Consider the following 912,592-nt stretch of genomic DNA (forward strand, 5'->3'; position numbering starts at 1 on the left):
TCAGATACTTTTGTCCGTGGTGGCTTTGTTAAAAAAGGACAGTTATTAGCACGTATTGATCCTAATGATTACCAAGCAGCATTAATAGACGCAGAGGCAAATATGGCGTCTGCTCGCGCAGCATTAGAAACAGAGCGAGCACAAGGTCGAGTTGCTGAGCAGGAATGGAAGCGTATTACTAATACTTCCCCAACCGAATTGAGCTTACGTAAACCGCAATTAGCACAAGAACTTGCTCGCGTAAAAGCAGCTCAAGCTTCTGTGTTAAGAGCAAAACGCAATTTAGAGCGTACACAGCTTAGAGCACCTTATGATGCCATGATTGAAAGTCGTAACGTAGGTTTAGGTTCATTTGTTGGTACCGGTAGTATGGTTGGAAAACTGTTAAGTACTTCTATTGCAGAAGTTCGTTTGCCGGTTGCTGATAATCAACTTGAATTTCTAGTTGCACAAGGAGAAGGCGCAACCGTTAATTTGATTGGTACGTTTGCTGGCTCTGAAGCGATATGGCCGGCAAAAATTGCTCGAAGTGAAGGTGTCATTGATAACAAAAGTCGTATGAGCTATTTAGTTGCGGAAATTCATGATCCATATGGACTTGTTGAGCGTAAAAATGAAACGCCAGTGCGTTTTGGTTCTTACGTTACTGCAAAAATTCTTGGATTAGAGCTTGCACAAGCGACAAGTATTCCTCGTCATTTAGTTAATAACAATCGAGTTGCAATTATGGACAGTGAGTCTAAATTGCATTTTGCTGAAATTGATATTGTTCGCCAAGATGGTAGAAACGTTATAGTTTCAAACGGTTTAGCCAATGGCGATCAATTGATCGTATCAGCACTTGATTACCCAATTGATGGCATGAAATTAGCGTTAATTGGTGACAAGCAAGAAGAAAGTAATGAAGAGCAAGTAGATAACGCAGAAACTGATACGCAAGTGGCGTTAAATGATAGCGGCTCAGGAGAATAGTTATGACAACTGTTGCACCAGAAAAAAAGGCTGAAATAGACCATACTATTGATACCAATAGGGGCTTAATTGCTTGGTTTGCTCGTAATAGTGTTGCTGCTAACTTATTAATGATTTTTATTTTAGTGGGTGGTTTTTTAACTATTCAAACCATTAATAAGCAAATGTTTCCTCAAGTTAAAATTAATTGGATTTCTTATGCTGCGCCTTATCCAGGTGCAGCCCCTCAAGAAGTGGAAGAAGGAATAACCATTAAGATTGAAGAAGCTTTGGAAACTGTTCAAGGTCTAAAGCGAGTGATTACTTATTCTAACCGTGGCTATTCTAATGGTTGGTTTGAAGTAGAACTAGATTATGATCCACAAATTGTCTTAGAGGAAGTTAAGTCGGCAATTGATTCTATATCGAGTTTTCCTGACGGTATGGAGCGGATAAAAGTTGAGCGTGAAAAGTATCGCCAAGAAGTTATGTATATTAGTTTGTACGGTGACTTAAGTAATGGTGAATTAAAAGAACTGGGGCGGAAAGTTCACAATGAGATCCAACAATTACCCTTTATTAATATCTCAGAGCTATTTACCGGTTTAGATTATGAAATATCAGTAGAAGTAAGCAAAGACAAGCTTCGTGAGTATGGTTTAAGTTTTAATGATATTGCCAATGCGGTGCGTAGTTACTCACGTAATATGTCTGCTGGGCAAATTCGAGCAGAAAACGGCTATATTAATCTTCGTGTTGAAAATCAAGCTTATCGTGGTCATGAATTTGAGCAAATTCCAGTGGTAACTTTAGAAGATGGCACGCGCATTCTATTAGGTGAAGTTGCCACCATTATTGACGGCTTTGAAGAGGGTCTGCAATATTCTAAATTTAATGGCAAAAACTCAGTGACATTGTTTATTGGTGCCGCTGACAACCAAAGTATTACGAATGTTGCTGAAGTCATTAATAAGTATGTAGATGAAAAAGCAGAAGCCTTACCAGCAGGTGTGAAGTTAGAAACCTGGGTAGATATGACCTATTACCTTGAAGGCCGCTTAAACATGATGGTAGACAACATGAAAAGTGGTGCGATATTGGTATTCTTGATGCTAGCGTTATTTTTACGTGTTCGTTTAGCTTTTTGGGTCATGATGGGCTTACCGGTATGTTTCTTAGGTACTTTATTATTTATGCCTTTAGAATTTATCAATGTCACTATCAATGTTATTAGCTTGTTCGCCTTTATTTTAGTGCTAGGTATAGTGGTTGATGACGCGATTGTGATGGGGGAAAGTGCTCATGATGAAATTGAAGAGCATGGTCACAGCACAGAAAATGTTATTCGTGGTGTCAAGCGTGTGGCAATGCCGGCGACGTTTGGTGTTTTAACGACAATCGCGGTTTTCCTACCTTTCTTATTTGGTGAAGGTCCGTCTTCTGCATTTGGTAAAGCTATTGGTTCAGTCGTGATACTTTGTTTAATCTTTTCATTAATTGAGTCGAAACTAATACTTCCTGCTCATTTAGTTAAAATGAAAATTAAAGAATTTAACCCTAAGAACCCTCTCGACAGGCTAAGAGCATGGGTTGATAACAACCTTAAAGTATTTATTGAAAAAGTATATCGTCCGTCATTAGCGTTATTTCTTGAGTATCGTTATGGGGTGTTGATGTTCTTTATTAGTTTAATGCTAATCAGTGCGGGTTTATTTGCCGGTGGCTTTGTACGCTTTGTTGGTCAACCGAAAATACCACATGACTTCCCTCGGATATCTGTGGAAATGAATGTTGATGCCTCTGAGAAGGCAACCTTAAATACATTATTGAATATTCAAGGTGTCATTAACCGCATTGATAAAGATATTGAAGTTAAATATGGCAGCTCAATGATTTCAGATATGCAAGTTGACATGCGTAGCAGAACTAGCGGTCAATTAATGGTGAAACTGGTTATTCCAGAGCAGCGTCCTATTAATACTTTTGAGCTTGCTGATTTATGGCGTGAGGCTATTCCTAATTACCCAGGTGTTAAATCTCTGACTATTGGCGATAATTTATTTGGCGGTGGCCGTGATGATGGTGATATTGCCTTTAGGTTAGAGAGTAAAGATGATGCCAACCTACTTGCGGCAGCGAAAGAGTTGAAAGCTAAACTGAATTCTTTAAAAGGTATTGGTGATGTAAATGATAGTCGCCAAACAAGTGCAAAAGAAGTGCAGTTTGAACTAAAACCATTAGCTTATAGCTTAGATTTAACCTTAGCAGACATTGCATCGCAAGTAAGTTACAGCTTTTATGGCCTTGAAGCTCAGCGCATTCTGCGTGATAGTGAAGAAATTAAGGTTATGGTGCGCTACCCACATGATCAACGAAGCTCTGTTGGCCATGTTGATGATGTTATGATCCAAGCGCCAAATGGTGCTGAATTACCATTGTCTGAGTTAGCCGTGATAACTTTGCATGAAGGGGTAACTCGTATTCGTCGCGAAAATGGTAATCGTACTATCAATGTTTGGGCGAGTGTTGACGCTGAGCAGGTTGAACCATTTAAAGTGGCAAAAGATATTCGTGATAATTTCATTCCTGAACTGTTAAGAAAATACCCACAAGTGAAAAGTGAAGTTTCGGGTAGTATTCAAGAAGAAATGGAAAGTGCGAATAACCAATTACGTGATTTTGTTATTTCATCATTAATTATCTTCTCGTTATTGGCGATACCTTTAAAGTCATACTCGCAAGCAACTATGATCATGGTGGTTATTCCATTTGGAATTATTGGTGCAGTATTGGGGCATTTTATCTTAGGTATGGACTTAAGCGCGTTATCTGTAATGGGGATATTGGCTGCAGCCGGGGTAGTCGTTAATGACTCCTTAGTCATGGTGGATTATGTAAATAATGCTCGAAAACGTGGTGAACGATTAAAAGATGCAGTAATGCATGCCGGCACAAAGCGCTTTAGAGCGATTATGCTGACTTCAATTACTACCTTTATTGGTTTAGTACCGATTATTTTCTTTGAAGTGAGTGCTCAAGCTAAAATTGTAATTCCAATGGCGGTGTCTTTATCATTCGGTGTGCTATTTGCAACCATAGTGACTTTAGTACTTATTCCTTGTTTATATATGATTATTGAAGATGTTAAGTCTTTATTTAGACGTAAAAAGCAAGCGGATATCCCTGTTATGGAAAATCTTAAAAGTGAAACGGTTTAATGTAATATCAAGTTATAGATATTAAAATCGAATAACTAAAAAGCCATCACAGTGTGATGGCTTTTTTATTGGCTAAAGCTAAGGTTATTGGTTTATTTTACGCCAAGCTCTCTTAATCGTTCTAACAAGTAACTTTCTTGGGTGTGCTTTTCAGAAAGTACAACTTCATTTCTAGGGTGCAAGAAAAGCGGAAGTGAAATACGTGACTTACTTGAATTTGCACCAGTTGGATTAATAACGCGGTGGCTTGTTGATGGGAAATAACCTTGCGACGCTTCTTGTAACATGTCACCAATGTTAATGATCAAGCTACCAAAATCACATGGTACATCTGCCCACTCTCCATTTTGTTGTTGAACTTGCAACCCAGGCTCGTTAGAGGCAGGTAAAATAGTGAGTAAATTGATGTCTTCGTGAGCCGCTGCGCGTATTGCTCCGGCTTCTTCTGTACCGTCAAATGGAGGGTAATGTAATACACGTAAAAGCGTATTGGGGGTATCCATGATCATTTTTGAAAGTGGCTCTGAATAATGTTTAGCAACATCAGCTGGGCTGTGTTTTTCTACCCAGTCTAGTAATTCGCTAGCAAGATCAGACGCTACTTTGTAGTAGTGTAAGATGTCTTCTTTTAATTGTGCAGGAATACGGCCCCATGGGTATATGTGGTAGTATTCTTTAATATCTTTTTTGGTGTGGCCTTTAGCTGTCTCGGAGATTTCAGGTGCAAAATATCCATCTTGTTTTTCTGGATCAAAGGCAAATGCATTTTTATCTTCATGGGTAAAAAATTGATACCAATCTTGATATATCTTCTCAACTAATGATTGCTGAATAGGGTGATTAGTTAGTACACCAAACCCTGTGTTGCGTAAACTATCAACAAATTTTTGTGGTGCATCGCTGGCGCGGTAATCCACTACCTGTACTTGCATAATTTTCCCCTCGGGCAATAATATTTAATACTTACTCTTTATTTTTACGTATTATATACCCAAACTAAAGGGAAGTGGATGATAACAATAATCTAGGTTACAAAGTTCACTAAACGGCATGACGCCATTTCCTTAAATAATAAGTAATTTTTTAGCAATATAAGTGAAGTAAATGATGAAACAATTAGGTTTGATAGTTTCCGGAGTATTATTTTTTTCAGGGTGTAGCTCTAATAATAATATTTGTGAAGATGTAACTTTGGCGTCAGAGCAAGTACAGCAATGTCAATCGTTACATAAGCAAATTGTTAATGCTAAAAACAAGCCGATTATTCGCACAGAGTTAGAGCGTAGATATCAGCAAGATTGTATTGATATTCGTTTTTATCGTGATGATAAACAAGCAGGTGTTTGTGGTAATAAAGCTGAGGTTGCAGACGCGCAAAAGCTAAATAATTAATATTTTACCTGCCATGAAGATAACTAAATTTCTTAGCACTTGATTAATTTGTATAAGACTAAACTTTATAAAAAAAAATTATGATTTTAAATGAGTTAGTCATAGTAAGTGCTTTACTTTTGTAGTAGTAGGTGAGAAATTAACTGCGCGCTAAATTATTCATATGAACAGTTTTTTTAATGTTCATTGGAGTTAGAGCATTTGGCATACGGCAAATCAAAAATTGCAGTGCGAATTCGTCAAATTTACTAAGCTAGCATTGAAGTTTTTGAATCTTGGTATTTTTATTCCTAACGCTAGTTGCGTGGTGATAACGACCATATAAAACTAAATAGTGTGGTGAAAACATTGGCAGGTACATTCGAATCCTCTGATACGTCAGGCTTAGCAAAAGAGTCGATTAATTTACTGAAAAAATTTCAGAAATTACAAGATCGCTATACTGCACTTTTAAAACTCAATCAATTGTCCACAGATTGCGCCAACCTCGATAATTTCTTTGCGCAAGTTCATCATTCTATTGCCTCAATTATGAACGCGAGTAACTTTTATATTGTTTTATATGATCAAACCATGTCAACACTGGAGCTTGTTTATCATGTTGATGAAAAAGACGATATGGCAAAAGGCATTTACCCATTAAGCCAGTTTAAAGGCTCAATGACGACTTATGTTATCGATACCGGCGCGCCTTTATTGGCAACACCTGAGGTGATTAAACAGTTAGAACAAGAGCAGAAAATTAAATCGATAGGTACTGCGGGTATAGATTGGCTTGGCGTGCCTTTAATGCACGATGGTTTTGTAATTGGTGTTATGGCGGTGCAAAGCTACTCCGCAGCAACACGTTACCAAGAGTCAGACTGTGATTTATTAGCTTTTACCGCTCAACATATTGTCACTGCCTTAACGCGAGTACAAGATCGAGAAAGGCTTCAGTCGGCGGTCGATGCCCGTACCCGAGAATTAATGAAGCAAATACGTGACCGTGAAAAGTCAGAGCTACTACAAGAGTCATTGTATCGAATTTCCGAGTTAACCAATGACCCTAGCCTAGATATTGAAACTTTTTACAACATGGTACACAACATTGTCGGTCAGTTAATTAACGCTGAGAATTTTTATATTGCCAAATATAATCATCTTACAGATGAAATCTTGTTCAGTTACTACCTTGATCAATCCCCTGATCATATTGTTAAAGAGTATCAACCGCGAAAAGCTAAAAAGGGTCTAACCGAGCTAGTGTTAAAAAGCGCTGAAACTGTGCTGTTATCGCAAGCAGATATTAAGCAATTATATTTGGAAAATAAGCTTGCCAGTGCTCAGGCTGAGGTTGTTTCTTGGCTGGGGGTACCTTTAATTCATTCGGGTGAAGTACTCGGTGCTATGGTACTGCAAAGTTATCAGCAAGCAATATGTTTTACTGAGCAAGATGCTGAATTGCTACGTTTTGTTTCTCGCCATGTCGCGTCTGCGATAAAGCGCCGGGAAATTGCAGATTATGAACGTAAGGCCCATGAATTATTAGAGCATCAAGTTAAGCTTAGAACCGTCGCGCTTGAAGAAGAAATAAAGCAGCGTAAAGATGCAGAAGAAAAGCTTAAACACGCTGCTTCTCATGACATTCTTACCGGATTACCTAATCGGGCAGTATTTATAGATTTATTAAATCATGCTATTGCCTGCAACAAGCGCCGACGAGAAGCAAAATTTGCCATTTTATTTTTAGATTTAGACAGATTTAAGGTGGTCAATGACAGTTTAGGGCATCATGCGGGCGATAGTTTACTAAAAGAAATTGCCATAGCCTTAGTTGATGTTGTTAGAGATAAAGATACTGTTGCCCGTTTAGGTGGCGATGAATTTGTTATTCTTGTTGAAGACTTACAGAGCAAAGATGAAGCTTATGATATTGCCAAACGCATAACCGAATTGCTGTCATCACCTTTTAATATAGATAATCAGTCGGTGTTTATTGGCACTAGCATAGGCATGCTGTTTAACAATGATAGATATGAAACCGCTGATACTATGCTCAGAGATGCCGATATTGCTATGTATCACGCTAAAGATAAAGGCAAAGGGCGTTATGAAGTGTTTGACTCAAGCATGCATAAAAAAGTGCAAAATGCTTTATCACTTGAAACAGATATTCGTGAAGCAATTGTTAATCAAGAATTCGAGCCTTATTTTCAACCAATAGTGCAGTTAAGTGATGAAAAAATTATAGGTTTTGAAGCACTAGCACGTTGGCATAGCGGCAAACGTGGTGTAGTTTTCCCTAATGATTTTATTCCACTAGCGGAAGAAACAAACTTGGTGATGGCGATTGATATGCAGATTTTGGAAAAATCTTGCCGTCAGTTAAAAATATGGCAACAACGACTTGGTGACAGTCAACTTTATGTTAGCTGTAACCTATACTGTAATCACTTTTTTAATTTAAGTTTGCCAGACGATATTAAGGCCATTATTGATAAAACAGGCATTCATGCTCATCAAATTCGCGTAGAATTGACTGAGCGTGTATTGTTAGAAAACAATGACATAGTGCTTGATAATATGCGGACATTAAGAAAGATGGGCGTTAAAATTTTATTAGATGATTTTGGTACCGGTTACTCAAGTTTAAGTTATTTACATCGTTTCCCGATGGATGTATTGAAAATCGACCGCTCATTTATTCACAATGTTCATGAAAGAGACAATCATCAAGCAATAATTAAAACCATTATTGATTTAGCTGGCAATTTAAATATGGCCACCGTTGGTGAAGGTATTGAAAACCAAGCTGATGCTGACCTGTTAACTGAAATGGGTTGTAATTATGGCCAAGGCTATCACTTTTTTAAACCTTTGCCGAGTGAAGAAATAGCGTCTTTGCTAATTGCTAAACAATAAATTTACTGCGCTTTTAAATGAACCTAAAGGACAGGGTTTATTGATTATTCTAACCATACAATTAATCATCGGCCTGATGAAATGTTCACCCATCTGCTGTAAAAGCATATGCTAAAGCTCAACACGCTCAAACAGCCACCTAAAAAAATCCACTAGCAATAGTAATTACTAGTGGATTTTTTGTTCATTTACCAGAGCAAGAAGCCTCAATTGTTTGGCACGTTAACCGACATTAGATTCCATGGTCATTAACGAAGCATTACCACCTGCTGCTGTAGTATCAATAGTTACCGTTTTCTCTGTTACCATACGTTCAAACAAGCTTTTGTTTGTGTAAGCCGTGATAAGCGGTAATATTGCCCCTTTTCTAGCGGCAATTGTTTCACCAACTAACTTTTTCAACGGGCTTGCATTGTCAACTACCGCACCTGCTAATGCCGGCGCATTTAGTACTGTAGGTAGGTTGCCTAAAGTGACGACTTGAAATACGCCTCTAGGTAAACCTGCTTGGAGCAGCAAGTTAGCAATGGCTTTCGCTTCTTGTTCATATTGCTTGTCTACTACGGCAATCACACAGTTACCTGCTGTTAGTGCTGAAACAACCGACATCATCCAAAATTCAAATGGTGTTGCACCACAACGAATACAGGCTAAAGTACCGCGAGATTCTAATGATAGAATGTTTGACTCACCTGTAGGGCCCGGTAATATTGTTGGTGCTGCTAAGCGTTTTTCAATTAACAGTAATTGTGCGCGTAAAGCTGATAAGGTATTTGAGAGTTCACCTTCTTGCGCAACAATAGCTTTATTGCTGGCAAGCTGAGCTAACAACTGACGGACAATAGAGACTTTGTCATTTAGCGAAACAAAACTCCATTTTATTTCGTCAGCTTTTGCTGCTCGAGCAAGTTGCTCAACCGCATTAATATTTGCTGAAGCTTCAGCAATATCAGCATTGAGTGTATTTTCCATCTCTGCAGACATGGCAATATCAGCAATAGCGACTTTGTCTTTAACTAAGCGTGTCAAATACATCGGGCCACCGGCTTTTGGACCAGTACCTGATAGTCCACGACCGCCAAATGGTTGTACGCCAACAACTGCGCCGATCATATTGCGATTAACATAAACATTGCCGGCACGAGAACGTGCTGCAAGGTAGCGGCTTTTTTCTTCTATACGAGTATGAATCCCCATAGTTAAACCAAAACCGGTACCGTTAATTTGCTCGATAACATTTTCTAATTGATCGCCACGATAGCGAATAACATGAACAACTGGGCCAAACACTTCTTTTTTTAGCACAGACAAGTCGCTTATTTCATAAAGTTTTGGTACGAAAAAGTTATGCTGCTCTTCGCCAATGCTGTCAGCAAGCGTTGGTGCTTTGCAGGCATAATGTAAGCGACCGTTGTTTTTCAAATAATCAAGATGCTCGTTTAATGCTGTGAGTGCTTTCTTGTCGATAACTGGGCCGACATCTGTATCTAAAAATGCAGGGTCACCAACGTGAAGCTCTTGCATAGCGCCTTTGATCATGGTGATGATTTTATCGGCAACATCTTCTTGCACAAATAATACGCGTAGTGCAGAACAGCGTTGTCCAGCACTCTGAAAACCTGACGCTATGACGTCATCTACCACTTGCTCAGGCAAGGCAGTTGAATCAACAATCATACAGTTTTGCCCGCCAGTTTCAGCGATAAGTGGCACTGGGTCGCCAGTACGCTCCGCTAATTTTTGCGAGATCCAGCTGCCAGTTTCAGTAGAGCCGGTAAACATAATGGCTTGAATACGTTCGTCAGGTACTATGGTTTGGCCGACTTTACTACCACGGGCAATAACTGGTTCAACAACGCTGTTTGGTAAGCCACATTCGTGCATAATTTCAATGGTGCGCAATGCAATTAAACTAGTTTGCTCAGCAGGTTTTGCAACAACTGTATTACCTGCAACTATGGCAGCAGATACTTGTCCTAAGAATATAGCTAGTGGGAAGTTCCATGGGCTAATACAAAGCACAACACCACGTGATTCCAAACTACCATCGGCGAGTAATTCTTCTGCGCGAGCAGCATAGTAGCGACAAAAATCTACCGCTTCACGTACTTCTGCCACACCGTCAGGAATAGTTTTACCTGCTTCTTTAATACATAGGGCAATTAATTCGTCGCGATGAGCTTCTAAGGCATCGGCTGTTTTTAATAAAATTTCAGCTCGTTCAGTAACCGGTGTTGCTGACCAGCTTACAAATGCGCTGTTTGCTCGTTCAACAATGGCCTGCATATCGCTTTCGTCAGCATGTTTTATATAGCCAATAACTTCATTGTGATTGGCAGGGTTAGTGACAGCTTGAGCACCTTCTACAGGCGTTGATTGCGAGGCTTTTTCGAACCAAGCATTAACATTACTACGCATTGCTGTTAATTCATCAATGGTGGTTAAATCTATGCCTTTAGAGTTGATGCGACCAACATTGTGTTCGTGTTGGTAAATCTCTATCGATTGCGGTATTTGCGGATTATATTTGTTTTGCCATGCTTGCACCGTTTCAACAGGGTCAGCTAGCAATGACTCTACCGGAATATTTTCATCAACAATGTTATTTACGAATGAGCTATTAGCGCCATTTTCAAGTAAACGTCTTACTAAATAAGCAAGTAAATCTGAATGCTCACCAACAGGGGCATAAACACGACATTGAGCACCTTTGCCAGTAACAACTTGGTCGTATAAAGATTCACCCATGCCATGTAAACGTTGGAATTCATAGCCTTCTATGTCGCCAGCAATTTCTAGAATAGTCGCTACAGTATAGGCATTATGAGTGGCAAACTGTGGGAAAATACTGTCACGGTATTCAAGTAGTTTTTTCGCGCAAGCTTGATACGAAACATCTGTCGATGGTTTACGCGAAAAGACTGGGAAGTCATGGTAACCTTCCACTTGTGCTTCTTTGATTTCACTGTCCCAATAGGCACCTTTAACTAAGCGCACCATCATTTGACGGCCAGCTTGTAATGTTAAGTCGCGCACCCATTCGATAACATCTATGCCACGCTTTTGGTAGGCTTGCACTGCGATACCAAAACCATTCCAGCCATCAAGATCTTTATCTAAAAATACCGCTTCAATAATATCTAGTGAAATATCTAAGCGATCTGCTTCTTCTGCATCAACGGTAAAGCCAATATTATAAGCTTTTGCTGCTAGTGCTAATTCTTTCAAGCGCGGGATCAATTCTTCAATAACGCGAGCCCGGTGCGAAAACTCATATCGAGGGTGAATGGCCGACAGTTTAATAGAAATACCAGGGCTTTTTTCTGGTCCTTTGCCTTTTGCTGCAATGCCAATGGCGTCAATTGCGTTCATGTAGCTGTTAAAATAGCGATCGGCATCTGGCATAGTGCGAGCACCTTCACCTAACATGTCGTATGAATATGTATAACCTTTTGCTTCTACGTTAATTGCACGTTCAATAGCACCTTGAATTGTGTGCCCCATAACAAACTGCGTACCCATAATTTTCATGGCATAACGCACGGCTTTACGAATAACAGGTTCACCTAAACGACCAACGGTTTTCTTAAGTAAACCAAACTGGTTTTGCTTGTTGCTGTCAGTGTAGTTAACTAATTTTCCGGTCAGTAATAGGCCCCAAGATGAAGCGTTAACAAATAAAGAGTCACTATTACCTATATGTGAGCTCCAATCACCTTCAGCTAATTTGTCACGTATCAGGTCATCGGCGGTCGATTTGTCAGGTACACGTAATAAGGCTTCTGCTAAACACATTAACACCACACCTTCTTCTGTAGAAAGTGAAAATTCGTTTAATAATGCGTCAACACCGCCTTTACCTACTTGGTCTTTACGAATATTAACCACTAAATTACGAGCATATTCCCAGGCACGAGATTTAGCATCTACACTAATTTCGGCAATTGGCAGCAATTTTTCTAAAATTTTATTCTCATCCGCGCGGTAATTATCGCGAATAGTTTGACGGATGGTGCTGACATTATTGAGTGTGCCGTTAAATAGCATAGTAATTCCTCATTTAATTTGCTTACGCTGATTTACAGCTGTGTTATAAGTTGCGCATTTTAAATAAAACGCTACAGAATGTGTTGGCGTATTTTCGATTTTTACGATAAATTATTCTGTATAATGCATTATTTTCCATAAAATATACTGTCATGAATAAAGATAAGACTAAAAGTTTAGACCGAATTGATTTAACTATTTTAGACGTTTTACAAAAAAATGGACGAATTTCAAACAGCGAGTTATCTAAAAAAGTTAACTTGAGTGCTAGTCCGTGCTTAGAGCGTGTCAAACGCCTTGAACAAGATGGTTACATTGAGCGTTACGGCGCATTTTTAAATGCCAGTAAGCTAAAGTATGGTATGTCTGCATTTATCCAAGTGACGCTAGATCGTACCACAGCAGAAGTATTTAATGACTTTCGAGAGCAGGTTATAAAAATTAAAGAGGTTGCAGAATGCCACATGGTAGCGGGTGGTTTTGATTATTTATTGCAGCTTCGTTTTGAAGATATGGAAGCTTTTCGAAAACTGCTCGGCATGATTGTCGAGTTACCTGGAATTTCACAAACACATACCTATATGGTGATGGAGCATGTTAAGCGCTATTCCGGTGTCCCGATTTTTGAAAATTAGTTTTTACGGTGCAAAGTATTAGCAACACATGATTGCTTTCAATCAGTTGGTTTTTATTTTAGTGAACTAGTGTTTTATGATGTCAGCCGATATAGTGTTGAGCACAATATTACCCGCTTTTTCAAATTAATATGTTATGAAAAAGTTGCTTTCAAATATAAAAATAAAGCTCAAGAGAATGTCATGAAATTACCTCTGATTAAAACCGGCAAATTATTCAGCTTAATCACTATACCTGCCTTGCTGATGATGGCATGCAATGACCAGCAAATAACAAACCACCGGGAGGCTGTCGAATTTCCTAGTCAGGTAAATGCCGATAATATTCGTGCTCATATTGAATTTTTAGCCGATGATACATTGCAAGGGCGAGATACTGGCAGTAAAGGCTACCAAATTGCAGTAAATTACGTGAAGTCTTACTTTAAGCAATTAGGCTTAACTCCCATGGGCGAAAGTATTGGGGCGCAATCTAAGGGCTTTGAGCAGCAAGTTAGGTTTCGCAAAAGTTATTTAATTGATGACTCCGCGGGACTAACAGTACATGGCATGTCTGGTGATACAGATTTAACATTTGGTCATGAGTTTTTAACCTCTGGCTCGAGTTTTGAAAATAACACCACTGTTACAGCACCAACCGTGTTTGTAGGTTATGGGGTTATTTCAGATGAGTTTGGTTATAACGATTACCAGAACCTTGATGTTAAAGGTAAAATTGTTGTGGCGTTGTCAGGCCGGCCTGATGACTTACCTTCAGAAGAAGGTGCACATATTGGCTCAGGAGCTGAAAAAAGTCGTCATGCAGCAGAGCGCGGTGCGGTAGGCTTTATTACCATACACACGCCAAAGCGAGAAAAAGTACGAAGCTTTGAAAAGTCAGCCCAATACGCGAATACCCCGCGTTTAAGTTGGTTAACTAAAAATGACGCTCCATTTGGTAAATATCCTGAATTAGTCGCAGGCGCATATATTGAACATAATGCAGCATCAGTTATATTCGATGGTGCTAAACGTGACCTAGCTGATATTTTTGCAGCTGATGACAATAACAGTGCAATTAGTGGTTTTGATTTACCTTATAAGGTCACACTTAAAAATCGCTCTCGCCATGAGCAAATTACCAGTCCTAATGTTGTCGCAGCAATAGAGGGCAGTGATGAACAACTGAAAAATGAATATGTCGTGTTTAGTGCCCATTTAGATCATATTGGTATCAGTCAGCATGGCGATGAAGAAGATACAATCAATAATGGTGCTTTAGACAATGCCTCAGGTGTAGCAATACTACTTGAAACAGCACGTTTAATGGCACAAATGCCAACAAAACCAAAACGCTCGGTGTTGTTCGTAGTTGTTACGGGTGAAGAAAAGGGCTTGTTAGGCTCAAGTTATTTTGCTAATAATCCAACGGTGCCTGTTACACAACTTGTGGCTAATGTTAACTTAGATATGCCATTGATTTTGTACCCGTTTTCCGATGTGATCGCCTTTGGCTCTACTCATTCAACAATGGGCGAAATTGTTGAAACAGCAGCGAAAAAAGTTGATATTGAATTAAGTGAAGACCCTATGCCAGAGCAGGCGTTATTTACCCGTAGTGATCACTACAGTTTTGTGAAAGCGGGTATTCCGTCAGTGTTTTTGATGACTGGCTTTAAATCAACAGATGAGTCTATTGATGGTGGAGCAGTTTTTGGCGACTTTTTGAAAAATCATTACCATCAGCACAGTGATGAAGTAACATTGCCTATTAATTATCAAGCAGCGGCAAGTTTTGCATTGGTTAACATGATGATAGGGCTCGAAATTGCAAATCAGTCACAGCGTCCAAAGTGGCATCAAGGTGACTTTTTTGGATTGACTTTTGCGCAATAGAAAAGTGATATTTTTCTATTGCCAGACGTAATTTAGTTAATAAATAAGGATGACTGTAATTGATGAATGCTCTTGAATACGCCATGCAAGCAAACGGCTCTTTCGCACTGCCAGATGCATGCTTTAAAGTAAAAACATTAATGGAAGATGACAATTCAAGCATAGAAGACTTTGCCAATGTTATTAGTGTTGACCCTTCCATGACCTCTCGTTTATTGCAAATTGCTAATAGTGCTATTTATAGCTTTCCTGGCGAAATCAGTACCATTTCGCGAGCGATTACCATCATAGGCACGCAAGCAATTTATAATATGATGCTAGTGGATGTGGCGGCAACGGCATTTAAGCATTTTTCTAATCAATCGATTAACTTAAAACGATTTTGGCATATGAGTGTGTTCTGTGGTCTTGCCACTAAAAACTTGGCGATAACATCAGGCATTCGTGATATTGAACGCTTATTTGTGGCTGGTTTACTGCAGAATTTTGGTGAACTTATTGTTGCTAAAATAACCCCGGAAGTAGCAAAAAAATGTGAGGGTTACGATAACACTACATTACCTTGGCAGTTGCAGCAGCAAGAGTTAGGTTTTACTTACACAGATGTTTCTGCTGAGCTTTTAAAAATTTGGCAAATACCAGAGAAAATCATCTTACCGATTCGGCATTACAACAATGCCCAAAGTATACAAATTAATAAAGATGTTAAGGTTCTATACTTGGCGTCTCGCTTAGCATTGGTTGAATGTCATCCTGATGTATTTAGCTATGACGATACTGTTGATGCTAAGTTATGTCAGTCATTAAATATTTCCACTAGCGATCTCGAAGATGCGGCAGATTTTGCCAGAATAGAAGCGGAAAATATTTTAAATATAATGAATGCTAAATTTTATGGGTAGGAAATTTACTCTAAGCAAAGCTGAGTAAACTGGTGCAATAATTTATATACACTTTGCTTCGTACTAAGCCATATCAAAACAAGACTTTACTAAAAAAGCCTGCTAGCATCAGTCAACGCTGGTAATTGCATACAGCGCATAAATGGGCACAGTGTAGTACAAAAATATAATTAATAGCCCAGCAAAATTTACAATGAAGGACATTTATGAGTACAACTAGAGAGCATTTTAGTTCCCGACTGGGGTTTATTTTAGCTGCGGCAGGGTCAGCAGTTGGTATTGGTAATTTGGTTGGCTTTCCTGTGAATGCCGCTAAAAATGGCGGTGGTGCATTTTTATTAATGTATGCTCTATTTGTATTCTTAATTTGCTTGCCGGTTATGATTGCCGAAATGGCCGTAGGCCGAAAAACCGAAAAAGAACCCGTAGGTGCTTATAAAACCTTAAGCGGAGGTAGCAAAGCTTGGGGGGCTGCGGGCTTTCTTGGGGTGTTAACGCCATTTATGATTGCCGTGTTTTATATGGTATTAACGGTATGGATTTTTGGTTATATCGCATTAACCGTTACTGGTAATTTAGACTATTTGGCAAGTGCAAATGGCTTTGGTGAGTTTGTAAATAGTCCTTATTTGTTTGGCGCTATGATAGTGGTGGCCGCTATTATTAATTTTATTTTGGTTGCTGGTGTTAAAGACGGTATTGAGCGAGCATCAAAAATACTGATGCCGACTTTGTTTATTATGCTGCTAATTATGGTGGTGTATGTATTAACGTTAGACAATGCCTTTTCAGGTGTTAAGTTCTTTTTAATCCCTGATGTCTCTAAACTAACTCCTGCCGTTATTAATGGCGCGCTTTCTCAGGCGTTTTTCTCATTATCACTGGGGATGGGTATCTTAATTACCTATGGCTCTTATATTAATCGTAAAACAGATGTCGTTGGCTCTGCAAAGCTTGTTGCTGTTACTGATACAGCTGTGGCATTTACTGCCGGTTTAATGATTTTACCTGCCGTGTTTTCATTTAATCCTGATGTTGACCCAGCCCAGTTAAGCGATAGCTCAGTCTCGCTAATCTTTACTTTTTTACCTAAAATATTTTTAGCCTTACAATCCTCAATTGGTTATATCGGAGCTAGCGCAGTTGCGGCATTTTTCTTTACTTTAGTATTTTTTGCCGCCATCACATCGTTAGTGTCGATTTTAGAAGTGCCAGTTTCTTATTTAGTTACCGAGAAACAGCACAGCCGCAAGAAAGCATTATCAATTTTATTGATGACCGCAGGTATTTTGACTGTGTTCGCAACACTGTCGTTTGGCATGGTGTCATTCTTTACTGAATTCACCTCTTATGCCGGCGGTGTACGTTCATTCTTTGATGTAGTTTACGATATTTTCTACGATACTATTTTACCGTTAAACGGCTTTTTACTTTGTATGTTTGTTAGCTATCGATGGAAGAAGCATCAGCTTTCAGAAGAACTAGCGCAAGGTAATGAAAGCTATAAAGGCTCATGGGTAGAGAAATACGTTAACTTTTCTTTAGGGACATTTATTCCGTTAATTGTTTTTGGCATTTTTATCAATACGGTGTCACAAAAGTTTTTTGCTTTTAGTATTTTTGGTTTCTAAACCTTGATTTAAATTACCATTAAAAAACCAGAAGGCCGGATAATTTGTTATTATCCGGCCTTCTTTTTTGTTAAACAGTTTTCACTATGCGCGAATTTATTCAAACGACAGACTTTAGCCAAAGTCAACGCCTATTTCATGGCCGTGGCCATGCTTATGCAGGATTATCTCATGTTAATGTTGATTGGCTTGCACCTGTAATACTGATCACCTTATATCAAGAGGTTGATGAGCGATGGTTAGCAAAGCAAGTTGATGAATTGCGTAAACTTACAAGTGCATGCTTGTCGATTCAAGTGCAATATCGTTGTCGAAAGTTTGCGCCGTGTGAGGTGCTATGGGGAGCAGAAATTAGTGATTTACATGCGATTGAGCATGGCTTGAAATATCATATTAGCTTAGGTAAGGCACAAAATTCAGGTTTGTTTTTAGATATGCGAAATGGCCGTGAATGGGTGCAAAAACATAGTCAAGGTAAGCGAGTTTTGAATCTGTTTTCTTATACTTGTGCTTTTTCTGTTGCTGCTATTGCCGGCGGCGCAAGTAAAGTTGTTAATATAGATATGAGCAAAAGCTCGTTGGCAAAAGGACGTGAAAACCATCGCTTGAATCAGCAAGATTTGTCTCAAGTGATTTTTGAAGGTGTTGATATTTTTAAATCTTATGGTCGACTTAAAAAGCATGGCCCATATCAATTACTGATCTCTGATCCACCATCTTTTCAAAAGGGCAGTGTTAATATTGAACGTGATTACAAAAAAATTATTCGACGTTTACCCGAGTTAATGTCAGAAAATGCCGATGTGCTGCTGTGTTTGAATTCACCTGATTTAGATGAAAACTTTTTGTTAAACGAAGTGGCTAATGAATGCCCTGAATGCATATTTCAATATAAAGTAGATACACCTGAGGTGTACAAAGAAGCACATCAAGGCAAAGGCTTAAAGTGTTTGTATTTTATTTACAAACCTGCCGCATAAAGCTATCCGGAGTTGCCTTAATAGCGCATAACCATTAAGGCAATTCTTTGTCTTTAAAGGTGCTTAGGCATTAGTTTAAGACAACTCGTGCCGCCAGCAATATTAGGAAGCTGCCAGTGACTTTATCGACTATATGACTATTGGCTTTTAATTTATCTAAAATTGGTCCTCGTGACATAGTAAAAGCAATAACAATGTACCAAATCATGTCGATGAAACCGACGGTAGCAGTCATAATGACTTTTTGTGTCCAACCTGCCTCAGCATCAACAAACTGACTAAATAGTGCTAAGAAAAATATTGCTAATTTCGGGTTTAAAAATGCAATCAGAAATCCATCACGCCAGCCGTTAATTGTCGGGTCAAGTGTGTCGCCTTGGTTGGCAAATTCAATGTTTTGCTTTTTGCTCATTAATGCTTTGATACCAAGGTAAAGTAAAAATGCCGCGCCTGCATATTTAATCGCGTCAAATAATAGTGGCGATTGTACAATAAGCACACCTATACCTGTGGCGGTAATTGCCGCGTATAAAGCAACACCTAAACCGTGGCTAATAGCTGTAGCATAACCTTGACCCGAACCGCCATTTAAGGTGTTTTTAATCACTAGGGCTAAACTAGGGCCTGGAGATAACGCCCCTAAAATACAAATTACAATCAGGGATAGCCACAAATGAAATTCCATATTGATATACGCCTTACTTTAAATGGTTAGTAGAGTTTTTTGATTCGAAGGAAACTGGCAAATCTTGGCACACCTCGACGTGTTTTACCAATGTATTTATAGGTTATTGTGCTACCAACCTTTGGCGGATGTTGACGCTCTTTATGAGAAAAGCCTGTGCCAATTTTGAAAATAATACCTTCCGGTGTTTCCACCTTGATTGCGCCCAGTAAACCTTTGTATTTACCTTTGCCTGGTATATGCGCAATAACCTTTGCTTCTGCGTCTTGATATTTCTTTAGTTTTTGTAAGTTTTTGGTGCGGCCGCTTTGATAAATAGCTGTATCTAAATGTAACATTAATCCTTCGCCGTTATCGTTAACAACGGCTTCTAGCAGTTGATATAAACTCTCTAAGTTATTAATTTTTTGTTGTTTGACCATAGCTAAATAGGGGGAATCAGTATCGTGAATAATTTTCTGCATTAACGGAATTCTTTTATGAAAAGGGAGTTGTTGCTGTGGTAGATCGAAGATCATAAGTGTTAACGATTTCCAACAATGGCCGTTTGAGTTTTTTCTACGCACACAAGCACTAATTTTTTCAAACTCCCCGCGCGCACTCCATAATTCACCGTCCATAGCCGTGTTTGGCCAGTTTTGAATAAACCAGCTCGGGGCAGGTAAAATATTACCGCTACGGGTTAGTAGTTGCTTGCCATTCCAATAACCTCTGACACCATCGAGCTTTTCACTGACCCAATACTTATCAATTTCGACGCTTTCTTGAAAGATGCTTGCGAGCTGTAATGGTGGTTTCTGTTGTCGGCTTTGCTTTACCTGCTGCGTCGCATGCACCGAGAAAGTTAAAAGCATGCAGCACACTGTGGTCGATTCTATTAATCGCAATTTGGCTAATTGAAACATCCTTGTTCCCGATAAAATTTTTATTAGAGAAGTATAGAAGACTTTCTAAATTTTGAACTTATTACGTTAATAAGGCGTTAAATTAGAAAATAAATTAATTTTGTCTACACTTTTGGCATTCACACTGAATTCAATGGACGATATCAGATGAAATGGATCATTCTATTTTGTGTTTTATTGGTGATGCTAATGCATTCATTTACTGCCTTAGCAGGGAAGAAAAAATGCCAAAATTACCGACAAAAACTTGATAATATTCAGTCACAACAGCGCCAAGGAAATTCGCTCAAGCGTAGTAATAGCTTGGCTAAAAAAGAACGAAAAGCTCGTGATACCTGGTGGCGATGCGAAACCGGAAAATTAAAGCCTAAATCCAACAAGAAAAAAAGCAAAAGTAAAGCAAAGAAAAAAACAACTAAAGATTATTCAAAAGCTAAAAAAAATCCGCAAAGTAAAAAAGTTAAAACACTCACGCCCTTTGCTAATAGTAAGCCAATTGTGGTCAAAGCAAAGTATCAAGGAGAAAAACTGCAGGCTTGGCTGAAATATTATCAACCTGAAAAGCAATGTGCACGGCCAAAGTCAACGCAAGCTTTTGCAGCTTGTATTGAAGACAAGCGTCGACAACAAGTTGAATTTGAGCAAAGTTATTTAAGGTAAATTGCTGATATTTAGTTAAATTGACTATTTTATCGATATGTTAATAGTTAGGATACTTGCTATCTAGTTGTAAAATATTGGAATTGTTGTTTGGGAATAAGTTTTGCTTTCTTACCAATATAGTATTAAGAAGACGGGCAAAGAGATTGATATGCGAGATAAAATAAAAAAAACAACGTTAACCATTTTAGGGTTTTTGTGTTTATGTATTGGTACTGTGTTTATTTTATTGCCAGGACCGGCAGTGATTTTTATTCCATTGGGCTTAGCCCTGTTGAGTTTGGAATATCATTGGGCAAAACGTTGGTTGAAAATAAGCCAAAGGTATTTTAGAAAAGCTGCTGTAAAAGCCGATGAAAGTTTTCGCTATTTAGGGAGAAAACTAGGTTCGTAGCGCAGGGGGAGGACAATAGCGAGCCGAACACGCTCGCTATGAAAATTTGCTATAAGTTTAATTATTCTTAAAGTACAAGACTTTTGTGTCGTTGTACTGGGCAACGATAGTGTCAATAGTCTCTTGGCAATAGTCTCTAAGGCCACTTAGTAACATGAACTTTTTCCCGTGACCAACAATTGCGCCATCAGACACTAAATTAAATGATAAGCAGGCATTACCACGCTTGCCATCAATGTCTAATGTGGTTGATGATAGCTCTAGTGTAACTTCTTGAAATGCCAAGTTGTCTAAGTGTATGGACATGCTTTCATACATTATCATTGGGCGAGCCGGGTTAATCATAACATTGTTATCTTTCATCAAAGAAACCAAGATATGAGGGAAAGTATGGCCAGAAAACTCTACATATGAACGAGTCAATGCTTCAATGGCTTGACTGTCTTTTGTACTATCTCCAGAAACAGTCACTTGTAAATATTCTTTTTGCTTTTCGTCGGTAACAGTTGCCGATGTTGCTATGTCCGTTGGAAAATTTAAGGCAATACCATCTGTAACCATACCAGAAAAAGTAAAACTCATTTCTTGATGTAAGCCAGCACGCTCTAATATTAGTGAAAATAGTAAATCGCCCGGAACACAAAAGCGTTTAGCGGTTATATCGTGTAATGGGTTAAAATCATCTGCAATTTGCTTGGCAAAATCACTTGCCTGTTGACGTGTAAAACTAATTTTTTCATCAGAAATGCTGCAATAATTTTCTAAAAACATAGATCTTTTTCTTCACTAATAGCTATTTAATTCGGCGCCATTCTATCAGTATGCGTGATTAAAATCGAAATATATTCAGTTTTACATTACAAAGCAGACCAGTAAAAATAAGGACTTTGAGCGAACAGGTGTTTACTTTTCCATATCAGAGGAAGGCACAAATGAGCTGACTAATAGCTCTTTTTTTTCTTTGCTATATTTTTTAAGTTGGTATTCGCGGCGGCTAGCTTCTTGCCTGTTAAGTTGCTGTTCTGCGTATGCTAAATTTACTGGGCGGCGAACACGTGTATATTTTGCGGCTTTTTTATTACAGCTATTATGCTCGTTTAAACGTCTAGAAATAGAGGTAGTAATCCCAGTATAAAGGCTATTGTCTGCACAGCGGAGAATATAAACGTACCACATAATCAATTTTAATCTAACGTTAATTGGCTGACTATCATCGCAATTTCTTAGTTATTATTCGAGATAAAAATAAATTAGGGCTAGCTGGCGCTAATTCATTTTTATATTATGGCCGATAAAAAATAACAGGCTAAATTATGCAGCAAACAGAAATAGGCGCATTGAGAAAGATGCGTGCGCAGTTATCCGCAGACGGAAAAGTACAATATCGAATGGTTATTGGTGAGCAAGAGGTTGAATTAAATGCACTGATTGGTCGTCAAATATCTTTGCAATACAGTGGCCATATTGATTGTCAACATTGTGGGAAAAAAACCAAAAAAAGTTATTCACAGGGCTATTGTTTTCCTTGTATGCAGAAACTTGCCCAATGTGATATGTGTATTATGAAGCCTGAAACCTGTCATTTTGAAAAAGGTACCTGCCGTGAACCTGAGTGGGGCGAAAAAAACTGTTTTATACCTCACTATGTTTATTTGGCAAATACCTCAGGTTTGAAAGTTGGTATTACTCGTCACAGCCAAATACCGACTCGTTGGATTGACCAAGGTGCAACACAAGCTTTACCTATATTTAAAGTAAATACGCGCTTACAGTCTGGTTTGGTGGAAATCGCACTGGCAGAGTTTATTGCCGATAAAACGAATTGGCGTGCGATGTTAAAAGGCAGTGCGGCTGATATAGACTTGCAAGCCATTGCTACAGAACTAAAGCCAAAGATTGCTGAAAAATTAGCAGACTTGGCATTGAAATACGGTGATGATGCGATTACGGAACTTGATGAGAATGTTGTGAATTTACATTTTCCCGTACAGGAATATTTAACTAAAATATCTTCTTTTAACTTTGATAAAACCGCTGAAGTTTCCGGGCAGTTACTTGGTATTAAAGGACAGTATTTGATCTTTGATTCTGGGGTCATCAATATTCGTAAATTTACTTCTTATCACGTAAGTTTGCAGGTAAATTGATAATTTCGTTTATAATAAAGCTAAATAGACTACAATAAATTTTAGCGAATGACATGGTAAACAATACAGTAGACGAGTTTGACGTAGGAAAGTGAAAATGAACCTCAGTGATTACGTGGAACAGGCCAATGAAGTATTTGTACTTTCTGACTCCTTTGTACGTATAAAAGAACTTATTGATGATGAAAGCTCGACAATTGATGATATTGCCGATGTCATCTTATTAGATCCAGCACTTGCCGGCACAATATTAAAGCTGGCTAATAGCTCATTTTTTAATTACCCAGGAAAGATTGATACGGTTTCAAAAGCTGTTCTAGTTCTTGGAATTACTGAAGTTTATAACTTAGTTATCGCGTTTTTTACTAATAAGGCTTTTCAGAAGTTATCGGCAGAACAAAACTACCTTGATGACTTTTGGTGTAAAAGTGTCGATTGCGCTCTTATTATTAAGTTTCTTGGCGTTAAGTTAGCTCTTCCTAACGCAGAGCGATTATTTATTTTAGGCTTGCTACATAACTTAGGTGAGTTGGTTGTTCAGCAATTTACCCCTGAAAAAGTTAGCGAGGTTAATGCGATTGTTGCGCCTGAATTGCCATGGCAAAAACAGCGAGCATTATTGAATTTTTCCTTTGGTGAATGTTCAGCAGAATTATTAAAACAATGGCAATTGCCTTTTACAATTATTGAACCTATACGCAATCAAGACAATGATGATTTTGAATACAGTAGTGATGAAAGTAAGCTACTGTATTTAGTTAAGCGAATAATGTTATGTAATTATGACTGTAGCTCCTATCCAGTTGAATTACTATTAACGGAAAATGCTTTACAGCAATTGCCAATTGACCAAACTCTGTTACAGGAAGCGAGCCAGTATTGCGAGCTTGAGCGTTTAGGCATATTGGCAATATTAAACCCAAATGCCGCTACGATTTACTAACTTTCAAAGTTAGCGGAAGCTGTTATTAATATTTGCTAACACCCTATTACCGGGGCACAACACTTCTTGCTTTAATTGATTTAACGGCGTATCTGAAGAATTGTTCACCTCGTGGAAGCTCTCGCTATTGGCATCTAGATAAAATAGTCCCGTTAATATTTCGCCTTTTTTCTTATGGCTTTCAATGTCATTAATTGCTTTCATGGCGTCTTGAGTACCGTAATCTGCTTGTAATTTATGAATACGCATAAGCGAACCGTCATGTAAGCAAATATCCTCACACACGCCTGCTTGGCAGTCACTGGTAATTTCAGTTTTAACCGGAATAAAATCGGTCACTGCAGCAGTGGTTATGTGCTCGTGTACATAGTCATAAGAGCGGGTGGAGCTGGCGTGATTATTGAAAGTGACACAAGGAGATACAATATCAATAAAAGCAAAGCCTTGATGGCTAATTGCCGCTTTAATTAATGGCACTAATTGTTTTTTGTCGCCCGAAAAACTGCGTGCAACAAAGCTAGCTCCTAATTGTAATGCCATCACGCAAAGGTCAATATCTGAAAATAAGCTTAACTCACCGGTTTTATTGGTTACGCCTTTGTCTGCGGTGGCGGCAAGCTGGCCTTTAGTTAAGCCATAAACGCCATTGTTAGCAACAATGTAAAGCATGTTTAATTGCCGGCGAACAACATGGGCAAACTGACCTAAACCGATTGAGGCACTATCGCCATCGCCAGACATGGCAAGGTAAGTTAAATCACGATTAGCAAGGTTAGCACCTGTGGTAACAGACGGCATACGACCATGCACTGAATTAAAGCCGTGCGCTTTATTAAGAAAGTAATTAGGGGCTTTTGATGAACAACCAATTCCTGACATTTTAGCCACTTGATGAGGCGGTAGTGATAACTCAAAGCATGCCTGAACAATGGCTGAGGTGATCGCGTCGTGACCACAGCCAGCACACAAAGTTGATAGCGCACCTTCGTAATCTCGATAAGTTAAGCCTAAGTCATTTACAGGTAAGCGAGGGTGATAAAATTTTGATTTTTGATAACTCATATCTGCGTTCCTTAACCGGTTTTAGTTGCAGAAGATTGCGCGGCAAAGTGCTTTAGTACATGCTCGACAACAAAATCGCTGGTTAATGGTAAACCATCAAAATTAGCGATAGCATTGAGTTTTGTTGGTGCAATTGCAAGTTCATTGATAAGCAATGTTCGCATTTGGCTATCTCTATTTTGCTCAATAATAAAAACATCTTGGTGACTGTTAATAAAGTCGCTAACAGCATCACTAAAAGGGAAGGCTTTAATACGCAAGGTATCAACTGACAAGCCGTGCTCTTTTAATTGCTGTTTAGCTTCAGGGATTGCATGACTGCTGGTGCCAAAAAATACTAACCCTATTTTTGCGCGTTTGTTGGTTTGTATTATTTCAGGTCTCGGCATCAAGCTTACGGCATGGTTAAACTTTTTTGTTAAACGCTGCATATTGTCAACATAGTCTTCAGACTTTTCAGTATAACCAGCGTAGTGATTCCGAGATGTACCCCGGGTAAAAAAAGCTCCTTTCTCAGGATGAGTACCTGGAAGTGTGCGGTAGCAAATACCGTCGTTATCTACATCTAGATAACGGCCATAGTCGTCTAGTTCATCTAACTGCTCGGCTGAAAGCACCTTGCCGAGTTGGTAATTTTGCTTATCGTCCCAACTAAACTCATTGGTTAAGTGATCGTTCATACCTAAGTCTAAATCACTCATTATGATCACGGGGGTTTGTATTTGATCTGCAAGATCAAATGCCAGTGCTGACATGGTAAAACACTCAAATGGGTCTTGCGGAAATAGTAGTATTTGTTTGGTATCACCGTGAGATGCATAAGCACAGGCTAAAATATCGGATTGCTGTGTGCGTGTTGGCATGCCAGTAGAAGGGCCCGCCCGTTGCACATTAACTAATACCATGGGAATTTCAGCAAAGTAAGCGAGGCCTAAAAATTCCGTCATCAGTGAAATGCCTGGGCCACTGGTGGCGGTAAATGCTCTAGCACCATTCCAACTTGCCCCAATGGCAATACCAATGGCAGCGAGTTCATCTTCGGCTTGAACTAAAGCATAGTTTTTCTTACCTGTTGCCGGGTCGATTCTAAGCCGAGCACAATAGCTGGCAAACTTCTCAACCACTGATGTAGATGGCGTTATGGGATACCAGCCTACAACGGTGGCGCCACCATAAACAGCACCCAATGCCGTAGCCGTATTACCGTCAACCATTATACGGTTGTTAATTAACTCTCGACGTTCAATTTTTAATGTTATTGGGCATTGAAAGTGTTGATGGGCATATTGATAGCCTAGTTCTAAAGCGTAAATATTGGGGGTAATTAGCTTATCTTTTCCGCGAAACTGTTCTTTAACCAAGGTTTTTAAAACATCAAATTCAATATTGAGCAGTGCGGCGAGCGCCCCGACGTAAATTACATTTTTAAAAAGCTGACGTTGGCGAGGATCTTGATATTCTTTTTGGCAAATCGCTGAGATTGGAATGGCAAGGTAATGAATATCTTCTCTTACTTCCTGTGCTTGCAATGCCCGCGATGAGTCATATAACAGAAAGCCGCCACTGGCAACGCTGTTAATATCTTCAATTAAGCTTTGTGCATTCATGGCGACTACAAGTTCTGAACGACCACCACGCCTAGCGAGGAAGTTATTTTCATTAACTCTAACCTCGTACCAAGTCGGCATACCTTGAATATTGGATGGAAAAATATTTTTGGCGCTAACTGGTACTCCCATTCTAATGATTGCTTTGGCAAACATATTATTGGCACTTGCAGAGCCAGTACCGTTGGTATTAGCAAATCGAACGACGAAGTCATTGGTACTTTGACAAGACTTGGTTTGCGAATTCAAATTAGGATGGGTCATTTTATCGTCGCTCCAAGGTTATCAATCGTTAGTTTCTGCATATCCCAGGCTCCCGTTGGGCAGCGTTCAGCACATAGCCCACAATGTAAGCAAACATCTTCGTCTTTTATCATGATTCGTCCGGTTTTCAGTGCCGGTGATACAAGTAACTCTTGCTGTGGGTTTACCTCTTTTACACGCAAACTCTCAATAATTTGCTCAGCATTTTTCGCTGTGTGGTCATCAACATCGACAAAATTAATACAATCCATAGGGCAAATATCATCACACGCCGAACATTCGATGCAGGTTTTTTCGTTAAAGACCGTATGAACATCACAATTTAAACAGCGGTGGGCTTCTTCTAAAGCGAGTTTTTCATCAAAGCCAAGCTCGACTTCGGTATTTAACTGTTTGACAGCTTCTTCCCAGGCAATATGAGGTACTTGGTTACGTTGTTCGTGGCTTATGCTACTTTGATAGCTCCAGTCATGAATGCCCATTTTTTGGCTGATCAGATTAAAGTTTGCTTCTGGTCGCTCTAGTTGCGCGTCTTTACCCTGACAGTATAAGTCGATAGAAATTGCTGCTTGGTGGCCATTGGCAACAGCGCTAATAATATTTTCTGGGCCAAATGCGGCATCACCACCAAAAAATACCTGTGCTAATGTCGACTGCAAAGTTTGCTTATTTAAGACAGGTTGTTGCCACTTGTTAAATTTGATCCCAATATCACGCTCAATCCAAGGAAATGCGGTATCTTGACCAACAGCAACTAAAACCAAATCACATTCAACAAGTAGTGTTTCACCCGTTGAAAGTAAAGTTCTTTTACCTTGCTTGTCATAGCTTGATGTTACTTTTTCAAATAGCACACCAGTGAATTTACCGTCAGTAACAACATATTCAACAGGGCTGTGATCGGCTTTAATGGTAATACCTTCGGCTTGGGCATCTTCTTTTTCCCATGGCGAAGCTTTCATGGCGTCATAGCTTGAACGCACGAGTACAGTCACGTCTTCGGCGCCTAACCTTTTCGCGGTGCGACAACAATCCATAGCCGTATTACCACCACCTAGCACCACCACACGTTTTGGCGCTTGTTTGGTATGTTTAAAGCTAACATTCGATAGCCAGTTAATGCCAACTTCAATATGATTTGTCGCTAAGTCATGACCTTTAATGTTTAACCAACGACCCGAGGGCGCGCCAGTGCCAACAAAAACAGCATCAAATTTAGCTTGCAGTAAATTTTCCAAACTTGATATTTCTTCACCGAAATGGCACTCCACACCCATTTTTAAGATGTAATTCAGCTCTTCATCTAATACGGTTTCTGGCAGCCTAAAGGCAGGTATTTGGCTACGCATCATGCCCCCGGCTTTCGCGTCTCGTTCATATACAACCACTTCATAGCCGAGTGGCAGCAAATCTCTTGCTACCGTTAACGAGGCTGGGCCTGCACCAATTAAAGCTATGCGCTTGCCATTTTTTTGCTGGGGAATTTCAGGCAAATAAGAATAAATATCTTCTTTGTAATCGCTGGCCACCCGCTTTAAACGGCAGATTGCAACGGGCTCTTCTTCGACGCGAGAGCGCCGACACGCAGGTTCGCAAGGTCGGTCGCATACTCGGCCTAAAACGCCGGGAAAAACATTCGACAGCCAGTTTATCATATAGGCTTCGGTGTAGCGTTTTTCTGCAATTAAACGTATGTATTCGGGAACAGGGGTATGAGCAGGGCAAGCATGCTGGCAATCGACCACTTTTAAGAAGTGCTGATATGAAGAAGTATCGGTATTTTTCAATAGCTTATTCCTTAGCGATATTCTGATTAAATAATCTACACCCAAATAGAGAGCAGTTAAACATTTTTCGCTATTTAATAGCTGAATTCTAAATTTACTTATTTTTGAAAATACCTAATGTTAGATCTTTAGTCGCTAAGTTTGCTGGATTGTACCTTGCACCAGCAATTGACAACTTGACAATTTCACGCACTGCAATGGTGCGCACTACCTTGATGTAAAATAATTATCTTATTGTTTTTGCTAGTAAAAAGTGTTTGGCACGGGGATTGATTACCTAGCAGTAAGACAAAACAAGGATTCAAACAGATGAAAATAGTCAATGCAATAATCAAACCTTTCAAATTAGATGATGTGCGTGAAGCCATATCTGAAATAGGCGTAGAAGGACTAACCGTAAGTGAAGTTAAAGGCTTTGGCCGCCAAAAAGGCCATACCGAGCTTTATCGTGGTGCTGAATACCAAGTCGACTTCTTACCAAAAGTGAAGCTTGAAGTGGCGGTTAATGATGATGTTGTGAACCGACTGGTTGAGGCAATAACTCAAGCGGCCCACACTGGAAAAATTGGTGACGGTAAAATTTTTGTTTATGACTTAGAGCAAGCCATACGTATTCGTACTGGTGAACAAGATGTAGAAGCGATTTAGGAGCAGTACGATGGAACAGAATATTTTTCAACTTCAATATGCCATGGATACCTTTTATTTTTTAATTTGTGGCGCACTCGTGATGTGGATGGCGGCAGGCTTTTCGATGCTGGAGGCGGGTTTAGTTCGAGCAAAAAACACCACTGAAATTTTAACTAAAAACGTCGCACTATATGCGATTTCTTGCATGATGTATTTATTTGTTGGTTACGACATTATGTATGGCGGCGGTGTTTTTCTTTCCGGTATTGACTCGGTTGACCCTGCGCAAGTGCTAGCTGATTTTTCTAAAAGAGAAGATGGTTTTACAGGGGCAGCAATATACTCAGCTGCTTCAGATTTCTTTTTCCAAGTGGTCTTTGTGGCTACTGCGATGTCAATTGTTTCTGGTGCCGTTGCCGAACGCATGAAGTTATGGGCATTTCTCGCTTTTGCTGTGGTATTAACTGCGGTTATTTATCCGATGGAAGGTAGCTGGACTTGGGGCGGCAATGCGGTATTTGGTTTATATACTTTAAGTGATTTAGGTTTTTCTGATTTTGCTGGCTCGGGCATAGTTCATATGGCCGGTGCTGCAGCGGCATTGGCTGGCGTGTTATTACTTGGTGCTCGCAAAGGTAAGTATGGTGCTGATGGCCGAGTAAATGCAATTCCCGGTGCCAATTTGCCTTTGGCAACATTAGGAACATTTATTTTATGGATGGGCTGGTTTGGCTTTAATGGTGGTTCAGTGTTAAAACTGGGTGATATTGCTAGCTCTCATTCTGTCGCTATGGTGTTTCTCAATACCAATGCTGCCGCAGCTGCTGGCGCTGTTTCTGCTTTAATTCTAGCTAAATTGTTATTTAAGAAAGCTGATTTAACTATGGTTTTAAATGGTGCATTAGCAGGTTTAGTGGCAATAACGGCTGAGCCTTCGACGCCAACGCCAATGCAAGCGACTTTATTCGGTACTTTGGCAGGCGTTATTGTTGTATTTTCCATTATCGGTTTGGATAAAATCAAAATAGATGATCCAGTTGGTGCCATCTCTGTACATGGTGTTGTCGGCTTGTTCGGCTTATTGCTAGTGCCGTTAACTAATGATGCGTCAAGCTTAACAGGGCAATTAATTGGTGCAGCAACCATATTTATTTGGGTGTTTTCTACTAGCTTGATCGTCTGGTTTGCGTTGAAGCAGCTGATAGGCATTCGAGTGAGTTCTGAAGAAGAGTATGAAGGTGTTGATAAAGCCGACTGTGGTATGGAAGCATATCCAGAATTCACTCGCGGCTAGCAGAACCTTGCAATGATATAACGAGAGTGAAAAAAGCTCAGAACACCAAGGCCATTTTACCTTGGTGTTTTAATTTAGCATTGACATTTTATTTATAGGTTTAGATCAAGCGCGTTGAAATATTTCGCAAAGTTTTGCTGTTATCATGAAGAAAGTGTGTAAAATTACCTCATTAATTTAGATGTTTATAAGTGAATAATTTTATGGCAAGAGAGCAGTTTGGCATTTGTGCAGAGCCTAGTCTTCACGGATATTATTTATTATTTAATGCCTTAGATGATAAAAATGCATTTATTCGTCAGGCATTGTCACGTTTACCTGCGTTATTTGATAAATATGCGGACCGTTTTTCAGAAGCAAATCTTGCCGGAGTGGTTGCTATCGGCGCCAATTATTGGGATGAAGTATATCCGCAAGGTCGCCCAAAACATTTACGACAATTTCCTGAAATGGCGGCAGATGATCGTATTGCTCCGGTTTGTAATTACGATATCTATATCGAAATTCGCAGTGATCGAGGTGATGTTAACCATATTGTTGCTACGAAAGTTTGTGAATTATTAGCCGACAGCGTTGAGCTGGTTGAACAAGTTCGAGCATTTCGATTTTTAGATGGTCGAGATCTAACGGGGTTTGTCGATGGTACTGAAAATCCACAAGGACATCATCGCCGCCGAGTTGCATTAATAAATGAAGAACAAGATGAAGCTTTTTCATCAGGCAGTTATCTGCATATTCAACGTTATCGCCATAATTTAAATTTATGGAATTCATTAGAAGTTAAAGATCAAGAAGATGTTTTTGCCCGCACTAAGGTCAATAATGAAGAGTACTCGGAAGAGAATAAAGCGCCAACCTCGCACATCAAAAGAGTAAATTTAAAAGATAGTGATGGCAATAGTATTGAAATACTAAGACAAAGTATGCCGTATGGCGATATGAAGCTTCAGGGGTTATTTTTTGTTTCTTACTGCCACTCGCCTGAGCCGTTTGAATTAATGCTTTCAAGTATGATTGTTGGAGACGGCCATGGTCATAGTGATCATATGTTGAAGTACACTCAGGCCGAAACTGGAGCAGCATTTTTTGTGCCTAGCTTGAATATTTTGGCAGAGCTTGGCGAGTAAGTTTTCCTAAGCCTGAAAAGTATGCGGATGATGATAAGGCGCTTTTATTAGGCGCCTTATTTTTAGCTTAAGTTCTTTAAAAACAACTCTTCGAGTTTGCCAATGGTTTGCTTAATTTGTGCAACGTCGGTTGGTGCAATAAAAATGGTATCATCACCTGCAATTGTTCCTAATACACCGTCACTTTTACTTAAACTGTCGAGTAAGCGTGCGATTAATTGTGCTGCACCTGGGCTGGTACGAATGATAATCATGACATCATTATGCTCAATATCGAGTACTAACTGTTTTAGTGGACTTTTGGCCGTGGGCATACCTAATTCAGCTGGCAAACAATACACCATTTCTTGACGAGCATTACGTGTACGAACAGCACCAAATTTGCTGAGCATGCGAGATACTTTAGATTGGCTAATATTTTCAAAACCTTGAGATTTTAACGCCTCAGCAATATCGCCTTGTGAACCAAACTGTTCTTGCTTTAATAAGTCTTTGAAAGCTTGTACTAACGCTTCTTGTTTTTGTTGTCCGCTCATAATGTCCACTAATTGATAATTGTTTTGCTATATATTTGTACTGTTTAATACCTAAGTATTATTCCACAATTCTCATTATACGTTATCCTTATTAGCCAATACAGATGAATAATCATTGTTTTTTGGCCACTTATACTATATCTTTTGGCCGACAAATTATTACGTAATTACTCAAATTTCGGAGACATCAAATGAAAGTTGCTGTGCTAGGCGCTGCTGGTGGTATCGGCCAAGCGTTATCTTTACTATTAAAAACTCAATTACCTGCTGGTTCTGAGTTATCTTTATATGACGTTGCACCAGTTGTTCCTGGTGTTGCTGTTGACTTATCACACATCCCTACAGCAGTTAAAGTTGAAGGTTTTGGTGCAGATGATTTAGCGCCGGCACTTGCGGGTGCTGATATCGTTATTATTCCAGCGGGTATGCCTCGTAAACCAGGTATGGATCGTGCGGATTTATTTGCAGTAAATGCTGGCATCATCAAAACATTAGCTGAAGGTATTGTTGCTAACTGTCCGAAAGCTTTAGTTGGTATTATTACTAACCCAGTAAACGGTACGGTTCCAATTGTTGCTGAAGTATTCAAAAAAGCAGGTACTTACGATAAAAACCGTGTTTTCGGTGTAACAACGCTTGACGTTATCCGTAGTGAAGCATTCATTGCCGAATTAAAAGGCATGGACGTAAATGATGTTAAAATTCCAGTCATTGGTGGCCATTCAGGTACTACTATTTTACCACTTCTTTCACAAGTTGAAGGTGCTACATTTTCTGATGAAGAAGTTGCCGCTTTAACGCCTCGTATTCAAAATGCAGGTACAGAAGTAGTAAATGCTAAAGCAGGCGGTGGCTCTGCAACTCTTTCAATGGGCGCTGCTGCTGCTCGTTTTTGTATGTCTTTGGTGAAAGGCTTACAAGGTGAAGAGGTAGTTGATTATGCATACGTTGAGGTTGAAGGTGGCGATGCACCATATTTTGCTCACCCAGTACGTTTAGGTGTTAACGGTGTTGCCGAAGTACTTTCGTATGGTGAATTAAGCGCATTTGAAGAAAAAGCTAAAAACGACATGCTTGAAACGCTAAAAGCAGATATCCAAGAAGGTGTTGACTTTATCAACGGGTAATCTTGTTTTGATATCGTTTAGAAACCGCGTTATACGCGGTTTTTTATTGCCTAATATTTATTGAAACCGTTACTATGTTGCTATCAAAAGTCTGATTAACTCAGTAATTCAAAGGAAATTTAATGACTAAGCCGCATAAGCGTAAATGGATGTTAATTCGTGAAAACCTTATTTTTCAAGTTAAGCTAACGTTAGATGCTGTTCGGGATGTACTGTTGAGTCCAGTGGCGGTTACTTGCACGATACTGGATTTAATTAAAGGTAACCAAGCTGGTAATGGCTATTTTCAGCGCTTGATGAATTTAGGCCATCAAAGTGATCATTGGCTAAATTTATTTGGTGATCTCCCTAAAAATAGCAGTGAAGAGCCAACAATTGAGTCTTCACAGGCACCACAAGATATAAATATTTCAGCACAGAAGCCGCTTGATAGTCATGTTGATGGTATATTTTTGAAAGTAGAAGCACTGCTGATTGAGCAGCAAAAAAGTGGAGAGTTGTCTGTTGCCGCAAAACAAAAACTTGATCAATATCTTGAAAGGTTACTCTCACGTGGTAAGAAAATTAAAGAAAGTGGCAATGTCGCACCAGAAAACATATTAACTCCCCGAGTAAAAACTGGTGACACACCTATAGCAGAAGAGAAAGAGTAACAATGTTAACGAGTTCTCGTTAGTAATAATTATACGCCATTCTCATATCATCTAGAGCTCAAGTTTTATTGGCACTTCCTATTGATAACCTTGTATATTATATTGTATGCAATTTTATTTTAGGAAGGATAATCAATTGAATATTAAAAATCACAAGCAAGTTTTAGCGACAAACTTTTTGCTCTGTTGCTCGTTTACCTCATTGTTTGCTTATGGCAATGTTGAAGCACCAGCAGAAGAGCTAGCTTCAGTGACACAAGTGCTTAGTCAAATAACACACTGTAACGACACCATAGTGATCCGCTCGCAATCACTCGATAAAGCGCAATTGAGTTCAGCTTGTAAGTTACTTATTGCACAAGAAGATAAATTTCATCAGGTGTTTAATACCCGAGGTAAGCCGGTAAAAGATGATAATAATGTTAAAATGCGGGCAAATATTTACTCAGACCGAGCAGCATTTGTAAAGTACGCTACTGCTCACTTTAATATGCCAACGGATAATGGTGGTATGTATTTAGAAGGCTATCCTGACAAAGTAGATAATCAGGCTGAGTTTGTTGCATATGAGCGTTCAGGAAAAATTTGGAATTTAAAGCACGAATATATTCATTATCTCGATGGTCGCTTTAATAAGTACGGTGACTATTGTAACGGTCTTCATGATGATCATGCTGGGCCAGAATTCTGCCCAACGCCTCATTTAGCTTATCCTCATATCGTTTGGTGGGCTGAGGGTTTAGGTGAATATTTAGCATGGGGCAAAAATAATGAGAAAGCAGTCGCTTTGGCGAAAGAAAAAAGTTTTGCATTGAGTGAATTATTTAATACCAGTAGTAATAAAAATACCGGTTCAGATCGTGTATATCGTTGGGGATATTTGGCGGTAAGGTTTATGATGGAGCAACAGCGCTCAAAAATAGACAATATGCTGGCATATGTTCGCGAAGGTGATTGGCAAGGATATCAAAACTTAATAAAAAGTTGGGGAACAAGTTTAGATAAAGACTTTGCGCTGTGGTTAGATGAGCTGAACACAACAAAAAAGCACCAATAGTATTTAGTTAAGGTTATGGGTAAAATGCCCATAACCTTAATATATAAAAACTCTTTTGTGATTCTATGCAAGATTTAGCTCAACCACTTAATTATCAAACAACATTTATACTAGATAAAGCTCACTTTACAGAATGCTATGAAGAGTCGGTGAAGCCGCAAACATTTTCGGCATTATATCTTAAAGCAATCGTTTTGCTTATTGCTGGCGCAGCTTTAGTTATGTTTTCAGCGCTTAATCCTTATGCAGCATGGTTTATTTTTTCACTGGGAATCTTAGAGGTGGTAAGTACTTACTATCGAAAGCCGTGGTGGGTTATGAGACAGATGCTGAGTAAGGTTGCCAAAGCTGAGGTTAGCTTGGAAATGACAGAAGACTATATACGCACTCATTCATTCTATAATGATAATAAAATGTACTTTCGTGATATAGAAAATATCACAGGCACTGACAAAGGTTGGTTGATTAGCCACAAAACTGGGCGCCATTATATCTCTAATCTATGCTTATCAGAGCAAGCAAAGCAATTTTTGCTAACTAAACGATGAATATTTAGTCAAGTATTTATCAATTTAGTGTATTTTTTCTCTCAAGTATTCATATTGAACGATTCTACTTACTATTTTCACTAGATAAAACAGTTATTTATTATTATTGAATTTATATTCATTATTTAGGTTTATTTTTAACCTCATATGTACCAGAATGAATTGAGTTACATTTGTAAATAAAGCTAACGGACTAGTTAACAAAAGATAAAAATAATTAATAACTGTCATCCGCATTTCATATAAAAAAATAATAATAGTTATGCGGCTGTTTACTAGGTGAATCAGGTGAGAAAAATAACATTGGGAATGTTGATGGGGCTTATGGCGCCGTCTGCGCCTTTATTGGCGGTAGAATTAAATTCAATTGGCGTACAAGAAAGTATTACGCAACAAAGCAAAAACCAAATTGTAGATACACAAACCTTTATAAATAATTTTCAAGGACAACCTAACTGGCGTAGGCCACCGAAAAATATTGTAGGGAAATTGCTTAGTCGCCAGGGCAGCACGACAGCTGTTGTTGTGCTTGCAGAAAATATTTCCGTTGATGATGCTAACAGTAACAATAAATATTGCCAAGAGCCGTTTAGCAAAGGTACTTTTAACGGTGAAATTGTTGTTTGTCAGCAAAGTGATTTTTCAACTGAGAAAATAGTTGAAAACGTCAAAGCTGCCGGCGCGTCAGGGTTAATAATTCAGGCGATGTCGTTAAAAGAAATAGATGCGCCAGTAATTGACTCATTCCCGAGTGTCAGTGCGGATCTCGATGCTTATTTTCTGATCAAAAACTGGGTGAACTACAGTAAACCCGGTACAGCTATCGCCACGATCGGTGATTAAATTTATGTTACAAAATAGCAAAAGGATGCGACAATAGCTTTGTCGCTTCCTTTTCGCTGTGACATAAATTATCTGAAATCAAGGTTAAATGAGAATAATTCTCAAAAACCTTGACAGCCACTATTATCTTCATTAGTCTGACGGAAAATTTAGTTGTAAAGATTATTTCTCTTTCGAAATATTTAGGTGGGCTGCATGTTAAATAAAGTTTTTTATTCTTTTCTTGTTGTAATTGCATTTTTTGCTTCAACTCACAACGCGTGGGCAGATGAAGAAGTTAATGTATATTCTTATCGTCAACCTTTTCTTGTTAAACCACTTTTTGATGAATTCACTAAAGAAACCGGTATTAAGGTAAATGTTGTTTTTGCCAAAAAAGGCATGGCGGAACGACTAAAGCGTGAGGGCGAATATAGCCCGGCCGATGTTTTGTTAACTACGGATATCAGTCGTTTAATTGAATTACAAGATAAAGGCTTATTGCAAGCGGCTACTTCAGCAGAAATGACAGCGGCAATTCCTGCACAATTTAAAGCATCTGACGATACATGGTATGCACTAACAACCCGTGTTCGTAATATTTATTCCGCTAAACGTTTAGGTAAAATAGACTTAAATTACGAAGATTTAGCCGATAAAAAATGGCAAGGTAAAATTTGTACTCGTAGCGGTAAACATCCTTATAATGTTGCATTAGTGGCATCTATGATCGCGGAGCATGGTGAAGCGAAGACACTAACTTGGTTAGAGCAAACTAAAGCTAATTTAGCGCGTAAACCACAGGGTAATGACCGCGGCCAAGTACAAGCTATTCACCAAAAATTATGTGATATCTCATTAGGTAACAGTTACTATTACGGTAAAATGGTCAATGACGATAAACAAAAAGTTTGGGCTGATGCTGTTAATATAAACTTCCCGAATCAAAATAATCGTGGTGCTCATGTCAATATTTCAGGTATGGGTATGGCAAAATATGCACCAAATAAAGCCAATGCATTGGCGTTAATGAATTTCCTGGTTTCTGAACCAGCGCAAAAAATGTATGCGGAAACTAATATGGAATATCCAGTTCGTCCCGGTGTTGCACCATCAAAATTAGTTGCTTCGTGGGGAAATTTCAAAGCAGACAACTTATCTTTAGAAACGATTGCTAAGCAACGAAATGCGGCACTAGCATTATTAGATAAAGCAAAGTTTGATTTGTAGCTTGCTATTTTTTATATATGTTTAAAGTAATGTAGTAGTGATTACGGGTAATAAAAGTACCAGCTGGAAGTTTTTCAGCTGGTTTTTTGCTTTTGCACTTATGGTGCCTGTGTTGGTAATGGTGGTTGCAGGCATTAGTGCCTCCAGCGATTTATTTTCGCATTTATGGTCGACGGTGTTGCCTGAGTATATCCGGAACACTCTTTTCTTAGGTGTTATGGTGGTAATACTATCATTGTGCTTTGGTGTTCCTGCTGCTGTTTTCATTAGTCAAACCAATATTTTTATGGCTAAATATCTACGCTGGTTATTGATGCTGCCGTTAGCCATGCCAGCCTATTTAGTAGCTTACCTTTATACTGATTTATTTGATTATGCTGGGCCTGTGCAACGACTATTGCGCGACTGGTTTGGCTGGCAAGCACCTAGCGATTACTACTTTTTTGATATCAGAACCTTAGGTGGTGCGGCAATTATTATTGCGCTGGTATTATTTCCCTACGTTTATATGCTCACGCGTACCGCTTTTGAAAGCCAAGATCGTAATTTGTTACGTGCTAGCCGATTACTTGGCTGCAGTGAAAAGCAGAGCTTTTTTCAAGTGTCATTACCACTCGCTCGGCCAGCTATAGCTGTCGCTTTAACTTTAGTGCTTATGGAAACATTAGCAGATTTCGCAACCGTGCAATATTTTGCTGTTAATACTTTAACTACGGCCATTTATGATACTTGGTTAGGTTATGGAGATTTTCCAGCAGCTAATGCCCTCGCTAGCATGTTAATGTTGTTAGTGCTATTTGTGGTGGTTGCAGAACAAAGAGCAAGGGCAGGACAGCGACACCAATCAAATCGACCAAATACTGATGTTGAGCTAAAAAAACTAAGCATGACACAACAAATTTTTGCTGGCGTTTTTTGTTGGGGATTAGTCTTCGCGGGCTTTTTGTTACCTTTGAGCTTGTTGATAAGTATGGCAATTGATTATGCCGATTATTCACAGCTGCTAAATTTATTAGAAACCGGAACCAACAGTATTAAAGTGGCGACATATAGTGCCACTATAGCGACATTAATTGCTTTGTTTTTAGCATTATTTCAACGTTTACATGATAGTCGATGGAAAGCGTTGCCATTGCAAATATCTGGTTTTGGCTATGCCATACCAGGCACTGTATTAGCGATGGCAATGTTGGCAACCTTTGGACCTTTAGATCATGCAATTAATGATGTTGCAAAATATTTTGCATTTAAAGCACCTGGTTTGGTTTTGTCAGGTACGGTGTTTGCCATTATCTTTGCTTATGTGGTTAGGTTTTCAGCAATTGCTAATGGCACAATATCTGCGGGTGTAGGACAAATTTCAAAGTCACTTGATTTAGCGCCAGCAAGTTTGGGCATTAAAACACGCTTGGCAGTTTTTAAAGTACATTTACCTTTGTTAAAGTCGTCAATATTCATTGCCTGGCTATTGGTTTTTGTCGAAGCAATGAAAGAGCTACCTGCGGTGTTACTATTGCGACCTTTTAATTTTGAGACTCTCAGTACCCAAGTTTACCAATTGATTTCAGATGAAAGGTTAGAACAAGGGGCGTTAGGAGCAATTTTAATTGTATTGTTTGGCCTATTGCCGATTATTTTTCTAAACCGCGAAAAGGAAAACAAATGAGCGAACTGCTTAAAATCGATAGTTTAGCGGTTGAATTTGAAAATAAGTCTATTTTGTCAGGCGTAGAATTAACCTTGAACAAAGGTGAAATATTGGGCTTAGTCGGGCCAAGTGGTTGTGGTAAAACCACATTGCTAAATACGCTGGCAGGGTTTATTGAACAATCGCACGGTGAAATTGTTCTCTATTGTGAGAAAAAACCAGCATTGCAAATTTCTCAACAAAATATGCTCGCGCCGGAAGAGCGCAATATAGGTATGATTTTTCAAGACTATGCCTTATTTCCACATTTGTCAGTGACTGAAAACATTTGCTTTGGTATTAAAAAACTCGATAAAACTGAACAGCAAAATCGCTGTAATCAACTGTTAAATTTATTGGAGCTAAATGAATATGCAGAACGTTACCCGCATCAGTTATCCGGCGGCCAGCAGCAGCGGGTTGCAATTGCTCGAGCATTAGCTCCTCAGCCAAGCTTATTGTTACTTGATGAGCCATTTTCCAATATTGACGCACGACTACGTAACGAGTTAATGATCGAAATTAGGCAACTGCTGAAACGATTAAATATGACGGCAATATTTGTTACGCACAATAAAGATGAAGTCTTTACCTTCGCTGATAAAATAGCTGTGATGCATCAAGGGCAAGTTTTACAAGCAGGTCCCCCCGCTCAAGTTTGTCAGCAACCTAACAGCTGGCAAGTTGCTGACTTTCTGCAATTGGGAAGCTGGTTACCGATAAAAAAACAAACAATAAATGATGAGCTTAAATTTGACACCTTGCTTGGTACCTTGCCAGCAACTAAGGTGAATAATTTCGTAACAAATAACCGTGAGGATACGGGTTATCAATTGTTGGTAAAACCTAACGATATAACGTTATGCGCAAGCGGACATGACAATGTGCTGGTAGAGCATATTGGCGTAACCGAGCAAGGTTATCACTATTTGTTAAGTAGCAAAGATCAGGCTTCTCGCTTAGCTTTTCAGCAATTAAGTTTTTATAGCCAGCAGTTATTTAGCGTTGGCGAGAGTTTAACGATAAAATTGTCGGGCGATAAATTTCAATTATACACTGCTGATTAACGCCACAATACGGCAAAATATTATGCCACTGTCGCTATTTTGTGACATGTAAAATCTCTTAGAGAGCAAAAATAGCGAATTTTTGCTCTTGAATTGGGTCTGGGATCCACAAAAGCCCACAATTTCATAAACTTCCTTGCAAGCCTTTATTTTCTAGGCACTCAGCGAAATTAAATTACAAAAACTTTGCTTGACATAAGTTTGCTTTACTCACTAAACTGTATCAATGTGGGAAAAAGTGGGAAATAGTGGATCAAAGGTGATCCCATATAATAAAACGGATTATGTATAGAGGCGCAAGCGCAATAACGCTCGATAGTAAGAACCGAATAACGATACCAACTAGGTATCGCGAGGAGCTTATTGCCGATTGCCAAGGAAAAATGGTCTGTACTGTAGATATTCAACATCCGTGTTTATTGCTATACCCACTACCAGAATGGGAAGAAATAGAGTTAAAACTTTGCAATTTGTCGAGTATGAATCCGCAAGAAAGATTATTGCAGCAAGTATTACTTGGTAATGCTTCCGATTGTGAAGTTGATAAAAGCGGTCGTTTATTGATTAACGGACCACTACGCCAGCATGCCGGACTAGAAAAAAATTTAATGTTAGTTGGACAATTGCGAAAATTTGAAATTTGGAGTGAAAGCGCGTGGCAGGCGCAAATGCAGCAAGGTATTGCAAAAATTCAATCAGGTGAAATTGAACTGACCGAGCGCCTGCTTGACTTGTCTTTATGATAAGTAGGCAAGTGACATTTATGAAAACAATGAGCGTTAATAAAATCTAATGCAACAAGATAAATCACATATTTCAGTGTTACTTGAAGAATCTATCGCAGGCTTGGACATTAAGCCAGATGGTATTTATATCGACTGCACTTTTGGCCGAGGCGGGCATTCAGGATTGATATTAGAAAATCTTGGTCCTAAAGGTCGTTTAATTGCTATTGATCGCGATCCTACTGCGATAGCAGCAGCTGAAAAATTTGCTGATGATAGCAGATTTACTATCGAACATTTCGGATTTGCCGAATTACAAAATATTGTTGAAAAACATCAATTGGTAGAAAAAGTTGATGGCATCTTACTTGATCTTGGTGTTTCATCACCACAATTAGATGAAGCCGAGCGTGGCTTTAGCTTTATGAAGGACGGTCCATTAGATATGCGCATGGACACCAGTCGTGGGCAAACTGCTGCCCAGTGGTTAGCGGTTGCCGATGTTGAAGATATTACTTGGGTATTGCGAACGTTCGGGGAAGAAAAACATGCCTGGCGTATTGCTAATGCCATTGTTGATGAGCGTGAGGAAAATCCATTAACAAGAACAGGGCAATTAGCGCAGCTTATTAAGAAAACAGCGCCGCAACGAGAAATTAAAAAACACCCAGCAACGCGAAGCTTTCAAGCGATACGTATGTATATCAATAGCGAGTTAGAGCAAATAGAAAAGGCACTAGCGGCGTCGTTGACGATACTTAAAGAAGGCGGTCGTTTAACCGTTATTAGTTTTCATTCGCTTGAAGATCGTTTAGTTAAACAATTTATGAAAAAGCACTCACAAGCGAAAAAGGTCCCGCGTGGCTTACCAGTTAGTGAAGAAGAGCTAAATAAAGGTAAAAGCTTAGCTTTAGTTGGCAAGAAGCTGAAACCAACAAAAAATGAAGTGGCAGAAAATGTACGCTCACGTAGCTCTGTATTAAGAGTTGCCCAGAGATTAGCACGCTAACAAAGGTGCCATAAAATGACAACCAAGAAAGTTGTGTTAGCGTTGGATATATGGCACGACATTCAACGTCACTTGTTGATATACGGCATTTTGTTTTTAGTGATTGCATCGGCATTTGCGGTGATTTATTTCACTCACTTGAACCGACAAACCACTAGTACCATTGAAGTGTTATTAACCGAACGAGACGCCTTAGAGAATGAATGGCGTAACTTGTTATTAGAGCAAAACAGTTTAGCTGAGCATAGCGCAATAGAGAGTAAGGCCGAAAAGCAATTGAATATGACTAGACCGGATGCAAGTTCAGAAGTCATTATTAAATTACCAAATTGATAAATATGAATAGAGCAGTGAAAAAATCAGCACAATACAACCCGAATACCGTGGCATGGCGTTTTTACGTTGTGCTTGCGACGGTTGTGCTGATTTATGCTGGTTTAATGGCTCGTACTGCTTATATTCAAGTGATTGAACCAGATATGCTTAAAAAGCAAGGGGACAATCGCTCTCTTCGAACCAATACTAAAACGGTGCAGCGTGGCTCAATAGTTGACCGAAACGGCCATGAATTAGCTATTAGCGTACCCGTTGAGACGGTTTGGGCTGATCCAAAAGTTATTTTTGATAGCAATGCGCTAACAATGGATAAGCATTGGCAAGCACTAGCTGATGTTCTTGGCCAGAATGTTAATAAACTCAAAGTTAGAGTCACTAAAAATCCCAATAAACGCTTTGTTTATATTGAACGCAAAGTAGCACCTGCGATGGCGAATTATATTCGAGAGTTAAAAATTCCAGGCATTCATTTGCGTAAAGAATCAAAACGTTTTTACCCTACCGGTGAAATAAGCGCGCATATTGTCGGCTTTACTAATGTTGATGACAAAGGTATTGAAGGGGTTGAGCGGGTATACAACCAATTATTGACGGGTGAAAACGGTGAGAAAAAATACCGTAAAGACGCCAAAGGTAGAAAAATTGAAATTCTCTCGGTAAAAGAGTCAACTCCACCAAAAGATATTATTTTAAGTATTGATCAACGTATTCAAGCGTTGGCATATCGTGAATTAAAAGGTGCGGTAAAAGCCTTTAAAGCGACGTCTGGCTCTGCAGTAGTCACTAATGTTAATACTGGTGAAGTATTAGCCTTGGTAAATAGTCCGTCTTACAATCCAAATAACCGTGCTGGTGTGGCAATTCATCGTTTTCGTAACCGTGCCATTACCGATATCTATGAGCCGGGTTCGACTATGAAGCCGTTAACAGTGTTAACCGCTTTGGAATTTGGTAGCGTAGAAAAAGACAGCATTGTTGACACATATCCAGGCTGGATGCGCTTAGGCGGCAGTCGTGTTTCTGACCCGCGTTATTTAGGCAAAATTACTTTGCCGGAATTGTTAGTGCATTCTTCAAATATGGGCACAACTAAGTTGGCATTATCGGTGCCTAAAGACTATTTAATCGATAAATTTTTTGATGCTGGCTTTTCGGAAGATACCGGCACAGGCTTAGTGGGTGAAAGCTCGGGTATGATGCATGACAGATCACGCTGGTCAAAGTTTGAGTTAGCTACCTTATCATGGGGACATGGTGTCGCCATAACACCAATTCAGTTAGCTCGGTTTTACTCCACTTTAGGTAATGGCGGTTTGAAAAAGCCACTAACGATATTAAAAAAACCTCAAGGTAGTGAGTTTGCCGACGAAAGTGAGCGTATTTTTTCTCAAGAGCATAGTCAAAATGTGGTAGAAATGCTCGAACATGTGGTTAATGAACAATATACAGTAGCAAAAGTTGATGGTTATCGAGTTGGTGGTAAAAGCGGTACGGCAATAAAAGCATTTGCTGGTGGTTATGGCAATGATTATGTTGGTTTATTTGCTGGATTAGCGCCAATTTCTGATCCGGAAATTGCCGTGGTGGTGGTGATCGATGATCCTGGCGGTGATTTATATCATGGCGGTGAAGTGGCCGCGCCGGTGTTTTCCAGAATTATGAAAGGGGCACTGCGGTTGCTCAATGTTCCACCTGATGGTAATTCGAGGATATCCTCACTGAAACCAAAACAACAAATTGAAAATACCCCTAAGGAGCGTGACCATGTCTGATCACGCTTTACGCGTTTATAATCGTCCAACAATATTGCGTGCCCTTGATGCGGTATTTTCGCTTACTGGCATTGAGTTTACCGAGCAAGAAAGTCAGGCACTTAAACGAAGTCTTGATAGTGCCAGTAAGGCCAATCTTGTGAACGATACTCGCGCCTTAAAGGCCGGTGATGTGTTTTGTGCCGTGATTGGTACCGTTCAAGATGGTAGACAATACCTTGAGCAAGCAATAGCAGCAAAGTGTGCGATGGCGCTGGTAGAAACAGAGAAGAGCACTGAGCATGGCAAGTTAGTTTGGCGTGATAGTATTGATGGGCACCCGATCCCTGTTATTGCACTTTATCAGCTAAATAGTATTTTGTTTTTGGTTGCTAAGGCGTTCTATGGTGAGCCACAACAGCAGTTGAATATCATTGGTATTACCGGTACCAACGGCAAAACCAGTACCAGCCAAATAATAGCTAATTTGTTAGATCAATGTCGACGCAATTGCGCTGTGATTGGCACAACAGGTGCAGGTAAGCTGTCACAGTTGCAAGCTATTGAAAATACAACGCCTGGAGCAACGCAACTACTGCAACTTCTATCTAAATTTGTTGAACAAGGTATTTCCGATGTTGCTATGGAAGTTTCCTCCCATGCCTTATCACAAAAAAGAGTAACCGCAGAGTTATTCGATACCGCTGTTTTTACAAACTTAACACGAGATCACCTTGATTTTCATAAAACAATGGACGCGTATGGTGAAGCGAAGAAAGCAATTTTTTCTGGCTTAGCTGAACAAACAGCAATACTTAATGCTGATGATGCACAAGCAAAAATTTGGTTAGAAAACTGGTCGAAAACACAGCCTTTAATGGTTTATGGCCGCGGTGATGAAACAGCAAGTTATCAAAATTTTGTTCAGGCTAAAAATATCGTTCACCACAGTGCCGGTGTTTGTTTTGACTTATTATCAAGCAAAGGACAATGCCAAATAGAGAGTAAACTCTTGGGTGATTTTAATGTCGAAAACTTATTGGCAGCGATAGCTGTACTTTTGACTAAAGATATTAATTTAGGGGCAATTAAAGACGCGATTAGTGAATTATCAGCGATTATCGGTCGAATGGAAGCTTTTTCCGCTACTGGTAAGCCGACTGCGGTTGTTGATTATGCCCATACTCCTGATGCTTTAGCCAGCGCATTAGATGCATGCCGATTGCATTGCCACGGCAAGTTGTGGCTGGTATTTGGCTGTGGTGGTGATCGCGATATTGGTAAGCGCGCAGAAATGGCGCAAGTAGCAGAGCACAAAGCTGATCGAATTATTATTACTAATGATAACCCGCGTACCGAAGCGCCAGAGCAAATTGCTCAGGCTATTCTGGCTGGTTTTTCGACCACAGAACATGTTTCAAAAATATTAGATAGAGAACAAGCCGTATTGAGCGCGTTAAAACAAGCAAGTAAAGACGATGTAGTGCTGTGTGCCGGTAAAGGTCATGAAGATTACATTATTATTGGTGGCGAGAAGCAACATTATGATGAGCGTGCGGTAGTGCGAAGTTTCTATGCTAATGAGGGCAGATTATGATCCCATTATCATTAACTGAAATAGCCCAAGCAATTAATGGCCAGCTAATAGGTGACGATGTCACTGTTAATGCTATTAGTACAGATAGCCGAGCCTTGAATTCTGGTGACGTGTTTCTTGCGTTAAAAGGTCCTAATTTTGATGGCCACAAATTTGTAGCGCAGGTAAGTGAACTGGGTTGCAGTGCGGTTATTGTTCAGCAGCAGTGCCATGATATCAATATTGCTCAAATTGTAGTTGAGGACAGTCATCAAGCGTTAGGTCAAATTGCTGCCCATGTTAAAGAAAAAGTTGCTGTTAAAACGGTAGCGATCACCGGAAGTAGCGGTAAAACCACAGTAAAAGAAATGGTTGCCGCTATTTTAGGGCGTTTAGGCAAAGTATTAGCAACGCAAGGTAATTTCAATAATGACATCGGAGTGCCACTAACGCTATTACGTTTAGAGCATGAGCATGACTTTGCTGTTGTTGAATTAGGTGCAAACCATATTGGTGAGATCGCGTATACATCAGCACTGGTTAAGCCTGACGTTGCAATTATCAATAACATTGCCGCAGCTCATTTAGAGGGATTTGGCGATTTATGCGGTGTTGCTCGTGCCAAGGGAGAAATATTCCAAGGCTTACAAGCTGGCGGTGTGGCAATTTATGGACAAGATAGCCAGTGGTCGCATAAATGGCAATGGCGCTTAACAGACAAAGAAGTAAGAACATTTTCATCACAAGTAAATGCTGATTGTTATAGTCATGATGAGGTACTTGATGATAACGGTTGTGCAAGTTTTAAATTGGCAACCTACAAAGGTAGCACTTATATTGAGCTAACTGTGCCAGGTCATCATAATGTTAGTAATGCGGTGGCTGCTGCTGCGATAGCATTAGAGTTTGGTGCCAGCTTAGATGATATTCGTTTAGGTTTAGCAGAAATGGCGCCAGTAAAAGGCCGGTTAAATTTACATCAACTGGCTGATAACACTAAGTTAATTGATGACACCTATAATGCGAATGTTGAATCTATTAATGCAGCATCTGATTTGCTATCAAGCTACCCTGGGCGTCGAGTCTTGATTTTAGGCGATATGGGCGAGCTTGGCAGCGATGCTCGTCGTTATCATCAAGAAGTTGGTGAACATGCAAGAAAACAAGGTATTGATGACTTATTAACTCTAGGTGTGCTAAGCCAAAGTGCTTCTGATGCTTTTTATCAAGGGCAAGCCTCTACATCACAACATTTTAGTAGCAAAGAAAAGCTACTCTCTCGCTTACAAACATTGCTTCAAGGTGAGGAGCAACAAATTACAATTTTAGTTAAAGGTTCACGCAGTGCTCATATGGAATACGTAGTTGCTGATATTATTCAATGGCAGAACAGCCAAGCTACGCAGGAGCATGCATAATGTTACTTTGGTTAGGTGAGTATCTCACACAATATTTTTCATTTTTTAACGTTTTTTCTTACTTAACGTTTCGAGCGATAGTTTCAACGCTCACGGCGTTGGCCCTTTCGTTGTATTTTGGCCCGAAATTGATCCGTGCCTTGCAAAAAATGCAGATTGGCCAAACTGTGCGTGATGATGGCCCAGAAAGTCACTTATCAAAATCGGGCACGCCTACGATGGGTGGAATATTAATTCTCGCATCTATTGTAGTTAGTGTGCTGCTTTGGGCTGACTTAAACAATACCTATGTTTGGGTGGTGTTATTTGTCGTGGTCAGCTTTGGTTTAATTGGTTTTGTTGATGATTATCGAAAAGTTATCCGCAAAGATTCAAATGGCTTAATTGCACGCTGGAAGTATTTCTGGCAAACCGTTGCAGGCTTAGCAACCGCTATATTTTTATATCAATTTGCTCAAAGCCCAGAAGAAACAACCTTATTAATTCCGTTTATTAAGAACGTCTTACCTCAATTAGGCTTACTGTATATCGGCTTGGTTTATTTTGTCATTGTTGGTACCAGTAATGCGGTTAATTTAACTGACGGCTTAGATGGTTTAGCCATAGTTCCAACAATAATGGTGGCGGGTGCATTTGCGGTATTTGCTTATATGACAGGTAATGCGGTTTTTTCTGATTACTTACACATTCCACATATTGCTCTTGCTAGTGAGTTAGTCGTGGTTTGCACCGCTATTGTTGGTGCTGGACTTGGTTTCCTATGGTTTAACACATATCCAGCGCAAGTATTTATGGGTGATGTTGGTTCATTGGCCTTAGGGGCGGCATTAGGTGTAATTGCGGTACTTGTTCGCCAAGAGTTAGTACTGTTTATTATGGGCGGTGTTTTCGTAATGGAAACCTTATCGGTTATTTTACAAGTGGGCTCTTATAAATTACGAGGCCAGCGAATCTTTCGTATGGCGCCGATTCATCATCACTATGAATTAAAAGGTTGGCCAGAACCAAGAGTTATTGTCCGCTTTTGGATTATTTCTTTGGTCTTAGTATTGATAGGTTTAGCCACCTTGAAGTTACGTTAGTAACGCAAAACAAAAACAAATTTAATGGTTTTAAAAAGGTAAAAGTAAACGCGTGAATACACAATTGCAACAGTCGGTAACGAGGCAATTTGACAACAAGAAAGTCGTGATCTTAGGTATTGGCATCACGGGTTTATCGTGCGCGCGTTTTTTACATCGACATCATATTGTATTTTCGGTAAATGACAGCCGAGCTATGCCTATATCTCCAGGAGATTTCAAGCATCAATTTGCTGACAACCAATTAGTATTAGGTCACTGGGACAAAGCACTTATCGCCGACGCCGATGTACTTATAGTTAGCCCAGGTATTGATTTGACGGCTGAAAATATTGAATCAGCCGTACCAAGGCATTGCGATATTATTGGCGACATTGAATTATTTTGTCGGCTAAGCACTACACCTATCATTGCGGTAACTGGTTCTAATGGAAAATCAACCGTGGTATCTATGTTATATCATGTTGGTAATGAGCTTGGTTATAAAGTGCAATTGGGCGGCAATATAGGTTTGCCAGTGTTAGATCAGATTGAGCATGCCGCCGATTTTATGGTATTGGAATTATCCAGCTTTCAGCTTGAAACTGTGCGTAGTATGTCGGCACTATCCGCTTCGGTGTTAAATGTTAGTGATGATCATTTAGATCGTCATAAAACCATAGAAAATTACGCAGCAATAAAACAGGGCATCTATCACAAGGCGCAAACAATTGTTTATAACCGCGATGACGTTGCAACAAAGCCAAGTAAACAATTGATTGATAGCACCTACTTAAGTTTTGGCAGTGACCGACCTGCAGCTGAGCAATTTGGTATCGACACGATTAATGGTGAAAGTCAGTTAATGTGCGAAGATACATTATTAGCGCCACTGAAAAATATGCCATTGCAAGGTATTCATAATGCATTAAATTACTTATCTGTGCTGGCTTTAGGTAAAGGTGCGGGTTGGAATATTGAGGCAATGGTATCGAGTTTGTTAACCTTTAAAGGCCTTGCACATCGCTGCGAAGTAATCGAGAGCCAAGATGATATATGCTGGGTTAACGACTCTAAAGCAACCAATGTCGGCGCTACAATTGCTGCAATTGATGGTTTAGCGCCAACTTTGGGCGACAAACGTTTGATTTTAATTGCAGGTGGCGATGGCAAAGGTGCAGACTTTACGCCGTTAGCTAAAGCATTAACTGAGCAAGTTGAATACCTTATTACCTTAGGTAAAGATGGCCGCGCTATTGGTCATTTACGTTTGGAAAGTCAGCGCGCTAAAACACAACATGTTGCGAGCTTAGCTGATGCGGTTAAGTTGGCAAGAGAACATGCTAAGCCAGGTGATATGGTGTTGTTATCGCCCGCCTGTGCCAGTTTAGATATGTTTGCAAATTATGTTGAACGTGGTGTTGTTTTTATTAAGTCAGTTTTGTTGGCAAAGGAGCGTAAATAATGTCCGCTTCTTTTATTAATGTGTCACAATTATCGCTTCCTTCTTGGCTTAAAATGGAGTCTTCGTCCGTTGCGACGTTTGATCGAAGCTATCTGATCCTAGCGCTTAGCATGTATATGATAGGATTGGTTATGGTGGCGAGCTCTTCTATGCCGGTGGCAGAGCGGTTATTTAACAACCCATTTCATTTTGTTGTACGCCATATGATTTACATTTGCTTGAGTATTGGCATTGCCGCACTTACTTTGCAAATTCCTATGAGTCGTTGGCATCAATACAGTGGCAAATTACTGCTGCTGGCGATTGCGCTATTAATTATTGTGTTGTTGATTGGTCGTACCGTTAACGGTTCGACACGATGGATTGTACTTGGCCCAATTACGGTTCAAGCAGCAGAGCCTGCAAAACTCTTTTTCTTTTGTTACTTATCAGCTTATTTAGTACGCCGTCGTGATGAAGTTATTGAGAATATTAAGGGCTTTGCTAAGCCATTAGCCGTGTTTGGGGTTTTAGGTGGCTTGCTACTTATGCAACCTGATTTAGGCACCATTATCGTTATGTTCGTAACAACGTTTGGCTTATTGTTTCTTGCGGGTGCTAAGTTATGGCAATTTATCGCCATTGCTGGCGTCGGTATAAGTTTATTGTCGATGTTGGCTTATTTTTCCCCTTACCGTTGGGCGCGGGTTACTGGCTTTTTAGACCCATGGAAAGATCCGTTTGGCAGTGGTTATCAGTTAACTCAATCACTAATGGCTTATGGCCGCGGTGAATCGTTTGGGCAAGGTTTAGGTAACAGTGTACAAAAGCTTGAGTATTTACCTGAAGCGCATACTGACTTTGTGATGGCCGTGCTTGCGGAAGAATTTGGTTTTGTCGGTATCAGCGTTATTTTACTGCTTAGTATGGCCTTAGTTTTTAAAGCACTATTGTTAGGTAGAAAAGCGGTAAATCAAGAAAAATATTTCGAAGGCTTCTTTGCATATGCCATTGGTATTTGGTTTTGTTTCCAAGCAGCAGTAAATATCGGGGCTAGCGCTGGCATAGTACCAACCAAAGGTTTGACTATGCCGTTAATTAGCTATGGCGGTAGCTCAATGATCATCATGACCATAGCTGTGGTTATTCTTATTCGTATCGATCATGAAATTAGGTTGCAAAGTATTCAGGCAACTAGCAGAACCAGTGGTGTAAAAAAGAAAATAAAGAAATTGAAAAAGAACAATATAAAGGAGGGCGAAAATGACTGAGCAAGTATCTCATCAAGTCAAAAGTGATGTAAGTCATGCTGTAATGCGTCCGACAATTTTAGTGATGGCTGGCGGTACTGGTGGCCATATATTTCCTGGTATTGCGGTAGCAGAAGAGTTAGTAAAGCAAGGTTGGAAAGTACACTGGTTAGGAACTGCACAGCGCATGGAAGCTGATATTGTTCCTAAGCAAGGTTATCCAATTTCGTTTATCAATATTGCCGGTATTCGTAATAAAGGCTGGCAAACGTGGCTTAAAACACCCTTTAAAGTTTTGCAATCAGTTATGCAGTCTATTCGTGTGTTGCGTGATGTTAAGCCTAATGTGGTGCTGGGTATGGGGGGATATGCGAGTGCACCTGGTGGTGTCGCTGCATGGCTGTTACGTATTCCTTTAGTTTTGCATGAGCAGAATGCCGTTGCCGGTATGAGTAATCGCTTTTTGTCTCATTTCGCTACTAAAACTTTGAGTGCTTTTCCTGGTGCATTTAGTGAACGTGTAACCTCTAAAGTGGTGGGTAATCCGCTACGTAGCGACATTATCGCTATTGACAATGTTATTCCCGAACAACCAGCGACCAGTAAAAAAGTGTTAGTGGTTGGCGGTAGTTTAGGGGCAAAAGTGCTAAATGATGTTGTGCCGCAAGCCATGAAGCAAATTAAGGTACAAAGTATTGATGTCTGGCACCAAACCGGTGCCGGCAATGAGCAAGCGGTTTTAGCAAGTTACCAAAATTTTGGTCTGCCGGAAGATAAAGTAAAAGTTACCGAGTTTATCGATGATATGGCTAGTGCGTACCAATGGGCTGACGTGGTAATTTGTCGCGCTGGTGCATTAACAGTTTCAGAATTAGCCATGGCTGCAAAGCCGGCTATTTTTGTGCCCCTACCGCATGCTGTTGATGATCATCAAACTAAAAATGCCATGTATTTAGTGAACTGTGGTGCGGCAAAGCTAATTGCCCAAAAAGAATTTAATGGCACTACCTTAGGGCAAACGCTGAATAGCTTGTTTATTTCAGACAAAGTGGTTCAGCAAATGTCAAAAGCTGCTCATAACGCAGCGCATGCTGATGCAACGATACATGTTGCTCAGACTTGTATAGAGGTGGCCGAATAATGAGTAAAAGTATGACGATAGAAAAAAATGATACTAAAGCGGCTTTAAATACTTATAACCGAGTCCCGGAAATGCGCCGAGTGAAAACCATTCACTTTGTTGGTATTGGTGGTGCGGGCATGGGTGGCATTGCGGAAGTATTATTAAATGAAGGCTATAACATTACCGGCTCCGATATTGGTGAAAATCAAGTCGTTAAACGATTAACGGCGCTGGGGGCAAAAGTCACCATAGGCCATCATGAAAATAATGTCGATAACGCAAGTGTTATTGTGGTTTCTACGGCAATTGACAGTGAGAATCCAGAGTTAGTTGCTGCGAATGAAAAGCGTATTCCGGTTGTTCGTCGCGCCGAAATGTTGGCGGAGTTAATGCGTTTTCGACACGGTATTGCCATTGCGGGCACTCATGGTAAAACCACAACCACTAGCTTAATAGCGAGTATTTTTGCACAGGCAAATTTAGATCCAACTTTTGTTATTGGTGGCTTATTAAATAGTGCCGGCACTAATGCTCGTTTAGGTAGCAGTCGTTATTTAATTGCTGAAGCGGACGAAAGTGACGCGTCATTCCTACATTTACAGCCTATGGTTGCCGTCATCACCAATATCGATGAAGACCATATGGAAACTTATCAAGGTGATTTTGAAAAGCTCAAAGACACCTATATTGAATTTTTACATAATCTACCGTTTTATGGTTTAGCTGTTGTTTGTATAGATAACCCAGTTGTTCGCGAAATATTGCCTCGTATTAGTCGACAGGTAATTACCTACGGCTTTTCTCAAGACGCTGATGTTAGAGCCAGCAACTATCAGCAAGCTGCAGGGATGAGTTCGTTTGTCGTTGAACGTGAAGGTAGCGCACCGTTATCGCTGAGTGTTAACTTGCCGGGTGAACACAACGTGCTAAATGCTTTAGCGGGGGTTGCAGTTGCAATCGACGAAGGGGTTGAAGACAAAGCGATTCAGCAAGCTTTACAAGGCTTTGCTGGAATAGGTCGCCGTTTTGAAAAACTGACCACACTAAGTACTGAACATGGTGAAATGACATTAATAGATGATTACGGTCATCATCCAACTGAAGTGAAAGCAACTATAGATGCGATGCGAAATGGTTGGCCAGATAAAAAATTAGCTATGGTATTTCAGCCACACCGCTATTCCCGTACTCGTGATCTTTATGAAGACTTTGTGGAAGTGTTGTCGGAAGCTGATTATCTATTTTTATTGGATGTCTATGCCGCTGGTGAAGCACCCATTGCCAATGCTGATAGTAAAAGTTTAGCGCGCAGCATTCGTCAACGTGGTCAAGTTGAACCCATTTATGTTAGTGACAGCAGTCAATTAGCTGAATTGTTGGCGGCTAATTTACGCGATGGCGATATGGTTATCACGCAAGGGGCAGGTAATATTGGTGCGATAGCGCGCAGCTTGGCCAATGATAAAAAACTAACGGTAGTAAAATCATGAAGCCTATTAAACAACAAAAATTAGCTGTGTTATATGGAGGCACCTCAGCTGAGCGCGAAGTATCGCTTAACTCAGGTCAAGCTATTGCAAATGGTCTAATTACGGCTGGCTTTGACGTGCAACTAATTGATACCCAAGACTATTGCTTAAGTGATTTAGCAACTCTAGATATTGATAGAGTATTTATCGCCTTACATGGCCGTGGCGGCGAAGATGGATGCGTACAAGGTGCGCTGCAATATATGAATATTCCATATACTGGTTCTGATGTTTTAGGCTCCGCATTATCAATGGATAAAATTCGCAGTAAGCAAGTGTTTCAAGCGATGGGCTTGCCAACAGCGTCATTTTCTATTGTTAATAAGCAGGACTATCACCGCCAAGAAGCCAAAGAAATTTTGCAGCAACTTGGTGGTATGGTGATGGTGAAACCTGCCAATGAAGGTTCAAGCATTGGCATGTCAAAAGCAGCTAATGCTGAAGATTTACATCAAGCATTAATTGAAGCGTTTCATTATGACCAGCAAGTATTGGTTGAAGCATGGATTCAAGGGCCAGAATATACCGTGGCTATTATTGGGCAAACGCCAATGCCAGTTATTCATATGGAAACACCGCATGATTTCTATGACTACGATGCGAAATATAAATCAACGAGTACGCAATACCATTGTCCGTGCCATTTATCTGCAAAAGAGGAAGCTGAATTACAAGCTATCGCACTAAAGGCATTTAATGCCACAGGTGCTAAAGGTTGGGGCAGAGTTGATGTCATGCGTAACGAGCAAAAGCAATGGCAATTATTAGAAGTTAATACCGTGCCGGGTATGACAGAAACGTCACTAGTACCAAAAGCGGCAAAAGTACATGGTTTGAACTTTAGTGAATTGGTGACAAAGATTGTTGAAATTAGTGCCGAGGATGTTACGTAACGATGGCAAAGGCAATTAAACAGCAACTTCCATTAGTGGAAGAGTCAGAAAAACTACATTGGACCTTTTGGTTAGGTGTAGCGTTTTTTGTTGCTGTTATTGTCGCAATTTTATCATTTAGCATCTTTCTAAATAAGCGCTTAACTGCAGAAGAGTCGGCGCCTGTTACTAATATCGCTATAGCGGGGGAAATGCCTTATACCACTAGGGCTGATGTTGAAGATGCCATTGAGCAGGTAAATTTAGGCAACTTTTTTAATTTAGATGTTAATGATGTACAGCAAAAAGTCGCAAAACTGCCATGGGTTTACTCGGTTTCAGTGCGTAAAAAGTGGCCAGATGAACTTAAAATTTACATTGTTGACCAAAAACCTATTGCCCATTGGAACGGGGATTTTTTAATAAATGAAAAAGGCAATGCATTTCAAGCTGACATTGCGCGTTTAAGTGCTAAACTACCGGCCTTTTTTGGCCCTGAGGGTAGTGAGCAACTGGCGCTTGAAAACTTTAAGAATTTAAATAAGTTATTGGATTTCAGTCAACTAGCTATTGACGAACTAGTGCTTTCAGAGCGCTTTGCATGGCAGTTGACTTTAGATGACGGGGTAACTATCAACCTAGGGCGTGATAATCGTGTTGAAAGAATACAACGCTTTATGGATGTTTATCCGCAAATAAAGATAAATAAAAAAGCAGGGCAACAAGTTGATTATGTTGACCTGAGATATGATACCGGTTTGGCCGTTGGCTGGAAAACCGAAAACAACAAAGAAAGAGTTTAACGTTAATGTCAAAAATAACTGAAAGAAACTTAGTGGTTGGCTTAGATATTGGAACTTCAAAAATTTCAGTAGCTGTGGGCGAAATCACTCCAGACAATCAACTCAGCATTGTTGGCGTTGGCAATCAGCCTGCACGTGGTATGGATAAAGGGGGAGTGAATGATCTTAACCTTGTTATTCAGTCCATCCAACGAGCGATTAATGAAGCTGAATTGATGGCAGATTGCCATATAACGTCAGTTTACTTAGGCATTTCTGGAAAACATATAAGCTGCCAAAATGAAAATGGCATGGTGCCAATTAATGATAAAGAAGTGATGCAAGATGATGTTGACAATGTCATACATACCGCTCGCTCAGTTCCTATTTCGGCAGAGCGTCGTATGCTGCATGTTTTACCACAAGAATACAGTATTGATTGTCAAGACGGTATTAAAAGCCCTATCGGTATGTCTGGGGTACGTATGGAAGCCAAAGTCCATATTGTTACTTGTGCAAATGATATGGCAAAAAACATTGTTAAATGTGTTGAACGTTGTGACTTAAAAGCCGATCAACTTATTTTTTCTGCGTTAGCGTCGAGCTACGCAGTATTAACTGACGATGAAAAAGAGTTAGGCATTTGTGTGGTTGATATGGGTGCCGGCACTATGGATATTTCAGTCTTTACAGGTGGTGCACTACGTCATACGGCGGTTATTCCTGTTGCAGGTAATCAAGTAACCAGTGATATTGCGAAAATATTTCGTACGCCATTAAGCCATGCTGAAGAAATTAAAGTGCAATATGCTTGTGCACTGCGCCAAATGGTTAGCATGGAAGAAAATATTGAAGTGCCAAGTGTTGGTGGTAGGCCTGCTCGTTCAATGTCTCGACATACTTTAGCTGAGGTTGTTGAGCCTAGATATCATGAACTCTTTGAGTTAGTGCAAGAAGAACTACGTGAATGTGGCCTAGAAGATCAAATAGCAGCAGGCTATGTATTAACCGGCGGTACCGCGAAAATGGAAGGGGTTGTGGAATTTGCTGAAGAAGTATTCCAAATGCCGGTTCGTGTTGCACAACCTGCGGATGTATGTGGATTAAAAGAATATGTTAATGACCCAACATATTCTACCGTTGTTGGCTTATTGCATTATGGTATGCAAGCAAACTTACAACAAAACAATGAGCAAAAGAAAAGTGAGTCAGTGGGCAGTATAGGCTCGCGAGTATTAGCTTGGTTTAAAGGTGAATTTTAATTAGTTGCACAAGCGGCTAATTGGAAATGAAGAACGAGTTTTGGTGGAACAAAACGAATTAAAAATCGGAGATAATAAAAATGTTTGAATTAATGGAAGACCACAATGAAGAAGCTGTCATCAAGGTTATTGGTGTTGGCGGCGGCGGTGGCAACGCCGTAGAACATATGGTTTCACAAACCATTGAAGGTGTAGAATTTATTACTGCTAATACGGACTCACAAGCATTACGTAATTCAGCAGCTAATGTTACCTTACAATTAGGTCATGATGTTACTAAAGGTTTAGGTGCTGGTGCTAATCCTGAAATTGGCCGTCGTAGTGCCGAAGAAGACAGAGAAACCATTAAAGAAACTTTGCAAGGTGCTGATATGATTTTTATCGCAGCTGGCATGGGTGGTGGAACAGGTACAGGTGCGGCGCCTGTTGTAGCAGAAATTGCGAAGGAAATGGGCATCTTAACGGTTGCTGTTGTTACTAAGCCATTTCCTTTTGAAGGGAAAAAGCGTATGAACTATGCCGACCAAGGTATTGAGTTCTTATCAAAGAGCGTAGATTCCTTGATCACCATCCCTAACGAAAAGTTATTAAAAGTTTTAGGCCCAGGAACTAGCTTACTTGACGCATTTAAAGCTGCTAACAATGTTTTATTAGGTGCAGTACAAGGTATTGCGGAACTTATTACCCGTCCAGGACTCATAAATGTGGATTTTGCCGATGTTAGAACGGTAATGTCTGAAATGGGAACGGCAATGATGGGGTCTGGTATAGCATCTGGACCTGATCGCGCTGAAGAAGCGGCAGAAGCGGCTATTTCTAGTCCGTTACTTGAAGATGTTGATCTAGCTGGTGCACGCGGTATTTTGGTTAATATTACTGCTGGTATGGATATAAGTATTGATGAGTTTGAAACTGTTGGTAATGCGGTTAAAGCTTTTTCATCTGAAAATGCCACTGTAGTTGTTGGTGCAGTTATTGATCCTGAAATGACAGAAGACCTACGTGTAACTGTTGTGGCAACAGGTATTGGTGCTGAACGTAAGCCAGATATTACTTTAATTAACCCAGCGCCAGCAGTTGAACCACAAGTGGTAGGCGGTGATTATGTTCCAAGTGCGCAACCAGAGGTAAAAGCTAACCCTGTGACTATGCCAGAGGCAAATGCACAAGCTCAGAAAGTGGCGGCAACAGAACTTGATGACTATCTGGATATTCCAGCATTTTTACGTAAACAAGCGGACTAAAAATTGCTTGTTTAGTTTGAGTCAATAGACAGTGAATGTTGATATTTTGATTTTGTTAGGCTTTTTTGCTATATTACGCCTCCGCTAAATTCAGGTGGGTGCTAATAGAGCACAATATAGGCTTAAGAAGGCTATTTATGATTAAACAACGTACGATAAAAGAAAATGTCTCTGCCATAGGTGTAGGGTTACATAAAGGTGAAAAGGTGCAGATCACTCTCCGTCCTGCTCCTGCTAACACCGGTATTATTTTTCGCCGAGTTGATTTAGATCCTGTTGTCGATATTCCAGCGACACCAGAAGCTGTCGGTGAAACAACTTTATGTACGTGTTTAGTGAATGAGCAAGGTGTTCAGATTTCCACCGTCGAACATCTGCTTTCTGCCGTTGCAGGTTTAGGTATCGACAACCTCATTGTTGAGGTTGATTCGCCTGAAATTCCAATTATGGATGGTAGTGCTTTACCGTTTGTATATTTAATTCAATCGGTTGGCATTGAAACATCAAATGTCGCTAAACGCTTTTTGCGTATTACTAAAACCATTCGAGTTGAAGAAGGCGATAAGTGGGCAGAATTGAGACCTTATGAAGGCTTTCGTGTAAACTTTGCTATTGAATTTGAACATCCAGTAATAGCCAATACTTGTCAAACCATGAGTATGGATCTTTCGAGCTGCTCATTTATCAAAGAAATTAGTCGTGCTCGTACATTCGGTTTTATGAAAGATATTGAATTTTTACGTTCTCATAATTTAGCCTTAGGCGGTAGCCTAGAGAACGCTATTGTATTAGATGAATACCGTATGTTGAACAAAGATGACTTACGTTATGATGATGAATTTGTTAAGCATAAAATTCTTGATGCTATTGGCGACTTATATATGAGTGGCGTCAGCATTTTAGGCGAGTTGAATGCGTTTAAATCTGGTCACGGTTTAAATAATATGTTGCTTCGTGAAGTCTTTAAACAATCTGAGTCTTGGGAATGGGTTACTTATGAGGATACCGTCGAGTCGCCAATTCAATTCCAAGAATTAAGTACAGCACCGTTTTAAGTACAAATTAAATTAATAGTAAAAAGCCAGTCATTTGACTGGCTTTTTTGTTTAGACGAAAAGTTTCACGCTGAAGGTTTTAGTACAGCGGTTACTCATTTATTTGCGTGTGCAGCCAATTTTTCTAATTTCTTCCGGAGGCTTTCGGGTGCATTCTTGGCAACCTCCAATAAGTGCGTCGCTGTTGCTTGGGAAATTATGTTGTTTTTAGCTTCAGGTAAACTCGTTTTACTTGGGGCTTTTGGCCGATAAGGGGTAACTTTTATTTCAATTTGATTAAATTGATTATCGGTGACTTGCGTTAATTCGCGACAAATATTCATGCGCTCGAATTGTAAGCGCTGACTCCATACGGCTGAAGTAACCTCAACAACCAAAGATTTTCCTTTAAAGTTGGCTATTTTCCAGACATCTTCTGGTAGGTCGGGGCAAATTTGTCGTACAATGTCAGACAATATAGCTAAAGAGTTGGTTTTTGCTGTTATTTGTGCCAAAGTGCCTGACGTTGAATTAAACAGCGCTGACATATCAGTAGGTATTTTTGATTTTCTTGCCATAAGTCAGCTCTTGAACAAACGAAGATTTATATATGAGTTTAACACTACTATACCGCGGAAAAAATGTTAGATTTTCAATGAAGCTAAATAAACTTCATTGGCTATCGGCGTTAACCATATTTGCACTGGTTTCTGGCTTTTTGGTGCACTTAGTTGCTTCTTCGGATGATATTCCAAATAGTCCAGAGTATCGCTTGGCAAGTCTTCCTCTGCTTGAAAAATCTAGCGAAAATAAAGAGCAAGTAACGGCAGTTACAATGAAGTTGGCTGAATTGCAAAGCCAAGTTTTACGTTTAAATGCGCTCGGTGATCGGCTTGCAGAAGAAGCGAATATTCCAGATAAAGAATTTAATTTTGAACAGTTACCGCCAAGTGGCGGTCCTATGGTTCAAAATGAACAACAGCCGCGTAAAAATTTAGCCGAATTGCTTTTGAGCATATCAGATCTAGAGAATTCAATTGCTCATGAAGAAAAACAATTGAAAATGCTTGAATCTGTCACTTTGGGTCACCATATAGAAAATACACGTTATTTGTCTGGTCGACCAATTAAGAAAGGCTGGTTGTCTTCTTATTACGGTACAAGAAAAGATCCCTTTACCGGTAAACCTGCAATGCACAAAGGTGTTGATTTTGCTGGCAGTGAAAATGCAAGCATAATTGCAACGGCATCAGGTGTTGTTAGTTGGGCGGGGGAACGTTATGGCTACGGACAATTAATAGAAATTAACCATGGTGATGGTCTAAAAACTCGCTATGGTCATAATAAAGAACTTACAGTTTCAGTTGGTGATGTTGTAACTAAAGGTCAAGTTATTGCGAAAATGGGCAGTACAGGGCGCTCTACTGGGCCACATGTCCACTATGAAATTTTGCGTAATAATCGACAAATTGACCCGACGAAATATGTATATCGAAAAGCAAAAAAATAGCTTTAGCTAGAATTTCAGTTGTTTAATATACAACTGCCATTACAATGCTAGGCAACTTTATGTGATCGGTCCCACCGGTCATTTTATTTTCAGCGGAAGATTTTCTTCTCAATATGGTTTAACACGATGTTTGTAAAGTTAATGACAAAACTGTTTGGTAGTCGAAATGATCGATTACTTAAACAAATGCGTAAAGAAGTAACGAAAATTAATGCCCTAGAGCCTGTTTTTGAAGCATTAAACGATGAAGAATTAAAGGCGAAAACTGAAGAGTTTAAAGAGCGCTTAGCACAAGGTGAAACCCTAGATGCCATTTTACCTGAAGCTTTTGCTGTAGTGCGTGAAGCCAGTAAACGTGTTTTTGGTATGCGTCACTTTGACGTGCAAATGATCGGTGGCATGGTACTTAATTCTGGCAAAATTGCTGAAATGCGCACGGGTGAAGGTAAAACGTTAACGGCGACACTACCGTCATATCTTAACGGCTTAACAGGTAAAGGCGTTCATGTTATTACCGTCAATGACTATCTTGCAACACGTGATGCTGACTGGAGTCGCCCACTATTTGAATTTTTAGGCATGACGGTTGGATGTAACATTGCCGGTATGGCGCCGGGTGATAAACAAGCCGCGTATAACGCCGATATCACTTATGGTACCAACAATGAATTTGGTTTTGATTACCTACGCGACAACATGGCATTTTCGCCAGAAGAGCGCGCACAAAAGCCACTACACTTTGCCGTAATTGATGAAGTCGATTCGATATTAATCGATGAAGCACGTACACCTTTAATTATTTCAGGACAAGCTGAAGACAGTTCAGAACTATATCGCAATATTAATCTTGTTGTGCCGACTCTGGAGCAACAGGAAGAAGAAGACAAAGAAGGCGAAGAAAGTACTGGTGACTTCACGGTTGATGAAAAAGCTAAACAGATTTATTTAACCGAACGTGGACAAGTTCGCATTGAAGAAATCATGTTAGAGAAAGGCTTGATGCAACAAGGAGACTCTTTATTCTCTGCCGCTAATATTACCTTGCTTCATCATGTTATGGCGGCGTTACGTGCCCATAAATTATTCCAAAAAGACGTTGATTATATTGTTAAGGATGGCGAAATTGTCATTGTTGATGAGCATACTGGTCGTACGATGGAAGGTCGTCGTTGGTCAGAAGGTTTGCACCAAGCGGTTGAAGCGAAAGAAGGTGTTGATATTCAAAATGAAAACCAAACCCTTGCTTCAATAACGTTCCAAAACTTTTTCCGTATTTACGAAAAACTGTCGGGCATGACAGGTACAGCCGATACAGAAGCGTTTGAGTTTAACCACATTTATGGTTTGGAAACAGTTGTTATCCCAACCAACCAACCTATGGTGCGTAAAGATCTTCCGGATTTAATTTACTTAACCGCAGAAGAAAAGTTTGAAGCCATTTTAGAAGATATTAAAGACTGTGTTGAACGTGGACAACCAGTGCTTGTTGGTACTATTAGTATTGAAACGTCTGAGTTTTTATCATCATTTTTAAAGAAAGCTAAAATTAAGCATAAAGTACTTAATGCCAAATTCCATCAGCAAGAAGCTGAAATTGTTGCTGATGCCGGTAAGGTTGGCGCTGTAACTATAGCGACTAATATGGCGGGTCGTGGTACCGATATTGTATTAGGTGGTAACTTAGCTTCAATGCTGGCAAAACTTGATAACCCGAGTGAAGAGCAAATTGAAAAAGTTAAGGCTTCATGGCAAGAAGAGCACAACAAAGTTTTAGAGCTTGGCGGCTTACACATCGTTGCTACTGAACGTCATGAATCTCGACGCATTGATAACCAATTACGCGGTCGTTCTGGTCGTCAAGGTGATGCTGGTTCAACACGTTTTTATCTTTCAATGGAAGATGGTTTGATGCGTATTTTCGCTTCTGAACGTATTACCAATATGATGCGCAAATTGGGCATGGAGCGCGGTGAAGCGATTGAACACCCTTGGGTAACCAAAAGTATTGAAAACGCGCAACGTAAAGTTGAAGGACGAAACTTCGATATTCGTAAACAATTGTTAGAGTTTGATGATGTATCAAATGATCAACGTAAGGTTATTTACGAACAACGCAATGAATTAATGGATGAAGCTGATATTGCTGAAGTTATTAAAGCGATCCGCACCGATGTTGTTAATGGTTTGATTGACCAACATATTCCTCCACAATCGTTAGAAGAAATGTGGGATGTTGAAGGCCTTGAAGAGCGCCTTAAAGGTGAGTTAACCATTGAATTGCCATTAGCTAAGTGGTTAGAGGAAGACTCGACACTACATGAAGAAACCCTGCGTGAAAAAATTTCTGAGGAAGTTGAAGCATCCTATGCTGCGAAAGAAGAAATGGTGGGTGCTGATGTACTACGCCAGTTTGAAAAAGCGGTTATGTTACAAAGCTTAGATTCACATTGGAAAGAGCATTTAGCGGCGATGGATCATTTACGCCAGGGTATTCATTTACGTGGGTATGCACAGAAAAACCCTAAGCAAGAATATAAGCGTGAGTCATTTGAGCTATTCTCAGAATTGTTAGAAAATTTAAAATATGACGTAATTGGTATTTTAAGTAAGGTACAAATTAGAGCAGAATCTGATGTTGAAGCGGTTGAAGAGCAACACAGAAAGGCTGATGAAGCGCCAAAAGAATTCAAGCATGAGTCAACTTCTGAGCCAGAGCAAGCAACTATGCCTCGTGTTGGTCGTAATGAACCATGTCCTTGCGGCTCAGGGAAGAAATATAAGCAATGTCACGGTAAGTTAACTTAATTTAGTTACTGTAAAAATAAGTACATGAATGCCAGTCAATAGACTGGCATTTTTATGCTCAGGATTTTCTTATGAGGTATTCGTGCATTGAGATAATTGTGCTACGCATTTTGATGTAGGCAATAATGCGATTACTTACGGGGAATATTCGTTGATTTTCAGCAAACAATTAAATAAGAGGTTGTAGAAAAATGAAAGTTGTTCATGTTGCGGTCGCCGTTATTAAACAAGGCGATGAGTTTTTCCTTACCAAGCGACTTAATGAAGCACATCAAGGTGGAAAATGGGAATTTCCTGGCGGCAAGGTTGAGCAGGGAGAAACGGTATATGAAGCGCTTTATCGTGAGCTAAAAGAAGAAGTCGCGATAGAGATATTAACTTGTACACCTTTTATGAAGATTGAGCACGACTATGGCGATAAAAAGGTACTTTTAGAGGTGTTTATTGTCGACAACTACTTAGGGCAAGCCAAAGCATTAGAAGGGCAGCAAGAAGGTTGGTTCAGTTTAGCAGAGTTCTCAAAATTAGACTTTCCAGCTGCCAATCAAGCGATAATTGAAAAACTACAGCAATACTTAACCAGCTAACGAGTTACTACTCTGGCTCAACAAAAAATTTGTTATGTTGTAAAAACTCATCTTCCAACGCGTCTAGCATTTCTTCGTTAAGCTCTACAGCTCCCTGTATTGGCTGGCTAATTTTGTGGTTTTCGTCTGCCCAATCGCCAACATCAATTAATTGGCAACGTTTACTACAAAATGGTCGGTGTTGGCTTTCTGCTTGCCATATCACTTCTTTTTTACAAGTTGGGCACGGTACTTTCAAGGTCATATTGAGAAAATTTTAAGGTTGTTTAGTGGCTATTATAGAAAAAAACAAGATTTTGAGCCACCGAATTAACATTTTGCTATTTGAAAACTTATTGCTTGTTTTGCATATTTACGCCCAGACTCTTCACAAGGTAAGGCAAATCGAATTGAGTATCGAAAGCGGTTTCCGCTAATGGTTGGGTAACACAAAGTGCTTTTGTTAACTTTAATACGCAGTAATACTAAGCCTTCGCCACTATCTTGATAAAAGCCGCTATCTGTCGTTATGTTTTCAAATTTAGCTCGTTGACGGGTAAATTTTAAAATTAAAGCCAGTGCTTCTTGTATTTGCTCTAAATGAGATAACCACAATTGGCACTCATGCTCTATTTGTTGAATTGGCTGATGCAACCAAAATTGCAATTGTGGTAAATCAAAATGTGAATTACCCCCTTGAATGGCAAATCGCTGTTTGAGCCCTGTCAGAAACTTATTCTCTTTAAGTTTTAGCCAATTTTGAGTGGTTTTTTTTAGCTGGCTAGAATAAGTGACCGTATTGCGGAGGTTCTCCTCAATAATGCTGCTATCAACATCCGGAATTTGTGACCAAATAACTAAGTTTTGCTCTAATTTTTCTAAATCTTTAATAAGATCGCCACGAACATCATTACGTTCAAGTGTATCGAGTATGGCAAAAATAGAGCTAAAAAATGTATTATGATTTGCGGTAATACTATGTTGAAAACACTCTGTAACTTGAGCAAATAATTGCTCAAGTTTTAGGTAATTTCGTATTCGCTCGTTGAGCGGATGTTCATATAGTATTGAAGTCATTTATTTACAAGTTTACTGACGATATCTTAATAGTAACCATAGCGAGCTTAAATGGCTAATTTTTATCGGGAATACGGTATGATTAGTCGTCTAATTACTACTTATATCTAAATATTTTTGATGAAAAGAGCACACTTGTTGCTTTAATAGATCTAAATTAGCGTCGTGGTTGTCAATTACATCATCAGCTAAATTAAGCCTATCTTTTCTCAACATTTGGCTGTTAATAATCTTTTTTACTTCTTCTGCAGAGCTAGGATCTCTTGCTGTGGTTCTATTTACCTGAGCTTGTTCATTAATATCCACCACCAAAACACGATTAACAAGTTTATCTAAACCATTTTCTAGTAGCAGTGGCGCAACAAGAATAGAATACTGGCTTTGAGATGAAGCCAGCTGTGCTGTTATTTCTTGACGAATTATTGGATGAAGTAGCTCATTGAGCCAATGTTTATCGCTTGGATTTTCAAAAATACGCGTTCGCAACTTTGTTCTATTTAAACTGCCATCCTTATTAATAAAATCTGCGCCGAAGTAATTTTTAATTGCTGCCAACGCTTTACTTTTTGGCGCTACGACTTCCCTAGCAACGATATCAGCGTCAATAATATCAACACTTAATTTTGCGAACATATCGCTAACTGTGGTTTTCCCACTACCTATACCGCCAGTTAATCCAACTATAAAATTAGACATTTAATATAAGTAACCTAAATACCAAGCCCAAATGCCTTCACCCCATAGTAAGGTGATCCAGCCCGCTATCGCTAAGTAAGGGCCAAACGGTATTGCCTGTTGACGTTGATGGCCTTTAAATACCATCATACTTATACCGATAATTGCACCAACAGCAGATGCCATCAAAATTAGTAAAGGCAATAATTGCCAACCAATCCATGCACCAAAGACTGCGACTAATTTGAAGTCGCCATGCCCCATCCCCTCTTTACCTGTGATGAGTTTGAATAGCCAAAAAACACTAAATAAGCTCATGTAGCCGGCTACTGCACCAATTACAGCGTCACTTAACGGGACAATGGCACCATTGATATTGACCAATAAACCAAGCCAAACTAACGGTAAAGTAATTTGATCAGGTAATAACATGTGATCAAGGTCGATAAGCGTTAAGCAGACTAAGCCCCAAGTTAATATTAATAGAAATAGTGTTGTTAGTGTGGCGCCAAAATTAGCGGCAATAACGACACTTAACAGAGCGGTTGACAGTTCAACAAGTGGGTATCGTGCTGATATCTTATTCTGGCATTTACTACATTTGCCACGTAGTAAAAGCCAGCTTATAACGGGAATATTTTCATAGAAACGAATTTTGTGTTGGCATGATGGGCATGTTGAACTTGGCTTTGAAAGAGTAATAATAGCTTCATTTTCGTTTTTACTGGTTTGCACTAATTCGTCTGCCAAGAATTCTCGACACTCAGCTTTCCATCCTTGTTCGAGTATTTTAGGTAAACGAAATATGACAACATTTAAAAAGCTACCAATCATTAAAGAAAAAACAAAGGTAATGGCAAATAGAAACGATTGATTAGTATTTAAAAGTGAAATGAAATCTGACAAAGAACTTACCTTTTTATTTTTGCGAAAATAATTAACTATTTGTTAATTTAACTACATTAAAAAGCGATGGCTAGCATCGCTCAAAATTTTATTACGAAATTGACAATATTTAAACAACTTGACCAATTTGGAATATAGGTAAATACATGGCAATAATTAAGCCACCAATAACTACGCCCAATACTGCCATTATCATAGGCTCTAAAAGTGTTGTTAAATTATCAACGGCATTATCTACTTCTTGTTCATAGACAGTGGCAACTTTAGCCAGCATGTCATCCACAGCGCCAGATTCTTCACCAATAGCGACCATTTGAATCACCATATCAGGGAAAATATCGCAATTACGCATGGCTAAGTTCATTTGCATACCGGAAGTAACTTCTGCACGAATTTCTAAAATGGCATCACGAAATACCGCATTACCTGAAGCACCAGCAGCAGACTCTAAAGCATCCGGTAAAGGCACACCCGCGGCAAAGGTTGTTGAAAGCGTTCTTGCATAACGAGCCACTGCCGCTTTTTTCAGAACATCACCTATGACGGGAATTTTTAGTATTTTCTTATCAACACTGTCGCGGAAACTTTGGCTTTTAAGGTGGGCCTTTTTAAACAAATAGCCGGCTATAAAAATACCTGCTAGACCAAAATACCAATAGGCCTGCATAAACTCAGAAATGGCAATTACTAATTGAGTAAATGCTGGTAATTCGGCACCAAAGCTATTAAATATATCTTGAAATACGGGTACGACAAAAATTAACAAAATAGCGGTAACTATGAAAGCAACCACAAGTACTGAAATAGGGTAGGTCATGGCTTTTTTAATTTTTGCTTTTAGTGCCTCTGCTTTTTCCTTATAAGTTGCTACGCGGTCATAAATCGTTTCCAAGGCACCCGATTGTTCGCCGGAATTTACTAAATCACAATATAAATCATCAAAATACATTGGATGCTCACGCAGACATTCTGATAAAGGTACACCAGATTGTAATTTGTTACCTATTGTTGCCAGTAATTTTTGCATATTACCATTGTTATGGCCGCTACCTATCATTTCAATGGTTTGTACTAAAGGTACACCAGCACCGAGCATAGTAGCAATTTGTCGCGTGATTACGGCAATATCAACTGGGAGGATCTTTTTGTCTCCTCCCAGGCCAAATAACGGTTTTGCCTTTTTATTGATTTTACCTGGGGTGATGCCTTGTTTGCGAAGCTGAGCTTTCAACTCTAGTATGCTATTCGCGTTTAACTCGCCACTTACTTTTTTGCCTTTGCGATTTAAGCCTCGCCATTGATAAACATCAAGTGTTTTTACTTTGTTTTTTTTATCTTGTGCTTTCATTGTAGAAGAAATGGCCATTTACTTAACCTAATTTAATATGTCTTTAATAACGGCAATCGCAACAATAAACTAATTGCTATTTTATTTATATACTTAGCTTATATCTAATATCACAGCTTGGCAATTTTACTCAGCATACAAATGAATATAGCCATTAAATTAAGCGTTAGTAACCCTGTTAATTTCTTCAAGGCTAGTAACACCCAATGCAGCTTTTTCTAACCCTGATTGCCGTAAATTGTTATAACCTTCTTTTTGGCATTGCTTAGCAATATCTAGTGAGTTTGCGCCACTCATTATTAAATTTGCCGTAGTGTCACTGATCTTAATCACTTCATAAATACCAACACGACCTTTGTAGCCACCTGTGCAAAGGTCACAACCGACAGGTTTATATAATTTTACATTGCTTAGTTGCTCAGGGAGAAAGCCTTGAGTTAATAATTCGTTTTGTGGAATATGTTCTTCTTCTTTACATTGAACGCATAAACGACGGGCAAGACGCTGTGCGATAATTATACTCACTGAACTGGCAACGTTATATGAAGGGACGCCCATATTTAACAAACGAGTTAGGGTTTCTGCCGCAGAGTTTGTGTGAAGAGTTGATAAAACTAAATGGCCGGTTTGCGCTGCTTTAATGGCTATTTCAGCGGTTTCTAAGTCACGAATTTCACCAACCATAACAATATCGGGATCTTGACGTAAAAACGAACGCAAGGCACTAGGGAAAGTTAGGCCCGCTTTAGTGTTAATTTGTACTTGGTTAATACCTTCTAAATTAATTTCAACAGGGTCTTCGGCAGTTGATATGTTACGCTCATCAGTATTTAAAATATTCAAACCGGTATAAAGAGATACGGTTTTACCTGAGCCAGTAGGCCCTGTTACTAAAATCATACCTTGTGGTTGAGCTAGTGCATCCATATAAATTTGCTTTTGCTCAGGCGCATAACCAAGCATATCAATACCCAACATGGCACTTGAAGAGTCTAGAATACGCATTACAATTTTTTCACCCCACATTGTTGGTAGGGTGCTGACACGAAAATCGATAGACTTTTTCTTAGATAATGCCAGTTTTATTCGGCCATCCTGTGGAACTCGACGTTCGGCGATATCTAGTTTAGACATCACTTTTAATCGCGCCGCCATACGAGATGACAGTGATACCGGTGGTTTAGCAACTTCAGTTAAAATACCGTCAATGCGAAAGCGTATTCGATAAGACTTCTCATAAGGTTCGAAATGTAAATCTGAAGCACCTTTGCGAATGGCATCTAAAAGTATTTTATTAATATAAACAACAATTGGCGCATCTTCTTTATCACCTGTTGCCGTACTATCTTCTTCATGGCTGTCTTCTTGTACATCTATTCCTGCGAGCTCTTCGGCATCCATATCGGAAATATCAAGGGCATCGCTGTCTTCTTCAAGAATTTTTTCTATACATGTCGTTAATGCACTTTCATTAGCTAGAATTAATTCTGTGGAAAACCCGGTGTTAAATTGTATCTCTTCTAATGCGTCGAGATTGGTCGGGTCTGACATGGCAACAAACAATACTTTGCCACGCAGAAATAATGGCAGGGCATTATGCTTGCGAATGAGTTTTTCATTACGAATACCATCAGGTACAAGCGAGGTATCGAAATTACTTAAATCAATCAGTGGGTAACCAAAACTGCGAGATAATATATTGGCGATATTTGACGCGCTAAACTTTTTATCTTCAACCAAGTAACGTACAAAAGGCTTTTTTTGACGAATAAAGTCAGCACTAATTTTTTCAACTTGCTCTGATGGAACAAGTTGGTGTTTTGACAGGGCAGATAAAACACTAGATTGCTGATGAAGTCCTTTCATAACACCTTATTGTGATTAAATTCGTTAATGAAACTAAGTGTAACCTACTTTTATGAGAAAAAACAAAAGACTTAATGTAAAAATAAGGGATAATAGAGTGATAAATTCATAAGCATTTATCACTATAAATAAAATTGAGGGAGATATTTTGCTAGCCACCAAAAAATTGCAAAAGGTTTTTATCGCTTTATTTTTTACATATTTTTTTTTCGGGATGCATATTGTACTGGCAACGCCAGGTGGTTATGGGCTGTATCTTGCTCCTAATGTTATTGGCTGGATGTTTATATCGATTTTCGTTTCACTTGGATTTTTTGCAATTTCTAAGGCAAAATCAATTTTCTTTTATAAAGACTTTAAACTATTGCTGTTAGTATTAGTGTTACTATTGTTTCCTATACTTTTTAGTCAGCAATTTAAACTCAATGGAATAACTAAACTTATAGCTGTATTTGGGGCTGGTTTATTTTTCTTTTCACTTTTTCAATTTAGATTCACAGCTAAACAAAGAAAAATCCTATTAACTGTCCTTTATATTGGTATTGGTATTGAAGTGCTAATTGGTATGTGCCAATTTTTTATTTTAAGTCTATTCGATATAAATATAGTTGGCTACACTCCAATTTATGGTCGACCATATGGCTCTTTTACTCAACCCAATGTTATGTCAAGTTTTGTTAATACTGGCATAGCCATTTCGTTTTATTTTGTAGCTAAAGGCTTTTGTGAGTCATTAACTAAAAAAACGGTTATGCTTATTTTTATTCTTTTTAGTTCTATTCTAATCGTACTGTTGCAATCTAAAACTGGTTACTTAACGTTACTGCTTGTTTTAATGTTTTTTATTCCGGCAGTTATTAAAGCTAAACACGCATTTATAATGCCTATGTTATCTGTTTTAGCAGGGGTAGGCCTTGGAGTATTGAGTCAAGTATATTTGGCAAATAATGACATCAAAGATAATATCTATTCGGACCAAGGTGTCCGATCAAATATTTATGTTACTGCTGTAAAAATGTCACTAGATGGGCCACTTGAAGGATATGGTTATGGTAACTTTGAGAGGAAGTATAGGGAATATCATATTGAGCAAATGCTAGGTGATGAAACATTACCACCTCCCCTAGAAAATTTAGAACACCCACACAATGAAATACTTCTTTGGATAATCGAAGGTGGCCTTTTTGCTTTCTTCGCTATTATGGTTTTCGTTTTATTTATTTTAAAAGTTTATATAAAACAACGAGATTTGAGTATGCGATTTATGTTTTTGGCCCTTATATCGCCTATACTTATTCATAGCCAACTCGAGTACCCTTTTTCTCATTCAATTGTGCATTTAGTTACTTTTTTGATTTTAACTTGGTATTTTATTAATGAAATTTTAGAGGAAGATAAAATTACTAGTAAATTAGAGCATTGTGAAAATATTCATGTAGAAAATACGTTAAGTGTAAGAGCTTTTGGATGGTGTTTTTCATTTGCTGTTGTACCATTTATGCTTACGACATTACATACAGCGTATTTAATGGAGCAATTTAAAATTAGTAATAATCAGAAGACGGAATTTATATCGGCCATAATCAATCCATATGCTTGGCAACCTTATTATGAGCAGGTAATTTATACTCAAGGGCTAGTAAATGGATATAAAAATCGAAATGCTGAAGCACTAGAGCGTTATATAAACTGGGGACAGGAATTTGTAATGCATACGCCACGTGAGTCAATTTATAAAAACATGCTTGGGGCGATTCGTACATTAAAAAAAACGAACAATTGGGAAAATGAAAAGCTTGAACGGCTTTTATATAATGAATATAACAGAATGTATAATTTTGGATTGCCACAATAAAAAAACCTATCGTAAACGATAGGTTTTTTAATAAAAGGCATTTATTAATTAGATGAACAAAAACCAGCTGCAATACATGAACCGCCATTTGTCCAGATAACAGTTCCAGGAGTAGCCGTGGTATTGCCCGTCATAGTAAAGTCAACATTAGTTCCAGCAGAGTTTGGAACATTGGTTTCGACAGTTATTAGAGGTGCCGTAGAGGTACCAGCAATTTTCACTGCTGTAACGATATCTGAAGCAGCCCAACCATTATCTGCTCCATCATTACCATCGTCTATTTGATGACAGTTACCTTGCCCTAACTGTACACAAATATCAATTGCCGTTTTAGCTGGTGTTGCTGCTAATACTGCTTCCGAAAACTCGGCACGTTGAGCATATGTTTGATAAGCAGGTAATGCTACTGCGGCTAAAATACCGATAATCGCAACTACGATCATCAATTCGATAAGGGTAAAACCTTGTGATTTCTTCATTGTATTAAGCTTGTTCATAATTTAGTTAATTCCATACTTTATTACAGGGGCTAAATTGATACTGCGACAAAATTTGCCAAATGTAAAACATTGTGTCGATTTTTTTTAATTTTTTTTGCTGTTTTTGCTTAAATAGTCAATTTTTACTCTATTTAACAAAATATTAACCTTTGTGGTTCGGCAACTGAAAACTCAATATAGTAAAATGGTTCACCTGATTGTTAGCTCATAATAACTGAGTTAGAAAATAGCAGGGATTAGTTGCTCAACTATGATGGAAAGTATTGAGCAACTTGATGATTATTTAGGTTTTAAAAATTAAACAAAGCGCATTGATAAATCGACAGCTTTAACATGCTTAGTTAGTGCACCAACTGAGATGAAATCAACGCCTGATTTAGCGTAATCCTTCAAAGTGCTAAGCGTCATATTACCTGAAACTTCTAATTTGGTTTTACCCGCTGATATTTCAGCACTAAGCTTTACTGCTTGTTCTATCATGTCAGTGGTGAAGTTGTCTAACATGATAATATCACTACCCGCATTTAGTGCTTGGGTAAGTTCGTCGATATTTTCAACTTCAACTTCAACGGTTTTATCGCTGTGATTAACCCTTGCTGTTTGTATGGCTTTTTCTATGCCGCCACAAGCAGCTATATGATTTTCTTTAATAAGAAATGCATCGAATAAACCAATTCTGTGATTAACGCCGCCACCGCAGGTTACGGCATATTTTTGTGCGCTGCGCAGGCCTGGTATAGTTTTTCGAGTATCCAGTAATTTAGTCGATGTACCTTCTAGATGTTTTACATAGGTGCTAGTAACGGTTGCTGTACCCGATAGGCTTTGTAAAAAGTTTAACGCGGTACGTTCACCAGTTAATAAAATACGGGCACTGCCAGACAGTTCAAATAATGTGGTATTAGCTTTAACATGTTGCCCGTCGTTAACAAACCAAGTAATTTTTGTGTCAGTGTTGTAAATATTATCAAGCTGCTTAAACACTTCATTAACCCATGCAACACCACAAATAATACATTCATCTCGGCTAATGATATTGGCAACGGCTTGATTTTCAGCTGGGATTAATTCTGCGGTAATGTCGCTACTTGTGGCAAGTTCGTCATAAGTGTTTACGCCCAAGTCTTCACATAATGCCCAAGTGATGGTTTTGCTAATGTCGTTTGTTAATGATACTGGTAACATCTAAGGTTGCTCTCGTAAGATAAGTTGTTTTCCGGTTTGGCGGAATTCTACTCTTTTTAGGGCACTCATGCCCAATAAAATTTCATCGGCATCCATACTAGGATTGATGTGTGCAGCAACATTATACAGATAGATATTGCCAATGCGTAGCTCATTTATTGTTGTTTGATAAACCGAAATACTGCCATTAGCCGTTTGAACGCGGTACTTACTGCCTGCTTGTAGCGATAGATTTTCTGCAATATGAGCAGGAACAGAAACTTGTGTTGCACCAGTATCAAGCAGGAAGGTGACTTGATTGCCATTAATTGCCCCATTGGTTACGTAATGCCCTTGTCGATTTTGTTGCAGTGTAACCTGTGCCTTGCCATTGCTTTGAAGTGATAATGTTGGCTCTTGATTGGGGTTATATTGATTATCAAGAATATCTTGAAAAATAAATACTAATAAAGCAATACCAATAATCCATGCAATCCAGGTAAAACTTTTAGCAAAACTTGTTGTTACATCGTTATTACTCATATAGCCCCTATTTGTATTGATAACTTGTTCTGTTGTGAACTTTACTATGTAATAGCTTAACATGAGATAAACAACAAACCATTGTATGCAAGAATGTAACGAAAATGTCCTGCCATTAAGTATCGAAAATGGTTGGCTAAAACAGGCTGAAATTCAAAAATCTGATCATTTTGAGCACAGAGATAAAAATGAGGCGATTAGCCTATTAGTTGTGCATAATATTTCACTGCCGCCCGGTCAATTTGGTGGCAATCACATTACCAATTTTTTTCTTGGCAAATTAGATCCAAGCATAGATCCATATTTCCAATCAATTTATAACATTAGGGTGTCGGCACATTGTCTTATTCAGCGCACAGGACATATTATTCAATATGTTTCGTTTAACGATAAAGCGTGGCATGCAGGGGTATCTAATTACCAAGGCCGAGAAAAATGTAACGACTTTTCAATTGGTATTGAGCTGGAAGGAACTGACGAAATTCCCTATACTAAAGAACAATATCAGCAACTTAGTGCCTTAACTAAGCAGTTAAGAACCGCATATCCTGAAATAACGGATAACATTGTTGGGCATTGTGATATTGCTCCTGAGCGTAAAACAGACCCCGGGCCGGCATTTGATTGGTTGCGCTATCGGGAATCTATAGCGACATAACGCTTTATAAATTTAATTTTGACTTACATATATGTTGGATAACGAAATATGAGCTTAATCAGTTTATTAATTGCATTAATAGCCGAACGATACTTATCGTCAAGTACATGGCAATTTAATACATTCTATCAAAGGTATATCCAAGCAATTAATCAAACTAAGGTGCTTGCCGATTATCGACATTCAGCCGTTTTAGGTTACGCAGTGATTTTTATCCCTGTTATAGGTTGTTATTTCTTATTAGCACAAATTGACAATGCCTTATTGCATTTAATTGCATCAACCTTGATATTAATTGTTTGCTTTGGCTGTGTGAAAACAAGAGATGCATATAAAAGCTACTTAGTTTCGGCATTTAAAGGTGAATTAACCACCTGTGAGTTGCATCATTTACAATTACATCAAGATAAGAACATTGCCAATATGGGCTTTGGTCAAACCTTAGTGTGGCTAAATTATCGCTATTTTATTGCCGTTATGCTGTTTTTTGTACTTTTTGGCGCAGCAGGAGCATTATTTTATCGTTTGCTTACCACAATGAATGAGTGTGCTAATAACAAAGAAGATGAAACAACAGAGGAGAAAGGGAAAGCTCAAGCAAATACTGCTAATGACGATGCCTGTTATGCCAATCAACAGCTATTGTTTTGGGTCGACTGGCTACCGGTTAGGTTAGTTGCTTTTGGTTATATGTTTGTCGGTCATTTTTCTAAAGCAATGCCTGTTTGGTTAGAAAACCTGTTTGAATTTGAAAAAGCGCCAAGCAAGGTTTTGATTGCGGTTGCTGAAAAGTCAGAAGATTTTATGGTTGATGCCGACGATTGCACCGCTGAGCCTTGTTTGTTAGTAAAGTTAGCTAAGCGCACCTTGTTGTTATTTTTAGTGGTCATTTCATTATTAATTTTAACTGGAACTATTACCTAAGGTTTGCTGCATATTTTGACTGCGTTACCACTTAATTCTGTAAAATAACCATTTGGCTTAGGATCTGTCCTGAAACCCTGGCATTAAGCAGCGGTAAAAAAGCACGGCAAAGTTAAACACGCCCCGATTATTGACTATTAAGTCATATCTCACCTTGCTTTTCAAAATAGAACGCAAGGTGCTTCCTTTCCGATATAAGTGCATAAAACGTTTAACACGTTCGTTTAGGCATTGCAGAAATCCTTTTTTATAGCAGTTTAGGTATGCCTAAACTTTGCCATTTCTTTATAACTACCCTATAAATGTTTATTCATTTAGCTTGAAAACCAGTAAATAATTCTAGTTTATTTTGCGTTAACTTTCGTCCAAAAAATGAGCGCTAGTTTACAATAGCACAACTATTTGCTACATTATGACTCGCAAAATCAATTGGTAAGACCAATTTACCACTTGTGTTTTTTAAGAAATACACTGAATTTAGATACAAAATATCTGAATATTAAAGGGTTTTAAATGTCTATTCCGAGTATTAAAAAGCCGGTAAAACAAGCTAAGTTGTCTGACGTTATTCTGTCGCAGCTTGAAGCCATGATTTTAGAAGGCAGTTTAAAACCTGGACAAAAATTACCAGCTGAGCGCGAATTAGCAAAACAATTTGATGTTTCGCGCCCGTCTTTACGTGAAGCTATTCAAAAATTAGAAGCTAAAAGTTTGGTAACACGCAGGCAAGGTGGTGGCACTTACGTTAACGAAAATATTTTAGGTGGTTTATCAGATCCCTTATTTGCCTTAATGGCTAATAACAATGAATCACAATTTGATTTATTAGAGTTTCGTCACGGTATTGAAGGTATGTCAGCCTATTATGCGGCGATGCGCGGTACGCAAGCAGATTTTGAAGAAATTCAACGTAAGCACGACAATATAGGCAATGCGCAACTTGAAGATGATTACCGCCTTGAAGCGGAAGCCGTATTTGAATTCTATTTAGCCATATGTGCTGCCAGTCATAATGGCGTAATACTGCAACTAGCACACAGTATGGCGCCATTATTGATTGATAATATTGAGCAAAATTTAACAATTTTGGCAAAGCGACCTGATGTTTTTAGTCAAATTTCAGATTATCGCACGCGTTTAATGAGCGCGATTGTGAGTGGCAAACCTCAAATTGCTTGGGGTGCAAGTCATCGACATTTAGCGTTCATAGAAGAAGTGTTATTAAAAATGACACAAGAAAATAGTCGTATGGAAAGGTCGATGCGACGTATGAAAAGAACTGAATTTTAAATATTTTTTAAACATGTAAAACGAGTTAAGGATATCTACTAAAAAGCAGCTATCTTTAAGCAAACGAATTTAAACTTAATAAACTAAATCGGAGACTAAGTAATTATGTCTGAGCTCCCAAATAACGACATTGATGCAATTGAAACACAAGAGTGGATTGAATCAATGGAATCTGTTCTGGAAAATGAAGGTCCAGAGCGCGCTCACTTTCTATTGGAAAAGTTAATTGACCATGCACGTCGCAGTGGTACACATTTACCGTTCGACGCAACAACGGCATATGTAAACACTATTCCGCCAGGGCAAGAGCCGCATATGCCAGGCGACCAAACTATTGAAGCGCGTATTCGTGCTGCTATTCGTTGGAATGCGATGGCGTTGGTACTTAGAGCATCGAAAAAAGATTTGGACCTAGGTGGTCACATCGGTTCGTTTGCATCTTCTGCTATGTTGTATGATGTTGGGTTTAATCACTTCTTTAATGCCGCGTCACCAAAAGACGGCGGCGATTTTATTTTTGCTCAAGGCCATATTTCTCCGGGTATCTATTCACGTGCTTTCCTTGAAGGGCGTTTAACTGAAGAACAAATGGCAAACTTTCGTCAAGAAGTTGATGGCGAAGGTTTATCTTCATACCCGCACCCTCATTTAATGCAAGACTTTTGGCAATTCCCAACAGTATCTATGGGGTTAGGTCCATTACAAGCTATCTATACCGCTCGTTTCCTCAAATATTTAACTGATCGTGGTATTAAAGATTGTTCAGGACAACGTGTTTACGCCTTTTTAGGTGATGGTGAAACTGATGAGCCAGAATCTTTAGGTGCAATTGGCTTAGCAGCACGTGAAGGTTTAGATAACTTAACCTTCATTATTAACTGTAACTTACAGCGTTTAGATGGCCCTGTTCGTGGTAACGGCAAAATAATTCAAGAACTTGAAGGTACCTTCCGTGGCGCAGGTTGGGAAGTTACTAAAGTAATTTGGGGTTCATACTGGGATGCGTTATTAGCTCGTGATACTTCAGGAAAGCTATTACAGCTAATGAATGAGACGGTTGATGGTGAATACCAAAACTGTAAAGCCAAAGGCGGTAAGTACACTCGTGAAAACTTCTTTGGAAAATACCCTGAAACAGCCGCTATGGTGGCAAATATGTCTGACGAAGACATTTGGCGCTTAAACCGTGGTGGTCATGATCCAGTTAAAGTATATGCCGCTTACGATAAAGCAATTAAAACTAAAGGTCGCCCAACAGTTATCTTAGCGAAAACAGTTAAGGGGTTTGGTTTAGGGCAATCAGGTGAAGCCCAAAACGTAGCTCATAATGTTAAGAAAATGGACATTGAATCAATTAAGCAATACCGTGATCGTTTCAATATGCCTATTAGCGACGACCAAATTGAAGAATTACCTTTCTTTAAGTTTGATGAAGACAGTCCTGAAATGAAGTATATGCGCGCACGTCGTGAAGCACTTGGTGGTTCATTACCTGCACGTCGTGAGCAAGCTGAAGAATCTTTAGAGATCCCACCGCTTAAATCTTTTGATGCGATTCTAAAAGGCTCTGGCGAACGTGAAGTGTCGTCAACCATGACTTTTGTTCGAGTATTAAATAGCTTATTAAAAGACAAGAAAATTGGTAAGCGTATCGTGCCAATTATTCCTGATGAAGCACGTACCTTTGGTATGGAAGGTTTGTTCCGCCAAGTAGGTATTTATGCTAATGAAGGACAAAAATATATTCCTCAAGATGCTGACCAAGTTGCTTATTACCGTGAAGATAAGAAAGGCCAAGTATTACAAGAAGGCATTAATGAGTTAGGTGCCATGGCATCTTGGGTTGCCTCAGGTACCTCTTATTCAACCTGTAACGCGACAACCATTCCATTTTACATTTACTACTCTATGTTTGGCTTCCAACGAGTGGGTGATTTAGCATGGGCGGCTGGTGACAGCCAAGCACGTGGTTTCTTGCTAGGTGCAACGGCAGGTCGTACGACACTTAACGGTGAAGGCTTACAGCACCAAGATGGACATTCACATGTACAAGCAGGCTTAATTCCAAACTGTGTAACTTATGATCCAACCTACGGCTATGAAGTAGCGGTAATTATTCGCGATGGTTTACGCCGTATGTATGAAAATAATGAAAATATTTTCTACTACCTGACCTTGATGAATGAAAATTACCAACATCCGGCGATGCCAGAAAATAAAGATGTTGCTGATGAAATCATTAAAGGTATTTACAAACTTGAAAGTGTTGCTGCGAAAAAAGCTACCGCAAATGTACAGTTAATGGGCTCGGGTACTATTCTTTTACAGGTTAGGGAAGCCGCACAAATTTTGGCAAACGACTATAACATTTCAAGTGATGTTTACTCGGTAACGTCATTTAATGAGTTAGCGCGTGAAGGTCAGGAAGTGACTCGTCAAAACATGTTGAACCCAGAAGCTGAGCAGCTAGTGCCGTATATTGGTCAAGTTATCACTAAAGAAAATGGTCCAGCAATTGCCGCTACAGATTATGTTAAAGCATACTCAGATCAAGTACGTGCATTTATAGACACAGACTACCGCTGTTTAGGTACTGATGGTTTTGGTCGTAGTGATAGCCGTGCCAACTTACGTCGTCATTTTGAAGTTAACGCTTCATACATAGTTGTTGCGTCATTATTTGAATTAGCTAATCGTGGCGATATTGAACGTAGCATAGTTACTGAAGCAATTAAACGCTTTGAAATTGACACCGATAAGCTTAACCCGCTTTACGCTTAATAGACTAGATAAGGAATTGAAAATGTCTGATATTGAAAAAATTCTAGTCCCAGATGTTGGTGGCGACGAAGTTGAAGTTATTGAAATTTGTTTTGCTGTTGGTGATAGTTTAGAAGCTGATGAAGGTATTGTTACTGTTGAAACTGACAAAGCTTCTATGGATATTCCGGCACCTGTTGCAGGGCAATTAACAGCCCTAAATGTTGCTGTTGGTGACAAAATCAAAGAAGGTGATTTAATTGGTGAAATGAAAGTTTCGGGTGGTGCAAGCGAAGAGCCAGCTGAAACTGAATCAACAACTACCGTTGAATCAACCATTGAGGCGCCAGCTGTAGAGCCCGCTCCTGCTGCTGCAGCAAGTAGCGAAGTCATTGATGTTATCGTGCCTGATATTGGTGAAGATGGCGAGGTTGATGTTATTGATGTGCTTATTTCCGTTGGTGATGAAATTGCTGAAGAAGGTGGTTTAATTACCTTAGAGACTGACAAAGCGACCATGGATGTTCCATCATCTCATGCAGGCACGGTTAAAGAAGTGTTAGTAGCTACTGGCGATAAAGTTAAGCAAGGCTCAGTGGTTATTAAACTAATGACAAGTAGTGGTGCTCCTGTTGCTGTAGAAGCTCCAGCCGAAGCGCCAATACCAGAAGCACCGAAAGCTGCACCAGCGCCTGCTGCGAAAAAAGCGGCACCAGTTCCACATCACCCTCAATCAGGGGTTAAATCAAGTGGTGCTATCTATACCTCTCCGTCAATTCGCCGTTTAGCACGAGAGTTTGGTGTTGATTTAACATTAGTTAAAGGTACGGGTAATAAAGGCCGTATTTTAAAAGAAGATGTGCAATCATATGTTAAATATGAACTGTCGCGTCCAAAAGCGAATGCTGGCAGTAATGTTGCTGGCGGTACTGGTGGTTTACAAGTTGTCGCTAGTAAGCCGGTTGATTTTTCAAAATTTGGTGAAATTGAAGAAAAGCCATTATCACGTATTCAGAAAATTTCTGGCCCGTTCTTACACAAAAACTGGGTAACGATTCCACATGTTACGCAATTTGATGAAGCTGATATCACAAACGTAGAGGCATTCCGTAAAGAGCAGAATCTAGTTTGTGAGAAACAAAAACTTGGGTTTAAAATTACGCCATTAGTGTTTATTTTAAAAGCAGCAGCTGATGCGTTAAAAGCCTTCCCAACATTTAACTCAAGTTTGAGTGAAGATGGTGAAAGCTTAATATTGAAAAAATATATCCACATTGGCGTTGCAGTAGATACACCAAATGGTTTGGTTGTTCCAGTTGTACGAGATGTTGATAAAAAAGGTATTTACGAACTTTCAAAAGAATTACTGGAAATAAGTATCAAGGCACGTGAAGGCAAGTTGAAGGCTGCTGATATGCAAGGTGGTTGTTTTACTATTTCTAGTTTAGGTGGTATTGGTGGTACGGCATTTACGCCAATTGTTAATGCCCCTGAAGTTGCAATTTTAGGTGTTTCTAAATCAGAAATGAAACCTAAGTGGAACGGTAAAGACTTTGAACCTAAGTTAATGTTGCCATTGTCGATGTCATACGACCATCGTGTAATTGACGGCGCATTAGCGGCACGTTTTACTGTGCATTTAGCGTCAGTAATGAGTGATATCAGAAAGCTAATTTTATAGCTTCTAAATAAGGTTTGATACTGATCAGCGATAATTAAAGCAAAGTTGGTAAAATGAAAGTTACTTGGTTAATTTTCATTTTCACCAACTTTTCGCTAATAATTGCAGATTAAAAGATAGCGATCCTTGTGTGGTTTAAGTAAAATTGCCCGCAAGATAAATACAAAGAAATGCTGAAGAGTTTGATGGCTAAGGTCATTTATGTTCATTTGGCAAACATAGGCTGGAATTACCAGCAATCAATACATCAATTTTGAGGTTAGCATGAGTAACGATATTAAAACTCAAGTAGTAGTTTTAGGTGCGGGTCCTGGTGGCTATTCAGCAGCATTTCGCGCAGCAGATTTAGGATTAGACGTTGTTTTAGTTGAAAGCCGTGAAACGCTTGGTGGCGTTTGTTTAAATGTCGGTTGTATTCCATCAAAAGCACTTTTACACGTAGCTAAAGTAATTGATGATGCAGCTGCAATGGCATCTCATGGTGTTACTTTTGGCGCACCTCAAATTGATTTAGATAAAATTCGTGATTGGAAAGAAAGCGTAATCGGCCAATTAACCGGTGGTTTAGGCGGAATGTCTAAAGCACGTAAAGTTAAAACTGTAACAGGTTACGGTAAATTCACTTCTGATAAAACCATTGAAGTTGAAGGCGCTGACGGTAAAACAACTATTACTTTTGATAACGCTATTATTGCTGCGGGTTCTTCTGTAATCGACTTACCATTTATTCCAAATGATGACCCACGTGTTATTGATTCAACAGGCGCATTAGAACTTAAAGATGTACCAGAAGAAATGTTGGTTCTTGGTGGCGGTATTATCGGCCTAGAAATGGGGACGGTATACTCAGCACTCGGCTCAAATGTATCTGTTGTTGAATTTGCTGACCAATTAGTACCTGCTGCCGATAAAGACATCGTTAAAATTTACAACAACTACAACAAGAAGAAGTTCAACATTATGTTGTCGACTAAAGTTGTTGCAGTTGAAGCAAAAGATGACGGCTTATACGTTACTTTTGAAGGCAAAAAAGCTCCAGCAGAGCAAGTACGTTACGACAAAATTCTAGTTGCTGTTGGTCGTAAGCCAAACGGTCACTTAGTTGCAGCTGACAAAGCAGGCGTAAATGTTGATGAACGTGGTTTCATTAATGTTTCTAAAGAGATGCGCACTAACGTACCTCACATCTTCGCTATCGGTGATGTTGTAGGTCAACCTATGCTTGCTCATAAAGCCGTACATGAAGCACATTGCGCTGCTGAAGTAATCTCTGGTAAGAAACATGAATTTGACCCTCGTTGTATTCCTTCAATTGCTTATACTGATCCAGAAATGGCTTGGGTTGGCGTTACTGAGCGTGAAGCAAAAGAGCAAGGTTTAAACATCGAAGTTGCTAACTTCCCATGGGCTGCTTCTGGTCGCGCCATTGCTTCAGCACGTACTGAAGGTAAAACTAAGATGATCTTTGAAAAAGAAACAGGTCGAGTGCTTGGTGGTGCTATTGTTGGTATTAATGCTGGCGAAATGCTTGGCGAGATCTGTTTAGCGGTAGAAATGGGCGCAGATGCTGAAGATGTAGCGTTAACAATTCATGCTCACCCAACATTGAATGAGTCTATTGGCTTAGCAGCTGAAATTTTTGAAGGTTCAATTACTGACTTACCAAATGCTAAAGCAGTTAAAAAGAAAAAATAATTTCTTTTAGAATAAATTTTTAAGTTAAGTGATTAATAAGCCAGCTAAATAGCTGGCTTTTTTATTGAGCTGTTTTTGATGCAAATCTAACAGAGTTCTCACTGGAGTTTTATGCTTCAAACCACTTATTACTCTTATTCAGTACATCCTTTATTTTTAACGGGTTAGAAACTATATTTTTAACTAAGTAAATTTTTAGGGAAATATCATGTTTTCTTGCCGGCACGGAATCGTCTTTTTTTTTCTTATTACTTCTGTTTGTGGTTGCTTTGAGCAAAAGTCAACATCAGACTTAATGCTGGAAGCTAATCAGCAATTTGCCGAAAAGCAATTTTCTACAGCTGAAATTACATTGAAGAAAATCATTAAAGCAGATCCACAATTTGCAAAAGCTAGAGTTCTTTTGGGTGAGATTTACTTGGCGTCGGAAAGGTTTGATTTTGCCGAGAAAGAGCTGTTAAAAGCACTAGGTAGTAGCGCTGAAAAATCGCAAATATCATTGAAATTGGCACAAGTTTACCTCAAGGTTGGAAAAGACAAAGAGGCTATAAGTCTTTTGGCTGATATTGAATTTGAGGACGAGTCTTCGCATTTGCTTAGTTTCATTTTGACCGGTAAAGCCTATATAAACCTCGGAGATAAAAAGAAAGCAAGAGAGGCTTTTGATGAAGCAATTAGCTTAAATAGTGGTGCTACTTATAGCTTGTATGGAGCTGCACTAAAAGCGGCGATGATGAAAAATTTTGCATTGGCCTCAAATTTTTTGGATAGTACTTTGGAGAAGAATGATAATTTAGCCGAAGCATGGATTTTAAAAGCGCGATTGGCGGAAAGTACACAAGACTATGTAGCGGCAAATCAAGCATACACTGAATTTTTAAAAGTAAAACCAGATGCTCACTCTATAAAGCTTTATATGGCAAATAACTTTTTGCTTTTGAATGATATAGAAAATAGTGAATTATTAGCTGATGAGCTATTACAGCTCAATCCTAATCAATTAACGGCAAACTTGCTAAAAGCGCGAATTGCGTTAGAGCGCAAAAACTATAGTCTTGTAATTGAACATGCAGAAGTTGCCCTTAAAGTATTCCCAAATAATCCTCTTGCATTATACCTGTCTGGCTTAAGTCATTACTTTAAAAATAACTATGCACAAGCACATGAGAAGTTATTGCACGTAACATCAATTGTTTCTAAGCAGCATCCTTCTCATCGTTATTTAATGTTAACTATGCTCAAATTAGGAAAGATAGATAAACTAACAGAAGCAATTGCTGAGTATGAGGGGTTTTACCCTCATGAAAGTGAAACCTTGAGTGATTTTGCTTCAAAATTATCTGTTTTAGGGCAATCGGAAGCTTCATTAGCGTTATTAGAAAAAGCATTAAATATTAAGCCTGATAATATACAAGTTAAAACTAAGTTAGGTATTTTAAAATTACTGAGAAGAGACGAGCGAGGATTAGAAGACTTGAAGTCTGCTAGTTCGGAAAGTGCTGAAGATAGTGCTGCAAACTTTGCACTAACTACCGCTTATTTGATTAAAAATGAACCTGAAAAAGCTAAAGATACTATTAATACATGGCTTGAAAATCACCCTGACGATGTTGATGCACTTTTGCTTAAAGCTCAAATTTTACAAGCGTTGCAAATGCCTAAGAAGTCTATTGATACTTTGAAAAAAGCAAATACTTTAAAGCCTAATCAAGCGAAAATATTAATTGAACTGGCGCAGCAGCTATTTCTGCAAGCAAAATATCAGCAGGCTGAAAAAGTAATTAATGATGCACTAACCATAGCAGCAGACTCTAGAGTAGCTTACGATTTGTTATTTAAAATTAAAATAGCATTGAAGGAAAAGGAACAATTTTTAGTTGAATTGGCAAAAATAGCGACAACAAGTCCCGAACGGCAGTGGCCCCGGGTGATACTTGCTCAACAGTCGTTACTTAAGCGCGAGCCTGAACAAGCACTCGAGTGGCTTTCAAGTCTTGATAAATTAAATAATATCTCAAGTGATTATTTTGTCACTTTGCTAAATAGCTACTTTTTACTTAACGATAAAAATCAGATAAATAGTATTGCTGCTCATTGGCAAAAACTATCACCGACCAATTTACAAAGCTATACCTTGCAAATAGAGTTGCTTGAGAAATTGAAAGATATTGAGATGGCAATGAGCGTTGTAAAATTAGCTAGAGCTCAAGATAATCTAGAAAATAACGCTATTTTGATATTGCAGGAGGTACGCTATGCCATCACTTTAGGCAGAATGGATGGCTTAGATACCTTAATACTTAAGATGAAACAAAGACTACCAAACAATGCTCAGGCTCTTTATTTATCCGGTCTACATGCGTTAATGAATAAGCATAATTCTACAGCTAAAAGAGAGCTACAAGCCTCCTTTGCTTTGAATGAAGATCCAAAAACTGCTTTATTATTAGCTAAAGCTTATCAGGATACTGAGAATGTATATGCTGCTATTTCCTTTCTAGAGCAAACTCCAGTAAAGTTAAAAAGTCATTTGCTCATTCAGAAATACTTAGCTGAGCTATATATGATAGCTAAGCCTGAAGCAGCTGAAAAACTATATGTTGATTTAGTGAAGAGGGAACCAAATGATGTGGTTATCCTAAATAATTTAGCAGTAATTAATGCAAAAAACGGCAATGTCGTGACTGCACTAGAGTTTGCTAGAAAAGCGCAGCAGTTATCTCCTAGGCACCCAGAAATACTTGATACTTTAGGTGTGGCATTGATGTATTCAAAGCAACATGACAATGCTGTTGAAGTATTGCAACAAGCCTATAATATTGATAAGTCTTCTGATATTGCTAGACATTATGCACAGGCACTAACTTTAACAGATCAACAAGAAGTCGCCGAATCTGTTTTAACGCGACTCTCGCTGCAAGAACTTGAACTCTTTCATGATGAAATGGCAAAACTCACTCTAAATTAGTGCTGAATTTTTTAAGTCTTTGATTTTTAATGATAAGATTCGATTGTCAATTTTTTTTACAAATAATAAAAAGAGATCTCTAATTGAGATAAAGATAATTTTTTTTAGTTATTTTATTTCATATAGTTATCAGCTTTTAGTGTCAAACATAGCGTGTAGCTATATTTGACAACTACAATTAAAGCTTTATTTTCGGTTAAAAAACAAACACGAAATCATGCCTTTATAATTTTGGCAGCAAATATGCTTGTATTAAATCGGTTAGGTAGTTACACGCAGTTAAAGTACTTCCTCTTTATTTTATGAATCAAAGAAGGGTAACAACTAATGGATAACTTATTTATATTTAAAAAACGGATAGGAGCGCTTGCTTTAGCGTTACTATGCACTTTTTCTGCAAATGTTGTACAAGCTGGTGATATAGTTACTGAGTGGAGTTTTCAGACTTGGGCGGAATTTAGCAGTCCAACATGGACTGGTGGAGCAGGCACAACCAGTAGTTCAGACTTTGAACTATCATGGGGAGCTAATGATGGCGATATAACTAACGACTTTTTAAATTCAGGTTTAGGCCCGAATGACTCGCGCAGTGCATTAACAATTGGTGATGGTCCAACAGGAAATGATAGATATGGTGGCGGTGTTGTATCAGGGACTGTTGAGACAATCGTTGGTGGTGATCCAGGCACTGTTGGTGTGGGTATAAGTGCCACGCATTGGAATAATACGCTGAGTGGCAGTTTTTCAACATTAACTGGTGCTACGCTAACTGACTTTTTAACCTTGGATGCATTAGTACCTGATACTGGTGGTGTTGAAAATGCACCTACCATTGGGATTGACTTTAAGTTTCAAGAAACTGCAAATAATCCAGGTAGTGGTACATGTTTAGATGGTTCGCCATCAGCGAGCTATGTTGGAGGTTGTCCTGATATTTTTGGTTTTAATGGTGATTTAACTGTAGGAATTCCGTTCGCTTATGATGGTAATCTTTATAATATTAACATTTTAGTCTTTGATGAAAATAATAATGCAGCACCATTTGCAATGCTTAACGATGGATACTGTTCAGCTCTTGGTTTAGTAAACGGCTGTTCTGGACTAATAACTAATGAACAAATGCATACAACATTTCAATTTGGTTTTAATATTAGCCACGAACGAGCAATTACTTCGGTTCCGGAGCCAAGTTCACTATTTTTGCTAGCAATTGCGATGATTGTTTTGGCGGTAAAAAAACGTCAAATTAACTTCTAATTACTTATCTATTGAGTGTAAGTCAGAATGGTTAGGCCAGCGCAAGCTGGCCTTTTTAGTTGCCCTGTATATACCAAAAGCTTAACATTATGAGCTGCTGCAGTAGTTTTATCTGATGTAAATATAAGGATAGTGACGATGATAAGAGTGTGTTGTATTTTCAGTTTTTTGTTTTTATCTGCTTGTACAAATAAGGTTAATAGTTCAAATGGACAATCCCAATGGGACTTTGATCATCAAGTGCAGTTTAAGCAAACTGATTTGGAAAATGGCAATTATCACCTGCAAGTTATTGCTAAGCAGGATACTGAGTTTAGTAAATTAGCCACATTTTTGATGCGTAGATCTTTACGTATCTGTAAAAGTTACGGCTTTAAGATTGAGGTGTTAAAAGGCGTAGAGCGTTTTGATGATAAGCTGTCATTCCCGAATATGATCATGCCTTCGCTGTCTGCTAATATTGAGTGTCCAAAGCTTTAGACTAAAAAAAGCATAGAGATTTACTGCATTTTTTATAGCAAATAAAAAAAGGCTACTTATTTAACATAAGTAGCCTTTTTGTTATTTAGCTCTAAACGTATTATTTATGTTTAAAGTGAATTAAACAACTTTTACAGGTACAGCTTGAGCTGTATATTTTGTTGTCATTTCTTCTGTTGGTGGCGCGAAGCGCGTTAAGTCGATACCTTCAACAGCGGCAGTGTACTCGTCCATTGTTGGGAAGCGACCTAAGATAGTTGAAAGAACAACTAACGGCGTTGAACCTAGTAAAGATTCCCCTTTTTTCTCGCTGCTATCTGCTACAACACGGCCTTGGAATAAACGTGTTGATGTAGCAATTACCGTATCACCTGGCTCAGCTTTTTCTTGGTTACCCATACATAAGTTACAGCCTGGGCGCTCAAGGTATAAGATGTTTTCGTAAGTCTTACGTGCTTCACCTTTCGGGTTCTCGTCATCAAAAACGAAACCAGAGTACTTAGCTAAGATATCCCAATCACCTTCAGCTTTTAACTCATCAACGATGTTATAAGTCGGTGGAGCAACAACTAATGGTGCGTTGAACTCGATAGAACCGTTTTGCTTTTCAAGGTTACGGAACATTTGCGCGATAATTTGCATGTCACCTTTGTGAACCATACAAGAACCAACGAAACCTAAATCTACCGACTTGCCGTCGTAGTATGAAACAGGGCGAATAACATCGTGTGTGTAACGCTTAGAAACGTCTTCGTTGTTTACATCAGGGTCAGCAATCATTGGTTCAACGATTGTGTCTAAATCAACCACAACTTCAGCGTAGTACTTAGCATTTTCATCTGGTGCTAATGCTGGTGTTTCACCAGACTTGATACCCGCGATACGCTCATCAGCTAATTTAATAAGACCTGCTAATGTTTGCGCTTCGTTGTCCATACCCTTGTTGATCATGATTTGGATACGAGATTTCGCCAGCTCGATAGACTCAATTAATGTTTCGTCATTAGAAATACATACAGACGCTTTCGCTTTCATTTCCGCTGACCAGTCAGTGAATGTGAACGCTTGATCTGCTAATAAAGTACCAATGTGTACTTCGATTACGCGGCCTTGGAATACGTTCTCGCCTTCGAATTGCTTAAGCATTTGTGCTTGCGTTGCGTGAACGATGTCACGGAAGTCCATGTGATCAGCCATTTGACCTTTAAAGGTAACTTTTACTGATTCTGGAATTGGCATTGCAGATTCACCTGTTGCAAGAGCAATTGCTACAGTTCCTGAGTCAGCACCGAATGCTACACCTTTTGACATACGCGTATGTGAGTCACCACCAATGATAATGGCACGGTCGTCAACTGTAATGTCGTTTAGTACCTTGTGAATTACGTCAGTCATTGAGTGGTAAACGCCTTTAGGATCACGTGCTGTGATAACACCGAACGCGTTCATAAATGCCATTAACTTAGGCGTGTTAGCTTTTGCTTTGCTGTCCCATACAGATGCCGTGTGACAACCTGATTGGAATGCACCATCTACGATTGGAGAAATAGTAGAAGCAGCCATTGCTTCTAATTCCTGGCATGTCATAGGGCCGGTAGTGTCTTGAGAACCTACGATGTTTACTTTAACACGTACGTTTGAGCCAGCGTGTAGAGGAGCTTCCGAAGAAACACCAACAGCATTACGGTTGAAGATTTTCTCAACAGCTGTTAAGCCTTGACCTTCGTGTGAAATTTCTTTTGCGGCCGCGTATACAGCAGGTGCTTCAATACCTAATGCTTCTGCAGCAAATGTTTGTAATTTCTTACCGAAAGTAACAGCATAAGAACCGCCAGCTTTCATGAATTCTTGCTTCTGTGGTGTAAATGCAGAAGCTACGTCAGCGACTTCCTCGCTGCCGTTGTATAACTTCTTAGCTTTCGTGTCGATAGTTAATACCGTACCTGTTGCTACAGAGTATGCTTCTTCCAATATTGGGTCGCCATTTGCATCCACAACTGTGTTACCGTCAGCGTCTACTTTCTTTACCCAGTTTTTAAGGTCAAGACCAATACCACCAGTCACATCAACTGTGGTTAAGAAGATTGGTGCGATACCGTTAGTACCTGCAACAACTGGCGCGATGTTGATAAATGGCACGTAAGGAGAAGCTTGCTCACCTGCCCAAAGTGCAACGTTGTTAACACCAGACATACGTGAAGAACCAACACCCATAGTACCTTTTTCAGCTACTAGCATGACTTTTTTGCCAGGATGCTGTTTTTGAAGTGCAACAATTTCTTGTTGTGCTTCAGGCGTGATCATACATTGGCCGTGTAATTCACGGTCGGCACGTGAGTGCGATTGGTGACCAGGAGAAAGTAAGTCAGTTGAGATATCGCCGATACCAGCAACGTAAGTAACTACGTCAACTTTTTCTGCAACTTCAGGTAATTTTGTGAAAAATTCAGCTTTTGAGTAGCTTTCTAAAATGTCTTTGGCTACAGCATTACCCGCTTTAAAAGCTGTTTCTAAACGAGACGTATCGGCGTCATATAGGAATACTTGTGTTTTTAATACATCGGCAGCTGGTGCTGAAACTGAAGTGTCGTCGCTAAGTGCCAGGTCAAGTAGTACTTCAATTGAAGGACCGCCTTTCATGTGAGAAAGTAATTCAAAAGCAAATTCTGATGTAATTTCGGCTACAACTTCTTGGCCTAAAATGATTTCTTTTAAGAATTTTGCTTTTACGCCTGCAGCACTTGTTGTACCTGGAAGCGTGTTGTAGATAAAGAAATTTAATGAATCAGCACGGTATTCATTGGCTTGGTCTTTAATTTGCTCAATAATTTCCGCTAACAACTCAGCACTATCAATTGGCTTAGGCGCTAAACCTAGCTCATTCTTACGGCTTTCAATTTCCGCGATATAATCTGTATAAAGGCTCATTTGACACTCACTTTAACGATAAAAATACTAATAACAAAGTCATTAGCCAGGATAAATATTGGCGCTATTTTACCTGATTTTTAAGCTACTATGAATCATTTCATCAAATAAACACTATTCATGGTGGTTATACTGGATAGTAACCTCAGTTATGTGATTTATGTTACAGAAAAATAACAGGGCGATGGCCAATAATGGCTTAATTATTTGTGCTATTACAAATAGTCGTTCAAATGTGTTGATATAAATGGCATTGGCTCTAATCATTTAGTCGTATATCAATCAATTTGTGCATTCGATTATAATTCCACCTATCTTTTAAGTCTCAAATGCCTAAGCTATGTTATTTGCGTGAATCTAATAAAAGAAATGGCAAAAGGGACAAAATTAAGGTTAGTTATCACAAATATTAGAGGTGAACATCGTGCTGCAAAATTATCGTGAACATATAGAAAATAGAGCCGCTGAAGGCATTGTACCTAAGCCATTAGATGCTGAACAAACTGCAGCTTTAGTTGAATTAGTTAAAAATCCGCCGGCAGGCGAAGAAGTATTTTTAATTGACCTGTTAACAAATCGAGTGCCAGCAGGAGTTGATGAAGCGGCGTATATTAAAGCTGGTTTTTTAGCCGCTATTGCAAAAGGTGAGGTAAGTTCACCTATTTTATCAGCTAAAGTAGCTACGGAATTACTTGGAACCATGTTAGGTGGCTACAATATTCAGCCTATGATCGACTTGCTAGATAACACTGCGTTAGCCGATAGTGCGGCTGCAGGGCTGTCGAATACCTTATTAATGTTTGATGCTTTTTATGATGTTAAAGAAAAGGCGGAAGAAGGGAACGTTGCAGCAATAAAAGTGATGCAATCTTGGGCTGATGGTGAGTGGTTTACTTCGAAAGCTAAGGTGGCGGAAAAGATCACGGTGAAGGTATTTAAAGTTACAGGTGAAACCAATACCGATGATTTATCACCAGCACCTGATGCTTGGTCTCGCCCTGATATCCCACTACATGCCAAAGCAATGCTTAAAATTGAGCGAGATGGTATTACCCCAGATGAAGATGGTGTTATCGGTCCTATTCAACAGCTGCAAGCGCTGCAAGAAGAGGGAATTCCACTGGCCTATGTTGGCGATGTTGTTGGTACTGGCTCTTCTCGAAAGTCAGCTACAAACTCTGTGTTGTGGTTTATGGGTAATGATATCCCATTTATTCCTAATAAGCGCAGTGGTGGTGTATGTTTAGGTGGCAAAATTGCTCCTATTTTCTATAACACTATGGAAGACTCCGGCGCCTTACCTATCGAACTTGACGTTCAAAAAATGCATATGGGCGATATTATTGATATTTATCCTTATGAAGGCGTTGTTAAAAATGCAAATGGTGATGTAATTGCCGAATTTGAATTGAGCCCAGTGCTTTTGGATGAAGTACGTGCTGGTGGCCGCATTCCGTTGATTATCGGACGAGGTTTAACCGCACGTGCACGAGAAGCATTAGGTCTTGGTGAAACTGATTTATTCAACAAACCAATAGATGTTGAAGATACAGGAAAAGGCTATACCTTAGCGCAGAAAATGGTTGGCAAAGCATGTGGTGTTGAAGGTATACGCGCAGGCCAATACTGTGAGCCGAAAATGACAACCGTTGGTTCACAAGATACGACAGGGCCTATGACTCGTGATGAACTGAAAGATTTGGCCTGTTTGGGCTTTTCGGCTGACCTTACGATGCAGTCTTTTTGTCATACTTCAGCGTACCCTAAACCTGTTGATGTTATTACCCATCATACCTTACCTGACTTTATGATGAATCGAGGTGGTGTGTCACTTCGCCCTGGTGATGGGGTTATTCATTCTTGGTTAAATCGTATGTTGTTACCTGATACTGTTGGTACGGGTGGCGATTCCCATACGCGTTTTCCATTAGGTATTTCTTTTCCTGCTGGCTCAGGCTTAGTTGCATTTGCGGCAGCAACTGGTGTTATGCCGCTTGATATGCCGGAGTCTGTTTTAGTGCGATTTAAAGGCGACATGCAACCAGGAATTACTCTACGTGATCTTGTTCATGCTATTCCTTATACAGCTATTAAACAAGGGTTGTTAACCGTTGAAAAAGCAGGGAAAATTAATGAATTTTCTGGACGTATTTTGGAAATTGAAGGGCTTAAAGGTTTAACCGTTGAACAAGCATTTGAATTGTCAGATGCTTCTGCTGAGCGTTCTGCTGCAGGTTGTACAATTAAACTTGAAGAAGAAGCGGTTAAAGAATACTTAAGCTCTAATATTGTCATGCTCAAATGGATGATCAGTGAAGGTTATGGTGATGTGCGCACTATTACGCGCCGTATAAATGGTATGCAAGCATGGCTAGACAATCCATCTCTAATGTCAGCCGATAGTGACGCTGAATATGCGCATATCATTGAAATCGACTTAAATGAAATTACTGAGCCGGTAGTCTGTTGCCCTAATGACCCTGACGATGCAAAGCTATTATCGGAGGTTTCTGGTGTAGACGTTGATGAAGTATTTATTGGTTCATGTATGACTAATATTGGCCATTTTCGTGCAGCAGGTAAACTCATCGAGGGCTTTGCTGGTTCATTGCCAACCCGTATGTGGGTGACACCGCCAACTAAAATGGATAGCGCACAGCTTAAAGATGAAGGTTACTTTAACATTTATGGCAAAGCGGGAGCGCGTATAGAAACGCCAGGCTGTTCATTGTGTATGGGGAACCAAGCACGAGTAGGCGATAATACAACGGTTCTGTCTACTTCAACTCGTAACTTTCCTAATCGTTTAGGTACTGGTGCAAATGTATATTTAACCTCAGCAGAGCTTGCTGGAGTTGGTGCTATATTGGGCAAACTGCCAACACCGACAGAATATATGGGGTACGCATCGAAAATAGATGCTACTGCAGCTGACACCTATCGATATTTAAATTTTGATAAGATGGAGCAATATATTAAGAAAGCGGACACTGTTATCTTACAAGTAGAAGCCTAATTTTAGATTTTTTACTCATATGCAGAGTTTCACTATCTGCCAAGCTAGATTGAGTTAAACATTAATCAGAAATTTAATCGCCACTTTTTTAGTGGCGTTTTATTTTCAGATAAAAATTGCTGCATGCTGCTTTTTTATGGGATATGGCTGTTCACAAATGCGTGCTTAGTTTACTTGCCTAACTTTGCTTTTACTTTTTTCATATGTTCTCGAAAGCTTTTATCAAACTTAGATTCACCACAGCTAAAATATTGAGTCGACGAACCATGATCAAGTCCGTATACAGTCATATCTTGGGTAATTGAACAGGTGCCATCCTCACCTTTGGCAATTGCGATTCCTGAGCCCATGTTTTTGGTGTTTTTTTCTCGCTCTTGTGCTTCATCTTTTAATGGTAGTGAATGAGGAACAGTTTGCGGGTTAGTATTAAAAGCCGATGGTGGCTGATAGCTCTGATATGGATTATTGCTTGGTGCTATGGTAGCACGGCTATTAAGTTTACTACGCAACCTTTGTAGTTGAGTAAAACTATCAAGTTTTTTTACTGGCTTTTTTGGCGGTTGATTTGGGACTGTTTTTGCTACAGGAGGCGGAAGCGAAATGGTCTCCTGCTGATGAATTTTTGCATTTTCATTTTTAACTTCAGTTGCTGCCTCATTCGGCTGAACAGCATCTTTTACTGATTTATTTAATACCTTTTTTGTTGGCTGAGGTTTCTCTAACTTGGCTTGTTGCTCTACGGGAGTAATATCTGTTATTTCCTTGGCTACCGGCACTACTGGTTTGGGCTTTTTATATAAAAAGCTTTTGATTGGCTGTTTGTTTTTTACTGCTTTAAATGGAGGTTTAGCGGTTGATTGTGTTAACACAATAATCGCCAAAATTAAAAGGTGAATAATAATTGAAAACGCTATGGCTGTGTAATTTCCGTTTCGCACAAATAAAATAATAGAAAATTTAAAGGTATAGAATAGACGTGATATTACGGCGTTAGTTCAATATGTAGTGAAGTTATGTTGCTAATTTACTTGTTTTGTTTTTTTTATAAGCTCTGCGATATAACCTGAAGCGGCTAAGCTAGCTAATGCTGTCGATAGCTGATTCAAGTCTTTATTTAACGCAGATTTTTTCGAAATGGCAATGTAAGAGCCTACGCTCTTATCATATGAAAACTTCGCGAGTTTAATTTTAGTAGCATATACGTGTTTATCTACCAAAGGTGTTATGGACTCTTCACGTTCTAAAAAGGTATCTATGCGCCCTTTGAGTAGCATATTAATGAGTTGTTGATGATTGGTAAGAGGAATTTTTGCTATGTTGGTGTCATGATCAAATTTGTCAAAGTATGACGCCCCTCGTAACACACCAACTTTAAATAAATGCAAGTCATCATAATTGTTTAGAACGAGCATATGATCAGCTCTAATGTAAAAGCGTAATGGTAGTTTTTGAATTTTAATTGGTGGTGACAGGTAACTCATAAACTGCTCTCTTATTGCCGTTTTTCTAACGGCGATAATCATATCGGCATGTCCTGCTTGTACCAGAGAAAAACAGCGTGCTACTGGGCAATAAACAAACTTTACCTTTCGCCCTATTTTGTCAGCTAAGGCATTGGCAATATCAATATTTTCGCCAACAAATTCACCATCAACCATGTCGGAAAACGGAGGCTCTATGTGCATGGCAACTATAATTGCTGGTAAAGGCTTAGCTGAAACTTTTTCTGAAATAGTTGTTAAGGCGAACAGCGCTATAATCATAAATATCGGCAACCAAATTGGCGGACAATATGATTTATAATTCTCTGGTAAGTCGCTTACCTGGTATTGCTTGTTTTGCATTTCATTCATAGGCAATAGCGCCCATTTCATTTGCTAGAATAGGCCAAGTATTTCGTGTTAATAGTAATGTTTTTGCTACAATTAACTTATCGTATCAATTATATAAATGTCTCTAGTTAATATAGTAGATTTTCAGTAGATAGAATAAAGCCTATCGTAATTTTTTCAGTATGAGGTATTTATGGAATATCAATTTACCGATGACCCTATCACAGGGGAAGCTATTGCGCGCTTTTCCCTTGAGCATGAAGTTATAGGACCCTGGCTAGAAGTTGAAGTAGGAACAGATGCCAAAAAACTTGCGCAATTATTGTCAGCAATGAATGAAATTGAAGAAGATAAGCAATCTGAAATCACCATTACAGGTAGTGAGTACAGCGTCAGTTTTAGCCGTGGTGATGTCACAGTACAAACCAATGCTAGTATGAATGGTGCTGAGGTATTACCTGAGACGTTAACCGAAGAGAATATCGATTTTGATCAACAAGACTCGTCATCATGTGGTAGCGAAGATTTTAGAGAATTACTGCTATCTTGGGCAAAGTTTGTCAGAAAATATTAGTTTATATTCATGAGTAAATTTTACGTTTATTTACTTAGTTAATACTTGGTTAATATTTTTCGCTAAGTTACTATAAATATTATGTTTTGGCAAAAAGCCAAATTAACAAATTTTATTAATTATTGAGATCAAAACATGAGTTCTGTTACGGAAAATAACAACAAAAAAGCTAAACGCATGATCCCATTACGTTATGTATTAACGCCAATTGCCATTATCTTCTTAGCCATTGTTGGGCTAATTGTTGTCGCTGCACTCGCCCCGAAACCGGCTAAAAAGCCTACTATTATTAAAGCGCCATTGGTTGAAGTTGAAAATATCGAAAGACAAGATATTCGCTTTACAATAGCGAGCCAAGGCAGTGTGCTACCTCGAACTCAAACAAACTTGGTTTCTGAAGTGTCTGGACAAATAACCTCAGTTAACGACAAATTTAATGTCGGCGGCTTTTTTACTAAAGGCGAGGTATTGTTAAGTATTGACGATATCAGCTATCGGGTTAATTTATTGCAAGCACAGTCGCGACTTGATGCCGCTAAAGCACTCTTGGTTGAAGAACAAGCTCGCAAAGAGCAAGCTGAAGATGAATGGTTATTAACAGGGAAATCATTGGAACAAGCACCTGTATTAGCCTTGCGCCTACCGCAATTGCAAAAAGCTAAAGCAGATGTCAAAGCCGCAGAAGCAGATGTTACCGACGCAGAAGTCAAATTAGCTCGAACAAAAATTAGAGCGCCATACGATGCCATGATCAAAGAAAAGCAAGTTGAGATTGGCCAATATGTTTCAATTGGCTCAACTTTGGCAATGACGTTTGCTGTTGATTATGCCGAAGTAAGATTGCCGATTAAACAACGAGATGTTGAATTTTTAAACTTGCCTAAAATAAACCAACAAGACATAGCAACATCAAAGGTTGATATTTTTTATCAACTCTTAGGTAGTGAACATATGTGGCAGTCGAATCTGACTCGCTATGAAGGCGAAGTCGATAGTCGCAGTCGTGTGCATTATGTCATTGCCCAAGTTGATGATCCATACAGTGTTTTATCTTCTAGTGAGCATCACGAGTTACGTATTGGCACCTTCGTTAATGCTAATATCACCGGAAAAATGATAGCCGATATTGTTGCTATTCCTCGTGATGCATTGCATGGTGCCAATAAAGTTTACTTAGTCGATGACGAAAATAAATTACATATCCAAGAAATTAGTATTTTGCGCAATGATGCAAACTTTGTTTATAGTCATGATGACTTTGCAGAGAATTATCGTTTAGTCACAACGCAAATGGAAACTCCAGTAGAAGGGATGACATTACGTATTGTTGGAGAGCCTTCTACAGAAGAGGAAGAAACGCCGACGGAAACGGCGAGCCAAAGTGAGCCAGCAGAGACACAAGGTGACGACTAATGCGCGAGTATAATTCCCCAGCCAATGAAGAGAAGCTAACAGGTATCATTGCTTGGTTTACGCATAATAGTGTTGCGGCCAATTTATTGATGGTATTTATCTTAGTTGCGGGTTACTTCTCGTATCAGGGCATTAACAAAAAAATGTTTCCTGAATTCAATACTAACAGTATACAAGTTACTGTACCGCACTTGGGCGCTGCACCAGAAGAAGTTGAGCAAGCGGTAATTCTAAAAGTTGAAGAATCGCTTGAAGATATTGAAGGTATAAAGCGTATAACAGCAACGGCACGTGAAGGTGTCGGTATAGTGACTATAGAGTTGCAATCTGGTTATTCTATGTCGGAGAAGCTTGATGAAGTTCAAATGCAAGTTGACGCCATTACTACTTTTCCTGCACAAACCGAAAAACCAATAATCAGTAAGCAAGAGTTTAAAGGTCAAGTCATGTGGCTGTCGGTGAGTGGCCCAATGGATAGGCGTGCTAGACAAGTAATGGCGCAAAATATTCGCGATGAAATAATGGCTTTACCTAGTGTTAATAGTGCCGAGATTGTGGGTAGCCGCGACTATGAAATTAGCATTGAAGTTTCTGAGGAAAAATTACAGCAATATCAACTTACTTTTGATGAAATTACGCAGGCGGTAAGAAGTTCGTCAGTTGATTTACCTGGCGGTACCATTAAAGCCCGCGGAGGTGATATTTTATTGCGTGCTGAAGGGCAAGCCTATACTGGCCAAGAATATGGCGATTTAGTATTAAGAACCGATAGTAACGGTACTCGTTTATTATTGGCGGATGTTGCGAATATTAAAGATGGTTTTGTTGAACAAGAGGATTTTGCCACTTTCGACAATGAAAATACCTCTAGCATTATGGTGCAGTCGACGGGTGATCAAAATGATTTAGAAATAGCGGCGCAAGTTAGACAATATGTTGAGGGTAAAAACCAACAATTGCCCGAAGGGGCAAAGTTAACCGTTTGGGGAGATAGCTCATACTACCTTTCTGAACGCTTAGATATGATGATAAACAATATGATGATGGGGGCGTTTTTAGTCTTTATCGTCTTGACATTATTCCTACGTATTAAAATTGCCTTTTGGGTTATGCTCGGCATTCCAATTAGTTTTTTTGGCGCGTTAATGATGATGCCGCTACTTGGTGAATGGTCTGTTTCAATTAATATGCTTAGCCTTTTTGCATTTATCATGGTGTTGGGGATTGTGGTTGATGATGCCATTGTTATTGGCGAAAGTGCTTATGCTGAAATAGAAAAATATGGACATTCTCGTGACAACATTATTCGCGGTACGTTACGGGTGGCAATGCCAGCGACATTTGGGGTTTTAACAACCATAGCGGCATTTACTCCGTTACTCTTTATCGATGCAAGTTTTGCTGCTTTTTTCCGGGCCATATCGATAGTTGTTAGTTTTTGTTTAATTTTCTCTTTAATTGAATCTAAATGGATTTTGCCTGCACATTTAGCACATATGAAATATGTGCCTTTAGTGGCAGAAGACGCTAACTTTCTGGAACGTTTTCAAATGCGCTTTAAAGAAAAGTTAGATAACTTTATACACACAGTGTACAAGCCATATTTAGAGAAGGCGCTCATTGCGCGATACAATACTATGGCGGTATTTGTCGCTATTTTGATTTTATCAATAGGCTTAATTGTTGGTTCATTTGTGAAACTAGAGGTGTTTCCTAATATTCCCAGTGACTTTATTCAAGGTAATATCACTATGGTTGATGGCTCAGCGGCTCATCAACGTAATAAAGCAATAGAGAAAGTTAAAAAAGCCATTGAAACGGTTTCTGAAAATAACAAAATTAATGGCATTAGTTTTGTGAAGCATGAAATGATTTTCACCAATGGCAATACCAGTGCTAGCGTGCTGCTTGAATTAGTCAAGCCAGACCAAAGAGAGTTAGATGCCTATGAAATTGAAAAATTATGGCGTGACGAAATTGGCGAAATACCTGGCACCAAAGAACTGCGCTTTTTTGCTGGTACTAATGCTGGTGGTGGTGCTGCAATTGAGTTTCAACTAACAGGACAAAATGACCTTGAACTTGAAGCTGCAGCAGAAGCTATTCAAACACAGTTAAATAGTTATGATGGCGTATACGACGTTCGACATTCATTTAGTCGTGGTAGCCAAGAAATTAAGCTTAGCATTAAGCCAGAAGCTGAAGTGCTAGGGTTGAATTTATCAAGTTTAGCTAAACAGGTTCGCCAAGCGTTTTATGGTGATGAAGCGCAGCGTATTCAGCGTGGACGTGATGAGTTGAAAGTGATGGTACGTTACCCCGAGTCTGACCGCTTATCGGTTTCAGATTTAGAGGATATGTGGATCAGAACACCAAGTGGTGAGCAAGTACCTTTTTATCAGGTTGCTAACATTGAAATAGGCCAAGGTTTTTCTTCAATCACCCGCATTAACCAAAAGCGTTCAATTACCATTTCTGCCGATATTGATAGTGAAAAAGTTGAGTCACGCAAAGTTGTGACTGAAATGAACGACAAGTATCTGCCGGAAATTTTAGCTGATTACCCTAGTGTGCGCTACGGTATTGAAGGTGCAAGTAAGGATCAGGCTGACTTTTTATCACAATTAGGTTTAGCCGCAATAGGAGCTTTATTTTTGATTTACGGCTTAATTGCTATTCCTACTAAATCTTATAGCCAACCTATAGTGATTATGTCTGTGATTCCATTTGGTATTATTGGAGCCATTATTGGCCATTGGCTACTTGGTCGCACTATTAATATGATGTCGATGTTTGGCTTTATTGCGTTAACTGGGGTGGTGGTAAATGATAGTTTAATTATGGTCGACTTTATTAATAAAGCTAAAGGCTCAGGCATGCGTATGATTGATATTGTTAGCCAAGCAGGTACACAACGTTTTAGGGCAATTTTATTAACGTCATTAACAACGTTTTTTGGTATTTTCCCTTTGTATTTTGAAGGCAGCTTGCAAGCACAATTTATCATCCCGATGGCGATATCATTAGGCTTTGGTATTGTCTTTGCAACTGTAATAACCCTGTTTTTAATACCGTCCTTGTATATGATAAAAGAAGATATTGCCAATTTGTTTAAGCGGCGACAGGCGCTAAATGTTGAGTCGACACATTATTAGGCTCAACCATTAAGCATTTAAAGCAATAGCGAATATTAAACTTTATAAATTAAGCCGTATTTTTATAGTCTGAAAATACGGCTTTTTATTGTCTGTCGCTTAGCATATTGCTTGTCTTGAGCTCAGGTTATTTACATTATTGTCATTAGTTGTTTATATATGTGAATAATATCAGAGCGTTAACTACGCACTTCGTGCTGTTCATTATTTTAAGGTAAAGCTATGTTTGCTAAATCCACTTACGGTTTTCTGTTTTTTACATTTGCACTAATACAAATTTTGGCTTGGCCTGCGGCAGCTGAACAAGTTAAACAATGGCAACGTATTGATATCGATAAGAAAGCATCCTTACGCGGCAGTGCGATAAAGGAGAATACATTATGGGTTAGTGGTAGCGATAATACAGTATTTGTTAGCTTCGATGCTGGTAAATCCTGGCACGACCGTTCTGTAAAGACAAAACGTACAGTAGATTTTCGTGATATTGAACTATTTAACAAAAATACTGCTATTGTCATGGGCGCTGGAGAAGGTCAAAAGTCTGTTTTATATAAAACTATAAATGCCGGTGTCAGCTGGCAGTTGCTTAATGTAAATAGTGACGACAAAGGATTTTATGATGCGATTGCTTTTTGGGATGAGCAAAATGGTTTATTACTTGGTGATCCCGTTGATGGTTTTTATGTTATCAAGCGAACGTTAGATGGCGGAAAAACGTGGCGTCGAATAGCTAAAGTGAACTTGCCGGCTTTGCTGGATAAAGAAGCGGCATTTGCGGCAAGTGGCAATACCTTAATTACCGGAAAAAACGGCCAAGCTTGGCTGACAACAGGTGGATTTTCAGCGTCAGTGTACTTTAGTGATGATTATGGCGAACACTGGCAGCGACAAGATGTACCTTTATATTCGGCCACTCAAACAGCGGGAGGCTATGGTTTAGCGCTAAACAGTCAACAACAGGTATTCGTCTTAGGAGGAGACTATCAACAAAGAACTGGGCATTATGAAAATATCGCAGGTTTTCTAGATGGTAAATGGCGAAAGATTGATGCTAAGCAGCGAGGGTTACGAACGGCCATGAGCTGTATCGAAAAAGTCTGTATTAGCGTAGGGAAAACCAGTAGTGATATATCTTTCGATGGTGGTAAAGCATGGCAAGAATTTGATGATAAAACGGCGGAATTGCAGCAAAGGGGCTTTTACACAATCGCTAGTGATGGTCAGTTATTTTTGGCTGCTGGTCAAGACGGCAAAGTCGCTATATATGATGTTGAGTAAGTCGGTGTTTACCAACCAATAGATTTAAGCCAGCCTAAAATTGTTTTCGTTAATGAATACTTTGGATACTGACCAGGCATTTGGTTAGTTAGCTGGCGCTGTCGATAGTACACTTTCATTTCATTTTTTGCTTTAATTTTTCTAGTCTTAGCACTATTGGCCACTAAACGATGATCTCGTTTTAGGTATAAATCAAGGATTGGCAGATCAGATAACCCTACTTGTTCTGCTAACTTGCTATCTTCGGTTGGTGTTGACATATAGCCACTTAACATAACCATGGCACTTGGTGTGTCAATCTGCTCACTGCTAATCATATTCATCATTAACCCGGCATGTTGCCCTGCTACAATCGTTAAGATCACTCCTGGGTAATCCTTGGCTTTTTTTATCACCTCAGCAACTGCACTTGCCAAAGTTTTTTGATATGCCATTAAAGTATCGGAATTTTCTTGTTCTCTTTGCTCTGCTAAAAGCGCTTGTGAAGGGTAAGCTGTAGGTTGATGTGGCGGATGTAAGGTTAATAATGTCCATCCTTGATTTGGCATATTTTTTCGCAATTGCTTAAAAGCACTAGGGCTGGTTGGACTTTTCTGCCAATCAGGAATTAATATCATGACTCCTTTATTAATTGCAGTGGTATGTGGGTCAACCAGCATTAAGTATTCGTCCGGGCCCACTAATATCGACTCAACCTTGGTATGTGTTAGGTAATGCTTAATATCTTGCTGTTGCTGGCTAAATGCATTTATTGGCGCATTAACAATTCGTGATGATTCTTGACTCTCATTAGTTTTGGCGTCGGCTGATGGCTCAGGCTTTTTTTCGTCAGCCATAGCCTCTGTTGCTTTTTGCTGTTGCGGTGAACTTGCTTCTTGTTCCGCGGCGACCGTGACGTTGGAGAGTCCACCAGCGGATATTAAAAATACCAGCACTAAGGGGACAAACAACCTTTGAGAAAATGCAAACAATTGGAATCCTTAAAAATGAATAAACTTAATTTTTAGCCGTCATTAGTTTTTCGTATTGATAAATACTTTATCGACGATTTATCTATATGCTTTAGCTACTTATTCGAAAGGACACGGTTTTGAAAATGTTAATTTTTGCTTTGATACCGGATGACTTATCTCTAACATTTGTGCGTGTAGCTGCAAGCGGTTACTGACCGTTAGCGCTTTTTCATGGGCATATAAACGGTCACCAAGAATCGGATGACCAATAGCAAGCATATGTACTCTAAGTTGATGAGAGCGTCCGGTTACTGGTGTTAACTCTACTAAGGTAGTTGTTTGGTCATCAATATCATTACAATAACTTAGTACTTTATAGTGGGTCAGTGCCTTTTTACCATGCTCAAAATCTACTTTTTGTTTTGGACGATTAGGCCAGTCACAAACTAGTGGTAGTTCAACAGAGCCAGTTTTATCATCGACTTTGCCAAATACGCGAGCAATATAAAGCTTTTGGGTTAACCGCTTTTCAAATTGACGACTAATTTCAACATGCGCAGGTTTATTTAAAGCCATTAAAATAATACCAGAGGTGGCCATATCTAACCGATGAACAACGGTCGCACTAGGAAGCACTTTAATGACTCGATTTTGCAAGCAATCTTGATGCTCAGGTAAACGTCCTGGCACTGTCAGCAAACCGCTGGGTTTATTTAGCACAACAATATCGTCGTCTTGATAAATAATATCAAGGTAAGGTGACATTGGTGGCTGATAAATAAAATCAGGGTTTGCACTCATTTGCTTTTTCCTTTTGTTTACTGGCTAACAACAATTAATCGAATCGCTTCAAACTTGATTTGTGCCTTTTCGATATATTCTGCTAGTGCAGTTTTTTGCATGCTAATGAAGTCAATTTCCTGCTGACGTACACTAGGGTTTATGGCTTTAAGTGCTGTTAAACGCTGGTGCTCTTCATCCATAGCTGATTGCATAGTCGTTAGTGCTTTTTGCTGGATATCGGCTACTTGCTTTTCGGCGTGAGCTTCTGCCTTGGTTACAAGTGGTGAAACTTGGTTTTTAAGTGCTTTAACTAATTGCAAGGCAACTTGTTTTTTAACTGGCGATAATTGCTGATCTAATACCGCTTCACTAACTTTATCAGCTAAATTATTACCATTTTTGTCAACTAAAATACGAATTGGCGTAATTGGTAAATAGCGTCCTAATTGTAAATTGCTTGGTGCAATCGCTTCTAAGGTAAAAATACATTCCAGGAAGAATGTGCCAGCTGGCAATGCAGGGTTTTTCAAAATACCGATGCTGGCATTACCTATTTCATCCGATAGTACTAAATCCATCGCCCCTCGAACCATAGGATGGTCCCAGGTTATAAGTTGGTAATTCTCACAAGCCAAGGCTGTATGACGATTAAAAGTGATGGTAGTGCCGTCTTCTGGCAGGCATGGGAAATTGCTAGACAACATATGTTCACTTGGGTGTAAAGCGATAGAATTATCGGCTTTATCGTCTTGTTGAATACCAAACACATCTAATAGTTGAAACATAAATTGCGGTAAATGAATTTGTTGATCAAGTTGTTCAATTTTCTCAACCAGCGCGTCAGCCTTACCTTGGCCAGAAGAGTGCAATTCAAGTAACTTGTCGCGACCTGACTCTAAGTCTTGCTTAATGGTCAGGTGTTTTTCATGGCTTTGCTTAATGAGTTGTTCAGCGTCAGCAGATTCCCAGCTAGCACTTAATGCTAATTCAAACAGTTTGTCACCGAATGACTGATAAACCGCGTGGCCCGTAATACAGGTATGCTCAAAGGCATTTAATGCCTGTTTGTACCATTTAAACAATAAACTTTGTGGTGAGTCTTCAAAGAAAGGTACATGCAAACGAATGGTTTCAGATTGCCCAATACGGTCCAAACGACCAATGCGCTGTTCAAGTAAGTCAGGGTTATTTGGTAAATCAAACAATACTAAGTGGTGAGCAAATTGGAAGTTACGGCCTTCGCTGCCAATTTCTGAACACAATAATACTTGCGCGCTGTCTTCATCTTGAGCAAAGTATGCGGCGGCGCGGTCACGTTCAAAAATACTTAAGCCTTCGTGGAAAACCGCAGCGCGCATTCCTTCTTTTACACGTAACGCAATTTCAAGATCAATTGCCGTTTGTGCATGAGCACAAATAACTAAGACCTTTTCTTTTTTCAGTGATTGCAATAACTCAATTAAATAATCAACACGTGGGTCAATGTCATACCAGTCTTCATGACTTTCTAATGCAAACAGTGTTTCTGGGGTAAATAGTAGCTTAGCGGATTTAGTCGTTTTTAAATCTTCCGCAGTACCAGATAGTAACAATTCATTGATGGCGGTTTGGTAACCTTCAGGCATAGCTAATGGCGTTGCGTGTAATTCACGCTTAGGAAAGCCCTTGATAGTATTTCGGCTGTTTCTAAATAGGATGCGGCCAGTGCCGTGACGATCTAATAGCTGTGACAATATATGCTGGCGAGCATTGTCTTGTTGAGCTTGATCTGCCTGATTAATATTCGATATATATTCGCTAACATCCGCTTCTTTTAGTAAATTTGTTAGCGTGGTTATTTGCTCAGGCGTTACTGCTTCGTTGGCCACTAAGGTATTGGCAGCATCGGCAACCTCAGTGTAATGCGCTTCTTCTTCGGTGAACTTTTGGTAATCAAAAAAGCGATCTGGGTCTAATAAGCGTAAACGCGCAAAGTGGCTTTCGTGACCGAGTTGATCTGGCGTGGCTGTTAACAGCAAAACACCAGGAATGGTTTGTGCAAGCTGCTCAATACATTGATATTCAATACTGGCATTGTCTTGCTGCCAGTTTAAATGATGCGCTTCATCAACTACCATTAAGTCCCATTCTTCTTCAATAAGGGCTTCGTACCAATTAGGGTTGCGAGTGATAAAACCTAGGTTTACTAGTACCAATTGCTCTGAACTAAATGGGTTGTCGTATTCGCCGTTACTTGAAGTTTCTTCACAGCGACTTTCATCAAAAATGCTAAATTGCAGGTTAAAACGGCGTAACATTTCCACTAGCCATTGGTGCATTAATGATTCTGGCACTATGATCAGAACACGTTTTGCTCGTCCTGTTACTAGCTGTTGGTGAATGATTAACCCAGCCTCTATGGTTTTACCTAAACCTACTTCATCGGCAAGTAAAACACGTGGTGCAAAGCGACTACCAACCTCTTCAGCGATATAGAGCTGATGTGGTATTAAGCTCACGCGACCGCCACTAAGACCCATTAAATCTGATTGTTGTTGACTAAATTGGTGGTGCAAACAGTCTTTACGCAAGCGAAACCAATCGAGGCGATCAACTTGACCATTTAGCAAGCGATCGTGCGGTTTATTGAACTTAATAAAGTGGTCAATCATCACTTCTTTTAATGAGCATGTTTCGCCAGTATCTTGTCGGACACCGTGGTAAGTAATTAAGTTGTGTGATTCTTCAAATGATTCTACGGTAAGTAACCAGCCTTCATGACTTGGGATACTGTCGCCCGTGTTAAATATGACGCGAGTTAACGGAGCGTTATCTATGGCATATTGTCTAGCATCGCCAGTGGCCGTAAATACGATAGTAACAAAGCGACCTTCAACAGAGGTAACTGTTCCTAGCCCTTGATCTGACTCACTATCACTAATCCAACGCTGTCCAGGGTAAAATGACATAGAAAAACTCCAACTTAATAGCTTAGGCTATAAATACACGACCAAAAAAAAGGCGCTATAGTACCGTTAATCATAGAAGCGATCATTAAATAAATCTGAAAAATACGACTTTTTTTGATTAAAAGTTATAGAAGCTGGAAATGTAATTTAATTGGGGAATAGTGGATGACCACAACTGGTTATATTGCCATAGAAATATGAAGGTAAAAAGTACTTTCTGGCAACAATACCAATTTAATTTATTACCCTAAAAGTCACTTGCTAGCGGTTTAATAAACTGTCACAGTGGAGACAAGTTTGTTGTGTTTAGGAATGAACAAACAAGCTGCTTAATTGTAATGAACTACAATTAAGGTGAGTAAAATTGTTTTGGTTAGATGAGTTATCAACTTTTAATGGTTTCTAGCAGCCTATGCTTTGATTATTACCTTTTCGAAGCCAGAGGAGCTGTAGAACCTTCAACTTGGTAAAGGATTTTCATATGACAGCAGAAAAAATAATTTACGTTTTAGACACAAATATTCTTCTTCACGAACCCTTCGCTTTCCTTTCATTTAAAGAGCACGACGTAGTTGTACCTATGACGGTACTTGAAGAATTAGATTCAATAAAAGATCGCCGAAAAGATGTTAGCAGAGACGCTCGAGTGGCAATCAGGGCGCTAGAAGACACTTTAGCAAATGCGTCTCCGGAAGAAGTACTTGCTGGCGTAAAGTTGCCCGAAAACTCAGAGCAGCACCCAAGTGGCTGTTTATCAATATTCAATGATTATGCGCTTGATGAAGAAAAGGTAAAGCTTTCCTTTAATGAAAATGATAATCGTATCATTAGCACAGCTATTTATTTACAAGATGCAAAACCACAGAGCAAAGTCGTTTTGGTGACTAAAGATATAAATATGCGTTTAAAAGCTAAGGGGGCAGGCTTAGCGTTTGTTGAAGACTATCGAACCGATCAGTTAATTGATGATATTCAATTTTTAACTAAGGGATATCATCAATTTGAAGGAGATTTTTGGCAGCATGTGGAAGATTGCGAGAGTGAAACCGAAGGTCGCAATACAACCCACTATGTTAAACGTGAGTTATTACCCAATCGTTATATGAATGAATATTTAATAGATGAAGGCGAGCATTTTGCAGGTAAGGTGACTGGCTGGGATGAGCAAAACTTAGCAATAACAGATTTAAGCCGAGATCGCTTAATGTCGAAGCAAGCATGGGGTATTCATCCAAAAAACATTTATCAAGGTATGGCGATGGATGCGTTATTAGATCCAAATATTGATTTGGTGATATTAACGGGGCCTGCAGGCTGTGGTAAAACACTATTGGCACTAGCGACAGCATTAGAGCAAGTAATAGAACGTGGTCTGTACGATAAAATTATTGTTACTCGTAGTACACCTGAAATTGCCGAATCAATCGGCTTTCTGCCAGGTACTGAAGAAGAAAAAATGGCGCCTTGGCTGGCGGCAATTACCGATTCGCTAGAAGTCTTGCATAAGCAAGATGAAAATATGCATGGTAGCTTGAATTACATTATGGACAAGGCCAATATTCAGTTTAAGTCGGTTAACTTTATGCGCGGGCGTAGTATTCAAAATGCCTTAGTATTACTTGATGAATGCCAAAACCTAACCGCCTCACAATTAAAAACAATAATTACACGTTGTGGTGAAGGCACTAAATTGGTGTGCTCAGGTAATTTAGCACAAATTGACAGTAATTATTTGACGGCAGTAACTTCCGGGTTGACCTATATAGTTGAACGATTTAAAGACTTTCCTGGCAGCAGTACCATTAATCTTAATGGTGTCGTACGCAGTCGATTAGCGTCATTTGCAGAAGAAAATTTATAGTCATAAGTTGTCCGATGATATTTAGCATATACATAGCTCAATATCATCGGGTATTATTTTAACTCTAATTAAGGTGTTAACATTACCAAACAATGGCGAGAGTCGTCAGACATTAAGCAGTTAAGTGTTACATGAAATGCTTTAACTGCTTAAATGAATAATAATAAAATTGCATTAGCAGGGCACTAGTTTGTTTGCACAAGGTTCAAAAGAGCAGTTATTTCAACGGTATAATAAGTCAGTTATTACGGTTTTTATCGTGATCATGTTATTGACCTTTATAGTGACCTTTTATCGTTTTTATCTTGCTCGACAAGTTCATGCAGATAATCGAATTAGTGCTCTAACTACGCAAAGTATACAGCTTAATAATCGCTTGAGCCGGACCGTTGAAACCTTAACCGGTATCAGAGATTTAGCACAGTATTACCTAAAGTTCCCAGATGAATTACCAAGTAAACTGCCATCATTACATCAAGACGGTAAATATTTTTACCTCCAGAAAAATCGTAAAAGTATTGCCAGTCAAACACGAACTATGACCGGAAATATAACGGGCATTGGGCGGGTTGATTCATTTACACCATCATTGAAGCAAGAATTGGTTATGGCAAATGCATTAACTCCTGCATTTGTTACTGCGCAGGAGTCAATCAAAGAAGCTAATTGGCTGTATTACATTTCCATGCGCCGCTTTATTAACTTGTATCCTTGGGTGCCTAGAAGTATTTGGCAATATAGCGATCAAAGTTTAACCAATAGTTTGATGCTTAAAATTCAAGCCTCGGTACACCGTGATGACAAGTTTTGGTCTCGGCCATATGTAGACTCGGCTGGCAAAGGCCTCAATACCGCGTTGGGTATGGGGGTATATTTAGATAACCGAATGACAGGAGCCGTTCTTGTTGATATCAATACAGCTGGCTTATATGACTACCTACCAGAAGTGTTGGATGAAAATCATGGTTATATAATTGTTGATAAGCACAGTCATGTTTTACTGCATAAGAAAAATGACAATTTAACATTAAGTACCCGTACCGCATTTAGTGATGCTGCCCCAGAGCAATTAAACCAGTTAAGCTACCAAGCCTTGCGAGAAATAAATTTAAGTACGGAAATTGGCCATTGGGTGGTGCAAACCAAAGTATTGCCCATTAATGGCTGGGTGTTATTAGAGTATCAGCAAAAGTCTTCATTTTATGGCGCAATTGATCAGCGATTTATAGCTATATTTACTGGTTTGTTTATCGGGCTGCTCACGTTATTAATTATTATATATTATGTTACGCATCGCACATTTATCGTGCCTTCTAAACAATTTATTAACCATATTGAAAACTGTTCAGCAGGTGATCCTGGCAAAATTAAACCATCCATCGAGTGGCGCCATTGGTTTAAAATAGTTGAAGATCTATTTGGCGAAAACCGCAGCTTGTTGCAGCGTTTAAAAGATCAAAATGTTGAGTTGGATATTAGGGTAAAAGAAAAAACCCAAGCACTTGAGCATACCAGTGAGCAACACCAGCGGGACTTTGCCTTGTTGCGCTCAGTGATGAATGCTATTCCTGACTATATTCTTTTTAATGATCAGCAAGGACGTCTTATTGGTTGTAATCAATCCGTTGAAAGGTTGGCATCACAGCAAGAAAATGAGGTATTAGGTGGGCAAACTAATGCATTTATTAGCACAACATTTGGGCAAGATATAACTGATTTTTTGTCTGATAATGCGCAAAGCCCAGTTAATAAAGTTAGCCAGCAAACTGTTAGCACAGTCAATAAAACCTACGAAGTATATAAAGCGCCTTTTTATGGAGACGGTCATATTGCTTTAGGTAATATTATTTTAATTCGTGATGTTAGCCAGCAATTTGAAATTAACCAAGCGTTAAAGCGTGCTAAGAACCAAGCCGAGGAAGCGAATAAAATAAAGAGCCAATTCTTGGCTAATATGAGTCATGAAATTCGTACGCCAATTAATGCTATACAAGGAATGTATTATTTATTGCTGCAAAGTGAATTAAATAAAATTCAACAACAGTACTTACAGAATGCGCAAACAGCATCTAATAGTTTACTCTTCCTAGTTGATGAATTATTAGACTCCGCGAAAGTCGAGTCGGGCAATATGTCTATTTACAAGGAAATTGTCAGTTTAGACAATATTATTTCACAAGCAATTAACTTAAATATATCCTCAATTGTGAGTAAAAATTTGCAATTTAACGTTGAGATTGCAAGCAATGTACCACTGCAAATATATACCGATAACATGCGACTTGTACAAGTGCTCAGTAACTTGTTAAACAATGCCACTAAGTTTACTGAACAAGGCAATATAAAACTATCAGTGTCATTGATTAAAAACCGAGAAAATGAGCACGATGTACTTGATTTTACGGTGCAAGATACAGGTATAGGTATTGATAAAGCCAAGCAAGGCAACTTGTTTGAAGCATTTCAGCAAGCAGATGATTCAATGACGAGAATGTATGGCGGTACAGGATTAGGTTTATCTATTTGCCAGCATATTGCCCAGTTACTTGATGGTAAAATAAGCATAGATAGTGACTTAGGCCAGGGGGCAAAATTTAGCTTAAATATTCCAATAACCCATGATAATCGACATGATAAAGTGATGAACAGCTTTAGCACTCTTAAACTGTCGCTGTCTGATGTAAAAATAATAAACCTTGCGGTAGATTTACCGGCAAGTGTGCAAGAAAATTTCGCTAATCTCGAACAAGACATTATCACCATAAAGCAGCTTAAAAACTTGGATGTCAGCCTTATTGGTGCTCGCAACGTTTTATTGCTTGATAATCTTACCAATAAGCAAAAATTTACTGATGAAGAAATTGCAATAATTGCTGAGCACATTACATTGGTCGCTATTTGCCAACCAATTGAAAGCGTAATTTCAGCCACTTTACTTGAACAATTTAACCAGCGGAAAATTAAATATTTATTGCTGGAAACACCGCTTTATAGGCAGGCGATTATTAAATTGGCCGAGGAGGTTGAATTATTATCATCGGTTACCAATACACTTGTACCTGCGGCAAGTAATACAAACTCTGCAGAGCACTTAGCCGGATTAAAGGTTTTGCTGGTTGAAGATAACCTAGTTAACCAACTCGTTGCCATTAAGTTACTTGAGTCATTAAAAATAAAAGTTACCGTTGCAGAAAATGGTCAAGAAGCGTTAGAGCTGTTAACGACTAATAATATTGATGTTGTACTTATGGACATTCAAATGCCCGTTATGGATGGTTTAACCGCCACAAAGCATATTCGTGCGCAATCACAATTTAAGAATTTACCGATATTAGCGATGACAGCCCATGCTCGTGAAGAAGACAAACAACAATGTTTGGCAGCAGGTATGGACTTACATTTAGCAAAACCTATTACACTAGCGGCATTGACAGAAAATATTCTGTCGGTACTTTAAGGGGGACGTTACAATTTTGCCTGCTACTGTTGCAAATTGGCAAAGAATGGCTCTGCGTAGTAATGGCCGTTGCGAATAGCAAACTCAGACTCTACTGAAACTTCACCAATATTCATCAGTGCAGGGCCAGTTGGCTCTGCTAATACATATTGTAAACCATCGACACTAATAGCTAACTCATTCCCTTCTGCGGGAATATTAATCGCTAATAAAGCATGATTATCAATAAATACTAGCATCATTTTAATACGTGGCATTAGCATTCGAAATATCGCCGCTGTTAAGGTTACCTTGCTATCACAATCACCTTGATTTTCCCATAATGTTCTTAAAGGCGGATTGAAACCCGCACCGGTTGACGTTGTTCGTGACTCTAAGGTGGCATATGGGATACTTTGGACAAAACCGAGTACATAATTACTCACTTTACGAATGTTTTGTATTGAAGCTTTATCTAAAATTAGCTTTTTTAACGGCTTGAAGTCATTTACCGACTCATCAGCAAAACGAACATGATCGGGCTTGATGGCTACGCTATTGTCAAAAGAAATGAAGCGTTGATAAAAGTTTTCGTGTAAATATTCGCGCATTAATTCAGTTTCAAGTGCCTGAATTTTTCTTTCAGCTTGCGCCAGTGCTTGTTGATTTTGACTGCTAATTTTAATTTGCATCTCGTCACCAGCCCCTAAGAAAGAAAAATGAACATCAGGTGAATTTTCTTTACTTAAGGCTCTTTTGAGCCCTTGATCTATATAACGCTTGGCTTGACTTGCTTGGTAGGCCTTAAAATTTCGAAAGCGATCAAAGAGGGTGGTTTTATCAATCGTGAAAGTTATAGATTGATTTTCTTGGGCTTGATCTAGCCATTGATAGCTAAACTGAACCGTATTTTCGTTAGCTTTTTTGCTAAAACTCAGCTGCTTAGCCCAGAGCGAGCTATGAAATGTTAAAATAACAACAGCAAATGTAGCAAAAAATCTCACATAAAACCTTAAAAGCTAATCACGTACACCTCAAGCTTACGTGAAAAACTCTTTGTACGCTAATTTCTAGTTAGCTCTTTACTTTTACTCTGTTTAATATATATTCAAACAAGTGTTTTAATTAAATGTTTTAATCAAGTGTTTGGAGAAAATGATGGCTGACTATCAAGTGCCTTTAAGAGATATGAGTTTTTTATTGTATGACGTATTTAAGGCGGATGCGTTATGGCAGTCGTTGCCCACTTTGGCTGAACGCGTAGATAAAGAAACAGCTGAAGCCATTTTGCAGGAATGCGCAAAAATAGCAGAGCAAGAAATTGCGCCACTTTCTCGAAACGGAGATGAAACAGGTGTTAAATTTGATAATGGCAAAGTAACCACAGCGGCGGGTTATAAACAGGCATTTAATACTTATGTTGAAGGTGGTTGGACGTCACTGGGTGGTGAACCTGAGTTTGGCGGTATGGGCATGCCGAAAATGTTAACAGCATTGCATGAAGAAATGCTGTGCTCTGCAGATATTTCATTTTCATTGTACCCTGGTTTAACAGCTGGGGCAGGTTTATCGCTGGCAAAGCATGGTAGTGAAGAGTTAAAAAATCGCTACCTTACTCGCATGTATGCAGGGGAGTGGAGTGCAACAATGTGCTTAACTGAGGCACATGCGGGTACTGACTTAGGCATGATCAGAACGAAAGCAATTCCACAAAACGACGATAGTTATTTAATTACTGGCACTAAAATATTCATTACTGCTGGCGAGCATGATCTAACTGATAACATCGTTCATTTAGTACTGGCAAAGTTACCTGATGCACCAGCCGGACCGCGCGGTATCTCGTTATTCTTAGTACCTAAATTTCTAGTCAATGATGATGAATCAATTGGTGAGTTTAACCATGTAAGTTGTGGTTCAATTGAACATAAAATGGGTATTCATGCTTCAGCAACTTGTGTGATGAATTTTGATGGTGCGCGAGGTTATTTAGTCGGCGAGCTAAATAAAGGCCTCGCCTGCATGTTTACTATGATGAACTTTGAGCGCATTGGTGTTGGAATCCAAGGGCTTGGCGCAGCTGAACGTTCATATCAAAATGCCTTGGAATACGCAAAAGATAGAATACAAGGTCGTTCACTTAGTGGTGCGAAGTCAACAAGTGCAGAAGCAGATTCATTAATGGTGCATGGCGATGTGCGCAGAATGCTATTAAATATGAAAGCCTTGAATGAAGGTTCGCGTGCCCTATCTACCTATATTGCCATGCAGCTTGATATAGCTACCTATGGTGAAGGTGAGGCTCAACAAAAAGCTGAGCAACTTGTGGCGTTAATGACGCCAATTGCCAAGGCATTTTTTACCGATTTAGGATTTGAAAACACAGTTGCTGGCCAACAAATTTTTGGTGGTCATGGCTATGTGCGTGAATGGGGGCAAGAACAATTAGTAAGAGATACTCGTATTTCACAAATTTATGAAGGTACTAATGGTGTGCAAGCAATGGACTTGTTAGCACGAAAAGTTGCTGGCAGTAAAGGCCAGCTTGTGAAAGTGTTTGTAGAGGAAGTACAAACGTATATTGCATCCTCACACGCTGAAAATATGCAAGAATTCATTGAGCCATTAACACAAGCATTGACCGAACTGGAAAGTTTAACACACGACATCTTACTCTCGGCACAAGCTAACCCAGAAGAGTTGGGCTGTGCCGCCAATGATTATTTGCATGTTTTTGGTTATACCGCCATGGCATTTGTTTGGGCGAAAATGGTGGAGGTTGCACTTAATGCTGATGAAGGTAGCGAATTTCATCAAAGTAAAGTTCATACCGCAAGATACTTCTTTGCTAGGCTTCTGCCTCGTTGTCAGTCGTTAATTTCTTCCGCCAAAGCAGGTAGCCAAGCTATGTTTGATATGCCAGAGCAATTATTTTAAACATATTGAACAAATATCGTTCGAACAAGCCAATTCCATGATGTGAATTGGCTTTTTTTTGCTGAAACTAAGGTGTTTTTATTAAGAAACAGGTAAAATTATAAAGACATAGCAAATGAAGAAACTTACCGATTAGTTGCCTTATCGCTTTAAATCGCTCGCTTAGTTTTAGTTTTAGTTTTAGTTTTAGTTATAAGCATAATTTACGCGCTACCTCATATTTCATTCAAGCAAATGCAAACATGATGTTTGTTGACCAAGGATACCGGGTGATTAAATTTCATGGTTTTGCGTATGCTATTTCGAAATAGTCAGTTTCTATTGATGTGTTATTTGAAGAATTAAAGCATCCTTAAGCCTTCAGGCTCCATTAAACCTCAAGTATGTATGGCGGTTACATAATGTTACTGGCTTAGTAACATTATCATACCTTATTGTTGCTTTAAGACATTTATACTTTGCAAATCGGACTTGCCAATTTTTTTGTGGAATAGATTATGTTTGGTTTGAAAAAAGAAATGCCTGCAGAAAGTAATATGAAAAAAATATTACTTATTGAAGACGATCGTATGGTGTCGAATTTAATAAAATCGTTTTTAGAAAAGTCCAACTTTATTGTACAACAAGTTTTCCGTGGCGATATGGCACGAGATGCGATTAGTCAGTTTAAACCTGATTTAGTTATCTTAGATATCGGCTTACCTAAATTAGATGGCTTTCATGTTTGTCACGAAATTCGAGAAATTTATGATGATCCAATTGTCGTTTTAACGGCAAGAGAAACCGACGAAGAGCAAATTAGTGCTTTTAAGTTAGGTGCAGATGATTTTATTACTAAACCTGTTTCGCCTAATGTATTAAAAGTAAGGCTTGATGCCATGTTACGCCGTAAACCAGCTAAAGAAGAGCGGCCATTGCATGCCTTTAGAGTTGGTAACATCGCTTTATACCCGCAAGCAAATAAATGTGAAATTGACGGCAATATTATTCGTCTTAGCTCGTTTGAGTTTCAGTTACTGGCACTATTATTACGTAATGTTGGTCGAGTCATGACACGAGATGCTATTTATAGCGTGCTACTAAACCGAGAATATAACGGTGTAGAACGTACCGTTGATGTTCGAATTTCTAAGTTACGTGACAAGCTAATTAATGAAGGGATGAAGTGTGCGCGTATTGAAACGGTTTGGGGTAAAGGTTATATCCTTAATGAAACTGCCGGCTAAACCGTAACAACTTTTAAGCTGATATCTTATAAACAAAAAAAAGACCAATTAAATTGGTCTTTTTTTTTGTTTTTACAGCTAGTTAGCCTAGTAAACTAAAATGAATAGGTGGTACCAATTAACGCTACTTTTTGTTCACTTTGGTTCAATAGCGTGAAGTCATCTTTAGTGCTAGCAACATGGCTTGTGGTAATTGCGCCAACGACACTCCAATGATTAGTTAAATCAAAACTGCCGATGACTCCTATGGTTGTGCTGGTTGTTGGTAACGCACTGGTGTAGGCGTTAGTTGTCGGCAAAGGTTTGACTTGAAGTTCATTTTGAGAGCCTTCCATGCTTTCGATACTTGCTGTTACAGACAAATTAAAGCGACCAAAATTAACTAAACTATACGCACCATGTAAAAAGCTTTTAACACGCTTATGATTTAAATTATTTGTACTGTTATAGCCTGTTTCTGTACGGAAACGGCCATATTGAAATAAAGTTTGTTGAGCCAAGTTTGGTACTAAAAAATCTTCTTCATTAAGCATCTGGCTGCGGCTTGAAAGCACGTAATTGTTTTTCAAACTATAAAGCCCAGTTTTAAACGTTTCAGCGATTTTATGTTGTAAATATTTACTGTTGTCTACGCTAAAAATATCATTCACTTGAGGCGAAAGATTAACGTTTTTATTGGTTACAGCTATGTGCTCAATTGCTGAATCAGACCAATCTTTAGGGTTAATTGCCGTGTTAAGGGCAGTATTTTTATTTCGGCTAACGTCGTTGTTATCCATGTTTGATTCGGGCAATGTTTGGATAGCCGAGAAATATTCATTAGCATGACTTATATTGCTAAATTGAAGCAACAAAAAGCAGCAACAATAAAAGCTATTGCGAGTAAGCGTTATTCTCATATTCTCCCCTTTACACTCTAAGTTAATCTAGTAAAACTTGAAAACAGCGTAAAATTTGATGTTGATGCGCTAATTATTTTTATTCGCGATGATTTAACTATAGCTAATGATTTTAAAGTCGTGGAGAAAATAACTATTTTTATTTTTTAACGTTAAAATAGATACATTTATATGCGTAAACGCTAGAATAATATCGATGCTTTAAGTGATAAAAATAGCAAGAGAATAGAAAAATATAGGTGTCGTATTAGTTAAAAGCATAACAATATTAAGGAGAACATTAGTGCGCTTTGTCATGTGTTTATTCGTTGTTTTATTAGCAGCGTGTACCAGCAATTTATTACCTGAAGATGTTGTTGAGAAAAATGTTTGCGACCTGCCGTATTCTCGTTATCAAGCAACCGTTACTGGATATTGTCAGGAGCCGAGAGCAGACCTCGCTGAGTTTGTGCCTGTACTGAATAAAAGTATCACCATTAAACCTCTGGAAAACATTCCTGAAGTTTTCTGGTTTAGTAAAAAAATGAATTACTCGTTATTAAAGCAAGAGACGACTGCACCACTTATTTTTGTTATTGCAGGTACTGGGGCTGGCTATGACAGTGCTAAGATGATTAATCTGCAAAAAAATTTTTATCAGCAAGGCTACCATGTAATTTCGTTGTCTTCGCCTACTTTTGCTAATTTTATTGTTAATTCGAACAACACTAAATATATGCCGGGTAACTTAGCACACGATGCCCAAGAGTTATACGATGTAATGGAGCGGGTTTGGCTGCAAGTTCAACGAGAAGAGCAAGTACTTGCGTCATCATTTTCGTTAACGGGTTATAGTTTAGGCGGAGCACATTCTGCATTTGTTTCACTACTTGACGAAGAAAAGAAAGTGTTTAATTTTGAAAAAGTACTGATGATCAATCCTCCTGTTAGCCTATATAACTCGGTGAGCATACTCGATAAATATTTCGATTTGCGGAATAACCGCGAAGCTTCGATTGCTATGTTTGATGAAATATTTGCACGCTTTTCTGACGGTTATGCAGCGCAAGAATCTTCTAACTTTGATCAAGACTCTATTTTCAGTTTGTTTAAAAATGCACATTTAACAGAAGCTGAGCTTAAACTGCTTATTGGCGCATCTTTTCGAATGTCATCATCAGATATGATTTTTGCCTTAGATGCCAGTTTTAATAGCGGCGCTATTACCTATAAAAACCATGACATAGATAAGTTTGAAAGTTTAACGCACTCTATGCAGCGTGCCAGTGATATTACTTTTGTTAATTATTTTGAGGGTGCAATGTTACCAAGAGCTCAACGAGAAGATGCCAATATTACTAAAGAGGCGTTAATTCATCGCTATAGCTTGCATGCTATTGAAGATTATTTGAAAACCTCCGATAAAATCCTGTTAGTAACCAATGCTGATGATCTTATTTTGGCGGCAGGTGAAGTTGAGTATTTACAAAGTGTATTTACCGAGCGCGCGAAAATATTTCCACGTGGCGGCCATTGCGGCAATATGGACAGAGCAAGTTTTATTGCTCATATTAATGGCACATTTAGCCAAGGAGTGCACTAATGTTTGCGTTTATCAATCGATATACTAAGCAGGCCATTTGTTTGTTTGTGTCAGGGGCTTTATTGGCATGCTCTGCAGTACCAAAATTGGAAGATGATGCAATTGCACCATTAGTGAAACTTCCTGATAATCATAATAAGTTGGGATTAATGAGCGAATATGCTGATCCTTGGGAAGGCTTTAATCGTCGCATGTATTACTTTAATGCAAAGGCTGATCAATATGTATTGTTACCGGTAGTTAGCGGCTATCAAAAAATCACTCCAGATTTTATCGAAGCTGGTGTTAGCAATTTTTTCGATAATTTAGGTGAAATTCCAACTTTTATAAATTCTTTACTACAGTTAAAACTTGCGGTAGCAGGCGAAACGTTAGGGCGCTTTGCACTAAATTCTACACTAGGTTTAGCGGGTGTTTTTGATGTGGCAACACCGATAGGCTTGGTTGAGCAAGATGAAGACTTTGGTCAAACCTTAGGTTACTGGGGAGTAGGAGCTGGGCCTTATTTAGTATTACCATTACTGGGACCATCGTCATTGCGTGATGCTGCTGGCTTAGCATTTGACTCTTTAGCCTATCAACAAGCTATTGATGAGCTAGGAATGAAAGCAGACGAAGAGCTGTTTTTGTCATTCCTAAACAGTATTGATACCAGAGCACGATTACCATTTCGTTACTATGCATCTGGCTCTGCTTTTGAATATGAAAACTTAAGGCTGCTTTATTTAAAGTACCGTGAAATCCAGATCGCTCGATAATTATCTAGTCATAAGCACTAGTGTAGAAAATAGGTTAAACCCCATAAATATAGGATGATATTTATAATGAAAAAATCTTTAATCGCTTTAGCATTACTTTCAGGCTCGTCATTAGCGGCCAGCATAAATGATGTAAATCAGTTGCCTGACAGCACAGAAAAAGCAAAAAATGGCCTACACGGACAGGTAGGTTTAGCTGTGGTTAATTTACCTGAATTTATCGGCAGTGATGATAATAAAACCACGGCCTTGCCCGTTATCAATGTTCATTACAATGACAGATTTTATTTTAAGTTTAATCGCATAGGTGGCTGGCTTTATAAAAATAAGAATGGCTTTCGTTTTGGGGGTGTTGTAACAACCCACGGTGGCTATGATAAAGAAGATATTGCTAACAATGAACTAGCACAAACTTGGGGTGACCGTGATACTTCTTTTATGGTAGGTGTAAATGCTGCATACCGTTATCAAAAGCTAAATATAGAAGCAGGCTATGTAACAGACGTTTCAAATAACTCAGAGGGGGCAAAATTTTATACCAGTGCAAGTTATATTGCCTATGCTGATAGAGAAAAAACATTAACATTAAATGCACGCTTAGAGCACTTAGACAAAGATATGGTCAATTACTACTATGGGGTTAACGATTCTACGTTAAATGCGACATTAGGGCTTATTGGTACATATAAATTATCAAAAAATTGGACTGCTATCGGTGCCTTAACAGTAACGTCTTTAGGTGATGAAATATCTGATAGCGCTATTGCAACAGATGATAAAGCTAACTTGGCTCTGCTTGGCGCAGTATACTCATTCTAACAATTTGAGTTTCTAGTAATAAATTAGTTTTTAGGATTTGCCACATAGTAAGGTTTATCGCTTTTAATCATGCTGGTGCAATAGAAATATTGCTATTGTGATAAATAGCTAAATGCAAGATTTAGCTATTTATGAAATTAAAGGTATAATCACGCCTCGTAAATTTTCTAGGAATGCCTTTTGTTAGCTGTAATTCGTATTATTTTGATGACTATTGTGTTGGTTATCATTTCTATTTGTTCGTGTTTATTTTGCTTAATTCGCCCTTTTCATCGAGACAATGTGCATCATACGGCGAAATATATGGGCAAGGTATCTAAGTTGTTGGGCTTAGAGGTGGAAGTACGTATTCCTGATTCAGTGAAAAATATAGGGCCAGTGGTCTATATTTGTAACCACCAAAATAGTTACGACATATTTACTGTTAGCGGGGCTGTGCAGCCTGGTACCGTTAGCGTAGGCAAAAAAAGTTTAAAATGGATCCCATTTTTTGGACAAATGTATTGGTTAACGGGGAATATTCTTATTGATAGAAAAAATAAGAATAAAGCCATGAATACCATTGAGTTGACGGCAAAGAAAATTCGCGAGAAAAAGCTGTCGGTATGGTTGTTTCCAGAAGGAACACGCAGTTACGGTCGCGGCTTGTTACCTTTTAAAACCGGAGCTTTTCGTACGGCAGTGAAAGCTGAGGTGCCAATTGTACCTATTTGTGCCAGTAACACGCATAAAACCATTAATTTAAATCGATGGAATAATGGGAAAATGATTATTGAATTACTTGACCCTATTACCATTACTGCCGATGAAAGAGATAAAATTAGAACCATCACTAACCAAACTCGTGCTGAAATGTTAGTGAAACTTGCCGCCCTTAATAAAGAAACAGGGCGCGAAATAGTCTTATCAAAAGATGAGGCAACAGACCAAGAACAACCGAGTGAGATAAAATAATGATTGATGAAGAATTGCAACAATGGCGAGAACATACCGAACAGTTAATTGAAGCATTAATTGCAGACGGCACCAATGAAGAAGTTCATCATACTATCGAGCACCACTTTTCTAGTGTTGACTTTGACGTATTAGAAAAGGCGGCGGTTAGCGCATTTAAAATGGGCTTTGAAATTGAAGAGCCAGAAGAAGCTGAGTTAGAAAACGGTGAGAAAGTGTTTGCTTTTGATATTGTCACCGAGCAAGCTTTAGATTTCGATATTATTTTTGATGAAACAAAAACTATGTTTGAATTAGCAAAACAGTGCAAAGTTGATTATGATGGTTGGGGTACATATTTCGAAGAATAATTAATCAACATATAAAAATAAAGTAGGTTACCCCGATGGAATGGTTAGAAACATTATTAAAGCCTGAAACATTATCGTTATTGATTCCCATAGTTGCTATTGTCGGTGCATTTGGTATCGCAGGACTAAAAGCACATCATCGGCATCAAGAGCGAATTGAAAAAATTAAGAACGGTTTTAATCCTGATTCATAAAAAAAACGCAAAGTGTAGTCACTTTGCGTTTTTTTATGTTCAGGATGAACAGTATGTCATGATGCCACGGAAGGCAAAAAATGACGATGTTCAGGATGAACAGTATGTCATGATGCCATGGAGGGCAAAGAATGACGATGTCATTGAACAGTTAATTAGATTAGCTAGCCTTAGCCAAAGACAATGGTGCTTGTTTCGTTAGCTCAAAAGCGTGACGATTACTAAATAATGAAAATGCTGCTGGTACAAAAATAAACGATAAGACTGTAGTTAATACAGTACCACCAGCAACTGCCACAGCAAATGGTGGCCAAAAGCCACCACCAGCAAGAATTAACGGCAGGAAGCCACCAACCGTAGTTATAGTGGTTGAACTAATATGACGAGCACAACTTTGGACACAACGTATAATTGCTTTGCTATCACCTTGCACCGCTTTTTCATCCATCTTCAACTCAGCAATAATTACAATGGCGGCATTGATAGCTAAGCCCATAAGTCCCAATAAGCCAATAATTACAGTAAAGCCAAATGGGTAATCAAAAATATAAATGCTCAGTAAGCCTAGGCCAATTGACTGAAATGCTGACAAAAAGATGATGGCACTTAAGCGGAAAGAGTTAAATGACAACACCACAACTGTCAATAATAAAGTTAAAATTAAGCCAACGCTGGCAAGTAGTTTTCCAACAGCTTTATTACGCTCTGCTGATTCGCCACCTAGCTCTAATTGATAACCCGCAGGCAATTGATAATTTGCCTTGCTCATCTTCTCTTTAACGCGATTAAGCACAACAGAAGGTAGAACACCGGCACGAATATAGCCTTCAATAACATTCACTCTAACGCCATTTCTATGTGGAATAGCACCACGACTGGCTTTTATGTCTAAATCAGCAATTGCTGTTAATGGAATTGGTTGCTTATCATTTGGCGTTATAATGTTAATATTTGCTAAGGCGGCCAATTCATTACGTTTTTCATCGCCAATACGCACACGTACAGGAATAGATTCAGTCGACTCGATAATAGAACCGTTGTGCAATCCTGACAGCGTGGTATTGAGCTGTGTAGCAACGTCTTTTAATGATAATCCCGCTAAGTTTGCTTCAGCTTCATTAATATTAATCCAAACTTTTGGCGTACCAGGCTGTAATGTTGCGCGACTATGGGTGATATCTTTAGTGCTCGCCATAAAGCCACGAATGTCGTCACCTATGGTTTTTAGCCGGTCAAGATTTGGCCCATAAACACGTAACTCAACTGGTGCATTAAATGGAGGGCCTTGCTCGAGTTTTCTCACTAAAATTTGTGCTTCGGGCATCATATCATCAAGCGATTGCTGAATTTCGGGGATTAAACGATTTGCTTCTTGAAAGCTAGTTGCGGTTACCATGGCCTGGCCATAATATTGTGCGCCGTCTTTAGATGGCACCAGATTATAGTAAAACGAGGGAGCATTTTTGCCGATAAACCAATGCACAGATTTAATGCCGTTTAATTGCGTTAAATACTGAGTTAATTCTTCACTTGCCCATTCAGTATTGACAATACTACTTTGGGCTGGCAGAAATAATTCAATTTGGAACATGTCGCGATCTGAAGCGGGGAAAAACTGCTCAGAAAGCTGTTTGGCTGCAATAAATCCAAATAAAGGTAAACAAAATACTAGGGCGATAACGGTTTTTCTATGCGTAAGCGACCAGGTTAATGTTTTGACAAAACCTTGGTTAAGTGAAGCTATGGTAATGCCGCGTTGATACCAGTGATTCTGTGCTTGGTTAGTTCTACTTATAAATCGTCCTGCTAAACCCGCAACGATAGTATGCGAAATAATATAAGAGCCGACTAAGGAGAATATAACGCTTAACGCAATACCACCAACAAACTCACCGGCAGGCCCAGGCATTAATACAATTGGCATAAAAGCGAGCACAGTGGTTAATGTTGAGCCTAATAACGGTAGCCATAAATGATTAACGGCATTAGCAACAGCATCAAGTCGGCGTTGACCATGTTCTCGATTTGTTTTGATAGTATCAGCCATGACAATGGCGTTGTCGACCATAATACCTAAAGCAACCACTAAGCCTGTAACCGACATTTGGTGAATTGGCAGGCCATAGAAATTCATTACAGAAAGCGTAAATAAAACGGTTAGCGGTAATGACAAGGCCACAATAACCGCTGCTTGCCAGCCTAGCGTAATTAGTAACACCACAGCTATTATGGCAAAGCCGACGGCAATATTGCTGACTAAATCACTTAAACGGGTCTGGGTATAACTGCTTTGATCAAAAATAATTTTTAGGGAGATATTACTTGGTAAGGTGTTTGAAAATGCATTTAGCTTTTCTTGAACGGCACTGCTCCATTGATCAATGCGCAAATTTGGTAACATACGTGTTGCAACCACCACCGCTTGTTGATTATCGACCATGGCGATTTCTGTTGGCGGATAGTTCACGGTTTTACGAATGTCTGCAATATCACCTAAGCGCAGTAAATTACCTTGCTGATCTGTTTTTACTGAAATATTACTGATACGTTCCGTGTTATTTAATGCACCAGTTAATTCAATTTGCATTTGGTTAAATTGATTCGTTAATTGCCCAGCTGAAACCTTAGCGTCAGCATTTCCTATTGCCGCTGATATTTGCTGTGTGGAAAGATTCAATTGGCTGGCAAGTATTGGGTCAATGTCGACTAAAACTTCTTCATTGCCACGGCCATAAATATTAACAATATCGGTACCATGCACCAGTTTTAATTGATTTTGTAATTCATTGGCATAACGGCCAAGCATGGCAATGTTAGGTGCATCGCTCCCTTGCCAGTTAAGCGCAATTATTTGCGTATAGGCATAACCTCTATCATCTTCTAATACGGGTGTTAGAGTGCCTTCGGGAAAGCTTGGATTTAAATCATTAAGTAAATCGCGTACACGAGACCAGATCGGCTTAGTGTCGGTAATTTCATCTTGTAGTTGTACCTTTACAATAGAAATTCCTGGCCTTGAATTAGAGGTAAGTAAATTAATTTCGGGTAATTTACGTAACTTCTGTTCAATTTTTTCACTGATCAAAACCTCTACGCGTTCAGCGCTAGCCCCTGGAAGTTGGGTAATAACACTGGCAATTCGATTGGTGATTCTTGGATCTTCAGTGCGAGGTAAATTGGTTAGCGCGCCTAAGCCAGCTACAATCAATAGCACGATAACCAGTGACATTAAGCGACCATTTTTTACAAATGAACGGATCATAGCGAGCTTCCCACCTTAGCTGTTTGCTCTGACGCTTTTAGCGAATTTCTCACCAATTGTCCGGGAACATATCTGTGTACGCCAGCGACAATAATTTGCTGTTGCTCGGTTGGTAAACCCGTAATATACGCTGCATCTAGTGTTGAATATTTTACATTAACGGTTGTCGCAATAATTTTGAATAAACCATCTTTTTGATTTTCAACACGAAAAACATTCCATTGGCCGCGAATACCATCAGTTAATGCCGAAATTGGTAACCAAAAACCTATTTGTTCGACTTTTTGATGAATTTTGACTTTTGCCAATTGACCATTATAAAAGTTGGCGTGGCCGGTAATTGCCAAACGCAGCTCTACGGTGCGACTGATTTGATTGACCTGTTTACCTACCACTAGTATTTCTGCTGACAGTTTTTCTTGCTCAAGCTCAACATCAAGCTTATCGCCAATAGTAAGATCACGTGCAACTTTGACTGGCACACCAACTAATATTTCATGTTTCGATTGCTTGATAAGTTCAAATGCCGCTTGATTGGCATTAAAAACTTCGCCTTCGGCAACCGTTCGGCTGCTAACAACAGCATCAAATGGCGCATGCAGTTGTGCCTTAGCGATTTGATAATCAATGGTTGCTTTAGCTGCTTGCTGGCGGGATAAATCAGCGCGGATAACCTTTTTCTCGGTTTCCAGTTCGTCTAATGTTTGTTTGGAGCTATAACCTTTAGTGTTTAATTCATTAATTCGGGCAAGATTTAGTTTATTTAGCTCTGCCTGTGCCACTAATTGGCGAATACTCGCATCAATTTCTTGTCGTTTTATTGCAAGTAACTCGGTATTAAATTCTGCTAACAGTTGCCCCTTTGCCACCGAATCACCGCTGTCTACATACACTTTTTCAACCTTTCCACCATATTCGAAACTTAACGACGAAAACTGCTTACTTGCTACTTTACCGATATACTCATATGAGATTTGGTAAAAATTACTCGGAGAAATCGTTTCTATATTTGCACTCTGATGATAGGTGTTGGCTTGCTCGACTACATCGTTCGATTTAGAACAGCCGCTTAATACTGTAGATATCAATAGAAAACTGGTAATTGAAGTAATAATTTTAGTGCGTTGGTTATTAAACACGAGACCGACCTTAACATAGAAAATCTATTAACTAGACTATGGAGTCTAGTTTAATCAGACTAGACTGTCCAGTTTATTTTGGGTATGTTATAGACAGAAATACAAATAATGGCGCTTCATTTTGACTAGGATATCTGTTTGATAGAGTGCAAAGTGTTGGATTTTAAATCATAATAGCCAGTTAAAAGTGAATAAATTGTCTGTTGGAAAAATAGTAGGAAGTGGTGATTACTAGTATGGTAAATGTTCGTAGTAAAAGTGAAAGCAAGAGAAAGCAGATCCTAGAAGCCGCCACTGTGCTTTTTACTGAGCAAGGTTATAGTTCAACTAGTATGGATTTAATTGCAAAAAATGCAGGTGTTTCCAAGCAAACAGTATATAGCCATTTTGGTAATAAAGATGAACTATTTGCCGCATCAATAAAGCAAAAATGTGACTCATACCACATGACAGAAATTTCGGTTGCCGATGCTAGCGAGCCAGCAGAAATTTTGTTTGTATTAGCAAAGCGTTTTTTGGCGATGCTTACCTCGAAAGAAGCGCTAGCGATACATAAAATTTGTGCTTATGAATCAAATTCATATCCGCAATTGTCTGAATTGTTTTATCAAGAAGGACCCGAGCGCGTCGCCAATGAAGTTGCGCAACTTATGGCCGAGTTTCACAATAAAAAGCAACTTAATATTCCAGAGCCAAAATTTGCCGCTTTACAGTTTTTAAATATGGCGAAAGGCGAGTGTTGGATGCGTGTAGAATTTAATACTAAAAAGCAAATATCTGAAGATGAAGTCGATCTTTATTTAAAATCTAGTATTGCCATGTTTCTTAAAGGCTACAGTTGTTAAAATGTAGCCTAGGCACTGATTAACTTGCCTTGCCAGTAGAATCTCTTACCACTAATTCTGGTGTATATAGCTGAGTTTCGGGGTTATTTTTTTGTTTACGAGCACGTGAAATTAGCAAGGTAGCGGCGTCTTCTGCGATTTTTTGGTTTGGTTGGTCAGCTGTGGTTAATGTTGGCCAAGTTTGTCGTGAAAATGGGCTATTCTCAAAGCCAGTAATTGATAACTGTTCGGGAATTGAAATCCCCATCAAGCGCGATGCAAATAGCGCACCGGCGGCTATTTCATCGTTACATGAGAAAATTGCTGTTGGCTTTTTAGCTTTGCTAAGCAATGTTTTTGCGCCATTAACGCCTGACTCAAATGAATACTCGCCTTCGATGATCAGTGCAGGGTCTAACGTTATTGAGTTGTCGAGCAAGGCTTGTTTATAACCTCTGAGGCGCTCAACTGTTGATCTATGCTCTGCCTCACCAGCAATAAAGCCAATATTTTTATGCCCTAAATTAATTAAATGTTGAGTAATGCTATGAGCAGCGGCATTATCGTTAACCATAATGCAAGGGGCAATATCATCTGGCGCTATATCTCCGGAGACAATTCGAACCACTTCAATGTCTAAGTCTTTCATCTGCTGAACAAATTCAGGTTGTTCAGAAAATGGTGGTGTTAATACAAGGCCGGCAATGCGTGAATGCTTTACCATTTTAGTAATTTCGTCCAGCAAGTTTTCGGCTTTAGCGTCACACGGATGAATCAATAATTCAAAACCTTGTTTTTTACAGGCAGATAAAATGCCATTTTGCATGTCAATTACGTAATAAGCGTTCGGATTATCATATATAAAGGCAACACTGAATGATTTTGTACCCGCTAAATTTCGAGCCGCTAAGTTAGGCTGGTAATTTAACTCTTCAACAACTGCCATTACTTTTTCGCGGGTTGGCTGGCGCACAGAAGGTTCATTGTTCATGACGCGAGACACGGTTTTAATTGAAACTCCCGCTTGTTTTGCGACATCGTTAATCGTTGCTTTCATTCGAAGTTAACGCCTTAAATTATTCGTTATGTAAATCATTATTGTGCCTAAGGGTATTGTTTCTCTTGGCAGTGGGCAACCTTAAATATTAATTTTTTATCAGCTTGATTAATGCACTTGGCTATTTTTGAGGTTTTTAATATTAATTGACAGCGCTGTCATTTGTTAATAAAGTGCTCTGATTAAGTTCACTGTTTATCTGTTTGAGGAATGAATAATGTCGAATCGTCAATTACTGCCTAGTTGGAAAAAGCTGCTTAATCATGCACAGGAAATGAAATCCCAGCATATGAATGATTTATTTGCGGCAGATAACAACCGTTTTGAAAAGTTCGCTATTGAATTGCCTAACATGCTTCTTGATTATTCGAAAAACCTTATCAACAGTGAAACTAAGCAAAATCTACTGCAGCTAGCAAATGAATGTGAGTTAGAAGATTGGCGTGAAAAAATGTTTGCGGGTGAAAAGATTAACAAAACTGAAGACAGAGCTGTTTTGCACTCAGCATTAAGGGGCTATGTTGATGAGCAGCTAACTGTAGATGGCGAGAATATTCATCAGCAAGTAAATCAACAGTTAGAGAAGATGGCTGTTTTTGTTGATAAAGTTAGGCAAGGGCATTGGCTTGGATATTCAGGAAAACGAATTACAAATATAGTAAATATTGGCGTTGGCGGCTCAAACCTTGGCCCGCAAATGGTCACAGAAGCACTTAAGCAATATAGTGATGACTGTGTGAATGTTCATTATGTTTCTAACGTGGATGGCGCGCAAATTGCTGATATTCTAAGGCCGTTAGAGCCGGAAAATGTGTTGTTTATTGTTTCCAGTAAAACTTTTACCACCACAGAAACCATGACCAACGCCAAAACCGCAATAAACTGGCTAACAGCGGCATCATTTGATGACAAGGCGGTTGCTAAACACTTTGTTGCTGTAACCGCAAATGCAGCCAATGCTATGTCATTTGGTATTCAAGCTGACAATATATTTGATATGTGGGATTGGGTAGGTGGCAGGTTTTCTCTGTGGTCGGCGATAGGATTAGCAATTGCCTTAGACTTAGGTTTTGATAAGTTTAAGCAATTGCTCGCCGGCGCGAATGCAATGGATAATCACTTTCGTGATGCCCCCTTAGAAAATAACATGCCGGTTATTATGGCATTAATCAGTGTTTGGAATACGACGTTTTTGGGGGCAAAATCACAAGCTATTTTACCTTACGATCAGACCCTGCATATGCTCGCTGCTTATTTGCAACAAGCAGAAATGGAAAGTAACGGTAAATCTGTTACCTGGGACGGTGAAGAAATAGATTACCCAACGGTGCCGTCAATTTGGGGAGAGTTGGGCATTAATGGCCAACATGCTTTTTATCAATACTTGCACCAAAGCAACAATATAGTGCCAGCTGATTTTATTGGTTCAGTGGCAAGTGTTACCCCAGTTAAAGGTCATCATGAAACCTTAATGGCTAATTTCTTTGCGCAAACTCAAGCGCTGATGACCGGCGTCGACGAACAGCAAGTGCGAGAAGATTTACGAGCAAAAGGGCGAACGGCTGACTACATAGACAAAGTTGCGCCCCACAAGGTTCATAAGGGTAATCGCCCAACCAATACCTTGTTGCTAAAACGTATTGACCCCTTTAATTTAGGCCAGCTAATTGCGTTGTATGAGCAGAAAATTTTCGTTCAAGGGATTATTTTACAAATTTGTTCTTTTGATCAGTGGGGAGTTGAACTCGGTAAAGGTTTAGCCGCCAATATTCAGCAAGAGCTAGAGCAAAAAGAATTATCAGAAAATCATGATTGTTCAACAATGCAGCTGATGAAATACTATCTTAGTTCGCAAGATTAACCGAATACTTGTTGATAAATTAGGAGGCTAATGGCCTCCTTTTTTATTCAGTTTTATAACTATATCTTCTTTTTTATTCATTTAAAGTGAATAAAAACTGCTTACAAATAAAATAATTAAACGAGCAATAGTAAGCTTATTTAAACTTTAAACTATTATAATACAATAACTTAATAAAAAGTTATCGATTAATTTGTAATCAAGTGTAGCCAAAATGATAATTATTGTGTAAGGTTTTAGTTAGCTAATGACAACGCTGTCATGAATTAAAGACAGCGCTGTCTTCAACAAGGTTATACAAAATAACTACTATATAAAACGTGTGTAAGGGAAAGTCGATGTCATCTAAAACATTTAAAAAAGGCGTATTGGCGAGCAGTATCGCTATGATCCTTGCAGGTGGTGCTTCACCATTTGCAATGGCTGCAGAAGAAAATGCTGCTAATGCCGAAAAAGAAGTAGAACGAATTCAAGTTACTGGTATTCGCGGTTCACTTAAAGAAGCGCTCAATCAAAAGCGTTTTGCTGATGCAGTTGTAGATTCTATTTCAGCAGAAGACATCGGTAAGTTCCCAGATCGCAACATTGCCGAGTCTTTGCAACGTATACCGGGTGTATCTATTGTACGTAGCTTTGCCGGTGAAGGTGGTGATGTGTCAATTCGAGGCACTAACTCTGAACTAACGCAAGTTAGTATGAATGGCAACTATGTTGCTTCTACGGGTTGGTTTTCGCAGCAAGCGGCAAAACGTTCGTTTGATATGGATTTGCTGCCACCAGAATTAGTTGCAGGTGTTGATGTTTACAAGTCGCCAACAGCAACTTTAGATGAGGGTGGTGTTGGTGGTACTGTGATTGTACGTACACGAAAACCTCTTAGCTTAGACGCCAACACTTTATTTTTATCGGCTGAATATCAAGATAACAGCATTGCTGATGAAAATGGTCAAGGCTTTACAGGCATGTATAGCTGGAAAAACAATGATGAAAACTTTGGTATTTTAGCGGCATTGTCAACGTTAGAAACTATAGGTCGTGCGCATAAAGCTGAAAACTATATGGACGATGGTTGGGCTGGCGCAGGTATTGCTGAATTCGCACAAACCCGTGAACGTGATGCAATTGATTTAACGTTAGAGTATGCACCGTCAGATGAATTATCTATGAACTTGCATTACTTTCATGTTGATTTAGATGCTGCGAATAGTAACCAAAATTACCTAATTATTGCTGGTACTGATCCTGATGGTTTTAATGCAAATGTTACTGGGGCAACAAGCTTTGGCCCTAAAAATGGTTTTGCGTTGAACGGTACTTATGCTGGAGCGCCATTTGATGATCAAAATACTCGTAATGCAAAAATGGATACTGAAGTATTAGCTTACGAAATTGAGTACAGTGCTGATACCTACACGGTAAATGCAAAAATTGGTCAAACAGAAGCAACCGGTGGTGACGGCGGCAACTATAATGCGGGTTGGGTATCAAGTAATAGTGACCTATCAATTGATTTTGACATGAGTGGTAACAATGCCATGTTATTATCGCCAAATGGCACCGATGCTAGCGACCATTCAGAGTATATTCTAAATAATGGTGCTGTAACTGCTGGTTTCCGTAAAGATGAAGAAACCTTTGCTCAAGTTGATTTTGATTTTGAAGTTGACTGGGGACCAGTGTCGAATTTCAAAACTGGTGTTAAATTACGCGACCATGAATTTACCAGCTACTCTAATACTTGGACATTTGATGATAGTTTAACAACAGGTATTACTAAAGCAACGTTTGCTGATGGGCACTTTAACCACTCTGGTACTGGTTTACTTGCCGGTTCACCAACGAATATTGCCCGTGTAAATGGTGAAAAATTAAGAGCACATTACAACGCGCATAAAACAGGTGAAAGTTTAAATAAATCGAGTTACGGTGTTATTAAAGAAGATATTTTTGCTATGTATGTGCAAGGTGACTTTAGTGGTGATGATTATCGTGGTAACTTAGGCTTGCGCTATGTAGCCACCGATACTTCTGCAGATTATTATGGCTATATTGATACTTCAAAAATTGAAACAGAAAAAAGTGATTATAGTGATTGGCTACCAAGCTTTAACTTAGCGTTGAACTTGTCTGAAGATTTAATCTTGCGTATGTCAGCTGCTAAAGTAATAAGTCGTCCAAATTATACTTTTTTAAACCCAGCAGCAAATATTCCGTCTTCAAATTCTGGCGCAGCTTCAATCAACATTACTCGCGGTAGTATCAAGCTTGACCCTTATCGTGCAACACAAGCTGATATTGGCTTAGAGTGGTACTTTAATGATGAGTCTTTGCTGTCTGCAACCTTGTTTAGTAAAGATATACGTTCATTTATTGTTCCTGGGGCTAACGAAAGCAGAATTCAAGCAAATGGTACAACCTACATTGTTAGTGAGCCTGGCCAAGGTTTAGGTGGTGAGCTGCAAGGTATTGAAGCTCAATATCAACAACAAATGGGTGAATTTGGTTGGTCTGCAAACGTAACCTATACCGAAGGTTTTGGTTTACAAGAAGAAAATGATGCCATTGTTGAAAAGCCATTGTCAGGCTTATCAAAACTCAGCTATAACCTAAGCGCTTACTTTGAAAATGATATGTTTTCAGCACGTGCTGCATATACCTACCGTGATAGCTTTATTTCACCTTCGACGGGTATTGGTGGTGACACAAACTGGGATTCGTACGGCATTTTCGATATGAATGCCACTTGGCATGCCACTGACAACTTAGATGTAAGTATTGAAGGTACTAACTTATTTAATGAAACAACGACTCAGCGATTTGGTGAAGGTTTTACAGCCATGCGCTTAGCTGCTGATAACGGTCGTAATGTCTTCTTAAAAGTATCGTATCGTTTATAAGTTGTAACCGTAAACTTGGAAGGGAACTCTCCCTCCCTTTCAAGTTTTTTTTTATTTCCAATCGAAATCGTTCCACTGTTGAATTATCGCGTTATAGTAACCGCATGATTAACTCGCTATATGGAAAATTATCATGACCTCAGAAAATAATCATATTCTCATTATTGGTGGAGGCACTGCGGGCTGGTTAAGCGCAGCTATTTTGGCAAAAAGCTTAAATAGCAAAGCCAGAGATGGAGTGAAAGTTACGCTGATAGAGTCTCCTGATATTCCCATTCTAGGTGTAGGTGAAGGAACCTGGCCAAATCTTAGAGCTACATTGCGAAAAATTGGCATTAGTGAAACAGATTTTATTCGTGAATGTGACGCAACCTTTAAACAAGGTGCTGAATTTGTAAATTGGGCAAATACACCGACTGAAAATGAGCAATCAAGTTACTACCACCCGTTAAGTACTGTTAGCCATTCTTCCTATGATTTTAATCTCGCCCCCTATTGGTTAATGCAAAGTAAAGACTTGCGAAAGCCTTATGACAGAGCGGTCGCATCGCAAGCTCGGTTGTGTGATGCAGGTAAAGCACCCAAGCAAATTGTGATGGCAGAGTATAGTGCTGCTCAAGAATATGCATATCATCTTAATGCCAATAAATTTGCTGATTTGTTAAAGCGACACTGTATTAATAATTTAGGTGTGAAATTTATTAGTGCCAACGTAACTAAGGTAGTTTTAGATGATGATGAATTTATTTCCTTAGTCGAAACGGATCATAAAGAAGAACCAACAATAGCTGCCGACTTCTTTATTGATTGTTCTGGGGCTAAAGGCTTAATTATTAAGCAAACCTACCATATCGATTGGCACGACATAAGTGATGTTATATTTAACGACACGGCGTTAGCGGTACAAGTGCCATATAAAAATAGTCAACAAACAATTAATACACATACCATTGCAACGGCACAAACGGCGGGTTGGATTTGGGATATTGGTTTGCAAGAACGTCGTGGCGTCGGCCATGTTTATAGCAGTAAATATATTGATGAGAGCCAGGCGAAGCAGCAGCTAATTGACTATATTGGCGACGATTATTCAGCAGATCTTGCCATTAGAAAAATCAAACTCAACCACGGCTACCATAAAAAGTTTTGGCATAAAAATAGTGTTGCTATTGGCATGTCGGCGGGCTTTGTTGAACCATTGGAAGCATCGGCAATATACTTATTTGATGCTGCAGCCAATATGATAGCCGCACAATTCCCGCGTAAACGTAGCCAAATGTTATACGTGGAAGAAAAGTTTAATCAGCACTTTACTATGCGCATGGAGCGTACGGTTGAGTTTATTAAACTACACTATTGTATTTCTCAACGGCGAGATAGTCAGTATTGGGTCGATAATTGTGCTAGCAAAAGCATACCTAAGCATTTGGCCCAGCGATTAGATTTTTGGAAAACACAGCCACCAACTAAGTATGATTTTGACAATGCTTGGGAGCCCTTTAACTTAGACAGTTACCTTTATGTTTTATACGGTATGAATTTTAATACAGATATAACATACAATGCCTCATCATATCCCGATGTTGCTAAAGCTCAAGAAATGTTCAATCGCATTGATGGTGCGAGCAATATGTTGATTGAAAAATTGCCTGAACAACGACAGCTGATTGAGCAAGTATTACAGCATGGCTTTAATAAGGTTTAGAGGTTTCAGATGAATAATAATATCGATCAAGTTGTTATTGTTGGTGGTGGTACAGCAGGTTGGTTAACTGCAGCAAAACTGGCCAAAAAGCTTAATAGCACTGCTGACAATGCCGTGCAAGTGACTTTAATTGAGTCACCGGACATTCCAACCATAGGTGTAGGTGAAGGCACATGGCCAACTATGCGAAAAACCTTGGCGGAATTGGAGATAGATGAAAGTGAGTTTATGCGCTTTTGTTTTGCTTCTTTTAAACAAGCAACCAAGTTTGTTAATTGGAAGGAAACGCCGACCACAAATAAGCAAAATTATTACTATCATTTATTTAGCGGTATTGTTAGCGCCGAGGAATTTAACCTTAGCCCTTACTGGTCAATGTCAGATAAAAGCCAAACCTATGCAGACTTTATAAGCCCTCAGGCGGCTATTTGTCAGCAAGGGCTGGCCCCGAAAAGTATGACTAATAGAGCTTATGAAGGCCTTGTAAATTATGCTTATCATCTTGATGCCGGTAAATTTGCCGACTTTCTCAAGGAACTATCTTGCCGTAAGTTTGGTGTTAAATTTATCAGCGCTAATGTCACTAAAGTAAATGTAAACCAGCAAGGCGATATTCAAGCGCTTGAAACCGACAGCGCGGGAACAATTGTCGGCGATTTTTTTGTCGATTGTTCAGGTTTTAAATGCCTGTTATTGGGTGAAACCTTTGGCATAAAATTTAAATCGATAAAAGACACATTATTTACTGACAACGCAATTGCCATGCAAGTGCCTTATTTATCTGAACAGCAAGATATAAACAGCGCGACTATTTCTACCGCCCAAACGGCAGGTTGGACATGGGATATTGGTTTATCAAATCGTCGTGGCACAGGCTATGTTTATTGCTCAGACTTTATTAGTCATGATGAAGCTGAAGCAACACTAAGGGCATATGTGGGACCACAAGCAGAGCAATTATCTGCACGTCGAATTAAAATGAACTGCGGATATCGAGAAAAGTTTTGGCACCGCAATTGTGTTGCTATCGGCTTGTCAGCTGCCTTCGTTGAACCATTAGAAGCGTCCGCCATCTTTCTTATTGAGGCCTCTGCAAATATGCTGTGTGAACAATTTCCTCGCCATCGAAGCTTATTGCCGATAGTGGAGAAAAAGTTTAACGAATCCTTTACTTATCGATGGGAAAAAACAATTGATTTCATCAAGCTGCATTACTTTTTATCTAATCGTAGCGAAGATTTTTGGCAGGCCAACAAAGTATTATCATCCGTTCCTGAACGTTTGCAAGAACAAGTGAAAAACTGGCAATACCACCCGGTAAGTCAATATGATTTTACCCATGTTTACGAGCCATTTTTGCAAGACAGCTATCAATACGTATTGCATGGTATGGGGTTTGGGCAAAAGCTAGCCTATAACGCGAGTTCATTTTCTCAGCAAGCAATGGCTGACAATATTCGTCAAAAAAATGAAAAAATTACTCAACAATTATTGGCACAGTTACCAACTAATAGAGCGTTAATGACTCAGTTGATGGATCATAACTTTCAAGCCATTTAAAAAATTTTAAGGATTAAGCATGCCAAATTACCAAGCGTTGAATAGTCAGCAACATCAAAATCTAAAAATAATCGTTGATGGCAGTTATAGTCATGCAGCGAACTCACATGTTGTACCACTATCTGTTTTCGAGCTTACACAAGCACAAGCTGATTACCCTATTGTTTTGATTAAAGACTCGCAAACTGGACAATTTCATTTAGTGGCATTAGTCGGCCTAAAACCAAATGAAAATTTGTTTAACAAAGCCGGCAGCTGGCAAGCTGAATATATTCCATTGCAGTTACAAGGTCACCCATTGGCATTAACGCAAGCTGCTGAAAATAATGATAAGCAAATTGTCGCCATAGACCTTGATGCTGCGTCGGTTAGCGAAAGACAAGGGACAGAGCTGTTTACAGCTGACGGGCAACAATCAGCATTATTGGCTGATAAAATTGACTTGATGTCAAAATTTAATGCACAAGTAAGTGCAACTCAACACTTTACTACGTTACTTGTTAGCAATGAACTTGTATCACCACAAGCGCTGACCGTTAAAACCAATCAAGGTGAAGAAGTTAATTTAACTGGCCTATATATAGTTGACGAAAGCAAACTGAATGCTTTGTCGTCTGATGCGTTTGATGCATTAAAAAAAGAAAACTTACTGGCTCCCATTTATGCTTGTATATTTTCATTACAGCGTATCTCACGATTAATTAGTTTAACTTAACGCTTCTAGCAAAACCTAAGTGCATAGTCGGTATTGTCGCGCTATGCCATTCCATCATTTTCTATAAAATACGTGAAGAGTAATTATGTTTAGTAAATCAATGGCAGTAGTTTTTTTAGGCGTCTTATCTTTAAGTGCTTGTGGGAAAAAAGATTTAGATGTTCAAGCAAGTAAAGGCGAACTCGATTCAACAGCAGAGGCAAAATTGGCGCTTAGCTCTGTAACTGCAAACGATATCAGCAATATTGCAGAACATTTGCAAGTTAAACACAGGGTTGTGACCAATGTTCCTAGTGACAAATGTAATAAAGATATAGCTGATGGCAAGTGTTTTGAAGTTGAGCTACTGTTAACTGCCAACCAAGCGATAGCTGCGAACAATTGGCAAATTCACTTTAGTCAAATCTCGCCGATTCAATCATTTGAAAGTGACGAGTTTAGTGTTACTCACATCAATGGTGATTTACATAAAATAGCATTAACAGAGAGCTTTACCGGTTTTACTAAAAATGAAACTAAGCGCATTGTCTATCGCGCCATGTTTTGGTCATTGTCAGAAACTGATGCTATTCCAAATTATATTGTTAGCGCTATAAAAAATGTTAATGGCGAACATATGATTCAACCAGCGGTCATTAAAAGCACTATGGCGGGTATTGACCCGGAAACAGGTTTAGAGACCTTGCCTTTTGTTGTACCTTTTACTGATGTTGAAAAACAATTTAAGCGCACGAACAAAGACAAAACTCAGTGGTTGAGTAGCGCGCAATTATACCAGCGAAATTTAAAATTAGATGGGGAACATGTTGATGTAACGAGTGCCATTATTCCAACACCTAAACAGATAATTGTTGATAGCAAATTACCTGTTATTGATCTTAGTCGCGGCCTTAAAATTGCTTTTAACAATGTCGAACCAGAGCTTGTTATGGCGGCCATAATGCGATTGCAACGCTTAGGTATAAAGCAAAATGAGGATGGTTTTAAAACGTCATTACGTATTGTAGAAAATGCCAATAAGCTAGTGGGTAGCTATCAATTAAATGTAAATAGTCAAGGTATTGAAATTGTTGGAGTTGACAACGCAGGGGTATTCAATGGTTTACAATCTTTAGCTGGGCTGTTAATGCCCAATAGTAAAACGATAGCGCAAGTACGCATTGATGATGAGCCACATTATCAATTTCGAGGTTTATTGGTTGATGTTGCCCGCAACTTCCATTCTAAAGCGTTTATTTTACGCTTACTTGAACAAATGTCGGCATATAAATTAAATAAATTGCATTTGCATTTAGGTGATGACGAAGGCTGGCGATTGGAAATTCCATCATTGCCGGAGCTTACGCGAGTTAGTGCTCAGCGTTGTTTTGACCTCGAAGATGCACATTGTTTGCAACCACAACTTGGTGCTGGCGTTAGCCCTGAAAATGACGTTAATGGTTATTACAGTGTCGCTGATTATCAAGAAATATTAAAAGCGGCCACAGCGAGACACATTCAGGTGATCCCTTCACTCGATATGCCAGGCCATTCAAGGGCGGCAATCAAAGCCATGGCAGCCCGAAGTAAAAAATTTGCTATTGCGGAAAATGACGAAAAGGCACAGCAGTTTAATTTATATGATCCTTTAGATACCACTAAATATTCATCGGTACAGTTCTACAATGACAATACTATTAATGTTTGCTTAGAGTCGTCTTACGCGTTTGTGCATGAGGTAATGACACAGGTGAAGCGCATACACGCCGAAGCGGGCCAACCATTAACACGCTACCATATTGGCGCTGACGAAACCGCTGGCGCTTGGATGGATTCGCCAGCGTGCAAAGCATTTGTTGCTAATAATACTCATGGGGTCAAAAGTATGAGCGAGCTAGGCGCTTACTTTATTGAGCGTGTTGCTGGAATTCTGTCGGATTTAGATATTGAAACCGCAGGTTGGAGTGATGGTTTGTCTCATACTCGCAAAGAGAAGATGCCAGCCATTGTGCAATCAAATGCTTGGGATGTTTTATTTTGGGGTGGTCATGAAAAAGTACATGAACTTACTAATAGAGATTGGCAAGTGGTGATATCTAGCCCTGATGTACTGTATTTTGATTTTCCTTATGAAGCTGACCCTAAGGAACACGGTTACTACTGGGCATCTCGTCATACCAATACGGAAAAAGTATTCCAGTTTATGCCTGATAACCTGCCAGTTCATGCCGAAATTTGGCTTGACAGAGAAGATAATGCTTATATCGCTGATGATAGGAAGTCTGCTTTAGCAAATGGGCTGAAGTTCTATGGTATTCAAGGCCAGCTATGGAGTGAGAACACCCGTAGCGATACCATGAGTGAATATAAAATATATCCACGATTATTTGCCTTAGCTGAGCGTGCTTGGCATAAAGCGGACTGGGCTGTGCCTTATAATTATCAGGGCGCGCTTTATAGCCAAGAAACAAATGCTTTTGATGAAACTAGAAAAACTAAACGTGATATTCAGTGGCGAAAGTTTGCAAACACCATAGGACAAAAAGCGTTAGCTAAGTTGGAAGCGGAAAACGTGTTTTATCGTTTACCGAATGTTGGTGCAATTATTGTGGATGGCATGTTAAAGGCTAATGTTGCCTTTCCGGGGCTCACCATAGAGTTCCAAGAAGATGATGGCCAATGGCAGGTTTACCATCAATCAGTCAAAGTTAAAGGCAATGTTAAGGTGAGAAGTCGTTCTTTTGATGGAGAACGCCGTTCTAAAACCTATGATGTGAACTAAATATTATTTAACTTCAACAGGTTAATATTTGTGACATTAGCCTGTTGACGGAAAGAGAAAATAATTTCAAAAAAACAAATGACAACGCTGTCATTTGTCGTTAAGATGAATGCAAATAGAGTTTTGCCTTTCCTAAGTTATAAATTTTAGTTACGGAAATAAGGTAAAGACAAGAGGTCGAAATGTTAAGTAGCGATGACAACAATATATTTTTAGGTATCGATGGCGGTGGCAGTAAGTGCAAGGCTATTGTGATGTCAGCTGACAATAAAATTCTTGGCACTGGTATCTCTGGACCAGGTAATCCGTTACACGGCTTTGAACAAGCGACAAATTCAATTGTTAGTTCTGCAAAACTTGCTTTAGCTGACGCGGGAATAGCTGAATCATCGCTAGGAAATATTGTGGCTGGTGTTGGCCTAGCTGGGGTCAATTTACCGGTACTATTTGAACAAATGAATAATTGGCAACATCCATTTAAAGCTATGCATTTAGCAACCGATTTACTGATCGCTTGTTTAGGGGCTCATCAAGGCCAAGATGGTGCGGTGATAATTTCAGGTACAGGCTCTTGTGGGTTTTCTTATGTTGATGGCGAAGAGTTTGTCGTTGGGGCGCATGGTTTTCCACATGGTGACAAAGGCAGTGGTGCATGGTTTGGCCTTCAAGCAGCAAAGCAAGTTTTACTGTCATTAGACGGCCTAGTTACGACTAGCTCATTGAACAATAAGTTATTAACTATGCTAAATGTTAGTACTGGTGTTGAATTGGTTGAGGCTATAGCCGGTAAGCCGGCTGCATTTTATGCTCGCATGGCGAATTCAGTGTTTGATGCTGCAGAGCAGGGGGATGATATTGCTCTGGCAATTATTAAAGAAGGGGCAAGCTACATTGATAATGTTGCTATGCAGCTTAATAAACGTTGCCCGCCACGTCTTTCGTTAATTGGTGGCCTAACGCCAAGATTGCTACCTTGGCTGGCTGAAGATGTACAAAAAAGTTTGTCGGCACCGCTTAACTCTCCCGAAGTTGGTGCCGTATTTTTTGCTAAACAACAAAGCCAACAAGTGAATTAAGCCAGCGGTACAGATTAACAATTTTAAATTCTCAATAGTCAAACGCGTAAATAAGGTAACACTATGACTCAAGCAAATGTCACAAATACGATTATGGAGCAAGAAGCGAAGCAGGCACCGAGTGTCATCGCTAAGCAGCTCAAAGCAAACCAAGCCTTGGCGCAAACTATTGGTGAAAACTTAAGAACATTGAACCCTAAAATGGTGATGATCATAGGTCGTGGGTCATCCGATCATGCCGGTGTGTTCGGAAAATATTTAATTGAAATTGAAGCTGGCGTACCTACGTTTGCTGCTGCACCATCTGTTTCTAGTGTTTATGGTAAGCAACTAAAACTTGAGCAAGCACTGGTGATTGTTATATCTCAGTCAGGGCGCAGCCCAGATATTATTGCCCAAGCTGAAATGGCGAAAGCCGCAGGCGCTTATTGTGTTGCGTTAGTTAACGATGAAACTTCGCCGCTTACTGATATTGTTGACGATGTTTTGCCGCTCAAAGCCGGTGAGGAAGTCTCTGTGGCCGCTACTAAAAGCTATTTAGCGACGCTTTCTGCCTTGTTGCAACTTACAGCTTATTGGACCCAAAATACCGATCTTATTAAGGCACTATCGTCGCTACCAGCGGCAATGCAAGCGATAGTGAATACGCCAGCGCAATTAACACCAGAATCTATTGCTAATGTAAAAAATATGGTAGTGCTTGGTAGGGGCTTAGGTTATGCCATAACCAAAGAAATGGCGCTTAAATTAAAAGAAGTCAGCAGTATTCATGCGGAGGCATTTTCTAGTGCAGAATTCTTACATGGGCCAGCAACCCTAGTTGAGCAAGGCTTGGCTATTTTGGATTGTCAAATAAATGATGAAAGTGCCAATGTTCATGTTCAACAAATTAATGAAATGCGCACTCGTGGAGCTGAAGTTGTTACATTACAACAACTTGATGCTGGCGTGCATCCAAGGCTTGCGCCGCTGGTGGTTTTGCAGCGCTTTTATTTAGATGTAGCCTACGTTGCTGTCGCAAGAGGCTTCAATCCAGACGAACCTAAAGGCCTTAAAAAGGTAACTAGGACAGTTTAATGACTATGCTCAGAGTACGTGTAGATCGTTTATTTGACGGTAAAAATTATCAAGACAATAAAATCATGATCATTACAGACGGTATCATCATGGGGTTTGATGACGATATTAATGATTTTGACGAACATCTGCACGGGCTAGTTACCCCAGGCTTTATTGATTTACAAGTTAACGGCGGCGGTGGTGTATTGTTTAATCGTACGCCTACAGTTGCTGGCGTGAGGTCGATAATGGCAGCACATGCAGCGTTTGGTACCACCGCAATGTTGCCAACGCTTATTACAGACTCTATTGCCGTGATGGCTAAAGCGGCTGAGGCTATTGCTAGTGCAATCGCTAATAGCGAGCCGGGTATTATTGGTATTCACTTTGAAGGGCCGCATTTATCGGTAGCGAAAAAGGGCGCCCACAGCGCCGACTTTATTCGGGCAATTAGCGAAGAAGAGTGGCAAATATTAGAGCGAAAAGATATCGGCAAGGTATTGGTGACGTTGGCACCAGAAACGGTAAGTTTAGCAGATATAAAGCGGATGAAATCGGCAGGTATTCATATTTGTCTAGGCCATACCAATGCGAGTTTTTTGCAAGCTCAGCAGGCTCTTGATGCGGGTGCTAGCGGCTTTACACACCTTTTTAATGCTATGTCGCCGTTACAGGGGAGAGAGCCTGGAGTTACTGGTTGTGCATTAGTAAATGACAATGCCGCCTGTGGCTTGATTGTTGATGGCCATCATGTTGACTACGTCAATTGTAAACTTGCCTTAAAAGCTAAACCAAAGGGGAAAGTTTTTCTGGTCACAGATGCGATGCCACCTGTTGGCACAGATGAGCAAGGCTTTGCTTTTTTTGATCGTCATGTTTATTTGGAAAACGGTAAGCTAACCTCAAGTACTGGTGAATTAGCAGGCTCGGTACTCGATATGGCGATGGCCGTAAAAAATGCTAATGAAAAATTGAACTTGTCGTTAGATGAAGCCTTGCGTATGGCAACGCAATATCCGGCAAACTACATCAATGAATCGCAGCGAGGGCAACTAGGTGTCGGAAAACAGGCTGATTTCGTCGAACTTAATGATGAATTAAAGGTGCAATCAACTTGGATAAGCGGTCGTTGTCACTATAAAGTTAATTAGGTTGTTTGCAAAATAACCTTTAGGTGACAATTAGATAGACCTTGATATTATAAAAGAATAACGATAATTAAAAGCGTATTAACGCATGAGGAAATTATGGAAACAACAATGACAGCGCAGCGACGTAGTAGTGTTTTACCTATGGCCATAATTGGCATTTTGTTTTTTATTTTCGGATTTGTAACTTGGCTAAACGGCTCTTTGATCCCATTTCTAAAAGTAATTTGTGAGTTAAATGAATTTCAGGCGTTATTTGTAACTTTCGCATTCTATATTGCCTATACGTTTATGGCATTGCCGATGTCATATGTACTGAAAAAAACCGGTTATAAAAATGGTATGGCACTCGGGCTTGCAATTATGGCGGTGGGGGCTTTACTGCATATTCCGGCGGCCTTAAGTGCTAATTTTTTGTTTTTCCTGGTGGGCTTATTCGTTTTAGCGACCGGGTTAACTATTTTACAAACTGCGTCAAATCCATACATAGTGCATATTGGACCAAAAGAAAGTGCCGCAATGCGTATCAGTATTATGGGGCTAATCAATAAAAGCGCTGGTGTGATTGTACCTATTGTCTTCACCGTACTTATTTTGTCTGGTATGGGGGATTTTTCAGAAAGCTATTTAGCAACATTAGATGAAGTGACTAAAGCTGAGAGATTAGCTGAGTTGTCTGGCCGACTTGTACAACCTTATATCATAATGGCGGTAATATTATGTGCCTTAATTGCGTTAGTGAAGTTTTCCGCATTACCTGAATTAAGCTTTGAAGATGAGTCTGAAGCGTCGGCTGATGAGAAAACTAGTATAACTCAATACCCACAAATTATACTTGGAGCTGTGGCATTATTTGCTTATGTGGGAGTTGAGGTGATTGCAGGTGACACTATAGGTTTATATGGTGCCTCACTCTCTGTGCCTAACTTTTCAGGCTTAACCTCTTACACTATGGTTTTCATGGTTATTGGTTACATTATTGGCGTTACTTGTATTCCTAAATATATTTCACAAGAAAAAGCGCTAATCGGCTCTGCAATTGCCGGTTCTATTTGTATTTTAGGGGTAATGTTTGCGTCTACAGAATCAACATTATTAGCTGATATTATTTGGGGATGGACTGGTATTCAAGTGTTACCTGATACTGTTACCTTTGTCGCACTGATGGGCTTAGCACATGCGTTAGTTTGGCCATCAATTTGGCCGTTAGCTCTTGATGGTTTAGGCAAGTTTACCGCCCAAGGCTCTGCTTTGTTAATTATGGGTATTTCAGGTGGTGCAATATTACCTCTTATTTTTGGTAAATTATCATTATGGCTTGATAGTACGCAGTTAGCTTATGTTGTTGGTCTACCATGTTACTTATTTATTCTATACTACGCCCTAAAAGGCCATAAACTGCGATCTTGGTAGTACTTAGCGAGGTGGTTTCTTTAAGTCTTATTTATTAAAGGTGAGATATAACTTAAGTAGCCCTGGCACTTTGCCAGGGCTTTTTGTTGCCTGATAAGCAGCCATAGGTTTCTGAGACGACCATAGTGTCGATAGAGATTACACTTTAGTTTATGTTGAAACTTATGCCGGTTTAAGCAATAAAAAAGCGAACTATCATTAGTTCGCTTTACAAGCATAAATTATTTAGTGCTAGTTAAACTAAATCCAAGTTAGTTATTAGGATCTAATTGAGCTTTACTGTAATCAGGCTTAACGTGCATTTCACCTTTTTCATCAGCAAGTTCTTTTGGCATGTAGTTTTCATCATGTTTGGCTAGTACTTCGCTCGCCTCAATTTTGTTACCATTTACAAGGGTACCGTTAGCAACGATGCCTTGTCCTTCTCGGAATAAGTCAGGCAAAATGCCATCATAAGTAACCGTTACCATTGGATCTGTCTCAGAAAAAGCAATCGGTATTCTCATATCCGCTAATTTAAAACTAACATTTAAACTATCCGGATCACGATGGACACTGCCCGGCACGACTAAGCCACCAATACGTAATCGTTGGCCATTAATTGCTTTGATACCGGTATCTTCCTTACCATTGTATATTTCTGATGGTTTATAAAATAAATCGATATTTTGACTAAGTGCATATAACACTAAGCCTGCAACGACACCTAAGCCAATAATAATAGAAGATACGATAGTTAATCGTTTTTTACGACGGGGATTCATATATTAACCTCTTAAATTTTTATAACTGTTCAGCATTCGTTTGCTTATGCGCTTGTTGTTTAGCCGCTTGGCGTAATTTTGTTTCACGCTTTTGACGTTTTACTATTTGCTGTTTAATTTTTTTATGGCTATTGATACTAGAAAATATCAACAGAGCTAAGGCTGAAATACTGACACCGTATGAAAGCCATACATAAAAGCCGTAGCCGCCCATGTTTAAAAATGCACTGATACTATCAAACTGCATGGGAATTCTCCTCATTCGCAACGAGCTCACGTACCCATGGACGCATACTATTGCGGTTTAATACTTCGGTACGAAAACGAATGCATATCAAGGCTGTCACTAAAAATGCAAAGCCTATAAAGCAAATTAAAAATGGCCAAAACATATCTGCAGTCATAGCAGGTTTGCCCAACTTACTTACCGTTGCACCTTGATGCAAGGTGTTCCACCACTCCACAGAATATTTAATGATAGGTAAGTTAATAACGCCAACCAAAGCGAGAATACCGGCGGCTTTTCCTGCTAAGCTTTTGTCTTCAAAAGCATTGTGCAAAGCAATAACACCTAAATATAAAAATAGTAAAATCAGTTCGGAGGTTAAACGCGCATCCCAAATCCACCAAGTACCCCACATAGGTTTTCCCCATGCTGCGCCCGTAACTAAAGCGATAAAAGTAAAAGTTGCGCCGATAGGTGCCATGGCCGCAGCCGATGCATCGGCAAGTTTTAATTGCCACACTAAGCTTGTTAACGCGGCGATTGCCATGCCTAAATATATGCCCATTGACAGCATAGCCGCCGGCACATGCAAATAAAAAATTCGAAAGGTTTCGCCTTGTTGATAGTCAGCAGGGGCAAATAAAAGCGCCCAAACAATACCGACCGATAAAAATAAAAATGCTAAACGTGAACACCAAGGTAAAATTTTACCGGCGAAGTGATAGCTAATTTCTGGGTTTGCGTAAGGGTGTAGCCATTTCCACATCATATTAATTTGTACTCACTTTTAATGCTGCACTAACAGCAAAAGGGGCTAAGGTTAACGAACCAAAAAATATTGCCGCAATTATAGCAAGTTGGCCGTTATAAGGTAAGTTCATTGCCGCAGTATCAATAGCACTGGTGGCGAAAATAAGCACTGGAATGTAAAGCGGAAGTACCAAAAGACTTAATAATACTCCGCCTTTTTTAATACCAACGGTTAACGCGACGCCGATAGCGCCGAGTAAACTAAGTACAGGTGTGCCTAACAAAAGCGTTAACATCAGCGCGCCATAACTACTTTCATGTAAGTGTAATAATACCGCCAGTAAGGGCGCTATTAAAATTAATGGCAAGCCTGTAAGTAACCAATGGGCAAAAATTTTAGCGAGAACTAAAATAAATACTGGGTGCGGACTTAACAGCATTTGCTCGAGTGAACCATCAGCGTGATCGGATTTAAATAGCCTATCGAGTGAAAGTAAGGTTGATAATAATGCCGCCACCCAAATTATACCGGGGGCAATGCGTGATAATGTTGTACTTTCGGGCCCAATACCCAGCGGGAATAAAGACACCACAATAATAAAAAACAGTAGCGGATTAATAATATCGTCGCGATGGCGAAAAGCGATCATCAAATCTCTTTTTACAATTAAAGAAAATGCTGAACGATAAGAAAGTTGCGTCATGAATGGCTACTCTAATAAAACCGATAGGTTAATGTAACTTTTTTTACTCGCTCAGCGGGTAAAGACAAATCTTGATGGGTGGTGAGAATAACACAGCCGCCATTGTCGGCATGACGCAAAAATAATTGTTCAAGTTTTTCAACACCTAGCTTATCAATAGCGGTAAAAGGTTCATCTAAAATCCAAATTTTATGTTGGCTTTGCCATAAACGTGCTAATGAAATTCTTCTGTGCTGCCCTGCACTTAAATGCGAAGCTAAGGCATCTTCAAAACCTAGCAAGTTTACTTCTGATAAGGTTTCTTCGGCGTCACTAGCGTTTAACCCATGTAAAGCCAAATTAAACTCTAAATTTTCTTGTGCGGTCATTTCTCCTTTCACACCGGGCAAGTGCCCCAAGTAAAGTAAATTCTGGTGAAAGTTCTCTCGTTGCTGAGCGACAGCTTTATTTTGAAAATAAATGGTACCGTCATAAGGTTGAGATAAGCCTGCAAGAATGCGCAGTAAACTGGTTTTTCCTGCGCCATTTGGGCCTTCAATTTGCACAATATCCCCGACAGAAATATTCACATCAAGTGCTTCAAATAAAACGCGTTCTTCACGAATACACGTTAAGTTTTGGGCACTTAATAAAACATTCGAATTTTGTGTTGTTAATTCAACTTCTGCGTTTAAATTTGACAAAGCTATCCACTTAACTGATTCACTGTGACTGGGGTGATAATAACCTAATATATACCTGTGCGATTTGACTTATGTCACTATATTTGGACTTTGATCGCACTATTCATGCGCTATGATACTATATCAGTTGTTAAAGGCTAGTATTTCTCAGCTAATTAGCCACTAATTACTTGGGTATGTAAATTCATGATAACTATTAGCTTTATGAGATTCTTTGTAATTTTTTTAGGCTTTTTTGCTAATTATATTGTGGGAAATTCCTTTGTTTTAATAATTGCGATAACATACCGCCTGAACCCGTATAGGAATAAAATTCATGAAAACCTTGATGCTGATCGCATTTATTGCGTTAATTTCATTTAATAGTGATGCAAAAGACCAAGCAAAAGCAGGACAATGTTTGTCGTTTATGCAGCATAGTGAAAAAAAGTTACATGCAAAAGAAATGCTGGACCTGTGTCAGTTAACAGCTGGTAAGCCGATGTTAATTGTTAATACCGCTAGCCACTGTGGTTTTACACCTCAGTTTACTGCACTTGAAGCATTACATAAGCAATATAAAGATAAAGGGCTAGTGGTTATTGGTTTCCCTTCCGACGATTTTTTCCAAGAAGAAGATGATGAGAAAGATACTGCTGATATCTGCTTTGTAAATTATGGCGTAACATTTACTATGCTGTCGCCAGTGCATGTTTGGGGCAGTAACGCGCACCCTATATTTAAAAAATTGGCTGACAAAACAACGGCACCAAAGTGGAATTTTTATAAATACTTAGTTAGTGCCGACGGTAAAAAAATTAAGCACTTTAATAGCCGAGTAAAGCCAGATTCAGAAGTTTTTGTGAACGCAGTTAACGATATTTTGTAGAGAATATTTATGTCAAGGTATGTAGGAAGAAGTAAAAAAATTCACGATCAAAGTGCAAAAACGGGTGTACTATTAACAAATTTAGGCACACCTGATAGCCCAACGGCAGGTGCTCTTCGTCGCTATTTGCGCGAGTTTCTTTCAGATCCTCGAGTAGTTGAAATTCCGCGACTACTTTGGTTGATAATTTTACACGGTATTATTTTGCGTGTGCGCCCGAAAAAATCTGCAAAGTTATATGAAAGTATTTGGACGGAACAAGGCTCGCCTTTGTGGGTGATCAGCGAACAGCAAAAGACAAAAGTTGAACAGATCTTGACACAAAAATATGGTGACAAGGTGATGGTTGATATAGCGATGCGTTATGGTAATCCGTCAATTGCCGGTGCCCTCGATAATTTTCAAGAAAATGGCGTAAATAATATTATTGTATTGCCTTTATACCCACAATATGGCGGTCCTACAACAGGTTCAACCTTTGATGCAGTCGTTAATAAAATCAGAACCTGGCGTTGGATCCCAAGTATTCACTTTCAAAGTGGTTATCATGATCATCCACTTTATATTAAAGCACTTGCAGAAAGCATTGATAAGCATTTCCAAGCGCATGGTAAACCTGACAAATTAATTTTTTCTTACCATGGTATGCCGAAATATTTTCTTGAACAGGGAGACCCATATTATTGCTTTAGCCATAAAACCACCCGTTTAGTGGCAGAGCAGTTGGGTTTGAAAGAAGATGACTATGTGATGACTTTTCAGTCACGCTTTGGCAAAGCTGAATGGCTTAAACCTTATACTGATGAAACGTTAGCCAGCTTGGCAGAAAACAATAAGCATGTTGCTATTATAAGCCCGGCCTTTAGCGCTGACTGTTTAGAAACATTGGAAGAGTTAGTACATGAAAATCGTGAAGTTTTTGTAGCTGCAGGCGGTGAGCAATATCATTATATTCCGGCTTTAAATGACGATGATATGCATATTGCCGCTATGGTGGAATTAGTTGAGCCGCATATTAAAAACTAGTATTTAAGCTTAAGCGCCCATTACAGAAACAAAAAAACGAAACCTAGGTTTCGTTTTTTTATGTCATCTTTAGCCAACGCTAAAGATAAGGTTGCATATTAGATTAAGATGCAACTACGTTTTCAGCTTCAGGACCTTTTTGGCCTTGTTTTACGCTAAAAGTTACCGCTTGACCGTCAGTCAAAGTGCGGAAACCATCGCCAGCGATTGCACTGAAGTGAACAAACACGTCAGGACCATTTTCTTGCTCGATGAAACCAAATCCTTTTGATTCGTTAAAAAATTTTACTTTACCAGTTACTGTATCAGACATACCAACATTTCTCGCAGGTCAAAAATTAAAGTTTAGCCAAAACGGCCATATACGGAGTAAATGCCCTCTACCTTAAGTACAGACAGAGAAAGGTTTCCAGTAACACATATTAAAGCGCCTAGGCTGATCTAGGAATAAATCCTATGATCTCTCCTTCTCCCGAAACGCAAAAACTCAACGCGAAAACATGTTACCACAATAAAAATCAGGAATCTCTAAAAAAAATGAAGATTACTTTACTTTTTTATGACAAAAAAAAGCCAGCTAAGGTGCTGGCTTTTATAGATTTTTTTTAACAAGTTACTTACATTGCTGAAATTTGTGCCTTCTGGTCAACCAATTTTTCTAAGGTTGACTCGGCTTCAGCAAGCTTAGCTTTTTCTTTGTTGATAACGGCTTCTGGCGCTTTACCAACAAAGTTTTCATTGTTGAGTTTACCACGTACGCGCTCAGCATCTTTTGTAAGTTTATCAATGGCTTTATCTAAGCGAGCTAATTCTGCATCTTTATCAATTAAACCCGCCATTGGAATTAGCAATGATAAATCACCGACCACAGCTGTTGCAGAAGCAGGCCCATTATCGTCATCAGCTAAAACAGTAATGCTTTCCAATTTAGCCAATGCACTGATGAATTGCTCATTTTCTGATAAACGGCGTTGGTCATCAACATTGACGTTTTTTAACAATACTGGCAATGGTTTGCTAGGAGCTATATCCATTTCGCCGCGAATATTACGTACCGCAACAATGAATTGTTTTACCCATTCCAAGTCATCTATGGCAGTTTGATCACATAAGCTTTGATCAAATTGCGGGAAGCTTTGCACCATAATGCTATCACCTGATTGTTCAAAGCGCGTAAGTGGAACAACACGCTGCCAAATGGTTTCGGTGATAAACGGCATAATTGGGTGCATTAAGCGTAGTAAGCTCTCTAGTACATTAACTAATGTGTGACGCGTACCGCGTTGTTGTGCTTCATTGCCTTTGAATAAAACGGGTTTTGTTAGCTCTAAGTACCAGTCACAAAATTGGTTCCAAGTGAATTCGTATAGCGCTTGTGATGCTAAATCGAAACGGAAAGTATCAAAGGCTTCATGTACAGTTTTAACGGTTTGCTGAAACTGTCCTAAAATCCAACGATCAGCTAACGAAAACTCCATCTCAGAATTTTCGACTTTACCGCAATCAAACTCTTCGGTATTCATCATGACATAACGGCTGGCATTCCATAATTTATTAGTAAAATTACGGTAGCCTTCTAGGCGTTTCATATCCCAACTAATATCGCGGCCTGTTGAAGCCACCGAGGTTAGTGTAAAGCGCAATGCGTCAGTACCATGTGCTTCAATACCGTCAGGGTATTCTTTTTTAGTTAGTTTGGTAATTTTCTTCGCCAGTTGTGGCTGCATCATATTACCGGTGCGTTTCTCAAGTAAGTTTTCTAAAGAAATACCGTCAATCATATCTAATGGATCAACAACATTACCTTTTGACTTACTCATTTTATCGCCATTTTCATCGCGAATAAGACCAGTAACATAAACCTTTTTAAATGGTACTTGTGGCTTGCCATTTTCATCTTTAATGAAGTGCATGGTCATCATGATCATGCGAGCAACCCAGAAGAAAATAATGTCAAAACCAGTGACTAGTACGTCAGTAGAATGGAATTTTTTCAAATCTTCTAAATTGTTTGGCCAGCCTAAGGTAGAGAAAGTCCAAAGGGCTGAAGAGAACCAAGTATCTAACACGTCGTTGTCTTGGGTTAAGCTGATGTCACTAGCAATATTGTGTTTTTCACGTACTTCAGCTTCGTTGCGGCCAACATAAACTTTGCCTGAATCGTCATACCAGGCCGGAATTCGATGTCCCCACCAAAGTTGGCGAGATATACACCAGTCTTGAATATCGCGCATCCAAGCGTTGTACATGTTTTCGTATTGTTTAGGTACAAATTCTATGTCGCCGTTCTCTACCGCTTCAACGGCTGGTTTTGCCAGAGGTGCAGCGCGCACATACCATTGGTCAGTTAATAGTGGTTCAATAATAACGCCCGAGCGATCGCCATATGGCGCTACTAAGTCATGCTCTTTAACTTCAACTAATAAACCTAATTCGTCAAAGGCGGCGACAATGGCTCTGCGAGCATCGAAACGATCCATGCCAGCAAATTCTTTTGGTAAGTCAGTGCTATAAACATCTGATGCTTCACCATTGCTATTGTAAACTTCAGCAGCTGCCAATATGGCGGCGTTTTTATCAAGAATGTTGATTAATGGTAAATCATGGCGTTTACCGACTTCATTATCGTTGAAGTCATGCGCAGGGGTGATTTTTACACAACCTGTGCCTTTTTCCATATCAGCATGCTCATCACCAACAATTGGGATCAATCGATTTACCAGTGGTAATAAAACATGCTGGCCAATTAAGTCTTTATAACGTGGGTCTTCTGGATTCACCGCAACACCCGTATCCCCTAACATAGTTTCAGGGCGAGTGGTTGCAACAACCAAGTAGTCGTTACCTTCTGCCGTTTTTGCGCCATTAGCAAGCGGGTAACGTAAATGCCACATGTGGCCTTTTTTATCTTTGTTTTCAACCTCTAAGTCAGAGATAGCGGTATGAAATTTAGGATCCCAGTTAACTAAACGCTTCCCACGATAGATTAAGTCGTCTTCAAACAAACGTACAAATACTTCTTGTACGGCTTCCGACATGCCATCGTCCATGGTAAAACGCTCGCGAGACCAGTCAATCGAGTTGCCTAGTCGGCGCATTTGCTTACCGATAGTGCCACCTGATTGTTCTTTCCATTGCCAAATTTTATCAATGAAAGCATCACGCCCATAGTCATGGCGAGTTTTTTCTTCTTCTGCGGCAATTTTGCGTTCAACCACCATTTGCGTAGCTATACCTGCGTGATCACAACCCGTTTGCCATAAAGTATTTTTACCTTGCATACGTTGATAACGCGTTAAAGTATCCATGATGGTTTGCTGAAAAGCATGCCCCATGTGCAAACTTCCCGTAACATTTGGTGGTGGAATTGCGATACAGTAACCGTCACCTTCGCCGGTTGGGCTAAAGTAACCTTGCTCTTCCCAACTTTTATAGAGGGATTGTTCAATGTCAGAGGGGGTAAATGTTTTTTCCATCAGATTTTCCGTCAGAAGATTCTTAACTTGTAGTATTGATAGTTTGTTGTGCGCTGGCTACTTGATGAGCAACATTGAAACCCCATTGACGACAAGTGCGAAAACGATTTCGTGCTTGTTCTTTTTGGCTTTCATCGGCTGGAACAAAATCTATCAGATGTGAAAATTGGTTAGCGAAGTTAGGCACATCGCTGGTTAAATTGATTAAAACCGCACGGCGGTTGGTTGGTGGCTGCCAACTAATTTCAACAGCCGCACCTTGTTTTGGGCCTTCGCCAATCAGGTTATGAGGTACAAAGCTGTTAGGATCAAATGCCCATAACATTTCATCGATGTTATGAGCATCTTCTTGATTTTGAGTATAAATAAATACTCGCTGACTATGTCGGTAAAAATACGCCGCTTGTAAACACGCGTAGTACAGGTGTAATTGCTGTTCAGTTACACCTGCGACTTTACTTTGCGCTTCAATGCTATAAAACATTGCTTGGGTTTGCATGACGTTATTCCGTGTATCAGTTTAGTAAATTATTCGCCTTGCTCAGCGCCAGAGCGATTTAATAAAAACTGTGTTAGCATGCTAACAGGACGACCGGTAGAACCTTTACTTTTACCGCCACGCCATGCTGTACCTGCAATATCTAAATGGGCCCAATGATATTTTTTAGTAAAACGTGCTAAGAAACAAGCGGCGGTAATCGTGCCAGCTTCTTTGCCACCTAAATTGGTAAAATCAGCAAATGGGCTTTCAAGTTGCTCTTGATAATCATCCCATAATGGCATGCGCCATGCGCGGTCACCACTTTGCTCTGATGCGTTTAATAATTCGTGTGCCAGTGGGTTGTGGCTACTTAGTAAAGCTGTAGCATGTGCACCAAGCGCTACAACACAAGCACCAGTTAATGTGGCAACATCGATAACAAGCTCAGGATCAAAACGTTCAACGTAGGTTAACGCATCACATAAAACTAGTCGGCCTTCAGCGTCAGTATTTAATACTTCAACCGTTTGACCTGACATAGTGGTAAGTATATCGCCCGGGCGGTATGCGTTACTGCTTGGCATATTTTCGCAACCCGCCAGAACACCAATAACATTAATTGGCAAATTAAGTTCAGCTAGTGAATGCATGGCACCTAATACGCCTGCGGCACCACCCATATCGTATTTCATTTCATCCATGCCAGCGCCTGGTTTCAAAGAAATACCACCACTATCAAAGGTTAGCCCTTTACCTATTAATACAACTGGTTTTGAATCATCACCAGCACCATTGTACTTAATAATACTCATCTGTGATTCATTGGCAGAACCACGGCCTACAGCTAAGTATGAGCCCATACCAAGCTCTTCCATCTGTTGCTCGCCAACGATTTGTGTACTGACATTGTCGTAGTCACTTTCAAGAATTTTTGCTTGTTCAGCTAAATATGCCGGATTGCAGATATTTGGTGGCATATTGGCAACATTTTTACAGGTTGTGATACCTTCAGAAACAGCTAAACCGTGACTGATAGCACGCTCGCCGATAGGGAGTTCGCGTCGGGTTGGTACATTAAAGACAATTTTTCGTAATGGGCGACGAGGCTCTTCTTTTACTGTTTTTAAGCTGTTGAAACTGTATAAGCAATCTTGCGTGGCTTCAATTGCTTGACGCACTTTCCAGTATGTATCTCGCCCTTTAACATGCAATTCAGATAAGAAACATACAGCTTCCATTGAACCGGTTTCGTTTAAGGTGTTAATGGTTTTACTGATGATTTGGCGATATTGGCGTTCGTCAAGCTCACGCTCTTTACCGCAGCCAACTAATAAAACACGTTCGCTTAGAATGTTAGGTACATGATGCAATAATAGCATTTGTCCTGATTTACCTTCTAAATCACCACGGCGTAGTAAATTGCTTATATAGCCTTCGCTAATTTCATCTAATTGTTCAGCGATAGCCGACAAACGACGTGGTTCGAAAACACCGACGACAATACAGGCGCTACGTTGCTTTTCCGGACTGCCACTCTTTACACTGAACTCCATGATGTCTCCTAATTTGACTCAAATGCGTATATTTTATTGAAAATATACTAATTAGCTTGCTAAAAACAGTAAATAATCGCTAAGCTTACTTTTAAATGTATTCGGCTAAAGGCTATAATTATAGCTGGGTTGCAATGCATTACCCGTTAAGCTTACATTTAATTTATTGCTAAAAATGACAAGTTTACTGAAAAAATGCCGGTATGTCAGAAAAAAACCATGTTTTATAGAAAGTTTTTATAGGATCACTTTGTGATTATATTTCGTTATTTGCTTAAAGAAGTCGCTAAAACCCAAATTGCTGTATTTCTCGTCATTATGACGATATTTATTAGTAATAAATTTGTTCGCGTACTTGATGATGCCTCAGAAGGTGGAATTCCTGGTCATTTAGTGATGACATTCATAGGCTTAAAAATTCCAGATCTTGCTGGAATGATTTTACCGTTAAGCTTTTTTCTTGGCGTATTACTGGCGTATGGGCGTATTTACGCTGAAAATGAAATGACGGTACTGCATGCTTGTGGTGTGAGCGAATGGTATGTCGTTAGGGTAACTTTGATTTTAGGAGTAGTGACTGCTCTTATTACCGGTATCTTTACTTTATATTTATCACCGATGGCAAATGAATATGAGTATCAAATTAAAGAGCAAATAGCGGCAGATTCAGGCTTAAGTTCACTTATTGCTGGCCGATTTCAAACCACAGGCAATAAAAAAGCTGTGGTGTTTATTCATGATAAAAACCGTAATGACAATACCTTTGAAAAAGTCTTTGTTGCGCAATTGCCTGATAAGGAAAAGTCGAGTCGTAGTGTTATTGATTCAAGTTTAGTGTACGCCCAAAACGGGCAAGTAGTTGAAGATGACACAGGAACACAGCGATTAATTTTATCTGAAGGCACGCGTTATCAAAACGATATTGAAAACAAACAGTTTCGACAAGTCGCTTTTGACAAGTACTATATTCAAATTCAAGATCAAAAAGTTGCCCATAAAAGGCGTAAGTTAAGCGCCATTCCAAGTTCTGAGCTGTTCAAAGAAAAAACGCCTGAAGCAAGTGCTGAAAGCCAATGGCGAATTGCCTTCCCTTTAGCGTGTATTATTATGACCTTAGTTGCTGTGCCCTTGAGTGTTGTTAACCCTCGCCAAGGTAAATTTGGCAAAATGTTACCCGCAATATTATTGTTTTTAAGTTATTTCTTACTATTAACTGCTATTCGCTCAGGAATCGAAAAAGGCACTGTTCCACAAATTATTGGCCTATGGCCAGTGCATTTGATTGTGTTGATATTGGGCTCGAGTTTGTTGGTTAAGAGTAGAAAAAGCGGTATGAAATTAAAATCTATGCTACCCAAGCGAGCTAAAAATAAGGTGGCAATATAATGCGTATATTAGATTTATACATAGGCCGCATAATCGCATCAACGACATTTTTAACCTTAGCTGTATTTGTTAGCTTAAGTGGTATTATTAAGTTTGTTGAGCAAATGAAATCGGTCGGGAAAGGCAATTATGATCTTGCTCATGCCGCGCTGTATGTACTGTATGCAATTCCACAAGATGTATCATTGTTTTTTCCTATGTCGGCATTAATTGGCGGCTTAATTGGTATGGGGATGATGGCAACCAATAGTGAGTTGGTTGTTATGCAAGCGGCAGGCCTTTCTCGTCTAGATATTATTAAATCTGTGATGAAATCAGCACTATTACTGATTGTGGTGAGTATGGCGGTTGGTGAATGGTTAGCGCCTCAAGGCGAGGCAGCGGCAAGGCAAGTGCGAGCACAAGCCATATCAGGAGGCAGTTTAATTTCTTCTACTGGCGGCACTTGGGCAAAAGACGGTGACTTTTTTGTTCATATTGGTGAAGTACAAGATCAAGGTTCGCTTAAAGATATTCAAATTTATCGCTTTGATGAACAGCTTAAATTATCGAGTTGGGTGTCAGCCAATAGCGCTGTATATCAAAAAGAAGCTTGGCAGTTACGCGATGTAGTAGAAACTACGATTACAGACAAAAAAATTACCAAAGAGAACCAACCTCTGATGTCATGGACCTCTACCTTAACACCAGATAAATTAGGTGTGGTTACGGTAAAACCGGAATCCTTATCATTAAGAGGTTTGAATGATTACCTAGATTACCTAGAAGCGAATAAACAAGACCCAAGCCGTTATTTATTAGCATTTTGGCGTAAGGTGGCTCAGCCGATTACTTTAGCTGTTATGCTACTTGTGGCCTTGTCGTTTATTTTTGGTCCGTTACGTTCAGTATCTATGGGAGCAAGAATAATGATGGGGGTTGCTACTGGTATCTTGTTCTTTATTGTTAATGAAGTATTGGGCTCGTTAAGCTTAGTGTATCAATTGCCGGCAATTTTCGGTGCTTTTATGCCAAGTATTATTTTTGTTAGCGTTGCACTTTATTTTATGAGAAAACGCGCAAGCTAACGATATAACATGCTCCCAAACATAATTAAAATGTTTGGGAGTTCTAAACTATATGTCATTTAGTTTGCTAAAGTCTGCCGCGATTAGCTTCTAAGCTAAGTAATACAACCTCAGTATTCGTTAAACGGTCTTGTAAACTCAATTTATTTTTTCTATCAACTAAAACCGCGAAGTTACCTAAGCCAAATAATGTGGGAAATAAGCGCTTTAATCCCGTTATTTTATTAATACGGGTACCATCTTGATTTTGTACACGTAAACGCCATGCTTTCATGCCCAAGGTTTGTCCACTTTTAGACCAAAACCAAATGAAGAAAAATGCCACCCAAGCGAGTTTCCAAAATTCGTTAGGCCACAGTAACCATGGTGTATTAGCAATAGTATCGCTTAAGTGTTGATAACCTTGTAGATCAAACACAGCGAAATGTACCAGCAGAGAAATCAATAGAAATGATGCGGCACCTGCGGTCATATATACGGCAATAGCAACTAAGGCATCATAAAGCCAAGAGGCCATTCGACGACGAAAGCCAGCACGTGGAAATGTTTCGTGAGAGATAGCAGACATAAGTAATTCATTGAAAAAATTTGCGCTAGTGTAGCAAAACACATATAAAAGTATAAGTGAGTAGTCATATTTCACTTATATTCAAGTTGTGTTGTTATTTACGTAAATTACAGTACTCAATAGTACGTGACAAAGCGATAGGGAGATGCGGACATGACCATACTTTCTCCACATGGAACATTAGACATTGTTATAGACGACAATTTAATTTTAATTGAGGCGCAAGGTCCATGGAACATCGAATACTTAGATCACTTGCATGAACAATTACTGAAAACAGTGGCAAAGGTTGATGTTAATAACTATGCCATATTAATCACCCCAAAAGGCGAAGCGATTAGCGTAGAGGCTGGGCTAGAATACCATCTAAATTTTATTCGCCAAGGCAATACTAAAGCTGTAGCGCTGAATCTTGCTTATTGTACAACGGCACTTTTAACGGAAAGCTTGTTTAGCAAATTATATCGAGCGGCAGGTATTAAACATGCATTTTTTGACAATGGCCTAGATGCCCGATTATGGCTAGAAAAGCAGTTAAAAACGGTAAGTGCTATTTCAATGTGAAGAAATAATCATCAGTCGGTCGATATTCACAGAAAAACTATTGCTAAGCTTGAGTTTTTTCGTATAATGCCAGCCTCTTCATTGATGTTTCGCATTGGTTGAAGTCACTGTGTTGCCGGAGTGGTGGAATTGGTAGACACGACGGATTCAAAATCCGTTGCCTTCGGGCGTGACGGTTCAAGTCCGTCCTCCGGTACCATATTAAAGGCCTTGCTTATGCAAGGTTTTTTTATACCTGAAATTTACTCATCTTAAAGTATCTATCAATCCGCGCGGACCTAATGTAGGCCCTACCAGATTATCATTCACAGTGTATCTTTGTTTAAACCTTACTACTTATTTGTGTTTCTAGAAAGGTAGCTATCTTCCTCTTTAATTCGCTGTTTAATATTGCTAAGTGCATTAATCACGTCATTGATGATTGTATTGTATATCTTCTTTATTAACCTATATATCAAATGGCAATACCAATATCCGACAGTGAAAGGGTATGGAGTAAGCAACCTTACCGTCTTTTATCTTTAACGTGCTTGAGGTGGCGTTAAACATAGTAGATTCCTGATAGTATTGTGCTTAAGGTTAAGGTTTAATTGGAGCTGCTGAATATGAGATGAAACTAAGAAAAAACGTCCAACAAAGTCTCCATGTCTATTCAACCGTTACAATTAATCTCAGGGTTACTATGTGAAAACGTTGATGTGAGTAAAGGACTGGTATTTAAAAATATTTTGGCTAAATATTAAGCTTAAATTCATTAAGTATGTTACCATGGCTATTCTCCCTACCGCTTAGTAGGGACCTCTTTTCTTTTTCGGGAACGACACCCTGACACTCCTTAGACGCCCCGCTAAGCCTTACTTTAAGGCTATAATTATGTCTCCCTCTATAATAACTTCAAATGGTACTGATATCGGAAGCAATAATGCTAACAATACTGCCAACTCGTTAATATTAGATACTCAGCTAAAAGAAAAAGATAACTCCACTCAACCGACGGCTATCGTTTTTTGCGAAGGAAATTTTGGTAAAACTGACGGAAAGACCGCGAATGGATTGATACGATACTCACAAAAGTATCGTATTATGTCTGTCATTGATAGCCAATATGCTGGCTTGGATTCGGGTAACGTGCTTGATCAAACTGCTAATGGAATACCCATAGTTGCTAGCCTAGAAGATGCAATAAACCTAAGCAAAACTGTACCCGAATACTTTATTTTCGGTCTTGCGCCTACCAGTGGTTTTTTATCGGGTTTAGAAAGAAAAATTATTTTACATGCCATGTCCTTAAAAATGCATATCATCAATGGTCTACATGAGTTTCTGACCGAAGATTCAGCATTTGTTGACGCGAGTATTGAGCATAGTGTTCGAATATTTGATATTCGCAAACCTAAGCGAAAAGAAGAGCTTCAAATATTTAGCGGTAAAGTTCGAGAGGTGAACTGCCCTAGAATAGCTGTATTAGGTACCGATTGTGCGTTAGGAAAACGAACAACCGCGACTATTTTGGCCAACGAATTGACGAATAAAGGTCTCAATGTTGTGATGATAGCAACAGGACAAACAGGTATTATGCAAGGGGCGCATTACTGTGTAGCTCTCGACGCAGTCCCTTCCCAATTTTGTGCTGGAGAATTGGAGTCGGTTATTGTTAAAGCATATGAAAAAGAAAACCCAGATCTGATTATTATTGAAGGACAAGGTGCCTTAAGTCACCCCGCATATTCTACCAGTTCGTTCATATTGCGTGGTAGCTGCCCAACCAGTGTTATTTTGCAGCATGCTCCTAAACGTCAGCACCGTAGTGATTTTCCTAATATGCCAATGCCCTCTGTTGCTTCAGAAATAAAACTGATTGAGACATTTTCAGACACATCGGTTATAGGCTTAACGCTCAATCACGAAGGAATGTCTTCAGATGATATTTTTACTGCGATTGCAGGTTACTCCAATGAGTTAGGTATACAGGTTACTGACCCGTTGTCTCAGCCAGTTGAACAATTGCTCGACATTGTGCTGTCAGCCTATCCTCAATTGGCAAGTAAGCTGGCTGAAAAGAATGAAGTATCCTAGATTAGATGTCGATTGCACTAAAGTCCGTCACAATGCTCAGTACCTTATGGCTAAATTAGCTTTGAAAAACATTTCAGTTACTCCGGTAACTAAAGTTTTTTCAGGCCATCCTATTATTGCACAAATGCTTATTGATGCAGGAGCTGAAATGGTTGCAGATTCTAGGGTCGAAAATATCCAAAGGTTAACGAAAGCGGGTGTTTTGGTGCCTAAAATGTTGATTCGTACGCCGATGCTCAGCCAAGTTACCAGTGTTGTTAAATGGTGTGATATTAGTTTGAATACTGAGATAGAGGTTATTGAAAAGCTTTCCTGTGCCGCAAAGCAATTAAATATCACCCATGGCATTATTATCATGATAGAGCTTGGCGATTTGAGAGAGGGCGTTATGCCGGAACTTATTATTGGCTTTATCAAACAAATTATTGATTTACCTAATATCAACATTAAAGGAATAGGTGCAAACCTAGCGTGTCGATATGGTATTGCTACTGACGATAAAAATATGTCACTTCTTTCAAATTTAGCCGATGACATTGAAGCAAAGTTTGACCTCAAGCTTGATATTATTTCAGGGGGAAATACCGCTTCAATTGATTGGGCAATTAATCATACCAGTACAACCCGTGTGAATAACCTCCGTATAGGTGAAGCGATTTTTCTAGGCTTTGACTCATTAACTCAAGAAAAAATTGAAGGGTTATATACCGATTCAATTACCTTGACTGCTGAAGTGATTGAATCAAAATTAAAACCGTCTTTGCCATGGGGAAGTAGAGGGGCCAATGCATTTGGAGAAAAGGTATATACTTCAGAAAGAGGTGCAGTATCACAAGCTATTCTTGCGTTAGGCCGTCAAGATGTATGTATTACAGGACTTAGTGCTCCAGACGGAATGACAATTATGTCATCAACGAGTGATCATCTAATTATTGAAACTTCAGGAAAACCGCTATTAGTTGGCCAAACTGTAATGTTTAACTTGGACTACAGTGCGCTCTTATCTTCTATGTCATCATGTTATGTCTACAAATATTTCAATACACATATCGCCAGTAAAGCGTGCAGTAATGCTCTGAATAAAAAAGGGGAAGTAAACACTACTATTACTCTGTCTTAGTTGCATTGAGAGTTTTAATTAGAACGTGGCTGAAAGTTAAGACATCATTAATGAGCAAGGTTGAGTTGTAGACGTAAAATGCGTTAATTTATGGGATAAGCTGGCCTTGCAAAAAAGCGTTTATTCCATGAAAGAAGATCTTTGTTGAATTTTTTCATTTAACAATGCTTCGAACTCTGCTGAGGTATACAAACCTAGCAGCTCTGCGGCATTGGCTAATGAAATATTATTATGATGTGCTTTATAAACAATCTGTGTTGACACGTCATAACCTAGCGTAGGTGCCAGCAACGTGATGACTGACAAATTTTGTCTCATATTACTTTGGATCTGACGCTCATTTAATTTCAGGCCATTAACACAGTTGTCGGCAAAAGATGCCATCACATCGCTCAATAGTTCAATACTTTCAATAATGTTATGAATGATCACTGGGCGATAGGTATTTAATTGCAATTGGCCACTTGAAGCTGCTATAGATACCGTTACATCATTACCAAATACTTGCAAGCAAACCATGGCCATTGCTTCACATTGAGTTGGGTTTATTTTCCCCGGCATGATTGAGCTACCAGGTTCATTTGCGGGTAAGTGCCATTCATTAAATCCACAACGGGGGCCACTACCTAGTAATTTAAAATCATTGGCCAGTTTAAATAGTACACTCGCAAGCTGCTTTAAAGCGCCGCTATAGCGAATTAGCGCATCCATGCCTGAAACCGCGGCATAACGGTTATGCTTGGCTTCAAAGGGCAATTGATATTGTTCTGCTAATAATATTGCGACTTTACTGCCAAAGTTTTCAGGAGCGTTCTCACCTTCGCCAACCGCAGTACCTCCAATTGCTAGCTGATATACATCATGCAAGCTGTCTGATATCGCTAATCTAACCTGTAATAGTTGATCACAATATCCAGAGAACACAGCACTGGTTGATATTGGTGTCGCGTCCATAAGGTGTGTCCTTGCAGTACTGGTTATACCTTTAAATTCCCATTGTTTATTTTGGAGTTCATCGTATAAATGAGTTATCGATTTTAACAACTGATTTTGCGTTAACAAGGCCACCACGATATGCATTGCACTTGGAAATACATCATTAGATGATTGTGACATGTTGACATGATCATTAGCATGGACGCGGTTATTAATATAATCTAGTTGATGGTTTTCAATATACTTTTTGTCTCTAAACTGATTTGCTAATTCACATATCACTTCATTAACATTCATATTAGTTTGTGTACCTGAACCTGTTTGCCAAATACTTAACGGAAACTGGTTAGGAAAGTCTTTTTCGAGTAGTTCATCACAAGCCACTACAATAGCTTGCAAATAATCATCACTTATTAGCCCTTCGTCATAATTAACTTGTGCGCATGCTCGCTTGATATTGATGAGAGTATCAATAAATTCTGTCGAGAAACTATGCTTACCAATATTAAAGTACTTTAACGATAACCGAGTTTGCTCTCCCCAAAGTTGCTTAGCTGCCTCCCTTTTTGTTGAATTTTGATCTGTTATTTGTTTGCTCATAAATACTGGTTTGCCACATAAGGCAAAACCCCTCCAGCAATAAAATAATCTAACTCCAGTGAACTATTAATACGTATAACCACAGGTAAAGTTACCGCTCCTTTTGAACCATCATATGCAGCTGAGTGTATCGTCACTAGTAACGTTTGGTTTGGCGTTAAAAGGTGGTTACTTTTATTATTGTCTACCATAACATCAACTAATTCATTGCCTTGTAAATGTAAACTTTCAATAGTTGTATCTATTGGCAATTGCAATGGCATGATCCCCATACCAACTAAATTACTTCGATGAATACGCTCAAATGATTCTGCAATTACCGCTTTAACACCGAGCAATTGACAACCTTTAGCCGCCCAATCTCGACTAGAACCAGTGCCATATTCTTTACCTGCAAATATCACCAAGGGGATGTTATTTTTTGCGTAATATTCACTTGCTGAAAAAATTGACATATGTACTTTGTTCTGCAAATGCTTGTCATCGAAAATTTTCGTTATCCCCCCTTGTTCCGGCGAAATGATCTTATTCTGTAGCCTGTTATTAGCAAATGTACCTCGTACCATCACCTCATGATTACCACGCCGAGCGCCATAACTATTAAATTGTTCAGGTGCGACACCTTTAGCAATAAGAAACTTGCCAGCCGGGCTATACGGGATAATTTGTCCTGCTGGGGAGATATGGTCTGTCGTAATGGAGTCGCCCAAAATTGCTAAAATGTTAGCTGATTTTATTTTTATCGGGCCGTGTATTTGATTACAACTATTTAATCCTTCTTGACCTGTTTGCGCTAATAGCTCGAAAAAAGGAGGTTGAATGATATAAGTTGAACGGCTATTCCACGGATAGCAGTCGGTATTGCTTATTGGTAAATCTTCCCATGCATGATCGCCAACTAGCATATCTTGATATGACAATGCATAACTCTCTTTGGTTATCGCATGCATTGTCTCGTTGACTAAATCATCATTTGGCCAAATATCACGTAAAAATGTTGCTTGACCATTCTTGTCGATACCCAGAGGTTCATTTTCAAAATTGATACGAGTATGTCCAACTAAAGCAAATGCAATAACAAGCGGAGGGGACATTAGCCAGTTTAATCGAACGGAGGGGTGAATACGGCCTTCAAAATTACGGTTTCCAGATAAAACAGCACCTACATTTAAATTACCTTCGCTAATTTGCTGTTCTATATCAGGGTCTAATGGCCCAGAGTTACCGATGCAAGTTGTACAACCAAAGCCAATACAATTAAAGCCGAGTTTGTCCAAATATTGCTGTAAGCCAGTACTATCAAGATAACGAGCAACAACTTGAGAGCCCGGAGCTAATGATGTTTTTACATTAGGGTTAATCTTCAGCCCTCGTTCAACGGCTGCTTTTGCCAATAATCCTGCCTGTAACATGACTTTCGGGTTAGAGGTATTAGTACAGGAAGTAATAGCCGCAATAACAATATCTCCGCAGGTTAAAGGCCTTAGTCTATAAGGTAAACTCTCTCTAGCAGGACAATGCCAATCAAGTTCGCTTACTTCTCTTGTTTTTCGTTTAATAACATTGAGAGAAAAACAATCTTGCGGTCGCTTTGGTCCAGCAACCGATGGCTCTATTGTATTAAGGTCTATGACAATATTTTCAGGGTATGTTGCATGAGCCTTAGAATCTTCATTCCATAATTTTTGCGCTAATGCATAGGTGTGAACACGTTCAACTAAAGCCGATGAACGATTAGTAAGCTTTAGGTATTCAATAACTTCACTATCAATGTGAAATAGGCCACAGGTCGCCCCGTATTCAGGAGCCATATTGGCAACCGTTGCCCTGTCGGCGATACTTAATTCTGAAGCACCGGAACCATAAAACTCAACGAATTTGCCAACGACACCATAGTTTCTCAATATTTGAGTGATAGTTAAGACTAAATCTGTTGCTGTGGTACCAACCTGCATTTTTCCTAGCAATTTAACGCCTACTATTTGAGGAGCACTGATACTCAACGGTTGGCCTAACATTACGGCTTCGGCCTCAATACCTCCGACTCCCCAGCCAAGCACACCCAAGCCATTAATCATCGTTGTATGGCTATCAGTACCGATCAATGTGTCTGGAATTAAAACATTAACTTCATCTCTAACCACTTGTGCTAAATATTCGAGGTTAATCTGATGACAAATACCACGCCCTGGCGGGATAATCGTTAAATTACTGAAAGAGGCTTGTGCCCATTTTAAGAATTGGTAACGCTCATGATTTCTCTCCATCTCACGTTGTTGATTATGCGTTAATGAAGTGGCGCTTCCGGCCTGATCTGCAATAAGTGAATGATCTATCACTAAATCAACTGGGCATACGGGATTTATAATAGTAGCATCACCGCTTTTATCTGTTATTGCATCTCGCATTGCTGCCAAGTCAACCAATGCAGGTACGCCTGTATAGTCTTGCATTAATACACGACTGGGGAAAAATGGAAATTCAAAGCTAGCTGGAGATGTTGAAACCACTATATTTTTGACTTTTTTGACAACATTTTGATAATTAAAAGTGTTATCAGTTGCGCAGTTTCTAAGGAAGTTTTCCAAAAATATTTTGGTAATGAATGGTATGTCACCCAAATTGAATTGAAAATCTTCAGCAAGCTTGTTTAACGACCAGTAGTAATAAATGCTACCTTTATTGTCTTTGTTATTGTCAATTAAACGCGTTAAGTACCTTTCTTGCCATGCGGCTTTATTTATTGGAATCATTGGATTGCTCCTTAGGAACATCTTGATCTAACGCTGCCGTATTTAATGCATCTTGAAAATTATTAAAATGTGAATTTTTATAACAATAACTTGTAATTTGCTTGCATAAAATACCGTACTTTTTCATCAATAGGTTTTGAGCCGTCACTGTCATCATTATGCTCACTCCATTTACGGTTAAAAAGAAACGGCGCGTAAAAAGAAGCGAACCGTATAACAATTAGACCTAGTTATTTTTGCCCGAATGGCTAATGCCATTAATAAATTTTAATAAATCACTGTCTGTTGACATAACCAGTGTTGTATTATCCGCAATAATGTCAGGGTAGGCTCGCATGGTGCGCGTAAATTGATAAAGCTGCATAGATTCTGGGCTTTGGCTGTAGGATTTTGCGTAAATATTCGCGGCCTGTGCATCGGCTAGTCCTCTAATGGTTTCAACCGCTTTATAAGCCTCTGATTGAATTTTATTTAAGTCTCTAACGCGGTTACCGCGTATTCTTGCCGCTTCGCCGTTACCTTCAGATAAGAATCGTTCGGCAATTTGCCTACGTTCACTGATCATACGATCATAAATTTTAGGGCGTACACTTTCATTGTAATTAATGCGCTTAAAACGAATATCAAGCAGTTCAATACCAAACACTTTGACTTTCTCAGCAGCGGCAGTAAATATCTCTTCTTCAACCCATTTTCGACCTTTCTTAATAGGCACTAAATTGCCCATTTTCAAATCTCTTTCAGCGTTAGTTAGCATGGCATCGCGAAGCGGCTTGCGGTCATTCGTGGTGCGAATTATTTCGATGAGTTTATGTTTTGCCACAGCATTGCGCGTTTCACTGCCTAATATATCGTCGAGCCGCGACTGCGCACTACGCTCATCTCGTAACCTTAAGAAATATTGCAGAGGATCGGTAATTCGCCAACGGGCAAAAAGGTCTACTGAAATATATAACTTATCTTTAGTTGGCATATCGGAGGGGGCACCATCCCATTCTAATATGCGCTTATCAATAGCGTTTACAGATTGAATGAAAGGCATTTTCGCGTTTAAGCCAGCGGTCATTACCGGCTCGCCAATTGGTTTACCAAACTGAGTAATGATCACTTGTTCTACTTCGTCTACGGTGTAAAGCGATTGCTGTAAAGTAGTGACAAAACACACCAATCCGATCAGGAAGATAATAGCTTTTTTGGAGATCATTGCTTTTCTCCTATTTTTAACATTTTATTTGATTGTTCAAGGTTAAGCAGTGGTAATATGTTGCTTGTTGATTTATCGATAATGATTTTAGAGTGCACTTGAGGTAGCACTTGCTGCATGGTTTCTATGTAAATACGGCGAAGTGTGACCTCTGGTGCTTTAATATATTGAACAAGTAAAGCATCAAACCTTGCTATATCTCCCTCAGCTTCATTGATACGTTTTAAGCGATATCCATCCGCCTCCCGGATTCGCTGATCTTTCTCCCCCAGTGCTAAAGGAATAATTTTGTTGTAGTCCCGTCTCGCTTCATTGATCAGCTTTTCTTTTTCTTGCTGTGCTTGATTCACCTCATTAAAAGATTCTTGCACAGGTTTAGGCGGGTTAATGTTCTTTAACTGCACTTGATCAATACTAATTCCCATAGTGTATTTAGTTGAAAGGGTTTGCATTTTTATTAATGCTTGTGATTCTATTTCTTGACGACCTATGGTAATTACTTCATCAACAGTTCGATCGCCAACCACTTCACGCATGACTGACTCAGAGACGTACCTAAGTGTTTCACTGGGCTCCCTGACTTCAAATAGAAATTTAACGGGATCTAAAATTCGATATTGCACGACCCATTCAACTAAGGCGGCATTAAGGTCACCTGTCACCATTTGAGTTTCACGCTGTTCGTCATGGTTTAAGCTATTTTGAAACGGATCCTGAGCACCAGACGTTGTAAAACCAAATTCCTGTTTTAATTGTCGCTTAACGGGAACAGTGGTTGCGGATTCAATACCAAAAGGAAATTTAAAATGCAGCCCAGGTGGTACCTCTCTTACGTACATGCCAAATCGTTTAACAATAGCAACAGAATCACTTGGAATGGTATACACTGAAGTCCAAACAGTGAAACCCAAAAGAATAAAAAGTAGTAGCCATAAGAAATTAAGGAAACTCCCACCAGGCAAAAAACCTTGAAACTTAGGCAAAATATTTTTAAAAAGTTGATCTAAATCGGGTGGAACAGGCGATTTATCGCCCCATGGACCTCCAGGAGGAGGTGTGACGTTAGTAGGCATAATAATGCCCTCTGAATAAATGACCTTAATTGATCACTTACACTTATATATTGGGTCAAAAAACAAACAATCAAGGGGCGCTATGTATTAACGCATTTAAATGTGTCGATAAAAGTGTATAAAACTTATTTCTAGCAAGACTTTGTCTTTAATATTAGGACGATGTTTGACTCAATATTAGCTTTTGTTGAGCTCATATTAAATTTCAAATTTTTTCTGAGCGATAACAATCAATACATCAAACATATTGAACAGTTTAGTTTTTAGTAATTTAAATACAGCCACACTTTTTATATTCGACCTCCCAACTTTTGAAGCGATTTTCAACAATAGCTAAGGCATTCTCTGTCATTGGCTTTGCTGTACTATTTACCTTAAAATAAAAAGCGAGCGTAGCAACAGCTGTTGTTTTGTTTGTAAACGTACAATCTGCCGTGAATGTCGTCGACTTCTGTTTGAGAAGTCATAAATGCTAGTACTCATAAAACCTTATGATTTTCAAAGAGTTTAAAAATTTAAGTTATTGATTTTAAATATGAGATTTAGGCATGTTATTTTCAAAATCCGTAGCTTTCGAGCGTGACGGCTCAAGTCAGTCTTCCGGTACCATTTCAATCGTCAATTGATTGAAAACATAAACCAGCTTTTTAGCTGTTTTTTTTATGCCTGATTTTTAGTCGTTTAAATAATGGGCAAGCGGTCCCTATTGTAAATCCGCTGTTATCTCTTGGCTTGCTGGCCGCCTTGAATAGGCTTTTGAAATAAATAACCTAGCTTCAATTCTGTGCTTGGCTAGTAATAATTTGTTAATTTTTAACACTTTTATTGCTCAGTTATTTTTGTATACTTAAACTTACCGAATTTTCGATAAATGTGTATCAAGGAAAGTCATTGGAAGAGTTTTTAGCGCAGTTACGGCAGCGACAAGTATTTAAGGTAGCAACCATTTATGCTGTTTCGGCGTGGCCGCTAATTCAAATTGCTGATTTGGCAGTTCCGGCATTAGGCCTACCCGATAGTGTGATGACCTTGCTGTTGAAGATTTTCATTTTTGGTTTCCCAGTAAGTTTAATTTTTGCTTGGTTGTTTAACTTTACCAGTCAAGGCATAGTGCGAGCAGAGGAATCTGATGCGCCAATTGATGGTAGTCGTAGCCAAGTTAATTTAAGAACAACCATTACCGTTGCCGGCAGTTTAGTTTTAGCGTTAGCTGTTACATTGTTAAGCCAAGTGTTTTTTTCTGATCCACAAGTTGCCATTGAACCTAGTACGTCACCTGAAAGAGTGCCGCAAATTAAAGCGACATTAGCGAAAGAAAATAATAAAGAGTCAATCGCTATTTTACCCTTTGTTGCCTTAAGTTCTGATCCTGAAGATGAGTACTTTGCCGATGGTATGGTTGAAGAACTATTGAATTTATTAGCAAAAAACTCCGAGCTACAAGTGGCGGCAAGAACGTCCTCATTTGCTTATAAAAATGTCACGAAGAAAACCATACCAGAAATTGGTCGCGAACTTGGCGTAAAAACTATTTTAGAAGGCAGTATTCGCAAGAATGACACCACCAATAAAATACGGGTAACGGCACAGTTAATTAATGTGGCATCCGGTGAGCATATTTGGTCTGAAACTTATGATCGAGAATACCGTGACGTTTTTCAAATTCAAGACGAAATTGCTAATGCCGTAGTAGATAAATTGAAAGTGACTTTGTTAGGGCAAGCAAAACTTAGCAATCACGAAAAAGGTACCCACAGTATTGACGCTATGGTGGCCTATGGTAAAGGGCAAAAAGAATTATCACACCGAACAGCAGCATCAATTGAAAAAGCGTTATCGCACTTTAAACAAGCCATTCAAGCGGATGATGAATATGCTAGAGCATATGTTGGTGTTGCTAATGCCAATATATTACTCGCCCTATATGGCACACTCTCTGAAAAAGTCGCTTACAAAAGTGCGCAAGTTGCAATAAATAGAGCTTTAGAGTTGGCACCAGAGCTAGCCGATGCTCATGCGTCACAAGGGTTACTGCTAAGTGATAGTGAACCAGAACAAGCGGAATCATCGTTTAAAAAAGCTATTAGTCTTAACCCTAATTATGCCATGGCGTATATGTGGTATGGCTCGTTATACCGAAATCGTGGTGATATTTCTGCTGCACACAAGTTGTTTGAACAAGCATTTGAACTTGACCCGCAATCGCCTGTTGCCGCATATAATGTTGCTTGGTGCTATTACCAACAAGGTGATGAAAGCAAAGCCATGACTTTATTTTCACAAATTATTGCTAATGATCCATATTACCCTGGTGCTTATAACCTGGCCGGCGATATCTTGAAAACACGAGGCAGGCTTGACGAATCACTAGAAATGTATGAAAGAGCATTGCAAGTTGACGCTGGTAATAAGGGAGCTATTAAAGGCTTATTATGGGCTAATATGGATTTGAACAACCAGAGTGATACAGAGCAATGGTTCGCCTATTTGAGTACACATGCAAACCTGTTTTCTGAGGCTGATATCATTTTTCTGCAAGCGCGATTTTCTGCCAGTAAAGGTGACACGGAACAGGCAATGTCACTACTTGAACAAGTTAACTATGATGATTCCAAACCTGCCTTGAAATTTTATGTTGCAGGTGAAATAGCGTATTACAAGGGCAACTATGCACAAGCAGTGAATGCGTATGAGCAACTACAAAGTTCTCAGCTAGCGCATAATAATTTCTTTTACCACATGCTTGATGGTCAAGCGGTGTTGCATTTATCGTTCGCATATCAGCAAATTGAGCAACTTGAAAAAGCCAAGGCATTGATTGCTGATTATGAAAAATATTTACTACAGCTAATTTCAAATAGTAATAATAACCCGGAAATTTTTTACAACATGACGTTAGTAAAAGCGCTGCAAGATGAAGAAAGCGAAGCTTTTAGCTTTTTTCAAAGTGCCATAGATGCAGGTTGGGTACAGGCTTGGAAAGTGGAGGTAGAGCCAATACTAACTGAGCTAGCGAAAACTCAACGTTTTAGCCAAATGTTTGGTGGTGTTAAAGCCCGATTAGAAAATATGAAATCGCGAGTGAAAGAGCAAGGGAGTTTTTTACTCGTTGATAACTAAATAATAACTAGCATAGCAAAGCTTTTGTTATGCAGGTTGTTTATCCTCAGATCTTTTTCAATTTATTCAGCAAAACTGAATTCCTACAAATATTACTAATTGCCAGCAGGTCAGGTTTTATTCTTGTTGGCTATTTCTTAGACAAGTTTGTTCTTTATGTGGCCACTGTTGCACATACCTTATGGTTATTCTTTTTTATAACAGTTAGTTAGGTTCTTATTAAGTGTCTTGCTTAATTATTATGCTTTATCTTGTTTAGAATATAGCTTGACGTAATATATTGTATACAATATAACCTGTCGGTGTATTAAAAATATGCACTGAATTTTTCTTGTTTTTTAATTGCTTATCATTAGCTAATTAATAAACAGCTTCATTCAATAAGTGAAATAAGGCTAATAAATTAGTCAATAACAATAATAAATATGAAGGAAAGTAAGATGAAACTTACCCGTATGTTTTTCGCTGTATCGGCAGCCCTAATGGTTGATACTGCATTTGCCAATAGTGATGTGCACCTTGTTCATGACCACAAACCCAATATAGAAAATACCATTGAAGTCGATATTAGAGAGCAAGATCCGACTGCTCGTGATGTTAATGCAGAACAAAGCCCTATTGAAGCTAGCATTATACAAAGCTTTTCATTTAGTCCTCGTACGCAGTCGGCTATTGCAAACGCTTGTGTAAGCAGTGCTGACCTAGCGGCAGTTTCAGGTACGGCTCGGGCAAATTTAATAAAATCGGAGGCAGATTATCAGTGTTTTGAGAATAATATTTGGACGACGCCATCTGCAAATATGCAAGCCTTGTTTAATGAAAATGCAATGATAGCTATCGCTAATGAAGCCCGTGTATTAGCCGAAGCTTACGATGGTACAACGGCAAATAATTTACGCTACTTTGTGGCCTATATTCGTGCAGGGCAGTGGATGCAAGAACAAGCCGCTAATTCCGCTATCATAGGAGATTATAGCTCGGCTGTGAGCACTGCCGTAGTGAGTTTTCTCAATGCACTTGCTGCGAATACTAATTACTACAATACGGACGAAACACACGCCTATTTAGCAAAAGAGGCGATGATTTTAATGTATGCTCTTTCTGCGAATGACCGTTATCGCTATTTACCAAAAGTAATAGGCTTACTAGAGCGCTATCAAAAAGAGTGGGGCGCAAATGCTCAGAATTGGTTTACTAAATCGCTAATTTATATTTACCGAGCCAAGGATGATGCTGCGTTTATTTCTGCAGTTCAGGCTGAACAAGGCTTAATAAATGCACTCGACCAGTTTTTAAAAAATAATACTGCGATGATAGGGCATGCACAGGAAGCTCAATATAATGATGTAGCATCAGAGTTTGGCCGAATGCTGAAATATAGTGGCCAAACACGTACACAAGCTCAAAATGATATTAGAGACTTTTTGGCCCGTACAGATATGACAGGCACGACTTCAAAATCGTGGTTTAAAGTCATTAATCAAGTTAATTATTATGACTCGAATAATTGCAGCTTTTACAATACATGTAATTATAAAGCCGAGTTAGAGGCTGTAATTTTACCTATAACACACTCATGTAGTGCAACGTTAAGAATTCGTGCGCAAGAATTAACTAATGCACAACTTACGGAAGTTTGTGATGAATTGGCGACGCGGGAAAGCTACTTTCATGAAAAGTTAAATACTAATAATGTGCCAGTTGCAGACGATAATAACTCAACATTAGAGCTAGTTATTTATAACAACACAGACCAATATAAACGTTTTTCTTATAATATTTTTGGTAATAGTGTCGATAATGGTGGCCAATACCTAGAAGGTGACCCTTCGGTCGTTGGCAATATTCCACGTTTTTTCGCTCATGAAGCTGATTGGTTATTGCCAGAGTTTAAAGTTTGGAACCTTAATCATGAATATGTACATTATCTAGATGGGCGTTTTAATACTTACGGTGATTTTAGAGACTTTAACGCTCACGATTCTGTGTGGTGGGGAGAAGGTATCGCAGAGTACATTGCAAAGAAAAACTTTGATGATGGTGCTATCGCTGAAGCTCGTAAGAACACTTATAAACTAAGTGAGTTATTTAAAACTAACTATAACGATCATGACTCGACACGTATTTATAAGTGGGGCTATTTGGCGGTGCGTTTTATGTTTGAACAGCAACCAGCGCAAGTTGATAACATACTTGCAGAGCTAAGAGTGGGAGATTTTGCAGGTTATAACAGTATTTTGACTAATATTGGTAGCAGTTTAGACGCCCAGTTTGCAACTTGGTTACAAACGGTAGAAAGCACGGAAGATACCATAATAATTCCTGACGATAATGTTTTAACTAATGGTCAAACGGTAACGATTAAATCTGATGGCAGCGAGCAACCGAGTTATCAATTTGATATTCCAGCCAACGCAAGTAATTTAGTTATTCAATCGTCAGGTGGCACAGGTGATGTTGACCTTTATGTTAAAGCAGGTAGTGAAGCAACATTAAACAATTGGGATTATCGACCTTACAAAGGCGGTAATAGTGAAACAGTTAATGTTGCTACGCCTGTGCAAGGTACTTGGTACGTAATGGGCAACCCATACGGAAATAGAGTGTTTGATAATGTTAGCTTAACAGCAAGTTGGACGGTTGATGATGGCACTGGTGGCGGTGGTACGGGCAATACTAATGCTTGTGACACGCAATCTGCAATAACCCGAGGAAACTTAGAAGATAATCAAGCTGTGTGCTTAGGCAGTCAAACAGTTTATATGGCGATTTATGTTGCAAATGGTTCAACGTCATTAACTATTTCTACACAAGGTGGTAATGGCGACGCCAGTATTTATCAATCAGCTGCTGGCTGGCCAAGTAGTAACAATTACCAAAACAGTGCCGTAACTTCAGGTAGTAGCGACGAGTCTATTGTTGTTAATAACCCAAGAGCTGGCTGGCACTATTTGATGGTAACAGGGCAGCAATCCGGCACACAATTAGTTGCTGATTTTGAGTAATATCGATATTAGTTAATTCAATTATAAGTTGACGATGTAAAAACAATAAAAGCGAAAGGCCCAAAAAATAATTTTGGGCCTTTTTTTCTTCGCCAGATAATCACCTTTGTATAAATTCAAAAAGTTGTTTTGTATGAAAAACGTACTAATCTCTATAGGTATAAAACGACATGGAGGTTGCTGTGCATGGATGAAAAGCAATCACAAACACAGTAAAACTTGCTAATAGTTTCTGGTTCGTTTTTTTGTGTTTATAGTTCGGTGCAACATGTTTTTTCATACCGTTAACGTTCATAGCTAAGTATCTTATGTTTTTGAAAATCAAAGAATATCTTTATCAAAAGATGCTGTTCTTTCACGATAAATGAACCTACCACGTACTTTAAATTAAGTTGCTGAGCAAAAAATTGGAGGATAAAGATTATGACACCAGAATATATTGTTGTTCATACCGCCGCTTTTAATGGCAATAATTGTGATCGTGACATGATAGATCGTTGGCATAAAGTTAGAAATTGGTCAGGGATTGGCTATCACTTTGTAATTTTAAATGACAAGCATAGTAGTAAAGCTGATGGCACGATTGAAAATGGTCGAGCCACCAATAAAGCAGGAGCGCATGCTCTTGGCTTAAATAGCCGTTCACTTGGAATTTGCTGCATAGGCCATGGCGATATCAATGACTTTACGCCGGCGCAATATGAAAGTTTATATCAGCTTGTTAGACAATTAATGACAGAATACTCCATCCCTGTCGATAAAGTGATAGGCCATCGAGAATTAAACACGTTAGCGGATAATGAGGTAATATCCTCTCGTTACCGTACCAGTAAATCTTGCCCAGGTAATAAAATTGATATGGACTTTATTCGTCAACAATTGCCGGGTAACCTGAAAACAGAAGAAGACCAAACTTCTCTAGTGTCGGCCGAGTCGCGATTAGCCATAACAAATGCCATTGCCGTTTTACAGCAGCATAGCGCACAGTTTCCCAATGCTCAGGATGAACTAAATGAATTTGTTTATCATCCTGAGGTTATTGCGATTAGGCAGTAAAGGTTCGTAACGTTAATACAAAACGGCTTGCATGGCTTTTGTTGCTGCAATTGGCTGCTGAGCTTGAGTTATTGCCGTTACCACAGCAACACCACTGACGCCTGTTTGCCAAACTTGCGGTGCCCGCTGCAGGTTAATACCGCCTATTGCGACTACTGGAATATCATTGGTTAAATTCATTAACTGCTGTAAATTACTTATACCCTGTATTTGTCCGGTCATATCTTTAGTTTTTGTTGGGAATATTGCACCAACAGCTAAGTATGAAGGTTGCAACTGTTGCGCTAATAAAAGCTCATAGCAACCATGGGTACTAACGCCAAGCCGTAATCCTGCGGCAGAAATAGCTGTTAAATCTGCTTTAGCTAAGTCTTCTTGACCAATATGAACACCATAAGCGCCATACTTTATTGCCAGTTGCCAATGATCGTTGATAAATAGTCGGCATTGATAATCTCGCGCTAACGTTATTGCTTTTACAATGATTGGCTCTAACGCTTCATCAGACATATTTTTAATGCGTAACTGAATAATTTTAATACCTAAAGGCAGCAAAAGTGTGAGCCATTCAATTGAGTCTACCACAGGGTATAAACCTAATTTTTCGCCTTTTGCTAAGTTTAGGGAAGGAAACGTTGATGGAGGCGAGATATCACCTTCTTGGTTGATAACTTGTGGAAAATAGGCGGGTTTTGTTGGCCAAGGCCCTTGCTCAAAAGCGCCGTAATAATGATTGTTTTTGTCTATTCTATTAGTACTTATCGCTAAGCCTTGGTTAATAAAGGTTTTACTTAAAGTGAATGCGTCTCTAAGCAAATAGCCGTGTGCTAAAAAGCTGGTTAGCGCACTAGCAAAGCTGCAGCCACCACCATGGCTATGGCTAGTCTCGATATAAGCAGATTGTAGTTGGTAGCGTTGCAAGTCATTATTCGCTAATTTCTGCACACACGTATCAAGGCAGTATTTCCTGACACTGTAGGTATTACTTATGTCATTTTGATGACCGCCTTTAACGATCACAGCATTGCAGCCTAAGCTTATTATTTTTTCACTTATCGCTATATTGTTGTCGTTTCCGGTGTCGCTATTGATAAGTTTGCTGAGTTTTTTAGCCTCATTAAGGTTGGGAGTAATAACGTCTAGCAACGGCATTAATGGTAGTAATGCCTCGGCAGGAATGTTAGATAAACTGCCGCCAACACTGGCTTGGCCAACAGGATCATAAACCACGATTAAGTCTGCTATTTGCTGTTTCAGCTCTGACAGTAAATTCACCAGCCAATTTATTTGGGCACTGTTGGTGATTAAGCCGATTTTTATCGTGCGTGGTGGTTTATCAAAACGTAGCGCCTGTGCTTGCTCTGCTAATATTGCTATCTCGGTAGGATTTATCGATAAAAGTTTAGTCGAGTTTTGTACGGTATTGGCGGTAATTAAATGACAAACTTCAACATCAAGGCGATGGCCTGTTTTTATATCTGCCGCAATGCCAGCACCGCCCGAGCAGTCGGCTCCCGAAATTGTCCAAATAATAGGTTTTATTTTCTGCAGCGTATGCTCGGCTGGTGATTTTGTCATGAGTTATTCTCTACATGGTGCCAAAAAGGCGTATCTAAGGTTGGAGTGCTTGGTTGTGCTGTTTGACGCTCTGGCATAGTGCCAGCAACATAACCTGACTCACCTGCTGCTATTGCTTTGGCAAATGCTTTCGCCATTAATACAGGATTGTCGGCAAGTGCAACGGCACTATTAAGAAGTACACCGTCATAGCCCATTTCCATGGCAAGACAGGCATCTGATGGTTTGCCAATGCCTGCGTCGAGTATTAAGGTTGCTTCAGGTAATCGCATGCGAATACACTGTAAATTGTACGGATTCATCAAGCCTTTTCCTGTTCCAATAGGCGATGCCCAAGGCATGATGACTTGACAGCCTAAGTGGTAAAGACGCTGACAAATGACTAAATCATCAGTGCAATACGGTAGTACTTTAAAGCCATCAGCGAGTAATTGTTCGGCGGCGGTAAGTAATTCGACAGGGTCAGGTTGTAGGTTATAGTCATCACCTATGACTTCTAGCTTTATCCAATCTGTGTTAAATAACTCTCGGCTCATTTTCGCCAGTGTTACTGCTTCTTTAGCATTTTTACAGCCGGCAGTATTTGGCAATAAAAATCCTTGCCTTTGCTTTACTATATCTTGGATATAGAGCCATATTTTTTCGCCTGCTTGTGCATGCGGGTTTTGCCGTTTAAGTGACAAAGTCACCACTTGTGATTCGCTGGCAAGTATTGCTTGTTTCATAACTTCAGGAGAAGGGTAAAGCGCTGAGCCAATCAGTAAACGGCTATTGAGTTGCTGGCCATAAATAGTTAATGACATTTGTTAACCTCCAACAACGGGAAATAATATATCGATACTGTCGCCATTTTTGATGTTGGTAACTGCATAGTCATCTTTACCAACAAACTCGCTATTAAGCGCTAATGCAAAGCTTTGTTGTAACTGATTTTTTGGCAGTGTTTCTGGTAATGTTTGCTCGATAGTAATGGGGCTTGGCAAGTGAGATAAATCGAACACTTTGCCATTTAAGTAGATTTTCATGCTATATCTCGGTTAATTTATCTGTTGAATTCGATGTTATGGGTAACAAATGGGAATATTGATAGTGTTCGGCTTCCTTGCTACTTTTTTGGAATAAATAATTAACGTGCTCAATAACTTGCGAAAGCACCACGGGTGCTATTAAAAAACCATGGCGATATAGGCCATTGACTTGTATTAAATTATCTTTGCTAATTATTTTTGGTTGGTTATTGCTAAAGGCTGGGCGAAGTTGACTTATATGCTGGCGAATATTGGCTTCAGCAAAGCCCGAATGTACGCTATAGGCGGCACTTAGTAATTCCATAGCTGAGCGTACCGTCATTGGGCCAGTATCGTCACTTTCAATTTCGGTTGCACCTACCACAAAGTGACCTTTCCCTTTGGGGGCAATATAAAGTTGGTAGCGTGGGTGCATTAACCTTACAGGCCTTGAAATGTTGACTTCGGGAGCAAAAAGTTGAAATAGTTCGCCACGTACAGCGCGTAAATCTTTAAGCTCAGCGTTTGTTAAATCTCCTCTTGCTATCGAGCTTTTTGCACCTATACCACGACAATCAATAATTAAATCAAATGCTTTTTGTATTTCTGAGCCGTTTCCCGTTTGATAACTTAGTTTTGTTTTATTGGTGTTTATTCCGGTAACTCTGCTGTTGCTAAACCAGTTGATTCCCTCACTAAATAACTGTTCTTTTAGTGAAATGAGTAACTTACGATTGCCAATTTGCCCCTCGTCTGGCAAAAATATGGCTTGTGAAAAACGATGGCTGAGCTCAGGCTCGAGATTGAACAATTGCTGGCGATTTACTTGTTGGCGCTGATGTGAGCTGTAATTATTCGCTAGAAAACGTTGTAGTCGATGGTAGTCGCCAATATCTTGCTCGTGGCTGACAACCAGTGAGCCTTTTTGTTGGAAAAAATTGTAACCTGATAAAGTGCTAAGTAGTTGCGGCCACAATGTTAGTGACGCAAAGCCCATACTGACAATGTTTGCTGGGCTATGCATGGCTTCACCAAGTGGTGTTAGTAAACCTGCGGCCGCATAAGCCGCGCTTTGTTGACCGTTTTTGTCATCTTTGTCGAACAAGGTTACCTGATAGCCTTGTCGATTCAGCGACAAAGCTATCAAACGGCCCATGAGTCCGGCGCCAATTATTGCGATGGATGGCATGGTTATATTCCTCGCCGTTATTCAGCTAAGGTTTTATCTATGCTGTGGTAAATCTCACTGCCGCTGGCTTTAAATTCTTGTGATTTTTTAGCCATACCTTGAGCGGAAATGTCGATAGTTTCATCAAGTAATTTTATTTTGATTGCTTGCTCTTGACCATGTTCATCTATCTCAGCGGCATAATCTCGGACTTCTTGAGATATTTTCATAGAGCAAAATTTCGGACCACACATGGAGCAAAAGTGGGCAACTTTACCTGACTCTTGAGGCAAGGTTTCGTCATGGTAGGCACGGGCGCGTTCTGGGTCTAAACCGATATTGAATTGATCGTACCAACGAAACTCAAAGCGTGCCTTTGACATGGCATTGTCGCGAATTTGGGCACCCGGATGACCTTTAGCTAAATCCCCTGCGTGTGCGGCAATTTTATAGGTTATTAGTCCTTCTTTAACATCTTCTTTATTTGGTAAGCCTAAGTGTTCTTTTGGTGTTACATAACAAAGCATGGCACAGCCATACCAACCTATATTCGCCGCGCCAATGCCAGAAGTTATATGATCATACCCTGGTGCAATATCTGTGGTTAGCGGCCCCAAGGTATAGAAAGGGGCTTCACCACAATGCTTTAATTGCTCGGTCATATTTTTTTGTACCATATGCAGGGGTACATGCCCGGGGCCTTCGATAATGGTTTGTACATCGTGTTGCCAAGCTATTTTAGTTAATTCACCAAGCGTTTTTAACTCTGAAAATTGCGCTTCATCATTAGCATCAGCGACAGAGCCGGGGCGTAAACCATCTCCTAAGGAGAATGAGACATCGTATGCTTTTAAGATTTCGCAGATATCTTCGAAATGAGTATAAAGGAAGTTTTCTTTATGATGCGCTAAACACCATTTCGCCATAATAGAACCACCACGGGAAACAATGCCGGTGACTCGTTTTGCAGTCATGGGAATGTAACGTAAAAGCACACCAGCATGAATGGTAAAGTAATCAACGCCTTGTTCGGCTTGTTCAATTAAGGTGTCGCGGAATATCTCCCAAGTAAGGTCTTCAGCAATGCCATTGACTTTTTCTAAGGCTTGATAAATAGGCACGGTACCAATGGGTACTGGAGAATTGCGGATGATCCACTCGCGGGTTTCATGAATATAGCGACCTGTTGAAAGGTCCATCACCGTATCTGCGCCCCATTTAGTTGACCAAACGAGTTTCTCTACTTCTTCTTCAATTGACGAGGTAACAGCGGAATTGCCAATATTAGCGTTTACTTTTATTAAAAAGTTACGTCCTATAATCATAGGCTCGGATTCAGGGTGATTGATATTAGCAGGAATAATGGCTCTACCACGGGCCACTTCTTCACGGACAAATTCCGGGGTAATTTGCTCTGGAATATTGGCACCGAATGACTGTCCTTGGTGTTGTTGAAGTAATAAATCGTCCTTTACTTCTTGGCGCTTCAAGTTTTCGCGAATGGCGATATATTCCATTTCAGGGGTAATAATGCCTTGGCGGGCATAGTGCATTTGGGTGACATTTTTTCCGACTTTTGCTTTGCGTACTTTTGGTAAATGTTCAAAGCGTATGTGATCTAGCCCTTCATCTGCTAAGCGTTGCTGACTATAGCTAGAGCTTTTACCGGATAAAAATTCTACATCGCCGCGCGCGTCAATCCAGTTATCGCGCAAACGGGGAATACCTTGGTGAACATCGATTTCAATAGCGCCATCGGTATAGAAACCTGATGTATCATAAACACATAAAGGGGCATTTTTTTCATACACGGCGTTATCTTTGGTACCACTAACTAAGGTATCGGAGAGTATTATTTCGCGCATACCGACACGAATATCGTGTATTTCTCCGGGTACATAAACTTTTTTTGAATTTGGAAATGATTGATCGGCAACATTCTTTAAAAAATTTGCTGCTTGCTCGCGACGCTCGCGTCTAGAAATTGAACTCATGGTCTCTCACCTGTTTTTATAAATAAAAGTTAGGCGGAGCTATATTGGGGTAGTAACGAGGAGAAACAAAATTAGCAATAATAGAAAATTGCTAGTGATGCTACTCACTTGTTCCCTTCGCAGATGTTAATCTAATCAGGTTCTACGGATCCCGCTTTCGCGATCTCAGCCCTATGGCACTCCGACAAGTCAATACGTTTAGTTATGCTAAACGAGGCTAGATTCTAGCGTGAAAAATTGTTGATTATCAATAATTAATTTATAAAATTTGTTTTATTAGCTCCATTTTTGCATTTTACGATAAATGGTCGAAGGGTTAACTTCGAGTAATGCCGCTGCTTTGGTGATATTGCCATCACATTGCGCTATTGCATGTTCAATGGCATTTTTTTCAACCTGTTCAAGTGGAATAATTTCTGTGTTATTTGCTGGCTTTGCTACGGCACTTGTCGCTGGAGCTTGCATCGCTTGACTAGGAGAGCTAGGTAGAATTTGATTAATGGTTAATTGCTCAGCCAGTAAAGGTTGGATCATTTTTAAGGTAATTTCTTTACCGTTATTCATAATACAGGCGCTGTGAATGGTGTTTTCTAATTGCCTTACATTGCCTGGCCAAGGGTAAGAAACAATAAAATCACGCGCGTTAGCGCTAAAAGCAACAAAGCTTTTCTGTTGCTGTTGATTATATTTTTCTAAAAAATGCTTAGCAATGATAAAGGCATCTTGCTCTCGTTCACGCAATGGCGGTAAATTTAATGGAATAACATTAAGGCGGTAGTATAAATCCTCTCGAAATTCATTTTGATTTACGGCATCACTTAGCTTGACCGATGATGCAGCAATAATTTGAGCGTCAAATTTCATTAATTTAGTATCACCTAAGGCGGTAAACTCTCGCTCTTGAATAACACGTAATAATTTTGCTTGTAATGGCATTGGCAAGGTGGTGATTTCATCCAGAAATATTGTGCCGCCATTACTTTGTGAGAGCAATCCTTCTTGGTCAGTAACAGCACCAGTAAAGGCACCTTTTTTGTGGCCAAAGAGCTGTGATTCAATTAAGGTTTCGGAAAAGTTAGCGCAATTAACGGCAATAAAACTGCCATCGCGTTTACAACCTGATTCATGACAAGCTTTGGCGACAAGCTCTTTGCCTGTCCCTGTCTCGCCATGAATATAAATGGGGACATTGGCCCCAGCCGCGACAGAAATATTTTCAATTAACTGCTTTATTGGCGTACTTTCGCCAATGATTGTTTGATTAATTTTAGTCAGTGCTGGCTGGCTATTATTACTGTTAATACTATCTTGAACTAGCATCACTAGCTCAGAGTTTTTCCAAGGTTTAGAAATAAACTTTTCAATAATTGCGTCATTAAAACCAGCAGACACTGAGTCAAAGTCTTCGTAAGCACTGAGCATTATGCGTTTGGTGTCTGGCCACAACTGTTTTACCTGTGAAAGTAGCTTATCACCAGTAATATCTGGCATACGTTGGTCAGATATGATTAATACTGGCTGGTTGTCTTTAATATAAGCTAATGCTAACCGTGGTGAGGTAAAGGTTTCAATACGTACATCAACTCGCATTAACGTACGTTTTAAAGCCGCAAGAATTTCGTGTTCGTCATCCACCAAAATAACTAATGGTCTATTATCTGTTACTTCCATTACTTAGCTTTCCCTAACAACTTTCTGTTGCTTGTTAATTTCGCTGCCTTGATGCAGCACGTAGGCGATAAGCCTCTTTTGGCTGAGTTCCTGATGTGATACTAATGAGTCAATTTGAGCCTGTGACAGTACAGTTTTTTCACTTAATAATTTATGTTGCTCATGATTTAAAATATCTTGTGCTAATACCATCTCGGGTTTTAATTCGTTAATAGCTTTTGCAATTTCAAGGCTTTCATTGGCATTCGGATCGTTAAGCATGTCAGAAAATAGATAGAATATTTTGCTGTCGAAAATATTCCCTAGGCTTTTTTTCATAATGATTAGAGCTTCTTGCGGGCTAATACATAGGCCCGTAAACTGCCCAGAAACCAGCAAGTCAAAATGTGCCACAATTGCCAAAATGCGTGATGTTATAGGGATTTCATCAGCGGTTAAATGTTCGGGTACCCCAGAGCCATCATAATGTTCGTTGATATGTTTTATTATTTTAGCGCACGGCGATAACGATGCCACAGATGTTAATATTTCAGCGCTAACCTGCGGATATTTAATCCAGCTTTGCTGTTCTTGTATGGTCATTTTATGCCAAGGTATTGTCGTCAATGTAGCAGGCAAGCTGCTAATGCCAATACGGTAAAATAAACCTGCAAGGTAGACATGGACGCGGTGTGGCTCCTTTAATTTCATTCTGCGAGCCAACATTTTACTTTGTTGTGCAACTCTGAAGGTATGCCCTGTTATGTCGTGTGTTTGCATCGCGACTAAATTAGCACTTAATTGTAATAGCTCATTGTTGAGTAAAGATAATTTTTGACTTTGATTAACAACACTATTGTGTTGAGCTTGTAAAAAGTGGCTCACCTTTTCCATTGAACTTTGATTGGCAGACAATCTTTGGTTATCGAGTTTTAAGCTTTTTACAATGGCAAGCTTTTTGTTTTCGCTGCGCAATTCTGTGATCAATTTTGCCAAAGTTGCTTTTAATTCTCCGTTGTCCCATGGTTTAGTGATATAGGCAGAAATTTTTCCTTCATTTATGGCTTTTTTAGCTAGCTCTGTATCTGCGTAGCCCGTAAGCACAATACGTTTACTGCGACTGTTAATCTTAACTATATGAGCCAAAAAGTCTGCGCCGTTAATGTTCGGCATTTTCATATCTGTAATGACAAGCTGGGTTGGTGTTTCTTGAAAAAACGCGATTGCCGCGGCCGCGTCAGTGAAAGCATGTACTTGATAATCGCTGCGCAAAACCCGCTGCAAGGCATTGAGAACTTCTTGTTCATCATCTAGCAATAAAACTGACGGTAACATGTCTTAATCCTAAAAAAATTTAGTTAAAGATGAAATAGTTGCATAAACTCATGCTAGCATTATAGTTAATGAAATGTGAAGTATTTAAGGATGTTTACACGATGAAAGGAGCTATTTTTACGGGCTTTGCTGACTATGTAGAGCAAGAGTTTGGTCTTACCGTTTGGCTAAAAACGCTTGAAAGCTGTGAACTTGCATCTAATGGGGAGTATTTAGCAACAGAATTATACGAAGACGTAGAGTTTAATGTGTTGGTTGAAGCATTAGCGAGAATTGTTGATATTGAAAAAGAGTCGCTGCTTAGAGACTTTGGTAAGCATTTTTTCCCCGTCTTGATGTCGCTCGGCGTTTCGCTTGTTAAAGAAATAGACAACCTATTTGATTTTATGAGAGCTGTTGATAGTGTAATACACATTGAAGTGCAAAAAAGCGACCCTCTGGCTTATACACCAACCTTACTTTATGACCAGCCGCAAGATAATGTACTCATTGTTAGATACTTGTCACAAAGAAAAATGTGCCATTTTGCTGAAGGGCTAATTTTGGGGGCAGCGGAACATTTTGGAGAAAGCGCAATACTTAGCCAAAGTAAGTGTTTATGTAAAGGAGATGAACATTGCCTGATTCGGGTCGAGATCTAAACACGACATTAACAGAAAAGGTCGCTTTGCTTGAAAAAGCCTTAGTACGAGAGCGTAATGCTAAGAAAAAACTTGAGGCTAAATTAAGCCAAAAAGCCGACGTGATCCTGTCTGAGAATAAAGAGTTTTTAGATTCATACGAAAGAACGACAAGTCGACAAGTGCAGTTGCAGTTTTTAGCAAGCTTAACGCAAGAATTGCTTTTGGATAAAAGTATTGAAGATTCGTTTTGTCATTTTGCCGAAAACGTAACCAAATTATTAGAAAATAGTACTGCTATCGTGATTCGCATTCACGCAACAGGTAACAATAACATTTGGCTTTTATCTGAACAGCAAGGAAATTGGCAAGCAAAACAATGGCAAGAGAAATATCTAGCAAGCATTAAGCCCTTTTTACTGAGCGAAGATACTCGCTGGCATCGATTTGAAATAAGCAAAGGGGAGCAAAATGACACGTTTTTCTCTTTGTTAGACAATGATACGGTTTTGTATCTATCAATGAGGGTAACGACTAACGAAAGGTGGTTGGTATTGCTTGATATCAACCATTATTGCTATAGCGATGACTTCAAACAAACGATGGATATTGCAGTACAGCAATTTAGTGCAGCGATAAAACGTCGGGTGACTAAAATTGAATTAGCTTACAATTATCGTGATTTACACAATACGGTAGATGAGCTTAAGTCAACCCAACAACAGTTAGTCCATAGTGAGAAAATGAGTTCATTAGGACAGTTGGCAGCAGGTGTCGCACATGAAATCAACAATCCTATTGGTTATATTTCAAGTAATTTAAATGTTTTAAAAGATTACCTTGAAATATATGAGCAGGCCTTTGCTCAACTACCTAGTAAACTTTTTGAACAATTGCATAATCAGCGTGAATTGACGTTTGCCCGTGAAGATGTTGATGAGTTGCTTGAGTCTTGTATTGTTGGTGTTGAACGCGTTACGGAAATTGTTGCTAGTTTGAAAACCTTTTCTCGAAAAGAACATGATGAATTCTCTGCAATACATATTAATGATGTGATCGAAAGCGCCTTAAAAATTGTCTGGAATAAACTTAAATATGACCATGAAGTAGTGCAAGAATTGTCGCTTAAACTCCCTGAAATTCAAGGAAATTATGGGCAGCTTCAGCAAGTTTTTGTTAACTTATTTGTTAATGCTTGCCAAGCGATGAAAGAAAGTGGCGAATTAAGAATTGAAAGTGCGTTGGTGGATGATTATATCGAAGTCAATGTACATGATACGGGGTGTGGTATGGATGAATCAGTGCTACGGCACTTATTTGACCCATTCTATACCACTAAAGATGAGAGTGAAGGCACAGGTTTAGGCTTGTCGGTTTCCTATGCCATTGTTGAAAAGCATAATGCAACCATAAGCGTAAACTCCAAACCTGATCAAGGCTGTACGTTTACGCTTAAATTTCCTGTTCTCTGTAATGCTACTTCTAACTAACAAGTTTTTCTTTAGAGCTGTGCAACGATATTTTTCGGGCTATAAATATGAAAAATGTCGTAGCGGCTGGTGGCTAAATTATGCTGCTCTGATGTTCTAAATGAAATTGACACCTCAACATCACTACCATTTAACTCAGACTTTTTATCACAATAAAGCATGGCACTAATTGGATAAATCCCCTTATTTAGTTCCAAAGAACCCGTTAAAACCTGCTCTGATTCAAAACGAGTCATTAAATGAATTTTCTTATCAATCACGCGCTTATTATTCATATCAATGCGGGCATAACATGAACTAATTTTAGACATAGTATCTGAACCTAGGTTTATTGATTGATTTTTAACGTAAAACTCAACACCGACTTGTAAACGACCTTTTTTTCGGCTTGGAAAAAGCCCATTTAGACGATACATGCTTTTACTTGGTTGGCTTATGCCATAGCTTTTGTGGCTTGATAAAGAAAAGCGAGTTTCATTCATGACAAATGAACCAACATCATCACTTAGTGCTGCCTGTTTAGCATTTGATGGCAGCGGGTAAACACGGGTGATCCAACCAGGAAATAAGTCTGCTTTGTTTACCGCCTGTGCTAAAACTTCATTACTACCCACATGATAGGGGTTTAGTGTTCTTAGTATTTCAAGTTCATTTTCCGCTTTTGTTAACAAAATAGTTTTATCATCTAACTGGGCATTGAGCGTTTTAGCTTTTTTCCACTGCATAGCAGCAATTCCACCTATAGCTAGCGTAAACACAGCTAGAATTGTTACTTTAATTAAAGACTCCGTAAATGATGTAGTTCGGCGACTATATCTTTCTTTTCTATAATAGCTACTCATAGTATTCCCCTCACTCTCTTTGTAACTTTGCTCTTAATATTGTTCTCAGTTGCAAGTGCTTTGCCAATTGTAATTTTGTTATTTTTCAGTTGGTTATATTTTTCCTGTTAAAAATAGTCTAAACAGCTTTGCAAATTGCAACAGTGATAACTGCATTATGCGAAATGAAATAATCCCTTTTGTTTAACTTTATGAAAAATAAGGGAAAAAAATAGGCAAGGAATCTGCAATGGCTTTCGTTGAGTAGATTTAAATACATTATTGAAAAATGTGAGGAGAAATGTATGCAAACAAATTCATTGAAGGTAGCCGTTGCTGCTATTTTGCTGTCGACGAGTAGCGCTGCATACAGTGTCACTCAAGTTGATATTGAATTGCAGCTACTGCTTGATATTTCAGGAAGTATAGATACGCAAGAATATGATTTACAGCTGCAAGGTTACCAAGCCGCGTTTGAAAGCAGTAATGTGCAAAATGCCATCATTAACGGTACAGAAGGGCAAATAGCGGTTCAGCTTATTATGTGGTCAGGCCCTAATCAACAAAGTGTTATGATTGATTGGACCTTAGTCGATAGTGCAAGTAGTGCTGACACTTTAGCTGCCAACATTGGCGCTATTGCACGACCTTTCTCAGGTTGGACTGCAATTGGTGAAGCTGTAGAGTACGCATACCCACTGTTTGAAAATAATGGCTTTGCAGGCTTTGAGCAAATTATTGATATTTCAGGAGATGGCACTAATAACTCTGGCATTTCTCCAAGTACCGCTACAGATAACGCTATTGATGCTGGTATTGATACCATTAATGGCATAGTGATAACCACTAGTCAAAATGTTGTTGACCAATACTTAGATGAAGTGATTGCCGGCGAAAGTCCATTTTTACTAGCTCCAGGGAATTTTGACGATTTTCAAACAGCGATTGAGAACAAAATTGTTGCTGAAATTGAAGGCTCTCAACCTATTGGTGCCGTATCTGTTCCAGAGCCAGGAACAATAGGATTATTTGCTATTCCAGCCCTATTTCTTTGTTTTAGAAAACGCGCTACTAAGGAGAAAGTATCATGAGAATTGCTAATGTAATGACCCTGTTTTTTGTTCTAGTTTTTGGCGCTGCTGAAGCAGCAACAGCCAGTAATTTTTCTTTCGATTTTGGCGTTATTCGTCATAACGATGTAGGTGAACCAATTGCCTTTGAAAAAACAACGCAGATCCCAATCGTCAATGGTGTTGAAACCACACTTTATGGTTTAGTGGTTACCAGTGATGACGACGAGCAGTTTAATTTAAACTCTGTGCATATAGTACCTATACAGAATGAGCGTGGTAATTTAAAAAAGGTTATGGGTAAAGCTATGGTTATTAAAAAGCGTGGTGCAATATTTATGCGTACAGACTTCGACGATTTACCTGGCGATTATCAAATGGAAATCTATATTGATAATGAATTGCGTCACACCATTAATTATCAGCTTGCTGATACAACGTTAGCTAAGCGCTAATTTCACTTTCCTCACTGAGCCGGACAAGGATGTCTAACTCATTTTATCTTCGCTAATATTGTGAATTTATTCGCTAATTTACATTAATAACATTGTTAATTTTGTTGTGAATTCCTTAATATCACTATTAAGTATAATTAATACGTGAAATGGAATGAACTTATGGCTGAATCTAGCAACGAAACCTCTACTGAACAGGCAACAAATACCTTAAATCCAACCAACTTACTAAAAGATGAAATTGATCAAGTAAGCCACTTTTATAATGTCATAGTTGAGTTTTTTACTAACTATAGCTTTCAACTCGTTGGCGCATTTATTATTTTTATTATCGGCTACATGTTTGCCGGAAAAATAGCAAAACTCGTGCTAAGTGTATGTGAACGACACAAGCTGGATGTCACTTTAAGTCGATTTTTAGCCAATACCAGCAAAATGCTGATAGTAGTGATGATTACTATTGTTGCACTTGGTAAATTAGGTATTAGTGTAACGCCATTTATTGCCGCTATTGGTGCTATTTCTTTAGGTGCTGGTTTGGCTTTGCAGGGGTTATTGGCAAACTATGCTGCTGGCTTCAATATTATAATAATTCGCCCATTTGTGGTTGGTGACACTATTACCGTACAAGGTGTTACTGGGCAGGTGAAAGAAGTGTTGTTGGCATATACCATACTTGCAGATGAAGATAATGTTGAAATAACTATCCCAAATAAACACATAGTAGGAGAAGTACTGCACAACTCAAAAAATGACTCGCTACTTGAGCTAAGTGTTGGTATCGATTATGCGGAAAACCCATTAGAAGTTGTTGCCATGTTAGAAAAGGCATTAAATGATTTAGATATTGTTAGCGATGCTCGTAAACCGCAAATCGGCATAGATGAATTTGCTGATAGCGCTATTACTATTGCGGTACGTTTATGGACGCCAACCGCTAATTTGTATAGCGCAAAATATAAAGCATATAAAGAGATATACTTAACACTTGAACGAGCGAAAATTAAAATACCGTTTCCACAACGTGATGTTCACCTTATTAAGGAAGCGAGCTAATTTTCATTTTGAATAAAGTTACAAAATGTCGCTAGGAAAATCGCGCTTAGACCGTTTTATTGCGCAGCAGTGCCAAATAAGCCGCCGTAGCGTGCGGCTTATGCTGGCACAAGGCCGTGTTTTAGTTAATGGTATTGTTGCGCGTGATATAGATGAAATTATCGATAGCTTCACTGATATTGTTGTTGATGGGAAAGTTATTCAAGCCAATTCTGCACATTATATTATGTTACATAAGCCGGTAGGGGTTGTTAGCGCAACCAAAGATAGCCAGCATAAGACAGTTATAGATCTTCTAGATTATTCGTTTAAAGAGCAACTGCATATTGTTGGCCGACTTGATCTTAATACCTCAGGCTTAGTTTTGCTAACCAATGATAGTCGGTGGTCTGAACGGCTTACCCAACCAGAGCGTAAAGTTAGTAAGCGCTATTTAGTAACATTGAAAAATAAGCTAACTCATGATTATATAGCGGCCTTTGCCAATGGTATGTACTTTGAATATGAAGATATCACCACCAAACCCGCTAAACTGACAATTCTTGATTGTTATAAAGCTGAGGTTGAATTAATAGAAGGGCGGTATCACCAAATTAAGCGTATGTTTGGTCGTTTTAGAAACCCGGTCGTTAGTTTACATCGTGATAAAATTGGCCATTTAGAGCTTGATCAGCAACTTGCTGTTGGTGAATATCGAAAACTGACATTAAATGAAGTTGAAGCAATTAATTGATAATTAAGTATCTTTTCGCTGCGCCAATAAAAATAACAAGTAACCATTAAAACCTAAGGAATAATTGAAATGAAATATATTATGCTGTTAGTCGTCATTGGCATTATTATTAGCTTTTTTGTACGCAATAACGCTAATCGTGAAGCGGCTAAAGTAAACGCAGCAAAAGCAGCGGAATTTTTACAGAATAATAAACATGTCGAAGGTGTTATTGAAACGGCATCTGGCTTACAACTGAAGGTATTGACGCCGGGAGAGGGCGAGGTGCATCCAAGCGCAAGCTCTAAGGTAAAAGTACATTATCACGGCACCTTGCTAGACGGAACGGTATTTGATAGCTCTGTCGAAAGAAATGAACCAATTAGTTTTGGCTTAAAGCAAGTGATAAAAGGTTGGACGGAAGGCCTGCAACTGATGGTTGTAGGGGAAAAAACACGGCTATTTATTCCGGCAGAGCTTGGATATGGTAATAGTGCGGCGGGTAAAATTCCACCGGGTTCATTGCTAATTTTTGACGTTGAATTGTTAGCAATCGACTAGGTGGTGATCTTTGTTTATTACATATAAATAAAGATTAACAGCCACGAAGAGAATTTACTTTAGTTACCGGCTTAATTGCTTAAGCTATTAAGCCGGCGCGCGATACCATCTTTCTTGAAATTAATATTTATTCTTCTCTAAATGCTTCTGCACTTAAATGGTGACGATTAAGTAATTTATAAAACTCGGTGCGATTACGTTGCGCAATTTTTGCCGCTTTGGAAACATTGCCGGCTGTGAGCTTTAGTAACTTAGCTAGGTAGTCACGTTCAAACTTATCTCTAGCCTGTACGAATGACGGTAAAATAGTGGTTTTATCGCGAAGGGCATTTTTTACCAGCATTTCGCTGATCAAAGGCTCGGTTGATAAGGCCACCGTTTGTTCTACCACATTTTGTAGCTGTCGGATATTTCCTGGCCAAGCAGCACTGATCAATATTTCCATTGCTTCTTGAGAAAAACCAGAAATATTTATATGAGATTGTTCTGTTGAGTTTGTTAAAAAGTGCTGTGCCAATAAGGGAATATCTTCTCGACGTTCAGACAGTGGTGGTAGCTCGAGTTCGACTACATTTAGGCGATAATATAAATCCTCACGAAAGGTTTTATCTATTATTGCCTGTTGTAAGTTTTTATGAGTTGCTGAAATAATTCGGACATCGACTTTAATAGACTGTGTACTGCCGACGGGACGAACTTCCCGCTCTTGCAATGCCCGAAGTAGTTTAACTTGGAAACTCATTGGCATATCGCCAATTTCATCTAAAAATAAGGTGCCACCATCAGTTGCTTGAAATAAGCCAATGTGATTTTTCTCTGCGCCGGTAAAAGCTCCCTTACTATGACCAAATAGCTCAGACTCTAACAATTGTTCAGGAATCGCGGCGCAGTTAATGGCGGTAAACTTTTGTGCATGGCGTGGGCTTGCTAAATGGATCGCTTTTGCCAGTAGTTCTTTGCCGGTGCCACTTTGACTATGAATTAATAAACTAAAGTCACTTTTGGCAACTTGTTTACTTTGTTGCAGCAATGACTCCATCACGGTACTGCGGCTGATGATTTTATTGCGCCATTGATTGTCCCTTTGGCTGTGGTTAAGTTCAGCAGGCTGTAGCCGTATTGCTTGCTGCACAACTTCTAACAATTCTTTGCTTTCAAAAGGCTTGGTTAGAAAGCTGAAAACACCTTGTTTAGTCGCGTTAATAGCGTCAGGTATGGTGCCATGAGCTGTCATGATAATGACCGGAATGTGCGGATGTTTGGCTCGAATTTGTTCAAATAACGCCATACCGTCCATGCCTTCCATTTTCAAATCACTGATCACTAAGTGTGGGTGAAAGCTTTCTAATCGACCTAAAGCAATTTTAGCGTTTTTCGCAGACTCTACGTGATAGCCAGCAGCAGACAGTCGTATACCAAGTAAACGTAATAAACTTGGGTCATCATCAACAATAAGAATTTTGCTGGTATCGCTTGTTGAAGATTCGTTTTCAAAGGTCATTGGTTGTATCTCGATTAATTACAGTTTTCAAAATTGTTGTTGCATATGCTAAGAAAATTAGCCTGATAAACTTGTTATTGACGTTCATCTATTGCTTGGTCAATTTTTTTCAGTTGGATAATGGTTTGCTCAAGCAAGGCTATTTGTTCAATAAGCTGTTGCTGTTTTTTAAGTGCTAATTTTTGTTGCTGTTGTTGTTGAAGCAGCAAACGGTTACGCATAAGTAAACGTTGGTTTAGTTGATCGCGCAGTAGCGTTATAAATGCTTGTTCGCTAGGGTTGATATCGGCAAAAGCAGCATTGTTTCCTTCCTGCTTCATTTGGTTTAACAGGGCCTTAGCGTTGAAACTATTGTAAATTGGCGACTTGGGTAGGCTATATAATAGTAGTAATTTTATTTGGCTATCGTAGTCGGGCGTTGATGAATGTGCTGACGTTGCCGCAATGTTTTCCTGAAGCTTTCCAACTTCTTCCATTAATTGAATATCAGTCAATTGTTGCAAAGTTAAGTAATATTCACCGTAACTAATATTCTCAGTTGCTGTGCTTTGTGTTAGTTGGCAACCAGAGAATAAAAGAATGGCCGCGAAACTGAACGCCGATAATGACAAAAAACGATAATTAAGCATTAGCCTGACTCCTTTTGTTCATATGCACGCGGTAGGGTAATAGTAATTTTAGTGCCACTTGGCTGCTTTTGTTGGCTACTTAACTTGATATCACCATTAAGTCTTAAAATTAATTCTTTAACTATGGTTAGTCCTAAGCCACTGCCTTTAACTAAACTGTCTATAGGTGGCGGCCCTTGGAAAAAAGCATCAAATATTTTCTCTTGATTATCATGACTAATACCAATGCCTTGGTCACTTATTGACAGCTGTAGTAGGCTATTATTAATTCTTGCTTTAATTTCAATAGCGCCGTTATTCGGAGAATACTTTATGGCGTTAGACAGTAAGTTATCTATGATAACGTTGACTTGTTTTCTATTACTCAGAAGATAAATAGCAGTCGGCGGTATGGTTAAGTGAATTTTTTTACGTTTAATGTCTAACTTTCTATCTGAGACAACCTGAGAAATTGCTTGTTCAATAAATATCTCTTCATTGTCTTGTAAGCTTGTTGAGTCTAAAACGATATTAAAGTCGAGTAAGTCCTCAATATGTTTTTGTAAGCGAAAAACACTATTTTTTATGATATGTGATATTTCTTGTTGTTCGGCATTAAGTTCACCAACACTGTGATCATAGAGTAATTCAGTACCTTCCCTAATGGCGGCAAGTGGTGTTTTTAATTCGTGTGAGATATGACGGATAAAACTAGATTTTTGCAATTCAAGGGCGTGTAAGCGCATGCGCATATTTTCTAATGCTTGGGCAATTTCTTGAATTTCTGGCGAGCCGGTAAGTTCTATTTTTTGAGCAAACTTTCCTTGTTGTAGTCGGTAAATACTTTTCGCTAATACTTTCAGGGGAGTTGTTATTAGAAAAATAAACAGTGCGGCAATAAGTAAACTGATCGGGATGATCAGCAAGCTTTGAATCATAATATCGCGTGTTGATTGCGCCGCTTGCTTAATGTTGTTTATATGTTCAGTATTTAGCGCGTTACTTCGTTGGGTTAATTGCTCATAAATTAATGTTAGTGTGTTAAATTTTTCCTGAGTTGCTTGCAAAATAAAACTATCACTTGGCAGTTTTTGCTCTGCTTCAGGGATGGTTTTTTCGAGCAACTCGCTTACGGCCTCACCATAACGACTTGATAAGTTTTGTAATTCATTATCTTTGCTGGAAGCTTTGATTTTTTGCACCAGTTGCTTAATTAATTGACCTTGCGCTAGGTAGGCGTCTGCTAGAGCTTGGTCTCTTAGCACTAGATATTGAGCCGCATTGCGCTCCATCTTAATTTGGCTACTTTTTAAGAGTTGCTGGTGATCAAGCAGTGCTTTTACATCATTAATCGCTCCTTCACTCGCATTAGACAAGGTATTAACTTGCGATGCACCAAATAGTAAAGCGATAACGAGGGGAATAGCCACTAAGCTAAAGCCCAATAGCGTTAACGATTTTATCGAGAAACTTAAAATTGATAGGCGCATTAGTGGTTTACTGCTGTTTATCGGTTTAATTTCATTCACAGTGCTGTATTTAATATTACTTAAGGTGTGTTGCTTAGCGCTAGTGTTAGCTAATTTTTGTGAAAAAACAATGGTGTCTCCAATTGGATACATATGTTTTTTTTCTTTTGTTTATATGTTAACTATTGAATTTATAGTGAATTTTATTCAAAGGCGAGAGCGAGGTTGAATATATAAATATTAAACTAATATAACTGTTGCTAATAGGTGACAGTTAATGTTTTGGTTTTGTTGTAAATTCTTTTTATTTCAATGAGTTAAAATTTTGGTACAGGATGTGCAATATCCTTCTTGTGTGTGGCATTTGCCATGGTAGGCATATTTTTTGATGTGCTGTTAATCAAATAGAAGGATTCAAACATGAGTAATCTTAGTTTAAAAAAACTGTCAATCGCAGTTGTTGTTGCATCATTAGCATCAAACCTTGCATTCGCCAACAATGATATTAAATCCGTTGTTCCTAAAGTTGAAAAGCCTACGTCATCATTCTCTCAACTTGTGGCAAGTTATGATGCTGACAAAAATAATACCTTAAGTGCTGATGAGCTGTCGAACAATAAAACGTTAAGCAAAGTTTTTTCAAAAGTTGATGCCAATGGAGATAAGCAGATCAGCGAGCAAGAATTTAATAACTACTTAGATAGCATTAAGAAGTCGTTATCTTAGAGTTATAGAACTCCCTTTTTTGCCGACTGTAAGCACTCATTCCCAGCCAATCAGTCGGCCTTTTTATACTGATATTTAAGGCCCCCAAATATGAATAATCAAGCTTCCTCTCAAATGTTATCTCGTTACGTTCAAATTGATAAATGGATTTTTGAAGTAAAATCTGTGCGCGCAATACGAGTTGATGACTTTGGCAAACCATACTCTGCTATCGCTAATTTCACCCTGAATGGAAATAGTGCATATATTGATGGTTTATTAACAAGAGAGGAGGATGATTTTACTCGTGAAGATTATCAAACGTTTGTGAAAATGACGCAGCAGTTAGAAGTAAAAAGCGTTAACTTTGACCGATTTAAGCAACGTCGTAGAGTGTCTGATACGGTAAAAATAACGCCTATGGATAGGGAAAAACCTATGCTGAAATTGGTAAAAGCATAGTCAACTGCCTGAAAGAGTCGATATAATAGCCAGTAATATTATTTATTTGAAAGGGCTGTCAAATGAAATCTGTTAAAGTCGACCAAGGCTATATTACCCCCTCCAAAATTATTTGTGTTGGACGTAACTATGTTGATCATATCAGTGAACTAGGGAATGAAGTTCCTGATAACATGGTGCTTTTTTTTAAGCCCAATGCGGCTATAGGTTCACAGTTATTCTCGTACCAGCAAGAAACTATACACTATGAGGCTGAATTGTGTTTTTTGTACCAGCAAGGAAAATTTTCTGCGCTTGCGGTGGGTTTAGATCTAACCAAAAGAGCCTTACAGACTGAGCTGAAAAATAAAGGTTTACCTTGGGAGCGCGCAAAAGCGTTTTCGAATTCAGCGCTATTTAGTGACTTTGTTTATATTGACCATGTAGAGCAAAATTTTGAGCTGCAACTCGATATTAATGATAAGCGTCAGCAAACTGCTACCGTAAAAATGATGCTACATTCGCCGCAGAGCATTCTTAAGGAGGTACTATCCTTTATTGAATTGGAAGATGGCGATATTGTAATGACAGGTACCCCTGCAGGTGTTGGCAAAGTTAAACGTGGTGATGTTTTTACTGGGCGGGTATTAATAGCTGATGATATTATTATCACTAAGCAATGGCGAGCGAGTTAGCACTTGCTGACAATTAACTCCGTATGCTTGGGCTTTAAGTCTGAGTATGAGAAAATGTTGTGAGTTTATAGTCAATAACAAAGTAATAATATGAAACGTATTACCCTATATACAATGCAAAATTGCCCACATTGCGATACGGCAAAGCGCTACCTAGAGAAAGAAAATATCCCTTTTCGTCTCTGTAATGTGAAAACCCCAGCTGGCCGCAAAGAGTTTGCTAAGTTAAATATGCGCGGTGTACCAGTTTTGAAAATAGCCGATCAGATATTAAATGGTTTTAGCGTCAAAGACTTTAATCGTATTTATAAAAGTTAATTATTTATACGCTATTGCTAGTTGTACCTTTAGTTGAACTTCTGACAGCAGCCCCTAGATATTAAACATTGCTCATTTATTAAACCGTTTGATTTTCATCGTTTAATTGTTTTATTTATGTTAGCGTAATGTTAAAGGGGTGAATAGGTGGAGAAGTGGCAACGAAATGAGGAACGTTTTTCAAGCATATTGTGCTAGTTTTTTAATTTTCTTCTTCAGTCATGTTGGTCATAGCAAAGCTAATGAAGCGATTGACTTTAGCCAAATGGATAGTGAAATATACCTTGAACCTTGGCAATCCTACCAAAAATTGATTGGCTTGCAGTCCGCAGCCGAACACTATAGTGAGCCAAAGTATCTTTGGTGGCTAATGCGTAAAGCACAAGCAGAAAACCTCATTTACTTTTATGATGACTTTAGTAAAACCGTTGCTCAGGCAATCAAGCTTATTACGTCTGAAACGCCACTGGCTGTTCAAGCTCGTTTGAATTTATTTTTGGGGCTTATTCATCGTCGGGAAGGTAACTATTCATTATCAGAGCAAGTGCTAGCAAAGTCTTTAGTGCAAGCCAAAGCTGCAAAATTAAGTCATTTATATGTATATGGCAAACAAGAGTTGGCATACACGAAAACATTAACGGAGTTATTTGAAACCTCCTTAGTTGATATTCAAGAAGCATATGTGGAAGCTTTCGCTTTAAAAGATCGGTTTTTAATCGCATCAATTAATGAAACCTACGGTGCGATATATGGTTATTTAGATGACTATGAAAAATCAATTGAATATTACCAACGTGCGCTAGAGTCTTATACATCGCTACAATATCCTGCACACATTGCTGAGGCTATTTATGGCTTAGCATCAACTTATCGGTATTGGAAAAAATATGACCTTGCCATTGAGTATTTTCAGTTATACCAAGAAAAAATTTCTTATACGCCAAATTCAAATATCAGCTTTTTCTCAGCTTATGGCTTAGGTATGACATATGCCGAAAAAGGCGACTGCGAACTTGCAATTTCAACCATTGACCGTGCTTTATCTCTAAACGGTTTAGTTGATTACAATGCGGAATTATATAAAAGAAAGGCTAGCTGTTTTATTGCTATGGGGCAACTAGATAATGCTGAAGAAGCTTTATTTAATGCTGCTAGCGAATTTTCAAAAGTGCCCGACATTATGGGAACAGCATGGCAGCTTGAAGTAATTAAAATATCGGGTGAATTGGCGCATGCCCGTGGTGACTACAACCTAGGTTATAAGTTGTTAAATCAATATTACCAAAAGTATACGCAACTATTACTAAAAAATTCGTCTGAGCGATTGTTAAAAGTTCGAGCTGAATTAGAGATAGAGCGTCAGCGGATCACACAAGCGTTAGAGCAAAAGCGGTCACAAGTTGAGTTATTAGAGTTGGAAAAACGCAAACGTGTTAGTGCTCAACAAATCTATTTTAATATTTTTGTTATTTGCATGATTTTAGTGGTTATTGCAGTTATGGTTGTGCAATACAGAAATAACAAAAAGATGCACCGATTGACCATTAAAGATCCCTTGTCAGATCTTTACAATAGGCGTTATATATTTGAATATTTAGATGAAATTATCGGCAGTAGTGATCTGGCTAAGATTGAGTTAGCGATTGTATTAATTGATATTGATAACTTTAAAAATGTTAATGATCAATTCGGACACCCTGTTGGTGATGATGTTATCTGTAAAATTGCAAATATTGGCAAGCAGGTGTTTCGACAAGGTGATGCTTTTGGCAGAATTGGTGGTGAAGAGTTTTTGTGTATCTTACCGAGAACAAATGTTGAAGAAGCTGAAAAAGTCGCACAAAGATTTTTAACCCTGATCAGCGAATCAGAAGTTATTATTGGTCACAAAGGTTTAGTGACTGTCAGTATTGGTATTGCGACGCTATCGGAGCAGTGTCAAGACGCTAAACAACTCTATGTAGATGCAGATCAAGCTCTTTATCATGCTAAACATTCAGGTAAAAATCAGGTAAGTGTCTTCTGATCTTCAAATTCGAATGCATGTTGTATATGTATAACAAACCAATTAAAGATAAGTACAATCGTTAAGATATCGGCTATACAACAAGTTACAGAACTTATAAACAATAACATTATGACGATACTAGATAGTCTAGCTGAAAATATAATATTGAAATTACAACACTATATAAGTGCTCAAGGATTTCGACCCGTAATACATTTTGAGCTTGAAGGTTGTTACCAAAAAGACATTGATCTTGCCGTTGATTACGAGCGTATTAATCGAGAGCTCGATGGTTTAGGTATTGATGGTGAAGTTATTGCTGAGTATTGGAGTAACCAATGGGAGTATGTATCTAAATTTAATGGCCAAAGCCCTTTAAAGGAAGCGCAAAATCTTAAAAGAGCTATTCATGTTCTTCCGTTATTGTTTGCCGCGCAAGGTGTTAATAAAACCTTAATTAAACCCGTTGTATGGGCTGGCGACAATGGCAAGTTGGCAACCGGATGTGAAAATATTTTCACAACAGAAAGTAGAGCCGTACATATTCCTAATGCCGTGCAAATGAATATTAGTTTGCAAGATAGAAACGATAAAAACATCTTAGTGTCAGGGGATTTTGCTGAGCAATTACAGCAACGTTTTTTGCAAACAAGTTTAATGAGTTGTTTATTGTACTTACCTGAAGAGGAAGCATTTGAGCGTTTAGCATTGAAATCAAAATACGGCTTGGCACAAGAGCTATGCTCTCCAATTGATATTTCTGGTGGCCATCAAGGCAGTATTGCCTTGTATCGAGATATTGGCAAACATAATCAAAAAATGGGTGTTGAACCCTTGTTATATGATGATAAAAATAATGTTTTACTTAGTGAGGATAATTGGCACAAAACGGCACGTATTGAGCATAGGCTTGGGGCATCGAGTAAAAAATATAATCCTTACTTAAACATTATTTATGCATTGCTCAATATTATTGACACGCTTGATGGAATTAATGATTCGATAAATGATAATGACAGACAGTTGCCTGACTCGCTTTGGGATAACAATGATCATGTAGGGGCTATAACGTTATTTGCAAATAATCATTGGTTTCATCAAACTATTGATAGAACATTAAAGTCAGTTACGAAAAGTTCATATAGTCATTTAGCAAATTCAGACAGTGAAGGAAAATTAATACAGCGGCATTATCTTCAACAGTTTCAACCGGCAAGTATAGTTATTTAAACTTGCGGCTGTTGAGTTATATTAAGTGAAAACATAATAATGAATAAAATGATTCCTCAACTAAGTACCCCGACGCTCGATGGTAAATCGGTAACTGAAAAGCGCCAGCAGTTAATCGCTTACTTTAAAAATACCTGGAAGACCTATGAATCATTATTCTCGTTAATCAACCACGATGATGCATACTTTCTAAGACCTGAGCCTTTACGACACCCTCTTATTTTTTATTTTGGTCATACTGCAACATTTTATATCAATAAATTGATGCTTGGAAAATACATTGACGAACGTGTTAATGGCAAGCTAGAGGCTATTTGTGCTGTTGGCGTTGACGAAATGAGCTGGGATGATCTTAACAGTGAGCACTATGATTGGCCAAGTGTCGATGAAGTACGTGATTATCGAGCAGTTGTTTATCAACTAGTTTTAGACTTAATTCAAACAATGGAGTTGACTCTACCTATTACACAAGACTCTTTGGCTTGGGTTATTTTAATGGGTTGTGAGCACGAACGTATTCACCTTGAAACATCGTCGGTCATTATGCGAATGCTACCTTTGCAGTGGCTTAGTCAATCGGAAGCTTGGCAACCTTGTACATCATCTTCCGCCGCGAAAGAAAATAGTTTAATTGCCGTGGCACAGCAAAAACTTGTTTTGGGAAAACAGTTTAAAGATAGAACCTTTGGTTGGGACAATGAATACGGTGCACTTAAGGTTGAGGTTGACGAATTTAAAGCCAGTAAGTATTTAGTTTCTAATCAGGAGTACTTAACGTTTGTTGAAGCTGGTGGTTATAAAAATAGCCAATTTTGGTGTCAAGAAGGCCAAGCATGGTTGCAATTTAGTAAGGCAAAAATGCCACGCTTTTGGCGTTTTAAAAAGGGTAAATATAGCCAACGTAACTTATTAAGTGAAATAGCACTGCCGCTTAATTGGCCTGTTGAAGTGAATCATTTAGAAGCCAAAGCGTTTTGCAGTTGGCGACAACTCAGTAGTAAAAGTTACATTCGTTTGCCAACAGAAGCCCAATGGTATTGTCTTAGAAAAAAGGCACTTGTAGAGCGAGAGCAGTCTGAAGCTTCAGGTAACTTTGATTTAGCACATTATGCCTCTTCATGCCCAGTTAACCAATTTCAACTTGGCGAGTTTTTTGATGTTGTCGGTAATGTTTGGCAATGGACAGATACTGCAATTGATGGTTTTCCAGGATTTAAAGTTCACCCTCTGTATGATGATTTCTCGACTCCCACCTTTGATGGTAAGCACAATTTAATTAAAGGAGGTTCATGGATATCGACAGGTAATGAAACGCTAGCTTCATCTCGATATGCATTTCGTCGGCATTTTTTCCAGCATGCTGGCTTTCGTTATATTGAAGCTGAAAAGCCTGAAATTGCACAGAACAAGGTGAATAAATTCGAAACTGACCAAAGTATTTGTCAGCAACTAGACTGTTATTTCGGTGATAGCATATTGGCCTATGAAGATTATAGCAGGCAGATTCTTAACTTTATAACTCCTTTGTTGGCGACCGACACCATTAACAAAAAACGGTTATTAAATTTAGGTTGTAGTGTAGGCCGTATTGCTTTTGAGCTTAGTCGCACCTTTGAAAACATAGACGCTGTAGATTTTTCTGCACGTACAATTCAGCATGCGGTTAAATTGCAGCTCGGGGAAAGTGTTCGTTATACCAAGGCTATTGAAGGGGATATTCTCGAATATAAAGAACTGGAGTTAGGAAGTGTTGTATCTAACACAAATAACGAGCGTATATTATTTAGTCAAGGAGATGGCAGCAATTTGAAAGCCATTTTTCAAAACTACGATGTTATATTTATTCAACATGCGCTTGAAAATAGCTATGATCCAGCAAATTTAATTCAGAATGCTATTAGTCGCTTAAATCCGGCGGGAGTTATTATTATTCTTTCGGATTATAATTACCAAGATCAACGCACGCCAGCCGATAAACGATTAAGTGGCCTTAAAGTAAATGGTGAGAATGTATTTGCTCATGATGCTCTTGCTGCACATTTAGGAGCAAAGTTTACTCTTACTGCACAACAAGAGCTTTATCGTGTGGTAGCTCATAGCGCGCGAAACTTTAGCGTTGATAAATGCCAAATCAGCGTTTGGCAATTATCTTAGCACTTGGGTGTGAAAGAGTAATAATTGCTGGGCTCGTATGTCGATGTACTTTGCTCTATTAACGCTAGTTTTTGCGGTTATAACACGTAAAGTAGCATCATAAAAAAATGGCAAATGGCTGCGACCAATACAAAAATATGCCAAATTGCATGGCTATATTGCTTATCTTTTCTAACGTAAAATATTGTTCCTAAAGCATAAACTAGCCCACCTAATGCAAGTAAGACAAGTCCCTCTATCGCAAGTTTTTCATTAAGTTTGTGGATTATTGTTAATGAAATAAAGCCCATGCCTAAGTAAGTGCAAAGTGACAGCTTTTTGTATTTATTGCCAAACTTAATTTTAAAGGCGATGCCAAGTAGGGCAATTATCCATATAATTGCTAGCATTATTGCACCGACATCATCTGCTAGTGTTACCAACATTAGTGGAGTGTATGTACCAGCAATTAATAGATAAATTGCGCAATGGTCGAGTAGTTTAAATATCTGTTTCGCTTTCTCATTAACAAGAGCATGATACAAGGTTGAGGCACTAAAAAGTACTATCAAACTTGTTCCATAAATTGTAAAACTGGTTATTTTTATAATATCGTTTTGTAACCATGCAAGCGTCACTAACAATGTTAAACCAGCTACACTCAGCAAGGCAGCTATACCATGGCTAATTGCGTTTACTATTTCTTCAGATAAATCGTAGTTTTGACTTTGCACTTAAAACACCTAATTAATTTAGCGTACATGTGTACGCTGAATGATGTTAACAAATAGGTGGTGTGAATGCTAGTGGTCTGACCTTTTTAAAGTGTAGAAGGTAAAATAGTCTGCTTTTGTGGGCTGGTATGTATTAGATTTATTATTGTCTGGTAAAGGGGAGAGGTAAATAAGCAATGAAGCATTACCATTAAGATATAAATGGTATACTTGGGAGGTTAAATAAGAAAGTAAGCTTGCTAAGTAGGGACTTAACAAGCACAAAAGATTTTAGCGTTAAAGTGCCAAATCGATAACCATTTCACGTAACTCATCTTTTGAAATTGAGTTATCGTGGTTTTTATCAAATCGATTAAAAATGGTTTCACACATGCGAATGCCTTTGTCTTGTAGTAAGCAGTCGATCAGTTCAACAAATTCACTGCGATTAATAACGCCATCTTTATCTTCATCAAACACTTCAAATAATTCATCAACCCACTGATTTAATTCCATCAGTTATCCTCTCTTTGGCGAAACATATATTACTGACTCTATCGTTATTTTAGCAATATGTGAATGATTAATTATGTTATTTCGCACGATTGCACATTTTTACTACAATACTTTGGTTTTCTCTAATTGGGTTTAAAAGATTGTTTTGCACCTATTTTTCAAAAATTCAAACTAAATAAACCTTATCACTGGCAAAGTTAAAGCAATTTAGATTTTTCCTGTCGAACTGGGCAATATTCAACAGGTTCTACAATGCCATTTTTCTCGGTGTTATAACACTCGCCAAGTAATGAGCAATAGCAAACTTTTAGCGTTAAATGGAAGCGTTCATTGTTAAGTTTTTGCCAAAATTTTTGGTTCTCTCTTGCTAGTGCGAATGTTAAAAATGGAGTCTCTTCCTGGCCTGGTAAAATACTATTAATTAGCGGAGCAGTGATATATATCCCTTCCGTTTCTACTTTATTTTCCTTTATATTTTCTTTTATTCTGTTGAAGTATTCACTTGCTTCTACTTCGAAACATGCTCGATAAAATTCCGGTAAGCTCGCGTAACTTTTACCTTGATATTTATAATCAATACGTTTGATGATAGCGGGGCCGACACCTGCATTTTTAAGTGTTAGCGTTAACTCTTGCTTTCTCAGCTCATTATCCCAATTGCCACTGGTAAACTGTACTAACGGCAAGGTCATTGCTTTTACTTGTCGTTCGGCAGCATCAGCTTGTAAGTAGGTAGCATAGAAGGAGGCTGCAGAAATTAAAATAGCGCACAATGCGATGATTAAGTTTAGCTTTTCACTGCTAATGCCTGTTTTCTGTGCTGTTGCATGTGTTTCTTTTTTGTCATTCTTTTGAGAAAACGTGGCGCTTTTATCGCTCATAAGTAACCTGTATTTTTCTTAATTATCAGCTTGTTAATTTATTTATTAAATTTATTTTCTAAATGCTGTAATAAATTTAAATGTATCGAGACTATACAGGCAACATTATCATTAGGAAGGATAAAATGAAAATAACGTGGAAGAAGATGCTCGTTGTCGGCCTACTGGGCTTTGCACAGCAATCACTAGCAAATGATATAAAAAACGATAGCCTGACATTAGAAAATTGCCATTTAGGTGAAATTCGCTCGCAAGTTAAGTGTGGTAAATTGCAGGTTCCTGAGAATTATCAAAAGCCTAACGGCGATAAAATTTCTGTAAATTTTGCTGTTTTACCTGCCATAGACAACAGCGAATATAAAGCCCCGTTAATGTTTTTAGCAGGCGGCCCGGGTCAAGCGGCTGTAGAGCTTGCAACTGCGTTAAACCAGGTTTTTCGTGAAGTAAGGAAAACGCGTGACATTATTCTTGTAGATCAGCGTGGTACTGGGGAAAGTAGCGCCCTAGAATGTGAATTTGACGCTGTTGAGAATGTCTATACGGCATTGGCGAGCGAACTCAATGAGCAAGAAGTTAAAGATTGTGTCTCGCAATTTAAAGGTGATGTTACCCAATATAACTCTGAAAATGCTATCCGTGATTTTGACGGTATTCGTGCTGCATTAGGTCATGAGAAAATTAATATTTATGGTGGCTCATACGGAACGCGTGCCGGTTTAGTTTATATGCGTTTATTCCCAGAATCATTGGAGAGTGTTGTTCTTGATAGTGTTGGGCCTATCGAAGTACCAATTGGTATGTTTGGTCAAAGTGGCGCTCGATCATTTAATTTATTAATTGAAAACTGCCAAAAAAATGAATCATGTCATCAGGCATTTCCGAATTTAGCCCAAGAATTTCAGGCCGTTAAAAAGCGCTTAGCAAACCAGCCAGTAAGTTTTGATATTTTACACCCTCGTATTGGCACCACGACTAAGTTTGTACTTGATGATACTAAGTTTACCGGTAACTTACGCTTTCAACTTTATGGCATGGAAGGGCGTTCTATGGTGCCACTTGTGATCCACCAAGCTTACCTAGAAAATTATCAGCCTTTGATAGGCTTAATGGCTCGCACTGAAGATGAACAATTAGTATATACCGGCTTGTTATTTAACATTGTTTGTAACGAAGACATGCCTCGAATAAGTGCTGAAGATAAAATGCATGACGGCGATAATAATTTTGACGGTAATGATAGTCATTTTGCTTGGCAGGCAATATGTCCTTTCTTTCCGCAATATCGCCCTAGTGAAGATTTTTATCAAAGTGTCACTGCTGATATTCCAACTTTGATTTTATCAGGAAACCTAGACCCAGTAACGCCGCCAAGTAATGGTGACTACGCTGATAAATCACTGCCAAATAGCCATCATATTGTTGTTGAAAATGCATCTCATACTGTCGCTATGAGCACATGCGCCAACATGATTATTAATGAGTTCTTAAGCAAGAAAGATCCAAAATCGCTCGATGAATCTTGTCTTGAAGATGTACCGGCAGAAACATTTATGACTAGTGTTAACGGCGTTCAATAGGCTCTTGTGAGTAATAGTAAAGGAATAAAAAATGATTGAAGTAAATAATTTACATAAGAGCTTTATCGATAAGAAAAATACCGTAAAAGCCTTAGACGGCCTGTCTTTTACTGCAAAAGATGGTGAAATTACGGGAATTTTAGGACCAAACGGTGCGGGCAAAACCACCTGTTTACGCACGCTTTATGGCTTGCTTTCTGCCGATGAAGGTTTTGCTACTATCGACGGCATTAAAGTTACAGAAAATCCACTAGCTGCGCGGGCAAAACTAGGCATATTTCCTGATAAGTTTGGCTTGTACGAGCGTTTAACGGCATATGAACAAATTGACTATTTTGCCAGTATTCATGGCATGTCGGGAAATACCAAAAAGCAGGCAATTGAGCAAGTCATTAAAGACTTAGAATTAGAAGATTTAGCACATCGGAAAACCGTTGGATTTTCACAAGGGCAACGCATGAAGGTAACTTTAGCGCAATCTTTGGTGCATCAACCTAAGAATTTTGTTCTTGATGAACCAACCCGCGGCTTAGACGTGATGAGTACCAGAATTTTACGCAACCATTTGGCGAAATTTAAAGCAAAAGGACACTGCATTTTGTTTTCTTCACATGTCATGCAAGAAGTTGCTGCATTATGTGATCGGGTAATTATTGTTGCCAATGGTAAACTTGCGGCACAAGGTACACCGCAAGAGTTATGTGACTTAGCGGGTGAAACGCATTTAGAAGAAGCGTTTGTTAAATTAATTGGCTCAGATGAAGGAGTAGCAGCATGATCCAGTTTAAAGCTTTGCTATTAAAAGAATATAAAGAAGCATTTCGTGATAAACGAGCGCTAATGGTTGCTTTAATGATGGCGTTTATGGCGCCAATTATGATCATGGTAATGTCAAAAATAGTTATTGAAAAAGCCATTGATGAACCACCAGCATATATTAAATTCACCGGCTCTGAATACGCACCTAAGTTAATTGAACACCTTGCTAAGCAAAATATTTTCAGCTTTGCTGATGTACCCAATGAAGATAAAGCGATTTGGGACGAGCGTAATATCATGATTGATATTCCAGAAGATTACGCAAAAAATATGGCTGAAGGTAAAACCATTATGGTGCATTTAAAAGCTGATTTTAATGACAAAGCCGTTCGCCCGCCAACACGTCGAATCAATAATGCCGTACGTGAATTTTCATTGTCTATTGGTTACAAGCGGTTATTATTAAGAGGCGTTGATGTGCGCTTACTTAACGCTGTAAAAGTGGTGGAGCAAGATTTAGCTAAACCTGACGCAACCTTTATTATGATTTCAATGATGATGGGGTTGTACATGATGATGGCCGCATTTATGTCAGGATTGTCTGTCGCAATTGACTCGAGTGCGGGTGAGCGCGAGCGTAATGTATTGGAAATGCTGTTGTGCCAACCTGTGAGTACAATGAAAATAGTGCTAGCGAAACTTTGCAGTGCTTCAACCATATCGGTTATTGGCGTTGCTATGGTGCTAGTTTTAACGTCAATTTCAGTCGGTTTTGTTGATTTAACTAAAATTGGTGCAACATTCAGTTTAGGTATACCTAAAGCTTTAACCTTATTATTCTTACTGTTACCTATTTGTTTCTTTGCGACCGCCTGTCAATTGTTTTTAGCTTTTCAAACTAAAAGTTTTAAAGAAGCACAATCAACCGTCAACATGATCATTGCTATTCCTGCCTTTGTACCAGTTGCACTTATGCTAATGGATGATCGTCCACAATGGCTAGATTGGATGCCGATTGCTGGGCAGTCATTAATTATGGAAGACATTTTTAAAGGTGTGGAAGTGAATTGGCTAGCAATGTTAACCACAAGCGGAGTAACCATAGGTATTACTGTGCTATTAGTTACTATGTTAGCGAAAAAGCTGAAGTCAGAAAAAGTTGTGATGGCGTTGAGCTAGAAAACGAAAAAATTGATGATACCTAAGTTAATACTATGTTAAATTCTACGCTTATAACAATATCAGTCCCTTATAAGCAAAGAAGTACTTGTAAGCAAGCTGAATGCAAGGATAGTTTTTTGTCTCATCAATTAATTTTTCAACAATGGCTGGAGGAGTATGAAAAACTTCTTCGCCATATTATTAGCGGTTTTGAAGCCAAAGCCGCTATTCAAGATGAATTATTTCAAGAAATCGCATTGAATATCTGGCGAGCACTACCTCAATATCGCAGTGAAGCCAGTGCAAAAACTTTTGTTGCCCGTATTGCTCATAATGTATTGGCTACCCATGTAGCTAAATCCGTGAAAACAATAAAAACAGAGCAAGACTTTGACGATGGTTTAACTGTCGATCATAAGCATGCAACCCCATACCAAGAACTTGATCAGCAACAAAGGCAACAACGATTGGCACAAGCAATTCGCCAATTAAAGCTAGAACAGCAACAAGTTATCACTTTGGCGCTTGAAGGTATGAGTTACCAAGAAATTGCTGATGTTTTGGCTATTTCCACTAACTTAGTTGGCGTGCGATTACAAAGGGCTAAGGCCAAGTTAATGCAGTTGTTGGAGGCAGTATGAATAAAAACAACAATAATGAGAAACAGCAGCTTGAATCAAAACCGCTTCCTGAAGATAGAGCAGCAGAAGATGCATGGGCAAAAATTAGTGAAGATTGGCAAACACAGCCAACGCCTAAAACTGATATTCAAGCACTAATTAAACGTACGCGTCGACGCACTCGTGGCGCAAAGTTTTGTTTTGCATTGAATGTTATTGCTACGTTAGGTTTGTTGGTGGCGTTTATGTATGGCATTTACGATGGCCAATGGGGAGAGCCAGTAAACATATATATAGGACTTGGTGGTTTAATCTCCCTAGTCTTTATTTATTTTGAAGCAAAAATTCGTATCGCAATATGGTCGCAACTTTGCGACAGTCCAGAAAAGGCAATTGATCATGCGATTGCAGGTAGTGAATCATCTATGCGTTATATGTGGATAACTAAGTTATCATTTTTACCCTTTCTGCCTTTAGTAAACTGGTTTGTTTACACTGTCAGTCAAACCAGCGACAAAGCTGCACTTCCGGGTTATTTAATGGCTAATGGCTTTATGTTGGTTATTTATCTTATTGTTGACTATTTATATAGAAAACGTAGGAAAGAATACCAGCAGCTTTTGCAGATGAAATAGCTATTTAAAATGGAATTTCCCTTTTTTTTAGAATTATATTTTGAATAAGCGGACTTATCCTGATTTAAATTTGTTGTTTTTCCCACTCCAAGGCAGTATATTGGTTCTGCTAATTATTTGATGGCTTCGTTAAAAACTTTTAACGCTAACCTCAAAGCATAATTGATTGCAAAATGAACTAAAAGAGCGTGGTTTTATCATATACAACCCCTACAAGTTCAGGCAAAATATGCCGCAATTATTTTTGACCTTGCTAATGTTGAAAAACAAAAGCCAACTAATGCCGCTGGCAGACTAATTGAGGAAATTACATGTTTACACGTGATATGAATATTGCTGATTTTGATCCAGAACTTTATCAAGCAATGAGTAATGAAGTTGTTCGCCAAGAAGAACACATTGAACTTATTGCTTCAGAAAATTATACCAGTCCTCGAGTTATGGAAGCACAAGGTTCTCAATTCACTAATAAGTATGCTGAAGGTTACCCAGGCAAGCGTTATTACGGTGGTTGTGAGAATGCAGATGTCGCTGAGCAGTTAGCTATTGATCGTGCTAAAGAATTATTTGGTGCAACTTATGCTAATGTTCAACCACATGCTGGTTCCCAGGCTAATAGTGCTGTCTACATGGCTCTGCTTGAAGCGGGAGATACTATTTTAGGAATGAGTTTAGCCCATGGTGGGCATCTTACTCATGGTTCGCCAGTAAACTTTTCTGGGAAACTTTATAACATAATTCCTTACGGTATAGATGATAACGGTCAGATTGATTATGAAGAGATGGAAGTGTTGGCTGAAGAACATAAGCCTAAAATGATTATTGGCGGCTTCTCTGCATACTCTCAAAAGGTCGACTGGGCACGTATGCGTGAAATTGCCGATAAAGTTGGTGCTTATTTTGTAGTTGATATGGCTCATGTTGCCGGTTTAGTTGCAGCAGGCCTTTACCCTAATCCAGTTCCTCACGCTCATGTTGTCACGACTACTACACATAAAACATTAGCTGGCCCACGTGGTGGTTTAATTGTTTCAGGTTGTGATGACGAAGCAATTTACAAGAAGTTAAACAGCGCTGTATTCCCAGGTGGTCAAGGTGGCCCATTAATGCATATTATCGCTGCTAAAGCGGTAGCGTTTAAAGAAGCATTGTCTCCTGAATTTAAAGCCTATCAACAAAATGTGTTAGATAACGCTAAAGCTATGGTTGTGGTATTACAAGAACGTGGCTATAAAGTGGTTTCAAACGGTACTGAAAACCATTTGTTATTGCTTGATTTAATTGACAAAGATATCACTGGTAAAGATGCTGACGCTGCACTTGGTCGTGCTCATATCACAGTAAACAAAAACTCAGTACCAAATGACCCACGTTCACCGTTTGTAACATCTGGCTTACGCTTAGGTACACCAGCAATTACTCGTCGTGGTTTTGGTGTTGAAGAAACTAAAGCAATTACAACTTTTGTTTGTGATATTTTAGATGATATTACTAACGAAGAAACAATTGTGAAAGTACAAGCTGGCATTAAAGAGCTATGCGCACGTTTCCCAGTTTACAAGTAAAGCTATAATGTAAATGATAAAATACCGAGCAGTTCAATAGCGCTGCTTAGTACTTATAAATGGTCACTTAGGTGGCCATTTTTTATAGCCAATAAAAACCTCTCAGTTTAAAATTTTGTGCTTTTAAATTTTCCCTGTAAGTTTTTTAGCTTAATGGCGTGTTTTCAATTAAAATGCCCACTTATGTTTATTAGGTCGAATTAACTACGGAAATCATCCATGTATTGTCCTTTTTGCTCTGCCACCGATACTAAAGTTATCGACTCTCGTTTAGTTTCTGATGGTCATCAAGTGCGCCGTCGTCGCGAATGTTTAGTGTGCCATGAACGCTATACGACTTTTGAAAGTGCTGAGCTCGTCATGCCGCGCATCATTAAGCGTGATGGCTCTCGTGAGCCGTTTAATGAAGATAAAATGCGCAATGGTTTAGTTCGAGCCTTAGAAAAAAGACCTGTTAGTACAGAAGAAATGGAATTGTCGATAAATAAACTTAAATCTAAGTTACGCGCTACAGGTGAACGAGAAGTGTCGAGTGAAATGCTTGGCACTATAATTATGGAACAGTTAAAAAGCTTAGACAAAGTCGCCTATATTCGCTTTGCTTCAGTATATCGCTCTTTTGAAGACATTAAAGAGTTTGGTGAAGAAATTGCCCGCTTAGGCGATAGTGAATAACAACTAGCAGTAATGAAAGCCGTAAGAGCAAACCATGACTACATTTACCTTAACTGATCATCAATACATGCAACGCGCTATCGAATTGGCTAAGCGCGGCCATTACACTACGTCTCCTAATCCAAGAGTAGGCTGCGTACTTGTTAAAAATGGGGAAATTGTTGGTGAAGGTTTTCACAAAAAAGCAGGGCAAGGTCATGCCGAAGTTCATGCTTTAGCTCAAGCTGGCGATAAGGCAAAAGGCGCAACAGCTTATGTCACATTAGAGCCTTGTAGTCACTATGGTTTAACACCGCCATGTGCTGAAGCGTTAATTAAGGCGCAAGTTGCTCACGTTATTGCCGCTATGGTTGACCCTAATCCAAAAGTGTCAGGCCGTGGTTTAAGGTTATTGGAAGCGGCAGGTATTTCAAGCCAATCTGGCTTGTTAGAGCAAGACGCGCGGGCTTTAAACCCAGGCTTTATTGAATTAATGACGCATAAAAAGCCTTATGTGCGCTGTAAATTAGCCGCTAGTTTAGATGGGAAAACCGCTATGGCCAGTGGTGAGAGTCAATGGATCACCGGAGCAGAAGCACGAGCGGATGTGCAAAGACTGCGAGCGCAAAGCTGCGGCGTTATTTGTGGCGCAGATTCTGTTATTGCAGATAAAGCGAGAATGAATGTACGTTGGCAGTCACTTGGCTCTGTACAATGTATTTATCCAGAAGCAGAGGTAAGACAACCACTGCGTATTATCATTGATGGTAAAAATCGTCTATCGCCTGAGCTGCCGATTTTCCAAGAGTCAGGTAGAATATTAATTATTCGACATACTATTGAAAACATACATAGTTGGCCTCACTTTGTAGAACAAGTTGTAATTTCCAAGGCAGAAAATAGCGATTATATCGATTTAAAGTCGTTACTATCCTATTTAGCTAAAATTGGCTTAAATGATGTACTGATTGAGTCAGGTGCTCAGTTAGCTGGGGCATTTATAAGCCAAAACCTAGTAAATGAGCTAGTTTTATTTCAGGCGCCTAAATTGATGGGTAATGACGGCAAAGATTTAGTTAATATGCCGGAAATAGTAAAGCTAGCACAGGCAAAAAATTTAGAAATTACCGATATACGCATGGTTGGTAAAGATATTCGCTTAACGGCCAATTTTGGTCATTAAAGTCAATTTGCTGATTGTATAGCTTGCTCTCAGTATTATTAATAAAGGTAATGAAAGTACAATGTTTACTGGAATTATAGAAGCCGTAGGGCACTTAAAAGCAATAAATACTTCAGGCGATGGTGCACGAGTAACCGTAGCAACGGGGACACTTGATTTATCAGATGTAAAATTAGGCGACTCCATTGCGACTAATGGTATTTGCCTAACGGTAGTCGCGTTAGATAATGCAAGTTTTAGTGCTGATGTTTCAAGTGAAACCTTAACCCGTACAGGTTTTGCACACTATCAAATAGGTAGTCCTGTTAACCTTGAAAAAGCCATGTTGCCAACAACGCGATTTGGTGGTCATATGGTTTCAGGTCATGTTGACGCCGTCAGCGAAATTACCAGTATTGAACACAAAGGCAATAGTATTGATTATTGGCTAACCATGCCGGCAGAGTTGTCAGCATATATTGCTGAAAAGGGCTCTATCACTATTGATGGCACTAGCCTAACGGTGAATAGTTTAACGCAAGATAAGTTTCGTTTAACAATTGTGCCGCACACGACAGAGCAGACAATTATTAGTAAATATCAAGTGGGCACGCAAGTTAACTTAGAGGTTGATTTAATTGCCCGTTATATAGAAAGATTACTTACCAAGCAAACAACTGACCAGTCAACAGAGTCAGGTGTTACGCATGCGCTATTAGCGCGCAGTGGTTTTATTAAATAAAGAGGTTGTCATGAATTTACACACGCCACAAGAGATTATCGACGATATTGCTCAGGGTAAAATGGTTATCTTAATGGATGACGAAGATCGCGAAAATGAAGGTGACTTCATTATGGCGGCAGAAAAAGTGACGCCAGAGGCGATCAACTTTATGGCAACACATGGTCGTGGTCTTATTTGTATGCCGATGTCTGCACAGCGCTGTGAAGCATTAAAATTACCATTGATGGTTGATAAAAATGATGCACAATTTACTACTAACTTTACCGTGTCAATTGAAGCGGCTGAAGGGGTAACAACAGGGATTTCTGCCGCAGATAGAGCGACAACTGTTCTAGCGGCGGTAGCCAAAGATGCCGATCATAACTCTATTGTGCAACCAGGTCATATTTTTCCATTAATTGCTAAAGATGGTGGCGTATTAAACCGTGCTGGTCATACCGAAGCTGGGGTTGATTTAGCGCGTTTAGCTGGGCTGGAAGCTGCAGCTGTTATTGTTGAAATTCTCAATGAAGATGGCACTATGGCGCGTCGTCCGGATTTAGAAATTATTGCAGAAAAGCATGGCGTTAAAATGGGCACTATTGCCGATCTTATCGAATATCGTAATGCTAATGAAACTACCATTGAACGCGTGTCTCAGTGTAAACTGCCAACCGCTTTTGGCGATTTTGATTTAACCGTATTTAAAGACACCATTGATGGTCAAGCGCACTTTGCTTTAACTAAAGGCGATATTAAAGCAGAAGAGCCAACATTAGTGCGTGTACATTTAGAAAATACTTTTAGAGACTTACTGTTCAGCCAGCGTGAAAGTGTCGCTAAATGGCCAATGGCAAATGCTTTGGAAAAAATTGGCAAGGAAGGTGGCGTGTTGGTGCTGTTGGGTAAGCATGAATCGCCAATGGAGCTGATTGCGCAAGTGGAAAAATATGCTAAGTTAGATGCTGGTGAAAGCGTGAAAGAAGTGAAACGCCATGTTGGCTCACGTAATGTTGGTGTTGGCTCGCAAATTTTAGCAAATTTAGGTGTTAGCAAAATGCGTTTGTTAAGCTCACAAACTAAATACCATTCATTGTCTGGTTTTGGCTTAGAAGTCGTTGAATATATTGCTGAATAACGTCGATGATACCTAATAAATAAAAAGGCCGTTTGAATTCATTCAAACGGCCTTTTTACTATTTTAGTATAAATTTTAATGTTCGACTATTGATAGCGCCTTAGGCAATAAACTGGTTTATCTTGGCAATAATTCCTTCGCTATCTAGTCCTAATTCCTGATGAATTTCAGCTTGCGTACCGTGTTTAATAAAGTTATCTGGCAAGCCAATGTTGAGGATTTTCTTCATCATGCCTTGGCTAAGAATATACTCATTTACCCCTGAGCCTGCACCACCTGCTATGGCATTATCTTCAACCGTTACAATACAATCATGTGTAGCACATAAGTCATTGATTAGCGTTTGGTCTAAAGGTTTTACAAAACGCATATCAACCAATGTCGCATCAAGTGTTTCAGCGGCTAAATTTGCTTCTAGTAAAGTCGTACCAAAGTTAAGAATAGCAATTTTACTACTTGTCGTACCGTTGGCTATTTCACGAATACGCTTGCCTTTGCCCACTTCAATGGTTTCATGTATTTCTGGTAAGGTTGCACCATTACCACTACCACGAGGATATCTAACTGCAGCAGGTGCATTTAATTGGTAGCCAGTATTTAGCATTAATTGACATTCGCGTTCATCAGCTGGTGTCATAATGGTCATATTCGGAATACAGCGCATAAAACTTAAATCAAATGAACCTTGATGGGTTGGCCCATCAGCGCCAACTATACCTGCACGATCAATAGCAAATAGTACCGGTAAATTTTGAATGGCAATGTCGTGAATGAGCTGATCATAGCCGCGCTGTAAAAAGCTAGAATAAATTGCCACTACAGGTTTACGTCCGCCAATAGCTAAGCCTGCAGCAAATGTTACGGCATGTTGTTCAGCAATAGCAACATCATAGTATTGCTGAGGAAAACGTTGGCTAAATTCAACCATGCCTGAGCCTTCACGCATTGCTGGAGTGATAGCTGCGAGCTTGCTGTCTTGCTCAGCGGTTTTGCATAACCAGTCTCCGAATATTGCCGAATAAGTGGGTAAACTCGGCGCACTTTTTGGCAGCGTGGTTTCAGTGTGATCAAATTTTGGAACCGCATGGTACTTGATCGGGTCTTGTTCGGCTTGTTGGTAACCTTTGCCCTTTTTAGTGGCAATATGCAGTAATTGCGGACCTTTAAGGTTACGCATATTGGAAATGGTATCGACTAAACCGTCAACATCGTGACCATCAATTGGGCCAATGTAATTAAAGCCAAGTTCTTCGAAGAAGGTGCTGGGTACCACCATGCCTTTGAGGTGTTCTTCGGCGCGACTGGCTAATTCTTTTATCGGTGGAATATTTTTAAGTATGCGCTTACTACCTTCACGAATACCGGTATAAAGGCTTCCTGAAAGCATTTTTGCTAAATGGTTATTAAGAGCACCAACATTTTCTGAAATCGACATTTCGTTGTCGTTTAATATCACCAACATATCTTTATTGATGTCACCAGCGTGATTTAATGCTTCAAAAGCCATACCAGCGGTCATGGCACCATCACCGATAACGGCAACAACTTTACGATTCTTACCTTCTTTTTCTGCCGCAACAGACATACCAAGCGCTGCTGAAATAGAAGTACTTGAATGGCCGACACTTAATACGTCATATTCACTTTCTTCACGCCATGGGAATGGGTGCAAGCCGTCTTTTTGGCGAATTGTATGTAGCTGGTCGCGTCTACCGGTTAGTATTTTATGTGGGTATGCTTGATGACCAACATCCCATATTAAATGATCAAATGGTGTGTTGTAGACGTAATGTAAAGCGACAGTTAATTCAATCGTACCTAAACCTGAAGCAAAATGACCACTGCTTTTACTTACTGAATTTAAAAGGTAACGTCTTAATTCTTCACTGGCTTGCTCTAATTGGTTTTGTTCTAATTTACGTAATTCACCAGGGCTATTAATGTTGGCCAGTAAAGGGTATTCAGTTAGGTTTATAGTCATATTATTCTGTTTAATTTAAAAATTAATGTTTGCGACTGATTATGAAAGTCGCAAAATCGGATAAATTCTGTGTATTGTAGGGCAAAGTGGCTAAAGCTTGAAGTGCTTGTTGATATAAGTTGTCAGCTTTTTCTTGTGCGCCCGTTAAACCGAGTAAGGCTGGGTAGGTACTCTTGTCCGCTTCAAGGTCTGAACCAGCAGGTTTGCCAAGCTCTTCTTCGGTGGAGGTAATATCAATAATATCATCTCGCACTTGATAGGCTAAACCTACTAACTTGGCATATTGAGATAGTTGACCTTTGTCGCTGCTTGTTGCCTTTGTGCTGCATTCTGCGGCCATCATAACTGATGCTTCTAACAAGGCGCCGGTTTTTAATGAATGTAATTTCTCCAACTCTGACAATGAAATTGCCTTACCAGTTGCGGCTAAATCCAATGCTTGGCCACCACACATGCCTTGATAACCGCTGGCATTGACTAAATGCCGTAACAACTCGATACGTTTGGCTCCTACTTCGGAAGTAAATGGGTGGTTAGCAATAATATCAAATGCTAATGTTTGTAAACTATCGCCAGCAAGAATGGCTGTTGCTTCATCAAAGGCTTTATGGCAAGTGGGTTGTCCGCGTCTTAAGTCGTCATCATCCATCGCTGGTAAGTCATCGTGTAATAATGAATACGCGTGAATACACTCTAAAGCTGCGGCAACACCATCAATATCACTTTGTTTTGCATCTAATGCTTCGCCAGTGATATAAGCAAGGTAAGGGCGCATACGTTTGCCACCAATAAGCAAACCATAACGCATGGCGGCTAATAGTTTTTCATCATTAACGGGTAAGTTTTCTAGCTTATGAATTAGGTAGTCGTTAATGCGTGTTTGTACCGCCTCAATATTAGTCAGTTCAGTCACTACTATTGTTCTCTTCATTAATAAATGGTGTTAACTGTGCTTGACCATTTTTCTCTAGCAGAATATTAATTTGTTGCTCAGCACCTTGTAGCTTTTCTTGATTGTGCTGACTTAGACGTAAACCTCTTTCAAATAGGCTCATTGATTCTTCAAGACTGAGATCACCTTGCTCTAAATTTTGCACTATAGTTTCTAATTCTGTTAGCGATTCTTCAAAGCTTAAGTTTTCAATTTTCTTTCTTGCCATGGATTTTTTCAGCGTGATATGAACTCTAGGCGCAAACTTACCTTAGCTGGGGCGCTGGGTCAATTAATGTGATTTATTACGAGGAAAGTAACTATTATTATTTGCTACTTAAGTTATTGACAATATGGGCGATAATAGAGGTATTATCAAAAATATAAGTATTCGCGTAACACCTATTCATCAGGTATTATCAACTTAGCGAGTATATCTTGAGAATTTATCGGAGGCATTTGTGGATTTAGCAACGCTATTGGGAATTGTAGGCGCTATTGGTTTTATTGTGATGGCAATGGTGTTAGGTGGCGACATTAATATGTTTGTCGATACCCAATCTATACTGATTGTATTTTGTGGTTCAATCTTTGTGGTGCTTTCAAATTATAATCTTGGGCAGTTTTTCACCATAGGTAAAATCGCCGGTAAAGCATTTTTGTTTAAAATTGAACAGCCTGATGAATTAATTGAAAAGTCAGTAGAAATGGCTGATGCCGCTCGTAAGGGCGGTTTTTTGGCGTTGGAAGAAGCTGAAATTTCAAATGCCTTTATGCAAAAAGGTGTCGATATGTTGGTTGATGGCCATGACGCAGATGTGGTACGAGGCACCTTGCAAAAAGATATTACCTTAACCAGTGAGCGCCATGAAACAGGCATAGGCATGATGATGGGCTTGGCAGATGTTGCACCCGCAATGGGCATGATAGGTACCTTAATCGGTTTAGTTGCTATGTTATCAAATATGGATGACCCGAAAGCAATTGGCCCGGCAATGGCGGTAGCATTGTTAACTACCTTATACGGCGCCTTCTTAGCGAACGTTATTGCAATCCCAATCGCAAATAAACTTAAGCTTCGTTTAAATGAAGAAAAAATGAATCAGCAATTAATTCTTGATGCCGTACTAGGTATTCAAGATGGCCAAAACCCTCGTGTAATTGAAGGTTTGTTGAAGAACTACCTTGCCGAAAGTAAGCGCACAATTAGTACCACCGAAGAGTAGGGGGATTAATTATGGAAGAAGAATGTAAATGTCCTCCACCGGGGCTACCCGCGTGGATGGGAACATTCGCTGACTTAATGTCGCTGTTAATGTGCTTCTTTGTTTTATTACTGTCTTTCTCCGAAATGGATGTTTTAAAATTTAAGCAAATTGCAGGCTCAATGAAGTTTGCCTTTGGTGTGCAAAATAAAATTGAGGTAAAAGATATTCCTAAGGGAACCAGTATTATTGCCCAGGAGTTTCGTCCTGGTAAGCCAGAGCCGACACCGATAGAAGTTATTCAACAACAGACCATGGAAATGACCCAGCAAATGTTGGAGTTTCAGGCGGGGGATGAAACTTCAGCGGGTGGCCGACAAGAGCAACGGGGTACCGAACGTGGTGGTCAATCGCAAAGCACGGCAGATGAAATGTCAGCACAAGCGATGCAAAAAGCCAAAGATGAATTAGAGCAAGCGTCGCAAGAACAGGTGAATGAACTGGTTAAAAAAATAGCTGACCAGCTTGAGCAGCAAATTCAAGATGGTGCCATTGAGCTAGAGTCATTAGGTCAACAAGTGATTATTCGAATTCGTGAGAATGGTTCATTCCCCTCCGGCTCGGCATTCTTACAACCGCAGTTTAAGCCGATTATGCGCGATATTGGCTTATTGCTAAATACCGTACCAGGGGAGATTATGATTTCGGGTAATACTGATAACCAAGGTATTAATTCTGAGCTATTTACTTCTAACTGGGATTTATCAAGTAAGCGAGCCGTGGCTATTGCGCATGAAATTATTAAAGTGCCAGGATTTGACCAATCACGATTATTAGTTGTTGGTCATGCTGATACTAGGCCACTGGTTCCTAATAATAATCGCTTGAATCGTCGTCGTAATCGCCGCGTAGAAATTGCCATTAATCAAGGTAAAGCGAAAGAAACTGAGCCAGTTTCCATTCGACAAGAGTGATTAGTCGATAACTTAACTATTGAAAAGTAAGGAGTGCGTATGGCGTACTCCTTTTTTTATGGCTGTCGTCAAATTTAGTGTATAATGCGCGCCATTCTAAATATGGGTGTTATTATCGATGAAATTTATTGTTAAGTTACAGGCTGAAATTACCATTAAAAGCCGTCCAGTGCGTAAGCGTTTTACTAAGATTTTAGAGTCAAATGTAAAAAATGTTTTGCGCCGGGTTGATGAAAAAGTCACAACTCGTATGAACTGGGACAATATTGAAGTTAACACCGCTAATAATACGCCAGAAAATCGCTTAAAGTTAATTGAAACCCTAAAGTCTATTCCTGGTATTCCGCAGTTTATTGAAGTACAACAAACAGATTTTTCTGATCTTCATGATATCTACGAAAAAACTTTAGCTGTTCATGCTAAAACGATAGAAAACAAAAGTTTCTGCGTTCGTGTGAAACGTACCGGAAAACACGATTTTAACTCGATAAAAGTGGAACAATACGTTGGTGGAGGTTTAAACCAGCAAGTTGAATCTGCACGCGTTAAGTTATCAAAGCCTGATGTTACCGTACATTTAGAAATAAAAAATGAAAATTTATTTATTGTAACAGAGCGGCATATAGGCATGGGAGGGTTTCCAATTGCCACCCAAGAAGATGTCTTATCTTTAATGTCAGGCGGCTTTGACTCAGGCGTGGCTAGTTATCAGATGATCAAAAAAGGTGCGCGGACTCATTACTGTTTCTTTAATTTAGGTGGCGCTGCACATGAAGTTGGCGTAAAGCAAGTTAGCCATTATTTATGGGATAAGTATGGCGCTTCTCACAAAGTGAAATTTTTTGCCGTTGATTTTGAACCCGTTGTTGCGGAAATTTTAGAAAATATCGAAAACGGTCAAATGGGTGTGGTACTTAAGCGCATGATGATGCGTGCCGCTGCCAAAGTAGCTGACAAAATGGGCATTCAAGCCTTAATTACCGGTGAAGCATTAGGGCAAGTTTCAAGCCAAACCTTAACAAACTTAAATGTGATTGACCGCGTAACAGATACCCTGATTTTAAGACCACTAGCCGCTTACGACAAGCAAGATATTATTGATATTGCACGTAAAATTGGTACTGAAGATTTTGCAAAAACGATCCCTGAATATTGTGGTGTCATCTCGAAAAAACCAACGGTTAAAGCTGTGTTGTCGAAAGTTGAAGCAGAAGAAGCAAATTTCGATTTTTCAATTTTAGATAAAGTGGTTGAAGAAGCGCGTGTTTTCGATATTCGCGATATTGGTAAAGATAGCGAAGAAGAAATTCATGCGATAGATACTTTAGATAATATTCCAGAAAACTCGGTATTGTTAGATATTCGCAGCCCGGAAGAAGAAGACGAAAACCCATTAGAAATTGATGGTGTTGAAATACAGCACTTACCTTTTTATAAGTTAGCAACTCAGTTTGGCGATTTAGATAAATCTAAAGATTATTTACTCTACTGCGATCAAGGGGTGATGAGCAAATTGCAAGCCTTGTATTTAGCAGGTGCTGGCTTCACTAATGTGAAAGTTTATCGCCCATAACTTCACTATCAAGTGTCGTGCTAGAGTAAGTATGTTTATATAGCACAGAGTTTTAGGCCATGGTTAGTCACCATGGCCTTTTGTTTTTAGTGGCTTAAGCTTTTAACTTGCTTAACCATTTGTGCATTATGTTTCGCGTTAAGGTTAAATTTTTTCGCTATGTTAACGACATAGCCATTGATATAATCAATTTCTGTTGCTCGATTATTGTGAATGTCACTGCGCATTGATGAACAGTTAGTTGCGGTGTTTTGTGCTACATCAAGTATAAGAGCCGTTAAGGCTTTAAGGTCAAAATTCACTCCGTCTTGACGCGCTATTAAGATAACTTCTTCAAGTATATTTGTAATTGAAGTGCTGTAATTCTGCGCACAAACCTGACCATTGTCGATATCATATATTGCCGTTAGTGGATTGATCACACAGTTTATCGCCAGCTTTAGCCATTGTTTACTTTTAATATCATCAGTGAAATTACATTTAGGCAATGCCTGCGATAAACAGTTGATTAATTTCTCTTGTGCATTGGCGTTGGCATCGCCTTGAAACAAACCAATATCGTTGTCTCCTAAACCCGTATGTGCAACATGAAAAGGTCGAATTATTTTACTGCCGTGAGTGGTTAATAAGCTATAACAAGGTTGCGATAATTGTCTAAATTGCTTTTTATCCAGCATACCGTTATGGCAAAACACAAGCGAAGTGTTAGCGCTTATATTGTTTTTAATTGCGCTAATAACAGATTCAATACTGTAAGATTTCACACAAATTAATATTATATCGGCGTTAGCCAATGTTTCAGTGCTTGCCAACGCTAATGGCTGTGCAACAGTCATTGCTTTTATATCAGTAAATAAGACTTCGCTCGGAGGTTTGCTAACACGTTTTGAACATAACAAGCGTACTTTGTTTTCGTTTGATTTACTCAGGTGATGGTACCAAAGTAAACCAATAGCACCTTGTCCAACGATAACAATATTCATTGGCGTTAGTTCACACTCGAGCGATTGCGATACATTAGAATTGACCAGCGAATAAGTCCAAATAGCGCAATACCGACCAGATCAGAGAAAAAGTCATTAAATTCGCCACTACGAAAACCTAAATAAAATTGACCAACTTCCGTTAAGGCGCCGTAAAAAGCAACCGTTAGCATAGTATTAAGCAGAGGTAACTTTAAAATACTATGTAACACCCAAGTTAAGCCAAAAAAACTAATAATATGACCTATTGAGTCAATTTGGGTACTTCGAAAAACCAGACGCCTGAATTCATCGGAACTAAAATAGAGCGCGAAAAACATTAACACAAGTGCGGTGAGAATAGATAAGTGATAGCGGCTTTTCATTGAGCGTTTGTTGTCTGCTTTAGCGAGTAAATATAGTCAGCATCATAGCAGGGCTTGCTTATTAACACTATCTATCTTATGTAGAGAATGTGTTTAATTCACTATGGTGAAATATTGGTATTGACTCCATAAATTGATAATATAAAGCTAATTTTTGCAAGACAGAGACTAATTATGCCTTCAATGGATATTGTTTCCGAAATAAATTTGGAAGAAGTAAGAAATGCGACTGATAATGCCACTCGTGAATTAGCGACGCGTTATGACTTTCGCGGCGTAGATGCGAGCTTTACCTGGAAAAGTCCAACAGTGACCATGAAAGGGGATGCCGATGGGCGTTTAAAACAAATGACCGATATGCTACGAGGGCAACTAGCGAAAAGAAATATTGACGCTAAAGCCTTAACTTTAGGTAAAGTTGAAAGTTCAGGCCGAAACTTTAGCCAAGTGGTTACCTTTAAAGAAGGTATTGAGCAACCTGTAGCTAAAAAAATTGTTAAATTAATTAAAGATAGTAAGTTGAAAGTTCAAGCCTCAATTCAGGGCGAGCAAGTGCGAGTTACTGGTAAGAAGCGTGATGATTTACAAGCAGTAATGAAACTAGTGCGAGAAGCAGAATTAGAACAGTCTTTTCAATTCAACAACTTTCGAGATTAATCGTCAATTCTAACTATGGTGTGCGATATTTTTTGAATTATGTAAAAGAGGCAAAGTGCCTCTTTTTTGTTTTTAAAGTGCTGTTATCTCAGTTTTCGCCTTATTTTATGTTTGCCTGTAATTTAACCAGTAACTATATCTTTACGGTTGAAAATTAGTCAAAACCGCTTGTAGAGAAGAATTTTCTCAATAAACGCTGTTTTTTTGCCAGCAGTTTAAGTAGATTAAGCTTCATCCAAATAATAATAAGATGGTTTTAGATGGCTGCTTCTAGAGGTGCGTTTAGTTCACGCATAGGTTTTATCATGGCTGCTGCAGGCTCAGCAGTAGGCTTAGGCAATATATGGGGCTTCCCCACTCAAACAGCGAGTAATGGTGGCGCTGCGTTTGTACTGGTTTATCTTGTGCTGGCGTTTTGTTTGGCATATCCCGCTTTTATGGCGGAACTGCTTATTGGTCGCTATGGTCAAGCGAATGCAGTAACTTCATTACAAAAAATTTCTCGTTCGGTTTTTCATAAGCGCTTTGCCTTTGTTGTTGGCTTTGGTGGCATTATTTGTGCGGCATTAATTTTGAGTTTTTATGGTATTTTAGCTGGCTGGATGATGTCGTACGCAGTTGAACCATTTGCGCGCATGCTGGGTATGAGCTCTGCTGCAGACTGGGTAGTGACGCAATCGTTACAACGAAATTTATTATTCTGTGCATTATTCATGTTTTTAACCATTTTCATCATTCGTCGCGGTGTTGAAGAAGGAATAGAAAAATGGTCGAAGCGTTTGATGCCATTACTTATATTTTTGCTACTTGGGTTAATATCTTATGTAATGACCTTAAAAGGTGCTAGAGAAGGCGTTAATGCTTACTTGAACCCAGATATCAGCCGGGTGTTAGAGCCTGATTTATTGATCAGTGCTTTAGGACAAGCGTTCTTTTCATTGTCGTTAGGTACCAGTGTTATGGTGATTTACGGCTCATATATTTCGAAAAAAGAAAATCTGGTTACTTTGGGCGCACAAGTAACCTTAATTGATGTTTCAATCGCCTTTTTAGCAGGCTTGCTTATTATACCTGCCATGTATGTTGCACAAGCTCAGGGTGTAGCAATTTTTGCGGAAGATGGTAGTTTAATTTCAGGTTCGAGTTTAGTGTTTGCCGTTTTGCCTAGTTTGTTCAACAGCATGGGCAGTATAGGTTTATACGTTGCATTTGCCTTTTTTATTTTAATGTCAGTGGCAGCATTAACATCGTCAATATCTATGTTAGAAGGGCCGGTATCATTTGCGGTTGAACGCCACAATATCGAACGTAAAAAGGTAACCACTTATATTGGCATAGGCATTTTTATTTTAAGCTCGATTATTATTGCTAATATTAGCTTTATGCTTGATTTTGTGGCTATTTTGGCAACTCAGTATGGCCAACCAATTATTGCCATGCTTTGTTGTGTTTTCGTCGGTTGGATATGGTATCGAAATGATATTTTGACTGAGTTAAAGCAAGGTAATGATATGGTTGAACATTCATTATTTTGGAAGATTTGGCCGTTATACACTAAGTTTGTTTGCCCAACAGCAATTGCCATTGTGTTTTGGCACTCGCTTTAATAGGCGGAAATGGTTTTGAATTAAAAGGGCTGCTACTTGCAGCCCTTTTAATTGCAGAACGCATTGAGCTAAATTAGTTTTGTATAAACAGATGCGCTAAATTTTTGGCCACACCTGCTGCCACGGCGGAGTTAGCTCTTCTATAACCGTGGTTGTAGTAATGTCGGTAAATTCTTTCCCTTCAGTTGGCCTTAGGCAGTAGAAATAGCCGTTGCTATTTAGAGTAAATTTTAATGCAAAAGCATGCAAATAGCCTCTGTCAGCATTGTCATGTAAACCATATAGCGGATCGCCAAAAATAGGCACTCCAATACTATTGAGTGCAACACGAATTTGATGGGTTTTACCTGAATGAGGCTTGATTAAATATAACCGTCTTTTTGGCGCGATATAATAAGAGTTAAATTGGCTGATGGCGGGGTTTTCTGTGGAGCGCATTAATTTCCACATACCTCGGCGGCTTTTCTCCATATCCCCTTTAATAAGACCTTGTTTCTTTTTAGGTTTGCCATCAGCGATAGCTAAATAATATTTTTCGACTTGATGCTGCTCAAACAAAACTTGAAATGCTTGTGCCGCATTGATGTTTTTAGCAAAAATAATTAAGCCTGATGTCATCTTATCGAGCCGGTGAACCGGATAAATTTCATCAATTCCAAGCTGTTCAAAAGCAAACTTTTTTACTTGTGAATAAAAGCCCAACCCAATGTTTTCTTCATCATGAAAATTACAACCTGCTGGTTTATCAGCAATTAAAAAATCATCTTGCTCGTCAATAATGTTGATGGTTTTGTTAGTCATTACAAACTTAGGCCAATCAAGATGTAAGCAAACATGGTTAATACAGCTCCAACTATAGCGTATGGTAATTGAGTTTTCACATGTTTGAAATGATCACAGCCGCTAGCAAGTGATGCGACAACTGTGGTATCAGAAATTGGTGAAGCATGATCACCAAATATACCGCCACCTAACACTGCTGCGACTAGAAATTCAACAGGTAAGCCACTTTGCTGAGCAATGGGGACTGCAATAGGGATTAGAATGGCAAACGTGCCCCAAGATGTGCCTGTTGCAAATGCCATAATTGCGGCGGCGGTAAATAGAATTGGCGCCATTAAAAAGAGTGGTACTTCAACGTTAATTAATTGGCTAACGTACAGTCCAGTACCGAGTGCTTTTATGGCATCGCCGAAAGCAAACGATAATACCAATATCGCAACAACGGGTGACATGTGTTTAATGCCAGCAAAAGCGGCTTTAAATATACTGTTAAATGACATTAGCTTATGTGCAGTTATTAATATCACTAACAGGGTTAATGCGGCGATTACAGACCAGAATACAGAGAAGGCCCCTGAGCCACGACGAATGTCACCTTCACCAGTAAACCAGAGTAAAACAAAAGTGCAGACCAATAACGTTATCATAGGTAACCACATGATTTTGGCAGGCGACACCTGAGTTACTTCTGCTTTGTTCTCAGTTTTAATAAGCGACTCAGCATGCCTCATTGGGCCGAAAACTTTACCACTAAAAGCGGTGTAATATGCCATTACAACTGCAATAATCGCGTAAATATTATAACCAATAGTCCCTATAAGTATGCCGACAGGATCATCAAAAGAATAGCCATCGAGCAATCCTAATACATAGGCGCCCCAACCATTAACTAAAAATAAAATACTGACCGGCGCACAGGTGGAATCAACTAGGTATGCAAGGCGCGCACGACTCAGGTTATGGTGATCAAATAGCTTTTGGCTAGCCATGCCTGCGGTAAACATGCTGAGATTGGTATCTGTAAAAATGGTTGTGCCAATCACGGTTGGCAACATACTCGCTTGACGGCTATTTTTAACCAAATTAATTGACGCTAAATGGTTAATAAAGCCATTTACTGCGCCAGATTGATTCATCAAAGTGACAAGAGCACCAATAAGCAAACTAAAACTAATGATATAAACATTACCCAGAGAAGAAAATACCTCAGTAATGCCAAAAAACGTGCCGGTTAAACCTGCAATTGGGCTGCCGTTAACAATCATTAGATGACAAAGTATGACACCGCAAAATAATGCAAATAGCGCGTTTTTTCGCCAAATTGCGATAATGATGGCAACAAGCGGGGGAAGTAAACTAAAAATGCTGTCTTGCATGGCAAACCTTTATTATTATTTTTCGCTCACTTTACCGTAAGCTAAGTTAATAAGAAACTGAATTTACCCATATGAAACAAGATGGCTAAAGTGTAGAAATATTTATGGATTTAATCAGGTCTTAATTTAATTGCTTGTTATTATACTAATAAAAATAAGCTTAAGACTATGTTGTTAATAAAGGCTTATAAAGTGAGTTTTTGCTTTTAGAAATGTTTGCTTATACTTTATTTGTTTGACCTAGCGCATAATTACATAATAATAAATGACTGTAGGCATTGAAAATTTACGTTTCACCCTTAAATAGCTCTTACTTACTGGCGTATCGCATCAGGAATTATTTTGACATTATCATTAAACGAATATATCACAGCACTTGGCAATGAAAGCCATTTCGCATCTTTAAGTAAAATTGGCCGTGGTATTGAACGTGAAGCATTGAGAGTTTTGCCTCAAGGTCGCTTGTCTGAGCGTACGCACAGTGAAAAGTTAGGTTCGGCGCTAACACACCCGAATATCACCACAGACTATTCTGAAACCTTGTTGGAATTTATAACTCCGGTTAGCCATAAGCCTGAGGTGGCAATAGCACAACTTGAAGATGTGCAAAAATATACTCTCAGTCAGCTTGATGGTGAAGTACTGTGGCCAATGAGTATGCCTTGCTTTGTTGAAGATGATAAAAAAATTCCTTTAGCCCAGTATGGCAGCTCTAATATTGGCAAAATGAAAACTGTTTATCGCCAAGGTTTAAAAAATCGCTATGGCAGTATGATGCAGGTGATTTCGGGTATTCATTTTAATTTCTCCTTTCCTAAAAGCTTTTGGCTATCTTTGCAAAGTATTGAGAAAAGTACGACACCACTTGATGATTATATTTCAGAGAAGTATTTTGCGCTATTGAGAAACTATAAACGCTTTTGTTGGTTAATTCCGTACTTGTACGGCAGCTCTCCTGCCATTTGTGGTTCATTTTTACAAAATAAAGTAACCAATTTACCATTTAAAAAAACTGAAAAAGGTTATATGTACCTTGAATATGCGACTTCGTTAAGAATGAGTGATTTAGGCTACACCAATAGCGAGCAGTCATCACTGCAGATTTGTTATAACAACTTAACTGGCTATTTAGACGGTGTTAAAGATGCCATCAATTTACCATCTAAAAAGTTTGCTGAAATAGGTATTAAGGTTGATGGCAAATATCAGCAACTTAATAGTAATGTATTGCAAATTGAAAATGAGTTGTATGCGCCAGTTAGGCCAAAATGTGTTGCGAAATCAAACGAAAAGCCATCGGAAGCTTTAAAGAATAGAGGTGTGGAATACATTGAAGTTAGAGCTTTAGATGTTAATCCATTTTCCGCAACAGGGATCAGTGTCGAACAAATTCGCTTTTTAGATATTTTTCTTACATTTTGCTTGCTTGAAAACAGTCCTGAATTAACGTGTAGCGAACAAGGCGCATGCGAAAAAAATATGGATGCGGTTGTTGTACAAGGCCGAGACCCTGCATTATTACTAAACGACAATGGTGATGAAAAATCAATTCCACTATGGGGTAATGAAATCTTCACTAAGTTGGTTGGTATCGCGACTTTGCTTGACCAGGCAAATGACAGCGACTTATACCAAAAGGCTTTAGTAACCGAAGCTGAAAAAATTAATAATGCTGGCCTAACTCCTTCAGCACAAATATTAGCGAAAGTTGTTAATGAAAATCAGTCATTAACAAAAATGGCTTTAACCAATGCTAGTCAGTATAAAGAAGGTTTATTAGCCAAAGAATATCAAGAATTTGATGAACAATACTTTGCTAACACCGTTAGTGAATCTTTATTGAAGCAAGCTGAAATAGAGGCTGCAGATAATGTAGATTTTGATACTTTTATTAGAGATTATTTTTCGTAGCCAACTATGGGCTAGATTTATTATTTGCAGCAGCTTGTTTTAAGCTTGCAAATATAACAAACAAAAAAAAGCGCGTTAGGGCAACGCGCTGCAAATAATAAGAAAGCAGTCCAGGGAGGTTTTGCTTTCAATACATTTGACAAGGTAAATTTCCGATAGTTCATTTTTTGTTCGATTTAATTTGTGTAAATTTAAATTATTTAAAAAATATAATTTAAACAATGAATTAGGCCGTAGTTTTGTTCTTATATTTCATTGAAAAAATGCCTGTATAAAATTAATTTTAAATTTTGAGTAAAAAAAAGCACATTTATTAAGAAATAAATGTGCGGTATAACAAAACACTCAAGGGGAATAACTCTCTCAATTACTATGAGCCTGTAAAGTTGAAATGGTTCAAAAAATTTAAATTTAATTATTTTCAGTGTTAAAAACTGCTCAGAACAATGTAACTTTTGCTTAACCATAAATATCAATACGCTACAGATATTTTTATTAAAGTGTAAAAAATTGCGACATTTATCTGAAAACCTTAAATTATTCTGGCATGATATTGTTATTAAAAACTAACGTTCTGTTTTCATGAATTTTTATAAAACACTTCTGACTTCAATTCTTACTTGTTTAATGCTATCGAGTTGTGCGACAAGTCCGCCTAAAAACCCCGAAAACTTATGTGAAATATTTAGAGAACATCGTGATTGGTACTTTGCCGCAAAAGATGCCCGAGAGCGCTGGGGTGTGCCAATTCATGTTCCCATGAGTATGATGTATCAAGAAAGCTCGTTTAAGGCTGATGCATTACCGCCAAGAGACTATTTACTCGGTTTTATTCCTTGGGGAAGAGTTAGCACCGCCTATGGTTATTCACAAGCGAAAACTATGACTTGGGATGACTATGTGCGAGAGACAGATAATTCTGGCGCTGATCGTGATGATTTTGAAGATGCTATCGACTTTATGGGCTGGTTTATTTTTAAAACTCAGAAGATAAATAAAATCTCTAAATGGGACGCTTATAGCCAGTACTTAAATTACCACGAAGGTTGGGGTGGTTTTAAGCGTAAAACTTATAAAAAGAAGGCCTGGTTAGTAAAAGTTGCTCGTAAAGTTGATAATCGAGCCAAACGTTATGGTAGTCAACTAAAAAGCTGTGAAAAAGAGCTGAACCATGGCTGGTTGTGGCGCTTGTTCTTTGGTGATTAAATTGCTTGCAAGGTGTCGCAAGGATGATTGTCGACACCTTATAGCTATTTCTATTCTTTAAAGTTCTTACCCCGTTTAAAAGTCATACTGCTTGAGATTGAAGTTTAACGTGAACAATTTTCTGTTAACGTTGACTACTATTCTCATCGTAATGGCGGTTTTCATTTCTTGCATATAATTCACTGCATACATCTTGCCATGTAAGCAAAATTTTGTATTATTTTTCAACGATTCTAGGTGTAATACGGGCTAGAAAATAGCCAAAATAATATTTAAAAAAAACTTCAATTTTTTGCTAAAAATTGTTTGCAAAACACAAAGCCTAATACGCATAGGGCTTGCATTTGTTATCCACAGAAATTGTGGAAACTTGATCCTTAGATCTAAACCTGTGTATAACTTTGTTATTAACTTTCAATGATTAATGTTCTATCCACAAATTAGCGATATTTGGTCAACTTTTTATAACTAAGTTGCTGAAATAGGTGAATCTGTAAATTTATTTCGCTTAAGCTGGCGAAAAATCCCCCTTTAGCTTGGTAATTTTCATGAGATTGACAATGGATCGTTAAATGTTTTTGCAAAGAAGTAGAGTGATCTAAAGTAGCGGAACTCATTATTAAAAGGTATGTAAATGTGAATTTATTGCGATAAAAAAGCACTAGCTTTAACTATAGGCTAGCGCTTAACAAAGATAACACGTAATGCTTGAACTTTTTGGTGATTAGTCTTCGCTAGTTTCACCGTCATAAAAATCGGGTAAGATCCTTACCGTCTTGATCATATTATCTTTTACTTCAATGATCTCTAATGGGTAGCCAGATATTCGAACGCTTAAATTGGCTTCTGGAATATCTTCTAAATATTCTAAAATCAAGCCGTTGATTGTTTTTGGCCCATCGGTTGGAAAACTCCAGGTCATCTCTTTGTTTATATCACGCACTGTCGCGCTGCCATCTACCAAATAGCTGCCATCAGGCTGTATATTAACTTCATCACTTGTTGTTGGCGTCATTGTGGTGGTGAAATCACCGACAATTTCTTCAAGAATGTCTTCTAGTGTCACTAGGCCTTGAATATCACCATATTCATCAACAACAAGCCCTAAGCGCTCTTTTGCTCGTTGAAATTTAAGTAATTGAACATTGAGCGGTGTGCCTTCAGGTATGAAATAAAGCTCACGTACCGCGCGTAACAACGTCGCTTTAGTAAATTGACTTTTAGACACTAATCTTAGGGCATCACGCATGTGCACATAACCTACAACATCATCAATATTGTCCCTATATAACAAAACACGAGTGTGATTTGATTGTGTCAGCTGTTTTTGAATACGCTTCCAATCTTCATTGATATCAATACCAACCAATTCATTGCGTGGGATCATAATGTCTTCAACAGTAACTTTTTCCAAATCTAAGATACTTACCAGCATATCTTGATCTTGAGATTTGAGCATGGCGCCAGATTCATTTACCACAGTTCGTAATTCTTCCGAGCTTAAGCTGTGCTGTTCACGCTGCTCAGAACTAATGCCTAACATCGCCAGTATGCCATTAGTGATCCAATTAACCGCAATAACAAGCGGAAATAGTACCTTAAGTAATAGTGATAAAATTACTGAGCTTGGAAATGCGACTTTCTCTGGATATAACGCCGCTAAAGTTTTAGGGGTAACTTCAGCAAATATTAAAATGACTAAGGTTAAAATAATAGTTGCTGCTAAAACACCATAGACATCGCCAAGAAAACGAATACCAATAATTGTCGCGATAGCCGATGCCGCAATATTAACCAGGTTATTGCCAATAAGAATTAGACCTATCAAACGATCTGGGCGTTTTAAGAGTTGGCTAACACGTTTAGCCGAACGATGGTTCTGTTTTTCTAAATGTTTTAATCGATAACGATTAATAGACATCATGCCAGTTTCAGAGCCAGAAAAATAAGCAGATATGAAAATAAGTATGCCAAGAATGACAAATAGCATATCTGTTGAGATATTATCCAAAAAGGGGGCCTTATATAAATTGAACTAAGTCGCTAAATGGCGACAACTAACCGTAATAAAGTAACTTATACCTTAAAATTTATAATAAGAGAAACTCTTTCACAAATCGGCTGCCAAAATAGGCCAAAGTTAAAATGAATGTCGCAATTACCGTTAAAAATAGCACGCGTTGACCGCGCCAACCTTGTTTGAAGTGTCCCCATAACGTAATAAAATATAGGCTACAGGCGAGTAAAGATAAAATAGTTTTATGAGCATTTTCTTTTGAAATCATACCATCAAGAAATATAAAGCCTAAAACTTGGCTTGCCAGCAAACAAATGCTGCCTATTAGAAGGATGCTAAACAGTTGTCGTTCTACTTGCATTAATGGTGGTAATTGATTTACGGCCTGCAAATTTTTACTTTTCAGCTTCATATTAATGTAAGCAACTTGAAAGGCATACAAGGTGGCAATAACTAAAATACAATAAGCAACCAATGCCAGCGTAATGTGACTTAGCATAGCTAATTTATCGGTGACTATTTCCATATTGCCCATTGGTGCAATAAAAATCATACCTAGCTGCCATAGGCCTGCAAAACCGTAAATTACGGGTAATAGTAAATTAACTTTAAAACGTAACGCGACGGTTGAAATCACTAAGGTTATAACTAAGCTCACCAAGGAAACAACGTTAGGTAAACTAAAATTTAAGTTATTGTTGCTAAAAAGAAATTGTGAATTACTTAATGCATGGAAAATAATCGCTAAACAAGCAAAAATTAGCGTGATGATTAAGTTTGGTCCTTTGGGGTGAAATAAACGCGACAAAATGGATAGCGTAGCAAGGCTATAACATACAAAGGCAGCAAATGAACTAATACTTGAAAATTCCACAAAGAGCTCCGAAAAAATAAAACTGTCCATTAATTAACTATGGTAGACATGTTGGTGCTGGGATTCTAGCAGATTAAAATCTCGACACCATCACTAACGTCGTATTTATATCAATAGTTTACGTAAAGGCTTAATGCCGAGGAAAACTAATATTCCCGCACAAGTTAAACCAAACCAATAAGGCAATATTTCATGGCTATGTTGCATTTGTTGGCTGATATCTATCATAAAATAGCCTAAGCCCCAATCAAGTAATAAACCAAATGAAATTGCCGATATTGTAATGCCAAGTAAATACTTAACTAATACGTCTTTCCCCATTTCATTTTTAATGACGCCTAAGGTCGAAATATTAGTTGCTGGGCCGGCCATCATAAATACTAAAGCAGTACCTGGTGAAATGCCTGCCATAATAAAACCTGCGGCAATTGGAGTTGAAGCAGTTGCGCATATATACATAGGGATCGACATGGCAATCATCACTAGCATTGCACCTAAGCCGCTGCCATAGCTTAATAAAAATGAAGCTGGCACAAATGTTCGAACAAGGGTGGCAAATAATAAACCTACCAATAACCACTTTATTAAATCATCAACTAATTGTGTTGCGCTATAACGTATACCTGCCAGTGTTTTTGTGAAAAAACTGTCGGTTTTTTTCACTGTTTTGCTTGCACAGCAGGAATTTGCTGACTGTACTTGTTGTAGTTCAGGCTCAGTTGACTGTTTTGCACAGCAACTAGTTGTTTGGTTTTCACTGCTATTAATTGGCTTTTCAGTTTTTGAACTCGCCACTAATACGCCAGTGAAAATTGCTGATAACACAGCGGTAATTGGGCGATAGATAGCTAAAATAGGCCCTAATAAAGCATAAGAAACTGAAACGGAATCAACGCCGGTTTCAGGTGTTGCGACTAAAAAGGCTGATGTGGCAGGCGCGGATGCACCTGAACGTCTTAGCTCAGTAGCAACAGGTATTACACCGCACGAGCATAAAGGTAAAGGTGCACCTATTAAAGCAGCTTTTACAATGGCTTTATTACCTTGGCCTAAATGTCGGCTTAAAATTTTACTGGGTACCCAAGCTTTCATTAATCCAGCAATCAATAAGCCAAGTATCAGCCACGGACTTGCCTCCGCACTTAACTGCAACAAATTATCAAAAAATACAATCAGGGTATTCACACTTAATCCAAAAAAGTGATGTAATTAACAGCAGTTTATCATAGTTTTTTTTATGAATATTGATCTGTATGCCAGCTTTTTTGCTTTAATGGCTATTGCTTTATGAAATTACGTCATTATCTTAATTATATAACTTCTACTTTCGCTAATTAATTGTACGGGTATAATAGAGACAATTATTTGCGCTTAGCTATTTATTAGAGTCATCCATGTTTGAAAATCTTTCCGATCGTTTAACGAAAACGCTAAAAAATATCAGTGGTCGCGGCCGCCTGACTGAAGACAATATCAAAGATACCTTACGTGAAGTACGTATGGCATTGTTAGAAGCCGATGTTGCCTTACCTGTTATTCGTGAGTTTATTGCCAAAGTAAAAGAAAGTGCTGTTGGCCAAGATGTATCGAAAAGTTTAACGCCAGGGCAGGTTTTCGTAAAAATAGTGCAAAAAGAACTTGAAGCTGCAATGGGTGAAGTTAATGAAGCACTCGACTTAAAAGCAGCGCCACCGGCTGTTGTTTTAATGGCAGGTTTACAAGGTGCGGGTAAAACCACTTCTGTTGCAAAGCTAGCAAAATTTTTAACTGAGCGTGAAAAGAAAAAAGTACTTGTGGTGAGTGCTGACGTCTATCGCCCGGCCGCTATCAAACAGCTTGAAACCTTAGCTAATGAAATTAATGTTGGTTTTTTCCCGAGTGATATCAAGCAAAAGCCAATTGATATCGCTAACGCCGCTATTGACCACGCTAAGAAGAACTTTTTCGATGTGTTAATTGTTGATACCGCGGGTCGACTGCATATTGATGGCGATATGATGGCTGAAATACAGGCGCTACATTCGGCAATTAACCCGATTGAAACGCTATTCACCGTTGATGCCATGACCGGCCAAGATGCTGCTAACACGGCAAAAGCATTCAATGATGCCTTGCCATTAACTGGTGTTATTTTAACGAAAACCGATGGTGATGCCCGTGGTGGTGCTGCTCTATCTATTCGACATATTACTGGTAAGCCTATTAAATTCATGGGTGTTGGTGAAAAAATCGAGGCATTAGAGCCGTTTCACCCTGATCGTATTGCTTCACGTATTTTGGGCATGGGCGATGTTCTTTCTTTAATTGAAGAAGTCGAACAGAAGGTTGACCGTAAGCAAGCAGAAAAGCTAGCTAAAAAAGTTAAAACAGGTAAAGGTTTTGACTTAGAAGATTTTCGTGACCAATTAGTACAAATGAAAAGCATGGGCGGTATGATGGGCTTGATGGACAAATTGCCAGGTATGGGTAATATGTCAGAGCAAATGAAAGGGCAAATGGACGATAAAGTCACCATTCGAATGGAAGCTATGATCAATTCGATGACGCCTGCTGAACGCCAGCGCCCTGAAATTATAAAGGGCTCGCGTAAGCGCCGTATTGCAGCAGGCTCAGGGACGCAAATTCAAGATGTGAACAAGTTATTGAAGCAGTTTACTCAAATGCAAAAAATGATGAAAAAAATGTCGGGCAAAGGCGGCATGAAGAAGATGATGCGCTCAATGAAAGGCATGATGCCACCAAGCGGTGGTATGGGCGGCATGTTTGGTCGTTAATTATTAAGCCATCTAATTCACTCATTTGATAAAGCAGCCTAGGCTGCTTTTTTATTAGCATTATTTTAGTGACCAAATTAACTGACTTTCAGATATTGCTTAAATGCATTAATCTTGCGTTTACTAAGTATTCTATCGCCAAGGGCCGTTAACATTGAGCCTAGTACCACAACACCGCCGCCAATATAAGCAAGTATGTTTAAATGTTGAGCTTGATAATGCTGCGGCCAATAATGTTCTGCAATTGTTGAAAATAATACTGTTAACAAGGGAGTTATTGCTAACGTTGCGCTGACTTTTGCCGTGGGTAAATATTCAAGGGACTTAGCAAACGTACCGTATGCAATTAAGGTATTTGCACAACAAAAAACGAGTAAGAGTAATGCGGTTAAATCCAGTGACGATATTTGCTTTGGGCTTGCTAAGGGCAAAAAGAACACTGTACTCACTATATAAATGCACCACATGACCTGATTCGAGCTGTAGTATCTGAGCATTTTCTTTTGAATAATGGCATAAGCCGCCCAAGTAATGGCAGCGGCAAACATTATAAAGAAGCCGACGGCAAAAGCATCGCTATCTATTCCTGCATCGGCTATAAATTGTTGATTGAAAAACATCAGTAAGCCGCTAAGCAATATAATTGACCCAAGCATTTGGCCACGACTAAAGTGCTCTTTAATAAAAACAACGCCACCGACAATCATAAGAAATGGTGCCATTTGTATTAACATTTGAGCCGTTTCAGCGGGTACGAAATGCAGCGAGCTTAAATAAAGAATATAATTTAGGCTTAAAAATATCGCGGCAAACAGCAAGCGTTTTAGTCTTTTCGGTTGCGTTAAAATTGACAACGGAACGCGTTTTTTTGCGAGTAACAGTAAGCCAACAAAAAAGGCGGCAAATATAAATCGATACCAAGTAATGGTATAAGCATCCATCAGTGTTAATACCGATTTCAGCGCTAAAGGTAGTAGTCCCCACATTATCGCGGTAGTTAGTGCTAGCATTAATCCTTTTACGCTGCTGTTTGCTAATTGTGTCATTGTTGTTCCTGCCCAGAATTGAGCAATGGCTTCGTCAATAATTGACTTGCATTGATAAAGAGCGCGGGATTATATAGTCGAAAACCTGATTGGGATATTAAAATAATCATCAATTTTATTGGTATTCGCTAAGTCGATGAAAAAACGCGAATATTGAACAATTTATAATTCTGAGAGTGAATTAGGTTGATTTGTTAGCAAAAAAGCGTAGAATACGCGAGCTTTTCTGTCGCTTGGTCGACAGGAAATGTCTGGAAAATTCGTTTTAACACTTAAATTATATAGAGGACGATATGGTTACCATTCGTTTAGCTCGTGGCGGCGCTAAGAAGCGTCCATTCTATCAGGTTGTTGTTGCAGATAGCCGTAACTCTCGCGATGGTCGTTTCATCGAGAAAGTTGGTTTCTTCAACCCTACAGCAAAAGGTCAAGCGGAAAAATTACGTTTAGACCTAGACCGTGTCAACCATTGGGTTGGTCAAGGTGCAACTGTATCTGATCGTGTGGCCAAGTTAGTTAAAGATGCTCAAAAAGCAGCTTAATTAATCTGGTAGGTGTAGGGAGTTATTTGTGGACGTTATTGGTAAAGAAGTCACCTTAGGTAAAGTAGGCGCTGTTTACGGTATCAAAGGGTGGTTGAAAATACATTCATTTACAGATGAGCCTGATGCCATACTTGACTATTTTCCTTGGTCACTAAAATTAGGAAATAATATACAATCAGTAGAAATTACCGATTGGCGCAAACATAACAATGGTCTTGTTGTAAAAGTGGCAGGTATAGACGATCGCGACATAGCTCAAAAGCTGGTTGGTTCAGAAATATTTGTTAGTGAAGAAGCACTAATGGATTTACCTGAAGGTGAATTTTATTGGCGTGATCTAATCGGCATGACAGTAGTTACTGATAAAGGTTATAACCTAGGTCAGGTTTCCGATTTAATGGAAACGGGCGCTAACGATGTACTGGTTGTGAAAGCTAATCTAAAAGATGGCTTTGGTAAAAAAGAAAGGTTAATCCCTTACTTAATGAACCAAGTGATTCTTTCAATTAGTAAAGAAGATAAACAAATTTGTGTTGACTGGGACCCAGGTTTCTAACTTGAGTAATAGTGGAATAGCAAACAATCTTAGTGATAAGAAAATGTGGATTGGGGTAATTAGCCTTTTTCCCGAAATGTTTGACGCAATTACTGAGTATGGGGTGACAGGCCGAGCGATTCGTAATGGCTTAATTGAGTTTCATAAGTGGAACCCAAGAGACTTTACTCATGATAAGCATCGCATTGTGGACGACCGACCTTACGGTGGCGGACCAGGAATGCTTATGATGGTACAACCATTACGAGATGCTATTCATGCAGCTCGAAAAGCTGCAGAATTGGATGGTAAAAAAGCTAAGGTTATTTATTTGTCCCCGCAAGGACGAAAATTGGACCAAGCTGGTGTACGCGAATTAGCACAGCATGACCGACTGATATTTATCGCAGGACGTTATGAAGGCATAGATGAACGACTGATAACATCTGAAATAGATGAAGAATGGTCGGTCGGAGATTATGTTTTAAGTGGTGGGGAACTGCCAGCAATGAATGTAATTGATGCCGTAGCACGCTTTGTGCCTGGAGTATTAGGACATCAACAATCGGCTGAGCAGGATTCATTTTCTGACGGTTTATTAGATTGTCCACATTATACTAGGCCTGAGGTCATGGAAGTTTCTGAACATGAAACTGCTGCTGTACCTAAAGTGCTATTAAGTGGTAATCACGAACATATAAGGCAATGGCGCCAATATCAGTCGTTAGAAAGAACTTGGACTAGAAGACCAGAATTATTAACTAACCTAGCTCTGACAGCGGAGCAGCAAAAAATGTTAGCAGCTATAAAAGCTGATAGTAAAAATGCTGTTGATGACTGTGAACCCTAGGAAGAAGGTATTATGAGTAATATTATTAAGCAGCTTGAAGCTGAACAAATGAAAAAAGATGTACCAGCATATCGCCCAGGTGATACTGTTGTAGTACAAGTAAAAGTTACTGAAGGTGATAAATCACGTCTTCAAGCATTTGAAGGTGTTGTTATCGCTGTTAGAAACCGCGGCATCAATTCTGCATTCACTGTTCGTAAAATTTCGAACGGTGTAGGTGTTGAACGTGTATTCCAGACACATAGCCCAATCGTTGACTCAATTGAAGTCAAACGTCGCGGTGATGTACGTCAAGCTAAGCTTTACTATCTTCGTGAGCGTTCAGGTCGTTCTGCACGTATCAAAGAGAAATTGGCAAAAAAATAATCTTTCTTTAATTAGAGAGTTATTTCCAAGCTTGAGAGAAACCTGTGTGGGTAACCACACAGGTTTTTTTGTGACTTTTATTTCTATTTGTAATGTGGTTATACCAGTGAATAAAGAACTGTTTATTAAGAAAAATAATATTGAATCTTGCAAATAAATATTGCAAGTGTAACAAAATATGTGTAACTTGTAATGGAAGTGTTAATGGAATAGCCAGTTCGTCAGAGCTTTGTCGCTCATATAATTTAAGATAATTAACTAGAGGGCATCCATTAATGCGCGGTATCGTTTATTTACCAGTCTTACTTTTGTTTATGCTAGCCAAACCAGCTTTAGCGTCACTAATTGAACGTGACTATGCTGGCATTACTAATGGTATCACTTTTGATTCTGAAACAAATTACGAATGGCTTGATTTGTCATTTACTCGTACGATGAATTTGACTGAATATCAAAATTATTTGCTAGAGTTAGATGATGGTTGGAAATTTGCAAGTAGTGACATGGTTAGTGTGCTTCTAACTAATTTTGGTCTTATTTCGGTAGATAACTCGGCATATGGCACGGTAGCATCAGGTTCAGGCTATTCTTACTATAGCTCACCAGAGCTTGCATATATTGAATTAGTTGATGATTTAGCCATACTGGGTGAATCTATGAGCATGGGATCAAATTTCTATGGTATAAAGGGATTTACAAGTGATCAGTTAGGTGCAACCTATGAACAATATATGGCTTATTACAGCAAAAGCAAAAGTATTGGTATAGTCTCTTTAGGTGATTACATTCGAATTCCAAGTGGAAAAAGTATTCAATCTTTCTTTACTTATCGCGAAGCTCAGGTGCAGCCACAAGCTGTTGACCTTCCTGAGCCGTCTACAATTAGTATATTTATCTTAATGGCCTGTATTCTAGGCTTAACTAAACGCCGAAGATTTTAAGGTGTTTATTTTAACTAATAGAAAACCTCGCAAATGCGAGGTTTTTTGTGTTTGCAGAAACATATTTATAAACCCATCAAATGACAGCGTTGTCATTTGGTGGGTTTAATGCTAATGTGAATGAGCGCTTAAATTAGATTGATATAAATAATTCATAAATATTCGACTTTAGTGGTGTATTCCAGCGCAAAAACTTAGGCTATGATGTTGCTAACTAAAAATAGAATAATAGTTGAGCGGCGCGAAACATATGCCGTAACAACAGCCATCAGATATTAGGAAATCAAGGACTTTACCATGCAAGAATTGAAAAGCCGTTATCCCGTATTAGAGCAAGCTAAAGCTCATACACACATTGATGCTGCAACTTATGATGCCATGTACAAGCAATCAATCGAAGAGCCTGAAATATTTTGGGCTGAGCAAGCAGATAAGTTTCTTGATTGGTATAAACCGTGGAATAGTGTTACCGATGTAGACCTTAAATCTGCCGATATCAAATGGTTTTCAGGTGGCAAATTAAATGTCAGCTATAACTGTATTGATCGTCACTTAGTTGAAAAAGCTAACGATACCGCGATTATCTGGGAAGGTGATGATCCAAGTGAAGATAAACAGATAACCTATCAAGAATTACATGACCATGTCTGTCGCTTTGCTAATTTGTTGAAAGCTCGTGGTGTTAAAAAAGGTGATCGTGTTTGTATTTACATGCCTATGATCCCTGAAGTTGGCTATGCCATGTTAGCTTGTGCCCGTATTGGCGCAGTACATTCTGTTGTTTTCGGTGGCTTTTCTACAGAATCAATTCGAGCGCGTGTTGCTGACGCTGATTGCCAAGTGATAATTACTGCGGATGAAAGCCTACGTGGTGGTCGCGTAATTCCACTAAAAGCCAATGTTGATGCTGCAATAACGGAATGCCCAAATGTACATTCAGTTATTGTTATAGAGCGTACTGGTGGTGACGTAGCTTGGAATGATAAAATTGATGTTAACTACCAACAAGAAGTTGCCAAGCTTCCGGCGGCCTGTGAACCAGAAGTTATGGACGCGGAAGATCCATTATTTATTCTTTATACTTCAGGCTCAACAGGCACACCGAAAGGGGTTCTTCATACTTGTGGTGGTTACTCACTATATGCTGCCATGACACATAAATATGTTTTTGACTATAAAGATGGTGAAATTTATTGGTGTACAGCTGACGCAGGCTGGATCACCGGCCATTCTTATATTTTCTATGGCCCACTTGCTAATGGCGCAACAACATTAGTATTTGAAGGTGTACCAACCTATCCAGATGCAGGCCGATTTTGGCAAGTATGTGACAAACACAAGGTTAATGTGTTTTACACCGCGCCAACAGCTATTCGAGCATTAATGAGTGTTGGTGACAGCTTTGTAGAAAAAGCCGATTTATCTACATTACGTATTCTCGGTACAGTAGGTGAGCCTATTAACCCAGAAGCTTGGCACTGGTATTATGAAGTGATTGGCAAGAGCAAATGTCCCATTGTTGATACTTGGTGGCAAACCGAAACGGGTGGTATTTTAATTACCTCATTGCCGGGGGCCGTTGATATGAAACCGGGGGCTGCAGGTAAGCCATTTTTTGGGGTGAAGCCAGCATTATTTGACAAAGACGGTAATACGCTTGAAGGTGAAAACCAAGGTTTGCTAATGATGACAGGTAGCTGGCCAGGACAACTTCGTTCCGTTTATGGCGATCACGATCGTTTTTATCAAACATATTTGAGTCAATATCCAGGAAATTATTTTACCGGCGATGGTGCTAAACGCGATGCTGACGGCTTTTACTGGATCACTGGCCGCGTAGATGATGTACTCAATGTTTCTGGACATCGCTTAGGTACTGCAGAAATTGAAAGCGCTTTAGTGTTACACCCTGCAGTTGCAGAAGCGGCAGTTGTTGGTTATCCACATGAAATCAAAGGTCAAGGTGTGTACGCCTATGTTACCTTAATGAGTAGTGCGACAGAATCAGATGAGCTATTAACTGAATTAACCGAATTTGTTGCTAAAGAGCTAGGGCGTTTTGCTAAACCTGACTATATTCAGTATGCACCAGGTTTACCAAAAACACGTTCAGGTAAAATAATGCGCCGTATTTTGCGTAAAATTGCTGAAAATGATTTAGATACGCTAGGGGATACTTCTACATTAGCAGAGCCTGCGGTGGTAGATCACTTAGTCAGTAATCGTATTGTGCATGGCTAGCCTAGCAAACTAGTTATATATTAAAGCGCCGTTTGGCGCTTTTTTTATGCAAAAAATTTTTGGTAAGTACTATACCTGAGTAGAATTTGTGTGTAAGATATTTGATACAAATTGAGTAAACTTAAATTTACAGTAAGAAAGTTTGAAAAATGCATAAGCAACAACATCGATATTATTACCTCCCATACTTTAGCTAGTTATTTAATTAGCACCCTTTTGGGCAGCCAATGTCCGCCAAGCAAGCACATAATTTACATTAGTATAAAATAATCAGGAAAGCACCATGTCACCGGAAAAATCAGACGCTAGCTCGCTAGTAAAAAGTCGTTTAAATGATATTCACATTAATGCTGAGGAAGTATTAATCACGCCAGATGCACTACGAGAAGAGCTGCCATTACCAGAGCAGGGCCGAGTTTTTGTTAAAGACGCTCGTAATATCATTGCCGATATAATTCATAAAAGAGACCATCGGCTGTTAGTGATAACAGGGCCTTGCTCAGTGCATGATGTGGATGCAGCAAAAGCTTATGCCAGAAAACTGAAAGTGCTACACGATAAATACCAAGATAGTGTTTACATTGTAATGCGAGTGTACTTCGAAAAACCACGTACAACTGTAGGTTGGAAAGGCCTTATTAATGATCCTGATATGAATGGCTCATTTGATGTAGCAAGTGGTTTGCGTAAAGCTCGTGAATTACTTATTTACTTAACCGAATTAGGTTTGCCATTAGCGACTGAAGCGCTTGACCCGATTAGCCCACAATACTTAGCTGAGCTATTTAGTTGGTCTGCGATTGGTGCTCGCACTACAGAATCACAAACTCACCGTGAAATGGCCAGTGGTTTGTCAATGCCAATTGGCTTTAAAAACGGTACAAATGGCGGATTAGACGTTGCGATTAATGCATTACAATCAGCCGCTTCTTCACATCGCTTTATGGGGATTAATCGCCAAGGGCAAGTCGCACTCATTAAAACCTCAGGCAATCCAGATGGTCATGTTATTTTAAGAGGAGGCAAACAGCCGAACTACGACTCAGTAAATGTTGCTATATGTGAACAAGAGCTTGCCAAGCAAGGTTTAGAGCCCGGGATTGTCGTTGATTGCTCGCATGGCAATTCCAATAAAGATTACCGTCGCCAACCTTTAGTAGCAGATAATGTTTTTAATCAAATTTGTGAAGGCAATAAATCTATCATTGGTATCATGTTAGAGAGTAATATAAATGAGGGAAATCAAAGTGCTGATTTACCTTTTGAAGCATTGCAATACGGTGTTTCTGTAACTGATGCATGTATTGACTTTGCAGCAACTGAGCAGTTAATTTTATCGGCAAATAGCAAGCTGAAGTCGATATTAAAACAACGAATTAATTAAGGCGATATAAGATTAATGAATAACAAGTCAACCTTCGATCAGCAACTTACTAGCTTGCGTGATGAAATTGATGAGCTAGACAGCCAATTAGTAGCATTACTTAAAAAGCGCCGTGCGGTTACCACTAAAGTTGGTCAGCTAAAAAGTGAAGTTGGCATGCCAATTTTTGCCCCAGAGCGCGAAGCCAGCCTATTAAAGGTTCGTCGCCAACAAGCCATTGATGCTGGGCTTTCACCTGAGCTAATTGAAGATATTCTACGTCGCTTAATGCAAGACTCTTACATAAGCCAAGACGCTAGCGGTTACCGCTCTGTCAATGAAAGCTGTAAGCAGGTAGTTATTATTGGTGGACAAGGGCAACTTGGGCAAATTTTTGTTGATTTATTCCATCGTTCTAACTATCAAGTTCAAGTACTGGAAAAAGCAGACTGGCCAAATAGTGATAATATCTTAAAGAATGCGAGCTTAGTGATTGTTGCGGTTCCTATTCGTTTAACTACTATGGTGATCCAAAAGTTAGCTAACTTACCTAATGATTGTGTATTAGCAGATGTTACCAGTATTAAAGAAGCGCCATTGTATGAAATGATGAAAGTGCATAGTGGCCCCGTTGTTGGACTACATCCAATGTTTGGCCCTGACGTTACTGGTTTAGTAAAACAAACCATTATTGCTTGTGAAGGCAGATCTCCAGAAAAGTACCATTGGCTGTTAGAGCAGTTTCAAGTTTGGGGAGCAAAAATTTACCCAGTTGAAGCGCATGCCCATGATCAAGCGATGGCTATGGTGCAAGTTATGCGTCACTTTTCAACCATAGCTTATGGTTACCATTTAATGACGGAAGGGGCTGACATATCTCAGTTGGTTGAAATGAGCTCGCCTATTTATCGCTTAGAATTAATTATGGTTGGCCGATTATTTGCGCAAGATCCTGTGTTATATACCGATATTATTTTTGCCAATCAAGATAACATTGCTATGATGAAGCGCTTCGCTTATCGTTTTTTAGAATTACTAGAAGATGTGCAGCTAAACGATAAAGACGCTTTTACAACCATGTTTTCGCAAGTGGCTGATTGGTTTGGTGATTATGCCGATATTTTCTTGCAAGAAAGCAAAGCTATGTTAGTGAAAGCGGATCAACTAAAAAAACATTAAAAAGAAAAACAAGGAACGAAATGAGAACAACTGCGATAATTTTCTTAAGCACCATTATTCTGGTAATGGTATCTGCTTGCGCCAATAATCATGTTGAAAAAGCGACAATGGCAATTGGCGAAGTAAACCAAGCGAAGTTATTCGCGACTCATAAGTCATTCAAACAGAGTTATCAGTTATTTAAAGTCTCTGATAGCGATTTAGTGACCATAAATAATTTACCGAGTAATTTACATATAGACGTATATTTTGGAGCTTGGTGTCATGATAGCCAACGAGAAGTTCCTCGTTTCTTAAAATTGGTTGCGAAAAACAAAACACTTTCAACTCGCTTAATTGCCCTAGATTATGAGAAGTCTGAGCCAAATGGCTCGGCTAAAAGTCATGCCATTAAATACACACCTACCTTTGTTGTTTATCAAAATGATAAAGAAATTGGCCGTATTGTTGAACGTCCGAAAGTATCTATTGCCGCAGATATTTCCGCTATGCTTTAAATTTATTCAAGTTAAGCAAATAAATAGAAATCGCACGAGGCAAGTCGTGCGATTTTTTATGGCTATTTACGGCTTAGCCACACTTTGAATCGCCGCAGTTAAGGCAGGTTGAACAACCGTCTAGCAATACTACAGATTTTTGATGACATTTTTTGCAGCTACTAGCTGTGGCAGGAAAGTTAAGGTGATGATTCTCTTCTTCGGTGGCCGCCGCTTGTTGTTTCTGTTTTAAGTAGGCTTGCTGATGCGTATCAATTTCACTTTTTGGTAGCATATCAAGGGTTTTTAAATGTGTTTCTATTACATGACCAATATCGGCAACCACTGACGGCATAAATATCCCAGTACCGCGTTGGTAATAGCCACCTTTTGGATCAAACACTGCTTTTAGCTCCTCCACTAAAAATGTACAGTCACCCCCTTTACGAAATACCGCGGAAATAACGCGAGTTAGCGCTACTATCCATGAGTAAAACTCCATATTTTTTGAATTCACAAAGACTTCAAAAGGTCGTCTAACTTCTTCATCGCTACCTTGGTTTAACAAGATATCATTGATGGTTATGTACAAAGCATGGTCAGATACCGGCGGTTTTATTTTGTATGTTGAGCCGACTAGCATTTCCGGACGTTGTGTTTTTTCGGTTAAATTAACGGTTAGCTCTTGTTCTTTGTTTGCCTCTTCAGGCTGTTCTATTGCGTCTGCTTTTACTTTCGCTGCAGTAATATTTTGGCTTATTTCTTTCATGGTTGCTGGTTCCAATTTATTTCGTTACGTATCGCTGTTTATTAAAGTTTGCCGTAGTAGCCTTCTTTTAACGCATCATGCAAATTCGCAGCGGTATGTACTTCGCCATCGTAGTGAATTTCTTCGTTGCCTTTAGCAGTAACCGTTGAGCCGTCAGCAAGGGTGAATTCGTATTGCACTTTCTCTAGATCTGTTTCTTTTACCAGTACGCCTTGATGAACTTCTGGATTAAAGCGGAATGTGGTGCAACCCTTTAAACCTTTTTCGTAGGCGTATAGATAAATATTTTTGAAATTATGGTAGTCAAAATCAGTTGGGATATTGATGGTTTTCGATATTGATGAGTCAATCCAATACTGTGCTGCCGCTTGAATATCAACATGTTCTTCAGGGCTAATGGTGTCACTCACGGTGAAGTAAGAGGGAAGTTTATTTTCATCATCAGTGCCATAAGGTTGGGCAGCTACGTTAACGACTTCTCTATAAGCTAACAATTCGTAGCTTGAAACGGCAACCGACTCTTTAGACTTTTTGCCTTCGCGTATGATATTACGATGATATTCATGAGCGAAACTTGGCTCAATACCATTGGAAACATTATTTCCTAAGCTGAGAGCTAATGTACCTGTTGGTGCAATAGACGTATGGTGTGTAAAGCGGGCACCTACTTTTACCAACTGCTCAATTAGCTCAGGTTGGTCTTGTGCAATTCGTTGCATGTAGCGGCTATATTTCGCATGTAATACCGAGCCCTTAATGCGATCGCCTACTTTAATACCATCTTTGACCATTTCAGGGCGTTTATTTAGCATAGCTTGGTCAACCGTAAAGCTTTGCTGCAATATTGGCGCTGGGCCTTTTTCTTTTGCTAAGTTAAGGGCTTCTTGCCAGCCAGTTATTGCCAATACTTTTGATACTTCTTCGGTAAAAGCAATTGCCTCTGGACTATTGTATGGCATTTTTAGCATTGTTAGGGCAGAGCCTAAACCAAGATAACCCATACCATGACGGCGTTTGTTTTGAATTTCTAAGCGTTGTTCTTCTAGTGGCAAGCCATTAATTTCAACCACGTTATCTAGCATACGGGTAAAGACTTTGGTAACTTCCTTGAACTTTTTCCAGTCAAAGTTTGCTTGTGCTGAAAATGGCTTTTGCACAAATTTAACTAAATTAATTGAGCCTAATAAACAGGCACCGTGTGGCGGTAATATTTGTTCGCCACAGGGGTTACTGGCACGTAATTGCTCACAAAACCAGTTGTTATTCATATCGTTGGCGTGGTCGATTAATAAAAAGCCCGGTTCAGCATAGTCAAAGGTATTAGTCATGATCATATCCCAAAGCCGCTGAGCGGGGAGTTGACTATAAATTTTGCAGGCTATTTTTCCGTGCTCATTTAGAATGTAATCATGGCTTTTTATAAAGTCGTTTTGATAGTGGTTGTCTTTAAATAATACGGCCGAACTGTCATTTAAGTCGATATTGTCTGAAAGCACTTCTTTTTGTGTTAGTGGAAAGGTGAGTGGCCAACTGCGGTTATTCTTGACTGCATTCATGAAGTCATCACTGATCAGTAACGATAAGTTGAATTGGCGTAATCGCCCATCTTCACGCTTTGCTAATATAAACTCTTTAATATCAGGATGAGAGATATCAAACACGCCCATTTGTGCGCCACGACGGCCACCAGCTGAGCTGACGGTAAAGCACATTTTGTCGTAGATATCCATAAATGACATAGGGCCTGAGGTCGTAGCTCCAGCACCTGCAACATAAGCACCACTAGGCCTTAGTGTCGAAAATTCATAACCTATGCCACAGCCTGCTTTTAAAGTTAGACCTGCTTGGTGGACACGGCTTAAAATTCCCGTCATTGAATCTTCAATTGTGCCTGATACTGTACAGTTAATTGTTGATGTAGCAGGTTTAAATTTTTCGGCACCGGCATTTGAAATAATGCGTCCAGCAGGATAAGCGCCAGATTCCATTGCCCAAACAAACTTTTCTTGCCATTGTTTCTGATTGCTTTGCTCAATTGCAGCTAATGCTTTTGCAACGCGAGTAAAAGTGTCATTTACAGTGGCCTCTTGATTGTTACCATGCTTGTCTTTTAGTCGGTATTTTTTGTCCCAAATATCGAAGGAGGCTGCTTGCAAAGGTAAGTTGTTATTAAATGAATTTTCTGAGGCGGTGCTTTTTGATTTTGTTTTTAACTTAGTCATTGTTATTTTATTTATAGTGAGGAAGTAAGTATAAAGATAATATAAAAATTAATACTTCTTACAACTGCAAATCTTATATGTTGCGATCTAAATCAACCAAAAACACAATATGTTGTGTTTTTGGTTTTTTCCTCTTGAATGTGATATTCGTCAACTGAATGTGATTAAAATGAAAAATAAACGGTGTTTTTAGGCGAGCAAGGATACATTTATGATGCTTTTAATAAAAATCTGCCGAGATTAGCGCCTTGATTAAGGCTGTTGTTTTGAAGTTTGGAGGAGGTTGATCTTTTATTGCTAGTAAACTTTAAAAGATCAACCGGTCATTTTTTCGATTATTTTTTGGGTGGTACAAAAGTGCTAGCAACATTGCTTATATCATTAACACTTGAAGATAAATTAATCATTTCTTCAGTAACAACGTCGGTTTGAGCCCAAGTTCGTTCTATCGCTTGATGGACATCTTCAACATGTTCGTTAATGGTTACTGATGTCGCACTTTGTTGCTCGGTAGCCGCTGCTATTTGATTCGCCACGTCAGTCACTTTTTGTACACGGTCTACAACATCAGCAATTTTATTATTTGAGCTTTCTGCAATATCAACACACAGCTGAGCTTCATCCTTGTTCTTCAGCATGAGTGTTACCCATTGCTCGATAGTTTCTAGCATCACAGATAAACGTTGATGAATTTTCTCGGCTGAGTCTTGTGTTCGCGATGATAAGTTTCTGACTTCGTCAGCAACAACGGCAAAACCTCGACCATGTTCGCCAGCGCGTGCAGCTTCAATTGCCGCATTTAATGCTAATAGGTTAGTTTGGTCGGCAATTGATTGTATTTCTTCCATTAAACCACTAACGTTATTGGCCGACTGGGTTAGGCTATCAGCTGACGATGACGCTTGGTCAATATCATTTGCAAGCGCTTTAATTTTATCGGTAGTTGAAAATATTCCTTGCTGTGCTTGTTCACATTGGGCAAAGGTTTCGTCTAAGTCACCTGCCGCCGTAACAACATTGGCTGAAATTTCTGTGGTTGTGGTTTGCATTTCACGCATTGCATTGCCAAGTTGTTCAATAGCATTTTGTTGGCTAGTTAGGTTTTCCCGAGTATTGGTAATGCCGGCGCTTACATTGGCCATTACCGCGTTTATCGGTTTCGCTGTATCAAGCGTTCTTTCTATCACTGCACGTAACTTTGCTTTTAACATGGCAAAATTAAAGTCAAAAATGCTGGCAGTTCCGGTACCGAAGTACACTTTTCGAGACGGTGAATCGAACATTGATTGCATACGTTGTGCTCGACGGGCGGTGGGAATTATATCTTGCCAAAACACTGCAATTGGTGTTGCGGCGCATATTGCCGCAAAAATTGAATGATATAAACCAAAGTTTGTGAAGATAAAGTATTGTGCGATAGCACTGATAAATAATAGGAAAGCAAATTTGTGATTTTTAGAAATTTCTAAATTTGTCCATGAGTTGTTGTTATTTATTGCTGAATAAATATTATTTGCGCGATTAATTAATTCTGGCTTGGCGATAGTAGCAATGGTTTGATAGCCGATGACTTGCTCATTTTGATACTGTGGCGTGATAAAAGCGTCTAGCCAAACATCTTGGTTTTGATTGTTCTTAAAGTGAATTAACCCTTGCCAAGAAAAGCCTTTAGCAAGTGTTTGGTTGATTTCTTGAATTACGCTTTTAGGCATTTGTGGATGAAAGTAGTGTTGTTGCTTATTGCTACTAAGCTCACTTTGCGCGATACCTAAGGCGTCAGCATATGCCGGATTGATATAGTTATATGTGCCGTGTTTATCTGTAATACTAATAAGCTGTTGAGTGGACGAAGCCATATTTTTCCTCGACTTTACTGAACGGGCATAGTGATACCTACCAAGCTTGCCCTATGCTAATACTGGTAGGTAAATCGTATTTATTACAATTAAAATTTTATCGCGATACCAATCGAGATGGTACTGTCAATCCAAAGAGAGTCCTCAAAATTTGCCGCGCAGACTTCTTGCTGGCAAAACATAGCATCATCTTCGTCAATTAAACTCGCGTAGGCGCGTAATTCAGTAACAATGGCCATAGCATCAGAAAACTCGTAGCGAGTACCAAAAGAAATTGTAGCTGATGGATATAGCTCTTCGCTGCCATGCTCTGCGTCGAAGTATGCCCCACCAAGTCCTAAGCTCATTGTTGTAACATAGTTTTCTTGACGAAACAGTGCTACTCCGTTGAAGTGGGCGTAGGTAATATCTAATGATGAATTAACGGCATTTTCACTGGTAAAGTCATGGCTAACACGATTAAGTAGTATTTGCCCTTGACCGTTAACATCGGCTTGCCATGCTACGCCAATGGCAATATTGTTACCTGAGTCAACGCTGATGTCGGTGTTGTCAGATGCAACAAGGTCAGAGCTATACATTTGCCCAGCCATGACACTGACTTCATATTTATTTGCTAGCACTGAATTGGCTACCAGTAAGCTACAAAGTAGCGTAGAAGGTATTAATAGGTTACTTATTTTCATCACAACATGCCTTTTAAATTATCGTTTTTATTACCTCAGCGTTTCGTTTTACTGAAATATGCTGAGGTAAATAATGTGACGCGTGACAGATTAACCAAATAGCTCAGTTAACTTTTTCTTAGCTTTTTCTTTTAACTTTTCTTTAGCGCCATCGGTTAATTTTTTCTTTTGGGTCGCTTTTGCTTGTTTCCAAATGTTAGATAGTGCTTGTTTCATAATTTCACTACCTAATTGGCTCGCTGGTAAACCTGCTTCGCCGCCAACATTACTTAAGGTAATGTCTGGTAGAGTTGCAGTATGCTCTTTATTGCCAAAGGCGGTTAAGTCTAATGACAAGGCCGTACCCGCTAAGATAATTTTACTGACTTTAATTTTTGGCTCGTCAGCGGTTGTGCTTGGCGCTGTTTCTTTATCGGCAGTTTGATTGTCACCTTTAGGGGTATTGCGCTCTATTGCGTCTAAAATATCTTGAATGTTTGAGCCACCCGTTTGTGTCATTTGCACAAAGGCTTGTGGTGATTTAATGACAATGGCATCAATGATAATTGGTGATGAGGTTAAGCTTTCTAAATTTATATCTAAGGTAACTTCACCTAATGAAAATGCATTTGGTTGGCTGTAGGTTTTTGGATTAGCTAAGTTGATACCTAAAATACTGCCGGCACCACTGGTTAGTTTAACGTCTACCGCCTGAACGGTAACCGACTGCTCTGTTACTTGGCTTCCAACAGTTTCAATTTGATTTTTAATAAAATCATTTAGTGACCCTCCAGCTAAAAACCAAAGGGCACCACCACTTAGTAGCAATAATACAACGATAATTGAAGCAATAATTTTCACGAGTTCAGTCCTTAAAATGTAAAAAATGATGCAATACCTAAGTTAATAGATATTTGTCATTTGGTAAGTGTATATCTAAATTATATCTTAATAATCACAAAGTTAATTATTTTTCTATTTTGCGACCAAAGCGGCAAATGCTGAGCTAAGCTGTATCGAGCATATGCAGTATCTAGGATATAGTAATGACATTGAAATTTTTCGCAAATTTAGAGAGTTTAGATTATGTCTTCTGGTTTTAGTCGTCGCTTACCATTGTTGTTGTTGCTAAGTGTGCTTATTGGCTTAGTCACTTATTTACAGTGGCCGGAATCTGTTGTCACTAAAGAGAAACATCAGCGCGTTGTGTCAGTTAAAACTGCGACTATTGCGCAAGCTGATTTTGTAGATGCGATAGAAGCTGTGGGCACCGCAAGAGCAAACGAGCAAGTATTGATAACAAGTAAGTATTCAGATTTAGTTGATGATATTTCTTTTCAAGATGGTGATGTTGTTAAAAAAGGTGATATTCTCGTGCGCCTTAACAGTCGTGAAGAAGCGGCAAAAGTAAAAGAATTACAGGCGAACCTTGCTGAGTCTGTGGCTCAGTTAAACCGCTTTCAAGATCTTTTTACCAAAAAGGCAACCTCTAAATCTATTGTTGACCAACAAGAAGCAAAAACAAAAGCTATATCTGCACAACTATTAAGTGCGAAAATCAAATTAAATGATCTCACTATTAAAGCGCCATTTTCAGGCATGTTAGGTTTTCGCGAAATTAGTTTAGGTGCCTTGATAGATGTTGGTGATGTTATCACTAGCTTAGATGATTTAGACATTATTAAAGTTGATTTTGCAATACCTGAACGCTATTTAACCACAGTGTTAATTGGACAAACGATTGAAGCGACTAATGTTGCTTATCAAACGCAGGTATTTTACGGCAAGGTGACGTCGATAGATTCACGTATTGATAGTGTTACTCGTACGTTAAAAGTGCGTGCTGAAATTCCAAATAAAATGCATAAACTACGTGCGGGTATGTTGCTAAATATTAATATTATCCGAAATGTTGAGCAAATATTGCAGGTGCCAGAAAGCGCTGTTATCCCGATTGAAGATGAACACTTTGTATTTGTTGTTGAGGCGAAACAAGCTTTGAAAAAGCAATTGCACATTGGTCGTCGTCAGCATGGTTTTGTTGAAGTGCTTGGTGGTGTCGATGCTGGTACCGAAGTGGTAATTGAAGGGGCATTAAAATTACGTGATGGTACTTCTGTCAATGTATTGGAGGACTAAGCGTGATTTTATCTGATATATCTGTTAAACGTCCGGTATTTGCCACTGTAATTAATTTACTTTTGATCACCTTTGGTATTGTTGCTTTTATGACATTACCCTTGCGGGAATACCCAGATATTGACCCGCCTGTGGTTAGTATTAATACTTCTTATCCTGGCGCTTCTGCTGCCATTGTTGAAAGTAAAATTACCCAAGTATTAGAAGATCGTATCAGTGGTATTGAAGGGGTTAAGTCGATTAACTCCAATAGTCGTGTTGGTCGTTCTAATATTTCCATTGAGTTTAAATTAGACCGAGATATCGACTCAGCGACGAATGATGTTCGCGATCGTATTTCCCGTGCTTTGAATAACTTGCCCGAACAAGCTGATCCTCCTGAAGTGTTTAAAGCCAATGATGATGAAAGTGCTATCGTTTGGTTTGTTTTACAAAGCGATACAATGTCGACTTTACAGTTAACCGATTATGCTGAGCGCTACATTGTAGACCGTTTTTCGGTTGTTGATGGTGTCGCCCGAGTACGTGTTGGTGGCGGACGAACTTATGCCATGAAAGTTCTACTCAACCGTAAAGCTATGGCTGCAAGAGGCGTTACGGTAAGTGATGTTGAACAAACTCTTAGAGCAGAAAATGTTGAGTTACCTGCGGGTAAAGTTGAGTCTATTGACCGTGACTTTTCAATTCGTGTTGAGCGCAGTTATTTAACCGAAGATGACTTTGCCACTATGGTTGTCGCGCGAAATGAAGATAAGTCATTGGTTTATTTAGGTGATGTTGCCAAAGTTGCGATGGCGGCGGAAGATGAAGAAAACATGTTCCGAGGCAATGGCAAGAATATGGTTGGCCTAGGGATTATTAAACAGTCAAAAGCTAATACGCTTGAAGTGGTTAAGGCCGCGCGCAAAGAAATGATGTCAATACGCGGCGGCTTGCCTTTAGGTACAACTATTACCAACAGTTATGATTCATCTGTGTTTATTCAAGGCTCAATTGATGAAGTGTATAACACGCTCGGCATTGCCATGTTAATGGTGGTATTAGTTATATTTTTATTTTTAGGTAATGCTCGAGCAACCCTTATTCCAGCGATTACGGTGCCGGTCGCGCTTATTGGCTCTATGATGGTGTTGTCATGGTTAGGCTTTTCCATCAACTTATTAACCTTATTGGCATTGGTACTGGCCATAGGTTTAGTGGTTGATGATGCCATAGTTGTGTTAGAAAACATTTATCGTCGAATTGAGCGCGGGCAAACTCCACTTATGGCGGCTTATGAAGGTGGCCGAGAAGTGGCTTTTGCGGTTGTTGCAACTACGCTGGTTTTAGTGGCGGTATTTGTACCGTTAATCTTTTTATCAGGTAATGTTGGCCGTTTGTTTACCGAATTTGCAATCGCTATTGCCGCTGCCGTGGTGTTTTCAAGTATAACTGCGTTGTCATTAACACCAATGATGTGCTCAAAAATGTTAAAGCATAGGGAGCGTAGTTCCTCTTTTGGTCAGATGTTAGATAAAGGTTTCGCCAAATTAGAAACCGCATATGCAAGGTCATTGAAAACCAGTATCCATCAACCTATGATGATCTTTGCAGTGGTTATTTTAGCTTTATTTGCTGTGTATAGCTTATTTACACAACTGCCGTCAGAGTACACACCAAAAGAAGATCGTGGCAACTTCTTTGTGATGATGCGCGGTGCAGAAGGTGCAAGTTATGAGAATAACGTGAAGAATATGCAACAAATTGAAGAGAAATTATTGGCACATCAACGCAGTGGCGAACTCGATAGGGTAATAGTGCGGGTGCCAGGTTTTGGTGGTTCAGGCGGTATTGCCATTGTTGGCATGCCTGCATGGGATGAGCGTGTTACCAACACCTTTGACTTTATTAGAAAAATGAATGGCGAGTTATCGCAAGTGACTGATGTTCGCGCATTTGCCATGATGCGACGAGGTTTAAGTGGTGGCGGCTCAGTTTCTCCTGTTGCTTTTGTTTTGCAAGGTAATACTTATGAAGAATTGGCAAAGTGGCGCGATATTATCATTGCCAAAGCGCAAGAGAATCCGAATTTGCATAGTATTGATAGTGACTATAAAGAAACGTATCCACAGCTATTAGTAAAAATTGATCATGACCGAGCATTTGATTTAGGGGTCACTGTTGGTGATATTGGTAGAACCTTAGAAACAATGTTAGGGCAACGTCGGGTAACCAACTTTGTTGAACGCGGTGAAGAATATTATGTGGTGGTGAGAGGTGAAAAGTCAGACTTTTCCAACCCAACCGATATTGATAACATTTTTGTTCGCTCAAGTATTAGTGACGAATTGGTGCCTTTGTCAAACTTGATCACCATAGAAGAGAGTGCTACTTCTTCACGGTTAAATCGTTTTAATCGCCTACGCAGTGTTACCATTAGTGCCAATTTGGCAGCAGGATATCCTTTAGGCGATGCGCTTGACTACCTTAATAATGCCGTTGCTGAGCACTTGCCAGAAGAAGCGCAGGTAGCCTATAAAGGTCAATCGCAGTTATTACAGGAATCAGGTAATTCAATCGCCTTTATTTTTGTTTTAGCCTTGGTTATTACCTACCTAGTGCTGTCGGCGCAATTTGAAAGCTTTATTCATCCATTCGTAATTATGTTGACGGTGCCGTTAGCGCTGGTTGGCGCGCTTGCTGGTCTACAATTAATGGGTATGAGTTTAAACATTTATAGCCAAATAGGTATTGTTATGCTGATTGGCTTAGCGGCTAAAAATGGTATTTTAATTGTTGAATTTGCTAACCAATTACGTGATAAAGGTATTGCGTTTGAAGACGCATTAGTATCGGCTGCAACTCAGCGTTTACGGCCAATTGTTATGACTACATTCACCACAGTTACTAGTGCTATACCCTTAGTTCTAGCCGTTGGTCCAGGTGCGGAAAGTCGTATGGTAATAGGTGTGGTTATTTTTGCTGGAGTATCCCTTGCCAGTGTCTTTACACTTTTTGTGGTCCCGGGTGCCTATTATTGGCTTTGCCGACATACCGGCTCTCCACAAGCTATTGCTCAAAAAATTGAGCAACAACAAACTGAAGCTAAAGCTTTGAATAAAAGCTAGTAATAATGGTCGATAATATTATCGTTTGATGCTTAATAAAGCTCATATAAACGTCAGTTTATATGAGCTTTTAATTATCTACGCTAGAAAGTACATAAGAGTAATCAAATTATAATGTTTGTTTTTTAACTTATTGTTTTTAATGTATTTAGTTGGTTTTATGCCCGCTTTAACTTGCTATATTTTTGCCATTGACACATAGAATGCCTTGCAATTGATTATGTTAAGTATAAAAAAAGTACATATTGATTAAAAAATACACTTGGTATATAAGTGTAGAAAATAATAATAATAAATTCGGGGAATGCTAGTGTTTGAGGTGAACAAGAAGTTATGGTCTTTTAATTTTGGTTGTTTAATAGCTGGCTCATTGGTTTGGCTCGTTCATCTAGGAAACTTAGCGCCCGTTCCTGAAATATTGTACCCTCACACTAATTTCATCCTTGATTATTACCCCGGCACTATTACGGCAGTTACCGCTTTTGCTGCTAGTTTAGTTATGCTTATTTTAATGCGTAAGGGCTTTAAGTTGTGTGCTAGTGATCATACCTTTTGGCTTTTGTTGCCTATGTTGTGCTTTATTACACTAACATTACTGATTGCACAATTTATGTTGTCTGCAATTATGTTTGCGGCACTTCCCAGTTTATTTGTTTTAACGTTTAGTGCTGTTTTATTTCGCTTTAAAGCTCGCAGACAAGTGGCGGATTTTGGTAAATAATAACCGTAACAATGATCTGAGATAATGCCTATGGTTAGTAAATTTGCTTTAATTGCCACAGTTAATATTTTTCCCAGATGGGGTTTGAGATTATATGAGCAAGTATACAAAAGTGGCTTTATTAGCCTTGGCATGTTTTTTCCTTTTTGTAGGGGGTAAGAGTTTTTTTGATACTAAACCGTATGCGGAATTAACTGATTTAACACAGGTAAATGGAGTGATTCATAAACTGCATTGCCCACATAAAGGTGCAGCAGCACTGTCGTTAAAAAACTCTGATATTACCTATAATTTAAGCGTTAAGTTTCGTGCTGACTATTGTAGTGAGGATGACTCACAAGTGTTGTTGGGCAAAAGTGTGCAAATGACGGCTCGGCAAGTTAACGGTGAATTTTATCAAGCGTATGAAATTAAAACTCCAGAACGGGTTATTTTAAGTGCAAAAGAAATTGAAGCGGATCAAGGCAGTTCAACTTTTGGCATGTTTCTATTAGCGTTTTTAACTTTTGCTTTTGTTCTCTATAAAAGCCGTAAAAAGTAAGTTTCAGTATTTATAAAAATTAAAAAAGGGCAGTTACGCTGCCCTTTTTGCTAGTGTGTAATTGTTGGCGATTAATCAATCGCACTACTTGGTACATTTGTTGGGCTAATATGCTCAATCGGGTAGCAGCCTAATACTTTAATAAAATTAGTGTGCTCGGTTATTTGGCTAATGGCTTCTTGTAGCGTTAGTTGTTTTAAATTTGCTTCAACATCGATATAAAACATTTCTTCCCACGGGCGTCCTTGAATCGGTCTAGATTCAAGTTTACACATATTAATCCCTTTGTTTTTCAATACCACTAAGCACTCAACTAGTGCACCTGGCTTTTGCCCGGTTGCAATGACTAAGGTGGTTTTAGCTGGAATTTGTTCTGCTACATCAACGGGTTTACGAGCCACTAAAATAAAACGACTGTGATTTTCATTTTGGTTGGCAATTGATTTTTCCAGTGCCTGTAACTGGTATAAGTTACCTCCTTCTTCACTGCCAATAACCGCAACACTATCGTCTTGTAATTCGTATACTTTCGCCATCGCATCGGCTGTGCTTTCACAATATTCAATACGGATATTATTTTGTTTGTCGAGAAAATTACTACATTGGGCAAACGGCTGGCCGTGGGCATAAATGGTTTTAATTTTATTGAGTTGGGTATTTACCGCGGTTAATAAACAATGCTCGATAGGTTGGGTTATTTCGCCGACAATTGATAAATTGGTATGCTGAAGCACGTCATATACTTCGTTAATGCTACCTGAGCTTGTGTTTTCTATTGGCAACATGCCGTAATCAACACTGCCGGATTCTACTTGTTGCATAATTTCAGCAAAACTTTGGCAGCCACTTTCAATAATTTTTTCTGCTCGACGAGAAAAGTAGCGATGACTGGCTAAATAGCTATATGAGCCTTTGTCACCAAGAAATGCAACACTGACCGTTGGCTCTTGTATATTAGGGTTAGCCAAGGTTTGTAAATAGGCTTGTTGGTTTAATACTGAGTCTTCAATGATGGTTTGAAAAACACTGGTCACATAATGTGCATCTAAACCAAGTTTTTTACCTTGGGTAATTAAGCGAATCAATAGCTCTTGTTCGCGTTGCTGGTCTCGTACAGGACGCACTTGGTGAGCTTTGCTTTTCGCTACATTTAAAGTGAGGGCACGGCGCTGCGCAAATAAGTCTAATAATTGCTGATCGAGTTGAGTAATTTTTTCACGTATTTTATTTAAATCTAATGCTTCGTTCACCGCGTTTTCCTACTATCGTTGTTAAGAGTTAAATCACTGCAATTATTTTGTTTAAGCTAAGCCTTTGGTTATTTTATTTCGTGGCTTTATTTATTGATAACGCTAAAACTAAAAAACCTCCGCAAGGAGGTTTTTTTAAAATGCCAAAACCTAAAGCGCACTCAGCTAACTGAGAGAGAAAATGCGATAAATAAAAAAGAAAGTTTTGTCGTTTGCATGGCTTTACTTTAGCTATCCTGTATCAATACTTCAACCGTTTCTTTATAGCTAATTGGCAATAGACAATAATTCTAGCTATTAAGCTTAGTGCTGAAAAACTAATTAGTTATTAAACAGTGATTTATATACACTGATAAATTATGGTAAATGAACTAATCGTTCCAATTGCCCAGATAATTGAACGTATGGTGCCAAGATTAATTAAATAAGCAATATTATAAAATACACGAGCGACGACATGGGCAATAGCCAGTTGCTCTATTAATGCGCCAGTATTATGAGTCGCAATGGCGAGTAAAATTGCTGGCGCAAAAACGGCTAACGATTCAAATGCATTTTGATGTGCAGCTAACGCTCTAGCGCCAAATCCGGTCAATTTTGCTTGCTGAGAGCGCGGGTGATTATTGTTGTAGCCATTGAGTTTGTGCATGGCTATTGCAACAGGGACTTTGGCGACAAAGGGTAATAATGCGGCAATGAATAAACAAATAATTAATGTGGTCATAATACTTCCTGTTAAACGATTTAATAACTAAGTAATGTCAGTGTGTACTTACTTGGGCCAGGTAAAAAGCTTGACGCTTCACCTTTAACCCAGCTCTCATGGCCTAAACCATAATAAGGGCTCCATGGGTGGCCTGATTGGCTGGTGGGCATATGGAAAATGCCACGTTCTTCGTGCCCTGGTGATACCACCATACGTTCAGAAGCGCCAAATGACTTTCCTTGTACTCTTGGCATATAGCTATCTCCAGCAAGTTCCACTGCAGGCATATCTAGCCAATGACCAATAAATGGTACAGCGCGACTTAAAGGATGCTGGATTTTGCTAACATTTTGTTTGCCCCAAGTGGCGTTGGCAAGTGAGCTTGAATCTGTCATATCGGCAAGTGTCAGTGCAAATGTTTCTTCAAATAATGCTGACCATGTGTCATGACCACGCCAAAGGAAATTTTCGGGTTGTTGATTAACTAGCTGCCAAAGCGGTGTTTCTATTTGATGGCGAATTGTGTGAAAACTATAGTGTTGATCTAGCTTGGCCATATTTTCATTGAAAATATTAAATAACTGATCTCTTAGATTTAAACGAAAATTTCTCACTAAACGATAGGCAACTGAGTCGACGCTTGCTGATAATTTATTTGTGCTAATAATGTCTTTGGCTTCTTGCCAGTCTTGATGCTTAGCGAGTATTTCATTGGTTAGCACTTGTGTAAGTAAAAACTCTTGCCAGCGCAGCAAAAAGTTAGCCTTATCGTCTAAAGCTATATCAAGCAATGCCTGCTCATCAAAAGTATTTTTCGCTTCGAGATTTTGTTTTATCTGTGAAGAACGCGCGCCTAAGGCATAACCACCGTTGCCGACTTTCGCCAACATGTCTCCACCGATAACCCTTGAGTTTGCGGTCCACAAACGTGAGTTTTCAGGGTTTATCACTTTTGGATATTCACTAGGCGGCAATAGCCCTTGCCATTGGTGTTCGCCATTTGACCAAGAAGTTGGCACTTCACCAAATGTTGCGCTGCGTTTTGGTATTGGCCCCATAATAGTCCAACCAATATTACCTTGTTTGTCACCCACCATTAAATTCTGTGCTGGAATGCCAGCTCGTGCAGCAATGGCAAATGCTTGTTCAACACTGCTAGCGGTTTCTAATTGTGATATTGCCATATTAACGGCAGATTGATCGTGGGCAATCCAGCGATAAGCGAGTAATTGGCCTTGGGCATTTTCACCTATTACTGGACCCCAAATAGTATCCATCACGGTAATATTGACTGAATCCTGACCTTTAACCGCGATAACTTGCTTGCGTTGCGTAAATGGTTGGTAGCCATCAGGTGTTAAATATTGACTGTTGTCGGCATTGGTTTCTAATATGATAACGTCACTCCAGTCACCGTAGCTATTGGTAAACCCCCAGGCGATTTTACCGTTACTACCGACAATAATATTGGGCGTTCCAGGTAAGGTTGCGCCAGTAACTTTTACTTTTTTATTATCTTGTTGATATTCAAAAGATGCTCTAAACCAAGTGTTTGGTACACGTATACCCAAATGCATATCGTTTGCAACAATGGCACTGCCAGTTGCGCTAATTGCACCGCCAATGGCCCAGTTATTAGAACCGGGAAATTCTTCACTTTGGCTGGCTTGCTCGCGATATAGTACGTCTGGTAACTGGGTTGCAACGCTGGCAGTATTTGCGCCGGAATTGCTGATATTGATATGCGCATTACTAGATGCCGACGGCCATGGCATTTGTGGTAATGGTGCAGGCAAATATTGACTGTTATCAATGGCTGCATCCCACTGACTTCCTTTCGGGTTGAGGAAATTAAACACTTCAGGGCTTAGCACGGAATGCAATAAACCTAAGGTGCGCTCTCGTTTACCGTCTTGGTATTGTAAGTCAATATACATACTTAATACCGTTAATATAGTGTCTTCTTCCTGCCACTCTACGGGATCTTGTCGTAATAATAAGTATTCAAATGGAGGAGCTTTTAGGTATTTCAAACCTTGGTTTACGCCACGGGTGTATGCTTTAAGAAGGTCAAAGTCCGCCTTTGGCAACTGCTTGATGATTGCCATAGCGCGTTCTCTAAAGCGGTGGCGACGAATGTCACTGTCATAATCTATTGCTGCTTCACCAAATAAACTGGCCAGTTCGCCAGCAGAATTTCGGCGCAATAAATCCATTTGAAAAAAGCGTTCTTGTGCATGTACGAAGCCAGTTGCAACGGCGGTGTCTAAGCGATTACTTGCTTTTATTGTAACTACGCCATGTTTGTCGCGTTCAATAGTGGTATTTGCTGACAAGCCAAATATGGTTTGCTTACCTTCAAGTTTTGGTAGCGCACTATCGATTTGACTATAAAGCCAAGTGGCAAATGTTGCTACGATAAATACAGTGACAAAAAGTAAGCCGATGAATATATTTTTATAATGTTTCATTTAATGTTGGCACGCTGCAAATTTGATTGAATAGAGTACCTTAAAAATGTTGTGGTTTGAATGGAGAAATTACATTAAGTTACTTAGCCACCATTCATTTTTATTTACATTTCAGTCGTTGCGAATTTAATTTTTGCTTGTTAATTTTGCATTATAGTCTGCTGAAACTGTTGAATATTAATGTCTCTGATTAGCCCTTGGAAAAATGACTTTCCAATATTTTCAATAAATGCCCATCCAAACCTATGTTACTTCGATAGTGCTGCAACTTGCTTAACACCTAAACATGTTGCCGAAGCCATTTATTATTATCAGTGCTTTGCACATGCCAATAGCCATAAAAGTTTATATCAGTTAAGTGCTAATGCTACTGAACTTGTTGAACAAGCAAGAGAAAAAGTAGCTAACTTTACCGAAGCTGTGAATAATGAAAAGGTGATTTTTACGGCCAGTAGTACTGAATCAATCAATTTAGTTGCTGCCAGCTTTGTGCAAGAACGTTTAAGCAAGCGTAGTAATATTATTATCAGTGCCAGTGAACATCATGCCAACTTACTACCTTGGCAAGCGCTTTGTCAGCGTACAGGGGCAAGTTTACGTGTCGCACCTACAACACCTCTGGGCATAATTGATGTTACAGCGTTAGCAAAATTGATCGATAGCGATACTGTTTTAATTGCTGTTAATCATGTTTCCAATGTTTTAGGAGCGATTAATCCGATCAAAGATATTACCGCTCTTGCTAAACAAAAAAGCGTTCCTGTATTGGTTGATGGCGCGCAAGGCGTTCGTTATGGCCCGGTTAATTTTACTGAGTTAGATTGTGACTTTTATGTTTTTTCAGCCCATAAACTCTATGGAGCAACAGGGTGTGGCGTACTTATTTGTAAAAGCGACTATATTGAGCAAATGTCACCGTTCCAACTAGGAGCAGGTATCGCACAGTCAGTTAACTATCAAGAAACAATTTATACGAAAAGTGCACTAAAATTTGAACCGGGTTCACATAATGTTGCTGGTATTGTGGGGCTTGTAGAAGCTATTGATTATTTAAATGATATTACTTGGTCAGAAATAACGGCACATATTGATGCGCTGAGTGCCTATTTATATGAACAACTAAGAGATTTGCCTTTTATTAGACCTTTGATTCATTTGCCAAATGATGAGCTATACGACAATAAAGTCTCTGATGTAGTGCAATGTCCGTCTATATTTAGTTTCACAATGGCTGATGTTTCCTGCCAAGATGTTGCAAGTTTCCTCGATGACAGTCAAATTGCTGTGCGTGCAGGAAAGCAGTGTGCAGAGCCTCTTCATCAAAGTTTAAATATCGATGCTAGTTTAAGAGTATCTTTAGGCCTGTATAATGGTTTTGATGATATTGATAGATTAGTGGCAGGCATAAAGAACTTGCACCAGTTGTTTAGAGAGCCGACATTATTTGACATCAACAGTACGAGTAAAGATATTGACTAATCACGAGCCCCAGCTTGAAAATTTTGCCATTGTTGTGCTCGCTGCCGGTCAGTCATCTAGGTTAGGGCAAATGAAGCAACTATTGCCTATCAATAACAAGGTGCTGATAGTGGAGCAATTAGAGCGGGCGCTAGCTGTATCGAATAATGTTTATTGTGTTCTCGGTTATCAAGCACAACGAGTACAAACATGCATTGACCATTTGCCAATCACGACTATTATTAATAACGATTGGACGAGTGGTATGGCATCGTCAATTGCAGCAGGCATTTGTGGGTTAGCGCCGAATATACAAGCTGTTATGATAATACTTGTTGATCAATGGCGATTAACACCGGCAGATATAAAGCTGCAAGAGTCTTGTTGGCAAAAACAACCAGAGATGATTGCGGTGGCGAAGCAAGGGGATTTGAAAGAAAAGCTAGCAATCGGGCCACCCGTAATTTTTCCAAGGAATTATTTTGCCGAGTTAAGCCATTTAACAGGCGAGCAAGGTGCAAAATCACTATTGATGAAACATAAAAGTCACTTACTCATGGTTACTTTAGAACACGCCTTTACTGATGTTGATACACCAGAGCAATTGTTAACTATGACTGAATTTCTTAATAATCAATGATTAAAATAATAAGATGAAACAATATGAGAATGCTTAGTTGCTGCCATATTGTAAATAAGAGGAAGCAATAGCATGATCACGTTAAGCGTTAATGGTAAAGCTCATCAAATACAGGAAGATGGCGATATGCCATTACTGTGGGCACTGAGAGATATTTTAAAATATACAGGTACCAAGTATGGCTGTGGCAAGGGCTTATGCGGTGCATGTACTGTACATGTTGATGGCCAACCTATTCGCTCGTGTGTTACGCCGATATCAGCGATAGGTCGACAGAAAGTCACCACCATTGAAGGGCTTTCTGATACAGCTGAACACCCTGTTCAGCAAGCATGGCAAAGTTTAAATGTACCGCAATGTGGTTACTGTCAATCGGGGCAAATTATGTCAGCAGTAGCTTTGTTAGAAAGAAATGCGCAACCGAATGATGATGATATAGAGCTGGCCATGAGCGGTAATATATGCCGCTGTGGTACCTATCAGCGAATTAAGCAAGCGATACATTTAGCTGCCGACTTAGCGACTGAAGTGAAAGGGAGCTAGCCATGAAACAAATTGAAAATGTTAGTCGCCGCGGCTTTTTAAAAAAGCTTGGTATCAGCTCGACAGCACTCGTACTAGGTGTGCAATTACCGTCTATGTTAACGATTCCTAAAGCTTTAGCGGGCGTTACTGGTTCTAATAAATTCTCACCAAATGTATATGTTCAAATAGGTGCTGATAACATAGTTAGCATTGTTGTGCATCGCTCAGAAATGGGCCAAGGTATTCGTACCAGTATTCCTATGATTGTTGCCGACGAACTTGGCGCCAATTGGCAGAAAATTGATATTATTCAAGGCTTGGGCGATAAGAAATATGGCAGCCAAAATACTGATGGCTCACGCTCAATAAGACGTTTTTATCAACCACTAAGAGAAGCCGGCGCATCAGCTCGCATGATGTTACAACAAGCTGCGGCTGAAAAATGGCAAGTAGCTGTTACTGAAACCAGAGCAGAAAATAACTTTATTATTCATGAACAGTCTGGCCGAAAATTGTCATTTGGTAGCTTGGTTGATGCTGCTAGTACATTGAAAGTGCCTGAGGCTTCAACATTAGTGTTAAAGCCGAGTAAAGATTTTAAGTATATTGGTAAGTCTGATATTGCTTTGGTAGATGGAGAGAAAATAGCGACAGGAGCTACAAAATTTGGCTTTGATGTTGAATTAGATAATATGCGGTATGCCGTTATTGCTCGCCCGCCAATTTTAGCGGCAAAAGTTAAATCATTTAATGCCGATGCTGCAAAGGCCGTTACAGGTGTTATTGATGTGGTGCAAATGCCAGATTTAGAAGAGCCAGCAGTTTTTAAGCCGCTCGGTGGTGTTGCCGTTATTGCCACTAATACTTGGGCGGCTATTAAAGGTCGCGAAGCTTTAAATATTCAATGGCATGAAAGTGAACATCAAGTATATGACAGTGAGTCTTATAAGCTGGCATTAGCGCAAAGCTGTGATCAACCAACAAAGGTATTGCGAACTAAAGGTAATGTTTCGAAAGCCTTAGCTGAAGCGAAGCAAGTGGTTAATGCTGATTACTATGTCCCTGAGCTAATTCATGTTCCAATGGAGCCACCTGCCGCGACGGCCTATTTTCATGATGGTGTTTTTGATATTTGGGCTTGCACACAAACCCCGCAATCTTCGCAAGGCACTGTAGCACAAATTACCGGTGTGGCTGTTGAGAAAATAAATATTAACGTTACTTTATTAGGTGGTGGCTTTGGACGTAAATCTAAACCAGATTTTGTTGCCGAAGCTGCAATACTGGCAAAGCAGTTAAATGTTCCTGTCAAAGTTATTTGGACTCGTGAAGACGAAATTCAAAATGGTTATTACCATGCGGTTAGTTATCAAAAACTGGCTGCTGGTATTGATAGTAATGGCAATGTAACTGCTTGGCAGCATCATGTTGCCGAGCCACCTATAGGCTCGACCTTTAGTAAAGGCGCCGATGTAATTGGCTCAGAAGCAGATCTGGGTCTTATCGACATGCCATTTGATATTGCTAATGTTAGCTGCGCTGCAGGTAAAGCACCGGCACATACTCGTATTGGCTGGATGCGCTCGGTAACTAACATTAATCATGCCTTTGCAATAGGCTCCTTTGTTGATGAGTTAGCGCATGCGAAAGGACAAGACAGTAAGGCACATTTATTATCATTAATTGGTGCTGATAGAGAAATAGATTTTGCAAAAGAAAATGCCAAGTACGGCAATTATGGCGAAACACTAGAAAAGTTTCCTGTTGATACTGCGCGAATGAAAGTGGTGATTAATAAAGCGGCTGACATGGCAAAATGGGGACGAAAACTACCTAAAGGCCATGGCTTAGGTATTGCCATGCATCGAAGCTTTGTTAGTTACGTTGCTTGTGTCGTTGAAGTGTCAGCAAATAGTGATGGTAAGGTGAAAGTACATGATGTATGGATGGCGGTAGATTGTGGTTTAGCTGTAAACCCTGAGCGAATTCGTTCACAAATGGAAGGCGCTGCAATATTTGCATTGTCATTAACATTTTTTAGTGAATTGACAGCCAAAGCCGGTGTTATTGAACAGAATAACTTTGATGGTTATCAAGTAGCACGTTATACAGATGCTCCGACTACGCATGTTGAAATTATTAAAAGTGATGCCGCACCAGGTGGCGTTGGCGAGCCTGGAGTACCTCCTATAGCGCCAGCAATTTGTAACGCAATATTTGATGCCACTGGAAAGCGTTACCGAGAGCTGCCGTTAAAACAATATGGTATTGTTTAGTCTTTTTTGTCGTGATAAAAAAAAGGTAAGTGTTTGTACTTATAGTTAAAAGCAGCGTTTATCGCTGCTTTTTATATTCAGGGCAAATGCTATATTTTGTCTATGTAAATTTGTCGCCACGATGAATGCTGTAAATTGGCAAACGACCTGATAAAATAGCGCCATTATCGATAGCATGACTACAGGAAAATAAATGGCCTCGTTACAAGATCAATTGTTGAAAGCGGGTTTAACGACTAAACAAAAAGCTCGACAAGCTAATAGCGATAAACGCAAAAAAAATAAACAAAAACGCAGTGGTGCTGCCGTTGACGTGAGTATGCAAGAGCAAGTAAAAAAAGAGCTTGAACTTGCTAAGCAAGAAAAACTCGCCCGTGATACGGCATTAAATAACGAGAAAAAAGCAGCGTTAGCCAGTAAAGAGCAACAGTTACGTATAATTCAAATATTGCAACACCATCAAGTAACAAACATTAACGGTGACGCTGAATATAACTACACCTTCAATGGTAAAATTAAAAAGCTATTTGTTGATGAAGCTACTCACAAAGCATTAGTTAATGGGCGATTAGCCTTGTGCGGTATTGAAGAAAAAACCTACCTTGTTACCGCTGAAACGGCTGAAAAAGTAGCAAGCTTAGATAAGCAAGTTATTTTAGTGCAAAACACTAAAGTAGCTGAAGAAGCAGGTGATGAAGATGACCCGTATGCAGAATTTCAAATTCCAGATGATTTAATGTGGTAAGTCCGCATTGTTATAAACTATTTACAAGAGAGTAAACCATTATATGTTTTTAATTCGTTGGCCAATTGGCCGTTTAATTTTATTGTTAAATTTTATTTTTTCGCCACGCTCACCTAAGCGTGACTCGCAACTACAAAAAGAAGTTGATGCCAGCACTGCACATTTGAGTTTATATCAATTACCAGCATGCCCATTTTGCGTAAAAACACGCCGGGCGATGAAGCGTTATGGTTTAAATATTGAATTGCGCAATATAAACCAAAATGAAACTTACCGTGATGAACTCATTCGTGATGGCGGTAAAAGAACTGTGCCTTGTCTTAAAATTGTCAATGAAGATCAATCGGTTACTTGGATGTATGAATCTAGTGACATCATAAACTATTTAGAAAAGTTTGCTCGTTAAACATTACCCCTGATAAGTTTTTATATTTAATTAAGAATTTTTTTAGTGCTAATTAGGTCTATTTACCGGTAGGTATTTAGGCCAATTAGAGGTAAAGATGTTAATTAAAACAATAAAAAGCTCCGATATTTCAGAACAACAAGTTACCGACGAAAAACTTTACCAATCTCGTCGTAGTGTTTTAAAACAACTTGGTTTTCTAGGGGCGGGTAGTTTATTGGTCCAATCTGCGAATGCCGCTCCACTTGACTTTTTTAGTAGTAAAAAAGATGTCGTGTTTCAGCAGCAAGCTTTAACATTTAAGCCTGCAAATAAATCTAGTGAGGTTCTCACTCCTGAGGCTAAGGTAACTTCTCATAATAACTTTTATGAATTTGGTACAGCTAAAGGTGACCCGATTGAAAATGCCCAAGAGTTTAAAGTAGACCCTTGGCAATTAAAAATTTCAGGTGAAGTAGATAAGCCTTATACACTAGGCTATGAAGACTTATTTACCAGCTTTTCGCTTGAAGAGCGGATCTATCGCTTACGTTGTGTTGAAGCTTGGTCTATGGTTATTCCTTGGGTTGGCTTTCCATTAGCTGAGCTAATTAAGAAAGCAGCACCGAACTCTAGAGCAAAATATGTTGCCTTTGAAACCTTATATGACCCAGAGCAAATGCCCGGGCAGAAAAGTCGCCGTATTGGTGGCGGCATAAAATATCCGTATGTTGAAGGCTTACGCATTGATGAAGCCATGAATCCACTAACATTAATGAGTGTTGGTTTATATGGTAAAACTCTACCAGCACAAAACGGTGCGCCGATTCGTTTAGTTGTGCCATGGAAATATGGCTTTAAAAGTATCAAATCAATTGTTGGCATTAAGTTAGTTGAAAAACAACCACCTACGACATGGAATATGTTGGCGGCGAGAGAATATGGTTTTTATGCCAATGTCAATCCAGAGGTTGATCATCCACGCTGGAGCCAAGCAAGTGAAAGACGCTTAACCACAGGTGGGTTATTGGCACGCAATCGCATTGCGACTTTACCGTTTAATGGCTACGGCGAAGAAGTGGCAGAAATGTATAAAGGCATGGATTTAAGGAAATATTATTAATGCGGGTTTCGACGGCAGATCATGTGACCTTTAAGCAAGTGTTTTTGAGCAATAAAGTACTTTTGCTAAAAATTGTTATTCACTTAATGTCATTTTTACCTTTGCTTACTTTATATGTGTTGGCATTTAGCGATCAACTTGGCGCTGATCCCGTAAAAGACGTGATACATTTTACGGGAATTGGCGCGTTTAATTTATTACTAATTTCATTGCTATTAACACCATTAGCGAAAAAGTACCGACAAGGGTACTTATTACAAACCCGTCGTTTACTTGGTTTGTATAGCTTCACTTATGCATTATTTCACCTACTTAGCTTTCTTGCCTTTGAAGTGCAGTTTGACTTTGTTTTATTTGTCGATGAAATTATTGAACGGCCTTATATTACGGTTGGTATGTTGGCATTGGTAATTTTGACCGCATTGGCAATCACCTCTTTTAATGTGCTTAAGCGTAAAATGGGAAACAAGTGGCAACGGCTTCATAATTGGGTATATGTAGCAAGCTTAATGATTGCACTACATTTTTTGTGGTCGGTAAAATCAGAGATCATTGAGCCAGGAATTTATATGCTAGTCACGGTATTTTTATTAAGTTTACGGCGAGATAAAATTAAGCGTTGGTTTAAATCGTAAAAAATTATGCTTAAAATGAATAAGCGAAAGTATGATACATTCGCTTTTTGATGAGACCAACATTGCTGTACTTATGTTTGACTATCGCTAAGTTGCTATTCGCTGCGAGCGGTTACTTCAACAAGGTGGTAACCGAATTGGGTTTTCACCGGACCTTGTACTTTATTTAATTCAGCGTTAAAAACAACTTCATCAAACTCTTGCACCATTTGTCCACGGCCAAAAGAGCCTAACGCACCACCTTGCATTTTTGATGGGCAATTTGAATGCTCTTTAGCAATAGAAGTAAATTCCTCTCCTGATTCTATTTTTTGCTTTAATGTTAGACATTGCTCTTCAGTATCTACCAATATATGACGTGCTGACGCTCTTAACATTTTAAATCCTACTTTAGTTATTGTTATTCATGCCCTTGAACTGTAACGTATTTATTATAAAAAATAAAATAGTAGTGTTTGTAAAGTCTTTCTATTTGAATTTTAAAGATTTTTACAGGGAATTGATTGATGGATTTTTACAGAGCTTTCAATATTTCACGTGCTGAGATAAATAATTTACTTATTTTCAAACTATTTTAAAAGCTAATACTACCTTACTTATAAGAAAACAAATTAACTTAACTACAACAAGGACAATGCGTGTTTGAACGAAGCGATGAAACGCTGGTAAAACAGGCGCTGAAAGGAAAGAAGTCAGCCTGGGTAACGCTAGTTAAACGCTATGAAAAAAACTTATATAACTATGCGTTACGTATGGTCAGCAATCCCGATGATGCAATGGATTTAATGCAAGATGTATTTGTTGCTGTGTTTCGAAATTTGGTTTCATTTAGAGGCGATAGTCCTTTTAAGGGCTGGATGTTTAAAATTGCTCATTATCGCTGTATTGAGTTTTATCGTCGTAAAAAGCCTACACAGTCGCTTGACGATATTCCTGAGCAAGAAGAGCAAACCAGTGACGCTTGCCCTGAAATGAGTATGTATAACGGCCAACAAGCAAATTTGCTTAACGGCGCAATGCAGCTGTTGCCGGTTAATCAGAAGTTAATTGTTGAGTTAAAGTTTTTTCAGCATTGCACGTTTGATGATATTGCGCAGCAGTTGGGCATTTCAGTTAATACCGCAAAATCACGTTTATATAGTGCATTAGATAAGTTGAAAGTGCATTTGGAGTTGGAAGATGTCAAATAAAGATGAGTTAGAGCGAGAATTTACTAACTGGCTTGATGGCAAGTCAGCTGAATGTGAAGTTGAAGAAGATAAAGTGTGGCAGCAACGAAAAAACACTGCCCATTTTATACAGCACCAAGCAGACGTTATCCCGGAAGCCGATGTACCACATTGGGATCGTGCTAGTAGCTTTTATAGTGAAAAAGTCCCGTTTTGGCAGTGGCGAGGTTTACCTGCATTGTCAATGGCATTTTCAATGTTTGCCATTGCCCTGGTGATATTCAAGGTTGAATTAGTGATGCAAGATGATGGAGTTTTATTAAGCTTTGCTGGCGACAAATCGCAATTGCAGCAACAAAAAATGGCTACGTTTATTGATCAAAAACTGCAAAGTTTTGCCCAAGAGCAACAAGTACTGCTAGCTAATTATGCTGCTGATATCAAAGTGCAACAGCAAGAAAACAATTTACAGCTTGCCAGCTATATTATGGGAGCATCTCGTCAAGAGCGTAAAGAAGATATTAGCGACTTTATTCAATACATTAATGCGCAACGAAAAGATGAGTTGCTTGATCAAAAAATTAAGTATCAGCAACTTGAACAAGCGATTAAATATAACAAGGCGTCTCAACGCAAAAATATTAACAATTTTGGCATGAATGAAGGTGAGCATAAAAGTACACCGGTCAATTGGACTTCTGAGGAGTAAGATATGAGAAATTTAAATAAATTATCGTGGGGATGGATGATTCCTTGTTTACTAGCTACAGGTGCAGCTAGTGCTGCTCAAAATAAGCCTGATCAATATCAGGATATGCATAAACAGCTCTCCATTATGAGCGATATTATTAAATCATCTGTATCTGATAAGTCAGCACGCCAACAATCAAAAATTAATAGTATTCAAAGCACTTATTTACGTGGGCAAGGTGTGATTTTTACCATAAATTCTGCGGCACGTAATCGTCAATGGGGCAGCTATAACTTTAATTTCTCTATGCCTGAAATGCCGATCATGCCCGTTGCACCAATAGCTCCGTCAGTAAATGATGATTTTGAGGAAAACTACGATATAAATATAAATGATACTGTGACTCAAGCGCTAGAAACTGCTGCTGTTGGCTACGAAAGGGTCATGGAAGTTTTTGAAAAGAATCGTGAAAAAACCAGAGAGTTAAGGGAGAAACAGCGGGACTTAGCTTATGAACTTCGTGATATTGAGCGCGAAAAACGTGACTTAAACTATCAACTGTCTCGTGCCAACGATGAGCAAGTAAAAGAATTAAAGGATGAGTTAAATAAACTGAGTAAAAAGGAAGAAAAGCTACGAGCTAGTAAACGAAAGTTGGCACAGCGAGGAAGTGAGATTGCTGCAGAACAAAAAGCCCAACAAGCGTCGCAGGCAAAAGAGCGTGCTGATTATTATCAAGTATTAACGGCTAACTTAACAGAAACCTTATGCTTATACGGTAATGGTTTAAAAGCTTTACCTAAAGATGAACATGTTAGTGTGATATTAAAGTCCGCTGGTGAAAAATCAGGTCGCCGATATAAGGATAGTATTCTAGTTTTTAGTAAAAAGGATATTGCTAGTTGTGCTGCCGATAAAATTAATGCCGCAGCCTTAATGGAAAAAGGCCAAGCCTATCAATTTTAGTTGCTTAGCCAAAAATATTAAAAAAGCCGCATCAGCGGCTTTTTTAATTATAAATTAGCGTAATCTAATTACTTTTATTGACTATACAATTGCCAATACTGCTAGTTAGATGTACTTCTCTTTTTTGACTATTATTAGTTAATTCTTTACTAGCTGTTGCTTGTGCTGATGAAAAATCAAATATAGCCAGTATTTGTTGCAGCTTGTCATTAAATTTAGCTGCAAATTCAAAAATGGCGTTTTTCTTTTTAAATTTATTTGGCGTAATATGAGCAAAGTCAGCTACTTGAATACCTTGCATTGGTTGACGAGAATTGGCAGATAATCTTGGTAGAGATAAGCGTTTACCCTCTGAAAATATTTCACTGGTAATGCTTGGGTAAGTGTAGCTATAGCTTACGCTTTTAGCTATAGATTGGCTTGCTACTGTAGTTGCAGCGTATTGCTCTGGCTTATCTTTAACTTCTGGTGCAGCTTGCGAAAGTGAACCGCATAATCCTGTGATAACAAAAATAGAGCTAACTAAGCTAATTTTAGCAGGTCTGTTCATTTTGCTTTCCTCATCAAATATCTATCCTAGATCTTTCCCTGATGTGATCATTGTACCATTGTGTTACAAATCAATATAGATAGGAATTTAATTTTGTGCGACTACAATAAGGCAAAGCGCCTGATTTATCCGATAAATAACCATATTGTCAATATTTTTGTAACATCAAAACCTTAATTTACACGATATTGGTGAATCAAATGGGTTGTACAATAAATCTACAGCTAATTTTCATAAGAACTGTTAATTTAAAAATAACTTTCATTTTTCTTAATATATTTTTACAAACTAAATTTATTAGTATTCCTTTTTATGTGAAATGATCTAAAAAGGTTCTGTTAATTCCCGTCAACAGATCCTTTCTTTATTAGTCTTTTTGCTAGGTTAAACAATACTAGGTTAAGAAAATATCGATTTATAGCTTAATCGATTTTTGTGTAGTAGCGGCTCAGTATAACCATTTGGCTGTTGATTTCCTTTAAATATTAAAGACAAAGCAGTTTGAAATGCTATATTTTCATCATAGTTGTTAGCCATTGCGCGGTATTGTGGGTCTTGCTGATTTTGCAGATCAACAATTTTCGCCATTTTTTTCATGCTCGCTAGCACTTGCTCAGGTGTACAGATTTTGTGTTGGAGCCAATTTGCCATATGTTGACTAGATATTCGTAAAGTAGCCCTATCTTCCATTAAACCGACATCGTTAATATCGGGAACTTTCGAACAACCAACACCTTGGTCAATCCAACGGACGACATAGCCTAGAATACCTTGTGAATTATTATCTAACTCCGCCATAATTTCAGCTTCACTCCAGCTAGTATCTTCCGCTAAAGGAATAGTTAGAATATCATCTACAGATGCTGGCACACGTTTTTTAAGTTGTTGCTGTAAATTAAATACGTCAACTTTATGATAATGTAAAGCGTGTAACGTTGCCGCAGTAGGGGAAGGTACCCAAGCGGTATTTGCGCCAGCTTCAACATGGTTGATTTTGGTCGCCAACATATTAGCCATTTGGTCTGGCACAGGCCACATACCTTTACCTATTTGCGCTTTACCACTAAACCCGCACGCTAAACCGACATCAACATTATTATCTTCATAAGCTGATATCCATTTGGTTAGTTTAATATCTGCTTTTCTTGCCATAGGGCCAGCGAGCATTGAAGTGTGTATTTCATCACCGGTTCTGTCTAAAAAGCCGGTGTTTATGAAAACTACGCGTTCTTTGGCAGCGTAAATACAAGCTTTTAAGTTAACACTGGTACGGCGCTCTTCATCCATAATACCCATTTTGATGGTATTGCGCGGTAGAGTTAGTAGATCTTCAACTCGATCAAATAGCTCATTAGCAAAAGCAACTTCTTCTGGGCCGTGCATTTTAGGCTTAACAATGTAAATAGAGCCAGATTGACTGTTCTTGAGTGAAGCTGACGAGCTTTGTTTAACGCGGATATCATGCAGAGCAATTAAAGTGGTAATTACTGCGTCCATAATACCTTCAGGAATCTCCTCACCATTTTGGCTAAGAATGGCGTTGTTTGTCATTAAATGACCAACGTTGCGAACAAACATCAAACTGCGACGCTTCACCGTAAAGTTATCACCGGTTAGTGATTGATATTGTTTGTCTTGTTGCATTTTACGAGTAACATTATTGCCAGCCTTTTTAAAGGTTTCTGATAAGGTCCCTTGATTAAGTCCTAACCAATTTTTGTAAGCAACTACTTTATCGTCGGCATCTACAGCGGCAACAGAGTCTTCACAATCCATAATTGTGGTCAGTGCTGACTCGATGCTAATGTCACTTATGCCTGCTGCATCGGTTTTGGCTATTGGGCTATCGGCATTGAATTCAATCGCAAATAGTAGCCCGTGATGCTTAAATAAAAGTTCGGCTGGTGACTCAGTAGCACCGATAAAACCATTAAGTAATCTTGGTGTTTGTAAACGAACTTGCTGCTCGTTATTTAAGGTAACGACAAGTGTACCGTTAATGATTTGATACTTAGTTGCATCTCTATGTGAGCCAGTACTTAACGGAAGTGTTTGGTCAAGGAAGTCTCGAGCAAAGGCTACAACTTTTGCGCCTCTAGCCGGATTGTAGTCCGCAGATTTTTCTGCACCATTGTCTTCAGTAATAACATCGGAGCCATAAAGCGCATCGTATAAACTTCCCCAGCGGGCATTTACGGCATTTAGTGCAAAACGAGCATTCATCACAGGCACTACAAGTTGAGGACCAGCCATTGCTGCCAATTCTCTGTCAACCTGAGTTGTGGAAATAGTAAAATCAGCTACTTCTGGCGCCAAATAGCCTATTTCCCTTAGAAAGTTTTTATAGTTAGCGAACTCAAACTTCTCATTTTGATGGCTTAGGTGATATTGATTAATTTCTGCTTGCAAATGTTGACGAGTAGCCAATAACGATTTGTTTTTGGGGCTTAAATCATCCACGAGTGCGGAAAACCCTGACCAAAAGTTATCTGAATTTATGTCGGTACCGGGCAATACACTTGATTCGATAAAGTCATATAAGTTTTGTGCAACTTGCATATTGGCAATTGAAATTCTTTTCGTCATAAGGCACCTGTTTGAAAGCTGTGTTGAAAGTTTTCTCATTGTTAAACTGATTGAGCACGATTAAGGGCAATGTTAGAAGATTGCTCGATTGATGCAATAGCCAGAAATTTAGATCTTTAGCTAGTTTTAAATTTTTGTTGAGGATGAAATAATATTAATCAATTCAAGCTGTTGTTTTTTAATGTGTTTTATTTTATTTGGAGAGTATGTTAACAGCCTTTATTCATGCTATTGTTTATTATTATCTCTGGTATTCACATGGTGAATTTTGCTTATGGGTGCTATCAAATGATTTATGTTTGTGATGCTGGGCTTGATAGCTGTTGTATCGGTATTGAGCTAAAAAACTCATGGTTAGGATTTTTCGGTGCAATTACAAATTAATAATGAGGCTAAAATGAAGCGGCTAAAACTGTTATTAAAAAAGGACTGATAGTCGCCGTAATCACGGCTGAGACAATTAATGCCAATGAACTAAAGGCAGCATGTTCATAGCTATAGTTACTCATAATTGACGTTCCAATAGCATGACTAGCGCTGCCGATAGCTAAACCCTGTGCCTTTGGCGAGGTGACTTTTATAAAAGTTAGCCAAGGTGGGCCGACTATTGCGCCAAAGAAGCCTGCAAGAATAATAGCAAATGCGGTAATTGCCACGTTGCCGTTAAGCTGTTCAACTACAGCAATAGCGATAGGCGTTGTTACCGACTTATGTGAAAGAGCTACGGCAATGCTGTAATCACTAACGAGTAACATGGTAATTAAGAAACTACTGATGATGGCGATTAATGTGCCGAAAAATAACACAAAAAATATGCTTTGCCATTGTCGTTTTATGGCCTCCAAATGTTGATATAAGGGAAAGCCAAGTGCAACAACGGCAGGTTCAAGTAGGGCATTGAGTGGCCATGAGCTTTCAAAGTAGTGTTCAAAACTTATATTTTGCCAGGTTAAAAAAGCAATAATGGTAAAAATAGTGATCAACATAGGTTGTAACCAAATGGCTTTATATTTACCTTGTAATAGTGCAATTAACTGATAAAAACCAATGGTTGTGATAAGGGTTAAGGCGGTGTAAATTAAGGCTTGAGTTGAAAATGTAATCACTACTATTACCTATCGCTTACCGGATGCTTCATATTTTTGATAAAGCACCCCGATAGCCGTCAGTAAAATAAAGGTTGTTACGAATGTGATGGCAACGATGGCAATGCCGTGTTGTTTGATTAATTCAAGATGATTAATAATGCCAACGCCAGCAGGAACAAAGCATACGCCCATATGCTTGATGCTCCACACCACACTTGCTCTAATTTTATCTGCATCAAATAGTCGAAAGTGCAAGGTCAGCGTAAATACCATTAAGCCATATAAACTTCCTGGTAGTGCAGGTAATAAGTATGAAGCTAATCGGCCAATAGCAACACAGCTTAGTAATGCAAAAACACTATAAAGTACATTGTAAAATTCAGACTTATGCACTGTCATTGTTAGACTAACTCTTGGATAATATTAACCTTGATTGGCGGCTTCTATCACTAATTGTCGAAACCAAATATGGCTGGCGTCGTGATGCAATAACGGGCTCCAAATCATTTTTAACTCGATATCAGGAATATCAAAAGGAGGTTTAACGATAGTGTAATTACTGTCAGACTTATGAATAAGAGCCGCCCGTGTTGGCAAGGTAGCAACTAATTCGTCTTCTAAAGCTAACTGCATGGCTACGTGATAGTTACGGGTAAATACTTTAATATCACGTTTTTTGCCTAGTCGAGCTAATGCTTCATCAACCCAACCTAACTTTTGCACGTCTTTTGGGTCCATACCAACACCAACACCAAAGCCGGTTTTTGATACCCAAACATGTTTTGCAGACAAGTACGTGTTAAGGTTGAATTTTGACACTACAGGGTTGTCAGCACTTAATAAGCAAGAGAATGAATCTCGCCAAATAGTTTTTTGGTGAAATGATTGGGGTAATTCGTCAAAGCGGTTAATGGCCATGTCGATCTTACCTGCTTCAACGTCATGAAAGGTAACATCACTTGGCGTCATAATATCTATGGTGACATTGGGAGCAATTTGATTAATACGTTTTAGCAATTTAGGTAATAGTGTTGAGGCGGCATAGTCACTAGCCATAATGCGAAAAACCCGCTGGCTATTTTGTTCATTAAATTCTTCTTCACCCTGCAAGGCTTCTTCAAGCTCTAACAGAATCTTTCTAATGGCAGGTGCTAATGCTCTTGCTCTTTCGGTAGGCACCATACCATCAGATGTCCGTACTAATATTGGATCATTAAAAAGCGTACGTAATCGCTTTAAACCGTTGCTCATTGCAGGTTGTGTAATATTTAATTGGCTTGCAGCACGGGTAACATTTTTCTCTCGCAGTAAAACATCAAGATAAATAAGCAGGTTTAAATCGATTTTAGAGATATTCATAGCATTAATAATTTATAGCAAAAACATAATCTAGTTATATGTCATGACTTTTAATGAGAAGCAAGTAAATTTGCTAAAAACGAAAATTTATTTAACTTAAATCAAATGTCGAATTCACAAGCCGAGAGTTTGTTAGTTATTGATTTTATAAGACTAATACTTGTCTTCTTTTAGAGTTATTACACTATTATATTTTTTATGAATGATGGTGATAACTATTATATATTTCATAAATATTGTCGAGTGGGCGTAGTATTTATGTTGTTCGATGTGACAGCTTACCTATGCGGTTACATTATCAAATTATAACTAAGATCAGTGTAGACTTACGGAGAGAATGTTATGTCAAATTATCAAAGTGCAATTGAAGCGGTTCAGGCAATAAAGGCAAAGGCTGGTGACTCTTGGGATGCTATTAATCCAGAATCTGTTGCCCGTATGCGAGTGCAAAATAAATTTAAAACTGGTTTAGAAATTGCCCAATATACCGCTGATATTATGCGTGCAGACATGGCAGCCTTTGATGAAGACAAAACAAAATATACACAATCTCTTGGTTGTTGGCATGGTTTTGTTGGCCAACAAAAACTGATCTCAATTAAAAAGCACTTTGGCAGTACTAAACGTCGTTATTTATATCTTTCTGGCTGGATGGTTGCTGCACTTCGTAGTGAGTTTGGGCCATTACCTGATCAATCTATGCATGAGAAAACCACTGTAGCATCGTTAGTTGAAGAGCTTTATACCTTTCTTCGACAAGCCGACGCTCGTGAATTAGGTGGCTTATTCCGTGCTTTAGACAAAGCTAATGAAGCTGGAGATTCAGCAATAGCTGCTAATATTCAGTCGCAAATTGATAACTATGAAACACATGTTGTGCCAATTATTGCTGATATTGATGCAGGTTTTGGTAATGCAGAAGCAACTTACTTAATGGCAAAACAAATGATTGAAGCGGGTGCGTGTGCACTTCAAATTGAAAACCAAGTAGCGGATGAAAAACAATGTGGCCATCAAGATGGTAAAGTCACCGTACCTCATGCTGATTTTCACGCCAAAATTCGCGCCTTACGTCATGCATTTTTAGAGTTAGGAATAGACAACGGTATTATCGTTTCACGTACAGACTCTGAAGGTGCAGGCCTTACCAAAGAAATTGCCGTGGTTAAAGAACCAGGCGACCAAGGTGACCAGTATAATTCTTTCCTTGATGTGGAAGAGATTGATGTTTCGCAAATGCGTGAAGGTGATGTTTGTTTAAACCGTAATGGCAAGCTTGTTCGCCCTAAACGGTTACCTTCTGGCTTATATCAATTCCGTGAAGGCACAGGACCTGAACGCTGTGTATTCGACAGTATTGAAGCGATTAAAGCAGGTGCTGATTTATTATGGATAGAAACCGCGACACCAAATGTTGCTGATATTGCCGCAATGATGAATGAAGTTCGTAAAGAAATTCCTGACGCAAAATTAGTCTACAACAATAGCCCGTCATTTAACTGGACTTTGAATTTCCGTCAACAAGCATATGATGCCATGGTTGAAGCCGGACAAGATGTTTCTGCTTATGTTCGTGAAGATTTAATGAATGCTGATTATGATGAGTCAGAGCTATCGGCAATTGCGGATGAGCGCGTGCGCACTTTTCAAGCTGATGCGGCTCGTGAAGCCAATATATTCCATCACTTAATTACTTTGCCAACATACCATACAACCGCCTTGTCAGTTGATAACTTAGCTAAGGAATATTTTGGTGATAAAGCTATGCTTGGTTATGTGGAAGGTGTACAACGTAAAGAAATTCGTCAAGGTATTGCCTGTGTTAAACATCAAAATATGTCAGGCTCTGATATTGGCGATGATCACAAAGAATACTTTGCTGGTGAAAATGCCTTAAAAGCGGGTGGTGCGAAAAATACGTCTAACCAGTTTAGCTAATGAAGCGAGTTGTATTTAGTATACTTAAGTTGAGTTATATATTAAAAAATGACTTAGGTTTCTGCTCAAGAAAAATAACTTGTTAACTTATCCCAACCGAAGCAAAAAGCACTGTTATTAACAGTGCTTTTTTATTTATAATTCAACACTCTAGTTATTTGTAGTATTAGCAGGCACTAATATGAAAGGTTTAATTGGCCTTTTTGAGCGTACGGCCATGTAATATCATCAGTACAACGTAAAACAAAATGGATAGATTTATGCTTGTTATCGCTGGTATTAATATAAGTTTTCCGTAACTTAAGCCGTAAACTGTTAGTGTGATCAATAACGTAGTGACTGTCGCGATAACTAGGCTATAGCGTATCATTGCAACGTTTTTGATTAACATTGCAGCAACTAAACTTAACATAAGTGTTAACCAAAAACTGTAATGTGCCGATAATCCCAAGCCAATGCTAGCTAAAAGTGCCATCGAAAGAGCTAATGGTGTACCGTAAATAAAGCCACTCCAAAGGAAATTGGTATTGTCGATTTTTCCACGTTTATTTAGCCAGATATTGATACCGGAAACACTAATATAGGTTAAAGCAAGGCCAAGTATTAAATAAACAACTTTAACGGCTAGATTACCAAAGTGGCCAAAATGTAAGCGATAAACTGAGTAAAGGGCTTGTTGTCCTAACGGGCCGTTAGCCATTCCTTGCTGCCTTATGTATTGGCCATCAGCATGAAATTGATAAATTTCTGAATAAATTAAGCGTTGCGGTAAAGTCGCGGCGATTTCAATAAACTGCTCGTTAGTTGTTATGTTTTGAACAACAACATAAATTGGTGTAGCGCGTTTATCTACGGCTGCCATATTAGCAAAGCTTTGCTCAATATTAAGTTCAGGTGCATTAGCAATAATAGGCTCTGTGCCATAAATATCAGCAATCAGCGCTTCACGATCATTATCATAAAATGCACTGGCAGCAATTAACACCAATATTGATACTAAACCAAAAAATGCTCCGGTTATGGCTATCATAGCATGGAAGGGCAGCCCCCAAACGGATAAACGGTTGTGCAGATCTATTTGCTGCTTTTGGCCTGTACCGCCCCAGTTTAAGGTAAATGCATCTTTGAAAATTCTACTATGCGTAAGTAAGCCGGAAATTATTAAGTGCAGCAATAAAATACCGAAAAAACTCACAACGGCTAGGCCTAGTGTTTTAGGTAAATGCAGTTGGATATGCAACTCTTGTAGCATTTCAGTCCAAGGCTTTTTAACGGTTTCACTTAATGTACCGTCTTGATTTAGCCACCATTCTTGTTCGCCATCAGATAAATGCGCACGAGGAACTTCGGCTGTTGGTAGCACGACATAAACCGATTTTTCAGGGCTTGTAACTTGCTTGAGATACTCTTGGTAAGCCGTACTGATACTTTTTATCGGTAATTGACTATACTCCGCAATATTGGGTTGCTCCCAGCGCTCAAACTCAGGATAAAATACTGCCAAACTACCTGTAAGGCAAATAAGATACATGATGGCTCCTACCGCTAAACCAATAGCGGAATGCGCATCAAACATTTTTTTTACAATGATTTTTTTAATTGTTAATTTATTCATGATATTCAATTCACGTTTACAGCGTGAAAATGCCTCCAAGCATTAGTGCACTGGCTAGCGACATTACTAATGAGGTTCTCAATAGCTTATCTGTTGTTGATAACCAAATGCTGGCAAGTGCCCAAAAAATAGGGAAAGCGAGTGCTGCAAAAGCTAGTTGCAGGTTCAATGACTGAATGAATAATCGTGCTAATATCATCGTTAGTAATACACCTGTTAAGCCACATAAAATGAATAGCGCTAAGCTGTAATACAGTAGTTTAACTTTTTTCTTACGACTCCATGGCGCACTAAGCGTTGAATTGCGTGTGGGTAATTGTTGTGTTTTTGTGATTTTTTTTGTGAAAAAAATTAACATGCATGCTTGAATGCTCAGCATACAAAGAAAGTAAATACTGCCAAATTCTCCCCCTGCAATGTTAATACAAAGCATGCATGAAAGTATTAGTAACAATAACGAAGCTAACAATGCTAACTTGTTTGTGGTTGGTTGGCGCCAGTTTCGCCATAGCAAAAAAATACCGGCACTGCATAAAAGCAGTGCCGTAAGTTCGCCAATAAAAGGAAGGGACGATAAATCAATCATTTGCTTGCTAAAAGTTATAACTTACGCGGCCAACAATAGTGCGCTCTTCACCAGGGAAGCAATCACCGCGCCCTAAGCAAGTTGCATAATAGTTTTTGTCTGTTAAGTTGCGTACATTCAATGCGAAGTCCCATTGCTCAACTGCATAGCCGATCATAAAATCGGTTAGGGTGTAAGAAGGCGTGCGGTAAGTATCTGTGCCGTCATAGCTTTCTCCCGAATAACGAACACCAAAACCTGATTTGAAACCTTCTAAATTGCCCGTAGGTTTATAGCTTAACCATGCTGAAGCTTGTTTTTCGGGTACACTGTCTAGTTTAAAGCCGTCGGCACTTTCGGTATCAAGTTTTGAAGCATTTAGCTCTAGCGTGAAATCTCCAAATGCCGTTAAACTTTCAAATTCAACACCGTTAATTTTTGCTTTACCACTTTGTTGTTGAAATTCTTGTGGATTACTGTTTGGGTCAGATAAGTTAGTTTGCTCAATATCGAACCAAGCCAAGGTATAGAAGCCTTCAAATGCTGTTGGTACATATTTGATACCAAGCTCTATTTGTTCGCCGCGTTGCGGTTTAAGTAATTTACCTTGGCCATTATCACCAATAACAGGCTCGAAGGACTCAGCGTAGTTGATGTATGGCGATATGCCGTTGGCAAATTTATAAATAATACCAGCGCTTAAACTTACTTCAGAATCCGACTGACTTTCTCCTGATGTTTCACTTTCGCTGTCGTCGAAACGTGCCCCTAACGTGATAGACCATAAGTCGATATCTATTTGGTCACTAATATAGAAACCAAGATCCTTTGAATTAGTTTCAGGCTTTTTGGTGTAATAAGGCGCTAAAAGTGCATCTACGTCAACTTCAACATATTGAGGATTGAAAACATTTACCCATAAAGAGTCACCAAACGTGCTATCAGGTAAGCCAGTAGTAAAATCTAAACCAGGTGCATATGCATAATAGCCAGCGCTATCAGTTGTGACATCTTGATATTGCGCACCAAACAACATTTTGTGTTCGATATCACCCGTGTTAAATTCGCCTAATAGGCGAATGTCGATTACTTTTTGCTCTGAAGTTGCATCGTTACGATAAAATGTACGAGGCACAGTGCCGTCTTTATATAAGCTGCCATCCGCGTTATAAATATAACGATTTCCGCCAGGTAAGAATGTACTCCAAGCTTGCTGATAATCAGCACTTGCATCGGTATAACGAGCATTAGCAGAAAGTTGCCAGTAATCATTAATATCATGGCTAGCCATTAACGTAACCGCTAGAGTTTCGGCGTCATACTTGTTATAACCGGGTAAACCTAAGTAGGTATCATGGGCTATTTTTTTACCATTTGGTGCTGGTAATAAGGTGCCTTGAAGTGGCAAAAATTGTGCGCCAGTATCACTTTCCGTGTCGGTGTAATTTACCAGCATTGTGACTTCTGTTTCATCACTAGCTAGCCAAGTAATAGAAGGGGCAAGTACTCGGCTTTTGTCTTCAACATGATTTACTTGAGTATCACTATCTCGCACAACTGATACTAAACGATAGAGCCAGTTTTCGTTACTTCCTATGGTACCAGTAGAGTCTACTGCTAATTGTTTTCTGTTAAAGTTTCCTGCTTCCACCACTATTTGGTGAGCCGCTTCTGGTTTTGGTGTTTTACTTACCACATTCACTAAACCACCTGGTGAGCCTTTACCATAAAGTACAGATGCTGGCCCTTTTAATATCTCGACTTGTTCCAAAGTAAAAATATCTGGTCGAGTATTGTTATAGTTACCAAATAACGACTGCAAACTATCTTGATATTGAGGAACATTTAAGCCGCGCACTTTAATCCAGTCGCCACGGGTTGCAAAACCATAGGTTTGTCCTGCTACGCCGGCAGAATAAGTAAATGTATCATCAAGTGTTAATGCACCTTTATCGATAATCTGGCTTAGATCTTCGATACTCACCGAGCGAGCAACATCCATAATTGGCGTGTCAGACTTAGTTGCTGAATAATGACTAAGCTTGCCATAGACTTCAATTCTTTCGATATCGGTGTCGACAGCGTCGTCATTTGCTTGTGCAGTGAAAGCGGTGCAGGCCGACAAAATAGCTAAAGTGAGTGGAGTTCGAGAAAAGTTAAACACGGTTAAGGTCCTTTAAAAAGCGTTATTAATTGCATCTAAATGATAATGGTTATCATTATTGATCGCATTATGTGCAGGTGCAACGCTTTTGTAACATTTTGTAGAAATAACAAGGATAAAGGCAATGAGGTTAGTTATTAAAGATGAAGTTGCAGCGCGTTTGTTGATGAAAATCACGAGTACTTTGAGCTATCAGAAGGTTATTTCTTGTTGTTTAGGTAAGTTTTTGTCGAATTAGTATTGAGTCAGTGGCATAAAAAAAGCCAGCAAGTTAACCATGCTGGCTTTTGTCACTAATAAATTGTTAAAAAAATTAATGTTTTAGAAGCTGTAAACTAATGTCATTGCCGTTTCTGTATTAGTATTTTCTTTATCATCTTCAACTTCAGTATTGTAATCAACAACAAAGCTAAATTTAAGTTGTAATGTTTCAATTAATTTAGTTGAAATAGATGTTTCTGCTTTATAAGTACTGTTTTCACCACTTTTTGGTGAGTACTTAGCAACTAATAATTGTTTAAATTCAACATGTTCATTGATTTGACGTTTGTATAAAGCCTGTGCTTGAATAATAAAGGCATTTTTAGTCTCTTCGTCTTGCGTATCAGATTGACGTAAAACATCACGCTTGAAACCAGGACCAATATCAGCATCTAAAGTGGCTTTTTCTGTTTCAAACCAACGACGACCCCAACCAGCAGAGATTGAACTTTGATTCTCAAAACTGCTAAAACGGTTATCTTCGTATGATGCGTTGCCGTAGATATAATTTGGGCTAGCTTCATCAAGGGTATAGTTTGTTTGGCCTACAATTGTCCATTTTTGATCGCTAGTTTCGAAATGATCGTCACCTTCTTCATCAGTGGTTTCAGTTTTTTTCACCAGCATGTCAAATTGGCCTGTTGTTTTCCAAGCACCTTCTTCGTAACCTAAGTCAAAACCTGCTTTAATATCGCCACTTTTCGTGTCGCCAGTTTTAAACAGCATGCCTAGCTCGGCCGACGCTGTGTAAGGAGATTTATCTTCTGCTGGTGTGGCATCTTCAGCAATTGTTACGAAAGAAACGCAACATAATGCCGCAGATATTAACTTATGACTCATTGTTTTCCTCTTTATTCATATGAATAGATAATTGTGGGAATGGGATTTCGATTCCTTCGTTGTCCAATTCAGTTTTAATTTTTTGTAGTAAATCGAAGTAGGTTGGCCAATAATCAGCAGATTTTACCCAAGGTCTTACTACGAAGTTAACGCTGCAATCAGCAAGTTCTGAAACGCCAACTGTTACTGCTTGATCTTTCAAAACACGCTCATCAGCACTAACTAAATTCAACAAAATTTCTTTGGTTTTTGCGAGGTCGGCATCATAACTTACCCCGATAACCAAATCTATTCTTCTTGTTGGTTTAGTTGAATAATTTGTAATAGTACCGCTAGTAATTGAACCGTTTGGAATAATGACCGTTTTATTATCGCCAGTACGAAGTTGTGTCGAAAATATTAAGATTTCTTCGACAATACCAGCAACGCCCGATACTTCGATAAAATCCCCTGACTTAAAAGGCTTAAATACAATAAGTAAAACGCCCGAAGCGAAATTTGATAGTGAGCCTTGTAGTGCCAAACCAATTGCTAAGCCGGCAGCACCAACAATTGCAACCAGTGATGAAGTGTTAAAACCTAAATGAGAAACGGCAGCAACAATGACTATAAAGAACAGCATGCCGTAAAGTAGGCTACTGATAAATGAAATAATAGCATCGTCCATACCTTTGTGACGCATGACTTTTACCACGCCTTGGCGAATCATATTCGCAACAAATTTACCAACAAATATAATCGCTAATGCGATAACTAGATTGATTGCAAAATCAAGTAGCATAGTTTGGTTATCAATTAACCAGTTTTGAATCGTTTCCATTGGTTGCCCCAAGCAATGTTATAAAGGGCGAATTATAGTGAAGTGGTGATTAAATATCATCAATTTGTTAACAATTTGACCGATTTATTAACAAATGTTTCGTAAATACGTTATCAGAATTTAAAAAGGCGGCCTAAGGCCGCCTTTATTTAAAAGCAAAGCAAGTTTACTTGATTAATGCGTCAAGCTTACCTGAAGAATATTGCATAAACATATTTTCAAGTGATACTGGTTTGATTTTTGATGCTTGGCCGACAGTTCCAAATGCTTCGTAACGAGCTTTACAAATATCTGACATGGCTTGCGTTGAAACTTTAAGGAATTTACGAGGATCAAACTCACTTGGGTTTTCGGCAAGAAAACGACGCACAGCGCCGGTTGATGCTAGACGTAAATCAGTATCGATATTGACTTTACGAACACCATTTTTAATACCTTCCTGAATTTGCTCTACCGGTACACCGTAGGTTTCTGGAATGTTACCACCAAATTCGTTAATAACAGCCAACCATTCTTGTGGTACAGAAGAAGAGCCGTGCATAACTAAATGAGTGTTAGGAATACGGTTGTGTATGGCTTTAATGCGGTCAATAGCAAGAATATCGCCAGTAGGTGGACGAGTAAATTTGTACGCACCATGCGAGGTACCACAAGCTATTGCTAGGGCATCAACCTGAGTTTTTTGTACGAAATCTGCGGCTTCTTCTGGGTCTGTTAACATTTGCTCCATTGTTAACTTACCTTCGGCACCGACACCGTCTTCTTCACCAGCTTCACCCGTTTCTAAAGAACCTAAACAACCAAGTTCACCTTCAACAGAAACCCCACAAGCGTGGGCCATTTCAACTGTACGACGAGTAACATCCACGTTATATTCATAACTTGATGGCGTTTTGCCGTCAGCCATTAGTGAACCGTCCATCATCACTGATGAAAAGCCAAGTTGAATAGAGCGCTGACAAACACTTGGTGAAGTACCGTGATCTTGATGCATAACCACAGGAATATGTGGAAACTCTTCGATCGCCGCTAAAATTAAGTGACGTAAAAAAGGTGCGCCTGCATATGCTCTTGCGCCAGCAGAACCCTGCAAAATTACTGGGCTATCGGTTTCGTTAGCGGCAAGCATGATAGCTCTAACTTGTTCTAAATTGTTAACGTTAAAAGCTGGAATACCGTAACCATTTTCTGCGGCATGGTCTAACATTTGGCGCATAGAAACTAAAGCCATGAACTAACTCCTGTGATTGTAAATAATAACAAATGGGTTTTAAAAAAGTTTCATTTTGAAACTTAACGCTTTCGTCTCGTAATTATATCAGATGGTTTTAATTATTTGCACTAGAAAAAATGGTGCAATCTTGCTGATAAATATAAAATTTTCACTTATTGTGCTTTTTGTTTATAAATTACGAAAATATTACAGTTTTGGGCTAGGTTTTAAGCTGTGTTCTCTCTATTTTTAAGTAATTTTACTACGAAAAATGCAGTAATGAAGAAAAATATATTTTTAGTCAATTAGCGTCTAATTCTCGAATTTTTCATCAATGATAAAAAAACGCTAATTGGCAATTAAGCTCAATTAGCGTTTTGTTGTTTGAATATGGCAGTAAATTAACTTATTAGTCGTTTGCGCGTGCTTCTAAAATTTCGACAGCGGGCAATTTTTTACCTTCTAAAAACTCTAAAAAGGCACCACCACCAGTGGAAATGTAAGACACTTTATCAGCAATATTATACTTATCAACTGCAGCTAAAGTATCTCCGCCACCCGCTATTGAAAATGCCTTACTGTTAGCTATCGCGTGTGCGATAACTTCAGTACCTTTACCAAATTGGTCAAATTCGAATACACCTACTGGGCCGTTCCATACAATAGTTCCGGCCTTGGCGATAATGTCGGCTAAAGCTGCTGCACTGTCAGGGCCAATATCAAAAATCATGTCTCCATCAGCAACGTCGCTAACATTTTTAAGTGTAGCCACCGCTGTTTCTGAAAACTCTTGTCCAACAACAACATCTGTTGGCACAGGGATTGAGCCATTGTTAGCTTTTGCTTGCTGTGTTAGGCGATTGGCTTCATCAACTAGGTCTGCTTCATACAATGATTTACCAACATTATGGCCATCAGCGGCAATAAAGGTATTAGCGATACCGCCACCAACAACAAGTTGGTCAACAATGCCAGCTAATGAGTCAAGCACCGTTAGTTTAGTGGAGACTTTCGAGCCACCAACAATAGCGACGAGCGGACGCGCAGGGTTATCAAGTGCTTTTGATAAAGCGGCCAATTCGCCAGCAAGTAATGGACCAGCACATGCAGTTTTAGCATGCTTAGCAACACCGTGCGTACTTGCTTGTGCGCGATGAGCTGTGCCAAAGGCGTCCATAACATATACGTCACATAGCGCCGCTAATTTTTTCGCTAGCGTATCGTCATTTTTCTTTTCACCAAGGTTAAAGCGAACGTTTTCAAAAATGACTAATTCACCAGCATTTACATCAACACCGTCTAGGTAATCTTTGACTAATCTTACCGGTGCGTTAAGTGCCGCAGCTAAGTAGTCAGCTACAGGTTGTAATGAAAATTCCTCATTGTATTCGCCTTCAGTAGGTCGACCTAAATGTGACATCACCATCACTTTCGCACCAGCTTCTAGGGCAATTTTAAGTGTTGGTAAAGCGGCACGTAGACGAGCATCAGAGGTAATCTTGCCGTCTTTCACGGGGACATTTAAATCTTCACGAATTAACACTCGTTGGTTTTCAAGTGATAAATCCGTCATTTTAATTACAGACATGCTGAGTTCCTGTTGGTAAAAGTTAACTATTAGGTAAATTTATAAATTTTATTGCTTACTATATACAAGCATAGCTAATTTGCTTGTGACATAGCAAAAGCAGTATCTAACATGCGATTAGCAAAGCCCCATTCGTTGTCACACCAAATGAGCAACTTTACTAAACGCTTGTGACTAACTCGTGTTTGGTTACCATCAACAATACAAGAGTGAGGATCATGATTAAAGTCGATAGAAACTAATGGCTCAGTGGTATAGCCCAAAATGCCAGACAAGCCATTATTTTGTGCCTGTACTATAGCTTGGTTGATATCGTCAATAGTAACATCGCTAGATAAAGTAAGGCTTAAATCCATTGCGGTAACATTGATAGTGGGTACCCGCACCGCAATTGCTTCAAAACGGCCGGCAAATTTTGGTAAAATGCGCTCAATGCCTGCAGCCAACTTTGTATTGACTGGAATAATAGATTGACTTGCTGCTCGAGTGCGGCGTAAATCTGAATGATAGGCGTCAATAACTTGTTGGTCATGCATTGAGGAATGTATAGTGGTAATTGCACCGCCTTCGACGCCAAATGCGTTGTCTAAGACTTGAATGACAGGCACCACACAGTTGGTTGTACATGAGCCATTTGAAACAACTTTGTCGGTTGCTGTTAGTTGCTGATGGTTAATGCCGTAGATAATTGTCGCATCAAGATCATGAGCGCCTGGGTGTGAAAAAAGGACTTTTTTTGCACCTTGTTGAATATGCAACTGGCCATCGTGCTGATCGCCAAATTTTCCAGTGCAATCAATAACAATATCAATATCGAGTTGTTGCCAAGGCAAAGCACTGATTTCTGCTTCATGGCTCAGGGTAATTTCATCGCCGGCAATAAAAAGCTTGTTGCCAGTTTGTTCAACAGCAAAAGCGAATCGACCATGTGTTGAGTCATATTTTAATAAATGTGCGATACCTTCTGGATCAGCAAGCTCATTGATTGCTTTAAGCTTGAAATCGTTTGTTCTGGCATTTTCGTATAAGGCACGAACTACATTGCGGCCTATTCTACCAAAACCATTTATTGCGATATTAATTGACATTATTTTGTTCTTACTGATGTGATTAGGCTATTTCATTGACAATGAATATTGTCATTAAATACTCATTGTCAATGAAATAGCCAGTTAAACAAAGCTTAACTGGCTACTAATTTTGCTAAGTGAAACAGTAGAAAATTAATCTAAGCTATTTACTGTGTTAACAACGTTCTCAACGGTAAAACCAAAGTGTTCAAACAACGCATTACCAGGTGCAGACTCACCAAATGTTGTCATACCAACGACTTTGCCGCTAAAGCCAACATATTTGTACCAGAAATCTGTGTGAGCAGCTTCAATAGCAACGCGTTTAGTAACGTTTGCAGGTAATACTGATTCTTTGTAGTTGGCATCTTGTGCATCAAAGATATTAGTTGAAGGCATAGAAACCACACGTACCTTGTCACCAAGTTGCTCAGCAGCTTTTAGGGCTAATGACACTTCAGAGCCAGTTGCTATTAAAATAGTTTCTGGTGTACCTACGCTATCTTTTAAGATATATGCACCTTTAGCAATGTTTGCTACTTGTTCTGTATTGCGACTTAGTGCTGGTAAACCTTGGCGTGAAAAAATTAATGAAGTAGGGGCGTTTTGACGCTCTACTGCATTCTTCCAAGCTACCGCTGATTCAGTCGCATCTGCCGGACGCCATGTCACCATATTTGGCGTTGTACGTAAATTTGTCAACTGTTCTATTGGCTGATGCGTTGGGCCATCTTCACCTTGGCCAATAGAGTCATGAGTGTATACAAAAATATTTTGGATACCCATCAATGCCGACATACGTACCGCGTTACGAGCGTACTCCATAAACATCATAAATGTAGCACCGTAGTTAATGAAACCACCGTGTAATGAAATACCATTCATAATGCCGCTCATACCAAATTCACGAACGCCGTAGAAGATGTAGTTACCAGCTGCATCGTCTTGAATGCCTTTAGAACCAGACCATAAGGTTAAGTTAGAGCCTGCTAAATCTGCTGAACCGCCCATTAATTCTGGTAACACTTTACCAAAGGCTTCAATAGTATTTTGTGATGCTTTACGAGAAGCAACATTCTCAGCTTTTTCTTGGCATTCTAAAATATAAGCATTAGCTTTTTCTTCAAATTCTGCCGGTAAGTCGCCCTTAATTACACGACGCTCATATTCAGCAGCTAGCTCAGGGTGAGCGGCTTGATATGCGGCAAACTTTTCATTCCAGCTTGCTTGTTCGGAGCCGCCTTTTTCTTTTTGATCCCAATCAGCGTATACATCAGCTGGAATATCAAAAGGGGCATGCGGCCAGTTTAAGAATTCACGTGCCGCGGCAATTTCGTCATCACCTAATGGTGCGCCGTGACAATCATGAGTACCAGACTTGTTTGGTGAACCAAAACCGATAACCGTTTTACAACAAATCATGGTTGGCTTATCAGTGACGGCTTTTGCGGCTTCAATCGCTGCGGCAACTGCTGCGCTATCATGACCATCAACATCACTTATCACGTGCCAGCCGTAGGCTTCAAAGCGTGCTGGCGTATTGTCAGTAAACCACCCCTCAACTTCACCATCAATTGAAATGCCATTGTCATCCCAAAAGGCAATTAGCTTACCTAAGCCCAATGTACCAGCTAATGAACAGGCTTCATGAGAAATTCCTTCCATTAAGCAACCGTCACCTAAGAATACATAGGTGTTATGGTCAACAATATTATGACCTTCTCGGTTAAATTGTGCCGCTAAGGTTTTTTCAGCAATAGCCATACCGACAGCATTTGAAATACCAGCACCTAAAGGACCAGTTGTTGTTTCCACACCCGGTGTATAACCATATTCTGGGTGACCAGGGGTTTTAGAATGCAATTGACGGAAATTTTGTAATTCGTTAATTGGCAAATCATAGCCTGTTAAATGCAGTAATGAATAGATTAGCATTGAACCATGGCCATTAGATAAGATAAAACGATCGCGGTCAGCCCAGTTTGGATCCGTTGGGTTATGCTTTAGAAAATCACGCCATAAAACTTCAGCGATATCTGCCATGCCCATAGGGGCTCCAGGGTGTCCTGATTTAGCCTTTTGCACGGCATCCATGCTTAAAACTCGAATTGCATTGGCCAGTTGTTGACGCGACGGCATAATTGCTCCAATAATTGTAAAAGATGAAAGGATGAAAATTGCGCTTATTTTCGCCTAGAGTGCCCCCTCACTGCAAATTTAATTAGCACTTTTCTACGATTTTTTTTCTCTTAGTTATGTTTTTCAATCATCATCAGATATGTCTTTAATTAATCATGTGAATGATCATTTGCCTGTTCTGATATAGGTTTTAGATCTTAATTTAAAAAAAGCTTAAATATTATAGACTAAGCGCTTGAATTATGATCTAAGATCCTTTAATGTGGATTGGTTGTATGTACAAATAACAATAAAAAGATATAACCTGAACAGGAAAGAGTAATGAACAGGTCGTCGTCAAGAGGAGTTAAGCTGACAACGGTAATATTTGCTGTAGTAATATTAGCTGTATCGGCGATGTTGAGTAATAGCTCAGCTGCAGACGACAAGGATGTTGCAATAGAACAAAAAAGTGATGAATTGATTAACTAATTTGTCTTTTAAAATATAAACCTCGCTAAAGCGGGGTTTTTTTATGTTTTTTAATTAAGATCATTTTGAAAGTGGATGTTGTTATTCAACCCTAGGTGTAAATTTGAAAGGGTGGCGTCCCCACCAGGACTCGAACCTGGAGCAGCGGCTTAGGAGGCCGCAGTTTTATCCAGTTAAACTATGAGGACATAAATACTAGTTTATAAATTTGTAGAGAAATATCAATAGTTCAACTTGTGTAAAGCAGGGTGAGAATAGCAAAGTTTACTTGCAACTATTCAATCAAGGAGCCAATGCTTGTTTCTTATTGGCTCTCATGTTCAGTTAAAGTTTCCCTGCTAGTAGCGAATTGCCAAGTCATTCACCTGAATGTTATCTATGATGTGCTGTTCGGTTGTAGTGGCTCGTGCGCTGTCATTAGTAACCTCATTAACAATCACTTTATATGGGCTGACATTAAACCCTGGGTAAGATCTTTTGTCATCACTGATAAAATTTTCAAAGTGTAACAATGAAAACTCATCACCAACTTTAACACCATGGCGGCTGCCTAGATTAAAGGTGATATTATTGCCAGCAACTTGGACGATCCTTCCTTGAGTAGGCTGACACATCATATTTTCATCGATATCTGTAACCATATCGTCAAGTGTCTGGCTTATTTGCATGCCATAGTCACTTTGCCAAAAGTTGTGGCTTGAAACATCCACTTGCTTGCGTTTATCGAACTGCCAAGGAGCTGAAGTTTGATACTGCTTATCTAATACTCTTTCGCCCGTAGTACCGTCATGAATGTATAAGGCGATATTAAATTGGCGTTGATAGATATTTTCTTGCCAAAACTGCCATGTGTTATTTTCACTATTAGCCATTGATAAGTCTTGAATTTCAGAGAACAACACATACTGACTATTTGTCATATTTGCTAAAGATCTTGCGAGGTCTTTAAGTTGCTCCATCGCCAAACTTTGGTTAAGTCGAGAGAATTCTGTTTTAGTATTGAGCGCCAACTTGGTGTCGAGATAAATACCATTTTTTTGAATTTTGTTCGCCAATTGCTTAACTAATGTTTTATCAATTTTATAAATGTTGCCAATATTGGCCTGTTCTCGGTGCAATAAGTTGCTACGGGTTAATAACATTGATTTTTTATAATCAGCGGCAAAGCACTTCTTCTCTTGTGGGAATATATCTGCCCGTATAGTCACGGTGACTAAATTATCTGTATAGTTTTCACTGATAAGTTCAAAAGAGTTAACACTGCCACTTGCGCGAATATTAATTTCGTCTTGTGTAAGCAAACCATTGACCACTTGCTGAACACTCGATACTGAAGCTCCAGCGACTAACAACGCTTTTTTGAGAGCATTTTGCATTGCCCGGTTTTTAGCGGATTTACTGTCGTCATTTTTAATCGTTGCAGTACCTTGAGATTCATACCACTGACCAACACTCGTATTACTGTATATTGTTAAACTTATGGCGATTACACTAAGTTTTATTAACTTGTGCTTTAATAAACGACGATAAACTGGCTTTAACAACATAGTGATCTCTTAGTAACTGGAACGACAACTTAATTCGAATATGCATGTTTTATGCCTATTTAGTTATTTGTAAAAACTGGCGCGAATTATGCTTTGTTGTTGGCACTATTATTAATTTGATTTATGCATTAATTGAGGAGAGCTCAATGAAAAATTGGCTTTTAGCGATACTATTACCGGCACTTGCCTCCTGTTCTATGGTGGCAGAAGAAGATGATTTTTATCGTTCGTCATACAATGAAAAGCAAGAAATTGACAGCTTTGAACTACCTCGACACGCAATAAATGACGTGGTTAAAGGGCTGGCTTATCAGATGCTTGAAAGTAGCTCATTTGTAAACCCTAAAACACCTATTGCAATTGCATCATTTGTCGATCTCAAGAACTTGGAATCAACAAATTGGCTTGGAAATCAGCTATCTGAAAGCTTTGTACATGAAATGCAACGTCACGGTTTGGTGGTTATCGACTTTAAAACTACCGGTCATATTAGGGTAACTGCTGATGGCGATTATGTATTTAGTCGTGATTGGAAAGAGTTACCTGAACGCCAGATAATTGACTATGTTGTTACTGGCACCATGATGCAACAAGAGGAAGGGATATTGGTAAATGCTCGCATGATAGGTATGCAATCTCGAGTTGTTGTAGCTACTGCGCAATCTTTCATTCCATCTTGGGTGGTAGGTGATGATTTTAACCGCAATGAAAATGTGAAAATGAAAGACGGTATGATCCTCCGTGATAGTGCTATGTTGGTTGATGATGCTCGTGCTGTTGCCATACAGCAATAGATTAACGAATTAATATAGGTTTAATATGATTTCTTTATTAAGACGCGGTGCAGTTTTATTTGCTTTAACAATATTGACGGCATGTTCGTCAATTTATGATAAACATGTGGAATGGCAAACCGTGAAACCCGAAAGTTTTCCAGTATTAACGGCAATAGGGCAAGCGCCCATAAGTTTACAGAAATCAAAGCATGATACTCAAAAAATGCTTATGGCAATTAACGCATCTAAAATAGCCGCTTATGCAGAATTAGCCGAGCAAGTTTATGGGCAAACAATTGATGGTAAAACAACTATGTCTAATTTGGTTGTTGATAACCAAAAGTTAAGAGCGTCGGTACAAGGTATTATTCGTGGTGCTAAAGTTGTTAAGAGTTATCCGGTAGGTGATACGTATACCACTGAGTTGAGCTTAGATTTTAAAGATGTATATGACATCTATACAGCGTCATCGAACCGACAAGAAATTAAAGATATTTCTTACTATTAATTGACAGATATTTGTAAGTTCTCATTAAAACACCAGCTTTAGGCTGGTGTTTTAAATTTTAGAGCTATGACTTGCGCTACGAGCTAACAATAATTATTGAAGCTGTGAATTTTGCTATATAGATGTAGGGATGTTCTAGAGTACTCAGCTTTCACACTTTGCTTTCGTATTTTCTGCGCTAGTCAAACTTAAAGGCTAAAAGTGTTGCAACTGAGTAAATACTATCGTGAATTTTACTATTAGGCCTTAATTCCTAGGCTACTGAGTCCGCCAGAGGTTTTGCCTTTATTATCGTATGTCATAGAAGATTTATTATGACTTTCTAATAATGATGTTTTCATACGTTCAACCGAGAGTTGAGATTGATGTATGATCAAACCATTTACTTGATTTTGTTTTTTACAACGTAGCAAGATGGCTTCTATTTCTGATAGCTCATCAGCAAAGTTACCGGCTAGTTTTTCTTGCTTAAATTCAAAGCTTTGTCCTATGGCGTTATCTGTTTCTTGAATGGCAACAAGTAGGCTATTTTTCTCAGAGGTGAGCTCAATTAAAGCGTCTGGATTTTGCTGCTGTAAAATTTCTTTTTCGGCAGTTAATAACGTCTCTAATTGCGTCAATTGCGATAATTGTTTAGAAACCAATTGTTGGGGCGTTATTTTGTCAGACACTTTTTATTTCCTTGAAACTATAGGTTAGCCAAGCTCAAATTCAAAATTAGCAATGCTTGCAGCTAGCTTTTCTGGGTTTACTTTATAATCGCCAGACGCTATTGCACTTTTTAACTCGTCAATTTTCTTTTGATTTACCACAGGCGAGTCACCTGCTTTCTTTTGTAATTCACTCAATTGCTTTGCCTGCGGTGTAATTGAAACTGAATCACGAGGCGCCAATTTCGCTTGTTGCGATGCATTTGCGTTTTCTGTGACTTGTTGTTTAGTCTGAACTTGCTGCTCAAGTTTCTGTTTTACTTGACTGGGATTGTTCAAGTTATTGATATTTATCGCCATTATTAAATCCTACTTACAACAGTAATTGGTTTCTAACCTTGTATCGGCAAAACAATAGAAAACTTAAGAATTATTATAAATTAATTACTACTTGGTTAATAGCGTTAACTTGGCCACGAATTGTACGACCTGACTTATTATTTTTCACGGAAATAATATCACCTAAGCTGCCGTCTCGCAGCGCAGTTCCAGAAGACTTAATTTCAAAGCCGGCAGATTTCGCGATAATGTTCACAGGCTGTCCTTTGCATACAAAACAAGTGTTTTTGTCAGTGATGGCACTGCCTTTGGAAAGATTTCTCTTGATGCGAGCACCTGTGACGATTTTAGGCTCACTTAAAATTACGCCTCTAATTTTTGCGCTGTCTTTGAAAATCACTTCCATATTTGAATTATCAAGTAACGTACCTTTTGTTATACGTTTCTTGGTAACAAGGATAGGTACAATAGTTTGAATTTTTACAGGAATGAATAAATACCAAGGTTTTTCATCGTCACAAACAATTTTAACATTTACGTTCCTACCATTATGTTTTTCAGGTATATTTGCCTGTAAAGGCGATAGACAAGCTTGCAAAGTGATCCTAGGGTCTATTTGTGAAACTTCAATTAGCAGTTTTCCCTGTTCAGGCACTTGTATGTGCTTTTCAACGTGGGATTTTATAAAGTTAGTTAAATATTCACGATCAAAAACCATGGCATTGCTGACATTTAGCATTGCCAAATAAATAACGGTAATTTTTACTAATATCTTTAATTTATTCATAATTTTTTGATTTAGCTGCTAGGGAAATAAAAATACTCGTCTATGCTTTATTAAATAGAACTTCGCTCGATTTGCGTCAATAAAATTACGCTTTCGTTTAAAAGTTAATACTATCAAGATTTATGCCTTTGTTATATTTTCATCGGCATTTCCAATAGAGGTTTTTATGGCAGGTATATTAGATTCAGTAAATCAGCGCACACAACTGGTAGGTCAGAACCGATTGGAGCTACTGCTATTTAAGCTGGTAGGTAGGCAGCGCTTTGGCATTAACGTATTTAAAGTGCGCGAAGTTATGCCTTGCCCACGTTTGACATCATTACCTAAGCAAGACAAGTTTATTAAAGGTGTTGCCCATATTCGGGGCCAAACAATTTCAGTTATTGATTTAAGTAAAGCTACAGGTGGACCAGAAATTGTACAAACGGATGACAGTTTTGTCATTATTGCAGAGTACAATCGTAGCGTTCAAGGCTTCCTCGTTGCTGGTGTTGAGCGCATTGTAACATTGAGCTGGAAAGACATAATGCCGCCGCCAGAAGGTACCGGAAAGTCGAGCTATTTAACTGCGGTCACAGAAATTGATAAAGAAATGGTCTCGATTCTTGATGTTGAAAAGATCCTGAATGAAATTAGCCCAATTTCAACTGAGTTAAGTGAAGGCGTTGCAGATGAAACCGTTGGTGAGGAAGTTGGTGATAGGGTCATTATGATTGCTGATGATTCTACGGTTGCACGTAACCAAGTGAAACGAGCACTCGAGCCATTGGGTTTAAATATGTTATTGGCTAAGAATGGTCAAGACGCATTAACTCAGCTTGAAGCGATCGCCGAGGAGTGTAATAGCACGATCACGGAAAAGGTTGCCTTGCTTATCTCAGACATTGAAATGCCAGAAATGGACGGTTATACCTTAACGGCCGAAATTAAACAAAATGAACGTATGCGCGACGTTCCAGTAATTCTTCATACATCGTTAAGTGGTGTTTTTAACAACGCCATGGTGGAGAAAGTTGGCGCGGAAGATTTTATTCCTAAGTTTCATCCTGATGAACTGGCAACAGCGGTAAAGAAATGGTTGAAGCATGACGAAATATCGTCGTAGTTTTTTAATGATTAATATAGATGGATTATAACTAGTGCCAACTAAACAACTCGATGATAAAAGCTATCAGCAGTTTAGAACATTTCTAGAGCAGCAGTGCGGTATTGTATTAGGTGCAAGTAAGCAGTACTTAGTGAAAAGCCGATTAGCGCCATTAATGGCAAAGTTTGAAGTAGCGTCATTGTCAGATTTGGTGGCGCAAACCTTAAATCCAGTGAAGCGGCAATTACGTGCCGCAGTAATAGATGCTATGACCACAAACGAAACGTTGTGGTTTCGGGATGAGTATCCATTTGAGTTGTTAAAGAAAAAGTTACTGCCTGAATTTAAAGGGCAAAGAACCCCCTTAAAAATATGGTCTGCGGCAAGTTCATCTGGGCAAGAACCTTATTCTATTGCCATGGCTATTTATGAATACCAACAAAGTAACCCTGGCGCTTTTCCTGGTGGTGTACAAATTATTGGTACTGATATTTCAAATACCATGTTAGAACATTGTAAATATGCCCATTATGATAGCTTAGCATTGTCAAGAGGCCTGTCGTTAGAGCGTAAGCGTCAATTTTTTGAAAATGGCGATAACGGCATGTTAAAAGTCAAAAGTGTGATTAAAAACATGGTCAGTTTTCGACAGTTAAACTTGCTTAATAGCTATAGTTTAATGGGACGTTTTGATCTGGTTTTTTGTCGAAATGTTTTAATCTATTTTTCCCCAGAACTGAAAACACAAATTATCTCTCAGATTCATGGCACATTAAATAACAATGGTTATTTGTTTTTAGGTGCTTCTGAGTCGCTATCTGGAATCAGCCAAGACTTTAATATGAACCGCTGCAATCCAGGTATTGTTTACCAGAAAAAATAACCGTCAAAATAACTATGGCATAAATATTGTATTAGAAATCTCCATTAAATTGGAGGTTTCTTTATGGCTATTAGTTTTGAAAAAGCATTTGGTATTCACCCGCAGGGATTACAAGTACGTGCCCAGCGCGCAGAGCTTATTGCTAGTAATATAGCGAATGCCGATACCCCGGGCTACAAAGCAAAGGGAATGGATTTTCAAGCAGCGTTAGCACAAGCCTCCTCCAAACAACAAGCCGGTATGACACGTACCAATGAAAAACACTTTGATGTTCGCATGGAACTCAACAATGGTGTGGGCTATCGTGTGCCGGATCAACCAGATACAGGTGACGGTAATACCGTTGATGTACAAGTGGAACGAAACTTGTATCTAGAAAACTCTATGGAATATCAAGCAAGCCTGCAATTCCTTAATGGCAAGATTAAAGGCTTGAGAAAAGCAATCACTGGAGGGCAGTAATAATGAGCCTATTTAATGTATTTTCTATTTCTGGTACCGGTATGAGCGCACAGTCTGTACGCCTAAATACCACAGCCAGTAATATTGCTAACGCCGACAGTGTTAGCAGTAGTGTCGATGAAACGTATCGTGCACGCCATCCAGTTTTTGCCGCTGAGATGCAAAAAGCTGCCGCCGGGCAAAATGAGTCGGTCGGTGTACAAGTGCTAGGTGTTGTTGAAAGTAATAAACCATTAAATGTTGAGTACGCACCGGATCATCCAATGGCTGATGGTGAAGGTTATATCTATAAGCCAAATGTTAATGTTATCGAAGAAATGACTAACATGATTTCGGCGTCTCGCTCATATCAAACCAATGTGCAATTAGCAGAATCAGCAAAGAATATGCTGAATAAAACGCTAACACTTGGTCAACGCTAAGTTTATATAGGAATTTAAAATGGAAACAGTATCTGGTTCTAGTCCATTAGACAATATTCGTTGGCAGCAAGAAAATACAACGCCAGAAGCGGATAACAACCGCGGCATGTTAACGCAAGAAGACTTTTTTGCCTTGTTAACACAAGAGTTATCGCATCAAGATCCAACTAAGCCAGTAGAAAATAATGAGATGATTTCACAAATGACAGCATTCTCTACAACCGATGGTGTTTCGGAGCTTAATGATCAATTTACAAACTTTGCCGCGTCAATGTCATCTAGCCAAGCATTGCAAGCCTCTTCATTAGTTGGTCGTAGCGTTTTAGTTGACGATAACGTATTCGGTATGGAGCAAGGTGAAGAAGTTAAAGGTAAATTAATTACCGATAAGCCAGCATCTAATGTCAATATTTATGTAGAAAACGTTGCTGGTGAAATTATTCAAACCGTGCCGGTTGGCAGTGTTAAAGCTGGTGAGTTTACCTTTACTTGGGACGGCATGGGCTCTGATGGTGAACCGGCGCCAGAAGGCGCTTATCGTTTTCGTGTGGCTGGCCTAGTTGATGGTGAGGCCAATGAATTACAAGCCATGACGTATCGCAAAGTTGATAGTGTCACGTTGGCAGGTGCAGGCGGCAACATATTACTAAATCTTAATGGTGGCAGTTCGATGAAACTATCGGATGTTGTTGAAGTAACACAAGGTTAAATTAACAGAATTTTTTACGAGGTGAATTTATGTCATTCAATATCGCATTAAGCGGATTAAACGCCGCACAAAAAGACCTGGATGTTACATCCAATAACATTGCAAACGTAAACACCACAGGCTTTAAAGAGTCGCGAGCAGAATTTGTTGATGTTTATGCTGCTTCACTTTTATCTTCGGGTAAAACAAAAGTCGGTGATGGTGTATTAACCGCAGATGTAGCGCAGCAGTTTTCCCAAGGTAGTATTCAGTTTACTAATAATGCGCTAGATCTGGCGATAACAGGTAATGGATTTTTTGCCACAGTGCCGGAGTTAGGCAGCTTAGAAACATCATATACACGTGCAGGCCAGTTTAAACTAAATCAAGATAACTTTATTGTGAATTCGCAAGGCGGACATTTACTAGGCTTTCCTGTAAACCCTGACGGCACTTCTGCGTCCGTAAGTTTAAGTACAGCTGAGCCAATTCGAATCCCAACCGCTTCTGGTGCACCACAGCAATCTTCAGAAGTTGATATTCGTATGAACTTACCAGCTGGTGACTCATATATCTCGACCGCGCCAGGCAACTTTGACCCTGCAGATCCATTGACCTTTAATCACTCTACTTCAGTGACGATTTTTGACTCATTAGGTGACAGTCATATTATGACTTACTACTTTGTTAAAGATAACCCAAGCACTGCACCAAACCAATGGATGATGTTTGCTGCGGTTGACGGTAAAGTGATTGACTTAGATGATGATCCTGTTGTGCAAGCTGCGGCTGATGCATTAGTGGTGACTGAAACAGCGGCGGCCGCTGCGGCACAAGCCACTTATGATGCTATTGCCTCGCCAACTGCTGCTGATTTGGCAACACTTAACGCTGCTAAAACAGCACTTGCCAATGCAATAGCAGCGACAACTCCACAAGGGGGCACTGGTAGTGGTCCGTTAGCTCCAGGTGGCGTAAAAGGTGCTCGTTTATCGTATAACTCTTCGGGTGACTTTATAAGTCAGTCGCCGGCAGTAGGAAATGGTGGCATCCGAACGGTAGCATTTACCGATCACTTACCCAATGGTGCAGATCCAACTCAAACAGTAGCAATTGATTTTAATTTAGACCCTAATGGTCCAAACCCAAATGAGCCTACACAATTTGCCTCAAACTTTGAAGTTACCTCACTTCAACAAGATGGTTTGGCCGTTGGTCGACTAACAGGCCTAGATATAGGTGCAGATGGCTTAGTTCGTGCGACATACAGTAATGGTACTTCAGAGCCATTATCACGTATTGCGTTAGTAAACTTTGCAAATGAACAAGGCTTAACACAAGTGGGCAATACTGGCTGGAAAGAAAGTATCACGTCAGGTGAAGCATTAGCTGGGGAAGGTGGTTCAGGTACGTTTGGTACCATCAACTCTTCTGCTCTTGAGCAGTCTAATGTTAACTTAACATCTGAGTTGATTGACTTGATTTCAGCACAGCGAAATTTCCAAGCTAACTCGCGAGCGTTGGAAGTAGATAACCAATTAAACCAAACGATATTACAAATTCGTTAATTATTGAATCTAACTCAATCCCTTAAAAGCCAGGAAATATTTATTGTTGCCTGGTTTTTTATTTGTGAAAGTTTAATTTAAAATTTTTGTCCTAAAATCTGCCTATAAAATTAATGTTTGTAGCTTGGCATTTTAATTGCATTCTTCCACGTAAATGAAATTACCTTGAGTGGAGTTCCTTATGGATAAGATGTTGTACATCGCCATGAGCGGTGCAAAACAAAATATGCACGCCTTATCAGTTACTGCCAATAACCTCGCTAACGCTAAAACAACGGGCTTTAAAGCTGATCTTGCTAGTGCTCGTTCAATGCAAGCTTTTGGTGAAGGTTTACCTACTCGCGTATTTTCTATGACGGAAAGGTCAGGCCAAAACTTTGACAGTGGTGCATTTCTTACGACTGGACGTGATTTAGACCTTGCCATTCAAGGCCAAGGTTGGATGGCTGTGCAAACTCAAGATGGAAGCGAAGCCTATACCCGTAATGGCCAACTTAAGTTAAATGATAACGGTGCATTGGAAACATCCAGTGGTGATTTAGTCATCGGTGATAATGGCCCAATCTTTTTACCTTTACCCGTTAACAATATCGATATTTCGAGTGATGGAACTATTATGGTTCAGCCTGAAGGGGCACCAAGTTCTGTACAGGAAGAAGTTGGCCGCATAAAGCTTGTCAATCCTGATAACCGTTTTATTGAAAAAGGCAATGACGGCCTATTTCGTCGTAAAGACGGCAATGTCGAGCCAGCTGATATCACAGTAAAAGTCGCCAGTGGCGCAATTGAATCAAGTAACGTAAATCCTATTGGTGAAATGACCGATATGATCGCACTGCAACGTCAGTTTGAAATGCAGTTAAAAATGATGAAAACCGCCGAAGAAGTTGACTCAAGTGCCTCTTCATTATTACGCGCATTCTAATTAAATTTTCTCGAGGTGATGTATGAACCCAGCATTATGGATCAGTAAAACAGGCTTAGATGCTCAAACTAAAGAAATTGCGGTTATTTCAAATAACTTGGCAAACGCCAGTACAGTAGGCTTTAAGAAAAGTAGAGCGGTTTTTGAAGACTTACTTTATCAAAACATTAATCAGCCTGGTGGACGCTCGGCACAAGATACTGAAATGCCTTCAGGCCTGATGCTAGGTGCTGGTACTAAGGTAGTGGCGACACAAAAAATTCATACTCAAGGTGATATGTTAAACACTGATAATGCTTTAGATCTTATGATCCAAGGTGAAGGTATGTTTGAAATTTTAATGCCTGATGGCTCTTCGGCTTACTCTCGTAATGGTCAATTTACGATGGATGAAGAAGGTTCCATCGTAACTCCTGGTGCTGGTTATTTACTACAACCACAGATAACTGTTCCAGAAGACGCGCTAAGTATCATAGTGTCGCAAGATGGTGAAGTTTCAGTAACGTTGCAAGGGCAAGCAGAGCCAGCCGTGGTTGGGCAAATTAATACCGTTAATTTTGTTAATCCAACAGGATTAGAGCCTATAGGCCAAAACTTATATGTAGAAACGGCTGTTAGTGGCGCGCCTCAAGAAGGTGTTCCAGGTTTGGCTGGCTTTGGCATGATAGTGCAGGGAGCGTTAGAAACTTCTAATGTTAATACCACAGAAGAGTTAGTTAATCTGATTGAAAGTCAACGCGTTTATGAAATGAACTCAAAAGTTATTTCAGCAGTAGATCAAATGCTTAGCTATATTAACCAGCAGTTATAAGATTTAGGGAGCGGATGATGAGTAAACAAGATGCTTCATTAAAATTAAGATGCATAAGTGCAGGAGTTATTGCTTTATTGATGAGTGCTTGCGCTAGTGTTGAGCAGGCAAAAACATTGCCAGACGATCCAGACTTTGCGCCTATTTTACCTGAGATGAATGATGAACCATTGGTGCCAACGGGATCATTATTTAAAGTGAATTACGTTAATAACATTTATTCCGACTCAAAAGCGCATCGAGTCGGCGATATTATTTCGGTGATTTTAAGTGAAAGTACGCAAGCGCAGAAAAATGCTAAAACTGAATTAAAGAAAGAAAATAGTGCAACTTTACAGCCAATAACGGGGTTTGGTGGCACGCCAATTAATATTAAAAATAAGTCGATTCAATTTGGTTATGATCAAGAGTCTGACTTTAAAGGTGATTCAAAAGCAAACCAAGGTAATAGTCTGTCAGGAAATATATCTGTTCATGTTTTAAGAGTTTTACCAAATGGTAATTTAATGATTCGTGGCGAAAAATGGATGACCTTAAACAATGGCGACGAATATATTCGCTTAACCGGTATTATTCGCTCACAAGATATCAGCTCAAATAACACCATTACCTCAAGTAAAGTGGCAAATGCTCGTATTCAATACGCCGGCACTGGTGCTTTTGCCGATGCGCAAGAGCAAGGTTGGCTATCTAAATTTTTCAGTAGTTCATGGTGGCCTTTATAAAGGATAATATGATGAAAAAGTTAATTTGTAGTTTATGTTGCCTCGCATTTATTTTGTCTTTATCCAGTGCTAACGCGCAACGTATAAAAGATCTCGCTGATGTTGCAGGTGTGCGTAGTAACCAATTGATAGGTTATGGTTTAGTTGTTGGTTTACCTGGCACGGGTGAACAAAGCCCGTTTACCGAGCAGAGTTTTAAAACCATGCTGAGTAATTTTGGTATAACCATGCCACCTAATTTAAAGCCCAAAATTAAGAATGTTGCAGCCGTGGCGGTTCATGCCGAATTACCTGCATTTTCAAAACCAGGGCAAAAAATTGACGTAACAGTATCGTCAATGGGAAGTGCGCAAAGTTTACGTGGCGGTACGTTACTTCAAACTATCTTGATGGGATTAGATGGTAATGCTTATGCCGTTGCCCAAGGCAGCTTAGTGGTAAGTGGCTTAGGCGCCGAAGGTTTAGATGGCTCAAAAGTTATTGCTAATACCCCCACAGTTGGCCGTATTGCGAACGGAGCTATGGTTGAACGAGAAGTAATATCACCATTTACGTCAGGTGACTATATTACTTTTAATTTGCACAATGCCGATTTTACCACCGCAAAACGATTATCAGACACCATCAACAACTTAATTGCTGGCTCGGCACGTGCTGTAGACGCAGCATCGGTGAAAGTTACGGCGCCACGAGATGCTGCAGACAGAGTAAGTTTTTTAGCAACGTTAGAAAATTTAGAGTTCGAACCAGATTCTCCATCGGCGAAAATTATTGTTAACTCGCGTACCGGTACCATAGTCATAGGTGCTGATGTTCGCTTATTGCCGGCGGCAATTACTCATGGTGGAATTACCGTCACTATCAATGAAACTGAAAATGTCTCGCAACCCAATGCTTTTGCTGACGGTGATACAGTAACGACAACGCAATCTATCATCGACGTAAATCAAGATGACTCGCGCATGTTTGTGTTTGATCCAGGTGTTACCTTAGATGCCTTGGTTCGCGCAATTAATCAGGTTGGTGCAGGGCCAGGTGATGTAATGGCAATTTTAGAAGCCTTAGATCAAGCCGGTGCGTTACGTGGAGATTTGGTCATTATTTAATGACCAATGAATTTTTATTATGACCACACGCATTGCTGACGCACAGAACTTTTTAGATATTAATGGCTTAAACTCGATTCGCCAAGATGCGAAAACTGGTGACAATGCCAGTAAAGAGGCTGCTTTAGAGCAGGCTGCTAAGCAGTTTGAAGCGATTTTTATGCAAATGCTGATGAAAAGTATGCGCAAAGCGCAAGAAGTGTTGGAGTCAGATAGTCCATTTAACTCAGAGTCAACCAAGTTTTATCGTGACATGCACGATCAACAAATGTCACTGGAAATGTCGAATAATGGCTCATTAGGTTTATCTGAGCTTATTGTACGTCAACTCGGTGGCGATAGTGAAAATTACAAGCCTCATACCATATTACGCTCGGATGGAAATATCGACAGCCGGGGTAGTGTACGTGTTACTCAAGGTTCCTTGTTAACAAGTCGAAATGTTGTCAACGATCTGTCAAGTAAACAAGATCCTGAGAAAGATCGTCAAACAAATGGCTCTAACTTAGCGAAGTTGGCAAATCAGTTACAAAATCCTACTTTTGCACAACCACAAGACTTTGTTAGCGCATTAACGGCAGATGCTAAACGCGTGCAAGATAAAATAAATGTACCTTTTGAAGTTGTGATTGCGCAAGCCGCATTAGAAACCGGTTGGGGACAAAAAATTATTAAGACCGAGACCGGTAAAAGTTCCAATAACTTATTTAACATTAAGGCCGATAGACGCTGGGCTGGCGAAAAAACTCATAAAGAAACTTTAGAGTTTGAAAATGGCGCTATGGTAAAAAAACGAGAGCCATTTAGAGTTTATGAGTCTATTGGTCAAAGTGTTAATGACTACTTAAATTTACTTACTGGTAGTGAACGTTATCAAGGTGCATTAGAAAAATCTGAAAATGTGGAACAATTTCTGCATAGCCTACAGAGTGCTGGTTATGCAACCGACCCCAATTACGCAAAAAAAATAATGGGAACACTTCGGACAGTAACCAGCTTATTAAATAAATAAGTTTAGCCAAATATTTCGACGACGAAATAGGGTTACTGTAGGAGTTTAGGTCATGTCGATTAATCTTTATCAAACTGGTGTTAGTGGTTTACTGTCCGCACAACAGCAGTTGGCGACGACAGGGCATAACATAGCCAATGTTAATACCGAAGGTTATACCCGCCAGCGTACTGAGCAAGGTGCAGCCATTGGCAACTTTAACGGCGGTAACTTTATTGGCTCAGGAACTTATGTTCAAGACATTACTCGCATCTATGATCAATTCTCTTATAAAGAACAACTGCTAAACAAAAGTAACTTAGGCAATGCAAGTTCCATTAGTTTAGATCTCAATCAGTTAAACCAAATAATGTCTTTTTCTGGTGAGGCCATTGGTGGCTCCATCGATAGGCTTTATCAAGCTGTAAATGGCATTGCCGATAACCCCAATGATATCGGTCTACGTAACATTGCCCTAAGTCAAGCTAGTGTCTTGGTTAATGACTTCAACAGTATTAACCATAATTTAGACCAATTGGAAAAATCGACCAACGGTGAAATTGAGCAAATAGCTAATAAAATTTCACAAATCTCTGTTGAATTAGCAAAAATGAACGATCAAATTCTGCAGAATAAAGATTTAACTTTGAAAGGTCAGCCTAATGACTTGTTGGATAGACGAGATCAGTTAATTACTGAATTAGGTGAATATACTTCTGTTAATACCGTGCAAGATGCCAATGGCGTTATGACTGTTATGATAGGCAGTGGTGCAACATTGGTGGCGGGTATTACACCGTTAACTGTGGGTGTTGAAGCGGGAAATCCCGATCCGATGCAAACTCAGCTTAAATTGATTGGACCAAACAGCACGGTTGCACTCGATGGTTCAAGATTAGGTGGGCAAATAGCAGCTAAGTTTGAATACCGTGACGAACATGTTACTAAAGCACGTAGTGAAATCAATCGTTTAGCCATGGCTGTTTCTGAAACATTAAATCAAGCACAGTCCCAAGGACTTGATTTAAATGGTAAACAAGGTGCCAATTTTTTTACTGATATTAACACCACGCAATTACAAAGCTCGAGAGTATTACCTTCGTCAAAAAATGCAGGAACGGTGCAAGCAGGTGCTACGATTACCGATGTTTCATTAGTACCTACAAATGAATTTACCATTAAGTTTGATGGCACTGATTATATTATGACTAATGAGCTCGATGGTAGCGAAACCACCTTGGTGGAATCCCCTGTGGGCTCAGGTGTTTATCCAACCAACTTTGGCTTCGAATTTAACGTTAATACCGGCGCGCCGAGTGCAGATGATAGCTTTACGATACGCCCGACAGAAAATAGTGCGGCACTTATGAATGTCACACTTACTGATCCGAAAGGAATTGCAGCAAGTTCTGCGATTTCGGTTGAGGCAAATGACAATAATGTCAGTAATGGCTCTGTCAATATCACAAATGTATTAGATCCAGAGTTAGCTCGCTCATTTACTAACGGTACCAATGCAAACATAACTGTTGATGTTTACGAAAGCGCACCTGGTACTTTTGACTATCGTGTTTATGATGCGGCAAATCCACCACCGGCTCCTACCTTGGCGGCTGGTAGTTTTGCTGCGGGGGCCACTGCCGTTATTGATATGCCGCCAGCAACAACTCCGCCTGCATTTCAAATTGAAATTGGTGGATCCCCAGTAGGGCAAGGAACATTAGCCAGAGAGAAATTTACTATCTCAGATGCATTTGGCTCAGGTAATGGCAGCAATGCTACCTTTATGGCATCAACGCAAGAACAACAAATTCTAGGTGGCGGTAAACAAACTTTCAGCCAAGCGTTAGCCAATGCCACGGCAGAAGTTGGTTCAAATGCAAGTTCTGCTGAAGTCGTTGCCGACACTGCGCAGTCGTTATTTACCCAAGCGTTTAATCGTAATCAATCTAAGTCAGGGGTTAACCTTGATGAAGAAGCAGCCAACATGCTGAAGTACCAACAGGCTTACCAAGCATCATCACAGATCATTTCGGTAGCAAATACAATTTTTGACACTTTGTTATCAGTGGCTAGATAGGACTTATTATGCGCGTTTCAACAGCACAATTTTATATTCAAAATGGCTTACAAATGTCGAATCAACAGGCAGGCGTTAATGAGCAAGTTAATTACATCTCAAGTGGTAAACGTGTAATTACTGCCAAAGATGATGCGGTTGCCTATGGCACATTAGCGGGCTACAAGAATGACCTTGCTAATATTGAAAAATATCAACGAAATATTACCCAAGCAGAAAACCACAATAGTTTAATTGATACCTCATTAGCGAATGCTGAGGGCATTATGAATGAACTAAAAGATTTAATGCTACAAGCAAACAGTGGTGTTCGTTCCGATGATGACTTAGCCTCAATTGCTCAACAAGCTAGTCATAGCTTGCAACAGATACTCGATATTGCCAATAGCCAAGATGAAACCGGAGGCTATGTTTTTGCAGGATATCAAATAGATGATGCTCCTTTTGTTTTACAAGCGGATAACACAGTAAATTATCGCGGTGACAATGGTGTTAGAGAGTTACAAATAGCTAAAAATGTCAATATAGCGACTAATCAAAGTGGTGAGCAAGTATTTCAAAAAGTACCTAATGCTCTTGGTGATTTTACGCCTACATATAATACCAACACTTCGGGAATTCAGGTTGAGAGCGCAATAATAGCCGATCCAAGTATTTATAATAGTGCTGTCAATCCTGCTGACTTTACTTTTAACTTCACAACAGCGACAGATCTTACAATTACCGATGGCGCGGGCAACGTAACAAATATTGCCGGTTACGTGCCAGGGCAAACCATTGCCTTTAACGGAATTGAGGTTAAATTGAGCGGCAACCCATTGCCGGGTGACAATTTTTCTTTGAGCCCAGAAGAAAATATCAGTGTTTTTGACACATTAAAGTCAGCGATTGATTGGATTGAGAATAAAACTAGCGCCGGCGATGATCCACAAGTGCAAGTTGACTTTAACCAGACACTTGAGCAATTAAATGACGCAATGAATCACTTAACTTCTCGTCGAGCGCAGTCAGGTATTAATCTGCAAGTTATTGATCGTCAAAAAAGTAACCATTTGGATACTGAACTGTATTTATCGTCGGGGCGTTCATCAATTGAAGATTTAGATTTTGCCAAAGCAATTTCAACCTTTGAGCAATCGAAAATTGCACTGCAGGCGGCTCAACAGTCGTTTACTCAAGTGCAAAGTTTATCTCTTTTTAATTATATTCGATAACTTTAATGACTTTTTATTTTTGGCATTGATTATGCTTAAAAATAATTAGAATAGAAAAATGGCGATTTAGCATGACGTGTGTAAGTCGTATATTTATGGCTGTTAAGGCCAATGAAGCCCAACTGCATTGCATAAATAATTTTAGCAATTATGAATTGAGGGCTGAAATAAGCAGCGTTGAATACAAAGGGCTGAAATCAGCAATCAACGTAAACAATGTAAAAGATAATTTTAATTACTAGGAGTCTATCATGGCCTTATCTGTAGTAACTAACACGGCATCATTGAATGCTCAACGTAACTTAACTAAGTCAGGCGAAGGTTTGGCCACAGCGATGCAGCGTTTATCATCTGGTATGCGTATTAACAGTGCAAGAGATGATGCTGCTGGTTTACAAATTTCAAATCGACTGACATCGCAAATCGGTGGTTTAGGTGTAGCACAACGTAATGCCAATGATGGTATTTCAATGGCGCAAACCGCTGAAGGTGCTATGCAGGAATCAACTAATATCTTGCAACGTATGCGTGATCTAGCCCTGCAAGCAGCGAATGGCTCAAACTCCGCGTCTGATCGTGAAGCACTGCAAAAAGAAGTTTCAGCTTTACAAACAGAATTAACTCGTATCGCAGAAACGACATCGTTTGGTGATACTCAGTTATTAAATGGCTCTTTTGGCACCCGTTCTTTCCAAGTTGGTGCTAATGCTAATGAAACTATTTCAATCGGCTTAAGTAGTATTAAAGCATCAGATATAGGTACGAATAAAGCAGATTTATCTAGTGCAACTGCGGGCGGCCTTGGTCAAGTTGCTGGCGCAACTGCAACGGCTGATACAACAGGCGGTAATAATGTTGTAGCTTCTAGTTACGATATTACAGGTAAAAGTGGTACAACAATTAACATTACAACGGCGGCGGATGAAGAAGCTTCATCAATAGCAACCAAGTTTAATGCTGTTACGGGCACCACAGGTGTTTCAGCTGACGCTAGAACACAAGTAGAGTTAAGTAATATAACCGCAGTTGGTAATGTGAGCTTTACTTTAAATGGCTCAGTAATTTCGGCAACTGCCGATTTAAATGAAATTGCTAATGCGATTAACGAAAAATCTGGTCAAACACGTGTAGCGGCAACAATTAGTGATACCGGCACTTTAATGTTGACCGATGAAACAGGTAGAGACATAAAGATTGATAATTTTAAAGAAGCTGGGGCAACAGGAACAATAGATGCAAAAGGTGTCGCATATGATGGCACTGTATCTACTGTAACAAATACTTTAGGCGCGGCAACAGGTACCGACTCAACGGTTATTGGTGGTACTATTCGCTTAAATTCAACTGAAAGTTATGCTGTTACAGGTAATGATGCGTCTTTGGCTAATGCAACGACAGCACAAGTGTCGACATTGAATGCTGTAGGTACAGTTGATATTAACACGCAAGATGGTGCGCAAAATGCGCTAGATGTTATTGATGGTGCTTTGTCGCAAATCGACTCACAACGTGCGAGCTTAGGTGCTATCCAAAACCGCTTTAGTCATACCATTAGCAATTTAGCGAATATTCAAGAAAATGTATCAGCTTCAAGAAGCCGAATTCAAGATACAGATTTTGCGGTAGAAACTGCTAATATGACAAAAAATCAAATTCTCCAGCAAGCAGGAACGTCAATTTTAGCGCAAGCTAATCAGATCCCACAAGCGGCAATAAGCTTAATTGGTGGTTAATTAGAACTACTTTGAAGTCAAAAAGGTTGAAAGTGATTTCAGCCTTTTTTGCTTTATAGCACGCATTAAATTAATTAATGCTATTTTCATGTCATTGTCGTGAGGATTAAATTCAATATGAGTATCAGAAATAATATTAATCAAGCTGAAATACTTTATCAAAGTGGCGATTACCAAAAATCTTACGATATTTGTCAAAAAATTTTAGACAAAAAGCCAAACTTATTTGATGCACTGCAAATTCAAGGGCTTAATTGCCAAGCAAGAGGTGATCTCAAAGGTGCCTTAGTCTTATTTGACAAGGCAATCTCAGTTAAACCTCAGCATGCGTCAACCCATAATAATATGGGAAATATTTACTTAGCTCTTAATGATTTTGTTCGAGCGAGTAGGTGCTATTCTAAAGCACTAGCAATAGATGCTCTCATGGCAGAGGCACTTAATAACTTGGCCACATGCCAAGTAAAGTTAAGCGATATTGAAAGTGCGGAAGTTAATTATAAGAAAGCAATTTTACTTGATGCAACTAAAGCAGAGTACCAGTTAAATTTTGGCGTACTGCTTACTGATAAAGGTGAGTTTAATAGTGCTATTGAATACTTAATGAGAGCACTTGAACTTGACCAGTCAAAGACTTCAGTGTACTGGCATGTATTTAAAATTCAGATGTATTTGCATCGCTATCAAGATGCAATTGATATCGCAACCACAGGTGTATTGAGCCAATCATTGTCTGAAATGGAACTATGTGAATTGCTTATTGGTCGGGCAATGGTGTTATGGCTTTTTTATTGCTTTGAGGAAGCAGAACAAGCAATTGCTTTAAGTGAAAATATTTATCAATTTGAAGATGTTTCTGCCAATATGGCGAATATGGCGATATTCCATAGATATATAAAGAAGCTACTTTCGCTTCGAAAAGGCAACCAACAACTTTATTTACCGAAAAATGAAGACGCTGTTAAAGAAATGTATTTCGTTTCTGAAAGCCATGGTTTTGCACCCAATGGCACTATCGTAAATTACAATGATGAAGAATATCAAATTCGATCGCTATTTGTTCTAGGTGCAAAAATATTTCATTTGATTGCTGAACAGGACAATAAATATCAGGTCAGTTTAGCTACTCTATTAGAAGGGTTGTCACCAGGTAGTAAGGTTGTGATTGCATTTGGTGAAATTGACTGTCGAAATAATGAAGGCGTCTTTGCTTATTGCCAAAAGTCAGGTGCTAACTTTCAAAATGTTATCGATAAAATGCTAAACTCCTATATTAAAACTTTAAGCTCAATAGCTGAGGCGTATCAGTTAGAAATTATTTTATATGGCGTTCCTGCACCACATCCATATCATATAAATAACTTAGCGGCGGCAGAGCAAAGTCAATTTAAACAGGTTATTTCATATTTTAATGAGAAACTCGTTAATGAATGTAAAAAATATAATATTAATGTTCTCGATGTGTACAGCCTGACTAGTGACAATGGTCAAAGTAATCTTAAATACCATATTGATGGTATACATTTGTCACCACAAACTATCCCTGAACTCTTTGATAGATTATAAATTTCTGAAGTTTTAATACAGACCGAAAAGGTTAGATAAAGAGAGTAGCAACGCTACTCTTTTTCGTTTTAAACTCAACGAAAATAAAATTTTTATAAAATCTTTAAAAAAAGATTAAAGTTATTTTTTGTGCTGCCGTTATCAATTGTAGAACGGGAGCTTAAAGTTTAAAAAAAAGCACCTGATGAACTAACTAACTAACGTATTACATATTGTAATCAGGAGTTTTAATATGGCTATCTCAGTAAACACTAACGTTGCGTCATTGAATGCTCAACGTAACTTAACTAAATCAGGTGAAGGGTTACAAACGGCAATGCAACGTTTGTCATCAGGTATGCGCATTAACAGCGCAAAAGATGATGCAGCCGGACTTCAAATCTCAAACCGTCTAACATCGCAAGTAAATGGTTTAGGTGTAGCTCAACGTAATGCAAACGATGGTATCTCAATGGCACAAACAGCTGAGGGTGCTATGCAAGAATCAACCAGCATTTTACAACGTATGCGTGACTTAGCGTTACAATCAGCTAACGGTTCAAACTCAGCTTCAGACCGAGAAGCACTTCAAAAAGAAGTTTCAGCGTTACAAACAGAATTGACTCGAATTGCTGAAACAACATCATTTGGTGATACGCAACTATTAAGCGGTTCATTTGGTACTAAGACTTTCCAAGTTGGTGCAAACGCTAATGAAACAATCTCACTAGGTTTAAGCAGTATCAAAGCATCTGATATTGGTACTAATAAAATGGACTTAGCTTCTGCAACGGCAGCAGGTTTAGGTCAAGTGGCTGGCGCAACGGCTACAGCAGATTCTACTGCTGGTAACAATGTTGCTGCTTCTAGCTACGATATTATTGGTAAAAGTGGTACGACAGTGAATGTTGCGACAACTGCTGATGAATCTGCCGCTTCAATTGCTGATAAGTTTAACGCAGTTTCAGGCTCAACAGGTGTTTCTGCCGATGCGAGAACACAAGTTGAGTTAAGTAACTTAACTGCTACTGCCAATGTTACGTTTTCATTAAATGGTTCAGTTATTTCTGCAACGGCTGATTTAACAGAAATTGCTAATAAAATTAATGAAAAGTCAGGTCAAACTGGAGTTGCTGCAAGTATTAGTGATGCAGGTAACTTATTATTAACTGATGAAACTGGCGCTGATATTAAAATTGATAACTTTAAAGAGTCTGGTGCATCAGGTACTATCGATGCAAAAGGTGTTGCTTATGACGGAACTGTTTCAACAGTATCTAACACCTTGGGTGCAGCAACAGGTACAGATTCAACAGTTGTTGGCGGTACTATTCGTTTAAATTCTACAGAAAGTTATGCCGTAACGGGTAATGACGCTTCACTTGCTGCGACTACCGCTGGCACAGTTTCTACGCTTGATGCTGTAGGTACGGTTGATTTAAGCACGCAAGATGGTGCACAAAATGCCTTGGCAGTAATTGACGGCGCACTTTCACAAATTGACTCGCAACGAGCAAGTTTAGGTGCGGTTCAAAACCGTTTTAGCCATACAATTAGTAACTTAGCAAATATTCAAGAAAATGTGTCTGCATCACGTAGCCGTATTCAAGATACCGATTTTGCAGTTGAAACAGCTAACATGACTAAAAACCAAATCTTGCAACAAGCAGGTACGTCAATCTTGGCACAATCTAACCAATTACCACAAGCAGCATTAAGCTTAATCGGTTAGGCCTCGAAATGATGCTAGCATAGCAATTGATGCTAGCTGAAATGACTAAGGAAGGAGGCGATAGGCTCCTTCCTTTTTGTGTTTTAAGACGTTGTGAAAGATACTTAGGTTTTTAAGGCCGTATATATCTTTAATCAATGTATTATAAGGGAGTCTATAATGAGTGTAGTTAATACAGTAAATGCGCCTGCCAATGTGAGTAATCAGTCGGCTTCTGAGCAGATTCATGAGCAAAAAATAGCAACAACTCAAAAAGACGCTGGCATTGAAAGTTCTGAAAAATTACCGGTTAATGAGCAGCTAAAGCGAATAGAAGAGTCAAATAAAAGTCGAAATGGTGAGCAGGAGCAAAGTGCTACAATAACACCTAAGCAATTAGAGAAAGTGGCTCAACAATTGCAAGACTTTATTGGTGAAATGAATCGCAGTTTGGAATTTTCGGTTGATACAGATTCAGGCCGTGATGTTATAAAAGTATTAGATAAAAGTACGGGAGAATTGGTAAAACAATATCCGTCAGAAGAAGTACTAAGCTTAATTTCAAAGTTATCTGATGCAACAGGTAACTTAATTGATACTAAAATTTAGTAACCTACTTTTTAGTCATGAAGTTTAATTTAAGCTATAAATTTAAGTAATGGTGAGATTATGGTTGATATAGCGTTTCCAGGTATAGGGTCAGGGGTTCAGGTAGCAGATATTGTTGATGCTATTGTTGGAGCTGAGCGCGCGCCATTTGAACAGAGCTTAAATAGACGACAAGCCGCAATTACTACCGATATCTCTGCGGTAGGGGCGTTGAAAGGCGCGATGCAGAGTGTTGTCGATTCGTTAAATAGCTTGTCTTCAGTAGATAATTACCAAAAGCGAACTATCAGTGGTAGTGATGACTTTGTCAGCCTTAGTAGTACTAAATCAGCAGAGGTTGGTAGTTATTCTGTTAAAGTTGATCAGCTCGCTAGCGCACATAAGCTTGTTTCGAACGGTATTGCTGAAACTGAAGCTGTCGGCGAAGGCACGTTAACTTTATCATCAGGCACTGACAGTTTTGATATCACTGTGTCTAGTACTGCAACGATCAGTGATATTCGTGATTCAATCAATGAAAGTATTGATAATGACTCCATTACGGCGACAATTATTACCGATGATAATGGGCAGCATTTAGTCTTAACAAGTAAAGAAACAGGTGTTGCTAATGCTATTAAGGTCACGGTTGCGGATGTTTCTGATGGTAATAACACTGATAACTTAGGTTTATCGCGTTTAGCTTATGATGCCGATGCACTTTCACCGACCTTTGCGACGAATCTTGCTGAAACTAGTGAAGCAAAAGATGCACAAATTACTATCGATGGCTCGTTAGTGGTAACGAATAGTACCAATGAGTTTGTTAATGCGATTGATGGGGTAACAATTACCGCAAGTAAAATGCACGGGGTTAGCGACAGTATAAGTACCGTGAGTTTGGCTGAAGATAATAAAAACATCCAAACAGGTCTTGAGCTATTTATTAAAAGCTATAATGAATTCGTTGACCTTAGCAAACAGCTAGGGCAAGCTGGAAGTGAAGGTGCTGGCCCTCTTTCTGGAGATTCATTACTAAGAAGTGTTACGAACAAACTTCGCCAAGAGCTTGATGGGGCATTCAGTAGTGTTGGTGAAGAAACACTGACTTTAAATCAGCTAGGCGTACATACTGATCGTTATGGTAAATTAAGTTTAGATACAGAAGAACTAGATGCGCAAATCCAAAAAGGTGCTGATGGAATTCAAAACTTTTTTATTGGCTCTGATGAAAAACCAGGCTTTGCAACCTCATTTAAAACACTAACCGAATTTTATACTGAATCTGATGGTATTATCCAAGGACGAATTGACAGTAAAAATAAGCAATTAGGCAAAATTGACGATGAGCGAGAAGCATTTTCACGCAGAATTACTGCGCTTGAAGCGCGTTTGACAGCTCAGTATAATGCCATGGACTTATTAGTTAATGGCTTAAACAATACCAGTACCTATTTACAGCAACAATTGGATAATATGCCTGGTGTAGTTAAAAAGTCGAGCTAAATTAGTGTAAAAAGAAAAATTCATTAATGCCGTAAAAAGCCGCTTTAACAATAATAGTTAGCGGCTTTTTTAGTAACTCAATAATGGGGGTTACGGTTGCTTATCCAAGCAGCTGAAGTATTAATTGGGACTGCCTTGTGCTTTGCGACATCATAGCAGTAATTGCTTGCTGTTGAATTTGATTCTTGGTGAGGTTGGCTGTTTCTACAGCAAAGTCAGTATCTTGTATTCTTGAACGGCTAGCACTTAAGTTTTCATGAATATTACTTAAGTTTGCCATAGTATGCTCAACTCTATTCATAAATGCGCCTAAATCAGCTCGTTGGTTATTAATATAGCGCAATGCATCGTCAATAGCGTTGATACCACCTTGCGGATTATCTTCAAGATTAAAGTCATCTATTCCCAGTACTTTTGTTGAAAAACCTCCCAATGACATATTGATTGTTTCGTTAGCATTGGCACCCACTTGAAACGTCGTATTTTGGCTACCAGAACCACTAATTTCTACTTTATAATCTTCTAACCTTACTTCATTTAATCCCGCTGCAGCGTAATTTGTCGCTGGATCAAAATCGTTTGCACTATCATCATCACCGGACACAAATGTTGTTGCAAAGTTTGCTGTTGTTTTGCCACTGACACTTCCAATAATTGTTTCAGCTCTTGCTAACCCACCGCTTGCATCTTCGCCACCAAAAGCGCCATTATCAATATTATCTAAATTGATTTCATTAGTAATAAAATCTTCAAAAACAGTTCCAGCCATTAATTGTGTTTGAAAGGCTGCAGCGTTAGCAAAGTTACCATTAGATGCAGCGCTTATTGCTGCATCAAAACTTGAACCGCCAGCTAAAGAAGACATTAGCGTTTTTATACCACCACTACCAACCTGACTCTCTAAATAACGCATGGCGATGTAACCGCCTGAATAAACACTAGCAACTTCTGCTGCAGTACCTGTTGGTGCGCTATTATTTGTAAATATCGCATTAAGGCCTGTTTTTATTGCATTTACACCCAAATTTGCGATATCTGCGGCGACTCTATCGTCAGCCCCCCTAATTGCTTCAGCACTACCTTCTGCAAACCACGTTGGGTTAGCACTTAAATTCATATTGTTGGCCATAACAGCGTGAGTCATTTCATGGAGTATGGTACTTTTCAATTGTGTGATTTTATCACCGCTGTTTGTTGAAAAGTCACCTAAATCAATATTCATAACTAGGTTGTTATTGCCCACGGGACCAGCGAAGGCCACTGATGCTAACGTTCCACCAGCTCCATCTATATTCTCTAAGTTAATTTTGAAGGTTGCCCCATTACCAATGAGTCCTAATTGATCTTGAATAATACTTTCTGATTCAGCGAGTAAACCGCCCTGTAGCGTAGTAATAATGTCGCGTTCTACTTTGTCAAAAGCTGCTGTGTTTGCACTTGTGTCGAATACTTTATTTTTACCAAAAGCTGTATAGTCGTTAATTCTATTTAGCTCAGCTTTGAGTTCAGTTGCTTCTTTATTAAGTGCCTCTCTATCGCTAGCAGAGTTTGAGCCATTACTAGCTTGAATTGCAAGATCTCGCATTCGAAATAAAATATTGGTACTTTCCGTTAACGCGCCTTCCGCTGTTTGCGCAAGTGATATTCCGTCATTGGCATTTCGTTGTGCTACAACTAGGCCGTTAATTTGCGAGGTAAGTCTATTAGATATTTGCAAACCGGCGGCATCATCTTTGGCTGAATTAATACGCATGCCAGAAGACAAACGACTAAAGGTTGTAGCAAGTTCAGAACTTACCTTCCCTAGTTGTCGTTGCATAAAAAGCTGACTGACATTGGTATTAATTGTAAACATACTAAGAGTTTATATCCGCTATATTGAATCTTAAAACTACTCTTTGAAAGTTAAGCTAAAGTAAACAAAACTTACATCTCTATGTGATGTTATCGGCGAGTTTGAAAAAAACTTAACGCAATTGAGCAAAATTTAACTTTTTTATGTTAAGTCAAAAATTCAATAAGTATTGATAGCAAAATATGACAGGACAAGCGCTTAAATATTAGGTGCTTAAGCATTATTGTTTTTAAAGAAGGTGATTTCAGGCTTTTACGTAAAGTATGCTCAAGTAGTGGTAAGTTTAAAGATAAAATGGCAATTTGCTGCTTGAAGGCAGGTTAATATTGTTGATAGATGTTAATCGCTTTTTTGTTTTTTTTTAGTTGTAATATTTTTGATTTTGCTCCTGAGTGTTTACTATCGACTTTATTTCGCAATTGTTCATCCAAGGCCATCATTGTCGTAATGTGATCAGCGTACTGCGCTAGCTCTGAGCGGCTGTGCGAAGTAAATAGCAGACGAATACTTTCGTCTCTGGTCGTCATCAAGCTTATAAGTTTTTGGCTGTTGTTTTCTTGAATTTGCTGAGGTGCATTTGCAGATGTGCTTGTTAATTCATCATTTGAAGTATCTAGCAAACTGAGAAGCTGCTTAGATACTTCATTAATGTTGAGCAGTAATGTTAATGCATTTTCTGCCACTAGAAACTTACCTGTTCTTGATTCTCTAGAGGTATTGAATCCCAGCCTGATTTTATTGGAATGAGGATTTGTGCCACCTCATTAAGTTTTTCAATATCATTATTGGTACTTGCTTCAAGTAATTGTTCTGAGCAATACAGGTAAATCGATGCTAAGTTATTTGAAATGTCACCACCTTGCTCAAAGTCTAGTGAGCCTTCAAGTACGCCAATAATAGCTATGGCATTTGACAATTCCGAGCCTTTCTTTGCGTAGTTTTTTTGCGCTATTGCGCCTTTCGCTGTTGCTATGTTGTCGAGTAATTTTTGAAACAGCATGGCTACAAGTTGATAAGGTGATGCTTCTTGAGCTGTACTTTTATTCACCTGCTGATATTTTTTTAATGACGCGTGAGTCATAGATATCTCCAATTTCAGACAATAATCTAATTATACTTAATTTTAAAAAATTGAGCGTAATAAATTACACTAATGGTTGATTATTAATAGTGACGGCAAAACCTTCGCTTTTTGCTTTTTCATATGCTGCTGCCAATACTGCATGTTGAATGTCGCTTGGGTCTTCAACTATGCCATTATTATTTACTTCTATATTATCCCAACCTCTAGTTACTAAATATTCTTCAATTTGAGTAAGTTGGTCTTCCAACGGCATATTAAGTGAAAACATATTAAATTCATGCCGATCGCCTTTGTTAAAGCTATCATTTTCTGTCATTAGCTCAGCAGTACCATTAATAATTAACATCGAATAGTCCTATTAAATTTCATTTCGATTAGATATTGCTAACAAGCTTATTTCATGCCAACTATTTAAAGGTGAATAAGGTGTTAATATAAAGCCAATCAAAACAAAATCTTACCTGTTGTTTGAAGGTGCTGTTTTATATGCTTGGTGGCTCATATTGCTCCGCTATTTTTTTGACATCGCTATTATTCTTAAATATTTATAAATGTTTCGTGATGTTCAAAATATCGATTATTTTAGTCATTATTTTACCGACAAAAAAATGACTAAGGTGTCAATTTTTTGTTGATTATTCACTAGAGCAAGTTAATATGACAACAATTACAAAAATTAGCGATTTATTAGGAAATTATGCAAGGGCAAAAACATATTCTTGTTGTTGACAATGATGCCAATAGGCGTCATCAAATTGAAACCGTTTTAGCGTTTGTTGGCGAACACTTTTTTGTTTTCTCAGAAGATGAAATCGATAAACATTTGTCGGAAGTTCCTAATATTTTGACGATTATTATTAGTGGAAATATTTCTACTAAGTTGCATGAAATTATTCGCTCTCGGCCTGCTTGCCCATTTATTTATCATGATATTGCAGATAAACAATCCATTAAGGGCCTTGCTAATGTTATTGGTGAACTTACCTTACCACTGAATTACGCTCAGTTGACTGAGCTTATTCACCATAGCCACCAATACCATAACAAACTACCGTCTAAAAATAAGTCAAGTGGCCCTAATCCATTATTTCGCTCCTTAGTGGGTACCAGTGAACCCATGCAGCAGGTGCGCTTTTTAATCGAACAAGTGGCGAGCACCGCAGCAAACGTTTTAATTTTAGGCGAATCAGGTACAGGTAAAGAAGTTGTAGCGCGAAATATTCATAATTTATCTGATCGCCATAAAGCGCCGTTCGTACCCGTAAATTGTGGCGCGATTCCTCCTGACTTATTAGAGAGTGAATTGTTTGGCCATGAAAAAGGTGCATTCACAGGGGCTATTTCCACACGCAAAGGTCGCTTTGAAATGGCGGAGGGGGGCACTTTGTTTCTTGATGAAATTGGAGATATGCCTCAGCCGATGCAGGTAAAACTATTGCGGGTGTTGCAAGAGCGTACATTTGAACGTGTTGGTGGTGCGAAAAGCATTAAAGCTAATGTTCGGGTTGTTGCAGCAACACACCAGCATTTAGAAGAGATGATCAAAACGAATCAATTTAGAGAAGATCTCTATTATCGTTTGAATGTATTCCCAATTGAAACACCATCATTAAGAGAGCGTAAAGAAGACATTCCGTTATTATTGCAAGAGCTTATATCTCGGTTTTCAGCCGAGCAAGGTCAGTCTGTGCGTTTTACTGACAAAGCTATTGAGTCACTGCAGGAGCATCTATGGCCAGGGAATGTTCGTGAATTATCGAACTTAATTGAACGTATGATCATCATGTATGGCGAGCAGGTGGTTAATGTGGGGCAGTTACCGCTTAAATATCGACATCTAGAGGTTGAAGAATTTCAACCTGAATACCCAGAAGAACTGCAAGAACGTGAGGCAATAAACGAGTTATTTGCAGGTTTTGATTATGAAGATGATGATAACTCAGAGCAAGTTGATGATGCAGAGTCTTTTACTGGCAATACAGTAGATGTTTTACCGGCAGACGGTTTGAATTTGAAAGAATACTTAGCAGAACTTGAAGTGTCATTGATTAACCAAGCATTAGATAAAAATGATTGGGTTGTTGCGCGTTCTGCTGAATTACTTGGCATGCGACGTACAACCTTAGTGGAGAAAATGCGCAAGTATAGCTTGCAAAAAGACAATTAAGCTTTATTACCTGTTCTTATTATTTGTTAGTTAGTTCTAGCCAAAATAACGTACTTTTAGTGAGTTATTCTAATTGAATTATTGAAGCTTTTTCTGCCTATTAGCCATTTTATTGACAACGGTTATTTACACAAATATCTTTTTATATTGATGATTTTAAAGGGGTTATCTGCTTGGCATAATTAATGCTTTATTTGAGTGTTACTTTTTTACTCAGGTGAAACATTATGGCGCTAGCCTTTTCGACATCAAGCAATTCATCTACTGCTCACTCTTTGTTGAGCAGAGCCTTTACATCTTTAAGTGATGCTAATGCACGTACGCAAGATGTGCAAAATCTCGAAAGTGAAAGTTTCCCAGGAGAGTTGGCACTTCTTCGCCAGCAAAATCAGCAAACCCAGCAAGTTATAGATGTTATGCCTACAGGTATGATAATACTCGATGGTAATGGCATAGTGGTTAAGTTAAATCAGATGGCGCAGCAATTACTTGATGAACCCATTTTGGGGCAAGCTTGGTTTGATGTGATTAAGCGTTCCTTTAAGCCCAGAGCAGACGATTGGCATGAAGTCTCGTTAAAGGATGGTCGCCGCGTTAAATTAGAAATAACGGCTTTGGGAAATCAACCAGGCCAGTTAATTATGATCACAGATTTAACAGAAACACGCTTATTACAAGATAAATTGGGACAATTACAGCGCTTGTCTTCTTTGGGGCGTATGGTTTCTAAGCTTGCCCATCAAATTCGAACGCCCCTTTCTGCTGCCATCTTGTATGGGGCAAATTTAAGTAATAAAAAACTAACGGAAAGCGCTCGTGATAATTTTCAAAGTAAACTGGTGTCGCGACTACAAGACTTAGAGCAGCAGGTAAATGATATGCTGCTGTTTGCCAAAAGTGGTAAGCAAGCCGTGGTGGAGCCAATAAGCATTAATCAACTTATTGAGCAAGCAAAACAGTCCATTGAGCCGCAAATAACTGAAGCCGACGCAAAAGTGAATCTGCATTTTTGTCAACAAGGTTGTGAAATTCTCGGTAATGTCACGGCATTATCTGGCGCTATTCAAAACTTAATTCATAACAGTATTGCGGTTATTAAATCGAATGCTGTAATTGATATCAGTGCGTACTGCAAAGACGAATATGCATATATTAGCGTTCGAGATAATGGTCAAGGGATCAGTGCAGAGCTTGCTGACAAAATTTTTGAGCCTTTTTATACCTCAAGAAGCCAAGGTACTGGTTTAGGCTTAGCAGTTGTTAAGTCTGTCGCTAATGCGCATCAAGGAGAAGTTCGCTTACTTAGCCAACCCGGTGAAGGAGCACATTTTTGTTTAAAAATCCCAAAGTTAATGAATAGTCAATATGATGCAGAGCAAGCAGTGCCTGAACATCATAATGTTTGTCTAGAAGGAGTACAATAATGAGTTCAAGTAAAATCATGGTCGTTGAAGATGATACTGGCTTGCGCGAAGCACTTGTTGATACTTTATTATTAGCTGGCTATCAATGTGTACCTGTAGAGTCGGGTGAAGATGCACTTGTTGCCCTTAAAACTCACACAGTAGACCTTGTTGTTAGTGATGTACAGATGGGCGGTATGTCGGGCTTGTCATTATTGAAAAGTATTCGTCATAGCTATCCCAAGCTACCAGTTTTAATTATGACAGCATACGGCACTATTGATGATGCCGTTCAAGCGATGAAAGATGGTGCCTGTAATTATATGGCAAAACCATTTGCTCCCGAAGTATTGTTGAATATGGTTAATCAGTATGTGCCGCTACAAATTCAAGATGAATGCGAGCCTGTCGCGGCTGACAAAACTAGTGTTGAATTATTAACCTTAGCTAAAAAAGTTGCTAGCACTGAAGCTTCTGTTATGGTTTTAGGCCCAAGTGGTTCAGGTAAGGAAGTACTTGCTCAGTATATTCATAAATTTTCGCCGCGAAGCCAAGCCCCGTTTGTGGCAATCAACTGCGCCGCAATCCCAGAAAACATGTTAGAAGCAACCTTGTTTGGTTATGAAAAAGGTGCTTTTACAGGTGCAATTCAAGCCTGCCCTGGGAAATTTGAACAAGCACAAGGCGGTACCATTTTACTTGATGAAATAACTGAGATGGACCTTGGCCTGCAAGCGAAAATTTTACGAGTTTTGCAGGAAAGAGAAGTTGAACGCCTCGGTGGTCGTAAAACCATTAGTTTGGATGTTCGTGTGATCGCAACCAGCAACCGAGACTTAAAAGAGGCGGTTAGTGAGGGGGTATTCCGTGAGGATTTATACTATCGCCTGAATGTGTTTCCATTAACTTGGCTGCCGTTAAACCAACGCCGAGATGATATTATACCGTTGGCACAACATTTGATTGCGCGAATATGCCAAAAAGACGGCAATGTTATCCCTGAATTAACAACAGCAGCGCGCAGTAAACTTTTCGCATACGATTGGCCTGGCAATGTGCGAGAACTAGACAATGTTGTGCAACGAGCGCTTATTTTACAAAGTGATCGTTGTATTGATGCTGGCGACTTGCTTATTGATAATTTTGAACCACCAAAAGCACAAGACACTGCCATAGCAGCTGCAAAAGACGACAAGCTCGGTAGTGAATTAAAACTGCAAGAGCATCAAATCATTCTTGATACTCTGCACGCTTGCCAAGGTAGTCGTAAAGATGTAGCTGAGCGCTTAGGTATTAGTCCGCGTACACTACGTTATAAAATTGCTCGAATGCGTGATAGTGGTATTCAAATACCAGCTTAAGCATTTGCTAAAAAAATTCCACAGTAAAAGCTTTAATGCTGTTACTTGAGAATACCCGCGAAGTCATAAAAACAACCTTAATTAGGTTGTTTTTTCTTTTCCGTAAATAAAAAACATACCTTGGCTAACATTCTAGTTCAATTTTAATTCTAAGCTTAAGATATTGAAAATATTTATTTTATTTTGCTATGCTTCTTGGTTTTTAGAATGTTGACAGTGAATTACATTTACTCAAATCAATGTTGTTCCGTCCTTGGCATCAAGCTTGCTTTATTCACTATAAATATTGAGTAACAAGAAATTGACGCAAGCGAGTTAATCATGGATATCAAAAGCAATTCTTTATATGCACAAATGCAAAGTATGTCGATGGAAGCTATGGGTAATCGCTTACCTATCGGTGAAAATAGCATAGGTACCCCAGCTGTTAGTAAAGCGGGAAGTGATTTTGGCAGTTTGTTAAAAGATGCCGTTAATACCGTTAATGATTTGCAAAAAGACACTGGTGCTAAGCGCACGGCCTTTGAAATGGGCGATCGCAGTGTTACACTTGCCGATACTATGATAGCAGCGTCAAAGTCAGGTATTGCCTTTGATGCGACCGTTCAAGTTCGTAATAAGTTTGTTGAAGCTTATAAAGAAATTATGAGTATGCCGGTATAGATGCTCAGTTGTTAATTGAAAAATAAAGCAAACATTTTGCGGAGAAAATAAGTGGCAGATTCAGCAAATAACACCGGATTAGCACTAGCAGATAATAGCAGCGATATAGTTGCCAACGATAATGATGACAATATTGTTGGTGAGCAAAAATCGGGTTTAGCTGGCGTTATGGGGAATGTTGATTTTTTACGTCAAATCACCATTGTTATGGCACTGGCAATTTGTTTGGCTATTGCTATTTTTGTCATCATGTGGGCGAATCAGCCTGAATATCGTATCCTGGCTAAACTTCCAACCGAGCAGCTTATTAAAACCATGGATACTCTAGATGCCAATGGTTATAAAGATGCCTACCGTCAAGAAAATAATACAATTTCGGTACAAAGTGAAGACTACCAAGATATAAAGTTAATGTTAGCGCGTGAAGGTTTGGGTGATAGCCCTGCCGAAGGCTCTGAAATTATCATGCAAGACATGGGCTTTGGTGTAAGTCAGCGCTTAGAAACGGAAAGATTAAAACATTCTCGTGAACAACAGCTAGCACGTACAATTGAAGAGTTGCAGTCTATCTCTCGTGCTCGTGTTTTATTGGCTATTCCGCGTGAAAATGTTTTTGCCAAACGTGCCAAAAATCCTTCTGCTACAGCAGTATTAACTATGCGCCGAGGGCGAATTCTTTCCGAAGAAGAGGTTGATTCGGTTGTTGATATTATCGCGTCAGCTGTGCAAGGCTTAGATCCTAACCGTGTGACTGTGACCGATCAAAATGGTCGTTTGCTTAACTCTGGTTCGCAGGACTCTGTTTCTTCTCGTTCACGCAAAGAATTTGAAATCGAACAAAAACGCGAAAAAGAATACATGGATAAAATCGATTCGATTTTAATCCCAGTTGTTGGTTTAGGTAACTATACGGCACAAGTAGATGTTGCTATGGACTTTACCAATACCGAAGAAACTCAACGGCGTTACAACCCAGACTTGCCAGCGCTTCGCAGCGAGATGAAAGTTGAAGATAATACTATTGGTGGCTTACTTGGAGGGATCCCAGGCGCACTAACTAACCAACCCCCTCTTGATAGTAATATTCCTGAAAATGCAACTGGTGGTGCTCAACAACAAACTATGCCGGGGCGCAAGCATACTGAATCTACCCGTAATTATGAACTAGACGAAGCGATTAGTTATACCAAGCAACAAACGGGTGTTATTCATAGAATTAGCGTGTCAGTAGCGCTAGACTATTTGCCAGTTGCTGGTGGAGAAGGAGAGCCTACGTCTACACCACGTACAGTACAGGAAATGGCTAATATTCGCCGTTTATTACAAGGTAGTATTGGTTTTGATTTACAACGAGGTGACACGCTTGAAGTAGTCACATTACCGTTTTCTCGCGCAGAAGTTGAAGATGTTGCCGAAGTGCCATTGTGGCGAGATCCTGTTATTTTTAAATATGCGAAATTGTTAGGTGCGTTAATTTTAATCGCAATATTATTGTTTGCCGTTGTTCGCCCAATGCTGAAACGCTTAATCTATCCTGACCAAACTCCGAATGATTATGGTGAGAAATCATTAGATAGTCATATTGATTTAGGCGATGAAACTATGGATATGCTAACGTCTGAATTTGATGCCGGAGCAGTTGGTTTTGCGCCAGATGGTAGCTTACAATTACCTGACTTACATCGTGATGAAGACATTTTAAAAGCAGTTCGAGCACTAGTAGCGAATGAGCCAGAATTATCCTCGCAGGCAGTTAAAAGTTGGTTAAACGAAGATGAGTGATGAAACACAAGAAATCGCAGAAATTCCATCTGCGGGTGCATTTGACGTCAGTAAACTTGATGGTGGCGAAAAGGCTGCAATTTTATTATTGAGTCTTTCTGAAGAAGATGCAGCACAAATTTTAAAACACTTAGAGCCAAAGCAAGTGCAGAAAGTGGGTACGATTATGGCGGGTATGGAAGACTTTACCCAACAGAAAATTACCGCAGTGCACAAGTTGTTTATTGAAGAAATACAGAACTTCTCAACCATAGGTTTCCAAAGTGAGGAGTTTGTTAGAAAAGCATTAACAGCTGCATTAGGTGAAGACAAAGCCGGTAATTTGATTGACCAAATTGTAATGGGTGGTGGCGCTAAAGGTTTAGATTCATTGAAATGGATGGACTCTAAGCAAGTGGCCAACATTATTCGTAATGAGCATCCACAAATTCAAACTATTGTTTTATCTTACTTAGAGCCAGAGCAATCTGCGGAAATTATGACGCAATTTGCTGATAAAATTCGTCTTGATTTAATGATGCGTATTGCTAACTTAGAAGAAGTGCAACCGGCAGCATTGCAAGAATTGAATGAAATTATGGAAAAACAATTTGCAGGTCAAGCAGGTGCGCAAGCTGCGAAAATGGGCGGCTTAAAAGCTGCTGCTGACATCATGAACTATTTAGATACCAATGTAGAAGGTATGTTAATGGACTCAATTCGTGAACACGATGAAGAAATGAGTCAGCAAATTCAAGACTTGATGTTTGTCTTTGAAAACCTTGCCGATGTTGATGATCGAGGTATTCAAGCTATTTTACGTGAAGTTCAACAAGATGCATTAATGAAAGCTATTAAAGGTGCTGATGAAGCGTTGAAAGAAAAAATCCTGGCTAATATGTCTAAACGTGCAGCGGAAATGCTGGCGGATGATCTTGAAGCCATGGGACCAGTACGTATTAGTGAAGTTGAAGCGGCACAGAAAGAAATCCTATCGGTTGCTCGCCGATTGTCTGATTCTGGTGAGATCATGCTAGGTGGCGCTGGAGGCGGCGATGAATTCTTATAATCTACAATTAAATTTGATGTTTTTCTAATGAAAGAGCCTACTCAGCCTCAAGACTCATCAATCATATCTGATGATATTGATACTTGGTCATTGCCTGATGTTAAGCCTATGGCTGATGATGATGGCAAAACAAATGCCTTAGGTAAGTCACGTCAATGGCGTTATGAGCCGCCAGAAGAAACTGAAGTTGCAGAGCCAATACCATTAACGGCTGAAGAAATAGAAGAAATTCGTCAAGCGGCTTATGATGAAGGGTTCAGCCAAGGTAAAGAAGATGGCTTTGCTGCGGGGTTTGAAGAAGGTAAAGCGGCCGGGCATCAAGAAGGGTTAACAACAGGCCATGAAGAAGGCGTAAACGCGGGGCTAGCGGAAGGTAAAGAAGTTAGCGATCAACAAATAGCGGCAATGCAATCATTAATGGAGCAGTTACATCAACCTCTAGCTAATGTTGAAAAAAATGTTGAAGCACAATTACTACAACTTGTTGTGCAGCTAACCCACGCGGTTACTGGGCATGAAGCGAAAACTAATCCTGATATTTTATTGTCTGCCATATCAGAAGGCATTAAGGCCTTGCCTGGACAAGATGCCCAAACGCAAATTCTGCTTAACCCACAAGATATAAAGTTGGTAGAGCAAAAGTTTGGTATGGGCCATATCGAACAACAAGGTTGGCGGTTATTGGCAGCCCCACAACTGCCGGTTGGTAGTTGTCAAATTGAAAATAGCACCTCTAATATAGATCTCAATATAAAATCTCGTTTGAGTGAGGTTTTGGAATCGTTTTTGCAAGAAGCTTTGCATCAGTAAAATTCTACTAAAAGTGTCAAAAACTTTTTATGGTTGATATAACCCGAGTAACTCAACGCCTTAAAAACTGTGAAAAACTAGTGCATCCGCATCGAATTTCTGTTGCGGGGCGTTTAGTGCGTGTTGTTGGTTTGACGCTAGAAGCTGTTGGCGTGAAAGCACATGTCGGCAGTCAATGTTTAGTTGAAACTGCACATGGTGATCTTATTGCTGAAGTTGTAGGTTTCTCAAAAGACATTACTTTCCTAATGCCTGAACAAAGTTTGCAAGGCGTATCACCTGGTGCACGTGTTGTACCGCTTTCTACCAAAGCGCGACTACCTTTATCAATGGACTTACTCGGCCGGGTTGTTGATGGTGTAGGTAAACCCCTTGATGGTAAAGGGCCTATTAAAGCATCGGAAAGTTACCAGCGGGACAGTAAACCGATTAACCCACTTTCGCGCCGTGCTATAACCGAGCCACTTGATGTTGGTGTTCGATCAATTAATAGTTTTTTAACTGTTGGAACCGGACAACGTATGGGCTTATTTGCTGGCTCAGGTGTGGGCAAAAGTGTGTTATTGGGCATGATGACCCGTGGCACCTCTGCTGATGTTATTGTGGTTGGTTTAATTGGTGAACGTGGTCGAGAAGTTAAAGAATTTATTGAAGAAATATTAGGTGAAGAAGGCAGAAAACGCTCTGTAGTGGTGGCTGCACCGGCAGATAATTCGCCATTAATGCGCTTAAAAGGCTGTGAAACTGCAGTTCAAATAAGTGAATATTTTCGCGACCAAGGGTTAAATGTATTATTGCTAATCGACTCCATTACTCGTTACGCCCAAGCTCAGCGGGAAATAGCGTTAGCCGTTGGTGAGCCACCGGCAACAAAAGGTTATCCACCTTCGGTATTTTCTAAATTACCGCAACTGGTAGAGCGTGCCGGAAATGGTGGGGATGGCCAAGGTTCAATTACCGCATTTTTCACGGTTTTAACCGAAGGTGATGATTTACAAGACCCTATTGCTGATGCCGCGCGGGCAATATTGGATGGTCATATTGTTTTATCTCGAAGCTTGGCAGATGCAGGTCACTATCCTGCGGTTGATATTGAAGGTTCAATTAGCCGAGTAATGCCTATGGTTACCAGTGAAGAACACCAGCAATTGTCTCGACAACTTCGCCAAATGTATGCCTTGTACCAAGAAAATAAAGATTTGATCTCTATTGGCGCATACAGCCGAGGGACAGATCCTAGAATAGATCAAGCAATAGATCTGCAGCCCGTTATTCAGTTTTTCTTACAGCAGAAAACATTAGAAGTGATCCCATATGATCAAAGCTTAACTCAGTTGCAAGAAGTACTGGCCGCAGCGCAAGCTCATGCCCAAAATAATCCACAAGCTAGGTAGCTAATAGATGATTAAGCAAATGAAGCAGCTAAATACCTTATACAAGTTTGAATTGGATAAAGAACAAAAAGCTGCGCAAGCACTGCAAAGTGCAGAATTGGATTATCAACAAAACCAAGAACGTTTAAAAAGTGTTAGTGATTATCGCCTTGAATATATGCGTCGCCTTAATCAGCGCTCACTAGAGGGGATTGATAGTGCGACTTATAGCCATTTTCATGCCTTTATTGCCAAACTCGATAATGCAGCACAGCAAGTCAAAATTGCAGCACATCAAGCAAAAGCCTTAGTTGAAACACGAAAAAAACAGTGGTTAGAGCAAAGACAAAAAATACAGGCGGTTGAATTATTGCGAGACAAAAAACTTGCTGTCTTGAAAGTCAGCGCAGATAAACAAGAGCAAAAAATGTTTGATGAAATTGCCACTCAGCAATTTATTCGACGCACACGTTAACTAATAAATTTACCGTAAAATTTGTTTTAGGTTTTGGAACAGTAATTGCTTGCAGTAGATGCGTATTAATAAATAAATTTGCTTAAAAGATAATAAGTATTGATAAAGGTTGGTTATGTCTCAATTAAATTTGCTCTCAGTTGATGTTGCTAAAGTCTCAAGTAATCAAGGAGATGTGGTTAGCAAACAGGGAAATAAACCACCGTCAGAAAATGAGTTTTCCGACGTTATTGAACAGTTTAATCAAGCAGGAAAAAGCGGATCTACTGACAAGCAAGCGCAACTTAACGGCAAGCATGAACCTCAAGCGGCAAAAAACAAAGTGCAGCAGCATATTGCTGACGAAAAAACAAAAAATGTGCCAAAGCTAGGTTTTGAAAAGCCAAAAGACGAATATGCTTTGCCAGTTCCGATAGAGACGGGGGTTGAAGCAAAAATTAATCCAATAAAAAAAGGTACTGATGCACATATACTCCCTGTGATGGAGTCGCCGCTTGCCGGCGAAATTAGTTCAAATGCCGACAAAGTGAATGCTGAGTCAAGTTTATCCGCTGATATTAAAAACCGCACAGAGCCAACGCAAGTTAGTAAAACAGAGCCGAAAACAGATAGTGATGAAGCTCTTGAGTTACTCAACATGCTGCAGGGAGCACAAAAGCTAATTGCTAAAACCTCGCCAAATAATGATATTGAAAAAACAGTCAGCGCTGAGAGCAGCGTTAATACTAAGCTCAAACAAGATGCTAGTAACGAAAGTACATCTAGTACTGACAAGCTAGTTGCTCGTGTTAAGCCAGAGCAAGCTGTTACTGACATTAGCGCTAAAGCTGAGGTCAAATTGAATTTAGAGAGTTCTAAAAATAATACACTTGATAATGAAGCTACCAAGGCTGTTGAAAAACTTAACTCTTTGCAAACGAAAAACAAAGCACAACATGGTGCCGTTACTGTCGACAACTCGGCAAGCAATAAAACCGAGCCTGCTACGACACCAACCGATAAAGTGATTTCTGCACTTACTGACGATAGTGTACTGAAAGATAAAATATCAGCGAAATCAAACAGCGAAAATGTGCAACACACTGAGGAAAAAATAAAGCAATCAGCAAAGTTACAAGTTAACGAACTACAAGTAACAAATCAAAATAAAGAGTATGTACAAGAGGCAGATGATTATTCGGTAGAGCATAAAAGCGATAACTTGCTTTCTGCTGAAAAAGCAGCGGTGAATAATAACCGAGCAAATACCAAACAAGCACAAGTAAATAACTTTGAAAATAAAGGAAATGCAGTTGATACAGTGGCAAATAATGCTAATCAATCGACTCTTGTATCTGCTTCAACAAACAATACTGTCTTACATGATGAAGTTTCAAAAGATGTGTCACAGCCCCGGAGTATAAATCAAGCTACTGCTAACGTTGTAGGGACTATGATAAAAGAACAAAACTCTTCAACTAGTGCTAATGCTCGCAATTTTGATACGGCCGACAGCAGCTTAGCTAAAAGTGCTGATAACACGGCGGAGGAATTTAATTTAGCAAAAACAGCTAGTGAGAAAAGTACTGTTGTTGCAGAAAGAACAGCATCTATGATGAACCAAACTTTAGACGCAAATGCGAGTCGTTCGACATTAACGGCTGCTGAGTTATCAATGCAACAAGAGCAAAGTTTTGAAAATAGCATCAGTAAATTAAGCAGTAATGCAGTGCAAACACAAAAATCGATTACCGCACTTAATACTGAAACGATTGCCATTTACCGTAAAGATTTTGCCAATGCGGTGAAAGACAAAGTGATGGTGATGATCAACCAGAAAATTCAACAGGTTGAAATACAGCTTGACCCACCAGAAATGGGGAATGTTCATGTACGAGTAAACCTTCAAAATGAACAAGCAGCTGTACAGTTTATAGTTCAAAACCAACAAGCCAAAGATGCTTTAGAACAAAATATGACTAAACTGCGCGATATGTTGGCAGAAAATGGCGTTGATGTTGGCGATGCTAATATTGAGCAACGTCAGCCTGGCGAGCAGTCTGAAACGGCTTTTGCCGATGGTCATAGAGATGAACAAGATGGCAAAAACCTCGAGCAAACTTCGGATGAAGGTCATGTTCAAGCACATAATGTGGTTAAAGCTTCATCAACTGGTGTTGATTACTATGCCTAAATTGCAAAACTCGTTGGATTCATTGCTATTCAAGGATATAGTTTAACTATTAATATTAAAATTTTTCAGGGTAGATACCATGGCAGATGAAAATGAGCTTGAATTAGATAATTCAGGCAAGAAGAAAAAGCTAATTATAATCATTGCAATTGTTGCCGTTATAGCAATTGGCGGTGGTGCTGCCGCATTCTTTATGATGGGTGGAGAAGAGGAAGTTACACAAGCCGAATTAGATGCAGCCCTTGATTCTGGTGATGGTGAAAGTACTGAAATTGAAACAGACGGTAATGCTGAGGTTGGCTCTGCACTTTATGTGCCTATGCCAAGGCCGTTTCGCTTTAATGTGCCAGGTGCTGCCCGTGACCGCTTTGTTGAAATTCGAGTTCAACTACTTGTTCGTGGGGCAGATAACGAAGAAGCTGCGAAAAAGCACGTACCGTTAATTGAAAGTACGTTACTGGCCGTGTTCTCGCAGTCAAATGCTGATGACCTAGCAACCAGTGCCGGCAAAACTTCGTTAAAGCAAAAGTCTTTATCAGAAGTGCATAAGATAATGAAAGAAGTTGAAGGTAATAAAATCGTTGAAAAAGTACTATTTACTGGCTTTGTAATGCAATAACTAGCAACTGGCTTCCTAGATTAACTAAGATAAAGAGACTATCGAGTGAGTGACTTATTATCTCAAGACGAAATTGACGCGCTACTGCATGGTGTTGATGATGTTGAAGAAGAAGAAATTGTAGAGGACGTATCCCATGCTGAGGGTACGTCTGATTATGATTTCTCTTCACAAGATCGCATTGTTCGTGGTCGTATGCCAACGCTGGAAATGGTGAATGAGCGTTTTGCTCGCCATATGCGTATTAGCCTTTTCAATATGATGCGACGTACCGCCGAAGTATCTATCAACGGTATTCAAATGATTAAGTTTGGTGAGTACGTACATACTTTGTTTGTACCAACCAGCTTGAATATGGTGCGCTTTCGCCCACTAAAAGGTACGGCGTTAATCACCATGGAAGCTCGATTGGTTTTCATTCTAGTGGATAATTTTTTCGGTGGTGATGGTCGTTATCATGCGAAAATTGAAGGTCGTGAATTTACGCCTACCGAACGCAGAATTGTGCAAATGCTCTTAAAAATAATCTTCGAAGATTATAAAGAAGCATGGTCTCCGGTGATGGATGTTTCGTTTGAATACCTAGACTCAGAAGTTAACCCATCAATGGCAAACATTGTAAGCCCTACTGAAGTGGTTGTTATTAGTTCGTTCCATATTGAGCTTGATGGTGGTGGCGGTGATTTTCACGTAGCCTTACCCTATTCAATGTTAGAGCCGATTCGGGAGTTGCTAGATGCAGGTGTGCAAAGTGATAAAGAAGACACCGATATGCGTTGGTCGAAAGCTTTACGCGATGAAATAATGGATGTGCCTGTAGAATTATCAACTAAGTTTCTGGAAGTTGAATTGTCTTTACAAGAAATTATGGACTTTAAAGCAGGTGATATTATCCCAATCGAAATGCCTGATCACATCACAGTGTTAATAGAAAACTTGCCGTCATTTAGAGCAAAACTTGGCCGAAGCCGTGATAACTTAGCATTGAAAATTGAGTCGAAAATTAAACGTCCAGAGTCAGTTAAGTCAGAATTAACCATATTAACTAAAGGTGGCAAGCGTTTAGATAGCGATGCGGAATTACACCTTTTAGAAGACGATTTATAAAACAAATTTACAACGTACGTTCAATGTGGTGCAAAAATCGCATAGTTGAATGTTGCGCAGAATAACGCCCTGTAGTGTGATTAATTTGACACTATTGGATTGAAAATTGAGGCAGGAAAGATGAGTACAGATAACGAAGATGATTTAGGCATGTGGGATGAGGCTATGGATGAGCAAGCTGCTGCCGAAGCCGAGGCCGCCGAAACCGTTGAGTTGGAAGATTTACAAGAAGATAGTGAATCTATTACCGGTGAAGAAAAACGCAAATTAGATGCGATTTTAGACATTCCTGTGACTATTTCGATGGAAGTTGGCCGTAGTCATATCAGTATTCGTAATTTATTACAGCTTAACCAAGGCTCAGTTGTTGAACTAGACCGTGTTGCCGGTGAAGCGCTAGACGTATTAGTTAATGGTACGTTGATTGCTCACGGGGAAGTGGTTGTGGTTAATGATAAGTTTGGTATCAGACTGACAGATGTTATTAGTCAGGTTGAACGTATTAAAAAGTTAAAATAGTTTTCATGAAAAAATCGCTATTAATCTTTGCTTCATTATGGCTATGTACATTTAATGTTGTGGCCGCTGAGACAGAACAAAAGGTTGAAGTTGGTAAGCATGTTGCAGCCAATATGGATGCGATGAGTATGATATTGTCGCTGTTAATGGTATTGGCAGTTGTTGTTGTTAGTGCGATTATTCTTAAACGTTTTCAAGGTGTACAGCAAAGCTTTAATGGTTTAAAAATAGTGACCAGTTTGCACCTTGGTTCGAAAGAAAAGTTAGTGGTTGTACAAAGTGGCGATAAACAACTATTGCTTGGGGTTACCGCACAGCAAATTACATTGTTAGAAACGCTGGAAAAACCTTTGGTTACCGGACAAGAAAAGTCGTTTGACTTTAGTCATTCCTTGGCAAAGTTTCTCAAACAAAAAGCCGTAAAAAACGATGAGTAACAAAATGACAAATCAGTATAATAAATCATTATTTACCTCCAAAAAAATCGTAATCTTATTAGTTACGATTTTGTCATTTTTACTGTTCAGTAATAATAGTATGGCGGCTGACGATTTATCGCTTTCCGCTTTGAAACTAACCACTAACCCCGATGGTTCTCAAGAGTACTCTGTAACCCTGCAAATACTAATTTTTATGACGGCGCTGAGCTTTATACCAGCTGCTGTCATTATGATGACATCATTTACGCGTATCGTAGTTGTTATGGCTATTTTGCGGCAAGCGTTTGGCTTGCAACAAACACCATCGAATCAGGTAATCATAGGTATTACCTTATTTATGACCTTGTTCATTATGACACCAGTCTATAACGAAATTAATGACCGCGCTATTCAGCCATATCTTGCTGAGCAACTAACGTCTGTAGAGGCTATTGATAAAGCAAAAGTGCCGCTGCGCGCCTTTATGTTAGAGCAAACCAGAATTAAAGATTTAGATACGTTAGCAAGTATGGCGGGGATTGAACAAGTTGAGCAACCAACAGATTTACCTATGACGGTAATTATTCCCGCATTTGTAATTAGCGAATTAAAAACCGCCTTTCAAATAGGCTTTATGTTGTTTATTCCTTTTCTGATCATTGACCTTGTGGTTGCCAGTATTCTTATGGCCATGGGTATGATGATGCTTTCGCCCATGATTGTTTCTTTACCATTTAAATTAATGCTATTTGTATTAATTGATGGCTGGAACTTGGTGATAGGCACTATAGCAACAAGTTATGGTATGGGAGCCGCGTAATGGGTCCTGAAGTATTTGTTGATATATTAAGAGATGCTTTATTTTTAGTGATTGTATTGGTGAGTGCAGTCATAGTTCCCAGTCTTATCGTCGGCTTAATTGTTGCAGTTTTCCAAGCTGCAACGTCAATAAATGAACAAACATTAAGCTTTTTACCACGGCTAATCGTAACACTACTTGCATTAATTTTAGGTGGTCATTGGTTGGTACAAAAATTGATGGATTATGCCATTCGCTTAATTGGCAGTATTCCTAGTGTGGTAAGTTAACATGGAGTTCACTGAGGCCATTATCAATCAAACAATGGCTGATTTTTTACTGCCTTTAATACGTATTTCAGCAATGATCATGGCCATGATTGGTCTTGGCGCCAAGTCTATCCCCGGTCGGGTAAAATTATTTTTCTGTTTAGCTGTTACCGCAGCTGTTATGCCGGCTTTACCACCGACACAAGTTGGCAATATGTTTTCCTTAGCGACTGCACTGCTTGTTGGTGAACAAATTGTTATAGGCGTTATGCTAGGCTTTGTAACCGTTATGGTGGTGAATACGTTTACCTTGGCCGGACAAATTATTGCAATGCAAACTGGTTTAGGTTTTGCGTCTTTGGTTGATCCCGCCAGTGGTACTAGTGTTCCAGCCGTTGGTCAGTTCTTTTTGATTTTATCTTCATTATTATTTTGGGCAATGGATGGCCACCTTGCATATTTACAGTTTGTTGTTGCCAGCTTTGATACTATCCCAATTCCAGCGACTGATTTTTCTAGCATTAAATTTAAGGAAATAGCGGAGTGGGGTAGTTGGATGTTTGCGACCGCGTTGTCGCTTGCCATTGCGCCACTAACGGCAATGTTATTGATAAACTTCTCATTTGGTATTATGACGCGAGCCGCACCACAATTGAATATTTTTGCAATTGGTTTCCCTATTACCATGTGTGCGGGTTTGTTGATTATGTGGCTGACTATGGGCAATTTCTATAATCATTTCGTAATGCAGTGGCAGCGTGCTCTAGATTTTAGCTGTTACTTAATTGACTGCGGGGCTGCGCCCTAATGGCTGAGTCAGACAGCGGTGAAAAAACCGAAGAACCGACGGCGAAAAAGCTTTCAGATGCGCGAAAAAAGGGGCAAATTGCACGTTCAAAAGATTTAGGCACTATGTTTGTGTTAGTTGGCAGTGCTGTTGCTATGCTGATTATGGGTAACTCGTTAGTTGCCGCACTCTCAACTATGATGAAACGCTTATTTAGCTTAAATCGTCGAGAAACCATGGATGTTCACGCCTTATTTCAAGTGGTGAGTGATAGCGTTAGCTCGATAATGGTCCCCTTCCTTTGGATTCACGTTATTATTGTTTTTGCAGCATTTGTTGGTAATAGCTTACTTGGAGGTATGAGCTTTTCTTGGCAAGCTATGGCACCTAAGGCGAGTAAATTATCTCCATTAGCTGGCTTTAAGCGTATGTTTGGTGTGCAAGCCTATGTTGAGTTAATTAAGTCAATTCTAAAATTCTTTGTGGTTTTTATTTCGGCTTACTTATTGTTAAGTGGTTTGTTTGATCAAATAATTAATTTGAGTACCGAAAATATCCCTCATAATTTTGAGCATGCCGTGTCGTTATTAATGTGGATGTTTTTGGCGTTGGCATTGTCTTTGGCAATAATTGTGGTGGTTGATGCGCCATATCAAGTTTGGAATCACAATCGTCAATTAAAAATGACCAAACAAGAAATTAAAGATGAAATGAAAAACTCAGATGGTAGTCCTGAAACAAAAGGTCGTATAAGGCGTGCTCAGTATGAAATGTCGCAACGTCGTATGATGCAAGATGTACCTGAGTCAGATGTTGTTATTACCAATCCAACGCATTATTCGGTCGCATTAAAATATGATGCAGACGCTGGTGGAGCGCCGGTATTGGTTGCTAAAGGTATAGACGAAATGGCGTTGCATATTCGCACTATAGCTAAAGAACATAATATCGAAATAATTGCCTCTCCGGCGCTTGCACGTTCGTTATATTATACCGCGGAACCCAATGAAGAAATTCCTGAACAACTATTTGCTGCCGTAGCACAGATTTTAGCGTTTATTTTTCAACTCAATGCTCATAAAGAAGGTAAAGCGAGAAGACCAAAGCCTGTTTCTAAAAATTTGCCTATTCCAGATGATTTTCGCTACTAGTTACTTAAGCTAACTGTTAATAGACTTATGGTGTTGTTTGATTAGTAAGCAACTAGGCCAATATTCAAGTATTGTGGTAGAAGCTGGTCTGATTATTGCTATTTCAAGGTATATGTCAAATTACTATCACTCGAGCTCATGCAGTTAGCGGCAACGTTTAATAATTTAAAAAAACAAAAATTCAATGTTTTCTCAGGCTTAGGTACGCCATTTCTAGTGATGGCAGCACTTGGTATGGTTATTCTACCCATGCCAGCATTTTTGCTCGATATTCTATTTTCTTTCAATATTGCCTTATCTTTGGTGGTGTTACTCATTACGGTTTACACGCTAAAGCCACTCGAATTTGGCTCTTTCCCTGCGGTTCTACTGATTGCGACAATTTTACGCTTAGCTCTTAATGTGGCTAGTACGCGCGTGGTATTGCTCGAAGGTCATGAAGGGCCTGAAGCCGCAGGTAAAGTTATTGAAGCGTTTGGCTCGGTTGTTATCGGCGGAAACTACGCGGTTGGCTTAGTGGTTTTTGCTATTCTCATTATTATCAACTTTGTCGTAGTGACTAAAGGTGCTGGGCGTATCTCGGAAGTAACAGCACGTTTTACCCTTGATGCTATGCCGGGTAAACAAATGGCGATTGATGCGGATTTAAATGCTGGTTTTATAACAGCCGATCAGGCACGGGAGCGCCGTACTGAAGTTACCAGCGAAGCGGATTTTTACGGTTCCATGGACGGTGCAAGTAAGTTTGTAAAAGGCGATGCGATTGCTGGTATTTTGATTCTATTTATCAACATTATTGGCGGCCTAGTTATTGGTATGGTGCAGCATGACCTGAGTTTTGAAAGTGCCGTTGAAATTTATACGCTATTGACCATAGGTGATGGTTTAGTTGCGCAAATTCCTGGCCTGTTGCTTTCCGTTGGCACCGCGATCGTGGTAACGCGCCAAAATACTGCTCAAGATATGGGCGAGCAAGTTAGCGCTCAGCTTGGCCAAGAACGTTCTCTATATATTGCCGCAGGTGTAATGTTTGTGATGGGCATTGTACCTGGAATGCCGCATGTAGCATTTCTTATTTTTGCCGTTTTAATTGCGGGTATTGCGTTCTTTGGTGCTAAATATAAGGCAGCAAAAGCAATTCAAGAGGCTGAGCAATCACAAGCGGCTGAGGTTGAAACCCAGCAGCAAGAAGCAGAGGTTAAAGACTTAGGTTGGGATGATGTAAACCATGTCGATATTATTGGTCTTGAAATCGGTTATCGTTTAATTCCTCTTGTCGATAAAGCGCAAGGTGGAGAGTTACTTAATCGCATAAAAGGGGTACGTAAAAAGCTATCCCAGGAATTTGGCTTTTTGGTACCAGCAGTACATATTCGCGATAATCTCGACTTAGACCCGAATACTTATCAAATATCACTGATGGGTGTCACCATAGGTGAGGCTGAAATTCGTCACGATCATGAACTGGCAATTAACCCTGGGCAAGTTTTTGGAAAATTAGAAGGAATAGCCACCCAAGATCCCGCTTTTGGCTTAGATGCAGTTTGGATTAAACAAGAGCAGCGTGAACATGCACAGTCATTAGGATATACCGTTGTTGATGCCGCAACTGTGCTGGCAACTCATTTAAGTCAAATATTAACCAATAATGCTTCACAATTATTAGGGCATGAAGAAGTGCAAAACCTTCTTGATATGCTTGCTAAGAGTTACCCTAAACTAATTGAAGGCTTGATCCCTGATGTTCTTTCCTTGGGAACAATCGTAAAAGTATTGCAAAACCTGATGAATGAAGGTGTGCCAGTACGTGATATGCGCAGTATCATTCAAACCTTAGTTGAGTATGGACCTAAGAGCCAAGACCCAGAAGTATTAACTGCGGCGGTAAGAATTACCTTACGTAAGTTCATTGTACAAGAGCTTGTTGGCCCAGCAGCAGAAGTACCTGTCATAACTTTGTCGCCAGAGTTGGAACAGATGTTGCACCAGTCTATGCAAATGGCTGGAGACGATGGCGCAGGTATCGAACCAGGTTTAGCAGAGCGGTTACAGAAATCCTTGACAGACGGTGCTCAGCAGCAAGAAATGGCTGGCGATACTCCAATATTATTAACGTCAGGTATTTTACGCTCAGTATTAGCTAAGTTTGTTAAATACACTATTCCAGGTTTGCGGGTAATTTCATACCAAGAAATTCCAGATGATAAGCAAATTAAAATTGTTAGCGCGATCGGCCAGTAAAAATAATTCAAAGTAAGTTGTAGTGAATGCTAAGGGGTTGGCAGTGAAAATTAGACGTTATGTAGCAAAAGATATGAGAACTGCATTAGCTCAAATTAAAGAAGAGCTAGGCGCAGATGCTGTTATTATGTCAAATAAGAAAATTGCTGAAGGTGTCGAATTAATGGCGGCGGTTGATTACAACCAAAGTGTTAATAATGCAGGGCCTGAGAAAGTAGAGCAAAATTCAAATTCAGATGTTACTAGGCAACCTTCTGCCCGTATTGATATTGCTGAAGATACGGTGGCATTTACTAGCACTGCACAATCAACAACGCAAAATGAAGAAGCTCCAGCAGACAGTTTAGCAGCTTTGTTAAATCGACAAGTTCAGCAAAATGGCTATGACAAAGCTCCTGCAACCCGTGCTTTTGATAGTCAAATTGCTAACTCTTCGGTAAATAACAACCCAACCATTCAGCAAACTCGTGATGCAGCTCCTGACGATATTGAGCAACAATTTAAAGATTTCACTAATCGTTTAGAGCAGTCTAACGTTACTGACAACGCTACGCTAAACTCCTCGGCGGCAATTAATAATACCGTTAAAAAGCCGCAAGCTTTTAACGTGCCTACAGCAGATGATTTTAAGCATAGTGTTGAAACTCCCGCTCAAGTGCAGCCACAAGTAAGTAGTATTGAATTTGAGAACATGCAAAAAGAAATGTCTTCAATTCGCAAGTTACTTGAGCACCAAATGTCAGGCTTGATGTGGCAAGATATGGCACAAAAAGACCCGATGCGCGCGGTGTTGGTAAACCGTCTAATGGCGATGGGGCTAACAGAACAAATTGCTGATCAAGTTGCTGGTTATATTCCAGCAAATACCCATGAAGATGATGCATGGCAACGAGCAAAGCAGGTAATTTCTCAACAGTTGAATACGACAAATAACGATATTATTCAACGTGGCGGTGTTGTATCTTTAGTTGGGCCTACAGGTGTCGGCAAAACCACGACGATCGCTAAACTTGCTGCTCGTTTTGCACAAGTTCACGGTGCAGAGCAAGTGGTTTTAATATCAACAGACAGTTATCGGATTGCTGGATTTGAGCAATTAGCGACTTATGGCCGAATTATTGGTTGTCAGGTTAAACTTGCTAAAGATGGCAATGAACTTGACAGTTTATTGCAACAATTTTCGCAAAAGAAATTGATCTTGATCGATACTGCTGGAATGGGGCAAAGAGATATGCGATTGAACGAGCATTTAACTACCTTAATCGCTAATGCTCGTGTTAGAATCCGTAATTACTTAGTATTATCTGCAAATACTCAACCGCGTGTAATGCAAGAAAATGTTGAGCGTTTTAAACGTATTCCACTAGCGGGATGTATTTATACTAAGTTAGATGAAAGCTTAAGTGTTGGCGAAATTATCAGCACATCGCTGCAAAATGGTTTAGCAATAGGCTATCTTACTGACGGGCAAAGAGTTCCTGAAGATATTAAGGTTGCAAATGCTGAGAAATTAGTTACGCTTGCAGATAGAATGGCGATAAAGTCTCAGTCGCCAGCAGTTTCATGGCGAACAACCGCAGCTGCGGTCGCTGTATAGCTGTCTTGATATAGGCAGTCACGTTATAAGAGAAGTTACATAGATGATAGATCAAGCGAGTGGCTTACGAAAAATGCAGGATTCTCAACAAATAAAAGTCATAGCCGTTTCTGGTGGTAAAGGTGGAGTTGGTAAAACTAATGTCTCACTCAACACTTCTATTTCTTTAGCAAAGTTAGGTAAGCGAGTACTAGTACTCGATGCCGATTTAGGTCTAGCCAATGTTGATGTCATGCTAGGCTTACGCGTACAACGCAATTTATCTCATGTGTTATCTGGTGAGTGCGAATTGGATGATATTATTATTGAAGGCCCAGGTGGCATAAATATCATTCCTGCTACATCAGGCACACAATCAATGGTTGATTTAACGCCATCTGAGCATGCAGGCCTAATTCGCGCCTTTAGTGACATGCACACTAAATTCGATATTTTAATTGTTGATACGGCCGCTGGTATTTCTGACATGGTGTTAAGCTTTTGCCGCGCATCTCAAGACGTTTTATTAGTGGTTTGTGATGAACCAACTTCAATTACCGATTGCTATGCTTTGATGAAATTACTTAGCCGAGATCACGGCATTTTTAAATTTAAAGTCGTAGCAAATATGGTACGTAGTTCGAAAGAAGGGCAGCAATTATTTGCAAAACTTTCGAAGGTAACCGACAGGTTCTTAGACGTAGCACTAGAGCTGGTTGCAGTCATTCCATTTGATGAAAATATTCGTAAATCAGTTAGGAAACAACAAGCTATCGTTGAAGCATTTCCTGAATCACCAGCCTCTATGGGCTTTAAAGCGCTTGCTAAAAACTTAATGAGCTGGCCAATTCCCCAACAACCTTCGGGTCACTTAGAGTTCTTTATTGAGCAATTGTTAGAACACTAACCAACAAGCGAGCGAGTTAGAGTGGTTAAAGTACATGCTTACAGTGTTGATAAATCTGCTTTATTAGAACAGCATACCGTGTTGGTTAAGCGTATTGCTTACCATTTACTCGCACGCTTACCTGCCAGCGTTATCGTTGATGATCTTATTCAATCGGGCATGATTGGCTTATTAGAAGCTGCAAATAATTTTGATAATAGCAAAGGTGCAAGCTTTGAAACCTTTGCCGGCATCCGTATTCGAGGTGCCATGCTTGATGAAATTCGCCGTGGTGACTGGGTTCCACGTTCGGTACATAAGAATAGTCGAATGATCAGCGAGGCCATTAAAAGCCTAGAGGCAGCATATGGTCGAGATGTTTCGGATGCTGAAGTTGCTGAAAAACTTGAAATTTCATTAAATGACTACCATCATATGCTTAATGAAGTTAGTTCAGGTAAAATATTAGGCATTGACGATTTAGGAGTTAATGGGGACACCATTGAGTTGGCAGAAAGCCACCAGCAAGATGACCCCTATGCTAGCATTGAACAGAGTGTTTTTAAAAAGTCTTTAGCTGAATGCATTTCTACTTTACCCGAGCGGGAAGCTTTAGTACTGTCTCTGTATTACGATGAAGAGTTAAATCTTAGGGAAATAGGGCAAGTGCTTGATGTAAGTGAATCAAGAGTGAGCCAAATACATAGCCAGGCGATGCATCGTTTAAAAGCACGTATGCAATCATGGCAAAGTTAAGTAGAATAGAGTTATTGTTAGAATTTTAAATGTTCTCACCGGAGGGTGCCTTGGATAAAAATATGAAAGTACTTGTTGTTGACGATTTTTCAACAATGAGACGTATAATCAAAAATTTGTTACGCGACATTGGCTTTACCAATATTTCAGAAGCTGATGATGGTAGTACGGCATTACCAATGTTAAAGGAAGGTGACTATGACTTTGTTGTCACTGATTGGAATATGCCAGGTATGCAAGGGATTGATTTACTTAAAGCAATTAGAGCAGATGCTAAATTGTCTCATATTCCAGTATTAATGGTTACTGCGGAAGCGAAAAAAGAGCAAATTGTCATGGCTGCACAAGCCGGTGTTAATGGTTATATTGTTAAGCCATTTACTGCTGCGACCTTGAATACCAAGCTAGATAAAATTTTTGAACGTCTTGGTTAATCGATAATTTTTGCCACGCAAGGACTTCACATGACTACAAATACCGGTGTCCATGTTTCTTTGGAACAAGCTAAATTATTGGTTGAATATCTTGAAACTGACCAACAAGATAAAGCAAATGAATTGATTGCAGAAATTCAGAATCCAATTAATTCTGAGTTATTTGCTGAAATCGGCAAATTAACGCGTCAATTACATGACTCTTTAAATAACTTTCAAGTGGATACTCGCTTGAATGATTTAGCTACCGCAGACATTCCTGATGCTAAAGAGCGACTAAACTTTGTTATTAGTCGTACTGAAGAAGCTGCAAACAAAACAATGGACGCAGTCGAGTCTATTTTCCCCGTTGTTGATAATATTCAGCAGCAAATTAGTACCGTGAATCCATTGTGGCAGAAATTGATGCACAATGAGCTTGATATCGGTGAGTTTAAAGCATTGTGTCGCGATATTGATGTTTTGCTTAAAACCACAGAAAAAGAAACGAGCCGCATGCACAGTTTAATGACTGATGTACTTATGGCACAAGATTTCCAAGATTTAACTGGCCAAGTGATTCGAAAAGTTATTGACTTAGTTCACGAAGTTGAAGAAAGCTTGATTAATATGCTGACTGCGTTTGGCATGTCTTCTGATGCTGCGAAAGACAAGCCTCTACCTTCGGTAGGTGATAACTTAGTCGAAGGCCCCATTGTTAATACGGAAAATCGCACTGATGTTGTCTCGGATCAGGATGACGTTGATGACTTATTATCAAGTTTAGGTTTTTAATAGGAGTTACTGAATGTCATTTGAACAAGATGAAGAAATTCTTCAGGATTTTTTAATCGAAGCTGGAGAAATACTTGAGAGCTTGTCGGAGCAATTGGTCGAACTTGAAAATGATCCTGATAATGCCGATTTACTAAATGCAATTTTTAGGGGCTTTCATACCGTTAAAGGCGGAGCTGGATTCTTATCCTTAACTGAGTTAGTTGATGCTTGTCATGGTGCTGAAAATGTTTTTGATACCTTAAGAAACAACCAGCGTGCTGTTACATCTGAATTGATGGACGTTATCTTACAAGCGTTAGACACTATTAACGAAATGTTTGCGCAAGTACAAAACCAAGAGCCGCTTTCAACTGCCGATCCAGAATTATTAGCTGAATTGCATCGATTATCAGAACCAGAAGGTAACGAGCCAGCAGCCGTTGTTGAAGATGTTGTGGTACCTGTTGCTGAGCTTGAGCCCGTGCAAGAAGAGCAAACATCAAGTTCAAATGATGAAATGACAGAAGACGAATTTGAACGTCTTTTAGATGAATTACATGGCGGTGGTGCACCAAGCGTTAATGCCGTGCCAGAAGTTCCAGCCGCAACAGTAAGTACCGCGGGCAGTGACGATATCTCTGATGATGAATTTGAATCCTTATTAGATGAATTGCATGGTCAAGGAGCATTTTCACCGGCGGTGGCAACAACGAGTAATAGTGCGGCAGCGTCGAGTTCTTCTGATGAAATCAATGACGATGAATTTGAATCTTTATTAGATGAATTACATGGTAAAGGACAAGCGCCGAAAGCACCTGCTACACCATCGGTTCCTGAAGCGAAACCTGTTGTTAAAGCTGCTCCGAAAGCAGTGCCTGCTGCTAAAAAAGCACCAGCCAAACCTGTCGCGGCAAATAAACCTGCTGATAATAAAGCACCTGTAAAAGATAAAAAAGCAGCGCCAGCAGCGGCACAAGGTGAAACTACGGTACGTGTTGATACAAAACGTTTAGACCAAATTATGAATATGGTCGGGGAATTAGTTTTAGTAAGAAACCGCCTGACTAGCCTTGGTATGACAAAAGAAGATGAAGAGTTAACCAAAGCGGTATCTAATTTAGATGCAGTGACTACCGATTTACAAGGCGCGGTGATGAAAACCCGCATGCAGCCAATTAAAAAGGTTTTTGGTCGCTTCCCTCGTGTTGTTCGTGACTTAGCGCGCAGTTTAAATAAAGAAATTAAATTGGTTTTAGAAGGTGAAGAGACTGATTTAGATAAAAACCTTGTTGAAGCACTAGCTGATCCGTTAGTGCATTTAGTGCGAAACTCGGTTGACCACGGTATTGAAGACCCAGCGACTCGTGAGGCTGCCGGTAAGCCACGAGAAGGTGTGGTTGTGTTATCTGCTTCGCAAGAAGGTGATCATATTCTACTTACCATTCGTGATGATGGTGCCGGTATGAACGCTGAAAAGCTTAAGGAAATAGCGATTGAACGTGGCGTACTTGATGCCGATGCCGCAGCACGCATGCCAGATAAAGAAGCATTTAGTTTAATATTTGCGCCAGGGTTTTCGACTAAAACAGAAATATCTGAAGTGTCTGGACGTGGCGTAGGTATGGACGTGGTTAAAACTAAAATCACCCAGCTTAATGGTACCGTAAATATCGACTCAGAGATGGGCGTTGGTACCATACTTGAGATTAAAGTACCGCTGACCTTGGCAATCTTGCCTACGTTAATGGTGGTGGTTGGCAAGCAAACTTTTGCTTTACCGTTAGCGGCTGTTAATGAAATTTTCCATCTTGACTTAACATCAACCAATATTGTTGATGGTCAGTTAACGATTATTGTACGAGAAAAAGCTATTCCACTGTTTTACTTGGATCAATGGTTAGTTCGTGATTTTGTTGATAAACCACGAGACCGCGGCCACGTTGTTATCGTACAGTTAGGTAATCAACAAGTTGGCTTTGTTGTTGACAGTTTAATAGGCCAAGAAGAAGTAGTAATTAAGCCACTTGACAGATTATTGCATGGCACACCAGGTATGGCAGGAGCAACTATCACGAGTGATGGCGGTATCGCTTTGATTATTGATGTGCCAAATATGCTTAAATATTACGCGAAAAAATCAATTGTGAATAAAAAATTACGTTCCTAAATACGTAATCACTATAGGAAAGAGATTGTAAATGTCCTTTAAAGTTTTGGTGGTTGATGACTCCAGTTTTTTTCGACGCCGAGTAACGGATATTCTCAATAAGGATCCTGATCTTGAAGTTGTTGATGTTGCTGTTAATGGTATTGATGCGGTTGAAAAAGCAATCGCATTGAAACCCGATGTTATTACAATGGACATCGAAATGCCGTTATTAAATGGTATAGATGCTGTTAAACAAATAATGGCGAAAGCACCAACGGCTATTATCATGTTTTCTTCTCTGACTCATGCTGGTGCTAAAGCGACATTAGAAGCACTAGATGCAGGGGCATTAGATTTTTTACCGAAAAAATTTAATGAAATTGCGAAAAATACAGAAGATGCCGGCAGTTTATTGCGTCAACGTGTGGTGCAACTTGCCCGCAAAAAGGCGGGTAGATTACCCAGAATATCAACTTTTCGATCACGAGCGCGCAATGAACAAGCGCATAAAACGACGAGTGTAACATCACAAGCTATTAAAGTAGCAACAGAGCGTCCGCTGCAAAGCGCCCATAAAAGTTCTGGAAAACAGTACAAATTATTGGCGATCGGTACCTCAACCGGTGGTCCTGTCGCTCTACAAAAGGTTCTTACTCAATTACCTAAGGATTTTCCTTTACCGATAATCATGGTGCAGCATATGCCTGCTGCTTTTACATTGGCTTTTGCTAACCGTTTGAATACCTTGTGTAAAATTGATGTTAAGCAAGCAAGTTCCGGTGATGTTCTTAAACCAGGTTGTGCCTATTTAGCCCCTGGTGGTAAGCAGATGGTTATTGATGGTACAGAAAATGCACCAAAACTAAGGATATTAGAAGATGATTCAGAGCGAATTGCTTTTAAGCCAAGTGTAGATATTAGTTTTGGCTCTGCAGCTAAGATTTTTGGTGGCAGTGTTTTAGGTATTATTCTTACTGGGATGGGATCTGATGGCCGTGATGGGTCACGATTATTAAAAAATAAAGGTGCAACAATTTGGGCTCAAGATGAAGAGTCGTGCGTGGTTTATGGTATGCCACAAGCTGTTGCTGTTGCAGGTATATCAGAACTCTCCCTGGCATTAGAAAGCATTCCATCTGCAATCCTAAAGGAAATACAGCATGGATAAATTGAGTATCTCAGGGTTAATAATTGCTATTTTAGCAATTTACCTGGGTTTTATAATTGATGGTGGGGCTATCGTCTCATTATTAGAATTACCCGCATTTATTATTGTTTTTGGTGGCACTATTGGCGCGGTGATGTTGCAGTCATCACAAAGTCAATTTATTCATGCTATGTCTTTGTTGAAGTGGATTATTTTGCCGCCTAAGTATGATGTAGAGCAAGGTATTAACTCTGTAGTTACTTGGTCTGAAAAAGCACGTGAATCTGGCTTTCTATCACTTGAGCATATTGCTGAAGAAGAAAATGATTTTTTTATTAACAAAGGTTTAAATTTATTAGTTGACGGTGTTGAAGTTGAAAACCTGAGAGTATCGCTTGAATTAGATTTAGACTTGTACCGTGAACATAATTTGCGCTCTGCGCATGTCTTCGAGTCTATGGGGGGCTATAGCCCAACGATTGGTATTTTAGGTGCTGTCCTTGGCTTAATACACGCTATGTCAAACCTTGCAGATCCGCAATTGTTAGGGCATGGAATTGCCACAGCATTTGTTGCGACAATATATGGCGTGGGTTTTGCGAACCTAATTTATTTGCCAATAGCGAATAAAATTAAAGCCATAGTGCATCAGCAAACTATGTATCGTGAAATGATGACTGAGGGATTAGTGGCGATAGCCACGGCAGAAAACCCTCATGCTATAGAAAACAAGTTGTCGGCGTTTCGGTTAGAACAATGAACCGTTTGCGTGCAAGGCGTCACTCAGTTGAAAATGACAATGTTGAACGTTGGTTAGTATCTTATGCCGATTATATGACCTTACTCTTTGCGTTGTTTGTTGTTCTTTACGCTATGGCTATGATCAATGAAGAGCCGTTTGAAACTGCCACTGAGTCTATCGGCAGAGTGTTTCAGGCCAATGAAGAACAACCAAAAAATCGTGGGCACGGTGATGATATATTGCCAGTTAATAGTTCTAAAACTAATAAACGCTTATTTGGCAATGGTATTTTAGATGTTGCAGGGCCTGAGCTCGTTGAAGGAGATGTGACGCTTTCTAATGTCTCAGACGCACAGGTTGGAACCACGCTAACTTCATTAGAAAAAGAATTGCATGAAGCTTTATATGAACTTGTTGAATCTGGTTACGCGCAGTTACAAGTTGATGGCGATTGGTTAGAGATAGAGTTAAACAGTGGTTTATTATTTCCAAGTGGCTCATCGTCACCAACCAATGCCGCCAGAGATATTTTGGCTGTTATTTATCAAGTAATTGCGAGTACTACAAATTATATTCGTGTGAGAGGCTATACTGATAATCAACCAATTTCGACGGAAATATTTACTTCTAATTGGGAACTGTCAGTATTTAGAGCAACGGCAATTTTGCGAGTATTAGAAGAGTTAAGCTTAAACCCGGCGCGTATGGCAATTGAAGGTTATGGTCAATATTACCCCAATGCCGATAACACAACCGCAACTGGGCGGGCAAAAAATCGTCGTGTAGTTATTGCTATATCAAAATATGGTTTAGAAAAAGCCAATTTATTGGCTACCCCGACTATTTCAGTTAAAGACGTTGAAGCAATTAAACAAGTTGATACTGATAAAAATGCGGAAGAAGAAATTCGAATTATCCGACTAGAGAATGGCGGTATTAGGATCACAACTCGTGCTGACAATGCTGACGAAAATGTGAATGATTCGGTAACTGAAGAAGATAATAAACAATAGGATATTCAATTGGTAGTTTGGACAATTGCAAACCAAAAAGGTGGTGTTGGAAAAACAACGTCTACTATCTCTCTTGCCGGCTTACTGGCGGAAAAAGGTTATCGAGTATTATTAGTTGATACCGATCCGCATGCGTCATTAAGCTATTATTTTGGTATTGAATCAGAAGATTTAGACTTAAGTGTTTATGATTTGTTTTTACAAGTCTCTACTAAAGAGCAAATCATGCAAAGCTTGTGTCCAACCCATTACGACAATATTGACATTTTACCGGCTACTATGGGCTTAGCAACGCTTGATCGTTCGCTGGGTAATAAAGGCGGTATGGGGTTAGTGTTAAAAAAGGCTATGGATAAAATAGCCGATGAATATGATTATGTGCTGATTGACTGCCCGCCTATATTAGGCGTATTAATGGTCAACGCATTAGCCGCGTGTGAACGCATAATTGTACCTGTGCAAACCGAGTTTTTAGCACTAAAAGGCCTCGACAGAATGATGAAAACCTTGGACATTATGCAAGGTGAACAAACACAATCATTTAAATATACGATAGTGCCAACTATGTTTGATAAACGCACTAAAGCGTCTTTAATGACTTACCGTAAATTACAAGAGCTTTATGGTGATGCAGTTTGGCCAGGGGTTGTGCCAATTGATACTAATTTTCGTAATGCCAGTGTTGCTCAAAAAGTTCCTTCTGACTACGCAGCAAGTTCTCGTGGTATAATAGCTTACAGTAACTTATTAAAATATTTAGTCCATTTGAAATCAGTGAGTAAGTAATTCAATGTCGAAGTCTTTAGCTGCCAGTAAACAACTAATGCAGACCTACTTGTCGGAGCTGCTTACCGAAGATTCTGTTGAAGTAAAAAAGCCCGCACAAGTTAAAGAAAAACAAGCTCAGCCGATTGAGCAATTGTTAAATCAAGTTAGTTTGCCAAGTGTCGCTGATAGCCGTAATGACGAGCAAGCCAAAACAGCGAGAACAGAAAATAAAGCTAAAGCCGAAAAACTTGTTGTTAGTAAAACGCAAAATGAAGCGTCATTACAAGCAAGTAAAGTCATTAGCAATAAAGCAAAACCTGATACTACAGCTAAAGAGCTTATTACACGTAAAAGCACAGGTGGTTTTACTGCTGCTCAGCAGAAAAATTATCGACAAGGTGATTTTCAAGCGATGTTTTTTGATGTTGCTGGATTGACGGTCGCTGTACCTTTAATAGAGTTAGGCGGTATTCATAATAGTGATAAAACAACGGCATTGGTGGGCAAGCCTGATTGGTTTAAAGGCGTGATGTTGCATCGTGACGAAAAGGTTAATGTAGTTGATACCGCCCGTTGGGTGATGCCTGAAAAGTGCAATGAAGAACTATTGTCAGCACTAGATTATCAATACGTTATTATGCTTAATGACTCTGCTTGGGGCTTATCGGCTGAACGTCTGGTTGATACTGTAACGTTAAAGCAAGAAGATGTTAAATGGTTAGATTCTCCAAGTAAGCGACCTTGGTTGGCTGGCTTAGTTAAAGATCGCATGTGTGCACTTATAGATGTTGACTCATTAATTAAGTTATTGGAAAAAGGCATGAATATTACACAAGAATAATTGATGAATTCAAACTTGTCAGTATACTTAACAAATAAGGTTTAAGTTACCGTACAGAAAACAAAAATTTAAAGAGGCCAGTAGTATGTCTGATGAAAGACGCAGTGAAAATGTAGATACTAATGATGAAGTTGTTCAACGAGTAACGTTTAAACTCGACAATGAAACATACGGCATTAATGTTATGCAGGTTCAAGAAATTCTGCGTTACACTGAAATAGCTCCAGTACCCGGCGCACCTTCATATGTTATGGGAATTATTAATCTGCGCGGTAATGTTGTTACCGTTATTGATACACGCGCTCGTTTTGGTATGGAAAGTGCTGAGTTAACAGATAATACCCGTATTGTTATTATTGAAGCTGAAACCCAAGTGATTGGGATATTAGTTGACAGTGTTGCTGAGGTTGTTTACTTAAAAACATCTGAAATTGATGTAGCACCAAATGTTGGTAACGATGAAAGTGCTAAATATATTCAAGGCGTGTCAAACCGTGAAGGTGAATTATTAATTTTAGTAGACTTGAATAAATTACTGTCAGATGCTGAATGGGATGAGTTAAAACAATTCTAAGATAAGTTAAAGCCTGTATTAACAGGCTTTTTTATTGAGTTGTACTCTTGATTGTTATGGAAAATATTTCTGCCAATGTGATTAGTATTGTTGCTTTGTTTTTAGTGATGTTAGTGGCATTAGTGTTACTTGCATTAAAAAATCGCTTGTCAGCACAAGTGGCCGAATTAACTAAAGTATCACAAAGCCAAGCTTTAATGTTGCTTGAGCTACAAAGTTCACTTGCAGAATTGCAAGAAAAACTCGCACAACAGCAACAATCTTGTACTGAGTTTCAGCGAGAAAATGAGCAAGTTTCAAAGCAGTTAGAACATCGTATTAAATCAACACAAGAGCAATTCTCTACACAATTTCAGACAATCGAACAATTATTACATCAACAACCTGAAGATAAACTCTATTCACGAGCACAAAAGTTAGTTGAGTTGGGGGCCGATATAGATGAAATTATGCGTGAGTGTGATATTCCTCGGCCAGAAGCTGAAATGTTACTTGCCGTGCATCGACAACAGTCATCTCATCGTTAGTCATTAAACGTTAGTTTTTAACATAGCTAATTTCACTGAAAATACGTTGTTGTGTTTTTACGTTTTTTATACAAATCTATTAATGCTATCAACCAGTTGTCCATGTTATGCTGGCAAGTAGTTATTGTTTGGCTTAAGTGAACTATTTGCTTTGGTCATACTCAATAGTGTACATGTTATCGTTCAAGGATTTTGTCGTGAATACAATAAGAAAATTTACGTTGAATACGAAAAGTATTCAACTACTTACAGGGGTGATCTTTACCTTTTTGTTAGCTGCGTGTTCTTCAACACCTTCGTCAGAGCAAAGGGTTTCAGATCCAAAAGATCCTTTAGAGTCAATTAACCGACCATTTTGGACATTTACGTGGGATTATGCCGACAAGTATGTAATTAAACCGGCGTCAGAAGGCTATGTTGAACATATGCCGACTGGCTTGAGAACGGGGGTCCATAATATGGCTTTGAACTTAAATGAACCTTCGACCATTATCAATAACTTATTACAAGCAAAGTTTACTGATGCAGCAAAATCAACCGGTCGTTTTGTTTTAAACTCTACCATAGGTTTATTGGGCTTTTTTGACCCGGCAAGTGATTTTGGCTGGAACAGAAATCAAGAAGAATTTGGTGAAGTTTTAGGAAGTTATGGTGTTGGTGATGGGCCTTACCTTGTTATTCCTGCATTAGGCCCGTCTTCCGTTCGTGAGGAAGTTGGTGATTTTGTTGACCGATATTACTGGCCTTTGGCGGTGATCGATTTTTGGCCTAACCTTGTGCGTGCGGGCATCTTAGGCTTAGAGGCAAGGGCATCGCTAGCCGATCAAGAAGCTATTTTAAATGAAGCAATTGATCCATACGAATTTGTTAAAAATGCTTACTTTCAAAATATGCAATACAAAGTTTATGACGGTAACCCACCGATTGAGGTTAATGATGAAGAAGAAGAAGATATTGACGCATACCTAGAAGAGTTAGATGAAATAGAGCCTTGATATCTTAAGTTTTTGGCAGTCAATGAAAAAGCGGACCTAGTGTTCGCTTTTTTTATATTGGCTAATCGCTAAATCTAAATGCTTGCGGGTAAAGTGCAACATAATGGGTCTAAGTAAGATGAAATACGCGATTAAAACAATAGTTATTGAAATCACAATGGCAAAGCCTTGCAAGTTGGCAATAAAGAGAAATGGTGGGATCAGCAGCATTAATTTAATAATGTTTAATATCAGCTTTTCTGGTGTTGAAAGCTTTGCTTGAGCTAATGCTAAAATTACTTGTCGTTGTTGTATGTTGTACTGTGAAAGCTGTGGGATTTTATTAGAAGAAAAATAGATCATGGTATGTTGCAAACTATAGGCTAATATCAGTTGGCGCTATAATACAAAATTAGCTTGCTTTGCGCTATTAGCCAAGACGAATTCTCGATAATAATGGCCAGCAAGTTATTAATTTGTGCTTTAGTATTTAAATGCTATTTATGACAATTGTCTTAAAATCAAGTATATAAAGCATATAGTGGGCAGTAACAGTTAAAACATAGTGACTAATCAGAGAAATTTGTTAAAACGAGTTCCGCACTCGCTTGCAATTTGTTAGAATTGCGGCAATTTTTATCAGTAGGTGATTTTTAAATGAATGTCGTAGAAGCTAACTTTGATGCAACCGGTAAGAAATTTGCCATCGTCGTCTCGCGTTTTAATAGTTATGTTGTTGAAAGTTTACTTGAAGGTGCTGTTGATGCCCTTAAACGTCATGGTAATGTTGCCGATAATGATATTACAGTAATTCGCGTACCGGGTGCTTATGAATTACCTGTAGCAGCGAAGAAAATTGCGGCTAAAGGTGGTTTTGACGGCATTATTGCCATTGGTGCTGTAATTCGCGGTGGCACACCTCATTTTGATTTTGTTGCTGGTGAATGTAATAAAGGTTTAGCGCAAGTTGCTATGGAATATACTATGCCGGTTGCCTTTGGTGTTATTACTACAGATACCATAGAGCAAGCTATTGACCGTGCAGGCCTTAAAGTTGGTAATAAAGGTGCTGAAGCAGCATTAAGCGCGTTAGAAATGGTTAACGTGTTAGATAAGTTATAACAGGATATATTTGTGAAACCATCTCCTAGAAGAAAAGCCAGAGAACTAGCCGTACAAGCTGTTTACTCATGGCAGTTAAGTCAAAATGACATTGCAGAAGTTGAAGCTAACTTTTTAGCTGATAATAGCTCTCGTCGTTTTGATATTGCTTATTTTCAGCAACTATTTCGTGGCGTTTCAGCGCAAGTTGGTACTATAGACGAGAAAATTACCCCGCATGTTGATCGTCCTCTCGACGATGTTGACCATGTTGAGAAAGCTATACTACGTGTTGCTGTTTATGAATTGACAGACTGTAATGATGTGCCGTATCGCGTCATTATTAATGAAGCGATTGAATTAGCAAAATCGTTCGCCGCAGACGACAGTCACAAGTTTGTTAATGGTGTACTAGATAAAGTTGTTAAACTCGTTCGTCCTAACGAGTAATAAAACGTTGGATGTACTATGAAAGAGTTTGAATTGATCAAGCGCTTCTTTACAGAGCAAGCTATTAAACGTAAAGATGTTTTACTTGGGATCGGTGATGACTGTGCCTTAGTAACCCCCGCAGAACGTCAAAATATTGCAATAACCACAGATACTTTAGTTGCTGGTGTTCATTTTCCACACGAAACAAGCGCCAGAGCTATAGGTCATAAATCGATTGCCGTTAACTTGTCTGATTTGGCAGCAATGGGGGCCGAGCCTAGTTGGGTTTCACTTGCGCTTACAATGCCTGAAGTCGATTTACCATGGATTGAAGAATTTTGCCGTGGCGTATTTGATTTATGCGAATTTTACAATGTTCAGCTGATCGGCGGTGACACCACGCAAGGGCCATTAAGTATAACGGTGACGGCTCAGGGCTTAACGCCTATTGACAAACATATTACGCGCTCTGGTGCTAAAGCAGGTGATTGGATTTATGTTACCGGTGAGATTGGCGATGCTGCATTAGCGTTAAAAGGTATCTTCAAAGAAGTCGATATTGCTCCTGAATACCAAGAGTCAGTGCGAAAAAGTTTAGACTTTCCACCACCCAGAATTCTAGCAGGGCAGGCGTTACGAGAATATGCAAGTTCGGCAATTGACTTGTCAGATGGCTTAATCTCTGATTTAGGACATATTTGTGCCGCTTCGAAAGTTGGCGCTAATATCGTGCTTGAAGATTTGCCTATTTCGAATGCATTACGTGACACCGTTGGTATGGAAAAAGCGTTCGATATTGCCCTCGTTGGTGGTGATGATTACGAGTTATTATTTACAGTTTCTGAAGATAACCGAGTTGGTATGGAAACAGCCCTAGCAAACAGTGGCAATACTATTACTTGTATTGGGCAGTTAAACGGCAGTGAGAAAATAACGACGACACTTGATAGCAAACCTGTAGCGATTAATGCAAAAAGTTTCGAACATTTTTCTCAGAGACGTGATTAAGCGTGCCAGCATCAACCGAAAACTTTAAACTTTCTGATCCTATTCATTTTTTAGCGTTAGGTTTTGGGAGTGGTTTAGCACCGAAAGCGCCCGGAACTTTTGGTACTTTGGCGGCAATTCCTGTTTTCTTTATTGCGCTTCAGTTGCCTAGCTTATATTACCTGTTATTAACGCTATTTATGAGTGTTGCGGGTATTTATATTTGCGGAAAAGCAGCCAAAGATGCTGGCGTACATGATCATGGCGCTATCGTGTGGGACGAAATAGTGGGTTTTATGATCACTATGTATTTGATCCCCGTTAGTTGGCTAACCGTTTTAGTTGGTTTTGTGCTATTTCGCATTTTTGACATTTTAAAGCCATGGCCTATCTCGTATTTAGATAAAAACTGCCATGGTGGTTTAGGTATTATGCTCGATGATATAGCAGCTGGTGTTGCTGCTTGGGCCTGTATGATGTTAATTTTTTATTAGCCTTAAAGGCTGTTATAGATAATTTATATTACGACTAACACGTAATTAAAAAAGCCAAAGATATCATCTTTGGCTTTTTTATGTTCAGAACGAACGATATGTCATGGAGCTATGCATAGCAATGAATGACGATGCTCAATATTTAGTGCTGGCTATTGCTTTATTAGTGTAAAAGCCTTGCACGTATTGTGGCATCAATCTGCTTTAACTCTTTTAATGCTAATTCACGGTTTTCAGCTTCAATATCAATGACGACGTAACCAATTTGATCATCCGTCTGTAAGTATTGTGCGGCAATATTAATATTGTGCTTAGCAAAGGCTTGGTTAATTTGTGTTAACACGCCAGGTTGGTTACGGTGAATGTGTAATAAACGGCTAGTGCCTGTGTGCTCAGGAAGTGACACTTCAGGGAAGTTAACAGCAGAAAGTGTCGAGCCATTGTCAGAGTATTTAGCTAATTTACTTGCCACCTCAAGGCCAATGTTCTCTTGTGCTTCTTTGGTACTGCCACCGATATGTGGTGTCAAAATAACATTATCAAACTCACGAAGTGGGCTGATAAATTCCTCGTCATTGCCTTTTGGCTCAATAGGAAAAACATCGATAGCGGCACCAGCAACTTTTTTATTTGCTAAAGCCTCTGCCAAAGCGTCAATATCAACAACAGTGCCGCGTGAAGCATTGATAAAAATAACGCCGTCTTTCATCACTTCAAACTCAGCTACGCCCATCATATTTTTAGTTTGTGGAGTTTCAGGGACATGTAAACTAATGATATCTGCTTCTTTTAATAACGCTGTCATGGTTGGTGCTTGGCTAGCATTGCCCAATGGCAGTTTAGTTTCGATATCATAAAAGCGAACTTTCATGCCTAAAGTTTCAGCCAAAATTCCGAGTTGCATACCGATATGGCCATAACCAATAATACCAAGCGTTTTTCCTCGTGCTTCAACAGAGCCAACAGCTGATTTGTTCCAAACTCCTCGATGTGCTTGCGCACTTTTTTCTGGAATGCCGCGTAATAAGAGTAAAGTTTCACCTAATACGAGTTCAGCTACGGAGCGAGTATTTGAAAATGGAGCATTAAATACCGGAATACCAAAAGATTGTGCTGCTGCTTTGTCAACTTGATTGGTACCAATACAAAAACAGCCGATAGCTACAAGTTTCTTAGCGTGACTAAGTACTTTTCGGTTAAGATCGGTGCGAGAGCGAATGCCGATGAAATGCACATCGGCAATTTTTTTGATTAGGTCTTCTTCGCAAAGTGAGGTTTTAAGGTATTCAATATTTGAATAGCCCTTGGCTTTCAACTCTTCTAGGGCACTTTGATGTACGCCTTCTAGAAGTAATATCTTAATTTTTTCTTTCGCTAGTGAATTATTGCTCATGATAATTTAACTTCTCTCGCTAAAACATTTATTAAATGAATTTTTAGATGGCTAGATATCTAAATTATCATATAGTGTATAAACTCTAAAGCGTTATTTTATTATTTTTGCACCTTCTGCTGTGCCTATTATTAATACATTTGCTGCACGATTAGCGAACAAACCATTAGTAACCACGCCTACAATGGCATTAATGTTGTTTTCCAGTGCAATTGGATCAATTATTTCTAAGTTATGCACATCAAGTATGACGTTACCGTTATCGGTGACAACACCGGTACGATAACAAGGGTCGCCGCCTAATTTGACTAATTCTCTAGCAACATAACTGCGAGCCATAGGAATAACCTCCACCGGCAAAGGGAAGCGGCCCAACACTGGTACTTGTTTGCTGCCATCAGCTATACAAACAAAGGTTTTGGCAACAGCCGCGACAATTTTTTCGCGAGTTAGCGCTGCGCCTCCACCTTTGATCATATGCATGTGAGGATTTACCTCATCAGCACCGTCAACGTAAACGTCGATACCGTCAACACTATTTAAATCAAAGACCTCAATTCCATGCGACTTTAAACGCTCTGTTGATGCTTCTGAGCTCGAAACAGCACCAATAATTTTATCCTTTATTGTCGCTAAGGCGTCGATAAAATGATTAACCGTAGAGCCTGTACCTACACCAACTATGGTATCTGCTTCAATATATTCTAGCGCTTTAATTGCTGCGGCTTTTTTCATTTCATCTTGAGTCATGGTAACGTTCTCTTAAAAATAGTAGTTAAATTATATTTTTGTGTTATTGGTAAAATAACAGGTAGGTGTTTGCATCAAACTAAGTAATAGCATTTGCATATTATAACAATAGGTATAGGTTGATGTCATAACCTATTAAAGCTTTCAATGAATAAGCTGTTTAAGTCAATTGCCCATTAAACAAATTTATAATGTTTAAGTGGAGTAAGCACTTCTGGTAGAGGAATATCCCAACTCTGACAAGGTAATTCATCGACTTGTTGGCAATTATGTGCAATACCAATAGGGTATGGCTTAGCATCTTTTTGGTGCTGAAATTCTTGATACCAAGATTGCAAAGTACGGTCATAAAAACCACCACCCATACCTAAACGATTTCCTGAATTGTCGAATGCAACTAATGGAGTACAAATAATATCTATTTGTTTTGCTAACGCCATTGTTGTTATATCTAGTTTGGGTTCGGCAATACCATACTTATTTACTTTTAATACGGTATCTCGAGTGTATTGTAGAAAAAGTAAATGCCCTTTTGAAAACGGATGTATAACTGGCAAGTAAACATTTTTGTTGTGTTGCCAGCACCAGTCAATTAGTGGCGCTGTATTTAGCTCGCCATCATTGGTTAAGTAAAGTGCAATATGCTGGCATTGCTGTATTTTTCGGTCGCTTGCAAAATGTTTAAGTAAAGTTAAGGCGGCTTTATTTTGTTGATTGGCACTTAAATCTAATCTTTTTTGTCTTATATTCTGACGTATTTGAACTCTGGTTGACTCATTCACGCTATTTGGCCTAATAAAGAAAGTGAAATTTATATTAAAAGTAGTAGTCGGTATTAATTTATAACAAAGTGGTTATATTTAGGCGAGACAATTAAGTGTTATTATATTTTAGAAAAATAAAAACGGGTAATAAGCTAAGTTATTACCCGTTTAGTTTTTCAGATAGCTTAAGCTATATAATCAAATAGCTAATTTACTGTTTTTCAGAGATAGCTTCATGCGTACCGGTAACAGCGATTTCTTCTTCGATTTTACCTTCAAGGTCATGACTTTCATCACCTTCAGCGCCGTGCATCCACTCAACTAATTTGTTAGATGCAAGGAATATAATCACAGCAGTAATTAACGCACCTAAGCCAACACCTAAGAAAATGTTACCAGCATTGGCAACTTGCTCTTCACCTTCGCCAACGAATTGACCAATAAATGCAGCAAGCTTATTAGATAATGCAGTAAAGAAGAACCAAACACCCATTAATAACGAGGTGAATTTAACAGGTGCTAATTTTGAAACAAGTGATAAACCAATTGGTGATAAGCATAATTCACCTAAAGTATGGAAAAGATAAGCAAATACTAAGAATAACATGCTTACTTTAATGGTAACGTCGCCACCTTGTACCATAGTTGCCCAAAGCATAACAAAGAAACCTAATGCTAAAAACACCATAGCTAAGGCAAACTTCACTGGAGAGGTTGGCTCTTTAGAACCCATTTTAACCCATACAGAAGCAATTACAGGGGCAAGCATAATAATGAACATAGCATTTAATGATTGAAACCAAGTAGCAGGTACTTCAAAACCCATAATATTACGGTCGGTAAATTGTGAGGCGTAAATATTAAATAAGCCACCAGCTTGCTCGAAACCTGCCCAGAAAATTACAGAGAATACACTCATGATTAAAATTACTTTAGTGCGATCTTTTTCTTCTTTTGTTAGTGCACGAGCTTTTAATTCTTCTTTTGCTTGACTTACTTTTTGTGCTGATGGTGTAACACCAATTTCACCTAAGTATTTTTTAGCTAGTGTAAGTTGCAGTGCTAAACCGATTAACATACCACAACCTGCGGCAATGAAACCGTAGTGCCAGTTAACTTCTTCACCTAAGTAACCAACGATTAGTGGTGATAAGAAAGCACCTAAGTTGATACCCATGTAGAAAATAGTAAAGGCGGCATCACGACGGTGATCACCATCTTCGTAAAGTTCACCCACTAAACTTGAAACGTTAGCTTTAAATAAGCCGTTACCACAACAAATTAAAAATAAGCCAATGTAGAAAACGGTTTCTTCCATACCGACTATCATTGACTTAGGAATACCTAAAGTGAAATAGCCAGCGGAGAATAGAATACCACCATAAATAATCGCTTTACGTTGACCAATAAAGTTATCAGCCAACCAACCACCTATCATAGGAGTTAGGTAAACAGCCATGGTGAAAGTACCATATAGGCCTAGTGCTTCACCTGTGGTCCAGCCGAAGCCGCCATCTTCAACTGTTGCTACCAAATAAAGTACTAGTAGCGCGCGCATGCCGTAGTAACCGAATCGTTCCCACATTTCTGTACCGAAAAGGAGGAATAGCCCTTTCGGATGTCCGAGTAATGTGCCTGTTGCTGGTTTAGTCATTTAAATTTCCTTAATAAGTTGTTCGACGCCATAATTATTATTATTGATTGATTGCATTCATCGCTAAATGCACTAATTTGTCGAACAAAATTGTATAAAATGGGTTAGTCAGCCCGTTTTATACCTTTGCTAGCCTCGAAAGGCAAGCCCGAGCAGGTAATCTATAAAGAATGAATGGGCAATTGCTTACTTTTTGTTATTTTTAATCATGATTTAGCAAACTAATAAAATTTAAAGTTGTAAATAAGAAGTTGCTTTAATCGCCACGCAGTTACTGATAAACTCCACGCTGTTTGAGCTTTATTTAGTTAAATTTAGCTATAATTTTCGTATATATTAGGAAGAAATACGCGCAAATGATTACCTATATTCGCCAGCTAGCGACCATTCTTATTTTTGGTACTCTTTCATTCTCGGTAGTGTCAGCTCAAATTAGTCCACAGCAAATTGAGCAATTTAAAAAACTTCCAAAAGCTCAACAAGAAGCTTTAGCGAAAAGTATGGGGGTCGATCTAAACGCTGTTATGGGGCAAATATCGGGTGCTAGCCAAGCTAGTCAGCTTTCAACGACGCCGATTACCCCGAGAACAAAAAATGTTGATGAATCATCAAATCAAGGACAAGAAGTACCGTCTTATGAATCTGATGAACAACTGTTTAAACCTCTTGAGCGATTTGGTGTCGATGTGTTTTCTAATGCGCCAAGTACCTTCGCACCTACTATGGATATTGCGATTCCTGAACATTATATTTTAGGTGTAGGTGATCAATTATCAATACAAATTTATGGTAAGGAAAATGCTGACTATGTGCTGCCAATAACACGCGAAGGCACTATTTTAATACCTAATGTTGGACCAATAAAAATTGCGGGCTTAGCATTTTCAGAAATGAAACAGTTTCTTTCAGAGCGTATAAAACAACGTGTGATAGGTGTAAATGTTGTTGTTAGTTTGGCAGAGCTACGTTCTATGCGTGTATTCGTTTTAGGTAGTGCGTATAAGCCTGGTCCCTATAATTTAAGCTCTTTGTCTTCAGTAACTCATGCTATTTTTGCCGCAGGTGGTATTAGTGATATTGGCTCATTAAGAAATATTGAAGTTAAACGAGCCGGTAAGTTGATACAAAAAGTCGATCTTTATGAGCTGTTGATTCATGGTGATTCTTCAAGTGACATTTTATTGCAATCAGGAGATGTCGTTTTTATCCCAACACAAGGTGAATCTGCTTCTATTCTTGGTGAAGTTAGACGCCCAGCAGTATACGAGTTAAAGCCAGGTGATGACTTCAATAAGTTGGTTGCGATGGCCGGTGGCTTACTACCGTCAGCATTTCCGCAATCTACCGTGGTAGAGCGTTATAATAATCGCAGTTTACGCAGTATTGTTAATATTGACTTAACGCAGAGCGAAGCTTTACAGCAGCCAGTAAAAAATGGCGATTATATTCGAGTAATGAAAAGTTCGGGCATGTATGAAAAATCAATTACTGTAATTGGTGCCGTTTCTCGCCCTGGCAAATATCAATGGCAGCAAGGTATTAAAGTCATTGATTTGTTACCGAATTTAGACTCTCATATTTTAACTAATGCAGACTTAAATTATGGTCTAGTGGTTCGTCAGATCGATAAAGCTAGAAATATTGAAGTTTTACAATTTAATTTAGCTAAAGCGATAGAAAATAGAGACTCTGTTGATAATTTATCATTATCACCTAATGATAAAGTTTTAATATTTTCAAATGTCACTAAGCACATCGATGAAAAAATATCTCTAGATGAGTTGGCTTATACACAAGAGCAACTTTTCGCTAAAGAAAGAGAGTTTGCAAAGAGTATTTACAAAGAAAAATCGTTTTGGCAAAAATATGGCGGTAATCCATCAAAGCCTTCGCTAAATGCAACTTCTGGTGAAGAAGAGGATCTTGTATCTCAATCTTTAGTACAGATTACTGACGATGAAGTCAAGGGTGAAGTGGATATTCGCGAAATGGCGCTGTTTTCACGTCACCGGCTGCTAGCACCCGTGTTAAGGAAATTACGTCAACAAGGAGCTTCTGGCCAACCTATCCAAATAATTGAAGTTGACGGGCAAGTGAAATTTCCTGGCATTTATCCATTAGCTAAAAATGCTAAAGTGAGTGATGTGGTTGCTGCAGCAGGTGGTGTCAATGAATCTGCTTATTTAGCCCGCGCGGAAGTAACTCGAAATCAGTTTAGCGATGATGGCGCGAGTAAAGTTTCGATAAACGTTGACCTTGGCTTAGCGTTAGCAGGTGATGAAAACTTTGACATCGCACTGAAAAGTAAAGATCGGTTAAATATTCATAAAATTCCTGCATGGAGTGAAAATCATGTCGTTGAATTACGTGGGGAATTTGTCTTCCCTGGTAAATACACTATTAGTCGTGGAGAAACCTTGGCCGATTTAATTGTTAAGGCTGGTGGTTTAACGCAATATGCTCACCCTGATGGTTCAGTATTTACTCGTAAAAAATTACAAGAACTAGAACAGCAAAATTTGATTAAATTGGCTGGCGATTTACGTGTTGAAATGGCGTCAAAATCATTAACGGAGCAAGGTACTTCAGCATCTTATGATGATGCGCAGAAATTACTGGCTGATATCACTGAGCTTGAACCTGTTGGTCGGTTAGTTATTGACCTACCGAAAATTCTCACTGCGCGTAGCGAGCAAGTGTTACTTGAAGACGGCGATGTGCTTTATGTTCCGACTAAGAAAAATTCGGTTAATGTTATTGGGCAGGTGCAAGTTGGCTCTTCACATTTATTCAATGCGTCAATGACAGCAGAAGATTATATTGCGCAAAGTGGTGGTGTGAAAAAGCGCGCAGATGAAGAGCGCATTTATGTTATCTCAGCCAGTGGTAGTATAAAAATGTTAGAAGAGAATAATTGGTTTGCAGGTGCTTCTGACACCTCATTAAAACCTGGCGATACCATAGTCGTGCCACTTGATTCTGAATATATGAATGATTTGACATTATGGTCAACTGCAACGCAAATTATATACAATGCGGCGGTCGCAGTTGCTGCGATTAACGGCATTTAGTTTTTAACAACTGAAATAAAAACTTGAAATAATGGAAAGAAAAGAATGTTAAACAGTTTAAGTGATGCAAAAATAGCAATTATTGGTTTAGGTTATGTTGGACTGCCACTTGCTGTCGAGTTTGGCAAGAAATATCAAACTTTAGGATTTGATATTAACCGAGCACGCATTAACGAGTTAAAAAGTGGTACCGATAATACTTTAGAAGTGAGTGATGAAGAGCTTGCAGCAACGAAAGATTTGAGTTTTTCATGCACCATTGAAGATTTGAAAAACTCGAATGTTTATATTGTTACCGTGCCAACACCAATTGATAGTCATAAGCAGCCAGATTTAACTCCTCTTATTAAAGCTAGTGAAATGCTAGGAAAAGTTGTAAGTAAAGGTGATATTATTGTCTACGAGTCAACTGTATACCCAGGAGCCACCGAAGAAGCATGTATCCCCGTTGTTGAAAGAGTATCTGGATTAGTTTTTAACCAAGATTTTTATGCTGGTTATTCACCTGAGCGCATAAATCCTGGTGATAAAGAGCATCGTGTTACAAATATTCTAAAAGTTACTTCGGGCTCTACTCCTGAGGTTGCGACTATTGTTGATGATTTATACAGCTCTATTATTACTGCTGGTACTCACAAAGCAAGTTCTATTAAAGTAGCGGAAGCTGCAAAAGTTATCGAAAACACGCAACGCGACGTTAATATTGCACTAATTAATGAACTGTCGATTATTTTTAATAAGCTCAATATTGATACGTTGGAAGTATTAGAGGCAGCCGGCACTAAATGGAATTTTTTACCATTTCGTCCAGGGCTAGTTGGCGGCCATTGTATTGGTGTTGACCCGTACTATTTAACGCATAAAGCCCAGTCTGTTGGCTATCACCCTGAGATGATACTAGCTGGCCGTCGTTTAAACGACGGTATGGGGGCATACGTAGTTTCACAATTAGTAAAAAACATGTTACACAAGCGCATTCAGGTAGAAGGAGCAAAAGTTTTAGTTATGGGGTTAACCTTTAAAGAAAACTGTCCTGATTTACGTAATACTAAAATTGTCGATGTGGTCAGTGAGTTAAAAGAATACAACATGCAAGTTGATATTACTGATCCTTGGTGCTCAAGCGAAGAAGCTGAACATGAATATGGCTTGAGTTTAATCTCTGAGCCCGAAATCGCTAGCTATGATGCGATTATTTTAGCGGTTTCACATAATGAATTTAAAGCGTTAGGTGTTGAAAGTATTCGAGCGTTAGGTAAAGAAAATCATGTTCTTTATGATTTAAAATATGTCTTGCCGAAAGACTCTGTAGATATGCGTTTGTAATTAACACGTTGCTACTTATTTAAATACAATTTAATGGATGAAAAATGTCTCGTTACGATGAAGTAAAAGAAGCGTTAGTCAAGTCACCTAAAACATGGTTAGTAACTGGTGTTGCAGGGTTTATTGGCTCTAATTTATTAGAAACACTGCTTTTGTTAGACCAAAAGGTAATAGGTTTAGATAATTTTGCTACCGGTCATCAACACAATTTGGACGAAGTAGAGTCGGAAGTAGCAGTGCAACAATGGCAAAATTTTACTTTTCTAGAAGGCGATATTAGAAATGTTGAAGACTGCCAAAAAGCCATAAGCATGCATGGCGTAAGTGTAGATTATGTACTACATCAAGCCGCTCTAGGCTCAGTACCGCGTTCTATTGCCGACCCGATTTTAACGAACTCAGCAAATATCACTGGTTTTGTGAATATGTTAACTGCTGCAAAAGAAGCGAAAGTGAAAACTTTTGTTTATGCCGCATCGAGCTCAACATATGGCGATCACCCCGCACTACCTAAAGTAGAGGAAAATATTGGTAAACCTTTATCACCTTATGCAGTAACTAAATATGTTAACGAGCTTTACGCGGATGTGTTTCAAAAGACATATGGCCTGAACTCAATAGGTTTGCGTTACTTTAACGTATTTGGTAAACGCCAAGAGCCAAATGGCGCATACGCAGCTGTTATTCCTAAGTGGACATTAGCAATGATTGAAAATCAAGATTTGTATATAAATGGCGATGGAGAAACCAGTCGAGATTTCTGTTTTGTTGAAAATGCAGTGCAAGCCAATATTTTGGCGGCTGTAGCTGAGGATGCAGGAAAAAATCAAGTTTACAACGTCGCACTCGGTGATCGCACGACATTGAATGAGTTGTTTTCAAGTTTAGCCTCAGCACTTGCTAGCAATGACGTTCATTATGAAAAAGACTCAATATATCGTGAATTTAGAGCTGGAGATGTCCGCCATTCCCAGGCTGATATCTCTAAAGCTAAAAAATTATTAGGATATCAACCTGAATTCCGCATACAGCAAGGGATAGATAAAGCGATGCCTTGGTATATTAAGTTTTTGACAAAATAGTCTAACTAATCTAGTATGGCGCGCTCTTAATGAGCGCATATGTTAATTTTTTGTTATAGATGTTTATATGTTCCGTTATATGGATATAATTGGAAGCATTATTTATATTGCTGACTGCTTATCTAATAATAGAACGGTTTCTTACAGTTGGATTATTAGAAGTACATAAATGAAGTTTTCAGTTTTAAAGTATACACTTTCCCTTTCTCTCTTTATTAATGTTTTTAATCTTCAAGCAACCGAAATAAGTCAAGCTCAAATCGAGCAATTTAAACAACTTTCGCCTAGCCAACAACAAGCTTTAGCAAAAAGTATGGGCGTTGATCTTTCTAACCTAGTTGAGTTAACAAAGTCGTCTGAAACCAAACAACATTCCCCTTCATTGAACGAGTTGGTGCCAAGTCGTGCTGTGCCCCAAGAAATAAATAATAGTGTTCAAATTGCGCATGCAGATGACTTTAGCTTCTTTAATGGTAAAGAAAATAAAAATAGTATTGTCAGTAAAGGCACAAATAAAGATGTTGCTGAAGAGCTGCAATTTACTGCTACGCCTGAAGTTCTTGAATTAAAGCCTTTCGGTTATAGCCTTTTTGCTGGCGAACCAACAACATTTGCTCCAGTGTCCGATGTACCAATTCCGTCTGACTACGTTTTGGGGCCGGGTGATACATTATCTATTCAACTTTATGGCAAGGAAACGGTTAACCTGAGTTTAACAATTAATCGCCAAGGTAATATTGATATTCCAAAACTTGGACCGATAAATGTTGCAGGCCAAAGTTTTAGTGACGCCAAAAACTTAATTTCAAATATAATTCAAGAACGAAAAATTGGCGTTAAAGCTAGTATCTCTATGGGAGAGCTAAGATCAATACGTGTATTTGTGCTTGGTGAAGCATACCGAGCCGCTTCTTATACACTGAGTTCACTATCTACAGTTACTCAAGCTTTGTATGCTGCTGGTGGTATAAGTGATATTGGTTCGTTACGAAATATTCAAGTGAAACGTCGTGGTGAGGTAATAGCAAATTTAGATTTATACCAACTGTTACTAAATGGTGATACGTCAGGGGATATTAACCTTATGGCTGGCGATGTTGTTTTTATTCCAACCGTAGGGGCAACCATTGGCGTAAAGGGTGAAGTTAATCGACCTGCAATATATGAATTGAAAAATGAGGCGAACATAGGTGATGTTATTAGCCTAGCAGGGGGAGCAAAAGCAACAGCCTATAAACAAGTTGGCAAGATTGAACGAATAAATAAAAGTGGTTTACGCTCAGTTATTAGCGTTAATTTAGCAACTGAAAAAAATAAAAAAGTGGTTAATGGCGATACTATTGAGGTTGCGTCGGTATTATCAACCATAGAAAAAAGCTTAACTTTAAAAGGTCATGTTCAGCGAGCTGGCATTTATGGCTGGCATAAAAATATTAAATTAAGTGATATTCTGCAAAGCATTAACGACTTTAAAGCGCAGCCAGATCTTGAATACATTTTAGTAATAAGGAAAAACCCAGTTTCAGGCCAATTGACAAGCCATAGTATTAATTTTTCAAAATATATTGAAAGTAAAGATACAAGCTCTGATTTTATCTTAAACCCAGAAGATACAATTTACGTTTTTAACAAGCAAAGAAATCGTAGTGAAAGTTTAGTTCCTTTACTTGATATATTAAAAGCGCAAACTAAATTCGCCGATTTAGCAAAGATAGTTAGCATTAATGGTGCAGTGCGTAACCCTGGAGAATATCCTCTTACTGAAAATGCAACCGTGTATGATTTGCTCAACGCTGCAATGGGCTATACAGAAAAGTCAGAATTGCGATTTGCATTACTTGCAAGAAAAGATCAACGATTGCACACCAATGTTACTTATATTGATTTAACAAATGATACGGCAAAAAACGTTTCTCTTGCACCACTTGATCGTTTGTTTCTATTTGACCGGAGTAAGCCAAGAACAGAGCTATTGGCTGAATTGATTGCCGAATTACGACAACAAGCTGATAAATCTAAAGCTCAACATATAGTAACAATCTCTGGCGATGTTCATTTTCCAGGTGAGTACCCATACGTATTGAATATGACAAGTCGAGAATTAATTAATTTGGCCGGTGGATTGAAAGAGTCAAGTTACTTAGTAAATGCTGACTTAGTACGCTTTAGTCATGATGGCGTTAAAAAAGCCGAAACGAGTCATCAAAACATCAATTTAGCGGATGAATTCTTACTCAAGTCACTTGATACCTTGCATATAAAACGTATTCCCGATTGGCAGGTAAAAAGAATTGTAAAATTGGCGGGAGAAGTTGTTTTCCCAGGCACGTATGTATTGCAAAAAGGCGAAACTCTGGTCAATGTTATTAACCGCGCTGGTGGTTTAACAGTAGAGGCAGACGCTGCAGCAGCTATATTTACCCGTGAAGCCTTAAAAAGACAAGAAGCAGAAAAAATTGCACATTTACAAGAACAGCTAGAAAGTGAAACTGCGCAAATTAGCCTGACTAACGATGATAATTTAAACAATGGAGAGTCTGCGGAATCTTCAGAGCTTCTACAAAAGTTAAGTGTAGCTGAAGCGGTTGGCCGGCTGGTAATTGACTTGCCTTATTTATTACAGAATGAAAGCTTGAAAGATATTCGTCTTGATGATGGTGATGCTCTTTATATTCCCAAAAAGCGTGAATCTATTAGCGTTATCGGAGAAGTTCAGTATGCTACATCTCATTTATATAAGTCTAATTTAGATTTATATGATTATATTGAACGCTCAGGTGGCTTAAAAACTCGTGCTGATGAAAAGAAAATTTATATTATCAAGGCTGATGGCTCTGTTCGGCTAGCGAGTAACAGTAACTGGTTTTCAAATCAAAGTGATATACTAGCGGCTGGCGATACTATAGTCATACCATTAGATTTAGAGTATAAAGACGGCCTAACGCTTTGGTCGGCAGTTACACAAATTATTTATAACTCAGCGGTTGCCGTTGCAGCAATTGGCAGTTTATAAAATATGAGACACGGGCTGGTTTTGGTAGGCACAGAGAAAACAAAATTTCAAACAGCAGTTAACTAAATTTAAATAACTGCTATAATGCTGCCGACAGGAAAACTACAATATGCTTTGCAGCTATTGGTATACCTAAAGATTAAAATGAAAATAGATGTGAGCTATTGTGGAAAGTAATAAATTACACGGAAATCCTTCGCCTGAATTTTTGGCGATGAATTCGAATGCCTTTTATCAAAACACTAATGCTGATGAAATTGACTTGGCAGAGCTATGGGCTGCTATTTGGTCTGGCAAAATATTAATATTAGTTATTACTTTTATATTCGCGATATCATCAGTTATATATGCTATCAATCAACCTAACATTTATAGAGCCTCTACATTACTAGCGCCTGCAAGTGAGCAAGGTGGGGCTGGCGGTTTAGCTAAAATGGCTGGGCAATTTGGCGGTTTAGCAAGTTTAGCTGGCATAAATTTAGGTAGCGGCGGTACCGACAAAACAGGCTTGGCACTTGAAGTGTTAAAATCGCGCCTTTTTATTGAAAATTTCATAACCAAATACGATATATTAGTTCCACTAATAGCCTCCAAAAATTGGAACGCTAAAACTAATACGTTAGTGCTAAATGATGAACTCTATGATAGTAGTACAAAATCATGGTTAAGGAAAGTCAAACCACCAAAAACACCTGAACCTTCAAAGTGGGAATCATTCAAAGCACTCATGGCTATGCTATCTGTTTCAAGGGATAAAGAAACAGGGATGGTTACAATTTCTATTGAACATTATTCTCCCGAAATTGCTAAACAATGGTTAACTTGGTTAGTCGCTGAAATTAATAATACTATGCGAGAGCAAGATAAGGCTGAAGCACAACGCAGTATTGACTTTTTAAGTGAAAAATTGCAGGAAACTCAGTTGGCTGATATGCAAACGGTATTCTATCAACTGATAGAAGAGCAAACGAAAACCATTATGTTAGCTGAAGTATCTCAAGAATATGTGCTGAAGACTATCGATCCCGCTAATGCCCCAGATGAAAAAGCTAAGCCCAAACGAGCACTTATTGTAGTACTAGGTACCATGCTTGGTGGTATATTATCTGTGCTAATTGTTTTAGTTCGTTATTTTACGAATAAAGGCAGTTCGTCTGAAAGTCATGTTTCAGAACAAAACTTGGGTAAATAGGAGTTTAATTAGGATGATTATTGCTGCCTTTACTGCATTTTTAAGTGCTTTTATGGCTATTAAATTGTTTAAACCAATAGCTGTTGATGTTGGACTGGTTGATAAACCGAATGCTCGAAAACATCATGAAGGGCAAATACCATTAATTGGTGGTATTTCAATATTTGCAGCTGTGTTAGCTGCAAGTTTACTTTGGTTACCAAATACACTTGAACTACGAATGTATTTAATAGCATCAGCAATGATGGTATTTATTGGTGCACTTGACGATAAGTATGATTTACGTGTACGAATTCGAATCGTTGGCCAAGTTATTATTGCCAGCTTAATGATTTATGGTGTTGGTGGATATATTGCAGACCTAGGTGATTTATTCGGTTTTGGTGATGTGAATTTAGGCGCTTTTGGTATTGTTTTTACTTACATAGCTATAATAGTAGTGATTAATGCCTATAACATGGTAGATGGCATTGACGGGCTAATAGGTAGTTTAAGTTTAAATACCTTTACTGCAATCGCAGTATTATTTTTAATGAGTGGTAATCATGGTTACCTGAGCTACCCTCTAATTCTTGCTACGGCAACTTTACCTTATTTAATGTTTAATCTCGGTTTTTTTCAAAAGTTCACTAAAAAAATATTTATGGGCGATGCCGGTAGCATGTTTATAGGTTTAAGTGTTATTTGGTTACTTTCCATGGGTACACAAGGTGAGAACGCATCGTTTAGGCCTGTTACTGCTTTGTGGATATGTGCAGTACCATTAATGGATATGCTAGCAATAGTGATGCGTCGTTATCGTAAAGGTAAATCACCATTTAAGCCCGACCGTGATCATTTACACCATATATTGCAACGCGCGGGCTTAAGCTCAAGACAAACACTAATTGTTATTACTGCGTTTTCGATAGTCATGTCAATTATTGGACTGCTAGGCGAATATTTTCAAGTGCCAGAAAGTATATCGTTAATATTATTTGTATTGTTTTTTGTGCTTTATAATCGATATGCTCGCCATTTTAGCTGGAAGTATGTTGAATAAGTTTATGAGTCTGTTGATCAAAAGCCATCTCATACTAGATTTTAAGGAATAGGTCCTTTTCTAGTAAGGACTATTTAAAATAGAGAAAGGTCAATTGAGTGTATTTGAATATACCCCAATGACGGTAGTTTTGTCTTAGGTGGAAAGAGTACCTTAGTGCTGATGTTGAAGTTTTCAACATTTTTACATTAAATAATTTGAATTTAAGATAGTAAAATGACAAAAAAACGTATTTTAACAGTATTTGGTACTCGCCCTGAGGCCATAAAAATGGCTCCCCTTGTTGATGGATTATCAGCAGATGAGCGCTTTGAAGCTAAAGTTTGCGTTACCGCGCAGCATCGTGAAATGTTAGATCAAGTGCTTGAGCTCTTTGAAATCGTCCCTGATTATGATCTGAACTTGATGAAACCAGGTCAAGACTTAACTGATATTACTTGTGGCATACTGCAAGGGTTAAAGCCGGTGCTTGAAGAGTTTAAACCGGATCATGTTTTAGTGCACGGTGATACTGCGACCACACTTTCAACAACGTTGGCGGCGTACTATCAACAAATTAAAGTCGGTCATGTTGAAGCTGGTTTGCGTACTGGTAATATATATTCACCTTGGCCTGAAGAGGGAAACCGAAAATTAACTGGTGCCATTGCTGATTTACATTTTGCTCCAACTGAAACCTCAAAGCAAAACTTGTTAACCGAAAATATCGACCCTGAAAATATCATAGTCACCGGTAACACGGTTATCGATGCATTACTTGATGTCATTGAAAAGCTCGAAACTAATGTTGAATTAAAATCATCCTTACAGGCAAAGTTTGATTTTCTTGACGAAAATAAACACCTTGTATTGATCACAGGGCATCGTCGTGAAAGTTTTGGTGGTGGTTTTGAGCGCATCTGTCAAGCGGTTGCACAAATGGCAGTAGCATTCCCTGGTGTTGAATTTGTTTACCCAATGCACCTAAACCCTAATGTACGTGAGCCAGTTAATCGACTTCTTGCTGATTTGAATAATGTATTTCTCATTGAGCCATTAGATTACTTACCTTTTGTATATTTGATGAATAAATCATACGTACTTTTAACTGATTCAGGCGGGATACAAGAAGAAGCGCCTTCATTAGGAAAGCCAGTACTAGTAATGCGTGATACTACCGAACGCCCTGAAGCGCTAGATGCCGGAACGGTGAAATTAGTTGGTACAAATGTAGAAACCATTGTAACCGAACTTACTAGCTTATTGTCAAATGAAGAGGCTTATAAAAAAATGAGTTTTGCTCATAACCCTTATGGCGATGGCAAAGCGTGTTCACGCATTTGTGATGTACTGGCGAAGCAATAAAGCAGCAGTCGTTTTGAATTTATTTCAAGATCTGATCAAGTAATTTAACGATCTGTAAAGATTAAGAATTTATAGAATTAAATGGAAAGAGTTTAAACTAATGTCATTTGAAACAATTTCAGTTATCGGCTTAGGCTATATAGGTCTGCCAACTGCAGCAATGTTCGCTGCATATGGAAAAAATGTAATTGGCGTAGACGTAAATAAAAACGCCGTAGAAACTATTAACCGTGGTAAAATTCACATTGTTGAACCTGATTTAGATGCAATTGTTCATAATGCGGTAACTAATGGAAAGCTTAAAGCTGTTCTAACGCCTGAGCCTGCTGATGCCTTTTTAATTGCTGTGCCGACACCTTTTTTACCCTCAGAAAATAAAGGTGATATTCCACAACCAGATTTGAAGTATATTCAATCTGCTGCAAAAGCTATTGCACCAGTTCTAAAAAACGGAGATTTAGTGATTCTAGAGTCTACATCTCCCGTTGGTGCTACCGAGCAAATGGCTGAATGGTTAGCTGAATATAGATCTGACTTAACATTTCCTAAAACTCACGGTGAAAAATCTGATGTAAGAATTGCTCATTGCCCTGAAAGAGTTTTACCGGGTCATGTAGTACGAGAACTAGTTGAAAACGATCGTGTAATTGGAGGTTTAACAGCTAAATGTTCAGAACAAGCTGTCGAGCTATATAAAGCTTTTGTTAAAGGCGATTGTGTTATAACCAATGCACGGACAGCTGAAATGGCCAAATTAACAGAGAATAGTTGCAGAGATGTTCAAATCGCTTTTGCAAACGAACTTTCTATTATTTGCGATAAACTAGATATTGATGTTTGGGAGTTAATTTCATTAGCAAACCGTCATCCAAGAATAAATGTTCTTCAACCAGGCCCTGGTGTAGGCGGGCATTGTATTGCTGTTGACCCATGGTTTATTGTTTCTAAGACGCCGGAGCAGGCACAGCTCATTCATACCGCCCGTAAAGTGAATGATAGTAAGCCGCAATGGGTTATTGATAAAGTTAAGGTCTCTATAGCTGAATTTCTTCAGGCTAACCCAGGAAAAACCGCGAAAGATGTTGTTATTGCCTGTTATGGTTTGGCTTTTAAGGCGAATATAGATGATTTAAGAGAGAGCCCTGCTTTAAGGATATCTAAACATTTAGCAAGTATACACCCAGGTACTGTTTTAGGTGTAGAGCCAAATATTACAACTTTAGATTGTAATGAAATTCAGTTCAGTGACTATGATTATGCTATAAAACATGCAGATATTCATGTCGCATTGGTTGAACATAAAGAGTTTGCGAAAAACCCTCCTCGTATGAATGTTATTGATACAAAAGGGATTTGGAAATAACTTAATGTTTTTTGTAATTAACTAACGTGTGGGAATAGCGAAATTGAAAGCGTGTGTTATTGGTTGTGGAACAATGGGAAGTGGTATAGCGGCTACTTTCAGCTGTTCAGAATATTATCAGGAAATTATAGTTTGGGGACGTAGCAACGATTCTTTAAAGAAAGCAGAATCTCAAATTAAAAAACAAGTGAATAGGTTTGGTAAGAAAGAAAACCTAAGTAATACACAGATTACTAGTATACTTGAGAAGCTAAAAATGACGACTTCGTTGAGCGATTTGATTACCGCAAATATATACATAGAAGCTATTTCCGAAGTTAAAGAGGATAAAATCGAACTCTTTAAAAAGTTAAAGGAGGTTATTTCTTCAGAAGCTATTGTTGCAACGAATACCTCATCATTATCTATAACAGAATTAGCTTTATGTACCAATTTTCCAGATAGGTTTATAGGATTACACTTCTTTAACCCAACTTCTGTAATGCAGTTGGTCGAGGTTATTAAAGGGGTTAGTACATCCGAAGAAACCCTTGCACAGTCTCTTTCGTTAGTGAAACAACTGAATAAAGAAGCTGTAATTGTAAATGAATCGCCAGGTTTTATCGTAAACCGCATGCTAATTCCAATGATTAATGAAGCTGTTGCTATTCTTTCAGAGCAAGTAGCATCTGCAGAAGATATAGATAAAGCAATGATGTTAGGAGCCAATCACCCTATTGGTCCATTAGCATTAGCAGATCTAATTGGTAATGATGTCTGTTTATCAATAATGGAAACTCTTTATTTTGAGACGGGTGACCCTAAATATCGTGCACACGCCATGCTAAGAAAATATGTTAGGGCTGGCTTATTAGGTCGGAAGGTTAAGTCTGGTTTTTATAAATATTAAATAGGAAGAAAATATTTTGAATTACGTAATAGTTGGCGATGGCATAGTAGAATTAGGACAGAACTCTCGAATTGGTGATAATGTGCAGTTTGTAGTCAATGCCCCTTCTAAAGTGGTAATTGGCGATAATATTACCCTAGGAGATAATGTTAAAGTTGTAGTTGAGTCTGGCGATGTAAACATTGATGATTGGACAACTTTACATGCGAATACGTTAGTACTTTGTAAGCGTGGAGTTAATATAGGGCAACACTGCTGGTTTGGACAAAATACAATCTTAGATGGAACTGGAGGATTAGAAGTAAAGAATGGGGTTAGGGTTGGCATGTACTCACAAATTTGGTCTCATGTTGCCGCAGGAGAACAAATTGAAGGCTGTACTTTAATTGGTGAAAATCCTGTTGTCATTGAGCAGGATGCATGGTTGGTTGGCTCATGTACAGTTGGTTCAGGTGTAACTATTGGAAAGAAAGCTATTTGTATGAATGGCTCAAATATTACAAAAAATGTTGCCGATAACTCTGTTGTTATGGGGATCCCCGCTAAACCTCGAGCGGCTTTAAGCTTTTATAAAGCTATTTCATTAAACGAAAAGTTTGAGTTAATGAAAACTTGGGCTTATGAATTTTTAAGTGTAAATGAAGATGTATTATTAGAAGAGAATGATAATATAATTAAACTTTCTACACCTGAACAGAGAATCATTGTTATAAAAGACTCTGGTAACTACACCAAATATCAACTTCAAGCATCTGAGTCAAAATTTTGTATAGAAACTAAAGAATATACTAAAAACCTTTTAGAACTGGAAGTTAGCTTTATAAGATACTTATCTGGAAATAGAGCTCGTTTTTATACTAATTTATAGCTTATTAAAATTTATATTAAGGAAATTAAAGATTGAATATTCCACTCATTAAAGTTGGTATGCCTAGTGCTGATGTACTGATGCCTTCTCTAGAAAAGGTATTATATAGTGGCATGATAGGTGAAGGTGATACTGTCTATGAGTTTGAAGCTCAATTTAAAGCTAAATTTGATTTAGATTGTGGTGTCGCAATGAGTAGTGGTACTGCTGCATTACATGCTTCATTAGTGTTATCCAACGTAGGTTCAGGTGATGAAGTTATAACAACTAGTATGACAGCGGAGCCTACTAATATTACCATCTTGCAGGTCGGTGCGACTCCCGTTTTTGCAGATGTGGACCCAAATTCAGGAAATATTGATCCTTCTTCAATAGAATCAAAAATTACTAATAAAACCAAAGCTATTATTGTTGTGCATTATGCTGGTATTCCTGTTAGATTAGCGGAAATTTCAGCTATTGCTAGTAAATATAACCTTCCTTTAATTGAGGACTGTGCACACGCTCTTGGAGCTAAGTACAATAATCAGGGAATAGGAAAATTATCAGACTTTGCAATATACTCTTTCCAAGCGATTAAACATATGACGACAGTGGATGGCGGTTTTCTTTCCATAAAAAATAAAACGTTATTAAGAACAGCAAAAAAGTTTCGCTGGTTTGGATTGGAGAAAGGAGTTCCACGTACTGAAATAGATATTACGTCAATTGGTTATAAGTACAATATGCACAATGTTGCCGCAACTTTTGGCTTAGCGCAATTGCGTGATATCAATAAAAGGCTTGAAGTACATAAAGATAATGGCCGTTATTTTGACCAAAATATACCTAAAATTAGTGGCTTATCAGTACCCATATTTGACCAATATGCAGAACCTAGTTATTGGTTATATACAGTATTTTCAGAAGATAGTGATGAAATTGAACGTAGCCTTGCCGAAATTAATGTTACAGCATCAAAATTGCACAGGCCTAATCACTTTCACTCAATTTTTAGACCATTCGTAAAAACATTGCCATGTTTGGATAGTTATTATAAAAAAATGATTCATATCCCTTGTGGTTGGTGGGTTACTGAGGAAACTCGTGAATCTATACTTGAAAAACTGAAAAAAGGTTAGGTTAGCATCGTATGACTGATATTTCGTTATTTCAAACGTATTCGGATGCTAAAATGACCGAAGCCGCTGTAGAGGTTATAAATTCTGGTTTAATCGCATCAGGGAAATATGTAAAACAATTTGAAGATGGTTTAGCTAGCTTATTAAATAAAGAGCATATTGTAACAACAAATGACATGACGAGCGCCGTTCAATTAGCTCTGCATTTATCTGGTGTTAGAAGCGGTGATGAAGTAATAACAACTGCCTTTGCATGCATGGCTACAAATGCACCTATTGCGTTATTAGGTGCCAAAGCTGTTTGGGTGGATGTGAAAGAAGGAACCGTCTTTATGGATCCGATTGAACTAGAGCAAGCTATTACGCATAAAACAAAGGCTGTTATTTTATATCATGTAGCAGGGTATCCTGGGTATGTGGACGCTATTTCAGAAATATGTAAAAAACATAATATTAAATTAATCGAAGACTGTGACAATGCAATGTTTGCAAGGGTTCAAGGAGAGTATGTTGGTAGTATTGGGGACTTTGGGGTATTGTCATTTTACCCAAATCGTCTAATCAATACTTTTGAGGGTGGAGCACTGATTTGCAAACATAAAAGTGATGCTGATAAAGCAAGAAAATTACGTCGGTTTGGTATTGATTTTAGTACTTTTAGAACAGTGGATGGAGAGATTAATCCAAAGGCAGATATTTCTGAAATAGGCTGGTCTATAACCCTTAATAATTTGTCTTCCGCAGTTGGTTACCAACAACTCACAACCGTAGAAGAAAGACAAAAACAAACTTTTAGAAATGTACAGCAATTAAACGAGCACCTATCAAAACATGAATTAATAAATGTTATAGAGCCTATTAAAGGAACTTTGCCCGCGTATTGGGTTTATCTAATTACTGTTAATAATCGAAACGAAGTTATGTGCGACTTAAAAGAAGCTGGAATAAAAGTATCTTCTTTGCATCAAAGAAATGATTTATATAGTGGTTTTGCAACAAATGGTTTGAAATCAGGATCGAATACAGAAAAACTCCAAAATAGCATTATAGCACTACCATGTGGGTGGTGGTTGAATGAAAAAGATATAAGTAAAATTATTACTGTATTAACCAGGGTTATCAGTAAATATTAATAAAAATTTAGGAATATTGGAAAGAATATGTTTGACAATAAAATATTAATGATTACCGGTGGTACAGGGTCATTTGGTAAAACTGTTTTAAAGCGTTTTTTAGATACAGATGTTAAAGAGATTCGTATCTTTAGTCGAGATGAGAAAAAGCAAGAAGATTTAAGGCTTTTACTTAAAAATGATAAAGTTAAGTTTATTCTTGGTGATGTTAGAGATTTTCGTAGTATAGATAAAGCAATGAAAGGAGTTGATTATGTGTTTCACGCTGCAGCACTTAAACAAGTTCCTTCCTGCGAATTTTACCCAATGGAAGCAGTAAAAACAAATATCAATGGTACTGAGAATGTAATCGATGCGGCTATTGAGAATGGCGTAAGAAAAGTTATTTTATTAAGTACAGACAAGGCTGTTTACCCTATTAATGCGATGGGAATATCAAAAGCTATGGCTGAAAAAGTGCTAGTAGCTAAATCTAAAACAATTCCGGAAGGCGGAACTATTTTATGCGCGACTCGATATGGTAATGTTATGGCTTCACGGGGTTCAGTTATTCCACTATTTGTAGAAAAGCTTAAAAGTGAACAACCATTAACGGTTACAGATGAAAATATGACCCGATTTTTAATGTCCCTTGAAGATTCAGTAGATCTAGTTCTACACGCATTTTCACATGGTGAGCAAGGTGATTTATTTGTTCAAAAGGCACCTGCAAGCACGATAAATGTTTTAGTTGATGCTTTAAAAGAATTGTTTAATAAGGAAAGTGCGGAAGTTAAGGTTATAGGTACAAGGCATGGTGAGAAGTTATTTGAATCATTAGTATCAAGAGAGGAAATGGTTAAATCTGTGGATATGGGGAAATACTTCAGAATACCTGCTGATAATAGAGATTTAAACTATGATAAATATATTCTGGATGGGCAGGTTGATTTAAATAATATTGAAGATTATACCTCTCATAATACACAACAACTTAATGTTAATGAAACTAAAAACTTAATGCTCACACTTGATTATATCAAAAGTGAATTGTAATCAAATAATTTAGTTCCTAAGAAAATCGATACTTATTTTAAAGTTAACATTGTAGTTGTATAGAGGTTTGAGGTTGAATAAAGCCAGGGTTAATATTGGGGCAAATTATATTGGGCAAATATGGAGTGCTGTATCTGTTTTTCTTTTTGTTCCTTTTTATATAAATTTTTTAGGTACTGAGGCATATGGATTAGTTGGTTTTTATATCACTCTTATGGGGGTGCTAGCATTTGCTGATGTTGGATTAACGGCCGCCTTGACAAGAGATATGGCTCGGCTCTCAGGTAAAAAAGAAGACCTTCCTCATAAAGGAGATGCTTTAAAAACATATGAAATAATTTACTCATTCATTGCTGTGTTTTTAGCTCTCCTTATATTCTTTACTTCTCCTATTATCGCTTCATCTTGGTTGACTTCTGATATCATTGCCCATGATCGACTTGTTGATTTAATAAAAATTATGGGCCTTGCTATTGCTTTCCAACTTCCAGCTAATTTATTTTTGGGAGGGTTACTTGGTCTGCAGCAGCAGGTATTAGCAAACTCTTTGCAAATATCATGGAGTTTGTTCAGAGGTGTTGGTTCTGTTGCAATGTTATATTGGTTCGACTCTAGTATAGAAGTTTTTATGTACTGGCAATTGTTATCAAATTTCCTTTATTTAATTCTTACTAGAAAATTTATTTGGGAGGCTGTAGCCGCTCAAAAATTAAAATATAGTTTTCGACGAAATGTAATAACTAACTCATGGCGCTATGCTATTGGTATGTTTGGTATGGCTCTTATTTCTATTGCTTTATTACAGCTGGATAAAGTCATAGTTAGTAAATTCTTAACTTTAGAACTCTTAGGTTTCTATATTTTAGCCGGAACTTTAGCAACCGTCCCTGGAGTCTTGTGTCGGCCAATAACAAGAGCTATGTTTCCAAAATTTGTTTTACTCGTAAAAGAGAATGATTTTGCTCAATTGAAAGCGCTATACCATAAAACGAGCGAGCTTGTTTGCATTGTTCTAATTCCTTCAGCTTTAACTGGAGTTTTTTTTTCCTATGAATTAATTGATATTTGGGTTGATTCTACGAGTATTGCAAGCTCTACCGCAAATGTCTCAGCATTATTGATTATAGGGGCTTTACTTCAATCACTTACTGCAGTGCCTTTCCATATAGCACTGGCATTTGGTAATGTAACACTGAACCTAAAAATAGGTCTCCTGTCAATTGCTATAATTATACCTTCATTGTTGTGTCTTGTACCAAAGTATGGCATTGAAGGTGCCGCAATTGCTTGGTTGTCGATGAACCTAATTGTTATTCCACCTTATGCGTATCTTTTGCACCGTCAATTCTTAAAGGGGCAAATAAAAAGGTGGTTATGGAGTAGTGTTATAAAGCCACTTACGATTTCATTACCAATTTTAAGTTTAGGTCTTGCTCTTTTACCTGCAATAAAATCAAAATTACTATTGCTTTTTTATATAGCAGGGGTATGGTCTGTTGCTTTTTTCTTTATTCTGATGACTACGCAGTCAGTAAAGGAAGTAGCTATTAGTTTTATAAAAAAAATTGGAAGTTCTTATGATAAATAGGCAAAAAAATAGGCCATTACTAAGCATAGTTATACCTACCTTTAACAGAGTACAGTATGCAATATCTGCTATAAATAGCATTCTAGCTATAGAGAATGCGGATTTAGAGCTAGTAATTCAAGATAATAGTGAAACTTTAGAGTTGAAAGAATATGTAGACGCGAATATTTCAGATTCCCGGTTAGTTTATCAACATATTGCACGAAGACTATCCATTGTTGATAATTTTAACGCTGGTATGGAGAGTAGCTCAGGAGAATATGTTTGTTTCATTGGAGATGATGATGGTGTTAATCCCGAAATTATGGACGCTGCTTTATGGGCTAGGGAAAATAACTTAGATTCACTATCTATAAGACAAACTGCTCATTATTTATGGCCAGATACTGGCTTACAGTCAAGTTCTTTTACAAAGGTTGTAGGAGGTAATTTATCTATTAAAGAATTTAGTAGTAAAATTGTCGAAATAGACTTAGAAGCCGAAGTTAAAAGGTTGATGAATAATGGTGGTTTGTATTATTTGAACTTTAATATGCCTAAAGTTTATCATGGTATCGCAAGAAGGCATTGTTTTGAGTTGATAAAAGAACAAACTGGTGGGTATTTTGGCGGTGCTAGTCCTGATATGTTTTCATCTGTTGCATTGGCTTGTGTTGCAAAAAAAGCTGCTATTATTGAATATCCTTTAACTATACCAGGGCATTGTAGTGTGGCAGAAGTAACACATCATATTGAAAAAGCCCATTTAAGATCAATGGATAGTGCCCCACACTTTAAAGGTAGGGGAGAATATAAGTGGAATGAACAGGTACCTTATCTCTTTATTGGAGAGGCATTTTGGGTTGACGCAGGAATCGCAGCCTTAAAGGCTATGAATAGAAAAGATCTTGTTGACGAATTAAATGTACCAAAATTATGTGCGTATTGCGCGTTTGGTTATTCGGATATAAAGAGACCTATTTTTAAGCACCTTTTAAAATCTTTAAAATTGCAGAAAAAAAATGCTATTTTAGGCTGCATAGAGTTTATATTTGGCGCTTTTACTGGGCCAGGTGTAGCATTTCTAAAACGTGCTTGGAATCGATTGATGCTTATCTTAAAGCTTAGGACAAAAGTCGAAATCTATAACATTAATGATATGGCTGAGTGCTCAGAAAAACTAACTCAATTTTTGAAAGAACAAGAGTTGAACTTTTCTAAGTGTGTAGCTCGTAAGTCTTAGCATTTTTAATATTAATCATTTAAGGCACCTGCAATGATAATTAGTAAAATATCTTCATTTATTTACCCTAAAATCCCTAAAATAGCTAAACGCTGGAATAGATCTCAAGAGCTAAAAGGTATGCACTTTTGGAGCTCTGAAAAAATTAATCAATATATAAATAATCAAAAGGTTATGATACTAAGGCATGCCGCCAACCACTGTCCTTACTATAGAGATATTTTTATTAAAAATTCTTGGGATCCTGATAGGGCAGAAGAGTATTGGGATGAGTGGCCAATATTAACTCAAAAACTACTACAAGAACATCGAGATAATATTTTGTCAAATAAGGTTACTGCAGATGATATGGTGCTGGACGCTAGTGGAGGGTCTTCTGGGTTTGTAAAAACGTTTTATCATTCAAAAGATTATATGAATTACTCATTAAGTAGTGCGTATCATACAGACTCCGTCGCAGGATGGAAACCAGGAGCTAAAACAGCATATTTATGGGCTGCGCCGTGCGACACTAAAAAGCATTTAGGTTTTATTGCCCAACTTAAAGAGAAAATCCAAAATATAAGGTTATATGACTCATTTGATATGAATGATCGACAAATGAAAGCTTTTCATAAGGATCTTTCTAATTATAAACCTGAAGTTATTATTGGTATAGCGGGCGCCGTATATCAAATGGCTAGATATTTGCGAAGAGAAAATATTGTTCCTAATTATCCCACTAATGGAATTGTAACCAGTGCAGAGACATTAACTGAAGAAATGAGAGAAGTTATTGAGGAAGTATTTGGGAAAATTGTTTTTAATCGATACGGTTGTCGAGAAGTTGGGCTACTTGCTTTTGAGGATGAACGCCATGATGGTTTACATGTCAACTTTCCTGGAAACTTGGTTGAAATATGCGAGCCTGATACAACGAAAGCTGTATGGGAAAAGGAAGGAGATGTTTTAATTACAACTTTGACTCAAATGCATTTTCCATTGATTAGATATCAAGTTGGAGATGTTGCAATCCAAACTAAGAATAAATGTTCTTGTGGAAGAAACAGTCAATTATTGAGAAAAGTAGCAGGAAGAAGTTCTGATTTTGTAACCGCTATAGACGGTAGGAAAATTCATGGTGAATATTTCTCACATGTGTTACGGGTTGGTGATAAAGTTCGACAATATACAGCAGTACAAAAAAAGTCTGATTTGATAATAATTGATATCGTATTATCTGAGCCATTAACTAATGAAGAGCGAAATACTATTTTGCACAGCTTTGATAATAACTTAGGTGAGAAAATGAAAGTGGAATTTAATGAGGTGGATGACATTCCGCCTTTGCCTTCAGGTAAAAGACGGTTTGTTGTTTCATTGGTGGATTAATCTAATGCACTAACAGATGGCAGTAATATTTGGATATTAATTAATGATTAAATTAGGATTAAGAAATTAAAATGATTATAAGATCAATCACCTATGGTGTGGATGCTCAAAATGTTGAATTCTCAAACTTGAATGGAAATGTTAAAAGATTCTTTAAGTTGGCTAACTCAAAGTTTCAGGATAACTCAATAGAACTTAGAACCCAACGTATAGGTCTATCTCCATTTAATGTAAATGATAAAAATGATCATGAGAATGTGCTAAGTACTGTTGCATCTATTTCTAAAATTTGCAAAGAGAATGATATTCGTTGGTTTGTAGTACCTTTTAACTTAATTAAAAATAATCTTGCATTAACAAATGAAACTGCTCTTGATGTGTTGAAAAATAATGACAATACTTTTGTTAACTTTAAAGCTACAGAAGAAAAATCGATCGGTACTAGAGAGATAGAAAGTGCTGCAATACTTGTTAAAGAAGTTTCTATGCTAAGTCCTACGGGGTTTGATAATTTTAGATTTGGTGTTTCATTTAACACCAAACCAAATGGAGCATTTTTTCCTTTTATGCATCATAAAGGAGAAGATGGCTTTTCTGTTGCACTTGAATTAATTAAGCCAATAGTAGAAATAGTTAAGTCATCTGAAAACACAGATTTGATGTTATTGAGGGATGAAATTATAGCCAGTTTAGTTAACTCTCTTTCTAACGTAAATGATGTTTGTGTAAACTTAGAAAGAGAAACTGGGGTTATATATAATGGAATTGATGCTTCTCTTGCTCCACACCCTGAAAATAAAGAATCAAGTGTTCCTTATTTAATGAAAATACTTGGGCTCCCACGCTTTGGGCAGGTAGGGACTGCTTTCTTAGCAAGCTACTTAACAGATATTATTAAATCAATTATAAAAGAAAGTGGTGTAAAGGCTACGGGCTTTAATGGTGTGATGTATTCAATTCTTGAAGATCATGGCTTTACAGATATTAGTAAAGATTTAAATAGCCTCCCTGTTTCTCAATTATTATCCGTATCAGCAATTTGTGGTTGTGGTGTGGATATGTTACCCGTGCCAGGTGATATAACAACAGCTGAATTAAAAGCTATTATGCTCGATGTATCGGCTAAGGCTACGTGGTTGGATAAACCATTGGGAGCTAGAATATTACCAATTCCAAACAAAACTTTTGGTGATATTACTGAGTTTGAACATGACTTTTTTGTTAACACCCGAATTCAAAACTCAACATTTACTGATAATTTTGATTTGAAGTTAGGTAAAGAGTCCTTGTTTACATATTCTCGTGACAACGAGTGTGATTTTCTATAACGAAATAATGCGATTTTATGTATGACATTCATTGCAAACAAATTTATAGAGAAGTATGTATTTTTAGTACTTCTCTTTATCGGTGGAGTACTATATGGAGTAGCAAATTCAACAGTTGATGTTTTTTTTGTTATTTTAATTTACTTTTGCATCGGATTGTTGATTTGTATGCTTTCGTTTCAAAATAAAAAATCAGAAATTAAAGCATATTTTTTTACATTTAGTGTTTGTGTCTTTTTTGGTGGCTTGGCACAGAGCTACTCTCTATTATTTTTCGATAATTTACAAAGTACGTTTGATGCTGCAAACTTTTTTTTTCCCAGCATTGATTTAGCACCGCCATTCCAGGAAATTGAGCAGCAGCTTTACTCTATGGAGTATGCGCTTCCAATTGTAATATGGCAGCAGTTATATATATTTTTTTGGAATGTAGGACTTGATGCAGGACCATATATTGGAGTGCTTATCAACTCTTTGGTAATGGGAGTTACGGCTGCGACTACAGTTTCCATAGCGAGGCTTGTTTATGGAAATGATGAAATTCGATTAAACAAAACAGCTGTGTTGTTTAGCCTTTGTGGGATTTTTATATTATTTGGTTCCGTTTTAATAAGAGATTGTTTTACTACGCTATTGAATGTTGTTGTTCTTTGGGGGCTTATAAGATGGTTGAAAGAACCTAAGATAAAGAATTTTATTATTCTGTTCTTAGTTTTGATTATTAGTTCTTCTTTTATGTTTTTTTTAAGGGTAGAGGCAATTGCACTTTTTGGAGTGTATTGTTTATTAGCATTATTCTTTTGGTTTACCAAAAGAGGCCTGACTTTACTTCGGTTATTTATATTAGTAGCTGTTTTAATTGGGGTTGTTATTTTAAGTGGCACACTATTAGATTATATTAATTTGATGATGGAAATTCAAAATGCTGGCTTAACACAATATGAAGGTTTTTCGGCTAATGAAAGCTCCAATAATTCTCTTGGAATGAAAATCGTAATAAACCAACCTATTCCTATTAGGTTGATTACAGGTACAGCTGTAATGTTACTATACCCACTACCTTTATGGGTGCATTTTAATTTTCAAGCAAATGATTATAATTGGCTGCTTGGTTTGTACGGTTTATTCAAAGTTGTTTTACTCCCTTCCGTGTTAGTTTGTGTTTATGTTGTATATAAAAACTATTTTAAAGACAAAAAAAATTATGTTTTGTTAGCGTATATCTCTTTGTATTTGATAGTTAATGTTGCAGCAATAGTTCTGACCTCATTGGAGCAACGACACTTAGGCCAATTTATGGCAGCTTTCATTATTTTAGCTGTGTTTCCTGATAAATACCTTAAGAAAAGACTAAGTTTTGTTTCTAAATTTTGGTATGGAAGCGTTATTTTTATTCATATTGCTTGGGTGTTAATCAAGGTATTTTAATTTGGGAAATTTATGATGAAGGTATTGATTTTTACACCTCAGTTTCATCAATTAGGTGGCGCTGAGCGATCGGTTGTTGAGCTTGCCATTGAACTAAACAAACAAGGTATACATACTGATATTTTGGGGATGTATAGCGACGATGGAGAAACCCCTAAGAAGGCGGTTGAGAATCTTAAAGAGGCTGGTATACCAAAGGTTCACTTTTTAGGCATGAAAGTGAACCCCGCATTTTCTAGCCTTTTTAAAGCTATTTATAGATTGAGACAGTTGGTTAAGGCGGAAGGTTATACAGTTGTTGAAGCTTCAATGCTTTCACCTAGCATTATTTGTATTTTATCATTTTTAGGAAAAAATGTTGACACAGTTATAGGAATTCGTCACGTATACAAAAAAGGTAGGGAAAATAGCATACAACACAGATTATTTAATATGTGTTCTCGAGTTAATAAAAGAGTTAAATATTATGCTATTTCTGGTTATGCTAAAAATGCTTGGATTAAGTTCTCAAAGATAAAGGAAAACAACTGCTCGGTTGTTTATAACTCAATTCCTAGTAAATTTTTTGAAGTTCAAGGCGAGCGAGATAATTTCAGAAAAGAACTTGGAATCCCTATAGATGCAAAAGTTGCTGTGTATATAGGTAGGTATGCTGCTTATAAAGGTATTGATGTCGCTTTTGATGCATTAAAAGACGTTGTGCTTGAAAAAAATATTTATCTATTATTTATTGGTCATCCTGACTTGGACGTTACAGGAACAGGTGAAATTTTAAAGCGCATAGAGAGTGAAATTAATATTGGTGGACTAGGGGAAAATATTCGATTTTTGGGAGTAAGAAATGATATTGATAGAGTAATGTCCTCTTCAGATGTATTGGTGCACCCTACAAGAACAGAAGCCTTTGGAAGATCTTTAGCTGAAGCTTTAGCTTCAAAGCTGCCAGTAATTGCTACTAATGTAGAGGCTATACCAGAAGTTTTGAGCGAAACATATTCTAAATTAATTCCGATTGATTCCCCACACGCTTTAAAAGATGCTGTTTTATCTGTATTAAATAAAGATAAAGGAGAATTAAATGAAATTAAAGATAGAGGTAGCCTGAAAGCAGAGAGTTTTCGTATTGAAAAAAGAACTCAAGCAATGCTAGAACTATTTAAAAAGGATGTCATTGGTTAGTTTGTAACATGACGAAAACCTGTTTATAAAAAGGTATAAAGCTAAATTATTATGGAAAAAGATAAGATTATTATTGTTGGTGGGGCCCGAGACTACCATGTGGTTGATTGGTATAAAGCAATTAAGAGTATAGAAAAAGAAAAAGAAATTATTCTTTTAACAGATACTTACGAAAGCGAAGGCCTTAAGGATATGACCGATGAAACAATTACAACTGAAGATTTATTTTTGGTAGATCGGTTTTTGTTTCAAAAGCAATCTAAGATGTCAAATATTTGGCGAAATTTATTGAAGTTAATCATCCTTCCACTTCAAGTTTATAAGTTGAAAAAATTTAATCGCAATCTGAAATGTACGGCCGTTTATCATGCAATGCCAATGTATTATATGCTGGTTTGTTGGCTCGCTGGTTGCAAATATATCGGTACACCACAAGGCAGTGAAGTATTAGTTAGACCATTTCGTTCTCATATTTATCGCGTAATGGCTAAATATATCCTTAAGTCTGCAAGCATTATTACTGTAGATTCTGCGAGTATGCAGGAGGGAATAAAAAAGATTAGTAATGTCGATGCAATGATTATTCAAAACGGTATTGATTTAACTTTAATTAATCAATGTTACCAAAATAATAAAAATCATATTAGAGATAGATTAGTATCGATAAGAGGAATGACAGAATTATATAATATTTCGAAGATAGTTAGTGCTAGGAATCAAATAGCTCCAGAACAGGGTATTGATTTTATTTATCCTTTTGCGGATAATAATTACTTGTCAAGCATAAGTGACGAATTAATAGATAATGATCGATTGATAGGTCGGTTAGATAAAGCTGAAATGTATGGATTATTACTACAAACGTCCATTGTATTTTCAATTCCCTCAAGTGACTCTTCTCCTCGTAGTGTCTACGAAGCTATATTTTTAGGGTGTAGCGTAATTACTGTATATAATCCGTGGTTAGAAATTATTCCAAGTTGCATGAAAGAAAGGTTAGTTATAGTGGACTTGAATAAAACCGACTGGTTTAAAGATTCTGTAAAGAGAGGGCTGAGTATATCTGAAAAAAGATATATTCCTTCTAAAGAAGCAATAGATATGTTTGATGAAAAAATTTCTTTAAAACGAGTTATCGAAGAATTATATAAGTAAAAGGCTTTATGAAATGGTTGAAGTAAAAGTGTGCACTAACTGTGTAATGGATACAACAGATAGTAAAATAGTATTTGATGAAAAAGGTGTATGCGATCACTGTAATACATTTTATAAAGATATAGAGCCTAAATGGCATCCTGATGATAAAGGCTGGGCTGAAATCTCTAAAATCGCTGACGATATAAAGAAAGAAGGTGAGGGTAAAGATTTCGATTGCATTATTGGTATGAGTGGTGGAATTGATAGCTCATATTTAGTCTATTTGGCTAAAGAAAAGTTGGGCTTGAGGCCATTAGTTTTTCATGTAGATGCAGGTTGGAACTCACAACAAGCGGTTCATAATATTGAGCAAATTGTTGACCGATTGGGGTTGGATCTCTATACAGAGGTTATTGATTGGGAAGAAATGAAAGATCTTCAGTTATCTTTCTTTAAATCAGGTGTTTCTCATACAGATACACCACAAGATCATGCTTTTTTTGCTACTATGTATAAGTTTGCGAATAAATATAAGATTAAGCATATTCTTACTGGTGGTAACTATTCTACTGAGTGTATCCGTAACCCATTAGAATGGATGTATTTTCAGTCTGATGCACGCCAAATAAAGGATATTCAGAAAAAGTTTGGTACTAAGAAACTTAAGAACTTTCCATTGACCAATATTCTTTGGCATAAGGTTTATTTACCATATATCAAAGGTATTAAGGTTTATCGCCCACTTGACTTTATGCCATATGATAAAGAAGAAGCCACTCAGTTTTTGGTAGATAATCTTGGTTACCAACGATATGCACAAAAACATTTTGAATCTCGTTTCACGCGATTTTATGAGGGGTACTGGTTACCAGAAAAGTTCGGTTTTGATACCCGAAAAGTACAGTATTCTAGCTTAATTGTTACCGGTCAAATGACACGAGAAGAAGCCTTAGAAAAGCTCAAGAAGCCTGCGTATGATCCTGAAACTATAGATGAAGACTTTGAATATATTGCAAATAAGCTAGGTATTAGTACAGAAGAGTTGCGTGGTTATCTAAATGCACCGAACAAAACTTATAAAGATTACAAGAATCAGCAGTCTCTTTATGATGTGGGGGCTAAAGTGATGCGTGCACTTGGTATGGAGAAAGGCGGTAAACGATGATTGGTATCATTGATTATGGTTCTGGCAATATACAAGCGATTAAAAATATTTATAAGAATCTTAAAATTCCATGTAAGTTTGTATCAATGCCAGCTGAGCTTGAAGGTGTTACAAAGATTATATTACCTGGAGTTGGGGCTTTTGATGAAGCAATGACTCAACTTAATCAGTCTGGTATGCGCGAAATACTCGATACTATGGTATTGGAACATCGCACACCAGTCCTAGGTGTGTGTGTTGGAATGCAAATTATGGCATCAAGTAGCGATGAAGGTAAATTAGCTGGATTAAGTTGGTTTGATGCGCAAGTGAAGTTATTTGACGAAAATGATATTAGAACTAAGCCAAAATTACCGCATATGGGATGGAATGAAATCAATACTATGCGAGAGCATACTATTTTTAATTCAGTAGACTTTGAAAAAGGGTTTTATTTTTTACATTCTTTTTATTTTGCATGTCAAAATGACGAAGATGTTCTTGCTAATGCGCATTATGGCAAAGCGTTCAATTGTGCAGTTAATAAAGACAATATTTTCGGATTTCAGTTTCATCCTGAAAAAAGCCATTCGAATGGTATAAATTTATTTAAAAATTTTGCGGAGCTATAGCAATGTTACGTTCCCGTGTTATCCCTTGTTTACTCGTTCATAATAAGGGCTTAGTTAAAACTGTTAAATTTAAATCACCTAAGTATGTTGGCGATCCTATTAATGCAGTAAAAATTTTTAATGAAAAAGAAGTTGATGAGCTTATTGTTCTAGATATTGATGCTACGGTTAATGGTAACGAGCCTGACTATCAAATGATTGAAAACTTAGCAAATGAGAGCAGAATGCCGCTATGCTATGGCGGAGGAATTAAAACGCCAGAGCAGGCTCAGAAGATTATTAAGTTAGGTGTTGAAAAAGTAGCATTGTCAAGTGAAGCAATTATAAACCCTGAACTATTAGTTGAAATCGCCAATATTATTGGACGCCAAAGTATCGTTGTTGTGCTTGATATTAAAAAAACGCTCTTTGGTTCTTATGAAATATTTACACATAACGGTAAGAAAAAAGTAAAGAAAAATTTAATTGAATTTATTAGTGAGCTTGAGTCTTTAGGTATTGGAGAGCTCGTTATTAACTCTATAGATAATGACGGGGTTATGAAAGGATATGATTTGCCACTCGTTAAGAAAGTTAGAGAAAAAATCAACGTTCCTTTAACTGTTCTAGGGGGGGCGGGCTGTGCTGATGATATTCTTAAATTAATTGAAGAATACAAAGTTATAGGTGCATCTGCTGGTAGTTTATTTGTTTTTAAGGGAGTCTATAAAGCTGTCTTGATTAATTATCTTACAGAGCAAGCACTAGATAAAATTCGTAAAATTAGCAAAAGCTAATCATTAATATCATTATTAACATTGAAGTTAACTACATATGAAACAAATTCTCCAAAATATTGCTAATGGTGAAACACAATTAGTAGATGTGCCTTGTCCACAGAATAAAAACGGACAGTTACTGATTTCGACAACTAAATCATTAGTTTCCGTTGGCACGGAACGTATGTTAATCGATTTTGGTAAATCTGGCTGGATTCAAAAAGCGCGTTCGCAACCTGATAAAGTAAAAATGGTATTAGGTAAGGTAAAAACGGACGGCTTGATGCCTACTATTGATGCTGTTCGTTCTAAGTTAGATCAGCCTTTACCTTTAGGCTACTGCAATGTTGGTATAGTGCAAGATAATGGTAATACTGCATTTGAAGTTGGTTCACGTGTAATTTCAAATGGTAACCACGCAGAAGTAGTCAGAGTACCTAAAAACTTGTGTGCAGCTATACCTGATAATGTTGATGATGAAAGTGCGGCTTTTACCGTACTTGCAGCGATAGCAATGCAAGGAGTTCGGATAGCAAACCCGACCATTGGTGAAACTGTTGTTGTTACGGGGCTTGGTTTAATTGGGTTGATTACAGTACAGTTATTACGAGCAAATGGCTGTAGAGTATTAGGTATTGATTTTGATTCTTCTAAATGTGCTATGGCTCGAGAGTTTGGCGCTGAAACAGTTGACTTATCTCAAGGTGAAGATCCTTTAGCAAAAGCAAATGCGTTTTCTCGCGGTACAGGGGTTGACGCAGTCATTATCACCGCATCAACTAAAAGTAATGACCCTGTTAGTAATGCTGCAAATATGTGTCGCCAACGAGGGCGTATTGTTTTAGTTGGCGTTGTTGGCCTAGAGCTTTCGCGTGCTGACTTTTATGAAAAAGAAATTTCATTCCAAGTTTCATGTTCATATGGCCCTGGTCGTTACGATACTGAGTATGAAGAGAAGGGAAATGATTACCCTGTGGGGTTTGTGCGCTGGACAGAGCAACGAAATTTTGAAGCTGTACTGGATTTAATGTCTTCAGGGGCATTAGATATGAAACCATTAATCAGCCATCGATTTGAAATTGACGATGCAATTGAAGCATATAAATGCTTAGATGATCGTTCATCACTAGGGATTTTATTAAATTACCCAACTAATGCTGATGAATTGTTAACGAAAAAGCTTGTTGGTATCCGTGATGCAGAATCATACAGTTCACAAGACGCCGTATGTGGTTTTATTGGCGGTGGTAACTATGCTTCTCGTGTATTAATTCCAGCCTTTAAAGAAGCAGGGGCGAAACTTGATACGTTGCTTACTAGTGGTGGTGTTAGCGCTGTGCATCATGGTAAGAAGAATGACTTTGCCAATGCTTCAACTGACCTTGCACAATTACTTGATAATAAAGCAGTTAATACCACAGTAATTGCTACCCAGCATAATTTGCATGCTGAACAAGTTATACAGTCAATTAATGCTGGTAAAAATGTATTTGTAGAAAAACCATTAGCTTTAACACATGCTGAGTTAGATGCTATAGAGACTGCTTATAACGAACAAAACGGAAAATGTAGAGTGATGGTTGGTTATAATCGTCGCTTTGCGCCTCATATTATTAAAATGAAAGCCTTGCTTGCAAATGTTTCAGAGCCAAAAGCTTTTATTATGACTATGAACGCAGGTGCTATTCCAAGTGATCATTGGACGCAAGATGCTGAAGTCGGTGGTGGTCGAATTATTGGTGAAGCATGTCATTATATTGACCTAATGCGTTTTTTAGCTGGCAGTGAAATAACAGGGTTTACAGCTACTTCTATGGGCAAAGCTGATGGTGTTGAAATTACTGAAGATAAAGCATCAATTACGTTATCTTTTAAAGATGGTTCGTTCGGCACTATTAACTATCTAGCAAATGGCGGCAAAGCATTCGCTAAAGAACGTATTGAAGTGTTTGCTAACGATGGAGTTCTCCAAATTGATAACTTTAGAAAACTTATAGGTTATGACTGGAAGGGCTTCAGTAAAGATAAGCTAATGAGCCAAGATAAAGGTCAAGCTAATTGTTCTAAGGCTTTTATTGACTCCATTTCTAAAGGTGAGCCTTCTCCTATTTCATTTGAAGAGATTATGGAAGTTGCTCGTTGTTCTGTTAATATTGCAGAGTCGCTGAGAAAATAAAGTTTCTTTAGTGTTTTTAATATAGGGACTTAGTATTAACTATGTCCCTTTTTTGTTTTTATGATTAAACCGACACACAATTTATTAATGGTTTATTAATGGTTTATTAATGGCTAAGTTATCAATATATTTCCACACATTAAAATATCTTAAGTTTACACAAATTTATCATCGTATTCTAAGGCGGTTTAGTCACCCCCAAGTACGCTCTTTGATTGGTGAGTGCGCGTCTGTTTCTGGAAGTTGGGTATCGCAAGAAATTTATCGTCAAAAATTTTTAAATGAAACAGAAGTTGAGTTTTTAAACCATAAAGGAGCTGTTTATTCTGTCGATGATTGGAATAATGAAGGGCAGGAAAAACTATGGCTTTATAATTTACATTATTTCGACGACCTTAACTCTTTTGGGGGCTACTCTCGCAAGAAGTTGCAATTGCATTGGGTAAACAAGTGGATTGAAGATAACCCTGCTACTGATGGCGGTAATGGTTGGGAAGCATACACTTTATCATTAAGAATTGTAAATTGGAGCAAAGCTTTTTTATCGGGTTTGGAAACTAATGGAAAAATATTGAATAGTTTAGCCCAACAAGCTGATTTTTTATCTCAAGATCTAGAAAAACACTTATTAGGTAATCATTACTTTGTTAATTTAAAAGCATTACTGTTTGCGGGTTGTTATTTACAAGGTAAGGAAGCTGATAAGTGGTTAGCAATTGGTTTAAAAGATTTTGAAAAAGAGCTAAAAGAGCAAGTGTTAAGTGACGGAGGTAGTTTTGAGCTAACACCTATGTATCACGCTATTATGCTTACTGATCTACTAGACTTGTATAATTTATTTACCGCATTTCCATCACGAGTACCTACTAATTTGGTTGAGCTTACTAAACAATCAATTATAAAAATGTTTGGTTGGCTAGAAATCATGAGTTTAGGTGACGACAAGGTAAGCTTTTTTAATGACTCTGCTTTTGGTATTGCACCTGAAAACAATATTCTTAGAGAGTATGCGGGGAAACTTGGCTTTAAAATAAAACAATTAGAAGTTCCAATAGAAAAGCTAGCTGCTCATAATTTGCAAAACTCCGGCTATGTTTCAGTTAAGTCATCAAATATGAGCTTAATTGCGGATCTTGCTCCTGTCGGGCCAAGTTATATTCCAGGGCATGCACATGCTGACTCCTTATCTTTTGAATTATCGTTAGGTGATTCACGCGTCTTTGTTAACTCGGGTACTTCATTGTATGGAATGAGTGATGAGCGTTTACGGCAAAGAGGTACTTCTGCTCATAATACCGTGGAAATAAATACTAAAAACTCGTCAGAGGTGTGGAGTGGCTTTAGAGTAGCCCGTCGCGCTACTATCGGAAATCGAGTCATTGGTAACGTATCACAAGATCAAAAAGTTCAGTTTTCTGCAGCACACAACGGTTATAAAAAACAGGGTATAGACTGTATTCATCATCGTGTTTGGAATGTATCACTTACTAATTGTGTTATTGATGATGTTCTTAAGGGAAGCTTTAAGTCAGCTACAGGCTATTTACATCTTCACCCTGACGTAGAAGTTATTTCGGCTCAGGATAACAGATGTACTTTAATAATAAATGATTATGAAATTGATATTGAAGCGACGGGGGCTAAATTAGCTGTTGAAGGGTCAACCTGGCATCCTGAGTTTGGTATTGTAAAACCTTCGAAGAAACTATCACTAGAATATAACCAATCTAAAGTGACTTATAAAATTAAGTGGAAAAAACTGTAGTATGCACATTTTATTTTTAACTGACAATTTCCCTCCGGAAGGCAATGCTCCCGCAACGCGCACTTATGAACATGCGCGAGAATGGGTAAAGCTTGGTCACAAAGTTACAATTGTTACCGGAGCTCCAAACTTCCCTGAAGGAAAAGTTTTTGATGGTTATCGTAATAGTTGGTATTCAAAATCAGAGTTGGATGGTATTGAAGTACGTAGAGTAAAAACTTATATAACTGCGAATGAAGGTTTTGCTAAGAGAATATTAGATTTTATGTCGTTTATGGTAACTAGCTTTTTTGCTGGTTTGTTTGTTAAAAAGCCAGATGTAATTGTTGGCACTTCTCCTCAGTTTTTTACCGCTATTAGTGCATGGGCATTATCTGCTGTTAGATTCAAACCTTTTGTGTTTGAACTCAGAGATATATGGCCTGCATCAATTACGGCAGTTGGGGCTATGGGGCGTTCTTTACCTATTCGAATCCTTGAAAAAATAGAAATGTTTCTTTATCGAAGAGCCGATAAAATTATTTCTGTAACACATAGCTTTAAGTCTGAATTGATTGAGCGCGGTGTTGATGGCGAGAAAATTGACGTGGTGTTAAATGGCGTAGACCTATCGAAATATGAACCAGCTCTTCGTAAAGATGACGTTTTTGCTGAGCAATACGATTTATCCGATAAGTTTGTTGTTGGGTATATAGGTACTCACGGGTTGGCACATTCATTAGATAAAATAGTAGAAGCTGCAGAGTTGTTAACTGACTTAGATGATGTTCGAATTTTATTCGCTGGTGGTGGCGCCGCAAAGAGTGATGTTGAGAAGCTTGTTAAAGACAAAGGACTATCAAATGTTGTATTGATCCCAAGGCAACAAAAAGAGTTAATGCCCAAGCTATGGAGTTTATGTGATGTGTCACTCATTAGTTTAAAAGATACGGAGCTGTTTAAAACAGTTATACCATCAAAAATATTTGAATCAATGGGGATGGGGCTTCCTATGATTATGACTGCTCCACAGGGTGAAGCTACAGATATTATTAATTACAGCTCTGCTGGAGTTGTTGTTTCACCTGAGTCACCTTATGAAGTTGCTAGTGCTATTCGAACATTATATATAGAGCGCTCAAGATTAGACGAGTTTGCTATAAAGAGTGCTTTTTCAGCAAGTAACTATGATCGAAAAAAGCTTGCTTTATCGATGATTAGTAAAATTCAACCTATGATCAAATGATAAGCCTTGTGCTTAAATTTTTTATCTGTAGTATTTTAATTGAGAGCTGTATTACTTAAGTTAAAAAAGGACAAAAATGCCAAATAGAATTAAAAAAGCAGTAATACCTGTAGCAGGTCTTGGTACTCGCATGTTACCTGCGACTAAAGCTATTCCAAAGGAGATGCTACCAATTGTTGATAAGCCTTTAATTCAATATATTGTTAACGAATGTATTGATGCTGGTATTAAAGAAATTGTGTTAGTAACGCATTCTTCAAAGAATGCCATTGAGAATCATTTTGATAAATCGTTTGAGCTTGAAACAACGTTAGAGAAGCGTGTAAAGCGTCAGTTGTTAGATGAAATTCAAGCCATATGCCCGAAAGATGTCACTATATTGCATGTGCGCCAAGGTGAAGCTAAAGGGCTTGGTCATGCTGTACTAAAAGCACGTCCAATTATTGGCAATGAGCCATTTGTTGTGGTTTTACCTGATGTGATTTTGGATGAGGCATCTGCTGATTTAAAAACTGAAAACTTATCGGCTATGCTATCGCGTTATAATGAAGTGGGTGGCTACAGCCAGATAATGGTTGAGCCTGTGCCAATGGAACAAGTTAGTAGCTATGGTGTAGTTGATTGTGGTGGCACTGAACTTGTGCCAGGTGAGTCAAAAACTATGACGGCAATTGTCGAGAAGCCGCCAGTTGAAGAAGCTCCATCAAACCTAGCAGTTGTTGGCCGTTATGTACTTTCGCAAAAAATTTGGGAGTTGCTAAAAATAACACCACCTGGCGCTGGCGATGAAATACAACTTACTGATGCCATTGCCATGTTAATGGAAAAAGAAACGGTTGAGGCATTTCACATGTCTGGTAAATCTCACGATTGTGGTTCCAAGCTTGGCTATATGAAAGCCAATGTTGAATATGGCTTACGTCACCCAGAGCTTGCTGAAGAATTTAAAGCTTATTTAAAGCAATTAGTGCAAGAATAAATCTATTAAAAGTAATAATAGGTATATGGATATAAAACATTTAGCAAAGCATAGCGAACAAGCTAGTTCACGCAGTATTTTTTCTTTGTTTGAAGATCAAAAGCGTAGTGAAAAATACTCTTTATCGGCGGCTGGTTTATTCTGTGATTTTGCTAAACAAAATATAACCGACGCTGAATTTTCAGCGCTATTTACCTTGGCAGAAAGGGCGAATCTTAAAGAGAAAGTCGCCGCTCAATTTTCGGGCGAAAAGCTAAATAACACTGAACAAAGAGCGGTTTTACATACGGCTTTAAGAGCGCCAAACCCAGTTAAAGGTGATGTATTAGGCGTGCAAGCGCAAGAGGTAGTTGATACTGAAGCTAAAATGGCTCGGATTGTTGATGATGTGCAATCCGGTGCACTGCGCTCTATCACGGGGGAAAGATTTACCGATATTCTCGCTATTGGTATTGGTGGCTCTTATTATGGCGTTAAAATTGCACTTTCTGCGTTAGTTCCCTACCACCAACAAGGTTTAAAAGCGCATGTGCTTGCTAATGTCGATGGGGATGCGGCGCAAGAGAAATTCAATAAGCTTAATGCATGTACAACACTCGTTGTTGTAATTTCAAAAACCTTTACCACTCAAGAAACCCTGCTTAACGCCACTATTGTAAAGCAATGGATGTTGGCAAATCATCAAGCTAAAAAATATTCCGGCGATATTATTGCTCAGCATTGGTATGCAGTAAGTACTAATATTGCAGCGGCAACTAGGTTTGGCATTAAACAAGAAAATATCTTGCCGATGTGGGATTGGGTTGGCGGGCGTTTCTCTTTATGGTCAGCCGTTGGTTTACCGCTAGCGTTAGTTATTGGCAATAAACATTTTGCAGAGCTTAAAGCTGGCGCATATGAAATGGATTTGCATTTCAAACAAGCCCCTTTTAAGCAAAATATGCCGGTGATTATGGCATTACTAGGTATTTGGAATCGCAATGGTTTAGGTTATCCAAGCTTAGCCATTTTACCTTATAATCATGCCTTACGTGCGCTGCCTGGTTATTTGCAACAAACCGATATGGAAAGTAATGGTAAGTCGGTCTCTAATTGTGGCGAAGCACTTAACTATTTAACTGCGCCGGTGGTTTTTGGTCAAGAGGGTACCAATGGCCAACATGCATTTATGCAATTAATGCATCAAAGTGCCGATATTGTTCCGACTGATTTTATTTTATCACTCGCACCTACTAGCCAATATTTGGCTAACCATGATGCCTTAGTAGCAAATTGCTTCGCCCAAAGTGAAGCGCTTATGCAGGGGAAAACACTGGCACAGGCCCATGAGGAGTTATTAGCAAGTGGTGCATCTGAGCAAGAAGCTACGCGATTAGCGGTTCATAAAACCATGAAAGGTAATACGCCAAGTAATACCCTATTGATGGAGCAACTTGACCCTAAGTCGCTTGGCGCTTTATTGGCTTTGTATGAACATAAAATATTTGTTCAAGGCGTTATTTGGCGAGTGAACTCTTATGATCAGTGGGGAGTTGAGCTTGGTAAACAATTAGGTACAGAAGTGCTTAATACTATGGCTAAACCTATGCAAGATATTGAAAGTGAAACTTTATCTTGCTCTTCTTTATCATTAATTCGCCGTTATAAAACTAACTTAAAAAACAGCCTTGCTTAGATTGCTCACCTAGATAACTCCCTTTATATATCTTTTTGATATAAACAAGCTTTTACTTATATGGATAATGCGCTAATGCTGTGGCATGATATTTAACAATATTATGTTACCACCTTTAGTGAACAGCCATGCATTTAACACATTTACAAAAGCTTGAAGCGGAATCTATTCATATTATTCGTGAAGTTGCCGCCGAATTTGATAACCCTGTCATGCTTTATTCTGTTGGTAAAGACTCTGCTGTGCTTTTACACCTAGCACGTAAAGCGTTTGCGCCTGGCAAAATTCCATTTCCATTACTTCATGTCGATACCACATGGAAGTTTAAAGAAATGATCGAGTTTCGTGACCAAATGGCAAAAGAATATGGCTTCGATTTACTTGTGCATAAAAACCCAGAAGGTATTGCTATGGATATTAATCCATTTGTCCACGGCAGTGCTAAACATACTGATGTTATGAAAACTCAAGGTTTAAAGCAGGCGTTAGATAAGTACGGTTTTGATGCAGCTTTTGGCGGTGCTCGTCGTGATGAAGAAAAATCGCGTGCAAAAGAGCGAGTGTATTCATTTCGCGATAAAAATCATCGCTGGGATCCAAAAAGTCAACGCCCGGAGCTATGGAATATCTACAACGGCAAAGTGAATAAAGGTGAAAGTATTCGAGTTTTCCCTTTATCAAACTGGACTGAGTTAGATATTTGGCAATATATCTACTTAGAGAACATCCAAATTGTGCCGCTTTATTTGGCTGAGAAGCGTCCCGTAGTTGAGCGTGATGGCACATTAATTATGGTTGATGATGACCGTATGCCGATTGCCGAAGATGAAGAAGTGCAAATGAAAAGTGTCCGCTTTAGAACCTTAGGTTGCTACCCGTTAACAGGTGCGGTGGAATCAACGGCTTCGACATTACCTGAAATTATTCAAGAAATGCTATTAACGAAAACCTCAGAACGACAAGGGCGTGTTATTGATCATGACTCGGCCGGCTCGATGGAGAAAAAGAAAATGGAAGGTTATTTTTAACCTAATTATTTTCCAATTATTTTATTTTTTTAGCATTTTATTTAGCTCGTTTTTTAACGAGCAAAAATTTCCAAGGATAAATTATGAGTCAGCAAACAGACTTACTTGAAACAGATATTGAAGCGTATTTAAAACAGCATGAAAATAAAGAAATGTTACGTTTTTTTACTTGTGGTAGTGTTGATGACGGCAAAAGTACGCTAATTGGTCGATTACTCCACGATTCGAAAATGATTTTTGAAGATCAACTCGCGGCAATCGAAAGTGATAGTAAAAAATCTGGTACAACTGGTGATAATGTTGATTTAGCCTTGTTAGTTGATGGTTTGCAGTCTGAACGTGAGCAAGGTATCACCATTGATGTTGCCTACCGTTACTTTGCAACCGACAAGCGTAAGTTTATTATTGCCGATACTCCTGGTCATGAGCAATATACCCGTAATATGGCAACAGGTGCATCTACCTGTGATTTGGCGATTATTTTGATTGATGCTCGCTACGGTGTACAAGTGCAAACTCGTCGTCACTCTTTTATTTGCTCATTACTTGGCGTAAAGCATGTATTGGTAGCTGTTAATAAAATGGATTTAGTTGACTTTAGCCAAGAACGTTATCAAGAAATTAAAAAAGAATATCGACAATTTGCTGATGACCTAGCGTTTGATGATGTACGTTTTGTACCTATTTCTGCACTTAATGGCGATAATGTTGTAGAAGAAAGCGCCAATATGCCTTGGTACCCAGGCGCCACTATGATGAAGCTTTTGAATACAATTAAAGTCGATGAGCAAAAAGATTTCACACAATTTCGCTTGCAAGTTCAGTATGTTAATCGTCCTAACCTAGACTTCAGAGGCTTTGCTGGTACCGTTGCTTCTGGACATATTCGTGTTGGTGACGAAGTTGTGGCCTTGCCATCAGGAAAAGAAAGTACTGTAAAGTCTATTGTAACCTTTGATGGTGACCTTGAGCGAGCTGATCAAGGTATGGCAATTACATTAACTTTGGCTGATGAAATAGATATTAGTCGCGGTGAAATGATCATTAAAAAAGGTAATTTGCCTAACTCCGCTAAAGAGCTAAATGCTAATGTGGTTTGGATGCATGAAGATGAGCTTGAGCCAGGGCGTGAGTACTACATTAAACATGGTAGTAAACTAACCACAGCACACGCGCTTAATATTGAACACCGTATTGATGTGAATACACTGGACAAGTCAGCTGTTGATCAGTTAGCGCTTAATGAGATAGGCTCAGTAAATTTTGAAGTTGCTGAAGCATTGCATTTTGATGCATATAGCGCAAATAAATCAACCGGGGCATTTATTATTATCGACAGGTTAAGCAACATTACTGTTGGTGCCGGTATGATAAATAGTGCGCTAGAGGCACAGCAGGAACATCAATATTCAGAGTTTGAAAAAGAGCTCAATATATTGGTTCGTAAGCATTTTCCACATTGGGGCGCTCGCGATTTAATGAAAAAGTAGTTGGCTAAGTCACGCTTATTTCATTAATTGCTTAACCATAATCATGCTTTGGACTCAATGGCTATTTGTCGCTATTTTTATACTAACACTCGTTGGGCTTGTTTGCTTTCCAAATAAGCCTGAACGCGTGTTTGGTAGTGCTACACTTGCGTGTTTAGCGTTTTCATTTGTTTCATCTGAAGATATTTTGCTTAATGCGGTAAACCCAGGGTTAGTTACCTTGTTACTTTTAGTACTGTGTTCCTTTGCCTATGAGCGAACTAGTGTTTTAAGGCGAGTTTCCTCCTTAATGTTAAGTGGTAATGTTAAAACAGCGAGTTTTCGCACATTAATTTTTACCGCCTTTAGTTCAGCGCTCATTAGTAATACCGCTGTGGTCGCGACACTTATTTCTACCGTAAAGAAAAATACCTTAGTTAACCCTGGTAAACTGCTGTTACCTCTATCGTTTGCAGCGATTTTGGGTGGTACTTTAACCTTAATCGGTACATCTACTAATCTGATTGTTAATTCAATGTGGATAGAAAAAGGGCAAACAAGTTTGGGCTTTTTTGATTTTAGTTTAATTGCCAGTGCAGCCTTAATTGTATGCCTAATAATAATTCTTGTACGACAAAATACGCTAGCAGATATGGAGCAAGAGCAACTCGATGCCAAAACTTATTTAGTGGAAGCGCTAGTAAAGCCACGCTCTAAACTGGTTGGAAAAAGCATTGAAGATAATGGTTTACGTAATTTAGATTCATTGTTCTTAGTTGAATTGATTCGAGATGGTCGATTAATTTCTCCTGTTGCTCCAGATGAAACCATTCAAAAACAAGATCGATTAATTTTTAGTGGTGATATCAGTAAAGTCTTTGTTTTACAACAATTTGATGGCTTGAGTTTATATGCTGAACAAGATGGTTTACTACGTGAAAACTTAACAGAAGTTTTCATAAAACCTGATTCTGCGATTGTTGGCAAAACCTTAAAAACTGCAGGCTTTCGTGCGCGGTTTGATGCCGCCGTTGTTGCTATTCACCGAGAGGGAATGGCGTTATCGGGTAAGTTAGGTGATATTAAAATTCAGGCTGGCGACTTTTTGGTGTTGGCTGTAGGTAATGACTTTAGTGCTCGAACCAATTTAAGTAAAAACTTCTTTATTTTATCGGGACATACTCCTGATAGTATGCTGTCAGGCTGGCGCGATTCGCTGGCAATTTTTGGCTTTTTTGTTGCCATTGCCCTGACTTTATTTACCTCAGTTAGTTTGCTTTCCAGCTTAATGTTCTATATTGCAATTCTAATACTGACCGGCTGTTTAACGGTAAATGAAATTAAACGGCGTTTCCCTATTGAAATTTGGTTAATTGTGCTTGGCGCGTTAACGTTGGCACAGGCATTTGAAAATAGTGGGGTTGCCAGCGTTTTTTCAACACAGATAGAATATTGGCTGTCGGGGCAAAGTGCGTTAATTTCCATGGTGGTAATATTTTTTATCACGTTATTGTTAACTGAGCTAATTACTAATAGTGCGGCTGCCGCCTTGGTTTTCCCAATTGCCTATAGTATTGCTATTGGTTTAGGAGTAAATCCACTGCCGCTAGTGATGGCCGTTGCATTTGCAGCAAGCGGCAGTTTTATCAGTCCATACGGTTACCAAACTAATATTATGGTGTTTAATGCTGGAAATTATCAATTAAGCGACTTTATTAAATTTGGTTGGCCAGTAACGGTTGCTTATAGCATAGTGGTATTAACGTTATTGCCGATAGTATTTAATTTTTAAAATAACAGTGCGAATGAATTTTAATCGCACTTTTGAGAGCCTGACTAACTTATGAAAACTGAAAACACTGTATGGCATACAACGCAGGTTGATAAACTTCAAAGAGCCAAACTTAAGCAACAAAAGCCTTGTTTGCTTTGGTATACCGGTTTGAGTGGCTCAGGCAAGTCAACCATAGCTAATGCTGTAGATGCCTTACTTTTTCAACGTCAATGCCATAGTTATTTACTTGATGGCGATAATGTTAGACATGGCCTCAATGGTGATTTAGCGTTTTCTGATCAAGATCGAGTTGAAAATATTCGCCGCATCAGTGAAGTTGCAAAGCTTTTTGTTGATGCCGGCCTAATTGTTTCAACAGCATTTATTTCACCATTTCGAGCTGACAGAGCGTTAGCAAAAAGTAAACTAGATGAAAGTGAGTTTATTGAGGTTTTTATTGATACGCCAATTGAGGTTTGCGAGCAGCGAGATCCAAAAGGTTTGTATAAAATGGCGCGAGCCGGAGAGATAAAAAACTTCACCGGTATCGATTCTTCCTATGAAGCACCAGAGCAGCCACAAATACATATAAATACTGCTGAAAAAAGTATCGAGCAATGTGCGCAGCAAGTAATTGATTACTTGCTTGAAAAACAGTTTATAGCGTAGAAATAAGTGCAATAGCACATAGGAGTGCAATATGCATTTTGATGTTTTTAATGGGGATGCCGATGGCATTTTGGCATTATTACAGCTGCGTTTAGCAGAGCCAAAAGTTTCGGTTTTAGTGACTGGCGTTAAGCGAGATATAGCTTTATTACAGCGGGTTGATGTTGAGCAGGCAAGCTCTGTTACCGCCCTAGATATCTCTATGGAAAAAAATAAAACGGCCTTAAGCAATATTCTTGAGCAGCAAATTCCAGTGTTTTATGTTGACCATCATCGTTCTGGGGCAATCCCTGAAACTGATAAGTTAAAATCCATTATTGATACCGATGCTAATACTTGCACCAGTTTATTGGTAAATAACTATTTAGCTGGCCGATTTGTCTTGTGGGCAATTGTCGCTGCCTACGGCGATAATATGCTAGCGGCTGCAACAGCTTTGGCGGAAAAAGAAGAATTATCACCAGCGCAGCAAGAACAATTAAAAGCATTTGGCACTTATATTAATTATAACGGTTACGGTCGTACAGTTGATGATTTGCACATCTCACCTGAGCAATTATATCGCCAACTACTTAATTATCAGAATCCATTCGACGTTATTTTAGAACCAAACTCCATATTCCAAATGTTAGAGAAAGCTTACTTAGCTGATATACAAAAAGCTCATGCAGGGCAAGTAATACACAATAGTGATAATTTAACGGTTGTGTCACTTGTCGATGCAGCTTGGTCACGTCGCGTTAGTGGCGTATTTGGTAATGAGCTCGCTAATAGTCACCCAAGTAAAGCTCATGCGGTGCTAACGCAAAATGCCGATAATAGTTATTTAGTGAGTTTACGAGCGCCTCTAAATAATAAGCAAGGAGCCGGCGACCTTTGTGCACAATTTTCAACAGGTGGTGGCAGAGCAGCTGCGGCAGGAATTAACCAGTTACCGGTAGAAAAACTTGGCAAGTTTATCGAGATAGTGTCAAAATATTATCAACAATAATTCAATTTCACCTTCTGGTGTCATTGTTCATATATTACAAGGAAATATTAGATGAGTTTGTTGATCACAGGTGGTACAGGTTATATCGGTAGTCATACTGTTGTAGAGCTGCTAGCGTTGGAAAAAGACATTATTATTGTTGATAATCTTTCTAACTCTTCAACGTTAGTGCTAGACCGAATTACTGAAATTACCGATAAATCAGTTACTTTTATTGAAGCTGATATTTGTGATCGCAATGCGATGAATGATATTTTTACACAATACGATATAGAAGCGGTTGTGCACTTTGCTGGCTTAAAAGCCGTTGGTGAATCAAATACCATCCCTCTAAGTTATTATCATAACAACGTTTCAGGCTCAGTGACTTTATTTCAAGTAATGGCCGAACACGGTGTTAAAAAGCTGGTTTTTAGCTCTTCTGCTACGGTTTATGGTGAAAATAACGTGTCACCACTAGATGAAAGCATGGCGACGTCAGCAACGAACCCCTATGGCCAAACTAAGTTAATGATAGAGAATATACTTTTTGATCTAGCGAAAAGCGATGATGAATGGTCTATTGCCTGTTTACGTTACTTTAATCCGATTGGCGCTCATGAGTCTGGTTTAATTGGCGAAAACCCTAATGGCATCCCAAATAATTTGCTTCCTTATGTAGCACAAGTTGCGGTTGGGCGTTTAGCACAATTGCAAGTATTTGGTGATGATTATGATACTGTTGATGGCACCGGCGTGCGTGACTATATTCATGTTGTCGATTTAGCTCAAGGCCATGTTAAAGCATTAGGAAAGTTGATTGATATTAAAGGTTGCGTGCCGATTAATTTAGGTACGGGTAATGGTACTTCGGTATTAGAGATTGTAAATACTTTTAGGGACATTTCCGGACAAGAAATTCCTTATCAAATAGTACCCCGCAGAGCAGGCGATATTGCCACTGTATACGCCGATGCAAGTGTTGCTAATAAGTTATTAGGCTGGCATGCTGAGCGAGACTTATCGAAGATGATTAAAGACACCTGGCGTTGGCAATCTGAAAACCCGAATGGTTTTGAATAGTAATATGGTATTTAACTAAAAAGCCTAATACATTTGTATTAGGCTTTTTAGTTTAGATTTAAGTAATTAGTAATTATTCGCGTTAGACTGCTCATCAGCCCAAGCGATAGCTTGGTTATAGCTTCTGACAACTTTTGATTTTTCTACGCCCAATTTTTCCATCACGATATTGGTTTTTTGCCAATCTGCATGCTCAATCAATTCCACTAACTTTATTAATGCAGCCATCACGCCTTTGCGTGTTAACAAGGTGTCTTTAATCTCTTGTGCAAGCGGCAATTTAGCCAATATTGTATCTAACTCTTCATCAACGATTGCATCGATTAGCGATAACAAGCCCGTTAAAAAGGCAATTGAAGTATCGAGTGGGGAGTTAACTTGCTCGGCAACCAATTCACAAAATTTAGCACGTGCCATTGCCGAGTTAATAAGCTCAGAAGGTTTATCTGGGTTAACGTTAGCTGCAAACATTAAGCCTAAAAAGCGTTTAAGCTCGCCTGAGCCTAATATAACTAACGCTTGTTTTATCGTAGATATTTCACTTCTTCGCCTAAAAATAGGTGAGTTAGCATAGCGTAATAGTTTATATGACAGCGTAACATCACGCTCAAAAACAGAGGTTATACTGGCTAAGTCAAGATCTGGCTTTGAGGTTTCATAAAGTAACTCTGCCATTGCCATTTGTGACGGAGACAAATTTTTGGTTTTTACCATTTCAGGTTTTGCAAAAAAGAAGCCTTGGAATAATTCAAAACCAAGCTCTAGCGCTTGGTTATATTCTTCATAGGTTTCTACTTTTTCGGCAAGTAATTGAATATGCGGGAATTCAGTTATAGCGAGTTTTATTTCTTTGATGGCTTCAATGGTAATGTCTTGCCAGTCAATTTTAATAATTTTAATAAAGGGGTAAAAATGGCGCCAAACCGGTTGATGAATATAATCATCTAAGGCAATGGTATAACCTTTTTCGTTTAAATATTGGCATATTTCCAGCAGTTTTTTGCCCGGTTTTACTGTTTCGAGAATCTCAATAACTACTTCGTCAGTGCTGAGTGTTTCAGGGTACCCTTTAGAAAGAGTTTCTAAGGTGAAATTGATAAAGGCTGGTTTACTGCCAGTAAACTCACTTAAGCCAACATTGAAGTTGCTGGCTTCTATCATTTTCGTTGTTGCTTCGTCAGCATCAATTTCAGGAAAAACATTATCTATGCTATCGCGAAATAGGAGTTCGTAGGCAAATAACTTTTTATTTATATCTAAAATCGGTTGCCTTGCAGCATAAAAATACATAAACCTTCCTGATAATTCGACTTTATTACTAATAATTTTATTGCTTTAGTTAGTATTATTGTGTGAATAAATCATTCAATACACTCTTGTATTCTATTTATAACACAAATATTTAGTAATACTCACGAAAAACATGGCAATCCACTATAAACTCAGCATATTATCCGTTATTAAAAGTATTTAAGCCGTGAATTGCTGGTTAAATACGCAATTATTTGTAAGTGGAGGTTAAATTGGCTGTTGGAACAATAATTTCTTTAGCATTATATTTTATTGTCATGTTGGGCATCGGACTTTATGCCTATCGAAGATCTACCAGTGATGCTGCCGGATTTATGTTAGGTGGCCGTAGCTTAAGCCCATCAGTGACTGCTTTATCGGCTGGTGCGTCTGATATGAGTGGTTGGATGTTAATGGGGGTTCCTGGCGCTATGTATTTAACGGGTGCGAGCAGCGCTTGGATCTCTATTGGCTTGGTGATAGGCGCCTTTTTAAATTACCTAATTGTGGCGCCAAGACTGCGTACATATACTGAAATTGCGAGTGATTCCATCACCTTGCCCGACTTTTTTGAAAACCGATTTGCAGATAGTTCACATGCTTTGCGTATTGCCTCTTCCATTGTCATTATTTTATTTTTTACGCTTTATACCTCTTCCGGCATAGTGGCTGGCGGTAAGCTATTTGAAAGCTCATTTGGACTCACTTATGAAGCAGGTTTATACATCACCGCCGGTGTTGTGGTGTTATACACATTGTTTGGCGGTTTTTTGGCCGTTAGCCTGACTGATTTTGTTCAGGGTTGTATTATGTTTATTGCCCTTGTTTTAGTACCTATTGTGGTGATAAATGATGTCGGTGGCACTAGCGCCATGTTAGCCAGTATTGAGCAAGTAAATCCTGAATTATTAAACTTATTTAGTGGTGTTAGCTTAGTAGCAATAATTTCTGCAATGGCGTGGGGGTTAGGGTATTTTGGTCAGCCTCATATTATTGTGCGTTTTATGGCGATTCGCTCTGTTGAAGATTTGCCAACCGCAAGACGAATAGGCATGAGCTGGATGATTGTGTCGTTATTTGGCGCCATGGCGACCGGTTTTGCTGGTGTTGCTTATGTTGCTAAAACAGGTGTGCAATTAAATGATGCTGAAACTATTTTTATTTTGTTATCGCAAGTGCTTTTCCACCCATTAATTGCTGGCTTTTTATTAGCTGCCATTTTAGCTGCTATTATGAGTACTATTTCATCACAATTATTAGTGACATCTAGCTCGTTAACGGGCGATTTCTATCAAGCATTTTTAAATAAAAGCGCGAGTGATAAACAGTTAGTGTTTGTTGGCCGTTTATCTGTTGCACTGGTTGCGCTTGTCGCCGTATTTCTAGCTTATGATCGTGACAGTTCAATATTAACCTTAGTTAGTAACGCTTGGGCAGGGTTTGGTGCGGCATTTGGACCACTAGTAATATTTAGCCTGTATTGGAAGAAAATGACCCAACAAGGAGCATTAGCAGGCATGTTAACGGGCGCTATTACCGTACTAGTTTGGATATATGCGCCAATAACCCTTAATGGGCAGTCGCTGAGCTCGTTAATGTATGAAATTGTGCCGGGCTTTATTATGGCTAGTGCTGCTATTGTGCTTGTAAGTAAATTAACAGCCAAAGCTCAGCCAGAACTAGAAGCGATGTTTGAGCAAGTATTAGAAAAATATTAAAAATTGAGAAGCTGATTTGGCTCTTTAGATTTTAATGCGCCATGAGAGACCAGTTTGATTACTTAGTCGCTATATTTAGCCTACAAAAAAGCCGTTAATGTAACATTAACGGCTTTTATTTTAGAGCGGCACGATATTAGCTACTTAGTATTATTTAAATAGACCAAGTAATATTGTTATTAATTCGCTCTTGCCATTGTTGTAATGGCTCTTTTTTATCACCAACGACAATTACATTAGAATGATTAAAATTCAAAGAACGTCCTTCAAAGCGATCATTGGCAAACTTAGCATTAAACTCTATGTCCTCATCATTAGGTACAATAAATACATTTACGGGGCTAGATTCACCTTGAAAAACCAAATGCAAACTTTTACTACCATCAAACCGGCAATAATCAGCAAAAATTAGCGTACCAAAAGTGCTATTAAAGCTACCTTTAAAAGATGCCATTTTATCATTTAATGATGCGAGCGTTACATTCGCTTCATCGGCATTGGAAAAGTGCGAAGCCTCATGGTCGACATGGGCAATTGCATAGTCACCTAAGTTTTTATAAGTGCTAGAAAACATCATGAAATTAACCGTTAGACCTAAAACAAAAGCTACAGATGCTGCCATTGCTAAACGCACACGGGTTTTACTTTTCTGCTGCTGATGACTCGCCAGTGTTTGACGAAGAATTAATTTGTTGTATAAGTCATCAGGCACTGGAACATTCATTGCTTGGGCAATTTTATCGTCTAGAGCTTCAACATCTTGTACGAATTTTTGTTTTACAGGATCGCTTTTTATAGCTTCATTCATCGCCTCATCGCGGGCTTTTGGATCTGCTAATATACTGCGTCTAATATGCAAATCATCCATTGTGTAGACCTCTTAATTTTGGCTCGTCGTCTACGGCCTCTTTCAATTGATTTCTTGCGCGAAAAAGTCGTGTCATTACGGTATTTTTATTTAACGACAGCATTTTCGCAATTTCTTCACCACTAAAGCCACCAATAACCTGTAATACTAGTGGTTCACGGTATTCTTCTGGCATTTGTGCAATTTTTTCTCTTAACCAGTGATTTTCAATTTCTTGTTCATTACTGGTTGCTTTCACATCGGTAATAGTTGCTTCTTCGTACTCGCTCATATCAAAGCGCTTGCGCTCGAAACGGCGAGCATTTTCTCGACGAAGGATGGTAATTAACCATGACTTTGCGGCCTTTTCGTCTTTTAACGAATCGAGCGCGCGCCATGCACGTAAAAATGTTTCTTGCACTAAGTCTTCCGCTACATGCTTATCGTGGCATAACCAGTATGCATATCGATATAAATCAGCATGTAACGCTTTAACGAGTGCTTCGTATCTAACTTGTTTTGTCGCCATGTTGTAAGAGACCTGAGGCTTTGTCATTTTATTTCGGACTAATGCAAATATTTTAGATAAGTTAACTATAGCGTGAATAACTTGCTAAGAGTTAACGAAAATTACACTTAATTATAACAATGCTGTGATTTAGCTTAAAGTTATGCGGGATAACTAAGCACAGGTTTAATATAGAAAAATCTATTTGATTTTATGAAAAGAATGACAGTAAAAAGAGTTTATGCAGGCATACTCTTTTTACTGTTTCTTTATTGCTATGGGTTTATTGCTAGCTCATTAGATTGGGTAAGCGCTTTTGTATTCTTTTGGATACCTTGTATCGCGGCTAATAAGTTATTACCCTGCCAATTCCCTGGCACTTTACCATAATAACTTTGTTGCAATTCGACAATTGCTGTTGAAAGGGCGTTATTTTGGAAATATCCATGTAGGGTATCAAGTGTCGTTAATGTTTTGCTTGCCTCTTGCGTATGGCAATGAGTTTGAGCCCATGGAACCAATGACGCTAACGCTAACTCACCGTTATTTTGCTTGCATGCTGCCATTAATGTTAAATAGGCATTATTGACTTTAGTATTGTTTTTAATTGTTGACGTAGAACGCGTAAATGGTCGCTTAGCTGAAACATACCAAGCTAGCAAAGTTAGAAGCCATAAAGGTAAAAATATCCACGGCCAAATAGCGTTTTTTTCAACAATTATTGGGCTTGATGTCGGCGCCATTGGTAATTTATTAACTTGACTATCTGGCGTGCTAGGCACAAGCGTCTGGGCAACATCAGGGTTGGCAAGAATTGTGATTTTTTGTCCTGCTATTGTGGCAAGTTCTGCTTTATTGGTGACAGTATTCCACCATGGAATTGTAATATCTGGTAATTGATACTCACCTGCGTGGCTAGCAACAATGGCAAAATTGATAACTTTTTGGCTTACTAACCGTTCATTGTTTAGGCCGGTATGGAGTTCTGGTTGATCAGGATAAACTTTTAAGCCTTGTGGTACAGCCATTGTTAACTTAGGTAACTGTTCTTCCGAAAGGCCGGCTGCGGTGAGTGTAATGGTGCGAGTTATAGGTTCGCCAACTTTAAATTCTGCTGGTTCAGGTTGCCATTCTTGATGTAAAGCAAGTAATTCACTTGGTAGCCAGGTACCAGATATCTGTTCAGGTATCGCCTTTACAGTTAAAGGTATATTGTCACCAACAACGCTAACAGGTTTAGTGTCTGCGAAACTGAGAAAATTAGAACGGCGAGACGACGGCATAATAATTTCGCCAGAAAATACCGGCGATTTCAAAACCACAGTGCCGCTTTGCTGCGGACTAATTGCGTAAATGCGCTCAATGATACGGTAGCGCTTACCGTTAATGATGTTTTCAGACTCTTTATCTTTACCTATTTGCAGTATATTGGCACCGGTGAGTTCTGGCTCAGTTAAGCTACCGCGTTTAAGCTCTGCTGCGAAATGTAGTTTTACCTTTAGGGTAATTTGCTGTTGTACATAAATTTCTGTGGCAGAAACTTCGCTGGTGATAAATAAATCTTGTTGTTGAGTGCCAGGTAAATCACTTGCCGCCACTGCTGTCACTGTAATTGGTTGCGTGGCTTTACCGTCAATATTTAGTGCTGGAATGATTAGCTCACCTTGTTTACGTGGAATTAATACCGTTGTCCAAGTTGTGGTGCGTGTGGTACTAAAATTAACCATACTGGTTTGTGAACTAACGGAAGTCCTGCCAACAATAAAGTCTTTTAGCAATACGGAAGTATCGAGTGCGTTATTATCAATACTATCGTCGGCAACTACAGTTAATATAAGTGACTCATTAACAACCACAGGGTTTTTATCAACTGAGGCAGTGACGTTTGTTAAGGCATAGCTATTAAGTGAGATTACAATAGCTAAAAATGAAAATATAACCTTTACCACTTTTTCTTAACTCCTATATTTCGGCGATCTTGACGACGTTTTTGATATTCTAATTGCATTTTATTTCTCAGTAACATGTAGGGGTCGTCGGTAACTTTATTTAATAATTGTTGATGCTTTTGTTCAGTTTCTTTTGCTTGCTGCTCGGCTAAACGTTGTGCTTGTGCATTTTGCTCATTTTCTGACGCTTCACCTTCTTTAGCTGACTCAGCCTGTTGCTCAGTGGTTTCTTGTTGTTCTGATTGTTGCTCGTTATCTGAGTTTTGCTGGTTGTTTGACTCTTGCTGCTCTTTACTTTGTTCATCACTTGCTTGGCTTTGTTGATCCTGCGCGGGCTGCTCGGGTGATTGTTCTGAGTCTTGTTGGTTTTGTGAGTTTTCGCTATCTTGATTTTGACCATCCTGGTTTTCACCATTTTGCTCTTGGTTTTTATCTTGCTGATCTTGCTCTTGCTGATTTTCATCGCCTGATTGCTGATCTTGATTTTGCTGTTCTTGTTCTTGCTGTTGCTTTAATTGCTCAAGAATTTCTTTATTAGTTTTGGCATCCGTTAGCTCAGGGTCGCGCGCCAATGCTTCATTATAGGCCGCTATAGCTTCATCAAGTTTTTGCAGTTTTGCTAATGCATTGCCTTGGTTAAATAATGATTCAGCACTATCAATTTGCTGAAATGCCGATAGTGCTTGCTGGTAATCTCCAGCTTTGTAATGTGCACTGCCTTGCCAAAGTGGGTCTTTAAATTGCTCTGCGGCTTGTTGAAATTGCTCTTTTTGAAAATGCTCTTGGCCCTGTTGATCTTTGGTTTTCCAAAGGTCTTGCCAAATATCGGCATGCGCCTTTTCATTTGGAATTAAAATGAAGGCAAAAGGTAAAGTAACTAGCAGCGCACCGCGTCTAAAATAACTGAGAACTAAAGGCAAAACTACTAACAATAAATATGGGCCAAATTCTTGCCATTGATCGCCGGTATTTTCACTCTCTGTTGTTTTATCTGTCTCAGTTACGACAGGTTTATAAATAAGTTTTTCTATATCTCGATTGTCGTGAGACAGGGTAACGTAATTGCCACTGCCTCTAGCAGCAACACCTTGCAGCATTTTTTCTGGCAACTTAGGTACGATAATAGCACCATTGTCATCTTTCATTAATTCGCCATTACTGAGTTTGATTGGAGCCCCTGTTTGAGTGCCAATGCCGAGTATATTAAGGCGATATGGATGCTCTCGTGACCATTGAGTTAGGTCTTGAATATCTTGATTATCAATACCGTCAGTAAACCAATAAATGTCACCATCAATATGCCCTGCATTTGTTAACATTTCATTTGCCAGCGCTAACGCGGCGTAAGGATTACTGCCCAACTCAGGCATAAGCTCAGGGCTTAGCGAGGGTAATAGTAATTTAATATTATTAATATCGTCGGTTAGTGGACTAATACTAAAGGCATCACCGGCGTAAGCTATTAGGCCTATTTCTCCTTCGTTAATACTATCGAGCAAATCAATCGCTTTATAACGAGCCCGTGTTAAACGATTGGGCGATACGTCTGTGGCATACATAGAATAGGACATGTCCATGACCAAAACTGAGCCTTGAGCCACTTGGTAAACCGGTTGTGGTAGCTTCTGCCAACTCGGGCCAGCCATAGCAATAATCGCGATTAAGCCAATGAGAAAAGGCAGTACTAGTGACTTTGAGCGTGCTTGATTTTTCCCTTCCACTAACACTTTTGCTAAATGTGCTGGAATTAAGCTTTGCCACCCTGATTGTTTGACCCTATTTTTTTTTAATAGCCAGATCATAACGATTAATACCGCAATAGCCGCTAGCCAAAGTGGACGAATAAAATGGAAATCAGCCATATTAATTTGCCTCCTGTTGGCTTGTAATTTTGGATAGGGCAAATGAGCTATTAGAGAAAATAGTAAAAAGCAACGACAGCAAACTGATAAGTAAAGCTAAACCTAATGGCCAATAAAATAGGGCAGTTAAAGGCCGCATTTGCTGTTGCTCTTGCTCAACTGGTTCTAAGTTGTCAAGTAATTGATAGATTTGGCTCATGTCCTCACTGGCGCGAGCGCGGAAATATTGTCCGCCAGTTTTGTCAGCAAGTTGCTGTAATGACTCTTCATCTAATTCACTTGATGGATTAACACGGCGAGCACCAAACAATGAGTTTTGCACCATTACATCAGCGCCGATGCCAATAGAGTAAATAGTAATATCTTTAGCTATGGCTAATTCTAATGCTTGCTCTGGTGTGATTTTACCTGCGGTATTTTGGCCGTCGGTTAACAATAACAACACGCGATTTGAGTCTTTCTTTTCATCAAAGCGCTTTACGGCCAAGGCTATCGCATCACCTATGGCGGTTTGTTTACCCACTAGGCCAAGTACAGTTTCATCTAACATTTGTTGTACGGTTTTTCGATCGAACGTCATAGGGGTTTGCATATAAGCGTCATCGCCAAAAAGAATCAGCCCCAAACGGTCACCACTGCGCCGTTCGATAAATTCTCCTAACAGGACTTTCAGCATATCAAGGCGATTAACGCTGCGGCCATTTAAAGTCATATCTTCAACTTGCATACTGCCGGATAGATCAACGGCGATCATCATTTCACGACCTTCAGTTGGCACATTTACCGCTTCACCTAACCATTGTGGTTGTGTACAAGCTAATACGAGTAACAGCCAAATTGCGCTCAAGGTAACTAGTGACGACTTCTTCTTTTCCGGAATATTGCTAGATGCTTGCATGCCTTTATGTAATGTTGGCATTTTCAATGGCGCCATTTCTGCTTGCTTTTTGCTTGGCAGCCAATATACCAATAAGGGTAAAGGTAACGCGGCCAAAGCCCAGATAAAGTCAAAATGGATCATGATTTAGCTCCGAGATTTTTATTTGCTAAACTCGGTGTGGTGTCAGCTTGTGATGTTACATTATTCATGGTTTGAGAGCCGTTCACAAATTGCTGGTTTTGCTTTGGAGGTAAAGCATGGTTTAGCCAAAGTGATGCGGCTTGCTTAAAATTATTTGTGGTTTCAGGGCTTAGCTTTTGATAAACGTTGTTAAAGCTATTTTTGCTAAGGTCTTGAAATTGCTCTTGGTACTTTTCTGGCAGGGTGTTGCTTAAATACATTTTTAAAGTATTGCCAGATAGATTTGCTACTTGTTGGCGAGGGAAATATTGTAATAAGGCCCACTTTAGGGTGCTAACAATAACTGTAGTGTCATTGGCATTCTTTAATTGCTGCAATGCTCGCTTCTTAGCTTTACGTTTTGCAAAAAACTGTTTTAGTTTTACAGTTGAGAAAATAACGCTTGCTAAGATGATAAGCGCTATTAACCACCAGCCGGGAGCTATAGGATAATTATGAATGTCTGCAGGTAGGTGAATGTCTTTAAGTTGTGCTAACGGATCCATGAAGCCACTCCTCGGTGTAATTGTGTTTCTAAGGCTTCACTAGCGCAAAAGTGCAGCAAACGAGCACCGGCTTTTGCTAATTTATGTTCTGTTGATTTACTCGTTGCAATGGCTTGTTGGTGATATTGCTGTGCAAGTTTTTTGTCGCCAAGAACTAACTGTTGCCTTTGCTGGCCATCGGTAACGGCAACACTAATTTTTTGTTTACTCGTTGGTAATTGTTGCTCAAGCGGATCGCTAATTAAACATACGACCAATTCACAGTGACGCGAGGCATTTGCGAGATGGCGTACAGCATCGTCTGTTAAGTGAAAGGCATCAGTAATTAAATATACTAAACTGCCGGGTTTGGCGATTTGGCGAATACGAGCGCAATTTTGGGCAAATGCTTGCTCTGCTTGTTCGGTAGTCGTTACTTCGCTGTTATCTAATGTGGTATTTGCGTGGGTTTTTATCAAAGCATGCAAATAATGTAAAACTCCTTGCTGGCGGCTACGAGGCTTAAGTTCGTTATGTTGATGCTGATTAAATACAATACCACCTACGCGGTCACCACGGCTTTTTGCATGCCAGGCAACGAGTGAAGCAACATGCGCTGCCTGTACTGATTTAAATAGTAATTGGCTGCCAAAGTGCATGGTATAACTTAAATCAGTAGCTATTAGCACTGGGCGCTCAATTTCTTCTCGAAATAACTTAGTGTGAGTTTTACCCGTGCGGGCAGTAACACGCCAGTCGATGGCACGAATATCATCACCATTTTGATAATGGCGAACTTCGTCAAACTCCATACCGCGGCCTTTACTACGAGCAAGGTAATTGCCAGACATTTTGCCATGCTGGCTTTTACCAGCAGCTAAGTTTATAAGCGAGCTTTTACTTTGATAGCGCATTAACTCATCTATCGCTAACGTAACGCCATTACTTAGCAGCTCGTTTAGCCTATTTTGTACAGAGCCTGCTTGTTTTGAATTTTTTTGATTAAACCACATAAGCAAATCGGATTAGGCAACCGCGACTAAACTGAGTATGCGATCAAGTAATTGATTACTACTAATACCCTCTGCTTCAGCTTGATAGGTCATTAATATACGATGGCGTAAGACATTATGAAATACCGCTTGTACATCTTCGGGGCTGACAAAATCGCGATTATTAAGCCAGGCACGGGCACGGGCACAGCTATCAAGGGCGATTGTTGCACGTGGGCTGGCACCGTAAGCAAGCCATTGCTTTAACTTATCATCATACTTTTCTGGTGTGCGTGTCGCCATGATCAAATCAACAATGTAATTTTCAACGGCTGGCGCCATATGAATTTGCATTACTTCTTTGCGGGCAGCAAATATTGACTCTTGGCTAATTTCTTGAATTGGTTTCTTTTCTATTTTTAACGCTTCACCACGATTAAGCTTAAGAATTTCTAATTCTGCCTTGGCATCTGGGTAGTCAATTTCTAAATGCATTAAGAAACGATCTAGCTGTGCTTCAGGGAGAGGGTATGTGCCTTCTTGTTCTAGTGGGTTTTGTGTCGCCATTACTAAAAACAGCTCAGGAAGTGGGTAGGTTTTTCTACCAACGGTAATTTGCCCTTCGGCCATGGCTTCTAACAGTGCTGATTGCACTTTAGCAGGTGCGCGGTTAATTTCATCAGCAAGTACTAAGTTTCTAAATAATGGCCCTGATTGGAAAACAAAGCTGCCATCTTCAGGACGATAAATATCGGTTCCAGTTAAGTCAGCCGGTAATAAATCTGGGGTAAATTGAACACGGTGAAAGTCAGCTTCTAAGCCTTCAGCTAGCGCGTTCACAGCACGGGTTTTTGCTAAACCTGGAGGGCCTTCAACAATTAAGTGACCATTTGCCAGCAGGGCAATAAGTAAATTTTCTACTAATGCTGGTTGTCCGATAATTTGCGAAGATAAATGCTCTTTCAAAGCCGAAAAGTGTTCAATAGCCATAATACGATGTTCTTATTGTTAGTAAATTTAACGTCAGTGAGTCAGACCTTTTAATTGATATAAGGTTCATGCGAAAAAAAACAAGTTTATCTTTTAAATTTTAAAAAAATTCCTTTAAGTTTTTAATGCCTTGGAAACATTTTGTTTAAATTTTGACAGCTAATCATTGTAATATTTTAATAACTGGTTAGAATTATTGTAAAACCAAAGAGGTCAGACCTCTTGAGTGTTGCAATAAAATGGAAACAAAAATGACAAAATCAAAACTAATTACAGGAAGTGGCGAACGTATTGCCGTAGTAGCGGGTTTACGTACACCTTTCGCTAAACAAGCAACAGCTTTTCATGGTGTTCCTGCCGTCGATTTAGGCAAAATTGTCGTCAATGAACTGCTGAAAAAGCATGATGTGGACCCAAAAATTATTGACCAATTAATTTTTGGTCAAGTGGTTCAAATGCCAGAAGCACCAAATATTGCACGTGAAATCGTTTTAGGTACTGGTATGAACGTTCATACTGATGCCTATAGTGTTTCAAGAGCTTGTGCGACCAGTTTCCAGTCAACCGTGAATGTTGTTGAGTCAATTATGGCAGGTTTTGTTGATGTTGGGGTTGCAGGTGGTGCTGATTCTTCATCTGTTGCGCCTATCGGTGTTTCTAAAAAGTTTGCTCGTACATTGCTAGACTTAAGTAAGGCTCGCACATTTGGTGCAAAAATGTCATTAATTCGTCAACTTAGATTTAAAGATATTTTGCCAGTGCCTCCGGCTGTTGCAGAATATTCTACTGGTTTGTCAATGGGACAAACCGCAGAGCAAATGGCGAAGACTCACGGTATTACTCGTGAAGAGCAAGACGCATTAGCACATCGTTCACACACACTGGCGACAAAAAATTGGCAAGCAGGTAATTTAGATGGCGAAGTGATGACAGCACACAGTGAACCGTATAAATCATCCATCTCAAAAGATAACTGCATTCGTGAAAATTCAGAATTAGCCAGCTACGCAAAATTACGCCCGGTATTTGACCGTAAACACGGCACAGTAACTGCGGCAACAAGTACACCATTAACCGATGGCGCTTCTGCGATTTTATTAATGCGTGAAGGGCGAGCGAAAGAGCTTGGCTATAAGCCACTAGGTTATATTCGCAGTTATGGCTTTGCTGCTATTGATGTTTGGGAAGATATGTTAATGGGACCAAGCTTTGCCTCACCTATTGCGCTAAAGCGTGCAGGTATGAATTTAGCCGATTTAGACTTAATTGAAATGCATGAAGCATTTGCTGCACAAGCGCTAGCAAATGTGAAAATGTTTGGCAGCAATAAATTTGCGCAAACTCACCTTGGTCAAGATAAAGCTATTGGTGAAATTGATATGGATAAATTCAATGTCATGGGTGGCTCACTGGCGTATGGACATCCATTTGCGGCAACAGGTACTCGTTTAATTGTGCAAACCTTAAATGAGTTAAATCGCCGCGGTGGTGGTACAGGGTTAACAACAGCCTGTGCTGCAGGTGGTTTAGGTGCTGCAATGATAGTGGAGACAGACTAATGACGGACGTAACAATGCAAGATAACAATACTTTTAGTTTGGCACGCCAAGAAAATGGTATCGCACATTTGATCATGGACGTTAAAGGTGAGTCCATGAATACTTTAAAAGCAGAATTTGCAGAAGAAATTGCGAGCACGTTAAAAGAAATACGTGAAGACAAAGCAATTAAAGGATTGGTTTTACTGAGCGGTAAAGCGGACTCTTTTGTTGCTGGCGCTGATGTTCATATGCTAGCAAGTTGCACTTCAGCAGAGGAAGCTATGGCACTTTCGCGCCAAGGTCAGATGATTTTTGATCAATTAGAAAACTTATCAATTCCAGTGGTAGCGGCTGTGCATGGTCCATGTTTGGGCGGTGGTCTAGAGTTAGCTATGGCTTGTCATGCGCGTGTTTGTAGTGATAGCAACAAAACAGCACTTGGTTTACCTGAAGTGCAATTAGGTTTATTACCTGGCGGAGGTGGCACACAACGTTTACCGAAATTGGTTGGCATACAAAAATCATTAGACATGATGCTCACTGGTAAGCAATTACGCGCTAAACAAGCGTTAAAAGCAGGCTTAGTGAATGATGTGGTACCTAGTAGTATTTTAGTTAAAACTGCAGAAAACTTAGCTTTATCAGGTAAAGTTAAACCAAAAGCGCGTAAACTGTCTTTTATGGACAAAATGCTCGAAGGCAACCGTATAGGTCGAGGTATTTTATTTAGCCAAGCCACCAAAATGGTATTAGGTAAGACTAAAGGCAACTATCCAGCGCCCCTTAAAATTATTGACTGTATTCGCACTGGGGTCGAGCAAGCACCGTCGAAAGGATATCAAGTGGAAGCTGAGCATTTTGGTCAATTAGTGATGACAGATGTATCTGCCCAGCTGAGGCAAATCTTTTTCGCCACAACAGATATGAAAAAAGAGCAAGGTGTCGAAGGAATTGAACCAGCTTCTATTGAAAATGTTGCGGTATTGGGTGGTGGCTTAATGGGCGGTGGTATTGCCTTTGTTACGGCTACCAAAGCAAAATTACCCGTGCGTATTAAGGATATTTCACATCAAGGCATTAGCCATGCGTTGAAGTATGGCTATGACTTGCTCAATAAGAAAGTTAAACGTCGCTTTATGCGCCACAGCGAAATGCAAAGTCAACTGGCTAATATTACGGGTACAACTGAGTTTAATGGTTTTAGCAATGTTGATATTGCAGTGGAGGCGGTTTTTGAAGACTTAAGCTTAAAGCAGAATATGGTGGCTGACATAGAAAGCCATTGTAAAGAAAGTACAATTTTTGCGAGTAACACTTCAAGTTTACCTATTGGTAAAATTGCTGAAAAAGCACAACGACCAGAAAATGTTATTGGTCTGCATTACTTTTCTCCTGTTGATAAAATGCCATTGGCTGAGATTATTGCTCATGAGAAAACTTCAGATCAAACCATTTCGACTACGGTAGCATTTGCTAAAAAGCAAGGGAAAACACCGATTGTGGTAAAAGACAAAGCGGGTTTTTACGTGAATCGTATATTAGCACCATATATGAATGAAGCCGCCATGTTACTACTTGAAGGTTGCTCAATTGAAGCACTTGATAAGGCTATGGTTAAATTCGGCTTTCCTGTTGGGCCAATGCAGTTATTGGATGAAGTAGGAATTGATGTTGGTTCGAAAATTGGGCCAATTCTACAAGCTGAATTAGGTGAGCGTTTTGCGCCACCAGCAGCTTTTTCAAAACTTATTGATGATGGCCGCTTAGGTAAAAAAGTTAAAAAGGGCTTCTATCAATATAATACCAAGAGTAAGAAAAAGTTAGTTGATGAAAGTGTTTATGATTTACTCGGTTTAAAAGCAAATAATAAATCAGTTTCTGATGCTCAAGTAGAGCGTTGTGTGTACATGATGCTTAATGAAGCAGCTCGCTGTTTAGACGAAGAAATTATTCGTAATGCACGTGACGGTGATATTGGTGCTATTTTCGGTATTGGCTTCCCACCATTTCTTGGAGGTCCGTTCCAGTATATAGACAAAATTGGTGCTACTAACTTAGTCAGTAAATTGAATCAGTGGCAAGCTGAGTTTGGTGAACGATTTGCGCCATGTGAGGCTTTGGTTAAAATGGCCGAGCAAGGGAATACATTCTATTCAAAATAGTTAACAACATCCGTTATATAACGGGAATAGAGTTGCCGTAGCTAGGGCAATAAGTCGTACTTAAAAGGGGCAATATGTTGCCTCTTTTTTGTTTCTCGCCTTTTGTAAAATACTTGACTAACAAGTGAAATGTTATTGCTTTATTTTTATTCGATAATTGTTTTGAATATATACTCTAAAATTGCTAATATGCGCGCGCTTTAGTATGAAAACCGTTTCCGAATTTGTTGTCTTGAAGTGAGTTAAGCATGATTTTGTTGTTTTTTGTTTTATTAGCTATTGTTTTTTCTGTATTTTTCTATTGCCAAGCAATAAGTAACGGTTTAGGTGCTAAACGTTGGGCAACAGCTGGTTTGATGTTTGGTCCATTGATATGGCCAATGTTTTGTATGAAAAAGCGTACAAAGACTTATCAACGCTTTGGTTTTGATTGTTTACTTTTTTCTGCTTAGGCATAACACCTTTCCTTGCCATTATTTAGGCTATATAGCTGCTAAATTTAAAGACGCTAACATCCATGTAGCGAAGTATCCCATTTCATTTTTAAGCTTATATATGGCTTAAAAAGGCCTAATTCCACCAAGTGCTTGCAGGCATCTCTTTAATTTCGATACTTGCTGCAATAGCGTTTTCTTTACGATCATTGGCAAATAGAGATTTAATTAAATTGATCATATTACCTCCTAGATGCGTACTTGGTCACGACGAGTACCAATACGAACTTGATCACGTCGAGTGCCGATGCGAACTTGGTCACGGCGAGTACCAATACGAACTTGGTCACGACGAGTTCCTGCCTCTGAAATATCAATTTTTTCAAAGTCAATTCTAACTTGATCACGTCGAGTGCCGATGCGAACTTGGTCACGACGTGTACCTGCTTCTTCGATATTGATATCATTAGTGGCTGAATCTGCTGGAGTTGCTGACATTGCTAAAGAGAGAATTAGTGAACTAAGCATGTTATTTCCTTATTTAGATTATTTTTAATTTCAGATAGGAAATAAGCGAGAATTGTGCCAGAAATTAAAAGCCTTTGTTTATAAGGCTTCTGCGGCGTAATTGGCTGTTATTATCGCTGTGTCATAAATTCGACACTGGGCTATTAAGTGGTATTTTTACCAAAGGAAGTTGATTTATTAGTAATTTGAAAGGATAGCAAGTATTTTTGAAAATCGCTTTCTGGCAGGGGTTTACTATATAAATATCCTTGTAGCTGCTCACATCGTAAGCCCGAAAGAAAACTTAATTGCTGATTGGTTTCAACACCTTCTGCCACGACCTGCATACCTAAGTTATGCGCAATGGTTACAATAGTTGCTACCATATTACGCCCTTGCTCAGATGTTTCTATATCATCAACAAAGGCTTTATCAATTTTTAAAGTATTGAGTGGAAATTTCTTTAAATAGGCAAGAGAAGAGTATCCAGTGCCAAAATCATCAAGAGATAAATGAATACCCATAGCGCGAATTTGTAACATGGTATCGATCGCTTTTTGCGGTGAGTCCATAACAGTCCCTTCTGTAATCTCGAGCTCGAGATATTTAGCGGGTAATTCGCTTTCTTTTAATGCGTTGGCAATCATAGAAACTAAATTTGGTTGGGTAAACTGCACCGCAGAAAGATTTACTGCTATGCGTCCTTCAAACAAGCCAGCATCAACCCATTTTTTGGTGGCAAAGCAGGCTTTGCGTAATACTACTTCACCAATATCAATAATTTGCCCAGTTTCTTCTGAGACAGGGATAAATACGATCGGACTAATAATACCTTTACTAGGGGTTTCAAAGCGCACTAACGCTTCCATACCGGCTATTTTTCCTGTCGCTATTTCTATTTTGGGTTGATAGAAAACAGAGAAAAAATCTTCTTTAAGACCATGTCGAATTAGGTTTTCAATTTGCAGCCGTTTAACGGCTGTTTTATTCATGGAGTCACTGAAAAATTGGTATTTATTGCCGCCAGAGTTTTTAGCATGATACATGGCGGTATCAGCGTTTTTAAGTAACTCCTGCGGACTTACACCATCTTCAGGGTAGAGTACAATACCAATACTGCTGTAAAGTACAATTTCTTGACTCTTTAGTTTTAATGGCAGGGCAATTGAATCTAAAACCTGTTTTGCAATTGAGGTTATGGTGTGAATGTCATTGGTATTTTCTACGATTAAACTGAACTCATCGCCGCCGAGTCGATAGACGCTGTCTTGATTGCGGCCTAAACCTCTTATGCGCTCGGCAACTTTACAAAGTAATACATCGCCTACTTCATGACCTAATGAGTCATTTACTTTTTTAAAGTTGTCTAAATCGAAAACCAAAAGTGCATGGGGGATCTTGTTTTTTACTAATCGTTGTTGGTTGGCCTGAAAATATGAGCGATTAGGCAGCCCGGTTAAGGTATCTGAATTTGCTAATTTCCTTAGCTCTGCTTCGGTTTGTTTGCGTTTTGTTATGTCTGAGAAAACTCCAACAAAATGAGAAATGTTACCAGTTTCATCTTTGATTATATCAATATTTAAATCGGTTAAATAAAGCTCGCCGTTATCACGTATACTTTCAATTTCGCCATGCCAGCTACCTTTTGTGATCAAGTGTTTTTTTACATTTTGATTAAAGCTTTCTGGATATTGCTCAAACTTTAAAGCTGTTCCACGCATTTGCTGTTTTGTTTTACTGGTAATACGTTGAAATGCCTTATTAACATCAACAACGGTAAATTGACGATCGTAAATGACGATAGCGTCAGATATATTTTCAATACATTTAGCAAAAAGCTTAAGGCGTTCATCTGCACGTTTGATTTGGCTAATATCTTTTAACGTTCCTGTCATACGAGTTGGCTTTTTCTTGTCATCACGTTCAACAATTTTTCCGCGGTCAAGTACCCAAATCCATTTGTCATCTTTATCTTTAACGCGATAAGTCGCTTCAAAGTGCTCACTACTATCTTCGAAGTGTTGATTTAGCGCCTCACGCACTCGTGGAATATCTTGCTGATGTATATTGGTTTGGTCTGCACCAACATTACGTTTGCCATCTTGCGGAAATTCTAAGATCCCCCAGATATTAGAGCGGTATATTTTTCCTTTTTTGATATTCCAATCCCACATTTCATCACCACTGCCCCACAATGATAATTTTAAGCGTTCTTCACTTAATTTAATTTGCAAGTGATACAAACGCTTGTGGCGAACTTGCTGCAATATATAGCCAATGATTAAAATGGTAATTAGGCTATAAATCAATATAGCTCCACGTGATAACCACCAAGGCGGCATGATTGTAATATCGAGGCTTTTTATCTTACTTTCCTGTTTGTTTTGTAAGTCATAAGCTTGAACTTGGAATGTATAATCACCCGGGCTCAGGTTTGTATAAGTTGCTCTTAAATTATTTTCTCCAGCATCAATCCAAGTATCTTTCCACCCCATTAACCGATACCTATAGTTTAGGTGGCTTGGCATTTTTACATTTGGGGATATAAATTCGACACTAAACTGTGATTGTTTATGGGCTAGGCTAAGTTTTTCAAGTAAGTTAGGTGAGCGGCCTAAATGAAATTGTTTTGGGTTTTCATTTAAAATAGGTACTTTTTTGTTAGCAACTAAAATATTTGAAATAACTGGCGTCGATAAATGTTGTGAAATATGTAATATCTCTTGTGGGGAGAAAGAATGAAATCCATTTAACCCTCCAAAATATACGATCTGTTCTTTTGTGATTAAGGCACTGTCGCTTATGAATTCATTGTCATATAACTGTAGTTCCTGATTAAAAGAGCGAACCATGACTAACTGAGGAGTTACAACATTGATTCCTTTATTGGTTGATATCCATGCATTTTCCGCGTTATCGAGTTTTATTGCAGCAATAAAGTTATTGGAGAGACCATTTTTTTCACTAATTTTAGTTTCTTTTAAATTAGTTTTGTTTATAAGGGTTATGCCTTGTCCACGAGAGCCAAGCCAAATCCAATCATTTGACGTAGCAATATTTGTATAGGCACTAACATGATGTGTTTTAGACTTCAATGAAGTAAAAGGCTTAAATGACTTATTTATAGTATCAAATTTAAGTATTTGGTTATCCGTGCTAACAAGCCAAAGATCTTCATTTATACTTTTAGTGAAAGTAGTTAACTTTAATGAATCGACTGAAGTGTAGGTATTAAATTTTGAATCAGCAATGTTGTAACTTGATAGTAAGCCATTTTTATTTATAAACCATAATTGATCACTTAAATAGACTAACTTTCCATTTTCCTGCTGAATAGAACCATTTTTCCAGCTTTTGTGTTCAATTAATTTTTGATCATTTGTTTGAAAATAGTATAAAGTACCTGGATTTGAAGGACTCATTGGTTCAGTTTTTAACCAAAGGTTATTGGTATCATCTGCAATTATATGACTAAAAGGGTTGTCACCAAATACTGATAATTGAGCAACTTTCCCATTATGGTCTATTTTATTAAGTTGTCCATCATCTGTACTAAACCAAATTGTACCATCGCTGGATTCAGCAAATGCATATACGGCTTGTTCCGACTCTAAATAACTAAATAAACCATGGCTTATTGTTAGTTGAATAGGGTTAAATGTATTTATTCCCCCGCCGTTAGTTCCTAGCCACAATTTATTGGTGTGATCTTTATATATTTTTAATACTAAATTTAAAGACAAGGCATTTGTGTGGGCGGCACTTTGAAATGCTTCAACTTCACCAGTTAAAATATTAATACTATTTAGGCCATTTAATGTTCCTAGCCATATCGCTGAATCATTAAGCTGTTCTATTGAACGTACTTTGTTGGAAAGTAGGTTAAGGCTGGTATCAGAATTTTTCTCAGTGTAATGCTTAACTATTTGGTAATCTTGGGAAATAACATAAAGGCCGTTGTTGGTCCCCAACCAGTACTGATTATCAATAAATTTTAAATCGTATAGCGCACTAGCGTTGAGCTTAAGGTTCCATTTATTTTGATCGCTCAACGAAACCACAAATGTCATAGCGCTATTCGTTAAATATATGCCGTTATCATAGGTGCCAAGCCAGAAGTTACCTTTTTTATCTTGGAATATTGTCTTAATTTCTTTTAGGGAATTCTCAAAGCCTCGAAATCGTATGCGGGTAAAACTATTGTTTTCAGAGTCGTATTTCTGTAAGCCTTCTTTGGTTGAAACATATATATTGCTTTCAGTGTCTTGATAAATATCCCAAACTTCATTGTCTTTTAAAGAGTTGCTGTCATTACTTTGGTGCAGAAAGTTCTCGAAATTATCTAGTGACTCGTTATACCTACTTAAGCCTTCATTGGTTCCAACCCAAAGTATATTGTTGGTGTCGATAAAGAGTTTGCGAATGAAGTTGTCTGCGATAGAGTTTTTGTTGGTACTGTCATGACGATAGTAAACAAAGCTTTTGCCATCGTATCGATTCAATCCATCTTGTGTAGCAATCCATATAAAGCCATTTTTGTCTTGAATTATATCGTATACGTAGCTTTGAGATAGGCCATCAGCAATGGATATACGTTCGAATTTCAGAGGTGATTGGTTAATATTAGCTGCTTTTGCGGAAGGTTGGCTTATTAGCAGTGAAATAATCGAGCATAAAAAAATTACATTAAAAAAATAGAATGCAGATGATATTTTTTTATTAAAAAAAGTTAAAAGCACTAAGACAACCTTATGGTAGATAAACCCACATCTCACTTAATTGAATTACAAAGAGATGTGCCAAATATTTTTATTATTGTTGGATATAACATCCCATTTAAAATGATGCTGGAGTTTAAGTCAATCTTTGGCGTTAGTTTAATATTCAATACCATACAGCAAAAATTGCAGCCTAAAAGCTATATCGGCAATGTTAGTATTTTCTTTGGCATTTTTTTTGTAAATTTTCGACATTATTATAAATTGCTTCTTGAGCAGATATTTTGCTCAACTGCGTTTTATTTTCATAGCTTAATAAGGATAATCGGTCGTCGTTTCTCGAGCCAGTAAAGTGTTGCTGAACAAATGTACTAATATCAGAAATTGAAAGTTTTTTTATAATTTCAATTAGTTGCTGCTTTTGGGTGAATGATGCTTCATTATTACAAATCGCCGCCCAATAACGTTGGCTTTTTATTCTTAAGTTAGTGTCTTTCTCTTGCAGTTGACTAGCGAGACCTGCTTGTAAGTGCTGCCAATGCTCTTCGGGTAAACTTTCAATATAGCCACTAATTCTACCAATGAAATCATTTATTGCTGAAGTTAATTCTGCAGCGTCTGTATGTGGTGATTGAATATAAAAGGCGATACCTGGATAACGGTTTATTGGAATAAAACCAACACCCACTAAATAGCCATATTGCTTTTCAGTACGCATTTCTTGAAAGAAAATAGGAGAAAGCAATTGGTTAGTAAGCATAGTTAATGCGGCTGTATGCAAGTCTTTGCCGGGCATAGGGTAGTAGATAACCGCGGCATGATCATGTTCAGGTAGCTCTATTGGTATCGTTATTTGCTGTTGATCTTTTAAATCTAAGCAAGGTACGTTTACTGCGTTGTCTTGCGAAAGCTTTTGTTCAAATTGGTCGCGAATGATGTTGGTTATGCGCTGAGCAATATCAAAAGACCAGTTACCATGAATGAGTGCTTGTATTGCTACGCCTTCAAATAATTGTCGAACAAATTGCCTGAAGTGCTCAAAGTTAATATTTGTTAGTGCGGCAATAAGTGTTTTGCTGTTGGGACTCTTAGGTTGCATTGTTGAACTAAGGGTGGCAAATAACTGTGAAATTGATTTACTGCTTTCACTGTTCTTCCAATGTCCAATAAGTTGTTGTTTAAACAATTCAAATTTTTCTTGGCAAAATTTACACTGTAATAAATCTGTTAATAGTCGGGGCAGTAACTGTTCCTGTTTGCTGCTGATACCTGACAGTTGAAGCGTCATGCCTCCTTGATGCGAATAGAGATGATAGTGAATACCTGCTAACTCTGCATCGTAATGCTCCTCTACAACAGCATCACTGTAGATATCAATAAAGAGGCGGGTCATGGCATTATTTTCTTCACTTTCAATTACTTTGGGCGCGTCAATTAATAAGTAAATATATCCTTTAGGCGTATTAAAACTAATGTCGTGCTTGAACCAAACATTTAGGCCTCCTTGTTGGTAAATATTTTCTGGAGCAGCTAGTGGGTCTGTTTGTGTTGTTTGATAAGGAATTAGTTTAGGTTTGGCTACGATATAGTTATTTTCTGTTGGTAAAAATAACTCAGGAAAACTATCAGGAGCTTGCCATTGCTTAACTTGTTCTGCGGTAATGTTATGAATAGAGTATGGGACTTGGTACCAGTGACTAACTTGGGCTTTTGTTTCATCAATTTTGGGACTTAACGTAATAATACGAACATTGGATGCAACCATATAGTCAAGTAACGTATTAAGCACAGTTTCATTTAAGCCGTCCATAACATAGTCCCCGAAAATATAATCTTGCTCAGGGTAATGTTGCATGTTGATGACGAGTTGGCTGACAGAGTCTAATGGTGAAAGTTTCTCCTGATAAGCAAAAGAAAGCTCGGCCAGAGCTTTTTTCTCGCGATAATATTGCTCATTTAGTGGCGTTAATTTCAAAAGTGCTAAATAGGAGAATATGATGCTTATGATTGAGCTTATATTTTCTTCACCAAGATCAGACAGGGAAATGTTAATGTTAAAATCTTTGAAATTAGAGCCATTAATACCCGAGCCAGCAGTTAATGCTAATGCCCATTGTTTACTTTTTAATAAGGACAAAATACTGCCAGGGCCTTCATGACCAATTAAATAGGCAAGAATAGCTTCAGGTTTATGGCGGTAGTACTGGTCAATACTAGGCATTGCAAAACTAATAATTAATTGTTTGTCATTTTTAACTGAGCAAACTTTAATCCACTTTTGCTGATGTTCTTTATGATAAAGCGGTTGTTCGATTTTTGCTTTTTCAATACCGTTAGACTTTATGGCACTAAAGTGTTTTTCAGCCAAACTCTTTAACTCTGAGAATGATTGTGGCCCCTCTAAAACTAACGTCATCCAGTGCGCTTGGTAGTTTTTATTAAAGAAGTTTTCAACTTCATCACGTAAATTATAACCGGGCTTATCTGCTAATGTTTCATTGCTTCCTACCGAAAACTTAGCAAAAGGATGTTGCGGATTAATAGTTTCTTTATGAACGTCGTACAAGCGGCGAATATCATCTTTTAGTTTGAGTTTAAATTCCGCATCAATATTTTTACGCTCTTTATTAACAAATTCTTCAGAGAGTAAAGGTGCGGTAAAAAATTCACCAAAGCGTTCAATTGCACTAGCAAAATGTTGCTGGCCAATATCAAAGAAAAAACAGGTATGCTCTGTTGCTGTCCAAGCGTTATTGCTACCGCCGTGTTCGTTGATAAACTTTTGGTACTCACTACCGTCAGGGAATTTTTGCGTACCAAGAAATAACATGTGCTCTAAAAAGTGGGCTAACCCTTGTCTATGTTCAGGGTCATCAAAGTGCCCAGTATTGACAGCTAGTGCAGCGGCAGATTTATTGCTGTCGGGGCTATGAACCAGTAATACACGTAAGCCATTTTGTAAGGTAATAGCTTGGTATTCTTTAGCGTCATTTGGACTTTTTTTCACAATGGCTCCCGTAAAACCACACTTAATATGTCATTTCACTTTGGTTGGAGCATGTTATTCTTTGGGATATGTTTTTACAGTTATTTAATATGCTATTTTACGAGACAAAGCCTATGATGTGTGGTTGTGTCACATAAATCGGCAATAACCTCGTAAAAAAGTTTAATAAACACTGTCCAAAGGATTTGTTTAAAAGTCATTTTCCCCTTTGTTGCTCAATGTATATAGAATGACTATATAGCAATCACAACGCTGTGATTAAGTGACTTTTAATGCTAACAAAACCTATACCACAAAGAGCAACACGCTCTAGCATGTTATTCTTATTATCTTTCTAAATTACCCTAAGGAATAAGGTGAGTCCATTTTATTCTTAACAGATGTTATAAAAAGATAAGCAATTCCTTTACTATAGCCGCAAATAATAAAGTTCGTTTAAATTAAGGTAGTTATGCAAGTATTCATTATGCGTCACGGGCAAGCGGAGCCTATTGCACCATCTGACGCACTGAGACCACTAACGGCAAGTGGTATTAATGAAGCAAAGATAACCGGGCAATGGTTAGCTGACAATCAACATCATTTTGATTGTATTTTTGTAAGCCCTTATTTACGCGCCCAACAAACCGCAGATACGGTAATTGAACAGCTAACAGCTGAGCAAACTAGAAAAACCTTAAGTTTTATTACCCCAGAAGATAGTGCAAAAGAGGTGCATGATTATATAGATGCAATTTGCAGTGTAGAAAAATACCAAAAAATACTATTGGTTTCGCATATGCCGCTGGTGAGTTACTTAGTTGCAGAGTTAACCTTTGATAATACGATGCCGATATTTCAAACAGCATCTGTGGCTTTAATTGAATATGATCTTGAAAAAATGCAAGGGGAGTTTGTCACACTAGTTTCGCCAAACGAAATTACCTAGCCATAGTATACCCAAGCCATTTTAAGATGCAGTTTCAGGGGTAAGCTAGAAAATCAATTCAGCGTTGCAGTACGTATAGTTTCATTTGTCGTAGGTTAATCACGAACAAACTTGTCTTTTAATTCTACTAAAACTAACAGTGCGCCATTGCCACCCCATTCTAATGGTGCTTGGTGAAAAGCCATAACGTCTGGGTGTTGCACTAGCCAATGAGGTACCTTATTTTTCAAAATTCTTCCGCCTAAACCATGCACAATACACACACATTGAGCATGTTCTTTTTGGCAGGCAGCCAGTAACGCCGCAATTTCACGTTTTGATTGCTGTTGGTCAAGCCCGTGCAAGTCTAATATGAGATCAGGCGCATATTGTCCACGGCGTAAGTTTTTTGCTTCAAAACTGTCAACATCTTCACGAACATATTTCACAGGCCCATGATTATTTAAATCAGGCTCAAATTCGTCTGAGAAATGAAACTCAGCCACAGCTTTTTTATCTTTTAGCCCCGTTAGTGCGGTTTTCTGCTTGCTGGTTCTTTTGGCTGGGTGTACTCTGTCCTGCACCATAGGTTTAATCTTACCTATAGCATCTTTGAACAACTTTTTTTCTTCCACGTTAAGTGCGTCTTTAAATTTCATTGCTGAAGTCTAAAAACATCGACGAACAATAACAAGTGAAAGTATAATATAGACAGTAAAATAGTTACGGCAATAGAAGTATTAGAGGTATATGTGGATAAAATAAATTTTGCAACAGTGAGCGAGCAATTACACACCATAGCTGACTACGTGCGTTTTGGCGCCAGCCAATTTAACCAAGCAGAATTATATTTTGGTCATGGTACTGATAATGCGTTAGATGAATCAATAAACTTGGTGATGTTTCAATTGTCTTTGCCGAGTGAACTTGTTGATGAAATGATGGAATGCCGACTAGTATCGCAAGAAAAACAAGCTATTTTGCAACTATTTGAACGTCGAATAATGGAAGGTTTACCGGCGGCATACTTGACCAATCAAGCGACATTTTGCGGCTTACCGTTTTATGTAGATGAACGTGTGCTTGTGCCGCGTTCGCCAATTGGTGAACTTATAGAAAATAAATTTTCAGGCTTAATAGAAAATTCACCCAAACGCATTTTAGACTTATGTACTGGTAGTGGTTGTATAGCTATTGCCTGTGCTGTTAATTTTCCTGATGCAGAAGTCGATGCTTTGGATTTATCTATAGATGCGTTAAATGTCGCACAAATTAATATTGAAGGTCATGGCTTAACAGAACAAGTTATTCCAATTCAATCTGATGTTTTTTCTGGGGTTGAAGGGCAAAGCTATGATTTAATAGTCAGTAACCCCCCTTATGTTGATCAAGAAGACGTTGATGCTTTGCCACAAGAGTTTTTACATGAGCCGGAAATGGGCTTAGGTAGTGGTTTTGATGGTCTTGATATTACTCGCCAAATATTGGCACAAGCAGCTGAGCATTTAAGCGATAATGGCGTGTTGATTTGTGAGGTGGGTAATTCGCAGGTGCATTTAATGGCAGCTTTCCCAACAGTGCCATTTCAGTGGTTAACTTTTGAACGCGGTGGCCATGGGGTTTTTCGTATAACCAAAGCACAGCTCGAACAACATCTGCAGGAATTCTCCAGCAACAAATAAAATATATGCCAATACTTGGATTGGCAAATTAGCGAAATAATATTTACGGATTAATATCATTATGTCAGGCAATACATTTGGTAAGTTATTTACAGTCACTTCATTTGGTGAAAGTCACGGCTTAGGTTTAGGCGCTATTATTGATGGTTGCCCGCCAGGTATTGAACTCAGTGAGTCTGATCTACAGCATGATCTTGACCGTCGCAGACCGGGTACTTCGCGTTTTACGACTGCACGCCGAGAAGCAGACGAAGTGAAAATTATGTCAGGCGTGTTTGAAGGAAAAACGACGGGTACACCAATTGGCTTATTGATTGAAAATACCGACCAGCGCTCGCAAGACTATGGTGATATTGCGCAAACATTTCGTCCCGGCCATGCCGATTACACCTATTGGCAAAAGTATGGCATTCGTGATTACCGAGGTGGTGGCCGTTCATCGGCACGTGAAACGGCGATGCGGGTTGCAGCCGGTGCAGTAGCTAAAAAATACTTAAAGCAAAAGTTTGGTATTACTATTCAGGCTTGTGTTACGCAAATTGGTAGTGTTTGCGCAGAAAATATTGATTGGAACATAGTGGAAGATAATCCATTTTTCTTTCCAGATGCCAGCAAACTTGAGCAACTAGATGAACTCTTACGCGCTATTATGCGTGAGAAAGATTCGATTGGCGCTAAGTTAATGGTTGTTGCCGAAAATGTGCCGGTTGGGTTAGGTGAGCCGATTTTTGATCGCTTAGATGCTGATATAGCGCATGCATTAATGGGCATTAATGCCGTTAAAGCGGTTGAAGTTGGTGATGGTTTTGCAGTTGTTAATCAAAAGGGCTCTGAGCATAGAGATGAATTAACCCCAGATGGATTTGAATCAAACCATGCGGGCGGTGTGCTTGGTGGTATTTCATCGGGTCAGCCAATTGTTGCCTCTATTGCCTTAAAACCAACCTCGAGTATTGGGGTTAGTGGCAAAACGGTGAATCTAGAAGGGCAACCGGCTGATATTATTACCAAAGGGCGTCATGACCCATGTGTTGGTATTCGCGCTGTACCAATTGCCGAAGCTATGCTGGCGTTAACTTTAATGGATCATTACTTAAGACATCGCGCACAAAATGCTGATGTGGTTTGTCAAACCCCTGATATTGAAGGCTAGCAAACAACAACGAGTAAATTCTGCCCTAGACAGTAAAATTAGTAATGGAAATCTAGCTTAGTGGCTTCAAAACAATTTGTTCGTCTTTCGTCGAACTACTTCTGGTATTTCGGCATTTTAGGGCTAGTGGTGCCTTTCCTGTCGGTATTCTTAGATGCCAGAGGTTTTAATTCGCTTGAAATTGGTGAAATATTGGCAGTGATTACTGCCACTAAGATTGTTGCGCCAACGTTATGGGCACAACTCGCTGATAAATCGGGTAAACAACTAACCATAGTCAAAGTTGGTGCTTTGCTATCTTTACTTAGCTTTAGCTGCATTTTATGGACGGTTAATTATTGGCCATTAATGTTTAGTTTAGCTATGTTTAGTTTGTTTTGGACTGCTATCTTGCCGCAAATTGAGGTAATGACCTTAAGCTCTATTCGAAAGAGTGCCAAAATATACGCGCGTGTGCGGCTTTGGGGCAGTATTGGCTTTATTGTCGTTGCTGTGCTGTCTGGTGAGTTAATTGAGCGATATTCGCCAGAAGTTTTTAGTTATGTTGGTATTTTGATATTAACAGGGCTTTTTGTCTCAACTTTATATAGTCAACAGCCGCGTATTAAAGCTTATACGTTAAATGGTAACTCGTCGATTAAAGACAAAACCATAGACGGCAATTTTTTACTATTCTTTTTTGCTGGCTTATTGCTGCAAATGAGCTTTGGCCCTTACTACGTATTTTTCGCGTTATATCTACAAAATCTCGATTATAGCGGCTTTCTTATTGGAATATTTATTGCTATAGGTGTGGTAGCTGAAGTCGGCATATTTATTTTTGCTGGATTATTTTTTCGAAGCTTTTCAATTAAAACTTTGATTAGCGTAAGTATACTGTTAACCGCATTGCGCTGGTATCTGGTTGGACATTTTGCCCAGAGCAATACCGCGTTGGTTTTATCGCAATTAATTCATGCACTAAGTTTTGGCTTGTATCATAGTGCTAGCATTGCCTTTATACAGCGTCATTTTAACGCTAACCAACAAAGTCGTGGCCAAGCGGTTTATATTGGCGGGGTTTATGGTGCTGGTGGTGCACTTGGCGCTTATATTGCTGGCGTGTTATGGCTCAATGGTGAAGGTGCTATGACGACCTTTGATTTTGCAGCAATATCAGCCTTGATTGGTGGCGTTTTAGCATTAATGATGAAAAACCACGATGAAGATAAGAGTCGCCAAATAGATTAAAATATTACTAGGTGATGTTTTTAGGGGAAGGAAATATGCGGGTATTGGTTCGAATTCTAGTTATTTCTTTTTGTGCTTATTTACCTAGTGTCGCAGCTAAGTGGCACCAGCACAGTTTTCAAGTGATGGGAACACAGGCTCATGTCGAATTTTGGTTGCCAGATTCGGCTGCTATATATAGCGCAGAAGGCGAGAAAAAGCTAAGCCAAGCCGATAAAATTGCCCGTGCGGTTGAAAACGAAATGCGCCGTATTGACCGAGAAATGAGTCCTTATAAACCTGAAAGTGAGCTATCTAAAGTTAATCGTTTAGCGGCAAAAGGCCCTGTTAAAATATCATCTGAATTATTTGCTTTAGTTGCTAAAGCAGAAAGAATATCTCAGCAAAGTCATGGCGCTTTTGATTTAACTTATGCTTCGGTTGGCTACCATTATGATTATCGTTTACGGCAAAAGCCTGATCAGCAAACGATTAAACAATCACTTGCGGCCATTGATTATACAGGGGTTGTGCTTGATAAAAATGAGCAGAGTATTTTCTTTAGTCACCCGAAAATTAAAATTGATTTAGGTGGAATTGCCAAAGGCTACGCAGTTAAAAATTGTTTAGCTATTTTGGCTGACGCCGGTATCAAACATGGCTTAGTCAGTGCTGGTGGTGATACGGGCTTGTTAGGTGATCGTAATGGCCGCCCTTGGTTAGTGGGTATTAAGCATCCTCGTGCCAGCGATAAAACCGCGGTTCATTTGCCCTTGAGCAATGAAGCTATATCAACATCGGGAGACTATGAGCGCTACTTTATTGAAGATGAAGTACGTTATCATCATATTATTAACCCTAAAACAGGGAAGTCGGCGAAAAAGGTGGTGAGTGTTTCTGTTATTGGAAAAGATCCAACCTATGTTGATGCCTTATCGACAACACTTTTTGTTTTAGGATTAAAGCAAGGTATGGTGTTTATTAATCAATTAGCCGACTATGAAGCAATAATAATCGACAATCAGCAAAAGCTGCATTTCTCCTTTGGTTTGCAACAAAACAATTAACCTTACACGCCAATTTTAGGCCGAAAATTAAAGGCAATAAAAAAGCACCTAACGGTGCTTTTTTATTGTCAGGCTAGATTTACTAGCTAAGTAGCTTTGTTAAACTTGATTAATGGTATTAGTAACAATTGGTTGAAAAGCAGTTAAACTATCAAGCAAGGTATTGTTTCCTAGCCCTTGCCCTGGTACTAAGTTTGCAAAGCTTTCTTGTTCGCCATGTAATGCTAAGTAGTTTAGTAATACCGTTTCAACCAACAAATTAACATTGTTGGCTGATGGTGCTGAGCTAGTATCTACAGAAGCGTCAGGTCGCATAAAGCCAATTTGTTGATGTGCCGCCATTTGGCTGTCATTACCACCATTAAGTTGTGGGCGTCCATTTGGGTTGTAGACTAAAAAGAATGATGCACCGGTCGATGAGTTATCTCCAGTCCATTCACCTTTGCCGCGACCTTCAATTGAGTCGTCGATTCGGCCATTACTGGCAACAGAGCCGTCACTGAATACATACATCATTAATGGCTTGTTGCGCCTTGCGGCATATTCAAGGCAGGCTCCCATGCAGCGACCTGCACGCAAATCTCTAAGTTCGCCCGTTGCGCGTTCGCCAGTGTGATAATCAAAGCCACCCATAGTGACAGTACCGGCGCCGGAAAAGCCATTAACCACAAGTTTCATGATAGATGAGGTTTTACTGAACTCATTGTCGCTATCAAACTCTGCCAATGAAAATATTCCAGCTGGGCCAACAATGTCGGGATCAAGCAATGGGTTAAGTGTGCTCGGATCACCAAAGCGATCAGCCAAATCGGCACTTTTGACATAACCACAATTGACTAAGTCTTTAATAACATCATCACGAGTGACTTGGCTATTCACGTTTGCCAATTTTTGGGCACTAACGCGCTGAATACTTTCCATTACGGCTACAGCATCGCTTTGTGAAAGTAAACTAAATAAGTCGCCGACATCGACAAGGCCAGTGACATCGGTTGGCCGATCAATTTTTGTTGGTCGTTTACTTAAATCAATAAAGCGGCTAGGAGCCATGGAGTTACCGCCAGACTCTGTATTTCTAGAACCTGACAATGGCATAAGTGAGCCATCAGCACCTGCCGCAGCAATAGCATACATAGGGTTATGCGGATTATTGCTGGTGTCGTTATCAGAGCGGCTGGGTATAACTGCCCCATTAATTCGGCTGCGTGTATCGGCTGATGTTTTTTCCAAAATGCCGCGCAAAAATGCAGAATCAGAGTGAAAAGCAAGGCCAAGCTCAGTATTAATAAAATCAGACTGGCCTACGGCAGGATTAGCTATTGAAGGTGCCATATCTCCGGGTAAGCCAAGCTTGTTATAGCCGCCTGTAGATAAGAAGTCTAATTGACCACCAGCTCCGCCAACCAAGACATTCGAGCCAGCAATATTGGCACCACCGGCTAAGTCGAAGGAGATAAAAGGAATTTTACCGGCTCCTTGGACATTAATGCCACATGACGTTCGTAGTGCTTCAAGATCAGGCGATAATGTTGCATATGCTTTATTCGGGTTAGCAAACATACTAAATAGCGAAGCGCCTGCAACAACACCTGCGCCTTTTTTTAACCCAGAGGAAATAAAGTCACGACGACTCACTGGGCGACTATGATCAGCAAATAATAGTGGAGCATCCGGATGATAATGTTTAGCTTTTTTCATGGTTAATTCCTTGTAATTAGCTTATTGCACTAAAGTGACAGCACTAGCGAGTACGGCTGCACAGCTTGATTTTGCAATGGTGCGAGTACGCTCGCTATTGCAGTTGCTATTACATATAGCTAAACGGTCAATGAGGTTATTTAATTCGCTACTTACGCCGGTTTTTGCTGGTTGACTCGTGATATCAAGCGGCATTAGTTGTGCGAGCAATGGTTCAATAAATAGTGGACGTTGAGCGGCAGAAAATGCTGCATTAGGTTCAACATTGAAATTAATATCAGGAAACCAAGTGTCGCGTATATTGGCATCTTCAATGGCACTATCGCAATAGGCGATAGCCAGCTGAGTAATTGCCATTTGCTGGGCAGAGATAAAAGTTTCAATATTTGTGATACTAGGTAGTTGCCGTTGCACTAGCTGATAGACAGTCAGCACTTTACTTTGCGCCTGAGAAACTCCGGTAAGTTGGCTCATACTAGCGTTAATTTCATCGAAGTTTCGTATGCCAATATCTGCACTTTCAGTGTCAGCGGGTAACTCTTCACTTACCACTAATTCGCCTTCAACTTTGATATTTGTGTGCTCACCTAAACGCTCGAATGATAAGAAAAATTCATCTTGCTCAGCGCCTTTTTCAATCGCAATAATAGTCCCTAATTCTGATAATAATAATGGTGCTTCGATTGTGTCTGCACTCGTTATAGTACGGGCAAGATTCGCATAGACTTGACTTTGACTGCTTTCTTTACCATTGATGCCAATATTAAGTCCTTCAATGGTGATAGCTGTTGGTAACTTTTGTTGGTCTAGATTGACTAACGATGGTTGGCTAAATAAGTAGCTATAATTGTCAAACTCACTGATTTCAAGCATGACATAGGTATTAGGCAAATCGATTAAATCGCCAATTGAAAACAGTAGGTAATAGCGTTCACCAACGCCAACGTCAAAATTTTGTTGTATTTGCTCAGCGGTCATTGCCTGGTTAAATATCGCAAGCAAACGAATATTACCTTGCCAAACATGATTGTTTGACGCTTCTCTACCAAGGATGAGAGCAAAGCTGCTATCCCAAGCAGCAAGTGGTGCAATTTCTTCATCAACAGCCTCAATAAGCTTACCGTTTACATAAAGTTTTCTACCCTCAGTGGCGTTATAGGTTAGTACCACATGCTGTAGCGTTGCTTGTAAAACTTCATCGGCATCCGGTGTACTTAAGGCGGGCTCGCCATTGAGAGAGGTTGTTTGGTTACGCAACATAAAGTCATAATTATATTGGCTTTGCCCTAAGGTAAAGTTTCGCTCATTATCGCCAGCAGAGTAACTAATAATACGAGCTGGGCCTTCTTGAGTAACATTAGCTGGAGTCAACCAAGCTTCTACGGTAAATTCACCGGTAGCGGTAATTAAGTCATGCAGCTTCTTACTACTCGCGGTACTGGCTTGCGCCTTACCATTATTAAAAATTAAGCCGCCACTGCCGAGCCATTCTGTATCGCCTGTTAATGTTAAGTTTGCTGCCGGGCTGATACCTGAGGTGTCGTAGGCAATATTACCGTTTCCGGTTTTAAATTGATAAAGTGCAATAATATCGCTTTCAAACCGTCCACCATTTGAGGCGACAATACCATCGGTTAATTTCAAGGCTTTGGAGATCACCATAGCATCATCAACTTGATCGACGGGTATTTGTTCACTAAAGGCTTGAATACCAGCGAGCATAGTATTGCTATTGGCTTGACAATCCCCCCAACAATTGTGAAATTCACTGCCCAAGCGCACCACTAATCGTGATAATTCTTCTTGGTCTAGGTTAATAACACCTTGTACTGCTTGGTAGGCAATATCGATGTCATCACTGGCGAAAAATGGTGATTGCGCGGCACTCGCGGTTTCACTATGGCATGATGAACAATATTGGCTAACAATTGGATAGACGTGGCTGCTAAACAGTGCATTACTTTCAGGAAAATTTTTACTTGTGCCCGGCTCGCGAATAACCGGTGGGGTTAATTCAATCGTTGTAGCAGTACTTATGCGATCATCAGACCAAAGCTTGATCCATTGGGTCATAGTATCGGCGCAGGCTTGGGCACTGTTTAACCAACAATTATGACCACTTGCTACCTTCGTTACTAAGCGAGATTGTGCTGGCGTTGCTAACTCAACGAGTGGCGTTGTTGCTGCGTAGGCTAAGTTCACGTCGTCAAAACGAGCAAAATAGGGCGCTTGCTCGTCTACTTTATGACAAGCACCACAACGATCGCTGGTGGCAATATTGTCAAATAATGCTGTTTTATATTTTTGAATATCTTCGGTTTGTGGTGCCGGCCCTGAATAGGTGTTGTTTGGTGTATCAACCTGTACTGGCGGATTAGTTTCTACCTCACTGTCGCCACAAGCCGTGAGAAAATTGAGTAGTAATAGACAGGAAAATAATTTTAGTTTATTCATTATTATTCTCCCATACAGTAATTGCCGACTTCAGCAAAAACTTGTTTTAATTGGTAGCCATTTTCTTTAAATGAGCTAGTTGTTGTCGCGATTTGTGTAATATCGGCGCTACTTTCGGCTTCTCGCAAACAAACGTTTTTAAAGACTTTTTTAACCTGACATTGCGCAAAGGCCTGACTATTCGCTAACTCTTCTCCCAATGATTTCATACCACTGCCTTGACCACTAAGAGCTGGATCCCAACCTAAGCGGCGATTACTGCCATGCCGCCAATAATTAATCCATTGATCGTTAGGGGTTTCAAAGCCGAATTCAAAGGTGGTGTTGTTATTAAAGTATTTGGCTTGCACCCGAGTCCCCGTAGTAACATCGGTTGTGCCATCTTGGTTGTAAGCAATATTACCCGCCTCGGCAGCAGGATCGGTATCAATGTTAAAATCGTAGTCATAATAGGCGAAGGCTTGAGCAAGTGGATCCATGCCGCTGTGACAGGCTAAACAATTGTTTAAAAATAAACGGCTATCACCACCTGGACTGCGGCTAACGTCTTGACGAATTCTATCAGGTGGTAGGGTATTATCTTTTATTGGCTCAAGGTCAGTACACAAGTGATTCATTAAGGTAAATCTGAGCATAGCGCGATTAGTACCTAAGTAAAAAAATGCCTTGGCGGCTGCTCTGCTGGTTAAAACACCGGCGGTTGCTGATGCCGGTAAACCGTTAAGGCCGGACTGCGAAACTTGAACTAAATCGCTTGATAAATCTATAGCTCGTTCTTCAATTGCAAGATAGTGGTTATTATTATTATTACTGTATGCAGGTAAGCCTAAGTCACTTTTACCGACATATGTCACATCAGCTTGTAAGATTTGCCGAAAATCAACGTCATCTCGAACCATGCCAATAACAGTCGCACTGTAATCGTTAAGTGGAGCAAATATATCTTGCTCTTTATTGGTCCAAGGTGTTGAAAATAGTTTTAAGGTGGTGTTGTAAAAGTGTTTTGATTCCATCGCGACGTAAGCCGCCTCGATATTTTTTCCAGCAATTAATAGTGCTTCCATTCTGGTTAAAGTTTCAGCACTCGCTGGTACACCTGTAAGGCGATCATGAAGTCTTTTTGCTTGCTCTAATGTGCCAGCAAAAGTGGCTTGCGAAGTGAATAATAAAGTGAATAAAAATACAAAATAAATAGTTGATAACAATGATATTCTATTGTCTGAGTACGAGTTAGATAATTGTTCCCTAAAACTTGTTTTATCTTGCGTGATAATCGTTGCTTTGACGTTACAAAGTAACACCTTCATACAGCCTCCTTGAAGATGTTGAGTAGAAAAAATATTCGAAAATATTAGTGCGTCGCGCGCCTTTTTCTTGTGTGTTTTTTATACAAAATAAGGTGCTCTTTTTTAGGTATACGTTATTTTTCTATAAAAATATACCGTTTTATTTAATAAAAAATAAATGTTGTATTTAGTACTAAGGATGTAGTACTTTGTATCCGAAATGTAATTATGTAAAAAATGCTGACAGTGGTCAACCACTATTTGTTTGAATTTTGTTCAGGGTTGGCTTGTTGTTTTAATTGACTTACTCGCTTTAAAAAGTGCTTTAAGTCACATTTTTTTAACGACTATGTCTGGTGATTACATATTTACTGAGTTATTTAAAATTATTGTTTTGGCGTAAAATTAATCGGGAAAGTAGCATGAATCCGAAGAAAAGTTGTAGCGGACTTGCTTTTGTTGTCTTCCTAATGGCAGGTTGCAATTCAGACAGTTCGCCCAGCGAAGAAAATACCGATCCCGTGTTGGAGGAGTATCCTGTTGCTTATATCGAGCGCAGCTTAGATACCGACTCTTCGGAAGAAGTTAATCAACCGTTGCGTTTCTCACTTATTGAACCTACACGATTTAACCCTGGCGCTAAGCTAATTATAAAAGCTAATGCAACGCCTGAAGCCATAGCAGTTGATTTAACGGCTAACCTTTTTACGAATGACGGCGAAGAAAATGCTGAACAAGCCATTGATATTCGAGATTTGTCGGTATCTGCTGATGGTCAAGAATTTTTAGTGTCAATTCGTGCTCCAGAAATTGACGGAGTGGATGAAAACCAGCAGCCTAAGTGGAATCTCTGGCGCTACCAACAAAATACTAAACAGTTAACACGCATTATTGGTAACGATGTTATTGCTGAGCAAGGTGATGACCTAATGGCATCGTTCTTACCAGATGGGCGAATTATATTTGCTTCTAATCGTCAGCAAACCTCTCGTGCAATTTTACTCGATGAAGGTAAGCCACAATATACCGCGGTAAATGAACGTAGCGATATTGCCGCATTTAACATTCATATTATGCAAGCTGATGGCACTGATATTAAGCAGTTAAGCTTTAATTTAAGCCATGATTTTTATCCTTTGGTTTTACAAGATGGCCATATCTTGTACAGTCGTTGGGATGCCATGGGCGCTAATAATCAAATAAACTTATATCGTATGCGTCCTGATGGTACTGAAAATCAGCTGATGTATGGCTGGCATTCACACCAATTGGCGATTGATGAGCAAAATGCCAATATAGAATTTATAAAACCGCAACAATTACCAGATGGTCGCATTTTACTTTTGCTAAATGGCGATGAAGAAACGCAATTTCAGAAACGCCCAATTCTTATTAATATCAATGATTTTACTGATCAGTTTCAACCAATAGTTGCCAATAATCCAATTGAAGATAACGCGGTGTCGGCACTATTTGATGTTAATGTGGTTGACTACAACTTTTCCTCTGACTTAGCTTTAGCAGGAAGAATAAGTCACTTGTTTGCACTTAGGGATAGCAGCCAACGCTATCTAGTAACGTGGGACTTATGCCGAGTGATTATTGAGCAGGAGACTCGTGCTTGTGGTCAATTAACCAGTGAGCAGTTAGCACAAGAAAATATTGAACAAGCGACACCTCTTTATGAATTATGGTTGTTTAACCAAGCTGATAACACGCAGCAACTGGTTGCGACAACAACACAAGGCAACATTCTAACGGAAGCCATTGTTATGCAAGCGGCAGAGCAAAAGCCTGAGTTTATTGCTGATAAAGTCATTGGCGCTGAGCTTGATATAGACTTAGCCAATGAACAAGCGGGGGCGATTCATATACGCAGTGTTTATGATGTTGATGGTACTGATATAAGCCCACAAGGTTTAGCGCAAACCATGAACCCAACACAAACTTCGGCCGCACAAAGACCTGCGCGTTTTATACGGTTAGTACGCGGTGTGCCTATGCCGCCAGAAGAAGTAAAAGATTTAGATAACACAGATTTTGGTCGCAGTCGTGGCCAATTAATGCGTGAAATTCTTGGCTATAGTGCCATTCAGCCCGATGGCTCAGTTAAGGTTAAAGTTCCGGCAAATACTCCATTTGCGTTAAGTATTCTCGACCAAAGTGGTCAGCGCATTGGTGGCAGACATCGTCAATGGTTGTCAGTAAAGCCCGGAGAAACCTTAGAATGTCACGGTTGCCATACCGGTGACAGTGAATTGCCTCATGGTCGAGTTGCTGCACAAGCCGCGAGTATTAATTTAGGAGCTACGGCTACCGATGTTGTATTTCCGGGGACTAATCCGCAAATGCTACCGGAGTTTTCATATACTATGGCTGAAACGGTTGAAAAAATTCTGGGGCTACCAACGCTAGCTACGGATCTAGTTTATCAGGATATTTGGAGTGATCCTGCAACCTCAACCCTAAATCCTGCGCTTAACCTAAGTTACCAAACCCTCTCTACAACTAAGCCAAACGGTAGTGAATGTTTTACCAATTGGACTGCATATTGCCGAATACAAATCAATTACGCCGAGCATATACAGCCACTATGGTCTAAGTCACGATTGGTTTTTGATGAATTAACCAATGAACAAGTTCAAGATAATACCTGTACTAGCTGCCACAGTAGTTCAGACGCCGATAATATAGCACAGGTACCCGCGGGCCAGCTTGATTTAAGCGCAATTGCCTCAACGGATGAACCCGCACATTTAACTAGTTATAGAGAGTTATTTTTTACCGATTTCGAGCAAGAATTAGCTGGCGGAATTTTAGTGGATAGACAAATTCCATTATTAGATGCTAATGGTGATCCTGTTTATGTACGAGATGCTGACGGCAATTTAGTACTTGATGAAAATGGCCAACCTATCCCTGTTATGACTACTGTTGACGTTGCCAATATTCTGTCGACCAATAGTGCGCAAGCAAGTAGTCGCTTTTTTCAGGTAATAAATAGTGACAGCCATGTAAATCGTTTAACACTTGATGAGCAACGGCTGCTTAGAGAGTGGCTAGATATTGGCGCTCAATACTACAACACACCTTTTTATCAGGTATCACCCTAATGAGGTTATTGAGTCACAACATCTGGGTTTTCAAACAACTGGCACTAGTGCTGATTTGTATTAGCGCCTTTGCTAATGCGCAAACAAATAATAATGAGCAAGGTATTCCGTTAAAGCCGAGCATAGCAATTGAAGTGCCCTATATTGAATTACGCTCGGGGCCTGGGCGCGGCTACCCAATCACGCAAGTTATTGAACAAGGCGAAAGTGTTTGGGTGCTATTGAAACGCACTGCTTGGTTTAAAGTACAAGATAAGCGTGGAAATCAAGGTTGGTTTCATCAAGATAAGTTATTAAATTTTAGCTTTAAGCAACAGCCGGTTCTTTCTGAGCAAAACACGCAACAAGATTATTTATCGCGAGTCTGGGAAATCGGTGTTGGTTATGGTGAGTTTGAACAAGCTGACTTTTATCGATTAAGTTTATCTTATGCTTTTAGCTCGGTTATAAGTACCGAATTGCAAGTAGGTAAAGCGATAGGCAGTGTTTCTGACAATGAAATAGCCGAGCTAATGCTGCTAGCACAGCCTTTTCCAGAACTGAGTGTTATTCCTTATTTTGGTGTTGGAGCAGGTGCTATTAGAACGACACCGCATAGTGTACTGGCAGATGCTCAAGATAGAAATAACACTCTGATCAGCGGTGCCGTCGGGCTTAAATATTACCTTGCTCGTAATTTTTTATTACGGGCTGAATATAAATACTCATTAGTGTTAACTGATCGAGATGATAATGAAGGGGTTCGAACATGGACACTAGGTTTCAGCGTATTTCTATAATGACTCAACAAAAACAATGGCCGAGTATGCCGTTATTTATTTTGGCGTTTCTGTTGCTAACACCTGCACAATCGGTTTTTGCCGCTGAGTCTGACATTAAGCCTAGTGTTGAACGACGTGAAGTTTTAGAAGATTTACTCGACAGTGAAAACTTTGAAATAGGTGTAAAAGTTGGCCTAATTAGCATAGAAGATTTTGAAACCAGTACCTTAGTGTCTGGACATATTGGCTATCACATCAGTGAAGATTTTTATTTTAAAGCTGAATATGCCCAAGCAGATGCCGGACAAACCAGTTTTGAAAAATTATCGAATACATCGCCATTATTAACTGATGAAGAACGCGAGTTAAGTTATTACGGCTTAAACATAGGCTATAACTTGTTTCCAGGTGAAATTTTCCTTAGTGATAATTGGGCCTTTAATAGCGTTTTTTCCGTCGAGCTAGGTGCCGGTAGTACAGAGTTTGCTGGCGATGATCAATTCACGGTTAATTTTGCTACTAATTTTCGTGTTTTTGCTAACGATTGGATCGCTTGGGATATAGGTATAAGTGATCATATTTTTGACACCCGCGTTACTGGTGAAGCAAAAACCACACATAATTTAAGTTTTACTACGGGTATTTCATTTTACTTTTAAATCACTTTTTCGATAGTAAGCATTGATGTAAAACAATAGGGTAATCGCATGATATTCAAGGTTAAACGAGCAACATATAAGCACATTGGCCACAAAAATGTCTTTCTTGGTGCAATATTTTCAATTGCCGCTTTTTTCAGTGCTACAAGCCAGGCATTAAGTTTGGGCAAAAGTGCGCCTGACTTTACGTTAAAAAGTATGACGGGGCAAAATCTGAACCTTGCTGAGCAACGCGGTAACATTATTGTTATCAATTTTTGGGCGTCATGGTGCGGTCCTTGTCGAACAGAAATGCCAATATTGCAAGAGTTTCACAACCAATATCAAGACTTAGGTGTCGCTGTGTGGGGAGTGAATGTTGAGCAACAAAATCAAGCTGGGCTTGATTATATTCAGGAGCTTGGTGTTGATTTCCCAATTTTCTTTGACGCCAGTAATACTATTTCAGCTGCCTATAATGTTGAGGCCATGCCTACCACAGTTATTATCGACCGTAACGGTAATGTGCGCTCTGTTTTTCGTGGCTATCAAAAAGGTTATGAAAAGAAATACGCGAAAGTGATCAAGCAGTTGATCAGAGAATAATGATGACAATATCTAACCACTTAAAAACTTCCTCACAAAATAAATTGCTAATGAATTGCTTAAGTAAACTATCGAAAGTTATTTTTTCTTGTGCAGTTGCATTGAGCTGCGTAATGCTTAGTGGTTGCGCGCAAATGGGTGTTAAACCTTGGGTGAAGCCTTATGAGCGACAAAATTTAGCTGACCCTATTATGTCAGCAAATCGTCATGGTATTGCCAATCGGCATGTGGCACATGTTTATGAAGCACGTGAATCCGGCCGAGGTGCAGAAGGTACTGGCGGAGGTGGCTGTGGCTGTAATTAATAAAAGCTTTATTCTTGTTGTTATATGGTTGTTTTCTTTGAACTTATCTGCGGCAGTATTGGAAAAAGACCAAGCAGATGTGCTGTATCACAGCTATCAAGGTGGCGGTATGTCAATTGATGGCCCTGCGGTGTTAGTGCGTAAAAAAGCCAGCGAATCTATTGCGGTTTCAGCGTATTACTATGTAGATACTATTTCTTCAGCATCGGTAGATGTAATGAGTACTGCCAGTCCTTATTCGGAAGAGCGTAAAGAGTTTCAACTTGGCGCTGAGTATTTACATGACAAAACTTTAATGGCGGTGACTGTTGGGCAAAGTGATGAAAGTGATTACTTAGCGAAATCTGTGGCGTTAAATATTTCCCATGACACCTTTGGCGACTTAACAACGGTAAGTTTTGGCCTTGTTGTTGGTGATAATGAAATTAAGCGCAACGGCGATGAAAAATTTCTCGAAAACAGCGAGCAATATCGTATTCGTGCTGGCATAAATCAAATATTAACGCGCAATTTAACAGCGGGCATTAATATTGAGGCGGTTGCTGATGAAGGATACTTAAATAACCCTTATCGTACGGTGCGATTTGTTGATGCTAGCAATCCTGCGGGGGTAAGTTATCAGTCTGAAATCTACCCAAATACTCGAAATTCCTTTGCGGTAAGACTCTCGTCAAGTTATTACCTGCCGTATCGAGCGGCATTGTTCGCACATTATAGATATTTTACTGACAGTTGGGACATTAACTCGCAAGACTTTGAGCTTTTATACCGCCATCCGTTTGGCGACAGTATCGAGTTAGAGCTGAAGGCCCGCTACTACCAACAAAACGCGGCCAACTTTTACAGTGATTTATTCCCACATCGTGACGCACAAAATTATTTAGCCCGAGATAAAGAGCTAAGTGATTTTAATGACTTAACTTTGGGCATCGGTATTTCCTATGTGCTACCCAATAACTTTTCCCCGGATAACTGGCAGTCCGAGCTAAGTTTACAGTGGGATCATTTACGTTTTACTTATAATGATTTTCGTAACCCCAATGCTGAAGGTGGTGTAGGAGCAGAGCCATTTTATGCGTTCTCTGCCAATGTCGTACGAGCTTTTCTCAGTGTTTATTTTTAGTCTTTCACATATGTTAAAGCACAAGCTATCCGTTAGTTTTGGGCGATAATCTAGGAGCCATAATGCATAAAACATTCTCACTGGTGCACAGTGTTTTAGTAGTTTTTCTATTAACTGTTTCAATTGTTGGTACTAGTTATGCCCAGCAAGAAAATTCGACAGCTGATAAGGCCAACAGTGAAATAAGCAATGAACTTGAAGATATTAAACAACAAGTATTACAGCTTAACCGTGAATTATTTATTTTAGAAGAAGACTTACTGTTTCCAGCAAGCACGCAAATTTCGGTATTTGTTTCTGTGGATATTGGAAAGTTTTTTACCTTAGATAGTGTTGAACTCAAAATTGATAACGAAGATGTTGCTGGCTTTCTTTATACCGAAAGACAACGAAGAGCTTTAGAAGAAGGCGGTATTCAAGGGCTGTATCAAGGCAACTTAAAAAAAGGTCCACATCAATTAACAGCAATTTTTATAGGCTATGACAATGAAAAAAGGCCAGTTAAACGGGCTGCGACTTATCAATTTGTTAAGGAAGACGATGCCATTATGCTCGAACTTAAAATTGAAGATCAAACTCAAGACTACCGAGCCAAAGTGATTGTTGAGGAATGGTTACTGTAAGGTGAGAGCTAACAGCAATAAACCTATGATACGCATGTTGGAATATAAAAAAATCATGGCAATAACAAGTTCAGTTGATGTTAAGTGCAGATTTAAAAACCTAAAAAGCTTGTTGGCTATGGCACTGTTTAGCAGCAGCTATTTAGCTAATGCGCTACCAACGCAAGATAAAGAATTGCGACAACAATCTACAGTTATTGCGAATAAGGCGTCAAAGGAGTTGCCGAGCAATAATGACGAATACCCATTCCCAATTGCACAGCCAGAAAAACTCGCGAAAAAATTGTATCGAAAAGCGCTATTTTACTATTTCCAAGGGCAGGCAGACTTAGCTTTACAACAACTGACTTACAACAAGGCGAGATTAAAAATCGTTGATGACAATGCTTTATTGTTTGAAGCGGGGTTGCAAGTGTCGCTAGGGTTATACCGCCAAGCTGAAGAAAACCTAACGGCTCTAACTGATAAACTGGCAGCTAGCTCGGAGCAATTATCGTCAGCTGAACAAGCGTGGATTTCTAGTCGTGATAATAAGCGCATAGATTATTTTGCCTCTAAAGATTTACTGGCCGTGGCTCTTTTACAACTGGCAGAGCAACAAATTAATCAACAGCAGCAGGTTAAAGCAAAACAAACCTTGGCAAAACTTAGCCATGTACCCGAAGGCTATTACCAGCAATATCATATATTGAGTCAGTTAGCATTTTGGCCGCAACCTGCACAACTGCACCTGCAAGCGAAAAAATATACGGCAGCTCAAACAATCGAGCATAAACAAGCACAAGCCTATATTTTGCTAAACACGGCCCTGTTGCACCTTGAACAAAGAGCTTTTGAATATGCCGAGAAAGATTTAATTAAATTAAAGCAAATTACTTGGCAAGTAGCTGAAAAAAGCTTTTGGCAACAGTTGTTTAGTAGTGAAAACGCTGCGGCAGCAGTAAGTAGCTCTGAACATGAACAACAATCTTTAAAAGATTATGCCAGTTTACTGCTGGCACAGCTTTATATTGAACAACAACAGTTTTCATTAGCATACAAAGAGCTTGCTCATTTCCCTCAAAACAGTCCATTTACCGAGCAAGCTTTATTTTTATTTGCTTATGCTAGCCTAAAAACACAGCACTATGATGAATCAGAAGCAATATTTAACCTAGTTTCAACACGTTACCCTGCAAATTACTTAGGTTGGCAAGCTGATATTTTGCTAGCGCGTCAATACTTAGCACAAAGGGAGCTTGATACGGCACTGTCATCATATTTACATCTTGAGTCTAAGTATCAACAGCAATTGGCGAGTTTGGCACAGTTTGAACAACAAGTTGTTTCAGGCTCTGCACAGTTCAACCGTACGATTATGGTAGATGACATTGAGTTTGACTCTACGTGGTGGCAAAAAGCGCAAGCGAGCATTAAGTTAACCGGACACCTTGAATATGCAAATGAACTTAGTCAACTTAAACAAAATTTAGCTCAACAGCAACAGCAAGTACAATGGCTAAATTATGCTATTAGCATTAATGAACAACGACAACAGAACATTATTGCTCAGCAGCAAGCAAAAAACTATCAGGCTAGTATTAAACGACTGCAGGCTCGTCGAGATCAACTTAGTTATATTTTGTTGGCAGTAGCAGAGCATAATGATGGTGAGAAGTTTGCTTCAGGTAAACAAATTCAGTGGTTACAACGGATTTCGAAAAGCCAAAAAATCATTGATAAGATAGCAAATTATCAGTCCGGCCAAAAAAAGTTTAGTCAATATCAGCAACGTTTAAAGCGTGTTGAAGGCGTTTTAGCTTGGCAATTACAACAAGAGTTTCCACAGCGGTTATGGCAACATCGGCAACAGTTACAGCAGCTGGATAAATCACTGGTGAAACTACAGCAACAAATGCAGCAAGTAAATAATATTCAAGCGCTAGCAAAGCATAACACGGGGTATTCTTCTGATGATAATTTAAATAGTCACAGCCTCCAGGCCCAAGGGAGTTTGCTTGGCAACAGGGGCTTAGACTTACCTCAGCTGAAGCAAAAGCAGCACAGGCTTGTGCAACAACATAACCACTTAGTACAAGCTACAACTGAGCTAGATAAAGCAACAGATAACAATATTCAATCGCAGTTATTGGCGTTTATTACAGAGCAACGCCAAAGCCTAAATTACTATTTACACCATAGTCGACGTGCTATGGCTAAAATTTTAGAAGAGCAGCGAAAGGTTGATAATGCCGATAATATAGCGCCGTCAAAAAGTGCGAACGTAGGAGCAAAAGGTTAATGGCTAGGTTTGCACAATACTGGCCGTCAGCCACTGCAAGAAAGCTAAATACTAGCAAAGTAAAGTTAGCTAAAGCTAGCAGCATATACTGTTTAGTATTTTCATTAGCAGCATGTCAGCTAATGCCAGAACAACGTGCGGGTGAAACACCAGCAACTACTGAAAAACAGTTCAAGCGGGCAAGTTTAGCTGACTTGGCCAAATCTCTGCAGCAAGCTAATGAAGATAGAAGGGCTGAGTTTGTGAGTACTCGAGCTTTGCAAACGAAGCAAGAGCGTGGCAATAAGTTGGCTGAAATTTATCAATCAATGGTGTTATTAGAGCCTGATGCTAATGTTCGTGCGCAAATAAACTACCGATTGCTAGAGCTTGATACTGAATATTTTCAAGAGGTTGGCTTAACAGAGCTTGATGATAAACAATCTAGATTACGGTTAGCTAAATTGGTTGATGATCACCAAGCTTTACTAGCCCGTTACCCTAATCGAGCTGAAAATGAAAACCTCTATTATCAATTGGCGAAAGCATATGACCTACAAGGTGAACTGCTAAAGAGCTTAGCGACTATTGAGCAAATTATTGCTTTGTATCCGCAAACACAACACTTAGCAGAACTCTTGTTTCGTCAAGCTGAAATTTATTATAGCCAACAAGATTACCGAAATGCTTTAGCTGCATATCAACAGGTATTAACAGTAAAAGATAATGAAAAATATCGTTTAAATAGTCTTTATATGTCAGGTTGGTCGCTTTTTAAAGCGAATGAGCTAGCACTTGCAGATGAAAAGTTTATGGCGGTATTGGCAGAGTTGGTGCAAGAGCAACAAGCCATTTCTGCTTCACAACAGCGTTTTGTTAGCAAGTTTCAAGCGCCTAATGTTAGCGGAAATGAAAACCAGCATGATTTCGACAAATTAACAAAATCAAAACAAAGTTTAGTTACCGACACGCTTAGAATTTTAACTATCTCGTTGAGCCAGCAGCAACAAGTACAAAGCTTGCTAGCTTTGTTGGATCGTTTTCAATTGTTAGATAAAGACAAACAATATATTACAGCCCTTGAACATGTTTTATTTCAACAGCTTGCTTCATTTTTAATTGAGAAGAAACTTGAGCACGATGCTGAGTTGACTTACCAAGCTTATATTAAACGTAAACCAAACAGTATTTGGTCAACCCGTTTTAATTTGGCATTAATTGCCATGGCAACTAAACGAGGTGCTCACCCAGAAGTTAGAACTTTACAGCAAAATTATGTTGAGCATTATGGTCTAAAAAGTAATTTCTGGCAGCAGGCGAATATTGAGCAACAGCAAGAAGTTCTTCCTTCGCTGTTGGCTTTTAGTCAGCAACGAAGCCGGCGCTTATACGCTTATGCTCAAGATGTTAGCTCGCCAAAGCAGCAAGTTATTGCCTTTGCTGATGCCGCAAACTGGTTAGGTCAATACCTGAGTATTATTAACTTTACTGATAATGCATACCCAGAGTTATTGGCGGCGGAAAAAATTGACATTGTTGCTGAACTCTCGCTGTTTGCTGATGCTAGCTTTCAAGCGCAAAATTATCAACAAGCATTAATCAGTTACCAAAATCTCGCGTATGGTACGGACAAAAACAAGCTAACAATAACAACACGTGAAAAGTTAAGTAAAGAGCTAAGTGAAAGGCACGATGAAATCAAGCAGGTTGCAGCGTACGCAAGTACACTAACCGTGCGAAAATTGCTAAGCGTCGCACCAGCTAATCAGCAAACGACTTTACTGCAAAAACGCGCTGAGCTAGATAAGGCTTTTATTGTTCATTATCCTAATGATGCGCGCGCTAAGGATTTAGCAAGCCAGGCTGGCCAATACTCGTTTGCTAGTGCTGATTACGATAGCGTCTACTTTTATAGTGACTTTATATTAAAACACTATGGTATTGCGACAGCAAGTCGCGAGCAAATTCATGCGAAAATTTCGGCGCTAGATACAACAGCATTTAAACAAGTACAAATTGCGAGTCAGTTAAAAGCAGATAGCTTTTATCAGCAGCACCAGTATGCAATGGCGGAAAAAAGCTATTTACTGGCATTAAACTTTGTTGATAAAACCCAAGGTAAACGTAAAGTTAAAGAATTTAATGAACTGATCGCTAACAGTATTTATCAGCAAGGGCTGGCGATTAAAAAGAGCCAACCTGAAGCGGCAATAGCGCATTGGTTACGATTAGGTAAAGTTACCCCACAGGCAAGCTACCGAGTTAATGCTGAATTTGATGCGGCAAACTTGTTATTGCAAAATAAGCAGTGGCAGCAAGCGATTTCCGTATTATTGGCTTTTCAACAAAGCTTTCCAAAACATCAATACAGTGCCAGCATTCCAGCAAAACTAGCCGATAGTTATCAGCATTTAGCTCAGTATGAAAGTGCCGCAGAGCAACTGATTATTATGCAAAAAAGTGCAGACTCAAGCGAGTTAAAGCGAGAATTGCAATATAGTATTGCCGAAAACTATTTAAAAGCCGACAACCTAAAACAAGCTATTATCCATTTCCGCACTTATGCACATAGTTATCCGAAGCCATTTAGTATAGCTCAAGAAGTGCGTTATAAAATGTCGGAGTTCTATCGCCAAACCCAAGAGCCTAACAAGCGATACTTTTGGTACCGTAAAATATTATTGGCTCATAAAACGGATGTACTTCAGCAAGCTAATGCCGATATTGAGTTGGCCGTACAGCAACGTTCAAATTACTTAGCATCGCTATCGGCATACGAACTTGGTCAAGCTCATCAGCAAAGTTTTAGCCGTACTAAACTCACCTTACCATTGAATAAAAGTTTAAAGCGCAAGCAAAAATCATTAAAGCAAGCGGTTAGCTATTATCAACAAGTCTTTGGCTTTGGCTTGGCTGATTTTGTTCCCAAGGCAAACTATCAGCTAGCTAAAATGTATCAATTATTGGCCGCGGATGTTATGGCGTCGCAATTACCAAAAGGCCTAGATGAATTAGCGGCAGAAGAATACAACATTTTACTGGAAGAGTTAGCTTATCCTTTTGAAGAAAAAGCCATTGAGTTATTTAGCAATAACACCGAGCGCGCATGGCAAGGCTTATATGACCAATGGATAAAGAAAAGTTTTGCCGCATTGGCGATATTAGAGCCTGCAAAGTTTGATAAATCAGAAAAACAACCTGAGGTGATTTATGCGCTATTTTAATTGTAGCTTAGTCGGCGATAAAACCTGCGTAGGAATGGCGATATTTGCATTGATGCTCTCAGGTTGTTCCGCATTAGACATGTCAGCAAATAATGCCGATAAGCCAGAAAATAGTGCTGAGCAACAAGCTGAATTAAAAGCAATAGCAAAAGCCCTAGTTAATGAGGCTGATTTGCCATCTTCTGCAGATACCTTTGCTGTTAGTTCTAAGGGAAATGGCGTTGAGTTAGCTACTGCATTTCAAGCAACAGCACAGAGTATTGAATATGCACGCCAGCAGCAACAAGCACAACAAACAACTCCTTCAGAGGTTAAAGAGCTATACCAGCAAGCACTTTCCGATATGGCTGAGCAAAATTGGCAGCAAGCAAATAAGCTGCTATCGCAAGTTATTGCACTTAGCCCAGAGCTAGCGGGTAGTTACATAAACCAAGCGATAATCGCTCAGAAAACCCAACAATTAGCGTTAGCTCAAGAGAAAATTAATCAGGCGCTTAAGGTTAGCCCGCTAAACCCTTATGCCCATAACCTTAATGGTGTTATGGCAAGGGCTCGAGGTGATTTTTCGCTGGCAGAGCAAAGTTATTTACAAGCCCTTAATAGCTTGCCTGATTACGCTGATGCCCATCTTAATTTAGCTATTTTAGCTGAGCTATATCAAGGTAAGTTTGCTTTGGCACAACAGCATTACCAAGCCTACTTGTTAATTCATCAAAATGACAAGCAAGTTCAGCGTTGGTTAGCCGGCTTATCATTAAAACTAGCGCAAACAAGCTCAGGAGAATAAGGTGAGAATGAAGAGAATTTATCAAATAATTATACCGGTTGGCTTGTCGCTAAGCTTGTCTTTGCCAGCGCAACAAATTACGGAGTCGGTTAATGAAAAAACTCCAGCTTCTTATGTTATAGAAACCCAAGTGCAAGGCTCACAAGAACAACCGAAAGTTATTTATATAACCCCGTGGCAGGAGTTGAATTCGACCTTGAGCATTGAAGATCATGAATTACGCATTCGACTACCAGCCTTAGCACCGGTTAACCCGAAAGTATTTAAAGACAATGTGAATAATTATTATCAGCAGCAAAAAAGCAACCATAAAAATTAGTCAAAAAAAAAGAATTAACCACATAACCCCACTTAATAAGTAAACTTTTTGTTTGCTTTAGCAGTAATAGAGTAAGGATTTACAACATGTTTGATATCATCATTGGTTTTCTACAAGACGGTGGGGCATTTATATTCCCAATTGCATTAGTATTAGTGATTGGTTTAGCTATCACCATAGAGCGCTGGTTATTTTTAACAAAAACCTTAAACGCCAATAAGAAAGCTTTGTTAGCTATTCAGCCGGCATTGAAGTCAGGTCAGCTAGACAAAATTAGTGAAGCGGCAGACAAAAATAACGCGCCAGTACTACAAGTATTGCAGGCTGGTATTAATCGTGTTTCGCAAACAAGACGTCGTGAAGATGTTGAATATGCCATGGAAGAAACGCTTATGGAGCATATGCTAGGTCTGGAAAAGCGTACGCCATTTTTAGCAACCTTGGCTAATATTGCCACACTACTCGGCTTATTAGGTACTATTATGGGCTTAATTGCAGCATTCTCAGCCGTTGCCAGTGCTGATCCTGCTGAAAAAGCCAATCTATTATCGGCCAGTATTTCGGTTGCCATGAATACCACCGCGTTTGGCTTGATCACTGCCATTCCGCTGATTTTATTTCATACCGGCCTACAAAGTAAAACCATGTCGATTATTGACTCTTTAGAAATGTCAGGCCGTAAGTTATTGAATGCTTTGGCAAGTCAAGCGACAAACCAAGTGACAGCCGATACAAATTCAGCTCCACAACAGCCAGCAGCGAATAATAGAGGGTAGGGTAATGAGACGCCTTCGTCGCCCACCCCAACAAGAAGCTGAGCTTGATATCACTTCATTTATGAATTTAATGATAGTGCTAGTACCAGTGTTATTGCTGAGTTTAGTGTTCTCGCAAGTAAGAATACTCAATTTACAATTACCGATAAGCGCTGAAAGTGATGCCATAAATCAAGATGAAAAGCCAAAACGTTTAGAGTTAGTGATAGATAATCAAGGTATGTTGCTTAACTATCCTAGTGGCATTTTGCTAAAAAGTTTTAAGTTCAAAGAAGCGGCTGATGACAGTGAAACAGCGACTAAAAGTGGCTATGACTTTCATGCGTTATCCTTGTATTTGCAGGATTTAAAGCTAACATTTCAACAGCAAAATATTGAGAAAAAAGATATCGTCATTCTACTTGGCCAGCAGATTGATTATCAAACCATAGTTTCTGCAATGGATACAGTACGTTCCTATAAAACTGTTGTTGCCGCAAGTGTTGTTGATGCCGAGCTTTTTCCGGAAATCTCTTTAGGTGATGCCCCAAGTACGCTGCCAGAAGAAGGGGAGCTGTAGTTATGAAACAGTCATTACGAGCAAAACGCTTAGCACGTCACCATAAACGCTTAGGGGCTGCTAGCAAGTTAAACCTAGTTTCTTTGATGGATATTTTTACAATTTTAGTATTTTTCTTGATTGTAAATCAGTCAGAAGTGCGGGTGCTACAAAATTCAGAAAAGTTAAGTTTGCCGGTATCTATTGCCGAGCAACTGCCCAGTGAAAATATCGTTATCTCAGTATTTGACAATCGAGTTATGGTACAAGAACGTGCTGTTTGGCAAAAGGAACAGGCTAATGAGGACAATGCACTAACAGTAGCTGATGTTGAAGCCTTAATGTTAGCACTAGCGGCAGAGCTGAGTTATCAAGTCACAAAACGACCTGAGCTCACTGAGTTAGAAAAAGAAAATGGTCGGGCAGTTACTATATTAGGGGATGCGAGTATTGAGTACAAAGTGCTTAAGCAAATCATGACCGTATGCGCCACAGCGAATTTTCGCAATATGTCACTGGCAGTAGAGCAAGTTGCAGCAAACAAAACAGCTAACGGTGGTGGGGAGGTTGGGTCATGACACACGCAAACTTAACTCTGTCGCCATTAACTCAAAGTGTTAGTAGTGGTAGTTATCAAGCAATTTCATTAGATTTTTTAACTAATAGTAGTCAAGATAAAAAATTCTATAATATTTTATTGGTGCTGATTGCGCTCTATTTTGCCATTGCTGTTGTAGTACCCTTTATTGAACGTATTGAAGTGCCAAGAGCAATTAAGGAGCAAATACCCGCGCAATTAACCAAAGTGGTTATCGAGAAAAAACAATTGCCACCGCCTGAACCGGTAAAGCCTAAGCCGCCAGAAGAAAAGGTAATTGAGCCACCTAAGCCTATCAAAAAAGAGCCTAAACAAGTGCCTAAAAAAGCGCCTGAAATAAAGCCTGTAAATAAACGTCAGGCGGCGAAGCAGAAAGCACAGTCTTCAGGTTTAGCCGCTATGAAAGATGAATTACTGGCCATGCGTGAGGTATTAGAAATAAAGCCAAATGCTAGTAAACAACTACAAAAAAGCACGGCGAAGCAAACTCAGGTACAGCGAAAATTATTGGCTGCTAAGGTAAACCAGCAAAGTAGTGCGTTGGCAAATGCAAAAGTTAGTCAAACGGTAGCAAGTGATGAGCTAAGTAGTCATAACACCCAAACAGTTCGCTTATCAGACGAAGAAGTTATTGCCAGTGGTGATGGTGAAGAGCAATACGCGGATAAGCAAAGTTTAGACAATGTTCGCTCAGAAACGAAACTAAGACAAACCTTAGAAGCAAGTAAAGCGAGACTGTATGCATTATACAACAGGGCTTTGCGTAAGGACCCTCTATTGAAGGGTAAAGTGGTTTTTAACATTGAAATTCAACCAAACGGCGCTATTAGCCAAGTTGTCATTGAATCAAGCGAGTTAGCTAATGCTAAGTTGGAACGACAATTAATGGTAATTTTACGTTCAATAGACTTTGGCCCAGAAGATGTTTTATTAATGACAACAGTTTGGGCAATAGAGTTTTTACCGCGTTAGCATGCTTGTTATAAATATTTCATGCAAACAAAAAGGCTAGAAGAATTCTTCTAGCCTTTTTCATGGTCTTTTATTTAGTCGTTATAGTCTGTGCTATTTAACTTCTTCACCGGCGGCTTGTTTGTCGGCATGGTAGCTTGAGCGCACTAATGGACCACATGCAGCGTGATCAAAGCCCATTTTATCAGCTTCGCGTTTAAACATATCGAACTCGTCTGGGTGAACATAACGTTCAACAGGTAAGTGATGCTTACTTGGTTGTAAGTATTGACCTATAGTCAGCATAGTAACGCCATGGGCACGTAAGTCACGCATCACTTGTAGAATTTCTTCGTTTGTTTCACCTAAGCCTACCATTAAACCAGACTTTGTTGGTACGTTAGGGTTAGCTTCACCAAATTTTTTCAATAAATCTAAAGACCACTGATAGTTGGCACCAGGTCGGGCTTTGGTATATAAACGCGGTGCTGTTTCTAAGTTATGGTTAAATACCCCTGGAGGATTTTGATTTAAAATCTCTAAGGCACGATCCATACGACCACGAAAATCAGGTACTAAAATTTCAACTTTAGTATGCGGTGAATGCTCAGCAATCTCACTAATACAATCAGCAAATTGTTGTGCGCCACCATCACGTAAGTCATCACGGTCAACTGAGGTGATCACGACATATTTTAACTTCATGTCTTTTAAAGTGAGTGCTAGCTTGCGCGGTTCTTCTTTATCTGCGGCAAGAGGGCGGCCATGACCTACGTCACAGAATGGACAGCGACGAGTACAAATATCACCTAAGATCATAAATGTGGCTGTGCCGTGGTTAAAACATTCTGATAAGTTTGGACAAGAAGCTTCTTCACATACGGAGTGTAAGTCATGTTTACGTAATGCTGCTTTAATGCCGTCAATTCGCTCAGAGCTTTTTGGTAATTTAATACGTAACCACTCAGGCTTTCTCAGCATGGTTTCTCGCTCAGAGGTAACAACTTTAATAGGGATGTGTGCCATTTTATCGGCGTCACGTAATTTAGTACCTGGAGTAATGCGTGATGATTTAGTGGTCATGTGCTGTTTCCAATCCCGTTTGATAAGATAAATTTTCAGTTTGCAATAATTCACTTAAGTGCTTTACCAGTGAATTACCTGCTTGCTCTACAGATGCTGGGCCCTGCAGGTCGATTGTTTGTATCATTTCTAAGCCTTGATAACCACAAGGGTTAATGCGCTGAAATGGTGATAAATCCATGTTGACGTTTAATGCAAGGCCGTGAAAAGAGCAGCCTTTTCGCACGCGTAACCCTAATGAAGCGATTTTTTTGCCATCGACATAAACACCCGGTGCATCAGGCTTTGCTTTGGCTTCTATACCAAAGTCGGCCATTGAAGCTATGATGCCATTTTCAATCAGGGTTACTAGTTCTCTAACTCCCATTTTTCGACGGCGGAGATTGATCATAAAATAAATAACTTGCTGACCTGGGCCGTGATAAGTCACTTGACCACCACGGTCAACTTTAACCACAGGAATATCGCCAGGCATTAATAAATGCTCGTCTTTACCGGCTTGTCCTTGAGTAAATACGGGGGGATGTTCAACTAACCATAATTCATCGGCCGTATGTTCATCGCGATTATCGGTGAATGTTTGCATTGCATGCCAAACGTCTACGTAATCAGTATTGTTAAGCTGCCGAATAATCAATGTATTTTTCAAAATATATCTCTATAAAATTTTGATTAAAGCATTATATCCAAATAATAACTGGATTACACCCTGTAAAAAGTAAGGGTTAAAGAACGTATCTAACTTGCTCTATAGCATTCAAGGTTTTATAAATCATTTCAATGTGCTCTTTACTGGTAACTGTTACAGCTACTGAAATTGAATGATAATTGCCCTTTGAACTAGGCTTTATTTTTGGTGCGTAATCACCAGGGGTGTGCTTTTGTAATTCACCAACAACGAGATCAGGTAATTCGTCGCAGGCAACGCCCATAACTTTAAAGTTTAATACGGTTGGGAATTCTAAAAGTTCATCAAACTTAGTTTTCATTTATTTTCTCTTACGCTGTATAACACCAGTACGTTACCGGTTGTTTAATGGGTTCAACAAATAATTGTAACGGCTGTGTTTAGATTGGCGATATTTTAGCATCATTTATAGTAAATGTGATCAGTCGTCGTTAATTTGCTGGTCGGTATGGGCTATTAAATGAGGGGAGTTTATCTAAAATCAATGTTTAATAATGGTTTTATTGAATTTTATTTTCTATAAAAAGTGCTCGTACAAATAACTCTCTTCAACAAAAAGTAAAAACTCAGCTAAAGCTGAGTTTTAAATTTTATATAACTAGATTTACTGTGCGGTTAATTAGCAAACTGCAGTTTGACATAATCCATTAGCTTATTGAACATGCTACCTTCTTGTACTTCTTGCAGTGCCACAAGCGGGTATTGAGCAATGTCTTCACCGTCGAGTTGTAAAAATAGCTTACCGACAACAGCACCTTTTTGCAGTGGTGCATTGAGTTGTTGGTCTAATTCAAAATTAGCTTGCAAGTTTTTACGTTGACCACGAGGAATGGTAATTGGTGTATCAACCATGATGCCTAAATCAACTTCTTTACGATCGCCCATCCAAACGCGGTTACTGACAAATTTTTCGCCAGCCTTGTACGGTGTATATGTTTCGAAAAAGCGGAAGCCGTAATTTAGTAACTTTTTACTTTCAACCTTACGAGCTCGTTCGCTTTCTGTGCCCATAACAACACTAACTAAACGCATATCACCTTTTGTTGCTGATGTCACTAAGCTATAACCCGCTTGCGAAGTGTGGCCTGTTTTTAAGCCATCGACATTCATACTCTTATCCCACAACAAACTGTTTCGGTTATATTGTTTGATATTGTTATAAGTGAATGATTTTTGACTATATAGTTTATATTCGTTTGGTACATCACGAATAAGTGCAACCGCTAATGTCGCCATATCTCGTGCTGTGGTTTTATGCTCTTGGCTGTCTAAACCGTGACTATTTTCAAAGAAACTACTATGCATACCTAATTGTTCGGCATGAGCATTCATTAGTTGTGCAAAGGCATCTTCACTTCCAGCAATATGTTCGGCCATAGCAACACAAGCATCATTGCCCGAGGCAACAATAATACCCTGGTTGAGCAGGCTTACAGGAACTTCTGTGCCAACTTCAATAAACATTTTTGACGAATCAGGAAAATTTTTAGCCCATGCATTCTCACTAATGGTTACCGCATCGTCATTTTTAATGTTACCGCTTTCAAGCTCTTTACCTATGATATAGCTGGTCATCATTTTGGTTAAACTTGCTGGAGCGAGTAAAATATCAGCATTGCTTTCAGCGATAACTTTACCGGTGTTATAGTCGATTAATATATGGCCTTTAGCGTTCACTTCGGGGGCTGATGGGATAATTGTTTGGGCTTGAGAAACAGAGCAAACACTGAAGAGTACAGCGCCTAAAAATGAAAGTAACTTTGTTGGCTTATTGGTGGCTCGATTGACCTGATTTTTGGGCATAATTGTCCTGCAACACTATTATTTAATGGAAATTATAAAATTTTATGCAGTATAACAGTTTTCATTTTGATTTCTATTGGCCGACACCATCAATTTGTTACTGTTGATGAATTTCCTTGCCCAGAAAAATATTTACTGTGTAAAAGTTACTGCAGCACTGGCGTAAATGATGCTTGTTTTTTGACACTGTTAATGAGTTTTGCGAATAAAAGCATTTGGATAGCCATTTTTTTTTATCGATAACAGCACATTAGCTAAATCATCTTGCTCACTAATCGGACCGACTAAAACTCGAAAAATTCCATTTATTTGTTCAAGCTGGGTTTCTTGTTGGTGTAATGCTGTTAATGCATTGGCTAACTTTTTAGCCTGGGTTGCACTATTGCTGGCAAATACTTGAATATAGCTGGCATTATTCGCTAATACTGGTGCAGTATTAGCTGCAAGACTAGTATCTATATTGGCAACGTTAACTGGCGTTGTATTAACGCTTTTTTGCGTGTTCTTAATAAGTGTGTCAGGAAAAACGCTAACAGATGTAGCATTTTTTGCTTGAGCTAATGGTGTGATTTTTGTGTTTTTATCTGAGCTATTGCTAAGTTTAGCTATACCATTTGCTGAAAAGTCGGTAATTGCCGTAATTGTAACGTTAGCAGTACCCGTTTTTAACATATCTAGTTTATAAGCAGCGCTGTAAGATAAGTCGATAATACGGTCTTGGTGAAAAGGCCCGCGATCATTAACTCTAACAATGACACTACGACCATTTTGGTTATTAACAACTTTTAAATAAGTTGGCAGTGGCAGGTTTTTATGGGCGGCGCTCATGGCATACATATCATAAATTTCACCATTAGAGGTTAAGTGGCCATGAAACTTACGACCATACCAAGAAGCTATGCCTGTTTGGGTGAAATTTTTCGCGCTTTTTAAAACCTGATAATGCTTACCACGCACTTGGTAGTTTTTGTTACCGCCTCTGCTTTGGGCTTCAGCTCTAGGTGTAGCGTCATAGAGCTCACTACTAGTAGGTAGCCTGCTCGGTGTACTATCATGCTTTTGTTGATAACGTCCAGAGTTACTACTACAGGCGGAAATCAAAAATAGAATTAATATATTGGCTAAGTTGTTTTTTATTTTATATATCGCCATATCAATAGTTACTGTTAATTAAGCGTGAAATCGCCTATGGGTGCTAATAGCCATTAGCATGCCAAATCCTGCCATTAATGTCACCATAGATGTACCACCATAACTTACTAACGGTAAAGGCACACCAACAACAGGCAATAAGCCGGAAACCATGCCGATATTAACAAACACATAAACAAAGAAAGTTAGCGTAAGACTACCTGCTAAAAGCTTAGTGAAAGCATGTTGAGCGTTAACAGCAATCCACAAACCGCGCATAACAACGGCTAAGTAAACCAAAAGGAGCAAAGCCACGCCGATCAAGCCAAACTCTTCACTAAATACGGCAAAAATAAAGTCGGTATGGCGCTCTGGCAAAAATTCTAATTGCGATTGCGTACCTTGCAGCCAGCCTTTACCTTGAATGCCGCCTGAGCCAATAGCAATTTTTGATTGAATAATATGGTAGCCCGAGCCAAGCGGATCTTGTTCTGGATTTAAAAAGGTTAAAACGCGTTGTTTTTGATAAGGCTTCATCAAAAACATCCATAATATGGGGGCAAAAGCAGATGCTAAGCCTGCGCAAATGCCAATTAATTTCCAACTAGCGCCAGCAAGAAATATCACGAAAATACCTGAGCTAGCAATAAGTAGTGATGTACCTAAGTCTGGTTGTTTTGCGATCAATAGTGTTGGCATTAGCACTAAAATAAAAGCGATAACAATTTTTGAAATCTTTGTTGGCAGATCATACTGGCTAACATACCAAGCAATCATAATTGGTACGACAAGTTTCATTATTTCCGACGGCTGAAATTTGGTGAATCCTAAATCTAACCAGCGCTGTGCTCCTTTACCAACATGGCCAAATAGCAGTACTGCGGTTAGCAGCAGCAGCCCTAGCACAAATACCGGAACCGCCCACTTTCGATACGATAGTGGCGGTATTTGCGCGACAATAAACATAACAAAAAAAGCGACCGCAACACGTTTTGCGTGACGAATTAACATGGCGCTTTCTTGACCACCGGCACTATAAACAACAAAAAGGCCTAAAATCATCAGAATTAAGATACCAAAGAGCAAGGGCAGATCTATGTGCAAACGTTGCCACAACGTACGCTGCTTTTGTTGATCTTGTCCGGTACTACGCACTATTGAGCTCCTGTGTTGGTAATTGAGCTTTGCTTAATGTCTTGATGATATACGTGGTCATGTAATGGATGTTTACTATGGTCTTCACTGATTATTTCTCGATCGCCAAAGTATTGATCCATGATTTGACGGGCGACAGGAGCGGCATTTGCACCACCACCACCTTTGGCGACATTTTCAATAGCAACGGCAACAACAATTTCTGGTTTCTCATAAGGGGCGAATGCAATAAACATGGCGTTGTCGCGTTTGTTCTCTTGTACTTTGGTTGCATCGTATTTTTCGTCTTGTGCTAAGTTGGCGGTTTGTGCTGAGCCAGTTTTTCCGGCGGCATCGTATTTACTGCCTTTAAATGCACTATGGCCGGTGGCGCCAACTTTTTGTACCGTATTATGCAAACCATCTAACACTATGTCCCAATTCTTATCGTCAGCAAGAATAATAGGTGGTTTTTCATCAACTTGGTATTCTGTAATAAGCTGCTCTTGTTGATTATTGCCCTCATCAACAATGACTTCAGACGTCGACTTAAGCAAGTGCGGCACTTTAATTTCACCTTTGTTAACCAAAATAGAAATAGCTTGCGACAATTGCAATGGTGTGACGGTCCAAAAACTTTGTCCTATGCCGACAGAAAGTGTTTCGCCGGTATACCAGTTTTGGTTATAACGCGCTCTTTTCCATTCAACGCTTGGCATAATTGCTCGGCTTTCTTCATGAATATCAATGCCGGTAAGTTCACCAAAGCCAAATTTTTCCATCATTTTACTAATACGTGTTATGCCAAGTTTATAGGCCAAGTCGTAGTAATAAACGTTACAAGATTGCTCTAACGACGTGGTTAAGTTGACTTTGCCATGGCCCCATTTTTTCCAGTCACGTCTTTTGGTTTCTATGCCCGGTAGTTGATAAAAGCCGGGGTCGTAAATTTCAGTATCAGGGGTAATAATGCCTTCATTTAAGCCTGTTAGTGCCAGTAATGGCTTAATGGTAGAAGCTGGAGGGTAACCTTGAACAGTACGATTGAGTAAAGGTTTATTACTCTTTGGGTCTAATAATTTTTTGTATTTTTTGCTGCTAATACCATGAACAAATAAGTTACCGTCAAAGCTTGGATTTGAGTACATGGCCAATACACCACCATCTCTTGGGTCGATAGCAACCACCGCGCCGCGTTTTCCCGATAGTGCGCGTTTGGCGATCATTTGTAATTCAATATCTAGCGTTAAAGTTAAGTCTTTTCCTGGTATCGGCGGCGTAAAATCTAAGGTACGAATCACGCGACCTTGGTTATTAATTTCAACCTCTTGATGGCCAATAGTGCCGTGTAGAATGTCTTGATAATACTTTTCTAAGCCGAGCTTACCAATATTGCGTGTGGCAGCGTAATTTTCGGCTTTGCCTTGTTCTTCTAACTTAATTGAATCTCTGCGATTAATACGCGCAACATAACCCAAAGAGTGGGTGGTTAAATCGGCAAAAGGATAATAGCGTTTTAAGCGTGCGTCGATAAAAAAACCTGGAAACTTATGCTTGTTAACTGAGAATAGCGACACTTGATGTTCGCTTAATCGAGAATAAAGCTCAATTGGCTTAAAACGGCGTTTACTTTTTATCGCTTTAAGTAATTTATTTTGTTTTTCTTGGCTAATATCGAGTAATTGGCTGATCTCTTTCAGGCTAGTTTGTATGTCATCCACTTGTTCAGGGATCACTTCTAAACTGTAAACAGGTTTATTATCAGCAAGTAGCACACCGTTACGATCATAGATCAAGCCTCTATTCGGTGCTACAGGTAATAATTTGATGCGATTTGAGTTAGAGCGTGTTTGATATTTTTGATAAGAATTAACTTCGAGATCATAAACATTACTAAACAGGACAAGAGATAAAATCAATACACCAATAAAAGTTATAAAAGTACGGCGTGCAAAAAGGTTAGCCTCGGCGCTATGATCTCTTATGGCAACACGTTTGTTAGCTGCCATTGGTTACTCTCGATGATAAGGATGGTTATTATTAATTGACCAAGCACGGTAAAGGCTTTCTGCAACCACTATGCGTACCATAGGATGTGGTAACGTAAGAGGGGATAATGACCACTTTTGCTCTGAAGCTCGAATACAAGCAGGAGCTAATCCTTCCGGTCCGCCGACAAGTAAAGCAACATCTCGGCTATCAACATGCCAACGATCAAGCTGTTTGGCAAGATCGGGTGTAGTCCAAGGCTTACCTTCAACTTCCAAAGTGACAATACGATTACCTTTAGGGATGGCTGCTAACATTTGCTCGCCTTCTTTTTCTAGAATGCGAGCAATATCGGCATTTTTTCCGCGTTTTCCAGGAGCTATTTCGACTAAATGAAAACTCATGTCGCGGGGAAAACGTCGGCAATATTCATTGAAGCCTTGGCTAACCCAAGCTGGCATTTTATTGCCTACGGCATATAAGGTAATGCGCATTGCTGTTTATGCTATTCCCAAAGTTGTTCTAGTTGGTAACGGTCACGTGCTTCATCTGTCATTACATGCACAATAACATCACCTAAATCGACCAATGACCATTCACCAACATCATTTCCTTCAACACCTAAGGCTTCTACGCCTTCTGCACGACACTCAATTATTAACGATTTGGCGATAGAAATTACATGACGTTTTGAATTACCAGAACATATGATCATACAGTCGGCGAAACTAGATTTTTTTGATATGTCTAAATTAACAATATCGCGGCCTTTCATATCTTCGATTTTTTCATTAACAAAAGTAATTAGATCTGAGCTTTGCAAGTGTGGTATCTCTATTAAAAACAATAATCGGCGATAATAGCACTATTTTGTTTATCCGTTAACCGTGTATTGCGGCCAACGAAGAGTTTTTTAAGTAACAAGGCATTTTTACCTAGAATATCGGTATTTTATCGGTAAAGTTGCTGTTGCTCTATGTAGATATAAACTTGTTTTGTGACAAATTGAGCATAGTCCTCGCCAGATCGAATTTGGCGTCGAATTTGTGTAGATGAAATATCAATAGCTTCACATTCATGTAAAATAATTTTACCTACAGAATGTTTTTTTAGCTGCTCAACACTTTCGACAAGATGAGGTGTTAAGGCTGGGCTGATTTTTGTGTTCAACTGTTGATGACAATAACCGGGTCGAATATTAACAATTAAGTTGCATAGCGTTAGAATTTTTTGCCAATCTCGCCATTGCGTGAATGTCAATAATGAGTCCATCCCCATCATAAAATGCAGATGAGCATTAGGCTGCTCTGCTTTTAACTCCGCTAAGGTATCAACGCTAAACGAGTGCTCGCTACGCATAAGTTCACGCCTATCAAGTTGAAATAAATCATCGTTTAGGCATATTATTTCTGCCATGCTTGCTCGCTGCTCAGCACTTGCATGAGTGTTCTGTTTATGGGGAGGAATATGCGCAGGTATTAGCGATACGTGCTTAGCACCTAACCATGTTGCGGTTTCCTTAGCTGGTGCAATGTGGCCTAAATGAATAGGGTCAAAAGTGCCGCCTAATAATAAAATTAACGCTGGCTGTGCGGGCTTAGTTATACTCATAATCTAAACTGAAATTTTTACTTAATTGTCCGTGATAAAGGCAAATAAAGACATCGCTGAGCAGAATGAATGGGTTGAAATCGCTACTGGTTTTACTAAGTAAATCTACTTGTGCTAGCCGCGCTAATGCATGTTCAGCATTCGACAAGCTTATTTGCGTTAACGCGTGTTGATATAAAGGCTTTTTCTTATCCCAAACTCTATACTGCTTAAATATGTCATTTTGACCAGCGCCTTGTGTTTGCAGTGTTAACATGGCATGCAATTGATTAATTTCTTTATGAACAAACCAGACTAATTGCCCAAAAGCACTGCCGTCATGTTGTAACTGATCTAACATAGCGATGCATTTTTTCAAATCGCCAATGAGCAAAGTATCAATTAATTGAAAAGGGTTAAATTTGGCTTGCTTAATTAGTAATTGCTCGGCTTCCTCAACACTTACTTGTTGTTGGCCGAACAATATCGATAATTTTTCTAACTCTTGCGATAACGCCGGTAAGTTGCCTTCAAATAACTCGGTCATTAATTCAAGCACGTCAGGGGATAATGACAATTGTAATGCGCGAGCTTGATTTGCTAGCCATAGTTTAAGTTGTTTGCCTTCAATATCATATAAAGGTAAAAAACAACCTGCCGCCTCTAAACTTTTAAACCATTTACGCTTTTGAGTAGGTGCATCGAGCTTAGGGCCATGAAAAACTAACTGTACATCTTGATGAAGTGCAGCTAGCAGTTGGGCTATTGCTTTAGCGCCACTATCGCCAATTTTACCAGTTACAAACTCAATTTCGATAATACGCAATGAGGAAAATAGGCTCATTGACTGATATTCTTGTAGCAATTCATCCCAATTAAATTTATCGTCAACACTAAAGCGAATGATTTCATCAAACCCTTGCTGATTTGCGATAGTTTTAATTTTATTTAATGCGTCATTTTTTTGCCAAGGCTCATCGCCAAATATTAACCAAATAGGCTTAAAGCCTTGCTTTAGCGTATTGTCGAGTTGGTTATGATAGATGCGCATTGAATATTAACTTAGTGCTAGTTTATAGCTGGATACTGGCCATATCACGCAAGATTTTATTTGCAGCTTCTTGACGCATTTCACGCAACATTAATGATAATTCACGACTTTTTGCTAAAGCAATATCAGGGTCGTCTTGGTAATCACGGTTTAATTCAAAACTAAAGTTTTGTATGTCTTTCCCGGGTAATAATATTTGATACCGTACTGTGTAAATTAGCTCGTATTCTGCAACTTGTCCGTTAGGGAATAACGATAACGTTCTTCTCTCTAAGTTATCTTGTAACATGCGCATTTGTGGTACAGGTTGGTCACTTCTACTCACTAAATTGACATCGTTAATAGTTAAGTGTTGTTTAACCAGTCGAGTTAATTCGCCAAATTTATCAACCGAGCTGAACTCTATCGTTTGTAGCTCTGGCGCAAGCAGGTAATTGCCACGTAATTGAAAGCCGCAGCCACTCAACATTATGGCTAATAAGCTAAATGACAGGTAAACACTAAGTTGTCGTATAATAATTTGACTCATAAATTGTTCGCTATTTTCTCGGTAAAAGTAGGCAAAGAGTGCTGCTAAGTTATACAAACTATTAATTATAAAAATAGGTGAGTAATGACTAACTTAGCTATTACTCACCAGCTTTATAGCAATGTAAATTAATTAGCAACGATGTTTAGTAGTTTTCCTGGCACGTAAATAACTTTACGCACTGTTTTTCCCTCTGTAAAACGACTAACATTTTCATCGGCAAAGCCCATAGCTTCAACGGTTTCTTTTGTTGCATCGGCAGCGACAGTCATTTTGGCGCGTACTTTACCGTTAACTTGTAAAATGATCAGTTTTTCATCTTCTACTAACGCGCTTTCATCAACAACAGGCCATAACGTATCTTCAACGGAATTACCATCGCCAATCATACTCCATAAGTGATGACTTAAATGTGGCACAATTGGTGTTAGCATTAGTACTAGCGCTTGAATAGCTTCATGCATTACCGCTTGGTCTTCATTACTTTCGATGCTGGCTTTACTTAAATGGTTCATTAATTCCATGATGGCAGCAATAGCAGTATTGAAAGTATTACGACGGCCTATATCATCACTAACTTTCGCAATCGTTTTATGTAATTCACGACGTAAAGTTTTTTGCGCTGAATTAAGCGTTAACCCTGCAATGGTTGCAGTTGTTTGTGATGTATTAGCTACTTGAGTGAAGTCATAAACAAGCTTCCAAACACGTTTTAGAAAACGATGTGCACCTTCAACACCAGAATCAGACCATTCTAGAGTTTGTTCTGGTGGCGAAGTAAACATAATAAACAAGCGTACGGTATCAGCACCGTATTGTTCGATAACTTCTTGAGGGTCGATACCGTTGTTTTTCGATTTCGACATTTTGCTCATACCAGCAGAAATAACTGGCTTGCCGTCAAGTTTACTGGTGGCCGATACCACAGCGCCTTTTTCATTGCGTTCAACGTTAACTTCGGTTGGTGATATCCACTCTTGTGCACCGTTTTCTGCTTCACGGTAATAAGTGTCTGCTAGTACCATACCTTGACACAATAATTTTTTGAACGGTTCATCAGACTCAACCAAGCCTGTATCACGCAATAATTTATGGAAAAAACGTGAATAAAGTAAATGTAAAATAGCATGTTCAATACCACCAATGTATTGATCTACCGGTAACCAGTAGTTGGCCTTTGCTGGATCTAACATTTGTGTGTCATCGTTTGGTGAACAATAACGCGCGTAATACCATGATGATTCCATAAAAGTATCAAAGGTATCTGTTTCACGTAATGCGTCTTCACCATTGAATGTGGTTTTAGCCCATTCTGGGTTGTCTTTTATTGGTGATGTTACACCGTTCATTACCACATCTTCTGGTAATTCTACTGGAAGTTGCTCAGCTGGAACTGGTACCGATTCGCCATTGGCTAAGTTGATCATTGGAATTGGCGTACCCCAATAACGTTGGCGAGAAACACCCCAATCACGTAAACGGTAGTTTACTGTAACTTTACCTTTATTTTCGTTAGTAAGTTTCTCTGAAATAGCTTTAAAAGCGGCGTCAAAATCTAGGCCGTCAAACTCGCCAGAATTTACCAATGCGCCTTTTTCAACAATAGCGGCTTTGGCAATGTCATCACCTTCTTGTGCAACAATCACTTGCTTAATTTCTAAGCCATATTTTTGAGCAAATTCAAAGTCACGTTGGTCATGACCAGGAACTGACATAACAGCGCCTGACCCGTAATCCATTAACACGAAGTTTGCCGCCCAAACCGGTACTAACTCACCTGTAATTGGATGAATTGCTTTCAAGCCCGTATCGACACCTTTTTTCTCCATGGTAGCCATATCGGCTTCGGTGGCTTTATTGTTTTTACATTCTTGAATAAAGTCAGCTAGTTCAGCATTATTTTTTGATGCGGCTAACGCTAATGGGTGCTGTGCTGCTAATGCAACATAAGTTACGCCCATTAAGGTATCTGGTCGGGTGGTGTAAATGTCAAAAGTGTCGCTAGAGTCGGCAACTTGGAAGGTCATTTCAACACCTTCAGAACGACCAATCCAGTTGCGCTGCATGGTTTTAACTTGTTCAGGCCACTCTTCTAGTTGGTCTAAATCGTTAAGTAGTTCTTCAGCATAATCAGTAATCTTAATAAACCACTGCGGAATTTCCTTACGCTCAACAATAGCGCCAGAGCGCCAGCCACGACCATCAATAACTTGCTCATTCGCTAATACAGTTTGATCAACCGGATCCCAGTTAACCGTAGCGTTCTTTTTGTACACTAAACCTTTTTCATAAAGCTGTGTGAAAAACCACTGCTCCCAACGATAGTAATCTTTCTTACATGTGGCTAGTTCGCGACTCCAGTCATAACCAAATCCTAAAGATTTTAATTGGTTTTTCATGTAATCAATGTTTTGGTAAGTCCATTTTGCTGGCGCTGAATTGTTTTTAATAGCAGCGTTTTCTGCAGGTAAACCAAATGCATCCCAACCCATAGGTTGCATTACATTTTTACCTTGCATACGTTGGTAACGAGAAATTACATCCCCCAAGCTGTAGTTACGAACATGGCCCATGTGGAGACGGCCACTTGGGTATGGAAACATTGCCAAACAATAAAATTTTTCTTTTCCAGGTTGCTCTTCAGCTTTGAAAGTATTGTTATCGGTCCAGAATTTTTGAACGTCGGCTTCAATTGATTGGGGATTGTAAATGGATTCCATTAAGATTTCTCAAACACGCTATAAAATAAGATATTCAACTGGCTTTTATGGTCGAATTTACGTTTATAAAATTCGGACGTATTGGGCTAAATTGAAATGACAAAAATAATCTCGATAGGATACCTTATCTCACGCGTTAGCGACAAGTTAAAGCGAGATAAAGCGCGAGTTTTTTAGTAAATGGCGAATAGAATGGCGTTAAGGATGAAAAGAATCAGCAAATGTGCGCTTACTAAACGCTAATTTACACTATAATTAGGTTACAGGAGTCATTGATAAGTGTGTAAGCTAGGAATTTGTTATGAAGCCACAACAATCTCGTTTTCAAGCCGTTTATCAAAAAATTCAAACCTGGTTAGATGATACTAACCAGCATGAGATACGCTCAATAGTTGAACTAGTGACGCAGGTTAAAATGCTCCTTGTTGCCGCTGAAAAAATTCCTGAACAGCAAATTAAACAATTTGTTGATAATTTGAAATATGATTTAAACGACTTTTATCAACAAACCCAGTCAGACATTAAACATTCCATATATTTAGAGTTATTGAATGAAAATATTTGGGCAACGCTGGCACAAATAACCGATAAGTCGCAAGTAGAGTGGACCGAGCTGGTTGATGATTTTCAGCATCAAGGCCAATATCATGTCGGCGATTATGTTGGCTTTGGCCAACTTAAATGCCAACAATGCCAACACAGTGTGCTGTATAGCCATGCCAATATTATTGTGGAATGTATAGAATGCGGCGGTAAAGATTTTCATCGAGTTGGCCTAACACCGTAATAATTCAGCGAATATTAATATTGTTTTTGCTCAAAGAGCGCAACTCACTGTACACTATCTTTAATTATTCTTTATCACAGCATCAGCTTGATATTAACGTACCATTTCCGAGAGAGCTTTTATGACAACTGTGTCTACCAGCGTACGACTTAAACCCAACCAATTAACCGCTCAACTTTCCGTCGAACAATTTGCCAGTAACACGCCAACATCTGAAATAGAGCAAATATTTATTGGTCATGAGCGGGCGAAAGAAGCGTTGAATTTCGGATTATCAATGGACACGCCTGGTTTTAATGTTTATGCCATGGGCGAGCACGGCACGGGGCGACAAACACTGATTAAGCAAATGTTGGCAGCAACAGCTAATCAAGAGCCGACGCCGCAAGAATGGTGTTATATCAATAATTTTGATGATCCTAATTCGCCACATAAGTTATATGTCAGCCCAGGTGATGGTAAGCAGTTACTTACCCGAATGAACACCTTTATTGACGAGTTGATGGATTTGTTTCCTGATATTTTTGACAACCCAGGTTACCAAAGACAAAAGGCTGCAATCGACCGAGAATTTAATCAAAAATACGATGAAGCTATTGCTGAAGTAGAAGAAACGGCACTCAAAAATGAAGTAGTGCTGTATGAAGAAAATGGTGAAATTGGTTTTTCGCCATTAGTTGATGGCAAACCGCTAAACGATAAAGAGTTTGCCAATTTAAATGAGCCAAAGCGCGCTGAATTTTATATTTTATTAGCTAAGCTTGAAGATTTTTTATCAGAGAAACTCATTGAATTACCACAATGGAAACGTATTTCATCAGATAAATTGCGCAAGCTTAAACATGAAACTGCCGAAAACAGCATTCGACCTTTTTTGAAAGAGTTAGAACACGAGTTTGCCAGCAATATTGGTGTTTTAAAATATTTAACAAAAGTGAAGTCGCATGTTGTTGATGCGGTATTAGAAATACTCGTTGATGAGAGTGCCGAAGCGCCAAACGACAAAGATATGCGCAAGCTAATGGTTGAACGTTTCTTACCGAACTTATTGGTTGCTCGTAAAGCTGATGAAGGTGCGCCGGTTATTTATGAACAAAACCCGACTTTTCAAAACTTATTTGGTCATGTCGATTTTGCAAGTTTTCAAGGTAGTAGCTATACCAGTTACCGCCTGATACGAGCGGGTGCATTACATAAAGCTAACGGTGGTTATTTATTACTTGAAGCTGATAAATTATTAACGCAACCTTTGGTATGGGCGCGACTTAAATTAGCGTTAAAATCACAACAAATTACCATTGAAAATCCCTATTCAGAATATAGCCAACCAGGAGCGTTTAGCTTACAGCCGGAAAAAATTCCGTTAAAAGTGAAAGTGATATTGCTTGGTGATCCGGAAATTTATTATACCCTGCAAGATTATGATCAAGAGTTTACTGAGTTATTTCGAGTACTTGCTGATTTTGATCGCCACATAGATAAAAGCCAGACTAGTTTAAATGATTATGCCAATTTAATTCGTCAACGAGCCTATCGTAACAATTACCCAGAAGTAACTGATGAAGCGGTGCTAGAGCTAGTTAAATATGCCTTACGACGCGCTGAGCACCAGCATAAAATTTCCGCCAATATTGTGCAGGTTAACGATTTACTTGATGAAGCTCATTACGTTTGGAAGTTATCTGAGGCTAGTAATGGCTTATGTGGAAAGCACGTTACTATGGCACTGGCAGCAAAACAGCGACGTACTGGCAGAATGAGCGAAGCTTGGTTAGAGGAAATTAAAGAGCGACAGCTACTGATAGATACCGAAGGCGAGAAAATAGGTAATATTAATGGTCTAACCGTGTTAGAGATAGGCGACAGCGTTTTTGGCACACCTGCACGCATTACGGCAACTGTGTATGCGGGTAGTCAAGGCGTTACCGATATTGAAAGGGAAGTGGACTTAGGTAAGTCGATTCACTCTAAAGGGGTGCTAATTCTAACCGGCTATTTAGGGCATAAATATGGTCAAGAATTTCCTGTGACAATTTCTGCTAATATCGCTATTGAGCAGTCTTATGGCCATATTGATGGTGACAGTGCTTCTATGGCTGAACTGTGTGCGTTAATTTCTGCAATTGCTAATTTACCTATTAATCAAGGTATTGCGATAACGGGGTCGATGAATCAGCATGGTGAAGTGCAATCTATTGGTGGTGTTAATGAAAAAATTGAAGGCTTTTATCGCTTGTGCAAAGACAAAGGCTTGACCGGAAAACAAGGGGTTATCATTCCAAAAACTAATATGATTAACTTGATGTTAGCGCCGGAAGTTATTGAAGCAGTAAAGAATGACATGTTTGCTATTTATGCCGTAGAAAATGTTGACCAAGCATTTGAAGTGTTAATGGCACAACCTGCTGGCGAGATTAGTCGCACTGGCCGTTACCCAAGAAAATCTATCCATGGGCTAGTTTTAGATAAATTGTCAGCATTTTCTGATTTACTCAATGGCGCCGAAGAGTAGCTAACACCATTGTAGTATTTAGGTGACTGAGCTGATATTTTTAGGACAGAGTTTTAATTTAAGGTGGTAGATGTAAATGCCACCTAAATGATTACTTACTGATATATAGGTGACAGTTTCGAAACAGATAGGGTCGTTTATTTAAGCGCAATACCGTTATTACTGCTTATGTCGTTGAAAATGGTTTTGGCAAATACCGTTAGAAAACCTCTCTGATTGGGTACATCTAAACTCCAAGGTTTTGTCTAATTCACCGAACAATCGAATTCCATTGCCAAGCAAAATTGGAATGGTTGTAATAACTATTTCATCGATTAGATCTTCTTTGAGAAAACTTTGTATCGTTAGCCCACCATCTATATAAAGATTTGAATAACCTTTCTTTTTCAAGCTTTCTGTCACTTCTTTTAAGTTACCCTTTACTAAGAATACCTTCTCCTTTAGCTCCTCATTAATAGTTTTTAGTGTATTGCTTAAGACAAAAACGGGTTTGGAATAAGGCCACTCACAGCCCATGTTCATCACTAATTCTACAGTATTTCGTCCCATGACTAATGCATCTATTCGCTCCATATGCTTATGAAAGCCCATATCTAAATTGTCGGGATTAGGAATTGATTCTAGCCAATCAATTTCATTATTTACATCAGCTATATAACCATCAAGGCTGCTCGCAATAAACACTATATTAGACATAATTACCTCTTCTGTATGATTTTACTTTATTCTACAGTGTAGAATAAAGTAAACTAATTCTACACTGTAGAAATGATAAGTAAAGCAGAAATTGACGGGTATGAATGACATTGAAAGCAAAAGAGGACGACCTCTCAAAAATGATAAGGGGTTAAACAAGGAACTTATTATCGATAAAGCCAAGTACATGATGCTAAATTCAGGGAAAATACCAAGTATTAGGGCAATATCGAAAGAGCTAATGGTTGATCCTATGGCATTATATTACTATTTTAAAAACAAAAACTTATTGCTAGAGGAAATAACAAAGTCTCTTATTTCAGATATTTATGAGCCTAGCCAATCTTCAAATTGGCAGTTGGAACTAAGCAGACTCTCAAAAAGCTATTTAACGATTTTGTATCAATATGAAGGGCTATTGCATATTCTACTTTCGATGACTTCAATTGGCCCCGCAGAAGTATTTATTAATAGGTTCAACTCAATAATGCGCCCACTGAATATTGGGGAAAGACAAGAAAAACTGTTTCTTGATGTACTTGTTGATTATTTACATGGAGTTTCAATTGCTCTAGCATGCGATAAATCAAATAGCTTAACTATTGATTATGTTGACCAACCTTTAGAGTTTTTGATTCGAGGAATAAAATTTTCGGAGAATAAAAACGATTAACAAATAAACTCTTAATCTTATGTAAACATTTATCACTCGTTCTTATTGGACTTGACTGGGATTAAATTCTGAAAGCTAAAGTGGTTAACTTAAGTTGAGCCACAGTCATCAGAATTTAAGCGTCTCAAATTTCTTTTCAAAAAAATAAATGTGGCAAGCACCGTGTTTCTTGCTCTTCATTGATGCTGCAATATAAATTATTAATATCTGCTTAAAAAATAAGCATTATTTAAATTCTTTTCTATACTGAAATTGTTAGTCATATTTTTTAATTTATCGTTTTTGCAAGACGTACTCGTAAATAGATAAGTTGAATAATTGGCAAAGTTCATTTTGATAGCTTCAATATTGCGTCAAACATGAATAGTAAACTATAGGTGCTATCTCAGTAGGATTAATGAAGAGAGAAAGTTAGCGAAAGCGAAATAACAATAATAAGTCAATGCAGCGAGCTGATGTTACAAGCCGTAATGAATAGCTCCCTATAAGGTCAGGATGTACACCTACCTAAATTATGATTTTTGCTTGTATAACAATGTTCTTAATTATTGTTTGGTTTAAATATCAAGTAAGCGATGTTTAAAAGTTTCTCATTTAATTCTAAAAGTTGCCTAAATAGAAAAGCAACACGTTTTCTATTTGAAAATAACTTGTATCGATAAGTTCGCGGTCTGTCGGTTTGTAGTTTTTAGTGATAACTAACTATAAGTGAGGCGTTGTGGAAACATCCGATCAAATAGCACAAGTTTGGCCTATTGCGGCTTACTTTATTATTTTGGCTGGTATGCTCATCGTGATGATGTTGCTGTCTTATTTTCTTGGGCCAAAAAGTAAACAGCGAGCAAAAAATACCCCTTATGAATCAGGTATTATTTCCGTTTCAGAAAACAAAACTCGTTTTACCAACCACTTCTTTTTATACGCTATTTTTTTCGTAATATTTGATCTAGAAACTATTTATCTTTTCGCTTGGGTAATTGCCTTTGACGATGTTGGTTGGGCAGGTTTTATTGAAGCAAGTATATTTATTGCTATTTTGTTAGCGGCATTGGTTTACTTAATACGAATTGGCGCTCTGGAATTGAAAAAACGTCACCAACCTTTTCGACAAGTTCAATTAGAAAAAACGCTAAATGTCGCCTCTGAAGCGCAGCAAAATAGAGGAAGTTTGTAATGGAGTGGTCGTTAACTAAAGCAAAACTAGATGATGCCATGAGCCAGGTTAAGGGGATTTCGGAAGAAGAATTGAAGCGAAACGTGTTTATGGCAAAACTGGATGACATGGTGAATTGGGGCCGTAAAAATTCTATTTGGCCATTTAATTTTGGTTTAAGTTGTTGTTACGTTGAAATGGCCACTAGCTTTACTTCTCGTCACGACATTGCTCGTTTTGGTGCCGAAGTTATTCGCGCAACACCAAGGCAAGCAGATCTAATGGTAATTTCAGGTACTTGCTTTCGAAAAATGGCACCCGTTATTCAACACTTGTATGAGCAACTTTTAGAGCCGCGCTGGATTATTTCTATGGGGTCGTGTGCAAATTCTGGTGGCATGTATGACATTTATAGTGTTGTGCAGGGTGTTGATAAATTTATTCCAGTCGATGTTTATGTTCCTGGTTGTCCGCCTCGCCCAGAGGCATTGTTGGAAGCTTTATTATTATTACAAACCAATATTGAACATCAGCCAAGACCGTTAAGTTGGGTGGTGGGTGAGCAAAATGTTAGCCAAATAGCGAAACCTTCGTTACGTGATATTAAACACGAATACCGGATACAAGTAACTAACTTAGAACCCCCAGACCAAGTGTAACCTGACCTAGCATTTTTTTGAGCAATAAACAGTAATGTAGATTTTAATAATAAAAATTTTCTGGTTGTAAAGGACGTCGAAAGTGACACAAGTAGATATTAAAGCGAGTAGAGATTGGCAGATGCTTCAGGCAGTACCTTTGCTTGATGAAGTTATTGCTATTTCGCCAGAATTAAATTTGCAAGCTGTTACTGCCATTGAAAATATTGTTGATGACATTCCTTCATTTTGGTTGGATAAAAACCAGCTAATTAAGTTAATGCAGGTTCTCAGGCAAGAGCTCGATAAGCCTTTTGATATGTGCTTTGACATTACTGCCATTGATGAAAGTGAAAAACAGCATAAATCACCATTATCAAAAGCTTTTACTGTAAGTTACCACTTACGCTCATATCAACGAAACCAAGACATTCGCATTAAGGTTGCACTTTCTGCATCAAGTAAATCATTAGAAAGCGTGTGTAGCTTTTGGCCTAATGCGAATTGGTATGAGCGTGAAGTTTGGGATATGTTCGGTATTATTTTTGACAATCATCCTTATTTAACCCGCATTCTAATGCCAAATACTTGGCAAGGGCACCCGTTACTGAAAACTCACCCTGCACGAGCAACAGAAATGGACCCGTTCACACTGCCACCGTATCAGCAAGATAAAGAGCAAGCAGCACTGCAATTTGACCCACAAGCGTGGGGCATGAAACGACAGAGCAAAGACAGTGATTTTATGTTTTTGAACCTTGGCCCTAACCACCCAAGTGTTCATGGAGCGTTTCGTATTGTGCTGCAAATGGAAGGGGAAGAAATAATCGATTGTGTACCTGATATTGGCTATCACCATCGTGGCGCGGAGAAAATGGGTGAACGTCAGTCTTGGCATAGCTATATTCCTTATACTGATCGCATCGATTATCTCGGTGGCGTAATGAATAACTTTCCTTACGTTATGGCGGTGGAAAAGCTTGCCGGTATTCATGTACCCGACCGTGCGAAAGTGATCCGCATTATGACTTCTGAGATGTTTCGCATTCTCAGTCATTTACTATTTTATGGCACATTTGCACAAGATATTGGCGCACTTTCGCCAATTTTTTATATGTTTATCGACCGGGAAAAGCTGTTTGGCATTATTGAAGCCTTCACTGGTGCGCGCATGCACCCAAGTTGGTTTCGAGTTGGTGGTGTTGCACAAGACTTGCCAAAAGGTTGGGATGTTTTAGTACGAGATTATGTTAATTACTTACCTAAGCGTTTAGATGAGTATGAAAAAATGGTTATGCAAAATGCTATTTTAAAACAGCGAACGGTTGGTATTGGTGCATATTCCAGCCAAGAAGCGATTGAATGGGGCGTTACGGGTCCGGGCTTGCGAGCGACAGGTTATTCATGGGATATGCGTAAACAAAGGCCATATAGTGGCTATGACCAGTTTGATTTTGAAGTACCGCTTGGCCATAACGGTGATTGCTATGATCGCTGTCGAGTTCGCGTTGAAGAAATGCGGCAAAGTATTCGCATTATTGAGCAATGCTTAAATAATATGCCAGAAGGTCCGTATAAAGCGGAACACCCACAAACAACGCCACCGCTTAAAGACCGCACTATGCACGATATTGATACCTTGATCCCTCACTTTTTGAATGTGTCTTGGGGGCCAGTTATTCCTGCAGGGGAAGTATCTGTCAGTGTCGAGGCAACTAAAGGCATCATGGGCTATCACCTGATCAGTGATGGTAGCACCATGAGTTATCGAACGCGTATTCGTACACCAAGTTTCGCGCATTTACAGATGTTGCCATTGATCAGTCGTGGACAAATGGTGGCAGATCTTATTGCCACCCTTGGCAGTGTTGACTATGTAATGGCAGACGTTGATAGGTAAAGTTTTAACAAAGAAGTAAGAGCGTAATGAATAACTAGGTTTAAGCACTAATGACAAGCATAGGCTAACTAAGAGATGGTTATGGAAACAATCGAGACAGTGACTATTGATTATCAACACTATCTGACGGCAGATGAAGTTGCCGCCATTGAACATGAAGCCAGTATTATGGAAACACGTGAAGCGGCAGGCATTGAAGCGCTGAAAATAGTGCAGGCACACCGAGGCTGGATTAGTGATGATAGCTTATATGCAATTAGTGACTTGTTAGCAATGCCTGTAGCACAACTAGAAGGTGTTGCGACATTTTACAATTTAATTTACCGACAAGCGGTTGGAAAGCATGTCATTCACCTTTGCGATAGCATTGCTTGTCATCTTACAGGAACTAACAAGGTTTTACAGGCAATTAAGCAACATCTGCAGATTGATTACGGCGAAACGAGCCAAGATGGCCAATTCACTTTATTGTCTAACGCATGTTTGGGCGGGTGTGATAAGGCGCCGGTGATGATGATAGGTGAAGAGCATTATGAAGAGTTAACGCCCGAGAGCGCCATTGACATCTTACAAGCGCTAGCGAATAAGGAGCAAAGCTCATGAAAGACGCATTTGTTTCTAGTAGCACTTGTCCCCTTACCGAATGGGCTAATTCTCGACAGCCACTGGATTTTGATGGCTACTGTCGGCATGGTGGATATCAAGGGGCAAAAAATGCCATTTTAAAGCACACACCTAACGACGTATTAGAGATGGTCAAAAACTCTGGATTAAAAGGTAGAGGCGGAGCCGGTTTTCCAACGGGAATGAAATGGAGCTTCGTCCCTATGTTTGCTGATGATGACGAAAATGCGCCTGATAATAAATACCTAGTCGCCAATGCTGATGAAATGGAACCTGGCACGTTTAAAGATAGGTTATTAATTGAAGGCATACCGCACCAATTAGTGGAAGCTATGATCATTGGCGGTTACACCATAGGTGCTAATAAGGCCTATATTTTTCTTCGTGGTGAATATCATTTAGCAGCGAAGCGCCTGCAGCAAGCAATCAATGAAGCCTATGAAAATAATTGGCTTGGTGCCCGTATACAGGGAAGTACGTATTCACTCGATTTATATGTACATTGCAGCGCTGGTCGTTACATTTGCGGCGAAGAAACGGCACTGATAAATGCCCTTGAAGGAAAACGAGCAAATCCCCGTGCTAAACCACCATTTCCACAGGTAGCTGGTTTATTTGGTAAGCCGACTATCGTCAATAATGTCGAAACCTTATCCAATTTACCGCATATTTTAAAAAATGGCGTTGACTGGTTTCAAGCTATTGCACCAAATAGTGATGCAGGTAGCAAAATATATGGTGCCTGTGGCCGCGTAAAAAATCCAGGCTTATGGGAACTTCCTATGGGGCCAACCTTACGGGAAGTATTATTTCAACATGCTGGCGGTATGCAAGACGGTTTAAAGTTTCGTGGCTTATTACCCGGCGGTGCCTCGACCGATTTTTTGGTTGAAGAGCATTTAGATACGCCAATGGATTATGACTCAATTGCCAAAGTGGGTAGTCGTTTAGGTACTGGTGGTTTAATTGTACTTGACGATATGAATTGCCCTGTTGCTATGGTACTTAATTTAATGCGCTTTTTTGCGCAAGAGTCTTGTGGTTGGTGTACGCCATGTCGTGATGGCACGCCGTGGGCGGTGGAAGTATTAACACGCATAGAAAACGGCCAAGGTAAAATTGAAGATTTAGATACCCTTAACAAACTGTGTGACTTTATGTGGATTGGCAAAACCCACTGCGCACTGGCTCCTGGTGCTGTAGAACCTCTAAGGAGCGCGCTGAAATATTTCCACGATGACTTTCAGCAGCATATTGAAAGCGGTTGTTGTCATTATAACCCTGAGTCATTAGCTAAACGTACCCAAATAGCGATGACGGGAGGGCATTATCATGAGTGAAAATAGTAAAAATTTAGTTACTATTTATATTGACGAACAGCCCTATCAAGTTAGTACAGAAGATAATCTACTGGCGGGTGTGTTATCACAAAAACTTAATTTGCCTTATTTTTGTTGGCATCCATCGATGGGGTCTGTTGGGGCTTGTCGTCAATGTGCTGTAACTCAGTATCAAGACGAAAACGACCAACGTGGTCGCTTGGTGATGGCTTGTACAACGCCAATTACCGATGGTATGCGCATCAGTATTAAAAACTCCTATGCTAGTGAATTTCGTGAACAAGTGATTGCCGCCATGATGACCAATCACCCGCATGATTGTCCGGTGTGTGCTGAAGGTGGTGAATGCCATTTACAAGATATGACCGTGATGACAGGCCATAGTGTGCGTGAATATCAAGGAAGTAAAAGAACGTTTACTAATCAGTATTTAGGTGAGCTAGTCGGCCATGAAATGAACCGCTGTATTACTTGTTATCGCTGTACGCGTTTTTATAACGACTACGCTGGCGGCAAGGACTTTGGCGTTTTTGGCTCTAAAAACCAAGTTTACTTTGGTCGGCAATGTGATGGTGCATTAACAAGTGAATTTAGTGGTAACTTAGTTGAAGTTTGCCCAACAGGGGTTTTTACCAATAAGATATTTTCCGCTCACTATACTCGTAAATGGGATTTGCAATCGGCTCCTTCGGTATGCAGCCATTGCTCTATTGGTTGTAATTTAAGTATTGGTGAACGTTACGGCTCGGTTCGCCGAGTAATGAATCGCTATAACGCTGAGCTTAATAGCTATTTTCTTTGTGACCGTGGGCGTTTTGGTATTGGTTTTGTTAATGGTCAACAACGGTTAAAGCAAGTGACGGGGATAAAGCAGCAATCACCAGTGCAATTAACTAAGCTTGATGTTGCAAAAGCGTTGTCACATTTTCGATTAAAAAACTTTATTGGCATTGGCTCTGCTCGAGCATCACAGGAAGCCAATTTTTATTTAAAACATCTTGTCGGTAATGAGCATTTCTCGGCTGGGTATAATGATCAAGAAATGCGCGTTGCCGCGCAACATGCTCGCATTTTAGAGTATGGAACCCCTATTAGCTTAACTGAAATTGAAGCCAGCGACTTTGTATTAATTGTTGGTGAAGATATTACCCAAACTGCCCCGAGAATGGCGTTGTCGGTTCGACAAGCTTTACGCAATGCCGCAATAGAAAAAGCTGCATCAATTGGTATTCCGTCGTGGCAAGACAGCGCTGTAAGAACCATTGGCGGTAAGTTGTTATCACCATTATTTTCATTACACAGTACCACAACAAAGCTTGATGATGTTGCGGAGCAGGCTCTTATATTGCCCGTTGAGCGCATTAATGCTTGTTTACGGTTATTAGAAAAATTTTTACTGCTTGGCGATATCAAAGAGGTGGAGCAGCAGTTAAATGAAGTTTTTGCTCGAGAAGATGCTGAGCTTGAACAGGTAAGTGCGAAAGAGCAAAGCTTTATCACTTCTGTTTATCGCAAACTCTGCAGAGCTAAGCGGCCATTGCTTATTTCTGGTACAAGTTTGGTAAACGCGCAATTATTGCAAAATATCTGGCGTTTGATGCAATGCTCAAAGCAGCAAGATGGCATTAGCCTACCTAAAGTAATTGTTGTGCCGCCGTCGAGTAACAGTGTGGGCTTATTATCACTACTCGACGAACAAACGCTATCACTTGAGCAGGTTTTAGCTAGCTTAAAGCAAGTTGATGAAAATATTGCTGGGGTGATTGTTTTAGAGCAAGAGCTTTCTAATTGCTCTGCAAGTCAACTAGAGCAATTAAGAGCTAGCGCAGAAACGATTATCGTACTAGATCATAGTGAACATCGGCTTAGTCAAATGGCTGATATTGTTCTACCTGTTGCGACGGTGAGTGAAGGTGATGGCCACTATATTAATTACCAAGGTCGAGTGCAGAAATTTAGCCAAGTGCACCCACCAGTATTACCCGTACAAGAAAGCTGGCGTTGGCTCGACAATATTGCTGATACATTCGGCGTAAAAACACAAGCTAACGGCCAAGTAACAAGGATAACTAAAAGTGAGAGTTGTCAGTCGCTTGCACAATTACATCAATTTTTTAATCAGCACTTTGATGATTGGCCAGCGTTAGTTACTGGTGTCGCTAGCCCTATTGTAAAAAGCCCCATCGCTAGAATGCCACACCGAGCCAGTGGCAGAACCTCGCAAATGGCAAATATTAGCGTACATGAAAATAAAACCACGCAAAAGCTAGATGACAGTTATCGTTTTTCTATGGAAGGTGCATCAATAAAAACAAGTCATGATATGCCTTTTGTTTGGGCACCTGGTTGGAATTCCAATCAGGCTATAGGTCAATACCAAGAGCAAATTAATGGCGCATTGTTACAACAAGAAACGCCGCAATTTATAAAGTTATTAAATGGGCTTGTGAATAACTCATGTTGGCAACCAACAATGAATGACAGTATTAACCCGTTATCAAATCAAGCAAATGCTAACTTAAGTTATGTACAGCAAAAAAATATTTACTTAGATGATTGGCAGGCGGCAATGACGCCAGAGTTTCAGATGCTCAAGCAAAATAACCAACTCTTTATTAATAGTGATGTGGCTAGAACACTAGCCATACAGTCACAGCAATGGTGCAAGGTAGTTTTTTCCGCGACTAATGACAAAATGCAGTTAGTAAGCCAAACGGTTATTTGTCAGGTGAAAACGGTGGTAGCGTTATCAAAAACTTTAGTGTTTGGTAATTTTTCTTTGTGCCAATCATTATCTCATCAGCTTGAAATGAAAATAACCCCAGCTGGCGATCAAGAAATAACCGATTATCTTAGTCAATATAATGAAAATATTTTGGCGGCCAAAGAAAATCAAAAAGAGGTTTTGGCAAGACTAAAAGAAAACGATCAACATATTCCTATTAGGTTGATTTCAGGAGGGTTAAATGATGCCTGAAATGCTGTGGAAGCTTTTTGAAATTACTATCATTATTGCTTTATTGATACCTATGGCGGCAATGTTAGTGTGGGTTGAACGAAGAATGATAGGGATTTGGCAAGACCGTTATGGCCCCAATCGCGTAGGTCCGTTTGGCATATTACAGTCTTTTGCAGATTTGCTAAAAATACTTGGTAAAGAGGATTGGATACCACCATTTAGTGATCGTTTAGTGTTTACCTTAGCGCCCATTATTGGTGCGGTTTGCGTTTTGATGAGCTTCGCCGTTGTTCCATTTTCACCTGATATTGGCGTTTCCAATTTAAATATAGGATTGTTGTTTTTCCTTGCCATGGCGTCATTGGCCGTTTACAGCGTGGTATTAGCAGGTTGGGCGTCAAACTCTAAATATGCGCTGTTAGGAGGTATGAGGGCAGCGGCACAAACGGTAAGTTATGAAGTTTTTATGGGCCTGTCGGTGATGGGCGTAGTGCTGTTAACCGGAACATTTAACTTACGTGAAATAGTGTTAGCGCAAGCTGATGGTTGGCTAATACAGTCTCAGTTTGTTGGTTTCTTTATATTTTTGGTGGCTGGAATCGCGGAAAGCCACCGTTTGCCGTTCGATTTACCAGAAGCGGAAACTGAATTAACCGCAGGCTTTCATACTGAATACTCAGGGTTAAAGTTTGCGTTATTTTTCCTCGGTGAATATTTAGGTGTCACGCTGATTTCTGCAATGTCGGTGGTTTTATTTTTTGGCGGCTGGTTAATGCCCGAGCCGTTATCTAGTTGGTTGCCGCCCTTGCTTTGGTTTGTATTGAAGGTACTGTGCTTTGTGATGTTTTTTGTGTTGCTGAGAACATCATTACCACGGCCTCGTTTTGATCAATTGTTGAAGTTTGGTTGGATGGTGATGTTACCCCTTGCCTTACTCAATTTAATCGTCACCGCGCTATTGCGTTTAACGGGAGTGCTGTAATGAGTAAGTCATCATTAAAGGATTCGCTGTTTTTTAGTCAATTGAGAACCATGTGGTTGGTGCTCAAACATACCTTTACCAAAGCCGATACCGTGCAATATCCAGAGCAAAAACCTTACCTAGCACCACGTTATCGGGGCCGAATTGTTTTAACTCGAGACCCAAGTGGTGAAGAGCGTTGTGTTGCGTGTAATTTGTGTGCGGTTGCTTGCCCAGTGGATTGTATTGCGCTACAGCAAGTTGTTGATGATGATGGTCGAAAAAGAGCAGACTTTTTTCGCATTAACTTTTCACGCTGCATTTTATGTGGTTTTTGTGAAGAAGCGTGTCCTACCTATGCTATTCAATTAACGCCTGATGTCGAACTTGCTGAATATGATCGGCAAAATTTGGTTTATGAAAAAGAACATTTATTGATTAATGGCCCTGGTAAGTATCCTGATTATAGCTTTTATCAGCAGTCAGGAATTGCAATAGCGGGTAAAGGCAAAGGTGAAGCCGAGCAAGAAAGGCCACCAATTGATGTTAAAGGATTAATGCCATGATTTTTATCAATAGAGATTCCGGCAGCTGTCATCAGCTTAGGGAGGGACGATATGCTGAGTAGTTTAGCGACAATTGATAGTTTATTTTATCTTGCTGCTACCGTAGCCGTTATTGCTAGTTTAAAAGTAGTGACTGGAAATAATACTGTTCATGCTTTGCTGTATCTAGTGGTGTCATTACTTGCGGTAGCGGTTTGCTTTTATCTTATGGGAGCGCCTTTTGCCGCAGGCCTAGAGGTTATTGTTTATGCTGGTGCAATCTTGGTGTTATTTGTTTTTGCCGTGCTAATGTTTGGCCTAGGTAAAGATGAAACGACTAACGCGCCCCAGAACAATAATATAGCGAATATGTTTGGCGCTATGTTATTAGCGTTTACTTTACTCATTGAGTTGGTTGTTATTATTAATAATGCGCAAATGCAACAAACTTTGCAGGCCAATGTAGTGAGTTCTAAAGCTGTTGGCATTATGTTGTATGGCCCGTATTTACTGGCGGTTGAAATCGCTTCTTTCTTGCTTCTTGCCGGTTTACTTGCTGGCTATCATTACGCTAAACCTGAAGTAAAAGGGAGCCAACTATGACAACTATCCCATTATTTCATGTACTTATACTTTCTAGCTTACTGTTTGTTATTGGCTTTATTGGTGTTGTTGCCCGAAAAAACACGCTCTTTATGTTAATGAGCTTAGAAGTGATGCTCAATGCCGTTGGGGTGGCTTTTATTGGTGCCGGTAGCGCGTGGCAGCAAGCAGACGGGCAAGTGATGTTTATTCTGATTTTAACCTTAGCAGCTGCAGAAGTGGCGGTGGGGTTAGCGTTGCTGATTCGTATGCAAAAGAAATATCGTTCTTTAGATATTGATGTACTTAATGAGATGAGGGGGTAAATCGTGCTACTTGCCAGCTTGCCTTTTTATCCTTTAGTTAGTTTTTTATTGCTCATTGTTTTTGCTAAGCGTTTGTCTTGGCACATTGCTAGTTTTATTAGTGTTGGTGCTATGGCCATTACATCGGTTGTAAGTGCCTTGTTGGTTTATGAATTAGCGGCAAGTCAACATCCCTTTATTAGCGTAAATTTATGGCATTGGTTTAATTTGGTTAGCTCACAAGGGGTGACTGAAGTAAATGTTAGCTTTTATCTTGATAGCTTGTCAGCAGTGATGATCAGCGTTGTTAGTGGCATCGGTTTTTTGATTCATTTATTCGCCGCCGCTTATATGAAAGATGATGCCAACTTTACGCGTTTTATGGCTTATATGAACCTGTTTATCGTTGCCATGCTGGTCTTAGTATTGGCTGATAACTTGGTCTTACTATATTTAGGCTGGGAGGGTGTTGGTTTATGTAGTTTTTTACTTATTGGTTTTTGGTATCAAGAAAAAGCCAATGTTTTAGCTGCGCGAAAGGCATTTATTGTTACGCGTATTGGCGACACATCGATGGCAATTGGTTTGTTTTTATTGTTTAGCAGTTTTGGACAATTAAATATTGAAGCAATAAGTTCTTTGATACAACAAACAAGCCATTCTGATATCGGCTTTAGTGACCAACAATTAAATAATATTTACTGGATCGCCTTATTGTTACTTGGCGGTGCCGTAGGTAAGTCGGCACAACTTCCGCTACAAACTTGGTTACCTGATGCTATGGCGGGGCCAACACCGGTTAGTGCTTTAATTCATGCTGCAACTATGGTTACTGCTGGTGTGTACCTCATTGCTCGCATGCACGGTATTTTTATTTTTACACCGGAAGTGATGAGCTATGTTGCTTGGATAGGGGCTATTACCTTGTTGTTAGCCGGTTTTGCGGCACTGGCTCAAACTGATATTAAACGGGTTTTAGCTTACTCAACCATGAGCCAAATTGGCTATATGATGTTAGCCCTTGGTGCTGGTGCTTGGTCGGCAGGTGTTTTTCATCTTATGACGCATGCATTTTTTAAAGCACTGCTTTTTTTAACGGCCGGTGCGGTTATTTTGGCACTTCATCATCAGCAAAATCTTTTTAAGATGGGAGGCTTATTAAAAAGACTCCCGTTTGAAAGTGCGTTATTTATCATTGGTTTAGTTTGCTTAATGGCGTTGCCTGGTACCTCAGGTTTCTTTTCAAAAGAAGCGATAATAGCGCAGTTGTGGTTGTCAAACACCGCAGGGCCCGCATTGTGGTGGTGTGCGATATTAGGAGCACTCGTTACCAGTATTTATAGTTGCCGCTTATTCTTTTTAGCTTTTCTTGGTCAAGAACGTTTTACCGAGAAACTTGATTTTAAGCCAGCAAGTTTAATGCGTATGGCCTTAATAATATTAGCGTTATTATCTCTGTTTGGTGGATTAATCGTGCTTGATCTTAATCAGGTATTTGAAAAAGCCAATAACGCAAACATGGCGATAATAGCAGAGCCTAGATGGCTGCACACTGTTGCTATTGTTACGCCATTTATCGGCATTGTATTTTCTTGGTTTTATTTTAAAAAATACCGCCTAGCATCAAGCCAGAAAAATGAAATAAAAGCCAGTGAGCATAGTTTTGCTATGTTTTGTCGCAATGGCTTAGGTTTTGACAACCTATATAGCATTTTGTTGGTTAAACCATATCAAATATTGGCTAAGTTAAATCGCCGAGACTTAATTGACCAAACGTTGATGTCGACAGCTTGGTATGTTGATTTATGGCATGACGTGTTGGTTATGATACAAAACGGTAACTTACGTTGGTATTTGGCAGCATTTGGCTTGTCAATATTGATGCTAGTGGGAGTGAGTATTTTATGACACTAACATTTATCATGTTGGCTTTACTTGTTGCTGGTGCTTTTGCATGGGCTTTGGAAAAGCAATGGCAAGGAGCTGCAAAGTGGTTAGCGCTGGTTGTGCTTGCTTTGTTAGCAACAGTATTTGCTATTTTTGTGTTTAGCCATGTCAGTAACTTTGAAACACTGCAAGTGCTAACAAAAGTGAGTTGGATTAAAACCTTTAATATTGAATACAGTATTGCCCTAGACCAACTTAGCATAGTGTTAATTGCGTTAACTTGGCTCTTGGCGATTATTTGTGTGTTAGTGTCGTGGCGAGAAATTAAGCATCAAGTCGGTTTTTATTACTTTAATTTATTGGCGACCATTGCCGGTATTATTGGCGTATTTGTTGCCGTTGATATGTTTTTGTTCTTCTGTTTTTGGGAAGTGATGCTATTGCCCATGACCGCGTTAATTGCAATTTGGGGCCATGAAAATAGACGTTTCGCAGCAATCAAATTTTTTATTTTTACACAAGTTAGTAGCTTATTAATGTTAGTGGCAATTATTGCTACGGGGTATTTTCATTTGCTACAAACAGGGGAGTTAAGTTTTTATTACCTTGATTGGTTAGCACTAGATATGCCGCTTTCAATGACACAATATTTAATGCTGGGCTTTTTTATTGCCTTTGCGGTTAAGCTTCCTTTAGTACCTGTGCATAGTTGGCTGCCTGATGCTCATACGCAAGCACCAACGGCCGGTAGTGTATTGCTAGCCGGCGTATTACTAAAAACGGGTGCATATGGGCTTATTCGATTCGTTATTTTTCTCTTTCCGCAGGCCAGTGTGCAGTTTGCACCGATTGCGGCAACGCTGGCTGTGGTGAGTATTATCTATGGTGCGAAAATGGCCTTTGCTCAACAAGATTTTAAGCGCTTAGTGGCTTATAGCAGTATCAGTCATATGGGCTTTGTGATGCTGGCATTGTTTGCCTTTAACACTATCGCTTATCAAGGGGCAATTATTACTCTGGTTGCCCATGGTTTGAGTAGTGCAGCATTGTTCTCAATGGCAGGTATGATTTATCAGCGCATACATAGTCGAAACTTAGCGGATATGGGCGGTTTTTGGAACAGTGCACCACGCATGGGAGGCTTTGCTTTGGCCTTCGCTGGCGCGGCATTTGGTTTACCTGGTTTAGCCAATTTTATCGGTGAGTTTTTTAGTTTAGTTGGTGTGTTTCAAGTGATGCCGGTATTTGCCGTTATTGCCGCCTTTGGCCTTATAGGCTCAGCGATTTATGGCATGGTGCTATTTCAATCTAGCTTCCAAGGGGAAGCTAAACAGGATGTTATCGATTTAGGCCATAGGGAGTTGGTAATTTGTGGTTCATTATTTTTAATGCTTTTAGTAATAGGTTTATATCCAAACTTACTGCTTAAGTTTTCATTTGGAGTCTGAGGCAATGTTGTTATCAACGGCTAATTCACAAGCTTCATTAAATATTGAGATAATACAGGCTATCTTACCGCAGTTAATTGTTGCTTTTGGGATTACATTGGCATTGTTGTTAGTGGCATGGCGTCGTTCACAGCGCACTATTGCTTTATTTACTGGCGCGGTTTTTGTTATTGCTTTAATCGCAAACATAAGTTTGCTTGTTACTCAGCCAATTGCGGTAACTCAGCTATTAACCGTTGACACCTATAGTACTTTTTCATTTAGCTTAATACTTATGTCGGCATTAGTGTCATTACAGATGAGTCATCAATTTTTAAAAGCGCATATTGAAGTGCATGATGAGTATTATCTGCTATTAATGTTATTAGTGCTTGGCGCTGGCGTATTAGTGACGAGTAATCACTTTGCTAGTTTGTTTTTAGGCTTTGAATTGCTAAGTATTAGTTTGGTTGGCTTAGTGGGCTATCACCGAGAAAGCCATTATAGCGTAGAAAGTGGTTTTAAATATTTAGTGTTGAGTGCCGCAGCGTCGAGTTTTATGCTGCTCGGCATCGCTTTTATTTACAGTGTAACTGGCACTATGAGTTTTGATGCTGTGCAGGCAAATGCACTATATCATCAATCGGGGTTAAGGCTATTTTTTGAGTTAGGTATTTTACTGTTTATTTCTGGGATTGCTTTTAAACTCTCGTTAGCACCATTTCATTTTTGGACGCCTGATGTATATCAAGGAGCGCCAACGCCCGTCACTTTGCTGATGGCGACCATTTCAAAAGTCGCAATGTTTGTGATCTTAGTTAAGTGCATTGTTGCGCAAAACTATATTTTGCATAGTAATGTGCAATTACTGTTAATGATTTTAGCCGTTGCCTCAATGCTCGTAGGTAATGCCTTGGCATTAAAACAACAGAATTTTAAACGTCTGATGGGGTATTCATCTATTGCTCATATGGGCTATTTACTGATAGTTGTCATTGTTATTTCTGATGAAAGCTTAGCGTTTACTTGGCAAAGTGTTTTGTTTTATTTAACTGCTTACATCATTGCTAATATTTCAATATTTATGGTGATGATGTCATTACAATCGCAATGCTGTGCCAGTGAAAAGCAATTGTCGAATTTTAAAGATGACGTGATACTTGATGATTTAAAAGCGCTATTTTGGCGATCACCAAGTCAGGCTACTCTTTTGATTCTCGCAATTTTGAGTTTAGCGGGAATTCCTTTAACTATGGGATTTATTGGGAAGTTCTATATTTTAAGTCAAGCGACGATTGGCCATGCTTGGTGGCTTATTATTAGTTTAATTGTTGGTAGCGGCATAGGACTTGCCTACTATTTGCCAATTATTTTCACCTTATTCGATAATGGTAAAGGAGCTTATGAAAGTACCGAAAAGCAAGGAAGGCCGATCATTGAACGGCTACTAGTTTATGGTTTTATCGTTATTGGTTTAGTGTTGGGGATTTTCCCTGATGCATTAAGCCAATTTATTATCTCGTCGTATCGCTAGGGCGTATTAAGCTTTGCAGTGTATTTTTCACAAGACAGAGCTTAGGTCGTCTGGTTATTCGATATAATAAAGTGCTAACGCAGTTAAAATGCTCACTTAACAGCGGCCTTTTGGCACGTATAAAAGAGATTTACTCCATGTTGTCGCTCATTTCTATAAATAACTATACCTCATTCACTACGCCGTGCTTAAATCACTTTTCATTTGAATAAAATTTCTACCGTAAAGTTTGATATGCCTTAATTAACTAATAAATTGCTTTTTTCGCCAAATTATAGATGTTTGATTTTAGTGTTATAATTTAACTTTGACTAAGTTGTTGATACTAAGTGGAATATTTAATTGGCGTGATTTTTGTTTAACCTTATTAAGAGAATAAAAATAATTGTACTTTAACAAGGAAACAAACCAATGAAACTAACCTCATCATTACTTTTTGCCACTAGTGCTGCTTTGTTAAGCGGTTGTATTGTTGTTGCGAATCCTTCACATGCTAATCATCACAGTCAGCAAGAATTACAAATTGATGCTACAACATTATCAGCTTTTGATATCGAAGCTGGAGCTGGGTCTTTGGTTATTTCTGGCTCTGAACATGCTACTCAAATTAGTGTTACAGCAGACATCTATACTGATAAACGAAATACAGACAATTACCAACTCGAATTAAGTGATTCGGGTAAAACCGCATTTCTTGTGTCAAAAATTAAAAGTAGTAGCGGCTTTTGGCAAGGTGATTCTCCACATATTGACCTGAAAATAACCGTACCAAGTCATATGAAGTTAATTGTTGATGATGGCTCTGGCGCAATGAGTATCAGTAATATTAATGGTGCAGTGGATGTAAAAGACGGCTCTGGTGAGCTTACTGTTAAGGGGATCAAGAGCGATGTCATGATAAATGATGGTTCTGGCAGTTTATATGTTAGTGACGTTATTGGTAATGTTACCATTGTTGATGGCTCCGGCAGTATGGAATTAAGCGAAATTGACGGTAATGTAGATATTGATGATGGCTCTGGCAGTATCTATGCAAAGGGGATCTCAGGCAGTGCGCTATTCGAAGACGGTTCGGGTGATCTAACTGTTAAGAAAGTCGATGGCGTGGTAACTATTGATGATGGCTCTGGCGATATTGATGTTGAACAGGCCGGAGGCTTGAAAATCCTAGATAGCGGTTCAGGTGGTTTACGAGTGCAAAAAGTCAAAGGCGGCTTTGAAATTGATAGTTAAGTTATGTCTAAATAGCAAAAATTCATGAGTAATCAACTATCACGATAGTTTTGCTATAATTAGATAGAGTAAGTGAAACAGCCATATTCTTAGCGAAAATGGCTGTTTTTGCCATTAAATTGCAGGAAAATAGCTTTAAAGCTTGTATAAAGAACAGGCATCTGTATAATGCGCGCCTCTGTGATCGTGAAGCGAATTTATTTCGTAAAAAATTGACGCACAGAATGTTTAAATGAGTGGGGTATATCCGCCCAATAGACTTGCCCAGTTAACCGTTCAAGGTTAACGTACCGAATGTGCCTTAAGTCTTCCTGGTGGTTTCCTCGTATATGTACGTAGGAATTTTGGTGTTTTACCAGTTTCTACCATGAGAAGACAAAATTTATATGACTGATCTTAACAATGCCTCTGTAGGCTTTGACGCCCTTGGTTTGCCTGAAAACTTAGTATCTGCTGTAAAAGCACTGGGTTTTGAATCTTCAACTGCTATTCAAGCGCAAACAATTCCGCCACTTTTACGAGGTCGAGATGTACTAGGTGAAGCGCAAACAGGTACTGGTAAAACAGCGGCTTTTGGATTGCCTGCATTAGCAAAAATTGACGTATCTATTCGTAAGCCACAATTAATGGTGTTAGCACCAACACGTGAATTAGCAATTCAAGTTGCTGAAGCAATTGAAAGCTTTGCTAAAAATATTAAAGGGCTACGTGTAGCTACTTTGTACGGTGGTCAATCTTATCAGCCGCAGTTCCAACAGTTGGAGCGTGGTGCACAAGTTGTTGTTGGTACGCCTGGTCGCTTAATGGACCACTTACGTCGTAAGAGCTTAAAGCTAAATAATTTATCATTTTGTGTGCTTGATGAAGCTGATGAAATGTTAAATATGGGCTTTTTAGAAGATATTGAATGGATTCTTGAGCACTTACCAACAGAAACACAAATGGCATTATTCTCAGCAACTATGCCACCACAAATTCGTAAAGTTGCTAATCGTTTTTTGAAAGAGCCTGAGCATATTAAAATTGCGGCAGTGAAAAAAGCGAAAGCGAATATTGCTCAATACGCATGGAAGGTTAGCGGCATTAATAAAATGACTGCGTTAGAGCGTATTGCAGAAACCGTTGATTATGATGCGATGATTATTTTCGTTCGTACTCGTAATGATACTATTGAAGTGGCTGAAAAATTAGAACGTGCCGGTTACCCTGCAGTAGCACTTAATGGTGACATGAACCAATCTCAACGTGAGCGTACAGTTGATCAAATTAAATCGGGTCAATCTTCAGTGTTAGTGGCAACTGATGTTGTTGCTCGTGGCCTTGATATTCCACGTATTTCTTTAGTTATTAACTATGATTTACCAGGTGATAATGAAGCTTATGTTCACCGTATTGGTCGTACCGGCCGTGCTGGACGTAGCGGCACATCAATTTCATTTGTTCGCCCACGTGAAATGTATTCATTACGTCATTATGAGCGTTTAACATCTGGCAAAGTTGAAATGTACACTCTGCCAAGTATTCAAGAAATTGGTAAAGCACGTATCGAGCGTACCCGTAATGAGTTATCTAGTATTGTTGCTGATAAAGAGTTAACGGCAATGCGTGAAATTATTGAAGCAATGGCGAATGAGTCAGAGCTTTCAATGACTGATTTAGCGGCCGCTTTACTTTATCAAAAGCAGTTAAAGCAACCATTACAACCGAAAGAAGATCCTAAGCCTCGTCGTGAAACTCGTGATAGAAATGATCGTGATGGCCGTGGTCGTAATGATAGTCGTGGTGGTCGTAATGAACGTGGTCGTAATGACAATCGTGCTGAACGTGCACCGCGTAAACCAAAAGTAGCGCGCTCAGACGTTGATTGGCAAACATACCGTTTAGAAGTAGGTAAAGAGCATGGCGCACGCCCTGGTGATATTGTTGGTGCAATTGCGAATGAAATATCGCTTGATAGTAGCTACATTGGCGCTATCAACTTACATGATAAACATAGCTTTGTGCAATTACCTAAAGGTATGCCTGATAAGTCGTTTAAGCAGTTAAAGCGTGTTCGTGTGCGTCGTCAAGTGCTAGATATTACAGTATCAGACAGCCAAGCAGCACCTGCTGAGCGTTCATCGCGTCCTCGCAAGGAGCAACGTACAAACTAGTTTTACGTTTATATTTGCTAAAAAACGCCAACTCTTAAGTAGAGTTGGCGTTTTTTTATAGCTGTTGTACCAGTTAATTAAGTGATAAAGCTCATATCGATTGTCATTTTTAAACCTAATTACTCGAAAGTTTTTGGTTGTGGTGTGACATATTTAAGCTAATTCTAGTTATGAAAAAATGCTGTAAATAAAATTTTACATCTCTGGCTATTGCCTGATATAGGCTAGATCAGAGTCGCTTAAATTTTATCTGATTTATACGTAACAATAGTTTTACGCTGCCAAATTTGTCAGTTTTCCTATTCTCTTTCTCTGTAATGCATTCGGGGTAATAATCGCCTTATTGCTAGTGTGAGAGATAACAATTATGACAGAAGTAACAAACCCACTTAATTTACGTGGTATTGAATTTATTGAGTATGCATCACCAGATTCTGATTTTATGGAAAATGCATTTTATGGTTTTGGTTTCTCAAAAACGAAGAAATTCAAAGGCCGTGACATTGATTACTTTAATCAAAACGACATCCACTTTTTCTTAAACAACGAACAAGCGGGTTTTTCTCGTGAATTTGCGAAAAGTCATGGTCCTGCAATTTGTTCAATGGGCTGGCGCGTAGAAGATGCCGAATTTGCTTTTGAACAAGCCGTTGCTCGTGGCGCTAAATCAGCACAAGACGCAGATAACAAATTACCGTATCCAGCAATCTATGGTATCGGTGATAGCCTAATTTACTTTATCGACAAATTTGGTACTAAAGGCTCCATTTACGAAGATGACTGTGAAGATATTGCTGAGCCAGTAATTGTTAAAGACAAAGGCTTTTTAGCGGTAGATCACCTAACGAATAATGTTTACCAAGGCACTATGGAGCATTGGGCTGACTTTTACAAAGATGTATTTGGTTTTACTGATGTACGTTACTTTGACATCAAAGGTGAGAAATCAGCACTAATTTCATATGCGCTACAATCACCTTGTGGCACTTTCTGTATTCCAATCAATGAAGGTAAAGGTAAGAAGAATAACCAAATTGATGAGTACTTAGATGAATATAATGGTCCGGGTGTTCAGCATTTAGCGTTTATTACTGATGATTTACTTGGCTCGTTAGATCAACTTGATAAAAATATCATTGATACTTTGAATATAGTTCCTGAATATTATGATGATGTATTTGATCGTATTCCGTGGGTAAAAGAAGATCCACAGCGTATTCGTGACCACCAAGTATTAGTAGATAGCCAGAAAGAAAATTCTTACTTATTGCAAATCTTTACTAAGAACATCTTTGGGCCTATCTTCATTGAAATGATCCAACGTGTTGACGATAAAGGTTTCGGTGAAGGTAACTTTACTGCGCTATTTAAATCAATCGAATTGAATCAAATGGAACGTGGCGTTTTATAAACGTTCTGAATTGAAAATATAATTTTAAAGCCAGCTTATGCTGGCTTTTTTATGTTCAGGTCGTTCCTAGCCATTCATGGCTTCACGACATTAGTGCATCCATGCACGTCGATGAACGGTATATCGCGGTCACATGGATGTGAAAGAGCGAGTATATTTCTGATACTGGGTTAAGTTTTTTTGCTATAAAAAAAGCGCCCATAGGCGCTTTTTCAAAAAGGTAGTTAGAGCAGTAAAAGATTACTTGCTAAGCGCATCACCTAAATGAGGGCGAATATCTTTTAATATTTCTTTTGCTAAGCGTGGGCTACTTGCCACAATGTTACCAGAATTGCTGTGGTTATGACCGCCAACAAAATCAGTTACTAAGCCACCAGCTTCAATTACCATTAGTTCACCGGCAGCGGTATCCCATGGTTTTAAACCAATTTCAAAGTAACCATCAACACGACCTGCCGCAACATATGCTAAATCTAGTGCCGCAGAGCCAGCACGACGCATATCAGATGTTTTACCGAATAAGGTTTTGAACATTTCCATGTAAGCATTTGTATGTTGCTTATGCTTAAAAGGGAAACCTGTCGCTAGAATTGCGCCTTTAAGCTCTTTTGATTGTTTTACGCGAATACGAAAGCCGTTTAATTGTGCGCCTTTACCACGACTCGCTGTGAATAGTTCGCCGCGAATAGGGTCGAAAATAACCGATTGGTCTAATTTACCTTTAACTTTTAAGGCAATTGAAACAGCAAAGTGAGGAATACCTTTTACGAAGTTACTTGTACCGTCAAGTGGATCAATAATCCATTGATAGTCGTTGTCTTTACCTTCGATTAGGCCACACTCTTCACCAATAATGGTGTGATTAGGATAAGATTTTTGTATCGTTTCCACGATAGCTTGTTCAGCACTTATATCAACATTAGTAACGAAGTCGTTAGTACCCTTAGATTCAATTTCAATCTTATCTACTTGTTCAAAAGCGCGCACAATTACTTTGCCCGCAGCACGTGCAGAACGCACGGCAATATTTAGCATCGGATGCATTATCGACTACCCTATATGTTGTAAAATGTCATAAACAGCTATGTAAAAGAACGAAGTTAACTTCAGTGTAAGTAAGCCTGAAATTAAGCGCGCAGAGTATAGCAAAGTAAATATACTTTTGCGATAGCGTTCATCCGCAAAAGTTAAATTTATTTCTTAATGGTGATTAAGTTATAGTTTAATCAGCTAAACTTTCCTTATTTTCTTAATACTTATAAGTAAATGAACTAATCCATATTGATAAACACTAGAAAACAAATATAAAAGGCGTGATTTTTTCTCAGTACAAGGATAATGTTCTGTGGTAACATTATCGACAATTTTAGCCATCTAGATAGGTAGTAATAGTTTGTTTATTGTTACCTTAGAATTAAGTAAGTGTAGATAATGTCAGATTCTTTGTTAAATAAAGTACGTATCGTTCTGGTTAATACCTCAGATTGTCGAAATATCGGCTCTGCGGCTCGAGCGATGAAAACAATGGGCCTAACTGAACTGGTTTTAGTGGATCCTATTGAAATGCCTAATGGTCAAGCACAAGCATTGGCTGCTGGCGCAACAGATGTTTTAAAAAACGCTAAAGTCGTTGATACGCTTGAAGAGGCGATTAACGATTGCGGACTTGTAGTTGGTACTAGCGCGCGTTCTCGTACTTTACCTTGGCCGATGTTAGAGCCACGTGGTTGCGGCGAGAAAATGATTGCCGAAGCACAGGAATACCCTGTTGCTTTAGTGTTTGGTCGTGAAAGTAGCGGTTTAACCAATGATGAATTGCAGTTGTGTCATTTTCATGTGCAAATTCCAGCAAATCCGGAATATAGCTCATTGAATTTAGCCATGGCAGTGCAAACATTAAGTTATGAAATTCGTACCAGCTTTTTAGTGCATGAACAACAAGCATTTACCTTAACTGAAGATGAAGAGTATCCGGTGGTAGATGAAACAGAACGTTTCTATGACCACTTTGAAAGAGCACTAAAAGCAACGGGCTTTATTGTGCCGAGTCACCCAGGCTTAGTTTTAACAAAGTTACGTCGCCTGTTTAACCGCGCACGTCCTGATGTGAAAGAACTGAAAATGATGCGTGGTATTTTGGCCTCTGTTGAGCGTGCTGCCAAAGCATCAAAAACTGATTAATAATAGTCGCAAGTTTAACTGCTCGTAACACTGTGGCTAGAAAACCGAAATGAAGGAAAGTGGTATGTTTAGCCGCATGAAAGAAGATATAGCTAGCGTATTTGATCGAGATCCAGCTGCTCGTAATGTTTTTGAAGTATTAACCAATTACCCTGGCTTACATGCCATATGGTTTCATCGTGTCAGTCATAAATTATGGAAAAATAACTGGAAATGGCTTGCGCGCAGTTTATCAACATTTTCTCGCTGGCTAACTGGTATTGAAATTCATCCAGGGGCTACCGTTGGTCGTCGTTTCTTTATTGATCACGGCATGGGGGTTGTTATTGGTGGTACCGCGGAAATAGGTGACGATGTTACCCTTTATCAAGGAGTCACTTTAGGAGGCACAAGTTGGAATGCCGGTAAACGCCACCCAACGTTAAAAGATAATGTTGTCGTTGGCGCTGGTGCTAAAATATTAGGGCCTATTACTATTGGTAACCATGGCAAAGTCGGTTCAAACTCTGTGGTGGTGAAAGATGTGCCTGATAATGCCACAGCTGTTGGTATTCCTGGTCGTATTGTTAACCCGAATAAAGATAATGGCACTGCTGAAAATCGTGAAAAAGTTGCTAAAAAATATGGTTTTGATGCCTATGCTGTCGCCGAAGATAACCCAGACCCCGTTGCTAAGGCGATAGGACGAGTGTTAGATCACATGCATTTAATGGATAATAAAGTGTCTGATTTATGCCGTGAAGTTAATCAGCTTGGTGGTGAAGTTTGCCAAGAAGCGTTACCAGAATTACGTGTTGGTGAATTTGTTGAAGATGAAAAAGCGGCTGCAAAACGCAGAAAAACAGCAGCAGAGTCATTTGACCCGACAATTTAAACTTATATATTTCAAAAAATAATAACCGTTATCAGCACGATTGCCTGCCTTTTTATTGACTAATTTTTTATCCGGAGTAAAATACCTGAGTAAATCACTCAGGTATTTAGTTGACTATTTTGCATGGATATGTAAAATGCGCAGCAAATTGATAGGGGTAATAAATGAAACTGACGTCTAAAGGACGATACGCTGTAACTGCGATGCTAGATGTGGCTATTCATGCTGCCACTGGTCCTGTGCCCTTAGCAGATATTTCAGAGCGCCAAGGCATCTCTCTATCATACTTAGAGCAGCTTTTTTCACGCCTAAGAAAACAAGGACTTGTTAACAGTATTCGTGGCCCAGGTGGCGGTTATCGATTAGGTAAATGCTCTGCTCAAATCGCTGTTGCAGATGTTATTAATGCCGTTGATGAAAGCATTAATGCCACAAAGTGTGGTGGTAAAGGCAACTGTCAAGATGGCCAACAATGTTTAACACATTATTTATGGTCAGATTTAAGCGATAGAATCGAAGAATTTTTGAATAGCATTTCGCTTGCCGAGCTCGTCGAACAACGAAATGTAAAATTAGTCTCTCAACGTCAAGATCAAGCCTCCGCTAAAGCGAAGAAGGCACCGTCGTTAGAAACACTAATTACCACCCGCAACATTATGAACGACTGGCATTAATTGCCTGTTCAATTGGAGATTATTAGTCAATGAAGCTTCCTATTTATTTTGATTACTCAGCAACAACACCTGTAGATAAGCGGGTTGCTGAAAAAATGATGCAATACATGACCACAGACGGTTTCTATGGTAACCCAGCATCACGTTCACACAAATTTGGTTGGCAGGCTGAAGAAGCGGTTGATATCGCTCGCAATCAGGTAGCTGATTTGATTAATGCTGATCCACGTGAAATTGTTATTACTTCAGGTGCAACGGAATCAAATAACCTTGCCATTAAAGGTGCTGCTAACTTTTATGATAAAAAAGGTAAGCACATTATTACCTGTAAAACTGAACACAAAGCAGTTTTAGACACATGTCGTGAATTAGAACGTCAAGGTTTTGAAGTAACTTACCTTGACCCTGAGGCAAATGGATTAATTGATTTAAATAAACTTAATGACGCCATTCGCGAAGACACCATTTTAGTAAGTATTATGCATGTAAACAATGAAATTGGTGTTATTCAAGACATCGCTGAAATTGGTGAAATGTGTCGCGCTCGTAAAATTATCTTCCATGTAGATGCCGCGCAAAGTGCCGGTAAAATTAAAATTGACTTACAGCATCTGAAAGTTGATTTAGTGTCGTTCTCAGCACACAAAATTTACGGTCCTAAGGGAATAGGCGCACTTTACGTTCGTCGTAAGCCTCGTATTCGTCTTGAAGCACAAATGCACGGTGGTGGCCATGAACGTGGTATGCGTAGCGGTACATTAGCAACTCACCAAATTGTTGGTATGGGTGAAGCTTTTAGAATTGCGAAAGAAGAACTTGAGCAAGATGAAGCACACGTAACCAAAATGCGTGATCGTTTATGGGCTGGCCTAAGCGATATGGAGCAAGTATTTATTAATGGTGATGCAGAAAAACGCTACCCAGGAAACTTAAATGTTAGCTTCAACTTTGTTGAAGGTGAATCGTTGATCATGGCATTAAAAGACTTAGCCGTATCATCAGGCTCTGCTTGTACATCTGCAAGTTTAGAACCTTCATACGTATTACGTGCACTTGGTTTAAATGATGAAATGGCGCATAGCTCAATTCGTTTTAGCTTTGGTCGTTTCACCACAGAAGAAGAAATTGACTTCGCCATTGACTTAATTAAAAAGGCAATTGGCCATTTACGTGACATGTCACCGCTTTGGGAAATGTTCAAAGACGGTATCGATTTAGACTCAATTGAGTGGGCTGCACACTAGCAGCACTTAGGAGAATATTATGGCTTATAGCGAAAAAGTAATTGATCATTATGAAAACCCACGCAATGTTGGCTCATTAGATAAAGATGATCCACAAGTTGCAACCGGTATGGTTGGGGCACCAGCATGTGGTGACGTAATGAAATTACAACTTAAAATTACTGATGAAGGCATTATTGAAGATGCTAAATTTAAAACTTACGGCTGTGGCTCGGCAATTGCTTCAAGTTCTTTAGTAACAGAGTGGGTTAAAGGTAAATCTATCGACGAAGCTGCAGAAATCAAAAATACGGCTATCGCAGAAGAGCTTGCTTTACCACCAGTAAAAATTCACTGTTCTATCTTGGCTGAAGATGCCATTAAAGCAGCAATTGAAGATTACCGTAGTAAGAACAACGATTAGTCTGGAGACATACTATGAGCGTAACGATGACTGCTGCTGCGGCAGACAGGGTAAAATCGTTTATCGATAACCGAGGCAAAGGCCTTGGTTTACGATTAGGTATTAAAACAACGGGCTGTTCAGGGCTCGCGTATGTGCTTGAGTTTGTTGATGAGCTAAATGAAGATGATGAAATGTTTAGCATTGAAGGTGTTAATATCATCATTGACGGTAAAAGTTTAGTCTACCTAGATGGTATTGAACTCGACTTTGTTAAAGAAGGTTTAAACGAAGGTTTTAAATTCACCAACCCAAACGCAAAAGGCGAGTGTGGTTGTGGTGAAAGCTTTAATGTTTAGTGCACTTATTTATTCACTGGAGTTGATGTGAATTATTTTCAATTGTTTGGCTTAGAGAGTCAATTCAGTATTGATCTTGCTAACTTGTCGGCAATTTATCAATCACTGCAAAAACAAGTGCATCCAGATCGTTTTGCTCATGCGTCAAGCCAAGAGCAGCTTGTGGCTGTGCAAAAGTCGACAGAAATTAACGACGCCTACCAAACCTTAAAAAGCCCATTATTACGCGCGCAATATATGCTAGAATTGCGCGGCGTTGATATGCCAAATGAACAAGCAACGGTTGGAGATGTAAGTTTTCTTATGCGTCAAATGGAGCTTAGAGAGCTGCTAGCGGAAGTTAAATTCGCTGAAGATACTGATGCGGCTATTTTTGAAGCCTCACAAGTATTTGAAACTGAGTTTGAACATTTGTTTAGTCAGTTACAAGTTCAACTTAATGAGAACACGGGGCAATCGAATAGTTTGGCATGTGAAAATGTAAGAAAATTAAAGTTTTATCAAAAGCTGCAAGCGGAACTTGATAAACTTGAAGACGAGCTATTAGACGATTAGCGCTAATTGCTGAAACCGAATTATTAAAATGCTATTCATGATTTTAAATCAGCTGATAATAAGATCATTTATAGTTAATCAGTAACACTATTATCCAATGAGCTTTCATCATGGCATTATTACAAATTGCTGAACCTGGGCAAAGTACAGTTCCTCACGAACATAGATTAGCGGCAGGCATTGACCTTGGTACCACTAACTCCCTTATTGCTAGCGTTAAAAGTGGCTTGGCAGAAACTATCGTTGACGAGCATGGACATGACATTCTTCCCTCCGTTGTCAGTTATCAAAGTGATGAAACTTTAGTTGGTATGGCGGCAAAAGCATTGGCGGTTAGCGATGCTGAAAATACCGTGGTTTCAGCTAAACGTCTTATTGGTCGTTCACAAGCTGATATTAAGAGTAAGTATGCCTCATTGCCTTACCAATTTTGTGGTGATGAAAACCATCCATCAATAGTTACCCGCAAAGGCGAAGTTAATCCAGTACAAGTTTCCGCTGAAATTTTAAAAACTTTGGCAAAGCGTGCCGAGCAGTCACTTGGTGGGGAGCTAACAGGTGTAGTTATTACCGTTCCTGCATATTTTGATGATGCACAACGCCACAGCACAAAAGATGCCGCTAAACTTGCGGGAGTTAATGTTCTTCGTTTGTTAAATGAGCCAACTGCCGCAGCGGTTGCTTATGGCTTAGATACTAAACATGAAGGTAAGCAAGAAGGGGTTATTGCCGTATATGACTTAGGTGGCGGCACCTTTGATATTTCAATATTACGACTAAATAAAGGCGTATTTGAGGTTTTAGCTACAGGCGGTGATTCTGCGCTTGGTGGTGATGACTTTGATGAAGTTATCGTTGAGCATTTAGTAACCAAAGCTGGTTTATCTCGACCTTTATCTGCTTCTATGGAAAGACAACTAACCCAACAAGCTTGTTTTGCTAAAGAGCAGTTATCAAATCAGGATAGTGTTGATATTGCTTTAACACTTGAGTCTGGCGCGAAGTGGGCCGACACCTTAACGGTAAGCGACTTTAATCAATTAGCTTTACCCCTTGTTAAGAAAACGCTAAGAGCATGCCGTCGAGCGGTTAAAGATGCTGAGTTATCGATAGCAGACGTTATTGAAGTCGTTATGGTAGGCGGTTCAACACGAGTGCCATTAGTGCGCAAGGAAGTGGAGAAATTCTTTAATAAAAAGCCATTAACATCAATTGACCCTGATAAAGTAGTTGCTATTGGTGCGGCAATTCAAGCGGATATATTAGCAGGTAACAAGCCTGATAATGACATGCTGTTATTAGATGTTACCCCTTTATCTTTAGGTTTAGAAACCATGGGCGGGTTGGTTGAGAAAGTAATCCCACGCAACACCACTATTCCAGTTGCTAAAGCCCAAGAGTTTACCACCTTCAAAGACGGCCAAACTGCGATGGCAGTACATGTTTTACAGGGTGAGCGTGAATTAGTTGATGATTGCCGTTCATTAGCTCGTTTTGAATTACGTGGTATTCCGGCCATGACAGCAGGTGCAGCGCACATTCGTGTAACGTTCAAAGTAGATGCTGATGGTTTACTTGAAGTATCAGCAATGGAAAAATCAACCGGCGTTGAATCTAGTATTACCGTGAAACCAAGCTTTGGCTTGGAAGAGCATGAAATTACTAACATGTTAAAAGATTCAATGGAAAATGCGCAGCAAGATATGCAAGCTCGTATGTTGAAAGAACAGCAAGTTGAAGCTGCTCGTGTTATAGAGTCGATTCAAGCAGCACTAGCTGCTGATAGCCATTTATTAAACGAAGTAGAAGTAACTGAAATTGAGAATAACATTTCAGCACTTGCAAAAATAAGCCAAACAGGAAATGCCGCTGATGTTGAAGCGTCATTAGAAGTATTAAATCATAGCACTGCCGCTTTTGCTGAGCGTAGAATGGATTCTTCTATTAAAACAGCATTATCAGGCCATTCAGTAGATGAGGTTTAGTTAAATGCCACAAATTATATTTTTACCAAACGAAGAACTTTGCCCAGAAGGCGCTGTAGTACAAGCTGAAAAAGGCGAAAGTGTACTTGATGTAGCCCTTAAAAATGATATTGGTGTTGAACATGCTTGTGAAAAAGTTTGTGCCTGTACCACATGTCATATGATTATTCGTGAAGGCTTTGACTCAATAGAAGAAAGCGATGAACTTGAAGATGACATGCTTGATAAAGCATGGGGCTTAGAGCCAGAGTCACGCTTAGGTTGCCAAGCCATTGTTCAAGATGATGATTTAGTAGTGGAAATCCCTAAATATACTGTGAATATGGTATCTGAGAATCACTAATTAATACTGCAAAAAATTTGTTATAAAGGGTAATAGCTGCAATGTTATTACCCTTTTTTCGTTTTAAGTGGTTTTGGCTGAAAACCCTATCGTATGTTCATCATGGAATAAACCGAAAATTGTATTTAAAATCAAAAGAGTACAAAGCCAGTTTTTAACCAACTCTCAAATATTCGATTTTCATTGTTTGAACACTTTAAGACAAATTCAGGTCGAGATTCTCCCTTAAAACAAAGTGACATGATGTTGACCAAAATTATATTAAGGGGTCTTTTCAATCTCTACGTCGACCAGTTTCACCATTTCTGAAGGTGAACAGTTTAACTTATCACACAGAATAAATATCGTTTTCAGGGGAGGTTGTCTGTTTCCTCTTTCTAACATGGGTATATAGGTTCAATCTAAATCAAAGTCTAGGGTCAGTTTCTCTTGTGAGTAACCAGTATAAATTTACTGATGCCTATGTACTTAAATTATTTTTACTTGACCACTAAATGTGATGTCCTCGGTACCAATGACACCTTTTACCTTCATGCAGGAGCCTGAAAAGTGTGGCTCTATAGTTTTATAATCACCGCTGTCAATAATCGTATCCATGCTCAAAATAACGGACAGTAAGATTCCTATTGATACGCCCGCTAACCATTTTTATTGTATTGACTCTTTCCATTAATTTATTGTTTCAGCTCATTTTATTGGGTTGGTAATATTAAGTACATGCCTAAGCAATTGCTTGTTACACTAACTTATTAGTTTTGTATTTTACGTAAAACCACATTGAAAAAGTTGCTAATGTCGTTATACCTAAAATTGATGCATCTGGGCCAAAAGCCCCTCCACTTAGGTAGACTTCACCTTGAGCTATGGAAATGACAGGGGCACTAGAGCGCCAATGTTCATCGAGCACACCAGTGAGAAAAGTAACATATAGCCAAGAGGTGTTTACTATGGCGTTAAGAATTAAACTTTGTTTCCAGTGATATAACATACAAAGTATAAAGCATGAACAGGTGGCAGAAATAAATGGCAATAGGTTAGCTCCATCTATCAGAATATTCAGTACAGCAAAAACACCAGATAAACATAAAGCTGCGGTTAATGCTGAACTGCATTTTGTAATACCTTTGAATAATATTCCTCTAAATAAAACTTCCTGGCTTAAAGATTGTGCAAATAATGCGAACAATATAAACCGCAGTTCATTTGCCTCTTGAATTTTTTGGATGTGATAAAACTCATAGCTAAACAATAATGTGATAATTATTAGAATTGAAATAACGGCAATTAAGATGACGAGGTATGTGCTTTTAACCAATAAAGGCGGTGCATTTCGGTTAATCTCTTGAAGTATTCTATTGACTATATAAAAGGCGCAAATAATTACAGTTGTGTTAATGACACCTTTTAATGTCATGGAAATGTTATATGACGTCAATACAATCAAGTCGAATATTTGATTTGATAAATAACTGGCAATAATGGATGCAATTACGAACATAATGATGTGACACAGTATGTATTTAGCTGAGTTTTTAATCGTGTTGCTTTGCTGTAGCTTATACATTGCAATACTTTATTTGTGTGATGGAATTGTCACAACATACTTATAAGTTAGGAGTTATAAGTACATAAAATATTGCTACAATTTATCTTAAACATTGCTAAATGTGTAAAGCGACTAGTCTTTGAAAGACTTCCTATCCAGCTTATTTTCTATGTGGCTTTGCTACATTTTAGAGACTTTTTTAAGGTCAAACTCCCATCCGTAATGAATAGTTGGGAGTTGCATTTAATATTTTTAACTAGTTAGCTTTATTCTGATACTGAATAATTTTCTCTTTTACATACGCTAAAACTGGCTCTGCTTGTGTTAGCTTTTGATCGTTTATCAAGGATTCAGCAAATTGAAAGCTTGTCATTGCCATTTCTGTCTTATGTAGTGCTAAGTAATATTCAACTAAGTTTAGATGGCTTTGGGCGATCCCCATAGGGCATTGCAATAATTCTTGGTATTCAAGCGCTGAAGTATAATATGTCTCAGCTATACCTAAATCGCCTTTAATTTGATGCAACTTACCTAAAACAGACTGTGAATAGGAGTAATAAAGCCAATCTTTACTTTCTTTCGAAGATGCTTCTGCTTTCACAAGTATTTGTTCGGCCAAACTAACATTTCCCTTAGCTAGCAACAAAGTGCCATGGGTGTACAGTAGCCGGTTCCAATACTGCCGATTTGTTCCGTTGTTAATGAGTTTGAGCGCTGTTTGTGTCGAATCTAACGCTTGTTCGTATTGGCCCAAACCACTGGCGACTTTTGCCACTAAATAATGGACATATATATTGGTTTTATCTGCAATAAGAGCGCTTTTTAGAAATGCTAATGCCGATTCGCTGTCATTAATTTCTAAAAACTGAATAGCTTTAGCAATTAGATTATCTTGAAGTTGGCTATTAACAAACGCCGAATCAATACTTGTATCCGGAGTCAAAACTCCATTAAATGCGCTGGCAAGTGTATTAATACCATCATTTATTGTTTTTACATTAATTGATTTTGTATCGACTGAATTGGGCGTAAACACGGAATAAACAAAATTATAGTCACCTGGCACCCCGCTAATAGAGGTTTTTAAAATTAATGATGCACCTGATTTTTTAAACACATTTGATAGGTCGCTTTTTTCTTGAATAGACAGTCTGTTAAGTATCTCAATGGTATCTTCAAGTTGAAAAACAGTAACTTTATCATTAGGGGAAAATTTACTTATTAAGCCCTGTAATGCACCAAAGCGAATCCACCTCTCTGACTCTTGAAGAGCGTCAACATTAAACGGTAATACTAAAATTCCATTATGTGCCGTCACAGAGGTTTCCTGCTTGGTTTGCCCAATGTTAGCTGTCGGCGGTGTCTGCGTAACAAAAAATGTAATAAGCGCAATTAACACAATACTTGCTACAGAAAAAGAATAAACACTTGCTTTATGTTTAAGGAATGCAGGCTTTTTATGCGCTATATTTCTTGAATTTTGATGCTTAATAACGGTGTTAGGAAAGTTCCAAGTGTATCCGCGACGAGGGTAGGTTTTAATGACATCAGTAGAGCCACATTCTTTTCTTATCTCATTGATAGATTGAAAGACAACTTGATCTTCAACAACAGTATCTGACCAAACATTTTCCAAAATTGTTGCTTTTGAAATAACGTTTCCAGGCCTACTTGATAATAATAAGAGCAATTCAAATGTTTTGGGCCTTAAAGTGATCACCGAACCATTGAATTCAATTTCACCACTATCTGAATGTATAACACATTTTTCTTCAAGCTTATTCAAAGCTTCACCTTTACTCTCAAAACGTTAATAGCACATGAGTTATTTTATATGATTAAACTCGTAGTTTAAACAAAGTTTAAAAAACAGAATGAACTAATATCTCTTAAATAACAATGATGTACGCTGTTTTAGAATTCTTTTAGCAAAATTATAGAATAGCTTAATGTCCTTATCGGTGCATGATGACGGACAATTAATGTTTTTAACGAGAACTATCTATGAACATGAATAAATCACTGACAAAGTCACCACTGAGTATTGCAGAGTCATTAGATGACTGCTGGTCACCTAAAGTAATAGGTGAGTTTGATGAACATTATATTAAAGTAGCTAAACTCAAAGGAAGCTTTATATGGCATAGCCATGAGTTTGAGGATGAAGTTTTCATTATTTTAAAAGGAGAGTTAGAAATGCAACTTCGAAACGAGGTTATTTGTTTAACTACTGGTGATGTTACAGTAATCCCTGCGGGTATTGAACATAACCCAATAGCGAAAGAGGAATGCTTAGTAATGTTAATTGAAAGACAAACTACTCGGCATACTGGCAATACCTTTCATCCAAAATCTAAACCTATTCAGGCTCAGCTTAAAGATTAATATTCGATAACACTTCTTACCCTTTGATTGATTTCAATTGAGTTTTTTTGTTTATACCTTGCTATAGGTCACCGTAATTTTCCTCTTACTACTTTATTAATGTTGTACAAATTTCTTTTTCTTTAATTGATATAAATCTGTAACTTACAGGCTTATAGGGAAGTTATAGAGAAATTATAACCGCCTAATATGTTTTTATAGTGTAAAAGTTATCAGTATGTCGTCATGAAATTTACGTGTTTACTGTCAGTGTTATGGCGGGGTAATGAAAAGGAAAATTATGACTTTTAAAAATAATCGAGGTATTAAATTTAGGTTTGCAGTGTTAGTAGTAGGCTTTGTTTCAGGATGTTCGTTAACGGCTTATGGCGAAGTATCTCATCTCAATAAAGAAATAGCGATAGCATACACCAATGCCAATATTCTCGATCCTAGCATTGATTTACCTATAGTGGATTCTACTATTGTCGTCTCTAGTGGCAAGATAATCAACATTCAACCGAATTCAACTCCAATACCGTCAAACGTTAAGAAAATTGACCTTGAAGGAAGGTGGGTAATTCCAGGCTTAATCGATAGTCATGTACATTTGGCTCAATCGGGTGGCGCCTTTTCTCGCCCAGATATTTTGGATGCCCGAAAAATAGTCGCCTATGAAAATGAGCAAAATAAACTGTTGAGTAACCATCAAAAAATTCTTAAAAAGTATGTGCGCCTTGGCATAACTTCTATTTATGATTTAGGCGGACCTACAGAATATTTACCTAAATACTCAACACTTTCTAAACGTCAACATGCACCAGAAATATACTTTGCTGGTGCACTACTCTCCCCAATAAATAGTCACACCTTGAAAGCACATGGCGCAACTTATGCGCACGTCACTACGCCGTCTGAAGCGTTGGAGTTAGCTGAACAACAAATAGCCAAAGGAAGTCATATTCTTAAAATAGTATGGGACCATCAAAAAGGCCAAAATTCTGAGCAGCTTTTTGAATTATTCCAACCGGCAATTTCATTTGCCAAAAGTAAAGGGATAGTTGTTGCCATTCATGTAGAAGAGTTAGACGGAGCAAAATGGGCGGTAAAAGTCGGTGCTGACGTTATCGTGCATGGCGTGATGAGAGAATCTATAGACGATGAATTAATTGCCATGATGCTTTCTAATGGTGTGACTTATTCACCTACGCTTACCGCCTATGAACACTATTTTCAGCTTTTTAAAGGAGAGCTTTCTTTTAATCACTATCAAGTAGAAAACGCGTTAGAGGAAACTCTTGAGAGCTTTGCCTTGTTTAAAAGAGAATCAGCCAAGGCAGATAAGATGTTTCACATGCTTAATAAATATTTGCCTATAGTTGATAAAAGTGAAGAAGAGTTGGCAACTCTATCTCCTCAAGAGCGAGGACTTGTGATGCAGTTAAAGACAAGCTTTTCTGAAGATTTTCTAACTGTCCAAAAAAGTAATTTAAAAAAAGTGATCTCAGCTGGCGTAAATGTATCTATTGGCTCTGACGCTGGAAATATAGGTACACTACACGGTACTTCTTTGTTAGGAGAAATGCAGGCATGGCAAGCGGCAGGTATTTCCAATAAGGAGATCATTAAAGCAACGACATTAGGCAATGCGTTAGCACTTAAGTTAGAGCACTCAATAGGTTCGTTGTCATCAGGCAACAAGGCAAACTTTATCGTACTTGATGATAATCCGTACAAAAACTTATTAACTTTGCAGCAGCCTGTTCAGGTTTACAAGCAAGGACTTCCTATGCTTGAAAAAAAAGAACAGTAATACGGCACAAAAAGAGGTCTTCTGGCCTCTATTTAATAGATTCCCTTTGTTAAAGAGCGATAAATTGACAATGATGTGAAGTTTCACCTCCAAACAACATGAACGAGTAAAAAATTGTAGCAATGAACATTACGAATAATATAAATGAGCTAACACTTAACCATCCACTGGCAGCTACCACTGGCCTAGTTGTATTTGTCGTGTTATTACAGCAAATTACCTCTGCATTAGTCAGTGCAGCCTTTCCCGATTTAACTAAAGACGTATCTGGCCCATATATCAGATATGCGACATCTGCGCTGATTTTCTTTCTGTTATGGAAATTACAATCTCTTAAAGAAAGTGGGGTTTCTCTATCGATTAGTCAATGGCACACCAAATGGCCAATAGCGATCATACCTATGTTGTTAGTTGGAGGAATAAACATTGCGAGTATCGAATGGGCAAGTATTGAGTTTACCGCCGTCAAACTAACGGGTTGGTTATTTGACAATTTCGCCACAGGTTTATTCGAAGAAGTAATGATGAGGGCCATGGCATTTTATTTGTTGTATCGAGTGTGGAAAGATGAACGCTATGGAATATACAAAGCAGCCATTGCACAAGCATTAATTTTTGGCTTGCTACATTTAGTTAATTTGCGCAACGACTTTACCATTGATGTAGTTGCGCAAGTGATTTACGCATCTATATTGGGTTTCGCTTTTGCAGGTATTGTCGCTTATACACATAGTGTTTGGCCGGCAGTTATCAGTCATGCTTTTATCAACGCAATGGCCAATATTAACCCAACATTTTCCATTAACTATGTTGAGTCACCAACACCTGTTCAAATGTATGTAGTATTCATATCCATTATCGTGTTGGTAACCGCTTTACCTAGCTACTTTATGCTGCGCAGCGTAGCTACCGCTAAGCCTTAGCTTAGTTGAATAACAATGAGTAAAAACACGATGAAAAAACATCTCAACTTCTTTTTTTTATTAATGTTATCTTTGTTTTCTATAGGCTCTAAAGCTGTTACTAAACAAACGCTAGATACCGAATCAACACTTACGCCTGATCAAGCAGGCCTAAAGCATGCTATGTTAGACTTGGTAGTGCGCTCAAAAGCGGTTACACATACAGATCAATTGTCATATTTAGAACAATTGTCTGATAACAAAGGCAATTCCCTCACTCGCTATTACAATGCAAACTTACCACTAGGAGACAGGTGGCAGCAGCTAGAACTAATGGGTGAAGATATTAACCAAAGTGAACTACAGATAGACATCCCTATTTTAATGTCGCCATCTTTTATTAACCTACAGCAATTTAGCTTTCATCATGAAGACGAGCAATATTGGGTATTTACTATTGAAACCACTCTTAATGCAGAGAATGAAAGCGGACATACAGAAGAGTTAAACAAAGCCGCTAGCACTTTGCAGACTAACCTGAACACTTATATTTATGTCGATAAACACAGTCAGCAGTTCACACGTTTAGAAATAGCAAACGCCAAACCATTTAAGCCTTCGACATTAGCGAAGATAGAACTTTTTTCTGTCGTAGTCGATTACGCAGCTGCTTGGGAGTCAGGTCCATGGGTAGCTGTTAGCTCTGTTAGGAAATTAAAAGGCAATTATGGTTTTTTTATTGAAATTGATAAGCAAGTGAACCAACAGTTAAGTCAATTCTCATTTGTACCGTAACTTTTATTTAGACTATTTAGTGTTAAATCTTTTAAAACTTATTCAAAATACGGGGGCAATGAAAATGCCATCCTTTTTTAAAAGTACTCCCTTATTGCACGTAACTACAGCACTAATTTTTGCTGTAGTTACCTTAATTGTTAGTGTCATATTAGATAACTATAAACACAAGGAGGTGACTGTGTTATTAATACTGGGTTTATATTTCATTATTCTTCATTCGACCCACAGATTGGTTGGCTAAACTTGTGAACAATTTTTTAAGGCCTGAAATGGACAAAAAGCTTCTTATATTTTTTGTATTGATATTGACCGCTTGCAGTACAATGCCTAACAGCAAAAAAGTTGATACCAAATATGGTTCGTTTACCTATTACCATAGTGAAAAAGTAGATTATCCAACTATTATTTTTGAATCTGGCTTAGGTGACACTATGACTAGCTGGCAAAAGTTAATACCATTAGCTGAACGCCACTTTTCTGTTTTTGCATACAATAGAGCCGGCTTTACAGGAAGCCAAAGCATTAACAAAACTAGAGACAGTAACACTATCTCTCTTGAGCTAGAATCTGTACTAACAAACTTAAATATTAAACCGCCCTACATATTAGTAGGCCACTCTCTTGGTGGAATATATGCCCAAACTTTTTTGAAAAGAAACCCCGAAAGTGTTCAGGCTTTATTGCTTATTGATTCCATTCACCCTGACAACTTAAATAGATGTAAGTCGGCGGGAGGGCAGTATTGTGAGCCAGGTGCGACAATACCAGCATGGGCGAGACTGTTTTATCCTAGTGCAGTGTTTGGAGAGCTAAAAGCGTGGAGACATTCGTTAGAGCAAGCGCAAAAAAACGAGGCATTACACAACACACCTTTAACAGTAATTTATGCCGGTCAACCACCATGGGGGGATGAAAAAACACTCAATATTTGGCAAAAAAAACAATGGAAAATAACACTAGATAATCACCATCATTTGGCGAGCCTTTCAACTTTGTCTGATTTAATAATATGTCGATCCTGTGGGCATTATATTCACCAAGAAAACCCAGAAATAGTACTCAAGAGCATATTACATCTCGCCAAATAATAAGCTATCACTATTGTACGTATCTTAATTGAATTGATTATAGTTAAAAGGAAATACTCAATAAATCGTGTCCTCAAAAGCCTTGCAATTATGTCCGCTATGGGCGCAAATCGGACTACAGTATTTGTCCTAAAGTGAGCAGTTCATCAATATCGTTTCGGACAATCACTAGTTAGTTTTTATATTAAAAAAGGGTAATGACACAAGTGTGTTATTCCCCTTTGTTTTTATTGAAAGTATGCATGTACTTGGTAATGCTCATAATGGTTGAGATGGGGAATTCATCAGGATTATTTTCCAACGAAAGCAATGTCTATTTCTATGACTTTGTGTTGTCATATCATAGCCAATATTTATATCAAGATAGGCTAAATCGTACTTTTTAAATTGCGGAATTTTATAGGTATACTCATCGAAAGTTATTAATTGTTTTAGAATAACAGCAGTTTTGTACAAGACTAGCATAACGATAAGAGGTATAAGTTTTTAGATATGACTATTAATGCCAAAGAAGAAGCCAGTTTTTCTATTGCAAATGCCTTTAATGGCGTTGAAATTGTTAATGCTGATTTTAAAGAGCAAACATTTTCTAAACATGTTCATGAAAGCTACACTATTGGTGTTATTGAATATGGAGCACAACGCTTTTATCGCAGCGGCAATACCCATGTAGCGAATACTAACACCATCATACTAGTGAATGCTGATGATGTGCATACTGGAGAGTCTGCTACGCCAGGTGGTTGGAAGTACCGTGCTATGTACCCTTTAGTAGAGCATTTTGAGAAGATTAGTTATGATCTTTATGACAGTAAATGTTTTGCCCCATATTTTGATTCTGCGGTTATTAATGACCCTAAGTTAGCTGCACAATTAAGACTGCTATTTTATCAAGTTGACACTAATGCTTCTAAATTACTAACCGAAACTATTATCTATAGTGTCATGATGAGATTGGTACTAGGGCACTCGACGTTACGCAACCCTCCTAATGACCTTTGCGGTAGTAAGCGTAAACTTATGTTAGCTAAAGAGTACCTAGATAGTTACCCCGAAGACGACGTTTCATTAACTCAACTGGCATCAATTGCAGGGTTAAGTCAGTACCATTTTATTCGGCAGTTTAAAAAAGCGTTTGGCCTTGCTCCACATAGTTATCAAATACAAGTGAAATTAAAAAAAGCAAAAACTTTACTAAAAATAGGGGTTAAGCCTGCTATGGTTGCCACAGATTGTGGATTCCATGATCAAAGCCACTTTAATAGGCACTTTAAAAAAGCGTTAGGCACAACGCCTAGTAAGTTCCAAAAACAAGCAGTTTTGTACAAGAGTTAACGAGAATTAACCTTTAATCTCCTTTTAAATCTTGAAGGAGATAAAGCTTTGTTTACAAAAAAATGCAGTTTAACCTCATATGATCTTCGAACAATTAAAGAGGCTATAGTTGATATATTACCTCTTGCTATTGCTACTGTGCCGTGGGGAGTATTATGTGGTTCAATGGCAGTCAATGTTGGATTAACTGCTATACAAGCTCAATTTATGTCATTACTAGTTTTTGCAGGAGCTGCTCAATTAGCTGCTGTAGCAATTATCGGTACTGGCGGAACAATAATCACAATGTTTTCATCTACATTTGTGATCGGCTCGCGACATTTGCTTTATTCTGCTGTTTTTAGGGAATACGTAAGGAATAGTTCTAGATGCCTTCGTTTCAGCATTGCTTTTTTTCTAACTGATGAAATGTTTGCAGTAACTTGCCGTCATATGGAAAAGTATAAGTTATTTAGCCATGTTTATGCGCTTGCTTCAGGAGTTACATTCTATTTAATTTGGAACTTTTCAACTTTTTTAGGAATTGTTGCCGACCAATATATTCCTAATTTAGAACATTTAGGACTTGAGTTTGCAATCGCGGCTACATTTATTGCGATAGTTATTCCTTCCGTTAAATCTAAAGCTACTTTAATCGCTGTGCTGTGCAGTGGAGGAAGTGCAATTGTTTTATCTAAGTTTGCTAATGAATACGCCTTAGTTGCTTCAACTCTTATAGGTATGTCATTAGGGTACTTAAGTCAAAACAAGGTGACAGACCATGGATAACTTTTGGCTAGCTTTAGCGGGAATGACGATGATAACATTTTCATGTAGGTACCTTTTCTTTTCAAAAACAATTTATATCGAACTTAATAACAAAGTGAAAAAATTACTTAGCTTTACTGCTCCTTCAGTGTTAACTGCCATGTGGGTACCTATTGTTTTTATGGGGCATCAAAATACTAACTATGAAATTTTTGAAAGCCCATTCTTGATTGCAGGTTTGACGACTATTTTGCTGAGTTTAAAAATAAAACACACATTAGCTGTTGTCACTTTAGGAATGACAGTATTTACAATATTAAAGATGCTTTAATCGTTTTCCTTTCTAGCACCTTCGGGTGCTTTTTTTCTTTAATTGATTTTGTTTTAAATCCCGATTCGTATATTTATTTTTAGACAAAACTTTTCAAATAGGCATAGTGCCCAAATTAAAGGTATGAATGAAGTTGTACTAACTCTTGCCCTCATAAACTTAAAAATTGAGTGGAGAGGAAAGACAATTAAATTAAGCTTTTTTAAACCTTAAAATTAAGTTATGGAAAAGCTCATTAAATAATCACTTTATTATAAATGTTGGCGAATATACGAAAAACTATTAATTAAGGTGTAGCTCTTAGTGTGTAAGTTTAATAAGCTAAATGAGTATAGACATTCATCATTTCATACTAGGTATTTAACGTCAGCATGAATAGCTTAATATTAGAAACGACGACCGCTACTATTCTGTTTGCTTGTATTTTATTGGCTATATTTTTACTAACGGTTAAAACTAACAATAAATTTGCTAATAATTTCTTAGGTGCATATTTTATCGTTTTTGCTATTCATATAAGTGCATTCTTTTACGCTAAGCATATTGTTTTACCTGTCAATGTTGAGCTGTTTCGTGACCATATTGCTTTTTTAAGTAGCCCATTAATATTTCTATATTTTGTATCTTCTATTTATTCAGATTTTGAATTAAGGCCCCGTCATGTAATGCATTTGATACCATTCGTATTACAAGTTTTATTATTTTCACCACGATTTTATTTTGCGAATACTGAAAGTAGTGAATTGTTATTGCTTAATTTGAATAGTACTTTTGAAGGGAAAGCCTCTATAGTTTTTGGGTTATTGGTAGCGTTTTTTTATTTAGTTGCGATCTTTCTTGAATTGAAAAAATATCAGCGATTGCTACTGGAAAATTATGCTAATAGATCGATATTTAATTATGATTGGCTTTATCAGTTATTTGTATTGTTAAGTGCGATTTTTTGCTTATCAGTGATTAAGCAAGTTTATATATTCTTTGGGGTTGATATTGCTGTTTTAAATTTTTTAAGAATATTGTTAACCATGGCGCTGATTTGTTTTTTAAGTTGGATTGTTTTGAAAAGTATGAACCACCTAAGCTTATTTAGGAGTATTAATACTAAAGACTTGTTAGTTAAGGATATCCTAGATAATGAGACACACGGCTGTGAAAACAGTCAACCAGATAAAGAAATTGCTAAGTTAATAAGTTTTATGCAAAAGCAAGAGCCCTACCTAGATCCTGATTTGACCATTTTGAAATTAGCAGATATGTACGGCGTTTCAAGCCGTGATTTATCCTTGCTGATAAATCACCACTTGGACCAGCATTTTTTTGATTTTATTAATGACTTTAGAATCAATAAATCTAAAAAGTTATTATTGGAAAACAAAAAAACTAAGTTAACTATTCAACGAATCATGTTCGATGTTGGCTTTAATTCAAAATCATCTTTTTATACTGCTTTTAAAAAGCAAGTGGGTATAACGCCTTCTGAATATCGTAAACAACAAAAAGCAACCAATAAAATTTATTATGTGTAAATTATTATAAAAGGTTCGACTTTACATAGTCGGACTTTTTTTTCTGACTTTAGTGCTAACTTAATTATTCCAGTTAATTAATAGAGCATGAAATGATAAAAATATACCTAAAATCATTTGTATTATTTGCAGTTTGTTTAAATTGTTATGGTCAGAACCAGCAATTAAATTCAGCTAATAACCATCAAATTACAAAAAAATTACTTGAACAGAGAGTAAGAAAATCCATCGATATAAATGCTAGTAAGGCATTAAAAAATGAGCTAATTAATGCCTTATCTATTGGTATATATATTAATGGTGCACCATACACATACCATTATGGTGAGTTGACAAAAAACAAAGGGGATAAACCAACAGATGAGACTATCTATGAAATTGCATCAGTGACAAAAACCTTTACGGGTACATTAGCAGCTAAAGCTATTTTAGAAAAAAAGCTAAACCTAGAAGATGATATAAGGAAGTTCTTACCTAAATCATACTCCAACTTAGAGTACCAAGGAAATGCTATTAAAATAAAGCACTTATTAACGCATACTAGTGGCCTGCCTAGCGGCCTTTTAGGCTTCAATGAAACTCGAACAGATCTTAATGAAATTGAATTTAGCAAGCAATATCTTGGCTTTGAAGATAAACAAACTAAAGTGAACTTCTTTGCAGAACTTGAAAAGTTGTGTCTTGCTGATGAACCTGGCAGTAGTTTCAATTATTCTAATCCAGGTAGCAACTTAATGGGTTATATTTTAGAACGAGTGTTTAACCAATCTTTTCAAAAGCTGATAATTGATGAAGTGATAACTAAGATAAAGATGGAAGACACACATTTTCACACACCTAGTGATAAACAACACAGGCTAGCAAATGGGTATTTATTAAACACACCTGCACCTGAAACTAACTTGGCCAACGGTCTGTGGGGAGCGGAAGGGGCTTTAAAGTCAACCACTGCGGACTTATTAAAATATATTAGTTATCAGCTTAGCAATGATGATGTTGTCAAAGAATCACATAGAAAACTATACGAAATAGATAAAAATTATTGGATTAGCTATTTTTGGTGGATTATTTCAAATCAGAATCATGATTTACATTATCGACATGATGGAGGGATCACAAAAGCAAAAAATATTCTTGTTATATATCCAGAAAAATCGATTGGTATTAGCGTAATCACTAATCAGTCCTCCGCCAGAATATACCCAGTATTGGACGACTTGACCTATAGTATATATAAAGATCTTATTGCTTTGTAAAGTGAATACTCCACCAGTATTTTCTCTGGCAATCACCCAGAATCACAAGAAGTAGATTATTGAAAAGGGTAATAACATTTGATATTACCCTTTGCTTATACGCGTTAACTTAATTGAATTTAAATATTGTCTGATATCGCTCAGATAATATTTTAAGTTTAATTTTTAAGGATAATAAAAATCAATACTTTAAGTAAGTATAGCCGCGTAAACAATCTTCATAAAAGTCGATTAAGTCCACACCCTCACGAGGTTTAATTTGTCCTTGCTGAATTTTTCTGTCAATAGCACGTTTTACCGATTGTGCCATGATTTCTGGCGTATATTGCATAGTAGATAAAACATTTTCCATCGAAGATCCTTGTACTACTTCTTCAATGTAAAAGTCTTTCGGATCATCATCATAACTAACTATATGCACCTCGTTTAAACGGCCGAATAAGTTATGCATATCCCCCATAACATCTTGATAAGCGCCAGTTAAAAACAAGCCAATAAAATAATCTTCATCCTTATTTAGTTTATGTAAAGGCACGTTATTAGCGACAGTTTCTTCACCGATAAACTTATCTATTTTGCCATCGCTATCACAGGTGATATCCACCAAGCTACACAGTTTGTTGGGTTTTTCATTTAACCTTGAAATAGGAACAACGGGAAGTACTTGTTCAATCGCCCATGAATCAGCCGCTGATTGAAATACAGAGAAATTAGCTAAATATTGCGAAGACAGCAATTCAGGAATTTCTTTTAGCTCTTCAGGAATAAAATTGAGGTGTTCAATAATGCTCTCTATTGCATTGAGCGTCCCCCAATAAAGGCTTTCCGTTTTAGCCACCTCTTCAAGCGACAATACACCTAGTTTAAATGCCTGTATTGCTTGCTCTTTCAACGGCACAATATGATTGTAGGCTTCTTGGTAATTTTCATTATTGAGTCCTTGAAAGATATCTCGCATATTACTGACAATAATATGTTCGCCAGTGGCTTTCTTGGTAGAAAATTGCGTTCCGCCAGGATTAATTTCACCAATGACTTTCGTGACAACACAGGAGTGATGTGCAGTCATAGCTCGGCCACTTTCACTGACTAAATGCGGATGTGGTACTGACTGTAAATCACAATTTTGTTTAAAACCCGTGACAATATCAGCAACGTATTGGTTTAAATCGTAATTACAAGAGGAATCGTTTGTGGATTGCGAACCATCGTAATCTACGGCTAAGCCGCCGCCAACATCAACGTACTGTATTGGTACGCCACGCTTTATTAATTGGGTGTATACCGTGGCAGCTTCTTGCACCGCTTCTTTAATGGCACGAATATCTGTTAATTGACTACCTATGTGAAAATGGAGCAATTGCACGCAATCAAGTAGGTTTTCTTTTTCGCATAAGCTAATGGCATTTAATATCTCACCAATACTTAAACCAAATTTAGCACGTTCACCACTTGAGCTTTCCCACTTGCCACGACCTTTTACCATCATCTTTATTCGTAAGCCTATAATTGGTCGAACGTCCAATGATTTGGAAAGTTTGATCAGCATGTTAAGTTCACTGAACTTTTCAATTACAATGACGACTTTGCGACCAATTTTTCTGCCCAGTAAGGCTAAGCGCAGGTATTCTTCGTCTTTATAGCCATTTAATATGGTCAGCGATTCATTGTTAGTGTTGTAGGCTAGGGCTGCCACTAGCTCTGGTTTTGAGCCAGCTTCAAGGCCATAGTTAAAGCGATTGCCTACATCAACAATTTCCTCGATAACCTCACGCATTTGGTTTACTTTAACCGGAAAAACGCCAAAGTACTTTCCTTCATAGTCGCTGTCTTCTATTGCATTACGAAAGGTTTTATTGATTAGTTCAACTTGTGATCGCAAGATGTCATGAAAACGGATCACTGCAGGGAAGGTGATGTTTTTAGCTTGCATCTCATCAATCACTTCACGCATGTTGATTTTTAAATTCGGTTCGTTATAGCGAGGAATAACCATCAAATTGCCACATTCGCCTATGTCGAAATAGCCGTTACTCCAGCGCTTTACTCGATAAAGATGCTCCGCATCAGCAATGCTCCATGCTTTTGTTTGGTTAGCTTGATTTGTTTGTTTGCTCATGATGGGATTCTCAATTGTGGTTTTCATTTAAGCAAAGAATAAGTTCGCGTACGACTTTGGCGGCGAACACGTCGCTATTACCTGTGCTATCAATTTCAGGTGACAGCTCAACGACATCGCAGCCCACAAAGTTTTTGCCTCGTAAAATTTTGCATAAGCTAATAAATGAGTGAAAATCTTCACCGCCGGGCTCTGGCGTACCTGTACCTGGGAAAAAGCTAGGATCAAAATAATCTAAATCAAAAGTCAGGTAAATTGGCCTAGTGTTGTCTATATTTTCAATGCTTGCTAAAAATGCCTGTCTGCTTTGTTTTAAGCTATTGTGCTGTGACATCCACTGATATTCTTCCTTTGTGCCTGAGCGAATACCATATTGAATTAACTGGTGTTGCTCACCAAAATGCTCAAAGGCGCGGCGAATAATGGCAGCATGAGAGTAGTGAAAGCCTAAATAGCCATCACGTAAATCGGCGTGAGCATCGAGATGAATAACCACTAAATCAGGGTATTGGGCTAAATAGGTTTTAAGTGGTGCATAGGAAATAGAATGTTCACCACCTAAGGTAAGCACTTTAATGTTATTGTTTTTGAGTTTTGCATCTGAAAATAACTGAAAAAAGTCATCAGTAGCTGTTTGCCATTGGGCTTCAATGGTTGCGTGTTCACTCTCTTGTTCATCAACCTGAGTTGATAAGTTACCTAGATCATAAAAACTGACATCCTCTAAATCCAAGTCTAGATAGGGGGAATATGATTCAATACCATCGGATACTGCACGTAATGCATCGGGCCCCGCTCTAGTGCCCTTGCGAAAGCAAGCTGTGCCATCAAAACCAAAGCCTATTAGGTGAACTGAATTTGTATGAATATCTAGTGTGTTTTTGCTCCACTCATAGGGAATGGTGGGTTCTTCAAGAGAGACATTTATTTTTTTAACCTTGCTCAACATCTCGCAACCTTACTCAAGTTAAAACTGGCGGCATAATATCAGTAAATAAATCTTAGGTAATAGCAATTTTTATTCCCAAAAAGTCAAAACCTTTGTAAAATTGCCTACTTTTGTTTTTTATGGGGTACTTAGGGTGTACTTTGAAGGCTCTGAAAAAAAGGCAGAGATTATTATAGATAGTGAGCAGATTTCTTTGCTTAACGATATAGACGATAGTTTTTGGGTCACGCTTGTGGAGCAATGCCACGCAAAAATTCTTTCAACTATTAGTAATCAAACATGTAAAGCCTTTTTGTTATCTGAATCCAGCTTGTTTGTCTGGGCAGATCGTATTCTTATATTAACCTGCGGTGTAACTAAGCTAGTTAACTCAGTTGAGTACTTTCTTAAGCAAGTAGGTCAGGAGAAAATTAAACAGGTAATTTATCAACGTAAAAATGAGTATTTTTCTCACGAGCAGTTAAGCTGTTTTGGTGATGATATTAAATTATTGGGTAAGTACATTGATGGTAAAGCGCTGCGTTTTGGCGAGCTAGATAGCCATCATACTTATGTGTTTCATCAAGAAAATGGCTTTATTGCGAATCAATACGATAAAACCTATGAATTATTGGCTTATCAAATAAGTGCGCAAGCATCAAAAGCGTTAACAACGCCTAATTTATCTGCCCAGGAGATCAGAGAATTTTTGGCGATTGATGAGTTATTAGACGGCTTTATTATCGATGACTTTGTTTTTCAGCCCTTTGGCTACTCACTCAATGCCATTAAAGGCAACGAGTATTTAACCATACATGTAACGCCGCAAGAAGGCAGTAGTTACGTTAGCTTTGAATCTAATATTAATTTGTTGGTAATGGCACCAAAAATTTTAGGCATTTTATCGCCTGCATCATTTGATGTATTAACCTTTAATGAAGCTGATTTTTATGTGTTAACTAAAGCACATATTCCAAGTGAGTATGTGAGTCAGTCCTTGGTGCAAAGTGATTTAACTAACGGTTATCAAGTCGCTTTTGCTAATTTTATTAAACCACAAACTTGCTTTAGCCAAGCAAAAATAATTGATATAAACGGAGTAAGTCATGCACTCTGATCTCTGGATAGAAGAGAAATTCTCAGACTTCTTAGGTTTGCGAATTAAAGTTGAAAAAGTGTTATTTTCTGGAAAAAGTGAGTTTCAAACTGTGGATGTGGTGGAAACCAAAGGCCATGGCAAAATGTTACTTAATGATGGTCTAATTATGGTAACTGAACGGGATGAGTTTGCTTATCACGATATGATCAGCCACGTTCCGTTATTTGTCCATCCAAAGCCAAAAAATGTATTGGTGATTGGCGGCGGCGATGGTGGTACAGCGCGTGAAGTATTGCGTCATCTTAATGTTGATAAGTGTACTATGGTTGAAATTGACGCTATGGTGGTTGACGCCTGTAGAGAACACATCCCGCAAACTTCAAAACAGCTAGATCATCCCAAAATGAATTTGATCATTGGTGATGGTGTTAAATTTGTTAAAGAAACTGATGAAAAGTTTGATGTTATCATTGTCGACAGCACAGATCCTATTGGTCCTGCTCAACCTTTATTTGGTGAAGAGTTTTATCAAGATGTATATAACTGCTTAACTGATGATGGCATTGTTGTTTCTCAAGGGGAGTCTTCTTGGTATGCACTAGACATTCAGCAATCTTTACTTAAAGTTTTAAATGCTGTATTTCCAAAATGTTACTTGTATAGCTTTAGCAATTTAACATACCCAGGAGGGCTATGGAGCTTTACGTTTGCTTCGAAAAAATATCATCCATGTGCTGATTTTGATCCCCAACGCGTCAGTGACAGCGAATTAAGCTTTGAGTATTACAATGCAAATTTACATCGTGCTGCCTTTGCATTACCCAGTTTTGCGTTAGATGGCTTGAAAGGGCTTATTAATAATGACTAATGCTATTAGGTTTGAACTTAAGTAGCTAGTCTTTAACTTAAACGATAAAACTTCTAGGTTTTTAATTGACTAAAGGCTTATTGCAAGCACTAGAAGTTTTTTCGCGCAGTTAAAATAGGTAATTTAGCTGTAGCATGCAAAATGTGTGTATAGGATAAGTTTTTGTTTTTTGAGAGCTAACTCACTTATTGGATTCTCCAAATATATATTCAAAAAAGGGTTTTGAGTTGCGTAAAACATAAACTTGTTCATCTATTGAACCATTGCGATATTAATAAACAAGTTTATGTGAGTTCGGCTATACGTAGTCGGGTGCATCTAAAGTTTGGCCTGACATTGTTCCGGTAACAGAAGCAAGATAAGCATTGGCAGTTTCTTTTGCAGATAAGCCATCTTCAGTATCCATCCCCATCATAGCCATGGTTTCTTTAACAAATATTGGAGCGACAGCATTAATACGTATGTTCTCCAACTCTAAAGATGCAGCTTTAACATAGCTTTCTAAAGCGCCATTCACCATAGATATAACCGCGCTTCCTTGCATAGGCTGGCGAGATAAAATGCCAGAAGTGAGGGTAACTGAGCCATTTTCGTTTAGGTAACTTTTGCCTAAGCGTAGTAAGTTAATTTGCCCCATTAATTTGTTGGCTAGTGCTAATACATAATCGGCATCTGTTAATTCAGCTAATGGAGCAAAATTTGCTACACCGGCTGTTGAAATGATGGCATCAACTTTCCCTACTTTTTCAAACATTGCTGCTATAGAGTTTTGATCTCCAAGGTCAACATTAATATCACCACCTGAATAATTAGCTGCGATTACTTCATGATTGTTCGATAATGCTTTTGCTACTGCTTGACCAATTGTGCCAGATGCACCAACTAGTAAAATTTTCATAATTTTCTCCATATGTTTAAATCAGTATTTATTTAACTTGAAATTATTATATTTAGTGATTTAAATTAGATAAATAACGTCAAAAAGAAATGATTGTTCTTATGAAAAGAAAAATGGATTTATTAAAAGCAATTAACACTTTTATTAAAGTGGCTGATAAAAATAGTTTTACTGCCGTAGCAAGAGAATTGAATATTGTAACATCAGCAATCAGCCGGCAGGTTGCTGATTTAGAGTCTCACTTTGGTTGTCAGCTCTTGTATAGAACAACTAGAGCGATGCACCTTACAGCTGAAGGAGAGCAATACTATAAAGAATTTAGAGAGATAACCGAAAAAATTGAATTACTTGAAAGTAAAGATGAAGCGCTTGATGGCACATTAAAAGGGCAGGTTAAAGTGTCAGCGCCACAAGGCTCTGAAGCTTTAGGTTTTTTAGACGCTGCATGTGAGTTTTTAAAGCAAAACCCACAAGTAAAAGTGTCGTGGATGTTTGTTAATCGTTACGTGAACATGGTTGAAGAAGGTATTGATTTAAGCATTCGAATGGGGGAGTTAGAAGATTCGAGCTATATTGCTAGGCGTTATAAAGCCGTTGATATTAATTTTGTAGCTAGCCCTCACTACATTGAAACGCATGGTAAGCCTGAGCACCCTAGCGATTTGGTTAAGCATTTATGCATAACTGATAGTTCAAATCGGCAACCAAATAAATGGCGATACTATGAAAATCATAAAGAGCAATATGTAAAATTGACAAGTTATACTGACACTAACAATGGCGAAACCGCTGCAAGAATAGCCGCGAAAGGTAATGGTATTGCGTATTTACCGTCATTTCTTACGCAAAAGTATTTGCTAACCGGGGAGCTTGTACCTGTCTTGCAAGCATATGAATTTGAATCGCTACCTGCATCTTTAGTCTATCCGGCAAATTTAATGATGAACAGAACTCTTAAGGCATTTGTTCAATTTATATTGGACCATAAAGATTAGTTAATTCAATCGCTATGTACCTTAAGTTATAACTATCATTGATCACTTTTAACTCATCAAGATCGTAATAGCATATAGAACATCTTCTTTGTGCCGATGAGCAAGCTTTAGTCGTTTGTTTACTTTGTCCTTAAAGCCGCAGCGATTAAGTAAGCCGGTTAAATCGTCTTTATATGATAATTGTTCTATGTGTAAGTTTTCCCCGAGTAATGTCAGTTCACGTTCTACCATGTCTTTAAAGTGTTTAAGTAATCTATGGTATCTATTGTCATAGTGGGTAATTTCAAAATCCATTACACAAATAGTGCCGAGAATTTTGCCATTCGGCCAATATAGTGGAAAACCTAAATAGCTGTTAAATTTATCATCTGAAACTTGAGGGTTTGACTGCCACTCTTTTAACCGTGTGGCGTTGTTAACATATAAAGGTTTATTTCAATGTAACCACTTAGTAAGGTGGTGCAGACTTATTTAATATCATAAGGTTAATATTAGTCGTTAATTGAATTTCTGTATTGAAAATTAAAATATATAACCTTGTGCGAGGAGAAATCAGGGCTTATTTATCGCTGAAACAGCTGTATTTAATGGTTAGCGTTTTTTTTATTTTGATACATTGCGTGGTCAGATTCATTAATCAGTTGCTCAATATCAATATGTTTATGGCGATCATATTTAACGATACCGTGTGAAAATGTAATTTGATAAGGTAAGTCTAAGTGTTTGCTAACTGATATTAAGTTATTTGCAAAACGCTTAACTGCTTGTTGGGCAGCGTGTGGCTCTACGTCATTTAACAGTACCGTAAACTCATCGCCTCCAAAACGAGCACAAATATCAGATGTTCGAAAAGTGTTCTTCATTTGTTCCGCAAATATTTTTAGTACTTTATCGCCGGTTGAATGACCATGATTATCATTAAATAACTTAAATTTGTTGAGGTCAAAATATACAAGATGGCAGGGCCTGTTTTGTCTGTTTGCCATATCTAAACAATGTTGTCCTAAACGCTTGAACCCTCTTCTATTTGTTATATTGGTTAGTTCATCCATAGTTGCATGTTGAATAGACAAAAATTCACTTGTAACAAGAGCAGCAAGGTCGGTTAACGCAGCTAAGTCGTCATTGCTCAAAGCTCTAGGTTTTGTATCAATAATACATAATGTTCCAATGTTTTCACCTGAGGGCGATGATATTGGGTGCCCCGCATAGAATCGAATATATGGTTCATTAACAACAAGTGGGTTATCAGAAAAGCGCGTGTCGAGAGCGGTATTTTCAACAACAAAAGTATAGTTGTCGTGAATGGTATGCCCACAAAATGAAATATCTCGTGGAGTTTCTGTGGCCGTTAAACCAATAGAAGATTTAAACCACTGCCGTTTTTCATCCACTAAACTAACTAAGGCAATAGGTACATTAAAGAGTTTTTTGGCGAGGCGAGTGACACGATCAAACCTTTCCTCAGGATCTGTATCAAGGATTCTAAGAGATTTTAAAGATGCTAATCGACATTCTTCATTTTTTGTAGGTTCAGGAGCAAGCATCATTAATAGTGCAATTTTGAGTTATTTTATCAGTATAGTGCTAAATTCAATAGAAAGGTAAATACCAGTGATTTTTATTATTAATAATAAACTGTGTAGGATTTATTCTGTGTCATTCGTCTAAAGGGTAGCGATTAATAAAATTAATTAGCTAATCGAATAATCAAATTAATCTATTAAGGAGTAACACAAATGCAATTTCTCTGTTTAATTTACGAAGATGAAAAGCTACAAGCAAGTCGAGACGAAAGTGAAAATAATGAAATATTTCAGGAGTATATGACCTTTACGGAGCAGATAAAAAACAGTGGTCATTTTGTTGCTGGTGATGCTTTATTGTCAACTGATACCGCGACAACCGTTCGTATTAGAAATCATGAAGCCTTATTAACTGACGGGCCATTTGCTGAAACTAAAGAGCAATTGGGTGGCTACTATTTATTAGAATGTGATTCTTTAGATGACGCATTGGCGTTAGCGAAAAAAATACCTTCCGCTAAATATGGCAGTATTGAAGTACGGCCAATTATGGTTTTTGAATAATCAGCAAGTAAAAAACACGCGAGTGTGGAAGCACTCACGTGATTAAATTACTTTAATTTGTGGCTGAAAAATTTGACCCATTAGCATGACCAGCAAAACAATAAAAAAGAAAATTCAAAATTGTTATCCGCAGGCACTTACTAAACTCATTTACCAGTTTAGTAACGTCATGATCGCGGAAGACTTACTGCATGAAGCCGTTGTAAAGGCATTAAAGCAATGGCAAGTAAATATGCCTGATAACGGTGTAGCGTGGTTAGTAAAAGTCGCTTCGAATCAATTTATCGACCAAGTACGTCGAGATGGCCGTTTTATCGATAGTTATAATGACAATGAACAAAGCTATGAGGTTGATTTAACAGAGCAAGCGCTTCTTGATAGTTATCAGGATGACTTACTCAGGCTTATATTTACGTGCTGTCACCCTTCATTAAATATACAAACTCAACTGATATTAACATTAAAGCATGTTTTAGGCTTGTCAGTAATTGACATAGCAAGTGCATTAATTAAGAAAGAGAAAACGATAGAGCAGCGCTTAACACGAGCAAAAGTGAAAATTTCAACAGCGCATATTCCCTATAAAATTCCTGATGTTCAAGAATGGCCCGCAAGAATTGACGCGGTATTAAAAGTTATTTATTTGTATTTTAATGAAGGCTATTTTACCAGTAGCAATAATAAGCTCGTTGATGAGCGAGTTTGTAAAAGTGCCATACATTTGGCCCGAATTTTACATTCATGTGTGCGTGAAAATGCTGAGGTTATAGGTTTGCTGGCATTATTACTACACCAAAATGCGCGCTTACCCGCGAGAGTTGATGAAAACCAAAAATTAGTGCTTCTAGAAGATCAAAATCGTAATTTATGGCAGAAATCGGATATTTATGAAGCTAATATTTTAGTGGAAAAGTCCTTGTTACTCGGTGGTGGAACGCCTTATGCAATTCAAGCGGCAATTGCCGCCCTTCATAACAATGCGAAACATTTTGCTGAAACAGATTGGCGTCAAATATATGCTTTATATCTAAAATTATTGACCATACAAAATAATCCGATAATTGAGCTTAATGCCGAAGTCGCACGGGCTAATTTTACCAGTAGCGCTGAAGCAATTTTAAGAATAGAAAACCTAGCTGGTGAACTTGAAGGCTATCGCCATTATCACACTGCGTTAGCTGCACTGTATTTACAAGAAAAAAAACTAACACGTGCAAGTAGCTACTATACTACTGCTCTCACGTTCACACAAAACTTAGCAGAAGAGCGATTTATTTTAGGGCAACTTAAAAAGTGTCAGTAAAATACTGTTAGTTATACAGCATATTAACTTTTATTTAGGAAAATTGAGCGGCAAATAAAAAAGCCAGCGTTTACTGGCTTTTTATGTACAGGATGTACGGTATGTCGCGAGTGCATGGATGCACAGGAGTGTGTATGTAACTTATGAAGCACTACTTGGCAATAGAAGCCAGTTCTAGCGTTACTTGGTCTAAACCTAAGTCTGATATTTTTCGGTTAAATTCAGCTTGTTTGCTGCTAACAAGAGAAATACCTTCTACAACCATATCGTATGCTTTCCATTGTTTCGATTTTTTATCTTTACGCATTTGAAAGGTTATTTTTATATCCGGCTTACCCGAATCAATAATTTTTACATCAACAGACGCGGACTTTACATTTGCTTTTAGCTTAGTGCCAGGTTCAAATATCACCTTTTGATTATTATACTGAGTTAAGGCACCAGCGTAGGTGCGAACTAAGTATGAGCGCATTGCCGTAACAAATTTTGCTCTTTGCTCTTTTGTTGATTTTCTTAAGTGCTTACCTAAAATCTTAAATGCTGCGTATTTATAATCAACAGACGGCATTAGCTCTTCTTCAACAATTTCACGCATTAATTCAGGAAATTTTTTTAAAGCGTCTTGGTTATCAGAAATTTTTGTAAAAAGGCTATTACCCGTTACTTTAATAACTTCATAAGGTGAAGCTATAGGTGCAGCATCTGCTGCAAAGCTGTTTTGTATTAAAGTGAAGAGCAATACAATAAGTAATAGGAGCTTTTTCATAGTGACCCTTGTCTAATGAAAATATAAATTATAGTCAATAATTAGAATAACAGAATTATACATACCGACCGCTCGGTTTGTAAATCGCTTTTAGCGCTATAATAGATGATAAAGTGTTAAGAATTGTTACCCGATATCAAAACAGAGTTTATTTGTGACTACTTTTTTAAACCATGGAGATAACGGCAAAGTTCCTTTATTACTTTATCAAAAAGCTCTTTGTTCAAAGAACTTTTACTTAAGCTCGATGAGCCATGAAATGTTGAAACGATAAAATATGCTATTTGGCTAAAATCGAGTTCTGGTTTTAGTTTATCGCTAACACGTAATAAATTGGTTGATATCAGCAAATTTAACTGTTGCTGCATTGCCAGTATACGAATACGAAAGCCTTCATCAACTCCTGACATTTCTTGGCAAAGGTTATTTAATGGGCAGCCGCATACCACTTCATCACAACTCATTTCTTTTGACATAGAACTGAAGAAATCACATAACCCTTGTATTGGATCTACCGACTCAACAGGAGGCTGCCATAGGGCAATAAAGGCTGGTGCGTAAACTTCTTCAAACACGGCATAGCCTAATTCCATTTTATTTGAAAAGTGGTGATATAGAGCACCTTTTGAGATTTCGCACCGTTTTAAAATACAAGATAAGCTTGTCGCCGTGAAGCCATTTTTATGAATCTCGTCAGCGCTAATTTCTAGTATTTTTTGCCGGGTTTGCTCCGCATCTCTCATATTGCAATCTCAATAACTAGTACAACTATTGATTTAAGTTTAACCGACCGTTAGGTCGGTTGCAAAGATGATATAGGTAACTTTTTAGTAATTTTTTGTTGCTAGTTAATTTATTGAAAATAATTGAGGTTGAGGATGTACAGTAATTAAGTGCGTTACTTTAACTGTACAAATAAGATGCTGGTAAGAAACATTTAAACATACCTCAATAAATCTATCGCAGAATGCTGACTGATTAACGCAAAGTAGCGTATTAAATTGGCGAGAATTAAAAAGCTTACATACATTCAATTGTGTACGGTCAATGAGTGTTATGATAAATATGGATAAAGCAAAGCGAAATTTAATAAAGTTTATTCCCCTTGCTGGGCTTAGCTTAGGCTTAAAAACAGATGCCTTATGGGCAGCGAGTAAAGAAAATCTACCTCTTGCAACAATTCCTAGCTCACAAGAGAAGATTTTTCCTATTGGCATGGGAACTTGGATCACATTTAATGTCGGCAATGACCATTTTTTACGAGAACAGCGTAGTAAAGTATTAAAAACTTTTTTTGAGCTTGGCGGCCAAATGATAGACTCTTCACCTATGTATGCCTCTTCTGAGCAGGTGCTTGGTCACTGTCTAGAAAATATAAACAATGATCAAAAATTATTTTCTGCCACAAAAACCTGGACCAGTTCTTCGACAACGGCAAAGCATCAATTTAGCGACTCGTTAAAACTTTGGCAGCAAAAACAAATTGATTTACTACAAGTGCATAATTTAGTGTCTTGGCAAAATCATTTAGCATATTTGCAAGAATTAAAACAAGAAAAGCTTATTCGCTACATAGGGGTAACTACCTCTCATGGCAGACGACATGCTGAGCTGGAAAAGATACTGAAAAGCCAAAAAATCGACTTTGTTCAACTTACTTATAATATTGTCGATCGAAGTGCAGAAAACAGGTTGTTACCCTTAGCCCAAGAACAGGGGGTTGGTGTTATTGCTAATCGACCTTTTCAGAGAGGAAACTTGATATCGCACGTTAAGCAACATCCACTGCCACCTTGGGCAAGCAGCATGGGAATATATAATTGGCCGCAGTATTTTCTTAGGTTCATTGTGTCGCATTCCGCGATAACTTGTGCAATACCAGCAACAAGCCAAGTCCCTCATATGATCGAGAACATGGGGGCTATTAATAACGTAGCACTACCGTCGACAACAAACCGCAATCAAATGATTGAATATTTCCAGAGTTTATAATGGCGGAAGTATTCAGCTATTCATTGGACGATTTTTTACTTTTTTCATCAGAAGTTTATTGGCGATTAATTCAATCACACCTTAATAGCCTAGCATGGTGGCCGTTAGCTATAGAAATTTCTAGCTTATTGTTTCTAGCAATATCAATGAAGTATCGCAAGCAAGTGTTTTTGTCATTATTTTTAATTCTAATATGGCTTATATTGGCTTGTTTTTTTTATCTAGAAAAATATGCTGAAATCAATACCTTTTCGGTATTCATTGGGTATGCTTGTTTACTGCAAGTGGTGATGCTTTTGCTTAATATTTGCGGCTCTAAAAAGTATAGTTTTTCTAACAACACTCATCAGCATTCGCTACATTTAGTTGCTTTGCTACTGGTCATTGCCTTTCCCGTTATAAGTAATTTTCTCTTTGGCTTTTGGCAAGCAGGTATTGTGGCCTTTATGCCAATACCGACATTTTTATTAACTATGGTATTACTCGCTAATTACACTCGAATTTGGCGTTTTTTGCTATTTATTATCCCTAGTTTAATATTGCTCATTGAGCTGTTGACGCTAATGCAGGTGATGAAATAATAGTCTTGGGTAGTATTTACTAATTCTAGAAGGAGAGAAGATGTTTTACATTAACTTTTGCATGTTCATCTAGCGATTAAGCAATTTCAATCGCTAGATATTCATTGTATTAAGCGTCTGGCAATTTTTCGTCTAATGCTTTTAGTGAGCGTAAAAATAAGCCAAGTCCACCTATTGCTAGCACCAATATTACAATAAGATCAAATGACGTCATGGTTCTAAACGAAAACTGAATGGAGGAGATCACGCCAAATATTAAGCCAGCAATTGAGCCAATCGACAATATCCAACCCAAGATATTTATACTGTTGTAAAAAATGAGCCCAACACCGAACATGAATGGGATCATTATCATGCCGCTGGTAATATTAAAATTATTGCCCATTGCAGAAAAACCATACATGCGCATTCCCATGCCAAAACTAGACGTGACAGTAATCGCATTTAGCAGCATATAAAAGCCGCCACACATCATGATTAAGCCGATAAAGAATTGACCAAATCCACCTGAAGTTCCACCAGCACCTTTCATTTTTTCTGTCCTTTTTTATTATTATTTTTCAGCAGAGTATGGATCTTCGGCTAAGATATACGCTCGTAAATCCGCTTTGTTTGGTTGTTGATATAACCAGCTGCGCAGCTCTTTCACTTTTTCATAGGTGTCTTCACCAAACTTATCTTGATATATTTCAGAAAAGTTATCTTTGGTGTTACTAATACGAATATTTCGCTGCCAATGAGCCGTTAGAACCGCATTTAAAGAACCTGCTAAGCCTTCACTTTTCAATAATTCCCATTCTCCTTTATCTAACCAAACACCGCCAACACTCGCACTATAATCTACTCGATGTTCAGTTGAAGTCGATAAGCGTAATTTACGCATAATAGCACCAGTAACGGGGCATAAAATGGCTTGTTTTGTGTCATCCACTTCACAATATAGATCCTCAGAGAAGGTAAATTGAGGGTTTCTTTCCTTCCAAGCAACGTAGTCTTCTATCAATATCCAATTGCCTTGGCAGTGCGAACAAACATGAGCTCTAAATTGCCCTTCGATAAATGTAGGAGTTAACTCTCCTTGTTTACAGCTAGTACAGCGCATCAGCATATGTCCTTATGTTATCAATTATAATCGTTGTTATTTTCTAAAAGTATCACACTACGACTGCTTAATAAAATCAGTTAAATGTCTCAGTATAATTTAATGATTTTTAGTAGTATTCGTGATAATTTCACTGTTATAAAGTTGTTAATCACTATACGCCTTTGACATATTATGTCAAAGGCGTATAGTGATTATAGAAAAATAATAAATATCGAAATAGCCTTTACGGGTTATTTGTTTAAGGATGAACATGGAACAACTACTCTCAGTTGCATCGCAATTTCCTACCGCAATTTATTCTACATTGCTTGGTGTCGTAGTGGTCTATTGGCTTGTTGGAATGTTAGGGCTAATTGACTTGGACTTTTCAGGTGATACTGATCTTGACGTTGACAGCGATGTCGATATTTCAGTGGGCGGGCTTACGGGCTTAATGCTTACTTTTGGTTTAACGGGGGTGCCATTTACCCTTGTTATCAGCATCATTACATTAGTGTGTTGGTTAATCAGTTTTTATGCTCAGTTTTATCTACTGACATGGTTACCAGACGGTTGGCTTTATTATCTTATGGGAGCTTTAAGCAGCTTTGTTATCTTTTTAATTTCACTGCCGATCACAGCCATAATTATTCGCCCACTAAAAGGCATGTTTAATAGCGTTGAAACAGCAACTAGTGAGCAATTTGTTGGTAAAGAAGCTGCTATTGCAACCGGAACTGTCAGCGAAACCTTCGGGCAAGCTCGTATTTTTAACGACGGCGCTGAAATATTACTTGATGTTCGCTGCTCGGCAGAGCACTCATTAAAAATGGGTGATAAGGTTTTGATTATTGAATATGTTCAAGAAAATCACGCATACATTGTTGCGCCATACACAGCTTAATTCACAATAATTATTCACATTTTATTTGGCCACGCCAACGTGGCTGTTGTTTTAAAAAGAGGAAAAACACATGGTAATGGAACCACTTTATCTAGCTATTGGAATTGGCGTACTTTTCGTCTTTTCACTATTAATTATGATTGCCAAGTTCTACAACAAAGTTGAACAAGGCCAAGCATTAATTATAAATAAATTGCGTGCGGAGCCTGAAATTAGCACAACGGGCGGCATGGTTATTCCTGTAATTCATAAAAAAGAAATTATGGATATTTCCACAAAACGTATGATGCTTGAGCGTAAAGGTCGTTCAGGACTTATCTGTCAAGATAACATTCGCGCCGACATCATTATTACCTTTTATATTCGCGTTAATGAAACTAAAGAGGATATTCTGCGCGTTGCTAAACAAGTGGGGTGTGATCGTTCTTCTTATCCTGAAACACTGCAAGAGTTGTTTGAAGCTAAATTTTCAGAAGCATTGAAAACTGTTGGTAAGCAGTTAAATTTCACTGAGTTGTTTACCCAAAGAGATATTTTTAGAGATAAAATTAAAGAAGTTATAGGTCAAGACTTATCGGGTTATGTGTTAGAAGATGTGGCGATTGATTTTCTAGAGCAGACTTCTATCAATGATTTAGATCCAAATAACATTATGGATGCAGAAGGTATTCGTCGTATTACAGAATTAACAGCAAAGCAAAGTGTTGAAACAAACGACCTAAAACGTCAAGAAGAAATTCGTATTAAACGTCAAGATATTGAAGCAGAAGAAAAGCGCTTAGAACTTGAGCGACAATTAGCAGACTCGAAAGCAAAACAAGAACGTGAAATATCGTCAGTTAAAGCGCGTGAAGAAGCAGAAACAGCAAAAATTGTAGAAGAAGAACGTTGCAAATCAGAACAAGCGCGAATTGAAACTGAGCAAGTTGTTGCCGTTGCCGAAGAAAACAAACAGCGCGAAGCGGAAATTGCTCAACAAAACCGTTTTAGAGCAGTAGCGATTGAAGAAGAAAAAGTCACTCGCGCCCGACAAATTGAAGAAATAGATCGTCAAAAGGAAGTGGAAACACTTCGTATCGACAAAGAAAAAGCACTAGAAGTTGAACGTAAGAATATTGCAGAAGTGCAGCGTGAGCGCATTGCTGTAGAGAAAAATGTCGCTGAAGAAGAAGAGCGCATTAAAGATTTACGTGTCGTTTCAGAAGCGAACCGTCAAAAAGATGAGCTAGTAATCAAGGCGAAAGGTGAAGCTGAAGAAGCACTGGTTAAAGATATCGAATCAGCAAAAGCGCAAGAGCAAGCCGCAGAACATATCGCAAGAAAAATGCAAACCATTGCTGACGCTGAATTAAAAGCGGCCAGTAAACAAGCTGAGTCTAAGAAAATTTTGGCAGAAGGTGAACAAGCCGAAGTTGCTTCAAAAGGCTTAGCCGAAGCACAAGTAACGCTTGCTCAAGCTGAAGCTCATGAAAGGCAAGGCGAAGCTGAAGCGAAAGCCCTAGAGCTTAAACTCACGGCTGAAGCAAAAGGTATAGAAGAAAAAGCCTTAGCAGAAGCAACCGGCTTACGTGAAAAACAAGATGTACTGAATGCAATGTCTGAGCAAGCTCGTGAGTTTGAAACTTTTGGTTTACGTTTGAATCAAGAACGTGAATTAACTTTAGCTAAGTTAGATAACAGTGTTGATTTAGCTGAAAAACAAGCAGATGTACTAGCAACAGCCCTTAGTGAAGCCAACATTAATATTATGGGTGGTGACGGTGAGTTCCTAAATCAATTTATGAAGTCTATCACTGTCGGTAAATCTATTGATGGTTTAGTTAATGAAAGTGACACGGTACAAAAGCTATTTAAAGATCATTTAGCGGGTGATCGGAATATTATGGACGATTTAGGCGGTGTGCTTGCTGGCGCTTCGCAAACCAGTGAAACCATGAAAAACTTTAATATGGCGAAACTTCTTTCAACTTTAAACAATGCTGACGAAAGCCAAAAAGGGGCTTTGGCAAGTTTATTAAACTTAGGCAGCCAAAGTTCGTCGACGGCAAAATAACGCCAGTTAGTTATCTTGAAAAGTAAAATAAGTAGTAGTTAATACGCAGCCATTCACTTGAATGGGCTGCGTGCCAGTTTCATGGAGTTTTGCATGGCAGATAAGGAAAGTAGTACTAATCAAGCGGTTGCTGAAGGCGGTTCATACGAACTTATTCAGCGTCGACTATCAGCATTAGGTAGTGATTTAAGTACCCAAATCAAACAACTAAACGACGAACGTATCGCAACCTTTGGCTCTACTGAAATGAAAGTTGACGCTCGTGTTCGTGTACGTACAGAGCACAATTGCGTCGCTCGCGACATTGCCGCTATTGGCGACACGTTGCTTTTTGGTTACAACGTATTTCTTGGCCTGAAACGGAATATCACGGTTGCTGATGTTTTTAGTTTGCATCAACTTAAAGACAACAACGGTGAAGTTGAAATTGTTGATATACCTATTACTGGCAGCTTTCTCGAAAGTCCTGACTTTGTTAGAGACTTTGACGAACTATATACCTACTACAAAAAAACGTTTTTAGCGCATGTCTATCGCCAAGGCAGTAAAGTTTTTGCGATATTTCAAATTGGTGAACGCTTAGATGATATTCGTGTGTTTCGTTGGGGAATTGATGCAAACCAACAAGTCACCTATATCGATAATCGCGGTGAACGAGATATTAAGCAACCTGACAATTTTGATTTTGAATGGCAAAAAGTATCGCGCGAGCAGCAAGAGCAAGGCAAGCACCCACACTTTAATTTATTCGATACACTTTTTGTTGAAGCCACAGGCGGTTCTTTAACGCTAAAAGTAGAAAACAATACCGAAGAAGGGCAAGGCATTTATTCTGAGCCGGTTGATGACGAGCATCAATCACTGGATGATGCTGATATTCAATACGCGAAAGTAGGTGAGTTAATTTTACTTAAAATAAAACCCTACCGTGAAGAGCAAACACGTCATTTAATTTTCAACTGCAAAACGCAGCAAGTCTTACGACAAGATGCCATCGCTCATACTTGTGTGCAATTGCCCGAAGATCACGGCATTATTTTCCCAGGCGGTTATTACCTGCAAAATGGCGAACATAAAAGTTTTGACGACGATGCACAAAACTTACAGTTACATCGCGTGGTTAAATCACCTAATGGTGAAGATTTCCTTTATATATTTTACGAGCCAAATGAAGGGCAATACGCCTTGTTTGGCTACAATCTGATCACCAGAACCTTGCAAAACCCAATTTATGGCCACGGGCAAAGTTTATATAACGACGGTCGTGTGGTTGTGTTTAGCGCGGAAAGTGAACCGTCAAGAGTGCATGCCATGCAAGTGTGGCAAACGCCATTTTGCAGTGAAGAATTTGCCAGCAACCGACCAAGCGATAACAGCTTTTTTGGTAAAATAGGCAACCCAGAATTGGTTCGCGGTGTGTCTGATTTATACGGCGTTATTAAATTAATTACCGTCAAACAGCCAAGCGCACAGCACTTTAATGACTTAGTGAAAGAATCAAAACAGCTTTTTGATAAGTATCACTGGCTTGCTGACAGTCAGCTAACGGCCTTGAATGAATTGTTACAGCAAGTAGTAACAACATCTGAATTAGTGTTAGATGAATTTGAAAAAGTGACTAGCATAAAAGCTAATTCTGACGCTGTTATGTTATCAGCCAACAACAAATTAGAAGCATTTACTCAGCAATTACAAAATCCAAATTTCGACACAGCAAAGCAGTACATTGACAACCTAACAGAGCTCGCACAATTTAAAGGTGAGCTAATTTCCCATAAAGAATTACGTTATATTGATGTTGAAGAAATTGACGCCATGGATGCTAGCTTAACTGAGCTAACTCAAGCGTTAAGCCAAGCAACCGCTGACTTTTTACAACAAGATGACGCTTTAACACCCTATCAAAATACCATTGCTGAAATAGAAGCATCGGTTGCAGCAAGTGAGTCAATTAGTGCGTTAAAACCTATTAGACTAGCAATTGAAGAGCTTGTGCAAGGGCTGGAATTACTTAATCGCACCATGCTTTCGCTAGAAATAGAAGATAGCCGACAAAGAACCCGAATTTTAGAAGATATTTCCGCAGTATTTAGCCAAATAAACCGCGTAAAAGCGGGGGCAGAACTTGCCGCAAAAAATGTCGGCAGTGATGAAGCGAGAGCTGAATTTGGCGCGCGTTTTAAATTACTCGGGCAAAGTGTTACTAGTGGCCTAAATGCCAGTGATACGCCGCAATCGTGTGATCAGCAACTTTCACAAATTCTGATCCAATTAGAAGACTTAGAAAGCCAGTTTAGCGATTATGATGAATTTTATAATGAAATTCTCGCTAAAAGAGATGAAGTATACGACAACTTTGAACAACATAAGCAGCAGCTTATGGATGCACAACAACGCCGCTGCTTGAATTTAAAAACCGCTGCTGAGCGCATTATTGAAGGCGTTATTCGCCGTAGCCAAAGCTTTAATGAGCAAGATAAACTTAATAGCTATTTTGCTGGCGACCCTATGGTGGCAAAGCTTAGAAAGGTTATCGAACAACTGCGTGAACTTGATGATAATGTTAGAGCTGACGATATTGATGCACAGCTGAAAAACGCAAAAGAACAAGGCGTTCGAGCATTACGCGATAAAACCGATATTTATTCAGCTGATGGCAGTTTGGTTAAAATTGGCGACCATCAATTCTCGGTTAACCGTCAAAAACTAGAACTTACGTTGTTACCGCGTGATGAGAATATGTTGGTACACATAAGTGGCAGTGAATACTTTGAAACCTTAGCCCCTGAAATATTCGCGAATACGGAATACTTGTGGCAGCAAGAGCTAGTGTCAGAAAGCGATACGGTTTATCGCGGTGAATATTTAGCCGCTTCGCTGTTATTCGAGGCCGAAAATGCAGGGCCAACAGCTCTCAGTGCGCTGTACGAAGCAGTAAAGGAAAATAACCTACAAAATATTGTTAAAAAAGCCGCTGAGCCTCGATATCAAGAAGGTTACGACAAAGGTGTACATGACGCTGATGCAACGTTAATTTTAACGCAATTATTGTCACTAAGAGAATCAATTGGCTTACTGGCATATCCAGCAGCAGAAAGAAGGCTAGCGACATTATTTTTCGCAACAGAGTTAACTGATGAGGCGCGCCAAGACTTAATTAATCGTTGCCATAATTTATATTTAATGGAGCAAACCTTTGGTGCTAGCGAATTGCGCATTCAGTTAGTTACCGAGCTTGCAAGCACATTAGAAAAATATGTACAAACTCAACCATGGTTAGCGTGCGATACCACGTTGTCAGCGTCCTATTTTCTTGAAGAAATGGCACAAGCAGATGACAAGTTTATTGTTAAAGAAAGCAGTACCGAATTAGTTTATCAATTACAAAGCCAGCTGAAACATAAAAGTTTAGAAAAGCAAATTTCTGGTGCGCTTACTGGCTGCGCGACACTTGAGCAAAAATACCAATTACATCTCGCTTGGTTACAGTCGTATGTAAACCATCAGCAGCTTGATAGCCAACAAGATATAATTATTGAAGCTGCAATGATGATGACACTTCAAGCACAATGTCAGTTTTATACTTCATCAGCGAATACCGACTGTATTGTTGAAGGCTTACTCGGCCAACACAGTAATATTGACGATAGAAAACTCGCCATTAATTATCAGGCATTTATTACCAAGCTTCGCTATTTTAGCAATGAACATGTGCCGGCGTTTAATCAATATCACCAGAAAAAACAACAAGTGCTAGCAGAGCAACGTAAACGCTTAAAACTGGAAGAGTTCAAGCCTAAAGCGCTATCATCTTTTGTTCGTAATAAATTGATTAACGATGTGTATTTCCCAATTATTGGTACTAACTTAGCCAAACAAATTGGTGCAGCGGGCAATAATAAACGTTCAGATTTAATGGGCTTACTATTACTTATTTCTCCACCTGGTTACGGTAAAACAACCTTAATTGAATATGTTGCCAGTAAGTTGGGCATGACCTTTGTGAAAATTAATTGTCCATCAATTGGTCACGATCAGTTATCACTAGATCCTGCGCAAGCCAACAATTCCACGGCTAAAAATGAAGTGGAAAAAATTAACTTAGCCTTTGAAATGGGCAATAACGTTATGCTCTACCTTGATGATATTCAGCATACTAATCCTGAGTTTTTACAGAAATTTATTTCACTATGTGATGGCTCTCGTAAAGTTGACGGTGTTTGGCAAGGGCAAAGCAAAACCTATGATATGCGCGGTAAAAAGTTTGCTGTTGTTATGGCGGGTAACCCGTATACCGAATCAGGTGAAGCATTTACTATTCCAGATATGCTAGCGAACCGCGCTGATATTTATAACTTAGGTGACACCTTAAGTGGTCGTGAACATGAGTTTTCTTTAAGCTTTATTGAAAACAGTTTAACCAGTAACTCGTATATTGCACCGCTTGCCACACGCGATATGGACGACTTGTACAACCTCGTTAAAATTGCCGATGGTGAGTCAGTTGCTACCACTGAACTTAAACATGGGTACTCTCAAGCTGAAGTAAACGAAATAGTGGCGGTTATTCAACGTATTCGAGCCATTCAACAAACCGTATTGAAAGCGAACGAACAATACATCGCTTCTGCTGCACAAGACGATAAATACCGCACTGAGCCACCATTTAAGCTCCAAGGTAGTTATCGTAATATGAATAAAATGGCGGAAAAGGTTGTTCCTGTAATGACCGAAGAAGAAGTAGAGCAACTTATTGCTGATCATTACCGTGGTGAAGCGCAAACGTTAACGGTTGGGGCAGAAGAAAATTTACTAAAATTAGCCGAACTTAGAGGTACTCAAACCAGTGAACAACATGAACGTTGGCAACAAATAAAAGATGACTTTGTTCGCCATCAAAGTTTAGGTGATAGCGACAATCCTGTTGCGGCTATTGCTAGTCAGGTATCGTTGTTGCAAAAAAGCTTAAATCAAATCGGTAAAGTGCTGCAAGAGCCACAATCGGAAGCGCTGAATCGTTTAAATGAAACGGTTGCTAATCTTGAATTAAGTGTCAATATTGAACAACCAGAAAAGCTTGATACGCGTGTTGAAAACTCGCCGCTTGAGGCAACGCTAATCGACAATACGCTAGCAACGTTTGCGCAAAATATAGAATCGTTTATCTTGCCATTAATTGAAACATTGCAAAGTAATAAGGCGTTAGACGCGAAAATGTTAGAAACACTGCAAGGTTTAAACTTGGCTGCTGTTCAGCAACCACAACAACCCCGCACAAAGGGTCGTTCAGAAACGCATGTACAGAAAATTAGCCGAGAATTAATTGATAGTAAAAACATGGCGGAAGAACCTTAGGCAAGATGTTTGCTGTGTCAGCAAAAGTGTTAGCTAAGTTCTCGATCTCGATAAGATTTAGGTATCGATAAGATTTAGGTATCGATAAGATTTAGGTATCGATAAGATTTAGGTATCGATAAGATTTAGGTATCGATAAGATTTAGGTATTGATAAGGTTTAGTGGTCGTAAGGTTATGTAAGCTAGTTGTAAATTGAAATGCCATTGTTAGAAGTAACAATGGCATTTTGTCGATGATACTTTTACGGTTATTTTATACCGTGCATTAACTTATTTATTTGTGGTCCAATAATAAATAAAAATGCGCCGCCTAAGGTGAGTAACCAAAAGCTAAATGAAAAGCCGGAGAGGGCTGAGGCGACCGTCATACCGGTTTCGCCACTCATTGAACCTGCCAATATCCCTGAAAAGTTATTGCCAATGGCAGTACTTAAAAACCAACCACCAAAAGCAAAACCAGCCAGAGAAGCGGGTACTAACTTACTAACCATAGACAAACCAATAGGTGATAAGCATAACTCACCAATAGTATGTAGTACGTAGCAAGCGGCTAATGGCCAAATTGGAATCATATTGTTGGCATCCAATAGGTTTTCTAGCGCGTATATCAAGACTAAAAAACCTAAGCCTGTGCCGAGTAAGCCTAAAGCAAATTTACGCGGAATACTCGGTTCGACTTTTCTCTTATGCATAAACAGCCAAAGTGCAGACACAAGTGGCGCAAATATTAAAATGGCGACTGAGTTAACTGACTGAAACCATGCAATTTTAAATTCAACGGCTTCAGTGATACTTCTATCAACAATATTTTGCGCCAAAAAAGTAAATGAGCTACCCGCTTGTTCAAAAAACATAAAAAATATCACGTTGAACAAAAACATAATCAAGCAAGCAATAACGCGTTCAAAAGCGACTTTTCCGTCACCTTTAGCCTGTTTTAATAACAATATGGCTAAACCAACAAAGAGTACAAATAGAATCCATGCCAGCACTTGTGCACCCGCATAAGTCATTAAAATATAAACAGGAATAATTGATGCGAGGGCACCGAAAATAACCGTAATTAAATTCTTCGTCCTTAACGGTGTTTTTTCAATTGAGCCAATCCCCTTTAGTTGACGGCGGCCAATATAAAACCAAACATAACTGATCAACATGCCAACGCCAGCCGCACCAAATACGGCTTTATAGTTGTCCATCATAGGAGTGTCGGTTAGCGTACTGGCAAGCCATTGGGTTATAATTGGCGAAACCATAGCGCCAGCATTAATGCCCATATAAAAAATACTAAAGCCACTGTCTCTGCGATGATCATCTACTGCATAGATTTTACCGACTAAGTTTGAAATATTAGGTTTGAATAAACCGTTACCAACAATAACTGTGGCTAAGCCAATCATAAAAAAGGTTTCATTGGGCAGCATAATTAAGAATAAACCTGCGCCCATGATCACCGCACCCACTAATATAGAATGTTGTGAGCCAATAACTTTGTCAGCAATATAACCACCGAAAATAGCGCTGGCATAAACAAGAGCTAAATATGCACCATAAGTGTTTGATGCAAAAGACTGACCTGATGCGTCACCATTAAAAAACTGTGCAACTATGTACAGTGTTAAGGCCCAGCGAATGCCGTAAAAAGCAAAGCGCTCCCAAAATTCTGCCATGAATAACATCCATAACGGTTTAGGGTGCCCCCATAAGTTTTCAAACTCCGGTAGTGCTTGTGTTGAAGCCATAATTCCTTCCTTAATTGATATACCAACCAAACTAGCTAAATGAACTTTTTAAATGGCCTAAATTTCTAATAACATCGTTGCGTTCAATCCCAATAGCCTGCTATTGCTCAATCAAGCGCCTTGCTATTAAATATTTATTCTCATTAAAAACTGCTCCCTTAGTTAATTTGATTGGTATTAATTTTATTTGTTGTCATATCAGCTTACGCTTTTGGTTTTTTGCTACTTGAAGCTAAGGTGAAGCAGGCAAAAAGATTTGGTGAAGCTTTGGTGAAGAAGGCTTTAATTTAGTGAAAAGCGGTGAATAAATGCAGAGAATCATTGCACTTTGGTGAAAAGCCGATAAATTAACGGATACTATTTCATGCTGAATACTTGCTTAGTGCCTGATAATTATAACAATACAACTCGTTACATAATTGACGACCTGAACTTAGATGTTCTTCGTGGTGAATTAACTCGCCAAGGTGAAGTGATCACTTTACCTAAATTAAGTTACGACTTATTGGTGGCATTAGCACAAGCGGCTCCGGCACTATTAAGCCAAGAAGAGTTAATGGTAGCTGTTTGGCCAGATAGAGTTATTGGTGATGAAACCTTAAAACAGCGGGTTAAGCTATTAAGAAAATCGTTAGGAGATGATGCTTCAGCACCAACTTATATTGAAGCAGTGCGTGGCCGAGGTTACCGGCTGATTCCTGCGGTCAAGTGCGAATGCGTTGTTCGTAAGCCACCTTCAGTAATGCTAGATTTAAGCGCCAACGACAGATTTCCAAGTCTTAGTGAAAACCAGTTTGGCACTTTGTGGCGACGCATTTCATTGCTAGGATTAATTGTATTTATCGTGGCACTGATTAGTATTGTTTCAACCTCAATATTGATGAATGCCGTTAATGACAATGATGAACTACTACTGGTTGATAAAACATCTGAAGCGTCGCAGGCTACTGCTAATAATAAGGTTCATGACAATATTGATACTTCGGCCAATAAAGCGATGCGCTTTTACACTCGCGGCAGAGATTATTACCATAGATATCGCAAGCAAGATAATGAAATTGCCATAGAATTTTTTCAAAAAGCAATTAATGAAGATAGTCGATTTTCTCTTGCGTATGCGGCACTTAGTCAGGCTTATAGTCAAAAATATTTTCAGTTTTCAGGCCAAGAGCATGACAAGCAACTAGCAATTGACAACGCTTACCAAGCACTGAGTTATAACAATAACTCTGCCGCCGCATACAAGGCCTTAGGGACCGCATATTATGTTGCTGGTTGGTTGTCCAAGAGCATAAAAACCTTGCATAGAGGCCTGGCCATAGAAGCTAATGAAATTGAAATTATGATTAATCTTGCCTTTACTTATTCAGAGCAAGGCGAATTAGCGACGGCACTGCAATGGCATAAAAAAATATTGCAGCAAGCGCCTGAACATGCACTTGCCATGATGCATACAGGTTTAACATTAGCGCGCGCTAAACATTATGAACTAGCGGAAGCTTGGTATCAAAAGGCGTTAAGTTTACAACCCGACTATTTATTAACAACCTACCATTTAGCGCAGTTGGCTATTGCGCAAAAAGATTATCGTAAAGCATCAACACTGGCTAAAACAGAGCAAGGTAACAACACACAACAAGCACTTTTTCTGCAAACGCAAGCTGATATCGCTTACTTTCAGGGAAATATTGAAGTTGCTCAGCGCTTATTTCAACAAGCGGCTGAATTAACGCCAGAAATGCTCTATTCAAGAGCCAAACTGCTGGCCAACTTATTGGTTAAAAAGGTAGAAACTAAAAATGAGCTAACGGCTATTTTCGTACTTGATGAGTCAAGTATTGCCGAACTAAAAGCAAAACAGCAGCAGGGCAGTGAACAAGCCGAGCTAAGCTTGTTGTTGGCGGAAATTTACAGTGCTAAAGCCGACTATAATTTAGCGATGCGTTATTTAACGCAAGCCATTGAACAGGGCTACCAGCTTGATTATCGTGTATATCAAGCGCCCTTATTTAAAGGCTTACGCGAACAAGGTATTTTTCAGCGTTTAAGCGCACAAAGCAAAGAAGCTATTGAAGTTGATAGCTTCTTTCAGCAATAGCATAATATTCAGCGCAATAACCTTGTACTTTTAAGTTTACTAAGCGTTTACTGCGGGTTGAGTTTAAGCATGGCTTATACCGTATCTAATTTTACTAACTTGCCAATTGGCTCGTCTAATGAGCTAGGTGGCATAGTAAACCATTGCGGGCCATTTTTCGTCATGTAAATACAGTCTTCTAGGCGCACACCAAACTCACCTTGAATATAAATTCCCGGCTCATTAGAGAAACACATACCTGGTTTTAATATTTCAGTTTCACCGTGAACAAAGTTAACACTTTCATGGCCTTCCATACCAATACCATGGCCTGTTCTGTGGGAAAGTCCTGGTAATTTATAACCTGGGCCAAAGCCTTTTGTTTGATATAATTTGCGCACAGCATCATCCACTGAACCAGCTTGGTTGCCAATTTTTGCTTGTTCAAAGGCAACTTGTTGTCCTTGTCTTACCGTTTGCCAAACCTCACGTTGCCTTTTATTTGGCTCACCGAAAACAAAGGTTCGGCTGATATCTGATTGGTAGCCGTGCACATTACAACCACAATCCATTAGTACGATGGAACCTTCGGTTAAGGTTTGTTTTTGTTTAGTGCCATGTGGGTAAGCACTGGCTTGGTTAAATAACGCCATATTCCATGCGCCTTTGCCGCCAAGCTGCGTTTGTGCGTTTTTCATTAATGACTTCACATCGCCTTGGCTCATGCCTAACTCTAATTTTGACCAAACATCGGCGTAAGCGAGTAATGTGACTTCATTAGCTTTATGCATTAATTCAAGTTCGTGCTGGCTTTTATACATACGACAGCCACGAGTTACAGGTTCTGCACTTACGTGTTGCATGTTAGAAAGCTCAGCCATTAAGCCGCTTAAAACAAAGTAGCGCACTGAATTTTCAAAGGCAACTTTACCTTGTTTAATACCGGCGTCAGCTAATATTTGTTTGAACAGTGCAAATGGGCTTTCATGCTCTTGCCATACCCGAATGTCGTCACTTACCGCCAAACTTTCACGCACACTTGGCTCTTCAAAAAATGGGCAAACTACGGCAACGTTGCCTTCTCTAGGAATAACCACGGCTGTTAAGCGCTCGCTACGCCACCATTGAATGCCGGAGAAATAATCCATTGCTGCGCCCGGTTCAAGCACTAGTGCCGCAATATCGAGCTGCTGCATTAATTTTTGCGCTTTGGCGATACGTTGCAGTCTTTCTGCTTTGCTAATAGGTGTTACTGAGACGGTAATAGGCGTTAAATTTTTTTCCGTACTTTTGGTTTCATTGGCTGTGTGGTTGCTGCCAGCAATCGCTGTTCCGGCAAGGCTAAGTGAAGCTAAGCTTGCGCCACTGGCTTTTAAAAAGGCTCTTTTTGTTATATTCATTTGTCATCCTGCTTTAGCTATCAAAATAAATTTGGCAATAGCTTGAACGAGTTAAATTCTAATGGCTTCACGCTAGCGGTTTTTTATTAGTCGAGCAAGCCATTACCGATAAATTGTTGGCTAATTACGGTGAAAAGATAAAAATTGAAATTAGGTTTAAATAATATGGCGCGACTTAACCTAAAAACTGGGCGTATCAGCGAGTATTTTTTGTACATCGTTAAGCGTCGTGTTATCAATAATGTTCAGCACTAATTTTAGGCGTCAATTGAGAATAATAAAATATGATTAAGCACTGCACGTTTTCGCGAATCAGTCGCGCTGTTTTCAAATATAGTATCCTTGTTACTTCGGTGGTTATGTTGCAAGTTCACGCCAATGCCGACCGAGTGACCGGCAAAACCCATGCTACCCGTTCAGAAGTTATTGCTGCCAATGGTATGGTGGCAACTAGCCAACCGTTAGCCACACAAATTGGTTTGCAAGTACTGAAAGATGGCGGCAATGCCATTGATGCTGCTATTGCTGCTAATGCAGCGCTTGGCTTAATGGAACCAACTGGCAACGGTATTGGCGGTGACTTATACGCGATTATTTGGCATGCAAAAACTCAAAAGCTTTATGGCCTTAATGGTAGTGGTCGCTCGCCTCAATCACTCACCTTTGAAAAACTTAAAACTGAACTTGAAGCATTAGGTCGCAAGAACATTCCCCCTTACGGCATGTTACCAATTTCTGTGCCGGGCACGGTTGATGGCTGGTTTGAAATGCACGATAAATTTGGCAAAATGCCAATGAAAAAGGTGCTAGCACCTGCTATTGATTATGCCAATAACGGTTTTCCTGTTAGCGAACTTATTGCATATTATTGGGATAGAAGCGTTCCAAGGTTGTCGCCACAGCCGGGTAGTTTTAAAGAAACTTTTACCATTAATGGCAAAGCGCCGCGTAAAGGTCAAATTTTTAAAAACCCTGAATTGGGCAATACCTTGTCGTTAATTGCACAGCAAGGCCGAGAAGTGTTTTATCAAGGTGAAATAGCCAACAAAATTGATAGCTTTATGAAAGCCAATGGCGGTTATATTACTCGTGAAGATCTCGCTAGCCATACTTCTACATGGGTTGAACCTGTTTCAACCAACTATCGTGGTTATGATGTTTTTGAACTACCGCCAAATGGCCAAGGTATTGCCGCATTGCAAATACTCAATATGTTAGAGCCATACAACTTAGCCGAGATGGGCTTTTTATCAGAGCAAACGCTGCATGTGATGACTGAAGCTAAAAAGTTAGCCTTTGAAGACCGCGCTAAGTTCTATGCCGATACTGAATTTTATGATGTACCGCTTATCGGGTTAATTGATAAAAAATATGCCATGGAGCGGAGAAAGTTGATTGGTGAACGCGCAGCTAAGCGTGTTGATGCGGGTAATCCGGCTATGTATCAAGGCGACACCATATACTTAACTACGGCGGATAAAGACGGCAATATGGTCTCACTTATTCAAAGTAATTATCGTGGTATGGGCTCAGGAGTGGTAGTGCCGGGGTTAGGTTTTGTTTTTCAAGACCGTGGTCAATTGTTCTCTATGGATGCAACACATGCTAATGCTTATCAACCGAATAAACGTCCGTTTCATACTATTATCCCAGCGTTTGTGATGAAAGGCGGTAAACCCTTTATTAGCTTTGGTTTAATGGGCGGCGCTATGCAACCGCAAGGGCATGTACAAATTGTCACTAACATTATTGATTTTGGTATGAACCTGCAAGAAGCGGGCGATGCCACACGCTGGCAGCATTATGGTTCAACAGAGCCGACCGAAGCGAATGGCAAAACTTTAGTTGATGGTGGGCGGTTGGTGATTGAATCTGACATTCCTTACCAAACGGTGCGCGGCTTAATGCAACGTGGCCATAAAGTTGGTTTTGATATGGGCGGCTATGGTGGCTATCAAGCGATTATGTGGGATGATAAAGAAAAAGTGTATTATGGCGCGTCTGAATCAAGAAAAGACGGACAAGCCGCTGGATATTAAGCAAGAATTTTAACGTTAACTACTGCTGATTATTTACAATATTTGTTATGCTGTTGCCAACTGATTTACTAAGTCAGTTGGCTTTTTTATATCTGTAAGAAACAGAAATTCAAATACTGGAAGTAAGAAAATCGCTGATGGCAAAACCCAATAAAAAAGGCCCAACTAAAACCGTTGATATATTTTGCAACGGCTGCAATACGATATTATTTAAGTATCGCAAAGGTGGTAAAGGCGCATTAGTAAAAAGCTTTAAAGAACGTATTAGCCAAGACTACACTTTCGAGCCATGTATTTGCCCTAAATGCCAAAAACCATTTGCCCGTGAGACCCTGATTCGTGGTTTACCTGCTTATAAATTTATTGGTGGTAAGGTTTGGTTTAAGTAACCAAAAACGATAAATACAATCGTTACTGCTCTTTTACTTAATTATTAATGTCATTTGTTAATAAATTGAATTTTATAGCTTTTAAATGTTTGAGCTTATTAGATATTATTTTCATTGGATAAACGCTTTTAGGATGAAATAATGTAATTTTCTCCATCGTAAACTATTAAAAACACTTAAAGGTTTGAATTAAATGGCGTTATATCAAAGTTATGCAAAAGAACTGATGAGTAAATTAGGACGGTTAAATGCTTTAGTTAAGCATGCTCCGTCCATAGGGACTTATCATGAAAGTATTGTAAGCAGCTATTTAAGAAAATTCATATCTCGACGGTTCTCCATAAAAACAGGATTTGTTTATAATTCAGTGACTAATGAAGTAAGCTCTCAAATGGATATAATAATAATTGATGAGAATGTGCCATCTGCTTATCTATTTCAAGATGATGATTTCGTTGTTGCAGTTCCTGATGCTGTTGTTTGCGCTATAGAAGTGAAAACAAATTTTGACAAAGATGCTTTTTTTGATATAGCAAAAAAATCAGAACAGTATCGAAAAGCAAACCCAAATGGGCATAATATTTTAGCGCTCTGTTTTAAAAATAAAATAGTTCAACTTGAAACTATAGGACTTTGGTTTGAAAGTATAAATGTTATCGATACGTGGCTTAATTACCCTAAAAGCATAACGATATTGGATGACTGCATAATAGAATCGTACCCTGAACCAATGATCCAACCAGGTGGGGCGTGTCGTACAGTATGTAATGATGGTGTCGAGGAAAAGGAAGAGGCGTTGTTAACGCATTTTTTATTTTCGGTAATGAAACTCTGTGAGTTAAAGGCAGGAGTGAATAGCGATAGAACAATAGGCTCTATATTTTCTGGTGACTATGATAAGTTATATATTTTAAAGCATAAAGTATTTAAGTATGGTGTAGGCATGGTCGAACTTGAACAATTGAATCGTTCAGGTGGTGAAAATATGTATTCTAAACTTTAAAAAATTTATTTTAATATTTTAAAGCCAGTCGACGAACCGTTTGTTCTATTTATAAGGTGCCCTATAAATAAAGGAAAACATGAAATTATTATTACTAATATTATCACTATTGTCATCATCGGTATTTGCAGCTAAGCCTGACTTAAATACCTTTTCCGAGTCTTTAGATTACGCGCAAGTCACTAAAGTACTCGCGACGCAAAAGTCTAACGGTACTTGGTGTTTTGGCACTTCTGTTAAACACAATGATCAAGGCTGGGATCATTACGCTGATGCTTGGGAAGTTATCGATTTAGATGGCAATAAACTTGGTTATCGGCAACTGCATCACCCACATGATCATGAACAGCCGTTTACCCGTAGCCAATGTAATATAGACATACCAACCGATATTTCTCAGGTGGTAGTTCGAGCCAAATGCAATCAGCATGGCTATGGCGGTAAAGCTATGTTGGTAAAATTAAATCGAAAGTAGTCTCGCGTAGTCGTTTAACTAGCCAAGTGGCGCACAAGATAACGTTAACGTAATGAGTTTATTGAAAATAAAAACGCGACGGTTAAGTCGCGTTTTTATAACAAGAAGGTATGTTCCTTGTTCAGTTATTACTTATTTTACTGTTTGCTAGTCAATTATATCCGCGGCATCTAGCGCTACATTTACCCCTTGAGAAGCTTTTGGAAAAGCTGAAGGGTCAGTGATACCTTGTTCATTGGTTAAGTCGCGTATATTTTTTTGCACCGTGATAATGGCAAATAGTGATAGCACAAATGACATGCCATAAAAGCCTTTTTCGCTTAATAACATAGTGGCATTAATAAGACCGATAACTAGTAAGGCGATGGCTGAAAAGAAAGCGACCCAGCACATGCCCATAAATACATTGGTAACTGGAAGACCTTCTGATTTATCTCGAATGGTTTTTTGTAGGGTAACAGCAGAGAACATTGCTAGTAAAAAAACAGCAAAGTAATAGCCTTTTTCATTTAACAGCAATTCAGCATTCCATAGGCCAATTAAGTAACCTAAAACACCTATTGCAAGAACACCCCAAGTGGCAAAAATGTATGCTGAAGTTGGTGTATTAACGTTTGAAGTATTTAAATGCATGGATAATTCGTCCTTGTTATTGCTAAGCTTCATACCAGCGCGGCTGGCTTTTGCTACGTATCTTACTGCGGTTAAGTATATGCTATTGATTAAAAGCATTGATAGTCCTTTACTCGCGCGTCATTCCTTTTTATATCATCACGTTACGCCAAATGCCGACTAATTACCAGTGTAACCTGTTGCTGTAGTGATAAAAAAAGCGCTATCTTGAAGTAGCGCTTTAATTGTTATGTTTGGCTTATGAGAACTCTATTATTCCATTAACCACATTCTTGCTTTACGTCCAGGTAAGTAGAATTTATGCCATTGGCTATTAATGTTTTGTACATCAATGCCTTCAACAACATCACGGTAGTTTTTATACCACCACAAGTTATGCTCGGCGGTGTTCACCCAAACGTCTTGACCATTATCACACTTGTTAATACCGACAACGCCAATATGATCTCGTTTAAACAAAATAATGCAGTCGTTAAAGTTCATTACCTGCATGCCTCGACCTTGGGCAGCATTATGGAATTTGATCATGCCAGCGATGTCAGAGCGTTTATATAAATCAACCCAGCGGCTACCGTCATTACTTTCATTGTGATCAGAATAAATCATAGGTGTACCGCCATCGCGACCCATAATGTAAGCATTGGCTAAGGTTTCGTCAGTGGCATTAAGAATTTGATATCTAAAGCCGTCGTTACTTGGAATATCATGGGTGATAGAGAAGGTAACCGCTTTGTCTCCGGCTAATGCTTGTCCGTATGCACCTGGGTCAACAAGTTGATTCATTGAACCACCAAAACTAAATGCACTACGCAGTGATGCAAATAGTGGGAAGTCGTATGCATCGTGCCCTGTATCATTTAAATAAGGAGCAAGAAAACTGTCGTAGCTATTGTCGCCAGCACCGCCTGAGGTAATGATTTCGCCAAAAACATGTACGCCATTTTTAATGTCGTTATTAAATACGGCATTAATATGGTAATTACTCATATGTTTGGCGGCATCAACACGAAAACCCGTAACACCAATGCTTTTCAATGCTTGTAAATAGGCTTGCTGCTGTGAAACCACCCAGTTGTTAGGATCTAAGTCGGGTAAGCCAACATCGCCATTACCACCACATAATCGCCAATATTGTACGTGACCGGGATTACCCCAGTCGGTAATGCAGCCGGCAGGGTGAAAATCTCCCGCACCTAAATTGCCCTGTTGTAAGTCACCAAATAGTTTAATTGAATCATAGTAAGTGCTGTTTGCTGCGTATTCAGCCAATACTTCAGTGCCAGGATAGTTTAAATCGGAACGTTTGTAAGACTCGTTGGCCATATGATTAAATACGATATCAGCATAGGTTTCAACGCCTTTGGCTTTAAGGGCATTAACCATATCTTTAAAGTCATTGGTATCGCCTAATGGGCTGTGAATCAGTCGAATATCTTGTGGTTGGTAGCGAGCCCACCATTCATTCCCAGATGATTTATAAGCAGGAGAAACCAGCACTTTTTTGTAACCTAAATCAGCAATTTCTTGTGCTTTGGCGGCAACGTCGTCGTATGTCCAGTTAAAAGCGTGCAATATGGTATCTGCTGCGGTTACTTGGCTAAATAGCATACCGCCAGCTATGGCTGTAGCTTGTGTTAGCTTCTTTATCGTTGTTTTTATTTTCATGCTTTCCTCGTTTGCGGCTAGTTTAGTTTTTATGTTGCTGCTTATTTTTATAAGAATGTTTCTGGTTTGTTAACAGAACTGAACATGGATTGAGCATAAATTAAGCACAAAAATTTAACTAGATAGCTGCATACGTATTCATATCATACGTATGCAAAATAAGGTTATGCGTTTACTTGGCTGAAAAATATTAACAGCGACAGCTAATTAACTAAGAGTTGAATTTACTGGCTGGTGTTTTGAATTTTTTAAAGACGAATAAAATGCTATTAGCTAAGTTTATTTATTATTGATTTTTTTCTTGGTTTCGTTGTTGGGCAAGTGCCTGTAATTGCTTTGACTGTTGGTGCAAACTTAAACGAACTAGGGCTTCACGATCTTCTTCACGAATATGGTGAAAAATCACCTTGTGTGCTGTGCCTTGGGGATTTGTCTCAACACTAACAATTTCTCCCACGCAATATACTGCACTGTTTTCTTCAGTAAAAAAGAGTTTTAAATTTAGGTAATCACCCAGCTTAAATGGTGATTCAGTTGTTGATTGGAATATAACGCCACCGCCACCAAATTTTGTCGCTTGAAAGCGCTCACTGGCAATATCTTGCTGGCCTAGAATATAACCGACCAGTAAATCCATTTTTTGCGCTTGATGATTTAAATACTCCATTAATTGGTTAGCAACACCAGCGACAGCTTGCAGAGGGCGCAAAGCACTTTGGTCTAAGGTGTTAATTTCAGATGCTATTTTAAATGGTGTTGGCATATTACTTAGAAATTGCTCGTAACTTGGCAACTGCGCTGAATTTAAGACTAGGGCATTAATATTAAAGCAATAATCAATTGAGAAGAATTCATCAAATTGTGCCAATTTTGCTTTATCTTCAGATGTCGCCATAATTACTTACCTTAATTGAATTTGTGATTACTGATTTGCACGGTTATTGGCAAGAAAAACATTCACTGCACATTCACACATTTCTTCTATTTGACTAGCTTGCGCGTAAATACCGTCAATTACTAAACGTGCTATACCATGCAATGTTGCCCAAGAAACTTGCGCTAACCGTAACGTGTTTTCGTCGCTATTTATTATGCCTTGCTCTTGCCAAAGTTTAGTCATTTCTACTTGATAGTTGAAGCTAGTGTAAGCAATGTTTTTTAACGCTTCAGTACTATTGTTTTCTTTCCAAATAACCCGACCAAACATTAGCTCGTAAAGCGATGGGTTTTCTGTGGCAAAGCCAATATAAGCATGAACAAAATTTCGGTACTTGTCTTCATTAGACACATTTTTTGTTGAGAATATTTCACTAGACAACAGGTGCCAGCGCTCAAAACCTTGTTGTGCGATGGCGCATAATAAATCATTTTTATCGGTGAAATGATGATATGCCGCTGTGCGTGATACGCCAATACGTTCAGCAAGTTTGCGTAATGACAAGTTTTCAATGCCAGCTTCGGTAACCATGTCGCTGGCAGTAATAATGAGTGATTTACGTAAATCGCCGTGATGGTATTTAGTTTTGCTGACCATTATAGTGTTTTTCGCGACGGCAGTGCGACATTGGCAAAAATTAACCCTGCCACTAAAGACATAAAGATTAAGAAGGCTTGCGAGCCAATATCGGTGGCATTTAGCATAGTTTGGCCGGATACCGCATGGTTTAAACCAATATAAACTTTACTACCAGGTACAAGTACAACAAGCCCCAAAAGCTTAACCACACTTGATGGTAAATTCATGATGCGTGAAAAAACATTACTGTAGATACCTAAAGCAAAAGCCCCAACAAATGCGCCGAGTGCAATGCCTAAATATTCTGCGCCAATAATGCTGGCACCAAATGCCACATAACCTGAAATTATACCCCAAGGAGCATCTTTTTTTCGGCACCTAAATAAAATAACTAAGCTAATTGATAACGTGGTTACGGCAGCCCAAACTGTCCAATTTGGTGTATGAGGGGGTTCAACAAAAGCAACTTCTCCCCAAAGCATTTTACCCAGCGCGACACCTAGTACACCGCCAAAGTAGATTTTAAATAGGATCATGACGGCATCCATGATCCGCGCTGTGCCTGACATTAAATTTCGTGCGGCAAGTTCTGAAAGTGCCAGTGTTAATGCTAAGCCCGGTATAAAAGCAATGATACTCGATAATATAACCAGCGGTATGTTGATGCTGGGGTCAATTAAAGCGATAGCTGAGGCTAGAAAAGCGCATGTAAGTGCCGAAATAGGCTCTAACATATCTGTTACTCGCTTTGAGCGTTCAGCCCAAAAGGTAAATAAACAAACCACCATTCCTAAAATGGTTGACCAAAATACATCGTTCCAGCTGGTTTGCATTAACATGGCAAAAGCACCGCTTGAGGCGCCAAAGGCAAGGAAAGTTAAAATGCGTCCGTAAGGGTTAGGTTTATTGGCTATTTCATCTAAACGTTCTATTGATTCTGCTAAAGTTCGTTGCCCTGACGTTAATTCATCAACCAGTTCATCGGCGCGTGCTAGAGAGCCTAAATCTAGGTCGCCTGGTGCCACGCGAAGAATATGGTTGTAGTCTTGATTTTCATGATCTTGTGATAGCACAAATGTTAACGAAGTTGGCGTGATCACAAAAGAGCCAAACACGCCTAAACTTTCAGAAACGTTAGTTAAATGTGCTTCAAGTCGGTAAGCGGGTGTACCAAATTTATGCAAGGCTTTGCCTAAACGAATTATAAAACGACGTTTATCGTTAAAATTGTCAGTACTTGTCATGGCTACAAAGTTCAGAATAGAAAGAATTTTTCTATGGTAAATGATTAATTTTAAAATGAAAGCACAGAAGTAAAATCTTAATAAAATTTCTATTAAATGCCGAGAATATATTCGTTTATTGGGTAATTTACGAATGCCTTTATTCTCGGTATGATGCCGTTAACTTCGTTTCTATCTAGGCTGTATCAGCGGACAACATTTATGACTCTATTAATTATTTTACTTTGTGTATTTGGTGCGGTTGCTTTAATGGTGATTTTAGGGGAGCGCTTTGGTAAGCCTATGGATGTTGAGCAACAGCAAAAGTATTCTAAAATACTGTGGATAGTGGTTTTTATCGCTATTGTTGGTGCCATTATTCGTGAAATGATTTAGCGGATTTTAGCTGTTATTTAGTTCTGTTGGGCTAAAGCGAAATTGATTTTGCTTGCCCGCTTTACCTTGTGGGTTGTAGCTGCGCTCGTAAACTTCAATTTCGGCTAACTTGTTTTGTACTATGATGGCCGTTGAACGAGTTCCATATTCTGCTGAAACAATAAAAATACTGCTTAGTAATGATTCGAGCTCTTCGCTTAACCCGGTATGGGGTAAGTGTTGTTTGTCGGCAGTCGTTTGATTGGTCATTAACCTAAAAAGTTGCTCAATATTAAACGGCTTGTTAATGATACTACTTTCCAACTCTTTAATACCTAAAGCCATTTTCGGCCAAGTATCATCAAGAGCACCATTGCTGATGCTGTGAAAGCCGGGTGTTAATTTTGTAAATTCTTTTTGAACACTGTCGAATGCGTGCAAATTATCAAGGGGGCCAAAAACCAAGTTGAAATCATTATACTGCTCTGATTGCTTATTAAGGTTTTGCCGAGTCATGTTAGTCGGTAAAGTTAACGCTTGTACAACTAAGTCGCCGCGTGAAGGTTTATTGGCGTCATACTGACTAGGACGACGAAAATTAGTTAAAGCAGAAAATCGCCCACTAGTATCTAACCCAAGCCAAGTGCCGCCTGCTTGTAAATCTTTACCAGCGAGTATATGTTCGTGTTGCCACCAGTGCATACTCTTTGTAGGGCGTTGATGAAACTCGTCCCTATTCGCGCAAATAATGACAGGGTAGTCAGGGTGTTGCTCTATGGCGATAAACAATATGCACATAACTGTTTTTTTGATCTATGTAAGAATAACTGGTGCTTTAACTCAACACTATCATAGGATATGGTTTGTAGCATAAAAATTATTCATCTTATCAACTCTTTTGAATCGTATGGTTCAACAGCAAAAGGAATAGGCAGTTAAAACCGATGTTAGCATTACCCGTTATTGATTTAAAAACTAAAGTCTCAGCGCAAGAATGGCAACTTAGAGTGGATCTAGCTGCCTGTTACCGGCTAATCGCCTTACACGGCTGGGATGATTTAATTTACACCCATGTGTCGGTGCGAATTCCGGGTACTGAGCATGTTCTTATTAATGCCTTTGGTTTAAGGTTCGATGAAATTACTGCCTCAAACTTAGTCAAAATTGATATGGCAGGCAATATTGTTGATGCTGATAGCCCGTTTGAATTTAATCCGGCCGGTTTCACCATTCATAGTGCTATTCATGAAGTTCGCCATGACGATATTTGCGCTTTGCATGTGCACTGTAATGAAGCGATAGCAGTGGCTAGTTTAAAAGAGGGCTTACTGCCGATTAGTCAATATTCCATGTTTGCATTGGCGTCAATAAGCTATCACGATTATGAAGGCCTAGCGGTAAATGATGAGGAAAAGCAGCGTTTACAAAACGATTTAGGTAATAAAAATTTTATGTTGTTGCGTAATCATGGCGCGTTAACTATGGGGAAAACTGTTGGTGATGCCTTTATGCATATGTACGATTTAATACGTGCTTGTCAAATTCAGCTGCAAGTCATGTCGACAGGCATGGAACCAATACTGGTTGAGCAAAGTATTGTTGATGGTATTAAGGCACAAGCAAATATTGTTCATTCAGGCTTAACGGGTGGTCAAAAAGCGTGGCCAGCAATGCTACGTAGAGTATATAAAGAAGACCCTAGCTTCGCATTGTAAACATAAAAAGTTTATGCAATTTGGTAAATTAAAGAGAATGTAATGAAAGTCACGCATGTAGAAATTTTTGATATTGAGTGCCCAAAACGTCCTGGGTGGAATCCGGTATTTATTCGTGTTCATACTGACGAAGGTATCAACGGTGTTGGAGAGGCAGGCCTTGCTTATGACTGGGGACATAGTGCCGCAGCGGCAATGCTTAAAGAGATTAGTGAGGCGGTATTGATTGGTTTTAATCCATTTAATACAGAATTACTTTGGTCACGTATGTTACGAGAAAGCTTTTGGGGCTTAGGCGGTGGGCCTGTCCTTTATTCAGCAATGAGTGCTATCGATACAGCGTTGTGGGATATTAAAGGCAAAGCACTTGGCTTGCCGGTTTATCAGTTACTTGGCGGTAAAACTAATGATAAATTGCGCACTTACGCTAGCCAATTACAGTTTGATTGGGATGAACAAGTTAATAAATTGATTGAGCCCGAACAATATGCTGAAGCGGCCTTAAAGGCTGTTGCGCAGGGGTATGATGCAGTAAAAGTTGACCCTATTGTTTATAACCAAGACGGCAGTTCGTCGTTTGATCGCACTAAATTATTCACCCCAAAACAAATGCGTTTATTTGGTAATCGCTTACGTGCGATTCGTGATGCTGTTGGTGAAGACGTGGATATTATCTTTGAATCGCATTCATTAATGGGCGCGGCATCAGCCATTCAAATGGGTAAGGTGATTGAAGAAGTTGCTTGCATGTTTTATGAAGAGCCCGTGAATTACTTAAACTCCGCAGTACATAAGAAAGTTTCTGATAATGTTAATGTGCCAATTGCTGGCGGTGAACGTTTGTATCACCGTTGGGATGTTAGGCCATATTTTGAAGACCAAAGTATTGATGTTCTTCAGCCTGATATTGGCCTATGTGGTGGTTTTACCGAAGCGAAAAAAGTTTGTGATTATGCCGATGTTTACGATATTCGTATTCAAGCTCACGTTTGTGGCGGCCCTGTGGCGACTGCGGCGTCATTGCACCTTGAAACTGCAATTCCTAATTTTTTAATTCATGAGCATCATACCTATGCAATTAAAGATTGGAACCGTGAGTTATGTGTGCAAGATCCACAGCCGAAAAATGGTTTTTTTCAAGCGCCAGACACGCCAGGCATTGGCATAGAACTTAACGATGATGTGGTAAAACGTTCGCCTAATGTAACGGTAAATGCACTGAAATAATACGCTAGTATGTGTAATAAAAAAGGAAGCGAGTGCTTCCTTTTTTGGTTTAATAATTTTTATCGCGTTTGGCGCTTAAATATAGTCGATTGGTAGTGCCGTGGTGTATTTAATTTCTTCCATGGCAAAACTGGAACTTATATCCGCAAAACTGGCGCGGGTGATTAAGCGCTTATAAAAGCCGTCGTAGGCTTTCATATCCGGTACTGCAACTCGTAATAAATAATCAACTTCACCGCTCATACGATAAAATTCAATTATTTCAGGGAAGTCTTCGGCGACCTTTCTAAATTCGCTTAGCCATTTAGGGTTATGTTGATTGGTTTTTATGGTGACAAATACCGTTAAACCAACATTGAGTTTTTCAGGATCGGCCAGCGCCACACGGCCTTTAATAACGCCATTTTTTTCCATTGCTTGAATGCGACGCCAGCAAGGAGTGGTTGATAAGCCAACCTGATCAGCAACATCGCTGACCGAAGCGGTACAGTCATTTTGTAATATTTTTAGTATTTTTTTATCAAATGCATCCATAGCGAAATATTTTACTTTTCATCACCAATTATAGAAAAATATTTTGCGATAATTTAGCTTTTTAAGCGAGAACTATTTTAGTTGGAAGTGAGCTTTCTAGCTTTATTTTCATACATATTGGCATCTGCTGATGCAAGTAGGGTTTCTATGGTTTTACCATCATCGGGATATGTCGCAATACCAATGCTTGCAGAAACTGAAACACTAATATCGCCATATTGAATCGGGCCTTCAACAACATCGAGTAACTTTTGCGTAATTTTATCGTCATTAATTTTCTTGTTCATAACAATGACAAACTCATCACCGCCAATTCTTGCCACGGTATCTGTGTCACGCACTACTGATTTTACGTCTTTGGCAATAGTTGCTAAAACAGTATCGCCACATTGGTGGCCGTAGGTGTCATTTATGGGTTTAAACTTATCTAAATCAAAATAGATAACACTAAATTTTGATTTATTTCTTTTCGCTTGCGCAATTTGGTAATTAATACGCTCTGTTAATAAGTTTCTATTGGCGCAGTTAGTGAGTTGATCATACAAGGCAAGCTTTTTTAGTTGTTGCTCTTGGGCTATTTTTTCTGCTAATAGTGCTTTGGTTTTTCGAATATCAAAGACATGGCGCAATTCGCCTTCAACAATTAACTTCAATTGCCCTAACATTTTGTTTAATGAATCAGAGTAGTTTGTTGCTTTGGTATCAATCACACAAAATGAACCGAATAGCGAACCATTTGGCCAATATAAAGGGTAACCTAAGTAAGATCTTACTGGCCCGTCTGCAACCGGTGGCGCACAGGCCCACTCTTCATCGGTTTGAGCATTGTTAACATAGAGTTTGTCGTTGGTTTCAACAATTCGACGACAAAAACTTTTTATATCCCACGGCCAACTGGCATTGACGCGTAGAAAGTTATCGTCATTCTCGCTGGTGGCAACTACATTAAAGGTTTCTTGGCGATATTGAACAATAACACCGCTTGCGGCATCGAAAAGCTCAGCCATCATGTTAACAAGTTGCTGCCATTTACCAATGTCTAACTCTTCAATAGGGTGTGCAATTATACAGTTATCAGTGTTGATCATATTCACGCAACTTATTTAACTAAGTTATTAAATTTATAAAAATTATAAGCATTTTGATAACAAAGCTTATTTAACTCACTTTTACTATAGTGCAAATTTAGGCACTGCAACCAACTTTGTTGGTAGTGACTATGCCATAAACTTAACGGGAAATTGCTGGCGAGCATAACTTTTGAAAGGCCAAAATTAGCAAGGCAAGTAGCAATAATATCTTCTTGCCATAACTTAGCATATTGTCTATTCAGCATTTCATAACCAGAGCATTTAATATAAACATTATTAAATTGGCTTAGCTTTTCAATGTTGTTTTGCCAGTTTAGTGAATCGATATTTGCTTTTTCATGTGTTGTTGGCGGCCAACCTGCATGATTTATACAGTAAAGTAATTCAGGAGTCGCTGTTAGCAGTTTCATTAGCTGTTGCGTAACTTTGTTATCGCTAACGGGTAGTTGTAATTCAAAGCTAAGTTGGTGCTTGGCAAGTTGCTGTAAGTTAAGTTGACAATTTTTATCGCTAAGTATGGTTAATGCATCGTCATCCAAAATATAACGAATGCCGACAAGGCTTTTATAACTTAATAATTTGGTCAGTTGCAAAGAGAAAAGCTCTGGCATTAGCGTTATATCTAGCATAGCGACACTGCGAAAATCCGTTTGGCAACTTTGCTCTAGCCATTCAATTTCACGCCAAGGGTTTTCATTATCAAAGCCTGCTTCAATATGAACAAAGCCTGCCAACTCTAGCGGTGAAGATAGATAAAGATCTTGTTCACTAAAATTATTAGCAATAACAGACTTATCAGGCCAAAAGGGTGGATTTTCAGCTTTTAGCCACTGATATTGGCCTTTACTTAGATCGAATAAATGTACATGAGGATCAATGATTTTTATCATGATTATTGCGCGGTGTAGCCGCCATCGATGACTTGCAAACTGCCGGTAATAAATTTTGCTTTGTCTGATGCTAAGAAATATACCAATTCAGCAACTTCATCTGCTTGACCTAATCTGCCCAAAGGCTGCAATGCGGCTTCTTCTGCATGCACTTGGCTTTTATCTGCGCCCGATTTTTCACAGTAATTATTAATAGCTCGATGATATAGAGGAGTTTCAATGGTACCTGGGCAAACGGCGTTAGCGCGAATATTAAACTGGGCGTAGTCAAGTGCGGTTGTTTTTGCCATTGATGCCAAAGCTGCTTTACTTAGGTTATAGGCAAATGAATTTCGCTTTGCCACTAAGGCTTGGTCAGACGCCATTAAAATAATCGCGCCATTTTGCTGAGCCTTCATTGACGGTAGCACTGCTTTTACTGCCGCGTAAGCCCCTTTAACATTTATATTGAACACCCGCTCTAACTGCTCTTCACTGGTATTTTCAATTGAGCCTGAAAAGTGAATCCCCGCATTTGATACTAAAGCATCAATCGTATTTTTTTGTGCTATGTGGGTAATGATTTGCGCTACTTGTTCAACATTTGTGATGTCGCACTGGCAAAACTCGCCGTGGTTTGATGGTGCAATATCTAAATTAAACACGTGATAATTATTAGCGATAAAGTGTTTAACAATACTTAAACCTATACCTGAGCTTCCACCGGTGACTATGCAAATTTTTTTCATAACAGAAACAATTTAATGATTTTGGTAAATAATATCGTTTACTGATAGTTACGGCTATAGCAATTACATGGTAAATAGCAGGAATTATTGGCTAAATATAAGCAATTGACTTAAATTCAATGAATAAGTTGCGAGCCTTACTCGGTCTATTTTGAGCAGGTAATACAACAATTTACCACAAAGTTTTTATGTCCATTGTATTTAAGAGGTATTCAGATTGAAAAATTTGAAAGAAAAGCTAAAAGTTTATTACGTTATGAGCCTGTTTAGCGTGCTGTTTGCACTACTTGGCTTTAGTTACAATGCTTGGCGAATGGAAGTAAGTGAAGAAAATAACAATGTTCGAACAGCGGCATTTGAGGTATTGGAACATTTAGGCGAGTTAGAACACATTATTTTAACGGCGCATTATGATGGCGATGAAGTCTCGGGCAACCCAAGGAAAGGTTGGGTTGAAGTGGGGTTAGTGGTGGACTTAAGTGCACTGATTGCCCCAGATGTTGCAGATAAAGCCGTAATGTTAAAAACTATTTGGGCAGACTCTTGGCATTTAATGGTGAGCGAGGAGGAGGTGGTTACCGAGCTGGTTGCTAAAATTGACGATACGCGTATGGCAATTAAAATGGTATTAAAGGAAATGAGTTAACTGTTTAATTGAAAAATTAATTATTAAGAACTCGCGCGACAATCTTTGCATAGTCCAAATAGCTCAAATTGGGCATCAATTAATTGAAAGCCAACGGAGGAAACTGAATTGTTGAGTTCTTGTGTTAACTGAGCATTCATACTTATTTCTTCTGCAGTGCCACAGTTTTTACAAACGACAAAATATTGATCTTTATGACTGTGCTGACATGCAAGGTGTGAGCACACTACGAATTTGTTTAACGTAGGTAATTTGTGAATTAGCTTCATTTCGATAAAAAAATCAAGAATACGGTAAACTGACATAGGTTGAACTTTCTTAGCGCTATTTTGGTTATACAATTCAACTAAGTCGTAGGCTGAGAGCGGCTGTTTTGCCTCAATTAAGTTTTTAAGTATATCACGACGCTTATCTGTGAATCGGCCACCAGCTTCCTGACATTTTTGTTGTGCGCGCAGTAACAAATTTTCAACTAACATTACTTCCCTTTCCATTTCTTAGAATTAGCCATTTCTTAGAATTAGCATAGATACTCTATTTAGCCATGTTAGCACATTGGTTTATGCTACATCTATATCACTATTTAGTTGGGCATTCGAGCTTGGCAAATTTAATGTGTTATGGCTAAAGCATGTTTATTTAATTTATGTTACGTTGTATCATATCTTTATGCTGTCATATTTCACCAATAATCTTGGCCGCTTTATTAACTAGCGCCCATACATAAGGATAATTTCAATGAATCAACTGCAAAAACCTGCCGACAAAATAGCCATTAGTTTATCACTTTTATGTGCTATTCATTGTTTAGCTATGCCGTTATTGGTAGTTTTGTTACCTGCGGTGGCTAGCTTGCCTTTGGAGTCTGAATCGTAGCATTTATGGCTAGTGGTTGCTGTGTTGCCAATAAGTTTATTCTCTTTAACACTTGGCTGTAAAAAACATCGAAAATATCAAGTGGCTTACATTGGCTCGGTTGGTTTGTTTACAATGGTTTTTGCAATCTTAGGTGAAATATTAGGTTTTGGTGAGGTGGTGGAAAAAACGTTAACGTTATTAGGCGCTTCACTTATCGCTTTAGCTCATTTTTGGAATTATCGATTATGTCAACATGATAGTAATTCATGTGATTGTCATTAATTGTTGCACAGAAGTGTTTTGTAGCAAACATGAATCACCGTTAAGTCTGGCCAAGCGTTGTAATGCAAGGCCATACTTAACTACTGGCTTATATTCTGGCTTATTTAGCTAACTCAACTAAAACGGCAGTATACATTCTTAAATTTAATACAAACTGCTCGATAGTAATAAATTCGTGCTCAGAATGGCCGGTATATTCAGTATTTGGCATTGATGGGCCAAAACTTACCGCATTAGGAAATAAGCGAGAGTTTGTTCCGCCGCCAATAGCGATTGGTTTAGCATTTTTAATACCGGTGAAGTGGCTAAAAACATTGAGTAAGGTTTCAATATGTGGTGCATCTTTTTGTACAAAAGGGTCACCTATATAATGTTCTAATTCGGTTACATTAGTGTCGAATTTATTGTTCCAGTCACTAACCGCCTGATGTATTTCTTCGCTAAGTTGTTGCTTACTTTTTCCTTGCGGACGGCGCAGATTAATATTGAGCTCTATGCTGTCATCATGTTGTTTTATCACTGTTGGTGCAACTGTCATTGGGCCCATAAAGTCATCTTGATAGGCAATGTCACCAAATTTCTTACCTTCTAGCCCTAAACCTATATTGTCATTAATAAAGTTAACTAAGGTGCCAGGGCCATTGTTTACCCAACGTGTTCTTGATAGTAGATCAGCTAAATAAGGAATGGCATTAACACCATCAGCGGGTTTTGAAGAGTGGGCTGACTTGCCAAGCGCATTGATGGTTAGTGTTGTATCTTTTAATTCAAGATCAAAGTTTACCCCTTGATAATCTCGGGCTTTACGCATTAGTCTTTGTAATAGCACAATATTGGCATTTTCAATGGTTACACTGGCATCCTCAGGGATTTGACTGCCAAAAAAACCGCCACTAAATTCACTAATATATGGTGAAATAGTGGGCATTTCTTTTTTATCAAAAACCAACTTTATTGTGCCGTAACCTTTTTCAGCGGTTACAACTGGGTATTCAGCGTCGATGGTGATGTTGGTTTGCGGCAACTCATGGTTTTTTATATAAGCTTTTAATGGCTCCCAGTCGGACTCTTCTGCCATATAAACGTATAACTCGATACGTTTATTTAAAGCTATATTTTTATCTTTAATAGCTTTCATTGCATAAAGCGCTGTTGAAATTGGCCCTTTATCGTCTTCGGTGCCACGACCAATAATACGTCCAGGCTCTGATGTTGTGTCTAATTCAAATGGTGACTTTTGCCATTTCTCCGGATTAACGGGCTGCACATCGCCATGGGTAATAATACCAACACGTTCTTTTTGAGCACCTAAACCTATGATCACGACATAGCCATCGTCGGTATAATCTAAACCTAGCGCAAGCGCTTGTTTCTTAAGTTCAGCTTTAAAAGCAATGTGAGCAGGATTATCATTTGCTGAAACACCTTCTTTAGCAACGGTATTGTGTTTAACTAAGGCACGCAAACTTTCAACCATTTTGCTTTGATATGATTCAACAGCGTATTCAGCGGTTGAAGTAGCTAGGGGGCTAACCTGCTTACTTTCGGCATTTGTTGCCTGAGATATTGTTAATGACAGGAGTGAGATAGCAATTAATGAAGTAGGTTGGTGCATTAGTTTTTTAAACAAAGGGTGCTCCTATAATTTTTGCTTTTGCGTTTTGCCAATCATACTAACGTAAGTTAAGTCACTGCAACAGATACAAATATGCGACTTTTCGTCTTATACAGATGGTGAGTGCTTGGTAGTGCTAAGACCAATAGAAAGGTGATTAGTTTACCGAGATGAAATAATATTTTGCTGAGAATATTAACAAAGTTTAACAGCTCCTAAGTAATAATTTAAAATAACCATTAAATTATTACTTAGGTCAGTGGTAGAATATGCCATTGAAATATTTGAAGTTGTTGCAGCTGTTTTTTATTCGCTGACGCGGGTGTTTATTATATAAAAGCACCTTGAACTATACTTAGCTGCAATATAAATAAATTTTTATTCGAAAATGATAAATCAACTCTTGACCTCAACTATGGTTGAGGTCATATCCTGTGCCGAAATTTAACGCAGGAATGTCGTGGGCATGGAATCGCGACGATATTTTAAATTAGGAATCCATTATGAAATTAATCCCTTGGCTTAGTGTTGTTGTAATTGTCTCTGCTTCTGTAAGTGGGCTGTTTTATTACAAAGAGTCATTGTCAAGCGACCAACAAATGCAGTCAGGTCCAGAGCCAAGTGCAAAAGTACAGGCTTATCGTGTGCAAAGTAGCGATTACCAAAAGCAATTATCAGTGATTGGTGAAGGGCATGCCGTGAAATATATTGCTCTGAAAAATGAGCTTGCCGGTAAAGTTACTAAGCTAAATATTGCCTCAGGTGATATTGTGAAAAAGGGGCAAGTTTTACTTGAGTTAGAACATACTGAAGAGCTTGCCTCTTTGGCTTCGGCTAGAGCAACGAAAACCTTGAAAAAGCAAACATTAACCCGCTATCAGGAATTAGCGAAAGAAAATCGTATCAGTAAAGAAAATGTGGATGTTGCACAAGCTGAGTATCGCATTGCAATTGCTGATATTGCGCGCCTAGAAGCGATTATCGCGAAAAAAGTTATCTCAGCGCCGTTTGACGCAAGTATTGGTATTCATAATATTAGTGTCGGACAGTTTCTTGATAGTAATACTGAAATAACTGATTTAATTGGTATTGAAGATTATATTTGGGTTGATTTTAAAGTACCGCAAACTTATCCGCAATTGGCCTTAAATAGTCAAGTTGAAGTGACTATTTCAGGCGCTTCATCGCTAGTTGGGGTTAGTAGCCAAGCAACAATTATGTCAATGGAGCCTTTATTAACACAAGACTCACGCCAGTTAAAATATCGTGCTAAGGTTTTAACATCAGAATTAAATATTAAGCCGAATCAATTAGTAAAGGTTGCTGTACCTATTACGGCGCAGCAGTCAGTTCTTGTTGTTCCTAGTTTAGCTATTGTACGTGACCAGCTTGGTGAGTATGTTTTTAAACTAATCAAAGATGATAACGGTGATTATCGTGCTAGCCGTGAAAAAGTGGTATTGGGCGATCGATTAAATGAAAAGGTTATCGTTAGTAAGGGACTTACCTCTGGTGAATTAGTTGCTGCTAAAGGAGCGTTTAAGCTTCGTCCCGGATTAAAAACACAATTTGATGCCGACAATATGGGAGGCTAGGAAAGATTATGATCAAAGAATTATCTTCTCCTAGTAGACTGATGGACATTTTTGTTCGCAAGCCCGTCGTTTCAACGGTGCTGTCGGTATTTATATGTTTAGTGGGCTTCTGGGCGGTAAATGCCATTTCGGTATTACAATTTCCTAAAATTGAAGGCGCATCACTGGAAATTACCACCAGTTATACAGGAGCTTCGGCTGATGTTGTGAAAGGTTTTGTTACCGATCCTATTGAACGTGTTGCATCCACTGTGCCTGGTGTAGATTTTGTTGAGTCGAGTACAAGTTCAGGTTTGAGTAAAGTTACCGCTTGGCTGAAGTTGAACCAAAACAGTACCAATGCATTAGCCGAGCTTAATACGCGCCTTAATCAAATTAAGTTTGAATTGCCTGCTGGGGCGGAAGACCCGTTCGTGACGGTAAGACGAACAGATAGGCCATTTGCTGTATTTTATCTTAATGTCGTCTCTGAAGGTTCAACATTAGCGCAAATAACAGACTATCTTACGCGTGAAATTAATCCGATTATTAATAATATTGAAGGTGTGCAAAAAGTTGGTATTGAAGGGGCACGAACACCGGCAATGCGTGTGTGGCTAGACGCTGACCGATTAAATATTTTCAATGTCAGTGCTGATGAAGTTTATCAAGCATTAGCTAACAATAACCGTATTTCTACCTTAGGTTATGCGGAAAATGAACGCCAGAAAATTGATATTGTTGCAAATACACAAATGTCGTCTGTGGCTGAATTTGAACAACTAATTATAAAGCAAAGTGATGATACTTTAGTTTACTTAAACGATGTTGCACGCGTTGAATATAGCGCGGAAGAAGCTAGTGCTACCGCGCGCTTTAACGGTAAAGACACTGTTTATATTTCTGTGTGGCCACTACCTGGTGCTAATGAAATTTCGATAGGTGATAAGCTTTATAAAGTACTTGACGAAATTAATGCAGACTCGCCTGAGCTTAAAATTGATATTGCTTATGATGGCACCTTGTATATGCGTGATGCACTACAAGAAATCGTAACGACGTTAATGGAAACCATAGTGCTTGTTGGTATTGTCGTCGTACTGTTAATGGGCTCGTTTAGAGCAGCATTAGTGCCATTAATTACTATACCAATTTCTATTTTAGGGGCAATTGCTAGTATATGGCTAATTGGTTTTAGCTTAAATTTATTAACCGTATTAGCCGTAGTATTGTCGGTGGGCTTAGTGGTTGATGACGCTATTGTTGTGGTAGAGAATGTTGCGCGACATATGCGGGCAGGTGTTCCTCGCGTGCAAGCGGCGTTAATGAGTTCTCGACAATTACTGGTGCCAATTATTTCTATGACTTTAACACTAGCGGTGGTTTACGCGCCTATTGGTTTTTTGTCGGGTTTAACTGGGGTTTTGTTTAAAGAGTTTGCTTTTACCTTAGCTATCGCTGTTATTATTTCAGGTGTTGTTGCAATAACACTATCGCCGATTATGAGTGCATATGTGTCAAGTGAAGGTGGCAAAGAAGGTAAATTAACAGTAAAAGTGAACCATGCTTTTGAGCACTTACAAAACTTTTATGGCCGGTTATTAAAGAGAACTTTCCATTGGCAAGGGCAGTTATTTTTCATCGCAATTGTGGTGGCATTGCTTGTTATTCCTTTTTATTTGATGTCAGCAAAAGAACTGGCGCCGACAGAAGATCAAAGTAGTGTCTTTATTGTTGTGCAATCTCCACCTGATGCTTCATTGGCATACAATGAAAAAAATGTCGAAAGTGTTGCTACTGCATTGCTTGAAACGCCAGGAAGTAAAGAGTTATGGCAAATAGTATTAAGTAGCGGTGGTTTTGGTGGCCTTGAGTTTGAAGGCAATGACAAACGTGAAAAAAGTATACAAGCCATGATACCTGAGGTTTATGGCCGCTTAACAAATTCTGAAGGCTTAGATTTATTACCTATCTTACCGTCACCTTTGCCGACGGCAGGGCAATTTGATGTTGAACTTGTAGTAAAATCGTCCGCTCCTTATAGTGATATGAAGTCATACGCTGACCAATTAGTTGGCGCGGCGTTTCAAAGTGGCCAGTTTCTTTATGCAGACACTGACTTGAAAATAGATTTACCACAAGTTGAGTTAAAGCTAGATAGGGAAAAAATTGCTGACTTAGGTATGAATGTATCTTTAATTAGCAGTCAATTATCAACATATTTATCAAGCAATTATGTTAATCGTTTTGATGCCAATGGTAAGGCATACCGAGTTATTCCTATGGTGGCAGATAATATTTCTACCCAACCGGAAAAAATATTAGATTTAACGGTAAAAGCACCATCGGGTGACTTAATTCCAGTGTCAGCATTTACTGAAATTAAATATCGCACCGTGCCTAGAACTTTAGGCTCATTCGGCCAGCAAAATTCTTTTAGAATTTATGGTGGTATTTTGCCTGGTGTTACTAAAGAGCAAGCACTGCAAACCTTAGAAGCGGCAGCGGCGAATATTTTACCGCATAACTATAATCTTGATTATGCAGGTGAATCTCGTCAAATTCGCACGGAAGGTAATAGTTTAATTACCGTGATGGCTATTTCTCTGATGATAGTATTTTTAGTGTTAGCGATTCAGTTTAATAGTTATCGTGACCCATTGGTGATATTACTAGGTTGTGTGCCATTGGCCTTGTCAGGCGCATTATTGCTGCCATTTTTAGAACTAACAACAATTAATATTTATTCACAAATTGGTTTAGTAACCTTAGTTGGATTGATTGCAAAAAATGGTATTTTAATTGTTGAATTTGCCAATCACTTGCAAGAAGAAGGTAAATGTAAGTTTGATGCAGTGATTGAATCAGCTACTACTCGTTTACGACCTATATTGATGACAACAGCAGCAACTATTTTGGGGCATTTTCCTTTAGTGTTAGTAACAGGTGCTGGCGCTGAAGCGCGAAACAGTATCGGTATTATATTAGTTGCAGGTATGGCCATTGGTACCTTCTTTACCTTGTTTGTGTTACCGGTATTTTATTTATGGTTAGCAGAGAATCGTAGCGCTTGTACAACTCATAAATTAGCGAAAGAGCCTATTGATAATAAAGAAGATGAGCAGCAAAGCGAAACTAATATAAAGCAGCCTTTAAAGAGTGCTTAATTATTTAAATTGCTGATACTCTGTTGTTTGAAAAAATAAAACCGAAAAGTTGTCAAGCTTTTCGGTTTTTTATTATTGCCGTTAAATATTTATTAGGCTTCATCATACTCGACATCGTCTGGCTTTAAATGAGGTCCTGGGCCCAATTGAGCTAAGGTGTCATAAGGGTTTGCTAAACGGCAACGTTCAATAGATAAGCAACCACAGCCAATACATGCATCGAGATTGTCACGTAAGGCGATAAGCTGATTTATGCGTTCGTGTAGCTCACTGTGCCATTGTTTAGATAGTCGACTCCAATCATCTAAGGTTACAGTCTTATTATCAGGAATGGTCGCTAATGCCGCTTTAATTTCCTTTAGCTGCACGCCAGATTTTTGTGCGATTTTAATGATAGATATTTTTCGTAAAACATCGCGTGTGAAACGACGATGGTTGCTGCTATTTCGATGCGAGCAAATTAAGCCTTTATTTTCATAAAAATGAATGGAAGAAATAGAGACACCGCTACGCTTAGAAACTTCACCAATGGAAAGTTCTTGTTTTGGCTTTTTAGGCATACTTGCTTAACCTCAATATTGGTTTAGGTTAGCTAGTATAACAAAAAAGGCTACCAAATCAGGTAGCCTTTAGTGACAGGATGTTAAGCGTTACTATTGCAATTGAGCTTCAAAAGTTAAAAATACGCCGCCATGTTCTTTGTCCGCTAAGGTTTTGTTTTTAGCGTCTTGTTGATATTCAGCAATTAGCAAGTAACGACCTGCTTGTGTTGGTGTAAAGCTTATTTCTCCTTTTGCATTGCTAACAAGTTTAATTACTTCAGGGTTATTACGGTAACGGGCACCATCACGTTGCACTTCAACTTCAACGCCAGCTTGTGCCTTACCGTGATAAGTAAATGCGAACGTAGCCGTTTCTTGTTCAACAATTTCTGACGGGTGAGTCACAGGTCTTAACTCTAGGAACTTGCCATCAATGCCATAATTTTCGGTTGGGTTATTCATGGTAATGTAGGTTTCTATGCGAGTTAAACCAAAAGTGGTTTGTAAATTAGTCGCATTACTTGGCACTAGCGCTTTTAACTCTAGCTTATTGGCACGAGCACGCTGGTGTTTATCACCTACTTTATAACTTGAAAAATAACTCGCACTCGCATTGTTGGTGACTTTGTATGTGCCACTTTCCTTAATAAAATAGTCAGCAACTGATTTTCTATGCGCTTTGTAAGTTGAAGATGGGCGAGTTCTTTTACCTGAAGGCGTTAATATACTTAACGGGTCAATACTAAGCGCTTTATCGACATTAAATACTTCATTTGATGCGGTAGCATCTAATGCTATCCATTCACCTTGCTCAGATGAAAGTGTGTAATGACTAGGTAATAACCAGCGTGAATGCGCGCCCGCTTGGCTACTAATTGCAACGGCAAGGCAAAATAATAGTGATTTTTTAATATTCATTTGTGCTCCTAAGGATTAATACTAAAGGTAATTTCGCCAGTTTCAGCGGTTTCTTTAAGGGTGAACTTTTGTGAAGATTGATTTAATTCGAATTGTTGCTTGAGTAAGGCTCTACCACCTTTTTCTCGTACGACTTCAATAAATAAAGTGTAAGTACCTTTACTAAGAGCGTGCTGATCATCATCGTTTAGCTTAAACGATAACGGAAAGCTACCAGCCGCGTGGGTTGCTGAGGTTATGGCATCTACAAGCTCAGCATCTTTTCGTCCTACGTTGCGCCACCAGCGTCGAATATCCTTTAGCCACTTGGGCTCTTTGCGCCAAAGTAATAGTGTTCTAACGGATTTCTTTTTATTGTTTTCTATCCAAGCCGCAACGTAAGGCGGATGATATTCACCTTGCTGTTGTTTAAGCTTTAGCGTTATTGCCAATGTGCCGGCGCTATTGGCGTGCGCTTGTGAAGATTGTGAAATTGCGACTAATAACAGAATTACAATCAATAAAATTATTTTAATTGCGCGATATGAAAATAGAGTATTCATCGGTTTGCTATGTTCCTCTAGGCTAAGTAAATAAAACTAGTAATGGCAAATATTGTGCTGCCAACGCTTAGTAGTAATGTGCGACGAAAGCGCTTTTGTGGCATGGCTAAAATAAAGCCTGTGATGGCAAAAATAATAAAAAGTATGCTGGACAGATCTATAATCCAACCCCAAAAATTGCTGGTGTTTCGGCCTTTATGCAAATCGTTTAAAACTGCCCACCAGCCGTATTGGGTTTGTTCATAAAATGCTTCGCCAGTTTCTAGGTCAACAGCAATGCTAGTGCTCAGTCCTGCTTGTTTGATGCTATAAAATAACTCACCTGACATTAGCTCTGGTGTAATGCTTTGTAACGATATAGAAAATGCTTGCTCAACTAGCTCGGTAATCTTTTGTTGTTGTGCTTTAGTTAATTCGCTTTGGGCGATAAGTTGCTCAGCAATACCTTTAATTGTCTGTTCCTTTTCAATAACACTTGCTTGATGGTCGCTAAACCATTCTGGGTGATTCAGTGTGATGCCGGTGACAGAGAAAAAAAGTAATAACGTGAGCAACGCCATCGACACATAAACATGTACAACACGTGCTAAGTTCAAGGTTTTCTTTGAGGGTTTCATGGCAACCATTTACGCTTAATTTGGTTATAAATTTTAATTGTTGCTAACGGAATAAAATAACGACGTACACAATTTTAGTACGTCGTTACTTATGCTTTTAAATTAAAATGCTAGCTGTGCGGCAACACGAAAGCTAATGCCATCAGCAGCAGTAACATTGCTGGTACCGCCACCGATTATGTAGCGCTTGTCTAACAAGTTGTTAATATTAAAGCGTAGGTTTAGTTCGTGGTCACTCAAGTCCATTTGGTAAGTTGCACCAACATCGATACGTGTGTAGGCATCTTTTTTAATAGTGTTGTCACTATCTGCAAAGCGAGAGCTTTCATAAAATGCACCGGCATTAAAGGCAAGCTGTTCTGTTACTTCATAACGTGACCATAACGCTGCTGACCATTCAGGTACGTCAATTGGCGTTTTACCTTGATAGTTTTCATCTTTTTCGTATGTCGCATCGATATTAATTAACGATGTCATTACAAATAATTTATCGTTTATTGCCCCTTGTGCACCAAGCTCAAAACCTTTATGACGCTGTTCACCCGCTTGTGTAGTACGCGTATCATAATCAGGGTGAACAATATCTTCTGTGATCAATTTACCCGTTTTGCTGATGTCAAAAATTGCACCGCTTAGTAGTAGCCTGTCATCAACAAGCTGCCATTTAACACCTATTTCACTTTGTTTTGATTCCATGGCATCTAACTTCATACCATGGTTAATATCGGTTTCTTCGTTCAAGGTATCACTTGATTGCGGCTCGAAACCTTCAGTGTAGCTGTAGTACACTGTTGCTTGTTCTGTGGGGTGGTAAAGTACACCAAACTTAGGTAAGAAAGATTCATTGTCTGCACCTTTTTTATTCTGCTTGTCGTATCGACCACCAAAAGATACTTGCCAGTTATCATTTAAAGTCACTAAATCTTGTAGATAGATACCGTAGTAATCATATTCACTGGTGTATAGGCTATCGTCGTCTTTGTAATTTACATCTGGCTTGGCAGGCTCGTCTTGACCAGCGGCGTAGGTAATTGCAGAGCTTTTAACTCTTAATTGTCCATAGTAGTAATCTAACGAGTTAGCACCAATTAATAGCTGGTGTTCAAAGCCAGCCAGTTTGAACTCGCCTACAAAGTCGATAAACTTAGTGGTAAATTGCCAGTCATCAAAGCGATCGTAAGGCTTAGAAGTATATTCATTACCTTCAATAAAGTCTGAAGGCTTCTTCGGCGCCGATTCAAAACGTTGGCGTTCAAACGTCTGTTTGTTGTAACCAAGAGTTACACGCCAATAATCGTTAATATTGTAATTTACATCAGCGCCATAGTTTTCTACGTCAATATCGGTAAACGCCCAAGACATATCGCGAATAGTTTTACGATCGCCAATAATATCACCGTTGTCATCTAACCAAGCGCCGGTATCTAAGCCTGCTTTGTCATTGGTGTAGTCATAATGAACTCGTAGTGCTAAATCAGCTGAAACGTCATAATCAATAACTAAAGCACCTAAAAAACGATCACGTTCACGTTGTTTACCGTTTTGGTATTCTCTTTGGTATTTAACATCTTGCTTCACTAAATTACTGCGATATCTTAAGGTTTCTTCGTCGTTTAGTGCACCACCAGCATCTAAAGTGAAACGAGTAGAGCCTTCTTGGTCGGTGTCTGCACCTATATTAAATAATGTTTTTGCCGTCGGCTTTTTGGTGACCATATTCACTAAACCGCCAGGGCCAGATTGACCATACAAAATACTTGAAGGCCCTTTGATAACTTCAATACTTTCAAGTGTTTCAATTGGTTGTTGGTAATGAGACCAATGCTGATGACCGTCACGCAGGTAACCGTTTGATGAACTTAATTCAAAGCCTCGTAAGTTAAATACTTCTCGGTTACGTTGTTTTGAGCCGGCGGAAAGGCTAGCGTCATTAGTTAGTACTTCACCTAAAGTCGTTGCTAATTGCTCTTCAACAATAGTTCTTGGAATAACAGTTACCGATTGAGCCGTTTCAAGTAATGAAACATCAGTACGCATGGCACCTTTGGCTTCGTCTACTTTATAATCATTAAAATAACTTCCGGTAACTTCAATCACTTCTATTGAATTGCTGTCAGCAAAAGCAAGTGGTGTAGCTAAGGACATTGCCAAAAACAGCGGTGAGTACTTCATGTTAATCTCCAAATTATTAACTAGTGTCGTAAGAGAATGCAGCTAGCATTAAATAGTGTGGCGAATGTTAATGAGAGTGATTATCATTTGCAAGATAAAGTTTCATTATTTTTTAAATAAAACTAGATTTAGATCAATAGAGAGTCGTAAACAGATAGAAGCTGGCTATTGCAGTGTATCGTTGAATTTTAAACTCCTAAGTTATGCGAAATTACTATTGTGCTTAGATAAATTTATCGTGCATGCTACTCAGTATTGCTTTTACTGATTATTAAATATGTAACAGGTCTTAATATTTGCTAAGTAATTAGCTCTTTTTCTTAAACAACCAACAAAAGGGAAATCCAATGTTTAGTCATATCATGATAGGTGCAAACGATGTTCAAGCTTCAAAAGTATTTTACGATGCTATTTTAGGCGAATTAGGTCATAAGCCCGGTGTAATGGATGAAAAAGGTCGTTGTTTTTATTTCACCGATACCGGTGTTTTTGCTATCACTAAGCCAATTAACGGTGAAGAAGCTTGTAATGGCAATGGCAGTACTATTGGTTTTGCCGCCAGCTCACCTGAACAAGCTGATGCTTGGCATGCTGCAGGCACTGCAAATGGTGGTGTTGCGTGTGAAGACGCGCCAGGTGTTCGTGAAGGCACTATTGGTCAGCTTTATCTAGCCTATCTTCGTGATCCGTCAGGAAACAAGGTTTGCGCATTGCACCGCATTGCTTAACTTCTACTTTTATGAATAAGGCTTTTTGCCATTAAGTCTTATTCATCTCGCTCATACAATACAAACGTCTTTTAAGCAATTTTCAGTTTTACCCAATCAATTGAAATTCAATGTCTTTCTGTTCGGTCTATTACTGACAATGTTGTATTTGCATTATCTTTAAAGGCGACTTTTCTATGTTAAATTTATTTACTCGTGCGACCGTACAAACTCGACTACTCATCGGTTTTGGCGCTGTTCTTATCATGATGTTAGTACTTACTATTGTCGGGATTAATAGCGTTAAGGCTATTGATAAGTCGATGACGGTTATCACTGATATCAATTCAGTAAAACAGCGCTACGCGATAAATTTTCGTGGTAGTGTGCACGACAGAGCCATTGCCATTCGTGATGTTGTTCTAGTGCATGAAAATCTCGAATTACAAAGCGCTTTAAAAGATATTTCTCGCTTAGAAACGTTTTATAACGAGTCACGTGTGCCGCTCGACCAATTAATGATTAAAGGCTCTACACCACATGAAGAAGAAATTCTTGCCTTAATAAAAGGCGTTGAAAGTAAAACTATGCCTTTGGTTAAGCTAGTAATCAATCAAGTACAACAAGGCAATAAACAACAGGCTGAACAGGTTTTGTTGACAGAGGTTCGTCCAGCTTTTGTTGAGTGGTTAGCGGCAATTAATCAGTTTATTGATTACCAAGAAGTTGAAAACCAACAAGCCACAAAAATGGTAAGAGAAACAGCGGCAAGCTTTGAAGGTGTGATGCTAGCGTTAACAGGCATCGCATTTTTGATCAGCGGCTTTATTGTCTATCGTATTGCTAAAGGTTTAAGAATTTCACTTGATGGTGAACCAAGTGAAGTCGCCAATTTATTATCTAAAGTTGCCGAAGGGGACTTAACGCAAAATATTGACGTACGTTATGAAAACAGTGTTTTGTTTTCATTAAAGAAAACCCAAAAAAAATTAAGCTCAACAGTTGCCAATATTGCTGGCGCGTCAAAAGAAATTAATGGCCAAATAGATATTGTTTCTTCAGGCTCTGCAGACGTACTTGATTTAGTACAACAACAACGTGAGTACACTGCGCTTGCAAATGATAATTTAAATGATATGCGCGATAAAACTTACACAGTGTCAGAATTGCTAGTGCAAACTGAGCAAAACTCTTCACAAACATTAAGCTCATGTACCTCAGGCAGTCAATCCGTAAATGCTACTGCTGCCGAAATTGAAAAAGTGTTAACAACTGTGAGTAGTGCATTAGAAAAACTACAAAAGCTTGAACAGCGCACTAAAGATATTAGCGGCATTATTTCTGTTATCAGTGGAATTTCCGACCAAACCAATTTATTAGCGTTAAATGCAGCTATCGAGGCAGCAAGAGCTGGCGAGTCAGGCCGAGGTTTTGCTGTTGTTGCCGATGAAGTTAGAACCTTAGCGCAAAGTACAGGCTCAGCCACCGCAGAAATTGAGGCAATGTTAACAGAAATTACCAAAGAAACCGCTGATTCCGTGGTGGCTATGGAATCAACATTACCAAAAATTGAGAAAGGTCTAGCATTAGGTGTTGACTCAGCAGAACTGCTTAAAGAAATTGAAAATCAGGCCAATGACTCACTATTAAATGTTCGCCAAGTTGTTGATGCCTCGAAAGAACAAATTGTTGCCATTGATGAGCTATATGAAGGTATGAAAAGTGTTGCTGACATGGCCGACTCGTCTACAGCGTCATTGGAAAAAAATAATGACGTTGCAATTAGCCTAGAGCAACTAGCGGCAAATTTAAAAGAGCAAATTGCTTATTTTAAAGTGAATACGGCAAGTTAATTTTTATTATAGTGATAAGAATAAAGGCGCTATTTAGCGCCTTTTTTAGTAAATAAATTAATGTTAGTGAATAAGAATATTCAAATCAGTACCGTAAGTTGCGGGTATTTTGAGCAATACGTTGTAAAATAAGCCAAAATGCTTTTTTTACTGCCTTAATCAAACGTTAGTTATTTGCATTTATATGCAAATAACTTTCTAATACATTATTATGAATAGAAAGAAGTGAATGCAAACCAAGAATAATACTATGGCAGCTATTTTAAACCTTGAAAATCAACAGCAAGAATTAAGCTATTTAAATGCATATCATTGTATTGGCCGTTCGAGTACTAATGTTGACTTGGTGATTAACTCCCCTGAAATATCAAGAACACACGCGATTATTGAATGGAAAGATCAACAATGGTTTATTCGTGATTTAAGCACCAATGGTACTTGGGTTAATAGCTATAAATTGTCAAAAAATCAGCCTCATAAACTTCGAGTTGATGATAATGTCTTCTTCGGCAAAGCCGACTCACATGGTATTTTAGTAAAAGATCTAGCTCGGCCAGAAAATATGTTACTGTCGACAGAGCCACTAGATGACTTGCTAACCGACCGTGCAATTATTCTTACCGACTTCAATATTTTGCCATCGGAAAAAAAGCCAGAATTAGCCTTGTTTTATGTTCACAGCAAAAAACAGTGGTACAAAGAGTATTTAACAGACACCGACGGTGGTGCTTATCCGATTGCAGATTCTGAACAGTTGTTTTTTGATAACAAAAGTTGGCAGCTGAAATTAAATAATGAAAGTGAAAATACCTTAGCCCTTGCGACACCTAAGTTACTTGCTAGCCAAATAAAATATCGTTTTAACTTGAGTCGAGATGAAGAAACAACAGAGCTAACCTTGATCACTGACATCGAAAAATTATCTTTAGCAGACAAAGCACATCATTACTTAACGCTTAGTCTCGCTCGACATAGAGACGCAGATGCTCGAAAAGGTATTGAAGAAGAAAGCCAAGGTTGGATTTTACCAGAAGTTATCGCCAAAGAACTCGGCTATGATATTACGCTGTTTAATACCCAAGTTTGCCGGGCTAAAAAGCAATTTAGAGAAGTATTCAACGGTGCTTGTGATGGTGATGAATTAATTGAGCGAAAAGGCAAAAGAATTCGTTTCGCGGGCAGTTCATATCGAATTTATAAAGGTAATGAGTTAATCGTTAACCAAGGACAAGATAAAGTTTCACTGACGGTAATGCATGGATAAACAGCCTCCTCAATATAGGCGCGAAAGATTGTTGGGTGAAGGTGGTATGGGTAAGGTTTACCTAGCGCACGACATTCAATTGCAGCGTAAAGTTGCGATTAAAGATCTTATTAATCAGCCACAAAATGAAAACGTTAATCATGCGCTAAATGAAGCGCGTTTATTAGCGCGTGTTAATCATAGTAATATTATTCAAATCTATAATATTATTGATGAAAATAACCAAATTTCTTTGGTTATGGAATACTTTGCAAGTAAAACGCTCAGCCAATTTCAGCAAGAAAATCATTTAACATTAATACAGAAACTCGCCTTGCTACAACAGTTAGCGGCAGGGCTGGCACATGCACATAAAAATAACGTTGTACATTGTGATTTAAAGCCGAGCAATATTTTAGTGAATGAGCAAGGCCAGTTAAAAATAACCGATTTTGGTATAGCTTGTTTAACAACGCAGGAAGATTACCATAAAAAGGGAGCTGAACAGAGTCTACAGAGCGAATACGGCTGCTTGCAATTTATGTCACCTGAGCAAATTAACCAGCAGCAACTTGATGATAGAAGCGATGTTTTTTCGTTAGGTATCATTGCCTATCAGCTGATTGTTGGTAGCCATCCTTTTGGTGATGGTACTGCCATACAAGTGGCGGAAAATATATGTAAAAAAACGCCTGAGCATGCCAGTAACCTGTTGCTTGATACGCCAAGTGCCTTAACTGACTTATTAATGGCAATGTTAATAAAACCACTTGCAGAGCGCACCTTAACCGCAAGTGAAATTGAACAAAGGTTAAAACATATTCAACAGGCATTGCAGCAAGCACAAATTGCTAAAGAGCACACAGTGCCAATTTCGCAATTATCTTCCATAAATACCAACACAGCTGAAAATACAGCTGTAGAAATAAAACCTAAAACAACATTTTTTAAATACCTAACTAGCATTGTCGTTTTGCTAATGCTGATATTAACCGTTGCTTGGTTTTCGCAGCCGCAAACCGTAGAAACTAAAAAAGTTGTTGTATTAAGACCTGCAATTACTGACAGCTCGCTCATGGCGCCAATGCAACAAAATTTAGTGTTATCAGCAGTTGAGGATGCCATACGGCAGGCGGTAATTAATACCAAAGGTATGTACTTAATTTCTCAGCGAGAAGTAAATAGTGTTGTTAAGGCGTATCCAAATGATCTGAATAAATTGCGACAAGCGGTTGGTGCTAACGATATTTTTTCAACGACACTTAGCTGCGACAATACCCGTTGTAAAGTTAACTTTTCTCGTTTAGTGGCGAGCCCTGAAGGCAATGAAAAGTTGGTGGTAAAAGCGGAAAAAGCTTGGTTAACCTCTGTCGAAAACTTTAATAGTATTTATAGTGCTAGCCAAACGCAATTTGCCGATTTGTATTCAGAGTATTCGGAAGTAAACCAAGCCGGGTTAGTGCAACGGCCAATCAATAAAGATGATTATAAACAATATATTGCGCTCTATGATGAGATACAGCATCGTGGAGAATACAACAATGCAAGCCTGTCGAAACTTGAAGCGATAATAACCCGCTCACCATACTTGTATGCCGCTTATAGTTTATATCGGGACACGGCGCTAAATTTATATTTAGAATCAAAAGAAGCAAGTTATTTTAAACGCTTAGATGCAGTACTTAACAACGCCCCTCCAGAATATAAATACAGTGTTTATGAAGCGGTTGACCGTTTCTGGTTAGCCTCTGATATGAACAAGGTTGAATTAGCCAAAATGCAAATTATTGCCGCGAAAGATCGCGGTGCAGATGAGTTAACGCTTTTAGAACTTCAAGCCTATATGTTTTTTAGTACTGGGCAATATGAACAAGCGGCGTTGTCTTATGAAAGTGCTTTTAATCTGCGACCTAGTGCTAATTTACTCTACAACTCAGCATTTAGTTATTGGCGATTTGGTAGTTTAGAGCAATCAGAAATGGCGTTGAGTAAATTGTTAAAAAACGTTCCTGATCATCAAAGAGCTAATCAACTACAAGCAAATATTTGGTTGTTGCAAGGTCGGTTAAACTTAGCCATAGAAAAATATAGTAAGCTCATACAAAACAGAAGCTCCAGCAGAGATTTGACTAACCTAAGTTTGGCCTATGCATTTAACAAACAATACGGTAAATCTTTGGAATTTGCGAAAAAAGCGGTAGCGATAAACCCTAAGCAGCCATTTAATTTATTAAATTTGGCAGATATCGAAATGATAACAGGCAATAAAGAGTTAGCTAAATCTCATTACCAAGAAGTGATCGACATATTAGTCGGAAAAAATGAAGTGAAATACCTCACTAATTTAGCGCAAGCGTACGGACAATTAAATCAACAAAATCTTGCAATTGAAACACTTAACAAAGCACAGCTTTTGGCACCAAAAAATGGTGAGGTTTCGTATGCTTCTACCATAGTTTATAGCTTGCTTAATGAAAAAACTTCGGCAATTCACTACGCAAAAGTAGCATTGGAAAATAATATTGGCGCAGTGTTTTTTAACCTTCCTTGGTTTGATTCCTTATGCGAGGAAACGTTATTTCGCCAGCTAATGCAGCAATACAATAACGATACTCGTTGTAGTTTTAAATTAAAAACTAATTCCTAATTATTCCACCATCACTAATCGTCCCTTGGAGTGATGCATTGCCACTGTCACTGTCACTGTTTTCAGCTGCAACAATTGCTGATAGTTGCTCAAAAGTGCTCGGGTCTGAGGTTAGTAAGTCGAGTAATCGTTCAAGCTGCGCTGGATCACCATCAGCCATTGTTAATAAATTATTAAGTAAGCTTGGATTTGTCACCGCAATAGTATTTAGTTGCTCCACTACCGCGGGCGAGCTTTCAGCAAGAGTAATTAACATGGGAGTAGAGTTTTCAGCATTTGCTGTAGGTAAATAAACGCTGCCAGATAAAACCAATAACAAAGAAAGTGTTTTTAAATGCTTTTTCATGGGGGATTTCCTATTCACTTGTTGTGACACTCGAAATGAGTACACTTGAAACGAATAGAAAATTAGAGTGCGCTGGAAATTAGCACCATGACAGGCAATTACACCGAGTAGATTATCATTACCCCGATATTATTTTCTGTCAGATAAAGTTATCAATTAACAAATGCTTATTTTTAATCAGCAATTGAATTTTCCATGTTAATAAACAATTTTATTTTTTCTAGAATTTGTAATGTTAAGTCAGAACGAACTTACGCTTTGTGTTGACTATTTTTGTTAGTATTTTCAATGAGTAATGTTCGTGTAATGTCATGTAATGGTTTTTTTGGCAAAGCTAGCTATAGTTTTTTTGGGGCTACCCAATAGCAATTTGCGCTGTTAATCATAACCATGACAGATGGCACTAGTAGCTCGAACATAGCGGAAAAAGTAAAACTTGGTGAGATAGTCATTTTAACGTTTCTAGGCCACTACGTATTCATATTAGAATTAATGGGCTTAGATAATAGCTTGTAATAATTACCGCCAAGTATGTTAGCGCAACGGGAGTATAAGCATGTCTGATTCTAATACACGCAGAGTTCCTAAAGACAACACACAAGTTGATATTGATGACCCAAAAGCAATCAGAAACTGGTGTAACCTTTTCGGTTGCAACGAAGACGATTTGCGCATCGCTGTTATGGCTGTTGGTAAATCAGAAAAAGCCATTGCAAAGTATTTTGAAGCAGGAATATAGCTTTATTGGTAATAACTTTATATATCAATACCCTAGGCACAGGACTCTTATTAATAGCTGCTCGACTGGCAGCTTCAGTGCAATCTATTTAGCGTTCGACTAATCAAAAAATGTTTTTGTTACTTATTGCAAGGACTAAGAGCATTCCATCTTTTCGATTAAATTCTTTTATAAAACTGTGAGGTTTTTGTGAACTTTATGTGAATTTGCCGTGAGAAGTTGTCGATACACTCAGTTAAGTAAACGTAAATGCAAAGTAATAACGAAAACTAAAACGAAATTAGCTTAACACTAAAAACCTTCTTATTAGCCTGAAAGGAGCTATGTAATGAAACTAAAACTATCGACATTCATTTTGCTACTAAGCGCATTTATTACCACCAGCGTAAGTGCAAATTATTATGGTTATCATCATAGTAATAAGCAATATAAAGTTACTATTACCAATATTACCAAAGGTGTATCGTTTACACCGCTGTTAACCGCCACACATAATCGCAATGCAAGTTTTTTCACTGTTGGTGAGCCGGCATCTGAAGCTGTATCTCGTATAGCTGAAGGTGGTGACATTTCGGTGCTTAAAACAATGCTCGACGATTCAAGTGATGTCTTTTCAACAACCAACTCAGAGGGCTTATTGGCACCGGGTGCCAGTGTTGAATTAATGCTTGATGGGCATCGCCGCTATGGAAAAATTAGTATTGCAGCTATGTTACTACCAACAAATGATGCCATGGTCGCATTATTAGGTAAGAAGTTACCAAAACGAGGCAAGGTGACTTACTTTTTAAAGGCATACGACGGTGGAACTGAAACTAATGATGAATACTGTGGCAATATTCCAGGGCCACATTGTGGTGGCGTGCCATTTTCTCCTGAAGATGCCGGTGAAGGATATATTTACCCGAGCCCTGCTATCCATGGTGAAGCAGATTTAACTCGTGAAGCCTACAACTGGGATGGAGCTGTTGCTAAAGTTGTTATTGAAGTTGTTAGATAAATTAGCAAACGTTTAATTTATCGCCATTTAGTTAAACTTTTAAGGCGTATAATAGGTATAAAAATCGCGACTAAGTGGTTTTTATACCTATAACCTGTGGCATTCGTTATTCAAACCCTTAATATTAAGTGTTAAAAGTGTGCCGAAACACCAACAAATGCGCCCTTAAATTTAATGTCAGTAAATAAACTATTTAAGTCTTTGAGTTCCATTTCTACAACTTGGTACCCTACACTTAGGTTGATGTCGCCTTTAATGCTTTTAATAAGCTCGTAATTCAAACCAACTTGGTAATCATAAAGTGAATGATCGCCAACTAATGAAAAGTCACCTTGACCAAATACGCTTAGCCCAGTAAATGGTAAGCCAATGTTAGTGGCAACATACAGCATAGCGACTATATCGTCGGTTTTTATTTTTTCCACTGGTGTGTATGAGCTTGTTGGCAGTGTACAAGGGTTGTCGGGTACTGAAGGATCACAATCGCCAAGTGTTACGGTTGGCCCAGTAACGGTAACATCGCCATTAAAATCTCTAGCACTTAGCCCCAAATCAAATGAAAATTTGTCATTATCAAATAGTTCATAATACAAGCTGTAATCAATATAACTAACATTATAACTGGCGCTAATATCATCACCAGCCGCGAAGGCTTCATCATTGAATTGAAATGGCTGGGTTAAAGTATTATTGCCTGTAGTATCAAACGTGGCGCTGGAAATACGTAAATTTGGAAGTAAAGGAACTGGGTGTTCAACGGCAATAAAGTAGTTAATTTGTTGCTCTTTTTCTAAATTAAAATCAACTGGTGAGTTTTTCTCGCCAAAAGTTCCACTTGCGTCACTTTGCCAAACTTGGCCGCCCAGATATAAACCTACAGAGTCTGCCTTTACATTAACAGTTAAAACTACTGCAAGGGTTGCTGCAAAAGCCTTTATTTTCATTTTATTATCATCCTTGATGACTCTATTATGTTCCATATACTCGACATTCTCTTTAGCCTTGAATGGCCTTAAAAAGCTATAAATAAATGCGATAGTCGATTGTAGCTTGGGCTTGTTTCTAAGGTAAGAAAAACATCGTAATAAAATATTTATTTCACACAGTTAGTGGGTTTTTATTCGGTGGTGCTGAAAAACAATATCAAATTCTGCTGAAACAATTTCTCTTTTAATAGCGCCAAACTCAAAAGGTGTAGTTACCTGTAAATCGCTAAAAAATTCCTTAGTAATATATTTCATCCTAATTTCAGCTTCAGAGGCTAATTATTTCAGGTGAGCAGAATCAATATTAATAGATGAATTTAGCTGTGTCAGGTTATTTATCACTGCGGTTGAAATAAGACAAAGAAAACCCGTTAACTTGTTGAAATTTATTGTTGTTTATTCTTTGGTCTGAACTTTGCTATTCCTTTGTAAATCATTGTTTAATAATTGTCTGTAAAATTATATTAAAGAGAGCTAAGAGGTATTAAATGAAATTGAAGTTTATAAAAGCGACATTCGCTGCTGTATTTTTATTGATGTGTAATGTATCTAATGCTGGAATAATTCCTTACGGCGTTCAAGAAAACGTTGCATATAGTGACGTTACTAATACTTGGGGATGGGATTTGTTATACCGTGGTGATTACTCAGCTTCACTTAGTTTAGATGCTATGTTTTCAGGGCATCAAGAGTATATTATGCTAGGCGCAATAAATGGTGATAGTGATACAATTACATTATTAGCCGCTGTAAAATGGAGTGATTTCATTACATATACAGCTGATAATGTTACAAAATCACTAAATGGCGCAGAATGGTATATTAATGGCGATTCTCTAGGTTTTGCACATTTAGGCGATACAATTAGCCAAAACTCAGCTGATACCAATAGTGCAAATGCGAGTAAAAGGCTATCATGGCATACAAATCGCTCAAGTGATTCATCTTCAGTTGCAACAGATATTTTTGGTGGATGGCGAGCAGGAGCGGCAACTGGTTTAAATTCTTCTACAGTTTGGGACCGAGTAGTTTTTACTACTAATAGCAATGTACAATCGGTGCCAGAGCCTTCAACACTTGCTATTTTCGCATTAGGAATGGTTGGTTTAGTGTTACGCCGAGCTAAGAAGTAATACTTAATATAGTTTAAATATTTAGTTCTAAAAACATCAATCGTAATGGTTGGTGTTTTTTTGTGCCTATTGAAACGTTAAAGTAAGCTCTGTATAGAGATAATGCTGTTAACTTATGGAGGTATATGTGGAGATGAATATAGAAGACGTTAAATATTTTGCCCCTTATGTTGTATCGATTATTGCTATTTTGGGCTGGATAGTTTCGTATAAAATAGCTAAAAAGCAGGAGCTAGTAAAAAGAAAGCTAGATGTAAGGATAGAGCCATTAATTAGTGCCTATAAAGCGATAGAAGACTCAATTTTGTCGCCAGATAATTCATATCAAACAGAATTCTCTTCTGCGGTTTCAGACATATATTTGTTTGGCAGTGGAAAACAAATTAGAAAGTTAAATCAACTAATAAGTGAGCTCGATGACAATTGTAATAAGTCTAAGTTAACTTTGTTAGGCCAACTTAGAAGGGAAATTAGAAAGGAACTCGGCATGAAATTTAAAAATGATGCTCATGAAGTTGATTTGATAGCGTATTCAGTAGCTAATCGATAAGCTTTAAGGGCTTCTCTTTCTAGTCGTAGTCGGGAAAATATTTTCTTATTTTTCATTTTTTAAGGTGTTATAAACAATTGGCGAACTTAATAATTGGCTGTTTACACTTCGCTGACATATGTTAGCCAACACATATTCGCCTCTTCGTTAGGCATTTTCTGCTTTATATGCAAATATGGTGATTAAAAGTTATAACTATTTAAGGATATTAAAATGAACTATGTAGACGGATTTGTTGCAGCTGTACCCACCACGAATAAAGAAAAGTACATTGAACATGCACGACTTACTGCTGTTGTATTTAAAGAACATGGAGCATTAAAAATTGTCGAAACATGGGAAGATGATGTTCCCGAAGGGGAAATAACGTCATTTCCAATGTCTGTAAAACGAGAAGCAAATGAATCAGTAGTTTTTTCTTGGGTTACATGGCCTTCCAAAACAGCTCGTGACGCAGGTTGGAAAGCGTTGATGGAAGATCCAAGAATGAATCCAGATAATAACCCAATGCCTTTCGATGGTAAGCGGTTAATTTATGGTGGCTTTAACACAATTGTAGATGAGTAATACAATCACAATACAAGCTCGTCAAGAGAAGCTGTTAAAGTTTGGCTCAGGTTCGCTTCGCCCCGCATTTTAGTTAAACATTGCTCAGCCACTGTAATATGGGCGTTATGTGATTTGTAGACATTTCATATTTCTTAGGGCTAGAATGAGCGCTCGCGGCTGCACATGAATTTCAGTCAACTTAAGAGAAAATCGAATGATTGTAGAAAATGTGCTTCCTGAAAATTACGTAGAAATGCTTAATGTTTGGGAAAATTCAGTCCGAGCAACTCATAACTTCATAACAGAAGAGGATATTGAGTTTTTTAAACCAATTATCATTGAGCAAGCTTTTCCTGCCGTCACATTAAAATGTGTGAAGGATGAAAGTGGTTCAATTCTTGGGTTCGTGGGAGTTCACGCCTCAAAGATTGAAATGCTGTTCATTTTAAATGAGGCAAGAAGGCAAGGTGTTGGTAAGGTACTACTGCATTACGCAATAAAGCAGTTAAATGCCACCAAAGTCGACGTAAATGAACAAAACCCGTTGGCCGTAGGTTTTTATGAGCATATGGGATTCAAAATCGTTTCACGCTCACCACTTGATGATATGGGAAAACCCTTTCCAATTCTGCATATGACACTTTAAAGCTCGGTTTGTCGAAACCAGTTTGCTAGAAGAAACGCCCAAAGCTAATAACTTTGGGCGTTTCCGTATGTGGTGAAAAATTAAATAACAAAGCGTTTAACATGGACCGTGATCCTCCCTACGATTAGCAGTTTCATCACAAAAATATGAATGGGTGTTTATGGCATAGCTTTTAAGCGCAGTAGCAGCGATGCTCACCACTTAACGCGGCATTGGTTTATTAAAATTTAGCTAGGAAAAGCATGGTTTATTGAGCTTGACGAACATTACTAATTACAAATAATTCCTACAACTCTTGCTATTCGATATTCGTTCGAAATGATATGCCTTTAAACTCGTAGCATATGTAATTTGTTTTGTACTAAGTTACAAAAATGTACAAGTTAATAAGTCTTATTTCATTATAATCACTGTGTAATGTCGTGTAATGTCGTGTAATGGACTTTTTTTCAGTGCTAAGTATCCTGTTTTCCAAATACATATAGCAATTATTTGAAGTATAAATGTATTTCAGTATTGCTATGTAAAATTAAATTTAATAAGAGAAAATTATCCTGCTGTAAACAAGGATTATTTCCTCATAATAAGCTGTTAGAAATTCATCAAACTTGTGGTTGTCGTTAAAGTTTTAGGAATAAAAAATGAATGGACAAGAAAAACAAAAATTAAGAAGTGCTTTCGACTCAATATTGAGAGCGGATTATATTACTTTAGACAATTTAAATGAACTTGGAGATTTAGAAGAATACTTTATTGATTTCTTCGGAATGCTACAGAGCTTACTTCAAAAGCAAGATAACTTTGTTAGTGGTAGAAGGGGGACAGGAAAAACAACCAACCTTTTAAGAGGCTATTACGAATGCCTAAAATCAATAGCACCAAAGCTAAAGGATAAAGCGCGTTTAATAACGCAAGATAAAGTACTTCCTATTTATATTGATTTAAGTACTTGTAATGACCTTTTCGATTCAAATGATGACCTCAATTTAACTGAGATTCATTTCATTCGCCAAATTATAGATTCTCTAAAAAAGCAGCTTAACCTCATGTTTGAAGAGAAATTTTTAGCTGTATTTTCTAAAGAAAATCCAGCTTTGGATGACTTGGACTTCATTGAAAAAGTTTTAGTTGAAGGGATTACACTTTCTACCTCAAAGCAGGTTAGTTTAACCAGTGCAAAAAAAGTTGGTGAAAATTCTGAAGTATCAGCTGAAATATCAAACACTAAGGCAAAAGTTTCTGGTAAACAAAATGAATCCTACGAACTTGCTCAAAGTAAAACCGTAGAGCAAATTAAAGGGCTCAATGTTCAAGAGTTTCTAAATAAAATAAGTGATATAAAGAAAAAAGCAGGCATAGACTTTATTTATGTGTTCGTTGATGAATATTCAGATTTAAGCCCTAAAGCACAAGCAACTTTTAGTGCTCTTTTAAAGTCATTTTTAGGCTCTAGAATCGGTATGTTCTTCAAAATAGGTGTTATTACCGACCGTTATGATTTTGGTGAGAAAATCATAGTTGGTAGAGATATATTCCCTATACCTCTAGACTTTAATGAATACGCGGATAGGTACGACGGAACAATTGCAGCAATAAATAAAACTCAGACATTTGTAGAAAATTTAATAACTAAACGAATAGAAAAATTTTGTCCAAATTTAGAATTAACTGATGTATTTAAGTCTAACTTTACCGAGATCGTTTATCGAATAACCAGAGAGACATTAGGCGTATCAAGAACCATTGGTATTATTTTACAAAACGCATTTGTCCAAGCAGGCTCTAATTCTGATGCTAAAATTGGTTTAGCTGAAATTAACTATGGAATTAGTAGTGCAAGAAAAACATATCAAAAACAATTTTTAGGAAGTGTGAAAAAAAGGCTAGTTCCAGGCTTTAATTTAGATATGTGGAATGCAATATTAGCTAAGGCAATAGAAGAGAAAAATAAATACCCTGATAGACCAGCAAGTCACTTCATGGCAGATCCAATCAGAAATGAATATTTAAATGTACTCTGTGAGAATTTTCTAATTCACTTTATGTCAGAAAATGTCACATCTAAACATGGCGGAAATTATAATCTCTATTCAATAGATTATGATGTTTGTCGTGAATACAAAATTAAATATGCTGATAAAAAAGATGAATATACACCAATTAGGTTTATTTATGATTCAGTTCTTTCAACATTTGACCCTTATTTTTTAGAGTCAAAGCAAAAGAGTTATAAGTGTCCTGAATGTGACAAGATTTACGCTGAAGAAGACGTTCAAAAATCAAAAGTTAAGCGCTGCTTTGAGGATGATGAAAAGCTAATAGAAATTATCCATCAAGAGGCTCCTGTGACAAATGGTAATTTTGCCGAAGTTGAAATAAGAATTTTAGGTTTAATATCACAGCTCTTACCCGATGAAGCTTTAACCGCAAGAGAAGTTGCAGATTCCGTTGGTTGTACCATTCAAAAAGTATCAGCATGGGCAGGCAAAGTTTTAGGTAAAAAAGGTGAAATTATTATAGATAAATCGCATAGTCCGTATAAGTATCATACGGCTGAATTATAGAATTTCTAACAAGTTGCTTAAACGGACAAAAAACAGTTGGCTTTTGCTCGTTCCTCGCTAATTTTTAGCCAACTATTTTATTGACGCTTAGCAAAGCGTTAGTTTTAAAGGAGAGTTTAGTGGAAGTTGATGCAACAATGTTAGCAGGACTCATTGGCGCTGGAGGATCCATAGTCGGTGCTTTAGGCGGAACTATAGTGGGGTATAAATTAAGCCATAGAAAGGCTGATATCGACATTTACATTGATAATAAAATTTGGATGTATTACCCATCCAAAGGATTTGCAATGTATGTTCCTATCACTGTTATAAATGAAGGAAACTCCTCTAGTACAATTAAAGATTTTGAGTTAAACCTTGTATCACCAACGAAGCAAAGCTGGAAGTTGAAGTTTGAAGATTATGCGATTGATAATACTGATAGTGATGATACAGGCTGGGGTAAAGGAAAAGATGCTCACCCAATGCTAGTTCATGGGAAATCGGGTAATCAGCATTTATTAAGGTTTGCTAATTACGACTTATCGGGTGATCAAAAATCAGATGTAATATTGGTTGCAGGTGAATATACGCTAGAGCTCTCGACTACTGATAGAAAAGGGAATAAATTTTTATCTAAAAGCTACAAAGTCTCAATCGGAAATCAACCCAAAAATATACTTGAACATTTACGAAATGATGACAAAAAGCTTACTACCGTTTATCTTTTTGTTCGAGACGAAGTGGAAATATAAAACTAACAAGAAATTAAACAAGGACAAAAAGCAGTTGGCTTTTTGTTTACTCCGTTCACTTATTTTAGCCAACAGTTTTTTGCCTGTTAATTGGGCGTTATGCCTCTTTGTATTACCTGTATGTTTTTAGGATAAAAATGATTACTAGTATTAAGTTAGAAAGATTTAAAAATATTGATGAACTTGAAGTTCCCTTAGAAGGGCTAACAGTATTAATTGGTTCAAATAATGCTGGAAAAAGTACTATTCAACAAGGCATTCAGTTTTCAGTGTCAGTTGCGCAAACGACTAAATACCAAAATGCAAGGTGGACAAACGAAGGCAGATGTCCAACATCTATTTCTAGTGAAGATTTACTCTATTCACCGTTAAGAGATATCGAGGCTTTAGCCCCTAATGGGCGTCTTAGAGTGGAACTAAATACTGCTATTAAAGTAACTTTCAATGAAGGCGCAAATAGCTCGTACGTGACCATAAGAAAAGGTAAAAATAAAAACATTTCAACAGCTATTAACGGTAAAGTTTTAGGTGAAAAACTTCAAGATATAGAGAATCCATATTCAATTATAGTTCCTGGATTGGCTGGTATTCCAGCTTATGAAGAATATAAGCCGCCTTCAATTGTAAGAAAGGCTGCTGCAAAAGGTGATGCAAATAGTGTATTTAGAAACATATTATTTCTATTATCTAAAAGCTCTTCCGATTGGGATAAATTTATTGGAAAGTTTAATGGATTATTCCCTGGTTACGAGATATCTGTAGCTTTTAATGAAAATTACGATGAACAAATACATGCTCGTATAATAAAAGATGGTGTAAGTTTACCAATAGATGCCTGTGGCACAGGAATTCTGCAATCGATACAGATACTTGCTTACTATTATTTGTACAAACCTAAGATTTTAATTCTAGATGAGCCAGATTCTCATCTACACCCAAACAATCAACGTGTCTTAGCAACACTTCTGCGTAAGCTTAATGAAGAAACAGGCTGTCAAATTATAATATCTACACATTCTAGGCATTTATTGGAAGAGTTAACTGGTCATGCACTTATTCATTGGATTAGCTCTGGTAAAATAATTGAAGACGCCGATGATTCAGAAAGGAAAATATTGTTAGATATCGGAGCCTTAGATAAAGGTGATATGTTAAGAGGGGGAGACATCCCATGTATTCTTTTAACTGAGGACACAGATATTTCCTATATTAATAAGTTAGCATTATCTTCTGGATTTATAGAGGATGAGTTTCAAATTTGGTCGTATAAATGCTGCACAAATATACAAATAATAAAAGCGTTAAATTCGTTTATTACTGACCATGCTCCAGCTGCAAAGGTCGTTGTTCACCGTGATAAAGACTATATGGATCTCAGTGAAATTACTACATATAAAGAATCATTAGAAGACATAGGAATTAAGGTATTTATTACCAAAGGTAATGACGCTGAGAGTTATTTTGTGTCAAAAGAGCACGTTAATTCTGTTTACCCTGAAGTTACCTTGGAACAAGCATCCGCTTTTTTAGAAGAAAGCGTAAATGAGTGTAGAGATAAAATAGTAGAGAAAATGATTAATACGAGGCATATGAGGCAGCTACAGGCTTCTTATAGTGGTGGAAATAAGCCTAATGCTGGCGCAATTAGTACAATGTGTAATAGTGAATTTGATCAAGCTCCCCTTGCATCTCTTCATGGTAAAATTGTAGAGAAAGCAATCAAAAATAAATTGCAGGGTCATTTAGGGGGTAATATAGACCTATGCGTAGAGAGTACTGCATTAAATGATATAACTTTGCGACAAATTTCGGATGAAATATGGCGACAGGGAGAGGCATAACAAGTCATTTAAACGGACGCAAAACGCTGGCTTTGCTCCTTCGTCGCTAATTTTAGCCAACAATTATTTGCCTCTCAACGAGGCGTTAGGTATTTCATAGAGTTCAGTATGGATAGAGAAACTGTAATATTAATCGCTGCAATGATCGCAGCTTTAACATCAATAATTACTTTGTTAGTTAATACAAAGCTCTTAATGAAGAAAGAAAAAAGAATGGAATTATGGAATAAAGAGCTAGAACGCTTTTTTAAACTGGAAGAAGATGCCGGATTACTTAAAGAAGTAGTTTTTAGCTGCATCAAACCCCATGAAATTTCTGATTTGTATTCACCTACTTCACAAGAATTAATATTTTCAGCCGGAAAGTTCTCACGATACCCTAAAGTAGCTCAAGCAATTAGAGAGTTCAATTTAATTTGCTCAAATACCATAGCCGATCAACTAGATGTAGAAAAGCTTCCTGAATTAAAAAATCAAATAGAACATAGATATAAAGAGCTACTTAATGAATGTGATAAAGCTGTAGGAAGAAATACCTAACAAGCCAATTAATACGGGACGTTATGTTTCAATGCAATTCTGAGTGTTAACCTGACCATATGAATATCATTAAAAAAAGAAGACATCATTATGTTTGGAGAAAGTACTTAAGGGCATGGTCTCAGGATGAAAAGATATTTTGTTTGAGAGAAAACAAAATTATTAATCCTAATTTAATGGGCGTAGCTCAAGAAAGAGATTTTTATAAACTTAAAAATTTATCCAGTGACGATGTTCATTTTATAAGGAAATTAGCAATTGATAATTCTCCAAAGGAATCAATTGCGAATCATGAACGGCTATTAAGAAACTTTACTTTTCCTCATTGGCACTATGAGAAAAATCTTCAACTATCAAAAATTCAAGATCCAGAGCTTGTTAATTATTATGAAGCTCTTCTTCATAATCTTGAAGAAGAGCTTCATTCAAGCATTGAAAATACAGGTCATAAATATTTGGATTTATTGTTAAAAGAAGAGACCTCCTTTTTTGAAACTGATGAAGGCTTTATGGATTTTATTTATTATTTATCCGTTCAATATATGAGAACTAAAAAAATACGAGAAAGTATTAAATTAATCTTTACTCAAAAAGGCCACCCAAAAACTGTTGAAAACACTTGGAATATACTTAGTCATATATTAGCAGCAAATATGGGCAGGAACCTTTATTACCAGCGTAAAGATTTTAAATTGGTTTTAATTAAAAACATTTCCGATCATGAATTTATCACAGGTGATCAACCCGTTATAAATATTTTTTCTTGCAGTACACCTGAAGGGCAAGGACCTGACCGTTTAGCTTTTTATTATCCAATATCACCACTCTTATCGTTGATAATAATTGAAAAAAAATACTTTTTGGGTAGCACATATTTAGAGTTTGGTAATAAAGAGGTTTTGTCGCATAACGAAGCTATGAGGCATCAATCATTTGAGCAAATTTATGCGAGTAAGAAAGGCACTCTAGAGTTTATAAATAAAATATAGCAAGTTATAAAAGCAGGATAAAAACAGTTGGTTTTGCTTCTTTGTCGCTAATTTTAGCCAACAATTATATTGCCACTTAGCAGGCCGTTATTTTTTATAAAGCTTAAATGGCCTTTTTAGGCTCTGATTTATTTTCAATATCGCAACTGGTAATAATCTCATCGGTTATTGCCGTTGCCATTGTTGAAATTTTCACACCTTCGGCTGGTTCCATTAATTTCATTTAAATTAACGTAAATAGTCCTTCAGTTACTGACACTTATAAATTGTTTACATTTAATTCCTTTCTTTTTAACTAACCAACAGACACAAAAAAACCGCTATTAAGCGGTTTCTTGTCATAAACGATTATTTGTTTATCGCCAAATCTAAAAGTTACTAGGTATAACAGTTAGACTAAAAACGGTCTTTATTTTGGTGGAGCGGGGGGGAATCGACCCTATATAATGTAATTGAAAAACAATAACTTACATATTAATCAATAGCTTGGCGTTATTCGTCGTTAGTGTTTGTCACAATATTTAAATGCTGTTGGGTATTAATTGGGTACTTTTTTTGTTATTAATATTTCTCTATTGATTAGTTCTTTTAACAATCATTCGTGACAACTGTTACTGTACAATCAGGATCGCCAAATGAATCATAGATGATATAACAACCTTGTCCTGTTACAGGAGAGTTTCTATTAGGAATATCATAGCCAATAAATGTATATTGATTGGTTGTAGCTGTAGCCTCAAACTCTTCAGAATTAATTTCTAAAAAGTCTTTCATATCAAGTTGCGTTCCAAGTTCTGCACTACTTTCAGGACATAAATTTCTAAAATCCACTTCTGCTGAACCAAAGCCAAAATTTACAACATAGTTTGACTGACCCGAACCTGGATTAGATGATACAGGACTTAAACCTTTTACTCGTGCTTTAGCTTTAACCAAATCAATAGTAGATTCCATAGAACCTTTAACTGCGTTAAGAGTAGCAATTTTTGCATCACTACTTAAATTGATAAATTTAGGTGCTGCTACCGAGGCTAAAATGCCAAGAATAACAATAACAACAACCAATTCAATTAGGGTAAAACCTCGAGTTCTCGATAATAAATGCATAAGTAATTATATGTTAATTTAAAGTCATTTAACGCCAGTATAATTGCAATAGGTTGTTGAAAACAATAGGGCTATCTAACATATAAAGTTTTTAATTGATGGATTTTCTGATTGATAGCCAACGTAATGATTTGAATTTAAGTGTTGCTGGTAATTATCGTCAAATTAATATACTTATTTTTCCAATTACAGTTTTACTTTACTGAATTAATTTAATTTATATAAGCAAATATTTTGACATCTGGTTGATGAGTTTTAAGTGTCAGGTTATTTTTCATAACTATTATAAATTACAATGAAAAATTTTTAAATGTTTGAAATTAAATGTTATTTATTGAGTGGTGTGAAATTTGCTTTATCTGTTGAAAATCGCTGTTTAATTATTTTGAAAGGATGTAAAAGTATGAAATTTAAGTTTTTAAAAGCTGCTTTCACTGCTGTGTTTCTATTGGTTTGTAATGTATCTAACGCTGGTATAATTCCACACGGTGTTCAAGAGAACGTTGCATATAACGACGTCACAAGTACTTGGGGATGGGACTTGTTATATCGTGGAGATTACGCTGCAAGCATTAGCATTGATGATATGTTTTCAGGCCACCAAGATTACATTATGTTAGGCGCGATTAATGGCAATAGTGATACAATAACATTGTTAGCGGCTGTGAAATGGACTGACTTTATTACATATACAGCTGATAATGTAACAAAGTCACTGAATGGCGCGGAATGGTACATCAATGGTGATTCATTAGGTTTTGCTGGCTTAGGCGATACAATTACCCAGAATTCAGCTGATACTAATAACGTAAACGCCAGTAAAAGACTATCATGGCATACAAATCGCTCAAGTACCTCTTCGTCAGTTGCTACAGAGGTTTTTGGTGGATGGCGAGCTGGAACAGCAACGGGTTTAAATAGCTCTACAGCTTGGGACCGAGTTGTTTTTACTGCGAATGCAAACGTACAATCGGTACCTGAGCCTTCAACACTTGCTATTTTCGCATTAGGAATGGTTGGTTTGGTATTACGTCGTACTAAAAAATAGTATTTATATAGCTTAAATAGTAAATTCTAAAAACATCAATCATCATGGTTGGTGTTTTTTTGTATCCGATGAAAAATTTATTTATATGCAAATCAGAATAAATTGAGAGTTCACGACAACTGACTCAACGGATTAAATCGAACAACATCTTCCAAATGCGCTTTACTGAAATGAGCATACTTCATCGTATCATTAATACTAGCGTGGCCTAATACCTGTTGTAATACAAGAATGTTGCCACCACTCATCATGAAATGACTCGCAAACGTATGCCTTAAAACGTGACTTGCTTGTCCTTTAGGAAGTCGAACCGCCGTTCGTTCTAATGCTTTTCTAAATGCGCCAATACAACTACTAAATAATCGGCCTTTCTTAATTGGGATCTCTTTTGCTAATTCATCATCAATAGGAATAATACGGTTCTTCTTACCTTTGGTATTAGTATAAATAATTCGATTATTATTAATTTGCCTGTCAGTAAGGCTTTCAGCTTCGCCCCATCTGGCACCAGTAGACAATGCAATTTTAGTAACTATATAAGCATCTTTATTTCGAGATTTTTTCAACTCTTCCAATAAAACGGTTATTTCTTCAGGTGACAAAAAGCCCATTTCTGGCTGCTTATATTTAAGCGCTCTAACATTTCTAATCGGATTAACAGCAATCTCGTTTAACCGTATTAACTCATTAAATAAAGCATTGAGGTACGTTTGCTCATTGTTAACCGTTTTAATGGACACACTATTGAGGCGTTCAGCTCTATATTCAGTCCAATCGCTACTCGTAATTTTTCGTGCAATAGGGTTACCCATTGTTTCACACATAGCTTTCATCTTAGCTAAACGTTTTTTAATATCGGTTAAGCTTTTACCATGTAAGTTATGCCAAAGGTCAATAAGCTCTCCGAGTCTTCTATTATCATCAGGGTCAGGCTCCCAATCTTTTGCGCTATTAGCTATAGCTATTTGATGATTTTTAAAACGGCGTGCTTCACCTAAGGTAAGAAAACCTTTTCTATAACGTTTACCGTTATGGCCATTAGGCCTAAAGTCGAGTTGATATGGTGACTTTTCCGAGTCAGTTTTCCATATACCGTCTTCTACCTTTTTAACTTTTTTCATTATCCATGACCAAGAACTATCGAACTAGGTGTCTCTTTACCGGGGTTGCGTACTCTCCAAAGAATTTTAAACTTTTCTACTTCTTCTTTCTCGTTATTTAAGCACTTAGCAAATTGGCTTGTCGATTTTGGTGATTTACAAAATTCAGGTTTTACTTTTCTATAATATTCTAGCCAATCGTTTTGCTTTTCACCTGTGAAATAACCCTTAATATCAATAACAGAGTTATGTCTGGTGCGGGGCGCTTTGTAGTTTAATATATGGTTTCTACTTGTCTTGCTAGTAGTTGTTTTTTTATTTGTTTGACTACTGTAATTCTTATACGCACTTTTTTGTTTTTTCTTCTTAGTTTTACCTTTTCGACAGTCTTGGTATTCCGCATGCTTTCGGCGCTCTTTGTCTCTTAACCATTCATAGCTTTGATGTCTTAATTGGTCTTGAACTGCTTTATATGAGTCCCACTCTTCTTGACACTTAGAACCGGCAAACGTTGGGAAACTGAAAACAACAAAAAGAAGAAGCGTAAATTTGTACATATGTATCTTTATATCCTTATAGAGATTATGTAACATATAATACACATTTATTTAGTCAGGTCATTGTGATTTTTAAAGTATTACATTAACGTAATCAGCCTGATAGGGAATAAGGAACTGATATGGAAATCAAATCTAACGCTAGCATTAGCCTACAAAACACGCAAAATAACACGGTAAAGCCTACCGAGTTACCAAGTCAAGATGTTGAAAAATCAACAAATCAGTCAAAAGACACGATAAGTATTTCCGATGAAGCACGCGCTTTATTCAATGAAGGTGGAGGCCACCCGACCAGACCCGTGAAAAAGTGATAACACTTGAGCTTGCACATACCATTGCTAAGTTCTACCTCGTAGCATATGTAATTTGTTTTGTACTAAGTTACAAAAATGTACAAGTTAATAAGTCTAATTTCATTATAATCACTGTTGCTATCGCTTCATTTGTATTTAACCAGTACTTAAAAGAAGAAGGCGACTTTTACACGTTTTACTTACTCGCGGCAACGGCCGCAATGAACGTGATATTAACAGCAGTTGCTTTACACATGTTTTTTAGAGTAAAGCATTCTAGATCAACATTATGGATATATTTAATATATTTCCTGATAGCCATTAGCTATATGATTATTCATAGAGTTAGGGTAATAATTTATGAAAGTGACGAGCCGATATTGTGGTTTATCAATGCTCACTCGGCTTTTACTTTATCACTATATATTTTGAGCATTTGTATTTTTATTTATGGATGTAACATTAAATGGAAGGTGTGGTTTGGGCGTTTATCGTCATAGTGTTAATAATTCTGTTCAAAGCATTAAGGCTTGAAAAAACAGACCCTGTTTATTACGAAAAACAGCTATTAAAACGCTATTTAGAAATAAAGAAAATTAACCCAAACGTACGAGTTAAATATTTAAAAGAATGGGAAACATCAGTAAAAGAAGCACTAGAGAATAAAAACAAAAAACGCGTATTAAAAATAGTGAAGTTAGATAACTTTTCTCGTACTCGTTAAAGGAAGTTAGCCTCAAAATGAACACCTTGTAATGTCGTGTAATGGACTTTTTTTTAGTGCTAAGTATTCTGTTTTCCAAATACATATAGCAATTATTTGAAGTATACAATGTATTTCAGTATTGCTATGTGAAAATAAATTTAAGAAGAGGAAATTATCCTGCTTTAAACAAGGATTGCTTTCTCATAATAAGCTGTTATGCACCTTTAAATTTTAGCTCTGAGGAATTCAATGTCGTTTATAAGTAATTTTAAGAACATGGATAATAAGTTTGCATGGTCCTTCTTAGGTTTTTTAATGGCTTTAATTTTTGGGGGGATTTCTCTTTATTTAGGTTTCGTGAAAGAGACTAAACCAGACCTAAATTTTGTTGTTACCGCAGACTCGAGCGTGCTAGATATTAAGGAGAAGTTGGGAAGTTTAGATGTTTTGTATGAAGGTGAGAGCTTAAGTAAGAGGAAACAAGATTTAAGATTTATTACTTTTAAAGTTATTAACCGAGGTGATTCTTCTATTTTATCGAGCTTATACGATGTTAATTATCCAGTAGGGTTTAATGTAGTAAATGGTGAGCTTGCTGACGATCCTAAATTACTCAGCGCGAGTAATACTTATTTAAAAGAAAAGCTCATTACCACTAAAACAAATAATACTAGTGTTTCATTTTCAAATGTAATACTTGAACCTACAGAGTTTTTTGAAATAAAAATTCTTGTATTACATGAAGTAGGAAAAGAACCGTCGATCGAAGCTTTTGGAAAAATAGCTACAATTAATAAAATTAAAGTACTTCGTGATTTTTCACCTGTAAATGAACAGACGTTTCTTGAAAAAACATTTGGGGGCGGAATTTATTCAAACGTTGTTCGGTTATTCACTTATGGCTTTATGTTCATTTTTGGGATTATTGGTATTGTTTCCGTTATAGATAGATTTAGTGATTGGCGCGAAAAAGGTCGTAAAGAAAAACTAGTTCAAACCTTCAAAGATTACGATAGTGATAAAGTCACTGAAAAAGATAACTTTTTCTTTGATTACTATATATTAAAAAATACTCATCAATTGAAAGATATTCATTTCATCATGAATACGAAAGACTTAATCAAAGACCTCGTAGAAAGTAAAGATATTGATATCGATGAAAAGTACGATATATATAAGCCCCAACATTTATTCAAAGAATTAAGAAGTGAGGGGCTTATTCAAGTTGAAAATAATTCGATTTCAGTAGATGAACAGAGATTGTCTGTACTAACTGATTTTATTAATTATTTAAAAAGAAAAGGTGAATTTAAGCGCGGTAGGTACTTCCGAAGTAATGAAATAGTGACATTAGAAGGTGAAGTCAAATCAGTAAGTGACGGTGCATAACAAGAAAATTAAGCGGGACTCGTAACAGTTGGCTCGGTTTCGCTTCGCTACGCAATTTTAGCCAACTATTACTCACCGCTTAAGGCGGCGTTATATGCCTTCGTTAATCACAAATTAGAGTTTACATGAATCCTATTGATAAAATTACAGATCCGAGTTTTACGAATACCTCTAAAGGGCTTCTTACCCTATTTTGTATTGGAATAGCTCATACAGTTATTGGTGTTGATTTAACTAGCACAGAAATAGCTATACCTTGGTTACCTTCTATTAATTTTCCAAACCCTGAGCGTATTTTCTTCCTCTATTGGGGATTAGTTAGTTTTGCAATGTATCGTTATACACTGCATCACCTTCATATAATTAAAAAGGGTTATTGTAATGCGCTAGTCATATTTTTAAAATCTGGAACATCAGGAAAGAAATTCATTGATACAAAAATATTCTCAGACAAAATAAATCATCAAGTTAAATTTGAACATGAGCCTGAAAATCCTCCAAAGATTAAAATAGAACATTATACATATGATGGAGATCCTGAAGTTCCAACACATGAGGATAAAGGGTGGGAAGTAGCTGCAAATGTTGAATTCATTTTTAATCAAGAGTTTACGTTAGAACGAATAACTTTTTCTGAGAATCCATCCTATGGTTTTGAAGAAATGGCTCTAAAAAGTTCAGCTATGCGCGAGAAATGGGGATTAAAAGAATTTATTTATGACGATCAAACATCTTTATTTTCAGCTCCAAAAATTAAAAGTTTTTGGCTTAGGAACCAGTTAAGGTTCTCTGTTCTACGTTGCTACATCAAAGTATTGGCTAGTAGCAAAGACGCATTTGATTTATTAATACCTCTAGTCCTTAATGCCTCTCTGTTGGCGTATTGGACAATAGGTTTGTTATTAAAAGCATAGAACCGATATCAGGCATATAACAAGTCGTTTATGCAGGACAAAAGACAGTTGGCTTTTGCTCCTTCGTCGCTAAATTTAGCCAACTATAAATTTCCTCTTAATGAGGCGTTAACTTCCTCTCAAATTAGGCACACTTTAAAAAGGATTTAGAATGATTGTAGGTACAGAAGATTTATACAACGAAACAAAAGAATCTTTAGAAAGGATTCAAAATTTTAATGTTGATGATTTGCCTCGTGAATCAGAGCTCGGAGGTAAACTCAACTTTCATCATGCTGTCCAACCAGCCCAAATATTAATTGATCTTTTTAATAGGTTGTCAGTTACTGCCCTTCAGGATTTCCCTGATAATATACTTACTATCGTTCGAGACAATGCCAATAATAATTATCAACTATTTAAACAGGCTTTGGATTTTGACTTAGAGCAACAAAATCCTGGTGGCGTTAGAACTAGCTTGATAACAAAAATAACACAGGCATATCAACCGACATTTCAGGCGTTACATCAATACATCGCTTACTCTTTACACCGTTCGGCTGACTTTCAACGGTTAGACTCTGATGCTAGGTCAACTTTACAGTCTATTCAAGATAGATCATCAAAAATAACTGAAAGCCTCTCAGCTTATGAGAAAGATGCAAAGGGTGTATTAGCAGAGATTCGACAAGTAGCAGCTGAAGAAGGTGTAACTCAACAAGCAGCTCATTTCAGTGCTGAATCGCAACTCCACGTTGACGAAGCTAATAGGTGGCAAGGATATGCTGTAAAACTGGCAATAGCTTTAGGTTCGTTTGCTGTTTTAAGTTTGTTTATCCATAAAGTTCCATTCCTTAAACCAGAGACTACATATGACGCCATTCAATTATCACTCAGTAAAATACTAATATTCTTTGTCATGGCTTACATGTTATTTCTTTCAGCTAAGAATTTCCTTAACCACAAACATAATGCAATAGTTAATAAACATCGACAAAATGCTTTAATGACACATAGAGCCCTAGTCGAAGCTTCAGGTGATGAAGGTGTAAGAGATGCTGTACTATTACAAGCATCAAGTTGTATATTTTCGCCACAATCAACTGGCTACTCACAAAGTAACGAAAATGATTTAGGTAGCCAAAAGTCTGTTGTTGAAATTTTATCTAAACCTATTAGTCAGGCGATAAAGGAAGTTAATAAGTAATTAAACAAGGACAAAAAAACAGTTGGCTTTTGCTCCTTCGCCGCTAATTTTAGACAATAATTTTTTGCCTCTACATGAGGTGTTAGTAATGTATATCGAGGTTTGTATGATTAAAAAAGGAATTGTGGTTTCCCCACCATTTACACCTATTTATACAGGTGGAATAAGATGTGGAGGATCACCTGATCCTTTAGAACTAAGAAAATATCTGATGTACTGGGATGAAATTGATTATCCTTCAAATATGTTTATTCATATTTCCTCTCCGGATATCGACTACTTAGAAGAGGTTGGTAGTTTAAAGAGAACTTATGTCACTTTTCAAGGAACTGTAAACTCTGGGAGAGGCGAATTTTTTATTGCTGCTCAAGAAGCTGCATTTAGAAAAAACCAACAAGAGGAGCCAGGTTGTTGGACTATTGCTCAATTAGCGGATATTCCATTTTATACTCAGCATAATTTAAGCGTCGGTGTAGAAGTTGAATTGTATGATATGTTACCAGTCCCGAGTTTCGACACCCCTTTGGCTGACATTTTAGAGTTTAAGGAAAAACGAAAAGACGAACTTACCACTTTTAGATATTATATGGATGAGGTAAACGAAAAAATACTTAATTCTAAAAATATTCCTCGCGCAAAAAATATGCAAATGGCTCGTATAGAGATGGCAGTTAAAGACATTGATAAAACCTTAAAGGAGTCAGGAATAAGGAGGGTTACTTCTCACCTAAAGAATGTGATTAACACCGATTTTTCAGGTATTGTGGGGGCGGGGCTAGGAAGTGCTGGAATCTCTAGCTTTATAGGAATGACGCCATTAATTGCTGGAGTAGCTGGTGCTGGTATAGTATTTGGTGTAAAAAGTTTGATAATGCCCTCTAATCAGTGTCCGACTAATTTGAGTTACATTAATAGCATTAGGCGAAACTTCAACTGATTGACAAAGCTTATGGAGCCCACTTTATAGTGGGAACATCAAAAGAAACAACTACGCTTCGTTTCTTAATTGCTATTTCTAGCCATTAATGGTGATTCTATGTTGCTATTTAAGAGCTTTAAATAGCCTTTTTAGGCTCTATTTTTTTTTCAATATCGCAACTGGTAATAATTTCATCGGTTATTGCCGTTGCCATTGTTGAGATCTTCACACCTTCAGCTGGTTCCATCATTTTCATTTGAATTAACGTAAATAAGCCTTCAGCTACGGCTACTTTTAAGTCGTTAGCATCTACATTTTTATCTTCGGATTTCGTTCCAAATAGTAGGTAATCCATTGAAACACCGTGTTCAATTGACGCTTTTACGCATGCGTCATATGGGATTCCTTCACGTTTTCTTGTCGCGGCTCCCCAGCTTTCTTTATAACCAATATGAACTGAAAATTCGTTCATTTTAGTTATTTTATACAAATCCATTAATCGAGAAAATATTTCTTTTGAATTCAAATGCATACAGGAAACCTTACAAAATATTATATTTTGTGTCTTGTAATTGACAAAATGTAAGTTTAATATTCTCCTCGTCAATGCAGATTGATGTAATGTAACACACTGAGGGAATAATGATGTTAACAGGCAATATTACACTTACAGACTCACAATTTGAATCTCTAAAGCGCGATATTGTGTGTTCATCGCTCCCATTCCTCAGCGTAGAAGATTACGCCCGTATAACAAACGACACTGTAGGCAACGTACGCCAACAAATTCACCAAGGTCGTTTACCCATAAAAGCCAAACAAAAAGCACGCGAAAAAACCTTTATCAACATGGCTGCAATTCGTGCCGAAGCAGAGAAGGCCGCATAACCATGCCTTACTCTGAAATTAAAGATATCTACTTTCAAAAAGAAGCATGGGGCGATGTGGCTATTCAGCACCAAGGCGACGTGCATCACTTTTCGAACTTAATATCGTTAATCGCATTCTTACAACCCATCTACGGTCAAGACTTCAACTTAATTGAAGTAACCGACGATAACTGGCAAGAGCTTCATGACTCAGGAGCGTTTGATGACCAGTAATTTCAAGTCACGCACACGTGCAACAAACAACAAACCTGTTACCAACATACCGTGTAAAGTGGATGCGCTTTCCTTAACGTGGTCACCTGAAGGGCTACTGCGTGTTAAACATCTCGCCAAAATTGGCGCTTGTGTCAAAACAGGTATTATCACCGAGGCCAAAGAAAACTCGCTTACTCGCCGTTTAAATTTACTTGAACGCACTAAGAACGAACAACTGATTAGCGCTAACGCTTTTGATACATCGGCTTATCAAAACATACTCGATATTTATGATGATGCTTGTAAAAAAATCACCCGTGAATATAACGAGCGCAGTTACAAAAACTTAGACCTTTCCAGCCTAACGCTGGCCGAAAGTGAAGTGGCTGCTCGCCATGAACTTAACCACATGCTTAAGGGCGAACTAGAAGTTGATACCGCAACCAAATACGGTGACCGTTTAGATAACTTGCTCGATAACATCGGCATTAACATGCTTGATACCTTGTGCTGTGGTGAAGCCGAACGTTTTGTTTGCCGCCTTAACCATGTGTTCACAAGTGAAACCTACATGTGGACAGTACAAAACAATGCAGCAGGCCGTTTTAATTACACCTATTCAGCCAACCTTTATGCTGACGGCGAACACGCTGGCATTATTTGTTGGGGTGGTAAAAACCTTGGCTGTTATGTTTCCTTCATGGGACTAGGCTGTGATGCCTTAGACCTTTCGCGCCTTTATGACGAAGTTAAACACATTCCTGAAATTAAAATTACCCGTATTGATTTAGCGCATGATGATTTTAGTGGCTCGCGCTCAGTTAATGTTGCCCGTAAATATGCCAAAAAGGGCGGCTTCTGCTCTGGCGGCAGACCAGCCGTTTACATGTATATCGAATCAGGCCACTTAACCAAAAAAGTTAAAAAAGAGCTCTGCAAAGACTTTCGCTTTATACCTGATAAAGGTCGCTCGCTGTATGTTGGCTCACGCGAGTCAGGCAAGTTATTACGAGTTTATGAGAAAGGCATTCAAATGGGTGACCCAAATGATAAATGGGTACGTTGGGAATTAGAGCTTCATTCAAGCCAACGCGTTATTCCTCTTGAAACCATGATTAAACCCAGTGAATACCTTGCAGGGGCATATCCGGCATTAGCGTTTTTAAATGCAGAGCAAAGCGTTATTAAAACCACCATTAAAAAAGCCAAAATGACGGTTGACCGCATTATTGAAAACCAAGTTATTTCAACCCGTAAAGCCATCAACATGATGCGTGTACTTTGCGATATGTCAGACAGCGACATAATTGGAAAATTCTTGCAAGGCATTACCGAGCCTTACAGCAGGGCATGGCTACCTGACAGGTTATCGATACCGATATCTGAACAGGAATACTTAAACCAAATTCAAACCACCTAAACGAAAATAGGAAATTATTATGTCAGTACTAAAAAACATTGTTGTTCTATCTGTAAAACTTGGCTCAGGCACATCAAACAAGTCAGGTGCACCTAAGCCATATCAATTCGCTAATGTGACTTACGCAAAACCAGCGCAAGACTTTCAAAACGAGCAACACAACATTCAGCAAGCAGGCTTTGACACCCAAGAAGTGAACATGGCTTTTGATGTTGGCCTGTTTAAACAGTTTAAAGAAAACTGCCCGTTCTTGCAGCCGGTTAACTTAATTCTTGACGCTGACCCTGAAAACCCAGCACGAAATATTGTGTCAGGTTTTGAGTCAGTTAAGTAAGTAGTTAGCTGATGCACATCATTCAAATGACAAACATACAAGCTTATAGCAAGGACGCTCCTTTTACTCGTTTGGGTATGAACTCACACACTTTATTACTCGCCGAGCGCGATATTAAAAACGTGATGTTTCACTGCACATGCGGCTGGGTAGGTAGCGAAATGGAACTTGATGTTATGACCAAAATTAACATGGTTTGTTGCCCTATCTGTCACAACGATGATGTGCGTGTGCTTAATGAGGTTGAGTAGTGATGATTAATCGCAATCCATTTTACTGGACAGGCTTTAGTGTGTGGGAGCAATTAGCACTGTTAGCAGCGGCCTTATTGCTTTGCTTTTTGCTCATTAAGTTTTTAGAGGGCAAACACTAATGGCTTATTGTGGTTATTTAGATCCGTATTCGCCAAGGTACATCAACACACAAGTGGATATTAATTACTGTCCGCCAGATAAGCGCATTATTTTTACCCAAGATGAATTTGTACTGCTTTCAAATAATGAAAATTACTCTGGTGACGTAGAGTGCGGCTACATTTCAGGCAATCGCATGTATCCCGTTAATGGTGAAGCGTTTCCTTGTACAAGCGGAGCATTGACATTATCACCTGTTGAGTACTTTGAATTTTTTCAAGTAAAGCCAGGTTATGTTGAACACCCAAGCTTTATCAGTTTTGAGGAGTACTTTGTTATGTCTCAGGAGCAAATAGATTTTATTTTAACGTCAATGCTGGTGATGACCATGTGTGTGGCGTTTTGCCTAGGTTTTTCGGCTAATGAATCGAGTGCTAAGTAATGATTATCGGAGATGTTGTTTATTTTTCTGGTTACATTCTTGGCGCTTACTTCATTGGCTATTCCATGTCCTTTTTGTGGTACGTATTTCGTAAAACAATGGGATTTATTTAGTAAAGGTATCTCAATGTCGAGACCTTAATTCCAACTCTGAGGAGAGTTTAATATGTTAAGTAAAATGAAAAAAATAGGCTTAGGCCTAATTGCAATGGTGGCGGGTACGGGTGCTGCAAATGCAGCTGTTCCAGCTGAAGCATCAACTGCTTTAACAGGTGTTTTAACTGATGGCTTAGCGCTTATTAGTGAAGGCTGGCCTGTGATTGCAGGTATTGTAACGGCTTTTGTACTGTTTAAAGTATTTAAGCGTGTTATTTCTGCGTCAACGTAATTGGTGATGTAGAGATGAAAAAGGCATTATTTATAGTGGCACTATATTTAGTGCCTTTTTTGTCTGTTAAGGCAAACATATTTGAAGATGGAACGGTAATTACTGATTTACCAAAGAAAGAGATAACTTATACTTTTGAATGTACAACTAACGCTGGTGTTCGTGTAGATGGTGATTTTCAAGCTAACTTCCAAGACAATACTAGATGGATCAAGTCTTGTCTTTCTATTGGCCAATCTCGTGCTGAATCATTAGAGCCAGATTCTATATGTACTAAAAAAGAAATTACTCATGTATTTGAAGATGCTTTACTTAGGTTTACTGTTACTAGATCTAAATTTAAAAATAATCAATGCACTGATTATGAAAGTCATCAAGTTTATTTTGTTAGACAAATAGGCGAGGAGCTTTTAGATGCTTGCCCTCCAGAGGGTAAAAATACTTTTACTTATTCATATTACAAAGATGGTAAGTTAGAAAATTGTTCAGACCCTGTTCAGATTAATCAAGTAGATTCTTGTAATGCCACTTCTGGCAATGAATATTTAACGATTGATGTTAGTGCTCCTAGTGGCTGTTTTCCTCAAGCTGATGGCTCTATTTGTAAATATGACGGTGTTGATGTTGGTGGTGGCAATCAGTATTACGCATTGGATTTAGAGGGCGATTGTTATTCTAATCCTGATGGCCTGCCTGATTTAAACGGAACACCAAAAGATAATCCTGTGGGTGATAATTGCGTTGATTATGGTGGTGGTGTTCTAGGTTGTCCTGAAGACCCGAGCAATGTTTGTTCAAGTAGTGGCAGTAGCTTTGCAGGTGGCTCTATTAATAATTGTCAAACAGGTTGCGGTATGGTTAATGACCAATTTTTGTGTATTGATAACGATACGGATGGTGATGGCCTACCAGATTACAATGACCCTGATATTGATGGTGATGGCATACCAAATGATGATGACTTAGACAGTGATGGTGATGGAAAAGACGACCCTATTAATGGTGGAAATGGAAATGGAGGTGGGGGAAGCTCAATAGATTTGGGGCCAGTGGTTAATGAGCTTAAAAAGCTTAATAAACAGTTTGAATCGCAAGGTAAGCCCGACGATATAGACAAAGACGACAAGTTAAAAAAGAAAAATGATGACTATAAAACTAAGTTAGAAGAGCTGCGTGATAAAGGCGCTGAAGAAATGGGCTATGTTGATGTTTTAGAATTAGATACTAGTTCTAGTTTAGTTAACGCAACCGTTCCAGAAAATACTTGTCGTAATTTTGCTTTTCATCCAGCTGGTCATGCTGTCACGTTAGATACCTGTGTTGTAGCGGATAAGATCAGACCAATCTTAACTTGGCTTATTGGCATATTAACCGCTTGGCATATTTTCTTTTTAATCAATAAAACGTTAAGGGAGGGTGTTTAAATGCCTTTATTTTTAGCGCCGTTAGTGACTTGGTTAACGACTACTTTTGTATCAATCATTACTTTTTTTGTAACGAGAAAGGGGATTTTATTTTCTACTATGGTGACGGTTGTCACGATAGTTGGTACTGCTATTAAGGCTTTGATTGCTGAAATTGATTCAGCTATTGGGGCTGTTTTACCCAATGTCGCTATAATTACGATGTTTATACCGACTAATTTTAAAACGTGTATTGCCGCTATAATGGCGGCACATATCGCATGTACCAGCTATAAAATGGCCGTGAAATTTATTCGCTGGAAAACTGAGATAATGACGTCCTAATGCCTGTTTATATTGTTACTGGCAAACTTGGCTCAGGTAAAACACTCGCCAGTGTTGGCCGTATTCGTGATTACTTACTTGAAGGTCGAAAAGTGGCGACTAATTTAAATCTTAATTTAGAAAAATTAGTCGGTAACTACAAAAAGAACACGGTTGTTTATCGTGTACCAGATAGGCCAAAAGCCGAAGACTTAGACAATATTGGCTTAGGCTATGATGGTGACTTTATAGGTGAAGAGCGCAACGGCGCTCTTGTACTTGATGAATGTGGAACATGGTTTAACGCACGTGAATGGAATGCTGAAGGTCGTCAGGAATTACTCGATTGGGTTATTCATGCAAGGAAAAGGCGTTGGGATGTGTTTTTTATTGTGCAAGATTTGTCGGTGTTAGATAAACAAGCACGTGTGATGTTTGCTGAACATGTGGTGTATTGTCGACGTTCGGACAGGTTTAACATTCCGTTTGTCTCGTTTATTTGGAAACTATTCACAGATAAAGGCTTGCCATTACCTAAAGTACATATTGGTTTTGTGCGTTATGGTGATACGGCCAATAGCAAAATCGTTGATAAATGGATTTATCGAGGTACAAATTTATATAACGCTTACGATACCGCGCAAATCTTCACTGAAAAATCAGATGAACTTTTCTCCTACGTTCCGCCTTATTACACCACAGGTCGTTACACGACTTTATTCAAGGATTTCAAACATGCAATTAGCCATTACAAAACAAAAGGCTTTCACTTTTTTTTACTTGGGGCATTAGCGAGTGCTTTTACCGTTAATGCCCTAGTTACGCAATTACCAGAAGCCCCTAAAAAAGGGTTGTTCAGTTGTAATGATGCATACAAAGAGCTTTATGGCAGCTGTGCTGCAAAGCCTGTATTGCTCAAAGAAAAAGAGCTAGTGAAACAAATTCGAGATATCAAATCAGGTAAAGCGCCTAATCCAGCAGATGTTCAAGCATCTGAGCAAGATGAAGCACTATCAGGGGATAAACCAAGTGAGCTTGATAAGGTTTATATTACAGGAAGCGTTAAAAGCACTGAGGGATTTGATTATATATTTAACAATGATGGTCGTGCTTTTTATGCTCGGGAGCTTGGTTACAAGGTACGTTGGATATCTGCTTGTAAAGCTATTCTTATGAAAAAAGGAGAAGCTACCGAGATTTATTGTCATGATGATTTGCGCCAAGACTTTAAACCAACCTATGTCAATAATGAAAATTAGCACTGTGTTGCTTGGCATTTGCGATGGGCTTTATGCCCTGAAGCAAAGACGAGCGACATAGGCAATCCTACCGTTATACTAGATTTATTTACATTCTTGGTTAATAGTTAAGTAACCCTAAGCAAGGAGTGCTTAACATGCAAAATGCCAAACGAGAGCGCTTTAGTTATTTATCAGACAAAGCCGCTAAACAAACCGCTACCCCACACGAGATGGCAGAATATCACTTGCTTCTAGATGAGTGGGGGCAGTCCCGTGACTACAATGTCTTTGATGATTTCTTTCTTCGCGCTAAGCAAGACAGTTCAACAGATAAATAAGGAATAATCGTAAACAGAAAAGGAGTATTCATTATGAATAGAGAGCAATTTAGACGCTTTAATCTCCTGTCAGAAAAAGTCATGCAGCAAACAGCTAGTACGTTGGAAATAGAAGAGCTCAACGAGTTTCTAAAAGGCTGGAATCAGTCAGTTGAAAGCAGTGTTATTAATCGAGTGCATTTGCGCAAGATAGCTAGAGTGCACCAGTATGAAAAACGGTAATGTGAAATGTTCTTAGTACCAAAAACCTTTCCAGGATAAAAGCCGGCAAGTGCATTTTGGTACTGTTTTGTTCTACTCGAGTTTATCCTGGCTTAATCATTTGGTACTAAAGGGGCATTTGTACGTAAAAATTATTACGTACCGTACCATGCTCATTTTACTTTCAGATTTTAATGTCGCTTGCGTATCAGCCCGTAATTATCTTGATTGAAGCATTTAATTGGTCTCGCTGGTGAACCATTTCTTTGAGGTCTGCAAGTATATTCTCTAAGCGTTCACGCTTTTTACGTTCTCTTTCCCAAAGTTTTCGATACATTACATATTTTGCAATGGCTTGTTTTGTTGCTCCAGCTGCGGTTGCTTCATTAGTAAAAGCCTTTAGGTCGTCAACAAACTGAATGAACTCAGGGGTTGACTCATTAATTTTAATTAACATTATTGGTTTATTCCTTTAATTCGACCTGTGGTTAAACTTCTAACGGTTGATGGTATTAAATCGCGGTTTTCACAACAAATTGCAGCCATTAATTTAATATCATCACTACAACTTTCAGGTATCCAAAGGGTTATTTTTTTTAACCCTTTATCGCGCATATTTTGTTCATACATTGCATTTCTAGATACCATTAGAGCCTCCGTCACTGGTGACACTGCCTTCAAGCTCCAATAATTGTTTAAATATAACGCCTGATTTTTGGTACATTAATTTACTTGCAATAGGTCCAGTATATTCTTCGCGATACAGTGAAGCTGTTGCATAGAGATTCATTGCGTTTTCAAAATCACTTTTTGCTAACACAATAGCTTCTTTCATTAAGGTTGTTCGTTCCTTAAACTCACATGAGCGTAGAATGTCTTTATATCTATTAAAGTTCTTAATTCCTGCAACATGATTAAGGTTTGCATCTTTCTTTATCATTTCTATGGCTTCATCAGATAGTGTCCACATGGTTAATTCCTTTTTTGGTTATCAATTTAATGTGTACCCGTTGCGTAGCAACATAGGGGGGCGCGCTTAATTTGATGCCAATCAACCAGCCTGATTGAGAGAATTAGTCAAAGAAAAATCACGGAGGCTCCACGTAGTGGAAACCGTTAGTCATAGACTTGCGAAGCAATTTTTATTGACGAATTATCGATTGAATGGCTTTAGGAATTGATTGTTTTAAAGCGGAGCATAGCGACAGTATTCATTGTTTTGGTTTTAGAGCGAAGCGACCCCCGTTCTAGTAATACGGGGGTAAAGTATTTTAAAACCATATTGAACTATCCACTGATTAATTGATAAAAATCCAGTATAGTCACTAACTTACAGGTTTTGAGGTTTGACAATGGATTTATGTAAAGATTTCAATGTTGTTTGTGAGTACAGAAAGTTGGTTCCTGGTATTTCGGGCAATTCAGTTTCTTCAGACGATGATAGTGTAAAAGGTGTAATTAAAAGTCTTGAAAATATAAGGGATTACCTATCGAAAAAATTTACAGGTTATAAAGGTGTAGATTTTAAATTCGTGGCTTCAAAGGGGGCGTCAATATTTCCTTTTGTACCTTATGTTGTGATTCTTCCTCCTGAGCAAAAAGTATCTGCTGGGATTTATGTAGTTATTTGCTTTGATAAATTTGGCGAAGGTGCTTTGATTGGGTGTAGTGAGTCAAAGACTTCAGCACAAGGTTTGAAAACGGTTAAGCGTACTTCTAAAGGGAAAAAGCTTAGGATAGATGTAAACGGACCAAAACCAAATACTCAATATAATGACGTTTATGAGAACCCAAAGGAGTTTTACCGCGGAATATCTAATAAAGATAATCTAATATCCCATATAGAAGAATCTTTAAACAAAGCCTTGTTTGCGTTGGGTCTTATTGGCAAAGGAGATCTTACCGAAAATAATACGGCGGATGTACTTAATGAAGATGACTTTGATTTATCTAATATCTCTGATGGCAGAGAGAAAACTTTACGAGCGATAACCAAAAGAAGAGGGCAAAAAGCTTTTCGCCAATCCCTTTTGGCAGAGTATGGTAAATGTAATATTAGTGGTAGTGATGTGTTTGAGGCATTAGAGGCTGCACATATAGTTCCTTATAAAGGAGATGCTACTAACCATATCAAAAATGGGCTTTTACTTCGCTCTGATATTCATACTCTTTTTGATTTAGGTTTAATTTCAATTGATCCCGTTTCTAAGCGGGTTGTTTTGGATAACAGTCTTAAAAAGAGTGAATATTTTCAATACAGTAATAGTGCTTTGAATAATTTAGTTGCAAGCCAAGATGCTCTTGAGTATCACTTTTATAATGTATTTAAATTAAATAAGAAATAACTAAGAAAATTATTTACATGGTATTTATTGGGTACTGAAATAAAAAAAGCCTCTACAACCAATTGATTGTAAAGGCTATTGTGTGGTGGAGCGGGGGGGAATCGAACCCCCGTCCAAAAAACCTACATCCTCGGTACTACATGCTTAGTCGATTTTTTATTTAGCCAATTAGACGCCAATCGACAGGCTTCATCATGGTGAGCTTGATACTATTTCGCGGTTCAGCCTCAAGCGTGCTTCCCTCGCTAGCCTACTTAGGGTGACCATCGATTCTCAAGACAATAGGCGAGTCTTTAAGGCGATGGCTAGCATTAAGCTGCTAGTGCGAACGTTTCGTCGTTTGCAATTATAGTTTTGCGGCTTTTTACCAGGCCAACCGCCCCTGGGCATGCACCTTGGGTTTCGTGAATCTTGTCGAATCCTAGATCCGCCCCAAAGTTCTTACATTTTCATTATAAGCTAAAATAGCTTATATAGCGCATTGTACAGCGCTTGGCTTAAATAGACAACGTGGTATTTTTTAACCAGTTATTGAATAAATTAGCGTTCTAAATTTTTATTTTTCATTAAGCGACCTTTATCAACCGCCCATTCGCGGTCTTTAATATCAGCACGCTTGTCGTGATCTTTCTTACCTTTACCGAGATAAAATTCAAGTTTTACCCAGCAGGCTTTCCAATACATGGCAGTAGCAATTAATGAATAGCCATCGCGTTCTACTGCGCCACTTAAACGGTCTAATTCACGACGATTTAATAGCAACTTGCGAGAACGATTTGGATCACACACCACGTGGCTTGATGCCGCATTAAGCGGCATTATTTCAGCGCCCACTAAATAGGCTTCGCGATCTTTAATAAAAACATAGCAGTCAGATATGTTGACTTTACCACTGCGTATACTCTTAATTTCCCAACCTTGTAAACTCATACCCGCTTCAAATTTGTCGGTTAAGTTATAGTTGTGACGAGCTTTTTTGTTCAATGCAATGGTATTGCTATTTGATGATTTTGATTTCTTCTTCTTTGCCATTTTAATTCCATTCATGTTTGCCAAAATAGATAGCAAGCGCGTTATTATACGGAGAATTGGTGCTATTTAAACGGCTTATTTATCATTTTTGACATTAATGCGTTTTTTAAAGACATTTGATATGATAGCGCCCTTGTGAATTGGAGGGTGAATGCCAAACATTAGTCGTAGTGCATTAGTGATGCACAGTGTAGAAGATATGTATCATTTAATTAATGATGTGCTTTCTTATCCAAAGTTTTTACCAGATTGCAGCGATAGTAAAATAATTGCCCAAGATGACAACTCAATGACTGCGGCACTGTTAGTGTCGAAGGGCGGTTTAAAGAAATGGTTTACCACTGAAAACACTTTAGTTAGTAACCAAGAAGTGAAAATGAATTTGGTTGACGGGCCGTTTAAACAACTGGTTGGCGGCTGGCATTTAAAAGCATTGTCAGATGAAGCCTGTAAAATTGAGTTGAATTTAGATTACGAATTTTCTAATAAAATGTTCGATTTAGCCTTTGGTCGTGTTTTTAACAATTTGGCCAATAATATGGTGCTGGCGTTTACTCAGCGAGCCAAAGAAGTGTACGGCTAACAAGTTAACATTGTGATTGAAAATGGCCTTCAACAAATGGTAGGTGTATTGAGTTTAATATGAACGAAGATAGTATGAGTGAAGAAAGCGTTGCCGTGCAGCAACTGAGCATTGAAGTGGTTTATGGTACGCCAACACGCCAGGAATTAATTGCCTGCAATATTGAGCCGAATACCACAGTAGAGCAAGCTATTGCCGTGTCAGGCATTATTGACGACTTTCCTGAAATTGACTTAAACGTTAACAATGTTGGTATATGGAACCGTGCCGCCAAGTTAAAAGATATTGTTAAAGACTTAGATCGCATTGAAATTTATCGGCCATTAATTGCTGACCCGAAAGAAGTGCGAAAACGTCGTGCGGAAAAAGCCAAAGAAGAAGGCCGTGCCGATAAAATTACCGGCGGTAGAGTAGACCCTAGAAGAGCAAAATCGAGCTGATATTTTTATTTCAGCGACAAAAAAGCCAGCGATAATATAGCTGGCTTATTTCACATTAAAATACCCGTAGGTAAGCTTCTAATAACGACTAGTTAACCATAGGTACGTAGTAACTTTCTGGTAATTCAAAATCACCTTCAGCTTTTACTACCTTGTTATCTTCAAAGGTAATGGTAAATTTCTTTTCAGTGTTATATTCGTCGCTTCTACCTGACTTAAAGCTATAAACATAATGCCAAATGTTTTTATTAAAGGTGTCTTCTACAACTGGACTACCTAATACAAACTTAACTTGTTCTTTAGTCATACCAATTTGCAGTTTGTCGATGTCTTTTTGTTCCAAGTAGTTACCTTGTGGGATATCAATACGATAAACCCAGCTTGAACAGGCAGAAACAGATAGGGCGATAACAATAGCTAATACTCGAAACAACATGGTAATTATATTTATCCTTTTTAGTTTGAACGGGGATAATAGCGAAGCGGGCTAACAGATACAAAATAATTTTTCGTTTATTTTGCCCGCTTAAAAATATTTGCTTTATCCGGCAAGTAATTCTTGCGCGTTAGCCAGACTATTCTCGGTAATTTTATCACCGGCGAGTAAACGGGCAATTTCTTGGACGCGACCATCGCTAGAAAGTTCCGTAACTGTTGTTTCGGTATGCTCGCCATCAGTTAGCTTAGCTACAAATAATTGTTGATGCCCTTTACTGGCCACTTGCGGTAAATGCGTAACACATATCACTTGGGTGTTTTTGGCTAACTGTTGCAATTTAGCGCCAACCATAGCTGCGGTTGGGCCACTAATACCAACGTCAACTTCGTCAAATATTAAGCTTGGGGTAATAACTTTGTCGGCCAATATTACTTGCATGGCTAAGCTAATACGAGACAATTCACCACCAGAGGCAACTTTATTCATGGCCTCTAGTGCTTGTCCTGGGTTTAAGCTGGCCAAGTAACTGACTTTATCATTGCCGTTAATTGATAAGCTAGCGTCTTGCTCTTGGCAAATATCGATAAAAAACTGCCCGTGTGGCATATTAAGTTCAGCCATACTTTTGGTGATCATTTTACTCAGCTTTACGGCTGATTTTTGTCTTGATTGTGATAAAGCCTGTGCGGCATCGTGATATTTTTGCTTGGTTGCTTCAATATCGTCATTAATTTGCTTTAAGCGAGTTTCGTCTGAGCTAAAAGTTTGCAGCTCTTGCAGTAGCTGCTGATGAAACAGGGCAAGTGCCTCAGGGGCAACTTGATGCTTTTTCGCTAACTGAACAGCCGTTGAGTAGCGCTCTTCAATTAACGTGTATGCTTGTGGGTCTAACTCTAGGCTTTCGTAATAATGTTTAATTTCTTGGCTGGCATCTTCTACTTGAATTAGTGACTCATTAAGTTGTTCAGCCAGCGCCTTTAATGTAGGGTCTAAGTTGCCTAAAGAAGCTATTTGCTCAGTACTTTGGCGTAAGCTGTCAACTACGTTGAATTGTTCGTTTTCAGATAATTGTTGAACGGCCATTAAGGTTTCATTAAGAATGTGCTGGCCATTACTTTGGCGCTTATAGTCGGTTTCTAAACTTTCAAATTCGTCAATTTGTAGTGAGAATTCATTTAATTCATTCACTTGATACTGTAATAGCTGTTGCTTAGCTTCGCGCTGTAATTTGCTTTCTTGTAGCTGTTTGGCTTCTTGGCTAAGCTCTCGCCATTGATGGTAATAATATTTAACATCGTCTAAAAGGTGCTGATGGCTAGCGTAGGCGTCAAGCATGTTACGTTGTTCACTGGCTTTTACAATTAATTGGTGGTCGTGCTGGCCATGAATATTAATGAGTAATTGACCAACTTCTTTTAATTGCGCCAAAGGCACTTGGCTACCATTAATATAAGCTTTAGAGCGGCCTTCAGCCGAAATTACACGGCGAAGAATACATTCATTATCAAGCAACATGTCATGCTTTTTTAACCATTTTTGTGCTTTTTTATTGTTGCTGGTATCAAAGGTTGCAGCTAATTCAGCTTTTTTGCAATTAGGGCGAACAACATTGGTTATGGCTCGGTCACCTAAACAAAGGCCAAGGGCATCAATGGCAATGGATTTACCTGCACCAGTTTCGCCTGTGATGGTGGTCATGCCTTGTTGCCAGTCAATATCGAGTGAGCGCACAATGGCAAAGTTTTGAATGTTAAGTTGCAGTAACATAGTCGCCTCATTTTACTTTATGGTTTGCCAGTGTATTTATGGCAAAGCTAAAATGTCGTATTAATAACCAAAAAACCAGATACTGTTAATTTATACAGTATCTGGTTTTTTTTCAAGCTATGTTTGCAATTTTATTTGTAAAGCTTAATTTTAAAGGGCTACAGTTAAAGTTAATTAATAAAGCTTATTACCCCAGCTTAGTTTGCTGCGCAGTACATTAAAATAGTCATGATCAAGCGGGTGAATTAATCGTAAGGTAAATTCGCTTTTTTTAATGATAACTTCATCACCGGGCATAACGGCTAAAATAACGTGGCCGTCGCAACTAACTTGCAAGTTTTCGTAGTTTTCGTTGGCCAGTTTTAATTTTATTTCACTGTTGCCGTCAACCACAATGGGTCTACTGGTTAAGGTATGTGGAAACATGGGCACCAACGACAGCGCATTTAAATTAGGCGTTAATATTGGGCCACCAGCTGACATGGAATAAGCCGTCGAGCCAGTTGGTGTGGATACAATTAAGCCGTCTGAACGCTGGCTAAACATAAAGCTGCCATCAATATAAACTTCGAACTCGATCATGTTGGCAACTTTACCCGCATGAAGTACCGCTTCGTTTACCGCGCTGTTTGAACTTTTTAACTTACCGTGGCGGTAAACTTCTGCTTCAATAATAAAGCGTTGTTCGCTTCGTGATTTGCCTTTTAAAATGGCTTCAAGTGGCGTAATTAAATCGTCTGGCGATAAGTCAGTTAAAAAACCTAAATTGCCACGGTTTACGCCAAGTACACCAATGTTGTAGCATGATAAAACTCGTGCTGCGCCAAGCATGTAACCGTCACCACCAACCACAATAGCTAGGTCGGCCTGCTCACCAATTTCGGTTAGCGAGGCAATTGCAAGGTTTTCAATATTTATTGAAGGTGCTACTGAGCTTTCAACTACGACATGGTAGTCATTTTCTGATAAATATTGATGTAAGGTTTCGATGGTTGAACTGGCACCGTCGTGATGAGGTTTACCAATTAAGCCCACCGTTTTATATATTTGACTCATTGCTGCGATAAAACCGTAATAAAATAGGCGACTAACGGCAGTTTCGCGCTATTTGCTCCCGTTGTAAAGTTGACTTTTTACTAAATGATTTACTTTTGTGCTTGAATCATAAAAACAAGCCCCCATAATTAGCGGTATTGTGTTTTACCAAATTTGAAAATTAAAGATACTTTGGAGTTTTTCATGGCCAACGAGTCAACAGAAAATAAAAGTGCTGAAGAAATTGCAGCAGACGAACTAGCAGCAGAGATTATTGACCAAGCAGAAGAGCAAGTTGAAGTTCAGCTTGATGCCGCTGCTGAAAACATCAGTGAAGAGCAAGAGAAAATTAATGAGCTGGAACTCGCTTTAGCTGCAGCCAAAGCAACAGTAGCAGATCAAAAAGATTCTGTAATTCGTGCGAAAGCTGAGGTTGACAATGTGCGTCGTCGTGCTGCACAAGATGTTGAAAAAGCCCGTAAGTTTGCTTTGGAAAAATTTGCTGGTGAAATGTTAACAACCGTTGATAACCTTGAACGTGCTTTACAAAACATTGATAAAGAAGATGAAAACAACAAAGGTATTGTTGAAGGCATTGAATTAACATACCAAGGCTTATTGGCTTCATTAGAGAAGTTTGCAATTAAAGCGGTAGACCCACAAGACCAGCCGTTTAACCCTGAATTGCACCAAGCAATGTCGATGCAAGAAGTTGAAGGTGTTGCGCCGAATACCGTTATTGCCGTTATGCAAAAAGGTTACGAATTAAATGGTCGTTTAATTCGTCCTGCTATGGTGATGGTGTCAAAAGCTAAGCCAAGTGTAGATACATCAGCTTAAATTTAGCTTTTATTGTACAAAAACCAGACAAGTGTCTGGTTTTTTTATGCCTTTTATTTGCGCTTGATGAAAATAGTTAAAACGTTATAAAGAGTGGTAGAAATAAAATTTAACATTTTTTGATTTTTTTCGAGAAAAATAGTTGAAAAGAGTTTTTCCTGCCCCCACTAACTGTTCATCGATAGATTTAATCTTTATTTTTAACATATAAGTATTCGGAGATCCTCAAGATGGGCAAAATTATTGGTATTGACCTAGGGACAACAAACTCTTGTGTTGCTGTACTAGACGGCGACAATGTTCGTGTAATTGAAAACGCAGAAGGCGATCGTACAACTCCTTCAATTATCGCTTACACCGAAGAAGGTGAAACTTTAGTTGGTCAACCAGCTAAGCGCCAATCAGTAACTAACCCTAAAAACACTTTATTTGCTATTAAACGTTTAATTGGTCGTCGCTTCGAAGATAAAGAAGTACAACGCGATATTAAAATAATGCCATTTGGTATTACAAAAGCAGATAACGGTGATGCTTGGGTTACAGCACGTGATAAAAACGTTGCTCCACCACAAGTTTCAGCTGAAGTTCTTGCGAAAATGAAGAAAACAGCAGAAGACTTTTTAGGTGAAAGTGTTTCTGAAGCCGTAATTACGGTTCCTGCATACTTCAACGATTCACAACGTCAAGCTACTAAAGATGCTGGTCGTATTGCCGGTCTTGATGTTAAGCGTATTATCAACGAGCCAACTGCTGCTGCACTTGCTTACGGCATGGACAAGCAACAAGGCGACAAAGTTGTTGCTGTATACGATTTAGGTGGTGGTACATTTGATATCTCTATCATCGAAATTGATGAAGTTGAAGGCGAGCACACATTTGAAGTACTAGCAACAAACGGTGACACGCACTTAGGTGGTGAAGATTTCGATAACCGTTTAATTAACTACCTAGTAGACGAATTCAAGAAAGACCAAGGCATGGATTTAACAACGGATCCATTAGCGATGCAACGTTTGAAAGAAGCTGCTGAGAAAGCGAAATGTGAACTTTCTTCTGCACAACAAACTGATGTTAACTTACCTTACATCACGGCTGATGCATCTGGTCCTAAGCACATGAACATCAAAGTGACGCGTGCTAAGTTAGAGTCTTTAGTTGAAGATATGGTTAAAGCAACATTAGAGCCGTTAAAAACTGCTCTTAAAGATGCTGACCTTTCTGTAAGCGACGTAAACGATGTAATCTTGGTTGGTGGTCAAACACGTATGCCAATGGTTCAAAAAGCGGTAACTGATTTCTTCGGCAAAGAGCCACGTAAAGATGTTAACCCTGATGAAGCTGTAGCTTCTGGTGCAGCAGTACAAGCTGGTGTACTTTCTGGTGATGTTACTGACGTTCTTTTATTAGACGTTACACCATTATCACTAGGTATTGAGACGATGGGCGGCGTGATGACGAAAGTTATCGATAAAAACACCACTATCCCAACTAAGCAATCTCAAACGTTCTCAACGGCTGATGATAACCAAGCTGCGGTAACGGTTCATGTTGTACAAGGTGAGCGTAAGCAAGCTTCTGCGAACAAGTCTTTAGGTCAATTTAACCTTGAAGGTATCGACCCAGCTCCACGTGGTACGCCACAAATCGAAGTAACTTTCGATATTGATGCTGATGGTATCTTGCACGTAACAGCTAAAGATAAGAACACAGGTAAAGAGCAAAAAATTACCATTAAAGCCTCTTCTGGTTTATCAGATGAAGAAGTAGAACAAATGGTACGTGATGCTGAAGCAAATGCTGATGAAGATGTGAAGTTTGAAGAACTAGTTCAAGCACGTAACCAAGCTGATGGCATGGTTCACGCAACTCGCAAGCAAATTGAGGAAGCGGGCGATGATTTACCAAGCGAAGACAAAGAAAAAATTGAAGCAGCATTAACTGAACTTGAAGAAGCAGTTAAAGGCGATGATAAAGAAGCGATTGATGCAAAATCACAAGCTGTTATCGAAGCATCTGCTAAGTTAATGGAAATTGCTCAAGCGAAAGCTCAAGCACAAGGTGGCGCGCCAGAAGGTGCTGCACCAGAAGCTGACAATGCATCAGGTCCTGCAGGTGATGATGTTGTAGACGCTGAGTTTGAAGAAGTTAAAGACGACAAGTAGTCGTTGCGGTTAGTTCGCTCGATTTCTTCGGCGAAGGTGTTCACGTAGTCAACTACGCTCCGCGCCTTCTTCTTGAACTAGAACGAACTATCTCTCAATTTAACTTTTTATAGAGCGTCGATAATTATCGGCGCTTTGCTTTATCAAGTGATAGCGTAAAGCGGAATTAAAAATTAGTCATAAATTGATATTAATTTGCTTAGATTCTTTGCCATTAGCAACGGTAAAAATATGGCATAAGAAGTTAAACAAATTAGTATCCAAACATTGAAGTAAAGAAATTAAACCTATGTCAAAACGCGATTATTATGAAACTCTTGGTGTATCGAAAGATGCAGGTGAACGAGAAATAAAGAAAGCTTACAAACGTTTAGCAATGAAGTATCACCCAGATAGAACTCAAGGTGATAAAGCGAAAGAAGAAACGTTTAAAGAAATTAAAGAAGCTTATGAAATCTTAAATGATGATCAAAAACGTGCTGCTTACGACCAATACGGTCATGCTGCTTTTGAGCAAGGCGGACACGGTGGCGGCGGTTTTGGCGGTGGCCAAGATTTTGGTGATGCTTTTGGTGATATTTTTGGTGATATTTTCGGTGGCGGTGGCCGTCGAGGTGGTGGCCAATCTCGTCAGCGTCGTGGTAGCGACTTACGTTACAATCTTGACTTAACCTTAGAAGATGCCGTCAAAGGTAAAACCTTAGAAATTAAAGTACCAACATATGTAAGCTGTGAACCGTGTGACGGCAGCGGTGCTAAGAAAGGTACAAGTGCGAAAACATGTTCTACGTGTCATGGTCATGGCCAAGTGCAAATGCGCCAAGGTTTATTTGCCGTGCAACAAACGTGTCCAACATGTTCAGGTAAAGGTAAAGTTATTTCTGACCCTTGTACTTCATGTCGCGGTCAAGGCCGTGTTGAAAAAACTAAAACCTTATCTGTTAAAATTCCACCAGGTGTTGATACCGGTGATAGAATTCGTTTATCTGGCGAAGGTGAAGCGGGTGAACATGGTGCACCAGCAGGCGACTTATACGTTCAAGCGAATGTGAAAGAGCATAAGATTTTTGTTCGTGATGAAAACAACTTGTACTGTGAAGTGCCAATTAGCTTTACGACGGCTGCGTTAGGCGGTGAAATTGAAGTGCCAACACTTGAAGGTAAGGTTAAGTTAAAAATACCTAAAGAAACGCAAACAGGGAAAATGTTCCGTTTACGTGGCAAAGGTGTTAAATCGGTACGTAGCCACTCAACAGGTGACTTAATGTGTAAAGTCGTGATTGAAACGCCAGTAAGCTTATCAGGCGACCAAGCTGACTTGTTACGCCAATTAGAAGAAAAAATGGGCAAAAGTAACAGTAAACATAGCCCGAAAGAAACAGGCTTCTTTGATGGCGTGAAAAAGTTTTTTGATGACCTTAAAAACTAAGGCACATGCGTAAAAAGTTCTATATAAAAATCCCGCTTATGGCGGGATTTTTATTTTGAAGTTTTGATTGTTAAATGTCTTTAGTGATAAATATTTAGCTAGCAGATAGCAGGCATATCACGATATTTCTGATACAATTCTTAGCTAACTAAATTTATCAAAAGAGTGATATTGAATGAGAGCTTTGCTTGCATCTTGGTTAATTGCCTTCACATGTCTTCCCGGTTTCGCAGAATCTGTACCAGAAGAATTGCCACCACTTGACCCAGCTTATGTTGGTGTTCATGGTATGGTGTTAATGAATAAATCGTCGACTATTTTTGCGTACCATTTACCGCTTTACCATAAGCCTCACGATGTTCAATTACTTTATAAACTCGATGTGAAAGATGTTGCCTTGATGCAACTCGTTCGCGACAACGACATGGTTACCATCAAGCCTAAGCCTTTTAATTTACAGCGCCTAATGCGAGGTGAAAAGGTTGTACTGGAGGCTGACGTTTATACCGGGCATTTTGAACGTGATGGTATGCTAGTTTATAAAAATATGAGTTTGAATTTTGCTGAGCAGCTTTACGTTAGAAAACTTGATGATATTAAACCATCGAGTACACGCCAAGAGTATGATGTGGTGTCATACCGTAAAAATTACAAAATTTATATTCACCGTTTACAGCAAGCGCCGAGCTTTGATCATTTAATTCATATTGATGTTACCGCGGGTTGCTTAACCAAGTTTAATACTTCATCTCCCGTGCCTAAACGCACAGAGCTGCAATATAAATTTCTAAATTGCGGCACTATGAAGCCATTCTATTTCGAAACAGAAGACTTTAAAAAACATTAGTAAAACCATTAATTAGCTGACAAATAAAAAAGAGCGCCTAAGCGCTCTTTTTTATTATTTGTAATTTATAAAGTTGATAGCATAAATTTATTGCTCATCATCAAAATTGGGTAATACGCCACTGCGGCTATGTTCAAAAATAAGTGAAGTTTCTACTGTGGTGACTTCTTCACGAGAAGTAATGGCGTTGAAAACAAACTGACGTAAGTGTTCACTATCTTTAACCGACATATGAATAAAGTAATCGTAACTACCGCCCATATGGTACAAACTGATAATTTCAGGAAGTTTTAATAAGTCATCACGTAGCTGGTTAACAATAAGCTCTGAATAAGGTTGTAACTTAATAGCGGCTATTGCTTCTATATTGCCCCCAATGCTTTTGAAATTAATATCGATAAAGGCATTATTAATAACACCATTACTTTTCATGCGTTTTACACGCTCTAAACAGGTTGAAGGTGCGATACCTATTTTTGATGCTAGCTCTTTGTTAGTTATGTCGGCATCTTTATAGAGTAGGGTTAATATTCGTAAGTCGATATCATCTAATTTTTTCATTAATAGGCGTGCCTTTTTAACATGTCAGCTTAATTTTTCCCTTTTGCTAAATACTACACTTATTAAATCCTATATAGCTAGTTTATTTACTTTATATGTGAATATTTTTCGATAATAGTACCTATTTCCGAATTATCATCATTTAAATGCTAAATTGCATTTTTAAATGCTAACAAGTTTGTATAATTTCTTAAGGTGACATATTATGTCGCGATGCTGATTTGAAAAATAAGAATATATGATTATTAAAAGTATTAACGACTTCCTGAAACTAGAAGCGGCGAGTGGCATTGTTTTAATGTTTGCTGCATTGGCGGCAATGATAATTGCCAATTCTCCATTGGTACCTTATTACGATATGCTGTTAGACGTTCGTGTAATGGTGGCAATAGGGAGCTTTGAAATTGCAAAACCATTATTGCTTTGGATTAACGATGGTTTAATGGCTCTGTTTTTCTTTCTCGTTGGTTTAGAACTAAAGCGAGAATTTTTAGAAGGCGATTTATCACAGCCTGGGCAAATAACCTTGCCAGCGATTGGCGCATTAGGCGGAATGGTGATTCCGGCACTATGTTATGTCGCTTTTAACTACAACGACCCAGAAGCCATTAATGGTTGGGCAATACCAACAGCAACTGATATTGCCTTTGCCTTAGGTATTTTGTCAGTTATAGGTAGCAGGGTGCCATTGCAGCTGAAAGTATTCTTAACTTCGTTAGCTATATTTGATGACTTAGGCGCCATTATCGTTATTGCCTTGTTTTATACCGACCAACTTTCTATGCTGTCGTTAATATTCTCAGCCGTTGTTCTGACCATTTTATTTATCATGAATAATCGCAATGTAACGAGCACAGCACCTTATATTTTCTTGGGTATTGTTTTGTGGGTTGCCGTATTAAAGTCAGGCGTACATGCAACATTAGCGGGTGTTGTTTTAGCACTCTTTATTCCAATTAAAGGTAAAAGTGACGAACCTTCACCACTGAAGTCGCTTGAGCACAACTTACATTCACTTGTTGCTTTTATTATTTTGCCGGTATTTGCCTTTGCCAACGCCGGAATAAGTTTTGCTGGTATTGGTGTTGAAGAAGTTATGGCGCCAGTACCACTAGGTATTATTGTTGGTTTAATTGTCGGTAAGCAACTTGGCGTATTTGGCTTTTGTTTTATTGCAATAAAGCTAGGTTTTGCACAATTGCCTACGAATGTTAGTTGGCGCTTGCTATACGGCGTTGCCATTTTATGTGGTGTAGGTTTCACCATGAGTTTATTTATTGGTTCTTTGGCGTTTAATCAAGGAGATAGCAGCAATATAGTGTTTCAAGACCGATTAGGTATCGTGATTGGCTCATTAATTTCAGGTGTTTTAGGTTATTTTGTTATTAAAGGAGGCGTTGACAAATTAGAAACCGCTACCGACTCTCCAGATAATGACACATCGAAAGTATAGATTCCTATTACTGAAAGCTATGTAGTATGTCGATATTAGATACGAGAGAGGATAAAAAATAAATTTTTGTATTTAATAACTGATGTTGACGAAACGGCGATGCTATCATCGCCGTTTTATATACAGGAAGTAAGGTATAACGCGTGTGCAAGGATGCACAGGAGCGTATATGTACAGGAAGTAAGGTATAACGCGTGTGCAAGGATGCACAGGAGCGTATATGTACAGGAAGTAGGGTATAACGCGCGTGCAAGGATGCGAAAAAGCTAGTATGTTCAAGGTAAGCAGTATGTCTTGATTACATGGATGTGAAGGAACGACGATGATAGAATAGCGGCGAATTAATTGACGTTTAACTTGCACTCGTTAGTGAGCAAGTTATTGGGGTAATAATGTCGTTAGAAGTAGCAAAAGCCTTAACCATTGAACATCGCTATCAAGATCTTATCAGATTATTTGAGGCAACATTTTTTCAGCAGTACAACACACGCTTGGTTAAAGGCGGTGATGAGCCAATATACTTGCCAGCTTCTAGTGAGTGTAATTTTAACCAGATTGTTTTTGCCCATGGTTATTATGCCAGTGCTATGCATGAAATAGCTCATTGGTGTTTAGCTGGCGCTGAACGACGACTTCGAGAAGACTTTGGTTACTGGTATGTGCCAGATGGTCGAGATCAGCAACAACAATTAGATTTTGAGAAAGTAGAAATAAAGCCACAAGCTATTGAGTGGGCACTTTGTGTTGCTGCGGGTAAAGCTTTTGATGTTTCGACAGATAACTTATCTGGCTCAGGTCAAACAGACCGACATGCTTTTAAAACTAAGGTATATCAGCAGGTATGCCGTTATTTAAATGTTGGTTTTCCAAAAGATGCCGAAACTTTAATTCAGGTGCTAGCAAAACATTACCAGCGCCCTTGGCCTTTAACATCAGAACATTTTCACTACTCAGCAGACGCTGTTGAAATATGTTAACAAGAATAATATGAGAAAAATCAATGCAAAAGTTTAACTTAGGCTTAGTGATAAACCCAATTGCTGGAATTGGTGGTAGTGTTGCACTAAAAGGCAGTGATGGTGAAGGTGTTGCAGAGCAGGCTTTAGCACTTGGCGCTACCGCTAAATCTAACGCTAGGGCAGCCTTAGCACTAGAAATCCTTAAACCCTATCAAGAAAGTGTTGTTATTCATACTGTCTCTGGTGAGATGGGAGAAAGTGCCGCGCAAGCGTTAGGCTTTGAAACCCGAGTGATATATCAACCCGCTAATGAAGTTACTAGCGAAGGTGATACGGAAAAAGCAGTTGCTAAGTTGATGACACTGGATATTGATTTATTATTGTTTGCTGGTGGTGATGGTACCGCGCGAAATGTTTGTCATATTGTTGGTGATAAATTTCCGGTATTAGGTATTCCTGCCGGCTGTAAAATTCATTCAGGTGTATATGCTGTAACGCCAAAAGCGGCTGGACGAGTTGTTGAGCTAATGATCACTAATCAGCTAGTTAGTTTAACCGATGCCGATGTAATGGACATTGATGAGAGCTTATTTCGACAAGGCATTGTTAAAGCGAAACGTTATGGTGAAATGCAAGTACCATCAGAGCTGCGCTATATTCAAGCAGTAAAGTCAGGTGGTAAAGAATCTGATGAACTAGTTCTGCAAGATATCGCCGCTGATATTATTTCCAAGATGGATGATGAGCTATTTATTATTGGCTCGGGCTCTACGACAGCGTTTGTGATGGAAGAACTTGCATTAGACAATACCTTACTAGGTGTTGATGCGGTACAAGAGCAAGAATTACTTGCCAGTGATTTAACTGAGCCAAAATTATGGCAATTAATTCAAGACCGTGGACAAGGTTGCGTTAAACTTGTTATCACCTTAATTGGCGGCCAAGGGCATATTTTTGGTCGTGGTAATCAACAGCTAAGCCCAAGGGTTATTCGCGCTATTGGCAAAGAAAATATTTATATTATTGCCACTAAAACTAAGTTAAACGCTTTAGACGCAAGACCATTAATTGCGGATACTGGCGATAGTGCACTTGATATTGAATTGTCGGGCTATTTACCGGTTATTACCGGTTACAATGACCAAGTACTTTACCCAGTGGCTAGCCCGCAGTAGTGCCTGATAAAATATTTAACCCTTTTAAGATTAAAAGATATTGAGAACAGGCTCAAACATTGACTGGTTGAGCCGAAATGATTTTGGAATTAAAAATGCAATTTGAAAACCTTACCGCCTTATATCACTATTTAGATGAACAAGTATCACAAGACGTTAGTGCAGATGAACTTTTTGCTGGCAGTTACTTGCGTGGCTTTATTAGTTTAGCCGGCAGTGAGTTTGGTGATGAATCACAAGCGTTGACGCAAGCCTTGGCTGATAATATTAGTGAAAAACTACTGGCTGCCCGCTCAGAACTTAGTCCACAAGACCGACAAATAGTGCAAGACTATTGGCAGCATTTAAATAGCGCATTTACCGCATAAAATCGTCTAATAGCTTTAGTCGAATTTTCTGCGAATAATGTCACGAATAACAAAACGATTTGGCGCAAGATTAAATAGCTTTTCATTATCAAGTGGATAGGGCGTGCCGCAAATATCGGCTACTAAAATATCTGCTAATAATGGCGCGGTGCATAAACCACGCGCACCTAAACCTGTCATCATATAAAGGTTATCGATAACTGGCGCTTGTTGATGATAGCGCCAGCGTTTGTCTTTGCTTAAATGTCCATATGCTGTTTTGTGAGCATCAAGGTCTGGCATAGCACCTACCATCGGCAAGTGGTCAGGTGTCATGCAACGTAAGCGTGCTTTACTACTGACAATGTCACTAGCTTGCCATTGACTTAACCCGGGCAAGCATTTCTCCAGCATATCAAGATTGAACTTATCTTCTTCCGACTTAGCTTCGGTATCAAAATTGTTTTTCTGAAAAGTCGCACCGATGCAATGTAAGTTGTTATTAGCGGGGGTTAAATAGCCTTTATGGCAAATCACCGTTGATAAGTTTTTGACTTCATTATTGCTTGCCATGCTGGTCACTTGTCCGCGCACTGAAGTTAGTGGCAGTTGCTTGATGGTATTTAGTGGGATACCTTGCGCGCCACCACAGTAAACTAATACGCTGGCTTTAAAGTTTTCCGTTGTGCTATGTAACAACCATTTGCCATCTGGCTGCTGGCTAATTTTGTCAATTTTACAACCGGTTTCAATGCGTAATCTATTGGTCGACTCTGCCGCCTTAAATATCGCTTTAACGAGTTGGGCAGGTGCTATCCAGCCCGCTTTTGGAAAGAATAGTCCGCCGTGCGCTAATGAAATTCCTGCCAAATTACTGGCTTGTTCTTTATCAACACTATGAATTAAACTTTCAGGCCAAACCTTTGAATTGGCAATATATTGTTGACGCAGTTCTAGCACCGGCTTGTATGAGATTTCTAATAAACCACACCAGTCATGATCAAAGCTAAAACCTTGTTCGAAAATACTTTGATAATGACTGACCGCATGCTCAAAGGCGTGTTGATAAAATAAACTAATGTCGTCGGCCTGTTGATGAATAAGCGGATACAAGGCGCCAATATTATTGCTTGATGCCCCTTGAGCAACACTGAAGTCTTGGCAATAAACCGTTACCTTAACGCCACTTTTTGTTAGCGCATAGGCCGCACAGGCCGAAGCAATACCACCACCAATAATACTGACATGCTGTGGTTTGGCAATTAAAGGCCGTTGTTGATAGCCTTTTCCTGATTGCGGATTTTGTTGAAAAACACCCGCTAACATTTCACTTTTTTTGCCCTCGGCAAGACGTTTTTCGACCCGAAAACCTGCTGAAATGAGCTGTCGCTTAACTTTCCCTGAAACAGTGAACGTTGCGATTGTCGCTTGCTCTTTAGACAGCCTTGTTATTTGCTCAAATAGCGCGGGTTGCCAGATCTCTGGGTTTTTCGCCGGTGAAAAACCATCAAGAAACCAAGCATCAACCATTGCCATATGCCGATGATGTGTCTGCTTTGCGAGAGTTGATAACCCTAGCGTGGCATCGTCAAATATTAACTGTAATGATACGGCACCATCGAGAAACGAAAGCGTTGCTTCACCGCTTGGTTTTTCTGGATATTGCTCAATAAGTTGTTGGCTTAATTCATTAAGCTCTGGAAGAATGCTGAGTGATTGAGTTAGCTGTGCTTTAGACAATGGGTATTTTTCAACGCTGATGAAGTGCAGGCTGCATTCATGAGCATATTTTTTATTTTTTTGCTGTAATTGTTGAAAAATGGCTAGTGTCAGTAAAAAATTTAAACCGGTACCAAAACCGGTTTCGGCGATAACAAATTTGCCGGCGTTATTAGCTAGTCGGGCTTTTATATTATTGCCATTAATAAAAACGCATTCACTTTGCTTAGTGCCTTGAGCGGTATCAAAATAAATGTCGTCAAACTGCGTTGAATACGGAGAACCATCTTTTTGGAAGCTAATTTTTGTTTTTTCAGTCACTTTTTTACAATCTTCTTACTTGTTGTTAGGCACAAAAAAAGGTTATTTTACCGCGTATTATTGAGCTCTGTCATAAAAACGTATAAATTCAGTGTACAAGTGTACGCTGGACAGACCAGTATAGGGGGCAAAAGTCTGTATGATACGCCCAGATTTTTTAATTGAGTATGGTTATTTAAATGAAACGTGTAGTTATCACCGGATTAGGTATTGTATCAAGTATTGGTAATGATGCAGAAGAAGTTTTAGCGTCATTACAAACAGGACGTTCAGGTATTACCAACGCAGAAAGCTTTGCGGAAAAAGGTTTACGCAGCCAAGTTTGGGGCAAGCCTGAGATTGAAGTGAAAGAGCATATTGACCGTAAAGCGTTACGCTTTATGGGTGAAGCTTCGGCTTACGCATACATAGCCATGGATCAAGCAATTAAAGATTCAAAACTAACGCCTGAGCAAGTTTCAAATTTCCGTACAGGTATTGTTGCTGGCTCTGGTGGTGCATCATCAGAAAACGTAGTAAATTCTGCTGATACGCTACGTGAGAAGGGCGTTAAGCGTGTTGGTCCTTACGCAGTACCAAAAACGATGTCGAGCACTATCTCGGCTTGTTTAGCAACACCATTTAAAATTTTAGGTGTTAACTATTCAATTAGTTCGGCTTGTGCAACCAGTGCCCATTGTATTGGTCATGCGGCTGAGTTAATTCAGTTAGGTAAGCAAGACGTGGTATTTGCTGGTGGTGGTGAAGAAGTTCACTGGTCATTAGCTATGATGTTTGATGGCATGGGCGCGTTATCGTCTAAATACAATGAAACACCTGAACAAGCATCACGTACTTACGATGCTGACCGTGATGGTTTCGTTATTTCTGGCGGCGGCGGTATGGTTGTTGTTGAAGAACTAGAACATGCCTTAGCACGTGGCGCACATATTTACGCTGAAATTGTTGGCTATGGCGCAACATCTGACGGTTACGACATGGTTGCTCCAAGTGGTGAAGGCGCTATTCGTTGTATGCAACAAGCCATGCACGGTGTTGAAGGTAAAGTTGATTACTTGAACACGCACGGTACATCGACTCCAGTAGGTGATGTTAAAGAGCTTGGCGCTATTCAAGCGGTATTTGGTGATGATTCTCCAGCAATTAGTGCAACAAAAGCCATGACAGGTCACGCCTTAGGCGCAGCTGGTGTGCATGAAGCAATTTACTCATTGCTAATGATGGAGCATAACTTTGTTGCTCCTTCAATTAATATTAATACTTTAGATGAGCAAGCTGAAGGTTTAGACATAGTTACTGAAAAACGTGATGCTGAACTTAATTTAGTAATGTCAAATAGCTTTGGTTTTGGCGGCACTAACGCAACTTTGCTTATGCAAAAATATAAATAATATTTAAGTTGTTATTATTTAAGAACAAGCCGCTAATTTAGCGGCTTTTTTATGGCTATTACTTTATTCATTTAGTGAAAGATTATTTTATGCCTAAAGTATTAGAAAATAGCCTAAATAACCGTTTTAGCTATATTCTTTTTATTAGTGATGTTCGCTACAATGCCATATCTAGTTATTGATTTTATCTACGAGCTTCCTTTGCCACATTGTATTATTGAGTATTCAAAAAAAATTACCGCGAATTTACCGGTAGAGCAGCTAATGCACGCTGTTTATAAAGGTGCGAATCAAAGTGAATTGTTTGCCGCGAGTGATATCAAAGTAAGAGCATGTGCATTTGATGACTTTTATCTTCCTGGCTCAGAACAAGTATTTGTTCATGTAAATTTGAAAATCCTTTCGGGGCGAGATTTGTCGCAACGTAAAAGCCTTAGTGCAAGTGTTAGTAACCAACTTGAACGCTTAGGTATTGAAGATGCAGCGATTACTGTTGAAGTGACTAATATTGAGAAAGAAAGCTACGCGAAGAAATTAACCTTAACGTCTTAGGGATTGAGTAGCCGCATTATTTTAATAAATTTTGGAAGAAAATTTTGAATATTTTTTATGATGAAAATATGCCATTTGCGGCAGAGTTTTTTCAGGATATTGGTGAGCTGACGGCATTTTCAGGCAGAACACTGACCGCAAACGACGTTGCTAATGCTGATGCGTTATTGGTTCGCTCTATCACTAAAGTAAATCAGGCATTACTTAATGATAATAAGCAACTTAGTTTTGTCGGCACTGCCACTATAGGTGTTGATCATATTGATCAAAATTACTTAAAACAGCGACAGGTTAGTTTTCATTCAGCACCTGGTTGTAATGCGGTCTCAGTTGCTGAGTATGTGGTAAGTTCAATGGTGATTTTAGCTGAACGTTATTTACTTAATTTAACAAGCATGACAGTAGGCATTGTCGGTGCGGGCAATACCGGCTCACGCTTAAGCGAGAAATTAACCGCACTAAATATTAAGCACGTATTGTGTGACCCATTATTGGCTGAAGATGATAATGATAAGCGAGAATTTGTGCCGCTTGAGCAAGCGCTTAGCTGCGATATTGTTTCGCTGCATGTGCCGTTAACTCGTGAAGGTCAACATTCAACTTATCACTTACTTGATGCAAAGCGTTTAGCCCAATTAAATGAAAATCAAATACTTATAAATGCCTGTCGCGGGGAAGTTATTGACAATCAGGCTCTACTAGCAATGAAACAATCAGGACATCAACTAAAATTGGTATTAGATGTTTGGGAAGCCGAGCCTAATATTTTAATGGCATTAATAGAGTATTGCGAAATAGCCACGGCCCATATTGCTGGTTATAGCTTAGAAGGAAAAGCTCGTGGCACAGAAATTCTGTATCGGGCATTATGTCAACAGTTAAAAATTACGCCAACGAAACAGTTACAAGATTTTTTACCGACTCCTTCAGTTGACTATCTTGAAATTAAGCAGGAGTTTAATGAAATACTGCTAAACCAACTGGTGAAAATGGTATACGATGTTAGGCGTGACGACGCTATTTTTCGTCAACAAATTAAAACTCAAGGATTTGATCATATCCGCAAAACTTACCCGACTCGCCGGGAGTTTTCATCGGTCATGGTTGGCTTGAATAACCTGCTAAGCTCAGATGCGCCACATCAGCTTGGCTTCAGTAAAAAACTTGCATAAAAGAGAGAGGATCATGGCACAGAAATTTGATGTTTGCGTACTAGGTGCAACTGGGTTAGTTGGCAAAACCATTATTGAAATACTTGAAGAACGTGATTTTCCGATTAATAAGCTCTACCCACTTGCCAGTGCTCGCTCAGCAGGTGAGTTTATCGAGTTTAATGGCGAAAATGTTGAAGTTTTAGATGCTGATAATTTTGATTGGAGCCTAGCACAAATTGGTTTCTTTTCCGCAGGCGGCGCAATTTCAGCTAAGTATGCGCCAATTGCCGGTGATGCTGGCTGTATTGTTATCGATAATACCTCAGAGTTTCGCTATGAAGCAGATATTCCGTTAGTTGTGCCTGAAGTTAACCCGCACGCACTTGCCGAGTATCGTAATCGTAATATTATTGCTAACCCGAATTGTTCAACTATTCAAATGATGATGGCGTTAAAGCCAATTTATGATGCAGTAGGTATTTCACGCGTTAATGTGAGCACTTATCAGTCGGTTTCTGGTGGTGGTAAAGCTGCTATGGATGAGTTAGCAAAACAAACTGCAGACTTGTTGTGCGGTAAGCCGGTTGAGTCGAAAAACTTCCCGCGTCAAATTGCTTTTAACGTTATTCCGCAAATTGATGTTTTTCTTGAAAATGGCTATACCAAAGAAGAAATGAAAATGGTGTGGGAAACAAAGAAAATATTGGGTGATGAAAACGTACTTGTTAACCCGACAGCAGTACGTGTACCGGTATTTTTTGGCCATGGTGAGTCTTTACATATTGAAACTAATTCTCCTATTTCGGCAGAAGAAGTAAAAGACTTACTTAGCCAAGCGCCAGGTTTAGTGGTTTGCCATAACGATGAAGATTTTCCTACACAAATAGGCGAAGCGAGCGGTAAAGACGATACCTTTGTTGGTCGAATTCGTGAAGATATAAGTCATAATAGCGGTATTAATATGTGGATTGTCGCTGATAACGTTCGTAAAGGCGCTGCAACGAATAGTATTCAAATAGCTGAGCTATTAATTAAAGAACACCTTTCTGAGTATTAAAATAAATTCAGTTAAACCACAGATTTACTAAAGAAAAATGAAAACCCGTCGTTATAATAAACGACGGGTTTTTTGTTAGTTACTATGTAATATGTATCTTTCGTTCAATAAGCGATAATATAGCCTCAGATGAAGAACTCGTTTAGTGAATTGAAATTGTATAAACATTAACTCCGGGTATTAAGCGATTGTTTTTACAGTTGGAATAAACATTGCTTTACATTCTCCTGACTTGGAGCCGCCAATCTATTGGCGAATAATTATTATAATTAGGAAATCTTGATGCAAAGATTGTTACGCCTGTGCCTATGGCAGGTATTTATTATAAGCATTAGCTGTTTTAGTTTGCCGACTTTTGCCGAAGATGGTGGCATTCGTATTCGTGGCCCCAAATCAACCGATGCATTTCCTTATGACCGTTACGGCCCCGTTACGGCAAAAGATACCTTGTGGAATATTGCTTTAAAAGTGCGCCCAGACCCTAGGTTGTCTGTTTACCAAGTCATGCAAGCGCTATATGAAAATAATCCTGGCTCATTTAAAGATAATAATCTTAATCACATGATTAATGGGCAATACTTAAAAATTCCATCTATTGATGTTATGCGCGCCATTAATACTGAAAATGCGCAGCAAAAATCACGTAATGATGATAAGGCTTGGCAGAAGAAAGTTGTCAAAGTTGTCGCTAAGAAAGCTAAACCGCCAGAAGAAATGTCGGTGAAGAAAAAAGACTTGGAAGCAGCGAAATCTGAAATTAACGTGCAGTTGAAAGAAATTGATAATACCCAGCAGCAAAGATTAGCAACCATTCAAAACGATGTTTTGGACTCCATTGATGGTTTGCAGAGTTTATTAAAAGAGAATGAAGCGCTACGTCAGCGTTTATCTAGTTTTAATGACCAGCTAGGTGTGATGCAAAGTGAAGTCGCCAAAGGCAAAGAAATTAAAATGCAGATGGACGATATGATCGCGCTGCAGCAAGAATTACTTGCCAAAGCAGAAGCAAGAGAACAAGCGCTGTTATTAGAGAAACAAAAAGCAGAACTTGCTCAAAACGACTTTATGTCGAGCACATGGTTTATCGTGTTAATGGCAACTTTACCGGCAATTTTGGTGTTGTCGATTCTTGCTATAATTTTGAGACGTCGTGGAACTCAAGAAGAGTCGGTTAAAGAAACACCTGTTGCAAAGAAAAAAGAGCCTACCCCAGAGGAGACTCCAACACCAGAGCCTGCAGCAGAAGTTGATTCTTTAGATAGTGAGCTTTCACTCGATGACGAGTTATCGCTAGATGACGAACTTTCCCTTGATGATGAATTATCAATTGATTTAGCTGAAACCGACGACGAGCAAGATGATCTTTTCTCGGACAATTTAGACTCGTTAGATGATGAGTTACTTGATGATGATGTCATTCAATTAGACGATGATTTAGACGAGCTTGATGATTTGGAAGACATCTCATTAGACGATGATATTGAAACCATTTCATTGGATGATGATGACATTGAAGAAATTGTTGAGGATGAACCATTAGAAGGTGGGCAGTTAGATCAAGGAGACTTAGATTCATTACTAGAAGGCTTAGACACTGAAGAAGTGGCAAGTGAAGATAGTAACGAGGCATTAGCAGGTGGCGTTGTTGACCAGAGTGCTCTTGATGACCTATTAGCTGAAGATGAACTTGAGCAAGTAGTTGATACAACAAATGACATTGCAGATGACAATAATGCTGTTATTAATGACCCAGAAGATATTGACGCCTTGTTGGACGCGGCCAATGAAAATACTGATGATAATGTTGACGTTTCCGATCCTGATGATATTGATGCCTTACTCGAGTCGGCAGCTGACAGTTCAAGCAAAGACAATGATAATGTTGATGTTTCCGACCCAGATGATATTGATGCCTTACTTGATGCCATAGAGTCTGATGCGCCCGCGTTAGAAGAGATTGATGCCGTTAACGCATCCAGCGATGTTGCTGACAATGCGCAGGAAATTTCAGACCCTGACGATATTGACGCTTTGTTAGATGCGATTGATACAGAAGTTGCAGAAACGACTGAGTCTGTGGCTGCAGAAGATATGGCGCAAGAAGTTTCTGATCCAGATGATATTGATGCACTTTTAGATGCAATTGACTCTGATTCTGCTGTCGTAGAGCCAGTCGAAGATATGGCACAAGAAGTCTCTGATCCAGATGACATTGATGCACTTTTAGATGCAATTGACACTGATTCTGCTGTCGTAGAGCCAGCAGAAGATATGGCACAAGAAGTCTCTGATCCAGATGATATTGATGCACTTTTAGATGCAATTGACACTGATTCTGCTGTCGTAGAGCCAGTCGAAGATATGGCACAAGAAGTCTCTGATCCAGATGATATTGATGCACTTTTAGATGCAATTGGCACTGATTCTGATGCAGATAAGCCAGCAGAAGATATGACACAAGAAGTCTCTGATCCAGATGATATTGATGCACTTTTAGATGCAATTGACACTGATTCTGCTGTCGTAGAGCCAGTCGAAGATATGACACAAGAAGTCTCTGAACCAGATGATATTGATGCACTTTTAGATGCAATTGGCACTGATTCTGATGCAGATAAGCCAGCAGAAGATATGGCACAAGAGGTCTCTAATCCAGATGATATTGATGCGTTGTTGGATGCAATTGGCACTGATGCTGACGCTGAAGAGCCAGCAGAAGATATGACCCAAGAAGTCTCTGATCCAGATGATATTGATGCACTATTAAATGAAATGAATGTTGAGCAGTCTGCTAATGAGGCAGAGGTTGAAGATCAACTGGTTGACTCAACTACGGAAGTAACTGAGACAGATTTAGCGCAAACCAACGAAAATATAGAGCTTATTAATAATTTCTCCGATGAATATGTGCAATCATTTATTGATGTAGATTTTAGTGATTTACTTGATGAGTTTGTTGAAGAACCTGAGGAAGAGTTGGGTGTCGATAATGACGAGGCGCCTAGTGAAATAGACACAGAAGAAGCAACTGACGATTTTGATATTGATGCTTTAATTGATGAAGTTAATCAGCCAGAAATAGAGCCGAAAACTGCTGATATAGATGTTGCCGCGCCAGATGCAAGTGGTGATTATATTAGTGAAATCGAAAGTGACGCTAATGTGGATGATATGTCTGATGACTTTGATATTGATGCGTTAATTGATGAAATTAATCAACCAGATACAGAAGAGCAAGATATACCATTAGATATTGGCGATGAATTACTTGATACTGAGCTACTTGACGAGGATTTATCAAAAGAAACTACCCGAGATGAAACGTCACAATTTATAGACGATGAAACATTGCAAGAATTGTCTGCTGATTTTGACGAGTCTACGCTTACACAACTTTTAAATGATGAAAAAGATAGCGACGCTGTAGTCGAGTTATCACCAGACTTTACCGATAGTAATGTTTTGGCTGACTTATTAGCTGATGATAATGATGTAAGTACGAGTTCAGAGTATGTTGACGCCAATAATGAGGCAGAAGTTGAAAATATTAAAGAGCTAGATAACTTAGACTTTGATGACTTATTAGCAAATATTGAAGAGGAAACAAGTACATCTACCGCAGATGAATTTGAGTTAAGCGACAATTTTGATATTGGTGATGACTTTGACGTTGAAACATCAAATGACGTCGAAGAAATTGAACAGCAAGAAAGGAGCAGTGAAGACTTTATTTCTGTTGATTCATTACTCTCAGATAGTCTTCTTGATGGCACGCCAACTGAACCTTATGAGAAAATGAATATTGATGTAGGCTTAGGTGAGTTTCCAGAGTTTGCAGGAGATATTAGTGAAGATGATATGGACGATGACGATAATGGTATGCTGGCAAAATTAGACTTAGCGAAAGTTTATATTGAAATTGGTGATACTGAAAATGCAGAAGTAATATTGCAAGACGTTGTTAAGCAAGGGGACGCACAGCAACAGTTTGATGCTCAACAATTGTTAGATGGTTTACATGAATAATTAGGCAATACTTTAAGCATTAAGGCTGCATTTGCAGCCTTTTTTATAATCAAAATTCACGCCCCATTAAGAAAATAAGTAGTAATATTGCATAAGCCCATACTAAATTGCCAAGGCAAAGCGACTGTCACTAATTTTGATCGGCAAAATAATGATAAATGTTTTATTTTGATGTTCTGTGTAAAGTCACTTGGAAAAAAACTATAAAATCATGGATAATGCGCAGCCTTAGTTGTGGAGATGAAAATGCGTTACGCTTTAGGTGTGGAATACGACGGTAGTAAATACCATGGTTGGCAAAAACAGAAAAATGCCGTCAGTGTACAAGAAAAGCTAGAAAAAGCGTTATCGAAGATAGCGAATGAGCCAATTGAAGTTATTTGTGCAGGGCGAACTGATACCGGTGTTAATGCCACGAACCAAGTAATTCACTTTGATACAGATAAAATACGAAAAGATGTCGCTTGGACTCTAGGTGTAAATACTAACTTACCCCAAGATATAGCCGTTGCTTGGGTGAAAGAAGTTAATGAAGATTTTCACGCACGATTTAGTGCCACTGCTAGACGCTACCGCTATATTATTAATAACAACCGCTTACGTTCAGCTATTTTAAGCTCGGGAATTAGTTTTTGTCATTATCCTTTGAATGAAAACTTAATGCATCAAGCTGCTCAGTATTTGGTTGGTCGTCACGACTTTACCTCGTTTAGAACCGTACACTGCCAGTCCCATTCTCCTATTAGAACACTCTATCACTGCAATGTTTCTCGCCAAGGCGAATTTATTATCATTGATGTTAGAGGTAATGCTTTTCTGCATCACATGGTTCGAAATATTGCCGGCAGTTTAATGCGGATTGGTCAAGAACTTGAGCCAGTGAGCTGGCTTAAAGAAGTATTAGACGCTAAGAACCGATGTGTAGCAGGTATGACGGCACCTTCAGCAGGTTTATATTTCGTTGACGTCGATTACCCAGAGCAATTCGCTATTCCAAAGCGTAGCCCAGGGCCTTTGTTTTTATTATAATGATGTAAAATTAAGAAAACAGACCAGTTTTTCCTATAATTGTGTAGGTAAACTATGGTTTAATTCATCGTTATATTTTTAATTCGCAAAATTTTTATATTTAGTGGTTGTATTTTAAACAATTATTAAATTTTTCGTGCATAGGCAAAAGAAATATTATGAGCTGGATAGAAAAAATTCTCCCAAAAGCAAAGTCGACACAGAAAAAGAACATTCCTGAAGGTGTTTGGAGTAAGTGTACTAGCTGTAACGCGGTTCTCTATAAAGTTGAGTTAGATCGACAAATGTCGGTTTGTCCTAAATGTGATCATCATATGCGTATTTCTGCGCGTAAACGTATTGATGGCTTCCTTGACCAAGGCGAACGTCTTGAACTTGGTGAAGAGTTTGAAGCGCAAGATATTCTTAAGTTTAAAGATTCTAAGCGTTATAAAGACAGAATTTCAGCAGCACAAAAAAATACCGGAGAAAAAGACGCCTTAGTTGTGATGAAAGGTGAATTACACGGTATGCCTGTTGTAGCCGCAGCATTTGAGTTTTCTTTCCTAGGTGGTTCAATGGCTTCTGTTGTTGGTGCTCGCTTTGTTAAAGGTGTTGAGTACTGTCTTGAGCACAACTTACCATTTGTGTGTTTCTCAGCAAGTGGCGGTGCGCGCATGCAAGAAGCCTTATTTTCATTAATGCAAATGGCGAAAACCAGTGCTGCACTGGCTAAAATGAGTGAAAAAGGCTTACCTTATGTTTCCGTATTAACAGACCCTACAATGGGTGGTGTCTCTGCTAGTTTAGCTATGCTAGGTGATATAAACGTTGCAGAGCCGAAAGCGTTAATTGGTTTTGCAGGTCCTCGTGTAATCGAGCAAACAGTTCGTGAAAAATTGCCTGAAGGTTTCCAACGTAGTGAATTCTTAAAAGAAAAAGGTGCTATTGACTTGATTGTTGATCGTCGTGAAATGCGCAGTACCTTAGCACGTATGCTTGCTAAATTTATGGGGCAAGATAGCCCAGCTGCATAACGGTAAATTTATGTCAAAATCTATTCAAAGCCATTCAGAGACAAAAAGTCTTACTGAATGGCTTTCTTATTTGGAAAGTATTCATAGCGTTGAAATCGATTTAGGTTTGCAGCGAATTGCTAAAGTGGCAGCGTTATTGAACATTTCATTTCCTCACTCGCAAGTAGTAACTGTTGCTGGTACTAATGGTAAGGGCACAACTTGTGCATTTTTAGAAAACGCCTTGTTAGCAAAAAATATTTCTTGTGCGGTATATTCGTCCCCTCATATTGAACGTTTTAATGAGCGGCTACGCATAAATCGACACGATATTGATGATCAATCGTTAGTTAGTGCTTTTGAGGCCATTGAATTAGCTCGTGGTGATATTACTTTAACCTATTATGAGTATACGACATTAGCAGCTTTTATTATTTTAATGGCAAAACAGCCTGATGTGATTATTCTTGAAGTGGGTTTAGGTGGCCGTTTAGATGCAACTAACATTATAGATGCTGATATAAGCGTGATCACAACAATTGACCTCGACCATCAAGCTTTTTTAGGTGATACGCGTGAAGCGATTGGCTTTGAAAAAGCAGGTATCATGAGAGCAAATAAGCCGGTGGTTATTGGTGATACAAACCCTCCGCAATCACTTGCAGTGCATGCAAATCGCATCGGCGCACTAGCGTATGTGCGTGAACAGCATTTTAGTGTCAAAGAAAACAAAGCTCAGGCGTGGCATTGGCATTTTGAGCAAAGTGACATTTCTACGCTTAATCGCACTTATATACCCCAAGATAATGTTGCAACAGCATTGATGGTATTAACTCTGTTAAGCAAAAGTTTACCCTTAGATATTGAGCAAGAATTTATTAATAAAGTTATTGCGCAAACCAAGGTGCCTGGGCGTCTCGAGAAATTTACTCGCGATTGCGATGTTATTTTAGATGTTGGTCATAATCCGCAAGCAGCAAGATATTTAGCACAGCAAATAAAAAGTATGGCCTATGACAATATTTACGCTGTTATTGGAATGCTGTCAGATAAAGATATTACTAACACCCTAACACCATTAATTTCTGAAGTAGATGACTGGTATGTTGGAACGCTTGATGTTCCTCGAGGTTGTGAAGCGACAGCATTAGCTAAATATGTGCAAATTGATACGGCAAAGATGAATTGCTTTGACAATGTCTCTCAGGCATTTAAAATGGCAAAACAGAAAGCTAAAGCAACTGATCTTATTCTGGTTTTTGGGTCCTTTTATACGGTTGCTGAAGTTAGGCGCATGTTAGTTTAGTAAAGCTGGGAGTCTCGTTTGTCTACACCGTTTCAAAATCGTTTAGTGGGTACTATTATTGTTGCTGCTGTTGCCATCATTTTTTTGCCAGATGTGCTTGATGGCGATAAAAAAACTTATCAAGACAATTTTGAAACTATTCCTGAAGCCCCACAGATTGACTTTCCAAAAGCAGACAAGACTTTCCCCAAAGAAAACTTAACAAAATTACCACAAGAGAAAGTTTCAGATGAAAGGGCAATTGACGAAACGGGTAGCATTGATACATCAAAACTCTTGTCAGAAAATGATGTTTCTGTTTCAACGTTAGCTAAGGAGACAGATTTTTCCGCGCCTAATAGCAAAAAAACTGTTGAAAAAACAGGCAGTGAAAAAATTAATAATTTACCTAGTAAAGCCGTAAAGAAGCAGGCTTGGGTTATTCAACTAGGTAGTTTTCGTCATCAAAATAATGTTGACGAGTTGGTCAATAAGTTAAAGTCTAACGGTTATACAGCTTTTACTAAACCGATTAAAACTAAAAATGGCAAGTTGACCAAGGTGTTTGTTGGTCCAGAATTAATTAAATCGTCGTTAGAAAAGAAGCTACCAGCTTTGAAAAAATTAACTAATGTGCAAGGAAAAGTTGCCCGTTTTAATCCGACTAAATAGCAAAAATATTAGTAAATTCTAGTGCCGTTCTGGTAGAATGCGCGCCTCTAATCAATGAGAACTTTTGATTTATGGTTTGGATAGATTATGCCATTTTGGCTGTTATTGGCATTTCAGCATTAATAAGTTTAGTACGAGGATTTGTTAAGGAAGCTGTGTCCTTAATTGTTTGGATCAGTGCCTTCTTCGTTGCTAGTAGCTTTTATGTTAATTTGTCGACCTTCCTTACTAATATTTCTGATCAGCTACTACGCAATGCCGCTTCTATTGCTATTCTTTTTATAACCACTTTAATTTTAGGTGCCTTAGTCAATTATATTATTGGTCAATTGGTTAGTCGTACTGGCTTGTCTGGTACTGATAGGGTGTTAGGTATAGTTTTTGGTGCATTGCGCGGTGTGTTAGTTTCGGCAGCGGTTTTATTTTTTATGGACGCTTTTACCCCTGCATCGTCTAGCGCCTGGTGGCAAAGTTCTCAGTTGATCCCAGAATTTACATTAATAGTTGAATGGTTTTTTGAATATCTCAAACAATCATCAAGTTTTTTAACTTAAACTTAGTTCGTCGGAGAATAAGTTCATGTGTGGTATTGTTGGTATTGTTGGTAAAACTCCAGTTGGTCAAGCGCTATATGATGGTTTAACGGTGTTACAACATCGTGGTCAAGATGCGGCTGGGATCGTGACTATTCACGATAATACATTTAGATTGCGTAAAGGCAATGGCTTAGTGAAAGATGTTTTTCACACTCGTCATATGTTGCGTTTACAAGGCAATATTGGCATCGGCCATATTCGCTACCCTACGGCAGGCACTTCAAGCTCATCTGAAGCTCAGCCATTCTATGCCAATTCACCTTTTGGTATTGCATTGGCTCATAATGGTAATCTTACTAACGCTGAAGAATTAAAGCAGTGGTTAAATACTAAAGCGCGTCGTCATGTTAACACTACCTCTGATTCAGAGTTATTGTTAAATATTTTAGGCCATGAGCTGCAAAACACTGACCGACATGAACTGGATCCAAGTGATATTTTTAGTGCTATAAGTAACGTTCACAAACGTGTACGCGGTGCCTATGCAACTGTTGCTTTAATTATTGGTTACGGCATGGTGGCATTTCGTGATCCTAATGGCATTCGTCCATTAGTATTCGGTAAACGTGAAACTGAAGCTGGCGTTGAATACATGATAGCGTCAGAGTCTGTAGCACTTGATGCAAATGAGTTTGAATTTGTACGAGATGTTGCACCAGGTGAAGCTATTTTCTTTTCTGAGTCTGGCCAAATTCATAGTCAACAATGTGCAGAAAACCCAAGTTTTCATCCGTGTATTTTTGAGTATGTTTATTTTGCTCGCCCAGATTCGGCCATTGATAAAATTTCAGTGTACGGTTCACGTGTTGAAATGGGTAAAAAGCTTGGTGATAAAATTGCCAAAGAGTGGGACGATATTGATATCGATGTAGTAATTCCAATCCCAGAAACTTCTTGTGACACCGCCTTAGAAATTGCTCGTCATTTAGATATTCCATACCGTCAAGGGTTTGTGAAAAACCGTTATATTGGCCGTACATTTATTATGCCTGGTCAAGAACAACGTAAAAAATCAGTTCGTCGCAAACTAAACGCGATTGGCGCTGAGTTTGTTGGCAAGAACGTGCTATTGGTTGATGACTCAATTGTGCGTGGCACAACCTCAGGGCAAATCATAGAAATGGCCAGAGCAGCTGGTGCTAAGAAAGTTTATTTTGCTTCTGCTGCACCGGAAATACGCTTTCCAAATGTTTATGGTATTGATATGCCAAGTGCCAATGAATTGATTGCTCATGGCCGTGAACTTGACGATATTTGTCAATTAATTGGTGCTGATAAATTAATTTACCAAACTTTGGAAGATTTGGTGTCGGCAGTATCAACAGCTAATCCAGACATTGAAGAATTTGAAACCTCAGTATTTGACGGTCAATATGTAACCCAAGATATTAATCAAGGTTACCTGGAAAGACTGGACGCGTTGCGCAATAACGAGACTAAAGAGACTTCTGATAAGAACGCAGACTCAATTATTGATATGCATAATGAAGGGGCTGAATAAGCCATTTAGTAAACGAGTAATTTACTCAGCTTGCTTTAATATAAGAGCCCGCAAATAGCGGGCTTTTTATATTCTAGATGAAGGGTATTACATAGAGTCACAAAAGTGCAACTATGTTATTGAAGCTTTTACTTAGCTTACATACTCCACGCCAAGGCCTAAGTTAAACACTATAGCGCTTGCTGCCATTAAGGCGACAATGAGAACTAAACCACAAGTTACAACTGAACTTGAGTAAATAAAGCCTTTTTCTTCAGGAATGTTCATCATTATCGGCACACCAGAATAAAGTAGATATACTGAGTAGCTTAAAGCTGCTAAGCCAGCTAAAACTACAAACCACAATACTGGAAATAATGCCGTAAGCCCAACCATTAATAATGGGGTTGCCGCATAGGCCGCTAATTCGAGTGATTGTGTAAAATCAGGTGTTGAATCAAACGTTTTTGCCATCCATTGTATAAGTGCTGCCAATGCAAACACGCCTCCAATTAATCCAAAATACATAGCAATAGACATAAATAGTGCGTTTGATTCTGTTAATTTAATTGGATCGCCAGCACCTATGGTCCACCCAATATGAGCGGCTGCATAGTAGCCACAAATTGCGGGAATAAGTGCAATGGTAAGAATATGCACCATAGAATACATTAAGCTTTCGTGACGTTTCTCAATAGTTTGCCATTCTTTTTTAGGTGCAGTATAAAGCCCCCAGATATGATTTAAGATCATGTTATATACCTCTCTCTGTCCCCAAAAATAATGCAGATATAAGTAAACTTCTGCTACCTTGCGTTGTGATCAACAGTTCTTATTTTTATTGTTGATATTATATTTATGTAAGATGGCGAGGGATTCGTCAAGAGTTGTTTGATATTTAGGCTAAAATAGTTTTTTTTTAGCCATCTATCAGTCTGATAGCGGAGAGTTTTACTAAGAATGTGATCAACATACCTTAATACGGACAATTTTCATCACTTCCATTTCAAAACCTGCAACCGTTTCGATAGCCGGATAATAAGTAATATTAACTTGCTGCTTTTGCAACGACTTATACAACTTTTTACGACGGTATTTAAATGGAACATCAATGCCTTTTATCATAATCGTATTGAGATACCATTCATCGTCTTCTCGTTGAACGTGAGATACAACAGTTTGTTGTTCACTATGAGTGAGCGCTTGGTGTTTTTTTGTTAATGATTTTGCATCAGTTCTTTTCATTTTTCCGCTCAATATTAAATTGTTAGTGAAACTGCTATTTGTTAACCAGGGGATTAACTATTTACCGTCTATCATAACAAAACTAGCTTGAGGCATCATTCACTCTTGCTAATTTGCGTGATATCTCGCAATTTTGCTAGCAACTAGGAAGTAACGCTTTTAAAATAATGCCAAAATCTCTTAAAGCTGATGTTATGCCGTATTCCGAATTACTTGACCCAATAAATCGTTTTTTAAAAGTTACTACGCCAGATGCTTGGGTGTCGCAAGCACAAGCTAAAGAAAATTTAGATATTATTCTTATTGATCACTTAATTTGTGAACTAAAAGCCGCGCAATCAGCTATGTTCCTGATTCGAAAATATGCTGTCGATAAGGAAAGTGGTGATGCGCTTTTGGCTTGGTTACAACCTTTTGAAGCATTAATTTATAAAAGGCAAGGTGACTGGCGTACGTTAGCGGCTAAAAATAAACTCACTAAATCTGTTATTCCAAAAGCAGACTCTCCTTATGGACAGAGCTTGATTGACAAAATGGTGTTATTGATTAAAGAAGAATTGCACCACTTTTATCAAGTGTTAGAAATTATGGATGAATATGGTATTGAGTATCGAAGTATTACGCCATGTCGATATGCTAAAGGCATGTTACGACATGTGAAAACATTTGAACCTGATGCACTAATTGATAAGTTGATCATAGGCGCTTATATTGAGGCGCGTTCATGTGAACGATTCGCCAAGCTGGCCCCTTATGTTGATAAGCGCCTTGGAGATTTTTATATTTCATTATTGCGCTCTGAAGCCCGTCATTATCAAGATTACTTAACGTTAGCAAAAGAAATCGCTGGTCCAGAGCATAGTAATAAAGTTGACAGTCGTATTGAGTACTTTGGTAACGTTGAAGCGGAGTTAATTACTAGCCGCGATCAAGATTTTAAATTCCATAGTGGTGTTCCGTTAACTGCCACTTGTTAGGCATTAAGTAACAAATTATTAATATTTTACTTATACATTGTTAAACTATTGTGTAACACGATAGTATGGCACCATGCGCAAAAATAGCGCTTTGTCTTTACCCTCGAAAATATAATAATAAGGAAAGTAATTAATGCGCACTATGATTGCATTGGTTGGGGCTGTGGCTTGTTTAACAGCCTGCCAACCGCAAAATACCACCGAAACTACGCCATCAAAACCAACGGCGGCAAACGTCGAGAGCTCAGCAGCACAGAAAAGCATATTAAGCGAGAGCGAGCGCTTAAACGAATGGTTTGCTGCCAAATATGAAGAGCAATTACAAACTAGTCCAATCATGTTGACATTTTTAGGTCGCAAAGAAAAATATGACCAAATAAATGATATGACGGAAGCATTTGAGAAAGAGCAATTAGCATGGCAAGCACAAACCGTAGCTGATTTAAAGGCTAACTTTGATTATGACAAGTTAACTGCCGAGGCCAAAATCTCATATGACATTTGGCTTTATCAATATGAGCAAGCAAAAGCAGGGCAGCAGTTTAACAAAAATGGTTATATTTTTACCCAATTTAATGGCATTCAAGCGTTTGCAGCACAATTTTTAATTAACTTCCATCGTGTTGACGAACTAAGTGACATGCAAGCTTATATTAAGCGTATTGCAGGTATTAGTACCGCAATCGACCAGCTATTAGTGCGCGCTAAAGAGAATGCGGCAGAGGGAACACGACCACCAAGATTTGCTTATGAAGGTGTTATTGAACAAGCAGGCAATTTAATTACAGGTATTCCGTTTTCAAATGCCGAGGGCGCAACTGACTCACCGCTGTGGATGGACGTACAACGCAAAATTAAAGCTTTAGTTGATGCAGAAAAAATAACAGCAGAGCAAGCTGAAACATTAATAAATGATGCAAAAACACAATTATTGGAAAGCTTTAAGCCTAGCTACCAAGCTTTAATTGCATGGTTTGAAAGCGATATAGAAAATACTGCTAGCAATGCGACCGGAGTTTCAACCCAAAAAAATGGTCAAGCTTTTTATGATCATATGATCGGCGTTTCTACGACAACAAAGTTATCTTCGGCAGAAATTCATGATATTGGCGTTAAGGAAGTTGCTCGTATTACTAAAGAGATGATAGCGATTAAAGAGCGAGTTGGCTTTGAAGGGGATTTACAGGCGTTTTTTAATTTCATTAAAACCGATGAGCAATTTTTCTACCCAAATACCGATGAAGGGCGACAAGGTTATATCACAGATACTGAGGCATACTTAGCGGTTATCAATGAGCAGTTACCTGATTACTTTGGTATTTTACCTAAAGCTGATTTAGTGGTTAAACGTGTTGAAGCCTTTAGAGAGCAAGATGGTGCGGCACAGCATTATAACCCGGGTACGCCTGATGGTAGTCGCCCTGGTGTCTACTATGCGCATTTATCTGATATGGCATCAATGCCAAAGAATGAAATGGAAGGTGTAGCTTATCATGAAGGTAATCCTGGCCATCATATGCAAATTTCGATAGCGCAAGAGCTAACATCAATACCACAATTTAGAACGCAAGCTAACTTTACTGCCTACAGCGAAGGCTGGGGCTTATATGCTGAACTATTGGCTAAAGAGATGGGCGCATATAAGAATGATTTTTCTGACTTTGGTCGCTTAGTGAATGAAATGTGGCGAGCCGTGCGTTTAGTCGTTGATACCGGACTGCACGCTAAAGGCTGGACTGAGCAGCAAGCCATTGCTTACTTTAAAGAAAAAACACCAATTGCAGAAGAAGCGATTATTTCAGAAGTCCGTCGTTACTTAGTAATACCGGGACAAGCGACTGCTTATAAAATCGGTATGTTAAAAATTATTGAGTTACGCGAAAATGCCAAGAAAGCGTTAGGAGAACGTTTTGATATTCGAGGTTTCCACGATACAGTTTTAGGTGGCGGTGCTATGCCGTTAGCTATACTAGAGCGTCGCGTAAACGATTGGGTAGCAAACAATACCCCTAAATAGCACATAAACAGGTAATGTCATAAATAAAACGCCTAAGCATTTACTTAGGCGTTTTTATATTCGGCCTCTTTCAGGCGTTCTGTACTTTGAGGCATACTTTCAGGCTTGTCTGTCGATGAATAGCCCGTTGTTTAGTTTCAGATAAAACTAAAAGCGAAAAGTATTATTGATTAGGACTTTCAAACGGATTATTCATCAGCTCCATAGTATCAGGAGTTACTTTTAGCCATGCACCTTGTTCGTACCAGTCGCCAAGTACAATGCGCTTGGCATTTTGTTGGTTGGCCTTGAGTTGGTGTATATTAGGGCGATGTGTATGGCCATGGATAAGTAATTGGCTTTGCTGTTGCTCGAGACAACGAACTACTTCGCTTTCTGTTACATCCATGATCTCTTGTGACTTCATTGCGGTTGCAAAAGCACTTTTATCACGGTAATTGTTGGCAATTTTGCGGCGCACAAACAATGGTAGGCTTTTAATCATAGTTTGCCACCACCAACTGCGTGATTTCTTTCGAAATGCTTGATAACCCACATCACGGGTACATAACGTGTCACCGTGCATGATCACCACTGGTTTGCCATACAAATCAATTAACGTTACTTCGGGTAGCAATACCATACCACTTTGCTTCGCAAACCGGTTGCCGAGCAGAAAATCACGATTGCCATGTATAAAGTAAATTTTGCAGCCAAGCTTTGCAAGTGTGTTAATTGCTCGCGAAATTTCTAATATAAAAGGGCTGTCGTCATCGTCGCCCACCCAATATTCAAATAAGTCACCAAGAATATATAGTGCTTGAGCGTTAGGAGCTTCATTTTTTAAAAATGATAAAAAACAGGCCGTAATATCAGGCCTGTTTTGAGCAAGGTGTAAATCAGCAATAAAATAGGTTAATGCTGAATTTACACTTGTTTGAGAAGTAATACTCATTGTATTAATTTTAAACTGTGACCATTAAGCTACAATTGTTTCTTCAATTAAAATTTCTTCTTTAGGTACATCGTCATGGAAGCCCATGCGACCGGTATCAACTAAGGTCATTTTGTCAACAATGTCCATGCCTTCAACAACTTTAGCAAACACACAGTAGCCCCAGCCGTGCATGTCTTCACTTTTAAAGTTAAGGAAGTCGTTATCAACTAAGTTAATAAAAAACTGTGCTGACGCTGAGTGTGGATCTTGTGTTCTAGCCATTGCTAAAGTACCACGAGCGTTGCTTAAGCCGTTGTTAGCTTCATTTTGAATACTAGCGCGAGTGTCTTTTTCGCTCATACCTGATGCAAAGCCACCACCTTGTGCCATAAAGCCTTTAATAACACGATGAAAAATAGTGCCATTGTAGAAGCCATCTTCAGCGTATTGTTGGAAGTTTTTTGCGGTAATCGGGGCATTTTCAAAATCTAATTCAATTTTAATATCGCCTAATGTTGTTTTAAATGTGATCATTTGCGCTCTCATAAATATAAAAGAAATGTAATTGCGCAAATTGTAACGTAATCAAAGCAACATTTCTCGGCAAAATTTCATCGCTTAATATTCAGTTATGTGAGCCAAGTTAATGATTCATTGCAATTCTTGCGGTACAATTGCCCGAACTTTGCTGATCGCAAGGTATAAATTTTATTACGCATTCATATTAGATAGGAAAAAAGCACCATTATGTTACAGATTTATAATACCTTAAGCCGGAAAAAAGAAGTTTTTAAACCAATCACTTCCAACAAGGTAGGTTTGTATGTATGCGGAATTACAATTTATGATCGCTGCCATATTGGTCATGCGAGAACCTATGTCGCTTTCGATATTATCGCTCGATACTTTAAATACTTAGGCTATGACTTAACGCATGTAAGAAACATTACCGATGTTGATGACAAAATTATCAAACGCGCTAATGAAAATGGCGAAAGCTGTGATGATTTAACCAAACGTATGACCGAGCAAATGTATCAAGACTTTGATGACTTAAACATTATGCGCCCCGATATTGCCCCGACGGTTACTGGCCATATGGATGAAATTATTGCTTTGGTAGAACGTCTTATCGAACGTAAGCACGCGTATGTTGCTAGTAATGGCGATGTTATGTTTGACGTGAGCAGCTATGATGATTACGGAAAATTAAGCCTGCAAAATTTGGATATGTTGCAAGCTGGTGCTCGTGTTGACGTTGACGATGCTAAACGTAGTCCACTGGATTTCGTACTGTGGAAAATGGCTAAACCAGACGAGCCTAGTTGGGACTCACCATGGGGTAAAGGCCGCCCAGGTTGGCATATTGAATGTTCGGCAATGAACAGTAAACATTTAGGTGAGCACTTTGATATTCACGGTGGTGGCTCTGATTTACAATTTCCACATCATGAAAATGAAATTGCGCAATCATGTTGTGCTTTTGATACACCATACGTAAATTACTGGATGCACGGTGGCATGGTGCAAGTTAACAAAGAAAAAATGTCAAAGTCGTTAAATAACTTTTTCACTCTACGTAGTGTGCTTGATGAATACGACGCTGAAACTGTAAGATTCTTCTTAACTTCAAGCCATTACCGTAGTCAGTTAAACTATTCGCAAGATAATTTAACGCAGGCGCGTGCTAGTCTTGAGCGCATTTACACAGCACTTCGTGATGTCACTCCTATTAAGAGTGAGTTACAAGGCAATGAATATGTTCAGCGTTTTGAAAAAGCCATGAATGATGATTTTAACTGCCCAGAAGCTATGCCAGTGTTATTTGAATTGGCCAAAGAAATAAACCGAGTAAAAGCAGAAAGCAGTGAAGAAGCAGGCAAATTAGCCTTTATCTTAATATCTTTGGGTGAAGTATTAGGTATTGCACAAAATTCAGCGGAAGACTTTTTACAAGGTGGTAGTGGCGATAGCGACGAAGCCGCTGAAATTGAAGCGTTAATTGTGCAACGTAATGAAGCGCGTGCTAATAAAGATTGGGCCAAAGCTGACGATGCTCGTGACAAACTTGCCGCGATGAATGTAATTCTAGAAGACAGTGCAGGCAAAACAACGTGGCGCAAAGCATAAGTTTTCGGTTGTTAGTTTGAAAAGAAAAGCCAGTATCGAGGATACTGGCTTTTTTAATGCGTTCATATCAGTTGAAACGTTTGCTATTAGCTATGAAACTCTTCGCACGCTATTAGGGTATTTTCCATTAGACTAGCAACCGTCATAGGACCAACGCCACCTGGGACGGGAGTAATATGGCTGGCACTATTTTTTGCTTGAGCAAAGCCAACATCGCCAACAAGTTTGCCACTGTCGAGTCGATTAATGCCAACATCAATTACAATAGCACCGTCTTTAATCCACTCTCCTGGAATAAATTCAGGCTTACCAACGGCAACAACAAGTAAATCAGCATTTCGCACTTTGTGCTCTAAATCTTTTGTGAATCTATGAGTTGTTGTTACTGTACATCCCGCTAACAGTAATTCTAGCGTCATTGGGCGACCAACAATATTCGATGCACCAACGACAACCGCTTCTAAGCCATGCGGTGAAACACCTGTTGATTCAATTAACTCCATGATGCCTTTAGGTGTGCATGGGCGAAGGCCTGGTTGCCTTAAGGCAAGTTTACCCACATTATTCGGATGAAAGCCGTCAACATCTTTCGTTGGGTTAATATGCTCGATAATTAAATTAGCATCTAATCCTTCAGGTAATGGTAATTGCACAAGAATGCCGTCAATTTCATCATCTTTATTTAATTCGTCGATAAGCTGAAATAAATCACTTTGAGAAGTACTTGGCGGTAAGTCATATGATCGAGAGACAAAGCCAACTTCTTCACATGCTTTGCGTTTACTACCAACATAAACCTGAGAGGCGGGATCTGAGCCGACCAAAATTACTGCTAAACCAGGTGCACGTAAGCCCTTTTCTAATCGTTGTTGTACTTTATCTTTAATAGAATGGCGTAGTTGTTGGGCGATCAACTTACCGTCAATAAGCGCTGCAGTCATAATACTTCACAAAAGGTTAAAAAAACGCGCGTATTTTCGCATATTAATGTGGCTATTTATAGCAGCTAACATGAAAGAGTGTAGAAATTAGCTTTTATACATATATTGCCGGTAAAATTTGTAATTAGTGTTTGTTTGCGCAATTAAGCGTTATTTTAACCAAGCTGCTGTAAAAGTGAGCGAACAAACATTTATTTAAAAAAAGTGTTTGACGCGCAACGGGCAACTAGGTAATATCCGCACCCGTTGAGAACGCAAGCGTTTTTAACAAATGTCGGTGATTAGCGCAGCTTGGTAGCGCACTTGGTTTGGGTCCAAGGGGTCGCAAGTTCGAATCTTGCATCACCGACCACTTTTTCTTTCTAATAACTTAGTGTTGTTTAAAAGGGTAAGTATCGGTTTGGGTGTCTTTAAGTTCAGTCGAAAGTTTGAATTTTGCATCACAACCACTTTTTCATTTTTTTAAATGAAAAAGGAATAGACTTTCTATATAGTTAAGTTTGTTCAGCATCTGTAGGTAATGTGCGCCCTTAGCTCAGCTGGATAGAGCAACGCCCTTCTAAGGCGTGGGTCGTAGGTTCGAATCCTACAGGGCGTGCCATACAGTGGTGGCTATAGCTCAGTTGGTAGAGCCCCGGATTGTGATTCCGGTTGTCGTGGGTTCAAGTCCCATTAGCCACCCCATTCTTTGTATGGGTTACAAAAAAGTATATCGGTGATTAGCGCAGCTTGGTAGCGCACTTGGTTTGGGTCCAAGGGGTCGCAAGTTCGAATCTTGCATCACCGACCACTTTCTTCTTATTTCTCTCCAAATTTCAATCATTTATTATCGTAAAAACAAGTTTTTATTCAATTTATTGAATTTATTTTCGTTCTATACTCGACTCTTGCTGAAAGCGCCGCTATAATTTCGCGTCATTATTTTAATCTGAACATCTTTATTCGGATTTTCCGGGCTGTGTTAGCAATTGCTATCTAGCTGAATACATAACTTTACGACAAAGTTTTGTGACTATATTTAGATGCGTTCTAGAAAGCGTAAATACGCTAAGTTTTTGAGGTAATTAAATGCAAGTTTCAGTTGAGACTACAGAAGGTTTGGGACGTCGTATTTCGATTTCAGTTCCTGCCGAAACAGTAGATGTTGAAGTTAAAAATCGTCTTCGCCATATCGCCAAGACCCAACGTATCAATGGTTTCCGTCCAGGTAAAGTACCACCGTCAGTAATCCAAAAACGTTACGGTAAGTCAGTTCGTCAAGAAGTAGCTGGAGAATTAATGCAACGTAACTTTGTTGACGCAATTGTTGCTGAAAAATTAAACCCAGCTGGTCGTCCTGAATTTATTGCTAAAAGCAATGAAGACGGTAAAGCGCTTGAGTTTGAAGCAACATTTGAAGTTTACCCGGAAGTTGAGCTAAAAGATTTAGAAAAAATTGCGGTTGAACGTCCAGAAGTTGAAGTGACTGATAAAGATTTAGATGAAATGTTTGAAACTTTACAAAACCAGCACAAAACTTGGAAAGAAAACAAGCGTAAAACAAAGAAAGGCGATAAGCTAACAATTGACTTCAACGGTCGTGTTGATGGTGAAGAATTTGAAGGCGGTAAAGCTGAAGGTTTTGAACTTGAACTTGGTTCTGGTCGCATGATCCCAGGTTTCGAAAAAGAAATCACAGGTATGAAGGTTGGTGAAGAGAAAACTATTACAGTGACTTTCCCAGAAGATTACCATGCAGAAAACCTAAAAGGTAAAAATGCTGAGTTTGATATTGTTGTTCATAAAACTGAAGGACCAGTATTACCAGCAGTTGATGAAGAATTCGCTAAGTTATTTGGTGTAGAAGAAGGTGGTGTTGAAGCACTTCGTGAAGAAGTTGGCAAAAACATGACTCGTGAACTTAACCAAGCCGTAAAAGCTAAAGTTAAAGAACAAGTAATCGAAGGTTTACTTGAGGTAAACGAAATTGAAATTCCAGCTGCGCTAGTAGCTCAAGAAGTTGAAGTATTACGTAAGCAAGCACTACAACGTTTTGCTGGCCAAATGGATCCTAACAACTTACCTGAATTACCAGCTGAGATGTTTGAAGAGCAAGCAAGCCGTCGCGTTAAAACTGGTTTACTGTTAGGTGAAGTGATCAAAGTTAACGAATTAAAAGTTGACGAAGCAAAAGTAACTGAGTTAATTGAATCAGCAGCTTCAGCTTACGAAGATCCTGCGGAAGTTATCGAGTACTACAAAACAAACAAAGAACTTGCACAACAAATGCAAAATGTTGCATTAGAAGAGCAAGCGGTTGAGTTGTTACTTGAAAGCGCAAAAGTTAAAGACAAAAAAGCAAGTTTCAAAGATATTATGAATCCAGAAGGTAAATAGACCTTTTAGATTGACATTCTGTTGAGCAATCGCTTAAATGGCTTATATGGGGACATATGAGCCATTTTTTTATAAAAAGGAAAGTTAGTTGTTTACTTCTCACAATAATTCTCACGATTTAACCAGTGTTACCGAAAGCGCCTTAGTGCCAATGGTTGTAGAGCAAACCGCAAAAGGCGAGCGCTCTTACGATATTTATTCTCGACTATTAAAAGAACGCGTTATTTTCCTATGTGGTCAAGTTGAAGACCATATGGCCAATTTAATTGTGGCCCAAATGTTGTTTTTGGAGTCAGAAAGTCCAGATAAAGATATTTACCTTTACATTAACTCGCCTGGTGGCTCTGTTACTGCTGGGATGGCGATATACGATACGATGAAGTTTATTAAGCCAAACGTTAGTACGGTTTGTATTGGCCAAGCGGCGAGCATGGGCGCATTTTTACTATCAGGTGGTGAAAAAGGTAAGCGCTATTGTTTACCTAACGCTCGCGTGATGATTCATCAACCGCTAGGTGGTTTCCAAGGTCAGGCGTCTGACTTTGAAATACACGCAAAAGAAATTTTGTACATTAAAGAGAAATTGAATCGTTTAATGGCGGAGCATACAGGTCAGCCATTAGAGAAAGTATCTGAAGATACTGACCGCGATAACTTCTTAAGTGCAGAAAGTGCGGTTGAATATGGCTTAGTTGATGCCATATTAGAACAAAGAATCGATAAATAACGGTCTACTTTGTTATTCGCGTTGTTATTTACGCGATTTATGAAATACTAAGTAGTATTAGTTTAGAAAAATTTTTAAATATTAGAGGTACCGTATGACCGATATGAAAACAGGTGACGGTGATGACGGTAAGTTACTGTATTGTTCATTCTGTGGAAAAAGTCAGCATGAAGTACGTAAGTTAATTGCAGGCCCTTCGGTTTTTGTTTGTGATGAATGTGTCGAACTATGTAATGACATTATTCGTGAAGAAATTAAAGAAATCGCGCCAAAGCAAGATAAAGAAAGCTTACCAACGCCAATTGAAATTCGCGAAAGCCTTGACGACTACGTTATTGGCCAAGAGCATGCTAAAAAAGTGCTCGCTGTTGCTGTTTACAACCATTATAAACGCTTGCGCAATGGCGATTCACATAATGGTGTAGAGTTAAGTAAAAGTAATATTTTACTTATTGGGCCAACGGGTAGTGGTAAAACCTTATTAGCACAAACGCTAGCACGATTATTAGATGTGCCGTTTACTATGGCTGATGCAACAACATTAACTGAAGCTGGTTATGTTGGTGAAGATGTTGAAAACATCATTCAAAAATTACTGCAAAAATGTGACTACGACGTTGAAAAAGCGCAACGTGGTATTGTGTACATTGACGAAATTGACAAAATTTCGCGTAAGTCTGATAACCCATCAATTACCCGAGATGTTTCTGGTGAGGGCGTTCAGCAAGCGTTATTGAAATTAATTGAAGGTACAATTGCTTCAGTGCCACCACAAGGTGGACGTAAGCACCCGCAGCAAGAATTCTTGCAAGTAGACACGTCTAAAATCTTATTTATTTGTGGTGGTGCATTCGCCGGGTTAGATAAGGTGGTTGAGCAACGATGTCATACCGGGACGGGTATAGGTTTTGGCGCAACGGTTCGTGGTAAAGAAGACGAGAAAAGCTTAACTGAGCGTTTTAAAGACGTAGAGCCGGAAGATTTAGTTAAATACGGTTTGATCCCTGAGTTTATTGGTCGTTTACCTGTTGTGGCAACGTTGACCGAATTGGATGAAGCAGCGCTTATTCAAATTCTTCAAGAGCCTAAGAACGCGTTAACAAAACAGTTCAGTGCGCTTTTTGATATGGAAAAAGTTGAACTTGAATTTAGAGAAGATGCCTTAACGGCAATTGCTCACAAAGCTATGGTTCGAAAAACAGGTGCTCGTGGTTTACGTTCAATCGTTGAAGGTGTTTTACTTGATACCATGTATGAACTGCCATCAATGGAAAATGCTGCGAAAGTGGTTGTGGATGAGACCGTAATTAAAGGTGAATCTAAGCCGATTATTATTTATGAAACGCAGCAAGATAAAGCGTCTTCAGAGTAAAAATATAAAACAATGAAATAAAAGTGGCGTTAGTCTGATTGATTAACGTCACTTTTTTTTATTCACCTGTTGAAAGTATTGGCAAACGCCCCATATACAAATACATGTCCTAATACCAATTGGTATTTAAAATTACATCATACGATTCACCGAGAGAGTAACCAATGACTAAAGAGTTATCTGGCGTAGTTGAAATTCCCGTATTAGCCTTACGTGATGTTGTTGTCTATCCGCAAATGGTCATTCCATTATTTGTTGGTCGCGAAAAGTCGATTCGCTGTTTAGATATTGCTAACGAGAATGACAAACAAATTTTTCTAGTGGCGCAAAAAGACGCCGCAATTGACGAACCATCAGAAAGCGATTTATACCAAACAGGTACTATTGCCACTATTTTACAAATGCTTAAACTACCTGACGGTACAGTAAAGGTACTTGTAGAAGGCGCTCGACGAGCCACTATCAGCGAATTTGTTGAAACTGATGAATATTTCACTGCTAATGCCAGTTATTTAAGTGTAGAAGGCGAGCCAGATGAAAGCACTGAAGTACTGATCCGTTCTGCTATTTCTCAGTTTGAAGGCTATGTAAAACTTAATAAAAAAATACCACCGGAAGTTTTAACATCAATTTCAGGTATTGATGATGCTGAACAATTGGCTGATACCATGGCGGCACATATGCCATTGAAGCTAGTCGACAAACAAAAAGTATTGGAAATTACTAACGTCTCGGAACGCCTTGAATATTTAATGGCATTGATGGAAGGCGAAATTGACCTATTACAAGTTGAGAAAAAAATTCGTACTCGTGTTAAAAAACAGATGGAAAAAAGTCAACGCGAATACTATTTGAATGAGCAAATGAAAGCTATTCAAAAAGAGTTAGGTGATGATGAAGAAGGCGCCAACGAAGCTGAGCAAATAGAAAAGCAGATTGAAGAAGCTCAGATGCCAGCTGAGGCAAAAGAAAAAACCTTAACCGAGCTAAAAAAATTAAAAATGATGTCGCCAATGTCGGCGGAAGCAACGGTAGTACGCAGCTATATTGACTGGATGCTGAGTGTACCTTGGAAAAAGCGCAGCAAGCTAAAGCGTAACTTAAGCTTAGCGCAAGACGTGCTTGATAAAGATCATTATGGCTTAGATAAGGTTAAAGAGCGCATTTTAGAGTACTTAGCGGTACAGCAACGTGTTAGCCAGTTAAAAGGACCTATTTTATGTTTAGTTGGGCCTCCAGGGGTTGGTAAAACCTCGCTAGGCCAGTCTATTGCTAAGTCGACAGGGCGAAAATATGTGCGTATGGCCTTAGGTGGTGTGCGCGATGAAGCGGAAATTCGTGGTCATAGAAGAACCTATATTGGTTCATTACCGGGTAAGTTAATTCAAAAAATCGCTAAAGTGGGGGTTAAGAACCCATTATTCTTGCTTGATGAGATCGATAAAATGGCCTCTGACATGCGTGGCGATCCAGCTTCTGCACTGTTAGAAGTGTTAGATCCAGAGCAAAATAGCAGCTTTAACGACCATTATTTAGAGGTAGATTACGACCTATCTGATGTTATGTTTGTGGCAACGTCAAATAGCATGGATATTCCAGGGCCATTGCTCGACCGCATGGAAGTTATTCGCTTGTCGGGTTATACCGAAGATGAAAAGCTTAATATTGCGAAAAGTCATTTGGTTGAGAAGCAAATTGAACGCAATGGATTAAAGTCTAAGGAAATTGAAATTGAAGATAGTGCAATTATTGGCATTATTCGTTATTACACGCGTGAAGCGGGTGTACGTGCGTTAGAGCGTGAGATTTCCAAATTATGTCGTAAAGCGGTTAAATCAATCTTGCTTGATAAGACTTTGAAGAAAGTTGTTATCAATCAAGATAATTTGTCGGAGTTTCTCGGTGTGCAGCGTTTTGATTATGGCAAGGCAGATGAAGAAAATCGCGTTGGCTTAGTTACCGGGTTAGCATGGACACAAGTAGGCGGTGAGTTACTTACGATTGAAACGGCATCTGTGCCAGGAAAAGGTAAGTTAAGTTACACCGGATCACTTGGTGATGTTATGCAAGAGTCTATTCAAGCGGCCATGACGGTAGTACGTAGTCGCACTGAAAAGCTACGTATTAATGATGATTTTTACGAAAAGCGTGATATTCATGTGCATGTACCTGAGGGGGCGACGCCAAAAGATGGCCCAAGTGCAGGTATCGGCATGGCGACAGCATTAGTGTCGAGTTTGACCGGTAATCCCGTTAAAGCAGATGTTGCTATGACAGGGGAAATTACTTTACGTGGTGAAGTATTGGCTATCGGTGGTTTGAAAGAAAAACTACTAGCAGCACATCGTGGTGGAATAAAAACCGTGGTAATTCCGCATGAAAATGAACGTGATTTAAAGGAAATACCAGAAAATGTTAAAGCCGATTTAACAATTCACCCGGTAAAATGGATTGATGATGTGTTGAAAATAGCACTGGAACATCCAGTTGAAAAATGGCAGTTAGACGACTAAATGCCCATGAAAGCGGCTAATTTTGTTGGAAAATTGAAAAAATTAGCAAAAAAAGCAAAAAAAATGCAATTAACGCTTTTCAAACGCTGAAACTATGGTAAGTTAATGACGCTGATAACGCTAGAGCCCCTATTCATAAGGGGTCTAGTAGAGATAAAAATAATTATCAATATTTTTAGTTTTCTTTAACTCAGTGCTTGATGTTCAAAAAGAAGCTTGATATAAGAGTTTCTGCAGGACGCTAAAAACAAAAGATAGCGCTGAATAATAACAATTGAAGGGGAATACACTGTGAATAAATCTCAATTAATCGAGAAAATTGCTGCTGGTGCTGACATTTCTAAAGCTGCGGCTGGTCGTGCGTTAGATTCATTTATCGAAGCAGTTACAGAAGAGTTAAAAGGCGGCGAGCAAGTTGCATTAGTTGGTTTTGGTACTTTCTCAGTACGTGACCGTGCAGCACGCACAGGTCGCAACCCACAAACTGGTGCAACTATTGAAATCGCAGCAGCTAAAATCCCATCTTTCAAAGCTGGTAAAGCACTTAAAGATGCATGTAACTAATCACTAGCAGTTTATTGCTAACGATTATGAATTAAGCCGCTGTTTAGCGGCTTAATTGTTTTTAACAAACAGAAAAATTTAGTTTATTAAGCTTTACCCTATAGCCTAGAACACCTTTACTATTCCCGTCATTACGATTTCATTTGTCGCTCAATTGTGACTTTCATCAAAATTTCCTTTTTGACCTTAGTCAAGCTTTGCGTTGAAGCCGAGCAACTTACATTATGGTGAGAGCATTTTAATGCTATATTAGCGGCTCTTTCTTATGTGCTTTTAATACTTAGTCGTAGTTTAAGCAGAGTTATTGTTAATAAGCTATTTTGTTTGAATAGACTTTATTACAATGTATAACTAGGAAAAGAATAACAGAGTTGTTAACCTTGCTTTCGCATCGCGTTGTTGCAACGTTTTACTTGATAATTGTAGGTATAAATTAATTAATATGACTATATTCTGGCTAGCAGTACTGTTTTTAATAGTAATTGCATTACTTATTGTTTGGCGAATATTTGCTACCCCTAAAAATGCTATTGGTGCCGACAACACTAATATTCGTCAGGAAACTAATGTTACGTTATATCATGAGCATTTAGCGCAGTTAGATAATGATTTAGCGGAAGGCAGTATAGAGCAAGACAGTTACACGCAACTTAAGGCAGAGTTAGACAAAACTCTGATACAAGATGTTAACCCTAATGAAGTAGTAATCACTACACAGCAACAAAGCTCGTTAGTTTGGCCAGCGGCTATCGGCTTAGCGATTGTCAGCTTTAGTTTTTACGCCTATTTGACATTGGGGGCTTACGAAGAGATAAGCAGCCCGATGGTATCGCAGGACAGTCCTCACGGTGAAATAGCTCCTGAGCAAATGCTAGCAATGCAGTTAAAGCAGTTAAAGAAAGAAGTTGAAAGTGACCCAAGTAATTCACAGGCATGGTTTAGTTTAGGCCAGGCTTATATTTCAGCGAGTGAATTTGATAAAGCAATTGCTGCGTTCGATACCGTAATGGAGCAAGTTGGTGAACATGCTGAGTTACTCGGCCCTAAAGCTCAAGCAATGTACTATAAAAACGAACAACGAATTGATGCGAATATTCAACAGATTATTGATAAAGCGTTAGCGCTTGACTCACTTGATGCATCAACCAATATTTTATTAGGTATGGATAGTTTTAGTAATCGAGACTTTGCTAATGCCGTTAAATATTGGGAAAAAGTATTAAATAGCGGTCGTCCAGGTATTAGTGTGCAAGCACTTAGCAGTGCAGTTGAAGAAGCTAAAAATCAGTTAAGAATGAGTAGTGAAATGGCTGGTAGTGATGACTCAAGTGATATGCTAGCTTCAGGCCCACAACTATTTGTTGATGTGTCTTTATCAAATGAACTTCAAGCCGAGTTAATGAGCGGTGAAGATAAAACTGTTTTCATTTATGCTATTGCAGCAAATGGCCCGCGCATGCCGTTAGCGGCGGTAAAAATAAAAACCAGCGACTTGCCAACCACTATTGTATTAAACGATGCACAAGCGATGACGCCACAAATGAAGCTCAGTAGTGTTGAAAGAGTAAATGTATATGCAGTGGTTTCTATGCAGGGTAGTGTTGGCATTAAACCAGGCGATTACAAAGCCGAGTTACTTGATATAACGACAGCGCAAGAAGAAGCAGTAAAAATGGAAATTTCGCAAATAGTACCTCAAGGATAGTTTGACACCCTAAGTCGGCAAATTTGATTTATCTAACATTTGCCGATGGTATTTACTTATAGAATATTTGATTTGGAACTAGTTGTCGTTAAGCAAAATCAGCTAAACTTAGCGCCATAATGTTTTAACATTGATTTACAGGAATTATCATGATCCCAGAGCTCGGTCATTTCGCCCTCATTATCGGATTAGCTTTTGCGTTATGTTTAAGCATCGTGCCGTTAATTGGTGTCACGCAAAATAATCAACAACTAATAAACAGTGCCAAACCATTAAGTTTTGGTTTATTTCTATTTTTAACCATTAGTATTTGTTTATTAGCATACAGTTTCACGGTTGATGATTTCTCTGTTAAATATATTGCTAATCATTCTAATAGCTTATTGCCGTATTACTATAAAATTAGTGCAGTATGGGGGGGCCACGAAGGCTCAATGTTATTTTGGATATTTGCCCTAACAGGGTGGACATTCGCAGTCGGCATCTTTAGTAAACAATTAGAACGTGAATTTGTAGCGCGTGTATTAGCCGTTATGGGCATGATTGCTGTAGGTTTTATTTTATTTACCCTATTAACCTCTAACCCTTTTGAACGATTATTACCTAACTTTCCAATGGAAGGGCGAGACTTAAATCCATTATTGCAAGATATTGGTCTTATTATTCATCCGCCAATGCTTTATATGGGCTATGTTGGTTTTTCAGTTGCTTTTGCCTTTGCTATTGCGGCATTAATGAGTGGTAAAATGGATGCAGCATGGGCCCGTTGGTCACGTCCTTGGACTGTTGCCGCCTGGGCATTTTTATCCGTTGGTATCGCATTAGGTAGCTGGTGGGCATATTATGAGCTTGGCTGGGGTGGCTGGTGGTTTTGGGACCCAGTAGAGAATGTGTCTTTTATGCCATGGCTTGCTGGTACGGCATTAATCCATGCGTTAGCGGTTACTGAACAACGTAATACCTTTAAGCATTGGACATTATTGTTAGCAATATTTACTTTTTCATTGAACTTATTGGGTGCGTTTTTAGTTCGCTCTGGTGTTATTACCTCGGTGCATTCATTTGCTGTTGACCCTGATCGCGGAATTTATTTACTTATTTTGTTAGCACTTGGTATTGGTGGTTCACTAACACTTTATGCACTTAGAGCAACGAATGTAAGTAGTCCAAGTCGTTTTACTATGTATTCTCGTGAAAATACTATTTTAATTGCGATGTCTATTCTTGTGACAGCGACTGTGACGATATTGTTGGGGACCTTATACCCACTTATTATTGATGCCATGGGCATGGGTAAGATATCTGTTGGCGCACCGTATTTTAATGCGGTATTTATTCCTATGATGATAGCACTGTTTATCTTTATGGGTATTGGGCCGCTTATTCGCTGGAAAAAAGCGCGTAAAGGTGAATTATCGAAACATTTAAATTTAATTTCAATCTTTAGTGTTTTGTTTGGTGCAGCATGGCCATTCTTATTTGGCGGCGAGTTTAACTTTATGGTCTTTATTGGCATGACCTTAGGTTGCTGGATCGTACTAGCTGTTCTAAAAGACGTTTTTAATAATGCTAAACAAGCTGACGGCAGTTGGAAGTTTTCTGCAGTGCCACTAAACCATATCGGTATGGCCGTAGCACATGCGGGTATCGCAGTAACAGTTATTGGCGTTACTATGGTTTCGAGCTATGAAAAAGAAATAAACGTTAAAATGTCACCGGGTGAAACGGTTGACTTGTCAGGTTATACCATTGAATTTGCTGGAACTAAAAATGTTGTAGGGCCTAACTACAGTGCTATTCAAGGGCAGATAAAAGTATCACTTGATGGCGAGTACATTACTTTGTTAAAACCTGAGCAACGCACTTACACAGTACAAACTATGGGCATGACTGAAGCCGGCATCCATACCACGTTAATGCGTGACATTTATGTTGCTTTGGGGGATCCTCTAGGACAAAATTCTTGGTCGATGCGTTTGTACTATAAACCTTTTATTGTTTGGATTTGGTTAGGTGGCTTCTTTATGGCACTGGGCGGATTTTTAGCAATATTAAGTAAACGTTATCGAAAACGCGTGCTTGCGACTGAGCAAAAACGTAAACAGGTTAATCCTTCGGTTTTACAAGAGGCATAAATTAGTGAAAAGTATTATTCGTTTTATTCCATTAATTTTATTTGTGTTGCTGGGTGTATTGTTATATCGCGGTTTATTTTTAAACCCTCAGGCAATGCCTTCAGCTATGATTGGCAAACCACTACCTGAGTTTTCAATGCCGATGTTAAAGGCAACAGAAAAGCAAGTCAGCCGTGATGACTTAAAAGGTGATATTGTTTTACTTAATGTTTGGGCAACTTGGTGTATTCAGTGTAAATACGAACACCCGTATTTGCTGAATATTTCGAAAAATCCTCGAGTGAAACTATACGGGCTTAATTTTACTGACGAACATCGCATGGCAATTAAGTGGTTAAAAGAATATGAAGACCCTTATGTATTCTCTATTTTTGATGAACAAGGTGCTTTAGGTCTAGATATAGGTGTGTTTGGCGCACCAGAGACTTTTGTGATTGATCACACAGGTATCATACGCAAACGCTTTGCCGGGCCAATTAATGATATGGTATGGAAAAAAGAATTCCTGCCGTTAATTGAAACTATTGAAGCAGAAATAGCGCAAGGAGCCTCTTAATATGCAATTAAGCGTTAATAAACAAATGAATAGCTGTTCTAGGTTATTTCAGCTTGTTATTAGTGGTATTTTGTTGGGTGCTTTGTGGATAGGTAGCGCAAGTGCTGGCCCAGTTGAAACTTTTCAATTTAAAGATGAAGCCACAAAATTACGCTTTCAGATATTATCAAAAGAGTTACGCTGTCCTAAATGTCAAAACCAAAATCTTGCTGATTCGAATTCAAAAATTGCCGTTGATTTAAGAAAGAACCTGTATAACTTATTGCAGGAAGGTAAAACTGATCAGGAAATTATTGATTTTATGGTTTACCGCTACGGTGATTTCGTTTTATATCGTCCACAATTAAAAAAGCAAACCTATATTTTATGGTTTGGTCCTGTTGCGATAATATTAGGTTTTGCTATTGGTTTAGTTTTTGTGTTGCGCAAACGCAGTAAAAGTAAAACTAATGAAGAGAATTTGTCGTCGGAAGAACAAGCCAATTTAGATGATATTTTGAATAAAAAGTAGTTTAATTAAATCCTTGTTTACCTACTCATTATATTTTAATGAAATAGAAAGAAAACGGAGTAAGCAGCACTTTAGTTGCTTACTCTTTTTATTAAATAGCTCAAAATAGTCATGCATTCCCCAATATTGCTGTAAATGATTTGCTGCATATTTAACCGTTATTTCCTCGTTGCCGTAAAAGAGTTTCAATTTGATTATTATTGGGCTAACATGCCCGTTCAAATTGCGATTTTAAAACCTGTATCTTAGTAAAGTAAGCAAGTAAATTACGACAAGCGGCACAGTAGCTTGAATTTTTACTTTATTATTTTCGTGATACAAAATTAAATAGCGGCATAAAAATGTTGCAACTAAAGTCGCTCGGAAAGTACAACTCCCTCGTGTAAAGAGATAAAGATGTTAGAAAATATTCGAGAAAGCTCTCAAGGATTAACCGCTAAGATTATTCTTGGTTTTATTATTTTAACTTTTGCCGTAGCTGGTATTGGTAGCTATACCAACTCTGTTGATACCTCAGTGGCTGATGTTAATGGTGAAAAAATTTCACAAGACGAATTTAATAAAGCATACCAAGCTCAGCGTAATCGTATGGCTCAACAATTTGGTGATATGTTTGAAACACTATCGGCAGATCCTGGTTACATGAGTAATTTCCGTCAAGGCGTGTTAGACAATTTAATCAACCAAAAGTTAGTTGATCAAAATTCAGAAACCTTGGCTATTCGCGTTGCCGACGAGCGTATTAAAGATACCATTCGTAATATGCCAGAATTTCAAGTTGATGGTGTATTTGATAACAACCGTTATTTAGCGATGATTAATCAAGCGGGTTTTTATCAGTCGTCAGATTTTCGTGATTATTTACGTGTTGAAATGACGCGCCGTCAACTAACTCAAGCCTTGGTGGCAAGTGAGTTTAGCTTACCTTATCAAGAAAACATTTATACTGACTTACAAAATCAACAACGTGATATTCGCTTTGCAACGATTAATGCTGAGCAATTTAAAGCGGGTGTTGAGCTAACTGATGAAGAAATAAATCAATATTACTTGGCAAATCAATCTCGTTTTGAAAATCAAGAAAAAGTAAAAGTTAACTACATTACGCTTGATGTAAATGATATTGCAGCTACCGTTTCATTAACTGATGCCGATGTAGAAGCTTATTATCAAGAAAACATTAGCCGCTACCGTGAAGATGCACAACGTCGTGTTGCTCATATCCTGATAGAGTTTGGTGACGATGAAGCACAAGCAAAGGCCACTGCTGAAGCATTACTTGCTAAAGTTAATGCCGGTGAAGATTTTGCAACACTTGCACAAGAAAATTCCTCCGATACTTTCAGTGGTGAAAACGGTGGTGATCTAGACTGGATTGAGCCGGGTGTAATGGATGAAGCATTTGATGAAGCCGCATTTGCATTAACGGAAGTTGGCAGTGTTAGTGATATTGTGAAAACTGAGTTTGGTTATCATCTAATTAAGTTAACAGATTACAAAGCAGAAAAAGTTGAAAGTTTAGCTGATGTACGTGAAGAACTTGTTGCACAAGCGAAGAACGAAAAAGCACAAGATAAGTTTTTTGAACTTCAGCAAGAAGTAGCACGTTTAAGTTTTGAGTTTCCTGACAGCTTAGAAGATGCGGCAGGTGCGATCAATGCCACCGTTAAAACATCAGATTGGCTAACGCGTGGTGCTAATGCTGCACCATTTAATGGTATTAAAGCAATTGACGCTGCCTTTTCTGATCTTGTACTGAATGATCAGTTAAACTCAGATATTATTGAAGTGAGTGATAATTTGGCCATAGTTCTGCGTTTAAACGAATATCAAGAAGCTAACGTAAAACCACTTGTGGAAGTGACGGCACAAATTAAGGATATTTTAGTTGCACAAAAAGCCTCTGAAAAAGCGCAAACTGTTGCTGATGAGTTATTAGTTGCATTTAAATCTGGCGATGATATTACTGAACAATTAACAGCTATGGGCTCTACCATGGAAGTTAAAGCTGCAGTAACTCGTGTTGGTAGTGGTTTAGACGCTAGTTTAGCAAGAGAAGCATTTAGATTACCTCACCCAAGCGAAGGTAGTGTTTCTGCTGCAACTGTAAGCTTAAGCAATGGCGACTTGGCGGTATTAGAAGTACAAGCCGTTAAAATTGGCGAAGCACAAGCATCACCAAACTTATCTCAGCAACTAACACAACAGTTAGCACAAGCTGCTTATTTAAGTTATGTAGAGTCACTAAAAGCGGATGCTGAAATTGTTCGTCGTGAAGTGACAGCGCCTGCTACACAATACTAAAATATGAATTTTAGCTAGGTTAAGACAATTTATAAAAAAACCAGCATCAGGCTGGTTTTTTTATGCTTGTTGATAAATAAGTAGCTTTGCTAGTAAATGAAATGGATATTAGTTACCAACTTAAACGGGGAGAGTACAGTTATTATATTATCGATGTAACAATTGAAAATGCTGGCTCATTATGAGTTTCTTGGTATATTTATGCTTCGGCTTCTGTAAAATTTCTTGAGTTTTCCCTGCTTCTAAAACTTCGCCTTTACACAGTACAATCATGTCATCACTAAAGTGCCTAACAATACCTAGATTGTGTGAAATCAAAATAAAGGCAAGTCCCATTTGCTGTTGCAAGTCTAATAATAAATTAATCATTTGAGAGCGTAGAGAAGGGTCAAGTGACGCTAAAGCTTCATCTAAGATAATTACCTGTGGTTTTAAAATAATAGCTCGGGCAAGTGAAATACGCTGTTTTTGACCACCAGAAAACATATGAGGATAGAAACTCATATGATCAGCAAGTAAGCCAACCTTTTGTAATGTTTCTCTAATAAGCTGGTGACGCTCTGCTTCATTTAAACTAGTGTTGAGCTGTAAAGGCTCATCCAGTAACTGTTCTATGGTTAAACTTGGGTTCAGTGTTGTACCTGAGTCTTGAAATATCATTCGAATGTGCTGGCAGCGCTGTTTAAAGTTTCCTGCTTCTAGTGTTTGGCCATTAAGGCGAATATGCCCTGTTGTTGGTAATTCAGCACCAACGAGTAGCTTGGCTAAAGTTGATTTACCTGAGCCGGTTTCTCCGACAACCGCCAATGTTTTATGTGCCATAACATCAAAAGAAACAGGCTCTAATGCCGCAACACATTTGCGATTTAACCAATAGTTTTTATCTTTGTAACTCTTACTAAGGTTGATTACTTGTAATAATACTTTGCTCACGAGTAACTATCCTTCAATGGAAAATGGCAACTAACTTGTTGACCATGAAAATTTTTGATTTTAGGGGCCTGTACACACATTTTCTGCGCTCTAGGGCATCTTGGCCCTAGTCTGCAACCTATGGGTAAATGTTGCAAAATAGGAATACTACCGGGTAGTGTCATTAAGCGAGATTTACTGGGAATTTGTATATTCGCTTTCGGGCTACTATCGACAAGTGCGCGCGTATAAGGGTGATAAGGTTGGTTAAATATTTGCTCTGTCGTGCCAGCTTCAACGAATTGGCCACTATACATAACCGTAATGGCATTAGTCCAGTGGGTGACATTTTCTAGGTCATGACTAATAAGTAATATCGACATATTTTTTAATTGGTTAAGGCTCGCCAATAACCTAAATATCTGGCCCTGATTTGTACTTTCCATTGCTGCGGTTGGTTCATCAGCAATCAGTAATATGGGTCTTCTAGCTAAAGCCATCGCAATCATTACCCGTTGACATAAAGCTTCCGTTAATTGGTGTGGAAAACTTTTGACACAGACTTCATGTTGTTTTATTCCAACTTTATGCAATAAGGTAATTGCAGCTTGTTGACGTTGCTTTTTCTTTTGCCAAAAAAAGCCAGACAATTGCTCTTCATCAACGGCTTCTTCTAATTGTTCGCCTATGGTTGTTGATGGGTCTAAACAGGCCATAGGCTCTTGAAATATCATAGCAACATCTTTTGAGATAATGGCTTTACGTTCATCAAGCGATAAACGCATTAAGTCTTGGCCACGCCAGTGGAACCTGTCAGCATCTACTTTCCATTTGTCGTCGAGCACACCAACGATAGCCTGCGCTAATAGTGACTTTCCTGAGCCAGATTCTCCTACCAAGCCTCTAACTTCACCTTCTTTCATGGTGAGGTTGACTCGGTCGACAGCAAGTATTGGTTTTGAAGTGGTAAGAAGTTCGATGGACAGATTACGAATATCAATTAAATTCATTAGCTTTCCTTACGCACTTTCAGGGCGTGACGCATGCCTTCACCAACTAAATTGGTGGCAATAACTGAAAATAATATGGCGAGTCCCGGCAAGTAAACCGTCCAAGGTGCGATATAAAATAAATCAATACCATTGGCTAGCATAGCGCCCCATTCTGGCATTGGGATTGGGGCACCTAAGCCCAAAAAGCCGAGTGCTGCAATATCGAGAATTGCGGCAGATTGCGCCAGTGTCGCTTGGCTAATAAGCTTTTCGATAATATTTGGAAAAATAGAATACCGTAATATTCGTAAAGAACTGGCACCGTCGAGCCGAGACGCAAGCACATAATCTTTTGTGAATTCTTCTTTTACGGCGTTTCGAGTAATATGAACAAATTGCGGGATCAATACCATAATGATTGCCCATAAAGTATTTTCTAATCCTGGCCCTAATATCGCCACAATAACGATGGCCAATAAAAGTGATGGAATTGATAAAATAACATCTAGAAAATGGTTAAGAATACTGGATTTTATACCTTTGGTGAGCGCTGAAAAAGAGCCGATAATAACGCCAATAATTAGCGAAACTATAACCACAATAATACTCAAACCAAATGTTAAAGTAGTGCCATGTATTAAGCGCGAGAGCATGTCTCGACCTAGGTTGTCTGTACCTAATAAAAAGCTGACATTCCCTTGAGGATCCCATGCTGGCGGCAGTAATAAATCGTTTAAATGGTTTTCGATTGGCGAGTAAGGCGTGATCAAATTGGATAGCATTGCCAGCACAATTAAAAATAAAAAACAGCCAAAGCCAATCATAACCACAGGTGGTTGTTTAAAGTTATGCCATAGTTGCATTAATGGCGTTGGGAATTCCTCTTCCTGATAGATTTTATCACGCGCCATGTTGAGGCTCCCGAGCTAAAGGATTAAGTGCAGCATATACAAAGTCGATTATAATATGAACAATAAAGATAAAGGTTGAAAGCACGATCAGCCCGCCTTGAATTGCGGTGTAATCTCGTTGGTATATGCTTTCTATTAACCAGCGACCGATACCGGGCCAGCTAAAAATTACTTCTGTCACCATGGCGATGGTAACTAAGTTGGCAAATTGTAACCCTACATCGCGAATAACTTTAATGACGGCATTGCGCATCGCATGACGGTAAATAATTTGCCAAAACGTTAAACCTTTTGCTTTAGCTGCTTTGATATAATGTGTTTCTAAAACTTCTAACATGGCTGTTCGTGCTAAGCGCATAAAGATAGTGGCAGGGGCCAAGGCCACAACAATTACCGGTAATATTAAATGTCGTGTTGCATCAATAAATGCTTGCCATTTATAGGGGCTGTCGCTAATTAATATATCAATAAGCTGTATACCTGTTACATGCTCAATTTCGAATAGTAAACTTATTTGCCCGGCAGAAGGCAGCCAACCTAGCTGTATGGAAAATACTAGAATAGCTAAAATTCCTAGCCAAAAAACGGGAATTGAATAGCCAAGCATAGCAATGGCAAGAATGGTGTTATCTGCTGCTTTTCGATGATAAATTGCGGCAACAAATCCGACAGGGATACCGATAAACATGGCGACTATTAGCGCGACACAGGTTAATTCAATTGTTGCGGGTAAGCGATTGAATATTTCAGTGGCTATAGGTAAGTGGCTGGTCATAGAGTAACCCATATCACCATGAAATAGGTGGCTTACATAACTAAAGTATTGGCTAACAAAGCTTGATTGTTGTTGGTATTCATTGGCTAGTATTGCTAGTTGTTCGGGGGTAGCATTAATTTGACCTGTTAAATTAATGAGTTGTTCGCCAGGAAACAAAAAACTTAAACTAAAAGACAATATTGTTAATAACAACATGGTGAAAAAGAATAAATTAAAACGGCGTAGGGTAAATATCAGCATATTAATTTTTTGTTACCCCGTTAAAATCAATGCCGCCTATTGAGCGCAACAGTTTACCATTTACCGTATTCGCTCGGGCTTGATACCTTTTAGAATGTGCAATAGGTATTAATGGCACCGCTTCGTTAATAAGTTTTAAGGCTTTTGAGTACAGCTGTTTTCGCTTGTTAATATTATCAGTTTGTAAGGCGCTTTGAATTAGCTGGTCAAATTCTTGGTTACACCAAAAGGTTCTATTGCTGCCAGTAATTGCTGAAGTACAACTTAATAAAGTAGAGAAAAAGTTATCAGGATCGGGATGGTCGGCAGACCAACCGAGTAAGACACTTTGATGCTCGCCTTCAGATATTTTTCTTAAAAATGTCGACCATTCATAATCAGAAACAATATCAACCGTGACGCCAACTTTCTTTAAATCAGCTTGTATAAGTTTAGCCATAGTGATGGCATCAGGATTATATGCTCGTTGCACTGGCATTGCCCATAAGTCCATAGTAAAACCATCGGCGTAGCCTGCTTGAGTTAATAGCTCTTGCGCTTTTGATATTGAATATTCTTGGCTATCAATACTTTCATCATATGCCCAAGAAGAATTAGGGATCAATCCGTTCGCGATATCTGCTTGCCCTGTATAAACTGTCTCTAAAATTGCTTGTTTATTTATTGCATACGAGAGAGCCTTTCTAACTAGCGGATCATCAAATGGTGGTTTTCTGGTATTAAAACCAAAATAGCCGACATTGAACGATGTCACAGACTCTAGTGTAAGATCAGGATGCTGAGTTATTTTTTCGTGGGCAATAGGGTAAGCAATAACGTCACATTCACCGGCAAGTAATTTTGTTAAACGACCGGTATCGCGTGGTGTAATATCGAAAACTAGCTGCTTTAGTTCTGAAGGCTGACGCCAAAATTGCAAATGTGGCTCATAGCGAATAAAGGCACCTGAACTATATTGCTTAAATTTAAAAGGCCCTGTACCGATAGGTAAGGTATCAAGTTCTTGCATGGCATTAAGTTCGATTAATTGCTGGGCATATTCATTTGACAAAATTACCGCCGAGTTTCCACCGATATTAGCAAGAAAAGAGCTATCAGGATGTGAAAGTCTAAAGCGTATGGTATGGTCATTAATTTTTTCGATACTATCAATTAAATTAGCAAGTTGTGCGTTTTGAAAGAAGGGGTATTTGCCACCCGATACCATATGATATTCATTGTTTGGGTCAAGCATACGTTGAAAGCTAAATAACACATCATCAGCATTAAGTGCTCTGGTAGGAATAAAGTAGGCGGTTTCATGAAAGTGAACGTCTTTTCTAAGATAAAAGGTCACCATTTTTCCGTCGCGCGTAACATGCCATGACTTAGCGATTGCCGGGATGATTGAGTTGTCAGTTGGGTTGAACTCAATTAAACGGTTATATAATTGGTTGGAAGTAGCATCAATTGTGGTCCCGGATGTAACAAGCTGAGGGTTAAAGCTTTCAGGCGTGCCTTCGCTGCAATAAATAATACTTTTCTCACTTAATAAAAGTGCTTCATTTGAATCACAACCTAATAGCGAAGTCAGTGCTATAAACATTATAATGCTGGTGAATTTAGAATTAGTCATAATTGATTTTTATTCTTCGTCGGCACCACTAGAATCAAGTAAATTATACTTTTTTAAATAACCCCTTAATTGATGATAGGTTAATTCAAGCGCGTCTGCGGTTTTCTTTTGATTATATTGACAATTTGCTAATGCAGACTTGATCAAATCGACCTCATAGTTCTGTGATAAGTTTTTCAGTGAAATTGGAAATTCAATAGTGGCACTTGCTGGTTGAAGCGTTTGCTCCACTTTACTTTGGGCTGGTACTGGGCTTTCTGTGTCTGCGCTAGCTGTTTCAGGCGCACTGACAATACGGTCTTGTGTTTTGACTCTTTTTGAAGGCCTATAAGGGGATTCAAAAGGGTCTACAACCAATTCATGTACAGGTAAGTGGGGATTATTGCAGCGATAAACACTGCGTTCTACAACATTTTTCAACTCACGAATATTGCCAGGCCAATGATATTCCAATAACGCTCTTTTTGCCTTTTCAGTAAAACCACTAAATAATTCAAACTCTAACTCTCGTGCCATATTAATTGCGAAGTGTTCTGCAAGTACCAAAATATCATCTAGGCGTTCACGTAATGGTGGTAAGGTAATAACATCAAAAGCGAGCCTGTCGAGTAAGTCAGCACGGAACTCGCCAGATTCAGCCATTGACGGTAAATCTTCATTTGTCGCTGCAATTAGCCTAGCATTGGTTTTAATGGTTCTAGAGCCGCCAACGCGCTCAAACTCGCCGTATTCGACAACTCTTAAAAGTTTTTCTTGAATTAAGCCTGAGGTGTTAGCAATTTCATCAAGAAACAAAGTACCATTGTCTGCACGCTCAAAACGGCCTTCGTGACGTTTACTTGCGCCGGTAAATGCGCCACTGTCGTAACCAAATAATTCACTTTCTAGTAGGTTTTCATTCAATGCGGCACAATTGAGCTTTAAATAGTTTTGGTCCCAGCGCTTTGATAAATAATGCAAACGAGCGGCTACGAGTTCTTTACCCGTACCTCGTTCACCTATAATGAGCACAGGTTTACTTAGCGGAGCAATTTGAGAAATTTGCTCAAGAACTTCTAAAAAACTGTTAGATTGACCAATGAGATTATCTTGTTGGTTAAAGCCTGCCATTTACTGACCTAATAATTGGTTTATTTCACTAACAAATAGTGTATTTTATTAATAGCTTAGATAGAAGTCTTTTTTTAATTATTAATAATTCTATATATTTCATGTGGTTATGACTTTATTAAAACTTGGCTCAGAACATGAATAGTAAATGGTAAGACAATTTAAGCAAACTATTGAACGAGGAAGTAATTATGGGTGTTTTTTCAAGGTTCACAGATATCATTAATTCTAATATCAACAACTTATTAGATAAAGCAGAAGATCCTGCAAAAATGGTGCGCTTGATCATACAAGAAATGGAAGACACGTTAGTTGAAGTTCGTTCTTCATCGGCGAAAACGCTAGCTGATAAAAAAGAGTTGGCGCGTCAAGCAAGCCGCTTTGAGGCTGACGCAACGCAATGGCAAGACAAAGCTGAGCTAGCATTAAGTAAAGGTCGTGATGACTTAGCTCGTGCCGCACTAATGGAAAAGAAAAAGTGTGTAGAAAGTGCAGAGTCGCTGCGCGATGAACTACAACATGTTGATGAGCATATTACTAAACTGCAAGATGAAATAACGCAGTTACAAGAAAAATTAGCGGATGCTAAAGCACGTCAAAAAGCTATCATTATGCGTGAGAAAACGGCAAGTTCACGTTTAAAAGTGAAAAAGAATATTGATAGCGACCGTGTTAATGATGCCTTAAGCCGCTTCGACCGCTACGAGCGAAAAATTGACGATATTGAAGCGCAAGTTGAATCGTATGATATGGGTAGTAAATCTTTAGCGGATGAAATCGCAGATTTAGCATCAGATGAAAAAATTGATGATGAATTAGCGCAATTGAAGGCTAAAATGAAATCAGAGCCAAAAAAATAAATTATTATACGTGAACAACAATTACCTGAATTAGGTGCAAGTTAAGGAGAAGTATTGTGGAAGAGATTATTATCGCTCCAGTAATTATATTTATGATAGTAGTAGCACCTATTTGGTTGATATTACATTATCGAAGCAAACGCCAAATAAGTCAGGGCTTCAGTGAAGAAGAGTATATTCAATTGTCTGAGCTATCAGAATTAGCCGACAAAATGGCCGATAGAATTAAAACCCTAGAAGCTATTTTAGATGCTGAAACCCCAGAATGGAGAAATAAAGTATGACCAATAAACCCCGAGGTGAGTTATATCGAAATACGAGCCAAGGAAAGTTAGCCGGAGTTTGTGCAGGTATTGCTGATTACTTTGGTTGGGAAACTTGGTTAGTACGTATATTAGTGGTTTCAGGTGTATTGCTAGGCATGGGATGGTTTATTGTAATTTATATTGCCGCTTGGTTTATATTGGATAAAAAGCCAGGTAGTGCAGTTAATGCAAAACGAAATGCACATAGAAACCAGCATAGCCATCATGCAACGACACAAGAGCATCAGTCGCAGCAGCAAAGCGAAAATGAAGCATTTGCTAATGAGTCGATTAAAGTTAAGTCGCGTATATGGCAAGCCGGTGAGCCACCAAAACAAGCGTTTCATGATATTAGGCGCAAGTTTAAAACCCTAGAACGTGAATTAAGAGTGATAGAACATTATGTCACATCACCTGAGTTTACGGTGTCCAGAGAAATCAATAAACTGTAAGAAAAAAGCGGCTCAGCCGCTTTTTTTATGTTTGAATAGCGTATTTTGATGTTAATGGCTTTATCAAATTAATGCTGGAAATGAAAATATTGACAGATAAAGTACTGTAATCAAATTAGAAAAAACGCTACCATCAAGGCAAATAGTGCCGCTTCAATGTCATGTAATCTAGGTAAAAAAATAGTTAAAGCGATACAAGTTAAATCATCAAAGTAGTAGTGGAATATGGCGCTTATTAAGAAAACGCAGTTAGATAAAATAAAGCAAAAAGCTAATGATATTCTCAATCGTTCTATCGATCAGCATGTGACTTTGGCTGTTACTGGACTTAGTCGTAGTGGTAAAACGGCATTTATCACATCAATGGTTAACCAATTGTTAAATGAGGGCAGTAATTCCCAACTGAGTTTTTTTGATGTTATACATCAAGGGCGCTACATTGCGGCAAAACGAGTGCCACAAAAGAATTTACATATACCTAGATTTGAGTATGACGGTGCTATGAATGCGTTATGCCAGTCACCAGCAAAATGGCCAGAGCCAACTAATGGTATTAGTGAACTACGATTAGCGATTCGTTATCAGCCAAAAGATTCGTTGTTGAAATACGCAACTCAAACGGCAACGCTTTACCTTGATATTACTGATTACCCCGGTGAGTGGCTGCTCGATCTGCCAATGTTGTCGCAAACCTACGAAGAGTGGTCGGTACAAATGGCTGAGCTTTTAACACAGTCTCCACGAGTAGAACATGCCCATAATTTTCTAGAGAAGCTACAGGCTTTTGACCCCTTTGCTCCAGTCGACGAAAATGTACTTGCACAATTATCACAAGAGTATACCCAGTTATTACTGCATTTTCGTCATCAATTAGGATTATCCGTAATTCAGCCCGGAAGGTTTATTTTGCCTGGCGAGTTAGAAGACGCACCTATTTTGCAATTCTTCCCATTTGTTGGTTTTAACAATATTGACGGTAATGAATATCAAAACGCGACAGATGATTGTTATATCGGCATGTTACGTGCTCGTTATATTGAATATAAAGAACGCGTTATACGTCGTTTCTATAAAGAGCACTTTGTTAATTTTGACCGTCAAATAGTGCTAGCTGACTGCTTGACGCCATTAAATAAAGGTCCTGAAAGTTTTGCTGACTTACAAAATGCTATAACTATGATAATGAAGAGCTTTCAATATGGTCAATCAAGCATACTTTCACGGTTATTATCACCCAAAATTGATCGATTATTATTTGCTGCCACTAAAGCTGATCATGTTACGCCCGAGCAGCATCCAAACCTTGTTTCTTTATTGAATAAGTTAGTTTATCAAACTAAGCAAACATTAAATTTTGACAGTATTAAAATGAAAACCTTAGCTTTAGCATCAGTTAAGGCGACAAAGGTAGGTAAAAGCCAATACCAAGGAAAAACTATTCCTGTGATACAAGGACGGCAATTAAGTAACGACAAGAAAATTACCTTATTTCCGGGAACTGTGCCAGCATCAATTCCAAGTCAGGAATATTGGCAACAACAAGCCTTTAACTATATAAATTTTGCTCCTGCGCAGTCAGCTGAGCACAACGAATGTTTGAACCATTTACGTATGGACCAAGTGTTACAGTTTTTACTTGGAGACAAATTAAAATGAGCGAAGTAGACGAAAAATATCAGCAACAAATATTGTTTGATGAAGTTGAGCTTACGGATGATGCAATAAGAGAGAACACCCCACAAATTATTGTAGATGACCGTGATTGGCTGCTCGATGAGCAGCTTGAAAATAGTCGAGATAATGAAATTGTCGACTCACATAAACCTCGTTGGCTTTGGCGCGGTATTACCTTAGTATTTGCAACCTTAATTGCTATTGAAACTGTGCAGTTTTTTATTAATGGTTTTAATCAATCGCCCATTATAGCCTCGCTTTATGCCGCACTGCTTACCGGTTTATCTGTGGTGTGTGGCCGTAGCGTTTGGCGAGAATTATCAGGCCTTAGGCAGTTTAAAAAACAACAATACATACAACAGCAAGCTCGAGATATTAGTGAAGGTGAAAGCAAAGAAACGGCCATAGATTTTTGTGCAAAACTATCGGCACGACTCCCTTGCGATCTTGCAGAAAACGAGCAAGGTAAGTGGCAGGAATTAGATCTTTCTGCATTTAATGATGCTGAAGTGATGAAGCTCTATTCACGTAACGTGCTCTCGCAAGTTGATCAAAAAGCGCTCACTGAAATAGCAAAATTTTCCACTGAGGCGGTGGTACTTGTGGCGTTAAGTCCAATAGCCATTATTGATATGCTAATTATGCTGTGGAGAAATCTACGTTTAGTTAACAAAATAGCCGCTTTATACGGATTAAAGCTAGGCTATTGGAGTCGGGTTAAATTAATTAAGCAAGTTATTATTAATATGGCGTATGCTGGCGCCAGTGAGCTTGTTACAGATCTAGGTGCTGATTTACTTGGTGCAGAGTTGCTGGGTAAATTATCAGCACGTACAGCGCAGGGGCTCGGGGCAGGTATGCTAACTGCAAGGTTAGGTATTAAGGCTATGCATATGTGTCGTCCGATACCTTTTGATGAACAAGCGCCAAAACTTGGCCAAGTACGACAAAAAATCGTCAGCCAGGTGCAATCATTAATTGTATCTAAACGCTAGAGCTATGAATTAATGGATAAAAATATCTCGCTGTACATTCCTATGTAACACAAATTTTACACTCTTAATGACTGTTTGAAAAATAGCCGACTTGAAAGTCGTGCTTTTTCTACCTCAGTTGCCTTAGTATTGAAGCAACAAAATTATTACAACAATATCAAACTAACATAAGCAATAAATTGATATTAATACATTAGGGTTAAGAGAATGGCAAAGGCGACTAAATACGTTTCCAAAGTTGCAGATGAGCAAGGTATTATTGCTTGGACTGCGGAAGAAAACAAAATTTGGCAAGAATTGCTGGCACGTCAGTTATCAACGGTGAAAAATACCGCTTGTGATGAGTTTATCACAGGTCTTGAAAAATTAAATTTACCTAAAGATCGCGTACCACAACTTGAAGAAGTCAGTGAAGTTTTAAGAGCTGAAACGGGCTGGAGTTGTGAGCCGGTACCTGCATTAATTGGTTTTGGTGAGTTTTTCCGCTTATTGTCTGAAAAGAAATTTCCGGTAGCAACATTTATACGTTCGCGTGAAGAGTTTGATTACCTACAAGAACCTGATATTTTTCATGAAATTTACGGGCACTGTCCGTTATTAACGAATTCTTCATTTGCTGACTATACGCAAGCGTACGGTAAAATGGGCTTGAACGCATCGAAAGAAGATCGTGTATTTTTAGCAAGGTTATATTGGTTTACTGTCGAATTTGGCTTACTAGATACCCCAGAGGGCATAAGAGTATATGGTGGTGGTATATTGTCGTCGCCAAGTGAAACAGAATATGCATTAAATGATAAAAATGTTGAGCGTAAACAGCTTGATGTTTTAGACGTGCTTAGAACACAATATCGTATTGATATTATGCAGCCTGTTTACTTTATGTTATCGAAAGTAAGCGACTTAGATGATATTCGTAAATTAGAAGTAGAAGAGATAATGGCATTGGTGCGAAAAGCGAGAGATATCGGCATGCATCCGCCAAAATTTGAATTAAAATCAACATCAAAAGCGAGTTAAAGGAAATTTTATGAGTGCAGAATTATCAAATCAACAGTGTGAAGCATGTCAAGTCGATGCACCAAAAGTAAGCGATGACGAATTAGGTGCTTTGCTAGCTCAAATTCCAGATTGGATACCAGCAGTGAATGATGGTGTTATGATGTTAGAACGAGAGTATAAATTCAAAAATTATAAGTTAGCATGGGCATTTGCCAATAAAGTTTCTGAGTTAGCGGAAGAAGAATTTCATCATCCGGCAATTTTACTTGAATGGGGTAAAGTAAAAGTTACTTGGTGGACGCACGCTATTAAAGGGCTTCACAAGAATGACTTTATTTGTGCTGCAAAAACAGACCAGCTTCTGTAACGTTTACTTACAACAATAAATACTAGCCTCCTATTAAAGGGGGCTTTTTTTTGTTGTAAAAATTAGTTTACAATAGAGACATTGAAACTAGTTGTGTGTTTGAGGTTATAGAATGCGTTTAGAAATTGGTTGCCAAGACCGAGTTGGTATTGCACAAAATGTCTTGGCAATATTCGTTGAGCGTGGCATTGATTTACGGGGTATTGAATTAAAGCAGCCAGGTAAAATTTTTATTAATATACCTGATTTAGAGTTTTCAGAGCTGCAAGACTTTATGCCACAATTACGTTTAATTGATGGTGTTGTTGATGTAAAAACAACACCATATATGCCGTCTGAGCGAGAAAGAAACGAATTTGAAACCTTAGTTAAAACTTTTCCAGACCCTTTTATCTCGGTAGATACCAAAGGGCAAATACGCATGGTAAATAATATTGCAGCGCAAATCATGTGTGAAACAATGGAAAATATTATTGGTGAACATGTTAGTAATTGGCTAAAAGGCTTTAACTTTACGCGCTGGCTAGATGGCGATGAAGTACTTGCCCAAACTCGTCGAATTAAATTTCAAGATGACGATTTTGTTGCTGACATTATTCCAATTCATGTAGCAGAAAGCGGCGAAACCCAGGTTCTTGCAGGTGCGGTGTTGATCCTGAAATCAGAAGCAAGGTTAGGGCAGCAAATTAGTGCTTTTAAAAAAGCAAACGATAATAATTTTTCAGGTATACAAGCCAACAGTAGTGCAATGAGAAAATTACTACGTGAAGCAAAGCGTATGGCATTGTTGGACTCATCTATGTTAATTGTTGGTGAAACTGGAACAGGTAAAGAGTTGTTGGCTCGAGCTTGTCATAGTGCTAGTGATAGAGCAGATAAGCCGTTTATGACTTTAAGTTGTGCAGCATTACCTGATGATGTCGCAGAAACCGAGTTATTTGGCTCTGGTACAGCGGGGCAAGCAAATAGTAAACGTGGTATTTTTGAGTCAGCAGACGGTGGTACGATATTTCTCGATGAAGTTGGCGAAATGTCAGCTAAATTACAAACAAAAGTATTACGAGTAATACAAGATGGCACGTTTAGGCGTATCGATGATGAAAAAGAAATAAAAGTGAATGTGCGCATCATCAGCTCTACAAATTGTGACTTATTAAATATGGTGTCATTAGGAGAGTTTCGCGAAGACTTATATTACCGATTAAATGTTTTAGGTTTAAATATTCCGTCTTTAAGAGAAAGGCGTTCAGATATTGTGCCACTGGCGGAACTTTTTGTTGCTAAGTTTGGTCAACGTATTGGCAAGACCCATATTTCGTTTGATAAAGAGTGTCTTGAATTTATTGAACATTATCCGTGGCCAGGTAATGTTCGACAATTAGAAAACGTATTAATTAGAGCGGTTTCTTTGATTGAAGGCAATGTTATTATGACCTCTCATTTGCAATTGCCTGCTTATACGAGAGAACATGGTTACTTAGAGCAAGATTTTGAAGGAACGTTGGACGCGGCCGTGAAGAACTTTGAGGCTGATTTACTTCGCAAACTTTACCCCGCCTATCCAAGCACCCGACAATTGGCAAAAAAATTAGGCTTAAGTCACACCGCAATAGCAAATAAATTGCGTGATTATGATATTAATAAAAAAACCGTCAAAATTTAACATTGCTTTTGACCCTTTTCAGTTATTAAAGTTATTTGAGAATTTATCATGAAGTTATATGGTTATTGGCGATCTTCTGCTGCTTATCGCGTTAGAATTGCTATGCATTTAAAAGGCTTAACGTTTGAGACTGTACCTGTGCATTTAGTTAAAGATGGCGGACAGCAGCACCAAGATACTTATACGCAGTTAAACCCTACACATTTAGTTCCAACGTATGTTGATGAAGATGTAACGCTAAATCAATCACTTGCGATTATTGAATACTTAGATGAAAAGTATCCATCGGTAGCGCTTTATCCGAAAGATTTAGCCCTAAAGGCTAAAGTTAAAGCATTAGCATTAGACGTTGCATGTGAGATCCATCCGGTGAATAACTTAAGAGTGCAACAGTATCTAGTGAAATCTTTGTCAGTTACTGAGCAGGATAAATTGGCTTGGAGTCATCATTGGATGAAGCTTGGTTTCGCTGCCATTGAAAAACAATTGAAAGTCAGTGCCGGCGACTACTGCTTTGGTAATGAAGTGACTATGGCCGATATTTGTTTGGTACCGCAAGTGTATAATGCAAATCGGTTTAATCTTGATATGAGCGCATTCCCACATATCAATCGAGTGGTGAATAACTGTAATAGTTTACCTGCATTTATCGCTGCATTACCGGAAAATCAGGCGGATGCACAATAATAAATCAAAACCGTAAATTACCATTTAGGTTATTAAGTTTTATTGAATATAAAGGTTATTATGTCATTACAAAATACTGAGCAAAAGCAAACGCCATGGGCTATCATCGCGGTTATTATCGCTGCAATTGTTACATTTGTAATTTATTATTATGTTATTGCTGCAGATGAAGAGCCTAAAGATATTGCTCCTACCGCTACTGTTGTTGAAGCCGCTCCAGCGCCTGAAATAGAGATTGAACCTGAGGTTGTTGAACCTGAAATAATTGAGCCTGAGATTACCCCAGTAGTTGAAGAAGTGGTAGAGTTGGAGCCTGAAGTGCTTTTGCCATCGCTTGATGAAAGTGACTCATGGTTTAGTGATAAATTGGCTAATTTAACTTGGCGTAAAGAGTTATTAAAGTTAATGGTGACAGAGGACATGATCCGCCGTTTTGTTGTGTTTACTGATAACTTTAGTCAAGGTACCTTGGCTTACGAACACGCTCCTGTTACTAAGCCAACAAGTAAATTTACCGCGATTGAGCAAAAATCTTCACAAGGTAGCGGTTGGCAGTGGGATGAAAGTAATACTCGTCGATTTAGTTTATACGTTGATTTACTTCGCTCAATGGACAGCGAAATGTTGGTGCAATGGTATGTTGAATTAAAACCTCTTATTGACCAAGCATATGAAGAGCTCGGCTATCCTAACGAAGATTTTAGTGACGTTTTACAAGCGGCAATTAGCAAAGTGCTTGATATGGAAGTACCAAAAACATTACCTGAATTAGAGCGCCCAAGTGTTATGTATAAATATAAGGATGAGTCGTTAGAGTCATTAGACGATGCTGAAAAGCTCATGTTACGTTTAGGGAAAGAAAATTTACTGGTTATTAAGTCTGTTATGCTAGAAATTAATGAAAAACTAGCTAGGACTCGATAAGTGTATAGCTGCTATGAATATACCTAAAGTACCAGCATGCATTCCAACTCGAAACTACGGTGTTCTGCATAGCCTAGCCAAAAATATACTTACTTGGTGTGGTTGGACGATTAATGGGCAGTTACCTGAGCAACCTAAATTTATTTTGGCAGTGGCTCCTCATACATCAAATTGGGACTTTTTCGTTGGTATTGCTGCAATGTTTACCTTGCAGCTTAAAGTTTCTTTTTTGGGTAAGGCGAGTATATTTCGTTGGCCGGTAAAGTCTGTTTTGACCGCAATTGGAGGAATTCCTGTCGATAGAAGCTCTAGTCACGGTGTTGTCGGGCAAATAGTTCAAGAAATTAAACACAATGACAGCTTTTTATTAGGGCTTGCTCCAGAAGGTACTCGTAGTAAAACTAAAGAGTGGAAAACAGGTTTTTTACATATTGCCAAACAAGCGGGTGTACCTGTTGTGCCAGCAAGTTTCGACTTTGCTAAAAAAGAAATATTTTTTCATCCTGCAATTGATATTTCTGGAGACATTTCACAGGAATTGATTGAGTTTAAGCAAGTCTTCGCCAATGTTTGTGCAAAAAATCCGCAAGCAGTTTGAATTTCAAAACTAGCGCTTGCAACTGACTAAGCTATTAGCGATAATTCGCGCGCTTAGTTAAATCTCTAAGCCATCTATGGTGACCCTTTCGGTCCCTTCGCAATGATACTCTGTGAACTCGGCCAGGTCCGGAAGGAAGCAACCGCAGCAGACGACTCATGTGCCGGAGTGTGGCTGATTGGGTTGCCACCCAATTTTATGTTATAAACATTAATCAATGACTTACACCAGATAAAGCCAAGCTAATAAGCTAGTGCTACAATTGGTACTACAATGAAGTCAGCAAATATTCTTCATTTATACTATCGAAATGCTATTTATTACTATCGAAATCAATCCATCTGTAAGTCATTAAAAACTCGTTGTAAGAACGAGGCTTTGAGAAAGGTTAGACACATTCTTTATGGTGCGCCGGATAAACCAAAACACCAGGGCGTTCAATCCCAGCAGCCCGTTAACAGTCTTAATCACCCCAAAATACCTGACGTGATAAAAGTTTACTTGAAATAAAATGTGATAGATGGCGTCTCAGAGAGTAAACGCGTATTGATAGCTCACTTAGGTTTCTACTGTCGTGGTTGAGTGATTTAGCAGCAGTGCGTGTGGTTTAAATTAAGGGCACAGGAGTTGTGCCCATATTAACTATAGATGCCCTAACAATATAACTATTGCTTGCTTTAGCTATTTTCTTTCATAAACTCAAGTGCTTTAGCCACTGCGACTTTAACATTGTTTTCCATTTCAAATCGTTCAGATGCTGGTAGGTAAAATGCCATGTCAACTTCGTGGCGAATATAGCGTGTTGGGAGTTGGTTTAAAACAACGCAAACTAAATCAGCAATAAACTCACTGTCGTATTTTTCTTCGAGTTTTAGTGCTGTGAAATGTTGATTTACCAAGTTTTCATAATAATTATGTATATCATCAGAAATTTTCATAGAAATGTCTCTTAAGTGGCAGAAATATAATTAACTATTGCTTTAGAGTACTGAATTCGTTTTTACTTTTCACCTGTTATATCGATTTTAATGAAAAAGTTTATTGGAATTTATCTTTAAAACTTTTTTGTTTGCGCTATTTCTCTTTCTAGTTTTGATATTGCTTGCCGGCATCGCCCTAAACGTTGATGTAGCGCTAGTATTTCGTCGGAGAGGCGATTACTCAGTGCCGCGCTTGTTTGCTGACGTTGCAACTCTCTTTCTTTTATCATATTTAACAATCGGCGTTCAAATTCAAATGTTTCTTCGAGTTTTTTATGTAAATTATGGCTTGATTGCATAACGGCTTGCGCCGCCTTTTTGTATCGACGGGCTTTTAATGCAATTAAGCGTTGATCTGCATCTTTATGGATTGTGGCATTCGAGTTTAATGCAGTACGCAAAGCAGAAATTTGTTGTTCTATCTGTTGTATGCGATTGTGAGCAAGGGTATTTTTTTGTGCCACGAGTAACCTGGCAAGCTCATTAGTTTTGTTTTGCACTTCTTTGACATAGGGCGCAAATAAATCACTATGAGTAGAGAATAACGCCTCAGCAAAAATATCATTGTCTTGTATTATCTTATGGGACTTTGAGCGTTTGTTAATTTCATCTATATCTGAGGCTTGCTGAGCAAGTTGCGCTAAGATAGTTTGAATTTTTTTTATCGCCTGCTGCATATCATACTTCTTAAGTAAGCCACGCTTGGTAGCCAAGGTTAATCGACATAGCAATAACGACAGTTATAAAAATAGGTCGGATAAACTTACTACCAAATTTTATTGCCCAATGGGCACCAACCCATGCACCTATCATAATAAAGATCCCCATTGAGATCCCTAAAATAAAATTTACATGACCTAAATAAATAAAAGTTAATAAACTGCAAAAATTGCTAACAAAGTTAGTAAACCTTGCTAAGCCACAGCTTAATAAAATTTCTATCTTATATAAGATACTTGAAGAACTAACCCAAAATGCGCCAGTACCAGGGCCAGCAATACCATCGTAAAAGCCTAGAATAAGCCCTTGCAAAGTTTGCTTGATTTTTACGCTAACTGTTTTTTCTGGTAGGCCATGTTGGCCATGATTAGTGGACTTAGCAAGTAAGGTATAGACAGCCGTAATTATGATGAGTACAGGGATGTATTTGTCTAAAAACTCAACAGACAGAAAGTTTACAATTAGCGTACCTGAAATTGCACCTATAGCGGTTGCAATAATTGCCCATAGCCAATATTTAGGATTGAAAAGTTTCTTGCGATAGAACGCAAATGATGCGGTACACGAGCCAAAAGAGGCTGCCAATTTATTTGTGCCTAATGCTACATGTGGGGGTAACCCTGAAGTAAGTAGTGTTGGAACTGTCAACATACCTCCACCACCCGCAATGGCGTCGATAAGGCCTGCAATAAAGCCAACGCTACATAGAGTTATCCATAAACTCAAGTCTAAGACTGGGTCAACAACCATAAAAACCGAAAAGTGAAAAGTGAAAAGATGATTATATCACAGTGAATTATTGATTTTATGAGTGTTTTTTATGCATTTTTTTTGGAAGGAAATAATTAGACATAATTTACATGGGTGAAAATGTTTCGGTATTTGTCAGTATTTTTTAAGCACGTCTTTACTTGCTGATATTAAAGGTCTTTTCTGTCTATACATATATTTCAACAACTTGTTGGTTTAATAGTGAATTTTGTTTTTTATTGTTAAGTGGTTGTTTTGTATTGATTTAAAGTGTTTGTAAATGTTTCGGTGTTTATCGTCTGTAACTTTGTGTTGCGTAAAATGTAACTCTGATGATTGTGCTTTATTCTTTGATTTTTATTGGTTTTTTTTGTTTTTTTTGTTTTTGTTATTTAATTTGTAATCAAAGTGTTTCGTCGGTTAATAAATAGAAATAAATGAGGTTTTTTAATTTTTTCTAGGCCACCTAGTATGTCTCTAAATCTTGCTTCGGAGGGCTGTACTTAACAGCTCGCTAAAAGCAATGAAGTCAACAGGGCAATTTAATAGCTCTGAAATTTAGAACATGAACATCACTTATGTGATGCAGGGAGACAACATGTATAATAAAAGTAGAGTTTCAAAATCAATATCATTGGCGCTAGTGTTTAGTGCTAGTTCAGTATTAACAGCTATACCAAGTTTTTCGGCTTTGGCAGAAGAAGCTGATGATGTTGAACGAATTGAGGTTACAGGTTCACGTATCAAACGAACAGATCTAGAGTCGGCAGTACCTATTACATCAATAAGTCGCAGTGACTTTGAAGCAGTAGGTGCACTTAACGTTGCTGATGTTTTGAATCAATCACCCGTTTCTATTGAAGGTTTAGGAACATCTAATAATACATTTGCAGGCTCAACTATCGGTTTGCAGACAACACAATTACGTGGATTAGGATCTTCACGCACATTGGTTCTAATCAATGGTCGACGGTTTGTTTCTGGTATGTCACCTTCTGTAGGGTATGCTGTTGATTTAAACTCAATTCCTACAGCTTTAATTGAAAGAATTGATATTTTAAAAAGTGCATCTTCGGCAATTTATGGTTCGGATGCTGTAGCTGGTGTGGTGAACATAATAACACGTAAGGAAATAGAAGGAGTTGAAGTCGACGTACAAACCGGACGTTCTTCAGAAAATGATCGGGAAAAATTTGCATTCAATATAACTACTGGTGGCAGTTGGAATACAGGTAGTGCTACTTTTGCTATGGGGTTTGATGAAGATAAAGGCTTGCAAGCGTCAGATCGTGAATTTTCAAAGTATGACCAAGCTATCACTGTTATTGATGGTGAAGAACAGGTAACTAATCTGTTTTCTTCTTTTAGCCCATATGCACGTATTGGTAGTGCAAGTAGCGGTTATATTGGCACAGGTGAGCGTTTTAACAATGTTAATGATGAAACAGGTGATAAATTTAATCGTGCTGCTTTTCGTCAGTTATCTACACCGATTGAGCGTAAATATGCAGCCTTTTCAATTAACCAAGAGTTAAGCGACTCTGTACGTTATTTTGCAGAAGCGAATTTCAATATGTCACAAACAAAAGGGTCGACTATTGAGCCTGTTCCTTTTGATGTAGTTGATGATGTTTGGTTTAAAGATCGAGGCGGTGAAGGTGGAATGTCAGTGTACTCTCCGCTAGTTCCTGAACTTTTACGAACAAACTTATTAGCTGATGGTATTACGGACTTAAACCAAACCGCATTTGTTCGTCGTATGCTTGAATTTGGTCCACGTTCAACAGATGTTGAAAGAACAACAATTCGAATCGCGCAAGGGATAGACTGGGATATAAATGATGAATGGGCTGCCAATGTATATATGACTTGGGGTAGAACAAATCAAACGCAAGAGAATGGTGGGCAAATTAACGTTGAACGCACTGCAAATGCACTGGATGTAGAGTTAGATGCAGACGGTAATATGCAATGTGTGTCTCAAGCTGCGCGTTTAAATGGTTGTGTACCTTTCGATATTTTCACCTTTAGAGGTGCGTCGCAAGAAGCAATCGATTATATTAAATCGCCTGCGAAAACAAATGGTGTAACTGAACAGTTTGTAGTTTCAGGATCAATAGCAGGTGAATTACCTATAGAGCTTTCAGGTGGTAATATTGCGACGGCTTTTGGTGTTGAACATCGTTTGGAAAAAGGTGTATACAACCCTGGAGATTTAGCGCAAGTTGGTGCGTCTAGTACAAATAAGTCAGATCCAACAGATGGAAGTTTTTACTCTAATGATGTATTCGTTGAGTTTAATTTACCAGTACTTGACAACTTGTCTGTAGATGCCGCCGCTAGGTATTCAGATCACGAAATTGTTGGTGGACAAACGACATGGAATTTAGGTGCGGAGTACTCGCCAGTAGATGAACTTAAGTTACGAGTTTCAGCAGCAACAGCGGTACGCACACCAAATATAGCTGATTTGTTTGGTGGGCGTGGAGAAACGTTCAGAAACGTTTCAGACCCATGTGGTGGCCTCCAACTTGATGGTAGTGATACGCTAGCTGCTGATGTTCGTGCAAATTGTCTTTCTAATGCGGCAATTAATGCTCGTGTAAATTCAACTGGTGAATTTAAGTTAACTCAAGTTGAAGCACAAAGTACTGGTGGTACAACTGGCGGTAATCCAAATGTTAAAGAAGAAACTGCAGATACTTTTAGTGCAGGATTTGTTTGGCAAGCAATGGATGGGCTGTCTATTACGCTTGATTACTATGATATTTCAATTGAAGATGCAATCAGATCTACATTACGTACCACAGTAATTCGTAGATGTTACGAAGTGTCACCTAGTGAGTTTGATGCTACATGTAATGGAGCATTTACTCGTAATTCTGTTGGGGCACTAACCGAAGTTCATTCAGGTACAAGTAACGAAAACAACTTAGATGTATCTGGAATCGATATAGAAATCAGTTACCGTGCAGACATTGGTCCAGGTACTTTCGGAGCAGATCTACTTTGGAATCACACTATGGAGTATGTTGAAACCAGTATTGAAAGTGGTGAAGAGACTGATTTCGTTGGTGAAGTATTAAATCCAGATAATCGTGCCAATCTAAATTTGAGTTACGTACTAGATGATATGTCGTTTACTTGGGGTTTAAGATATTGGGATCGCTCACTTGAGAGTGCAGTTGAAGGTAGTAACTTTAGCTTCCCTAACTTTGAGCCATTAGATAAGTACGGAACTTTTGCATCATATATCTATCATGATGTTTCAGCGGCATATAATTTTACTGACAGTGTTTCTGGTCGAATAGGAATTCGTAATTTATTCGATAAGCAGCCACCAGTAGCGAACCAAAGTTCTGCTAACGGTTCTACAGGTATCAATACAATTCCTGAAGCGTATGATGTAACAGGTCGATACTTTAGTGCAAGTCTTTCTATGAAGTTCTAAAGTTCTCGTAACTAATCTATTAATAAAGCCAGCATATGCTGGCTTTTTTATGAAATTTTGATCCTTATTGCAATGTTGTCGCTTTATAGAAATTATTCTTGCCCTGAAAATCCCTAATTTTAGTTCACTGAGAATGGCTAAGTTTGAACTAATGCGAAAAGCTCTTATATAAATGAACTAATATTAATAAAGCAAGAAGCGGAAAGCTTGCTTTATATCGGTAACTGCTCAGTAATTTCACATATCACTAGTTTTAAATTTGGTACTAAAAATTTGATCCAATTCTATAAAACTGTCTAATAAAGTTTACAAAATTGCAAAGTTAAAGAAAACTTTATAGGGATTTTGCAAAAAATAAGTTATTTAACTTTATATCATGTGTTTGTTACAAAACCTGTTTTTTAATCAAATAAATATTCAACTGTAATGCTATCTATTTGTATTTCAATGTTTTTATTTTTCTCTTGGGATGATGAAGAAACAGTGCGTATGACCTATTTATAAAAAATGTTATTAAATTTTCATATTTCTAAATGTAGCGTAACTTATTGATAATTAGGGTTTTGGTTTTTACTGCATGTAAGGGTTGAAGGGTAGTGTGTAACTATATATTGGAAAACGTAACTAATTGTGTTGACCCATTAACAATTTTAAGTTTAATATCTAGGTCGATAGATTAATGTCTACGATCAAAAATAAAAACAAACAGGGCAAAATAGCCTTGATTTTAAACACTAGAGTCACGAAAGTGATCCAGGGAGTAAATATGTATAGCAATAACAAAGTCGCTAAGGCCGTACGCTTAGCTATGATGTTTGGTGCAGCAACTGCGGTTTCAGTACCAGCATTTGCCGCTGAAGAAGCTGAAGGTGCAACGGATGTTGAGCGAATTCAGGTTACTGGTTCTCGAATTAAACGTGCTGATTTAGAATCTGCAAGCCCAGTAACAATTGTTACGGCAGCTGATATCAAAAAAACAGGTCTTATCTCTATTGGTGATTTATTACAAGATCTTCCATCAGCAGGTTCAGCATTAAATACTGCTGTGAACAACGGCGGTGACGGTTCTGTTCGAGTCGACTTAAGAAACTTAGGTTCACAACGTGTTCTTGTACTAGTTAATGGTAAGCGTTGGATGAATTCAGCATCGTCTGGTGTTGGTTCTTCAGTGGATTTAAACACTATCCCTGTTGCTGCTATTGCACGTATGGAAGTTCTTAAAGATGGTGCTTCAGCTGTTTATGGTTCTGATGCCATTGCAGGTGTAGTTAACATTATTACTAAGAAAGACTTTGAAGGTGCAGAACTAAACGTTTACTACGGTGAGACTGAAGAAGGTGATGGTCGTCAACGTCACGTTGATTTCACTTTTGGTATTACAGGTGAGAAAGGTAGCTTCTTAGCGACTGTGAACTACGATAACCAAGGTACAATTTGGGCTGGTGATCGTAAACAATCTGAAACTGGCTATAGCTCTAGTCCTCCATGGGGTCGTTACCGTCAGCTTAACAATATTTTAGGCGGCGATTATGCTTCTAACATGACGTTGCAAGGTGCTAATCTTTCTGATGGTTTACAAACTTCAGATTTTACAGGATTTTCATTCGGTGATGCAGATTCTGCTGGTAACCGATATAATTATGCTCCAACTAACTACTTGTTAACACCAAATGAAAGAACAAGTGTATACCTAAGTGGTAACTATGAAATATCAGATACTTTGAATTTCTCATCTGACTTTGTTTACTCAAATCGTAAATCAGTTCAAAACTTAGCAGCTATGCCATTAACTTTAGGTTTTATCTTTGGACCTAACAGTGCTCAAGGTGGAATTAGTGCAACTAACCCGTACAACCCATTTGGTATCGATCTTTATTTTGACAATAACGATATGAATGGTGACGGCGAATTAACAGGTAACGAAAACGCGTTTTATCTTCAACGTCGTATGTTAGAGGCTGGATTACGTGTTTATACACAAGATGTTCATACTTATCGTTACAGTGCTACAATTGAAGGCGAAATTAATGATAGCTGGGCTTGGGATGCATCGTTTATTTACGGCGAATCACGTAATACAAGTGATACGACTGGTTTATTAAACATGCAAGCAATTGGTTTAGCTCTTGGTGATCTAGATACTTGTAATAATACTTCTGGTTGTGTACCACTTAACCTATTTGGTGAAGGTGTTGTAACGCAAGAGATGGCTGATTACATTACTTTCCAAGGTACTGATTCTAACACTCAACGCATGTTAGATTACTCAATTAACGTGAATGGTATGCTATTTGAGTTACCTGCTGGTGAAGTTTACATGGCTGCTGGTTTTGAGCATCGTTTAGAGTCAGGTACTGATGTTCCTAACCCATACACTCAAGCAGGCATTAGCTCTGGTAACCAACGTAATGCTACTAGTGGTGGTTTCCGTTTAGATGAATACTATGCTGAATTTTCTGTACCTGTAGTCGAAGATATGCTTGACTTGTCTTTGGCTGCACGTAGAACTGAACATTCAACTTATGGTTCAAATACGACTACTAAAATTGGTGCTGAGTTCCGTCCTATGGACAATTTGATGTTCAGAGCTACATTAGCAGAAGGCTTCCGTGCTCCATCAATTGCTAACCTATTTGGTGGTGGTGGTGATTCATACCCAAGAATTACAGATCCGTGTAACGGTGGTGCTACAGCGAATCCTAATAACCCTGGTTGTGCGGGAGTTCCTGATACATATACTCAATCTAACCCTCAGATTCGTACTTCTCAAACATCAGAAATAGGACCTGGTGAAGCTGAGCTTCAACCTGAAACATCAGAATCATTTACTGCTGGTTTTGTTTATAGCCCAGAATTCTTGGACGGTTTTGAAATTACACTTGATTACTTTGATATTGAAGTGAAAGACTCTATCGGTCGTGTTGGTGCAGCTACAATTGTTACTCAATGTGCTACAACAGGTACAATTTACTGTAACAAGATGGATCGTTCACCAATTACAGGTGACATAGTTGATATTCGTAATAACTTTATTAACTCAGGTGGTACTGAAACGTCTGGTGTTGATATCAATATGACTTATCGTTTTGAAACTGAATTTGGTGACTTTAAGTTAAGTGCAGATACTACTTATCTAGATGAGTTCACTGATATTAACGAAGATCCTGCAGGTGGTGCTGATACAGAGATTAAGCGTGCTGGTCTACAATACGGTGATTTCGGTTTACCGCGTTGGAAAGGTACATTTGGTGTTGATTGGACAATGGACGATTTGACAGTGTCATGGACTGGTCGATATATCCATGATGTTTGTTTAAACCCTGGTGATACTGGTTTAGATTGTAATGCAAGCTCACAAGAATTGAGTGATAATTATCAAACAAACCCGGATGCATTGTTCTATCAAGATCTTCAAGCGACTTACTTTGTTTCTGATTACAACATGTCAGTTACTGTAGGTGTTAAGAACGTGTTTGACGAGCAACCTGATCAAGAATTCGATCCTGAAATTTGGTGGGGCGGTTTGTCAGCAAACAACTTTGATGCATCATTGTATGATCCAAACTTAGCACGCTTTATGTATGTTAATGTAGGCGTTAAGTTTTAAGATTTAACAATGTAGACTTTAAGGGCACCTAAGGGTGCCCTCTTTATTTGTAATTACAATAAATTGAATACTTTTAATTTATTGTAGAATATTAATATCTCTTACCACTGCAATGTAATAAGTTTTATAAATATTTTACTATTACTCATGGGTAAATAAATTAATGTCAATATATTATTGGCCTCATTAGAAAAGTTTTAACTATGCAAATTAATATAAAGCCAATTTTCGCCTCGCCTATAGTTACGGTAGTACACCCAGATAGCTCTAATTTAAATGCTGCGCTCAAGCAACTAATAAATGAAAAAGTTGAAAATAATCAAACCAACTCTACGCCAGCTCCAACTCTTCGAGTAAATATTTTTGACTCTGAAATGGATTTATTTGAATGGCCAGATGAGTGCGTACAAACGTTAAAAAGCTTTACGTTCAATGTATTAAAAAATATTGTATGTAAGCTCAATAATTACTCACCCTCTGTGTTAGACAAGTACTCAATTAGAAATGATGCGTGGTTTCATGTAACTAGTGACTCTGGATATATCTCATCTCATGTTCACTCAATGGCTTCATGGTCTGGTGTTTACTATATCGATGACGGACAACCTGATAGTGATCGACCAGATAATGGGGTTATTCGTTTTCTAGATACAAGACCCGGCGCTAATATGTTTCTCGATAAAGGCAACTTTAACATTCAGCAACCATTTAATTCTGGTTCGTTTAATATAGTGCCTATGCCGGGGCTATTAGTCCTTTTCCCTTCTTATCTTGCGCACGAAGTAACGCCATTTTTTGGGAAAGGTAAGAGGGTTTGTATTGCTTTCAATAGTTGGTTTGTAGACAAGGAAACGGGTGATAATATCGTTGGAGGGAAGTAGAGCAAATCAAAACTCAATATACAGCATTTTAACTGTTATATTTCTTACTGCATAGTAGGTCACTAAAAATGAATTTACTACTGTTTTATATTGTTGATTATTAATTAAAACGATTGTACTTATGCTTAAAATAAGTAATTTTTACAGATTCAGTCAAATCGATGCTACTTGTTGAGTTGTAGCGTAAAAAGCAATAACTTAAATATCTTTTGATATAGGCTGGCTTAATTTACTTTAGCTTTGTTGAAAAATAGTTTTTAGGCTGATAAACGAACCGAATTGAACCTGATAATTAAAAGGAAAACAAAATAAGTCAAGATTGTTCGCTGTAAAAAGCTATATGGATGCGCTAAATGGTTGTTTGCTCAATATTCACTATTAGAGCCGTTTTCAATTATTTTAAAATCGTATATCTAGTGAGCTGATGTTAGTTCATAACAAGAAAATATAGTACATTTCTTTGCTGTGACTAGTTATGGTTAATTTATACCTTCCGAGAAATTCACTTGCCCTAAAATACTAAAACCGAGCTTTTGCCTTGCGTTATGTCGTTAATGGTCTTTGTTATTTTTATAATACTGTAAAGTTGTAACAATTTTTTTTGACTTTTAAGGGGGGGAGGAGGTTTTTTTTCTTTAAGTTGTTGTTTTTTAAGGAAAGGCTCTCTTTCGCCTTTGTCTCTAAGGGGGAAGGTGGCGGGTGGTAGTTTATTGATTTTTATAGTTTTTATATTATCTATTGTAATACTCTCTATAGTTACAAATTGTTTTGTATTTTAATCCCGTTTATTAGCTTTGTTTTGTAACTAATTGAATTTATAAAGTTTATTTTTGTTTTTAGTACATAGTTAATTCTCATGAAAATTTCTTCTGATTCCTTCCTTTTGACTCGTTTACAGAACGGCGTTTAATATCTTGGCAACTTTTAACAAGGTGTTTGTTAAAAAAAATAAAAGGCAAAAATAGCCTTGAAATCAATATATTAAAATAAAAACGAAGTTCATAATTGGGCTCAGGAGTGAATATGTTAAACAGAAGTAAAGCAGCAAAAGCAGTAAGTGTTGCCATGATGGTTGGTGCTGGAGCTACAGCAGTTACTACCTCAGTATATGCAGCTGATGAAGCAGTAAAGAGTGTAGAGCGAATTGAAGTAACGGGTTCGCGTATTAAGCGCGCCGATATGGAAACTGCCAGTCCAGTTACTGTTATTGATGCGTCAGCTATCTTAGCCACTGGTGCTACGTCAATCGATGGTGTTTTACAAAGCATGACTGCTGCTGGTGGTGCAATGACAAACCCGGGCATTAATAACGGCTCAGGCGGTAACGCGCGTGTTAATTTGCGTGGCCTAGGTGCATCTCGTACCTTAGTGCTTGTAAATGGCCGCCGAATGATTGCTTCTGGTACTGGTGCTGCTTCTTCAGTTGATTTAAATACCATTCCTGTTTCTATGATCCAACGTATCGAAGTGCTTAAAGACGGTGCTTCTGCGGTATATGGTACGGATGCTGTTGCGGGGGTTGTCAACGTTATTTTGAAACGCGACTACGAAGGTTTTGAAATGAATATTCAAACGGGTATGTCTGGTCAAGGCGATGCCGATGAATCAAGTTTTGACTTTACCTTAGGCGGCTCATCTGACAAAGGAAATATCGTAGTTGGTGTACAATACACCGACCGTGGTGAAGCGAGCCAGGCAGATCGTGACTTCTCGAAATGTCCTATCGCTGAAGGCAGTGATGGTCTTTATTGTGCAGGTAGTGTTTACGCTGAAGGTGGTCATATTTGGGGTAATAGCCATCACGGTATTGTAAAAAGCGGTACTGATGCTGACGGTAATGCAACATATGCGATTGGTGATAGTGGTCAATATGGCTCTTACGTAGCAAAAACGGATGATGCAGGTGATGTCGTTTTGGACGATGATGGCATGCAAATTCCTGTTTTCAAATATCACGAAGGTATGTCTGAGGCGGACTTAAGTGGCCGTGGCGGCGAATATCATGACTTTGCTTACTCAGGTGATAATAACGATCGTTTCAACTATTCGAAAGATAGTTATCTATTCACACCAATGCAACGTCTTAACTTAACCGTTAACGGTACATATGAACTATCAGATGACCTAATGTTTTTTGCTGAAGCAATGTACACTAAACGTTGGTCTGAGCAGCAAATGGCACCGCAGCCTATTTGGAATAAAGAAGCTTGGGTATATGATTCATCTTGGATGAACCCATCATTATTAGCCAATGGTGTTCAAGAGGGCGAAGCACTAGATTACGGTCGTCGTATGTCTGATACCGGCACACGTGACTTCTCACAGGTTGTTGATACCGTTCGTATTGTTCTAGGTCTAGAAGGTGAGTTAGAAAATGGTTTTGCATGGGATATGTCATACAACAAGGGTCGTAACGATTCTGTAGATAAGCTTTCAAATTTGCATAACATTGGCGCAATCAACGATGCTGTACAAAATAAAGAGTTTGACCCGTTTACACAATCTTCTTGGACAGGAGATTCAATAGCTCCATATATTTACACCGAGTTAAACTCTGGTGGTAGTGAAATGGATATATTTGCGGCTTCATTGTCAGGTGAACTATTGGAAGTGCCAGCTGGTGTTATTGGCTTTGCTGCAGGTTATGAACACCGTTTAGAGTCGGCATATTTCACGCCAGATTCATTAACTGCTCAAGGTATGGCAAATGATCCTCGCGTTGAACCTACGTCAGGTTCATTTAATGTAAATGAAGCTTATTTAGAATTAGCAATACCTTTACTAGAAGATTTGCCATTTGCTGAACATGTTGAACTAAGCGCCGCTATGCGTTACTTCGATTACAGTACATTTGGTGATGATAATACCTGGAAGTTAGGTCTTACCTGGAAAATGAATGACCAAGTCATGCTACGCGGTGTGGCTTCAACAGCCTTTAGAGCACCAACAGTTGATGAGTTGTTTGGTGGCGAATCTCCATCGTTTAACCAAATAACACACCCTGCATCATCTCATTCACAAGCAGAAGTGACGGTAGGTGGTAACGAACTTCTAACTCCTGAAGAAGCTGATATCATGACTTTAGGTGTTGTTTTAGAACCAGAGTTTATCCCTGGACTATCATTAACCGTTGATTATTATGATATAGAAATTACTAATGCAATTGGCTCAGTTGATAACAACTATATTGCAAACCTTTGTATGGATGCCGACGGTAACAAGATTAATTCAAACTCTGCTGTATGTCAGTCAGCAAATATTTCAATTGATGGCACCGGCCGTATTTCATTTAATAATGGCTTGCAGAATATTGGTGGCCAATCAACGGCGGGTTATGATATTAATGCGACATATGTGTTTGAAACAGCGAACTTAGACTGGCGCGTTAGCTTAGATACATCAATCTTAGATCATTACCAAGAATCAGATCAAGACGGCAATATTATTGAGTATACTGGCTTTGTTACATCTGGCAGTGGTGCTTATGCTGATGTTAAGTCAAACCTAACGATTAATGTTAAAGGTGAAAGCTGGGAAGCAACCTATGAAGGTCGTTATATTGACGGCATGGACTCACTATCTTGTGACGAAGAACCGTCGGCTTGTTATGCACCAACAGTAGGCTCAGTGGTTTATCATGACCTTTCCGGAGCTTATTTCTACAGTGAAAGTATTACATTTTCAGGTGGTGTAAACAACATATTTGATAAGCAACCTCCATACTACTCTGGAAATAATGACTCAAATACAGACCCTTACACATATGATGTTTTAGGTCGTTACTTCTTCGTAAAAGCTAACGTTAAGTTTTAATCGTTAAGTCTAAATTAGAAAAATCAAAGCCAGTCTATCGACTGGCTTTTTGTTTTTTAATGCCATTAGTAATAACAAGTTATTTGCTTTATAAGTTTAAGGGCAAATAGTATTTTCAATTCATTTTAGATATAGCAGTGGATATAATTTCTATATTGCCTACAAAGCCATCAATTAATATTTTTTATTTGTATAAATTGTAAATATTATTGACTTACTACGAAAGAGTTAGTAAAACATACTTAGCATATATTTTTACAATTAAGAGGAATGTTTGTAATAGCGAAAATTAACGATAATATTTATTTTTAACTGAATATTGTGTTTAATTCTCGTTACAAAAAAGTTTATTTACCTATATATGGGTTAAATAGGCTGTCTTTTTAATGTACCTAGTTGACAGCATGGCTGTCGTCTGGGAATATTGCATGGTTTTATTCTAGAGAAATTAAAACTTAAAATGGCAGATTATTAAATTTGCGTTAACAATAAGCTTGTTATCAAAATTCAATAGCAATTGGTTGGGAACTATGTCCAAATTAAGCAAGAAAAGCCTTATCGCATCGACGATTATTGGCGCACTAGCATTCTCAGCGAGTAATATCGCTGCAGCAGATGCTTTAACAGATCTACAAAAAGCAGAAGCTCAAATTTTTAAAGCTTCAAGCAAATCACAAAGTAAAATCGACAACATTTATGAGCAAACTCAAGAGCTTTTAGCTGAGTATCGTAACACTGTTGATGAAGCTGACGTTTTAAAAGGCTACAATGATCACGTACAACTTATGGTTGATGATCAAAAAGCCAACATCAAATCATTAGAAGATCAGATTGCTGGTATCGATAAAACCAAGCAAGGTGTTGTACCATTAATGTACAAAATGATTGATACTTTAGAAAAGTTTGTTGACCTTGATGTTCCTATGAACATTGATGCGCGTAAAGAGCGTATTGCTGCTCTACGTACTGTAATGGGCGATTCAGATGTATCTGTTTCTGAGCAATTTCGTTTAGTACTTGAAGCTTATGAAATTGAAGCTAATTACGGCACTATTTTCGGTGTGTATCAAGGTGAGCTTGACTTAGGTGATCGTATGATCACTGCTGACTTTGTTCACATGGGACGTATTTCATTTGTTGCGCAATCGCTTGATATGAAGAATGCATGGGTTTGGAACAATGAAAACCGTGCATGGGACGCATTAGGTGATGAGTACTTGAAGCCTGTTACTGATGCTGTTCGCATGGCTCGTAAACAGTTACCACTTGACCTAGCTAAACTTCCAATATTTGCAGCAGGAGCAAAATAATGAAAAAAGTTATTAATTTTGTACTACTTGCTGCTTCAATGTCAGTAGCAACTTCAGCTTCGGCGAATCAATTAGATGACTTGTTAAAGCAAGTTAAAGCTGATCGCATTTCTGAAGCAAAGCTTGATAAACAACGTGAAGCTGAATTTATGTCTGCACGTTCAGACAAACAAGCTTTATTAAACAAAGCTAAAAAGGAACTTGCGAATCAACAAGCGCGCAATACGCGTTTAACGAAAGAATACGCAGATAATGAAATTACTTTAGCGCAAAAAGCTGTAGAGCTTGACAATGCTAAAGGCACATTAGGCGAAATGTTCGGTGTAAGTCGTGCTGCTGCTGCCAATGCTTACGGTACAATTGCTACATCAATTGTTTCTGCTGAATACCCAGGTCGTGGTGAAGTATTAGATGTCATTGCTAATTCAAAAGCTATCCCTGAACTTGAGCAACTTGAAGAATTATGGTTTGCATTGCAAACTGAAATGACACAATCAGGTGAAATTTCTAAGTTTACTACTGAAGTGACTAACTTAGATGGTTCAAAATCAACTGAAGAAGTGACTCGTATTGGTACTTTTAACTTAGTATCTGCGAACGGCTACTTGAACTACAACGATGAAGTGGGTCAAGTTCAGCCATTAGCTAAACAACCAGCAGGTTACATTGCTGGTACTGCCTCGTCATTCTTTGGTGAAACTGCTGGTTACTCTCCTTTATACGTTGACCCTTCACGTGGTGCTATCTTAACGCTTGAAACACGTAAGAAAACTTTAATGGAATTCTACCATGAAGGTAAAGACGTTGGTTATGCAATTACAGTTCTTCTAATCATTGGTTTAATCATCGCAATCGAGCGTATGATTGTTCTTAGTGCTATGAGTGCAAAAATTCGCTCTCAAGAGAAAAATCTTGACCAACCAAATGAAAACAACCCACTTGGCCGTTTATTAAAAGTTTACTTTGATAACAAGTCAGTTGATGCTGAAACGCTTGAACTTAAGCTTGATGAAGCAATTCTACGTGAAACGCCAAAAGTTGACCGTGGCATTAACTTAATCAAGATGTTCGCAGCTATTGCACCGCTAATGGGTCTATTAGGTACGGTTATCGGTATGATCATGACCTTCCAAACAATTACATTATTTGGTACAGGCGATCCGAAAATTATGGCGGGTAACATCTCATTAGCACTTGTTACAACTGCTTTAGGCCTAATTTGTGCATTACCACTTATCTTAGTACACAGTATTGTTGCAAGTAAGAGTAAATCAGTACTACAAAAACTAGACGAGCAAAGCGCTGGCTTAATCGCTGCGATTGCAGAGAAGGAGTCTAAATAATGTTATTCCTGATAGAGCTTTGGGAATCTGTCAGGAGTTTTATTGCGACTGGCGGTGACGTATTGTACGTTGTTGCCTTCGCACTCTTATTGATGTGGATTATGATGATAGAACGTTATTGGTTCTTATCTAAAGTCTATCCAAAAATGAAAGACGATATTGTCGGACGTTGGGATGCACGAGAAGATACTACTTCTTGGTATGCACATCGAATTAGAGATACTTGGATCTCCGAAGCGACAGAACTACTAGAGCAGCGTATGCTCACAATTAGAACCTTAGTGGCAATGTGTCCACTTATTGGACTACTTGGAACCGTAACCGGCATGATCGGTGTGTTTGAAGTTATGGCACAACAAGGTACAGGTAATCCGCGTCTGATGGCGTCTGGTATATCAATGGCAACAATCCCGACTATGGCGGGTATGGTTGCAGCATTATCAGGGGTGTTTTTCAGTTCAAGGTTAGACGCTAAAGTTAAACTAGCAAAGGCTAAACTGGTTGACAGTTTACCTCATCACTAGAGAGATATTCGAATGGCACGTAAACGTATTCGTGAAGACGAAGAAGCAGCAATTGATATGACACCGATGCTAGACATTGTATTCATAATGTTGATTTTCTTCATCGTAACTACTTCTTTTGTTAAAGAAGCTGGTATTGAAGTTAATAAGCCAAAAGCGGCAAATCAATCTAAACAGAAATCAGCAAACATCTTTATTGCAGTTAAAGATTCAGGTGAAATTTGGTTGGATAAGCGTCGTGTAGATGTTGAACGCGTAGCAGCAAACATCGAAAAACTATTGGCTGAGCAACCAACTGATGTTGTAATCATTCAAGCTGACAAAGACGCAAAACATGGCGTTGTTGTTAAAGTAATGGATGCAATTAAAGAAGCGGGCATAGACAGAATTTCTATTGCTGCAGCTAAGGGGTAGTTTATGGTTCGCTTTTTAGTATCTATACTACTAGGCGCGGCAATAACTTTTGCGTTGTTTTCTTTTATGGCATTTCTTGTCTCTAGCGGTGATAGAGTTAAAGAAGAGCAATTAGAAAATATTATTGTTGAAGTTAATACGACGCCACCTAAGTCGCAGGCAGAGAGGCGCCAACGTGTGCCACCTCCGCCGCCGCCGCCGCCAAAAACACCACCTAAGCCTCAAGCTCCTGAGCCTGAAGCAAATAATAATTCTGGTGGCTTAACATTTAATATGCCTGGCGTGCAATTAGCAGGCGCTAATGCTGGTATATCAGCTCCAGGTGCTGGTTTTGGTCGTGACGGTGATGCAACACCAATTGTACGTATTGAACCTAAATACCCTGTACAAGCTGCTCGTGATGGTAAAGAAGGTTGGGTTAAACTTTCATTTACTATTAACGAGATTGGCGGTGTAGAAGATGTACAGGTTATTGAGGCACAGCCTAAGCGTATTTTTGATAAAGAAGCTAGGCGTGCGCTACGTAAGTGGAAGTACAAGCCAAAAGTTGTTGATGGTAAGGCTATGAAACAACCTGGTTTAACTGTCCAGCTTGACTTTAAAATGAACTCGGAGAATTAATTATGAATAAGATATTTTCATCTTTACTGTTAATTGTTTCAGTTGTTTTAATTCAGTTACCTATAGCTACAGATGTTTTTGCAGCTGGTGCTGAAAAGTCGGAAAAGCCAAAACGTAAAGTTCAATTGATGGGACAGAGCGTTGGTAAGAAAGTAGGTAAAGCTTTTGAGTTATATACTGCCGATGACATTCCTGGTGCGCTCGCTCTTCTTTTGGATATTAATCCAAGTAAAGAATATGATAAGGCAATTGTAGCTCGCTATATTGCGGTAATGTATGCACAAATGGGTAATGAAGAAGCGAAAGCTATTCAATATCTCAAGGCAGCAGTTGGACCAGATATTCTAAATGAGCAAGATCATGATCAGGCATTAAAGCTTTTAGCCGATTTACAAATGCAAACCAAAGATTATGAAGGTGCTTTAGTTAATTATAAAGCCTGGATGGATTTTACTGGTAAATCTGATGGTGATACTTGGACTAAAATTGCTAATGCACATTATGCCTTGAAACAACTAGATAAAATAATTGTTCCTGCAGATAATGCTATTGCTTCTTATGGAGACAAGCAAAATAAAAATCCTTATATTTTAAAAGTTACGTCATATTACGAACAAAAGAAATATAAAGACGCCGTTAAAACGTTAGAAACTGTAATTCAGATTTTCCCTGAAGATAAAACTTGGTGGACTCAATTAGGCATGTTTTATTTGCTTGTTGAAGACTATAAAAAAGGTTTAGCGACGCTAGATCTAGCTTATAAACAAGGTTTTCTTGAGAAAGAATCTGAAATTAAGACACTAGCTAGCTTATATTCACAAAATGAAGTGCCATATAAAGCTGCGTTACTGCTTGAAAAGCATATTGATTCGGGTTTAGTAAAACGTGATGATAAAAACGTGTTTTCTTTAGCGAATGCGTGGCATGCTGCTCAGCATATAGATAAGGCGGCTAAGTATTATGGTGAGTTAGCTAAAATGACTAACCTTGCTAAGCATTACAGCAAACAAGGTATGTTATTAAAGCAAGATGAACAATTTAAACCTGCAATTGTTGCATTAAATAAAGCGCTAGAGCTTGGTGTAAAAGATAAAGGTAAACTGCATATGAGTATTGCAGAAGCACACTTTTATTTAGAGCAGTACAAGCAAGCCTATAAAGCTATTAACTTAGCGATGAAAGACCCTAAAACGCGTAAAGCGGCAAAGGGTTGGGTAAGCTTTATTAAAGATACTGCACAACGCAAAAAAGTTTCTATCTAATAAACTTAGGTATTAATTTAAAAAACCAGCCTTATGGCTGGTTTTTTTATGCTTAAAGTAAACTATGTGGCTTTATGGTTTTTCTTGAAGTTTAGCCATTTGCCAGAAATGAAAATATTGATCTAGATCAAAAAAAAGCTGTTCAAGTTAGAGTTTTTAGTCTACAATCCGCGCCGTTTATTTATTGTAGGAATATTGCTCATGTCTCAAGAAAATTTTAAAGATAGCTCGTCAAAACGTCATTTATTCGCCGCAGTTTTAGCTATGTTCGCCGCACCTTTATTGCCAATGTTAGCCGGTTGGTTTACAGTACTGGCAAACTAGTATTAAGGCAGTACTTCTTCAAGATGCGCATTCTTATTGTTGACGATAAACAGCATATATTAGATAGTTTAAGTGTTCTTTTAGTTGCTAATGGTTATCAAATTGATACGGCTTGCAATGGTCTTGACGCATCTGAAAAGTGCCAAACAAGTCACTATGATATGCTTATAGTTGATCACTTAATGCCTATTATGAATGGCATTCAATTAATTAAAAAACTTCGCCAAACTGAGCTTTATAGCCAAATCCCGATTGTTTTTATGACAACGCAAGGGTGCAGTTCGGTACAAGTGGAATTTGAAAGTGGTTTGTTTTCAGATGTTATTGATAAACCTATCAACGAAGATAAACTACTTAATTTGATTGTAAGCTATCAAAAGTCAAATACTCGCTGTCAGTCACTATAAATTTGCGCTAAATTGCTTTATTCTGTAGCTAAAATTTATTTTAACTTTTAGCACATGACAGAATCACAAATTAATACCCTTAAATCAGCTATTCATACTATTCCAGATTATCCAAAAACCGGCATTTTATTTAGAGATGTAACCGGCATATTAGATGATGCCGAAGCCTTTAAACTTAGCATAGAAATTTTAGCTGATAAGTTTAAAGCTGGTGGTTATACTAAAATCGTTGGTACCGAGGCTCGAGGCTTTTTATTTGGCGCACCGTTAGCTCTTGCAATGGGAGTAGGCTTTGTACCTGTACGTAAGCCTGGCAAGTTACCACGCGCTACTTATGCTCAAGATTATCAGCTTGAATACGGACAAGATACCTTAGAAATACATCAAGACGCTTTAAACGCTGACGATAAAGTTTTAATTATCGACGATCTCCTCGCTACAGGTGGCACAATAGAGGCTACTACTAAGTTAATCCGACGTTTAGGTGCAACAGTTACTGATGCCGCATTTATTATCTCACTACCTGACTTAGGTGGAGAAACTAAGTTGGCCGCTATGGATTTATCGGTATTTTCATTATTGCAATACGCTGGCGACTAAGGCAAAAAAATGAGTTATCAGGTTTTAGCAAGAAAATGGCGTCCCAAGTCTTTTAACGAATTAATGGGTCAAGAGCATGTAGTTACTGTATTAGTTAATGCCTTAACACAACAAAGACTGCATCATGCGTACTTATTCACAGGTACTCGTGGTGTTGGAAAAACCACCATAGCCAGAATTTTTGCGAAAAGCCTGAACTGCTTACAAGGTATTACAGCCAACCCATGTGGCACTTGCGATGCCTGTATTGATATTGATCAGGGGAAGTTTGTTGATTTGTTGGAAATTGATGCGGCATCACGAACTAAAGTCGATGATACCCGTGAAATATTGGATAACGTTCAATATGCACCAACGAGAGGTCGCTACAAAGTTTATCTGATTGATGAAGTACATATGCTTTCTCGCAGCAGTTTCAATGCGCTACTTAAAACACTGGAAGAGCCGCCAGAGCACGTCAAATTCATCTTGGCGACAACTGACCCACAAAAATTACCGGTTACGGTTCTATCGCGTTGCTTGCAATTTCATTTAAAAGCGCTAACTGTAAAGCAAATTAGTGAGAAAATTAGTGAAATATTAGCTAATGAATCTGTGGCATTTGATGATGATGCCATTGCACTATTAGCGAAAGCGGCAAGAGGCAGTATGCGCGACTGCCTTAGCTTAACAGATCAAAGTATTGCTCAAGGAAATGGAGCAATCAACAGAGATGATGTTCAACAAATGTTGGGTGGCGTTGATAGGGACTGGGTCTATAAAATTGTCATTGCTTTATTAAAGCATGACTCTTCTGCGCTAATGAAGCTTTCCCTAGAAATAGCTTCTTATGCGCCAAGTTATAGCCGTTTAACTGCTGAGCTAATTCAATTGTTGCATCAAATTGCCATGGCACAAGTTGTTGATACACATTTTGGCTTAACGGCGGAATATCAAAGCATGCTTAAGCAGTTTTGTCAGTTGATGTCGCCGGAAGATGTGCAACTTTATTATCAAATTGTGCTATCTGCTAGAAAAGACCTGCCTTATGCAGATGATGAACAGGCTGCATTTGATATGATGTTGCTAAGATTATTGGCATTTAAACCCGTTGCCAATAATAATTTGCTTGCGGAAACTCACGAGCAAAAAAGTCGAAGTGATAGTGAGCAAGTTATTGCATTGAACGATATTCAATTTCCTAAAAATAATGTTGCTAGCAAAGGAGAATCGCTAGATCTAGAAGCGACTAAGATAGAGCTTGTCGGAGCTGACAATAATGAAACAGAAGCGTTAACAAATCAGCAACAAGTGCCTGGAATTCAAGAAAATACTATTGATGAAAGTTTAAGCACTGAAAACAGCATAAAAGGCAGTAAATCAATAGACGCATTAAATGACGAGATGCACTCTATTGAACAGCAAGCTGAAGCCTTGTTTACTAGTAAAGAAAAATCATTTGATATGTCAGTAACCAGAGATAATGCTTCTGTAGATGAAAGTGAAGATAAAGCCTTGGGTGAGGCTGATAGCGCTAATCATGTAAGCAATGAAGCATCGTCAGAAACAACTGAGCAGAAAATATCTTCGTTTGAATCGCCTGTTGCAGCGGCTATTGCGACAAGAAACATGCTAAGAAGTCGTAAAAAATCCTTGGAGGATGGCGAAAAAAAGCCTAGAGACGCAGGTTTGCGTCAAGTCTTAAATTCAGCAGATAAAGATGAACAAGAAAGTGCTGATAATGTAATTACAGCACAGCATAATAAAGTCGAGGTTCCTGATTTAGCAACTTTGCCAGAGCAGCCATATAACGAAGAAATTATAGATCCAGCAACCATTAAAAAGGCTAATCAAGTTGATAAATGGGCGCATATGATAGATAGCATGTCGTTGATTGCACGATTACGTCAGCTAGCTATACATGCAACAATAGATAACAACTCAACCGATGAACTATTAATCTTACAGCTAGATCAATCGATTAAGCACCTAAATAGTGATGCGGCACATAAGCAATTAGAGCAACGCATTTCAGAATACTTGCAAAGAAAAGTTACTGTTGAACTCAATATTGTGGAAAAAACGGTTGCTGATCCGTATCAAATTCAATCTGATATTAATAACAAGCGTTATGAGTATGCAAAGCAAGTTTTGGCTGAAGATGACGTCGTTATCGCTTTGCAGCAACATTTTCAAGCTGAGCTTGATCAAGAAACTATTGTAGCGCGTTAAACGTTACTTGAATTTTAAGCCGTTACCAACTATCTTTGGCGGCATATTACTTTTGGAGTTAGAATTATGATGAAAGGTGGCATGGGCAATTTAATGAAGCAAGCCCAACAAATGCAGGCTAAAATGGCGAAAGCTCAAGAAGAGCTTGCTAATATGGAAGTAACAGGTGAGTCTGGTGCTGGTATGGTTAAAGTCACAATGACAGGTAACCATAATATTCGTCGAGTTGAAATTGATGATAGCCTTATGGAAGACGACAAAGACATGCTAGAAGATTTAGTTGCAGCAGCAATGAATGATGCAGTGCGTCGTGTAGAAGAACAGAACAAAGAAAAAATGGGTGCGTTAACTGGTGGTATGCAAATGCCTCCAGGTATGAAAATGCCATTTTAAATTTCAGCTAAATATTATAAAACCCAGTTTATCTGGGTTTTTTATTGTCTAATATTTAATAGTATGTGACTTTAAGCGCTCAGTTGTTAAGTTTAATGATAATGGTTGTTAACATGAAAGCAAAATTACACTATGTGTATGACCCTATGTGCAGTTGGTGTTGGGGTTATGCGCCAACTTGGAAGAAGCTTAAGGCCGAGTTGGCTGAACATATTTATATTCAATACTGTCTTGGTGGCTTGGCTAAAGACTCAGATCTGGAGATGCCAAGTGATATGCAAGAGTTTTTACAAAATACCTGGAAAAAAATTTCCTTGCAGTTAGGTACTGAGTTTAATTTTAACTTTTGGAAGCATTGTAAGCCAAGGCGATCTACCTATCCCGCATGTCGTGCTGCCTTTGTTGCACGTCAATACCAAAAAGAAAGTGAAATGTTAACGGCAATTCAGCATGCTTATTACTTACATGCTAAGAATCCTTCAAATATTGATACTTTGTTAGAGATTGCCGAAAAAATTGGCCTTGAGCAGCATGAATTTACTGAGCATATGCAAAGTAAACATATTCAACACCAATTAATGGCTGAAATTAATAAGGCCAGAGCTATGCCTATAAGAGGTTTCCCTTCTTTAGTTCTTGAACATGATAGCCAATTTACAACAATCTCTATTGACTACAAAAACTGGCAAACAACCTTTAATACCATAATAAAAAAAATTCAACACAGCCGATAATAATACAAATTGTTGAGCTAGCTATAGCAAATAACCTGAAAACGCTAGCATTTGTCGAAAACTCTTAATGTTTTATAGTATGATTAGCCAATAAATGAGACGAACTTTACGAGATAGAAGTAAAGCGCTTAGCAAAAGGTTAACTATGACATACGCAGCAATTACAGGTTGGGGAAAATGCTTACCACCAGCAACACTAACGAATGATGACTTAGCAACATTCCTTGAAACAGACGATGAATGGATTACAACCCGAACCGGCATGAAAGAAAGGCGTATTTCTCATGTGTCGGTTAGTGAGCTAGCATATGTTGCATGTGCTAGAGCGTTAGCGGCGGCTGGGAAAAAAGCTGAAGATGTTGATCTAATCGTATTTGGTAGTACTACCTTTGATGAGCTCTGTCCTAATGCTGCTTCAAACGTACAGCGTTTATTAGGGGCTGAAAATGCTGCCTGTATGGATGTAAGTACCGCATGTACCGGTGGCATGTACAGTTTGAGTGTCGCCACTTCTATGATTAAGAGTGGAGTGGCTAAATCGGCTTTGGTCATCGGTGCGGAAACTATCTCTCCAATTATGGATTGGCAAAATCGTGATGTTGCCGTTTTGTTTGGTGATGGTGCTGCAGCTTTGTATTTAGAGCAAAGTGATGAAGAGTCAGGTGTTATTGCTGAAGCTTTAGGGTGTTATGGTGAGTCACGCGATATCTTGTCAGTTGAAGGGTGGGGCATGAAATACGCCAATAAAGGTCGAGTTTTAGGGCAAAGTAACTGGGCATTTTTAGGTCAAGAAATCTTTAAAAAAGCTGTTGCAGGTATGGCACAAGCTTGCGATAAGGCACTGGCTAAGGCTAATCTAGATGCAGAACAGGTGAGCAGCGTGGTGCCACATCAAGCTAACTTACGTATTATTGATACCTTAGTAAAGCGTCTTAAAATGGATAAAAACCGAGTGTTTGTCAATATTCATAAGTATGGCAACATGTCTGCGGCAACAACATTAGTTGCTTTTGTTGAAGCAATAGAAGAAAGCTTTATTGCTAAAAATTCTTATGTATTGTTACCTGCTTTTGGTGGTGGACTAACATGGAGTGCACATGTTGTGAAATGGGGAACTAGAACCCATGCATTGGCAACAACCGATGTAGAATTGCCTCGTTGTGAAAAATCAGGACTAGAGTTGGTTACCGATATTATCAATGCCAAGAAAAACTTGGTCAACTAATTAAAACACAAAGTTAATTTTAAATTTCAGGCTAATCAGTTCAGTGTTAGTCTGTTTATCTATTTGAATGCAAGGAAAACTATGCGATTTTTATCTCGTCGTTTAATTCTACCGAATGACTTAAATTATGCTAATTCTTTATTTGGTGGTAGAGCGCTAGCTTGGATTGATGAAGAAGCTGCGATATATGCAATTTGCCAGCTTGAAACAAAGAGCTTAGTGACCAAGCATATCGGTGCAATTAACTTTGAATCGCCAGCTCAACAAGGTGATGTTGTAGAGTTTGGCTTATCGACAAAAGCTGTTGGGCGAAGCTCGATTACGATAACCTGTTTAATGAGAAATAAAGTGACCAAGAAAACGATTTGTTTAGCTGACGATATTGTTTTTGTGCAAGTAGATCCTGAAACCAAACAGCCTATACCACATGGAAAAACCTTAGCTTCTTTAACCGATCCTTTTGAAGAGTAACTGATGAAGGACTATTGCCAAGTAATACAATGTAATATTTTTCGAAAAAATATTACATTTGAAAATATTGCTTAGTTAAAACTGAATTAAGGTGCTGAGTAACCTCTATTTTGCGACATTAAAGTGGTAAAAATTTTCTGTTTAAGTCTACGTTTAATTTTTTTGGATAAGCCAAAGCTAAATAGCAATGCAGATAATGTGAAGACCACGGCAATTGTTTTAAAAAGTTTTGCGCCAGAAATCAGCATTAAAATTACCATTAAAATGGTGTAAGCAAAGCCCAATGCTGCAATACACAAAAACAACCCTTGAAGTTCTTTATTCATTCATCGACTCCTTAATTTAGTTCAGCTTAGCAAACCTTTTTGTTGGGCACTAGTACAATATTTTCACTAAGTGTTACTAATTTTTTCATACTAAAAAGTAGAAGAGGATAATTTAGCTTGTAGGTATATTAGGTTGAAAAACGGAGTTATATGGTGCAACTTACGCCATTACCTTGACCATTCACACCAAGCACTTTATTTGCGCCGTCGATCATAAAGGTAAGTTGGCAATAGTTTCCGGCCAATTTATCTGTGCTGCTATGGTGAAATTGAATGACTTTATTGCCATCGTCTAACTTTAAAAAACTCGCTGGAGTGCCGAATTCGGCAATAAGCGCACCTAATGATTCGCCTTGCCATTGTGTGACTTTAGGTTGTGAAGAACACGAACATAATAGAATTAAAGTGATAATACTTACAGCAATGTTTTTCATCGGCACACCTAATAATTTCAAATAATGTAATTGATTATAAAGTGAACAATGTACAAATGTAAATTGTGTGTCTAAATGTAATAGCTAGGAAATATTATGCGGGTGTGCAGTTATATGAACAAGTAGTGGCTAGGTGATTGTTATTAGTCGCTTTCATCGCTTAAAAAATTCTCATAGCCTTTAATTGCAAAGTAGCGAATTGATTTTTTCAATTTGACTCTTTTAGCAATTAGCTGCCCATTTTGAAATATTTTTACAACTTGTTTGTCACCATTTACATCACTTTCAACACTATGAAGAGGGTTGTTTCGCAAGTTATCATACTCAGTTCTCATGATCAGCTTCATGCTAGGCTCGAATTTAAAGTGGTATTAGGTTACAAGTTGTCGATATCTTTTTTAACTTGATAACCTTCATCTGTGACTATTTTCTCTAGCACTTGCACTCGCTCTGTTAACTTTTCAACTTGTTTTTTCATAGCAATTGCTTGCTCGTCACTTTGGCTATTGTGGTTTAACGTGCGCTCTTTGAATTCTAGGTGTTTTTTGTACATATCATACATAACCCCAAAACCCACAGAGATAAAAACGATAGCGACGACCATTGCTGTACCAGACATAAATATTTCCTTTTGAGAGATTAACCACGTTGAAGTTTTTAACTAGCAATACGTTAAAGCATAGCTAGTTTTATGGCAAATTTTATCAACTATTGGCTAGGCTAGTGAGCTCTTGTTTAGCTAAATAATTGTCCATTGTTGAGCGCAGTAATTTATAAAGTAAAATAGCACCGTCAATTTCTTCTTTTCGGTTGGTTAAACTTTCTATGTTAAGGCCTAGAGGCAAGTTGTATGGTAGTACGGCATCTAATATTTGTACTAAGGTATTGCTTGAAATTCTGATTGATTCATACAATGGCTTTTCAGCATTTAAAATACGTAAGCTTGTTGCCTCTGGTACGCTAACACCAAGCCATTCAATAAACTCTAAAGTCTTTTCGCTACCACAAGGCGAGAAAGTTAAAATAATGCGTTGTGGTTTAACGCCTTGCTGCTGACATTCAATAGCATATCGAGTCAACATGTCTATCGTCGCTTGGGCATTGTAAATAGCTTGTGAAATAAAGAAATTACATCCTTGTTGATGCTTTTCAATAAGCTTATTGTGCTCATTCTTTTTACTAGCGTGGCGCTCAGCAATGGTGATTCCGCCAATAAAAAAATCATTTTCGTTAGCAACTAAGGTTTTATAGGCGTCTCCTAGTGGCAAACTAACATTATTATTTTTTGAAGGGCTTCCAACAAGCACAATATCCCGTACACCGTAATCCTGCCAAGCCTCATTGGCCCATTGATTAAAGTCTTCATTATTCGACTGCACAACACTTTTATATGTGATCACAGGTCTTGTTGATTTTTGATTTAATAGTGAAGAATATAAGCGAGGGTCGTGGGTAGATTTAAAAGGAAACGGGCGGGGCTCTGCCGTACGAGAGTCTTCATTTTGAATATCATAGACAATTAGGCCATCGAAATCGATATCACTTACACGTTCGAGTAACTTGTCGGCGATATTTGATACTTGTTCGATTGGCGTATCACTTTTGGGTGGTGTAGTTCCAATAAAATATACACCACGATTGACATCATTATAACGTGCTCTTAATTCTGAACCATTCTTCACTGTTGTTACTTCTTTTTGTTCTAAACTAGGGAGGATTAACGATTATATTACCTTGTTGTTTAAAAAAAAGCTGCGTCAATCTAATAATTATTTCCTCTACATTATGCATACAAGCGCCATTGAAAGCGGAATTTTTCGATGTCCACCTATTGTTGTTTTATATCCAAACCACCTGAAACTGCATCTTCAAGTGGCTTGGGTATATATCTAAGTATAAAGATCTATTTTATTAAGAATTTCATCTTTGTTTTTTAATAACTTTATTGCATTGAATAACTGTTCGGCCTGTGGGTATTGAAGCCTGAGATAACGCAACCATTGTTTTAATCGACTAGAAAAATAATAGCTTTTATCACCTTTTAATTCCAAAGCGCTGTAGTGTTTGAGTAATGCACTAAGCTTAGACCATGGCATTGGCGCTTCATCAAACTTAATCACATTGGCTAAATTGGGCAGGGCTAATGCGCCGCGACCAAGCATTAAGTTGGCTGTTTGGCTTTGTTCTATACAGTTATTTGCGTCATTTTTATTCCAAATTTCACCATTTGCAAAAATCTCTATATTGTACTTTTCCACTATTTTGCCAATAAAATGCCAATATGCTGGTGGTTTATAGCCGTCTTGTTTGGTACGAGCGTGAATGGTTAACTGGTCAACATTAGCAGAAACAATCGCACTGACAATTTCATCTAATTTTGATGCGTCGGTAAAACCAAGCCTAATTTTCGCTGACAGAGTTTGCTCTGTACCTATAGCTTGTCGAATTTCATGCAAAATTTTATAAATTTGCTCAGGTTCATTTAATAACACGGCCCCGCCTTTACTTTTATTGACGGCTTTTGCTGGGCAACCAAAATTAACATCTACACCATGTGAGCCCATTTCTATCGCTCGTATGGCATTTTCTGCCATCCATGCTGGTTCTTGCCCTAAGAGTTGTAGACGCAGCTTAGTACCGCTTTTTGTTACGCAACCATTTTTTAGTTCTGGGCATATGCGATGAAAGACATGCCTAGGAACAAGTGAGTCAACCACTCGCACAAACTCAGTAATACAGAAGTCATAGTGATTTGTTGAGGTGAGCAAGCGACGCATAAGTTCATCTGCAACACCTTCCATTGGTGCGAGAATTATTTTTTTTACTTGAGGTTTCATGAAGATAAAGCTAGGCTCAACTGTGTTGTAGAAAATAAATATTACTCATTTAACGTTATATCGGTTAAAAAAGTTAGAAAAATATACAGCGCTTGAAATTTATTTACACCCTGTATGGTCTTTGTAAATAGCTATACTTATAGATGTAGTGTCAAATTGAAAAATTAAAAGGAAAACATAATGAAATTAATCAAAAAATCTTCAATTGCAGCTTTGTTAGGCTTGTTTGCATTAACTGTAGCGGCAACTATGCCAGCGAAAGCGGAAACTAACCCATTTGCTGTACAAGATGTAATGACCATTGTTTCAGCTGATAATCACGAGAAAGGTAAGTGTGGCGAAGGCAAATGTGGAGAAGGTAAGAAAAAAGCTAAAGGCAAATGTGGCGAAGGCAAATGCGGTGAAGGCAAAGCTAAAGCCAAAGGCAAGTGCGGTGAAGGCAAATGCGGTGAAGGTAAAGCTAAAGCCAAAGGCAAATGTGGTGAAGGCAAATGCGGCGAGTCTAAAATGAAGAAAAAAGGCAAGTGCGGCGAAGGTAAATGTGGCGAAGGCAAGAAAAAAGCTAAAAAAGGTAAATGTGGCGAAGGTAAGTGTGGCGAATAAGGCTGCCTAACAATACTTCCATATTATCCTAAAGAAAACCACTTCACATGAAGTGGTTTTTTAGTTTTAATACCTGTAAAAGTATTAATGGGTAGTAAAATGAATAACAATGTGGTGATCACTGGCGCTAATCGAGGAATTGGCTTAGCCATGGCGGCAAGTTTTAGTGCACAAGGTGACAATGTTTTTGCTTTGTGTCGCCAATCTAGTGATGCGCTCAGCGCCTTAAATGTTAATGTAATCGAGCAAGTAGATGTTGCAACGGCAGAAGGTCTCAAGCATATGGCAAATGCATTGCAAGGCATTGCGATTGATGTTTTGGTTTGTAATGCTGGTATTTTACGTGATGAAAGTTTAACTCAACTTAACCTTGATACCATACGAGCACAATTTGAAGTTAACGCTATTGCACCGCTAAATATTGTCGCTCAATTGCAAAGCCAACTAAGCAATGGTGCAAAAGTTGCCCTAATAACCTCTCGAATGGGTTCTATTGCTGATAATAGCTCAGGTGGCCGTTATGGTTATCGAATGTCAAAAGCTGCATTAAATGCTGCTGCCATGTCGTTAAGTCATGATCTTGCATATAAAGGAATTGCTGTTGGTATTTATCATCCAGGCTATGTCCAAACCGATATGGTGAATTTCGGTGGTGATATAAGTGCCAGCGAATCAGCAGCACGATTAATAAATTTGATTAATCAATTAACTATGGCTGAAAGTGGTGTTTTTAAACATTCTAATGGTGAAATACTGCCTTGGTAAAACCTAACATGAATAATGCCCTTGAGCTTAATAGCCAATACAATGTTAAGCATATTAAAATTTGGCAAACGGTGCAGGCCATTCCTGAAGGAAAAATAGCTTGTTATGGCCAAATTGCCGATCTTGCTGGGTTACCAGGACGTGCAAGATTGGTGGGTAAAGCACTAGGGGCAGTTCCCGAGCAGGGCTGGCGCGGGCAAACGGTTCCCTGGTATCGTGTGTTAAACTCGCAAGGGAAAATATCCTTTGCTGTTGGCACTGAACACTTTGAACGCCAAAAAGGTTTGTTACAGGAAGAGCAAGTGGTGGTTATTGGTGCACGCGTGAAGTTAGCTGAATTTCAATGGCAACCTGATTTAGCTGAACTATTGTTTGTTTTAGAGCATTAGCGAAAACATTTGAATATTTGCAAACTCAAATGTTTTCGTGATTAATTACAGGTGTGTTCTAACTTCAAAGAGTTCAGGGAAGAAACTAACATCTAAGGCTTTTTTCAAAAAGCCTACGCCGGATGAGCCGCCAGTTCCTTGTTTATAGCCAATAATACGCTGCACTGTGTACATATGCTTAAAACGCCATTGCTGAAAGGCATCTTCTATATCGACCAGCTTTTCTGCTAATTCATAAAGCTCAAAATAGGTATCAGGCTGCTGATAAACATTTAGCCAAGCAGCCAGCACGGATTCATTACGTTGATACGGCTGAGTAACATCGCGTCGTATTACATTGTCATCTATAGCAAAACCCGCTTTAGCTAGGGCAATAATTACTTCATCATAAAGACTATTTTGGTTAAGTAATTGGCTTAATTCTCGATGTGCACTTTCGTTGGCTTTGTGAATGTTGAGCATATCGGCATTTTTATTACCTAATAAAAATTCTAATTTGCGATAGCCATATGATTGAAATCCTGAAGAGCGTCCTAAATCATCACGAAACTTTAAATAATCGCTCGGGGTTAGCGTCGATAAAATATTCCAAGATTGTGTCAATTGTAGAAAAATTTGTTTTACTCGGGCAATGACTTTAAAAGCGGGTCCAAAATTAGCCGACTTTATATGCTCTAGCGCTCGCTGTAACTCATGGCCGGCAAGTTTTAACCATAGTTCGCTACTTTGATGAATGACGATAAAAAGCATTTCATCATGTTCATTACTTATTGGTTTTTGCGCCGATAAAATTCGTTCTAACTGTAAGTAATCGCCATAAGACATTTCATCGTCAAAGTCTTGATGGATACCATCTTCTAATTCACGAAAATTTTCATTTTGATTGTTGGCCGAGCTATGAAAAGGGCAACCTTTTACTTTACTATCTGATTGCTTATTAGACATTGGTGTTGCCCTCCTTTTTAAAAGCCGCTTCGGTGAGCTGTTTTAATTTTTGATAAATAAACTCTTCCTGCCAACAGTCTTCAAGGTTTGGTGTTTTCATAATTTGCTGCATTATTTTTTGTTGAATATCACCAATGGCTAAAGCTTCAGAGTAAGGTAGCAAAGGTGAAAAAGTTACCATAGAGTATAGTGGTATCCATAGTTCAGGGTAGCGTTGATGAAACTCGGCTTCAATTTTCTTTTGTAGTAAAAAACATGTTTGCCCAGAAAGTTCACTCATTTCAATAAAGTTTCGTTTGGCTAATTCGGTAATAGCATCGGCGTTAATTTTACGGGCCGCTTGGTAGGCAGGAAATACTTCTGACCAATTATTGCTATATTGGGTAATTAATTCGTTTAATATTCGGCAATCTTCAAAGCCGCAATTCATGCCTTGGCCATAAAATGGCACCATGGCGTGAGCAGCGTCACCAATTAACGCGACTTTATTATTGATCACCCAAGGGTCAACATTTACTAAAAATAATGGATTAGCCGTTTTTGCCATAAACTCATCGATAGGGTTTTCCAGTAATGGCATAGCATCTGTAAAATTTTGCTGAAAAAATGCTTGCACATCATCACGTTCTGTTAATGCTGAGAATGAAATATCTCCTTGATAGTCAAGAAATAATGTGCAGGTAAATGTGCCATCTGGGTTTGGTAATGCAATTAGCATAAAGTCTTTGCGCGGCCAAATATGCAGGGCATCTTTGTCCATTTTAAAAGAGCCGTCTTCATTTGCTGGAATATGCAATTCGATGTAGCTTTGCGGCATATAGGTTTGGCTATAGCTAAAACGTGGCGTTTCTTGAGCTAGTCGTCGTACTTTTGAGTAAGCACCATCTGCGCCAAAAAGTATATCGCTACTAACTTTATTGATGGAATGGTCATGGCTAAAACTCGCGGCAGCACTACTAAAGTCAACATCAATTAGGCGTTGTTCGAATGCGATATTTATTAATGGCTCTTGCTCTGCCAAATCAAGCAGCTGTTCGTTGATACCTGAACGTGAAACAGACCATATGGCTTGCTCTGCTGTGCCGTAATTTTGTTCTGTGATAGAGCCATCAATGGCATGCATCACTCTCTTTTTCATAGCGATAGCATTTTTTTTAACTTGCTTAGCAATCCCCACAGATTCTAATGCTAACCAACCCCGGTCGGAAAGGGCAATATTTATCGACTTGCCTTGATAAATATTATGAGTTCGAGAGTCAGGTCGTGACTCAAGTAAATTAACCTGATGACCGTGACGTGCCAAAATAATCGCCAACAATGTACCAACCGGACCTGCACCGGCAATTGTGATATTTTCTTTATGTGCTGATATTTCTGACATTAAATGCACTCCTTTAAAATTCTAACGAAGTGAAAAATATCTTGAAAGTTGTTATACAAGGGGACTGGCGCTACGCGAATAACGTTAGGTTCTCGCCAGTCGGTGGTGACGCCATTTTCTTCTAATGCTTTATACATGGCTTTGCCGTCTAGCCCTGCAACATTAACCATCAAAGATAACTGACAGCCTCGCTCACTTGGCTCAACAGGAGTGATAACACGAATTTTATCGCCTAATTCATGCTGAATTAAGTCGAGCAGGTATTGAGTAAGTTTTAATGATTTCTTTCGTAATGCCGGCATACCACCAGCAAGCTTAATGGTATCGAAAGAGCCTCGCACTGCCGCTAGCGATAAAACCGGCGGATTGGATAATTGCCAACCTTCTGCACTTGCAATGGGCTTGAAGGTATTTTCCATTTTAAAACGGCTAGCTTTATCATGTCCCCACCAGCCGGCAAGGCGATTCAATGTGGTATTTTCAACATGCTTTTGATGAACGAAACAACCTGCTACTGAACCTGCGCCGCTGTTAAGATATTTATAGCTACACCAACAGGCAAAGTCGACTTGCCAGTCATGTAGCGATAATTCGATATTACCCGCAGCATGTGCAAGGTCAAAACCTACCTTGATGCCTTTTGCGTGAGCGGCTTTAGTAATGCGCTTCATATCTAACACTTGACCAGTATAATATTGCACACCTGGCAGCAAAATTAGGGCGATTTCATCACCGTGATTTTCTAATATATGCCATAAATCATCATAGTTAAGTAACTCTTCATCTGCGCGAGGAGTCCAAAGTAAAAGGTTGTCATCGACGTTTTTATTATGATGTTTTAGTTGTGATTCAACCGCGTAATGATCCGATGGAAACGCATGATCTTCAATAAGAATTTTACTGCGCTGGACTGTTGGTTGATAAAAGCTTGCCATCATAAAATGTAAGTTAGCGGTTAATGAATTCATCATCACAACTTCTTTTGCTTGTGCTCCGACAATTTCTGCGGCTTGCTCTGTGAGGAATTCATGGTAAGGCATCCATGGAAAGTCACCTTCAAAATGGCCCTTAACGCCACGTTGTTGCCATGCATCAAGTAACTCTATTACCGCCTCACGAGCAAGTTTAGGTTGTAGCCCCAATGAATTGCCAGTGAAGTAGTATTCGTTATTGCCCGAAGCTTGTTTTGGAATAGAAAAATGCTCGCGCATATGGGCGAGAGGGTCGGCTTTATCTAATGCGGTTGCATAGCTTAAGGTATTAATTTTATTGTCTAACATATTATTCTTGCTCTTATTGATGTTTATTTTTTCATTTCGCATGGTATTTAGGTGCCGAGTGAATTATCCGCCAACAACGGCATTTGCTTCATAGAGCATAGGTCTACTGGGGGCAGCATCATTAACAAACGCCGGCGTTTGTAAATTAGCGAAATAAAAACCGTCAGCTATCGTGTTATCGATATAGGCCATTTCAGTAATGGTTTTGTTGATTAAACTGTTTGGATTTGGCTGATGGGCGCCCTCGGTAACTTGCCAAAATAAATGATGGCAGGTGAGTAATCCGTCATCATCGAGTCTATCTAGCGATGGAATATCTAAAATTAAATGTTCTACACCGCGTTCGTTGAGGTATAAAACGGCTTCTCGAGTAAAAAATGCCGGTTGATTATTGGCATTATAATTTTCTTGGCATTTAGTTAAGGTATTTGGCAAGGTTCTTATTACGACGCACTGTAATTGCTCATTACTATAAACAGACAATTGTTGCTCAAGTTGTTGGCGGTTAACCACCAAGTCATCGGCATGGAAATTCGGACTATATTCATCATTGCAAGCCATTGCTGGTATGGGTGTTACAGATATTAATGCACAGGGCATTAAAGGCGGTAATTCAAGCGATGAGATTTTTAGGGCAAGGGCACTACTTGCATCACAAATATGAGCGATGGTTTCGGTGTGAGTACCATTACAATGTGGGTTGAGGGTGAGCTCGTTAACATTGCAACTTCCCCCTTGCTCAGTATCGCCAATAAAACCGCCTGCTTGCATTGGTGTTGCTAGCGCCGGTGTTGCAGAAAAATGGTTTGGTTGCTGCTCAGCATTGTTAAAGTGAACGTCAATAGCTAAAGAATGCGCGAAGTCAGTATTAACATTAAAGCACTGTTTGCCTAGGGTAATAGTGGTTAACATTTTGACCTCCTTATGCGTATTTTCAAACTTATTTGCCGTGCCATTATTGATAACATGATCATAAAAATTGCTCCTTAGTCAGGCCTAGCCAATTGAGCGCACTACCATGTAATAATTTGGCTTTAATATCATCACTAAAGGTACTTTCTTCTATGAGTTTACCGGGACTAAGTTCACCGAGAGGAAATGGGTAATCAGTGCCGAGGGCAATATTATTTGGCCCCATTAAATCGACTAAATATTTCAATGCCAAAGGATCATGCACCAGTGAATCTAGGTAAATTTGCGATAAAAAATCACGTGGATTAATGGAGCAATCAACGGCGCAAAGATCGGGACGAACATTAAAGCCATGTTCAATTCTTCCTATTGTGGCAGGAAATGAGCCACCGCCATGAGCAAAGGCGATTTTTAGCTTAGGTAAGCGTTGCAATACGCCGCCAAATATCATCGAACATATTGCTAAGCTTGACTCTGCTGGCATACCGACTAACCACGGTAGCCAATATTTAGGCATTTTTTCTTTTGCCATCATATCCCAAGGGTGAACAAATACTGCCGCACCAAGATCTTGCGCCGCTTCAAAAATTGGGAATAGTTGTTCGTGATCTAAATTCCAGTCATTAATATGAGAGCCGATTTGAATGCCAGCTAAGCCAATGTCTTTTACGCAACGCTCTAGTTCTTTAATGGCTAAATCTGGTGCTTGCATTGGCACGGTACCTAAGCCAACAAAGCGTTTGGGATGTTCAGCAACAATTCCTGCGATATGGTCATTTAAGTATTTTGCTAAGTCTAAGGTATCATTAGGTTTGGCCCAATAATTAAACATCACAGGAACAGTAGAAAGCACCTGCACATCAACATTATGTTGCTGACAATCTTGCAGGCGTATTTTAGGATCCCAGCAATTGTGCTCAATTTCCCGGAAGAATTTATCGTCAACCATCATACGGGCACAGCCGCATTTGTGATGATCTAAGCTGACAAAACCACCATAGCCATACTTTTCCCGTAAATTGGGCCAAGTTTTTGGTAAAATGTGGGTGTGGATATCAATTTTTAACATATGTTATTGCTCCGCCCGTCACTATGGTTTTGTTGTGATGAAACCGCATTTTTTACACTGGCAGTTTTCAGTTTTACTATAAAAATTATTAAAGACGATAGGTAAATCAGTTTCGATATTGTCTAAACAAAATTGCTGGTTATACAGTGGCGTTTTACATTGCTGACAAAACCAAAATAGTGCATCTTGCTGTCCTGGTGCTCGTTTTTGCTCAACCACTAAACCAACACTGTTTTCAAAGCGTTGTGGGGAATGCAAAACCTTAGGGGGTAAAAGAAAAATTTCGCCAGCTTTAATTGGAATGTCAATGAACTCAACGGCCTGAGTCGCATGTTGTGTTGATTTTTCACATAACTGTGGGTAGCAATCTTGTTCATCGCTATTAACGATGCTGAGCACCATTTCTCCTTCTAATTGATAAAAAAGTTCTGGCGTTTCATTGTAATGAAAATCGGTGCGATTATTTGGACCACCCACTACCATAACAATGTAATCATCTTGTTCGAATATCTGCTTATTGCAAACCGGTGGTTTGAGTTGCTCTCGGTGATCGTCAATCCATTGTTGCAAGTTAAATGGCATGGCAAAGTTAAGCATGACTAAGCTCCTTTTGAATTATCTGTAGAGGGCAGTGCCGCGATACATTTCAATTCAATAGCAATTGGGGTTGGTAGTTTGTTAATTTCGACTGTAGTACGACACGGCATGTTTTCTGAAAAGTATTCTGCATAAATACGATTGTAGGTGGCAAAATCATCTTTCATATTGGTGAGGAAAACCGTGACATCCACTAAGTCCATCCAGTCAGCTCCAGCGGCGGCTAAAATAGTACTGATATTTTGAAAAACGCTGTGACATTGAGCTTCGATATCATAATTAACAATTTCACCATCTTGGTTTAATTCAACGCCCGGGATGTCAGAGCTGCCAGCTTGACGGGGGCCAACGCCAGATAAAAACAGTAAATTGCCAACTTGGCGAGCATGTGGGTATAAACCAACTGGTTTAGGGGCTTGTTCAGCGTTAAATATTTCAGACATAGATTTTTCCATTTTAATTATTATTTGTTATGTGTGTTTTATCAGTTTTTTAATACTTTGCTGTTAAGGTTCATCGAATAGGGTTATATCGATGATTTACGCTCTAGCTATTGCGCTGAATCGCTACGGATAACTAGCTAAAGGAGGTTCTTAACGTGCAAAAATTAAGTGCAGTTAAAATGCATAAACAACATCAACTGCCATTACTACAGTTTAGTTCAATAAGAAAGGATAGGAGATCAGATCAAGGTCCACTTGCAGCCTAACACGCTGGAAAATATCGCTCCTGATGATTTAAATTTGCAACAAACTTGATTCATATTTCAGCCGTATCGCTAATATTTAATACAAACATTTTTACTTTCGCTAAAAAATCGCATTGCTTCAAGGCCACCTTCACGGCCTAGGCCTGAGCGATTCATACCACCAAACGGTGTACGTAAATCTCTTAGTAACCAACAGTTAACCCATACAATGCCAGTGTTTACTTGTTCGGCTAATTGGTGTGCACGAGGTAAATTGTTGGTCCATATGGTAGCCGCTAAGCCATAATCACTGTCGTTGGCTAACGTCAGCGCCTCTTCATCGCTATCGAATGCTTGTAGAGTGATCATTGGGCCAAAAATTTCTTCTTGGTTGCATGTCGCTTGGTTATCTAAATTTTCAATAACCGTTGGCTGTAAAAAGTAACCTTGTTGGCATCGTCCAGATAACTGAACTTGCTCGCCGCCAGCTAGTACTTGGCCTCCTTGAGTTTTAGCAAGCTCAATATAAGCGAGTACCTTTTCTAAGTGAGTTTTTGAAACTAGCGCGCCCATTTTACTTTCGCTCTGTAAAGGATCGCTTGGTATTAACGCTTTAGCTTTAGCAACGAGTGCTTGTTTAAACTTTTCATATATCGGCCGCTCGATATACAGCCTTGACGCGCATAAACAGATTTGCCCTTGGTTAGCGAAACTGGCTCGAAAGACTTGCTCGACTGTGTTGTCTAAATCACAATCTGCAAATATTAACGCTGGGTTTTTTCCACCAAGTTCTAGTGAAAGCTTTTTAAATGTTGGGGCTAATAAGCTAGCAATGGCTGCACCTGTGGCGGTGCCGCCAGTAAAAGATATCGCTTTAACGTCTTGGTGTTGGCAAATGGCTTGGCCAACGTTGGCCCCCTTGCCATGAAGGATATTCAACACGCCATCAGGCAAACCAACCTTTTGGCATATTTCACCCAGTAAAGCCGCGGTCTTAGGTGTTACCTCTGACGGTTTAGCAATAACACAATTTCCGGCAGCTAATGCTGGCGCAATTTTCCAAGTAAATAGGTAAAGCGGTAAATTCCACGGTGAAATACAGCCGACGATACCAATAGGTTGGCGTAAAGTGTAATTTATAGCGGTACCGGCCATGGCATGAGATTCACTGGCAAATTGCGAACATGCGTGGGCAAAAAATTTAAAGTTACTGGCGGCTCGTGGAATATCTACTTCACGAGCTAATGCTACCGGCTTACCATTGTCAGTTGCTTCAGCAATGGCTAATTCGTCAATGCGATTTTCTATTTCTTGGGCGATAGCACTAAGGATATCGGCGCGTTCCTCCAAAGGCATGGTTTGCCATGCAGGTAGAGCTTTTCTAGCCGCAGCCACAGCAAGTTCAACATCTGAATGATCACTATCAGGAATTTTGCCATAAACCATACCTGTTGCTGGTTCCACGTTATCAAGATAGCGCAAAGCTTGTGGGGCTTGGTATTGGCCGTTGATAAAATTTGCAATAATATCCATCAAAATATTCCTATAAGCAGCTTGTGCGGCCACCATCAACAGGTAGGTTAATACCGGTAATGTACCCCGCAGCGGGTGAAGCTAGGAAAGCTGCTGCGGCAGCAAATTCCTCAGGAGCCGCAAATCGACGCATGGGGATTTGTGCTTTTTCATTAATGGTTGCTTGTTCGATAGAGATATCTTGTTTTTTTGCCTTGCCAGCAATAATGGCATCTAAACGAGCGGTTGCCGTGGCGCCCGGCAAGACATTGTTGACGGTGATACCAAAAGGACCTAACTCGTTTGCTAAGGTTTTTGCCCAGCTAGCAACGGCACCACGTATGGTATTTGATACACCTAAACCTGGGATGGGTTGTTTCACCGAGGTTGAAATAACATTAATAATTCTACCGAATTGATTCTTTTTCATCGCAGGCAACAGCGCTTGTACCAAATGATGATTGGTAACTAGGTGTAAATTAAAGGCGTCAATAAAGGCACTAACATCGCTAGAATTTGCTGGACCTGGGGCTGGGCCACCGGTGTTGTTAATTAAAATATCATAGCCGCCATTTTTAGCGACATCAGCAAGAATAGTTTGTTTAACTTGCTCAGGGTTTGAGAAGTCAGCAATTAAAATTTGATGATTTTGTCCTTGAGCGCAACAAAGCTCTTGTTTGACGTCTGCTAGTTTTTCTTGATTACGAGAAAATAGCGTTACGCTGGCGCCCAAGCTGGCAAGTTCCATGGCACATGCGCGGCCAATGCCTTGACTACTGCCACAGACTAACGCGCGTTTAGCGGTAAAATTAATATCCATTACTGACCTTTTATTATATTTTTAAGCTTAAATTGTGCATCGAAAATCAGCTAATACTTGTGCAAAAAATTAATGTATTATCAGGCTAATTCAGTAAACAATTTAAGTTGTCATTTTTTTGTTAGGACTTTTTTAGCACAATAAAAAATTTAATGTCAGCAAAATTTTGCCAAAAATTGTGCAAAATTGTTGGCTAACTGTCATCTTTAATTGCCGCTGATAATTTGTTCGCAAGTTGCGGTAAAAAAAATCTTATTCCCGAGTTTCATAAATCAAGAAGTAAGCAGAAAGAATTGAAATGGGTATGTTAGTTAAGCTAATTGATGGTTACATGCTCATTTTGCGGTAAGTTTAAACAAAAACGGTTAGTACAATTTTTTGTCTTATTTAAAGTAAAAATTAGTCACTAACTAGTGCCGAATGAAAGTGGACTGTCGCTAAAAGTGTGTTGCGTATCGAAAATAACAAGACATTAATTATTAGCCTAGGTAGAGTAAGTTCACAAAATAATAATTAAACACGCCATGACATTTAGACAAAAATTGTCTATTTAAGGTGAAAATGGAGTCGTAGATGAACCGTAAACCTCTTTCAATTTTAATCGCAGCAGCGTTGACCTTAGGATCGCTATCAAATGCCTTTGCCTTCGAAAAGCAAACCGCTAGCGATATTGCCAATGATTATCACCAGCACTTAGCGCCATTATGGGATCATTTTCATCAAAATCCTGAATTGTCGTTAATGGAAAAGAAAACAGCTAAACGGTTAGCGAAAGAATTGCGTGCGGTTGGTTTTGAAGTGACTGAAAAAGTTGGCGGCACCGGTATTGTCGCGCTAATGAAAAACGGTGATGGTCCTATGGTTATGGTGCGCGCCGATATGGATGGTTTGCCGGTTGTTGAGCAATCAGGTTTAGCAAATGCTTCAAAAGTTAAAATGAAAGACTGGAATGGTGAAACGGTAGGGGTAATGCATGCCTGTGGCCATGATGTTCATATTACCAGTTTAGTGGGTACCGCCCGTTATATGGCTGAAAATAAAGATAAATGGTCAGGCACTTTGATGTTAATTGGCCAGCCTGCAGAAGAAAGAGGCCCAGGCGCTTCCGCGATGATGGCTGATAATTTATGGCAGCGTTTTGGTCAACCGGACTATGCTTTCGCTTTTCATGTTAGTGCTAATACCGAAGCCGGTAAAGTTGTTGTTGATGAAGGCTCTCCGTATGCTGGTGCTGATACAGTTGATATTACGGTACATGGCATTGGCGCTCATGGCGCATCACCGCATCAAGGGAAAGACCCTATCGTTATTGGTGCGCAAATTGTTAATAACTTGCAAACCATCATTAGTCGAGAATTAGCCCCGCGCTACGCTGGTGTTATTACCGTTGGCGCCTTTCATGCGGGCACAAAACACAATATTATTTCCGATGAAGCTAAGCTGCAGCTGACTGTGCGTAGTTTAACACCACAAGTTCGAGAGCAACTGTTATCCGCTATAAAGCGTATTGCTATTGGTACGGCGCGTACGGCGGGCATGCCGGAAGATAAATTGCCAGAAGTTGTGGTTAGTGAATTTTCTTTTCCACCGACCTTTAATGATCAAAAATTGGCGAAACGTTTAAAAGGCGTGCTAAGTGAAAAAATGGGGATAGATGCATTGCTTGAGCCTGCTGAAACAGGCATGGGCGCAGAAGATTTTGGTTTCTTTACTACTGAGCCTTATATTCCCAGTGTCTATTTCAAAGTGGGTGGCACACCTAAAGCTGATTTTGAACGTGCGGCTGCCGGTGGTGCTCAGGTACCCAGTCATCATAGCCCTCAATTTAAAATCAGCCCAGAGCCAGCAATTAAATCGGGCGTTGAAGCAACCGTGCATGCGCTGTTAGATATTATGGCCAGAAAATAACAACTGTTAAAAAGAGTAGGTAATTTTAGTTACCTGCTTGCAACTTGTGTTTAATTTGGGGGGATAAGGTTAACCATGCTTTTTTGCCACTTTTGTCTAATGGCTGAAAAATTCCCCCGTTTTTCTAGGGTTTTCATTGTTGTGGCTAGTGTTTTTATTATGCTTTTTTCGGTTGTTAAATTGCAGGCGAAATAAAAGTCTAGTGTTAGCTCCTTTAACATAAAAACACCTTTATATTTTGCTGCATCGGTGGAGTTTTTTATTCGGTTGTTAAGTAAATCATCATTTAGAACCACGAGATCTATCTGCCGACTGGGTATTTCCAGTAACTTTAATAATGAGTCATAATTATTCATCACATAAAGGTTTTCGTTTTCTACAAAACCTTTTGAAATCAGAAAGTGATGGGTAACATCATCTTTAATCACCGCCGTTTTATAATTTTTAGCTTGGGCTAAGTTCTCAATGGTAATGTTACTTTTGCTTAAAGCATAAAGTGAAATCGTACTATTAGTAATATGACCAACCCATTGAAATAGCGGTTTTCGATTGGGAATGTAAGCTAAAGAGTAAATGCAGGTGTTTTTAACGTGTAATGCTCTATTATACGAATGTGACCAAGGGTGTGCCTCAATATTATATTCAATCGCTGTAGCGTTAAGCGTTGCTTCGATAATTTCGGTAGATAAGCCACTGATTATACCATTATCAACAATTTGAAAGGGGGCTAAATGCTCAGTAACGATATTTATTTTTGCAGAAAATGCCGGACAACTAAACAGCAGTGTAATAGCTAGCGGTATCAGTATTAATTGCGCTTTATTTCGCATGTTTTAGGGTTCAGCTTCGTGAAATATCAATACTCTTTGCATTTACTATAAGCACTATTTGAATTTTTGAAAGTAATTTATGCCTGATATTCTAACTAAGATGAAATGTAAAGTTTTATGATATGAGGGCATAAAAAAGCCCAGTCAAAGACTGGGCAAAAAAACATAAGGGAGAAACTAGTTAAAAATAGTAGTTAACTTACTACCTCTGAGTCGTCTTGTTGCAATAAGCTTTTGCCGTTAATGGCAATTTTTCTTGGTTTTAAAGCTTCAGGAATTTCTCTCTCTAAATCTATATGTAACAAACCATGCTCCATAAAGGCACCAATAACTTTTACATGATCGCCTAACTGGAATTTTCGTTCAAAGTTACGTTCGGCAATACCTTGATGTAAAAATTTACGTTCTGCTTTGCTGACATTACTGGCTTTGGTACCAGTAACGACTAATGTGTTCTGTTTAGATTCAATTTCTAGTTCTTCTTCGGCAAAACCTGCAATCGCCATAGTAATGCGATATTGATCTTCTGCAAGTAACTCAACATTGTACGGAGGGTAAGAAGACTGTTTGTCTGCTCTTGAAGCTTTATCGATTAATCCGGCTAAATGGTCGAATCCGATAAATGAACGGTAAAGTGGGCTGAAATCTGTAGATGTACGCATAATTCATATCCTATTATAAGTTTAGCAATATGTTGTCTCATCGAAATTCACTTCGAGTGCTAAAGCCAGCCTATGCTGCGAATTATTACACTGGAAAATTGAAATTCTCAGAGTTTAATTGTGCCTTTCAATATTGAACAGGCGGTTAATGTAGACCCTATCGGCGACTACACTATTAAAGATGGGATTGCAGAATTAGTTTTCAAGAGAAAAATGAAAAAAATATTAATTAATTTATTTTTATTATTTTAAGTAATTGATTTATAGGTTTTTAGTTGATGATAAAAGTTAGGGCCGTTTAACTTTTATCATCAATATTTGCTAAAGTTTATTCTGATTGTTCAGTGATTGCTTGTTCAGCCAAGTCGCTTTTCTCACTTAACGATTTTAATGTTGTTAAAGCGCTATCATAATCTGGGTGTTGAGAAATATTACCCACTAATTCTTTATAGGCAATTTTTCCTTCAGCATTAATAATGAAAATGGCGCGGGTTAACAACCCCATATCTTTAATTAATAGACCATATTTTTGCCCGAAATCACGCCACACTGCGTCTGACAACACTTTTATTTTGTCGACTTTTTCAGTTTTACAAAAGCGCTTTTGTGCAAAAGGTAAGTCATTACTAATGGTCAGCATAACCACATCTTCCGGCAAGTTAGCAATTTCTTCATTGAAGCGCTTGGTTTGTATTGAACAAACGCCGGTATCTAAGCTGGGTACCACGGAAATTAATACCGCTTTGTCATTAAAGTCACTCAACATTACCGGCGAAAATGACTCAGTAACCACTTTAAAATTAGGAGCCTGTTGGCCGATATTGACTTGTTCACCTAACAAGGTGACGTACTTTTTACCAGCCATGACTAAGTTGGTGGTTTCAGTAAGGTTATTTGCAACTGTTTCGGCGTTGGCACTAAACATGATTAAGGTGCTTAGGGCTGAAATTAAGGGTAATTTGAAAACTTTCATCATTTGGTCATTTAACTAAGGTAAAATATTGATCAAGCTTACCTTTGCCTAAGAAAAAATGCGAATAAAACGTGTTTTATTTTCAAAAGCTAACTATTGTTTATTATAATGTAACAATAGTTTTACCGTGCATATGTATTCGTGAAAATACCTTGCAGTGTAATGTGAATAAGCTAACTTTTTTGAACTAGCAACTTAGGGTTCTTTCCTTTATGCCAACATCTTTGTTAATTTGTGATGATTCCAATATGGCGCGCAAACAAGTGGCGCGCTCGCTTCCCGATGGATGGGATGTCGATATAACTTTTGCTAAAAATGGCGTTGAAGGAATAGCCGCAATTAAAGAGGGAAAAGGTGATGTTTTATTACTTGATTTAAATATGCCAGAAATGGATGGCTATCAAGTGTTAGAAGCGATTTTAAAGCAAGACTTACCAACTTTAGTGGTGGTTATTTCTGGTGATATTCAGCCTGAAGCTCACGAGCGGGTTAAAAGCTTAGGTGCGTTAGATTTTATTAAAAAACCTGTTGATAAAAACAAATTAACAGAAATCTTGCAAGCCTATGGCGTGTTTAATAAAGATGACTTAAAAAGTGATGTCGCTAACGCAGCGCCAGAACATAAACAAGATAACCACCATCCACAGCATATTGAATTACCACCGGTTACTGAGAGTATTGCTGTTAGTGAAAATACATTTGTACGGCCTCAGGAATCCAATATTGAACTTGATAGCGATATGCGAGATTGTTATCAAGAAATAGCTAACGTTGCTATGGGACAAGCAGGGGATTTACTTGCTCGGTTACTTGATGTTTTTGTGTTATTGCCAATTCCGAATGTTAACCTAATTGAAGTCAGTGAGTTAACCATGGCGCTTTCTGATGTTGAGTCAAAAGAAAAAACTTCTGGCATTTGCCAAGGTTTTATTGGCGCTGGAATATCAGGTGAAGCACTACTCATTTTAAATGACTCAAGTTTTAAAGATGTTGCATCTTTGATGAATTACCATCATGAGCTTGATAATAATGTTGAGTTAGAGTTACTAATGGATATGGCTAATTTGCTTATTGGTGCGTGCTTAAGTGGTATATCGACGCAACTTGATATGTCATTTAGCCAAGGTCATCCGGTCGTGCTAGGGCAGCACAGAAAAATATCTGAGCTTATTGCTACCAATACAAATAAGTGGAAACGCACGCTTGCTATTGAAATAAGTTATAGCATTGAAAATTACCCAATCAAGTGTGACTTATTACTATTATTTACTGAAGAATCAGTAATCACACTTAATAATAAAATTGCCTACTTGTTGGATTAGTCATGTCAGTACAAACAGATCAGTTAAATGAATTACATTGGTTGATGGAAATGTTACATACCATTGACGTTGGCTTAGTGGTATTAGATCGAGATTACAGCATTCAAATTTGGAATGGCTTTATGGAAAACCACAGCGGATTACTGCCGCGTGAAGTTAAAAATAAAGTACTCTTTGAATTGTTTGATGAAATTCCTGAAGATTGGTTTCGTCGTAAAGCAGAATCAGTATTTTTGTTGAAAAATAAGGCATTCACCATATGGGAACAACGGCCTTATGTTTTTAAGTTTAACAACTATCGACCAATTACAGGTACAGCAGATTTTATGTACCAAAATACCACTTTTATCCCTTTGATATCTGCAACAGGTGATGTCTCCCATTTATGCTTGTTGGTTTATGATGTAACCGACAATGCAATTCATAAAAAAGAGTTAGAAAAAGTAAATGCGGACTTAGCGGTGTTAAGTCAAACCGATGGCCTAACAAAACTGTTTAACCGCAATCATTGGCAGCACTGTATAGAAGCTGAGTTTAAACGCTATACTCGCAGCCAACACTCTAGCAGTCTAGTAATGTTAGATATCGATCATTTTAAAACGGTAAATGATAGCTATGGTCACCTAGTTGGTGATGATGTTATACGTCATTTGGCAAAAGTTATACATGAGCAAGTACGTGAAACCGATATTTGCGGGCGTTATGGTGGAGAAGAGTTTGTTATTTTACTGGCAGATACTCATTTAAATGATGCGAAAGTTTTTGCAGAACGTTTACGTAAAACCGTAGAAGATTCCGTGGTTATTTATAATGATATTGAAATTAAATATACCGTGAGCTTAGGTATCGCAGAAGTAGAGCCCACCTTTAAGTCGGTATCGCAGTGGCTTGAATACGTTGATAATGCCTTGTATCAATCGAAAGAAAATGGCCGTAACAGAGTAACTATTCATCAGCAGCCTTAAATAAACATGGTAAATAAAAAAGCCCGAAAGGGCTTTTTTTAATAATGCTAAAAAAACTGAACTGGAGAATGTTTTGTTAGTGACGAGCCTGTTTTGCAATAGACCAGTGTATACCCTGAGCAATTAGTATTGCTATTAGCACTCCGCCAGTATTGGCTAGCATATCTAACCATTCACCATAGCGGTTAACATAGGGTTGAATTAGCTCGATTAAGCCGCTCCAAGCGATAAATACTAATGCCAAAGTGAGCCAGTATTTAGGCTTTCGGATTGCCGTTGGCAGCATTAACACGCAATATGAAATAAAATGATGGGTTTTGTCACTGCCGGGCACTGCTGGTAGTTGGTCAGCCGGAAATAGCGAAATAATGGTGATCAGTGCTAAAACTACTAGGGTAATGCTCTGCCAGAACCGGTTGATAAAGTTTATTAATGAGATCATTTCGCTTTCTTATAAACTAATTTGCCATTAACCCAAGTTTTATCAACTGAAATCTGCCAAATATCTTGCTCTGGAATATCGAACAGGTTCTGTTCTAGTAATACAAAATCAGCTTTTTTACCTTTAGCTAGACTACCAATAATACTTTCTTGATGTCCTGAATACGCAGCATCAACAGTAAAACTTCTAAAGGCTTCAAGTGCGGTCATTTTTTCTTCTGCAAACCAGCCGCCCTGTGGGGCATTTTTATGATCTTGGCGGGTAATGGAAGCATGAAGGCCGTAAAATGGGTTAGGAGATTCTACCGGAAAATCAGAGCCTGCGGCAATAACAGCATTAGCGTTCAGTAATTTTCTCCAAGCATAAGCACCAAGTATTCTTTTATCGCCTAATCTATCTTGTGCCATATTCTTATCACTAGTTGCGTGGGTGGCTTGCATTGAGGCTATAATATTTTGTTCTGCAAACCTTGGTATATCTGCAAGTCTAAGTACCTGTGCATGCTCAACTCGATGACGTAACTTTTCACTTTTTGTTTGCGGAATATATTTTTCATATGTATCGAGCACTAGTTTATTGGCATTATCACCAATGGCATGGCTATTTACCTGAAAGCCTAGCTTCATTGAGGTATTTACCAAGTGCTCAAACTCTTTTGGTGTATTGAGTAATAACCCTTTGTGCCCTAGATGATCGGAGTAATCTTCAATTAGTGCTGCACCTCGACTGCCTAAGGCACCATCGGTTTGAATTTTAACACTATTAAAGGTGAACATATCATCCTGACTTTGATATTGACCCTGAGTCAAGGTTTGTTGCCAATTTTTAGATGGTAAATACAGCATAGCGTTTATGCGAATGCTCATATTGCCTTCTTGGCTAAGTTCTTTAAATGCCGTTAAATTTGTTGAATCAATTCCTGCGTCATGAACGCTGGTTAGGCCATAACTTGCAAGTGAATCCATGGCCTTAATCAACACTTGCTTTTGTTGGCTTTTGGTCAGTGGTGCTATGCTGTTATCAATGAGTGCCATGGCATTATCAATAAATACCCCTGTAGGATTACCATTGGCATCTTTGATAATATCACCGCCCTCAGGTGATTTTGTTGTAGCATTAATGCCTGCTAACTCCATAGCTTTTGAGTTTGCCCAACCTGCGTGGCCATCAACACGTTTAAGCCAAACAGGTTGATCGGGAAAAACTTTATCTAAACTTTTAGCACTCGGGAACGCATTGCTTGGCCATTGTGTCTGGTTCCAACCACGCCCTTGTATCCATGTAAGCTCGGTATTTTCTTTCGAATATGCGAATGTTTTATTTACCGCGTCTTGCTCTGAAGTACTGTTTGCCAAATCGGCACGTAATAAGCTTAAACCGTAACTTAAAATATGACCATGGGCATCGATTAAACCTGGGATTAAGGTTTTTCCTTCACCGTCAATAACAGTTAAATTTCTAATGATCGGTAATTTGTCAGCCGAAGTGTAAAGTTTATCGATTTTGTCATCGGTAAATTGAATTGCGGAAAAATTTTTCAACTGATGACCATCAATGGTGTAGCCCTGAATATTCTTAATTAAAGTGGTTTTTGCAAAGGCCAATGTTGGTGTTAATGTTGCAAATAATAATGCGGCTTTAATTGACTTGGACAGGCTATTCATTCTACTTCCTTGGTATTTATACTATTTTTATTGGCAAATACTAGCATGAAGCATAAAAGGTTTTTAATTTTTATTAAGAGAAATTTGCCTAATAGAAAACTTAAATGTGAAAAAGGGCCTGAAGGCCCTAATTGCTTAGCAATAAAGTTACTTTTTTGCGTGATAATTTAAATGGTTCTAGTTGCCGTTGCTGGCGCAATAAGTGCTGCTTTTCTTGCTGGGTAAAGTACGGCTAGTTGGCCAACAATAAAAAGGGCGACGACACCAAAAGCAACTAATTCAAAGCTAATGGGTGATAAGTTAAAGGTATTAACCAACCACATATTTAGTGCAACAGCGCCGATACAGCCAATAACATTACCGATTGTAGAGATAATAAAATTCTCCATCATAAAATAACGCATTATTTGCCCTTTAGTTGCGCCTAATGCACGGCGGGTACCAATTTGTTTAGTGCGTCGATTAATGCTAAAAATGGCTAAACCAACAATACCAAAGCCAGTAATTAAGGTCAGAGTAATAATAACGGTTGTTAAAATTTTATTGGTGGCATTGTGTTGACGGTAACTACGTTTACGCGTGTCTTCAATGGTGGTAACGCGGCGAACAATGCGCTCTTTGTCACTTTCAGCTAATGCCTTTTCAATCACAGGCATTAATTCATCACGGCGACCTTCCTCGGTGCGAATAAAGTAATAGCCACCTTTAGACTCTCGATGAAAGGGCACTAACATGCTGCGTTCTACCCCATTCCAACCATTCCATGGCGCTTGCAATGCTTTGACGATGCCAATAATCTGCATAGGTTGCGTTTGAGAAATATAAACGGTTTTGCCTACGGCTGATTGCCAGTCATCCGGAAATAAATTCTCTGCAAATGCTTTAGTAATGATAGTTTTTGCCGGCCATGTTGATTGCCCGTCTTTACGCACTTCTATATCTTCTTGGCTAAAGTTAGAACCAGCAATAAGTTCTAAGCCCATGGTATTTATTGCATGCTCATCAACCATATAAATGGCGGTGCCAACAGCATCTTTATCTTCACCTGGTTCATGCTGCAAAGCCATTGACCAGCCACTGCTGCTAAGCGGAATAGCATTAATTTGAATGGCGTCAACAACACCTGGGGTATTGCGGATCATATGTAAGTCGGTTTGTAGGTGCGATAGAATATTATAGTCTTGGCCAAATATAGTATTGGTTAAATAAAAGGTATTGGCTTCGTCTAAACCACTTTCTCGCTGCATTTGCTGTTGACGGTCTTGGATCATAAAAATAGCGTTAACCATAATGGTCATGGTTAGAGCGATTTGAAGAGCGATAAGCAAGGCGCCAATTTTATTTCGTGCTAATGCTCGAATAATAAGTCCTGTTTCTAACATAATTAATTCCTATTTTACCTTGTTAATTATTGGCTTTTTAATTGCTGTGCTGGCTGAATATTGCAAGCGCGCCAAGTTGGGTATAAACCAGCTAAAATGGTTGAAATTAAAGCTAGCAATACTGCTAGTATTGCCATATTGGTGTCTAAGCTTGCTAGCCCTTGCATGTATTCACCGTATAAGCCTTCAACGCCTTTTAAACCGAAGTAAGCGAGTAGTAAACCCAAAATACCGCCAAGAATGCCAATACAGGCAGACTCAATAATATATTGACTAAATAGCGTGCTCTTACTTGCCCCAAGTGCTTGGCGTAAGCCTATTTCTGGCGCTTTACCTAAAAATTTAGCTAGTAACAAGCCAACAGTATTAAGTAAGCAAACCACTAAGAACATAAATGACATGGCCATCATCATTTGTGCATCATCGGCGACAACTTCTTGTATTTCCAACCACTGCATAACATTGCTTAAACGATTATCAAGTGGACGTTGAAAACGACCGAATTGTTTTTGTTCTTCAACATAGGCGTTGAGAAATTGCAGGTAATCTTCTTTTTCTTGTTCGGTTTTCAGTTCAACCCAAAACTGGGTCCAAATACATTCAGAGGCTAGAAATGCTTTAAAGCCGTCACCAGTTGGTTTCCAACAATTGGTATTGCCAGAGCGAGATATCTTCTCATCTGCAATTAAGTGAAAGGGAACAAAAATGTCTTCGGAATCATTAAAGGCTCCGGTTGTTATATCGTAAAAACGAGGCTTAGGTTGCCAGTTATCAATAACACCAACTACCCGAAACATATTGCCTTCAAGTTTGATTGACTTACCAACAGAGTTTTCGCCACCAAATAGTTTATCGTTAGTTTCTTTATTTAATACCACAACAAACTCTTTGCTTTCATCTGCTTGATTCGACCAACCGCTGCCGTAAATAAAAGGCACATTGAACATGGTAAAAAAGTCTGCCGAATTTGCTCTCCCGTTGACGATCAACGGCAGCATTTCAGGATCTTCAGGCTCAATAACGCCAAAGGCTTGAGCTTGTACATTCTGACGAAATGCTTTTTTAGCGCGCATTAAATTGGTTGAGTCAGTAAAAGTTAGTTGGTCAGGTGGATTTAAGCCATCGTCAAAAGGGTCGTTTACATCCCAGCTATCGAGTTGTACGTAGTAGAGTTGCTCACTTTTTTCTGGAATTGGGTTGGCTGACATTAAATAGTTTACGGTTACTGTGGTCATTGCTGCGCCAATACCTAACCCAATTGCGCAGACCATTAATAAACTTAAACCCCAATGTCGAACTATGCTGATCCAAGCAAGTCGTAAATAATAACTAAACATAATTGTATCCTTGTACTTGTTGGATTTTTTAAGCTATCGCTTTGTTGGTGTTAGCGCTGACAATTTCTAACTCACTGACGCGGCCGTCTTTTACTTGAATGGTGCGTTTGGCGCGCTGCGCTAATTCCGCATCATGAGTGACCATGATGATAGTGGTGCCTTGCTGGTTAATTTCTTCGAGTAAGCTCATAACTCCTTTAGCCATTTCAGAATCAAGATTACCGGTTGGCTCATCAGCTAATAAAAATCGTGGATCTGTAGCTAGTGCACGGGCAATAGCGACTCGTTGTTGTTGACCACCGGATAATTGGCTAGGTAAATGTTTCATACGAGACGCTAAACCAACACGTTCTAGGTTTTCTTCAATACGGCGTTTTCTTTCCTTGGCATTAAAACCTCGATAACGCAATGGCACGTCAACGTTGTCAAAAAGATTTAAGTCAGGAATTAAATTAAAGCTTTGAAAGATAAAGCCTATCTTTTGGTTGCGCATACGAGAACGGCCATTATCATTTAATTTACCTACGTCCTCACCATCAAGCAGAAACTCACCATTTGTATAGGTTTCAAGTAGGCCAGCTATATTGAGGAAGGTGGTTTTTCCTGAACCTGACGGGCCAGTAACACTGACAAAATCACCCTCATTTACTTGTAGGCAAAAGTCGCGTAGTGCATGTGTTTGAATATCGGCAGTTTGAAATATTTTATTGATATTTTTCATTACTAACATGTGAATTCCCTTGTATTATTTTGAGCTACAATCGCTCTTGTTATATTAGTTGTTGTGCAGTTCTAACTTGCATGTAAGTTAGTCGCTGAGTAATACTTGTTCAGCGGCATTAAAGGTGTCTGTACCAGAAATAATAATTTGATCGCCGACTTTTAAGCCTTGCAGTATTTCGACATGACTCAAACTACGCGCACCGGTTGTTATTGGCGTTTTTTCTGCAAGACCATTTGTTACTTTGTAAGCAAAGCGACCGCCACTGCTATCTAAGAATTGTCCGCGCTGCACTTGTAATACGTTTTCTTTATATTCAAGAATAATTTGCGTATTTAAGCGTTGGTTTTGACGTAGCTTTTTTGGAATATTGTCAGTGAAACGCACTCGCCCAGTAACCTGATTGTTCAGTATTTCGGGGGAAATTGTTACTAGACGAGCACGAAAGGGCTGTTGTTCAAATTGAATATTAACTTCCATGCCTATGGCCAGATCATCGGCATAGCTTTCAGGTATTTCAATTTCAACTTCAAACTGGGAAAGATCAACAATAGTTAAAATCGCTTGGTTCTTGCTGAGGAAAGTTTTGTTATCGGAGCTTAGATTACCAACAATGCCGTTGACTGGTGAAGTGATATTAAGACCATCAACTTGACGTTGTAATTCCTTAACCAATAACGTTTGACGTCTAATATCAAGTTTTAATGATTTGCTATCAAAGTCTAAACTCTCGGCATTGAGGGCAGCATCTTGTACGGCATGTTTGTGCTGTAAATTTGCTTGTTCTAATTCATCTTGAGCTTTCTCAAAGTCAATTTGGCTGATGGCACTTTTTTCATAGCCTAAATCTGCACGGCGTTTTTCTCGCTTGGCAGTAACCAATTTCACATTAGCTAAATCGACGGCTTTTTGATCGATTAATCGTTGCTTTTTCGCTTGAATACTTTGACGCTCAAAGCTCGACTGTAAACTCTCAAGTGTTGCTTGTTGTTGGAATAATTGACTGTTTAGCTCAGGGCTATCCAGTTTGGCAATAATTTGCCCCGCTTTAACTTCATGACCTGCCTCTATCATTAAAGTAATAGTGCCGTCAGCCGGGCTATAGACAGTAGGACTAACCGCCGCAACGACTCGACCTAATACTGATATATCGCGCGTAAAGTCGCCTTGTGTAATGGTGGCAAGTCTAACACGCTCTAGTGAAACAGACTGTTGAGCTTTGCTCCAGCGAGACGCTGCTGGCGCGACTTGCCAGATTATACTTGCAATTAAAACGATGGTTGCACTAATCACGATAATGCGTTTTTTAGCTGATGTTTGTTTTTCTATTTTAATATCTTGCTGACTAGTATCTTTAATTGACATGACTTTTCCCCCGAACGTCAAAATCAGTGCCAGCGCTGCCAAAGCTATTTTTTCAACGACACTGATATAAACTTAAGTCGCGTTGAATGAAGAAAAGGTTTAAAAATAATACGATTAATTCTTGTTTAGAGTGTTCTAAACATTAACAAAAGATAAATTGTATTGTTTATCAGTTGGTTACTGTTTACTGTGGTGAGGACATTATTTGGAGGCCGTGAGTAATAAATAAAGCTAGATTTTGAATTTAAGTCTAGCTCTATAAATTTTTGTTACGTCTTTGATTGAATAAGGCTAATAGTAATAATATCAGTACAATAGAAAAGTCTATCAGGCGGGTATAGCGAGCGTAGGGCGTTACTCCAGTTACTAACGGCACTTCACTCTTAAGCACAGCTTCTTCAAACTGCGAAATTTGTTTGATTATGCGTCCCTGATGATCTACTACTGCTGTAATGCCATTGTTAGTTGCCCGTAAAAATGGTCGCCCAAATTCTAGTGCTCGCATGCGTACGATTTCTAAGTGCTGATGGGGGCCATGTGAGTCGCCAAACCAAGCATCGTTACTTACTGTTAGTAATAAGTCAGTTTGATTAGAAAAATTTGCACTAAGTTGCTCAGCAAAAGCAACTTCAAAACAAATCAGGGGTAACAGCTGGTAGCCGTTAGCCTGTAAATTACTTTGTTGGTAGTTGCCACGGCTAAACGATGACATGGGCAAATTAAAAAATGGTGCTAATGGTCTCAGCCATTTCGCAAATGGTACAAATTCACCTATGGGTAATAAGTGGTGTTTAGCATAACGATTGCTATTGTTATATTGATAGCCACCCAGTTGATCTTCCGCGTTGTATTTGCCAATTACAATTAAGTTATTGTAGTAATTACGTGTATTGGTGTCGTAGTCAATAATACCTGAGATAATCGAGCTGTTATTTAGTAGTGCCGAGCTTTGGGCTATTTGCAAAAACTCTTGTGCTTGCGTGCTAGGCTCGACAGCGGTAATGGCTGATTCTGGCCAAATAACTAATTCGGCAGGGAAGTTTTTTCGCGTTAAGTCTAGGTAAGTTAACATGGTTGGCCATGTTTGCTCAGGTGCCCATTTGAGCTCTTGTTTAATATTTCCTTGTACAATAGCGGTTGTAACTGATTTTCCTGTCACTGTTACCCAAGAGATCTTACTCAATAGCAGTGTAAATATTGCAATGAGCATAAGCGCTGCAATAGACAAGTAACGCTTTGTTCTTTCATTCTTGCTGTTAAGTTTAATGGCATAAACTAGGCTAATGCTTATTGTTATGACAAGAGCACTAATACCTTTTTCGCCAATAACAGGTGCAAATACAGACAATGGTCCATTTATTTGACTATAGCCCAATGTAAGCCAAGGAAAACCTGTTAAAAATACGCCACGTAAAAATTCAGCAAGTAACCAAACAGGTAACAGCAGCCATAAATTCAACTGCCTATTTATTGAGAGTCGTGCACTTAGATAACACGCGAGTGCCAAAAATAGTGCTAGGTACATGCAAAGTAGTAGCATTAGCAGCAGTGACACTGGGAGTGGTACGCCACCAAACTGGTCGATACTAACATGTACCCAACTAATACCTGCAGCAAACCAACCAAAAGCAAATATAAAACCTTGCTTGGCTGCCACTTTGGGCGACTTTCCATGAATGCTATACAACCAAATTGGCAGTACTAGATACACTAAGCCGTATAATGAATATGGGGCATAACTAAACACTAAACAAAGCCCTAGCACTAAGCTTAGGGCATTGTGTTTATTGATCATATTTTGCTTAATTCGAGATAATAGCTTGCTTAGCATGTTTGATTAGTCAATAACTTTACCGGTTACTTCATGGCCCTTAGGGATTGTGACTTGTAAAGTTTGAATACGGCGGTTATCGGCAGAAGTGACTTTGAAGATAACTTTGTTAATAGTTACGTGCTCGCCTTTTTTCGGCATGTGGCCAAAATGTTGTAATACCACACCGCCAATTGTATCTGCATCGCTTTCATTAAATTGTAAGTTAAAATATTCATTAAAATCGGCTAGCTCGGTCAATGATTTTACTTGATATACTTGCCCTGCTAAGTGTTTGATATCTTCTTCAATAGTATCGTCCGTTTCGTCTTCGATTTCACCAACAATAAGCTCTAGTATATCTTCGATAGTCACAACACCTGATACACCACCGTATTCGTCGACAACAATTGCCATATGGTAACGTTGCTGGCGAAATTCTTTAAGTAGTGGGTCAACCTTCTTACTTTCAGGAACGATAATCGCGGGTCTAATAATTTGATTTAGCGTGAACTCTTCTTCGGTTTGCTTAAAACCAAAGGCAAGCAGGTCTTTAGCTAGTAAGATACCTTCTATATGGTCAATATCTTCATTAATGACAGGGAAACGTGAATGGCCTGATTCAATAATGATTGGCAGTGATTTTTCAATGGCATCGTTAATATCTAACGTGACCATTTGTGAGCGAGGGATCATGATATCGCGTACTCGCATGTCAGATACTTCGAGAACACCTTCAATCATCTGCTTGATTTCAGGGTTGATTAATTCACGGTCTTCAGCATCGTTAAGTACATGTACGAGCTCTTCTTTATTTCTCGGTTCTCCGGTAAATACTTGTACAATTTTATCCAAGATAGATTTATTGGCAGAACCGTTACTAGAGTGGGGGTGGTCGTCGCTCATAGAGCCTTGTTATATCCTTGTTGTTCGAATCTATAATTCAAAAAGTAGTTGGTTAGTTTGTAACCGATTTTTAAATATTTCAAGTAATAATTCGTTATTTTATCACTCAGTTACAATTTAATGAATAAAAGTTAGCTTAATCATTTATTCGCGTAATTAATTTGCATTGATTTCATATGGTTCAGGAAAGCCTAAACTTGTTATTACTTTCGTTTCTAAGGCCTCCATTTCTTCAGCTTCTGTATCATCTATGTGGTCAAAGCCAAGTAAATGCAAGCATCCATGTACAACCATATGAGCCCAATGAGCGTTAAGTGACTTTTGCTGAGCCATCGCTTCTTGCCTTACCACAGGCACGCAAATAATAAGATCACCAAGTAAATTCAGCTCTATGCCTTCAGGTACTTCAAAAGGAAAGGATAGTACATTTGTTGGCTTATCTTTTCCTCGGTATTGGCTATTTAGCTGCTGGCTTTCTTCGTTGCCAACTAGTCTAATCGTTAGTTCAAACGGTTTGTTAAATGGTAATAACGTCGCTTCTACCCAATGTTGAAAGTCTTTATGGCTAGGAAGATTTTCATCCTCACAGGCTATTTGCAAATCAACGTCAATCATTAGACCGCTATTGTTCATTTGAACTTTCAACTTTGTTGTTGCTAGTGCCAGCAATTGCATCTGCTTTACGTTGATACTTTTCTTGTTTTAAACGGTTTTCTTTTTGTTCGAAGGCGTCATAAGCTTCTACAATACGACCAACAACTGGGTGTCGGACAACGTCTTTAGACTCGAAAAAATTAAAACTTACGCCAGTGATGTCATTTAAAACTTCGATGGCATGACGCAAGCCAGATTTTTGACCGCGAGGTAAATCAACTTGCGTAATATCACCTGTTATTACGGCTCTGGAGTTAAATCCGATTCGCGTTAAAAACATTTTCATTTGTTCTACTGTTGTATTTTGGCTTTCATCAAGAATAATAAACGCGTCGTTTAGCGTTCTACCGCGCATGTAGGCCAAGGGTGCCACTTCTATAACGTTACGCTCAATCAACTTTTCTACTTTTTCAAAACCAAGCATTTCAAAAAGCGCATCGTAAAGAGGGCGCAGGTAAGGGTCTACCTTTTGAGAAAGATCGCCAGGCAAAAAACCAAGTTTCTCGCCCGCTTCAACCGCTGGGCGGGTTAGCAGTATTCTTCTAATTTCTTGTCTTTCTAGTGCGTCAACGGCGCAAGCAACGGCTAGGTATGTTTTGCCAGTACCCGCAACACCAACACCAAAGCTAATGTCGTTAGTGATTACATTTTTAACGTAATTTTGCTGGTTCTCATTGCGAGGTTTGATAATGCCTCGCTTGGTTTTTATTGTCACCATGTCATCAAACCTAGCATCAACTTTACTAGGTTCAGCTTCTAATGTTCCAGCATCGATAATGGCTAAATGTACGGTTTCAGGTGTGATGTCTTTTGATTTACCTTTAACAGTTTCTGTTTCAAGGTATAAATTGATTAATAACTGCTTTACCGCCTGACAGTTTATGGTTTTACCTGTGACCTTAAAGTCATGGCTTTTATAGCTGATTTCAACACCCATTCTACGTTCAATGGTTTTTAAGTTGTCATCTATCGCACCACATAAGTTTGCTAAACGGTTATTATCAACGGGTGATAATTCAAAATTAATACTGGTATTTTTACTCAAAAGTTAATCCTGATCTATATAACAGTGAGACAAAATGGCAAATAAGATCCTATTTGCCATTGTTGACTTCGTTAAGGGATGTAGGTTGAAACACCTAGTTCATCAGCTGGCCTTGTACCGGTAGTTACTTCACCTGCTTGATGATGGCTATTGGCAAGAATATCAGCAGGAGAGTGCGCAATACGCAAGCCCATTTCGCTTTCCTGACGAACCAGCTCTCCACGTAGTGAGTTTGAGTAAACATCGGTAATTTTTACGTCAACAAACTGTCCTATAACTGAATGTGGGGCTACAAAGTTAACGATGCGGTTGTTTTCAGTGCGTCCACGAAGCTCCATCGGGTTTTTCTTTGACGGACCTTCAACTAATATACGTTGTTCAGTATTTAACATTTGACGAGCAATATGAAGTGCTTGTTGACTGATTCTGTCTTGCAATATTTGTAAGCGCTGTTTCTTTACATCATCACTAATATCGTCAACCATATCAGCGGCAGGCGTACCAGGACGAGCACTGTAGATAAAACTGAAACTTAAGTCAAAATCTACTGCTTTGATTAAATTCATGGTTGCTTCAAAGTCGGCATCTGTCTCACCAGGGAAACCGACAATAAAGTCCGAAGACATGCAAATATCTGGACGGGCTTTTTTAAGTTTACGGATTTGTGACTTATATTCAATTGCCGTATGGCCACGCTTCATTTGCGTTAATATTCGGTCTGAACCACTTTGTACTGGTAAGTGCAAATGGCTAACTAATTCCGGTACGTCTTTGTAGACATCAATAATGTCATCAGTAAACTCTATTGGGTGTGAAGTGGTGTAACGAATTCGGTCAATACCATCAATGGTCGCAATTAAACGCAGTAATTCAGAGAAACGACAAATGCTACCATCGTGAGTATCGCCACGATAACCATTAACATTTTGGCCCAAAAGATTTACTTCCCGAACACCTTGTTCGGCTAGCTGTGCAATTTCATATAGTACATCATCAAGCGGACGACTGACTTCTTCACCACGAGTGTACGGTACTACGCAGAAGGTACAATACTTACTACAACCTTCCATAATCGATACAAAGGCTGTTGCACCTTCAGCCTTTGGCTCTGGCAGACGATCAAATTTTTCTATTTCAGGGAAACTAACGTCAACAACGGGACTTTTTTCACCAGTAACTTGCTGAATCATTTCTGGTAAGCGGTGTAAGGTTTGTGGGCCAAATACCATGTCAACATAAGGCGCGCGTTGACGAATAGCATCACCTTCTTGAGAGGCAACACAACCACCAACACCGATAACAAGCTCTGGGTTGTCGGCTTTTAAATTTTTCCATCGTCCGAGTTGATGAAATACTTTTTCTTGAGCTTTTTCACGAATCGAGCAGGTGTTTAGCAAAATTACATCAGCATCTTCTGCTTCTTCGGCTAACTCAAACCCGTGGGTTGAGTCTAAAAGTTCTGCCATTTTTTGCGAGTCATACTCGTTCATTTGACAGCCCCAAGTTTTGATGTATAGCTTTTTACTCATTTATTCACGCCTAATCTTTACTATGAAATTGATTCTAGTTTTTGCTAGAGAATTTAAGGGGGCGTATTTTACTCTTTCTTTGCCTTTGATGCTAGCTTAGAAATGGTTGACTATAAAATACGCGTGAAGGTGTTAAGATATTTTCATTAACGGAATAGATATTATTATTTCACTGCCATGCTCTTGGTTGTCGTAGGTATGAAATGTTGCACTAAATTTATTGGCAATTTGACGAATGTAATACATTGCCATATCAAAATTAATCTTACTATTAAACTGCGCAAAGCTTTGTTCATTGTCAGTAATTTTTAACCAAATTTTTTCATTTGATTCGTTCACATGGACTGAAAAAATCCCCCCATTGCCATTGTTGATAGCCGCTAAAATTGCCTCATAAATAATACGGTAAATAGCGGTTTGAATATCGTAATTTATTTTTTCGCAATCAATATCTAACTGTACAGACACTAAGACATGGTATTGTTGATGAAAGTAGTCAGCCAGATAAGGTAAGGCCACCGTTAGCGAACTGCCAGATAAATTGCTTGGTTGTGCTTGATTATGTTTAGTTTGTAGTTCAATTAGGCATTGGCTAATGAGCTTTTTTATTTGTTCTTTATGTTCAGTGTTGCTCTGCTTATTATTTTCGATAGCGGTATTTATTGGTGTGTCAGTTGAACTTTGTTCGTTTTCTAACGTTATTAGACTTTGTACTTTTTTTAATTTTCGGCGAATAATAGCGGCAGCTTTGCCATGAGTTTTAATTTCTTCATTTAATAATTGATGAATATGGCTAATGGAACGGCTGCGCAGATAGAGAAGCCAAAATGTTAAAATGATTATGAGTGTAATGACAACCCCATAGATTATTCTAATATTTGGGTGCCAATACCAAGGATAGGCAACCTTAATATCTGCATAAGCTTTAAAATCACTCCACTGTCCCAAACTGTTTGTACCCATTATTTCAATGTGATACGTGCCTGAAGATAGGCCTGTTAATGTTAATTGGTTGCCATTGATTGCATGCCAGTTCCCATTATTAATTTGATATTTGAATTGTTTTTCTTGTCCAGGCCTAAAATCTAAACTGGCAAGTTCTAAAGTCACAACATCGTTTGCTGAATCAATTTCTATTGAGCGACTTAATAGCTGAGCTTTACCTGAAGCTATGGTTTTACTGATATAAACTTTAGGATCTAATTTTTTAAAAGGCGTAAGTGATACTTTTAATATACCGCCATAATGGCCAACATGAACTATATCATTGTGTAACTTTGGTTTTTTAGTGAAGGTAAGTTTTTCTGTATTGGGAACCATTTTAATTTGATAGTTCTCAGGATTAACGATATATAAGCCAGGATGACCTGAGACCCATATTTCACCCTTAATTAAAGACATGTAGCTAAAATTAAGCTCTTTTGCAAAATGTGCTAATTGCTCTCCAAGGCGATTATAAACAAAAAAGCCGTCGCCTTTTGTTGCTACAAAAATTTTATTTTTATACTCAAGAAGGGAAATGACTTTATTTTCGCCTAAGCCTGATAGTACTGTACTGCGGTTTTCCTTGACGTTAAAAATATCAACACCGGCAGATGTTGCTATCCATATTTCATCATCACTTAATGGTAGTACATTGATGGCTTCATTCGATGTTAACTCTGTACCTTGGATATGCTGAGATATCGCATTATCTTTAATGTCAAAAACATACACACCGTTGGCATTAGATGCTAAATAAAGCATGCCGTTTCTATAACTTATATCTAGTAAAAGTTTATTATTTTCTGGGAATGGCACTCTAACTAACTCCAGTGTCGTAGAATTATACCGCCATAAACCATCAAAAGTTGCAATGTAGATTTTTTCCTCTATGGAAAAAAGATCGGTTATTATTTTTGCTCTTTTGCTAAAGCTCTCATTAATGCTATTAGGTAAAACGTTATTGCTTAATGGTAGTTCACTCAACCCTTGGCCATAGCTGCCAATAATGAGCTTGTTTTGATGTGCCGTTAGGACAATATGGTTAATAAAGACATCGAAGATTATTGGTGTGTTTTGTGTAATAGATGGAATAAGTTGCTCTATGCCATGGTTGGTCAGTACCCATAAAACGCCCGAATCGTCGTGAAAGATTTTCTTTACGTAACTAGCTTCAATATTAGGGTATGTGTGTGGAACTTTTGTTAACTCAGCCAGTGTATACTTATCTATTTTTCCACTTTTATTAACGCTATAAAAGCTATCTAGTGTATTTGATGAGGTTAGAGCAGATATTTCTGTATCAATATTAATGCTATGTTTTTCGCCGCTATCACTTAACAATGTGATTTTTTTTGTTTCTGCGTTGGCAAAAATGACTTTACTATTAATGGCTGTAATAGCTGATATCTTTCCTGATTCAACTAATTCAATATTTGCACCCTTAACTCTATATAAGCCTTTACTTGATGATATATAGACATACTTATTAGTATTTTTTAGGGTATTAATATCGAAATTGTCAGCTAGTAATTTTGTCGATAAATTGGAGGCGTCAACTTGGTAAAGTTTATCAGGCACATCTAAATAATAGTGGCCCTTGTGTGCAATCACCTGATAAATGCTGTTTCTATGAATATCTATATTAAGTTTTGTAGCTTGGCCATGAGCAGTGTTAAATAACCAAAGTTGATGAGTTTCAGTTGCTAGCAATAAATTATTATCGTCAATAAAGTGTATATCATTGACCCAATCAAATGGTAATGGCCAACTATTATTGCTGGCATTAAATATTATATTGTCGTTGCTATCATGTCTTATTAAGCCCACAGGGGATGCTAACCAAATAAAGCCTTTTTTGTCTTGGGCTATCGCACTACTACTAGGGAAATGGCTGTCCAGTTGTTGTGCAAAGACTATATTTGATGAGCATAATATACTGAAAATAAATGGCGACAATGCTCGCCATTTATTAAGCTTTAATTTTAAAGTATTATGTGATGCTTTCTGGTGCTTCTTTAGGGGGATGTTGCGTGTCACCGCAAGCAGCGTAAACATTAGGTACTTGATCGGCAAATTCAGGTTTTTGAACCAACATGTAAGTTGGTTTTCGTGGGGAACTTTCGTGTTGTTTGTTTGCCCATGCTTGACGCACTTTGTCGGCATGCTCTTTTCCATATTTCGCTTCAAATGCTGTGGCGACCATTTCGACACCAAAATCATCCATCACCATGATGGCGTTATCATGGTAGCCACTTGTGCTGTCAAAATCTATATCAACGGTTAAAATCTTATTACTGGGTAGCACTAAGTCGGCTCTTAATTTAGCGACAACTGCTCGGTCTTCGTGTGCCTTCAGGTTACTCAAATTTGGTTTTTCTGACATATCAAAAACTAAGTTAATATCTTTAGCAATTTTTTTTTCTTTTCTTAATGCTGACATAATCCATTCCTTTAGTTAATTAGATTTGTGCTGTTAAATAGCTTTTTGATTATAGCGAACAAAAATGTTAATGGTAGTAGCAATATAATAATATTTTGTGGTAACTCATAAATGCAATGGACTGAAAAGCTAGATAAAAATGGTTTTGTACAAATAGATGATTTTTTAAGTGAAGAGGAAGCTAGTGCTTTACGACGTAAAGTTATTAGTAATAAACATTTCAAAGCTTGGAATTTACTAACAACGCCTTATCAACCGTTGTCTAACATAAAAGATCGGATCTCGAGCAATATCATAAATAAAACCAGACATAAACAAGCAACTTTGGCCTATAGTCGACGACAATTTTCGTTTTCTTTTTATCGTTCAAGTAATAAACATGCCAAGCAGCACGGTACAGCAAGACTGCATAAAGCGGTTGCTAAGAAAGTACTTAGGCTCCTAAAAGAAGAGGAACTTATTACGGGACAAATACAAGATTCATTTTTCGCATCTTTTACTAAAGGTCAGTTTATTAGTTATCATACCGATGGCAGCGCTGGAAAATACGCTTTTATTTACCAACTTTCAAAAGGATGGAAAAAAAAGTTTGGTGGGCAATTAGAACTTTATCCGAAGAAAATTAAATTTTTTAAAAAGCAACTTGAACCCAAGTTCAATAGTTTGGCTATTTTAAAGTTATCTCACCCTATGCCACATAGTGTAAAGATTTTATCTAACCCTGCACATAAACATCGAATTACCATTTCAGGTTGGGTAGAATAGAGCAATATTCGTTAAGATATTGATGTTGCTATGAAACAGTTTGATTGTGTTGTTGTTGGTGGTGGAATGGTCGGTGCGGCAAGTGCATTATCTCTTGCCGCACTAGGTTTAAAAGTCGCTATCATTGAGCGATCTGAGCCAGAAACCTACTCACCAGAACAAGTATATGATTTAAGAGTTTCTGCAATTTCGTTAGCATCAGAACAATTACTTAAACAACTCGGTGCTTGGCAACAAATTGAGCAATGGCGATTATGCCCTTATAAACGTTTAGCTGTATGGGAAAGTGTGCAAGCTTATACTGAGTTTAATGCCAATGATATTGAGCAAAGTCATTTAGGCCACATTATTGAAAACCGCTTAATTCAATTGTCACTTTGGCAAAGAATTCACAGCCATCAAAATATTAAGTTATTCTGTCCTGAGTCGTTAATAAGCATTGAACAATCCACACATAGTGCTCGACTTACCTTGTCTTCTCAAATAATAGAAAGTAAATTGGTGATTGCAGCTGACGGTGCTAATTCACAAGTTCGTAAGCTAGTTAATATTGGCACAACTGGCTGGGATTATGCACAATCGGCAATGCTTATTAATGTAAAAACGGCATTGCCTCAACAAGACATTACTTGGCAACAGTATTTTCCTACAGGGCCTGTTGCTATGTTGCCTATGCCAGGAAACAATGCATCATTGGTCTGGTATCACCAAAAAGATGAAATTAGCCGTTTGTCTTCTTTAGCGAATGTAAATCTACAACAAGAAATACAGCAAAATTTTCCTGAAAGGCTTGGAAATGTTGAAGTGATAGCAAAAGCGGCATTTCCACTGACACGTCGACACGCAAACCAATACTGCAAAGGGCGAGTGGTTTTACTTGGTGATGCAGCTCACACAATTAACCCAATGGCAGGCCAAGGCGTGAATTTAGGCTTTAAAGACGTAAAAGCGTTACAAACGGTATTGGCGGAAGCAATTGGAAATGGGGAGTTTTGGTATGCTTCTTCCGTATTAATGCGTTATGAGAAAAAGCGTAGAAACGATAATTTACTGATGATGTCTACTATGGACGCGTTGTATCTTTCTTTTAGTCATCAATCAACTGCGGCTAAGCTTGCGCGAAATATTGCCTTGTCTATGGTAAATAAAGCACCATTTTTAAAAAATAAGGCACTTGCTTATGCATGCGGAATTTAATTTTTCCCTATATTTATAATATCTTTACTTTTTAAGTGGGGGTTAAAGCAATAATCAAGGAAAAATTATAATAATGTACTGATGAAATAGATATTTGAAAAAATATTTACTAGAGGATATTTTTGAATGGTGCGGAAGGAGAGACTTGAACTCTCACATCTTGCGATACTGGAACCTAAATCCAGCGCGTCTACCAATTCCGCCACTTCCGCATTTCAGGTAGTATCTTAATTGAAAATCAAAATATGTCTATCAAAAGAAAGTGGCTGGGGTATGAGGATTTGAACCTCAGAATGACGGGATCAAAACCCGCTGCCTTACCGCTTGGCTATACCCCAACTGGATATTTCTATGATAAATAAATACATTAATAACTTTCGAATAATACTGAGAATAAAAGAAAGTGGCTGGGGTATGAGGATTTGAACCTCAGAATGACGGGATCAAAACCCGCTGCCTTACCGCTTGGCTATACCCCAGCAATGTACTTACTTTCGCAACTAGCTCTAAGAGTAGTTACATTGAAATGGTACGGGAAGAGAGACTTGAACTCTCACATCTTGCGATACTGGAACCTAAATCCAGCGCGTCTACCAATTCCGCCATTCCCGCATTTCAATATTTGCTTAGAAAAAGAGTGGTGGCTACACCGGGATTTGAACCTGGGACCCCATCATTATGAGTGATGTGCTCTAACCAGCTGAGCTATGTAGCCTTTCCAACTCGCCTCTCAGCAAGTGGCGCGTATTATGCAAATCTCATTGGGCTACGTCAACCGTTTTTTATCAAAAAAATAAGACTTTTTGATTGTTTGGCTAATCGCTGTGCAATTTGCCGGATATCTACACAAAAAATGAAGATATCCGTAAAATTGACGTGCAAAATAGCAGCTTTTTAAAAGGGCCGTTATTATTTGATGCGCTTATTTGCAACTTTTGCTAAATGAGCGGAATTCTCTGTTACTGCTGCTATATTTTCGCTTACCGTTTTAACTGGCAGTTTTCCGATAATGTATTCACCAACATCAAGAGCATTAGAAGCCGATGCAAACACTAGAAGGTTTTGTCCGTTACATTGAACACTTTCAAAAATAGAGCGAATTTTTACTTTGCTGGATTTAAGGAATTTGCGTAAACGCTTTTTGTCATTGATTGAAACATATTCACAGATACGTAAAGACATACTGTCATTAAAGGCTAAGCTTTGTGGGCTATAAGATAGTGCAGTGGCAAGAACAAGAGAGGTAATAAGTGTTGCTTTCATAGTATTCCTAGAATATTGATATTGTTGTAATAGAAAGTTTAATCGGAAAAATAGACTTTGCCAGTTTTGTTGATGAACATTATTGGCTATCGATTAAATCACTTAGGCATTTTAATCTAGTAGCTTAATTCTCGATAGTACTATTTATAGTTTGGGTCTCTGGTTTGACCTTAAATTGTTATATATTTCTATATCAGCATATACGAGTTCCCAGAAAGCAAAAAAGAGAGCCGAAGCTCTCTTTATTATCGTTTAGTGTAAAGTGTAAAGTGCTAAACGTTAAACCTGAAGTGAACCACATCGCCATCGTTAACAAGGTAATCTTTACCTTCTAAGCGCCATTTACCTGCTTCTTTAGCGCCAGACTCACCATTAAATTCGATAAAGTCATCGTAGGCAACCACTTCAGCTCGAATAAAGCCTTTTTCAAAGTCAGTATGGATAACACCTGCCGCTTGTGGCGCTGTTGCATTTTGCTTAACAGTCCATGCACGTACCTCTTTTACACCAGCGGTAAAATAAGTTTGCAAGTGTAATAAACCGTAACCCGAGTTGATGACACGATTTAAACCTGGTTCTTCTAAGCCCATTTCCGCCATAAACTCTTCACGGTCTTCATCATCCATTTCAGATAATTCGCCTTCAATTTCGGCACAAACAGCGACAACAACCGCGTTTTCTTTTTCTGCAATAGCGCGTACTACATCTAAATAAGGGTTGTTTTCAAAGCCGTCGTCGTTGACATTGGCAATGTACATGGTTGGCTTAATCGTTAAAAAGTTAAGGTAAGCAACGGCTGCTTTTTCTTCTTTAGTTAATTCTAAAGAGCGAATCATTTCACCGTCTTCAACGTGTTTTAATATTTTTTCTAATACCGGGATTTCAAACTTAGCATCTTTGTCACCGCCTTTTGCTCTTTTCGCTTGGCGTTGAATAGCGCGCTCTGCTGTGTCCATGTCAGCTAAAGCTAATTCAGTATTGATAACATCGATATCTTCAGCAGGGTCAATTTTATTGGCAACATGAATAATATTGTCATTCTCAAAACAGCGTACCACATGGCCAATGGCGTCGGTTTCACGAATGTTTGCTAAAAATTTATTACCTAAGCCTTCACCTTTTGACGCACCCGCTACCAGGCCTGCAATATCAACAAACTCCATAGTTGTTGGTAGTACACGTTCAGGGTTAACAATTTTTGCTAGCTTATCTAAGCGAGGATCTGGTACTGGCACTACGCCGGTATTAGGTTCAATTGTACAAAATGGAAAGTTAGCAGCTTCAATACCTGCTTTAGTTAATGCATTGAAAAGAGTTGATTTCCCGACGTTGGGCAAGCCAACAATACCACATTTAAATCCCATGATGATTACCTATAATGTTGTCGCAATATACGTTATTGCGCTTTAAAAGAATGTAGACGATTTTGAGCTTTTTTAATATCGTCTTTTTGCCAAATTTCAAAACAGCGCACAGCTTCGTCTATTGCTTGGTCAATTAAGTTTTGTTCGTTGGCAGGTGCTTTACCAAGCACATGCCCAGTGACGCGATCGCGATGACCTGGATGATCAATACCTATGCGTAACCGATAAAATTCTTTATTATTTGCCATACGTGAAATAATATCACGTAAGCCATTGTGTCCACCGTGACCACCACCTTGCTTGATTTTACAAACGCCAGGCAACATATCAAGTTCATCGTGTGCAACAAGCATATTCTCAACAGGAATACGGAAAAAGTTAGCTAAAGGTGCTACTGCTTGTCCACTTCGGTTCATAAAAGTTGTCGGTATTAATAGGTGGACAACTTGCCCCGCAATTAACCCTTTACCGTAGAGGCCGGAATATTTTTTTTCTGGCTTTAATGAAATGTTGTAACGTGATGCAAGCTCTTGAACGAACCAATCACCGGCATTGTGGCGGGTTTTACTATATTCTTGACCTGGATTACCTAAGCCGACTACTAATTGAATTGTCATCTAATAGTTTACTCTGTTATTGAAACTTAAGGTCGATAAATTCACGTATTATAAAAACTAAAAAGCTTAAAGGGTATGTCTGCACATTTCCCTTTAAGCTTTAATATCAGAAGTATGTTAAAGATTACTCAGCTGGAGCTTCTTCAGTTGCTTCTGCGCTATCGTCGCTTGAACCTTTAGGAGCGTTCAATGAAGCAACAGCTTGGTCATGGCTTTCGCCTTTCGCTAATTCATCAGATGTAACGCCTTTAGGTAAAGCGATGTCTGATAAATGCAGAGTTTGACCAACTTCTAAGTTAGCAACATCAACTTCGATGAACTCAGGAATGTCAGCAGGTAAACAAGTTACTGCAATTTCATTCACGTGGTGAGCCATGCTACCACCTTTCTTCTCAGCTACATCTTCGTTGATGAAGTGAACAGGAACGTTTAGGTGAACAGCATGAGTTGCATCAACACGTAAGAAATCTAAGTGCATTACAATTTGCTTATAAGGATGACGTTGCATGTCTTTTAATAAACATTCAACTGGCTTGCCGTCAACGTTTAACGTTAAAACGTGAGAGTAGAACGCTTCTTCTTGTTGTGCACGGTAAACCGTTTTGTGCTCAAGTGTTAAAGAAACTGGCTCTTGGCCTTCACCGTATAGGATAGCTGGAACTTTGTTCGCGTGACGTAGGCGGCGGCTCGCACCTTTCCCTAAGTCTGTACGTACTTCTGCATCCAACGTAAATAAATCAGTCATGGTTATATCCATTAAATAAATAATTAAAAGTTGTTGTTTTTTGCGACCAAAAACAACCTGTTTCCTTGATTAATAAATGTTAAAACTAATAAATAGATTTATATTTAGTTAAAAAAGGCGCGGCATGATACCACTCCGATAGGACGAGATCCAATCATTATCGATAAATTTACTGCAAAATTTAGCTTTTACCTATTTGCTCAACCTAGGTATTTAGACTTTGCGTAATGTTTGCTAGCTTGGTACTGCACTTCAAATGTGCAACGAGCACTATTAAGGTGACATAATTGTTATTTCATCTTTACGATTTAGCTTTGTTGTTTTCTTTAAGTTTATGATTTTTAATGTATAAGGTTTTATTTTCTGATGCTGGTATTAAGTTTGCTGAGTGATGTACTGATTTATTAAATTTTTTAAGGATAAACTGCATGGTAGAGCAAGCTGGGATTAAAATCTTTTCATTTGTCGGTAAAATGAAAGTGTTGCATTTAAGTTGGATGGCGTTCTTTATTACTTTCGCAGTATGGTTTAACCATGCGCCATTACTTTCTGTTATTGCCGATAGCCTGAACTTATCAGCGTCGGAAATTAAAACCTTGTTGTTATTAAATGTTGCGCTAACCATTCCGGCACGCGTCATAATTGGCATGTTAACCGACAAATATGGTCCTCGGCTTGTTTATGCCTTATTACTTGCACTTTGTAGTATTCCTTGTTTTATGTTTGCCATTGCATCTGACTTTGAGCAAGCCGCTTTATCACGGTTCTTACTGGGTTTTATTGGTGCTGGTTTTGTCATCGGTATACGTATGGTTAGCGAGTGGTTTCCGGCCAATGAACTTGGCACTGCTGAGGGGATTTATGGTGGTTGGGGAAACTTTGGTTCAGCAGCTGCTGCAATGTTACTCCCTAGTTTAGCGCTACTTTTCGGTGGTGAAGATGGCTGGCGTTATGCGGTGGCACTGACCGGGCTAATGAGTTTAATCTTTAGTGCTATATGGTATTTCAATGTTAAAGATACTCCGCAAGGCTCAACCTACTTCAAACCACGAAATAGTGGCGCTATGTTGGTAACCAGTCGAAATGATTTTTTTCTGCTGATCCTAATGAAAATACCTATGTATGGCGCTTTAGCATTACTGACTTGGAAATTATCACCTACCGGTGTGAGTTTACTTTCAGAGCAAAGTGCAATTTTGGTTTATTTAGCGTTATTTGCGCTTTTTGTTGTTGAGTTAATACAAACTTATAAAGTTAATGCTAAGGTTTTTCAATCGACAATACCGACAGCACAACAATATAAATTTAAGCAAGTTGCGGTGTTAAACGTTTTATATTTTGCCACATTTGGCTCTGAGCTCGCGGTTGTTTCTATGTTACCGTTATTTTTCGCCGAAACCTTTGCGTTAGACATGGTATTGGCCGCTATGTTGGCTTCAACATATGCCTTTATGAACTTAATGTCACGTCCTGGAGGAGGTTGGTTAAGTGATAAATATGGTCGTAAGAAAACTTTACTGATTTTAACGGCGGGCTTGGCACTAGGTTACTTTGCAATGTCGATGATTTCTGCATCTTGGCCATTAGCTTTAGCGGTGACGGCGGCAATGTTATGTTCATTCTTTGTTCAGGCCGGAGAAGGGGCGGTGTTTGCTGCGGTTCCTTTAATTAAACGCAGTTTAACCGGCCAAATTGCCGGCATGACCGGTGCTTACGGTAATGTAGGAGCGGTAGTTTACTTAACCGTATTAACGATAGTTCCTTACAGCCAATTCTTTTTGGTTATTGCGGCAACGGCGGTACTTGGTTTTGTTGCGCTGCTTTTTATGGAAGAGCCTAAAGGCAGTATTGCTGAAGTGCGTGAAGATGGCACGGTTGAACTCATTAATGTTGGCTAAAGCCATGATTAAAAGCAAAGTAGAAAAGTCACAAAAAAATACAGCTAGCGGAGAAAGTATAGCGCAAGGCGATGAGGCCGCTGTGTTGGAGGCTGTTATTGGTGGCACATCTAAAAGTGGTTATAAATCTGAAAACCAAGATGCCTTTGCTGCATTGCAACCGGATCCGATCGAGCGAGAAGCAAAAGGCATTGCTATCGCCATTGCCGATGGCGTTTCAAGTGCCAGTCATGCGGCGCAAGCCGCACAACTTTCTGTGACACAATTTATCCAGGAGTACTATGCAACTGCTGCATCTTGGTCGACTGAAAAGTCTGCTGCTAAGGTCTTAAAAAGTTTAAACCAGTGGTTATTCACTCAGGGCAGCAAAACTAATGAGAATAACGTTGAAGATGAAAAAAATACTCAGCAATGGTTAAGCACATTTACTGCCTTAATTATTAAGTCATGTCGAGCCTATATTTTTCATGTTGGCGACACCCGTGTCGTAAAATATAGTCGGCAAACATTTAGCGCGAGTGAAGGTGATGAATACACTATTGTTACTCGCGATCACAGCCAAAAGCATGGACTAGGCGGCAGTATATTGACCAGAGCTTTAGGTGCCGATAGTCATTTAAAAGTTGACCATTATCAGTTGGCCATTAATGCTGGCGATATTTTTATTTTGACCAGTGATGGTGTGCATCAGCATTTATCGAAAGCACAGCTGATAAAAGTCTTAGCGTCACTTCCTGTTAAACCCAATAAAGCTATGCTTGAACAAGCGAGCTCGCAAATTACCGAACAAGCTATTGCGGCGGGAAGCCAAGACAATGTCAGCTGCGTACTAGTCTACATTCGTAGTGTGCCTAAGCGGAATTTGGCAGAAATTCAGCAAGAGCTGCTATCTCAGGTTATTCCGCCTGCATTGCAGGTAGGCCAAAAGCTTGATGGCTATCTCGTAAAAAAAATATTACATGCCAGTGTGCGTTCACATTTATATTTAGTTGAACACGTCGAACACGAGCAGCCGTTAGTATTAAAAGTGCCATCGGTGAACTTTATTGATGATGCTATTTATATTCAGGGCTTTCTAAGAGAGGGGTGGGTAGGTGAGCGCATTAAGCATGGCAATGTTATGCGTGTTATTGCTGGCCAAAGTAATCGAAAATCTTTATATCATGTTTGCCAGTTTATAGATGGCCAGCCATTAACTGAATGGATGCATGACAACCCAAGTCCAAGTATTGCACAAGTACGTGATATTGTTAGCCAAATCATCAGTGCGCTGCGTGCCTTTCAACGCTTAGATTTAGTGCATAGAGATTTAAAACCTGACAACATCATGATTAACTCGTCAGGAAAAATTACCCTTATTGATTACGGTACTGTGCTGATAGCCGCGCAAGATGAAAGTATACATTCACTGCCCGAAACGGTACCGCAGGGGACATTAAATTACATTGCTCCTGAAACATTGTTGACTATGCATGCTGATCACCAAAGTGATTTATTTTCACTCGGCGTTATCTGTTATGAGTTACTATCCGGGGCACTACCATATAAGCCTATGGCATCTAGTCATAGCAAGGTAAAAGACTATCCATTATGGCAATATCGTAGCATTAGAGAATATCGCCGTGATTTACCGTTATGGTTAGACTTAGCTTTGAAAAAGTCATTGCAAGCGGATCCTAGAGATCGCTATCAAGCCTATTCTGAATTTTTCGCAGATTTAAACAAGCCCAATATTGATGTTTTACAAGCATATCAAAACTTGCCGCTGGTAAAGCGTTATCCGGTACAATTTTGGCAAGCTATAGCGTTTATATTATTTTTCGCGCTACTTATGGCGCTTGCTTTTTAAAATCTCGACTTACTAATAATAAACATGCTGCACAGCACTGGTGCGATTGCATCATCAAGCTAGTGCACTAGTTCGCGTTTTGTCTTGATGGAAAGTTTTAATTGTTGATTTTTAAGATAAAGATTAACTGGCACTTGCTTTGCAAACTCTCTGTTTAAGTTGAGTGAGCGAAGATGAGAGCATGAATAGAGATAATCAGGAAGTTGAAAAAACAAAAGTTGTTGTTATTGGCAATGGCATGGTTGGTCATCACTTTGTTGAACAACTGGTTGAGTTAGGCGCAAAAGAGAAAAATATAGAGATAACCGTACTCTCTGCGGAATCGAGATTGGCATACGACCGGGTTCACCTCTCGGAGTATTTTTCAGGTAAGTCTGCAGAAGACTTAGCCATGACCAATGATAAAATTTATCAAGCATGGCAAGTTAACTTTGCTGTTAATGCTAAAGTTACCAATATCAACAAAGCTAAGCGTATTGTTGAAACCGAGCAAGGACTGCAATACCACTATGACAAGTTAGTGTTAGCTACTGGCTCTTATCCCTTTGTGCCACCTATCCCCGGTAAAGATCAGGCGCATTGTTTAGTTTATCGAACCATTGATGATTTAGAAGCAATAAAAGCCAGTGCTGAAGTCAGTAACGTTGGTGTAGTTATTGGTGGCGGTTTATTGGGCTTAGAAGCGGTAAATGCTTTAAAACAGTTAGGTTTGAAAACCCATGTGGTTGAATTTGCGCCACAGCTAATGGCGGTGCAAATTGATGCTGGTGCGGGACGGTTGCTAAAAGCTAAAATTAATGAGCTTGGCGTTGAAGTGCATACCTCAAAAGCAACCAATGAAATTATCGCTGGTGACAACTGCCGCTATAAATTGTGTTTTAGTGATGGTAGTGAATTAGAAACTGATGTCATTTTGTTTTCAGCAGGTATTCGTCCTTATGATCAATTAGCGCGTAACTTTGACATTGATGTAGGTGAACGTGGCGGCATTTTTATTGATAATCAATGTCAAACGTCGGTGGCAAATATCTATGCCATTGGTGAATGTGCGCTATGGAACAACTTTATCTTTGGCTTGGTCGCGCCAGGGTATGCCATGGCCAAAGTGGCGGCGCAGAATATTTTAGGGCAAAACACTGAATTTACTGGTGCAGATATGAGTACCAAGTTGAAATTAATGGGCGTTGATGTTGGCTCTATTGGCGATGCCCATGCAAAAACCTCTGGGGCACTTTGCTATACCTACGAAAATCAAGCAAGTGGTGTTTATAAGAAATTAGTGGTTAATGCCGAGAAAACCCAGCTACTTGGTGCGGTGTTAATTGGTGATACCGGTGAATATGACACGCTTTTACAATATATGCTTAATGGCATCGATTTGCCTGAGTCGCCAGAATCATTAATTTTACCTATGGCAGCTGAGCAACCGGCTTTAGGTGTTGATGCCCTACCTGACAGTGCGACAATTTGTTCTTGCCACAATGTTACTAAAGGCGACATTGTTAGCGCAATTGATAACGGCGCGTGTACGGTGGGAGAGATAAAAAGTTGTACCAAAGCTAGCTCAGGTTGTGGTGGTTGTGCGGCATTAGTGAAAAATGTTACCGACAGCTTGTTAGAGCAGCGCGGCGTTGAAGTGAAAAAGGATATCTGTGAGCATTTTGCATATTCACGCCGAGAGCTGTTTGATATTGTTAAAGTTGAAAAAATCAGAGAGTTTGAGCAGTTATTATCGTCTCATGGTCAAGGCTTGGGCTGTGAAGTTTGTAAGCCATTAGCAGCGTCTATTTTTGCCTCTGTTTGGAATGATTATATTTTAGAAAAGCCTCATGTCGGCCTACAAGACACCAATGACACCTACCTCGCCAATATGCAAAAAGATGGCAGCTATTCCGTCGTGCCTCGTATTGCTGGCGGAGAAATTACCCCAGATAAATTGATTGTACTAGGTGAAGTGGCAAAAAAATATAACTTGTACACCAAAATAACCGGTGGTCAACGTGTCGATTTATTTGGTGCCCGCGTTGAACAGTTACCGACTATTTGGCAAGAGTTAATTGCTGCAGGCTTTGAAACCGGTCACGCCTACGGAAAGTCACTTAGAACGGTAAAATCTTGTGTCGGCTCTAGCTGGTGTCGATACGGAGTTCAAGACAGTGTGAGCATGGCAATACGCTTAGAGAATCGTTACAAAGGCTTGCGTGCTCCTCATAAAGTTAAGCTTGCCGTTTCTGGCTGTACCCGAGAGTGTGCTGAAGCTCAAAGTAAAGATATTGGTGTTATTGCGACAGATAAAGGTTGGAACCTTTATGTATGTGGTAATGGTGGCATGAAGCCACGTCACGGTGATTTATTCGCCACTGATTTAGATGATGAAACTCTGATCAAGTATATTGATAGAGTGTTGATGTTTTATGTTAATACTGGCGATAGATTACAGCGCACTTCCGTTTGGATGGACAACTTAGAGGGAGGCCTCAGTTACCTACAACAAGTGGTTATTGATGATAGCTTGCAGCTTGCTAAGGAACTTGAAGCGCAAATGCTTAGTATTGTCGATAGTTATCAATGCGAGTGGAAAACCACACTTGCCGATCCTCAAGCATTAAAGCGTTTTAAACCTTTTGTTAATTCCGAGAAAGCCGATGGTCATATTCAGTTTGTTGAAGAACGTCAACAAATTCGACCCGCTTATCAACATGAGCGTATTGCGGTAAATACTAAGCAACCGGCACCGAAGACAGCTAGCTCAAATGAAATTGAATCCGCGAAAAGCTCAAGCATTGCTGAACCGGCTTAAGGAGATAAAGATGTCATTAAAAACAACAGTAAAACCAGCAAACGCAGTCGATGAGCAACAATGGCAAACTGTCTGCCAATTGGAAGACTTAGTTGCACATTCAGGTGTTTGTGCGCTGCTTGAGCAAAACCATAATGCGGCAGTTACCGATGAACAAGTGGCTATTTTTCACTTACCTAATACTGAGCAGCAAGTTTTTGCCATAGGTAATTATGATCCTATCGGGCAAGCGAATGTGCTCTATCGCGGTATTGTTGGCAGTGTAGGTGACGATCTTGTTGTTGCATCGCCGCTGTTCAAACAGCATTTTTCATTACAAACCGGTCAATGTTTACAGGAAGACGTACAGGTAAAAAAATATCCAGTTCGTATTTTGGATAAACAAATTCAATTACTTGTTTAACCGTTTATAACAGCATTTTACCGATGTTATTAGTCATGTCAGCAATATGTCAATTATAACATTGTTTTGATATAGGAGGCGTTGCTTGAGGGCGATGCACCATAGGGGATAATTGTGCCACAGGATAAAATTATTGAAAGTACTTGTGCCTACTGTGGGGTAGGTTGTGGCGTCGATATTACCAAGCAAGGAAATAAGGCGACAAAACTGCAAGCTAGTGTTGATCATCCGGCAAACTTTGGTCGCCTTTGTGTAAAAGGTACTAACCTTCTTAATACACTCGATGTTAGCGGGCGTTTACTTGCGCCTGAAGTTAATGGAGAAACCGTGTCCTGGCCTGAGGCGATTAAAAAAGTTGCTCGTGGCTTTGCTGATACTATTAAGAAGTATGGTAAAAACTCAGTGGCTTTTTATGTTTCCGGGCAACTATTAACAGAAGATTATTACCTCGCCAATAAGCTCATGAAAGGCTATATCGGCTCGGGTAATATCGATACTAATTCACGGCTTTGCATGTCATCAGCAGTTGCGGCTTATAAACGTAGTTTTGGTGAAGATGTGGTGCCATGTAATTATCGCGATTTGGAAAGTACTGAGTTGTTGTTGATCACTGGTTCAAATGCGGCATGGACACACCCCGTCTTGTTTCAACGTATCGAAAGAGCACGGAAAATTAATCCGAAGATGAAGTTAGTGGTTATTGACCCAAGGGCGACAGCAACTACTGAATCTTCAGATTATCACCTTGCGATAAAGCCGGGTACCGATGCGGCATTTTTTAATGGCTTGCTAAGCTATCTTTCGTTATACGGCGGATTAGATGAGCGCTATATAAAAGAGCACACTGAAGGTATTGATGAGGCATTAGCTGTTGCTGCGCTATGGCCAATTGAACGTGTGGCGGCATACTGTGATCTTAAGCTCAGCCAATTAGTGCAAGTGTATCGATTGTTTTCTCAAAGCAGTTCAGCCATTACACTGTATTCAATGGGCATTAACCAATCAAGCAGCGGTGTTGAGAAATGCCAGAGTATTATTAATTGTCATTTAGCTAGCGGTAAAATAGCCCAGCAGGGCAGCGGCCCATTTTCAATTACAGGGCAACCTAATGCCATGGGAGGAAGAGAGGTTGGTGGTTTAGCGAATCAACTAACCGCTCATCTTGATATTGAAAATGCAGAACACCGCGATTACGTGCAAAGCTATTGGCAATCTCCCACCATGGTGGAAACTGCCGGTAAAAGTGCGATAGCTATGTTTGACGCCATTGAACGTGGCGAAATTAAAGCGGTGTGGATCATGGCAACGAACCCGCTGGTGAGCTTACCTGAGCGCGATAAAGTTGAGCGCGCGCTAGCCAAATGCCCACTGGTTGTGGTGTCTGATTGTGTTAGTGAAAACGACACGCTTGCCTTTGCGAATGTTAAGTTACCGGCAACGCCTTGGCTGGAAAAAAATGGCACGGTAACTAATTCAGAACGTCGTATCTCTCGACAACGAGCTGTGCAACCAGCCTACGGCGAGGCTCGTCATGATTGGCAAATAATTGCTGATGTTGCTACTGCCATGGGCTTTAGCGGTTTTGATTATCAAGATGTCAGTGAAATATTTACCGAGTTTGCCGGCTTAACCGAAATAAATCAGCAATCAAAGCGATTGTTTGATATTTCTGGCTTAGCTCATTTAACCAAAAAAGCTTACGACGAGCTTAAACCTATACAGTGGCCAGTGAATAAAGAGTTTCCTGATGGTTGTTCACGGGTATTTGAAAATGGCGGTTTTGCGACAACAACTAAAAAAGCTCAATTGTTTGCCGTTGAACCTCAGTTACCAAAGTTAGTCACCACTAAACAGTTTCCATTTATTTTAAACAGTGGCCGTTTGCGGGATCATTGGCATAGCATGACACGGACCAGTTTGTCAGCTGCATTAACTCAACACAGCACTAAGCCTTATCTGTACATTAATCGTCATGATATGGCACTACTTAATGTAGCCGAGGGCGATGTTGTTGCAGTAACATCGGCCAGTTCTAGCTCTAAACCTATACTAGTGCCGGTTAAAGTTGATAATGGTTTACGAGCAAAAGAGTGTTTTATGCCGATCCATTGGAACAAGCAGTTTGCTTCTGATGCCAATATCAGTCGTTTATACCCAAGTATTGTCGATAAGCTGTCTGGCCAACCGGAAAGCAAGCAAGTGCCAATTGCGATTAGCAAAACACAGTTTACTCAGTTTGTTGATTGTCATATCAGTAAGTCATTACTATCCAAAATCAATTTTGAGTCGGCATTGAAAGGTATAAGTTTTTGGCTGAAAAATAATAATGACTATGGTGTACAGTTAAATGTTGCCAATGAAATGGCAATAGCTGATGTATTGCAGTGGTGTCAAAGGCTGGTTGAAATTCAGCTTAAGCTCAGTGACAAAAGCAATATTGAGTGGTTGAGCTTTGGTGATGATACTAGGAACCATGTTATTTTATTAGCCGATAAAAAGTTACTATTGGTGCTCAATGTCTCATCTCAATGGCTTGAAGTTGAAGATGCTTGGATTAAACATTTATTTGCCAAAACAGCATTAGCGTTTAGCGATATACAAGCATTGTTGTTGGGGCAGGCAAGTAGTGAGTTTAGTCTTGGTAAGCAAGTTTGCTCATGCTTTAATGTCGCTGAGAATAGTATTGTTGACGAAATAAAAGCTGGCGTTAATACGGTGGAAGCACTAGGGAATAAGTTAAAGTGTGGTACTAATTGTGGCTCGTGCAAGCCTGAGCTGGCGCAATTAATAAAACAGCATAGTGCTGATATGGCCGCCGAAATAACAGAAGTTTTATAAGGCGGATTATTTTCAATGGTTTTTTGATATTAAAAAAGCACCCTAAGGTGCTTTTTTTGCGCTGTTTACGCATGAACTAGGTTTGATTAAGCATCAAACATAGCTGAGATAGACTCTTCGTTACAAACACGGCGAATGGCTTCAGACAACATACCACTTAAGGTAAGTTGGCGAACATTGCCTAGCGCTTTAATTTCTTTTGACAGTGGAATTGAGTCAGTAACAACAACTTCATCAATAACTGAATTTTTTAGGTTTTCAGCAGCGTTGCCTGAAAGTACCGGGTGAGTTGCATAAGCGAATACACGTTTTGCACCGTGATCTTTTAATGCTTCAGCAGCTTTTGCCAAGGTACCGCCAGTATCAATCATGTCGTCAACGATGAAACAATCACGACCTTTAACATCACCAATAATATGCATAACTTGTGCAACGTTAGCTTTCGGGCGACGTTTGTCGATAATGGCTAAGTCAGCGTCATCTAATAATTTTGCGACTGCACGTGCACGTACAACACCGCCAATATCAGGTGAAACAACGACTGGATTTTCAATGTTTCTATCTAACATGTCTTCTAGCAAGATAGGCGTGCCGAACACGTTATCTACTGGAACATCAAAGAAACCTTGAATTTGCTCTGCGTGTAAATCAACCGTAAGAACACGGTCAACACCAACACTTGATAAGAAATCAGCAACAACTTTTGCTGTAATTGGTACACGAGCACTACGAACGCGACGATCTTGACGAGCGTAACCAAAGTAAGGCATAACAGCAGTAATACGTCCAGCAGATGCACGGCGTAGCGCATCGATCATGACGATTAGTTCCATTAAATTATCATTGGTAGGCGCACATGTTGATTGAATAATAAAAACATCCGCGCCGCGCACGTTTTCAGTAATTTCAACACTAATTTCACCATCACTAAAACTACCCACCTTGGCTTCGCCTAAGGTGATGTAAAGGCGATTAGCAATTTGTTTGGCCAGTTCAGGGGTGGCGTTACCCGCAAAAATTTTCATGTCAGGCACTGTCAGTTCCTCAGAAACTTGTGACATTTACATTACGATACTGAAATAAAACGATAGGTTAAATATCAGCAAATTATTTTATCTTTGCCAGTTTTAATGGCATTTAGATGAAAACTCATCTGAACTCAATTGCGCAGCGCGGCCATAATTTCAGCGTGCAAAGGCGATTGATTTAATCCTTGAGCAACGAAAGACTCTATGCCTTCTGGCAGTAAAGACTGTACGTGGCGAGCCTCATTTTCTGAACTAAAACGCGAGAAAATACACGCACCAGTGCCAGTCATTTGAGACGGCGCGTATTCTATCAACCAACTCAGTAGCTTGGCAACCTCAGGGTAGTGTTTTATTACCCAAGTTTGACAATCATTATGGTAATTTTCTATATCGGCATCTCTGTATCGTATAGCTGGTGTATCTCTGGTTAAATCTGCGGCGGTAAAAACACTTTGCGTAGAAATGCTACAATCGGGTTTTGAGACTAAATACCAATAAGTTTTAGGTGTTGCTGGGGTAAGCTGCTCGCCAATACCTTGTGCAAAGGCGGCGAAACCATGAACAAAAATAGGTACATCAGCACCAAGCTGTACACCTAAGTGCGCCAATTCATCAATCGACAATTGTGTATTCCATAGTGCATTTAATGCAAGTAGTACGGTTGCAGCGTTGGAAGAGCCACCTCCTAAGCCTCCGCCCATAGGTAGTATTTTTTCAAGTTTAATTTCTGCGCCTTGCTGACAACCAGTATGTTTTTGCAACATGATGGCGGCTTTAACAATAAGGTTGTCGTTATTTTCAACGCCAGGGATTGGTGTTAACAGTGTTATTTGCTGATCATGTGTTGGTTTTATAAAAACCGTATCACTGTGGTCTAAAAATTGAAATACGGTTTCTAGTTGATGATAGCCATTATCGAGTCGGCCAACTATGTGTAAAAAAAGATTTAATTTTGCGGGGGCAGAGAATGAATAAAATGCTTGAGTACTCACGATAACCTCGTTAAATTTGCCAAGAATGAATGACAATTTTTATGCGCAAATCATCTTGGCGTATGGTTAGCTGTTTAGCTAATTGAAATGGGCCAATATGATGATATTTGCTGTAATTAATCTGCCATGACCTATTGTTGTAATTGCTTGTTAACATCGTTGGCAATTGAGTAATGTCATGATATTGAATGTGATCTGATGGCAAATACGCTATGCCTTTTAACCAATGGCTCATTGCGCGAGTTGGCAAGTTTAACCCTGTTAACTGATAAATTAAATTGTCGAGATCTTGAGTTTGATAAGTCTCACCATCTACTTCTAAACTAAAGTTACTTTTCTCACGTTTCAGTTCTAAAACATTTATACCAAACACAGTTGATAGGTTTAATGATTCTGAGTGAGTGTTTTGATCTTTTTGCCAATGTAAGGTAGCACTTTGACGCTCTTTACTATTAATAAAAGCTATTTTTCCAGCAATTGTCCAAGTATTAAGCTTTAATAACTGTTCATTGCGATACTCGATACTTTGCGTTAGCTGATTGTTATCAATGGGCACGTCCTTGGTACTAGTACAAGCCGACAGTACAGTCAGTAAGAAGATAATGAATACAAAATTTTTGTGCATGCTATTCCTGTTTTGGTAAATTTAAAAAATTTGTTATTAGGCAAAACAGCCAAAGTAAAGCTTAAAGTTAAAAACGTAAATATCGTTTGGTCGCTGATTTACTACCATAACAAAGAACGAATTAGCATGAACAATAGCGCATGTAAGCTTTCAATTTAATGTGATCTTTCGTAAAATTATCGCGATTTTTTGTCGCAGATCATAGGTTTTTTTTATTATCTGGCTGATAATAGGGTCAATTAGTTCCTACTGGCTTATAATTAGCTTGTTTACAACTAATTGTTAGCAGCAAATTTTGCGTGCCATTGAAATTAAATTGGGTTCACTATATTCATATGTCGATAGTTGCAGTAGGTATAAATCATAAAACAGCACCAGTAGCGGTTAGGGAAAAAATTTCATTTAACCCTGATAACTTAAGTACTGCTTTGCAAGAACTGATTCACTCAGTCGAGTGCAAGGAAGCTGCGATTTTATCAACCTGTAACCGCACCGAGTTGTACTTAGTACAAGAAGGTGAAGTCGCTTTAACACAAGAGCGTTTAGTGCGCTGGTTAGAGCAACACCATAATGTGCCAGCTTCAACTATTACGCCGAGTTTGTATTGGCATCAAGATCAACATGCCGTTAATCATATGATGCGCGTCGCTTGTGGTTTAGATTCATTAGTCCTTGGTGAACCGCAAATTTTAGGGCAAATGAAACAAGCCTATAACCAAGCTAAAGCAGCAGGCTCTATGGCTTTAGTGATGGACAGACTGTTTCAACGTACATTTGGTGTTGCAAAGCAAGTTCGCACCGACACTGAAATTGGCGCGAGTGCCGTTTCTGTTGCTTTTGCCGCGGTAAATTTAGCAAAACATATATTTGCTAGTTTAGAAAAAGCGCGAGTATTGCTAGTTGGTGCAGGTGAAACTATTGAGTTAGTTGCAAAACACCTATATGAAAACAAAGTTGGCCATATTACGGTTGCTAACCGTACGTTAAGCCGTGCGGAAAATATGGCGGGGCAATTTGGCGCTGATGTTATCACGCTCGCACAAATACCAGAAATGATGGCGAATGCTGATATTGTGATAAGTTCAACCGGTAGTACTCTTCCTATCATAGGTAAAGGTATGGTTGAGCAAGCTTTAGCGAAAAGAAAGCACCGACCTATGTTTATGGTTGATTTAGCCGTACCGCGTGATATTGAAGAGCAAGTGTCTGATTTAGAAGATGTATTTCTTTACACTGTTGACGACTTGCAAAGTATTATTGCTAAAAATTTGGAAAATCGTCGCAAAGAAGCCGTGCTTGCCGAAGGTATAGTTAGCGACCAATCTACAAGTTTTATGTCTTGGCTGCGTGGTTTGAATACGCAAGATACGGTGATTTCTTATCGTAAACAATGTTTAGATAATCGTGACCAATTGCTGGAAAAAGCCATGCAGCAACTTGCCGCTAATAAAAATCCCGAAGCCGTTATCGCAGAGCTTGCGACGAAATTAACCAATAAGTTTATGCATGCGCCAACCAGTGCTATTCAGTCGGCGGCACAAGGTGGAGAGTTAGATCGCTTAGTTTACTTGCGTGATATATTTAACATTGATCATCAAGAGTAAGCGATAAAGCCTACGAGAAGTATGTACCTTTTATGGGGCATTACCTAACATCTAATGCTGCTCAACGTTGAAACTGCTTGCTAAGCTCTTTATACTGCCTGCTAATTTACCTACTTTAAGAAATTACTGCTATTTACTTGCCTTGTCGAATATAATGCGCGAGTAATTCATCAATTATTGACTATATAAGATCATTTAATGAATAAATCTGTTTATCAAAAACTTGAGATTCTTGTTGAGCGCTTTGAAGAAGTGCAAGCATTATTGTCTGATCCTGAGACCATAGCTGATCAAGAAAAATTTCAAGCATTATCGAAAGAGTTTTCTCAATTAGAAGTTGTTACTTCTGCATTTCATGCCTTTCAAGAAGCTGAAGATGATTTTGCTACCGCAGAAGAAATGCTTAAGGACGATGATCCTGATATGCGTGAAATGGCGCAAGAAGAGTTTAAAGCCGCAAAAAAAGCGGTAGAAAAAATGACTGAAGAGCTGCAAATTTTATTGCTGCCACGTGACCCGAAAGACGATAACAACTGTTTTGTTGAAATTCGTGCTGGTGCTGGCGGCGATGAAGCGGCTATTTTCGTAGGCGATCTGTTCCGTATGTACAGTCGTTATGCTGAAAAGCAAGGCTGGAAAATTGAATTAATGAATTCAAATGAAAGTGAGCAAGGCGGCTTCAAAGAAATTGTTGCTAAAATTAATGGTGAAGGCGTTTACGGGCAAATGAAATATGAATCTGGTGGTCATCGTGTACAACGTGTACCAGAAACAGAATCACAAGGCCGTGTACATACCTCTGCTTGTACCGTGGTTGTTATGCCTGAAATTCCAGAGTCACAAGCTATTGAAATTAATAAAGCTGACTTAAAAGTTGATACCTTTAGAGCCTCAGGCGCTGGTGGTCAGCACGTTAACAAAACTGACTCGGCTATTCGAATTACTCATATTCCAACCGGTGTTGTGGTTGAGTGTCAAGACCAACGTTCGCAGCATAAAAACCGCGCGCAGGCGATGTCGGTTTTGCAGGCACGTCTACAGCAAGCTGAAGACGAGAAGCGTCGCAGCGAAGAAGAATCTTCACGTCGTAACTTGGTGGCAAGTGGCGACCGCTCTGAACGTATTCGCACCTATAACTTCCCACAAGGGCGTATGAGTGATCATCGAATTAATTTAACCTTGTATCGTTTGGGCGAAATTATGGAAGGCAGTTTACAGCTGGTGTTAGAGCCAATTATGCAAGAAAGTCAGGCAGACTTATTAGCTGAGCTTGCTGAGCAAAACTAGTGTCCAAATTTGCAGTATCACCTGTGTTATCGGTGCAAGAACTTTCATCGATGACACTTGCTCAATTAATTGCCTTTGGGCAGCAATGTTTGTTGCCCGTGTCTGATAGCGCTAAGTTGGATGTTGAATTACTGGTTTGCTTTATCATTGATAAACCCAGAAGTTATTTATTGACTTGGCCTGAGCGTAAACTCTCATTAGAGCAACTTAATGATTTTGCTGAGTTATTAAAGCGTCGTATTCAAGGTGAGCCAATTGCATATCTTATTAAAGAACGTGAATTTTGGTCTTTGCCTTTGCAAGTTTCGCCTGCAACATTAATTCCTAGACCTGATACCGAAGTACTAGTGGAGTTGGTGCTAAGTCAGCATACAAGCGCTACGCTAAACTGCTTAGATTTAGGAACAGGAACCGGTGCCATTGCACTGGCGCTTGCGTCTGAACAACCACAATGGCAAATTGACGCGGTAGATTTTAGTCATGACGCTGTTGCTTTGGCACAAACTAATGCGCAAAATTTAAGTTTACAACAGGTAAACATAGCTCATAGTGACTGGTTCTCGGCCATTCCTTTAGAGAAAAAATATGATGTGATTGTCAGTAATCCTCCTTATATTGATGAGCAAGATCAGCATTTAACTGAAGGAGATGTTAGGTTTGAGCCTACAACAGCTTTAGTTGCAAAAGATAATGGCTTAGCAGACATAAAAATTATTGCTGATCAGGCACGACACTATTTTTGTCAAACTGGCCATTTATATTTGGAACATGGTTTTGAACAATCATCAAAAGTACAAAATATTTTAATGGATTTAGGTTATGAAAATATCCAGACCTATAAAGATTACAACAATAATGACAGAATAACTTACGGCTGTTTTATCACGGCAAATTAATAAAAAAAGCTCAAACAAAATATTGGAGACTCCCTTGCTAAAACATTTACATATGACAGTTGCTGCGATCAGCATATTATTATTTACTTTTCGTTTTGCATTAACCTTAGTTAATTCAGAAAAGTTAAAGTTGAAATTTTTAAAAATTGCCCCACATATTATCGATACTTTACTACTAGGATTGGGTATTGCGTTATCAATAAAGTTGGCGTTGAATCCTGCAGAGCAGCTTTGGTTAGCTGAAAAGCTACTTGCTGTACTGGCCTATATTTTTACAGGTTACTACACCTTAAAACTTGCTCGTAATCGTATGATGCAAATTCTTGGCTTTTTAGGTGCAATGGGCTGGGTTATGTTGATTGTACGTGTGGCGATGAGTAAAGAAACGGTATTTTTAGCCGGACTATAGCTGAAAAGATATTAAAAGAGAATTCATGAACGACTTGTTGTTGTCAGAGATTAAATCTGAACAAAATGAACCACTACAAACTTTTTTACTATTAGAAGAGTTTGTTTTTGGTACAAATGAGCATGATAATGAAGAACTCGCGTCATTGGTTAGCTGGTGTCAAAAACAAACCAGTGAAGTTAAATCGCCAATTGAACGAGCCGAAGTGCTGATTAACGCCTTATTTGTTGACCAACTTTTTATTGATAAGCAACACCCGATTTGGCCCGTTATTTCGCATCAATTATCGACTGCATTAAGCCATAAATTAATTTCACCTACTTTAAAGGCAGTATTAGTTGCTCATATTGCTAACGCATGTGATTGCAAAGCGGATATTGTTTTCGTTCCAGAAAAAGCCATGATCCGAATTATTTGCGATGATAGTTATGCGATAATTTTTGATCCTGTTACTGGAGAGTCACTTAATTGGCACGAGTTAGATGCGCGAATGAGTGAAATTTCTGGAGACCCGTTTGAAATTCAAATGGATATTATGAAGCAAGAAAGCTTAGTGCTTGAGTATATCGCTAGTTTAAAAGCGGCTTTTATTCGAGAGCAAGCATACGACAATGCGCTAAAGTGTGTTGATATGCTGTTGGCGTTAAACCCAAATGACCCATTTGAACGTCGTGACCGTGGTTATTTATTACATCAATTAGATTGTTTTAAAGTGGCTTATGACGACTATCAGTACTTTGTTGAGCAATGCCCGAAAGATCCCGCAGCGCAATTATTAAAACTACAGCTAGATAAAATTTCAATTTCCGATACGATATTGCACTAATAAAACTTAGCATTGGTGTCTGAGAAAGTTATAACCGCTAATGTATTAAGAAAAAATAATAAGGATAAATAATGCAAGATACAGTTGTGGCGTCTGCGCCATTAATCACTAACGATGCTACGGTACTAGGTATTTTAGCGCTCATTCTCGGTTTTGTTTTTTATACTTCAAACAGTAGTAATGCAGCTTGTCGTTCATTTTATAAATATGTTCCAGCGTTATTAATGTGTTATTTGCTACCTTCTTTATTAAATACCTTTGGTATTGTTAGCGCTGATGTCAGTCAGGTTGATGAAGTGGCAAAATATTATTTATTGCCAGCTTGTTTAGTACTATTAACCTTAAGTATCGACATTAAAGCAATCATTGGTCTAGGCAGTAAAGCGGTTATTATGTTTTTAACTGGGACAGTTGGTGTCATTATCGGTGGTCCATTAGCATTATTAATTGTCTCTGCAGTATGGCCTGAGCTTATTGGCGTATCTGGCCCTGATGCGGTATGGCGTGGCATGGCAGCACTTGCAGGTAGCTGGATTGGCGGCGGTGCAAATATGCTAGCTATGAAAGAAATTTACGGTGCTGACGGTAAAATCTTCACTATTATGGTTACCGTTGACATTGTTGTTGCTAATATTTGGATGGCAGGTCTACTGTATATGGCCGCTAATCATAAACGCATTGATGCTAAAAACGGCGCAGATACTGCTAGTATTGACCGTTTGGTGGAAAAGGTTGAAGCCCATACTAAAGCGAATGCGAAGAACCCAGAATTAAAAGACTATATGCTCATTTTGGCAGTTGGCCTTGGTGCCGCAGGCTTTGCACATCTAGCTGCAGATTATTTAGTGCCATTTTTCCAAAGTAACTTCCCTGAGTTAAAGAAATTTAGCTTACACAGCAAATTATTCTGGATCATTGTTTTAGTCACCACAATCGGTCTGACGCTATCTTTTACTAAAGCAAGAAAACTTGAGTCTGTAGGTGCCTCAAAAGTTGGAAGTAGCTTTTTATATGTGCTAGTTGCCACGATAGGCTTACATATGGATATTACACAAATTGTTGAAGCGCCTAAATATATGGTCATCGGTCTAATTTGGATGGCTGTACATGTTGTTTTATTATTTGCTGTAGGTAAGTTTATAAAAGCACCAGTATTTTACTTAGCGGTTGGTAGTAAGGCCAATATTGGTGGTGCCGCATCGGCGCCGGTTATTGCTTCTGCATTCCACCCATCACTAGCGCCAGTTGGCGTGCTTTTAGCCGTACTTGGTTATGCTTTAGGTACTTATATGGCATGGTTATGTGGTCAATTACTACGTATTGTTGGCAGCTAAGCTCACTATTAATTGGGGCTAATATTTTAGCCCCCAAAAAATTTGGAAAACATTATGGCAAAGCAACTAATTTCACTAGCTGACATTGAAATTGCAAATGATAAACCATTTGTCTTGTTTGGTGGTATGAACGTGCTTGAGTCTCGTGATTTAGCAATGAAAATTGCCGAACATTACGTGCAAGTAACTCAAAAACTAAATATCCCTTACGTATTTAAAGCATCGTTTGATAAAGCAAATCGCTCGTCTGTTAGTTCATATCGTGGTCCAGGCATGGATGAAGGCTTGAAGATTTTCCAAGAAATAAAGTCAACTTTTAATGTACCTGTTATTACTGATGTACATGAACCCCATCAGGCAGCCCCCGTAGCGGAAGTTGCTGATATTATTCAGTTGCCAGCTTTTCTTGCCCGTCAAACTGACTTAGTGGTCGCTATGGCAAAAACGGGCGCTATTATTAATGTTAAAAAGCCACAATTTCTAGCAGCACATGAAATGCGCCATATTATTAATAAGTTTGGTGAAGCGGGTAATGAAAATATTATTCTTTGTGAGCGTGGTAGCTGCTTTGGGTACAATAATTTAATTGTAGATATGCTAGCAATGGATGAAATGAAAAACTATGCACCAGTTATGTTTGATGCCACGCATGCATTACAGCGCCCTGGCGGGCGAGAAGACTCTGCTGATGGTCGACGTGCACAAGCAGCGCAATTAGCGCGTAGTGGCATGGCAATTGGTATTGCGGGATTGTTTATTGAGTCACATCCAGATCCACTTGCTGCGAAATGTGATGGTCCTTGTGCGTTACCATTAGATAAACTTGAGCCGTATTTAAGACAAATGAAAGCACTTGATGATTTAGTGAAAGGTTTTGAACCGTTAGTCACGGGATAAATTCTTTAAATGCTTTCATTAAAAAGAGCGCTAATAGCGCTCTTTTTTATTATGGAGAATTGCTATTTTTAGTGTCAATGAGAGTGATTAACTCTTATCTAAATGATGAAAGTCAATATTTTCGATATTTTTACCCGCATCTTCATCATTGAATATGGTTTCATCAAACTGTTTTTCAGACTTTCCTACAACTAAGGTTACCATGCTGTCACCAGTAACATTAACGGCTGTTCGTGTCATATCGAGTAAACGGTCTACTCCGATAATTAAGCCTATCCCTTCAACTGGCAAGCCCACTTGATTAAGTACCATTGCAAGCATAATTAAACCGACACCAGGAACACCAGCTGTACCAATAGATGCAAGCGTAGCGGTTAATATTACCATTAAGTAGTCAGCCAAAGTTAAGTCTATATTGTAAACTTGAGCGATAAATACCGTTGCCACACCTTGCATAATAGCGGTACCGTCCATGTTAATTGTTGCGCCTAACGGTACTGTAAAAGAAGATATTGAATTATTAACACCTAGCTTCTTGGTTGCTGTTTCTAATGTAATTGGAATTGTTGCGTTACTGCTTGACGTAGAGAACGCAAATAACGCGGCGTCACGCATTTTCTTTAAGAAAATAAACGGGCTTAATCTAGTTAGTAGTTTTAAAATAACCGGATAGGTAATTAATGCGTGTGCAATGAGCACAAAAAATACGCATAAGAAATACCAAGCAAGGTTTTTTAATTTGTCTAATGGTAAGTCAGTAAATAAACCGGCAAGTAAACAGAATACACCATATGGCGCTAGGTTCATCAAAATGGTTACCAGACGCATTACAACTTCATTCATATCTTGAAATATGCTTGCAACACGCTCGCCTGGCTTACCTGATAAGGCAATTGCCATACCAAATAGCAATGCAAAAATAATTACTTGAAGCATGTTACCTTGCGCAAAGGCATTGAAAGGATTTGTAGGAAACATGTCAATGAACACTTGAGCAAGTGGTGGTGAATCTTTGGCAATAAATGTTGTATCGGTTGCTTTATCAACACCGGTACCAGGCTCTACCAGTAAGGCAACAAACATAGCTAGGCTTATTGCAATAGCCGTTGTGGTTAAATATAAACCAATGGCTTTTCCGCCAATTCGACCAAGTTTTGAGGTGTCTTTTAGTGAGCAAGTTCCGCAAATCAACGAAACAAAAACTAAAGGTACAACGAGCATTTGTAAGCTTGCAATAAAAATTTTACCTATCACTTCAAATAAACCATCGACAAATAATGCTCGAATAGAGATATCGAAAAGATAGAGAGGAATAACAAAATCACTACCATTTGGCATGAGCTTTTGTAAAAGAAAACCAATAACAATACCGGCAACCATGCCGATAACAATTCTGGTGGTTAAGCTTGCTTGCTTTTTTTCAGTCATATTATTCTAGTTTTAAGAAGCGGTAAGGTATTATGTTGTTGCTAGAATAAGAAATCAAATGATTAACTAACATTGCTAAGTACAATGAAATTATGTTTTTTTTGCTAATCACTGACCTTTTTAGAAAAATTCGGTTAAGATGAGAGATGTTGATGATAAAAATTACCAGGGAGATGCTTTTTATGGCGCTACTTCAACGCTTTAGTTTAATTTTACTGTTTGCAACCTTAGTTGGTTGTGGGGGTAGTAGTGGTGGGTTTGATGAAGACCCAAGTGATGGCGGTGGAGGCACCACTCCTGAGGCTATTACCATTTCATTAGCAATTTCTGATACTACAGTTACTGGTGCTGCGCCAGTAACCGTAACCGCCACGGTAATGCAAGGCACTACTGCTATAGCGAATCGGGCCGTTACGTTTACTACTACCTTAGCCGCTTTTTCTCCAGCATCAGGTTCTGCATTAACTGATGCTAGTGGTGTAGCAACTATTACCTTAACTGCAGGCAGCGTGCGTGGTGCAGGTGAAATATCAGCATCGATATCTTCTGGTGAATCATCAACGGTACCTTTAGGGTTTTCTACTCAAGGTGATGACATTGGTACTGTTGGGGATGTTAATATTAGCGTGGCACTTGTTGATAGTGATGGTAATCCAACTGATACTATTACTGCATCTCGTCCAGGTAAGGTCATTGCGAGCGTTGATGGAATTAATATTCCTGTAATTGTTACATTCTCATCTACGGTTGGTGATATTCCTATTGCTACAGCAATTACTGATAGTAATAACCAAGCTAAAGTCGATGTCTTTGCTGGCGCTTCATTAGGTGCTGGTGAAATTACAGCGAGCATAAATAGTGGTGAGTCAGGAAATGTCTTACTTGTTGTTGGTTCATCTACGGTTGTAATGGGCAGTGGCGAACCGTTTGTAGAAGGTAACGCAGACATTAGCTTAGCGCAGATATCTGCTGGTGGTACAACAGTTGTTTCAGTACGAATACTGGATGATCAAGGTAACTTGTTTACTGAGGCTGTTGAAGTTAACTTTTCTTCAGGCTGTACAAGTTTATCTACCCCAACAGCAACATTAAGTAGCCCTATTACTACGTCAAATGGTATTGCCACTAGCACATATTTGGCTAAAGGCTGTGTTGGCGATGATCCTATTAATGTAACGGCCAATGCAGGCGGTATTAATTTATCGGCTAGTGGTAAGGTTAATGTTTTACCGGCTGATGTAGGTAGTATTGAGTTCGTCTCTGCGTCCCCTGAAAATATTTCTATTCTAGGCACTGGTGGCTTAGGTGGCTCTGAAAGTTCAATCGTTGTATTTCGTGTACTAGATACCAATTCAAATCCTGTGAACAACCAGGAGGTTAATTTTTCTCTTAATACAGATGTGGGCGGTATTAATTTAATCCCGACAAGTGCAACAACAGATAATAATGGTTTAGTTCAAACGGTTATTAATTCTGGTACCGTTGCAACAAGTGTGCGAGTGCAAGCAACTATTACGGATAGTTCACCTGTTACGTCTTCACAATCAAGTCTATTAGTCGTGTCTACCGGTATTCCAGATCAGGATAGTTTTACTTTATCAGCATCGACATTAAATCCAGAAGCTTGGAATATTTCTGGTACAGAAGTCACAATAACTGCACGTATGGCTGATGCTTTTAATAACCCTGTGCCAGATGGGACTGCGGTAACTTTTACAACAGAGGGGGGCTCGATAGAGCCTTCATGCACTACTACTAATGGCGTATGTTCTGTTTTATGGCGCAGTCAACAACCTCGACCGGAAGGTCATGTATTAGGTGATATTAATAATTTGAATCACCAACCTGAAGCTATTAATACAATGGGACAGAAGTTTGGTGGCCGAGCTACAATTTTAGCCACAGCTATAGGGGAAGAATCGTTCCCTGATACCAATGGTAATGGTCGTTTTGATGCCGCAGAAATGGCAGCGTTTTTGGGAACTAATGTTAGTGGCGAGCTTTATGATTTGAAAGAAGCATTTGTTGATCACAATGAAGATGGACTTTTCAATCCGTCAGAAGCAGGTGGAGAAGCCGGTGGTGAACTAGAGGTACCTGGCTCTGGTGATTTCAACAACAATGGCGTATTTGACCTTGATGATAACCTTTATAATGGTGTTTTGTGTTCAATTCCAGCACACGTGGGCTGTTCTACCGTACAAAACTCAATAAACGTTCGAGGCTCATTGGTACTTGTTATGTCGACTAGTGGCGGTCGTGGTGTTATCACAGGGACATTCGACGCTGTAGCTGCGACTGTTGATCATGATAACGATGTAAATACGCCTGAAATTGCGAACCCTAACTTAGATTCGACAGATAATACATTATACATTGCAGGTGAAAGTACTGGGACAGTGAGTTTTAATGTTGCTGATTTACATAACCAACCAATGGCTGCTGGTACAGTTATAACAGCGTCAACTACTGTTGGTTCTGTGGTAAATGGTAGCAGCTTTACTTGGCCTAATGATAATCACAATGGCGGTGTTAGCTTATCTGTAGGCATAAAAGGGGAAAGTGAGCCTGTTTCCGGTACACTATTCTTGACGGCAGAGTCACCAAGTGGAGTAGTATCTCAACTAGGTAGCGTGAGCATTGTTATTCAATAATTTAAATAACAGTCAGTAAAAAGCCGCTCATTGGAGCGGCTTTTTTTTATATTTGGCGAAAATTGTTAGTTTACGGAGTTAAATGAAATAATAAAGAGGTTACTTATTTATCTCTGCAATTAAAAATGCTGAAATTTCTCCACCTGCTTTTAAGGTTCTATCACGGCTTTCTGTACCTAAGCCAGTGCTGTCAGTAAAAGGTGCTATTTCCATCATATCAGCACCGGTAATAGGGCATTGAGCAGCTACAGCACGTAATATTTTCATTGCTTCAGCAGGCGATAAACCGTCAGGCTCTGGCGTGCCAGTTGCCGCTGCGTATGTTTCATCTAATGCATCGATGTCAAAACTAACGTAAACTTCATCAATATTATCAGCTTTAAGTTGTGCAATTATCTTATCGATAATCGCATCAACGCCTTGTTCTTTCACTTCGTGCGCCCAGTGTTGTTTGACTCCAAAAGTGCTTTCCCAGTGTGACTTTGGTTTACCACTTGAGCGGATACCTACTTGAATTAGATCTTTGTTGTCAGTTAAATCATCTAGAATATGCGTGCACCATGAACCAAAACATAAATCAATACCTAAACGTTCAACGAGCAAGTCAGTATGAGCATCAAAGTGCACAATGGCAGCACGTTTGCCTTGTTTCTTTTTAGCTTGTAAGTACGCTTTTGTTAGTGGGTAACTTATTGAATGGTCGCCTCCTATACCAAAAACCCCTTTATCTGGAAATTCAGCATAAAAGTCATGTAATACGTCTTCAGTAATGGTTAATGGGCTAACAGCCAATTCACTTTCTGGGTTTTGATATAAGGCTTTACGGCAGTTTGCTAGGGTCGCTTCATTTAGGTATTTATCATGCAATAAATGTGGGATAACTCTTACGTCACCTAAATCAAACGCTGTTAAGTTAGGGTACTGTTCTAATAAAGTTGAACGAACAAAAAGCGGCCCCCAATTTGCGCCACGTAAAATGCCGCCACCACAATCAGAGGCGATACCCAAAATAACAGCCTTGCCTGAATTTGGCAGTGTATCAAGGCTGTTTTGCCATAATGACTCTATGTCGTTTGATTGGCCAAACAAAGCATTATGTAGCTGTTCTTTGCGTTCTTTAGCTGTATTAACGGTAAAAACGCCGTTTCCTGGCGGACATAAACTTTGAGTGATTTTATTTTTAAATGCTGACCATGAAGCTGTCATGTATATTCTCTTCCTAGTAAAAGGTATTGAAATTCACTTAAATGAACGCAAACTACCTGAAGTGGGTTATTAAAAAATACTGCTTACGGCGAGAAACTAGAGTTTTTTGAACTTTAGCCCTTAAGTTTTTATAAAAAGTCGATTATGATGGCGCCGAAAAATTCGTATCATTATAGCTAAAAGTAGTAAAAAGGCATATATATAAAAAATTATTGCTTGTCAGCTTGCTAAATTACAGATATATCTAATAGTAATTTTAGTCTCAAACTTAATTTTACGTCTTAGCATGGTTCACAATTACAATTTTTGTTAGGTATTTAGCTCGCGCAATATTTAGCAAATAGGTGTTAAAAGCTTAGACGAAACTGACGATAGTCAGCTTAGTAGGAATATAGAATCATATGGCAAAATCTCTGGTAATTGTGGAATCGCCAGCCAAAGCGAAAACAATTAACAAGTACCTTGGTAAAGACTTTATTGTAAAATCGAGTGTAGGGCATGTTCGTGATTTACCGCATGGTAGCACTGGCAAAAAAGTTGCAGCAAAGTCTCCGGCCGAAGTTAGAAAGATGACACCTGCTGCAAAAGCTAAATATAAGCAAAAGCGTGACAAACAAGCACTCATAAACCGAATGGGGATTGACCCTGATAACGACTGGCAAGCAAATTACCAAGTCTTACCCGGTAAAGAGAAAGTTGTTTCTGAATTAACTAAACTTGCCAGCAATGCTGACACTATCTATCTCGCAACCGATTTGGATAGAGAGGGAGAAGCTATAGCATGGCATTTAAAAGAAATTATCGGTGGTGATGACGACAAGTTTAAGCGTGTTGTCTTTAATGAAATAACGGAAAATGCCATTCAGCAAGCGTTTGCTACACCGGGTGAATTAAGTATGCCGGGTGTAAATGCCCAACAAGCACGACGCTTTTTAGACCGTGTTGTTGGCTTTATGGTTAGCCCATTATTGTGGAAAAAAGTTGCTAGAGGCCTCTCTGCTGGGCGTGTTCAGTCTGTGGCTGTTAAGCTTGTGGTAGAAAAAGAACGTGAAATCAAAGCGTTTGATCCCAAAGAATTTTGGGAAGTTAATGCCGAAACCAAAACGGCTAAGGGACTAGATTTTACCTTAGACGTTACCCATGAAAGCGGTAAAGCATTTAAGCCTACTAATGAAGCAGACACCAATAAAGCTTTGGCTGTTTTAAAGTCAGCTGAATATGCTGTGAGTAAGCGTGAAGATAAACCATCAAAAAGCACGCCATCAGCACCATTTATTACCTCTACCTTACAACAAGCGGCAAGTACTAAATTAGGTTTTGGCGTAAAACGTACTATGGGCTTAGCGCAGCGCTTATATGAAGCGGGGCATATAACTTATATGCGTACTGATTCAACAAACCTAAGTAAAGATGCTGTTGATTCGTGTCGTGGTTATATAAGCGATAATTTTGGTGATAATTATTTACCAGAAAAAGCAAAAATTTATAGCAGCAAAGGCAATGCGCAAGAGGCGCATGAAGCAATCCGTCCATCAAATGTTAAACTTGAAGCGGCGCTTTTAAATGACGTTGATGCTGATGCGAAAAAACTGTACGAGCTTATTTGGCGTCAATTTGTTGCTTGTCAAATGACGGCTGCGCGGTACACAGTTAGTACCATTACTGTGTCTGCATCAACTTTTGACTTGAAAGCAAAAGGCCGCGTTATGCAGTTCGATGGTTGGACGCGTGTGCACCCACAACTTGCCAAAGGGGATGATAAGCATCTACCAGATTTAGCCGTAGGTGAAACATTAAATTTAGAAAGGTTAAACCCTTCGCAGCACTTTACTAAGCCGCCTGCACGATTTGGTGAAGCATCATTAGTGAAAGAGCTGGAAAAGCGTTCAATTGGTCGCCCGTCAACTTATGCATCTATTATTTCCACTATTCAAGATCGTGGTTATGTGCGTTTAGATAAAAAACGTTTCTATGCTGAAAAAATGGGTGAAATTGTTACCGATAGTTTGTCAGAAAGTTTTAAAAACTTAATGAACTATGATTTTACCGCCAATATGGAGCAAGAGCTTGATGAAGTTGCTGACGGTAAAAGTAATTGGAAAGATGTTTTAAACGGCTTCTATCATAATTTTACCGAGCAATTGTCGCTTGCTGATAAACCTTCTGAAGAAGGCGGTATGCGTAATAATGAACCTATTATTACCGACATTGATTGCCCGACTTGTGGTCGAAAAATGGGGATTAGAACTGGCTCTACCGGAGTGTTCTTAGGCTGTAGCGGTTATGCTTTACCGCCAAAAGAGCGCTGTACAACCACCATGAATTTAACGCCGGGTGAAGAAGCGGTTAGTGTATTAGCCGAAGATCAGGAAACTGAAGCACTTCGAGCTATGCATCGTTGTCGTAAGTGTAGTACAGCGATGGATAGCTATTTAATTGATGAAACTCGTAAACTACATGTTTGTGGTAATAATCCAGTTTGTGATGGCCTTGAATTAGAAAAAGGCGAATTCAAACTTAAAGGTTATGACGGCCCAATACTTGAATGTGATCGCTGTGAATCTGAAATGGAATTAAAGTCAGGTCGTTTTGGTAAATACTTTGATTGTACGAACAGTGAATGTAAAAATACCCGTAAATTATTAGCAAATGGCGAGGCTGCGCCACCTAAAGAAGATCCAGTGCAATTACCTGAGCTTCCTTGTGAAAAATCAGACGCACATTTTGTGCTACGTGATGGTGCTGCCGGTATTTTCTTAGCCGCTAATACTTTCCCTCGTTCACGCGAAACACGTGCACCGAAAGTTGAAGAACTACAACGTTTTAGAGATCGAATTTCGAGTAAGTTTTATTATTTAGCTGATGCTCCTGCAAAAGATCCTGATGGCAATCTAGCGATTGTTCGTTATAGCCGAAAAACCAAAGAACAGTACGTTATGACTGAAATTGACAATGGTGATGCTAAAGCGAAGGCTACGGGGTGGAATGCTAAATATGTTGACGGCAAGTGGGTTGAAGAGTTAGCTAAGAAAAAGCCTGCGAAAGCTAAGGCTAAACCAAAGGCTAAACCAAAGGCGAAAGCAAAGCCTAAAAAAACCGCATAACTTGATATCGAACTAAAATAAAAAGCGCTAAATTATTAGCGCTTTTTTTATGCCTTAGATATCCGCTATATTGTTTATGTGGATGCAATATAAGAAGAAATATCAGTGAAGTATTTAAGATGGTGGAGAATTATCCTAGCTATTTAATTAAAATACGCTCTATAGGAGCTTGTTATTATAATAACTCAAAAACAGGGTAACTTATTTTATAATAGGTTCACCTGATATGAGCTTTATAAACTAAGTAATGTTTTTAATTTTACAGTATTACGGCGAGATACTTCTATTTTTTTGCCATCTTTCATAGTGAGTTCATAGCCGTCTTTAAGTGTTTCAGTGATTGTTATTACCGATTGTAAGTTAATTATAAACTGCCTATTAACACGGAAAAATAATTGCTTAGGTAGTCGATATTCAACGTGGTTTAGTGTTTTTTTTACAAAGGCTTTTTTCCGTTCAAAAAAGATTTGTACGTAGTTTTTACAACTTTCAATGTAGTCGATATTAACAATTTCGATTAAATGGCACTGATCATTATCTTTTACAAAAATACGACTATTTAGTGCTAATAGTGGCTCGGTGCTGTGTTCGTCTTCATTACTTAATTTTGTTTTATCTTCTTCTGACTCCTTATAACAAACTTTGGTGATGGCTTTTGTTAATCGCTCTTTACTGATAGGTTTAAGTAAGTAGTCGATAGCATCATGCTCAAAAGCTTGTATTGCATATTCTGTGTATGCAGTGGTGAAAATGACTTTAGCTTGGTAGGTCATTTGAGTAAGTAGCTCAAAGCCATTTTGCTCTGGCATATGTATATCTAAGAAAATAATGTCAGGGTGGTATTGCTTAATTAGCTTCAATGCTGAACTAACATCTTCAGCTGAACCGACAACTATTACGTCTTTATATTCGCTCAACATCCTGACTAAACCGTTTCTGGCAAGTTGTGAGTCTTCAACAACAATTGCTTTCATGATGATGTTTCCGTAGGTAGAGCAAGAGTGACCGTGAATGTATTTTCTACTCGAGTTACTGATAATTGGGCTTGCTTACCATAGAGTAAATTCAAGCGTTGCTTGATGTTCTTCAAGCCTGTGCCTGTGCTTTGACTTGGCATTGAGGGCGAATTAGCGACAGGGTTACAGACTTCAATTATTAATAACTCATCTTTATTAGTTATATTTATACTTAATTGCGCTTTAGTTTTAATATTTTCAATACCATGTTTAATAGCATTCTCTACTAATAACTGTAAGGTCATTGGTGGTATTAAACTATGTTGACAAGAAGGAGAGAAATTGAGATGAAAATCTAACCTTTCCCCTAATTGTAAGCGCATAATATCGATATAACTTTCTATAATCGTTAACTCATTTTCAATAGCGATTTTATCTTTTTTACCACAGGTCAGGGAATATCGTAATATTTCTGAAAATGTGGTGATCATCTTATCCGCATGTGCGGCATTTTCGTGAATCATAAAACGAATATTGTTCAAACTATTAAACAGAAAATGTGGATTGAGCTGATTGGTTAAACTAGATAGTTCGGCTTCTTTTAAGCTATTTTCTAACCGTAAGTTTTTTAGTTCGGATTCTTTTGCTTGTCGGTTTGTGGTAACTGCAATATACATAAAGGCCCAAGTACTAATGAATAATAAACTTATTACACTGTTACCAAAAATAAAATCAGCCAAGCGACCAAATAATGTTCTATGTTCTTTTGCTAAAACTTCAGCGCTAAAAAGTTCAGACCAAAAAAACGGAGATATAACAGCTAAAAGTAAGAGCGATACCATTAAAGCTAATATTAGTGATACCAACAAGACCAAAGGAATTTGCTTGGTCATACTAAAACGTTGCCAACACCACTGTTGATAATAATGCCGAAAAATAAGTACCGAGCCAGTATAAAGCGGCAGCCAAGAAACTTGGATGATGATATTTAACAGAAAGTGCCGCTCGACTAGCATAAATAAAACTAGTTGCACTAGCGTCATTACCGCTAATAAAGAGCCATGATATAGCCAAAAAGTTTTATTTTTTGGAAAAAAGTACAGGGTGTTTTTCATATGAAATAGTTTTATTTATATGTGATATAAGAGCCAAATACGAAAGCCAATCATACCGTAACTGGCTAGTAAAATTACATTTATCAAGTGTATTATGCAAATAGAAGAACTTAACCAATAGCCTATTGATTTTTCTTTACTACTTTTCATTTTCCAAAGGCGAAATAAACTTGTGATAGTGACTATGGGATAACAAAGGCTTAACGTTAAAATGGTTAATGAAAGAGCGGATACTTTGCTAATCGCATCTAAATTCGCATCAGCCAGTACAAGAGATGATATAAAAGCAACTAGGCTAATACTTGTAAAGCAAGGCCATAATCGGCAGGTTATTTGCTGCTGTGATAATGTTTTCCGATAATAATTTAGCGGCAACCAAAACATGGTAAATAGTATGGTACCTGTTGTTAGAGTAAGTACGGTGATGACTAGCAGTATTTTACTCCAAACACTCATTTGGGACACGGCTACATACAAATTCATATCTACCTGTATTGCTTGACCGAGGAGAGGGTCATTCACAAGAGCAATTGATGATAAACCATTATTTGGGTTAGCTAATAAAATTTCATTTATCGAATATGCAGAGCTTGATTTACCGCCTAAAATAGGTGAGATATAGAGGTTATTATTATCGAAAGAGAAGACCCTAAAATTGAACAAATCATTAAAAATATCTTCTAAATTATTACGTGGGTTTACTTTTTTATAATAGCCCGCTATATGTTTGAACGCATTTGGCAGCTCTTCTAATGTAGTATCATAAGGTTTTACGTCCCTTACGATATACTCCCTAATTAGCTTAGCAATTTGATACATCGCTGCACCATTTCCTGAACTCATTATAACATAACCGCTGTTAAGCTTTGGCACGTAAGCTAGACTTGCCGCGGCACCATTTATAGCGCCATCATGGCCATGAAAAGCGGTGTTATACGTGCCATAACCGCTGCTGTAATTAGTTATACCGTAACCTGCCGTTATTCCCAGAGCTGAGCCTAAGGTAGTTTTTGGCGTTTTCATACGTTGAAACGATGCTTTACTTATTAACTTACTCCCTGAGAACTCTCCTTGTTGTAGGAGGAAACCTAAAAAATTAGCCATATCAGCGGGAGAAGTATTAATAGCACCAATAGGACGATAAATTAAAGATTCGTAATCTTGTGCTTCATCTAAAATATAAGTTGTGGTCATCACTTTATTACTATCTGGCTTAAAATATGTACTGTTATCCATCCCAAGTGGTATAAAGAAATTTTTGCTAATGTAATCTTCGAATGGCATACCTGCTGTTTTTTCGACAATATAACTTGCAACCGCTGTTCCCACGCCGCTATAAGCATGTCTTGTCCCTGCCGGCCAGCGCGATTTTCTTGCGTTTGGAAAGAGCATTAGAGCTTTTTTTAAGGCAATAGGTTTGGTTTCATTATGTGCAAATTCAGCCAAAGTCAGGTCACCCCAACCAGAGGTATGCTCTAATAAATGTGCTAATAAAACAGGGTGCGTACCATGCCATTTATTTTCAAAAGTAATGTCAGGTACTAAGTCTCGAACTTTATCATCTAGACTCAATCTTCCTTCTTCTACTAATTTAAGTACAGCAAGCCCAATCAACATTTTTGAAATTGAGCCTATACGAAATAGTGAATGTTGGTTTATTGCCGTATTATCGGCTAAGTTAGCTGTACCTAAGCTAGTTATCCAAACAGCTTCACCGTTATCAATAAGTACAACACCTAAAGCAGGTATATTAGCTAATTTTTGAATCTTGATTATTTCTTGTTGTAACTGATCCAAGTCTTTTTGGTCGTTTTCAGCATCAACTGAAAACGACCAAAAAAATATACTCATCTGTAAAGTTATTGCCGTGAAGTAATTTTTTAATATTAGTTTAGTTTTACGTTGCACCTGTTACTGCCTTTTTATTTTAAAGTGAGCCTTTTGTGCTAATTTAATATGAAAAATATCGCTTTAGGTAATTAGGTGCTAAGTGGCAAAATAGGTGGATAAACGGTAGTTAATGACATTATTTTGAGTAGATGTATTTAGCTGCTGTTCTAAGCGGCTCCTGTAAACTGAATGATATGAACTTTAAGGCTTGAAGATCTCTATATTTGGGGCGGAAACAATTTAATGTTGTAATTAGGTGCTTTAACATGAAAAAGTTAGTACCTAAAAAGAAAAATCAGCCATCGACATTGAACCTAAACAGACCAATGTTCATTAAGGTTGTGTCGCATTCTTGTTGTGCATTTTATTATTAATTATTCACCAAACTCAATGGCGTCAATCACACGTCGTGCTTCTGCAATTGTACAGTCAGTGCGCTGCATTAACTCTGTTACTGTGATGCCCGCTTTCTTTTGGGCAATATTCACTAACATATCAAAGCCTAAATTTTTTCGTTGTTTCGATAGGTGTGTTGCTAGCCACTGCCAACTAGGCTCATCACTCGCTTCTATAGCGTGAATTGTCGTTTCTAATTGTTCAAACGTTGCCTTAAGTTGCCAATTTCTTGAGCGACCAATACGGTTTAGCTCACAGCCTTGTTCACGTATTATCGCTTTTAATGCATAGGCCTTTAATACTCTTCTTAAAAAAGAGGGCAGGGTAATGTAAGGAATTTGGTTTTTAGGTGTTTTCATGTTCGAGCGTTAAAAACAAAAGCCAGCTTTAAGGCTGGCCTTTGTTAAATTAAGATTTGCGTTACCACTTTTTCTTAGGTTGAAATAATAAGTCTAAATCATCTTCTTCAGCTTTTGCTTTTTTCGCAGCATCTTTGGCATTGGTATTTTTTAACGAAGACGTAATTTCTTCCAATGTTGACTCAATTTCAACGCGTTTAGTTTGACAATATTCTGTTTGAACAGGGCTTTCTGAGATGGTTTGTAATGCTTTTTCAAAATATTGGCGAGCTGAGCCTAACATTTCTTTTTGATGAGCCATATTACCGCGCTTTTGCAAGCTTTCTACACTGATTTTAAGCTGAATTGCTGATAATTTATGATCTTCTTGACTATATGTTTGCGCATCTAAGTTGCCTTTTGTTTGCTCAGACTTCAGCGTCACTCGTAATTTCTTTATACATTGTAAGATTCCAACTAAATGTTGCTCATTGTCAGGTAAGTTAAAACTTTGCTCACTCGTTGTTGCCGGGCTACTTTTGCTGGCGTTTACTCTAGCATCCATTTCATGGACGCGTTTAGTGATAGTCTTGTTTTCTGGCATGATCTTCGCCATCGCCATCGCGGCGTTTAAACTGCGATTGTTTAGTATCTCAATTAATGTTGGGTTGCTCGGTAAATTAGCTAGGCTGACGATTAACTCTTCAGTCTCGTCAATAATTGCTTTTTGCTTAGCGACTTTGGCACGCTTTTCTTGTTCTAGTTTTTCTTTGTGCTGTTGTATTGCGTTGACTACCACGACAATGATAATTAAAGCGATAATTAAAGCGATGATAATGAACATGTTTAATTCTCTATTTTAAAAAATATAAATTGCTAAGGTAGCAGTCTACAAAAATTGTTCGGTGAAGCAAAGGAGAAAGCATTTTCTTTTCAGGTATTAACAGCAAAATAACATTTAGCAATGCTAATGTAATAGGCATTTGCTTGTTAAATTATAGTGCAATTTGGCTAGGCGAAGATTATTTGTACAAAATATAAAAATAATATGGAATAAATTTTCATTTAAGTATATATTTTTCGAATAAGAAAATTCCGAATTACAATTATGAAGCTGCAGCAACTCCGTTATATCGTCGAAGTATTGAACAATAATTTAAATGTTTCCGCTACCGCAGAAAGTTTATTTACCTCTCAACCAGGCATTAGTAAACAGGTTAGAATGCTTGAAGATGAGTTAGGTATTCAAATTTTTGGTCGAAGTGGTAAGCATTTAACTCACGTTACCTCTGCTGGCAATGAAGTGATCAACATTGCCACGGAAATTCTTTCAAAAGTCGAGGCTATTAAAGCGGTTGCACGCGAACATACTCAACCTGACGAAGGTAAATTGCGTATTGCAACCACTCATACGCAAGCTCGATATGCGCTACCTGACGTGATTCAGGGCTTTATGAAGAAATATTCGAAAGTTTCCTTGCATATGTACCAAGGTACGCCAGCACAAATTAGTGACGCTTCCAGTAAAGGGGAAGCAGATTTTGCTATTGCTACTGAGTCTTTGCATTTGTATAACGACTTAGTGATGTTGCCTTGTTATCATTGGAATAGAAGTATTATTGTTAAACCAGACCATCCACTAGCGAATAAGAGCAATATAACCATTGAAGATATTGCGAAATATTCTTTAGTGACATATGTGTTCGGTTTTACGGGTCGTTCAGAGTTAGATGCTGCATTTAGCCAAATAGGTGTTGAGCCTAAAATTGCATTTACCGCAACTGATGCCGATGTGATTAAAACATATGTGCGTTTAGGCGTTGGTGTCGGGGTAATTGCCAGTATGGCCATGGATCCTAAAATTGATGACGATTTAGTTACCATTGATGCGAGTCATTTATTTACACCAAGCACTACCAAAATTGGTTTTAGACGCGGTACATTCTTACGTGGTTATATGTTCGACTTTATTGAACGTTTTGCGCCGCACTTAAATCGTGATCTCGTAACACGTGCCATTTTGTTAAAGAATAATGCTGAAATTGATGAAATGTTTGCCAACATTAAATTGCCAACACGATAGGCGAAATTTATTTTGCTCATAAAAAAAAGCCGTATTAATACGGCTTTTTTGTATTTGAAATATTAATGGTTAACTATAAGCAATTAACACTCGATAATATTAACCGCTAAGCCACCGCGAGAAGTTTCTTTGTATTTAGTTTTCATATCATTACCTGTGTCCCACATGGTTTTGATCACTTTATCCAATGAAACTTTTTGTTTTCCTGTACCGCGAAGCGCTAAACGAGAGGCGTTAATGGCTTTTACTGAGCCCATAGCGTTACGTTCAATGCATGGCACTTGTACTAAGCCGCCAACCGGATCACAAGTTAAACCTAAGTTGTGCTCCATGCCAATTTCAGCAGCATTTTCAACTTGTACTGGCGAGCCGCCCATAATTTCAGTTAGTGCGCCAGCAGCCATTGAACAGGCTACGCCAACTTCAGCCTGACAACCGCCTTCAGCACCTGAAATGGTTGCATTGGTTTTATATAAAATACCGATTGCGGCTGCGGTTAATAGGTAGCGAATGCAGTCATCATCGGTCACAGGTTTTATAAATTTATCGTAATAGCATAATACAGCAGGAATTATACCTGCCGCGCCATTGGTTGGTGCCGTAACAACGCGGCTACCGGCTGCGTTTTCTTCATTAACCGCTAAGGCAAATAAATTTACCCAATCCATTGCTGAAAGTGGGTCGACATTTTTTTCTACATTCAATGCTCGGTGTAGTGCCGGCGCACGACGAACAACCTTTAGACCACCAGGTAGAATACCTTCTGTAACCATGCCGCGATCAACGCTGGCTTTCATGGCATGCCAAATGTCAATGAGCCCTGCGCGAATACTCTTGTCATCTTGCAAGCACTTTTCATTGTCCATCATGATGGTGCTAATACTTAAGCCCTTGTCATTGGCAAGCTGCAGTAATTCATCTGCAGTGGAAAAGCGATGCGGGCGATTAATATTTGAATGAGTTGACAAGGCTTTGTTTTTTTCTTTTTCAAAATCGCAATCTTTAACAATAAAGCCACCGCCAATTGAATAATAAGTTTCTTCAAATATAACCTCATCACCACTATAGGCAAATATAGTCATGGCGTTGGCATGAGCAGGTAAAGTTTTACGGCGATGATAAATGATGGCATTAGACTTAGGGAAGTCGATCAAATGCTGCATGTTTAAGTTTATTTTTTCACTGGCAACCACATCTGCCAAGGTTGACTCAATAGAATCAACAGGAATCGTTTCTGGGCTTTGCCCAGTTAGGCCTAAGATTACGGCTTTGCCCGTACCATGGCCAATGCCGGTTTGACCTAACGAGCCAAATAATTCGCATTTAACTCTATCAGTTTTGGCTAATTTATCTTGTGCTATAAGATTTTCAACAAAAAGCTTTGCTGCTTTCATTGGGCCAACGGTATGAGAACTGGAAGGACCAATCCCTATTGAAAACATATCAAATACACTAATCATAAATAAACCTGAATATATATTGTAAAATATAGTTAAAAGTAAAATATTGTTCGGTGATTGTAGCTGAAAGCTTTCAGCATGCAAAACAAAATATTGTAGCAAATAGTATAATTATAGTGGTTATGTGCGTGCAGCACAGTTTAATTTAATAGCATACTTAGGTCATGCAATATAGCGGCTGTTGCGCCCCAAATATTATAATTTTGATAAGGCATGAAACGGACATAGTGACATTTACCTAAATGGTACATGGGAATTTCGATGTGGTGCTCTCGCTTTAAAAAGTGCGATAAAGGCACATGAAAAACTTCAGCCACTTCATTATCATCCAATTGGTAGTTAGCGTTTTCTTTCGTGAAGGCAACAATAGGGGTAATGTTATAACCAGATATGGTTTGGTATGACTTTAGTTGGCCAAGTACCTGAATATTTTCAGCTTTTAAGCCTATTTCTTCTTCAGTTTCTCTAAGTGCAGTGACGATTAGGTTTTGATCACTTGGCTCAGCTTTACCACCTGGAAAGCTAATTTGTCCTGGGTGATGTCTTAAATGGTTTGCGCGCTTTGTTAACAAAACTTCAAGCTGACCCTGATTGCTAACGATAGGGATCAATACAGCGGCGTTTTTAAGCGAGTGAGGATAGCGAAAGTTATGAGCAGACGCGGGTAATGTTTGTAGTTGGAAGCGTTGGGCAAATTCGTTTTTAGTCATGTAGCCCCTTAAACGCTTAAATTAAATTGCTTGTCTATACTAGGTAAACTAGGATTAACTTTTATTTAATTGAGTTAATATTGGTAGAATCTTGTTCACTTTATCGTATGTTTCCTGGTATTCACTGTCAACATTAGAATCGGCCACTAAGCCGCCGCCAGCCCAGCAATAAACCTTTTGTTCATGGCATACTAAGGTTCTGATGGTAATGCTGGTATCCATTTTTCCGCAAGCTGAAAGATAACCAATAGAACCGCAATAAACACTGCGTTGATGTGGCTCTAGTTCTTCAATAATATCCATTGCACGAATTTTTGGTGCGCCAGTAATTGAGCCGCCAGGAAATGCAGCGCGCAGTAAATCACTACCATCATGCTCAGGGCGTATTTCGCCTTCAACTGTGCTAACTAAATGATGTACCGCGGGAAAACTTTCGATGGCAAAAATTTCTGGCACTTTTACGCTGCCGGCTTTGCAAACTCGGCTGATATCGTTGCGTAATAAGTCAACAATCATTAAGTTTTCCGCTTTATCTTTACTAGCATGTTTCAGTTCGTCGGCATTTGCTTGATCAATTATTGGGTCGCCACTTCTAGGGCGAGTTCCTTTAATTGGTTTGCTTTGCACCTTGTTATCAGTAAGTTGTAAAAATCGTTCGGGCGAAATACTTAAAATTGCGCTATTTTCAAAACGTAAAAAGGCAGAAAAAGGCGCTTTATTTTCATGACGTAATGCACAATATGCTTGATACTCGTTACCAGTATAATTAGCGCTAAAACGCTGTGCTAAGTTAATTTGGTAACAGTCACCTGAAAGTAAGTAGTTTTGTACTTTATTAAACTTTTCTTGGTATTGCTCCGCGCTCATATTTGATTGCCAAGCAGAGCTTAGTTGGAATTTATCTTCTGATGTTATTACGTTCGACAATGTTCTGGCAAAAAAGTCGGTAATTTCTCTGCGTTTTTCATCGTCACACACTAGCCAAAATGATTTTGTGTGCTTATCAAAAACAAGCGCTTGCTGATAGATACCCACAGCCATTTCAGGAACATTAATATCTTTATTGGTTTGCTGGGTTATGACTTCAAAGCGCTTGCCTAAATCATAGGCGAAATAGCCAACACTGCCGCCGCTAAAAGGTAAGTCATGGTTGGCAAGTGTAACTGATGCAAATAAAGCCGTTTGTTCTTTTTTAATTAATGACAGTGGGTCTGCTTGGCTCTGATATTGGTTGTCGTTATCGCAATTGTTTACGGTAGTAATGTTGCCGTAGGTTGTTAGGGTAATATTGGGTTGCCATACTAAAATATCATAACGGCTATCGACATGTTCGCTTTCACAGGAGTCAAGCCACATTGCCCAAGGTTGTTGCTCTATGGTGGCAAAGATTGTTTTGCTATCGAATGCTGTATCAAGTTGTAGACGTTGTGCTGATAGAGTTTTAATTGATTTTGCTGGCAAGGTATTCTCACACAATGTTGCGCTAGGACTATCAACTAAAAATGGTTGAAAGACCGTAGAATTAAGCATTAATTAGTTATCTAAGGTCATTATATTAGACCATTTGATACTGGTAGCTATGTAATAAGCAAGGTATGATATCGGCAAATTTATAACTTTCAACTATAGATTGAATATCTCTCGCTGATCTTCAAATAAAAGAGACCGTTATGGCAATTATAAAACAACAAGATTTAATCGAAAGTGTTGCAGATGCCCTGCAATATATTTCTTACTATCATCCGTTAGACTTTATTCAAGCGCTTGAAAAGGCTTATCACAAAGAAGAAAGTCAGGCGGCGAAAGACGCTATTGCACAAATTTTAATTAATTCACGTATGTCAGCGCACGGTAAACGACCAATTTGTCAAGATACCGGTATTGTAACCTGTTTCGTTAAAGTCGGTATGGCGGTGCAGTGGGACAACACTGACATGACGGTACAACAAATGGTGGATGAGGGGACTCGTCGTGCCTATATGAATCCTGATAACCCATTACGTGCATCAATTGTTGCCGATCCTGCGGGCAAACGAATCAATACTAAAGATAATACGCCATCGGTTGTGCACATTGATATGGTTCCTGGTGATCATATCGAAGTGATGATTGCAGCTAAAGGCGGTGGTAGCGAGAATAAATCTAAAATGGCGATGTTAAACCCGAGTGACTCTATTGCTGATTGGGTAGTAAAAACCTTGCCAACAATGGGCGCTGGCTGGTGTCCGCCAGGCATGCTAGGTATAGGTATTGGTGGCACAGCGGAAAAAGCGGGTGTACTAGCGAAAGAAAGTTTGATGGAGCCGGTTAATATTCAAGAATTGCTTGACCGCGGCCCAGAAAATGCTGAAGAAGAATTACGTTTAGAAATTTACGACCGAGTTAATAAACTCGGCATTGGCGCTCAAGGCTTAGGTGGTTTAACGACGGTAGTTGATATTAAAATCAACTCAGTGCCTACCCATGCAGCATCAAAACCTGTGGTGATGATCCCAAATTGTGCGGCAACGCGTCATGTACATTTTCACCTTGACGGCTCAGGTCCTGCAGATTTAACGCCGCCAAAATTAGAAGACTGGCCTGAAATTACTTGGGAAGTTGGAGAAAATGTTCGTCGAGTTAATGTTGATGAATTATCTAAAGCAGATGTAAGCGAATGGAAAACTGGAGAGACTATTCTGTTAAGTGGCACTATCTTAACAGGTCGTGATGCTGCGCATAAGCGCATTGCTGATATGATAGATGCTGGCGAAGAGCTACCGGTTGATTTCACCGATAAGTTTATCTATTACGTTGGTCCGGTTGATGCTATTGGTGATGAAGCCGTAGGCCCTGCAGGCCCGACAACGGCAACACGTATGGACAAGTTTTCTGAAATGATGCTGGCAAAAACAGGTTTATTAGGGTCAATTGGTAAATCTGAACGTGGCGCGGCAACATGTGAATCAATTAAGAATCACAATTCGGTTTATTTAATGGCAGTTGGCGGTGCCGCCTACCTAGTGTCGAAAGCGGTTAAAAAAGCACGTGTAGTTGCCTTTGAAGACTTAGGTATGGAAGCTATCTATGAATTTGAAGTAGAAGATATGCCAGTAACAGTAGCGGTTGACAGCTCTGGTGAGTCAGCACATGTTACCGGACCTGCTATTTGGCAGGCCAAAATTGAAGAAATTGATAGCAAATTAAAAGGCGAATAACCTTAAATTTAAAGCGCCCGTTTAGGGCGTTTTTTTATGTTCAGGATGAACGGTATGTCACGATCACATGGATGTGAAAGAGTGACAATGTTCAGGATGAACGGTCAGCTTTTCTGTTCCAGACAAAAGCTAAGTACCTACATCCATGTAGGCAATGTCACGATCACATGGATGTGAAAGAGTGACAATGTTCAGGATGAACGGTCAGCTTTTCTGTTCCAGACAAAAGCTAAGTACCTACATCCATGTAGGCAATGTCACGATCACATGGCCGTTCATATTCATCCATGGCTCCACGGCATTAAAGCGTCCTAGCTTGTCGATGGGAAAGAGTGACGATATAAAAGATATAGGCACTGTCATGCTGTTAAGCAGGCAAGAAGTGATAAGAAAAACAAAAGTAGGATGTTATGAGTAAAAAAATAACTAATTTAAGTGCATTAGTAACTTTGGTACTGGCTGGTGTAACAAGTAATACAGTGGCTTTCGAGCAAAACACATTAGATGTAGCTGCATTAACTGAATTTAATCAAATTCATGATTTTGTTGTATCCCCTCAAGGTGATAGCTTTATTTATCGCTTAAAAAAGGGCATACGCTCAAGTGATAATCACCTTTATTTGCAAAACATCAATTCAAAACAAGCGCAACAGTTAACCAGCAACAAAAATGGTGAAAGTAATGTGATGTATGCCAAAGATGGCAAAAGCATTTACTTTTTATCGTCGCGCAGCGGTAGTTCACAAATTTGGCAACTGCCATTAACGGGCGGTGAAGCACAGCAAATATCAGCATTACCGCTAGATATTAATGGCTTTAAAATGTCGGAAGACGGTAAACGTTTTGCGCTTGAAATCACGGTAATGCCTGGCTGTGAAACTATGCAATGTACGCTTGACGCACAAGCGGCAGATGCCAAGAAAAAACATAATGTTAGAGCTTACGACCAGCTAATGGTGCGTCATTGGGATACATGGAACACTAACTATAAATCTCATTTGTTTATTGCAGATAAAGACAGCAATGGTGCTTTCACACAAGCAACAGATTTAATGCCATCATGGCAAGGTGATATTGCCGGCGCAGGTGAGGTAAGTTTTCACCCAGATGGTACGCGTTTAAGTTTTTCGGCTAAGTTGCCAAGTAAAGAACAAGCTTGGAATACCAACTTTGATATTTTCGAAGTGAATTTAGCAGATAAGAAGCTGAATAATTTAACCACAGCAAATACCGCGTGGGATGCCAAACCGGTTTATTCACCTAATGGCCGTTACTTAGCTTATAAAGCTATGTCAGTTCCTGGATATGAATCAGACAAGTATACGGTTATGATCCGAGATAGCCATACTGGTAAAACGCGTGCAGTAGCAAAACAGTGGGATCGCTCAGTCAGTGAGTTAATATTTGCTGACGATAACCGTACTCTTTATGTGACTGCTAACGATATTGGTCAAAAAAGCATTTTTGAAATAAACCCAGAGTTTGGCGATGTTCGCACCGTTTATAGTGATGGCACAGCGGGTAAAATTGCTGTTACTGCTGATAAAGTGTTTTTTACTCGTCATGCCTTAAATGCACCAACCGATATTTTTTCGATTGACCGTGACGGCTATCAATTAAAGCAATTAACGCAAGTTAATAAAGACAAGCTAGCCAATATTACTTTAGCTGATTTTGAACAGTTTAGTTTTAAAGGTTGGAATAACGAGGACGTATACGGTTATTGGCTAAAACCTGCGAACTACCAAGCAGGTAACAAATACCCAATCGCCTTTTTAGTGCACGGCGGCCCGCAAGGCAGCTTTGGTAATATGTTTCATTACCGTTGGAATGCACAATTATGGGCAGCACAAGGTTATGCGGTGGTAATGATCGATTTTCATGGCTCAATTGGCTATGGTCAGAAGTTTACTGACTCTATCGCTCGTGACTGGGGTGGTAAACCATTAGAAGACTTACAAAAAGGTTTTGCTGATATTACCAAGAAAGAGCCTTGGATGGATGCTGACAATGCCTGTGCACTTGGCGCATCCTACGGCGGCTACATGATGAACTGGATCCAAGGTAATTGGAGCAATGGTTTTAACTGTATTGTTAACCACGCTGGCTTATACGATATGCCGAGCTTTTATGGTTCAACTGAAGAGCTTTGGTTTCCTGAGCATGATATGGGCGGCCCTGTTTGGGAAGGTAGTGAAGATTACAACAAGTACAACCCGGCAGCTTTCGTAAAAGAATGGCGCACGCCTATGTTAGTAATTCAAGGTGAGCTTGATTATCGCGTCCCTTATGCACAAAGTTTAGGGGCATTTACTGCGTTGCAGCGCCAAAACATTCCGAGCCGATTAGTGATGTTTCCAGATGAAGACCACCATATCCGCAACCCAGATAACTTAAAGGTTTGGTATCAAGAAGTGTTTAATTGGATGAATAAATACCTTAAATAACTACTTATAATTTAAGTGAAAACATCAAGAGGTAATTCAATTTATTGAATTACCTCTTATTTTTTTGGCAAAAGAAAAATTAGGTCTACACTTAGAATAAACAATAACTTAATGTAGGCAAATTTAATTCATGGATGAAAGTAAAGCAGTCGAGCAACGCCTTGTTACTATTATTTATTACAGTGATTTATCACTAGAATTAAAGCATGAAGTGCACACTTTTTCTCAAAGTAAAAGTGGTCGTGTTGTTATTCCTGAAAGCTTTAAAGTTGATAAATCTATCATTGCGGTATGTGATGGTGAAGTCACTATTTTGAATAAAGTTGGCGACCGTACCTAAATAATTATTAACCTCATTAGTAAATTATGCTCTAATAACTGGTAATATTTACAGTGTTTGGCTATTTTATGGATCCTTCTGCACCTCTTGTTTGGCTAACGGTAGCGCAATTACCTATGCTAGTTGCTATTGTACTTGTGGCGATAATTTGTCTTTTTATTTTGTTTTTAGTGATGTTTCGCAAGCTTAGCGCTAATCAGCAATTGGCTTGTGCGCAGCAAATACTTATTCAACAGTTAGTAGAAAAAAGCAATTTAAGCTATGAAGTTAATAGCAATAATCAACAGCAATTGCAGCAACAACTTAATCATAATCATCAAACACTTGCCAATCAGCAAGGTGAGCTCAAAACGCATTTTGAACAGAATATTGCCGATTTAAAATTAAAGCTGTTACGACAACAAGCTGAACAAAGTGAGCAACTAAAAAACACATTGCATGAGCACCATGTTAGTTTTAACGACAACCAATTAAAGTCGCTTGAACAATTGATTAACCAATTGTCGAACATGACAAAACAGGGGCGTGAGGAAATGGCTAAGTCGTTGCATTTGGCCAGTGAACAAATGACCAAGCGCATCAATGAACTTACCGCGTCAACTGATAATCGCTTGAAAGATATTAGTGGTCAAGTTGAAAAGCGCTTAGCAGATGGCTTTGAAAAAACCACGAAAACCTTTAACGATATTTTACAGCGCTTAGCGTTAATTGACGACGCGCAGAAAAAAATTACTGAGCTTTCCAGCAATGTGGTTAGCCTGCAAGAAGTATTATCTGATAAACGTTCACGAGGCGCATTTGGCGAGGTGCAGCTTAATGCTTTAATTCGTAACGTATTACCTGAACAACATTTTGCCATTCAGCACACCCTATCTAATGGTAAAATTGCTGACTGTATTTTATTTTTGCCTGAGCCAACGGGTAATGTTGTGGTTGATTCTAAATTTCCGTTAGAAAGTTATAAAAAAATGACCGATAACAGCTTAGGTGATCTAGAGCGAAAATCAGCTGAGCGACAATTTAAGCTTGATATTAAAAAACATATTAATGATATCAGTGACAAGTACTTAATTGAAAAAGAAACGGCTGATGGCGCGGTGATGTTTATCCCAGCAGAAGCTATTTTTGCGGAAATACATGCTCATCAAAGTGATTTGGTTGATTACGCCAATAAAAAGCGCGTTTGGTTGGCATCACCTACCACTTTAATGGCAATTTTAACTACGGCACGATCGGTACTAAAAGATGAGGCAACACGCAAACAAATACATGTCATTCAAGCGCACTTATCACATCTTGCCGATGACTTTTCACGCTTTAAAGGCCGTTTTGCTAACCTTGCAAAACATATAGATCAAGCGGCAAGTGATGTAAAACAAATTCATACTTCGGCTGATAAAATCAGTAATCGTTTTGAAAAAATAGAGCAGGTTGATTTAGCGCCTGACCAAGAAAGTGTGGCCTTATTGTCAGATTAACAAATTATTTCTCAAATATTTTGAGCTCCTAATAATATTAACGATAATGTTAATGTGACTAGTGCAGGAATAGCGTCTTTAATGGTATCGAATTTTAGGTGAAAGAAAACTGCTCCTATTGATGTTAATGCAATGGCTAATGCACCTAAGTCTCTTAAAATTTCATATTCAGTTCTTAATGAGCCTGTTAATAACAAAGCGGCAATTAATTCAAGTATGCCAACTAAAAACATATGGAAGCGATTTAGTCCGTATTTTTTAAAAAAATCAAGCTGTGTTTTGAATATAAATGCTTGCCAACTCAAGATTTTAATTGAACTTGCGAAGGTAAAGAAAGTGATTAGAACAATAGTGATAATGTTCATATAATGGCTCCTAGTTATTTTAATGTGATATTTAAGCATTCCTAAAAGATTGGATAAATGTTATTTTTGTCATATTTAGTATTCCTACTAGGAATGTATGTGGATAAATTAGATGCTATTAAATTGTTCATTTGTGCTGCTCGGGTAAAAAGTTTTACCGCAGCAGCTAATGAACTAAATATGACCCAAGGGGCTGTGAGTAAAAAAATTGCTTGGTTAGAGAGCAAGCTTGGTTTTACTCTATTTCATAGAAATTCACGAAAAATTAGCCTAACAAATAGCGGTGAGCAATATCTCGCCTTTTGTCATGAGTTGATTGAAAGCATGACTCTTACTGAGCAGAACCTAAAAGGCGAACTGAGCCGAGTAACAGGTGTGCTTAAATTATCTGCGCCTTCGGTGTTTGCAACTCAGCAGCTCGCTGTTCCTATTCGTAAGTTTTTATTAGATAACCCTGATTTAACTGTAGATATTTCAGTTAATGACAAACACATTGATTTATATAAAGATGATATAGACATTGCTATTAGAGCGACTTTTCTTAAAGATTCGGGGCTAAAAGCTAGGAAGTTACTTGAGCATGAACTTTGCCATTTTGCCTCTCCAGAATATCTAGAGCGTAATGGGTGCCCAGTTCAGCCAAGTGATATATCTAGTCATATGGGAATTACATACTCTTTAAGCACACCTTCAAATGTGTGGTATTTAAATGGTGACAAATACCCTGTACGAGAATTGATAAAGAGTGATAGTCCTGAAATGATAGTAGAAATGGCAAAGTTAGGCTGCGGTATTGCTGCTATGCCTAAGTGGATGGTTCAAGAGTCTTTAGATAATAATCACTTAATTGAGTTATTTAAAGAGCAACAAAAATACTCACTCCCTATGTATGCTGTTTATAAAAATACTGAATATTTACCTTATAGAATAAGAGCGTTTATTGATTTTTTAACCTGCTATTTTGAATCTGGTCCTAATCAATAAGCTAACGATATTCCTTATTAGTTTCTTAATGATACATGTTCCAGTAATGACATGTTGTTACTTTTTCTACTGTTATTTTTAATAGTATAGTGGCAGGGCAAATAACGTCTTTGCTTTTTTATTTTGGAGTTGCGTTTGAACCAGTTTTTCAGCAGCATAAAAAGTAGTCTTATCAGCCTATTTACGTTTTTTATTTCATTTATTCTAATTAAAGAGTTTCAGCTGCTATGGCTGGCTAAAATATCATTAATAGAGCAAGTGTTGTATGGCCTGTTTTTGGCGACTATTTTGTTGGCGAGTTACTTTAATCGTAGCCGACTAGCACTTGGCGCCGGAATATTTTTACTTTTCTATTTAAAGCTCTCAAATATGCTGCCTTGGGGACAATCACTTTTTTATGATGGTAAATGGTTAACTTTAACAATCGCAGTATCACTAGCAAGTTTAAGTGCTGTTAAAGACCGAGCTTTACTATCAATACACGGTTTGTATCGCTTAGCTTTGCTAATTATTGTTGCTGGTGTTTGTTGGTATTGGTTGCAAGTTCAAAGCAATATTTTTACGGCTTTAACACAATATTTATGGCTAAAACCATGGTTGAAATATTTAACGTTAGAATTGCCATTACTGATATCAGGCATGGTATTAATTTTTCAATTACTGCGGGAAAGAAGTTTAGTTACTACTGCATTATTAAGCAGCTTTGTTGTTTGGTTAGGGCATTATTATCAGTTTATCTTACTTCCTTGGAGTAGTTTACTGACCTTAATGATGCTGCACTATCTATGTGTGATATTGGTTGATTCATATTTATTTGCTTATCGTGACGAGTTAACCACAATTCCGTCACGGCGTGCACTTAATCAAATGGCATTATCACTAGGTCGTAAGTACACAGTGGCGATGCTCGATATTGATCATTTTAAAAAGTTTAATGACACTTATGGCCACGATATTGGTGATCAAGTATTAAAGTTGGTCGCGAGTAAGTTAGCGCAAGTAAAAGGTGGCGGAAAAGCGTTTCGTTATGGTGGGGAAGAATTTACCATTGTTTTTTCAGGTAAAACGCCAGAACAAGCTATCCCTTTGCTAGAAGCGGTTAGACAAGCGGTTCAAGATTATAAAATTGTTATTCGACAACCTAAGCGAAAAACTAAAAAAGCACGTTCAGGTAAGAAGAATAGTGACGCTAAAACGGTTAGCGTTACTATCTCAATTGGCTTAGCGGCAAGAGCAAGTAAATTGAGTTTTGAGCAAACATTAAAGTTAGCCGATCAGGCCTTATATCGAGCGAAAAAAGCCGGTCGAAATAATGTTAGTCAGTAATGATGCTGTTGTTATAGTGCAAGGTCAATTTTCGAGTAATTTGATATTTATATTATTATCCCCATTTCAATAGTTATTATTACAATAGCAATTCATTCAGCGAGGTAAGTTGTGATTGCAGAAATAATGTCTATCTTTCAACCATCGTTGAAAAACTTAGATAAAGCCAAAGAAAGAAAATTAGATCAAAATGAGAATGGCGACGATTCAAAGAAAAGGGATGAATTAGAGAAAATACTTAAAGAAGGCCTTTCACCTAATAGCTTTAAAAAAGACATAGAGTAATTCGCTATAACAAGCTATTTAACGGGAAAAATACAGTTGGCGGTATTTCATTCAGCAACATTTTAGCTAACAGTATTTTGTCCATTAATATGGGTGTTAGCTGTTTTAGTTATTCTGCTGAGTAGCTGTAGCGAAGAAAATAAAAAGGCCAATGATGATAATCATTGGCCTTTTTAGTTATATGAGCGAGCTTTTATTAATTCAAAATAGCGACATTGACAAAAACAACGGTCAATAACAGCGGACAAACAAAACGTAAGTAGTTGCCCCAAATAGGTAACCATTTTCTACCTTGTTGCAATGACACGTCACGCAGCTTATTGCCACGTTTCCATAACCAGCCAACAACAATAAAGTAAAATAAACAGCTAAGCGGCTGAAGAATTGTGGTTAATACGCGAATAACAATGCCGAATAAGCTATCAAAAAAGGCTATTAACACCATACTAGCAGTCAAAACAATGCCCGACACTAACCAAGTGGCTTTTGAGCGGGTAAAGTTTTTATCTTCAACTAAGTAGGCTACAGGTACTTCTGTTGATGAAATAGTTGAAGTTAACGCCGCAATAGACAATAGCGAGAAAAAGCTAATGGCAACTACCATGCCGATAGTGCCCATAGAATTAAACAATTCAGGCAATATGTTAAAAATCAGCTGACCTTCGCCGATTAGTTTATCGCCTTGAAAAACTTGCTGCCCAGCTTCTTGTGCAACATAAAGTGCCGGAATAATAAGTAAACCAGCCATAAAGGCAATAAAGGTATCAAGTGCAGTAATTGATACCGCTAACTTGCCAATATCCCGGTCTTTTTTCATGTAAGAGCCATAAACCATCATGCCGCCAACACCAATCGATAGCGAGAAGAAGGCTTGCCCCATAGCTGAGATAATTAATTTCGGGTTAGTCACCTGTATAAAGTCAGGGATCAAATAGGTTTCTAAACCTTTTTCAGCACCTGGCTGTTGTAAAATATAGATGATTAAGCCAATTAGCATCATCAATAAAATGGGCATTAAGCGCGCTGACCATTTTTCAATACCGGCATTCACCCCTTGGTGAATAATGCCTGCGCCTAATAAAATAAATAATGGCGTAAACATTAAGTTTCTTTGCGTACTTGAGGTGGCAAGCCATTGAGAAATGTCATGGTGACCAAGCAATTCAAATAAAGGTGATAATGCGTGAGATAACATCCAGCCAGCGACTATGGTGTAGAAGCTTAGCATCATAATTGCGCCACTTAGCCCAATTAAACCGGCATATTTCCCTAAGTTTGGTGCCGTATCTCGACAGGCTTCTTTAAGCGCCGACACCGGGTTTTTCTGTGCTTGGTTACCAATATATACTTCGGCATATAAAGCGGGTAGGGCTAAAAGTACGGTAACAATTAAGTAAACAAATAAGAATGCGCCACCGCCATTGTTTGCTGCCTGAGTAGGGAAGCCCCAAATATTACCTAAACCAATTGCCGAACCAGCGGCAGCGAGAACAAAACCAATTCTCGAATGAAATGAATCTCTTACAGTGCTCATAAATGATAATTATTATTGTTGTTAATACTTTGCTCTGAGCTTACCTAGATAAATATCATTAGCAAAGTAATTTCGTTGATTTGTTACTTTTAAGTTCGCTTGTTTGTAAAATTTCTTGGTGATTACCATGATGAACTTGCTAGAATAGCGCTTGTAAAATGGCATTTTAGCCTTATATTACCTGCCATAAAGAAAAATTAGTTTACCTGCAGTGATTTAGTTACCTATAAATTGCTGCTTCACATTCGCTAATGAGATTTACGTTCACATGTTGCAATATCAAATAATACCGGTTACACCATTTCAACAAAACTGTACCTTGTTTTGGTGCCAGCAGAGTAAAGAAGCCGTTGTGATTGATCCTGGTGGTAATGTTGAGTTGATACAAGCGGCTATTAAGCAGCAAGGTGTTAGGATTGTGAAAGTATTACTCACTCACGCTCATATTGATCATGCAGGGGCAACTCAAGCCATAGTTGATTTATATAATGTGCCAGTTGAAGGGCCGCACCGTGAAGATCAATTTTGGATAGATTTAATTCCAGAGCAAAAGGCTCAATTTGGCTTTCCTGACGCACAAACGTTTCAAACTGACCGTTGGTTAAACCAAGGGGATAAAGTTACATTTGGTCAAGTTGAGCTTGATGTTTATTTTTGTCCAGGTCATACGCCCGGTCATGTGGTGTTTTATCATGCGGAATCAAAACTAGCGCAAGTAGGTGATGTGCTTTTTCACGGTTCAATTGGTCGAACAGACTTTCCTCGTGGTGACCATGCAACATTAATCAAGTCTATTCGGGAGAATTTATTCCCACTAGGGGATGATGTGCAATTTATTCCAGGCCATGGTCCAATGAGTACCTTTGGGGCAGAGCGCAGTAGCAATCCTCATGTCAGTGATGCCGTCGTTGGCTAACCTAAGTACGATTTAAAAATATAACTTTCAAAAAGAGAAAATGAATATGTCTTCATTTGTTTATCAAGCACAAAATCGTTTAAAAAAAATCGACTCAAGCCCTATTTTTCAATGGTCGGTAATTACCGTTATTGTGCTGTCAGCATTGCTAATTGGCGCAAAAACCCACGACTTACCCGAGCAAGTGGTAACGTTATTAGGTTTTTTAGATAGCGCGATTACGGTATTTTTTGTAATTGAAATCACCATACGTTTTATTGCCTTTAAAGATAAAAAGTCATTCTTTAAAAGTGGCTGGAATATTTTCGATACGATAATTGTTATCGGCAGTTTGATCCCTGCAGGTGGCTCAGGTGTGTTGTTAGCTCGTTTATTACGCGTATTTAGAGTATTGCGTTTAGTTTCTATGGTGCCTGAGCTAAGGTTGCTAATTAATGCGCTGATTAAAGCCATTCCTCGAATGGGCTACATTGCCCTATTAATGTTTGTCATTTTTTATATTTACGCGGCAATCGGTAGTATTTTATTTCATCAAATCAACGATGTGTTATGGGGAGATGTTTCTATTTCTATGTTGACATTGTTCCGTGTTGCCACCTTTGAGGACTGGACTGATGTGATGTATGAGACTATGGCTGTGTACCCAATCAGTTGGGTTTATTATTTAACTTTTATTTTTCTTACCGCCTTTATCTTTTTAAATATGATGGTAGGTACTATTTTAGAAGTGATGGGGCAAGAACATGAAAACTTCCGTGCACAGGCTCATGGTGAAAGCGCGGAAGGTGGTGAGCCTGCCAGCAGAGCGCAAATTGAAAAGCTTGAAAAAGAGCTGAGTGAAATTAAAGAGCTACTAATTGCCACTCAAACCACAGAACAAGGTAGTAAGAAACTAACCTAAATATTAATAATGCGGCAATATGAACTTTTGCTGGAGTAGTGTCATGCATGCTATAAGCGTTATACACCTTTAACAGGTACTGCAAGTTTATAGCTGTATTTTCTTAATATTTGCTGGCAAATTATACTGAATTTGGCAATTAGAAACTCCATCATTGAGAGTGGATATACAAAATGCTATAACTAGGTTTCTCATTATAATAATAAGAAACCTATGTGTTTTAAGGTGTCCTCGATGGCCATTGTCTATCGAACTTTAATTGCTATCATATTGCTTTGGTTTACGCTTTTACCTAGTTATTCTGCCGAAAATTCTGTTAGCTTTGGTCAGCAATTATTGGCTATAGAAAAACAAGCTGATAAAGCTGTTGCATTAGAAGAGGTGAATTTATTATTAAATAGCGATACCTTATCGCCGTTAGATAAACTATCAGCGTTAACCGCACAAGGGCGCTTGTATCACCAGCTAGGCCAACTTGATAAAGCCATTGACAGTGCAACGAATGAACAGCAGTGGGCTAAACAAAATAATCTTCAACAGCTCGAAGCCGATGCCTATAAAAGAATTGGCGTATATGCCTATTATAAAGGTAAAAATATTTTAGCATTAACGTCATACCAGCAAGCATTAAACTACTATCTCAGTGTTAACGAGCCTATCGCACAAGCAAACTTATACAATAATATTGGTTTAGTTTATGCCGCAATGAGTCGATTAGAAGATGCATTACACAGTTATCAACAAGCAGAGCCTTTATATCAAAAGTACGGTAGTACGGTCGATAAAATTGATATTCAATTCAATATTGCCATATTTCATTTACAGTTAAAGCGCTTTGATACCGCTATCGCTATGTTTAAGGACGTGATAGAAAAACGTAAAGAAATCTCTGATGATGCGGGTGTTGCTGAAGCCTATGGTGATTTAGGCTCTTCATATCGTTATGCAGGTGACTATCAACAAGCACAGCACTATATGACATTGTCACTTGATTATCATCGTAAAAATAATGATGACTACAATGCCGCGGCAACTCTGCATAATCTCGCTGAGCTAAATAACTATTTAAATAACACCGAACAAGCGATTGCATATGCAACAGAAGGTATAGAGAAAAGCAAGGCTTTTGGCCACGATAAAGCTTATGTAGGCAGTCTGTATAGTTTGGCAAAAGCTTATTTTCATCAAGGCAAGTTTGATTTGGCGTTGGAATACATCAAACAGTCAAGTGAATTGTCTGAAGAAATGGCATACAAAGAGCAAATAAAACACAACTTGTTATTCCAATCTCTTATTTTTGCTGCGCAAAAAGAAACCTTTAAAGCTGTTGATAGTCACCGAAAATTTATCCAGGCCCATATTGAGTTGGCCAATGATGAGCTTAACAGCAAATTAGCTCAATTTGATTCAGAGCAACTTAAGCAACAAGTTGAACAATTAAAACAGCAAAAGCGTCTACAAGAGTTGGAAATGGAACGTTCAGATCAAGAGCGCAACTTTATTATCATAGTTGTTTTTGGTGCACTGCTGATTGTTTTTTTGATTTCGAGACGAAATATTGAACGTCGGTCGACGCAGGAGCTAGAGTCAAAAGTAAAACAACGCACCAATGAGCTCGAATATTTAATGCAAGAGTTGCAAAGTGCAAATAATATTAAAAGCCAATTTTTAGCTAATATGAGCCATGAAATTCGTACACCATTGACGACTGTGATTGGGCAGGCAGAAGCCATAGTCAATGGTGACGTGGATGAAAAGTATATTAATAAAGAAGTTGAAATTATTCATGGCAATAGTTTGCACTTACTTGAATTAACTAACAATATTTTAGATTTAAGTAAAATTGAAGCAAATAAAATTGAACTTGAATTACAAGCGCAAAACTTGCACGACATTTTACAAGAGCTTGCTAATATGTTCACCTTGCAAGCGAGCTCTAAAGGACTAACTTTTGAAATTATTCATAGTTTAGCGTCACCGTTTATTATTGAAATTGATGGTTTTCGAGTTAAACAAGTTCTTATCAACCTTTGTTCAAATGCAATTAAATTTACCCCTAAAGGTCATGTTGAGTTAAAAATAACGCAACAAGATGGACGACTTATGTTCAAAATTACCGACAGTGGTATCGGTATGAGTAGCTCGCAACTGCATAATTTATTTGAAAGTTTTACCCAAGGCGATAGCAGTATTAGTCGTCGGTTCGGTGGTACAGGGTTAGGGTTATGCCTGTCTGACCAATTGGCAAAAATAATGGGTGGTACGATTGAAGTTGAAAGTGAACTGAATCAAGGTAGTGTTTTTGTTTTCAGTATTCCATGTAATGAGAATAGTGCAGGCTCATCTGTAGAGAATAAAGTTATTGCAATGAATGAAAGCCAAAAAGACACGCCCGAAGAACTTCAGGGGGCTATTTTATTGGCCGATGATCACAATGATAATCGTCGTTTAATTGCGCGACTTTTAGCATCGTTAGGCTTAGATGTTATCACGGCCTGTAATGGTCATGAAGCGGTTGCATTAATGGAACAGCATGAACCCCAGCTTGTTCTTATGGACATTCAAATGCCTGAAATGGATGGAATTGAAGCCTTTAAAATTTTAAGGCAAAAGGGCTGTGAAACCCCTATTTATGCCCTAACGGCAAATGCTATGTCCCATGAAATAGAACATTATTTATCCCTTGGTTTTACAGGGCATTTATCAAAACCTATTGAGCGTGACGTTTTTATTCCTACAATTGCACAATATTATGCCGGCAATATTTCTCCAGAGAAAGCAAATGATAACTTTAATAATGTTGCTATGTCTGATTTAGTGCAAGAGTTTAAGTCTAACTTAGTATTAGAGCAGCAAGATTTAATTTTACATATTAATAACGATGACTTAGATAAACTGGCAAAACTTGCCCATCGCATAGCTGGCGCCGCACAAATGTTTGGTTTTTCGGAACTTTCAAAATATGCATTAGCGTTAGAAACGACCATTAAGAAAAAACAAACCAAGTTCGTGCATGCTTATACCCAAGATTTACTTAACGAAATAGATCAAGTGCTTTGGTAGGTATATGCCCTGCATCTTCATGCGGTTTGGGTATATGCTAACGCAGTTATTGGTATTGAAAGACACTTTCTAAGGGAACATTAAAGTAGTTAGCTATTTTAAACGCCACTTCTAACGATGGCGAATACTTGTCCTTTTCAATGGCAACTATGGTTTGTCGTGAAACGCCAACAATATCAGCAAGCATTTGTTGCGTCATTTCATCGGCATTAAACCGTAATCGACGAATATTGTTAGTAATCTTTTTGGTCATATTAAAAACCTCTACGATAGAAAAATAGCTGTGTAGAGAATTTTGCAATTTCGGCTAATAATGCGCCAAAAATAATAATATTAATCAAAGCGTATTCACTAGGTACCTTAAGTAAGTCTACTAAGCCTTGGGTCATTATCGGGAAAAGTAGATGTAATACTGAGGTAATAATGGTAAAGCTTAAAATATAATAAGCAATTTGATTACCTTTCAATGAAATCAGTTTATCGCGTTCATCTTCTTCATAATTTGCATCTTTGTTATCAATAATGGCAATAACGATATGATGCAAAATTTCTAAAGCAATCGTCATTACGACTACGGTTAATAATGCTGACTGCATATTGCTGATTGTTAAACTATTGTCTTTTGCTGACCAATATAAGGTTGAGAAATAGTTGAACCAAATATAAAGCGTGATGGCAAATGACACCCAAATGCTGCGTTCTTTATAAGACATAATAATCCTCACTCATCATAGCTATAGAAATCATGCTCTAAGTATGAAATATTTTACATGATGTAATAATATTTTGACTTTAGGATGCCTATGCAAGCAAGTCAAATATTTTTAACATTGAGTTTGTTATTTTTTACATTTTAATGCTAAGTATTAGCGTTCTGAAAAACAGTAGTCATAGAATGATATTAAGGAGCAAGTGGCTTTGGCTGTGTTTAAGTTAAAAACTAACTTATCATGCTCAGTAGTTTATTGACGGTTTTTAAGTTACGGGCGGTAGCGTTAACTTGTAACTTTTTTTCAATATTACTATGAGTTAATTTAGACTTACCAACTCCATCTTGGCAATACAAATAAAGCACATTATCAATAATATAAAGTTGCTCGTTATTTTTTAAATAAGGCGTTAATAAGTCAATTGAATTTTCTGGTGTGCTTGATAAGAAACAAAGTAAAACTTTACTACCTTCTGATACAACATCTAGCTCCGTAAACGGTAGGTTGTTCTTCGCCGTTAATAGGGCTTCTGGGGTAAGTAAAAAAACCGGTACTTGAAATTTGAAGTTATCAAATATCGCTTGTTTTATTTGCTTTTCCAATAGCAAACTATTGTTAGATTCGCTATTAAAGATAACATTGCCACTTTGAATGTAACTTTGCACATTGCTAAATTGTAATTCTTGATAAATGGCTCGCAATTTTGCCATTTTAATAATATTTTGTCCTGAAACATTAATGCCGCGTAATAACGAAATATAAGTGCTCAAACTGCTATCCCTTCTATAGTTTAAGTTTACCAAGCAAAATATCTTTGAACATAACCCAGTCGCCAATCAAACTGTAAATAGGGTAAGTAAAGGTAGCTGGTTTATTTTTTTCAAAGAAAAAATGGCCAACCCAAGCAAAACCATAGCCAATTAGCGGTAAACTCCATAGCAGCTGCCAAGCAGTAGTTATTACTATATAAGTCAGCATAAAAATTATTAAACCAGAGCCAATAAAGTGGAGTCTTCTACAGGTTTTGTTTTGGTGTTGACTCAAATAAAAAGGGTAGAATGCGCTAAATGATTTGAATTCTTTTTCTTCAGGCTTATTCATTAAATTACCCTAATTAATTTTACTGGTTAGCACTTTTAGGCCCATTAGAATCATGGCGCCACCTAACACTCTATCTATCCAATGTCCCAAGCGTTGAAATTTATCGTTGATACTAGGGCGTGATAGCAATAATACTACCGCTGAAAACCAGAGTAGTTGTAACACCATCATCCATACACCGTAAATTACTAAATGTAAAAATGGTAAATTAGGTGACAACACAACAGTAAAAAGTGCGACAAAATATATCGGAGCTTTTGGGTTTAAGGCATTGCATAAAAAGCCTTTAGAAATAGCTTTGAAGCTTGAATGTTTAGAGACTTTTGTATGCTCAGTCATATTAGCTGCAGCTTTGGCCGTTATGCCTTGAAAACCTAGGTAGATTAAGTAACAGCCACCGATTATTTTTATTGCCCATAAGGCTACAGAAGAGCTGGCAATAACTGCAGCAAGGCCAAGTGCTGAGTATAAAATGTGAACCGATAAGCCTAAGGCAATGCCAATGCTCACCAGAAAGCCTGCTTTTTTACCATTAGATAACGTTTGCTGTGATACCAGTACAAAATCAGGCCCGGGCGAAGCTGCCGCTAATAAGTGAATAGAAGTTATTAATAATAACCCTTGTAATAATTCCATAGTCAGGCCGAAAGCGCATTATCAAAAATTAATGTCTACGCTAACACTGTATAGAGTTAGACGCAATTAATGACAAATTTTTAGGCCTTACTTTGGCTATTCAATTTTGAATATGATTATAGCGATTGATAAAGCATTAATAAATGCGCTGCACTCCAACTGAAATTTGTTGCTCCTTGCATGGCGCCTGTTTCGGGGTTGTAATTTTCACGAATAGTGCTGTTTTCAGTTAGTCCATTGGCATGTCGATATAACTTCTCACTTAGTTGCTGGGCCTGCTGGTCAAAGCCATAATTTTTTAATGCTTGAATGCCAAAATAGTGTTGATCAAGCCAAACTCGACCTCGCCAGTAGATATCTGCGTCGTATGCTGGATTCGATTTTGCCGCGGTGCCAAGTGGAATATAGGTATTGAATTCATTTTCATTTAACATCACTGCTACCACTTGTTCTGCTTTATTTTTATCAGCAATTTTTGCCCATAGCGGGCTCCAGCCTTCAGGACCACGGCCACGACTAACCAATAATTTGCCTGTGCATGACTGGGGCTTATTTCGCGATTGCTTAGCGTCAGACGTTATTTTTCTATCATAATAAAAGCCAGATTTTTCATCGAAAAAGCACTGGTTTATTGTTACAAAAAGCTGTTGTGCTTGCTGTTGAAATTGTTTTGCCTGCTTTGGTTTATCAAGCAAAGTTGCCATTTTACTTAGCAATATTTTTTCTTGTGCAAGATACGTGTTGAGCTCTACAGACTCTTGGTTAATGGAAAAGCCGAGCAACTGTCCAGAGCTAGTTCTATTTTCGAAAAACCGTACTTGCCAGTCTTGTTTAGCTTTACTTATATTGCCCTGATAATTTTTTTCGGCATACTTTTGTAATTGTGAAGGGCTAATAAAACCAAAGCGGGCGGCATTATCCATGCCTGACTCCCAAGCACTGCCATGTTGAGCGCCGATATCTATCGCTTGATAATTACCTGCTAACAAAATTGAGTTATAGTTTTCGATGCCGGTACATTGATACCAATGGTTATTTGTTGCTTGGCATTTATTTAAAACCGCTTTTATTTTTTTGCTTAAGTTAAGCTTAGTAACTGGGTATTGAACATTAAATAGTAACTTTTCATTTTCATCATTGTGAAAACGATGTTTAGTTGCACCATACTCGACTAAGCCGTTTTTATTGTGATCACGATTGCGATACCACCAGTGATGATAGGCGACCAATTTAGGGTACATTTCATCAATGAATTCGATATCGCCTGTTGTTAAGTAAGTTTGCCATACCGCCCAAGTTGCCAGTGGTGGCTTGGTATTTCTTTCGTTCCAATTGCCACCGTCACCAGCTCTTACCGAGTCTTTATTGTAGAATATGGCATCGACAATCATGCCGTGATCTTGTGGTCTAACTGGATCGCTTTTCTCTATTTGATAATCAAACATGGCGCGAATGTTATCTTTTGCTAATTCAGGATTAATTGAAGCTATTGCCGCAGCGTGCTTCCAACTGTCCCAAGCCCAAGTGCCGTTAAACCAGCGAGCAGTCACAGATGGAGTGATACTGTCGTGCAGCAAACTGCCTGCGGCACTACGCCAATTTCCTATCAAAGTTTCTATTGCTTTAATGGCAATGCGCTGTTGCTGCTCACTGTATTTTTTACTATTGCCATTTACGATATTTGAGCTTTTCAGAGCCTGATTTATATAGCCTTGCCAGCGTTGCTCTGTTTTGGTGATGTAAGCTTCGGGGGCTTTTAGAATCTGCGTTATTGTCTTGGTCTCGGCACTAACTTCATTATTGTTATGAAAATAACTTTGCAGTGTGTAAATGGACTTTGCTTGTTTTGCTGCAAGGCTAATTCTTGCGTTACTCGTATATTGCGCTGCTTTTTGAGAAACTTCACTGCGAGCAGCAATGGAGCGAACAATATGATATTGAGAGGAATCACTGGTTAAAATATGCCAAGGTGAGCGTACTTTTGAAAAGCTAATGTTAATAGCGTTTTTTGTTGCTGATATTTTTCTTTGCCAATTAGGCAAGGCTTCTAAAACACTTTTCTCATGGTCCCATTGCTTAAGTAATTTTCCCTGCCAAGTGAGCGCTAATTCTAGCGCTTGCTCGCTTTTATTATTAATTAAGGTCTTTATTATTGCAGTGCGATTTGTGACAAAGTGCAAGGATAGTGTCACAGACAATTGTTTAAATTGATAATGTTGAATAAGCGTGCCTGGCTTGGAAGTTAGCGTTTTTTTTGCGTCAGTCCAGTTAAGTTGCTTGCCTGTTACTTGGTTAACAATTGATAACTGTTCTAAGTTTTTGGCAATAAATAGTCCGTATTCCTGCGCTATAACCATAGGACCAGTAAAACCGCCGAGGCTTTCTTCACTTGCTGGGAGTAAAAATCCATGCCAAGCGCCTAAATCGAAAAGCGGGTTATATTGTTGGTTTTTATAGCTATCGTAGTCTTTGTGGCTTATGGGGTCACCTGTACGGTCAATTAAATCATAAAACTGATCTGACTGGGGCAGAGTTAAAGCTGTTCCTGGCGTTTCTTGCGCTGCAACATTTAGCGACGAGAGCAGTATAGCTACCAATATAGCTATGCTTTTTATGATTATCGACTCTATTGTTATTGTTTTCATGACTTCTTCCAACTCTATTTTATAGCAAATTCTAACTTCGTTTCCCATGAGAGCGTCTATAGCGAGCCTCGTCGCTTTAGTAAGTTCAGTAGTAAATTTACCACAACTCTCAACTGTTATTGTTATCACTATATATGATTTATTGTATATTTAATACTGTAGTATTTGTATGATAAATATTGCAATATGATTTTTATGATCATAGTATTAATTTTAATCAACGGAACTGTTGGTTAGCCAGCTGCGGGAATTGAAGGGAAATTTTCACAGCAAATAATTGCTTAAAAGAAAACTAGACTGCCGATATACGGCGGCTGTAGCAAAGAAACGATATGTGGGAGAGTGAAGGTGAAAAGTAAAAAACTAAAGTTTAATTACTTGTCGATGTTAGTCATGATGAACTTAGGCTTAGCAACGACATTACAAGCGGCGGAAACGCTGGTAGAGAAAAAATCAGAAGATGACACCGAAGTGATCACGGTAAGTGGTATACGCGGAAGTTTGATCAAATCACAAGATATTAAAATGTCGGCGAATAGTGTTGTTGATGCTATTACTGCTGAGGATATTGGTAAGTTCCCAGATCAAAACGTTGCGGAGTCATTACAGCGCATTACTGGTGTAGCTATAGACAGAAGTGGTGGTGAAGGTCAGTTGGTGACTGTACGCGGTATGGGGCCAGAATTTACCTCGGTATTATTAAATCGTCGGACGCTAGCGACCACAAGTGGTGGTCGTGCATTTAGTTTTGATATTATGGCGTCAGAATTAATTAGTGGTGCGGAAGTACACAAAACGCAATCTGCCCAGCTACAAGAGGGCGCTATCGGGGCAACTGTTAATGTTACAACATTAAAGCCTTTTGATATTCCAGGCTTTAAAGCAACTGGCAGTGTTAAAGCGTTATACGATGATATGACTGAAACCACTAAGCCGCAGTTTTCAGGGTTAATTAGTAATACCTTTGATGATGACAGGTTTGGTGTTCTATTTTCCTTTGCTCACAGTAAAAGAGAAAGTCGTTATGATGAAGCCAATACGGCGTATTATTGGCATACCGACTTAACCATGGATGATGGTACTTACTATGAAGATGTTTATTTTCCGCAAAACTATGATCAAATTGCGCAAACTGAAGAACGTGAACGTACCGGCGGTACAGTAGTATTTCAATATAAAGCCAGTGATGATTTAACATTCACGCTGGATACTATTTATTCAAAATATGATGTTGATTATCGACAAGACATCTTGGCGCACTGGTTTACTAAAAGCCAATTAACAGATGTTGAACTGGATGAAAATGGCACTTTAGTAAAGCTTTCCATGGGGAAGGGCAGCAACAGTGATGTGCTGGTACGTCAATCTGCGTCAACCAATGAACTTAAAGGTTTTGGTTTTAATGCCGATTGGGACATACGTGATGATTTTAATTTAACTGCAGATATTAGTTATTCTGAAGCTGAATCTGATCCAAAGCGCGGTACCACAGACACAGTTGCATCTCGTCCCGGCGACTACACTTATGACCGAAGTTCTGGTTCTCAGTTACCTAGCTTATCATTTGACCGTAATAACTCGACTTCAGGATTAAAAGCGGGTTGGGGGGAGCGTTTTGGTACACACGTAAATGATGAGGTATTTGAAGCTAAGCTAGATGCATCATGGACTGTGGATCAAGGTGCATTAGCAAAAATAGGCTTTGGGGTTATGGTTTCCGACCGCACTTTAGGTAGTCAGAGTTTGAAAACAAAACGGCCATTACCTTGGTTATGGGGTGATAATAGTACGCCTATTTGGCTGCCGGAAAGTATGTTTTCATTGTATGACAGCGATGGTTTTCTTTCGGGGGGCAGTGGTAACCCAGAGCAAAGTTGGCTAACTTTCAACTCAGAAGATTTTTTTGATTTTATAACGTCAGACGCAGTGCTTGCGCAAATGGATGATCCTGACGCGGTAAGAAAACTATTGGCAGAAAATGATGGCCATACCATGCAGCCGGTTCCGACCTCATACGAAGTTAATGAAAAATTAACAGCAGCTTATACTGACTTTTACTTTGAAGGTGAACTTGCTGAAATGCCTTGGTCTGTAACTGCGGGCATACGCTATGTAGAAACTACGAGTAAATCAAAAGGTAAACAAATTACCTTACTTGACCTTGAGCCTTCACCTACAGAAGAAGGCGTGGTTAGAGCGATAGAGTCGGATGATTATTTGCCCGTTACCATAGAGCATACATACGACAACTGGCTGCCAAGCATTAATGCCAAAATTGAACCTGTAGAAAATGTTGTTGCGCGTTTTGCATTTTCACGCAGTATTACCCGCCCAGAGCTTGATGAGATGTCTCCAGAGTCTGGATATGGTGGTGGTCATATCGAAAACTTAACCGGATGGGGTTCAAACCCTAAATTAATGCCATTTGAATCAGATAACTTTGATTTGTCACTAGAGTGGTATTACGACGAAGGCAGTTATGCCGCTGTTTCAGCATTTCGTAAAGAGGTAGACGGCTATTTAAGTACCGAAGAAGTTAACGAAATCGTTACCGTACCGAGCGGTAGCTATGACTATAGAATTTCTCGCCCAGTTAATAGCGACCAAGCAGATATTGATGGTTATGAAGTTGCCGTTCAGCACATGTTTACTAGCTTACCTGCACCATTAGATGGCTTGGGTGTTATTGTAAACGCAACATTTGTTGATAGTGAAAGCAGTACAGAAGAAGGTGAGCAATCATTACCATTAATCGGTTTAGGTGATTCTCAAAACTTTATTTTGTTTTATGAAAAAGATGCCATTCAACTTCGTATTGCTTACAACAATCGTGATCGCTTTATGCAATCGAAACCGCGTTCATGGCGTGATGGACATTACGTGAATGATTATGGCCAAATCGATATCAGTGGTAGCTATGACATTAATGAGCATCTAACGGTATTTTTCGAAGGCATAAATATTAACAATGAATTAACGGAGAAAACAGCTAAGTACTCTAATCAAATATTAGAAGTGGTTGAAACTGGCCCTAGGTATTCTCTGGGTATTCGAGGTTCATTTTAATTAACAAAATTGGCTAGCGAGGTTTAGCACAGTTACTTTAGCAATAGGTGGCTGTGCTTTTTTTTTCAATACTGATGAACTTAAAATAAAAGCAAGGATGTTAATGTGAATAGCAATAATAAAAATATCGGCACACCTTCTCTAATTGATGCATTGATACCTGTTTTTAGCCTTTTACTGTTATTGGCATTAGCCGTTTATTATTTTGGTGATAATTCATCGTCAGGACCTAACCAAATCGCATTAATGCTATGTGCAGGCATAGCTTGCTTAGTAGGATTGAAAAATGGCTACCAACGACAAGAAATAGAGCAAGGCATTGTAAAAGGCATAAGCTTAACCTTAGGAGCAATTTTAATTTTACTTGCAGTGGGGTCTTTGATTGGCACTTGGTTGCTTTCAGGTACCGTGCCTACGATGATTTATTTTGGTTTACAAATATTAAGTCCTGAATATTTCTACGTGAGTTGCTGCCTTATTTGTGCGTTGGTTGCCCTGTGCATAGGTAGCAGCTGGACAGTGGCTGCAACCATAGGCGTTGCCTTAATGGGAGTTGCAACAGGTTTGGATGCATCGCTACCGACAACGGCTGGCGCAATAATTAGTGGAGCGTACTTTGGCGATAAACTTTCGCCACTTTCTGATACTACAAACTTAGCGCCAGCTATTGCTGGAACTGAGCTATTTACTCATATTCGACATATGCTCTGGAGTACAATTCCAAGCTTTATCATTGCCTTGATTGTTTTCATTGTACTGGGTGTTAATGAAACCCAAACGAACTCTGCTCAGGCAATGAATAACTTACTGATTAATCTACAGCAAGAATTTCATATCGCTTGGTATTTGTTGTTACCACTCGTTGTTACTTTATTGTTAGCTGTTAAGAAAATGCCGGCCTTTCCTGCCATAGGTATAGGCGCAATTGTGGGTGCTATTTGTGCTATAACCTTTCAGCAGCCGTTAATTTTATCTTTTGCCGAGCCAAATACTTCAATGTTAAATACCAATATTATGGTGGTATGGCGAGTTATGTATGCAGGCGTTGAATTAAATACTGGTCATGAGATGGTTGATCGCTTGCTTAGTGGCGGCGGCATGGGCTCAATGCTAAATACCATTTGGCTAATTATTACAGCCATGACCTTTGGCGCAATTATGGAACGTGTAGGCTTATTAGCTAAGCTTGTAGAAAGTTTACTCTCTTTTGCGCGTAGCACAGGTTCTTTAATAACCACAACGATATTTACTGCTTTTGGAACTAACTGCATTACTGCAGATCAATATATCGCAATTGTGATGCCGGGTAGAATGTTCAAGCAAGAATATGCCAAGCGAGATCTCGCACCTGAGAACCTCTCTCGTGCCTTGGAAGATGGCGGCACAGTAACGTCTGCACTTATCCCGTGGAATACATGTGGTGCCTATATGCACTCAGTGCTATTAATTAACCCTTTTGAATACGCCATTTATTGCGTCTTTAATTGGTTGACGCCCATCGTAGGAATAACTTTGGCGTTTACAGGTTTTAAAATTAAGACTGTTGTTTTTAAAAGCAAAAATATATGCTCGAGTTCTGACTGTAACCTTGTTGATAAATCTAGCTAGCAACAAGTATCTTAATCTTTTATATATTTAGCCAATACTAAAATTAGTTGATTGCAAGATGAACTAGCTGATTATATGGCTACTTTCGTCGTTTACTTTATCGTTTTTTATATTAACCACTTTATATATCTCCCTTTCACTTGTATCAGTTACATTTTTCGTATGTTGGTATTTTTGACTTAATCTCGAAATCGAAATTTTCTCTTGAAAATCCCGTCTCGATATCGAGATTAGCTATTTTACCGGTACACCATTATTAATCTTAATTGTTGATTTTTATAGTTTTATAAGTTTTGGCGCTAGATTTGCTGTGTAATCACTAGAAAAGTTAATCACATTAATCAAGAGTTCTTAAACTATGGATATCGTTCGTTCAAAGCCCAATAAAGTGATATCAAAAAAAGTCATAAGTGTAGCAAGCCTGTTATTGGTGGCCGTTGTCGTGCTTATTTTACTATCGACAAAAAGTGTTGGTTCTCATGTGGTGAGTAAAAATACGTTGATGCTTGGGCAAGTGAAACAAGGTGACTTTAATGTCTCGGTACGTGGTATCGGTATACTTGCGCCAAAGGATATTCGCTGGGTTTCTACTGCGGTTTCTGGTCGCGTTGAACGCATTTTGATCAAGGCCGGTGCGCAAGTTAAAGCCGGTGATTTATTATTGGAATTGAGCAATCCCGAGCTCGTGCAACGGTGGGAAGAAAGTAAATGGCAATTAGAAGAAATGGAAGCGGAAATTAGTGCTCAAGCCGTTTTACTTGAATCTCAATTACTTGACCGTGAAGCGGCGGTAATAAACGAGAGATTGAATCATGAACGAGCGTTATTAACCTTAAATGCACAACGAAAACTCTTAGATCAAAGTATCGTCGCCGTGTCACAAGTCGATCACGCAGAGGTTAAAATTGAAGTAGCACAAATTAAAGAGCGCTGGCAGTTAGAAATAAAACGTTTAAAGAAAGGTCAAGAAAACTTAGTTGCACAAAATAAAGCAGCACAAGCTCGGCTCAATCGCATGAAACGTATGGTGGAAAGAGCTGAGCAGCAAGTGAAAGATTTAAAAGTTAGAGCAACAATGGACAGTCTAGTACAAGAAATGCCAATTGAATTAGGCCAACAAATTAATGCCGGTATTAATTTAGCGAAATTAGCGAGCAATGGTTTATTTATTGCAGAATTGCGAGTCCCAGAAAAACAAGTCAATGATGTTGCCATAGGTCAGTCTGTACAGGTTGATACCCGCAACAGTATTGTTGCTGGCACTGTTGAAAGAATTGATCCCACCGTTATCAACGGACAAGTGCAAATTGATGTTGCACTGGTTGGCGATTTACCGAGTGAAGCAAGACCTGATTTAACCGTCGAAGGGGTTATCGAAATAGCGAACATTGAACAAACCTTGTTTGTGAAAAGACCTATGTTCTCGAAAAGCTTTAGTGAAGAAGATGTTTATCTACTAGATGACGAAGGAGAGCTAGCGGCAATAAAGACGGTGCAGTTTGGGCAAGTTTCAAATAAATATATTGAGGTGAAGTCAGGCTTGAAAGCTGGGCAAAATATCATAATTTCAGATACTTCCGACTGGCAAGGCATTTCACAAATTAGCATTAATTAGGAGAAATACATGGAAAACGATAATAATAAAAAACGATTAGTTGAACTACTTGATGTAAAGAAAAAATTTTTTACTGATGAAGTGGAAACACATGCATTAAATGATATTAATTTACGAATAGCGCAGGGTGAATATTTATCTATTACAGGGCCATCAGGATGCGGAAAATCGACGTTACTTTCGTTATTAGGCTTACTTGATACCGCAACAAGTGGTCAATATCACTTAGCGGGCCATGATGCCTCGAGTTTAGATAGAGATGAAAGGGCAAAAATTCGCAATAAGGAAATAGGATTTATCTTTCAAGCATTTAATTTGATTAGTGATTTAACTGTTGCAGAAAATATTGAGCTACCTTTAACTTATCGTGACGATATTAATAAAGAACAACGTCAAAAATTGGTGAGAACGTCGCTAGAACGCGTTGATATGGTTCACCGTGCAAGTCATTTCCCATCGCAATTATCCGGTGGACAACAGCAACGAGTAGCTGTTGCAAGAGCAATAGCAGGTAGTCCATCAATAATACTGGCTGATGAACCGACAGGAAACTTAGACTCTAAAAATGCTCAGATGGTAATGACCTTACTTGACCAATTACATCAAGAAGGCGCCACTATTTGTATGGTGACACATGATCCTCGTTCAGCGACACGTGCAGAAAGAATGATCGAAGTGTTTGATGGCAGAATTGTTTCTGATCAGGCTAGTAATAACACGCAAGCTATTGCGATTTAACACACCAAGCTAAAAGGATATCTCTATGTCTGTTGCTATAGATATAAAATATGCAGCTCGGCTGTTATTTAAAAAGCCTGCTTTTACCGCATTAACAGTACTTATTGTTGCTGTCGGTTTAGGACTTACTCTATATACTTATTCATTGTTGAATAATTTAGTATTCAAACCCTTAGTACTTAATAGTGAAAAACCAATTGTTGCTATAGAAGCCCAGTTTGATTATAGCCATTTGTCACGTAGGCCCGCAGATCCCTTTCATATATTGAGAGCATATAATGAGCTCGATATGCTTGAAGATTTTGGCTTTTATACTGAAGGTACAACGTTAATTGGTGGTACTAATTCTAACCGTGATAAAAAAGCCAAAATGTATAATTCCACCTATACAAGTTGGAATGTATTTGAATTTGCAGGTGTGCAACCAATATATGGTCGTGGCTTTAAAGCAGAAGATTTATTTGAAGGTGCTGAACCTGTTGTGATATTGAGTTATAAGGTTTGGTTGAGTTATTTTAATGGTGACGAGCGAGTTATTGGTACTATGGTACCTTTAGACGCAGTACCAACACGCATTATTGGCGTTATGCCAGAAGGTTTTTCATTCCCAGTTTTTGCTGAAATATGGCAGCCGTTGACTCAAGCGCAAGTTGAACCAACCGAGCAGTCACGGGCAAGCTTATTTGCCTTTGGACATTTAAAATCTGGGGTATCTATGGCTAGTTTTCAATCAGCTTTAGATAGTTTAAGTGAAGAAATTATCCCGAAACTACCAGAAGAACAGTCATGGCGTGCGGGTAACAATGGTAAGTATTTAACCGTCATGCCCTTTAAAGAAGCCGGCATAATTCAGTATTACACCATCTTTATCGCTATGTTTGTGGTTACATTTTTAATATTGCTCTTAGCGTGTATTAATGTTGCTAATTTACTTCTTGCTAGGGTGAATGAAAGATATAAAGAAATCGCCATTCGAGTCGCCTTAGGAGTACCACGCAAACGTTTGATATTACAAATGCTTTGGGAAAGTATATTCATTTGTAGTGTCGGTGGGTTTTTAGCTGTATTACTCGCCATTTGGGGCTTAGATGTTAGTAATAGTGTTTTTGATAGCACCTATGCGATCGACAAATTAAAACCATTCTGGTGGCAAGTGTCAATTGATAGTAACAGTATCATTATGTTAATTATTACCGTCAGTATCATGATACTCGTTACAGGGTTTATTCCTGCTTGGCGAGCATTGTCGGGTGATTTTAACGCAGTTCTACGAGATGGTACGCGTGGCGCGTTGAGTAAAAAAGCTGCGGCAGCGAGTCAGGTATTAGTTATTTCAGAGATCCTCTTGTCATGTGTGGTGTTAATCATGGCAACAATTATTTTATCAACCAGTTATTCCGCTGGTGAAGCAGACTACGGTGTTGAAACCGAAAGTCGTTTAACGGCGAGTTTGCAATTACCACCAATTAACTATGGAATAAGACGGGATACAGAGCATGAAGAAGCTGACCGACTGAAGCGCTCGGATTTCTATTATAAACTGAAAGCTGAACTGGAACAGCGACCTAATATTGAAGCAGTTGCCTTTATGACACAATTTCCAGGCACTGGCGAAGGTACAAGTCATTTCGAAATCGAAGGGCGTGCGGCAGCAGTTTATAACGAAAACCCTTATAGTAATAATGAAATTGTAGGCAAGGACTCATGGCGAGCCGTGGGTATGAAAATTGTTGAAGGACGTGATTTTGACCACCGAGATATAGGCATGGATGTGCGTAGCATCATTATCAATGAGTCAATCGCTCGTGACTTTTTCCCTGACGGAGACGCAATAGGTAAAAGGGTCCGTAGAGCCGGCAGAAATGGTGTTGGCGATTGGAATACTATCATTGGCGTTGTTTCGGACACCTTTCATGGTACTACGATGAGTTCTTCAAGTGCGTCTTATAACTCGTACCATATGATGGATAGCATTGGCTTATTCAGAGTTAGTGTTGCTTTACATTACTTAGGTAGTGAGCGCCAAGCAAGAGAAGCATTACTTGACGCCGTAAATAATGTAGACGGCGATGTTGGTGTTTATCATGTACAAAGTTATGACAGTATGATTAAACAGCCAATGTTATTGGTTTCTGCAGTCAGTAAAGTGTTTCTTCTTTGTGGTATTATTGCTGTATTCCTTGCAGCAAGTGGTATATATGCAGTTGCCTCAAATAGTATTTTACAACGCACTCAAGAAATAGGTGTAAGACGTGCACTTGGCTCATCAGATGGAAAAATTATGCGTTTGTTTATGAAGCAAGCTAGCAAACAACTAATTTTTGGCCTAGTGGTGGGGATTGGTTGTTCAATTGCGCTAGTGCAATATATGTCAGAAACTATGATTATTAATATCAATAGTTATTTTATAAGTTTGTTTGGTGTGCCGTTTATGATTATCGCCATTGTGATGTTTGCGACTTATATACCGACTAAAAAGGTGGTCTTGATGGAGCCAAGTGAAGCGCTTCATCATGATTAGTTATTTTAATTTTTTATTATTAATATTATAGTGTTAAATAAATAATGCTCTAAATGATGGAGCAAAAAAATGTCAGCACTTTACATCGTTGAGAAGTGCTGACATTTAATGGAGTGTTTTGCCTGCATGAAACCAACAACCCCTTCGATTCTAATTGCAGATGATGATACGAGAATCATTACTGCGTTGAAGTTACTTTTAAAATCCGAAAATTACCAGGTCGTTACTGCGAGTTCCCCAGAAGAGTTTTTACGAATATTAAAACAAAAAGACTTTTCCGTTACTTTGATTGACTTAAACTATCGAAGTGATACCACATCAGGCCAAGAAGGTTTGCAATTAATTGCTGATATCAAAGCCATTGATGAACAATTACCTATTGTAGTAATGACAGGATATAGCAGTGTTGACATTGCTGTTGAAGCAATGAAGTTGGGCGCCGCTGACTTTGTACAAAAGCCGTGGGGTAATGATCGTTTACTAGCAATTTTACAAGCACAAGTTCAAATACGGCAGATGAAAAAGCAAGGGGACAGGCTTAGTCAAGAAAATGCTCTATTAAGAAAGCAAATGTCAGGTAAAAATAGCGACATTATTGCTGAATCATCTTCGATGAGCCAAGTTTTAGCACAATTGAATAAGCTTTCGTTGAGTGAAATGAGCATTTTACTGACCGGAGAAAACGGCACAGGTAAAAGCTTATTGGCAGCATATATTCACGCGCAATCGGCAAGGGGAAAGAATGCACTTATTTCAGTGAATATGGGGGCGATAACGGAATCACTGTTTGAAAGTGAAATGTTTGGTCATATTAAAGGGGCATTTACCGATGCTAAAGAAAGCCGTATCGGTCGTTTTGAACTTGCGGAAAATGGCACCATATTCTTAGATGAAATTGCGAATATCTCCTTAGCGCAACAAGCCAAGTTATTACGTGTTCTAGAAGAGCATCAGTTTGAAAAAGTTGGTAGTTCGAAAACTCAGCAAGTTGATGTGCGGTTAATTTCGGCTACTAATGCCAATTTATCTGATTTAATTGCTGAAGGTCATTTTCGCCAAGATCTATTGTATCGTTTAAATACGGTTGAAATTAGGGTACCAGCATTGCGAGAGCGTACCGCTGATATACTGCCGTTAGCACAACATTTTTTAGCTCACTTTTCAGAAAAATACCGTATTCCTTTGCCAGAAATTGATAACGATGCTAAACAAGCAATGTTAACCTATCAATGGCCTGGTAATATCCGAGAACTTGGGCATATGATAGAAAGAGCGCTCTTTTTGAGTCAAAACAATGTGGTAACTGCGCAAGACTTAGGGCTAAGTTATTCACGAGAGATTGATGGTTTTGATATCAATGATGCCAGTTTAGATGCGATTGAAAAACACATTATTAATCAACGACTAGTTCGTTTTGAGCATAATGCTCATGATACAGCCGAGTCTTTAGGCTTAAGTCGTAGTTCTTATTATCGACGATTAGAAAAGCATAATTTATGAGGATAAATAGCTAATTAAAATGGAAGCTTCGACAAAGCAAAAAACAGCAATATTTGAAAATAAACTGCTTTCTCTCGCCTTATGTATTGGTTTAATACCAACTGTTTGTTTATTTATCGCTTTATATTTTTTGTCGTTTTCTTTAGCGGCAAAGATTTTGCTGATGTTCTTTGTGCTGGTTATTGTTATTTATGGTGCTTTTGCTATTCGTCAAAAAGTCATTTTTCAACTTAGAACGGCAACTAACCTTATGGAGTCAATGAGCTATGGCGATCACTCGGTTAAAGCGCGACAAACGCACTCGGGAGGTGTATTAAATGAATTTAATCAAATGTTTAATAAGCTGTCTAAATCACTTGCTCAACAGCGTTTGCTCACTAAAGAACATCAAATACTGTTAAATAAAGTTATAAGTCAAATTGATGTAGCTATTATTGCCGTTGATGATAAGGCGGGGATTTCGTTAATGAACCCTAATGCCGAAAAGCTATTTCATTGCCGGTTTGAAGAAGTAGAAAATTGGCCAATTAGTACCATAGGTTTGCAAAATATAATTACAGGAGAGCATCGTAAAGTTGTTGAATTTGAGCTCGAACATACCAAGAAGAAGGTTTACATTTATACCGATGAATATTTTGAAAATGGTGTAGAGCATAAGCTGATATTTATTACTGATATTCAAAGCATTCTGCGTGATGAGGAATATCTCGTTTGGCAAAAATTGTTACGAGTATTGAGCCATGAAATTAATAACTCATTAGCGCCTATCACCTCAATTAGTGAAACTCTGACTCGCTTATTAGCGAAACCTATAACTAGCGAGTCGTTTGAACAAGAACTGAAAGCAGATATTCAGGAAGGGTTAAGTGTCATTACTGAGCGCTCCAACTCATTGAATAATTTTATTAAACGTTACCAAGAACTAACAAAACTTCCTTTGCCAGATAAAAAAATATTTAATTTGGCGTCTTTGATAAAAAGTATCGTCACACTTTTTCATAACAGTACTATTGCAACCGACGGTACTGACATCACGCTATACGGTGACGAGGACCAAATACAACAGGTGTTAGTCAATATAATTAAAAATGCTGTTCAGTCAATGCAGGGGCAATCTCGAGCAGATAGTAGTGGAGGTAAATTGACAATATCTTGGTACAAACATGAAAGTTTAGTGAAAATTAAAGTGTTAGATCAAGGTACTGGTATTAGCAATTTAGATAATATTTTCGTACCATTTTACACCACCAAAGCAGAAGGTAGTGGTATTGGTTTAGTTTTAAGCCGTCAGATCATCAATAATCATGGTGGCGACTTAGTTATAGCAAATCGAAAAGGTGGGGCTGGTGTTGAAGCAACAATAGAATTACCGACTACATAGCCACTTTGAAATGACATTAAGCTAAGGCAGCCGAAACTGCCTTTTTAATTTTTTGAGATCTTAGTTAAAACTAAATATCGAACTTAATACCTTGTGCCAATGGCAGTTCAGTTGAATAGTTAATGGTATTAGTTTGACGACGCATATAAGCTTTCCAAGCATCTGATCCTGACTCACGACCACCACCGGTTTCTTTTTCGCCACCAAATGCGCCACCAATTTCAGCGCCTGAGGTACCGATGTTAACATTGGCAATACCACAATCTGAGCCCCAGTGAGAAAGGAAGTTCTCCGCTTCGCGCAAATTATCGGTAAATATCGCTGATGATAAGCCCTGTACGACATCGTTTTGAATCGCGATTGCATCGTGTACGTCACCAGAATACTTGATCAAATATAAAATAGGGGCAAACGTTTCATGTTGTACCATATCAAAGTGATTCTCGGCTTCAACAATGGCCGGTTTAACATAACAGCCTGACTCGTAACCTGCACCTGAAAGTACTTCTCCGCCACAGAGTAAGTTACCCCCTTCAGCTTGCACTTTTTCTAAAGCGTCTTTGAACATAGTCACAGCTTGCGTATCGATAAGCGGGCCGACATGATTGTTTTCGTCAAGCGGTGTGCCAATTTTTAAGCCTTGGTATGCTTGAACTAATACTTCCTTAACTTGTTGATAAATTGACTCATGAATAATTACGCGCCGAGTTGATGTACAGCGCTGGCCACAAGTGCCAACAGAGCCAAAAACAGTGCCTGGGATCGCTAATTTTAAATCAGCGTTTGGTGTTAAAATAATGGCATTATTACCGCCTAATTCCAGAATTGATTTGCCAAAACGAGATGCGACCACTTGTCCGGCATGGCGGCCAACTCTTGTTGAGCCTGTTACTGACATTAACGGTAGTCGTTTGTCATGTAACATAGCTTCACCAATAACATTACCAGCGCCAATCACTAAGGAAAATATGCCTTCTGGTAATTCATTTTCTACTAAAACGTCTTTGATAATGTTTTGGCAAGCGATTGCCGTTAAAGGGGTTTTTTCTGAAGGTTTCCAAACAGTGACATTGCCACAAATAGCTGAAATCATAGCATTCCACGCCCAAACAGCTACCGGAAAATTAAAGGCTGAAATAACGCCAACCACGCCTAATGGGTGATATTGGTCGTACATTCTGTGCAGCGGGCGCTCAGAATGTAGTGTTGAGCCGTCAAGCTGACGTGAAAGACCAACAGCAAAGTCACAAATATCGATCATTTCTTGAACTTCGCCTAATCCTTCTTGTAATGACTTACCCATTTCATAAGCCACTAACTCTCCTAGTGGTTGTTTAAAGTCACGTAAACGGTTACCAATTTGACGAACAATTTCCCCACGCTCAGGTGCTGGGAATTTTCGCCATTGCACAAATGCCTGCTCGGCAGTAGTGATCACTTGCTGGTAATCTTCATTTGAACACTGGTAAACGCTGGCAATGGCTTTACCGTCTGCGGGCGATGAAATGTTAAACTGGCCATTGTTATCAGTAGTCAACCAGTTCACACCTGTTGATGCGCCATAGTTATTAGCTTTTATTGCTAATGTTTTTAAAAATTCCATGTTGTTCCTGTATTACTCTATCAGTTATGTGATTGTTTATACCGACTTCAATTGTCATGGTTGAAACCAGCGAAAATAAATAATATATGTGTTGTTAAGTAACGCTTGGTCGTTGTCAACTTAATTGCTTTAAGCCCATTTCAAGTACTTTGATAAACTTATCTGCATCGCTTTTAGTAAATGCCAGTGGCGGTTTAATTTTTAAAATATTATAAAATCGTCCTTCAGTACTTAACAAAACAAAGTGCTGTTTGAAAAACTCAATTAACCAAGCTGTTTTCTCTGTCGCTGGTGCTTTTGTTGTTTGATCTTCAACTAACTCGACACCAATAAATAAACCTAGGCCGCGAACGTCACCGATAATTGAAAAGGTGAGTTGTAATTGCTTGAGTTTATCTAACAAGTAATTCCCGGTTGCTAACGCATGCTGTTGCAGTTTTTCTTGTTGAATGACGTCAAGCACAGCGCTGCCAATTGCGCATGAAACGGGGTTACCGCCAAAAGTGTTGAAGTACTCCATACCGGTAACGAAAGCATCGGCAATTTCTTGGGTGGTAATGACGGCAGCCAACGGGTGACCATTACCAATAGGTTTGCCTAAAGTGACAATGTCAGGCACTACATTTTGAGTTTCAAATGCCCACATATGGCTACCAACCCGGCCAAAACCTACTTGTACTTCGTCAGCAATACAAACCCCACCAACGGCATGAACTTCTTGATAAGCTTGCTTTAAGTAGTTGTCAGGCATGATGATTTGACCAGCAACGCCTTGTAGCGATTCACAAATAAATGCGGCGACTTTTTTATTATTGCTAGTAAGGTTTTCAATGTTTTCTCTAACATTTGCGGCATATGCTTGGCTTGTTGCTGGGCTATTGCCGGTATACTTTCCTCGGTAAGGATCTGGAAGTTCAACAATGTGCACATGCTCAGGTTTGCCATTGCCGCCAGGACCGTTAAATTTGTATGGACTCGCATCAATGCAAGCGGCGGTATTACCATGATATGCGCCATCAACAACTAAAAACTCTGTGGATTTGGTAAAGTTTTTTGCTAAGCGAAACGCCAGCTCGTTCGCTTCACTGCCTGAGTTAACAAACATGCAAACTGAGAGCTCGTCGGGCATAGTGGCAAGTAGCTTTTTAGCATAGTTGACAATATTGTCGTGTAAAAAACGGGTGTTGGTATTGAGCATTGCCATTTGTGCTTGACCTGCAGCAACAACTTTTGGGTGGCAATGACCAACATGGCAAACATTATTTACCATATCTAAATAGCCATTACCTTGCTCATCAAAAAGATAAGCACCTTGTCCTGAAACTATTTTTATAGGCTCTTTAAAGCTAAGACTTAGGCTTCTACCTAAATGTTGTTGTCGAAAATTAATGATTTCTTTTCGTGATAAGCCATTGTCAATCGGTTTATTACAGGCTAGTTTTAGTTGACATAAAACATTAAAAGCAGGTTCTGCTTTTAATTGCTGTAGTAAATGCCAAGCCGGTTTCACTGAAATTAAAAGGTAGTCATTATCAGGGCTTTCTTTTATGGCTTTTGCTGAATTGCACACCGTAGTGCACAGGCGTAAAGCAATTAATGAATAGAGCACATAGAGTTCGTTATCTGAAATAGGCGAAAGCTTATGATAGGCCGCAACAATATGCTTTAAAGTTGCTATCGGCTGTTGTTGATTCATTAATGCATATGCGCAAGCGACCGCTAATTCATTGATTTTATGACTGTAAACCATATCACCGAAATCTATTAGCCCAGTTATTCTACTTGGCTGGCTGATATCATCAATTAATAAATTATAGTCATTGGCATCATTATGGATAACGCATTGTGGTAACTTTGCCAGTAGAGGCAACGTATTAATTTGGTAATAATTGAGGAAATATTCAACTAGCTCAAGTTGCTGGCCAGTAAGTAAGTGCTTTTTACTTTGACAGACCCCATAACCTTGAGCTAAGTCCCACTCTAAATAACGATAAGCGCCAGCATGTTCAAAATCAGCCAGCGCATTGTCAATTTTACCTAAAAAATTGCCTAAACTGTGCCAAAGAGCTGGTGTATGGGCATCACCTTTACTTTGTGCATAAAATTGGCCTTCAAGAAATGTAAGTACTCGAAAACTAAAAGCTTGCTTGGTTTCGTTAACAATATGGCTAATCAGCTGACCATTGGCGTTACTTAAACAATATGGTGTTGCCATTGATTTTTTGTGTAAGTGCGCCATTGCTGCATTTTGCATTTCCAGTTCAATTTTTGGCTCATTGTTATTGGCTATTTTTACAATATAGCGTTGATTATTCGCACAGGTTAAAAGTAGATTTTGATCACAATAACCAGGAAGTGGCGTTAATGTTCCCGTTAACTGATATTCATTTTCTAAGAATTGATTTATTTGCCTAGTACTAAATTCAGGGGTTAGGGCATTAGTCATTATAAGTCCTACTTTCTGTAATAAACATCATTTGTATTAAGTACATAACCATTTAATTACGGCTCAATGGCTGAAGTATTTAAAGGGATTAAGGTAAATTGATAACGATAACTTTGTGCCGGTATGGTGTATTGCTTGTGCACCAATCGCCCCCATGATGTATCACCACCAACACCCATTTGTTTATGGTCGATATTCACTGTTACTAAATCTTTAAAGGCAAGCTCTGCCCCATGTTTAGTTGTGACAGGTACCAACCCTGAAGCAGAAGCAGAGCCATCTTGACCCGCAATAAAGTCGATATCTGCCTGTGTATACGGCCATGCGCTGGTACTAAGAGGTTGCTCTCCAACAATCAATAAACCGTTATCCGCACTATCTTTTAGCGCCATCCAGCGAACGTCTGTTTTATTAGCATTTTCTTGAGGCCGAGAATAGTGATGTACTTGTTCTCTAACCATTTGTTTATAAATAGCAATTCGCGCCGAGGTTTTTCTGTCAGCATAACTTTCGTGTGGGCCACGACCAAACCAAGATAAACGTTGAAAATTAGCCGGCATAGTTAGCTGCATGCCAACTCTGGGGATGTTAGGAAGCTTTTGATTTTCAGAAATATTTAATTCACTAGTCACTGTTATTTGGCCATTATTGTTAAGTTGATAATGTACTGTGTAATTACCAGCAAAGAACTTACTGGTATAATGGCTTTGTACTTCATAACCTGAGCTAGTTTTGTTATAGGTGATGCCATCAAGTGCTAGCTCTTTTGCCGCCTGCTGCCAAATTGCAGCCCAGCTTTGCATATTATTACCTAAGTCGTTGTCAGTTGGTGCACGCCAAAAGTTAGCTTGTAATGGCCCCTTTAAAAGCTCGGTATTGCCAGTTTTAAATTGTTTTAGCCAACCATTTTGCTTGTCAAAAGTGACTAACAACTGTGAATTTGAAAAGACAATGTCACCTTGCTGATTTATTGTGCTCTTTAATGGTGTTGTCGGCTTTTGGTCTTTGTTACCTGTTATGTGCTTATTGCTTTTATTCATTGCAAATAGTGGCAATTTGAACTGCTCAAATGCTGTTTCATGGCCAAGCTCTAATAACGGAATTTCACTATTAACAACAGCACTAACCGTAAGGAAATATTCTTTTACGCTCGGCTTTGCTATTTCTAGCTTGTTACTAAAATTTAATGCGACTTGGACTTTTTGGCCAGCACTAAGCTCAGGCATAGCTTGCTGACCTTCGGCAATTAGTTTGCCGTCGGCTTCAACTATCCATTTCAACGCATATTTATTTAAATTGATAAAATCAAAGCGATTTTCGACAATAATTTTACCCGTTGATATGTCACTGGCATGAAAACGAATCGGTTGGTAAACCTTTTTTACTTCATAGGCATGAGGGTGAGGCTCACGATTTGGATTCATTAAACCGTTATTTAGAAAGTTGCCATCAGTAGGTAAATCTGGGTGAAAATCTTTGCCATAAGCCCAGTATTTCACGCCATTTTCGTTGGTGTATTCGAGTGATTGATCAACCCAATCCCAAATAAAACCGCCTTGTAATACATCATATTGGTCAATTGCTTGCCAATAATCTTTTAAATTTCCTACCGAATTACCCATAGCATGAGCATATTCAATCATAATGGCCGGGCGTTTAGGGTTTGATTTTGCATACTTCACTAAACGTTCAATTGACGGGTACATTGGTGCAAAAACGTCAGTGTAACCTTCTTCACCTGCAGGTTCGTATTGCACTAAACGACTAGTATCTTGTGATTTTAGCCATTGGTAGGTTTGTCGGAATATTTCACCTTCGCCAGCCTCATTACCCAATGACCAAATAATAATTGATGGATGGTTTTTATCGCGCTCAAACATGCGTTTTGTTCTGTCTAAGTGTGCCGGTAGCCAGCTCATTTCATTGCCTAGCTGAGTTTTACTATTGATGGCTAGTGGATGAGACTCAATATTTGCTTCATCAATTACATATAAACCATATTTGTCAGTAAGTTCATACCAATACGGGTCGTTTGGGTAGTGGCTAGAACGAACGGCATTGATATTAAATTGTTTCATCAATTGAATATCACGTTCCATACTCGCTTTGGAAACTACATGGCCATGTTGTGGGTCGGTTTCATGGCGATCAACGCCACGTATAGTAATAGCTTTGCCATTGATAGTGAGCTGACTATTGATGACTTCAAGGTGGCGAAAACCAATATCATGTCGAACAGATTCTAATACTTCTCCTTTGTGGTTCTTTAAATTTACTAATAAAGTATAAAGATTTGGTGTTTCTGCAGACCATAATGAGGGCTGAGGTAAGCTTGCCTTTAACGTGAACTCAGTGCTTTTCTTAGCAGGTAGTGTTAGTGATTTTGAGCTCTTCGCAACCACACTCATGTTTTCTCTAGGGTCAAATAACAAAAACTCAACCTGCTGACTAGACTCAATAGTGGCATAATTTTCTAATGTAATATCAACAGCTAAGTGCCCGTGATCGAAGTTTTCGTTCAAGGTTGGTTTCGCATGAAAATCAAATATATGCTGCTTAGGGCTAGCATATAAATAGACATCTCGTTCGATACCTGAAATTCTCAACATATCTTGGCTTTCTAAATAACTTGCATCACTCCAGCGGCGAATTTGCAATGCTAACAGGTTATTACTCTTGTTTACGTAGTCGGTAATGTCGAATTCTGCAGGTGTTTTTGAGCCTTGGCTAAAGCCAACTTTTTTACCATTTAGCCAAACATCTAATGATGATTTTGCCGCACCTATATGTAAAAAGATTTGCTTGTTTTGCCATGATTTTGGCAATTGAAAAGCCTTTCGATAAGAGCCAATAGGGTTGTAGTCTGTTGGTGCATCTGGCCAAGTGGTGGCAAACGGAAAGCGTTCATCAAGGTAGATTGGATAGCCAAAGCCTTTAGTTTCCCAGTTTCCGGGTACGGGAATTGTACTCCAGTGGGTGTCATCAAAACTTATTTGCTCAAATCCTTTGGGTTTGTCAGCGGGTGAGCGCTGCCAGTCAAACTTCCATAAGCCATTTAATAACATGAAATTACTGCTTTGAGCTTTATTATTAATCAACGCTGCTTGTGGGGTTTGAAACGGAAACAGGGTGCTATGTGGCGGTAGCTTATTAATTGCAAACACTTGATGGTTTTGCCATGGCTCACGCTTTCCTTCGGCTGAGTTTGCGAACGCAGCTGCGAAGAAACCAGCAATAACTAATGCTGATACGAGTACTCTAAAATAATTCATGTATGGTTATTATACTTTTAATTTATACAATACTATTTATAATACAAATAAATTTTCGAGAAGCAAGTAATTTGTTTAGCGCTTTCAATGGTTAATTTTTCGTTTTGGTTTGGACTTTGTATGTGAACTCTATTTTAATGACACTATTTTACTAATAGATGTTAACAATAGGTTTAAATTATTAGGACGAGATTTAGCTAGTCTATTTTTCAATAGTCAATTATCATACAAATTATATTTACTTCATTTTTTAGGCTTTATGGAATCTTCACATCGCAATTTAACGCAACAGTTAGTTCATGAACTTGGCAAAGCTATTATGCAAGAGAAGTATCCTGTTGGCAGTAGTTTGCCGTCTGAAGCCGATCTATGTAGTCAGTATGGCATTAGTCGAACAGCAACACGCGAAGCGGTAAAAATGCTAACAGCTAAAGGTTTAATTAGCTCTCGTCCTCGCCAAGGTATTAAGGTTCAAGAATTAAAACGCTGGAATTTATTTGATACTGATGTTCTAGAGTGGGTGTTACACGGTAAGCCTGATTTGTACATGCTACGCCATTTCTTACAATTGCGATTAGCGCTAGAGCCTGAGGCAGCTTATTTAGCTGCGCAATATGCAGATAAAGATGATTTAGTACAAATAGAGGCTGCGTTAGTGCGTATGAAAGATGCCACCAATGGTTACGACGATACACATGAAGCAGACATTGCTTTTCATCAAAGTGTACTTTCTGCGAGTGGTAACCCGTTTTTTTCTCAGCTTAAAACTTTTATTGCAACCGCGTTAAAAGTCAATATTCGCTTTACTAACCGTATGATCCCAGTAACTTTAGTTGAATATCAGGCCCATGCTGATATCTTTGAGCATATTAAGAATGGCCAAGCCCAGTTGGCGTTTGATGCTGCATTAGTAACACAAAAGGCAACTTTAGCAATTGTTAATAAACAAATAGAAGCATTAGAAAGCCAAAGTTCATAGGCTATAGCGGCTTTGTTTAAATTTTACCCTAAAAAAGCTACCGTAATGGTAGCTTTTTTATTATTGGTATTAAGCTAAATGAATAGGGCGTTGACTTATTTTTTGCAATCGAATGCATTTTGTATAAATAGGCAAGACGTGCTATCACTGAACTACTTTAAATCGTTGTAAAAAAACGCTTTAACCAGACAACTAATGATTAAAATAATAAATAAGTGATATCGAAAAGATCATTGCTTTAATTTGAGGTTAGAAAATGAAATTGGAAATGTTCGATATTGGCGTATTTATCGTCTATGTTATCGGCTTATTGTTGGTGGCGCTGTATATTTCGCGAACGGACAAAAAAGAAGGCGCCGATACCGAAGATTATTTCTTAGCCGGTAAGTCATTACCTTGGTGGGCTATTGGCGCATCACTGATTGCCTCCAATATTTCCGCCGAGCAAATTATTGGTATGTCAGGCTCAGGTTTTGTAATGGGGATGGCAATTGCTTCTTATGAGTGGATGGCAGCGATTACTTTAATATTAGTCGGTAAATATTTATTACCGATATTCTTAAAGAATGAAATTTTTACCATGCCACAATACTTGCAGCAACGTTTTGACCATCGAGTTAAGACCACGTTAGCGCTGTTCTGGTTGCTTGTCTATGTGTTTGTCAATTTAACCGCTGTGCTTTGGTTAGGCGGCTTAGCCATTGAAACCGTGGCAGGTGTAGATTGGTGGTATGGCATGATCTTCCTTGCGATATTTTCTATTGCATACTCATTGTATGGTGGTCTTAAAGCCGTTGCCTATACTGATATTATTCAAGTAGTGCTGTTAATTTTTGGTGGTTTATTGTTAAGTTATCTCGCACTTGACGCTGTCGCCGAGGGGCAAGGGATGTTAGTAGGTTTTGGTAAGTTAACTACGGAATTACCAGGCCATTTCGATATGATTTTGTCATCTGATAATTCTCAATATACCAACTTACCGGGGATTTCAGTACTGGTTGGCGGCATGTGGGTAATGAATATTTCATACTGGGGCTTTAACCAATATATTATTCAACGTGCTTTAGCGGCCAAAAATATTCAAGAAGCGCAAAAGGGCATTGCTTTTGCGGCATACTTAAAATTGTTAATGCCAATTATCGTAGTGCTACCAGGCATTGCCGCGGTTGTTTTATATCCAAATCTTGCCGCGGCAGATAAAGCTTATCCTTCTATGATGGAATTAATGCCTGTAGGTATCAAAGGCTTAGTTTTTGCGGCATTAGTTGCGGCAATTGTTTCTTCGCTAGCGTCAATGACCAACAGCATTTCTACCATTTTTACTATGGATATTTATCGCCCAATCAAACCTAATGAAAGTCAACAGCATTATGTTGGTGTTGGTCGTGTTGCTACGGTTATTGCACTTGTTATAGCATTATTTATGGCTGAACCTTTATTAGGTAAGTTTGAACAAGCATTTCAGTATATTCAAGAGTTTACCGGTGTTTTCACGCCAGGTATTGTAGTGATATTCTTAATGGGTATGTTTTGGAAAAAAGCGACATCAATGGGGGCGCTTTCTGCGGCCATTGGCTCGGCGGCATTCTCATTTACTTTAAGGACCCTATGGCCTGAATTACCGTTTATGGACCGCATGGGCTTAGTCTTTTTACTCTGTTTATTTTTAATGGTTGCTGTCTCTTTAGTAGGCAAGTCGACCAATAGTGATACTAGTGTTAGTTTGGCAGAAGTGAGTTTTAACACAGAACGAAGTTTTAATATTGCAGCACTTGGTGTTGTGATAATTTTGACCTTTTTATACACCATTTGGTGGTAGTACTTTAGTTAAGTCTATTAAAGTGAATATGTTACGGCCGTAAATCTTTTGATTTACGGCCTTTTTATTTTCTTCCTTTATCCGCTGCTGTTCAGCCACTTTTCTTAAAAATTATAGCTCATAATAAAATGTTTAGACGTCTATACGTTTAGAGGTTGACATATCTAGAAATCCAAGTCACATTATAGCCTAAGAAAAGTTGTAATGATTAAGGCTGTTTGACGGCGTTATTTTATACTTAATAAATATTCGGAATTAGGTTAGTGCTATGCCCATTAAGATCCCCAATGAATTGCCCGCTTTAACGATATTAGACAACGAAAATATCTTCGTGATGTCTGAACGTCGTGCCGCAAATCAAGAAATACGTCCAATGGAAGTGGCAATTCTTAACCTAATGCCAAATAAAATTGAAACTGAAGTACAAATATTGCGCATGTTGGCGAATACGCCTCTGCAAATCAATGTTGAGTTTGTTCGTATTCATGCCAACGAGTCGAAAAATACTCCGCAGGCGCATTTAGATAATTTCTATCGCTTGTTTGATGATATTAAAGACAAGCAATACGATGGCTTAATAATTACCGGAGCTCCGTTAGCATTACTTGATTATCAGCAAGTGACCTTTTGGGATAAAATTTGCGAAGTATTTGACTGGGCAGAGAAAAATGTTACCTCGACCATGTTTTCTTGTTGGGCAGCACATGCTGCGCTATATCACCATTATGGCTTGAAGCGTCATTTGCGCGAACAAAAGCTGTCTGGTGTTTATCAACATCGCTGCTTAAAGCCAAAAGAGCAGTTAACGCGGGGCTTTGACGAAATGTTCAATGTACCGCATTCGCGTTATGGTTATATTGATAAACGTGATTATCAAACATTAGATAATTTGGAAATACTGGCAGAATCTGAAGATGCGGGGGTTTATTTGGTCGCCAGTAAAAATAAACAGCAAGTTTATTTAACAGGGCACCCAGAATACGATGCCTCAACGTTAAGCGAAGAATATTTTCGTGATCTCGACTCCGGTGCTAATGTGACAGTGCCAGATAATTATTTTGTTGGTGATGATCCAAAAAACGAAGCTGCAAACACCTGGCGCAGTCATGGCAGTTTATTATTTACTAACTGGCTAAATTATTACGTTTATCAAATAACGCCGTATCAATTAGATGCAGACCATATTCAAGCAATTCACCCAGGAAATTCACGTGGCTAAGCAAGTAAACTCAAATTCTTTATTATCAGCAAAGGTGCTGAAATCTCCCTCTTATACTTTGCTTCAGGCTCAGCTAGAAAAGCGTATTCTTATTTTAGACGGTGCTATGGGCACTATGATCCAAGCATATAAGTTTGAAGAGCAAGACTATCGTGGTGAACAATTTGCTGATTGGCATTGTGATGTTAAAGGCAATAATGACATGTTAGTGCTGACTCAGCCTGAGGTGATTAAAGCGATTCATCGTGAATACCTTGAAGCGGGCGCTGACATTCTTGAAACCAATACCTTTAATGCCACCACCATTGCCATGGCTGACTATGATATGGAGGCACATAGTGCTGACATTAATTTTCAAGCAGCACAATTAGCACGTGAAGTTGCAGATGAATTTAATGCCCAAAACCCAGCAAAACCACGCTTTGTTGCCGGAGTGTTAGGGCCAACTAACCGCACGTGTTCTATATCGCCTGATGTTAATGATCCGGCATATCGAAATGTCACCTTTGATGAGTTAAAAGAAGCTTACATTGAGTCGACGCAAGCTTTAATTGCTGGTGGTAGTGATATTATTTTAATTGAAACTATTTTTGATACCTTAAATGCTAAAGCCGCTATTTTCGCGGTAGAGACAGTTTTTGAAACACGTGGCGAGCGTTTGCCTGTGATGATCTCAGGTACTATTACTGACGCCTCGGGCAGAACTTTATCAGGACAAACCACAGAAGCTTTTTATAACTCGTTACGTCATGCCAAGCCGATTTCATTTGGTTTGAACTGTGCGTTAGGGCCCGTTGAACTTAGGCAATATGTTGAAGAATTAAGCCGTATTTCCGACGTTGCTGTTTCTGCCCATCCCAACGCTGGTTTACCCAATGCCTTTGGTGAGTACGACTTTACTGTTGAAGATATGGACAGGCATGTCGCCGAGTGGGCAAATGCTGGCTTTTTAAATATTATCGGTGGTTGTTGTGGTACTACGCCAGCACATATTAAAGGTATGGCTGATGCCGTTGCTAATGTTACTCCAAGGGAAATTAAACCAAGAGAAATCGCTTGTCGTTTATCTGGCCTTGAAGCGTTAACCATCAAAGAAGACACCTTATTTGTTAATGTTGGTGAGCGTACCAATGTAACCGGTTCTGCTATTTTTAAACGTTTAATTACCGAAGAAAACTACGACCAAGCTATTGCGGTTGCCTTGCAACAAGTTGAAAACGGCGCACAAATTATTGATATCAACATGGATGAAGGCATGTTGGATTCAAAAGCGGCGATGATTCGATTTTTGAATTTAATTGCCGGTGAGCCTGATATTGCGAAAGTCCCGATCATGTTGGACTCGTCAAAATGGGATATTTTAGAAGAAGGCTTAAAGTGCATTCAGGGTAAAGGTGTTGTTAACTCGATAAGTTTGAAAGAGGGCGAAGAAAACTTTCGCCAGCAAGCTGAATTATTAAGGCGTTATGGTGCTGCCGTAATCGTAATGGCTTTTGATGAAACTGGTCAAGCAGACACCCGAGCACGTAAGTTTGAAATTTGTCAGCGCGCTTATCATATCTTGGTTAATGAAATTGGCTATCCAGCAGAAGATATTATATTTGACCCGAATATTTTCGCCGTCGCAACCGGTATTGATGAGCACAATAATTACGCTCGCGATTTTATTGATGCGGTAGCCGATATTAAGCAAAATTTACCGCATGCGATGATCTCAGGTGGCGTTTCCAATGTCTCTTTCTCGTTTCGTGGTAATAACCCTGTTCGTGAAGCAATTCACGCCGTGTTTCTATATCATGCAATAAAAAATGGCATGGATATGGGCATTGTAAATGCGGGTCAACTCGCCATTTATTCTGATATTCCTGAAAATCTGCGCTTAGCTGTTGAAGATGTTATTCAAAATACGGATGATGGCGCAACCGAGCGCTTACTTGATGTTGCCGAAGAGTTTCGTGGTCAGGCGGGCAGTAAAAATAATAAAGCTGATTTAAGCTGGCGAGAGTTGCCGGTAATTAAACGTTTAGAGCACTCGCTTGTTAAAGGCATTAATGAATATATTGTTGAAGATACCGAAGCTGCAAGGCTTGAAGCGAATCGGCCGCTAGACGTTATTGAAGGGCCATTAATGGATGGCATGAACGTGGTCGGCGACTTATTCGGCGCTGGAGAAATGTTTTTACCGCAAGTAGTTAAATCTGCGCGGGTAATGAAACAAGCGGTTGCACATTTAAACCCGTTTATCGAAGCAGAAAAAACAGAAGCCAAATCAAACGGTAAAGTTTTATTAGCAACAGTAAAAGGTGATGTTCACGATATTGGTAAGAACATTGTTGGCGTGGTATTGCAATGTAACAATTACGACATTATTGATTTAGGGGTCATGGTATCGTGTGAAGATATTTTACGCGTTGCCCGTGAAGAAAACGTCGATATTATCGGCTTGTCTGGTTTAATTACACCTTCGTTAGACGAAATGGTGCATGTTGCAAAAGAAATGACCCGACAAGAATTTGAACTGCCATTACTGATAGGCGGTGCAACAACTTCGAAAGCACATACAGCAGTTAAAATTGAACCACAATTTCAGCATCCTGTGGTTTATGTGCCAAATGCCTCACGTTCAGTCTCTGTGGTTAGTAGTTTGTTATCGAATGAGTTACGAGATGACTTTGTTGCTCGTCAAAAAGCGGAATATGTGAAAGTTCGGGAGCGTCATTATAAAAAAGGCCCGCGTTCGAGCTTAATTCCTTTAGCCGAAGCGAGAGCAAATGCCGTACCGATAAGCTTTGATAACTATACCCCTAAAGTGCCGAATAAATTAGGGGTTACTGTGCTTGATGATATCGACTTAAATATTGTTCGAAACTATATCGACTGGACGCCATTTTTTATGACATGGCAGTTATCAGGTAAGTATCCTTTAATATTGCGACATGAAGTCGTGGGCGAAGAAGCAACTAAATTGTTTAATGATGCCAATGCCATGCTTGATGATGTTATCAATAATAAAAAGCTGACGGCTAAAGCGGTATTTGGTTTGTTTCCGGCGAATAGAGAACAAGATGATATACAGCTTTATACTGATGAGTCGCGTACTGAGCCGCTTATGAAACTTCATCAGCTGCGTCAACAAAGTAAAAAGCCAGCAGGGCAATACAATCGCTGTTTGTCTGATTATGTGGCAGATAAAGCTTCTGGAATTGACGATTATGTTGGGGCATTTGCGGTGTCAGCAGGCTTTGGCGTTGAAGCTTTAGTGAAAGCTTTTGACGCCGAACATGATGATTACAACAGTATTTTAATTAAGGCGGTTGCTGACAGGCTTGCAGAAGCTAGTGCGGAATATTTGCATGAACAAATTCGCAAAGAATACTGGGGTTATGCACCAGATGAAAATTTTGACAACGATGATTTAATCCGAGAAAAGTATCAAGGTATTCGACCTGCACCCGGTTACCCGGCCTGTCCAGAGCATACGGAGAAAGGCTTGCTATGGCAGCTGCTTAATGTTGAAGAAAATATAGGCATGGAGCTCACCTCGAGTTTTGCCATGTGGCCAGGTGCCGCCGTTAGTGGTTGGTATTTTGCTCACCCTGACTCGAAATACTTTGCTGTGGCTAAAGTAGCGGAAGATCAAGTGGAAAGTTATGCCGCACGCAAAGAAATGACCATGCCACAAGCTGAACGCTGGTTGTCTGCAAATTTGGATTATGAGCCATCGTAACTGTGCTGCTGGGTAAATATACATTTACCCAGTATTATGGCTATTTGATCAATTCAAGTAACTCATGAATGGTTTTGATTGGGGTTATTTTAGCGCCTAGACCTTCCATCGATTTATGGTAGTTTCTATAGGGGATAAATATGTCATCGAAGCCATGCTGCGCTGCTTCTTTAACGCGTGGCACGCCACTGTCAATTGGTCTAACGTCGCCATTTAGGCTTAACTCACCCATAATGCAAGTGGTTCTAGGTACCGTAAATTCGTTTAAACTACTTAGAAGTGCGGTTACTAGGGCTAAATCTATACAAGTTTCTGACTCATCAATTTTTAAGCCGCCAACAATGTTAAAAAACGTATCGTGAAATATCTTAGTTTTGGTATGTTTACGTAAAATACCCGTTAACATTTTTATCCGATTCATGTTTAGGCCAACACAAACTCGTTGCGGAAATTCCGCTTCAGTTTCTGTTGTTAGGCACTGAATTTCTAGCAATAAATTCCGGTTACCTTTACGAATACACGTAATTGCTGAGCCCGGCGATTGCGTTGTTGAGCCAGATAAAAATATTTCGCTGGGGTTATCAACACTGAGCATGCCTCGCTCACACATTTTAAAAATCCCAACAGTGTCAATGTCACCAAAACGGTTTTTATTGGCGCGTAAAGTGCGTATTTGGCCATCGTTGGTATCAATGTGTAGTAAAGCATCTACAATGTGCACTAAGGTTTGCGGTCCTGCAATTTCATTATTTTTATTGACGTGGGCAATAATAAACATAGTGACATTATTTTGTTTACAGTATTGCGTTAACGATTGCGCGGCACTTTTTACTTGTGAAGGTGAACCTGGGCTACCATTAGCATGTTCAGTGACAACGGCTTGAATTGAGTCAATAACCGCAAATTTAATTTGATGTTGCTCCAATTCTTCAATAATGGCTTCAACACTGGTTTCAGACAATAAATAAAGTTGCTCGGGGTTATAGTCGAGCTTTAAGCGCTGCACACGATTTTTAAATTGTGATAATGACTCTTCCGCGGTGCAATAAAGTGAGGCTTTAGTTTGCGAAATGCGTGCAACAAGATCAGATAAAAGCGTTGTTTTACCAGCACCGGGATCACCTGAAATAATATTAACAGAGCCAGTTGTAACACCACCACATAAGACGCGATCAAGCTCGCCAATGCCGGTTAAATGCTTTTCTGCTTCATGTGATTCAATGTCATTGATTTTTTTAGAGCCACCACCAACACCACCAGCATAACCAGCAGTAGATTTTGATTTGCCCGTCACACTATTTTTTTTAGCTGTAGAAATTTTCATTTCCGCAAGCGTGTTCCATTCACCGCATCGGCACTGCCCCTGCCAACGAGGGTAATTCATACCACAATCGGTACAAACAAATTCAATTTTAGCGTTTTTTGCCATTGGGTTTTTAGAGCCTTTTAAAAGGTTGAATGATTATTGCTTATTTTGCTCAGTAATTGTAAATATTGATCAAGTTTAAATAACGTTAGCTGAGTTGGCGTTACAATTTTGCGACTGAAAATATAGCGGTTAATGCTGTCAAAAAAAAGTCGCTTTGATACCTTTATCTCTATGTGGAGAGCTTTTTAAAGGCAATTACAGGTTATGTACTGCTGTTTAGATAAACTATCACGATATATATTAACTTATTTTTAGTGAACATTTTAATACTTATCTTATGTAAACATGGGCTTGTGGTTATTATTTTAAGAGTAAATATTTTAAATAGTATAACGACCTTAATACTGTAAGGTACGATTATTGCTTTAGCTTACAATAAAATGTTTAAATTCGTAGCGTAAAGGTATGACTAAAATGTGTTAATGCACTAACAATCTAATTATACTCAGGCAAGTATTTGAGTATGTGAATCATTTTCTGTTATTTAAATTATTATAATAAAGCAATTAATGAATAAAGATTTTTCAAAATATCAAAAAATTATCGATGACTTTAGCGGCCAAGTTTTAAATTCTGACTTTGAAGCTGCTTTTTCCTCTGCTGCTAAAAATATCCCCAAAACCGAACGTTTTTTGTTAAAAATGGAGTTAAAGCGCTTAGCAGCACCATGTACACGTCTAATCGATTTACGAGGCCATGTTGATGGCGAATGCAAACCTTTCGAGCATGAAGGAAGAACACACTTTTTAGATGATATTGCGATAAAAGTGTTTACTGACGCATTTGTGCGCTATAGCGGTTATACCTTTGGTGTATACGAAGCGACTATGAGTACAGAAAATAATTTTCGTATTATTTATCAAAAAGAAAAAAGTAACATTAATGTTGCGAAGAAAATAGAACCGGAGAAAGTTTTCGAAAAATCTCAATACCCGGCGAAGTTTTATAGTTTTGGGCCCTATCATAATCGTATTGAAGAGCGCATGAACTTCGCAATTCCAATTCAAGTGTCTTTTCAAGGCAGTGGTAGTATTGAATGCACCAGTTCTGATATAAGTGTCAATGGCTGTAAATTTCGTATTAACGGTATTCAAGCGATTAAAGTAGGGCAAGAAGTCACTATTCGCTTTAGTGGCTTAGAAGGTGAATTTCAATTTGGTACTGATAGCGAGTTTATTTATGAGATAAAAAATATCTCAGTTGCTGATAATTTGCAGCTAGTTGGCGCACAACGTGTTACTGATTCATCGGCTCGTCGAGATGGTTTTAGTCAGTTTTTAAAAGGTTTTGTTCAGGGAAATAAACGTCGATACAAAATTAATTTAGATAATACAATCAAAGCATTGCAGTCGCGTAGTTTTGAACAGTATGTTATGCCTAAATCAAATGAACTGCCGGTTTTTATGGAGAAAAGTGACAGCAAATTAGTGCCTAAATTTGCCTTAACTTGTAACAACAACCAGAATGTTTATCAGTATTGGCAAGATGAAAAACGTTACTCTACATTATATTGTTTGATTTCACCTGAACGAATTGAGCGATTAAAAAAGCTTTCGGTGTCAGGAAAGCAGTTGCTGGTTTTTAGTTTTATTCATAAAAGCCAAGGCAAGTTTTACTTTTATACCGCTGATGAATTACAACTAGCTGAAGATGAAGAGTTTCGAACACAATTTCTCGGCTTTGCCGCTGCTAAGGCAAATTTCGCTGTTTCATTATTATCTTTAACTGATGTTTTTCCAAAGCGGGCAGAATCACCTTTTACTTTGTCAGATACTATTTCTAAGAAAAATGAATATTTAAACGCGCAAGCACCAGCGGAAGTTAAAGCGCAAATTGCCAGTACGCCATTGGTGATTGTGGTTAAAGACATTACCCAAGACGACGCCGTAAAGGCCTATCAGGCGTTATCGTATGATGGTATTAATACCGCTAAGTTAAAACAATTTGGCCATAAACGTTTAAGTCGAAAATATAGTGTTGATGAAGTTGGGATAAATTATCAAAACCAACGGCAAGAATTGCGATTTAAATATAGCACGCCGGTTTATGTTGAAATTGAAAAAGTGAAATGGCATGGCGTTTCACATGACTTTTCAACTTCAGGATTAAAAATTGAACTTGAAAAAGCGACAGTGCTTATTAAAGGGGATATTGTAAATGTTACCTTCCCAGCATTACAAAAAATTACCTCAGCATTTCAGCTTAAAGCTTTGCCATACGAGGTTATTCGCGTTGATAAAACCAAAACTATTATTAACCTGCGAGTGTTCGTTGAAAAGCACCAACATATTGGACGTAAATTCTTTAAGGCGCTAATTGATAAAAACCGCGATAAATTAACCCCAGATGAATATGCTATGTCTACACCAGGCTTGGCAAAAGCATTGCGTAATATTTATAGTGCCAGCTTAACAATTCCGTCGTTAATGATCCAAGCAAGTGGTAGCCGATATAAAATTGAGGCGATTGCTAGTGGTGAGAATTCAGGAAAACTGAACTCGGCAATGCGGAAGTTGAGTGATCGAAAAGGCTATTTGAATTTGTACCCATTAATTGGGCAAGCAGATGTTTTAGCGAGTTTAGCGACGCAGTTGAAAAAAATGCAGCGCATTGATCAGGCAAAAACTGAGTTGTTATATGTCGCTATCAATCATAGGGCGAATATTATAGAAGAAGCTGTTACAACAAAAGTGGTCACGGAGTTGGGTTCAGAAAAACTTAAACATATGTTTATACATCAGGCATTGAAAAAAGGAGAATTTTTCTGTGTGATGCTTAAATTATCTCGCACCGCTGAGCCAGATATGGGACACCTTAACCCAGAACTTAGCTATATTGGCTCTTATGCGATTCATCGTGGTAAACAAATAGAACAAGAAATATGGAGTGTTGCAGGTGTCGCGCAAGTATTTGATGTTACCCAAGAAGAGCTATTTAGATATCAGCTAACTCGTAAAAAAGGCCGTTAAAGCCAAGTTTTAGTCACGTAATAGTAGGGCTGATTAAGCTATCAGCCCTTATCAATCTTATTTAACCTTACTATACCTTTATGCTAGCCAATGTAGCATGCAGTCTAAGCCCGTGTGGGTAATGCAAGCGTCAGCTTGCGCCAAAACGACAGGTTTAGCATGATAAGCAATACCTAAGTGAGCCGCCGCCATCATTACTAAATCGTTGGCGCCATCTCCCATGGCAACAGTTTGGTTTGGTGCAATATTAAATTGCTGCTGTAGCTCAACTAAGCAATCGGCTTTTGCTTGTGCGTCAACAACGCTACCTAGCACTTTTCCCGTTAAAGTATTGTTTTTTATTTCTAAAACATTTGCTGATACAGCGTCTAATGCCAGTAGCTCTTTTAGGTGTTCGGCAAAGTATGTGAAGCCACCTGATGCTATTGCAATACGCCATTGGTGTTTTTTAAGCTCTGTTATAAGACTTTCTAAACCTTCCATTAATGGCAGTTTATGAGCAACTTCAGCAAGAATACTCTCTGGGGCGCCAGTTAGTTTCGCCACTCGTTGATAGAGACTTTCGCTAAAGTCCAATTGCCCCTGCATAGCAAGCTCTGTAACTGCGGCGACTTCTTCGCCAACGCCAGCAAGTGCCGCTATTTCATCAATACATTCAATTTTTATTGTGGTGGAGTCCATATCCATTACCAGCAAGCCAGGTTGGCTTAATTTCGGAGCATTGTAAATTAATGCAGCTTCAATGTGCTTTTTTGTCGTAAAATTGATTAATTGCTCACGTGCTTTGTCGATGTTGGCTATGTCGACTAAAAAACGATAACTGGTTGCGCCGTTACGTTGATTGATGGCATTTAATCGCAAGGCTTTTATTTGACAGTGTTGAAGTATGTCTGAAAAATCAACCATGTTGATATCACTAAAAACAATTAATTCAACATTTAGTGGCGATGGTATTGAAGGATCTGCATTGCTATGGTGATTAGTGCTAGAGAGCTCGAATAATTGCTGTTTTCCGTCAAAGTAAATATTTAGCGTGAGGAGATTATCTTGTTCGGGTAGCCACTGTGCTAGGTTTTTCTCTTTGAGGTCACTTAAATATGCGGTGTTATTCGAACTTGTCACGGTTAAGCCTTATTTTAAATAGAGTTATTTATTGGTAAAACATGCGATAAAACGATTTCATCGGTACAAATATGGAGCAAATAGTTCTATAGTGTAACTAAAGACTCGTTATAGAATTATCGGAACGACTGCGTTTTATGAAGCAAACTGAACAGCCTTTATACCCTAAATTATCATCGATTTATAATAAAATATTGCAATTAGCTATAGCTATTTTCTTAATTATTGTTGTGATGAATTTTTGGGTGACTAGTCGTGATGAACAGCAAACTCAAATTCAGCAGCATGCTGATTCCGTAGCTAAAATGTATTTAGCGCAAGCCGCGTCATCTTCATTACCTTATTTATCGCGAGAACAAAGTGATTTACAGCAATTTGTTGATACATTAGCCCAGCAACCTTTGGTAAAAAGTGTTCACATTTACGGTAAAACAGGGCAAACGCTAGCGGCCTCTGAAGATTCGGAATCGATCAATGATTTGTTTGGCCTTTCAGCGATGAAGGTCAATCAAAGTAAAGATATTACGCCATTTGTGCATGAATTAAGACTGGATGCCTTGCAAGGGTATATTCGGCTTTCATTACATCGGCCTTTATTGGTTGATAATTTATCGTCAAATAGTTATTCACAATACGACATTATGCGTTTATTGATGATAGTAACCGGAATTATAGGCTTTTTACTCACCCGTGGTTTAAATCGATTTAGCCGGCAAGGATATCGGTTACCGAAAAAGTAATTTGTTTATGACAAAATTTTTTAATTAACTATTTTCGGCAGTATAGTGCGAATATTCTTTTCTAACGCGGCAGCTAAGTCCGCTTTTGGCTCTGGGCGCAGCGCTGATAGTGCATTGAAAACATCAAGCAAACGTAACGGGGAATTGTTTTGCCCTTGAAAGCCATAAAGAGGCATTGATGGTGCGTCTGTTTCAAGTACTAAACTATCAAGTGGTAGTCGCTTTATCGCCTTAATGGTTTTCTCTGCTCTTGGATAAGTAATGGTGCCGCCAATACCGAGTTTAAAGCCTAAGTCGATGTATTGGCAGGCTTGCTGATAACTGCCAGAAAAGGCATGAATAATTCCTGCATTTTGTAACTTATACTTTTTTAGCAACGGCACTATGTGTTGATGTGATCTTCTATGGTGCACAATGATGGGTAACTGAAAGCGTTTTGCTAGCTGTAGCTGGCCATCGAAAATGGCTATTTGTTGTGCTAGATTGTTTTGTTCTTTATCGATTACGCCATCAATGCCCGCTTCACCTATGGCAATTAATTTTGTTAAATTCTCGGCTACTAAACTAGCTAAATCGGTTAAACAAGTTGCCGGTAAATCATTAAGAAACCAAGGGTGTAGGCCTAAACATGGAAATAGGCTAATAGGGCTAGCGTTATGCTGTTCTACTAATGCTAGCGCTTGTTGCCAGTTTTTTGGGCCGATAGTAGGAATAACAATATTATTGATATTGGCTTGCTGACATTCTATTAGCAACTGCGGGAGATTGCTTTTGAAAGCATCAAAATCAAGATGACAATGACTATCGGTAAAACTGAGTCTCTTAGCCATCTTGTTTCCTTCTGCATATTATTCTGCTAGTCAATGATTAAATTAATTTTGCTGCTCGTTGGGTTAGGGCGTCTATAACACCAGCTAATTTGTAGTGCTCAACAAACTTTTCATCAGGCGTTTGTTTATGTATAAGAACATTGGCCAAATAGACAGCTTGCGCGATACCAAAACTTTTCTGCAATAGTTTCTCAGGTTTGTGGTGCAAAATAATTGCTTCAATAATTTGATAAGAAAAGCCCCAAGTATGCAATAAGTAGCCGCCAACATGACAATGATCAATTGCGAAGACTTTATGCTCTAAAGCCATGTTATTGCCGTTTTTAATCCTGTGTTTAAAGAACAAAGCGGTAGATTTTTCATTAACTTCAAACAAGACAACCTTACCTAAATCATGCAAAAGGCCTGCAATCATAGCATCTTGCTTTAACTCAGGTTTTACCATAGAGGCGGCAAGTTTTGCGGTTGCTAAACAATGTAATTGTTCATCAAGAATTGAAAAATCTTTAATTTTAGGATTATAAGAAAATAATTCAGCAGTCATTACGATACAACATAAGGTATCTAAACCCATTTTAGTGATGGCTTCACTAATATTCATCATGGGTTTACCCGTGGTGGCAAAGGTATTATTAGTAAACTGTAAAACCTTTGCGGTTAGGGCAGGGTCTTGCTGAATTATTTTAGCAATTTTACTGGAGTCGGTATTGGCTTCTTTTAGTACAGCATTAAGTTGCATATAAACCTTTGGCGGGCTAGGCAAAGTTTTAATGCTGGCAACGGTTTTAACAATAATATCTTTAGTGATTGCTTGGTTATTGTTGGCTAACTTGCCAATAGTATTGATGATAACTTTGCTTTCAATCGGCAAGGCAAAACAATAATGTGCTATGTCTTGAGATTGAGTTTCACTGTCATCAATGAGTATTCTAACGATCTTTGGAAACTTTTTAGCAACCATCTCCAATACCGCTTTGCCGTCACTATTATCAATTTCAGCCGCACAAACGACAATATTGAATTGATGTTGTGATAATGCGGAAACAGCTGCATGCAAACCTGTTACATGGGCAAACTTAGCTCGAGACTTAAGTAACTCCTGCTTAAGTTCGAGCAATTGATTTTCTAGATTATCAATCAATAATATTTTCATTTATAACACATTATTCCTGAGTGTTTATTTGTGATTACATACGTTCCATTACGTCAATACCTAAAATATCTAAACCTTGTTTTAAGGTATTGGCGATCATTTGACAAAGCGCTAAACGAGACTCTTTAACATTGTCGTTAATATCGTCTTTTAAAATTGGACAGGCTTCATAAAAACTCATATACAAGCTAGCTAACTCATATAAATAGTTACATAACAGGTTAGGCGTACATTCGCTGATAACAGCATCAAGTACGTTCTCAAGTTGTAATAATTTTAATGCTAAGGCTTTTTCTTGCGGCTCAATAATAGCAATAGCTTGCTGAGTGTCAGCTTTACTATAATTTGCTTTGCTAAAAATACTTTGAATACGAGAGTACGCATATTGTAAATAAGGTGCTGTCGCTCCTTCAAAACTTAGCATGGTTTTCCAGTTGAAGATGTAATCACTGGTACGATTTTTTGATAAGTCAGCAAACTTTACTGCGCCAATACCAACTTTTTCTGCAACCTCATTCAGCTTTTCGTCAGAGTAATCAGGGTTTTTCTCTGCAATGACAGCTTTTGCACGAACAACGGCTTCATCAAGTAATTCTGCAAGTTTAATGGTACCGCCAGTACGGGTTTTAAATGGTTTACCGTCATCACCCATCATCATGCCGAATGGACAGTGATCATAGCCAACATGCTCAGGTAAGAAACCAGCCTTACGGGCAACAATTTCTACTTGTTTGAAATGCAATGCTTGGCGGGCATCTGTAAAAATAATAATGCGATCGGCATTTAGTTCACCACTGCGGTAGCGACATGCTGATAAATCGGTTGTTGCATATAAGTAGCCACCACCTGATTTTTGTACGATAAATACTGAAGGATCGCCGTCTTTGTTGGCCATCTCGTTAATGAAAACTACTTTCGCACCTTGATCTTCAACAGCAATTTTTTGTGCCATTAATTCATCAATAACGTTAGATAAGTCATCGTTATAGGCACTTTCACCCATAATGTCATCGCGGGTCAAAGTAACATTTAGTTTTTGGTAAATTTCTTCACTATGGGCAATTGAAATATCAATAAACTGCTGCCAAAGTTTCGCACATTGTGTTTCGCCACTTTGTAATTTCACAACATAGTCACGGGCACGGTCAGCAAAACCGTCTTCATCATCAAAACGTACCTTAGCTTCACGATAAAAGTTCTCTAAATCAGCAAGAGCAGTTTCAGCTACTTCGTTGGACGCAAGCTTGTCGCTTAAATGTGCCAGCAACATACCAAATTGTGTGCCCCAATCACCCATATGGTTTTGACGAATAACATGCTCACCACGAAACTCTAAAGCGCGAACAACAGCATCACCAATTATGGTCGAGCGTAAGTGGCCTACGTGCATTTCTTTAGCAAGATTAGGTGCAGAATAATCAACCACAACTTTTTGTGGTTTGGCTGATTGGCTAACACCTAACTTGTTGTCAGTTGTCACTTGGTTTAGTTGCGTTGCTAACCAATTTTTATCTAAATGAATATTAATAAAGCCAGGGCCTGCTAATTCTACTTTTTCGGCAATGCCTGATAAATCAAGCGCATCAACAACTTTTGTTGCTAACTCTCTTGGATTTGTTTTGAGCTTCTTAGCTGCACCCATAACACCGTTTGCCTGATAGTCACCAAAGTTTGCTCTGTTTGATAGACTGATCGCTGGATTTGTTCCTTCCGGCAAACCTGCTGCCGTCATAGCTGCACTAACTTTTTCACTTAGGATGTTACTAATATTCATGTAAATTAACTCTTTATTGGATTGCAAACTCAACGCTGTTTTAATCAACCTTGAGTCGATAAGCGTAAGTTAAAATATTACGCTTATGAATAAGTTACGCGATAGAATTTCGCTTGTCACCATTGATGAACAATTAATGTTCACGTGTTTTGTGGAACACAATATCAGGGTGGCGTTCTTGCGCTAAGCTTAGGTTGACCATAGTTGGTGCAATGTAAGTTAAGTTATCGCCACCATCTAATGCCAAGTTATCGTAAGCTTTCTTTTGAAATTGCTCTAATGTTCTTTCATCATCACAGGTACACCAGCGCGCCGTAGCAACACTAATTGGTTCGTATATAGCGTCAACATTGTATTCAGTTTTTAATCGTTGCACGACAACTTCAAATTGTAGTACACCAACCGCACCAACGATCATGTCGTTAGAATTTAATGGTCTAAATACTTGTACTGCACCTTCTTCAGAGAGCTGGATAAGACCTTTTTGAAGCTGCTTTGCTTTAAGCGGGTCGCGCAAACGAATGCGTCTAAACATTTCAGGCGCGAAATTTGGTATGCCACTAAACTTCATATTTTCACCAGCGGTAAAGGTATCGCCAATTTGAATACTGCCATGGTTATGCAAACCGATAATATCACCGGCAAAGGCCTGCTCAACATTGGAACGATCACCCGCCATAAAAGTTACCGCGTCAGCAATTTTAACGTCTTTGCCGATACGTACTTGTTTCATTTTCATGCCTTTTTCGTACTTGCCTGAACAAATACGCATAAAGGCGATACGGTCACGGTGTTTTGGATCCATATTCGCTTGTATTTTAAATACAAAGCCAGAGAATTTTTCTTCTTCTGCGTTTACGGTACGAGTATCCGTTAAACGTGGTAAAGGTTTAGGAGCCCATTTGGTTAAGCCGTCAAGCATATGGTCAACACCAAAGTTACCTAATGCCGTACCAAAAAATACCGGAGTTAACTCACCTTTTAAAAACTCTTCATGATCAAACTCGTGTGATGCGCCGATAACAAGTTCTAGCTCTTCACGTAAATCTTCAGCATAGTGTCCAATTTCAGCGTCCAATTCAGGGTTGTTAATACCCGTAATAATACGCTTTTCTTGAATGGTGTGACCTTGACCTGACTGATATAAAAATACTTCATCCGTTAAAATGTTATATACACCTTTAAATTCTTTACCCATGCCAATTGGCCAAGTAATTGGTGCACATTTAATTTTTAATACGTCTTCAACCTCGTCCATTACTTCCATTGGGTCACGAACGTCACGGTCCATTTTATTCATGAAAGTAATAATTGGTGTATCGCGTAAGCGGGTCACTTCCATTAATTTTATGGTACGTGCTTCTACACCTTTTGCAACGTCAATTACCATCAAACATGAATCAACGGCAGTCAGTGTACGGTAAGTATCTTCTGAGAAGTCTTCATGGCCTGGAGTATCAAGTAAGTTGACTAGGCAATCAGCATATGGGAATTGCATAACCGAGGTAGTGATTGAAATACCACGGTCCTTTTCCATTTCCATCCAGTCAGATTTTGCATGTTGGCCTGATTTTTTGCCTTTTACCGTCCCTGCTTTTTGTAAAGCTTGACCGAAAAGTAGTACTTTTTCAGTGATCGTCGTTTTACCCGCATCAGGGTGACTAATAATTGCGAAGGTGCGACGTAAATCGACTTCCTGCTGTTGTACAGACATGCAAATTACCTGTTATTTAGTGGATGAAATAAATTTAGCGTAAATTTTAAAGCGCAACATTATAGCGAAAACCAAGACGAAGGGCAGTAACTATATGCCGAGAAATCGGTATTATTTTTGATTTATTTTCTCAATCTGAAAAATTAACCGCAAAAAACTTGACTTTATAGATTACGGTTGTAATCTTTGTGTTGTTGATTACAATTGTAATCAAGTTGAATTATACCCGATGAATGTGTGGAGCTAGGTCAATGGAACAGCAAATGGCTGATATCAGCAAAGCTGAATTTGAAGTATTAGAAGTGTTGTGGCAACAGTATCCGGCCGCGGCAAGCGATATAGTTGAGCGACTCAGTAAGAAAAAAACTTGGCATGAGAAAACCGTAAAAACTTTACTTAATCGATTGGTAAAAAAACAAGCGGTTGGTTTTATTAAAGAGCAGCGCCGCTATTTATATTCCCCATTGTTTGAGCGAGAGCACTATACGCAAGCAGCAAGCAAAAGTTTAGTTGAGCGATTGTTTAGTGGTCAATTATCGCCTTTAGTTGCTGGCTTTGCTAAAAATAAGAAGTTAGAGCGAGATGATGTCGAGGCACTCAAGTCACTTATTGACCAATGGGAAAGTGAGCATGATTGAGTCATTATTTAATGTGTTAACCAATGCGATAATCCCCCTAACCTTGGTGTTGGCTTTAGTACTTTTGCTACGGCCGGTACTGTTAAAGTTTTTCGGTGCTAATAGCACATATTTTACTTGGCTTGTCGTGCCACTGGCATTGATAGGTTATCACTTAGCACCTTTGTTGTTTAACTCGGAGCGTCAATTCCTCGCAAATAATAATATTGAGCGTATATTAGTGACCTCTAAACAAGCACTATCGCATATTAATGATTTCAATTGGCTCGCTATTATTAGTGCATTTATTTCCTGCTTTTTGCTGATAATTGCAGTAATTGAGCATTGGCAATTTAAGCGTACCTTATTGCCCGCAGCACACAATATCTCTACTCGTATAGAGCAGAGTTTACGATCAACAATTGCTAAACGCCGTTTGATGCTTGTTGTCAGTGAAAGTATTGAAAGTCCGATGATCATAGGTTTACTAACACCTAAATTGGTACTGCCGAGTCGTTTTCTCGAAATATATAACCAAGAACAACAGCAACTTATTGTTGCGCACGAAATCTGTCATTTTGATCGCAATGACATTTATTGGAACCTATTGGCATTTGCTTTAATTGCCTTGTTTTGGTTCCACCCGTTGGCATGGCTAGCCTATATTAGGTTTCGCCGTGACCAAGAGCTTTCCTGTGATCAAACTACGCTGGCGCGCAAGCCGTTAGATAGCAGGATTAACTATAGTAGAGCATTGCTAATTACCGCACAACAAAAGCAACGATTCGCTTTTGCTCACTTATCGTTTAATGAATATGGAGATAAAACCGTGATGTTAGAAAGAATAACGCAAATTAAAAATTTTAAGGTGATGGGAAAGCCAGCAGTAACTGTTTATGGTGTTATATTGACTGCCCTAATGACCAGTATAAGTTATGCCGGCCATGTTGGCATGCAAGGCCAAACGGGAGACCAAGTCAAACATAAACAAGCCGTTAATGATGTATACCCAATTATTCGTATTGAGCCTAAATACCCAATTAAAGCTGCGAAAGAAGGTGTAGAAGGTGCGGTTTTACTTAAGTTTGATGTTGATAGTGAAGGTGCAACTAAAAACATTCGCGTGGTTGCTGCACAGCCTGAAAAAGTTTTTGATGATGTCGCTATTACAGCTTTGTCGAAATGGAAATATGGTTCAAAAAATCATGCAACTAAGGAGGGGCTAGTTGTCCAACTTGATTTTCGTATGGACAAGAATTCAAATCAACCCATTCACCTTGTGGAAAGAATTGAAGTTTCCAAATAGAGCCTGGAGTAGACCTTAATAAAAAAGACCAATTATTTGGTCTTTTTTTAGTTTTAGGCTAAATAAATAGGAAGGATGATTTAAAACAAAAGCATTCAACAAAAGTTATTAAAAAACAAGGAATAGTCTATGCTTTAAATTAGTTGATTTTAGTCATTCCAGTGGTAACCTTAAAAAATATAAGGTTTTTTATAATTGTGCTTAAATTGTTTGATTTATATCAAGCTCTTTGAGTTAGCGTTATTGTATTGTCGGCGCATGATATTTTGGTAATGACATTTTTATGAGGAATAACGTTGTTGCATCTCGTTGTGGTATTGGATTTTTATGGTTGATTTAACGCGCCGTAATTTTTTGCGAGCAAAAAAAGTTTCTACGCCACCGGCGACTAGGCTGCCTTGGACAGCTGATGAAACTTTATTTACACGAGGTTGTACACAATGTGGCAAGTGTTTAAGCGCTTGTGAAGAAAATATTATTGTTAAAGGTGACGGTGGCTTTCCTGAAATAAATTTCAGTAAAGGAGAGTGCACATTTTGCCAACAATGTGTTGTCGCTTGTGATGAGCCTTTATTTAACACATTTGAAAGCAAACCTTGGCAACTTAATATTGAAATTACCTCTGATTGTTTGGCAACTAAGCAAGTTCATTGTCAAATTTGCCAAGATAGCTGTGAGCCCGAAGCCATTATTTTTAAATACCTTCAGGCATCAGTACCTCAACCCAATATTGTATTAAGTGATTGTAGTAGCTGTGGGGCTTGTGTGTCAGTTTGTCCTGAATCAGCAATTAAGTTATCAACATCCTTGTTAGGAGCAGACCATGAGTGAATTAGAGCAATTAATATGGAATGTGCTGGGGTACTCCTCAATGCCATTTATTTTTTTGTTTGGTTTTATCGCCACAGCGATTGTCGCAGTTTTTATTTTAAAAATGTTTGGCGCTAAGCCAAGCGAGTAATTTAGTTAGTTTGTTCTTCGTTGCATAAAACGAGTTACCGAACGTTAATAAGAGGGCAATAAATGTGATAAATCTTTTAGAAGAAAGCCCCGTAAATATAGCTGGAGTTATGTTTATGGCTCATCCTAAGAATGCGGAAAAAGTAGCGGAAAACTTGGCTGAGTTTCCCGGTGCTGAAGTACATGCCAAAGGAGAAAATGGCAGTTTGGTAGTTACGGTCGAGGGACTCGAAGGCGAAGAAAATCAAGCTAAACGTATTATTGAAACAATTACCGATATGGGCAATGTTAGCGGTGTTATTTCATCATCATTAATATTTCATCACAATGACGCTGGCTTACCTCAGCATCAGGGGAAAAAACTATGACTTTAACTAGACGTGACTTTATAAAAGCAAACGCTGTTGCTGCAACTGCTGTTGCAGCAGGGGTTGCAGTACCAAGTGCAGCTTCAAATTTGATCACTAATTCATCAGAAAGCACTATTAAGTGGGATAAGGCGCCTTGTCGTTTTTGTGGTACTGGCTGTAGTGTTTTAGTTGGTACACAGCACGGAAAAGTTGTTGCTACCCAAGGTGATCCTGAGGCTGAAGTTAATAAAGGCTTAAACTGTATTAAAGGCTATTTCTTATCAAAAATTATGTATGGTAAGGACCGCTTAACCCAGCCTTTATTACGTATGACTGATGGTAAGTATGATAAAGAAGGTGACTTTGCACCGGTAAGTTGGGATAAAGCATTTGATGTTATGGCAGATAAGTTTAAGGCTGCTATTAAGAAAAAAGGCCCGACATCTGTTGGTATGTTTGGCTCAGGCCAATGGACGGTTTGGGAAGGTTATGCAGCTTCTAAATTGATGAAAGCAGGCTTCCGTTCTAATAATATCGATCCAAATGCTCGTCACTGTATGGCGTCTGCTGTTGGTGGCTTTATGCGTACCTTTGGTATCGACGAACCGATGGGCTGTTATGACGATTTGGAAAATGCTGATGTATTTGTGCTTTGGGGCTCAAATATGGCTGAAATGCATCCTATTCTTTGGTCGCGTCTAACTGATCGTCGTTTAAGTGCACCGCATGTTAAAGTACATGTTTTATCAACCTATAAACATCGTAGTTTTGAGCTTGCTGATAACGGTATGATTTTTACACCGCAAACAGATTTAGCCATTTTAAACTTCATTGCAAACTACATTATTGAAAATAATGCTGTTAATGAAGACTTTATGAAAAAGCATGTTAATGTTCGCGAAGGGGTAACTGATATAGGCTATGGCTTACGTCCTACACATCCGCTAGAAAAAGCAGCTAAGAACCCTGGAAAAGGTGGTTCTAAGCCAATGAGCTTTGAAGATTACGCTAAATTCGTCAGTACTTATACTGTTGAGTATGTGTCAAAACTTTCTGGTGTACCTGAAGCTAACTTAATTGAAATGGCGAAGCTTTACGCGGATCCAAAAGTGAAAGTTACCTCATTTTGGACTATGGGCTTTAACCAACATACCCGTGGTGTTTGGGCGAATAACCTAATGTATAACGTTCATTTATTGACGGGTAAAATCTCTGAACCAGGTAATAGTCCGTTCTCATTAACGGGTCAGCCATCTGCATGTGGTACCGCACGTGAAGTAGGTACTTTTGCGCACCGTTTACCAGCTGATTTGGTGGTTAAAAACCCTAAGCATAGAGCCTTTACTGAAAATATTTGGAAGCTGCCAGAAGGTACAATTCCACCAAAACCAGGTTATCACGCGGTTTTACAAAACCGTATGCTTAAAGACGGCAAGCTTAACGCTTACTGGGTGCAATGTAATAACAATGTGCAAGCTGCAGCGAATATGAATGAAGAGACGTTGCCGGGCTACCGCAATCCAGAAAACTTTATTGTTGTATCTGACCCATATCCAACGGTTACCGCACAAGCCGCAGATCTGATTTTACCAACCGCTATGTGGGTTGAAAAAGAAGGGGCATACGGTAACGCAGAGCGTCGTACCCAGTTCTGGCACCAACAAGTGAATGCGCCAGGTGAAGCACGTTCAGACCTATGGCAGTTAGTGGAATTTTCAAAACGCTTTAAAGTGGAAGAAGTATGGCCAGAAGAACTGATTGCTAAGCAACCTGAAGTTCGAGGGAAAACACTATTTGATATTTTATACGCTAATGGCAATGTCAATAAATTCCCAATGTCAGAATCAAAAGGTGATACTAACTTTGAAGGTGATCATTTTGGCTTCTATATCCAAAAAGGCTTATTCGAAGAGTATGCTGAGTTTGGCCGTGGCCATGGTCATGATTTAGCTGACTTTGATCGCTACCACGAAGAGCGCGGGTTACGTTGGCCAGTGGTTGATGGTAAGGAAACTAAGTGGCGTTTTAGAGAAGGCCATGACCCTTACGTTGCTAAAGGTAGCGAAGTACAGTTTTATGGTAAAAAAGACAATAAAGCGATTATTTTTGCATTACCTTATGAGCCACCAGCAGAGTCTCCAGATGAGGAGTACAACTTATGGTTAAGTACAGGTCGTGTACTTGAGCATTGGCATTCAGGTTCCATGACAGCGCGTGTACCAGAGCTTCATAAGGCATTTCCTGATGCCGTAATATTTATGCACCCAGATGATGCGAGAGAACGTGGTCTGCGTCGTGGTGATAAAGTATTAATGGCTTCTCGTCGAGGCGAAGTCGAATCACGCGTTGAAACTCGCGGACGTAACCGTCCACCAAAAGGCTTAGTATTTATGCCTTGGTTTGATGCTAAGCAGTTAACTAATAAGCTGACACTTGATGCAACAGATCCGCTTTCGAAAGAAACGGATTATAAAAAGTGTGCGGTTAAAGTGACTAAAGCCTAATTTTGACGAATTTATGCATCGGTAATTAACGTTACCGATGCGGTGGAGTAAAAAAATGAAATTATTATCTTTATTAGCTGTAGTAGCAACATTGTCGGTAGCGTCAATTACAATTGCACAAGAAACAGTTAACTCTGGTGGTTTAGCAACAATTCGCGGTGCTGCAACGCTTGATGAAACACGTGAAGCAGAAAGACTAAAACGTGTGATTAAAGACAAAAATCCAATTGCTCGTAACTATGTACACCAACCACCGGTAGTGCCACATCAAACTCGTGGTTACCGTGTCGATTTAAATAGTAATAAATGTTTAACTTGCCATAGTTGGAAACATGCTGCAGAAACTGGTGCGACAAAAATTAGTTTAACGCACTTTGAAACTCGTGATGGCAAAACCTTATCAGATGTTTCACCTCGTCGTTATTTTTGTTCGCAGTGTCATGTTACGCAAGCAGATGCAGCTCCATTGGTTGAAAATACCTTTGAACCAGTTGAATCATTAGGCAATGAATAAGCCGTTACAACGCAAAGGGGTTTAAGATGCTAAAAAATATTTGGACGTTTTTAAAATCGCCAAGCAGTGCTGCGATGTGGTTTATTCTCGCTATAGGCTTTGCCGGTGGGATAATTTTTTGGGGTGGTTTCAATACTGCGTTAGAAGTAACTAACACTGAAGAGTTTTGTATTAGCTGTCATGAAATGGAAAATAATGTTTACGAAGAATATCGTGAAACTATCCATTATGCTAACCGCTCAGGTGTACGCGCTACGTGTCCTGATTGTCATGTTCCTAAAAAATGGACTGATAAAATTGTTCGTAAAATTGCTGCCAGTAAAGAAGTTTGGGGTAAACTTACCGGCTTAATTGATACCCGAGAAGAGTTTGTTGATCATCGTCGTGCAATGGCCGAGCGTGAATGGAAACGCATGAAAGACAATGATTCATTAGAATGTCGTAACTGTCATAACTTTGAATATATGGACTTTTCGGAGCAAGGTAACCGCAGTGTTAAAATGCACTCTGATGCACTAGCGTCTGGCGAAAAAACCTGTATTGATTGTCATAAAGGTATCGCTCACGAGTTACCTGATATGAAAGGGGTTGAAAACTGGTAATTGCTAGTTTAAGTTAATCACATTGAAAAAGCCGAGCAATAGCTCGGCTTTTTGTTGTTTTTTGTAAAATTGCTAAATGATTAAAATATAAATATGGTGAGTGAAAATTTGTGTTTATCATGGAGAGATAGCCTTGTTAAGTCCTGAATATAAGAAATATACCTTAGCAGAATTGTATGATGTGTTAGCAGCTATAGATGCAAAGCGACACCCTGATAATTATCAGAAATTGATCACGGAAATAGCGCGTAAAGAAAAACTTGAGAAAGAAAAGCTGACACAACAAACCCTTAAAGAGAGTTTACATGATGTACAACGCGATAAAGTTGAACAACAAGCGATAACAAGTTATTGGGACGCTAAATCAGCAAAGCGTGATCAGCAGCAAATTATTACTGTGCTTGGCTTTATAAAGTTTGCCATTATTCTAGCGGTATTTTGCGCTCCGGTTTATTTCAACTCATTTTTACTTGCGCCAAGTTACGACGAAGTTGTTAGTCGCTTAGCTTGGTTCATATCTATCTTCGCAGCCGTAGCTTATGGCTTTTCAAAATTTAAGTATCGCCGCCAACAAAATACGAATCAGGGCTCATCAGAAGCACAGCAATTTGAGCAGAATGTAGGTGGTACAACTAATACTAAGAAAGGTGATAATGAGCCTTGGCTAATTGTTTTGGTCGCAATTATTATCTTAACAACGACTTTTTTTATTACCTCAAAGAGTTTACCTGTAATTGCTCATCTGTATGTGGTTAATAATGTTAAAACTACAAAGCTAGTGACCGTTAATAGCAAAGCGCGTCGATTTAGAAAAAAGCACTGTAACGGGAAAGTTTATTTAAGCGAATATCGTGATATGCAGCTAGATTATATTTGTGGGGTATTATCGAAGAAAACCTGGTCGGCACTAAATCGTGACGACAAGCTTAAGCTATATGGTAGCCAATCAAGTATTGGTTTTCTTGTTCAGCGTGCCGTAAGAGTGCAGTAATGGTTGTTTTACCTAAGCTAAATCGGCAGAGCTAGCTCAATAAATTAGTTAAATAGATTGCCAATAAAAATGCTTTCATCGTCATTTAATAGTTGCCTATTTTTGTGCGATTGACGCTGAATATGTTGTCCACTATATCTATTAGTTAGCATCTCAATGACTTGGCTTGGCTTTAAGCCTGTTATTGCGGTTAATTGGTTAACGGCATCATCCATCAATTGCTCAACAACGTCTTCAGTAGCCAAACTTTCATTTTGCCCGGTATTAGCAAAATGACGTGAAACTCTTGAGCGGGTATTAGCTTGCATACTGTGCATTGAAATTAATGGTTTATTAGATGTTAAATGCAGTTTAATTACTTCTACATTATGGAAATAGAGGCGAGGCGTAAAAAAATGTAGTTAAGTGTTATTCCCGTTAAAATTTTTGTTTAACTATAGTTTTTTAGACATAACAATAGCGTCTTCGTAACCAAACCCTGAGTTACTTGGGTAGTAGCCAGTCCGGCGAGATATTTCGGTAAACCCCTGATTAATATATAGCATTTGGGCACTTATATTCTTAGCACGCACTTCTAGAAAAATAGTTTCGGTTGATAGCTGTTTACAGTGTTGAAAAAACTGTAATAACAATATTTTTCCGTAGCCTTTCCCTTGCTGCTCTGGCGCAACACAAATATCCATTAAGGTCGACTCACCGGCAACATGCTCACCTACATAAAAGCCAACAATCACCTCATCAATTATTAAATACTCGCCAAAATATCGACCACCTATGCAGCTTTTAAATGTTTTTTCACTCCATGGGTGTACATGGCAAGCTTGCTCTATTGGCATTAACTTTTCGGCGATTTCTAAACTGATGGTGCTGAAAGTGTGATTTACTGGAGCTGTCATGGTTTACTTAATACTTGCAGTGCTTGCCACAAAGTTCTTTTTAAGGCTTTTGAGGCCGCTATTACAGATAATGTCGGAGTTACTAAGCAATTGTGCTTAAATTCAATTTTGTCTTGAGCGCTAAATTGCCAATTAATTATACCTAAATCTAAGGTGTGGTTGTTTATCGATAAATCAGCACTACTAACCCCTAAGCTATGAATAATGTCAGTGAACAGTTGCTGATTAATTAAATCACTAATATCAACGCTCAAAGTCGCATTATTTTGCCTAGTGCTTTTAATGTTATGGCTTTCTGATTTCGAAGCAGCATCGCAAGCGCTTGCTTGTGCTGGAAGCTCTCTACGTTGCCAAACGGTAATGTCCATAGCCTTTAGCAAATCAAATTGTCTTTTGGTAATACTCATGTGGTTTCAGGCATTTTAAAAATCATGGTTATCATGACAGAGTTTGTTACTTGGAAAAACTAGAAAGCTAAAATAAATTGGAAAAATATTAAGAAAGGAAAATGGCAGGGGTGGAGAGATTCGAACTCCCAACCGTCGGTTTTGGAGACCGCTGTTCTACCAATTGGAACTACACCCCTGCAACGGATTCGAATTATACTGATGCAAAGCCAAAGGTAAAGCGCTAATTTAAAAAAAGATACTGTTCGCTTAAATAATCGGCAAAAGTTTCGTTTTTATTGCGCTAAATATCTGTTTTGCTGCTTTATCGCTCAGTTTAGCTCATGTTACAGAAACGAGAGTGTTCAGGGTAAGGGTAAACATCTGCATAAACACCTTTGGCGACAGCTTGTTGGCAGGTTTGCCAGTATTCAGCTGTTAACAGATCGGCATGATGTTTTAAAAATGCTTGTCGATAGCGATTATTTGCTAAGGCAAAAGTTGCTATTTCTTCTGGAAAAACATCGCCTGGGGCAACAGAATACCATGGTTCGGCGGCATAAATTTGTTCTTCGGTTACGGGTTCTGGTTTGACACGGAAATTTACCTCATTCATATAGGTTATTTCGTCGTAGTCATAAAATATTACTCGGCCATGGCGAGTGACGCCAAAGTTTTTCAATAACATGTCGCCGGGAAATATATCGGCGGCAATTAATTGCTTAATGGCTTTGCCATATCCATACATGGCATTCTCAACTTCTTCATCACTAGCCTTAGCAAGATATAGATTAAGTGGTGTCATTTTACGTTCAATATACATATGTTTTATGATCACCAAATCGTTTTCGTACCTTAGTAATGACGGCGCTACTTCACTAAGCTCCGTTAATAAGCGTTCTGAAAAACGATGTTTTGGAAAAGCAACCTCAGAATATTCCATGGTATCGGCCATACGGCCAACACGATCATGTAATTTTACTAAACGATATTTACCTTTGACATCAGCGCGGGTCATATTCTTACTTGGTGAAAACTTATCTTTAATAATTTTAAATACGTAAGGATATGAGGGGAGGGTAAACACCGACATCACCATACCTTTTATGCCAGGTGCAAGGTCAAGTTCATCTTCACTGTTATCAAGGTGGTCCAAAAAATCTCGGTAAAACTGTGTTTTACCTTGCTTATGAAAGCCAATAGCTGAGTACAAATCAGCACGCGTTTTATGAGGAATTAATCGATTTAAAAACTCAACTAAGGCATGAGGGTGTTGGCAATCCACAAAGAAATAGGCGCGGGCAAAACCAAATACCACTGCCATTTGCTCGCCTTGTGTGATCAAGGCGTCAATAGTTAAACCGCTTTTCTCACTATTTAATAAGGAAATTATAAAAGGGGTTTCACCCCCTGGGGAGATAACACGGCCAATAATATAAGCCCCTTTATTGCGGTAAAACACAGAGTCTAAAATATCAAATCGTAATTCTGACAGCTGAAAGCGGGTTTTGTGGGCTTGTTGACGAAACTGAGTGATCAGGGTGTTAATATCTTTCTTCAAATGCACAAATGGCACAGAAAAATTTTGGCTTTTCATAATATGGCTAATGGTTTGAAAAAGCCCATGTTCGGCGGGATGATAACTAGTATATATTTTCGGTGTCGGAAAAGCGTCTAAGCGTGTCGCAGTTGATTGCACAAAAATGTACGCATTGTGATAGTACTTGCGCTCAAACAAGTTACAAAAAACTGAGTTGTAAAAGCTTTCGGCTAATTCTGGTTGAGGGTGTTTGCTAAGCAAAGCGATATAGTTGTTTTTAACATGTTGCCAAAGTTCATCGTCAAGTGAGCTGATCAAAAAGTCTTGTTTGAGTGTGTCGAGCGTTTCTTTTACTCGAAGTTCATAAAAATTTGTGCGAGCTTTTGCAGCCGCCTGCACTTCTTGCCATTGATAATTTTCAAAGCGCGTTTTTGCCGACAATGTCATTTCTTTAAAAAGAAAAATATGGCGCTCAAAGCCATTGATAATTGTTTTTGCAATTGCTGCTGCCGTTGAATTCATATGGTAGTCCTTTTTCAGGTATCAAAACTCTGTTATTTCAAGCACACGGTTATCTTAGCTATATCTCTTGAAAACTAGATGACATTTTGCTGAATGTTCACTATTGCAATGATAAATGTTGCGATAGCTTTTCGTTGCTAAATGTTAAATATAATTGAAGCTTTATAAAGCTATGTTAATAAATTGTGCGAAATTGTCACCATGTAACATTAGCACTTTCACTTCGTTTTTTAAGCGCTACAATGCAGGGAAATAGTGCACTTTGTCATCATTAATTCGCAAGTTATGGCAAACATTAGTAAGTTGAGGCGATGTTGAATATGAATAAAAGTAAAGGTTTTACCTTAATAGAACTTGTCGTTGTTATTGTTATTTTGGGTATTCTTGCTGCTGCGGCGGCTCCTCGTTTTGTTGATTTGCAATCAGAAGCGCGAACTTCAGCATTACAAGGGTTAAAAGGTGCTTTGGCATCAGCATTAAGCACTAGCCACGCAAAATTATTGGTTAAAGATGCCGATAAAAAAATATTAAATTCAGCTACAACACCAAAAGCGGAAGATATTATCGCAGGTTGCTCTGGTTGTACTTTCGGCTTTGGCTATCCAGCGCCTGATGATAAAACTCTATCGGTTTTAGTTGATGGAATCGGCTTAGGACTTGACGGTGATTTTGTTGTCACAGAATTCACGGCAAATGGTAATGACAATTATAGTGCGGAAATTACCTTCGCTGATAATGTTGACTCGTCGACTAAAAAACTCCTGAATGACTCCTGTTATGTGAAATATACCATGAGCATGGTTGGATTAGATGAGCCAAGCGTTGAACTCGTTGCATGTGAGTGAACAAATACGCTGAATACGCGCTGAATGTAATTTTTCAAAATGGTAATCACGATCACTTTGCCTGATTACCTTTTTTGAATAAAATCATTAAAAAGCCATAGCTGCTATTTTTCTTGCTATTCATAGCGCACAGCACTAAAATTACGCGTTTTTTCATCTATTAAACCAGTTAAATTACCATGCGTGTAGCCGATTTTTCGTTTGATTTACCCGAAGAGCTTATTGCTCGATATCCAAAAGCCGACCGTTCAGCCAGCCGTTTAATGGCGCTAAACGGTAATAGTGGTGTACTCGCAGATGAAACCTTTACCGATTTAATTGAGCATGTCGCCGCTGGCGATTTACTGGTATTTAACAACACACGTGTTATTCCTGCACGCATGTTTGGTCAAAAAGCCAGTGGCGGTAAACTTGAAGTGTTAGTTGAGCGTTTGTTGGACGAGCACAGAGTACTTGCCCATATTCGCTGTAGTAAGTCCCCTAAACCGGGTAGCGAAATATTACTTGAAGGTAAAGTTAAGGCAACTATGGTAGCGCGCCATGACGCTTTATTTGAGCTTGAGTTTCATGGTGAACAATCGGTACTTAAAGTATTGGAAGAGGTGGGGCATATGCCATTGCCTCCTTATATTGACCGCCCCGATGAGGAAAGCGATAAAGAACGCTATCAAACCGTTTATAACGAAAAACCTGGTGCCGTAGCTGCACCAACCGCTGGCTTACATTTTGATGATGAATTAATGGCAAAGCTTAAAGCCAAAGGCGTTGATTTCGCATTTGTCACTTTACATGTTGGTGCAGGCACCTTCCAGCCAGTTAAAGTTGATGAAATTGCTGATCATATTATGCATGCAGAATATGTTGAAGTACCTGACAATGTTGTTAAACAAGTTAAACAAACCAAAGCTAAAGGCGGTAAAGTTATCGCGGTTGGTACAACGTCAGTGCGTTCATTAGAAAGTGCAGCAAAAGCAGCACAAGAAAAAGGTGAAAGCTTTAGCGAATTTTACGGTGACACCGATATCTTTATTACCCCAGGTTTTGAATTTCAAATAGTTGATGCTCTAGTGACCAATTTCCATTTGTCGGAGTCAACCTTGCTTATGTTAGTAAGTGCTTTCTCTGGTTATGAGAATATAATGACGGCATACCAACATGCGGTTGAACAGCAATACCGATTTTTTAGTTACGGTGATGCCATGTTCCTAACCAAGAAGACCAACGCGGGTAATTAGTTTTATTAAAGTAATCTAGCTTGCTAGCATCTCTAGCAAGAGTATAAATAACCGCTAGCCTGTTTCGCTAGTAGGTGAAGGAAGTAAAATGACAGACAAAACTGAAAAAAAAGCCATGCAGTATGAGTTGCTGACAACTGATGGTAAAGCAAGACGCGGACGTTTAACTTTTGCCCGTGGCACGGTAGAAACACCAGCCTTTATGCCTGTTGGCACCTACGGCACAGTAAAAGGCATGAAAACTGAAGAAGTGGCTGATACTGGCGCTGAAATATTGCTAGGCAACACATTTCACTTAATGTTACGCCCTAGCACTGAAATTATTGAACAGCACGGCGACTTACATGATTTTATTAACTGGGATAAGCCAATTCTTACTGACTCAGGCGGTTTCCAAGTATTTAGCTTAGGTAAAATGCGTAAAATTACCGAAGAGGGCGTGAAATTTAGCTCGCCTGTCAACGGTGAAAAAATCATGTTAACGCCTGAGCGTTCAATGGAAGTGCAACGCAGCTTAGGCTCAGATATCGTGATGATATTTGACGAATGTACGCCATACCCAGCAAGCCATGAAGAATCTAAAGTTTCTATGGAACTGTCTTTACGCTGGGCACAACGTTCTAAAGATGCCCATCAAGGTAATCCAAACGCTTTATTCGGTATCGTACAAGGTGGTATGTACGAAGACTTACGCGAAGTGTCTGTTGACGGCTTAACCAGTATAGGTTTTGACGGTTATGCTATCGGCGGCTTATCAGTAGGTGAGCCAAAAGAAGACATGATTCGCATTTTAGATCACACCACCCCCTTGATCCCAGAAAATAAACCCCGATATCTTATGGGAGTAGGCAAGCCTGAAGACTTAGTTGAAGGTGTTCGTCGCGGTATCGACATGTTTGACTGTGTAATGCCAACACGTAATGCCCGTAACGGACACTTATTTGTGACTAATGGCGTCATTAAAATTAGAAATGCTCGTCATAAAACAGATACTGGACCATTAGATCCTGACTGTGATTGTTATACTTGTAAAAACTATTCGCGTGCTTATTTGCATCATTTAGACAAGTGTAATGAGATTTTAGGTTCGCAATTAAATACTATGCATAACCTACGTTTTTACCAACGTGTAATGCAAGGATTGCGCGATGCCATAGAGCAAGGCAAACTAGATGAGTTTGTGGCCGAGTTTTATGCGTTACGTGATTTACCTGTACCACCATTAGCGGGTTCAGGAACAGAAACGGATTAAAACCTTAACAGGTTTGATTTCACCATTTAATCGCTTTAACTAGAACAATTAATTAGAAAAAATAATAAGAGGAATTTATGAGTTTATTTATTAGCCAAGCCCACGCTGCGGCAGCTCCTGCTCAACAAGCTGATGGTACATCAATGTTAATTATGTTGGCCGTTTTTGGTTTAGTATTTTATTTTATGATTTACCGCCCACAAGCTAAGCGCGTAAAAGAGCATAAAAGCTTAATGGCTGAGTTATCAAAAGGTGATGAAGTACTTACTCAAGGTGGCATCGTTGGTAAAATTGTTAAAGTTTCTGATGAAAAAGACTTTATTGTTGTTAGCATCGCTGAAGGTACTGAAGTTACAGTACAAAAAGGCGCTGTAAATGCAGTATTGCCAAAAGGTACAATGAAGTCTCTATAACGAGTCATTATTGTGAAAGCTTTGGCGACATTGAAAGTGCTTGTTGATATTTTATCAATTGGCACTTTTGCGTAACTAGAGCAATGAAATACTCATAAATTTTGTTCTAATATATTTACAGTTTATTAGAGCGATTCAAAAAGAAGATAGGATGAACTTGTGTTAAACAAATATCCATTGTGGAAGTCATTAATGGTGCTATTTATAGTGGCTATTGGTGCTTTGTATGCGTCTCCTAACCTTTATGGTGAAGACCCAGCAGTACAAATTTCAGGCTTACGTGGTGTAGAAACCACAGCAGCAACACTCGATAATGTTAAGTCGCAATTAGATAGTGAAAATATTACATACGCTAGTATTGTTTTAGAAAAAGGCCAAATTTTGGCACGCTTCAATGATACAGAACAACAACTACGTGCGCGTGACTTACTTGATGAAAGTATTGGCGATAAATTTTCTGTAGCCTTAAATTTAACACCGGCAACGCCAGAGTGGTTGGCAAGTATTGGCGGTACGCCAATGAAATTAGGCTTAGATTTAAGTGGTGGTGTTAGCTTCTTAATGGAAGTTAATATGAACGAAGCTATTGTTAAAGCACAAGAAAGCTTAGTTGATGATTTTCGCACCGGCTTACGCGGAGAGAAAATTCGTTATCGTTCAGTGAAAAAAGCTAACGATGTTATCAATATTCAATTTCGTAATGTTGAAGACTTAGATAAAGCAGATTCATTCCTATCAAAGCAAAATCGCGATTTGTTAATTGAAACAAACGAAGATACCTTAACTTTGTCGGCAAAAATGACCGAGCAAAAGTTAAAAGAAACCCGCGAATATGCACTTCAGCAAAACATTACCATTATTCGTAACCGTGTAAATGAACTAGGTGTTGCAGAGCCACTAGTACAGCGCCAAGGTAAAAAGCACATTGTTATCGAATTACCAGGTGTACAAGATACCGCAAAAGCGAAAGAAATTCTAAATGCCACGGCAACTATAGAGTTTCGCCTAGTTGATACAGAAGGTGATTTAGGTGCAGCTCTTAACGGACGAGTTCCAGGCAGCTCACAATTGTTGAAAGAGCGTAATGGCCAACCAGTATTATTGAAAAAACGCGTTATGTTAACGGGTGACCATATTGTTGACGCGGGTTCTAGTTTTGACGAATACAGCCGTCCACAAGTAAATATTACTTTAGACTCAGCCGGCGGCAGCAAAATGTCTAACGGCACTAAAAATAGTATCGGTAAACCAATGGCGACGGTATTTATTGAATACAAACCAACGGATCGTGTTGACGCAGAAGGTAATACTATTTTTGAAAAAATAGAAGAAGTTATCAGTGTTGCTACTATTCAAGCGCGTTTAGGTAAAACCTTCCGTATTACTGGTGCAGGCACGCAAGCTGAAGCACATAACTTAGCGTTATTACTACGTGCAGGTGCGTTAATAGCACCAATTCAAATTGTTGAAGAACGAACCGTTGGCCCTACACTAGGTGCTGAAAACGTAGAGCTAGGCTTCCAAGCGATTATGCTGGGCTTTGGTTTAGTGTTCTTATTTATGCTGGTTTATTACCGTGCATTCGGCATTGTTGCGAACTTAGCATTAGGTGCAAACTTAGTGATGATTGTTGGCGTAATGTCAATGATGCCAGGCGGTGCAGCATTAACCTTGCCAGGTATGGCTGGTATCGTATTAACCGTTGGTATGGCAGTTGATGCTAACGTACTTATTTTTGAACGTATTCGTGAAGAAATGCGTGCTGGAAAATCAGTTCAGCAATCTATTCATCAAGGTTACGATGCCGCATTCTCAACCATCATTGATGCTAACATTACGACTCTTATCGCGGCATTAATACTATTTGCTATTGGTACCGGACCAATCAAAGGTTTCGCGATTACTTTAGCTATCGGTATTATTACCTCTATGTTTACTGCCGTTGTTGGTACTCGTACGGTTGTTAATGCTGTTTGGGGCGGTAAACGCCTCGATAAATTATCTATATAGGGCATCAATACTATGCAAATTTTAAGATTAAAAGAAACTGTTGCCTTTATGAACTACCGTAAGGTAGCCATGATATTTAGTATTTTGTTAATGGCAGGGTCGATTTTTTCACTAGCCACCAATAAGTTAAATTTTGGTTTAGATTTCACTGGCGGTACCTTAATTGAGATCGGATTTGATCAAGCCGCAGATTTAAACCAAATTCGTGGCATTATGGACTCGAATGGCTATGATGACGCTATCGTTAAATACTATGGTTCAAGTCGTGACGTTGTTATTCGTTTAGCAACACGTGAAGACGTTAAAGCTGAAATGCTAGGTAACCAAGTGCTCGATATTCTACAATCAGGTACTGGCCAAGCAATCGACATGCGTCGTATTGAATTCGTTGGCGCTAGTGTTGGTGATGAACTTGCCGAGCAAGGCGGTTTAGCTATGCTAACGGCGCTTATTTGTATTCTAGTTTACGTTGCTTTCCGCTTTGAATGGCGCTTTGCTCTTGGTTCTGTTTTCGCATTGTTTCACGATGTATTGTTAACCTTAGGTTTATTCTCGGTATTACAGTTAGAATTTGACTTAACGGTACTAGCAGCAATATTAGCCGTTATAGGTTACTCCCTGAACGATACCATTGTTGTTTCTGACCGTATTCGTGAAAACTTCAGAAAAGTACGTGTTGGTGGCCCAGAAGAAGTAATCAATATTTCTTTAACACAAACCTTATCGCGTACCTTTATTACCTCAATTACAACCTTGTTGGTTTTAGCGGCGTTGTTCTTTAAAGGTGGTGCGTTAATTCATGGTTTCGCAACAGCGTTATTATTAGGTGTTTTTGTTGGTACTTACTCTTCAGTTTACGTTGCCAGTTCGGTTGCTTTAGCCTTAGGTATTTCGAAAGAAGACTTAATTCCTGAAGTGATTGAAAAAGAAGGTGCAGATCAACAAGAAATGCAACCTTAGGATTTCAAACGCCTGCTGTTAATAGGCGCTAAAACATAAAAACGGCTCGTACTATACGAGCCGTTTTTTTATGCATTCAAATTAAGTGATTACTTTAACCATTTCTGATAAGCGCTGATATTGGTATTAGCCAATGCCTTTTTTAGTAATTCAATGGTATTAGCGTTTGGGTTTTCATTTATGCTTTTTTGCCAATTGTCTCGAGCAATTTTCCGTGCTTTTTTATCGTTAATTTTATCCGCAGCTATTGCGCGTAAAAACCATTTCCAGCCGCCATCAACATTCAAGTCTATCAACGCACTAGAACTTTCGAAAGCCTCTTGCCAATTGCCTTGGTACAAAGCTACCAATACAGCATTTTCTAGAATAAAAGACTTTTCATCATCAAGTGCTAATTCACTACCTTGGTAAAAATCTGCTAAGGCTAAATCAAACTCACCCTGTTTTATATATAAAAAACCACGGGTATTGTAATAATTTGGCAACACTTCACTAAAAGGTAATTGGCTTTCAATATCAATCGCCTTAGTTTGTGCTTCAGTTGCTTGTACTAGTTTTTCTTGCTTAGCATAAATTTCTGATTTTACTGAATAAGGGGTCGAAACTTTATTGTTTAGCGATATTGACTTATTTACCATTTCTAACGCTTGTGGCAGTTCATTTTCAGCAGATAGCTCCACCGCTTTTGTTAAATAATAAATATTATCTTTTAAATCGCTGTAGTTTTTGTCTTTCTGGTAAGACTCGATAACTTTTAGTTGCTCAGGTGAAGCGCGACGATTAACTTTTTTAGCGATAACATCAGACACTAATTGTTGCTGAACTTCTTTAACACTAATGCCACTTTTTTCATAAATGCTTTTACGAATGGCCTTCATTTCCGACTCTAAGCTGTCGAGTCGAGTTACTAGCTTAGTGTTCTGCTCTATTTGCGCGGTAAGTTGTGAATTTAAGTTAGAGATTGCTAACCCGAACATGGTTATCAGTACAATTAATACCAAAACAAACAATATGGTTTCTAAGCGAAAATGCTGTTTGCTTTTTAAATTCATACGCTCATAAAGTGCATCAATATTTTCAATCGAGCTTTGTTGAGTTTTTGACTCTTGAGAATGTGCTTGCTTCATAAGGAAATCCTTCACTAATTGCCAGTCGCCATTTTATTAAGCAGCTCTTCTCCGCCTTGCTTAAGGCAGGCGCTGGATTTCATATATTCAAAGGCTATTTGTGGTTGCTCTAAATCAATATGGAAAATGGCAATGTTGCAGGAATTTTTGCAGCACCAGCATTTTTGTATTTGATATAAGGAATACATTAAGACAATTGAAAATATCGTACCTGTGCCTAAAAGCTCGGTAATTTTATCCATATTCTCGCTGGTAACTAATAAATAGAAAACAATGGCTATTGACGCTATTGAGATAATTAATAAGGTGATATGAAACTTAAAATAAAAGTTTAATCCTGATTTCGTGCTATCAATAAAACGGTTCGCCGCTTTGGCATAAAGTGATAACTGCTCGGTAGGAATGTTTGATAGTATGTCCATATGCTGTGTGCCTGTATGTCCATTAATTAAGCTACTCATTAGTATAGTAAATCCTCTGTAGAACACCAAAATAGCCCGTTTCTTGGAAAAAATTAACTCAGAATTATTCATTCACTATAAAGTCGTTGTCATAAATTTGACTTGTTTGTGTCACCTGTTTGTCAAGTTAGCGAAATAAAAACTACACATTATTTCAACATTTTTGTCATTTTTGCTCCGTACTATTATCGCATATTTTTTAATAATAAATCTGCGGAGCAGAACTGTAATGAGTATCAAAAATCTATTTAAAGTAAGTGTAATTGTAAGTGCTATGGCTTTAGTTGGTTGTGGTGGCGACATTAAAATTGAGCCAACCGTAAACGACAATAGTGTTGATAACAGCACCAATAACTCGAACAACACCGACGGCGGTGGCAACACGGGCGACACTAACCCTTGTGCAACACGTGGCGACTTACAAGGTTCGTACGACGGCCGCGATTGTAATTACACAGCAGCATTTGCCAGTAAAAATATTGAAATAGAAACTGACTTAACCTTTAACGAATTACCTGAAGACGGTGTTCACGTATTTAACGGTGCGCTGCTTATCGGTAAAGATTGTGACACGACTACAGGCTGTACTATTGCTGCCAACGGCCCAACATTAACCGTTGTTGAAGGTGCTAATCTAGCATTTACCTCTGGTGAAGCAATTATTCGCATAGGTCGTGGTGCTAAAATTAACGCTATTGGTACTTTAGAAAAACCAATTACATTCACTTCTGCTAATGCTTACGAGCGATTAGATGTTGTAGGTAACGGTGCACAGTTTGCTGACTGGGGCGGAATTATTATTAACGGCTTTGGTATCACTAACCAATGTACCGACGCGCAACGTGCTGCAACTACTTGTAACGTAACTACTGAAGGTGTTACTAGCTACTTTGGTGGCAACAACAATGCTGACAACAGTGGTACTATTCAATTCGCTAACATTTGGTATGCAGGCTCTGGCCCACGTTCAGGTGGTGAAGGGGATGACCTTAACTCACTTACATTAAATGCGGTTGGCTCAGGCTCAGCATTTGACTACATTCACATTCACCAAGGTTTTGATGATGGTATTGAATTCTTCGGTGGCGCAGCAGACATTAGTCACATTGTGGTAACTGATACCCAAGATGACGCCATTGATATTGATGCCGGTTGGCAAGGTAACGGGCAATATATTTTTGTTAAGCACGGTACAGTGCAAACAAAAAATGACGTGATTGTTGACGGTGTAACTATTCCTGCTGGCTCAGACGTATTCATGGGTAACAACGGCTTTGAAACCGACGGCGAGAAGAACGGTGGGGCAGAATATTCTGAAGCACCAACGTCAAACCCAACGTTTGCTAACGTAACTGTGATAACTACCGACGGTAGCTCAGTACGTGATGATGACCCATCACAAGCATTCAAATTCGATGATGCCATTAAATCAATGTACTACAACACGCTAATCGTGAAAACAGACGGCACTAACGGTACTAACTGTATCGAGCATAAATCAGACGGTGAAATCAACGTTGATGAAGTGTCATTCTCTAACTCAGTAATGGCGTGTGTAAACGAGTTTAAAGGCGAACAAACCTTTGTTTCAGGCAAAGAGCCAGCAGCATTAACCGGCACAGCAAAAGCTGATTGGTTTGACAACGGTGGCGCAAACCAGCGTATTGCTAGCACTTCAAGCGTGTTAGCGAATGCTTTCGCAACAGACGTTGATTCAGCAGACATTACTGTAACTGCCAACGACTTATCAGGTTTAGATGCTTTCTTCCAAGCAGGTAGCTACATAGGTGCGGTATCAGAAAACGATACTAACTCAGACTGGTACAAGTGGGTTGAAGCGGCTGTTACAGCAGCAGATCAAGATTAATTAACGGTTTAAAACCAGTTTAGACGCAGTGAGTGCTGCGTCTTTTTTTAACTTGATTTGAAAGCAGGATTTAAACATGACAACTCAACATAGACTTAAAAGAGTTTCTCTTGCCGTTGGTCTGGGGTTATTAGCCAATGTCCCAAGTGTATTAGCACAAGGCACACCAGAAGAGAGCGACGTAATGGAAGAGGTTGTAGTTAAAGCAACCCGATTACAAGGTAGTGCCGCGGCAGTTATTGAAGAACGTCGTAACCAAGCGTTTGTTGCCGATATTTTAGGTTCAGAACAAATTTCAAAAACTGGTGATAGTGATGCTGCATCAGCATTACGACGAGTTACTGGTTTAACACTAGTCGACGGTAAATTTATTTATGTGCGTGGTTTAGGCGAGCGTTATTCAAGTGCCCGTTTAAACGGCGCCAATATTCCAAGCCCTGATTTAACCCGAAATGTGGTACCGCTTGATATTTTCCCCGCCAGCATTATCGAAAGTTTATCAGTGCAAAAGTCATATTCTCCGTCTATGCCAGCGGCATTCGGTGGTGGCGCAATCGACATTCGAACTAAGTCAGTGCCAAAAGACTTTGTTGCTAGTTTCGAAGTGGGCTTAGCTTTTGATGAAAACTCACAAGACGGCTACACCTACAACCGCCAAGGCAATGGGTTACCAAGCGAATTACAAAACGCCATAGTGCAATACAAGGGTGACTTTTCGCTGCGTAATATTATCTTAACCGATAACTTAACTGACAACGATAGCGCAACACGTGGCGAACAAGCCACCGCCATTAACCAAGGTTTACTAAAATCATTACCGCGCAATATGGTGATGAAAGATGAATCGCTCGACCCTACGTATAATATCAAAGCGAGCATAGGTAATTCATTTGACGAAAACTACTTTGGCGGCCAAATAGGTTTCTTAGCAGCGGTTTCTTACGATAACAATTGGCAGTTTGCTAATAAAAAATCAGCAGTGGTCAGCGAGAACTTCTCTGATAACTGTAGTGAAACGTTACTGAACGACGAGCAAATTGCTAACGCCTGTTATAACACGGTAAAGTCTTCACAAGTGACCACCGAAAATGAACGCTTAAGTGCAGTATTTAACCTCGGTTATCAGCTTGATAACCATCAGCTTTCATGGACGAATATTTATCTTGAAGATAACGAAGACGAAAGTGTTATCGGCATAATCGAAAGCCCGAACGGCAGTACCGTTGACACTATTTTCGGTAACGGCCAAGCACAACGTTCGCATGAATTTAATTACGAAGAACGCAGCCTAGAAATCATGCAGTTTATGGGTAAACATACCTTTACTGACTACGCAGGTTTAGGGGTTGACTGGCAATATACGGAATCAACCGCGGAAACTGAAATTCCAACCGATTTTAAATATAAGTTTATCGACACCTATGTTGATGGCGCTTATCAAAAATCTGACATTACTGGTGATGACAACCGTGTGGTTTATTCATACTTAGCACTTGAAGATAACGTGAAGTCCTATAGCGGTAACGTTACCTTGCCATTGTACTTTCAAGACATTGAGCTTGAATTTAAAGCTGGTTACGACTTCTCTGATAAAGGCCGTTACTACACCACCTCAAGTTTTACCGTTAGTAACGACAGTGGTGTGAAAATTCCGGTGAATTCAGGTGCTGATTCAGTGCTAGGTGTAACTAGTTATTTAACCGATGAATTGCTTGATAACAACAGCATTTTAGTTGATTTTAACGAGCCAACAGCACCCGACGCCGACGACTACTTAGCAGGGCAGAAAATTGATGCTGGTTACGGTGCCTTTGACTTAATTTATCAGGGCAAGTGGCGTGTTAGTGGTGGTGTGCGTTATGAAGAATTCAAACAAACTTCATTAGCGACTTCTAGTTTGATTTTCAAGAAAGAAGACTTAGATGTATTCTTTTCAGAAGATAAAATTAAAGACGGCAGCATCATAGAAGATGACTTCTTCAGCGCGTTATCGTTTACCTATATTGGTGGCGACGATTACCAAATTCGTTTTGGTTACGGTGAAACGGTAGTACGTCCTGACTTACGTGAAGTGGTACCTGTTGCCTACTACGACCCGCTAACAGATATTCGCACTATAGGTCGTGTGGGTTTAGAAAGTAGCCCAATTAAAAACTACGATGCCCGTTACGAGTATTACGCTAGCAATGGCGACAACTATTCAGTCGGCTTATTCTACAAAGATATCGAAAAACCAATTGAGTCAGTATTATCAATTGGTGATGAAGACTACACCTTATCGTTTGTTAACGGCGAAACGGCTGAAGTTTACGGTATTGAAGCAGAATGGTTGCACGACTTAACCTGGTTAGCCGATGGCTTCTTCACCTCAGGTAACATTACCTTAAGTGATTCTGAAGTATCGATTGACCCAGCGTTTGCCGGCAACTTAACCAATCCGAAAAAACGCATGACAGGGCATTCAGAATACGTGGTTAACTTACAGCTAAATTATGACTCTGCTAACGGCAATCATAGTAGCTCATTAGTTTATAACGTATTTGGTGAACGTATTATTGCCTCAGGTGTTGGCGGCAGGGAAGACGCGCTAGAGCAACCGTTCCACTCGCTTGACGCAGTTTATACTTATTATCCAGACTTCAACTCGAAAGTAAAAGTGAAGGTGAAGAACTTACTCGGTGAAGACCAAGAAGTCACACAGTCTGATATTACCGTACGTTCAAAAGAAGTCGGTACGATCTTCAGTGTTAGTTATACCTATGATTTTTAATTGAGTGTTAAAAAGTAAAAGTTAAGTGTTAAAAGTTGAGTGTTAAAAGTTTAAGCGCTTTTAGTTAAGTGTTTTAACTCAGCGCTTTTGCTTTAGCAGCTTAAAAATCAAAGTTCAAAAAGCCAGTGAGGAAACTCATTGGCTTTTTTGTTGCTTATAAATTGCTAATGGTAAATTGCTATTGATAAAGTAGGGTTTCACAAAGTTTTCACAGCCACCGCTATAAACTCTCAGCATTAATCCGGCAGTTAATCACTAAAAAATGCTGCAAAATATTGAGAAATACCGTGAGAGTTTATGATGAATACTAAGCGTGGTTTGGCTATTGCCGTTTTTATATTTACGATTTTCAGCGCGTATGCCAATGGCAACGGCGTTGAAAAGCAAAATTCACTTAAAGACAAAATCCATCAAGCAATTGTTAAGTTTGAACAAACCGACCGAAAGCACTGGGGCTTTACCGTTAATCGCTTCGAGAATGAAGAAGGCGATATCACCGAAAGTGTTGAACAATTCACCCCAAATGCCGATATCAATAAACGATGGTTATTGATCAGCGCTAATGGTGAAAAAGCGACAAAGAAACAGCAAGAGAAATTCTTAAAAACTAAGCGTGAGCAAGCTAAGGGCAGCAACAGCTATAGTGTTAAGCTAAGGGAGATCATTAACCAAGACACACTTGCCTTTCAATCAGAAAATAGTAGTCATATTCAAATGAGCTTTCAGGTTACCTTAAGCCAATTTGGTGATGAAACTAAAGGCAAGCTAGACGGCCTATTGTCTTACAACAAACACGGCGCGTTTATTGAAACTATAACCATCACCAACAACGCGCCATTTTCACCGATGTTTAGCGCCTCGATTAATGAATTGAATTTAACCTTTAGCTTTATACAAATTGATGACGCTATTTTGTTTAGTGAACATGCCTTAAAAATGAAAGGTATGTTTGCTTATTTCGTTGAAATAGATGAAGTGTCTAAAGATACTTATTTTGATTATCAATATCAGGTGTTTGAGTAGCTTGTTAGCTACATTGACCTTCAATACGTTTCAAAGACTCTTTTTCAAATTCTAAAGCATCTTTCCTGTCCCCCAAATATCGTGGTATGCCATTCAATGCCATAAAACCACCAATCGGTTTTTCATGGTGTCCGATAATTAGACCACCAAAACAATTTGTCGCAGTGCAACCACTAATTAAAGATGAGTTATTTGTAATTAATATATTTTTAGGGCGAACAAGAATCTCTACACCATTTCGTAAAAAACGCCCCCGATTAATAACTACTTTGTTAGGAGGACAAAATTTTATTTCTAGTAAAATTTTCCTATGGGCTTCTCGGATTGTCAGAGTAGTACCAACTAATTGAATGTCCCAAGACTCTGTGGAGTAATAAAGTTGATTGTTTTTGATATGAAGAATTGGGGAGTTAAACTCATCAAAAATAACAAGGTTTAGTAATAGGTGCCCATCAGCCAAAATTAGCCCAATCAATGGTGTTCCATCAACACTAATTGGAACCATTGCAGTGCCATATCCTTGATCTTGGCAAGTAAATGTATTGCTACCAATCTCCACCGTTGCATTATTTCCTGCAAAATGTAAATTATACGGCTTGGAAACACCTTCTTTTAAATTGTGTGGGTTTTTATTAGCAAGGCTGACAACTTCTTTTGGTAATAGGCCGCCCGTTTTTTCTCTGTGATGTTGATCACAGAGCAATGTTATTTCATCAGATACATGGCGTTGAACTTCAGCCCACTCTTCCATGTGCTCATACTCATAAAGTGGCATGCCGCATATAACACAACCAAAACCACATCGTTGACGTACTTCCCTTTGAATTGGTAATGGAATATTTCTACTATTACATTGTTCTATAGTTTCCAAGTGAACCTCCATGTTATTTATGCAAACAGCTTATTATAATGAAATAACCCTTGTTTAAATAAGAATTATTTTCTTTGCTCAATTTTATTGACTTAATAAAGTTACTAAAATGTATCATAACCATCAATGGATTAACTCTACAGGTTAGAAATAACCTTGCGCGAAATCAGGAAATATTGCTTTAATTAGTCGGAAGAGACTAGTCACTTCAACCGTATGGGCTACGTGAGAGAGCTAGCTATATTTATAAGTTACATAATGAAACAGAAACGCTTGGCTTAGCACTTCTTTAGGCGCGGCATTTAGTATGTTTTAGCTGATAGTTACTCGCAATTAAGCTCACAAACAGATACTGATGATGTTGAAAAAGTTAGGTTGTTAACTTGTCCTAACTAATATTAGATTTCTTGCTTTCTCGACGATAAACCACCGCCCAAAAGTAAACTAAAATTGCTATCCAGTGCAGAAAAAATAAACTCAAGCCGATTAATACGCGGTGCTGTTTAGTTTTGTTTTCAATAAAGTCTTCCAGCATCATTATCCAAAAACCAATGAAGGTAATAAAGGTTAGCGGGATACCAATTTTTGCCAACAATGGCGCGTTGTTCCAGCCACCGACATAGTAGTATTGCTGAATTATTCCAGTTAAGAAGCCTATCGACAATGCAACGACAAGGAAGGTATACCAAAAGCCTGCAACAATTTTCATAAACACTAAAATACATGGTTGAAATTAGCGGCGATAATAGCCTGCCCAACTCGCGAGTGAAAGAGGGCAGATCAATTTATTAGCGATTGCATTGTTTTTTACTTGCTATATTTTAACTCTGTCGCAAATAGCACCGAAACCACTGTGCCCTCGTTGCTTTCCACCGTCAGTTGCCAGCCTTGGTGTTCGCATAAACGTTTTACGATTGATAAACCAAAACCATAACTGGTACTTTGGCTACCTTTCACTGCTGGCGCGGTAATACATGAAGAAATATCTTGTTCAATACCAGGGCCTGTGTCACTGATCACTAATTGGTTGTTAATGAAGTCAACGTTAACTTCGCCAAAGTCGGTGTATTGAAAAGCGTTACTGAGTAGGTTATCAAGTAACACTTTTAACATGCCTGATTGCGCATGTATTTGCGTGTTGCAGTTGTTGGTAACGTCGACTTCTACCGCTTTGCCGTTAAGCATATAGCTGTGATCTAATATCGATTGTTCAACCAAGGGCAAAAGTTGAATTTGGGACTTGTTCTCACTGTTATGTTCTTCTCTCGCGAGGATTAACAGTGTATTTACCGTTTGTTCCATTTGCATAGCAGCATCTGAAATACGGCTAATTAATTGGTTGTTGTCATCGTCCTCGGTATTTTTACTGTGATAGACCTCAACGGCATTTTTAATGATGGCGACCGGAGTTCGTAATTCATGACTGGTATCGCGGGTAAAGCATTTTTCCCGCTCAAGTGCTTTGCTAATTTGCTGCATAGAGTTTTCGAGTGTACGTGCTAATACGCCTATTTCGTTATTAGGGTAGTTATGGGCAAAGGTATTGGGGATATTTTCCGGCGCGACTCCGTCGACTAAGTCAGCTAATTGTTTTAGTGGCGTCGCGGTTTTTCTACCAAGTCGCCAAGCGATAAAAAATGCCACCAGTGAAAGTATGCCGCCACAGATTAAAAAGAACTGTATTACGCCATCTCTTATTGGACGAACCAGTAGGTTTTGACTCACTTCGGCAATTAAATAAATGTTGTCGCTTTTAGACAGAGTGTACAAATGATAATGCCGACCTTCTGCGCCATAAAACTCTATACGTTGCGGCTCTGCTAAAAACTGTTGTTGCATATCTTCAGGTAAGGTATTTTTTGAAAAATACACCGACATATGTGACGGGCGGGCATTTGGCCATTGACCGTTTTCTTTAAACTGTGCGCGCAAATATTCTGCTTCGTGTGCTACTTCACGTTCAATAAAACTGTCTTCTAGGTTATATAAAAGTATCAGACAGAAAAAACAATATATGGCTGAAATGACTAAGGTGAAAATACAAAATTGCGCGACAATGCGTCGGCTCAAGCTGTGAGGTTTACTGTTTTTATTGTTCATTTTTAACCTCTAAGGTAAAGCCAACGCCATGTACGGTTTTTAATATTGGGTAATCAAATGGTTTGTCTAAAATATTACGTAGCTGATAAATATGAGAGCGCATCGCGTCTGATTCTGTAGGTTCGTCACCCCAAATTTTTTGCGTAAGCATTGAGCGACTCACCACTTGCGGATAGGCTTCTGCCAGTATTGTTATTATGCGCACGCCCATGGCATGTAATTCCAGCGGCTTATTATCTCGAGAAACTTGTTTTCGTTGTCTATCAATAGCTAGCGGGCCAATAGTTAACACATCAGATGTTTGCAATAAATGACGTCTTGATAATGCTAAACAGCGTACTTCGAGTTCTTGTAGTGAAAACGGTTTAGTGAGGTAATCGTCAGCGCCGGCAGTGAAACCAGAAACTTTATCTTCAATGCTGTCGCGCGCGGTCAGCATTAATATTGGAATATGGCGGCTCGATAGTTTTCGTATTTGCTGACAAACCTCAAGCCCGTCCATTTTCGGTAAGTTCAGGTCGAGTATGATCAAGTCGAAGTGGTTTTCTAGCGCAAGCTCAAGCCCTTGTTTTCCTTGGCTGGCAAAGTCGAAGGTATGGCCTTTGCCTTCCATGTATTCGGCAATATTTTTAGCAATGCTTTGTTGGTCTTCAACGAGCAGAACATTGAGTGAAGTTGCGTTTGTTTTCATATAACTACCAAATGACAAACAACACCACAACTATTTCATTGCGGTGTTGTTTGATGATTTAATTTCCTATAACGTTTTTAACATGTCTAATGCGGGTTTGTAATCAGGTTTTGCTACGAGTAGTTGATTTAAGGTGTTTTTTGCCTCAAGAACGCGTCCTAATTTATGTTGTGTTGAGGCAATTTTCATATCCAACATCGGGTTGTTAATGGCTTTTTGTGCAATGGTCATTAACGATAATGCTTGCTCAAACTGCGGGTTGTTTTCTGCAATTTTTAAATAATAAAAGCCGTACATGCCAGCGAGGGCAAGGTGATATTGCTCAGGTGTATCAGTCATAATATTTAACGCGGTTTTATCACCAGCGAGAAAGCGTGCGATAACCGCCATGGTGTTGTCTTCGTTATCTTTTTCTTGTGCAGCTGGTGTTAGGCCTAATGTTTTCACCAGTGCTGTTGCCACATCAACCGTTGATGTTGGGTTTTGTCCGGTTATTAAACGCTCGTCAACGGCAACATGGCTTAGCATTATTTCACTTGATTGAAATTTAGCGCCACGCTCGGTGAGTTTATCTTCTAACATAAACTCGAATTTGCTCAGCCACTTTTTACCAAATAATTTTTCTTCTTGGTTGGTGAAACCATTAACCGCTTTATTGGTGACTAAGTAGCTGCCGTCTTTTAGTTTTACATCAACTAAGGCGGCAGGGCCATGGCATACTGCGGCAACGGTACCTTTGCTTTGATAAACATCGGCAATAAAAGCTTGTAGGGCCGTGTCTTTTGGTAAGTCAAACATGGCACCTTTACCACCAACAATAAATATTGCGTCGTAATTGCTGGCGTCTAAATCAGCTGTTGGTAAGGTATTGTTTAATTTAGCCATAATTACTTGGTCGGCTAATACTGCAGCATTGTATGACTTTTTGGCGTCGTATTTATCAGCTTGCACTTTACCGCCGTTTGGGCTGGCAATATCTACCTTAATACCGTTGGCTTTAAATACCGAATAAGCTTTGGCAAATTCGTCGAATTCATAGCCGGGTTTTTCTTCGCCTTGCTGCTGTCCGTAGCCGCTAACCACCATAACCACTTTTTTCGGCTCTGCTGCATAAGCATGAATTGATAGCGTTAATAAAACTATTAACGCTAAGAGTTTATTTATTGTTTTTACTAAACTTGTCATTGATATTCTCCTTATCATTTAAGCCAATAATGCCGCGTGTGTTGTGAAACAGATGTGAAATATTGGCTGAAATTTAGTTTAGGTGTCAGCCATTAATTGCTTAACTGAACTTTGTAAGCTGTGTCTGCTGGCATATATACCTAAGCCTGTTACTAACGATAAAATAATCACTAAGGTGGTGCCTAACCAAATGAAGTCAGGCTGATAAGTTAACGAAAATTGAGATTGATAAATGAGCACACCGGAAAAGTAAGTCCCTAAAATAGCGCCAATGGCGGTAATACTGGCGGTAACTAACCACTCAATGATATTGAGTTTTAAGCAAGTGGCGCGAGTAAAGCCAAAGCTCATAATAATGCTGTTCTTTTTCTTTTCTTGCGATTCTAAAGCGCTAATAGAAGCGAGAATTACCACGCTGGCTAGAATAATGATCATCAATGAAAAGCCGCTGATCACTTTGGTGATCATAGCTAGCATGCTGTCAAAACGTTCGGTGACTTCTTTTAGCGATACCATGCGTAAAGTGGGAAACTTTTGCCATAGCGCTGGTAGTAATGTTTCTTGCTGCTGATTTAACTCGATACTTGCCATGCTGTAATGTGCTGATTGAATATGAGCGAGGGCGGTTGGCGGCATTTGCACCCAAAAAGTAATAGAGCCCGCGCCCGGTTTAAATATGTGGCTTGCCACTATTTGCAGTTTTACTTGTTGTTGGCCGATAAAAAACGTTAACCAGTCACCAAGGGCTAAACCTAAGTCAGTCATCACTTCTTCTTCAATCGATATTTGTTGCCAGTTTTCGCTATCGGCTTGCCACCATTGGCCTTCAATCACCTTGTTGTTTGTCGGCACTGTTTCGCTCCAATGTAAGCGAATGACGTTGCTAAAGGTTGCCATACTGTCGCTTGGCTTATCGCTAAATTCCGCTAATGATTGATTATTCACCGCGATTAATTTGGCGTACATATATGGCTTAGCTTGACGAATGTCGATGGCGTGTTCGTCGGCCCAATTTTCGATAAATTGCATTTGCGGTTGTGTTGCTTGCGAAACAATAATGTTGCCGTCGTGCTGGCGCTGATATGAGGTCATGGTAGCACCTAAATCTTTTAACAGCATTAAGGTAAACAGCAGTAAAAAAGCACATAAGCCGACCCCTAAAATTTGCGTGCTTTTACTGACTAAACGTTGCTTCATCATAAATAATGAAAATGGCATTAAACCGGAAAAGTTTTGGCTGAGCTTTTCGCCAAACGTTAAGGAACTCCAGCTGATCACTATCATTATGATAATGGTAAATGCGATTGCTGCGACCATCATCAAGGTTAACAGGGCATTGTCTGAGTAACTTACGACAACCAAAGATAATACGACTAAGCTACTTAGTTTGCTTAACCAGTGGCTTAAGCCTTGTTTGTTGTTATTAAATAATTTTGCAACTGAGTTATTGCGCAGTGAAAGCCAAACAGGGGCGTGGAAAATAGCAAAGATGGCGGTTACCGCAAGTATTGAGTTAACCATTGATGTTAAGTGCCATTGCCAGACTATGTTTGCAAAGGTGTCGTTTAGCCAGTTGATGATCAGCCAATGGCTTATTGCTGATAGAGCAATGACAACAGGCATTATCAACAGCAGACCAAATAACCACTTTAAAATTGACACTTGATTGCCGTTACTTTTTGTTGCGCCAAAGCTCATGCAAATTGCTGAGAAGTATTGGTCTTTTTTGATGTGCACTTGGGTTAATTGGTTAATAGCAATGGCTGCCATAAAGAACAAAAGAATTGATGCCAAGCCCATAAAGTTTTCGGTTCTTTGCCAAAACAGCGCTAATGGATGATTACCTTGTTTGTGGTGTATTTGCGCCGCAGGCAGGTTTGTTTGTTGCCAAGTTATTAATGTATCAATTTGGAGGTTAGATGCTGCAATTAAGTAACGGTAATGGATAAGTTCAGGGGCAAAACCTAATGAGTTTATGTCAGCGCTATTAATCATCGCCCGCATATCAACATTATGACCTTCCATTAAACGGTCGGGCTCGTGATGTAATACCCGAGCAACTAAAAATGGCTGATTTGCTATTTGCAAATAATCACCAATATTGATTGATAAGCCAGCCAGTAGTCTAGTGTCGAGCCAAATATGCCCTTGCTCGGGGCCAGAAAATGTTGCGACTTCTTCATCATTTAGTGATTTTGATGTAAGCAGTTGGCCTTGTAGCGGGTATTGAACATCAACCGCTTTTAATTTAGTGCGTTGCCATTGCCCGTTATGGGTTAATGTTGTTTTTATATCTTGAGTTTGCACAATGTTGCTGGTAATTGCTGCTAGCTCGTTGTGCTGCTTTGTGGTTAAGGCGCTCGCTTGGCTTAGCACGGCATCAGCACCTAATAGGCTTTGTAAATTGTCGTTTAAATACCCTTGTATGCTTTGGCTGGTTTGGCCTAAGGTTAAAATGAATAACAATAAAATACCTTGAGTCCAACGTAATAATCGTTGATGAGGTGAGCTAAACTCTTGTTGATAAAAATGCCAGGCAAGTTTACTGTTGCTAATTAACATGATGCCACCTTTAAAATATTATTTTCTTTTAGACTTAGCTCTCCTTGAGCAAGTGAAAACCTGTGCTGTGCTCGCTCAGCTAGTACTTCACTGTGAGTCACAACCACTAAACCAGCATTATTTTCTTGGCAACAGGTAAATAGAATGTCGGCAATTTCGCTGGCACTTTTTTGGTCTAAATTACCTGTGGGTTCATCTGCGAATATAAACTTTGGCTCAAATACTAGGGCTCGTGCTATCGCGACACGTTGTTGTTCGCCGCCACTAAGCTCACTGGGCTTATGATCGAATCGATGTTGTAAACCCACTTTCTCTAGCCAATGTTTTGCTTTTGATAGCGCATTTTTATCACCTCTTAACTTTAGCGGTAAGGCAACGTTGTTTAGCGCCGTTAATTCAGGTAACAGGTGAAACTGTTGGAATATAAAGCCGATATCGCTTCTTAATTCTGATAATGGTTTCTCATGTTCGCCGTTGACATAAGTACCTTGGCCTGTTGTTGGTTGTTCAAGGCCAGACATCAACATTAATAAACTTGATTTACCCGCGCCAGAAGGACCCGTAATTGCGTATGATTTACCGCGCGATATCGTTAAGTCGAGATTTTCAAATAAGGTGACGTTTGACTCGGTTGTTTGAAACGACTGACTGATGTTTTTAAGTTCAATGTAGCAAGGCATAGAAAAGCTCACTTTTACGTTATTTAATAGAAATTATCTATTATCTTAAAAATGGGTTTGTGAAATGGCTGTGAAATGAGAACTAAATGTTTGTCGCTGTATATTAAGTTATCGTCATTTAGATAAGTTGAAGTTCACTTTGTTTTATCGTGTTAGCTTGAGTTTAGGTACAACTGGTTAACATGCTTTTTGCTAAATATAATTGTTCGAACTCGCGTGCTGAAACTGGTTTACCTAATAAATAACCTTGTGCTGAATCGACAATGGTGGTGTTGATGAATTTTAATTGTTCAGGTGTTTCAATACCTTCTGCGGTAATGCTAATACCTAAGTTGTTCGCTAGCGAAATAATTGCTTTGGTAATGGTGATATCTTCAGGATTTTCAGGAATATGTTGAATAAAGCTTCGGTCTATTTTTAATCGAGTTAACTGCAGTTTTTGCAAATAGGATATGGAAGAATAACCTGTGCCAAAGTCGTCAAGTGCAATTGAAACGCCGAGTTTTTTTAAGCCATTAAGCTGAAGAAGCGCTTGAGCAATGTCATTCATTATTGCTGTTTCTGTTAACTCCAGTTCTAAAAACTTCGCGTGTAATTGACTTGTTTGTAAGCAGGATGAAACAACATCAATAAAGTCTTTACGTCCAATTTGCTTAGCTGACATATTAACAGACATAATTAAGTTATCGTGACCTAAGTTGTGCCAAGTTTTGTTAGTTTGGCAAGCTTGCAGTAGTACCCATTCACCAATAGCGTTTATTAGGCCTATTTCTTCAGCAATTGGAATGAATACGTCAGGTGGTACCATACCTAACGTTTTGTTTTGCCATCGTAAAAGTGCCTCAGCACCTTTAACTTTATTGGTATGGGTATTGATAATAGGTTGGAATTGCAAGGAAAACTCATTTGATGCTATTGCTTGGCGTAACTGGTTAGCAACAATGAGCTTATTTCGAGCTTGAGTGTTTAACTCGTTGGAATAAAATCTAAAAGTGTTCTTTCCTTCATGTTTTGCGTGATACATAGCAGTATCGGCATGCTTTAGCAGTTGTGGCGCTTGTTTGCCGTCATTTGGGTACATGGCAATACCTATGCTCATACCAACAGTTGTTTCATTAGCGTTGATTTGAAAAGGGGACTGTACACAATTTAATATTTTGTTTGCCAATATAGTGACATTATTTAACGAGCCAACGGATTCGAGCAAGATAATAAATTCGTCGCCAGCAAAGCGCGATAATGTATCTCCTTTGCGAAGTTGTTTTAATAGCCGAGTAGAAAACTGTTTGAGTAAATCGTCACCAGCGTCATGACCGTATGTATCGTTAACTTCTTTAAAGTTGTCTAAATCAATAAATAAGACGGCAGCTAAGCCGTTATTTCTGGCTGATTGATTTAGTATATGCTCGAATCGATTAATACAGAGTTCTCTGTTCGGCAAGCCGGTGAGACTATCGTAGAAGGCTAATTTTTTTATGCTGTGTTCAGCTGCTTTACGTTTAATAATTTCCAGTTTTAAATGCCTGACATTTCTGTAAGTAATTATCATTAATGCAATGGCAGCAATAATTAATAAGGTAAATATTTCATCAATTTCGTAGTTTTCGTACTGTCTCGATACTGTAATTAAGTATTCAAAGGCATCATATTCTTGTGCTAGCCAAAAGCTAAAAATAGCAATTAATATGATAACTAACGTTTCAAGTTTAAAGGGAGATAAGCGAAGTACATTTTTCCATGCTTTCTTATTAAAATCAAAGTTCATTAAATTTTGCCTTCCTTAGATTTAAGATACTGAACCTTAATTAATCATAGCTGACAAATTGCTTTTACGTTAAGTGTGACGAGGATTTATCAATGTGATGATTATGCTAATTATGAAGTATTATTTTATGAGAACTTTCTTGATTAAAATCGCCTACTAGGCAGCTAGCACTATGGCAATGTTTTTTGCTGGAAGTGGGAATAAGTTACCGGAAAATAGCGACAGTAAAAATACGATTTGAATGTCAACCATCAGCACAATGCTGATGGTTGGAATAATCAACCGTGTTGTTATAACTGTGATTGAATGTAGTTTTCTAAGCCAATGGTTTTGATTAGGCCAAGTTGCTGTTCTAACCAGAAGGCGTGATCGACTTCGGTATCGTCAAGCAGTTTCTCTAAAATTTCACGGGTTACGTAGTCTTTTTCTTGTTCGCACATGGCAATGGCAGATCTAAGTGCTTTGGCTACGGCATATTCAACATCTAAGTCACTTTGCAGCATTTCCGGTACGTTTTTACCAATATGTAAGCCTGGACGAGTTTGCATGTCAGGCACACCTTCTAGAAATAAAATACGCTGAATGAGCATAGATGCATGTTGTTTCTCATCGTCAAATTCGTGATCAATGCGTTCATACAGCTTGTTAATGCCCCAATCTTCATACATGCGTGAATGAATAAAGTATTGGTCCATTGCCGCTAGTTCATAGGCTAGTAAGCCATTTAAAGCAGATATAACTTGAGTATTACCTTTCATTTTATTTACCCTCTAACGGTTTAAAGCTGTGCCTGAATGTATTTTTCAATACCCATGTTATCAATTTGGTATTGCTGTGTTTCTAACCAATCTAAATGTTCTTCTTCGTCATTTAAAATGCTATCAAGCATTTCGCGGCTGACATAATCTTGTTCTTGCTCACAAATCGTAATGGCATTGCGTACAATATCTATTTGTGCGGTTTGAAAGCGGGTATCACAACTGATCATTTCTTGCGTGTGCTCGCCAATAGCTAAAGGCGATAGTTGCTGTAAGTTTGGTAAGCCTTCAAGAAACAAGATACGTTCAATCACTTTGTCAGCCTGTTTCATGTCGAGAATTGATTTTTTATAACACTTACTATTTAACGCATTAATGCCCCAGTTTTTATACATACGGGCATGTAGAAAGTACTGGTTAATTGACGTAAGTTCGCTGGTTAGCACTTTGTTCAGTATTGCGAGAACTGCAGGATTGCCTTTCATTAGAGCCTCAAAAGAATGTTATTCAATAGTGGCAGTAATTATAGGAAGAAAATAATGAAAAGCAAAAACTATATTTAAAAAAAACTAATAAAAACAATCGCTTGATAATGCTAGTAATAACTATTATCAATATCAATGCGCTTTAATTAAGCAAAATAGTAGCTTAGCTCTGTTAGCCAACCTCTTTGAATAAGCTTTCGTCGATAATGGTGTCATCAATAATATTTTGCGCCACTTTTACGCAGGTGCCACATTGCGAACCTAGCGGTAGGTGCTGCTTTAATTCACGCATAGAACCGACACCTTGCTCGGTAACTAATTGCTTAATTTGGTGGTCTGTGATGCCTTTGCAAATACAAACAAACATAATATATATTCACTGATAATTGATAACGCGATTGATAATAGTTCCTATTTGGGTTGCTTTCAATGCTTAATTTGCTCGAATTTTATAGGGTATTGAATTATATGAAATTATATTTTTGGCTGAAAAATGAACGCTACTTTTTTGTGGCGCGTAAGTCGAATAATAGCTGGTGATGAAAATGTCGATCATATCAATAACAAAAAACATATATATTAAATTTAGTATATAACTGTTTTGTTATGTTACTTGTTGCTGTATGATCGCTTTCATTAATTAAGACGGAAGTGAGTTTATGTCGCCAACAGAATTTTATAAAAACTTAGCGGATGATATTCGCTTAAAAAGCATCTTGTTAATCGCCGAAGAGGGAGAGCTATGTGTTTGTGAGCTTATGGTTGCCCTTGAAGAGTCAAGCCAACCTAAAATTTCACGTCATTTAGCCTTGTTGAAAAATTCAGGGGTGTTAGTGACACGCAAGCAAAAGCAATGGGTATTCTATGCGATAAACCCAGAGCTTGCCGCTTGGTCTCAGCAAGTAATCAACCTAACTGCCCAAGATAACAAGCCCTTTTTAGCTGATAGCCTAGGCAAGTTAAGCAACATGGGTGAACGACCAGAGCGCGTTGCAGCTTGTTGTGGTTAGTGGAGGAACTCTTTGATGGGAATTTTTGAACGTTACTTATCAATATGGGTTGCAATCGGCATAAGTGTTGGTGTTGTACTTGGTTTATGGCAACCAGCGGTATTTGAGAAAATTGCCAGTTTATCTTTTGCTAATGTAAATGTTGTTGTTGCGGTACTCATTTGGCTAATGATTTATCCTATGATGATACAGATAGATTTCAGTTCGATAAAAAATGTTGGCAAAAACCCAAATGGATTACTACTAACCGTTATTGTGAATTGGCTTATTAAGCCATTTACGATGGCGGCGATGGGCTGGTTGTTTTTTAATTATTTATTTGTTGATTTTGTTGACCCAAGCTCCGCACAAGAATATATCGCCGGTATGATCTTATTAGGGGTTGCACCTTGTACTGCCATGGTTTTTATCTGGTCGCAATTAACTAAAGGAGATGCAAATTACACATTAGTGCAGGTGTCGGTAAACGATATTATTATGATTTTTGCCTTTGCTCCCATTGCCGCATTATTACTTGGTGTGAGTGATATTGTTGTGCCGTGGAGCACTTTGTTAATTTCAGTATTGCTATATGTACTCATCCCTCTTATCGCAGGCGTATTAACGCGTAAGTACTTAAATAAAGCTAGCGGTGAAAGCGATATAAATGCGTTATTAGTGCAACTTAAACCTTGGTCTATTATTGGTTTATTATTAACCGTTGTGCTGCTTTTTGCTTTTCAAGCGCGAACCATTGTTGAGCAGCCACAAATCATCGTTTTAATTGCTATTCCATTGATATTACAAACTTACGGTATTTTTACCATTGCTTATATTGGCGCGAAATGGCTTAAATTACCGAATAATATTGCAGCACCTGCTTGTTTGATTGCTACATCAAACTTCTTTGAACTTGCCGTTGCCGTTGCCATTTCCTTATTTGGCTTGCACTCAGGTGCGGCGCTGGCAACAGTAGTTGGTGTACTCGTGGAAGTGCCCATTATGTTGTCGTTAGTTGCTTTAATTAATAAAAAGCAGATGAGTATAGATAAAAACTGTATTGGTGAAACTCGAACGAGTTAACTGTAAAAATTAAGTCTTTGCAAAATAAGCATTAAGATAGGGCAATTATGCCTAATCATTAAATAAAACATTATATTAAGTTATTGAGTTCAAATAGTAGGAATTAAATATGACTATCAAAATAGGAATTAATGGCTTCGGTCGTATGGGGCGTTTAACAATGCGCGCAGCATTTGATTGGGACGATATTGAAATTGTTCAAATTAACGACCCAGCAGGTAATGCAGAAACATTAGCGCACTTATTAAACTTCGATTCAGTGCACGGTATTTGGCATCACCAAGCAGAGTACAATGACGACAACATTATTGTAAGTTCTCAGCACATTGCTTGTACTCGTAATAAGAATATTGCTGATACTGATTGGTCAAACTGTGATGTGGTTATTGAAGCTTCTGGGGTGATGAAGAAGAAAGCTTTGTTACAAGCCTACTTTGACCAAGGCGTAAAACGTGTGGTGGTAACAGCGCCTGTTAAAGAAGACGGTGTATTAAATATTGTTATGGGTGTTAATGACGACCAATATGATGCTGATATTCATCCTATTGTTACTGCGGCATCGTGTACTACAAACTGTCTTGCGCCAGTAGTAAAAGTGATTCATGAAAAAATAGGTATTAAACATGGTTCAATGACCACTATTCATGACATTACTAATACCCAAACAATATTAGACGCGCCACACAAAGACTTACGCCGTGCTCGTGCCTGCGGTATGAGCTTAATTCCAACTACCACAGGTTCGGCAACGGCAATTACCCATATTTTCCCAGAACTTAAAGGAAAGCTTAACGGCCATGCGGTGCGTGTTCCATTAGCAAATGCCTCAATTACTGACTGCGTATTTGAATTAGAGCGAGCGACTACAGAGCAAGAAGTTAACGCGCTACTAAAAGCTGCTTCAGAAAATGAACTAAAAGATATTCTAGGTTTTGAAGAGCGCCCGTTAGTATCGATTGATTATAAAACTGATCCACGCTCGAGCATTATCGATGCGCCTTCAACTATGGTGGTTAACGGTACGCAGGTGAAGTTGTATGTTTGGTACGATAATGAGTGGGGTTATGCCAACCGTACTGCGGAAATTGCCTTGATGGTAGGTCGCTCTGATTTAGCAGCAAACAAAAATAAGTAGTGAATAGCATATGAAGATATTAAGTGGGCTGCCTGAGCAAGTTAAACAATACCTGGTTATTACCGGTAATTATTGGGCGTTTACCCTGACCGATGGCGCTTTGCGCATGCTAGTGGTGTTGTATTTTCACCAATTAGGCTATAGCTCACTTAGTATTGCCATGCTGTTTCTTTTCTATGAAATTTTCGGTGTTGTTACTAATTTAGTTGGTGGCTGGCTAGGTGCACGCTTAGGGCTAAATAAAACCATGAATATTGGCTTAGGGCTGCAAATCGCTGCGTTAGCTATGCTATTGGTTCCTAATGAGATGCTTACCGTTGTTTATGTCATGGTTGCCCAAGCTTTGTCAGGAATTGCTAAAGACCTGAATAAAATGAGTGCGAAAAGCTCTATTAAGTTGCTGGTGTCAGCTGATGAAAGCAGCCAGCTTTACAAATGGGTAGCTATTCTTACCGGCTCAAAAAACACCTTAAAAGGTGTCGGCTTTTTTCTAGGTGGTTTGTTATTAACATTGCTCGGCTTTACTGGCGCTATAGCGGTAATGGCGGTTATGTTAACGCTAGTTTGGTTATTTAGTATTATTAAACTTACCGCAGACTTAGGTAAAGCGAAAAATAAGCCAAAGTTTAAGGAAATATTCTCGAAAAGCCGAGCGATAAATTTACTTTCTGCTGCTAGATTATTTTTGTTTGCTGCACGTGATGTTTGGTTTGTTGTCGCATTACCGGTATTTCTGGCCGCACAGTTTGGTTGGCAGCATAGCTGGGTTGGCGGCTTTATGGCGGCATGGGTAATACTTTATGGCTTTATTCAAACAATCGCGCCAAAGTTAACGGCAAAGTCATCGGGTTCTGTGCCTAATGGTTTTGATGCTGCTAAGTGGGGAGCATTACTTGCATTTGTGCCTGCTGTAATGGCGATTGCACTTGCCAATGACGTCGCAGCATTTTGGGTGATTATTGCTGGCTTAACGGTGTTTGCTGTTTTGTTTGCCATTAACTCGTCTTTACATAGTTTTTTAATTGTTGATATGGCGGGTAAAGATGGTGTTTCGCTAGACGTAGGGTTCTACTACATGGCCAATGCCTGCGGCAGATTACTTGGCACTGTGCTCTCTGGTTGGATGTTTCAAGTTTATGGTTTAGTCGCGTGCTTAGTGGTATCTGCGGTGTTTATTGCATTAGCGGTTATCTTTGCTGCGATGATCCCAACAGGTAAAAAGCTGACTCACGAACAAACCAATTAGCGACGAAACTAATGAATAAATTAGCTCTTAGTCCCAGTCTTACTTGTATTGCAAACCTTTTTCGTTCTAAGATGATTACTCAATAGGGTAGGGAAGTTTAGTGACTCGACCTTTTTTGGTTGAGTCGACTTTCAAGTCACTTTTTATATCTTTCCAGGCGGTAACTTTGCCGCCTACATTGAGTTTTTCAAATGTATTTATAGCCAAGCTGCTTTCTTCAAGTTTTAAAAAATTAACTAACTGCTCAAAACTGCTTGGTGCGCTTATATCAATTGATAGAAAATCTTGTGTGCGTTGCTGAAAATAATTTTGTGCTTGCATAAAGTGTTGTTGATAACAGTTAGCTAAAAACTCATAACTGTTAATGTTGTCTAGTGAATAAGGTGCGAAGGTATTCAGGTAACAGCGCTTTATTATTGGGTTAAACCCGCCGTCGTCTCGTGCCAAATTTATATGCATACGTAACAGTAGTTGCTGAATTGACGGTAACCACTTATCTAGCGAGCGTTCTAAATATATAAATTTAGCATTTGGGTAAGCGTTATCTAATTGCTGGTAATCACAAAAAACAGGTGTGTCTGCTATCACTTTAGCACTTTCAAATGCTTTGTCAGTATAGGCCGTGTGGGCAACTTTATAGCCTAGGTTAAGCATTGCTGCACAAACACTGGTGGTGCCTGTACGAGGTAATCCAATAATGAAAATTTTGTTTTTGCTCGTCATATTCTCTTCGCTAGTTATATCGCAATAACAGTTTTTAACGGCGGCTATTTTGCCTTAAATCGTTCGCTAGCGTAAGAAAAATGTCATTTATCTGTCATTTAATAAACCTGCAACATTTGTGAAACCAGATTGTCATATTGAACCATTAAAATTTTTGCTAAGTGATTAAGTTGTTGATGTATAGCTCAGGCAATACCGAACTTAATAATTCTCGCTTCTAAAAGGTTTTATGGAAAATGAAACAAAATACATTACCTAAACGTATGCAAATTGCGCTTATCGCTGCTGCGATAGCTATGCCTGCGTTTGCACAAGACAGTCAACTTAACGATGTTGTTGCTGCTGGACAAAAAATTAACCAATCAGCCAACAAGTCACAACAAAAAGTGGACGCAATTAACAGCAATATTCTAACTAAATTACAACAATTCAAAACTGTTAATAAAGAGCTTGATGGCTTAAATGTTTATAACAAACAAATGAATAAGCAAATTGAAAATCAGCTAGCAGAATTAGCGCAGCTTGATATTTCTATGGAGCAGGTCAGCATAATTGAACGCCAAATTTCACCGTTAATGGCTCGCATGATCAGCACATTGGAAGAATTTGTTACCTTAGATATTCCTTTTTTACCTAGCGAGCGTAGCCAGCGCCTTGATGGTTTAAAAGCCATGTTAGAGCGTGCCGATATTGCTGTATCAGAAAAGTTTCGTCGTGTTCTAGAAGCTTATCAAGTCGAGGTTGATTATGGCCGGACGATTGAAGCGTATACAGGTTTATTGACCGTTGACGGTGTTGAACGCGACGTTGATTTCCTGCGCATTGGCCGCGTTAGTTTTGTTTACCAAACTCGCGATGGTCAGCAGTTAGGCATGTGGCAACAGTCTTCACAGTCGTGGCAGCCACTTTCTGCTGAGTATCGCTTACCTGTTAATAAAGCATTACGTATTGCGCGTAAGCAGCTTGCTCCTGATTTAATCACTGTGCCTGTCGCGCAAAATTCAGCGGAATAAGGAAGAATAATGATGATTTCTTTCAATAAAACAAACTTTACGTCATTAAAATTAGTTAAAAAACTATCTAGGCTTTCAATTGCTTCTTTTGCGCTGTCGTCGTTAATGACAGTGACGGCGGTTTCTGCGCAACAAGTCAGTAATTTAGACGAGCTATTATCACGCTTAGAAAGCGGACAAATTGCTCAAACGAAACAGAACCAAGCGCGTGAGCAAGAATTTACCTTAAAGGTAAACGAACAAAACCGTTTACTTGAAAAAGCAAAAACAACACGTGATCAAGCCATTAATACCAGTACGCGTTTAGAAACTCAGTTTCAAGACAATGAAGTAAAACTAGCAAATAAAACTGACGCATTATCACGTCGTATGGGTGAACTAAAAGAGCTATTTGGCGTACTACAACAAGTGGCGGGTGACACCAAAAGCAAATTTCAAACCTCGGTGGTTTCGGCACAAATAGCAAATCGTGGTGAGTTTTTAGATGAGCTAGCACAAAGCATGGGCTCTTCGTCAAAGCTGGCATCTATTGAAGAAATTGAACGCTTATGGTTTGAATTACAGCGTGAAATGACTGAAAGCGGTAAGGTGCATAACTTTACCCGTGATGTGGTTATGGCAAATGGGGAGAAACAATTAACACAAGTTACCCGTGTTGGTGGCTTCAACTTAATTGCAAACGGTAAATACCTTGAATATATAGATGAAACTGGCTCTGTAGCTGAGTTAATTCGTCAGCCGTCTGCTCGTTATTTAGCTAGCGCACAAGCGTTAAGCTCAACATCGAATCAAGCGGTACCATTTGCACTTGACCCAACCGGTGGTTCAATTCTTGGTTTATTAGTACAAGCACCTGATACGCAAGAGCGTGTCGAGCAAGGCGGCCCAGTTGGTTATGTCATTCTAGCGATTGGCTTAATCGGTTTATTGATTGCCCTTGAGCGGTTTGTAACCTTGTTCTTAATTGGCGGAAAAGTTAATCGTCAGCTTAAAAGTGATACCGCCAATGCAGACAACCCGCTAGGCCGTGTTATGTTAGTTAAAGAGCAAAACCCGAATGCCGATACTGAAACCTTAGAACTTAAGTTGTCTGAATCAATTCTGCGAGAAGTGCCTAAATTATCAAGTCGACTAACCTTGATAAAAATTATCTCGGTAGTTGCGCCGCTTATTGGTTTACTTGGTACCGTAACCGGCATGATCAATACCTTCCAAGCCATTACATTATTTGGCACAGGTGACCCTAAATTAATGGCTGGTGGTATATCACAAGCGCTTGTTACCACGGTACTTGGCTTGGTAGTTGCCATTCCTATGGTGTTTATTTTTACCTTATTACATACCCGTAGCCGCTCTATTATCAATCTGCTGCAACAACAAAGCGCCGGTATTATTGCTGAACGAGCTGAGTGGACAAAGAGTAGTGAGCAAGGAGCATAAACCATGATTTGGTTTATCGAACTAATGAATACCATCGGTGAGTTCATGGAAACTGGTGGTCAGGTTCTAACGGTTATTGCGGTTGTTATTGCGGTGATGTGGTTGTTGATATTTGAACGCCTTATCTTTGTTTTTTGGGGATATCGCCGCGTTAAAAAACAACTAAAGCACAATTGGCATAGCCGTACTGAACAGCATTCATGGTATGCCGAGCAAATACGGTGTGCACTTGTTGCACGTGGCAGCGCAATGTTAAGCACTAACTTGCCGCTTATCCAAAGCCTAGTAGTGTTATGTCCGTTATTGGGGTTACTGGGTACGGTAACGGGCATGATCGAAGTATTTGATGTTATGGCTATTTCAGGCAGTGGTAACGCGCGCTCAATGGCATCAGGTGTTTCGCGCGCCACCATACCAACAATGGCCGGCATGGTGGGGTCGTTGTCAGGTGTATTTGCAGCAACTTGGCTACAACGCAATGCTAAGCGTGAAACCGAGTTACTAGAAGATGCAATGGAAGTTAATCATTAAACCATAGGCTAGTACGGGCTTAACAAGCCGAAATGAACACACTTTTAAAAGAGAAAAATTATGCGTTCGCAATTAAATAAAATGCTACAAGAGCAGGAAGAAAGCGAAGAGATCAATATGACACCTATGTTAGATGTTGTATTTATCCTTTTAATATTTTTTATCGTTACCGCATCGTTTGTTAAAGAGGCCGGTATTGAAGTTAACCGCCCAGAAGCAGCCACAGCAGTAAAAAAAGAGCGTGCCAACATCTTAGTTGCTATTAGTGATAAAGGTGAAATTTGGATCAATAAACGTCGCATTGATGTGCGTGCTGTACAAGCCAATATTGAACGACTAAAAGCAGAAAACCCGCAAGGTACGGTTGTTATTCAAGCCGATAAAAAAGCAACTACAGATGTTTTGATCAAGGTAATGGACTCTGCTCGAGCTGCCGGCGTTTATGATGTTTCAATTGCTGCGCAAGAGGCCTAACCATGTCAAATGTACAAATGACAAGTGTACAAACGGCGAATGTAATTAAAGCACCGTCAGTGCTACTGCAAACCAGTAGCCGATACCTGATTGGTTTGGCACTTGCCGTTGTTACAACCTTAGGTTTGTTGTGGGGTATGCAAGCACTTATTTCCGGTGGTAATGATGTAATGTCTGAGCCGCCGCGTGGTAATGTACTTGACTTTATTCGCCTTAAAAAAGAACAGCAAGTTGTCAAAAAAGAGCGTAAGCCGCAAAAGCCAGCTAAACCTAAAACGCCGCCACCGCCTATGGTACAACCGCAAATGGCACAAGCTAACCCAAATGCACAAGCGGTTAGCAGTAGTTTTTCGGCAGAGGTTGCTCTCGAAGGTGGTTTAAGTGGCGGGCTAAGCCTGGAAAGTGGCGATGGTGATTACTTACCTATTGTAAAAGTAGCACCTATTTACCCACGCCGAGCACAGGCGCGTGGTATAGAAGGTTTTGTAATTGTTGAGTTTACCGTCACTAAAACTGGTGCTGTGCGTGATGCTGTGGTTGTGCATGCAGAGCCAGAAAATATTTTTAACCGTGCAGCATTAGATGCGGCGTTGAAGTTTAAATATAAACCTCGAGTGGTTGATGGCGTTGCTATGGAAGTGGCAGGTGTTCAAAACAAAATATCGTTTGCCATAGATGGCTAAAAGTGAATAGAAAAATAAATATAACAAAAGAGGAGAGCAGATCATGTTAATGAAAAAATTAGCTGTACCTTTATTGAGTGTGAGCTTAGTGTGTGGCTTGGCCGCTACCAATGTAGCTTATGGAAAAACGGCAGATAACCCAGCTAAGACTGATGAGCAAAAGCTGGCTAAAAAGCGCACCGCTAAAAAAGTACCGGCAATGCGTAATCGCGTTTATAGCCAGTTGGCCAGGGCGCAAAAGCTTGCTGATGAAGGCGTGAAAATTGCCGGCTTTGACGTGCTTGACGAAGTGAAAGAGCGCATAGATAGCTTAAATAGTTACGAACGCGCTATGCTATGGAATTTCTATGCTTTTATGTTTTATGGTAATGACGATATAGCGTCGGCTATTGAACATTTTGAGTTAGTGATAAAAGAAGAAGCTATTCCTGATTCTTTATATTTATCAACAGTATATTCGTTAGCGCAATTATCAATGCAACAGCAAGATTACCCACAAGCCTTGGCGTATTTGCAACAGTGGCAAGCGAATAACAATAAAGCATTAACGGCACAACAACATGTGATGTATGCGCAAATTTATTATCAAGATAAGCAGTTCGATAAAGTTATTCCTGAGCTTGAACAAGCCATTGCCCTCGCTAAGCAAAACAACACGGCCATTAAAGAAAATTGGTTGATTTTACAACGGGCGAGCTATTACGAACTTAAACAACCAGAGAAGGTTGTTGAGGTGATTGAGCAACTAGTGCGCCTTTTTGATAAACCTGAGTATTGGTTGCAGCTGGCGGGTATGTACGGCGAAGTTGGCGAAGAAGAAAAGCAATTGGCTGTTATGGAAGCGTCTTGGCAAGCAGGGCATATCACTAAAGAAAACGATGTGATGACTTTAGCGCAACTTTATCGTTTTCACCAAGTACCTTTTAAGGCCGCAGTATTATTAGAACAAGCCATAGCGAATGGAACTGTGGTTGCCAGTGAAAAAAGCCTTGAGGCCTTAGCGCAAGCCTATGTTGCAGCGAAAGAAGATGAAAAAGCACTACCTGTACTAACTAAAGCTTCTGAAATTGCTGATTCAGGCAAGTTTGATGTGCAATTAGCACAAGCATACTTAAATTTAGAACGCTGGCCAGAAGCCATTAAAGCGGCGAACAGTGCTTTAATTCGCGGTAACATTAACCGTGAAGGCGATATGCACTTAGTAATAGGTATGGCGCAGTTTAACTTGGAAGAGTTTGACGAAGCTTTGCTTGCCTTTACACAAGCGCAAAAAATTCCAAAATCGGCAAAAACGGCCAAGCAATGGTTTCATTATGTTGAACGAGAGCAGGGACAGAAAGAACGTTTAGCTATGCTAAATTAATGGGTTAAAATGTTCGATAAAAAAGGCTTAACTGTAACTGTTAAGCCTTTTTGTTTTATAAACGTTTAGAAAGAAGAGTAGAACTTAGACTAGAAAAAACTAGTTACTTTCTACTGATACTTCTAAGTCTTTTAAAATACCGTCATGCAAATTGTAAACAAAACCATGTACGGTAATATCTTGCTCGGCAGCCCAAGCTCTCTTTAAAATGGTGGTATTACAAACGTTAGCAACTTGCTCAATTACGTTTAACTCACACAATAGCTTGAGTTTTTCTTCTTTATCTTCAACGGCGTCTAAGCGTTCTTTATGAAAACGGTATACGTCTTTAATATGATGTAACCAGTTATCGATTAAACCATGGCTTTTATCATCAAGTGAGGCGATAACGCCACCACAGCCGTAATGGCCACAAACTATAACGTGTTTAACCTTTAATACTTCCACGGCGAATTGAATAACTGATAAACAGTTAAGATCTGTATGAATAACTTGGTTGGCAATATTACGATGAACAAAAACTTCACCCGGTTGCATACCTAATAATTCATTAGCTGGAACGCGTGAATCTGAGCAACCAATCCATAAGTACTCTGGAGTTTGTTGTTCTGATAGGTTTTTAAAGAAGTTTGGATCTTCTTGTTTAATTTTGTCAGACCATTGCTGATTGTTATCAAATAAATGCTGTATTGAGCTCATGAGAAAACCAATAAGGAAAATATATGGTGATTTTAAGTTGTTGTGCTAACAAGTAAAGTAAAAACTGGTCTTAGCTTTGTTAAAGCTTTCATATTAAAACCACAATATTTATAGGTGATTTACTTTATTACTGTTGAATTTGAAGCATTTGTTTCGCTCAATGTTTAAGTTTCGTTATAATGGCGGTATTGAATTTATTTAGGAGAATAATATGGCTACAGCTTGTGCACGTCATATTTTAGTGAAAAGTGAAAAGCTTGCTCAAGAGTTGAAAGCAAAAATTGCCAAAGGTGCTGATTTTGGACAACTTGCAAAGAAAAACTCCACTTGCCCCTCAGCCAAAAAAGGCGGGGATTTAGGTGAGTTTAAGCGTGGTCAAATGGTGAAGGCCTTTGATGATGTTGTATTTAAAAAAGCCGTTTTAGAGGTGCATGGGCCAATAAAAACCAAATTTGGTTTTCATTTAATTCAAACCATTTATCGGAATTAACCCGCTAATAACTGTTATTTCTGCTCTTGGTCTTTTTTAACTTGTTCGGCCTCTCTTGCTTTAATTTTTTGCTGTTGCTCTTCGCTAAGTTTGAACTTACCTGCCGACTGTTTCAGTAATAAAATACCAGCGATTACTGAGCCAAGGGCAACGATAATGATAAAAATTGTTGCTAATGTCATATTTCTGCCTTGTTTTTGAACGATTAAGCAAAGCATGTTGCTTCACTAATAATTATTTCACCTTGAATGAAAAAACTAATAGTAAAGTAACACAATAGCATGTAATTTAATTGTAAATTTAGCATGGCTAATTGGCGATACCGCAGTAACGTAATTAGCGCATTGAAAAATTAATACAATAATTATAATCACGAATTTGGAAAGTAAATGTCAAACCGCTTAAGTATTAAACTATTGATCCCGACTATTTTCATTGGTGTTGTCTTCTTGCTTACGTTGTTGAGCCTAGGCGATGATATCAGCCATAGTATGACACTATTGTTAGTATTTATTATGGTATTAGTGCAAGTTGCGGTTGGCTACATCTACGCAGATAAAAAACTGAGTCAACGACTTCTACAATTGCAAACATATGTTACACAAGTGGCTAGTGTTGATGAAGCGCCAACAAAACTTGCTAAAGATGAAAACAATGATGATCTTGCTGAAGTGGTGAATAAACTTTCAGGCTTTATTGCTAATTTAGCTGATGTTGTTAGTGAAATTCGTGGTGAGTCTGAGCGATTAAAACAAGGCTCTGCGTCGTTAGCGGGGCAAATGTCAGACTCTGTAAATGCGGTAAATCAATCGGCTAGCCAAATAGAGCAAATGGCCAGCTCAATTGACCAAGTTGCATTAACTTCAACAACATTATCGGAAAGTGCAACACAAGTTAGCGATACTACTAATCAAGTGTTAACCATTTTAGAGCAAGGCACGAATGCCTCAAATACTAGTCAACATACCATTGAAGACTTTGCGAACGAAGTGACCGCAATGGCGTCTGATTTAGCGTTGTTACAAGAAGAATCGTCTCGTATTGGTAGTGTTTTGGAAGTTATTCGTGGTATTGCTGACCAAACTAATTTACTGGCACTTAATGCTGCAATTGAAGCTGCACGTGCCGGTGAGCAAGGGCGAGGTTTCGCAGTTGTTGCCGATGAAGTACGCGCATTAGCGCACCGTACACAAGAAGCAACAGTTGAAATTAATGCCATGGTTGAAGGTTTGCAAGAAAAATCAACCAATGCTGTTAATGCTATAAGTCGCGGGCAAAGTTTATCACAAGATAGTCTTGCTCATTCCGAGCAAGTTGTTGAAGCATTGCAACAAATTGGTCAGGTATTTACCGAGGTGGACACATTAACTTCGCAAATAGCACAGGGCACTAACGAACAGCAGCATTCAACTTCGTCAATTAACGATAATATGTCGATGGTTGTAGAGCTTAGTCGTGAGTTAAATAGTGGTTTGTCTACCGTTGCTGAATTGGCAGAAATGCAGCAACAAACGGCTGCAGAAGTTGATACCACATTAAATAGAATTTGCGTTTGATAAACTAACTTCGTTTTATATTGGAAAAGGCTCATATTGTGAGCCTTTTTTATTTCTATGAGCTGATTTAAAGTAATTTAGAGTTGGCTGATAAACTGGTGGTTATTTTACTGCAGTATTCAGTTCATCTTTAACCTAATGTATGGGCAATAAGTGTTAAAGTAAAAATAATTCCAAATATTTAATTTTGCACTGTGCATATGTACAGTTGGCCTTGTTTCCTCCTTTCTGCAAAAGAAAGTGTGCATTTTTCCTACTTTCACGCATGTAAAACCTAATTTTTATGTTTAGTCATTGATTCTTTTGTAGAAAAGAATTAGCGTAAGTGTATATTTTAACAAGGTGAATTTGTAGGGACTTGCATGAAAGTGAGAAATTTTCCTACTAATAAGCTGTTATATGCCAGTATGGAAACTCTATATGCCATCGATAGAAGTAGAAAGAATTATTCGTGTCGACCATGCTGGTGAATGCGGAGCGATAAGCATTTATAAATCCCAGCGATTTGTTGCTAGGTTTTTATATAAGGATTTAGTTGCGCAGCTAGATGAGATGTTGCATCACGAACAAGAACATTTTAATGTTTTTGATACTTGGCTCAAGTCAAATAACGTTAGGCATTGTTACGCTTTAGGGCTTTGGTCATTCGGCGGTTCTATTTTGGGTCTTATAACTGCGCTTTTGGGGCGCAGGGCTATATGGGTTTGCACTGATGCCGTTGAAACTACTGTTTTGCATCATCTTGAATATCAATTGGATTACCTCAAACAGAATAGTCAAAGTGCTTATGAAGCGGTGTTGAGTATAAAGGCAGATGAAGAAGTACATCAAAAACTTGGAATAACTAATGGCTCTGATTCTATAGTATATTTTCCGATTAAATTTATAGTTAAACAGTCAACTAAATTAGCTATTTGGTTGTCAAAAAAGTTGTAAAGGCATATAACAAGCCAATCAAGTCGGACGTATAACAGTTGGCTGCGTTCACTTCGTTCACAATTATAGCCAACTATTATCCGCCGCTTATTGGGGCGTTATGTAGCCTCAAGGGAAGTTTGTGCAAGTATCAGGTAGTAAAGTGAAACTCCGACTTTTAGATAAGTCTGATTGGGAATTGTTCAAAGTGTTAAACACTTGCCCAAATATTATGAAATATGTTTATGAACCTTTTTCAATTGAAGAGACACAGCAAAGATTTAAAGAGCGCACTCAGCCCTGGAAAGCTGAGTCCGACCAATGGCTTTGTTTCGCTATTGATGAAGTTTCCTCTGGGGAAAAGCTAGGGAGTATTGGCTTAAAAATTACTGATCATCAAGCAAAAATAGCTGAGGTAGGTTATCTACTTAAAACTGAAGCACAAGGTAAAGGGGTTGCAACAGAGGCATTAGAGCTCCTCAAAACTTACGCTTTTAAAAAAATACAACTAAATAAGTTGGTTGCAAGATGCTCTGTTAATAATATAGGTTCATATAAAGTGCTTGAAAAGTCGGGTTTTTCACGTGAAGGTTGCTTAAAACAAAACACATTTCGCAACAATGAATACTCAGATGATTATGTATATGGTGTGTGTGTATCGGCTACATAACAAGGCGCTCAAGAACGGACAAAAAACAGTTGGCTTTTGTTCGTTCCTCGCTTATTTTAGCCAACAAATTTTTGCCGCTTAGCGTGGCGTTATATGCTTTAAAGAATTGCGTATTAGAGCAGGAGATTTTTACGTAGTGTTTTTCGCTAAAACTGTTTAGTGTATGCACTAATAAACTTTGCTTTTTAATCCTTTTTCTAAGGTAACAAAGTTATTAATTTAGTTCAGCCAGTTGTGCTAACGCTCAAAAGTTCATGGTTGGTCGTTTTATAACGGGTGCTTTAAAATTCGTGTAGCGCTTGTTTTTACTGGCGCTGCATATAACAAGCAATTCAAGCGGGACTTTTTACAGTTTGCCTGGTTCCGCTTCGCTACACATTTTGGCAAACGATAAAAAGCCCCTTAATTGGGCGTTATGTGTTTCTATGAATTACGATGAATTTGTCAACGAAGTCCAAAAATACGATAACGACGCTGATGTTGCTAAATTATTGGGCGTATTGAAAGATTGGAAGCTTAATAGTGAAAATGTGGTTAAGCTTAAATCGACCATTGAAAGGTTTTTTGGTCACTCTCGGATTGAGAGTGAAGAAACTCATAATCACCTTTATAAGTTGTGGTCATCTTTCAGCACAAGTGCAATCGGAAACATCGGTGGCATGACAATGAATGAACGGCTTTTTTGGTTTGGTTTATTTGAACAATTTGATAGTTGTAAATCTGAGGCTAAAAAACAATTGATTTACAGTAAGTTGTCAGCCAACACATAACAAGCCAATCAAGCGGGACTGCTAACAGTTTGCTCAGTTCCACTTCGTTTCACATTTTAGCAAACTATTATCAGCCCCTTATTGGGGCGTTATATGCTTCAAAGAATTACGTATTAGGGCAAGAGATTTTTTGCGTAGAGTTTTTCGCTAAAACTGTTTAGTGTATGCACTAATAAACTTTGTTGTTATTCCTTTTTCAAAGGTAACAAAGTTATTAATTTAGTTCGGCCAGTTGTGTTTAACGCTCAAAAGTTCACGGTTGGTTGTTTTATAACTGGTGCCTTAAAGTTCGTGTAGCGTTTGTATTAAATTACGCTGCATATAACAAGCAATTCAAGCGGGACTTTTTACAGTTTGCCTGGTTTCGCTGCGCTACACATTTTGGCAAACGATAAAAAGCCCCTTAATATGGGCGTTAGGTGAATAAGTGAAAGTTGCGAGTTTTGCATTTAACCTTTTATCATACTTCTCTCTTGTTTGTTCGCTACTTGGGCTAATGTCTTTTGTGTTAATTGCCCCTGAAACTAATGATTTTAATCCTTTTTTAATATGGGTAATCGGCTGCTTTACTGGTCTTTTTACAACGACATTAGTTTTAATATTTAAAATTAGGTTGTTACCAAAGTACTATTTGGGATTTATTTTAAATGCATGTTTAATAGGTTTATTTATTTTGCTGTTAACTATTCCATTAATTCCCTTTCAGGAGTAAATTCACCTAACAAGCTGTTCAAGCGGGACTGCTAAAGTTTGGCTCGGTTCCGCTTCGCTACACATTTTAGCCAAACATTATCAGCCCCTTAACAGAGCGTTATATGCTTTAAAGAATTACGTATTAGAGCAAGAGATTTTTTACTTAGTGTTTTTCGCTAAAAGTGTTTAGTGTATGCACTAATAAACTTTGTTATTTATACCTTTTTCAAAGGTAACAAAGTTATTAATTTAGTTCAGCCAGTTGTGCTAACGCTCAAAAGTTCACGGTTGGTTGTTTTATCACGGGTGCTTTTAAATTCGTGTAGCGTTTGTTTTTACTTATGCTGCATATAACAAGCAATTCAAGCGGGACTTTTTAAAGTTTGCCTGGTTTCGCTGCGCTACACATTTTGGCAAACTATTAAAAAGCCCCTTAATATGGGCGTTATATGCTTTAAAGAATTACGTATAAAGGCAAGAGATTTTTTACGTAGTGTTTTTCGCTAAAACTGTTTAGTGTATGCACTAATAAACTTTGTTATTTATACCTTTTTCAAAGGTAACAAAGTTATTAATTTAGTTCAGCCAGTTGTGCTAACGCTCAAAAGTTTACGGTTGGTCGTTCTATAACGGGTGCTTTTAAATTCGTGTAGCACTTGTTTTAACTTGCGCTGCATATAACAAGCAATTCAAGCGGGACTTTTTAAAGTTTGCCTGGTTTCGCTGCGCTACACATTTTGGCAAACTATTAAAAAGCCCCTTAATATGGGCGTTATATGCTTTAAAGAATTACGTATTAGAGCAAGATACTTTTTACGTAGTGTTTTTCGCTAAAACTGTTTAGTGTATGCACTAATAAACTTTGTTGTTTATTCCTTTTTCAAAGGCAACAAAGTTATTAATTTAGTTCAGCCAGTTGTGCTAACGCTCAAAAGTTCACGGCTGGTTGTTTTATAACGGGTGCCTTTAAATTCGTGTAGTGTTTGTTTTAAATTGCGCTGCATATAACAAGCAATTCAAGCGGGACTTTTTAAAGTTTGCCTAGTTTCGCTGCGCTACACATTTTGGCAAACTATAAAAAGCCCCTTAATATGGGCGTTATATGCTTTAAAGAATTGCGTATTAGAGCAAGATACTTTTTACGTAGTGTTTTTCGCTAAAAATGTTTAGTGTATGCACTAATAAACTTTGTTATTTATACCTTTTTCAAAGGTAACAAAGTTATTAATTTAGTTCGGCCAGTTGTGCTTAACGCTCAAAAATTCACGGTTGATTGTTTTATAACGGGTGCCTTTAAGTTCTAGCAGTGTTTGTTTTTACTGGCGCTGCATATAACAAGCAATTCAAGCGGGACTTTTTAAAGTTTGCCAAGTTTCGCTTCGCTACACATTTTGGCAAACTATTAAAAAGCCCCTTAATTGGGCGTTATATGCTTTAAAGAATTACGTATTAGAGCAAGATACTTTTTACGTAGTGTTTTTCGCTAAAACTGTTTAGTGTATGCACTAATAAACTTTGTTATTTATACCTTTTTCAAAGGCAACAAAGTTATTAATTTAGTTCGGCCAGTTGTGCTTAACGCTCAAAAGTTCACGGTTGGTCGTTTTATAACGGGTGCCTTTAAGTTCTAGCAGTGTTTGTTTTACTGGCGCTGCATATAACAAGCAATTCAAGCGGGACTTTTTACAGTTTGCCTGGTTTCGCTGCGCTACACATTTTGGCAAACGATAAAAAGCCCCTTAATTGGGCGTTATGTGTTTCTCTAGGCTTTGTTATGAAAAATATATTTTTAACATGCTATGACTACGGTACTGGTGGCGTTTGGAGGTGTTTTTTTGCCAAATCTGCACAGGAAATCATCGATAAATATCCAGAATTATCTGTGGTAGATACAATTCCTGACTGGATGGAAAAGGATAGGATTGTTACGCTTAATGAGCAGGCAGTCGATATAAATGAGGGTGACGATGAATTTCTTAATTCAATAATAGCAGGAAGAAAATAAGTACAGTATATCAAACACATAACAAGTTACTCAAAAGGACAAATAACAGTTGGTTTTTGCTCCTTCGTCGCTTATTTTAACCAACTGTTATTTGCCTCTTAGTAAGGCGTTAGCTGTACAAGGATATTTCAGCACCTATGGATTTCGCTATTTTAACAATATCTGTGTTACTACCTTTAATAATCTGTCATTGGTATTCACAACATGAATACAGCATGTCACTTTCTGATAACTTTAAAAATTGGAAGCTCGGAAAATACGCAGGTGTTATACTTTTTGTTAGCTTCATAAGTTATATGCTCACTTCAGATTATCGCAATGAATATATTGGAGAATTTTGGTTCTATTTCTTAGAGCCAAGTATGTTTTTGTGTTTAATCATTTATTCTAAACCCGCAAGTGAAATTGTGGATGGTTACTCAGAGTTTTTGAGTGTTGGTTTAAATGAAGATGTTGCATTTATTTTAGGTTGGCTTGGTTTAATTTTTGTCGTTGGTAAAACGGCTTTGACGAGTATGTACAGCTAACAAGCTGTTCAAGCGGGACTGCTAAAGTTTGGCTCGGTTTCGCTTCGCTACACAATTTTAGCCAAACATTATCAGCCCCTTAACAGGGCGTTATGCGTCAGCCGCGAATTCAGTTAAATCTATTGTTTTCGGTTGGTGTTTTACAAAGGCTAGGGTGCTTGCTGCCAATTCTTTGTCTTGGTAACGTAAGTACTAAGTTTGCTGTTTCAGCTTTTGGCTCAACAGTTTTTCGCCAAAGTAAGTTTGGTGGTAAAAGCCATTGTAATTAAGTGGCTCAAAATTCATGGTTTGGTGTGTCGCGCTGCGTAGGTATTCTTGTTTTCTACGGTCGGGCTGCCACATTTATTTATATAAATGGCGCTGTTTGTGGTAATCGCAACCAGCGCATAACAAGGCGCTCAATGGGACGTTTAAAGTTTGGCTCGTTTCGCTGCGCTCACAATTTTAGCCAAACTATAAACGCCTATTAGCTTGGCGTTATAAGTACCAAGGGTTGTGCATTTGAAAATTGTAGGAATAGTATTCATTTTATTATATTGCTTAACTTGGATTCGGATTGTTCCGGAGACTCAGGAGTTAATCACTAAAATGGATCAGCAATGTATCGGTAAAGCTGAACAAGAAAAAGACGAATATCCAAATGGTATTACCTTATGGTCTCCTTATATATCGCAAGCAAGATCTGTAAACTATAAAATTGCTAACTATGAAGCCACATCCCATATAAATAATATCAAAACTATCGTGATACCAATTGCTCCATTTATCTCATATTACAGTTATGATATTGAATCGTCAGGCTTTAAGTGCGGTGGCTCTGGGCTTACTCATATTGGCTTGGACAATGAACTAAAAACTACGAAAATCTTATCGCAGTGGATTATATAGGTACTTATAACAAGCTGTTCAAGCGGGACAAATAACAGTTGGCTGGTTCCGCCTCGCTTCACATTTTAGCCAACTACAATTTGCCCCTTAACAGGGCGTTATATTGCAAGGAACGTATGAGTAAAATTCTAGCAGTGGCGTTGGTTATTATTAGTTCTTTTACCTTTGCTAAATCAGTTGTAAATATACCTCTAATTATTTCATCTAAGCAGGCACTAGATTTTGGAATTAAAAAAATTATAGGAAAGCCAGCCGAGGGAGAAAGTTATTGGGTTATGTTGGTTTACCCTAAGTCTATAAAGCAAAAAGATAAACTGAACGAAATAACAGTAACTTTATTGCAAAATGATAATGAGTTAATCACTACTTTGGTCAAAGCTGACAATAGCGCCCATAAAGATTATATGAGAAGTCATTTTCTTATTACAAAGGATGAAAATGTCATTTTGAAAGTGCAAATTACCTATGGCGGGCAAACTTATACTATTCCTAATATTATGGAACTTAAAACAGTTTCATATGAAGAATTTGCAATATAACAAGTAATTCAAGTGGGACTTTTTACAGTTTGCCTAGTTTCGCTGCGCTACACATTTTGGCAAACTATAAAAAGCCCCTTAATATGGGCGTTATGTGTCAGGTGAATATGTTCTCTGTTGTGAGCAGATTAAAAGGATTAATTTCAAGCTCCTTTGAAGAAGAGGTTAGCGATCAAGATATTCGAGAGCACCTTAAAAGTAATGCTCAAAAAGGAGATTTAGACTGTCAATGTGATTATGCCATTGTATGTCTTGATGGTTTTGGCGGTCCGGTAAACCTCGGTCATGCAGAATACTGGTTAAATCTGGCTGCAAATAAAGGCCATAGCAATGCACAGTATTTTCTCGGCTATTGTTATTTTGAAGGCGAGTATCTTGATAAAGATGTTGAAAAAGGTAATTTCTGGCTAACTATTGCAGCATCAAATGGTCATAAAGAAGCTCAGAAGTATGTTGATACAGACACATAACAAGCTGTTCAAGCGGGACAAATTACAGTTGGCTGGTTCCGCTTCGCTTCACATTTTAGCCAACTAAAATTTGCCCCTTAACAGGGCGTTATATTTTCAGCAAAGGATTTGCGATATTTAATTATGAATTCATTAGAAAGACTTAAAGCAGCACATAAAAAATCTATATTTCATCGTTCAGAAATCATGGCTAGTAAAGTTTGCGGCTGTTTTTGTTGTGGGCATATTTTTTCGCCTTCAGATATAGAACAATGGACTGATAAAAATGATCAGGGTTTGGGCCAGACTGCCTTTTGTCCTAAATGTTCTATCGATTCAGTCTTAGGTGACTTATCTGGTTTTCCAATTGCTCCTGAATTTTTACTTGCTATGAAAAGTCATTGGTTTTAGTGTAATAAAAATATAACAAGTTACTCAAACGGACGCTAAACAGTTGGCTAGCACTCGTTCCTCGTACATTTTAGCCAACAATTTCGCGCCGCTTAGTAAGGCGTTAGGTGTTTCGTGAGTTTGCCAATAAATCATTGCCCAGTTTGCGGCTTTAAAATTGATGAAAGTTACAAATCAGTGTATGAACTGAGATGTTCATACAATATTTGTGATTGTTGCGGCTGCGAATATGGCTATGATGACGATCTTGATTTTTACAATGAATGGGTAAAAGGTGGGTGTGTTTGGTTTGAGAAAAAAGCTAAACCAGAAGGCTGGAATTTAGAAGACCAAATTCAAAACCAAATTAGACCTTGGCCACCAGAATAAACACCTAACAAGGCATTCAAACGGACAATTTACAGTTTGTTGTTCGCTTCGCTCAATTTTAACAAACTGTAAAGTTGCCGCTTAATGTGGCGTTAGGTTAACAAGGAAGTATCAATGAAGTGTCCACACTGCGATAAGAAAATAGGCTTGTTTTCAAAAGCATTAAATAAATTTGGAAAAATTAAGAATTGTCCCCATTGCTCGGAAACTATTAAGCTGTTTGTAAGCTTTAAGGTTGCTGGAATTCTCCTTATCCCTTTAGTATTACTCTCAATTTTTATTTTAAAACCAATTCTTATTAGTTTGGATTTTAGTGGCGGTATAGCCACAGGGTTAATGGGGGGCTTGATAGTTTTTCTATCAATGCGTCTGAAAAAGTTAACCTAACAAGTTGTTCAAGCGGGACTGCTAAAGTTTGGCTCGGTTTCGCTTCGCTACACATTTTAGCCAAACATTTATCAGCCCCTTAACAGGGCGTTATATGCTTTAAAGAATTACGTATTAGAGCAAGAGATTTTTACGTAGTGTTTTTCGCTAAAACTGTTTAGTGTATGCACTAATAAACTTTGTAATTTAATCCTTTTTCAAAGGTAACAAAGTTATTAATTTAGTTCGGCCTGTTGTGTTAACGCTCAAAAGTTCACGGTTGGTCGTTTTATAACGGGTGCCTTTAAATTCGTGTAGTGTTTGTTTTTACTGGCGCTGCATATAACAAGCAATTCAAGCGGGACTTTTTACAGTTTGCCTGGTTTCGCTGCGCTACACATTTTGGCAAACGATAAAAAGCCCCTTAATTGGGCGTTAGGTTAAAAAATGAATCGTGTCGCAATTTTAACATTCCTATTTATCGTTGGTGGAGCTATGGCAAAAGAACAATTATGGATTACTGGTAAATTTGAGTATGAAGGATATCCTTTGCATTTAAGAGTTCCTAAAGGGCTTAGTTACGATGAGTTATCGGTCAAATTCCCCAAATTCATTTCTGTTACACATTCATTGAGTCAAACTACGGATACCGGCTTACCTGTGTCAGAATACAATAATACTTTAGGAGACTTTGATGAGTTTCTTATAAAATATCTAGAAAATGGAAATACGGGTATCACAGTATTAGTCGAAACTTTTGGTGGTAATAGAGTTTACTATATGTATTCTAAAAAAGACTTCGATGTTGCAACATTGAACGTCTCAATAAGCCAACAATTTTCCCAGCATAAAGTTGAGATTGATTCGAATATGGATGACAAATGGTCCTTTATAAGGCAATACTCAAAGGACTGGGGGTTTTAACCTAACAAGCTGTTAAACAAGGACAAAATACAGTTGGCTTTTGCTCCTTCGTCGCTTATTCTAGCCAACTATATTTTGCCCATTAACAGGGCGTTAGGTGTGAAGATAACTCTATGGATTACGAAGATATACCGCAAATTTTAGAAAGGGATAACCCAAGTGAAGTCTTACGTGTACCAATAATGGTATCTATGTATGATGACGATCAGGAGTTTTGTGAAGAAATTTGCTTAAAACTTTCTGCACACCAGCATTATCAAGTGCGCGCAAACGCTATTTTGGGTTTCGGACATATCGCTAGAAGATTCCAATGTCTTTTATCGGACAAGATACTCGATATTGTCAATGTCGCGTTATCGGATGAAAGTGAGGAAGTACGTGGCCAAGCCTACAATGCCGCAAGTGATATTTTGTGCTATTTAGAAATCAAACTTCCAAGTTTTAATCACA

General features: G+C 38.7%; 790 protein-coding genes, 12 tRNA genes, 2 other RNA genes, 1 pseudogene and 1 riboswitch (1 of these 806 running past the window's edge). Of the genes and pseudogenes, 515 read left to right on the forward strand and 290 right to left on the reverse strand.

What is annotated here, in order from left to right; translation table 11 throughout:
• Window positions 1-972: the 3' portion of an efflux RND transporter periplasmic adaptor subunit gene (locus tag AC27HL_RS02370; RefSeq protein WP_487078766.1), read on the forward strand. Its footprint begins 246 nt before the window's first position; the window shows 972 of its 1,218 coding nt (coding positions 247-1,218); its start codon lies beyond the left edge, outside the window; its stop codon occupies window positions 970-972.
• Window positions 973-974: 2 nt separating this feature from the next.
• A complete protein-coding gene (locus tag AC27HL_RS02375; RefSeq protein WP_487078767.1) occupies window positions 975-4,169 on the forward strand; it encodes an efflux RND transporter permease subunit in 3,195 nt (1,064 codons plus the stop codon).
• A 92-nt stretch (window positions 4,170-4,261) separates the two neighbouring features.
• Here AC27HL_RS02375 and AC27HL_RS02380 read toward each other — a convergent pair whose 3' ends face one another.
• A complete protein-coding gene (locus tag AC27HL_RS02380) occupies window positions 4,262-5,101 on the reverse strand; it encodes a 2OG-Fe(II) oxygenase family protein (RefSeq protein ID WP_487078768.1) in 840 nt (279 codons plus the stop codon).
• Window positions 5,102-5,273: 172 nt separating this feature from the next.
• On the opposite strand from AC27HL_RS02380, the gene AC27HL_RS02385 reads away from it, so the two are divergent.
• A complete protein-coding gene (locus AC27HL_RS02385) occupies window positions 5,274-5,561 on the forward strand; it encodes a hypothetical protein (protein ID WP_487078769.1) in 288 nt (95 codons plus the stop codon).
• A 348-nt stretch (window positions 5,562-5,909) separates the two neighbouring features.
• The gene (locus AC27HL_RS02390; RefSeq protein ID WP_487078770.1) at window positions 5,910-8,465 is read left to right on the forward strand and encodes a sensor domain-containing phosphodiesterase; all 2,556 of its coding nucleotides are present in this window, start codon (window positions 5,910-5,912) and stop codon (window positions 8,463-8,465) included.
• A 222-nt stretch (window positions 8,466-8,687) separates the two neighbouring features.
• Here AC27HL_RS02390 and putA read toward each other — a convergent pair whose 3' ends face one another.
• Window positions 8,688-12,512 (reverse strand): bifunctional proline dehydrogenase/L-glutamate gamma-semialdehyde dehydrogenase PutA, encoded by a 3,825-nt coding sequence (gene putA, locus AC27HL_RS02395; protein WP_487078771.1) that lies wholly within the window; start codon window positions 12,510-12,512, stop codon window positions 8,688-8,690.
• A 152-nt stretch (window positions 12,513-12,664) separates the two neighbouring features.
• On the opposite strand from putA, the gene AC27HL_RS02400 reads away from it, so the two are divergent.
• The 5 genes from AC27HL_RS02400 to AC27HL_RS02420 all read left to right on the forward strand — a co-directional run bounded on the left by AC27HL_RS02400 (window position 12,665) and on the right by AC27HL_RS02420 (window position 18,535).
• On the forward strand, window positions 12,665-13,147 hold the full coding sequence (locus AC27HL_RS02400) for a winged helix-turn-helix transcriptional regulator (RefSeq protein ID WP_487078772.1): 483 nt from the start codon (window positions 12,665-12,667) through the stop codon (window positions 13,145-13,147).
• A 183-nt stretch (window positions 13,148-13,330) separates the two neighbouring features.
• Window positions 13,331-15,022 (forward strand): M28 family metallopeptidase, encoded by a 1,692-nt coding sequence (locus tag AC27HL_RS02405; RefSeq protein WP_487078773.1) that lies wholly within the window; start codon window positions 13,331-13,333, stop codon window positions 15,020-15,022.
• A gap of 62 nt (window positions 15,023-15,084) precedes the next feature.
• Complete coding sequence (locus AC27HL_RS02410; RefSeq protein ID WP_487079875.1) at window positions 15,085-15,924, forward strand: HDOD domain-containing protein; 840 nt, start codon at window positions 15,085-15,087, stop codon at window positions 15,922-15,924.
• A gap of 206 nt (window positions 15,925-16,130) precedes the next feature.
• Window positions 16,131-17,555, forward strand: a complete 1,425-nt coding sequence (locus AC27HL_RS02415; protein WP_487078774.1) for a sodium-dependent transporter — start codon at window positions 16,131-16,133, stop codon at window positions 17,553-17,555.
• 86 nt (window positions 17,556-17,641) lie between these two features.
• A complete protein-coding gene (locus tag AC27HL_RS02420) occupies window positions 17,642-18,535 on the forward strand; it encodes a class I SAM-dependent methyltransferase (RefSeq protein WP_487078775.1) in 894 nt (297 codons plus the stop codon).
• Between the two features lie 70 nt (window positions 18,536-18,605).
• Here the strand turns inward: AC27HL_RS02420 and AC27HL_RS02425 are convergent, their stop codons facing one another.
• The gene (locus tag AC27HL_RS02425) at window positions 18,606-19,220 is read right to left on the reverse strand and encodes a LysE family translocator (protein ID WP_487078776.1); all 615 of its coding nucleotides are present in this window, start codon (window positions 19,218-19,220) and stop codon (window positions 18,606-18,608) included.
• 26 nt (window positions 19,221-19,246) lie between these two features.
• Complete coding sequence (locus AC27HL_RS02430; protein ID WP_487078777.1) at window positions 19,247-20,074, reverse strand: DNA ligase; 828 nt, start codon at window positions 20,072-20,074, stop codon at window positions 19,247-19,249.
• 198 nt (window positions 20,075-20,272) lie between these two features.
• Here AC27HL_RS02430 and AC27HL_RS02435 point away from each other — a divergent pair, with 198 nt between their 5' ends.
• Entirely contained in the window at window positions 20,273-20,785 is a 513-nt protein-coding gene (locus AC27HL_RS02435) for a hypothetical protein (RefSeq protein WP_487078778.1), read from the forward strand.
• Between the two features lie 151 nt (window positions 20,786-20,936).
• Window positions 20,937-21,179, forward strand: a complete 243-nt coding sequence (locus tag AC27HL_RS02440; RefSeq protein WP_487078779.1) for a PGPGW domain-containing protein — start codon at window positions 20,937-20,939, stop codon at window positions 21,177-21,179.
• Window positions 21,180-21,236: 57 nt separating this feature from the next.
• Here the strand turns inward: AC27HL_RS02440 and AC27HL_RS02445 are convergent, their stop codons facing one another.
• Together AC27HL_RS02445 and AC27HL_RS02450 are read right to left on the reverse strand one after the other, a co-directional pair.
• On the reverse strand, window positions 21,237-21,950 hold the full coding sequence (locus AC27HL_RS02445; protein ID WP_487078780.1) for a DUF3581 family protein: 714 nt from the start codon (window positions 21,948-21,950) through the stop codon (window positions 21,237-21,239).
• A gap of 132 nt (window positions 21,951-22,082) precedes the next feature.
• Window positions 22,083-22,355, reverse strand: a complete 273-nt coding sequence (locus AC27HL_RS02450; RefSeq protein WP_487078781.1) for a GIY-YIG nuclease family protein — start codon at window positions 22,353-22,355, stop codon at window positions 22,083-22,085.
• A gap of 170 nt (window positions 22,356-22,525) precedes the next feature.
• On the opposite strand from AC27HL_RS02450, the gene AC27HL_RS02455 reads away from it, so the two are divergent.
• Window positions 22,526-23,326 carry a DUF2797 domain-containing protein gene (locus AC27HL_RS02455; protein ID WP_487079876.1) on the forward strand — a complete coding sequence of 267 codons (801 nt, stop codon included), beginning with the start codon at window positions 22,526-22,528 and terminating at the stop codon, window positions 23,324-23,326.
• 97 nt (window positions 23,327-23,423) lie between these two features.
• A complete protein-coding gene (locus tag AC27HL_RS02460; protein WP_487078782.1) occupies window positions 23,424-24,269 on the forward strand; it encodes an HDOD domain-containing protein in 846 nt (281 codons plus the stop codon).
• A 9-nt stretch (window positions 24,270-24,278) separates the two neighbouring features.
• On the opposite strand, the gene AC27HL_RS02465 is transcribed toward AC27HL_RS02460, so the two are convergent.
• From AC27HL_RS02465 to AC27HL_RS02475, 3 genes are read right to left on the reverse strand one after another with little or no spacing between them, the layout of a single operon-like run.
• Window positions 24,279-25,331, reverse strand: a complete 1,053-nt coding sequence (locus tag AC27HL_RS02465) for a 2-oxoacid:ferredoxin oxidoreductase subunit beta (protein WP_487078783.1) — start codon at window positions 25,329-25,331, stop codon at window positions 24,279-24,281.
• A gap of 11 nt (window positions 25,332-25,342) precedes the next feature.
• Entirely contained in the window at window positions 25,343-27,202 is a 1,860-nt protein-coding gene (locus AC27HL_RS02470; protein WP_487078784.1) for a 2-oxoacid:acceptor oxidoreductase subunit alpha, read from the reverse strand.
• Window positions 27,199-28,989, reverse strand: a complete 1,791-nt coding sequence (locus tag AC27HL_RS02475; protein ID WP_487078785.1) for an FAD-dependent oxidoreductase — start codon at window positions 28,987-28,989, stop codon at window positions 27,199-27,201. Before AC27HL_RS02475 ends, AC27HL_RS02470 begins: the two co-directional genes overlap by 4 nt.
• 309 nt (window positions 28,990-29,298) lie before the next feature.
• On the opposite strand from AC27HL_RS02475, the gene AC27HL_RS02480 reads away from it, so the two are divergent.
• The 3 genes from AC27HL_RS02480 to AC27HL_RS02490 all read left to right on the forward strand — a co-directional run bounded on the left by AC27HL_RS02480 (window position 29,299) and on the right by AC27HL_RS02490 (window position 32,040).
• The gene (locus AC27HL_RS02480) at window positions 29,299-29,637 is read left to right on the forward strand and encodes a P-II family nitrogen regulator (RefSeq protein ID WP_487078786.1); all 339 of its coding nucleotides are present in this window, start codon (window positions 29,299-29,301) and stop codon (window positions 29,635-29,637) included.
• A gap of 10 nt (window positions 29,638-29,647) precedes the next feature.
• Window positions 29,648-30,913 carry an ammonium transporter gene (locus tag AC27HL_RS02485; protein WP_487078787.1) on the forward strand — a complete coding sequence of 422 codons (1,266 nt, stop codon included), beginning with the start codon at window positions 29,648-29,650 and terminating at the stop codon, window positions 30,911-30,913.
• Window positions 30,914-31,116: 203 nt separating this feature from the next.
• A complete protein-coding gene (locus tag AC27HL_RS02490; RefSeq protein WP_487078788.1) occupies window positions 31,117-32,040 on the forward strand; it encodes a Dyp-type peroxidase in 924 nt (307 codons plus the stop codon).
• A 62-nt stretch (window positions 32,041-32,102) separates the two neighbouring features.
• On the opposite strand, the gene argR is transcribed toward AC27HL_RS02490, so the two are convergent.
• A complete protein-coding gene (argR, locus tag AC27HL_RS02495; RefSeq protein ID WP_487078789.1) occupies window positions 32,103-32,576 on the reverse strand; it encodes a transcriptional regulator ArgR in 474 nt (157 codons plus the stop codon).
• A gap of 191 nt (window positions 32,577-32,767) precedes the next feature.
• On the opposite strand from argR, the gene mdh reads away from it, so the two are divergent.
• The 24 genes from mdh (at window position 32,768) to lpxC (ending at window position 59,204) form a co-directional block, all read left to right on the forward strand.
• Window positions 32,768-33,703, forward strand: coding sequence for a malate dehydrogenase (gene mdh, locus AC27HL_RS02500; RefSeq protein WP_487078790.1), 936 nt, complete (start codon window positions 32,768-32,770; stop codon window positions 33,701-33,703).
• 122 nt (window positions 33,704-33,825) lie between these two features.
• Window positions 33,826-34,356, forward strand: coding sequence for a hypothetical protein (locus AC27HL_RS02505; protein WP_487078791.1), 531 nt, complete (start codon window positions 33,826-33,828; stop codon window positions 34,354-34,356).
• 136 nt (window positions 34,357-34,492) lie between these two features.
• Window positions 34,493-35,413, forward strand: coding sequence for a collagenase (locus tag AC27HL_RS02510; protein WP_487078792.1), 921 nt, complete (start codon window positions 34,493-34,495; stop codon window positions 35,411-35,413).
• A 65-nt stretch (window positions 35,414-35,478) separates the two neighbouring features.
• Window positions 35,479-35,961 (forward strand): YcxB family protein, encoded by a 483-nt coding sequence (locus tag AC27HL_RS02515; RefSeq protein ID WP_487078793.1) that lies wholly within the window; start codon window positions 35,479-35,481, stop codon window positions 35,959-35,961.
• A gap of 288 nt (window positions 35,962-36,249) precedes the next feature.
• Window positions 36,250-36,804, forward strand: coding sequence for a PA domain-containing protein (locus AC27HL_RS02520; protein ID WP_487078794.1), 555 nt, complete (start codon window positions 36,250-36,252; stop codon window positions 36,802-36,804).
• Window positions 36,805-36,999: 195 nt separating this feature from the next.
• On the forward strand, window positions 37,000-38,013 hold the full coding sequence (locus tag AC27HL_RS02525; RefSeq protein ID WP_487078795.1) for an extracellular solute-binding protein: 1,014 nt from the start codon (window positions 37,000-37,002) through the stop codon (window positions 38,011-38,013).
• 37 nt (window positions 38,014-38,050) lie between these two features.
• Window positions 38,051-39,679: an ABC transporter permease gene (locus AC27HL_RS02530; RefSeq protein WP_487078796.1), complete on the forward strand. Its 1,629-nt coding sequence runs from the start codon at window positions 38,051-38,053 to the stop codon at window positions 39,677-39,679.
• The gene (locus AC27HL_RS02535) at window positions 39,676-40,767 is read left to right on the forward strand and encodes an ABC transporter ATP-binding protein (protein ID WP_487078797.1); all 1,092 of its coding nucleotides are present in this window, start codon (window positions 39,676-39,678) and stop codon (window positions 40,765-40,767) included. Before AC27HL_RS02530 ends, AC27HL_RS02535 begins: the two co-directional genes overlap by 4 nt.
• A gap of 284 nt (window positions 40,768-41,051) precedes the next feature.
• The gene (gene mraZ, locus AC27HL_RS02540) at window positions 41,052-41,510 is read left to right on the forward strand and encodes a division/cell wall cluster transcriptional repressor MraZ (RefSeq protein ID WP_487078798.1); all 459 of its coding nucleotides are present in this window, start codon (window positions 41,052-41,054) and stop codon (window positions 41,508-41,510) included.
• A 49-nt stretch (window positions 41,511-41,559) separates the two neighbouring features.
• Window positions 41,560-42,501, forward strand: coding sequence for a 16S rRNA (cytosine(1402)-N(4))-methyltransferase RsmH (gene rsmH, locus AC27HL_RS02545; protein WP_487078799.1), 942 nt, complete (start codon window positions 41,560-41,562; stop codon window positions 42,499-42,501).
• A 15-nt stretch (window positions 42,502-42,516) separates the two neighbouring features.
• A complete protein-coding gene (gene ftsL, locus AC27HL_RS02550; protein ID WP_487078800.1) occupies window positions 42,517-42,834 on the forward strand; it encodes a cell division protein FtsL in 318 nt (105 codons plus the stop codon).
• A gap of 5 nt (window positions 42,835-42,839) precedes the next feature.
• On the forward strand, window positions 42,840-44,609 hold the full coding sequence (locus AC27HL_RS02555) for a peptidoglycan D,D-transpeptidase FtsI family protein (RefSeq protein ID WP_487078801.1): 1,770 nt from the start codon (window positions 42,840-42,842) through the stop codon (window positions 44,607-44,609).
• Entirely contained in the window at window positions 44,602-46,185 is a 1,584-nt protein-coding gene (locus AC27HL_RS02560; RefSeq protein WP_487078802.1) for a UDP-N-acetylmuramoyl-L-alanyl-D-glutamate--2,6-diaminopimelate ligase, read from the forward strand. The genes AC27HL_RS02555 and AC27HL_RS02560 overlap by 8 nt, the downstream gene beginning before the upstream one ends.
• A complete protein-coding gene (locus AC27HL_RS02565; RefSeq protein WP_487078803.1) occupies window positions 46,182-47,582 on the forward strand; it encodes a UDP-N-acetylmuramoyl-tripeptide--D-alanyl-D-alanine ligase in 1,401 nt (466 codons plus the stop codon). Before AC27HL_RS02560 ends, AC27HL_RS02565 begins: the two co-directional genes overlap by 4 nt.
• Window positions 47,582-48,664 (forward strand): phospho-N-acetylmuramoyl-pentapeptide-transferase, encoded by a 1,083-nt coding sequence (mraY, locus tag AC27HL_RS02570; RefSeq protein WP_487078804.1) that lies wholly within the window; start codon window positions 47,582-47,584, stop codon window positions 48,662-48,664. The genes AC27HL_RS02565 and mraY overlap by 1 nt, the downstream gene beginning before the upstream one ends.
• 52 nt (window positions 48,665-48,716) lie before the next feature.
• Entirely contained in the window at window positions 48,717-50,108 is a 1,392-nt protein-coding gene (gene murD, locus AC27HL_RS02575; RefSeq protein ID WP_487078805.1) for a UDP-N-acetylmuramoyl-L-alanine--D-glutamate ligase, read from the forward strand.
• A gap of 53 nt (window positions 50,109-50,161) precedes the next feature.
• Window positions 50,162-51,358, forward strand: a complete 1,197-nt coding sequence (gene ftsW, locus AC27HL_RS02580) for a cell division protein FtsW (RefSeq protein WP_487079877.1) — start codon at window positions 50,162-50,164, stop codon at window positions 51,356-51,358.
• 43 nt (window positions 51,359-51,401) lie between these two features.
• On the forward strand, window positions 51,402-52,478 hold the full coding sequence (murG, locus tag AC27HL_RS02585) for an undecaprenyldiphospho-muramoylpentapeptide beta-N-acetylglucosaminyltransferase (RefSeq protein WP_487079879.1): 1,077 nt from the start codon (window positions 51,402-51,404) through the stop codon (window positions 52,476-52,478).
• Between the two features lie 11 nt (window positions 52,479-52,489).
• The gene (gene murC / locus AC27HL_RS02590) at window positions 52,490-53,950 is read left to right on the forward strand and encodes a UDP-N-acetylmuramate--L-alanine ligase (RefSeq protein WP_487079881.1); all 1,461 of its coding nucleotides are present in this window, start codon (window positions 52,490-52,492) and stop codon (window positions 53,948-53,950) included.
• The gene (locus tag AC27HL_RS02595) at window positions 53,947-54,882 is read left to right on the forward strand and encodes a D-alanine--D-alanine ligase (protein ID WP_487078806.1); all 936 of its coding nucleotides are present in this window, start codon (window positions 53,947-53,949) and stop codon (window positions 54,880-54,882) included. The genes murC and AC27HL_RS02595 overlap by 4 nt, the downstream gene beginning before the upstream one ends.
• 2 nt (window positions 54,883-54,884) lie before the next feature.
• Complete coding sequence (locus AC27HL_RS02600; RefSeq protein WP_487078807.1) at window positions 54,885-55,664, forward strand: cell division protein FtsQ/DivIB; 780 nt, start codon at window positions 54,885-54,887, stop codon at window positions 55,662-55,664.
• 5 nt (window positions 55,665-55,669) lie between these two features.
• On the forward strand, window positions 55,670-56,905 hold the full coding sequence (gene ftsA / locus AC27HL_RS02605) for a cell division protein FtsA (protein ID WP_487078808.1): 1,236 nt from the start codon (window positions 55,670-55,672) through the stop codon (window positions 56,903-56,905).
• A gap of 80 nt (window positions 56,906-56,985) precedes the next feature.
• A complete protein-coding gene (gene ftsZ, locus AC27HL_RS02610) occupies window positions 56,986-58,149 on the forward strand; it encodes a cell division protein FtsZ (protein ID WP_487078809.1) in 1,164 nt (387 codons plus the stop codon).
• A 137-nt stretch (window positions 58,150-58,286) separates the two neighbouring features.
• Window positions 58,287-59,204: a UDP-3-O-acyl-N-acetylglucosamine deacetylase gene (lpxC, locus tag AC27HL_RS02615; protein WP_487078810.1), complete on the forward strand. Its 918-nt coding sequence runs from the start codon at window positions 58,287-58,289 to the stop codon at window positions 59,202-59,204.
• Window positions 59,205-59,299: 95 nt separating this feature from the next.
• On the opposite strand, the gene AC27HL_RS02620 is transcribed toward lpxC, so the two are convergent.
• Window positions 59,300-59,761 (reverse strand): DUF721 domain-containing protein, encoded by a 462-nt coding sequence (locus AC27HL_RS02620; RefSeq protein ID WP_487078811.1) that lies wholly within the window; start codon window positions 59,759-59,761, stop codon window positions 59,300-59,302.
• Window positions 59,762-59,793: 32 nt separating this feature from the next.
• Here AC27HL_RS02620 and AC27HL_RS02625 point away from each other — a divergent pair, with 32 nt between their 5' ends.
• From AC27HL_RS02625 to mutT, 3 genes are all read left to right on the forward strand, one after another.
• Window positions 59,794-60,693, forward strand: coding sequence for a M23 family metallopeptidase (locus tag AC27HL_RS02625; protein WP_487078812.1), 900 nt, complete (start codon window positions 59,794-59,796; stop codon window positions 60,691-60,693).
• 126 nt (window positions 60,694-60,819) lie between these two features.
• Complete coding sequence (secA, locus tag AC27HL_RS02630; RefSeq protein ID WP_487078813.1) at window positions 60,820-63,498, forward strand: preprotein translocase subunit SecA; 2,679 nt, start codon at window positions 60,820-60,822, stop codon at window positions 63,496-63,498.
• Window positions 63,499-63,689: 191 nt separating this feature from the next.
• Window positions 63,690-64,085 (forward strand): 8-oxo-dGTP diphosphatase MutT, encoded by a 396-nt coding sequence (gene mutT, locus AC27HL_RS02635; RefSeq protein ID WP_487078814.1) that lies wholly within the window; start codon window positions 63,690-63,692, stop codon window positions 64,083-64,085.
• Window positions 64,086-64,092: 7 nt separating this feature from the next.
• Here the strand turns inward: mutT and yacG are convergent, their stop codons facing one another.
• The 6 genes from yacG to pilB all read right to left on the reverse strand — a co-directional run bounded on the left by yacG (window position 64,093) and on the right by pilB (window position 69,936).
• Complete coding sequence (gene yacG, locus AC27HL_RS02640) at window positions 64,093-64,329, reverse strand: DNA gyrase inhibitor YacG (protein ID WP_487078815.1); 237 nt, start codon at window positions 64,327-64,329, stop codon at window positions 64,093-64,095.
• Between the two features lie 65 nt (window positions 64,330-64,394).
• The gene (gene zapD / locus AC27HL_RS02645; protein WP_487078816.1) at window positions 64,395-65,141 is read right to left on the reverse strand and encodes a cell division protein ZapD; all 747 of its coding nucleotides are present in this window, start codon (window positions 65,139-65,141) and stop codon (window positions 64,395-64,397) included.
• A gap of 90 nt (window positions 65,142-65,231) precedes the next feature.
• Window positions 65,232-65,837: a dephospho-CoA kinase gene (gene coaE / locus AC27HL_RS02650; RefSeq protein ID WP_487078817.1), complete on the reverse strand. Its 606-nt coding sequence runs from the start codon at window positions 65,835-65,837 to the stop codon at window positions 65,232-65,234.
• Window positions 65,838-66,722, reverse strand: a complete 885-nt coding sequence (locus AC27HL_RS02655; protein ID WP_487078818.1) for a prepilin peptidase — start codon at window positions 66,720-66,722, stop codon at window positions 65,838-65,840.
• Window positions 66,723-66,831: 109 nt separating this feature from the next.
• The gene (locus AC27HL_RS02660; RefSeq protein ID WP_487078819.1) at window positions 66,832-68,088 is read right to left on the reverse strand and encodes a type II secretion system F family protein; all 1,257 of its coding nucleotides are present in this window, start codon (window positions 68,086-68,088) and stop codon (window positions 66,832-66,834) included.
• A 141-nt stretch (window positions 68,089-68,229) separates the two neighbouring features.
• Window positions 68,230-69,936, reverse strand: a complete 1,707-nt coding sequence (gene pilB, locus AC27HL_RS02665) for a type IV-A pilus assembly ATPase PilB (protein WP_487078820.1) — start codon at window positions 69,934-69,936, stop codon at window positions 68,230-68,232.
• A 148-nt stretch (window positions 69,937-70,084) separates the two neighbouring features.
• Here pilB and AC27HL_RS02670 point away from each other — a divergent pair, with 148 nt between their 5' ends.
• Window positions 70,085-71,791, forward strand: a complete 1,707-nt coding sequence (locus tag AC27HL_RS02670) for a PglL family O-oligosaccharyltransferase (RefSeq protein WP_487078821.1) — start codon at window positions 70,085-70,087, stop codon at window positions 71,789-71,791.
• Window positions 71,792-71,835: 44 nt separating this feature from the next.
• Here AC27HL_RS02670 and AC27HL_RS02675 read toward each other — a convergent pair whose 3' ends face one another.
• The 3 genes from AC27HL_RS02675 to AC27HL_RS02685 all read right to left on the reverse strand — a co-directional run bounded on the left by AC27HL_RS02675 (window position 71,836) and on the right by AC27HL_RS02685 (window position 73,998).
• Window positions 71,836-72,288, reverse strand: a complete 453-nt coding sequence (locus AC27HL_RS02675; protein WP_487078822.1) for a pilin — start codon at window positions 72,286-72,288, stop codon at window positions 71,836-71,838.
• Between the two features lie 300 nt (window positions 72,289-72,588).
• A complete protein-coding gene (nadC, locus tag AC27HL_RS02680) occupies window positions 72,589-73,476 on the reverse strand; it encodes a carboxylating nicotinate-nucleotide diphosphorylase (RefSeq protein WP_487078823.1) in 888 nt (295 codons plus the stop codon).
• On the reverse strand, window positions 73,477-73,998 hold the full coding sequence (locus AC27HL_RS02685) for a retropepsin-like aspartic protease family protein (protein ID WP_487078824.1): 522 nt from the start codon (window positions 73,996-73,998) through the stop codon (window positions 73,477-73,479). It lies immediately after the preceding gene.
• An 85-nt stretch (window positions 73,999-74,083) separates the two neighbouring features.
• Between AC27HL_RS02685 and ampD the strand changes: the two genes are divergently transcribed.
• The 9 genes from ampD (at window position 74,084) to AC27HL_RS02730 (ending at window position 87,711) form a co-directional block, all read left to right on the forward strand.
• A complete protein-coding gene (gene ampD, locus AC27HL_RS02690) occupies window positions 74,084-74,656 on the forward strand; it encodes a 1,6-anhydro-N-acetylmuramyl-L-alanine amidase AmpD (protein ID WP_487078825.1) in 573 nt (190 codons plus the stop codon).
• Between the two features lie 48 nt (window positions 74,657-74,704).
• A complete protein-coding gene (gene ampE, locus AC27HL_RS02695; RefSeq protein WP_487078826.1) occupies window positions 74,705-75,580 on the forward strand; it encodes a beta-lactamase regulator AmpE in 876 nt (291 codons plus the stop codon).
• 528 nt (window positions 75,581-76,108) lie between these two features.
• Window positions 76,109-76,870, forward strand: a complete 762-nt coding sequence (gene pdhR / locus AC27HL_RS02700) for a pyruvate dehydrogenase complex transcriptional repressor PdhR (RefSeq protein WP_487079883.1) — start codon at window positions 76,109-76,111, stop codon at window positions 76,868-76,870.
• A 105-nt stretch (window positions 76,871-76,975) separates the two neighbouring features.
• Window positions 76,976-79,651 carry a pyruvate dehydrogenase (acetyl-transferring), homodimeric type gene (gene aceE, locus AC27HL_RS02705; protein ID WP_487078827.1) on the forward strand — a complete coding sequence of 892 codons (2,676 nt, stop codon included), beginning with the start codon at window positions 76,976-76,978 and terminating at the stop codon, window positions 79,649-79,651.
• Window positions 79,652-79,673: 22 nt separating this feature from the next.
• The gene (aceF, locus tag AC27HL_RS02710; RefSeq protein WP_487078828.1) at window positions 79,674-81,311 is read left to right on the forward strand and encodes a dihydrolipoyllysine-residue acetyltransferase; all 1,638 of its coding nucleotides are present in this window, start codon (window positions 79,674-79,676) and stop codon (window positions 81,309-81,311) included.
• A gap of 264 nt (window positions 81,312-81,575) precedes the next feature.
• Window positions 81,576-83,006 carry a dihydrolipoyl dehydrogenase gene (gene lpdA / locus AC27HL_RS02715; RefSeq protein ID WP_487078829.1) on the forward strand — a complete coding sequence of 477 codons (1,431 nt, stop codon included), beginning with the start codon at window positions 81,576-81,578 and terminating at the stop codon, window positions 83,004-83,006.
• A 208-nt stretch (window positions 83,007-83,214) separates the two neighbouring features.
• Window positions 83,215-85,974, forward strand: a complete 2,760-nt coding sequence (gene prsT, locus AC27HL_RS02720; RefSeq protein WP_487078830.1) for an XrtA/PEP-CTERM system TPR-repeat protein PrsT — start codon at window positions 83,215-83,217, stop codon at window positions 85,972-85,974.
• Between the two features lie 327 nt (window positions 85,975-86,301).
• Entirely contained in the window at window positions 86,302-87,231 is a 930-nt protein-coding gene (locus AC27HL_RS02725; protein ID WP_487078831.1) for a THxN family PEP-CTERM protein, read from the forward strand.
• 138 nt (window positions 87,232-87,369) lie between these two features.
• Window positions 87,370-87,711 carry a hypothetical protein gene (locus AC27HL_RS02730; RefSeq protein ID WP_487078832.1) on the forward strand — a complete coding sequence of 114 codons (342 nt, stop codon included), beginning with the start codon at window positions 87,370-87,372 and terminating at the stop codon, window positions 87,709-87,711.
• Window positions 87,712-87,831: 120 nt separating this feature from the next.
• Here AC27HL_RS02730 and AC27HL_RS02735 read toward each other — a convergent pair whose 3' ends face one another.
• Window positions 87,832-90,639, reverse strand: a complete 2,808-nt coding sequence (locus AC27HL_RS02735) for a bifunctional aconitate hydratase 2/2-methylisocitrate dehydratase (RefSeq protein ID WP_487078833.1) — start codon at window positions 90,637-90,639, stop codon at window positions 87,832-87,834.
• Window positions 90,640-91,063: 424 nt separating this feature from the next.
• Here AC27HL_RS02735 and acnB point away from each other — a divergent pair, with 424 nt between their 5' ends.
• Window positions 91,064-93,655 carry a bifunctional aconitate hydratase 2/2-methylisocitrate dehydratase gene (acnB, locus tag AC27HL_RS02740; protein WP_487078834.1) on the forward strand — a complete coding sequence of 864 codons (2,592 nt, stop codon included), beginning with the start codon at window positions 91,064-91,066 and terminating at the stop codon, window positions 93,653-93,655.
• A gap of 170 nt (window positions 93,656-93,825) precedes the next feature.
• Here acnB and AC27HL_RS02745 read toward each other — a convergent pair whose 3' ends face one another.
• Together AC27HL_RS02745 and AC27HL_RS02750 are read right to left on the reverse strand one after the other, a co-directional pair.
• The gene (locus AC27HL_RS02745) at window positions 93,826-94,524 is read right to left on the reverse strand and encodes a hypothetical protein (RefSeq protein WP_487078835.1); all 699 of its coding nucleotides are present in this window, start codon (window positions 94,522-94,524) and stop codon (window positions 93,826-93,828) included.
• A gap of 150 nt (window positions 94,525-94,674) precedes the next feature.
• Window positions 94,675-95,508 carry a substrate-binding periplasmic protein gene (locus AC27HL_RS02750; protein WP_487078836.1) on the reverse strand — a complete coding sequence of 278 codons (834 nt, stop codon included), beginning with the start codon at window positions 95,506-95,508 and terminating at the stop codon, window positions 94,675-94,677.
• 172 nt (window positions 95,509-95,680) lie between these two features.
• Between AC27HL_RS02750 and AC27HL_RS02755 the strand changes: the two genes are divergently transcribed.
• The 4 genes from AC27HL_RS02755 (at window position 95,681) to AC27HL_RS02770 (ending at window position 101,907) form a co-directional block, all read left to right on the forward strand.
• Entirely contained in the window at window positions 95,681-96,061 is a 381-nt protein-coding gene (locus AC27HL_RS02755) for a YacL family protein (protein ID WP_487078837.1), read from the forward strand.
• Window positions 96,062-96,196: 135 nt separating this feature from the next.
• A complete protein-coding gene (locus AC27HL_RS02760; RefSeq protein WP_487078838.1) occupies window positions 96,197-97,474 on the forward strand; it encodes an efflux RND transporter periplasmic adaptor subunit in 1,278 nt (425 codons plus the stop codon).
• Window positions 97,474-100,629, forward strand: a complete 3,156-nt coding sequence (locus AC27HL_RS02765; protein ID WP_487078839.1) for an efflux RND transporter permease subunit — start codon at window positions 97,474-97,476, stop codon at window positions 100,627-100,629. Before AC27HL_RS02760 ends, AC27HL_RS02765 begins: the two co-directional genes overlap by 1 nt.
• A 222-nt stretch (window positions 100,630-100,851) precedes the next feature.
• Window positions 100,852-101,907, forward strand: coding sequence for a WD40/YVTN/BNR-like repeat-containing protein (locus tag AC27HL_RS02770; RefSeq protein ID WP_487078840.1), 1,056 nt, complete (start codon window positions 100,852-100,854; stop codon window positions 101,905-101,907).
• A gap of 8 nt (window positions 101,908-101,915) precedes the next feature.
• On the opposite strand, the gene AC27HL_RS02775 is transcribed toward AC27HL_RS02770, so the two are convergent.
• From AC27HL_RS02775 to rapA, 3 genes are all read right to left on the reverse strand, one after another.
• Window positions 101,916-102,878, reverse strand: coding sequence for a DUF3530 family protein (locus AC27HL_RS02775; protein ID WP_487078841.1), 963 nt, complete (start codon window positions 102,876-102,878; stop codon window positions 101,916-101,918).
• Between the two features lie 99 nt (window positions 102,879-102,977).
• On the reverse strand, window positions 102,978-103,661 hold the full coding sequence (gene rluA / locus AC27HL_RS02780) for a bifunctional tRNA pseudouridine(32) synthase/23S rRNA pseudouridine(746) synthase RluA (protein ID WP_487078842.1): 684 nt from the start codon (window positions 103,659-103,661) through the stop codon (window positions 102,978-102,980).
• A 17-nt stretch (window positions 103,662-103,678) separates the two neighbouring features.
• Window positions 103,679-106,591, reverse strand: coding sequence for an RNA polymerase-associated protein RapA (gene rapA / locus AC27HL_RS02785; protein ID WP_487078843.1), 2,913 nt, complete (start codon window positions 106,589-106,591; stop codon window positions 103,679-103,681).
• A 481-nt stretch (window positions 106,592-107,072) separates the two neighbouring features.
• On the opposite strand from rapA, the gene AC27HL_RS02790 reads away from it, so the two are divergent.
• Window positions 107,073-108,452 (forward strand): PhoH family protein, encoded by a 1,380-nt coding sequence (locus AC27HL_RS02790; protein ID WP_487078844.1) that lies wholly within the window; start codon window positions 107,073-107,075, stop codon window positions 108,450-108,452.
• A gap of 190 nt (window positions 108,453-108,642) precedes the next feature.
• Window positions 108,643-111,909 carry a response regulator gene (locus AC27HL_RS02795; RefSeq protein ID WP_487078845.1) on the forward strand — a complete coding sequence of 1,089 codons (3,267 nt, stop codon included), beginning with the start codon at window positions 108,643-108,645 and terminating at the stop codon, window positions 111,907-111,909.
• 23 nt (window positions 111,910-111,932) lie between these two features.
• On the opposite strand, the gene AC27HL_RS02800 is transcribed toward AC27HL_RS02795, so the two are convergent.
• A complete protein-coding gene (locus AC27HL_RS02800; protein ID WP_487078846.1) occupies window positions 111,933-112,892 on the reverse strand; it encodes a hypothetical protein in 960 nt (319 codons plus the stop codon).
• A gap of 154 nt (window positions 112,893-113,046) precedes the next feature.
• Between AC27HL_RS02800 and AC27HL_RS02805 the strand changes: the two genes are divergently transcribed.
• Together AC27HL_RS02805 and AC27HL_RS02810 are read left to right on the forward strand one after the other, a co-directional pair.
• Window positions 113,047-114,825: an acyl-CoA dehydrogenase C-terminal domain-containing protein gene (locus tag AC27HL_RS02805; protein WP_487078847.1), complete on the forward strand. Its 1,779-nt coding sequence runs from the start codon at window positions 113,047-113,049 to the stop codon at window positions 114,823-114,825.
• Window positions 114,826-115,322: 497 nt separating this feature from the next.
• On the forward strand, window positions 115,323-116,051 hold the full coding sequence (locus AC27HL_RS02810; RefSeq protein WP_487078848.1) for a response regulator transcription factor: 729 nt from the start codon (window positions 115,323-115,325) through the stop codon (window positions 116,049-116,051).
• A gap of 95 nt (window positions 116,052-116,146) precedes the next feature.
• On the opposite strand, the gene AC27HL_RS02815 is transcribed toward AC27HL_RS02810, so the two are convergent.
• Window positions 116,147-116,950 (reverse strand): hypothetical protein, encoded by an 804-nt coding sequence (locus AC27HL_RS02815; RefSeq protein ID WP_487078849.1) that lies wholly within the window; start codon window positions 116,948-116,950, stop codon window positions 116,147-116,149.
• A 283-nt stretch (window positions 116,951-117,233) separates the two neighbouring features.
• On the opposite strand from AC27HL_RS02815, the gene AC27HL_RS02820 reads away from it, so the two are divergent.
• The 6 genes from AC27HL_RS02820 (at window position 117,234) to AC27HL_RS02845 (ending at window position 121,607) form a co-directional block, all read left to right on the forward strand.
• The gene (locus AC27HL_RS02820; protein ID WP_487078850.1) at window positions 117,234-118,532 is read left to right on the forward strand and encodes a hypothetical protein; all 1,299 of its coding nucleotides are present in this window, start codon (window positions 117,234-117,236) and stop codon (window positions 118,530-118,532) included.
• Window positions 118,532-119,290, forward strand: a complete 759-nt coding sequence (locus tag AC27HL_RS02825) for an MlaA family lipoprotein (RefSeq protein WP_487078851.1) — start codon at window positions 118,532-118,534, stop codon at window positions 119,288-119,290. Before AC27HL_RS02820 ends, AC27HL_RS02825 begins: the two co-directional genes overlap by 1 nt.
• 66 nt (window positions 119,291-119,356) lie before the next feature.
• The gene (locus AC27HL_RS02830) at window positions 119,357-120,109 is read left to right on the forward strand and encodes a MipA/OmpV family protein (RefSeq protein ID WP_487078852.1); all 753 of its coding nucleotides are present in this window, start codon (window positions 119,357-119,359) and stop codon (window positions 120,107-120,109) included.
• A 180-nt stretch (window positions 120,110-120,289) separates the two neighbouring features.
• Window positions 120,290-121,063 (forward strand): 1-acylglycerol-3-phosphate O-acyltransferase, encoded by a 774-nt coding sequence (locus AC27HL_RS02835; RefSeq protein WP_487078853.1) that lies wholly within the window; start codon window positions 120,290-120,292, stop codon window positions 121,061-121,063.
• Window positions 121,063-121,413: a ribonuclease E inhibitor RraB gene (rraB, locus tag AC27HL_RS02840; RefSeq protein WP_487078854.1), complete on the forward strand. Its 351-nt coding sequence runs from the start codon at window positions 121,063-121,065 to the stop codon at window positions 121,411-121,413. The genes AC27HL_RS02835 and rraB overlap by 1 nt, the downstream gene beginning before the upstream one ends.
• A gap of 35 nt (window positions 121,414-121,448) precedes the next feature.
• On the forward strand, window positions 121,449-121,607 hold the full coding sequence (locus AC27HL_RS02845; protein WP_487078855.1) for a hypothetical protein: 159 nt from the start codon (window positions 121,449-121,451) through the stop codon (window positions 121,605-121,607).
• 160 nt (window positions 121,608-121,767) lie between these two features.
• On the opposite strand, the gene AC27HL_RS02850 is transcribed toward AC27HL_RS02845, so the two are convergent.
• Together AC27HL_RS02850 and AC27HL_RS02855 are read right to left on the reverse strand one after the other, a co-directional pair.
• Window positions 121,768-124,869: an efflux RND transporter permease subunit gene (locus AC27HL_RS02850; protein WP_487078856.1), complete on the reverse strand. Its 3,102-nt coding sequence runs from the start codon at window positions 124,867-124,869 to the stop codon at window positions 121,768-121,770.
• Window positions 124,866-126,008: an efflux RND transporter periplasmic adaptor subunit gene (locus AC27HL_RS02855; protein WP_487078857.1), complete on the reverse strand. Its 1,143-nt coding sequence runs from the start codon at window positions 126,006-126,008 to the stop codon at window positions 124,866-124,868. The genes AC27HL_RS02850 and AC27HL_RS02855 overlap by 4 nt, the downstream gene beginning before the upstream one ends.
• Window positions 126,009-126,244: 236 nt before the next feature.
• Between AC27HL_RS02855 and AC27HL_RS02860 the strand changes: the two genes are divergently transcribed.
• Window positions 126,245-126,853, forward strand: coding sequence for a TetR/AcrR family transcriptional regulator (locus AC27HL_RS02860; protein WP_487078858.1), 609 nt, complete (start codon window positions 126,245-126,247; stop codon window positions 126,851-126,853).
• Between the two features lie 19 nt (window positions 126,854-126,872).
• Here the strand turns inward: AC27HL_RS02860 and AC27HL_RS02865 are convergent, their stop codons facing one another.
• Entirely contained in the window at window positions 126,873-127,889 is a 1,017-nt protein-coding gene (locus AC27HL_RS02865) for a LacI family DNA-binding transcriptional regulator (RefSeq protein ID WP_487078859.1), read from the reverse strand.
• A gap of 217 nt (window positions 127,890-128,106) precedes the next feature.
• Here AC27HL_RS02865 and pgi (AC27HL_RS02870) point away from each other — a divergent pair, with 217 nt between their 5' ends.
• From pgi (AC27HL_RS02870) to AC27HL_RS02915, 10 genes are all read left to right on the forward strand, one after another.
• Window positions 128,107-129,750: a glucose-6-phosphate isomerase gene (pgi, locus tag AC27HL_RS02870; protein WP_487078860.1), complete on the forward strand. Its 1,644-nt coding sequence runs from the start codon at window positions 128,107-128,109 to the stop codon at window positions 129,748-129,750.
• A 338-nt stretch (window positions 129,751-130,088) separates the two neighbouring features.
• A complete protein-coding gene (locus AC27HL_RS02875) occupies window positions 130,089-132,647 on the forward strand; it encodes a TonB-dependent receptor (protein WP_487078861.1) in 2,559 nt (852 codons plus the stop codon).
• A gap of 133 nt (window positions 132,648-132,780) precedes the next feature.
• Window positions 132,781-134,352, forward strand: coding sequence for a tryptophan halogenase family protein (locus AC27HL_RS02880; RefSeq protein WP_487078862.1), 1,572 nt, complete (start codon window positions 132,781-132,783; stop codon window positions 134,350-134,352).
• Between the two features lie 9 nt (window positions 134,353-134,361).
• Window positions 134,362-135,912 carry a tryptophan halogenase family protein gene (locus AC27HL_RS02885; protein ID WP_487078863.1) on the forward strand — a complete coding sequence of 517 codons (1,551 nt, stop codon included), beginning with the start codon at window positions 134,362-134,364 and terminating at the stop codon, window positions 135,910-135,912.
• A 19-nt stretch (window positions 135,913-135,931) separates the two neighbouring features.
• Complete coding sequence (locus tag AC27HL_RS02890) at window positions 135,932-136,627, forward strand: SapC family protein (RefSeq protein ID WP_487078864.1); 696 nt, start codon at window positions 135,932-135,934, stop codon at window positions 136,625-136,627.
• 85 nt (window positions 136,628-136,712) lie between these two features.
• On the forward strand, window positions 136,713-139,388 hold the full coding sequence (locus tag AC27HL_RS02895) for a family 20 glycosylhydrolase (protein ID WP_487078865.1): 2,676 nt from the start codon (window positions 136,713-136,715) through the stop codon (window positions 139,386-139,388).
• Between the two features lie 182 nt (window positions 139,389-139,570).
• Window positions 139,571-140,464, forward strand: coding sequence for an N-acetylglucosamine kinase (gene nagK, locus AC27HL_RS02900; protein ID WP_487078866.1), 894 nt, complete (start codon window positions 139,571-139,573; stop codon window positions 140,462-140,464).
• Window positions 140,465-140,527: 63 nt separating this feature from the next.
• Entirely contained in the window at window positions 140,528-141,541 is a 1,014-nt protein-coding gene (nagB-II, locus tag AC27HL_RS02905) for a glucosamine-6-phosphate deaminase NagB-II (protein ID WP_487078867.1), read from the forward strand.
• A complete protein-coding gene (gene nagA, locus AC27HL_RS02910; RefSeq protein ID WP_487078868.1) occupies window positions 141,541-142,674 on the forward strand; it encodes an N-acetylglucosamine-6-phosphate deacetylase in 1,134 nt (377 codons plus the stop codon). The genes nagB-II and nagA overlap by 1 nt, the downstream gene beginning before the upstream one ends.
• Window positions 142,675-142,770: 96 nt before the next feature.
• The gene (locus tag AC27HL_RS02915) at window positions 142,771-144,084 is read left to right on the forward strand and encodes a sugar MFS transporter (protein ID WP_487078869.1); all 1,314 of its coding nucleotides are present in this window, start codon (window positions 142,771-142,773) and stop codon (window positions 144,082-144,084) included.
• Between the two features lie 251 nt (window positions 144,085-144,335).
• Here AC27HL_RS02915 and ccmE read toward each other — a convergent pair whose 3' ends face one another.
• The 5 genes from ccmE to ccmA are packed head-to-tail and all read right to left on the reverse strand — an operon-like array spanning window position 144,336 to window position 147,211.
• Window positions 144,336-144,848, reverse strand: a complete 513-nt coding sequence (gene ccmE / locus AC27HL_RS02920; RefSeq protein WP_487078870.1) for a cytochrome c maturation protein CcmE — start codon at window positions 144,846-144,848, stop codon at window positions 144,336-144,338.
• Window positions 144,849-144,867: 19 nt separating this feature from the next.
• Complete coding sequence (gene ccmD / locus AC27HL_RS02925; protein WP_487078871.1) at window positions 144,868-145,095, reverse strand: heme exporter protein CcmD; 228 nt, start codon at window positions 145,093-145,095, stop codon at window positions 144,868-144,870.
• Window positions 145,085-145,840 (reverse strand): heme ABC transporter permease, encoded by a 756-nt coding sequence (locus AC27HL_RS02930; protein WP_487079885.1) that lies wholly within the window; start codon window positions 145,838-145,840, stop codon window positions 145,085-145,087. The genes ccmD and AC27HL_RS02930 overlap by 11 nt, the downstream gene beginning before the upstream one ends.
• 4 nt (window positions 145,841-145,844) lie before the next feature.
• Window positions 145,845-146,528 (reverse strand): heme exporter protein CcmB, encoded by a 684-nt coding sequence (gene ccmB, locus AC27HL_RS02935; protein ID WP_487078872.1) that lies wholly within the window; start codon window positions 146,526-146,528, stop codon window positions 145,845-145,847.
• 11 nt (window positions 146,529-146,539) lie between these two features.
• Window positions 146,540-147,211, reverse strand: coding sequence for a cytochrome c biogenesis heme-transporting ATPase CcmA (ccmA, locus tag AC27HL_RS02940; RefSeq protein ID WP_487078873.1), 672 nt, complete (start codon window positions 147,209-147,211; stop codon window positions 146,540-146,542).
• A gap of 328 nt (window positions 147,212-147,539) precedes the next feature.
• On the opposite strand from ccmA, the gene AC27HL_RS02945 reads away from it, so the two are divergent.
• Both AC27HL_RS02945 and hemH read left to right on the forward strand, forming a co-directional pair.
• Window positions 147,540-148,079 (forward strand): glutathione peroxidase, encoded by a 540-nt coding sequence (locus tag AC27HL_RS02945; RefSeq protein ID WP_487079887.1) that lies wholly within the window; start codon window positions 147,540-147,542, stop codon window positions 148,077-148,079.
• 9 nt (window positions 148,080-148,088) lie between these two features.
• Window positions 148,089-149,105 (forward strand): ferrochelatase, encoded by a 1,017-nt coding sequence (gene hemH, locus AC27HL_RS02950; protein ID WP_487078874.1) that lies wholly within the window; start codon window positions 148,089-148,091, stop codon window positions 149,103-149,105.
• 103 nt (window positions 149,106-149,208) lie between these two features.
• Here hemH and AC27HL_RS02955 read toward each other — a convergent pair whose 3' ends face one another.
• From AC27HL_RS02955 to pepA, 4 genes are all read right to left on the reverse strand, one after another.
• On the reverse strand, window positions 149,209-149,418 hold the full coding sequence (locus AC27HL_RS02955; RefSeq protein ID WP_487078875.1) for a cold-shock protein: 210 nt from the start codon (window positions 149,416-149,418) through the stop codon (window positions 149,209-149,211).
• Window positions 149,419-149,722: 304 nt separating this feature from the next.
• A complete protein-coding gene (locus tag AC27HL_RS02960) occupies window positions 149,723-152,581 on the reverse strand; it encodes a valine--tRNA ligase (RefSeq protein ID WP_487078876.1) in 2,859 nt (952 codons plus the stop codon).
• Window positions 152,582-152,603: 22 nt separating this feature from the next.
• The gene (locus AC27HL_RS02965; protein ID WP_487078877.1) at window positions 152,604-153,080 is read right to left on the reverse strand and encodes a DNA polymerase III subunit chi; all 477 of its coding nucleotides are present in this window, start codon (window positions 153,078-153,080) and stop codon (window positions 152,604-152,606) included.
• A 29-nt stretch (window positions 153,081-153,109) separates the two neighbouring features.
• Window positions 153,110-154,615: a leucyl aminopeptidase gene (pepA, locus tag AC27HL_RS02970; protein WP_487078878.1), complete on the reverse strand. Its 1,506-nt coding sequence runs from the start codon at window positions 154,613-154,615 to the stop codon at window positions 153,110-153,112.
• A gap of 252 nt (window positions 154,616-154,867) precedes the next feature.
• On the opposite strand from pepA, the gene lptF reads away from it, so the two are divergent.
• Both lptF and lptG read left to right on the forward strand, forming a co-directional pair.
• Entirely contained in the window at window positions 154,868-156,001 is a 1,134-nt protein-coding gene (lptF, locus tag AC27HL_RS02975) for an LPS export ABC transporter permease LptF (protein WP_487078879.1), read from the forward strand.
• Complete coding sequence (gene lptG, locus AC27HL_RS02980; protein WP_487079889.1) at window positions 155,998-157,068, forward strand: LPS export ABC transporter permease LptG; 1,071 nt, start codon at window positions 155,998-156,000, stop codon at window positions 157,066-157,068. Before lptF ends, lptG begins: the two co-directional genes overlap by 4 nt.
• A 67-nt stretch (window positions 157,069-157,135) precedes the next feature.
• Here the strand turns inward: lptG and AC27HL_RS02985 are convergent, their stop codons facing one another.
• Complete coding sequence (locus AC27HL_RS02985) at window positions 157,136-157,636, reverse strand: RDD family protein (protein ID WP_487078880.1); 501 nt, start codon at window positions 157,634-157,636, stop codon at window positions 157,136-157,138.
• 153 nt (window positions 157,637-157,789) lie between these two features.
• Here AC27HL_RS02985 and AC27HL_RS02990 point away from each other — a divergent pair, with 153 nt between their 5' ends.
• The 4 genes from AC27HL_RS02990 (at window position 157,790) to AC27HL_RS03005 (ending at window position 161,396) form a co-directional block, all read left to right on the forward strand.
• Window positions 157,790-158,200 (forward strand): hypothetical protein, encoded by a 411-nt coding sequence (locus AC27HL_RS02990; RefSeq protein WP_487078881.1) that lies wholly within the window; start codon window positions 157,790-157,792, stop codon window positions 158,198-158,200.
• A gap of 114 nt (window positions 158,201-158,314) precedes the next feature.
• Window positions 158,315-158,399 (forward strand) — tRNA-Leu (locus AC27HL_RS02995).
• A gap of 674 nt (window positions 158,400-159,073) precedes the next feature.
• Window positions 159,074-160,276: an N-acetyltransferase DgcN family protein gene (locus tag AC27HL_RS03000; RefSeq protein WP_487078882.1), complete on the forward strand. Its 1,203-nt coding sequence runs from the start codon at window positions 159,074-159,076 to the stop codon at window positions 160,274-160,276.
• Window positions 160,263-161,396 carry an alanine/ornithine racemase family PLP-dependent enzyme gene (locus AC27HL_RS03005; RefSeq protein ID WP_487078883.1) on the forward strand — a complete coding sequence of 378 codons (1,134 nt, stop codon included), beginning with the start codon at window positions 160,263-160,265 and terminating at the stop codon, window positions 161,394-161,396. Before AC27HL_RS03000 ends, AC27HL_RS03005 begins: the two co-directional genes overlap by 14 nt.
• 120 nt (window positions 161,397-161,516) lie before the next feature.
• On the opposite strand, the gene AC27HL_RS03010 is transcribed toward AC27HL_RS03005, so the two are convergent.
• From AC27HL_RS03010 to hflK, 5 genes are all read right to left on the reverse strand, one after another.
• Entirely contained in the window at window positions 161,517-162,932 is a 1,416-nt protein-coding gene (locus AC27HL_RS03010) for a class II fumarate hydratase (protein ID WP_487078884.1), read from the reverse strand.
• The gene (gene acnA, locus AC27HL_RS03015) at window positions 162,929-165,685 is read right to left on the reverse strand and encodes an aconitate hydratase AcnA (RefSeq protein ID WP_487078885.1); all 2,757 of its coding nucleotides are present in this window, start codon (window positions 165,683-165,685) and stop codon (window positions 162,929-162,931) included. The genes AC27HL_RS03010 and acnA overlap by 4 nt, the downstream gene beginning before the upstream one ends.
• Window positions 165,669-165,842, reverse strand: a complete 174-nt coding sequence (locus AC27HL_RS03020; protein WP_487078886.1) for a hypothetical protein — start codon at window positions 165,840-165,842, stop codon at window positions 165,669-165,671. Before AC27HL_RS03020 ends, acnA begins: the two co-directional genes overlap by 17 nt.
• Window positions 165,843-165,911: 69 nt before the next feature.
• The gene (hflC, locus tag AC27HL_RS03025) at window positions 165,912-166,889 is read right to left on the reverse strand and encodes a protease modulator HflC (protein ID WP_487078887.1); all 978 of its coding nucleotides are present in this window, start codon (window positions 166,887-166,889) and stop codon (window positions 165,912-165,914) included.
• Complete coding sequence (gene hflK, locus AC27HL_RS03030) at window positions 166,886-167,962, reverse strand: FtsH protease activity modulator HflK (RefSeq protein WP_487078888.1); 1,077 nt, start codon at window positions 167,960-167,962, stop codon at window positions 166,886-166,888. Before hflK ends, hflC begins: the two co-directional genes overlap by 4 nt.
• 891 nt (window positions 167,963-168,853) lie before the next feature.
• Here hflK and AC27HL_RS03035 point away from each other — a divergent pair.
• From AC27HL_RS03035 to AC27HL_RS03045, 3 genes are all read left to right on the forward strand, one after another.
• A complete protein-coding gene (locus tag AC27HL_RS03035; protein ID WP_487078889.1) occupies window positions 168,854-171,082 on the forward strand; it encodes a tetratricopeptide repeat protein in 2,229 nt (742 codons plus the stop codon).
• Window positions 171,083-171,522: 440 nt separating this feature from the next.
• A complete protein-coding gene (locus tag AC27HL_RS03040) occupies window positions 171,523-174,087 on the forward strand; it encodes a M9 family metallopeptidase (protein ID WP_487078890.1) in 2,565 nt (854 codons plus the stop codon).
• A 423-nt stretch (window positions 174,088-174,510) separates the two neighbouring features.
• Window positions 174,511-175,143 carry an N-acetylmuramoyl-L-alanine amidase gene (locus tag AC27HL_RS03045; protein WP_487078891.1) on the forward strand — a complete coding sequence of 211 codons (633 nt, stop codon included), beginning with the start codon at window positions 174,511-174,513 and terminating at the stop codon, window positions 175,141-175,143.
• Between the two features lie 12 nt (window positions 175,144-175,155).
• Here the strand turns inward: AC27HL_RS03045 and thiE are convergent, their stop codons facing one another.
• The 7 genes from thiE to AC27HL_RS03080 form a co-directional block, all read right to left on the reverse strand.
• Complete coding sequence (thiE, locus tag AC27HL_RS03050; RefSeq protein ID WP_487078892.1) at window positions 175,156-176,721, reverse strand: thiamine phosphate synthase; 1,566 nt, start codon at window positions 176,719-176,721, stop codon at window positions 175,156-175,158.
• The gene (locus tag AC27HL_RS03055; RefSeq protein ID WP_487078893.1) at window positions 176,718-177,524 is read right to left on the reverse strand and encodes a thiazole synthase; all 807 of its coding nucleotides are present in this window, start codon (window positions 177,522-177,524) and stop codon (window positions 176,718-176,720) included. Before AC27HL_RS03055 ends, thiE begins: the two co-directional genes overlap by 4 nt.
• A 3-nt stretch (window positions 177,525-177,527) precedes the next feature.
• Window positions 177,528-177,746 carry a sulfur carrier protein ThiS gene (gene thiS, locus AC27HL_RS03060; RefSeq protein WP_487078894.1) on the reverse strand — a complete coding sequence of 73 codons (219 nt, stop codon included), beginning with the start codon at window positions 177,744-177,746 and terminating at the stop codon, window positions 177,528-177,530.
• A gap of 1 nt (window position 177,747) precedes the next feature.
• A complete protein-coding gene (locus AC27HL_RS03065) occupies window positions 177,748-178,917 on the reverse strand; it encodes an FAD-dependent oxidoreductase (protein ID WP_487078895.1) in 1,170 nt (389 codons plus the stop codon).
• Between the two features lie 17 nt (window positions 178,918-178,934).
• Window positions 178,935-180,890: a phosphomethylpyrimidine synthase ThiC gene (thiC, locus tag AC27HL_RS03070; RefSeq protein WP_487078896.1), complete on the reverse strand. Its 1,956-nt coding sequence runs from the start codon at window positions 180,888-180,890 to the stop codon at window positions 178,935-178,937.
• Window positions 180,891-180,985: 95 nt separating this feature from the next.
• Window positions 180,986-181,084: riboswitch (TPP riboswitch) on the reverse strand.
• A gap of 82 nt (window positions 181,085-181,166) precedes the next feature.
• Complete coding sequence (locus AC27HL_RS03075; protein WP_487078897.1) at window positions 181,167-182,561, reverse strand: sigma-54-dependent transcriptional regulator; 1,395 nt, start codon at window positions 182,559-182,561, stop codon at window positions 181,167-181,169.
• A 3-nt stretch (window positions 182,562-182,564) separates the two neighbouring features.
• Window positions 182,565-183,875 carry an HD domain-containing phosphohydrolase gene (locus AC27HL_RS03080; protein WP_487078898.1) on the reverse strand — a complete coding sequence of 437 codons (1,311 nt, stop codon included), beginning with the start codon at window positions 183,873-183,875 and terminating at the stop codon, window positions 182,565-182,567.
• Between the two features lie 101 nt (window positions 183,876-183,976).
• Between AC27HL_RS03080 and AC27HL_RS03085 the strand changes: the two genes are divergently transcribed.
• Both AC27HL_RS03085 and AC27HL_RS03090 read left to right on the forward strand, forming a co-directional pair.
• Window positions 183,977-184,516, forward strand: a complete 540-nt coding sequence (locus AC27HL_RS03085; RefSeq protein ID WP_487078899.1) for a heme NO-binding domain-containing protein — start codon at window positions 183,977-183,979, stop codon at window positions 184,514-184,516.
• A complete protein-coding gene (locus tag AC27HL_RS03090) occupies window positions 184,492-185,985 on the forward strand; it encodes a sensor histidine kinase (RefSeq protein ID WP_487078900.1) in 1,494 nt (497 codons plus the stop codon). The genes AC27HL_RS03085 and AC27HL_RS03090 overlap by 25 nt, the downstream gene beginning before the upstream one ends.
• Window positions 185,986-185,996: 11 nt before the next feature.
• On the opposite strand, the gene AC27HL_RS03095 is transcribed toward AC27HL_RS03090, so the two are convergent.
• A complete protein-coding gene (locus tag AC27HL_RS03095; RefSeq protein WP_487078901.1) occupies window positions 185,997-186,827 on the reverse strand; it encodes a hypothetical protein in 831 nt (276 codons plus the stop codon).
• A gap of 284 nt (window positions 186,828-187,111) precedes the next feature.
• Here AC27HL_RS03095 and AC27HL_RS03100 point away from each other — a divergent pair, with 284 nt between their 5' ends.
• The 5 genes from AC27HL_RS03100 (at window position 187,112) to bamJ (ending at window position 190,660) form a co-directional block, all read left to right on the forward strand.
• Window positions 187,112-187,897, forward strand: coding sequence for a DUF1194 domain-containing protein (locus AC27HL_RS03100; RefSeq protein ID WP_487078902.1), 786 nt, complete (start codon window positions 187,112-187,114; stop codon window positions 187,895-187,897).
• Window positions 187,894-188,331: a hypothetical protein gene (locus AC27HL_RS03105; RefSeq protein ID WP_487078903.1), complete on the forward strand. Its 438-nt coding sequence runs from the start codon at window positions 187,894-187,896 to the stop codon at window positions 188,329-188,331. The genes AC27HL_RS03100 and AC27HL_RS03105 overlap by 4 nt, the downstream gene beginning before the upstream one ends.
• 162 nt (window positions 188,332-188,493) lie before the next feature.
• Window positions 188,494-189,387 carry a mechanosensitive ion channel family protein gene (locus AC27HL_RS03110; RefSeq protein ID WP_487078904.1) on the forward strand — a complete coding sequence of 298 codons (894 nt, stop codon included), beginning with the start codon at window positions 188,494-188,496 and terminating at the stop codon, window positions 189,385-189,387.
• Window positions 189,388-189,412: 25 nt separating this feature from the next.
• Window positions 189,413-190,120 (forward strand): pseudouridine synthase, encoded by a 708-nt coding sequence (locus tag AC27HL_RS03115; RefSeq protein WP_487078905.1) that lies wholly within the window; start codon window positions 189,413-189,415, stop codon window positions 190,118-190,120.
• A gap of 69 nt (window positions 190,121-190,189) precedes the next feature.
• Window positions 190,190-190,660 carry a BamJ family beta-barrel-assembly machinery protein gene (gene bamJ, locus AC27HL_RS03120; RefSeq protein ID WP_487078906.1) on the forward strand — a complete coding sequence of 157 codons (471 nt, stop codon included), beginning with the start codon at window positions 190,190-190,192 and terminating at the stop codon, window positions 190,658-190,660.
• Window positions 190,661-190,787: 127 nt separating this feature from the next.
• Here the strand turns inward: bamJ and AC27HL_RS03125 are convergent, their stop codons facing one another.
• The 3 genes from AC27HL_RS03125 to AC27HL_RS03135 all read right to left on the reverse strand — a co-directional run bounded on the left by AC27HL_RS03125 (window position 190,788) and on the right by AC27HL_RS03135 (window position 194,391).
• Window positions 190,788-192,161, reverse strand: a complete 1,374-nt coding sequence (locus AC27HL_RS03125; RefSeq protein WP_487078907.1) for a sigma 54-interacting transcriptional regulator — start codon at window positions 192,159-192,161, stop codon at window positions 190,788-190,790.
• Window positions 192,162-192,235: 74 nt separating this feature from the next.
• Window positions 192,236-192,790: a hypothetical protein gene (locus AC27HL_RS03130; protein WP_487078908.1), complete on the reverse strand. Its 555-nt coding sequence runs from the start codon at window positions 192,788-192,790 to the stop codon at window positions 192,236-192,238.
• On the reverse strand, window positions 192,790-194,391 hold the full coding sequence (locus AC27HL_RS03135) for a HAMP domain-containing sensor histidine kinase (RefSeq protein WP_487078909.1): 1,602 nt from the start codon (window positions 194,389-194,391) through the stop codon (window positions 192,790-192,792). Before AC27HL_RS03135 ends, AC27HL_RS03130 begins: the two co-directional genes overlap by 1 nt.
• A gap of 267 nt (window positions 194,392-194,658) precedes the next feature.
• Between AC27HL_RS03135 and AC27HL_RS03140 the strand changes: the two genes are divergently transcribed.
• From AC27HL_RS03140 to ovoA, 7 genes are all read left to right on the forward strand, one after another.
• Window positions 194,659-194,964, forward strand: coding sequence for an EF-hand domain-containing protein (locus AC27HL_RS03140; protein WP_487078910.1), 306 nt, complete (start codon window positions 194,659-194,661; stop codon window positions 194,962-194,964).
• Window positions 194,965-195,054: 90 nt separating this feature from the next.
• The gene (locus AC27HL_RS03145) at window positions 195,055-195,405 is read left to right on the forward strand and encodes a hypothetical protein (RefSeq protein ID WP_487078911.1); all 351 of its coding nucleotides are present in this window, start codon (window positions 195,055-195,057) and stop codon (window positions 195,403-195,405) included.
• Between the two features lie 62 nt (window positions 195,406-195,467).
• The gene (locus AC27HL_RS03150; RefSeq protein ID WP_487078912.1) at window positions 195,468-196,079 is read left to right on the forward strand and encodes a fumarylacetoacetate hydrolase family protein; all 612 of its coding nucleotides are present in this window, start codon (window positions 195,468-195,470) and stop codon (window positions 196,077-196,079) included.
• A gap of 90 nt (window positions 196,080-196,169) precedes the next feature.
• Window positions 196,170-196,397, forward strand: a complete 228-nt coding sequence (locus AC27HL_RS03155; protein ID WP_487078913.1) for a glutaredoxin family protein — start codon at window positions 196,170-196,172, stop codon at window positions 196,395-196,397.
• Window positions 196,398-196,563: 166 nt separating this feature from the next.
• Window positions 196,564-198,423, forward strand: coding sequence for a tetratricopeptide repeat-containing diguanylate cyclase (locus tag AC27HL_RS03160; protein WP_487078914.1), 1,860 nt, complete (start codon window positions 196,564-196,566; stop codon window positions 198,421-198,423).
• Window positions 198,424-198,534: 111 nt separating this feature from the next.
• Complete coding sequence (locus AC27HL_RS03165; protein WP_487078915.1) at window positions 198,535-199,635, forward strand: hypothetical protein; 1,101 nt, start codon at window positions 198,535-198,537, stop codon at window positions 199,633-199,635.
• A 39-nt stretch (window positions 199,636-199,674) separates the two neighbouring features.
• Window positions 199,675-201,789, forward strand: a complete 2,115-nt coding sequence (gene ovoA, locus AC27HL_RS03170; RefSeq protein WP_487078916.1) for a 5-histidylcysteine sulfoxide synthase — start codon at window positions 199,675-199,677, stop codon at window positions 201,787-201,789.
• Between the two features lie 77 nt (window positions 201,790-201,866).
• Here the strand turns inward: ovoA and trhA are convergent, their stop codons facing one another.
• The 3 genes from trhA to AC27HL_RS03185 form a co-directional block, all read right to left on the reverse strand.
• Complete coding sequence (gene trhA, locus AC27HL_RS03175; RefSeq protein WP_487078917.1) at window positions 201,867-202,502, reverse strand: PAQR family membrane homeostasis protein TrhA; 636 nt, start codon at window positions 202,500-202,502, stop codon at window positions 201,867-201,869.
• A gap of 276 nt (window positions 202,503-202,778) precedes the next feature.
• The gene (locus AC27HL_RS03180; protein ID WP_077286225.1) at window positions 202,779-202,997 is read right to left on the reverse strand and encodes an EF-hand domain-containing protein; all 219 of its coding nucleotides are present in this window, start codon (window positions 202,995-202,997) and stop codon (window positions 202,779-202,781) included.
• A gap of 197 nt (window positions 202,998-203,194) precedes the next feature.
• On the reverse strand, window positions 203,195-203,878 hold the full coding sequence (locus AC27HL_RS03185) for a hypothetical protein (RefSeq protein WP_487078918.1): 684 nt from the start codon (window positions 203,876-203,878) through the stop codon (window positions 203,195-203,197).
• Between the two features lie 125 nt (window positions 203,879-204,003).
• Between AC27HL_RS03185 and AC27HL_RS03190 the strand changes: the two genes are divergently transcribed.
• The 10 genes from AC27HL_RS03190 (at window position 204,004) to ribBA (ending at window position 213,873) form a co-directional block, all read left to right on the forward strand.
• Window positions 204,004-205,455, forward strand: a complete 1,452-nt coding sequence (locus tag AC27HL_RS03190; RefSeq protein WP_487078919.1) for an alpha/beta fold hydrolase — start codon at window positions 204,004-204,006, stop codon at window positions 205,453-205,455.
• 31 nt (window positions 205,456-205,486) lie between these two features.
• A complete protein-coding gene (locus AC27HL_RS03195; protein ID WP_487078920.1) occupies window positions 205,487-206,233 on the forward strand; it encodes an ABC transporter ATP-binding protein in 747 nt (248 codons plus the stop codon).
• The gene (locus tag AC27HL_RS03200) at window positions 206,230-207,393 is read left to right on the forward strand and encodes an ABC transporter permease (RefSeq protein WP_487078921.1); all 1,164 of its coding nucleotides are present in this window, start codon (window positions 206,230-206,232) and stop codon (window positions 207,391-207,393) included. Before AC27HL_RS03195 ends, AC27HL_RS03200 begins: the two co-directional genes overlap by 4 nt.
• A 119-nt stretch (window positions 207,394-207,512) precedes the next feature.
• Window positions 207,513-208,016 carry an RNA polymerase sigma factor gene (locus tag AC27HL_RS03205; RefSeq protein ID WP_487078922.1) on the forward strand — a complete coding sequence of 168 codons (504 nt, stop codon included), beginning with the start codon at window positions 207,513-207,515 and terminating at the stop codon, window positions 208,014-208,016.
• On the forward strand, window positions 208,013-208,630 hold the full coding sequence (locus AC27HL_RS03210; protein WP_487078923.1) for a hypothetical protein: 618 nt from the start codon (window positions 208,013-208,015) through the stop codon (window positions 208,628-208,630). The genes AC27HL_RS03205 and AC27HL_RS03210 overlap by 4 nt, the downstream gene beginning before the upstream one ends.
• A 311-nt stretch (window positions 208,631-208,941) precedes the next feature.
• Entirely contained in the window at window positions 208,942-210,195 is a 1,254-nt protein-coding gene (gene glyA, locus AC27HL_RS03215) for a serine hydroxymethyltransferase (RefSeq protein WP_487078924.1), read from the forward strand.
• A gap of 219 nt (window positions 210,196-210,414) precedes the next feature.
• Window positions 210,415-210,870, forward strand: coding sequence for a transcriptional regulator NrdR (gene nrdR / locus AC27HL_RS03220; RefSeq protein ID WP_487078925.1), 456 nt, complete (start codon window positions 210,415-210,417; stop codon window positions 210,868-210,870).
• Between the two features lie 34 nt (window positions 210,871-210,904).
• Entirely contained in the window at window positions 210,905-212,032 is a 1,128-nt protein-coding gene (gene ribD, locus AC27HL_RS03225; protein ID WP_487078926.1) for a bifunctional diaminohydroxyphosphoribosylaminopyrimidine deaminase/5-amino-6-(5-phosphoribosylamino)uracil reductase RibD, read from the forward strand.
• A gap of 61 nt (window positions 212,033-212,093) precedes the next feature.
• The gene (locus AC27HL_RS03230) at window positions 212,094-212,753 is read left to right on the forward strand and encodes a riboflavin synthase (RefSeq protein WP_487078927.1); all 660 of its coding nucleotides are present in this window, start codon (window positions 212,094-212,096) and stop codon (window positions 212,751-212,753) included.
• A 10-nt stretch (window positions 212,754-212,763) separates the two neighbouring features.
• A complete protein-coding gene (ribBA, locus tag AC27HL_RS03235) occupies window positions 212,764-213,873 on the forward strand; it encodes a bifunctional 3,4-dihydroxy-2-butanone-4-phosphate synthase/GTP cyclohydrolase II (protein WP_487078928.1) in 1,110 nt (369 codons plus the stop codon).
• A 100-nt stretch (window positions 213,874-213,973) separates the two neighbouring features.
• Here the strand turns inward: ribBA and dxs are convergent, their stop codons facing one another.
• From dxs to xseB, 3 genes are read right to left on the reverse strand one after another with little or no spacing between them, the layout of a single operon-like run.
• Window positions 213,974-215,854, reverse strand: a complete 1,881-nt coding sequence (gene dxs / locus AC27HL_RS03240; RefSeq protein WP_487078929.1) for a 1-deoxy-D-xylulose-5-phosphate synthase — start codon at window positions 215,852-215,854, stop codon at window positions 213,974-213,976.
• A 22-nt stretch (window positions 215,855-215,876) separates the two neighbouring features.
• The gene (gene ispA, locus AC27HL_RS03245) at window positions 215,877-216,767 is read right to left on the reverse strand and encodes a (2E,6E)-farnesyl diphosphate synthase (RefSeq protein WP_487078930.1); all 891 of its coding nucleotides are present in this window, start codon (window positions 216,765-216,767) and stop codon (window positions 215,877-215,879) included.
• Window positions 216,760-217,014, reverse strand: coding sequence for an exodeoxyribonuclease VII small subunit (gene xseB, locus AC27HL_RS03250; RefSeq protein WP_487078931.1), 255 nt, complete (start codon window positions 217,012-217,014; stop codon window positions 216,760-216,762). The genes ispA and xseB overlap by 8 nt, the downstream gene beginning before the upstream one ends.
• Before the next feature lie 232 nt (window positions 217,015-217,246).
• On the opposite strand from xseB, the gene pomA reads away from it, so the two are divergent.
• From pomA to thiI, 3 genes are all read left to right on the forward strand, one after another.
• The gene (gene pomA, locus AC27HL_RS03255) at window positions 217,247-218,011 is read left to right on the forward strand and encodes a flagellar motor protein PomA (protein ID WP_487078932.1); all 765 of its coding nucleotides are present in this window, start codon (window positions 217,247-217,249) and stop codon (window positions 218,009-218,011) included.
• Window positions 218,012-218,019: 8 nt separating this feature from the next.
• Entirely contained in the window at window positions 218,020-218,964 is a 945-nt protein-coding gene (locus tag AC27HL_RS03260; RefSeq protein WP_487079891.1) for a flagellar motor protein MotB, read from the forward strand.
• A gap of 118 nt (window positions 218,965-219,082) precedes the next feature.
• Window positions 219,083-220,537: a tRNA uracil 4-sulfurtransferase ThiI gene (gene thiI / locus AC27HL_RS03265; protein ID WP_487078933.1), complete on the forward strand. Its 1,455-nt coding sequence runs from the start codon at window positions 219,083-219,085 to the stop codon at window positions 220,535-220,537.
• A gap of 86 nt (window positions 220,538-220,623) precedes the next feature.
• Here thiI and AC27HL_RS03270 read toward each other — a convergent pair whose 3' ends face one another.
• Complete coding sequence (locus AC27HL_RS03270) at window positions 220,624-221,520, reverse strand: ketopantoate reductase family protein (RefSeq protein ID WP_487078934.1); 897 nt, start codon at window positions 221,518-221,520, stop codon at window positions 220,624-220,626.
• Between the two features lie 5 nt (window positions 221,521-221,525).
• Window positions 221,526-221,885 (reverse strand): VanZ family protein, encoded by a 360-nt coding sequence (locus AC27HL_RS03275; RefSeq protein ID WP_487078935.1) that lies wholly within the window; start codon window positions 221,883-221,885, stop codon window positions 221,526-221,528.
• 174 nt (window positions 221,886-222,059) lie between these two features.
• Between AC27HL_RS03275 and AC27HL_RS03280 the strand changes: the two genes are divergently transcribed.
• Window positions 222,060-222,542: a YajQ family cyclic di-GMP-binding protein gene (locus AC27HL_RS03280; RefSeq protein ID WP_487078936.1), complete on the forward strand. Its 483-nt coding sequence runs from the start codon at window positions 222,060-222,062 to the stop codon at window positions 222,540-222,542.
• A 260-nt stretch (window positions 222,543-222,802) separates the two neighbouring features.
• Window positions 222,803-224,149, forward strand: a complete 1,347-nt coding sequence (locus AC27HL_RS03285; protein WP_487078937.1) for a sodium-dependent transporter — start codon at window positions 222,803-222,805, stop codon at window positions 224,147-224,149.
• Window positions 224,150-224,245: 96 nt separating this feature from the next.
• Here the strand turns inward: AC27HL_RS03285 and AC27HL_RS03290 are convergent, their stop codons facing one another.
• Window positions 224,246-224,950, reverse strand: coding sequence for a TIGR01621 family pseudouridine synthase (locus tag AC27HL_RS03290; RefSeq protein WP_487078938.1), 705 nt, complete (start codon window positions 224,948-224,950; stop codon window positions 224,246-224,248).
• Window positions 224,950-226,308, reverse strand: coding sequence for a Na+/H+ antiporter NhaC family protein (locus tag AC27HL_RS03295; RefSeq protein ID WP_487078939.1), 1,359 nt, complete (start codon window positions 226,306-226,308; stop codon window positions 224,950-224,952). The genes AC27HL_RS03290 and AC27HL_RS03295 overlap by 1 nt, the downstream gene beginning before the upstream one ends.
• Before the next feature lie 342 nt (window positions 226,309-226,650).
• Between AC27HL_RS03295 and gshA the strand changes: the two genes are divergently transcribed.
• Both gshA and AC27HL_RS03305 read left to right on the forward strand, forming a co-directional pair.
• A complete protein-coding gene (gene gshA / locus AC27HL_RS03300) occupies window positions 226,651-228,219 on the forward strand; it encodes a glutamate--cysteine ligase (RefSeq protein ID WP_487078940.1) in 1,569 nt (522 codons plus the stop codon).
• Window positions 228,220-228,801: 582 nt separating this feature from the next.
• Window positions 228,802-229,425 carry a transglycosylase SLT domain-containing protein gene (locus AC27HL_RS03305; protein ID WP_487078941.1) on the forward strand — a complete coding sequence of 208 codons (624 nt, stop codon included), beginning with the start codon at window positions 228,802-228,804 and terminating at the stop codon, window positions 229,423-229,425.
• Between the two features lie 724 nt (window positions 229,426-230,149).
• On the opposite strand, the gene AC27HL_RS03310 is transcribed toward AC27HL_RS03305, so the two are convergent.
• The 3 genes from AC27HL_RS03310 to AC27HL_RS03320 form a co-directional block, all read right to left on the reverse strand.
• Window positions 230,150-231,436: an HlyC/CorC family transporter gene (locus AC27HL_RS03310; protein WP_487078942.1), complete on the reverse strand. Its 1,287-nt coding sequence runs from the start codon at window positions 231,434-231,436 to the stop codon at window positions 230,150-230,152.
• 79 nt (window positions 231,437-231,515) lie between these two features.
• On the reverse strand, window positions 231,516-232,316 hold the full coding sequence (locus tag AC27HL_RS03315; protein ID WP_487078943.1) for a cytochrome C assembly family protein: 801 nt from the start codon (window positions 232,314-232,316) through the stop codon (window positions 231,516-231,518).
• A 105-nt stretch (window positions 232,317-232,421) separates the two neighbouring features.
• Window positions 232,422-233,501, reverse strand: coding sequence for an SO_0444 family Cu/Zn efflux transporter (locus AC27HL_RS03320; protein ID WP_487078944.1), 1,080 nt, complete (start codon window positions 233,499-233,501; stop codon window positions 232,422-232,424).
• A 209-nt stretch (window positions 233,502-233,710) separates the two neighbouring features.
• Between AC27HL_RS03320 and ffh the strand changes: the two genes are divergently transcribed.
• Window positions 233,711-235,090 (forward strand): signal recognition particle protein, encoded by a 1,380-nt coding sequence (gene ffh / locus AC27HL_RS03325; RefSeq protein WP_487078945.1) that lies wholly within the window; start codon window positions 233,711-233,713, stop codon window positions 235,088-235,090.
• Between the two features lie 77 nt (window positions 235,091-235,167).
• Here ffh and AC27HL_RS03330 read toward each other — a convergent pair whose 3' ends face one another.
• On the reverse strand, window positions 235,168-236,136 hold the full coding sequence (locus AC27HL_RS03330; protein WP_487078946.1) for a DMT family transporter: 969 nt from the start codon (window positions 236,134-236,136) through the stop codon (window positions 235,168-235,170).
• Between the two features lie 293 nt (window positions 236,137-236,429).
• Here AC27HL_RS03330 and rpsP point away from each other — a divergent pair, with 293 nt between their 5' ends.
• From rpsP to AC27HL_RS03375, 9 genes are all read left to right on the forward strand, one after another.
• Window positions 236,430-236,678, forward strand: a complete 249-nt coding sequence (rpsP, locus tag AC27HL_RS03335) for a 30S ribosomal protein S16 (protein ID WP_487078947.1) — start codon at window positions 236,430-236,432, stop codon at window positions 236,676-236,678.
• A gap of 28 nt (window positions 236,679-236,706) precedes the next feature.
• Window positions 236,707-237,237 (forward strand): ribosome maturation factor RimM, encoded by a 531-nt coding sequence (rimM, locus tag AC27HL_RS03340; RefSeq protein ID WP_487078948.1) that lies wholly within the window; start codon window positions 236,707-236,709, stop codon window positions 237,235-237,237.
• A 43-nt stretch (window positions 237,238-237,280) separates the two neighbouring features.
• Window positions 237,281-238,066 carry a tRNA (guanosine(37)-N1)-methyltransferase TrmD gene (trmD, locus tag AC27HL_RS03345; protein ID WP_487079892.1) on the forward strand — a complete coding sequence of 262 codons (786 nt, stop codon included), beginning with the start codon at window positions 237,281-237,283 and terminating at the stop codon, window positions 238,064-238,066.
• Window positions 238,067-238,078: 12 nt separating this feature from the next.
• A complete protein-coding gene (gene rplS, locus AC27HL_RS03350; protein WP_487078949.1) occupies window positions 238,079-238,432 on the forward strand; it encodes a 50S ribosomal protein L19 in 354 nt (117 codons plus the stop codon).
• Window positions 238,433-238,707: 275 nt separating this feature from the next.
• The gene (locus tag AC27HL_RS03355) at window positions 238,708-239,373 is read left to right on the forward strand and encodes a PEP-CTERM sorting domain-containing protein (RefSeq protein WP_487078950.1); all 666 of its coding nucleotides are present in this window, start codon (window positions 238,708-238,710) and stop codon (window positions 239,371-239,373) included.
• A 297-nt stretch (window positions 239,374-239,670) separates the two neighbouring features.
• Window positions 239,671-241,614 carry an acetate--CoA ligase gene (gene acs, locus AC27HL_RS03360; RefSeq protein ID WP_487078951.1) on the forward strand — a complete coding sequence of 648 codons (1,944 nt, stop codon included), beginning with the start codon at window positions 239,671-239,673 and terminating at the stop codon, window positions 241,612-241,614.
• 283 nt (window positions 241,615-241,897) lie between these two features.
• Window positions 241,898-242,998 carry a 3-deoxy-7-phosphoheptulonate synthase gene (locus tag AC27HL_RS03365; protein WP_487078952.1) on the forward strand — a complete coding sequence of 367 codons (1,101 nt, stop codon included), beginning with the start codon at window positions 241,898-241,900 and terminating at the stop codon, window positions 242,996-242,998.
• A gap of 15 nt (window positions 242,999-243,013) precedes the next feature.
• Window positions 243,014-244,156 carry a bifunctional chorismate mutase/prephenate dehydrogenase gene (gene tyrA / locus AC27HL_RS03370; RefSeq protein WP_487078953.1) on the forward strand — a complete coding sequence of 381 codons (1,143 nt, stop codon included), beginning with the start codon at window positions 243,014-243,016 and terminating at the stop codon, window positions 244,154-244,156.
• A 20-nt stretch (window positions 244,157-244,176) separates the two neighbouring features.
• Window positions 244,177-244,653: a thioredoxin family protein gene (locus AC27HL_RS03375; protein ID WP_487078954.1), complete on the forward strand. Its 477-nt coding sequence runs from the start codon at window positions 244,177-244,179 to the stop codon at window positions 244,651-244,653.
• A gap of 73 nt (window positions 244,654-244,726) precedes the next feature.
• On the opposite strand, the gene AC27HL_RS03380 is transcribed toward AC27HL_RS03375, so the two are convergent.
• From AC27HL_RS03380 to AC27HL_RS03400, 5 genes are all read right to left on the reverse strand, one after another.
• Complete coding sequence (locus AC27HL_RS03380) at window positions 244,727-245,401, reverse strand: TSCPD domain-containing protein (RefSeq protein WP_487078955.1); 675 nt, start codon at window positions 245,399-245,401, stop codon at window positions 244,727-244,729.
• A 41-nt stretch (window positions 245,402-245,442) separates the two neighbouring features.
• Window positions 245,443-247,623: an adenosylcobalamin-dependent ribonucleoside-diphosphate reductase gene (locus AC27HL_RS03385; protein WP_487078956.1), complete on the reverse strand. Its 2,181-nt coding sequence runs from the start codon at window positions 247,621-247,623 to the stop codon at window positions 245,443-245,445.
• A 335-nt stretch (window positions 247,624-247,958) separates the two neighbouring features.
• Complete coding sequence (locus AC27HL_RS03390) at window positions 247,959-249,479, reverse strand: methyl-accepting chemotaxis protein (protein ID WP_487078957.1); 1,521 nt, start codon at window positions 249,477-249,479, stop codon at window positions 247,959-247,961.
• Window positions 249,480-249,568: 89 nt separating this feature from the next.
• Complete coding sequence (locus tag AC27HL_RS03395; RefSeq protein WP_487078958.1) at window positions 249,569-250,165, reverse strand: hypothetical protein; 597 nt, start codon at window positions 250,163-250,165, stop codon at window positions 249,569-249,571.
• A gap of 90 nt (window positions 250,166-250,255) precedes the next feature.
• The gene (locus tag AC27HL_RS03400) at window positions 250,256-251,005 is read right to left on the reverse strand and encodes an AsmA family protein (RefSeq protein ID WP_487078959.1); all 750 of its coding nucleotides are present in this window, start codon (window positions 251,003-251,005) and stop codon (window positions 250,256-250,258) included.
• Window positions 251,006-251,230: 225 nt separating this feature from the next.
• Here AC27HL_RS03400 and AC27HL_RS03405 point away from each other — a divergent pair, with 225 nt between their 5' ends.
• The 4 genes from AC27HL_RS03405 to AC27HL_RS03420 all read left to right on the forward strand — a co-directional run bounded on the left by AC27HL_RS03405 (window position 251,231) and on the right by AC27HL_RS03420 (window position 256,652).
• Entirely contained in the window at window positions 251,231-252,283 is a 1,053-nt protein-coding gene (locus tag AC27HL_RS03405; protein WP_487078960.1) for an efflux RND transporter periplasmic adaptor subunit, read from the forward strand.
• Between the two features lie 2 nt (window positions 252,284-252,285).
• The gene (locus tag AC27HL_RS03410) at window positions 252,286-255,390 is read left to right on the forward strand and encodes an efflux RND transporter permease subunit (RefSeq protein WP_487078961.1); all 3,105 of its coding nucleotides are present in this window, start codon (window positions 252,286-252,288) and stop codon (window positions 255,388-255,390) included.
• 310 nt (window positions 255,391-255,700) lie between these two features.
• Complete coding sequence (locus tag AC27HL_RS03415) at window positions 255,701-256,111, forward strand: hypothetical protein (protein WP_487078962.1); 411 nt, start codon at window positions 255,701-255,703, stop codon at window positions 256,109-256,111.
• A gap of 94 nt (window positions 256,112-256,205) precedes the next feature.
• Window positions 256,206-256,652, forward strand: coding sequence for a hypothetical protein (locus AC27HL_RS03420; RefSeq protein WP_487078963.1), 447 nt, complete (start codon window positions 256,206-256,208; stop codon window positions 256,650-256,652).
• A 71-nt stretch (window positions 256,653-256,723) separates the two neighbouring features.
• Here AC27HL_RS03420 and pheA read toward each other — a convergent pair whose 3' ends face one another.
• From pheA to AC27HL_RS03435, 3 genes are all read right to left on the reverse strand, one after another.
• Complete coding sequence (gene pheA / locus AC27HL_RS03425; protein WP_487078964.1) at window positions 256,724-257,902, reverse strand: prephenate dehydratase; 1,179 nt, start codon at window positions 257,900-257,902, stop codon at window positions 256,724-256,726.
• A 340-nt stretch (window positions 257,903-258,242) separates the two neighbouring features.
• A complete protein-coding gene (locus AC27HL_RS03430; RefSeq protein ID WP_487078965.1) occupies window positions 258,243-258,626 on the reverse strand; it encodes an MAPEG family protein in 384 nt (127 codons plus the stop codon).
• 20 nt (window positions 258,627-258,646) lie between these two features.
• Complete coding sequence (locus AC27HL_RS03435) at window positions 258,647-261,079, reverse strand: penicillin acylase family protein (protein WP_487078966.1); 2,433 nt, start codon at window positions 261,077-261,079, stop codon at window positions 258,647-258,649.
• A 180-nt stretch (window positions 261,080-261,259) separates the two neighbouring features.
• Between AC27HL_RS03435 and AC27HL_RS03440 the strand changes: the two genes are divergently transcribed.
• From AC27HL_RS03440 to msrQ, 8 genes are all read left to right on the forward strand, one after another.
• Entirely contained in the window at window positions 261,260-262,558 is a 1,299-nt protein-coding gene (locus AC27HL_RS03440) for an aminotransferase class V-fold PLP-dependent enzyme (protein ID WP_487078967.1), read from the forward strand.
• On the forward strand, window positions 262,551-263,177 hold the full coding sequence (locus tag AC27HL_RS03445) for a nucleotidyltransferase family protein (RefSeq protein ID WP_487078968.1): 627 nt from the start codon (window positions 262,551-262,553) through the stop codon (window positions 263,175-263,177). The genes AC27HL_RS03440 and AC27HL_RS03445 overlap by 8 nt, the downstream gene beginning before the upstream one ends.
• 72 nt (window positions 263,178-263,249) lie before the next feature.
• On the forward strand, window positions 263,250-263,720 hold the full coding sequence (locus AC27HL_RS03450; protein WP_487078969.1) for a (2Fe-2S)-binding protein: 471 nt from the start codon (window positions 263,250-263,252) through the stop codon (window positions 263,718-263,720).
• A 2-nt stretch (window positions 263,721-263,722) separates the two neighbouring features.
• Window positions 263,723-265,978 carry a xanthine dehydrogenase family protein molybdopterin-binding subunit gene (locus AC27HL_RS03455; protein ID WP_487078970.1) on the forward strand — a complete coding sequence of 752 codons (2,256 nt, stop codon included), beginning with the start codon at window positions 263,723-263,725 and terminating at the stop codon, window positions 265,976-265,978.
• Between the two features lie 193 nt (window positions 265,979-266,171).
• Window positions 266,172-266,723, forward strand: coding sequence for a DUF2058 domain-containing protein (locus AC27HL_RS03460; protein WP_487078971.1), 552 nt, complete (start codon window positions 266,172-266,174; stop codon window positions 266,721-266,723).
• Window positions 266,724-266,766: 43 nt separating this feature from the next.
• The gene (locus tag AC27HL_RS03465; RefSeq protein ID WP_487078972.1) at window positions 266,767-267,129 is read left to right on the forward strand and encodes a glutaredoxin family protein; all 363 of its coding nucleotides are present in this window, start codon (window positions 266,767-266,769) and stop codon (window positions 267,127-267,129) included.
• A gap of 97 nt (window positions 267,130-267,226) precedes the next feature.
• Window positions 267,227-268,231, forward strand: coding sequence for a protein-methionine-sulfoxide reductase catalytic subunit MsrP (gene msrP, locus AC27HL_RS03470; RefSeq protein ID WP_487078973.1), 1,005 nt, complete (start codon window positions 267,227-267,229; stop codon window positions 268,229-268,231).
• Window positions 268,231-268,866, forward strand: a complete 636-nt coding sequence (msrQ, locus tag AC27HL_RS03475; RefSeq protein ID WP_487078974.1) for a protein-methionine-sulfoxide reductase heme-binding subunit MsrQ — start codon at window positions 268,231-268,233, stop codon at window positions 268,864-268,866. The genes msrP and msrQ overlap by 1 nt, the downstream gene beginning before the upstream one ends.
• Window positions 268,867-268,961: 95 nt before the next feature.
• Here the strand turns inward: msrQ and AC27HL_RS03480 are convergent, their stop codons facing one another.
• The gene (locus AC27HL_RS03480) at window positions 268,962-269,243 is read right to left on the reverse strand and encodes a peptidylprolyl isomerase (RefSeq protein WP_487078975.1); all 282 of its coding nucleotides are present in this window, start codon (window positions 269,241-269,243) and stop codon (window positions 268,962-268,964) included.
• Between the two features lie 261 nt (window positions 269,244-269,504).
• Between AC27HL_RS03480 and AC27HL_RS03485 the strand changes: the two genes are divergently transcribed.
• Genes AC27HL_RS03485 through AC27HL_RS03495 form a run of 3 tightly spaced genes read left to right on the forward strand, consistent with a single transcriptional unit; the run spans window position 269,505 to window position 271,692 of the window.
• The gene (locus AC27HL_RS03485; RefSeq protein WP_487078976.1) at window positions 269,505-270,056 is read left to right on the forward strand and encodes an RNA polymerase sigma factor; all 552 of its coding nucleotides are present in this window, start codon (window positions 269,505-269,507) and stop codon (window positions 270,054-270,056) included.
• Window positions 270,046-270,744 carry a hypothetical protein gene (locus tag AC27HL_RS03490; RefSeq protein ID WP_487078977.1) on the forward strand — a complete coding sequence of 233 codons (699 nt, stop codon included), beginning with the start codon at window positions 270,046-270,048 and terminating at the stop codon, window positions 270,742-270,744. Before AC27HL_RS03485 ends, AC27HL_RS03490 begins: the two co-directional genes overlap by 11 nt.
• 3 nt (window positions 270,745-270,747) lie before the next feature.
• Entirely contained in the window at window positions 270,748-271,692 is a 945-nt protein-coding gene (locus tag AC27HL_RS03495) for a hypothetical protein (RefSeq protein ID WP_487078978.1), read from the forward strand.
• Between the two features lie 64 nt (window positions 271,693-271,756).
• Here AC27HL_RS03495 and AC27HL_RS03500 read toward each other — a convergent pair whose 3' ends face one another.
• The 5 genes from AC27HL_RS03500 to AC27HL_RS03520 all read right to left on the reverse strand — a co-directional run bounded on the left by AC27HL_RS03500 (window position 271,757) and on the right by AC27HL_RS03520 (window position 277,275).
• On the reverse strand, window positions 271,757-272,242 hold the full coding sequence (locus tag AC27HL_RS03500; protein ID WP_487078979.1) for a hypothetical protein: 486 nt from the start codon (window positions 272,240-272,242) through the stop codon (window positions 271,757-271,759).
• Window positions 272,243-272,641: 399 nt separating this feature from the next.
• Window positions 272,642-274,828, reverse strand: a complete 2,187-nt coding sequence (locus tag AC27HL_RS03505) for a malate synthase G (RefSeq protein WP_487078980.1) — start codon at window positions 274,826-274,828, stop codon at window positions 272,642-272,644.
• Between the two features lie 392 nt (window positions 274,829-275,220).
• Window positions 275,221-275,934, reverse strand: a complete 714-nt coding sequence (locus AC27HL_RS03510; protein WP_487078981.1) for an LrgB family protein — start codon at window positions 275,932-275,934, stop codon at window positions 275,221-275,223.
• 9 nt (window positions 275,935-275,943) lie between these two features.
• Window positions 275,944-276,315 carry a CidA/LrgA family protein gene (locus AC27HL_RS03515; RefSeq protein ID WP_487078982.1) on the reverse strand — a complete coding sequence of 124 codons (372 nt, stop codon included), beginning with the start codon at window positions 276,313-276,315 and terminating at the stop codon, window positions 275,944-275,946.
• 24 nt (window positions 276,316-276,339) lie between these two features.
• Window positions 276,340-277,275, reverse strand: coding sequence for a LysR family transcriptional regulator (locus AC27HL_RS03520; protein ID WP_487078983.1), 936 nt, complete (start codon window positions 277,273-277,275; stop codon window positions 276,340-276,342).
• A gap of 342 nt (window positions 277,276-277,617) precedes the next feature.
• Here AC27HL_RS03520 and AC27HL_RS03525 point away from each other — a divergent pair, with 342 nt between their 5' ends.
• Entirely contained in the window at window positions 277,618-279,213 is a 1,596-nt protein-coding gene (locus AC27HL_RS03525) for an isocitrate lyase (RefSeq protein WP_487078984.1), read from the forward strand.
• Between the two features lie 190 nt (window positions 279,214-279,403).
• Here AC27HL_RS03525 and AC27HL_RS03530 read toward each other — a convergent pair whose 3' ends face one another.
• From AC27HL_RS03530 to tkt, 9 genes are all read right to left on the reverse strand, one after another.
• Complete coding sequence (locus AC27HL_RS03530; protein WP_487078985.1) at window positions 279,404-280,828, reverse strand: PepSY-associated TM helix domain-containing protein; 1,425 nt, start codon at window positions 280,826-280,828, stop codon at window positions 279,404-279,406.
• A gap of 16 nt (window positions 280,829-280,844) precedes the next feature.
• A complete protein-coding gene (locus tag AC27HL_RS03535; protein WP_487078986.1) occupies window positions 280,845-281,414 on the reverse strand; it encodes a hypothetical protein in 570 nt (189 codons plus the stop codon).
• A 7-nt stretch (window positions 281,415-281,421) separates the two neighbouring features.
• Window positions 281,422-283,557 carry a TonB-dependent siderophore receptor gene (locus AC27HL_RS03540; RefSeq protein ID WP_487078987.1) on the reverse strand — a complete coding sequence of 712 codons (2,136 nt, stop codon included), beginning with the start codon at window positions 283,555-283,557 and terminating at the stop codon, window positions 281,422-281,424.
• A gap of 321 nt (window positions 283,558-283,878) precedes the next feature.
• Window positions 283,879-284,658 (reverse strand): DUF481 domain-containing protein, encoded by a 780-nt coding sequence (locus tag AC27HL_RS03545; protein WP_487078988.1) that lies wholly within the window; start codon window positions 284,656-284,658, stop codon window positions 283,879-283,881.
• A complete protein-coding gene (locus AC27HL_RS03550) occupies window positions 284,648-285,478 on the reverse strand; it encodes a mechanosensitive ion channel domain-containing protein (protein WP_487078989.1) in 831 nt (276 codons plus the stop codon). Before AC27HL_RS03550 ends, AC27HL_RS03545 begins: the two co-directional genes overlap by 11 nt.
• A 166-nt stretch (window positions 285,479-285,644) precedes the next feature.
• On the reverse strand, window positions 285,645-286,709 hold the full coding sequence (gene fba, locus AC27HL_RS03555) for a class II fructose-bisphosphate aldolase (RefSeq protein ID WP_487078990.1): 1,065 nt from the start codon (window positions 286,707-286,709) through the stop codon (window positions 285,645-285,647).
• Between the two features lie 391 nt (window positions 286,710-287,100).
• Window positions 287,101-288,279 (reverse strand): phosphoglycerate kinase, encoded by a 1,179-nt coding sequence (locus AC27HL_RS03560; protein WP_487078991.1) that lies wholly within the window; start codon window positions 288,277-288,279, stop codon window positions 287,101-287,103.
• A 74-nt stretch (window positions 288,280-288,353) separates the two neighbouring features.
• Entirely contained in the window at window positions 288,354-289,367 is a 1,014-nt protein-coding gene (epd, locus tag AC27HL_RS03565; protein WP_487078992.1) for an erythrose-4-phosphate dehydrogenase, read from the reverse strand.
• Window positions 289,368-289,502: 135 nt separating this feature from the next.
• Window positions 289,503-291,488, reverse strand: a complete 1,986-nt coding sequence (gene tkt, locus AC27HL_RS03570) for a transketolase (protein WP_487078993.1) — start codon at window positions 291,486-291,488, stop codon at window positions 289,503-289,505.
• A gap of 321 nt (window positions 291,489-291,809) precedes the next feature.
• Here tkt and AC27HL_RS03575 point away from each other — a divergent pair, with 321 nt between their 5' ends.
• Complete coding sequence (locus AC27HL_RS03575) at window positions 291,810-291,959, forward strand: hypothetical protein (RefSeq protein WP_487078994.1); 150 nt, start codon at window positions 291,810-291,812, stop codon at window positions 291,957-291,959.
• Window positions 291,960-292,071: 112 nt separating this feature from the next.
• On the opposite strand, the gene AC27HL_RS03580 is transcribed toward AC27HL_RS03575, so the two are convergent.
• Window positions 292,072-292,147: transfer RNA gene (locus tag AC27HL_RS03580), tRNA-Arg, on the reverse strand.
• Between the two features lie 150 nt (window positions 292,148-292,297).
• Entirely contained in the window at window positions 292,298-293,506 is a 1,209-nt protein-coding gene (locus AC27HL_RS03585; RefSeq protein ID WP_487078995.1) for a flagellar assembly protein T N-terminal domain-containing protein, read from the reverse strand.
• 146 nt (window positions 293,507-293,652) lie between these two features.
• On the opposite strand from AC27HL_RS03585, the gene AC27HL_RS03590 reads away from it, so the two are divergent.
• Together AC27HL_RS03590 and AC27HL_RS03595 are read left to right on the forward strand one after the other, a co-directional pair.
• Window positions 293,653-294,300: a FlgO family outer membrane protein gene (locus AC27HL_RS03590; RefSeq protein WP_487078996.1), complete on the forward strand. Its 648-nt coding sequence runs from the start codon at window positions 293,653-293,655 to the stop codon at window positions 294,298-294,300.
• 25 nt (window positions 294,301-294,325) lie between these two features.
• Window positions 294,326-294,790 (forward strand): LPP20 family lipoprotein, encoded by a 465-nt coding sequence (locus AC27HL_RS03595; RefSeq protein ID WP_487078997.1) that lies wholly within the window; start codon window positions 294,326-294,328, stop codon window positions 294,788-294,790.
• 239 nt (window positions 294,791-295,029) lie between these two features.
• Here the strand turns inward: AC27HL_RS03595 and AC27HL_RS03600 are convergent, their stop codons facing one another.
• The 3 genes from AC27HL_RS03600 to flgA all read right to left on the reverse strand — a co-directional run bounded on the left by AC27HL_RS03600 (window position 295,030) and on the right by flgA (window position 296,566).
• A complete protein-coding gene (locus AC27HL_RS03600) occupies window positions 295,030-295,461 on the reverse strand; it encodes a flagella synthesis protein FlgN (protein ID WP_487078998.1) in 432 nt (143 codons plus the stop codon).
• A gap of 24 nt (window positions 295,462-295,485) precedes the next feature.
• Entirely contained in the window at window positions 295,486-295,800 is a 315-nt protein-coding gene (flgM, locus tag AC27HL_RS03605; RefSeq protein ID WP_487078999.1) for a flagellar biosynthesis anti-sigma factor FlgM, read from the reverse strand.
• Window positions 295,801-295,873: 73 nt separating this feature from the next.
• The gene (flgA, locus tag AC27HL_RS03610) at window positions 295,874-296,566 is read right to left on the reverse strand and encodes a flagellar basal body P-ring formation chaperone FlgA (protein WP_487079000.1); all 693 of its coding nucleotides are present in this window, start codon (window positions 296,564-296,566) and stop codon (window positions 295,874-295,876) included.
• A 166-nt stretch (window positions 296,567-296,732) separates the two neighbouring features.
• On the opposite strand from flgA, the gene AC27HL_RS03615 reads away from it, so the two are divergent.
• From AC27HL_RS03615 to fliD, 18 genes are all read left to right on the forward strand, one after another.
• Window positions 296,733-297,671 carry a chemotaxis protein gene (locus tag AC27HL_RS03615; protein ID WP_487079001.1) on the forward strand — a complete coding sequence of 313 codons (939 nt, stop codon included), beginning with the start codon at window positions 296,733-296,735 and terminating at the stop codon, window positions 297,669-297,671.
• Window positions 297,672-297,705: 34 nt separating this feature from the next.
• Window positions 297,706-298,536: a CheR family methyltransferase gene (locus tag AC27HL_RS03620; RefSeq protein ID WP_487079002.1), complete on the forward strand. Its 831-nt coding sequence runs from the start codon at window positions 297,706-297,708 to the stop codon at window positions 298,534-298,536.
• Between the two features lie 63 nt (window positions 298,537-298,599).
• On the forward strand, window positions 298,600-298,998 hold the full coding sequence (gene flgB / locus AC27HL_RS03625) for a flagellar basal body rod protein FlgB (RefSeq protein WP_487079003.1): 399 nt from the start codon (window positions 298,600-298,602) through the stop codon (window positions 298,996-298,998).
• Window positions 298,999-299,000: 2 nt separating this feature from the next.
• Window positions 299,001-299,420, forward strand: coding sequence for a flagellar basal body rod protein FlgC (gene flgC, locus AC27HL_RS03630; protein WP_487079004.1), 420 nt, complete (start codon window positions 299,001-299,003; stop codon window positions 299,418-299,420).
• Window positions 299,421-299,439: 19 nt separating this feature from the next.
• A complete protein-coding gene (locus AC27HL_RS03635; protein WP_487079005.1) occupies window positions 299,440-300,129 on the forward strand; it encodes a flagellar hook assembly protein FlgD in 690 nt (229 codons plus the stop codon).
• Window positions 300,130-300,158: 29 nt separating this feature from the next.
• On the forward strand, window positions 300,159-301,676 hold the full coding sequence (locus AC27HL_RS03640) for a flagellar hook protein FlgE (RefSeq protein WP_487079006.1): 1,518 nt from the start codon (window positions 300,159-300,161) through the stop codon (window positions 301,674-301,676).
• Window positions 301,677-301,857: 181 nt separating this feature from the next.
• Window positions 301,858-302,601: a flagellar basal-body rod protein FlgF gene (flgF, locus tag AC27HL_RS03645; protein WP_487079007.1), complete on the forward strand. Its 744-nt coding sequence runs from the start codon at window positions 301,858-301,860 to the stop codon at window positions 302,599-302,601.
• Between the two features lie 22 nt (window positions 302,602-302,623).
• A complete protein-coding gene (gene flgG, locus AC27HL_RS03650) occupies window positions 302,624-303,412 on the forward strand; it encodes a flagellar basal-body rod protein FlgG (RefSeq protein ID WP_487079008.1) in 789 nt (262 codons plus the stop codon).
• A gap of 17 nt (window positions 303,413-303,429) precedes the next feature.
• Entirely contained in the window at window positions 303,430-304,137 is a 708-nt protein-coding gene (gene flgH, locus AC27HL_RS03655; protein WP_487079894.1) for a flagellar basal body L-ring protein FlgH, read from the forward strand.
• 11 nt (window positions 304,138-304,148) lie between these two features.
• A complete protein-coding gene (locus AC27HL_RS03660; protein WP_487079009.1) occupies window positions 304,149-305,243 on the forward strand; it encodes a flagellar basal body P-ring protein FlgI in 1,095 nt (364 codons plus the stop codon).
• 19 nt (window positions 305,244-305,262) lie between these two features.
• Window positions 305,263-306,255, forward strand: a complete 993-nt coding sequence (flgJ, locus tag AC27HL_RS03665) for a flagellar assembly peptidoglycan hydrolase FlgJ (protein WP_487079010.1) — start codon at window positions 305,263-305,265, stop codon at window positions 306,253-306,255.
• A 52-nt stretch (window positions 306,256-306,307) separates the two neighbouring features.
• Window positions 306,308-308,314, forward strand: coding sequence for a flagellar hook-associated protein FlgK (flgK, locus tag AC27HL_RS03670; protein ID WP_487079011.1), 2,007 nt, complete (start codon window positions 306,308-306,310; stop codon window positions 308,312-308,314).
• An 8-nt stretch (window positions 308,315-308,322) separates the two neighbouring features.
• Window positions 308,323-309,528 (forward strand): flagellar hook-associated protein FlgL, encoded by a 1,206-nt coding sequence (gene flgL, locus AC27HL_RS03675; RefSeq protein WP_487079012.1) that lies wholly within the window; start codon window positions 308,323-308,325, stop codon window positions 309,526-309,528.
• Window positions 309,529-309,779: 251 nt separating this feature from the next.
• Window positions 309,780-311,261 carry a flagellin gene (locus AC27HL_RS03680; protein WP_487079013.1) on the forward strand — a complete coding sequence of 494 codons (1,482 nt, stop codon included), beginning with the start codon at window positions 309,780-309,782 and terminating at the stop codon, window positions 311,259-311,261.
• A 117-nt stretch (window positions 311,262-311,378) separates the two neighbouring features.
• Complete coding sequence (locus AC27HL_RS03685; protein ID WP_487079014.1) at window positions 311,379-312,827, forward strand: tetratricopeptide repeat protein; 1,449 nt, start codon at window positions 311,379-311,381, stop codon at window positions 312,825-312,827.
• A gap of 232 nt (window positions 312,828-313,059) precedes the next feature.
• The gene (locus AC27HL_RS03690) at window positions 313,060-314,538 is read left to right on the forward strand and encodes a flagellin (protein WP_487079015.1); all 1,479 of its coding nucleotides are present in this window, start codon (window positions 313,060-313,062) and stop codon (window positions 314,536-314,538) included.
• Window positions 314,539-314,697: 159 nt separating this feature from the next.
• The gene (locus AC27HL_RS03695) at window positions 314,698-315,126 is read left to right on the forward strand and encodes a flagellar protein FlaG (RefSeq protein WP_487079016.1); all 429 of its coding nucleotides are present in this window, start codon (window positions 314,698-314,700) and stop codon (window positions 315,124-315,126) included.
• Window positions 315,127-315,186: 60 nt separating this feature from the next.
• A complete protein-coding gene (gene fliD, locus AC27HL_RS03700) occupies window positions 315,187-316,611 on the forward strand; it encodes a flagellar filament capping protein FliD (protein ID WP_487079017.1) in 1,425 nt (474 codons plus the stop codon).
• A 100-nt stretch (window positions 316,612-316,711) separates the two neighbouring features.
• Here fliD and AC27HL_RS03705 read toward each other — a convergent pair whose 3' ends face one another.
• The 4 genes from AC27HL_RS03705 to AC27HL_RS03720 form a co-directional block, all read right to left on the reverse strand.
• Complete coding sequence (locus AC27HL_RS03705) at window positions 316,712-318,466, reverse strand: flagellinolysin (RefSeq protein ID WP_487079018.1); 1,755 nt, start codon at window positions 318,464-318,466, stop codon at window positions 316,712-316,714.
• A 320-nt stretch (window positions 318,467-318,786) separates the two neighbouring features.
• The gene (locus AC27HL_RS03710; RefSeq protein WP_487079019.1) at window positions 318,787-319,149 is read right to left on the reverse strand and encodes a hypothetical protein; all 363 of its coding nucleotides are present in this window, start codon (window positions 319,147-319,149) and stop codon (window positions 318,787-318,789) included.
• Complete coding sequence (fliS, locus tag AC27HL_RS03715; RefSeq protein ID WP_487079020.1) at window positions 319,149-319,547, reverse strand: flagellar export chaperone FliS; 399 nt, start codon at window positions 319,545-319,547, stop codon at window positions 319,149-319,151. Before fliS ends, AC27HL_RS03710 begins: the two co-directional genes overlap by 1 nt.
• Before the next feature lie 64 nt (window positions 319,548-319,611).
• Entirely contained in the window at window positions 319,612-319,896 is a 285-nt protein-coding gene (locus AC27HL_RS03720; RefSeq protein WP_487079021.1) for a hypothetical protein, read from the reverse strand.
• Window positions 319,897-320,247: 351 nt separating this feature from the next.
• Here AC27HL_RS03720 and AC27HL_RS03725 point away from each other — a divergent pair, with 351 nt between their 5' ends.
• From AC27HL_RS03725 to AC27HL_RS03885, 33 genes are all read left to right on the forward strand, one after another.
• On the forward strand, window positions 320,248-321,717 hold the full coding sequence (locus AC27HL_RS03725; protein ID WP_487079022.1) for a sigma-54 interaction domain-containing protein: 1,470 nt from the start codon (window positions 320,248-320,250) through the stop codon (window positions 321,715-321,717).
• Window positions 321,718-321,944: 227 nt separating this feature from the next.
• On the forward strand, window positions 321,945-323,141 hold the full coding sequence (locus tag AC27HL_RS03730) for a sensor histidine kinase (protein WP_487079023.1): 1,197 nt from the start codon (window positions 321,945-321,947) through the stop codon (window positions 323,139-323,141).
• Complete coding sequence (locus AC27HL_RS03735; protein WP_487079024.1) at window positions 323,141-324,481, forward strand: sigma-54-dependent transcriptional regulator; 1,341 nt, start codon at window positions 323,141-323,143, stop codon at window positions 324,479-324,481. The genes AC27HL_RS03730 and AC27HL_RS03735 overlap by 1 nt, the downstream gene beginning before the upstream one ends.
• 321 nt (window positions 324,482-324,802) lie before the next feature.
• Window positions 324,803-325,144 (forward strand): flagellar hook-basal body complex protein FliE, encoded by a 342-nt coding sequence (gene fliE / locus AC27HL_RS03740; protein WP_487079025.1) that lies wholly within the window; start codon window positions 324,803-324,805, stop codon window positions 325,142-325,144.
• A 51-nt stretch (window positions 325,145-325,195) separates the two neighbouring features.
• Complete coding sequence (fliF, locus tag AC27HL_RS03745; RefSeq protein WP_487079026.1) at window positions 325,196-326,926, forward strand: flagellar basal-body MS-ring/collar protein FliF; 1,731 nt, start codon at window positions 325,196-325,198, stop codon at window positions 326,924-326,926.
• Complete coding sequence (gene fliG / locus AC27HL_RS03750; RefSeq protein ID WP_487079027.1) at window positions 326,919-327,974, forward strand: flagellar motor switch protein FliG; 1,056 nt, start codon at window positions 326,919-326,921, stop codon at window positions 327,972-327,974. The genes fliF and fliG overlap by 8 nt, the downstream gene beginning before the upstream one ends.
• A gap of 27 nt (window positions 327,975-328,001) precedes the next feature.
• Entirely contained in the window at window positions 328,002-328,784 is a 783-nt protein-coding gene (gene fliH, locus AC27HL_RS03755; RefSeq protein WP_487079028.1) for a flagellar assembly protein FliH, read from the forward strand.
• A 29-nt stretch (window positions 328,785-328,813) separates the two neighbouring features.
• A complete protein-coding gene (gene fliI / locus AC27HL_RS03760) occupies window positions 328,814-330,178 on the forward strand; it encodes a flagellar protein export ATPase FliI (RefSeq protein WP_487079029.1) in 1,365 nt (454 codons plus the stop codon).
• 7 nt (window positions 330,179-330,185) lie between these two features.
• The gene (gene fliJ, locus AC27HL_RS03765; RefSeq protein ID WP_487079030.1) at window positions 330,186-330,632 is read left to right on the forward strand and encodes a flagellar export protein FliJ; all 447 of its coding nucleotides are present in this window, start codon (window positions 330,186-330,188) and stop codon (window positions 330,630-330,632) included.
• Window positions 330,633-330,747: 115 nt separating this feature from the next.
• Window positions 330,748-332,805 (forward strand): flagellar hook-length control protein FliK, encoded by a 2,058-nt coding sequence (locus AC27HL_RS03770; RefSeq protein WP_487079031.1) that lies wholly within the window; start codon window positions 330,748-330,750, stop codon window positions 332,803-332,805.
• Between the two features lie 79 nt (window positions 332,806-332,884).
• Complete coding sequence (gene fliL, locus AC27HL_RS03775; RefSeq protein WP_487079032.1) at window positions 332,885-333,424, forward strand: flagellar basal body-associated protein FliL; 540 nt, start codon at window positions 332,885-332,887, stop codon at window positions 333,422-333,424.
• Between the two features lie 45 nt (window positions 333,425-333,469).
• The gene (gene fliM / locus AC27HL_RS03780) at window positions 333,470-334,531 is read left to right on the forward strand and encodes a flagellar motor switch protein FliM (RefSeq protein WP_487079033.1); all 1,062 of its coding nucleotides are present in this window, start codon (window positions 333,470-333,472) and stop codon (window positions 334,529-334,531) included.
• Window positions 334,532-334,651: 120 nt separating this feature from the next.
• Window positions 334,652-335,050 carry a flagellar motor switch protein FliN gene (gene fliN / locus AC27HL_RS03785; protein WP_487079034.1) on the forward strand — a complete coding sequence of 133 codons (399 nt, stop codon included), beginning with the start codon at window positions 334,652-334,654 and terminating at the stop codon, window positions 335,048-335,050.
• Between the two features lie 5 nt (window positions 335,051-335,055).
• Window positions 335,056-335,487: a flagellar biosynthetic protein FliO gene (fliO, locus tag AC27HL_RS03790; protein ID WP_487079035.1), complete on the forward strand. Its 432-nt coding sequence runs from the start codon at window positions 335,056-335,058 to the stop codon at window positions 335,485-335,487.
• Between the two features lie 4 nt (window positions 335,488-335,491).
• Window positions 335,492-336,289, forward strand: coding sequence for a flagellar type III secretion system pore protein FliP (gene fliP / locus AC27HL_RS03795; protein ID WP_487079036.1), 798 nt, complete (start codon window positions 335,492-335,494; stop codon window positions 336,287-336,289).
• Entirely contained in the window at window positions 336,289-336,558 is a 270-nt protein-coding gene (gene fliQ / locus AC27HL_RS03800; RefSeq protein ID WP_487079037.1) for a flagellar biosynthesis protein FliQ, read from the forward strand. The genes fliP and fliQ overlap by 1 nt, the downstream gene beginning before the upstream one ends.
• A 1-nt stretch (window position 336,559) precedes the next feature.
• Window positions 336,560-337,345 (forward strand): flagellar biosynthetic protein FliR, encoded by a 786-nt coding sequence (fliR, locus tag AC27HL_RS03805; RefSeq protein ID WP_487079038.1) that lies wholly within the window; start codon window positions 336,560-336,562, stop codon window positions 337,343-337,345.
• The gene (flhB, locus tag AC27HL_RS03810) at window positions 337,345-338,475 is read left to right on the forward strand and encodes a flagellar biosynthesis protein FlhB (protein WP_487079039.1); all 1,131 of its coding nucleotides are present in this window, start codon (window positions 337,345-337,347) and stop codon (window positions 338,473-338,475) included. Before fliR ends, flhB begins: the two co-directional genes overlap by 1 nt.
• A 138-nt stretch (window positions 338,476-338,613) precedes the next feature.
• A complete protein-coding gene (gene flhA / locus AC27HL_RS03815) occupies window positions 338,614-340,716 on the forward strand; it encodes a flagellar biosynthesis protein FlhA (RefSeq protein ID WP_487079040.1) in 2,103 nt (700 codons plus the stop codon).
• A gap of 43 nt (window positions 340,717-340,759) precedes the next feature.
• A complete protein-coding gene (flhF, locus tag AC27HL_RS03820) occupies window positions 340,760-342,313 on the forward strand; it encodes a flagellar biosynthesis GTPase FlhF (RefSeq protein WP_487079041.1) in 1,554 nt (517 codons plus the stop codon).
• Between the two features lie 43 nt (window positions 342,314-342,356).
• A complete protein-coding gene (locus tag AC27HL_RS03825; protein WP_487079042.1) occupies window positions 342,357-343,199 on the forward strand; it encodes a MinD/ParA family protein in 843 nt (280 codons plus the stop codon).
• 21 nt (window positions 343,200-343,220) lie between these two features.
• Window positions 343,221-343,934, forward strand: coding sequence for an RNA polymerase sigma factor FliA (locus AC27HL_RS03830; protein WP_487079043.1), 714 nt, complete (start codon window positions 343,221-343,223; stop codon window positions 343,932-343,934).
• A 50-nt stretch (window positions 343,935-343,984) separates the two neighbouring features.
• Window positions 343,985-344,368: a chemotaxis response regulator CheY gene (cheY, locus tag AC27HL_RS03835; protein WP_487079895.1), complete on the forward strand. Its 384-nt coding sequence runs from the start codon at window positions 343,985-343,987 to the stop codon at window positions 344,366-344,368.
• Window positions 344,369-344,398: 30 nt separating this feature from the next.
• Window positions 344,399-345,142 (forward strand): protein phosphatase CheZ, encoded by a 744-nt coding sequence (locus AC27HL_RS03840; RefSeq protein WP_487079044.1) that lies wholly within the window; start codon window positions 344,399-344,401, stop codon window positions 345,140-345,142.
• Between the two features lie 13 nt (window positions 345,143-345,155).
• Complete coding sequence (locus AC27HL_RS03845; protein ID WP_487079045.1) at window positions 345,156-347,291, forward strand: chemotaxis protein CheA; 2,136 nt, start codon at window positions 345,156-345,158, stop codon at window positions 347,289-347,291.
• Window positions 347,292-347,322: 31 nt separating this feature from the next.
• Window positions 347,323-348,441, forward strand: a complete 1,119-nt coding sequence (locus AC27HL_RS03850; RefSeq protein WP_487079046.1) for a protein-glutamate methylesterase/protein-glutamine glutaminase — start codon at window positions 347,323-347,325, stop codon at window positions 348,439-348,441.
• The gene (locus tag AC27HL_RS03855; RefSeq protein WP_487079047.1) at window positions 348,434-349,180 is read left to right on the forward strand and encodes a flagellar motor protein; all 747 of its coding nucleotides are present in this window, start codon (window positions 348,434-348,436) and stop codon (window positions 349,178-349,180) included. The genes AC27HL_RS03850 and AC27HL_RS03855 overlap by 8 nt, the downstream gene beginning before the upstream one ends.
• The gene (locus tag AC27HL_RS03860; protein WP_487079048.1) at window positions 349,177-350,175 is read left to right on the forward strand and encodes a flagellar motor protein MotB; all 999 of its coding nucleotides are present in this window, start codon (window positions 349,177-349,179) and stop codon (window positions 350,173-350,175) included. The genes AC27HL_RS03855 and AC27HL_RS03860 overlap by 4 nt, the downstream gene beginning before the upstream one ends.
• Before the next feature lie 9 nt (window positions 350,176-350,184).
• Complete coding sequence (locus AC27HL_RS03865) at window positions 350,185-350,961, forward strand: ParA family protein (RefSeq protein WP_487079049.1); 777 nt, start codon at window positions 350,185-350,187, stop codon at window positions 350,959-350,961.
• 4 nt (window positions 350,962-350,965) lie between these two features.
• Entirely contained in the window at window positions 350,966-351,784 is an 819-nt protein-coding gene (locus AC27HL_RS03870; protein ID WP_487079050.1) for a chemotaxis protein CheW, read from the forward strand.
• Between the two features lie 85 nt (window positions 351,785-351,869).
• Window positions 351,870-352,358, forward strand: coding sequence for a chemotaxis protein CheW (locus AC27HL_RS03875; protein WP_487079051.1), 489 nt, complete (start codon window positions 351,870-351,872; stop codon window positions 352,356-352,358).
• A gap of 56 nt (window positions 352,359-352,414) precedes the next feature.
• Window positions 352,415-352,885, forward strand: coding sequence for a DUF2802 domain-containing protein (locus tag AC27HL_RS03880; protein WP_487079052.1), 471 nt, complete (start codon window positions 352,415-352,417; stop codon window positions 352,883-352,885).
• Between the two features lie 197 nt (window positions 352,886-353,082).
• Window positions 353,083-353,880 (forward strand): MlaA family lipoprotein, encoded by a 798-nt coding sequence (locus AC27HL_RS03885; RefSeq protein ID WP_487079053.1) that lies wholly within the window; start codon window positions 353,083-353,085, stop codon window positions 353,878-353,880.
• 36 nt (window positions 353,881-353,916) lie between these two features.
• On the opposite strand, the gene AC27HL_RS03890 is transcribed toward AC27HL_RS03885, so the two are convergent.
• Entirely contained in the window at window positions 353,917-354,222 is a 306-nt protein-coding gene (locus tag AC27HL_RS03890; protein ID WP_487079054.1) for a DUF6170 family protein, read from the reverse strand.
• A 294-nt stretch (window positions 354,223-354,516) separates the two neighbouring features.
• Here AC27HL_RS03890 and ribH point away from each other — a divergent pair, with 294 nt between their 5' ends.
• The 4 genes from ribH to AC27HL_RS03910 are packed head-to-tail and all read left to right on the forward strand — an operon-like array spanning window position 354,517 to window position 356,873.
• Entirely contained in the window at window positions 354,517-354,981 is a 465-nt protein-coding gene (ribH, locus tag AC27HL_RS03895; protein WP_487079055.1) for a 6,7-dimethyl-8-ribityllumazine synthase, read from the forward strand.
• A gap of 12 nt (window positions 354,982-354,993) precedes the next feature.
• Window positions 354,994-355,410, forward strand: coding sequence for a transcription antitermination factor NusB (gene nusB, locus AC27HL_RS03900; RefSeq protein WP_487079056.1), 417 nt, complete (start codon window positions 354,994-354,996; stop codon window positions 355,408-355,410).
• An 18-nt stretch (window positions 355,411-355,428) separates the two neighbouring features.
• On the forward strand, window positions 355,429-356,400 hold the full coding sequence (thiL, locus tag AC27HL_RS03905) for a thiamine-phosphate kinase (RefSeq protein WP_487079057.1): 972 nt from the start codon (window positions 355,429-355,431) through the stop codon (window positions 356,398-356,400).
• A gap of 2 nt (window positions 356,401-356,402) precedes the next feature.
• Window positions 356,403-356,873, forward strand: a complete 471-nt coding sequence (locus tag AC27HL_RS03910; protein WP_487079058.1) for a phosphatidylglycerophosphatase A family protein — start codon at window positions 356,403-356,405, stop codon at window positions 356,871-356,873.
• A gap of 163 nt (window positions 356,874-357,036) precedes the next feature.
• On the opposite strand, the gene serA is transcribed toward AC27HL_RS03910, so the two are convergent.
• From serA to AC27HL_RS03930, 4 genes are all read right to left on the reverse strand, one after another.
• Complete coding sequence (gene serA, locus AC27HL_RS03915) at window positions 357,037-358,266, reverse strand: phosphoglycerate dehydrogenase (RefSeq protein WP_487079059.1); 1,230 nt, start codon at window positions 358,264-358,266, stop codon at window positions 357,037-357,039.
• Window positions 358,267-358,359: 93 nt separating this feature from the next.
• Entirely contained in the window at window positions 358,360-359,016 is a 657-nt protein-coding gene (gene rpiA, locus AC27HL_RS03920; protein WP_487079060.1) for a ribose-5-phosphate isomerase RpiA, read from the reverse strand.
• Between the two features lie 176 nt (window positions 359,017-359,192).
• Window positions 359,193-359,798 (reverse strand): 5-formyltetrahydrofolate cyclo-ligase, encoded by a 606-nt coding sequence (locus tag AC27HL_RS03925; protein WP_487079061.1) that lies wholly within the window; start codon window positions 359,796-359,798, stop codon window positions 359,193-359,195.
• 193 nt (window positions 359,799-359,991) lie between these two features.
• The gene (locus AC27HL_RS03930; RefSeq protein WP_487079062.1) at window positions 359,992-361,434 is read right to left on the reverse strand and encodes a peptide MFS transporter; all 1,443 of its coding nucleotides are present in this window, start codon (window positions 361,432-361,434) and stop codon (window positions 359,992-359,994) included.
• Between the two features lie 356 nt (window positions 361,435-361,790).
• Here AC27HL_RS03930 and AC27HL_RS03935 point away from each other — a divergent pair, with 356 nt between their 5' ends.
• The 34 genes from AC27HL_RS03935 to galE all read left to right on the forward strand — a co-directional run bounded on the left by AC27HL_RS03935 (window position 361,791) and on the right by galE (window position 406,513).
• A complete protein-coding gene (locus AC27HL_RS03935) occupies window positions 361,791-364,505 on the forward strand; it encodes an SLBB domain-containing protein (protein ID WP_487079063.1) in 2,715 nt (904 codons plus the stop codon).
• Window positions 364,506-364,550: 45 nt separating this feature from the next.
• Window positions 364,551-365,831 carry a Vi polysaccharide biosynthesis UDP-N-acetylglucosamine C-6 dehydrogenase TviB gene (gene tviB / locus AC27HL_RS03940; protein ID WP_487079064.1) on the forward strand — a complete coding sequence of 427 codons (1,281 nt, stop codon included), beginning with the start codon at window positions 364,551-364,553 and terminating at the stop codon, window positions 365,829-365,831.
• Window positions 365,832-365,875: 44 nt separating this feature from the next.
• Complete coding sequence (locus AC27HL_RS03945) at window positions 365,876-366,913, forward strand: NAD-dependent epimerase/dehydratase family protein (RefSeq protein ID WP_487079065.1); 1,038 nt, start codon at window positions 365,876-365,878, stop codon at window positions 366,911-366,913.
• A gap of 169 nt (window positions 366,914-367,082) precedes the next feature.
• Entirely contained in the window at window positions 367,083-369,926 is a 2,844-nt protein-coding gene (locus AC27HL_RS03950; RefSeq protein ID WP_487079066.1) for an SLBB domain-containing protein, read from the forward strand.
• A 214-nt stretch (window positions 369,927-370,140) separates the two neighbouring features.
• A complete protein-coding gene (locus AC27HL_RS03955; protein WP_487079897.1) occupies window positions 370,141-371,118 on the forward strand; it encodes a Wzz/FepE/Etk N-terminal domain-containing protein in 978 nt (325 codons plus the stop codon).
• A 13-nt stretch (window positions 371,119-371,131) separates the two neighbouring features.
• Window positions 371,132-372,160, forward strand: coding sequence for a UDP-N-acetylglucosamine--undecaprenyl-phosphate N-acetylglucosaminephosphotransferase (gene wecA, locus AC27HL_RS03960; protein WP_487079067.1), 1,029 nt, complete (start codon window positions 371,132-371,134; stop codon window positions 372,158-372,160).
• Window positions 372,161-372,376: 216 nt separating this feature from the next.
• Window positions 372,377-373,504, forward strand: coding sequence for a non-hydrolyzing UDP-N-acetylglucosamine 2-epimerase (gene wecB / locus AC27HL_RS03965; protein WP_487079068.1), 1,128 nt, complete (start codon window positions 372,377-372,379; stop codon window positions 373,502-373,504).
• Between the two features lie 100 nt (window positions 373,505-373,604).
• Window positions 373,605-374,867, forward strand: coding sequence for a UDP-N-acetyl-D-mannosamine dehydrogenase (gene wecC, locus AC27HL_RS03970; protein ID WP_487079069.1), 1,263 nt, complete (start codon window positions 373,605-373,607; stop codon window positions 374,865-374,867).
• A 43-nt stretch (window positions 374,868-374,910) separates the two neighbouring features.
• Window positions 374,911-375,756: a 3-hydroxyacyl-CoA dehydrogenase NAD-binding domain-containing protein gene (locus AC27HL_RS03975; protein ID WP_487079070.1), complete on the forward strand. Its 846-nt coding sequence runs from the start codon at window positions 374,911-374,913 to the stop codon at window positions 375,754-375,756.
• A gap of 16 nt (window positions 375,757-375,772) precedes the next feature.
• Window positions 375,773-376,624, forward strand: coding sequence for an acyltransferase (locus AC27HL_RS03980; protein ID WP_487079072.1), 852 nt, complete (start codon window positions 375,773-375,775; stop codon window positions 376,622-376,624).
• Window positions 376,625-376,656: 32 nt separating this feature from the next.
• The gene (locus tag AC27HL_RS03985) at window positions 376,657-377,745 is read left to right on the forward strand and encodes a DegT/DnrJ/EryC1/StrS family aminotransferase (RefSeq protein WP_487079073.1); all 1,089 of its coding nucleotides are present in this window, start codon (window positions 376,657-376,659) and stop codon (window positions 377,743-377,745) included.
• 11 nt (window positions 377,746-377,756) lie between these two features.
• Complete coding sequence (locus AC27HL_RS03990; protein ID WP_487079075.1) at window positions 377,757-378,878, forward strand: DegT/DnrJ/EryC1/StrS family aminotransferase; 1,122 nt, start codon at window positions 377,757-377,759, stop codon at window positions 378,876-378,878.
• A 27-nt stretch (window positions 378,879-378,905) separates the two neighbouring features.
• A complete protein-coding gene (locus AC27HL_RS03995; RefSeq protein WP_487079077.1) occupies window positions 378,906-379,913 on the forward strand; it encodes a polysaccharide biosynthesis protein in 1,008 nt (335 codons plus the stop codon).
• Between the two features lie 73 nt (window positions 379,914-379,986).
• Window positions 379,987-381,501 (forward strand): lipopolysaccharide biosynthesis protein, encoded by a 1,515-nt coding sequence (locus tag AC27HL_RS04000; protein ID WP_487079079.1) that lies wholly within the window; start codon window positions 379,987-379,989, stop codon window positions 381,499-381,501.
• The gene (locus AC27HL_RS04005; protein ID WP_487079080.1) at window positions 381,491-382,723 is read left to right on the forward strand and encodes a glycosyltransferase family 2 protein; all 1,233 of its coding nucleotides are present in this window, start codon (window positions 381,491-381,493) and stop codon (window positions 382,721-382,723) included. Before AC27HL_RS04000 ends, AC27HL_RS04005 begins: the two co-directional genes overlap by 11 nt.
• Window positions 382,724-382,756: 33 nt before the next feature.
• Window positions 382,757-384,094: a phenylacetate--CoA ligase family protein gene (locus AC27HL_RS04010; RefSeq protein WP_487079081.1), complete on the forward strand. Its 1,338-nt coding sequence runs from the start codon at window positions 382,757-382,759 to the stop codon at window positions 384,092-384,094.
• 71 nt (window positions 384,095-384,165) lie between these two features.
• Window positions 384,166-385,422 (forward strand): DUF711 family protein, encoded by a 1,257-nt coding sequence (locus tag AC27HL_RS04015; RefSeq protein WP_487079083.1) that lies wholly within the window; start codon window positions 384,166-384,168, stop codon window positions 385,420-385,422.
• 21 nt (window positions 385,423-385,443) lie between these two features.
• Window positions 385,444-386,850, forward strand: coding sequence for a hypothetical protein (locus AC27HL_RS04020; protein WP_487079085.1), 1,407 nt, complete (start codon window positions 385,444-385,446; stop codon window positions 386,848-386,850).
• A 12-nt stretch (window positions 386,851-386,862) separates the two neighbouring features.
• Entirely contained in the window at window positions 386,863-388,029 is a 1,167-nt protein-coding gene (locus AC27HL_RS04025; protein ID WP_487079086.1) for a glycosyltransferase family 4 protein, read from the forward strand.
• A gap of 51 nt (window positions 388,030-388,080) precedes the next feature.
• On the forward strand, window positions 388,081-389,184 hold the full coding sequence (locus tag AC27HL_RS04030; RefSeq protein ID WP_487079088.1) for a hypothetical protein: 1,104 nt from the start codon (window positions 388,081-388,083) through the stop codon (window positions 389,182-389,184).
• Between the two features lie 13 nt (window positions 389,185-389,197).
• Window positions 389,198-390,331 carry an N-acetyl sugar amidotransferase gene (locus tag AC27HL_RS04035; protein ID WP_487079090.1) on the forward strand — a complete coding sequence of 378 codons (1,134 nt, stop codon included), beginning with the start codon at window positions 389,198-389,200 and terminating at the stop codon, window positions 390,329-390,331.
• Window positions 390,328-390,942 carry an imidazole glycerol phosphate synthase subunit HisH gene (hisH, locus tag AC27HL_RS04040; RefSeq protein WP_487079092.1) on the forward strand — a complete coding sequence of 205 codons (615 nt, stop codon included), beginning with the start codon at window positions 390,328-390,330 and terminating at the stop codon, window positions 390,940-390,942. Before AC27HL_RS04035 ends, hisH begins: the two co-directional genes overlap by 4 nt.
• Before the next feature lie 2 nt (window positions 390,943-390,944).
• Window positions 390,945-391,718 carry an AglZ/HisF2 family acetamidino modification protein gene (locus AC27HL_RS04045; protein WP_487079093.1) on the forward strand — a complete coding sequence of 258 codons (774 nt, stop codon included), beginning with the start codon at window positions 390,945-390,947 and terminating at the stop codon, window positions 391,716-391,718.
• A gap of 37 nt (window positions 391,719-391,755) precedes the next feature.
• Window positions 391,756-393,876 carry a bi-domain-containing oxidoreductase gene (locus AC27HL_RS04050; RefSeq protein WP_487079094.1) on the forward strand — a complete coding sequence of 707 codons (2,121 nt, stop codon included), beginning with the start codon at window positions 391,756-391,758 and terminating at the stop codon, window positions 393,874-393,876.
• Window positions 393,877-393,985: 109 nt separating this feature from the next.
• Entirely contained in the window at window positions 393,986-395,641 is a 1,656-nt protein-coding gene (locus AC27HL_RS04055) for a heparinase II/III family protein (protein ID WP_487079095.1), read from the forward strand.
• 1 nt (window position 395,642) lies between these two features.
• Window positions 395,643-396,866: a glycosyltransferase family 4 protein gene (locus AC27HL_RS04060; RefSeq protein ID WP_487079096.1), complete on the forward strand. Its 1,224-nt coding sequence runs from the start codon at window positions 395,643-395,645 to the stop codon at window positions 396,864-396,866.
• Window positions 396,867-396,942: 76 nt separating this feature from the next.
• A complete protein-coding gene (gene galU, locus AC27HL_RS04065; RefSeq protein WP_487079097.1) occupies window positions 396,943-397,845 on the forward strand; it encodes a UTP--glucose-1-phosphate uridylyltransferase GalU in 903 nt (300 codons plus the stop codon).
• Between the two features lie 25 nt (window positions 397,846-397,870).
• Entirely contained in the window at window positions 397,871-399,520 is a 1,650-nt protein-coding gene (gene pgi / locus AC27HL_RS04070) for a glucose-6-phosphate isomerase (RefSeq protein WP_487079098.1), read from the forward strand.
• A 128-nt stretch (window positions 399,521-399,648) separates the two neighbouring features.
• The gene (gene cysD / locus AC27HL_RS04075) at window positions 399,649-400,548 is read left to right on the forward strand and encodes a sulfate adenylyltransferase subunit CysD (protein ID WP_487079099.1); all 900 of its coding nucleotides are present in this window, start codon (window positions 399,649-399,651) and stop codon (window positions 400,546-400,548) included.
• 83 nt (window positions 400,549-400,631) lie between these two features.
• Window positions 400,632-402,038, forward strand: coding sequence for a sulfate adenylyltransferase subunit CysN (cysN, locus tag AC27HL_RS04080; protein ID WP_487079100.1), 1,407 nt, complete (start codon window positions 400,632-400,634; stop codon window positions 402,036-402,038).
• A 43-nt stretch (window positions 402,039-402,081) separates the two neighbouring features.
• Window positions 402,082-403,809 carry an SLC13 family permease gene (locus AC27HL_RS04085; protein WP_487079101.1) on the forward strand — a complete coding sequence of 576 codons (1,728 nt, stop codon included), beginning with the start codon at window positions 402,082-402,084 and terminating at the stop codon, window positions 403,807-403,809.
• Between the two features lie 51 nt (window positions 403,810-403,860).
• Entirely contained in the window at window positions 403,861-404,460 is a 600-nt protein-coding gene (cysC, locus tag AC27HL_RS04090; protein ID WP_487079103.1) for an adenylyl-sulfate kinase, read from the forward strand.
• Window positions 404,461-404,491: 31 nt separating this feature from the next.
• Window positions 404,492-405,451, forward strand: a complete 960-nt coding sequence (locus tag AC27HL_RS04095; protein ID WP_487079104.1) for a DHHA1 domain-containing protein — start codon at window positions 404,492-404,494, stop codon at window positions 405,449-405,451.
• Between the two features lie 51 nt (window positions 405,452-405,502).
• Window positions 405,503-406,513, forward strand: coding sequence for a UDP-glucose 4-epimerase GalE (gene galE / locus AC27HL_RS04100; RefSeq protein ID WP_487079105.1), 1,011 nt, complete (start codon window positions 405,503-405,505; stop codon window positions 406,511-406,513).
• A 66-nt stretch (window positions 406,514-406,579) separates the two neighbouring features.
• Here galE and AC27HL_RS04105 read toward each other — a convergent pair whose 3' ends face one another.
• Entirely contained in the window at window positions 406,580-407,803 is a 1,224-nt protein-coding gene (locus AC27HL_RS04105) for an EAL and HDOD domain-containing protein (protein ID WP_487079106.1), read from the reverse strand.
• Window positions 407,804-408,036: 233 nt separating this feature from the next.
• Between AC27HL_RS04105 and putP the strand changes: the two genes are divergently transcribed.
• A complete protein-coding gene (putP, locus tag AC27HL_RS04110; RefSeq protein ID WP_487079108.1) occupies window positions 408,037-409,521 on the forward strand; it encodes a sodium/proline symporter PutP in 1,485 nt (494 codons plus the stop codon).
• A 154-nt stretch (window positions 409,522-409,675) separates the two neighbouring features.
• On the opposite strand, the gene AC27HL_RS04115 is transcribed toward putP, so the two are convergent.
• The 8 genes from AC27HL_RS04115 to AC27HL_RS04150 form a co-directional block, all read right to left on the reverse strand.
• The gene (locus AC27HL_RS04115) at window positions 409,676-410,389 is read right to left on the reverse strand and encodes a DUF3379 family protein (protein WP_487079110.1); all 714 of its coding nucleotides are present in this window, start codon (window positions 410,387-410,389) and stop codon (window positions 409,676-409,678) included.
• Complete coding sequence (locus AC27HL_RS04120) at window positions 410,382-410,948, reverse strand: sigma-70 family RNA polymerase sigma factor (RefSeq protein ID WP_487079899.1); 567 nt, start codon at window positions 410,946-410,948, stop codon at window positions 410,382-410,384. Before AC27HL_RS04120 ends, AC27HL_RS04115 begins: the two co-directional genes overlap by 8 nt.
• 203 nt (window positions 410,949-411,151) lie before the next feature.
• Window positions 411,152-412,825 carry a BatD family protein gene (locus tag AC27HL_RS04125; protein WP_487079111.1) on the reverse strand — a complete coding sequence of 558 codons (1,674 nt, stop codon included), beginning with the start codon at window positions 412,823-412,825 and terminating at the stop codon, window positions 411,152-411,154.
• Entirely contained in the window at window positions 412,819-414,687 is a 1,869-nt protein-coding gene (locus AC27HL_RS04130; RefSeq protein ID WP_487079112.1) for a vWA domain-containing protein, read from the reverse strand. The genes AC27HL_RS04125 and AC27HL_RS04130 overlap by 7 nt, the downstream gene beginning before the upstream one ends.
• 1 nt (window position 414,688) lies before the next feature.
• Window positions 414,689-415,708: a vWA domain-containing protein gene (locus AC27HL_RS04135; RefSeq protein WP_487079114.1), complete on the reverse strand. Its 1,020-nt coding sequence runs from the start codon at window positions 415,706-415,708 to the stop codon at window positions 414,689-414,691.
• Window positions 415,705-416,253: a DUF4381 domain-containing protein gene (locus AC27HL_RS04140; protein WP_487079115.1), complete on the reverse strand. Its 549-nt coding sequence runs from the start codon at window positions 416,251-416,253 to the stop codon at window positions 415,705-415,707. The genes AC27HL_RS04135 and AC27HL_RS04140 overlap by 4 nt, the downstream gene beginning before the upstream one ends.
• The gene (locus tag AC27HL_RS04145; protein ID WP_487079117.1) at window positions 416,241-417,245 is read right to left on the reverse strand and encodes a DUF58 domain-containing protein; all 1,005 of its coding nucleotides are present in this window, start codon (window positions 417,243-417,245) and stop codon (window positions 416,241-416,243) included. The genes AC27HL_RS04140 and AC27HL_RS04145 overlap by 13 nt, the downstream gene beginning before the upstream one ends.
• A gap of 12 nt (window positions 417,246-417,257) precedes the next feature.
• The gene (locus tag AC27HL_RS04150; RefSeq protein ID WP_487079118.1) at window positions 417,258-418,214 is read right to left on the reverse strand and encodes an AAA family ATPase; all 957 of its coding nucleotides are present in this window, start codon (window positions 418,212-418,214) and stop codon (window positions 417,258-417,260) included.
• A gap of 251 nt (window positions 418,215-418,465) precedes the next feature.
• On the opposite strand from AC27HL_RS04150, the gene fadI reads away from it, so the two are divergent.
• The 3 genes from fadI to AC27HL_RS04165 all read left to right on the forward strand — a co-directional run bounded on the left by fadI (window position 418,466) and on the right by AC27HL_RS04165 (window position 422,369).
• A complete protein-coding gene (fadI, locus tag AC27HL_RS04155) occupies window positions 418,466-419,773 on the forward strand; it encodes an acetyl-CoA C-acyltransferase FadI (protein WP_487079120.1) in 1,308 nt (435 codons plus the stop codon).
• On the forward strand, window positions 419,773-421,917 hold the full coding sequence (gene fadJ / locus AC27HL_RS04160; RefSeq protein ID WP_487079122.1) for a fatty acid oxidation complex subunit alpha FadJ: 2,145 nt from the start codon (window positions 419,773-419,775) through the stop codon (window positions 421,915-421,917). Before fadI ends, fadJ begins: the two co-directional genes overlap by 1 nt.
• A gap of 248 nt (window positions 421,918-422,165) precedes the next feature.
• Window positions 422,166-422,369, forward strand: a complete 204-nt coding sequence (locus AC27HL_RS04165) for a hypothetical protein (RefSeq protein WP_487079123.1) — start codon at window positions 422,166-422,168, stop codon at window positions 422,367-422,369.
• A gap of 231 nt (window positions 422,370-422,600) precedes the next feature.
• Here AC27HL_RS04165 and AC27HL_RS04170 read toward each other — a convergent pair whose 3' ends face one another.
• The 3 genes from AC27HL_RS04170 to AC27HL_RS04180 form a co-directional block, all read right to left on the reverse strand.
• Window positions 422,601-422,879, reverse strand: coding sequence for a hypothetical protein (locus tag AC27HL_RS04170; RefSeq protein ID WP_487079125.1), 279 nt, complete (start codon window positions 422,877-422,879; stop codon window positions 422,601-422,603).
• Between the two features lie 143 nt (window positions 422,880-423,022).
• Complete coding sequence (locus tag AC27HL_RS04175; RefSeq protein ID WP_487079127.1) at window positions 423,023-427,597, reverse strand: EAL domain-containing protein; 4,575 nt, start codon at window positions 427,595-427,597, stop codon at window positions 423,023-423,025.
• Between the two features lie 193 nt (window positions 427,598-427,790).
• Window positions 427,791-430,583 carry an insulinase family protein gene (locus AC27HL_RS04180; protein WP_487079129.1) on the reverse strand — a complete coding sequence of 931 codons (2,793 nt, stop codon included), beginning with the start codon at window positions 430,581-430,583 and terminating at the stop codon, window positions 427,791-427,793.
• Between the two features lie 451 nt (window positions 430,584-431,034).
• Here AC27HL_RS04180 and sixA point away from each other — a divergent pair, with 451 nt between their 5' ends.
• Entirely contained in the window at window positions 431,035-431,511 is a 477-nt protein-coding gene (gene sixA, locus AC27HL_RS04185) for a phosphohistidine phosphatase SixA (protein WP_487079131.1), read from the forward strand.
• A 95-nt stretch (window positions 431,512-431,606) separates the two neighbouring features.
• On the opposite strand, the gene smrB is transcribed toward sixA, so the two are convergent.
• Window positions 431,607-432,149 (reverse strand): endonuclease SmrB, encoded by a 543-nt coding sequence (gene smrB, locus AC27HL_RS04190; protein WP_487079133.1) that lies wholly within the window; start codon window positions 432,147-432,149, stop codon window positions 431,607-431,609.
• A 93-nt stretch (window positions 432,150-432,242) separates the two neighbouring features.
• On the opposite strand from smrB, the gene prmB reads away from it, so the two are divergent.
• The 4 genes from prmB to AC27HL_RS04210 all read left to right on the forward strand — a co-directional run bounded on the left by prmB (window position 432,243) and on the right by AC27HL_RS04210 (window position 436,601).
• Complete coding sequence (gene prmB, locus AC27HL_RS04195) at window positions 432,243-433,172, forward strand: 50S ribosomal protein L3 N(5)-glutamine methyltransferase (protein WP_487079135.1); 930 nt, start codon at window positions 432,243-432,245, stop codon at window positions 433,170-433,172.
• Between the two features lie 61 nt (window positions 433,173-433,233).
• A complete protein-coding gene (gene aroC, locus AC27HL_RS04200) occupies window positions 433,234-434,325 on the forward strand; it encodes a chorismate synthase (RefSeq protein ID WP_487079137.1) in 1,092 nt (363 codons plus the stop codon).
• 60 nt (window positions 434,326-434,385) lie between these two features.
• Window positions 434,386-435,555 carry an MFS transporter gene (locus AC27HL_RS04205; protein WP_487079138.1) on the forward strand — a complete coding sequence of 390 codons (1,170 nt, stop codon included), beginning with the start codon at window positions 434,386-434,388 and terminating at the stop codon, window positions 435,553-435,555.
• A 35-nt stretch (window positions 435,556-435,590) separates the two neighbouring features.
• The gene (locus tag AC27HL_RS04210; RefSeq protein WP_487079139.1) at window positions 435,591-436,601 is read left to right on the forward strand and encodes an FAD:protein FMN transferase; all 1,011 of its coding nucleotides are present in this window, start codon (window positions 435,591-435,593) and stop codon (window positions 436,599-436,601) included.
• Window positions 436,602-436,700: 99 nt separating this feature from the next.
• Here the strand turns inward: AC27HL_RS04210 and AC27HL_RS04215 are convergent, their stop codons facing one another.
• Genes AC27HL_RS04215 through AC27HL_RS04225 form a run of 3 tightly spaced genes read right to left on the reverse strand, consistent with a single transcriptional unit; the run spans window position 436,701 to window position 442,060 of the window.
• Window positions 436,701-438,299, reverse strand: coding sequence for a hypothetical protein (locus AC27HL_RS04215; RefSeq protein WP_487079141.1), 1,599 nt, complete (start codon window positions 438,297-438,299; stop codon window positions 436,701-436,703).
• A 21-nt stretch (window positions 438,300-438,320) separates the two neighbouring features.
• The gene (locus AC27HL_RS04220) at window positions 438,321-440,753 is read right to left on the reverse strand and encodes a LamG domain-containing protein (protein WP_487079143.1); all 2,433 of its coding nucleotides are present in this window, start codon (window positions 440,751-440,753) and stop codon (window positions 438,321-438,323) included.
• Between the two features lie 2 nt (window positions 440,754-440,755).
• Window positions 440,756-442,060, reverse strand: a complete 1,305-nt coding sequence (locus AC27HL_RS04225; protein ID WP_487079145.1) for a hypothetical protein — start codon at window positions 442,058-442,060, stop codon at window positions 440,756-440,758.
• A gap of 401 nt (window positions 442,061-442,461) precedes the next feature.
• Between AC27HL_RS04225 and AC27HL_RS04230 the strand changes: the two genes are divergently transcribed.
• The 15 genes from AC27HL_RS04230 (at window position 442,462) to AC27HL_RS04300 (ending at window position 458,682) form a co-directional block, all read left to right on the forward strand.
• Complete coding sequence (locus tag AC27HL_RS04230) at window positions 442,462-445,152, forward strand: HzsA-related protein (RefSeq protein WP_487079147.1); 2,691 nt, start codon at window positions 442,462-442,464, stop codon at window positions 445,150-445,152.
• Window positions 445,152-445,931 (forward strand): outer membrane beta-barrel protein, encoded by a 780-nt coding sequence (locus tag AC27HL_RS04235; protein ID WP_487079148.1) that lies wholly within the window; start codon window positions 445,152-445,154, stop codon window positions 445,929-445,931. Before AC27HL_RS04230 ends, AC27HL_RS04235 begins: the two co-directional genes overlap by 1 nt.
• On the forward strand, window positions 445,901-446,572 hold the full coding sequence (locus AC27HL_RS04240) for an outer membrane beta-barrel domain-containing protein (RefSeq protein ID WP_487079150.1): 672 nt from the start codon (window positions 445,901-445,903) through the stop codon (window positions 446,570-446,572). The genes AC27HL_RS04235 and AC27HL_RS04240 overlap by 31 nt, the downstream gene beginning before the upstream one ends.
• Before the next feature lie 48 nt (window positions 446,573-446,620).
• On the forward strand, window positions 446,621-447,157 hold the full coding sequence (locus tag AC27HL_RS04245) for a TlpA family protein disulfide reductase (RefSeq protein ID WP_487079152.1): 537 nt from the start codon (window positions 446,621-446,623) through the stop codon (window positions 447,155-447,157).
• Window positions 447,157-447,462, forward strand: coding sequence for a DUF4266 domain-containing protein (locus AC27HL_RS04250; RefSeq protein ID WP_487079154.1), 306 nt, complete (start codon window positions 447,157-447,159; stop codon window positions 447,460-447,462). The genes AC27HL_RS04245 and AC27HL_RS04250 overlap by 1 nt, the downstream gene beginning before the upstream one ends.
• A complete protein-coding gene (locus AC27HL_RS04255; protein WP_487079156.1) occupies window positions 447,449-448,585 on the forward strand; it encodes a DUF3570 domain-containing protein in 1,137 nt (378 codons plus the stop codon). The genes AC27HL_RS04250 and AC27HL_RS04255 overlap by 14 nt, the downstream gene beginning before the upstream one ends.
• 62 nt (window positions 448,586-448,647) lie before the next feature.
• Complete coding sequence (locus AC27HL_RS04260) at window positions 448,648-449,208, forward strand: AraC family transcriptional regulator (protein WP_487079158.1); 561 nt, start codon at window positions 448,648-448,650, stop codon at window positions 449,206-449,208.
• Window positions 449,209-449,263: 55 nt separating this feature from the next.
• Window positions 449,264-451,489, forward strand: a complete 2,226-nt coding sequence (locus AC27HL_RS04265; RefSeq protein ID WP_487079160.1) for a tetratricopeptide repeat protein — start codon at window positions 449,264-449,266, stop codon at window positions 451,487-451,489.
• Complete coding sequence (locus tag AC27HL_RS04270; RefSeq protein ID WP_487079162.1) at window positions 451,489-454,692, forward strand: tetratricopeptide repeat protein; 3,204 nt, start codon at window positions 451,489-451,491, stop codon at window positions 454,690-454,692. Before AC27HL_RS04265 ends, AC27HL_RS04270 begins: the two co-directional genes overlap by 1 nt.
• Window positions 454,679-455,479 carry a tetratricopeptide repeat protein gene (locus AC27HL_RS04275; RefSeq protein ID WP_487079163.1) on the forward strand — a complete coding sequence of 267 codons (801 nt, stop codon included), beginning with the start codon at window positions 454,679-454,681 and terminating at the stop codon, window positions 455,477-455,479. The genes AC27HL_RS04270 and AC27HL_RS04275 overlap by 14 nt, the downstream gene beginning before the upstream one ends.
• A gap of 1 nt (window position 455,480) precedes the next feature.
• The gene (locus AC27HL_RS04280; protein ID WP_487079165.1) at window positions 455,481-455,798 is read left to right on the forward strand and encodes a hypothetical protein; all 318 of its coding nucleotides are present in this window, start codon (window positions 455,481-455,483) and stop codon (window positions 455,796-455,798) included.
• An 86-nt stretch (window positions 455,799-455,884) separates the two neighbouring features.
• Complete coding sequence (locus AC27HL_RS04285) at window positions 455,885-456,574, forward strand: MotA/TolQ/ExbB proton channel family protein (protein ID WP_487079167.1); 690 nt, start codon at window positions 455,885-455,887, stop codon at window positions 456,572-456,574.
• 4 nt (window positions 456,575-456,578) lie between these two features.
• Window positions 456,579-457,133, forward strand: a complete 555-nt coding sequence (locus tag AC27HL_RS04290; protein WP_487079169.1) for a biopolymer transporter ExbD — start codon at window positions 456,579-456,581, stop codon at window positions 457,131-457,133.
• 2 nt (window positions 457,134-457,135) lie between these two features.
• Window positions 457,136-457,690, forward strand: coding sequence for an ExbD/TolR family protein (locus AC27HL_RS04295; protein ID WP_487079171.1), 555 nt, complete (start codon window positions 457,136-457,138; stop codon window positions 457,688-457,690).
• The gene (locus AC27HL_RS04300) at window positions 457,687-458,682 is read left to right on the forward strand and encodes an AgmX/PglI C-terminal domain-containing protein (RefSeq protein WP_487079173.1); all 996 of its coding nucleotides are present in this window, start codon (window positions 457,687-457,689) and stop codon (window positions 458,680-458,682) included. Before AC27HL_RS04295 ends, AC27HL_RS04300 begins: the two co-directional genes overlap by 4 nt.
• Window positions 458,683-458,775: 93 nt before the next feature.
• Here AC27HL_RS04300 and lipA read toward each other — a convergent pair whose 3' ends face one another.
• From lipA to leuS, 13 genes are all read right to left on the reverse strand, one after another.
• Entirely contained in the window at window positions 458,776-459,744 is a 969-nt protein-coding gene (gene lipA, locus AC27HL_RS04305) for a lipoyl synthase (protein ID WP_487079175.1), read from the reverse strand.
• Window positions 459,734-460,393 carry a lipoyl(octanoyl) transferase LipB gene (gene lipB / locus AC27HL_RS04310; protein WP_487079176.1) on the reverse strand — a complete coding sequence of 220 codons (660 nt, stop codon included), beginning with the start codon at window positions 460,391-460,393 and terminating at the stop codon, window positions 459,734-459,736. Before lipB ends, lipA begins: the two co-directional genes overlap by 11 nt.
• 76 nt (window positions 460,394-460,469) lie before the next feature.
• Window positions 460,470-460,733, reverse strand: a complete 264-nt coding sequence (ybeD, locus tag AC27HL_RS04315; protein ID WP_487079178.1) for a DUF493 family protein YbeD — start codon at window positions 460,731-460,733, stop codon at window positions 460,470-460,472.
• A gap of 314 nt (window positions 460,734-461,047) precedes the next feature.
• Window positions 461,048-462,235 (reverse strand): serine hydrolase, encoded by a 1,188-nt coding sequence (locus AC27HL_RS04320; protein WP_487079179.1) that lies wholly within the window; start codon window positions 462,233-462,235, stop codon window positions 461,048-461,050.
• Window positions 462,236-462,424: 189 nt separating this feature from the next.
• Window positions 462,425-463,387, reverse strand: a complete 963-nt coding sequence (locus AC27HL_RS04325) for a septal ring lytic transglycosylase RlpA family protein (protein ID WP_487079180.1) — start codon at window positions 463,385-463,387, stop codon at window positions 462,425-462,427.
• A gap of 18 nt (window positions 463,388-463,405) precedes the next feature.
• Window positions 463,406-464,521: a rod shape-determining protein RodA gene (rodA, locus tag AC27HL_RS04330; RefSeq protein WP_487079181.1), complete on the reverse strand. Its 1,116-nt coding sequence runs from the start codon at window positions 464,519-464,521 to the stop codon at window positions 463,406-463,408.
• Window positions 464,521-466,509 carry a penicillin-binding protein 2 gene (gene mrdA, locus AC27HL_RS04335; protein ID WP_487079183.1) on the reverse strand — a complete coding sequence of 663 codons (1,989 nt, stop codon included), beginning with the start codon at window positions 466,507-466,509 and terminating at the stop codon, window positions 464,521-464,523. Before mrdA ends, rodA begins: the two co-directional genes overlap by 1 nt.
• A 3-nt stretch (window positions 466,510-466,512) precedes the next feature.
• Window positions 466,513-466,983 carry a 23S rRNA (pseudouridine(1915)-N(3))-methyltransferase RlmH gene (gene rlmH / locus AC27HL_RS04340; RefSeq protein ID WP_487079184.1) on the reverse strand — a complete coding sequence of 157 codons (471 nt, stop codon included), beginning with the start codon at window positions 466,981-466,983 and terminating at the stop codon, window positions 466,513-466,515.
• 11 nt (window positions 466,984-466,994) lie between these two features.
• Window positions 466,995-467,312, reverse strand: a complete 318-nt coding sequence (rsfS, locus tag AC27HL_RS04345; RefSeq protein WP_487079186.1) for a ribosome silencing factor — start codon at window positions 467,310-467,312, stop codon at window positions 466,995-466,997.
• A gap of 128 nt (window positions 467,313-467,440) precedes the next feature.
• Window positions 467,441-468,100, reverse strand: coding sequence for a nicotinate-nucleotide adenylyltransferase (gene nadD, locus AC27HL_RS04350; protein WP_487079188.1), 660 nt, complete (start codon window positions 468,098-468,100; stop codon window positions 467,441-467,443).
• On the reverse strand, window positions 468,087-469,130 hold the full coding sequence (holA, locus tag AC27HL_RS04355) for a DNA polymerase III subunit delta (protein ID WP_487079190.1): 1,044 nt from the start codon (window positions 469,128-469,130) through the stop codon (window positions 468,087-468,089). Before holA ends, nadD begins: the two co-directional genes overlap by 14 nt.
• A 22-nt stretch (window positions 469,131-469,152) precedes the next feature.
• Complete coding sequence (locus AC27HL_RS04360) at window positions 469,153-469,659, reverse strand: LPS-assembly lipoprotein LptE (protein ID WP_487079191.1); 507 nt, start codon at window positions 469,657-469,659, stop codon at window positions 469,153-469,155.
• Between the two features lie 128 nt (window positions 469,660-469,787).
• The gene (leuS, locus tag AC27HL_RS04365) at window positions 469,788-472,379 is read right to left on the reverse strand and encodes a leucine--tRNA ligase (RefSeq protein ID WP_487079193.1); all 2,592 of its coding nucleotides are present in this window, start codon (window positions 472,377-472,379) and stop codon (window positions 469,788-469,790) included.
• Window positions 472,380-472,680: 301 nt separating this feature from the next.
• Here leuS and AC27HL_RS04370 point away from each other — a divergent pair, with 301 nt between their 5' ends.
• Together AC27HL_RS04370 and AC27HL_RS04375 are read left to right on the forward strand one after the other, a co-directional pair.
• A complete protein-coding gene (locus AC27HL_RS04370; RefSeq protein WP_487079195.1) occupies window positions 472,681-473,166 on the forward strand; it encodes a zinc ribbon-containing protein in 486 nt (161 codons plus the stop codon).
• Window positions 473,167-473,287: 121 nt separating this feature from the next.
• Window positions 473,288-475,678 (forward strand): AAA family ATPase, encoded by a 2,391-nt coding sequence (locus AC27HL_RS04375; protein ID WP_487079197.1) that lies wholly within the window; start codon window positions 473,288-473,290, stop codon window positions 475,676-475,678.
• A gap of 159 nt (window positions 475,679-475,837) precedes the next feature.
• Here the strand turns inward: AC27HL_RS04375 and AC27HL_RS04380 are convergent, their stop codons facing one another.
• Window positions 475,838-476,374, reverse strand: a complete 537-nt coding sequence (locus AC27HL_RS04380; RefSeq protein WP_487079199.1) for a dihydrofolate reductase family protein — start codon at window positions 476,372-476,374, stop codon at window positions 475,838-475,840.
• Between the two features lie 100 nt (window positions 476,375-476,474).
• Here AC27HL_RS04380 and AC27HL_RS04385 point away from each other — a divergent pair, with 100 nt between their 5' ends.
• The 17 genes from AC27HL_RS04385 (at window position 476,475) to hppD (ending at window position 497,699) form a co-directional block, all read left to right on the forward strand.
• Window positions 476,475-477,047: a TetR/AcrR family transcriptional regulator gene (locus tag AC27HL_RS04385; protein ID WP_487079201.1), complete on the forward strand. Its 573-nt coding sequence runs from the start codon at window positions 476,475-476,477 to the stop codon at window positions 477,045-477,047.
• Window positions 477,048-477,765: 718 nt separating this feature from the next.
• Entirely contained in the window at window positions 477,766-478,221 is a 456-nt protein-coding gene (ndhC, locus tag AC27HL_RS04390) for an NADH-quinone oxidoreductase subunit A (protein ID WP_487079202.1), read from the forward strand.
• Window positions 478,221-478,859: a NuoB/complex I 20 kDa subunit family protein gene (locus AC27HL_RS04395; protein WP_487079204.1), complete on the forward strand. Its 639-nt coding sequence runs from the start codon at window positions 478,221-478,223 to the stop codon at window positions 478,857-478,859. The genes ndhC and AC27HL_RS04395 overlap by 1 nt, the downstream gene beginning before the upstream one ends.
• Window positions 478,860-478,980: 121 nt before the next feature.
• Complete coding sequence (gene nuoC, locus AC27HL_RS04400) at window positions 478,981-480,738, forward strand: NADH-quinone oxidoreductase subunit C/D (protein ID WP_487079901.1); 1,758 nt, start codon at window positions 478,981-478,983, stop codon at window positions 480,736-480,738.
• An 81-nt stretch (window positions 480,739-480,819) separates the two neighbouring features.
• Window positions 480,820-481,341 carry an NADH-quinone oxidoreductase subunit NuoE gene (gene nuoE, locus AC27HL_RS04405; RefSeq protein ID WP_487079205.1) on the forward strand — a complete coding sequence of 174 codons (522 nt, stop codon included), beginning with the start codon at window positions 480,820-480,822 and terminating at the stop codon, window positions 481,339-481,341.
• A complete protein-coding gene (gene nuoF / locus AC27HL_RS04410; RefSeq protein WP_487079207.1) occupies window positions 481,338-482,702 on the forward strand; it encodes an NADH-quinone oxidoreductase subunit NuoF in 1,365 nt (454 codons plus the stop codon). Before nuoE ends, nuoF begins: the two co-directional genes overlap by 4 nt.
• Entirely contained in the window at window positions 482,695-485,679 is a 2,985-nt protein-coding gene (nuoG, locus tag AC27HL_RS04415) for an NADH-quinone oxidoreductase subunit NuoG (RefSeq protein ID WP_487079209.1), read from the forward strand. Before nuoF ends, nuoG begins: the two co-directional genes overlap by 8 nt.
• Window positions 485,669-486,643, forward strand: a complete 975-nt coding sequence (nuoH, locus tag AC27HL_RS04420; RefSeq protein ID WP_487079211.1) for an NADH-quinone oxidoreductase subunit NuoH — start codon at window positions 485,669-485,671, stop codon at window positions 486,641-486,643. Before nuoG ends, nuoH begins: the two co-directional genes overlap by 11 nt.
• Entirely contained in the window at window positions 486,643-487,188 is a 546-nt protein-coding gene (gene nuoI, locus AC27HL_RS04425; protein WP_487079212.1) for an NADH-quinone oxidoreductase subunit NuoI, read from the forward strand. Before nuoH ends, nuoI begins: the two co-directional genes overlap by 1 nt.
• Window positions 487,189-487,239: 51 nt before the next feature.
• Window positions 487,240-487,770 (forward strand): NADH-quinone oxidoreductase subunit J, encoded by a 531-nt coding sequence (nuoJ, locus tag AC27HL_RS04430; protein WP_487079214.1) that lies wholly within the window; start codon window positions 487,240-487,242, stop codon window positions 487,768-487,770.
• On the forward strand, window positions 487,767-488,075 hold the full coding sequence (gene nuoK / locus AC27HL_RS04435; RefSeq protein ID WP_487079216.1) for an NADH-quinone oxidoreductase subunit NuoK: 309 nt from the start codon (window positions 487,767-487,769) through the stop codon (window positions 488,073-488,075). Before nuoJ ends, nuoK begins: the two co-directional genes overlap by 4 nt.
• Before the next feature lie 3 nt (window positions 488,076-488,078).
• Window positions 488,079-489,962 carry an NADH-quinone oxidoreductase subunit L gene (nuoL, locus tag AC27HL_RS04440; protein ID WP_487079218.1) on the forward strand — a complete coding sequence of 628 codons (1,884 nt, stop codon included), beginning with the start codon at window positions 488,079-488,081 and terminating at the stop codon, window positions 489,960-489,962.
• Window positions 489,959-491,389, forward strand: coding sequence for a complex I subunit 4 family protein (locus AC27HL_RS04445; RefSeq protein ID WP_487079220.1), 1,431 nt, complete (start codon window positions 489,959-489,961; stop codon window positions 491,387-491,389). The genes nuoL and AC27HL_RS04445 overlap by 4 nt, the downstream gene beginning before the upstream one ends.
• Window positions 491,390-491,393: 4 nt before the next feature.
• Entirely contained in the window at window positions 491,394-492,902 is a 1,509-nt protein-coding gene (locus tag AC27HL_RS04450) for an NADH-quinone oxidoreductase subunit N (protein ID WP_487079222.1), read from the forward strand.
• A 411-nt stretch (window positions 492,903-493,313) separates the two neighbouring features.
• On the forward strand, window positions 493,314-494,135 hold the full coding sequence (locus AC27HL_RS04455) for a DUF4097 family beta strand repeat-containing protein (RefSeq protein WP_487079224.1): 822 nt from the start codon (window positions 493,314-493,316) through the stop codon (window positions 494,133-494,135).
• A gap of 386 nt (window positions 494,136-494,521) precedes the next feature.
• Window positions 494,522-496,288, forward strand: coding sequence for a DEAD/DEAH box helicase (locus AC27HL_RS04460; protein WP_487079226.1), 1,767 nt, complete (start codon window positions 494,522-494,524; stop codon window positions 496,286-496,288).
• A gap of 367 nt (window positions 496,289-496,655) precedes the next feature.
• Window positions 496,656-497,699 carry a 4-hydroxyphenylpyruvate dioxygenase gene (hppD, locus tag AC27HL_RS04465; protein WP_487079228.1) on the forward strand — a complete coding sequence of 348 codons (1,044 nt, stop codon included), beginning with the start codon at window positions 496,656-496,658 and terminating at the stop codon, window positions 497,697-497,699.
• Between the two features lie 240 nt (window positions 497,700-497,939).
• On the opposite strand, the gene suhB is transcribed toward hppD, so the two are convergent.
• A complete protein-coding gene (gene suhB, locus AC27HL_RS04470; RefSeq protein ID WP_487079229.1) occupies window positions 497,940-498,743 on the reverse strand; it encodes an inositol-1-monophosphatase in 804 nt (267 codons plus the stop codon).
• Window positions 498,744-499,142: 399 nt separating this feature from the next.
• Between suhB and trmJ the strand changes: the two genes are divergently transcribed.
• The 9 genes from trmJ to fdx all read left to right on the forward strand — a co-directional run bounded on the left by trmJ (window position 499,143) and on the right by fdx (window position 506,296).
• On the forward strand, window positions 499,143-499,880 hold the full coding sequence (trmJ, locus tag AC27HL_RS04475; protein ID WP_487079903.1) for a tRNA (cytosine(32)/uridine(32)-2'-O)-methyltransferase TrmJ: 738 nt from the start codon (window positions 499,143-499,145) through the stop codon (window positions 499,878-499,880).
• A gap of 64 nt (window positions 499,881-499,944) precedes the next feature.
• Window positions 499,945-500,754 (forward strand): serine O-acetyltransferase, encoded by an 810-nt coding sequence (gene cysE, locus AC27HL_RS04480; RefSeq protein ID WP_487079230.1) that lies wholly within the window; start codon window positions 499,945-499,947, stop codon window positions 500,752-500,754.
• Between the two features lie 164 nt (window positions 500,755-500,918).
• Entirely contained in the window at window positions 500,919-501,428 is a 510-nt protein-coding gene (gene iscR, locus AC27HL_RS04485; RefSeq protein ID WP_487079232.1) for a Fe-S cluster assembly transcriptional regulator IscR, read from the forward strand.
• 29 nt (window positions 501,429-501,457) lie between these two features.
• Complete coding sequence (locus tag AC27HL_RS04490; protein ID WP_487079234.1) at window positions 501,458-502,672, forward strand: IscS subfamily cysteine desulfurase; 1,215 nt, start codon at window positions 501,458-501,460, stop codon at window positions 502,670-502,672.
• Window positions 502,673-502,691: 19 nt separating this feature from the next.
• The gene (iscU, locus tag AC27HL_RS04495) at window positions 502,692-503,075 is read left to right on the forward strand and encodes a Fe-S cluster assembly scaffold IscU (protein ID WP_487079235.1); all 384 of its coding nucleotides are present in this window, start codon (window positions 502,692-502,694) and stop codon (window positions 503,073-503,075) included.
• A 14-nt stretch (window positions 503,076-503,089) separates the two neighbouring features.
• Window positions 503,090-503,413 (forward strand): iron-sulfur cluster assembly protein IscA, encoded by a 324-nt coding sequence (gene iscA, locus AC27HL_RS04500; protein WP_487079236.1) that lies wholly within the window; start codon window positions 503,090-503,092, stop codon window positions 503,411-503,413.
• Between the two features lie 27 nt (window positions 503,414-503,440).
• Complete coding sequence (gene hscB / locus AC27HL_RS04505) at window positions 503,441-503,968, forward strand: co-chaperone HscB (protein WP_487079238.1); 528 nt, start codon at window positions 503,441-503,443, stop codon at window positions 503,966-503,968.
• 110 nt (window positions 503,969-504,078) lie between these two features.
• On the forward strand, window positions 504,079-505,953 hold the full coding sequence (gene hscA / locus AC27HL_RS04510; RefSeq protein ID WP_487079240.1) for a Fe-S protein assembly chaperone HscA: 1,875 nt from the start codon (window positions 504,079-504,081) through the stop codon (window positions 505,951-505,953).
• Between the two features lie 4 nt (window positions 505,954-505,957).
• Window positions 505,958-506,296, forward strand: a complete 339-nt coding sequence (fdx, locus tag AC27HL_RS04515; RefSeq protein ID WP_487079242.1) for an ISC system 2Fe-2S type ferredoxin — start codon at window positions 505,958-505,960, stop codon at window positions 506,294-506,296.
• A 736-nt stretch (window positions 506,297-507,032) separates the two neighbouring features.
• Here the strand turns inward: fdx and AC27HL_RS04520 are convergent.
• The gene (locus AC27HL_RS04520; protein WP_487079244.1) at window positions 507,033-507,710 is read right to left on the reverse strand and encodes a CPBP family glutamic-type intramembrane protease; all 678 of its coding nucleotides are present in this window, start codon (window positions 507,708-507,710) and stop codon (window positions 507,033-507,035) included.
• A 388-nt stretch (window positions 507,711-508,098) separates the two neighbouring features.
• Window positions 508,099-509,628, reverse strand: a complete 1,530-nt coding sequence (locus AC27HL_RS04525; protein WP_487079245.1) for a winged helix-turn-helix domain-containing protein — start codon at window positions 509,626-509,628, stop codon at window positions 508,099-508,101.
• Window positions 509,629-509,846: 218 nt separating this feature from the next.
• Here AC27HL_RS04525 and AC27HL_RS04530 point away from each other — a divergent pair, with 218 nt between their 5' ends.
• The 10 genes from AC27HL_RS04530 to AC27HL_RS04575 all read left to right on the forward strand — a co-directional run bounded on the left by AC27HL_RS04530 (window position 509,847) and on the right by AC27HL_RS04575 (window position 520,002).
• Window positions 509,847-510,227 (forward strand): cupin domain-containing protein, encoded by a 381-nt coding sequence (locus AC27HL_RS04530; protein WP_487079247.1) that lies wholly within the window; start codon window positions 509,847-509,849, stop codon window positions 510,225-510,227.
• A gap of 280 nt (window positions 510,228-510,507) precedes the next feature.
• Window positions 510,508-512,019 carry an amidohydrolase family protein gene (locus AC27HL_RS04535; RefSeq protein WP_487079248.1) on the forward strand — a complete coding sequence of 504 codons (1,512 nt, stop codon included), beginning with the start codon at window positions 510,508-510,510 and terminating at the stop codon, window positions 512,017-512,019.
• Window positions 512,020-512,141: 122 nt separating this feature from the next.
• On the forward strand, window positions 512,142-512,942 hold the full coding sequence (locus AC27HL_RS04540) for a CPBP family intramembrane glutamic endopeptidase (RefSeq protein ID WP_487079250.1): 801 nt from the start codon (window positions 512,142-512,144) through the stop codon (window positions 512,940-512,942).
• 30 nt (window positions 512,943-512,972) lie between these two features.
• Entirely contained in the window at window positions 512,973-513,716 is a 744-nt protein-coding gene (locus AC27HL_RS04545; protein ID WP_487079252.1) for a hypothetical protein, read from the forward strand.
• A 326-nt stretch (window positions 513,717-514,042) separates the two neighbouring features.
• A complete protein-coding gene (locus AC27HL_RS04550) occupies window positions 514,043-514,807 on the forward strand; it encodes an alpha/beta fold hydrolase (protein ID WP_487079254.1) in 765 nt (254 codons plus the stop codon).
• 492 nt (window positions 514,808-515,299) lie between these two features.
• Window positions 515,300-516,142 carry an AraC family transcriptional regulator gene (locus AC27HL_RS04555; RefSeq protein ID WP_487079256.1) on the forward strand — a complete coding sequence of 281 codons (843 nt, stop codon included), beginning with the start codon at window positions 515,300-515,302 and terminating at the stop codon, window positions 516,140-516,142.
• 48 nt (window positions 516,143-516,190) lie between these two features.
• Complete coding sequence (locus AC27HL_RS04560) at window positions 516,191-516,910, forward strand: AzlC family ABC transporter permease (protein ID WP_487079258.1); 720 nt, start codon at window positions 516,191-516,193, stop codon at window positions 516,908-516,910.
• Window positions 516,903-517,220: an AzlD domain-containing protein gene (locus AC27HL_RS04565; protein WP_487079260.1), complete on the forward strand. Its 318-nt coding sequence runs from the start codon at window positions 516,903-516,905 to the stop codon at window positions 517,218-517,220. The genes AC27HL_RS04560 and AC27HL_RS04565 overlap by 8 nt, the downstream gene beginning before the upstream one ends.
• 371 nt (window positions 517,221-517,591) lie before the next feature.
• Window positions 517,592-518,746: an AraC family transcriptional regulator gene (locus AC27HL_RS04570; protein WP_487079262.1), complete on the forward strand. Its 1,155-nt coding sequence runs from the start codon at window positions 517,592-517,594 to the stop codon at window positions 518,744-518,746.
• 92 nt (window positions 518,747-518,838) lie between these two features.
• Window positions 518,839-520,002 (forward strand): serine hydrolase domain-containing protein, encoded by a 1,164-nt coding sequence (locus AC27HL_RS04575; RefSeq protein WP_487079264.1) that lies wholly within the window; start codon window positions 518,839-518,841, stop codon window positions 520,000-520,002.
• A 181-nt stretch (window positions 520,003-520,183) separates the two neighbouring features.
• On the opposite strand, the gene speA is transcribed toward AC27HL_RS04575, so the two are convergent.
• Together speA and speB are read right to left on the reverse strand one after the other, a co-directional pair.
• Complete coding sequence (speA, locus tag AC27HL_RS04580; protein ID WP_487079266.1) at window positions 520,184-522,121, reverse strand: biosynthetic arginine decarboxylase; 1,938 nt, start codon at window positions 522,119-522,121, stop codon at window positions 520,184-520,186.
• 10 nt (window positions 522,122-522,131) lie between these two features.
• Entirely contained in the window at window positions 522,132-523,070 is a 939-nt protein-coding gene (gene speB / locus AC27HL_RS04585; protein ID WP_487079268.1) for an agmatinase, read from the reverse strand.
• 133 nt (window positions 523,071-523,203) lie between these two features.
• On the opposite strand from speB, the gene AC27HL_RS04590 reads away from it, so the two are divergent.
• Both AC27HL_RS04590 and speE read left to right on the forward strand, forming a co-directional pair.
• Window positions 523,204-524,166: an adenosylmethionine decarboxylase gene (locus tag AC27HL_RS04590; protein ID WP_487079270.1), complete on the forward strand. Its 963-nt coding sequence runs from the start codon at window positions 523,204-523,206 to the stop codon at window positions 524,164-524,166.
• Window positions 524,156-525,016 carry a polyamine aminopropyltransferase gene (gene speE / locus AC27HL_RS04595; protein ID WP_487079272.1) on the forward strand — a complete coding sequence of 287 codons (861 nt, stop codon included), beginning with the start codon at window positions 524,156-524,158 and terminating at the stop codon, window positions 525,014-525,016. The genes AC27HL_RS04590 and speE overlap by 11 nt, the downstream gene beginning before the upstream one ends.
• A gap of 298 nt (window positions 525,017-525,314) precedes the next feature.
• Here the strand turns inward: speE and AC27HL_RS04600 are convergent, their stop codons facing one another.
• Window positions 525,315-525,914 (reverse strand): short chain dehydrogenase, encoded by a 600-nt coding sequence (locus AC27HL_RS04600; RefSeq protein ID WP_487079274.1) that lies wholly within the window; start codon window positions 525,912-525,914, stop codon window positions 525,315-525,317.
• 113 nt (window positions 525,915-526,027) lie between these two features.
• Between AC27HL_RS04600 and AC27HL_RS04605 the strand changes: the two genes are divergently transcribed.
• Window positions 526,028-526,909 (forward strand): LysR family transcriptional regulator, encoded by an 882-nt coding sequence (locus AC27HL_RS04605; protein ID WP_487079276.1) that lies wholly within the window; start codon window positions 526,028-526,030, stop codon window positions 526,907-526,909.
• Window positions 526,910-527,493: 584 nt separating this feature from the next.
• Here the strand turns inward: AC27HL_RS04605 and AC27HL_RS04610 are convergent.
• Entirely contained in the window at window positions 527,494-528,459 is a 966-nt protein-coding gene (locus AC27HL_RS04610; protein ID WP_487079278.1) for a sensor domain-containing diguanylate cyclase, read from the reverse strand.
• Window positions 528,460-528,648: 189 nt separating this feature from the next.
• Between AC27HL_RS04610 and AC27HL_RS04615 the strand changes: the two genes are divergently transcribed.
• Both AC27HL_RS04615 and AC27HL_RS04620 read left to right on the forward strand, forming a co-directional pair.
• Window positions 528,649-528,999, forward strand: coding sequence for a YciI family protein (locus AC27HL_RS04615; RefSeq protein ID WP_487079280.1), 351 nt, complete (start codon window positions 528,649-528,651; stop codon window positions 528,997-528,999).
• A gap of 85 nt (window positions 529,000-529,084) precedes the next feature.
• Window positions 529,085-530,302, forward strand: coding sequence for an RNA polymerase sigma factor (locus tag AC27HL_RS04620; RefSeq protein WP_487079282.1), 1,218 nt, complete (start codon window positions 529,085-529,087; stop codon window positions 530,300-530,302).
• Between the two features lie 151 nt (window positions 530,303-530,453).
• Here the strand turns inward: AC27HL_RS04620 and AC27HL_RS04625 are convergent, their stop codons facing one another.
• The gene (locus AC27HL_RS04625) at window positions 530,454-531,068 is read right to left on the reverse strand and encodes an MlaC/ttg2D family ABC transporter substrate-binding protein (protein ID WP_487079284.1); all 615 of its coding nucleotides are present in this window, start codon (window positions 531,066-531,068) and stop codon (window positions 530,454-530,456) included.
• 158 nt (window positions 531,069-531,226) lie between these two features.
• Window positions 531,227-531,811, reverse strand: coding sequence for a TetR/AcrR family transcriptional regulator (locus tag AC27HL_RS04630; protein WP_487079286.1), 585 nt, complete (start codon window positions 531,809-531,811; stop codon window positions 531,227-531,229).
• A 322-nt stretch (window positions 531,812-532,133) separates the two neighbouring features.
• Between AC27HL_RS04630 and AC27HL_RS04635 the strand changes: the two genes are divergently transcribed.
• Window positions 532,134-533,060, forward strand: coding sequence for an aldo/keto reductase (locus tag AC27HL_RS04635; protein ID WP_487079288.1), 927 nt, complete (start codon window positions 532,134-532,136; stop codon window positions 533,058-533,060).
• Window positions 533,060-533,641, forward strand: a complete 582-nt coding sequence (locus AC27HL_RS04640; RefSeq protein WP_487079290.1) for a hypothetical protein — start codon at window positions 533,060-533,062, stop codon at window positions 533,639-533,641. Before AC27HL_RS04635 ends, AC27HL_RS04640 begins: the two co-directional genes overlap by 1 nt.
• Before the next feature lie 109 nt (window positions 533,642-533,750).
• Here AC27HL_RS04640 and AC27HL_RS04645 read toward each other — a convergent pair whose 3' ends face one another.
• Window positions 533,751-534,173 carry a hypothetical protein gene (locus AC27HL_RS04645; protein WP_487079292.1) on the reverse strand — a complete coding sequence of 141 codons (423 nt, stop codon included), beginning with the start codon at window positions 534,171-534,173 and terminating at the stop codon, window positions 533,751-533,753.
• A 21-nt stretch (window positions 534,174-534,194) separates the two neighbouring features.
• Window positions 534,195-534,743, reverse strand: coding sequence for a zf-TFIIB domain-containing protein (locus tag AC27HL_RS04650; RefSeq protein ID WP_487079294.1), 549 nt, complete (start codon window positions 534,741-534,743; stop codon window positions 534,195-534,197).
• Window positions 534,744-534,996: 253 nt separating this feature from the next.
• On the opposite strand from AC27HL_RS04650, the gene AC27HL_RS04655 reads away from it, so the two are divergent.
• The 3 genes from AC27HL_RS04655 to AC27HL_RS04665 all read left to right on the forward strand — a co-directional run bounded on the left by AC27HL_RS04655 (window position 534,997) and on the right by AC27HL_RS04665 (window position 543,037).
• The gene (locus AC27HL_RS04655; protein ID WP_487079296.1) at window positions 534,997-535,629 is read left to right on the forward strand and encodes a hypothetical protein; all 633 of its coding nucleotides are present in this window, start codon (window positions 534,997-534,999) and stop codon (window positions 535,627-535,629) included.
• 70 nt (window positions 535,630-535,699) lie between these two features.
• Entirely contained in the window at window positions 535,700-537,682 is a 1,983-nt protein-coding gene (locus AC27HL_RS04660) for a flotillin family protein (protein WP_487079298.1), read from the forward strand.
• A gap of 93 nt (window positions 537,683-537,775) precedes the next feature.
• A complete protein-coding gene (locus AC27HL_RS04665) occupies window positions 537,776-543,037 on the forward strand; it encodes a DNA repair ATPase (protein WP_487079300.1) in 5,262 nt (1,753 codons plus the stop codon).
• Window positions 543,038-543,286: 249 nt separating this feature from the next.
• Here AC27HL_RS04665 and AC27HL_RS04670 read toward each other — a convergent pair whose 3' ends face one another.
• Window positions 543,287-544,780, reverse strand: a complete 1,494-nt coding sequence (locus tag AC27HL_RS04670; protein WP_487079302.1) for a peptide MFS transporter — start codon at window positions 544,778-544,780, stop codon at window positions 543,287-543,289.
• 364 nt (window positions 544,781-545,144) lie between these two features.
• On the opposite strand from AC27HL_RS04670, the gene AC27HL_RS04675 reads away from it, so the two are divergent.
• Window positions 545,145-546,878 (forward strand): winged helix-turn-helix domain-containing protein, encoded by a 1,734-nt coding sequence (locus tag AC27HL_RS04675; protein ID WP_487079304.1) that lies wholly within the window; start codon window positions 545,145-545,147, stop codon window positions 546,876-546,878.
• A 74-nt stretch (window positions 546,879-546,952) separates the two neighbouring features.
• Here the strand turns inward: AC27HL_RS04675 and AC27HL_RS04680 are convergent, their stop codons facing one another.
• On the reverse strand, window positions 546,953-548,257 hold the full coding sequence (locus AC27HL_RS04680; protein WP_487079306.1) for a M24 family metallopeptidase: 1,305 nt from the start codon (window positions 548,255-548,257) through the stop codon (window positions 546,953-546,955).
• Between the two features lie 359 nt (window positions 548,258-548,616).
• Between AC27HL_RS04680 and ggt the strand changes: the two genes are divergently transcribed.
• The 4 genes from ggt (at window position 548,617) to AC27HL_RS04700 (ending at window position 552,163) form a co-directional block, all read left to right on the forward strand.
• On the forward strand, window positions 548,617-550,296 hold the full coding sequence (gene ggt, locus AC27HL_RS04685; protein ID WP_487079308.1) for a gamma-glutamyltransferase: 1,680 nt from the start codon (window positions 548,617-548,619) through the stop codon (window positions 550,294-550,296).
• A 137-nt stretch (window positions 550,297-550,433) separates the two neighbouring features.
• Window positions 550,434-550,685 (forward strand): hypothetical protein, encoded by a 252-nt coding sequence (locus AC27HL_RS04690; protein ID WP_487079310.1) that lies wholly within the window; start codon window positions 550,434-550,436, stop codon window positions 550,683-550,685.
• A 193-nt stretch (window positions 550,686-550,878) separates the two neighbouring features.
• The gene (locus tag AC27HL_RS04695; RefSeq protein ID WP_487079312.1) at window positions 550,879-551,688 is read left to right on the forward strand and encodes a DUF6602 domain-containing protein; all 810 of its coding nucleotides are present in this window, start codon (window positions 550,879-550,881) and stop codon (window positions 551,686-551,688) included.
• Between the two features lie 79 nt (window positions 551,689-551,767).
• On the forward strand, window positions 551,768-552,163 hold the full coding sequence (locus AC27HL_RS04700) for a hypothetical protein (RefSeq protein ID WP_487079313.1): 396 nt from the start codon (window positions 551,768-551,770) through the stop codon (window positions 552,161-552,163).
• 147 nt (window positions 552,164-552,310) lie between these two features.
• On the opposite strand, the gene yiaA is transcribed toward AC27HL_RS04700, so the two are convergent.
• The 5 genes from yiaA to AC27HL_RS04725 form a co-directional block, all read right to left on the reverse strand.
• Entirely contained in the window at window positions 552,311-552,895 is a 585-nt protein-coding gene (yiaA, locus tag AC27HL_RS04705) for an inner membrane protein YiaA (protein WP_487079315.1), read from the reverse strand.
• Window positions 552,896-553,048: 153 nt separating this feature from the next.
• Complete coding sequence (locus tag AC27HL_RS04710; protein ID WP_487079904.1) at window positions 553,049-554,404, reverse strand: alpha-amylase family protein; 1,356 nt, start codon at window positions 554,402-554,404, stop codon at window positions 553,049-553,051.
• 343 nt (window positions 554,405-554,747) lie between these two features.
• Window positions 554,748-555,356, reverse strand: a complete 609-nt coding sequence (locus AC27HL_RS04715) for a PilZ domain-containing protein (RefSeq protein WP_487079317.1) — start codon at window positions 555,354-555,356, stop codon at window positions 554,748-554,750.
• Window positions 555,357-555,383: 27 nt separating this feature from the next.
• A complete protein-coding gene (locus AC27HL_RS04720) occupies window positions 555,384-555,995 on the reverse strand; it encodes a TetR/AcrR family transcriptional regulator (RefSeq protein ID WP_487079319.1) in 612 nt (203 codons plus the stop codon).
• Window positions 555,995-557,221, reverse strand: coding sequence for a threonine/serine exporter family protein (locus tag AC27HL_RS04725; protein WP_487079321.1), 1,227 nt, complete (start codon window positions 557,219-557,221; stop codon window positions 555,995-555,997). The genes AC27HL_RS04720 and AC27HL_RS04725 overlap by 1 nt, the downstream gene beginning before the upstream one ends.
• A gap of 201 nt (window positions 557,222-557,422) precedes the next feature.
• On the opposite strand from AC27HL_RS04725, the gene AC27HL_RS04730 reads away from it, so the two are divergent.
• Window positions 557,423-557,596: a hypothetical protein gene (locus AC27HL_RS04730; RefSeq protein WP_487079323.1), complete on the forward strand. Its 174-nt coding sequence runs from the start codon at window positions 557,423-557,425 to the stop codon at window positions 557,594-557,596.
• Between the two features lie 6 nt (window positions 557,597-557,602).
• Here AC27HL_RS04730 and AC27HL_RS04735 read toward each other — a convergent pair whose 3' ends face one another.
• The gene (locus AC27HL_RS04735; protein ID WP_487079324.1) at window positions 557,603-558,373 is read right to left on the reverse strand and encodes an NRDE family protein; all 771 of its coding nucleotides are present in this window, start codon (window positions 558,371-558,373) and stop codon (window positions 557,603-557,605) included.
• 146 nt (window positions 558,374-558,519) lie between these two features.
• Between AC27HL_RS04735 and AC27HL_RS04740 the strand changes: the two genes are divergently transcribed.
• On the forward strand, window positions 558,520-559,290 hold the full coding sequence (locus tag AC27HL_RS04740) for a class II aldolase/adducin family protein (protein ID WP_487079326.1): 771 nt from the start codon (window positions 558,520-558,522) through the stop codon (window positions 559,288-559,290).
• A 42-nt stretch (window positions 559,291-559,332) separates the two neighbouring features.
• The gene (locus tag AC27HL_RS04745) at window positions 559,333-560,517 is read left to right on the forward strand and encodes a mandelate racemase/muconate lactonizing enzyme family protein (RefSeq protein WP_487079327.1); all 1,185 of its coding nucleotides are present in this window, start codon (window positions 559,333-559,335) and stop codon (window positions 560,515-560,517) included.
• A gap of 75 nt (window positions 560,518-560,592) precedes the next feature.
• Here AC27HL_RS04745 and AC27HL_RS04750 read toward each other — a convergent pair whose 3' ends face one another.
• The 4 genes from AC27HL_RS04750 to AC27HL_RS04765 form a co-directional block, all read right to left on the reverse strand.
• Entirely contained in the window at window positions 560,593-561,051 is a 459-nt protein-coding gene (locus AC27HL_RS04750) for an Lrp/AsnC family transcriptional regulator (protein ID WP_487079329.1), read from the reverse strand.
• A gap of 77 nt (window positions 561,052-561,128) precedes the next feature.
• Window positions 561,129-562,139, reverse strand: a complete 1,011-nt coding sequence (locus AC27HL_RS04755; RefSeq protein ID WP_487079331.1) for a diguanylate cyclase domain-containing protein — start codon at window positions 562,137-562,139, stop codon at window positions 561,129-561,131.
• 11 nt (window positions 562,140-562,150) lie between these two features.
• The gene (locus tag AC27HL_RS04760; protein ID WP_487079333.1) at window positions 562,151-563,032 is read right to left on the reverse strand and encodes an amidohydrolase family protein; all 882 of its coding nucleotides are present in this window, start codon (window positions 563,030-563,032) and stop codon (window positions 562,151-562,153) included.
• A 2-nt stretch (window positions 563,033-563,034) separates the two neighbouring features.
• On the reverse strand, window positions 563,035-563,760 hold the full coding sequence (locus AC27HL_RS04765) for an SDR family NAD(P)-dependent oxidoreductase (protein ID WP_487079335.1): 726 nt from the start codon (window positions 563,758-563,760) through the stop codon (window positions 563,035-563,037).
• 217 nt (window positions 563,761-563,977) lie between these two features.
• Here AC27HL_RS04765 and AC27HL_RS04770 point away from each other — a divergent pair, with 217 nt between their 5' ends.
• Entirely contained in the window at window positions 563,978-564,406 is a 429-nt protein-coding gene (locus AC27HL_RS04770; protein WP_487079337.1) for a hypothetical protein, read from the forward strand.
• Between the two features lie 23 nt (window positions 564,407-564,429).
• Here AC27HL_RS04770 and AC27HL_RS04775 read toward each other — a convergent pair whose 3' ends face one another.
• Window positions 564,430-564,885, reverse strand: a complete 456-nt coding sequence (locus AC27HL_RS04775; protein ID WP_487079339.1) for a Fur family transcriptional regulator — start codon at window positions 564,883-564,885, stop codon at window positions 564,430-564,432.
• Window positions 564,886-565,144: 259 nt separating this feature from the next.
• On the opposite strand from AC27HL_RS04775, the pseudogene AC27HL_RS04780 reads away from it, so the two are divergent.
• Window positions 565,145-565,546 (forward strand): annotated as a pseudogene (locus AC27HL_RS04780) (MerC domain-containing protein).
• Window positions 565,547-565,646: 100 nt separating this feature from the next.
• On the opposite strand, the gene AC27HL_RS04785 reads toward AC27HL_RS04780, so the two are convergent.
• Complete coding sequence (locus AC27HL_RS04785; RefSeq protein WP_487079341.1) at window positions 565,647-567,176, reverse strand: dipeptidase; 1,530 nt, start codon at window positions 567,174-567,176, stop codon at window positions 565,647-565,649.
• A gap of 488 nt (window positions 567,177-567,664) precedes the next feature.
• On the opposite strand from AC27HL_RS04785, the gene AC27HL_RS04790 reads away from it, so the two are divergent.
• Window positions 567,665-568,756, forward strand: coding sequence for an efflux RND transporter periplasmic adaptor subunit (locus AC27HL_RS04790; protein WP_487079342.1), 1,092 nt, complete (start codon window positions 567,665-567,667; stop codon window positions 568,754-568,756).
• 8 nt (window positions 568,757-568,764) lie between these two features.
• A complete protein-coding gene (locus tag AC27HL_RS04795) occupies window positions 568,765-571,902 on the forward strand; it encodes an efflux RND transporter permease subunit (protein ID WP_487079343.1) in 3,138 nt (1,045 codons plus the stop codon).
• A gap of 92 nt (window positions 571,903-571,994) precedes the next feature.
• Here AC27HL_RS04795 and soxR read toward each other — a convergent pair whose 3' ends face one another.
• The 5 genes from soxR to AC27HL_RS04820 form a co-directional block, all read right to left on the reverse strand.
• Window positions 571,995-572,462: a redox-sensitive transcriptional activator SoxR gene (soxR, locus tag AC27HL_RS04800; RefSeq protein ID WP_487079345.1), complete on the reverse strand. Its 468-nt coding sequence runs from the start codon at window positions 572,460-572,462 to the stop codon at window positions 571,995-571,997.
• A 93-nt stretch (window positions 572,463-572,555) separates the two neighbouring features.
• Window positions 572,556-573,362: a DUF4198 domain-containing protein gene (locus AC27HL_RS04805; RefSeq protein ID WP_487079347.1), complete on the reverse strand. Its 807-nt coding sequence runs from the start codon at window positions 573,360-573,362 to the stop codon at window positions 572,556-572,558.
• Window positions 573,363-573,370: 8 nt separating this feature from the next.
• Window positions 573,371-573,904: a DUF2271 domain-containing protein gene (locus AC27HL_RS04810; RefSeq protein ID WP_487079349.1), complete on the reverse strand. Its 534-nt coding sequence runs from the start codon at window positions 573,902-573,904 to the stop codon at window positions 573,371-573,373.
• A gap of 17 nt (window positions 573,905-573,921) precedes the next feature.
• On the reverse strand, window positions 573,922-574,521 hold the full coding sequence (locus AC27HL_RS04815; protein ID WP_487079351.1) for a PepSY-associated TM helix domain-containing protein: 600 nt from the start codon (window positions 574,519-574,521) through the stop codon (window positions 573,922-573,924).
• A gap of 102 nt (window positions 574,522-574,623) precedes the next feature.
• Window positions 574,624-576,693: a TonB-dependent siderophore receptor gene (locus AC27HL_RS04820; protein ID WP_487079353.1), complete on the reverse strand. Its 2,070-nt coding sequence runs from the start codon at window positions 576,691-576,693 to the stop codon at window positions 574,624-574,626.
• Window positions 576,694-577,040: 347 nt separating this feature from the next.
• On the opposite strand from AC27HL_RS04820, the gene AC27HL_RS04825 reads away from it, so the two are divergent.
• From AC27HL_RS04825 to AC27HL_RS04840, 4 genes are all read left to right on the forward strand, one after another.
• A complete protein-coding gene (locus tag AC27HL_RS04825; protein ID WP_487079355.1) occupies window positions 577,041-577,421 on the forward strand; it encodes a VOC family protein in 381 nt (126 codons plus the stop codon).
• A gap of 176 nt (window positions 577,422-577,597) precedes the next feature.
• Window positions 577,598-579,253: a methyl-accepting chemotaxis protein gene (locus tag AC27HL_RS04830; protein WP_487079357.1), complete on the forward strand. Its 1,656-nt coding sequence runs from the start codon at window positions 577,598-577,600 to the stop codon at window positions 579,251-579,253.
• A 229-nt stretch (window positions 579,254-579,482) separates the two neighbouring features.
• Window positions 579,483-580,517 carry an FHA domain-containing protein gene (locus AC27HL_RS04835; protein WP_487079359.1) on the forward strand — a complete coding sequence of 345 codons (1,035 nt, stop codon included), beginning with the start codon at window positions 579,483-579,485 and terminating at the stop codon, window positions 580,515-580,517.
• Complete coding sequence (locus AC27HL_RS04840) at window positions 580,510-583,143, forward strand: protein kinase domain-containing protein (RefSeq protein WP_487079361.1); 2,634 nt, start codon at window positions 580,510-580,512, stop codon at window positions 583,141-583,143. The genes AC27HL_RS04835 and AC27HL_RS04840 overlap by 8 nt, the downstream gene beginning before the upstream one ends.
• On the opposite strand, the gene AC27HL_RS04845 is transcribed toward AC27HL_RS04840, so the two are convergent.
• Window positions 583,133-583,489, reverse strand: a complete 357-nt coding sequence (locus AC27HL_RS04845) for a hypothetical protein (RefSeq protein WP_487079362.1) — start codon at window positions 583,487-583,489, stop codon at window positions 583,133-583,135. The two genes, AC27HL_RS04840 and AC27HL_RS04845, sit on opposite strands and share 11 nt — an antisense overlap.
• A gap of 556 nt (window positions 583,490-584,045) precedes the next feature.
• Between AC27HL_RS04845 and AC27HL_RS04850 the strand changes: the two genes are divergently transcribed.
• Together AC27HL_RS04850 and AC27HL_RS04855 are read left to right on the forward strand one after the other, a co-directional pair.
• Complete coding sequence (locus AC27HL_RS04850) at window positions 584,046-584,228, forward strand: DUF3606 domain-containing protein (protein WP_487079363.1); 183 nt, start codon at window positions 584,046-584,048, stop codon at window positions 584,226-584,228.
• A gap of 328 nt (window positions 584,229-584,556) precedes the next feature.
• Window positions 584,557-585,228, forward strand: coding sequence for a spondin domain-containing protein (locus AC27HL_RS04855; protein ID WP_487079365.1), 672 nt, complete (start codon window positions 584,557-584,559; stop codon window positions 585,226-585,228).
• Between the two features lie 131 nt (window positions 585,229-585,359).
• Here AC27HL_RS04855 and AC27HL_RS04860 read toward each other — a convergent pair whose 3' ends face one another.
• Together AC27HL_RS04860 and AC27HL_RS04865 are read right to left on the reverse strand one after the other, a co-directional pair.
• Window positions 585,360-586,208 carry a TIGR04219 family outer membrane beta-barrel protein gene (locus tag AC27HL_RS04860; RefSeq protein WP_487079367.1) on the reverse strand — a complete coding sequence of 283 codons (849 nt, stop codon included), beginning with the start codon at window positions 586,206-586,208 and terminating at the stop codon, window positions 585,360-585,362.
• Window positions 586,209-586,334: 126 nt separating this feature from the next.
• Entirely contained in the window at window positions 586,335-586,469 is a 135-nt protein-coding gene (locus tag AC27HL_RS04865) for a hypothetical protein (protein WP_487079368.1), read from the reverse strand.
• 233 nt (window positions 586,470-586,702) lie between these two features.
• Here AC27HL_RS04865 and AC27HL_RS04870 point away from each other — a divergent pair, with 233 nt between their 5' ends.
• The 9 genes from AC27HL_RS04870 to AC27HL_RS04910 all read left to right on the forward strand — a co-directional run bounded on the left by AC27HL_RS04870 (window position 586,703) and on the right by AC27HL_RS04910 (window position 595,760).
• Window positions 586,703-587,347 carry a PEP-CTERM sorting domain-containing protein gene (locus tag AC27HL_RS04870; RefSeq protein ID WP_487079370.1) on the forward strand — a complete coding sequence of 215 codons (645 nt, stop codon included), beginning with the start codon at window positions 586,703-586,705 and terminating at the stop codon, window positions 587,345-587,347.
• A 127-nt stretch (window positions 587,348-587,474) separates the two neighbouring features.
• The gene (locus AC27HL_RS04875) at window positions 587,475-587,897 is read left to right on the forward strand and encodes a hypothetical protein (protein WP_487079372.1); all 423 of its coding nucleotides are present in this window, start codon (window positions 587,475-587,477) and stop codon (window positions 587,895-587,897) included.
• 213 nt (window positions 587,898-588,110) lie between these two features.
• The gene (locus AC27HL_RS04880; RefSeq protein ID WP_487079374.1) at window positions 588,111-588,464 is read left to right on the forward strand and encodes a DUF1428 domain-containing protein; all 354 of its coding nucleotides are present in this window, start codon (window positions 588,111-588,113) and stop codon (window positions 588,462-588,464) included.
• 196 nt (window positions 588,465-588,660) lie between these two features.
• The gene (locus tag AC27HL_RS04885; protein WP_487079376.1) at window positions 588,661-589,092 is read left to right on the forward strand and encodes a GNAT family N-acetyltransferase; all 432 of its coding nucleotides are present in this window, start codon (window positions 588,661-588,663) and stop codon (window positions 589,090-589,092) included.
• A gap of 641 nt (window positions 589,093-589,733) precedes the next feature.
• Complete coding sequence (locus AC27HL_RS04890; RefSeq protein WP_487079378.1) at window positions 589,734-591,656, forward strand: ORC-CDC6 family AAA ATPase; 1,923 nt, start codon at window positions 589,734-589,736, stop codon at window positions 591,654-591,656.
• 119 nt (window positions 591,657-591,775) lie between these two features.
• Window positions 591,776-592,390, forward strand: coding sequence for a hypothetical protein (locus AC27HL_RS04895; RefSeq protein WP_487079380.1), 615 nt, complete (start codon window positions 591,776-591,778; stop codon window positions 592,388-592,390).
• A gap of 137 nt (window positions 592,391-592,527) precedes the next feature.
• Window positions 592,528-594,231, forward strand: coding sequence for an ATP-dependent nuclease (locus AC27HL_RS04900; protein WP_487079382.1), 1,704 nt, complete (start codon window positions 592,528-592,530; stop codon window positions 594,229-594,231).
• Between the two features lie 108 nt (window positions 594,232-594,339).
• The gene (locus tag AC27HL_RS04905; protein WP_487079383.1) at window positions 594,340-594,771 is read left to right on the forward strand and encodes a hypothetical protein; all 432 of its coding nucleotides are present in this window, start codon (window positions 594,340-594,342) and stop codon (window positions 594,769-594,771) included.
• Between the two features lie 59 nt (window positions 594,772-594,830).
• Window positions 594,831-595,760, forward strand: a complete 930-nt coding sequence (locus tag AC27HL_RS04910) for a DUF4238 domain-containing protein (protein ID WP_487079385.1) — start codon at window positions 594,831-594,833, stop codon at window positions 595,758-595,760.
• Window positions 595,761-596,348: 588 nt separating this feature from the next.
• Here the strand turns inward: AC27HL_RS04910 and AC27HL_RS04915 are convergent.
• Complete coding sequence (locus tag AC27HL_RS04915; RefSeq protein WP_487079387.1) at window positions 596,349-596,867, reverse strand: type II secretion system protein; 519 nt, start codon at window positions 596,865-596,867, stop codon at window positions 596,349-596,351.
• 403 nt (window positions 596,868-597,270) lie between these two features.
• Here AC27HL_RS04915 and AC27HL_RS04920 point away from each other — a divergent pair, with 403 nt between their 5' ends.
• Complete coding sequence (locus AC27HL_RS04920) at window positions 597,271-597,915, forward strand: PEP-CTERM sorting domain-containing protein (RefSeq protein ID WP_487079389.1); 645 nt, start codon at window positions 597,271-597,273, stop codon at window positions 597,913-597,915.
• A 110-nt stretch (window positions 597,916-598,025) separates the two neighbouring features.
• Here the strand turns inward: AC27HL_RS04920 and AC27HL_RS04925 are convergent, their stop codons facing one another.
• The gene (locus tag AC27HL_RS04925) at window positions 598,026-599,036 is read right to left on the reverse strand and encodes a phage integrase (RefSeq protein ID WP_487079391.1); all 1,011 of its coding nucleotides are present in this window, start codon (window positions 599,034-599,036) and stop codon (window positions 598,026-598,028) included.
• Window positions 599,036-599,572: a hypothetical protein gene (locus AC27HL_RS04930; protein WP_487079393.1), complete on the reverse strand. Its 537-nt coding sequence runs from the start codon at window positions 599,570-599,572 to the stop codon at window positions 599,036-599,038. The genes AC27HL_RS04925 and AC27HL_RS04930 overlap by 1 nt, the downstream gene beginning before the upstream one ends.
• Before the next feature lie 122 nt (window positions 599,573-599,694).
• Between AC27HL_RS04930 and AC27HL_RS04935 the strand changes: the two genes are divergently transcribed.
• The 6 genes from AC27HL_RS04935 (at window position 599,695) to AC27HL_RS04960 (ending at window position 605,000) form a co-directional block, all read left to right on the forward strand.
• Window positions 599,695-599,886: a hypothetical protein gene (locus AC27HL_RS04935; RefSeq protein ID WP_487079395.1), complete on the forward strand. Its 192-nt coding sequence runs from the start codon at window positions 599,695-599,697 to the stop codon at window positions 599,884-599,886.
• A gap of 448 nt (window positions 599,887-600,334) precedes the next feature.
• A complete protein-coding gene (locus AC27HL_RS04940; protein ID WP_487079397.1) occupies window positions 600,335-600,592 on the forward strand; it encodes a hypothetical protein in 258 nt (85 codons plus the stop codon).
• A 231-nt stretch (window positions 600,593-600,823) separates the two neighbouring features.
• Window positions 600,824-601,963, forward strand: coding sequence for a hypothetical protein (locus AC27HL_RS04945; RefSeq protein WP_487079399.1), 1,140 nt, complete (start codon window positions 600,824-600,826; stop codon window positions 601,961-601,963).
• 125 nt (window positions 601,964-602,088) lie between these two features.
• A complete protein-coding gene (locus AC27HL_RS04950; protein ID WP_487079401.1) occupies window positions 602,089-602,877 on the forward strand; it encodes a hypothetical protein in 789 nt (262 codons plus the stop codon).
• A 151-nt stretch (window positions 602,878-603,028) separates the two neighbouring features.
• Window positions 603,029-604,063 (forward strand): hypothetical protein, encoded by a 1,035-nt coding sequence (locus tag AC27HL_RS04955; protein ID WP_487079403.1) that lies wholly within the window; start codon window positions 603,029-603,031, stop codon window positions 604,061-604,063.
• 88 nt (window positions 604,064-604,151) lie between these two features.
• Window positions 604,152-605,000, forward strand: a complete 849-nt coding sequence (locus AC27HL_RS04960) for a DUF6236 family protein (protein WP_487079404.1) — start codon at window positions 604,152-604,154, stop codon at window positions 604,998-605,000.
• A 118-nt stretch (window positions 605,001-605,118) separates the two neighbouring features.
• Here AC27HL_RS04960 and AC27HL_RS04965 read toward each other — a convergent pair whose 3' ends face one another.
• Window positions 605,119-605,514: a helix-turn-helix domain-containing protein gene (locus AC27HL_RS04965; protein WP_487079406.1), complete on the reverse strand. Its 396-nt coding sequence runs from the start codon at window positions 605,512-605,514 to the stop codon at window positions 605,119-605,121.
• 110 nt (window positions 605,515-605,624) lie between these two features.
• Between AC27HL_RS04965 and AC27HL_RS04970 the strand changes: the two genes are divergently transcribed.
• The 12 genes from AC27HL_RS04970 to AC27HL_RS05025 all read left to right on the forward strand — a co-directional run bounded on the left by AC27HL_RS04970 (window position 605,625) and on the right by AC27HL_RS05025 (window position 612,531).
• Window positions 605,625-605,870 (forward strand): hypothetical protein, encoded by a 246-nt coding sequence (locus AC27HL_RS04970; RefSeq protein ID WP_487079408.1) that lies wholly within the window; start codon window positions 605,625-605,627, stop codon window positions 605,868-605,870.
• A gap of 2 nt (window positions 605,871-605,872) precedes the next feature.
• On the forward strand, window positions 605,873-606,085 hold the full coding sequence (locus AC27HL_RS04975) for a hypothetical protein (RefSeq protein WP_487079409.1): 213 nt from the start codon (window positions 605,873-605,875) through the stop codon (window positions 606,083-606,085).
• Window positions 606,075-607,487, forward strand: coding sequence for a replication initiation factor domain-containing protein (locus AC27HL_RS04980; RefSeq protein ID WP_487079411.1), 1,413 nt, complete (start codon window positions 606,075-606,077; stop codon window positions 607,485-607,487). The genes AC27HL_RS04975 and AC27HL_RS04980 overlap by 11 nt, the downstream gene beginning before the upstream one ends.
• Window positions 607,488-607,506: 19 nt before the next feature.
• A complete protein-coding gene (locus tag AC27HL_RS04985) occupies window positions 607,507-607,821 on the forward strand; it encodes a hypothetical protein (protein ID WP_487079413.1) in 315 nt (104 codons plus the stop codon).
• Window positions 607,822-607,832: 11 nt separating this feature from the next.
• Complete coding sequence (locus tag AC27HL_RS04990) at window positions 607,833-608,072, forward strand: hypothetical protein (RefSeq protein ID WP_487079414.1); 240 nt, start codon at window positions 607,833-607,835, stop codon at window positions 608,070-608,072.
• 121 nt (window positions 608,073-608,193) lie between these two features.
• Entirely contained in the window at window positions 608,194-608,616 is a 423-nt protein-coding gene (locus AC27HL_RS04995; protein ID WP_487079416.1) for a hypothetical protein, read from the forward strand.
• Window positions 608,617-608,781: 165 nt separating this feature from the next.
• A complete protein-coding gene (locus AC27HL_RS05000) occupies window positions 608,782-609,003 on the forward strand; it encodes a major coat protein (protein WP_487079418.1) in 222 nt (73 codons plus the stop codon).
• Window positions 609,004-609,017: 14 nt separating this feature from the next.
• Window positions 609,018-610,427 (forward strand): hypothetical protein, encoded by a 1,410-nt coding sequence (locus AC27HL_RS05005; protein ID WP_487079419.1) that lies wholly within the window; start codon window positions 609,018-609,020, stop codon window positions 610,425-610,427.
• Window positions 610,428-610,751, forward strand: a complete 324-nt coding sequence (locus AC27HL_RS05010) for a hypothetical protein (protein ID WP_487079421.1) — start codon at window positions 610,428-610,430, stop codon at window positions 610,749-610,751. It abuts the gene before it with no gap.
• Window positions 610,751-611,989, forward strand: coding sequence for a zonular occludens toxin domain-containing protein (locus tag AC27HL_RS05015; RefSeq protein WP_487079422.1), 1,239 nt, complete (start codon window positions 610,751-610,753; stop codon window positions 611,987-611,989). The genes AC27HL_RS05010 and AC27HL_RS05015 overlap by 1 nt, the downstream gene beginning before the upstream one ends.
• A gap of 137 nt (window positions 611,990-612,126) precedes the next feature.
• Window positions 612,127-612,309: a hypothetical protein gene (locus tag AC27HL_RS05020; RefSeq protein WP_487079424.1), complete on the forward strand. Its 183-nt coding sequence runs from the start codon at window positions 612,127-612,129 to the stop codon at window positions 612,307-612,309.
• A 33-nt stretch (window positions 612,310-612,342) separates the two neighbouring features.
• Window positions 612,343-612,531: a hypothetical protein gene (locus tag AC27HL_RS05025; protein WP_487079426.1), complete on the forward strand. Its 189-nt coding sequence runs from the start codon at window positions 612,343-612,345 to the stop codon at window positions 612,529-612,531.
• A gap of 187 nt (window positions 612,532-612,718) precedes the next feature.
• Here the strand turns inward: AC27HL_RS05025 and AC27HL_RS05030 are convergent, their stop codons facing one another.
• From AC27HL_RS05030 to AC27HL_RS05040, 3 genes are read right to left on the reverse strand one after another with little or no spacing between them, the layout of a single operon-like run.
• Window positions 612,719-612,967, reverse strand: coding sequence for a hypothetical protein (locus AC27HL_RS05030; RefSeq protein ID WP_487079428.1), 249 nt, complete (start codon window positions 612,965-612,967; stop codon window positions 612,719-612,721).
• The gene (locus tag AC27HL_RS05035) at window positions 612,967-613,158 is read right to left on the reverse strand and encodes a hypothetical protein (protein ID WP_487079430.1); all 192 of its coding nucleotides are present in this window, start codon (window positions 613,156-613,158) and stop codon (window positions 612,967-612,969) included. The genes AC27HL_RS05030 and AC27HL_RS05035 overlap by 1 nt, the downstream gene beginning before the upstream one ends.
• A complete protein-coding gene (locus tag AC27HL_RS05040) occupies window positions 613,148-613,480 on the reverse strand; it encodes a hypothetical protein (RefSeq protein ID WP_487079432.1) in 333 nt (110 codons plus the stop codon). The genes AC27HL_RS05035 and AC27HL_RS05040 overlap by 11 nt, the downstream gene beginning before the upstream one ends.
• 382 nt (window positions 613,481-613,862) lie before the next feature.
• Between AC27HL_RS05040 and AC27HL_RS05045 the strand changes: the two genes are divergently transcribed.
• Window positions 613,863-614,855, forward strand: a complete 993-nt coding sequence (locus AC27HL_RS05045) for an HNH endonuclease (RefSeq protein ID WP_487079434.1) — start codon at window positions 613,863-613,865, stop codon at window positions 614,853-614,855.
• An 83-nt stretch (window positions 614,856-614,938) separates the two neighbouring features.
• Here the strand turns inward: AC27HL_RS05045 and ssrA are convergent.
• Both ssrA and smpB read right to left on the reverse strand, forming a co-directional pair.
• Window positions 614,939-615,289, reverse strand: a transfer-messenger RNA (tmRNA) gene (gene ssrA / locus AC27HL_RS05050).
• 106 nt (window positions 615,290-615,395) lie between these two features.
• Entirely contained in the window at window positions 615,396-615,887 is a 492-nt protein-coding gene (smpB, locus tag AC27HL_RS05055; RefSeq protein WP_487079436.1) for an SsrA-binding protein SmpB, read from the reverse strand.
• 151 nt (window positions 615,888-616,038) lie between these two features.
• Here smpB and AC27HL_RS05060 point away from each other — a divergent pair, with 151 nt between their 5' ends.
• The gene (locus AC27HL_RS05060) at window positions 616,039-616,470 is read left to right on the forward strand and encodes an SRPBCC family protein (protein WP_487079438.1); all 432 of its coding nucleotides are present in this window, start codon (window positions 616,039-616,041) and stop codon (window positions 616,468-616,470) included.
• 59 nt (window positions 616,471-616,529) lie between these two features.
• Window positions 616,530-616,910 carry an RnfH family protein gene (locus AC27HL_RS05065; protein WP_487079439.1) on the forward strand — a complete coding sequence of 127 codons (381 nt, stop codon included), beginning with the start codon at window positions 616,530-616,532 and terminating at the stop codon, window positions 616,908-616,910.
• Window positions 616,911-616,998: 88 nt separating this feature from the next.
• On the opposite strand, the gene AC27HL_RS05070 is transcribed toward AC27HL_RS05065, so the two are convergent.
• The 3 genes from AC27HL_RS05070 to nadK form a co-directional block, all read right to left on the reverse strand.
• Window positions 616,999-617,346 (reverse strand): outer membrane protein assembly factor BamE, encoded by a 348-nt coding sequence (locus AC27HL_RS05070; protein WP_487079441.1) that lies wholly within the window; start codon window positions 617,344-617,346, stop codon window positions 616,999-617,001.
• Window positions 617,347-617,451: 105 nt separating this feature from the next.
• Complete coding sequence (gene recN, locus AC27HL_RS05075; RefSeq protein ID WP_487079443.1) at window positions 617,452-619,116, reverse strand: DNA repair protein RecN; 1,665 nt, start codon at window positions 619,114-619,116, stop codon at window positions 617,452-617,454.
• Between the two features lie 174 nt (window positions 619,117-619,290).
• On the reverse strand, window positions 619,291-620,172 hold the full coding sequence (gene nadK / locus AC27HL_RS05080) for an NAD(+) kinase (protein ID WP_487079445.1): 882 nt from the start codon (window positions 620,170-620,172) through the stop codon (window positions 619,291-619,293).
• A 183-nt stretch (window positions 620,173-620,355) separates the two neighbouring features.
• Between nadK and grpE the strand changes: the two genes are divergently transcribed.
• The 4 genes from grpE (at window position 620,356) to AC27HL_RS05100 (ending at window position 625,429) form a co-directional block, all read left to right on the forward strand.
• Entirely contained in the window at window positions 620,356-620,991 is a 636-nt protein-coding gene (gene grpE / locus AC27HL_RS05085; RefSeq protein ID WP_487079447.1) for a nucleotide exchange factor GrpE, read from the forward strand.
• Between the two features lie 230 nt (window positions 620,992-621,221).
• Window positions 621,222-623,153 carry a molecular chaperone DnaK gene (gene dnaK, locus AC27HL_RS05090; protein ID WP_487079449.1) on the forward strand — a complete coding sequence of 644 codons (1,932 nt, stop codon included), beginning with the start codon at window positions 621,222-621,224 and terminating at the stop codon, window positions 623,151-623,153.
• A 289-nt stretch (window positions 623,154-623,442) separates the two neighbouring features.
• A complete protein-coding gene (gene dnaJ, locus AC27HL_RS05095; RefSeq protein ID WP_487079451.1) occupies window positions 623,443-624,582 on the forward strand; it encodes a molecular chaperone DnaJ in 1,140 nt (379 codons plus the stop codon).
• Window positions 624,583-624,757: 175 nt separating this feature from the next.
• Window positions 624,758-625,429, forward strand: coding sequence for a hypothetical protein (locus AC27HL_RS05100; RefSeq protein ID WP_487079453.1), 672 nt, complete (start codon window positions 624,758-624,760; stop codon window positions 625,427-625,429).
• Between the two features lie 87 nt (window positions 625,430-625,516).
• Here the strand turns inward: AC27HL_RS05100 and AC27HL_RS05105 are convergent, their stop codons facing one another.
• Window positions 625,517-625,990: an Lrp/AsnC family transcriptional regulator gene (locus tag AC27HL_RS05105; protein WP_487079455.1), complete on the reverse strand. Its 474-nt coding sequence runs from the start codon at window positions 625,988-625,990 to the stop codon at window positions 625,517-625,519.
• A gap of 238 nt (window positions 625,991-626,228) precedes the next feature.
• Here AC27HL_RS05105 and nhaA point away from each other — a divergent pair, with 238 nt between their 5' ends.
• The 4 genes from nhaA to AC27HL_RS05125 all read left to right on the forward strand — a co-directional run bounded on the left by nhaA (window position 626,229) and on the right by AC27HL_RS05125 (window position 629,945).
• Window positions 626,229-627,443 (forward strand): Na+/H+ antiporter NhaA, encoded by a 1,215-nt coding sequence (nhaA, locus tag AC27HL_RS05110; RefSeq protein ID WP_487079457.1) that lies wholly within the window; start codon window positions 626,229-626,231, stop codon window positions 627,441-627,443.
• A 392-nt stretch (window positions 627,444-627,835) separates the two neighbouring features.
• Complete coding sequence (locus AC27HL_RS05115; protein ID WP_487079459.1) at window positions 627,836-628,420, forward strand: elongation factor P hydroxylase; 585 nt, start codon at window positions 627,836-627,838, stop codon at window positions 628,418-628,420.
• Between the two features lie 23 nt (window positions 628,421-628,443).
• Entirely contained in the window at window positions 628,444-629,577 is a 1,134-nt protein-coding gene (locus AC27HL_RS05120; RefSeq protein ID WP_487079461.1) for an ATP-NAD kinase family protein, read from the forward strand.
• A 95-nt stretch (window positions 629,578-629,672) separates the two neighbouring features.
• Window positions 629,673-629,945, forward strand: coding sequence for a YfcL family protein (locus tag AC27HL_RS05125; RefSeq protein ID WP_487079463.1), 273 nt, complete (start codon window positions 629,673-629,675; stop codon window positions 629,943-629,945).
• Between the two features lie 15 nt (window positions 629,946-629,960).
• Here AC27HL_RS05125 and mnmC read toward each other — a convergent pair whose 3' ends face one another.
• The gene (gene mnmC, locus AC27HL_RS05130; protein WP_487079465.1) at window positions 629,961-631,964 is read right to left on the reverse strand and encodes a bifunctional tRNA (5-methylaminomethyl-2-thiouridine)(34)-methyltransferase MnmC2/FAD-dependent 5-carboxymethylaminomethyl-2-thiouridine(34) oxidoreductase MnmC1; all 2,004 of its coding nucleotides are present in this window, start codon (window positions 631,962-631,964) and stop codon (window positions 629,961-629,963) included.
• A gap of 179 nt (window positions 631,965-632,143) precedes the next feature.
• On the opposite strand from mnmC, the gene fabB reads away from it, so the two are divergent.
• The 11 genes from fabB to purF all read left to right on the forward strand — a co-directional run bounded on the left by fabB (window position 632,144) and on the right by purF (window position 646,222).
• Window positions 632,144-633,355 (forward strand): beta-ketoacyl-ACP synthase I, encoded by a 1,212-nt coding sequence (gene fabB / locus AC27HL_RS05135; protein ID WP_487079467.1) that lies wholly within the window; start codon window positions 632,144-632,146, stop codon window positions 633,353-633,355.
• Between the two features lie 162 nt (window positions 633,356-633,517).
• Window positions 633,518-633,907 (forward strand): 5-carboxymethyl-2-hydroxymuconate Delta-isomerase, encoded by a 390-nt coding sequence (locus tag AC27HL_RS05140; protein ID WP_487079469.1) that lies wholly within the window; start codon window positions 633,518-633,520, stop codon window positions 633,905-633,907.
• Between the two features lie 44 nt (window positions 633,908-633,951).
• Window positions 633,952-635,079, forward strand: coding sequence for a 4-phosphoerythronate dehydrogenase (locus AC27HL_RS05145; protein ID WP_487079471.1), 1,128 nt, complete (start codon window positions 633,952-633,954; stop codon window positions 635,077-635,079).
• Between the two features lie 13 nt (window positions 635,080-635,092).
• Window positions 635,093-636,118, forward strand: coding sequence for an aspartate-semialdehyde dehydrogenase (locus AC27HL_RS05150; protein WP_487079473.1), 1,026 nt, complete (start codon window positions 635,093-635,095; stop codon window positions 636,116-636,118).
• A 282-nt stretch (window positions 636,119-636,400) separates the two neighbouring features.
• Window positions 636,401-640,144 carry a FimV/HubP family polar landmark protein gene (locus AC27HL_RS05155; RefSeq protein ID WP_487079475.1) on the forward strand — a complete coding sequence of 1,248 codons (3,744 nt, stop codon included), beginning with the start codon at window positions 636,401-636,403 and terminating at the stop codon, window positions 640,142-640,144.
• Window positions 640,145-640,390: 246 nt separating this feature from the next.
• Window positions 640,391-641,173: a tRNA pseudouridine(38-40) synthase TruA gene (gene truA / locus AC27HL_RS05160; RefSeq protein WP_487079477.1), complete on the forward strand. Its 783-nt coding sequence runs from the start codon at window positions 640,391-640,393 to the stop codon at window positions 641,171-641,173.
• Window positions 641,174-641,331: 158 nt separating this feature from the next.
• Window positions 641,332-642,189, forward strand: a complete 858-nt coding sequence (gene accD / locus AC27HL_RS05165) for an acetyl-CoA carboxylase, carboxyltransferase subunit beta (RefSeq protein WP_487079479.1) — start codon at window positions 641,332-641,334, stop codon at window positions 642,187-642,189.
• 10 nt (window positions 642,190-642,199) lie between these two features.
• A complete protein-coding gene (folC, locus tag AC27HL_RS05170) occupies window positions 642,200-643,474 on the forward strand; it encodes a bifunctional tetrahydrofolate synthase/dihydrofolate synthase (protein ID WP_487079481.1) in 1,275 nt (424 codons plus the stop codon).
• An 18-nt stretch (window positions 643,475-643,492) separates the two neighbouring features.
• Entirely contained in the window at window positions 643,493-644,125 is a 633-nt protein-coding gene (locus tag AC27HL_RS05175) for an SPOR domain-containing protein (RefSeq protein ID WP_487079483.1), read from the forward strand.
• A gap of 71 nt (window positions 644,126-644,196) precedes the next feature.
• Window positions 644,197-644,679 (forward strand): CvpA family protein, encoded by a 483-nt coding sequence (locus AC27HL_RS05180; protein ID WP_487079485.1) that lies wholly within the window; start codon window positions 644,197-644,199, stop codon window positions 644,677-644,679.
• A gap of 25 nt (window positions 644,680-644,704) precedes the next feature.
• Entirely contained in the window at window positions 644,705-646,222 is a 1,518-nt protein-coding gene (purF, locus tag AC27HL_RS05185) for an amidophosphoribosyltransferase (RefSeq protein ID WP_487079487.1), read from the forward strand.
• Window positions 646,223-646,354: 132 nt separating this feature from the next.
• Here the strand turns inward: purF and AC27HL_RS05190 are convergent, their stop codons facing one another.
• Window positions 646,355-646,954: a Yip1 family protein gene (locus AC27HL_RS05190; protein WP_487079489.1), complete on the reverse strand. Its 600-nt coding sequence runs from the start codon at window positions 646,952-646,954 to the stop codon at window positions 646,355-646,357.
• Between the two features lie 213 nt (window positions 646,955-647,167).
• Window positions 647,168-647,446: a hypothetical protein gene (locus AC27HL_RS05195; RefSeq protein ID WP_487079491.1), complete on the reverse strand. Its 279-nt coding sequence runs from the start codon at window positions 647,444-647,446 to the stop codon at window positions 647,168-647,170.
• Between the two features lie 194 nt (window positions 647,447-647,640).
• Here AC27HL_RS05195 and miaE point away from each other — a divergent pair, with 194 nt between their 5' ends.
• Both miaE and AC27HL_RS05205 read left to right on the forward strand, forming a co-directional pair.
• The gene (gene miaE, locus AC27HL_RS05200) at window positions 647,641-648,423 is read left to right on the forward strand and encodes a tRNA isopentenyl-2-thiomethyl-A-37 hydroxylase MiaE (RefSeq protein WP_487079906.1); all 783 of its coding nucleotides are present in this window, start codon (window positions 647,641-647,643) and stop codon (window positions 648,421-648,423) included.
• A gap of 133 nt (window positions 648,424-648,556) precedes the next feature.
• Window positions 648,557-650,440 carry a DUF885 domain-containing protein gene (locus tag AC27HL_RS05205; protein WP_487079493.1) on the forward strand — a complete coding sequence of 628 codons (1,884 nt, stop codon included), beginning with the start codon at window positions 648,557-648,559 and terminating at the stop codon, window positions 650,438-650,440.
• A gap of 163 nt (window positions 650,441-650,603) precedes the next feature.
• Here AC27HL_RS05205 and AC27HL_RS05210 read toward each other — a convergent pair whose 3' ends face one another.
• On the reverse strand, window positions 650,604-651,374 hold the full coding sequence (locus AC27HL_RS05210) for a UDP-2,3-diacylglucosamine diphosphatase (protein WP_487079495.1): 771 nt from the start codon (window positions 651,372-651,374) through the stop codon (window positions 650,604-650,606).
• A 24-nt stretch (window positions 651,375-651,398) separates the two neighbouring features.
• Window positions 651,399-651,890: a peptidylprolyl isomerase gene (locus tag AC27HL_RS05215; RefSeq protein WP_487079497.1), complete on the reverse strand. Its 492-nt coding sequence runs from the start codon at window positions 651,888-651,890 to the stop codon at window positions 651,399-651,401.
• 213 nt (window positions 651,891-652,103) lie between these two features.
• Between AC27HL_RS05215 and cysS the strand changes: the two genes are divergently transcribed.
• Window positions 652,104-653,486 carry a cysteine--tRNA ligase gene (cysS, locus tag AC27HL_RS05220; protein WP_487079499.1) on the forward strand — a complete coding sequence of 461 codons (1,383 nt, stop codon included), beginning with the start codon at window positions 652,104-652,106 and terminating at the stop codon, window positions 653,484-653,486.
• Between the two features lie 86 nt (window positions 653,487-653,572).
• Here the strand turns inward: cysS and folD are convergent, their stop codons facing one another.
• Window positions 653,573-654,427 (reverse strand): bifunctional methylenetetrahydrofolate dehydrogenase/methenyltetrahydrofolate cyclohydrolase FolD, encoded by an 855-nt coding sequence (gene folD, locus AC27HL_RS05225; RefSeq protein WP_487079501.1) that lies wholly within the window; start codon window positions 654,425-654,427, stop codon window positions 653,573-653,575.
• 275 nt (window positions 654,428-654,702) lie between these two features.
• Between folD and AC27HL_RS05230 the strand changes: the two genes are divergently transcribed.
• The 14 genes from AC27HL_RS05230 to AC27HL_RS05295 all read left to right on the forward strand — a co-directional run bounded on the left by AC27HL_RS05230 (window position 654,703) and on the right by AC27HL_RS05295 (window position 669,190).
• A tRNA-Pro gene (locus AC27HL_RS05230) sits at window positions 654,703-654,779 on the forward strand.
• Window positions 654,780-654,951: 172 nt separating this feature from the next.
• Window positions 654,952-655,028, forward strand: a tRNA-Arg gene (locus tag AC27HL_RS05235).
• Between the two features lie 7 nt (window positions 655,029-655,035).
• Window positions 655,036-655,111: transfer RNA gene (locus AC27HL_RS05240), tRNA-His, on the forward strand.
• Between the two features lie 29 nt (window positions 655,112-655,140).
• Window positions 655,141-655,217 (forward strand) — tRNA-Pro (locus tag AC27HL_RS05245).
• A 278-nt stretch (window positions 655,218-655,495) separates the two neighbouring features.
• Window positions 655,496-656,803 (forward strand): trigger factor, encoded by a 1,308-nt coding sequence (gene tig, locus AC27HL_RS05250; protein ID WP_487079503.1) that lies wholly within the window; start codon window positions 655,496-655,498, stop codon window positions 656,801-656,803.
• 88 nt (window positions 656,804-656,891) lie between these two features.
• Window positions 656,892-657,530, forward strand: coding sequence for an ATP-dependent Clp endopeptidase proteolytic subunit ClpP (gene clpP / locus AC27HL_RS05255; RefSeq protein ID WP_487079505.1), 639 nt, complete (start codon window positions 656,892-656,894; stop codon window positions 657,528-657,530).
• 94 nt (window positions 657,531-657,624) lie between these two features.
• On the forward strand, window positions 657,625-658,902 hold the full coding sequence (gene clpX, locus AC27HL_RS05260; RefSeq protein ID WP_487079507.1) for an ATP-dependent protease ATP-binding subunit ClpX: 1,278 nt from the start codon (window positions 657,625-657,627) through the stop codon (window positions 658,900-658,902).
• Between the two features lie 164 nt (window positions 658,903-659,066).
• Entirely contained in the window at window positions 659,067-661,415 is a 2,349-nt protein-coding gene (gene lon / locus AC27HL_RS05265; protein WP_487079509.1) for an endopeptidase La, read from the forward strand.
• A gap of 291 nt (window positions 661,416-661,706) precedes the next feature.
• On the forward strand, window positions 661,707-661,979 hold the full coding sequence (gene hupB, locus AC27HL_RS05270) for a nucleoid-associated protein HU-beta (protein ID WP_085299093.1): 273 nt from the start codon (window positions 661,707-661,709) through the stop codon (window positions 661,977-661,979).
• A gap of 442 nt (window positions 661,980-662,421) precedes the next feature.
• Complete coding sequence (ccmI, locus tag AC27HL_RS05275; RefSeq protein ID WP_487079512.1) at window positions 662,422-663,684, forward strand: c-type cytochrome biogenesis protein CcmI; 1,263 nt, start codon at window positions 662,422-662,424, stop codon at window positions 663,682-663,684.
• Between the two features lie 149 nt (window positions 663,685-663,833).
• Window positions 663,834-665,819, forward strand: a complete 1,986-nt coding sequence (locus AC27HL_RS05280; RefSeq protein WP_487079514.1) for a heme lyase CcmF/NrfE family subunit — start codon at window positions 663,834-663,836, stop codon at window positions 665,817-665,819.
• Between the two features lie 4 nt (window positions 665,820-665,823).
• Window positions 665,824-666,375: a DsbE family thiol:disulfide interchange protein gene (locus AC27HL_RS05285; RefSeq protein WP_487079516.1), complete on the forward strand. Its 552-nt coding sequence runs from the start codon at window positions 665,824-665,826 to the stop codon at window positions 666,373-666,375.
• A 1-nt stretch (window position 666,376) separates the two neighbouring features.
• On the forward strand, window positions 666,377-666,886 hold the full coding sequence (locus AC27HL_RS05290) for a cytochrome c-type biogenesis protein (protein ID WP_487079517.1): 510 nt from the start codon (window positions 666,377-666,379) through the stop codon (window positions 666,884-666,886).
• A 396-nt stretch (window positions 666,887-667,282) separates the two neighbouring features.
• Window positions 667,283-669,190, forward strand: coding sequence for a SurA N-terminal domain-containing protein (locus AC27HL_RS05295; RefSeq protein ID WP_487079519.1), 1,908 nt, complete (start codon window positions 667,283-667,285; stop codon window positions 669,188-669,190).
• Window positions 669,191-669,337: 147 nt separating this feature from the next.
• Here AC27HL_RS05295 and AC27HL_RS05300 read toward each other — a convergent pair whose 3' ends face one another.
• The 6 genes from AC27HL_RS05300 to pspF are packed head-to-tail and all read right to left on the reverse strand — an operon-like array spanning window position 669,338 to window position 675,748.
• The gene (locus AC27HL_RS05300) at window positions 669,338-670,123 is read right to left on the reverse strand and encodes a peptide ABC transporter ATP-binding protein (protein ID WP_487079520.1); all 786 of its coding nucleotides are present in this window, start codon (window positions 670,121-670,123) and stop codon (window positions 669,338-669,340) included.
• The gene (locus AC27HL_RS05305; protein WP_487079521.1) at window positions 670,120-671,112 is read right to left on the reverse strand and encodes a peptide ABC transporter ATP-binding protein; all 993 of its coding nucleotides are present in this window, start codon (window positions 671,110-671,112) and stop codon (window positions 670,120-670,122) included. The genes AC27HL_RS05300 and AC27HL_RS05305 overlap by 4 nt, the downstream gene beginning before the upstream one ends.
• Window positions 671,112-672,005: an ABC transporter permease subunit gene (locus AC27HL_RS05310; protein WP_487079523.1), complete on the reverse strand. Its 894-nt coding sequence runs from the start codon at window positions 672,003-672,005 to the stop codon at window positions 671,112-671,114. Before AC27HL_RS05310 ends, AC27HL_RS05305 begins: the two co-directional genes overlap by 1 nt.
• Window positions 671,995-673,023: an ABC transporter permease gene (locus AC27HL_RS05315; RefSeq protein ID WP_487079525.1), complete on the reverse strand. Its 1,029-nt coding sequence runs from the start codon at window positions 673,021-673,023 to the stop codon at window positions 671,995-671,997. Before AC27HL_RS05315 ends, AC27HL_RS05310 begins: the two co-directional genes overlap by 11 nt.
• 1 nt (window position 673,024) lies before the next feature.
• Complete coding sequence (locus AC27HL_RS05320; RefSeq protein WP_487079527.1) at window positions 673,025-674,638, reverse strand: ABC transporter substrate-binding protein; 1,614 nt, start codon at window positions 674,636-674,638, stop codon at window positions 673,025-673,027.
• A 9-nt stretch (window positions 674,639-674,647) separates the two neighbouring features.
• Window positions 674,648-675,748: a phage shock protein operon transcriptional activator gene (gene pspF / locus AC27HL_RS05325; RefSeq protein WP_487079528.1), complete on the reverse strand. Its 1,101-nt coding sequence runs from the start codon at window positions 675,746-675,748 to the stop codon at window positions 674,648-674,650.
• 191 nt (window positions 675,749-675,939) lie between these two features.
• Here pspF and pspA point away from each other — a divergent pair, with 191 nt between their 5' ends.
• From pspA to ffs, 12 genes are all read left to right on the forward strand, one after another.
• Window positions 675,940-676,608, forward strand: coding sequence for a phage shock protein PspA (pspA, locus tag AC27HL_RS05330; RefSeq protein ID WP_487079530.1), 669 nt, complete (start codon window positions 675,940-675,942; stop codon window positions 676,606-676,608).
• Window positions 676,609-676,664: 56 nt separating this feature from the next.
• A complete protein-coding gene (gene pspB / locus AC27HL_RS05335; RefSeq protein WP_487079532.1) occupies window positions 676,665-676,892 on the forward strand; it encodes an envelope stress response membrane protein PspB in 228 nt (75 codons plus the stop codon).
• Entirely contained in the window at window positions 676,889-677,365 is a 477-nt protein-coding gene (gene pspC, locus AC27HL_RS05340) for an envelope stress response membrane protein PspC (RefSeq protein WP_487079534.1), read from the forward strand. The genes pspB and pspC overlap by 4 nt, the downstream gene beginning before the upstream one ends.
• Window positions 677,366-677,590: 225 nt before the next feature.
• Complete coding sequence (locus AC27HL_RS05345; RefSeq protein ID WP_487079536.1) at window positions 677,591-679,021, forward strand: YcjX family GTP-binding protein; 1,431 nt, start codon at window positions 677,591-677,593, stop codon at window positions 679,019-679,021.
• Window positions 679,018-680,034: a YcjF family protein gene (locus tag AC27HL_RS05350; RefSeq protein ID WP_487079538.1), complete on the forward strand. Its 1,017-nt coding sequence runs from the start codon at window positions 679,018-679,020 to the stop codon at window positions 680,032-680,034. The genes AC27HL_RS05345 and AC27HL_RS05350 overlap by 4 nt, the downstream gene beginning before the upstream one ends.
• Before the next feature lie 207 nt (window positions 680,035-680,241).
• On the forward strand, window positions 680,242-681,054 hold the full coding sequence (gene phhA, locus AC27HL_RS05355; protein ID WP_487079540.1) for a phenylalanine 4-monooxygenase: 813 nt from the start codon (window positions 680,242-680,244) through the stop codon (window positions 681,052-681,054).
• A gap of 10 nt (window positions 681,055-681,064) precedes the next feature.
• Window positions 681,065-681,403, forward strand: coding sequence for a 4a-hydroxytetrahydrobiopterin dehydratase (locus AC27HL_RS05360; RefSeq protein ID WP_487079542.1), 339 nt, complete (start codon window positions 681,065-681,067; stop codon window positions 681,401-681,403).
• Between the two features lie 112 nt (window positions 681,404-681,515).
• A complete protein-coding gene (gene tyrR / locus AC27HL_RS05365) occupies window positions 681,516-683,066 on the forward strand; it encodes a transcriptional regulator TyrR (protein ID WP_487079544.1) in 1,551 nt (516 codons plus the stop codon).
• A 48-nt stretch (window positions 683,067-683,114) separates the two neighbouring features.
• The gene (maiA, locus tag AC27HL_RS05370; protein WP_487079546.1) at window positions 683,115-683,753 is read left to right on the forward strand and encodes a maleylacetoacetate isomerase; all 639 of its coding nucleotides are present in this window, start codon (window positions 683,115-683,117) and stop codon (window positions 683,751-683,753) included.
• A 60-nt stretch (window positions 683,754-683,813) separates the two neighbouring features.
• The gene (locus AC27HL_RS05375) at window positions 683,814-684,677 is read left to right on the forward strand and encodes a DUF3014 domain-containing protein (protein WP_487079548.1); all 864 of its coding nucleotides are present in this window, start codon (window positions 683,814-683,816) and stop codon (window positions 684,675-684,677) included.
• 13 nt (window positions 684,678-684,690) lie between these two features.
• Window positions 684,691-685,275, forward strand: a complete 585-nt coding sequence (locus AC27HL_RS05380; RefSeq protein ID WP_487079550.1) for a lysophospholipid acyltransferase family protein — start codon at window positions 684,691-684,693, stop codon at window positions 685,273-685,275.
• Window positions 685,276-685,361: 86 nt separating this feature from the next.
• Window positions 685,362-685,458: signal recognition particle sRNA small type (gene ffs / locus AC27HL_RS05385), an RNA gene on the forward strand.
• A 494-nt stretch (window positions 685,459-685,952) separates the two neighbouring features.
• Here ffs and AC27HL_RS05390 read toward each other — a convergent pair.
• The 3 genes from AC27HL_RS05390 to AC27HL_RS05400 all read right to left on the reverse strand — a co-directional run bounded on the left by AC27HL_RS05390 (window position 685,953) and on the right by AC27HL_RS05400 (window position 687,725).
• On the reverse strand, window positions 685,953-686,213 hold the full coding sequence (locus tag AC27HL_RS05390) for a late competence development ComFB family protein (protein ID WP_487079552.1): 261 nt from the start codon (window positions 686,211-686,213) through the stop codon (window positions 685,953-685,955).
• A gap of 116 nt (window positions 686,214-686,329) precedes the next feature.
• Complete coding sequence (gene priC, locus AC27HL_RS05395; RefSeq protein WP_487079554.1) at window positions 686,330-686,932, reverse strand: primosomal replication protein PriC; 603 nt, start codon at window positions 686,930-686,932, stop codon at window positions 686,330-686,332.
• A 10-nt stretch (window positions 686,933-686,942) separates the two neighbouring features.
• Complete coding sequence (locus tag AC27HL_RS05400) at window positions 686,943-687,725, reverse strand: sulfite exporter TauE/SafE family protein (protein ID WP_487079556.1); 783 nt, start codon at window positions 687,723-687,725, stop codon at window positions 686,943-686,945.
• Window positions 687,726-688,323: 598 nt separating this feature from the next.
• On the opposite strand from AC27HL_RS05400, the gene AC27HL_RS05405 reads away from it, so the two are divergent.
• The 18 genes from AC27HL_RS05405 (at window position 688,324) to AC27HL_RS05490 (ending at window position 711,316) form a co-directional block, all read left to right on the forward strand.
• On the forward strand, window positions 688,324-691,176 hold the full coding sequence (locus tag AC27HL_RS05405) for a TonB-dependent receptor domain-containing protein (protein WP_487079557.1): 2,853 nt from the start codon (window positions 688,324-688,326) through the stop codon (window positions 691,174-691,176).
• A gap of 766 nt (window positions 691,177-691,942) precedes the next feature.
• Window positions 691,943-694,783: a TonB-dependent receptor plug domain-containing protein gene (locus AC27HL_RS05410; RefSeq protein ID WP_487079558.1), complete on the forward strand. Its 2,841-nt coding sequence runs from the start codon at window positions 691,943-691,945 to the stop codon at window positions 694,781-694,783.
• Window positions 694,784-694,986: 203 nt separating this feature from the next.
• Window positions 694,987-695,664, forward strand: coding sequence for a putative 2OG-Fe(II) oxygenase (locus tag AC27HL_RS05415; RefSeq protein ID WP_487079560.1), 678 nt, complete (start codon window positions 694,987-694,989; stop codon window positions 695,662-695,664).
• Between the two features lie 1,023 nt (window positions 695,665-696,687).
• Complete coding sequence (locus AC27HL_RS05420; RefSeq protein WP_487079562.1) at window positions 696,688-699,477, forward strand: TonB-dependent receptor; 2,790 nt, start codon at window positions 696,688-696,690, stop codon at window positions 699,475-699,477.
• Between the two features lie 530 nt (window positions 699,478-700,007).
• Window positions 700,008-700,787: a DUF3450 domain-containing protein gene (locus tag AC27HL_RS05425; RefSeq protein ID WP_487079563.1), complete on the forward strand. Its 780-nt coding sequence runs from the start codon at window positions 700,008-700,010 to the stop codon at window positions 700,785-700,787.
• Entirely contained in the window at window positions 700,787-702,130 is a 1,344-nt protein-coding gene (locus AC27HL_RS05430) for a MotA/TolQ/ExbB proton channel family protein (RefSeq protein ID WP_487079565.1), read from the forward strand. Before AC27HL_RS05425 ends, AC27HL_RS05430 begins: the two co-directional genes overlap by 1 nt.
• Window positions 702,130-702,654 carry a MotA/TolQ/ExbB proton channel family protein gene (locus tag AC27HL_RS05435; RefSeq protein ID WP_487079566.1) on the forward strand — a complete coding sequence of 175 codons (525 nt, stop codon included), beginning with the start codon at window positions 702,130-702,132 and terminating at the stop codon, window positions 702,652-702,654. The genes AC27HL_RS05430 and AC27HL_RS05435 overlap by 1 nt, the downstream gene beginning before the upstream one ends.
• Before the next feature lie 12 nt (window positions 702,655-702,666).
• A complete protein-coding gene (locus tag AC27HL_RS05440; RefSeq protein WP_487079568.1) occupies window positions 702,667-703,068 on the forward strand; it encodes an ExbD/TolR family protein in 402 nt (133 codons plus the stop codon).
• A gap of 3 nt (window positions 703,069-703,071) precedes the next feature.
• The gene (locus AC27HL_RS05445; protein WP_487079569.1) at window positions 703,072-703,689 is read left to right on the forward strand and encodes an energy transducer TonB; all 618 of its coding nucleotides are present in this window, start codon (window positions 703,072-703,074) and stop codon (window positions 703,687-703,689) included.
• Between the two features lie 2 nt (window positions 703,690-703,691).
• Complete coding sequence (locus AC27HL_RS05450) at window positions 703,692-704,951, forward strand: tetratricopeptide repeat protein (RefSeq protein ID WP_487079571.1); 1,260 nt, start codon at window positions 703,692-703,694, stop codon at window positions 704,949-704,951.
• A 201-nt stretch (window positions 704,952-705,152) separates the two neighbouring features.
• Window positions 705,153-705,275 carry a hypothetical protein gene (locus AC27HL_RS05455; protein ID WP_487079572.1) on the forward strand — a complete coding sequence of 41 codons (123 nt, stop codon included), beginning with the start codon at window positions 705,153-705,155 and terminating at the stop codon, window positions 705,273-705,275.
• Window positions 705,276-705,298: 23 nt separating this feature from the next.
• On the forward strand, window positions 705,299-705,682 hold the full coding sequence (locus AC27HL_RS05460) for a response regulator (protein ID WP_487079574.1): 384 nt from the start codon (window positions 705,299-705,301) through the stop codon (window positions 705,680-705,682).
• A gap of 54 nt (window positions 705,683-705,736) precedes the next feature.
• Window positions 705,737-706,282 carry an adenine phosphoribosyltransferase gene (gene apt, locus AC27HL_RS05465; protein WP_487079576.1) on the forward strand — a complete coding sequence of 182 codons (546 nt, stop codon included), beginning with the start codon at window positions 705,737-705,739 and terminating at the stop codon, window positions 706,280-706,282.
• Window positions 706,283-706,291: 9 nt separating this feature from the next.
• Window positions 706,292-708,493: a DNA polymerase III subunit gamma/tau gene (gene dnaX, locus AC27HL_RS05470; protein WP_487079578.1), complete on the forward strand. Its 2,202-nt coding sequence runs from the start codon at window positions 706,292-706,294 to the stop codon at window positions 708,491-708,493.
• Window positions 708,494-708,556: 63 nt separating this feature from the next.
• Entirely contained in the window at window positions 708,557-708,886 is a 330-nt protein-coding gene (locus AC27HL_RS05475) for a YbaB/EbfC family nucleoid-associated protein (RefSeq protein ID WP_487079908.1), read from the forward strand.
• 113 nt (window positions 708,887-708,999) lie between these two features.
• Window positions 709,000-709,620, forward strand: coding sequence for a DsbA family protein (locus AC27HL_RS05480; RefSeq protein WP_487079580.1), 621 nt, complete (start codon window positions 709,000-709,002; stop codon window positions 709,618-709,620).
• A 145-nt stretch (window positions 709,621-709,765) separates the two neighbouring features.
• Window positions 709,766-710,845 carry a beta-ketoacyl-ACP synthase 3 gene (locus AC27HL_RS05485; RefSeq protein WP_487079582.1) on the forward strand — a complete coding sequence of 360 codons (1,080 nt, stop codon included), beginning with the start codon at window positions 709,766-709,768 and terminating at the stop codon, window positions 710,843-710,845.
• An 81-nt stretch (window positions 710,846-710,926) separates the two neighbouring features.
• Window positions 710,927-711,316 (forward strand): acyl-CoA thioesterase, encoded by a 390-nt coding sequence (locus AC27HL_RS05490; protein ID WP_487079584.1) that lies wholly within the window; start codon window positions 710,927-710,929, stop codon window positions 711,314-711,316.
• A gap of 86 nt (window positions 711,317-711,402) precedes the next feature.
• Here the strand turns inward: AC27HL_RS05490 and AC27HL_RS05495 are convergent, their stop codons facing one another.
• The 6 genes from AC27HL_RS05495 to AC27HL_RS05520 form a co-directional block, all read right to left on the reverse strand.
• On the reverse strand, window positions 711,403-711,642 hold the full coding sequence (locus AC27HL_RS05495; protein WP_487079586.1) for a hypothetical protein: 240 nt from the start codon (window positions 711,640-711,642) through the stop codon (window positions 711,403-711,405).
• A gap of 146 nt (window positions 711,643-711,788) precedes the next feature.
• Entirely contained in the window at window positions 711,789-712,076 is a 288-nt protein-coding gene (locus AC27HL_RS05500; protein ID WP_487079588.1) for a hypothetical protein, read from the reverse strand.
• A gap of 143 nt (window positions 712,077-712,219) precedes the next feature.
• The gene (locus tag AC27HL_RS05505; protein WP_487079590.1) at window positions 712,220-712,411 is read right to left on the reverse strand and encodes a hypothetical protein; all 192 of its coding nucleotides are present in this window, start codon (window positions 712,409-712,411) and stop codon (window positions 712,220-712,222) included.
• A gap of 41 nt (window positions 712,412-712,452) precedes the next feature.
• Complete coding sequence (locus tag AC27HL_RS05510; RefSeq protein WP_487079592.1) at window positions 712,453-712,695, reverse strand: hypothetical protein; 243 nt, start codon at window positions 712,693-712,695, stop codon at window positions 712,453-712,455.
• An 85-nt stretch (window positions 712,696-712,780) separates the two neighbouring features.
• Window positions 712,781-713,758: a methylenetetrahydrofolate reductase gene (locus tag AC27HL_RS05515; RefSeq protein ID WP_487079594.1), complete on the reverse strand. Its 978-nt coding sequence runs from the start codon at window positions 713,756-713,758 to the stop codon at window positions 712,781-712,783.
• 207 nt (window positions 713,759-713,965) lie between these two features.
• Window positions 713,966-714,913 carry a tRNA-dihydrouridine synthase gene (locus tag AC27HL_RS05520; RefSeq protein ID WP_487079595.1) on the reverse strand — a complete coding sequence of 316 codons (948 nt, stop codon included), beginning with the start codon at window positions 714,911-714,913 and terminating at the stop codon, window positions 713,966-713,968.
• Window positions 714,914-715,093: 180 nt separating this feature from the next.
• On the opposite strand from AC27HL_RS05520, the gene AC27HL_RS05525 reads away from it, so the two are divergent.
• From AC27HL_RS05525 to AC27HL_RS05535, 3 genes are all read left to right on the forward strand, one after another.
• Window positions 715,094-715,516 (forward strand): HvfA family oxazolone/thioamide-modified RiPP metallophore, encoded by a 423-nt coding sequence (locus AC27HL_RS05525; protein ID WP_487079597.1) that lies wholly within the window; start codon window positions 715,094-715,096, stop codon window positions 715,514-715,516.
• Window positions 715,517-715,615: 99 nt separating this feature from the next.
• Complete coding sequence (locus AC27HL_RS05530) at window positions 715,616-716,281, forward strand: SDR family oxidoreductase (protein WP_487079599.1); 666 nt, start codon at window positions 715,616-715,618, stop codon at window positions 716,279-716,281.
• Between the two features lie 8 nt (window positions 716,282-716,289).
• Window positions 716,290-716,670 carry an MGMT family protein gene (locus tag AC27HL_RS05535; RefSeq protein WP_487079601.1) on the forward strand — a complete coding sequence of 127 codons (381 nt, stop codon included), beginning with the start codon at window positions 716,290-716,292 and terminating at the stop codon, window positions 716,668-716,670.
• Window positions 716,671-716,715: 45 nt separating this feature from the next.
• Here AC27HL_RS05535 and kynA read toward each other — a convergent pair whose 3' ends face one another.
• The 9 genes from kynA to AC27HL_RS05580 all read right to left on the reverse strand — a co-directional run bounded on the left by kynA (window position 716,716) and on the right by AC27HL_RS05580 (window position 725,874).
• Window positions 716,716-717,615: a tryptophan 2,3-dioxygenase gene (kynA, locus tag AC27HL_RS05540; RefSeq protein ID WP_487079602.1), complete on the reverse strand. Its 900-nt coding sequence runs from the start codon at window positions 717,613-717,615 to the stop codon at window positions 716,716-716,718.
• Entirely contained in the window at window positions 717,608-718,996 is a 1,389-nt protein-coding gene (locus AC27HL_RS05545; RefSeq protein ID WP_487079603.1) for an FAD-dependent oxidoreductase, read from the reverse strand. The genes kynA and AC27HL_RS05545 overlap by 8 nt, the downstream gene beginning before the upstream one ends.
• Window positions 718,996-720,276: a kynureninase gene (gene kynU, locus AC27HL_RS05550; RefSeq protein ID WP_487079604.1), complete on the reverse strand. Its 1,281-nt coding sequence runs from the start codon at window positions 720,274-720,276 to the stop codon at window positions 718,996-718,998. The genes AC27HL_RS05545 and kynU overlap by 1 nt, the downstream gene beginning before the upstream one ends.
• A 63-nt stretch (window positions 720,277-720,339) precedes the next feature.
• Complete coding sequence (locus AC27HL_RS05555) at window positions 720,340-721,188, reverse strand: cyclase family protein (RefSeq protein ID WP_487079605.1); 849 nt, start codon at window positions 721,186-721,188, stop codon at window positions 720,340-720,342.
• 58 nt (window positions 721,189-721,246) lie between these two features.
• Complete coding sequence (locus AC27HL_RS05560) at window positions 721,247-722,257, reverse strand: amidohydrolase family protein (RefSeq protein WP_487079607.1); 1,011 nt, start codon at window positions 722,255-722,257, stop codon at window positions 721,247-721,249.
• Between the two features lie 21 nt (window positions 722,258-722,278).
• Window positions 722,279-722,854 (reverse strand): 3-hydroxyanthranilate 3,4-dioxygenase, encoded by a 576-nt coding sequence (locus AC27HL_RS05565; RefSeq protein ID WP_487079609.1) that lies wholly within the window; start codon window positions 722,852-722,854, stop codon window positions 722,279-722,281.
• Window positions 722,855-722,856: 2 nt separating this feature from the next.
• Window positions 722,857-723,297: a RidA family protein gene (locus AC27HL_RS05570; RefSeq protein ID WP_487079610.1), complete on the reverse strand. Its 441-nt coding sequence runs from the start codon at window positions 723,295-723,297 to the stop codon at window positions 722,857-722,859.
• A gap of 335 nt (window positions 723,298-723,632) precedes the next feature.
• Window positions 723,633-725,075 (reverse strand): aldehyde dehydrogenase, encoded by a 1,443-nt coding sequence (locus AC27HL_RS05575; RefSeq protein WP_487079612.1) that lies wholly within the window; start codon window positions 725,073-725,075, stop codon window positions 723,633-723,635.
• A gap of 10 nt (window positions 725,076-725,085) precedes the next feature.
• Window positions 725,086-725,874: an SDR family oxidoreductase gene (locus AC27HL_RS05580; RefSeq protein ID WP_487079614.1), complete on the reverse strand. Its 789-nt coding sequence runs from the start codon at window positions 725,872-725,874 to the stop codon at window positions 725,086-725,088.
• A 573-nt stretch (window positions 725,875-726,447) separates the two neighbouring features.
• Between AC27HL_RS05580 and AC27HL_RS05585 the strand changes: the two genes are divergently transcribed.
• Entirely contained in the window at window positions 726,448-727,782 is a 1,335-nt protein-coding gene (locus AC27HL_RS05585; protein WP_487079616.1) for an amidohydrolase, read from the forward strand.
• Between the two features lie 50 nt (window positions 727,783-727,832).
• Here AC27HL_RS05585 and AC27HL_RS05590 read toward each other — a convergent pair whose 3' ends face one another.
• From AC27HL_RS05590 to tpx, 3 genes are all read right to left on the reverse strand, one after another.
• Window positions 727,833-728,612, reverse strand: a complete 780-nt coding sequence (locus tag AC27HL_RS05590; RefSeq protein WP_487079617.1) for a substrate-binding periplasmic protein — start codon at window positions 728,610-728,612, stop codon at window positions 727,833-727,835.
• 194 nt (window positions 728,613-728,806) lie between these two features.
• Complete coding sequence (locus AC27HL_RS05595) at window positions 728,807-729,274, reverse strand: Hsp20 family protein (protein WP_487079619.1); 468 nt, start codon at window positions 729,272-729,274, stop codon at window positions 728,807-728,809.
• A 328-nt stretch (window positions 729,275-729,602) separates the two neighbouring features.
• Window positions 729,603-730,250 (reverse strand): thiol peroxidase, encoded by a 648-nt coding sequence (gene tpx, locus AC27HL_RS05600; RefSeq protein WP_487079621.1) that lies wholly within the window; start codon window positions 730,248-730,250, stop codon window positions 729,603-729,605.
• 209 nt (window positions 730,251-730,459) lie between these two features.
• Here tpx and AC27HL_RS05605 point away from each other — a divergent pair, with 209 nt between their 5' ends.
• Complete coding sequence (locus AC27HL_RS05605; RefSeq protein WP_487079623.1) at window positions 730,460-731,569, forward strand: response regulator; 1,110 nt, start codon at window positions 730,460-730,462, stop codon at window positions 731,567-731,569.
• Between the two features lie 2 nt (window positions 731,570-731,571).
• Entirely contained in the window at window positions 731,572-732,534 is a 963-nt protein-coding gene (locus AC27HL_RS05610; RefSeq protein WP_487079625.1) for a GGDEF domain-containing protein, read from the forward strand.
• Between the two features lie 76 nt (window positions 732,535-732,610).
• Here AC27HL_RS05610 and AC27HL_RS05615 read toward each other — a convergent pair whose 3' ends face one another.
• From AC27HL_RS05615 to AC27HL_RS05675, 13 genes are all read right to left on the reverse strand, one after another.
• Window positions 732,611-732,976 (reverse strand): VanZ family protein, encoded by a 366-nt coding sequence (locus AC27HL_RS05615; RefSeq protein ID WP_487079627.1) that lies wholly within the window; start codon window positions 732,974-732,976, stop codon window positions 732,611-732,613.
• Window positions 732,973-734,640: an amidohydrolase gene (locus AC27HL_RS05620; RefSeq protein ID WP_487079629.1), complete on the reverse strand. Its 1,668-nt coding sequence runs from the start codon at window positions 734,638-734,640 to the stop codon at window positions 732,973-732,975. Before AC27HL_RS05620 ends, AC27HL_RS05615 begins: the two co-directional genes overlap by 4 nt.
• A gap of 167 nt (window positions 734,641-734,807) precedes the next feature.
• The gene (locus AC27HL_RS05625) at window positions 734,808-736,022 is read right to left on the reverse strand and encodes an ABC transporter permease (protein ID WP_487079630.1); all 1,215 of its coding nucleotides are present in this window, start codon (window positions 736,020-736,022) and stop codon (window positions 734,808-734,810) included.
• Between the two features lie 26 nt (window positions 736,023-736,048).
• Window positions 736,049-737,359 (reverse strand): ABC transporter permease, encoded by a 1,311-nt coding sequence (locus AC27HL_RS05630; RefSeq protein ID WP_487079632.1) that lies wholly within the window; start codon window positions 737,357-737,359, stop codon window positions 736,049-736,051.
• A gap of 28 nt (window positions 737,360-737,387) precedes the next feature.
• Entirely contained in the window at window positions 737,388-738,089 is a 702-nt protein-coding gene (locus AC27HL_RS05635; protein ID WP_487079634.1) for an ABC transporter ATP-binding protein, read from the reverse strand.
• A 78-nt stretch (window positions 738,090-738,167) separates the two neighbouring features.
• Window positions 738,168-739,445, reverse strand: a complete 1,278-nt coding sequence (locus AC27HL_RS05640; RefSeq protein WP_487079635.1) for an efflux RND transporter periplasmic adaptor subunit — start codon at window positions 739,443-739,445, stop codon at window positions 738,168-738,170.
• Window positions 739,446-739,701: 256 nt separating this feature from the next.
• Window positions 739,702-741,240, reverse strand: coding sequence for an apolipoprotein N-acyltransferase (lnt, locus tag AC27HL_RS05645; RefSeq protein WP_487079637.1), 1,539 nt, complete (start codon window positions 741,238-741,240; stop codon window positions 739,702-739,704).
• Between the two features lie 42 nt (window positions 741,241-741,282).
• On the reverse strand, window positions 741,283-742,161 hold the full coding sequence (locus AC27HL_RS05650; RefSeq protein WP_487079639.1) for a CorC family transporter: 879 nt from the start codon (window positions 742,159-742,161) through the stop codon (window positions 741,283-741,285).
• A gap of 156 nt (window positions 742,162-742,317) precedes the next feature.
• Complete coding sequence (ybeY, locus tag AC27HL_RS05655) at window positions 742,318-742,794, reverse strand: rRNA maturation RNase YbeY (RefSeq protein ID WP_487079641.1); 477 nt, start codon at window positions 742,792-742,794, stop codon at window positions 742,318-742,320.
• Window positions 742,784-743,860, reverse strand: a complete 1,077-nt coding sequence (locus AC27HL_RS05660) for a PhoH family protein (protein ID WP_487079643.1) — start codon at window positions 743,858-743,860, stop codon at window positions 742,784-742,786. Before AC27HL_RS05660 ends, ybeY begins: the two co-directional genes overlap by 11 nt.
• 71 nt (window positions 743,861-743,931) lie before the next feature.
• Window positions 743,932-745,389 carry a tRNA (N6-isopentenyl adenosine(37)-C2)-methylthiotransferase MiaB gene (gene miaB, locus AC27HL_RS05665; protein WP_487079645.1) on the reverse strand — a complete coding sequence of 486 codons (1,458 nt, stop codon included), beginning with the start codon at window positions 745,387-745,389 and terminating at the stop codon, window positions 743,932-743,934.
• A gap of 132 nt (window positions 745,390-745,521) precedes the next feature.
• Window positions 745,522-748,329: a ligand-binding sensor domain-containing protein gene (locus tag AC27HL_RS05670; RefSeq protein ID WP_487079647.1), complete on the reverse strand. Its 2,808-nt coding sequence runs from the start codon at window positions 748,327-748,329 to the stop codon at window positions 745,522-745,524.
• A gap of 34 nt (window positions 748,330-748,363) precedes the next feature.
• Complete coding sequence (locus tag AC27HL_RS05675) at window positions 748,364-748,813, reverse strand: hypothetical protein (protein ID WP_487079648.1); 450 nt, start codon at window positions 748,811-748,813, stop codon at window positions 748,364-748,366.
• A gap of 111 nt (window positions 748,814-748,924) precedes the next feature.
• On the opposite strand from AC27HL_RS05675, the gene AC27HL_RS05680 reads away from it, so the two are divergent.
• Both AC27HL_RS05680 and AC27HL_RS05685 read left to right on the forward strand, forming a co-directional pair.
• A complete protein-coding gene (locus AC27HL_RS05680) occupies window positions 748,925-749,578 on the forward strand; it encodes a 2OG-Fe(II) oxygenase (protein WP_487079650.1) in 654 nt (217 codons plus the stop codon).
• A gap of 30 nt (window positions 749,579-749,608) precedes the next feature.
• On the forward strand, window positions 749,609-750,775 hold the full coding sequence (locus AC27HL_RS05685) for an FAD-dependent oxidoreductase (protein ID WP_487079652.1): 1,167 nt from the start codon (window positions 749,609-749,611) through the stop codon (window positions 750,773-750,775).
• 127 nt (window positions 750,776-750,902) lie between these two features.
• Here AC27HL_RS05685 and AC27HL_RS05690 read toward each other — a convergent pair.
• The 9 genes from AC27HL_RS05690 to AC27HL_RS05730 all read right to left on the reverse strand — a co-directional run bounded on the left by AC27HL_RS05690 (window position 750,903) and on the right by AC27HL_RS05730 (window position 754,764).
• Window positions 750,903-750,987, reverse strand: a tRNA-Leu gene (locus AC27HL_RS05690).
• 51 nt (window positions 750,988-751,038) lie between these two features.
• Window positions 751,039-751,113, reverse strand: a tRNA-Gln gene (locus AC27HL_RS05695).
• A 66-nt stretch (window positions 751,114-751,179) separates the two neighbouring features.
• A tRNA-Gln gene (locus tag AC27HL_RS05700) sits at window positions 751,180-751,254 on the reverse strand.
• Between the two features lie 48 nt (window positions 751,255-751,302).
• A tRNA-Leu gene (locus AC27HL_RS05705) sits at window positions 751,303-751,387 on the reverse strand.
• Window positions 751,388-751,413: 26 nt separating this feature from the next.
• Window positions 751,414-751,490: transfer RNA gene (locus tag AC27HL_RS05710), tRNA-Met, on the reverse strand.
• Window positions 751,491-751,684: 194 nt separating this feature from the next.
• The gene (locus AC27HL_RS05715; protein WP_487079653.1) at window positions 751,685-752,038 is read right to left on the reverse strand and encodes a DUF3718 domain-containing protein; all 354 of its coding nucleotides are present in this window, start codon (window positions 752,036-752,038) and stop codon (window positions 751,685-751,687) included.
• A 272-nt stretch (window positions 752,039-752,310) separates the two neighbouring features.
• Window positions 752,311-753,402: a redox-regulated ATPase YchF gene (ychF, locus tag AC27HL_RS05720; protein ID WP_487079655.1), complete on the reverse strand. Its 1,092-nt coding sequence runs from the start codon at window positions 753,400-753,402 to the stop codon at window positions 752,311-752,313.
• 32 nt (window positions 753,403-753,434) lie between these two features.
• Window positions 753,435-754,019 carry an aminoacyl-tRNA hydrolase gene (pth, locus tag AC27HL_RS05725; RefSeq protein WP_487079656.1) on the reverse strand — a complete coding sequence of 195 codons (585 nt, stop codon included), beginning with the start codon at window positions 754,017-754,019 and terminating at the stop codon, window positions 753,435-753,437.
• A gap of 124 nt (window positions 754,020-754,143) precedes the next feature.
• Window positions 754,144-754,764: a 50S ribosomal protein L25/general stress protein Ctc gene (locus AC27HL_RS05730; protein ID WP_487079658.1), complete on the reverse strand. Its 621-nt coding sequence runs from the start codon at window positions 754,762-754,764 to the stop codon at window positions 754,144-754,146.
• Window positions 754,765-755,192: 428 nt separating this feature from the next.
• On the opposite strand from AC27HL_RS05730, the gene AC27HL_RS05735 reads away from it, so the two are divergent.
• The 5 genes from AC27HL_RS05735 (at window position 755,193) to AC27HL_RS05755 (ending at window position 764,552) form a co-directional block, all read left to right on the forward strand.
• Entirely contained in the window at window positions 755,193-756,662 is a 1,470-nt protein-coding gene (locus AC27HL_RS05735; RefSeq protein ID WP_487079660.1) for a NarK family nitrate/nitrite MFS transporter, read from the forward strand.
• Window positions 756,631-758,511 carry a bifunctional protein-serine/threonine kinase/phosphatase gene (locus AC27HL_RS05740; RefSeq protein WP_487079661.1) on the forward strand — a complete coding sequence of 627 codons (1,881 nt, stop codon included), beginning with the start codon at window positions 756,631-756,633 and terminating at the stop codon, window positions 758,509-758,511. The genes AC27HL_RS05735 and AC27HL_RS05740 overlap by 32 nt, the downstream gene beginning before the upstream one ends.
• Window positions 758,512-758,692: 181 nt before the next feature.
• Complete coding sequence (gene nirB, locus AC27HL_RS05745; RefSeq protein WP_487079663.1) at window positions 758,693-761,311, forward strand: nitrite reductase large subunit NirB; 2,619 nt, start codon at window positions 758,693-758,695, stop codon at window positions 761,309-761,311.
• 10 nt (window positions 761,312-761,321) lie between these two features.
• Window positions 761,322-761,714: a nitrite reductase small subunit NirD gene (nirD, locus tag AC27HL_RS05750; RefSeq protein WP_487079665.1), complete on the forward strand. Its 393-nt coding sequence runs from the start codon at window positions 761,322-761,324 to the stop codon at window positions 761,712-761,714.
• A 114-nt stretch (window positions 761,715-761,828) separates the two neighbouring features.
• Window positions 761,829-764,552 (forward strand): nitrate reductase, encoded by a 2,724-nt coding sequence (locus AC27HL_RS05755; protein ID WP_487079666.1) that lies wholly within the window; start codon window positions 761,829-761,831, stop codon window positions 764,550-764,552.
• Window positions 764,553-764,638: 86 nt separating this feature from the next.
• Here the strand turns inward: AC27HL_RS05755 and AC27HL_RS05760 are convergent, their stop codons facing one another.
• The 3 genes from AC27HL_RS05760 to lolB form a co-directional block, all read right to left on the reverse strand.
• Window positions 764,639-765,586, reverse strand: coding sequence for a ribose-phosphate pyrophosphokinase (locus AC27HL_RS05760; protein ID WP_487079910.1), 948 nt, complete (start codon window positions 765,584-765,586; stop codon window positions 764,639-764,641).
• 125 nt (window positions 765,587-765,711) lie between these two features.
• Window positions 765,712-766,572, reverse strand: coding sequence for a 4-(cytidine 5'-diphospho)-2-C-methyl-D-erythritol kinase (gene ispE / locus AC27HL_RS05765; RefSeq protein ID WP_487079668.1), 861 nt, complete (start codon window positions 766,570-766,572; stop codon window positions 765,712-765,714).
• A gap of 10 nt (window positions 766,573-766,582) precedes the next feature.
• Complete coding sequence (gene lolB / locus AC27HL_RS05770; protein WP_487079670.1) at window positions 766,583-767,197, reverse strand: lipoprotein insertase outer membrane protein LolB; 615 nt, start codon at window positions 767,195-767,197, stop codon at window positions 766,583-766,585.
• 335 nt (window positions 767,198-767,532) lie between these two features.
• Between lolB and hemA the strand changes: the two genes are divergently transcribed.
• From hemA to kdsA, 7 genes are all read left to right on the forward strand, one after another.
• Window positions 767,533-768,801 carry a glutamyl-tRNA reductase gene (gene hemA / locus AC27HL_RS05775; protein WP_487079912.1) on the forward strand — a complete coding sequence of 423 codons (1,269 nt, stop codon included), beginning with the start codon at window positions 767,533-767,535 and terminating at the stop codon, window positions 768,799-768,801.
• A gap of 198 nt (window positions 768,802-768,999) precedes the next feature.
• A complete protein-coding gene (prfA, locus tag AC27HL_RS05780) occupies window positions 769,000-770,088 on the forward strand; it encodes a peptide chain release factor 1 (RefSeq protein ID WP_487079671.1) in 1,089 nt (362 codons plus the stop codon).
• Window positions 770,089-770,138: 50 nt separating this feature from the next.
• Window positions 770,139-770,984, forward strand: coding sequence for a peptide chain release factor N(5)-glutamine methyltransferase (gene prmC / locus AC27HL_RS05785; protein ID WP_487079914.1), 846 nt, complete (start codon window positions 770,139-770,141; stop codon window positions 770,982-770,984).
• A 34-nt stretch (window positions 770,985-771,018) separates the two neighbouring features.
• Entirely contained in the window at window positions 771,019-771,393 is a 375-nt protein-coding gene (locus tag AC27HL_RS05790; RefSeq protein ID WP_487079673.1) for a SirB2 family protein, read from the forward strand.
• Between the two features lie 25 nt (window positions 771,394-771,418).
• Entirely contained in the window at window positions 771,419-772,219 is an 801-nt protein-coding gene (locus tag AC27HL_RS05795) for a tetratricopeptide repeat protein (protein ID WP_487079674.1), read from the forward strand.
• A gap of 71 nt (window positions 772,220-772,290) precedes the next feature.
• Complete coding sequence (locus AC27HL_RS05800) at window positions 772,291-773,553, forward strand: DUF819 family protein (RefSeq protein ID WP_487079676.1); 1,263 nt, start codon at window positions 772,291-772,293, stop codon at window positions 773,551-773,553.
• Window positions 773,554-773,607: 54 nt separating this feature from the next.
• Complete coding sequence (kdsA, locus tag AC27HL_RS05805) at window positions 773,608-774,450, forward strand: 3-deoxy-8-phosphooctulonate synthase (protein ID WP_487079677.1); 843 nt, start codon at window positions 773,608-773,610, stop codon at window positions 774,448-774,450.
• Between the two features lie 87 nt (window positions 774,451-774,537).
• Here the strand turns inward: kdsA and AC27HL_RS05810 are convergent, their stop codons facing one another.
• Complete coding sequence (locus tag AC27HL_RS05810; protein ID WP_487079679.1) at window positions 774,538-775,878, reverse strand: dicarboxylate/amino acid:cation symporter; 1,341 nt, start codon at window positions 775,876-775,878, stop codon at window positions 774,538-774,540.
• 182 nt (window positions 775,879-776,060) lie between these two features.
• On the opposite strand from AC27HL_RS05810, the gene AC27HL_RS05815 reads away from it, so the two are divergent.
• Window positions 776,061-778,532, forward strand: coding sequence for a hypothetical protein (locus AC27HL_RS05815; RefSeq protein WP_487079680.1), 2,472 nt, complete (start codon window positions 776,061-776,063; stop codon window positions 778,530-778,532).
• 99 nt (window positions 778,533-778,631) lie between these two features.
• Here the strand turns inward: AC27HL_RS05815 and AC27HL_RS05820 are convergent, their stop codons facing one another.
• Entirely contained in the window at window positions 778,632-779,738 is a 1,107-nt protein-coding gene (locus tag AC27HL_RS05820; protein ID WP_487079681.1) for an arginase family protein, read from the reverse strand.
• 401 nt (window positions 779,739-780,139) lie between these two features.
• Here AC27HL_RS05820 and topA point away from each other — a divergent pair, with 401 nt between their 5' ends.
• Complete coding sequence (topA, locus tag AC27HL_RS05825; protein ID WP_487079682.1) at window positions 780,140-782,842, forward strand: type I DNA topoisomerase; 2,703 nt, start codon at window positions 780,140-780,142, stop codon at window positions 782,840-782,842.
• Window positions 782,843-783,075: 233 nt separating this feature from the next.
• On the opposite strand, the gene AC27HL_RS05830 is transcribed toward topA, so the two are convergent.
• The 5 genes from AC27HL_RS05830 to AC27HL_RS05850 form a co-directional block, all read right to left on the reverse strand.
• Window positions 783,076-783,816 (reverse strand): LytR/AlgR family response regulator transcription factor, encoded by a 741-nt coding sequence (locus AC27HL_RS05830; RefSeq protein ID WP_487079683.1) that lies wholly within the window; start codon window positions 783,814-783,816, stop codon window positions 783,076-783,078.
• Complete coding sequence (locus AC27HL_RS05835) at window positions 783,813-784,913, reverse strand: sensor histidine kinase (protein WP_487079685.1); 1,101 nt, start codon at window positions 784,911-784,913, stop codon at window positions 783,813-783,815. Before AC27HL_RS05835 ends, AC27HL_RS05830 begins: the two co-directional genes overlap by 4 nt.
• A 15-nt stretch (window positions 784,914-784,928) precedes the next feature.
• Window positions 784,929-786,764, reverse strand: a complete 1,836-nt coding sequence (locus tag AC27HL_RS05840) for a serine hydrolase domain-containing protein (RefSeq protein ID WP_487079686.1) — start codon at window positions 786,762-786,764, stop codon at window positions 784,929-784,931.
• Between the two features lie 413 nt (window positions 786,765-787,177).
• Window positions 787,178-787,558, reverse strand: a complete 381-nt coding sequence (locus AC27HL_RS05845) for a ribosome recycling factor family protein (protein WP_487079688.1) — start codon at window positions 787,556-787,558, stop codon at window positions 787,178-787,180.
• A gap of 61 nt (window positions 787,559-787,619) precedes the next feature.
• The gene (locus AC27HL_RS05850; RefSeq protein WP_487079690.1) at window positions 787,620-788,381 is read right to left on the reverse strand and encodes a hypothetical protein; all 762 of its coding nucleotides are present in this window, start codon (window positions 788,379-788,381) and stop codon (window positions 787,620-787,622) included.
• A 264-nt stretch (window positions 788,382-788,645) separates the two neighbouring features.
• Here AC27HL_RS05850 and cysB point away from each other — a divergent pair, with 264 nt between their 5' ends.
• Window positions 788,646-789,620 (forward strand): HTH-type transcriptional regulator CysB, encoded by a 975-nt coding sequence (gene cysB, locus AC27HL_RS05855; RefSeq protein WP_487079692.1) that lies wholly within the window; start codon window positions 788,646-788,648, stop codon window positions 789,618-789,620.
• Between the two features lie 83 nt (window positions 789,621-789,703).
• Here the strand turns inward: cysB and AC27HL_RS05860 are convergent, their stop codons facing one another.
• The 3 genes from AC27HL_RS05860 to pabB form a co-directional block, all read right to left on the reverse strand.
• Window positions 789,704-791,080 carry an L-serine ammonia-lyase gene (locus AC27HL_RS05860; protein ID WP_487079693.1) on the reverse strand — a complete coding sequence of 459 codons (1,377 nt, stop codon included), beginning with the start codon at window positions 791,078-791,080 and terminating at the stop codon, window positions 789,704-789,706.
• A gap of 140 nt (window positions 791,081-791,220) precedes the next feature.
• The gene (locus AC27HL_RS05865; RefSeq protein WP_487079695.1) at window positions 791,221-791,790 is read right to left on the reverse strand and encodes a CoA pyrophosphatase; all 570 of its coding nucleotides are present in this window, start codon (window positions 791,788-791,790) and stop codon (window positions 791,221-791,223) included.
• A gap of 54 nt (window positions 791,791-791,844) precedes the next feature.
• Window positions 791,845-793,320, reverse strand: coding sequence for an aminodeoxychorismate synthase component I (pabB, locus tag AC27HL_RS05870; RefSeq protein ID WP_487079697.1), 1,476 nt, complete (start codon window positions 793,318-793,320; stop codon window positions 791,845-791,847).
• 140 nt (window positions 793,321-793,460) lie between these two features.
• Between pabB and AC27HL_RS05875 the strand changes: the two genes are divergently transcribed.
• From AC27HL_RS05875 to AC27HL_RS05890, 4 genes are all read left to right on the forward strand, one after another.
• A complete protein-coding gene (locus AC27HL_RS05875; protein ID WP_487079698.1) occupies window positions 793,461-794,987 on the forward strand; it encodes a fumarate hydratase in 1,527 nt (508 codons plus the stop codon).
• 410 nt (window positions 794,988-795,397) lie between these two features.
• Entirely contained in the window at window positions 795,398-797,434 is a 2,037-nt protein-coding gene (locus tag AC27HL_RS05880) for a S9 family peptidase (RefSeq protein ID WP_487079700.1), read from the forward strand.
• A gap of 130 nt (window positions 797,435-797,564) precedes the next feature.
• Complete coding sequence (locus AC27HL_RS05885) at window positions 797,565-797,774, forward strand: TIGR02922 family protein (RefSeq protein ID WP_487079702.1); 210 nt, start codon at window positions 797,565-797,567, stop codon at window positions 797,772-797,774.
• Window positions 797,775-797,842: 68 nt separating this feature from the next.
• Window positions 797,843-799,252 carry a DNA recombination protein RmuC gene (locus tag AC27HL_RS05890; protein WP_487079704.1) on the forward strand — a complete coding sequence of 470 codons (1,410 nt, stop codon included), beginning with the start codon at window positions 797,843-797,845 and terminating at the stop codon, window positions 799,250-799,252.
• Window positions 799,253-799,263: 11 nt separating this feature from the next.
• On the opposite strand, the gene AC27HL_RS05895 is transcribed toward AC27HL_RS05890, so the two are convergent.
• Window positions 799,264-799,617 (reverse strand): DoxX family protein, encoded by a 354-nt coding sequence (locus AC27HL_RS05895; protein WP_487079706.1) that lies wholly within the window; start codon window positions 799,615-799,617, stop codon window positions 799,264-799,266.
• A 99-nt stretch (window positions 799,618-799,716) separates the two neighbouring features.
• Here AC27HL_RS05895 and AC27HL_RS05900 point away from each other — a divergent pair, with 99 nt between their 5' ends.
• The 3 genes from AC27HL_RS05900 (at window position 799,717) to AC27HL_RS05910 (ending at window position 802,212) form a co-directional block, all read left to right on the forward strand.
• On the forward strand, window positions 799,717-800,601 hold the full coding sequence (locus tag AC27HL_RS05900; protein ID WP_487079708.1) for a LysR family transcriptional regulator: 885 nt from the start codon (window positions 799,717-799,719) through the stop codon (window positions 800,599-800,601).
• Window positions 800,602-800,736: 135 nt separating this feature from the next.
• Window positions 800,737-801,927: a GGDEF domain-containing protein gene (locus tag AC27HL_RS05905; protein WP_487079710.1), complete on the forward strand. Its 1,191-nt coding sequence runs from the start codon at window positions 800,737-800,739 to the stop codon at window positions 801,925-801,927.
• Window positions 801,928-802,053: 126 nt separating this feature from the next.
• Complete coding sequence (locus AC27HL_RS05910) at window positions 802,054-802,212, forward strand: hypothetical protein (protein WP_487079711.1); 159 nt, start codon at window positions 802,054-802,056, stop codon at window positions 802,210-802,212.
• Window positions 802,213-802,408: 196 nt separating this feature from the next.
• Here the strand turns inward: AC27HL_RS05910 and AC27HL_RS05915 are convergent, their stop codons facing one another.
• The gene (locus AC27HL_RS05915) at window positions 802,409-803,746 is read right to left on the reverse strand and encodes a sodium-dependent transporter (RefSeq protein WP_487079713.1); all 1,338 of its coding nucleotides are present in this window, start codon (window positions 803,744-803,746) and stop codon (window positions 802,409-802,411) included.
• Between the two features lie 271 nt (window positions 803,747-804,017).
• Here AC27HL_RS05915 and AC27HL_RS05920 point away from each other — a divergent pair, with 271 nt between their 5' ends.
• The 3 genes from AC27HL_RS05920 (at window position 804,018) to AC27HL_RS05930 (ending at window position 808,626) form a co-directional block, all read left to right on the forward strand.
• Window positions 804,018-804,662 (forward strand): MBL fold metallo-hydrolase, encoded by a 645-nt coding sequence (locus AC27HL_RS05920; RefSeq protein WP_487079916.1) that lies wholly within the window; start codon window positions 804,018-804,020, stop codon window positions 804,660-804,662.
• A 46-nt stretch (window positions 804,663-804,708) separates the two neighbouring features.
• Window positions 804,709-805,563 (forward strand): ion transporter, encoded by an 855-nt coding sequence (locus AC27HL_RS05925; protein ID WP_487079714.1) that lies wholly within the window; start codon window positions 804,709-804,711, stop codon window positions 805,561-805,563.
• A gap of 234 nt (window positions 805,564-805,797) precedes the next feature.
• Window positions 805,798-808,626: a response regulator gene (locus AC27HL_RS05930; RefSeq protein WP_487079716.1), complete on the forward strand. Its 2,829-nt coding sequence runs from the start codon at window positions 805,798-805,800 to the stop codon at window positions 808,624-808,626.
• Window positions 808,627-808,672: 46 nt separating this feature from the next.
• Here AC27HL_RS05930 and AC27HL_RS05935 read toward each other — a convergent pair whose 3' ends face one another.
• The 6 genes from AC27HL_RS05935 to ygjK form a co-directional block, all read right to left on the reverse strand.
• Window positions 808,673-808,879, reverse strand: a complete 207-nt coding sequence (locus AC27HL_RS05935) for a helix-turn-helix transcriptional regulator (RefSeq protein WP_487079717.1) — start codon at window positions 808,877-808,879, stop codon at window positions 808,673-808,675.
• 1 nt (window position 808,880) lies between these two features.
• Window positions 808,881-809,339, reverse strand: a complete 459-nt coding sequence (locus AC27HL_RS05940) for a hypothetical protein (RefSeq protein WP_487079718.1) — start codon at window positions 809,337-809,339, stop codon at window positions 808,881-808,883.
• 227 nt (window positions 809,340-809,566) lie between these two features.
• The gene (locus AC27HL_RS05945; RefSeq protein ID WP_487079720.1) at window positions 809,567-810,106 is read right to left on the reverse strand and encodes a DUF1697 domain-containing protein; all 540 of its coding nucleotides are present in this window, start codon (window positions 810,104-810,106) and stop codon (window positions 809,567-809,569) included.
• Between the two features lie 13 nt (window positions 810,107-810,119).
• Window positions 810,120-810,437, reverse strand: coding sequence for an Mpo1-like protein (locus AC27HL_RS05950; RefSeq protein WP_487079722.1), 318 nt, complete (start codon window positions 810,435-810,437; stop codon window positions 810,120-810,122).
• 9 nt (window positions 810,438-810,446) lie between these two features.
• The gene (locus AC27HL_RS05955) at window positions 810,447-811,073 is read right to left on the reverse strand and encodes a LysE family translocator (RefSeq protein ID WP_487079723.1); all 627 of its coding nucleotides are present in this window, start codon (window positions 811,071-811,073) and stop codon (window positions 810,447-810,449) included.
• A gap of 116 nt (window positions 811,074-811,189) precedes the next feature.
• Entirely contained in the window at window positions 811,190-813,718 is a 2,529-nt protein-coding gene (gene ygjK / locus AC27HL_RS05960) for an alpha-glucosidase (RefSeq protein ID WP_487079724.1), read from the reverse strand.
• 348 nt (window positions 813,719-814,066) lie between these two features.
• Here ygjK and AC27HL_RS05965 point away from each other — a divergent pair, with 348 nt between their 5' ends.
• The 7 genes from AC27HL_RS05965 (at window position 814,067) to AC27HL_RS05995 (ending at window position 826,147) form a co-directional block, all read left to right on the forward strand.
• On the forward strand, window positions 814,067-816,784 hold the full coding sequence (locus AC27HL_RS05965; RefSeq protein WP_487079726.1) for a TonB-dependent receptor: 2,718 nt from the start codon (window positions 814,067-814,069) through the stop codon (window positions 816,782-816,784).
• Window positions 816,785-816,889: 105 nt separating this feature from the next.
• Window positions 816,890-818,392: a Na+/H+ antiporter NhaC gene (gene nhaC / locus AC27HL_RS05970; RefSeq protein WP_487079728.1), complete on the forward strand. Its 1,503-nt coding sequence runs from the start codon at window positions 816,890-816,892 to the stop codon at window positions 818,390-818,392.
• A gap of 358 nt (window positions 818,393-818,750) precedes the next feature.
• Entirely contained in the window at window positions 818,751-820,007 is a 1,257-nt protein-coding gene (locus AC27HL_RS05975; RefSeq protein ID WP_487079730.1) for an efflux RND transporter periplasmic adaptor subunit, read from the forward strand.
• Window positions 820,008-820,016: 9 nt separating this feature from the next.
• Window positions 820,017-820,745 carry an ABC transporter ATP-binding protein gene (locus AC27HL_RS05980; RefSeq protein WP_487079731.1) on the forward strand — a complete coding sequence of 243 codons (729 nt, stop codon included), beginning with the start codon at window positions 820,017-820,019 and terminating at the stop codon, window positions 820,743-820,745.
• Window positions 820,746-820,770: 25 nt separating this feature from the next.
• Window positions 820,771-823,266, forward strand: coding sequence for an FtsX-like permease family protein (locus tag AC27HL_RS05985; protein ID WP_487079733.1), 2,496 nt, complete (start codon window positions 820,771-820,773; stop codon window positions 823,264-823,266).
• A gap of 126 nt (window positions 823,267-823,392) precedes the next feature.
• Window positions 823,393-824,766, forward strand: a complete 1,374-nt coding sequence (locus AC27HL_RS05990; protein WP_487079735.1) for a sigma-54-dependent transcriptional regulator — start codon at window positions 823,393-823,395, stop codon at window positions 824,764-824,766.
• Window positions 824,767-824,785: 19 nt separating this feature from the next.
• On the forward strand, window positions 824,786-826,147 hold the full coding sequence (locus tag AC27HL_RS05995) for a sensor histidine kinase (RefSeq protein WP_487079737.1): 1,362 nt from the start codon (window positions 824,786-824,788) through the stop codon (window positions 826,145-826,147).
• 70 nt (window positions 826,148-826,217) lie between these two features.
• On the opposite strand, the gene amaB is transcribed toward AC27HL_RS05995, so the two are convergent.
• From amaB to lacZ, 3 genes are all read right to left on the reverse strand, one after another.
• Window positions 826,218-827,750 (reverse strand): L-piperidine-6-carboxylate dehydrogenase, encoded by a 1,533-nt coding sequence (gene amaB, locus AC27HL_RS06000; RefSeq protein ID WP_487079738.1) that lies wholly within the window; start codon window positions 827,748-827,750, stop codon window positions 826,218-826,220.
• A gap of 115 nt (window positions 827,751-827,865) precedes the next feature.
• Window positions 827,866-830,196, reverse strand: coding sequence for an aminotransferase class III-fold pyridoxal phosphate-dependent enzyme (locus tag AC27HL_RS06005; protein ID WP_487079740.1), 2,331 nt, complete (start codon window positions 830,194-830,196; stop codon window positions 827,866-827,868).
• A gap of 56 nt (window positions 830,197-830,252) precedes the next feature.
• The gene (gene lacZ, locus AC27HL_RS06010) at window positions 830,253-833,468 is read right to left on the reverse strand and encodes a beta-galactosidase, LacZ type (protein ID WP_487079742.1); all 3,216 of its coding nucleotides are present in this window, start codon (window positions 833,466-833,468) and stop codon (window positions 830,253-830,255) included.
• Between the two features lie 259 nt (window positions 833,469-833,727).
• Between lacZ and AC27HL_RS06015 the strand changes: the two genes are divergently transcribed.
• The 4 genes from AC27HL_RS06015 (at window position 833,728) to metH (ending at window position 841,212) form a co-directional block, all read left to right on the forward strand.
• Window positions 833,728-834,447, forward strand: a complete 720-nt coding sequence (locus AC27HL_RS06015) for a FadR/GntR family transcriptional regulator (protein ID WP_487079744.1) — start codon at window positions 833,728-833,730, stop codon at window positions 834,445-834,447.
• A gap of 256 nt (window positions 834,448-834,703) precedes the next feature.
• On the forward strand, window positions 834,704-836,266 hold the full coding sequence (locus AC27HL_RS06020; RefSeq protein WP_487079746.1) for a sodium/sugar symporter: 1,563 nt from the start codon (window positions 834,704-834,706) through the stop codon (window positions 836,264-836,266).
• A 268-nt stretch (window positions 836,267-836,534) separates the two neighbouring features.
• Entirely contained in the window at window positions 836,535-837,485 is a 951-nt protein-coding gene (gene metA, locus AC27HL_RS06025; RefSeq protein ID WP_487079748.1) for a homoserine O-succinyltransferase MetA, read from the forward strand.
• A 34-nt stretch (window positions 837,486-837,519) separates the two neighbouring features.
• Complete coding sequence (metH, locus tag AC27HL_RS06030) at window positions 837,520-841,212, forward strand: methionine synthase (protein ID WP_487079917.1); 3,693 nt, start codon at window positions 837,520-837,522, stop codon at window positions 841,210-841,212.
• 40 nt (window positions 841,213-841,252) lie between these two features.
• Here the strand turns inward: metH and radA are convergent, their stop codons facing one another.
• Entirely contained in the window at window positions 841,253-842,641 is a 1,389-nt protein-coding gene (radA, locus tag AC27HL_RS06035) for a DNA repair protein RadA (RefSeq protein ID WP_487079750.1), read from the reverse strand.
• Between the two features lie 509 nt (window positions 842,642-843,150).
• Between radA and AC27HL_RS06040 the strand changes: the two genes are divergently transcribed.
• A complete protein-coding gene (locus AC27HL_RS06040; RefSeq protein WP_487079751.1) occupies window positions 843,151-845,610 on the forward strand; it encodes a PilZ domain-containing protein in 2,460 nt (819 codons plus the stop codon).
• Window positions 845,611-845,688: 78 nt separating this feature from the next.
• Here AC27HL_RS06040 and serB read toward each other — a convergent pair whose 3' ends face one another.
• Complete coding sequence (gene serB, locus AC27HL_RS06045) at window positions 845,689-846,732, reverse strand: phosphoserine phosphatase SerB (RefSeq protein WP_487079753.1); 1,044 nt, start codon at window positions 846,730-846,732, stop codon at window positions 845,689-845,691.
• Window positions 846,733-846,869: 137 nt separating this feature from the next.
• On the opposite strand from serB, the gene AC27HL_RS06050 reads away from it, so the two are divergent.
• Entirely contained in the window at window positions 846,870-847,472 is a 603-nt protein-coding gene (locus tag AC27HL_RS06050; RefSeq protein ID WP_487079754.1) for an AhpA/YtjB family protein, read from the forward strand.
• A gap of 20 nt (window positions 847,473-847,492) precedes the next feature.
• Here AC27HL_RS06050 and AC27HL_RS06055 read toward each other — a convergent pair whose 3' ends face one another.
• The 4 genes from AC27HL_RS06055 to prfC form a co-directional block, all read right to left on the reverse strand.
• The gene (locus tag AC27HL_RS06055) at window positions 847,493-848,302 is read right to left on the reverse strand and encodes a TatD family hydrolase (RefSeq protein ID WP_487079756.1); all 810 of its coding nucleotides are present in this window, start codon (window positions 848,300-848,302) and stop codon (window positions 847,493-847,495) included.
• 37 nt (window positions 848,303-848,339) lie between these two features.
• Entirely contained in the window at window positions 848,340-849,455 is a 1,116-nt protein-coding gene (locus tag AC27HL_RS06060) for an HDOD domain-containing protein (protein ID WP_487079758.1), read from the reverse strand.
• A gap of 34 nt (window positions 849,456-849,489) precedes the next feature.
• Entirely contained in the window at window positions 849,490-851,229 is a 1,740-nt protein-coding gene (gene argS / locus AC27HL_RS06065) for an arginine--tRNA ligase (RefSeq protein ID WP_487079760.1), read from the reverse strand.
• 133 nt (window positions 851,230-851,362) lie between these two features.
• On the reverse strand, window positions 851,363-852,943 hold the full coding sequence (prfC, locus tag AC27HL_RS06070) for a peptide chain release factor 3 (protein WP_487079762.1): 1,581 nt from the start codon (window positions 852,941-852,943) through the stop codon (window positions 851,363-851,365).
• A gap of 251 nt (window positions 852,944-853,194) precedes the next feature.
• On the opposite strand from prfC, the gene AC27HL_RS06075 reads away from it, so the two are divergent.
• The 9 genes from AC27HL_RS06075 to AC27HL_RS06115 all read left to right on the forward strand — a co-directional run bounded on the left by AC27HL_RS06075 (window position 853,195) and on the right by AC27HL_RS06115 (window position 860,787).
• A complete protein-coding gene (locus AC27HL_RS06075) occupies window positions 853,195-853,581 on the forward strand; it encodes a BlaI/MecI/CopY family transcriptional regulator (RefSeq protein ID WP_487079763.1) in 387 nt (128 codons plus the stop codon).
• Window positions 853,574-854,866 carry a M56 family metallopeptidase gene (locus AC27HL_RS06080; protein WP_487079765.1) on the forward strand — a complete coding sequence of 431 codons (1,293 nt, stop codon included), beginning with the start codon at window positions 853,574-853,576 and terminating at the stop codon, window positions 854,864-854,866. Before AC27HL_RS06075 ends, AC27HL_RS06080 begins: the two co-directional genes overlap by 8 nt.
• Window positions 854,867-855,193: 327 nt before the next feature.
• The gene (gene napF / locus AC27HL_RS06085) at window positions 855,194-855,697 is read left to right on the forward strand and encodes a ferredoxin-type protein NapF (RefSeq protein ID WP_487079767.1); all 504 of its coding nucleotides are present in this window, start codon (window positions 855,194-855,196) and stop codon (window positions 855,695-855,697) included.
• Entirely contained in the window at window positions 855,690-855,827 is a 138-nt protein-coding gene (locus tag AC27HL_RS06090; RefSeq protein ID WP_487079769.1) for a TIGR02808 family protein, read from the forward strand. Before napF ends, AC27HL_RS06090 begins: the two co-directional genes overlap by 8 nt.
• A gap of 64 nt (window positions 855,828-855,891) precedes the next feature.
• The gene (locus AC27HL_RS06095; RefSeq protein ID WP_487079771.1) at window positions 855,892-856,194 is read left to right on the forward strand and encodes a chaperone NapD; all 303 of its coding nucleotides are present in this window, start codon (window positions 855,892-855,894) and stop codon (window positions 856,192-856,194) included.
• Entirely contained in the window at window positions 856,191-858,680 is a 2,490-nt protein-coding gene (gene napA, locus AC27HL_RS06100; protein WP_487079773.1) for a nitrate reductase catalytic subunit NapA, read from the forward strand. Before AC27HL_RS06095 ends, napA begins: the two co-directional genes overlap by 4 nt.
• A 55-nt stretch (window positions 858,681-858,735) precedes the next feature.
• Window positions 858,736-859,194 carry a nitrate reductase cytochrome c-type subunit gene (locus AC27HL_RS06105; protein ID WP_487079774.1) on the forward strand — a complete coding sequence of 153 codons (459 nt, stop codon included), beginning with the start codon at window positions 858,736-858,738 and terminating at the stop codon, window positions 859,192-859,194.
• A gap of 26 nt (window positions 859,195-859,220) precedes the next feature.
• A complete protein-coding gene (locus tag AC27HL_RS06110) occupies window positions 859,221-859,796 on the forward strand; it encodes a NapC/NirT family cytochrome c (protein ID WP_487079776.1) in 576 nt (191 codons plus the stop codon).
• Between the two features lie 133 nt (window positions 859,797-859,929).
• Window positions 859,930-860,787, forward strand: coding sequence for a hypothetical protein (locus AC27HL_RS06115; protein ID WP_487079777.1), 858 nt, complete (start codon window positions 859,930-859,932; stop codon window positions 860,785-860,787).
• A gap of 44 nt (window positions 860,788-860,831) precedes the next feature.
• Here AC27HL_RS06115 and AC27HL_RS06120 read toward each other — a convergent pair whose 3' ends face one another.
• From AC27HL_RS06120 to aceK, 5 genes are all read right to left on the reverse strand, one after another.
• A complete protein-coding gene (locus AC27HL_RS06120; protein ID WP_487079779.1) occupies window positions 860,832-861,104 on the reverse strand; it encodes a hypothetical protein in 273 nt (90 codons plus the stop codon).
• Window positions 861,105-861,221: 117 nt separating this feature from the next.
• Window positions 861,222-861,683 (reverse strand): ribosomal protein S18-alanine N-acetyltransferase, encoded by a 462-nt coding sequence (gene rimI / locus AC27HL_RS06125; protein ID WP_487079781.1) that lies wholly within the window; start codon window positions 861,681-861,683, stop codon window positions 861,222-861,224.
• Window positions 861,680-862,090, reverse strand: a complete 411-nt coding sequence (locus AC27HL_RS06130) for a DNA polymerase III subunit psi (RefSeq protein WP_487079783.1) — start codon at window positions 862,088-862,090, stop codon at window positions 861,680-861,682. The genes rimI and AC27HL_RS06130 overlap by 4 nt, the downstream gene beginning before the upstream one ends.
• A gap of 102 nt (window positions 862,091-862,192) precedes the next feature.
• A tRNA-Trp gene (locus tag AC27HL_RS06135) sits at window positions 862,193-862,269 on the reverse strand.
• Between the two features lie 137 nt (window positions 862,270-862,406).
• A complete protein-coding gene (aceK, locus tag AC27HL_RS06140; protein WP_487079784.1) occupies window positions 862,407-864,131 on the reverse strand; it encodes a bifunctional isocitrate dehydrogenase kinase/phosphatase in 1,725 nt (574 codons plus the stop codon).
• 320 nt (window positions 864,132-864,451) lie between these two features.
• On the opposite strand from aceK, the gene AC27HL_RS06145 reads away from it, so the two are divergent.
• From AC27HL_RS06145 to secF, 6 genes are all read left to right on the forward strand, one after another.
• A complete protein-coding gene (locus AC27HL_RS06145; protein WP_487079786.1) occupies window positions 864,452-864,976 on the forward strand; it encodes a prepilin-type N-terminal cleavage/methylation domain-containing protein in 525 nt (174 codons plus the stop codon).
• Between the two features lie 179 nt (window positions 864,977-865,155).
• A complete protein-coding gene (gene queA, locus AC27HL_RS06150; protein ID WP_487079787.1) occupies window positions 865,156-866,211 on the forward strand; it encodes a tRNA preQ1(34) S-adenosylmethionine ribosyltransferase-isomerase QueA in 1,056 nt (351 codons plus the stop codon).
• A 115-nt stretch (window positions 866,212-866,326) separates the two neighbouring features.
• Window positions 866,327-867,463, forward strand: coding sequence for a tRNA guanosine(34) transglycosylase Tgt (gene tgt / locus AC27HL_RS06155; protein ID WP_487079919.1), 1,137 nt, complete (start codon window positions 866,327-866,329; stop codon window positions 867,461-867,463).
• 77 nt (window positions 867,464-867,540) lie between these two features.
• Window positions 867,541-867,876, forward strand: coding sequence for a preprotein translocase subunit YajC (yajC, locus tag AC27HL_RS06160; protein WP_487079789.1), 336 nt, complete (start codon window positions 867,541-867,543; stop codon window positions 867,874-867,876).
• Window positions 867,877-868,035: 159 nt separating this feature from the next.
• Entirely contained in the window at window positions 868,036-869,886 is a 1,851-nt protein-coding gene (secD, locus tag AC27HL_RS06165; protein ID WP_487079791.1) for a protein translocase subunit SecD, read from the forward strand.
• A gap of 12 nt (window positions 869,887-869,898) precedes the next feature.
• Window positions 869,899-870,846, forward strand: a complete 948-nt coding sequence (gene secF, locus AC27HL_RS06170; protein ID WP_487079793.1) for a protein translocase subunit SecF — start codon at window positions 869,899-869,901, stop codon at window positions 870,844-870,846.
• Between the two features lie 89 nt (window positions 870,847-870,935).
• On the opposite strand, the gene AC27HL_RS06175 is transcribed toward secF, so the two are convergent.
• Together AC27HL_RS06175 and AC27HL_RS06180 are read right to left on the reverse strand one after the other, a co-directional pair.
• Window positions 870,936-871,973, reverse strand: coding sequence for a tetratricopeptide repeat protein (locus tag AC27HL_RS06175; RefSeq protein ID WP_487079795.1), 1,038 nt, complete (start codon window positions 871,971-871,973; stop codon window positions 870,936-870,938).
• 14 nt (window positions 871,974-871,987) lie between these two features.
• Complete coding sequence (locus AC27HL_RS06180; RefSeq protein WP_487079797.1) at window positions 871,988-872,434, reverse strand: hypothetical protein; 447 nt, start codon at window positions 872,432-872,434, stop codon at window positions 871,988-871,990.
• 229 nt (window positions 872,435-872,663) lie between these two features.
• Here AC27HL_RS06180 and AC27HL_RS06185 point away from each other — a divergent pair, with 229 nt between their 5' ends.
• From AC27HL_RS06185 to AC27HL_RS06195, 3 genes are all read left to right on the forward strand, one after another.
• Window positions 872,664-874,301 (forward strand): hypothetical protein, encoded by a 1,638-nt coding sequence (locus AC27HL_RS06185; RefSeq protein ID WP_487079798.1) that lies wholly within the window; start codon window positions 872,664-872,666, stop codon window positions 874,299-874,301.
• A 76-nt stretch (window positions 874,302-874,377) separates the two neighbouring features.
• Window positions 874,378-877,071 (forward strand): TonB-dependent receptor plug domain-containing protein, encoded by a 2,694-nt coding sequence (locus AC27HL_RS06190; protein WP_487079799.1) that lies wholly within the window; start codon window positions 874,378-874,380, stop codon window positions 877,069-877,071.
• 297 nt (window positions 877,072-877,368) lie between these two features.
• On the forward strand, window positions 877,369-878,094 hold the full coding sequence (locus AC27HL_RS06195) for a hypothetical protein (RefSeq protein ID WP_487079800.1): 726 nt from the start codon (window positions 877,369-877,371) through the stop codon (window positions 878,092-878,094).
• Window positions 878,095-878,098: 4 nt separating this feature from the next.
• Here the strand turns inward: AC27HL_RS06195 and AC27HL_RS06200 are convergent, their stop codons facing one another.
• The 11 genes from AC27HL_RS06200 to AC27HL_RS06250 all read right to left on the reverse strand — a co-directional run bounded on the left by AC27HL_RS06200 (window position 878,099) and on the right by AC27HL_RS06250 (window position 889,558).
• Window positions 878,099-878,965 (reverse strand): cell division protein, encoded by an 867-nt coding sequence (locus tag AC27HL_RS06200; protein WP_487079801.1) that lies wholly within the window; start codon window positions 878,963-878,965, stop codon window positions 878,099-878,101.
• A 388-nt stretch (window positions 878,966-879,353) separates the two neighbouring features.
• Window positions 879,354-879,674, reverse strand: a complete 321-nt coding sequence (locus AC27HL_RS06205; RefSeq protein ID WP_487079803.1) for a hypothetical protein — start codon at window positions 879,672-879,674, stop codon at window positions 879,354-879,356.
• 98 nt (window positions 879,675-879,772) lie between these two features.
• Window positions 879,773-881,065 carry a sensor histidine kinase gene (locus tag AC27HL_RS06210; RefSeq protein ID WP_487079805.1) on the reverse strand — a complete coding sequence of 431 codons (1,293 nt, stop codon included), beginning with the start codon at window positions 881,063-881,065 and terminating at the stop codon, window positions 879,773-879,775.
• Complete coding sequence (locus AC27HL_RS06215; RefSeq protein ID WP_487079807.1) at window positions 881,055-881,756, reverse strand: response regulator transcription factor; 702 nt, start codon at window positions 881,754-881,756, stop codon at window positions 881,055-881,057. The genes AC27HL_RS06210 and AC27HL_RS06215 overlap by 11 nt, the downstream gene beginning before the upstream one ends.
• A 66-nt stretch (window positions 881,757-881,822) precedes the next feature.
• Entirely contained in the window at window positions 881,823-882,941 is a 1,119-nt protein-coding gene (locus tag AC27HL_RS06220; protein WP_487079808.1) for a type 1 glutamine amidotransferase domain-containing protein, read from the reverse strand.
• Between the two features lie 78 nt (window positions 882,942-883,019).
• Window positions 883,020-885,503: an ABC transporter permease gene (locus AC27HL_RS06225; RefSeq protein ID WP_487079809.1), complete on the reverse strand. Its 2,484-nt coding sequence runs from the start codon at window positions 885,501-885,503 to the stop codon at window positions 883,020-883,022.
• Window positions 885,497-886,183: an ABC transporter ATP-binding protein gene (locus AC27HL_RS06230; RefSeq protein WP_487079810.1), complete on the reverse strand. Its 687-nt coding sequence runs from the start codon at window positions 886,181-886,183 to the stop codon at window positions 885,497-885,499. Before AC27HL_RS06230 ends, AC27HL_RS06225 begins: the two co-directional genes overlap by 7 nt.
• Before the next feature lie 163 nt (window positions 886,184-886,346).
• The gene (locus AC27HL_RS06235; protein ID WP_487079811.1) at window positions 886,347-887,948 is read right to left on the reverse strand and encodes a putative bifunctional diguanylate cyclase/phosphodiesterase; all 1,602 of its coding nucleotides are present in this window, start codon (window positions 887,946-887,948) and stop codon (window positions 886,347-886,349) included.
• Window positions 887,949-888,238: 290 nt separating this feature from the next.
• A complete protein-coding gene (gene bfr, locus AC27HL_RS06240; protein ID WP_487079812.1) occupies window positions 888,239-888,706 on the reverse strand; it encodes a bacterioferritin in 468 nt (155 codons plus the stop codon).
• 20 nt (window positions 888,707-888,726) lie between these two features.
• Window positions 888,727-889,191, reverse strand: a complete 465-nt coding sequence (gene bfr / locus AC27HL_RS06245) for a bacterioferritin (RefSeq protein WP_487079813.1) — start codon at window positions 889,189-889,191, stop codon at window positions 888,727-888,729.
• A 172-nt stretch (window positions 889,192-889,363) separates the two neighbouring features.
• Window positions 889,364-889,558 carry a bacterioferritin-associated ferredoxin gene (locus AC27HL_RS06250; RefSeq protein WP_487079814.1) on the reverse strand — a complete coding sequence of 65 codons (195 nt, stop codon included), beginning with the start codon at window positions 889,556-889,558 and terminating at the stop codon, window positions 889,364-889,366.
• A 292-nt stretch (window positions 889,559-889,850) separates the two neighbouring features.
• Between AC27HL_RS06250 and AC27HL_RS06255 the strand changes: the two genes are divergently transcribed.
• From AC27HL_RS06255 to arsJ, 4 genes are all read left to right on the forward strand, one after another.
• Window positions 889,851-890,201, forward strand: a complete 351-nt coding sequence (locus AC27HL_RS06255) for a metalloregulator ArsR/SmtB family transcription factor (protein ID WP_487079815.1) — start codon at window positions 889,851-889,853, stop codon at window positions 890,199-890,201.
• A 15-nt stretch (window positions 890,202-890,216) separates the two neighbouring features.
• A complete protein-coding gene (gene arsB, locus AC27HL_RS06260; protein ID WP_487079816.1) occupies window positions 890,217-891,263 on the forward strand; it encodes an ACR3 family arsenite efflux transporter in 1,047 nt (348 codons plus the stop codon).
• A gap of 109 nt (window positions 891,264-891,372) precedes the next feature.
• Window positions 891,373-892,398, forward strand: coding sequence for an ArsJ-associated glyceraldehyde-3-phosphate dehydrogenase (locus AC27HL_RS06265; protein WP_487079817.1), 1,026 nt, complete (start codon window positions 891,373-891,375; stop codon window positions 892,396-892,398).
• 10 nt (window positions 892,399-892,408) lie between these two features.
• Window positions 892,409-893,644 (forward strand): organoarsenical effux MFS transporter ArsJ, encoded by a 1,236-nt coding sequence (gene arsJ / locus AC27HL_RS06270; protein WP_487079818.1) that lies wholly within the window; start codon window positions 892,409-892,411, stop codon window positions 893,642-893,644.
• Between the two features lie 75 nt (window positions 893,645-893,719).
• On the opposite strand, the gene AC27HL_RS06275 is transcribed toward arsJ, so the two are convergent.
• Entirely contained in the window at window positions 893,720-894,367 is a 648-nt protein-coding gene (locus tag AC27HL_RS06275; protein WP_487079820.1) for a sulfotransferase, read from the reverse strand.
• A gap of 236 nt (window positions 894,368-894,603) precedes the next feature.
• Here AC27HL_RS06275 and AC27HL_RS06280 point away from each other — a divergent pair, with 236 nt between their 5' ends.
• The 6 genes from AC27HL_RS06280 (at window position 894,604) to AC27HL_RS06305 (ending at window position 899,871) form a co-directional block, all read left to right on the forward strand.
• Complete coding sequence (locus AC27HL_RS06280) at window positions 894,604-895,380, forward strand: DUF3450 domain-containing protein (RefSeq protein WP_487079821.1); 777 nt, start codon at window positions 894,604-894,606, stop codon at window positions 895,378-895,380.
• Between the two features lie 9 nt (window positions 895,381-895,389).
• Entirely contained in the window at window positions 895,390-896,820 is a 1,431-nt protein-coding gene (locus tag AC27HL_RS06285; protein WP_487079822.1) for a MotA/TolQ/ExbB proton channel family protein, read from the forward strand.
• A 3-nt stretch (window positions 896,821-896,823) separates the two neighbouring features.
• On the forward strand, window positions 896,824-897,351 hold the full coding sequence (locus AC27HL_RS06290) for a MotA/TolQ/ExbB proton channel family protein (RefSeq protein WP_487079823.1): 528 nt from the start codon (window positions 896,824-896,826) through the stop codon (window positions 897,349-897,351).
• A gap of 60 nt (window positions 897,352-897,411) precedes the next feature.
• Window positions 897,412-897,825 carry an ExbD/TolR family protein gene (locus tag AC27HL_RS06295; protein ID WP_487079825.1) on the forward strand — a complete coding sequence of 138 codons (414 nt, stop codon included), beginning with the start codon at window positions 897,412-897,414 and terminating at the stop codon, window positions 897,823-897,825.
• Window positions 897,826-897,962: 137 nt separating this feature from the next.
• Entirely contained in the window at window positions 897,963-898,508 is a 546-nt protein-coding gene (locus tag AC27HL_RS06300) for an energy transducer TonB (protein ID WP_487079920.1), read from the forward strand.
• Between the two features lie 43 nt (window positions 898,509-898,551).
• The gene (locus AC27HL_RS06305; protein WP_487079827.1) at window positions 898,552-899,871 is read left to right on the forward strand and encodes a tetratricopeptide repeat protein; all 1,320 of its coding nucleotides are present in this window, start codon (window positions 898,552-898,554) and stop codon (window positions 899,869-899,871) included.
• A 99-nt stretch (window positions 899,872-899,970) separates the two neighbouring features.
• On the opposite strand, the gene can is transcribed toward AC27HL_RS06305, so the two are convergent.
• Window positions 899,971-900,570, reverse strand: coding sequence for a carbonate dehydratase (gene can, locus AC27HL_RS06310; protein ID WP_487079828.1), 600 nt, complete (start codon window positions 900,568-900,570; stop codon window positions 899,971-899,973).
• Between the two features lie 211 nt (window positions 900,571-900,781).
• Here can and ppiC point away from each other — a divergent pair, with 211 nt between their 5' ends.
• Window positions 900,782-901,060, forward strand: coding sequence for a peptidylprolyl isomerase PpiC (gene ppiC / locus AC27HL_RS06315; protein WP_487079829.1), 279 nt, complete (start codon window positions 900,782-900,784; stop codon window positions 901,058-901,060).
• Window positions 901,061-901,074: 14 nt separating this feature from the next.
• On the opposite strand, the gene AC27HL_RS06320 is transcribed toward ppiC, so the two are convergent.
• Entirely contained in the window at window positions 901,075-901,242 is a 168-nt protein-coding gene (locus AC27HL_RS06320) for a DUF2897 family protein (protein WP_487079830.1), read from the reverse strand.
• A 207-nt stretch (window positions 901,243-901,449) separates the two neighbouring features.
• Here AC27HL_RS06320 and AC27HL_RS06325 point away from each other — a divergent pair, with 207 nt between their 5' ends.
• The 14 genes from AC27HL_RS06325 to AC27HL_RS06390 form a co-directional block, all read left to right on the forward strand.
• Window positions 901,450-902,616: a methyl-accepting chemotaxis protein gene (locus tag AC27HL_RS06325; RefSeq protein WP_487079831.1), complete on the forward strand. Its 1,167-nt coding sequence runs from the start codon at window positions 901,450-901,452 to the stop codon at window positions 902,614-902,616.
• Between the two features lie 420 nt (window positions 902,617-903,036).
• Window positions 903,037-903,552, forward strand: a complete 516-nt coding sequence (locus AC27HL_RS06330) for a demethoxyubiquinone hydroxylase family protein (protein WP_487079832.1) — start codon at window positions 903,037-903,039, stop codon at window positions 903,550-903,552.
• Between the two features lie 142 nt (window positions 903,553-903,694).
• Complete coding sequence (locus AC27HL_RS06335; RefSeq protein ID WP_487079833.1) at window positions 903,695-904,201, forward strand: GNAT family N-acetyltransferase; 507 nt, start codon at window positions 903,695-903,697, stop codon at window positions 904,199-904,201.
• Between the two features lie 425 nt (window positions 904,202-904,626).
• Entirely contained in the window at window positions 904,627-904,971 is a 345-nt protein-coding gene (locus AC27HL_RS06340; RefSeq protein ID WP_140603751.1) for a hypothetical protein, read from the forward strand.
• 2,326 nt (window positions 904,972-907,297) lie between these two features.
• A complete protein-coding gene (locus tag AC27HL_RS06345) occupies window positions 907,298-907,669 on the forward strand; it encodes a hypothetical protein (protein WP_487079834.1) in 372 nt (123 codons plus the stop codon).
• A 137-nt stretch (window positions 907,670-907,806) separates the two neighbouring features.
• Window positions 907,807-908,196: a hypothetical protein gene (locus tag AC27HL_RS06350; protein ID WP_487079835.1), complete on the forward strand. Its 390-nt coding sequence runs from the start codon at window positions 907,807-907,809 to the stop codon at window positions 908,194-908,196.
• 588 nt (window positions 908,197-908,784) lie between these two features.
• On the forward strand, window positions 908,785-909,084 hold the full coding sequence (locus tag AC27HL_RS06355; protein WP_487079837.1) for a hypothetical protein: 300 nt from the start codon (window positions 908,785-908,787) through the stop codon (window positions 909,082-909,084).
• A gap of 116 nt (window positions 909,085-909,200) precedes the next feature.
• Window positions 909,201-909,623: a hypothetical protein gene (locus tag AC27HL_RS06360; protein WP_487079839.1), complete on the forward strand. Its 423-nt coding sequence runs from the start codon at window positions 909,201-909,203 to the stop codon at window positions 909,621-909,623.
• Window positions 909,624-909,742: 119 nt separating this feature from the next.
• Window positions 909,743-910,093 carry a tetratricopeptide repeat protein gene (locus AC27HL_RS06365; protein WP_487079841.1) on the forward strand — a complete coding sequence of 117 codons (351 nt, stop codon included), beginning with the start codon at window positions 909,743-909,745 and terminating at the stop codon, window positions 910,091-910,093.
• Between the two features lie 123 nt (window positions 910,094-910,216).
• On the forward strand, window positions 910,217-910,483 hold the full coding sequence (locus AC27HL_RS06370) for a hypothetical protein (protein WP_487079843.1): 267 nt from the start codon (window positions 910,217-910,219) through the stop codon (window positions 910,481-910,483).
• A gap of 114 nt (window positions 910,484-910,597) precedes the next feature.
• Window positions 910,598-910,852, forward strand: coding sequence for a hypothetical protein (locus AC27HL_RS06375; RefSeq protein WP_487079844.1), 255 nt, complete (start codon window positions 910,598-910,600; stop codon window positions 910,850-910,852).
• Window positions 910,853-910,966: 114 nt separating this feature from the next.
• Window positions 910,967-911,239, forward strand: coding sequence for a hypothetical protein (locus AC27HL_RS06380; RefSeq protein ID WP_487079846.1), 273 nt, complete (start codon window positions 910,967-910,969; stop codon window positions 911,237-911,239).
• A 426-nt stretch (window positions 911,240-911,665) separates the two neighbouring features.
• On the forward strand, window positions 911,666-912,142 hold the full coding sequence (locus AC27HL_RS06385; protein WP_487079847.1) for a DUF695 domain-containing protein: 477 nt from the start codon (window positions 911,666-911,668) through the stop codon (window positions 912,140-912,142).
• A 113-nt stretch (window positions 912,143-912,255) separates the two neighbouring features.
• Window positions 912,256-912,592 (forward strand): hypothetical protein (locus AC27HL_RS06390; protein ID WP_487079849.1); only part of this gene is annotated, 337 nt, incomplete at its 3' end.

This window comes from Colwellia aquaemaris, assembly GCF_057548755.1.

Coding starts and splice junctions, on each gene's coding strand:
- AC27HL_RS03525 (WP_487078984.1), top strand. CDS start 277,618: ATGTCAAATTATCAAAGTGCAATTGAAGCGGTTCAGGCAATAAAGGCA.
- AC27HL_RS04370 (WP_487079195.1), top strand. CDS start 472,681: ATGAAGCCACAACAATCTCGTTTTCAAGCCGTTTATCAAAAAATTCAA.
- mraY (WP_487078804.1), top strand. CDS start 47,582: ATGTTACTTTGGTTAGGTGAGTATCTCACACAATATTTTTCATTTTTT.
- AC27HL_RS04275 (WP_487079163.1), top strand. CDS start 454,679: ATGCGCTATTTTAATTGTAGCTTAGTCGGCGATAAAACCTGCGTAGGA.
- ccmI (WP_487079512.1), top strand. CDS start 662,422: ATGACTATATTCTGGCTAGCAGTACTGTTTTTAATAGTAATTGCATTA.
- AC27HL_RS04620 (WP_487079282.1), top strand. CDS start 529,085: ATGACCAGCAAAACAATAAAAAAGAAAATTCAAAATTGTTATCCGCAG.
- pspF (WP_487079528.1), bottom strand. CDS start 675,748: ATGGCAGGCTTTAACCAACAAGATAATCTCATTGGTCAATCTAACAGT.
- AC27HL_RS06255 (WP_487079815.1), top strand. CDS start 889,851: ATGTCGCCAACAGAATTTTATAAAAACTTAGCGGATGATATTCGCTTA.
- fadJ (WP_487079122.1), top strand. CDS start 419,773: ATGACGGACGTAACAATGCAAGATAACAATACTTTTAGTTTGGCACGC.
- AC27HL_RS02435 (WP_487078778.1), top strand. CDS start 20,273: ATGAAATGGATCATTCTATTTTGTGTTTTATTGGTGATGCTAATGCAT.
- AC27HL_RS03935 (WP_487079063.1), top strand. CDS start 361,791: ATGATTACCTATATTCGCCAGCTAGCGACCATTCTTATTTTTGGTACT.
- rimI (WP_487079781.1), bottom strand. CDS start 861,683: ATGACAGCTCCAGTAAATCACACTTTCAGCACCATCAGTTTAGAAATC.
- AC27HL_RS05815 (WP_487079680.1), top strand. CDS start 776,061: ATGGCGCTACTTCAACGCTTTAGTTTAATTTTACTGTTTGCAACCTTA.
- kynA (WP_487079602.1), bottom strand. CDS start 717,615: ATGTCTAATAAGCAATCAGATAGTAAAGTAAAAGGTTGCCCTTTTCAT.
- AC27HL_RS04210 (WP_487079139.1), top strand. CDS start 435,591: ATGCGGGTATTGGTTCGAATTCTAGTTATTTCTTTTTGTGCTTATTTA.
- AC27HL_RS02750 (WP_487078836.1), bottom strand. CDS start 95,508: ATGAATGAAATGCAAAACAAGCAATACCAGGTAAGCGACTTACCAGAG.
- AC27HL_RS06305 (WP_487079827.1), top strand. CDS start 898,552: ATGTTAATGAAAAAATTAGCTGTACCTTTATTGAGTGTGAGCTTAGTG.
- AC27HL_RS04630 (WP_487079286.1), bottom strand. CDS start 531,811: ATGAGAGATGCGGAGCAAACCCGGCAAAAAATACTAGAAATTAGCGCT.
- AC27HL_RS04115 (WP_487079110.1), bottom strand. CDS start 410,389: ATGGATGATTTGCATATTAGACGCAGTATATTAGCAGATCCAAAAGCC.
- AC27HL_RS03150 (WP_487078912.1), top strand. CDS start 195,468: ATGAAATCTGTTAAAGTCGACCAAGGCTATATTACCCCCTCCAAAATT.
- AC27HL_RS05850 (WP_487079690.1), bottom strand. CDS start 788,381: ATGTTCATTATCATCGCTTTAATTATCGCTTTAATTATCATTGTCGTG.
- rluA (WP_487078842.1), bottom strand. CDS start 103,661: ATGAGTGCAAACCCTGATTTTATTTATCAGCCACCAATGTCACCTTAC.
- AC27HL_RS05360 (WP_487079542.1), top strand. CDS start 681,065: ATGAGTGCAGAATTATCAAATCAACAGTGTGAAGCATGTCAAGTCGAT.
- AC27HL_RS06195 (WP_487079800.1), top strand. CDS start 877,369: ATGATGAATACTAAGCGTGGTTTGGCTATTGCCGTTTTTATATTTACG.
- ftsW (WP_487079877.1), top strand. CDS start 50,162: ATGGAGTCTTCGTCCGTTGCGACGTTTGATCGAAGCTATCTGATCCTA.
- AC27HL_RS03285 (WP_487078937.1), top strand. CDS start 222,803: ATGGCTGCTTCTAGAGGTGCGTTTAGTTCACGCATAGGTTTTATCATG.
- AC27HL_RS03275 (WP_487078935.1), bottom strand. CDS start 221,885: ATGAAAAGCCGCTATCACTTATCTATTCTCACCGCACTTGTGTTAATG.
- pabB (WP_487079697.1), bottom strand. CDS start 793,320: ATGCTTAATTCTACGGTCTTTCAACCATTTTTAGTTGATAGTCCTAGC.
- AC27HL_RS05885 (WP_487079702.1), top strand. CDS start 797,565: ATGGATGAAAGTAAAGCAGTCGAGCAACGCCTTGTTACTATTATTTAT.
- secA (WP_487078813.1), top strand. CDS start 60,820: ATGTTTGTAAAGTTAATGACAAAACTGTTTGGTAGTCGAAATGATCGA.
- AC27HL_RS02830 (WP_487078852.1), top strand. CDS start 119,357: ATGAAAAAATCTTTAATCGCTTTAGCATTACTTTCAGGCTCGTCATTA.
- AC27HL_RS04010 (WP_487079081.1), top strand. CDS start 382,757: ATGATAATTAGTAAAATATCTTCATTTATTTACCCTAAAATCCCTAAA.
- AC27HL_RS04940 (WP_487079397.1), top strand. CDS start 600,335: ATGGAAGGTGTGGTTTGGGCGTTTATCGTCATAGTGTTAATAATTCTG.
- AC27HL_RS05980 (WP_487079731.1), top strand. CDS start 820,017: ATGGAAAACGATAATAATAAAAAACGATTAGTTGAACTACTTGATGTA.
- AC27HL_RS02440 (WP_487078779.1), top strand. CDS start 20,937: ATGCGAGATAAAATAAAAAAAACAACGTTAACCATTTTAGGGTTTTTG.
- hisH (WP_487079092.1), top strand. CDS start 390,328: ATGATTGGTATCATTGATTATGGTTCTGGCAATATACAAGCGATTAAA.
- AC27HL_RS04240 (WP_487079150.1), top strand. CDS start 445,901: ATGGACACTAGGTTTCAGCGTATTTCTATAATGACTCAACAAAAACAA.
- AC27HL_RS02565 (WP_487078803.1), top strand. CDS start 46,182: ATGATCCCATTATCATTAACTGAAATAGCCCAAGCAATTAATGGCCAG.
- AC27HL_RS04635 (WP_487079288.1), top strand. CDS start 532,134: ATGGATAAAGCAAAGCGAAATTTAATAAAGTTTATTCCCCTTGCTGGG.
- AC27HL_RS04850 (WP_487079363.1), top strand. CDS start 584,046: ATGTCTGATTCTAATACACGCAGAGTTCCTAAAGACAACACACAAGTT.
- AC27HL_RS02595 (WP_487078806.1), top strand. CDS start 53,947: ATGAAGCCTATTAAACAACAAAAATTAGCTGTGTTATATGGAGGCACC.
- AC27HL_RS03660 (WP_487079009.1), top strand. CDS start 304,149: ATGAAAAAGTTAATTTGTAGTTTATGTTGCCTCGCATTTATTTTGTCT.
- kdsA (WP_487079677.1), top strand. CDS start 773,608: ATGGCAAAGCAACTAATTTCACTAGCTGACATTGAAATTGCAAATGAT.
- AC27HL_RS04830 (WP_487079357.1), top strand. CDS start 577,598: ATGTTAAATTTATTTACTCGTGCGACCGTACAAACTCGACTACTCATC.
- AC27HL_RS05615 (WP_487079627.1), bottom strand. CDS start 732,976: ATGATCTCATTAATAAACTTTATCAACCGGTTCTGGCAGAGCATTACC.
- AC27HL_RS05590 (WP_487079617.1), bottom strand. CDS start 728,612: ATGCGAAATAAAGCGCAATTAATACTGATACCGCTAGCTATTACACTG.
- AC27HL_RS02730 (WP_487078832.1), top strand. CDS start 87,370: ATGATAAGAGTGTGTTGTATTTTCAGTTTTTTGTTTTTATCTGCTTGT.
- AC27HL_RS04960 (WP_487079404.1), top strand. CDS start 604,152: ATGTATATCGAGGTTTGTATGATTAAAAAAGGAATTGTGGTTTCCCCA.
- AC27HL_RS03080 (WP_487078898.1), bottom strand. CDS start 183,875: ATGTTACCGTCAGTTTTATTGCTAGATGATGAACAAGAAGTTCTCAAT.
- AC27HL_RS04170 (WP_487079125.1), bottom strand. CDS start 422,879: ATGCTTAGTTCACTAATTCTCTCTTTAGCAATGTCAGCAACTCCAGCA.
- AC27HL_RS05630 (WP_487079632.1), bottom strand. CDS start 737,359: ATGTTTAGTTATTATTTACGACTTGCTTGGATCAGCATAGTTCGACAT.
- AC27HL_RS02915 (WP_487078869.1), top strand. CDS start 142,771: ATGGAAACAACAATGACAGCGCAGCGACGTAGTAGTGTTTTACCTATG.
- pgi (WP_487079098.1), top strand. CDS start 397,871: ATGGATATAAAACATTTAGCAAAGCATAGCGAACAAGCTAGTTCACGC.
- aceK (WP_487079784.1), bottom strand. CDS start 864,131: ATGAATTCAACGGCAGCAGCAATTGCAAAAACAATTATCAATGGCTTT.
- AC27HL_RS03490 (WP_487078977.1), top strand. CDS start 270,046: ATGTCAAATAAAGATGAGTTAGAGCGAGAATTTACTAACTGGCTTGAT.
- AC27HL_RS05405 (WP_487079557.1), top strand. CDS start 688,324: ATGTATAATAAAAGTAGAGTTTCAAAATCAATATCATTGGCGCTAGTG.
- AC27HL_RS05650 (WP_487079639.1), bottom strand. CDS start 742,161: ATGAGCGACGACCACCCCCACTCTAGTAACGGTTCTGCCAATAAATCT.
- AC27HL_RS06040 (WP_487079751.1), top strand. CDS start 843,151: ATGAATAAAGATTTTTCAAAATATCAAAAAATTATCGATGACTTTAGC.
- AC27HL_RS04920 (WP_487079389.1), top strand. CDS start 597,271: ATGAAATTTAAGTTTTTAAAAGCTGCTTTCACTGCTGTGTTTCTATTG.
- AC27HL_RS03355 (WP_487078950.1), top strand. CDS start 238,708: ATGCGCGGTATCGTTTATTTACCAGTCTTACTTTTGTTTATGCTAGCC.
- AC27HL_RS03075 (WP_487078897.1), bottom strand. CDS start 182,561: ATGGAAGTAACAGATAATAGACCATTAGTTATTTTGGTGGATGACGAA.
- AC27HL_RS04710 (WP_487079904.1), bottom strand. CDS start 554,404: ATGCTATTTAGCCAAGTAACCGCAGCAGATACCATATTGCACGCTTTT.
- AC27HL_RS05430 (WP_487079565.1), top strand. CDS start 700,787: ATGAAAAAAGTTATTAATTTTGTACTACTTGCTGCTTCAATGTCAGTA.
- queA (WP_487079787.1), top strand. CDS start 865,156: ATGCGTGTAGCCGATTTTTCGTTTGATTTACCCGAAGAGCTTATTGCT.
- AC27HL_RS05810 (WP_487079679.1), bottom strand. CDS start 775,878: ATGACTGAAAAAAAGCAAGCAAGCTTAACCACCAGAATTGTTATCGGC.
- wecB (WP_487079068.1), top strand. CDS start 372,377: ATGACAAAAAAACGTATTTTAACAGTATTTGGTACTCGCCCTGAGGCC.
- sixA (WP_487079131.1), top strand. CDS start 431,035: ATGCAAGTATTCATTATGCGTCACGGGCAAGCGGAGCCTATTGCACCA.
- AC27HL_RS04745 (WP_487079327.1), top strand. CDS start 559,333: ATGAAAGTCACGCATGTAGAAATTTTTGATATTGAGTGCCCAAAACGT.
- AC27HL_RS05680 (WP_487079650.1), top strand. CDS start 748,925: ATGCAATGGACTGAAAAGCTAGATAAAAATGGTTTTGTACAAATAGAT.
- AC27HL_RS02735 (WP_487078833.1), bottom strand. CDS start 90,639: ATGAGCCTTTATACAGATTATATCGCGGAAATTGAAAGCCGTAAGAAT.
- AC27HL_RS05940 (WP_487079718.1), bottom strand. CDS start 809,339: ATGTCTTATAAAGAACGCAGCATTTGGGTGTCATTTGCCATCACGCTT.
- iscU (WP_487079235.1), top strand. CDS start 502,692: ATGGCTTATAGCGAAAAAGTAATTGATCATTATGAAAACCCACGCAAT.
- AC27HL_RS04640 (WP_487079290.1), top strand. CDS start 533,060: ATGGCGGAAGTATTCAGCTATTCATTGGACGATTTTTTACTTTTTTCA.
- AC27HL_RS05585 (WP_487079616.1), top strand. CDS start 726,448: ATGAACCGTAAACCTCTTTCAATTTTAATCGCAGCAGCGTTGACCTTA.
- zapD (WP_487078816.1), bottom strand. CDS start 65,141: ATGACTTCAATACTATATGAACATCCGCTCAACGAGCGAATACGAAAT.
- AC27HL_RS06330 (WP_487079832.1), top strand. CDS start 903,037: ATGCCATCGATAGAAGTAGAAAGAATTATTCGTGTCGACCATGCTGGT.
- AC27HL_RS05580 (WP_487079614.1), bottom strand. CDS start 725,874: ATGGATATTAATTTTACCGCTAAACGCGCGTTAGTCTGTGGCAGTAGT.
- AC27HL_RS04645 (WP_487079292.1), bottom strand. CDS start 534,173: ATGAAAGGTGCTGGTGGAACTTCAGGTGGATTTGGTCAATTCTTTATC.
- thiS (WP_487078894.1), bottom strand. CDS start 177,746: ATGAAAATCTACTTAAATGGCAAAGTGTTCGATTTATCTCACTTGCCA.
- AC27HL_RS05675 (WP_487079648.1), bottom strand. CDS start 748,813: ATGTCAGCATTAAGAAAAGAAAAAAAAATTGCTAAAGATATTAACTTA.
- AC27HL_RS02465 (WP_487078783.1), bottom strand. CDS start 25,331: ATGAGTTATCAAAAATCAAAATTTTATCACCCTCGCTTACCTGTAAAT.
- AC27HL_RS02420 (WP_487078775.1), top strand. CDS start 17,642: ATGCGCGAATTTATTCAAACGACAGACTTTAGCCAAAGTCAACGCCTA.
- AC27HL_RS05555 (WP_487079605.1), bottom strand. CDS start 721,188: ATGTTAACCACTATTACCCTAGGCAAACAGTGCTTTAATGTTAATACT.
- nuoC (WP_487079901.1), top strand. CDS start 478,981: ATGCTTCAGGCAGTACCTTTGCTTGATGAAGTTATTGCTATTTCGCCA.
- aceE (WP_487078827.1), top strand. CDS start 76,976: ATGTCTGAGCTCCCAAATAACGACATTGATGCAATTGAAACACAAGAG.
- fadI (WP_487079120.1), top strand. CDS start 418,466: ATGACAAAATCAAAACTAATTACAGGAAGTGGCGAACGTATTGCCGTA.
- AC27HL_RS03140 (WP_487078910.1), top strand. CDS start 194,659: ATGAGTAATCTTAGTTTAAAAAAACTGTCAATCGCAGTTGTTGTTGCA.
- hppD (WP_487079228.1), top strand. CDS start 496,656: ATGACAGAAGTAACAAACCCACTTAATTTACGTGGTATTGAATTTATT.
- AC27HL_RS06080 (WP_487079765.1), top strand. CDS start 853,574: ATGATTGAGTCATTATTTAATGTGTTAACCAATGCGATAATCCCCCTA.
- AC27HL_RS04965 (WP_487079406.1), bottom strand. CDS start 605,514: ATGCATTTGAATTCAAAAGAAATATTTTCTCGATTAATGGATTTGTAT.
- AC27HL_RS04130 (WP_487079112.1), bottom strand. CDS start 414,687: ATGGCTGATTTCCATTTTATTCGTCCACTTTGGCTAGCGGCTATTGCG.
- AC27HL_RS06280 (WP_487079821.1), top strand. CDS start 894,604: ATGAAACAAAATACATTACCTAAACGTATGCAAATTGCGCTTATCGCT.
- AC27HL_RS06205 (WP_487079803.1), bottom strand. CDS start 879,674: ATGAAAATTGTTGCAGGCTTTTGGTATACCTTCCTTGTCGTTGCATTG.
- AC27HL_RS04955 (WP_487079403.1), top strand. CDS start 603,029: ATGATTGTAGGTACAGAAGATTTATACAACGAAACAAAAGAATCTTTA.
- AC27HL_RS04380 (WP_487079199.1), bottom strand. CDS start 476,374: ATGTCTAATATAGTGTTTATTGCGAGCAGCCTTGATGGTTATATAGCT.
- AC27HL_RS05635 (WP_487079634.1), bottom strand. CDS start 738,089: ATGTTAGTAATGAAAAATATCAATAAAATATTTCAAACTGCCGATATT.
- AC27HL_RS02535 (WP_487078797.1), top strand. CDS start 39,676: ATGAGCGAACTGCTTAAAATCGATAGTTTAGCGGTTGAATTTGAAAAT.
- AC27HL_RS06295 (WP_487079825.1), top strand. CDS start 897,412: ATGCGTTCGCAATTAAATAAAATGCTACAAGAGCAGGAAGAAAGCGAA.
- AC27HL_RS05015 (WP_487079422.1), top strand. CDS start 610,751: ATGCCTGTTTATATTGTTACTGGCAAACTTGGCTCAGGTAAAACACTC.
- AC27HL_RS03500 (WP_487078979.1), bottom strand. CDS start 272,242: ATGAACAGACCTGCTAAAATTAGCTTAGTTAGCTCTATTTTTGTTATC.
- AC27HL_RS05910 (WP_487079711.1), top strand. CDS start 802,054: ATGTCTATCTTTCAACCATCGTTGAAAAACTTAGATAAAGCCAAAGAA.
- AC27HL_RS03185 (WP_487078918.1), bottom strand. CDS start 203,878: ATGAGCGATAAAAGCGCCACGTTTTCTCAAAAGAATGACAAAAAAGAA.
- AC27HL_RS05455 (WP_487079572.1), top strand. CDS start 705,153: ATGTCTCAAGAAAATTTTAAAGATAGCTCGTCAAAACGTCATTTATTC.
- nirD (WP_487079665.1), top strand. CDS start 761,322: ATGTCATTAAAAACAACAGTAAAACCAGCAAACGCAGTCGATGAGCAA.
- ychF (WP_487079655.1), bottom strand. CDS start 753,402: ATGGGATTTAAATGTGGTATTGTTGGCTTGCCCAACGTCGGGAAATCA.
- nadC (WP_487078823.1), bottom strand. CDS start 73,476: ATGTTACCAGTATCATTAACAAACGACATTAGCAAAACCATCACTTGG.
- AC27HL_RS03690 (WP_487079015.1), top strand. CDS start 313,060: ATGGCTATCTCAGTAAACACTAACGTTGCGTCATTGAATGCTCAACGT.
- flgF (WP_487079007.1), top strand. CDS start 301,858: ATGGATAAGATGTTGTACATCGCCATGAGCGGTGCAAAACAAAATATG.
- flgJ (WP_487079010.1), top strand. CDS start 305,263: ATGACCACACGCATTGCTGACGCACAGAACTTTTTAGATATTAATGGC.
- AC27HL_RS06020 (WP_487079746.1), top strand. CDS start 834,704: ATGAAATTGGAAATGTTCGATATTGGCGTATTTATCGTCTATGTTATC.
- AC27HL_RS04145 (WP_487079117.1), bottom strand. CDS start 417,245: ATGTGGTTTAATCAAAAAAATTCAAAACAAGCAGGCTCTGTACAAAAT.
- AC27HL_RS04220 (WP_487079143.1), bottom strand. CDS start 440,753: ATGAATAAACTAAAATTATTTTCCTGTCTATTACTACTCAATTTTCTC.
- AC27HL_RS04730 (WP_487079323.1), top strand. CDS start 557,423: ATGACTCTATTAATTATTTTACTTTGTGTATTTGGTGCGGTTGCTTTA.
- AC27HL_RS06220 (WP_487079808.1), bottom strand. CDS start 882,941: ATGACAAGTTTAGTAAAAACAATAAATAAACTCTTAGCGTTAATAGTT.
- AC27HL_RS04835 (WP_487079359.1), top strand. CDS start 579,483: ATGCAAACCAAGAATAATACTATGGCAGCTATTTTAAACCTTGAAAAT.
- AC27HL_RS05715 (WP_487079653.1), bottom strand. CDS start 752,038: ATGAAAGCAACACTTATTACCTCTCTTGTTCTTGCCACTGCACTATCT.
- AC27HL_RS04945 (WP_487079399.1), top strand. CDS start 600,824: ATGTCGTTTATAAGTAATTTTAAGAACATGGATAATAAGTTTGCATGG.
- AC27HL_RS05005 (WP_487079419.1), top strand. CDS start 609,018: ATGAAAAAGGCATTATTTATAGTGGCACTATATTTAGTGCCTTTTTTG.
- AC27HL_RS03095 (WP_487078901.1), bottom strand. CDS start 186,827: ATGAGTAGCTATTATAGAAAAGAAAGATATAGTCGCCGAACTACATCA.
- AC27HL_RS02415 (WP_487078774.1), top strand. CDS start 16,131: ATGAGTACAACTAGAGAGCATTTTAGTTCCCGACTGGGGTTTATTTTA.
- smrB (WP_487079133.1), bottom strand. CDS start 432,149: ATGAAATTTAAAGACGCACTTAACGTGGAAGAAAAAAAGTTGTTCAAA.
- AC27HL_RS06005 (WP_487079740.1), bottom strand. CDS start 830,196: ATGACTAATGCCCTAACCCCTGAATTTAGTACTAGGCAAATAAATCAA.
- pilB (WP_487078820.1), bottom strand. CDS start 69,936: ATGAAAGGACTTCATCAGCAATCTAGTGTTTTATCTGCCCTGTCAAAA.
- AC27HL_RS04790 (WP_487079342.1), top strand. CDS start 567,665: ATGAAATTAATCCCTTGGCTTAGTGTTGTTGTAATTGTCTCTGCTTCT.
- AC27HL_RS06015 (WP_487079744.1), top strand. CDS start 833,728: ATGGAATCTTCACATCGCAATTTAACGCAACAGTTAGTTCATGAACTT.
- AC27HL_RS03020 (WP_487078886.1), bottom strand. CDS start 165,842: ATGATGACAGTGACGGCTCAAAACCTATTGATGAAAAAGTACGGTATT.
- AC27HL_RS04300 (WP_487079173.1), top strand. CDS start 457,687: ATGACACACGCAAACTTAACTCTGTCGCCATTAACTCAAAGTGTTAGT.
- AC27HL_RS04995 (WP_487079416.1), top strand. CDS start 608,194: ATGGCTTATTGTGGTTATTTAGATCCGTATTCGCCAAGGTACATCAAC.
- acs (WP_487078951.1), top strand. CDS start 239,671: ATGCAAGAATTGAAAAGCCGTTATCCCGTATTAGAGCAAGCTAAAGCT.
- AC27HL_RS05845 (WP_487079688.1), bottom strand. CDS start 787,558: ATGAAAACACCTAAAAACCAAATTCCTTACATTACCCTGCCCTCTTTT.
- flgM (WP_487078999.1), bottom strand. CDS start 295,800: ATGGCGATAAATATCAATAACTTGAACAATCCCAGTCAAGTAAAACAG.
- tig (WP_487079503.1), top strand. CDS start 655,496: ATGCAAGTTTCAGTTGAGACTACAGAAGGTTTGGGACGTCGTATTTCG.
- cysS (WP_487079499.1), top strand. CDS start 652,104: ATGTTACAGATTTATAATACCTTAAGCCGGAAAAAAGAAGTTTTTAAA.
- fliE (WP_487079025.1), top strand. CDS start 324,803: ATGGATATCAAAAGCAATTCTTTATATGCACAAATGCAAAGTATGTCG.
- nuoE (WP_487079205.1), top strand. CDS start 480,820: ATGGAAACAATCGAGACAGTGACTATTGATTATCAACACTATCTGACG.
- AC27HL_RS06275 (WP_487079820.1), bottom strand. CDS start 894,367: ATGACGAGCAAAAACAAAATTTTCATTATTGGATTACCTCGTACAGGC.
- AC27HL_RS03825 (WP_487079042.1), top strand. CDS start 342,357: ATGATAGATCAAGCGAGTGGCTTACGAAAAATGCAGGATTCTCAACAA.
- AC27HL_RS03390 (WP_487078957.1), bottom strand. CDS start 249,479: ATGGCTTCGTCCACTCAACAGCTTATTAGTATTACAGATAAACACGGC.
- AC27HL_RS04775 (WP_487079339.1), bottom strand. CDS start 564,885: ATGTTAGTTGAAAATTTGTTACTGCGCGCACAACAAAAATGTCAGGAA.
- tpx (WP_487079621.1), bottom strand. CDS start 730,250: ATGATGAAAGTTTTCAAATTACCCTTAATTTCAGCCCTAAGCACCTTA.
- AC27HL_RS05985 (WP_487079733.1), top strand. CDS start 820,771: ATGTCTGTTGCTATAGATATAAAATATGCAGCTCGGCTGTTATTTAAA.
- AC27HL_RS02660 (WP_487078819.1), bottom strand. CDS start 68,088: ATGGCCATTTCTTCTACAATGAAAGCACAAGATAAAAAAAACAAAGTA.
- AC27HL_RS05295 (WP_487079519.1), top strand. CDS start 667,283: ATGTTAGAAAATATTCGAGAAAGCTCTCAAGGATTAACCGCTAAGATT.
- AC27HL_RS02960 (WP_487078876.1), bottom strand. CDS start 152,581: ATGGAAAAAACATTTACCCCCTCTGACATTGAACAATCCCTCTATAAA.
- AC27HL_RS04985 (WP_487079413.1), top strand. CDS start 607,507: ATGTCAGTACTAAAAAACATTGTTGTTCTATCTGTAAAACTTGGCTCA.
- AC27HL_RS04860 (WP_487079367.1), bottom strand. CDS start 586,208: ATGGAACATAATAGAGTCATCAAGGATGATAATAAAATGAAAATAAAG.
- AC27HL_RS04460 (WP_487079226.1), top strand. CDS start 494,522: ATGACTGATCTTAACAATGCCTCTGTAGGCTTTGACGCCCTTGGTTTG.
- AC27HL_RS04085 (WP_487079101.1), top strand. CDS start 402,082: ATGCTTTGGACTCAATGGCTATTTGTCGCTATTTTTATACTAACACTC.
- accD (WP_487079479.1), top strand. CDS start 641,332: ATGAGCTGGATAGAAAAAATTCTCCCAAAAGCAAAGTCGACACAGAAA.
- AC27HL_RS04890 (WP_487079378.1), top strand. CDS start 589,734: ATGAATGGACAAGAAAAACAAAAATTAAGAAGTGCTTTCGACTCAATA.
- AC27HL_RS03860 (WP_487079048.1), top strand. CDS start 349,177: ATGAACCGTTTGCGTGCAAGGCGTCACTCAGTTGAAAATGACAATGTT.
- aroC (WP_487079137.1), top strand. CDS start 433,234: ATGTCAGGCAATACATTTGGTAAGTTATTTACAGTCACTTCATTTGGT.
- flgC (WP_487079004.1), top strand. CDS start 299,001: ATGAGCCTATTTAATGTATTTTCTATTTCTGGTACCGGTATGAGCGCA.
- AC27HL_RS05025 (WP_487079426.1), top strand. CDS start 612,343: ATGAATAGAGAGCAATTTAGACGCTTTAATCTCCTGTCAGAAAAAGTC.
- AC27HL_RS04540 (WP_487079250.1), top strand. CDS start 512,142: ATGAACATTACGAATAATATAAATGAGCTAACACTTAACCATCCACTG.
- AC27HL_RS03380 (WP_487078955.1), bottom strand. CDS start 245,401: ATGAAAGAAATAAGCCAAAATATTACTGCAGCGAAAGTAAAAGCAGAC.
- AC27HL_RS04935 (WP_487079395.1), top strand. CDS start 599,695: ATGGAAATCAAATCTAACGCTAGCATTAGCCTACAAAACACGCAAAAT.
- thiI (WP_487078933.1), top strand. CDS start 219,083: ATGAAATTTATTGTTAAGTTACAGGCTGAAATTACCATTAAAAGCCGT.
- AC27HL_RS04660 (WP_487079298.1), top strand. CDS start 535,700: ATGGTAATGGAACCACTTTATCTAGCTATTGGAATTGGCGTACTTTTC.
- AC27HL_RS03125 (WP_487078907.1), bottom strand. CDS start 192,161: ATGACCTTTGAAAACGAATCTTCAACAAGCGATACCAGCAAAATTCTT.
- AC27HL_RS05040 (WP_487079432.1), bottom strand. CDS start 613,480: ATGTGGACACTATCTGATGAAGCCATAGAAATGATAAAGAAAGATGCA.
- AC27HL_RS04845 (WP_487079362.1), bottom strand. CDS start 583,489: ATGAAAAAGCATTTAAAAACACTTTCTTTGTTATTGGTTTTATCTGGC.
- AC27HL_RS05150 (WP_487079473.1), top strand. CDS start 635,093: ATGGCACAGAAATTTGATGTTTGCGTACTAGGTGCAACTGGGTTAGTT.
- AC27HL_RS05490 (WP_487079584.1), top strand. CDS start 710,927: ATGCGATTTTTATCTCGTCGTTTAATTCTACCGAATGACTTAAATTAT.
- AC27HL_RS03160 (WP_487078914.1), top strand. CDS start 196,564: ATGAGGAACGTTTTTCAAGCATATTGTGCTAGTTTTTTAATTTTCTTC.
- AC27HL_RS04735 (WP_487079324.1), bottom strand. CDS start 558,373: ATGTGCATATTGTTTATCGCCATAGAGCAACACCCTGACTACCCTGTC.
- AC27HL_RS02755 (WP_487078837.1), top strand. CDS start 95,681: ATGGAATATCAATTTACCGATGACCCTATCACAGGGGAAGCTATTGCG.
- AC27HL_RS03685 (WP_487079014.1), top strand. CDS start 311,379: ATGAGTATCAGAAATAATATTAATCAAGCTGAAATACTTTATCAAAGT.
- nhaA (WP_487079457.1), top strand. CDS start 626,229: ATGATTATTAAAAGTATTAACGACTTCCTGAAACTAGAAGCGGCGAGT.
- AC27HL_RS04885 (WP_487079376.1), top strand. CDS start 588,661: ATGATTGTAGAAAATGTGCTTCCTGAAAATTACGTAGAAATGCTTAAT.
- ribH (WP_487079055.1), top strand. CDS start 354,517: ATGAATGTCGTAGAAGCTAACTTTGATGCAACCGGTAAGAAATTTGCC.
- AC27HL_RS02480 (WP_487078786.1), top strand. CDS start 29,299: ATGAAAATAGTCAATGCAATAATCAAACCTTTCAAATTAGATGATGTG.
- recN (WP_487079443.1), bottom strand. CDS start 619,116: ATGTTACTGCAACTTAACATTCAAAACTTTGCCATTGTGCGCTCACTC.
- AC27HL_RS04880 (WP_487079374.1), top strand. CDS start 588,111: ATGAACTATGTAGACGGATTTGTTGCAGCTGTACCCACCACGAATAAA.
- AC27HL_RS06180 (WP_487079797.1), bottom strand. CDS start 872,434: ATGAGTAGCTTAATTAATGGACATACAGGCACACAGCATATGGACATA.
- folD (WP_487079501.1), bottom strand. CDS start 654,427: ATGACTGCAGCGCTTATTGACGGTAAGTTGATCGCCCAACAACTACGC.
- AC27HL_RS04605 (WP_487079276.1), top strand. CDS start 526,028: ATGGATTTATTAAAAGCAATTAACACTTTTATTAAAGTGGCTGATAAA.
- AC27HL_RS03880 (WP_487079052.1), top strand. CDS start 352,415: ATGGAAAATATTTCTGCCAATGTGATTAGTATTGTTGCTTTGTTTTTA.
- AC27HL_RS05505 (WP_487079590.1), bottom strand. CDS start 712,411: ATGAGAACTGAGTATGATAACTTGCGAAACAACCCTCTTCATAGTGTT.
- AC27HL_RS05625 (WP_487079630.1), bottom strand. CDS start 736,022: ATGTTAGAAACAGGACTTATTATTCGAGCATTAGCACGAAATAAAATT.
- AC27HL_RS05450 (WP_487079571.1), top strand. CDS start 703,692: ATGAATAAGATATTTTCATCTTTACTGTTAATTGTTTCAGTTGTTTTA.
- AC27HL_RS05180 (WP_487079485.1), top strand. CDS start 644,197: ATGGTTTGGATAGATTATGCCATTTTGGCTGTTATTGGCATTTCAGCA.
- AC27HL_RS03000 (WP_487078882.1), top strand. CDS start 159,074: ATGTCTCCCTCTATAATAACTTCAAATGGTACTGATATCGGAAGCAAT.
- AC27HL_RS05955 (WP_487079723.1), bottom strand. CDS start 811,073: ATGGAATTATTACAAGGGTTATTATTAATAACTTCTATTCACTTATTA.
- AC27HL_RS06235 (WP_487079811.1), bottom strand. CDS start 887,948: ATGAACTTTGATTTTAATAAGAAAGCATGGAAAAATGTACTTCGCTTA.
- tkt (WP_487078993.1), bottom strand. CDS start 291,488: ATGCCGTCGCGTCAACAACTGGCCAATGCAATTCGAGTTTTAAGCATG.
- AC27HL_RS03040 (WP_487078890.1), top strand. CDS start 171,523: ATGAAACTTACCCGTATGTTTTTCGCTGTATCGGCAGCCCTAATGGTT.
- AC27HL_RS03155 (WP_487078913.1), top strand. CDS start 196,170: ATGAAACGTATTACCCTATATACAATGCAAAATTGCCCACATTGCGAT.
- yacG (WP_487078815.1), bottom strand. CDS start 64,329: ATGACCTTGAAAGTACCGTGCCCAACTTGTAAAAAAGAAGTGATATGG.
- AC27HL_RS02985 (WP_487078880.1), bottom strand. CDS start 157,636: ATGTCTGCTATCTCTCACGAAACATTTCCACGTGCTGGCTTTCGTCGT.
- AC27HL_RS03395 (WP_487078958.1), bottom strand. CDS start 250,165: ATGAAAATAAGTAACCTATTAATACCTTCTACGCTACTTTGTAGCTTA.
- arsB (WP_487079816.1), top strand. CDS start 890,217: ATGGGAATTTTTGAACGTTACTTATCAATATGGGTTGCAATCGGCATA.
- AC27HL_RS05830 (WP_487079683.1), bottom strand. CDS start 783,816: ATGAAAGCAATTGTTGTTGAAGACTCACAACTTGCCAGAAACGGTTTA.
- AC27HL_RS05420 (WP_487079562.1), top strand. CDS start 696,688: ATGTTAAACAGAAGTAAAGCAGCAAAAGCAGTAAGTGTTGCCATGATG.
- AC27HL_RS02485 (WP_487078787.1), top strand. CDS start 29,648: ATGGAACAGAATATTTTTCAACTTCAATATGCCATGGATACCTTTTAT.
- AC27HL_RS04450 (WP_487079222.1), top strand. CDS start 491,394: ATGTTGTTATCAACGGCTAATTCACAAGCTTCATTAAATATTGAGATA.
- AC27HL_RS05875 (WP_487079698.1), top strand. CDS start 793,461: ATGGCAATTATAAAACAACAAGATTTAATCGAAAGTGTTGCAGATGCC.
- AC27HL_RS04820 (WP_487079353.1), bottom strand. CDS start 576,693: ATGAAGTACTCACCGCTGTTTTTGGCAATGTCCTTAGCTACACCACTT.
- AC27HL_RS06190 (WP_487079799.1), top strand. CDS start 874,378: ATGACAACTCAACATAGACTTAAAAGAGTTTCTCTTGCCGTTGGTCTG.
- rpsP (WP_487078947.1), top strand. CDS start 236,430: ATGGTTACCATTCGTTTAGCTCGTGGCGGCGCTAAGAAGCGTCCATTC.
- AC27HL_RS03875 (WP_487079051.1), top strand. CDS start 351,870: ATGTCTGATGAAAGACGCAGTGAAAATGTAGATACTAATGATGAAGTT.
- iscA (WP_487079236.1), top strand. CDS start 503,090: ATGAGCGTAACGATGACTGCTGCTGCGGCAGACAGGGTAAAATCGTTT.
- AC27HL_RS02460 (WP_487078782.1), top strand. CDS start 23,424: ATGAACCTCAGTGATTACGTGGAACAGGCCAATGAAGTATTTGTACTT.
- thiC (WP_487078896.1), bottom strand. CDS start 180,890: ATGAGTTCAATTTCTAGACGCGAGCGTCGCGAGCAAGCAGCAAATTTT.
- AC27HL_RS04025 (WP_487079086.1), top strand. CDS start 386,863: ATGATGAAGGTATTGATTTTTACACCTCAGTTTCATCAATTAGGTGGC.
- fliS (WP_487079020.1), bottom strand. CDS start 319,547: ATGACTCACGCGTCATTAAAAAAATATCAGCAGGTGAATAAAAGTACA.
- AC27HL_RS05930 (WP_487079716.1), top strand. CDS start 805,798: ATGGCCATTGTCTATCGAACTTTAATTGCTATCATATTGCTTTGGTTT.
- AC27HL_RS05840 (WP_487079686.1), bottom strand. CDS start 786,764: ATGAGTATATTTTTTTGGTCGTTTTCAGTTGATGCTGAAAACGACCAA.
- AC27HL_RS03045 (WP_487078891.1), top strand. CDS start 174,511: ATGACACCAGAATATATTGTTGTTCATACCGCCGCTTTTAATGGCAAT.
- AC27HL_RS04905 (WP_487079383.1), top strand. CDS start 594,340: ATGGATAGAGAAACTGTAATATTAATCGCTGCAATGATCGCAGCTTTA.
- AC27HL_RS05990 (WP_487079735.1), top strand. CDS start 823,393: ATGAAACCAACAACCCCTTCGATTCTAATTGCAGATGATGATACGAGA.
- amaB (WP_487079738.1), bottom strand. CDS start 827,750: ATGGAATTTTTAAAAACATTAGCAATAAAAGCTAATAACTATGGCGCA.
- AC27HL_RS05860 (WP_487079693.1), bottom strand. CDS start 791,080: ATGATTAGTGTATTTGATATGTTTTCAATAGGGATTGGTCCTTCCAGT.
- AC27HL_RS05410 (WP_487079558.1), top strand. CDS start 691,943: ATGTATAGCAATAACAAAGTCGCTAAGGCCGTACGCTTAGCTATGATG.
- AC27HL_RS04680 (WP_487079306.1), bottom strand. CDS start 548,257: ATGAATATAACAAAAAGAGCCTTTTTAAAAGCCAGTGGCGCAAGCTTA.
- flgG (WP_487079008.1), top strand. CDS start 302,624: ATGAACCCAGCATTATGGATCAGTAAAACAGGCTTAGATGCTCAAACT.
- AC27HL_RS04045 (WP_487079093.1), top strand. CDS start 390,945: ATGTTACGTTCCCGTGTTATCCCTTGTTTACTCGTTCATAATAAGGGC.
- AC27HL_RS03180 (WP_077286225.1), bottom strand. CDS start 202,997: ATGGAATTAAATCAGTGGGTTGATGAATTATTTGAAGTGTTTGATGAA.
- AC27HL_RS03585 (WP_487078995.1), bottom strand. CDS start 293,506: ATGTTGTTAAAGCCAGTTTATCGTCGTTTATTAAAGCACAAGTTAATA.
- AC27HL_RS04900 (WP_487079382.1), top strand. CDS start 592,528: ATGATTACTAGTATTAAGTTAGAAAGATTTAAAAATATTGATGAACTT.
- AC27HL_RS03105 (WP_487078903.1), top strand. CDS start 187,894: ATGAGAATTGCTAATGTAATGACCCTGTTTTTTGTTCTAGTTTTTGGC.
- rraB (WP_487078854.1), top strand. CDS start 121,063: ATGATTGATGAAGAATTGCAACAATGGCGAGAACATACCGAACAGTTA.
- AC27HL_RS04715 (WP_487079317.1), bottom strand. CDS start 555,356: ATGGCGACATCTGAAGATAAAGCAAAATTGGCACAATTTGATGAATTC.
- AC27HL_RS02770 (WP_487078840.1), top strand. CDS start 100,852: ATGTTTGCTAAATCCACTTACGGTTTTCTGTTTTTTACATTTGCACTA.
- AC27HL_RS02525 (WP_487078795.1), top strand. CDS start 37,000: ATGTTAAATAAAGTTTTTTATTCTTTTCTTGTTGTAATTGCATTTTTT.
- AC27HL_RS04930 (WP_487079393.1), bottom strand. CDS start 599,572: ATGTACAAATTTACGCTTCTTCTTTTTGTTGTTTTCAGTTTCCCAACG.
- cysC (WP_487079103.1), top strand. CDS start 403,861: ATGAAAACTGAAAACACTGTATGGCATACAACGCAGGTTGATAAACTT.
- AC27HL_RS02880 (WP_487078862.1), top strand. CDS start 132,781: ATGACCTCAGAAAATAATCATATTCTCATTATTGGTGGAGGCACTGCG.
- nagB-II (WP_487078867.1), top strand. CDS start 140,528: ATGACTCAAGCAAATGTCACAAATACGATTATGGAGCAAGAAGCGAAG.
- AC27HL_RS04150 (WP_487079118.1), bottom strand. CDS start 418,214: ATGGCTATTGAACACTTTTCGGCTTTGAAAGAGCATTTATCTTCGCAA.
- AC27HL_RS04050 (WP_487079094.1), top strand. CDS start 391,756: ATGAAACAAATTCTCCAAAATATTGCTAATGGTGAAACACAATTAGTA.
- AC27HL_RS06385 (WP_487079847.1), top strand. CDS start 911,666: ATGAATCGTGTCGCAATTTTAACATTCCTATTTATCGTTGGTGGAGCT.
- AC27HL_RS05035 (WP_487079430.1), bottom strand. CDS start 613,158: ATGGTATCTAGAAATGCAATGTATGAACAAAATATGCGCGATAAAGGG.
- AC27HL_RS05010 (WP_487079421.1), top strand. CDS start 610,428: ATGCCTTTATTTTTAGCGCCGTTAGTGACTTGGTTAACGACTACTTTT.
- AC27HL_RS05380 (WP_487079550.1), top strand. CDS start 684,691: ATGAATATACCTAAAGTACCAGCATGCATTCCAACTCGAAACTACGGT.
- AC27HL_RS03055 (WP_487078893.1), bottom strand. CDS start 177,524: ATGTCATTAACTATTTATGGCCAGCAACTCAATAGCCGTTTACTGATT.
- AC27HL_RS03635 (WP_487079005.1), top strand. CDS start 299,440: ATGGAAACAGTATCTGGTTCTAGTCCATTAGACAATATTCGTTGGCAG.
- AC27HL_RS06175 (WP_487079795.1), bottom strand. CDS start 871,973: ATGAAGCAAGCACATTCTCAAGAGTCAAAAACTCAACAAAGCTCGATT.
- AC27HL_RS04575 (WP_487079264.1), top strand. CDS start 518,839: ATGATAAAAATATACCTAAAATCATTTGTATTATTTGCAGTTTGTTTA.
- AC27HL_RS05155 (WP_487079475.1), top strand. CDS start 636,401: ATGCAAAGATTGTTACGCCTGTGCCTATGGCAGGTATTTATTATAAGC.
- AC27HL_RS05310 (WP_487079523.1), bottom strand. CDS start 672,005: ATGGCGCGTGATAAAATCTATCAGGAAGAGGAATTCCCAACGCCATTA.
- AC27HL_RS05525 (WP_487079597.1), top strand. CDS start 715,094: ATGAAATTAATCAAAAAATCTTCAATTGCAGCTTTGTTAGGCTTGTTT.
- soxR (WP_487079345.1), bottom strand. CDS start 572,462: ATGCCTAAAAAGCCAAAACAAGAACTTTCCATTGGTGAAGTTTCTAAG.
- AC27HL_RS04600 (WP_487079274.1), bottom strand. CDS start 525,914: ATGAAAATTTTACTAGTTGGTGCATCTGGCACAATTGGTCAAGCAGTA.
- AC27HL_RS06380 (WP_487079846.1), top strand. CDS start 910,967: ATGAAGTGTCCACACTGCGATAAGAAAATAGGCTTGTTTTCAAAAGCA.
- AC27HL_RS05485 (WP_487079582.1), top strand. CDS start 709,766: ATGACATACGCAGCAATTACAGGTTGGGGAAAATGCTTACCACCAGCA.
- lpxC (WP_487078810.1), top strand. CDS start 58,287: ATGATTAAACAACGTACGATAAAAGAAAATGTCTCTGCCATAGGTGTA.
- AC27HL_RS03100 (WP_487078902.1), top strand. CDS start 187,112: ATGCAAACAAATTCATTGAAGGTAGCCGTTGCTGCTATTTTGCTGTCG.
- serA (WP_487079059.1), bottom strand. CDS start 358,266: ATGAGCAATAATTCACTAGCGAAAGAAAAAATTAAGATATTACTTCTA.
- tyrR (WP_487079544.1), top strand. CDS start 681,516: ATGCGTTTAGAAATTGGTTGCCAAGACCGAGTTGGTATTGCACAAAAT.
- murG (WP_487079879.1), top strand. CDS start 51,402: ATGCGTCCGACAATTTTAGTGATGGCTGGCGGTACTGGTGGCCATATA.
- AC27HL_RS05480 (WP_487079580.1), top strand. CDS start 709,000: ATGAAAGCAAAATTACACTATGTGTATGACCCTATGTGCAGTTGGTGT.
- AC27HL_RS02965 (WP_487078877.1), bottom strand. CDS start 153,080: ATGCAAACCCAAGCAATGTTTTATAGCATTGAAGCGCAAAGTAAAGTC.
- AC27HL_RS05140 (WP_487079469.1), top strand. CDS start 633,518: ATGCCATATCTAGTTATTGATTTTATCTACGAGCTTCCTTTGCCACAT.
- AC27HL_RS03495 (WP_487078978.1), top strand. CDS start 270,748: ATGAGAAATTTAAATAAATTATCGTGGGGATGGATGATTCCTTGTTTA.
- AC27HL_RS06145 (WP_487079786.1), top strand. CDS start 864,452: ATGAATAAAAGTAAAGGTTTTACCTTAATAGAACTTGTCGTTGTTATT.
- AC27HL_RS03855 (WP_487079047.1), top strand. CDS start 348,434: ATGGATAAATTGAGTATCTCAGGGTTAATAATTGCTATTTTAGCAATT.
- fliP (WP_487079036.1), top strand. CDS start 335,492: ATGACAAATCAGTATAATAAATCATTATTTACCTCCAAAAAAATCGTA.
- AC27HL_RS06355 (WP_487079837.1), top strand. CDS start 908,785: ATGGATCAGCAATGTATCGGTAAAGCTGAACAAGAAAAAGACGAATAT.
- AC27HL_RS04550 (WP_487079254.1), top strand. CDS start 514,043: ATGCCTAACAGCAAAAAAGTTGATACCAAATATGGTTCGTTTACCTAT.
- AC27HL_RS05120 (WP_487079461.1), top strand. CDS start 628,444: ATGCAAAAGTTTAACTTAGGCTTAGTGATAAACCCAATTGCTGGAATT.
- AC27HL_RS05190 (WP_487079489.1), bottom strand. CDS start 646,954: ATGATCTTAAATCATATCTGGGGGCTTTATACTGCACCTAAAAAAGAA.
- AC27HL_RS05375 (WP_487079548.1), top strand. CDS start 683,814: ATGTCATTACAAAATACTGAGCAAAAGCAAACGCCATGGGCTATCATC.
- AC27HL_RS03290 (WP_487078938.1), bottom strand. CDS start 224,950: ATGACTAACAAAACCATCAACATTATTGACGAGCAAGATGATTTTTTA.
- AC27HL_RS02805 (WP_487078847.1), top strand. CDS start 113,047: ATGGCTGACTATCAAGTGCCTTTAAGAGATATGAGTTTTTTATTGTAT.
- AC27HL_RS04855 (WP_487079365.1), top strand. CDS start 584,557: ATGAAACTAAAACTATCGACATTCATTTTGCTACTAAGCGCATTTATT.
- AC27HL_RS02890 (WP_487078864.1), top strand. CDS start 135,932: ATGCCAAATTACCAAGCGTTGAATAGTCAGCAACATCAAAATCTAAAA.
- AC27HL_RS04825 (WP_487079355.1), top strand. CDS start 577,041: ATGTTTAGTCATATCATGATAGGTGCAAACGATGTTCAAGCTTCAAAA.
- thiL (WP_487079057.1), top strand. CDS start 355,429: ATGAAAGAGTTTGAATTGATCAAGCGCTTCTTTACAGAGCAAGCTATT.
- AC27HL_RS04980 (WP_487079411.1), top strand. CDS start 606,075: ATGACCAGTAATTTCAAGTCACGCACACGTGCAACAAACAACAAACCT.
- AC27HL_RS04105 (WP_487079106.1), bottom strand. CDS start 407,803: ATGTATTTTTATGCTGCAAGGCAACCGATTTTAGATATAAATAAAAAG.
- holA (WP_487079190.1), bottom strand. CDS start 469,130: ATGCGCATCTATCATAACCAACTCGACAATACGCTAAAGCAAGGCTTT.
- AC27HL_RS05610 (WP_487079625.1), top strand. CDS start 731,572: ATGTCAGTACAAACAGATCAGTTAAATGAATTACATTGGTTGATGGAA.
- lon (WP_487079509.1), top strand. CDS start 659,067: ATGACTAAAGAGTTATCTGGCGTAGTTGAAATTCCCGTATTAGCCTTA.
- AC27HL_RS03065 (WP_487078895.1), bottom strand. CDS start 178,917: ATGCCATCCATCGCAATAATTGGCGCCGGACTCATGGGCCGTTTGATA.
- AC27HL_RS04020 (WP_487079085.1), top strand. CDS start 385,444: ATGACATTCATTGCAAACAAATTTATAGAGAAGTATGTATTTTTAGTA.
- hemH (WP_487078874.1), top strand. CDS start 148,089: ATGTCAAGGTATGTAGGAAGAAGTAAAAAAATTCACGATCAAAGTGCA.
- nuoK (WP_487079216.1), top strand. CDS start 487,767: ATGACAACTATCCCATTATTTCATGTACTTATACTTTCTAGCTTACTG.
- fliQ (WP_487079037.1), top strand. CDS start 336,289: ATGGGTCCTGAAGTATTTGTTGATATATTAAGAGATGCTTTATTTTTA.
- AC27HL_RS04925 (WP_487079391.1), bottom strand. CDS start 599,036: ATGAAAAAAGTTAAAAAGGTAGAAGACGGTATATGGAAAACTGACTCG.
- AC27HL_RS04295 (WP_487079171.1), top strand. CDS start 457,136: ATGAAACAGTCATTACGAGCAAAACGCTTAGCACGTCACCATAAACGC.
- hemA (WP_487079912.1), top strand. CDS start 767,533: ATGTCGATAGTTGCAGTAGGTATAAATCATAAAACAGCACCAGTAGCG.
- thiE (WP_487078892.1), bottom strand. CDS start 176,721: ATGACAAAATCACCAGCCGAGCATACGCTGCAGAAAATAAAACCTATT.
- AC27HL_RS04030 (WP_487079088.1), top strand. CDS start 388,081: ATGGAAAAAGATAAGATTATTATTGTTGGTGGGGCCCGAGACTACCAT.
- miaB (WP_487079645.1), bottom strand. CDS start 745,389: ATGAGTAAAAAGCTATACATCAAAACTTGGGGCTGTCAAATGAACGAG.
- dnaK (WP_487079449.1), top strand. CDS start 621,222: ATGGGCAAAATTATTGGTATTGACCTAGGGACAACAAACTCTTGTGTT.
- AC27HL_RS03115 (WP_487078905.1), top strand. CDS start 189,413: ATGTCGCTAGGAAAATCGCGCTTAGACCGTTTTATTGCGCAGCAGTGC.
- AC27HL_RS05125 (WP_487079463.1), top strand. CDS start 629,673: ATGCAATTTGAAAACCTTACCGCCTTATATCACTATTTAGATGAACAA.
- ccmB (WP_487078872.1), bottom strand. CDS start 146,528: ATGACGCAACTTTCTTATCGTTCAGCATTTTCTTTAATTGTAAAAAGA.
- wecA (WP_487079067.1), top strand. CDS start 371,132: ATGATTATTGCTGCCTTTACTGCATTTTTAAGTGCTTTTATGGCTATT.
- tyrA (WP_487078953.1), top strand. CDS start 243,014: ATGAATAACAAGTCAACCTTCGATCAGCAACTTACTAGCTTGCGTGAT.
- AC27HL_RS06300 (WP_487079920.1), top strand. CDS start 897,963: ATGCAAGCACTTATTTCCGGTGGTAATGATGTAATGTCTGAGCCGCCG.
- AC27HL_RS05975 (WP_487079730.1), top strand. CDS start 818,751: ATGGATATCGTTCGTTCAAAGCCCAATAAAGTGATATCAAAAAAAGTC.
- ggt (WP_487079308.1), top strand. CDS start 548,617: ATGTTGCAAGTTCACGCCAATGCCGACCGAGTGACCGGCAAAACCCAT.
- truA (WP_487079477.1), top strand. CDS start 640,391: ATGCGTTACGCTTTAGGTGTGGAATACGACGGTAGTAAATACCATGGT.
- lacZ (WP_487079742.1), bottom strand. CDS start 833,468: ATGAATTATTTTAGAGTACTCGTATCAGCATTAGTTATTGCTGGTTTC.
- AC27HL_RS02560 (WP_487078802.1), top strand. CDS start 44,602: ATGTCTGATCACGCTTTACGCGTTTATAATCGTCCAACAATATTGCGT.
- napA (WP_487079773.1), top strand. CDS start 856,191: ATGACTTTAACTAGACGTGACTTTATAAAAGCAAACGCTGTTGCTGCA.
- trmD (WP_487079892.1), top strand. CDS start 237,281: ATGTGGATTGGGGTAATTAGCCTTTTTCCCGAAATGTTTGACGCAATT.
- flhA (WP_487079040.1), top strand. CDS start 338,614: ATGCAGTTAGCGGCAACGTTTAATAATTTAAAAAAACAAAAATTCAAT.
- msrP (WP_487078973.1), top strand. CDS start 267,227: ATGTTAATTAAAACAATAAAAAGCTCCGATATTTCAGAACAACAAGTT.
- AC27HL_RS03720 (WP_487079021.1), bottom strand. CDS start 319,896: ATGTTAATTATTAATGGTACTGCTGAGCTAATGACAGAAAATGATAGC.
- flgK (WP_487079011.1), top strand. CDS start 306,308: ATGTCGATTAATCTTTATCAAACTGGTGTTAGTGGTTTACTGTCCGCA.
- AC27HL_RS03560 (WP_487078991.1), bottom strand. CDS start 288,279: ATGTCTGTAATTAAAATGACGGATTTATCACTTGAAAACCAACGAGTG.
- AC27HL_RS06340 (WP_140603751.1), top strand. CDS start 904,627: ATGAATTACGATGAATTTGTCAACGAAGTCCAAAAATACGATAACGAC.
- argR (WP_487078789.1), bottom strand. CDS start 32,576: ATGAGCGGACAACAAAAACAAGAAGCGTTAGTACAAGCTTTCAAAGAC.
- fliN (WP_487079034.1), top strand. CDS start 334,652: ATGAGTACAGATAACGAAGATGATTTAGGCATGTGGGATGAGGCTATG.
- AC27HL_RS03770 (WP_487079031.1), top strand. CDS start 330,748: ATGTCTCAATTAAATTTGCTCTCAGTTGATGTTGCTAAAGTCTCAAGT.
- maiA (WP_487079546.1), top strand. CDS start 683,115: ATGAAGTTATATGGTTATTGGCGATCTTCTGCTGCTTATCGCGTTAGA.
- AC27HL_RS02885 (WP_487078863.1), top strand. CDS start 134,362: ATGAATAATAATATCGATCAAGTTGTTATTGTTGGTGGTGGTACAGCA.
- AC27HL_RS05020 (WP_487079424.1), top strand. CDS start 612,127: ATGCAAAATGCCAAACGAGAGCGCTTTAGTTATTTATCAGACAAAGCC.
- prmC (WP_487079914.1), top strand. CDS start 770,139: ATGACACTTGCTCAATTAATTGCCTTTGGGCAGCAATGTTTGTTGCCC.
- AC27HL_RS03145 (WP_487078911.1), top strand. CDS start 195,055: ATGAATAATCAAGCTTCCTCTCAAATGTTATCTCGTTACGTTCAAATT.
- lpdA (WP_487078829.1), top strand. CDS start 81,576: ATGAGTAACGATATTAAAACTCAAGTAGTAGTTTTAGGTGCGGGTCCT.
- AC27HL_RS06350 (WP_487079835.1), top strand. CDS start 907,807: ATGGATTTCGCTATTTTAACAATATCTGTGTTACTACCTTTAATAATC.
- mdh (WP_487078790.1), top strand. CDS start 32,768: ATGAAAGTTGCTGTGCTAGGCGCTGCTGGTGGTATCGGCCAAGCGTTA.
- fliO (WP_487079035.1), top strand. CDS start 335,056: ATGAAAAAATCGCTATTAATCTTTGCTTCATTATGGCTATGTACATTT.
- AC27HL_RS04455 (WP_487079224.1), top strand. CDS start 493,314: ATGAAACTAACCTCATCATTACTTTTTGCCACTAGTGCTGCTTTGTTA.
- AC27HL_RS02990 (WP_487078881.1), top strand. CDS start 157,790: ATGACCATACTTTCTCCACATGGAACATTAGACATTGTTATAGACGAC.
- AC27HL_RS03010 (WP_487078884.1), bottom strand. CDS start 162,932: ATGAGCAAACAAATAACAGATCAAAATTCAACAAAAAGGGAGGCAGCT.
- yajC (WP_487079789.1), top strand. CDS start 867,541: ATGAGTTTATTTATTAGCCAAGCCCACGCTGCGGCAGCTCCTGCTCAA.
- tgt (WP_487079919.1), top strand. CDS start 866,327: ATGCAGTATGAGTTGCTGACAACTGATGGTAAAGCAAGACGCGGACGT.
- AC27HL_RS02845 (WP_487078855.1), top strand. CDS start 121,449: ATGGAATGGTTAGAAACATTATTAAAGCCTGAAACATTATCGTTATTG.
- AC27HL_RS05440 (WP_487079568.1), top strand. CDS start 702,667: ATGGCACGTAAACGTATTCGTGAAGACGAAGAAGCAGCAATTGATATG.
- AC27HL_RS05320 (WP_487079527.1), bottom strand. CDS start 674,638: ATGACTAATTCTAAATTCACCAGCATTATAATGTTTATAGCACTGACT.
- ffh (WP_487078945.1), top strand. CDS start 233,711: ATGTTTGAAAATCTTTCCGATCGTTTAACGAAAACGCTAAAAAATATC.
- grpE (WP_487079447.1), top strand. CDS start 620,356: ATGGCCAACGAGTCAACAGAAAATAAAAGTGCTGAAGAAATTGCAGCA.
- rapA (WP_487078843.1), bottom strand. CDS start 106,591: ATGTCATTTTACCCTGGACAGCGTTGGATTAGTGATAGTGAGTCAGAT.
- ribD (WP_487078926.1), top strand. CDS start 210,905: ATGACTACATTTACCTTAACTGATCATCAATACATGCAACGCGCTATC.
- AC27HL_RS03505 (WP_487078980.1), bottom strand. CDS start 274,828: ATGACGAAAAGAATTTCAATTGCCAATATGCAAGTTGCACAAAACTTA.
- rlmH (WP_487079184.1), bottom strand. CDS start 466,983: ATGCGCATTACCTTATATGCCGTAGGCAATAAAATGCCAGCTTGGGTT.
- AC27HL_RS03450 (WP_487078969.1), top strand. CDS start 263,250: ATGATCACGTTAAGCGTTAATGGTAAAGCTCATCAAATACAGGAAGAT.
- AC27HL_RS05995 (WP_487079737.1), top strand. CDS start 824,786: ATGGAAGCTTCGACAAAGCAAAAAACAGCAATATTTGAAAATAAACTG.
- AC27HL_RS05350 (WP_487079538.1), top strand. CDS start 679,018: ATGAGCGAAGTAGACGAAAAATATCAGCAACAAATATTGTTTGATGAA.
- AC27HL_RS06225 (WP_487079809.1), bottom strand. CDS start 885,503: ATGTTAATTAGCAACAGTAAACTTGCCTGGCATTTTTATCAACAAGAG.
- AC27HL_RS02685 (WP_487078824.1), bottom strand. CDS start 73,998: ATGAGTAATAACGATGTAACAACAAGTTTTGCTAAAAGTTTTACCTGG.
- fba (WP_487078990.1), bottom strand. CDS start 286,709: ATGGCTTTAGTTTCTATGCGCCAAATGTTAGACCATGCCGCAGAAAAT.
- AC27HL_RS03590 (WP_487078996.1), top strand. CDS start 293,653: ATGAAAAATTGGCTTTTAGCGATACTATTACCGGCACTTGCCTCCTGT.
- AC27HL_RS04490 (WP_487079234.1), top strand. CDS start 501,458: ATGAAGCTTCCTATTTATTTTGATTACTCAGCAACAACACCTGTAGAT.
- AC27HL_RS03135 (WP_487078909.1), bottom strand. CDS start 194,391: ATGTATCCAATTGGAGACACCATTGTTTTTTCACAAAAATTAGCTAAC.
- AC27HL_RS05595 (WP_487079619.1), bottom strand. CDS start 729,274: ATGCGTACATCTACAGATTTCAGCCCACTTTACCGTTCATTTATCGGA.
- AC27HL_RS06290 (WP_487079823.1), top strand. CDS start 896,824: ATGATTTGGTTTATCGAACTAATGAATACCATCGGTGAGTTCATGGAA.
- ccmE (WP_487078870.1), bottom strand. CDS start 144,848: ATGAATCCCCGTCGTAAAAAACGATTAACTATCGTATCTTCTATTATT.
- AC27HL_RS05000 (WP_487079418.1), top strand. CDS start 608,782: ATGTTAAGTAAAATGAAAAAAATAGGCTTAGGCCTAATTGCAATGGTG.
- wecC (WP_487079069.1), top strand. CDS start 373,605: ATGTCATTTGAAACAATTTCAGTTATCGGCTTAGGCTATATAGGTCTG.
- AC27HL_RS04290 (WP_487079169.1), top strand. CDS start 456,579: ATGAGACGCCTTCGTCGCCCACCCCAACAAGAAGCTGAGCTTGATATC.
- AC27HL_RS04570 (WP_487079262.1), top strand. CDS start 517,592: ATGAATAGCTTAATATTAGAAACGACGACCGCTACTATTCTGTTTGCT.
- AC27HL_RS03575 (WP_487078994.1), top strand. CDS start 291,810: ATGAACAGGTCGTCGTCAAGAGGAGTTAAGCTGACAACGGTAATATTT.
- AC27HL_RS05115 (WP_487079459.1), top strand. CDS start 627,836: ATGTCGTTAGAAGTAGCAAAAGCCTTAACCATTGAACATCGCTATCAA.
- AC27HL_RS05345 (WP_487079536.1), top strand. CDS start 677,591: ATGGCGCTTATTAAGAAAACGCAGTTAGATAAAATAAAGCAAAAAGCT.
- mutT (WP_487078814.1), top strand. CDS start 63,690: ATGAAAGTTGTTCATGTTGCGGTCGCCGTTATTAAACAAGGCGATGAG.
- AC27HL_RS03530 (WP_487078985.1), bottom strand. CDS start 280,828: ATGAATAAATTAACAATTAAAAAAATCATTGTAAAAAAAATGTTTGAT.
- AC27HL_RS04700 (WP_487079313.1), top strand. CDS start 551,768: ATGAAATTATTATTACTAATATTATCACTATTGTCATCATCGGTATTT.
- AC27HL_RS02825 (WP_487078851.1), top strand. CDS start 118,532: ATGTTTGCGTTTATCAATCGATATACTAAGCAGGCCATTTGTTTGTTT.
- AC27HL_RS04740 (WP_487079326.1), top strand. CDS start 558,520: ATGTTAGCATTACCCGTTATTGATTTAAAAACTAAAGTCTCAGCGCAA.
- AC27HL_RS02810 (WP_487078848.1), top strand. CDS start 115,323: ATGTTTGGTTTGAAAAAAGAAATGCCTGCAGAAAGTAATATGAAAAAA.
- flgB (WP_487079003.1), top strand. CDS start 298,600: ATGGCTATTAGTTTTGAAAAAGCATTTGGTATTCACCCGCAGGGATTA.
- flgA (WP_487079000.1), bottom strand. CDS start 296,566: ATGAATAAATTAAAGATATTAGTAAAAATTACCGTTATTTATTTGGCA.
- nuoH (WP_487079211.1), top strand. CDS start 485,669: ATGATGCCTGAAATGCTGTGGAAGCTTTTTGAAATTACTATCATTATT.
- AC27HL_RS05605 (WP_487079623.1), top strand. CDS start 730,460: ATGCCAACATCTTTGTTAATTTGTGATGATTCCAATATGGCGCGCAAA.
- AC27HL_RS03990 (WP_487079075.1), top strand. CDS start 377,757: ATGACTGATATTTCGTTATTTCAAACGTATTCGGATGCTAAAATGACC.
- fliL (WP_487079032.1), top strand. CDS start 332,885: ATGGCAGATGAAAATGAGCTTGAATTAGATAATTCAGGCAAGAAGAAA.
- AC27HL_RS02490 (WP_487078788.1), top strand. CDS start 31,117: ATGGCAAGAGAGCAGTTTGGCATTTGTGCAGAGCCTAGTCTTCACGGA.
- AC27HL_RS05045 (WP_487079434.1), top strand. CDS start 613,863: ATGGATTTATGTAAAGATTTCAATGTTGTTTGTGAGTACAGAAAGTTG.
- AC27HL_RS04140 (WP_487079115.1), bottom strand. CDS start 416,253: ATGGATCCGTTAGCACAACTTAAAGACATTCACCTACCTGCAGACATT.
- AC27HL_RS03890 (WP_487079054.1), bottom strand. CDS start 354,222: ATGATCTATTTTTCTTCTAATAAAATCCCACAGCTTTCACAGTACAAC.
- priC (WP_487079554.1), bottom strand. CDS start 686,932: ATGCAGCAGGCGATAAAAAAAATTCAAACTATCTTAGCGCAACTTGCT.
- AC27HL_RS04060 (WP_487079096.1), top strand. CDS start 395,643: ATGCACATTTTATTTTTAACTGACAATTTCCCTCCGGAAGGCAATGCT.
- arsJ (WP_487079818.1), top strand. CDS start 892,409: ATGAAGATATTAAGTGGGCTGCCTGAGCAAGTTAAACAATACCTGGTT.
- prsT (WP_487078830.1), top strand. CDS start 83,215: ATGTTTTCTTGCCGGCACGGAATCGTCTTTTTTTTTCTTATTACTTCT.
- AC27HL_RS05510 (WP_487079592.1), bottom strand. CDS start 712,695: ATGTCTGGTACAGCAATGGTCGTCGCTATCGTTTTTATCTCTGTGGGT.
- AC27HL_RS02865 (WP_487078859.1), bottom strand. CDS start 127,889: ATGAAAGCAACGATTAACGATGTCGCAAAACAAGCGGGAGTTTCAATT.
- hflC (WP_487078887.1), bottom strand. CDS start 166,889: ATGATCTCCAAAAAAGCTATTATCTTCCTGATCGGATTGGTGTGTTTT.
- lipA (WP_487079175.1), bottom strand. CDS start 459,744: ATGACCACTAAATCATCACGCATTACTCCAGGTACTAAATTACGTGAC.
- AC27HL_RS04035 (WP_487079090.1), top strand. CDS start 389,198: ATGGTTGAAGTAAAAGTGTGCACTAACTGTGTAATGGATACAACAGAT.
- AC27HL_RS06105 (WP_487079774.1), top strand. CDS start 858,736: ATGAAATTATTATCTTTATTAGCTGTAGTAGCAACATTGTCGGTAGCG.
- AC27HL_RS02555 (WP_487078801.1), top strand. CDS start 42,840: ATGAATAGAGCAGTGAAAAAATCAGCACAATACAACCCGAATACCGTG.
- AC27HL_RS02620 (WP_487078811.1), bottom strand. CDS start 59,761: ATGGCAAGAAAATCAAAAATACCTACTGATATGTCAGCGCTGTTTAAT.
- AC27HL_RS02385 (WP_487078769.1), top strand. CDS start 5,274: ATGATGAAACAATTAGGTTTGATAGTTTCCGGAGTATTATTTTTTTCA.
- AC27HL_RS06075 (WP_487079763.1), top strand. CDS start 853,195: ATGGAACAGCAAATGGCTGATATCAGCAAAGCTGAATTTGAAGTATTA.
- AC27HL_RS05820 (WP_487079681.1), bottom strand. CDS start 779,738: ATGACAGCTTCATGGTCAGCATTTAAAAATAAAATCACTCAAAGTTTA.
- AC27HL_RS04015 (WP_487079083.1), top strand. CDS start 384,166: ATGATTATAAGATCAATCACCTATGGTGTGGATGCTCAAAATGTTGAA.
- AC27HL_RS04235 (WP_487079148.1), top strand. CDS start 445,152: ATGAGGTTATTGAGTCACAACATCTGGGTTTTCAAACAACTGGCACTA.
- AC27HL_RS03270 (WP_487078934.1), bottom strand. CDS start 221,520: ATGAATATTGTTATCGTTGGACAAGGTGCTATTGGTTTACTTTGGTAC.
- AC27HL_RS05895 (WP_487079706.1), bottom strand. CDS start 799,617: ATGAACATTATCACTATTGTTCTAATCACTTTCTTTACCTTCGCAAGT.
- AC27HL_RS04530 (WP_487079247.1), top strand. CDS start 509,847: ATGAACATGAATAAATCACTGACAAAGTCACCACTGAGTATTGCAGAG.
- phhA (WP_487079540.1), top strand. CDS start 680,242: ATGGCAAAGGCGACTAAATACGTTTCCAAAGTTGCAGATGAGCAAGGT.
- AC27HL_RS04870 (WP_487079370.1), top strand. CDS start 586,703: ATGAAATTGAAGTTTATAAAAGCGACATTCGCTGCTGTATTTTTATTG.
- AC27HL_RS03695 (WP_487079016.1), top strand. CDS start 314,698: ATGAGTGTAGTTAATACAGTAAATGCGCCTGCCAATGTGAGTAATCAG.
- AC27HL_RS04215 (WP_487079141.1), bottom strand. CDS start 438,299: ATGAAAAAAGCTAAACATTATCATCCGGATGCTCCACTATTATTTGCT.
- AC27HL_RS04675 (WP_487079304.1), top strand. CDS start 545,145: ATGCTGAATACTTGCTTAGTGCCTGATAATTATAACAATACAACTCGT.
- AC27HL_RS04910 (WP_487079385.1), top strand. CDS start 594,831: ATGAATATCATTAAAAAAAGAAGACATCATTATGTTTGGAGAAAGTAC.
- AC27HL_RS05030 (WP_487079428.1), bottom strand. CDS start 612,967: ATGTTAATTAAAATTAATGAGTCAACCCCTGAGTTCATTCAGTTTGTT.
- AC27HL_RS03465 (WP_487078972.1), top strand. CDS start 266,767: ATGTTTTTAATTCGTTGGCCAATTGGCCGTTTAATTTTATTGTTAAAT.
- AC27HL_RS04695 (WP_487079312.1), top strand. CDS start 550,879: ATGGCGTTATATCAAAGTTATGCAAAAGAACTGATGAGTAAATTAGGA.
- AC27HL_RS03190 (WP_487078919.1), top strand. CDS start 204,004: ATGAAAATAACGTGGAAGAAGATGCTCGTTGTCGGCCTACTGGGCTTT.
- AC27HL_RS04755 (WP_487079331.1), bottom strand. CDS start 562,139: ATGATCAACACTGATAACTGTATAATTGCACACCCTATTGAAGAGTTA.
- AC27HL_RS02790 (WP_487078844.1), top strand. CDS start 107,073: ATGACAGCAGAAAAAATAATTTACGTTTTAGACACAAATATTCTTCTT.
- fabB (WP_487079467.1), top strand. CDS start 632,144: ATGAAACGTGTAGTTATCACCGGATTAGGTATTGTATCAAGTATTGGT.
- AC27HL_RS03680 (WP_487079013.1), top strand. CDS start 309,780: ATGGCCTTATCTGTAGTAACTAACACGGCATCATTGAATGCTCAACGT.
- AC27HL_RS04915 (WP_487079387.1), bottom strand. CDS start 596,867: ATGCATTTATTATCGAGAACTCGAGGTTTTACCCTAATTGAATTGGTT.
- AC27HL_RS04225 (WP_487079145.1), bottom strand. CDS start 442,060: ATGAAGGTGTTACTTTGTAACGTCAAAGCAACGATTATCACGCAAGAT.
- AC27HL_RS05460 (WP_487079574.1), top strand. CDS start 705,299: ATGCGCATTCTTATTGTTGACGATAAACAGCATATATTAGATAGTTTA.
- clpX (WP_487079507.1), top strand. CDS start 657,625: ATGACCGATATGAAAACAGGTGACGGTGATGACGGTAAGTTACTGTAT.
- leuS (WP_487079193.1), bottom strand. CDS start 472,379: ATGGAATCCATTTACAATCCCCAATCAATTGAAGCCGACGTTCAAAAA.
- AC27HL_RS03200 (WP_487078921.1), top strand. CDS start 206,230: ATGATCCAGTTTAAAGCTTTGCTATTAAAAGAATATAAAGAAGCATTT.
- AC27HL_RS03850 (WP_487079046.1), top strand. CDS start 347,323: ATGTCCTTTAAAGTTTTGGTGGTTGATGACTCCAGTTTTTTTCGACGC.
- AC27HL_RS02675 (WP_487078822.1), bottom strand. CDS start 72,288: ATGAACAAGCTTAATACAATGAAGAAATCACAAGGTTTTACCCTTATC.
- AC27HL_RS03110 (WP_487078904.1), top strand. CDS start 188,494: ATGGCTGAATCTAGCAACGAAACCTCTACTGAACAGGCAACAAATACC.
- AC27HL_RS05100 (WP_487079453.1), top strand. CDS start 624,758: ATGAGAGCTTTGCTTGCATCTTGGTTAATTGCCTTCACATGTCTTCCC.
- AC27HL_RS04665 (WP_487079300.1), top strand. CDS start 537,776: ATGGCAGATAAGGAAAGTAGTACTAATCAAGCGGTTGCTGAAGGCGGT.
- AC27HL_RS05950 (WP_487079722.1), bottom strand. CDS start 810,437: ATGAATAAGCCTGAAGAAAAAGAATTCAAATCATTTAGCGCATTCTAC.
- dnaX (WP_487079578.1), top strand. CDS start 706,292: ATGAGTTATCAGGTTTTAGCAAGAAAATGGCGTCCCAAGTCTTTTAAC.
- AC27HL_RS04750 (WP_487079329.1), bottom strand. CDS start 561,051: ATGGATGCATTTGATAAAAAAATACTAAAAATATTACAAAATGACTGT.
- hflK (WP_487078888.1), bottom strand. CDS start 167,962: ATGCCTACTAACGTCACACCTCCTCCTGGAGGTCCATGGGGCGATAAA.
- AC27HL_RS06090 (WP_487079769.1), top strand. CDS start 855,690: ATGAGTGAATTAGAGCAATTAATATGGAATGTGCTGGGGTACTCCTCA.
- AC27HL_RS04285 (WP_487079167.1), top strand. CDS start 455,885: ATGTTTGATATCATCATTGGTTTTCTACAAGACGGTGGGGCATTTATA.
- AC27HL_RS03005 (WP_487078883.1), top strand. CDS start 160,263: ATGAAGTATCCTAGATTAGATGTCGATTGCACTAAAGTCCGTCACAAT.
- AC27HL_RS02380 (WP_487078768.1), bottom strand. CDS start 5,101: ATGCAAGTACAGGTAGTGGATTACCGCGCCAGCGATGCACCACAAAAA.
- AC27HL_RS04395 (WP_487079204.1), top strand. CDS start 478,221: ATGGAGTGGTCGTTAACTAAAGCAAAACTAGATGATGCCATGAGCCAG.
- AC27HL_RS03845 (WP_487079045.1), top strand. CDS start 345,156: ATGTCATTTGAACAAGATGAAGAAATTCTTCAGGATTTTTTAATCGAA.
- metA (WP_487079748.1), top strand. CDS start 836,535: ATGCCCATTAAGATCCCCAATGAATTGCCCGCTTTAACGATATTAGAC.
- AC27HL_RS05530 (WP_487079599.1), top strand. CDS start 715,616: ATGAATAACAATGTGGTGATCACTGGCGCTAATCGAGGAATTGGCTTA.
- cysN (WP_487079100.1), top strand. CDS start 400,632: ATGAGTCAGCAAACAGACTTACTTGAAACAGATATTGAAGCGTATTTA.
- AC27HL_RS02760 (WP_487078838.1), top strand. CDS start 96,197: ATGAGTTCTGTTACGGAAAATAACAACAAAAAAGCTAAACGCATGATC.
- flgH (WP_487079894.1), top strand. CDS start 303,430: ATGAGTAAACAAGATGCTTCATTAAAATTAAGATGCATAAGTGCAGGA.
- flhB (WP_487079039.1), top strand. CDS start 337,345: ATGGCTGAGTCAGACAGCGGTGAAAAAACCGAAGAACCGACGGCGAAA.
- AC27HL_RS04265 (WP_487079160.1), top strand. CDS start 449,264: ATGGCAATAACAAGTTCAGTTGATGTTAAGTGCAGATTTAAAAACCTA.
- fliI (WP_487079029.1), top strand. CDS start 328,814: ATGGTTGATATAACCCGAGTAACTCAACGCCTTAAAAACTGTGAAAAA.
- AC27HL_RS03640 (WP_487079006.1), top strand. CDS start 300,159: ATGTCATTCAATATCGCATTAAGCGGATTAAACGCCGCACAAAAAGAC.
- AC27HL_RS03210 (WP_487078923.1), top strand. CDS start 208,013: ATGAATAAAAACAACAATAATGAGAAACAGCAGCTTGAATCAAAACCG.
- AC27HL_RS05305 (WP_487079521.1), bottom strand. CDS start 671,112: ATGAATTTAATTGATATTCGTAATCTGTCCATCGAACTTCTTACCACT.
- AC27HL_RS03455 (WP_487078970.1), top strand. CDS start 263,723: ATGAAACAAATTGAAAATGTTAGTCGCCGCGGCTTTTTAAAAAAGCTT.
- AC27HL_RS03550 (WP_487078989.1), bottom strand. CDS start 285,478: ATGGAAACGATTCAAAACTGGTTAATTGATAACCAAACTATGCTACTT.
- speA (WP_487079266.1), bottom strand. CDS start 522,121: ATGAGCAAACAAACAAATCAAGCTAACCAAACAAAAGCATGGAGCATT.
- AC27HL_RS04610 (WP_487079278.1), bottom strand. CDS start 528,459: ATGATGCTTGCTCCTGAACCTACAAAAAATGAAGAATGTCGATTAGCA.
- AC27HL_RS02860 (WP_487078858.1), top strand. CDS start 126,245: ATGGTAAATGTTCGTAGTAAAAGTGAAAGCAAGAGAAAGCAGATCCTA.
- nagK (WP_487078866.1), top strand. CDS start 139,571: ATGTTAAGTAGCGATGACAACAATATATTTTTAGGTATCGATGGCGGT.
- AC27HL_RS03420 (WP_487078963.1), top strand. CDS start 256,206: ATGAGCAAGTATACAAAAGTGGCTTTATTAGCCTTGGCATGTTTTTTC.
- nadD (WP_487079188.1), bottom strand. CDS start 468,100: ATGAGTATAACTAAGCCCGCACAGCCAGCGTTAATTTTATTATTAGGC.
- AC27HL_RS03295 (WP_487078939.1), bottom strand. CDS start 226,308: ATGCAAGACAGCATTTTTAGTTTACTTCCCCCGCTTGTTGCCATCATT.
- AC27HL_RS06210 (WP_487079805.1), bottom strand. CDS start 881,065: ATGAACAATAAAAACAGTAAACCTCACAGCTTGAGCCGACGCATTGTC.
- AC27HL_RS05435 (WP_487079566.1), top strand. CDS start 702,130: ATGTTATTCCTGATAGAGCTTTGGGAATCTGTCAGGAGTTTTATTGCG.
- AC27HL_RS04565 (WP_487079260.1), top strand. CDS start 516,903: ATGGATAACTTTTGGCTAGCTTTAGCGGGAATGACGATGATAACATTT.
- AC27HL_RS05685 (WP_487079652.1), top strand. CDS start 749,609: ATGAAACAGTTTGATTGTGTTGTTGTTGGTGGTGGAATGGTCGGTGCG.
- AC27HL_RS02445 (WP_487078780.1), bottom strand. CDS start 21,950: ATGTTTTTAGAAAATTATTGCAGCATTTCTGATGAAAAAATTAGTTTT.
- yiaA (WP_487079315.1), bottom strand. CDS start 552,895: ATGCTTTTAATCAATAGCATATACTTAACCGCAGTAAGATACGTAGCA.
- pspA (WP_487079530.1), top strand. CDS start 675,940: ATGGGTGTTTTTTCAAGGTTCACAGATATCATTAATTCTAATATCAAC.
- pspC (WP_487079534.1), top strand. CDS start 676,889: ATGACCAATAAACCCCGAGGTGAGTTATATCGAAATACGAGCCAAGGA.
- AC27HL_RS03375 (WP_487078954.1), top strand. CDS start 244,177: ATGAGAACAACTGCGATAATTTTCTTAAGCACCATTATTCTGGTAATG.
- AC27HL_RS04260 (WP_487079158.1), top strand. CDS start 448,648: ATGCATAAAACATTCTCACTGGTGCACAGTGTTTTAGTAGTTTTTCTA.
- AC27HL_RS04625 (WP_487079284.1), bottom strand. CDS start 531,068: ATGAAAAAGCTCCTATTACTTATTGTATTGCTCTTCACTTTAATACAA.
- AC27HL_RS04360 (WP_487079191.1), bottom strand. CDS start 469,659: ATGAGTCAAATTATTATACGACAACTTAGTGTTTACCTGTCATTTAGC.
- bamJ (WP_487078906.1), top strand. CDS start 190,190: ATGAAATATATTATGCTGTTAGTCGTCATTGGCATTATTATTAGCTTT.
- AC27HL_RS02455 (WP_487079876.1), top strand. CDS start 22,526: ATGCGTGCGCAGTTATCCGCAGACGGAAAAGTACAATATCGAATGGTT.
- AC27HL_RS03730 (WP_487079023.1), top strand. CDS start 321,945: ATGGCGCTAGCCTTTTCGACATCAAGCAATTCATCTACTGCTCACTCT.
- bfr (WP_487079812.1), bottom strand. CDS start 888,706: ATGAAAGGTAATACTCAAGTTATATCTGCTTTAAATGGCTTACTAGCC.
- AC27HL_RS04270 (WP_487079162.1), top strand. CDS start 451,489: ATGGCTAGGTTTGCACAATACTGGCCGTCAGCCACTGCAAGAAAGCTA.
- AC27HL_RS03230 (WP_487078927.1), top strand. CDS start 212,094: ATGTTTACTGGAATTATAGAAGCCGTAGGGCACTTAAAAGCAATAAAT.
- AC27HL_RS03330 (WP_487078946.1), bottom strand. CDS start 236,136: ATGACACAATTAGCAAACAGCAGCGTAAAAGGATTAATGCTAGCACTA.
- AC27HL_RS05740 (WP_487079661.1), top strand. CDS start 756,631: ATGGCACGGTTGAACTCATTAATGTTGGCTAAAGCCATGATTAAAAGC.
- AC27HL_RS03460 (WP_487078971.1), top strand. CDS start 266,172: ATGGCCTCGTTACAAGATCAATTGTTGAAAGCGGGTTTAACGACTAAA.
- epd (WP_487078992.1), bottom strand. CDS start 289,367: ATGTCAATTAATATCGCAATAAATGGTTTTGGTAGAATAGGCCGCAAT.
- flgL (WP_487079012.1), top strand. CDS start 308,323: ATGCGCGTTTCAACAGCACAATTTTATATTCAAAATGGCTTACAAATG.
- AC27HL_RS02765 (WP_487078839.1), top strand. CDS start 97,474: ATGCGCGAGTATAATTCCCCAGCCAATGAAGAGAAGCTAACAGGTATC.
- AC27HL_RS02375 (WP_487078767.1), top strand. CDS start 975: ATGACAACTGTTGCACCAGAAAAAAAGGCTGAAATAGACCATACTATT.
- AC27HL_RS02895 (WP_487078865.1), top strand. CDS start 136,713: ATGTTTAGTAAATCAATGGCAGTAGTTTTTTTAGGCGTCTTATCTTTA.
- aceF (WP_487078828.1), top strand. CDS start 79,674: ATGTCTGATATTGAAAAAATTCTAGTCCCAGATGTTGGTGGCGACGAA.
- AC27HL_RS04445 (WP_487079220.1), top strand. CDS start 489,959: ATGACACTAACATTTATCATGTTGGCTTTACTTGTTGCTGGTGCTTTT.
- nuoI (WP_487079212.1), top strand. CDS start 486,643: ATGAGTAAGTCATCATTAAAGGATTCGCTGTTTTTTAGTCAATTGAGA.
- AC27HL_RS05195 (WP_487079491.1), bottom strand. CDS start 647,446: ATGAAAAGAACTGATGCAAAATCATTAACAAAAAAACACCAAGCGCTC.
- argS (WP_487079760.1), bottom strand. CDS start 851,229: ATGAATATTAGTAACATCCTAAGTGAAAAAGTTAGTGCAGCTATGACG.
- AC27HL_RS04720 (WP_487079319.1), bottom strand. CDS start 555,995: ATGGTCAGCAAAACTAAATACCATCACGGCGATTTACGTAAATCACTC.
- AC27HL_RS05795 (WP_487079674.1), top strand. CDS start 771,419: ATGAACGACTTGTTGTTGTCAGAGATTAAATCTGAACAAAATGAACCA.
- AC27HL_RS06130 (WP_487079783.1), bottom strand. CDS start 862,090: ATGAGTATTACCAAAAGACAATTTGATTTGCTAAAGGCTATGGACATT.
- AC27HL_RS05425 (WP_487079563.1), top strand. CDS start 700,008: ATGTCCAAATTAAGCAAGAAAAGCCTTATCGCATCGACGATTATTGGC.
- AC27HL_RS02430 (WP_487078777.1), bottom strand. CDS start 20,074: ATGCTTTTAACTTTCTCGGTGCATGCGACGCAGCAGGTAAAGCAAAGC.
- AC27HL_RS05565 (WP_487079609.1), bottom strand. CDS start 722,854: ATGCTTAACTTTGCCATGCCATTTAACTTGCAACAATGGATTGACGAT.
- AC27HL_RS04165 (WP_487079123.1), top strand. CDS start 422,166: ATGATTTTGTTGTTTTTTGTTTTATTAGCTATTGTTTTTTCTGTATTT.
- AC27HL_RS04990 (WP_487079414.1), top strand. CDS start 607,833: ATGCACATCATTCAAATGACAAACATACAAGCTTATAGCAAGGACGCT.
- AC27HL_RS04320 (WP_487079179.1), bottom strand. CDS start 462,235: ATGCCCAAAAATCAGGTCAATCGAGCCACCAATAAGCCAACAAAGTTA.
- apt (WP_487079576.1), top strand. CDS start 705,737: ATGACAGAATCACAAATTAATACCCTTAAATCAGCTATTCATACTATT.
- AC27HL_RS06320 (WP_487079830.1), bottom strand. CDS start 901,242: ATGACATTAGCAACAATTTTTATCATTATCGTTGCCCTTGGCTCAGTA.
- AC27HL_RS04555 (WP_487079256.1), top strand. CDS start 515,300: ATGACTATTAATGCCAAAGAAGAAGCCAGTTTTTCTATTGCAAATGCC.
- AC27HL_RS03945 (WP_487079065.1), top strand. CDS start 365,876: ATGTCTCGTTACGATGAAGTAAAAGAAGCGTTAGTCAAGTCACCTAAA.
- AC27HL_RS02410 (WP_487079875.1), top strand. CDS start 15,085: ATGAATGCTCTTGAATACGCCATGCAAGCAAACGGCTCTTTCGCACTG.
- ampD (WP_487078825.1), top strand. CDS start 74,084: ATGCAAGAATGTAACGAAAATGTCCTGCCATTAAGTATCGAAAATGGT.
- hscA (WP_487079240.1), top strand. CDS start 504,079: ATGGCATTATTACAAATTGCTGAACCTGGGCAAAGTACAGTTCCTCAC.
- purF (WP_487079487.1), top strand. CDS start 644,705: ATGTGTGGTATTGTTGGTATTGTTGGTAAAACTCCAGTTGGTCAAGCG.
- ccmD (WP_487078871.1), bottom strand. CDS start 145,095: ATGCAGTTTGATAGTATCAGTGCATTTTTAAACATGGGCGGCTACGGC.
- glyA (WP_487078924.1), top strand. CDS start 208,942: ATGTTTACACGTGATATGAATATTGCTGATTTTGATCCAGAACTTTAT.
- AC27HL_RS03930 (WP_487079062.1), bottom strand. CDS start 361,434: ATGACTAAACCAGCAACAGGCACATTACTCGGACATCCGAAAGGGCTA.
- AC27HL_RS02515 (WP_487078793.1), top strand. CDS start 35,479: ATGCAAGATTTAGCTCAACCACTTAATTATCAAACAACATTTATACTA.
- AC27HL_RS04375 (WP_487079197.1), top strand. CDS start 473,288: ATGACAACTGTGTCTACCAGCGTACGACTTAAACCCAACCAATTAACC.
- AC27HL_RS03480 (WP_487078975.1), bottom strand. CDS start 269,243: ATGTTAAGAGCGTCAGCACGTCATATATTGGTAGATACTGAAGAGCAA.
- coaE (WP_487078817.1), bottom strand. CDS start 65,837: ATGTCTAATTTTATAGTTGGATTAACTGGCGGTATAGGTAGTGGGAAA.
- AC27HL_RS03735 (WP_487079024.1), top strand. CDS start 323,141: ATGAGTTCAAGTAAAATCATGGTCGTTGAAGATGATACTGGCTTGCGC.
- fliR (WP_487079038.1), top strand. CDS start 336,560: ATGGAGTTCACTGAGGCCATTATCAATCAAACAATGGCTGATTTTTTA.
- pth (WP_487079656.1), bottom strand. CDS start 754,019: ATGACAATTCAATTAGTAGTCGGCTTAGGTAATCCAGGTCAAGAATAT.
- AC27HL_RS05575 (WP_487079612.1), bottom strand. CDS start 725,075: ATGGATATTATTGCAAATTTTATCAACGGCCAATACCAAGCCCCACAA.
- AC27HL_RS05640 (WP_487079635.1), bottom strand. CDS start 739,445: ATGTCAATTAAAGATACTAGTCAGCAAGATATTAAAATAGAAAAACAA.
- AC27HL_RS02945 (WP_487079887.1), top strand. CDS start 147,540: ATGCTGATCGCATTTATTGCGTTAATTTCATTTAATAGTGATGCAAAA.
- AC27HL_RS03085 (WP_487078899.1), top strand. CDS start 183,977: ATGAAAGGAGCTATTTTTACGGGCTTTGCTGACTATGTAGAGCAAGAG.
- xseB (WP_487078931.1), bottom strand. CDS start 217,014: ATGGCAAGAAAGAAAATTGAAAACTTAAGCTTTGAAGAATCGCTAACA.
- nagA (WP_487078868.1), top strand. CDS start 141,541: ATGACTATGCTCAGAGTACGTGTAGATCGTTTATTTGACGGTAAAAAT.
- fliJ (WP_487079030.1), top strand. CDS start 330,186: ATGATTAAGCAAATGAAGCAGCTAAATACCTTATACAAGTTTGAATTG.
- rpiA (WP_487079060.1), bottom strand. CDS start 359,016: ATGACTCAAGATGAAATGAAAAAAGCCGCAGCAATTAAAGCGCTAGAA.
- AC27HL_RS02930 (WP_487079885.1), bottom strand. CDS start 145,840: ATGTGGAAATGGCTACACCCTTACGCAAACCCAGAAATTAGCTATCAC.
- ybeD (WP_487079178.1), bottom strand. CDS start 460,733: ATGAAAACTAAGTTTGATGAACTTTTAGAATTCCCAACCGTATTAAAC.
- cysD (WP_487079099.1), top strand. CDS start 399,649: ATGCATTTAACACATTTACAAAAGCTTGAAGCGGAATCTATTCATATT.
- folC (WP_487079481.1), top strand. CDS start 642,200: ATGTCAAAATCTATTCAAAGCCATTCAGAGACAAAAAGTCTTACTGAA.
- AC27HL_RS04815 (WP_487079351.1), bottom strand. CDS start 574,521: ATGAAACCCTCAAAGAAAACCTTGAACTTAGCACGTGTTGTACATGTT.
- AC27HL_RS04690 (WP_487079310.1), top strand. CDS start 550,434: ATGGCAAAACCCAATAAAAAAGGCCCAACTAAAACCGTTGATATATTT.
- nirB (WP_487079663.1), top strand. CDS start 758,693: ATGAATAGAGATAATCAGGAAGTTGAAAAAACAAAAGTTGTTGTTATT.
- AC27HL_RS04670 (WP_487079302.1), bottom strand. CDS start 544,780: ATGGCTTCAACACAAGCACTACCGGAGTTTGAAAACTTATGGGGGCAC.
- AC27HL_RS03535 (WP_487078986.1), bottom strand. CDS start 281,414: ATGATTGATTTATCGTCCCTTCCTTTTATTGGCGAACTTACGGCACTG.
- AC27HL_RS03440 (WP_487078967.1), top strand. CDS start 261,260: ATGTCTCTGATTAGCCCTTGGAAAAATGACTTTCCAATATTTTCAATA.
- AC27HL_RS03725 (WP_487079022.1), top strand. CDS start 320,248: ATGCAAGGGCAAAAACATATTCTTGTTGTTGACAATGATGCCAATAGG.
- AC27HL_RS05535 (WP_487079601.1), top strand. CDS start 716,290: ATGAATAATGCCCTTGAGCTTAATAGCCAATACAATGTTAAGCATATT.
- miaE (WP_487079906.1), top strand. CDS start 647,641: ATGCCGTATTCCGAATTACTTGACCCAATAAATCGTTTTTTAAAAGTT.
- AC27HL_RS05105 (WP_487079455.1), bottom strand. CDS start 625,990: ATGAAAAAATTAGATGATATCGACTTACGAATATTAACCCTACTCTAT.
- ovoA (WP_487078916.1), top strand. CDS start 199,675: ATGAATAAAATGATTCCTCAACTAAGTACCCCGACGCTCGATGGTAAA.
- mrdA (WP_487079183.1), bottom strand. CDS start 466,509: ATGGCAGCTAACAAACGTGTTGCCATAAGAGATCATAGCGCCGAGGCT.
- AC27HL_RS02425 (WP_487078776.1), bottom strand. CDS start 19,220: ATGGAATTTCATTTGTGGCTATCCCTGATTGTAATTTGTATTTTAGGG.
- AC27HL_RS04325 (WP_487079180.1), bottom strand. CDS start 463,387: ATGGCGATATATAAAATAAAAAACAACTTAGCCAATATATTAATTCTA.
- galU (WP_487079097.1), top strand. CDS start 396,943: ATGCCAAATAGAATTAAAAAAGCAGTAATACCTGTAGCAGGTCTTGGT.
- prfA (WP_487079671.1), top strand. CDS start 769,000: ATGAATAAATCTGTTTATCAAAAACTTGAGATTCTTGTTGAGCGCTTT.
- bfr (WP_487079813.1), bottom strand. CDS start 889,191: ATGAAAGGCAATCCTGCAGTTCTCGCAATACTGAACAAAGTGCTAACC.
- AC27HL_RS05205 (WP_487079493.1), top strand. CDS start 648,557: ATGCGCACTATGATTGCATTGGTTGGGGCTGTGGCTTGTTTAACAGCC.
- acnA (WP_487078885.1), bottom strand. CDS start 165,685: ATGATTCCAATAAATAAAGCCGCATGGCAAGAAAGGTACTTAACGCGT.
- dxs (WP_487078929.1), bottom strand. CDS start 215,854: ATGACTATAAACCTAACTGAATACCCTTTACTGGCCAACATTAATAGC.
- pepA (WP_487078878.1), bottom strand. CDS start 154,615: ATGGAGTTCAGTGTAAAGAGTGGCAGTCCGGAAAAGCAACGTAGCGCC.
- AC27HL_RS04950 (WP_487079401.1), top strand. CDS start 602,089: ATGAATCCTATTGATAAAATTACAGATCCGAGTTTTACGAATACCTCT.
- iscR (WP_487079232.1), top strand. CDS start 500,919: ATGAAACTGACGTCTAAAGGACGATACGCTGTAACTGCGATGCTAGAT.
- AC27HL_RS06050 (WP_487079754.1), top strand. CDS start 846,870: ATGAAGCAAACTGAACAGCCTTTATACCCTAAATTATCATCGATTTAT.
- AC27HL_RS05290 (WP_487079517.1), top strand. CDS start 666,377: ATGCAATTAAGCGTTAATAAACAAATGAATAGCTGTTCTAGGTTATTT.
- AC27HL_RS04970 (WP_487079408.1), top strand. CDS start 605,625: ATGATGTTAACAGGCAATATTACACTTACAGACTCACAATTTGAATCT.
- fliD (WP_487079017.1), top strand. CDS start 315,187: ATGGTTGATATAGCGTTTCCAGGTATAGGGTCAGGGGTTCAGGTAGCA.
- AC27HL_RS05500 (WP_487079588.1), bottom strand. CDS start 712,076: ATGAAAAACATTGCTGTAAGTATTATCACTTTAATTCTATTATGTTCG.
- AC27HL_RS03435 (WP_487078966.1), bottom strand. CDS start 261,079: ATGAAACATTATAAAAATATATTCATCGGCTTACTTTTTGTCACTGTA.
- AC27HL_RS04250 (WP_487079154.1), top strand. CDS start 447,157: ATGATGACAATATCTAACCACTTAAAAACTTCCTCACAAAATAAATTG.
- AC27HL_RS04245 (WP_487079152.1), top strand. CDS start 446,621: ATGATATTCAAGGTTAAACGAGCAACATATAAGCACATTGGCCACAAA.
- lolB (WP_487079670.1), bottom strand. CDS start 767,197: ATGCACAAAAATTTTGTATTCATTATCTTCTTACTGACTGTACTGTCG.
- AC27HL_RS05390 (WP_487079552.1), bottom strand. CDS start 686,213: ATGAAAATTTCTGATGATATACATAATTATTATGAAAACTTGGTAAAT.
- AC27HL_RS05065 (WP_487079439.1), top strand. CDS start 616,530: ATGAACGAAGATAGTATGAGTGAAGAAAGCGTTGCCGTGCAGCAACTG.
- AC27HL_RS06185 (WP_487079798.1), top strand. CDS start 872,664: ATGAGTATCAAAAATCTATTTAAAGTAAGTGTAATTGTAAGTGCTATG.
- rplS (WP_487078949.1), top strand. CDS start 238,079: ATGAGTAATATTATTAAGCAGCTTGAAGCTGAACAAATGAAAAAAGAT.
- AC27HL_RS04135 (WP_487079114.1), bottom strand. CDS start 415,708: ATGATCCATTTTGACTTTATCTGGGCTTTGGCCGCGTTACCTTTACCC.
- fliG (WP_487079027.1), top strand. CDS start 326,919: ATGAGTGATGAAACACAAGAAATCGCAGAAATTCCATCTGCGGGTGCA.
- ftsZ (WP_487078809.1), top strand. CDS start 56,986: ATGTTTGAATTAATGGAAGACCACAATGAAGAAGCTGTCATCAAGGTT.
- AC27HL_RS03520 (WP_487078983.1), bottom strand. CDS start 277,275: ATGAATATCTCTAAAATCGATTTAAACCTGCTTATTTATCTTGATGTT.
- AC27HL_RS05915 (WP_487079713.1), bottom strand. CDS start 803,746: ATGAGCACTGTAAGAGATTCATTTCATTCGAGAATTGGTTTTGTTCTC.
- AC27HL_RS03430 (WP_487078965.1), bottom strand. CDS start 258,626: ATGACCACATTAATTATTTGTTTATTCATTGCCGCATTATTACCCTTT.
- AC27HL_RS03595 (WP_487078997.1), top strand. CDS start 294,326: ATGATTTCTTTATTAAGACGCGGTGCAGTTTTATTTGCTTTAACAATA.
- AC27HL_RS06370 (WP_487079843.1), top strand. CDS start 910,217: ATGAATTCATTAGAAAGACTTAAAGCAGCACATAAAAAATCTATATTT.
- ftsA (WP_487078808.1), top strand. CDS start 55,670: ATGTCAAAAATAACTGAAAGAAACTTAGTGGTTGGCTTAGATATTGGA.
- AC27HL_RS05070 (WP_487079441.1), bottom strand. CDS start 617,346: ATGTTGTTTCGAGTATTAGCTATTGTTATCGCCCTATCTGTTTCTGCC.
- kynU (WP_487079604.1), bottom strand. CDS start 720,276: ATGTTAGACAATAAAATTAATACCTTAAGCTATGCAACCGCATTAGAT.
- AC27HL_RS04385 (WP_487079201.1), top strand. CDS start 476,475: ATGAATGACATTGAAAGCAAAAGAGGACGACCTCTCAAAAATGATAAG.
- AC27HL_RS04535 (WP_487079248.1), top strand. CDS start 510,508: ATGACTTTTAAAAATAATCGAGGTATTAAATTTAGGTTTGCAGTGTTA.
- AC27HL_RS03705 (WP_487079018.1), bottom strand. CDS start 318,466: ATGTTTACAATTAATACCAATGTCAGTCAGCTTTTTATGCAACGACAA.
- AC27HL_RS02405 (WP_487078773.1), top strand. CDS start 13,331: ATGAAATTACCTCTGATTAAAACCGGCAAATTATTCAGCTTAATCACT.
- AC27HL_RS03950 (WP_487079066.1), top strand. CDS start 367,083: ATGAAGTTTTCAGTTTTAAAGTATACACTTTCCCTTTCTCTCTTTATT.
- ygjK (WP_487079724.1), bottom strand. CDS start 813,718: ATGAAAACAATAACAATAGAGTCGATAATCATAAAAAGCATAGCTATA.
- AC27HL_RS02955 (WP_487078875.1), bottom strand. CDS start 149,418: ATGTCTGATACAGTAACTGGTAAAGTAAAATTTTTTAACGAATCAAAA.
- AC27HL_RS05835 (WP_487079685.1), bottom strand. CDS start 784,913: ATGAAAAACACCCTGTACTTTTTTCCAAAAAATAAAACTTTTTGGCTA.
- AC27HL_RS06110 (WP_487079776.1), top strand. CDS start 859,221: ATGCTAAAAAATATTTGGACGTTTTTAAAATCGCCAAGCAGTGCTGCG.
- AC27HL_RS04810 (WP_487079349.1), bottom strand. CDS start 573,904: ATGAATACTCTATTTTCATATCGCGCAATTAAAATAATTTTATTGATT.
- cysB (WP_487079692.1), top strand. CDS start 788,646: ATGAAGCTGCAGCAACTCCGTTATATCGTCGAAGTATTGAACAATAAT.
- AC27HL_RS05520 (WP_487079595.1), bottom strand. CDS start 714,913: ATGAAACCTCAAGTAAAAAAAATAATTCTCGCACCAATGGAAGGTGTT.
- AC27HL_RS05445 (WP_487079569.1), top strand. CDS start 703,072: ATGGTTCGCTTTTTAGTATCTATACTACTAGGCGCGGCAATAACTTTT.
- fdx (WP_487079242.1), top strand. CDS start 505,958: ATGCCACAAATTATATTTTTACCAAACGAAGAACTTTGCCCAGAAGGC.
- speE (WP_487079272.1), top strand. CDS start 524,156: ATGCACTCTGATCTCTGGATAGAAGAGAAATTCTCAGACTTCTTAGGT.
- AC27HL_RS04760 (WP_487079333.1), bottom strand. CDS start 563,032: ATGATAAAAATCATTGATCCTCATGTACATTTATTCGATCTAAGTAAA.
- AC27HL_RS05545 (WP_487079603.1), bottom strand. CDS start 718,996: ATGTCAGAAATATCAGCACATAAAGAAAATATCACAATTGCCGGTGCA.
- AC27HL_RS06215 (WP_487079807.1), bottom strand. CDS start 881,756: ATGAAAACAAACGCAACTTCACTCAATGTTCTGCTCGTTGAAGACCAA.
- AC27HL_RS05280 (WP_487079514.1), top strand. CDS start 663,834: ATGATCCCAGAGCTCGGTCATTTCGCCCTCATTATCGGATTAGCTTTT.
- AC27HL_RS04520 (WP_487079244.1), bottom strand. CDS start 507,710: ATGACATTAAAAGGTGTCATTAACACAACTGTAATTATTTGCGCCTTT.
- murC (WP_487079881.1), top strand. CDS start 52,490: ATGACGATAGAAAAAAATGATACTAAAGCGGCTTTAAATACTTATAAC.
- AC27HL_RS06055 (WP_487079756.1), bottom strand. CDS start 848,302: ATGGCTAAGAGACTCAGTTTTACCGATAGTCATTGTCATCTTGATTTT.
- cysE (WP_487079230.1), top strand. CDS start 499,945: ATGTTTAGCCGCATGAAAGAAGATATAGCTAGCGTATTTGATCGAGAT.
- AC27HL_RS03130 (WP_487078908.1), bottom strand. CDS start 192,790: ATGCTTAATTATCGTTTTTTGTCATTATCGGCGTTCAGTTTCGCGGCC.
- nuoF (WP_487079207.1), top strand. CDS start 481,338: ATGAAAGACGCATTTGTTTCTAGTAGCACTTGTCCCCTTACCGAATGG.
- ftsL (WP_487078800.1), top strand. CDS start 42,517: ATGACAACCAAGAAAGTTGTGTTAGCGTTGGATATATGGCACGACATT.
- AC27HL_RS02470 (WP_487078784.1), bottom strand. CDS start 27,202: ATGACCCATCCTAATTTGAATTCGCAAACCAAGTCTTGTCAAAGTACC.
- ybeY (WP_487079641.1), bottom strand. CDS start 742,794: ATGAACAATAGCGGTCTAATGATTGACGTTGATTTGCAAATAGCCTGT.
- AC27HL_RS04005 (WP_487079080.1), top strand. CDS start 381,491: ATGATAAATAGGCAAAAAAATAGGCCATTACTAAGCATAGTTATACCT.
- AC27HL_RS04765 (WP_487079335.1), bottom strand. CDS start 563,760: ATGAAAAAAATTTGCATAGTCACCGGTGGAAGCTCAGGTATAGGTTTA.
- AC27HL_RS03515 (WP_487078982.1), bottom strand. CDS start 276,315: ATGACAGTGCATAAGTCTGAATTTTACAATGTACTTTATAGTGTTTTT.
- pgi (WP_487078860.1), top strand. CDS start 128,107: ATGTCGAATCGTCAATTACTGCCTAGTTGGAAAAAGCTGCTTAATCAT.
- fliH (WP_487079028.1), top strand. CDS start 328,002: ATGAAAGAGCCTACTCAGCCTCAAGACTCATCAATCATATCTGATGAT.
- dnaJ (WP_487079451.1), top strand. CDS start 623,443: ATGTCAAAACGCGATTATTATGAAACTCTTGGTGTATCGAAAGATGCA.
- AC27HL_RS04655 (WP_487079296.1), top strand. CDS start 534,997: ATGGAACAACTACTCTCAGTTGCATCGCAATTTCCTACCGCAATTTAT.
- AC27HL_RS03385 (WP_487078956.1), bottom strand. CDS start 247,623: ATGACTAAGTTAAAAACAAAATCAAAAAGCACCGCCTCAGAAAATTCA.
- ampE (WP_487078826.1), top strand. CDS start 74,705: ATGAGCTTAATCAGTTTATTAATTGCATTAATAGCCGAACGATACTTA.
- AC27HL_RS04230 (WP_487079147.1), top strand. CDS start 442,462: ATGAATCCGAAGAAAAGTTGTAGCGGACTTGCTTTTGTTGTCTTCCTA.
- AC27HL_RS02850 (WP_487078856.1), bottom strand. CDS start 124,869: ATGATCCGTTCATTTGTAAAAAATGGTCGCTTAATGTCACTGGTTATC.
- AC27HL_RS06265 (WP_487079817.1), top strand. CDS start 891,373: ATGACTATCAAAATAGGAATTAATGGCTTCGGTCGTATGGGGCGTTTA.
- AC27HL_RS04615 (WP_487079280.1), top strand. CDS start 528,649: ATGCAATTTCTCTGTTTAATTTACGAAGATGAAAAGCTACAAGCAAGT.
- AC27HL_RS04650 (WP_487079294.1), bottom strand. CDS start 534,743: ATGCGCTGTACTAGCTGTAAACAAGGAGAGTTAACTCCTACATTTATC.
- ppiC (WP_487079829.1), top strand. CDS start 900,782: ATGGCTACAGCTTGTGCACGTCATATTTTAGTGAAAAGTGAAAAGCTT.
- AC27HL_RS02450 (WP_487078781.1), bottom strand. CDS start 22,355: ATGTGGTACGTTTATATTCTCCGCTGTGCAGACAATAGCCTTTATACT.
- nuoJ (WP_487079214.1), top strand. CDS start 487,240: ATGCTGAGTAGTTTAGCGACAATTGATAGTTTATTTTATCTTGCTGCT.
- AC27HL_RS03280 (WP_487078936.1), top strand. CDS start 222,060: ATGCCTTCAATGGATATTGTTTCCGAAATAAATTTGGAAGAAGTAAGA.
- speB (WP_487079268.1), bottom strand. CDS start 523,070: ATGTTGAGCAAGGTTAAAAAAATAAATGTCTCTCTTGAAGAACCCACC.
- AC27HL_RS05415 (WP_487079560.1), top strand. CDS start 694,987: ATGCAAATTAATATAAAGCCAATTTTCGCCTCGCCTATAGTTACGGTA.
- suhB (WP_487079229.1), bottom strand. CDS start 498,743: ATGCATCCGATGCTAAATATTGCCGTGCGTTCTGCACGTGCTGCGGGC.
- AC27HL_RS03995 (WP_487079077.1), top strand. CDS start 378,906: ATGTTTGACAATAAAATATTAATGATTACCGGTGGTACAGGGTCATTT.
- AC27HL_RS05060 (WP_487079438.1), top strand. CDS start 616,039: ATGCCAAACATTAGTCGTAGTGCATTAGTGATGCACAGTGTAGAAGAT.
- tviB (WP_487079064.1), top strand. CDS start 364,551: ATGTTAAACAGTTTAAGTGATGCAAAAATAGCAATTATTGGTTTAGGT.
- AC27HL_RS06060 (WP_487079758.1), bottom strand. CDS start 849,455: ATGAAAATATTATTGATTGATAATCTAGAAAATCAATTGCTCGAACTT.
- AC27HL_RS05315 (WP_487079525.1), bottom strand. CDS start 673,023: ATGCTGATATTTACCCTACGCCGTTTTAATTTATTCTTTTTCACCATG.
- nadK (WP_487079445.1), bottom strand. CDS start 620,172: ATGAGTCAAATATATAAAACGGTGGGCTTAATTGGTAAACCTCATCAC.
- AC27HL_RS03365 (WP_487078952.1), top strand. CDS start 241,898: ATGTCACCGGAAAAATCAGACGCTAGCTCGCTAGTAAAAAGTCGTTTA.
- AC27HL_RS02725 (WP_487078831.1), top strand. CDS start 86,302: ATGGATAACTTATTTATATTTAAAAAACGGATAGGAGCGCTTGCTTTA.
- AC27HL_RS05935 (WP_487079717.1), bottom strand. CDS start 808,879: ATGACCAAAAAGATTACTAACAATATTCGTCGATTACGGTTTAATGCC.
- secF (WP_487079793.1), top strand. CDS start 869,899: ATGCAAATTTTAAGATTAAAAGAAACTGTTGCCTTTATGAACTACCGT.
- AC27HL_RS05865 (WP_487079695.1), bottom strand. CDS start 791,790: ATGACTAAAAACGAATTTGCCCAACGCTTCCAACTACAAACATTACCC.
- AC27HL_RS02875 (WP_487078861.1), top strand. CDS start 130,089: ATGTCATCTAAAACATTTAAAAAAGGCGTATTGGCGAGCAGTATCGCT.
- galE (WP_487079105.1), top strand. CDS start 405,503: ATGAGTTTGTTGATCACAGGTGGTACAGGTTATATCGGTAGTCATACT.
- AC27HL_RS04725 (WP_487079321.1), bottom strand. CDS start 557,221: ATGACAAGTACTGACAATTTTAACGATAAACGTCGTTTTATAATTCGT.
- AC27HL_RS04095 (WP_487079104.1), top strand. CDS start 404,492: ATGCATTTTGATGTTTTTAATGGGGATGCCGATGGCATTTTGGCATTA.
- AC27HL_RS02815 (WP_487078849.1), bottom strand. CDS start 116,950: ATGAGAATAACGCTTACTCGCAATAGCTTTTATTGTTGCTGCTTTTTG.
- AC27HL_RS06230 (WP_487079810.1), bottom strand. CDS start 886,183: ATGCCTTGCTACATTGAACTTAAAAACATCAGTCAGTCGTTTCAAACA.
- AC27HL_RS04975 (WP_487079409.1), top strand. CDS start 605,873: ATGCCTTACTCTGAAATTAAAGATATCTACTTTCAAAAAGAAGCATGG.
- smpB (WP_487079436.1), bottom strand. CDS start 615,887: ATGGCAAAGAAGAAGAAATCAAAATCATCAAATAGCAATACCATTGCA.
- AC27HL_RS02400 (WP_487078772.1), top strand. CDS start 12,665: ATGAATAAAGATAAGACTAAAAGTTTAGACCGAATTGATTTAACTATT.
- radA (WP_487079750.1), bottom strand. CDS start 842,641: ATGGCAAAAAACGCTAAAATTGAATTTGTTTGTACCGATTGTGGTATG.
- AC27HL_RS04805 (WP_487079347.1), bottom strand. CDS start 573,362: ATGAATATTAAAAAATCACTATTATTTTGCCTTGCCGTTGCAATTAGT.
- mraZ (WP_487078798.1), top strand. CDS start 41,052: ATGTATAGAGGCGCAAGCGCAATAACGCTCGATAGTAAGAACCGAATA.
- AC27HL_RS05890 (WP_487079704.1), top strand. CDS start 797,843: ATGGATCCTTCTGCACCTCTTGTTTGGCTAACGGTAGCGCAATTACCT.
- napF (WP_487079767.1), top strand. CDS start 855,194: ATGGTTGATTTAACGCGCCGTAATTTTTTGCGAGCAAAAAAAGTTTCT.
- msrQ (WP_487078974.1), top strand. CDS start 268,231: ATGCGGGTTTCGACGGCAGATCATGTGACCTTTAAGCAAGTGTTTTTG.
- AC27HL_RS05560 (WP_487079607.1), bottom strand. CDS start 722,257: ATGTTAAAAATTGATATCCACACCCACATTTTACCAAAAACTTGGCCC.
- AC27HL_RS02505 (WP_487078791.1), top strand. CDS start 33,826: ATGACTAAGCCGCATAAGCGTAAATGGATGTTAATTCGTGAAAACCTT.
- putA (WP_487078771.1), bottom strand. CDS start 12,512: ATGCTATTTAACGGCACACTCAATAATGTCAGCACCATCCGTCAAACT.
- AC27HL_RS05925 (WP_487079714.1), top strand. CDS start 804,709: ATGTCTTCATTTGTTTATCAAGCACAAAATCGTTTAAAAAAAATCGAC.
- AC27HL_RS06250 (WP_487079814.1), bottom strand. CDS start 889,558: ATGTTTGTTTGTATTTGCAAAGGCATCACAGACCACCAAATTAAGCAA.
- AC27HL_RS06120 (WP_487079779.1), bottom strand. CDS start 861,104: ATGCACAGTATGCAAGCTAATACCCGCTCAAGAGTTTCACGTCATTTT.
- AC27HL_RS03165 (WP_487078915.1), top strand. CDS start 198,535: ATGACGATACTAGATAGTCTAGCTGAAAATATAATATTGAAATTACAA.
- AC27HL_RS04795 (WP_487079343.1), top strand. CDS start 568,765: ATGATCAAAGAATTATCTTCTCCTAGTAGACTGATGGACATTTTTGTT.
- AC27HL_RS04545 (WP_487079252.1), top strand. CDS start 512,973: ATGAAAAAACATCTCAACTTCTTTTTTTTATTAATGTTATCTTTGTTT.
- AC27HL_RS03870 (WP_487079050.1), top strand. CDS start 350,966: ATGTCGAAGTCTTTAGCTGCCAGTAAACAACTAATGCAGACCTACTTG.
- AC27HL_RS03545 (WP_487078988.1), bottom strand. CDS start 284,658: ATGAGTCATAAGTTAATATCTGCGGCATTATGTTGCGTTTCTTTCGTA.
- AC27HL_RS03305 (WP_487078941.1), top strand. CDS start 228,802: ATGAATTTTTATAAAACACTTCTGACTTCAATTCTTACTTGTTTAATG.
- AC27HL_RS06360 (WP_487079839.1), top strand. CDS start 909,201: ATGAGTAAAATTCTAGCAGTGGCGTTGGTTATTATTAGTTCTTTTACC.
- rsmH (WP_487078799.1), top strand. CDS start 41,560: ATGCAACAAGATAAATCACATATTTCAGTGTTACTTGAAGAATCTATC.
- ribBA (WP_487078928.1), top strand. CDS start 212,764: ATGAATTTACACACGCCACAAGAGATTATCGACGATATTGCTCAGGGT.
- AC27HL_RS03840 (WP_487079044.1), top strand. CDS start 344,399: ATGACTACAAATACCGGTGTCCATGTTTCTTTGGAACAAGCTAAATTA.
- AC27HL_RS03615 (WP_487079001.1), top strand. CDS start 296,733: ATGGCAGGTATATTAGATTCAGTAAATCAGCGCACACAACTGGTAGGT.
- AC27HL_RS02625 (WP_487078812.1), top strand. CDS start 59,794: ATGAGTTTAACACTACTATACCGCGGAAAAAATGTTAGATTTTCAATG.
- AC27HL_RS05210 (WP_487079495.1), bottom strand. CDS start 651,374: ATGAGTATTACTTCTCAAACAAGTGTAAATTCAGCATTAACCTATTTT.
- nuoG (WP_487079209.1), top strand. CDS start 482,695: ATGAGTGAAAATAGTAAAAATTTAGTTACTATTTATATTGACGAACAG.
- nrdR (WP_487078925.1), top strand. CDS start 210,415: ATGTATTGTCCTTTTTGCTCTGCCACCGATACTAAAGTTATCGACTCT.
- AC27HL_RS05735 (WP_487079660.1), top strand. CDS start 755,193: ATGGTAGAGCAAGCTGGGATTAAAATCTTTTCATTTGTCGGTAAAATG.
- topA (WP_487079682.1), top strand. CDS start 780,140: ATGGCAAAATCTCTGGTAATTGTGGAATCGCCAGCCAAAGCGAAAACA.
- AC27HL_RS02600 (WP_487078807.1), top strand. CDS start 54,885: ATGGCAAAGGCAATTAAACAGCAACTTCCATTAGTGGAAGAGTCAGAA.
- AC27HL_RS05730 (WP_487079658.1), bottom strand. CDS start 754,764: ATGACTGATTTATTTACGTTGGATGCAGAAGTACGTACAGACTTAGGG.
- AC27HL_RS05880 (WP_487079700.1), top strand. CDS start 795,398: ATGAGTAAAAAAATAACTAATTTAAGTGCATTAGTAACTTTGGTACTG.
- prfC (WP_487079762.1), bottom strand. CDS start 852,943: ATGTCTGTACAACAGCAGGAAGTCGATTTACGTCGCACCTTCGCAATT.
- can (WP_487079828.1), bottom strand. CDS start 900,570: ATGAGCTCAATACAGCATTTATTTGATAACAATCAGCAATGGTCTGAC.
- AC27HL_RS05215 (WP_487079497.1), bottom strand. CDS start 651,890: ATGATCACATTTAAAACAACATTAGGCGATATTAAAATTGAATTAGAT.
- AC27HL_RS05800 (WP_487079676.1), top strand. CDS start 772,291: ATGCAAGATACAGTTGTGGCGTCTGCGCCATTAATCACTAACGATGCT.
- AC27HL_RS04865 (WP_487079368.1), bottom strand. CDS start 586,469: ATGAAATATATTACTAAGGAATTTTTTAGCGATTTACAGGTAACTACA.
- AC27HL_RS05570 (WP_487079610.1), bottom strand. CDS start 723,297: ATGTCTGAAATATTTAACGCTGAACAAGCCCCTAAACCAGTTGGTTTA.
- AC27HL_RS05495 (WP_487079586.1), bottom strand. CDS start 711,642: ATGAATAAAGAACTTCAAGGGTTGTTTTTGTGTATTGCAGCATTGGGC.
- AC27HL_RS03195 (WP_487078920.1), top strand. CDS start 205,487: ATGATTGAAGTAAATAATTTACATAAGAGCTTTATCGATAAGAAAAAT.
- AC27HL_RS04840 (WP_487079361.1), top strand. CDS start 580,510: ATGGATAAACAGCCTCCTCAATATAGGCGCGAAAGATTGTTGGGTGAA.
- lnt (WP_487079637.1), bottom strand. CDS start 741,240: ATGATCAATAAACACAATGCCCTAAGCTTAGTGCTAGGGCTTTGTTTA.
- AC27HL_RS06325 (WP_487079831.1), top strand. CDS start 901,450: ATGTCAAACCGCTTAAGTATTAAACTATTGATCCCGACTATTTTCATT.
- AC27HL_RS03955 (WP_487079897.1), top strand. CDS start 370,141: ATGAATTCGAATGCCTTTTATCAAAACACTAATGCTGATGAAATTGAC.
- AC27HL_RS05620 (WP_487079629.1), bottom strand. CDS start 734,640: ATGAATAGCCTGTCCAAGTCAATTAAAGCCGCATTATTATTTGCAACA.
- AC27HL_RS03405 (WP_487078960.1), top strand. CDS start 251,231: ATGTCTTCTGGTTTTAGTCGTCGCTTACCATTGTTGTTGTTGCTAAGT.
- AC27HL_RS04055 (WP_487079095.1), top strand. CDS start 393,986: ATGGCTAAGTTATCAATATATTTCCACACATTAAAATATCTTAAGTTT.
- AC27HL_RS05400 (WP_487079556.1), bottom strand. CDS start 687,725: ATGGTTGTTGACCCAGTCTTAGACTTGAGTTTATGGATAACTCTATGT.
- AC27HL_RS06285 (WP_487079822.1), top strand. CDS start 895,390: ATGATGATTTCTTTCAATAAAACAAACTTTACGTCATTAAAATTAGTT.